The sequence below is a fragment of the Pseudomonas sp. ASL8 genome (assembly GCF_056680355.1).
Genome location: NZ_CM155278.1, coordinates 3,807,843 through 4,730,588, shown reverse-complemented (window position 1 = coordinate 4,730,588; position 922,746 = coordinate 3,807,843). Strand labels below are relative to the sequence as shown.

General features: G+C 56.7%; 798 protein-coding genes, 4 tRNA genes, 28 pseudogenes and 2 riboswitches (2 of these 832 running past the window's edge). Of the genes and pseudogenes, 385 read left to right on the top strand and 445 right to left on the bottom strand.

Annotation, left to right across the window (positions count from 1 at the left end; genetic code table 11):
• On the bottom strand, positions 1–447 hold the beginning of the coding sequence (locus AC1MEA_RS21680; RefSeq protein WP_480417343.1) for an excinuclease ABC subunit UvrA. Its footprint begins 2,232 nt before the window's first position; the window shows 447 of its 2,679 coding nt (coding positions 1–447); the start codon lies at positions 445–447; its stop codon lies beyond the left edge, outside the window.
• A 272-nt stretch (positions 448–719) separates the two neighbouring features.
• Between AC1MEA_RS21680 and AC1MEA_RS21675 the strand changes: the two genes are divergently transcribed.
• Positions 720–1,112 (top strand): helix-turn-helix domain-containing protein, encoded by a 393-nt coding sequence (locus AC1MEA_RS21675; RefSeq protein ID WP_480417342.1) that lies wholly within the window; start codon positions 720–722, stop codon positions 1,110–1,112.
• Here the strand turns inward: AC1MEA_RS21675 and modC are convergent.
• The 4 genes from modC to AC1MEA_RS21655 all read right to left on the bottom strand — a co-directional run bounded on the left by modC (position 1,087) and on the right by AC1MEA_RS21655 (position 4,791).
• Positions 1,087–2,175: a molybdenum ABC transporter ATP-binding protein gene (gene modC / locus AC1MEA_RS21670; protein ID WP_480417341.1), complete on the bottom strand. Its 1,089-nt coding sequence runs from the start codon at positions 2,173–2,175 to the stop codon at positions 1,087–1,089. The two genes, AC1MEA_RS21675 and modC, sit on opposite strands and share 26 nt — an antisense overlap.
• Before the next feature lie 4 nt (positions 2,176–2,179).
• Positions 2,180–2,860: a molybdate ABC transporter permease subunit gene (modB, locus tag AC1MEA_RS21665; protein WP_449633399.1), complete on the bottom strand. Its 681-nt coding sequence runs from the start codon at positions 2,858–2,860 to the stop codon at positions 2,180–2,182.
• Positions 2,861–3,565 (bottom strand): molybdate ABC transporter substrate-binding protein, encoded by a 705-nt coding sequence (gene modA / locus AC1MEA_RS21660; protein ID WP_480918196.1) that lies wholly within the window; start codon positions 3,563–3,565, stop codon positions 2,861–2,863. It abuts the gene before it with no gap.
• 149 nt (positions 3,566–3,714) lie between these two features.
• Positions 3,715–4,791 carry an NAD(P)H-dependent flavin oxidoreductase gene (locus AC1MEA_RS21655; RefSeq protein WP_480417340.1) on the bottom strand — a complete coding sequence of 359 codons (1,077 nt, stop codon included), beginning with the start codon at positions 4,789–4,791 and terminating at the stop codon, positions 3,715–3,717.
• A gap of 163 nt (positions 4,792–4,954) precedes the next feature.
• Here AC1MEA_RS21655 and acuR point away from each other — a divergent pair, with 163 nt between their 5' ends.
• On the top strand, positions 4,955–5,590 hold the full coding sequence (gene acuR, locus AC1MEA_RS21650; protein WP_480417339.1) for an acrylate utilization transcriptional regulator AcuR: 636 nt from the start codon (positions 4,955–4,957) through the stop codon (positions 5,588–5,590).
• A gap of 45 nt (positions 5,591–5,635) precedes the next feature.
• On the top strand, positions 5,636–6,619 hold the full coding sequence (acuI, locus tag AC1MEA_RS21645; protein WP_480417338.1) for an acrylyl-CoA reductase (NADPH): 984 nt from the start codon (positions 5,636–5,638) through the stop codon (positions 6,617–6,619).
• Between the two features lie 22 nt (positions 6,620–6,641).
• Here the strand turns inward: acuI and AC1MEA_RS21640 are convergent, their stop codons facing one another.
• The 6 genes from AC1MEA_RS21640 to AC1MEA_RS21615 form a co-directional block, all read right to left on the bottom strand.
• Positions 6,642–6,863 (bottom strand): RES family NAD+ phosphorylase, encoded by a 222-nt coding sequence (locus AC1MEA_RS21640; protein ID WP_480918195.1) that lies wholly within the window; start codon positions 6,861–6,863, stop codon positions 6,642–6,644.
• 5 nt (positions 6,864–6,868) lie between these two features.
• Positions 6,869–6,991: a hypothetical protein gene (locus AC1MEA_RS21635; RefSeq protein WP_480417337.1), complete on the bottom strand. Its 123-nt coding sequence runs from the start codon at positions 6,989–6,991 to the stop codon at positions 6,869–6,871.
• A 99-nt stretch (positions 6,992–7,090) separates the two neighbouring features.
• Positions 7,091–8,176: a bifunctional DNA-binding transcriptional regulator/O6-methylguanine-DNA methyltransferase Ada gene (gene ada / locus AC1MEA_RS21630; protein ID WP_480417336.1), complete on the bottom strand. Its 1,086-nt coding sequence runs from the start codon at positions 8,174–8,176 to the stop codon at positions 7,091–7,093.
• A gap of 99 nt (positions 8,177–8,275) precedes the next feature.
• Complete coding sequence (gene copD / locus AC1MEA_RS21625) at positions 8,276–9,151, bottom strand: copper homeostasis membrane protein CopD (RefSeq protein ID WP_480417335.1); 876 nt, start codon at positions 9,149–9,151, stop codon at positions 8,276–8,278.
• Positions 9,152–9,155: 4 nt separating this feature from the next.
• Complete coding sequence (copC, locus tag AC1MEA_RS21620; RefSeq protein ID WP_480417334.1) at positions 9,156–9,533, bottom strand: copper homeostasis periplasmic binding protein CopC; 378 nt, start codon at positions 9,531–9,533, stop codon at positions 9,156–9,158.
• 247 nt (positions 9,534–9,780) lie between these two features.
• Positions 9,781–10,344 (bottom strand): cytochrome b, encoded by a 564-nt coding sequence (locus AC1MEA_RS21615; protein ID WP_449633396.1) that lies wholly within the window; start codon positions 10,342–10,344, stop codon positions 9,781–9,783.
• 184 nt (positions 10,345–10,528) lie between these two features.
• On the opposite strand from AC1MEA_RS21615, the gene AC1MEA_RS21610 reads away from it, so the two are divergent.
• Positions 10,529–11,134, top strand: a complete 606-nt coding sequence (locus tag AC1MEA_RS21610; RefSeq protein WP_480417333.1) for an NADPH-dependent F420 reductase — start codon at positions 10,529–10,531, stop codon at positions 11,132–11,134.
• Between the two features lie 128 nt (positions 11,135–11,262).
• Complete coding sequence (locus AC1MEA_RS21605; protein ID WP_480417332.1) at positions 11,263–12,180, top strand: site-specific integrase; 918 nt, start codon at positions 11,263–11,265, stop codon at positions 12,178–12,180.
• A 66-nt stretch (positions 12,181–12,246) separates the two neighbouring features.
• On the opposite strand, the gene AC1MEA_RS21600 is transcribed toward AC1MEA_RS21605, so the two are convergent.
• Positions 12,247–13,212, bottom strand: a complete 966-nt coding sequence (locus AC1MEA_RS21600; RefSeq protein ID WP_480918194.1) for a DMT family transporter — start codon at positions 13,210–13,212, stop codon at positions 12,247–12,249.
• A gap of 79 nt (positions 13,213–13,291) precedes the next feature.
• Complete coding sequence (locus AC1MEA_RS21595; protein ID WP_480417331.1) at positions 13,292–14,020, bottom strand: helix-turn-helix domain-containing protein; 729 nt, start codon at positions 14,018–14,020, stop codon at positions 13,292–13,294.
• Between the two features lie 295 nt (positions 14,021–14,315).
• Here AC1MEA_RS21595 and AC1MEA_RS21590 point away from each other — a divergent pair, with 295 nt between their 5' ends.
• Positions 14,316–14,621, top strand: coding sequence for a panthothenate synthetase (locus AC1MEA_RS21590; protein WP_219062037.1), 306 nt, complete (start codon positions 14,316–14,318; stop codon positions 14,619–14,621).
• A gap of 193 nt (positions 14,622–14,814) precedes the next feature.
• Positions 14,815–16,014: pseudogene (locus AC1MEA_RS21585) on the top strand (pyridoxal phosphate-dependent aminotransferase); the annotation flags it as partial.
• Between the two features lie 55 nt (positions 16,015–16,069).
• Here AC1MEA_RS21585 and AC1MEA_RS21580 read toward each other — a convergent pair.
• A complete protein-coding gene (locus AC1MEA_RS21580) occupies positions 16,070–16,705 on the bottom strand; it encodes a TetR/AcrR family transcriptional regulator (protein ID WP_257604309.1) in 636 nt (211 codons plus the stop codon).
• 387 nt (positions 16,706–17,092) lie between these two features.
• On the opposite strand from AC1MEA_RS21580, the gene AC1MEA_RS21575 reads away from it, so the two are divergent.
• Together AC1MEA_RS21575 and AC1MEA_RS21570 are read left to right on the top strand one after the other, a co-directional pair.
• Positions 17,093–18,421, top strand: coding sequence for an OprD family porin (locus tag AC1MEA_RS21575; protein ID WP_219061826.1), 1,329 nt, complete (start codon positions 17,093–17,095; stop codon positions 18,419–18,421).
• A 215-nt stretch (positions 18,422–18,636) separates the two neighbouring features.
• On the top strand, positions 18,637–19,335 hold the full coding sequence (locus AC1MEA_RS21570; protein WP_449633390.1) for a hypothetical protein: 699 nt from the start codon (positions 18,637–18,639) through the stop codon (positions 19,333–19,335).
• A 93-nt stretch (positions 19,336–19,428) separates the two neighbouring features.
• Here AC1MEA_RS21570 and AC1MEA_RS21565 read toward each other — a convergent pair whose 3' ends face one another.
• On the bottom strand, positions 19,429–19,974 hold the full coding sequence (locus AC1MEA_RS21565) for a cysteine hydrolase family protein (protein ID WP_480417330.1): 546 nt from the start codon (positions 19,972–19,974) through the stop codon (positions 19,429–19,431).
• A gap of 106 nt (positions 19,975–20,080) precedes the next feature.
• On the opposite strand from AC1MEA_RS21565, the gene AC1MEA_RS21560 reads away from it, so the two are divergent.
• The 9 genes from AC1MEA_RS21560 to pcaQ all read left to right on the top strand — a co-directional run bounded on the left by AC1MEA_RS21560 (position 20,081) and on the right by pcaQ (position 29,816).
• The gene (locus tag AC1MEA_RS21560; protein WP_480417329.1) at positions 20,081–21,073 is read left to right on the top strand and encodes a GlxA family transcriptional regulator; all 993 of its coding nucleotides are present in this window, start codon (positions 20,081–20,083) and stop codon (positions 21,071–21,073) included.
• 154 nt (positions 21,074–21,227) lie between these two features.
• Positions 21,228–23,039: an ABC transporter ATP-binding protein gene (locus AC1MEA_RS21555; protein WP_480417328.1), complete on the top strand. Its 1,812-nt coding sequence runs from the start codon at positions 21,228–21,230 to the stop codon at positions 23,037–23,039.
• A 145-nt stretch (positions 23,040–23,184) separates the two neighbouring features.
• Positions 23,185–23,715 (top strand): DUF3833 domain-containing protein, encoded by a 531-nt coding sequence (locus tag AC1MEA_RS21550; RefSeq protein ID WP_219061821.1) that lies wholly within the window; start codon positions 23,185–23,187, stop codon positions 23,713–23,715.
• 193 nt (positions 23,716–23,908) lie between these two features.
• Positions 23,909–25,273, top strand: a complete 1,365-nt coding sequence (gene benA, locus AC1MEA_RS21545; protein WP_480417327.1) for a benzoate 1,2-dioxygenase large subunit — start codon at positions 23,909–23,911, stop codon at positions 25,271–25,273.
• Positions 25,270–25,758, top strand: a complete 489-nt coding sequence (benB, locus tag AC1MEA_RS21540) for a benzoate 1,2-dioxygenase small subunit (protein WP_449633385.1) — start codon at positions 25,270–25,272, stop codon at positions 25,756–25,758. Before benA ends, benB begins: the two co-directional genes overlap by 4 nt.
• Positions 25,759–25,823: 65 nt before the next feature.
• Positions 25,824–26,837: a benzoate 1,2-dioxygenase electron transfer component BenC gene (gene benC / locus AC1MEA_RS21535; RefSeq protein ID WP_322179264.1), complete on the top strand. Its 1,014-nt coding sequence runs from the start codon at positions 25,824–25,826 to the stop codon at positions 26,835–26,837.
• Positions 26,838–26,871: 34 nt separating this feature from the next.
• Positions 26,872–27,633 (top strand): 1,6-dihydroxycyclohexa-2,4-diene-1-carboxylate dehydrogenase, encoded by a 762-nt coding sequence (locus AC1MEA_RS21530; RefSeq protein ID WP_219061817.1) that lies wholly within the window; start codon positions 26,872–26,874, stop codon positions 27,631–27,633.
• Positions 27,634–27,702: 69 nt separating this feature from the next.
• Entirely contained in the window at positions 27,703–28,638 is a 936-nt protein-coding gene (gene catA, locus AC1MEA_RS21525) for a catechol 1,2-dioxygenase (RefSeq protein ID WP_219061816.1), read from the top strand.
• Positions 28,639–28,886: 248 nt separating this feature from the next.
• Positions 28,887–29,816 carry a pca operon transcription factor PcaQ gene (pcaQ, locus tag AC1MEA_RS21520; protein ID WP_480417326.1) on the top strand — a complete coding sequence of 310 codons (930 nt, stop codon included), beginning with the start codon at positions 28,887–28,889 and terminating at the stop codon, positions 29,814–29,816.
• Between the two features lie 127 nt (positions 29,817–29,943).
• On the opposite strand, the pseudogene AC1MEA_RS21515 reads toward pcaQ, so the two are convergent.
• Positions 29,944–31,197 (bottom strand): annotated as a pseudogene (locus AC1MEA_RS21515) (OprD family porin).
• A 350-nt stretch (positions 31,198–31,547) separates the two neighbouring features.
• Between AC1MEA_RS21515 and AC1MEA_RS21510 the strand changes: the two are divergent.
• Entirely contained in the window at positions 31,548–32,432 is an 885-nt protein-coding gene (locus AC1MEA_RS21510) for a DMT family transporter (RefSeq protein WP_480417325.1), read from the top strand.
• A 25-nt stretch (positions 32,433–32,457) separates the two neighbouring features.
• On the opposite strand, the gene AC1MEA_RS21505 is transcribed toward AC1MEA_RS21510, so the two are convergent.
• The 3 genes and pseudogenes from AC1MEA_RS21505 to AC1MEA_RS21495 all read right to left on the bottom strand — a co-directional run bounded on the left by AC1MEA_RS21505 (position 32,458) and on the right by AC1MEA_RS21495 (position 35,541).
• Positions 32,458–33,162 carry a methyl-accepting chemotaxis protein gene (locus AC1MEA_RS21505; protein WP_480918193.1) on the bottom strand — a complete coding sequence of 235 codons (705 nt, stop codon included), beginning with the start codon at positions 33,160–33,162 and terminating at the stop codon, positions 32,458–32,460.
• A gap of 201 nt (positions 33,163–33,363) precedes the next feature.
• Positions 33,364–34,080 (bottom strand): annotated as a pseudogene (locus AC1MEA_RS21500) (MCP four helix bundle domain-containing protein); the annotation flags it as partial.
• 132 nt (positions 34,081–34,212) lie between these two features.
• Positions 34,213–35,541, bottom strand: a complete 1,329-nt coding sequence (locus AC1MEA_RS21495) for an MFS transporter (RefSeq protein WP_480417324.1) — start codon at positions 35,539–35,541, stop codon at positions 34,213–34,215.
• A gap of 666 nt (positions 35,542–36,207) precedes the next feature.
• On the opposite strand from AC1MEA_RS21495, the gene quiC reads away from it, so the two are divergent.
• A complete protein-coding gene (gene quiC / locus AC1MEA_RS21490; RefSeq protein WP_480417323.1) occupies positions 36,208–38,115 on the top strand; it encodes a 3-dehydroshikimate dehydratase QuiC in 1,908 nt (635 codons plus the stop codon).
• Positions 38,116–38,262: 147 nt separating this feature from the next.
• Positions 38,263–39,147 carry a Dyp-type peroxidase gene (locus tag AC1MEA_RS21485; RefSeq protein WP_480417322.1) on the top strand — a complete coding sequence of 295 codons (885 nt, stop codon included), beginning with the start codon at positions 38,263–38,265 and terminating at the stop codon, positions 39,145–39,147.
• Positions 39,148–39,201: 54 nt separating this feature from the next.
• Here AC1MEA_RS21485 and AC1MEA_RS21480 read toward each other — a convergent pair whose 3' ends face one another.
• Both AC1MEA_RS21480 and AC1MEA_RS21475 read right to left on the bottom strand, forming a co-directional pair.
• The gene (locus AC1MEA_RS21480; protein ID WP_480417321.1) at positions 39,202–40,035 is read right to left on the bottom strand and encodes an aldo/keto reductase; all 834 of its coding nucleotides are present in this window, start codon (positions 40,033–40,035) and stop codon (positions 39,202–39,204) included.
• Between the two features lie 17 nt (positions 40,036–40,052).
• Positions 40,053–41,759 carry an FAD-dependent oxidoreductase gene (locus AC1MEA_RS21475; protein ID WP_480417320.1) on the bottom strand — a complete coding sequence of 569 codons (1,707 nt, stop codon included), beginning with the start codon at positions 41,757–41,759 and terminating at the stop codon, positions 40,053–40,055.
• A 262-nt stretch (positions 41,760–42,021) separates the two neighbouring features.
• Here AC1MEA_RS21475 and AC1MEA_RS21470 point away from each other — a divergent pair, with 262 nt between their 5' ends.
• From AC1MEA_RS21470 to AC1MEA_RS21460, 3 genes are all read left to right on the top strand, one after another.
• Entirely contained in the window at positions 42,022–42,798 is a 777-nt protein-coding gene (locus tag AC1MEA_RS21470; protein ID WP_449633375.1) for an IclR family transcriptional regulator, read from the top strand.
• Positions 42,799–42,988: 190 nt separating this feature from the next.
• The gene (locus tag AC1MEA_RS21465; protein WP_449633374.1) at positions 42,989–43,804 is read left to right on the top strand and encodes a sugar phosphate isomerase/epimerase family protein; all 816 of its coding nucleotides are present in this window, start codon (positions 42,989–42,991) and stop codon (positions 43,802–43,804) included.
• Between the two features lie 97 nt (positions 43,805–43,901).
• On the top strand, positions 43,902–44,573 hold the full coding sequence (locus AC1MEA_RS21460) for a TetR/AcrR family transcriptional regulator (RefSeq protein ID WP_449633373.1): 672 nt from the start codon (positions 43,902–43,904) through the stop codon (positions 44,571–44,573).
• Here the strand turns inward: AC1MEA_RS21460 and AC1MEA_RS21455 are convergent.
• The 11 genes from AC1MEA_RS21455 to AC1MEA_RS21405 all read right to left on the bottom strand — a co-directional run bounded on the left by AC1MEA_RS21455 (position 44,515) and on the right by AC1MEA_RS21405 (position 55,927).
• Positions 44,515–46,266 carry an FAD-dependent oxidoreductase gene (locus AC1MEA_RS21455; protein ID WP_480417319.1) on the bottom strand — a complete coding sequence of 584 codons (1,752 nt, stop codon included), beginning with the start codon at positions 46,264–46,266 and terminating at the stop codon, positions 44,515–44,517. The genes AC1MEA_RS21460 and AC1MEA_RS21455 overlap by 59 nt on opposite strands.
• 58 nt (positions 46,267–46,324) lie before the next feature.
• Positions 46,325–46,645, bottom strand: a complete 321-nt coding sequence (locus AC1MEA_RS21450; RefSeq protein ID WP_449633371.1) for an NIPSNAP family protein — start codon at positions 46,643–46,645, stop codon at positions 46,325–46,327.
• A gap of 2 nt (positions 46,646–46,647) precedes the next feature.
• Positions 46,648–48,399 carry an FAD-dependent oxidoreductase gene (locus tag AC1MEA_RS21445; RefSeq protein WP_480417318.1) on the bottom strand — a complete coding sequence of 584 codons (1,752 nt, stop codon included), beginning with the start codon at positions 48,397–48,399 and terminating at the stop codon, positions 46,648–46,650.
• A 39-nt stretch (positions 48,400–48,438) separates the two neighbouring features.
• Positions 48,439–49,248: a shikimate dehydrogenase family protein gene (locus tag AC1MEA_RS21440; RefSeq protein WP_480417317.1), complete on the bottom strand. Its 810-nt coding sequence runs from the start codon at positions 49,246–49,248 to the stop codon at positions 48,439–48,441.
• A 339-nt stretch (positions 49,249–49,587) separates the two neighbouring features.
• The gene (locus AC1MEA_RS21435; RefSeq protein WP_480417315.1) at positions 49,588–50,445 is read right to left on the bottom strand and encodes a shikimate dehydrogenase; all 858 of its coding nucleotides are present in this window, start codon (positions 50,443–50,445) and stop codon (positions 49,588–49,590) included.
• A 5-nt stretch (positions 50,446–50,450) separates the two neighbouring features.
• Positions 50,451–50,891, bottom strand: a complete 441-nt coding sequence (gene aroQ, locus AC1MEA_RS21430; RefSeq protein ID WP_449633367.1) for a type II 3-dehydroquinate dehydratase — start codon at positions 50,889–50,891, stop codon at positions 50,451–50,453.
• Positions 50,892–51,187: 296 nt separating this feature from the next.
• On the bottom strand, positions 51,188–51,958 hold the full coding sequence (locus AC1MEA_RS21425) for an IclR family transcriptional regulator domain-containing protein (RefSeq protein WP_480417313.1): 771 nt from the start codon (positions 51,956–51,958) through the stop codon (positions 51,188–51,190).
• A gap of 76 nt (positions 51,959–52,034) precedes the next feature.
• Positions 52,035–52,853 (bottom strand): polyphosphate kinase 2, encoded by an 819-nt coding sequence (ppk2, locus tag AC1MEA_RS21420; RefSeq protein ID WP_480417312.1) that lies wholly within the window; start codon positions 52,851–52,853, stop codon positions 52,035–52,037.
• Between the two features lie 91 nt (positions 52,854–52,944).
• Positions 52,945–54,135: a cation:proton antiporter gene (locus tag AC1MEA_RS21415; RefSeq protein WP_480417311.1), complete on the bottom strand. Its 1,191-nt coding sequence runs from the start codon at positions 54,133–54,135 to the stop codon at positions 52,945–52,947.
• 71 nt (positions 54,136–54,206) lie between these two features.
• Entirely contained in the window at positions 54,207–54,575 is a 369-nt protein-coding gene (locus tag AC1MEA_RS21410; RefSeq protein ID WP_480417310.1) for a DUF5064 family protein, read from the bottom strand.
• 263 nt (positions 54,576–54,838) lie between these two features.
• The gene (locus AC1MEA_RS21405; RefSeq protein ID WP_219061809.1) at positions 54,839–55,927 is read right to left on the bottom strand and encodes an NADH:flavin oxidoreductase/NADH oxidase; all 1,089 of its coding nucleotides are present in this window, start codon (positions 55,925–55,927) and stop codon (positions 54,839–54,841) included.
• A gap of 87 nt (positions 55,928–56,014) precedes the next feature.
• On the opposite strand from AC1MEA_RS21405, the gene AC1MEA_RS21400 reads away from it, so the two are divergent.
• Positions 56,015–56,317: an ArsR/SmtB family transcription factor gene (locus AC1MEA_RS21400; RefSeq protein WP_219061808.1), complete on the top strand. Its 303-nt coding sequence runs from the start codon at positions 56,015–56,017 to the stop codon at positions 56,315–56,317.
• Positions 56,318–56,364: 47 nt separating this feature from the next.
• Here the strand turns inward: AC1MEA_RS21400 and AC1MEA_RS21395 are convergent, their stop codons facing one another.
• Positions 56,365–57,234 carry an ADP-polyphosphate phosphotransferase gene (locus AC1MEA_RS21395; protein WP_480417309.1) on the bottom strand — a complete coding sequence of 290 codons (870 nt, stop codon included), beginning with the start codon at positions 57,232–57,234 and terminating at the stop codon, positions 56,365–56,367.
• A 131-nt stretch (positions 57,235–57,365) separates the two neighbouring features.
• Entirely contained in the window at positions 57,366–58,928 is a 1,563-nt protein-coding gene (locus AC1MEA_RS21390) for a glycosyltransferase family 39 protein (RefSeq protein WP_480417308.1), read from the bottom strand.
• A 320-nt stretch (positions 58,929–59,248) separates the two neighbouring features.
• On the opposite strand from AC1MEA_RS21390, the gene AC1MEA_RS21385 reads away from it, so the two are divergent.
• Positions 59,249–60,370 carry a DUF2817 domain-containing protein gene (locus AC1MEA_RS21385; protein ID WP_480417307.1) on the top strand — a complete coding sequence of 374 codons (1,122 nt, stop codon included), beginning with the start codon at positions 59,249–59,251 and terminating at the stop codon, positions 60,368–60,370.
• Here AC1MEA_RS21385 and AC1MEA_RS21380 read toward each other — a convergent pair.
• The 5 genes from AC1MEA_RS21380 to AC1MEA_RS21360 all read right to left on the bottom strand — a co-directional run bounded on the left by AC1MEA_RS21380 (position 60,349) and on the right by AC1MEA_RS21360 (position 65,263).
• A complete protein-coding gene (locus tag AC1MEA_RS21380) occupies positions 60,349–60,594 on the bottom strand; it encodes a hypothetical protein (RefSeq protein WP_219061805.1) in 246 nt (81 codons plus the stop codon). The genes AC1MEA_RS21385 and AC1MEA_RS21380 overlap by 22 nt on opposite strands.
• A 172-nt stretch (positions 60,595–60,766) precedes the next feature.
• Positions 60,767–61,105, bottom strand: a complete 339-nt coding sequence (locus AC1MEA_RS21375; protein ID WP_219061804.1) for a helix-turn-helix domain-containing protein — start codon at positions 61,103–61,105, stop codon at positions 60,767–60,769.
• Positions 61,106–61,524: 419 nt separating this feature from the next.
• Positions 61,525–63,552, bottom strand: a complete 2,028-nt coding sequence (locus tag AC1MEA_RS21370; RefSeq protein ID WP_480918192.1) for a TonB-dependent receptor — start codon at positions 63,550–63,552, stop codon at positions 61,525–61,527.
• Positions 63,553–63,724: 172 nt separating this feature from the next.
• Positions 63,725–64,114: a DUF2946 domain-containing protein gene (locus AC1MEA_RS21365; RefSeq protein WP_480417306.1), complete on the bottom strand. Its 390-nt coding sequence runs from the start codon at positions 64,112–64,114 to the stop codon at positions 63,725–63,727.
• 441 nt (positions 64,115–64,555) lie between these two features.
• Complete coding sequence (locus tag AC1MEA_RS21360; protein WP_374028636.1) at positions 64,556–65,263, bottom strand: methyl-accepting chemotaxis protein; 708 nt, start codon at positions 65,261–65,263, stop codon at positions 64,556–64,558.
• A gap of 1,350 nt (positions 65,264–66,613) precedes the next feature.
• On the opposite strand from AC1MEA_RS21360, the pseudogene AC1MEA_RS21355 reads away from it, so the two are divergent.
• The 10 genes and pseudogenes from AC1MEA_RS21355 to AC1MEA_RS21310 all read left to right on the top strand — a co-directional run.
• Positions 66,614–66,739, top strand: a pseudogene (locus AC1MEA_RS21355) (DUF393 domain-containing protein); the annotation flags it as partial.
• A gap of 97 nt (positions 66,740–66,836) precedes the next feature.
• On the top strand, positions 66,837–67,142 hold the full coding sequence (locus AC1MEA_RS21350) for a DUF6482 family protein (RefSeq protein WP_480417305.1): 306 nt from the start codon (positions 66,837–66,839) through the stop codon (positions 67,140–67,142).
• 108 nt (positions 67,143–67,250) lie between these two features.
• Positions 67,251–68,075 (top strand): metallophosphoesterase family protein, encoded by an 825-nt coding sequence (locus AC1MEA_RS21345; protein ID WP_480417304.1) that lies wholly within the window; start codon positions 67,251–67,253, stop codon positions 68,073–68,075.
• A complete protein-coding gene (locus AC1MEA_RS21340; RefSeq protein WP_480417303.1) occupies positions 68,075–68,452 on the top strand; it encodes a hypothetical protein in 378 nt (125 codons plus the stop codon). The genes AC1MEA_RS21345 and AC1MEA_RS21340 overlap by 1 nt, the downstream gene beginning before the upstream one ends.
• A gap of 501 nt (positions 68,453–68,953) precedes the next feature.
• Positions 68,954–69,358 carry a DUF6957 family protein gene (locus tag AC1MEA_RS21335; RefSeq protein ID WP_447108125.1) on the top strand — a complete coding sequence of 135 codons (405 nt, stop codon included), beginning with the start codon at positions 68,954–68,956 and terminating at the stop codon, positions 69,356–69,358.
• Positions 69,359–69,431: 73 nt separating this feature from the next.
• Positions 69,432–69,860, top strand: a complete 429-nt coding sequence (locus AC1MEA_RS21330; RefSeq protein WP_480417302.1) for a DUF6957 family protein — start codon at positions 69,432–69,434, stop codon at positions 69,858–69,860.
• A 478-nt stretch (positions 69,861–70,338) separates the two neighbouring features.
• Positions 70,339–70,719 carry a hypothetical protein gene (locus tag AC1MEA_RS21325; protein WP_480417301.1) on the top strand — a complete coding sequence of 127 codons (381 nt, stop codon included), beginning with the start codon at positions 70,339–70,341 and terminating at the stop codon, positions 70,717–70,719.
• A 78-nt stretch (positions 70,720–70,797) separates the two neighbouring features.
• Positions 70,798–71,196 (top strand): AbrB/MazE/SpoVT family DNA-binding domain-containing protein, encoded by a 399-nt coding sequence (locus tag AC1MEA_RS21320; protein WP_480417300.1) that lies wholly within the window; start codon positions 70,798–70,800, stop codon positions 71,194–71,196.
• Positions 71,197–71,562: 366 nt separating this feature from the next.
• The gene (locus AC1MEA_RS21315) at positions 71,563–74,739 is read left to right on the top strand and encodes a bifunctional diguanylate cyclase/phosphodiesterase (protein ID WP_480417299.1); all 3,177 of its coding nucleotides are present in this window, start codon (positions 71,563–71,565) and stop codon (positions 74,737–74,739) included.
• Positions 74,740–74,779: 40 nt separating this feature from the next.
• On the top strand, positions 74,780–75,745 hold the full coding sequence (locus AC1MEA_RS21310; RefSeq protein ID WP_480417298.1) for a sensor domain-containing diguanylate cyclase: 966 nt from the start codon (positions 74,780–74,782) through the stop codon (positions 75,743–75,745).
• Positions 75,746–75,830: 85 nt separating this feature from the next.
• On the opposite strand, the gene AC1MEA_RS21305 is transcribed toward AC1MEA_RS21310, so the two are convergent.
• Entirely contained in the window at positions 75,831–79,283 is a 3,453-nt protein-coding gene (locus tag AC1MEA_RS21305; RefSeq protein WP_480918191.1) for a sensor domain-containing protein, read from the bottom strand.
• An 853-nt stretch (positions 79,284–80,136) separates the two neighbouring features.
• Here AC1MEA_RS21305 and AC1MEA_RS21300 point away from each other — a divergent pair.
• From AC1MEA_RS21300 to AC1MEA_RS21240, 13 genes and pseudogenes are all read left to right on the top strand, one after another.
• The gene (locus tag AC1MEA_RS21300) at positions 80,137–82,065 is read left to right on the top strand and encodes a methyl-accepting chemotaxis protein (RefSeq protein WP_480417297.1); all 1,929 of its coding nucleotides are present in this window, start codon (positions 80,137–80,139) and stop codon (positions 82,063–82,065) included.
• 11 nt (positions 82,066–82,076) lie between these two features.
• Positions 82,077–83,630: a chemotaxis protein CheW gene (locus AC1MEA_RS21295; RefSeq protein WP_480417296.1), complete on the top strand. Its 1,554-nt coding sequence runs from the start codon at positions 82,077–82,079 to the stop codon at positions 83,628–83,630.
• A 4-nt stretch (positions 83,631–83,634) separates the two neighbouring features.
• Entirely contained in the window at positions 83,635–84,705 is a 1,071-nt protein-coding gene (locus tag AC1MEA_RS21290; RefSeq protein ID WP_480417295.1) for a protein-glutamate methylesterase/protein-glutamine glutaminase, read from the top strand.
• Positions 84,706–84,717: 12 nt separating this feature from the next.
• Positions 84,718–85,341 carry a HEAT repeat domain-containing protein gene (locus AC1MEA_RS21285; RefSeq protein WP_480417294.1) on the top strand — a complete coding sequence of 208 codons (624 nt, stop codon included), beginning with the start codon at positions 84,718–84,720 and terminating at the stop codon, positions 85,339–85,341.
• Positions 85,331–86,191, top strand: a complete 861-nt coding sequence (locus AC1MEA_RS21280) for a CheR family methyltransferase (RefSeq protein ID WP_480417293.1) — start codon at positions 85,331–85,333, stop codon at positions 86,189–86,191. The genes AC1MEA_RS21285 and AC1MEA_RS21280 overlap by 11 nt, the downstream gene beginning before the upstream one ends.
• The gene (locus tag AC1MEA_RS21275) at positions 86,188–86,559 is read left to right on the top strand and encodes a response regulator (protein WP_480417292.1); all 372 of its coding nucleotides are present in this window, start codon (positions 86,188–86,190) and stop codon (positions 86,557–86,559) included. Before AC1MEA_RS21280 ends, AC1MEA_RS21275 begins: the two co-directional genes overlap by 4 nt.
• Entirely contained in the window at positions 86,556–89,258 is a 2,703-nt protein-coding gene (locus AC1MEA_RS21270; protein ID WP_480417291.1) for a chemotaxis protein CheA, read from the top strand. Before AC1MEA_RS21275 ends, AC1MEA_RS21270 begins: the two co-directional genes overlap by 4 nt.
• The gene (locus tag AC1MEA_RS21265; RefSeq protein WP_480417290.1) at positions 89,258–89,500 is read left to right on the top strand and encodes a hypothetical protein; all 243 of its coding nucleotides are present in this window, start codon (positions 89,258–89,260) and stop codon (positions 89,498–89,500) included. Before AC1MEA_RS21270 ends, AC1MEA_RS21265 begins: the two co-directional genes overlap by 1 nt.
• A gap of 13 nt (positions 89,501–89,513) precedes the next feature.
• Positions 89,514–89,888, top strand: coding sequence for a response regulator (locus tag AC1MEA_RS21260; protein WP_480417289.1), 375 nt, complete (start codon positions 89,514–89,516; stop codon positions 89,886–89,888).
• Positions 89,889–90,020: 132 nt separating this feature from the next.
• Positions 90,021–91,202 carry a methyl-accepting chemotaxis protein gene (locus AC1MEA_RS21255; protein WP_480417288.1) on the top strand — a complete coding sequence of 394 codons (1,182 nt, stop codon included), beginning with the start codon at positions 90,021–90,023 and terminating at the stop codon, positions 91,200–91,202.
• Positions 91,202–92,023, top strand: coding sequence for a ParA family protein (locus tag AC1MEA_RS21250; RefSeq protein WP_480417287.1), 822 nt, complete (start codon positions 91,202–91,204; stop codon positions 92,021–92,023). The genes AC1MEA_RS21255 and AC1MEA_RS21250 overlap by 1 nt, the downstream gene beginning before the upstream one ends.
• Positions 92,024–92,081: 58 nt before the next feature.
• Positions 92,082–92,490, top strand: a pseudogene (locus tag AC1MEA_RS21245) (transposase); the annotation flags it as partial.
• Between the two features lie 331 nt (positions 92,491–92,821).
• On the top strand, positions 92,822–93,292 hold the full coding sequence (locus AC1MEA_RS21240; protein ID WP_480417286.1) for a hypothetical protein: 471 nt from the start codon (positions 92,822–92,824) through the stop codon (positions 93,290–93,292).
• Positions 93,293–93,346: 54 nt separating this feature from the next.
• Here the strand turns inward: AC1MEA_RS21240 and AC1MEA_RS21235 are convergent, their stop codons facing one another.
• Positions 93,347–93,526: an antitoxin Xre/MbcA/ParS toxin-binding domain-containing protein gene (locus AC1MEA_RS21235; RefSeq protein WP_480417285.1), complete on the bottom strand. Its 180-nt coding sequence runs from the start codon at positions 93,524–93,526 to the stop codon at positions 93,347–93,349.
• Positions 93,527–93,593: 67 nt separating this feature from the next.
• A complete protein-coding gene (locus AC1MEA_RS21230; RefSeq protein ID WP_416194632.1) occupies positions 93,594–93,674 on the bottom strand; it encodes a CGNR zinc finger domain-containing protein in 81 nt (26 codons plus the stop codon).
• 134 nt (positions 93,675–93,808) lie between these two features.
• On the opposite strand from AC1MEA_RS21230, the gene AC1MEA_RS21225 reads away from it, so the two are divergent.
• From AC1MEA_RS21225 to AC1MEA_RS21195, 7 genes and pseudogenes are all read left to right on the top strand, one after another.
• Positions 93,809–94,135, top strand: a complete 327-nt coding sequence (locus tag AC1MEA_RS21225; protein ID WP_322216366.1) for an ArsR/SmtB family transcription factor — start codon at positions 93,809–93,811, stop codon at positions 94,133–94,135.
• A pseudogene (locus AC1MEA_RS21220) lies at positions 94,132–94,567 on the top strand (YeeE/YedE family protein). Before AC1MEA_RS21225 ends, AC1MEA_RS21220 begins: the two are co-directional and overlap by 4 nt.
• 2 nt (positions 94,568–94,569) lie before the next feature.
• A complete protein-coding gene (locus AC1MEA_RS21215) occupies positions 94,570–94,992 on the top strand; it encodes a DUF6691 family protein (RefSeq protein ID WP_322178466.1) in 423 nt (140 codons plus the stop codon).
• Between the two features lie 10 nt (positions 94,993–95,002).
• A complete protein-coding gene (locus AC1MEA_RS21210; protein WP_322178467.1) occupies positions 95,003–95,191 on the top strand; it encodes a YgaP family membrane protein in 189 nt (62 codons plus the stop codon).
• 293 nt (positions 95,192–95,484) lie between these two features.
• Positions 95,485–95,943, top strand: coding sequence for an OsmC family protein (locus AC1MEA_RS21205; RefSeq protein WP_480417284.1), 459 nt, complete (start codon positions 95,485–95,487; stop codon positions 95,941–95,943).
• A gap of 49 nt (positions 95,944–95,992) precedes the next feature.
• On the top strand, positions 95,993–96,610 hold the full coding sequence (locus AC1MEA_RS21200; RefSeq protein ID WP_480417283.1) for a class I SAM-dependent methyltransferase: 618 nt from the start codon (positions 95,993–95,995) through the stop codon (positions 96,608–96,610).
• A gap of 460 nt (positions 96,611–97,070) precedes the next feature.
• The gene (locus AC1MEA_RS21195; RefSeq protein ID WP_480918190.1) at positions 97,071–97,568 is read left to right on the top strand and encodes a PaaI family thioesterase; all 498 of its coding nucleotides are present in this window, start codon (positions 97,071–97,073) and stop codon (positions 97,566–97,568) included.
• 72 nt (positions 97,569–97,640) lie between these two features.
• Here the strand turns inward: AC1MEA_RS21195 and AC1MEA_RS21190 are convergent, their stop codons facing one another.
• The 3 genes from AC1MEA_RS21190 to AC1MEA_RS21180 are packed head-to-tail and all read right to left on the bottom strand — an operon-like array spanning position 97,641 to position 101,069.
• Positions 97,641–98,441: a sulfite exporter TauE/SafE family protein gene (locus AC1MEA_RS21190; protein ID WP_480918189.1), complete on the bottom strand. Its 801-nt coding sequence runs from the start codon at positions 98,439–98,441 to the stop codon at positions 97,641–97,643.
• A gap of 28 nt (positions 98,442–98,469) precedes the next feature.
• On the bottom strand, positions 98,470–100,140 hold the full coding sequence (locus AC1MEA_RS21185; protein ID WP_480417282.1) for a bifunctional protein tyrosine phosphatase family protein/NAD(P)/FAD-dependent oxidoreductase: 1,671 nt from the start codon (positions 100,138–100,140) through the stop codon (positions 98,470–98,472).
• A 50-nt stretch (positions 100,141–100,190) separates the two neighbouring features.
• Positions 100,191–101,069 (bottom strand): MBL fold metallo-hydrolase, encoded by an 879-nt coding sequence (locus AC1MEA_RS21180; protein ID WP_443691455.1) that lies wholly within the window; start codon positions 101,067–101,069, stop codon positions 100,191–100,193.
• Between the two features lie 237 nt (positions 101,070–101,306).
• On the opposite strand from AC1MEA_RS21180, the gene AC1MEA_RS21175 reads away from it, so the two are divergent.
• The 8 genes from AC1MEA_RS21175 to AC1MEA_RS21140 all read left to right on the top strand — a co-directional run bounded on the left by AC1MEA_RS21175 (position 101,307) and on the right by AC1MEA_RS21140 (position 107,134).
• On the top strand, positions 101,307–102,626 hold the full coding sequence (locus AC1MEA_RS21175; protein ID WP_480417281.1) for a sigma-54 interaction domain-containing protein: 1,320 nt from the start codon (positions 101,307–101,309) through the stop codon (positions 102,624–102,626).
• Positions 102,627–102,768: 142 nt separating this feature from the next.
• Positions 102,769–102,969 (top strand): cytochrome oxidase putative small subunit CydP, encoded by a 201-nt coding sequence (cydP, locus tag AC1MEA_RS21170; protein WP_330200753.1) that lies wholly within the window; start codon positions 102,769–102,771, stop codon positions 102,967–102,969.
• Positions 102,966–104,537, top strand: coding sequence for a cytochrome ubiquinol oxidase subunit I (locus AC1MEA_RS21165; RefSeq protein ID WP_449636249.1), 1,572 nt, complete (start codon positions 102,966–102,968; stop codon positions 104,535–104,537). The genes cydP and AC1MEA_RS21165 overlap by 4 nt, the downstream gene beginning before the upstream one ends.
• The gene (cydB, locus tag AC1MEA_RS21160) at positions 104,530–105,666 is read left to right on the top strand and encodes a cytochrome d ubiquinol oxidase subunit II (RefSeq protein WP_480417280.1); all 1,137 of its coding nucleotides are present in this window, start codon (positions 104,530–104,532) and stop codon (positions 105,664–105,666) included. The genes AC1MEA_RS21165 and cydB overlap by 8 nt, the downstream gene beginning before the upstream one ends.
• Before the next feature lie 22 nt (positions 105,667–105,688).
• Positions 105,689–105,811 carry a cytochrome bd-I oxidase subunit CydX gene (gene cydX / locus AC1MEA_RS21155; protein WP_322179441.1) on the top strand — a complete coding sequence of 41 codons (123 nt, stop codon included), beginning with the start codon at positions 105,689–105,691 and terminating at the stop codon, positions 105,809–105,811.
• Positions 105,808–106,095: a cyd operon YbgE family protein gene (locus AC1MEA_RS21150; RefSeq protein ID WP_480417279.1), complete on the top strand. Its 288-nt coding sequence runs from the start codon at positions 105,808–105,810 to the stop codon at positions 106,093–106,095. Before cydX ends, AC1MEA_RS21150 begins: the two co-directional genes overlap by 4 nt.
• 11 nt (positions 106,096–106,106) lie before the next feature.
• Positions 106,107–106,547 carry a group II truncated hemoglobin gene (locus AC1MEA_RS21145; RefSeq protein ID WP_480417278.1) on the top strand — a complete coding sequence of 147 codons (441 nt, stop codon included), beginning with the start codon at positions 106,107–106,109 and terminating at the stop codon, positions 106,545–106,547.
• A gap of 206 nt (positions 106,548–106,753) precedes the next feature.
• Positions 106,754–107,134 carry a rhodanese-like domain-containing protein gene (locus tag AC1MEA_RS21140; RefSeq protein ID WP_480918188.1) on the top strand — a complete coding sequence of 127 codons (381 nt, stop codon included), beginning with the start codon at positions 106,754–106,756 and terminating at the stop codon, positions 107,132–107,134.
• A 244-nt stretch (positions 107,135–107,378) separates the two neighbouring features.
• Here the strand turns inward: AC1MEA_RS21140 and AC1MEA_RS21135 are convergent, their stop codons facing one another.
• The 3 genes and pseudogenes from AC1MEA_RS21135 to AC1MEA_RS21125 all read right to left on the bottom strand — a co-directional run bounded on the left by AC1MEA_RS21135 (position 107,379) and on the right by AC1MEA_RS21125 (position 108,507).
• On the bottom strand, positions 107,379–107,699 hold the full coding sequence (locus AC1MEA_RS21135) for a DsrE family protein (RefSeq protein ID WP_480417277.1): 321 nt from the start codon (positions 107,697–107,699) through the stop codon (positions 107,379–107,381).
• Positions 107,700–107,867: 168 nt separating this feature from the next.
• A pseudogene (locus tag AC1MEA_RS21130) lies at positions 107,868–107,960 on the bottom strand (hypothetical protein); the annotation flags it as partial.
• Positions 107,961–108,141: 181 nt separating this feature from the next.
• The gene (locus AC1MEA_RS21125) at positions 108,142–108,507 is read right to left on the bottom strand and encodes a YidH family protein (protein WP_480417276.1); all 366 of its coding nucleotides are present in this window, start codon (positions 108,505–108,507) and stop codon (positions 108,142–108,144) included.
• Between the two features lie 204 nt (positions 108,508–108,711).
• Here AC1MEA_RS21125 and AC1MEA_RS21120 point away from each other — a divergent pair.
• Positions 108,712–109,065: pseudogene (locus tag AC1MEA_RS21120) on the top strand (di-heme oxidoredictase family protein); the annotation flags it as partial.
• 308 nt (positions 109,066–109,373) lie between these two features.
• Here the strand turns inward: AC1MEA_RS21120 and AC1MEA_RS21115 are convergent.
• A pseudogene (locus tag AC1MEA_RS21115) lies at positions 109,374–110,921 on the bottom strand (UvrD-helicase domain-containing protein); the annotation flags it as partial.
• Between the two features lie 779 nt (positions 110,922–111,700).
• On the opposite strand from AC1MEA_RS21115, the pseudogene AC1MEA_RS21110 reads away from it, so the two are divergent.
• Together AC1MEA_RS21110 and AC1MEA_RS21105 are read left to right on the top strand one after the other, a co-directional pair.
• Positions 111,701–112,816 (top strand): annotated as a pseudogene (locus AC1MEA_RS21110) (ATP-dependent nuclease); the annotation flags it as partial.
• Between the two features lie 59 nt (positions 112,817–112,875).
• Positions 112,876–113,115 (top strand): annotated as a pseudogene (locus AC1MEA_RS21105) (PIN domain-containing protein); the annotation flags it as partial.
• Between the two features lie 221 nt (positions 113,116–113,336).
• Here the strand turns inward: AC1MEA_RS21105 and AC1MEA_RS21100 are convergent.
• A complete protein-coding gene (locus AC1MEA_RS21100; protein ID WP_480417275.1) occupies positions 113,337–115,586 on the bottom strand; it encodes a hypothetical protein in 2,250 nt (749 codons plus the stop codon).
• Between the two features lie 1,546 nt (positions 115,587–117,132).
• Between AC1MEA_RS21100 and AC1MEA_RS21095 the strand changes: the two genes are divergently transcribed.
• Positions 117,133–118,320 (top strand): hypothetical protein, encoded by a 1,188-nt coding sequence (locus AC1MEA_RS21095; protein WP_480417274.1) that lies wholly within the window; start codon positions 117,133–117,135, stop codon positions 118,318–118,320.
• Between the two features lie 589 nt (positions 118,321–118,909).
• Here the strand turns inward: AC1MEA_RS21095 and AC1MEA_RS21090 are convergent.
• Entirely contained in the window at positions 118,910–119,029 is a 120-nt protein-coding gene (locus tag AC1MEA_RS21090; RefSeq protein WP_480918187.1) for a hypothetical protein, read from the bottom strand.
• A gap of 22 nt (positions 119,030–119,051) precedes the next feature.
• Positions 119,052–123,391: pseudogene (locus AC1MEA_RS21085) on the bottom strand (NACHT domain-containing protein).
• Positions 123,392–123,614: 223 nt separating this feature from the next.
• Between AC1MEA_RS21085 and AC1MEA_RS21080 the strand changes: the two are divergent.
• Positions 123,615–123,782 (top strand): annotated as a pseudogene (locus AC1MEA_RS21080) (DUF7693 family protein); the annotation flags it as partial.
• 32 nt (positions 123,783–123,814) lie between these two features.
• Here the strand turns inward: AC1MEA_RS21080 and AC1MEA_RS21075 are convergent.
• The 3 genes from AC1MEA_RS21075 to AC1MEA_RS21065 all read right to left on the bottom strand — a co-directional run bounded on the left by AC1MEA_RS21075 (position 123,815) and on the right by AC1MEA_RS21065 (position 126,715).
• Entirely contained in the window at positions 123,815–125,011 is a 1,197-nt protein-coding gene (locus AC1MEA_RS21075) for a phospholipase D-like domain-containing protein (protein ID WP_480417273.1), read from the bottom strand.
• A 229-nt stretch (positions 125,012–125,240) separates the two neighbouring features.
• Positions 125,241–125,624 carry a hypothetical protein gene (locus tag AC1MEA_RS21070; RefSeq protein WP_480417272.1) on the bottom strand — a complete coding sequence of 128 codons (384 nt, stop codon included), beginning with the start codon at positions 125,622–125,624 and terminating at the stop codon, positions 125,241–125,243.
• Positions 125,621–126,715, bottom strand: coding sequence for a hypothetical protein (locus AC1MEA_RS21065; RefSeq protein ID WP_480417271.1), 1,095 nt, complete (start codon positions 126,713–126,715; stop codon positions 125,621–125,623). The genes AC1MEA_RS21070 and AC1MEA_RS21065 overlap by 4 nt, the downstream gene beginning before the upstream one ends.
• Before the next feature lie 159 nt (positions 126,716–126,874).
• Here AC1MEA_RS21065 and AC1MEA_RS21060 point away from each other — a divergent pair, with 159 nt between their 5' ends.
• The 5 genes and pseudogenes from AC1MEA_RS21060 (at position 126,875) to AC1MEA_RS21040 (ending at position 132,474) form a co-directional block, all read left to right on the top strand.
• Positions 126,875–127,174 carry a hypothetical protein gene (locus tag AC1MEA_RS21060; RefSeq protein WP_480417270.1) on the top strand — a complete coding sequence of 100 codons (300 nt, stop codon included), beginning with the start codon at positions 126,875–126,877 and terminating at the stop codon, positions 127,172–127,174.
• A 281-nt stretch (positions 127,175–127,455) separates the two neighbouring features.
• Entirely contained in the window at positions 127,456–128,355 is a 900-nt protein-coding gene (locus AC1MEA_RS21055) for an abortive infection family protein (RefSeq protein WP_480417269.1), read from the top strand.
• Between the two features lie 209 nt (positions 128,356–128,564).
• Positions 128,565–128,815 (top strand): annotated as a pseudogene (locus AC1MEA_RS21050) (AbrB/MazE/SpoVT family DNA-binding domain-containing protein).
• Positions 128,816–128,995: 180 nt separating this feature from the next.
• Positions 128,996–131,308, top strand: a complete 2,313-nt coding sequence (locus AC1MEA_RS21045) for a DUF262 domain-containing protein (protein ID WP_480417268.1) — start codon at positions 128,996–128,998, stop codon at positions 131,306–131,308.
• 338 nt (positions 131,309–131,646) lie between these two features.
• Complete coding sequence (locus tag AC1MEA_RS21040) at positions 131,647–132,474, top strand: DUF6216 family protein (RefSeq protein ID WP_480417267.1); 828 nt, start codon at positions 131,647–131,649, stop codon at positions 132,472–132,474.
• 132 nt (positions 132,475–132,606) lie between these two features.
• On the opposite strand, the gene AC1MEA_RS21035 is transcribed toward AC1MEA_RS21040, so the two are convergent.
• Entirely contained in the window at positions 132,607–132,963 is a 357-nt protein-coding gene (locus AC1MEA_RS21035) for a hypothetical protein (protein WP_480417266.1), read from the bottom strand.
• Positions 132,964–133,696: 733 nt separating this feature from the next.
• Here AC1MEA_RS21035 and AC1MEA_RS21030 point away from each other — a divergent pair.
• From AC1MEA_RS21030 to AC1MEA_RS21020, 3 genes and pseudogenes are all read left to right on the top strand, one after another.
• A complete protein-coding gene (locus tag AC1MEA_RS21030) occupies positions 133,697–134,599 on the top strand; it encodes a hypothetical protein (RefSeq protein WP_480417265.1) in 903 nt (300 codons plus the stop codon).
• A gap of 57 nt (positions 134,600–134,656) precedes the next feature.
• Positions 134,657–134,827: pseudogene (locus AC1MEA_RS21025) on the top strand (NYN domain-containing protein); the annotation flags it as partial.
• A 131-nt stretch (positions 134,828–134,958) separates the two neighbouring features.
• Entirely contained in the window at positions 134,959–135,120 is a 162-nt protein-coding gene (locus AC1MEA_RS21020) for a hypothetical protein (RefSeq protein ID WP_480918230.1), read from the top strand.
• Positions 135,121–135,172: 52 nt separating this feature from the next.
• Here the strand turns inward: AC1MEA_RS21020 and AC1MEA_RS21015 are convergent, their stop codons facing one another.
• From AC1MEA_RS21015 to AC1MEA_RS20995, 5 genes are all read right to left on the bottom strand, one after another.
• Entirely contained in the window at positions 135,173–135,982 is an 810-nt protein-coding gene (locus AC1MEA_RS21015; RefSeq protein WP_480417264.1) for a TIGR02391 family protein, read from the bottom strand.
• A 96-nt stretch (positions 135,983–136,078) separates the two neighbouring features.
• Positions 136,079–136,864 (bottom strand): aldo/keto reductase, encoded by a 786-nt coding sequence (locus AC1MEA_RS21010; protein ID WP_480417263.1) that lies wholly within the window; start codon positions 136,862–136,864, stop codon positions 136,079–136,081.
• On the bottom strand, positions 136,861–137,442 hold the full coding sequence (locus AC1MEA_RS21005; RefSeq protein ID WP_480417262.1) for an AAA family ATPase: 582 nt from the start codon (positions 137,440–137,442) through the stop codon (positions 136,861–136,863). Before AC1MEA_RS21005 ends, AC1MEA_RS21010 begins: the two co-directional genes overlap by 4 nt.
• A complete protein-coding gene (locus AC1MEA_RS21000) occupies positions 137,439–138,053 on the bottom strand; it encodes a 3'-5' exonuclease (RefSeq protein ID WP_480417261.1) in 615 nt (204 codons plus the stop codon). Before AC1MEA_RS21000 ends, AC1MEA_RS21005 begins: the two co-directional genes overlap by 4 nt.
• Complete coding sequence (locus tag AC1MEA_RS20995; protein ID WP_480417260.1) at positions 138,053–139,189, bottom strand: radical SAM protein; 1,137 nt, start codon at positions 139,187–139,189, stop codon at positions 138,053–138,055. The genes AC1MEA_RS21000 and AC1MEA_RS20995 overlap by 1 nt, the downstream gene beginning before the upstream one ends.
• An 824-nt stretch (positions 139,190–140,013) precedes the next feature.
• Here AC1MEA_RS20995 and istA point away from each other — a divergent pair.
• Positions 140,014–140,983: pseudogene (gene istA / locus AC1MEA_RS20990) on the top strand (IS21 family transposase); the annotation flags it as partial.
• 359 nt (positions 140,984–141,342) lie between these two features.
• Here istA and AC1MEA_RS20985 read toward each other — a convergent pair.
• The 4 genes from AC1MEA_RS20985 to AC1MEA_RS20970 all read right to left on the bottom strand — a co-directional run bounded on the left by AC1MEA_RS20985 (position 141,343) and on the right by AC1MEA_RS20970 (position 146,365).
• The gene (locus AC1MEA_RS20985) at positions 141,343–142,236 is read right to left on the bottom strand and encodes a hypothetical protein (protein ID WP_480417259.1); all 894 of its coding nucleotides are present in this window, start codon (positions 142,234–142,236) and stop codon (positions 141,343–141,345) included.
• Complete coding sequence (locus AC1MEA_RS20980; protein ID WP_480417258.1) at positions 142,237–144,354, bottom strand: NACHT domain-containing protein; 2,118 nt, start codon at positions 144,352–144,354, stop codon at positions 142,237–142,239. It lies immediately after the preceding gene.
• 309 nt (positions 144,355–144,663) lie between these two features.
• A complete protein-coding gene (gene umuC / locus AC1MEA_RS20975) occupies positions 144,664–145,947 on the bottom strand; it encodes a translesion error-prone DNA polymerase V subunit UmuC (protein WP_480417257.1) in 1,284 nt (427 codons plus the stop codon).
• Entirely contained in the window at positions 145,931–146,365 is a 435-nt protein-coding gene (locus tag AC1MEA_RS20970) for a LexA family protein (RefSeq protein WP_480417256.1), read from the bottom strand. The genes umuC and AC1MEA_RS20970 overlap by 17 nt, the downstream gene beginning before the upstream one ends.
• A 116-nt stretch (positions 146,366–146,481) precedes the next feature.
• On the opposite strand from AC1MEA_RS20970, the pseudogene tnpC reads away from it, so the two are divergent.
• From tnpC to AC1MEA_RS20955, 3 genes and pseudogenes are all read left to right on the top strand, one after another.
• Positions 146,482–147,416 (top strand): annotated as a pseudogene (tnpC, locus tag AC1MEA_RS20965) (IS66 family transposase); the annotation flags it as partial.
• A 187-nt stretch (positions 147,417–147,603) separates the two neighbouring features.
• Entirely contained in the window at positions 147,604–148,176 is a 573-nt protein-coding gene (locus AC1MEA_RS20960) for a TetR/AcrR family transcriptional regulator (RefSeq protein ID WP_322178512.1), read from the top strand.
• On the top strand, positions 148,173–149,150 hold the full coding sequence (locus tag AC1MEA_RS20955) for a DMT family transporter (RefSeq protein ID WP_480417255.1): 978 nt from the start codon (positions 148,173–148,175) through the stop codon (positions 149,148–149,150). Before AC1MEA_RS20960 ends, AC1MEA_RS20955 begins: the two co-directional genes overlap by 4 nt.
• Positions 149,151–149,362: 212 nt before the next feature.
• On the opposite strand, the gene AC1MEA_RS20950 is transcribed toward AC1MEA_RS20955, so the two are convergent.
• Positions 149,363–149,674: a hypothetical protein gene (locus AC1MEA_RS20950; RefSeq protein ID WP_480417254.1), complete on the bottom strand. Its 312-nt coding sequence runs from the start codon at positions 149,672–149,674 to the stop codon at positions 149,363–149,365.
• Between the two features lie 248 nt (positions 149,675–149,922).
• Here AC1MEA_RS20950 and AC1MEA_RS20945 point away from each other — a divergent pair, with 248 nt between their 5' ends.
• Positions 149,923–150,573, top strand: a complete 651-nt coding sequence (locus tag AC1MEA_RS20945) for a CGNR zinc finger domain-containing protein (RefSeq protein WP_480417253.1) — start codon at positions 149,923–149,925, stop codon at positions 150,571–150,573.
• 23 nt (positions 150,574–150,596) lie between these two features.
• On the opposite strand, the gene AC1MEA_RS20940 is transcribed toward AC1MEA_RS20945, so the two are convergent.
• A complete protein-coding gene (locus AC1MEA_RS20940) occupies positions 150,597–150,845 on the bottom strand; it encodes a hypothetical protein (RefSeq protein ID WP_480417252.1) in 249 nt (82 codons plus the stop codon).
• Between the two features lie 83 nt (positions 150,846–150,928).
• Complete coding sequence (locus AC1MEA_RS20935) at positions 150,929–151,639, bottom strand: response regulator transcription factor (RefSeq protein ID WP_480417251.1); 711 nt, start codon at positions 151,637–151,639, stop codon at positions 150,929–150,931.
• Positions 151,640–151,790: 151 nt separating this feature from the next.
• Here AC1MEA_RS20935 and AC1MEA_RS20930 point away from each other — a divergent pair, with 151 nt between their 5' ends.
• The 17 genes from AC1MEA_RS20930 (at position 151,791) to AC1MEA_RS20850 (ending at position 168,959) form a co-directional block, all read left to right on the top strand.
• Positions 151,791–152,483 carry a winged helix-turn-helix domain-containing protein gene (locus AC1MEA_RS20930; RefSeq protein WP_480417250.1) on the top strand — a complete coding sequence of 231 codons (693 nt, stop codon included), beginning with the start codon at positions 151,791–151,793 and terminating at the stop codon, positions 152,481–152,483.
• A complete protein-coding gene (locus AC1MEA_RS20925; RefSeq protein ID WP_480417249.1) occupies positions 152,461–153,828 on the top strand; it encodes a sensor histidine kinase in 1,368 nt (455 codons plus the stop codon). Before AC1MEA_RS20930 ends, AC1MEA_RS20925 begins: the two co-directional genes overlap by 23 nt.
• Positions 153,829–154,444: 616 nt before the next feature.
• Entirely contained in the window at positions 154,445–154,555 is a 111-nt protein-coding gene (locus tag AC1MEA_RS20920) for a hypothetical protein (RefSeq protein ID WP_480918186.1), read from the top strand.
• A 241-nt stretch (positions 154,556–154,796) separates the two neighbouring features.
• A complete protein-coding gene (locus tag AC1MEA_RS20915; protein ID WP_480417248.1) occupies positions 154,797–155,633 on the top strand; it encodes a glycosyltransferase family 2 protein in 837 nt (278 codons plus the stop codon).
• A gap of 265 nt (positions 155,634–155,898) precedes the next feature.
• On the top strand, positions 155,899–156,639 hold the full coding sequence (locus AC1MEA_RS20910; protein ID WP_480918185.1) for a COG4705 family protein: 741 nt from the start codon (positions 155,899–155,901) through the stop codon (positions 156,637–156,639).
• A 332-nt stretch (positions 156,640–156,971) separates the two neighbouring features.
• Positions 156,972–159,023, top strand: a complete 2,052-nt coding sequence (locus AC1MEA_RS20905) for a bifunctional DedA family/phosphatase PAP2 family protein (protein WP_480417247.1) — start codon at positions 156,972–156,974, stop codon at positions 159,021–159,023.
• Between the two features lie 282 nt (positions 159,024–159,305).
• A complete protein-coding gene (locus tag AC1MEA_RS20900) occupies positions 159,306–159,701 on the top strand; it encodes a hypothetical protein (RefSeq protein ID WP_322216318.1) in 396 nt (131 codons plus the stop codon).
• A gap of 100 nt (positions 159,702–159,801) precedes the next feature.
• Positions 159,802–160,188, top strand: a complete 387-nt coding sequence (locus AC1MEA_RS20895) for a hypothetical protein (protein WP_480417246.1) — start codon at positions 159,802–159,804, stop codon at positions 160,186–160,188.
• Positions 160,189–160,317: 129 nt separating this feature from the next.
• Entirely contained in the window at positions 160,318–160,569 is a 252-nt protein-coding gene (locus AC1MEA_RS20890; protein WP_480417245.1) for a DUF2933 domain-containing protein, read from the top strand.
• Between the two features lie 90 nt (positions 160,570–160,659).
• Positions 160,660–162,921 carry a heavy metal translocating P-type ATPase gene (locus tag AC1MEA_RS20885; protein ID WP_480918184.1) on the top strand — a complete coding sequence of 754 codons (2,262 nt, stop codon included), beginning with the start codon at positions 160,660–160,662 and terminating at the stop codon, positions 162,919–162,921.
• A 114-nt stretch (positions 162,922–163,035) separates the two neighbouring features.
• Entirely contained in the window at positions 163,036–163,308 is a 273-nt protein-coding gene (locus AC1MEA_RS20880) for a heavy-metal-associated domain-containing protein (RefSeq protein ID WP_322216306.1), read from the top strand.
• Between the two features lie 28 nt (positions 163,309–163,336).
• Positions 163,337–163,777 carry a DUF411 domain-containing protein gene (locus AC1MEA_RS20875; protein WP_322216304.1) on the top strand — a complete coding sequence of 147 codons (441 nt, stop codon included), beginning with the start codon at positions 163,337–163,339 and terminating at the stop codon, positions 163,775–163,777.
• Positions 163,778–164,018: 241 nt separating this feature from the next.
• Positions 164,019–165,803 carry a copper resistance system multicopper oxidase gene (locus AC1MEA_RS20870; RefSeq protein WP_480417244.1) on the top strand — a complete coding sequence of 595 codons (1,785 nt, stop codon included), beginning with the start codon at positions 164,019–164,021 and terminating at the stop codon, positions 165,801–165,803.
• 63 nt (positions 165,804–165,866) lie between these two features.
• Positions 165,867–166,727, top strand: coding sequence for a copper resistance protein B (locus AC1MEA_RS20865; protein WP_480918183.1), 861 nt, complete (start codon positions 165,867–165,869; stop codon positions 166,725–166,727).
• 77 nt (positions 166,728–166,804) lie between these two features.
• Positions 166,805–167,191, top strand: coding sequence for a copper homeostasis periplasmic binding protein CopC (gene copC / locus AC1MEA_RS20860; RefSeq protein WP_322216298.1), 387 nt, complete (start codon positions 166,805–166,807; stop codon positions 167,189–167,191).
• A gap of 3 nt (positions 167,192–167,194) precedes the next feature.
• On the top strand, positions 167,195–168,133 hold the full coding sequence (gene copD / locus AC1MEA_RS20855; protein WP_480417243.1) for a copper homeostasis membrane protein CopD: 939 nt from the start codon (positions 167,195–167,197) through the stop codon (positions 168,131–168,133).
• A 151-nt stretch (positions 168,134–168,284) separates the two neighbouring features.
• Positions 168,285–168,959: a heavy metal response regulator transcription factor gene (locus AC1MEA_RS20850; protein ID WP_323566133.1), complete on the top strand. Its 675-nt coding sequence runs from the start codon at positions 168,285–168,287 to the stop codon at positions 168,957–168,959.
• Positions 168,960–169,201: 242 nt separating this feature from the next.
• Here AC1MEA_RS20850 and AC1MEA_RS20845 read toward each other — a convergent pair whose 3' ends face one another.
• The 4 genes from AC1MEA_RS20845 to AC1MEA_RS20830 form a co-directional block, all read right to left on the bottom strand.
• Complete coding sequence (locus AC1MEA_RS20845; RefSeq protein WP_322216289.1) at positions 169,202–169,795, bottom strand: iron transporter; 594 nt, start codon at positions 169,793–169,795, stop codon at positions 169,202–169,204.
• Between the two features lie 499 nt (positions 169,796–170,294).
• Positions 170,295–171,074, bottom strand: a complete 780-nt coding sequence (locus tag AC1MEA_RS20840) for an SDR family NAD(P)-dependent oxidoreductase (protein ID WP_480417242.1) — start codon at positions 171,072–171,074, stop codon at positions 170,295–170,297.
• Positions 171,075–171,425: 351 nt separating this feature from the next.
• Complete coding sequence (locus AC1MEA_RS20835) at positions 171,426–171,911, bottom strand: hypothetical protein (RefSeq protein WP_480417241.1); 486 nt, start codon at positions 171,909–171,911, stop codon at positions 171,426–171,428.
• Between the two features lie 93 nt (positions 171,912–172,004).
• Positions 172,005–172,724 carry a hypothetical protein gene (locus AC1MEA_RS20830; RefSeq protein WP_480417240.1) on the bottom strand — a complete coding sequence of 240 codons (720 nt, stop codon included), beginning with the start codon at positions 172,722–172,724 and terminating at the stop codon, positions 172,005–172,007.
• Between the two features lie 367 nt (positions 172,725–173,091).
• Here AC1MEA_RS20830 and AC1MEA_RS20825 point away from each other — a divergent pair, with 367 nt between their 5' ends.
• A complete protein-coding gene (locus tag AC1MEA_RS20825) occupies positions 173,092–173,301 on the top strand; it encodes a hypothetical protein (RefSeq protein WP_480417239.1) in 210 nt (69 codons plus the stop codon).
• Positions 173,302–173,320: 19 nt separating this feature from the next.
• Here the strand turns inward: AC1MEA_RS20825 and AC1MEA_RS20820 are convergent, their stop codons facing one another.
• The 3 genes from AC1MEA_RS20820 to AC1MEA_RS20810 form a co-directional block, all read right to left on the bottom strand.
• Positions 173,321–173,872 (bottom strand): hypothetical protein, encoded by a 552-nt coding sequence (locus AC1MEA_RS20820; protein WP_480417238.1) that lies wholly within the window; start codon positions 173,870–173,872, stop codon positions 173,321–173,323.
• 435 nt (positions 173,873–174,307) lie between these two features.
• Positions 174,308–174,583 carry a hypothetical protein gene (locus tag AC1MEA_RS20815; RefSeq protein WP_480417237.1) on the bottom strand — a complete coding sequence of 92 codons (276 nt, stop codon included), beginning with the start codon at positions 174,581–174,583 and terminating at the stop codon, positions 174,308–174,310.
• Between the two features lie 188 nt (positions 174,584–174,771).
• Positions 174,772–175,176: a DUF6957 family protein gene (locus AC1MEA_RS20810; RefSeq protein WP_480417236.1), complete on the bottom strand. Its 405-nt coding sequence runs from the start codon at positions 175,174–175,176 to the stop codon at positions 174,772–174,774.
• Positions 175,177–175,381: 205 nt separating this feature from the next.
• Here AC1MEA_RS20810 and AC1MEA_RS20805 point away from each other — a divergent pair, with 205 nt between their 5' ends.
• Positions 175,382–175,849 (top strand): helix-turn-helix domain-containing protein, encoded by a 468-nt coding sequence (locus AC1MEA_RS20805; protein WP_480417235.1) that lies wholly within the window; start codon positions 175,382–175,384, stop codon positions 175,847–175,849.
• Between the two features lie 379 nt (positions 175,850–176,228).
• On the opposite strand, the gene AC1MEA_RS20800 is transcribed toward AC1MEA_RS20805, so the two are convergent.
• Entirely contained in the window at positions 176,229–177,218 is a 990-nt protein-coding gene (locus tag AC1MEA_RS20800; RefSeq protein WP_480918182.1) for a DNA-binding protein, read from the bottom strand.
• Between the two features lie 181 nt (positions 177,219–177,399).
• Between AC1MEA_RS20800 and AC1MEA_RS20795 the strand changes: the two genes are divergently transcribed.
• Entirely contained in the window at positions 177,400–178,347 is a 948-nt protein-coding gene (locus AC1MEA_RS20795; protein ID WP_480417234.1) for a site-specific integrase, read from the top strand.
• A gap of 113 nt (positions 178,348–178,460) precedes the next feature.
• Here the strand turns inward: AC1MEA_RS20795 and AC1MEA_RS20790 are convergent, their stop codons facing one another.
• The 7 genes from AC1MEA_RS20790 to csiR form a co-directional block, all read right to left on the bottom strand.
• On the bottom strand, positions 178,461–178,886 hold the full coding sequence (locus AC1MEA_RS20790) for a hypothetical protein (RefSeq protein ID WP_480417233.1): 426 nt from the start codon (positions 178,884–178,886) through the stop codon (positions 178,461–178,463).
• A gap of 47 nt (positions 178,887–178,933) precedes the next feature.
• Positions 178,934–179,248: a hypothetical protein gene (locus AC1MEA_RS20785; RefSeq protein ID WP_480417232.1), complete on the bottom strand. Its 315-nt coding sequence runs from the start codon at positions 179,246–179,248 to the stop codon at positions 178,934–178,936.
• Positions 179,249–179,952: 704 nt separating this feature from the next.
• Positions 179,953–180,990 carry a TniQ family protein gene (locus AC1MEA_RS20780; protein ID WP_480417231.1) on the bottom strand — a complete coding sequence of 346 codons (1,038 nt, stop codon included), beginning with the start codon at positions 180,988–180,990 and terminating at the stop codon, positions 179,953–179,955.
• A 32-nt stretch (positions 180,991–181,022) separates the two neighbouring features.
• Positions 181,023–181,748 (bottom strand): hypothetical protein, encoded by a 726-nt coding sequence (locus AC1MEA_RS20775; RefSeq protein WP_480417230.1) that lies wholly within the window; start codon positions 181,746–181,748, stop codon positions 181,023–181,025.
• Complete coding sequence (locus tag AC1MEA_RS20770) at positions 181,748–182,617, bottom strand: TniB family NTP-binding protein (RefSeq protein ID WP_480417229.1); 870 nt, start codon at positions 182,615–182,617, stop codon at positions 181,748–181,750. Before AC1MEA_RS20770 ends, AC1MEA_RS20775 begins: the two co-directional genes overlap by 1 nt.
• A gap of 250 nt (positions 182,618–182,867) precedes the next feature.
• Entirely contained in the window at positions 182,868–184,676 is a 1,809-nt protein-coding gene (locus tag AC1MEA_RS20765) for a Mu transposase C-terminal domain-containing protein (protein WP_480417228.1), read from the bottom strand.
• Positions 184,677–185,624: 948 nt separating this feature from the next.
• Entirely contained in the window at positions 185,625–186,344 is a 720-nt protein-coding gene (csiR, locus tag AC1MEA_RS20760; RefSeq protein WP_257604301.1) for a DNA-binding transcriptional regulator CsiR, read from the bottom strand.
• Positions 186,345–186,537: 193 nt separating this feature from the next.
• On the opposite strand from csiR, the gene glaH reads away from it, so the two are divergent.
• From glaH to AC1MEA_RS20745, 3 genes are all read left to right on the top strand, one after another.
• Positions 186,538–187,515 (top strand): glutarate dioxygenase GlaH, encoded by a 978-nt coding sequence (gene glaH, locus AC1MEA_RS20755; RefSeq protein WP_480417227.1) that lies wholly within the window; start codon positions 186,538–186,540, stop codon positions 187,513–187,515.
• An 88-nt stretch (positions 187,516–187,603) separates the two neighbouring features.
• Positions 187,604–188,863 carry an L-2-hydroxyglutarate oxidase gene (lhgO, locus tag AC1MEA_RS20750; RefSeq protein ID WP_449636854.1) on the top strand — a complete coding sequence of 420 codons (1,260 nt, stop codon included), beginning with the start codon at positions 187,604–187,606 and terminating at the stop codon, positions 188,861–188,863.
• A 79-nt stretch (positions 188,864–188,942) separates the two neighbouring features.
• A complete protein-coding gene (locus AC1MEA_RS20745; protein WP_449636855.1) occupies positions 188,943–190,319 on the top strand; it encodes an aspartate aminotransferase family protein in 1,377 nt (458 codons plus the stop codon).
• Between the two features lie 501 nt (positions 190,320–190,820).
• Here AC1MEA_RS20745 and AC1MEA_RS20740 read toward each other — a convergent pair.
• From AC1MEA_RS20740 to AC1MEA_RS20725, 4 genes are all read right to left on the bottom strand, one after another.
• Complete coding sequence (locus tag AC1MEA_RS20740) at positions 190,821–191,498, bottom strand: dTMP kinase (RefSeq protein WP_480417226.1); 678 nt, start codon at positions 191,496–191,498, stop codon at positions 190,821–190,823.
• 353 nt (positions 191,499–191,851) lie between these two features.
• On the bottom strand, positions 191,852–192,295 hold the full coding sequence (locus AC1MEA_RS20735; RefSeq protein WP_219061773.1) for a hypothetical protein: 444 nt from the start codon (positions 192,293–192,295) through the stop codon (positions 191,852–191,854).
• Positions 192,296–192,448: 153 nt separating this feature from the next.
• On the bottom strand, positions 192,449–192,898 hold the full coding sequence (locus AC1MEA_RS20730; RefSeq protein ID WP_480918181.1) for a methyl-accepting chemotaxis protein: 450 nt from the start codon (positions 192,896–192,898) through the stop codon (positions 192,449–192,451).
• 744 nt (positions 192,899–193,642) lie between these two features.
• Positions 193,643–194,641, bottom strand: coding sequence for an AraC family transcriptional regulator (locus AC1MEA_RS20725; protein ID WP_449636139.1), 999 nt, complete (start codon positions 194,639–194,641; stop codon positions 193,643–193,645).
• A gap of 184 nt (positions 194,642–194,825) precedes the next feature.
• Here AC1MEA_RS20725 and AC1MEA_RS20720 point away from each other — a divergent pair, with 184 nt between their 5' ends.
• Genes AC1MEA_RS20720 through AC1MEA_RS20710 form a run of 3 tightly spaced genes read left to right on the top strand, consistent with a single transcriptional unit; the run spans position 194,826 to position 197,476 of the window.
• Positions 194,826–196,007, top strand: a complete 1,182-nt coding sequence (locus AC1MEA_RS20720; protein WP_480417225.1) for an acetyl-CoA C-acyltransferase family protein — start codon at positions 194,826–194,828, stop codon at positions 196,005–196,007.
• A gap of 10 nt (positions 196,008–196,017) precedes the next feature.
• On the top strand, positions 196,018–196,869 hold the full coding sequence (locus AC1MEA_RS20715; protein ID WP_480417224.1) for a 3-hydroxybutyryl-CoA dehydrogenase: 852 nt from the start codon (positions 196,018–196,020) through the stop codon (positions 196,867–196,869).
• The gene (locus AC1MEA_RS20710; protein WP_480417223.1) at positions 196,856–197,476 is read left to right on the top strand and encodes a TetR/AcrR family transcriptional regulator; all 621 of its coding nucleotides are present in this window, start codon (positions 196,856–196,858) and stop codon (positions 197,474–197,476) included. The genes AC1MEA_RS20715 and AC1MEA_RS20710 overlap by 14 nt, the downstream gene beginning before the upstream one ends.
• Positions 197,477–197,494: 18 nt before the next feature.
• Here AC1MEA_RS20710 and AC1MEA_RS20705 read toward each other — a convergent pair whose 3' ends face one another.
• Positions 197,495–198,508, bottom strand: a complete 1,014-nt coding sequence (locus AC1MEA_RS20705; RefSeq protein WP_480417222.1) for a GlxA family transcriptional regulator — start codon at positions 198,506–198,508, stop codon at positions 197,495–197,497.
• Positions 198,509–198,636: 128 nt separating this feature from the next.
• Between AC1MEA_RS20705 and AC1MEA_RS20700 the strand changes: the two genes are divergently transcribed.
• Positions 198,637–199,884: an acyl-CoA dehydrogenase family protein gene (locus AC1MEA_RS20700; RefSeq protein ID WP_480417221.1), complete on the top strand. Its 1,248-nt coding sequence runs from the start codon at positions 198,637–198,639 to the stop codon at positions 199,882–199,884.
• A 50-nt stretch (positions 199,885–199,934) separates the two neighbouring features.
• Here the strand turns inward: AC1MEA_RS20700 and AC1MEA_RS20695 are convergent, their stop codons facing one another.
• The 24 genes from AC1MEA_RS20695 to AC1MEA_RS20580 all read right to left on the bottom strand — a co-directional run bounded on the left by AC1MEA_RS20695 (position 199,935) and on the right by AC1MEA_RS20580 (position 225,496).
• Positions 199,935–201,704: an acyl-CoA dehydrogenase C-terminal domain-containing protein gene (locus tag AC1MEA_RS20695; protein ID WP_480417220.1), complete on the bottom strand. Its 1,770-nt coding sequence runs from the start codon at positions 201,702–201,704 to the stop codon at positions 199,935–199,937.
• Between the two features lie 189 nt (positions 201,705–201,893).
• On the bottom strand, positions 201,894–202,190 hold the full coding sequence (locus AC1MEA_RS20690) for a 2Fe-2S iron-sulfur cluster-binding protein (RefSeq protein ID WP_219061769.1): 297 nt from the start codon (positions 202,188–202,190) through the stop codon (positions 201,894–201,896).
• A gap of 9 nt (positions 202,191–202,199) precedes the next feature.
• Positions 202,200–202,658, bottom strand: a complete 459-nt coding sequence (locus tag AC1MEA_RS20685) for a GlcG/HbpS family heme-binding protein (protein ID WP_480417219.1) — start codon at positions 202,656–202,658, stop codon at positions 202,200–202,202.
• Complete coding sequence (locus AC1MEA_RS20680; protein WP_219062031.1) at positions 202,655–203,083, bottom strand: tautomerase family protein; 429 nt, start codon at positions 203,081–203,083, stop codon at positions 202,655–202,657. The genes AC1MEA_RS20685 and AC1MEA_RS20680 overlap by 4 nt, the downstream gene beginning before the upstream one ends.
• A gap of 63 nt (positions 203,084–203,146) precedes the next feature.
• A complete protein-coding gene (locus AC1MEA_RS20675; protein WP_449636145.1) occupies positions 203,147–203,902 on the bottom strand; it encodes an SDR family oxidoreductase in 756 nt (251 codons plus the stop codon).
• A gap of 58 nt (positions 203,903–203,960) precedes the next feature.
• Entirely contained in the window at positions 203,961–205,016 is a 1,056-nt protein-coding gene (gene dmpG / locus AC1MEA_RS20670; RefSeq protein WP_219061767.1) for a 4-hydroxy-2-oxovalerate aldolase, read from the bottom strand.
• Positions 205,016–205,930, bottom strand: coding sequence for an acetaldehyde dehydrogenase (acetylating) (locus AC1MEA_RS20665; RefSeq protein WP_219061766.1), 915 nt, complete (start codon positions 205,928–205,930; stop codon positions 205,016–205,018). The genes dmpG (AC1MEA_RS20670) and AC1MEA_RS20665 overlap by 1 nt, the downstream gene beginning before the upstream one ends.
• Positions 205,927–206,139 carry a tautomerase family protein gene (locus AC1MEA_RS20660; protein ID WP_322179314.1) on the bottom strand — a complete coding sequence of 71 codons (213 nt, stop codon included), beginning with the start codon at positions 206,137–206,139 and terminating at the stop codon, positions 205,927–205,929. The genes AC1MEA_RS20665 and AC1MEA_RS20660 overlap by 4 nt, the downstream gene beginning before the upstream one ends.
• A 24-nt stretch (positions 206,140–206,163) precedes the next feature.
• Positions 206,164–206,967 carry a 2-oxo-3-hexenedioate decarboxylase gene (gene dmpH, locus AC1MEA_RS20655; RefSeq protein ID WP_449636147.1) on the bottom strand — a complete coding sequence of 268 codons (804 nt, stop codon included), beginning with the start codon at positions 206,965–206,967 and terminating at the stop codon, positions 206,164–206,166.
• On the bottom strand, positions 206,964–207,761 hold the full coding sequence (gene dmpE / locus AC1MEA_RS20650; RefSeq protein ID WP_449636148.1) for a 2-oxopent-4-enoate hydratase: 798 nt from the start codon (positions 207,759–207,761) through the stop codon (positions 206,964–206,966). The genes dmpH and dmpE (AC1MEA_RS20650) overlap by 4 nt, the downstream gene beginning before the upstream one ends.
• A gap of 7 nt (positions 207,762–207,768) precedes the next feature.
• Positions 207,769–209,229, bottom strand: coding sequence for a 2-hydroxymuconic semialdehyde dehydrogenase (locus AC1MEA_RS20645; RefSeq protein ID WP_480417218.1), 1,461 nt, complete (start codon positions 209,227–209,229; stop codon positions 207,769–207,771).
• A gap of 216 nt (positions 209,230–209,445) precedes the next feature.
• Entirely contained in the window at positions 209,446–210,507 is a 1,062-nt protein-coding gene (locus AC1MEA_RS20640; RefSeq protein WP_480417217.1) for a 2Fe-2S iron-sulfur cluster-binding protein, read from the bottom strand.
• 14 nt (positions 210,508–210,521) lie between these two features.
• Complete coding sequence (locus tag AC1MEA_RS20635; RefSeq protein WP_219061760.1) at positions 210,522–210,878, bottom strand: phenol hydroxylase subunit P4; 357 nt, start codon at positions 210,876–210,878, stop codon at positions 210,522–210,524.
• Positions 210,879–210,944: 66 nt separating this feature from the next.
• Positions 210,945–212,465: a YHS domain-containing protein gene (locus AC1MEA_RS20630; protein WP_480417216.1), complete on the bottom strand. Its 1,521-nt coding sequence runs from the start codon at positions 212,463–212,465 to the stop codon at positions 210,945–210,947.
• Between the two features lie 15 nt (positions 212,466–212,480).
• Positions 212,481–212,750, bottom strand: a complete 270-nt coding sequence (locus tag AC1MEA_RS20625) for an MmoB/DmpM family protein (RefSeq protein WP_219061758.1) — start codon at positions 212,748–212,750, stop codon at positions 212,481–212,483.
• A 9-nt stretch (positions 212,751–212,759) separates the two neighbouring features.
• On the bottom strand, positions 212,760–213,752 hold the full coding sequence (locus tag AC1MEA_RS20620; protein ID WP_449636152.1) for an aromatic/alkene monooxygenase hydroxylase subunit beta: 993 nt from the start codon (positions 213,750–213,752) through the stop codon (positions 212,760–212,762).
• Positions 213,753–213,799: 47 nt separating this feature from the next.
• Complete coding sequence (locus AC1MEA_RS20615) at positions 213,800–214,093, bottom strand: phenol hydroxylase subunit (protein WP_480417215.1); 294 nt, start codon at positions 214,091–214,093, stop codon at positions 213,800–213,802.
• 10 nt (positions 214,094–214,103) lie between these two features.
• On the bottom strand, positions 214,104–215,033 hold the full coding sequence (locus tag AC1MEA_RS20610; RefSeq protein ID WP_219061755.1) for a catechol 2,3-dioxygenase: 930 nt from the start codon (positions 215,031–215,033) through the stop codon (positions 214,104–214,106).
• A gap of 437 nt (positions 215,034–215,470) precedes the next feature.
• Complete coding sequence (locus tag AC1MEA_RS20605) at positions 215,471–217,168, bottom strand: sigma 54-interacting transcriptional regulator (RefSeq protein ID WP_480417214.1); 1,698 nt, start codon at positions 217,166–217,168, stop codon at positions 215,471–215,473.
• Between the two features lie 122 nt (positions 217,169–217,290).
• Entirely contained in the window at positions 217,291–218,355 is a 1,065-nt protein-coding gene (locus tag AC1MEA_RS20600; protein WP_480918180.1) for a methyl-accepting chemotaxis protein, read from the bottom strand.
• Between the two features lie 446 nt (positions 218,356–218,801).
• The gene (locus AC1MEA_RS20595; RefSeq protein WP_449636156.1) at positions 218,802–221,201 is read right to left on the bottom strand and encodes an efflux RND transporter permease subunit; all 2,400 of its coding nucleotides are present in this window, start codon (positions 221,199–221,201) and stop codon (positions 218,802–218,804) included.
• A complete protein-coding gene (locus AC1MEA_RS20590) occupies positions 221,201–222,316 on the bottom strand; it encodes a WD40/YVTN/BNR-like repeat-containing protein (RefSeq protein WP_480417213.1) in 1,116 nt (371 codons plus the stop codon). The genes AC1MEA_RS20595 and AC1MEA_RS20590 overlap by 1 nt, the downstream gene beginning before the upstream one ends.
• Before the next feature lie 132 nt (positions 222,317–222,448).
• Complete coding sequence (locus tag AC1MEA_RS20585; RefSeq protein ID WP_480417212.1) at positions 222,449–223,804, bottom strand: DUF1329 domain-containing protein; 1,356 nt, start codon at positions 223,802–223,804, stop codon at positions 222,449–222,451.
• Between the two features lie 33 nt (positions 223,805–223,837).
• On the bottom strand, positions 223,838–225,496 hold the full coding sequence (locus tag AC1MEA_RS20580) for a DUF1302 domain-containing protein (RefSeq protein WP_480417211.1): 1,659 nt from the start codon (positions 225,494–225,496) through the stop codon (positions 223,838–223,840).
• A gap of 406 nt (positions 225,497–225,902) precedes the next feature.
• Between AC1MEA_RS20580 and AC1MEA_RS20575 the strand changes: the two genes are divergently transcribed.
• Positions 225,903–226,802 carry a LysR family transcriptional regulator gene (locus AC1MEA_RS20575; RefSeq protein ID WP_480417210.1) on the top strand — a complete coding sequence of 300 codons (900 nt, stop codon included), beginning with the start codon at positions 225,903–225,905 and terminating at the stop codon, positions 226,800–226,802.
• 29 nt (positions 226,803–226,831) lie between these two features.
• Here AC1MEA_RS20575 and AC1MEA_RS20570 read toward each other — a convergent pair.
• From AC1MEA_RS20570 to AC1MEA_RS20520, 11 genes are all read right to left on the bottom strand, one after another.
• Positions 226,832–226,927: transfer RNA gene (locus AC1MEA_RS20570), tRNA-Sec, on the bottom strand.
• A 6-nt stretch (positions 226,928–226,933) separates the two neighbouring features.
• Positions 226,934–228,853 carry a selenocysteine-specific translation elongation factor gene (gene selB / locus AC1MEA_RS20565; RefSeq protein ID WP_480417209.1) on the bottom strand — a complete coding sequence of 640 codons (1,920 nt, stop codon included), beginning with the start codon at positions 228,851–228,853 and terminating at the stop codon, positions 226,934–226,936.
• Entirely contained in the window at positions 228,850–230,277 is a 1,428-nt protein-coding gene (gene selA / locus AC1MEA_RS20560) for an L-seryl-tRNA(Sec) selenium transferase (protein ID WP_480417208.1), read from the bottom strand. The genes selB and selA overlap by 4 nt, the downstream gene beginning before the upstream one ends.
• A 168-nt stretch (positions 230,278–230,445) precedes the next feature.
• The gene (gene fdhE, locus AC1MEA_RS20555; RefSeq protein WP_480417207.1) at positions 230,446–231,372 is read right to left on the bottom strand and encodes a formate dehydrogenase accessory protein FdhE; all 927 of its coding nucleotides are present in this window, start codon (positions 231,370–231,372) and stop codon (positions 230,446–230,448) included.
• A gap of 3 nt (positions 231,373–231,375) precedes the next feature.
• Positions 231,376–232,041 (bottom strand): formate dehydrogenase subunit gamma, encoded by a 666-nt coding sequence (locus AC1MEA_RS20550; protein WP_480417206.1) that lies wholly within the window; start codon positions 232,039–232,041, stop codon positions 231,376–231,378.
• Positions 232,038–232,988: a formate dehydrogenase subunit beta gene (fdxH, locus tag AC1MEA_RS20545; protein ID WP_449636164.1), complete on the bottom strand. Its 951-nt coding sequence runs from the start codon at positions 232,986–232,988 to the stop codon at positions 232,038–232,040. Before fdxH ends, AC1MEA_RS20550 begins: the two co-directional genes overlap by 4 nt.
• Positions 232,989–236,054 carry a formate dehydrogenase-N subunit alpha gene (gene fdnG, locus AC1MEA_RS20540; protein WP_480417205.1) on the bottom strand — a complete coding sequence of 1,022 codons (3,066 nt, stop codon included), beginning with the start codon at positions 236,052–236,054 and terminating at the stop codon, positions 232,989–232,991.
• A gap of 182 nt (positions 236,055–236,236) precedes the next feature.
• The gene (locus AC1MEA_RS20535; RefSeq protein WP_219062030.1) at positions 236,237–236,785 is read right to left on the bottom strand and encodes a cupin domain-containing protein; all 549 of its coding nucleotides are present in this window, start codon (positions 236,783–236,785) and stop codon (positions 236,237–236,239) included.
• Between the two features lie 141 nt (positions 236,786–236,926).
• Positions 236,927–238,207, bottom strand: coding sequence for an NAD(P)/FAD-dependent oxidoreductase (locus AC1MEA_RS20530; protein ID WP_219061741.1), 1,281 nt, complete (start codon positions 238,205–238,207; stop codon positions 236,927–236,929).
• Between the two features lie 57 nt (positions 238,208–238,264).
• Entirely contained in the window at positions 238,265–239,755 is a 1,491-nt protein-coding gene (locus AC1MEA_RS20525; RefSeq protein WP_480417204.1) for an aldehyde dehydrogenase, read from the bottom strand.
• Between the two features lie 35 nt (positions 239,756–239,790).
• On the bottom strand, positions 239,791–241,167 hold the full coding sequence (locus AC1MEA_RS20520) for a glutamine synthetase family protein (RefSeq protein ID WP_449636167.1): 1,377 nt from the start codon (positions 241,165–241,167) through the stop codon (positions 239,791–239,793).
• 214 nt (positions 241,168–241,381) lie between these two features.
• On the opposite strand from AC1MEA_RS20520, the gene AC1MEA_RS20515 reads away from it, so the two are divergent.
• The 5 genes from AC1MEA_RS20515 to AC1MEA_RS20495 all read left to right on the top strand — a co-directional run bounded on the left by AC1MEA_RS20515 (position 241,382) and on the right by AC1MEA_RS20495 (position 246,467).
• Positions 241,382–242,143: a gamma-glutamyl-gamma-aminobutyrate hydrolase family protein gene (locus AC1MEA_RS20515; RefSeq protein ID WP_219061738.1), complete on the top strand. Its 762-nt coding sequence runs from the start codon at positions 241,382–241,384 to the stop codon at positions 242,141–242,143.
• Between the two features lie 234 nt (positions 242,144–242,377).
• Entirely contained in the window at positions 242,378–243,520 is a 1,143-nt protein-coding gene (gene potA, locus AC1MEA_RS20510; RefSeq protein WP_219061737.1) for a polyamine ABC transporter ATP-binding protein, read from the top strand.
• Between the two features lie 29 nt (positions 243,521–243,549).
• On the top strand, positions 243,550–244,431 hold the full coding sequence (locus tag AC1MEA_RS20505) for an ABC transporter permease subunit (protein ID WP_219062029.1): 882 nt from the start codon (positions 243,550–243,552) through the stop codon (positions 244,429–244,431).
• On the top strand, positions 244,428–245,312 hold the full coding sequence (locus AC1MEA_RS20500; protein ID WP_219061736.1) for an ABC transporter permease subunit: 885 nt from the start codon (positions 244,428–244,430) through the stop codon (positions 245,310–245,312). Before AC1MEA_RS20505 ends, AC1MEA_RS20500 begins: the two co-directional genes overlap by 4 nt.
• 57 nt (positions 245,313–245,369) lie before the next feature.
• Positions 245,370–246,467 (top strand): polyamine ABC transporter substrate-binding protein, encoded by a 1,098-nt coding sequence (locus tag AC1MEA_RS20495; RefSeq protein WP_480417203.1) that lies wholly within the window; start codon positions 245,370–245,372, stop codon positions 246,465–246,467.
• A 106-nt stretch (positions 246,468–246,573) separates the two neighbouring features.
• On the opposite strand, the gene AC1MEA_RS20490 is transcribed toward AC1MEA_RS20495, so the two are convergent.
• Both AC1MEA_RS20490 and chrA read right to left on the bottom strand, forming a co-directional pair.
• The gene (locus AC1MEA_RS20490) at positions 246,574–247,356 is read right to left on the bottom strand and encodes a sulfite exporter TauE/SafE family protein (protein WP_219061734.1); all 783 of its coding nucleotides are present in this window, start codon (positions 247,354–247,356) and stop codon (positions 246,574–246,576) included.
• 192 nt (positions 247,357–247,548) lie between these two features.
• Entirely contained in the window at positions 247,549–248,907 is a 1,359-nt protein-coding gene (chrA, locus tag AC1MEA_RS20485) for a chromate efflux transporter (protein ID WP_219061733.1), read from the bottom strand.
• Positions 248,908–249,241: 334 nt separating this feature from the next.
• Between chrA and AC1MEA_RS20480 the strand changes: the two genes are divergently transcribed.
• The 8 genes from AC1MEA_RS20480 (at position 249,242) to AC1MEA_RS20445 (ending at position 259,447) form a co-directional block, all read left to right on the top strand.
• A complete protein-coding gene (locus AC1MEA_RS20480; protein WP_219061732.1) occupies positions 249,242–249,916 on the top strand; it encodes a DUF3313 domain-containing protein in 675 nt (224 codons plus the stop codon).
• A 302-nt stretch (positions 249,917–250,218) separates the two neighbouring features.
• Entirely contained in the window at positions 250,219–251,349 is a 1,131-nt protein-coding gene (locus AC1MEA_RS20475) for an efflux RND transporter periplasmic adaptor subunit (RefSeq protein ID WP_219061731.1), read from the top strand.
• Positions 251,346–254,555 carry an efflux RND transporter permease subunit gene (locus AC1MEA_RS20470; protein WP_480417202.1) on the top strand — a complete coding sequence of 1,070 codons (3,210 nt, stop codon included), beginning with the start codon at positions 251,346–251,348 and terminating at the stop codon, positions 254,553–254,555. Before AC1MEA_RS20475 ends, AC1MEA_RS20470 begins: the two co-directional genes overlap by 4 nt.
• A 1-nt stretch (position 254,556) precedes the next feature.
• A complete protein-coding gene (locus AC1MEA_RS20465) occupies positions 254,557–256,011 on the top strand; it encodes an efflux transporter outer membrane subunit (RefSeq protein ID WP_219061729.1) in 1,455 nt (484 codons plus the stop codon).
• On the top strand, positions 256,008–256,622 hold the full coding sequence (locus AC1MEA_RS20460) for a paraquat-inducible protein A (protein ID WP_219061728.1): 615 nt from the start codon (positions 256,008–256,010) through the stop codon (positions 256,620–256,622). Before AC1MEA_RS20465 ends, AC1MEA_RS20460 begins: the two co-directional genes overlap by 4 nt.
• Positions 256,619–257,245: a paraquat-inducible protein A gene (locus AC1MEA_RS20455; RefSeq protein ID WP_219061727.1), complete on the top strand. Its 627-nt coding sequence runs from the start codon at positions 256,619–256,621 to the stop codon at positions 257,243–257,245. Before AC1MEA_RS20460 ends, AC1MEA_RS20455 begins: the two co-directional genes overlap by 4 nt.
• A complete protein-coding gene (locus AC1MEA_RS20450; RefSeq protein ID WP_219061726.1) occupies positions 257,238–258,857 on the top strand; it encodes a PqiB family protein in 1,620 nt (539 codons plus the stop codon). Before AC1MEA_RS20455 ends, AC1MEA_RS20450 begins: the two co-directional genes overlap by 8 nt.
• Complete coding sequence (locus AC1MEA_RS20445) at positions 258,854–259,447, top strand: PqiC family protein (RefSeq protein WP_480417201.1); 594 nt, start codon at positions 258,854–258,856, stop codon at positions 259,445–259,447. Before AC1MEA_RS20450 ends, AC1MEA_RS20445 begins: the two co-directional genes overlap by 4 nt.
• A gap of 157 nt (positions 259,448–259,604) precedes the next feature.
• Here AC1MEA_RS20445 and AC1MEA_RS20440 read toward each other — a convergent pair whose 3' ends face one another.
• The gene (locus AC1MEA_RS20440) at positions 259,605–260,279 is read right to left on the bottom strand and encodes a hypothetical protein (protein WP_480417200.1); all 675 of its coding nucleotides are present in this window, start codon (positions 260,277–260,279) and stop codon (positions 259,605–259,607) included.
• Positions 260,280–260,748: 469 nt separating this feature from the next.
• Here AC1MEA_RS20440 and AC1MEA_RS20435 point away from each other — a divergent pair, with 469 nt between their 5' ends.
• The 8 genes and pseudogenes from AC1MEA_RS20435 to AC1MEA_RS20400 all read left to right on the top strand — a co-directional run bounded on the left by AC1MEA_RS20435 (position 260,749) and on the right by AC1MEA_RS20400 (position 268,613).
• Positions 260,749–261,735, top strand: coding sequence for an aliphatic sulfonate ABC transporter substrate-binding protein (locus tag AC1MEA_RS20435; protein ID WP_480417199.1), 987 nt, complete (start codon positions 260,749–260,751; stop codon positions 261,733–261,735).
• Positions 261,732–262,502, top strand: a complete 771-nt coding sequence (locus AC1MEA_RS20430) for an ABC transporter permease (RefSeq protein WP_480417198.1) — start codon at positions 261,732–261,734, stop codon at positions 262,500–262,502. The genes AC1MEA_RS20435 and AC1MEA_RS20430 overlap by 4 nt, the downstream gene beginning before the upstream one ends.
• Positions 262,503–262,598: 96 nt before the next feature.
• Positions 262,599–263,219: pseudogene (locus tag AC1MEA_RS20425) on the top strand (ABC transporter ATP-binding protein); the annotation flags it as partial.
• Between the two features lie 181 nt (positions 263,220–263,400).
• Positions 263,401–264,402 carry a LacI family DNA-binding transcriptional regulator gene (locus AC1MEA_RS20420; protein ID WP_480417197.1) on the top strand — a complete coding sequence of 334 codons (1,002 nt, stop codon included), beginning with the start codon at positions 263,401–263,403 and terminating at the stop codon, positions 264,400–264,402.
• An 83-nt stretch (positions 264,403–264,485) separates the two neighbouring features.
• A complete protein-coding gene (locus AC1MEA_RS20415; protein WP_480417196.1) occupies positions 264,486–265,268 on the top strand; it encodes a sugar phosphate isomerase/epimerase family protein in 783 nt (260 codons plus the stop codon).
• Entirely contained in the window at positions 265,261–266,226 is a 966-nt protein-coding gene (locus tag AC1MEA_RS20410) for a sugar kinase (RefSeq protein ID WP_480417195.1), read from the top strand. Before AC1MEA_RS20415 ends, AC1MEA_RS20410 begins: the two co-directional genes overlap by 8 nt.
• 83 nt (positions 266,227–266,309) lie before the next feature.
• Entirely contained in the window at positions 266,310–267,605 is a 1,296-nt protein-coding gene (locus tag AC1MEA_RS20405) for an MFS transporter (protein ID WP_480918179.1), read from the top strand.
• Between the two features lie 18 nt (positions 267,606–267,623).
• Positions 267,624–268,613, top strand: a complete 990-nt coding sequence (locus AC1MEA_RS20400) for a 2-hydroxyacid dehydrogenase (RefSeq protein ID WP_480417194.1) — start codon at positions 267,624–267,626, stop codon at positions 268,611–268,613.
• Between the two features lie 70 nt (positions 268,614–268,683).
• Here AC1MEA_RS20400 and AC1MEA_RS20395 read toward each other — a convergent pair whose 3' ends face one another.
• Both AC1MEA_RS20395 and AC1MEA_RS20390 read right to left on the bottom strand, forming a co-directional pair.
• The gene (locus AC1MEA_RS20395) at positions 268,684–269,772 is read right to left on the bottom strand and encodes a methyl-accepting chemotaxis protein (protein ID WP_480918178.1); all 1,089 of its coding nucleotides are present in this window, start codon (positions 269,770–269,772) and stop codon (positions 268,684–268,686) included.
• A 45-nt stretch (positions 269,773–269,817) separates the two neighbouring features.
• Positions 269,818–270,294: pseudogene (locus tag AC1MEA_RS20390) on the bottom strand (MCP four helix bundle domain-containing protein); the annotation flags it as partial.
• A 613-nt stretch (positions 270,295–270,907) separates the two neighbouring features.
• Between AC1MEA_RS20390 and AC1MEA_RS20385 the strand changes: the two are divergent.
• Positions 270,908–271,183, top strand: a complete 276-nt coding sequence (locus AC1MEA_RS20385) for a DUF1652 domain-containing protein (protein WP_219061711.1) — start codon at positions 270,908–270,910, stop codon at positions 271,181–271,183.
• Here AC1MEA_RS20385 and AC1MEA_RS20380 read toward each other — a convergent pair.
• Positions 271,152–273,473 (bottom strand): UvrD-helicase domain-containing protein, encoded by a 2,322-nt coding sequence (locus AC1MEA_RS20380; RefSeq protein ID WP_480918177.1) that lies wholly within the window; start codon positions 273,471–273,473, stop codon positions 271,152–271,154. The genes AC1MEA_RS20385 and AC1MEA_RS20380 overlap by 32 nt on opposite strands.
• Positions 273,474–273,934: 461 nt before the next feature.
• On the opposite strand from AC1MEA_RS20380, the gene AC1MEA_RS20375 reads away from it, so the two are divergent.
• On the top strand, positions 273,935–274,630 hold the full coding sequence (locus tag AC1MEA_RS20375) for a pirin family protein (RefSeq protein ID WP_219061710.1): 696 nt from the start codon (positions 273,935–273,937) through the stop codon (positions 274,628–274,630).
• A 91-nt stretch (positions 274,631–274,721) separates the two neighbouring features.
• On the opposite strand, the gene pgm is transcribed toward AC1MEA_RS20375, so the two are convergent.
• From pgm to AC1MEA_RS20350, 5 genes are all read right to left on the bottom strand, one after another.
• Positions 274,722–276,368: a phosphoglucomutase (alpha-D-glucose-1,6-bisphosphate-dependent) gene (pgm, locus tag AC1MEA_RS20370; protein ID WP_219061709.1), complete on the bottom strand. Its 1,647-nt coding sequence runs from the start codon at positions 276,366–276,368 to the stop codon at positions 274,722–274,724.
• Between the two features lie 144 nt (positions 276,369–276,512).
• Complete coding sequence (locus AC1MEA_RS20365) at positions 276,513–278,753, bottom strand: ATP-dependent DNA helicase (protein ID WP_480918176.1); 2,241 nt, start codon at positions 278,751–278,753, stop codon at positions 276,513–276,515.
• 162 nt (positions 278,754–278,915) lie between these two features.
• Positions 278,916–280,313: an aminotransferase-like domain-containing protein gene (locus AC1MEA_RS20360; protein WP_480417193.1), complete on the bottom strand. Its 1,398-nt coding sequence runs from the start codon at positions 280,311–280,313 to the stop codon at positions 278,916–278,918.
• 105 nt (positions 280,314–280,418) lie between these two features.
• A complete protein-coding gene (locus AC1MEA_RS20355) occupies positions 280,419–281,915 on the bottom strand; it encodes a hypothetical protein (protein WP_219061707.1) in 1,497 nt (498 codons plus the stop codon).
• A 587-nt stretch (positions 281,916–282,502) separates the two neighbouring features.
• The gene (locus AC1MEA_RS20350) at positions 282,503–283,525 is read right to left on the bottom strand and encodes a zinc-dependent alcohol dehydrogenase family protein (RefSeq protein ID WP_449635426.1); all 1,023 of its coding nucleotides are present in this window, start codon (positions 283,523–283,525) and stop codon (positions 282,503–282,505) included.
• Positions 283,526–284,003: 478 nt separating this feature from the next.
• Here AC1MEA_RS20350 and AC1MEA_RS20345 point away from each other — a divergent pair, with 478 nt between their 5' ends.
• The 7 genes from AC1MEA_RS20345 to AC1MEA_RS20315 all read left to right on the top strand — a co-directional run bounded on the left by AC1MEA_RS20345 (position 284,004) and on the right by AC1MEA_RS20315 (position 294,668).
• On the top strand, positions 284,004–284,918 hold the full coding sequence (locus AC1MEA_RS20345; protein ID WP_449635427.1) for a LysR family transcriptional regulator: 915 nt from the start codon (positions 284,004–284,006) through the stop codon (positions 284,916–284,918).
• Between the two features lie 174 nt (positions 284,919–285,092).
• The gene (locus AC1MEA_RS20340; protein WP_480417192.1) at positions 285,093–286,637 is read left to right on the top strand and encodes a Fic family protein; all 1,545 of its coding nucleotides are present in this window, start codon (positions 285,093–285,095) and stop codon (positions 286,635–286,637) included.
• A gap of 180 nt (positions 286,638–286,817) precedes the next feature.
• Positions 286,818–288,059: a multidrug efflux RND transporter periplasmic adaptor subunit MexE gene (gene mexE / locus AC1MEA_RS20335; protein WP_449635429.1), complete on the top strand. Its 1,242-nt coding sequence runs from the start codon at positions 286,818–286,820 to the stop codon at positions 288,057–288,059.
• Positions 288,060–288,071: 12 nt separating this feature from the next.
• On the top strand, positions 288,072–291,251 hold the full coding sequence (locus AC1MEA_RS20330; RefSeq protein WP_480417191.1) for an efflux RND transporter permease subunit: 3,180 nt from the start codon (positions 288,072–288,074) through the stop codon (positions 291,249–291,251).
• Positions 291,248–292,642: an efflux transporter outer membrane subunit gene (locus AC1MEA_RS20325; protein WP_219059724.1), complete on the top strand. Its 1,395-nt coding sequence runs from the start codon at positions 291,248–291,250 to the stop codon at positions 292,640–292,642. Before AC1MEA_RS20330 ends, AC1MEA_RS20325 begins: the two co-directional genes overlap by 4 nt.
• A gap of 185 nt (positions 292,643–292,827) precedes the next feature.
• Positions 292,828–293,928 (top strand): tetratricopeptide repeat protein, encoded by a 1,101-nt coding sequence (locus AC1MEA_RS20320; protein WP_480417190.1) that lies wholly within the window; start codon positions 292,828–292,830, stop codon positions 293,926–293,928.
• Positions 293,929–294,305: 377 nt separating this feature from the next.
• On the top strand, positions 294,306–294,668 hold the full coding sequence (locus AC1MEA_RS20315; protein ID WP_219060318.1) for a histone-like nucleoid-structuring protein, MvaT/MvaU family: 363 nt from the start codon (positions 294,306–294,308) through the stop codon (positions 294,666–294,668).
• 522 nt (positions 294,669–295,190) lie between these two features.
• Here AC1MEA_RS20315 and AC1MEA_RS20310 read toward each other — a convergent pair.
• Complete coding sequence (locus tag AC1MEA_RS20310) at positions 295,191–295,742, bottom strand: DUF4946 domain-containing protein (protein WP_480417189.1); 552 nt, start codon at positions 295,740–295,742, stop codon at positions 295,191–295,193.
• A 153-nt stretch (positions 295,743–295,895) separates the two neighbouring features.
• Here AC1MEA_RS20310 and gloA point away from each other — a divergent pair, with 153 nt between their 5' ends.
• A complete protein-coding gene (gene gloA, locus AC1MEA_RS20305) occupies positions 295,896–296,417 on the top strand; it encodes a lactoylglutathione lyase (RefSeq protein ID WP_480417188.1) in 522 nt (173 codons plus the stop codon).
• A gap of 67 nt (positions 296,418–296,484) precedes the next feature.
• On the opposite strand, the gene ahpF is transcribed toward gloA, so the two are convergent.
• The 3 genes from ahpF to AC1MEA_RS20290 form a co-directional block, all read right to left on the bottom strand.
• Positions 296,485–298,047, bottom strand: coding sequence for an alkyl hydroperoxide reductase subunit F (gene ahpF / locus AC1MEA_RS20300; RefSeq protein WP_480417187.1), 1,563 nt, complete (start codon positions 298,045–298,047; stop codon positions 296,485–296,487).
• 126 nt (positions 298,048–298,173) lie between these two features.
• Positions 298,174–298,737 carry an alkyl hydroperoxide reductase subunit C gene (gene ahpC, locus AC1MEA_RS20295; RefSeq protein ID WP_219059729.1) on the bottom strand — a complete coding sequence of 188 codons (564 nt, stop codon included), beginning with the start codon at positions 298,735–298,737 and terminating at the stop codon, positions 298,174–298,176.
• A gap of 101 nt (positions 298,738–298,838) precedes the next feature.
• Entirely contained in the window at positions 298,839–299,798 is a 960-nt protein-coding gene (locus tag AC1MEA_RS20290) for a site-specific integrase (RefSeq protein WP_480417186.1), read from the bottom strand.
• 178 nt (positions 299,799–299,976) lie between these two features.
• On the opposite strand from AC1MEA_RS20290, the gene AC1MEA_RS20285 reads away from it, so the two are divergent.
• Entirely contained in the window at positions 299,977–300,993 is a 1,017-nt protein-coding gene (locus tag AC1MEA_RS20285) for a DNA-binding protein (protein WP_219059731.1), read from the top strand.
• Positions 300,994–301,014: 21 nt separating this feature from the next.
• Here AC1MEA_RS20285 and AC1MEA_RS20280 read toward each other — a convergent pair whose 3' ends face one another.
• The 3 genes from AC1MEA_RS20280 to galU all read right to left on the bottom strand — a co-directional run bounded on the left by AC1MEA_RS20280 (position 301,015) and on the right by galU (position 305,204).
• Complete coding sequence (locus tag AC1MEA_RS20280; RefSeq protein ID WP_306823010.1) at positions 301,015–302,838, bottom strand: ATP-binding protein; 1,824 nt, start codon at positions 302,836–302,838, stop codon at positions 301,015–301,017.
• Positions 302,839–302,883: 45 nt separating this feature from the next.
• Positions 302,884–304,242 carry a glutathione-disulfide reductase gene (gorA, locus tag AC1MEA_RS20275; RefSeq protein WP_480417185.1) on the bottom strand — a complete coding sequence of 453 codons (1,359 nt, stop codon included), beginning with the start codon at positions 304,240–304,242 and terminating at the stop codon, positions 302,884–302,886.
• 128 nt (positions 304,243–304,370) lie between these two features.
• Positions 304,371–305,204, bottom strand: a complete 834-nt coding sequence (gene galU, locus AC1MEA_RS20270) for a UTP--glucose-1-phosphate uridylyltransferase GalU (RefSeq protein ID WP_219059733.1) — start codon at positions 305,202–305,204, stop codon at positions 304,371–304,373.
• 371 nt (positions 305,205–305,575) lie between these two features.
• Between galU and AC1MEA_RS20265 the strand changes: the two genes are divergently transcribed.
• Together AC1MEA_RS20265 and AC1MEA_RS20260 are read left to right on the top strand one after the other, a co-directional pair.
• The gene (locus AC1MEA_RS20265) at positions 305,576–305,764 is read left to right on the top strand and encodes a hypothetical protein (RefSeq protein WP_219059734.1); all 189 of its coding nucleotides are present in this window, start codon (positions 305,576–305,578) and stop codon (positions 305,762–305,764) included.
• A 133-nt stretch (positions 305,765–305,897) separates the two neighbouring features.
• Positions 305,898–306,179 carry a hypothetical protein gene (locus AC1MEA_RS20260; RefSeq protein WP_219059735.1) on the top strand — a complete coding sequence of 94 codons (282 nt, stop codon included), beginning with the start codon at positions 305,898–305,900 and terminating at the stop codon, positions 306,177–306,179.
• 58 nt (positions 306,180–306,237) lie between these two features.
• Here the strand turns inward: AC1MEA_RS20260 and AC1MEA_RS20255 are convergent, their stop codons facing one another.
• Together AC1MEA_RS20255 and AC1MEA_RS20250 are read right to left on the bottom strand one after the other, a co-directional pair.
• A complete protein-coding gene (locus AC1MEA_RS20255; RefSeq protein WP_219059736.1) occupies positions 306,238–306,468 on the bottom strand; it encodes a hypothetical protein in 231 nt (76 codons plus the stop codon).
• A 51-nt stretch (positions 306,469–306,519) separates the two neighbouring features.
• Positions 306,520–306,870, bottom strand: a complete 351-nt coding sequence (locus AC1MEA_RS20250; RefSeq protein WP_219059737.1) for a hypothetical protein — start codon at positions 306,868–306,870, stop codon at positions 306,520–306,522.
• Positions 306,871–307,036: 166 nt separating this feature from the next.
• Here AC1MEA_RS20250 and AC1MEA_RS20245 point away from each other — a divergent pair, with 166 nt between their 5' ends.
• The 4 genes from AC1MEA_RS20245 to nhaB all read left to right on the top strand — a co-directional run bounded on the left by AC1MEA_RS20245 (position 307,037) and on the right by nhaB (position 309,885).
• Positions 307,037–307,342, top strand: a complete 306-nt coding sequence (locus tag AC1MEA_RS20245) for a DUF1883 domain-containing protein (protein WP_219059738.1) — start codon at positions 307,037–307,039, stop codon at positions 307,340–307,342.
• Positions 307,343–307,376: 34 nt separating this feature from the next.
• The gene (locus AC1MEA_RS20240) at positions 307,377–307,556 is read left to right on the top strand and encodes a hypothetical protein (RefSeq protein WP_219059739.1); all 180 of its coding nucleotides are present in this window, start codon (positions 307,377–307,379) and stop codon (positions 307,554–307,556) included.
• A 48-nt stretch (positions 307,557–307,604) separates the two neighbouring features.
• Positions 307,605–308,285: a DNA oxidative demethylase AlkB gene (gene alkB / locus AC1MEA_RS20235; protein WP_480417184.1), complete on the top strand. Its 681-nt coding sequence runs from the start codon at positions 307,605–307,607 to the stop codon at positions 308,283–308,285.
• Between the two features lie 97 nt (positions 308,286–308,382).
• Positions 308,383–309,885: a sodium/proton antiporter NhaB gene (nhaB, locus tag AC1MEA_RS20230; protein ID WP_219059741.1), complete on the top strand. Its 1,503-nt coding sequence runs from the start codon at positions 308,383–308,385 to the stop codon at positions 309,883–309,885.
• Here nhaB and AC1MEA_RS20225 read toward each other — a convergent pair.
• The 4 genes from AC1MEA_RS20225 to gnd are packed head-to-tail and all read right to left on the bottom strand — an operon-like array spanning position 309,869 to position 315,031.
• Entirely contained in the window at positions 309,869–311,692 is a 1,824-nt protein-coding gene (locus tag AC1MEA_RS20225) for a glycoside hydrolase family 15 protein (protein WP_219059742.1), read from the bottom strand. The genes nhaB and AC1MEA_RS20225 overlap by 17 nt on opposite strands.
• A gap of 17 nt (positions 311,693–311,709) precedes the next feature.
• Complete coding sequence (locus AC1MEA_RS20220) at positions 311,710–312,528, bottom strand: HAD family hydrolase (protein WP_219059743.1); 819 nt, start codon at positions 312,526–312,528, stop codon at positions 311,710–311,712.
• Positions 312,525–314,054, bottom strand: a complete 1,530-nt coding sequence (gene zwf / locus AC1MEA_RS20215) for a glucose-6-phosphate dehydrogenase (RefSeq protein ID WP_219059744.1) — start codon at positions 314,052–314,054, stop codon at positions 312,525–312,527. The genes AC1MEA_RS20220 and zwf overlap by 4 nt, the downstream gene beginning before the upstream one ends.
• A complete protein-coding gene (gene gnd / locus AC1MEA_RS20210; RefSeq protein WP_480417183.1) occupies positions 314,054–315,031 on the bottom strand; it encodes a phosphogluconate dehydrogenase (NAD(+)-dependent, decarboxylating) in 978 nt (325 codons plus the stop codon). The genes zwf and gnd overlap by 1 nt, the downstream gene beginning before the upstream one ends.
• A gap of 308 nt (positions 315,032–315,339) precedes the next feature.
• Here gnd and AC1MEA_RS20205 point away from each other — a divergent pair, with 308 nt between their 5' ends.
• The 9 genes from AC1MEA_RS20205 to AC1MEA_RS20165 all read left to right on the top strand — a co-directional run bounded on the left by AC1MEA_RS20205 (position 315,340) and on the right by AC1MEA_RS20165 (position 330,127).
• A complete protein-coding gene (locus tag AC1MEA_RS20205) occupies positions 315,340–315,525 on the top strand; it encodes a DUF6026 family protein (protein ID WP_219059746.1) in 186 nt (61 codons plus the stop codon).
• A 393-nt stretch (positions 315,526–315,918) separates the two neighbouring features.
• Positions 315,919–317,664, top strand: coding sequence for a phosphoethanolamine transferase CptA (locus tag AC1MEA_RS20200; protein ID WP_219059747.1), 1,746 nt, complete (start codon positions 315,919–315,921; stop codon positions 317,662–317,664).
• A 601-nt stretch (positions 317,665–318,265) separates the two neighbouring features.
• The gene (gene glgA, locus AC1MEA_RS20195; RefSeq protein WP_480417182.1) at positions 318,266–319,852 is read left to right on the top strand and encodes a glycogen synthase GlgA; all 1,587 of its coding nucleotides are present in this window, start codon (positions 318,266–318,268) and stop codon (positions 319,850–319,852) included.
• Positions 319,853–319,865: 13 nt separating this feature from the next.
• Positions 319,866–321,677, top strand: a complete 1,812-nt coding sequence (treZ, locus tag AC1MEA_RS20190; protein ID WP_219059749.1) for a malto-oligosyltrehalose trehalohydrolase — start codon at positions 319,866–319,868, stop codon at positions 321,675–321,677.
• A complete protein-coding gene (gene malQ / locus AC1MEA_RS20185; protein ID WP_480417181.1) occupies positions 321,670–323,748 on the top strand; it encodes a 4-alpha-glucanotransferase in 2,079 nt (692 codons plus the stop codon). The genes treZ and malQ overlap by 8 nt, the downstream gene beginning before the upstream one ends.
• Positions 323,745–326,528 carry a malto-oligosyltrehalose synthase gene (locus AC1MEA_RS20180; RefSeq protein WP_480417180.1) on the top strand — a complete coding sequence of 928 codons (2,784 nt, stop codon included), beginning with the start codon at positions 323,745–323,747 and terminating at the stop codon, positions 326,526–326,528. Before malQ ends, AC1MEA_RS20180 begins: the two co-directional genes overlap by 4 nt.
• Before the next feature lie 17 nt (positions 326,529–326,545).
• A complete protein-coding gene (locus tag AC1MEA_RS20175) occupies positions 326,546–326,860 on the top strand; it encodes a DUF2934 domain-containing protein (RefSeq protein ID WP_480417179.1) in 315 nt (104 codons plus the stop codon).
• Positions 326,861–327,019: 159 nt separating this feature from the next.
• A complete protein-coding gene (gene glgX / locus AC1MEA_RS20170) occupies positions 327,020–329,230 on the top strand; it encodes a glycogen debranching protein GlgX (RefSeq protein ID WP_480417178.1) in 2,211 nt (736 codons plus the stop codon).
• A gap of 138 nt (positions 329,231–329,368) precedes the next feature.
• Complete coding sequence (locus tag AC1MEA_RS20165) at positions 329,369–330,127, top strand: PIG-L deacetylase family protein (protein ID WP_480417177.1); 759 nt, start codon at positions 329,369–329,371, stop codon at positions 330,125–330,127.
• A 46-nt stretch (positions 330,128–330,173) separates the two neighbouring features.
• On the opposite strand, the gene AC1MEA_RS20160 is transcribed toward AC1MEA_RS20165, so the two are convergent.
• Together AC1MEA_RS20160 and AC1MEA_RS20155 are read right to left on the bottom strand one after the other, a co-directional pair.
• On the bottom strand, positions 330,174–331,208 hold the full coding sequence (locus tag AC1MEA_RS20160; RefSeq protein WP_219059754.1) for an alpha/beta hydrolase family protein: 1,035 nt from the start codon (positions 331,206–331,208) through the stop codon (positions 330,174–330,176).
• Between the two features lie 377 nt (positions 331,209–331,585).
• Positions 331,586–332,197: an FMN-dependent NADH-azoreductase gene (locus AC1MEA_RS20155; protein ID WP_219059755.1), complete on the bottom strand. Its 612-nt coding sequence runs from the start codon at positions 332,195–332,197 to the stop codon at positions 331,586–331,588.
• A gap of 128 nt (positions 332,198–332,325) precedes the next feature.
• Here AC1MEA_RS20155 and AC1MEA_RS20150 point away from each other — a divergent pair, with 128 nt between their 5' ends.
• Both AC1MEA_RS20150 and AC1MEA_RS20145 read left to right on the top strand, forming a co-directional pair.
• A complete protein-coding gene (locus AC1MEA_RS20150) occupies positions 332,326–333,234 on the top strand; it encodes a LysR substrate-binding domain-containing protein (RefSeq protein WP_219059756.1) in 909 nt (302 codons plus the stop codon).
• A gap of 27 nt (positions 333,235–333,261) precedes the next feature.
• Complete coding sequence (locus AC1MEA_RS20145) at positions 333,262–333,609, top strand: MmcQ/YjbR family DNA-binding protein (RefSeq protein ID WP_257604211.1); 348 nt, start codon at positions 333,262–333,264, stop codon at positions 333,607–333,609.
• On the opposite strand, the gene AC1MEA_RS20140 is transcribed toward AC1MEA_RS20145, so the two are convergent.
• Both AC1MEA_RS20140 and AC1MEA_RS20135 read right to left on the bottom strand, forming a co-directional pair.
• On the bottom strand, positions 333,604–334,065 hold the full coding sequence (locus tag AC1MEA_RS20140; RefSeq protein WP_480417176.1) for a DUF1294 domain-containing protein: 462 nt from the start codon (positions 334,063–334,065) through the stop codon (positions 333,604–333,606). The genes AC1MEA_RS20145 and AC1MEA_RS20140 overlap by 6 nt on opposite strands.
• 11 nt (positions 334,066–334,076) lie before the next feature.
• The gene (locus tag AC1MEA_RS20135; RefSeq protein WP_480417175.1) at positions 334,077–334,907 is read right to left on the bottom strand and encodes an undecaprenyl-diphosphate phosphatase; all 831 of its coding nucleotides are present in this window, start codon (positions 334,905–334,907) and stop codon (positions 334,077–334,079) included.
• 257 nt (positions 334,908–335,164) lie between these two features.
• Here AC1MEA_RS20135 and AC1MEA_RS20130 point away from each other — a divergent pair.
• From AC1MEA_RS20130 to AC1MEA_RS20085, 10 genes and pseudogenes are all read left to right on the top strand, one after another.
• Positions 335,165–335,890 (top strand): annotated as a pseudogene (locus AC1MEA_RS20130) (cache domain-containing protein); the annotation flags it as partial.
• Between the two features lie 57 nt (positions 335,891–335,947).
• Positions 335,948–336,799 carry a methyl-accepting chemotaxis protein gene (locus AC1MEA_RS20125; RefSeq protein WP_449635709.1) on the top strand — a complete coding sequence of 284 codons (852 nt, stop codon included), beginning with the start codon at positions 335,948–335,950 and terminating at the stop codon, positions 336,797–336,799.
• A 143-nt stretch (positions 336,800–336,942) separates the two neighbouring features.
• Positions 336,943–337,509 carry a nicotinamide riboside transporter PnuC gene (gene pnuC, locus AC1MEA_RS20120; protein ID WP_219059761.1) on the top strand — a complete coding sequence of 189 codons (567 nt, stop codon included), beginning with the start codon at positions 336,943–336,945 and terminating at the stop codon, positions 337,507–337,509.
• Complete coding sequence (locus tag AC1MEA_RS20115) at positions 337,506–338,033, top strand: AAA family ATPase (RefSeq protein ID WP_219060321.1); 528 nt, start codon at positions 337,506–337,508, stop codon at positions 338,031–338,033. The genes pnuC and AC1MEA_RS20115 overlap by 4 nt, the downstream gene beginning before the upstream one ends.
• 332 nt (positions 338,034–338,365) lie before the next feature.
• Positions 338,366–338,809: a hypothetical protein gene (locus AC1MEA_RS20110; protein WP_257604212.1), complete on the top strand. Its 444-nt coding sequence runs from the start codon at positions 338,366–338,368 to the stop codon at positions 338,807–338,809.
• A 1-nt stretch (position 338,810) separates the two neighbouring features.
• On the top strand, positions 338,811–339,392 hold the full coding sequence (locus AC1MEA_RS20105; protein ID WP_219059762.1) for an adhesin: 582 nt from the start codon (positions 338,811–338,813) through the stop codon (positions 339,390–339,392).
• A 64-nt stretch (positions 339,393–339,456) separates the two neighbouring features.
• Complete coding sequence (locus tag AC1MEA_RS20100) at positions 339,457–340,434, top strand: heme utilization protein (RefSeq protein WP_219059763.1); 978 nt, start codon at positions 339,457–339,459, stop codon at positions 340,432–340,434.
• A 103-nt stretch (positions 340,435–340,537) separates the two neighbouring features.
• Entirely contained in the window at positions 340,538–341,218 is a 681-nt protein-coding gene (locus AC1MEA_RS20095; RefSeq protein ID WP_480417174.1) for a C39 family peptidase, read from the top strand.
• A gap of 29 nt (positions 341,219–341,247) precedes the next feature.
• A complete protein-coding gene (locus AC1MEA_RS20090) occupies positions 341,248–341,994 on the top strand; it encodes a hypothetical protein (protein ID WP_480417173.1) in 747 nt (248 codons plus the stop codon).
• A gap of 45 nt (positions 341,995–342,039) precedes the next feature.
• Entirely contained in the window at positions 342,040–343,332 is a 1,293-nt protein-coding gene (locus tag AC1MEA_RS20085; protein WP_219059766.1) for a coiled-coil domain-containing protein, read from the top strand.
• A gap of 71 nt (positions 343,333–343,403) precedes the next feature.
• Here the strand turns inward: AC1MEA_RS20085 and AC1MEA_RS20080 are convergent, their stop codons facing one another.
• Positions 343,404–344,729, bottom strand: a complete 1,326-nt coding sequence (locus tag AC1MEA_RS20080) for a sigma-54 dependent transcriptional regulator (RefSeq protein ID WP_480417172.1) — start codon at positions 344,727–344,729, stop codon at positions 343,404–343,406.
• Between the two features lie 372 nt (positions 344,730–345,101).
• Here AC1MEA_RS20080 and AC1MEA_RS20075 point away from each other — a divergent pair, with 372 nt between their 5' ends.
• A complete protein-coding gene (locus AC1MEA_RS20075) occupies positions 345,102–345,368 on the top strand; it encodes a hypothetical protein (RefSeq protein ID WP_219059768.1) in 267 nt (88 codons plus the stop codon).
• Between the two features lie 51 nt (positions 345,369–345,419).
• Here AC1MEA_RS20075 and AC1MEA_RS20070 read toward each other — a convergent pair whose 3' ends face one another.
• The 4 genes from AC1MEA_RS20070 to cobW form a co-directional block, all read right to left on the bottom strand.
• Positions 345,420–345,986, bottom strand: a complete 567-nt coding sequence (locus AC1MEA_RS20070) for a vWA domain-containing protein (protein ID WP_480918175.1) — start codon at positions 345,984–345,986, stop codon at positions 345,420–345,422.
• A gap of 101 nt (positions 345,987–346,087) precedes the next feature.
• Entirely contained in the window at positions 346,088–347,137 is a 1,050-nt protein-coding gene (locus AC1MEA_RS20065; RefSeq protein WP_480417171.1) for a magnesium chelatase ATPase subunit I, read from the bottom strand.
• A gap of 19 nt (positions 347,138–347,156) precedes the next feature.
• Positions 347,157–350,921 carry a cobaltochelatase subunit CobN gene (gene cobN, locus AC1MEA_RS20060; RefSeq protein WP_480417170.1) on the bottom strand — a complete coding sequence of 1,255 codons (3,765 nt, stop codon included), beginning with the start codon at positions 350,919–350,921 and terminating at the stop codon, positions 347,157–347,159.
• 3 nt (positions 350,922–350,924) lie between these two features.
• Positions 350,925–351,989, bottom strand: a complete 1,065-nt coding sequence (cobW, locus tag AC1MEA_RS20055) for a cobalamin biosynthesis protein CobW (protein ID WP_306823013.1) — start codon at positions 351,987–351,989, stop codon at positions 350,925–350,927.
• Positions 351,990–352,087: 98 nt separating this feature from the next.
• Positions 352,088–352,302, bottom strand: a riboswitch (cobalamin riboswitch).
• A 75-nt stretch (positions 352,303–352,377) separates the two neighbouring features.
• Positions 352,378–352,598: riboswitch (cobalamin riboswitch) on the top strand.
• Positions 352,599–352,693: 95 nt separating this feature from the next.
• Here cobW and AC1MEA_RS20050 point away from each other — a divergent pair.
• The 5 genes from AC1MEA_RS20050 to AC1MEA_RS20030 all read left to right on the top strand — a co-directional run bounded on the left by AC1MEA_RS20050 (position 352,694) and on the right by AC1MEA_RS20030 (position 355,152).
• Positions 352,694–352,879, top strand: coding sequence for a CbtB domain-containing protein (locus AC1MEA_RS20050; RefSeq protein ID WP_219059772.1), 186 nt, complete (start codon positions 352,694–352,696; stop codon positions 352,877–352,879).
• Positions 352,880–352,890: 11 nt separating this feature from the next.
• The gene (locus AC1MEA_RS20045) at positions 352,891–353,604 is read left to right on the top strand and encodes a CbtA family protein (RefSeq protein WP_480417169.1); all 714 of its coding nucleotides are present in this window, start codon (positions 352,891–352,893) and stop codon (positions 353,602–353,604) included.
• On the top strand, positions 353,601–354,026 hold the full coding sequence (locus tag AC1MEA_RS20040; protein ID WP_480417168.1) for a cobalamin biosynthesis protein: 426 nt from the start codon (positions 353,601–353,603) through the stop codon (positions 354,024–354,026). Before AC1MEA_RS20045 ends, AC1MEA_RS20040 begins: the two co-directional genes overlap by 4 nt.
• A gap of 53 nt (positions 354,027–354,079) precedes the next feature.
• On the top strand, positions 354,080–354,826 hold the full coding sequence (cobM, locus tag AC1MEA_RS20035; protein ID WP_219059775.1) for a precorrin-4 C(11)-methyltransferase: 747 nt from the start codon (positions 354,080–354,082) through the stop codon (positions 354,824–354,826).
• Between the two features lie 77 nt (positions 354,827–354,903).
• Positions 354,904–355,152, top strand: coding sequence for a DUF1272 domain-containing protein (locus AC1MEA_RS20030; RefSeq protein WP_219059776.1), 249 nt, complete (start codon positions 354,904–354,906; stop codon positions 355,150–355,152).
• 87 nt (positions 355,153–355,239) lie between these two features.
• Here the strand turns inward: AC1MEA_RS20030 and nfuA are convergent, their stop codons facing one another.
• The 3 genes from nfuA to AC1MEA_RS20015 form a co-directional block, all read right to left on the bottom strand.
• Positions 355,240–355,833, bottom strand: coding sequence for a Fe-S biogenesis protein NfuA (gene nfuA / locus AC1MEA_RS20025; RefSeq protein ID WP_219059777.1), 594 nt, complete (start codon positions 355,831–355,833; stop codon positions 355,240–355,242).
• Between the two features lie 58 nt (positions 355,834–355,891).
• Positions 355,892–356,926, bottom strand: coding sequence for an acyltransferase family protein (locus AC1MEA_RS20020; protein WP_480417167.1), 1,035 nt, complete (start codon positions 356,924–356,926; stop codon positions 355,892–355,894).
• 213 nt (positions 356,927–357,139) lie between these two features.
• Positions 357,140–359,443, bottom strand: coding sequence for a fatty acid cis/trans isomerase (locus AC1MEA_RS20015; protein ID WP_480417166.1), 2,304 nt, complete (start codon positions 359,441–359,443; stop codon positions 357,140–357,142).
• 152 nt (positions 359,444–359,595) lie between these two features.
• On the opposite strand from AC1MEA_RS20015, the gene metH reads away from it, so the two are divergent.
• Both metH and AC1MEA_RS20005 read left to right on the top strand, forming a co-directional pair.
• Positions 359,596–363,303 (top strand): methionine synthase, encoded by a 3,708-nt coding sequence (metH, locus tag AC1MEA_RS20010; protein ID WP_480417165.1) that lies wholly within the window; start codon positions 359,596–359,598, stop codon positions 363,301–363,303.
• A 152-nt stretch (positions 363,304–363,455) separates the two neighbouring features.
• Positions 363,456–363,674, top strand: a complete 219-nt coding sequence (locus tag AC1MEA_RS20005; protein ID WP_219059781.1) for a DUF2970 domain-containing protein — start codon at positions 363,456–363,458, stop codon at positions 363,672–363,674.
• Positions 363,675–363,678: 4 nt separating this feature from the next.
• Here AC1MEA_RS20005 and AC1MEA_RS20000 read toward each other — a convergent pair whose 3' ends face one another.
• Positions 363,679–364,764, bottom strand: coding sequence for an ABC transporter substrate-binding protein (locus AC1MEA_RS20000; RefSeq protein ID WP_480417164.1), 1,086 nt, complete (start codon positions 364,762–364,764; stop codon positions 363,679–363,681).
• Positions 364,765–365,271: 507 nt separating this feature from the next.
• Between AC1MEA_RS20000 and AC1MEA_RS19995 the strand changes: the two genes are divergently transcribed.
• Both AC1MEA_RS19995 and AC1MEA_RS19990 read left to right on the top strand, forming a co-directional pair.
• Positions 365,272–366,930, top strand: a complete 1,659-nt coding sequence (locus tag AC1MEA_RS19995) for a nitrite/sulfite reductase (RefSeq protein WP_480417163.1) — start codon at positions 365,272–365,274, stop codon at positions 366,928–366,930.
• Positions 366,914–367,408 carry a DUF934 domain-containing protein gene (locus AC1MEA_RS19990; protein WP_219059784.1) on the top strand — a complete coding sequence of 165 codons (495 nt, stop codon included), beginning with the start codon at positions 366,914–366,916 and terminating at the stop codon, positions 367,406–367,408. Before AC1MEA_RS19995 ends, AC1MEA_RS19990 begins: the two co-directional genes overlap by 17 nt.
• Before the next feature lie 99 nt (positions 367,409–367,507).
• Here AC1MEA_RS19990 and sohB read toward each other — a convergent pair whose 3' ends face one another.
• Positions 367,508–368,530 carry a protease SohB gene (gene sohB / locus AC1MEA_RS19985; RefSeq protein ID WP_219059785.1) on the bottom strand — a complete coding sequence of 341 codons (1,023 nt, stop codon included), beginning with the start codon at positions 368,528–368,530 and terminating at the stop codon, positions 367,508–367,510.
• Between the two features lie 206 nt (positions 368,531–368,736).
• On the opposite strand from sohB, the gene AC1MEA_RS19980 reads away from it, so the two are divergent.
• The 6 genes from AC1MEA_RS19980 to AC1MEA_RS19955 all read left to right on the top strand — a co-directional run bounded on the left by AC1MEA_RS19980 (position 368,737) and on the right by AC1MEA_RS19955 (position 374,088).
• Positions 368,737–369,447: a histidine phosphatase family protein gene (locus AC1MEA_RS19980; RefSeq protein ID WP_219059786.1), complete on the top strand. Its 711-nt coding sequence runs from the start codon at positions 368,737–368,739 to the stop codon at positions 369,445–369,447.
• 69 nt (positions 369,448–369,516) lie between these two features.
• Entirely contained in the window at positions 369,517–369,831 is a 315-nt protein-coding gene (locus tag AC1MEA_RS19975; protein WP_219059787.1) for an SCP2 sterol-binding domain-containing protein, read from the top strand.
• Between the two features lie 203 nt (positions 369,832–370,034).
• Positions 370,035–371,102: a phosphotransferase family protein gene (locus AC1MEA_RS19970; RefSeq protein ID WP_219059788.1), complete on the top strand. Its 1,068-nt coding sequence runs from the start codon at positions 370,035–370,037 to the stop codon at positions 371,100–371,102.
• A 24-nt stretch (positions 371,103–371,126) separates the two neighbouring features.
• Complete coding sequence (locus AC1MEA_RS19965; RefSeq protein ID WP_219059789.1) at positions 371,127–371,894, top strand: SDR family oxidoreductase; 768 nt, start codon at positions 371,127–371,129, stop codon at positions 371,892–371,894.
• Between the two features lie 127 nt (positions 371,895–372,021).
• Positions 372,022–373,167, top strand: a complete 1,146-nt coding sequence (locus AC1MEA_RS19960; protein ID WP_480417162.1) for a Gfo/Idh/MocA family protein — start codon at positions 372,022–372,024, stop codon at positions 373,165–373,167.
• Between the two features lie 141 nt (positions 373,168–373,308).
• Positions 373,309–374,088 carry a TSUP family transporter gene (locus AC1MEA_RS19955; protein WP_480417161.1) on the top strand — a complete coding sequence of 260 codons (780 nt, stop codon included), beginning with the start codon at positions 373,309–373,311 and terminating at the stop codon, positions 374,086–374,088.
• Here AC1MEA_RS19955 and nudC read toward each other — a convergent pair.
• The 7 genes from nudC to AC1MEA_RS19920 form a co-directional block, all read right to left on the bottom strand.
• On the bottom strand, positions 374,056–374,892 hold the full coding sequence (nudC, locus tag AC1MEA_RS19950; protein WP_219059792.1) for an NAD(+) diphosphatase: 837 nt from the start codon (positions 374,890–374,892) through the stop codon (positions 374,056–374,058). The genes AC1MEA_RS19955 and nudC overlap by 33 nt on opposite strands.
• A 79-nt stretch (positions 374,893–374,971) precedes the next feature.
• On the bottom strand, positions 374,972–375,784 hold the full coding sequence (locus tag AC1MEA_RS19945) for a crotonase/enoyl-CoA hydratase family protein (RefSeq protein ID WP_480417160.1): 813 nt from the start codon (positions 375,782–375,784) through the stop codon (positions 374,972–374,974).
• Between the two features lie 292 nt (positions 375,785–376,076).
• A complete protein-coding gene (locus tag AC1MEA_RS19940) occupies positions 376,077–376,454 on the bottom strand; it encodes a response regulator (protein ID WP_219059794.1) in 378 nt (125 codons plus the stop codon).
• A gap of 89 nt (positions 376,455–376,543) precedes the next feature.
• Positions 376,544–377,725, bottom strand: a complete 1,182-nt coding sequence (locus AC1MEA_RS19935; protein ID WP_219059795.1) for a hybrid sensor histidine kinase/response regulator — start codon at positions 377,723–377,725, stop codon at positions 376,544–376,546.
• On the bottom strand, positions 377,719–378,336 hold the full coding sequence (locus AC1MEA_RS19930; RefSeq protein WP_480417159.1) for a chemotaxis protein CheB: 618 nt from the start codon (positions 378,334–378,336) through the stop codon (positions 377,719–377,721). The genes AC1MEA_RS19935 and AC1MEA_RS19930 overlap by 7 nt, the downstream gene beginning before the upstream one ends.
• On the bottom strand, positions 378,333–379,154 hold the full coding sequence (locus AC1MEA_RS19925; protein ID WP_219059797.1) for a CheR family methyltransferase: 822 nt from the start codon (positions 379,152–379,154) through the stop codon (positions 378,333–378,335). The genes AC1MEA_RS19930 and AC1MEA_RS19925 overlap by 4 nt, the downstream gene beginning before the upstream one ends.
• A gap of 68 nt (positions 379,155–379,222) precedes the next feature.
• Complete coding sequence (locus tag AC1MEA_RS19920) at positions 379,223–382,723, bottom strand: response regulator (RefSeq protein WP_480417158.1); 3,501 nt, start codon at positions 382,721–382,723, stop codon at positions 379,223–379,225.
• A gap of 270 nt (positions 382,724–382,993) precedes the next feature.
• Between AC1MEA_RS19920 and AC1MEA_RS19915 the strand changes: the two genes are divergently transcribed.
• From AC1MEA_RS19915 to AC1MEA_RS19900, 4 genes are all read left to right on the top strand, one after another.
• Entirely contained in the window at positions 382,994–383,362 is a 369-nt protein-coding gene (locus tag AC1MEA_RS19915; RefSeq protein WP_480417157.1) for a response regulator, read from the top strand.
• 286 nt (positions 383,363–383,648) lie between these two features.
• Positions 383,649–384,167: an Hcp family type VI secretion system effector gene (locus AC1MEA_RS19910; protein ID WP_480417156.1), complete on the top strand. Its 519-nt coding sequence runs from the start codon at positions 383,649–383,651 to the stop codon at positions 384,165–384,167.
• Positions 384,168–384,302: 135 nt separating this feature from the next.
• Positions 384,303–385,601, top strand: coding sequence for a glycosyltransferase (locus AC1MEA_RS19905; protein ID WP_480417155.1), 1,299 nt, complete (start codon positions 384,303–384,305; stop codon positions 385,599–385,601).
• 190 nt (positions 385,602–385,791) lie between these two features.
• Positions 385,792–386,316 carry a hypothetical protein gene (locus AC1MEA_RS19900; RefSeq protein WP_480417154.1) on the top strand — a complete coding sequence of 175 codons (525 nt, stop codon included), beginning with the start codon at positions 385,792–385,794 and terminating at the stop codon, positions 386,314–386,316.
• Between the two features lie 51 nt (positions 386,317–386,367).
• On the opposite strand, the gene cobF is transcribed toward AC1MEA_RS19900, so the two are convergent.
• Entirely contained in the window at positions 386,368–387,126 is a 759-nt protein-coding gene (gene cobF / locus AC1MEA_RS19895; protein ID WP_480417153.1) for a precorrin-6A synthase (deacetylating), read from the bottom strand.
• A gap of 130 nt (positions 387,127–387,256) precedes the next feature.
• On the opposite strand from cobF, the gene AC1MEA_RS19890 reads away from it, so the two are divergent.
• From AC1MEA_RS19890 to AC1MEA_RS19850, 9 genes are all read left to right on the top strand, one after another.
• Positions 387,257–388,162, top strand: coding sequence for an AraC family transcriptional regulator (locus AC1MEA_RS19890; RefSeq protein WP_480417152.1), 906 nt, complete (start codon positions 387,257–387,259; stop codon positions 388,160–388,162).
• A 241-nt stretch (positions 388,163–388,403) separates the two neighbouring features.
• Positions 388,404–389,714, top strand: coding sequence for an ABC transporter substrate-binding protein (locus AC1MEA_RS19885; protein ID WP_480417151.1), 1,311 nt, complete (start codon positions 388,404–388,406; stop codon positions 389,712–389,714).
• Between the two features lie 80 nt (positions 389,715–389,794).
• Positions 389,795–390,727, top strand: a complete 933-nt coding sequence (locus AC1MEA_RS19880; RefSeq protein WP_219059806.1) for a carbohydrate ABC transporter permease — start codon at positions 389,795–389,797, stop codon at positions 390,725–390,727.
• Between the two features lie 10 nt (positions 390,728–390,737).
• Entirely contained in the window at positions 390,738–391,571 is an 834-nt protein-coding gene (locus AC1MEA_RS19875; RefSeq protein ID WP_219059807.1) for a carbohydrate ABC transporter permease, read from the top strand.
• Positions 391,572–391,617: 46 nt separating this feature from the next.
• Positions 391,618–392,721 carry an ABC transporter ATP-binding protein gene (locus AC1MEA_RS19870; protein ID WP_219059808.1) on the top strand — a complete coding sequence of 368 codons (1,104 nt, stop codon included), beginning with the start codon at positions 391,618–391,620 and terminating at the stop codon, positions 392,719–392,721.
• Between the two features lie 18 nt (positions 392,722–392,739).
• Positions 392,740–394,221 carry a mannitol dehydrogenase family protein gene (locus AC1MEA_RS19865; RefSeq protein ID WP_219059809.1) on the top strand — a complete coding sequence of 494 codons (1,482 nt, stop codon included), beginning with the start codon at positions 392,740–392,742 and terminating at the stop codon, positions 394,219–394,221.
• A gap of 7 nt (positions 394,222–394,228) precedes the next feature.
• A complete protein-coding gene (xylB, locus tag AC1MEA_RS19860) occupies positions 394,229–395,710 on the top strand; it encodes a xylulokinase (protein WP_480417150.1) in 1,482 nt (493 codons plus the stop codon).
• A gap of 15 nt (positions 395,711–395,725) precedes the next feature.
• A complete protein-coding gene (locus AC1MEA_RS19855; RefSeq protein ID WP_480417149.1) occupies positions 395,726–396,664 on the top strand; it encodes a carbohydrate kinase family protein in 939 nt (312 codons plus the stop codon).
• A complete protein-coding gene (locus AC1MEA_RS19850) occupies positions 396,661–396,987 on the top strand; it encodes a chorismate mutase (RefSeq protein WP_480417148.1) in 327 nt (108 codons plus the stop codon). The genes AC1MEA_RS19855 and AC1MEA_RS19850 overlap by 4 nt, the downstream gene beginning before the upstream one ends.
• 94 nt (positions 396,988–397,081) lie before the next feature.
• Here AC1MEA_RS19850 and AC1MEA_RS19845 read toward each other — a convergent pair whose 3' ends face one another.
• Complete coding sequence (locus tag AC1MEA_RS19845; protein ID WP_219059813.1) at positions 397,082–397,786, bottom strand: YebC/PmpR family DNA-binding transcriptional regulator; 705 nt, start codon at positions 397,784–397,786, stop codon at positions 397,082–397,084.
• A gap of 299 nt (positions 397,787–398,085) precedes the next feature.
• On the opposite strand from AC1MEA_RS19845, the gene AC1MEA_RS19840 reads away from it, so the two are divergent.
• Positions 398,086–400,254, top strand: a complete 2,169-nt coding sequence (locus AC1MEA_RS19840; RefSeq protein ID WP_219059814.1) for a type VI secretion system Vgr family protein — start codon at positions 398,086–398,088, stop codon at positions 400,252–400,254.
• 15 nt (positions 400,255–400,269) lie between these two features.
• Here the strand turns inward: AC1MEA_RS19840 and AC1MEA_RS19835 are convergent, their stop codons facing one another.
• From AC1MEA_RS19835 to AC1MEA_RS19810, 6 genes are all read right to left on the bottom strand, one after another.
• Entirely contained in the window at positions 400,270–401,043 is a 774-nt protein-coding gene (locus tag AC1MEA_RS19835; protein ID WP_219059815.1) for an enoyl-CoA hydratase, read from the bottom strand.
• 90 nt (positions 401,044–401,133) lie between these two features.
• Positions 401,134–402,261 carry an acyl-CoA dehydrogenase gene (locus tag AC1MEA_RS19830; RefSeq protein WP_219059816.1) on the bottom strand — a complete coding sequence of 376 codons (1,128 nt, stop codon included), beginning with the start codon at positions 402,259–402,261 and terminating at the stop codon, positions 401,134–401,136.
• 21 nt (positions 402,262–402,282) lie between these two features.
• Entirely contained in the window at positions 402,283–403,473 is a 1,191-nt protein-coding gene (locus AC1MEA_RS19825) for an acetyl-CoA C-acyltransferase (protein WP_480417147.1), read from the bottom strand.
• Between the two features lie 14 nt (positions 403,474–403,487).
• Positions 403,488–404,255, bottom strand: coding sequence for an SDR family NAD(P)-dependent oxidoreductase (locus AC1MEA_RS19820; RefSeq protein WP_219059818.1), 768 nt, complete (start codon positions 404,253–404,255; stop codon positions 403,488–403,490).
• Between the two features lie 13 nt (positions 404,256–404,268).
• Positions 404,269–405,933 (bottom strand): AMP-binding protein, encoded by a 1,665-nt coding sequence (locus AC1MEA_RS19815; RefSeq protein WP_480417146.1) that lies wholly within the window; start codon positions 405,931–405,933, stop codon positions 404,269–404,271.
• A 152-nt stretch (positions 405,934–406,085) separates the two neighbouring features.
• Complete coding sequence (locus tag AC1MEA_RS19810; protein ID WP_219059820.1) at positions 406,086–407,096, bottom strand: AraC family transcriptional regulator; 1,011 nt, start codon at positions 407,094–407,096, stop codon at positions 406,086–406,088.
• Between the two features lie 236 nt (positions 407,097–407,332).
• On the opposite strand from AC1MEA_RS19810, the gene AC1MEA_RS19805 reads away from it, so the two are divergent.
• On the top strand, positions 407,333–407,812 hold the full coding sequence (locus AC1MEA_RS19805) for an LEA/WHy family protein (RefSeq protein WP_480417145.1): 480 nt from the start codon (positions 407,333–407,335) through the stop codon (positions 407,810–407,812).
• Here the strand turns inward: AC1MEA_RS19805 and AC1MEA_RS19800 are convergent, their stop codons facing one another.
• Positions 407,813–408,739 carry a carbon-nitrogen hydrolase family protein gene (locus AC1MEA_RS19800; RefSeq protein ID WP_480417144.1) on the bottom strand — a complete coding sequence of 309 codons (927 nt, stop codon included), beginning with the start codon at positions 408,737–408,739 and terminating at the stop codon, positions 407,813–407,815.
• Between the two features lie 84 nt (positions 408,740–408,823).
• Between AC1MEA_RS19800 and AC1MEA_RS19795 the strand changes: the two genes are divergently transcribed.
• Positions 408,824–409,729, top strand: a complete 906-nt coding sequence (locus tag AC1MEA_RS19795) for a LysR substrate-binding domain-containing protein (RefSeq protein ID WP_480417143.1) — start codon at positions 408,824–408,826, stop codon at positions 409,727–409,729.
• An 18-nt stretch (positions 409,730–409,747) separates the two neighbouring features.
• Here the strand turns inward: AC1MEA_RS19795 and AC1MEA_RS19790 are convergent, their stop codons facing one another.
• Positions 409,748–410,002 carry a hypothetical protein gene (locus AC1MEA_RS19790; protein ID WP_219059824.1) on the bottom strand — a complete coding sequence of 85 codons (255 nt, stop codon included), beginning with the start codon at positions 410,000–410,002 and terminating at the stop codon, positions 409,748–409,750.
• Positions 410,003–410,168: 166 nt separating this feature from the next.
• Between AC1MEA_RS19790 and AC1MEA_RS19785 the strand changes: the two genes are divergently transcribed.
• A complete protein-coding gene (locus AC1MEA_RS19785; RefSeq protein ID WP_219059825.1) occupies positions 410,169–410,489 on the top strand; it encodes an ElaB/YgaM/YqjD family protein in 321 nt (106 codons plus the stop codon).
• Positions 410,490–410,583: 94 nt separating this feature from the next.
• On the opposite strand, the gene AC1MEA_RS19780 is transcribed toward AC1MEA_RS19785, so the two are convergent.
• The 8 genes from AC1MEA_RS19780 to peaA all read right to left on the bottom strand — a co-directional run bounded on the left by AC1MEA_RS19780 (position 410,584) and on the right by peaA (position 417,513).
• Entirely contained in the window at positions 410,584–411,078 is a 495-nt protein-coding gene (locus tag AC1MEA_RS19780; protein WP_219059826.1) for a hypothetical protein, read from the bottom strand.
• 108 nt (positions 411,079–411,186) lie between these two features.
• On the bottom strand, positions 411,187–411,513 hold the full coding sequence (locus tag AC1MEA_RS19775; protein WP_219059827.1) for an SPOR domain-containing protein: 327 nt from the start codon (positions 411,511–411,513) through the stop codon (positions 411,187–411,189).
• Positions 411,514–411,637: 124 nt separating this feature from the next.
• Complete coding sequence (locus tag AC1MEA_RS19770; protein WP_219059828.1) at positions 411,638–411,880, bottom strand: hypothetical protein; 243 nt, start codon at positions 411,878–411,880, stop codon at positions 411,638–411,640.
• A 198-nt stretch (positions 411,881–412,078) separates the two neighbouring features.
• On the bottom strand, positions 412,079–412,753 hold the full coding sequence (locus AC1MEA_RS19765; RefSeq protein ID WP_480417142.1) for a type 1 glutamine amidotransferase domain-containing protein: 675 nt from the start codon (positions 412,751–412,753) through the stop codon (positions 412,079–412,081).
• Between the two features lie 164 nt (positions 412,754–412,917).
• Complete coding sequence (gene peaD, locus AC1MEA_RS19760) at positions 412,918–414,036, bottom strand: quinohemoprotein amine dehydrogenase subunit beta (protein WP_219059830.1); 1,119 nt, start codon at positions 414,034–414,036, stop codon at positions 412,918–412,920.
• 33 nt (positions 414,037–414,069) lie between these two features.
• Entirely contained in the window at positions 414,070–414,393 is a 324-nt protein-coding gene (qhpC, locus tag AC1MEA_RS19755) for a quinohemoprotein amine dehydrogenase subunit gamma (RefSeq protein ID WP_219059831.1), read from the bottom strand.
• Between the two features lies 1 nt (position 414,394).
• Positions 414,395–415,825 (bottom strand): quinohemoprotein amine dehydrogenase maturation protein, encoded by a 1,431-nt coding sequence (peaB, locus tag AC1MEA_RS19750; RefSeq protein ID WP_480417141.1) that lies wholly within the window; start codon positions 415,823–415,825, stop codon positions 414,395–414,397.
• A gap of 107 nt (positions 415,826–415,932) precedes the next feature.
• A complete protein-coding gene (peaA, locus tag AC1MEA_RS19745) occupies positions 415,933–417,513 on the bottom strand; it encodes a quinohemoprotein amine dehydrogenase subunit alpha (RefSeq protein ID WP_480417140.1) in 1,581 nt (526 codons plus the stop codon).
• A 740-nt stretch (positions 417,514–418,253) separates the two neighbouring features.
• Between peaA and AC1MEA_RS19740 the strand changes: the two genes are divergently transcribed.
• Positions 418,254–420,275 (top strand): acyltransferase family protein, encoded by a 2,022-nt coding sequence (locus AC1MEA_RS19740; RefSeq protein ID WP_480417139.1) that lies wholly within the window; start codon positions 418,254–418,256, stop codon positions 420,273–420,275.
• Positions 420,276–420,679: 404 nt separating this feature from the next.
• A complete protein-coding gene (locus AC1MEA_RS19735; protein WP_480417138.1) occupies positions 420,680–422,173 on the top strand; it encodes an aldehyde dehydrogenase family protein in 1,494 nt (497 codons plus the stop codon).
• Between the two features lie 40 nt (positions 422,174–422,213).
• Here the strand turns inward: AC1MEA_RS19735 and qhpG are convergent, their stop codons facing one another.
• The 7 genes from qhpG to AC1MEA_RS19700 form a co-directional block, all read right to left on the bottom strand.
• A complete protein-coding gene (gene qhpG, locus AC1MEA_RS19730; protein ID WP_480417137.1) occupies positions 422,214–423,509 on the bottom strand; it encodes a flavin-dependent monooxygenase QhpG in 1,296 nt (431 codons plus the stop codon).
• Entirely contained in the window at positions 423,506–424,198 is a 693-nt protein-coding gene (qhpE, locus tag AC1MEA_RS19725; RefSeq protein WP_480417136.1) for a subtilisin-like serine protease QhpE, read from the bottom strand. The genes qhpG and qhpE overlap by 4 nt, the downstream gene beginning before the upstream one ends.
• Positions 424,188–425,906, bottom strand: coding sequence for an ABC transporter ATP-binding protein (locus tag AC1MEA_RS19720; RefSeq protein WP_480417135.1), 1,719 nt, complete (start codon positions 425,904–425,906; stop codon positions 424,188–424,190). Before AC1MEA_RS19720 ends, qhpE begins: the two co-directional genes overlap by 11 nt.
• On the bottom strand, positions 425,906–427,810 hold the full coding sequence (locus AC1MEA_RS19715) for a sigma-54-dependent Fis family transcriptional regulator (RefSeq protein ID WP_480417134.1): 1,905 nt from the start codon (positions 427,808–427,810) through the stop codon (positions 425,906–425,908). The genes AC1MEA_RS19720 and AC1MEA_RS19715 overlap by 1 nt, the downstream gene beginning before the upstream one ends.
• 247 nt (positions 427,811–428,057) lie before the next feature.
• Positions 428,058–428,816: a PAS domain-containing protein gene (locus AC1MEA_RS19710; protein ID WP_219059840.1), complete on the bottom strand. Its 759-nt coding sequence runs from the start codon at positions 428,814–428,816 to the stop codon at positions 428,058–428,060.
• Positions 428,816–429,481, bottom strand: a complete 666-nt coding sequence (locus AC1MEA_RS19705) for a response regulator (RefSeq protein WP_219059841.1) — start codon at positions 429,479–429,481, stop codon at positions 428,816–428,818. Before AC1MEA_RS19705 ends, AC1MEA_RS19710 begins: the two co-directional genes overlap by 1 nt.
• Positions 429,450–430,589 carry a sensor histidine kinase gene (locus tag AC1MEA_RS19700; protein WP_219059842.1) on the bottom strand — a complete coding sequence of 380 codons (1,140 nt, stop codon included), beginning with the start codon at positions 430,587–430,589 and terminating at the stop codon, positions 429,450–429,452. Before AC1MEA_RS19700 ends, AC1MEA_RS19705 begins: the two co-directional genes overlap by 32 nt.
• A 299-nt stretch (positions 430,590–430,888) precedes the next feature.
• On the opposite strand from AC1MEA_RS19700, the gene AC1MEA_RS19695 reads away from it, so the two are divergent.
• The 12 genes from AC1MEA_RS19695 to AC1MEA_RS19640 all read left to right on the top strand — a co-directional run bounded on the left by AC1MEA_RS19695 (position 430,889) and on the right by AC1MEA_RS19640 (position 444,978).
• Positions 430,889–431,434 carry a dimethylamine monooxygenase subunit DmmA family protein gene (locus AC1MEA_RS19695; RefSeq protein WP_219059843.1) on the top strand — a complete coding sequence of 182 codons (546 nt, stop codon included), beginning with the start codon at positions 430,889–430,891 and terminating at the stop codon, positions 431,432–431,434.
• Entirely contained in the window at positions 431,431–432,372 is a 942-nt protein-coding gene (locus AC1MEA_RS19690; protein ID WP_219059844.1) for a PDR/VanB family oxidoreductase, read from the top strand. Before AC1MEA_RS19695 ends, AC1MEA_RS19690 begins: the two co-directional genes overlap by 4 nt.
• 9 nt (positions 432,373–432,381) lie before the next feature.
• The gene (locus tag AC1MEA_RS19685) at positions 432,382–433,398 is read left to right on the top strand and encodes a heme-dependent oxidative N-demethylase family protein (RefSeq protein WP_219059845.1); all 1,017 of its coding nucleotides are present in this window, start codon (positions 432,382–432,384) and stop codon (positions 433,396–433,398) included.
• A gap of 53 nt (positions 433,399–433,451) precedes the next feature.
• Positions 433,452–434,582, top strand: coding sequence for an aminomethyl transferase family protein (locus AC1MEA_RS19680; protein ID WP_480417133.1), 1,131 nt, complete (start codon positions 433,452–433,454; stop codon positions 434,580–434,582).
• Between the two features lie 39 nt (positions 434,583–434,621).
• Positions 434,622–435,488, top strand: a complete 867-nt coding sequence (gene purU / locus AC1MEA_RS19675; RefSeq protein ID WP_219059847.1) for a formyltetrahydrofolate deformylase — start codon at positions 434,622–434,624, stop codon at positions 435,486–435,488.
• Positions 435,489–435,550: 62 nt separating this feature from the next.
• Complete coding sequence (locus tag AC1MEA_RS19670) at positions 435,551–436,918, top strand: NAD(P)-binding domain-containing protein (RefSeq protein WP_219059848.1); 1,368 nt, start codon at positions 435,551–435,553, stop codon at positions 436,916–436,918.
• A gap of 29 nt (positions 436,919–436,947) precedes the next feature.
• A complete protein-coding gene (locus AC1MEA_RS19665) occupies positions 436,948–439,290 on the top strand; it encodes a trimethylamine N-oxide demethylase (protein ID WP_219059849.1) in 2,343 nt (780 codons plus the stop codon).
• A 217-nt stretch (positions 439,291–439,507) separates the two neighbouring features.
• On the top strand, positions 439,508–441,187 hold the full coding sequence (locus AC1MEA_RS19660; RefSeq protein ID WP_480417132.1) for an APC family permease: 1,680 nt from the start codon (positions 439,508–439,510) through the stop codon (positions 441,185–441,187).
• A 181-nt stretch (positions 441,188–441,368) separates the two neighbouring features.
• Positions 441,369–442,409 (top strand): GGDEF domain-containing protein, encoded by a 1,041-nt coding sequence (locus tag AC1MEA_RS19655; RefSeq protein WP_219059851.1) that lies wholly within the window; start codon positions 441,369–441,371, stop codon positions 442,407–442,409.
• A gap of 28 nt (positions 442,410–442,437) precedes the next feature.
• Positions 442,438–442,599, top strand: coding sequence for a DUF2986 domain-containing protein (locus AC1MEA_RS19650; RefSeq protein WP_219059852.1), 162 nt, complete (start codon positions 442,438–442,440; stop codon positions 442,597–442,599).
• A 328-nt stretch (positions 442,600–442,927) separates the two neighbouring features.
• Complete coding sequence (locus AC1MEA_RS19645) at positions 442,928–443,833, top strand: LysR family transcriptional regulator (protein WP_480417131.1); 906 nt, start codon at positions 442,928–442,930, stop codon at positions 443,831–443,833.
• The gene (locus AC1MEA_RS19640; protein ID WP_480417130.1) at positions 443,830–444,978 is read left to right on the top strand and encodes a YbfB/YjiJ family MFS transporter; all 1,149 of its coding nucleotides are present in this window, start codon (positions 443,830–443,832) and stop codon (positions 444,976–444,978) included. The genes AC1MEA_RS19645 and AC1MEA_RS19640 overlap by 4 nt, the downstream gene beginning before the upstream one ends.
• 150 nt (positions 444,979–445,128) lie before the next feature.
• Here the strand turns inward: AC1MEA_RS19640 and AC1MEA_RS19635 are convergent, their stop codons facing one another.
• Positions 445,129–445,569 carry a GNAT family N-acetyltransferase gene (locus tag AC1MEA_RS19635; protein WP_219059855.1) on the bottom strand — a complete coding sequence of 147 codons (441 nt, stop codon included), beginning with the start codon at positions 445,567–445,569 and terminating at the stop codon, positions 445,129–445,131.
• A gap of 263 nt (positions 445,570–445,832) precedes the next feature.
• Here AC1MEA_RS19635 and AC1MEA_RS19630 point away from each other — a divergent pair, with 263 nt between their 5' ends.
• Complete coding sequence (locus tag AC1MEA_RS19630; RefSeq protein ID WP_480417129.1) at positions 445,833–446,261, top strand: GNAT family N-acetyltransferase; 429 nt, start codon at positions 445,833–445,835, stop codon at positions 446,259–446,261.
• 101 nt (positions 446,262–446,362) lie between these two features.
• Here the strand turns inward: AC1MEA_RS19630 and AC1MEA_RS19625 are convergent, their stop codons facing one another.
• Positions 446,363–446,752, bottom strand: a complete 390-nt coding sequence (locus tag AC1MEA_RS19625) for a Gfo/Idh/MocA family oxidoreductase (protein WP_219059857.1) — start codon at positions 446,750–446,752, stop codon at positions 446,363–446,365.
• Positions 446,753–446,900: 148 nt separating this feature from the next.
• On the opposite strand from AC1MEA_RS19625, the gene AC1MEA_RS19620 reads away from it, so the two are divergent.
• Entirely contained in the window at positions 446,901–447,596 is a 696-nt protein-coding gene (locus tag AC1MEA_RS19620; RefSeq protein WP_480417128.1) for a pentapeptide repeat-containing protein, read from the top strand.
• Positions 447,597–447,675: 79 nt separating this feature from the next.
• Positions 447,676–448,221, top strand: a complete 546-nt coding sequence (gene thpR, locus AC1MEA_RS19615) for an RNA 2',3'-cyclic phosphodiesterase (RefSeq protein WP_480417127.1) — start codon at positions 447,676–447,678, stop codon at positions 448,219–448,221.
• A 67-nt stretch (positions 448,222–448,288) separates the two neighbouring features.
• Here the strand turns inward: thpR and AC1MEA_RS19610 are convergent, their stop codons facing one another.
• Positions 448,289–448,693 (bottom strand): VOC family protein, encoded by a 405-nt coding sequence (locus AC1MEA_RS19610; protein WP_449635606.1) that lies wholly within the window; start codon positions 448,691–448,693, stop codon positions 448,289–448,291.
• 263 nt (positions 448,694–448,956) lie between these two features.
• Here AC1MEA_RS19610 and AC1MEA_RS19605 point away from each other — a divergent pair, with 263 nt between their 5' ends.
• Entirely contained in the window at positions 448,957–449,727 is a 771-nt protein-coding gene (locus AC1MEA_RS19605; protein WP_480417126.1) for a phytanoyl-CoA dioxygenase family protein, read from the top strand.
• A 208-nt stretch (positions 449,728–449,935) separates the two neighbouring features.
• Here the strand turns inward: AC1MEA_RS19605 and AC1MEA_RS19600 are convergent, their stop codons facing one another.
• Positions 449,936–450,556 carry a cell wall hydrolase gene (locus AC1MEA_RS19600; RefSeq protein WP_480417125.1) on the bottom strand — a complete coding sequence of 207 codons (621 nt, stop codon included), beginning with the start codon at positions 450,554–450,556 and terminating at the stop codon, positions 449,936–449,938.
• Positions 450,557–450,772: 216 nt separating this feature from the next.
• Here AC1MEA_RS19600 and AC1MEA_RS19595 point away from each other — a divergent pair, with 216 nt between their 5' ends.
• Complete coding sequence (locus AC1MEA_RS19595; protein WP_480417124.1) at positions 450,773–451,624, top strand: CAP domain-containing protein; 852 nt, start codon at positions 450,773–450,775, stop codon at positions 451,622–451,624.
• Positions 451,625–451,639: 15 nt separating this feature from the next.
• Here AC1MEA_RS19595 and AC1MEA_RS19590 read toward each other — a convergent pair whose 3' ends face one another.
• Complete coding sequence (locus AC1MEA_RS19590) at positions 451,640–452,362, bottom strand: GNAT family N-acetyltransferase (RefSeq protein WP_480417123.1); 723 nt, start codon at positions 452,360–452,362, stop codon at positions 451,640–451,642.
• A gap of 194 nt (positions 452,363–452,556) precedes the next feature.
• A complete protein-coding gene (locus AC1MEA_RS19585) occupies positions 452,557–453,672 on the bottom strand; it encodes a formylglycine-generating enzyme family protein (RefSeq protein WP_480417122.1) in 1,116 nt (371 codons plus the stop codon).
• Positions 453,673–453,943: 271 nt separating this feature from the next.
• On the opposite strand from AC1MEA_RS19585, the gene AC1MEA_RS19580 reads away from it, so the two are divergent.
• Together AC1MEA_RS19580 and pcsA are read left to right on the top strand one after the other, a co-directional pair.
• Positions 453,944–456,475, top strand: coding sequence for an arylsulfatase (locus tag AC1MEA_RS19580; RefSeq protein ID WP_480417121.1), 2,532 nt, complete (start codon positions 453,944–453,946; stop codon positions 456,473–456,475).
• Between the two features lie 281 nt (positions 456,476–456,756).
• Positions 456,757–457,476, top strand: coding sequence for a phosphatidylcholine synthase (pcsA, locus tag AC1MEA_RS19575; RefSeq protein ID WP_480417120.1), 720 nt, complete (start codon positions 456,757–456,759; stop codon positions 457,474–457,476).
• A 73-nt stretch (positions 457,477–457,549) separates the two neighbouring features.
• Here the strand turns inward: pcsA and AC1MEA_RS19570 are convergent, their stop codons facing one another.
• The 3 genes from AC1MEA_RS19570 to AC1MEA_RS19560 all read right to left on the bottom strand — a co-directional run bounded on the left by AC1MEA_RS19570 (position 457,550) and on the right by AC1MEA_RS19560 (position 458,600).
• Complete coding sequence (locus tag AC1MEA_RS19570; RefSeq protein WP_219059869.1) at positions 457,550–457,897, bottom strand: hypothetical protein; 348 nt, start codon at positions 457,895–457,897, stop codon at positions 457,550–457,552.
• Positions 457,898–458,004: 107 nt separating this feature from the next.
• Complete coding sequence (locus tag AC1MEA_RS19565; RefSeq protein WP_219059870.1) at positions 458,005–458,163, bottom strand: hypothetical protein; 159 nt, start codon at positions 458,161–458,163, stop codon at positions 458,005–458,007.
• Between the two features lie 17 nt (positions 458,164–458,180).
• Entirely contained in the window at positions 458,181–458,600 is a 420-nt protein-coding gene (locus AC1MEA_RS19560; RefSeq protein WP_480417119.1) for a hypothetical protein, read from the bottom strand.
• 63 nt (positions 458,601–458,663) lie between these two features.
• On the opposite strand from AC1MEA_RS19560, the gene AC1MEA_RS19555 reads away from it, so the two are divergent.
• Positions 458,664–459,044 carry a MerR family transcriptional regulator gene (locus AC1MEA_RS19555; RefSeq protein WP_480417118.1) on the top strand — a complete coding sequence of 127 codons (381 nt, stop codon included), beginning with the start codon at positions 458,664–458,666 and terminating at the stop codon, positions 459,042–459,044.
• 172 nt (positions 459,045–459,216) lie between these two features.
• Here AC1MEA_RS19555 and AC1MEA_RS19550 read toward each other — a convergent pair whose 3' ends face one another.
• On the bottom strand, positions 459,217–460,107 hold the full coding sequence (locus AC1MEA_RS19550) for a LysR family transcriptional regulator (RefSeq protein ID WP_480417117.1): 891 nt from the start codon (positions 460,105–460,107) through the stop codon (positions 459,217–459,219).
• A gap of 101 nt (positions 460,108–460,208) precedes the next feature.
• Between AC1MEA_RS19550 and AC1MEA_RS19545 the strand changes: the two genes are divergently transcribed.
• Entirely contained in the window at positions 460,209–461,204 is a 996-nt protein-coding gene (locus AC1MEA_RS19545) for an aldo/keto reductase (protein WP_480417116.1), read from the top strand.
• A gap of 84 nt (positions 461,205–461,288) precedes the next feature.
• Positions 461,289–462,116, top strand: a complete 828-nt coding sequence (locus AC1MEA_RS19540) for an SDR family oxidoreductase (RefSeq protein WP_480417115.1) — start codon at positions 461,289–461,291, stop codon at positions 462,114–462,116.
• 207 nt (positions 462,117–462,323) lie between these two features.
• On the opposite strand, the gene AC1MEA_RS19535 is transcribed toward AC1MEA_RS19540, so the two are convergent.
• The 6 genes and pseudogenes from AC1MEA_RS19535 to AC1MEA_RS19510 form a co-directional block, all read right to left on the bottom strand.
• A complete protein-coding gene (locus AC1MEA_RS19535; RefSeq protein ID WP_480417114.1) occupies positions 462,324–463,019 on the bottom strand; it encodes a tRNA (adenine(22)-N(1))-methyltransferase in 696 nt (231 codons plus the stop codon).
• 111 nt (positions 463,020–463,130) lie between these two features.
• Complete coding sequence (locus AC1MEA_RS19530; RefSeq protein WP_480918174.1) at positions 463,131–463,631, bottom strand: methyl-accepting chemotaxis protein; 501 nt, start codon at positions 463,629–463,631, stop codon at positions 463,131–463,133.
• Between the two features lie 372 nt (positions 463,632–464,003).
• Positions 464,004–465,158 (bottom strand): annotated as a pseudogene (locus AC1MEA_RS19525) (FIST signal transduction protein); the annotation flags it as partial.
• Positions 465,159–465,500: 342 nt separating this feature from the next.
• The gene (locus AC1MEA_RS19520; RefSeq protein ID WP_480417113.1) at positions 465,501–466,001 is read right to left on the bottom strand and encodes a GNAT family N-acetyltransferase; all 501 of its coding nucleotides are present in this window, start codon (positions 465,999–466,001) and stop codon (positions 465,501–465,503) included.
• Between the two features lie 118 nt (positions 466,002–466,119).
• Positions 466,120–466,290: pseudogene (locus tag AC1MEA_RS19515) on the bottom strand (penicillin-binding transpeptidase domain-containing protein); the annotation flags it as partial.
• 194 nt (positions 466,291–466,484) lie between these two features.
• Positions 466,485–467,051, bottom strand: coding sequence for an eCIS core domain-containing protein (locus tag AC1MEA_RS19510; protein WP_480417112.1), 567 nt, complete (start codon positions 467,049–467,051; stop codon positions 466,485–466,487).
• Positions 467,052–467,467: 416 nt separating this feature from the next.
• Between AC1MEA_RS19510 and AC1MEA_RS19505 the strand changes: the two genes are divergently transcribed.
• Together AC1MEA_RS19505 and AC1MEA_RS19500 are read left to right on the top strand one after the other, a co-directional pair.
• The gene (locus AC1MEA_RS19505; RefSeq protein WP_480918173.1) at positions 467,468–467,980 is read left to right on the top strand and encodes a DUF6988 family protein; all 513 of its coding nucleotides are present in this window, start codon (positions 467,468–467,470) and stop codon (positions 467,978–467,980) included.
• Positions 467,981–468,107: 127 nt separating this feature from the next.
• Positions 468,108–468,887, top strand: a complete 780-nt coding sequence (locus AC1MEA_RS19500) for an SDR family NAD(P)-dependent oxidoreductase (RefSeq protein ID WP_480417111.1) — start codon at positions 468,108–468,110, stop codon at positions 468,885–468,887.
• A gap of 155 nt (positions 468,888–469,042) precedes the next feature.
• On the opposite strand, the gene AC1MEA_RS19495 is transcribed toward AC1MEA_RS19500, so the two are convergent.
• Positions 469,043–469,984 (bottom strand): aromatic alcohol reductase, encoded by a 942-nt coding sequence (locus tag AC1MEA_RS19495; RefSeq protein WP_480417110.1) that lies wholly within the window; start codon positions 469,982–469,984, stop codon positions 469,043–469,045.
• Between the two features lie 96 nt (positions 469,985–470,080).
• On the opposite strand from AC1MEA_RS19495, the gene AC1MEA_RS19490 reads away from it, so the two are divergent.
• Entirely contained in the window at positions 470,081–470,539 is a 459-nt protein-coding gene (locus tag AC1MEA_RS19490; RefSeq protein WP_480417109.1) for a winged helix-turn-helix transcriptional regulator, read from the top strand.
• A 135-nt stretch (positions 470,540–470,674) separates the two neighbouring features.
• Here AC1MEA_RS19490 and AC1MEA_RS19485 read toward each other — a convergent pair whose 3' ends face one another.
• On the bottom strand, positions 470,675–471,295 hold the full coding sequence (locus AC1MEA_RS19485; RefSeq protein WP_194692260.1) for a tyrosine-type recombinase/integrase: 621 nt from the start codon (positions 471,293–471,295) through the stop codon (positions 470,675–470,677).
• 403 nt (positions 471,296–471,698) lie between these two features.
• Here AC1MEA_RS19485 and AC1MEA_RS19480 point away from each other — a divergent pair, with 403 nt between their 5' ends.
• A complete protein-coding gene (locus tag AC1MEA_RS19480; RefSeq protein WP_480417108.1) occupies positions 471,699–472,061 on the top strand; it encodes a DUF167 domain-containing protein in 363 nt (120 codons plus the stop codon).
• A gap of 111 nt (positions 472,062–472,172) precedes the next feature.
• Here AC1MEA_RS19480 and AC1MEA_RS19475 read toward each other — a convergent pair whose 3' ends face one another.
• The 3 genes from AC1MEA_RS19475 to AC1MEA_RS19465 form a co-directional block, all read right to left on the bottom strand.
• Positions 472,173–473,048, bottom strand: a complete 876-nt coding sequence (locus AC1MEA_RS19475; protein WP_480417107.1) for a DNA/RNA non-specific endonuclease — start codon at positions 473,046–473,048, stop codon at positions 472,173–472,175.
• A gap of 148 nt (positions 473,049–473,196) precedes the next feature.
• Positions 473,197–473,631: a GNAT family N-acetyltransferase gene (locus AC1MEA_RS19470; protein WP_219059881.1), complete on the bottom strand. Its 435-nt coding sequence runs from the start codon at positions 473,629–473,631 to the stop codon at positions 473,197–473,199.
• 107 nt (positions 473,632–473,738) lie between these two features.
• The gene (locus tag AC1MEA_RS19465; RefSeq protein WP_449635806.1) at positions 473,739–474,308 is read right to left on the bottom strand and encodes a nucleotidyltransferase family protein; all 570 of its coding nucleotides are present in this window, start codon (positions 474,306–474,308) and stop codon (positions 473,739–473,741) included.
• 779 nt (positions 474,309–475,087) lie between these two features.
• Between AC1MEA_RS19465 and AC1MEA_RS19460 the strand changes: the two genes are divergently transcribed.
• The gene (locus AC1MEA_RS19460) at positions 475,088–475,300 is read left to right on the top strand and encodes a DUF1059 domain-containing protein (RefSeq protein WP_219060327.1); all 213 of its coding nucleotides are present in this window, start codon (positions 475,088–475,090) and stop codon (positions 475,298–475,300) included.
• Positions 475,301–475,358: 58 nt separating this feature from the next.
• Here the strand turns inward: AC1MEA_RS19460 and AC1MEA_RS19455 are convergent, their stop codons facing one another.
• From AC1MEA_RS19455 to glnT, 5 genes are all read right to left on the bottom strand, one after another.
• Positions 475,359–476,690 (bottom strand): ammonium transporter, encoded by a 1,332-nt coding sequence (locus tag AC1MEA_RS19455; RefSeq protein WP_480417106.1) that lies wholly within the window; start codon positions 476,688–476,690, stop codon positions 475,359–475,361.
• Between the two features lie 146 nt (positions 476,691–476,836).
• Positions 476,837–478,159, bottom strand: a complete 1,323-nt coding sequence (locus tag AC1MEA_RS19450; RefSeq protein ID WP_219059884.1) for an FMN-binding glutamate synthase family protein — start codon at positions 478,157–478,159, stop codon at positions 476,837–476,839.
• 22 nt (positions 478,160–478,181) lie between these two features.
• Positions 478,182–478,865: a GltB/FmdC/FwdC-like GXGXG domain-containing protein gene (locus tag AC1MEA_RS19445; RefSeq protein WP_219059885.1), complete on the bottom strand. Its 684-nt coding sequence runs from the start codon at positions 478,863–478,865 to the stop codon at positions 478,182–478,184.
• Positions 478,866–478,875: 10 nt separating this feature from the next.
• Positions 478,876–479,781 (bottom strand): class II glutamine amidotransferase, encoded by a 906-nt coding sequence (locus AC1MEA_RS19440; protein WP_480417105.1) that lies wholly within the window; start codon positions 479,779–479,781, stop codon positions 478,876–478,878.
• Positions 479,782–479,874: 93 nt separating this feature from the next.
• Positions 479,875–481,209, bottom strand: coding sequence for a type III glutamate--ammonia ligase (glnT, locus tag AC1MEA_RS19435; protein WP_219059887.1), 1,335 nt, complete (start codon positions 481,207–481,209; stop codon positions 479,875–479,877).
• 379 nt (positions 481,210–481,588) lie between these two features.
• On the opposite strand from glnT, the gene AC1MEA_RS19430 reads away from it, so the two are divergent.
• The 11 genes from AC1MEA_RS19430 (at position 481,589) to trhP (ending at position 493,481) form a co-directional block, all read left to right on the top strand.
• Positions 481,589–482,182, top strand: a complete 594-nt coding sequence (locus AC1MEA_RS19430) for a helix-turn-helix domain-containing protein (protein WP_219060328.1) — start codon at positions 481,589–481,591, stop codon at positions 482,180–482,182.
• A gap of 104 nt (positions 482,183–482,286) precedes the next feature.
• The gene (locus tag AC1MEA_RS19425; protein ID WP_219059888.1) at positions 482,287–482,610 is read left to right on the top strand and encodes a helix-turn-helix domain-containing protein; all 324 of its coding nucleotides are present in this window, start codon (positions 482,287–482,289) and stop codon (positions 482,608–482,610) included.
• Positions 482,610–483,824, top strand: a complete 1,215-nt coding sequence (locus AC1MEA_RS19420) for a type II toxin-antitoxin system HipA family toxin (RefSeq protein ID WP_480417104.1) — start codon at positions 482,610–482,612, stop codon at positions 483,822–483,824. The genes AC1MEA_RS19425 and AC1MEA_RS19420 overlap by 1 nt, the downstream gene beginning before the upstream one ends.
• A gap of 280 nt (positions 483,825–484,104) precedes the next feature.
• A complete protein-coding gene (purU, locus tag AC1MEA_RS19415) occupies positions 484,105–484,971 on the top strand; it encodes a formyltetrahydrofolate deformylase (RefSeq protein WP_480417103.1) in 867 nt (288 codons plus the stop codon).
• Entirely contained in the window at positions 484,968–485,888 is a 921-nt protein-coding gene (folD, locus tag AC1MEA_RS19410; protein ID WP_480417102.1) for a bifunctional methylenetetrahydrofolate dehydrogenase/methenyltetrahydrofolate cyclohydrolase FolD, read from the top strand. The genes purU (AC1MEA_RS19415) and folD overlap by 4 nt, the downstream gene beginning before the upstream one ends.
• Positions 485,888–487,129, top strand: coding sequence for an FAD-dependent oxidoreductase (locus tag AC1MEA_RS19405; RefSeq protein WP_449635799.1), 1,242 nt, complete (start codon positions 485,888–485,890; stop codon positions 487,127–487,129). The genes folD and AC1MEA_RS19405 overlap by 1 nt, the downstream gene beginning before the upstream one ends.
• A 12-nt stretch (positions 487,130–487,141) precedes the next feature.
• Entirely contained in the window at positions 487,142–487,447 is a 306-nt protein-coding gene (locus AC1MEA_RS19400) for a sarcosine oxidase subunit delta (RefSeq protein WP_219059893.1), read from the top strand.
• Positions 487,434–490,373, top strand: coding sequence for a 2Fe-2S iron-sulfur cluster-binding protein (locus AC1MEA_RS19395; RefSeq protein ID WP_480417101.1), 2,940 nt, complete (start codon positions 487,434–487,436; stop codon positions 490,371–490,373). The genes AC1MEA_RS19400 and AC1MEA_RS19395 overlap by 14 nt, the downstream gene beginning before the upstream one ends.
• Before the next feature lie 2 nt (positions 490,374–490,375).
• Complete coding sequence (locus tag AC1MEA_RS19390) at positions 490,376–491,059, top strand: sarcosine oxidase subunit gamma (RefSeq protein WP_219059894.1); 684 nt, start codon at positions 490,376–490,378, stop codon at positions 491,057–491,059.
• A 167-nt stretch (positions 491,060–491,226) separates the two neighbouring features.
• On the top strand, positions 491,227–492,012 hold the full coding sequence (locus tag AC1MEA_RS19385) for an IclR family transcriptional regulator (protein ID WP_219059895.1): 786 nt from the start codon (positions 491,227–491,229) through the stop codon (positions 492,010–492,012).
• Between the two features lie 143 nt (positions 492,013–492,155).
• Complete coding sequence (trhP, locus tag AC1MEA_RS19380; protein WP_219059896.1) at positions 492,156–493,481, top strand: prephenate-dependent tRNA uridine(34) hydroxylase TrhP; 1,326 nt, start codon at positions 492,156–492,158, stop codon at positions 493,479–493,481.
• 110 nt (positions 493,482–493,591) lie between these two features.
• On the opposite strand, the gene AC1MEA_RS19375 is transcribed toward trhP, so the two are convergent.
• From AC1MEA_RS19375 to pedF, 12 genes are all read right to left on the bottom strand, one after another.
• Positions 493,592–494,545: a sensor domain-containing diguanylate cyclase gene (locus AC1MEA_RS19375; protein ID WP_449635778.1), complete on the bottom strand. Its 954-nt coding sequence runs from the start codon at positions 494,543–494,545 to the stop codon at positions 493,592–493,594.
• Positions 494,546–494,548: 3 nt separating this feature from the next.
• A complete protein-coding gene (locus AC1MEA_RS19370) occupies positions 494,549–495,547 on the bottom strand; it encodes a response regulator (protein WP_449635777.1) in 999 nt (332 codons plus the stop codon).
• A 195-nt stretch (positions 495,548–495,742) separates the two neighbouring features.
• Positions 495,743–497,473, bottom strand: a complete 1,731-nt coding sequence (locus AC1MEA_RS19365) for a PAS domain-containing hybrid sensor histidine kinase/response regulator (RefSeq protein ID WP_219059914.1) — start codon at positions 497,471–497,473, stop codon at positions 495,743–495,745.
• On the bottom strand, positions 497,457–498,620 hold the full coding sequence (gene ercA / locus AC1MEA_RS19360) for an alcohol dehydrogenase-like regulatory protein ErcA (protein ID WP_219059915.1): 1,164 nt from the start codon (positions 498,618–498,620) through the stop codon (positions 497,457–497,459). The genes AC1MEA_RS19365 and ercA overlap by 17 nt, the downstream gene beginning before the upstream one ends.
• A gap of 175 nt (positions 498,621–498,795) precedes the next feature.
• Positions 498,796–499,074 carry a pyrroloquinoline quinone biosynthesis peptide chaperone PqqD gene (gene pqqD / locus AC1MEA_RS19355; protein WP_219060334.1) on the bottom strand — a complete coding sequence of 93 codons (279 nt, stop codon included), beginning with the start codon at positions 499,072–499,074 and terminating at the stop codon, positions 498,796–498,798.
• 160 nt (positions 499,075–499,234) lie between these two features.
• Positions 499,235–499,306: a pyrroloquinoline quinone precursor peptide PqqA gene (pqqA, locus tag AC1MEA_RS19350; protein WP_010209364.1), complete on the bottom strand. Its 72-nt coding sequence runs from the start codon at positions 499,304–499,306 to the stop codon at positions 499,235–499,237.
• Between the two features lie 229 nt (positions 499,307–499,535).
• Positions 499,536–501,056: an acetaldehyde dehydrogenase ExaC gene (gene exaC / locus AC1MEA_RS19345; protein WP_219059916.1), complete on the bottom strand. Its 1,521-nt coding sequence runs from the start codon at positions 501,054–501,056 to the stop codon at positions 499,536–499,538.
• A gap of 210 nt (positions 501,057–501,266) precedes the next feature.
• Complete coding sequence (locus AC1MEA_RS19340; RefSeq protein WP_219059917.1) at positions 501,267–503,042, bottom strand: PQQ-dependent methanol/ethanol family dehydrogenase; 1,776 nt, start codon at positions 503,040–503,042, stop codon at positions 501,267–501,269.
• 132 nt (positions 503,043–503,174) lie between these two features.
• Entirely contained in the window at positions 503,175–504,113 is a 939-nt protein-coding gene (locus AC1MEA_RS19335; RefSeq protein ID WP_219059918.1) for a quinoprotein relay system zinc metallohydrolase 1, read from the bottom strand.
• A 29-nt stretch (positions 504,114–504,142) separates the two neighbouring features.
• On the bottom strand, positions 504,143–504,928 hold the full coding sequence (locus AC1MEA_RS19330) for a quinoprotein dehydrogenase-associated SoxYZ-like carrier (protein WP_219059919.1): 786 nt from the start codon (positions 504,926–504,928) through the stop codon (positions 504,143–504,145).
• 40 nt (positions 504,929–504,968) lie between these two features.
• Positions 504,969–505,844: a substrate-binding periplasmic protein gene (locus AC1MEA_RS19325; protein ID WP_480417100.1), complete on the bottom strand. Its 876-nt coding sequence runs from the start codon at positions 505,842–505,844 to the stop codon at positions 504,969–504,971.
• Between the two features lie 5 nt (positions 505,845–505,849).
• Complete coding sequence (pedF, locus tag AC1MEA_RS19320) at positions 505,850–506,287, bottom strand: cytochrome c-550 PedF (RefSeq protein WP_219059921.1); 438 nt, start codon at positions 506,285–506,287, stop codon at positions 505,850–505,852.
• Positions 506,288–506,599: 312 nt separating this feature from the next.
• Between pedF and AC1MEA_RS19315 the strand changes: the two genes are divergently transcribed.
• The 6 genes from AC1MEA_RS19315 to AC1MEA_RS19290 all read left to right on the top strand — a co-directional run bounded on the left by AC1MEA_RS19315 (position 506,600) and on the right by AC1MEA_RS19290 (position 511,736).
• The gene (locus AC1MEA_RS19315; RefSeq protein ID WP_219059923.1) at positions 506,600–507,784 is read left to right on the top strand and encodes an ABC transporter substrate-binding protein; all 1,185 of its coding nucleotides are present in this window, start codon (positions 506,600–506,602) and stop codon (positions 507,782–507,784) included.
• Between the two features lie 35 nt (positions 507,785–507,819).
• Complete coding sequence (locus tag AC1MEA_RS19310) at positions 507,820–508,779, top strand: YVTN family beta-propeller repeat protein (protein ID WP_219059924.1); 960 nt, start codon at positions 507,820–507,822, stop codon at positions 508,777–508,779.
• Complete coding sequence (locus AC1MEA_RS19305) at positions 508,776–509,543, top strand: ABC transporter ATP-binding protein (protein WP_480417099.1); 768 nt, start codon at positions 508,776–508,778, stop codon at positions 509,541–509,543. Before AC1MEA_RS19310 ends, AC1MEA_RS19305 begins: the two co-directional genes overlap by 4 nt.
• A complete protein-coding gene (locus AC1MEA_RS19300) occupies positions 509,540–510,331 on the top strand; it encodes an ABC transporter permease (protein WP_219059926.1) in 792 nt (263 codons plus the stop codon). Before AC1MEA_RS19305 ends, AC1MEA_RS19300 begins: the two co-directional genes overlap by 4 nt.
• A gap of 121 nt (positions 510,332–510,452) precedes the next feature.
• On the top strand, positions 510,453–511,016 hold the full coding sequence (locus tag AC1MEA_RS19295) for a PQQ-dependent catabolism-associated CXXCW motif protein (RefSeq protein WP_449635766.1): 564 nt from the start codon (positions 510,453–510,455) through the stop codon (positions 511,014–511,016).
• Between the two features lie 54 nt (positions 511,017–511,070).
• Entirely contained in the window at positions 511,071–511,736 is a 666-nt protein-coding gene (locus tag AC1MEA_RS19290) for a response regulator (protein ID WP_449635765.1), read from the top strand.
• Here AC1MEA_RS19290 and nahK read toward each other — a convergent pair whose 3' ends face one another.
• From nahK to AC1MEA_RS19275, 3 genes are all read right to left on the bottom strand, one after another.
• Positions 511,737–514,379 carry a hybrid sensor histidine kinase/response regulator NahK/ErcS' gene (nahK, locus tag AC1MEA_RS19285; RefSeq protein ID WP_480417098.1) on the bottom strand — a complete coding sequence of 881 codons (2,643 nt, stop codon included), beginning with the start codon at positions 514,377–514,379 and terminating at the stop codon, positions 511,737–511,739.
• Complete coding sequence (gene nosP, locus AC1MEA_RS19280) at positions 514,306–515,472, bottom strand: nitric oxide-sensing protein NosP (protein WP_480417097.1); 1,167 nt, start codon at positions 515,470–515,472, stop codon at positions 514,306–514,308. Before nosP ends, nahK begins: the two co-directional genes overlap by 74 nt.
• Positions 515,473–515,714: 242 nt before the next feature.
• Positions 515,715–516,899 carry a porin gene (locus AC1MEA_RS19275; protein WP_219059931.1) on the bottom strand — a complete coding sequence of 395 codons (1,185 nt, stop codon included), beginning with the start codon at positions 516,897–516,899 and terminating at the stop codon, positions 515,715–515,717.
• A gap of 297 nt (positions 516,900–517,196) precedes the next feature.
• On the opposite strand from AC1MEA_RS19275, the gene AC1MEA_RS19270 reads away from it, so the two are divergent.
• Together AC1MEA_RS19270 and AC1MEA_RS19265 are read left to right on the top strand one after the other, a co-directional pair.
• On the top strand, positions 517,197–518,459 hold the full coding sequence (locus AC1MEA_RS19270) for an MFS transporter (RefSeq protein WP_480417096.1): 1,263 nt from the start codon (positions 517,197–517,199) through the stop codon (positions 518,457–518,459).
• A 46-nt stretch (positions 518,460–518,505) separates the two neighbouring features.
• Positions 518,506–519,768 carry an arsenic transporter gene (locus AC1MEA_RS19265; RefSeq protein ID WP_480417095.1) on the top strand — a complete coding sequence of 421 codons (1,263 nt, stop codon included), beginning with the start codon at positions 518,506–518,508 and terminating at the stop codon, positions 519,766–519,768.
• A 31-nt stretch (positions 519,769–519,799) separates the two neighbouring features.
• Here AC1MEA_RS19265 and AC1MEA_RS19260 read toward each other — a convergent pair whose 3' ends face one another.
• Positions 519,800–520,351 (bottom strand): cytochrome b, encoded by a 552-nt coding sequence (locus AC1MEA_RS19260; protein ID WP_219059934.1) that lies wholly within the window; start codon positions 520,349–520,351, stop codon positions 519,800–519,802.
• Between the two features lie 191 nt (positions 520,352–520,542).
• On the opposite strand from AC1MEA_RS19260, the gene AC1MEA_RS19255 reads away from it, so the two are divergent.
• The 7 genes from AC1MEA_RS19255 to AC1MEA_RS19225 are packed head-to-tail and all read left to right on the top strand — an operon-like array spanning position 520,543 to position 526,853.
• Positions 520,543–521,220, top strand: a complete 678-nt coding sequence (locus tag AC1MEA_RS19255) for a thermostable hemolysin (protein ID WP_480417094.1) — start codon at positions 520,543–520,545, stop codon at positions 521,218–521,220.
• Positions 521,210–522,691 (top strand): AMP-binding protein, encoded by a 1,482-nt coding sequence (locus tag AC1MEA_RS19250; protein ID WP_480417093.1) that lies wholly within the window; start codon positions 521,210–521,212, stop codon positions 522,689–522,691. Before AC1MEA_RS19255 ends, AC1MEA_RS19250 begins: the two co-directional genes overlap by 11 nt.
• Positions 522,688–523,377: an iron-containing redox enzyme family protein gene (locus AC1MEA_RS19245; RefSeq protein WP_480417092.1), complete on the top strand. Its 690-nt coding sequence runs from the start codon at positions 522,688–522,690 to the stop codon at positions 523,375–523,377. Before AC1MEA_RS19250 ends, AC1MEA_RS19245 begins: the two co-directional genes overlap by 4 nt.
• Entirely contained in the window at positions 523,364–524,173 is an 810-nt protein-coding gene (locus AC1MEA_RS19240) for an SDR family oxidoreductase (RefSeq protein ID WP_480417091.1), read from the top strand. Before AC1MEA_RS19245 ends, AC1MEA_RS19240 begins: the two co-directional genes overlap by 14 nt.
• Positions 524,170–524,814, top strand: coding sequence for a tetratricopeptide repeat protein (locus tag AC1MEA_RS19235; RefSeq protein WP_480417090.1), 645 nt, complete (start codon positions 524,170–524,172; stop codon positions 524,812–524,814). The genes AC1MEA_RS19240 and AC1MEA_RS19235 overlap by 4 nt, the downstream gene beginning before the upstream one ends.
• A 12-nt stretch (positions 524,815–524,826) precedes the next feature.
• Positions 524,827–525,489 carry a response regulator gene (locus tag AC1MEA_RS19230; protein WP_219059940.1) on the top strand — a complete coding sequence of 221 codons (663 nt, stop codon included), beginning with the start codon at positions 524,827–524,829 and terminating at the stop codon, positions 525,487–525,489.
• A complete protein-coding gene (locus AC1MEA_RS19225; RefSeq protein WP_219059941.1) occupies positions 525,486–526,853 on the top strand; it encodes an ATP-binding protein in 1,368 nt (455 codons plus the stop codon). The genes AC1MEA_RS19230 and AC1MEA_RS19225 overlap by 4 nt, the downstream gene beginning before the upstream one ends.
• Here AC1MEA_RS19225 and AC1MEA_RS19220 read toward each other — a convergent pair.
• The 10 genes from AC1MEA_RS19220 to AC1MEA_RS19175 all read right to left on the bottom strand — a co-directional run bounded on the left by AC1MEA_RS19220 (position 526,846) and on the right by AC1MEA_RS19175 (position 543,624).
• The gene (locus tag AC1MEA_RS19220; RefSeq protein WP_219059942.1) at positions 526,846–527,181 is read right to left on the bottom strand and encodes a DUF190 domain-containing protein; all 336 of its coding nucleotides are present in this window, start codon (positions 527,179–527,181) and stop codon (positions 526,846–526,848) included. The two genes, AC1MEA_RS19225 and AC1MEA_RS19220, sit on opposite strands and share 8 nt — an antisense overlap.
• A 127-nt stretch (positions 527,182–527,308) precedes the next feature.
• Positions 527,309–529,603, bottom strand: a complete 2,295-nt coding sequence (locus AC1MEA_RS19215; RefSeq protein WP_480417089.1) for an Orn/Lys/Arg family decarboxylase — start codon at positions 529,601–529,603, stop codon at positions 527,309–527,311.
• 99 nt (positions 529,604–529,702) lie between these two features.
• Positions 529,703–532,219, bottom strand: coding sequence for an alpha-glucan family phosphorylase (gene glgP / locus AC1MEA_RS19210; protein WP_219059944.1), 2,517 nt, complete (start codon positions 532,217–532,219; stop codon positions 529,703–529,705).
• A gap of 74 nt (positions 532,220–532,293) precedes the next feature.
• Positions 532,294–534,795 carry a phosphoketolase family protein gene (locus AC1MEA_RS19205; protein WP_219059945.1) on the bottom strand — a complete coding sequence of 834 codons (2,502 nt, stop codon included), beginning with the start codon at positions 534,793–534,795 and terminating at the stop codon, positions 532,294–532,296.
• Positions 534,796–534,926: 131 nt separating this feature from the next.
• On the bottom strand, positions 534,927–536,267 hold the full coding sequence (gene potE / locus AC1MEA_RS19200; protein WP_449635753.1) for a putrescine-ornithine antiporter: 1,341 nt from the start codon (positions 536,265–536,267) through the stop codon (positions 534,927–534,929).
• A gap of 85 nt (positions 536,268–536,352) precedes the next feature.
• Positions 536,353–538,536 carry an ornithine decarboxylase gene (locus tag AC1MEA_RS19195; RefSeq protein ID WP_219059947.1) on the bottom strand — a complete coding sequence of 728 codons (2,184 nt, stop codon included), beginning with the start codon at positions 538,534–538,536 and terminating at the stop codon, positions 536,353–536,355.
• A gap of 102 nt (positions 538,537–538,638) precedes the next feature.
• A complete protein-coding gene (locus tag AC1MEA_RS19190) occupies positions 538,639–539,907 on the bottom strand; it encodes an acetate/propionate family kinase (RefSeq protein WP_449635752.1) in 1,269 nt (422 codons plus the stop codon).
• A 37-nt stretch (positions 539,908–539,944) separates the two neighbouring features.
• Positions 539,945–540,982: a zinc-dependent alcohol dehydrogenase family protein gene (locus AC1MEA_RS19185; RefSeq protein WP_219059948.1), complete on the bottom strand. Its 1,038-nt coding sequence runs from the start codon at positions 540,980–540,982 to the stop codon at positions 539,945–539,947.
• A 356-nt stretch (positions 540,983–541,338) separates the two neighbouring features.
• Positions 541,339–541,536, bottom strand: a complete 198-nt coding sequence (locus AC1MEA_RS19180; RefSeq protein WP_219059949.1) for a YbdD/YjiX family protein — start codon at positions 541,534–541,536, stop codon at positions 541,339–541,341.
• A gap of 27 nt (positions 541,537–541,563) precedes the next feature.
• Positions 541,564–543,624 (bottom strand): carbon starvation CstA family protein, encoded by a 2,061-nt coding sequence (locus AC1MEA_RS19175; protein ID WP_480417088.1) that lies wholly within the window; start codon positions 543,622–543,624, stop codon positions 541,564–541,566.
• Positions 543,625–543,869: 245 nt separating this feature from the next.
• Between AC1MEA_RS19175 and AC1MEA_RS19170 the strand changes: the two genes are divergently transcribed.
• Positions 543,870–545,228: a cache domain-containing protein gene (locus AC1MEA_RS19170; protein ID WP_219059951.1), complete on the top strand. Its 1,359-nt coding sequence runs from the start codon at positions 543,870–543,872 to the stop codon at positions 545,226–545,228.
• Between the two features lie 52 nt (positions 545,229–545,280).
• The gene (locus AC1MEA_RS19165; RefSeq protein ID WP_219059952.1) at positions 545,281–545,913 is read left to right on the top strand and encodes a response regulator; all 633 of its coding nucleotides are present in this window, start codon (positions 545,281–545,283) and stop codon (positions 545,911–545,913) included.
• Between the two features lie 38 nt (positions 545,914–545,951).
• Here the strand turns inward: AC1MEA_RS19165 and AC1MEA_RS19160 are convergent, their stop codons facing one another.
• The 3 genes from AC1MEA_RS19160 to AC1MEA_RS19150 all read right to left on the bottom strand — a co-directional run bounded on the left by AC1MEA_RS19160 (position 545,952) and on the right by AC1MEA_RS19150 (position 549,439).
• Positions 545,952–546,395 carry a CopD family copper resistance protein gene (locus AC1MEA_RS19160; RefSeq protein ID WP_219059953.1) on the bottom strand — a complete coding sequence of 148 codons (444 nt, stop codon included), beginning with the start codon at positions 546,393–546,395 and terminating at the stop codon, positions 545,952–545,954.
• 126 nt (positions 546,396–546,521) lie between these two features.
• Complete coding sequence (locus AC1MEA_RS19155; protein WP_219059954.1) at positions 546,522–547,157, bottom strand: response regulator transcription factor; 636 nt, start codon at positions 547,155–547,157, stop codon at positions 546,522–546,524.
• On the bottom strand, positions 547,154–549,439 hold the full coding sequence (locus AC1MEA_RS19150) for a PAS domain-containing sensor histidine kinase (RefSeq protein WP_449634070.1): 2,286 nt from the start codon (positions 549,437–549,439) through the stop codon (positions 547,154–547,156). The genes AC1MEA_RS19155 and AC1MEA_RS19150 overlap by 4 nt, the downstream gene beginning before the upstream one ends.
• Positions 549,440–549,664: 225 nt before the next feature.
• Here AC1MEA_RS19150 and AC1MEA_RS19145 point away from each other — a divergent pair, with 225 nt between their 5' ends.
• From AC1MEA_RS19145 to phaR, 6 genes are all read left to right on the top strand, one after another.
• A complete protein-coding gene (locus AC1MEA_RS19145; RefSeq protein ID WP_480417087.1) occupies positions 549,665–551,287 on the top strand; it encodes an acyl-CoA synthetase in 1,623 nt (540 codons plus the stop codon).
• A gap of 171 nt (positions 551,288–551,458) precedes the next feature.
• Positions 551,459–551,785 (top strand): DUF485 domain-containing protein, encoded by a 327-nt coding sequence (locus AC1MEA_RS19140; protein WP_219059957.1) that lies wholly within the window; start codon positions 551,459–551,461, stop codon positions 551,783–551,785.
• The gene (locus tag AC1MEA_RS19135; RefSeq protein WP_219059958.1) at positions 551,785–553,458 is read left to right on the top strand and encodes a cation acetate symporter; all 1,674 of its coding nucleotides are present in this window, start codon (positions 551,785–551,787) and stop codon (positions 553,456–553,458) included. The genes AC1MEA_RS19140 and AC1MEA_RS19135 overlap by 1 nt, the downstream gene beginning before the upstream one ends.
• 108 nt (positions 553,459–553,566) lie before the next feature.
• Positions 553,567–554,835: an OprD family porin gene (locus tag AC1MEA_RS19130; protein ID WP_219059959.1), complete on the top strand. Its 1,269-nt coding sequence runs from the start codon at positions 553,567–553,569 to the stop codon at positions 554,833–554,835.
• Between the two features lie 445 nt (positions 554,836–555,280).
• Positions 555,281–556,417, top strand: a complete 1,137-nt coding sequence (locus AC1MEA_RS19125) for an AraC family transcriptional regulator (protein ID WP_480417086.1) — start codon at positions 555,281–555,283, stop codon at positions 556,415–556,417.
• Between the two features lie 167 nt (positions 556,418–556,584).
• A complete protein-coding gene (gene phaR / locus AC1MEA_RS19120) occupies positions 556,585–557,118 on the top strand; it encodes a polyhydroxyalkanoate synthesis repressor PhaR (RefSeq protein WP_219059961.1) in 534 nt (177 codons plus the stop codon).
• A gap of 41 nt (positions 557,119–557,159) precedes the next feature.
• On the opposite strand, the gene AC1MEA_RS19115 is transcribed toward phaR, so the two are convergent.
• Positions 557,160–557,720 (bottom strand): phasin family protein, encoded by a 561-nt coding sequence (locus AC1MEA_RS19115; RefSeq protein WP_219059962.1) that lies wholly within the window; start codon positions 557,718–557,720, stop codon positions 557,160–557,162.
• A gap of 263 nt (positions 557,721–557,983) precedes the next feature.
• On the opposite strand from AC1MEA_RS19115, the gene AC1MEA_RS19110 reads away from it, so the two are divergent.
• The 6 genes from AC1MEA_RS19110 (at position 557,984) to AC1MEA_RS19085 (ending at position 566,587) form a co-directional block, all read left to right on the top strand.
• On the top strand, positions 557,984–560,404 hold the full coding sequence (locus AC1MEA_RS19110) for a DUF3141 domain-containing protein (RefSeq protein WP_480417085.1): 2,421 nt from the start codon (positions 557,984–557,986) through the stop codon (positions 560,402–560,404).
• A gap of 417 nt (positions 560,405–560,821) precedes the next feature.
• Positions 560,822–561,568, top strand: coding sequence for an acetoacetyl-CoA reductase (phbB, locus tag AC1MEA_RS19105; RefSeq protein WP_449634074.1), 747 nt, complete (start codon positions 560,822–560,824; stop codon positions 561,566–561,568).
• 64 nt (positions 561,569–561,632) lie between these two features.
• A complete protein-coding gene (locus AC1MEA_RS19100; RefSeq protein ID WP_480417084.1) occupies positions 561,633–562,811 on the top strand; it encodes an acetyl-CoA C-acetyltransferase in 1,179 nt (392 codons plus the stop codon).
• Positions 562,812–562,896: 85 nt separating this feature from the next.
• Positions 562,897–564,600 carry a class I poly(R)-hydroxyalkanoic acid synthase gene (gene phaC, locus AC1MEA_RS19095; protein WP_219059966.1) on the top strand — a complete coding sequence of 568 codons (1,704 nt, stop codon included), beginning with the start codon at positions 562,897–562,899 and terminating at the stop codon, positions 564,598–564,600.
• 313 nt (positions 564,601–564,913) lie between these two features.
• Positions 564,914–565,339 carry a potassium channel family protein gene (locus AC1MEA_RS19090; RefSeq protein ID WP_219059967.1) on the top strand — a complete coding sequence of 142 codons (426 nt, stop codon included), beginning with the start codon at positions 564,914–564,916 and terminating at the stop codon, positions 565,337–565,339.
• A 126-nt stretch (positions 565,340–565,465) separates the two neighbouring features.
• Entirely contained in the window at positions 565,466–566,587 is a 1,122-nt protein-coding gene (locus AC1MEA_RS19085; protein ID WP_480417083.1) for an HDOD domain-containing protein, read from the top strand.
• A gap of 6 nt (positions 566,588–566,593) precedes the next feature.
• On the opposite strand, the gene AC1MEA_RS19080 is transcribed toward AC1MEA_RS19085, so the two are convergent.
• The 3 genes from AC1MEA_RS19080 to AC1MEA_RS19070 form a co-directional block, all read right to left on the bottom strand.
• Complete coding sequence (locus AC1MEA_RS19080) at positions 566,594–568,240, bottom strand: sensor domain-containing diguanylate cyclase (protein ID WP_219059969.1); 1,647 nt, start codon at positions 568,238–568,240, stop codon at positions 566,594–566,596.
• Positions 568,241–568,765: 525 nt separating this feature from the next.
• On the bottom strand, positions 568,766–570,100 hold the full coding sequence (locus AC1MEA_RS19075; protein WP_219059970.1) for a sensor histidine kinase: 1,335 nt from the start codon (positions 570,098–570,100) through the stop codon (positions 568,766–568,768).
• Complete coding sequence (locus tag AC1MEA_RS19070) at positions 570,097–570,756, bottom strand: response regulator (protein ID WP_219059971.1); 660 nt, start codon at positions 570,754–570,756, stop codon at positions 570,097–570,099. Before AC1MEA_RS19070 ends, AC1MEA_RS19075 begins: the two co-directional genes overlap by 4 nt.
• Before the next feature lie 276 nt (positions 570,757–571,032).
• On the opposite strand from AC1MEA_RS19070, the gene AC1MEA_RS19065 reads away from it, so the two are divergent.
• The 4 genes from AC1MEA_RS19065 to AC1MEA_RS19050 all read left to right on the top strand — a co-directional run bounded on the left by AC1MEA_RS19065 (position 571,033) and on the right by AC1MEA_RS19050 (position 575,508).
• Positions 571,033–571,503 (top strand): DUF2271 domain-containing protein, encoded by a 471-nt coding sequence (locus AC1MEA_RS19065; protein WP_219059972.1) that lies wholly within the window; start codon positions 571,033–571,035, stop codon positions 571,501–571,503.
• Positions 571,504–571,528: 25 nt separating this feature from the next.
• Positions 571,529–573,754 carry a PepSY domain-containing protein gene (locus tag AC1MEA_RS19060; protein WP_480417082.1) on the top strand — a complete coding sequence of 742 codons (2,226 nt, stop codon included), beginning with the start codon at positions 571,529–571,531 and terminating at the stop codon, positions 573,752–573,754.
• Positions 573,744–574,727, top strand: a complete 984-nt coding sequence (locus tag AC1MEA_RS19055) for an FAD:protein FMN transferase (protein WP_480918172.1) — start codon at positions 573,744–573,746, stop codon at positions 574,725–574,727. Before AC1MEA_RS19060 ends, AC1MEA_RS19055 begins: the two co-directional genes overlap by 11 nt.
• A 79-nt stretch (positions 574,728–574,806) precedes the next feature.
• Entirely contained in the window at positions 574,807–575,508 is a 702-nt protein-coding gene (locus AC1MEA_RS19050; RefSeq protein ID WP_219059974.1) for a VIT1/CCC1 transporter family protein, read from the top strand.
• Between the two features lie 442 nt (positions 575,509–575,950).
• Here the strand turns inward: AC1MEA_RS19050 and AC1MEA_RS19045 are convergent, their stop codons facing one another.
• The 6 genes from AC1MEA_RS19045 to AC1MEA_RS19020 all read right to left on the bottom strand — a co-directional run bounded on the left by AC1MEA_RS19045 (position 575,951) and on the right by AC1MEA_RS19020 (position 581,756).
• Positions 575,951–576,631, bottom strand: a complete 681-nt coding sequence (locus AC1MEA_RS19045) for a class I SAM-dependent methyltransferase (protein WP_480417081.1) — start codon at positions 576,629–576,631, stop codon at positions 575,951–575,953.
• A gap of 207 nt (positions 576,632–576,838) precedes the next feature.
• On the bottom strand, positions 576,839–578,080 hold the full coding sequence (gene arsJ, locus AC1MEA_RS19040) for an organoarsenical effux MFS transporter ArsJ (protein ID WP_480417080.1): 1,242 nt from the start codon (positions 578,078–578,080) through the stop codon (positions 576,839–576,841).
• A gap of 364 nt (positions 578,081–578,444) precedes the next feature.
• Complete coding sequence (locus AC1MEA_RS19035) at positions 578,445–579,449, bottom strand: ArsJ-associated glyceraldehyde-3-phosphate dehydrogenase (RefSeq protein ID WP_480417079.1); 1,005 nt, start codon at positions 579,447–579,449, stop codon at positions 578,445–578,447.
• 90 nt (positions 579,450–579,539) lie between these two features.
• The gene (gene arsH, locus AC1MEA_RS19030) at positions 579,540–580,256 is read right to left on the bottom strand and encodes an arsenical resistance protein ArsH (protein ID WP_480417078.1); all 717 of its coding nucleotides are present in this window, start codon (positions 580,254–580,256) and stop codon (positions 579,540–579,542) included.
• The gene (arsB, locus tag AC1MEA_RS19025) at positions 580,249–581,322 is read right to left on the bottom strand and encodes an ACR3 family arsenite efflux transporter (RefSeq protein ID WP_480417077.1); all 1,074 of its coding nucleotides are present in this window, start codon (positions 581,320–581,322) and stop codon (positions 580,249–580,251) included. The genes arsH and arsB overlap by 8 nt, the downstream gene beginning before the upstream one ends.
• A gap of 77 nt (positions 581,323–581,399) precedes the next feature.
• Complete coding sequence (locus AC1MEA_RS19020; protein WP_480417076.1) at positions 581,400–581,756, bottom strand: metalloregulator ArsR/SmtB family transcription factor; 357 nt, start codon at positions 581,754–581,756, stop codon at positions 581,400–581,402.
• A gap of 218 nt (positions 581,757–581,974) precedes the next feature.
• Here AC1MEA_RS19020 and AC1MEA_RS19015 point away from each other — a divergent pair, with 218 nt between their 5' ends.
• Together AC1MEA_RS19015 and AC1MEA_RS19010 are read left to right on the top strand one after the other, a co-directional pair.
• Positions 581,975–582,520: a cytochrome b gene (locus AC1MEA_RS19015; protein WP_219059981.1), complete on the top strand. Its 546-nt coding sequence runs from the start codon at positions 581,975–581,977 to the stop codon at positions 582,518–582,520.
• Positions 582,521–582,604: 84 nt separating this feature from the next.
• On the top strand, positions 582,605–583,801 hold the full coding sequence (locus AC1MEA_RS19010) for an MFS transporter (protein ID WP_480417075.1): 1,197 nt from the start codon (positions 582,605–582,607) through the stop codon (positions 583,799–583,801).
• Positions 583,802–583,826: 25 nt separating this feature from the next.
• Here the strand turns inward: AC1MEA_RS19010 and AC1MEA_RS19005 are convergent, their stop codons facing one another.
• Positions 583,827–584,738, bottom strand: coding sequence for a universal stress protein (locus tag AC1MEA_RS19005; protein ID WP_449634088.1), 912 nt, complete (start codon positions 584,736–584,738; stop codon positions 583,827–583,829).
• 548 nt (positions 584,739–585,286) lie between these two features.
• On the opposite strand from AC1MEA_RS19005, the gene fnr reads away from it, so the two are divergent.
• Positions 585,287–586,030 carry a fumarate/nitrate reduction transcriptional regulator Fnr gene (fnr, locus tag AC1MEA_RS19000; protein WP_219059983.1) on the top strand — a complete coding sequence of 248 codons (744 nt, stop codon included), beginning with the start codon at positions 585,287–585,289 and terminating at the stop codon, positions 586,028–586,030.
• A 19-nt stretch (positions 586,031–586,049) separates the two neighbouring features.
• Here fnr and AC1MEA_RS18995 read toward each other — a convergent pair whose 3' ends face one another.
• The 4 genes from AC1MEA_RS18995 to AC1MEA_RS18980 all read right to left on the bottom strand — a co-directional run bounded on the left by AC1MEA_RS18995 (position 586,050) and on the right by AC1MEA_RS18980 (position 592,448).
• Complete coding sequence (locus AC1MEA_RS18995; protein WP_219059984.1) at positions 586,050–586,958, bottom strand: universal stress protein; 909 nt, start codon at positions 586,956–586,958, stop codon at positions 586,050–586,052.
• Between the two features lie 159 nt (positions 586,959–587,117).
• The gene (gene mgtA, locus AC1MEA_RS18990; RefSeq protein ID WP_480417074.1) at positions 587,118–590,714 is read right to left on the bottom strand and encodes a magnesium-translocating P-type ATPase; all 3,597 of its coding nucleotides are present in this window, start codon (positions 590,712–590,714) and stop codon (positions 587,118–587,120) included.
• 113 nt (positions 590,715–590,827) lie between these two features.
• Positions 590,828–591,787, bottom strand: coding sequence for a universal stress protein (locus AC1MEA_RS18985; RefSeq protein WP_480417073.1), 960 nt, complete (start codon positions 591,785–591,787; stop codon positions 590,828–590,830).
• A gap of 118 nt (positions 591,788–591,905) precedes the next feature.
• The gene (locus AC1MEA_RS18980) at positions 591,906–592,448 is read right to left on the bottom strand and encodes an Hsp20/alpha crystallin family protein (protein ID WP_480417072.1); all 543 of its coding nucleotides are present in this window, start codon (positions 592,446–592,448) and stop codon (positions 591,906–591,908) included.
• A gap of 445 nt (positions 592,449–592,893) precedes the next feature.
• Between AC1MEA_RS18980 and glgA (AC1MEA_RS18975) the strand changes: the two genes are divergently transcribed.
• The gene (gene glgA, locus AC1MEA_RS18975) at positions 592,894–594,474 is read left to right on the top strand and encodes a glycogen synthase GlgA (protein ID WP_480417071.1); all 1,581 of its coding nucleotides are present in this window, start codon (positions 592,894–592,896) and stop codon (positions 594,472–594,474) included.
• A gap of 59 nt (positions 594,475–594,533) precedes the next feature.
• On the opposite strand, the gene AC1MEA_RS18970 is transcribed toward glgA (AC1MEA_RS18975), so the two are convergent.
• The 5 genes from AC1MEA_RS18970 to AC1MEA_RS18950 form a co-directional block, all read right to left on the bottom strand.
• Entirely contained in the window at positions 594,534–595,028 is a 495-nt protein-coding gene (locus AC1MEA_RS18970) for a BCAM0308 family protein (protein WP_219059988.1), read from the bottom strand.
• A gap of 150 nt (positions 595,029–595,178) precedes the next feature.
• Complete coding sequence (locus tag AC1MEA_RS18965; protein ID WP_449634096.1) at positions 595,179–596,321, bottom strand: ABC transporter permease; 1,143 nt, start codon at positions 596,319–596,321, stop codon at positions 595,179–595,181.
• On the bottom strand, positions 596,318–597,826 hold the full coding sequence (locus AC1MEA_RS18960) for an efflux transporter outer membrane subunit (protein ID WP_480417070.1): 1,509 nt from the start codon (positions 597,824–597,826) through the stop codon (positions 596,318–596,320). Before AC1MEA_RS18960 ends, AC1MEA_RS18965 begins: the two co-directional genes overlap by 4 nt.
• Positions 597,823–598,710 (bottom strand): efflux RND transporter periplasmic adaptor subunit, encoded by an 888-nt coding sequence (locus AC1MEA_RS18955; RefSeq protein ID WP_480417069.1) that lies wholly within the window; start codon positions 598,708–598,710, stop codon positions 597,823–597,825. The genes AC1MEA_RS18960 and AC1MEA_RS18955 overlap by 4 nt, the downstream gene beginning before the upstream one ends.
• Positions 598,707–599,426, bottom strand: a complete 720-nt coding sequence (locus tag AC1MEA_RS18950) for an ABC transporter ATP-binding protein (protein ID WP_219059991.1) — start codon at positions 599,424–599,426, stop codon at positions 598,707–598,709. The genes AC1MEA_RS18955 and AC1MEA_RS18950 overlap by 4 nt, the downstream gene beginning before the upstream one ends.
• Before the next feature lie 353 nt (positions 599,427–599,779).
• On the opposite strand from AC1MEA_RS18950, the gene ftsH reads away from it, so the two are divergent.
• Positions 599,780–601,621, top strand: coding sequence for an ATP-dependent zinc metalloprotease FtsH (gene ftsH, locus AC1MEA_RS18945; protein WP_219059992.1), 1,842 nt, complete (start codon positions 599,780–599,782; stop codon positions 601,619–601,621).
• A 50-nt stretch (positions 601,622–601,671) separates the two neighbouring features.
• Here ftsH and AC1MEA_RS18940 read toward each other — a convergent pair whose 3' ends face one another.
• The 3 genes from AC1MEA_RS18940 to polX form a co-directional block, all read right to left on the bottom strand.
• Positions 601,672–602,202 (bottom strand): flavin reductase family protein, encoded by a 531-nt coding sequence (locus tag AC1MEA_RS18940; protein WP_219059993.1) that lies wholly within the window; start codon positions 602,200–602,202, stop codon positions 601,672–601,674.
• A 78-nt stretch (positions 602,203–602,280) separates the two neighbouring features.
• On the bottom strand, positions 602,281–602,535 hold the full coding sequence (locus AC1MEA_RS18935; protein ID WP_219059994.1) for a hypothetical protein: 255 nt from the start codon (positions 602,533–602,535) through the stop codon (positions 602,281–602,283).
• Positions 602,536–602,620: 85 nt separating this feature from the next.
• Positions 602,621–604,459 carry a DNA polymerase/3'-5' exonuclease PolX gene (gene polX / locus AC1MEA_RS18930; RefSeq protein WP_480417068.1) on the bottom strand — a complete coding sequence of 613 codons (1,839 nt, stop codon included), beginning with the start codon at positions 604,457–604,459 and terminating at the stop codon, positions 602,621–602,623.
• 237 nt (positions 604,460–604,696) lie between these two features.
• Between polX and AC1MEA_RS18925 the strand changes: the two genes are divergently transcribed.
• Positions 604,697–606,064 (top strand): erythromycin esterase family protein, encoded by a 1,368-nt coding sequence (locus AC1MEA_RS18925; RefSeq protein WP_480417067.1) that lies wholly within the window; start codon positions 604,697–604,699, stop codon positions 606,062–606,064.
• A gap of 23 nt (positions 606,065–606,087) precedes the next feature.
• Here AC1MEA_RS18925 and AC1MEA_RS18920 read toward each other — a convergent pair whose 3' ends face one another.
• From AC1MEA_RS18920 to AC1MEA_RS18875, 10 genes are all read right to left on the bottom strand, one after another.
• The gene (locus AC1MEA_RS18920; protein ID WP_480417066.1) at positions 606,088–606,762 is read right to left on the bottom strand and encodes a dienelactone hydrolase family protein; all 675 of its coding nucleotides are present in this window, start codon (positions 606,760–606,762) and stop codon (positions 606,088–606,090) included.
• Between the two features lie 18 nt (positions 606,763–606,780).
• On the bottom strand, positions 606,781–607,464 hold the full coding sequence (locus AC1MEA_RS18915; RefSeq protein ID WP_480417065.1) for a phosphoribosyltransferase: 684 nt from the start codon (positions 607,462–607,464) through the stop codon (positions 606,781–606,783).
• A gap of 269 nt (positions 607,465–607,733) precedes the next feature.
• Positions 607,734–608,870 (bottom strand): dihydrolipoamide acetyltransferase family protein, encoded by a 1,137-nt coding sequence (locus AC1MEA_RS18910; protein ID WP_480417064.1) that lies wholly within the window; start codon positions 608,868–608,870, stop codon positions 607,734–607,736.
• Between the two features lie 292 nt (positions 608,871–609,162).
• On the bottom strand, positions 609,163–610,053 hold the full coding sequence (locus AC1MEA_RS18905; protein ID WP_219059999.1) for a universal stress protein: 891 nt from the start codon (positions 610,051–610,053) through the stop codon (positions 609,163–609,165).
• Between the two features lie 259 nt (positions 610,054–610,312).
• Entirely contained in the window at positions 610,313–611,929 is a 1,617-nt protein-coding gene (groL, locus tag AC1MEA_RS18900; protein WP_219060000.1) for a chaperonin GroEL, read from the bottom strand.
• Positions 611,930–612,047: 118 nt separating this feature from the next.
• Positions 612,048–613,031: a zinc-dependent alcohol dehydrogenase family protein gene (locus tag AC1MEA_RS18895; protein WP_219060001.1), complete on the bottom strand. Its 984-nt coding sequence runs from the start codon at positions 613,029–613,031 to the stop codon at positions 612,048–612,050.
• A gap of 48 nt (positions 613,032–613,079) precedes the next feature.
• Positions 613,080–613,565, bottom strand: coding sequence for a hypothetical protein (locus AC1MEA_RS18890; protein WP_219060002.1), 486 nt, complete (start codon positions 613,563–613,565; stop codon positions 613,080–613,082).
• Between the two features lie 216 nt (positions 613,566–613,781).
• Entirely contained in the window at positions 613,782–614,258 is a 477-nt protein-coding gene (locus tag AC1MEA_RS18885) for a hypothetical protein (protein WP_480417063.1), read from the bottom strand.
• A gap of 214 nt (positions 614,259–614,472) precedes the next feature.
• Entirely contained in the window at positions 614,473–614,772 is a 300-nt protein-coding gene (locus AC1MEA_RS18880; protein ID WP_480417062.1) for a hypothetical protein, read from the bottom strand.
• 95 nt (positions 614,773–614,867) lie between these two features.
• Positions 614,868–615,083 carry a DUF3079 domain-containing protein gene (locus tag AC1MEA_RS18875; protein ID WP_219060005.1) on the bottom strand — a complete coding sequence of 72 codons (216 nt, stop codon included), beginning with the start codon at positions 615,081–615,083 and terminating at the stop codon, positions 614,868–614,870.
• 375 nt (positions 615,084–615,458) lie between these two features.
• On the opposite strand from AC1MEA_RS18875, the gene AC1MEA_RS18870 reads away from it, so the two are divergent.
• Genes AC1MEA_RS18870 through AC1MEA_RS18855 form a run of 4 tightly spaced genes read left to right on the top strand, consistent with a single transcriptional unit; the run spans position 615,459 to position 618,609 of the window.
• The gene (locus tag AC1MEA_RS18870) at positions 615,459–615,989 is read left to right on the top strand and encodes an iron transporter (protein WP_480417061.1); all 531 of its coding nucleotides are present in this window, start codon (positions 615,459–615,461) and stop codon (positions 615,987–615,989) included.
• A complete protein-coding gene (locus AC1MEA_RS18865; protein ID WP_219060007.1) occupies positions 615,990–616,367 on the top strand; it encodes a cupredoxin domain-containing protein in 378 nt (125 codons plus the stop codon).
• Positions 616,368–616,390: 23 nt separating this feature from the next.
• Positions 616,391–617,245, top strand: a complete 855-nt coding sequence (locus AC1MEA_RS18860; protein ID WP_480417060.1) for an FTR1 family iron permease — start codon at positions 616,391–616,393, stop codon at positions 617,243–617,245.
• A complete protein-coding gene (locus AC1MEA_RS18855) occupies positions 617,233–618,609 on the top strand; it encodes a 4Fe-4S binding protein (protein WP_480417059.1) in 1,377 nt (458 codons plus the stop codon). The genes AC1MEA_RS18860 and AC1MEA_RS18855 overlap by 13 nt, the downstream gene beginning before the upstream one ends.
• A gap of 28 nt (positions 618,610–618,637) precedes the next feature.
• Here the strand turns inward: AC1MEA_RS18855 and AC1MEA_RS18850 are convergent, their stop codons facing one another.
• The 11 genes from AC1MEA_RS18850 to AC1MEA_RS18800 form a co-directional block, all read right to left on the bottom strand.
• Positions 618,638–619,336, bottom strand: coding sequence for an anaerobic ribonucleoside-triphosphate reductase activating protein (locus AC1MEA_RS18850; protein ID WP_480417058.1), 699 nt, complete (start codon positions 619,334–619,336; stop codon positions 618,638–618,640).
• Positions 619,333–619,500: an anaerobic ribonucleoside-triphosphate reductase gene (nrdD, locus tag AC1MEA_RS18845; RefSeq protein WP_219060010.1), complete on the bottom strand. Its 168-nt coding sequence runs from the start codon at positions 619,498–619,500 to the stop codon at positions 619,333–619,335. Before nrdD ends, AC1MEA_RS18850 begins: the two co-directional genes overlap by 4 nt.
• A 32-nt stretch (positions 619,501–619,532) precedes the next feature.
• On the bottom strand, positions 619,533–621,551 hold the full coding sequence (locus AC1MEA_RS18840; RefSeq protein WP_480417057.1) for a ribonucleoside triphosphate reductase: 2,019 nt from the start codon (positions 621,549–621,551) through the stop codon (positions 619,533–619,535).
• Between the two features lie 152 nt (positions 621,552–621,703).
• Positions 621,704–622,696 (bottom strand): GTP 3',8-cyclase MoaA, encoded by a 993-nt coding sequence (moaA, locus tag AC1MEA_RS18835; protein WP_219060012.1) that lies wholly within the window; start codon positions 622,694–622,696, stop codon positions 621,704–621,706.
• Between the two features lie 24 nt (positions 622,697–622,720).
• Positions 622,721–623,707 carry a peptidylprolyl isomerase gene (locus tag AC1MEA_RS18830; RefSeq protein ID WP_219060013.1) on the bottom strand — a complete coding sequence of 329 codons (987 nt, stop codon included), beginning with the start codon at positions 623,705–623,707 and terminating at the stop codon, positions 622,721–622,723.
• Between the two features lie 10 nt (positions 623,708–623,717).
• Positions 623,718–624,398 carry a respiratory nitrate reductase subunit gamma gene (gene narI, locus AC1MEA_RS18825; protein WP_219060014.1) on the bottom strand — a complete coding sequence of 227 codons (681 nt, stop codon included), beginning with the start codon at positions 624,396–624,398 and terminating at the stop codon, positions 623,718–623,720.
• On the bottom strand, positions 624,391–625,146 hold the full coding sequence (gene narJ, locus AC1MEA_RS18820; RefSeq protein ID WP_480417056.1) for a nitrate reductase molybdenum cofactor assembly chaperone: 756 nt from the start codon (positions 625,144–625,146) through the stop codon (positions 624,391–624,393). Before narJ ends, narI begins: the two co-directional genes overlap by 8 nt.
• A 2-nt stretch (positions 625,147–625,148) precedes the next feature.
• The gene (gene narH / locus AC1MEA_RS18815; protein ID WP_046047388.1) at positions 625,149–626,687 is read right to left on the bottom strand and encodes a nitrate reductase subunit beta; all 1,539 of its coding nucleotides are present in this window, start codon (positions 626,685–626,687) and stop codon (positions 625,149–625,151) included.
• A 1-nt stretch (position 626,688) separates the two neighbouring features.
• Positions 626,689–630,462, bottom strand: coding sequence for a nitrate reductase subunit alpha (locus AC1MEA_RS18810; RefSeq protein WP_480417055.1), 3,774 nt, complete (start codon positions 630,460–630,462; stop codon positions 626,689–626,691).
• Positions 630,463–630,530: 68 nt separating this feature from the next.
• Positions 630,531–631,928 (bottom strand): NarK family nitrate/nitrite MFS transporter, encoded by a 1,398-nt coding sequence (locus AC1MEA_RS18805; protein ID WP_219060017.1) that lies wholly within the window; start codon positions 631,926–631,928, stop codon positions 630,531–630,533.
• A complete protein-coding gene (locus AC1MEA_RS18800; RefSeq protein WP_449634125.1) occupies positions 631,906–633,210 on the bottom strand; it encodes an MFS transporter in 1,305 nt (434 codons plus the stop codon). Before AC1MEA_RS18800 ends, AC1MEA_RS18805 begins: the two co-directional genes overlap by 23 nt.
• A gap of 314 nt (positions 633,211–633,524) precedes the next feature.
• Here AC1MEA_RS18800 and AC1MEA_RS18795 point away from each other — a divergent pair, with 314 nt between their 5' ends.
• The 4 genes from AC1MEA_RS18795 to AC1MEA_RS18780 all read left to right on the top strand — a co-directional run bounded on the left by AC1MEA_RS18795 (position 633,525) and on the right by AC1MEA_RS18780 (position 637,226).
• Positions 633,525–635,327 (top strand): HAMP domain-containing protein, encoded by a 1,803-nt coding sequence (locus AC1MEA_RS18795; protein ID WP_480417054.1) that lies wholly within the window; start codon positions 633,525–633,527, stop codon positions 635,325–635,327.
• Entirely contained in the window at positions 635,324–635,971 is a 648-nt protein-coding gene (gene narL / locus AC1MEA_RS18790; protein ID WP_480417053.1) for a two-component system response regulator NarL, read from the top strand. The genes AC1MEA_RS18795 and narL overlap by 4 nt, the downstream gene beginning before the upstream one ends.
• A gap of 86 nt (positions 635,972–636,057) precedes the next feature.
• Positions 636,058–636,735, top strand: a complete 678-nt coding sequence (locus AC1MEA_RS18785) for a Crp/Fnr family transcriptional regulator (protein ID WP_219060021.1) — start codon at positions 636,058–636,060, stop codon at positions 636,733–636,735.
• Between the two features lie 80 nt (positions 636,736–636,815).
• Positions 636,816–637,226, top strand: coding sequence for a putative zinc-binding protein (locus tag AC1MEA_RS18780; protein WP_219060022.1), 411 nt, complete (start codon positions 636,816–636,818; stop codon positions 637,224–637,226).
• Between the two features lie 163 nt (positions 637,227–637,389).
• On the opposite strand, the gene ubiT is transcribed toward AC1MEA_RS18780, so the two are convergent.
• From ubiT to norR, 7 genes are all read right to left on the bottom strand, one after another.
• A complete protein-coding gene (ubiT, locus tag AC1MEA_RS18775; RefSeq protein WP_219060023.1) occupies positions 637,390–637,860 on the bottom strand; it encodes a ubiquinone anaerobic biosynthesis accessory factor UbiT in 471 nt (156 codons plus the stop codon).
• Positions 637,854–638,744: a U32 family peptidase gene (locus AC1MEA_RS18770; RefSeq protein ID WP_480417052.1), complete on the bottom strand. Its 891-nt coding sequence runs from the start codon at positions 638,742–638,744 to the stop codon at positions 637,854–637,856. Before AC1MEA_RS18770 ends, ubiT begins: the two co-directional genes overlap by 7 nt.
• Before the next feature lie 10 nt (positions 638,745–638,754).
• A complete protein-coding gene (gene ubiU, locus AC1MEA_RS18765) occupies positions 638,755–639,750 on the bottom strand; it encodes a ubiquinone anaerobic biosynthesis protein UbiU (protein ID WP_219060025.1) in 996 nt (331 codons plus the stop codon).
• A 131-nt stretch (positions 639,751–639,881) separates the two neighbouring features.
• On the bottom strand, positions 639,882–641,117 hold the full coding sequence (locus AC1MEA_RS18760; protein ID WP_480417051.1) for a molybdopterin molybdotransferase MoeA: 1,236 nt from the start codon (positions 641,115–641,117) through the stop codon (positions 639,882–639,884).
• Positions 641,114–641,668, bottom strand: coding sequence for a molybdenum cofactor biosynthesis protein B (moaB, locus tag AC1MEA_RS18755; protein WP_219060026.1), 555 nt, complete (start codon positions 641,666–641,668; stop codon positions 641,114–641,116). Before moaB ends, AC1MEA_RS18760 begins: the two co-directional genes overlap by 4 nt.
• Positions 641,669–641,804: 136 nt before the next feature.
• The gene (gene pdxH, locus AC1MEA_RS18750; protein ID WP_480417050.1) at positions 641,805–642,452 is read right to left on the bottom strand and encodes a pyridoxamine 5'-phosphate oxidase; all 648 of its coding nucleotides are present in this window, start codon (positions 642,450–642,452) and stop codon (positions 641,805–641,807) included.
• A 99-nt stretch (positions 642,453–642,551) separates the two neighbouring features.
• On the bottom strand, positions 642,552–644,081 hold the full coding sequence (gene norR, locus AC1MEA_RS18745) for a nitric oxide reductase transcriptional regulator NorR (protein ID WP_480417049.1): 1,530 nt from the start codon (positions 644,079–644,081) through the stop codon (positions 642,552–642,554).
• Positions 644,082–644,233: 152 nt separating this feature from the next.
• Here norR and ytfE point away from each other — a divergent pair, with 152 nt between their 5' ends.
• Complete coding sequence (gene ytfE / locus AC1MEA_RS18740) at positions 644,234–644,908, top strand: iron-sulfur cluster repair protein YtfE (RefSeq protein ID WP_219060029.1); 675 nt, start codon at positions 644,234–644,236, stop codon at positions 644,906–644,908.
• Between the two features lie 87 nt (positions 644,909–644,995).
• Here ytfE and AC1MEA_RS18735 read toward each other — a convergent pair whose 3' ends face one another.
• Together AC1MEA_RS18735 and AC1MEA_RS18730 are read right to left on the bottom strand one after the other, a co-directional pair.
• On the bottom strand, positions 644,996–645,433 hold the full coding sequence (locus AC1MEA_RS18735) for a CopD family copper resistance protein (protein ID WP_219060030.1): 438 nt from the start codon (positions 645,431–645,433) through the stop codon (positions 644,996–644,998).
• A gap of 28 nt (positions 645,434–645,461) precedes the next feature.
• A complete protein-coding gene (locus tag AC1MEA_RS18730) occupies positions 645,462–646,652 on the bottom strand; it encodes an NnrS family protein (RefSeq protein ID WP_480417048.1) in 1,191 nt (396 codons plus the stop codon).
• 528 nt (positions 646,653–647,180) lie between these two features.
• Here AC1MEA_RS18730 and AC1MEA_RS18725 point away from each other — a divergent pair.
• Positions 647,181–647,864 carry a Crp/Fnr family transcriptional regulator gene (locus tag AC1MEA_RS18725; RefSeq protein ID WP_480417047.1) on the top strand — a complete coding sequence of 228 codons (684 nt, stop codon included), beginning with the start codon at positions 647,181–647,183 and terminating at the stop codon, positions 647,862–647,864.
• Positions 647,865–647,869: 5 nt separating this feature from the next.
• Positions 647,870–648,061 (top strand): protein DnrP, encoded by a 192-nt coding sequence (locus tag AC1MEA_RS18720; protein WP_257604246.1) that lies wholly within the window; start codon positions 647,870–647,872, stop codon positions 648,059–648,061.
• A 17-nt stretch (positions 648,062–648,078) separates the two neighbouring features.
• Here AC1MEA_RS18720 and AC1MEA_RS18715 read toward each other — a convergent pair whose 3' ends face one another.
• The 27 genes from AC1MEA_RS18715 to tssA form a co-directional block, all read right to left on the bottom strand.
• Positions 648,079–649,920 (bottom strand): nitric oxide reductase activation protein NorD, encoded by a 1,842-nt coding sequence (locus AC1MEA_RS18715; protein WP_480417046.1) that lies wholly within the window; start codon positions 649,918–649,920, stop codon positions 648,079–648,081.
• Positions 649,921–649,996: 76 nt separating this feature from the next.
• Positions 649,997–651,424, bottom strand: a complete 1,428-nt coding sequence (locus AC1MEA_RS18710) for a cbb3-type cytochrome c oxidase subunit I (RefSeq protein ID WP_219060034.1) — start codon at positions 651,422–651,424, stop codon at positions 649,997–649,999.
• Between the two features lie 3 nt (positions 651,425–651,427).
• The gene (locus tag AC1MEA_RS18705) at positions 651,428–651,868 is read right to left on the bottom strand and encodes a c-type cytochrome (RefSeq protein WP_219060035.1); all 441 of its coding nucleotides are present in this window, start codon (positions 651,866–651,868) and stop codon (positions 651,428–651,430) included.
• Positions 651,869–652,035: 167 nt separating this feature from the next.
• A complete protein-coding gene (locus tag AC1MEA_RS18700; protein WP_449634138.1) occupies positions 652,036–652,287 on the bottom strand; it encodes a cytochrome C oxidase subunit IV family protein in 252 nt (83 codons plus the stop codon).
• A 10-nt stretch (positions 652,288–652,297) separates the two neighbouring features.
• Complete coding sequence (locus AC1MEA_RS18695) at positions 652,298–652,885, bottom strand: cytochrome c oxidase subunit 3 family protein (RefSeq protein WP_480417045.1); 588 nt, start codon at positions 652,883–652,885, stop codon at positions 652,298–652,300.
• Positions 652,869–653,672, bottom strand: coding sequence for an AAA family ATPase (locus AC1MEA_RS18690; RefSeq protein ID WP_480417044.1), 804 nt, complete (start codon positions 653,670–653,672; stop codon positions 652,869–652,871). The genes AC1MEA_RS18695 and AC1MEA_RS18690 overlap by 17 nt, the downstream gene beginning before the upstream one ends.
• A gap of 103 nt (positions 653,673–653,775) precedes the next feature.
• A complete protein-coding gene (gene hemN, locus AC1MEA_RS18685; protein WP_480417043.1) occupies positions 653,776–655,164 on the bottom strand; it encodes an oxygen-independent coproporphyrinogen III oxidase in 1,389 nt (462 codons plus the stop codon).
• A gap of 22 nt (positions 655,165–655,186) precedes the next feature.
• Positions 655,187–656,533 carry an oxygen-independent coproporphyrinogen III oxidase gene (locus tag AC1MEA_RS18680; RefSeq protein ID WP_480417042.1) on the bottom strand — a complete coding sequence of 449 codons (1,347 nt, stop codon included), beginning with the start codon at positions 656,531–656,533 and terminating at the stop codon, positions 655,187–655,189.
• A gap of 156 nt (positions 656,534–656,689) precedes the next feature.
• Positions 656,690–657,337, bottom strand: coding sequence for a two component system response regulator (locus tag AC1MEA_RS18675; RefSeq protein WP_480417041.1), 648 nt, complete (start codon positions 657,335–657,337; stop codon positions 656,690–656,692).
• The gene (locus tag AC1MEA_RS18670) at positions 657,330–660,512 is read right to left on the bottom strand and encodes a response regulator (protein WP_480417040.1); all 3,183 of its coding nucleotides are present in this window, start codon (positions 660,510–660,512) and stop codon (positions 657,330–657,332) included. Before AC1MEA_RS18670 ends, AC1MEA_RS18675 begins: the two co-directional genes overlap by 8 nt.
• The gene (locus AC1MEA_RS18665; RefSeq protein ID WP_480417039.1) at positions 660,509–664,453 is read right to left on the bottom strand and encodes a type VI secretion protein IcmF/TssM N-terminal domain-containing protein; all 3,945 of its coding nucleotides are present in this window, start codon (positions 664,451–664,453) and stop codon (positions 660,509–660,511) included. Before AC1MEA_RS18665 ends, AC1MEA_RS18670 begins: the two co-directional genes overlap by 4 nt.
• Positions 664,453–665,121 (bottom strand): DotU family type IV/VI secretion system protein, encoded by a 669-nt coding sequence (locus AC1MEA_RS18660; protein WP_480417038.1) that lies wholly within the window; start codon positions 665,119–665,121, stop codon positions 664,453–664,455. The genes AC1MEA_RS18665 and AC1MEA_RS18660 overlap by 1 nt, the downstream gene beginning before the upstream one ends.
• Positions 665,118–666,500: a type VI secretion system baseplate subunit TssK gene (gene tssK, locus AC1MEA_RS18655; RefSeq protein ID WP_480417037.1), complete on the bottom strand. Its 1,383-nt coding sequence runs from the start codon at positions 666,498–666,500 to the stop codon at positions 665,118–665,120. Before tssK ends, AC1MEA_RS18660 begins: the two co-directional genes overlap by 4 nt.
• 63 nt (positions 666,501–666,563) lie before the next feature.
• Positions 666,564–667,193: a type VI secretion system lipoprotein TssJ gene (gene tssJ / locus AC1MEA_RS18650; protein ID WP_480417036.1), complete on the bottom strand. Its 630-nt coding sequence runs from the start codon at positions 667,191–667,193 to the stop codon at positions 666,564–666,566.
• An 8-nt stretch (positions 667,194–667,201) separates the two neighbouring features.
• Entirely contained in the window at positions 667,202–667,606 is a 405-nt protein-coding gene (locus AC1MEA_RS18645) for a DUF4150 domain-containing protein (protein ID WP_480417035.1), read from the bottom strand.
• Positions 667,607–667,614: 8 nt separating this feature from the next.
• Entirely contained in the window at positions 667,615–668,262 is a 648-nt protein-coding gene (locus tag AC1MEA_RS18640; RefSeq protein ID WP_449634146.1) for a DUF3540 domain-containing protein, read from the bottom strand.
• Positions 668,259–669,221 carry a pentapeptide repeat-containing protein gene (locus tag AC1MEA_RS18635; RefSeq protein ID WP_480417034.1) on the bottom strand — a complete coding sequence of 321 codons (963 nt, stop codon included), beginning with the start codon at positions 669,219–669,221 and terminating at the stop codon, positions 668,259–668,261. Before AC1MEA_RS18635 ends, AC1MEA_RS18640 begins: the two co-directional genes overlap by 4 nt.
• Positions 669,214–671,808 carry a DUF2169 family type VI secretion system accessory protein gene (locus AC1MEA_RS18630; RefSeq protein WP_480417033.1) on the bottom strand — a complete coding sequence of 865 codons (2,595 nt, stop codon included), beginning with the start codon at positions 671,806–671,808 and terminating at the stop codon, positions 669,214–669,216. Before AC1MEA_RS18630 ends, AC1MEA_RS18635 begins: the two co-directional genes overlap by 8 nt.
• Before the next feature lie 45 nt (positions 671,809–671,853).
• Positions 671,854–674,460 carry a type VI secretion system Vgr family protein gene (locus tag AC1MEA_RS18625; RefSeq protein WP_480417032.1) on the bottom strand — a complete coding sequence of 869 codons (2,607 nt, stop codon included), beginning with the start codon at positions 674,458–674,460 and terminating at the stop codon, positions 671,854–671,856.
• A gap of 36 nt (positions 674,461–674,496) precedes the next feature.
• A complete protein-coding gene (gene tssH, locus AC1MEA_RS18620; protein WP_480417031.1) occupies positions 674,497–677,229 on the bottom strand; it encodes a type VI secretion system ATPase TssH in 2,733 nt (910 codons plus the stop codon).
• Positions 677,230–678,237, bottom strand: a complete 1,008-nt coding sequence (gene tssG / locus AC1MEA_RS18615) for a type VI secretion system baseplate subunit TssG (protein ID WP_480417030.1) — start codon at positions 678,235–678,237, stop codon at positions 677,230–677,232.
• Positions 678,201–679,916, bottom strand: a complete 1,716-nt coding sequence (gene tssF / locus AC1MEA_RS18610; RefSeq protein ID WP_449634152.1) for a type VI secretion system baseplate subunit TssF — start codon at positions 679,914–679,916, stop codon at positions 678,201–678,203. Before tssF ends, tssG begins: the two co-directional genes overlap by 37 nt.
• A gap of 3 nt (positions 679,917–679,919) precedes the next feature.
• Positions 679,920–680,339 (bottom strand): type VI secretion system baseplate subunit TssE, encoded by a 420-nt coding sequence (gene tssE / locus AC1MEA_RS18605; protein WP_257604230.1) that lies wholly within the window; start codon positions 680,337–680,339, stop codon positions 679,920–679,922.
• A gap of 60 nt (positions 680,340–680,399) precedes the next feature.
• On the bottom strand, positions 680,400–680,888 hold the full coding sequence (locus tag AC1MEA_RS18600) for an Hcp family type VI secretion system effector (protein WP_219060054.1): 489 nt from the start codon (positions 680,886–680,888) through the stop codon (positions 680,400–680,402).
• A gap of 160 nt (positions 680,889–681,048) precedes the next feature.
• On the bottom strand, positions 681,049–682,533 hold the full coding sequence (gene tssC, locus AC1MEA_RS18595) for a type VI secretion system contractile sheath large subunit (RefSeq protein WP_219060055.1): 1,485 nt from the start codon (positions 682,531–682,533) through the stop codon (positions 681,049–681,051).
• 3 nt (positions 682,534–682,536) lie between these two features.
• A complete protein-coding gene (gene tssB, locus AC1MEA_RS18590) occupies positions 682,537–683,034 on the bottom strand; it encodes a type VI secretion system contractile sheath small subunit (RefSeq protein ID WP_219060056.1) in 498 nt (165 codons plus the stop codon).
• Positions 683,035–683,133: 99 nt separating this feature from the next.
• The gene (gene tssA / locus AC1MEA_RS18585; RefSeq protein ID WP_480417029.1) at positions 683,134–684,687 is read right to left on the bottom strand and encodes a type VI secretion system protein TssA; all 1,554 of its coding nucleotides are present in this window, start codon (positions 684,685–684,687) and stop codon (positions 683,134–683,136) included.
• A gap of 658 nt (positions 684,688–685,345) precedes the next feature.
• Here tssA and AC1MEA_RS18580 point away from each other — a divergent pair.
• The gene (locus AC1MEA_RS18580) at positions 685,346–686,365 is read left to right on the top strand and encodes an AraC family transcriptional regulator (protein WP_480417028.1); all 1,020 of its coding nucleotides are present in this window, start codon (positions 685,346–685,348) and stop codon (positions 686,363–686,365) included.
• A 155-nt stretch (positions 686,366–686,520) separates the two neighbouring features.
• Here the strand turns inward: AC1MEA_RS18580 and AC1MEA_RS18575 are convergent, their stop codons facing one another.
• Complete coding sequence (locus tag AC1MEA_RS18575; protein WP_480417027.1) at positions 686,521–686,802, bottom strand: excalibur calcium-binding domain-containing protein; 282 nt, start codon at positions 686,800–686,802, stop codon at positions 686,521–686,523.
• Between the two features lie 304 nt (positions 686,803–687,106).
• On the opposite strand from AC1MEA_RS18575, the gene AC1MEA_RS18570 reads away from it, so the two are divergent.
• A complete protein-coding gene (locus AC1MEA_RS18570) occupies positions 687,107–688,015 on the top strand; it encodes a LysR family transcriptional regulator (protein ID WP_219060060.1) in 909 nt (302 codons plus the stop codon).
• An 18-nt stretch (positions 688,016–688,033) separates the two neighbouring features.
• On the opposite strand, the gene AC1MEA_RS18565 is transcribed toward AC1MEA_RS18570, so the two are convergent.
• Together AC1MEA_RS18565 and AC1MEA_RS18560 are read right to left on the bottom strand one after the other, a co-directional pair.
• The gene (locus tag AC1MEA_RS18565; RefSeq protein ID WP_219060061.1) at positions 688,034–688,843 is read right to left on the bottom strand and encodes an SDR family oxidoreductase; all 810 of its coding nucleotides are present in this window, start codon (positions 688,841–688,843) and stop codon (positions 688,034–688,036) included.
• Between the two features lie 16 nt (positions 688,844–688,859).
• Positions 688,860–689,990 (bottom strand): FAD-dependent oxidoreductase, encoded by a 1,131-nt coding sequence (locus AC1MEA_RS18560; RefSeq protein WP_480417026.1) that lies wholly within the window; start codon positions 689,988–689,990, stop codon positions 688,860–688,862.
• Between the two features lie 256 nt (positions 689,991–690,246).
• Between AC1MEA_RS18560 and AC1MEA_RS18555 the strand changes: the two genes are divergently transcribed.
• The 4 genes and pseudogenes from AC1MEA_RS18555 to AC1MEA_RS18540 all read left to right on the top strand — a co-directional run bounded on the left by AC1MEA_RS18555 (position 690,247) and on the right by AC1MEA_RS18540 (position 694,458).
• Entirely contained in the window at positions 690,247–691,035 is a 789-nt protein-coding gene (locus AC1MEA_RS18555) for an alpha/beta fold hydrolase (RefSeq protein WP_449634158.1), read from the top strand.
• A 56-nt stretch (positions 691,036–691,091) separates the two neighbouring features.
• Positions 691,092–692,318 (top strand): NAD(P)/FAD-dependent oxidoreductase, encoded by a 1,227-nt coding sequence (locus tag AC1MEA_RS18550; protein ID WP_480417025.1) that lies wholly within the window; start codon positions 691,092–691,094, stop codon positions 692,316–692,318.
• Between the two features lie 202 nt (positions 692,319–692,520).
• Positions 692,521–693,552, top strand: a pseudogene (locus AC1MEA_RS18545) (methyl-accepting chemotaxis protein); the annotation flags it as partial.
• Between the two features lie 42 nt (positions 693,553–693,594).
• Positions 693,595–694,458 (top strand): methyl-accepting chemotaxis protein, encoded by an 864-nt coding sequence (locus AC1MEA_RS18540; protein ID WP_480918171.1) that lies wholly within the window; start codon positions 693,595–693,597, stop codon positions 694,456–694,458.
• Positions 694,459–694,465: 7 nt separating this feature from the next.
• On the opposite strand, the gene AC1MEA_RS18535 is transcribed toward AC1MEA_RS18540, so the two are convergent.
• The 21 genes from AC1MEA_RS18535 to AC1MEA_RS18435 all read right to left on the bottom strand — a co-directional run bounded on the left by AC1MEA_RS18535 (position 694,466) and on the right by AC1MEA_RS18435 (position 717,865).
• Complete coding sequence (locus AC1MEA_RS18535; protein ID WP_480417024.1) at positions 694,466–695,650, bottom strand: multidrug effflux MFS transporter; 1,185 nt, start codon at positions 695,648–695,650, stop codon at positions 694,466–694,468.
• A gap of 111 nt (positions 695,651–695,761) precedes the next feature.
• Complete coding sequence (gene dmpG / locus AC1MEA_RS18530) at positions 695,762–696,781, bottom strand: 4-hydroxy-2-oxovalerate aldolase (protein ID WP_480417023.1); 1,020 nt, start codon at positions 696,779–696,781, stop codon at positions 695,762–695,764.
• Positions 696,782–696,792: 11 nt separating this feature from the next.
• Entirely contained in the window at positions 696,793–697,731 is a 939-nt protein-coding gene (locus AC1MEA_RS18525; RefSeq protein ID WP_480417022.1) for an acetaldehyde dehydrogenase (acetylating), read from the bottom strand.
• A gap of 55 nt (positions 697,732–697,786) precedes the next feature.
• Positions 697,787–698,002 (bottom strand): hypothetical protein, encoded by a 216-nt coding sequence (locus AC1MEA_RS18520; RefSeq protein ID WP_219060066.1) that lies wholly within the window; start codon positions 698,000–698,002, stop codon positions 697,787–697,789.
• 61 nt (positions 698,003–698,063) lie between these two features.
• The gene (dmpE, locus tag AC1MEA_RS18515; protein ID WP_480918170.1) at positions 698,064–698,846 is read right to left on the bottom strand and encodes a 2-oxopent-4-enoate hydratase; all 783 of its coding nucleotides are present in this window, start codon (positions 698,844–698,846) and stop codon (positions 698,064–698,066) included.
• Between the two features lie 19 nt (positions 698,847–698,865).
• Positions 698,866–699,996 carry an FAD-dependent oxidoreductase gene (locus tag AC1MEA_RS18510; protein ID WP_480417021.1) on the bottom strand — a complete coding sequence of 377 codons (1,131 nt, stop codon included), beginning with the start codon at positions 699,994–699,996 and terminating at the stop codon, positions 698,866–698,868.
• Positions 699,997–700,054: 58 nt separating this feature from the next.
• A complete protein-coding gene (locus tag AC1MEA_RS18505; RefSeq protein ID WP_480417020.1) occupies positions 700,055–700,885 on the bottom strand; it encodes an alpha/beta fold hydrolase in 831 nt (276 codons plus the stop codon).
• Between the two features lie 16 nt (positions 700,886–700,901).
• Positions 700,902–702,248 carry an alpha/beta fold hydrolase gene (locus AC1MEA_RS18500; protein WP_480417019.1) on the bottom strand — a complete coding sequence of 449 codons (1,347 nt, stop codon included), beginning with the start codon at positions 702,246–702,248 and terminating at the stop codon, positions 700,902–700,904.
• Positions 702,249–702,340: 92 nt separating this feature from the next.
• Positions 702,341–703,312, bottom strand: a complete 972-nt coding sequence (locus AC1MEA_RS18495) for a VOC family protein (protein ID WP_219060070.1) — start codon at positions 703,310–703,312, stop codon at positions 702,341–702,343.
• A 318-nt stretch (positions 703,313–703,630) separates the two neighbouring features.
• Positions 703,631–704,587 (bottom strand): VOC family protein, encoded by a 957-nt coding sequence (locus AC1MEA_RS18490; protein WP_219060071.1) that lies wholly within the window; start codon positions 704,585–704,587, stop codon positions 703,631–703,633.
• A 66-nt stretch (positions 704,588–704,653) separates the two neighbouring features.
• Entirely contained in the window at positions 704,654–705,193 is a 540-nt protein-coding gene (locus tag AC1MEA_RS18485; RefSeq protein WP_219060072.1) for a VOC family protein, read from the bottom strand.
• Between the two features lie 15 nt (positions 705,194–705,208).
• Entirely contained in the window at positions 705,209–705,424 is a 216-nt protein-coding gene (locus AC1MEA_RS18480; protein WP_219060073.1) for a ferredoxin, read from the bottom strand.
• A gap of 24 nt (positions 705,425–705,448) precedes the next feature.
• Entirely contained in the window at positions 705,449–705,952 is a 504-nt protein-coding gene (locus AC1MEA_RS18475) for an aromatic-ring-hydroxylating dioxygenase subunit beta (protein WP_219060074.1), read from the bottom strand.
• Positions 705,952–707,352: an aromatic ring-hydroxylating oxygenase subunit alpha gene (locus tag AC1MEA_RS18470; protein ID WP_219060075.1), complete on the bottom strand. Its 1,401-nt coding sequence runs from the start codon at positions 707,350–707,352 to the stop codon at positions 705,952–705,954. The genes AC1MEA_RS18475 and AC1MEA_RS18470 overlap by 1 nt, the downstream gene beginning before the upstream one ends.
• Before the next feature lie 58 nt (positions 707,353–707,410).
• Positions 707,411–709,849: an efflux RND transporter permease subunit gene (locus AC1MEA_RS18465; protein ID WP_480417018.1), complete on the bottom strand. Its 2,439-nt coding sequence runs from the start codon at positions 709,847–709,849 to the stop codon at positions 707,411–707,413.
• On the bottom strand, positions 709,846–710,928 hold the full coding sequence (locus tag AC1MEA_RS18460; protein ID WP_449634169.1) for a WD40/YVTN/BNR-like repeat-containing protein: 1,083 nt from the start codon (positions 710,926–710,928) through the stop codon (positions 709,846–709,848). The genes AC1MEA_RS18465 and AC1MEA_RS18460 overlap by 4 nt, the downstream gene beginning before the upstream one ends.
• A gap of 200 nt (positions 710,929–711,128) precedes the next feature.
• Positions 711,129–712,493: a DUF1329 domain-containing protein gene (locus AC1MEA_RS18455; RefSeq protein WP_480417017.1), complete on the bottom strand. Its 1,365-nt coding sequence runs from the start codon at positions 712,491–712,493 to the stop codon at positions 711,129–711,131.
• A gap of 34 nt (positions 712,494–712,527) precedes the next feature.
• Positions 712,528–714,216: a DUF1302 domain-containing protein gene (locus AC1MEA_RS18450; RefSeq protein ID WP_219060079.1), complete on the bottom strand. Its 1,689-nt coding sequence runs from the start codon at positions 714,214–714,216 to the stop codon at positions 712,528–712,530.
• 92 nt (positions 714,217–714,308) lie between these two features.
• Positions 714,309–715,781, bottom strand: coding sequence for an NAD-dependent succinate-semialdehyde dehydrogenase (locus AC1MEA_RS18445; RefSeq protein WP_480417016.1), 1,473 nt, complete (start codon positions 715,779–715,781; stop codon positions 714,309–714,311).
• 10 nt (positions 715,782–715,791) lie between these two features.
• Positions 715,792–716,811, bottom strand: coding sequence for a dihydrodipicolinate synthase family protein (locus AC1MEA_RS18440; protein ID WP_219060081.1), 1,020 nt, complete (start codon positions 716,809–716,811; stop codon positions 715,792–715,794).
• A 28-nt stretch (positions 716,812–716,839) separates the two neighbouring features.
• A complete protein-coding gene (locus AC1MEA_RS18435) occupies positions 716,840–717,865 on the bottom strand; it encodes an ornithine cyclodeaminase family protein (RefSeq protein ID WP_449634172.1) in 1,026 nt (341 codons plus the stop codon).
• 268 nt (positions 717,866–718,133) lie between these two features.
• On the opposite strand from AC1MEA_RS18435, the gene AC1MEA_RS18430 reads away from it, so the two are divergent.
• Entirely contained in the window at positions 718,134–718,913 is a 780-nt protein-coding gene (locus AC1MEA_RS18430; protein WP_480417015.1) for a FadR/GntR family transcriptional regulator, read from the top strand.
• A 35-nt stretch (positions 718,914–718,948) separates the two neighbouring features.
• Here AC1MEA_RS18430 and AC1MEA_RS18425 read toward each other — a convergent pair whose 3' ends face one another.
• The 4 genes from AC1MEA_RS18425 to AC1MEA_RS18410 all read right to left on the bottom strand — a co-directional run bounded on the left by AC1MEA_RS18425 (position 718,949) and on the right by AC1MEA_RS18410 (position 723,920).
• Positions 718,949–720,331 (bottom strand): c-type cytochrome, encoded by a 1,383-nt coding sequence (locus AC1MEA_RS18425; protein WP_480417014.1) that lies wholly within the window; start codon positions 720,329–720,331, stop codon positions 718,949–718,951.
• 6 nt (positions 720,332–720,337) lie between these two features.
• Positions 720,338–721,984: a GMC family oxidoreductase gene (locus AC1MEA_RS18420; protein ID WP_480417013.1), complete on the bottom strand. Its 1,647-nt coding sequence runs from the start codon at positions 721,982–721,984 to the stop codon at positions 720,338–720,340.
• Positions 721,977–722,510 (bottom strand): sugar dehydrogenase complex small subunit, encoded by a 534-nt coding sequence (locus tag AC1MEA_RS18415; protein WP_480417012.1) that lies wholly within the window; start codon positions 722,508–722,510, stop codon positions 721,977–721,979. The genes AC1MEA_RS18420 and AC1MEA_RS18415 overlap by 8 nt, the downstream gene beginning before the upstream one ends.
• A 69-nt stretch (positions 722,511–722,579) precedes the next feature.
• A complete protein-coding gene (locus tag AC1MEA_RS18410; RefSeq protein ID WP_480417011.1) occupies positions 722,580–723,920 on the bottom strand; it encodes a carbohydrate porin in 1,341 nt (446 codons plus the stop codon).
• Positions 723,921–725,020: 1,100 nt separating this feature from the next.
• Between AC1MEA_RS18410 and AC1MEA_RS18405 the strand changes: the two genes are divergently transcribed.
• Positions 725,021–725,947 (top strand): LysR family transcriptional regulator, encoded by a 927-nt coding sequence (locus AC1MEA_RS18405; RefSeq protein WP_480417010.1) that lies wholly within the window; start codon positions 725,021–725,023, stop codon positions 725,945–725,947.
• A gap of 22 nt (positions 725,948–725,969) precedes the next feature.
• Here AC1MEA_RS18405 and AC1MEA_RS18400 read toward each other — a convergent pair.
• Positions 725,970–726,332, bottom strand: a pseudogene (locus AC1MEA_RS18400) (serine dehydratase beta chain); the annotation flags it as partial.
• Between the two features lie 206 nt (positions 726,333–726,538).
• Positions 726,539–727,471, bottom strand: coding sequence for a LysR family transcriptional regulator (locus AC1MEA_RS18395; RefSeq protein WP_480417009.1), 933 nt, complete (start codon positions 727,469–727,471; stop codon positions 726,539–726,541).
• A 121-nt stretch (positions 727,472–727,592) separates the two neighbouring features.
• On the opposite strand from AC1MEA_RS18395, the gene AC1MEA_RS18390 reads away from it, so the two are divergent.
• On the top strand, positions 727,593–727,838 hold the full coding sequence (locus AC1MEA_RS18390; RefSeq protein WP_480417008.1) for a DUF2790 domain-containing protein: 246 nt from the start codon (positions 727,593–727,595) through the stop codon (positions 727,836–727,838).
• Here AC1MEA_RS18390 and AC1MEA_RS18385 read toward each other — a convergent pair.
• Entirely contained in the window at positions 727,802–728,029 is a 228-nt protein-coding gene (locus AC1MEA_RS18385) for a hypothetical protein (protein ID WP_219060100.1), read from the bottom strand. The two genes, AC1MEA_RS18390 and AC1MEA_RS18385, sit on opposite strands and share 37 nt — an antisense overlap.
• A 449-nt stretch (positions 728,030–728,478) precedes the next feature.
• Here AC1MEA_RS18385 and AC1MEA_RS18380 point away from each other — a divergent pair, with 449 nt between their 5' ends.
• The 4 genes from AC1MEA_RS18380 (at position 728,479) to AC1MEA_RS18365 (ending at position 733,454) form a co-directional block, all read left to right on the top strand.
• Positions 728,479–729,099 carry a TetR/AcrR family transcriptional regulator gene (locus tag AC1MEA_RS18380; protein ID WP_480417007.1) on the top strand — a complete coding sequence of 207 codons (621 nt, stop codon included), beginning with the start codon at positions 728,479–728,481 and terminating at the stop codon, positions 729,097–729,099.
• A gap of 127 nt (positions 729,100–729,226) precedes the next feature.
• Positions 729,227–730,735 carry an efflux transporter outer membrane subunit gene (locus AC1MEA_RS18375; protein WP_480417006.1) on the top strand — a complete coding sequence of 503 codons (1,509 nt, stop codon included), beginning with the start codon at positions 729,227–729,229 and terminating at the stop codon, positions 730,733–730,735.
• Positions 730,732–731,922 carry an EmrA/EmrK family multidrug efflux transporter periplasmic adaptor subunit gene (locus AC1MEA_RS18370; RefSeq protein WP_480417005.1) on the top strand — a complete coding sequence of 397 codons (1,191 nt, stop codon included), beginning with the start codon at positions 730,732–730,734 and terminating at the stop codon, positions 731,920–731,922. The genes AC1MEA_RS18375 and AC1MEA_RS18370 overlap by 4 nt, the downstream gene beginning before the upstream one ends.
• An 11-nt stretch (positions 731,923–731,933) precedes the next feature.
• Positions 731,934–733,454 carry an MFS transporter gene (locus AC1MEA_RS18365; protein ID WP_201021257.1) on the top strand — a complete coding sequence of 507 codons (1,521 nt, stop codon included), beginning with the start codon at positions 731,934–731,936 and terminating at the stop codon, positions 733,452–733,454.
• A 146-nt stretch (positions 733,455–733,600) separates the two neighbouring features.
• Here AC1MEA_RS18365 and AC1MEA_RS18360 read toward each other — a convergent pair whose 3' ends face one another.
• The 4 genes from AC1MEA_RS18360 to salA form a co-directional block, all read right to left on the bottom strand.
• A complete protein-coding gene (locus AC1MEA_RS18360) occupies positions 733,601–735,052 on the bottom strand; it encodes an aldehyde dehydrogenase (protein ID WP_480417004.1) in 1,452 nt (483 codons plus the stop codon).
• Between the two features lie 28 nt (positions 735,053–735,080).
• The gene (locus AC1MEA_RS18355; protein WP_480417003.1) at positions 735,081–736,229 is read right to left on the bottom strand and encodes an NAD(P)-dependent alcohol dehydrogenase; all 1,149 of its coding nucleotides are present in this window, start codon (positions 736,227–736,229) and stop codon (positions 735,081–735,083) included.
• Positions 736,196–737,221: a catechol 1,2-dioxygenase gene (catA, locus tag AC1MEA_RS18350; protein ID WP_480417002.1), complete on the bottom strand. Its 1,026-nt coding sequence runs from the start codon at positions 737,219–737,221 to the stop codon at positions 736,196–736,198. Before catA (AC1MEA_RS18350) ends, AC1MEA_RS18355 begins: the two co-directional genes overlap by 34 nt.
• 72 nt (positions 737,222–737,293) lie before the next feature.
• Positions 737,294–738,577 carry a salicylate 1-monooxygenase gene (gene salA / locus AC1MEA_RS18345; RefSeq protein WP_480417001.1) on the bottom strand — a complete coding sequence of 428 codons (1,284 nt, stop codon included), beginning with the start codon at positions 738,575–738,577 and terminating at the stop codon, positions 737,294–737,296.
• 147 nt (positions 738,578–738,724) lie between these two features.
• Here salA and AC1MEA_RS18340 point away from each other — a divergent pair, with 147 nt between their 5' ends.
• Positions 738,725–739,624 (top strand): LysR family transcriptional regulator, encoded by a 900-nt coding sequence (locus tag AC1MEA_RS18340; RefSeq protein ID WP_480417000.1) that lies wholly within the window; start codon positions 738,725–738,727, stop codon positions 739,622–739,624.
• A gap of 64 nt (positions 739,625–739,688) precedes the next feature.
• Here AC1MEA_RS18340 and AC1MEA_RS18335 read toward each other — a convergent pair whose 3' ends face one another.
• Positions 739,689–740,591 (bottom strand): LysR family transcriptional regulator, encoded by a 903-nt coding sequence (locus AC1MEA_RS18335; protein WP_219060108.1) that lies wholly within the window; start codon positions 740,589–740,591, stop codon positions 739,689–739,691.
• Between the two features lie 164 nt (positions 740,592–740,755).
• Between AC1MEA_RS18335 and AC1MEA_RS18330 the strand changes: the two genes are divergently transcribed.
• From AC1MEA_RS18330 to AC1MEA_RS18315, 4 genes are all read left to right on the top strand, one after another.
• The gene (locus AC1MEA_RS18330) at positions 740,756–740,953 is read left to right on the top strand and encodes a tautomerase family protein (RefSeq protein ID WP_219060109.1); all 198 of its coding nucleotides are present in this window, start codon (positions 740,756–740,758) and stop codon (positions 740,951–740,953) included.
• 85 nt (positions 740,954–741,038) lie between these two features.
• Positions 741,039–741,392: a putative quinol monooxygenase gene (locus AC1MEA_RS18325; protein WP_480918169.1), complete on the top strand. Its 354-nt coding sequence runs from the start codon at positions 741,039–741,041 to the stop codon at positions 741,390–741,392.
• Positions 741,393–741,464: 72 nt separating this feature from the next.
• The gene (locus tag AC1MEA_RS18320; RefSeq protein ID WP_480416999.1) at positions 741,465–742,079 is read left to right on the top strand and encodes a nitroreductase family protein; all 615 of its coding nucleotides are present in this window, start codon (positions 741,465–741,467) and stop codon (positions 742,077–742,079) included.
• Positions 742,080–742,132: 53 nt separating this feature from the next.
• Positions 742,133–743,539 (top strand): MFS transporter, encoded by a 1,407-nt coding sequence (locus AC1MEA_RS18315; protein ID WP_480416998.1) that lies wholly within the window; start codon positions 742,133–742,135, stop codon positions 743,537–743,539.
• 227 nt (positions 743,540–743,766) lie between these two features.
• Here the strand turns inward: AC1MEA_RS18315 and AC1MEA_RS18310 are convergent, their stop codons facing one another.
• On the bottom strand, positions 743,767–744,666 hold the full coding sequence (locus AC1MEA_RS18310; RefSeq protein ID WP_480416997.1) for a LysR family transcriptional regulator: 900 nt from the start codon (positions 744,664–744,666) through the stop codon (positions 743,767–743,769).
• 109 nt (positions 744,667–744,775) lie between these two features.
• Here AC1MEA_RS18310 and AC1MEA_RS18305 point away from each other — a divergent pair, with 109 nt between their 5' ends.
• From AC1MEA_RS18305 to AC1MEA_RS18290, 4 genes are read left to right on the top strand one after another with little or no spacing between them, the layout of a single operon-like run.
• Positions 744,776–745,405 (top strand): NADPH-dependent F420 reductase, encoded by a 630-nt coding sequence (locus AC1MEA_RS18305; protein ID WP_480416996.1) that lies wholly within the window; start codon positions 744,776–744,778, stop codon positions 745,403–745,405.
• A 19-nt stretch (positions 745,406–745,424) separates the two neighbouring features.
• Positions 745,425–746,267 carry a DODA-type extradiol aromatic ring-opening family dioxygenase gene (locus tag AC1MEA_RS18300; protein ID WP_480416995.1) on the top strand — a complete coding sequence of 281 codons (843 nt, stop codon included), beginning with the start codon at positions 745,425–745,427 and terminating at the stop codon, positions 746,265–746,267.
• Complete coding sequence (locus tag AC1MEA_RS18295) at positions 746,260–746,931, top strand: alpha/beta hydrolase (protein ID WP_219060114.1); 672 nt, start codon at positions 746,260–746,262, stop codon at positions 746,929–746,931. The genes AC1MEA_RS18300 and AC1MEA_RS18295 overlap by 8 nt, the downstream gene beginning before the upstream one ends.
• Before the next feature lie 17 nt (positions 746,932–746,948).
• Positions 746,949–747,350, top strand: coding sequence for a DoxX family protein (locus tag AC1MEA_RS18290; RefSeq protein ID WP_219060115.1), 402 nt, complete (start codon positions 746,949–746,951; stop codon positions 747,348–747,350).
• 201 nt (positions 747,351–747,551) lie between these two features.
• Here the strand turns inward: AC1MEA_RS18290 and AC1MEA_RS18285 are convergent, their stop codons facing one another.
• From AC1MEA_RS18285 to AC1MEA_RS18265, 5 genes are all read right to left on the bottom strand, one after another.
• The gene (locus AC1MEA_RS18285) at positions 747,552–748,334 is read right to left on the bottom strand and encodes a (S)-acetoin forming diacetyl reductase (protein WP_219060116.1); all 783 of its coding nucleotides are present in this window, start codon (positions 748,332–748,334) and stop codon (positions 747,552–747,554) included.
• 128 nt (positions 748,335–748,462) lie between these two features.
• Positions 748,463–749,794 carry a carbohydrate porin gene (locus AC1MEA_RS18280; protein ID WP_480416994.1) on the bottom strand — a complete coding sequence of 444 codons (1,332 nt, stop codon included), beginning with the start codon at positions 749,792–749,794 and terminating at the stop codon, positions 748,463–748,465.
• Positions 749,795–749,915: 121 nt separating this feature from the next.
• On the bottom strand, positions 749,916–751,364 hold the full coding sequence (gabD, locus tag AC1MEA_RS18275; RefSeq protein WP_480416993.1) for an NADP-dependent succinate-semialdehyde dehydrogenase: 1,449 nt from the start codon (positions 751,362–751,364) through the stop codon (positions 749,916–749,918).
• Between the two features lie 104 nt (positions 751,365–751,468).
• The gene (locus tag AC1MEA_RS18270) at positions 751,469–753,139 is read right to left on the bottom strand and encodes a flavin-containing monooxygenase (RefSeq protein ID WP_219060119.1); all 1,671 of its coding nucleotides are present in this window, start codon (positions 753,137–753,139) and stop codon (positions 751,469–751,471) included.
• Between the two features lie 161 nt (positions 753,140–753,300).
• Positions 753,301–754,101, bottom strand: a complete 801-nt coding sequence (locus AC1MEA_RS18265; RefSeq protein WP_219060120.1) for an SDR family NAD(P)-dependent oxidoreductase — start codon at positions 754,099–754,101, stop codon at positions 753,301–753,303.
• A 313-nt stretch (positions 754,102–754,414) separates the two neighbouring features.
• Here AC1MEA_RS18265 and AC1MEA_RS18260 point away from each other — a divergent pair, with 313 nt between their 5' ends.
• Entirely contained in the window at positions 754,415–756,283 is a 1,869-nt protein-coding gene (locus AC1MEA_RS18260) for a sigma-54-dependent Fis family transcriptional regulator (RefSeq protein WP_480416992.1), read from the top strand.
• Between the two features lie 80 nt (positions 756,284–756,363).
• On the opposite strand, the pseudogene AC1MEA_RS18255 reads toward AC1MEA_RS18260, so the two are convergent.
• A pseudogene (locus tag AC1MEA_RS18255) lies at positions 756,364–756,750 on the bottom strand (FAD-binding protein); the annotation flags it as partial.
• Positions 756,751–757,471: 721 nt separating this feature from the next.
• Here AC1MEA_RS18255 and AC1MEA_RS18250 point away from each other — a divergent pair.
• Both AC1MEA_RS18250 and AC1MEA_RS18245 read left to right on the top strand, forming a co-directional pair.
• A complete protein-coding gene (locus AC1MEA_RS18250) occupies positions 757,472–758,803 on the top strand; it encodes a tyrosine-type recombinase/integrase (protein ID WP_480416991.1) in 1,332 nt (443 codons plus the stop codon).
• A 60-nt stretch (positions 758,804–758,863) separates the two neighbouring features.
• Positions 758,864–759,892: a hypothetical protein gene (locus tag AC1MEA_RS18245; protein ID WP_480416990.1), complete on the top strand. Its 1,029-nt coding sequence runs from the start codon at positions 758,864–758,866 to the stop codon at positions 759,890–759,892.
• Positions 759,893–760,014: 122 nt separating this feature from the next.
• Here the strand turns inward: AC1MEA_RS18245 and AC1MEA_RS18240 are convergent, their stop codons facing one another.
• From AC1MEA_RS18240 to AC1MEA_RS18230, 3 genes are all read right to left on the bottom strand, one after another.
• Complete coding sequence (locus AC1MEA_RS18240) at positions 760,015–761,007, bottom strand: YagK/YfjJ domain-containing protein (protein ID WP_480416989.1); 993 nt, start codon at positions 761,005–761,007, stop codon at positions 760,015–760,017.
• A 273-nt stretch (positions 761,008–761,280) separates the two neighbouring features.
• Positions 761,281–762,789 carry a YfjI family protein gene (locus AC1MEA_RS18235; protein WP_480416988.1) on the bottom strand — a complete coding sequence of 503 codons (1,509 nt, stop codon included), beginning with the start codon at positions 762,787–762,789 and terminating at the stop codon, positions 761,281–761,283.
• Between the two features lie 29 nt (positions 762,790–762,818).
• Positions 762,819–763,055: a helix-turn-helix transcriptional regulator gene (locus tag AC1MEA_RS18230; protein ID WP_277784160.1), complete on the bottom strand. Its 237-nt coding sequence runs from the start codon at positions 763,053–763,055 to the stop codon at positions 762,819–762,821.
• 406 nt (positions 763,056–763,461) lie between these two features.
• On the opposite strand from AC1MEA_RS18230, the gene AC1MEA_RS18225 reads away from it, so the two are divergent.
• The 6 genes from AC1MEA_RS18225 (at position 763,462) to AC1MEA_RS18200 (ending at position 770,072) form a co-directional block, all read left to right on the top strand.
• Positions 763,462–763,791 (top strand): hypothetical protein, encoded by a 330-nt coding sequence (locus AC1MEA_RS18225; protein WP_080963203.1) that lies wholly within the window; start codon positions 763,462–763,464, stop codon positions 763,789–763,791.
• 70 nt (positions 763,792–763,861) lie between these two features.
• Positions 763,862–764,830, top strand: coding sequence for a DUF932 domain-containing protein (locus AC1MEA_RS18220; RefSeq protein ID WP_480416987.1), 969 nt, complete (start codon positions 763,862–763,864; stop codon positions 764,828–764,830).
• Between the two features lie 81 nt (positions 764,831–764,911).
• Positions 764,912–765,916 carry a YqaJ viral recombinase family nuclease gene (locus tag AC1MEA_RS18215; RefSeq protein ID WP_277784152.1) on the top strand — a complete coding sequence of 335 codons (1,005 nt, stop codon included), beginning with the start codon at positions 764,912–764,914 and terminating at the stop codon, positions 765,914–765,916.
• A gap of 106 nt (positions 765,917–766,022) precedes the next feature.
• Positions 766,023–766,949: a recombination directionality factor gene (locus AC1MEA_RS18210; RefSeq protein WP_480416986.1), complete on the top strand. Its 927-nt coding sequence runs from the start codon at positions 766,023–766,025 to the stop codon at positions 766,947–766,949.
• A gap of 47 nt (positions 766,950–766,996) precedes the next feature.
• Positions 766,997–767,494, top strand: coding sequence for a RadC family protein (gene radC / locus AC1MEA_RS18205; RefSeq protein ID WP_277784150.1), 498 nt, complete (start codon positions 766,997–766,999; stop codon positions 767,492–767,494).
• A 658-nt stretch (positions 767,495–768,152) separates the two neighbouring features.
• The gene (locus AC1MEA_RS18200) at positions 768,153–770,072 is read left to right on the top strand and encodes a DNA recombination protein RmuC (RefSeq protein ID WP_277784149.1); all 1,920 of its coding nucleotides are present in this window, start codon (positions 768,153–768,155) and stop codon (positions 770,070–770,072) included.
• 39 nt (positions 770,073–770,111) lie between these two features.
• Here the strand turns inward: AC1MEA_RS18200 and zorD are convergent, their stop codons facing one another.
• The 6 genes from zorD to AC1MEA_RS18170 form a co-directional block, all read right to left on the bottom strand.
• Positions 770,112–773,360, bottom strand: a complete 3,249-nt coding sequence (zorD, locus tag AC1MEA_RS18195) for a type I Zorya anti-phage system protein ZorD (RefSeq protein WP_480416985.1) — start codon at positions 773,358–773,360, stop codon at positions 770,112–770,114.
• Positions 773,360–775,009, bottom strand: a complete 1,650-nt coding sequence (zorC, locus tag AC1MEA_RS18190; RefSeq protein ID WP_166590612.1) for a type I Zorya anti-phage system protein ZorC — start codon at positions 775,007–775,009, stop codon at positions 773,360–773,362. The genes zorD and zorC overlap by 1 nt, the downstream gene beginning before the upstream one ends.
• Entirely contained in the window at positions 775,006–775,749 is a 744-nt protein-coding gene (gene zorB1, locus AC1MEA_RS18185; RefSeq protein ID WP_166590608.1) for a type I Zorya anti-phage system protein ZorB1, read from the bottom strand. The genes zorC and zorB1 overlap by 4 nt, the downstream gene beginning before the upstream one ends.
• A gap of 13 nt (positions 775,750–775,762) precedes the next feature.
• The gene (zorA1, locus tag AC1MEA_RS18180; protein WP_166590607.1) at positions 775,763–777,955 is read right to left on the bottom strand and encodes a type I Zorya anti-phage system protein ZorA1; all 2,193 of its coding nucleotides are present in this window, start codon (positions 777,953–777,955) and stop codon (positions 775,763–775,765) included.
• A 370-nt stretch (positions 777,956–778,325) separates the two neighbouring features.
• Complete coding sequence (locus AC1MEA_RS18175; RefSeq protein ID WP_277784146.1) at positions 778,326–779,375, bottom strand: ADP-ribosylglycohydrolase family protein; 1,050 nt, start codon at positions 779,373–779,375, stop codon at positions 778,326–778,328.
• A complete protein-coding gene (locus AC1MEA_RS18170) occupies positions 779,372–779,641 on the bottom strand; it encodes a hypothetical protein (RefSeq protein WP_277784145.1) in 270 nt (89 codons plus the stop codon). The genes AC1MEA_RS18175 and AC1MEA_RS18170 overlap by 4 nt, the downstream gene beginning before the upstream one ends.
• A 118-nt stretch (positions 779,642–779,759) precedes the next feature.
• Between AC1MEA_RS18170 and AC1MEA_RS18165 the strand changes: the two genes are divergently transcribed.
• From AC1MEA_RS18165 to AC1MEA_RS18145, 5 genes are all read left to right on the top strand, one after another.
• Positions 779,760–780,632 carry a BrxR family helix-turn-helix transcriptional regulator gene (locus AC1MEA_RS18165; RefSeq protein WP_166590604.1) on the top strand — a complete coding sequence of 291 codons (873 nt, stop codon included), beginning with the start codon at positions 779,760–779,762 and terminating at the stop codon, positions 780,630–780,632.
• Between the two features lie 536 nt (positions 780,633–781,168).
• Entirely contained in the window at positions 781,169–782,872 is a 1,704-nt protein-coding gene (locus AC1MEA_RS18160) for a dynamin family protein (protein WP_166590603.1), read from the top strand.
• A gap of 13 nt (positions 782,873–782,885) precedes the next feature.
• A complete protein-coding gene (locus AC1MEA_RS18155) occupies positions 782,886–785,129 on the top strand; it encodes a dynamin family protein (protein WP_166590602.1) in 2,244 nt (747 codons plus the stop codon).
• A complete protein-coding gene (locus tag AC1MEA_RS18150; RefSeq protein WP_277784142.1) occupies positions 785,129–787,213 on the top strand; it encodes an SMC family protein in 2,085 nt (694 codons plus the stop codon). The genes AC1MEA_RS18155 and AC1MEA_RS18150 overlap by 1 nt, the downstream gene beginning before the upstream one ends.
• An 845-nt stretch (positions 787,214–788,058) precedes the next feature.
• Positions 788,059–788,727 (top strand): hypothetical protein, encoded by a 669-nt coding sequence (locus AC1MEA_RS18145; protein ID WP_480416984.1) that lies wholly within the window; start codon positions 788,059–788,061, stop codon positions 788,725–788,727.
• 249 nt (positions 788,728–788,976) lie between these two features.
• Here the strand turns inward: AC1MEA_RS18145 and AC1MEA_RS18140 are convergent, their stop codons facing one another.
• The 8 genes from AC1MEA_RS18140 to AC1MEA_RS18105 form a co-directional block, all read right to left on the bottom strand.
• Positions 788,977–793,233 carry a sacsin N-terminal ATP-binding-like domain-containing protein gene (locus tag AC1MEA_RS18140; protein ID WP_480416983.1) on the bottom strand — a complete coding sequence of 1,419 codons (4,257 nt, stop codon included), beginning with the start codon at positions 793,231–793,233 and terminating at the stop codon, positions 788,977–788,979.
• Positions 793,230–795,347: an exodeoxyribonuclease V subunit alpha gene (recD, locus tag AC1MEA_RS18135; RefSeq protein WP_480416982.1), complete on the bottom strand. Its 2,118-nt coding sequence runs from the start codon at positions 795,345–795,347 to the stop codon at positions 793,230–793,232. Before recD ends, AC1MEA_RS18140 begins: the two co-directional genes overlap by 4 nt.
• On the bottom strand, positions 795,344–799,039 hold the full coding sequence (gene recB / locus AC1MEA_RS18130) for an exodeoxyribonuclease V subunit beta (protein ID WP_480416981.1): 3,696 nt from the start codon (positions 799,037–799,039) through the stop codon (positions 795,344–795,346). The genes recD and recB overlap by 4 nt, the downstream gene beginning before the upstream one ends.
• Positions 799,036–802,512, bottom strand: coding sequence for an exodeoxyribonuclease V subunit gamma (recC, locus tag AC1MEA_RS18125; RefSeq protein WP_480416980.1), 3,477 nt, complete (start codon positions 802,510–802,512; stop codon positions 799,036–799,038). The genes recB and recC overlap by 4 nt, the downstream gene beginning before the upstream one ends.
• Positions 802,499–802,855 carry a hypothetical protein gene (locus AC1MEA_RS18120; RefSeq protein WP_480416979.1) on the bottom strand — a complete coding sequence of 119 codons (357 nt, stop codon included), beginning with the start codon at positions 802,853–802,855 and terminating at the stop codon, positions 802,499–802,501. The genes recC and AC1MEA_RS18120 overlap by 14 nt, the downstream gene beginning before the upstream one ends.
• A gap of 359 nt (positions 802,856–803,214) precedes the next feature.
• Entirely contained in the window at positions 803,215–806,412 is a 3,198-nt protein-coding gene (locus tag AC1MEA_RS18115; protein ID WP_480416978.1) for a C-terminal helicase domain-containing protein, read from the bottom strand.
• A complete protein-coding gene (locus AC1MEA_RS18110; protein WP_480416977.1) occupies positions 806,409–808,247 on the bottom strand; it encodes a phospholipase D family protein in 1,839 nt (612 codons plus the stop codon). Before AC1MEA_RS18110 ends, AC1MEA_RS18115 begins: the two co-directional genes overlap by 4 nt.
• Entirely contained in the window at positions 808,193–809,419 is a 1,227-nt protein-coding gene (locus AC1MEA_RS18105) for a DUF6361 family protein (protein ID WP_480416976.1), read from the bottom strand. Before AC1MEA_RS18105 ends, AC1MEA_RS18110 begins: the two co-directional genes overlap by 55 nt.
• A 267-nt stretch (positions 809,420–809,686) precedes the next feature.
• On the opposite strand from AC1MEA_RS18105, the pseudogene AC1MEA_RS18100 reads away from it, so the two are divergent.
• The 11 genes and pseudogenes from AC1MEA_RS18100 to AC1MEA_RS18050 all read left to right on the top strand — a co-directional run.
• A pseudogene (locus tag AC1MEA_RS18100) lies at positions 809,687–809,816 on the top strand (recombination directionality factor); the annotation flags it as partial.
• A 248-nt stretch (positions 809,817–810,064) separates the two neighbouring features.
• A complete protein-coding gene (locus AC1MEA_RS18095; protein ID WP_480416975.1) occupies positions 810,065–810,934 on the top strand; it encodes a helix-turn-helix transcriptional regulator in 870 nt (289 codons plus the stop codon).
• A gap of 2 nt (positions 810,935–810,936) precedes the next feature.
• Positions 810,937–811,548, top strand: coding sequence for a DUF1819 family protein (locus tag AC1MEA_RS18090; protein WP_480416974.1), 612 nt, complete (start codon positions 810,937–810,939; stop codon positions 811,546–811,548).
• Between the two features lie 22 nt (positions 811,549–811,570).
• On the top strand, positions 811,571–812,146 hold the full coding sequence (locus tag AC1MEA_RS18085; protein ID WP_480416973.1) for a DUF1788 domain-containing protein: 576 nt from the start codon (positions 811,571–811,573) through the stop codon (positions 812,144–812,146).
• A gap of 18 nt (positions 812,147–812,164) precedes the next feature.
• Positions 812,165–815,836, top strand: a complete 3,672-nt coding sequence (brxC, locus tag AC1MEA_RS18080; protein ID WP_480416972.1) for a BREX system P-loop protein BrxC — start codon at positions 812,165–812,167, stop codon at positions 815,834–815,836.
• An 84-nt stretch (positions 815,837–815,920) separates the two neighbouring features.
• Positions 815,921–819,571, top strand: a complete 3,651-nt coding sequence (pglX, locus tag AC1MEA_RS18075) for a BREX-1 system adenine-specific DNA-methyltransferase PglX (protein ID WP_480416971.1) — start codon at positions 815,921–815,923, stop codon at positions 819,569–819,571.
• 22 nt (positions 819,572–819,593) lie between these two features.
• Positions 819,594–822,359 carry an ATP-binding domain-containing protein gene (locus AC1MEA_RS18070; RefSeq protein ID WP_480416970.1) on the top strand — a complete coding sequence of 922 codons (2,766 nt, stop codon included), beginning with the start codon at positions 819,594–819,596 and terminating at the stop codon, positions 822,357–822,359.
• Positions 822,356–823,801 (top strand): tetratricopeptide repeat protein, encoded by a 1,446-nt coding sequence (locus AC1MEA_RS18065; RefSeq protein WP_480416969.1) that lies wholly within the window; start codon positions 822,356–822,358, stop codon positions 823,799–823,801. Before AC1MEA_RS18070 ends, AC1MEA_RS18065 begins: the two co-directional genes overlap by 4 nt.
• A gap of 188 nt (positions 823,802–823,989) precedes the next feature.
• Entirely contained in the window at positions 823,990–826,614 is a 2,625-nt protein-coding gene (gene pglZ, locus AC1MEA_RS18060) for a BREX-1 system phosphatase PglZ type A (protein WP_480416968.1), read from the top strand.
• A 14-nt stretch (positions 826,615–826,628) separates the two neighbouring features.
• Positions 826,629–828,668, top strand: coding sequence for a protease Lon-related BREX system protein BrxL (gene brxL, locus AC1MEA_RS18055; protein ID WP_480416967.1), 2,040 nt, complete (start codon positions 826,629–826,631; stop codon positions 828,666–828,668).
• Positions 828,669–828,739: 71 nt separating this feature from the next.
• Complete coding sequence (locus AC1MEA_RS18050) at positions 828,740–828,883, top strand: hypothetical protein (protein ID WP_480416966.1); 144 nt, start codon at positions 828,740–828,742, stop codon at positions 828,881–828,883.
• A 205-nt stretch (positions 828,884–829,088) separates the two neighbouring features.
• Here the strand turns inward: AC1MEA_RS18050 and AC1MEA_RS18045 are convergent, their stop codons facing one another.
• The 12 genes from AC1MEA_RS18045 to thrS form a co-directional block, all read right to left on the bottom strand.
• On the bottom strand, positions 829,089–830,894 hold the full coding sequence (locus AC1MEA_RS18045; RefSeq protein WP_480416965.1) for a hypothetical protein: 1,806 nt from the start codon (positions 830,892–830,894) through the stop codon (positions 829,089–829,091).
• On the bottom strand, positions 830,891–831,373 hold the full coding sequence (locus AC1MEA_RS18040; protein ID WP_480416964.1) for an ABC-three component system middle component 2: 483 nt from the start codon (positions 831,371–831,373) through the stop codon (positions 830,891–830,893). The genes AC1MEA_RS18045 and AC1MEA_RS18040 overlap by 4 nt, the downstream gene beginning before the upstream one ends.
• Positions 831,366–832,403 carry an ABC-three component system protein gene (locus AC1MEA_RS18035; protein ID WP_480416963.1) on the bottom strand — a complete coding sequence of 346 codons (1,038 nt, stop codon included), beginning with the start codon at positions 832,401–832,403 and terminating at the stop codon, positions 831,366–831,368. Before AC1MEA_RS18035 ends, AC1MEA_RS18040 begins: the two co-directional genes overlap by 8 nt.
• An 806-nt stretch (positions 832,404–833,209) precedes the next feature.
• A tRNA-Pro gene (locus AC1MEA_RS18030) sits at positions 833,210–833,286 on the bottom strand.
• Between the two features lie 90 nt (positions 833,287–833,376).
• The gene (locus tag AC1MEA_RS18025) at positions 833,377–833,733 is read right to left on the bottom strand and encodes a MerR family transcriptional regulator (protein ID WP_219061984.1); all 357 of its coding nucleotides are present in this window, start codon (positions 833,731–833,733) and stop codon (positions 833,377–833,379) included.
• Positions 833,714–834,016, bottom strand: a complete 303-nt coding sequence (gene ihfA, locus AC1MEA_RS18020) for an integration host factor subunit alpha (protein WP_002553164.1) — start codon at positions 834,014–834,016, stop codon at positions 833,714–833,716. The genes AC1MEA_RS18025 and ihfA overlap by 20 nt, the downstream gene beginning before the upstream one ends.
• Before the next feature lie 3 nt (positions 834,017–834,019).
• Positions 834,020–836,398, bottom strand: coding sequence for a phenylalanine--tRNA ligase subunit beta (gene pheT, locus AC1MEA_RS18015; RefSeq protein ID WP_480416962.1), 2,379 nt, complete (start codon positions 836,396–836,398; stop codon positions 834,020–834,022).
• A gap of 36 nt (positions 836,399–836,434) precedes the next feature.
• Complete coding sequence (pheS, locus tag AC1MEA_RS18010) at positions 836,435–837,451, bottom strand: phenylalanine--tRNA ligase subunit alpha (protein WP_219061986.1); 1,017 nt, start codon at positions 837,449–837,451, stop codon at positions 836,435–836,437.
• Between the two features lie 105 nt (positions 837,452–837,556).
• On the bottom strand, positions 837,557–837,913 hold the full coding sequence (gene rplT / locus AC1MEA_RS18005) for a 50S ribosomal protein L20 (RefSeq protein WP_047275143.1): 357 nt from the start codon (positions 837,911–837,913) through the stop codon (positions 837,557–837,559).
• Positions 837,914–837,941: 28 nt separating this feature from the next.
• Positions 837,942–838,136 (bottom strand): 50S ribosomal protein L35, encoded by a 195-nt coding sequence (rpmI, locus tag AC1MEA_RS18000; protein ID WP_003442181.1) that lies wholly within the window; start codon positions 838,134–838,136, stop codon positions 837,942–837,944.
• 59 nt (positions 838,137–838,195) lie between these two features.
• Positions 838,196–838,747 (bottom strand): translation initiation factor IF-3, encoded by a 552-nt coding sequence (gene infC / locus AC1MEA_RS17995; protein WP_172668659.1) that lies wholly within the window; start codon positions 838,745–838,747, stop codon positions 838,196–838,198.
• Positions 838,747–840,669 (bottom strand): threonine--tRNA ligase, encoded by a 1,923-nt coding sequence (gene thrS, locus AC1MEA_RS17990; RefSeq protein WP_219061987.1) that lies wholly within the window; start codon positions 840,667–840,669, stop codon positions 838,747–838,749. Before thrS ends, infC begins: the two co-directional genes overlap by 1 nt.
• 365 nt (positions 840,670–841,034) lie before the next feature.
• Between thrS and AC1MEA_RS17985 the strand changes: the two genes are divergently transcribed.
• The 3 genes from AC1MEA_RS17985 (at position 841,035) to AC1MEA_RS17975 (ending at position 841,829) form a co-directional block, all read left to right on the top strand.
• Positions 841,035–841,334 carry a hypothetical protein gene (locus tag AC1MEA_RS17985; protein ID WP_219061988.1) on the top strand — a complete coding sequence of 100 codons (300 nt, stop codon included), beginning with the start codon at positions 841,035–841,037 and terminating at the stop codon, positions 841,332–841,334.
• Complete coding sequence (locus AC1MEA_RS17980; protein ID WP_449634579.1) at positions 841,309–841,503, top strand: hypothetical protein; 195 nt, start codon at positions 841,309–841,311, stop codon at positions 841,501–841,503. Before AC1MEA_RS17985 ends, AC1MEA_RS17980 begins: the two co-directional genes overlap by 26 nt.
• A 113-nt stretch (positions 841,504–841,616) precedes the next feature.
• Positions 841,617–841,829 carry a cold-shock protein gene (locus AC1MEA_RS17975; protein WP_219061990.1) on the top strand — a complete coding sequence of 71 codons (213 nt, stop codon included), beginning with the start codon at positions 841,617–841,619 and terminating at the stop codon, positions 841,827–841,829.
• A gap of 70 nt (positions 841,830–841,899) precedes the next feature.
• Here AC1MEA_RS17975 and AC1MEA_RS17970 read toward each other — a convergent pair whose 3' ends face one another.
• Together AC1MEA_RS17970 and AC1MEA_RS17965 are read right to left on the bottom strand one after the other, a co-directional pair.
• The gene (locus AC1MEA_RS17970; protein WP_480416961.1) at positions 841,900–842,217 is read right to left on the bottom strand and encodes an I78 family peptidase inhibitor; all 318 of its coding nucleotides are present in this window, start codon (positions 842,215–842,217) and stop codon (positions 841,900–841,902) included.
• 161 nt (positions 842,218–842,378) lie between these two features.
• Positions 842,379–842,684, bottom strand: a complete 306-nt coding sequence (locus AC1MEA_RS17965) for a hypothetical protein (RefSeq protein ID WP_480416960.1) — start codon at positions 842,682–842,684, stop codon at positions 842,379–842,381.
• Positions 842,685–842,851: 167 nt separating this feature from the next.
• On the opposite strand from AC1MEA_RS17965, the gene AC1MEA_RS17960 reads away from it, so the two are divergent.
• Positions 842,852–843,049 (top strand): hypothetical protein, encoded by a 198-nt coding sequence (locus AC1MEA_RS17960; RefSeq protein WP_219061993.1) that lies wholly within the window; start codon positions 842,852–842,854, stop codon positions 843,047–843,049.
• A gap of 35 nt (positions 843,050–843,084) precedes the next feature.
• Here AC1MEA_RS17960 and AC1MEA_RS17955 read toward each other — a convergent pair whose 3' ends face one another.
• The 7 genes from AC1MEA_RS17955 to AC1MEA_RS17925 form a co-directional block, all read right to left on the bottom strand.
• Positions 843,085–844,068 carry a nucleoside hydrolase gene (locus tag AC1MEA_RS17955; protein ID WP_480416959.1) on the bottom strand — a complete coding sequence of 328 codons (984 nt, stop codon included), beginning with the start codon at positions 844,066–844,068 and terminating at the stop codon, positions 843,085–843,087.
• A 71-nt stretch (positions 844,069–844,139) separates the two neighbouring features.
• Entirely contained in the window at positions 844,140–844,544 is a 405-nt protein-coding gene (gene rbsD, locus AC1MEA_RS17950) for a D-ribose pyranase (RefSeq protein ID WP_449634575.1), read from the bottom strand.
• Entirely contained in the window at positions 844,541–845,461 is a 921-nt protein-coding gene (rbsK, locus tag AC1MEA_RS17945) for a ribokinase (protein ID WP_480416958.1), read from the bottom strand. The genes rbsD and rbsK overlap by 4 nt, the downstream gene beginning before the upstream one ends.
• A 23-nt stretch (positions 845,462–845,484) precedes the next feature.
• Positions 845,485–846,507: a LacI family DNA-binding transcriptional regulator gene (locus AC1MEA_RS17940; protein WP_219061997.1), complete on the bottom strand. Its 1,023-nt coding sequence runs from the start codon at positions 846,505–846,507 to the stop codon at positions 845,485–845,487.
• A 1-nt stretch (position 846,508) separates the two neighbouring features.
• Positions 846,509–847,504 carry an ABC transporter permease gene (locus tag AC1MEA_RS17935; protein WP_480416957.1) on the bottom strand — a complete coding sequence of 332 codons (996 nt, stop codon included), beginning with the start codon at positions 847,502–847,504 and terminating at the stop codon, positions 846,509–846,511.
• Complete coding sequence (locus AC1MEA_RS17930; protein ID WP_480416956.1) at positions 847,504–849,054, bottom strand: sugar ABC transporter ATP-binding protein; 1,551 nt, start codon at positions 849,052–849,054, stop codon at positions 847,504–847,506. The genes AC1MEA_RS17935 and AC1MEA_RS17930 overlap by 1 nt, the downstream gene beginning before the upstream one ends.
• Before the next feature lie 49 nt (positions 849,055–849,103).
• Positions 849,104–850,063: a substrate-binding domain-containing protein gene (locus tag AC1MEA_RS17925; protein WP_480416955.1), complete on the bottom strand. Its 960-nt coding sequence runs from the start codon at positions 850,061–850,063 to the stop codon at positions 849,104–849,106.
• 426 nt (positions 850,064–850,489) lie between these two features.
• Here AC1MEA_RS17925 and AC1MEA_RS17920 point away from each other — a divergent pair, with 426 nt between their 5' ends.
• The 3 genes from AC1MEA_RS17920 (at position 850,490) to AC1MEA_RS17910 (ending at position 852,657) form a co-directional block, all read left to right on the top strand.
• Positions 850,490–851,533 carry an asparaginase gene (locus tag AC1MEA_RS17920; protein WP_449634592.1) on the top strand — a complete coding sequence of 348 codons (1,044 nt, stop codon included), beginning with the start codon at positions 850,490–850,492 and terminating at the stop codon, positions 851,531–851,533.
• A 178-nt stretch (positions 851,534–851,711) separates the two neighbouring features.
• Positions 851,712–851,963, top strand: coding sequence for a DUF1654 domain-containing protein (locus AC1MEA_RS17915; RefSeq protein WP_480416954.1), 252 nt, complete (start codon positions 851,712–851,714; stop codon positions 851,961–851,963).
• Positions 851,964–851,967: 4 nt separating this feature from the next.
• Entirely contained in the window at positions 851,968–852,657 is a 690-nt protein-coding gene (locus tag AC1MEA_RS17910; protein ID WP_480416953.1) for an endonuclease, read from the top strand.
• 60 nt (positions 852,658–852,717) lie between these two features.
• On the opposite strand, the gene AC1MEA_RS17905 is transcribed toward AC1MEA_RS17910, so the two are convergent.
• Entirely contained in the window at positions 852,718–852,906 is a 189-nt protein-coding gene (locus tag AC1MEA_RS17905) for a hypothetical protein (protein WP_219062004.1), read from the bottom strand.
• Positions 852,907–853,322: 416 nt separating this feature from the next.
• Here AC1MEA_RS17905 and AC1MEA_RS17900 point away from each other — a divergent pair, with 416 nt between their 5' ends.
• The gene (locus AC1MEA_RS17900) at positions 853,323–853,550 is read left to right on the top strand and encodes a DUF6555 family protein (protein WP_449634567.1); all 228 of its coding nucleotides are present in this window, start codon (positions 853,323–853,325) and stop codon (positions 853,548–853,550) included.
• A gap of 164 nt (positions 853,551–853,714) precedes the next feature.
• Here AC1MEA_RS17900 and map read toward each other — a convergent pair whose 3' ends face one another.
• The 6 genes from map to AC1MEA_RS17870 form a co-directional block, all read right to left on the bottom strand.
• Complete coding sequence (gene map, locus AC1MEA_RS17895; RefSeq protein ID WP_219062006.1) at positions 853,715–854,506, bottom strand: type I methionyl aminopeptidase; 792 nt, start codon at positions 854,504–854,506, stop codon at positions 853,715–853,717.
• A complete protein-coding gene (locus tag AC1MEA_RS17890; protein ID WP_449634566.1) occupies positions 854,506–854,757 on the bottom strand; it encodes a ParD-like family protein in 252 nt (83 codons plus the stop codon). The genes map and AC1MEA_RS17890 overlap by 1 nt, the downstream gene beginning before the upstream one ends.
• 123 nt (positions 854,758–854,880) lie before the next feature.
• Positions 854,881–855,210 carry a helix-turn-helix domain-containing protein gene (locus tag AC1MEA_RS17885; protein WP_322178667.1) on the bottom strand — a complete coding sequence of 110 codons (330 nt, stop codon included), beginning with the start codon at positions 855,208–855,210 and terminating at the stop codon, positions 854,881–854,883.
• Positions 855,211–855,392: 182 nt separating this feature from the next.
• Positions 855,393–855,635, bottom strand: coding sequence for an FmdB family zinc ribbon protein (locus AC1MEA_RS17880; RefSeq protein ID WP_449634565.1), 243 nt, complete (start codon positions 855,633–855,635; stop codon positions 855,393–855,395).
• Between the two features lie 139 nt (positions 855,636–855,774).
• A complete protein-coding gene (locus AC1MEA_RS17875; protein ID WP_449634564.1) occupies positions 855,775–856,503 on the bottom strand; it encodes a metallophosphoesterase in 729 nt (242 codons plus the stop codon).
• Positions 856,504–856,574: 71 nt separating this feature from the next.
• Positions 856,575–858,323 carry a sensor domain-containing diguanylate cyclase gene (locus tag AC1MEA_RS17870; RefSeq protein ID WP_449634563.1) on the bottom strand — a complete coding sequence of 583 codons (1,749 nt, stop codon included), beginning with the start codon at positions 858,321–858,323 and terminating at the stop codon, positions 856,575–856,577.
• Positions 858,324–858,572: 249 nt separating this feature from the next.
• On the opposite strand from AC1MEA_RS17870, the gene AC1MEA_RS17865 reads away from it, so the two are divergent.
• Positions 858,573–858,812 (top strand): hypothetical protein, encoded by a 240-nt coding sequence (locus AC1MEA_RS17865; protein WP_449634562.1) that lies wholly within the window; start codon positions 858,573–858,575, stop codon positions 858,810–858,812.
• 176 nt (positions 858,813–858,988) lie between these two features.
• On the opposite strand, the gene AC1MEA_RS17860 is transcribed toward AC1MEA_RS17865, so the two are convergent.
• Positions 858,989–859,201, bottom strand: coding sequence for a hypothetical protein (locus tag AC1MEA_RS17860; protein ID WP_449634561.1), 213 nt, complete (start codon positions 859,199–859,201; stop codon positions 858,989–858,991).
• 376 nt (positions 859,202–859,577) lie between these two features.
• Positions 859,578–859,712: a hypothetical protein gene (locus AC1MEA_RS17855; RefSeq protein ID WP_257604333.1), complete on the bottom strand. Its 135-nt coding sequence runs from the start codon at positions 859,710–859,712 to the stop codon at positions 859,578–859,580.
• Positions 859,713–860,044: 332 nt separating this feature from the next.
• On the opposite strand from AC1MEA_RS17855, the gene AC1MEA_RS17850 reads away from it, so the two are divergent.
• Complete coding sequence (locus AC1MEA_RS17850; RefSeq protein ID WP_480416952.1) at positions 860,045–860,410, top strand: helix-turn-helix domain-containing protein; 366 nt, start codon at positions 860,045–860,047, stop codon at positions 860,408–860,410.
• Between the two features lie 89 nt (positions 860,411–860,499).
• Here the strand turns inward: AC1MEA_RS17850 and AC1MEA_RS17845 are convergent, their stop codons facing one another.
• Positions 860,500–863,094, bottom strand: coding sequence for a bifunctional diguanylate cyclase/phosphodiesterase (locus tag AC1MEA_RS17845; RefSeq protein WP_480416951.1), 2,595 nt, complete (start codon positions 863,092–863,094; stop codon positions 860,500–860,502).
• Positions 863,095–863,639: 545 nt separating this feature from the next.
• Between AC1MEA_RS17845 and AC1MEA_RS17840 the strand changes: the two genes are divergently transcribed.
• The gene (locus AC1MEA_RS17840) at positions 863,640–864,533 is read left to right on the top strand and encodes a phosphohydrolase (protein WP_219062016.1); all 894 of its coding nucleotides are present in this window, start codon (positions 863,640–863,642) and stop codon (positions 864,531–864,533) included.
• Between the two features lie 114 nt (positions 864,534–864,647).
• Here AC1MEA_RS17840 and AC1MEA_RS17835 read toward each other — a convergent pair whose 3' ends face one another.
• Together AC1MEA_RS17835 and AC1MEA_RS17830 are read right to left on the bottom strand one after the other, a co-directional pair.
• Positions 864,648–864,932: a hypothetical protein gene (locus AC1MEA_RS17835; protein WP_449634556.1), complete on the bottom strand. Its 285-nt coding sequence runs from the start codon at positions 864,930–864,932 to the stop codon at positions 864,648–864,650.
• 42 nt (positions 864,933–864,974) lie between these two features.
• Positions 864,975–865,178: a helix-turn-helix domain-containing protein gene (locus AC1MEA_RS17830; protein ID WP_480416950.1), complete on the bottom strand. Its 204-nt coding sequence runs from the start codon at positions 865,176–865,178 to the stop codon at positions 864,975–864,977.
• A gap of 443 nt (positions 865,179–865,621) precedes the next feature.
• On the opposite strand from AC1MEA_RS17830, the gene AC1MEA_RS17825 reads away from it, so the two are divergent.
• Positions 865,622–865,954 carry a helix-turn-helix domain-containing protein gene (locus AC1MEA_RS17825; protein ID WP_480416949.1) on the top strand — a complete coding sequence of 111 codons (333 nt, stop codon included), beginning with the start codon at positions 865,622–865,624 and terminating at the stop codon, positions 865,952–865,954.
• 243 nt (positions 865,955–866,197) lie between these two features.
• Here AC1MEA_RS17825 and AC1MEA_RS17820 read toward each other — a convergent pair.
• Both AC1MEA_RS17820 and AC1MEA_RS17815 read right to left on the bottom strand, forming a co-directional pair.
• Positions 866,198–866,262: transfer RNA gene (locus AC1MEA_RS17820), tRNA-OTHER, on the bottom strand.
• A 396-nt stretch (positions 866,263–866,658) separates the two neighbouring features.
• The gene (locus AC1MEA_RS17815) at positions 866,659–866,997 is read right to left on the bottom strand and encodes a helix-turn-helix domain-containing protein (RefSeq protein ID WP_480416948.1); all 339 of its coding nucleotides are present in this window, start codon (positions 866,995–866,997) and stop codon (positions 866,659–866,661) included.
• A 225-nt stretch (positions 866,998–867,222) separates the two neighbouring features.
• Here AC1MEA_RS17815 and AC1MEA_RS17810 point away from each other — a divergent pair.
• From AC1MEA_RS17810 to AC1MEA_RS17785, 6 genes and pseudogenes are all read left to right on the top strand, one after another.
• Positions 867,223–867,453, top strand: a pseudogene (locus AC1MEA_RS17810) (BRCT domain-containing protein); the annotation flags it as partial.
• A gap of 41 nt (positions 867,454–867,494) precedes the next feature.
• Positions 867,495–867,719: a hypothetical protein gene (locus AC1MEA_RS17805; protein ID WP_480416947.1), complete on the top strand. Its 225-nt coding sequence runs from the start codon at positions 867,495–867,497 to the stop codon at positions 867,717–867,719.
• A 31-nt stretch (positions 867,720–867,750) separates the two neighbouring features.
• Complete coding sequence (locus AC1MEA_RS17800; protein WP_480416946.1) at positions 867,751–867,978, top strand: hypothetical protein; 228 nt, start codon at positions 867,751–867,753, stop codon at positions 867,976–867,978.
• A gap of 89 nt (positions 867,979–868,067) precedes the next feature.
• Entirely contained in the window at positions 868,068–868,271 is a 204-nt protein-coding gene (locus AC1MEA_RS17795; RefSeq protein ID WP_480416945.1) for a hypothetical protein, read from the top strand.
• Positions 868,268–868,405 (top strand): hypothetical protein, encoded by a 138-nt coding sequence (locus AC1MEA_RS17790; protein WP_480416944.1) that lies wholly within the window; start codon positions 868,268–868,270, stop codon positions 868,403–868,405. Before AC1MEA_RS17795 ends, AC1MEA_RS17790 begins: the two co-directional genes overlap by 4 nt.
• 242 nt (positions 868,406–868,647) lie before the next feature.
• A complete protein-coding gene (locus AC1MEA_RS17785; RefSeq protein WP_480416943.1) occupies positions 868,648–868,923 on the top strand; it encodes a tyrosine-type recombinase/integrase in 276 nt (91 codons plus the stop codon).
• A 114-nt stretch (positions 868,924–869,037) separates the two neighbouring features.
• Here AC1MEA_RS17785 and AC1MEA_RS17780 read toward each other — a convergent pair.
• Positions 869,038–869,114: transfer RNA gene (locus AC1MEA_RS17780), tRNA-Val, on the bottom strand.
• A 183-nt stretch (positions 869,115–869,297) separates the two neighbouring features.
• Between AC1MEA_RS17780 and AC1MEA_RS17775 the strand changes: the two genes are divergently transcribed.
• On the top strand, positions 869,298–870,581 hold the full coding sequence (locus AC1MEA_RS17775) for an NAD(P)/FAD-dependent oxidoreductase (RefSeq protein ID WP_480416942.1): 1,284 nt from the start codon (positions 869,298–869,300) through the stop codon (positions 870,579–870,581).
• A gap of 59 nt (positions 870,582–870,640) precedes the next feature.
• Here AC1MEA_RS17775 and AC1MEA_RS17770 read toward each other — a convergent pair whose 3' ends face one another.
• Complete coding sequence (locus AC1MEA_RS17770; protein ID WP_480416941.1) at positions 870,641–871,330, bottom strand: PA2778 family cysteine peptidase; 690 nt, start codon at positions 871,328–871,330, stop codon at positions 870,641–870,643.
• A 219-nt stretch (positions 871,331–871,549) separates the two neighbouring features.
• On the opposite strand from AC1MEA_RS17770, the gene AC1MEA_RS17765 reads away from it, so the two are divergent.
• Entirely contained in the window at positions 871,550–871,732 is a 183-nt protein-coding gene (locus tag AC1MEA_RS17765; RefSeq protein WP_480416940.1) for a hypothetical protein, read from the top strand.
• Positions 871,733–871,798: 66 nt separating this feature from the next.
• On the opposite strand, the gene AC1MEA_RS17760 is transcribed toward AC1MEA_RS17765, so the two are convergent.
• Positions 871,799–872,554 carry a TerC family protein gene (locus AC1MEA_RS17760; protein WP_480416939.1) on the bottom strand — a complete coding sequence of 252 codons (756 nt, stop codon included), beginning with the start codon at positions 872,552–872,554 and terminating at the stop codon, positions 871,799–871,801.
• Positions 872,555–872,706: 152 nt separating this feature from the next.
• On the opposite strand from AC1MEA_RS17760, the gene nhaR reads away from it, so the two are divergent.
• Positions 872,707–873,609, top strand: coding sequence for a transcriptional activator NhaR (gene nhaR / locus AC1MEA_RS17755; RefSeq protein WP_219063115.1), 903 nt, complete (start codon positions 872,707–872,709; stop codon positions 873,607–873,609).
• Here the strand turns inward: nhaR and AC1MEA_RS17750 are convergent.
• Both AC1MEA_RS17750 and AC1MEA_RS17745 read right to left on the bottom strand, forming a co-directional pair.
• The gene (locus AC1MEA_RS17750; protein ID WP_480416938.1) at positions 873,606–874,760 is read right to left on the bottom strand and encodes an MFS transporter; all 1,155 of its coding nucleotides are present in this window, start codon (positions 874,758–874,760) and stop codon (positions 873,606–873,608) included. The genes nhaR and AC1MEA_RS17750 overlap by 4 nt on opposite strands.
• 147 nt (positions 874,761–874,907) lie before the next feature.
• Complete coding sequence (locus AC1MEA_RS17745) at positions 874,908–875,417, bottom strand: DUF1993 domain-containing protein (protein ID WP_449634545.1); 510 nt, start codon at positions 875,415–875,417, stop codon at positions 874,908–874,910.
• Positions 875,418–875,535: 118 nt separating this feature from the next.
• On the opposite strand from AC1MEA_RS17745, the gene AC1MEA_RS17740 reads away from it, so the two are divergent.
• From AC1MEA_RS17740 to AC1MEA_RS17725, 4 genes are all read left to right on the top strand, one after another.
• The gene (locus AC1MEA_RS17740) at positions 875,536–876,189 is read left to right on the top strand and encodes a YceH family protein (protein ID WP_219063118.1); all 654 of its coding nucleotides are present in this window, start codon (positions 875,536–875,538) and stop codon (positions 876,187–876,189) included.
• Positions 876,190–876,384: 195 nt separating this feature from the next.
• The gene (locus tag AC1MEA_RS17735; RefSeq protein ID WP_322178646.1) at positions 876,385–876,771 is read left to right on the top strand and encodes a hypothetical protein; all 387 of its coding nucleotides are present in this window, start codon (positions 876,385–876,387) and stop codon (positions 876,769–876,771) included.
• A 193-nt stretch (positions 876,772–876,964) separates the two neighbouring features.
• Positions 876,965–877,159 (top strand): hypothetical protein, encoded by a 195-nt coding sequence (locus AC1MEA_RS17730; protein ID WP_219063120.1) that lies wholly within the window; start codon positions 876,965–876,967, stop codon positions 877,157–877,159.
• A gap of 130 nt (positions 877,160–877,289) precedes the next feature.
• Positions 877,290–877,472 carry a hypothetical protein gene (locus AC1MEA_RS17725; RefSeq protein ID WP_219063121.1) on the top strand — a complete coding sequence of 61 codons (183 nt, stop codon included), beginning with the start codon at positions 877,290–877,292 and terminating at the stop codon, positions 877,470–877,472.
• 125 nt (positions 877,473–877,597) lie between these two features.
• Here the strand turns inward: AC1MEA_RS17725 and AC1MEA_RS17720 are convergent, their stop codons facing one another.
• Positions 877,598–878,158, bottom strand: a complete 561-nt coding sequence (locus tag AC1MEA_RS17720) for a hypothetical protein (protein ID WP_449634543.1) — start codon at positions 878,156–878,158, stop codon at positions 877,598–877,600.
• A gap of 259 nt (positions 878,159–878,417) precedes the next feature.
• Here AC1MEA_RS17720 and pbpG point away from each other — a divergent pair, with 259 nt between their 5' ends.
• The 5 genes from pbpG (at position 878,418) to AC1MEA_RS17695 (ending at position 882,772) form a co-directional block, all read left to right on the top strand.
• Positions 878,418–879,353, top strand: a complete 936-nt coding sequence (pbpG, locus tag AC1MEA_RS17715; RefSeq protein ID WP_449634542.1) for a D-alanyl-D-alanine endopeptidase — start codon at positions 878,418–878,420, stop codon at positions 879,351–879,353.
• Positions 879,354–879,512: 159 nt separating this feature from the next.
• Positions 879,513–879,971, top strand: a complete 459-nt coding sequence (locus AC1MEA_RS17710) for a DUF2214 family protein (RefSeq protein ID WP_219063124.1) — start codon at positions 879,513–879,515, stop codon at positions 879,969–879,971.
• 57 nt (positions 879,972–880,028) lie between these two features.
• Positions 880,029–880,451, top strand: a complete 423-nt coding sequence (locus AC1MEA_RS17705) for a DUF3010 family protein (protein WP_480918168.1) — start codon at positions 880,029–880,031, stop codon at positions 880,449–880,451.
• Between the two features lie 206 nt (positions 880,452–880,657).
• On the top strand, positions 880,658–881,956 hold the full coding sequence (gene tcuC / locus AC1MEA_RS17700; protein WP_219063125.1) for an MFS transporter: 1,299 nt from the start codon (positions 880,658–880,660) through the stop codon (positions 881,954–881,956).
• A gap of 33 nt (positions 881,957–881,989) precedes the next feature.
• Positions 881,990–882,772 carry a substrate-binding domain-containing protein gene (locus AC1MEA_RS17695; RefSeq protein ID WP_480416937.1) on the top strand — a complete coding sequence of 261 codons (783 nt, stop codon included), beginning with the start codon at positions 881,990–881,992 and terminating at the stop codon, positions 882,770–882,772.
• Positions 882,773–882,784: 12 nt separating this feature from the next.
• Here AC1MEA_RS17695 and AC1MEA_RS17690 read toward each other — a convergent pair whose 3' ends face one another.
• The gene (locus tag AC1MEA_RS17690) at positions 882,785–883,714 is read right to left on the bottom strand and encodes a LysR family transcriptional regulator (protein ID WP_480416936.1); all 930 of its coding nucleotides are present in this window, start codon (positions 883,712–883,714) and stop codon (positions 882,785–882,787) included.
• A gap of 214 nt (positions 883,715–883,928) precedes the next feature.
• Positions 883,929–884,636: a glutathione S-transferase family protein gene (locus AC1MEA_RS17685; RefSeq protein WP_480416935.1), complete on the bottom strand. Its 708-nt coding sequence runs from the start codon at positions 884,634–884,636 to the stop codon at positions 883,929–883,931.
• A gap of 201 nt (positions 884,637–884,837) precedes the next feature.
• Here AC1MEA_RS17685 and AC1MEA_RS17680 point away from each other — a divergent pair, with 201 nt between their 5' ends.
• The gene (locus AC1MEA_RS17680) at positions 884,838–885,452 is read left to right on the top strand and encodes a TetR/AcrR family transcriptional regulator (protein ID WP_480416934.1); all 615 of its coding nucleotides are present in this window, start codon (positions 884,838–884,840) and stop codon (positions 885,450–885,452) included.
• Positions 885,445–886,152: a glutathione S-transferase N-terminal domain-containing protein gene (locus AC1MEA_RS17675; RefSeq protein WP_480416933.1), complete on the top strand. Its 708-nt coding sequence runs from the start codon at positions 885,445–885,447 to the stop codon at positions 886,150–886,152. The genes AC1MEA_RS17680 and AC1MEA_RS17675 overlap by 8 nt, the downstream gene beginning before the upstream one ends.
• A gap of 37 nt (positions 886,153–886,189) precedes the next feature.
• Here the strand turns inward: AC1MEA_RS17675 and treS are convergent, their stop codons facing one another.
• Positions 886,190–888,256: a maltose alpha-D-glucosyltransferase gene (gene treS / locus AC1MEA_RS17670; protein ID WP_480416932.1), complete on the bottom strand. Its 2,067-nt coding sequence runs from the start codon at positions 888,254–888,256 to the stop codon at positions 886,190–886,192.
• Between the two features lie 213 nt (positions 888,257–888,469).
• Positions 888,470–890,407, bottom strand: a complete 1,938-nt coding sequence (locus AC1MEA_RS17665) for a DNA topoisomerase III (protein ID WP_480416931.1) — start codon at positions 890,405–890,407, stop codon at positions 888,470–888,472.
• Positions 890,408–890,679: 272 nt separating this feature from the next.
• Here AC1MEA_RS17665 and AC1MEA_RS17660 point away from each other — a divergent pair, with 272 nt between their 5' ends.
• Positions 890,680–891,612, top strand: coding sequence for a universal stress protein (locus tag AC1MEA_RS17660; RefSeq protein WP_219063131.1), 933 nt, complete (start codon positions 890,680–890,682; stop codon positions 891,610–891,612).
• Here the strand turns inward: AC1MEA_RS17660 and AC1MEA_RS17655 are convergent.
• On the bottom strand, positions 891,590–894,208 hold the full coding sequence (locus tag AC1MEA_RS17655) for a cation-translocating P-type ATPase (RefSeq protein WP_480416930.1): 2,619 nt from the start codon (positions 894,206–894,208) through the stop codon (positions 891,590–891,592). The two genes, AC1MEA_RS17660 and AC1MEA_RS17655, sit on opposite strands and share 23 nt — an antisense overlap.
• A 319-nt stretch (positions 894,209–894,527) precedes the next feature.
• Here AC1MEA_RS17655 and AC1MEA_RS17650 point away from each other — a divergent pair, with 319 nt between their 5' ends.
• The 6 genes from AC1MEA_RS17650 to AC1MEA_RS17625 all read left to right on the top strand — a co-directional run bounded on the left by AC1MEA_RS17650 (position 894,528) and on the right by AC1MEA_RS17625 (position 901,493).
• Positions 894,528–894,878 carry a hypothetical protein gene (locus tag AC1MEA_RS17650; RefSeq protein WP_480416929.1) on the top strand — a complete coding sequence of 117 codons (351 nt, stop codon included), beginning with the start codon at positions 894,528–894,530 and terminating at the stop codon, positions 894,876–894,878.
• Between the two features lie 292 nt (positions 894,879–895,170).
• Positions 895,171–896,523 (top strand): OprD family outer membrane porin, encoded by a 1,353-nt coding sequence (locus AC1MEA_RS17645; RefSeq protein ID WP_449634590.1) that lies wholly within the window; start codon positions 895,171–895,173, stop codon positions 896,521–896,523.
• A gap of 252 nt (positions 896,524–896,775) precedes the next feature.
• Complete coding sequence (locus AC1MEA_RS17640; protein WP_449634531.1) at positions 896,776–897,480, top strand: YoaK family protein; 705 nt, start codon at positions 896,776–896,778, stop codon at positions 897,478–897,480.
• 523 nt (positions 897,481–898,003) lie between these two features.
• Complete coding sequence (gene nirB, locus AC1MEA_RS17635) at positions 898,004–900,562, top strand: nitrite reductase large subunit NirB (protein WP_480416928.1); 2,559 nt, start codon at positions 898,004–898,006, stop codon at positions 900,560–900,562.
• Positions 900,562–900,957: a nitrite reductase small subunit NirD gene (gene nirD, locus AC1MEA_RS17630; protein ID WP_449634529.1), complete on the top strand. Its 396-nt coding sequence runs from the start codon at positions 900,562–900,564 to the stop codon at positions 900,955–900,957. Before nirB ends, nirD begins: the two co-directional genes overlap by 1 nt.
• Positions 900,958–901,052: 95 nt before the next feature.
• Positions 901,053–901,493, top strand: a complete 441-nt coding sequence (locus AC1MEA_RS17625; protein ID WP_219063136.1) for a CBS domain-containing protein — start codon at positions 901,053–901,055, stop codon at positions 901,491–901,493.
• Between the two features lie 92 nt (positions 901,494–901,585).
• Here AC1MEA_RS17625 and AC1MEA_RS17620 read toward each other — a convergent pair whose 3' ends face one another.
• From AC1MEA_RS17620 to AC1MEA_RS17590, 7 genes are all read right to left on the bottom strand, one after another.
• On the bottom strand, positions 901,586–903,220 hold the full coding sequence (locus tag AC1MEA_RS17620; protein ID WP_480416927.1) for a diguanylate cyclase domain-containing protein: 1,635 nt from the start codon (positions 903,218–903,220) through the stop codon (positions 901,586–901,588).
• A 220-nt stretch (positions 903,221–903,440) separates the two neighbouring features.
• Positions 903,441–904,631, bottom strand: a complete 1,191-nt coding sequence (gene prpF / locus AC1MEA_RS17615) for a 2-methylaconitate cis-trans isomerase PrpF (protein ID WP_480416926.1) — start codon at positions 904,629–904,631, stop codon at positions 903,441–903,443.
• Positions 904,632–904,690: 59 nt separating this feature from the next.
• Entirely contained in the window at positions 904,691–907,285 is a 2,595-nt protein-coding gene (gene acnD, locus AC1MEA_RS17610) for a Fe/S-dependent 2-methylisocitrate dehydratase AcnD (protein WP_480416925.1), read from the bottom strand.
• An 81-nt stretch (positions 907,286–907,366) separates the two neighbouring features.
• Positions 907,367–908,494: a bifunctional 2-methylcitrate synthase/citrate synthase gene (gene prpC / locus AC1MEA_RS17605; RefSeq protein WP_480416924.1), complete on the bottom strand. Its 1,128-nt coding sequence runs from the start codon at positions 908,492–908,494 to the stop codon at positions 907,367–907,369.
• 79 nt (positions 908,495–908,573) lie between these two features.
• Positions 908,574–909,464 carry a methylisocitrate lyase gene (prpB, locus tag AC1MEA_RS17600; RefSeq protein WP_219063141.1) on the bottom strand — a complete coding sequence of 297 codons (891 nt, stop codon included), beginning with the start codon at positions 909,462–909,464 and terminating at the stop codon, positions 908,574–908,576.
• Positions 909,461–910,174 (bottom strand): GntR family transcriptional regulator, encoded by a 714-nt coding sequence (locus AC1MEA_RS17595; RefSeq protein ID WP_219063142.1) that lies wholly within the window; start codon positions 910,172–910,174, stop codon positions 909,461–909,463. The genes prpB and AC1MEA_RS17595 overlap by 4 nt, the downstream gene beginning before the upstream one ends.
• A gap of 154 nt (positions 910,175–910,328) precedes the next feature.
• Entirely contained in the window at positions 910,329–912,101 is a 1,773-nt protein-coding gene (locus AC1MEA_RS17590) for a L,D-transpeptidase family protein (RefSeq protein ID WP_480416923.1), read from the bottom strand.
• 84 nt (positions 912,102–912,185) lie between these two features.
• Here AC1MEA_RS17590 and AC1MEA_RS17585 point away from each other — a divergent pair, with 84 nt between their 5' ends.
• Positions 912,186–912,893: a murein L,D-transpeptidase catalytic domain family protein gene (locus AC1MEA_RS17585; RefSeq protein WP_219063144.1), complete on the top strand. Its 708-nt coding sequence runs from the start codon at positions 912,186–912,188 to the stop codon at positions 912,891–912,893.
• Between the two features lie 72 nt (positions 912,894–912,965).
• On the opposite strand, the gene AC1MEA_RS17580 is transcribed toward AC1MEA_RS17585, so the two are convergent.
• The 4 genes from AC1MEA_RS17580 to AC1MEA_RS17565 all read right to left on the bottom strand — a co-directional run bounded on the left by AC1MEA_RS17580 (position 912,966) and on the right by AC1MEA_RS17565 (position 916,358).
• On the bottom strand, positions 912,966–913,397 hold the full coding sequence (locus AC1MEA_RS17580) for a universal stress protein (RefSeq protein WP_219063145.1): 432 nt from the start codon (positions 913,395–913,397) through the stop codon (positions 912,966–912,968).
• 296 nt (positions 913,398–913,693) lie between these two features.
• Complete coding sequence (locus AC1MEA_RS17575; protein WP_219063147.1) at positions 913,694–913,999, bottom strand: ArsR/SmtB family transcription factor; 306 nt, start codon at positions 913,997–913,999, stop codon at positions 913,694–913,696.
• An 83-nt stretch (positions 914,000–914,082) separates the two neighbouring features.
• The gene (locus AC1MEA_RS17570; RefSeq protein ID WP_480416922.1) at positions 914,083–915,207 is read right to left on the bottom strand and encodes an alkene reductase; all 1,125 of its coding nucleotides are present in this window, start codon (positions 915,205–915,207) and stop codon (positions 914,083–914,085) included.
• Between the two features lie 143 nt (positions 915,208–915,350).
• Positions 915,351–916,358, bottom strand: a complete 1,008-nt coding sequence (locus AC1MEA_RS17565) for a zinc-dependent alcohol dehydrogenase family protein (protein ID WP_480416921.1) — start codon at positions 916,356–916,358, stop codon at positions 915,351–915,353.
• A gap of 278 nt (positions 916,359–916,636) precedes the next feature.
• Here AC1MEA_RS17565 and AC1MEA_RS17560 point away from each other — a divergent pair, with 278 nt between their 5' ends.
• The 6 genes and pseudogenes from AC1MEA_RS17560 to AC1MEA_RS17535 form a co-directional block, all read left to right on the top strand.
• A complete protein-coding gene (locus tag AC1MEA_RS17560) occupies positions 916,637–917,398 on the top strand; it encodes a bestrophin-like domain (RefSeq protein ID WP_449634520.1) in 762 nt (253 codons plus the stop codon).
• Between the two features lie 140 nt (positions 917,399–917,538).
• Positions 917,539–917,850: a hypothetical protein gene (locus tag AC1MEA_RS17555; protein WP_449635563.1), complete on the top strand. Its 312-nt coding sequence runs from the start codon at positions 917,539–917,541 to the stop codon at positions 917,848–917,850.
• A gap of 171 nt (positions 917,851–918,021) precedes the next feature.
• Positions 918,022–920,295, top strand: coding sequence for a putative bifunctional diguanylate cyclase/phosphodiesterase (locus tag AC1MEA_RS17550; protein ID WP_480416920.1), 2,274 nt, complete (start codon positions 918,022–918,024; stop codon positions 920,293–920,295).
• Positions 920,292–920,573 (top strand): annotated as a pseudogene (locus tag AC1MEA_RS17545) (PAS domain-containing protein); the annotation flags it as partial. The gene AC1MEA_RS17550 and the pseudogene AC1MEA_RS17545, both read left to right, overlap by 4 nt.
• 15 nt (positions 920,574–920,588) lie before the next feature.
• Positions 920,589–921,881 (top strand): methyl-accepting chemotaxis protein, encoded by a 1,293-nt coding sequence (locus AC1MEA_RS17540; RefSeq protein WP_480918167.1) that lies wholly within the window; start codon positions 920,589–920,591, stop codon positions 921,879–921,881.
• A 162-nt stretch (positions 921,882–922,043) separates the two neighbouring features.
• Positions 922,044–922,746, top strand: partial view of a DUF3772 domain-containing protein gene (locus AC1MEA_RS17535; protein ID WP_480416919.1) — the 5' portion only. The gene runs 1,673 nt beyond the window's last position; 703 of the gene's 2,376 nt are visible here — the first part of the coding sequence; the start codon lies at positions 922,044–922,046; its stop codon lies off the right edge, out of view.

The window sequence follows — 922,746 nt, the reverse complement described above, 5'->3', positions numbered from 1 at the left end:
GTCTTCGGCATACAGCATGGGCTGTCCTGCAGGGTAGCTGCCGGCACGCGAATACAGCATTCGGATCAAACTCGAGAGCGTCGTGACGCTGCCTACGGATGAGCGTGTACTCGGTGTGCCACGTTGTTGCTGCAGGGCGACGGCCGGAGGCAGGCCTTCGATGGAGTCGACATCGGGCACGCCAACTTGATCAATCAGACGCCGTGCATAAGGTGCGACCGATTCGAAGTACCGCCGCTGCGCTTCCGCGTACAGCGTGGAGAACGCCAGCGAAGATTTGCCTGATCCTGACACGCCGGTAAACACCACCAGCGCATCACGGGGGATATCGACATCCACGTTTTGTAAGTTGTGTTCCCGGGCGCCACGCACTCTGACGAAGCCTGAACTGTTCACCAAGAGAGCCGAGAGCTTTTGATTGTCAGGTGTGCTGCGCTGCGAGGTCATGATCAAGCCTTATAAGAAGTGCCAGCGACTGAAGATGCATTTTACTGTCGCATTTTCATTGATGCGTTACAGGGGCGCGGTTTGTCTATAGGGCAATTAAAAACAATCCAAATGACTGCCATGCAATTCGAATGAATTGCTCCGCTTGTTGTGGGCTGTATCGCAAGGACGCTGTTCCGACCAATCGTCGCTTTTGGTGGATCGCAAGCATTCAAATCCCCGGTTTTTTTTGAGAAACTTCAGGGGTCAATAACACAATGGTAGTCAGGCCAATGAGTGAGATAGGCTTCAGAATCAGGCAAGAACGCAAACGGTTAGGGTATTCGCAGCGGGAAATGGGGCTTCTTGGCGGCGTTGCTGTAAACGCGCAGGGCAAGTATGAAAGCGGCGAGCGTGTGCCGAAGGCCGATTATCTGGTCGCCTTGGCGAACGTGGGTGTCGATGTTTTGTATGTTCTGACTAACAAGCGCAGCTCAGGTGTAACTGCCGAAAACGCCTTGAACAAAGTAACGTACGCCGAGCCGCCTGACGCGTTGTTCGTCGAAGTTCAGCACGCAGTCCGTCACTTCCTGCTAAAAATTGAAGAGTTGTCGACCACCTACCAAGTCAACGGTAAAGCCACTCAACCCTACGTGTGCGCTACGCCAACACCGCTACCGACTTGATCTGTGCCCATAGATGCTGGCCGGGGTACAGGCGCAGTTGATCGCGGGAGTAACGGGTAATCCGCGCGAGCAATGGCGTGCCGGCCGCGTCGAGCCGGACCAGTACGTGCGCCCTGTTGTCGGCAGCGATTTCGCTGATGACGGTCACAGGCAAGCGGTTGAGAATGCTGCTTTGCTCATCGGGCTGCAAGTTCAGGCTCACATCCCGGGCTTGTACCTTAAAGCGCAGGGTCTTGCCGACCGACAGGGGTGAATGCGCGACACGAACTTTCAGGTCGCTGCCAGGCAGGTGCAACGTCAGCAACTGATAGTGGGGGTCATAAGCGCTGACGACGCCTTCGACTACTACGCCAGCATCGTCGCCTGTCGCCATCGGCAGGTCGAGGCGTGCCAGGGTTTCACCGATGGGGCCACTGGCCAAGGCTTTGCCCTCGCTTAACACGACAATGTGATCGGACAGCCGCGCAACTTCGTCCTGAGAATGGCTGACATAGAGCATGGGGATTTCCAGCTCATCGTGAAGGCGCTCCAGGTACGGCAGGATTTCGCTCTTGCGTTGGGTGTCCAGCGCCGCCAGAGGTTCGTCGAGTAATAACAAGCGTGGGCTGGTCAGCAGGGCGCGAGCGATGCCGACACGTTGTCGCTCGCCGCCGGACAGGTTGTCGGTGTGGCGCTCGAGCAGGTGATCGATACCCAGCAATGTGCTGGCTTGATCCAGTTGTACCTTGCGCTGACTCCTCGCAATACGCCGCAGTCCGAATTCCAGGTTGCCCCTTACCGACAGATGCGGGAAGAGACTGGCCTCCTGAAACACGTACCCCAGCGCACGTTTATGTGGCGGGAGGAAAATGCCTCGGTCGTTGTCCTGCCAGACTTCACCATTAATCTGAATGAAGCCCTGTCGCGCTTTCTCCAGCCCGGCGATACAGCGCAAGCAGGTTGTTTTTCCTGAGCCGGAGTGGCCATACAGCGCCGTCACACCATGGCCTGGCAATGCGAGGTCGACATCCAGATCAAAACCGGGATAGGCCACTTGCAGGCGCGCCTGTATCTGCGAGGTCATCGGCTCAACTCCAGCTTGCTTTGGTTTTGCCGCTTGAGTACAGCGCCAGTAGAACCAGGAAAGAAAAAACCAACATAGCCCCGGCCAGCCAATGCGCTTGCAGGTATTCCATCGACTCGACGTGGTCGTAGATCTGCACGGAAACCACGCGGGTTTTTTCCGGGATATTGCCGCCGATCATCAGCACCACGCCAAACTCGCCCACGGTATGGGCAAAACCGAGAATGGCGCCCGTGATAAAGCCGGGGCGAGCCAGTGGCAACACCACACTGAAGAAGGTGTCCCACGGGCCGGCGCGCAGGGTGGCCGCGACCTCCAGCGGTCGCTTGCCGATGGCGGCGAAGGCGTTTTGCAGTGGCTGTACGACAAAGGGCATCGAGTAGATGACGGAGCCGATCACCAGGCCGGGGAAGCTGAAGGTCAGCGTTCCAAGCCCGATACTCTGGGTGAAGTGTCCGACCATGCCGTTAGGCCCCATCGCCAGCAGCAGGTAAAAGCCAATGACTGTTGGCGGCAGCACCAGCGGCAGAGCGACCACCGCAGCCACCGGGCCCTTGAGCCACGAACGGGTGTGCGCCAGCCATAAGGCGATGGGCGTGCCGATCAGGAGCAGGATGACCGTGGTCAATGACGCCAGTTTCAGCGTCAGCCAGATGGCCGCAATATCGTCGCTGTTCAGTGGCATTTAAAGCTGATAGCCGAACGACTTGATCACTGTGGCCGCTTTTGGCCCCTTCAGGTATTCAACCAGCGCCTTGGCGGCAGCGTTGTCCTTGCCTTTGTTAAGGATGACGGCGTCTTGTTTGATCGGATCATGCAGATTGGCCGGCACTATCCACGCCGAACCACTGGTGATCTGACCGTCCTTGTAGATCTGCGACAAAGCAACAAAACCCAGTTCAGCATTGCCAGTAGAGACAAACTGATACGCCTGAGTAATGTTTTGGCCTGTCACGATTTTGTCTTTGGTTGCGTCGGTGAGGTTGAGCTTGCTGAGCACTTGGGTCGCGGCAAGGCCATAAGGTGCTGTTTTCGCATCGGCGATGGATAAATGCTGATACTGGTTGGCCTTGAGAACGGCGCCTTTGTCGTCGACATAACCTTCTTTGGCAGACCATAAGGCCAAGGTGCCGATGGCATAGGTGAAACGAGAGCCGGGGACAGTATCGCCTTCTTTTTCCAGCTTGGCCGGGGTGGCGTCATCGGCAGAGAGGAGTACCTCGAACGGTGCGCCATTTTTGATCTGGCTATAGAACTGGCCTGTCGCACCGTAGGCCGCAATCAGTTTATGCCCCGTGTCTTTCTCGAAATCCTTGGCGATGGCCTGGATCGGTGCGGTGAAGTTGGCAGCAACGGCCACGTGTACTTCGTCGGCGAACGCTGCGCTCATGGTCAGCAGGGTACTTGCAGCTGTCAGGGTTTGGAGGATGACGCCAAGGTGTCCAGTGCGCATACAAAGCTTCCGTAGTCTTTGTGGGTGGGGCGGGTGACTGCCTGGCAGTTGCCGCTATATAGCAGAGTATATAGCGGCTGATCATCTCAGCGCCCGGTCAATTTTTCCAGTGCTTGAGTGGCCAGTAGACGGGTCAATACGCCTGCCGACAATTCATGCTTCAGCCCGACTGCCTGACCGGCCCAGAGGTTCATGAAGTCGCCGCTGCCTTGCGGTTCGGACTTGGCGCGCAGGGGCATCAACGCGCCGCCGGCCAAGGGGAACGCGGGTGCGTCATCACTGATCGGGCCCCGTTCGCGCATGATCCGGTTGACGATGCCCCGGGCTGGTCTTCCGGTGAAAATGTTGGTCAATGCCGTCTGGCTTCCCTTGGCGCTACGCAGCGCCTGGTAGTGCGGTGTCGTCACCTTGGCTTCCGGGCAGAAGAGATAGACCGTGCCCAGTTGGACCGCCGATGCTCCGAGCGCGAATGCCGCGACAATACCGCGCGCATCGCCAATGCCACCCGCTGCAATCACTGGCACGCTGACGGCGTCTACTACCTGCGGCACCAACGCCAGGGTTCCGATCTGAGTGTAGAGGTCCTTACTGAGGAACATCCCTCGATGACCTCCGGCTTCGTAGCCCATGGCGATGATCGCGTCACAGCCGTTTTGCTCCAGCCAGACAGCCTCCTCGACGGTGGTGGCTGAGGAAATGACCTTGGCTCCGGTAGCCTTGACCCGATCCAGCAACGCTTGCTCTGGCAAGCCGAAATGAAAGCTGACGATCTCGGGTTTCAGCGCTTCAATCAGCGTGCAACTGGCGTCATCGAAGGGCGCACGTGCGGACACCGGCGTGGGCGCTTCGAAGTCAGCGCCCAGTTCGGTGTAATAGTCTTTGAGCGTGTCTTTCCAGCGAGCCTCTCGGGCCGGGTCGGCAGCGGGCGGCTGGTGGCAAAAGAAATTCAGGTTCAACGGGGCGTTGGTATTTTGGCGGATCAATGCCACTTCTTCGCGGATCTGATCCAGGGTCAGCGCGGCGCAGGGCAGGGATGCCAGCCCCCCGGCGTTGGCGACGGCAATCGCCAAGGCTGAGCCACTCGCCCCGGCCATAGGTGCTTGAAGGATGGGGAGTGTCACCCCGAACAGATCAAGAATACGGCTATCAGGCCAAGTGCTCATGGTGGTCTCCTCCGAAATAGAACGACAGGCAGGCCGCTATTGAACGGGCCGGGGCCACCCTTTGCAACCGGGGTGTCCGGTATGGGCTGCTTTTTTTCTGTCCATATGCGACGGGTTAAGACGTCCGGTTGACTTAAAAGACGATCGGTCTAATATTCAAGCCATGACGATACCCCCAGCAAAACCAAGACGGCCAGGCCGCCCACCCAACGTCGATCGGGAAAATGTCGAAACTCGTGAAGCGCTGATTCGTTGTGGCACCGAGGTGTTGACCGAGCAGGGTTTCATGGCGACCGGGATCGACGGCATTCTCAAACGGGTCGGTGTGCCCAAGGGCTCGTTCTATCACTATTTTGAGAGCAAAGAGGCCTTTGGCCGTGCGGTGCTGGACAACTACGCCGGCTTCTTTTCGCGCAAGCTGGATCGTTGGCTGCTGGATGAGTCGATGTCGCCGCTGGAACGTTTGGCCGGCTTCGTCCAGGACGCTAAAGTCAGCATGGCCCGGTATGACTATCGGCGCGGCTGTATGGTCGGCAACCTGGGCCAGGAAATCAGTGTTTTGCCTGAGGGGTTTCGGGAGACTCTGGAAAACATTTTCCTGGACTGGCAGATAAAGCTGACACGCTGCCTGGAAGCAGCCCAAGCGGCTGGCGAGCTTTCTGCTGATGCTGATTGCGCGGAGTTGGCGGCGTTTTTCTGGATTGGCTGGGAGGGCGCGGTGCTGCGCGCGCGGCTGGTGCAGAGTGATACTCCATTGAATACCTTCATTGCCGGCTTTCTTCGCGGGTTGCCGCAATGATTTTTCCATCCATTTCTAGACGATCGGTCTATATCGGAGGCAGCTATGTTCAAAGGCATTTTGATCGAGAAAGACGACGCTGGTTATCGAGCAACGCTGACCGACATCAGTGAAGAGCAACTGCCTCCGGGCAACGTCACCGTGCGCGTGTCTTACAGCACCCTGAACTACAAGGATGGCCTGGCGCTTACCGGCAACGGACCGGTAGTGCGCAAGTTTCCGATGGTGCCCGGTGTCGACCTGGTGGGTACCGTGGAGCAGAGCAGCGATGCCGAGTTCCAGATCGGCGATCAGGTATTGCTCAATGGCTGGGGCGTGGGCGAGGGGCACTGGGGCGGACTGGCAGAAAAAGCGCGGCTTGAAGGCAAATGGCTAATCCAACTGCCCAAAGCGTTCACCCCGGCACAAGCCATGGCCATTGGTACGGCTGGGTATACTGCCATGCTCGCCGTTATCGCTTTGGAAAAAAATGGCCTGCGTCCCGACATGGGGGATGTCCTGGTGACCGGCGCCAACGGCGGTGTGGGCAGTTTCGCTATCGCGATTCTGGCCAGGTTGGGTTATCGGGTCGTGGCCTCCACCGGGCGTATGGCCGAAAGCGCTTATCTCAAGCAATTAGGTGCGGCCGACATCATCGACCGTGCCACGTTGTCTGAGCCGGGTCGGCCATTGGCCAAGGAACGTTGGGCAGCGGCAATTGATTCCGTGGGCAGCCACACCTTGGCCAACGTCTGCGCCAGTATTCGTTATCGCGGTACTGTCGCTGCCTGCGGCTTGGCGCAGGGCATGGAGTTTCCGGGGTCGGTGGCACCGTTTATTCTTCGGGGTATTACGTTGGCTGGCATCGACAGTGTTTCCCGGCCACGTGCTGACCGTCTGCAGGCCTGGGCGCGTCTGGCGACGGATCTGGATTTGTCGATGTTGTCCCTGATCAGTCGGGAAATCGGTCTCAGCGAAGTCATCGCCATCGCGCCGCAGCTGATGGCCGGTAAAATCCGGGGCAGGGTAGTGGTGGACGTTAACCGTTGAACTGCGTCGACGCTTTGCTACTTCAGGTGCGCGGCGTGAACATTCGACTGTCGTAAAAGAAATCTGTCACATCGAGGATTTTTATCTGGTTCGCAGCAGCATGCTCGGGGTTGAGCATGATGTTGCGTTCAAAAGGCAGCACTGACGAAGGCACAATCAACCCGAGTTGCCGGCCTTCCTCAAGCCAGGCAGTGCCGAAGTCCATGCTTGGCGTGTCGAACCGCGCCTTGGCGATCCTCCACACCTGTATCAAACGACCCCGCCATATTCCAGGACAGCTAACACGCGGCGTACCTGTTTGGCACCGATTTCGGTTTCACGCAGGTGAAGGGGCGCTTTCTCGGCATCACGTTGTTTATTGATGATTGACATCGCAGGTCACCAGGTCATCTTTTGACGATAAATACTCTTTAAAAGATGCCACTCCAAATGACTCACACTTCAAGCAGCAAGCGGTTACCGTCGGTTGCTCTATGGCTTTGCCTCGCGCTCCAGCAATTGCCGTTTGCGCTCCACTCCCCAGCGATAACCTGAAAGATTGCCGTCGCTGCGCACCACTCTATGGCAGGGGATAGCGACAGCCAGCCAGTTCGCGCCGCACGCCTGTGCCACGGCGCGAAAAGAGGTGGGGGCGCCAATCCGTTGGGCAATCTCGGCGTAGCTGGCTGTGCTGCCCACCGGGATTTCCCTGAGTGCCTTCCATACCCGCTCCTGAAACGCCGTACCGCGCAGGTCCAGTGGCAAATCAAGGCCGATGGCGGGCATTTCAATAAATCCAACGACCTTTGCAATCAGTTGCTCGAAATCGGCATCGCCACCCATCAGGTTGGCGTTGGTAAATTTGTCCTGCAGATTACGCACCAGGGTGTTCGGGTCATCACCCAGCAGAATGGCGCACACACCGCGCTCGCTTTGCGCCACCAGAATCGAGCCCAGCGAGCATTCCCCAACCGCGAAGCGAATGTCGTTATTAACGCCGCCTGCGCGATAGTCGCTGGGTTTCATGCCAAGCAGCGTGTCCGACGCTTCGTAAAAGCGGCTGTTGGAATTGAAGCCTGCTTCGTAAAGCGCATTGGTGATAGAACCCGGGCGGGCCAAGTGCTCGCGCATTTTTCGTGCGCGATTGGCCCGGGCATACCCGTTGGGCGTCAGGCCGGTGATGGCCTTGAAGACCCGATGGAAGTGATAGGGACTCAAGCCGACGTTGTCTGCCAGTTGATTCAGGCTGGGCAGGTGATCGGCCTGTTCGATCTGCCGGCAGGCCTCTGCTACCAGGGTTACATGCTGCGCGGCGACGCTGGTCTGATCCGCCGCGGCCCGTTTGCTCGGGCGATAGCCGGCGGCTTCTGCATCTGTGGCATTGGCGAAAAACTCGACGTTCTCCGGCCGTGGCAGGCGCGACGAACTGCTTGCCCGACAGTACACGCCGGTGGTTTTCACCGCGTAAACGAATTGGCTGTCCGCCGTCGCATCCCTTGCCAGCACCGCAGCCCAGCGTGGATCGTTTTCCGTGGTCTGCTTATTCTGCTGTGCTGTGCGTTGATTGACCGTACTCATGCGCGTGTACTCATCGTGAAGTCGATTGCTGACAAGGTTATCGCGCAAGCAGATAGACAGCACTCCGAAGCTTGCGCTCGAACTCCCGGCTGACAGCCGTCAACCATTCAGCATTGGCGGCAATGTGCCCAATAAGGAGACAGCCGCAACGGCTGCCACACCGAACAGGCATTCGAGGGCCACACTGGTACGCAATAGGTTGAGCCGATCACCGCTGCTATTGAGCAGCAATCTATTGATCAGTGCTAACAGCAGCATGCACAGCACCAGACACACCTTGATCAGCAGGATCAGTCCAAACCCGGAAAATGCAGGCTCGGGCCAAACGGCGCCACTCATTACCCTGACATTGATCAGCCCGGTGGTAATGATTGCAGCCACGAGACCATAACCGATGCCGCTGAAGCGCCGAAGCAGGTGCTGAGCGTTTCCGGTAGACGGTTGTGCCAGCAGCAATGACAGCAACAATATCCCTCCTAGCCAGGCGCCGACGCAGCATAGGTGAATCAGCTGATTGAGAATCATCAGTCCACCGCTCAGGCCGTCGAACATCGCGCCGTGTCCGACTGGCGCCAGTGTCGCCAATAGCAACGTACTCAGTGCCAGCCGCAGGTTGGGGGAAGAAAACCGTCGCGAGGCAAGGCTTATCAATAGCAGCACGCTGAGGAGCAGATGCCCACTCCAGACTTGACCGAAAAATGTGTTGCGGAGCACCAGCGTCAGGGTTGGCGGATCAAGTCCGTCCTGCCAGCTACCTGCCATGCTGCCGGCAATAAGCACAAGCCACAGCAGGCTGCTGGCCAACGCCACTGACGCCAGCGAGCGCAGTATCCATGTGAGCTTCGCGTCCAGCGTGGCTGTTGCTGCTTCAATCAGCAACGGTTTGAACAGCCATGTCCGAAACAGGCATATCCCGAACAGCAATAGCACCACGGCAAAGTGCGCAAAACGGCACAGGATCAGTGCACTCGACATCGCGTTACGGACTTACTTTGAAGGAGTATTCGCCCTCGCTTTTATGGGTATCGACCGACACCGCGTGCCATTCCACCTTGTATTCGCCAGCAGCGATGGGCGTGGCAGGGGTGATAATTAAAACTTTCTTATCGTCGGGGTCAGTCGCAACGGTATTAACGATCACCGTTTTACCGCTGTTCGTGGTGAGGCTGACTTTGGTGAACTTGTCCTCGACACCTTCAGAAAAATTCAGGCGCAGATCCTTGGGGGCTGTGGTCGTGCTGTCGGCAGCCGGCTCTTCACTTTTCAGGTTGGCGTGGGCAAATACGAAGGTGGCGCTAGCGACGGAGACAAGCAGGATGAACGATGTCAGGGCTTTCTTGAAAAGCGGGGCAAACATTAAAAATACCTTTTTCAGAGGGCTGGATCGTTAAGCAATGCGTGCTAATAAAACAGAAACGGGCGACCGACTCCAGACAAGAAAGCCATGCAGGCCTCGTCGCAGCCTCAGGCGATGCTGCCAGACCGCCAGCCGAGCCCGGATCAATTGCGCCATCGTCCCTGGCTCATCAACGTTGTTCCCGATAAAGAGACTCGGTAAAGAGGCCGTGACACTCAGGGAACACGCGTACCGGTGAGTTTATTCATCAGCCTTGCAGATTTTTTCGCCCGGCCGGCAGCATGCGGCGCAGCGTCGAATCTTTCAGGAGGTAGTGATGCCCAAGGGCGATGCACGCATGCAGGCCGGAAAGAATGATGATGGCCCAGGCCACTGTCTCATGCAGGTCGCCCAGCGTGCTGCTCAGTTCATGATCAATAATGAAAGGCGCGGGTACCGAGAACAGGCCGAAGAAGCTGAAGGGTTCGTCTTGCGCCCAACGAAACCCAAAGCCCAGTACCACTTGTGCCAACAACAGTGCGTAAAGACCAAGGTGCGCGAGCTTCGCCAGCAGGTGAGTTGTTCTGGACGTGATTACGGGTAGCCGATTGCCGCCGAACAAGCGCCAGGCAATCCGCGCGACGATCAGCGCTGCCAGGGCAATCCCTAGCGAGATATGCACCGATTGCAGGCCTTTACGCAGGGGCGTGCCTTTCTCAAGAATGTCCCATACCTGTGCGCTGGCGAACAAAAAAATTACCAGGGCTACCGTTAGCCAGTGGAAGGAACGGGTCAGTCGGTCATAGCGTTCAGCATTCGGAGTGGTCTGCATGGTCAGCTCTCTGTGATGATAGGAACTTAAGCCCGAGGGTGAAGATTTATTTGACGACTGTATAGGTAATTTGTGAACAACCAGAATCGCGTCCATAGGCCCCCGAATCGCTATTCCGTGACTATAATTTTTCGCGTGGGCCGGCGCGGTCCATGAGCCCATTGCCCAGTCGTGAGGTAAACCTATGAACATCGGGATGATTGGCGCTGCGACGGTGGGTGAAACGCTCGCTGCAGCGTTCATTCAAGCTGGGCATGACGTGGTGCTCAGTAATCGTCGAGGTCCCGGGAGTCTGGCGTCATTGATTCATAAACTGGGACCCAAGGCAAAGGCGGGCACCCTGGAGCAGGCCGCTGCTTGCCCGATCGTCGTGCTCGCGATTCCCTGGTTCAATGTGGCAAGTGCCTTGCCGGCGTTGCCGAGGTGGGAAGGGCGCGTGCTGATCGATGCGACCAATACTTTTCTTCACTACTTTCCGGATTTCAGGGTTGCGGACCTGGGGGACGACAGTGGCAGCGAAATAGTCGCCCGTCTCGCGCCGGACGCTAAAGTGATCAAGGCGTTCAATACGTTGCCCATCGCTGGCTTTTTCCTTGATGTGCCTGCTGGTTACAGGCGCGTGGCGTTTCTGGCGGGTGATGATACCGAGGCCAAGGCGTTGGTCAGCGGGCTGATCGAGTCCATAGGGTTGGCGCCCATGGACCTTGGTGCGCTCGGCAGTGGCGGCCGACTCATGCAGTTGGGTGGAATCTTCAACGGAGCCGAGTTATTAAAAGCCAGCGACCGATAACGGATGTGCGTGCCTGGCTTCGGGTTACGGGCATTGAGCGATGAAATAATTTCCTTTTTCTTCAATTGGTTAGCAACAGACGTTGTGGTGTAGAGTGGTATTTTCCAGTCACCCGAGACAGGTTGTCCATGTCGCTGCCCGAGGTTCAGAATCCGTTGGCGCTTTATCTGGCGCGTCTGGCGCCGTCGAGCCAATTGACGATGAAATATGTGCTGCAGGATGCAGCGGATCGTCTGGGTTTCGTCGAGATGGACATCCACGAGGTGCCCTGGCATCAATTGCAGCCCGGCCATGTCATCGCACTGGTCGCCGCGCTTCGCGAAGACGGCTATGCGCCCAATACCTCGTCGTTATACGTCAATGCCATTCGTGGCGTGACCAACGAAGCCTGGCGACAAAGCCTGATCAGCCATGAACACTTGCTCAAGATGCGCTCGGTCAAGCCCATGGCAGGGACGCGTCTGAGCAAGGGCAAAAATATTCGACGAACGCTGATTCGGGAACTGATGGACGTGTGTGCCGCCGACCCTCGGCCGCAAGGACGACGCGATGCGGCGATCATTGCCATTCTGTATGGGTCGGGGATGCGAAAGTCCGAGTCCGTGAACCTCGACCTGGCGCAGATCGACTTTGCCGAGCGCAGCCTGCAGGTCACCGGCAAGGGCAACAAGCAACTGATTAAATACGCGCCGACTTGGGCGTTCACGGCCCTTAATGATTGGCTGGAACTGCGTCGCTCATGCCTGCCCGAAGGTCAGAGTGACGATGCCTTCCTGTTTAACCGCATCCGCCGTGGCAGCCACATCACCCGTGACCGGATCACCAAACATGCGATCTACTTCATTGCCAAGCAGCGCGGGCGGCAAATTGGCATGGACATCATGCCCCATGACTTTCGTCGTTCATTCATCACGCGGGTGATCGAAGAACACGATCTGTCGATTGCGCAAAAACTGGCGCATCACACCAACATTTCGACCACCGCCAGCTATGACATGCGCGGCGAAAATGAGCGACGTCGAGCGATTGATCGGTTTGATCTTTAACCTCGGTAGCGTATCTCGCCTTAAGCGACGGCTTCAGGACGGTGTGTTGCTTGCTACGGCGTGAGATCAAGCTTCACCTGACTGGGGACATGGCTTATGACTAGGAGTGGCGCGATGACAATTCAGACACCACACGACACCCGTGACCAATAGTGCTATAGCCGCCAGCTCAGATGTATCAGGCAACCGATGCTCCCAGAGAAATCCGAACAAAAGCGCCGCTAGCGTTTCTACCACCAGCACTTGTCCACTGAGTGCCAACGGTAGAAGCCGGCTTGCCTGGTTCCAGCATGCCCCTCCAACAACCGACGATAGCAGTGCCACTCCGCCACCAACGAGAAGAAAGTTAAGCCATACGGAAGTGCTGTGTGTTTCCACCTCAAAGCAAAAAGCCGGTATCGCCAAAAGCAACGACTGCGCGCCAGTCATAATGCCCGTCAGTAGAGACCAGTCATGCGATGACACTCTGGTTATTACGCCTAACCTTCGCGAGTTGCTAACCGCGTACCAACTCCAGCTAATCAACGCGCCTAACGCACATGTGATCCCGACAATAGCGCTAGCCGATGAGTTGGGGTTCTCGCCACTGTTCAGCGCATGCAAACTGATGAGTACGACGCCTGCGACAGCGCAGCACAGCGATGGAAAAAGTCGTGACAGAGAAACCGCATTTGCGTCGTTACGACCAGCCAGCGTAACGAGCACGGGTATCAGCCCAACAATCAATGACGTCGTCGCTATCCCGATAAGCTGGACACCGCTGCCCACGAGAGAATAGTAAAAAAGATTACCGATCAGGCTAAGCCAAAAAAGCGACCTCCAGTCGGCGACAGTGAGATTCGAGCATACACGCCGCCAACGCGGCATGAGCAGGGCCAGTGAAAATAGCCCGAAGCAGAGGAACCGCAGGACTGCAAACTGCAAGCCACTCAATCCCGGTGTTAGCTGGGGGCCAAGGAATATCACTCCCCAGCACAGGCCTGCACTGACGCCGTAACCAACGCCTTTCAGTAATGATCGATCAGCAAACATTTCATTAACGCTCAAAACTTCAAAGCGTTCAGTTTGAAGAGGAGGCCTGGTGGCGTATTGTCGATAACGGTGTGTTTTTTTACCGAGACTGTTGCTGGATCTTACGATAGGCACCCGGCGTCGTGCCGCAAAGGCGCTGCATGGCCCGGGTGAGAGCCGCCTGATCGCAGAAACCTGTGCGCAGCGCGATGTCAGCTATTGGTAATGAGCTGCTGCGAAGCCATCGTTGTGCTTCGTCAATTCGCAAACCGGCCAACCAGGCTTGAGGGGTCTTTCCGAAAAGCTGCCGAAAACGTTGATGGAGTTGGCTCATGCTCATATTGGCCGTTCGAGCCATCATCTCGTTGCTCCAGCTCACTCCAGGATGTGCTCGCAGGCGGGCTATCAGTTGCTTCATGCCGGGCGATGACTGAAAAGTCTCGGAGCTGAGCGATGAAAGTAGCAGAGGTGCCAGTTGCGAGGCACCAACCGAGAGTTGGTCATTACCTACTAGCTCTGCGAACTCGATAAGTCGGCGAGTTGCTTGAGAGATCGGGACGTAAATGCGTTGGGCCAGGCGCTCAAAATGGAGGGTTTCAAGCGTTGCAGGCGCACAGTCCAGAACCAAAAAACGGCTGTTTGAATGAGTGAGCTGCGAATGCACAGAGCCAGGAGTCACGAGGGCAGCAAGTGATTGGTCTATGCAGCCGCCCTGACCGTCCACGTCGATTTCCATACGGCCGCAGATCGGCAACACCAACTGAGCAAAATCGTGATGGTGGTGCGGGTTTTCGGTCTTGTAACTACGAATTTCGAGATTCAGAACCAATTTAGCGCTCCAAGCTACCCATTTGGTACTTCTAGATGCATGCCCCGCACGGGTAGTCGTCCGTCACCTGTGGACCTGCGCATTCTAGCACTTGGGGATCAGACAGTTCATCACGCAGTCTGCCTTGTGGGCGGACGCTTTCTCATGACCGCCCGTAAGCCCGGACGAGCGCCCGCTCAGGCTTCGCTACTCTTTAAACACGGACCGCTGGAACTGCTGAATGCACGTCAGGCGGCATGAGCGCCAGAAGCAAAGGTCTGGCGACAGGGCAGCACGTTGAAAAGAGGATTGAATGATGAAGATGCTACTGACGGTCGAATTCCCTCATGAACCCTTCAACTCCCTCGTCAGAGCGGGGAAGGTAGGCGAGATTATTGGACGTATCCTGGAAAGCATCCATCCGGAGGTCGCTTACTTTACTGAGCAAAATGGAATGCGTGGCGGGATCTTCCTGGTCAACGTAAAAGACCCGTCCGACGTCCCCGCATTTGCGGAACCTTTTTTTCTCAACTTCCAGGCTGACTGCAAGTTTCGCATTGCGATGAGCCCGCAGGACCTGCAAAAGTCGGGTCTGGAGGCGCTCGGGAAAACGTGGGCGTGAGGAGTGGCCAGTGGGGTCGGTAACGTACGGCCCCAATCCGGCCAAGTGCCTTGCAATTACGCACCTGCGAAAGCTTTGTGTCAGGCACTGAACATCGCTATTGAGCGACTGTTCAGTTTCGCTTATGTTGGCGTCTCCGAGTTTCGCCGCAGCGTGGTAGCGGCCTGCTTTATTCATCCTGAGAGGCTCCTGCATGCGCTTTTCCCCTTTCGTCGACCGAATTACCGGGCAGGGTGTTGCCGCTTGGGATATTCACCACGCCGCCTTTGATGCCCAGCGTGATGGCGAGGACGTGATCATTTTGAGTGTGGGTGACCCTGACTTCCCGACGCCGGACTTCATCACGGATGCCGCTGTCCAGGCGTTGAAAAGCGGCGATACCCACTACACCGATATCGCCGGTCGGCCTTCCTTGCGCCAGGCCGTTGCTGCACGCTACACCGAACGCTTGGGTCGACCGGTGCAGTCTGGCAATGTGATCATGGTGGCTGGCGCGCAGAACGCATTGTTTATCACCTCGTTATGCCTGTTGCAGGCGGGCGATGAAGTGATCGCATTGGACCCGATGTACGTGACCTACGAAGCGACCCTCAACGCGTCCGGCGCCACCTTGGTGCGAGTGACCTGCGACGCCGACGATGGTTTTCGGCCGGATATCGGGCGTTTGGCGGCGGCCATCACGTCGCGTACCCGCGCCATTTTCCTGTCCAATCCGAATAACCCCACCGGCGTCATGCTGCGCACTGAAGAGCTGCAAGCCATTGCCGACCTGGCGATTGCTCACGACCTTTGGGTGGTGGTGGACGAGGTCTATGAGAGCCTTTGCTACGAGCGCGAACATGTCAGCCTGGCGAGCTTGCCCGGTATGCAAAATCGTTGCGTGATCATTGGCAGTTTGTCCAAATCACACGCCATGACCGGTTGGCGCATCGGTTGGATCATTGCTGCGCCGGCGCTGATTGGCCACGCGGAAACCCTGATGCTGAGCATGTTGTACGGCTTGCCGGGGTTCGTCATGGAGGCAGCCCTTGCCGCCGTGCTGGCTCATGACGACGTCACGAGTGGCATGTGCGAGATCTATCGGCGCCGACGTGATTTGATGGTAGATGCCCTGAGCGATTGTCCTGGCATCCGCGTGCTCAAGCCTGACGCCGGGATGTTCGTGCTGGTCGATGTTCGGGGCACAGGCCTCAGTTCTCTGGACTTCGCCTGGCGTCTGTTTCGCGAGGCCAGGGTCTCGGTGCTCGACGCGGCAGCATTCGGTGAGCCCGCCCAAGGCTTTGTCCGGTTGTCATTCACCCTTGGCGAAGACCGTCTGATCGAGGCCTGTCTGCGGATTAGGGATTTCGTGGGGAAAACACGGATGGCTCGACCTCTGTCAGTGGCCAGCACTTGCTGATCAGCGCCTCGCCACTAGCGGCACGTTGGCGATATTGAGCGCTGAGGCCTCAGGTGTCGTGGTCAGGGCCGAAGGCGCCAAGCCGTAGGCCGATGACCCAGCGCCGACAGATTTCCAGGCCGCGATTGGCACCAAACGTGGCGGGGTTCAGGCACCACTCCAGCCACAAACCGTCGAGGATGGCGGTCAGGCCGATAGCGGCAAGGGAGGCATCGCTGATCTGGAATTTTTCTTCGGCCGCCAACTCAATGAGTAACCTTTCGACTAAATCACGATAAGCACCGTAGCCCTTTTCATGGGCGTTGCTGACGTGAGGGGAATGCCGGATCAGGCTCCAGAACACCACCCATGCGCTGAGTAGACTGGGGTTCAGGACATGGGGCGAAAACGAGCCCACCAGGAACGCATCCAGCCGCTCGGCAGCAGAACCGGCCTTGTCTACCTCCAGTTGCAACGCGAGGGTCATGCCCAGCGAGAGCTTTTGATAGGCGTCGGCAATCAGCACGTCGATGCTGCCGAAGTGATGATTGAGCAAGCCAACGGACACTCCGGCTTCTTTGGCGATACGGCGGACGGAAATGCCTGCATGGCCTTCTTCAGCCAGGCATTTCAGGGTGGCAGCGATCAGCAGGTCGCGACGTTCATCGGGTTCAGCGCGGCGAAATTTACGGCCATCGAGTTCCACAGTGATTCCTGTCGGCGGGATACCAGTGGTGAGAATAATTGTACGTGCGTTCAATTTCCACATGCATTTAGGGGCCACCCACGGCGAGGGGTTATATGGCCGTGTTGTTCAATTATTACGTCAACGGATAATGACTATCACACAATCGGGGTTAAATAGCGGCCCGCAAAAATGTTAAAAGTTTGAGCGAGGGGGAACCCCCTGAACCGAGAAGATAAAAATAGGGCTAAAAAGCCTGTTATTACCGGAAGTGCAACTCCGGTCTCACTGTTTTAGCTGACCTGCCATCGCTCAATCCACCGTTTCATCCTTCGCCTGAACTCAGGGGGAACCCTATTGCTCGGGTATTGGATGGCGGCGGACTTATTTTGAATCAGGGGAAAATTAATGATGCGTGTGAAGTGGAATCTCGTGACCCTTGCGGTCTCGCTTGGGGTCAGTCAGTTAGTATCGGCCGCGCCGGTAGCGGATCAGGCCGATGCCAAGGGATTTATTGAAGACAGCAGTCTCAATGTCCACCTCAAAAACTACTACTTCGACCATGACGGTAAGGATGGCGGTGCAACCAACAAGGACTGGACCCAAGGTGTACTGGCTAACTACAGTTCGGGGTTCACTCAGGGGACGGTTGGGTTCGGGGTAGAGGTGTTTGGTAATTGGGCCATCAAACTTGATGGCTCGGCGGACACTAACGGCACGGGTAACTTGCCGGTGCGTCATGATGGATCCCTCGAAGATGAATACGGCACTGTGGGGGGCGCACTGAAAGTCCGGATTTCCAAAACCGAACTGCTGTGGGGCAACCTGCAACCGACAGCACCTGTTTTCGCCGCGGGCGGCTCACGTCTGTTTCCGCAGACGGGCACCGGCTTTAATTTGCTGAGCAGCGAAATTGCCGGCCTTGATCTGGACGCAGGGCACTTCACCGGCGGTAACGGTCCGGTCACCACCAACGGCAGCCACGAACTGTTTGCCGCCTACGCCAACGTCGCTGCCGACAGCATTGATTATGTCGGTGGCAAATACGCGGTTTCGGACAGCCTGACCTTTAGCCTGTACGGCTCGGAGCTCAAGGATATCTGGCGTCAGTACTACGGGAACGCCAACTACACGTTGCCGATCTCGGACCAGCAATCGCTGAACCTGGACTTCAATATCTACCGCACCAATGACGAAGGTCAGGCCAATGCCGGCACCATCGACAACACCACTTGGTCTCTGGGTGCGGCTTACGCGTTCCTGAGCGCGCATACCGTCTCACTCTCCTATCAGAAAGTACGCGGCGATACCCCGTTCGACTACGTCTCGTTCGGTCAAAACGGACCTGGCGACACGTCTGACTCGATCAGCCTGGCCAACTCGATTCAGTATTCAGACTTCAACGGGCCAGGCGAGAGATCCTGGCAGGCGCGCTACGACCTGAACATGCTGACCTACGGGGTTCCGGGCCTGAGTTTCATGGTCCGTTATGCCCACGGTGACAACATCGACGGTACTCACATGGCCGCTGACAGCCCTTATCGTAACTACGGTTATGGCGAAGACGGCAAACACCATGAAACCAACCTTGAAGCCAAATACACCGTCCAGACCGGTCCGGCCAAAGATCTGTCCCTGCGGATGCGTCAGGCTTGGCATCGTGGCAATGCCGATCAAGCCGAGGGTAACGTCAACGAGTTCCGTTTGATCGCCGATTACCCGATCTCGATCTTCTAAACCGTCGTTCCCGACAGAGAGGTCCGACGACGCGATAGGCCGAGTCGGGTTTTTCTTGAGCAGGCTAATAAAGAGGCAGCCGTTTGCCGGTGATGGCAACTCGCTGCCTTTTTTGCCTTTAGATGTTCAGCGCTGTCGGGTTACTGAACACTAAAACAGCGGCATCCAGGAGGGATTTACTATCTGGCACGTGCCTTGCTGCATGTAATCCCAAGATGCATTCCAAAAAAATGCGCCACTTAACGGGAGTCGTTGAAATGAGCATTATCACGGGTCTGGGCAGGTACGACCTTTCGGTCCCAATACCACGCGCGGTATCGACCACGTCCGACGCAGACAGCTTTCTGAGCCTTTTAGATTCGACGGTTCAAACGGAAAAGGTCGGCAGCAGCGCCTCGTCCAGTTCCAGTGCCTCCAGCCAGCAGCAAGATGAAGATCGCCAAGAAGCCTTCGCGAAAATGATGGTCAGTCTGCAAAACGCCAACTCGCTGGTGGCAACCCCCACGGCATCTGACAGCAGTAGCTCCGGTGTCGGACAGGTGGGTGCCAGCTCGCTGAACGCTTCAGTCGACGCAACAGCAGGGTCGTCAGCTAAAAGTGCGTTGGATGAATTCAAGGATTACATGGCTCTGACGCCGGCCCAGAAGATGCGCTACAGCACCTTGAAAGGCATGGGACTCACCGAGGCTGATCTTAAAGCCATGTCGCCTGCAGACCAGGCCAAGGTTGAGGCCAAAATAGCGGAAGTGCTCAAGAAGCAGACTGAAATGCAGGCCAGCGCAAGCACCGGCGCAGACTCCAACTCGGGTTCAAGCGCCAGCGCTGGAAATCAGGGACAGTCTCTGGTGAACGCCGCCCTATTGAATATGACCCAATCCCTCGGTCAGGAAAAATCCAGGCTCGGTTTATCTTGAATCGGGTTTAAGGCTACAAAGCTTTGCACCTGATCCTTCAGGGGCAAAGCCTGATCTTCTGTCCCTCACTCATCGGTGAGCTACTTAGCGGTTTTAGGCCAGAAACTGCTCGGTCGACACCACTCTTGCGTAACCAAAGCCCAGTGCGGACATGAATGCTGCATGCACATGGGCCGCAGGGACCGTCAGGCCGTTGAACTCCAGATCGCAGGAAGCGCAGGCGTCATGGATTACCGTGGCTTTATAGCCAAGGTCGGCGGCGGCGCGGGTGATTGCGTCGATACACAGGTGGCTCATGCTGCCGACAATGACCAGGTCCTCGATGGCGTGGCGTTCAAGCACTGTCGCAAGATTGGTTTCGAGAAACGAATTAACGTGGTGCTTGAGTATCACCTGCTCATCGGGCAGATTTTGCACCTTGGGATGCAGGTGCGCGCCTTCAGAACCAGGGGCGAAGAACGGTGCATCGTCACGGGTGAATTCGTGGCGGATATACACCACCAAATCGCCCGCCGAACGGGCGGCGGCAATAATCCTCGCTGCATTGTCGGCGGCGGCGTCAACGCCACTCAGTGGCCACCTCCCTCCAGGAAAGTAGTCATTTTGAATATCGACTACGATAAGCGCTTGCTTGGACATGGCATGTTCCTCAATGGTGTGGCCTGTGTTCCGTGGGTTGAATTATTGGCTCTGCAGTGCTGGCTGAGGATTGGCCAGAACGACAATATCGAGGGGTAAACTGACAATGACGGGGCAAATCAATGTGGCCGAGATCGGTTTGCTGGTTTATCCAGGCGCGCAGATGGCCGCGGTGCATGGTTTGACCGACCTGTTCTCCGTGGCCAATCGCATCGTCCGTGAGCAGCCAGCGGCCAATGTGCCTCTGCTGCGAATTTCTCATTGGAGCGCCACAGTGCCCGGCGTTCCTATCGAGCGGATCTTCGACAGCCAGCCGGAACTCACCAGCCGACCCGTTGCAGTGCTGATCCCACCGTCTCTGGACACACTGCCTTCGGCTGATTGGTTGCAGACGCTGGCGGCCTGGATCACCCGGCAGCACAGCGCCGGGGCGGTTATTGGTTCGGTGTGCCTGGGTGTATTTGTACTGGCCGAAACAGGTCTGCTTACAGGCCGTACAGTCACCACCCACTGGACTCAAGGCAAAATTCTGGGCGAACGGTTTCCTCTGCTCACGGTGGATGTCGACAAACCGATGATCGACGATGGCGACCTTATTACCACGGCGGGCCTGATGGCGTGGGCCGAACTGGGGTTGAGAGTGGTAGAGCGGCTGTTGGGGCCAAGCATTGCCACAGCCACGGCGCGCTTTCTAATGGTCGAGCACAGCGACAGCGCGAAGTGCGGTGGCAATTTCGCACCCATTCTCGGTCACGGTGATGCCGCAATACTCAAGGTCCAGCACTGGTTACAAGCCAGCGGCGCAGTGGAGGTTTCACTGAGCACGATGGCCGCCGAGGCAGGTCTGGAGGCGCGAACATTCTTACGACGTTTTCGTGCGGCGACGGGGCTCAAGCCCACGCAGTACTGTCAGCACCTGCGGGTTGGCAAAGCTCGCGAAATGCTCGAATTCACCAACCGCACCGTCGACCATATCGCCTGGACCGTGGGATATCAGGATCCAGGTGCCTTTCGCTCGACCTTCAAGAAAATTACCGGGCTTTCGCCGAGAGATTATCGGGGACGCTTTGGTGTTGGCACGGCTGTCGATAATGGTTGATTAGCAATGGCAGCTCCCGCATGGGCCTGTACGCTGTTTAGCAAAGCCCAGTGATTTACGCGCCATGAAAGTGGCGTGCAGAGCGTGACTTGTCAGGAACGGTCTGCTTTCATGCCTGACACCTCCCGTCCTTCCTCCTGGAACCCAGCTCCGCATGCCTGTTGTCAGCCGGTTCACCTCTTTTTTCGACCAGGCCCGACGCGCCCTGGAGTTGGTATGGAGCACGTCGAGAGGCTTGTTCCTGGGCCTTGTAGTGGCAACGCTGGTGGCCGGGGTTCTTCCTGCTCTGGCCGCATGGCTGGGGCAGCGAATTGTCGACGCCGTGGTCGCTGCCATGCAGTTGCATGCGGACCTCGGCAGCACTCCTTTGTGGCCTGTATTGCGTTACGTGTTACTTGAAGCCGGAGTGCTCGCATTACTGGCTGGCGCTCAACGGGCACTTTCGGTTCAGCAGTCGCTGTTGAGAGTACAGCTGGGGCAGAAGGTCAACACGCTGATCCTGGAAAAGGCACAGACGCTGTCGCTTATCCAGTTCGAGAATTCGGAGTTTTACGACAAGCTCGTTCGCGTACGCCGCGAGGCCTCCACGCGACCCTTGGCATTGGTAACCAAGTCCCTTGGGCTGATTCAGAACCTGATCTCGCTCATCAGTTTTGCGGTGTTGCTGGTGCATTTCTCGCCTTGGGCGCTGGTGATTCTGGTGCTCGGCGCATTGCCGGTGTTCTTCGCCGAAGCGCATTTCTCCGGCGACGCATTTCGCCTGTTCACCCGCCGTGCCCCCGAGAGCCGACAACAAGGCTACATTGAAGCGCTGCTGTCTCAGGAAGCGCATATAAAAGAGGTCAAGTTGTTCGGCTTTGCGCCTCTTCTGCTGCAACGTTACAGGGACACGTTTGACCGGCTCTACGCCGAAGACCGGCGGCTGACCCTACGGCGCGATGGCTGGGGTTTCCTCCTCGGGCTGCTCGGTACCAGTGCGTTTTACCTGGCTTACGCCTGGGTGGTGGTCGATACGGTCAATGGCCGCATCAGCCTTGGGCAAATGACGATGTATCTGGTGTTGTTCAAACAGGGGCAGACGGCGGTCAGCAGCAGCCTCAGTGCCATCAGTGGTCTTTATGAAGATGGCCTGTACCTGACCAATCTGTACGAGTATCTGGCACAGCCGGTTGTTGTCGAAACCGGAACCCTCACTCAAGGCGTCCTCCCTGGGGATGGCTTACGTTGCGAGGGCGTCAGCTTTCGTTATCCAGATTCCAGTCGTGTCACGCTTGAGAATATCGATCTCCACCTTGCACCGGGACGTAGCGTGGCGCTGGTGGGTGAAAACGGCTCGGGCAAGACCACGTTGATCAAACTGCTGACCCGTCTGTACCGGCCAGATGAGGGGCGTATTCTGCTCGACGGCAGTGATCTTCAGGACTGGAATGAGGATGCATTGCGCAGGCGTATCGGTGTCATTTTTCAGGATTACATCCGCTACCAGTTTCCTGTGGGCGATAACCTTGGGGTGGGTGATATCGACGCGTTCAGCGATGAAACCCGATGGCGCGAAGCGGCAGCCCAGGGCATGGCGGCGGAGTTCATCGAGCGTCTCGATCATGGTTATGCTACTCAGCTAGGTCGGTGGTTCGCGGGAGGGCAGGAGTTGTCGGGGGGGCAATGGCAAAAAATTGCGTTGTCCCGAGCCTACATGCGTCGCAACGCCGATATTCTCATCCTCGACGAGCCTACTTCAGCCCTGGACGCGGCTGCAGAAGCTGCCGTGTTTGAACACTTCCGTGAGTACGCCAAGGGCCGTATGACGCTGCTGATTTCTCACCGATTTTCCAGCGTGCGCAATGCTGACCACATCATTGTATTGGATCAGGGCAGGGTGCTTGAGCGTGGCGACCATGTCAGTTTGATCGCCGCTGGCGGGCGCTATGCACAGTTGTTTGACCTGCAAGCGCGCGGTTATCGGTAACGCGGGCTTTTGTTCAAATGCGCGTTAATTCTTGTACAAAATCATATTAACGTATAGGTTTTGTACAGGATTTGACTGCCCATGTGTCGACACCGGCCACTGTCAGGTCCTTATGACCTTGATGCTGTGTCTGTGGAGATCGACCATGTTGAACAAACTCGTACTGCTGCTGTTCTGTATCTGCCTGGGAAGCTGCAGCGATATCGATGTGAACCGCTATAGCCAGGAAACCCCAAAACTCGAACTGCGCGAATTTTTCTCGGGGCGGGTAGACGCGTGGGGGATGTTCCAGAAACGTTCGGGGGAGGTGATAAAACGGTTTCACGCCGTTATCAACAGCCACTCCGAGGGCGACCGGTTCATCATGCATGAAGACTTCACCTACAGCGACGGCACCAAGCAGACCCGGGTGTGGACACTGCACCCGGACGGTCCTGGACGGTGGCGCGGTACCGCAGGCGATGTTGTCGGCGAGGCAATCGGAGAGGTGGCAGGCAATGCACTGCATTGGCGGTACGTGTTGAGCCTGCCGGTGGACGACAAGGTCTATCAGGTCAACTTCGATGACTGGATGTACTTGCTTGACGACGACACCATGGCCAATCGTTCCTCAATGACCAAGTTCGGCTTTGAACTGGGTCAGGTGACGTTATTTTTCCGTAAGCAAGCCAGCTGATGCCGGGCTTGAGTCGCGTGCCTTTCAGCTGAAAACAATCGCTCACGCGCGTGACTTCCATCAGGACCGCGCCCTTTGCAATCGTTAAGCCGTTTGACAGGAAACGGATAGCGATCTGCATGAATCGGATATCTCCAGTTTTTTCCCGGTCATAGACTCACTCCGTCAAACAAAAACAACGGAGGCTCTGGCCATGTCCATAAGCGTCGAGTATCTCAATTCCTTGCTTGAAGAAAACCGAGAAAAGGGTGTTTACCGCTGCAAGCGGGAAATGTTCACCGATACTCGCTTGTTCGATCTCGAGATGAAGCACATTTTCGAGGGCAACTGGTTGTACCTCGCTCATGAGAGCCAGATTCCGAACAAGAACGACTACATCACCCTGGAAATGGGTCGCCAGCCTGTTTTCATCGCCCGCAACAAAGACGGCGTGCTCAATGCCTTTCTCAATGCATGTAGCCATCGCGGGGCCATGCTCTGCCGACACAAGCGTGGCAACAAGGCGTCCTACACCTGTCCGTTCCACGGCTGGACCTTCAATAACTCCGGCAAGTTGCTCAAAGTCAAAGATCCGACCGAGGCCGGCTACCCGTCGAGCTTCAACTGCGAAGGCTCTCACGACCTGACCAAAGTGGCGCGTTTCGAATCCTATCGCGGATTCCTGTTCGGCAGCCTGAACCCTGATGTGGTCCCTCTGGTGGAGCATCTGGGTGAGTCGGCGAAGATCATCGACATGATCGTCGATCAGTCTCCGGACGGCCTGGAAGTGCTGCGCGGCTCCTCCAGCTATATCTATGAAGGCAACTGGAAGCTCACCGCAGAGAACGGCGCCGATGGTTATCACGTCAGCTCCGTGCACTGGAACTACGCGGCCACTCAGAATCAGCGCAAGGAGCGCCAGGCTGGCGACAGCAATCCGACCATGAGCGCCGGTGGCTGGGCCAAGCGTGGCGGTGGTTTCTATTCCTTCAACAAGGGCCACATGCTGCTGTGGACCCGCTGGGCTAATCCCGAGGATCGGCCGCTGTACGAGCGCCGTGATGAGCTGGCCCAGGACTTCGGTCAGGCCCGCGCCGACTGGATGATCGGTAACTCGCGCAACCTGTGCCTGTACCCCAACGTGTACCTGATGGACCAGTTCAGCTCGCAGATCCGCATCGCCCGACCCATCTCGGTGGATCGCACTGAAATCACCATTTATTGCATCGCACCCAAAGGCGAAAGCGACGAAGCCCGCGCGCGCCGGATTCGTCAGTACGAGGACTTCTTCAACGTCAGTGGCATGGCCACCCCGGATGACCTGGAAGAGTTTCGCTCCTGCCAGATGGGCTATCAGGGCAGTACCACGGCCTGGAACGACATGTCCCGTGGTGCCGAACACTGGGTCGAAGGCGCCGATGAAGCGGCCAAAGAAATTGATCTGCACCCACTGCTTAGCGGCGTGCGCACCGAGGACGAGGGGCTGTTCGTGCTGCAACACAAGTACTGGCAGGAAACCATGCTCAAGGCATTGGCAGACGAGCAGTCGCAATTGATCTGCGTGGAGGGCGGGCAATGAGCCTTTCTTACGACGCGGTACGCGACTTTCTCTACCGCGAGGCGCGCTATCTGGACGACAAGGATTGGGACAACTGGCTGGAACTGTACGCCGCGAATGCGACGTTCTGGATGCCATCCTGGGACGATGACGACGAACTGACCGTAGACCCGCAAAAGGAAATCTCGCTGATCTGGTACGGCAGCCGCGAAGGGTTGGAGGACCGTGTTTTCCGGATCAAGACCGAGCGCTCCAGCGCCAGCATCCCGGATACCCGCACCTCTCACAACCTGAGCAATCTCGAGATCCTCGAACAGGGCGATGGTCTGTGCAAGGTGCGCTTCAACTGGCACACCCTGAGCTTTCGCTACAAGACCGTGGACAGCTATTTCGGTACTAGCTTCTACACCCTTGATGTGCGCGGCGACCAGCCTCTGATCAAGGCCAAAAAGGTCGTCCTGAAAAACGACTACGTCCGTCAGGTCATCGACATCTATCACCTGTGAACGAGCGGTCTGTCGCCATTGGGCTTGCACCCGACGCTTCAGACCCTGGTTCGGCGAGGAACACCATGAGCCACAAAATTGCACTCAATTTCGAAGACGGCGTTACCCGTTTCATTGACGCCAACCCCAGTGAAACCGTCGCCGACGCTGCGTACCGGCAGGGGATCAATATTCCTCTGGACTGCCGCGACGGTGCTTGCGGTACCTGCAAGTGCTTCGCTGAATCCGGCGAGTACGACCTCGGCCAGGAATACATCGAAGATGCGCTCAGCGAAGAGGAAGCGGATCAGGGGTATGTGCTGACCTGCCAGATGCGCGCTCAAAGCGACTGTGTGGTACGTGTGCCGGCATCTTCCGATGTTTGCAAAACACAGCAGGCGACTTACCAGGCGGCAATCAGCGAAGTACGTCAGCTCTCCGACAGTACGATTTCGCTGTCCATTCAGGGCGAAGCACTGAACCACCTGACTTTTCTGCCGGGCCAGTACGTCAACCTGCAAGTGCCGGGCAGTGAGCAGACCCGCGCCTATTCATTCAGCTCGCTGCAGAAAGACGGTCGCGTCAGCTTTTTGATCCGAAACGTGCCAGGCGGCTTGATGAGCAGCTTCCTCACGGAGCTGGCCAAGGTCGGTGACAGCATGAACCTGGCCGGTCCTTTGGGCAGTTTCTATCTGCGCACCATCAAACGCCCACTGCTGTTGCTGGCAGGCGGCACCGGGCTGGCGCCGTTCACAGCGATGCTGGATACGATCGCGCAGAAGGGCAGTGAGCATCCGTTGCACCTGATCTACGGCGTGACCAACGATTTCGATCTGGTGGAAATGGATCGCCTGAACGACTTCGCGGCGCGGATTCCGAACTTCACCTTCAGCGCCTGCGTGGCCAACCCTGCCAGCAGTCATCCGCACAAAGGCTACGTGACCCAACATATCGCGCCCACGCACCTCAACGGCGGCGACGTCGATATCTACCTGTGTGGTCCGCCACCGATGGTAGAAGCGGTCAGCCAATACATTCGCGAACAGGGTATCGAGCCTGCGAACTTCTACTACGAGAAGTTCGCCGCCAGCGCCGCTTAACTGCCACTGACTGACGTGTATTTTCGAGGTTGCCATGAGCATGAGATTTAAAAATAAAGTCGCCCTGGTCACCGGGGCAGCGCAGGGCATCGGACGCCGCGTCGCCGAGCGTTTGCTCGAGGAAGGCGCGCAGGTGGTGGCGGTTGATCGTTCCGAACTGGTCAGGGAACTGCAAGGCGAGGCGCTGCTGGCGCTGACCGCCGACCTCGAGCAGTACGCCGACTGTCAGCGTGTGATGGCTGCTGCCGTGGAGCGTTTTGGCCGGCTGGACGTGCTGGTCAATAACGTCGGCGGCACTATCTGGGCCAAGCCATTCGAACATTACAAAGAAAGCGAGATTGAGGCCGAAGTACGCCGCTCGCTGTTTCCCACTCTGTGGTGCTGCCACGCCGCGTTGCCGTACATGGTGGAGCAGGGCAGCGGCGCTATCGTCAACGTTTCATCGATTGCCACTCGCGGGATCAATCGCGCGCCCTACGGTGCGGCCAAGGGGGGGGTCAATGCACTCACCGCCTGCCTGGCGTTCGAGAACGCCGAGCGCGGCATTCGGGTCAATGCCACGGCACCTGGCGGTACCGAAGCACCTCCGCGGCGTATTCCGCGCAACGCCGCCGAGCAGAGCGAGCAGGAGAAGGTCTGGTACCAGCAAATCGTCGATCAGACCGTCGATAGCAGCCTGATGAAGCGCTACGGCAGCCTCGAAGAACAGGTCGGTGCAATCCTGTTCCTGGCCTCCGATGAAGCCTCCTACATCACCGGCATGACCCTGCCCGTAGGCGGTGGCGACCTCGGCTGAACCCCTGTCTCACAGCGCTAATGCACCACCAACAAGTAACCCGATAACAACACTAAGAGGTACATCTCCATGACCGTGAAAATTTCCCAGACCCCTGAGGTCCAGGCATTCTTTAAGGACGTCAGCGGGCTCGGCAACGACCAGGGCAGCCCTCGCTTGAAGCAACTGATGTTCCGCGTCCTCAATGAGGTGGCGAAGATTGTCGAGGATATGGAGGTGGGTGAAGACGAGTTCTGGACCCTGGTGGATTACCTCAACCGCCTGGGCGGTCGCAACGAAGCCGGGCTGCTGGTGGCCGGCTTGGGCATTGAGCACTTCCTGGACCTGCTGCAAGACGCGAAAGACGCGCAGGATGGCCACGTTGGCGGTACGCCGCGTACCATTGAAGGCCCGCTCTATGTCGCCGGCGCACCGCTGTATGACAGCGAGACGCGTATGGACGACGGTAGCGAGGACGACGTCGCCACGCCGATGTTCCTTCAGGGCGTGGTGCGCGACGCCAATGGTCAGCCAGTCGCCGGTGCCGTTGTCGACCTCTGGCACGCCAACACTCAGGGTAACTACTCCTACTTCGATCAGAGCCAGAGCGAATACAACCTGCGTCGGCGTATCGTCACCGATGCCGAAGGCCGCTACCGCGCGCGCAGCATTGTGCCCTCAGGCTATGGTTGCAACCCTCAGGGCCCGACCCAGGAATGCCTCGACCAGCTCGGCCGTCACGGTCAGCGTCCGGCGCATATTCATTTCTTCATCTCGGCACCGGGCCATCGTCACCTGACCACGCAGATCAACCTGTCGGGCGATAAGTACCTGTGGGACGACTTCGCTTACGCCACCCGTGATGGTCTGGTGGGTGAAATCCGTTTCGTCGAGGACCGCGCTGCGGCGAACGACCGGGGTGTGACGGGGTCATTCGCCGAGCTGGACTTCGACTTCCAGCTGCAAAAGGCGGCCAGCACCGATGCTGAACAACGCAGCCACCGCCCGCGCGCATTGCAGGACTGACCGGCACCCGGTTTCTCTGTTTGTCTCCTGTACTTTTAGTGGATAAAGCAGGGATATGAAGGCACTATTCGACCCATTAAACGGGTCGAATAGCTCGGTGTATCGCTGGACGATGCTGTTCTGAGGGTACCTGCTGCTACTCGCCTCCTGTTACTCGACAGGTGCCGGGCATCGGTATCTGACACGCCCTCCGCTCAGTCTGTCATCAGCGTTAGACGGGTGCCCTCATCCGAAAGGCAAGGACTGCAGTGAACATCGATACCCGCATCAAATTCCGCCATCTGGTGTGTTTCCTTGAAGTGGCACGCCAAGGCAGCCTGGCACGCGCCTCGGACAAACTGGCGCTCAGCCAACCGGCACTTTCCAAGACCCTCAAAGAGCTCGAAACCCTGCTGGCCACCACCCTGTTCGTGCGCAGCAAAAGCGGCGCGGCGTTGACTGAAGCCGGGGTGGCTTTTCTGCGTTATGCAGGGCCGAGCGTCCAGGCGCTGCGCGAAGGGGTGAATAGCCTGCGTTCCGGCGAGCACGAGCCCATCACTGCGCGGCTCGGCGTACTGTCCACCGTGGAAAGCCTGTTGGTACCGGAAGTCGTCTGCCGTCTGCACGCCAGACATCCTGCGTTGGTCGTGAGTGTGGTGACCGGACCCAGTGCGTACCTGCTGTCCCAACTGCGCGTGGGTGAGCTGGATTTAGTGGTCGGCCGCATGACCGATAGCCCGCAGATTCTTGGGCTGACATTCGAACATCTATACAGCGAGTCCATGACCCTGGTGGTGCGTAACGGCCATCCGTTGCTGGCCGATCCGCTGGCGTCTAAAAACCTTGAAGACTATCCACTGGTGCTGCCACTGGCGGGGACGACGATTCGTAAGTTCGCCGACAGCCTGTTTGTGCAGCACGGCATCCGCCCGCCGAGCCAGCGACTGGAAACCCTGTCATTGACCTTGAGCCGGCGTTACGTGCAATGCAGCCAGGCGATCTGGGTTGCGCCATTCGACGCTGTACGGCAAGACCTGAGTCGAGGTGAGTTGGTGGAGCTGGAGTTGGGAATTCGCGAACCCGGTGGTTCAGTGGGCCTGTGCAGCAACCCGGCACTGCCCATGCCCCTGGCGGCTCAATGGTGTGTGGAGGTTCTGCGCGAGGTTGGCCAGGATTATCGAGAGGGGCGTTATCCATAACCATTTGGATATGGATAGGGTTTTTCTTTTCAATGTTGGCATCAGGTCATATCGGTGGAAACCGGGCAACAGACTCCTGCCCGCTTGAAAGCAGGGCGCGCAGTTGGCGCCCTGCTTTTTCGCCTTGTTACAGCAACGACAGTGGATAGCTGATGATCAGCCGGTTCTCATCGAACGCGTTGGTGCTGTAGTCGCGACGCATGGTTGAGTTACGCAATCTCACCGACAGGTTCTTGAACGTACCTTGTTGAAGAACGTAAGCCAGCTCGCTTTCCCGTGCCCACTCCTCGCCGTTGGTGACAGTGCCGGTGTGTACGTTGTCGCCGCTGATGTAGCGGTTCATCATCGTCAGGCCCGGGACGCCAAGGGCGGCGAAGTTGTAGTCGTGACGCAGCTGCCAGGAGTTTTCCTTGGCATTATCGAAGCTGGAGTTGTAGCTATCGTTGGCCAGGGTGCCGCCGCTGGTGCCGTTGACCCGCATCCATCCGGTGTCGCCAGTGACCTTTTGCAGGCCGACGTAAAACGTGTTTGCGCCGTATTTGGCGGAAAACAGGCCTGACCAGGTTTTGTTGTCCAGGTCGCCTGCCAAATGCTTGCCATTATCCTTGCCGGTGAAAAAACCAAGGTTGGCGCCCAGAACCCAGTCACCAATTGGCTGGCTGTGGGTCAGGTTGAAGTATTCCTGCTGGTAAATGTCTTCCAACTGCGCATGCCACGCGCCAACTTGGGTGTGCTTGTCGTTGAAGGTGTATTCCGCGCCGCCAAAGTTGAATCGGTCGGATGTCACGGTCGGGCGACCGAACAGCGACATGTCTTCCATGCTGGCATCGTTGCGCGGGCTATTGTCGCGGAACTGGCCGCCATAAAGCGTCAGGCCATCGATTTCGTTAGACGTGATCTGCCCGCCCTGAAAGGTTTGCGGCAGCGAGCGTCCGTCATCGGACCGAAGGATGGGCAGTACCGGCATCCATTCGCCGACTTTCAACTCGGTCTTGGAAAAGCGCGCCTTGGCGGCGACCGCTGTCCGGCCGAAGTTATCTGCCGGGTAGCCATCTCTATGGATAGGGAGCAACTGCGTGCCCCCAGTACCCTTGCTGCCATCGAGCTTGACCGAATACAGGCCGAGCACATCAACACCGAAGCCGACCGTGCCTTGGGTGAAGCCGGAGCGTGCGTCGAGAATGAAGTTTTGGGTCCATTCCTGGGCAATGCTCTGCGCGTTGGCAGGGTCGACGAAATTGCGGTTGATGAAGAAATTCCGGATGTTCAAATTCACTTTGGCATCGTCGACGAATCAGGCTGCCTGGGCGGTGAGTGGAGCAATGATACAGGCAGCAATAGCGGTGGAAAGCGCGGTAACTGCATGACGATTGAAGGGCATAGCGGGGTACCTTTTTATAGTTATTAGTGCATCGAATCTGGAGCTGATAGTGCGAGTTGGGCAGGGCCCGCGCAATTGACAAAACACGGATTTGGGCGATTATCGAACATTAATTAACTAGGTGGAACATTTTGTTAGTGCTACAGCTTCACACTGCTACGCAGAGAAGAAGACGGGTCTCTTGATAAAAAATAGAACTACGTTCTAAATAACTAGAAGGCCACGGCTGAATGCAGTTTTGATGTCACTATTCGTCTTGGAAACCATTACCCTCGCTGTCGTAGAGCGGACAGGCCCAAGCATGGGCATGCCGTTGACTGAAGTTTTGCTGGATGTTCATAGGAAGCCCAATGAGTCCCGTCAGTACACCGTTGTCCGGTATCAATCAGCCACTCAAGGGGATTTCGCTCATTGTGCTGGCAACGCTTCTGTTCGCCACGCACGACACCCTGTCCAAATACCTGTCTGGCATCTATCCGGTCATCATGGTGGTCTGGGTTCGTTATGTGCTGCACACCCTGCTAATGGCCGGCATTTTCATGCCGTCAGCAGGGTTGCGTGTGCTGCGTACCAAGCGTCCGGGGTTGCAGGCATTGCGCGCGACCTGCCTGCTGGGCACCAGTCTGTTATTCACCAGCGGTTTGATGTTCATTCCTCTGGCGGAAGCGACGGCGGTCAACTTTCTCGCGCCGTTGCTGGTCACGGCGTTGTCGGTGCCACTGTTAGGTGAGCATGTCACGCGTGGGCAATGGATCGCGGTCCTGGTGGGGTTTCTCGGGGTGATGATCATCGTGCACCCAGGCGGCGAGCTGTTCACCCCGGCGGTACTGCTGCCCTTGGGCTCGGCCATATGCTTTGCCTGCTATCAGTTGCTGACGCGCCTGGTCAGCGCCCATGACAGTCCTACTACCAGTAACTTTTTCGCGGGTTTGTTTAACACCCTGCTGATGAGCGCGCTGGTGCCGTTCTTTTGGCAAACCCCGCAGTTTAAGCACTTGCCATTGATGCTGGCACTGGGTGCCTGCGGGATGCTCGCGCATTTGCTGTTGACCCAAGCATTCCGTTACGCAGCGCCGGCGATGCTGGCGCCGTTCGGTTATTGCCAGATTGTCTTCGCTGGATTGTTGGGTTTTCTGGTGTTCTCGCATGCGCCGTCGCTCACGGCGCAATTTGGCATCGCTGTGATCTGCCTCAGCGGTCTGGCCGCTGCATGGCAGCAGCGCCGTAAAGGTTGATCGGGAGTGGCGTAATGGCGGGTTTTTACAACTGAAAGCGCGCGACCATTCCCTTTAAATCGTGGGACAAACCAGATAGCGACTGGCTGGCAGAATCAATCTGTGCTGCGCCCTCGGATGTCTGGATAGACAGGTCACGGATGTTCACCAGGTTACGATCGATTTCCCGCGCCACCTGCGCCTGCTGTTCAGAGGCGCTGGCTATTACCCTGTTACGCTCATGAATCAGTGAGATGGCGTCGGCAATTTCGTCCAGTGCGTTGCCGGCAGTCTGTGCGGTATCCAGCGTTTCTAGAGCCTGCGCATTATTAGCCTGCATGGTGTCAACGACCTGCGAAGTGCCAGCCCGTATCGCGACCACCATCTTTTCGATTTCCTGCGTAGAACTTTGCGTACGCCCGGCCAGCGCCCGCACCTCATCGGCGACCACTGCAAAACCACGACCGGCTTCACCTGCTCGTGCCGCCTCGATCGCCGCATTCAGCGCCAGCAGGTTGGTCTGTTCTGCAACACCGCGAATGACGTCAAGAATTTTGCCGATATCCTGAGAGTGAGCGGCCAGCTCTTCGACTTGATGAGTGGCGTCTTCGACACGGTTTCCCATGCGTCGAATCGCCTGAATAGTCAGGTCGATTCGCTGACGGCCCAGCTGTGCGGTAGTGGTCGAGGCGTCGGACGCGTCGGCGGTCGATACTGCGTTACGTGCTACTTCCTCAACAGCTGCGGTCATTTCATTGACCGCTGTCGCTGCTTGCTGAATCTCCGCATTCTGATTGTTGAGGTCGTTGGAGGTCTGGTTCGTCACTGCCGTCATTTCTTCCGCAGCAGCAGCCAATTGATGGGAAGAATCGCCAATCAGCCGCAACGTGTCGATCAAGCTGTTCTGCATGGCGGCCAAAGAACGTTGCAGATCGGATACTTCGTCTGCCCCCGTGATCTCGATATGGCTGGTCAGGTTACCCGTGGCAATACTTTCGGCAAAACGGGTGGATTGACGGAGCGGAGCGGTGATGCTGCGAACCAGGGCCCATGCCAGTATCAAAGTGACAATAAACACCAGTATCAACACGCCTACAGTGGTCTGCATGGCGTTGCCATAGAGCACCTTGGTCGCACGGGTGTAGAGCGCGGCCTGCTCGGTATTGATCTTGACCAGCGCGTTGAACAGGTCACCTGTCTGCGTGGACAAATCCTGAATCCCGCCGTTGAGCAGTTGTAGCATCGCCGCAGAATCGTTCTGCTGAGAGCGCGCCAGGTACTGAGTCAGTTTATCGTTGTAGCTACTGACCACGCTGTCCATCTTGCTGAATGTGTCAGCGGCTTCCGGTGGCACGATAGGGCGATACTCGGCCATTGCCTTGTTCAACTCGCCACGAAGAAAATTCATGCGCTCTACTGAAGGGGTGAGTACCGCCGGGTCGCGGTTAAGCATCATCCGCAGGGTAATGACGCGGATGCTCAGGGAATTGTCCCTGATTCTGGCAATGGCGCGGGTACCCGCGTGCGATACCTCTTCAGTATGAATGATGGCTTCGCGCATCCTGGAGGTCTGTGCCATGGAAAAGATGCCTAGCCCTAGCACCAGCAGCAGAATAACGGCGAAACTCAGAAATGCTCGGGTTGAAAAGCGCAGATTGCGGATATTCATAGGGATAACCTGCAGAGGTAGGGCTTGGTGTGTTCGAGGCGAGCTAAAGAGTGTTCTAGCGGGAGTTTTTGCGAGTCATGCGCAAAAAAAAGAGGCCTGAATGAAGGCCTCTTTTGTGACACTCAAGGGTGATCAGTCCTTGATAGCTTCGACACTGCGCGGAGCCATGAAGTACATCCAGGTCAGGGCGATGAAGTACATCGCAGGGATCATCATGAACAGCACGTTGTAGTTGTTGTTCGTAGCGGTCAGCACCGCACCGACGATCTGGGTCATGAACATGCCACCAATCGCTGCGCACATGCCACCGAAGCCGAACACGGTACTGATCAGGTGCTTGGGCGTGTAATCCATCACCAGGCTCCAGATATTCGCAGTCCAGGCCTGGTGCGCGCCGACGGCCAAGGCGATGGCCAATACCGCAATCCACAATCCGCTGGCGTTGGCAGCGAAAATCACGCTGACAATGGTGACCGCGAATATCAACATCGACAGCAGTCGCGACGTAGTGGCACGCATTCCGCGACCAATCAGCCAGGAAGACAGGATGCCGCCGCCGATGCTGCCGAAGTCGGCCGTCAACCAGATCAGCATGAGTGGAATACCCATTTGGGTAACGCTGATGCCCAGGTTGTACTGCTGATTGAGAAACGGCGGCAGCCAGTACAGATAGAACCAGAACACGGGTGCAGTGATCGCATAGGCCAAGGCAAACGCCCAGGTGCCGCGCATACGCAGGATGCGGGAGAACGGTACTTTGACCGGCGCTGGCTCGACTTCCTTATTGATGTAATCCAGCTCGCTTTGACGCACGGTTGGATGATCTTCAGGGTTGTAGTACTTCAAGCTCCATACCACGACCCAGATCAGGCCCAGCAGACCCATGCAGATGAACGCAGCTTGCCAGCCCCATACGGACAGGATCAACGGAAGGAGGGCAGGGGTCATCATCGCGCCAACGTTGGTCCCGGCATTGAATATTCCGGTTGCTACGGCGCGCTCACCGGCAGGGAACCAAAGTCGCGTGGTCTTCACGCATGACGGGTAGTTGGCGGCTTCGGTGAGGCCGAGAATGAAACGGCACACCATAAAGCCGACGGCAGAGGTTGCCAGGCCATGAGCGCCCGTGGCGAAACTCCACAGCAACACGGCCAGGAAAAATGCACGCTTGACGCCGACCCGATCAATGAAGCGGCCTTGTAATACAAAGCCGATGGCATAACCGACCTGGAACCAGAAGTTGATGTTGGCGTAATCCATCGCCGTCCAGCTCATCTCTTTGGCGAGGAACGGCTGCATGATGCCGAGGGCGGCGCGGTCGATGTAGTTCAGTGTGGTGGCAAAAAACACCAGAGCGAGCATGCCCCAGCGAGTTTTACCGACCGCCATGGCACCGCGGATTTTTCCGCCGATACCCGTGTGCGCCACAGAGGCGTGGGAAGTTACTTCGGTATGAAACATGGGTAAGCCATCCGTTCCAAGACTGCGCCGTGAGCGTCAGTCGAACTGAAGATGCAACTCGAATCGAGCGTGAACCTTGTGCGGTGGGTCCGTGACGAAATCGAAGACTCGATTCTTTGACGCGGGGTCAAGAATGTCGAGGCGACTTATCAGCGGAGCAGTACAAGGCGCGAGCTTTCGAGCGCTGGGTTTAATCAGGCAACAGCGAATCCAGGCCCCGAAAGGTCAGGAGGCGGTCGTCTACCCAGAACTTCATTGGTAATAGCGACGGTAGACAGGGAGCATCCGCAAGAGGGATGTGGTGCGCAAGTGAGAGAGGTCGCAAGTGTGTGCATGAGCGTTGACCCTATTTTTGAAATTGTTATGAGCTTGCTGGTGACGCAACCGCAGACGACTAAAACCCAAAGCCACTGGTTAATGGTGTTTCTGGTTCGTCCTACAATGTGCCGCTAGTGTTGAGCAACGAGCGAAACAGCGTCAATTGGCAAAAGTGGCTTTTGTTCGATAATCGAACACAAAACTAACCAGTTAGTACATGAGCGATTATGTGGTAATTTCACAGGCGAATAATTCATCGCAGCACCCACCATGGTCCCGAACAGGCTGATCAATCCGGTGCTTTTACAGTGCGGCCCGCAGAGGTCGCGGTCATCCAGGAGCTGAAGCATGCAGCGTTCGATTGCCACCGTTTCCTTGAGCGGTACCCTGCCAGAAAAACTCGAAGCTATTTCCGCCGCCGGTTTTGACGGTGTGGAAATCTTTGAAAATGATCTCCTTTACTACGACGGCAGTCCGCGCAATGTACGGCAGATGTGTGCCGATCTGGGCATCGCCATCACCTTGTTTCAGCCGTTTCGCGACTTTGAAGGCTGCCGTCGTGATCGCTTGCAGCGCAACGTCGACCGCGCCGAGCGAAAGTTCGACTTGATGCAGGAATTGGGCACTGACCTTGTCCTGGTGTGCAGTAACACCGCTACGGATTCCGTGGGCGACGAAAATATCCTTCTTGATGACCTGAGCCTGCTTGCCGAACGCGCTGGTGCCCGAAACCTGCGGATTGGCTACGAAGCGCTGGCGTGGGGTCGTCATGTAAACACCTGGCAGCAGGTGTGGAATCTGGTGCGCCAGGTCGATCACCCGGCGCTTGGGGTGCTGCTCGACAGCTTTCACACCTTGTCACTCAAGGGCGATCCCAGCGCCATTGCGCAGATTCCCAGCGACAAGATTTTCTTCGTGCAAATGGCGGATGCACCGCTGTTGGCCATGGATGTTCTGGAATGGAGCCGGCATTTCCGCTGCTTCCCCGGTCAGGGTGAGTTTGATCTGGCAGGCTTCCTCGCGCCAATCCTGCGCAGCGGTTACACCGGCCCGTTGTCGCTGGAAATTTTCAACGATGGCTTTCGCGCAGCGCCGCCACGCGCCAACGCGGCGGACGGTCTGCGCTCGCTGCTGTACCTGGAAGAAAAGACTCGCAAGCTGCTGGAGAAAGACGCCGAGCCCATCAACACCGATATTCTGTTCAACCCGCCGTCTGCGAGCAGCTACAACGGCGTCGAGTTTCTTGAGTTTGCGGTAGACGAAGCTCAGGGTGCGCGGCTGTCCACTTGGCTGGAGAACCTGGGCTTCGCCCGTCTCGGCCAGCACCGCTCCAAAGCGGTGAGCCTGCTGCGTCAGGGTGATATCAAAATCGTGCTCAACGCCGAACCCTATTCTTTCGCCCATAGCTTTTTCGAGGCGCACGGCCCGTCGTTGTGCGCCATGGCGTTACGGGTCGATGACGGCAGTGCCGCGCTGGAACGCGCGCAGATGTACAAGGGGCAGCCGTATCGTGGCCTGGTTGGCCCCAACGAACGCGAAATTCCTTCCGTGCGTGCGCCGGATGGCAGCTTGATCTACTTAGTGGAACCGGCCGATCCGGGCAAGTCGATCTACGACAGCGATTTCAAGGTGGACCCACAAGCGGTCGCCGGTGGGGGCTTGCAGCGTATCGACCACATGGCAATGGCGCTGCCTGCGGACAGCCTCGACAGTTGGGTGCTGTTCTATAAAAGCTTGCTGGATTTCGAGGCTGACGACGAAGTGGTACTGCCCGATCCCTACGGTCTGGTCAAAAGCCGTGCGTTGCGTAGCCGATGCAGCACGGTGCGTTTGCCGCTCAACATCTCGGAAAACCGCAACACAGCGATCTCCCACGCGCTGTCGAGTTACCGTGGCTCAGGGGTGCATCACATCGCATTCTCTTGTGACGATATTTTTGCTGAAGTCCGCCGAGCCAAGGACGCGGGTGTGCCGCTCCTGGATATTCCGCTCAATTACTATGACGACTTGGCCGCGCGCTTCGATTTCGAAGACGAATTCCTCAGCGAGTTGGCCTATTTCAATGTGCTTTATGACCGCGATGCTCAGGGCGGTGAGTTTTTCCACGTCTACACCGAGTCGTTCGACGACCGCTTTTTCTTCGAGATTCTGCAACGCAAGAATGGTTACGTCGGCTACGGCGCGGCCAACGTAGCGGTGCGGCTGGCGGCGATGGCCAAGTCCCGCAGTGGCGCTGCGCGTCAGGCCAGGCTTTGAAAGATGAGTCGAATGACCGGCAAGGTCAGGGTGGCAGGGTAGGTGTTCAGATCAATCAAGTGGTCCTGATTGAGTTTGAGGTGCAAACGTTCCAGAACGCGGTTGAAGGTGCCATTATCACCCGAGTAATTTTCTGGAGAGGTTTACATGAGTAGCTACCAGCCTGGCATTCTTGCCAAGCCTGTGCCGTTGCAGGCACGCCATTTGTTTTTTGCCCTTGAATCCGTAGACGCCCTGCCAGCTGCGCTCAAAGAACTGACGCAACTGGCAGACGGCAAAAAAACGGTCGTCGGCTTTGGTGAGTCGCTTGTGCATGCGATGGAGAGTCAGGTTGAGGGCTTGCGCGTGTTCCCGGCGTTGAGTGGCGTCGGCGTGGACAACCCTTCTACCCAGCACGCACTTTGGTGCTGGCTGCACGGTGAAGACCGGGGTGAACTGCTGCATCGCAGTCGCGCAATAGAAGCCGCATTGGCACCGGCCCTGCGCCTGGTGCAGACGACCGAAGCGTTCCGCTACAAAACCGGTCATGACCTGACCGGCTATGAAGATGGCACCGAAAACCCGGTAGACGAGGCGGCCACAGGCGCGGCTTTCGTAAACAATGATATCCCGGGGCTGCAAGGGGGTAGCTTCGCCGCCATCCAGCAGTGGCAGCACGACCTGGATGGTTTCGCCGCCATGCCGCAGGTGGAGCAAGACCACATCATGGGTCGCCGGAAAAGTGATAACGAAGAGCTGGAAGAAGCTCCGAAGTCAGCACATGTAAAGCGTACCGCCCAAGAAAGTTTCACCCCGGAAGCCTTCGTCGTGCGTCGTTCCATGCCTTGGTCAGACGGCCAACAGGCCGGTTTGGTATTCCTTGCCTTTGGTCACTCCCTTGACGCTTTCGAAGCCCAATTGCGACGCATGAGCGGACTCGATGACGGAATTGTCGACGCTCTCTATCGCTTTAGTCGTCCCCTTACCGGTGGCTACTACTGGTGTCCGCCGCTGAAGGATGATTGTCTTGATCTGAGTGCGCTCAGGGTCTGATAGACGCAGGTCAAGAGTGCGACGTTGCCGCTGCAACGTCACACGAAATAGACCCTATGCCTCGGCCGGGTCCCATTGCGGGGCAAAGTCCGGGTTGACTACGCGCTGATTCTTGGGCAATGCGGCAATCAGTGCGCGGTCGGCATCATCGAGCTGTATGTCGCAGGCCTCGAGATTGGCCCGTTGGTTGGCCTCACTGCTTGCCTTGGGGATCGCAGCGACGTGGTCCTGCGCCAGCAGCCATTGCAACGCGACCTGGCTCGGCAGCACGCCGTGTTTGGCGGCGATCTGGCGGATCGCGGGTTGTTCGGCAGCCTTGCCACGACCTAACGGGGTGTAGGCGATAAGGGCAATATCGTGCTGACGGGCATAGTCGAGCAAGTGCTGTTGACCGAGCAGCACGTGGTATTCAACCTGAATGGCCGAGATCGGCGCACCGATCTCTTCGACCGCTCGACGCAGCAACGGCAGCGGAAAGTTGGCGACGCCAATGTTTAACGCTTTACCTTCATCGCGCAGGGCGACCAGTGTTTCGATGCTGCGCGCGAGATCCCAGTCCTTGCCCGGCCAATGGATCATGAACAGGTCCACATAATCGGTCTGCAACACTTTGAGGCTGGCCTCCAGAGAGGCGCGCATAGCCTTCGGTTGCAACTGGTCCCACCAGACTTTAGTGGTCAGATGAATCTGATCGCGTGGCGTACTGGAATCGGTCAACGCCTGGCCGACCGCGGCTTCGTTGTTATAGGCCGCGGCGGTGTCGATATGACGGTAGCCCAGCGCCAGCGCTTGCAGGACGGCACGGGTGCATTCGTCACCCAGCATGGGCCAAGTCCCGAGACCGAGTTTTGGCAGTTTCAAACCGAGAGGGGTGTTGATGGTCTGCATGCACGTCTCCTTCATGGTTATTCGTAGGTGCTGGCGCCCGCGATATGCCGTGCGGCGATGTAGCCGAACGTCATTGCCGGGCCGATGTTAATGCCGCCGGACGGGTAACAGCCGCCCATTATGCTGGCCATGTCCGTGCCAGCAGCGTAGAGGCCTGTGATGGGCTGACCGTGGGCGTCAAGCACCTGGGCGTTACCGTCAGTCTTCAATCCGGCAAAGGTGCCGAAACAGCCAGGTTGAACTTTGACGGCGTAGAACGGGCCTTGTTCAATAGGCGCTACACAGGGGTTACTGCCCGGATAAAGCGGGTCGCCCTGTTTGCGATTGTAGGGCGTTGAGCCGCGGCCGAAAGCGGGATCTTGCCCTTGAGCGGCATGCTGGTTGTACACGGCGACGGTGTTGACCAGGGCCTGCGGATCAATGCCGCAGGCCACGGCCAGGTGCTTGATGCTGTCGGCGCGCTTGAGATAGCCGGAGCGCACCAATGGTCCGACAGGGACTGGCGTCGGACGCGAAAAGCCCAGGCCGTAACGGCGTTGGAAGCGATGATCGCAAATCAGCCAGGAAGCAACCTCCTGGTCGGCCGGTGCTTGCTCGACCATGGCGGCCACGTAATCGTAATAACCGCTGGCCTCATTGACGAAGCGCTTGCCGTTGGACAGCACGCCGATAATGCCGGGCTTGGCGCGATCGATGATGTGCGGGAAATGCCCGAAGCTGCCGTCACGGTAGGGCACTTTGGACACTGGAGCCCACGCCACCGGGGACTTGAGATCGCTGGCCACCTGACCGCCAGCCGACTCGCCGAGGCGCAGACCATCACCGGAACAGGATTGCGGCGGCAGCGCAAGGTGCTCATGTCCCGTCGGGGTGCGCGGGAACAGCGCTTTGCGCCGTGCAACGTCATTGGGGAAACCACCGGCAGCCAGGATGACGGCCTTGGCGCGAAGGGTTACTTCGCCGTTGGCGGTACTCAGCACTGCACCACGTACCTTGCCGTCTTCGATAATCAGCCGCTGTGCAGGTGCAGACTCGAGCAGGCGCACACCAAGATTTTCTGCCGATTTGGCCAGCCGCGCGACCAATGCCACGCCGTTGACCAGATGCATGGCGCGGCCATAGCGCAGCAGGTGATACAGGTGGCAGCTAAAGCGCTTGACCACATGCAGCGCCGAACGCGGCGAGCGGGTCATATTGAGGAAGGCGCCGAGGTCGCTGCCGGCCATGATCGGCATGCCCATGAACGAGGTTTCGCGCATCGTCTTGCGCAGACGCTGCAAGAGCGGACCCACTTCGCGGCCGTCATACGGTGCGGCAATCACCTGATGCCCTTGTGTCGCAGCGCCTGGCACATCGCCGTGGATATCAGGGATAGCGTTGCCATCGACGAACTGCAGTGCGGTGTGCCGTTCGAAGAACGACACCATGTGCGGGCAGGCTTCAAGAAACGCATCGATTCGCTCGGGCTCATAACGCTCGCCCAATTCGTTGCGCAGGTAAGTCCGGGGTTGCTCGATGTCTTCGACAATCCCGGCGCGCCGGGCCAACGGATTGCGCGGCACCCACATCCAGCCGCCGGACCATGCCGTGGCGCCACCGAACACCGTTTCCTTTTCCGCCACGACAACCTGTAAACCATGCCAGGCGGCCGTGACGGCGGCAGACAGACCTGCCGCGCCGGAGCCAATAATCAGCACATCGCATTCCTGGGTGACAGCGGACATCTTGGACTCCTGAGGCGTTTTATAATCGGCATGAAAAGAATAAACGCCGGTATTTATTTATATTGGAACCTGGTTCTAGTTTATGAGTATAACGTTCAGGAACCAAGCCGATGCCGGTGACGAATCGGTCGTTTATCGAGGTGTTCAGAAAAGACTGGTCGATTACCGGCCATTTTGATTGGCTTTCTCACGGTGGGGGGCTGCGGTTTCCCGATGCACCGATTGCCTTTAGAATCCGCGCAACTTCAAAGGGACCACGACCATGGCCGGTAGTCAGATCGAACGCGCATTGAGCCTTCTCGAAAGTCTTGCCCAGGAACCGCACGGGATGCCGATGCAGACCTTGGCCGATAACCTGCAAATCCCAAAAAGCGCCACACACCGCATGCTGGGTGAGCTGATTCGCCTCGGCTACGTAAGGCAGAATCCGGAAAACAGCCGTTATCAGTTGTCGACCAAGTTGGTCGCCATGGGCTTCCGCTATCTGTCCTGTGCCGGGACGGACATCGTTCAGTCGGTCCTGGATCGGCTGGCTCAGGAAAGCAAAGAGCTCGTGCGCCTTGGCATCGTCAACGACTCCAGCTTGACCTGGATCGTCAAATCCCAGGGCGCGCGTTCGGGTCTGCGTTACGACCCCGATATGGGGCGCGACGCACCGCTCTTCTACACGGCGTCGGGGCATGCCTGGCTGGCGCAACTGAGCGACAGCGAGGCGTTGGCGCTGGTCGAGCGCCAAGGCATCGCCGACTCAGCAGAATTCGGTCCAAATGCGCCGCGCTCGACCGACGATCTGCTCGCTTGTCTACGCCAGGCTCGGGAATACGGTTATGCATGGGTGGAGGAAAGCTCGGCGGTGGGGACTTCGGCGCTCGCCGCCGTGGTACTCAGTCCGGTTGATGGCCGTTGCATCGGTGTTCTGAGTATCGCCGGGCCTAGCGCGCGCTTGCCCTCGAACCGCATACACGAACTGGCACCCTTGCTGATGAGCGCCGCCAAGGAACTCTCTGCCGCCAGCCAGGCGTCTGAACTGTTCGCCTGACCTCTTTTTCAGGCGAGCCAGCGCCAACGATTTCGATCAGGTTTCCCTTGGTTACACCTCTTGATTAAAAATGGAACTGGGTTCTAAATAAAGGAAGGCATGATTTGTGAGGGTTCACCTGTTGGCCCTCAAGCATCCGAGTCAGTGCTTCTTGAACTGATCAATGAGCGCAAAAACAAGAGTGACGACCATGAGTGAACAGATTTTTTCCCTGGCTGCGCTGACCGTTCTCGAGCTGTCCCCACCCGACATGGTGGACGTGGCTGCACGCGCCGGTTATAGCCATGTTGGCCTGCGTCTGGAGCCAGCCACGCCCGAGGAGCACCACTTTCCGCTGGTGGCCGATACCGATTTGCGGCGGCAGACCCAGCAGCGCTTGCAAGACACCGGCATCAAGGTGCTGGATATCGAGATACTGCGCCTCAAGCCACTGACCCGGGTCGCGGATTTTGCGGCAATTCTTGATGTCGGTGCCGGGTTTGGCGCCAGCGAATTACTGGTGGCCGGCAACGACCCTGACGAAGCGCGGTTGATCGACAACTTCGCCGCACTGTGCGACCTCGCCAAGCCGTATGGTATTTACCCGCACTTGGAATTCATGCCGTGGACCGACGCACGTGACCTGACGCAGGCGCTGCGTATCGTCGGGCAGGCAGGGCGCAGTAATGGTTGTGTATTGATCGATGCTTTTCACTTCAATCGTTCAGGTTCGTCTCTGCAGGAGCTCGCGGCAGTAGATCCAGCCCGCATGCGTTATGCGCAGCTGTGTGACGTGGCGGGGCCACGCCCGAACGACATGGATGAGATACTCCGTCAGGCGCGCAACGAACGGCGTTTCCCCGGCGACGGCGATTGTGATTTGATCGGCCTGCTGCGGGCGCTACCGGCAAATATTCCGCTGAGTCTGGAAATTCCCACGCGCCAGTTGATGGAGCAGGGCGTGAGCGCGCTTGAACGGGCGCAATGGGCATTGGACAAAACACGTCAGGTTCTGCTTCAGCGTTGATTTCCGGATCCCACGATACGCTGGGCTGGGCTGAGACTTCCTTCCGGAAGGCGCTCAGCCCATAATCGCCGGATTCCACCGTGGTCGTGAGCCCAGAATGACGAAATTCGCCGATGCCCGTGCACTTGAGCCTGTCGAGGCGCTGCACAAGGGCCGTAAAAATAACCCGGAACAAACCCGCAAGGACATCCTCCAGGCGGCGATTGTCGAATTCGTCAGCCAGGGGTTGTCCGGGGCGCGGGTCGACGCCATCGCTGAGCGCACGAAAACCTCGAAGCGCATGATCTATTACTATTTCGGCAGCAAGGAACAGCTCTACGTCGAAGTCCTGGAGAAACTCTACGGCGACATTAGGCGGACTGAAAGTCAGCTGCACCTGGCTGAGCTGGAGCCGCAGCAAGCCATCCGGCGTCTGGTGGAGTTCACGTTCGACCACCATGACCGCAATGTCGATTTCGTACGCATCGTCAGTATCGAAAATATCCACAACGGTGCCAACGTCAAGCAGTCCTCGGTGATCCGCTCAATGAGCCACAACGTGCTCACGGCCCTCGAAGAGACGTTACGCCGCGGTGAAGCCCAAGGTGTTTTTCGTCAGGGCATAGAGGCAATCGATGTGCACCTGCTGATGAGCTCCTTCTGTTTCTATCGGGTATCCAACAGGCATACCTTCGGTGAGATTTTCCAGATCGATCTCTCTGACGAACAGGTCAAGCATCGGCATAAGGCGATGATTTGCGAGTCGGTGCTGCACTACTTGCAAGCCTGACAGTGTCTGCGGCCAATGCCAGGCCCGCCAGATAACCGAACGTCATGCCGGGCCCGAGGGTGATGCCGCCGCTGGGGTAATGGCCTGCCATTATGCTGTTCATGTCATTGCCCACGGCGTACAGCCCTTTGATTGGCGTGTCCTGATCGTCCAGCACGCGCGCCTCGGCATCGGTGCACAAGCCGGCGAAAGTGCCCAGACTGCCCGGCAACAACTTCACCGCATAAAACGGTCCTTGCTCCAGAGCACCCAGCGACGGGTTAGGGCTGTGCCGCGCATCACCCTGAGCTCGGTTGTAAGGGGAGGCGCCGCGGCCAAACTGCGAGTCCTCGCCGTGTGCAGCGTATTGGTTGAATGCCTCGACCGTCGCTTGCAGCGGTTCGGCGTCGATCCCGCAACGCGCGGCCAGTTCGGCCAAGGTGCGGCCCTGGTACAGATAGCCCTTGTTCACGTAATACCGTGTTGAAAACGGAAATGGCTTGGCCCAACCAATGCCGTAGCGCCGTTGCGCCCGGTGATCGCAAATCAGCCAGGCCTCGGCAGCTTCGCCGGCCGGGGTCGCCTGGAACAGGGCGTTCATGAAATCGTGATAGCAGTCGGCTTCGTTGGTGAACCGCTGACCGTTCTTGCGCACGGCAATAAAGCCTGGCTTGGCCCGATCCAGCAGATGCGGGAAGTTTCCAAGGCTGCCGTCCCTGCGGGGTACTTGGGAAACCGGCGCCCAGGCTCCGGCATGGGCCAAGTCGGTTGCGACTCGCCCGCCAACCTGTTCGCCCAGGCGTAGACCATCGCCGCTGTTGCTTGATGGCGCGGCGGAATGATGTTCGGTGCCGTCCGGTGCATGGGCGATCAGTTGCGCGATGCGCTGAGCATCATGCGGGAAACCGCCGCACGCCAGGACCACGCCGCAACGGGTATGAATTTCCACGGGACTGCCCGCCTGCAGCACGACAGCGCCGGTAACCCTGCCGTCGTTGCTGAGCAATCGCGACACGGGGCTGTCGATGAGCAGTTGGACATTGCGGTCCAGAGCACTGCGCAGCAGGCGCGCAACCAAGGCATTGCCGTTGACCAATTGCAGGCCACGTCGGTGCAGAATCAGATCGCAAGCATGCCGTAACAGACGCTTGCCGACATACCATGCCGAGTGTGGAGAGCGGCTGGCATTGAAAAAGTGCGCCATGTCCGCGCCACCGGCGATGCCCATACCCGCCAGACTGACGATATCCAGTGGCGGACTCAGCTTGTTGATCCAGTCACCGAGCCGCCGGCCATCAAAGGGCAGCGCACAGAGCGAGCGTCCGCCGCGTGCGGCACCGACAGATTCGTGCATGTCCGGCAGGGTACTGCCGGAATAGAACTGCACAGCAGTGTTCTGCTGGAAAAACGCGACCATCTGCGGTCCCTGTTGCAGATACACGCGTTGACGCTCGTTCAGGGTGTGGGTGTGCAGTTGTTCGCGTAGATAACGCTCAGGTGCGTCGTCGTGCTCAATGTTGCCTTCGGCTACTGCGAGTGGATTACGCGGAACCCATAGCCAGCCGCCGGACCAGGCGCTGGTACCGCCAAGCAGACGTTCCTTCTCCACGACGATCACCTTTAGCCCATGCTCGGCAGCGGTCACCGCAGCGGCCAAGCCCGAGGCCCCGGAGCCGACCACCAAAACATCGCAAGAAATTGTCTCGTGATTCATGCAGGTATTCCGCAGACGTTGATAAGCGCAGCGGCCGGAAGCCGCCGCGTGGCGTGACTTATTGCAGCGGCGAGAAACCTGTCGGTCGTAGCAGGCTCGACTCCAGTCGGACGACGGCGTCGAGTTCCTTGTTCTTGCGACCGAATTCTGCCCAGCGTGGGTCGGCCGCCATGGCGCCGCGTCGGGTGATGCGGTCATCCAGGCTTTCATAGGCCCAGATGTGTACGACTTGGTTGGCTTCGCCAAACTCGGTGGTAAAGAAGCCCACCAGATTGCCCAGATGCTCGGTCTGCACCGCCAGAGCATCGCTCTGGTAAAGGGCCAGCCAGGCAGCCAGTTTGGTCGGTTTGATGGTGTAAGTGCGCAGTTCGTAATACACGTTTAATGCTCCACGGTGGTTTTAAGGGGGGCCGCCAGCTTCAAGCGTTGAGCGATGTGGCTGGCGGCGATGTAGCCGAATGTCAGGCCAGGGCCGATGGTGATGCCCGGCCCGGGGTAGGTACCGTCCATCAACGAGTTCATGTCATTGCCCGCGGCATACAGCCCCGGAATCGGTGCGCCGCTGCGGTCCAGAACGTTGGCGTTACGGTCAGTGACCAGGCCGCGTGCCGAGCCGAGATCGCCGGTGTGCAGCTGGATGGCGTACCAAGGGGCTTTGCTCAATGGCGCCAGGCACGGATTGGGCCCGTGATCCGGGTCACCCATGTAGCGGTTGTAGCTGTTGCTGCCCTTGGCAAAGGCTTGGTCGATACCTTCTCTGGCGTCGGCGTTGTAGCGGGCCAGGGTTTGGCTCAATGCCTGTGGGTCGACGCCAATGGCGCGGGCCAATTGCTCTGCGCTGTCGGCACGGTGCAGGTAGCCGGCGTTGATCAGTGCCGAGTTGTCGACTGGACTGGGGCGCGCGAGGCCCATGCCATATCGGCTCAATGCCTCGCTGTCACAGATCAACCAACAAGGGGTGCTGCCGGTGGCGAACATGGCTTGAACGAAATGATGGTAGGAGTTGGCTTCATTGACGAAGCGCAGGCCAGCCCGGTTCACGGCGATCACGCCTGGCTTGGCGCGGTCGGTCACCAAGTGCGGAAAACGCTCGCGCTCGCCGTTCTTGTGCGTCAGTTCCGAGACCGGCGCCCAGAAAAAGTTGGCTGCCATGTTGTGTCCGCAGGCGGCATTGACCGTTTCGCCCAGGCGCAGGCCATCGCCGCTGTTACTCGACGGCGACATGCTCAAGTGCGGGCTGCCGGTGTCCGGGCGAAAGTTGGCGGCAAGCTTCCCCGCAGCAAAACCGCCCATGGCGCAAATCACGCCGCCGCGCGCTAACACTCGTTGCTGCACGCCGTTGCGGGTCACCAGAACACCGGTGACGGCGCCATTTTCAACGATCAGTGAGTCAGTGTTGCTGCTCAGCCACAGCGCCACGCCCTTGGCAAATGCCGTGGTGGCCAGACGGGCGATCAAGGCATTGCCGACGGTCAACCGCGTACCGCGATGATGACGGAGTCGATCAATGCCGTAGCGCGCCATCAATTTGAGGCAATGCCAGAGTGACGCTGGCGAGCGCTTGAAACTGAGGAAGTGCTGGATGTCTGCACGGTTGACCATCATGCCGCCGAACAGCAGCATGCCCGCAGGTGGCATCTTGAGTGTTTTGAAGTGTTCGCCAAGGTGGCGCCCGTCGTACTCGAGCATTTCCAGCGCCCGGCCGCGATCAGTGCCACCTTGCTCGTCCGGGTAGTAGTCGGGCGACAGCGGGCGTATGGCGTAGGCCAGTTCAGTATGCTTTTCGAGCCAGCGGAGTGCTTCATGCCCGCGCTCGATGTAGGTGTCCACCAGTTCGGCGTTATAGCCAGCGCCGATGGTCTGCTTCAGGTAGGTACGCATGGCTTCTGCACTGTCAACGAAGCCTGCAGCCTTTGCCTGATCGGTGCCGTAGATCCACACGGCACCACCGGAAATCGCCGAGGTGCCGCCGAAGGTCTCAGCTTTTTCGATCAGCAGAACCTTGAGCCCATTGCATGCAGCCGTGGTGGCTGCGGCAAAACCGGCGGCACCGCTGCCCAGCACGACGACGTCATAGTGATGAGTCGCGACCTGCTGCGCGTCGGTCGCTGGCGATTGGGTAAAACTGTTCATGCTGCAAACCTCTTATTCTTATAGGGATGGTGCTGCGGATCAGATCTGCAGGGGGGTCACACCCATAAAGTTGCCGAGGTTGCCGAGCTGGGCATACGCCATTTCAGGGCCCGTCTGGATCGGACATTGACGGTCACGCGCAAAGGCCAGCAGCGGTGTGATTTCTGGCGAGGTCACGACATCCGCGACCAGGGTTCCGGCCTTCAGGCTGTTCAGCAGGTTCGCGGACAAAGGCAGCTCGCCACTGCCGCCCATACCAACCGGTGAGGCGTTGACCACCAACTCGAAACTGTTCAGCGAGTCGAATTCGGAACTGATGGCAATAGAGGGGAAGGCTGTGCGCAGCAGATCGACCAAGGCCAGGGCGCGTTCGGTGCTGACGTCGGTGATCGTCAGTTGGCTGACCCCCGCCTGGCACAGCGAATAGGCAATGGCGCTGCCGACGCCGCCGGAACCGACCACCAGGGCGCTTTTACCTTCGGCTTGAAACTGATGCTGGCGAGCCGCGTTGAGGAAACCCTCGCCATCGACGTTATCGCCAAGCAAGCGGCCATCGGGCTCACGGCGGATGACATTGACCGAGCGCAATGCAAGAGCCCGTTCACTGACTTCGTCCAGGCGTGTTGCGAGCAGTTGCTTGTAAGGCACAGTGACCACGCAGCCGCGCAGATTTTGCCAGCCACGCAGGCTGTCAAGGAACGCATCCAAGGCCTGTTCGCGCATGTCGATGGCAATCATCGCCAGGTTCAGCTCATGCCTGGCAAACCAGGTATTGAAGTTCTCCGGGGACTTAACCTGCGAAATGGGCGAACCCACAATTGCCACCAGTTGCGTAGCTCCACCAATCATGCTGATCTCCAAATTGTTGGTGTTGTTGTGGGGCTAAGCGTGCGGGCAGGGGGCTAGACGGACAAGGCGTTTGCGGGCGAATATGGTTGTTTATCGCTACATAGATGCGATAATCGCATCAGATAGGCAAAATTTTGAGTAACACGCTTGAGGTCAGCGCGTTATCGATATCGGGCAAGAGAGGCGTTTTGAAAGGCTGGCGGAGTGCGCATGCAACGTTAGACGCGCAAGAACTGCGAGGGCGAAGATTGGAAGGGAGAGGGGGACGGGGACGTTTTAATCGATGCGGATTGAAACAGGTCAAGCCGAGACGGAAAGCACCGCCTCGGCTCGTTGGGCTCAGCTGTTCATGCTGTGAAAGTGCGCCTGCATGCGCTCGGCGTTGGCGGGGCAGTCAGTGAACAGTTCGAAGGCCTTGACTGCCTGGAACACCGCCATGGTGCCGCCATCCAGCGTGCGGCAACCCAAGGCACGAGCATGCTTGAGCAGCTCGGTTTCGAGGGGGAAATAGATGATCTCGGCCACCCATAACTCGGCGCGCAGAAGCGCCACCGGCAGTGGCGTGCCGGGCAGTTTTGCCATGCCCACCGGGGTGGTATTGACCAAACCATCAGCCGCCGCGACCGCAGCGGGCAGATCCAGCCCGACAATCGCGCGCCCAGGGCCGAAGTGAGCGTTCAGGTTATCCACTAGACCCTGAGCGCGACTCGGATCGACTTCAAACACCGTCAGTTGCTCGACACCCTCGGAAAGCAACGCATGCGCCACTGCCGCACCTGCGCCGCCAGCCCCCATCTGTACCACACGGTGACGTGCAGCCTGGGCAAGGCCCCGACGAAAACCTTCGGCAAACCCAAGGCAATCGGTGTTGTGGCCGATGCGCTTGCCATCCTTGAGCACCACTGTATTGACCGCGCCAATGCCGCGGGCCTCGTCAGAAAGCTCATCGAGCAGTGGGAGGATGGCCTGCTTGCAAGGATACGTGATGTTGAGGCCGGTGTAGCTCATCTGCTCGGCGCTCTTAAGCAGTTCGGGTAGCGCGTTGATGTCCAGTTTCAGGGCATCGAGATCAATCAGCCGATATAAATAGCGAATGCCTTGGGCATCACCTTCGTGCTCGTGCATGGCAGGTGTGCGTGAGCCCTGGATGCCGGCACCAATCAGGCCAGCGAGTACGGATTTGTTGTTCTGGGTCATGGTGATCAGGCTTTCAATAAGTGGGCGAAATGTTCGAGGGCGAGGCGGTAGCCATTGGCGCCCATCCCGCAAATCACGCCGACAGCAACTGCCGACACAAATGAGTGATGGCGGAACTCTTCACGTTTATGCACGTTGGACAGGTGCACTTCGATCACCGGTAACTCTGCGGCGGACAAGGCGTCGCGGATAGCCACTGAGGTATGGGTCCAGGCCGCCGGGTTGATCACGATGCCAGCACAGCGACCTCGGGACTGATGAATCCAGTCGATAAGCTCACCTTCATGATTGGTTTGGCGGAATTCGATTTGCATGTCGTGTGATGCGGCAGTGCGTTCACACAGATCGGCGATATCGGTCAGGGTTTCGTAGCCATAAGTGGCCGGTTCACGAGATCCCAGCATGTTCAGGTTCGGGCCGTTGAGCACCAGAATTGTATGAGTCATTGCAATGACCTCCATTGTTTTTTTCAAGCATCGGCAGAGGCAGCCAAGCATGTGATGCAAAAATGTACCAGATGGTTAATCTCGTCAACGGGGGTAGCGTCGGTGTTGAACGTGAACAAAGGCCGAAAAATCAGCGAGGGACGCCCGCGTTAGCCGCAAAGCCTTATGGGCAGGGGAGTTCAGCTGAGGTGACCGGTCTGGGAGAGCTGTTTAAATCAGAGAAAACGTGTGCGGTTATCGCCCGTTTCCGACAGTGGCGGCGCTCAGGCCGCTGTTGCAGAGTGAAAATCCAGGCGTCAATCCAGTACCGGTCTGAGCAACGCTTGCGCTTCGTAAAGAGGGGTGAGGTAGCGCTCGCGCATTCCCTCGGCATTCATGCGTGACGAGTGGGTGGTAAGCGCCAAGGTTGCCTTGAGCTGGCCAGCACGATTGAGCAGTGGAACACCCAGTACCAGCATTCCCGGCTCGAACTCCTGATCGACACAAGAAAACCCCTGTAGCGCCACTTGCCGTAACTCGGCACGTAATATGTCGACATCCACGCAGGTATAGGCCGTCAGTTGCTGCAAGGGAACACGGGCGAAGTAGGCGTCTAGCTCGGTTTCACTCAGCGCCGCGAGCCAGAGGCGACCGCTGGCTGTGCAATACATAGGCACCCGTGAACCTGGGCGGATCGACAGCGAGGTGATGTGGCTATAACGACTGCGGACGATGTGCACGACTTCGTCGCCGTCGCGGGTGCCAACGGACACATGCTCTTGAGTGGTCCGCGCCACTTGCTCGACGATGGGCCGGAGCATGCGCGGCATCTGCGCCGAGTCGACGTACGCCTGACCAATGCGCAGGGCCTTTGCGGTTAGCCAGTAATGTCGGCCATCGGTCTCGGCAAATTCGTCGTGGACCAGCGTCAGCAAAAAGCGCCGCACAGCGCTTGATGTCAGCCCGGACAGTTTGGCCGCTTGCGGCACGCTCAAGCGCGGTTGATCCGCGCTGAACAATTGCATCAGGGCCAAGCCTTTTTGCAGACCAACGATCAGGTCACGCTGATGAATGACTGGCTGGGTCATGACAAGGACTTCCGTTGATTTGCCGCAAAGTGGCGATTATCGCAGCGTTGGTGCGATAAATAAAATCAACGCCTGTTCAGAAAGACTCAGCAACGTATTTGAACGGGTAATCGATCGTCTCGTAGCTGCCAATTTTGCGCTTGGGTAGCTTGACCTTTGGCTGCTTGACCTCCTTATAGGGGATTTGTTTCAGCAGGTGAGTGAGCACGTTCAGGCGCACACTTTTCTTGTCTTCTGAGCGGGCGACAAACCAGGGCGCCCAGGGGGTGTCGGTGGCTAAGAACATCTCGTCGCGGGCTCGTGTGTAGTCGTCCCAGCGGTTATAAGAGAGGACGTCCATGGGGGACAGTTTCCATACCTTGCGGCCATCGGTAATACGGTCTTTGAGGCGACGCTCCTGCTCTTGAGGACTGACTTCCAGCCAGTACTTGAGCAGGATGATTCCCGAGCGGATCAGTTGATTCTCGAACATGGGTGTCAGCTCTAAAAAATTACGCACCTGGCTTTCATCGCAGAAGCCCATGACCCGCTCGACGCCGGCGCGGTTGTACCAACTGCGGTCGAAGATCACTACTTCTCCGGCGGCGGGGAAGTGCGGCATGTAGCGCTGCAAGTACATCTGGCTTTTTTCCCGCTCGGTCGGTGCCGGCAATGCCACCACGCGAAAAATTCGCGGACTGACGCGCTCGGTCAGCGCCTTGATGGTGCCGCCCTTGCCAGCACCGTCACGGCCTTCGAACACCACCACTACCTTGGCGCCGCTCGCCACCACCCATTGTTGCAACTTGACCAACTTGACGTGCAGGGTCCTCAGTTGTGTCTCGTAGTCCTTGCGGCTGAGCTTTATTACCTGTTGTGTGTCCGTATCAAACACTGTCTGGTCATGTTTTTTCATCGGAGTTACCTAGCCTCCAGTTAGCTTGAACAGGGCCTTGCCCCTCTCAAATCAGAAGGTATTGCTCGAAAAATGCTTTCTCGTTCTGGAATCAATGTTCACGGTCGACCAGCCGCGCAACCCACGGGTTGGCGCTCAGCCCGTGCAGAAGAACACTGAGTAACACCGTGCAAATGGCGGTAGCGATCAGCGTATTACTCGCCAGTAGAGGGTAGTCCATTATCATGACGGCAAAGACGATAGTGGCCAGGCCGCGCGGGCCGAACCAAGCCATGAACAGACGGGTCTCCATGTCGAAGCGGGTGCCCAGCAGACTGATGAGCACGGGTAGCATTCGAACCACGGTCAAGCTGAGCAGTGCGTAAAGCCAGATGTCCAGGGTCAGACTGCTCCAGGCTTTGGGGATGACCAATGCGCCAAACACGGCCCACGTGATGACCGATAGCAGGCTGGCAAATTCTTCGCTGGCCTGAAGCAACTGATGCTTTTGCTCCTTAAACAGGTGACCCGCGAGCAGCCCCCCGACAAAGGCGGCAATAAAGCCACTGCCGCCCAGGGTTTGCGCAGTGGCAAAGCACAGAACGGCGAGGCCGGGCAGGGTAAGTTGTGACCACACGGGCATCTGCCACTGGTGCTTCCAGGAAAGCCGCTGCAACTGCCAGGCGACCATGGTCAGGGCTATTCCGGACAGCGCGCCAATGCCCAGTTCCTCGACAACCAGCTTCGCCGCCAGAGAGAGTGGGGCCTGAGTCTGTTCTTCGACCAATAACGCCAGGAACATCAATAGCACCGGGACGCAGATCCCGTCATTCAAGCCGCTCTCTACGTTCAACCCTTCACGCACGGGAGCGGCAACCTTGGGGTTGCTGACAACCGCCTTGCCCAGCGCTGCGTCGGTAGGCGCCAACAGGGTTGCCAGAATCGCCAACTCCATCAGCGGCACCTGCGGGAATAGCCAGATACCCACCAGCCACCCACACAAGATGGTCAGCGGCAGGCCTATCAGCAGCAAACGCAACGGAAGCCCTTCATGGACCCGCAGGACTTTGAGGTTAGCGTTGGCCGCATCACTGAACAGAACAATCGCAAGGGTCAACTCGGCCAAGGCTTTGAGGCCTTCCCTGCCAATCCGGAGTTGCAGAATATCCAGCACCGCGGGACCGAGAATGAGACCTGCGAGCATAAACATCAGCGGACCATTGAGCAGGCTCGATTCGAAGCGCCCGGCGAAGATGCTGTAGAACAAAAGGAAGGCCGTGAGCAGAGCGAGGTTCTGGTACATGAGGCCTGCCTGTCTAAAGGACGGTAGGTCAATTATGGTCGGCACCTGAAAATAATCGGCCTGGACGACTCTTAAAGCCCGTCTTTCTCCAGGTTATCCAGGTTAATCGGATCGCCGGGTTTGATGCCCAGCTTGTCGCGAATATCCTCGAACATCGCATCGTATTCGGCGTGGCTGCGCATGATAGGACTTTCGTTAGGAGGCAGGCCGTGCTTGACCGCGACCTTGGCCACCAGACTGGCGAAGTTGGAGGCGGTATCGCGGTGCATGTCGAACTCATCAACGAACTCTCGGCCCGACACCTGCCCGACCATCTTGAAGTGCATCAACATGCCTTCCTTTGGGTCATGACGAACCTCATAGAAAACGTCGATGTTGAATTTCGGTATGCCTGGCATTCCAGGAATACTGGCGCGATTGAGATGGCCTGGCGTGAACATACGATGACCCTGTTTAGTCTGACGCTGTGAGTCCTGCTCATACCCGCTGAATCAGACGACTGATTCAGGTGGGCTACACGGGAGGAACTTACCGTGGGTATAGACCTGCTTCTCCAGTATCCGAATACTCCCAAGCAAGACTAGCGGGCGCTGGACAGACTGCAAGGCGGGTAACGGGATTCAGCGGTGGCCCGTGACCACACATGGGCACGGGCTGTTCTGATGGTTTGGTGGGCGCTTCTGCCCAGTAGCCAACGAATCTGTCAGTAGCGTTCCAGCCAGTGGGCATACGGCGCCGGCAGCGTCCAGGACGCACGGTCAATGCCCAGTTCACGGGCGGCGAAATAGGCCCAGTGTGGGTTGGCCAGGTGTGCACGACCGACCATCACCACGTCCAGTTGACCGTCCTTGAGCACTTTCTCTGCAATCGCTGGGGTGCCGAAGCCCCAGGCCGAAGAGACCGGAATGTCGGCTTCGCGACGCACACGCTCGGCAATCGGGCCCATGAACGACGGCGCCCAGGGAATGTTGGTTTCAGGGATGGTGAAGCCAATACTGACGCTAAGCATGTCCAGCCCGGCGGCTTTGAAGCGTCGGGTCAGCTCGATGGACTCCACCAGGGTTTGCTCGTCCCGACCATCGTATTCGAGCACGCCGAAACGCGCGGTCAGCGGCAGGTTTTCCGGCCAGACTTCGCGCACGGCTGCCAGTGTTTCCAGAAGGAAACGGCTACGGTTGTCAAAACTGCCGCCGTAGGCATCTTCACGATGGTTTGAGTGCTCGGAAAAGAAAGTCTGCGCCAGGTAACCGTGAGCGAAGTGAAGTTCCAGCCATTCGAAGCCGGCATCACGAGCGCGACGGGCGGCAGCGACAAAATCGTCACGCACACGAGCAATGTCGTCCAGGGTCATGGCCTTGGGCTGTTTCGGCAGGTTGGCGCCGAACGCGATAGCGGACGGGGCGATGGTCTGCCAGCCGCGGGCATCATCGTCGGCAATATGATCATCGCCTTCCCATGGACGGTTGGCGCTGGCTTTGCGCCCGGCGTGAGCGATCTGGATGCCCGGCACCGAACCAGCGGCCTTGATGGCCTGAACCACTGGTACAAACGCCTGGGCCAGTTCGTCGTTCCAGATACCCGTGCAGCCTGGAGTAATGCGCCCTTCGGGAGCCACTGCAGTCGCTTCTACAATCACCAATCCGGCGCCGCCGCGCGCGATAGCGGCCAAGTGGACCTGATGCCATTCGTTGATCAAACCATCGATTGCCGAGTACTGGCACATGGGCGGGACCGCAATCCGGTTGCGCAGCGTGACATCCTTGAGTTTGAACGGTTGGAACAGCGCAGACATGGTCATACCTCTTAGCGAAGGAATATTCCGTAGTTCGATAGTATTCGAACAATGGCTCATGGGTAAACCCCTGTGTATGATTCACCCATGCGCGCATTCAAACATCCACCTGCCAGCGATTTTGTCCTCGAACGAGTGCTTTATGCCTTGAGCGACCCGGTTCGCCTGGAAATCGTCCGTCATCTTGGCCGTGTCACCGAAGCGAGTTGCGGCGAGCTGGATGGCGGCAGGCCAAAGTCGAGCATGTCCCATCATTTTCGGGTGCTGCGCGATGCGGGTCTGGTGCACACTCAAAACGTCGGCACCCTGCACATGAACTCATTGCGCAGTGCCGACCTGAACAGCAGGTTTCCCGGTTTGCTGACGGCAATCCTGGCTCAGCAGGATTGATCGAGACAAGTTTCCATCCCCAAGAAGCAGTGAATGCGCCGGGGATCTCACTTCGCGAGCTGCTTACGGATCGCCTGAAATTCCTTCTGACGGTTAGCGTCCGTATTGGGGTACGTCATGTTGAGGCCCACGAGCGTGTCGAGAATGATTTGGGAGACAAATAGCCTGGCGTTTTTCTTGTCATCCGCAGGAACGACATACCAAGGGGCATCGTTTGTGCTCGTCGCACTGATACATTTTTCATAGGCCCCCATGTAGTCCTTCCAGAATTTTCGCTCCTCAATATCAGCAAGACTGAATTTCCAGTTTTTTTCTGGCTCATCGATGCGTTCAAGGAAGCGTTTACGCTGTTCCTCTTTCGATAGATGGAGAAAGAACTTGATGATGCGGGTTCCGTTACTGAAAAGGTGCCGCTCCAAATCCGTGATCGAACGGTACCGGTCGTGCCAGATCGTCGTCTCATCGAGATTGGTTTCCGAGAGGCCTTCGCTGCTGAGGATTTCTGGATGTACACGCGTTATCAGCACCTCTTCATAGTAGGAGCGGTTGAAGATGCCGATTCGCCCGCGTTCTGGCAGGTCGCGGGTGGTGCGCCAAAGGAAGTCATGTTGCAATTCGGCGGCGCTGGGATGTTTGAAGCTGAATACCTGGCAGCCTTGCGGGTTGACACCTGACATCACGTGCTTGATGGCACCATCCTTTCCCGCCGTGTCCATCGCCTGAAAGATCAGCAGGACAGCATAACGATTGGACGCATAGAGAAGCTGTTGCAACTCACTCAATTGCGCAACGTGTTGACCCAGAAGTTGGCGATATTGCTCCTTCGATTTATACACCGGCTTCACGTTCGTGGGCCACCTCCGGAGGCTGCCCAACTTGCCTTCCGGCACGTGAAAGTCTTTCGAATGTATTTTCATCTTGATCTTCCAGGGGACCATCGCTCCTCATAGCGTGTAGTGCCCCCTATGTAGCCATCTTGACCATTATCAAGTTATGGCAAGACAAGACCGTTGCCGTCGATGGTCATCTATGGGTCATGACAGCAATCTCAATGCGGAGGAATGGAGTACAGGCGTACTTCAGTGTCTCCGACTTTCAACGCTGACACTTTCGTCCAGTCGCCAGGTATGGAAGAAAAATCGTCCGGTGGTTCGCTGTTGCTGATCAACCACACGCGCGCCGAGTCGCCGGGTAACGCTTCAAGACTGTCCAGGTAAATTTTATCGGAATCCTGATCGACCAGCGTGCCGAACCCGTAGCTGTTTGGTCGCCCCGAAGTACCATTGGCTAGTTTCGGTGTGTAGAGCAGTGGCTCAGACCCCGTCTTGTTGTAGTAGACATAACTGAAATACCAGAATAAATCGCTGACAACGATGCGGTCATTGGCAGCATAGTGCTGATTGACATAGCTAACCAGCTTGTCGAACTGTTCATCATCTACCTGGTAGTCATTGCGCAAACCGATCAGTTCTACCCCCAGGATACCCATGAGCATAGCGATTGCCACGTAACGGAAATGACGCTCGATTTGATCAATGGCGATTGCCAGAATCATGGGCAAACCCAGGGCAGAGAACATCAGATAACGTTCGACCAGCAGTGGCGTTATCCACGAGATCAGAAACACAACGAGCAAAGGAAGAAAGGTGTAAGTCACCAATAAAACATGAAATTTATAGGGGCCTCGGTCACGCAGGGCCACCGCACCGGCGACCAACGCCACCGCGAGTGGAAGTGAGAAATAGAGCGGCCATCTCAGGCTTAAACCATCTGTAAGGATCAAATACTGCCAGAGAGTAGAGGGCAGAGAATAACGTGTAACAGGCAGTATCCAGCCAACGTCGCCACCGACCTTGAGTTGTTCAAGATGCTGCAACTGGTCAATCAGGCCAGGAATCCAGGGGGCATACAGCAAGGCAATGAGACCGTTGGCGATCCACCATGCAGGACGAGTGATGAGGCGGGGCTTTGTATCGCGTATGAAAAACAGGTAGGCCCAGTGTGAAAGTACACAAAGGCCGGTGAAGTAATGAGTGTAAAAGCTTGCCGTCATTAACAGGGCATAGATGACGAGATACCGATGACGGTCTGGATTTTTTACCCAATAGACAAGCGCTATGGTTGCGCCCACCAGCCAGAGCCCCATGAGGGAGTACATCCGCACTTCCTGGCTATAACGCACTGCAATGGGCAGTAAGGCCAATAAAACTCCGGCCAGGACCGCTGCTCGACGTGTTGCGACCAAGTGAACCAGCCAGACACCGAGGGCTACCGTCACAATGCCCGGCAGCACACTCATGGACCTGATCGACAAGATACCGTTCCCGAATACCTCTATCCAGAGGTGCAGGAGGAGGTAATAAAGAGGTGGATGTACATCGTGAGCGCTATGAAACCAGATGAGCGCTGGTGAATACTGGCTCATGAGCAAACTGGATCCTTCATCGCACCAGATAGCTGATGCGGTTGAACCATAGAAGCGCACCAGCGTCGCCAGCATCAGGATGGGCAACAACCAAAGCTCACGAGTCCAGAACGCAGCGCGTTTGATTTTCTGTGCAGTGTCAGGTTCCAAAGCCTTGCTCATAATATGGTTTTTTTGAAATTTCATACGTTCTCCCACGCCATGCAACCCTCTGACACAAAGCAATTTTCGATTTTTGGCGACCGTACATGGATGCCAACCATTTCAGGAACGTTCCCGATTATCCAGTGATGGGAGGAGGGTAGCGACTAACCTTGATCCCGAACTGTTTTTTGATTCAGGATATCGAGCCGGCCGACAGCCAGATCGTTCGTATAAACTCTGCGCATACTGTATCCAACCACGTCATGTTTTTGCATCAGGGTCTTGAAAGAAGACTGCCCGCCACTACTTCGCACCCGGCGACTCCTGAAAGCCTGGTACGTGTTGATTGACATGAGGCAACCATGAGCACAGGTTTTCCATCGCACCCCAGTTTTGCCAGCCAACGTGAACAGTTTCTGGCTGCTGCCAAAGCAGCAGGTGCAAGTCTCGCTGAGTACCGCCACCCATTGACCGGGCCCTCCGGCGAGCCGCTGAGTACCGATGTTGCCGTGCTCGGAGACCCACATGCGAAGCGGGTGCTGGTTGCCCTCAGCGGCACGCACGGTATTGAAGGCTTCTATGGCTCGGATTGCCAGATCAAATGGCTGCAAGCGCTAACCGGTAGAACCTTGCCCGACGATGTCGCGGTGTTGATGATCCACTTGATCAATCCTTGGGGCACGGCCTGGATGCGCCGCGTCAACGAAGACAATATCGACCTCAACCGTAACTATCTGAATTGCACTCAAGCGCTGCCGGACAATCAACGGTACGAGGCGCTACACGAGATCTATACCTGCACCCAGTTGCAGGGACCGAAGCGGGAGAGGGCTGACGCCTTGCTCAACAAGCGAATCCGTAAAGAGGGCTGGTCAGCGGTCATGTCGATTGTCGAGGCCGGTCAGTACGCACACCACGACGGTCTTTTCTATGGCGGCAAGGCACCTGCGTGGTCGAACAAAACCCTGCGCAAAATCATACAAGAGCACCTCGCTCACGCCGAGGTGGCCATGTGCTTTGACCTGCATACCGGCGCGGGAGACTACGGTCACCCAATGCTGATGACAATTGCCCAGTCGTCCTACCCGGCGCTGCACGATGCCCAGGCGGTATACGGCCCATGGCTGTATACCTTGCTCACTGGAGCTGAAAGCAAAAGTGATACCGGGGTGGCAGCCACAGCCACGGGTTACACCTCGCAGGCCATGCTCGATGCATTGCCGCAGGTGCACTTAATGCCGTTCGTTATCGAATGTGGCACCTATCCGGGAGAGCAGGTCCACACTGTTCTACGCGACGATCAGTGGTTGCACCTGCACGGAGACCTCACTGATCAGGTCGCAAGGAAAATCAAGCTGGAGTTGCTCGAGCAGTTCTACCCCGCGGACAGTGACTGGCAAGAAGTTGTCTGGCTGCGCACCCGACACATCTGGGAGCGGGCTTTGGCGGCACTGCCACGGATTTATGGGACGCGGTCCATATGAGGCTGGTGGACAAAACTCTGGGCCCGAGCCTCCTCCAAAGCCGCGTATATTTCGACCACTTCGTCATCGTTCAGGATGCCAATCCTCTGCAAGGCGGTCGTTTCGATGTAGACCCTCGCATCCCACAGCGACCACTCACGAGACGAACGAGTAATACTGATTTCAATGTGGCTATAAATCCGAGCCTTCGCCTCGTCAATCGCTTCCTGGCTTATTTCGATCATCGCGGGAATTCCTTTCTAATCTTAAGGCGCCACCTGACCACTCAACTACCGGTAGAACTCAAGGTTGTTTAGCGACACCCCCAAAATCCACACGGTTGCATCCCGAATGTCGAAGTCACCTACAAATCAAATAATGGGATCCAATCACATCAGGAAGATGTGAAGCTTAACGTTAATCACGCCTCTCATTTTGCAACGCCTGAGCTAATATATTTATGATGTGTTCTACGGCCTGCGTATCTAAAACGTTCATCGTCCGTAAAAAAATAATAAGTGCCTCCTCACCTGAAGACAGTTGAGCAACCGCATTCGGAGTTCGTCTGCCCGTCACGACAAACAACACATCTATAGCCGTAGCAGACAGCCTGATAAGATAGTCAGCCTGCGGATACCTGACCCCTTTCTCATAATGACCTTGCGCATTGGGCTGTACGCCACCTATGAAAGAAAGGGTGCTCTGGGACAGGCCGCAGGCTTTACGCTCGTTTTTTAGTCTAGTGCCAATGTTCATATTATTTCATTCTGTTGAATGCAATAATGATGTCATAACAACACTATCACACAAGATCCTATAAGGTGTATTGTGCGCAAAATGCAATTCATTTGGGTGCATGTATTGGCGATAAGTGTTTGAATTTACAGTCGCGAGCAATTACATTAAGTCATACCATTTGAGGTGGGCAGCAGTATTATATCCACCATTGTATGACTCATTGAAAACTATGCTATTGCCTTTTGGTCGTGGATATTTGTGTGTTCTTTGACACCCTCGACAGTGAGGGTGACTTTGGGAAACGCGTCTCCAGCGCCACGGTGGTTAGTGCTTTCTTCGCAAGATGACCAAACATCTGTATTGCCGCTGGCTGAAGACGATTCATGGATGAAGTGTGAGTGTTGCTGAGGCCGATCCAGCCTCAGCAGCTATCCTAATCAAAAATCCAGGGTAACGCCGGTATAAAGTGCACGGCCATCACCCGGCGAGTGCAGGGATGCCACGGCACCCTCTGGGTCATACCAAACGTACTCATAGTAGCGGTTGGTCAGGTTTTTCAACTGCATATCGACGCTTACCGACTCGGTGACTTTGTAAGTAGCGCCGAGGTTCATCAGCACGTAACCGCCATAGGTACCTTTGGTGTTTTCTCGCTCCAGATAGTAGTTGGTCTGGCCGTTCATCCAAGCCGTTAATTGCAAGGCGGGGGTCGCCTCATAGCTGACGCCCGCGTTGTACAGATGATTGGGGATGTGGTCGATTTCCTGGCCCTTGCTGTTGGGCAAGGTCGCGCTGGGCTGGAGTATTTTCGAATACTGCCAAGAGTAGGCCATCCAGATGTCAGTGCGTTCGTTGGGGTGCAGGTTCATCTGCATGTCGTAACCCCAGCGCCGGGTTTCCCCGACGTTGTCCGATTCGCCGCTGGGATCGTTGAGCCGGCGGCTGACTTCACCAGAGGCTTCCTGCTGCCAATAGGCAACTCTGCCGTCGACCCAGTCGGCAGGAGTGAATTTGACTCCGGTTTCCCAGCCTTCATTGATCGAGGGCGCCAGATCGGTGTCCCTCGGCGGAATCTTGTACGCCGCCGCACCCGTGCCGACCTGGAAAGTGCGTCCCCAGTTGGCATAGAGACTGGCCACGTCCCACGGTGAATAGACCACGCTGAGCTTGGGCTGCTTGATCAGGCCGTAGTTGTTGATGTCGTAGTCCATGCCGGTCATTTCGTTGGTGAAGTCACCCTGAATCTTATCGACCCGATACGCGGGGACGATCTTCAACGACTCGAATGGTTTGATCTCGGCCTGGACGTAAGCACCGTAGGTCCCGAAGTCGAACTGCTGGTCGCGAGTTTGCGACTGGCGAACACGCTGAGTGGTCTTGTAGCGCTCGCTTTTGTTTTGCTGCTGCTGGGCATCCGCGCCGCCTTCCAGGGCGAAGTCGTACAACCAACTGACTTCCGGGCGCCAGGTCAGAGAGGTGAGGGCGCCGTACTGGGTTTCGTAGGTGTCGCGTTCCTGCTGGGAGCTGGTGCGCCAATACTGGGTCCAGCGTCGGTCGTCGAAGGTGTTGACGTAGGTTTTCGCCGACCAGGCGAGGGTATCAGCCAGGTCAGTATCAAAATGTACGCTGACCTGATTCATCCGCCGCGCGCCCTTGTCCGTGGCGTTGTAGCTGTTGGTCATGGTTGGATGATGGTGAGCATCATCTTCACTCAGGTAGCCAGGCTCCTGAGCCTCGGTTTCATAGTGGCGGGCGATCAGACCGATGCGGTAGCTGTCGTCGTCCGGTGTATAGAACCATTTGCCGGACATCGAAAATTTGTCGGCCTCAGCATGATCTCGGTAGCCGTCGGATTTCTGGTAGGCGAAGAAGTAGTTCTGGGTCCAGTTACTGCTTTCGATGGCCTTGGAGAGTTGGGTTTCCTGAGTGTTAAAGCTACCGTAACGGATGCGGGCCGTGGTGTAGTCGCCGCCGGTACGGGTCAGCATGTTGACGTTGCCGGCGATATTGTTCAGGCCGTAACGCGCATCACTGGTGCCCCGCACCACCTCAATGCTGTCCAGTTCGAGGGGGAAAATCATGTCCATGAACGGCATGTTGCCGTCGTTACTGTTGCTCGGAATGCCGTCGATCAGCAGTTTGACAGCGTTGACCTCACCTTCGCCGTTGAAGCCACGAAAGGAGATCTTGCCGGATGTTGTGCCCTGGTTAAACTCGGTGAGCATTACTCCCGGCGCACGGCTGAACAGTTCCCAGCTGTAGTTGACCGGCATTTTTACGAGGATGTCACTCCCCAGGATATCCACGGAACTGAGCACGCTGCTGGTGCTCAAGGGGCCACCGGCATTGCCCTGCACATTCACAGTGCCGAGGGTTAGGGCCGAGTCTTCGGTTTTGGTGGCTTCGGCCAGTGCCGCAGACAAAGGGCTCAATGCGAACAGGCCGCACGTCAACAAGGACCACATGGAACGGGACACAGACAAAGGCTTTGCGCGAAGCAAAGTAGATGGAGCAGGCATAACGCACACTTCCTGATGACCAAGAAACTTCAAGGGTGTTTTAGCGGCTAGGGCAGGGCAGCTAAAAATAGGTAATGAAGGCCCTGCCGGACTTATGTCAGGTGGCAGGGATTGGCGGTCAGGCGAGGGGAGAGGCGCGCGGGCTCAAGCTGGGCCAGCGAACTCTGGGGTGAAGTGCTGGCAGTTCAGGGTTGTCGAGCGGGGTGTCAGGGGCGTATCGGGGCAGAAAATGGCGGTAGTAGTTAGATGGCAACGCTGCCAGTCCGGCATGGCCACAACAGCAGTCTCCGTGATGCATAACGGTTTTGGTCGGAGTCGGTTGCAGCGTATCGAGCAGCTTGCCAAAGCCTGGGGGCAAGGCATTAGAGCTGCTGCCTGAACAGAACCCACCCCAGAGCAATAGTTGCAGGTCCGGCGTTTGCATCGCGCGACTCAGCGGCATGGCCAGCATGTTGAGTAACACTGCCAGGCAAGCGATCCAGGGGCTGATGCGTTTCAACGAGGCCATGAATGAGGTCGACGCAAAGGGGCGGCCATTTAGCCAGAACTCAGGCGTGATGTAAAAGTTCTGTGACGCGCTAATTTGCCGCAGGAAACCGGCGTTTATCGACCGTCGTTAATCACTAGTGAGAAGTCGAATGTGCATGTATCCAGAACTAGTGATCGCTCCACAAGCCATCCAGCAAATGACGAAAGCTCACTGTCAAATTGCTCGGTTGCGCGAACTGGGGGGGGGCGAGAGCGGGCCTCTCGCCATATTCGTTCATCTTGTGAGTCCTCTGCACTTCGCCTAATGCACAAAAACAGTCCTCTTTCTTACCTATGTATTGGTAAGGATTGACGGTCCGTTGAGAGCCATTGAGGCATATCTCAGTAATCGCGTACTCGTCTTTGATGGAATATCTGTGCGTAAGGGTGGGGGCGATTGGCTATATATGCAGCGTGCCCCCTAAGCCACCCTGAAAAACGCCACCTTCTGGGTAAGGCGATCAGCTAGCTGCGCCAGCTCCTGGCTGGCCGTTGCCACTTCCCGTGATCCAGTTGCTGACTGCACAGTTGAGCTGTGGATGCGGGTGATATTCTGTGCTACGTCCTCGGCCACAGCGCTTTGCTGGAGAGAGGCGCTGGCGATTTGGGTATTCATATGGTTTATGGCGCCCACTTCCTGGCTAATTTTGGACAGCGCACTCTGGGCGTTGCGGGTTTGAGCCACTGTCCGATTTACCAGTTCGCAGCTGTTGCGCATGGTTTGCGCTGCAGTTTCGGTACCGCTCTGCAAAGTGCTTATCATTGCGCGAATTTCCTCCGTCGACTGCTGCGTGCGGTTAGCTAGTGAGCGCACCTCGTCGGCCACAACCGCAAACCCTCGACCGTGCTCACCGGCCCGGGCCGCTTCGATGGCTGCGTTCAAAGCCAACAGGTTAGTTTGCGAGGCGATTGAATTGATCACGTCGATAACCGTTTCAATCTGTTCGCTATGCTTGGACACCTGCTCCACAGTGTTGGTGGTTTCAACCAGTGTGGTAGCCAGTTGCTCGATAGCTAGCGTGGTGTCTGCAACCAGACGGTTACCGCTTTCAACTTCAGCATCTGCGAGACGCGTCGCATCCGCTGCTTGGGACGCGTAGCCCGAGACCTCATTGACCGTGGCCGCCATTTGCGTAATTGCGGTCGCTACCTGTCTGGCCTCATGAGTCTGCAGGCTGATTTGGTCATTATTGGTGGACGATGTCGCCAACAGCTTCATGGATGAATGGTTGACCTCTTGAGCAGCAATGCGTACTTCACTGATGGTGTCGGCCAAGCGGCTGAGGGCGGTTTTCAACACGCCCATCACGCTGTTCGGATAGTCGGTAACGATCGTCTGTTGCAAATCGCCTGCTGCCAACCGTTGGATAGCCTGTGCAACCTCAGTCGGCTCCGCGCCCAGCGTTGATCTGATGAAGCGGATAATAAAGGCCGCCAGGATGATGCTCAGCAGCAACGCTATACCAGTGGCCAAGAGCATCAGACCGCGAAACTGACTAGCGGTAGCTTGGACCGCACTGAGCTGGGTCTTGATCGACACCTCTTCATAGTCAATCAGTGCGTTGACCCGTTTCAACCATTCGCTGTAGTCCCCGGAGGTTTGCCGCAGCAACAAAGCTCGTGCTCCAGAAATATCACCGGCGCGACGTAGGACAATCACCGATTTAGTAGACGCCAGAGTTTGCTTTTCAATGTCTTTAATGGCCAGCAGCAGTTGTTGCTCCTGCGATGTCACTCGCGGGCTTGCGAATAGCTGATCCAACGGCACGGCAGAATCGTTGTAGGCCTTTTCCAGTTTGATGACTTCAGTCAGGTGGATTTCCAAGTCTTGATCAGTATCCACCAACACCGCGTCCCGAATAGCTATGGCGCGGTTGTGCACACTTCCGCGGAAGTTTATAGCGTAGCGTTGAACCTTCGCCGCATTCTCGCTGACGTCTTCCAGGGTGGAGTCGATAAAACCCACCCGTTGAATACCAACGGCGGTGATCAATATAAGCAGCGACACGATGGCGGCGAAGCCAAGGCCTATGCGCGTGGCTAGGGAGACTGAATTTTTCATGGGTAGAGCTCGGAGATAGACCCGGTAAGGGCTGGATTGAGCGATATAAATCAGCCATCACCCTGAGGGCAGGGTACGTTCGGTGGCTGCGGCCGCGTAATTGATATTGACGGGCAAGGCAATAGGTTAACGCTATGGAATCATTTTGATCGGCCTTGCGGATGCCCGAACCAGTGCTTGAATGCCTGAACTTCATGACACGCATCGACGAGGAGAAACCCGCTACTAGTCGTGTTCAAAATGCTCAATGCACCGCTTCGGTCATTTTTCATTCCGGCGGTAAGTCCAATCGAAAACCCAGATGAGCCTTCCTCTGGGGCGGGCATGACGGCTCATACCACGGTAAAAGAATGGCGGCCATTGTAAGTCTGTGTATTTCGGCATACCTTATGCAAAACCTATACAAAGTGTATGCTCATGTACAATATAGAGCAATGGCCACTGACGCTTTACTTTGATGGTGAATGCACGCTCTTCGCTCGAGAAATCAAGATCCTGAGCCGACGCGCCATAGAGGCACGACTGCTGTTTTTTGACATCAGTAGCTGCTATCGCTGATCGACCGCTTGGGCCCTGCCGACAGCGGAAATTTCTTTGCTTATGACGGAGAGTGCCTACCCTGGTAGGCAAGGAGTGAAACTTGAATCTGAAAAAGTTGACTGCGCTGGCCGCGAATGGCGAGATACGGGAGCTGGAACTGCTGTCTCTGGAGCGCGGTATCTATATAGCGCGCATTAGGCTAGATCACGGCCAGCTTACGCTGCTGAACGATTTGGCGAAGCCTATGCACCTTCGTTCCGTCACTCACTTGCGCGATCTGTTGCAACTGGTTCCGCCATTTCCTTGTGTGCTTGTGCAGCAGTGCGTCCATGATGAAATGTGCGGCGGGCGAGAAGGCCCCATTGAGTGGTTGCGAATTCCTTTTTCGCTGGCTGCGCCTTGGTGAGACCGCCTGTTTGAAATCTGGGGCTGTTGCTGGGCGATAAGCTGTCTTTCGATCTGAGACTGTGCGATGCATTGGATGCCGATCACGATGCCATACTGATGGTGGAGTGTGGGCGAGCTCGAAGGTCAGTGTCTGGATTTTCAGAGCGTCAAGCTCAACTCTGGTATGCAACCTCGGCGAGTCTGCCTGGAACGGAAAAAGCTCGGCGACGAGCTTTTTCTGCAGCGCTCGGTCATAACTCGCGTTTCCGGAGGCGGTTTTTGCCCCGGTTTCAGTGCGCCGCTGGCAATACGCTTTGCAAGGGTCTTAGCGAGTATCGACGAAAGATTTATTGAATTCGAAACGAAGCTGCGTGAGCTGCTTGCTCAGTACGGTTACAACTTGCAGAACGTAATCGACCGCACGCTCAAAAAAATGCGTGATGCGGCAGCGTCTCACGTTCACATCTTGGAAAACGAGGTTTTTGTTTGGCAGCAAATCCGTTTCCTCGGCACCACAGCCTGGACTGACTTTACATCGTCTGGTGATGTCGTTGCAGCTACCGCTCTGGCCAGGGATTCGATGAACGATTTCCGAGTTATTCGAGCTGATGCAAGTTACCGGCGCCTGCGACCAGATGATGTCGCCGGTAGAAATAGGGTAGCCCGAGGGTGGTTGACCCAAGAGCTTGATAAACCTTTCCAGGGAAAAACAGTAGTCGTCACCCACCATGCCCCAACGCCTCACGTTTTGGGTGATAAGCAGGAAGGACATCTGTCTGCGGCGTATGCCAATAGCTGGCCTGAGCTGATCGAGAAAGCGGATCTTTGGGTATTTGGGCACACGCATCGTGACGTGGATGAAGAGCTTGCTGGGTGTCGAGTGGTTTCAAATCCGAGAGGTTATCCAAGTGAAGAGACTGGTTTTCAGCCAGGTTTTGAGGTGCAGATCTGATGATCTCTTCTAAGGCGAATCGGAACGGCTCCACGCATGCCAACTACTGGATCAAAACATTCGGAGCGACGCTCGCCGACCTCCAATTTTTTCGCCTGCCAACGGTCATTCAGAAGGCCCGGAAGTCAATACCTGACTACGACATCGTCGGGTTTCTGGCTTGTGCCCTAGAGCGGCCTCCGCGCATGACTGGACTGATGTTTTGTGACCACCGGCATAAATTCCCTGAAGGCCTTCCTGTACATACGCCGTCCATCGAACGACGGTATCAGCGCGATGGTTATCTCATCGTTCAAGTAGAGGGAGGAGGCCTGTATGTCGTTGCTCACTGGTATCACCAAAACGGCGCATTAGGCCCATTTCATAAAGTGCATTGATGATGAAAAACAGAAGGAGGCTGCTTGCCAGTCGAGTAATCACAAATGCAGATGATCCTGTTGGAATTCCGAGCGTCGTGACGGAAGCCCTAAAGGTTGATTTTGGGACTCTAATCACAGGGTATCTATGCTGCGCGGCTTTTGAGAGAAACTACGCAATTGGCATCATATTCGGAGATTTGTTCGGCAGGTTTGAGAACGGCAAGGGTATCCACACGTCGAGCGTCCTGAGCCAAGCCGTGGTGAAAGGGTATGTCCTTGTTGAGACGCTCAACAGTCTTTATGTCATTTGCAGCTGGGCTCATGACGAATCTGGCCTTCGTTTCACGGGCCAGTTGCACTGACCCGCTCTGTGATGACCAGGAAAGTAGCAGGTATGAATTTTTGGTACCGGAGAGCGACGCCCATGAGCCCCGACGAGTAGGCAATCCCGTTACGCAGAAATGGGTTCCGATCAGACTATAGATTGACTGAAGTACCTGATCCCTAGGGAGCATTCGTATGACTGATATTTTGCAGGAAGTCGCAGCTCTGTTCGATCGCAGCGGCGAGCCTGTTGAGGGCTTTGATATGGGGCAGGTCGAAGCCGAGGCCGAGGCGATTATGAGCTTTACTGGTCGCCCATATTGCTTGGTTCGAGCCTGGAGCATCATCGAAGTTGATGTCTCTGAAGATTATAAGGTCTCGCTAGCAACAGATGGATTATCGCCTTACGTGCTCTATGCCTCGGATGTTGTTCTGCACAGCGGTGGCAAGCGTCGACCAGGTGATTGGGTGCGGAGCACATTTCAGCGCTCATTCACTCAAGGCTTCTTGTTTGAAACGAAAAATACGACCTATCTGTTGATGGGCCCGGGCCTTCGGAAAAAGGCGAGCGTTGAAGCGATCTTGGCAATCGTTAGCTGAGACTAAAACCGTGAGCAACACGAGGGGCCACGAGAGTGTGCTCCCGCATTATTGACTAGGTAAGGCAGATTTTTTGGACATTGAATTACTGGGTGATCTTCTCTACGGCCCAGCTCGCGTATTGTACGGATCAAGGCTCTCAGACGAAAACCTATTGGAGGCCACGCACGAAACCTTCGGGGCCCAGGCGGTTTGCATCGTCAGAAACTGGATTCTTATCGACGTCAAGTTGACTGGCCGCCATGAACGATTGGTAAAGACCAATGGACTGCAGCCTACGCTGCTTTATGCGAACAAAGTCGTTAGCGCGAATGCCACAGAGAATCTGTCACAAGGCGTGTTGTCTGGCTTTCAGTATCGCTACGAAGACTGTTTTTTTGCATCTAAGGACATGCTCTACGTGCTTGGGGGGCGAGGATCGCGCAAATCTGCTGAGGTACCTGCAGTATTCGCGTTATCACAGCAGTGCGGCGGCGAATTTCGGGTCGACGATGGGCGATGATCTCCTGACGGTTTTGCCTGGGCGATACCGCCTGCTTCTTGATGACTTGGCCATACGTGAAATTGCATGCATGCCCGGGTGGTGGATAGTGTTGGATAACGTCTGTCAGGCGCTCCAATGCTACCTTGATGCGCACCACGATGTCCCAGCGATCACAGTCATACGGGTGAAAGAAAAGTGGGGCGGGCTGCGGATATATTATCGCGGTGGGGATGAGGTTTGCCGGGGCATAGTGAACAAAGCTATGGAGGGTTCGCTGACGATTTGCGAGGTATGCGGTAGTGAGGGGAAGCGGATTGGAAAGCGACGGTATCGTGTGCGCTGTCCAACTCACGCCACCTGGTCAACGGCTCCTGTTTTGAAAGCAAAAACACGCTGTATACACTCCTCAGCCGAGCTGCCAGAAAGCTTATCAGCATGCCTGAGCTAGCCACGCTGAGAGATCCACATATTCGTCGAGCAATGGGAGTGGAGGCTGATGACAGGTGATTTGCTGCCGTTATTACGAAGGCGCTATCCCGAGATGTTTTCTGGCGAGAATATGCGTGAAATTGCGTGTTATCCGGGATGGTTAGAGTTGCTTGATGAGCTCTGTCGAAACCTCACGAATTACCTCAATGAGAATCCTGATGTTCCTCCGGTAATGGTACGACAGATCAAAGAGAAATTTGGCGGATTGCGTTTCTACTATGAAGGTGGTGACGGCAGGTGCCGCGCAGCGGTCGACAACGCGCAAGAGGCGTCTTTGTCGGTTTGTGAGGTCTGTGGAATGCCTGGGCAATTGGTAGAAGCGCGCTGGGTCAGCGTCCGTTGTGATGAGCATACGAACTGGTCGGCGGCGGGGTGTATAGGTGAGTGATCACGAGATTGGCATACGGCGTAAAAGGTTGTTATTCGAACTGCTTGCACATTGGTTTTCAGCACCTAAGGAGGCGTCATGGACGACCTGCGACACCGTATTGAACAAATCCTTTCAGCGATGCCAGCAGTGCAGCACGCTGCTGGCGATGTCACTGAGCTAATCCGCTCGACCGACGTTGTGCCGACAGAAGTGCTCGATGCTGCTGCCGATTTGCTGGAACAATACGAACTGATCAGTGCACGTGGTTTTGTGTCGAACGGAGGTGGCCTGCTGTTACTGTTGCAGGCCCTGGGCGAGAGCCGCTTTCAGTCAACATTGATTGATGCCCGTGACGGCAGCGGCGATCAGATCGTTAGCTTGCCTGATGAGCTGGTGCAGGAAATGGGTTGGCAAGAAGGTGACGCACTTAATATCCGCAAGCGCGTAGATGGTGTGATTGTGCTCAGCAAAATGATTTCTCAGGATAGCGAATGATTCTGGCGTTGAGGGATCCATCTCCTGCCGATGTTGCAACAACGGGCCAAGGGGGAGGATTAAGGCCAGAGCACAGGGCTTCCGGCCTTCATCAGTACGACCAAAGCCCGCAAGCTTTACGGTCTGCGTATAGCCATGAGCAACTTGTCCAGCGTTCTTGCTCTATACCTTAGTGCAAATACGTATAAGTTCGTACAAGTGATACGATCACAAGTTGAATTCAGGCCTCCAGTGGATGAATGCCGATTTGTGACTGAAAGGCAGCCATAACTCGCTTTACGATTTGCTGCGGGGATAGATTTTCTCTTCACAGCCCGAAATCCAAGCCAGGCAACGTTCTGCCTTCTTCCTGTACTCCGAGCCTCTATGTCCCATGTCGCCAATGCCACCTCATTTACTCGTCATGTCTGGTACACGCAGATCATGTTGGCGCTATTGGTCTGTGTCTTCCTGGCATATACGGCTTCGGAAAAAGCGTTAGATGCGACCAATGAACGGCGACTCAGCTCGTTTCTCCTGGCCGATGAACTGCGCCAGTCCTCCGACGACCTCACCCGAATGGCGCGGCTCTATGTGGTCAATGGAGATGAACGCTTACAGCGCTATTACCAGGACATTCTGGATATCCGCGACGGGAGAAAACCCAGGCCAGAAAAGTACGCGAGCATCTATTGGGATCTGGTGATCGCTACGGGAGAGCAACCACGGCCGGACAGCGAGCAAACCCTCGCGCTGTTGACGTTGATGCGCCAGGCTGGCTTTACGGATCAGGAATTTGAGGCGCTGACCTTGGCCAATGTGCTGTCCGACAAGCTTGCGCAAACCGAATGGAATGCAATGCGTCTACGTCAGACACGGGGATCTGGTGCGGCAACGAACCACGCACAAGCGCTCGGCATGCTGCACGATGCCGCTTACCTAGACGCCAAGGCAGCCATTTTTCGACCGATCGACCACGTCTACACCCTTATGACAGAGCGCACCAACCGCGCCGTTGACCAGGCCAAGCGTAACGCTCTGGTACTGCGGGTCATCTTCATCGCACTCGGTCTGGCGCTGATTCTGATGCTCTACCGCATGTCGCGTACGCTACGGGCCATCATGGGCGGCTCGGTCGATGAGGTTCATGCGAAGATCACCCGCATTGGTAAGTGGGACTTCTCTAGGCTTCCGCAGGTATCAAACGCCGAGCCAGGGTCTGTACTGGCACACCTCGCCGAAACACAGGCCAAGCTCAGACGCATGAGCGACGAGCGCGAACAGACGAAAATCGAGCTATTGCACAGCGAAAAATGCCTGAAGGAGGCGCAGCGGCTTGCACAACTCGGCAACTGGGAGTTCGACCTGGAGACTCGCAATTTACTTTGGTCCGATGAAATCTACCGTATTTTCGAAGTGGACCCTGAGACTTTCACGCCCTCACTTGAGTCTTTTATGGCTGCGGCGCACCCGCAAGATCGCGAGCAAATTGCCAAGGCCTATGCCCACTCAGTCAGCAGCAAGACGCCTTGTGAAATGACTCATCGGCTGCAGATGAAGGATGGGCGCATCAAATATGTCCTTGAGCGGTACGAGAATTTTTGTGACCAAAGAGGCAAGCCGCTGCGTTCAGTTGGCACGGTACAGGACATTACTGCAAGCAAACTGGATGAGTTGGCCCTTAAAAGGGTGAACCGGGATTTGCGCCTGCTGAGCGACTGCAATATGGCGCTGGTACATGCGGAGGATGAGCATGTGCTGATTGCTGAAATCAGCCGCCTGTGCGTCGAAAACGGAGGCTATCTGATGGCTTGGGTCGGCTATGCCGAACATGATGAAGCCTGCACTGTACTCCCGGTGGCACAATCTGGTTACGAGAACGGATATCTTGATGGGCTCACTATATCCTGGGCGGACGTCGATCACGGTCAGGGCGCGGTAGGCACGGCAATCCGTACGGGTCAGCCGAGCATCATCCAGAATGTCCAGACTGACTCCCGGATGGCGCCTTGGCGCGCGTCGGCAATTCAGCGCGGCTACCAATCCAGTGTAGCCCTACCGCTCATTTGCGATGCTCAGGTACTCGGTGCGCTTAATCTGTATGCATCCGAAGCTAACGCCTTCGATCCGAATGAGCTGCGCTTACTCATGGAGCTGGCCAGCGATCTCGCCTTTGGCATCGTGACCTTGCGCTCGCGTGTGGAGCATGACGTAGCCAAGGAGAAACTGGACTTTCTGGCACACTTTGATCCTCTGACCCGTCTACCCAACCGACTGCTACTGCACGATCGTTTCGAGCATGCGGTCTTGCTCGCCCAGAGCGAAAATACCACAGTCAGCCTCTTGTACCTCGACCTGGATCGTTTCAGGCAGATCAACGATAGCCAGGGCTACGCCACTGGCGACCAAGTAATCGTAATGGCTGTGGAGCGCCTCCAGCAGTGCATTCCAACCAGCGCCACCATCAGTCGAATCAGTGGTGACGAATTTGTTGTTCTGTTGACTGGCCCTTACGATGTCGCGGGAATAGCCGTGTTGGCAAACAGCATCAGGGATGCTTTTTTTGAACCAGTAAAAATCGTTGGCAATGCACTGGATATTTCCTTTTCCATCGGCATCGGGCTGTTTCCAAACGATGGCGAGGATTTCAATACCCTGCTCAAGAATGCCCATACGGCTGTCGAGAGTGCCAAGAAGGCTGGGCGCGACACCTACTGCTTCTTCTCGCACAACATGAATGCTGGTTTGGCCGAGCAAATCAGGCTCACGGGGGCGCTGACAAATGCAGTGCGCAATCATGAATTCCGGCTGCATTATCAGCCACAAATCAATATCAGTAGCGGCAAAATCATCGGAACAGAAGCCTTGGTACGCTGGCAGCATCCGGATGAGGGGCTGGTGCCGCCTGGTAAATTTATTGCTCTGGCGGAACGCAGCGGTCACATCATTCAGATTGGCGAATGGGTACTCAATGAAGCCTGTCGCCAAGCCCGAATCTGGATGGATCAGTACCCGACACCATTGGTGGTGGCGGTTAATCTTTCATCGTTGCAATTCAAACGCGGCAATGTATTGGAAATGGTCTCCACAGCACTCGCGGCATCGGGCTTGCCGCCAGACCGTCTAGAGCTGGAACTGACCGAATCTATACTCCTGGAGGATGTGGACGCCACGATAAAAACGCTGCGTGGCTTGAAGTCCATGGGTGTGAAGCTGTCCATCGACGACTTTGGTACGGGCTATTCCAGCCTTTCGTATCTCAAGCGGTTGGCGGTCGACAAGATTAAGATCGATCAATCATTTGTGCGCGACTTGCTGACTGATGCCGATGGCGCTTCAATCGTTAAGGCGATCATACAGCTCGGGCACAGCCTGCAACTTACGGTTATCGCCGAGGGCGTTGAACTCGATGCCCAACTGGCATTCCTCAGCGAATCGGGATGTGACGAGGTTCAAGGTTATTTGTATAGCCGCCCGGTGCCTGCCGAACAACTTGCTCAGCTTCTGGACATCGAACTCGCAAAGTCGCACGTAAACAGCACGCTTATCAGCAGCTTGGTTTGATCGCAATAATTATAGGGCGAACTGCCAAAGGACACAGTTGATGCATGAATTGTACGGTAATGACTTTGAAAAGACCGCGAGCGAAGTGCTTTCGTTTCTGCATCGTCGATTGGGCTTCGATCTTTGGATGGTCACTCGGACAGAGGGTAACGACTGGATCGTGCTACAGAGCGAAGATCATGGCTACGGCGTGAAGGCTGGCCGGGTCTTCCGCTGGGTTGATTCTTTCTGTGCTGAAATGGTTAAAGGCCACGGCCCACGTTTTGCCCCGACCTCAACAATGGTTCCTGCCTATGCCGCCGCCCCCATAGGCAAGCAAGTCGTAATCGGGGCCTACATAGGCATTCCTCTACTGCTAGATGACGGGAGCCTTTTTGGAACGCTCTGCGCCATTGATCCTGAGCCTCAGCCGCAAAGCATCACCGAAGATCAGGAGCTTGTTGAGTTGATAGGCAGCTTGCTAAGCAGGGTATTGCAGATGGAACTCAAGGCCGAGGAGCTGGTGCGAAGAGCCGAGCGCTTCGAGGCACAGGCCCTTACGGATGCCATGACTGGTCTGTACAACAGATCCGGCTGGGATCAGTTGATGGCTAAGGAGGAGGGGCGCTGTCGCCGCCACGGCTCGTCTTGTGCAGTAATAATGGTTGACCTGGATGAGCTGAAACGGGTCAATGACGCTCAAGGGCACACTGCAGGCGATGACCTGATTGTGCGCACTGCGAAAGCCCTGCATCAAGCCGCGCGCGCCGAGGATGTGGTCGCCAGGCTAGGAGGGGATGAGTTCGGAATTATTGGCGTCAACTGTGACAGGGCTGGCGGAGAAGCTTTGCGCTTGCGGGTACTCATGATATTCGATCAGGAAGGCATTAAAGCCTCCGTTGGGCTGGCGATCCGCGATCCCAGCAGTGGAATAAGCCAGGCCTTAGTAAAAGCTGACCAGAATATGTACGAGGACAAGCGATTGAACAAGCATGTCGGCCGGGTCATATTGGGGTTGGTTAGCTGATCAAACGTGCTGTGGAGCTTGCTTGGCAGCACGTGGATTTTTTTTGCCTAGCCCACCGTCTACTCCCCATCAATCAGATGACAGCTTAAACTGTTCCCTCTGGCTCTGCAGTCTCTATAGATTCGCTACCCAGGGTGGGTAAGCGCTTCTCTTTATATAAAATTTGTTCTAGTTCTAGCTCCGGTAGCGGGGGGCTAAAATAATAACCTTGGATTTGATCGCAGCGATGGCGCCGCAAGAACGCTAGTTGCTCCGCTGTTTCTACACCTTCCGCTATCACATCCAGTTTTAAACTGTGGGCCATGCGAATGATGGCCAGCACAATGGCAGCGTCGTCTGGGTTGCTCGTTACTTCGCGAATAAAGGTGATGTCGATCTTTAGTTTGTCGATAGGGAAACGGCGCAAATAGGCTAAGCTTGAGTAGCCAGTGCCGAAATCATCGATGGAAATTTTGACACCTAGATTCTTTAGAAACTGTAAGCTGGCGATGGTGCGTTCTGTATTCGCCATCAAGCAACTTTCAGTCAATTCCAATTCAAGCAAGTCGGCAGGGATGTTGTTATCGTTGAGCGCTTTGACTACATCTCCATCCAGGTTGCCTTCGATGAATTGGCGTCCAGATACATTCACCGATACTGGTACTCGACCGATTGAAGTGCGCATCCATTGCCCGATTTGCTGACATGCCGTGGCAATGACCCAACTACCCACGCGCACGATAAGTCCGGTCTCTTCCAATATCGGGATGAAGCCTTGTGGCGACACTAGGCCGTGCCCTGGCCGCTGCCACCGTAGCAAGGCTTCGAGACCGACAATGCGACCATTATTGAGTTGCACCTTGGGTTGGTAGTATAAAACGAACTCGTCATTCTCAATTGCCTTGCGTAAAGCTTTTTCCATGTCGAGCCGGGCCAACACCTCAGCATTCATTTGCTCTGTAAAGAAACGAAAAGTATCACGTCCTGCTTGTTTGGCCCGGTACATGGCCGTGTCCGCATATTTGATCATGGTTTCTGCGTCAGACGCTTCACCTGCCTGGACGGCGATGCCAATGCTGGCAGTCACGGTCACTTTGTTACCTTTCAGGTCGAACGGTGCGCGCAACACCTCTCGTATTTTATGGACGGTGGATGTTGCGTCTTGCTGCCCGTCTTGTAGCACCAAGATCAGGGCAAACTCATCCCCTCCAAGTCGTCCGGCTGTACCTCGGATGCTTAGGTATTGGACTAGACGATTACTGAATTGGATTAGCAACTCATCGCCGAGTGCGTGGCCAAGCGTATCGTTCACGTGTTTAAATTGATCCAGATCAATGAAACAAACGGCAACCCGCCAGCCACTGGTTTTAGATTTGGCCAAGAGTTTATTGAGGGTCTGATAGAACAGCGTCCGGTTCGGCAACCCAGTGAGAGAGTCGTAATGAGCCAGATGATGCAGGTATTTCTCTGTCTCCTTGCGCTTGGTGATGTCGCCCGCAGCCGCGACAATGATCCAGTCCGCCCCCGAGCGTTGCGCCTGGCGATGAACTTCTACCTGAACGTGAGAACCATCTTTGCGCCGGAATTTTTTTTCCTTTAGCTCATGTGTGCGCTGACCAGCGATGATGGCATCGTACTCACTCTCCAGCTGTTCAAGTGGAATCGAGTAAAATTGCGCTGGGCATGACTGCATTAACTCTTCATGCGTATAGCCGAGCATATGGCAGGCTGTCGCATTGATCTCGACAAAGCGCATGTCGCTGCGGCTCACCAAGAAAATTGCATCAGCGGTTGCGTCCATCGCCGTACGGAAGCGTTGTAAATCGGCCGTGCGCGCCTCCAGCTCGATGTTGTTCTCTTCCAGGGTGCGCTCGAAGCGCTTGTGCTCGGTCACATCACGCGCCGCCGCAAATACGCCTTGTAGCTGGCGGTCACGATCATGGAAGGTAGCGGCATTGTATGACACCACTGTTTCTTTGCCATCATGGGCACGTACGGTCAGTTCATAGTTGCTTACCTTTTTCTCGGTAAGAACGCGCTTGATTGCTGTGTCGGCCCGAGCCGGATCGGTGAAAAAGTTCTTGCACGGTGCGCCGATCAACTCATCGCGCGTACGTCCCGTGAGCGTCATCATCTGCTGGTTCACATCCGAAATGATGCCTTGCGGGTCGGTCATCATGAGCGCGTCGATATTCGATTCAATCAGAGAGCGGGTATAGAACTGTTGATCGCGTAGTCGCTGATCGAGCAGTGTCCGAGCCTCTTCAACTTGCTTGCGAGCAGTGTTATCGGTGCCAATCAGCAGATAGCCGATGATGGCGTCCTGCGCATCGCGCAGTGCTGTGACCGATACTACTGCAGGGAGTCGACTGCCATTCTTACGGATGTAGGTCAGCTCGTAGATGTCCTCAATGCCGCGCGAGGCCTTGAACACCAAAGCCTCAAAGCCTGGCGTAATCAGGGTTCCGAGTTCGATGCTCAATGCATCTGCACGCGCAATGACTTCTTGCGGATCGGAAATGTCGGCCGGCGTGATCTTGTTCATCACTTCGGCGGCTGTGTAGCCCAGCATCCGTTCAGCGCCGACGTTGAAAATCTGAATTACGCCTTTCGCGTCCGTGGCGATACTGGAGAAGTTGGCGCTATTGAAAATCGCGCGCTGCAAGGCTCCAGCCTTGAGTAGCGCCTCTTCCGCATGCTTACGCGCAGTGTTGTCGGTACCAATCAGCAGATAGCCAATAATGGCGTCCTGTGCATCGCGCAATGCCGTGACCGACACGACTGCGGGGAGTCGACTGCCATCCTTGCGGATGTAGGTCAGCTCGTAGATATCCTCGATGCCGCGGTAGGCCTTGAACACCAAAGCCTCGAAGCCTGGCGTAATCGGGGTTCCGAGTTCGACGCTCAATGTTTCTGCGCGCGCAATGACTTCTTGCGGATCGGAAATGTCGGCTGGCGTGATTTTGTTCATCACTTCGGCGGCCGTGTAGCCCAGCATCCGTTCGGCACCGACGTTGAAAATCTGAATCACGCCTTTCGCGTCAGTGGCGATACTGGAGAAGTTGGCGCTATTGAATATCGCGCGCTGTAAGGCTCCAGCCTTGAGTAGTGCCTCTTCCGCACGCTTGCGCGCAGTGTTGTCGGTGCCAATCAGAAGGTAGCCGATGATGGCGTCCTGCGCATCGCGCAGTGCCGTGACCGACACCTCTGCAGGGAGTCGACTGCCATCCTTGCAGATGTAGGTCAGTTCGTAGATGTCCTCAATGCCGCGCGAGGCCTTGAAAACCAAAGCTTCAAAGCCTGGCGTAATCAGGGTTCCGAGTTCGATGCTCAAAGCTTCTGCTCGCGCAATGACTTCTTGCGGATCGGAAATATCGGCTGGCGTGATCTTGTTCATCACTTCGGCGGCTGTGTAGCCCAGCATCCGTTCGGCGCCGACGTTAAAAATCTGAATCACGCCTTTCGCGTCAGTGGCGATACTGGAGAAGTTAGCGCTATTGAAAATCGCGCGCTGCAAGGATCCAGATTTGAGCGGCTCTTCTTCCGTTGTATTAGTGATGCCGCCTCCTTGCGTGAGGTGAGTTAAGGGGTGCAAGGAAGCGTTCCATCAGAAAACATCGCAGCTTCGGGCTTCAATCCATCATTTACGGCTGAATATATTTTGACTGCATCATTCATGAGAATTTCTCTTTGAAGATTTCAATTTTTCAAATGTTTACAGATGCAACGGGTTTGACAGAAATTATGGCGCTTATCTTTATCAAGCAGGATGTCGCTTAGGAAAGGGGCAGCCTATTACGCCGTCAGTGCACAGTAATGACATTGCCAAAAAGATTGCAGCGTACTCGAAATAGTGGCTTTGTGCCACTATTGGTTTCTACTTGCTGCGCTGGTGTTAGGATTTCACCCTGACTAAATCTGCACGCAGTTTCTTAAGGTTCACTTCGGAGTCGACTGAAAAAATCTTCCAGATGCCGTGAAATGCACCATCCTAAAAATACAGTTAATACCCATGAAGGCCTGAAAATTACCTATTTAAATGATGAGTATAATTAAACTGAGCAAAGTCACTTGTCTTAGTAAGGGTATATAGCTTGAGGTAGATAAATGCAGTCGTTGTACTCGATTTATTTCGATTTCCGAGCGTCATATATACCATTTTAGTCCGCCGTAGTGTATTTTTTGACGCACGTAAAATTGACGAAGTCGCTATTCATTTTAGCTATTCTTTTGAATGGCTTTTCCATTATTTATATCGATATGAATCTAAAGCGTCACGTCTTTGATTGATGGGCGCGAAGTTAAGAGTGTGCCCTTGGCTGGGTGTATTCGTTTGGATATTTGCAGCTGCGAGCTGTATCAATATGAATGCCTTTTACACGCTTAATAAAACTTCCTTGAAGGATATGACCATGCCACTCGTTAAATCGGTAAAGAGAACTACGTCCGCCTCACTTGCCCCCTTACTACCGGGCAAGTCTTCCGCAGTCGTCGCGCGCGACGCAGAGGCTCAGCGCAAGAGGGCGCGGACACTCGGTAAGCAGCAGCAGGCGGCTGAGCGTATCGCCGCCGCCACTGGGCAGTTATCTTCCGGCATCAACGAGGCGGCCTCTGCAGCCGAGCAGCTCAAGTGCGCAGCCGACCAGATCGCCTCGGGCGCGGAAGTGGCTTCTGGCGCGGCGCAGGAATCGATGGTCGCCTTTACGCAGATCATTGGCGCCATTGCTCTTCAACTGCAGAATGCGAACATCAGCCAGGCCAAGGCGGAGCTCTCCCAGACGTTAGTCGCCAAAACTTCAGCGGACGTTGCCAGCCTCATTACCAACGTCGCGGTTGCCGGGCAACGCCAGATTGCCTCGGTGGCAATGGTGGTAGAACTGGAAAAACAGGCTGCGAACATCGGCGATATTGTCAAGGCTGTGGCGCGCATTGCCGACCAGACCAACCTTCTGGCGCTGAACGCGGCCATTGAGGCTGCCCGCGCAGGCAAGCATGGCAAGGGCTTCGCTGTGGTGGCCGACGAGGTGCGGACCCTGGCTGAAACCTCGGAGAGAAGCGCCAAGCAGATTCAGGACCTGGTTGGCCAAATTCAGCATGACGTCAAGGCCATCGCTGACGGTATCAATACCTCGGCCGAGGCCATAGGAGGTGAGGTCGAGAAAGGCAAGGTCATTACTCTGCAGCTTGAACAGATTCGCACGGACGTGATCGAAGTGGTGCGCGGCATTACTGAAATTGCCACGGGCGCCAAGCAGTCCGACACCGCCGCCCAGCAGGCGCTTAAGGGGTCGGAAGAAATTGCCGCAGCTGCTGTTGAACAATCTGCTGCCGCCGAGGAGACAGCCAAGACAGTCGAGCAGCAGTCCCAAGCCCTGGCCGAGTCCGAGCAGGCGACGCAAGCCATGTCAGAACTTGCCGAGGACCTGAGGAACTCCACCGATGTGGCCAAGAGTGCCGAGGAGGTGGCGTCCTCGGCTGAGGAGCTCTCCTCAGCCGTGCAGGAAATCAACAGCGCCAGCGCCCAGATCATGTCCGCCATCGAACAAATTCGTAAGGGCGCGCAAACGTCTGCGGCAGCGTGTGAACAGTCCGCAGCAGCGGTCAACCAGATCGAAAGAGGCGTGGAGGTTGCTCAGCAGCGTGCCACGGACGGCGGAGAGAAGGTGAGGGACGTATTAGCAACACTCGCCATCAACAAGACTTCGGTGGACCAGTTGATCAGCGGTATTACTGCTTCGGTCATGGGAACGCAGGACAGCATCAAGCAGGTGAAGGATCTTGAGCAGGTGTCGCGGCGCATCAATAAGATAGTCGAAGCGATCACCACGGTTTCCATTCAGACCAATATGCTGGCGGTGAACGGCTCCATTGAAGCAGCGCGTGCTGGCGAGTTCGGTAAGGGGTTTGTCGTGGTGTCCACTGACATCCGCAACCTGGCGCGTGACTCGGCGGAAAACGCTGACCGTATCAAAGACCTGGTCAAAGCGGTGCAGGATCAGATAGCGGCCGTTAGTGCCGATCTCGAGGATATCGTCAAATCTGCCATCAGCGAGGTGGAGCAGGCCAAGGTGTCGACCGCGAACCTTAACCAGATCGAAGCCGACATCCTTGTGGTCGATCACGGTACGCGAGAAATTCTTGCCGCATCCATGGAAATTGCCACGGCTATCGGTCAAGCGAAGCAAGGAATCGAGCAGATTTCCACCGCCTCGCAGCAAGCTGAAAAAGCCGCTACCGAGGCAGCCAGTGCCGCTACGCAGCAATCCAGGGGTGCAGAGGAATTGGCCGCCGCCATCGAGGAAATATCCTCCCTTGCTGACGAACTGCAGAGTGCAGCATAAGGGGCGCCATTATGACGACTTACGCACTTGACGTTCGGGCAGGCGAGGCGCGGGCTGTAGACGATGGTCTCGAAGAACTCATCTCTGACACTCGACAGTTTGTCACCTTCATTGCCGGCGGCGAAGTCTTTGCCGTAGACATGGCCCCGGTGCAGGAAATTATCCGCCTGCCCGAGGTCGTTCGGGTGCCCCTGGCGCCAGCCTCGCTTGATGGTCTGGCGAATTTGCGGGGCAAGGTGCTGCCTATTATCTCCCTGCGCCGCATGTTCGGCTTCCCCGAGCAGGAGCATGACGACGCCTCCCGCGCGGTGGTGGTGGATGTGGGGCAACCACTCGGTTTTGTGGTGGATCGGGTCGCCAGTGTAGTGGGGGTGGAGCCTAGCCAGATTGAGGATGTGGGCGCGCTTCGCAGCACCGTAGATACCGATCTGCTTTCCGGACTCATTAAAGGTGTGGGCGGCCACGCCATGATTATGGTGCTGGATTTCGAGAAGCTCGTTGCGCGCGAGTTCTCGCAAATCGCCCAAATGGCCAAAAGCTCAGGCATGGCAAGATTGTTGTCGGCCAGTACAGCGGACGAAGAGGAAGAGCCTGAGAGCGATGAACTGCAACTGGTGAGCTTTAACGTCGCCGAACAGGAATACGCCATCGCCATCGAGGACGTGCAGGAGATTGTCCAGATACCGGAGACGATCATTCATGTGCCGCACTCGGAATCGCACGTCATTGGCATTATGACCCTGCGCAGTCGCTTGTTGCCGTTGGTCAGCCTGCGCCGCATGTTTGGCTTGCCCGATCAGCCCTTGGGCGAAAAAAACCGCATCGTCGTACTGGCTCTGGGTGGCACCTCGGTCGGTGTGGCGGTGGACGGGGTTAGCGAAGTGCTCAGGGTTGCTAAAACTTATGTGGATGCGGTGCCTGCCCTGCTCGCCAGGGGGGGAGAGTTCGCTGATATTTCTGAAATCTGTCGACTCGATGAGGGTAAGCGTCTGGTGTCGATCATCACTGTGCGCAATTTGTTCGACCATTCCGCCATCAAGGAAGCATTGAGTACTGTGAACGATATCGACCGAGACCCTGGTGAGGAACTGGATGACGAGCATGACGACGACGAACAGGTGGTGGTATTTCGCCTGGATAAGGAGGAGTTCGGCGTACCGATTAACAGTGTTCAGGAGATCGTGCGTGTGCCTGAGGAGCTCATCCATGTGCCCAGAGCCCCCGCTTTCGTAGAAGGTGTTATCAATCTGCGAGGCAGCGTGTTGCCGGTGATCGACTTGCGCCTGCGTCTAGGGCTGCCGCGGGTGGAGCGTTCCGACAACCAGCGCATCATGGTGTTTCTGATTTCCGACGTGCGCACCGGCTTCATCGTCGATCAGGTGGCCGAGGTGCTAAAGATACCCAAAGCGGTCATCGAGCCATCACCGAATCTCTCCGGCGGGCAGGGGCGTTTGTTGTCGCGCATGGCCAATATGGAGAAGCAAAAACGCATGGTGCAGTTGCTTGAACCCGCGTACCTGGTAGCTGACGAAGAGCTTGTAACCCTCTCCAATGTGGGTGATTGAAGACGTGATCAAGCTTCTGATCGTCGATGATTCGGCGCTGATGCGGCGCCAACTGACGCAGATATTTGCGTCAGCTGGCGATTTCGAAATATGCCAGGCGAGAAACGGCCGCGAAGCAGTGGAGCAAAATCGCACTTTTCAGCCTGATGTGGTCACGCTGGACATCAACATGCCTGAGATGGACGGCCTTACGGCCCTCTCTCTCATCATGGCCGAGCGTCCAGTGGCGGTGGTCATGGTGTCGTCGCTGACCGAGAAAGGGGCTTTGGCCACCTTCGAGGCTCTGAATCTCGGGGCTGTGGATTATATCGTCAAGCCGGACGGTACCATCTCGCTGACGATCGACAAGATCACCGACGAACTGGTGGGCAAGGTGCGCTCCGCCGCTCGCGCGCGCATCAAAGGTAAAACGCCCCCGGTCAAAGGGCTGGCCCAGCGCATGCGCGACGACCGTGAAAAAATCGCCGTGCGTCCAGTGGTTGCCCGCCGCAGCATCGAAGAAGAAGGCCTGGTCGTTGTCGGTGTGTCCACAGGTGGTCCTAGGACTCTGGAAGCGATCCTGCCGCAATTGCCCGCTGACTTTCCCTGGCCAGTGTTGGTGGCGCAACACATGCCGGCAGCGTTTACCAAGTCTTTTGCCGATCGGCTGAGCAGGATTTGTGCATTACGAGTCGTCGAGGTTTCGTCACCGATGCCAGTCGAGCCAGGGACGGTTTATATCGCCAAGGGTGGGGCTGACATGGTGGTGACCCAGCGAGCCGGAAAGCTCATCGTGCTGCCAAAACCGGAAAGCTCGCAGCACCTTTGGCATCCCTCAGTGGAGCTGCTTGGCCGATCGGTCCTGGAGCACTGCGACCCTGCACTGGTGACCGGAGTAATGCTCACTGGCATGGGCCACGACGGAGCTGATGCTTTCACCGAAATCAAACAGCGTGGCGGACGCACCATTGCTGAATCGGAAGCGTCCTGCGTGGTGTTCGGCATGCCCAAGGAATTGATCGAAAAACGCGGCGCGAGCCTGGTATTGGCGGCGGAGAGGATTGCCGCCCAGCTCAATGTCTGGGCTGGGCGATAAAAGGAAAATGATATGGCCTTCATCAAAAAGAACAATACCGAATTTGTCATACAGGAAGGTCGTAAACAGGCGCGGGAGTGCCCGGATCTACTGGTCAGCCTAGAGAGTGATGATCCTGCGGCCCGCCGCTGGGCCGCTCGAGATCTTGCCAACTGCCAGGACGTCGCGGCCGCGCTGGTCAATCGCCTGAAGCGGGAAGGGGATTTGTCCGTTCGGGAAGTGATCCTCACCACGCTAACCCGGCTCGGCGATTCAACGGCTGTCGCGGGGCTGGTCGATTGCCTGCGCAGTGAGGATGCGGCCTTGCGCAACGAGGGTATAGAGGCGATGAAGCAATTGCCCGACGAAGTCGCGCCGATCATTCGCGGACTCCTGGCCGACAGCGATCCGGACGTGCGTATCTTCGCCGTTAATATCCTCGAATCGTTGCGCCACCCTGACGTCGAATCCTGGCTAATCGAAGTGATTGAAACAGAGCCGCACGTCAATGTCTGCGGCGCGGCGCTGGATGTGCTCAGCGAGGTCGGCACCGACGCAGCGCTGGAGCCCCTTGCACGGTTCAAGGCCCGATTTGCCGATGAACCCTACATTCAGTTCGCCGCCGACCTGGCGATGAGCCGCATCCATGAAGACTGACTTGGCCATGACAAAAATCGCCATCAATGACGACGATTTCCAGAAGTTCCGGGAGTTTTTTTACCGCAAAACGGGTATCAGCTTCGACTCGAGCAAGCGTTATTTTGTGGACAAAAGATTGGTGGAGCGCATTCAGGCCACTGATAACGACAACTTTCGTGGCTATTTCAGCATGCTGCGCTTCCAGGCTTCGGGCGAAGAGTTGCAGCATCTCACCAACCTGATGACGGTTAATGAAACCTATTTCTTGCGCGAGGAATACCAGTTTAAGTGCCTGGTCGACTCCATTCTGCCGGATATTATTAAGCGCAAGACCGATCACAGTCCTATTCGTATCTGGTGTATCCCTTCGTCCTCAGGCGAAGAGCCTTACACCGTTGCGATGTACCTGCTGGAGCGCTGGGCAGGCATCCGCAAGTGGGATGTGGAGATCATTTCGTCCGACATCGATACCGGCATCCTGCATAAGGCGTCTGTCGGGCGCTACTCGGCTCGCTCTGTACAGCATGTGCCTGCGCCGTGGCTGGCGAAATATTTCGCCCGCGTGGGTGACGAATACCAGATATGCGAAGACCTGAGGCAGGCAGTGGATTTCACCCGGGTGAATCTCGCGGTACTTGCCGATACAAGGCCATACCGCAATTTCGATGTGATCTTCTGCCGCAACTTGCTGATCTATTTCGATGATGTGTCACGCAAGGCAGCGGCCGAAACGTTCTATGACGCCCTCAATCCCGGGGGCTACATCTGTCTAGGTCATTCGGAATCCATGAGCCGTATCTCTTCGCTGTATCAGGTGCGCAAATTCCCTGAAGCCATTGTTTATCAAAAATCTCTGGAGGCACGATGAAACGCATCCTGATTATTGATGACGCCGCCACGGTACGTATGTATCACCGGAATATCCTTGAGTCCGCAGGTTATGCCGTCGAAGAGGCTATGAACGGCATTGAGGCGCTTGAAAAAGCGTTGCCAGAGCCCTTCGACCTTTACATTGTGGATATCAATATGCCGAAGCTTGATGGCTACGGTTTCCTGCGTCAGTTGCGTGGAGAGGACATCCCCCAGGCGCCGGCCATTATGGTGTCCACCGAAACGGCTGCCCATGATCAGTCGGCGGCTTACCGAGCGGGGGCCAATGGCTACTTCGTCAAGCCCGTCAAACTCGCACAGTTCTTGACGCATGTCCGCCTGCTGCTCGGAGAGGTGCACCCATGAATCCCTTGCTCGAACAATTTCTCGCCGAAGCACGCGATTTTCTGCAAGGCATTGGCGAAAAGCTGATGCAACTGGAGCAGGAGCCGGGTAACGCCGATCTGATGATTGAGCTGTTTCGTTTTGTGCATACGCTGAAGGGTAACAGCGGCCTGTTTGATTTTCCCGAAATGACCCGCGTGCTCCATGCCGGCGAAGACCTGATGGATGCCGTGAGACATGGTGAGGTCGCCTATTCACAAACGTGCGCAGACCAACTGCTGGATGCTATGGATTTCGTCGGGCTCCTGTGCGACGAGATTGAGTTGGCAGGCGCCATCGATGTGTCACGTGCCGCCGACTCGGCACGTTTGGCTGAGGCCTTGCGGGCGCTGATCGCGCGCCATTCAGTGGACGATACTGCAGGTTCCGTAAAGGATAGCCAGCCGCCTGCTGCTGATTCATCGTCCACGATGTCGGCTCAACTACCGCTGGCCGAGATCCCGGAAGCCATTCGCTTGGATGCCTATCAGCGTGCGATGGGCGGCGACTCCATACACTGGGTCGCTTACACACCTGTAGAAGAATGCTTTTTTCAGGGCGATGATCCTTTTTTCTCCGCCCGTCAGACGCCCGATATCTTGTGGGGCCGGATTGTGCCCCGCGAACCTTGGCCGCAGCTGGAAGAACTCGATGCCTACCGCTGTGTGCTGGAGTTCCAGTTACTGACGACAGCTCCCCGCGAGGAGTTGGCCGAGCACTACCGCTACGTTCCTGATCAAGTGTGCATCACTGCGGTGGAGCCATGGTTTGTTGTCATTCCCCAAGGCGACTCCAGCAGCGTGCAGGACTATGAGGATTTCGTCGTCGACGCACAGCGTCATCTGGAGACAAGCGATCTCATAGCGCTCAAGCAGGCAGCAGAAATCATGCTGCACCTGGGTAACCCGGACTTATGGTGTTCGTCGGCCTTACGCTGGTTACTTGTTCTGTTAAACAGCGCGCCGAAAAATCACTCGACCCTGCACAGTCTTATCGAGTCGCTGCGTACCTTGACGCCCCCGGATTGGGCCGCCGCGATGGCATTGTCAGTGGTCACCGTCCCGGTGCCGGCGGATGTGCGTGTTAATAAGTCTCAACATTCGACGTCTTCCCTAAAGTGGCAGCCTGAAGATGATGTGACTGCACTTCAAGCCATCTTCGCCGCTCAGCGTCAGATTCTGATGCTCGACGATCATCCTGCCTGGCTACCGGGTCGTCTCAAGGCTGTTGCGGGGGTGTTGGTAAATTGCTGCAAGGCCATCGGTGATTCGACTGCACAACGCGAGATCGAAACCGCTTTGCAGCAAGCCTTAGCCTCAGGCAGCCGTGCCTCGTTGCTGGGATGGCTGGACGCTTACGATGTTTTGCAGCCGCCAGCCAAAGGTTCGCCTGGCGATGTAGCCGTTGCCAATACTGCTGCGTCCGTTGCGTCCTCATCCGTAGGCTGCCTCGAAACGATGGACGAAGGGGGGAAATTCGGTCGCCGTACCGAAGACACCATCGCCAGTCCCACGAGCCTCAAGGTCGATCAGGTCAAGATTGATCACTTGATGAATCTGATTGGCGAAATGGTCGTGTCCAAGAATGCATTGCCCTACCTTGCCCAGCGGGCGGAAGAGCAATACGGCGTTCGCGAACTTGCTCGTGAGATCAAAGCGCAATACGCGGTAATCAACCGCATCGCCGAGGAGATGCAGGATGCCATCATGCAGGTGCGCATGATGCCGGTCTCTTTCGTGTTTCAGCGCTTTCCACGTCTGGTGCGTGATCTTTCGCGCAAGCTCGGCAAAGAAGTACAGCTAGTGCTCGAAGGCGAGGACACGGAAGCTGACAAGAACATCATCGAGTCTCTTTCTGACCCACTCATCCACATTGTCCGTAACAGTCTCGATCACGGTTTTGAAACCCCGGCTGAGCGACGAGCAGCGGGTAAGCCCGCTTCGGGCAAGCTCACGATCCGCGCCCTACAGGAAGGCGATCAGGTGCTGATCGAAATCATCGACGACGGCAAAGGCATCTCTCCAGCGGTCATCAAGCGAAAGGCTTATGAAAAGGGTGTCATTGACGAGGCCACTCTAGAGCACATCAGTGATCGGGATGCGGTCAATCTGGTATTCGCCGCAGGCTTTTCCACTGCTGATGTCGTGTCCGATCTCTCCGGTCGAGGGGTGGGCATGGACGTGGTGCGCACCGCCGTGGAGAAGGTCAACGGCACCATCCAGCTGGAAAGTGAAGTGGGTAGGGGTACCCGCATTCGAATATCGCTGCCGCTTTCCATGGCAGTGACCCAGGTCATTATCGTCGAATCCGACAGGCAGATTTTTGGCGTGCCCATGGACCATGTTGTGGAAACCGTGCGCATACCCTGCAGCGCCATCCGCACCATCAAACACAGCAAGACCGTTGTGTTGCGAGGGAGCATCGTTCCGCTGAAAGCCCTTAACGTTTTACTCGGGCTTCCCGCCGCACCCCAAGCTAATGCCTACGATGAAATGGCCGTGCTGGTGGCTAGAGTTGGCGGCGAGGTGGTGGGGTTGATAGTGGATGACTTCCACGAAACCGTAGACGTTATTCAGAAACCCTTGAGCGGCATGCTTTCAGGCCTGACCGCCTATTCGGGGTCGGCCCTCATGGGGGACGGCTCAGTGCTCATGGTGCTCAATGTAAAGGAGATCGTTTAGTGCCCATTGAATACAAAAGAAATCACGCACTCTTCTGTGATATAGCGAGTGTCGATGAGGCTGAAGGTCTGCTCGAATGGCTGCTTAAAAAGGCCGCCGCCGCCAAGGTGGATCTTGGCGCCTGCACTCATCTGCACCCCGCAAACCTGCAAGTACTGATTGCGGCCAAAAGCCACATCGCTGTCTGGCCGAGCGACGCGAATCTACGTGCGTGGCTCGAAACTGTCTTGATAACAGAATAAAAGGAGAACCCTCATGGCAAAAATCATATTTCTCGTCGACGACTCGGTCACCATGCTGATGAGTGTCAAAGCCACACTTGAGATGAATGGCTTCAAGGTGGAAACCGCTAGCGATGGTGTGCAGGCACTCAATAAGCTGAAGGGGGGAGTGAAGCCCGACCTCATCATCACTGACATCAACATGCCCAACATGGGCGGGATGGAACTGATCAAAAACGTCAGGGTTCTTCCAGGTTTTCGCTTCACGCCAATTTTGACGCTCACCACGGAAAGCAATGCAGCCAAGCGCGATGAAGGCAAGAAATTGGGCGCCACTGGCTGGCTGGTGAAACCCGTCTCTGGTCCCGACCTCGTCAAGGTTATCAAGCAAGTGCTGCCGGGCAGTTAAGCCTGTTCGTTGAGTGCAAATCGGCACGTAAATCCCTGCTAACAGAGAAACCATGATGTTCTGTCTTAAAGCATTTACCGATAAACAAAAGTACAACGCGAAAAAAAGCGATATCGACAGGTGGTTGTTGCCATGTTGCTGATCCCATTCCTGAGTTCCGGCCTATTCTGGCTGATCTTGCCTTTTATCACCGGGCCGGAAATCAGTCCTTACCGGTCGATGATCGCCTTGGTGCTGCTGTTCGTCATCATGCTTTCCCAACTCATCACCTTTGTCGCAAGAAGGGCGTTGGCTCGCCCCAGCCTCAAGAATGCCGAGATCATTGTTCCGCACAGAAATGATGAGGTTCTGCACGCGGTGCAAAGCGATGTCAAGGACGCCACGCCTTATATCGACAACATGTGCCAACAGATTAGTGGCGTGCAGGAAGAAGTCGAGCACGGGGTTATGGCGGTGATTGAGCAGGTCAGTGCAATGCATGCTCAGTCCAGCCAGCAGATGGAGCGCATCAACCAGTCCATCAGCAACGGCATAGCCTTGAGCAATGCGACTGAGCGGCAGGCCGAGATCATCGCCGTGCTTGAGGCGCAGTTGCAAAGTCGGGTGAATGAGCTTCAGGATAATTTTGAGCGTAGTCAAAGTCTGTCGGTCGAGATCGTCGCGCTGAAGCCCTTGGTGGGGGTGATCGCTACTATCGCCAAAAATACCAATCTCTTGGCGTTGAACGCAGCAATAGAGGCGGCACATGCTGGCGAGTCAGGGAGGGGGTTCGCCGTGGTAGCCACAGAAGTACGAAAAATGTCCGATGAGACTGCCGCCGTTGCCGCTGAGATTGCCAGCAACATTAACGCTGCGGCCGAAAAAGTGGCAGCGGAAATGGCCGATGCGTCGCCGGAGCACCAGCGTTCTACCAGTGACTTACGTCAGCTCATCGACGACTTGGCCTCCATGCAGCAGCAATTCAGCAGCAGTAGTCAGTTGCTTATGGGGGTTATGCACGGTGTTGAATCTGGACACCATGAGATGGTAGAGAGGCTGTCACAGGTGCTAGGCCACATCCAATTCCAGGACGTGATGCGGCAGCGATTGGAGCAAGTACAAGGCGCACTGCTCGAAATGAACGAGCACCTGCAGGGGTTGACGAGCAAGCTGATCGACCCAACCTGGGATGGCATGATCGAGATTACCTTTAAGGATCGGCTGGCCAATCATCGCAATCACTACGTGATGGCGAGCCAAGCCGTCACCCATCATTCCGTGGTTGGCGGCAAGGCTATCAGCGATCAGGGCCTGCCAGCGATCGAACTGTTTTGATGCGCGTGCGCAAGGCAGTTATTCTCGCTATTGCTAACCGTAAAGGCGGTACCGGCAAGACCACGGTGGCGGTCAATCTCGCCGCCGAGTTCGCCGCGCTCGGGCGGCGTGTCCTGCTCATCGATCTGGATTCCCAGGGTCATTGCGCGTTCGGATTGGGGATCAAGCCATCCGATACAAGCGTGCATCGGATTTTCACCGACCCGAAGGCGAGTCTAAGCCAAGCCATTCAGCCGACTGCGCTCGAAAATCTCTGGCTTGCGCCGGCCGATACTCTTTTCGATCATGGCAGTGGCGCGCGCGATGACGACCGGCTTAGAGGAGCTATCGCCACGGAAGGCGTGAGCGATAACTTCGATATTATCATCATAGATACCCCGCCCTCGTTGGACACGCTACTCATCAATGGCCTCATGGCGGCCGACCGAGTGCTTGTGCCCTATGTGCCGCATCCCTTGTCCTTCGAAGGCGTACGTCAACTCGTGCGCGTGCTGTTCAAGCTGATGTCTGGGCCGAACCGGAAACTGAAACTTCTGGGTTTTTTGCCTACCATGGCCGCCGAGCACATCCGTCAGCACCGGGCAGTGACCGGCGATATGACGCGTCAGTTTGGGCCGCACCGTGTGCTCGCCGGCGTACGCACCGACATCCGTCTGGCGGAAGCCTTTGCCGCTGGTCGGCCCATCAGGTATTACGCGCCGAAAAGTCGCGGGGCGAAAGATTTTGCCATGCTTGCTACATCGCTAGTGGCTGTGCTGGTTGATCATGTCGAACTGAGCATCTCCACCGAGCGTGTACCGCAGCTCCAAAGTGCGATTTAGCGAAGGGACAGGGGACAGGGGACAGCAGGCTTGCACTATTGCTGTGAGCCTGGCTGGGCAAGTTACTCAGCCGCATATTGGCAAGCCTCGCTGGAGCTGTCGAAGCATGGCTCGAATCGTCGGTATTTCACTGGCCAGTGTCCAGCGGATATGGGCAGCCAACGACATAAAATCACACCTTACACGCACCTTTAAGCTGTCCAACGACCCCAACTTCGGAGAACAGTTCTGATGTTATCGGGCTGTATCTGGTACCTTCCGATAAAGCCTTGGTGCTCTGTTGCGACGAGAAAAGCCAGGTTCAAGCCTTGCAGCGCACGGAACCCGGATTACCATTGGGTATCGGTCATATCCGTACACAAACTCATGACTATGTTCGTCACGGCACACTTGCACCGTTTGCAGCGATGGATTATCTACAAGGTCGGCTGATCAGCAGCATTGAAACTCAACACCGACAAGTGGAGTGTAATTCCGAATAGGCGGCAGGTGAGCGTATTCAGGGCTGCTACAGCGCCAAAAATGGTTCGCCGCTCAAGGCCGCTTAGGGCGTTATGCGGTATCGGCCCCCGATATGACCTTCCAGGAAAATCCGCAAAGGCAACAACTATCCTGACACCCGGGGCATCTGACACCACGATCTGGCGAGTATTTTCGCCTAAATGGGTATCTGGTTTTATTAGATCACTACACATCTTGTCTACTGAAAATACGGGCGGTGTCAAGCCGATATCTATTGCGTACAAAAAACCACCACTGTTAAGATATCTAAATAATAAAAAGAATAGGGTTAAGAAGATGTCAGCCTACGTTACCCATATCGAATATAGAGAAGAACAAACCTTGGCCTGGGTGGACATCAACCACCTCAGCTTGGAATCTCGCTCTGCGCGGCGTTGTCGTTTTCAAACTATTGGTTGGATCTTGGATATTGTCGATCAGGTAAACTCAAAAATAGATCCTAGCAATCTTGCAGATGAAGATTATGCTAAGAATGCGCTGATAAAATTTGCGCTGATGGATGAAGAATCGGCTGATCGACTGCTTTGCGCTAGGGACTGGAGACGTCGATTTGAAGCCGTCTGGCCTACATTAGATGAAGAAGAGCGTGATGACGCTCTCAGATATGATTACGATGGGTGGGAAAACTATTGGCCAGGTTTTGATACCTTTAACCGCACTTTTTTCGAAGCTTACAAAGCCTTGCGCTCTTCTTCTCCGCAAAAGAGCAGCAATACAACTTTTGACCCGTTTCAAAATGTAGTGTAGCAGTCTAATGAAATCGGACACCCATTTAGCTGAGTGCGCACATTCGGATGAGTATCAGCTGTTGATTCGCTCAAGCACATTTTTGACCAGCAAATACCGTGCTTCACTGTGCGCGAGCTCCACTGGTGTTTGATCACCCAAAGCTGTTTTTGGCTGATTCAGCCATGCGTTTGCTTTATTTTTGTTGCCAAAAACCTGCTCGGCTTGACGCTGAACCAATTCAACATAATTCATTTCGGGCTCTCGTTAGACGCGCTGCTGTAACCAGGGGGTTATCGGGGTGCGTTCGGTTATTCCTGGATCACTCGAGTGCCGCCTTCGATTGGTAATGCCGCTGCGCTTTCGCACGATTCCCACACGTAGCCATCGCGCACCACCGTATAAGCCCGGTTTCCTAGGTTGATCTAGATAGCCTCGAAGCACTGCGTCCTATGGTCTCTATCCCTAGTGCAAGAACTGCTTGCCATACAATATATAAAATAATATATTGTTGTTATCTTAACTGAAAGCTGTGTCATGACTGCCACCAAAGACGCTCTCAATATCCCGCAGCTGCGCGCGAACGCCGATGCTGCTGGTCAGCTACTCAAGGCTCTTGCCAACCCAGATCGACTGCTTCTGCTCTGTCAGTTATCGCAGGGAGAGCGCAACGTCAGCGACTTGGAGGCTTTGCTTGGCATCCAGCAACCGACGCTGTCTCAGCAACTCGCAGTGCTGCGTCGGGAAGGGCTCGTGGAGACGCGTCGCGACGGCAAGCAGATCTACTACCGCATCAACAGCCCGGCAGCACTTGCCGTGATCAATACCCTTTACCAACTATTTTGTGCGGGAGACGCGACATGAGCATCGACTGGCTTAACTTCACTCCCTGGTCAGCCCTGTCCGGGGGGGGCATTGATCGGGCTGGCTGCCAGTGTGTTTGTTCTCGCCAATGGCCGTATTACGGGAATTAGCGGATTGCTCGGCAGCGTACTCCAATGGGGTAGTGATGGCTGGGGAGAGAAAGCGTTGTTTCTACTTGGCCTGCTGTTGGCGCCCTTGCTATGGACGCTGTTTGCTGCCTTCCCGATGATCCAGTTCCAGACTGGCTGGGTTGGTTTGGTGCTTGCTGGTCTTCTAGTGGGTGTCGGTACCCGCTATGGCTCCGGTTGTACCAGTGGCCATGGCGTGTGCGGCATATCGCGCTTATCCCCGCGCTCCATCGCTGCAACGTTGTGTTTTATGTCTACGGGATTTGCCACGCTGTATGTCGTTCGTCATGTGTTGGGAGTCTGAGCATGGTCAAATTGACTGCTTTTTTTGCCGGGTTGATCTTCGGACTTGGCCTGCTACTGGGTGGCATGGCGAACCCCGCCAAAGTGCTAGGCTTTCTTGATTTGGCGGGTGCTTGGGATCCCTCTCTGGGGCTTGTCATGGCTGGCGCTATCGCAGTTGCGATCCTGCCGTTCAATTGGGCCCGCAAACAGAAGCAATCCTTGCTTGGATCACCCATGCAGCTACCCGTTAAACGTGAACTGGACTCTCGACTCATTGTAGGCAGTCTTTTATTCGGTGTTGGCTGGGGCATCGCAGGCATCTGCCCTGGGCCGGCGGTGGCGATTTTGCTCACCGGACACTGGCAAATCATCGTGTTTGTGCTGGCCATGCTGGCCGGTATGTTGCTGTTCTCTGTGCTCGAAAACCGTCGAACGGATAGATAAGGAAATAGCCATGAAAGCAAATGTTGGAACCATCGACCGCATTCTGCGCGTTGTCGCAGGCGTAATTCTGATCGGTCTGAGCCTGGCTGGGGTCATTGGCTGGTGGGGCTGGCTTGGTGTCGTGCCATTGGCTACCGGCATCTTTCGCTTCTGTCCGGGCTATTCGCTTATTGGGGTCAATACCTGCAAGCGTTCTTAGCCCAGGGCTGTTACGCAGCTTGGGGTCTGCGCGGTTATTAACGCTCTTGGCGAGACCCCATATTTTGTCAAACACGCTTCGGCGCGAAAATGCCGAGCGTGGACTTTGACTGCGTTAGGTGAATGTAGGCGTTAGCCCTGTTTCAAGTTGCAACCTTCCAGCGGCAGAGGTTGCTAATGGATCGACTCAGCTGGTTGAGTTCCCTCGAATGATTCGGGGCACGATAGTTCGAACGACCGAGTTGCCCTAAGGCTTCTCAGGCTTTATTCACCCTTCAAAGGAATATCGCGGACATGACCCTGAAAACTATTAGCGCACATGGCACCCTCGGTTCAGGCTTTGCAGTCGAAGTGACTTGCGGTGAGCACCACGTCATCATGGATCAGCCCAAGCATGCTGCTGGACAGGATACTGGGCCTACTCCGCTGGAGCTAATTCTCGCCGCGATTGCCGGATGCTTTGGCACCATTGGCCGCTTTCTTGCTCATCAGCGCAAAATTGAACTGCGCGGCATGCGCTTTGAAATTCAGGCTGATTACGATCCTGCCGGATTACTCGGGCGGGATATTTCTGTTCGGCCAGGATTTCAGGCATTACGAGTATTGGTAGAGATTGATGCCGATCTGAGTATTGAAGAAAAGCAGGCGTTTTTGCAAGAAGTAGAGCGCCGCTGCCCACTGGCTGATAATTTGACCCATGGCACTCAGCTATACAGTCAACTCGTAGATCGCGAATCGCCAACTACTTTGTAGGCGTGCACTACACCTCCCTGTTTCGCAAAGACAGCTCAGAGGAATCACTATGCAATCCAAGGAGTACTGGGAAAACGTCTACACGGCCAAAGCCGCTGATGAGGTGAGTTGGTTTCAAGAGCACGCTGCACTCTCGCTCAAGTTGATTCGAGAGGCGGGTGTACCGCTTACAGCTTCGATCATTGATGTTGGCGGCGGCGCATCAACACTGGTTGATGATCTCTTGGCTAACGGTTATGAAAACGTCACGGTTCTTGACCTTTCCGGAAAAGCTCTTGCTACGGCAAAAGCCAGGCTCGGCACGCTAGCTTCGAAGGTACAGTGGCTAGAAGCGAATATCATCGAAACCAAGCTTGATTCGAACGCCTACGACGTGTGGCATGACAGGGCCGTATTTCATTTTTTAACCACTGCAGAAGAGCGGCATGCTTATGTCGAGGCTGTACTTAGGGCGGTTAAACCAGGCGGTCTGGTCATCGTGGCAACCTTTGCAGAGGATGGGCCAAGCAAGTGCAGTGGCTTGTCTGTCATGCGTTACGATGCCAATGAGCTTCATGCTGAATTCGGTGAGCCGTTTATCATGCTCGGACATGAAAAAGAGTCTCACCATACGCCAGGGGGCAATGAGCAGAAGTTTGTTTACTGTTTTTGTCGCAAGGTAATCTGAGTAGTGAATTACCTCTGATTTTGTAGATACATCTGAGTGACTTCTTTTAGCTGATTTTAGGGAGGCGCTAATTTATTCAAAAAACCAGTTGTTGCTCTCAGATGAATCAAGATCTCCAGCGTTTCCGGAACGAAATACCGCATAAGTCAGCGCGTCCTTAGCAATCGTCAATGTTCGTACTAGGTTGCGGACTCAACCGGTGTTAACTGAGCTGGAAATCATTCTATGAACTTTTCAATGGTAGACGGCCCTGATTGGGCAAAAACTTTACTGCGTCAATCGTTGATTTCAGAGCGGTCGGTCAGTATTGCTAAACGCTCAGGTTGATCGGGTGAGTTAGGCTATGGTGGTTCGTCGATATATTTTTAAAAGGGTTGAGAGGCTGCAATTCTTCATGTTTATAAGCCAGCAATTAGTTAAACTTCGGCAATCCGATAACAAATCAACAAAAGGACAATCGATGACTACCCACGTTCTTCCATTGCAAGATCAGGCGGCCCCGGAAGGCATCTGTTTCGGGTGCGGAAGCGCACACCCAAGCGGTCTCCACATAAAAAGCCACTGGGATGCCGACGGAGTTCATGTGGTGTGCAAACACACTCCAGCCCCTGAGTTTACTGGCTGGCCAGATTTGGTTTACGGTGGTTTCATTGCAATGTTAGTAGACTGCCACTCGAACTGGACTGCGATGGCCTATCACTATCGTGCGGAAGGGCGGGAGCCTGGAACATTACCTCGCATTGATTGCGTGACTGGGCAGTTGAACCTCACCTACCGTAAGCCTACACCGATGGGTGTCGAACTCACCTTGAAGGCATGGGTTGAAGGAGAGGTAGGGCGCAAGTCACGGATTATTTGCGAGGTTTGGGCAGGTGACGTTTTGACGGTGATCGGCGACTCTGTCTTTGTCAGGGTCAGCACTGAGAAACTAAGGACTGAGGCACAAGCGGTCATCTGAATCGATGTACGAGAAACCGTAGGTACAGTGTGAGAGGGCGGCGGATTTGCAATCCGCCACCTACTCGATCAGCTAAATAGCTTTTACAAGCAGGGCGACTGCAACCACGCCGGACACAATGGCAAACCCTCTTTGTAAATGAGGCCCCGATAGCTTGGCGGCGACCAGACGCCCGCTGATCATGCCTGCTAATGCGCCAATGGAAAACGGAAAAGCAATTGCCCATTGCAAGTGTCCAGTCGCCGCGCTTGCAGCAACTCCGGAGATTGAAACCAGTGCAATAACGGCTAGAGACGTTGCCAGGACGGACTGTGCTGTCAAATTGGTATATCGCTGGAGCGCCGGCACCATGACAAAGCCTCCGCCAACACCCAGCAAGCCAGAAAGTCCACCCGCGACAATGCCAGAAACTGTGAGTGCCCATGCACAAGGAGCCGTCCAGTTTAGCTTGCCTCGGCTCGCGTCCAACAGGCAGGGCGGTGGCTTGTTCTTGACGTTTTTCTTTGACTCAACGGAAGCAGGCAATGATCGTTGAAACACTCGAAATGCAACGTACATCAGCACAAAAGCAAAGACGATCGTCAACGGACGGTTGGGTGTGCGTTGTGCCAGCCAAAGGCCAAATGGGGAGCACACTATCCCGGCTCCAGCGATCAAGAGCGCCGCTTTATAACGTACGGTGCCGTTTTTTAACCCCATCACAGCGCCCAAGGTTGCCGCTAATCCAACAGCAAGCAAACCGATAGGCCCGGCTTCGGACATGCTCAATCCAACGCCAAAAACGAGCAACGGAACGGCAAGTATTCCTCCGCCAGCGCCAGTGAGAGCCAGAATCACGCCAACAGTAAACCCGAGCAGCAAGACTATGATCATCTCTCCCTCCTTGCTTTCAAGTCTGATTTCATGAGTCCGCCAGCTCTGGTTTTGCCAACCATTCATGGCCCTTCAGCATGGCCTTCCAATAAAGCGGCGGAAGGATCCGCTCTTTGAGCAGCCATGCCAGTCGTGATGGATGGGTGCCGTCAATAAGCCAGGATGGAAAGCTCGGCGCTAGCTTGCCGCCATATGTGAACTCGGCCAGCACGATCTTTCCGCGCTCCACCGTCAGTGGGCAGGAGCCGTAACCGTCGTAATGGGCGCTGCCCTTTGCTTTGCCCATGGCAGCCAACACATTATGGGCAACGACCGGCGCTTGCTTACGTGCGGCTGCTGCGGTTTTGGCGTTACTGGAGTTAGCAGCGTCACCCAATGCATGAATATTTGCCCAGGTCTTGTGGCGCAGGGTGGTGGGATCGACATCAATCCAGCCATCCGTATCTACGAGGGGGCTGACCCGGATAAAATCCGGCGCAATCTGTGGCGGTACTACATGCAACAAATCAAAGTTGCGAGTGACAAGTTGCGTGCTGCCCTCTGTGCTTACACAGCTAAATGTTGCTGTTCGGGCAGGCCCATCAATGCTGGTTAGCGTGTTGCCGAAATTCAGGTCAATACCATAAGCGGTGATGTACTCCATCAGCGCAGGCACGTAGTCGGGAACTCCGAACAGTACTGCGCCAGCGCTGCAAAACTCGATCTGGACTTTTTCCAGCACGCCAGTACGCTTCCAGTGATCGGCTGATAGGTACATCGCCTTTTGTGGCGCGCCTGCACATTTGATCGGCATAGGTGGTTGCGTGAAAATGGCCCGGCCACCCCGTAGTTTCTGCACCATCTCCCATGTGTAAGGGGCGAGGTGATACAGATAGTTCGACGTCACACCGTTGCGGCCTAGCGTGTCGGACAGGCCCTCAATTGCATGCCAATTGAGTTTAAGACCAGGACAGACCACGAGTTGTTCGTACTTGACGACTCTGCATCCATCAAGAATCACGGCATTTCGCTCAGGTTCAAACGCGGCTACGGCAGATTTGATCCAATGCACGCCGTGCGGGATGGTCGATCCCATGGTGTGGGCTGTTTTGGCTGCGTCAAAGACACCACCGCCGACAAGAGTCCAGCCAGGCTGGTAATAGTGCACATCTGCCGGGTCGATAATGGCAATGTCGAGTTCGGGATCTCGTGCCAATAGGCTGGATGCGGTTGCGATACCCGCCGCGCCTCCACCGATAATGACCACAGCATGCGAAGCCTCGGCAACTTCAACAGGCGTGCGTCCCTGATTCGCGATCCGGCGAATGACACTTTTCATATCGAATCCAGCTTTTTTTGCTGTATCGACGATCTGCGGCAGGGACTGCTGACCCGCTTGTGACAGTGCCCACATGGTTGTTGAGCGCATGCCGGAGCGGCAATACGCCAACACCGGTTTCGGAAGGGATTCAAGTAGCTTTCCGAAGGCAACACCTTGCTCGTCAGTGACCTTGCCCGATTCAGCAGGGAGGTAGTGCGCCTCGATACCCATTGCTTGCGCTGCGCGCTGGATCTCGGCAAACAAAGGCTGATCAACGCCTTCGCCATCGGGACGATTACAAAATATGGCGCGAAAACCGGCGTCTTTCAGTTCTGCCAACTGATTGGGCACAATCTGCTCCGATACCGACAGTCCTGGCACGAGGTGGCGAATGTACATAGGTGTCTCCGTTAAAAATATTTTTGTTATGTGTATTTTTGCGGGCGACGTCAGGCGACGTTGAGCGGGATTTTCAGATAGCGTGTGCCGTTTGCTTCGGGCTCAGGAAAATGTCCAGCCCGCATGTTTACCTGAACCGATGGCAGGATTAGCGTCGGCATTTCCATTGATGCATCACGCTTGGTGCGCATCGCTACAAACTCCGCCTCACTGATACCGTTACGGACATGAACGTTGTGGGCGCGCTGGTCAGCAACGGTGCTGATGAATTGCACTTCACGACCACCAGGTTGATAGTCGTGACACATGTACAGCAAAGTATTGGCCGGCAGACTCAGCACTTTGTTAATTGACTGGAACAGCGTGCGCGCGTCACCACCGGGGAAGTCACAACGTGCGGTACCGTAGTCGGGCATGAACAGGGTATCGCCGACGAATGCTGCCGTTTCCTCACCATCGCTAACCACATAGGTCATGCAAGCTGGCGTGTGGCCTGGCGTATGCAACGTTCGGCATTGCAGCGTACCAATGGCGAACGACTCATCATTCGTGAACAGGTGATCGAACTGACTACCGTCACGGGCCATGTCGCTACCTGTATTGAACAAAGCGCCGAAGACTTCCTGCACGGTCGCTATCTGGCTACCGATACCTATTTTCCCGCCGAGATTTTCCTTCAGGTACGGCGCTGCCGTCAGGTGATCCGCATGGACGTGGGTTTCAAGTATCCAGTCGACCTTCGCATTGAGTTCGGCCACTCTCGCAATTAACTTGTCGGCAGACGTCGTGGCGGTGTGGCCTGATTTCGGATCGTAATCAAGTACGCTGTCTACCAAGGCGCAGTGGCGGGTGGCTAGATCCAGCACAAGATAGCTGACGGTACTGGTAGCAGGATCGAAGAATCCTTCAACGTGAAGTTTTGCGGTCATGGTCTGTCTCCTTAGGGGGGCTCTTACCGAGTCGCTCGCACCAAGGGCTGACAGTTGCAATAAAGCTGCCAACTAAACATATTGTTTAAAATACATATATCTAATTGATTTAAAAGAACTATTTATTTTTCAATAGGCTGGTTTTGTACTCAAAAGCAAGAAGGTACTGCCATTGGCAGTGTTTGTTGACATAGGTGGCAGTGCCACAACAGTATGGGCGAATTCTTAGGAGCCATGATGACCAGCAGCCTGCCCCCTCCAAACGGCCCACACCCGGATCAAGTGCAATCACTTGTCTCGTTCCTTGAGCACGAAGCAGACCCGATGATCGTGCTCGATCCTGAATACAACATCCTGGCTGCCAACACTGCGTACCAGCGTCAGTTCGGCAGCGTTGACAAGCCCTTTATTGGCCACAAGTGCTATCAGATTTCACACCATTACGATGTCCCTTGCGATCAGGCCGGCGAGCATTGCCCGATGAAAAAAGCCCAGGAGCTGCGCGGGCCAGACCGGGTTTTGCATATCCACCACACACCGCGCGGCCCTGAGCATGTCGAAGTCGAATTACGCCCGATTCTAGACGCAAAGGGTGTCATCACCGCTTATGTGGAACGTCTTAAGCTGGTTCGCAGCGCATCAGCGCGGCCCAGCAACGAGGGACTGGTCGGCTCATCGCCTGCCTTCAACCTTGCTCTGTCGGAGCTGCAGCGGGTGGCCCCCTCAATGTTGCCGGTACTGTTGCTGGGAGAGTCCGGCACAGGTAAGGAGTTGTTCGCCCGCGCCGTACATGAAACCAGCGAGCGGGCCGCTGGGCCGTTTGTGGTAGTTGATTGTTCGGGGCTGACCGAAACGCTATTCGAGAGCGAACTGTTCGGGCATGAAAAGGGAGCGTTCACCGGCGCCACCACGCGTAAGCCGGGCTTAGTCGAGACGGCGCAAGGCGGCACGTTGTTTCTCGATGAGATAGGTGACGTTCCGCTGGCGATGCAGGTGAAGCTGCTGCGCCTGATCGAGTCGGGTACTTATCGCCGTGTCGGCAGCGTCGAGACCTTGCACGCTAATTTCAGGCTGATTGCAGCGACTCACAAGCCACTCGAAAAAATGATGGAAAAGGGTGAGTTCCGGCAGGATCTGTACTACCGGATCAGTGCTTTTCCGATTCAGTTGCCGCCATTGCGCCACCGGATCGAAGACATTGGCTTGCTCGCCAATTCATTTCTGCAACGGGTAGGCCCTGGCAAGCGCAGGCTAACCATAGAAGTCGATGCCCTGACGCAATTGCAGCGGTTTGCCTGGCCGGGCAATGTTCGCGAGTTACGCAATGTTCTGGAGAGAGCCAGCCTGTTCGCCGACGACGGTGTAATCCGCTCTGTACATCTGCCTGCAGCGCCAGCGTCGATATCTCCTCAGGTCTCTATCCCGCCTCCTTTCAACGGCGGAACGCTGGTAGACGTACTGGCCACGTTCATAGGTACCCGCAGCGAACTGGCCAAGCACATGGGCATTAGCGAACGTACTTTGTATAGACGACTGAAAGAACAGGGACTGGCCTAACCACGCGTCAGTCTATGACTGCCAATCACTGCCGCCATGGCAGATTGGCAGCATATTTACCTGCCAAGGCATCTGCCGTCTTCGTGCTTAAATATTTAAGTGCTTGTTATTAAACAATAAAAATCACATTTTCCCTCTTGGCATGGCGTGTGCTAACTGCATAGTCATGACCAATTCCGACAAACGACTGCGGCGCCATCTGCTAATAGCAGTGCTAATCAAGCTGATGGTGCTGACAGTGCTTTGGTGGCTGTTCATCCGGGATTCGCGCGTTAGCGTCGACTCGAACACCATCGGCGACAGGTTCGGCGTACCCACCTCGACTCAAGGGGCAAGCAAGTGATTTCAGAACATCTGGTGGATTTGTCACGGCTGCAGTTTGCAGCCACCGCGCTGTACCACTTTCTCTTTGTACCTCTCACCGTTGGCATGGTGTGGCTGCTGGTCATTATGGAAAGCGTCTATGTGATGACGGGTAATGTCATCTGGAAAGACATGACGCGTTTCTGGGGCAAGCTGTTTGGTATCAACTTCGCCCTGGGCGTGACCACCGGTATCACACTGGAGTTTCAGTTCGGTACCAACTGGGCGTATTACTCGCATTACGTTGGCGACATCTTCGGAGCCCCACTGGCGATCGAAGGCATGATGGCGTTCTTCCTCGAATCAACAATGATTGGTCTGTTCTTCTTTGGTTGGGATCGATTAAAAAAAGAGCACCATTTTCTGGTCACGCTGCTGATGGCCATTGGTACCAACCTTTCAGCGCTGTGGATCCTGATTGCCAATGGCTGGATGCAAAATCCTGTGGGTTCTGAATTCAGCTATCTCACCATGCGCATGGAGATGGTCGACTTCTGGGCTGTGGTTTTCAATCCAGTAGCACAGGCCAAGTTTGTGCACACCGTCTCGGCCGGTTACGTCACCGGTTCGATGTTTGTCCTGTCGATTTCGAGTTGGTATTTGCTCAAGAATCGAGATGTCGAGTTTGCAAAGCGAAGCTTTCGGGTTGCGGCAGCCTTCGGCTTGGCGTCAGTGCTGAGTGTCATCGTCTTGGGTGACGAGTCTGGTTACACGGTAGGCGAGGCCCAGCAGACCAAAATGGCAGCCATGGAGGCAATGTGGGAAACGAAACCTGCACCCGCCGGCCTGACATTGGTGGCCAGCATCAACGAAGCCGAATCGAAGAATAACTGGGAAGTTGAAGTGCCGTGGCTAATGGGTCTGATTGGCACCCGGTCAGTCAGCAAGCAGATCCCTGGTATCCATGAGATCAAGGAGAAAAACCGGGCCCGTATCCTGCGCGGCATCACCGCAGTCAATGCGCTGGAAACGTTGCGCAAGCATCGCGGTGATCCCGCTGCGCTACAGGTGTTCGAAGAGTATAAGGCAGACCTCGGTTTCGGCCTGCTGCTTAAAAAGTATGTCGAGGATGTCAACCAGGCCACACCGGCCATCATAGATAAAGCCGTCAACGACACCGTGCCTCGTGTGACACCTATGTTTTGGGCATTTCGGATCATGGTAAGTCTCGGCTTTGCGATGCTGCTGCTGTTCGGGCTGGCGTTTTGGAGCACATTGAAGTCGGCCTGTACACGACGTCCATGGCTACTGCGATTGGCGCTGTGGATGCTGCCTGCGCCTTGGATCTCCTGCGAACTTGGCTGGTTCGTCGCTGAATACGGTCGCCAGCCTTGGACTATCTATGGAGTGCTACCAACCCACATGAGCGTATCCACGCTCGGCGTCAACAACCTGTACGGCTCGCTAGCAGGATTCATTGTCTTCTACACCGTGCTGTTGGTGGTTGAGATGTTCTTGATGGTCAAGTTCGCACGTCAAGGCCCAGGCAGTCTCGGAACTGGCCGTTATGCTTACGACGCTAATTTGAAGGAAAGCCACCATGCTTGATTATTTCACTCTGAAAATTATCTGGTGGGCGCTGGTCGGCGTACTGCTAATCGGTTTCGCAATCATGGACGGCCACGATATGGGGGTCGGCACCTTGCTGCCTTTCGTTGGCCGCAATGATATGGAGCGGCGCGTCGTTATAAACACCGTCGGCCCTCATTGGGATGGGAATCAGGTCTGGTTCATCACCGCTGGCGGCGCATTGTTCGCAGCATGGCCTGTGGTTTATGCGACGGCATTCAGCGGATTCTACTGGGCGATGATCCTGGTTCTCTGGGCATTGTTTTTCCGCCCGGTGGGCTTCGATTATCGCAGCAAGATCCACAATCCAGCCTGGCGCAGCACTTGGGATTGGGGACTTTTCGTGGGAGGTACAGTACCTCCACTGGTATTCGGGATCGCGTTCGGCAACTTGCTGCAAGGTGTACCGTTCCAGTTCAACGATTATTTGGTGTCAACTTACACGGGCAGTTTCTGGCAGTTGCTGAATCCCTTCGCACTACTGACGGGCGTCGTCAGCAGCGCAATGATCACTCTGCAGGGGGGAAGCTATCTGGCACACCGCACTGAAGGTGTTATCCAGTCCAGAGCCATCAAGGGCGCGGTTGGTGCAGCAATCGTGCTGGTATGCTCATTCGTAATTGCCGGGATCTGGCTACAGTCGATCGATGGCTATCGCATTACGTCGGTGATTGACACCGCAGGACTGCCCGACATCCTTGGCAAGTCTGTAGTGCGCGAAGCAGGTGCCTGGATGGCTAATTACAGCCGTTATCCTTTGCTGTGGCTGTTGCCAGCGATGGGATTGGCGGGCGCGGCGGGCGCGGCGATGTTGCTGATGGCGCGTCGTACTCTCTCAGCGTTTGTGGCGTCATCGCTTGCGGTTATCGGTGTCATCAGCACTGCGGGTGTATCGATGTTTCCGTTCATTATGCCGTCGTCGTCAATGCCGGCTGCGAGCCTGACCGTTTGGGACAGCGTCTCCAGCCATCTCAGCCTTACCATCATGTTCTGGGCCACGCTGATCTTCATGCCGTTGATTGTTATTTATACCTCATGGGCGTACCGCGTCATGCGGGGCAAGGTGACCATCGCGCATATCAAAGCCAACGACCATTCAGCCTACTAGTGCTAGCAAAGGAGTAAAAACCATGTGGTATTTCGCCTGGATGCTGGGAGTCGGTTTTGCATTGCTACTGGCTATATTGAATGCGATGTGGGGCGAGAACGAAGCTGGCCGAGCCATGATCGACAGTGACGAGGCGGAGTCATGATGGCCCGCGTCGCTAACGTCCCGCCAACCTCACGCATACATTTGCTGAGCTTGGTTGTCGCTGTGGCGATCATGCTCGCTTGCACTCTCTATCCCCCACTGATAGCAGCCCCCGATGGGAAAGCTGACCATGCTCTTGCTACCGCGCTGTTCGCAGCCATGAGCGTTGCCTTTGTGAAAGGAGTGGGTTTTGTTCCGCGCATGCCCGTCTGGCGTCGGCTGTTCTCAGGCTGGACTTGCCTTGCGGCGCTTGCGCTTGCCAGTTGGATAAAGTTCCTACATTGAGCGCTGATGACATGACTGAACTATTGAGTGCCCAGCATAAGAACAACGCCAGTGCTTATCTCCAGTTAGGGGGAGAGGCGGGTATCCATACACTGGTCGACCGTTTCTACGAGCTGATGGAGGTGCTATCCGAGGCGCGAATAGTGCGCGGGATGCACCCGCCGAGTCTCACCGGCAGCGCGGACAGTCTATTTAAGTTCCTGAGTGGCTGGCTTGGCGGCCCGCCACTATTTCAACAGGAGCGTGGTCACCCGCGTTTGCGCATGCGACATGCGCCCTTTGCGGTCAGTATTGTCGAGCGCGACGAATGGATGCTGTGCATGCGTCAGGCGATCAACGAGCAGGTGGATGACTCAGGCCTGAATGCGAAGCTGCAACGTATGTTTTCCGAAATGGCCGACCACATGATTAATACCGATGTGAGCAGTACAGGTGTTGCGGCGTCGGGCTGAACGTCCGGTGTGCCGAACGCACCTCCGAAAGTTTCGATACGATGGATGGGCACCACTCGACCAAGTTGTTGTAATTCCTTCGGCGCCTTGCTTGTAACAGATTGAATAACCCTCCCGTGTAGTCCGAGCGCAGAGGGTTATCCAATATTGTTATGCCAAGCAAAGATCATTGACTTCTCTCAACTGGACTCTTCCAAAATATCATGATTAAAACTGCCCATGATCTAGTAGCCGACGCTAAAGCACGTATCGAAGAAGTGGCCATCGAAGACGTTGATCAGGCTATCCAGGATGCGGATGTACTTATCGATGTGCGTGAAGCCGACGAGTATGCTGCCGGCCATCTCGCCGGTGCGATACACGCGTCGCGCGGCATGCTGGAGTTTAAACTTACCAACGATACCGCGCTTAGTTCGCGAGACCTTAAGATTGTGCTGTACTGCAAAACGAGTGGTCGTGCGGCGCTCGCCGCCGCATCACTGCATGACATGGGCTACCTGCATGTCAAATCGATCGCCGGTGGGTTTGACGCGTGGGTTAGTGTAGGAAAGCCGATCATAGACCCGCATTTACCAACCTTCGAGTAACGCCTTAGGTTTTATGGACGATCCAAGAAGACTCAGGGTCAGAGGATGCAATGCGGCACGTCTGGCTCGAAGGGTGGATCGTCCATTGAAGGGGGAAGGGCGCAATGCCCTCAGCGGGTAGGCGTGCTGACAAAACACTGTATTTATCGCTGCGTTGCCAAGCATTGGCCTGTCGAACTGGTGGAGTAACAGGATCTTTCCAGTACCAACGGTAGACGCTAAAAAGCGGCGGAGGTGAGTGATGTCATGCTCGAATATAGAACCAACCTTCTGATTGCATTTTGACAAGCTCAGAAACGGCACCTTGTGCCAACACTCTTAGTGGCGCCGACACGTCGCGATCAAGACTTCTCAGCGTGTTTGGACATATCCAGGTTATCGCGTCCATTTCACCATTTGGATCATCAAGGGCCGCTGCAACAGCCTTTGAATTGACTATGATTCTGACGGTTGCCTGAGGAGCATCTTTCAATAGGTTCACTGCATTGTTGCGGGCACGTGTCAAAGCATCGGGAGTCGGAGCATGCAGCACAACATGAAGGTTATCGATTTCGCTGAGATCCATTATTCAAGGCCTTCAAGGTCGATTAACGTGGTAGATAACGCCTATTTTCATCGGCGTAAACGGCATAGGGCGAGTACAGCATGACATTTTTTCAATAGAAAACGGTATGACGCCATGCGTCCAAAACAGGGGTGAACATCGACATCTAAATAATGATCCGGTTGGAAACTACTTTGTTCCCTGACCCATCAAGACGCCATCTACTTTCTGGCCGTAGAGATTAACCCCGTCATTGGCGTGAAACTCCACCCTCGTTTGCTCTGGCTGGCTTGGCCTTCACCGAGCGCAAGGAAAACGTTGTTCTGCTGGGCCCTTCTGGTGTTTATTTGATGTGATGGACGACTCAGGAGAGGTAAAGGGCTGAGTCAGAACGAGTGACTCTGAGTCGGAATATACTCCGCTGACACAGGTTTCCCTGCACAACTTTGAGGCTGAGCTTTGCTCATATGATGGCAAGATAGGTCATGAGCAAGACTCCCAAGACTGCGGTGAGCACATTCACTACAGGGCCAGAGTTGATGCTGTACCCCTCTGGGATTTCAACTGGTTTAAGACCCTTAACCACGCGTTTGTACTGCCAAGATGACCAGAATGCAACCCATGAGCCCAGCATCAGAAAAGCCAGTCCTATCCAGAAGGAAAAATGTTTTTCTGGGCTGCCCGACGCCCCTGGTTTTAGCATCTGTAACAGTAATCCGGATCGTTCAATCACAAAGCCAAATGCCATAAGCGAAAGACTGGTTCGGTTCCATGCTAGCAAGGTTCTCTCAGCGGCAAAGAACACTCGTGGATCGTTCAGGTCGGACATTAAATACTCCTTGGCCCAACAATGCGTGAAATCAATCTGGTCAGATGGTGCATAAATTGGACAGTGTTTCAGTCATTCGCTTCCATGGCTATCTTCTGGTTAACACAGGCGGCGGCTTTCTAGTGCAGAGAACAAATACATACCGGCCAACATATCCTCGCTCAATTGCTGCTCCATGAAGCCAACTGCCAGTGCTATTACCCTCCAAGTTTCACCACTGCGGCCAATGCTGCCGAGCCTGAGCTGGCCATCCAGGATATCCGTCTCTATACCAATCTTCTACTGCCTGATACAGGCGAGGGGCTGGCGGACAATCGTCCCGAGTTCCAGGCCAGTGGCCGCTAGTGGCGCACTCCACCGCTGTGGGGCGGCCTGACCGAAACGGTCAGCGGGCATACCCGCATCCTCCACGTTGGTCGCGCGCGCGGTATTTTGGTGGCCATTCTCCGGCACGGTGGTGAGGCTGAAGGTGCGCGTAAGGCTGTTAAGGGTAGTGCGCTGCCTTGCAGTCCTTTATCAATTCCTGGTGCGCCAGGAGCCCGAAGAAACCCAACGTGATGAGTAAGCGCGTGGAGCGCATCCTGCCCCGGCAGATCGAAGCCAAATCGAGCCAGGAAGTACACCGATGAGCCAGTCTCGGCAAGCTGGCTGATCCTTTCAACCACCTGTGCCATTGCGTCCTCAGGGTTCTTGGATGACCGCAGCAGCGAGACGGTGGGCTGGCTAACAATGGCATGGGACTGAATGTGCTTTACCAGTTGCCGCGGGTTACGCATGACGAAACGGCTGGCCACCTCACCTATCTGGTTGTTAAATCGGTACGTCTTGTCCAGGTCACTGACCGCGGTTGGGCCAAAGCGCGCCTTGAAATCTGAAGTAAACGTGATGTCGCTGCCTGCAAACCGGTAGATCGATTGCCAATCGTCACCGACACAAAAGAGCGAAGAATCGGCACACTTGAGCCGCAGGGCCTGGACGAGTTGCGCGCGAGATTTCGCGATGTCCTGAAACTCATCAACCACTATGTATTTCCACGGAGCCACGAAATTGGGTTCGTCCACATACGCAATTGCCCTGTTGATCATGTCGTCGAAATCGACGTCACCTTTGCCATCATTTGCTGACTTCAGCTGCAGGTCGTACGCATGAAGCAACGGAGCCAGGAGCAGAAGCGCGACCCTGACTTGACCTGGATGAGCTGACTGCTCTGCCAGTCCAAGTAGCTCCGGCCCCGAGAGGTTCGCTGCCTTGAACAGGCTCAGCATCTGCGCGAGGACTTCGGCAAATTTCGAGATTGCCCCGAACTCCCTAAGCGTTTCCAGCACAGCCTCTGGCGGCAAGGGATTGAGGACTACCCCCGCATTCGTGAGGCGCTGCGCAAGTAAGTCGAGCAGCTGACCTTCCTGCTTCTCAAAATGGTACGTCTCAATAAGCCTGGTGCCCTTGAGCTTGTGAGCCTTGCGCTTCCATTCCATATCGGCCTGGTATTTGGCGCGGTCGATGTATGGCGCAGTGTTCCCCGCCCGATCGGTACCAAAATGTTCGATATAGACGTCAAATTCTGGTAGGTAGAAATCAGGTCGGTACACACCGCGGTCGCTGGCCTGCTCGGGCGTAGTGAAGACAGCCTCGTATTGGTACTCCACACCATTGGTGAAGAGAAAATTTGCGATGTCACACTCGCCGAAACCTTTGACTGCCTCGCCTTTTAGCGTTCGAACATCGTTGTCCTGCAGGAAGCGGTAGTAGGCGCCTAGGGAGTTGAAGTCAAATGGGTTTCGTACCGGGTATAACCAGTGCTTGAAATAGGTTAGCAATAGCTCGCGATATTGCGGTTCATTGTGCTGTAGCGACTTGAAGGTTTCATCGACAAATTTTGCCTTCAGCGCACCGTCGGTGGCCATGGGACTGATAGCCGACTTCTTGCCTTCAAATTTCTCGACAATGCGCCGCCCCAAGGCGTGGAAAGTGTCGGCGGTCACACCCTTAACACCGAGGCGTTTCTCCAGACGCTCTCGCATCTCCGCAGCCGCAGCACTCCCATACGCAAGCAGCAGGATCTCCTCAGGTTTTGCCTGACCGCTGTGTACCAGGAACGCGACCCGGCCAATGACTGTACTGGTTTTACCGGTGCCGGCTCCCGCCAGGATCAGGTTATTGTCGTCATCAATGACGCAAGCTCTACGCTGTTTTAGCGAGAGCGGCTGGCTCTCGACTGTATCGAACAGCGCCTTGTGGTCAGCTAACGCCTTGTCGATATACGCCTCCCGAGATTGGGCGAGGCGGGTACCTGCGTTGCCGATCAACTGCTTGGCAGCCAGGAGTTGGTCTTGTTCCTCCGGATGGATAGTTCCGTTCTCGGGCACAGGGGGGAGCGTATCTGCCCACACATTCAGTTTCAGCAGAATCGGCATCCAGTGACTCGACCTGATGTAACGCTGCTGAGCCAGGAAACCCTCAAAATGCTCTAGTCGATTACCGATCTGTCTGATGCGCGGCGCATACCACGCTTGGGTCAATTGCTGCCACGCGAGATCACGATGCCGCCGAGTGGCAAAGCAGAGCCTGGATGTTCCACTGGGTGTACTGAGGGTCACTATGTGCAGAAACCATAGAGGAGCTGCCCGTGGTGGCTCAGAAAGTGCATTCCAATCGAAATAGTGCTGTCCTGTGCGGTTACAGCACTCAACTCCATCGTCCGTAATGACGACGGATCTTGTAGCGAATGGCAGCCACCTGGCCCACCACGGAAGAATAAGATTCCTGATCATCGTGTCTGACCCCGGCAGCACCGCCGATGGGCCATTCCTTTGCATAAGTAAGTGGGTTGACCACACCGCTTGGGTGAAGATCTGAGTGTTGCCCCAGAGCCAAAGGGAAACTGTCCAGGTAGGCCGCCAGGCTGCATTCGCACCTTGGTTCTACCTAGTCTTACGCGGCGCTCGCTCATTCGATTCAGGGCAGGTCACAAGGATTACCAAATGTAACTGATAGCGGCCCTCAAGGGGGAGGACAGCGAGCTTTGGCAAAGTACATTCAGCGCTACCAACGGCTGGTATGCCTGATTGCGTAACCGGTATACCGTATCGCCACTATCGGGGCGGCCTAATATCCTCAGCGCGGCCGTATGGCCGAAAGGTGTCAACTAGCGCCTAAGCCGCCATCGGAAGACACCTAAAGAGAAGGTATGCTCATGTATTTGCGTGCTTTGGACGTTAATGGTTTCAAGTGTTTTGGTGAGCCGTTCACCATCGAATTCCACGATGGTCTGAACGTCCTGGTGGGAGAAAACGGGGCAGGCAAGACAGGCGTCATCAGTGCCATACGCCAGCTCTTCAACGACTCCGAATCAGGCAAGCGGATTATCAGTGAGCGCGATTTCTACAGGGGATTTGAGGCTGGTGCCGTCGCCTCCGAAGAGATCCAGATTCAGGCCACATTCTCAGGCCTGGACGAAAAGGACGTTATTGCCTTCGACGATTGGTGCGGAAATCACGAAGAAGCGAAACTGACTTTCACCGCGTTCAACCAGGAGTCGCGTGGCCGGTTCAAGCACAACACGTACGGTGGTCATGAATACACCAAAGCATTTGAAACCGAGACCCTCGACTACATTCACTGCGTTTACCTACCGCCGCTACGTGACGCTGATACGAAACTACGGGAAGGACGCCAGTCTCGCCTCGCACACCTGTTGAAAGCTTTGTGCAAGCCGCGAGGAAAGCAGGCACGCTGCATCCGCTGGAGCAACACGTGGGTGATTTCAACCGCGAGCTTTCCGAGAGTGACAAGTTTGCTATCAAACTGGCCAACCAGCGGATCGGCGACAGCCTGAAAGCCGCCTTGGGGCTGCACCTGTCTCAGGGCGCGATGATCCAGTTTTCAGAGGTCAGCTTCTCCCGAATCGTCGAAGGCCTGAGGCTTCTGTATTTTCCCGATCTCACACAGGCCGACGCTACCCAATTTCGGTCGCTGGAGGAAAATAGCCTCGGGTACAACAACCTCCTGTACATCGCTTCGATCCTGGCGGAGCTCATCCTTGAAGCTGAAGAGGATCGGGGGGAGGACACTTGCCTGCGCTTACTGCTGATCGAGGAGCCGGAGGCGCACCTTCACCCGCAGCTCCAATTACGCCTGCTTCGGCACCTCAAAACGGTTGCAGAGGCGCGAGGGATACAGGTGATCATCACGACACACTCGACAGTGATCTCTGCTGCCGTGTCGGTTGATCACATCATCCATATCGTCCAATGACGACAAGCCCGTAGCAGTACCTCTCCGGAACTCTGGGCTTCGCACAATGCCTAGAGATTGAGTTCGAGCCTGGCATTTCCTTCCACGAACTAGCTCACCATGCAGGCAACCTGTCTGCCGAAGCGGAGACGCCAGGGAGGCACATGTTGCCGTACCGGTCGATGCGATAACGTCTCACCAGAGGTTCTTGAACACGTTTTAAAAGTGGCGGCGCAGTTCGGACGAATCGTCCTGGGACGCGGATATGGGAATCACGCGACGCTTGCTAATAAATGGCAAGAGGCCCTCGTGTGGCTCGCCTCCACGTCATGCCTTCAGTACCAATATGCATCTGGTAAGAATACCTCGGGTATACGATGCAACTAGACACCGAACAGCGATCAATTACGAACAAGGGAGTACTGAGAGAGCAGGGTGGCGTGAGTAGACGAAGAGACTCATAACTCTGCGCCTTAAACTCTCGCCCTTTCGACAGCTAAATACTAAGCAGTGATCGACCCTGCTGGCGTCTTCGAAGGCGTTAGGTGCTGGGCAAGGATGGTCGTAGGGGCGGCCGTTTATCTCCGCTCAACGGATCACAGATCTGCATTGCACAGATCGTTAATGCTTAGCGCCCTCATTTTCACTACATCCAGTGAACTGCTGTCTATATCGGCGATATCCTGAGCTCCCAGTAAAGCCACCTCGTGAATCATTTTTCTGATACGGTTGGTGCTCAACCCCGGTCTGCCAGATTGGGTGGCGAAAACTGGATAATCATCGTCGTAGAGGGAAATTCCCAGCCGACCCAAGGTAAGTCTGTATGGCAGCACGATGTCCTCCATATACCGCGTTGGCACAGCCCGAGTTGATGCTATGCCCTCCGCCGACGGACAGATCACGATCCACTGATCAACCCTGACTCGCTGAAAGTGTTTGAATCTGAGCATAAAGCCAAACTGCTCTATATCTTTAAGGCTGAAACGAAGAGCTTGGATGGTCTCCACGACAAACTGCAGTCTCGCCCAAGCCGGATTTTGGGCAGTAAGCCATCGGCATTTGTTGACAAAAATGCGGACAAGCTCAGGTTTTAGTTTCGTCTGCAAATCTGCATCAGGTTTCTTCGGGTGCGAATAATTTCTGAAATTGCCTTTATTCGCCAACGGGCTTTCGCTGATCATCTGCTCTTTATGGAGAAATTCAAATAGCAAAGCGCACACGGTCATTTGACCGGCCAGCGACGCTCTCGACGCAACGTATGGCGGATCGGGAAACTCGGGGCTTGGGCGATGTTTATGTTGAAAAGGTCGCCATAGATGATTACCGACGGACTCATAGCCATTTACCCTAAGAAATCTGGTCGTCAAGCCCGTTCTGACCCAGTTATCGGGCGGAGTGCGGCAAAACTCCAGGAACTCCTGAAGATCTACACTTGTTAATTCAATGACTGGCTTCTGCCTTACCAACAATGACCATAGAAGAACGCGCTCTGAGTATTTCCGGTAACCATTGAATGTTTCCTCTGACGTGAACGGGTAAAGAAAGCGGCGTACATGGCAAAAACTATCGGCCGGAGCCGCTTGAGGGCTGCACTTGCTCAAAAACGACTGCACACAATCATGGATATTGTAGTTAAACGCGAGCCCAAAGCTTGAAATGTCACTAAAGTTATCAAACAACGGATACGGCGCTAATTCAGCGCTAGCTTCTTTGGGTACAGATCCACCACTTTTCTTGGGTGAAGTAGCACCTTGTCTGGGCAGGGCATTACTGGCAATCCATTGCTTAACAGACAGCTCAAACTCCTTTATTTCGGCATCTGGTCGGTTCTTTTCGACCATATCTTTTGCCGTTGCGTCAAATGCTTCCCTGGCAATCGCCATTATCGCCCTCGATTCCAAACCAACACCTCGCTTTAATCTCGGAATTATTGGGTAATATTTTCCCCTGTTAAACGGTAATGGTAGTTCCAAAAACCGAGAATAACGCCTGAGGTGCAAGCGAACAAAAATGGGCGGCACTGATATTTTTCTGACCGCCAAAATTGAAATCAGGTGAAATTCCCACCGAAATCCAATTTTCACAAAACACGACATACTACGAACACGAGTTCCAGACTCAATCAAATCTACAGCGGTCAACCCAAGATACGCGCAGATCGCGACCAAAAACAACGTCCGCTCATGCTTGCTAGGGTTTTCGTTTGCCAGGCGCTCTACTGTTTTCAGTACGTGCTCCCAGTGCGCGTCGCTTAACGGCGGTGATAAAACGAAAGGCTTGTAGAATGGGACTTGCTGGGATGAAGAGCGAATTGCACGAAAAGGGTTGTTGTCGGTGATACCACAAGCATTAAGGTGGTCAAAATAGCTGATGCACGCTGTCTTGGCCCTTCTCAGCGTTCCGTCTGCTTTCGGTAGCAATCCATAATCGAATGGACGCCATCCAGGACTGACTTGGAATGTGTCCATTTCGCCTGGTGACTGCTTGCACCTTACGAAACGAGCTACAGAATGACCACCAGTCCAGTCGCCGGGAGGATCCTGGATGAACGACAAAAACGCCTCCGCATCAGAAGCGTTTAGATTCAGCATTTTTTTCTCTCGAATGATGAGCGCCCACAGCGTAAGCCGCTCAACGGTACTTCTCTCAGCATAGAAACCCGCATCGCTTTCTGAGCGCATCGTCAGAAAGCTAACCCCGTACTGGTAGGTGATTAGGGGGGAAAGACCTGGATCTATACGTGATAGATAGTCAAGAACAAGGAGTTCGTGCGGAGGAAAGACGGATCGCCCATAGCCTAGGAACGAGCGACGAGAGCCGAACAGCGGGTGAGGGGGTATGCGCATATCTAAGGCCTGTTCTACGATTTGTCGGATTCCATGCCAGGATCAAACTGATTGCTCGGTGGGCAGCTGTGGCCTTCACTGTTGAGTCTGCTAAATCAGGTAGTCCAGCAACAGAGGAGGGTGCGATCACATCGCGCCTATTGCTGTTGCTGAATGAGACAAAGAGAAGTTCGACACTTGGGCAACTGAAACACACTCCTTCATCGTGCTAATCACTCTAGCATAGCAGTTACTGTTTACAAGCATTCCGCCCGTCAGAAACAATAAGCCTGGGAGGCGGATATGCTATAGATACTTGCAGCCATGGCAGGCACTGATTTCAAATATGCAGATCGCCGCGCTTTTAAACATCGACAATATAATGTGCCCTTAGCAGCTCTTTAAAAACTTAACCAGACGCTGGCGACCTATACGGTGCAGGCATGCGTGTGCGACCAATGCGCTTTAAATTGATTAGTAGAAGTAGATCTGATCACTTTCAAATGTTCAGCTTGATACATCGAGTCGTTTTTAAATGCCGAACATCGATAAGAGCAGGCTCCAGTGTTTTTTCTAGGGAGTACATCCACGCGCTATTAACTGTTGATTGATGGTACATCGGTGCACTTTTAATTGTTTGCGCCTAGACTGTTGGAGTCGTTCCAATTCTGCGGTACAGATTCAGATCCAAGTAATGGGCTGAGAAAACGCAGTTGCCTCCTAGGCCCCGGGATGACCACACTCGTACGGCTGCGCTGACGCCGCCCGGGTAGGCTTACGGTGAGAAAACACCGAGGCTATCGGTTTTGGCGTGGCTTCGTCTCCGCCAATCACGGTTCATCGTGACTGGCGGAGCTGAGTAGATCTGAGCACTTTTAAGTGAGCAAACATAGAGCAACGAGTAATTCCGTGATCTGCAGCAATTTTAATTGATTCCCGGGAACCAGTCTTGGGCGCTTCAGAAATCATTTTTAAACGCTCAGGAGTGTTGGAGTGCAAGATTTGAGCACGGCGAAGCTAGGATTTGTTGTAGGAGGATGTCGTAAGCCTTTGATTTTGAGACATGCACATCCAAATGTTCAGACGTGCAGCTTTAAGAGGTTCTGACAATAACTAAACTAAACAGCAATTTAGCGTAGTTAGACGTTTTAGCTCTGAAAGCAAGCGTACACCGCCCCGCAAGAGAAACCTATGGGTTCGCATAATGTATATTATGTTAAATATCGAATCATGCTCAACTTAACACTCCTGTTAGCAGTACCTGAAAACCGGAGATTTAGATTTAAAAACCGTTGCTAAGGAAATCAATGTGTTGCACGGAAAACCTCCACCGCTGCTTCAGGCTGTCCCTGTCATAGCTTCATCGTTCAGACTTAAAAATCGTACGCCTGACGTAAGCCTTTTTGCGATCGCTTCAACACTATGGTTGTTCCTGATCGTTGACGCCGATGAGGTGACCTGGCAGTTGTTGCCCTTCGTCATTGATAAGCGCAGCAATTCAGCTACACCTAGAGCACATCTCGTTTAATTTCCTCCCAAGTAGTCTAGTCCACTCTGGCAAATCACTATGTCTAGTTTTCGTGACCCCGTCCCAATGGTGGCTCCCAGCGGCTGGGGTGCATGCAGTGGCTTAGGACTGCCTGCCAATGTGTATGTTAGAGCCTGGATTGAGTCCCTCGACAAAGATTGCAATGCCCTTGAATGCTACAAGGCTGCTTCGATGTTCATTCTCTACAAAGTGGTTTCGCTTGAACGCGTTACTCCACAGCGGCATCGGACATACGCTGAGGCCCTAGAAAGGATACTAAACTGGAGCTTTATCATTGGTCGCAAATCTGTGTTTGATTGGGGTCGACGAGATATACAGAACTATTTGAATTTTGTTGAGAATCCTGACGCTACATGGGTCTGTTGCACCAGTTATAGCCGCTTTATTAGCAATCGTAATGAGCCTTATGAGCAATGGGCAATTAATGAGAGGTGGAAGCCTTTCAAGCGTGAAATTTTGGATGGCGCAGCAATGTCGCCAGATTGGTCAGTGCTCGACAAGGAGCGAACGGTTGTTTTAGATTTTTTCTCTTTCTTATCCTCGAGAACTTCATATCCCCTCACCCACCTCAATACGATTCTCGTGAATGATATTAGAGATATAATTCCAAAAAAACGTCCTGCCCGCAGCCTTCGGAGGAAAGACAGCGAACGGCTTGTCAGGATGTATTCATATGAATTAGATTGGGTATTCGAAAGAGTCATGGAGTTGAAAAAAGATAATTGGCGATATGAGCTAGCTCTATTCGCAATGGCGATCATGCGGTACTCCGAAATTCCAATGAAATTACTTTGTCGAGGGCCAAATACTGCAGGTCGACTAAGTCAATTTCACCGCCGCCTTGATGCCTGGTACTTTGTCAGTGATCGAGGTGCGCCCTCGGAGCGCGCTTATAAGCTGGATAGGAAAATTAAGCCATATCTCAAGATTTATTTTAATTATTTGGGAGTTGTGTGGAATAAGTCTTTACCTGACAACCATATATTTAGGCGCCCGGGCAGCGAGCAAGGCTTTACGCGCGACTACATTACGCGCATGGTGGAAATGCTCCGTAGTGAACTTTGTCAATTAGCCGCTAATTATCATGATCCGAATACCTTCATCGACGGGGAGATATTGAGGAAATTGTCATTGAGCGTGATTCGACGATCCATACCCCAGCCTCCAAGAAAGAGAAATAAACGTGGTCGTCCGCATAAGGTCTAGCGCCAAGATTAGAAAGGCGTGTGCCCGCTCGGGGCGATTGAGTTATTAACGATTGCGGTACAATGGGAATCAGGTCTATGCCATCGGTCGGGTGAGGAGCTAGGGTGCCTACCAGGTGCTGTTGTTCTTGGTGCGTTTTGGTTGTGACACATTCTCTACCCGCGCGAAACCCAGAACACCTCGGATGCCGATTCCCCACCTAACTGCGTTCTGTATGAAGCTAGTTTTTTGATCTCAAGTCAGGACGTCCGCTCAGCGTCTGCCGCTATAAACTCGGGTCTGATGGCCGCTAACCGGTCGCTTGACCCGACAAGCACTCCATAAATTATGTATCGCACGTGGCGAGACTGTCTTGAGTCGCAACCTAGGTAGCGTGCCCCTTTGGGGACGGCTGTCGTGAACCAAGCACCCGCGATTCTCGCCTGGTCTTGGCCCTGCGGGCATCCATCCTTCACGCCTGCGCGCTCCGCTTGCGTTCGCACATCAGCATTCATAAGTTGACGCGGCCTGGCTGCTGATACACGGCGTTACTTCTCCGTAAATCCAGAATCCTGGTACTGGCCAGCCTCCGAATAGCGGGCACTGGAGGTTAAACGAGCACTCCCCGCTCCAGTTGACCGACCAAATCAAGGGCAGCTTTCGTTTCCACTCTCGTCCTTAACATCTCCAGCGGACGTTTCGACCCAAATGCTCGAACCGGCGAGGTCATCCATTCGGTAGCAGAGATGACATCACTCACCATCGATCTGACTAGCCTTCGCCTGGTTGGCTTCAATGGCTTTGATCGCGGCCGCTCCTCCTCGCTTGGTGAGATCTATGCCGATGACCTTGATGTCTTCAACGTTAGGAAACCTCCAGGCGATGGCCAACCAGTGCTGCTGCAACCCGGCTACTAGATCATCAAAAACGACTCGGCCCTTGCCGGGCGACTCCCACGTGGCCTGACCTCCGTGGTTTACCAGCAAAAAGATGCCGCAACTTGAGCTTATGTCGCGTAGGTAATCCCCGCAGAGTTGATTCTCGAGTCGTTCGAAATGCCCGGGGCCGCTCCAGTTCTGTGAAAGCTTCAGTTCGACAGGCACGGGTGCGTAAGACTGGCTGTTTTGGAATCGATAGTCCGGGCGCTTGTCATCGGCGAGCTGCTCTTCCTGTGGAATAACGTAGCGTCCTGCAGCGTGATCTCTCAACCACTTACCGATGAACTTCCGAATGGAAGTTTCCTGATTGGTCTGGAGCAGAATCTCTGCATAGCTCGAATCGCCATCTTCTAAATCGTGCTTTAAGTCCATAAGACGATCAATCGCTAGGTTCCAGAGTTCACGATGGGTGGACGGCGTGCTTTCCAGCGACTCATGAAATTCGACGACCTTCGACGGTTCCCAAGGCGGCGTCTGCGAATCGGCTGTAGCTTTCTGCTGAGCGTAGAATGCGCTCCAGGGACGTAATCGCTCCGCAGGGTGGGCCTGTGCGATTTCCTGCAGTGCTAGGAATGATTCTTTCCCAGGAGTCTCCCTAATAAAAGCTAAAAGCCCATCACGAGCATTTTGGGCATCGTCCCTAAGTCCCGGGGAATAGACCCCTTTTCCTGCACGGTCAATGTCTTCTGCAATTCGTATGTATGTGTGCATCAGCAGATACAGCGCTTTTGCATGCTCAACCGTTTTGTAATTCTGCCGACAGCGTCTGGCGGTGCGGCTTCCAACAATGGCAATCAGGCAAAGCATGGCAAATTTGGCTTTTTCCTCATCTGAGGATAACGAGTCGATGCGAGCTGCTAGTGCCGGGATAGCAAGCACCGGCTCCACTCCAACCCACACGGCGTACCAGGTCGGCGCAATCTCTGAATTGACCTCTTCTACGGCACGCTTGCTAGCAAGCTCGGCCAGAACCTCATCGACGATCGTCGACTCCTGCACAATGCTCAGTACGAGCTGGAGCGACTCAAGGTTGCTTATGTGGCGTGCCAGCCGAGCCATGAGCGGAGCAGCAAGCTCCCCGTACATCCAGTCCCCTCCCCAGCGCAGTCTTTGTAGCACACGATTGCCGCCTGATTCCAAACTTGGCGCATCCATCTCGTAGTTGATTTCACGCACTACAATTTCTTGGACAAGACGCGGGTATAGCCCGAAAAGCTTGGGAAGCCACTCTGGAAAGCCGTTCAGCTCAAGCAGTCCATAGCGAGCTGCGTACTCAGCATTGTCAGCAGACATTTCCGAGAAGCGGGATGACTCCTCTTTGGCCTCGATAGCGAGCCCCGTCAACCCAAAAATCACTTGATATGGGGTCGAATTGGCAGTAGCCCCCTCCGATGGCAGCGTTGGGCAATAGCCCCGCCAGAAATTAATAGCGCCGGCACGAAACGCTTGAGCAACAGGCATGCCGAACTCAGTTATGAGCGACTGCCAATTGCCGCTGCTCCAAGTATTTGGGGAAGATGAACCCTGTCGCATTTGATCAATTAGATAAGCTTGCTTTCGAGTCATCACACCTGGCTCGGGGCTGTTTATCAGCGCCACTTCGGCGGCTAGCCCCTCACGCCAATCGCGACGATGCTCTTCCTCTTCAGACTTGCGCTGGGCGGCCTCTTCCGTCCACTGTGCCTGCTTGATCTCCCACTCCTCAACTTCTCGCTTCGGTGGGTTCAAGAGAATTTGAAGCTTCTCGCGAAGCTCGTCATGAGCATCAGCTGCTTGCCGAAGTTGAACCTCCCAAGAAGATGGTTTGCCATACTGCGTGTAGATGTTAAACGCCATGCTGAGCGCCATCTGGCGATCATGCGGATCCACGAGACTCACGATTTGGTCACAGGCGAGGCTAAAGTTCTCTTTATTCAACGACCAGAATGGTTGAAAACCCAGCAACTGCCAGACTTGAGTTACGGGTTCCCCGCGATGCACCCGGCCGTTGCGGGCCAATTCGACGTCATACCAGAACAGTTGATAATCGAGCTCCGGCCAATTAGGCACGATCTCCCGGAGCTTTTCTCCGAGCTCTCGAGTATCTCGCTCATCATAAATACTAGCCTGGGCCAGCTTGCTCAGAATCGCGAGGGCCGACTCCGCGAGCGCAAACGGGTCTCGTGCTTGGAGCAAACGGAGCACTGCCACGCCAGCTATCTCGGCAAGCCAGCTGTACCTCTTAGAGATAGCGCTGAAACCGTGCCCTTCAGTTGGAGGCTTGTCTAAAAGCACAGCGAGCCCGGAAATAAGGGCTGGCAGGTTTTCTAGCGGACTATCCATTGCCAGGGAGGAAAGCTGCGTCGCTAGGCTGTCCCTACCGCTATAGCGCTCCTTCTCAGCAGTTCTCTCGATCGCCTGAAGTAGCCAAGGTAGCCATTGGCTATTGAGCGCAAGTCCGTCAAGCAGCTCAGCTAACCATTCCCGGTTAACCTTGGAATCTCCTGCCAGCAACGCTAGGCGTACATCGGCTACATCTTGGGCCGTCCCCAAGTCGATAACCGCTCGGATTGCTGCCAAACGAGTATGTTTGTGCTGAGCCTTGAGGGCAAATTGCTTAGTCTCTGCAAGTGCACCCACCACCTCGCCCTGCCATACCATTCTCAAAAGGAACCAGGCGATGTCATCGTTGGTATGGTAAAGCGTGAGTAGCTCTTTGATGTCTTCAGTGAGATCGTGGTGCGCAAATCGTTGTACGGCTGAATAGTCAGTCATCGTCCAGCTGTGAGCTGGTTGGGCCAAGTGCTCGCACGCTTTGCGCAGCACGCTCCGGCGTGTACTCAGTGGGAGCTGATCAGGATCGCCCCCCTCAAAAAACACCTCCGGTGCAACCTCCTCTAGCCGTGTACAAATGCGCTCATCCAACAGCGCCAGCCAGGGCAAAATTGGGCGCATTGAAGGATTGATAACCTCCAGCCTATATTGCGTACAGAAGAACAAGTTCTCTATTTTGACGCGTGAAGCTGCACCTTGGATCAGTTCGTGGAGCCATTCTGCTGTTAGATATTCTCGGACAGTACGATGGTGGAAACGAACGGTTCCATAGATACCCGGCTCGAAAATTGGTCGATTCAGCAAGGCTGCTGATTCTGTGTCATTCCAACCCTTCAGTACGTCGCGAATGGGAATCCCATTTTTGTTGGCCTCACCATCAGGAACGCGAATCGCGGACGTTTGCCCTAATGTTGTTGCTGCTGCGATTAAGCGCACGCCCTCTCGGAGCCTAAGTGGTGCTATGGGCTTGGATTCGGCGCGGTCTTGATCACGTTCTTCAAGGCGGCGATTAATGCTGCTTTTCATCAGCTCTAAGCGCGAGCCTATTCGTTGGTGCTCGAGCCAAAAGTCGACGAGTTCCTGGAAGTCCAGAGGGCGCGTGGTGAGCGACCATGCTTCCTTGCGCTCAACTGCGGCGCGAAATGCTTTGATGTCTTGGACGCCAGTGGCACTGAGGAAGCGATCAATCTGCTCGTCATGGATGTCGTCCAACGTCACCAATAGGAACGTATCTGGCTCTGATTTGTTTGGCACCGTTTGCACAAAGCCTTCAAGGCCATCAGCTTGTGTTGGAAGTGCTTGCCGAGCTATGGGCTCAAATGCAAAGGCCTTCCCACAGATCGCAAGATCCGTCTTTGCGCGCCATGCTGTGCTTCGCCCAGTGATGAGTACGTGCGCCTGAGCCCCAATTTTTGGGTCAAACGGCCAAGCTTCCGTATTGCGCGCTCAAAATCTTTCGGATCATTTAACCGAGCCTCGTCGACTGAATCCAAGAGCAGCCAGCCCTCGGTGCCTGAGGCGAGCCAGTTCTCGAACTCATCAAACGTCCCCACCTCGAAGGCGCCTTCCAAGTCTGCAGTGACGTTCTCAATACGAAGAAAGAATGCAGCTTTGCCTTGGCTCCGTAGCTGGCAGGCGACGTTTCGGATCTCAGCAGTTTTACCCGAACCCGCCTCGGACAGCAGTATCACCCGATGATGAGTGAGCAAATCAGGCCAGCGGAGCTCTCCGTGCCGGCTATGTCTACCGCTCAGGTCTACATCGTCAGACGCATCAGCATCGAGAGGGATTTTGGAGAAGGTGCGATCAAGGTCAATGAAGGCGTCCGAGTGCTTGGTCATAGCGAGTCTCAAAGCAAGTCAGGAGCAGTCCCGACGCGGGCTGCAGAAGCTCTGACATCCTACTCGAAATGCCACCTCCACCGGTGCCCCCTGGCCTATGCACCGTAGACATCTCCAGCCCATGCGTGATCATCCGTACTCGTGACTGCGGTGTATCCTTGGCCAAGGGCAGAGACAAGTGTGTGTGTACCTTAACGAATCGAGGGGAATCGAGTGGCCGAAGATATCGATCTACAACGACTGCGATGAGCTCGACTACTGCGAGGGGTGCATGAGCCCGGATGGACGGCGCTGATCATTTGACTCAGGTGATCGATTCGGTACTGATCCTATCTCCCTGCTCTCGACGTGGGAGTACCAAACCTTAGAGCAGCTTTTGAAGAACCTTTGAGCGACCTCAACGTACGAGCCCAATACACGCAGCTACTCATCAAGCCAATATACGTAGTTGAACAGAGCGTCTACCTCAGAGAGATTTTCCAACTCTAATTGAGTTTGAACCTCCCTGGCGTCTCGGCAGAACTGCTCGTAAAGCTCGGGGGTAACATTGGTTTTCAATGGCCGGAGGGGGTATTGATCGTAACCTGCGACTATCAACCCGCTCACCGCGTTCTGGTTCATCACCGCATATCGCTTGTTGTCCAAGGCGTGGAGGATCTCCGTTAGGACATTGATGCCCGCTCGATCAATATCCACGAAGTGGCTGTGCAACAACTCAAATGCTTGGGCGGGTGTTGCGCGGTTCAGCTCCAATACCTCCGCAAGGGCACTGATGAAGAGGCTCGACTTCTGCGATACGATACGCTTCCCGCGATGTAGTCCTCCGGAATGAAAGCACTCGATCAGGCCTTCGTACGCCTTAAGGAAAGTATCGCGGGCGACCTTACCTAATCCAGCGACCTCTTTGATCCGTCGCCTCGCCATCAGCCGATCTTCCGCCCTGTGGGTTTGTTGGGCCGTAAACCCATAAGGCGAATCGTCAGCCTTCATGTCAGCCAGCCGGTCAGCCAACACCTCCGAGCTGTGCAGGTCACCCCGGCTGATTTTTTCCGCACGTCGACTTGCCATCTTCCGCCAAGCCTCGTGAACGGCATGGACTTTTGCATACCGATCAATGCGCGCCGTTGTTGCGCGAGTGAGCGCGCCCGCTTCGATCAAACCACCAAAGTGCTCTTGGACAGACGCCATCAATGCACCGTCGCGGTCGTTGACGACGACCGATGCCTCGTAGTTGTTGGAAAGGCCGCCAGCAGTCAGGTTTGCGGAGCCCACGATTACTCTGTGGCCTCCCGGTTCGCGCACTGCGTAGACCTTGGGATGGAAGGTGTCTTCTGTTGAACTCAGGTAGAGTTCCAGTTTGTTCTGGGAATTCTTTTCCACCTTGAACAGCTCATACAGCATCGCGGGGTCGGTCACGAACAGACTCAGGCCAACCGCCATCCGGGCTGTCATCCCGCGAGCAATCGCCTGCTTGAGAGGCTCCAGGATCGCCTCGCTTGCGGAAGATTTAGCAAACGCAACCATGCATTCCAAGTGCTCAGCATTAGCCAGTAGTCCGATGATCTCGTCGCCATGACCTGAGTCATAGCCATTCAGTAACAGCTTCAATCCTTGTGCCATGTCATCGCTCGCAGTTTATGCCACAGACTTGGGGTCATCGAAAATGACGATCTTTTGGCTACCCCGATGGAGACGGCGGGCGCTTCCACGACAAGGTTGTAGTCGCTATGAATGAGCAACGGCCCTCTATCTCAGAAGCGAAGTGCACGCTCAACAACCAGGTAGCCATTTAGTGATCGGCGATAGATCCCTAAACTTTATCCCATACGGTCTGCAGCCGATCGCGTCATCACATGCCCAGGTCGTGCTCAAGGCGGTAACCTTTAAGTTCTGATGTCAGCTTTTTGAGTGGTAGGAGGTGCAAAAGACCGTCTGCGAGGTACTGGCAATGGCATGAGAGCAACGCAATGTGTTCTGGTAGTGCATCACGCGATGGCATCCCTGTGCCGGCTTCCGCGAAAGCTTTTTCTAACACGTATAGAACGTCCTCACCCACCCACTCACGGCGAAGGTACTCCATTGAACTGCGTGGAGGCTTGGGCCCAAACCCTTGGAGTAGATCCACTACTGTTTGATGAAGGCCGGAGGCTCCAAGATGGGTCAGCGCAACTTTCCAAAGCGTCCCCTCCTGGGGCAGGTTAAGCCGCCAGCGTTTTGTCGTTACCTGGATCATGGTTGCTCGTCGGCGTCCTGACTCTCCTCAGCCGCCGCATCAGCTGCGACCATGGCCGCGAAATCCTGCCGCACCTGATCCTCGCATTTATGGCAGGCGAAACATTGGATTCTCTCCATATCACCAGTCACGAAAGCGTCACAGCGTTCACACGTAATTGCCTGCCATCCTCGATCGAAGCACGAAACGCAGCTCCACAACCCGTCGATGTAGAAAACAGAAGGTCGGGGACACTCGCACTTATGGCAAGAAGCGATATGCTCGGCGCCCTCCTCCCACCATCGATCCCCCTTATGAATGTGAGCAGTGCACAGATCGATTAAAGCATCTGTGTTGAAGGCGAAGTGGCACGTCGGACACTCGGTGAATTTTGCATCAAAGAACTCAACGTCTTCATTGCATCCTGGGCAGGGTAATTTGATATCAGCCTTCACCACCGCCGTGTCACTGACGCCGCAGACCAGGCAACTGTAATCAGTCCCCCAAGGATGCACTTCACTCACCACTGCTGACGTCAGCTCGCAGTGCCCGCATGCAATGATCGTTTTACCTCTTTTCACCTCTATGTCGATTTTCGGCTTGAGGATCGTGAACCGAGAACGGAGAAAATCTCGCTGCCTCATCATGCGGTGATTCAGCTTTTGGAGCTCAATTTTGTAAGGTTCGAAAACGCCCTTCCACGTCTCTGTAAGCACGCCGTAAAGGTAGTACCATGAGGCCCACTGCTCAACGATAACGCCCGCTTGAGTTGCAGCTAGATCGTCATGTACTGAATGGGCGAAGTGGACGATCTGGTTGCGGTGCTCGCCTAGCGCCTTGAAGTTATCGGAGGCGGCGGTGTCAATTTTCTCTCCAAGTATCGAATTGATCCGCTTCAGGGCATCATCGAGATAGACGGAAAGAAAGTCCCCGACGTATAGGTTTTGGAGGTCGGCAGTCTCTGGCTTGGACAGCATAAGCGTCCAGTGCTCCGCCATCAGGCGGGCTTTGAGAAAGAGCTCAATGGCCGTATACAAGTCGACGATAGAGTTATTGGGTCTATCCTTAACGTGATCCAGTGACGTCTCTACGAACCCCAGCGCATTCTTCACCAAAGCATCGAACAGCTGTTCCTTCGTCCACTTAATGCTAGGCTCACCGCGTGTTGCTATTGCCATGGCGGGGAAGGTATGGCGAAATCGAGCGTTTCCAAAGTCTGTAGTTTACCGAACACAGCGACGTGCTCCGCACTGAATCAGAGAAGTGTCTAAATGTCCGAAAGCATGCTCGTTCGTGCCAACCGCGATGGCGATCAGTTCCATTATCTATGGGCGGCACGCCGCGCATTGCGGCTACTCACACCGGAGTCCGGTCTTGTAGCTATTACGATTGAGGGGGCTGCAACCGATGAACTACCTGACGTCGAGCCCGTTGAGGTCGGTGAGCAGCTCATCAATATCGCTGAATACTACGGCAGCACTGAGCTAGAAAGCGCGACACTGGTTCGCTACATGCAACTCAAGCATTCGACGGTACGGGTATCACTACTACCGTGCCAAATGATTCCCTAGCGCCATGCAGAACGCCGCCCTTTGAATCAAGAGCACCCAACGTTGCATCGTTGAGACTTTGAGGATAGCCGTTGCCGAATAATTTCCACGTAGCGGCACAAGCACTAAATTCTTCAATCACAGTGATTCTCGGTAGAATTTCATAATCATACGGGCACTATATTTCTGACGTTGTCGTTTTAGGTGACGGGGTGAGCAAGGTGTGTTTGCCGGACGGTTACTTGCAGAGACCCACAACGTACTGTAAAAACTTTCGCATGAACTGAATGTGTGAGCGCTCAATGACTACTAGAAAGGATGTCCTGGCCAAATTGGCCCGGCAGGTGCGGGAATCTCGCAGCGAAATACGCGCAGGTTTGGAGGCCGTGGAAAAGGAGTTGCGGGATGCGGTAGGAGAACTGAACCTATACGCAACAGGTGTGAATGTAAATCTCGGGTATATAGACGTAGATGACTGGGAATATGGCTGCTTTGTTTTCGACGGTCAACACCTTAGAGTATTAACTTCATCGACAGTGGATGATGCGATGAGCCAGGGCACACCCTACGAAGGGCAAATGGACATGCACAACATTAACGATCTAAGTGATGAAAATCTTACTAAGCTCGCCTCCCCTGCGGCGATTGATTCCATATGGAATGCGGTTGAAAATAATCTGACTGAGCTTTTGGGTGAAGCCACCAGTTCGGCGCAGTTACTTTCGGAATTTTCCAATAATCAAAGCGCAGCCGTTCACGACGATCTCACCGAGTTGTTGGACGGCGATTATCTGGAAAAGCAATGGGGCAAAGCCCGTATTGCTATACTGACCGACCCTACCGACTCGATTTCCCATAGCAACGCTTTTATAGAATCTGTATGTCGTCATTATCTTGAGACCAGAGGCTTACCCCTTCCTCCGGAACTCGTGATAACAAAGCTAATAGGGCAAGTGGTTAGTGATTTCCCTGCACTTAAACTCCCAGATGGCACCGATTATGGTAATGACATAACAAGACTTTTTGGCGGTGTGAAATCAGTAACTCAGGGTATTGGTGTTTTGCGCACCCACGCTAGCAGCGCACACGGTGGTAACAAGGTCGCTTACCAGGCGGAAGCGCGTCTTGCTAATAATTTGGCAGGCTCGATAGCGGTTTATATTCTTGAGAAGCTTAGAAGCCATATTGAACGCCCCCTGTGAGGGATGGCCTGCGTTCTCTGGTCAGGGTCAAATTTGCGGTCTTTTGCTGGCTGCCTACCGCGATTCCGGACTCTTAGGTAGAGATGTGAAACCGATCCTGTATACCTACCGAGTGTAATGGGTATGTACAGCTCGAACGATGCTCGCTGCTCTCTGAGCCTGTACGCAAAAGCACGCCACCATTACCGACAAAGCACCGGAGACCAAACGTGAGAAAGCCACCTGTGAAAATCATCATAGAAAAATGGAATGGGGACGGTGCAATTCGAATTCCAGATGAAGCGCTGTAGGAATTGGAGCTGGATGTCGGCGACACTGTGTATCTGATAGAAGAATTTTTCGGCAACTCTCGTTGCCTAGTCCTATCATCGCGGATCGAATAGGCGAGCTCGCAGAGGCTTGGAACAGCGGACTGCGTGACAGCACAGAGGACAACGGAGGCAGGTCGCAGGTCTATTAAATAGACCTCACACTTTGCTCTTTGGAGACATCCGATCCCCTTTTCCAACGGCACCTACACCCACAACTGTCTTTGTTCGATCAGCCGAATATCACATGATCGCATCGAATCCATCTGAGGTAGTGAAGCCTGCGTATCTGGTCATTGAGAATAACCACTTTGGTTGCAAGGAAGCCCGACATGTTTTTTTTTGACCCCGCGAATTCGCAAAAAAATATCCGTGTCTCAATGCTTAGCGATTGGCTGGACTGGGCTGCCGGCAATAAGCCTGAGGAGTGGCATGTCGCGCTGCCGATGATTCAGCGAGGATTCGTTTGGAAGCCATCGCAAATCATCCAGCTTTGGGACACCCTCTTTCAAGGGCTGCCCTTCGGTGCCCTCCTGGTCAGCGATCTCCCTAAGGACGCCCAGAGTATCGCCTTGGTTGACAACACTCCGTCAGGCACAGATGAAGGGTGCGGGCGCCTTGGCCTGGTGGATGGTCAGCAACGTACGCTTGCCATGCTTGCAGGGTGGCCACTGCCAAGCCAAACACCAATCTCACATCGCATTTGGGTCGACTTTGCTGACACCCCACGCCAGGGTGAGTTACTGAGCCTACGAATTACGACACGCAACCAGCCCTTTGGGTATTCCCGCGATAATCCAAACGCAAAGCTCTCCCTGCCAGACCGCAGAAAAGCCCTTACCGCCTGGGAGAACCAGGTCGGCGGTACTCACCTTGAAAGCGCTCAGCACCCAGACTTCCTCAAAACACGCCCCTGGAGCAACCGAAAATCATTGCCGTTGGATCTGCGAGAGCTTACCCAATGCTGGCAGGCCTGTGGCAGTCAATCTGAGGTTTGGCAGCAAGCGGTATTATCCATGCTGAAGTCCCCCCCTCCGTTGCAGACGGCTGATGCTGCACATCCAACTTCTGTGTGGGAGACATTCGAAACGAAACATCAGCAGCGGGTTATCGAACGTATCAGCCTACTTGCTTTAGGTCTGCAGTACATCGATGAGGCCCAAATTCCCTTGCTGCGCGTCGACGAGCGCCTGTTCGACATCAGTACTTCCGCCAGCACGGAGCCTCCGCTGGCGCTACTGTTCAAGCGCATCGGCTCTAACTCCACCAAGCTGTCAGATAACGACTACGTCTACGCCATTCTCAAGCACCTGCGTCCAGAGGTGCACCAGATGGTCACCCAGTTACACGAGCATGACGCCGGCAGTGGCCATGGCAGCGTTGCCAGCTTGATGACCCCTACCGATCTTGCCATGACAGCTCTGCGTTTGGCCTGCGCGACCGACCGTGAGATAAAACTTGATCCTGAAAACCCCGACAAAGAAGAGTTTCACCATCTAATCAAAACGGATGGGTTCCTGGATCGATCCTTTCTCCCTGTGCTCACACGCGATGTCATGCGCCAGTGCTTCGATCAGGTTCTTGTATTTCTGGATTATCGTGACGGTGTTGATCCTGGTCTGCCAAGGCATGCCCTACCCCACCTTTCTCGGCCACTGGTGCAAGTCCTACTGAGGCTCGCGCAGATTGGCTACCTGGGCACACCCGTCTGTGCGAAAAGCGAAAGCCGCCGTGGCGATGCACTGCGATTCGTCCTTCAGTGGTGGCTGTGTATCAAAGACCACCGCAAGGCGAGCAAGAAGGCCTATCAGGTGGTGGCCAAGTTCATCCAAGACGAACACCTGGACGACACCCTCGGTTCTCGCATGATGGATGCCATCCTAAGTGGCGGTTTGGCGCTGGCGATGCCCAATCCATCCCTGCTTGAGGCTCGTCCTGGCTTGACGGACTCACGGGTTAGCCACGCTAATGAAATCATTGGAGCGGATCGGTTTAACCCACTCCCAGACGATGAGGCCGATAAGCAGCTCTGCTGCTTCTGGCAGCACTGGTGCACCTCATCGAGCCATCGGTATCCCTTACTGCTATGGCTTCAACGCAGCTATGTGGCCAGCATGGATGGTGACCCAGTGGCTGGGCGTGACGAGGACACCCCTTACGACTATGACCATATCGTCCCTCATCTGCATTGGGGCGATTGGACGGGTTATGCCAAGGGCACACGGATTCTCGAGTTCATGAAAAAGCCTTACGTGATCGGCAACTGCATAGGGAATATTCGTGCCTGGGGTAGTAGCGACAACAGGAGCGACGGGGCATTGGCGCCGGCCAAGAAACTGCATTTGGTGCCAGAAATCGACTCTGAAGATCTGCTGACGAGGGAAGCACGGGAGCTCAGGTCGTTGAGCTTGTTGGAGTCCAGTGGCATAGAGCCTGAGCAGGCCCAGCTATGGATAAACTGCCTACCGGCAAAAGGGACTGGTGACCGCTGCTGGAGCTTCGAACGCACCAAGAGCTTTGAAATTGCCGTCGAGCAAAGAGCATTTTCGCTCTACAGGCGCTTTTACCAAGAACCTGATTTCCAGTTATGGGCAATAAAAGCCGAGAGCTTTGATGTCTCTACGAAATTAGGGACGATTCTGTAACGCGATTCATGCATGGTAACAGTCGCAGGGTTACCTTGTGGAAAGTGCGTTACAAGCCAGTAAATTCGGGCTCAGAAGCGCTAAATTGGTATGGACGCAGACTTGGCTTTTTATGGCGAACGTCACACCGATTTAGAGCTTACCCGGCGGCATTCTTTGATTGCGAGCAGGATGATGAAGCTGAGTTGCTTTTAATATCCCATAAACTCAAGCCATCCCACCGCGAGGAAATCTTGGCATTGGTGAAGGCGTTGGCAGAAATAGATGATCCTACCGTCAAGTAAATGATCGGCTGGCCGAAAATCTGAGTAGTCGTCAAGCACATAGGAAACCCTACATTGTCAGAGCCCATCGTCACCTCCCCTATCGGGTGGATAGATACAGTTATCAAAGTTTCACCATATTTCGGAGCTCTTACTCTAGCCGTGTACGTGGTTCTGAGAACAAACGCGCTATTTTTCGTGGTATACCGAGCTCATCAACTATTAGGCGGAGCTAAAGATTTCCATAACAAATCTGCTCAACGGCATTGGGACGCTCACGCAGATTTTCAACGCTTTAACCTCTGGTTCGGATTGCACCTCAAAACCTCTCGCAACATGGCTAAGCTTCTAACTTGGCTAGACAAACACCAATTGACGATTGAAGAGCTCTGTCGGGCACGACGATACTTCAATGCCAACGAGTTGACCTTCAAACTGCCTGGCGCCGGTAGAAGGCAATTTATACGAAGCACCGCTTTGCTAGCGATGGCTATCCTAACGCTGACCTGCATGGCTTTTTCCTACACCCCATATGCACTATTTACCGTAAACAAGACAGGCACAACATTTTGGGTCGAACAGAACAAAGCGTTCAATGCGACTGGCAATTATCTGTCTTGGATTCATTCGGAAACCTGGTCGATAGATAATAAATACTGCCTTTTTTCTGAAGGCACGGAACCACTTAATAACCAATGGGACAAGGACGTAATTTGCAGTTTTGTGCTAGGCAACAACAACCAATACATAGAAGATTCTATGAAGTCTCAGAAAATGATAGGCATGGCGGCAGGGTTTGTCGCAATCACTTTGCTTATAAGCTTATTTTTTATAATGAGTCGAGAACAGAATGCAGCGGTTCTTGAAAAAGAGGTAGCGCGGATAGATCAGGGCCTTACTTAAACAAAGCTCCAAATGGTAGGAGACCGAGCGTCTCAAGAAACCACTCCCTTCATTCTGCTGTTCGGAACCGACTCGAGGGCGAGGCTAACCTGCATAGGCGTTGGCGATCTCATTGATAGAGGCCCCGGTGTCCTAGACGGTCTCAAGCCGCTCGGTGAGCCTTGGTTTTTCATTGCCATGAGCAATCACGAGCAGATGCTGATCAACGCATACCATGAAAACCCTAACGTCCGATATAGCGCTCATGGCGCTGGATGGTAGTCGACCATCGTTGACGAATCGAAGGAGATGATTGTCGCCAAGCTTGAGAGCCTTCCCTTCGTGATCGAAATCGAATGTCCACGTGGCGTAGTTGGAGTCGTTCACACTGATGTTCCTGCTGGTATGGTCAAGCCACAGGTCGAAGAAACGGCATTGTAGGGAAGAGAGCGAGTTATCAAGCATAATCAGGAGGGAGTAGCTGATGTATGGCGGGGTTGTACCGGCCATACCTGGATTCTACATTCATTACGGCTTGGTAACGTCCTGGCGCTGGATTGTACGGGCGGTGGGGATGGCCCTCTTGCGGTCTATTGCGCGCAGGATGACACTATCTATAGTGGCCGGTCGGCCTCCCTCGGCCACGCAGAAGTGTTCACCGAGCAAATGTCTGCACTCGAGAAAGCACTGGGAGATCTCAAGAGCACGCTCAACACCAACAAACTGTTTGAGTCCCAGAATCTAATTGGTGAAGCAGATGAATTGGCCAAGCGCGCAAATTGAACATGGCTGATGCTTCGAGAAGAAGTCAGCGAGTCTCAGGGATTCGTGAATAGGCTTCATGGCCTTAGCATGGTCGTGGGCGACCGGAGAGCAGCTAAGCTGCTGGACAAGTTAAAGGTAGAACACACTGGCACCCCGCTAGATGGCGTGCTGGGCAGGCTTTTCGACTGACACCGAAACCCCGTGCCGATGGCTGATGTGGGCTAGATCCAGTCTTCTTCACGATATGCGTTCATGGCGCTTTCTCGTGGTTGGTTCGAAACTATATAAAGCTGTCCCATGTGATCAGAGATGTCAATCAGACCTACCGGTTCCCGCCCGCCGGCGATCTCGTAAACGCAGGCGGCCGACTGGCGTGCTAGATGGAGCCTGCTGTCCTGAGGGATAACCCCAAGTACGACTGCTTGGACAAAAAACAGAATCAATCAGGAGCAATACTTTGAGTGAAATAGGAGTTTGGGTGAGCGAAGCCATCTCGCATATTGATGCGATTGGGACGGGCCTCGCGGCGTCATGGGGGGATCTCAAGGGCTTCGGGAACTCCGCGTTCACTACCTCATTAGCGGGCGCGTTTGCTGGCGCCTATGCAGCCCAAAAGATCGCAGAAAAAACGAAGATTCGGGATGAACTGACAAAGGAAATTCGTAGCACCAATAGCGGTCTCATACTTGCCTTAACTATCACCAATCTTGCCTTGGCGATAAAAAAGCAATACGTCCAGAAGATGAAAACCACATACGACGATGACCTAAAAAAGTTTGATGTCCACACGTCCGGTGTCCGCACCGGAGCCATTGATGCGAAGGCGCCATTAACACTCTCCATGGACTTCGCAACACTCCAGGGGATTTCGCCGCCGATAGCTGCCCTTCAGGAGATCGTGCTGGGCAAGATCTCCACCTCTGGACGGGCGCTTTCAATGGTCACCGCGCTAGCCGATGGGATTGCCAATCTCAATACAGCGCTGGTCAGGAGGAATGACCTCATAGCAGACTACAAGGCCAAAAGATTTCCAGATGGCGCACGCATCCAAGATCTTTACCTAGGCTTGAAATATGACGACGGCAACGTCAACAACGAGTACGGCGACACCCTCCAAGGTGTGTATTCATACACTGATGACGTGATCTTCTTCGGCATGAAACTTTGCGAGGATCTCTTGCGCCATGGCCATCGAGTGATTGGCAAAAATAAAAGGCTCCTAAAAGGCGCACCATCTGATCTAGTAGCAATCGATTTTGGGCCTGCAAGGGATTTAGGCCTTATCCCAAGTGATGAGCAGTACATGGACTGGCTCTCTGGAATGCGAGAGAAGCCAAAGGCAAACAAGCCTTGGTGGCGACTGAAAGACCGGGGCGTCTGATGAGACCGCGCCCCCTCGCAGCCAGTCTAGGAATACTTATTTAGGAAGGAACAGCTAATGGCGATTCACATCCCCAATAACGACCAGAAACATCTTGCCGTCTTAATCGATGCCGACAACGTACCAGCAGCAATTGTCGAAGGTTTCTTTGAAGAAGTCGCCAAGTATGGTGTTGCAAGCGTCAAACGCATCTACGGCGACTGGACTGCGGATTCCACTCCCATGTGGACACCCCTTGGACATTGACTCCGCGAGCACTTGGACAGCGATTTTTCACTGACCCAACCCTCTACTAGGCAGGCAGCGACGCAAGATTTTTCACTACCATCGACCTCTTTTTTCGAAGCGAAGAGATCGTCGTGGAGCGTTTATCTTTGCGTAAAATCCGAGAGGTGCTACGCCTGAAGTTCGTCGCCGGCCTGTCCGCGCGTATGATCGGCGCCAGCCTTGGTATCAGCAGCGGCAGTGCTGGCCTGCACCTGACCAATGAAATAGACCGGCATCGCATTTTTCTCGATTGAGGTGAGTCGGGACAAAGTACCTGAAAAAAACCGTTGGCCAGTTTTGCTGAATCTAAGGTTTTATCTTGCGGGCGACATCAAGCTTACGATGCATCAGCGATACCATCGTGAGAATGTCCAATGCATCTTGCTCGGACATAGGCCAGTCTATCTTCGTCGCATGCGCCAGAGGATTACGGACGGCCCCAAACAGTCCGATTAGTAGATTCGCAAATCCCTTCTGCTCACTTTTCTCAGACTCGGTGGTTAGGGGCCCCAAGGCAAGCATTGGGCTTTGTCCGAGGAAAGCCTTGGTTACCAGATCGGCGCCATCACCATTCAAGCCCGATAAGTTTCGGATCCGTGCAGCAATCCCCTTTGTAGCCTCAAATACTGCGTGGAAGTAATTTTCGCTCAACAGTTCTGCCCGGCAGTATTTCAAAACTTCCTCATGTACTGCTCGGGCTTCTAGCGCTGCTTTGAGCCGGCCTACACGTGCGCGAGCCACATCAAGGGTGGTTGCCTTGTCCGCACGCCCGACTTTTCCATCATCGCGCACGTAGAATCCCGAGAAGGCTAGGACAACGTTGAGCTCATCCCTACGCCAAGTGAAGGCCTCACGATCCCGGGCGTAACTCACTGGATTCATAGCGCTGTTGATGAAAAGGATGAGATGGTTCCCAACCTGATGCTGGTTCTGCATTTGTGCCAACGCGTTGAATAAGCGTTTCCACTTGGTGTTGTTGGGGTCGGCGTCTGGAACGCGAATGTCTTGGAGAAGATATCCAATTTGAGTGCCGCTCAAGCCACGTTCGGTATCTGCGAGAACACGACATGCAGCTTCTAGGTGCTGCGAACTAAAGGGTGTGATGCGGTTACTCAACGCTAATCTCCATCGGTAAACACTTAGAGGGCCGCTTGAGCCTGTGGGAAAAATAACCCTTGGGCCAATGTGCCGGGCGAGATGGCGCCCGGGGTACTAGCCCTCAATATCCGATCTGAGGTTTTCCTCCAGATGCTCAATTCTGGATGTGCCCGGAATTGGGAACATGATCGGTGAGTAGTTCAGAAGCCATTTCAAAGCATGGGTTGCCAAGATGGGTTGGTCTCGCACCTCGCTGGCTGCAACATATCTTCCGGCGCTCAAAGGCGCGTAGGGAACGAACGCTATTTCGTTCTGCTCACACCAAAGGATCACGTCCTCGGAGTGGTTATCCAGGATGCTAAATTGATTCTGAACAGCGGCGATTGGAGCAATCGTCATCGCTTGCGTGAGTTGAGGAATATCGACTTTCGACAAGCCCAGGAATTTGATTTTCCCTTCCTGACGCATCTTCTCAAGCTCCCCGACCTGGTCGGCCAAAGGGACATTTTGATCGACACGGTGCAGGTAATACAGGTCTATCGCTTCGACGTTGAGCTGCCTAAGGCTCTTCTCAACGCACTGGCGCAAATACGCCGGAAAGCCGCAGGGTGTCCACTTGCCAGGGCCTTGGCGGGTAAAGCCACCTTTGGTCGCAATGATCAGATCGTCGGTATAGGGGAACAACGCTTTACGAATTAGCCCCTCGGCCACATTTGGCCCATAAGCGTCGGCGGTGTCGATGTGTTGCACACCCAACTCCACGGCTTTACGCAGAAGTTGAACGGCTTCAGCTTCTGAAGTCGGTGGGCCCCATATGCCCGGCCCCGTTAGCCTCATTGTGCCAAATCCGAGGCGCCTCACCTGCTTTCCTGCCAAGAGTCCTGTCTGGGGGGCGGTCATGAGCGCTCCAACTTATGAAGAATTTCGGCGTGCAAGCTATCGAGAAGAGCACCTCGCACGTCAGGAACAAGTATCTGATGCTGGATCTCGAAGTGGTTCAGGATCTGATGCAAGTGGCTGTCGACGGACGCCCTGAAAGCTAGATCAGTATCGCGTCCTGGGCCAAGCGCGATAGAGCTATCAATTCGGGTAGCTACGATGGATGTATAGCCGAGAAGCTGGCCGGTGATTAATGATTTGACAGCGTTTATCTGCTGCATCGGTGCAGGTGTACCTCGATGCTCGACAGCAGCATTCCAATACGCCACGGCATCCATGATCGGTCGATCGACCAGTATCACCTCAGCATTGTCAGCGGCTGCTCGTTGCGCCTCGAGCGTACGGTCGATAAACCACATCGTGGAGTCGTAGGTATGCTGGGTGAGCAGCGGGATACCTTGCTGTACCGCTAGCTTCCCGAACGAGGGGATGGTAGCAACGCAGATGCCTTTGCACTCAAGTGAAACTTTGAGCGCTTCACAGAAGGTGGACTTCCCCGTGGAGTGGGTTCCAGTGACACCTAAAAGAACAGTCTTCACCATAGGCTTCCTTGCTCCGGGGGAGGCGATTGCTCGTCAGGTTGCGTTTTGAGCTGCGCGATTTTGCAGATGTCCTGCCAAGTGCTGGCAGCTGACTTTTCGATGAGATGATCAAGCAATAAGGCCGTCGCATAAGCATCATCTGCTGCTCGGTGGAGCTGGTCGGCGACCTTATCGCGCAGCCCTGTGTCAATGAGCAATGACTCAAGCCGATGGCTCTTGGCGTTAGGGTAAACGTGACGAGCAAGTTTCAACGTGTCGATGACCCCCACTGGCGACCATTCGGGCAAGTGACGCTTCATCACGCCATAGTCGACCGACGCATTGTGCGCGACGAACCATCGGTTCTGCAGGTGCTGCTCGACGTCATCCATGATCTCAGCCCAGGATGGGCAATTTTCCAGCTCCGCGTTTTTAATACCGTGGATTCGCTGGGCCTGCCAAGTGATCCGGTGGACGGGCTTGATTAACCAAGACAAAAGATCGCGGTTTTCCGTCGGTGGAAATGAGGCGATTCCCACTTCGACCAAGTCGGGTGGCGTATGCCCATTGCCCTCAACGTCTACGATGATGATTGGTTCAGAGGGCCAGGCGAAGTCTGTTTTTAGCATCAGAGATTCCTTGTAGCCTCGGCGCGGCCATGGCGCGCGTAGTGATGGGGCTTGTCAGCGTCGTGCACCTGATAGCCTAGGGAGTGTTGTAAATAGTAACGACGCTGTTCATCCAGGCCACGAACGACAATCGCACGGTCGTTCACCTGCGGGTCTTCCACAGCACCCAGCTCGTGGCACATTCGATTGAGAATCTGCTGATATGGCTTCTTCCATGCCGCCTTGCAGATGGAGAATTGGAAGCTAGGGCAGGTATCGCATAATTCGGTGATGCCGAAGTGTCCGTTGTAATCGGGTTGCGCATGCGCAAAGGCGACTCCGCAAGAGGTTTTGTGGAAGATCGGTGTCACCTGATTCTGTTCCCCATACAATCTGAGCAACCTATGCTCATCCTCCAGCGGGAGTAGTTTTCGCCTTGCCGTCATTTTGTACGGTTCAGGGATTCCTTGGCTCTGGTAAAACTCGGCTATTTCCTTTCGATAGAACAGCCCGCTAAATACGGTCGCATGGGCATGGTTGGCCAGCGCCGCAGCCTTTGCAATGTGTTCTAACGAGTCGTTTAGCCCTGGAACGATCGGGCGCCAATACAACACCACTTTGTAGTGCCTGGCATGGCGGAACAGCATCTTCAGGCTGTTGGCAGCGATCGAAGACTTGATGGGCTCGATCTTCGGATCATCAATTCCTGAGTACGTAACCAGCACTGTCAGCTTGATATTTCTGAGCGTATTGAAGCGCTCGCAATCGTCCTGAGATACACGCCATCGAGTGATCACAAGCACATTGTTGGTTAGCCCGGCCTCATCAAGCATACGCAGCAGATTATGGGTATGACTCTTGACCTCGGGGAGCATCGGGTCGGTAGCCCGGTTGAACAACTGAACGGGTGTGATATGAGGCTGGAAATACCGATGAGTGATAAATCGCTGGAAGGCTTCTTCATCGCTCATCAATGCTTGCGGCGTGCGCTGATCGAAATTTCCATAGAGATGACGAACGCAGTAGCTGCAATCGAGTGGACAGCCGATGATGTGATTCAAGCTCAGCCCGCTTTTTCGGTAACCGACAGGATCTACAAGGTTCGGGTTAGCGTTTTTTAACTGCGTCGGGTCGATGATTCTGACTTGGGATCTCACTGCGATTCTCCTTGCTTGCCATCGGATCATCAGATGGAGTGAGCGCCCAATTAGGGTGCCTACCCGCCCATCCTTGGTGGGTAACAGTAATGGCCAGATGATAGCTTGATTTCTTAGTGCACGGGCAAGTCAGACTCGTATGGCTGAGCCAATAGTTTCGCTATCCGCAGTACGCATCGCTCCAGATGCCATCAGGATGTGATCCAAAATAATTGCGAAACCAGCCAAAACGCACTATGTTGTGTTCAGGAGCATCTAAAAACACCACATAATGTGGTTATTGTTTGATGCGCCCGCTGTCTACCGATATATTTTCGTAAGATCCTTAACGCATGAAGGAGATTTCGTATGACAGATCGTCGCCCTATCAACAAAGACGTCAACGTTCCTAAGCCAGGCGGTGGTGAGCAGCCGCGTTCTCGGAATCAAGATGGACAGATTCGAGATAAACGGAGTGATGCGGGGAAACCCCGCAAGTGACGTGCAATAAACTCAGCAGGGGGCGCACGCCCTCTGCTGAGTTTGACTTCGTCTGATGAAGCCTTTGGCTCCAAATACGCAAACGCACCTACCCGAGAGACTATTTCACCGGTGAGCTTAGAATCACTTGACCACGCTCGAGAAAAACATTCAGATCCAGTGATCTGATGCCCGGAACCTAGGTACGATTTTGAACGAAGCTACCGATCTCGGGATTCCACGGTGATCCGGCCACCCATTCCACGCACATCCGGCCACCCTTAAGGCAAGCAGCGACGCAGGATTAATTCACTACTATCGACCTCTTTTATCGAAGCAGAGAGGTCGTCGTGGAAAGGTTATCCATGCGTAAGATTCGAGAAGTACTACGCCTCAAATTTGAGGTCGGTCTGTCTGCTCGCCAGATCGCTGTCAGCTTGCAAGTCGGGCGGGCCAGCGTCGGGTATTCCCTCAATCGCTTTGCTGGGAGCGGGCTGATTTGGCCCTCTGCGCTGACCGATGCCGAGCTGCAACGAAGTCTTTTTCCGCCGCCGCCCGCTGTCCCCAGTGATCAACGTCCGATGCCTGATTGGGCAAAAACTCACGCCGAATTGCGCCGTCCCGGCGTCACCTTGGCGCTGCTTTGGCAAGAGTACCGCCTCAGCCAGCCCCAAGGTTTCCAGTACAGCTGGTTCTGCGAGCACTACCGGCTGTGGGCCGCCAAGATCGACGTGGTCATGCGCCAGGAACACCGTACAGGCGAAAAGCTGTTCGTCGACTACGCCGGCCAGACCGTGCCAGTTATCGACAAGCGAACGGGTGAAATCCGCCAGACCCAGATCTTCGTCGCCGTTTTGTGCGCTTCCAGCTACACCTTTGCCGAGGCCACCCGGTCGCAGAAACTGCCGGATTGGCTGGGTTCGCACATGCGCTACTTCGCTTTTCTCGGTGGGACATCCGAGATCCTCGTGCCAGATAATCTGCGCAGCGGCGTCACCAAGGCGCATCGTTACGAGCCCGATACCGCGTCTTGCCGAGCACTACGACGTTGCCGTGTTGCCTGCTCGCTCGCGCAAACCCAAGGATAAAGCCAAGGTTGAAGTCGGCGTGCAAGTAGTCGAGCGCTGGATTTTGGCGGTCTTGCGCAACCGCCAGTTCTTCTCGCTGGGCGAACTTAATACGGCTATCGACGTGCTGCTCGAACGCCTCATCCAAAAGCCGTTTAAGAAACTACCTGGCTCTCGTCGCTCGACCTTCGAGGCCATCGACCAGCCCGCACTGCAACCGCTGCCGGAACATCCCTACGTCTACGCCGAATGGAAAAAGGTACGGGTACCGCCTCGAACTGAAGGGTGAATCGATGCGCAGGCGCTCGACAAAATTGACGACAGCGGGTACTTCAGACTAACAATGCAAACCTGCGTCGCTGAGCTCCGACTGCCCGGCCGGATGTTAGTGGAATGAGTGGCCGAATGGGGTGGAATCCGCAGCCAGTCTCTCATGGCCAACAGACGACACAGAGCAAGGGACGAAATAAGAGTGAGATTGCAGCGCTTAAAATATCACACTCGTAATCAGGCCGCTCGAAGAATAGACCTTAGTTACCTGCAACAAGTAGCGAGTCGCCTCTAATTCTTATTGGCGAGATCATGTAAGCGGCCGAGTAATATAAACTCGACCGCTGACTTAGATTTCTAGGGTGCAACCTCTATTTGTGATTCTTCAAAAATGTCAACAATTGGCGACGGGGTAATCGCTCTGATCTTATCGGATTTCACAAAAAAATAATTGCACAAGTAAACGATATTATCTGGCGTAATCGGGATTGATATTTTTTTGTTCGATAATTTTTCCATAAGTTTTTTACGATCCACTCGATAAATGAGTTTCCCAATCGCTGCATCAGCGTCCAAAATAAATTTAATTTCAGGACTGACAAATCCATTCGACCTTAAACGGAACTTGGCTCTTAGCATTTGCGTCCATTCAGATTGTTTATAATGCCGATAAGCTAAATCTTCTAAAACTTTTAACATGCTCCAGTCAGACGTCTCCAAACTCGCATAAATACCGTTCAGCGCACGATCTAAATCAGAATGCTCCACCCAATCCTCTTTGCACTTATATCGAAGATCATGCTCAACTTCGTGCCAGCCCTCGGAAAGAATAGTCCTGATTTGAACTTCAAAAGTCTCATCGATACAGTCAAACCTTCCAAAGATGTTGCTAGCTTCTACGAGAGATCCTGGCAGCTTAAATATCAGATTACATCTAGTTGCTGAGAAACTGCTCCCATCAGGCGAATCTATTGTCGAAGACTCATCATCATAAGCAAATATATTTTTTATAGTATCTATAGCAATTTTTTGATCATCTAAGAAATATAGCGCAACCCGAATCCCGAATACATCCTGAATCTTCTTGCCACTACTGCTGTACTTTCCTGGATCACGGTCTATTTTAATTCTAATTGATTGTTCTGATTTCGACCTAGAAAAAACGCGACAAAGCAAGCCGAGCTTTGCAAGCTCAGACTCGATTGTATCCTGTAAATGTTTTGCAATACGAAGTTCAGAGGAGTTGTACATTCAGGACTTCCCCAGAAGTTCTTTTATCTCAGGAATATAAGTGATATTTAGCTCCAAGAAGCTAATTTTATCACCCTCGTGTAGGTACTGTTTATTTCTTAACTCTGAAATGGCTGCCAGTATCTTCTCTTGTGAAAATAAGCTGTTATACGCACAAATAACGCGAATAGGCCTATGTTTCGTGAATGTAGGGCGCCCCCTTGGCCAAAATTTCTCAAGGACATATATTTGAGCTTTGACCGACTCATGTAGATCAGGCAACAGCTCGGCGACTTCATTGGCTCGAGATAACCGACCTAAGAACCCCTCAGTATCGCTATGGCAGCCTGGAACGAAAATATCACCACATACACCTTCATTTTTTACGAAGCATCCATAGAACTTACAATTTACAAATGTTACATTTTGTAGATTAGACGCATTGAACGCAACATTAGTAAAAGCACAGCCAATAAAAAGATAATTTTTAATTAACCGCACCTTGCCGAGTTCGACATTGCTAATTTCGAGACTTTCTACAGCACTATCGAAAAGCTCTATATCAGCGCTTCCAGTCAAGCTAATTGTGAACGAAAGTTTTTCATTTGCAGGCAAGAATTCCAGAAAAAATTTCACAGCTTGCCAGAAGGTTTCACGTCGAATTTGAGATCGAGGCAAAGTAGCTACTACTGAGGGCTCGACGAATCTAGCATTCCCAACCCACTCTCCGGTAACATCATCCGTAATTAGCTCCGAGCAAAAATTACCTAACACGAACTCATTTACGAAACCGATACCCTGGCCATCTTCTGAGCTCCTATCCAGCAGCGCATGCCCTGCTAGCTTTGTTACTAGCTCATCTAGCGTTGGTCTCTCATCCGCAGGATATTGTTTACGCGTGCTATCAAGCAACTCGCCAAATTCGTCAGAAATAATTTCTGAAATATATTCCCTCGATTCCGAGGTATAATCTAAGGCCATCATATCCTTAGCAATATGTTTCAGAATCTTGTATTGATCGCTAGGTAACACCCTCAGATCTTGGCGTTTGCGCTCACGTTCCAACATAGAATTAAAATATTTATCTACAATTAAGTCTGGAGATTCAACCGCCTCTAAAAACTGCTGATCAGTAATACATCTTATATATGAAAGCAATACTGGATTATTGAGGCGCTCAATAGGGAAATTCAAAGCCCTAAGATCCTCAAGCCGATTAGCTGGAATCCATTCGTTTATTGTTGGCTCACTGATCCTAATTCTATAGATCTCGAAATCCTCATTATGCTTCTCCACCCAACTGTGGAACTCATCGCCATCAAAAATAGCGGTTCGGCGCGTGGTAAGCACAACTTTCGCAAACTTTTTTAATAATTCACCTATAGTCTCGAGCATTGGTTCAGTATTGTCATATCCGTCACCCTCTTTGTTTTTACTTTGATGAAGTAACTCATCAAACCCATCAAGGATCACGGGGACATTCCCATTTTGAATTTCAGATCTTACGAGTGCAGAACTAAGGAGTGGAAAGCTACGATCAATTTCATCAAGTAGAACATAGCGGAAAATTTTTGCTTGCCGATTTCGAGATAGTTCACTAAAAAGTGGGACTTTATCAGTGGAGCATGACGTAATTTTTTTAAGAAGTTCGAATGCAGTACAAGTCTTTCCAAATCCGGCAGCTGCCTCAACTAAAAAAAGCACCGGTTTCTTAATCGAAAGACGGGAATAAATCTCTAGCACCACATCACTTTCGCCGGGCTTCTCATTAATCGTGTAATCTGAATTTATGTAGGAATAAGTTCCCTCATCAGAATGAATTTTTGTAATCGCATCCGCATGCTTCTCATACTCCTTATCAAGTCTTGATTTGGTCGACTCAACGGAAAAAAAACCTTTAAATAGCTCGTGCTCTACAGACTCCGTATCTTTATAGCGTCGTATTTTGCAAGCATAACCAGACTTTTTAAACTCATCAAATACCTTCTCTTCATCTCCATTGCCGCCTATATTTACAATATCGGCATTATGAAAGTGGCCCGACCTGATGGTGAAAACATATACACCATCTTCTCTACATTTGGCCGATTCAAAGCCATACTGTTTGTATATCCTGCTAAGGGAACTCGGGTCTATCATGCTCACTCCATGAAGCATATTTCGATTATCGGCATCACTCAGATAGCACAAGGCTATCATATTTCAGAAGTAAAGTAGACCATATGTCTGACGTCGACTCTCTGAAAAAATCATTGTGAATTTCTTTTCTGGCTATCTAAATTTTTCTTGGATGGTGGGGTTTTGTCGACTGGAGGGAGCGCGGAGCAATCTAAAATACCACTGACACTAAGATTGCCAGCCATTCCAATGGCAAAATCTAAAGATTTCAATATAATCAATAATGTACTGAAAGTACGATCACGCTTAAGCGCAGAATTAACTATTCTGTCATTTGCAATATACCGTCCAAAGCTGATCAACCCGCGTAGTGAAACTCTGACTCATCATCTCCCGCCGCATACCCCAGTCCGGATCCACAGGCACGCTCGCCAAGCGCATCGTCCCCCTACCCCACCTGCCATTTATAGCGTCCAACACGCCCATCACTTTCTCAGTCGCTGAGGGCTGAGAGATCGAAAAAAGGTCATCCGTGTATTCGCCTTTTTGGCAAAGGTTGAGCAAAAGCACCTCGGCCTTGCTGTATTTGAAACCGGGCCTGAAAACTCGGTCTACCGCTTCCACCGCTGCCTTTGTCATCAAACGAACGTCATCAGTTGGGTACGGCAACTCCACCAGCACACCATTGGCGTATTTCGCTTCATCGGGATTAAACATCCCGGTACGGATGCTCACCCGGATTTTCTTGCACAGCGATTGCTGCGCGCGGAGTTTTTCCGTGGCCCGCATCATGTAGGTGGCGACAGCTTCCTTGATCGGTGCGATCTCGGTCAAACGCTTGCCGAACATCCGGCTGCAGCAAATTTCTTGCTTGGGTGGGTCAGGCTCATCGAGTTCCAAGCATGGCGTACCGGCTAGCTCGCGCGCTGTCTTCTCGATCACCACGCTGAATTTCTTGCGCAGCATCCACGGATCAGTTTTGGATAGATCCCAGGCTGTCTTGATCCCCATACCTTCCAAGTGAAGAGTCATCTTGCGTCCGACACCCCACACATCTGAGACCGAGCATTTCTTGAGTACCCAATCCCGCTTGGTTTGATCGCGAAGATCGACGACACCACCGCTCTGCACCTGCCATTTTTTGGCTGCATGATTAGCCAGTTTGCTAAGCGTCTTCGTGCGGGCGATACCAACGCCAACGGGGATGCCGGTGCTTCGATAAACCTGAGCGCGTATGCGGCGTCCGAGCGTCTCAAGATCACCTGGGACACCTGCTAGGTCTGCAAAAGCTTCATCAATGCTGTAGACCTCAACAGCAGGCACTAGCGATTCGATCACGCTCATCACACGCTGGCTCATATCGCCATACAGCGCATAGTTCGAGGAGAACGCCGCGATGCCATGCTGCTTGAGGGTGTGCTTAATCTGGAAGTACGGAGCTCCCATTTTGACGTGCTGTTTCGCGTCGTAGCTGCGAGCGATCACGCAGCCGTCGTTGTTGCTCAATACGACGATGGGGGTCTTCGCCAGGTCAGGCCGAAATACTCGCTCACAGCTAGCATAGAAACTGTTGCAATCGATCAGCGCGAAGGCAGGTTCAGCCTTTAGGGTCATGAGCGCGCACACTGAATGTCACTACACCCCAAATGACCAGTTCATCGCCTTCAAGGATGTAGCGCGGCGGATAGCCCGTATTTTCGGACATCAAGATGATGTTGGGCCCACGCTTGCTAAGACGCTTGCATACTGGTTCGCAGTTTACGGCGGCAATCACGATGTGTCCGTGCTCGGCGGTGATGGATCGATCAACCACAACCATGTCACCGTCGAAGATTCCAGCGCCCTCCATGCTGCTACCCTCAATACGCACCAGATAAATATGCGGCGCCCGGATATCCAAAAGTTCGTCGAGGGAGATGTGCTGCTCAATGTGATCGGCAGCAGGCGACGGGAAACCCGCAGGGACTTTGAAAGAGTAAAGGGGAAGTCGGGCTCCCCCCTCTGCCAGGGGGCCGAGGATGGTGACGCTCATGGTGCATGCCTTGCGCTGATTGTGCTGTACGGATATACAGTTAACGCCGAAGGCAGCTTGCGGTCAATCTCGGTACTGAAAATTCGACAGGAGGGATCGAGGATGTGCGGACGATTTTGCCGCTGTATCGCCAGGAGAAAATCTTTGCCCGCACCGGCTTGACAATCGCCCGCTCGACACTGGCGCAGTGGGTCGGCCAAACCGGCGTGCAACTCCAACCCTTGGTCGACGCGCTACGCGAGATCGTACTTGCTCAAGGCGTGATCCACGCTGACGAAACGCCGGTGCAGATGCTCGCGCCGGGCCAGAAGAAAACCCACCGCGCTTACGTCTGGGCCTATTGCACCACGCCATATTCAGCGATCAAGGCAGTCGTTTACGACTTCAGTCCTAGCCGCGCGGGCGAGTATGCCCGCAACTTCCTTGGTCAGTGGAACGGCAAGCTGGTGTGCGATGATTTTGCCGGTTACAAAGCAAGCTTCCAGCAAGGAATCACCAAAATCAGCTGCATGGCCCACGCCCGCCGCAAGTTCTTCGATCTGCACGCGACGAACAAAAGCCAATTGGCCGAACAAGCACTGCACTCCATTGGCGGGCTGTACGAAATAGAGCGGCAAGCACGGGAAATGACCGACGAAGATCGCTGGCGAATACGGCAGGAAAAAGCGGCGCCCATCCTCAACACATTGCACGCCTGGATGCTAGCTCAGCGCGATCTTGTGTCCGAAGGATCTGCTTCACTAAAGCTCTGGATTACAGCCTCAAGCGCTGGATGGCACTGACTCGGTATCTCGAGGACGGTGCTGTACCCATAGACAACAACGCCTGTGAAAACCAGATCAGGCCGTGGGCTTTGGGGCGATCAAACTGGCTGTTTGCAGGCTCGTTACGCAGCAGCAAACGTGCAGCGGCGATCATGAGTTTGATTCAGTCGGCGCGGCTCAACGGCCATGATCCATATGCCTATTTGAAGGACATCCTTACGCGCCTGCCGACGCAGCGGGCGAGTGAAATTACCGAGCTGCTGCCGCATAAATGGGCGTCCGTTTAACCACGCGGGTGCAGGGGGCGCTTAGCTAGCGTAGCGAACTTCCTGATTGGCCAAATCCTACGATTTACTGCTGCGTTGGCATGCTGCGGTCTGTGTCGTAACGGCCATGATTTAGGTCGTATTTGGATGCACCTCAATCTTACCGGTCAGTATAGTAAAGTCCGTCACGATGCCGGAGTGCCTTAAATTGGACAATACCCGTGAGCGCTTGATTGACTCAGCGCTGAAGCTGTTTCTGTCACAAGGTATATACATTACTGGTGTGATGGCCATCGCCGCGATGGCGGGTGTTACCAAGATGACGCTCTACAGCCATTTCCCCTCCAAGGATGCGCTGATAGTCGCTTGCCTTGAGGAGCGTGACCGACGCTGGCGTGAAGAGGTAGCGCGCACCTTGGCAGGGCATCCTGACCCGGTCAGTGGCATGCTCGCGTTTTTCGATTTGTATCAACGCTTTCTTTTGCAAGATAGCGGGCGCGGGTGCCTGTTCGTCAACAGCGCGGCTGAATTTCCCCAGTTTAGCCACCCTGTGCATTTGGCAGTGAGCAGGCATAAGCAAGGGATACGCGAAAATCTTACTGCATTGGCCATGAGCGCCGGTATAAGCGACCCTGACGTAGTTGCTGAGGGGCTGTTTATCTTGCTGGAGGGCAGTTTTGTCAGCGGCGCCATGGGCCAGGACGTGCGGGTATTCGACACTGCCCGGCACGTAGCTCATTGCTGGATCCGGAAGCAGGGCCAGCAGGAGCAGAGCGTATGACCCTAGGCTTATTAGCGGCCATTGCCGCCACTTTTTCCTGGTCGCTGCTCTACATATTTCCGGGGCTGGTCGGCGATTACAGCCTTTTTGATCTGGCTGTGGTGAGCTATGCCTTTGCCGGTTTAGGTAGCCTGCTAGTGCTGTTTGTTTACCGTAGCGAAGTGCGGCAATTGCGACTGAGCGACTGGGCCTGCGCCGCACTGCTGGGCTTCTTGGGATACATCGGTTACTTCTTTCTGATTACCACTGCGGTCTTGGCAGCTGGGCCGGTGATCCCTCCGGTGATGATGGGGTCAGTACCGATCGTGCTCGCGATTGCCGGCAACATGCGAAGCTCCAGCGTGCCCTGGCGCGCCATTGCCGGGCCACTGTTGGTGGCGGCATTGGGCATAAGTTTGGTCAACCTGAGCGTGTTTGATTTTAGCAGCGCAACGGTGGTGCTCCCGACCGGTTCGATACTGCTTGGGCTGCTCGCATCGTTAATGGCAATTGGATTTTGGACTGGTTTTGGATTGTTAAATGAAAGTGCTTTGGCTCAACGCCCAAGCATATCTCCCATGTTGTGGTCAGCCATGCTGATATTCATGTGCAGCGTCGAAATGCTGGCCTTCATCCCAGTTGGGCTGTACTTGAAACTGTCCCACTTCGCTAGCCATCCGAGCGGGTTAGCAGGTACTCAGGCGCTAATAGTCTGTGGGTTAATTCAGGGGTTAGGGGCCACCCTTGCAGGTGCCTGGGCATGGTCAATCGCAACTCGGCGTCTACCTCTGGCTCTAAGCGGGCAATTGATCGCCAGCGAAACCATTTATGCAACTACGATGGGCCTGCTCATCAACCAACGCTGGCCCTCTCCTATGGAAGCGCTTGGGACAGGGTTGCTATTCGTAGGGGTGGTGTGGGCTATTCACGCTTTTTATCGCAGGCAAACACGCTTAGAGACGCATGGTGGGATAACTGACCTTAGCCAAAACTAATGCGACTGTGCCAGCATGGGCATTTCAGGTGTCCGCTTTGGATTGATTTGGCATCATTGCCCTAAGTGTTGAGGTCGGGAAGGTGTGTTGGGCGGACGGTTACGCAGGAAAAGGCCATTTATGCGATAAGGGCGCCGTATCCCCCTATTTCAGAATGCGCAAACTGCCTAACGGCCTCTTGACAAAATCAACCAAATGCCTCTGCTGGGTATTTACTCGATAGCACCAATGGAGACCAACTCGAAAAATCTATACTTCTCTTTGGTCGCTGCTTTTCGGGCTAGCTGCTCGGCGTCGAAACGACTCAATGTATTTGCATCGTGAACGAAGAGACTCTCTTCGCCTTCAAACTCACGTGTCACCCTAAGGGTAACGCGAAGCCCAGTGGAAGCTCGTTTTTTAGGTCTCTGTGGTGCCACAGGCGGCAAGACCGGAGTTTGCTCTGGCTCCTCTGGCGCAGCCTCGACTTTGATCTCAAGCCCCAAAGCGTTTCGCATTTCTTGCTCAGTCAGTCCTGTACTCATTACGACGCCTTTTTTGAGCGGAATTAAGTGCAGCTTTATAGACACGAGCGGAGATTGACGCAATGCCCTTTGGTGGCAATCGTTGCGATCAGTCTGGGGTCGTGGCACGCTTCGAGGCCCCGCCTGCTCGTAGTGTTCGCAGAAAACCAGCTAGGCTGCACGGAGTGTTGACGCCATTGCGTAGAGACCTTGTGAGCACTAGCTCGCGTCCAGGGATGGAAATCAGCTCCACAACAATGAGATGACATATGTTTTCTTACACATGGTCTAAAACAGCGTTTGTTGCGGGTGATCGTCTTCTCGATTTTCTCAATACCGTGGATTTTTGCGGAAGAACGGGGAATCACAATCGCCTGACAAGCTACGCCTCAGTAGTGGAGTGGAGTCTAGCAGCAGCGATAATTGACTCGGCCGAGGCTCAAGCGATCTCTTTAATTGCCGCGAACGCACCGTTCCAAGCGAAGCAAGCCTTGATCGATCTAGTGCAATGGCGGGAGACCGTTTACCAAGTTTTTTCAGCAGTCTCGCAAAGACATGAACCATCGCTCGAAGACTGGAGAATTGTTGAGGTATCGATTCAGGATGCCATCTCCAGCGCCTCGCTAAAACGGAACGACATCGGCATTGCCCACTGGGTAGCCGTTTCAAACGGCTTAAAGACCATCCCACAGCGGCTAGCGTTAAGCCTGAACGAGCTGCTGAGCAGAAATTTGGTTGTGAAACTCAAAAAGTGTGAGGGGTGTACCTGGCTTTTCATCGATACATCGAAAAGTCATCGGCGGCGTTGGTGCGCAATGGCTACGTGCGGTAGTCGTGCAAAGGCGCAACGATATAGCCAGATGGCCGCATGGGATGGCGGCCGAGCTGCGGAGACTCACGTTCACAACGTTATCCTTTAATCGATCCCTGCCTGAGTGTGATACTACTTGGGGTCGAAATATGAGGTCTTGCTGGCTTCCAGGCCTGACCACAGTTCGTCGATGCCTTTGAAACCCCAATCTTCAACTTTCTCGCGACTGATAATTCTGTCCTCCCCTACCCGCTTCGCCAGATCCACTATGGTTTGCTCAATTGGCATTCCGGATTGAGCCGAAAAAAACACCTTCACTTTCGGGGTCAGCAGCGACTTGTCATGCTGCTCAATGACTACACCAATGCGTCCGCTTTTCACCCTAGCCAACATGCCGCGCACTGAACCTGTACGACGTTTCGCTGGATAGCGCTTCCTCAGGGTTTATTTTAACCAAGGCCGCTCTAGCCCTCAGACTCGGCCTCACGAGGAGATTTAGCGTCGACCTCCAGACGATACCCTGCGCTTGGCACGGTCTGTATCAACGAACCGGAAAAACCTTCGTCGAGTTTGCGGCGCAAGCGATAAATATGCTTATCGATCACATTGTCGTTAGGGTCAAACTCGTAATCCCAGGCGCTCTCCAGGAGCATGCTGCGGGTCACGATCTCACCGCTGTGGCGCATCAGCTTTTCCAATATCAAGGTTTCCCGATAGGCTAGTGCGATGGTACGCCCCTGGCGAGTTGCCTGACGTGTAGCACAATCGAGATGAAGCTCCCCGGCACGGAGTGTTCGTGAAGGGTCAGGAACTTGATCCCGTGTCCGCAGCAAGGCGTCCAGTCGAGCCAGCACTTCAATAAAGGCATAGGGTTTGGCAAGATAGTCATCGCATCCGGCCTGCAGACCTTCGACCCGTTGAGAGGTCGAGGCCAGCGCGCTTAGCATCAGTATCGGGGTGTGCAACTGCCGGCGGCGTAATTCACGCACAAGCGCCAGGCCATCCATTCCCGGCAACTTGCGATCGACGACAAGCACGTCATACAAATCCTCGAGCGCCATCGCCAAGCCTTGTCGGCCTTCTTCGGCGACATCGACGATATGACCGCTTTCACTCAAACCGCGTAACAGATAAGCCGACGCGCGAGCATCGTCTTCAATTACCAGGATGCGCACACGCAGCCCTCCGATAGCGAACCTAAACTTTCTTTCATGTTCACGCGACCTGTGCGTTTACTTCGGTTTGGCACACTATGATGCCACTGAAAGGGTCGAGGGCCAGCTCCACGCCCCATCTGTTCGCCCAACCGAGGCCTTTGCAACGCTCATGACCCATGTTCTAGTCGTCGAGGATGACCCCACCACTGCCCGCGAGATCGAAGCCGCCTTGCAGGATCATGGCTTTGACGTGACCTGCTCCAACAACGGTCGCGACGGCCTGTTAAAAGCCATTGGCGACACGTTCGACATTATCGTCCTGGATCGTATGCTTCCCGGCGCCCTCGATGGACTAGGCATGCTCACCGCCTTGCGCGCATCAGGTATCGCAACGCCGGTGCTGATTCTCAGTGCGCTGAGCGCACTCGACGAGCGGGTTCGCGGCTTACGTGCTGGCGGTGATGATTACCTGACCAAGCCATTCGAGTTCATCGAGTTGACCGCGCGTCTGGATGCCCTGAGCCGACGGCGAATCGCGCAACCGGGCCAAGAGCGGGAAAGTCGTCTACGGGTCGCCAATCTTGATCTTGACCTATTACGTCGCACCGTGCGCCGAGGTGATAGGCAGATCGACCTGCTTCCCCGGGAGTACGCCCTGCTTGAATACCTGGTTCAGCATGCAGGCCAAGTGGTGACTCGCACGATGATGTTCGAAGCGGTCTGGAATTACAGCTACGACGAACGCACCAACGTGATTGAGGTACATATAGGGCGCTTGCGCCGCAAGATCGATGCCGAAGGCGAAGAACAGATGATCCATACCATTCGCGGAGCCGGCTATGTTCTCCGTTCACCTGCGTGAAATACCGCGCACCATCAGCTTTCGTACCGCGCTCATGTTTCTGGCGCTGTTCGGCTGTTCGTTCCTTGCCCTGTTTGGCTACATATATTGGCAGACTACCGGTTATTTGAAGTCAGAAGTCGACGCATCGCTGTACCACCAGATCGACATCCGCAGCCGACAAGCGCCTGCATTGCGACAACAGGAAATCCGTCAGCATACCGAACAGGACATAGAGAGTCGTACTCCACACGCCTTATTTAGCGCCGATGACCAGCTGATAGCGGGTGCGATCCAGGCGTTGCCCGATTTCAACCGTTACGACAGAGCCTATCAGTTCGTATGGCATAAGCAGAACGAACACAGTCGTCCCATTCGTTTCATGGTTCACCCATTGGAAAACGGGCAAAAACTGCTGGTGGCTCAAGACATCTACGATATTCATGAATTCGATGAGCTGTTGATTAATGCGTTGATCTCTGGGGGCGCGCTGCTGGTGGTGGTCGGCCTGCTAGGAGCGATCGCCCTTGGCTATTCCGCCAGACGCCGGCTGGACGCCCTTAGTCGTTCGATAGAACGGATCATAGAGGGCGATCTCAGCAAGCGTTTGCCGACTCGCGGTAACCGAGATGACATTGACCGTATCGCTAGCGTCGTCAACGGCATGCTCGATGAACTCGAACGGCTGATGAGTGAAGTCAAGGGTGTCTGTGACGACATCGCCCACGATCTGCGTACCCCCCTTACCCGCCTGATCGCCGGACTTGAACGCGCCCAGCGACGCAGCCTGAGCAAGGACGAATATGCGGCGGCCATCGACTCAGCCATTGAAGAGGCCATGGGGCTTTTGCAGACATTTCGAGCGCTGCTGCGCATCTCCGAAATCGAAAGCAGCGCCCGACGCAGCAACTTCGCTATGGTCGACCTGAACCGGATCGCGGCAGATGCCACGGAGTTGTTCGAGCCGCTAGCCGAAGAGCGCGGCATGACGTTGGAACTGGTTCCCAGCAAAAAACCGGCGAACCTGTCAGGGGATCCACAGTTGCTGTTCGATGCCGCCTGTAACCTGCTCGACAACGCCATCAAGTTCTCACCCTATGGAGGCCGCGTTCAGGTCACCGTGGTTGCTGACGCAACCCATAGCGGGATCCGAGTCAAAGACAATGGGCCTGGCATTCCTCAGGCTGAACGCGAAGCCGTGTTCCGCCGACTGTACCGCTCAGAGTCCAGCCGCCACATGGCGGGCAACGGACTAGGCTTAAGCATGGTATCTGCGGTTGCCCGCCTGCATGACATGACGTTACAGGTGCAGGACGCGCAACCAGGGTGCCAGATCGACCTGGTGGGTAAAGCGCTGTCAGTTTGAGCGCGCGGCGTTGCCTGCGGCGGTTTTCTGGCTGCTGACCACGGCATGGGCATACTCGGACTGAGTATTGATCGCGCCGCGTCCATGCGGGCCATTACCTAGTCACCACCGCCTTCAGCCATGCTGCTGACGGAAACACCCAACAACTCGATCAGCTCACTCGAGAGCTGGGAATTTTTTGTTCTCGTGGGAAATATCCCAATAACCCTTTCGATTTCTTACCGGTAAGCCAGTTTCAGGCAACCCTGAACTTGATGCTCATGGCAAGCCCATATCCGCATGGATATCGGTCATATATCGCCATAGGGGATGCGGTACCTGTTCGTTTGCAGGAATGCGGGAGATGTTGACTATCAACGTAGTCCGGAGCATTTCCAGCTTATTAAAATCGAAAAAAATCCTGTCAAAAAATTTATGAACAGGGGAACAGCCTGTAAGGGTGTCGGCTCTAGGATGAGCACAAGCCTGAAGCTTATGCCAGCCACCTTCGAGCTGGCATTACCTGAACAGTGGAGATTTCCTAATGAAAACCCTTAAAGCTCTTTTGATCGTTAGCCTGATGAGTGCCTCTGTAGCTGCGTTGGCTTAAGGTGGTGGAGACCGGGTCGTGGCACGGATGGATGCCGCACGCGAGGTCTCGATGAAGCACTACCAGCAAGCCGAACATAAAGAGGCCGTAGTGATTGTACAGAAAGCGGTTAGCCACGATGTTGAGCGCTTGAACTGACAATGAGCCGCCCATTTATTCAACTGGGTCGCCATGTGCTTGAAGCGTCATGGGATGCAGTGGGGCAACGTCTGGAACCAGAGGTGAGTTGAGGGTTTGCTTGCCATGTGACGGCAGAACTCGACGTGGTGACGACGATAGATGCATTGGGCCGAGGAGTATTCCATCCGGCCCGGGCTATCGACATTGAAATACCATTTTTCGGCCACAAAAGCAGTAAGTAATCGAGGTCAAAGTACTTATGACATGCTCACTTCCGACTAAAGCAAACTACAGTATTGTGCTGGTTAATTATAAATCACTTGAACTCACCAAGGCTTGTCTGGAGCTGCTGCGCGATGGATTGCAGGAGACAGGCGTTCCTATTTTTGTGGTAGATAACAATTCGGGTGATGCGAGCAGCGAATACCTGCGCACACTGAATTGGATCAACCTGATTGAACGTAAAATAGACACCCCTGAAGCAGGAAACGTAGCTCATGGCCGAGCGTTGGATCTTGCTTTGGATCACGTTAAAACCGAGTATTTGTTTCTGTTGCACACCGATACTTTTATTTACGATCCAACTATTTTCACCGTAATGCTCGACCAGTGCGCTGACCCATACAAAATAGCAGCTGTAGGATGTCTGGAGCAGTTGAATCGAGGTATTACGCGATCGGCCTGGCGTCTGTTTTCACGGTTTTTCAAGCACTACACCCGGCGGAGCTTTTTAGCCATGGGCTTCAAAGCAAGGGCGCCGAAACCGTTCAGAGAAACTCACTTGAAAAGCTTCTGCACCCTGTGGAATGTGCGTCTGATTAAACAGCACGGATTGCACTTTCAAATGGACGAGCGTAATCCCGGTTATGAGTTACAAGACAGAATGGTAGCGCTGAACTATAAGATCAGCTTCATTCCACCACGAAAATTATTCCGTTACCTGGATCATATTCAAAGCGGGACAGTTTCAGCGATGGGTGGTTACGCGAACGATCATCGAAGAGTCAAAATCTACAATCAATTTACCCATAAAAGTCCATTAACACCCCACTCACCCGGCCTAAATATTCGCTGGGGATCTCTTCAGCAAAAATAGACACTCAGGCCTGCCTCTTACGTCAGGGGCGAGTCACTTAATGAATTTAATTCTGATTTGGCTTTGACGGAATTTTTACCTTTTACAGCGTAAGGTGTGCCCGCCTATACATCGCGCTATAGCTTGATCGTTGCCCTCATAACATAGACCTGTTGTCCACAGTGGATGCATGTGAATCCAGGACGAACGGCGAGTTTTTAAGACGTTGTACTTCATAGTTCTAATCCGATTTCAGGAGCCCCCCCCTATGAGCACCCCTATCAGTCTGAACAAGCTGCCGGAAATAACCCTGGCGTTCTGGGTGATGAAAATCTGCGCCACCACCCTCGGCGAGACCGCCGGCGATTTACTGTCGATGACTCTGAATGTGGGGTATGCGATCAGCTCACTGATCCTAATAAGCGCCTTCCTGATTACACTTGGCTTGCAGCTGTTTTCGAAAGTTTATAATCCTGTGTTGTACTGGATCGTTATTCTCTCCACCAGTACCGCAGGCACCACCATGTCAGACTTTATGGATCGCACCCTGGGCCTGGGCTATGCGTCCGGTTCGCTGATTCTGATCAGCCTGTTAATCGCGATTTTTGCCGTCTGGCGCTTGAGCGAAAAAACCCTGTCGGTGAACAACATCCACACCACTAAGGGCGAGCTGTTCTATTGGGCAGCCATTCTGATTTCCAACACGGTGGGCACAGCGTTAGGCGATTACCTGGCGGATGACTCCGGCCTGGGCTTTGCTGGCGGCGCACTGCTGATCGGGTCGGCGATTGCCGCAGTGGTGCTGGCCAAGTTCTACACGCGGATTTCCACCGTGCTGCTCTTCTGGTTGGCCTTTGTTCTGACCCGACCATTCGGCGCGACACTCGGCGACTTCCTGACCAAGTCTCACGAAAAAGGCGGTCTGGATTTTGGCACCGTTGGTTCATCGTTAGTACTGGCCGGTGTATTGGTAGTGCTGGTGTCCTTCGCCGCCAAGGCCCGCAACGCTGAAGAAATGTACGGCTAAACGGCTTGTGGAGCAGTGCGATACCGTCGAGTTGGCGTTTGGCAGCGTTTTGTGTGAGCCCGACATCCTATCTCGCATGTACATTTTCCGCGTACGGCGCTCATCGTCACTGATGACGACGTTGTATGGTCGTCCTCCCCTTGAGATGGGCTTGGTCTAAAATGAAAAATGCTCGACACGACACTTGCTCTCTGAAGCCAATTGGGCGCTTTAAAAAACTCACCGAGGATTTTCCCGCTGCCGTTGTACCGGCTTCATAATGGTTCTGCGACCTATCGGGAAGGTACGCACCATGATTGCTTCATCACCGGTACTCTATAGGCAGCCCACGAATGATGACGTCCCTGGTCTCATCGATCATCGAGTTCCTCACGGTGAATCCGCATGTTGCCTATCTGGCGGTGTTTCTTCTGGCACTTTCCGAGTCAATCCCGATTATCGGCGCTGTCGTTCCCGGCACTGCCGTGATCCTCGCGCTCAGCGCCTTGGTGCCGAGTGGCGTGTTATTGCTCTGGCCGTTGCTGGTCGCCGCCACTTTAGGTGCCGTCGCTGGTGATGGTCTTTCGTTCTGGCTCGGGCATCGATACCACCGCGAGATTCTTGGTTTCTGGCCATTTAACCGCCACCCTGAACTGATTCAGCGCAGCGAGGACTTCTTCAAGCGTCACGGCGCCAAAAGTGTGTTTCTCGCGCGCTTCATACCGGGCGTCCGCGCCTTTATTCCGCTCTTCGCAGGCATTCTGGGAATGGCGGTCAGTCGGTTCTATGCCGTCAATGTTGTCTCGGCGCTCGCGTGGGCACCCTCGCATATCTTGTCCGGTGTACTCTTAGGTGCGGCGTTCAGCATACTCGGCACAACCGCAAAGCCGCTCGCGATCCTGCTGGTCGTTCTACTCGCAACGGGCTGGGCGCTCCTGCATATCGTGCGTTTGACGTTGCGTCGCGGCGTGCCTTACTTCATCGACGCACTAGGGCAGCTGCAGCGCTGGGCTGGTACCCACGACACCCGGCTGAGCCGCAGCCTCAACCATTTACTTGATCCTTCGCGGCCCGAAGCACGTACTCTCGCATTGTCGGCTGTACTTCTCGTCGGTGCAGCTTGGCTCTTCCTTGGCATCCTTGAAGATGTCATCACCGGTGACCCCTTGCTGCTCGCAGACAGCGCGATATACCGCGCGCTTCAGGATCTTCGTACAGCGCCAGGCGATGCGGTGATGATCGCTATTACAGAGCTCGGCGACACCAAGGTCGTGATGGCGGTCACGATTGTTGTCTTGCTGTGGCTAATGTGGAAACGTGCTTGGCGTACAGCTGCCTATTGGCTGGTTGCGATTACCGGTGCTTCGGTTCTTAACACTGTCATAAAAGTTGCGCTGCATCGAACTCGACCCGGTGAGCTTCTCTACCCAGGGTGGAGCGCGTTTTCCTTCCCCAGCGGCCATAGCACGGTCAATGTCGTGCTCTACGGTTTCCTCGCATTTCTCATCGCGCGTGAGATCCGCCCGGCATGGCGCCTCGTGGTCGCTCTCGGCGCGGCAACCCTGATATTTCTGATTGCATTCTCGCGCCTCTACCTTGGTGCACATTGGCTTTCCGACGTGCTCGGGGGGCTGGCATTTGGATCCGCGTGGCTGGCGCTGCTCGGTCTGTCCTACCTGGGGCGCCAAGCCGGACGCATTGAGCCAAAGGGCCTACTCGCCGCCGGATGTTCAGCACTGATTCTCGCCGGAGGACTCAATATTTATCGCAGCCATGCGACCGACAGCGACCGATATGCTGTCAAGGTAAGAACTCCGTCCATGACCGCCAGCGATTGGTGGGCGTCAGATTGGCAGCAACTGCCGGTGCGGCGTATTGATCTCACTGGCGAGACAAATGAGCCCCTGACGTTCCAGTGGGCCGGTGATCTGAAGGACTTGCAAGATGTCCTGCAGCGCACCGGGTGGCGCAACTCGGCGGACTGGACACCGCTGAATGCCCTGAATTGGCTTTCCGTCCAGACCGACTCGGCAGTTCTTCCGGTAATCCCACTTTTCGCCAGTGGTCGCCTCCCCAGTCTGACGCTCGTTCGACCGTATAGTGGTGGTGCACTTACCAGCTCACGCCTCGTACTTCGAGTGTGGGTCGTCGATTTCGAGCTCACGAATGGACGTACTTCACCGCTCTGGATGGGTTCAGTTGTGGAGGAGCGCTTCTATCATCCCCTATCCCTCGTCACGTTGACGTCGACACAGCCCGATGTGAATGCACCACGCAGCACACTAGCTACCGCTTTTGACGATGCGCGGCAGCTATCTCGAAGCGAAGGTACGGCAGATATGGATTGGGATGGCCAAGTCCTGTTAGCTCGTCACGGTAAGACACAGAAATCGATGTCCGATTGATCGCGACGAACTATTAATTGTCTGGATAACGTCACTGTGACCACTTTGCACTCAATGCCCCCTTAATACACATGGACGATGAAAGAGTTGCGCCCAAAAAACTGATAGCAAGGAACGGTAAAGAGGGGTAAAAATTCGAAAGGTCGACGTTGACCTTACGATTTGGCCACAGCACAAGAACCGACATCCGGTTGCATACGTTGATGTGGATCAATCGCGGCGCCTTGAGGTGCTGATATTTTTAAAAGATCAACACCCGTCAATCAGTGCTGGAGACGCTGTATGTTCTGGTTTCGCCACCACCAACCAGCGTTCATACGCCTCGCCATCGTGCTGTGGGTGTTAGCGTTTGGTATGGCCGCGACACAGGGATGCCTGACACAGCCGAGCCACACTCCCGCGACAACCCATGCCTCGCTCAACACCGCGCAAGATGACGATAGCCACGACGCCCACACCCTTGGCTGTATCCAACACTGCGCCGATGCGGCGATTGCCGTGAGTCCCTCATCGCCTCTTCAACTGTCTGACCTGTCCATTTGGACGTTCCTGTTACTGATCCCTGCGTTGCTGATTTTTTACCCCGCCACCCCCTCTGCTTTTGCCTTTCTTGCATTGCGGCACCCTGCGCCCGCCAGACCGCCCGCTCGCCTGATTTTCGTCCGCTTCAACATTTAGACCGACCTTCTGCGCGCCGAATTCCGGCCGCACTTCTTGGCTGCGCCACTCTGGCGCGGCTTTGTATTACCTGTGTTGCCCTCACCCTTTGGAGATTGTCATGCATATGTCATTGAAATTGATCCTCGCTGCCCTGCTCGTCAGCAGCCCACTCATGGCCTCGGCCGCCGATGAACCACAGCCAGAGCCGTTGTCGACCACGCCAGCTCAATCAAGTGAAATGCCCATGCAGAACAAAGCCATGACCGAGCAAATGCACAAAATGCAGGCGGCACACGACAAAGCAGCGGCCGCCAAAACCCCTGCCGAGCGACAGGCCGCCATGCAGGAGAACATGAAGACGATGAAAGACAGCATGGGCATGATGCAGAAAAACTGTAATGGCATGGGCATGTCCGGCAACAAAGACGGCATGGGCATGATGAACATGATGATGAAAATGATGGATCAGCAGTCGAGCATGATGGCGATGCCCATGAACAAGTGATCCCGAGGTAGCGTTGTAAATGCAACGGCGGTTTCACCCTGGCCAACGTGGCAAGGATGAAACCGTCGTGCATCGAACCTGTAAGACAAGACGTCCCAAGGAATACCACTCCCTCAGGAGTTCAAGACCATGATGAGTTCACCGCGCTCAGCTAATACTCCTCCAACATTTTGGAGGAGCAAAACCGGCGTAGCGTTGGGCATGCTGCTGGTGATCGCCCTGTTCTATCTGGCCAGAGAACACTACGGTCATATGTTGGGCCTGCTGCCTTACATGATTTTGCTGTTGTGCCCACTGATGCATGTGTTCGGGCACCATCACGGTGGTCACAGCCATCACGGAGAAACTGCAGACTCAACCAAGGACACGAACAGGAATTAGGTCATGCGCAACCCTGAGCTTCGCCAAGAGAACAACCCAATACAGCAGTCCGAGCCCTCCCCCGTCGACTCGCATGACCCTGTATGTGGCATGGCCGTCAGTAACGACAGCCCGTTCAGTACGCAATATGAAGGGCAAACCTACCGGTTCTGCAGCCAGAAATGCCAAGCAACTTTCAAGGCCGAGCCCGGGCGCTATCAAGCATCTGCACCTGAAATCGAACAGGCGTCAACAGCACCGCTAGCAGCGACCACTGAATACACGTGTCCCATGCATCCGGAGATCCGCCAGATCGGCCCCGGCACCTGCCCCAAGTGCGGCATGACCCTGGAGCCGGTGATTCCCGAACTCGAGGAAGAAGAGAACCCCGAACTCAAGAACTTCACCCGGCGCTTCTGGTGGACATTGCCACTGACAGTGATCGTCACCGTGCTGGCCATGGGCGGCCATGCCTTGGTGCTGTTCCACGGCCCCACACAAAACTGGCTTGAGCTGGGACTGGCCACACCCGTCGTGCTGTGGGCTGGCTGGCCGTTTTATGTGCGCGGCGTGCGTTCGGTGGTTCAGCGCAGTCCGAATATGTGGACACTGATTGGCCTCGGCACGGCGGCGGCCTTCCTTTACAGCCTCGTCGCCACTCTGGCCCCCGGCGCATTCCCCAGCACCTTCATGATGGATGGCCGCATCGGCGTGTACTTCGAGGCGGCGGCGGTGATCATCTCACTGACCCTGCTCGGCCAGATGCTCGAGCTCAAGGCTCGCTCGCAAACCTCGGCCGCCATCAAGTCGCTGCTCGGACTGGCACCCAAAACGGCCCGACGGATCAATGCCGATGGCACGGAAGAAGACATCCCGCTGACACACGTACACAGCGGTGACACATTACGTGTGCGTCCGGGCGAAAAAGTGCCTGTCGACGGCCAGGTACTGCAAGGCGAAAGCGCTGTGGACGAGTCAATGCTCACCGGTGAGCCAATACCGATAATGAAGAGGCCTGGCGACGCGTTGATCGGCGCGACCCTCAACACCCACGGCAGCCTGGTGATGCAGGCACAGAAAATTGGGTCGGCCACCCTGCTCGCACAGATCGTGCAGATGGTTGTGCAGGCACAACGCTCAAAAGCACCGATGCAACGTCTGGCAGACGTGATTGCCGGCTACTTCGTGATCGTGGTGATTAGCATTGCCGCGCTGACTCTACTCGGCTGGGGGCTATGGGGGCCCGAGCCAAGCTGGGTGTTCGGCCTGATCAACGCTGTAGCGGTAATGATCATCGCCTGCCCCTGTGCCCTGGGCCTGGCGACGCCGATGTCGGTCATGGTTGCCACCGGCAAGGCCGCTGGCAGCGGCGTCTTGTTTCGCGATGCCGCCGCCATCGAGAACCTGCGCAAGATCGACACCTTGATTGTCGACAAGACGGGCACTCTCACTGAGGGGCGGCCAGCGTTCCATAGCGTCGAGGCTGTACCTGGATTTACTCAGAATGAAGTGCTGCGCCTGGCCGCGAGCCTCGATCAGGGCAGCGAGCATCCGTTGGCCCACGCTATCGTCGAACAGGCACGCGCTGCAGGCCTGACCCTGAGCCCGCCTGAAACCTTTGAGTCAGCCTCCGGCATTGGTGTCAGCGGTCAGGTCGAGGGTCGCCGCCTGACATTGGGCAATACCGCACTGATGCAGGAGGCCGGCGTCTCCACCGAGAGTTTGCAGGCACAGGCCGAGACGCTGCGCGGCGACGGCGCGAGCATCATGTACCTGGCAGTCAATGGCGCCCTGGCGGGTTTACTGGCCGTTGCCGACCCCATCAAACCCACCACGAAGCTGGCAGTCGAGCGTCTGCAGGCGGACGGCGTCAAGGTCATCATGGCCACTGGAGACGGCCTTACCACTGCGCGTTCGGTAGCTCGCCAGCTAGGTATCGAGGAGGTGCATGGAGAGGTCAAACCGCAAGACAAAGAACGCCTGGTCGCGGCTCTGCAACACGCAGGACACCGCGTGGCGATGGCCGGCGACGGCATTAACGATGCCCCCGCACTGGCTCGCGCCGACGTCGGTATCGCGATGGGCACTGGCACTGACGTCGCGATGAACAGCGCGCAGGTCACCCTGGTCAAGGGTGATCTGCTCGGCATCCTGCGTGCTCGTAGCCTGTCAGTAGCAACGGTGAGAAACATGCACCAGAACCTGACCTTCGCCTTCCTTTACAACGCTATGGGCATCCCGCTGGCCGCCGGTTTGTTCTACCCGCTTACCGGTCACCTTCTGTCGCCACTGATAGCGGCACTGGCCATGAGCGTGAGCTCGGCGTCGGTGGTATTCAACGCTTTGCGCCTGCGCCAGGTGTCGATTGATTGAGTGACAAGGGCCGCTTGACCTTGCCATAGCAGTAAGGTTGAGGATAAGCCAAGGCCACAGAAAAGCCTCATGCATCAGTCTTTCCATAATCAATTCTGTTGTGAGGAGTCACCAATGAAAACCGTTGAACTGCAAGTCCAGGGCATGAGCTGTGGTTCATGCGTCAAACATGTCACCGAAGCGCTGCGCCCACTTGAAGGCGTCAGTGACGTGGCAGTGGATCTACAATCCGGACGGGTGAAGGTCAGCGGCGATTCGGACAGCCATGCGCTGCTCGCAGCCCTGCAGGACGCTGGCTATCCGGCACAACTGGCGACAGCCGAAAGCGTAGCCAGTAAAAAAACCTCAGGTTGTGGCGGGAACGGCGGTGGTTGCTGCTGCCGGTAATCGCTCTTTTTTGAACAGGAGAATGCCTATGAATACCAGACTGCGCATCGCTGCGCTCGCGACCCTACTCATGACCGGAGCAGCACAAGCTGCTGACGTCATCGACGTCTACCGCGACCCTAACTGTGGCTGCTGCGAGGAGTGGATCAAGTACCTTGAAGCCAATGGCTTTAGCGTGCACGACCATGTCGAACCCAACATGAGTGAAGTCAAACAGCGCCTCGGCGTGGCTCCGCGCCTGGCCTCGTGTCATACCGCGATGATTGGCGGAAAGTTCGTCGAAGGGCATGTGCCAGTGGCACAGATCCTCGATCTGAAGAATCAGCCCGACCTCGTTGGGGTCGCGGTGCCCGGTATGGTATCGGGTTCGCCCGGCATGGAGTATGACTCGACCAGACAGCCGTATCAGGTGATAGGTCTGACTGACAGCGGCACTGATCGGGTGATCGCGGATTACCCCGGCAATTGACGATACCCCTTGGGGCGGAACACATGGCGCCCGTCGGAGCTGCCAAATAACAAACGCTGTTCAATCGCCGCGCAAGCTAGGTTGCCTTTTTGCCAACCTGACGGAAATGTAATCACTCGCAACGCTGGCCTATGGCATCTTGCTCAGCAATTGGCGGTTGGCAACGTACTCTTGAGGCACGTCCAAGCCGCCCTATGGCAGCGCATTCACCTGCCCGGATTCTGACAGTTGGATACCTTCGATGCATTCCAGAACATCAAGACGCACGTTCGTGAAAGCCTTGGCGGCAGGTGGAATTCTCGCCGGCTTCGGGCTGTGGCGCAGCCCAGTGTGGGCGATTACGAGTCCCGGACAGCCCAATGTTCTTGCTGGCACCGATTTCGACCTATCCATCGGTGAGATGGGGGTGAACTTCACGGGGACGCCCAACACCGCCATGACCATTAACGGCAGCCTCCCCGGCCCGCTATTGCGCTGGCGCGAAGGTGATACGGTGACGTTGCGGGTCAGGAACCGGCTGAAAGAAAACACCTCGATCCATTGGCACGGCATCATTCTGCCGGTGAATATGGACGGTGTGCCGGGCCTGAGCTTTCACGGCATCGAACCCGGCGGCTTGTACGTTTACTCGTTCAAGGTCAAACAGAACGGCACGTACTGGTATCACAGTCACTCCGGTTTTCAGGAGCAGGTCGGTGTATACGGGCCGATTGTCATTGATGCCAAAGACCCCGACCCCTTCAGCTACGACCGCGACTATGTGGTGATGCTGTCCGACTGGACTGATGAAGACCCCGAGCGGGTCATGAAAAAACTCAAGAAGCAATCCAGTTACTACAACCTGCACAAACGCACCGTCGGCGACTTCATTGATGATGTCAGTAAGAACGGTTGGCCTGCCACCGTCGCGGATCGGAAAATGTGGGCTGAAATGAAGATGAACCCCACGGATCTTGCCGACGTTAGCGGCGCCACCTATACCTACTTGCTCAACGGGCAGGCTCCCGACAGCAACTGGACGGGCATTTTCCGGCCTGGCGAACGGCTGCGCCTGAGGTTCATCAATGGCTCGGCGATGAGCTACTTTGACGTGCGCATTCCAGGCCTGAAGATGACTGTCGTCGCAGCAGACGGGCAGTACGTGAAACCGGTCAGCGTTGATGAGTTCCGCATCGCCGTGGCTGAAACCTTTGATGTGATCGTCGAACCTACCGAAAACGCGTACACCTTGTTCGCCCAGTCGATAGATCGCACAGGTTTCGCGAGAGGAACATTGGCCGTACATGAAGGGCTTTCAGCCCCTATACCGCCCCTGGATCCACGTCCGTTGATCACGATGAGCGACATGGGCATGGGTGATATGGCCGGCATGGATCACGGCGATATGAATGGCATGACCCAGAATTCGATGCAAGGCATGGAGGGCATGGATCACAGCCAGATATCAGATACCGCAGACATGTCTGGCCACTCGATGCAGGGCATGAGCGGCATGGGAGCCATGGAGCCTCACCCGACCTCCGAAACCAATAATCCACTGGTTGATATGCAAACGATGAGCCCCACGCCGAAACTTAACGATCCCGGCATGGGCCTGAGAAACAATGGTCGCAGGGTACTGACCTACTCAGACCTGAAGAGCACCTTTCAGGATCCCGATGGCCGAGAACCGAGCCGCACCATCACTCTGCATCTAACCGGACACATGGAAAAGTTCTCGTGGTCTTTTGACGGCGTCAAGTTCGCGGATGCCGAGCCGCTTCACCTCAAGTATGGAGAGCGTATTCGAGTGGTTCTAGTGAACGACACCATGATGATGCACCCCATTCACCTGCATGGCATGTGGAGTGATCTGGAGGACGAAAACGGTGATTTCATGGTGCGTAAACACACTATCGACATGCCGCCAGGAACCAAACGCAGTTACCGCGTGACCGCCGATGCCTTGGGGCGATGGGCTTACCACTGCCATTTGATGTACCACATGGAAATGGGCATGTTCCGCGAAGTCCGTGTGCAAGAGTAGGAGCCAGACATGAACTTCGAACAATCCGCTAAACCGGTACTCGCGGGCTTGGCCATCCTAGGGATGGGTATCATGCCGCTTGCGCTTGCCTATGGGCAGACCGAACCGATGCAAGGCATGGACGGCAGCGAGATGCAGGGTATGGATCATTCCCAGATGCAGGGCATGGATGACGGCGAAATGCAGGGCATGAAACCCACTGCGCCCCAGCAAAGCCGTACACCGATCCCAGTACTCACCGACGCGGATCGCGCAGCAGTGTTTGAAAGCCATGCTGGCCACCAGATGCGCGAGCGCTCGATCAACTCGTTCTTCCTGATCGATCAGCTCGAATGGCAAGACGCCGACAAGGGCAGCGCACTGCGTTGGGAAGCCAATGGCTGGATTGGCGGCGACACGGATCGTCTCTGGCTGCGCTCTGAGGGCGAGCGAACCAACGGCGTCACTGAGCGCGCTGAACTCCAGGCTCTTTGGGGACATGCGGTTAGCCCTTGGTGGGATGTTGTTAGCGGCGTGCGGCAAGATTTCAAACCCGGCGCCCCCCAGACTTGGGCGGCGCTGGGACTGCAAGGCATGGCGCTTTACGACTTCGAAACGCAGGCCACCGCCTACTTGGGCGAGGCTGGCCAGACTGCGCTACGGCTCAAGGGCGACTACGATATTTTGCTGACCAACCGTTTGATATTGCAGCCCACCGCTGAAATGAACCTCTATGGCAAAAACGACCCTCAACGGGCCACCGGCTCCGGGCTGTCGGACACCGAGGTCGGTCTGAGATTGCGTTATGAAATACGCCGCGAGCTCGCACCTTATATCGGCGTGACCTGGAATCGCTCGTATGGCAAAACCGCAGATTACGTCCTTGAAGAAGGCGAAAACCGTAGTGATACCCGTTTTGTTGTCGGTTTGCGGATGTGGTTCTAAACCTGACCGATACGTACCCCCAAATCCATTCAAACAATAACCCCATCATCCACGGCTCAGGCCGTCAGGAGCCTTGCATGTCATCTCTTAAAACCCTCAGCGTTGTCGCAGCACTCAGCGCCGGTTTGTTGTTGAGCGCTGTTGTCCAGGCGCATCCAAAGCTGCTGTCCTCTACCCCAGCCGAGGGCGCCACAGTGGCGCCGCCGGCAAAAATCGAACTGATTTTTTCGGAAAAGCTCACCACCCAGTTTTCTGGCGCGAAACTGATCATGACCGAGATGCCGGGCATGTCTGCCCACTCCCCTATGGGCGTCAAAACCAGCGTCGCGGGCAGCGCCGATCCGAAAATGATGGTCATCACCCCGGCTGTACCGCTCACACCAGGCACATACAAAGTTGAGTGGCGGGCTGTGTCTTCCGATACCCACCCGATCACAGGCGCCGTGACCTTTAAAGTCAAATGATCCATGGACGACTCAATCTACATTAGCCTTCGCTTCGCACTCTATATCGACTTGATGCTGCTCTTCGGGCTGGCACTGTTCGGCCTGTACAGCCTCAAAGGAAAGGAGCGCACGGGCGGTACCGTATTGAACTTTGGGTCGTTGCTGGTGGGAACTGCCGTTATCGGCATACTGCTGTCGATGGCGGCCATGCTGCACATGGCCAAGACGATGAGTGGTATGTCCAGCGTCATGGAACTTCACCACCACATTCTGCAGATGATGCTGATGGATACTGACGTCGGGTTGACCTGGATGGTTCGAATAGCCTCGTTGACGGTGGCGGTCATTGCAGCGACCCTCAATCAACGGGCCCCGGCATTGAGCCTCCGGTTGGTCACACTGTGTGGGGCCATCGCCCTGGCGACGCTGGCCTGGACAGGACATGGCGCTATGGATGAAGGCTCTCGTCGCTACCTGCATTTCACAAGCGATATTGTTCATCTTCTGGCTGCAGGCAGCTGGTTGGGTGCTCTCGCCGCGTTCGCGCTTTTATTGCGCTCAAACAACCTTACGGGAGATCTGCAGATCCGGTTGTTGGCTCGAATGCTGACTGGTTTCGAATCAGCGGGGGCGCTCATCGTCGCAACCCTGGCTATCACCGGAGTAGTCAACTATCTGCTGGTTGTTGGCCCAGTATTGGAGACGTTGACAACCAGCACTTACGGAGCACTGCTGTCTTTGAAGGTCTTCTTGTTTGCGGGGATGCTGGTATTTGCAGCGGTGAACCGTTTTCACCTGAGTCCACTGCTTGAGCGATCCATTCAGACAGGCACTCATAACGTCGCCATTAATGCCTTACGGCGTAGCATGATCCTAGAGTTGTCGGTCGCGGTGATCATTATGGGCCTGGTTGCCTGGCTAGGCACCCTCAGCCCAGAGATGGAGATGTCAGCTGAGTAGACTGTAAAGCGAATGCGGGCAGTGCTTTGCAAGTTTGTAAGTTGAGCCAGTGCGCCCCCCGCTGAGTCGGCCGTAGAAATTACATCAGCTTGTATTGGAGCATCGGTTTTGGCCGCAAACTGCTGCAATACAAATCGTGGAACCTGCCAACATGAAACTCTTGGTAGCTGAAGATGAACCAAAGACCGGAATTTACCTGCAGAAAGGCCTCACTGAGGCCGGCTTCAGTGTTGACCGTGTCATAACCGGGATCGACGCTCTTCAACACGTTCTGGACAGATCCTACGATCTACTCATCCTGGATGTGATGATGCCTGGTCTCAACGGTTGGGACGTCCTGACAAAAATCCGGGCCGCAGGCGTAAGTATGCCAGTGTTGCTCCTCTCAGCTCGGGATGGTGTAGAAGACCGAGTTAAAGGGTTGGAGCTGGGTGCTGATGACTACATGGTCAAGCCTTTTGCGTTCTCCGAACTGCTTGCTAGAGTCCGAACCTTGCTGCGCAGAGCAACCCCTCCTTCCAGTCAGACCCATCTAAAAATCGGAGATCTTGAGCTTGACCTACTAAAGCATCAGGCGTTTCGAGGAGGGAAACGGATTGACCTAACGGCGAAAGAGTTTTCGTTATTGGAATTTATGCTACAGCACCGTGGTGAAGTTCTTCCAAAATCACTCATTGCATCACAGGTTTGGAATATCCACCTTGAGAGTGGCACCAATGTCATCGAAGTTGCCGTGCGTAGACTGCGAGCGAAAATTGATGACCGTTTTGAATCCAAATTGATTCACACCTCACGCGGCATGGGTTATGTCATCGACGTATCGTAGATCAAATGACTCATTTGTCGGTGAGGGCCTGTCAGAGGAGTGTGAGCCACCTCCGTTTTCTTCGACAGGTTTGAGCGGTAGCTTTTGACCGTTTCTGCCCGGCACGACTGCTGCTTCACGCCCTGACGATGTCAGTTAACCTTAATCAAGTTTTTAACCTCGCTGACCGCTGAATCATTTTACTGGCATTCATGTGCCTGCTGACAGTTTGTCTGCCCCCTCCTTCGGCAAAATGGGCTCCGCTAGTTTGCTGCCGAGACGGGTTCTGATACCTCGACAAGCACACCGTCCTTCAATTTGAAGTGAAAGTGGGCGTTTACCGGTTTCGACCACAGGTCTTTGTCCTTCATTTCACGAGCGAACGTTGGAACACCAACAGTGACCGTGGCGGCGTAAACACCATCACCAGCCAAGGGACTGTTTTCAGAGTAATGCAAACCACTGCCGCCCCACATTGGTGGTAGAACCGTTTCTACGCTCTTTCCATTGGCTTTGTTCGTCGCAGCGAAGGTAACCGTGGAGTACGGGAGTCGCGTCTTGGTTGCATTGTCCGTCACCTTGATCTCGATATGATACCGCTCGTTCTTTGCGGGAACATGCTCACTCCACTGAGCAGGTGTTCCCATCTGCATCCACATAGCTTCGGCGCCCTCAAGCTCCAACTGGATTGTCAGCCCGTCGTTGATGACTCTACCTATTAGAACTGCGCTTTCCGTTGGATCTTTCGGTGAGGTGAGCGTCTTGATCTGCGGCTCTGCCGCTTGTGCAAGGCATGTGGCAACTGGCAGTGCGATTGCGGATCCTAAAGCGAACAGCAACTTTTGGGTGTTTGTCATTTCAAGTGCTCCTGGCTGAGTGAAGCTATCGCGGATGCAATTTCCAACGCCAATTAGATCTCACTGTCGTTTCCACCAATCACGTTTGAAATAGCGTCAATGGCTAAGCGCATCTGTAAGCCCTTTGAATAGCTACGTTGGTTCTTCACTCTAGCCCATAGACTACCTACCGCCGGCTAGCTGTCAGAAATGTAATATTTCACACAGCGAATCAACTCTGCTCTCGCATAGGCTTTCGATTGCCGACTTCTGGCCCAGGCTGTGTGTGTGTGTGTGTAAAAGCGCGGGTACCTTCTTGAAGACGTCGTTGCTACGTAAAAGCTGTCAGCGCGTAGCTAGTCAGCAGACCAAAATTTTGCGCAGAAACGCGTTTTTTGTCCCGATCCTGGCCGCCAAACCTGCTCTAAAACGCTTTTTCACAGCCTCTGCCAATTTCCGTCGGCCACACAGGGCATGTTTCGACCCAACATGTTGAAAAAGGTCGTCAAGGGCCCATTGCTCAGGGCGCCTTGTTTTCGATCAGACAATTACCGCCATCCACCACCAGCACTTCACCGGTGATATAGCTGGCTTCTGGAGACGCCAGAAACGCCACTGCAGCTGCAACCTCTTCTGGACGACCGGCGCGGCCGATCGGAGTGTAGGTACCGGCACGGTATTCTTCCTCGGTCAATGCCCCCGTATCAATCCAGCCTGGTGCAACGCTGTTGACGGTGATGCCCCGTTTACCGACTTCCAGCGCCAAGCTCATATTCATCCCCAGCATCGCTGCTTTGGCCGCACTGTAAGCCGACTCACCTGGATTGCTGCCGCGTGTACCGGTCGTTGAACTGATGTGGACGATGCGTCCGTAACCGCGTGTCTTCATCCCAGGCAAAACCGCACGAGTCAGCAGAAAAGCGCTGGTCAGGTTGCGCGCCAGAGATAGATTCCAGGTCGCCAAATCCATGTCCGCCACTTCGACGAAGGGTTCCGGGCTGCCGACCATAGCCATACCGGCGTTATTGACCAAAATGTCGATATGGCCGAACTGCTCATGAGCCCAATCGGTCAGATCCTTGACCTGCAATTCGTCAGTCAAGTCGGCTGTCATCGCCCGAGCGTCTATACCCTCAGCCTGCAACTCGGCGACACGTTGCTGGATCCGCGCACTGCTGGCAGTGATCAATACACGCGCGCCTTCGCGGCCCAAACGTCGGGCGATCGCCAGACCAATACCACTTTCACTGCCCGCACCGCTGACCAGAGCGACTTGACCTTGCCACATTGAAATCGCCATTTCTTATCTCTTTGTGATCACAAATTTAATGCACGATAGCAAAAAAGCCGATGAATGCGGGTGATTCGGGAATTTGTGATCAGGCCGGGTACCCGATCCAGTACATCCGAAGAAAGGCTGAGGTGGTGGCCTAAAATACGGTTCACTGCGCGGATTATTTTGCAAACTATACGGATGTTCGTTATGCCGCAGATCGCGACAATTTTCTTTATCCGCTCGGCGTAGGGGGATTGAATCAGCTCCGAGGCAATATCAAACGCCTCTGCGGAGGTGGTCTCCAGGGTCAGTTCCTGGTCGATAACTTTTTCGCGGAGCGTATCCCAAATGTCTTTGTCTTTTAGCTGGTCGCTGTTAAGCGATCAAGATGATTCGGGCGCCGTGCTGCTGAGTAAACTCGTCAATGAACCCCATGACTTCGTCGGTGTGGAGCCCCTGATGTTTTCGCTCAATATCGTCGAGGACTATGACCCGATTTTTTAGAATTGAGGGTACGGCCAACAAGGCCAATTCGTTGAGAGCACCGAAACCCTTGCTGAAGCTCTGAAGCACTTTTGATGCGGCGGTCAGACCTTGCTTGGCACTTTCCCACCAAGCTGGGTTCTCGATGCTTTTAGGAATTGCACTTTGGACGATTTTAAATTTGACCTGATCCATGCTCGACAGGCCGAAGAGTGAAACATACAGGGCAGACCTGATGCTCTCATCCTCTGAAGCTGCTTTAGTTTGCCGCCAGAGATGGCTCTTATCCGTGCCCCATTTACCGCATAGTGCGATGACCCTGTTTTGATCGTCAGCGAGGACTTCAGCTAAATGGGCTTTGGTTTTGGCGATGGACATGAAGCCTCCTAGCAGTCATTGGATGGCTACACACGAACAAACATAGCCTGCTGTACCAGGGTTCATGCCTCGTGCGCTTTTACCGTGTCGGCATTACTTCGGCATGACTTGCTTCTTCCCGCTCGCAAAAATGTAGGTGTCGGGTTCCCAGTCGAACCTGATTTTTTCGACATTCACGGAAGCAAGTTTTTTGTCCGAGTCTTCGAATTGGTTGTAGTTCATCGTGCCGCTATAGACATAGCTCTGGCCGGCCGAGATATGGGTGTCATCGCTTAGGCGAATACGCTTGATGACTTCACCAAAAATGTCGCGAAGTACAACTGTCCCCTTCACGCCTTCGAGGGCATCCGCAGCGTTATTTTTGAAAGCCACCCGGATCGAGAAGTAGTCGCTATATTGCTTGTTAGCGTAGTCTTTAGGGTTCAGCTTTAGCTCCAGAAGAGATGCTGTCAGGGTAGCATCCATTTCCTTGAGCGCTTGGACTTGCTCTTTTTTGACCTGCTCGGCCAGCGCTTTTTGCCTGACCTCCTCAGCCGCTTTTTCGTCGACCCACGCCTGCTGAGTTTTAAGGGCGCCACCAAGCGTTACGTCGCTTACGTTTTTGGCACCTCCGAATACAGAGGCCATCGCTAGCCGGGTTGCGTACCCGGTGAAGAGCTTTTTGTCGCCGTCGTCGAGTTTTTTGACTGCATCCATCAGCGATTGGTCTTCAGACCATTTGCTGATGTCTGCGGGGAGAGTAGCTTGTTTCGGATCAGAGCAGGCGCTCAGCAGAACGCAGGATAGGATAAGAGCAGTCAATCTACGATTCATCGTTAGTCCTTTAATTTACAGATCCTGATGGTATGGCTGTAATGCCATTATGATGTTATGGATCTTCCTGCAGTCCGTTTTAATTCACAAGTGCAGGGAGACTTAAATGCGGCTCAGAAGGCATTTTCCAAGGCTGATGGCTACGATGTGTAAGAGACCAGAATGGGGCCTTCAGCTTAGCCCCCTTTAGGGGATTGTTGCTCAAGGTATTGCATCTGGACGCAAGCGGAGCGCGCAGGCGTGCAGGATGGGAGCCCGAAGGGCCGAGACGCAGGCTCGGTTCACGACAGCCGATCCCCGAAGGGGCACGCACCAACATCAGCCCAACCGTTCTGGGGCACAACGCGTAGGCCATGCGGAGAATTTTATGGGAATGATGGATGATGACGACACTGTGTATTGCGATGTGCAGATGCCCTTGGCGCAAGGCAGAGAGCTGTTGCAGCTGGTGAATACGCTACGAGAATCGAAAGCCTATCCGAGTCTCGATAGGGTCTTGGAACACATGCAGGACGAGCTCAGTACGTCCATTGATATCGTCGAGAACCCACCAACCTGGGGGCCGTGGTGTCAGTGAGCCTATCTTCGTAGGGCCATCAGAGCTCTGCATCCCATGCAGCCATAGCCTCGCTCACAGTCGTGAACCACTGGAGTTCCGAATTACGTAAGGCGTTAGCAACGTTCCTGTTCGCATTGGCATCAATCCAAGGCGGGAGACTCTCCGCGCCCCCTGAGAACAGACCAGCCGTTGCGACAGCGTATCTACCTGACCTCTCAGACTGGAGGCATACGTAGCGCACAGCAGCGCCGCTGGGCAACCGACGCCAAGCCACGACTTCAAGACAGTCCAAGGCATCTACTGGAACCTCTCCGGAGGGAATCGTCTCCTGTTCCACCTGAAAGGCTGCCATTGCCTTGGATCTCCGGTTTGACGCTCCAGGCTTGTGAACGAGATGCTTCAACTGCTCACGTGATGCGATTATCTGGTCGCGTAGCTCTTCTGGATCTATGGAGAGGCGGCCACGGTCGCTCACCGACAGAGTCTTCAACCCGTTAACTGCAGCTATGAACTCACGCTCACGCTTTTTCTCCCACTCAGGGCGGCGGTCTGGGTTGATGAGATTACAAAGACTTTCGAGGAGCTTCAATGGCGCTCTCCTGCAATTAATCGTCGACGTCGGCCAAAATATAATCACGATGGCCTCCGTAGCTCTACATGCACGTCACGATATGCATGATGCGTGATTGGTTACCACCACACAGAACATGCCCTCTTTTTTTGCATAACGAATGCTGGAGGTGCGCATCAGATGTCCGTCAGCGAAACGTCAAAAACGATCCGCTTTAGTATGGCCAAAACAATACCAGCCGCCACGCAATTTGATACAAATGGCATCACTCAAGCATGCATTTATAGGAGCGCCATAGATGTATTTACTTGCACGAACGATTCAACGCAACTGGAAATCCTTTAAACGTTTGGAGTGAAGCCCAGCTTCATTTATGCCGCGCGTTTATTTTCTTCGATTCCGTATTCGTCCGACAGGAGTCAAAAGACTTCATTATCAAAATCAAGCCTTTTATCAGTAAATCTTCGTGACATTGTTTAACAACTCTGTGTCGAACGAACGATCGTGTGTGTCGGTATAGATCTCGCCGTTCTCAACCTCAAGCAAACATATCACGGCGCCATTACGGTCATAGCCGATGGAAACCGCACTTAGTATTTCCAGTCGCCAACTTTTACTGCCGCTCATCCAAGGCGGAATTAAACCTTGGATTTCTGTAATGACATAGTCTTCATTCTGTGACGAAATGACCTCAAGCAGTCTTGTCTCGTCATTCAACATCTCAGTCATACTTATGAATCGACCGTCGAGCCTCTCTTTCACGCACACGTGGTACCAGTGCATATTTAATGCCCGCGAAATGCAATGCCAATGCACGAGGCCGCCCTCAAACATACCAGGTACACCCTCAATGTCTTTGATTCTGGTTCTGAACATTTTTGTCTCAGTTTGAAATCATTGCCGAGGCAACGCGTCATCTAAAAGAAAGAAAAGATTGTTTTGAGGCTTGCTGGTTTCTCGTGGCCGTCTCCACATAGGACATAGACAGTGTTCCTAGTCTCGAAGAGAAACCCTTCTTCAAAGGAAATCGCAAAAGTGCTGCGCATCCAGTCGCCAACATCAAATCTGCGCTCGCTGTCAAAGCGAACATTGTGTGCAAACAAAATCATAGGGAGCTGCCCGGCTGCTCGAACTTTGCTGAGCTCTTCGTCAGTCACCTCCACGTGGAAAATCGTCCAGTCCTGGACGAGGCAGTAAGGCTTTCGCGGGTAGAGAGCTTGCACGAGCCCCATGAGAATCTCTTCTGTGTCCTTGGAGCCCTGGCGGGGTTCGCCGGGGCCGCTGAGTAGCCCGTCAGCACCTTCGTTTTCATCTGTGCTCAATTCAAAATCTCCGTCAATACATCTGATATGTTGCGCGTGCACCCTGCCTAAGGATGACCAACATCGAGCCCTCCGCGCCTTAATCTGAGCGGGAACGCTTCGTCCCAGCGATCGCAAAAGCCCTCGACAGTTCTGATAGTACCACTAAACGAGGTTTATCGGAACTGGCCGCGTATGGCTCTATCCTCGTTTTTTAGGACGGATCATGTCGCTCAAGAAAGAGATTGCGGGCGCGATTAGGGCAATCCGAACAACGCGCGGCTTCGACTACGGAGATTTGGCTGAGGTTAGCGTCAAAGCAAACATTGGCAAGCTCGAACAGGGTAGGAGCAACATCACGCTTGAGAAGCTGAACGAGTTATCTGAGGCTCTTGAGTTTGATTCCGTCGCCCTGTTCGCCATATGTGTCGCTATGCAAAATGGCGAACCTTATGAGGTCACTCTAGATCGAGCGAGAGCCCAGCTTGAAATGTTCCGGGCGGAAGGCGGCGAAGAGCTGCTTCTCAGCCAGTTTGTTGACAACGAATTGGTGAAGCGACCGCGAGGGAAGCCTGGAAATGCGAAAAACGCCGAGGCTGTCAGGGGGCTAAAGGCTGCGGGGTTAAGTCAGGCACAAGTTATCGAGAAGCTGGGCTTGGCAAGATCGACTGTCCACAGGTACTGGCACTCGTAGGATTCCACGGCAGTCGTCAGAAGCTCAGTTTGATTTCCATTTTTCAACGTTTTACCGCACCTCTGCCCCGTCAACTTGAAATTAACGGGCATCAGCCTAGATCAATCCTTGGCCCACATCTCGACGTGACGTGACGTGACGTGGATAGATGGAGCTGGTTTCAGGAATATATGGCTTGGAATCATCGTTTGCGCCGTCTTCCTCCTGGGCCAGGTACCCGCCGTACCGTAGAAGCCATTCAGAGCATTTTCCAGCGCCATGGCAGTATCAGGAGACACCGTTACTGGTCGATTAGGCGCAAGCCATCCAAGGTGCTCAACACAAGGCGCGCGCACACATCCATAATGGCTGGCAGCGCGTGCCGAGGAGCAACAGAGACTCAGCCGTTTGCGATTGGCGGTGCTTCGGACTTCAGCACCTCAAGTTCACGTTCCACAGCACTCAGTTGGCTTTTCGCTTCGGTGATTTGCTCGTTGGCGTGAGCAACCAAGTTATCTAGCTGTTTCGTCTCCAACCTAAGTAAATGCACCTGCTCTTGGAGCATCTCTTTCGCGCCGTCCGCTTTGGCTACGGCGGTTTTAATCGAGCTTATCTCGCCGGTTTGGCGCTCGATTGTGTCCTCACGCGCGGCAACGACCTTCGCGAGCTGACGTGCCTCGCTCAGCAAACGTTCATTGTCCCGATTGAGTCGGGTCAACTCATCCAACTTGACGACCTGCATCTGCTGAAGCTGCCGAAGCTCCACCTGAACTTGTTGCAGTTGACCTTCATGTCGGCGTTGTTCCTGCTCGCGCTGCTCTTTAATCGCATTGCGGTAGTGCTCAAGCGCATCACGGGCATGCAGATGCTTCTCTTCCAATGAACGGATTTGCTCGTCTTTTTCCTGGACACGAACCTCCAGATCACTGCAGTTCTGGCTCAGGCGAGCATTCCGGGTTAGCTCGGTTTGAAGTGAGCTGCGGCTCGTCAGCAGCTCAGAGGACTCGGTCTCCAGGGCTGCACGCTGAACATCGAATTCGCGCTGCAGAGCCGACAGCGCCAACTGGCTGACTTCAAGCTTTGCCTCAAGGGTGGCCTTGTCGTGATTGAACTGCGCCTGGGCCTGTTCAACGTAGTCACCACCCTCCTCCATCACGCGCTCTAACAGCTGCGATACCAAAGTAGTGAGCTCGTCACTCAGCCGCTCGCGCGACGACTCTGGGCGCGGATCGTGCGCCTCCAACTCCCTGAGATAGCGGTGAATGGTCGTCTTCGAGCCAGTATTTCCGAGCGCAACTCGCACGGCATCAATACTAGGATTTTCACCGCGAGCTAGCAGCGCCTCTCGAGCCTTCTGCACAACTGCCTTATTTATACCGCCACGGGCCATTTTTGCTCCTACGATTTCGTACTGTTTTACATACCACGTATTTACATACCATTTATTGAAAATGTAAAGCATAAAAATGAGCTGTTTTTCTGATAACATAATTGAGCGTTATCGCATCATAGAACTGAATTTCGCATTTCCCGACGCTGGGAAAGGTACGTTTGCCGTGGAAGGGGTCGAGATGAACAAGGCTGATCGCTACCTGCAGGCCGGCACGCGGGAAAACACCCGCAAGAGCTACCGATCAGCAGTCGAGCACTTCGAGGTGATCTGGGGCGGATTCCTGCCGGCGACCGGGGACAGCGTCGTGCGCTACCTGGCCGAATATGCCGATCAACATGCGATCAGCACCTTGAAGCAGCGCCTGGCGGCCTTGGCCCAGTGGCACATCACCCAGGGTTTCCCCGATCCGACCAAGACGCCCACGGTGCGCCAGATGATCAAGGGCATCCGAACGCTGCATCCGACTCAGGAAAAACAGGCAGCGCCCCTGCTCCTTCGCCACCTTGAAGAGGCTGTCGGCTGGCTTGAGCGCGAGGCGACGCTTGCTGCGGAGCGCAATGACTTCAAAAGTGTGATGCGCTGCCGTCGTGACATCGCCCTGGTGTTGATTGGTTTCTGGCGCGGCTTTCGCGGCGACGAGTTGGCGCGTCTGCAGGTCGAGCACACGCAAGCAGAAGCCGGCACAGGTATTACCTTCTACCTGCCGCATACAAAGGGCGATCGACAACACCTGGGCGCGAGCTTTCAGACACCTGCGCTGAAAAAACTCTGTCCGGTCGACGCTTACATCAACTGGATTACTGTGGCAGGCATCACGCGCGGCCCTGTGTTCAGAAAGCTGGATCGCTGGGGCAACCTGGCTGATGAAGGCATCAACTCAAACAGCCTGATTCCGATGTTGCGGAGAATCTTCAGGCAGGCGGGTGTGCCGGCGGATATGTACAGTAGTCACTCGATGCGCCGAGGATTTGCGACCTGGGCTTCCGCTAACGGCTGGGACATCAAATCGCTGATGAGTTACGTGGGATGGAAAGATGTGAAATCGGCGTTGCGGTATGTGGATCCGGGGTTTTCGTTTGGAGGGATGGAGGTTCAGGCACCGCAACCTCAACTCACGGACTCATGAGCGAAAGCCCCAAGTCACTAGGCACCACCAACTTCCAACTCAGAAGAGGCATGGGATCTCATGGGGTTGGAAGGTCTGATACTGGCTTGCTCACGCGCCAGCTTCGAAGGTTGCTAAATCTCCCTCCAGGCTTCTACGATCTGAAGGCCGTGGATAGACTTCCACTCTCGCAGCTTCTTATTATTAGTTCCCTTAGTCTCTATTATCTCTCCTGTGAAAGGGTTGCGGAAGCGCATCAACGCTCTACCTTTCGCGACCGATGATGCGGGAGTTTCTTCGGGAGTGACATTTTGTAAAGTTTCAAAGAACATCTCTACGTCCAGCCTGCCTCCGAACACATATCCAGGATCCAACATGGCAAACGCATCGCTAGAGGTGAATTGGTATTTTTGCCTAAGGGCTTTAAACTCAGCGACAAAAGCCACTTCACGAACAAACTCAGAGTTACCTTGAATTTTAGACAGCTCAATCAACTTCGCATCTATCTCACTTTTAAGGCGAAGTAAACGGTCTACTGCGAGATCATCTTCTTTAGGCATGTCAACCGCCTTATAATTCATCACGCTTCCCATAGCAATCTCGCAGTTTAGCTAACCAACCCCTTGGATTTCTGTCCGGTTTTCGGTTTACTTTTTCCGAGAGTGTCAGAATAGATTTGTGCCAAGGTTCCATCTGGAGACATTCGAAGGCTATCTTCCAATGCCTCGTGCCGCTTAATCAACGCTATAGCTTGTTGTGGATCATAACCATAGCGCTCAAGAAGAGCATTAATCTCACGGTCAAATTCAAGATCGAGCTGATAGTTTGGATCGACAGATTGATTTTGTGTCAGCTCGGTAAGCACTCTTGAAAGAACAAATTGTGCTTTCTTATATTTCAACAGGGAATGTGGCCTAGTCATAATTTATACCCACTACTGGAGTAAGGACGCTGTGGCGCTGGCAGGTTTGGCTTCGTTTCCTAGCCTCTCCAACCTGTCTTGGTACACCCGAACAGTAAGTCTCGGCCATCATCAATCCCTCCAAACTACGTCGTCCGCGTCCCGCTGAGCCTGTTTTAACATTCCCCCGAAAACGCATCAATGATGGCACCAACCATTGAAAACCCATCCGAAAACTCGATACGTTGAGTGACCCCCGAGAAGCTACAGCAAGGCCAACCATCAATCCCGATGATGGAAAAAATGACTACGTTCAAGGAAGCTAGCCGCGACGACCTGCTCCCCTTTCCAGCCAATTCCACATCGTTACACTAGGCGCGTGCAGAAGCCAGTGCACTGTCAATATATAGCATAAGTTTCGCGTGAGGACGCTTGAAGGTCTTAGATGGGCATACTCGGTTCGAAATTAGCTTCACTAAATCAATTGGTTATGTCCGGGCAATTTGATGGTAATTGGCCTTCCAAGGTAGGGAACCCTCTCGCCACCTGACTGAAGCTTTGAATTACCACGATAGATCCTATCTATTAGCGAAAAATTCTCACTCTACCGCAGCCCTCGGTGACCGAGCGGCGGGCATCCATCGTACGGTATTCATTGGGATGGAGGCAGCATGGGAGTGACAGGTTGTACTCGCGCGGCCGGCAATTACCTTCTGTGGAGTAGGCTATCCAAACAGCCAATCCAAATGCGCCATATCACCCGCATGCAGACTCCTCGCAGCCGATCGTTTAAACTCTAGAAGATGCCCAGGCTGGAAACAGCAAGCGAGAGAACGTAATTCATTTGGTCGCCTCGGAAATGGAGTATTAGAAAAATAAAGAGCATTACTTATGAAGTCGATATCATCATCACTAAGCAAGCCATAAGCACACCCTATTAGAAGATTACTTAACGCTAAATTTCGAGGTGAGGATAATTCTATTCCAATAGTAAGCTCATTAATACTGGGCGACCTGAACGGACGGCAGGAAGTTTCAGGGGTGGATCTTGTGGAGTTCAAAAACCATTGTCCAACACCTCCTTTGCATCTAGCGAACGGACGATAAAGAAAAAAACCCAGCAAAAAAAGCAAACATTGCTTCGACGGTCGGCCATAAGCTGGGTGATCTGGCGCCGACTCCACCCAACGCATTACCTTGAGAACCATCCGACATAGCTTTTGTTCTTTTGTAGCCGTAGCACGCAGCGATACAAGACGCTGAATAAAGTGGTTGCCAAATATGAAGTTTCCAGTAGAAGCATGTTGACTGAACGCCAGCCAAGCCTGATTAAACTGTCCCTTGCCTGAAACAGACATGCGCTGGAGGAGAGCCAATTCATCATGGAACCCGCAAAAACAGCCGCCACGCACTCTCCAAGCCTTGCGCCAGGCCGGCGCATGCATCCTGGCGACATCGTCGGCTAAGCACTGCGGGCAGTAGTTCAAGCTTCCCCCTACCGCAATAGTGTCAGCCGGAAGCTTGAATGTGGCTGCCAATGCTGCGCGATCGCTGTCTGGAAACCAGGACAGAAACCCTTGTTGCTCGTATAGCCTGTCTACATCCGATCCTGCAGCTGATTTTGCCATAACCCGACAGCTGTCCAAGAAAGCACTGTGTACTTTAACAACACAGGGGTTGGTGGCATTTCTTGAAAGCCAGGACGAAAGCGTTTCGTCTGCGAATGGCTTGGTCAATCCTTTGATGAAGTTTCTGGATCGCATCACCCCTCCTGCTTCCTGACACATTGGTGGAGTTAAATCAGCATCAACCCGCTACAAAGGTCTCGAACCACATCCGATGTCAAACCTACGCTCCCTTTAGTGAACCGGTGCACGGCGCCAATATCTACCGACGGCCGCTCCACATCGCCGTCAAGCTGATAACGAATCATCAGTCCAGTCACGAACACGTTGTATTGCTCGTCATTTGGCATTGTGGAGAGAGATAACCGGAGTACCTCGACACCCGCGTTTGCAGCTTTGATAGCGATGGGTTCGAGGATGTCATGCAGGCCAAATAGGAAGACCTGTCGCTTGGCTGGCACTTCTGTTAGCTGAAGCATCCGTTCGAAATTACGCCTCACTACGGATTTGTTACAACGAAAATAATCATGACCGTCATCAATGAGGACAGATTGATATGCCCTCAGCGCAACCACCGCTTCATAGGGCCTAGAGGTGAGCTCGTTGCTCCAAAACTCATCGGGTATTAGAGGTACTTCTAGCGATCTAAAATAGCGGTTTCGCAGATTTACATTCGTCCCCCAAGGTGACTCTCCCAACGCCAGAGCACTTATGCCCCGGCGCACTGATACCTGATGCAGCCTCCTTGCAATCGCTGATGCACCTGCACGAGGGGCACCCATTATGAAGATGAGGCGCCCCTGTGCACCGTACGTGGCTCTTCCGCCTTCTAAAAGCGCCTCGCACGCCTTCAGGACTGGCTGATTCCCTGAACAGTCGAGCCACCGCTGCCTCATCAGATCACTCCATTCGGAGCATAAAAGGCCAAGGCTTCCTTGTAGCTCGTCAGGATGACTTCCTCGTTAAGGCATTCGACCCCATGAGCGATTGCGTAAATGGCTGCATCAGTAAGAATCCGCTTGATGTCACGGGTGAGTTGCCCGCCCAAGCGAATGATTAATTGCTGCATGTCCAATGAGTCGATCACTGACCGCTTACGCAAAGGAAGCAGCATGAGGTACCCATTCAGAAAGCGTGAAAAGTCAGCTGATTCAGCGTCCCAGTTAACCATGTCAATACGTCCGAACCGCGAGGGGAGCTCGTCGTTCTTCCGTAGAAAACCGAGGATGTGCGGAGTGCCTACCAGCATGACATTCAGACCAATATCAGCATTGGACATCGCGCGGAGAAGCGTCCGATTCCCGTCCGCGTAAAACTTGGCTGACACCAAAGCGTTGGCTTCGTCGAAAATGATCATCCGCAAGCCGAGCTCGTGGATTTTGGACTTGATGAGCTTGACTCCGTTCGGATTCGCCATCTTTTGTGGAGATTGTGTGAAGCCGAGCAACGACACTAGGATGTCCTGAAGATCCGTACGCCGCCCAAAGTTGGCAAGATCTACGACCTCAATTGGGAAATGATCAGCGGTATTGCAGGCCGCAACGATGGCCTTGACCAACGCTGTTTTACCGATACCGGTCTCCCCTATCAGCGCTCGACACACGTTTGTACCGCCACGCTCCATTCGGATCATCAAACGGACATCATCAATGACCCGTTTTGTAAAATCAGTGTGAATGAAGAAGTTTTTCCTGCAGTAATCGATACGCTGATCGTCTGACAGATCTGCGACAAGTGCTGCTTTGGGAGCAAGATGATCGTACATTTCGAGCCTCCGTGAGGCTGACTGAACACCAAAGATGCAGGTGGCCGCATGTTGCGGCCGGAACGATCAATTTCTCGTGAGTTCGTGGATTACGGAGGAATGGTCAGAGCCCACTGAATTCCGCCCCCATCCCGAGCGATGCTTGTCGGAAAAATCCTTTGGGAATTCCACGAAACTGCACCATTGGGGCAAGATGCAGAAGTCTGCTCGCGGTTACGCTGGGCGTAGTAGGTTGTAGAGCTCGAGACAGTCATTGCTCCTCTCCAGGATACGCATCGGCGATCTTGGTAAAGTCCCTGCGATCTGCAACGATCTCGCGAAGCGGTGCAGGACGTGGAGCACGCGAGATTGCGGCAACGTCTGAATCCAGCTCGTACTCAATGATTTCACGGGACTTCTGCAAGACGAGATCCTTGAGCGCCTTAAGGGACTCGGTGCGTTTGTTGCGTGCTGCCAGTCCGTGTTTACCCAGTTCTCCGTGTTTCGGCCGGAACGCGTTGTTGATGTGAAGCTCTGTGAGTGTTTCCGGCGGATTCCCCCTTGCTGCTGCCTCAACCCAATCACCATCGATCCAAATCACAACGCGGGACAGGTTGGCGTTGTCGTACTTGATCCGAACCTTCTTGCCGACCAAGTCTTTGAGCAACGGCGTATAGTAAAAAATGGTGTGAATTGGGACGCCATAGGACTGCACCCGCCGCGTCACCTCGGGGAGAATCTCAATGATGAATCTCTTCAGATTATGGATCGGCGCCGGTGCAAAAGGCTGTCCATCTTCTCCGGTGAAATACTCATTCCAACGCTGGCGAGGACTTTTGTGATCGTCCCCACCAATGGTGTCGTGGTATTCACAGATACCTAATGTCAGCTCGCGGATGAACTCATCGAGCGTCAGCAATGCATGCTTAGTGGGATCATAATCCCGGTCTTTCCGGGGCCTGGAGCCTGTTCCCCCAGGGAGAACGTGAATCGTACCGAGATTCAGTGTGCCGAAGAGCCGCTCGCCGATACCGCCTTCCTGCTTCTCCCTGCGATACCGCGCTTTGATATTTTCAAGCACGCAAGCGCTATAGAGGTTCTTAGATTTAAACTCTCGAGCGTTATCCATAAAGAGCTCTATCATTACCCCCCGGTATGGATACTCGTGATCTTCCAGCCCGAGCTTTTTCATGAACTCCTCTTTGCTGGTCACGGCATGCCTCAGCGCGATCGCCACGCTCCCCAGGGAGGGGTACCGAAAACTGACGCAGAAACCAAGAATGACCTTCGTCTTCGAACAGACAACGAGGGTGAGCCAAGGCCGGCCGACGACCTTAGTGCGGTCATACTTGGCGCACAAGAAACAATCAGCAAGCGTGTGATCCATCTGCGCTTGCTCAAGCGGCCTAAGCAGTGCACGGGTGCCAGTCCTGAGCTTGTAGTGATCTGATGCATAGTCCTTGCCTCGTGACGAGAGGGCAAGACTATGGTTTGAGTATTCATCGATCCGATCGCACACCGTTTCATATGCAGGCACAGGCAGATGTCTTTTGTCGCATTCTGCCTGCGCCCCCTTCCAGACATTCCTCTTCGAAGGGTTTTCTCCAACATACCAAACAACGATTTGTTCCTGAATGATCTGCTCCACCTCGTCCAAGATTATCTTGGTTCCTTCCGGGCGGCCACGAGCTTGCCCAAATAAAGAGGGGACACCAATAGCAGGATCGTAATCTTGCCTAACCTTATAATATTGACTAAGGGAAAGCTTGCATTTCGCAGCTGCCTTTTCAGCGTCAATCTCACCATTTACTTCGAGGGTGATGGCATTGTAGCGTTCGCGAGCCTTCTCCTTGCGCTTAACGCTGACCTTGTCAGTATCGATGGGAAGGAGTTCGGTATGCTTCTCAACTTGCTGTTGAAGTTCCCCAGAAAACTGCTGTACGTCGACCAATTTGGCCTCTGAAGGGTCAAGTGTGATCACCTTGTTGCCGCCAAGCAACTGAAGAACAAACTTCCGGGTAGTGGGGTCGACCGACTGAAGAATCCAGATGGCGCCGTTGTACATATATGCCTGATACATGATGACCTCCTATTCCTGGCCGAAGTCGAAAGCTATGCTCGCAAAACCGGTGGCATGGCCGGCCCGGGTATATCCACAAACGCAAGAAAAAGAGCGAGAGAACTTACCTTTGCAAGTGGAATTCAGCGGAGAATTAACGCGAACTACTTTCGATAGTGCGACTTGTGCACTTTTCATATCCATATTCCCATTAAGGTTTAATTAATGGCAGGAAGAAGAGATCTGTAGGGAAGCGATAGGAAACTGGCTGCACACAGTATCATCTATAAGTCATCGCTTATCGCTTATGCAAGGGTGTCTTCTAGGTGCCTGAATGATGAGGTTTAGCACCAACCCGAGCTTCGTCAAATCGTATTTATCATTTTTTTCCTATCTTTCTGATAAGTAACAATATTAAATGTTTATTTGACCTTTTGGTCAATTATTAAAAAGAAGAAAACATTCGTTATTTTCTCTTTTTTAAATCTAATAAACATCCGGACTTAGGTTTTACGAGGGGTTAGGAGGAGTACTATTTTTAGATACCGCTAACAACTCCGGCTCCAACTGTCCCTATTGTCTTATCCTCTGTGCAACATGCCAAAAATCTACAGACACAGAACGCCGAAGGGAATCGCCACCTACTGTTCGGACCGCGTCTTGATAGCAGTAGTGACACGCAATATTGCACTTCACGCCTAGCGGTCGGACTTCGACTGGCATATTTGTCTCCTACACAAACCCCATCAACATAAATGGCTCGCCGCTCGATGCCTGTATGCGCAATGGTGCGGTGAGTCGGTTTTTGAAGCCGCGTCAGTTTTAAGGATCGCCAGGCGCGACCCTATTCGTGGCCCGGGACGAGCTCCAATTGGACGCTGGATAGATTTTCAATCAGCGCCAACATACACAGCTCTTCTAGCTTCTCCAACGTCAGGATCCAGCCGCTGCATACAAACGCCCTCTGGCTCAGCCCGAAGCTGAAACTGCAACGGAAGCCTTGCCCAGCCCGCCGCGCTGCATAACTTCGACGATGATGGGCACTGGAGTCATCAGGTGGTTGCGCATCATTGCGGTTGCACGAACGGTATCGCGGGCGAGGATGGCTTCGACCAGCGCGGCATGTTCCTCGCGCTTGAGCTTCAGGGCTTCGTCAGAAAAAACCGTTTGTGTCAGCCACAGGTGGCGGTAGCGCTCGGCTTGGTCAAACAGGTAGGTACGCGCCTGGAGTAAATGCTTGGAGCCGCAGCCAGCCGCAATGGCACTGTGGAAAGACTTGTGCCGCTCATCCCAGACGTCGAGCACCTGCTCGCGGGTTTTCACGTCCATCACCTTAGATAGCGTATGGGACTGCGCGAGTATCTGAGCTTCCCAGGCGTCGTCGCCGCGTTCGATGGCCAGGCCGACAATCATGGCCTCCAAGTTGGCGCGGGCATCATAGATGTCCTGCATTTCCTGCAGTGACATGGGCGCTACGCGGTAGCCTTTCTGGCTGATTACCACCACCAGGTGTTCAGCAACCAGTTGTGACAAAGCTTCTCGCAGCGGGCCTACACCAAGGTCATAACGCTCCTTCAGACCGCTCATGAGGAGCTTCTCTCCAGGCTTGAAAATTCCACGGATGATGTCCCGCTTAAGTCGCTCATACCCGCTGAATAGAGAGTTCTGCCTTGGGGTGAGGCTATCCAATGTACTGCTCCTCAACTCGTCAAAGTCGCCATTATACCTAAACATCTACTGGCCGAAAAATATCAGACAATGATCTATTTTGTCGCTTCTTTTGAAAAATGTAGACATTTTAAATTAATGGCGATATTTTCTCCTTTAGCTGACCCACATCAATACGGGAAAGCGCTTTTCACCCACTTTGCCAGGAGCCGCCATGAACGCCTTTACTCAGATTCAGGACCTTGTGATGCCGCTGCCGTCGGAAAGCAAGGGCTTCACCCTCGCCCCTTCCAAGCAGTCACCTCGCCTGCTTGAGCTGACCTTCGCCAAGGAAACCGTCGACGCGTTCGTTAGTGCTGTTGCCGAGTGGCCGGTACAGGCACTGGAGTACAAGTCGTTCCTGCGCTTTCGCGTCGGTCAGATCCTTGACGATCTGTGCGAAGGTACTCTGCGCCCGGTTCTGATCAACACCATCCTGGACCGCGCCACCGGCGGCATGCTGATCACCCCTGAAGGCCTGTGCGACGTGACCCAGGCGGATGACATGGTCAAGTTCTCTTCGGCAGTGGCTCATCTAATCGGTCGCTCCAACTTTGATGCCATGAGCGGCCAGTTCTACGCGCGCTTCGCAGTGGTCAACACCGACAATTCCGACAGCTATCTGCGCCAGCCACACCGTGTGATGGAACTGCATAACGACGGCACCTTTGTCCAGGAGCGCACCGACTACGTGCTTATGATGAAGATCGACGAGCAGAACATGGAAGGCGGCAACACCCTGCTGCTGCACCTGGACGACTGGGAAGACCTGACCCACTACTGCACGCACCCGCTGGCCCGCCGTGAAATGCGCTTCACCGCGCCACCGAGCAAGAACGTGCGTGAAGACGTGTTCCACGCGGTGTTCGACAACGACGCTGAAGGCCGCCCGACCATGCGCTATATCGACCAGTTCGTGCAGCCCAAGGACTTCGAGGAAGGCATCTGGCTGACCGCCATGAGCGAATCCCTGGAAGGCAGCCAGAAAAAGGTGTCTGTGCCGGTGCCAGTCGGTAGCTTCGTCCTGGTCAACAACATGTTCTGGCTGCACGGCCGTGACCGCTTCACCGCCCACCCGGGTCTGCGTCGTGAGCTGATGCGCCAGCGTGGCTACATCAGCTACCAAAAAACCATGTACCAGCGCGGCCAGTAAGGTTTGCCAACAGCTGAAATGACGAGGGCCACCACGTGCGGTCCTCGTCATGCCTCAAACAAAACGTAATTCAGGTGGGTGCAAGCTAATGGCTGCGTACGACTTCATTATCATCGGTGGCGGCATTGTGGGCATGTCCACGGCCATGCAACTGACCCAGGTTTACCCGGACGCAAAGATCCTCCTGCTGGAAAAAGAGTCCGGCCCGGCCAGGCACCAGACTGGCCATAACAGTGGCGTGATCCATGCCGGCGTTTACTACACCCCCGGCAGCCTGAAGGCACGTTTCTGCCTGGAAGGAAACAAGGCGACCAAGGCCTTCTGCGACAAGCACAGTATCCGTTACGACGAGTGCGGCAAGCTGTTGGTAGCCACCAATGAGCTAGAAATGCAGCGTATGAGCGCGTTGTGGGACCGTACCGAAGCCAACGGTCTCAAGCGCGAGTGGTTGTCGGCCTCCGAGCTGCGCGAGCGCGAGCCGAACATCATCGGTCTGGGCGGTATCTTCGTGCCGTCCAGCGGCATCGTGAACTACGCACAAGTCACCGTAGCCATGGGCCGCGAATTCGAAGACGCCGGTGGCGAAATCCGCTACAACAGCGAAGTGGTCGCCATCGACGAGCGTCCCGATGAAGTTGTGGTGCGCACCGGCAATCAGGAGCACCACGGGCGTTTCCTGATCACCTGCTCGGGCCTGATGGCCGACCGCGTCGTGCGCATGCTCGGGATCAAGCCGAACTTCATCATCTGCCCGTTCCGTGGCGAGTACTACCTGCTGCCCAAGCAACACAACCAGATCGTCAATCACTTGATCTACCCGATCCCGGATCCGTCCATGCCATTCCTCGGCGTGCACCTGACCCGCATGATCGACGGTACCGTCACTGTCGGCCCCAACGCTGTGTTGGCGATGAAGCGTGAAGGTTATCGCAAGACCGATATCTCGCTGTCCGACATGTTCGAAACCCTGACCACTCCGGGGATTCTCAAGGTGCTGATGAAGAACCTGCGCCCCGGCCTGATCGAGATGAAAAACTCGCTGTTCAAGGGTGGTTACCTGAAAGAAGTTCAGAAGTATTGCCCAACCATCACCAAGAGCGATCTCACCGCCTACCCGGCCGGTGTGCGCGCCCAGGCTGTCTCGCTGGACGGAAAGCTGATCGACGACTTCCTGTTCATCAACACCGCCCGCAGCGTTAGCGTTTGCAACGCCCCATCGCCCGCGGCGACGTCGGCCATCCCGATCGGTGCGTACATCGTCGACAAGGTCCGCGAGCAGTTAGCAAGCACCGGCGTCAGTTTCGTCAAACCGTTCAACTCCGTTCGGGCTGCATCCACTGCAACCTGAGGCTGCGTGCCCAAGATGGGCGCCGCCGAGACACCCTCGTGTCATCGAAACTTTTTCCTGTATCCATGAGTGCTAATCAATGAACAATAATAAATTGTCACTTGCCGAAAAAGACGTACAACACCAACTTCACCCCTACACCGATGCCCGTGTGCACGAGGAAGTCGGCCCGCTAATCATCGAGCGTGGCGAGGGCATCTATGTCTATGACGACCAGGGAAAACCCTACATTGAGGCCATGTCCGGCCTGTGGAGCGCAGCCCTGGGTTTCAGTAACGAACGCCTGATCAAGGCCGCAGAGAGTCAACTACGCAAGCTGCCCTTCTACCACCTGTTCGGCCACAAGGCGCACGCCCCCAGCATCGAACTGGCAGACAAACTGATCGAGCTGGCGCCGGTGCCGATGAGCAAGGTTTTTTTCACCAACTCAGGCTCCGAAGCCAACGACACCGTGGTCAAATTGATCTGGTATCGCAATAACGTGTTGGGCAAACCAGCCAAAAAGAAATTCATCAGTCGCATCAATGGTTACCACGGCATCACCATTGTCAGCGCCAGTCTTACTGGTCTGCCAGCCAACCAGCGCGGTTTCGATGTGCCGCTGCCAGGGTTCTACCATGTCGGCAACCCGCATCACTATCGCCATGCGCTGGCCGGCGAGAGCCAGGAGCAGTTCGCCGATCGCCTCGCCGCAGAACTGGAAAACCTGATTCTGCGCGAAGGGCCCGAAACCATCGCCGCTTTTTACGGCGAACCGCTGATGGGCGCGGGTGGAGTGATTGTTCCACCGCGCACCTACTGGGATAAAATTCAGGCAGTCTGCCGCAAGTACGACGTACTGGTGGTCGCGGATGAAGTGATCTGTGGCTTCGGCCGTACCGGCAACATGTTCGGCAGCGAGACCTTCGGCATTCGCCCGGACGTGATGGTGCTGTCAAAGCAGCTTTCCTCGTCCTATCAGCCGATCTCGGCGATTCTGATTAACGACGAGCTCTATCAAGGCATCGCAGACCAGAGCCATGCCTTGGGCACCCTGGGCCACGGTTTTACCGCCGGCGGCCATCCGGTCGCTGCCGCCGTAGCACTGGAAAACATCAAGATCATTGAAGAGGACAACTTGGTGCAGCATGCCGCCGCCATGGGCAAGATCCTCCAGGACGGGCTGAACCAATTCGCCGATCACCCGTTGGTGGGCGAAGTGCGTGGGCAGGGCCTGATCGCCGCCGTGGAGTTGGTCGCCGACCGTGCAAGCAAAGCCCCATTTGAGGTAACAGGTAAGCTCGGTCGCTACCTGGCCGGTCGCGCTCAGGAGCACGGCATGATCACTCGCAATATGGGCGATGCTATTGCCTTCTGCCCGCCGCTGATTTCCAGCGAATCCGAGATCCGCTTGATCCTCGAGCGTTTTGCCCGCTCGCTGGAGGATACCCAACGCTGGTTCAACGCTAGCCGCTAGGTCGCCAGCGATCCCTGAGGGAGTTCTTCGCGTATAAAAAAGCCGCTCGTTTATAGTAAGCAAGCGGCTTTGCGGACAGGGCAGAGAGTAATCAACCGGACGCTGTGCCCGTTCACTCAATGACAAAAGATAGGCCCCCCCACAGCAATTATTCGGCGCCCCGCTTCTCTTAACATCATGACTCTTCATACAAAAATAAAGAGAAGAGCCATGGCCGAGGCCGAATTGACCCAGTTGGCGAGATATCACTAACCCGCTCAGACTCCTCGCGAACCACTACCTTTGCTGGATTTGTGTTGATTTGAAGGTGGGTTAGTCTCGCGTCAGCACGTGGGTCAATTCAGCATTGGCGTCAACAATAATTTCCAGCAATCGACGCTCGAACCGTCTGGTCATGTAAGACCCGTCCCGGGCAGCTTCGGCTCAGATTTCGTTGACGGGCACCCAGATCAAAGCGCCAGTCGGCTACCGCTGCGGCGACAAATTACCCCTTCGATCCTGCTAACGATCTATATCTACAGCTATCTCAACCGCATCAAGGCCGGCGCAGCGTACTTCGCCTACGGGGCATCGAAGGACTCTATAGATCTCCGAAATCACCTGCATCGTTGCGTCTTCGATCGTTCCTTCATTACGGCATAAAACCCAGCCGTTATCTGAAATCGCTCGCTCGAACGCCTTGGTACAAGTGACATGCTCTTCCAGCTTATGGATCACAGTACTGCTCAGCCCACGCCGTCGTGCTGCTGCCCTCTCCCATGAAATATCAGGGGCGGTGACAACCCCGACATGCAAGTCTGGCACTCGCACGTTTCGATCAATGTTCAACTGTAGAATCTCTGCAAACGGGATTATCCGGCGAAACGCGGCATCAGACGGGTACCAGCGATCGATCAAGATGATGCTGCCTGGTGGCTGTTTAGCCAGCACGTGCTGGGAAATCCAGGTACGGCTATCAGCAAAGCGCTCACAAACCCCCAACTCCAAATCCCGGGTGGGATTTCTGACGAGCTTGTTAACGAGGGCCATTGTTTCACCCCTGTAGGGATCACTTTTTTTCTCGCAAAGTCGGATCACCTTTTTGTTGTCTGCCCTCAGTACTTTCGTAACGGCCTCCAACAGTGTGGTTTTGCCGGTTCCCTTGGGCCCATCTAGAGAAACAAACAGCGGACGATTCATTTTTCACATAACGATTGGTATACGGTTTTTTTGCCCGGTTCGTTCGCTGGAACCGCTTGGCGCGACTACGCGAATCGAATGGAGGGACCTTATGAACAGATATTGATGAACACTCTAACCTGATTTCTGGCTAACAGGTCTCAAAAACCAGGGTTACATTAGCGTTGATCACCAGCAAAAAAATCCTCAGGATTATCGACATCCAAGTCTTTCAATTTCAAGTATTCAACTAAGCGGAAGTCAGCAGGAACCCGGCGATCGCCCCCTCGCCCTTCATATAAATACTCAGTGCGGCTGAGTATTTATATCCGTAATTAGCAATAACTAAATTTCGATTTCAGGTTGTCGGCGAATTAAGCCGAGGTACTGACCATCGAACCCGTGGTGCTGCTGCCTTCGTCCTGCAACGCCTGCAACAACGACGCTGTGGCGGTCTGCAACGACCCCGAGGTGGTCGCGATCTGCGATTGTGCTGCCGCTACGTCTGCGGCTTTGGCATCGGCGCTTTCCTGCTTGGCCTGAGCCGCTTGCAGTTGCTGCTGTTGTTCCTGCAGTTGCTTTTGCAGCTCGGCGATCTGCTTGCGCAGCTCTTTCACTGTATCGGATTCAGTACTGCTGCTCGAACTGCTGCCACCGGCAGCAGGCGCTGCACCGCCAGCGGATGTCTTGGTGGTATCGCCGGATGCACTGGTAGTTGCGGTAGCAGACGTGGTATCGCCGCTGCTGTCGGTGATCGTGGTTTTGCTCAAAGGCGTCGAAAGGGTCTGGTTGATCGAAACAGCGGTGATGCTAACCATGGGACTTATCCTGTTTGGGTTTAGGTTAAATCCATCATCGACATCGTTTAGCTGGACTTGAGATCGACTGTGTACCTGTTTGGTAAGCAAGCTGGTACACAGTTCTGTGCCCTTTGCGCTTAGGCGCGTCGTGTCTTCAGGACGCAGACGGATTCATGCGACTATCCGTTTGGCCTGCAATGACAACTCATGCAGGCTGGCCAACCGTTGCATGATGCGTTCGACCACTTCTACCCTCGCTATCGCACCATTTTGAAGCTCGCCCATTGAGTGCAACGCGACCTCGGCCTTTTCCAGGCCCAACCGTGTCGACCCCGCCAAATGTTCGATACCTAGGCGCGCATTCTCGGCAGACTGTTCCAGGCCCGTGGCGATTTGTCGGATCTGTGCACTGGAATCAGCGGCCTGGCGAGACAGATTGCGCACCTCGTCCGCCACCACTGCAAAACCTCGACCATGACTGCCCGCCCTTGCGGCCTCGATGGCGGCATTTAATGCCAGCAGATTGGTCTGCCGGGCAATGTCCTGAATGCTACCGACAATGGCGCCGATTCGTACCGACTGACTGCTCAGCTCGTTGAACACCTGATCGAGACCCTGCATATAGAGATTCAGATCCCCGAGCACGCTCGCCGAAGACTGTATGCTTTGCGCACTCGACTTCACCCGTTCGCCGGCAGCCCGTGCCAACTGATCGGCGAAGCGCATGTCCTCCTCAGTCTGCAGCACCGCTTGGGTCAACTGCTCCAGGGTCGCCTGCACTTGTGCACCCGGCCACACAGGGTTGGGCATCTGAGCGTGTTCCTGCACAACGGCGACGGGAGCACTGAGTACCGGAACCTCCAGTTCGCGCTTCGGCGGCTCCTGTCGCACAACAGCAGGTTGCCTATGATAAAGCGCGGCGGCGAGCAGCAGTGCCAGGGTTATTCCACCGGCCAGCAGCAGGCGCCCGCTATCACCCCAGGCCAACACCACAGCGCCCACGCCTGCAACCATCAACAGCAAACCTGCCCAGACTTTACGTGCTCTATGAGCCTCCATGCCGATCACAGCAGCGTTCAGGTATAACTGAAGATCAGCCGGTTTATCGATAACCTCATGTACGTCAATATTGCGCATGGCATCCGTCTCTCATTATTTTTTTTAGAACGGCGGACGATAAGTCCATCGTTTTTTTGAGGCCATGTGAGGCTATGGAGACGAAACAAAACGCAATATCCGACCTGTGCAGATACCTATCCGTTTTGTGCAGAAGTGGCGTCATGGTGCCCGAGGTAGGCAAGACCTGACCCGGGCAAGGGGCCGACAAACGTTTTCAGCAGCTATTTGGACCACCCCCCTCAGACCTTACCGACGACGAAAAACGCCAGGGCTCTCCCCGGTCCATTGCTTGAACGCTCGATGGAACGCGCTGGGTTCACGGAACCCCGCCTCGTGAGCAATTTCGGCGATGCTCATGGACGTCGTTCGCAATCGTTCGAAGGCGATGGAACGACGCATTTCGTCCTTGATCTGTTGGTAGGTAAAACCTTCACGCTCTAAAGCACGCCGCAGGCTGCTGAGGTTAATCGCAAACTCTGCGGCAAGCTGCTCAAGCGTTGGCCAGTGATCGTAGCCGCAGGATTTCAAGCGTTGATGAATTCGGGCGCTGTATCCCTCTCTGTTACGAAAGCGGATAAACACCGACTGCGGAGCGTTACGTAAAAAGGTGTACAGCGATTGTCGGTCCTGGATGACCGGAAGCTTCAAACATTCCGGGTCCAGTTCGATTTCCGTGATACTCGCGTCAAACTCCACGTAAGCACCCCACAGCAAGTGCTCATCACCGTGCCCAGGCAACGAATGTTCGAATTGCACTCGACTGATGGGCATACGCCTGCCAGCCAGCCAGCACATCAGCCCAATGATCAGAACCATGAAGGTCTCAATCACGATGGCCCGTAAATGCTCATCCTTGCTGGTACAACGCATGACCACCACCCTGCGTTTACCGCGGGCCTGTACTTCACATTCAATGTCACGCAGGAACAGTTTGAAGTAGTCGAGCGACTGCTTTAGCGCCTTCTCCACCGTAGGGACCTGGATCAATCCTCGGCAGATCAGGGCGAAACTGCCCAAGGGCATGCCATGGGAGTCCAAGCCAAAAAACTCGTCGTCAAGCTCCTTCACCACGGCCAGCCAAAGCGCGGCGAAGTTTGTCGCGGCTACCCGTTCAGGTAGTTCATCCACTGAGCGCTCCGCAAACCCTGCTTGCTCTAAAAGACGACCCGTCTCCACCGGCCGGCCACTAAATTGATAGAGCAGCGCCTTGGCGAAGTAGGAAGAAACGGAGTGTTTTTCGTTCATGGATCCTGGGTTGCCTATGGCAAAAAATAGCAGCTTTGCTGAGCGGTTATGGCATAGGCCCGGCGCCTGCTCGCCCCTTAGACTGTCCACCTGATCAGCATTATCCCAGATGTCGGCTGCGGCGCCATTACCTGAATTCGGTAAGGCCGCTGGAAAGCCCGTCATCCAGACGAGGACACCCTCCATGAACACCCCTGATATTTACGTTGTCGGTGCCGCACGCACTGCAATCGGCACCTTTGGCGGATCGCTAAAAGACGTGCCGATGGCCGATCTGGCAACCACGGCCGTCAAGGCTGCCTTGCAACGCAGTGGCGTCGACCCGGCGCAGGTGGAACATGTCGTAATGGGCAATGTCATTCCGACCGAACCGCAGGATGCCTACATCTCCAGAGTCGCGGCGATGAACGCGGGTATCCCGAAAGAAACGCCCGCCTATAACGTCAACCGCCTGTGCGGCTCCGGTTTGCAAGCGATCATCTCGGCTGCACAAACCTTGCTGCTGGGCGACGCTGAGATCGCCATTGGCGCGGGTGTCGAGGCCATGAGTCGTGGTCCGTACATCCTGCCCGCCGCTCGCTGGGGCGCCCGCATGGGGAACACCCAGGCGATTGACTACATGCTTGGTATTCTGCACGACCCCTTCCAGGGTATTCACATGGGCATCACCGCCGAGAATATTGCCGTACGCAATGGCATTAGTCGCGAGATGCAGGATGCCCTGGCCATGGAAGACCAGACCCGGGCGTTTCGTGCCATTGAGGAAGGTCGCTTTATCGAGCAAATCGCTGCCGTTGAAATTCGCAGCCGAAAAGGCACCCAACTGTTCAATATCGACGAGCACCCCCGTGCTACCTCTCTGGAACAACTGGCGCAAATGAAGCCGGCCTTCAAGAAGGACGGATCGGTGACCGCTGGCAATGCATCCGGCCTCAATGACGGTGCAGCCGCGTTGGTGATGGCCACCGGTGCCGCAGTCAAAGCCAATAACCTGCGTCCCCTCGCCCGTTTGGTCGCTTATGCCCATGCGGGTGTCGAGCCCGAATTGATGGGCCTCGGTCCGATCCCGGCCACACGTCTTGCGCTCAAGCGTGCGGGTCTGACGGTCGCTGATCTGGACGTTATCGAAGCCAATATCGCATTCGCTGCGCAGGCGTGTGCGGTGACTCAGGAATTGAATCTGGATCCGGCCAAGGTCAACCCGAACGGTTCGGGCATTGCCCTTGGCCACCCGGTCGGGGCTACCGGCGCGATCATTGCGACCAAAGCTATCCATGAACTGCACCGCATCGGCGGGCGCTATGCGCTGGTGACCATGTGCATTGGTGGCGGTCAAGGCATCGCTGCTATTTTCGAACGCGTTTGAGGGGTTGTAAGTGAGTATTCAAAAGCTAGCAGTCATTGGCGCAGGCACCATGGGCAACGGGATTGCCCAGGTGTGTGCACTTGCCGGAATAAACGTGACATTGATTGATATTTCCGATGAGGCGCTCGCAAAAGGTCTGTCGGCGCTGACGGCGAATCTTGATCGCCAGCTACGCAAAGAAACGATTACAGCGGCGGAGAAGCAAGGTGCTCTCGCCCGGATATCCCTCAGCACCGACTACGCGGCGCTGAATGGAGCCGAGCTGGTCATCGAAGCGGCAACCGAGAATCTGGAGCTTAAAAAACGCATTCTCAAACGAATCGATGACACCGTGAGTGATGACTGCGTTATCGCAACGAACACGTCATCGCTGTCGATTACCGAATTGGCGGCAGTGGTCAATCACCCTGCTCGCTTCATTGGTCTGCACTTCTTCAACCCTGTCCCGATGATGGCATTGCTGGAAGTCATCCGCGGTTTGCAAACGTCGGATGCCACCCACGCCTTGGCGCTGAAACTCGCCGACCACATTGGCAAGAGTGCAGTCACGGCTCGCAACAGCCCGGGCTTCGTGGTCAATCGCATTCTGTGCCCTATGATCAACGAAGCGATTTTCGTTTTGCAGGAAGGCCTGGCCAACGCCAAGGACATCGATACCGGCATGCAACTAGGCTGCAATCACCCTATCGGCCCGCTTGCGCTGGCGGATCTGATTGGCCTGGATACCATGTTGGCCATCATGGAGAGCTTCCATGATGGCTTCAATGACCCGAAATACCGTCCGTCCCAATTGCTCAAAGAAATGGTCGCGGCAGGTTATCTGGGCCGCAAAAGCGGGCGCGGCTTCCATGTCTATACCTGAACGCTGCTCACGCTTCGCTCAGAGCCGTGACAAGGCACTGGATCTGTTTGCCAGAAAGGGATTCGGGCAGGTTGGCATGCGCGAGCTGGCAACCTATCTCGGGCTTACACCTGGCTCGCTTTACCACCATTACCCAAGCAAACAGCATTTGCTCCTCGACTTGATCGAGGAGCTTTACGAAGAACTGCTGACCACTGTACGTCTGATAGAGCAAAGCCCCGATAACGGGGTGAACACCTTGCAAGTCATTATCCGGGCGCACCTGAATCTGTACCGGGAAATGCCGTTGCACTTTCGCCTGGCTGAACGCGACAGTTGTTGCCTGAACGAAGAACAACAATTGCGTGTCAGCCATTTGCGCGAACAATATGAGCGCCAACTGCTCGTGGCACTGGGGTATAGAACACTGTTGACCCCGCATCGGCTTCAGGCCGCCGGGCACGCCATTGCCTCGTTACTCAGCAGCGCGCCCTCCTGGTTGGCACAGCGCACCCTTGACGATCAGGACCGCGACGAACTGATGGAAGACTTGATGATGGGGGCGATTGAGCGGCTGCTTGCTACACGTCACTCAAGAACGCATGGTCTTCAGGCATCGGTAGCCTGAAGACCAGGCATCGCACACTCATGATTCAACGTCATGGTGCTGATCAGCCTCCAGTAACTGAAACCGAGCGCGGTAGGCTCCTGGCGTGAATCCCACTCGCTCACGAAACAGGCGCGAAAAAGAGCTGATGTCACTATATCCAACGTAGTGGGCGATTTGCTCAGTGCTCAGGTCACCAGCCTCCAGCAACGCGCGCGCCGTGTCGATGCGCAAGTTCTGCAAATAGGTTAGCGGTGACTGCTCAAGCACCCTATTGAAACGGCGTATCAAGGTTCGCTCGCTGACGGCCAACCTCTGTGCCAGATCCGTCATACGTACCTGTTCCGCCAAGTGATCCTGAAGCCACTTCTGTGCGCGTTGAATCAAGGGATCGTTGTGTGTCTTGTCGGCAATAAGCGGTTGCAGTGGCGTCTGCGTCGTTTGGGTCAAATCGATCAGCATGCTGCGAGCGCATTGCATGGCGATGGCCTTTCCCGCAAATTTGTTGAGCACGTGAACAGCTTGCAATAGAAACGTGGCATGTGCGCTACCACATACCAGACGCTCAGACTCAGTCACCATCGGGCGCATTTGCAGATCGACCTGCGGAAATCGCTCGCGGAAATGCCCCTCCAGCCACCAGGTGGTTGTCGCCATTTTGTTATCGAGCAGCCCCGTATCGGCGAGCAGAAAGGTGCCCGTGCAATTCGCACAAAGCCATGCGCCTTGCTTCCATTGCTTAATCAACCAGGCACGTACGGCCAGCTGATTTTCCAGGAAGTTCTCGAAATGTTCCCAGCCTCGATAATGCACGCTGGGAATAAAGACCAGATCGTAATACCGGTTTTCCGGCAGGGGGCGCATGGCAAGTTCAAGTCCGTTGCTGGCACGCACAGGTAGCCCGTTCTGCGAAATGAAATGCCATTCAAACAGCCCGGTCGATGGCATCCCTTGCTTTGACATATGCGCATTGGCGACCTGAAGCATGTCAGCAAAACCTCCAATTACGGAGGCATAGGAATCATCAAATCCCAGAATCGCAGCGGTAGGCATGGCGGAACCTTTTTAAGTCGACTTGGCGATATTCGCATAATTACTGTCATTTTTGCCTATTACACCATCACCTGAGGCTCTTTATATTTATCGCAAGGTTTGTTCCCAATCTGCATAAGAGATCACTGATGACAAATGCTTCTGACGCGCCCGCCAACTCGACGATTACTCGCTACCAGGACAGCCTGTACCACGACCTGAATACGCCGGAGGAAATCCTGGCCATTCGGCAGGAGGTTCGCCGTTTTGCCGATGAGCATGTTGCACCCGTAGCGTATGCAATTGGCCACACCGAGGAGTCTGTCGCGGCCTTCCCTCGTGACTTGTTCGCCAAGATGGCCAAAGCTGGCCTGTTCCGGATTCCCTTTGCGGCCGATGTTGGCGGACGCGGGCTCAAGTACCCCGCCACCGCCACCGCAGTGATGATCGAAGAGCTGGCCTACCATTCAAATTCGGTAGCCGCCATCGTTGATGTGCACTGCATTCTCGCAGGCAATGCGCTTAAACACGGGTCAGACCTGATCAAGCAACGCTATCTCAGGCCCCTGCTCAGCGGTGAACAGATCGGCAGCTTCGCCACTACCGAACCGGATGCCAGTACCGACCTTAGCATCGACGCCATGCGCACCCTCGCCACGCGTACCGAGGGTGGCTACATCGTCAATGGCCGTAAGCGCTACATCACAAACGCCCCGGTCGCCAATTTTGTTGTGCTGCTCTGTGTAGACGGAGAGCGCATGACCGAGCTAGTGGTCGAATTGAATTGGCCGGGTGTTCGGGTCGGCGAACCTGACAAGAAAATGGGCAATAACGGCCAACTGACGGCTGATATCTACTTCGATAACGTCAAGGTGCCCGTGGAGAACGTTGTTGGCCAACCGGGTCAAGGGCTCAAGATCGCCTTGCAAACGCTGACTTATGGACGGGTTGGCATCGCTGCGAGTGGCGCCGGCATGGCCCAGGCGTTGTTTGACCACAGTGCCGCGCGTCTCAAGACCCGCAGGGCTTTCGGAAAAGCAATCGCGCAGTTCCAGCACTGGCAGTTCAAGATGGCTGAGCGTGCCACTGAAATCGAGAACGCCCGCAATCTGTATCTCAAAGCCGCGTTACACATGGACGAGGGACACACCTTCCCTGAGCCAGAGGCCGCAATGGCTAAATGGTATGGCACTAACCTCGCCGGTGAATTCGCCCGTGATGCCGTACAGATCTTTGGCGGATACGGCTTCATGCGCGAACTCGCAGCGGATGGTTCGCACTACCGCGTCGAGGAGATTTACCGCGACTGCAAAATCGCGGAAATCTATGAGGGCACCAATGAGATTCAAAAGCTGGTCATTGCGCGCGCCATCTTCGGTAAAGACATCACAGGCTGATTTGTCAGCACCGCCTCAATATAAGATTGCCGCATAAACGCGCAACTGTCTTAGAACTGCTCGGCCGCCAGACTAAAAAGTGAAGCACTGCCGGCACGGATGCTGGCTTCAAGCCCCAAGGTACGCGGCAACAAACGTGCGAAGAAAAACTCTGCAGTGGCCAGTTTTCCGCCATAGAAACCTTCGTCTTCGCTGAGTCTGGCCTGCGCTACCGATGCCATTCGTGCCCACATGAAGGCATAGGCAACGTAGCCAAATAGGTGGAGGTATTCCACCGAAGCCGCGCCGACTTCGTTCGCGTTCCGCTTGGCTTGGCTGAGCAACCAGTCACTCACGCGTTCCAGGCGGTCCAGAGCCTCCAGCAACTGATTGGTAAACGATAGGCTGCTGGCAGCAAAGGCACGTATGTCTTGAGCAAAAATCCGTAGTGCAGCGCCGCCGTTGCCGACGATTTTACGTCCCAGCAAATCCAGGGCCTGAATGCCGTTGGTGCCTTCATATATCTGCGCAATACGCACGTCACGGACCAACTGCTCTTGTCCCCACTCGCGAATATAGCCATGTCCACCCAGCACTTGCTGGCCGTGAATACAGCTCTCCAGGCCAGTGTCAGTAAAGAACGCCTTGGCCACCGGAGTCAGCAAGGCAGCCAGTGTTTCGCCCTTGTTTACCTCAGCAGCGTCGTCGCTGAACTTGGCGAGATCAAGTTGCTGACTGACGTAACACGCAAAGGCGCGACCCCCTTCTGTCATCGCCTTCATACTCAGCAACATACGGCGCACATCAGGGTGGACAATGATTGGATCAGCAAGCTTACTTGGCATCACCGGTCCGCTTGGCGCACGACTCTGAATACGTTCGCGGGCGTAACTCAGCGCAGTTTGGTAGGAAGCCTCTGCGCAACCTATCCCTTGAATGCCAATGCACAATCGCTCGTAGTTCATCATGGTGAACATCGCCGAGAGACCCTTGTTAGCGTCACCGATCAGGTACCCCTCGGCGCCGTCGAAGTTCATCACGCAAGTGGCGGAGGCATTAATACCCATTTTGTGTTCGATCGAACCGCAGCTAACTGCGTTGCGTACGCCTAAGCTACCGTCAGCATTAACCAGATACTTGGGCACCAGGAACAGTGAAATTCCCTTGGCCCCAGCGGGCGCGCCAGGCAGCTTGGCCAGCACCAGATGGATTATATTTTCAGTCAGATCCTGCTCGCCCCCGGTGATAAATATCTTGCTTCCGGTAATGCTGTAGCTGCCATCTTCCCGAGTTTTAGCAACGGTGCGAATCATGCCGAGATCGCTACCTGCATGAGCCTCGGTCAGACACATGGAGCCCGCCCAACGGCCTTCGTACATGGGCGGCAAATAGATGCTTTTGAGGGTGTCGCTAGCATGTGCGTCGATAGCCAGGCAGGCCCCGGAACTCAGTGCAGAGTACAAAGCGAAACTGGAATCGGCCGCGTAGAGCATTTCATCGAAGGCCACAGAAAGCATCTTGGGCATGCCCATACCGCCATAGGCGGGATTGCCTGACAACCCAACCCAACCACCCTCTATATAGGTGGCGTAAGCGTGTTTAAATCCAGACGGAGTTGTAACGGCACCCGCCTGCCACTTGACACCCTCCTCATCCCCGTGGCGGCTGAGCGGAGCGATGAGCTGACAGGTAACCTTCGCTGCCTCTTCAAGAATCGCGGCAGAGGTATCAATATCGACTGTTTCAGCCAGTGTTGGCAGGCGCGCCCAGAGACCAGGGGCATCGAACACTTCGTTCAGCACAAAGCGTAGATCTCGCAGCGGAGCATTATAGTGGGGCATCACATCTCGACTCAAACGGACACCCGCATGCAGCAGGTGTAAAAAATTCAAATAACGTTAGTCAGCGTATCGCGAAAGTTTTAAGTGCCGTGGCTCATTATGAAGTGTGTGATTAATACACTCACGATCAGGCGCCCTCACCTTTTCCATTCGAGGAATGGTGGTCTTTCGCCAAACCGCCGCAATGCGTTAAAACTGTTTTTTCATCTTTCCGACAACGTGCACACACAAGTCACTCTGAGGCATTACACGGCAAGCCAATACCGTGCCGGCGGCAAGTTCTTCTACGCTGACATGTGCGCGACTCATGGCCTTTACTTCAAAGGCGCCGTTGAGAATCTGGACTTTACAGATGCCACATCCACCGCCCCGGCATCCCAATGGAATGCCACGACGGCCAAGACGAGCCATTCCATGCAGAACCGACTCACGCTCATCACAGGCGTAATGCTCTCCGGTGTCTTCGATCAGTACTTGATATTCCATGGCCCGTTCTCACTCAGTGGAAGTGACTGTCGGCAAGAGTCCAAGAGCCTCTAAAGCGGCATTGGCACACACCTCGTCTTGTTCTTCAGTGCCCCCCGAGACCCCAATACCGCCCATGCAAATACCGCCCGCGATAATAGGAACGCCACCACCGAGCACAACAAGACGCGGACGGCTGGTGATACCAATGCGCAGTCGCTCATCGTCACCAATTTTCCCCATCCACTCCCTGGTCGCAAAACCAAAACTGGCGGACGTATAAGCCTTGTCGACGGCCAGTCCCTCTGAGTGTAGAAAAGCGCCACTCATACGCAGATAGGCGAGCGTATTGCCGTTACGATCGACCACTGCAGCGTTGATCTTGATCCCCAGCCGTTCGGCGCGGGTCAATGCCGACTCAACCGCAAGGGAAGCGCCCACCCAACTCAGAGTGGCGACTCCGTCGGTATAAAGCTCTTCAGTACTCATCCGCGAACTTCAAGCTTTGCAGCACGCGCACAGATTTCCTGTTCGCGTAAGACATCTGCGCCAATGCCGCCAATCGACCAGTCCTGTGGTTCAACCCGGATGCACCTACCCCGCACAACGTTCCGATCAACTGCTAATATTTCGACCAGCAAGGACGTAAACCCGGTCATTAACTTCTGACGCTCGTCCAATGGGCGTCCTTCGAGCACGATGAACTCGAAGTACGGCGCATGCAGTCGATGGGAACTTACACAGTCTCCGGCAACGGCAAACTCATCAGCTGTATGCAAGGTGATGATGGCCCGCACCCGCTCCATCGGTGACTGTAAAACCTTGCTGTAAAGACGCGAGGCATCCTGGAGCAAACGCGTTTTTTGCTCAGCAGAACAATACCCTTCAACGAGATGGAAATTCACTACCGGCATTTTTAAGGCCTCATACCTATTCTTATATTTATTTATTTTTTTATTCACTCGACCCAAAGCACATCAGGGCAAACCGCGACGTCGTCCAGAATCCAGCATCAACGTGGATCCGGTCATCGCGTCAGCCTCGGGCGCTAGCAACACACTAACGGCCCAAGCCACTTGCTCCGGCGTCGTGAAAGCACCGATGGAGGACTCACGACACATCTCCTGCAGAACAGTTTCAGTACTGACACCACGCTGCCTTCCCCGGTCTGCGGCCACTTTGTGCAGACGTTCCGTATCCGCAGGTCCCGGCGCAATAAGATGCGCCGTCACACCTCGCGAGCCATAAGCCAGACTGAGCTGACGTATCGCGTTCGCCAAGGCTGCGTTTGCAACGCCAGCGGAGGCCGCGTATGCCGTGGGTTCAAAACCGTAGTGTCCACCGATAGCGACGAGACGAGATCCTTTGACGAGACTCGCATCCACAGCACGGGTCAGGCGCAACAGACCGCCGACTTTAATATTGACAGCATCTGCCAGCGCAGACGTAGGGGCGTCAAGAACGCCGCCTACGACCGCCACGCCGGGGCCATGGACAATCATCCGTACCGGCCGATCCAGCACGTTTCGGATATGCGCAATGGACTCGTCGGCAGAAATGTCGGCAACGCAAGGGATGACCCCAGGGTGAATCCGGCTCAGCTCATCAATAGCCGCTGAACTGCGGGCCACTGCGACGACGTCCAATCCGTTGGCGCACAGACGCGCAACGATCTGTTTACCAAAGGCGCCAGTTGCACCCACCACCACCGCTAATTCATTACGTGAGTTCATCGTCCACCCGCCGTTAAGTTTCGGGTTCGGAGCATGCATCACATGCCCCGAAGTCTATTCAGGTGGGAAGAACGACGCCGCGGGCCTTGGCCATGGTCATTGCCGTGTCGAAGATCATGTCCTCTTGGCCACCGATCATTTTCTTGCGGCCCAACTCGACCAGAATGTCGCGCGCCGGGACGCCAAATTGCAGGCCTGCGCGCTTGGCATGCAGGAGGAATGTCGAGTAGACACCTGCATAGCCGAGCGTCAGCGACTCACGGTCAACCCGCACGATGTGCTCCATCATGGGTACGATGATGTCTTCTGCTACGTCCATCAGCTTGAACAGGTCCGTGCCGGTTTCGATGCCCATGCGTTCGCACACCGCGGCAAACACTTCCAGCGGCGTGTTGCCAGCACCGGCGCCCAAACCAGCCACGGAACCATCAATGCGGCTCGCGCCCGCTTCGATGGCGGCGATGGAGTTGGCCACGCCCATGCCCAGGTTGTGATGGCCGTGGAAACCGATCTCGGTCTCTGGATTGAGCACCTCACGCAGGGCACCAATACGTGCTTTTACATCGTCAGGCAGCATGTAGCCGGCAGAGTCGGTGACATACACCGTCTGCGCGCCGTAGGACTCCATCAGCTTGCCCTGCCTGGCGATGCCGGCAGCATCATTGAGGTGCGCCATCATCAAAAAGCCTGAGGTATCCATCCCCAGCTTGCGGGCATAGGCGATGTGCTGGGGCGAGGTGTCCGCCTCGGTGCAGTGGGTGGCCACATGCACGCTTCGCGCACCGCAGTCGAACGCCGAGTGCAGCTCCTTCATGGTGCCGAGCCCTGGAATGAGCAGGACTGATACTTTGGCCTGTTTCATCTTGGGTGCTACTGCGCTGATGTACTCCTCATTCGTATGAGGGGCAAAACCATGCTGCAGCGAATTGCCGCCCAGACCACCGCCATGGGTGACCTGAATGTAAGGCACGCCAGCGTCATCCAGCGCGGTAGCGACCTTGACCATCTGCTCGACACTGATCTGTTCACGCTTGGCGTGCATGCCGTCGCGCAAGCACATGTCGTGCAGGATTACCTTGCGGCCCTTGAGGCTGGAACGGGGGGACTGACTCATTACGCGACCTCCGAAGCTTTAAGCTGAATCTTGCCGGCGAGAATTTCCTCGGCAAACATCTCTGCAGTACGGGTAGCGGCCGCCGTCATGATGTCCAGATTGCCGGCATAGGTCGGCAGGTAGTCGCCCAGGCCCGCCACTTCCAGGAACACGGAGACTTTCTTGCCTTCAAAAACAGGTCCGTTGACCAGGCGGTAGCCCGGCACGTACTTCTGCACCTCGACGATCATCTTCAGAATCGACTCAGTGATTCGGGTTCTATCCGGCTCGTCATCCGTCAGGCAATAGATGGTGTTGCGCATCATCATCGGTGGGTCGGCCGGGTTGATAATGGCCAACGCCTTGCCCTTGCGAGCGCCACCGACTTTCACAATGGCGCTTGAGGTGGTGTTGGTAAATTCATCCAGGTTGGCACGGGTGCCCGGGCCAATCGACTTGGACGCCAGGCTGGCGACAATCTCGGCATACTCGACGCTCTGAATACGGGAGACGGCATTGACGATCGGGATAGTGGCCTGGCCAGCGCAGGAGATCATGTTGACGTTCATCTCCAGCTTCTCCGCGTGCTCTCGCAGGTTCACCGGTGGCACGCACAGCGGGCCGATAGCCGCTGGGGTAAGGTCAATCATCAGCACGCCAAGGGCGTTTAGCTTGCGGCTGTTTTCGGCATGGACATAGGCGCTGGTAGCGTCAAAAGCGATCTGAATGCCATCTTCAAGCACGTGCGGCAGAAGACCGTCCACGCCTTCATGGGTGGTTTTCAAACCCATGGCGCGAGCGCGCACCAAACCCTCGGATTCGGGGTCGATGCCGACCATCCAGACAGGTTCAAGCACTGGGCTGCGCAAGATTTTGTAGATCAGGTCAGTGCCGATGTTGCCTGAGCCTATGAGTGCACACTTGATCTTCTTCATTGAGATTGTTCCTTATTCTTCGCGGCGCGCTGTGCCATGTTCATACCGGCCACGTAAAACTCGTCGCTACCGTGCTCGGTAATGAGGATGCGCACTGTTTCTGGAGCACACTCCAGACTGTTGCAAACCGCCGTGGTGACGGCTGCTGCAACGCGGCTCTTCTGCTCAGCCGTGCGGCCTTCTACCATGTGCATTTCGATAATTGGCATGCTTGATTCTCTTCGTTTTTGTCGTTATTCAACGAAACGCATCGACACGGTACCCAGCTCCTGAAAGCGAGCCACAATGCTGTCGCCTGGTTTCACCGCAAGGGCCTCGGTGATGCCACCACTCATCACGAAGCTGCCGGCCGGCAGTATCTCGCCCATATCCGCCAGGATATTCACCAGCATGGCGATGGCTTCGGCCGGATGTCCCATGACTGCCGCAGAGGCACCCATAGCGACGATCTCGCCGTTTTTCTCCATCACCACGCCAAGGGTCTTGAGGTCCAGATCATCGACATAACGTGCACGTCCGCCTCCGACAAAGCGCGCGGAAGAACCGTTATCGGCGATCACACTGGCCAGATCGAACTTGAATCCGGAAAATCGCGAATCAATGATTTCGACCGCCGGGAGGACGTAGTCGGTCGCCGCCAAGACGTCCTGGGCGGTGCAACCAGGCCCCTGCAAGTCACTCTTCATAACAAAAGCCACTTCGCATTCAACCCGTGGATGCACCAGGTCTGAAGTGGAGATGGCCGAGCTCTCGGGGCGGGCCATGCGATCGGTCAAAAAGCCGATCGAGGGCACGTTGACACCCATCTGCTGCATCTTGGCTTTCGACGTCAGCCCGGCTTTCCAGCCCACCAGCTTGTGGCCTTTTTCGATGAAGCGACGACGAAGCTCGCTCTGCACGGCATAACCATCGGCGATGGTCATGTTCGGGTATTCGTCGGTCAGCTTGGGGATGGCATAGGCGCGGGTCTGCGCACCTTCTACCCGCTCGCACAGGCGAACGATGTCCTCACGCAACAGTGTCAGATTGCTACTCATACTGCGCTCCTCCCGGAAAACTTGACGCGACAGCTACCAAGACCGCCGACGGTACACACCAATTCATCCCCATCTATCACCGGTACCAGCGAAGACTGGGAACCCGAGAGGATCACCTCGCCTGCCTTGAACGGAATACCCAACGCACCCAGGGTATTGGCCAGCCAGGCCACAGCATTCGCCGGTGAACCTTGCACCGCAGCACCCACGCCGGTAGAGAACAACTCGCCGTTCTTCTCCAGCACCATGCCTGCCAGAGTGATATCTAGCTTGCGCGGATCGCCCTTGGTTTTACCCAGGACGAACACGCCGCAAGAGGCATTGTCCGCAACGGTGTCCTGGATCTTGATTTGCCAGTCGGTAATGCGTGAATCGACGATTTCGAAACAAGGCACCACGTAGTCCGTCGCACGGATCACGTCCATCGCGGTGATGCCTGGCCCCTTGAGGTCGTGCTTCAACACAAAGGCCAGCTCGGCTTCGGCTTTCGGCTGAATCAACTGGCTGAGGTCGATGGTGTCGCCCTCTTGAAAAACCATGGCCGACGTGAGCATGCCGAAGTCCGGCTGATAGACGCCGAGAAAGTCCTGCACAGGCTTGCTGGTCGCACCGATTTTCTTGCCGACTATGGTTTCACCCGCCGCCAGCCGCCGAGCGACAAAGCGCTCCTGGATACGGTAAGCATCCTCAAGGGTGATCTCTGGCTCACGGGTGAGCAGTGGCGCAACGGCGCGACGGGAGACGAAAGCTTGATAAAGCTCATCGCCGTAATGCTCGATCTTTTGCTTGTCCATAAGGGCCTCAGAGTTTCACGCAGATATTTCGGGTTTCGGTGTAGAACTCCAGCGAATGAACGCCGCCTTCACGACCGATGCCCGACTGTTTGGAACCGCCAAACGGGGTGCGCAAATCGCGCAGGAACCAGCTGTTGATCCAGGTGATGCCAACGTCGATCCGCGCCGCCATGCGGTGGGCACGAGATAAATTAGAGGTCCAGAGGGTGGTCGACAGGCCGTAATCGGTCGCGTTGGCTTTCTGCACAACTTCGTCCTCGCTGTCGAACGGCGAAATGTGGCAGCACGGTCCGAAAATTTCTTCTTGCACAACGGAGGCTGTTTCCGGCAGGCCGGTCCAGATAGTCGGCTGCACCCAGGCACCTTCGGCCAGATCCGCCGGCATATCAGGCACACCGCCACCGGTCACCAGGGTGGCGCCCTCCTCCACAGCCTTGCGGTAGTAAGACAACACCTTCTGCTTGTGCTCCTGGCTGATCAGCGGGCCGTAGTTGGCATGGTGATCATCAGGACGACCATATTTGACCGCCTCCGCCTTGACCTTCAGGGCCTGGACAAAACGCTCGAAAATCGGACGCTCGACATACACCCGCTCGGTGCCCAGGCAGACTTGGCCCGAGTTGAGGAATACCGAGCGTGAGAAGCTCTCAACCGCCGAATCAAAGTCGGCATCGGCAAACACGATGCCGGCGTTCTTGCCACCCAGTTCGAACGACACATCGCGCATGCCTTCGGAAGCGGCTTTCATGATGGCCGCGCCAGTGCGGGTCTCGCCGGTAAAGGTGATGGCATCGACGTGCGGGTGTTGGGTGACGAACTCGCCAGCGGAGTTAGGCCCGAACCCGTTCACTACGTTGTAGACCCCCTTGGGGATGCCCACTGCGTTCATCACTTCACCCAGCAGTGCCGCCGTTTGTGGCGACTCTTCGGACGGTTTGACCACCACGGTATTACCGCAGGCCAGCGCCGGACCTACTTTCCAGGTCATCAGCATGAACGGGGCATTCCACGGACAGATCACGCCGATCACACCCTTGGGGCGACGAATCGAGTAGTTGAAGGCGCCGCGACCATCAGGCGTTTCCATCTGGAAGGATTCGCTGGCGACGTTCTTGATCACGTCGGCGAACACTTTGAAGTTGGCCGCCCCGCGCGGGATGAACACGTGCTTCATGACGTGCTCCGGCTGGCCGGTGTCGGACATCTCGGCCTCAACGAAGTCGTCGAAGCGGCGGGTGATTTCGTTAGCTACGCCGTAGAGCAACTCAATGCGTTGATCCGTGGTAAGACCACCCCACTCGCCCTGTAGGGCATTACGTGCAGCGCTGACGGCGGCATCTACCTCGCCGCGTCCGGCTTCACTGATCGAGCAAATAACCCTGTTATCGACCGGTGAACGCTTGTCGAAACGTTTGCCACTGGCAGCGCCGACAAACTCACCGGCGATGAAATTTTCAATCTGGCGCATGGAAGCTCCGGGGTGTTGTTCTGTATGACTACCCGCTGCACCTTGCCCAGGTTCAGCGGGTATTAGTCCCTGAAAGCGAGTCTAGAAAAGCCAGGCAATACCGGCTAATACTTTATTTTGCCAACTCTGATACCTACAGGGTATTGACACTGAGGTAACAAAATCAGCCCAGACAAGCTCCCTTAACTCACCTGTAGAGAGCGCTTGTCGGCGCGATCAGATAGCCTTGAACAAGGGACTGCGGACCTGCTGAGCATCCGCCGCCGAGATAAACTTCTCGGTATAGATGTCGCGCTCAAACAGGCGTCCCTGCATCAGCGTGCTGATGCAGGAGTCAATCATTAGAGGCGGACCGCACAGGTAAGCCTTGTGCCCCCTGAAATCATTTTTGAAGTGCGCCTTGGCGGCGTCATGCACAAAGCCACGGAACCCTTCCCAGCCAGAGTCCTCCGGCTCATGGGAGAGCGCGGGCACGTAGTTGAAGTTCGCGTATTGCTGAGCCATGGCGAGGAAATCGTCGTGGTAATACAGCTCGCCACGATGGCGTTGGCCATAGATGAGGGTGATCGGCAGTTCAAAGCCTTCCGCCAGCAAATCCAGAATCATTGAGCGCGGGCTGGAAAGCCCGGAACCGCCGCCCATGAAGATCACCGGCATATGCGCCGACTTCTTCACAAAGAAGCGACCGTAGGGGCCGGTGATGCCCATGCGCTCGCCGACCTTCACCTGCTCGTGCACATAACCCGTACCGCGACCGCCGGGCACGATACGAATATTCAGCTCGATCTCGCCGCCCTCAGTAGGCGCACTGGCAATCGAAAATGCCCGGCTGCCAATACCGTCAGGCAACTGCAGATTGATGTATTGACCGGCCTGGAAGCGCATTCCAGCCGGATCGTCGAGCTTGATCCATACACCCTTGATGGTGGGCGTCAGGGTTTCGATGCGGCTGACCGTACCGGGGAAGTCGCGTACCGGCAGATTCTCGGCATCCGGGTCTTCATCGATTTCCGCCTCAATCACCAGGTCGCTCTCGGCGGTAGCGCAGCAGGCCAGGCACTTCTTCTCTTCGCGCTCAAAATCCATCAGGGCAAAGCTGGAGGCCTCGCCATGCTCAATCTCGCCATCCACCACCTGAATCTTGCAGGTCGCGCACAGGCCGTGGCAGCAGGCGTGAGGCAGGTAGATGCCGGCCCGCAGAGCCGCATCGAGAATGGTCTGACCTTCTTCGATCTCGATGGTCTGACCCAGTGGTTCAATCGTCAGCTCGTAACTCATAGCCCGTCCCCTTCTCAGCTAACTGCGCAAATAGTGTTGAGGCCCGGCGTACTGAACCGCAGCTGATGTTTGTGGCCGATAGCATTTTCGGCCAGGCTGAGATCGAAGTCGGGCACCCAAGGCCGGTTGCCCTTGAGCCACTGAACAGAGCGCCAGTCGATTGCTGCGGTGTCCGGATCCGCTTGCAGCAGCGGCTCGAGGGCGACCTGAATCAACTCGGCGAAGGTCGTCTGCGGCGGCAGACAAAGCAGGAACGGGGCAGCAAAAAGCAGATGGTGATCCCAACTGACGTACACCAGCTGTTTGCCGTTGAAATTCTCAACGCGATCACGGGCAACGCCTACGTACTCTTTAAGGGCTACTACAGGCATTTTGTTCTCCTTATTATTGTGTTGGGGCGTGGTCGCTTCAACCAACGACCACCCCCTTTTAGAGGCTTACTGGTTCGACGTTGCCAGACCACGCCACAGTTCGAAGTTGTGGCGGTCCTGGGAGTCGGCAAAATCGCCATTGTCCTGACCATCTTTCAGCGAAACCCAATCCATCCAGGCAGCCAGATCACCATTGAGCGGCGCTTGGAAGAGTGCAGGCATGGGCAGCCAGGCCTGGATATATTTCTCCGGCTCATTATTGAAGATTTCCAGGCAATGATCAGAGCAGAAGTGGTACGTGTCGCCTTTATATTCAACTTCACGATGGCAAGTAAGCGTCGGATCATTAGGCTCGGTAAATACCGTCGGCAACTGGCAGCACTGGCACAATTTAGCCAGGCCAAAGTTCTTGAACGGCGTGCCTGCGTCCGCCAGCTTCTTGATATGTTCCCAGCGTGGCCGGTAATACGTGTCGAACGTGGTGGGGTACTTGGCAGATAACCATTGCAGGTCCTCATCCGAGGGGATCCATGCATGGAAGGCAGTACCAAAGCTCCACTGGTAAAGACCCAACATGAACTGGTGCGACATGTGATCGATGCCTGCTTCGGCGTCATCCCAGCTCTTCGGTGGACGAATACCGTAGCGCGCCAGGTCCTTGAACAGCGCGCCGCCGTTCTCTGCGCCATAAATATCCCACGCCTCGCGCCACGACATGACGCGCTTGGGCAGCATGTAATCCATCATGGTGCTGACCAGGCCTAGAACCCGGAAGCCGCGCCAGAACCACTTGTCGATCCAGCCCTGAACGATGGGCAGGTTGTCCGGATCCTGCTCGAGCATGAACTTGATGCATTCAAGCCCCAGGGTCATATGCCGTGCTTCGTCCGACTGGGCCGAGAAGCCGAAAGTCACCGTGGCCATGTCACCGTTGTAAGCGGCGCCGGACATGAACGGCACGAACAGCAGGTTGGTCAGCACGTATTCGAACGAGAAGCCGATGGCGATCATGAACTCGAACGGACCGGCAGACATCGCATCGTCAAAGAACGAACGCGCCACGGACGTGTACCAGATGCGGTCACGCTGATCAGCAAACGCATGGAAGCCGTTGTAGAACTTGTTGTAGTTGGACAGCGCGTGGACTTGCGTCTGGGCGTGGCGAATTTCATCAATGGCTTGCATCTGACAGGCCACTTGCGTCCCTACACCGCGAAACTCGCGGCCCACACGGGCAAACCCTTTGTGCGCGGCGTACTCACCCGGACTGATGGCCTGCAGAAATATTTTCAAGGCCGACAGATAGCGTGCATCGGTAATATTCAGATGACCGTTATTCTGCGCATGGGCGTCAATAATCGCGTAAAACTTGCGCTCTTTTTCCGCCTGATACTTCCAGTACGCATCCATGGTCAAGCGGAACGGATCTTCCCACTTGTTCCAGTCATGGATCTTCAGCCCTTCATAGGCAATGTAGGGAAAGATTTCTTCCTCGGTGCGATAAGACGGTTCCCATGCCAAGTCACGCGTCAACAGGCGGTACTTTTCTTTCGCATTCATTTTTTTATTATTTGCTTTCATGTCCATGCTAAATAATCTCGCTTAGTTGCCCCAGGTCAGGGTCAAGGAGTCTTCGTCTTCAACGACGTTGCCGGAGAGCGTGATCAGGTTGATATTCAACTCTTGCATATCAAAGCTGCGGCCCAGCTGTTCTTCAATGGTTTCTCGGCGAATGACCAAACGGCCAGGCGCATTGATCTTGACCATCGCCGGTTCACGATTGACCACGGCCTCGGGGTTATCTATTTCAATCGCCTCGATAATGGGGCGGGTCTCTTCATTGGTTTGCAATGCAATAAACACAGTCGACATAGAAACCTCTCAGACCACAACGCCGGTTTTTTCAAGGCGAGCCTTGAAGGCGATCAATTGTTCAGCCATGACCTCATCGGCCTGGTCCGCAAAAACCTGCTCAATCACCGGCAGCAAGGCTGCGGCGGCGCGATCACGCCAAACGGTTGTCCAGGCCTGCAACTGCTCGCGGTTTTGCTCGGACTCAGCGGCCGCTACCTTCATGACCGCATCGACCCATTTGCGGGTCTCCTCAAACCAGTCGCTCATGAATTGCGTGAGCATGGCCACTGCCGAGCCGCCATTGGCCGCGAACCGGTCATCCACGATGCGCCCGTACACCAGCGGATAGAGCAAGCCATCCAGAGCCACGTTTTGCGCGACAAACAGCTCGAACGGATCGCGTACCGCCATGCAGTCCTCGGTATAACGACGCAGTGCTTGCCAGGCGTCCCCCTCCATCCAGGCGACCTTGCCCTCTTCAAGGGCTTCGGTGCCACCTAGCAACAGGCCAATACGCGACAGGTATTGAGCCGAACCCAGGTTATCCATCGCGTGGTACATACAGGGTTGGGTAAACACCGTGCTGTAGCCGTAACCGCAGATAAAGGTGTTGTTGAGATTGGCGCCCCAGGCAGCGTGACGCAGCGGCACCAGCAGATTGAGCGCGGAGCTGCGCAGATCGTCTGAAAGCATGTCGGCCAGGCCGCGGGTTTCGACGAAGTTGAAGTTCGCTTCGGTGTTTTCTTGCTGACGCGCGCGCGCCAGCGTGTAGGTGCTGTAGTAAAACTGACGCGGGTCTTTCAGGGCGTACCAGTCGCGCATCACGATCTTGGTGATGCTGGCGTCGTAAAGCTCCTGCTCCGGGTCCCAGGTCGGCCGGTAGTGCAAGTTTTCCTCGGGCTGGATGTCGTAGCTGCCTTCCTGATAGCGCGAAGAGGGTTTGTCGCCAAAACGGCGGGCCAAGTGATCAAACGTCTGTCGCAATGGCTGGATGCTGACCGTGCGAAGATCTATATGCATGTGTATCTCCCACCAGCGTTTCACCCAAGGTGAAACGCCCAATTCGATTAGTTTTTGAAACGAACCTGTGTGGCGTCAGCGAGTCGCCAATCCCAATCAGCCGAAGCATCGTCCTCGTCCGTAGCCGCAGTCGGCGTGGGCATCAACGCCACCTTGTTAGTGGCGCAGAACTCGACGAATGCTTCATGAGTCAGGATCATTTCAACGAATAACCCGGGCTCGCCAATGGCGAAGTCGAACTCGACAAAGCGGCTCCCGCGATTGCCGGTAACCCGTACAAAACGCTTTTGCGTATCCAGGTCGGCCGGCTGCATGTCCAGTGACTCATCGGGCACAGTCATGGATGTGCCCTCAGGTCACTACAGTCAGGAAAGTTTCGTGCAGTTTGCGCTGCGGGTAGTCGAGGCCCTGGGCGAAGTTGTCGTAGGTCCAGGACAACGGCTCGTAATCCGGGTAAGGGTGGTAGCCGCCCATGAAGGTTTCAAAACGATTGCCGGAGGGGTCCCACGCATAGATGGTGCAGCCGCGGGTTACGCCATGACGGGTAGGGCCAATGTCAACGTTCACTTCGTTCATCGACATGATGTCGCCGGCACGCAACACCTGCTCCCACGACTCGAGGAGGAATGAGCAGTGGTGCAGCTTGCCCTTCTCCGGATACTCGACGAAGGCGATGTCATGGACTTTGTGCGAGCAGGACAACCAGATGCCCATGTCACTGTCGCCATCCGGGCTGAGTACGCGCTCAACCAGAAAGAAGCCCAGGACGTCGGTGAAGATCTTCTTCACTTCGGCGATATTCGGGCCATACAGCAAGCAATGATCCAGCTGGATAGGGGCGATGCCATGTTCGCGCTGAGCGTTCCACGGAGCCGGGTTGACTTGGGGAATGCCGTTACCTATACGGGTTTTCTCCGCATACAACTCGATCAGATGGCCGGATGGCAACTCGAAGCGCACGCGCTCGCCGGTTTCCAGCATTTCACCTGCCGGAATGCGGGTAGTGACCAAACCGTATGCTTGCAGGTCGGCATCAAGTTTTTCCAGAGTGGCTTTGTCCAACACCTTGAAGCCAAAGAAATCGATGCCAGCGGTATCCGCTTCACGAATCACATAGCAGTTGTGATCACGCTCGTCCCAGCATTTAAAGTACACGCGCCCCTGGTCATCACGCCCGGTTTCCACCAGGCCCAGTACGTTGCGGTAAAAGTGAATGCCTTCTTCAAGGTTCAACACGCGCACCTGGGCATGCCCTGGACGCAATACACCTGTCATCGCCATTTGTTGTCTCCATTATTGGCTAGATGAGGTTGGCTCTACGTGTGCCCTTTCGGGCTAGCGACAAGCCGGACTTACAGTCTCGATCTAACAATGCATAGAGGATGCCAACAACTGTAACTATATGATTTAGTTCGTTTTATGTGGAAAAACAAAAGAATAAGCATCTTTCGTTGGATGACGTTTCTGTACATTCGCCACTTGCGCCTTACAAAAACGTAAGGCTGCACATCAGCAAAACGCGATGCCCCGAGCAAAACGATGTCCGCCCCTTGGCAAATGAGCCCGGAGCGGCCGTTAAATAGGCAAAAAAAAACACGTCGAACGACGTGTTTGGCATAGGGCTTCTCAATAAACAGACATTCTCGCCGCCTTCGCGGTCATGTCATGGGAATGCCTGGATTAAAGAGCCCCTATGGATTGATAGGTGTACGCTTTTGTCAGGCGCTATTCGGAGACTGCTCGATATCACCCAACACCTGTTTCACCCGATACGCCAACTGACGACGGGTTATGCCGAGTAGACGCGCCGCGTGGGTGAGGTTGCCATTGGCCCGCAAAACAGCGAGCTGCAAAAGACGGGCTTCATGTGCCTGAAGATCGAAGCCCTCATCAAGTAAGCTTTCGTAAAGTTTATCTTTCCGGGCTTCATCCGCATTGCCCACTTTCCCCTGCTTGTCGATAACGGCACCGAGCGCAGTCACGGGGCCCATGCCAGGGAACAGATGTTCTACATCAATTTGCCCCCCGGAGGGTGCAAGCAAAACAGAACGCTCAACCAGGTTTTCAAGCTCACGAACATTGCCCGGCCAGTCATAGGCCATCAGCTCTTGCATCGCCAGATCGCTGATACCATGAATCGTCTTGTGATAGAGCGGTGAGTATTTTTCGATAAGCACCGAGACCAACACCGGAATATCCGATTTGCGCTTGCGCAGGGGTGGAATCTCTAATGGATAGGTCGCCAGGCGATAGTAGAGGTCGGCGCGAAAACGACCGTCAGCAATGGCTTGTTGCAGATTGACGTTGGTGGCGGCAACCAGCCGCACACTGACCTTGCGGGGCTTGTCATCGCCCAGTCGCTCTACTTCGCCGGTTTGCAGTACCCGCAAGAGCTTCACCTGGGCCGAAGGAGAAAGCTCACCCAGTTCATCAAGGAATAGCGTGCCACCATCGGCTCGCTCGAACTTGCCGGGTCGTGAATTCTGCGCGCCGGTATAGGCTCCTTTCTGCACACCAAAAAGCTCTGATTCGATCAGGTCGTTGGGAATCGCTGCACAGTTAATGGCTACAAACGGCTTATCTGCACGATCACTGTTTTCGTGCAGCCACTGGGCAAATACCTCTTTGCCGACCCCGGTTTCACCCAAGAGTAAAACCGTTATAGGACTGCTGGCTGCCTTGCTGAGCAAACTGAAAGCGGCACTAAACGCAGGGGAGCTTCCCACCAGTTTGCCGGGTGGGCGCTGTTCGCGCTGACGACCACGTACTTGCCACAGCTCCTCTTGCAACTGTTCAAAAGAGGTTTCCTTATCTTTTGCCTCCAGACAGTGTTCGAGGAACGGGTCATCTCCCCACTCCTCCACCGGCTTGCCAACCAGTACGCAGTTAGCGTCACCACAACACACGCATTTGGTTTCACGAAAAACGATGAAACGCTTGAAGAATCGAGAGGTATAGCCCGATGCATAGCCCGACAGGTGCCAGCAAGCGACCTCATTGCCAGCGCCGAATAACTGCAGATGCGATTCAGCTTCCCATGAGTTTTCACATTTCACTTCGCCGAAAAATGTCCCTTTTTCCCAGTCTATTTTGGCTTCGGTGATTGTTGATCGAACCAGTCCTTCAAACGCGTGCAGCTCAGGACCGATCTTGAAAACGTCATAGTCGTCACCTGCGCCATAGAGCTTTTGCGCGAGGTCGGCATCATGTTGGCCAGCTGCAAAACCCATGCGAAACAAAAGTCCTTTGGCGCGCCTGGCCCCAAGCGACTCAAACAACTCTTGGCGCAAGGCCCCAAAGGCCTTGGCGTGAAGTAGCAGCATGCGGTTTTCGTCGAGCCAGATCTGCCCGCTCTCGATATTGAAGCGCAGCCGTGAACGCAAATTGAAGCGTTCGATAAGGGGTTGCTCGATCATGAACATTCCTAAAGCGTAACGAAGCACGAGCCTGTCGATCTTGAAGACGGTAAAACTCACCACGATCGATTGCGTTTATTATTGTGCGTGCGATCTGAGACTTTCGCTGCATGGGTCTTAGTTTATGCGGATAACGTGACACATGCCTCTTTGACTTTTAGGTAAGCGTTTCTGATCAAAGGAGTCGTGCGCTCACGTATCTGTTTCAGCTTTCCGCCTTGGGCCGCATTGAGCAGTTCGTCACGAAGCACGCGATAGCCGTTCAAAGCATCCCGTAAATGGGTGAAATGAGCTTTACGTATGCCACCCCCTGCCCCGTCATCTAATTGCGCACGCTCAAGCAGATGATCGATTTCTGTGTCCAGAGAGCGTATCCGCTCTATATGCGGCAGCATCTGCGAGGTAGCGCGGGCATTCAAAACCATTATGTTGTGAGCACGAACTTCTTCGATTGCGTCGATCATGGAGGCCAGCGAGTTACGACTGACATCTATTTTGTTCGCCAGTACTTTCAGATCCACCAGGCCCAACATCAATTGGCGTAAACCCGCATTGCAGTCGTTGACCCGGTTATCCAGTTCGCTGGCCAAGCGGGCCACACCACCAGAGTCTTCCAGCAATTGCCCGGTCTTCTGCACTTCGACACTGGCACGCTGGGCAATCTCCTCCACTGCGCTAACGGTATTTTGCGCAGTGCCTGCAATACCCCTCAGCACCCCGCAAGCATCGTCGGCTTGCTTCACGCCCTCTGTGGCTTCCTGGCGAGCCTGAGCCAGGCGCTGTTCAAGACGGTCAATACCGTCGCCGATCAGAGCGATGATTTCTCCGACACCCAGTGTAGCGTCACCCGTGCTCTCCGCCAGCTTGCGGACTTCATCAGCGACCACACTGAAACCCCGGCCTTGTTCACCCGCTCGGGCAGCCTCAATAGCGGCATTGAGCGCCAACAAATTAGTCTGCCCTGCGATGCTCCTGATAATGGCAACGATCTCGCTGATGCGTGCAATTTGATGACGAACACCATCAAATTCCTCACCCACTCCGGTCACCACATTGGCCAGATCGACCATCGCGGCAGCCACCTGCTGCACCTGCTCGCCACCACCAGATACCTGATTACGAGCATCGGTAGTCGCCGAGGCCAGTGCAATGGCTTCGCCCGACGTGGCCCGAGCGCGCTCAGCCATACCCTGGACTTCGACCATTGAGTTCACCGCCAGCTCCGACTGCCGGTCCGCTGTGCCAATGGCCTCCGTGAAACCCGAGACCAGTGTGCCAGCGGAAATCGTCAGCTCCGAGGCCAGTACATTCATGCGCTGAACCGACTCGACCTTGCCTTGTAATACCACCAGCAAGCGCGCCATCGAATCCTGCATGCTGGTCGGCGCTGGCTGAGGGTCCGCTAGCATCACAAGGGTATTGTTCAGCGCAGCCGCGATCGCTCGTTCACGCCGCGAACTGCCACTTAGCAGCACCCAGGCAACCAGAGCCGTCAAGATGACCCAAAGCCAATGCAGCCCGCCTATGTCAAACCCTCCAAGCAGTGCGCCAGTTGCCAGAAAAATCGTATTGATCAGATCACGGCCATGACCGCTCCATATAGTGCTCATAGTCATTGCACCCTTCTCGCCGGTCAGATCGCAACGCCCTGCTTGGGCTTCAACAGAAAGTGGGCGAGCGCAGGTAGCAAGATCAGCGCTCCGAGCATGTTCCAGACGAACATGAACGCCAGCAAAATACCCATGTCAGCCTGGAACTTGATCGGCGACCAGACCCATGTCGCAACCGCAATCCCCAAGGTGATACCGGTTAACACCACCACCTTGCCGGTGAAGATCAACGCCTTGTAGTAAGCCTCCGAGAGCGACATGCCCTCCTTCATCCGTGCCAGCGTCACGGTCATCACGTACAGCGCGTAGTCGACCCCTATACCCACTCCGAGGGCGATCACTGGCAAAGTGGCGACCTTGACGCCGATATTCAGCCACACCATCAACGCTTCACACAGTACTGAGGTAATCATCAGCGGCACCACCGCACAGACAACGGCACGCCATGAGCGAAAGGTAATGAACGCCAGCACGATCACCGCTGCGTAGACCAGGAACAGCATTTGAACGTTGGCTTTTTTCACCACTATATTGGTGGCGGCCTCTATGCCGGCGTTGCCCGCTGCATTGAGAAAACGGACCTCATCGCTGTCGTATTTAGCCGCGAACTCCTCCACCACGCCGACCACACTGGTCAAGGTGTCGGCTTTATGGTCCTTAAGGTAGGCATACACCGTGAGCAGATCGCAGTTCTGGTTGAACATCTCACGCGGGGCGCGGGTAATGATGGCATTGAGCATGTCTTGCGAACGTGGCACCTCAAACCATTTGAGACTGCCTTCGTTCATCCCCGCGTTAGCCACCTTGGCAATACCTGCCAGCGAACTGATGGCCTCGACGCCAGGAAGTTTCTGCAATTCACGCGACAGCGCATCGACAGCCATCAGCGTGCTGTAGTGAGCACACGCGTATTGCGGCGTCTTGACCATGATGATGAACACATCACTGCTCGCCGCATAGTTGTCCACCATAAAGGCGTTATCAAGGTTGTAGCGCGAATCTGCACGCAGCTCCGGTGCGCCCGGATCGGTATCGCCAATTTTCAGATGGGAGCTCACCATCAGACCGATGATGCCTAAAGCCAGGCCCACGGCGACGGCCACGGTCGCCCAGAAACGCCGCGTAAACAGGTCGAGGAACGCCCAGAATGGATGCTTCCTGTGCTGCGTGTCGTTGCTTTCCAACAGCTCTGCCTTGAGGCTGCGCTTCGCAGCGGCGGGACTGACTCCCGTGTAAGAAAGCAGGATTGGCAGCAGCACCAGGTTAGTGAAAATCAGCACAGCAACACCGATGCTCGCCGTAACGGCCAGATCCCGTATCACCTGGATGTCAATTACCATCAACACAGCGAAACCGACCGCGTCGGCCAGCAACGCTGTCATGCCCGCCAGGAACAAGCGTCGAAAGGTATAGCGCGCAGCTACCCATCGGTGTGTTCCACGCCCGACGTCCTGCATGATGCCATTCATCTTCTGCGCACCGTGGCTCATGCCAATAGCGAACACCAGAAAAGGCACCAGAACCGAATAGGGATCCAGCTCGTAACCAAGCGTAGGTAAAAGACCCAGCAGCCATACCACCGCGACCATCGAGCAGAACACCACCAACAAGGTGCTACGCAGGCAGCGGGTGTACCAAAAAAGTACCGCGGTGCAGATAACGATGGCGGCGGCAAAGAAAACCAGAACCTGTCTCAGGCCATCAATCAGGTCGCCCACGACCTTGGCGAAGCCGGTAATGTGAATCGCAACTTTGTCCGACTCGTACTTGGCGCGCAATTCTTCAACGCGCTGGGAGAGTGCGTGATAGTCAATCCGCTCGCCGGTTTCAGATACTTTTTCCTGAAGGGGAACCAGTACGATGCTCGACTTGTAGTTCGCCGCCACCAACTGGCCAACCTCACCGGAGCGCTCCACGTTGATTCGCACCTGCTCAAGGCTTGGTGCAGAACCATCATAGTCATCCGGGATAACCGGGCCGCCGTCCAAACCTTCTTCGGTCACTCCAGTCCACCGTACCGATGGCGCCCACACTGACTTCATGTAAGGGCGATCGACACCCGGCAGCAGGAAGACTTCATCGCTGAGCTTGCGTACCGTTTCCAGATACTCAGCATCGAAAATAGTGCCGCTTTTAGATTCAACCGCGATGCGCAGAGTGTTGCCCATGCCCGACAGCTGCTTGCGGTTCTCCAGGAAGTTGACGATGTAGGGATGACCGGTCGGAATCATCTTCTCGAACGCGGCATTGAGCGACAACCCACGCGCCTGGTAACCCAGCACCAGCGTGATGAACAAACACAGTGCAACGATGACTATGCGGTTATTGAACAGCAACCGCTCACAGAGTGTTCCTGATTGTTTATCGAACGCCTGCAGGTCGCTTATGACAGCTTCCGAGGGAATAAGCTGCGCATGATTCATTATTGAACTCCCGAAACTAATGTACCCGGCTCAATCCGGGACAACCCGCGCGCGCCGAAAATGATCAGAGCACCCTCCGCTGACTCGACAACACCGCTGAGGCCGGCTTGCGTTTGGGTTTTGAGAGCCACAAAACTGCGGCCGTCGTCAGTACTGCGAAGCAGTCGTCCACTTTCGTCAGCAAGCAGTAAAGAACCGTCGTGGAGTCGTTTTGCGGCGGTAAGTGTCACCGATTGTTCCGGCGCCACCCGCTGCCAACTGGCCCCGTGATCCGGACTGCGCCAGGCATTGCCGCGTAGACCGTAGGCCAGCAGCGCATCGCCATCGAGTTTCAGCACACCAAAGAAGGTGCCTTTGTAGGGGGTGGCGATCTCACTGAAATGGTTGCCACCATCTATTGAGCGAAACAAGACGCCTTGCTCACCGGCAATCATCAATTGTTGATGATCGATCTGCACCTGATACAGGTGTTTGCCGCGCGGGTTAGGGATTTGTCCAACCAGCGACTGCCAGCTTTTGCCGCCATCGGCAGTAGTCAGCGCTATGCCGTAAGCACCCACCACATACCCATGCTGCTCATCACTAAACCGCACGCTCAAAAAAGGCTTGTCCGGACCATCGCTGACCAGAAACCCGGCACTCCGCACCTCTGCGGCAGCACCCTCTTGGCCGGCATCGGCGCGTTGACGGGCATCGTCGAGAATCACCTGCGCGACTTTCTGGCCGTCAAGCTGACGCTGCCAGGTTTCGCCGGCATCGCTGCTGTGCAAGACCACACCACTGTGCCCCACCGCCCAACCTTGGGTTGGCGTTGGGAAGTCCACATCGGTCAGCAGCACGCTCACCGGCACGCTCTTGGCTTGACGCCATGAATGCCCCGCGTCGTCGGAAAGCAGTACGCTGCCGCGCTCGCCAACAGCAACCAGACGTTGGCCTGCCTGGGCCACGGCCAGTAACAAACCCTGGCGTGCCCGTGTGTTCTGTTGTGCAGGAAGGTCGAGCACATCGGGCACGACCGATTGGCCTGCTGCAACGCAAAGACTGGTCTGGCAGGAAAAACAAAGTGCGGCGACGGCAACAGCCATCCACCTTTTGAGCGCATTCAACATGTGCATCTGACGTACTCGAATACATCCTTCTGCCCGGATCCCAGCGTCAAGCGCTGCATCAATGAGGCAAAAAAATGATGAGGAGAGACTGTCGCCACTGGGCCTGGGGGCTCAGTGGCGACACTGCAAACGCGTGATTTAACGTACGCCTTCGGCACCCACCGAGTCGCCGGTGAAGTAGGTCTCGGGCTTGCGTCCGACCACATGGAACGTGGCCTCGTTAAGTGACTGCGATGAGCTCATGGTATTGGCCTGCAAGTTGAATACATGCGCAGGCTTGAGTTCCAGCATCGGCACGGATGGCAACACGAACGGCGTCACCTGAGTGGTACGCCACAGCTTGCCTTCACTGTCATAGCCATCCATCAGCAGAACCATCCAGGAGTCTTCGTCGAGGTAGTAACGACGCTTGGGCACCGCATGACGCTTACCCGCAGCGACTGTTGCCTCCACTTCCCACACGCGGTGCAGTTCCCAGCGCACCTTGTCAGGGTTCAAATGGTGCTTGCCGTAGGCCTGATCCAGCGAAGCGGTGACCACTTCATTGGTGTTGTAAGGTACGTACATCTCCCGCTTACCCACCAACTTCCAGTCATAGCGGTCGACATGCCCCATCAAGCCCATGACTTCATCGAAGTAGTTCGCACCTGACGCCACGAAGTCAGGCGTGTCATACGCCACTGTCGGTGCTCGGCGCACACGACGCTGGCCGACCAGGTACTGCCATGCCTGACGTGCCTGACTGAGGTTAGTACTGTCGCGAAATACCAGAGATTCCCCTGCCTTGAAGGGCGGCGCAATGGTGCTGAAACGCTGCAGGAAGTACTCACCGCTCCACTTGTCTGCCGAACCGTCCTTGTAGTAGTACGGGTATTGGTTGGATTGGTCATTCATTGTCGCCATGGCCCGCGAGCCATCGGACGTCAAAATGATGTTTTTGAAATTGGAGACTTCAGTGGCTTCACTTTCGACGCGCAACAGGTGGTTCCAAATAGCCTCAACACCTGATTTTGGAATCGGGAACGGCACACCGCCATAGCAACCCTGCAAGGACATGCCATTGTCTTGAACCTTGCACTGGGTGGCGTTTTTCATCGTGTTGTCATAGACATACTGCGGCGCTGCCGCCGTACGATGAGTGGGGTAAACATCCAGGCGAAAAGTATCAGGGTATTTTTTCAGCAACGCTTGAGTGCCTTCGGACAATTTATCCGCGTACGACCCCATGTTTTGCGCTGTCACTTTGACCAGTGGTTTCTCATCCGCAAACAACTTGACGGGGATATCACCGACTTTCTCACTGGACGCCGACAACGCTTTGATCCCGCTCCAGGCCGGGATACTGCCGTCCTTATTTGCCGACATCTCTCCGCCGAGCGGTGTCAGGCTGTTTTTAAGGTGCGCAGCTTCGTCTGCGCTCACTGCAGCCTGTGCCATCTGCGTGGTTATAAAGCCGGCAACCAAAGCCGCCCATAAAACGGTTTTCTTATACATTGTGGTACCCCTCAAACGGGAAAAAATTCGAACTTAAAAAGTGCGTTGAACCGACAACGAAATGAAATCACGGTCGCCGTGGAAGTTCTGGTAAGAGAGTTCGGGTACGCTGGTGTCGTACTTGATAACTGAGCCAGCAGGCCCGTAGTAATGCGTGTAGTTGAGGCTGGTCTGCCAGGTTTTCATGTAATCACCTTTCAACCCAACGGTGACGTTGCCACCATGCTCTGAGGGCATTAGCACGCCGTTGACTGCAGATCGGCCAGAAATCCCGTAGCTCACACCGATCGGAGCCTGCAGATCCAGCCCTGGAGCAACCTGAAAATATTCGGGCGTGAAGATGAACTGCAGCGCACTTGCATCACGCGTTGCCGAAGGGTCCAACTGATCTCGATTTTCAGTGACACTCAAGAGTCGGTTAAAGGCAAGTTCACCGATAACGGAGGCGCCATCCCAAAACGGCGTAGCCGCCAAAACATCAATGGCTGACAAATTGGCATGCAGAGTGCGGCCCACAGGGAAGGCTGCTCTGCTGTCGCCATTTGCGCCCAGGCTGGCGGGCACGATCACCGTATTCCCGGAGGCTACCAACGGCATATTGCTACGGAAAGAAACTTCACCAGCGATGTTGGCTTCACCGACCAAGGTACTAAAACTAGCGCCTATCGTGCGGATATTCTCGGCGAAGACCTCCTCGTAAGAGCCGGTATCGGGGTGAACATAAAACTGAGGCATCTTGTCGTGGAACTGCGCCGCATAAATACCGTATTCCACATCGCCAGCACTAAACTTGAGTTGGACGCCGCCCTGCCCCGAGTTTTTGGCATCAATATCATGTCCCCGAGAGAACGATACCCCCGGCCCCATGATCAGCGACTCACCGCCGTCATCAATGAAGTCGGCAAAACTGAAGTAACTGCCTGCGGCGGGCAAACGGCTTTTGCGCCATTCCAACTGGTAATAGGCGCCAACAGACACGCTTGAATTGATCTGCAATTGCCCAGAGAGCTGATCAATCGGCCTGAGAATTTCCTTGAACTGAGAGTTGGGAACTGACAGCGCCTTGATCAAGTCGAGCGACGTTTGCGCCGCCGCAATACCGTTACTGCCGAAGAACAGACTTTCGCCGTAGAGCTGAGTAAAACGACCGGCCTTGACGTTGAGCTGCATATCCGCAGGGGTAAAACTACCGTAAACGAACGAGTCCAACATCTCTGCGTCACGCCCCTGCAGTTTCCGGGTATCGTGAGTGAAATGGTCGTAACTGACAGAACGCGAATTCACCAACGCGCCATTGAACGCGCCCGGGTTGTCGTTGGATTGGTTATAGACATCGTCATACCAGGCTGCGCCACTGAGGCGTAAGCCGAAATTGCGCTTGTAGCGGATGTCGAACTCCGACAGTAGATCGAGCCGATTGGAAATAAGCCCGCGGTCAAAGTTAAGGTCACCATCGTTGGTGTTAGCCTGAACACCGGCTGAGTTGTTAGCGACATCGGAATTTGCACTGCGAACCCGCCATGCAGCGCTGTATTTTACGGTGTTATCCAATGACATCTGGACGTCTGGATTACCGGAATCGATCTGAAATGCATAGGTTGCACTGCTCATCGACAATCCAGCGAGTACGCCAAGTGCCAGGGCTGATCGATAGCGAAAGGAAGCATTTGGTTGATAGGTATTGTTACCCATATCGTCTCCTCGATTTTTTTTGTTTTTGTAATTTTCGTGCTGACGCCGCGAACATTTGCTTCGCGCTTACCGACAGACGATGTGCACGAAACTATTGTTCTTGAGGGTTACCGTCCAATACCAAAAACCTGCCCATCTGATACCTATTAGGTATCTCTATGCTTGTTATGGCTTGCCGTGGTGGAAGGTCTCCAACTCAGGTGCGGGCCGTGGTGAAACACGGGCATCAGGAGGATCAGCTGATCGAGCATTGACGGAGCACGCTTGATGGTTCTTCCAGCGCGCTCAATCGGCCAACGCGGTGGTGGCAAAATTTATTAGTTGAATGCGTGGGACTCCCATACCATGAACGCCTCCCCTCAGTGCCTCCCGTGTACTGAGCAATCACCCGAAAGGTTTGCCTCACATGGATCTACGCCATATTCGCTACTTCATCGCTGTTGCGGAGGAACTGAATATGCGCCGGGCATCCATCCGCTTACACATCTCCCAGCCTCCGCTGACGCGACAGATCCAGCAGTTGGAAGATGAGTTGGGCGTACAGTTATTCATTCGCACACCACGCGGCATGGAGCTGACTCAGGCCGGTGAGTTGTTCCTCGCTGAAGCCCGCAATATTCACTCCGTGGTTGAGCAGGCAACCGAGCGCACGCAGAGAGCCGGTCAGGGGAAGCTGGGCAAACTCGATATAGGGATCTTTGGCTCGGGCATTCTGGATACCATCCCCAAGTTGCTATTGGCATTCCGCAACACCCATCCAGACGTAAACATTGTTTTGCACAACATGAACAAGGACGAACAAATTGAAGCCTTGCGTCAACGTCGAATCGACGCGGGCTTCAATCGATTTATCACGCCGTCATCCGACATTTCCAATGAGCTCGTTATCACGGAAAAGCTATTGTTGGCAGTCAACGAAAATCATCCTTTGGCACGCGAAACCATCGTCCCGTTTCACTGGTTGGCCAATCATCCATTGATCTTGTTTCCCACGGGTTCGCGTCCAAACTTTGTCGACAAAGTCATGAGCATGTGTGAAAAAGCGGGGTTCATCCCACAGGTAGCACAGGAGGTGGGGGATACCGTGACCGGAGTGGCCTTGGTGGCAAGTAACTTTGGCGTCTGTCTGGTGCCTGAGTCGGCCTCAGTGCTTGCTCTGCCGGGCGTGGTTTACCGGACCCTGAGCGAGGAGCCCGATAACGCCCAAGTCGACTTGAGTTGTATTTACCGGACCGATGACCGTTCGCCGATTCTCAGTTCATTTCTAGAGATAGTTCGGGATTTTCGCACACGAAGTGCGCCTTGATCGGAGTCCTCCGTTTGCGCGGGGTGAAATGGCGGAAGGCAGCGGGAGTCGAACCTGCCCGGGAACGGATGCCGTCCCCAACCGGGTTTGAAGCCCGGCCGCGCCACCGGGCGCGATTGCCTTCCTTGAAGTCAGTCTCCGGGGCTCTGTGCCAGGGCATTTTCCGGGCGGATACGGCGCTGGTCGCCGAGGCGTCGGGTCAAGCCAATACGGTCGAAAAACTCGAGAATCTGAATACTTCGCTTGCGGCCGATGCCCACTGCATCGCGAAACGCGGCTGCCGGGATGACGGGGTTATCTGCAGCCAGTTGCAACAGCATAGCTGCCAGTCGGCGCACAGTGGCCTCAGTGTAAAACAGGTCGCGTACCACTTGATGCACCTGCCCCAACCGCGACAGTTTGCACAGCAGTAAGCGCACGGCCGCTTCGTCATGATGAGTCGCATTGGCCAGATCGCGGACCCAGGGCGAGTCGAAACCCGCCTGTTCGAACAGCGGCTTTAGCTGCAGCCACAGCACCTCGTCTTCTTCGCCCAGACGCACCTGGTGTTCGGGTAAATGCAACCAAGGGCCACTGGCGGCAATGGCGCCGCCAGCCAACAATTCGTCGAGCAGGCTGATGAAGGTCGGTCGGTCCAGCGGCATGCCTGCGAATCGACGCAAGCGATCGCGGTCCGGCCCCAATTGGTCGGGTTCCAGTTGATGAAAGCGCGCGAGTTGCTCCAGCACCTGGGCTTTCTGGGCCTGCCAATGGGCATCGCTGAACAACCGCGGCCCCTGGCGCGTGGCAATCACGAGGACATCGGTCGGCAATTGCCACGTGGCGCGCAGGCGATTGAACTGGCGCTCAAGGCGTTGTGGGTCGAGGCCAATCTCGCTGTTAGCGAGCAGCGTCGGCAAAACCTGTTCCAGCGTATCGGTGTCGGTCAAGGCTTGCAGCTGTGCCAGCCGGGCCGGACTGCGCCGCTGGCGCGCCGGTGCAAACGGGTCGAGCACCCGCCCCCCGCCAAGGGTGCGTTGAGCGCTCTGGTCACGCAGGACCAGATGATCACCCTTCACCGCCTGCAATGGCGCATTCACCAACAATTGCGCGAACATTCGGTGCCCTGGTGCCAGGCTTTCACCCTCCAGTAATGCGACCCGGCCGGTGACATCTTGAGTGCCCAGGTGTACGTGCACCGGGCTGAAGTGTGTAAAGGCGCGCGTCTCGCTGGCAAGCAGTTGCATGTCGATGTCCAGACGCTGGGTGGGCGCATACAGCCACTCGGCCAGCAACCAGTCGCCACGGTGGATCTGCTCCAGTGCCAGGCGCTCGGCGCTCAGGTTTAACGCCAACCGTTGCCCGGCCCATCCTTCCACGGCGGCCCGGTTCTGCGCATGCAGACCACGCACCCGTACGGGCTTGCCAGATGCACCCAGCAGCAGCGTGTCGCCCACTTTTACCTGTCCGGCCAGGGCCGTCCCGGTCACCACGATGCCGGTCCCGGCAACGCTAAAAGCGCGATCAATCGCTAGGCGAAAACCGCCATCGGCACTGCGCTGCTGAACGTCACGCTGAGCCTTCAGCAATGCCTGGCGCAGGGTCTCGATACCCTCCCCGGTCAGGCTCGACAACACGATCTGCTGCGCGCCAACATAGGGCCCGGGCGCCAGCAACGCTTCGACCTCGACCTGGGCCGCCTGCACCCGGGCCGCATCGACCCGGTCGCACTTACTGATCGCCACCAGCACCCGGGGGATGCCGAGCAGCTCGATGATCGCCAAATGCTCGCGTGTCTGAGGCATCACCCCATCATCCGCAGCCACCACCAGCAACACCAGATCAATGCCCTGGACACCGGCGAGCATGTTGTGGATGAAGCGCTCATGACCGGGTACGTCGATAAAGCCGGTAAGCGCTGCCCCGGACTCCAGCGCTGCGTAAATGAAACCCAGGTCGATGGTGATGCCACGCTCGCGCTCTTCCCGGCGGCGGTCACCGGACTGACCGGTCAGGGCCTTGAGCAAGGCGGTCTTGCCGTGATCGATGTGCCCTGCAGTGCCGACGATCACCCTGCCCGGCCCTCCGCTTGTAGTTGGTCAAGCTGGGCTAACCAAGCCGCCTCATCGTCCAGCTGGCGCAGGTCTAACCATAGGGCGTCGTCGCCGATGCGCCCGAGCACCGGAATGGGCAAGCCCCGCAATGCCGCCTCCAGACCGTGCAACCACCGCCCGCGCAGCCGTTTAGGCGAGTGCGGTGTCAGGCACAATGCGGCGCTGGGCAGCCGGGCCACGGGCTGGCTGCCGCTGCCGATCATGCTCAGCGCTGGCAACACCGCGACACCCCAGTCGTCGCCCAACACGTGCGCCAGTAAAGGGCGCAAGCGTTCGGCCTGAGCGAAAATTTCGGCCTGTGGACGGGTGAGCAGGCGCATGGTGGGCAGGCGTTCAGCAAGGCGGTCGGGGTCGCGGTACAAACCCAGTACCGCTTCAAGGGCGGCCAGGGTCAGTTTGTCCACCCGCAACGCACGCTTGAGCGGGTTCTTCTTGATTCGCGCGATCAGGTCCTTGCGGCCTACGATCAATCCGGCCTGGGGGCCGCCCAGCAACTTGTCACCGCTGAAGGTCACAATATCGGCGCCGTCGATCAGCGCCTGACGCACCGTGGGTTCTGCGGGCAGGCCCCAGCGGGTCAGGTCCAGCAGACTGCCGCTGCCCAGATCTTCGAGCAATGGCAGGCCGTGGTGGTGGGCCAGTTGCGCGAGTTCGGCGGTGGGCACCTGAGCGGTGAACCCCTGAATGGCGTAATTGCTGGTGTGCACGCGCATCAACAGGCCGCTACGCGGGCCAATGGCGGCTTCGTAGTCACGAGCATGGGTGCGGTTGGTGGTGCCCACTTCATGCAGCTTGACCCCGGCCCGGGCCATGATGTCGGGGATGCGAAATGCGCCGCCGATTTCGATCAGCTCGCCACGGGAGATAATGCCTTCTTTGCGCGCGCCTAGACTGTTGAGCGCAAGCAAGACAGCGGCGGCGTTGTTGTTGACCACCGTCACCGCTTCCGCGCCGGTCAGTTCGCGAATCAGGCCTTCAATCAAGTCGTCGCGGTCGCCGCGCTTGCCAGTTTCCAGGTCGAATTCCAGATTGAGCGGATAGCGCGCAGCTTGTTGCACGGCCTCGATGGCTTCCTCCGGCAACAGCGCCCTACCGAGATTGGTGTGCAGCACCGTACCGGTAAGATTGAACACCCGTCGCACCCGACTGGCGTGCTGGCTTGCCAGGCGCTCGCCTGCCCTGCCCACCAATACCGGCGCCGTGAGTTCAACCGCATCAAGTTGACCCCGTTGTACCGGTTCGCGCAGGTCATCAAGCAATTGCCGCAGGGTGGCGAGCACTGCATCGCGACCATACCGTTCCGCCAGTGGCTGGCAGGCGGGGCTGCGCAGCAGACTGTCGATCGAGGGCAGGCGCAAGGCGCTGGAGGCAGGATTGGGCATTCAGGGCTCCGGGAACGACATGGAATTTCTGACTCCACAGGGTCTTTGTAGGAGCTGCCGAAGGCTGCGATAAATCTGAAGAGCAGCACTGAACTGACGACTGATCGCAGCCTTCGGCAGCTCCTACAGGGGGCGTGCACACAGGTCATCTGAGTGTAGCCGCTGTGTTCAACCTCCCCCCGGCGCGAGCATCAGGTTCGGCGCCTGGCGTTGGTAGCCGTCCAGGTCCAGACGCATGTCCAGCGTCAGGCTGGTCAGGTCCGCTGAAAGCGCCTCGGCTTCTGCATCATTTTCCAGGTAGAGCAGTTTCAGGTAACTGTTGCAGCCGGGACAGATTTCAGCCCGCAGTGGCGCCTGGTTGGCTGCATGGCGGTCATCTTCGAAACTGACGTACTTCAGGCCCTTGCTCTGTTCGCAGTAGATGCATTTGACCCGCACCACATGCCATTCGCAGGCACACAACGCACACACCAGATAGCGCAATCCGTTGTACTTGCCTCGGTGGCGAATCACCCCCGCCATGGCTGGCGAACCGCAGGCCGGGCATTGGCCGAGACTGTCGCAGGGCTTCAGGTCCATGGGTGGCATGTGCAGCAACCAGTGACTCCAGGCTGCCTGCAAGGCGGCACCGAGAAACGGTACCAGCGCTGCGGGCAATCCCTCAAACTGGCCGCTGAGCAACGCAATGGCCCACGCCTTGCGCTGCCCGGCACTGGCGTTGCGCAAGGTCGCGATGGCTTTTTGCACGGGCGGCTGGGGCGGTACCTGATAACGCAGCAACAAGGCATCCAGATACGGCTGCCAACCGTCCTCGCGCACCAGACTGTCGGCGGCCAGCGGCGGCAAGCCGTGTTGCTGACATAAAAGCACGTGCTCGGGGTCTGGGGCTGTGGCTGACGGCGGTTGATCCAACAGGCTCTGCTGGACGCGGCAAAGAGTGGCGATCAACGCCAGATAGTCGGCCAGCGGATGCCCACGGGCCACCTGCTCCAGACGTTGGGCGCGTAACGTGAACAGATTGTGCGGTGGCAGGTACAAAAACGGCGGCGCACTGGCTGACGCTTCGATCTGTCCGGGCTCAAGTATCGTGCTCAAAAGTCATCCCTTTTTTATTATCGGGCGGTCGGGACGCTCAACGCGGCTGTCATCGCGAGTCACCTCGCGGTACCAGAGCTCATGGTGTTTCTTCGCCCAGGCGCTACTGACCCAGCCATGCAGCATGGCGTTCACCGAACCCTTGATCCAGATGCCCGCATAGATATGCACGATGATGCTCAGTATCAGCACAAAGGCTGCCACGGCATGCAACAGCATCGCCAGGCGAATGGCCGTGATACTGAAGTAGTTGCTGAAATACACCCGCCAGATCACCAGACCGCTGAGTAACAGCACCCACATGCAGATCAGTAAAGTCCAGAACAGCAGCTTCTGCCCAGGGTTGTATTTGCCGATTGGCGGTACACCCTCCTCTTCGTTACGCATCACACGGTTAATCCGCTTGAGCCACAGGCGGTCGTTGGCGATAAAGAAGTTAGCCCGCCAGAAGCGGATAACCAGCCCCAGAAACAGCAGGAACATCAGGACGCCCATGAAGGGGTGCAGGATGCGTGTCCAGGGTCCGCCGCCAAACACGTGACTGAGCCAGAACAGCGCCGGATGGAACAGTGCCAACCCTGACAGGGCCACCATGAAAAACAGAATCGCTACCAGCCAATGATGGGTGCGTTGATTGGCGGTGTAACGCAGGATCGGTTTGTGATTCATGGTCTGTCTTCCCCGCGAGGGCCTGGGTTATGCGGATCATAGACATGCACGGCCGGGTCGACCTCATGCACGCTGGGGTCCTTGCCCGCCTGATGCTCGTCTTCTTCGACCCGCTGCGGGCCAATGCGCACGTAATGGAAAAATCCCGCCAGTACCGCCGCACCCATGGCCAGCAACGCCAGGGGTTTACTCACGCCTTTCCAGAGGTCCACGAATGGACTGATCACCGGGTCCTTCGGCAAGCCCGCGTAGAGCGAAGGATCGTCGGCGTGGTGCAGCACGTACATCACATGGGTGCCACCGACCCCGGAAGGATCGTACAGCCCAGCGTGCTCGAAGCCCCGAGACTTGAGGTCCACGATGCGTTCGGCGGCATGCTCTTTCATGTCCTCCTTGCTGCCGAACACGATGGCTCCGGTCGGGCAGGTCTTGACGCAGGCGGGCTCCAGACCTACTGCCACCCGGTCCGAGCACAGCGTGCACTTGTAGGCCTTGTGATCCTTCTGCGAGATGCGCGGGACATCGAAGGGGCAGCCGGTGATGCAATAGCCACAGCCGATGCAATGGTCCTGATTGAAGTCGACGATGCCGTTGGCGAGTTTGACGATTGCCCCCGGGCTCGGGCAGGCCTTCAGGCAGCCAGGGTCAGCACAGTGCATGCAACCATCCTTGCGGATCAGCCATTCCAAGTTACCCGCCGTGTTTTCATGCTCAGTGAAGCGCATCAGCGTCCAGGTCTCGGCGCTGAGGTCATGGGGGTTGTCGTAAGTCCCGTGGTTGTGACCGACCTCGTCGCGCAGCTCGTTCCATTCCGAACAGGCAACCTGACACGCCTTGCAACCGATGCACTTGGTGGTGTCGATCAGCTTGGCCACTTCCTCTTGTTGACGCACCGAAGGCGGTAAGGTGGTGGTGGCCGAACGGGCAATAATGTCTTGGCTGGCCATTTAGAGTTTCTCCACGTTGACCAGAAATGACTTGGATTCCGGGGTCTGGGTATTGCCGTCGCCGAGGAATGGCACCAGGGTATTGGTCAGGTAGCCATGGCGGGTGAGCCCGGTAAAACCCCAGTGCAGCGGGATACCGATATGGTGCACCGTCTGATTGTTGACCTGCAGCGGTCGAATCCGTTTAGTCACCACCGCCACCGCCTCGATATGCCCGCGCTTGGAACTGACCCGCACCCGGTCGCCCGCGACGATGCCCTTCTCCTTGGCCAGGACTTCACCAATCTCGACAAATTGCTCGGGCTGGGCAATCGCGTTGATCCGGCAATGCTTGGTCCAGAAGTGAAAGTGCTCGGTCAGCCGGTAACTGGTCGCGGCGTAGGGGAAGTCCTTGGCCGTTCCGAGCGAGTCCCAGACCGAATCGAAAATACGAGCAGCCGGATTGCTCGTGACCTTTTTGTTGTCGGGGTGCAATGGGTTGATGCCGATAGGCGTCTCGAACGGCTCGTAATGCTCCGGAAACGGTCCTTCGGCCATTTTGTCGATGGCAAAGAAACGCGCTACCCCTTCGGGGTTCATGATGAAGGGGTTCATGCCCGCTTCTGGCGCCACATCGGCCTTGTAGTCGGGAACGTCAGTGCCGGTCCAGACCTTGCCGTTCCACCACAGCAGACGCTTGTTCTCGGCCCAGGGCTTACCCTGCGGATCGGCCGAGGCGCGGTTGTAGAGAATGCGTCGGTTCATCGGCCAGGCCCACGCCCAACCCAGGTGCTGCTTCATGCCATAAGGGTCACTGTTGTCGCGGCGGGCCATCTGGTTACCCTGTTCGGTCCAGCTGCCGCAGAAAATCCAGCAGCCCGACGCGGTGCTGCCATCGTCCTTGAGCTGGGCGAAGCCGGCCAGTTGCTGGCCGCTCTTGATTGCCGCGCCGCTGGCATCGGCGAAGTCAGCGGTAGCGCTGCCATTGATTTCCCGGGCGAGCTCTTCTGGTGATGGCTCGTCCGGAATTTTATAGGGCCAGCCGAGCTTGAGGATCGGGTCGGGAAATGCACCGCCGTTAGCTTGATAGCGTTGGCGCAAGCGCAGGAACAGCTCGGTCATGATCTGCACGTCGGTGCGGGCTTCACCTGGGCCGTCGGCGCCTTTCCAGTGCCATTGCAACCAGCGACTGCTGTTTACCAGTGAGCCGTCCTCTTCGGCGAAACAGGTGGTGGGCAAACGAATCACTTCGGTCTGGATACTGGCGGTATTGACGTCATTGTAGGGCCCGGCATTGCGCCAGAACTCCGAGGTCTCGGTCGCCAATGGGTCCATCACCACCAGCCATTTGAGTTTGCCCAGTGCGGCGGTCACCCGGTTTTTGTCGGGCAACGCAGCGATGGGGTTGAAGCCCTGGCACATATAGCCGTTGACCTGGCCCTGGCCCATCATGTCGAACATTTTCAAGATGTCGTAGCCGGGGATGTCGAGTTTAGGCAGCCAGTCATAGCCCCAGTGGTTTTCTGCCGTGGCGTTGGCCCCATACCATGACTTCATCAGGCTGACGTGGAACTTGCCGTAGTTCTGCCAGTAGGACAACTGCCCTGGACGCAACGGTTTTAGCGCACGCTTGGCAATATAAGCGTCGTAGTCCTGTTCGCCATCACTCGGCAGTGTCAGGTAGCCGGGCAGTGAATTTGACAAGAGTCCCAAATCCGTCAGGCCCTGGATGTTGGAGTGCCCGCGCAAGGCATTGACCCCGCCGCCAGGCATGCCGACGTTGCCCAGCAACAGTTGGACCATGGCCGCACTGCGGATCATTTGTGAGCCGACCGAATGCTGGGTCCAGCCCAAGGCGTAGAGAATCGTCATGGTCTTGCCCGGTTGCGAGCAGGTGGCGATCTCGGTCCATATCTTGACCATGGCGTCTTGCGGCATACCGCAGATCTGGCTGGCCAGCTCCGGGGTATAGCGGCTGTAGTGGTGCTTCATCAACTGATAGACGCAGCGCGGGTCTTGCAGGGTTGGGTCGACCTTGGCAAAGCCGTCCTCACCGAGTTCGTAACCCCAACTTGATTTATCGGTGTAGGTGCGTTTGGCCGCGTCGTAGCCGGTGAACAAGCCGTCTTCGAAGCCAAAGCCCGCCTTGACGATGAACGATACGTCCGTATAGGCCCGCACGTATTCGTGCTGAATCTTGTCTTCAGTCAGCAAGTAGTTGATCAGCCCACCCATGAACGCTATGTCGCTACCGGTACGGATCGGCGCGTAATAGTCGGCCACGGAGGCGGTACGGGTAAACCGTGGGTCGACCACGATCAGCCGCGCCTGATTGTGCGCTTTGGCTTCCGTTACCCACTTGAAGCCGCAAGGGTGAGCTTCGGCAGCATTGCCGCCCATGACCAGGATCAGGTTCGCGTTGGCGATATCGGTCCAGGTATTGGTCATGGCTCCACGGCCGTACGTCGGGGCAAGACTTGCCACCGTCGGACCGTGTCAGACACGCGCCTGGTTATCGAACCCCAGCATGCCAAGGCTGCGAATGACCTTATGGGTCAGGTACCCGGCCTCATTGGACGCCGCAGAGGCCGCAAGAAAACCCACCGACAGCCAGCGGTTGACAGTCTGGCCTTGGGCATTCTTCTCGATGAAGTTGGCATCACGGTCCGCCTTCATCAGGTCGGCGACGCGATCGAGCGCTTCATCCCAGGACACCCGCGTCCACTCGTTGCTGCCCGCCTTGCGCACCTGCGGGTATTGCAAACGGTCCGGGCTATGGATGAAGTCCAGCAGGCCCGCGCCTTTGGGGCACAGGGTGCCTCGGTTGACCGGATGGTCGGCGTCGCCTTCGATGTGGATGATGTTTTGCGCGACGTTCTTGGCCGAATCGCCCTGGCTGTACATGATCAAGCCGCAGCCCACCGAACAATAGGGGCAGGTGTTACGGGTTTCATGGGTATGGGCCAGCTTGAAGTGACGCACTTGCTCGGCGAAGGCTGGCTCAGGGGCCATGCCCAGCGCGGCCAGGCTTGAGCCGCCAAGTCCAATGGCGGCGACCTTGAAGAACTGACGACGGTTGAGATCCATCGTGTACTCCTGATCAGGTGGAGGACACTCTGGACGTGGCCGGGGTGTCTTGGACGATCACGGTTGCGTCGACGGCGCGGCCGCCGACACTTGATACTTTAGTCAAGATTGCAAACGCTGTAATGAAACCGGATCGCCGGTGATCGCCAACTGCCAGCCATCCCTGATCAAGGTGCTGGATATCAGAAGTTCGCGGGGGTGTTCGCGCTGATGATCTCGGCCTCGTCCTGCCCGATGTTTTGAAACCGGTGAGGCAAGGTGGTGGAGAAATAGTAACCGTCACCGGCATTGAGCACGCTGACTTGGCCATCAACCGTCAACTCGACCGTGCCGCGTGTCACCAGCCCGCACTCCTCACCTTCGGCATGCACGATGGGTTCCTCGCCGGAGCTCGCGCCTGGTGCGTATTGCTCGCGCAAAAAACGCATCTGCCGGCTCCCCACGGTCGCACCTATGAGCAACAGACGCAGGCCATTACGGCCCAGATCGGGTTGTTCATTGGCGCGGAAGACGTAGCGGTCCTCCCGAGGGGGTTGGTCGAAGGTAAAGAAATCAGCCAGTGACATGGGTATGCCGCCGAGCAATTTCTTCAGAGAACTGACTGAAGGGCTTACACGATTCTGCTCAATCAGGGAGACCGTGGCATTCGTGACGCCGCTACGCCTGGCCAGCTCGCGCTGAGACAGTTTGTAGCTTTCACGTACTAATTTGAGTCGTGTCCCCGTGTCCATGGCAGCCTTATGTGAAAAATACTCAAAGGGTAGAGCGTCGAGTATTAAATCACGTTTGTTCATAGAGCTCAGCCGATTGCATAAGTGGCCGACAAAAAGAACGGCGGCCTGCGTTGAGCGGGCCGCCGCAATCAATGTGTGCTAGATGCCGAACCGGTCACGCATGGCGTAATACGTGGCGCCCAGGGCCGTAAGTGGAACCTGGAACGCCCTGCCACCCATCATCGGCATGTGCGGGAGGGATGCAAACGCGTCGAAGCGTTCCGCGTCACCACGAATCATCTCCGAAATCAGTTTCCCGGCCAGGTGCGAGCAGGTCACGCCATGCCCGCTGTAGCCTTGCATGTAGTAGGCATTTTTTTCAACGCGACCGAATTGAGGCATGCGAGACATGGTCAGCAAGAAGTTGCCTGTCCAGCGGTAATCAATTTTGATCCCTTTCAACTGTGGAAACGTCTTGAGGATTTTTGGCAGGATCAGTTGTTCGATGTCTTTCGGCTCGCGGGCACCGTAAACCACACCGCCCCCGTAGAGCAGGCGGTTGTCTGCCGTGAGCCGGAAATAATCGAGCAGGTAGTTGCAGTCTTCGACACAGTAATTGTGGGTGATCAGGCTCTTGGCAACTTTTTCCGACAACGGCTCGGTCACGACAATTTGTGAGCCGCACGGCATGCTCTTGCGCGTCACGCGCGGGTCCAGGTCTTCGTTCAGGTAAGCGTTGCCCGCAATCAGCAGGTACTTTGCTCTCACCTGGCCTTTGGCCGTGCTCACAACGATAGGCTCGCCGTAAGCGATGTTGATCGCGGCCGACTGCTCGAAAATTTTCCCGCCCAGCCGAATGATGGCCGCCGCTTCACCCAGCGCCAGGTTCAACGGATGAACGTGCCCGCCCGACATGTCCAGAAGGCCACCGACATAATTGTCAGTACCGACTTCTTTAGCGATGTCGGCGGCACCGAGCATCCGCAGTTGCTGGTTGCCGTAGCGTTCCCAATGACTTTTTTGCCCTTCAAGACCTTTGAGTTGCTTCTTGTTGAGCGCAGCGAAAATGCCGCCTTGGCGGTAATCGCATTGGATGTCGTACTGCTTGATTCGCTGGCGGATGATGTCTCCACCCTCGAAAATCATGCTTCCCAGCACTTGCGCGGTTTTGTCGCCGTAACGCTGTTCGATGACATCGACATCACGGCTGTACGAGTTGACCAACTGACCGCCGTTGCGACCGCTCGCCCCGAAGCCCACTTTGGCACTTTCGAGGACGGTCACGCTGTAGCCTGCTTCGGTCAGAAACAGCGCCGATGACAAGCCGGTGTATCCCGCGCCGATCACACAGACATCGCATTCGATAACCTGGTCAAGAATCGGGAAATCGCCGACGTTGTTCCGGGTCGTGGCGTAGTAGCTATTTACGTAAGGTTGCATGATTGAATTCCTCGGCGGGACACACAGCTGTGCATGTGTCCGCCTTTTTCAAGAGGTTTAAAGCTTGATCCAGGTTGCCTTGAGTTCGGTGTACTTATCGAACGCATGCAATGACTTGTCTCGACCGTTGCCCGATTGCTTGAATCCGCCAAAGGGCGCGGTCATATCGCCGCCGTCGTACTGGTTGACCCAGACACTGCCGGCCCGAAGGCCTCTGGCAACGCGGTGAGCTTTGCTCAGGTCCCGCGTCCAGACGCCTGCCGCCAAGCCAAAGATGCTGTCGTTGGCGATGCTCAACGCTTCTTCGACCGTGTCGAAGGTGATGACCGATAGCACCGGGCCGAAGATCTCTTCCCGGGCAATGGTCATCGCATTGGTCACGCCCTCGAAAATCGTCGGTTCGATATACAGGCCGCCGGTGTCCTCAAGAATTCGATTGCCGCCCGCGAGCAATCGGGCGCCCTCCTTCTTGCCGACGTCGATGTACCTGAGCACGGACTCAAGCTGACGTCCATCGACCACGGCGCCGACGGTCGTCGCCGGGTCCAGTGCATGCCCGGGCGTCCAGGCTTTTAGCGCCTCGACGACCATAGGAATGAACTGGTCCTTGATCGACCGCTCGACCAGCAACCGTGAACCCGCCGTACAGACTTCGCCCTGGTTGAAGGCAATGGCACTGGCCGCCGCCTGCGCTGCAGCGTGCAAATCGGGAGCATCGGCAAAGACGATGTTAGGGCTTTTGCCACCCGCCTCGAGCCATACACGTTTCAGGTTGCTCTGTCCGGCATAGATCAGCAGTTGCTTGGCGACAGCGGTGGAGCCGGTAAACGCCAGTACATCAACATCCGCATGCAATGCCAGCGCTTTGCCGACCGTATGACCGAACCCCGGCAACACGTTGAAGACACCCTTGGGTATCCCCGCTTCCAGCGCCAACTGGGCAATCCGAATCGCCGACAGTGGCGACTTCTCAGACGGTTTGAGAATAAAGGAGTTACCAGCAGCCAGCGCCGGCGCAAACTTCCAGCTGGCCATGATCATCGGGAAGTTCCACGGCACGATAGCAGCCACCACGCCCGCAGGTTCTCGGGTAATCAGCCCCAGTTGGTCCGCTGGCGTAGGGGCGACCTCGTCGTAAATCTTGTCGATCGCCTCTGCATTCCATCGGATCGCGTTAGCAGTCGCTGGCACGTCGATGGCCAGGGCGTCGCTGATGGGTTTACCCATGTCGAGGGTTTCCAGCAGCGCCAGTTCCTCTTTATGGGCGAGGATCAGGTCGGCGAAACGGATAAGAATCCGCTTGCGCTCTACCGGCGCGAGCCCTGACCACACGCCTGATTCGAACGCCCGGCGAGCGGCCTGTACCGCAATGTCGGCATCGGCCACGTCGGTGCTTGCGACGTTCGCCAGAAAGCGCCCGTCGACCGGGCTATTGCTGGCGAACGTTTCACCGCTGGCGGCCCAGCAGTATTGGCCGTCAATGAATGCCCGACCTTCAAGGGTGAGTGACTGGAAGTACTGCTCCCAGTCGCTGCGATTTTTGACCATTTTTATAAACTCAACGCAGAGAATGTTGGCGAGCGTCAGACCGTGTGCAAGTACCAGTTGTACTCAAGGTCTGAAATGGAGTTCTCAAACTCGGCGAGTTCGCTCTCTTTGCACGCAACAAAAACGTCGATGTACTTGGGGTCGATGTAGCGCGCCAAAATCTCGCTGTCATCCAGCTCGCGCAACGCATCGCGCAGGTTGTTGGGCAGGCTTTGCTCGTTCTGTTCGTAGGAGTTGCCTTCAACAGGCTCACCCGGTTCGATCTTGTTGGTCAGGCCGTGATGCACACCGGCAAGGACCGCCGCCATCAACAGATACGGGTTGGCATCCGCGCCCGCCACCCGGTGTTCGATACGCACGGCATCCGGGGAGCCGGTCGGTACTCGAATTGCCACAGTCCGGTTATCGATCCCCCAGCTTGGAGAGTTCGGCACATAGAACTGCGCGCCGAAGCGACGGTACGAGTTTACGTTCGGGCAGAGGAAAGCCATCGAGGCCGGCAAGGTTTCCAGCACGCCACCAATGGCATGGCGCAGGATCTCGCTTTTTTCCGGGTCGTCGCAGGTAAAAATATTTTTGCCGTCTTTGTCCAAAATAGAAATATGCACGTGCAGCCCGTTACCCGCTTGTCCGGGATACGGTTTGGCCATGAAGGTGGTGTCCATTTCATGGTCATAGGCGATGTTCTTGATCAGGCGCTTGAGCAAGACCGCGTAATCGCACGCCTTGATCGGATCAGCGACGTGATGCAGGTTCACCTCGAATTGCGCAGGCGCACTTTCCTTGACGATGGCATCCGCGGGGATACCTTGCTCCTTGGCACCTTCAAGAATGTCTTGCAGGCAATCAACGTATTCGTCCAGATCATCGATCAGGTATACCTGAGTCGAATGCGGACGTTTGCCGGAGATAGGCGAGCGTGGAGACTGCGGACGACCGTTCACGTTCTCCTGGTCAATCAGGTAGAACTCCAGCTCGAAGGCGGCACAGATAGTCAGGCCCATCTCATCGAATTTGCTGACGACCTGACGCAGGACTTCGCGAGGGTCGGCGAAAAACGGCTGCCCTTCGAGTTCGTGCATGGTCATGAGTAGTTGAGCAGTCGGACGTTTTTGCCACGGTTCGTCGCAGAGGGTGTCAGGGATCGGATAACAGATTCGGTCGGAATCACCGATATCCAGACCCAGGCCTGTGCTTTCCACCGTAGAGCCGTTGATATCCAGGGCAAACAGGGAGGCAGGCAGGTTGATACCTTTCTCGTAGACCTTGTGAAGACTGGTGCGCTCGATGCGTTTGCCACGCACCACGCCGTTCATGTCCGCAATCAGCAGGTCAACGTACAAAACCTCAGGATGTTTCTTAAGGAATGCGTTCGCTTCATTGAGCTGAACGGCACGCAGGGGTACCGACATGTTGGAAGACCTTTATTGTTAATAATAATATTCACCGCCCTTTCACTACTCCAGTCAATCCGAAAGGATTTAGGAAGTCAACGGGTATTATTTGCGCAATATCGAACAGTAAGGATATTTTGTGCGAAATCTTTTACAGAACGGTTGTTAATTAAAATCAACATGGCTAAGCTCCGGAAAAGCTCGTTCAAGCGTATTTTTCGAGGTGATAAAAATGGCAATCAAGCCATTGGTTGGTGTGACTGCGTGCGTCAAAGACATTGGGCTGCATGCCTACCATGTGAGCGGAGACAAGTACTTGCGTGCTGTGTGCGTCGCCGCGCAAGGGCTTCCCGTCGTTATTCCGTCCCTGGCGGAACTGACTGATATAGACGGGTTGCTGGAACATTTGGACGGCCTGCTGTTTACCGGTTCGCCCTCAAATGTTGAGCCGTTCCACTATCAGGGCGCAGCAAGCGAAGCGGGCACCGCCCACGATCCCCAGCGTGATAGCACCACCCTTCCCCTGTTGCGTGCAGCGGTGGCTGCTGGCGTTCCAGTGCTCGGCATTTGTCGAGGTTTTCAGGAAATGAACGTGGCCTTTGGCGGCAGCCTCCACCAGAAAGTGCACGAGACCGATACGTTCATGGATCATCGCGAAGCCGACGATTCAAGCCTGGAAGTCCAATACGGTGTCGCCCATACCGTGCACGTGCAGCCTGGCGGGGTATTCGAAGCACTCGATCTGCCCCCCGTTATCCAGGTCAATTCAATTCATTCCCAAGGCATTGACAGGCTGGCACCCGGTTTACGGGTCGAGGCCACCGCCAGCGATGGACTGATCGAGGCGATCTCAATCGAAGGCAGCAAAACCTTTGCCGTCGGCGTGCAATGGCACCCGGAATGGCAGGTGCTATCGAACCCTCCTTACTTGAGTATTTTCCAGGCGTTTGGCGACGCGTGTCGGCAGCGCGCTGCGCGTCGAAGCGTGCGCTGACGGCTCGATCTCGACCGCACAAGACAACATTCAACGATCCAGACGTCACTGTGAAGTGGACTGTGCATGTACACGTCCCTCATGGCGGCCACCCCGGTACTAACGACAAAACAAGATGCAGCATTGGGCGGCAGGGACAGCTGCGCCGGATAAACCCGCCTCAAGCGGGTTTGTAATCAACCTATTAAGTCCGGCCGTATTGGCCAGACTGCTAACACCTGTTGGGAGTTTCACATGGCTATCGCCTCCAGCATTTACAGGAAGGCTCTTGAAGGCAATCCGCGCCCTAAAAAGGTGCTGGTTAAAATTGATCGCGTAACCAAGAAGTTTGACGAGACGATTGCCGTGGACGATGTGTCCCTGGAAATCCATCAGGGTGAAATTTTCGCTCTGCTCGGTGGTTCAGGTTCTGGCAAATCCACGCTCTTGCGCATGCTGGCAGGTTTTGAGCGCCCGACCGAAGGGCGAATCTACCTCGACGGTGTGGACATCACTGACATGCCGCCCTACGAGCGGCCAATCAACATGATGTTCCAGTCTTACGCGTTGTTCCCGCACATGACTGTGGCCCAGAACATTGCGTTTGGGCTTAAGCAGGACCGACTTCCCGCAGTTGAAATCGAAGCCCGCGTAGAAGAAATGCTCAAGCTGGTGCATATGAGCCAATACGCCAAGCGCAAGCCCCACCAGCTCTCGGGGGGACAACGTCAGCGTGTTGCCCTGGCACGCTCACTGGCTAAAAGGCCCAAACTGCTGTTGCTCGACGAACCGATGGGCGCATTGGATAAGAAGCTGCGTTCGCACATGCAGCTGGAGCTGGTTGAAATCATCGAGCGGGTCGGCGTGACCTGCATCATGGTGACGCACGATCAGGAAGAGGCCATGACCATGGCCCAACGTATCTCCATCATGCACCTGGGCTGGATCGCCCAGACCGGTAGCCCGGTCGACATCTACGAAGCCCCCGCCAGCCGCCTGGTGTGCGAATTCATTGGCAACGTGAATGCGTTCGACGGCGTCGTGGTTGAAGACCAGGAAGGCTACGCGGTCATCCAGTGCCCGGATCTGGCACAGAACATCTACGTCGGCCATGGGATCAGTACATCGGTCGAAGACAAGACCATCACCTATGCCCTTCGCCCGGAAAAGCTGCTGGTGACGACGATAAAACCCGACGCCCGGTACAACTGGTCCGAAGGCAAGGTTCACGACATCGCCTATTTGGGCGGGCACTCGGTGTTTTACGTAGAACTGCCCAGTGGCAAGATCGTTCAGGCGTTCATGGCCAATGCTGAGCGCAGAGGCGCGCGTCCGACCTGGGATGATGCGGTCTATGTCTGGTGGGAGGATGACAGCGGCGTGGTATTGCGCTCATGAGCACTATTAACCAGCGGATTCAGAAACTGATACCCAGCGGGCGCCAAATGGTTATCGGCGTCCCCTTCATATGGCTATGCCTGTTTTTCGCGCTGCCGTTCTTCATCGTGATGAAGATCAGCTTTTCCGAAGCAGCGCTGGCCATTCCACCCTACACAGATATTTACACCTTCGCCGAGCAGAAGTTTCAACTGCTCCTGAACATGGGCAACTATGCCCTGTTGACCAATGATGAGCTGTACCTCTCGGCGTACCTGGGCTCATTGAAAGTGGCCTTCTTCAGTACGCTGATGTGCCTGTTGATCGGCTTCCCGATGGCCTACGCCATTTCCAAAGCCCGAAAGGAAGCACAGACCGTATTGTTGCTGCTGATCATGATGCCGACCTGGACGGCGATCCTGATCAGGGTTTACGCCTGGATGGGCATCCTGAGCAATAACGGTCTGTTGAATGCGTTTTTGCTTTGGACCGGTCTGATTCAAGAGCCGATAGAGATATTGAACACCAATACCGCTGTGTATATAGGCGTGGTGTACGCCTACCTGCCCTTCATGGTCCTGCCGCTGTTTGCCAACCTGGTCAAGCATGATCAGAGCCTGCTCGAAGCAGCCTCGGACCTGGGATCAAGCACGCTCAACAGCTTCTGGAAAATCACCCTGCCCCTGGCCAAGAACGGCATCATCGCCGGCTGCATGCTGGTGTTCATTCCCGTGGTCGGTGAGTTCGTTATTCCCGAGCTACTGGGCGGGCCGGAAACCCTGATGATCGGCCGTGTGTTGTGGCAGGAGTTTTTCAACAACCGTGACTGGCCTGTCGCCTCTGCACTCGCAGTGATCATGCTCGCCATCCTGATCGTGCCCATCGTGCTCTTCAACCGTAGCCAAGCCAAAGAGATGGAGGGACGGGCATGAACCGTTTCGGATTTTCAAGACTGATGCTGGTGCTTGGCCTGATGTTCATTTATCTGCCAATGCTGATTCTGGTGATTTTCTCGTTCAACGCCTCCAAACTCGTCACCGTCTGGGGTGGATGGTCCATTCACTGGTACGCGGGCCTGCTCGACAACAAGCAATTGATGGGCTCCGTCGCCCGGTCCCTTGAAATTGCCTGCTACACCGCAGTCGCCGCCGTGATCCTCGGAACTCTGGCCGCCTTTGTCCTGACACGCGTCACGCGCTTCAAGGGACGCACGCTGTTTGGTGGCCTGGTAACGGCGCCACTGGTCATGCCGGAAGTGATCACCGGCCTGTCGTTGCTGCTGCTGTTCATCGCGATGGCCCAGATACTGGGGTGGCCTCAGGAGCGAGGCCTGATGACAATCTGGATAGCCCACACCACCTTCTGCTCCGCGTATGTAGCGGTGGTGGTTTCGTCACGCCTGCGTGAGCTGGACCTGTCGATCGAGGAAGCGGCCATGGACCTGGGCGCGCGCCCCTGGAAGGTGTTTGCGCTGATCACCATCCCCATGATCGCGCCGTCACTGGCAGCGGGCGGCATGATGTCCTTCGCTTTATCACTGGACGACCTGGTACTCGCCAGCTTCGTTTCGGGCCCAGGCTCGACAACGTTGCCAATGGAGGTTTTCTCTGCGGTACGCCTTGGGGTCAAGCCCGAGATCAACGCCATTGCGAGCCTGATTCTGCTGACGGTCTCTTTCGCCACGTTCCTGGTCTGGTATTTCGGCCGCAGGGCCGAAGCCAACCGCAAAGTCGCGATTCAGGAAGCCATGGAGCAGACCGCGAGCGAGTCGTGGACACAGCCAGAACAGAAAATGGCAGAAGCGGTTGCCTAGGCAGCCGCAGTTCCGTGACGCGCCACTGGATAAAAAAAAGAAATTGGAGCTGTACCCATGAAAATGTTTGGCAGGACTCTCCTTGCCGTGTCCTTTTTGGGCGTAATCGCTACCTTCGCCCAAGCCAATGACAAGGTCCTGCGCGTCTACAATTGGTCTGACTACATCGCCCCGGACACCGTCAAAAAGTTCGAAGACGAAACGGGCATCCGTGTCGTTTACGACGTATTCGACAGTAATGAAACCCTTGAAGCCAAATTGCTCGCAGGCAAGTCGGGGTATGACATCGTCGTACCGTCCAACAGTTTTTTGGCCAAGCAGATCAAGGCCGGGGTCTACCAGCCGCTGGACAAGTCCAGGTTGCCCAACTGGAAAAATCTCAACCCGACGCTGCTGGAGAACGCCTCCGCCAGCGACCCCGATAATGGCCACGCTTTCCCCTACATGTGGGGTTCGATAGGCATTGGCTTCAACCCGGACAAGGTCAAGGAGGCTCTGGGCGTAGATGCGCCGGTGAACTCCTGGGACCTGCTGTTCAAGCCCGAAAATGCGGCGAAGCTGAAGTCCTGTGGCATCAGCTTTCTGGACTCGCCCACCGAAATGCTCCCGGCTGCCCTGCACTATCTGGGCTACCCCGTGAACTCTCAGGACAAGAAGCAGATCGCCGAAGCAGAAACGCTGTATATGAAGATCCGCCCTTCGGTGGCTTACTTTCACTCTTCCAAGTACATCTCCGACCTCGCCAACGGGAACATTTGCGTAGCCGTCGGTTACTCGGGTGATGTTTTTCAGGCGAAGGCGCGCGCGGTGGAAGCCGGGGGCAAGGTGAAAATCGAGTACAGCATCCCTAAAGAGGGTGCTGGCAGCTTTTATGACATGGTCGCAATACCCAGAGACGCATCAAACGTCGAAGGTGCCTACCAGTTCATGAACTTCCTGATGCGGCCCGAGATCATGGCCGAGATCACCAACAGCGTGGGCTACAGCAACGCTAACTCAGCGGCCACGCCATTGGTTGATGAATCGATACGTAATGACCCCGGCTCGTACCCGCCACAAGCTGTGATGGCAACCCTCTATGCGATACCGGACTTGCCCATTGCTACCCAGCGCTTCATGACGCGTGGTTGGACACGCGTAAAACTCGGTAAATAGAACGCCACCTTTAATACAACCATGGGCGCCTTCGGGCGCCTGTTTTTTTGAGGTGAGCGTCGATGTGGGCAGTAAACCGATATAAGGGCCGATGATTCAAGCTGGATTAAAACGCCAGCTTATAACCAATGAACACCAGCATTATTGCCAGGCAAGGACGCAGCGTCTCGTCAGACACTCGACCCGTCATATGACTCCCCATGTAAATTCCTGGAAGTGAACCTATCAACAGGAAGCCTAATACATGCCAATCCATATTACCCATGCTCGCATGCCCCAAACCTGCGACCAGCGTCAGCGGCACAGCGTGCGCGATTTCCGTACCGACTAAACGCTTGGTGGCCAGAAAAGGGTACAGGATAAAGAGTGCTACGGTGCCTAATGCGCCAGCGCCGATGGAGGTCAATGCCACCATGGTGCCCAGTATCAGCCCCGTGAGTACCGTCAGCAGATTCAAGCGCGAGCCGCTGAGGTTATAGCTGCCGCCAGCACGTTTGTGGGCAAACGCAAGCAGCCTTTTCTTAAAGAAAACGGCGAGTGCTGTCACCAGCAATACGAAACCCAATGTCTGCTTGATCACCGCATTCATTGCTTCAGGGGCATGGAGACTGCTCAAAAACCACAGCGTCAGCGCTACCGCCGGCACACTGCCGAGTGTCAGCCAGCCGGTGATGGCCCAGTCAATGTTTTTGTTCTTTCGGTGAACCAGTACGCCGCCGGACTTCGTGATCGCCGCATACAGCAAATCCGTGCCCACTGCGGTGGCCGGATTAATCCCAAACCACAGTAAAATCGGCGTCATTAAAGAGCCGCCACCTACACCTGTCATCCCTACAATAAATCCGACAACCAAGCCTGCAACGACCAATCCAGCACTGCCAAAATCCATTACTACATCCCACAAATCAAGCGCGACTGCATGAAAAATATGGCCCGCAGCATAGCGACCTTTCTTAATAACCAGTTATATCGATATGGTCTATCTTTATGCTTTTTTCTACTGAAAGGGCTGTGCCTGCTCGCCTTCGCATCAGGCCATGATGCGTCTAAGACACATGGCCGTCAGATCGTCCCGCGCCCTCTAGCGCAGTAGATGCACGACCAAACCAATGAGCGCACAGGCCATCAGTACCTGAATGACGCCGCGCTTGAAGCGAAACAAGGCAACCGCCGCTGCAATCGCGATCAGCGCAGAGGGCCAGTCGAGGTTGCCGTTGAATCCTTTGGGCCAAAGCACGTGGTAACCGAAGAAACACGCCAGATTGAGAATCACCCCAACCACCGCAGCCGTAATTCCGGTGAGCGGCGCGGTGAACTTGAGTTCGTTGTGAGTCGACTCCACCAGCGGGCCACCCGCGAGGATGAACAGGAATGAAGGCAGGAAGGTAAACCACGTCACCAGCGTGGCCGCGACGGCGCCTGCAAGAAACACATGATCAGCACCGAAAACCTGAAGGACATACGCGCCGATGAAACCGACGAAGGCCACCACCATGATCAGCGGCCCAGGCGTGGTTTCCCCCAGCGCCAGGCCATCAATCATCTGTGTCGGGGTCAGCCACCCAAAGTGACCGACCGCACCCTGGTAGACATAGGGAAGCACGGCATAGGCACCGCCAAACGTCAGCAACGCGGCCTTGGTAAAGAACCAGCCCATCTGGGTCAAGGTGCCTTCCCAGCCAAAGAGCGCAGTCAATATCCCCATCGGCAACGACCACAGTACAGCCCCGACGAGCATCAGCATCGCCAGTTTCGACCAGTGAAATCGGGCATGGTCAGGGGATGGGGTATCGTCATCGATCAAGGCCGGACCGAAGGTTTTTTTGGCGGCGCTATGGCCCCCGGTCCTGAAACTCTCGGGAGCCAGCCGCCCACCGATATAGCCGAGCAACGCGGCACCCAGCACGATCAGCGGGAACGGGACATTGAACGCAAATATGGCGGTGAATGAAGCTGCCGCGATGGCCCACAGCCAATTGTTCTTCAGCGCCCGCGAGCCGATTCGATGAGCCGCCTGCACTACGATGGCCGTCACTGCGGGCTTGATGCCATAGAAAAGCCCGGCCACCACGGGTACTTCGCCAAAGGCGATATACAGCCAGGATAATGCGATCAGGATGAACAGCGAGGGCAACACGAATAGCACGCCTGCGATCACACCTCCCCAGGTTCGATGCATCAGCCAACCGATGTAGATCGCCAACTGCTGCGCCTCGGGGCCTGGAAGCAACATGCAGTAGTTGAGGGCATGCAGGAATCGTCTTTCTGAAATCCAGCGCCGACGTTCTACCAGCTCCTGGTGCATGATCGAGATCTGCCCCGCAGGTCCACCGAAGCTGATGAAGCCTAGTTTCAACCAGAACCAGAACGCCTCACGGAAACTGATGGCGTCAGGCCGTGGCAGGTCCTGTTCAACGGCTGAGGGGGTGACGTCACTCATGGGGATGTTCCTTTTTCACAAACTCGGTGAGCAGTGGTCTTCAAGAGAGATGGTTTCGCGCAAGCCCGCCAGTATACGTTCGATGCCAGCAGGTTCTACCCGTTGAATGCGCCCCACATTGGCGTGCCTGCTTATTCACTGAGCCCGACCAAAAAATTTGACATTTATCAAGGAAATCTACCTTTCATGACCTATGTTCTAGTCATTCGAGCATGCGGGAACGGTCTCAACTAGCCTCTCTATATAGCAAGAAAAAAAGCCATCGGGATAAGCATAAAATCCCGGGCCGCGGCTACAGTCCGCGCTTAATAGCGCCCCTGAAGAGCGATGACTCATGAGTCTATTCCGCACGTTGGCAGTTGGTGTCGCATTGAGCTGCTGGTTAGTGGCTGGCTGCACCTCCAAGGTTACAGAAAAGGAACAATATTCCGGTTTTATTTCGAATTACGACGGGTTGCAGGAAACAACCTTGCCCAGCGGTCAAACAGTGTTGCGCTGGGTGGCGCCCGGTTTTAAACCTTCGGCTTATTCTGTTGTTGTTTTTCGCCAACTCGAATTGTACCCAGCTCCCAAACCGACTGAACGCGTGAGTATGCAGACCTTGCAGTCATTGCAGTCGTTCGCCAGCACTAGCGTGAAAAACGCTCTGGCTCAACAGTACCGCGTCGTCACGACCCTGAAGGAAGCGCCTGCCGGGTCTCGCGCAATGATTTTGCGCTCGGCCATCACCGGAGTAACAGCCTCCAACGAAGGCATGCATTGGTACGAAGTAGTACCTGTGGCTGCGGTGGTAGGTGGTGTCACGGCAGCCACGGGGAGTCGTGATCAAGATACGGAACTGTACGTCGAGTCTGAGCTTATTGATGCAACGACAGGAGCCCCACTGGTCAAGGCGGTGCGAAAGGTATTCGGTAAAACCCTCAAAAATAATCGCCAAGCCGTGAGTGCAGATGACTTCAAAGCCGCCATCAAGATTGTCACTGATGACATGAAAGCTTTTTCCAAGTGATCGTCACGCAGTCCATTTAGTGCACCTTCTGAAGTGAGTGATCAGCGCAACGCACACCCTGTCCGTTTTACATGCATCGGGCACACATAAAGAATGACGGCGGTTGAGTATCGGCATTCAAGCTCAGGGACTGACAACGCAATCACCCCATGGGGTTACTCATGAGTATTCGCTCAGCCAGACATACACGCCGCACACTAGCGACTTTAAACATGGGTTTGGTGGCCGGCATTCTCAGTCTGCTCTTCGGCTGTGGTAAAGAACCCGTTTCTTCCGCTCGCCCCCCCACGGATGTAACCGTCATGACGGTTACTGCTCGCGACACGCCAGTGGTCTTCGAATTCGTTGCTCAGACACAGAGTTCTCGCGAAGTCGAAATTCGTGCTCGTGTCGCCGGTTTTCTGGAAAAAAGGTTATATACCGAAGGTGAGCTGGTAAAGGCCGGGCAAGTGTTGTTCCAGATGGACCGTCGGCCTTTCGAAGCAGCGTTGCTGTCGGCTCAGGGACAATTGGCTCAGCAGCAAGCACGTTGGGAAGTCGCCAAAGCCACGCTGGCGCGTGTCCGACCACTGGCACAACAAAATGCAGTCAGCAAGATGGACCTCGACAATGCCGTCGGTAACGAGCGCCAGACCCAGGCCGCCGTACTTGCCGCACAAGGCCAGGTGCGCACCGAGCAGCTTAATCTGGGTTACACCACGATTGCGTCCCCCCTTACCGGCCTGTCGAGCTTTGCCAAGAAACAGGAAGGCAGCTATGTGACACCTGGGGAATCGGGACTCTTGACCTCGGTGTCACAGATGGACCCGATTTATGTCAATTTCAGCCTCTCGGAAAACGAAACGCTGAAATACCGCAGTGAAATTGCCGCGGGTCAGCTCAAGTTCCCTCCCAACAGTAACTTTGAAGTCGAAGTGGTACTGGCTGATGGTTCGATCGTGCCCGATAGAGGCCGCCTTGACTTTGCCGCGCCCTCCTTCAGCCCGGAAACCGGTACATTTTTGGTCCGTGCGGTGGTGGCTAATCCAAAAGGCATGCTGCGCCCCGGCCAGTTCGTCCGCGCGCTGGCGATAGGTGCGTCTCGACCAAACGCCGTTCTGGTCCCACAGCGTGCGGTTCTGGAGGGCGCACGAAGTCGCTACGTATGGGTCATCAATGGAGAATCGAAGCCCGAACAGCGCATTGTCGAAGTGGGCGACTGGCACGACGCCGACTGGTTTATTACTCAGGGTTTGCGGGCGGGCGAGCGAATCGTGGTCGACGGCGCGCTCCGGGTTGCCCCCGGCGCTCCGTTGAATATCGTCGATAACGCTGTTGCGGCACCACCCAGCGCCGCCATAGCGGCAGAGCGTCCCAAGGCCGCCTCTTTGCCTGTTCAAAAAGACCCGCTGAAAGCCGATTTACCAGGCAATGAAAATCGGCGGCAACCATGAGCATTTCTCATTACTGCATTGACCGGCCTATCTTCGCTTCGGTGATTTCCATCGTCATCACCCTGGCGGGTGCCGTCGCGATGTTGAACCTGCCTGTGGCCCAGTATCCTGAGATCACGCCACCACAGATCACCGTATCGGCCACTTACCCTGGGGCCGATGCTCAGGTCGTGGCCAACAATGTGGCTGCGCCCATCGAGCAGCAGGTGAACGGTGCCGACAACATGATCTACATGAACTCGTCGAGCTCTGCGACGGGCAACATGACCCTGAACGTGTTCTTCGAAATCGGTACTGATCCTTCCCTGGCACAGGTCGACGTGCAAAATCGGGTCAACCTCGCCCTCCCCCAACTGCCCTCTGCGGTCCAGTCTCAGGGCATACAGGTTCAGAAAAAATCATCGGCCTTCATGATGGTCATCGCGGTGTATTCCCCCGATAACCGCTACGACGCTACCTATATAGCCAACTACGCCAACCTCTATTTACTGGACGCGATCAAGCGCATTCCCGGCGCCAACCAGGCCAGTATTTTCGGGACACCCGACTATGCCATGCGGATCTGGCTGAAACCCGACCGGATGGCCCAGCTGGGGATTACGGCTGCCGATGTGCAGAAAGCGGTGGCCAACCAGAACCAACAGTTCGCGGTTGGCCGCATTGGCCAATCCCCTACGGGCAAATCGGTGGAGCAGTCCTTTGCAGTCACGACCAAGGGCCGGCTGACCGAACCTGCGGAGTTCGAGAACATCATCCTGCGGGCCAGTGGCGAAGGCGCCGCGATTGTTCACCTCAAGGACATCGGCCGGGCTGAGCTTGGACAAAAAGATTACTCATTGCGCAGCACGTACCAGGGAAAGCCAGCGACCTTGATGGCGGTTTATCAGCAGCCCGGCGCCAATGCGCTGGATGTCTCCAATGCGGTCACGGCGACCTTGGCGCAGATGAAGAAAACCTTTCCGGAGGGCATCGAATACAAGGTTGTGATGGACACAACCGCCTTCACCCGAGCCTCCATTACGGAGGTGGTGTACACCTTCTTCGAGGCGCTGGTGCTGGTCGTGATTGTGGTTTACGCCTTCCTGCAAAGTCTGCGCGCCACCCTGATCCCGGTGCTGGCCGTGCCTGTTTCCATCGTCGGTACATTCATTGGCATGACCGCGCTGGGCTTCTCGGTCAACATGCTGACCCTGTTCGGCATGGTCCTGGCCATCGGCATTGTGGTGGACGATGCGATCGTGGTGATCGAAAACGTCGAGCGCAACATGCACGTCCACAAAATGAACCCCAAAGATGCCGCCAAGCGAGCCATGGACGAGGTGGCCGGCCCCGTGGTGGCCATTGTGCTGGTGCTGTGTGCGGTGTTCGTTCCCGTAGCATTCATGGGCGGCATCACTGGCCAACTCTACAAACAGTTTGCAATCACGATTGCTATCTCCGTCGTGATCTCCGGTCTGGTGGCCCTCACCTTGTCACCCGCCCTGGCGGCCCTCCTGCTCAAACCCCATGTGGGAGAAAAGCGCGGATTCTTCCGTTGGTTCGATCGTAACTTCGAGCGTATGACCGAAGGTTACTCCCGCGCAGCCGCGTTCATGATCAAGCGTTTCGTACTCGCACTACTGCTCTTCGCCGGCATGATTGTGCTGATCATTTTGATCATGCAAAGGATTCCAAGCGCCTTCCTACCCCCGGAAGATCAAGGTTACTTACTCGGCGCAGTGATCATGCCTGACGCTGCCAGCCTGGATCGCACCGGTGAGGTTGGCAAGGTCGCCAGTGACTACTTCATAAACAACGAAGCTGTCGAGGGCGTGGCCATCGTTAACGGCTACAGCTTGCTGGACAGTCAGAACAAGAACAATGCGGGCGCTTTCTTCGTCGGCTTCAAGAATTTTGAAGAACGTTACAAGGATTCGAAAACCATCGCAGCCCAGAGCGCCCCTGCCGTGATCAAGGCAGCGACCAAAGCATTCTCCCAAGTGCAGGAAGGCATCATCCTGCCAGTCAATCCGCCCTCGATTCCTGGTCTGGGAACTACCGGCGGTATGGAACTGTGGATTCAGAGCAAGGGGGACGCCACCATCAGCCAATTGGCCGAGGTGGTGAGTAGCTTCAAAGCCAAGGCTGAGCAGCGGCCGGAAATTGGCAGCATGACCAGCACATTCAATGCGTTTTCTCGGCAATTGCTGGCTGACGTTGACCGCGAAAAAGCCGAGACGCTGGGCGTTCCGGTGGAAGACGTGTACAGCACTATGCAAACCATGTTCGGCTCGCTGTACGTTTCCCAGTTCAACAAGTTCAGTCGCCTGTGGCAGGTGATTCTCCAGGCCGAGCCCGCTTACCGCCTAAGAGCCGAGGACTTGCAGCAGATCTATGTGCGGAGCACCAACGGTCAGATGGTTCCCCTCAAGGCCCTGCTGACCACCCGCTACGTGACGGGCCCCGACCTGCTGACGCGCTTCAATAACTTTCCAGCGGTCAAGATGACGGCCAATGCCGCACCGGGATTCAGCTCCGGCCAGGCACTCAAAGCGCTTGAGGAAGTCGCCGCGCAGAGCATGACCGGCGACTATGGCGTGGCCTGGAGTGGCGAGGCGTTCGAAGAGAAAAAGAGCGGAGGTACGTCTTCCAAGGTTTTCGCCTTCGGTCTGATCATGGTGTTCCTGATCCTCGCCGCCCAGTATGAGAAGTGGTCGCTGCCCGTCGGTGTGCTGCTCGCGGTGCCGTTCGCATTGTTCGGTGCTTTGCTGGCGGTCCTGATGCGTGGTTTGGCGAACGACGTTTACTTCCAGATCGGCCTGACCATGCTTGTCGCGCTGGCGGCCAAGAATGCCATTTTGATCTTCGAGTTCGCCGTACTGAACCGTGAGTCCGGCATGTCCGTTTTCGACGCCGCGATGACCGCCGCCAAGGAGCGTCTGCGACCCATCGTGATGACCTCTCTGGCGTTCATCCTCGGCTGCGTCCCGCTGGCGATTGCCGTCGGCGCCTCCGAGAACAGCCGCCACTCCATCGGTACCGGTGTGATCGGCGGGATGCTCGCGGCGACGGTGATCGCGGTTTTTTTCATCCCGCTCTTCTATTACCTGGTGGAGCGTATTTCCGAGAAAAGCGGAAAGTCCAAAGAGGCTGCGCAGCCTGATGAAGCGCCCCCTGTGGGCGGTGGCCCCGTCCATGCCCCGCAACAACGACATGAGGGGGATTAAGGTGCTCAGACCCCCGCTGTTTCTGCTGCTCGGCCTCGCCCTCGGTAGCTGCACCGTGGGCCCCGACTATGAACGCGCCAAGGTCGAGATACCCGCGACTTTCAGGTACGCGGATCAGGAGGCCAGACAGGTATCCAACACACTGTGGTGGGAACAGTTTCAGGATTCGGTGCTAAACGACTTGATTCGCACGGCGCTTAACGAGAACAAGGATGTCAAGATCGCCGCCGCACGGGTCGAGGAGTATCAGGGGCGTTACGGCGAAACGCATTCACGTCGGTTTCCTCAGATAGGGAGCGGGCTTCAGGGGCAACGGGCCAAGGCCCCGTTGAACAGTGGTCCGGTTCCTCTGGCATCCGGTACCAATCCCATCTATGAGAACTATCAGGCCGTCCTTGGGGTGAGCTGGGAGCTTGATATATGGGGGCGTCTGCGTCGCCTCGACGAGGCTGCCCGCGCCGAGCTTCTGGCAACGGAGGAAGGCCGGCGCGCAGTGATCTTGAGCCTGGTATCGGCAGTGGCCACAAGCTACGTGAACTTGCGGGATCTGGACCGGGAGCTGGAAATTGCCCGGACAACCGTGAAGCTGCGCAGCGATTCCTACGAAATATTCAAGCTGCGTTACACCGCCAGCGTCGTTTCCGAAATGGAGCTGGCGCAGAGTCAATCCGAATACGAACGGGCGCTGTCCACCGTACCGAGGCTCGAGTCGCTGGCCGCTCAACAGGAAAATGCGCTGGCCGTGCTCCTGGGTCGCAACCCTGGGCCGCTGGTGCGCGGGCGCGCGTTAGGGCAATTAACCCTGCCGGCGGTACCCAGTGGATTACCCTCGGCCGTACTGGAACAGCGGCCGGACCTGCGCCAGGCCGAATTGAACCTGATTGCAGCGAATGCACGGATCGGTGCAGCCAAAGCCCTGTATTTTCCGACGATTTCCCTCACGGGGCTGGTGGGGTCAGTCAGCAATCAGCTCTCGGACCTGTTTACCGGGCCAGCCGAAACGTGGTCTTACGCTGCGGCAGCCACCCTTCCGATCTTTACCGCTGGGGGCATCGCTGGGCAGGTGCAACAAGCAAGAGCCATCCAGCAGCAATATCTGCTGACCTACCAGCAGGCGATTCAGTCGGCGTTCAAGGATGTTGAAAATGCCTTGATCGCCTCGCAAAAGTCTCGTGAGCAATTGGCCACACAGGCACGCCAAATAGAGGCGCTGCGTACCTATGCCCGGCTGGCGAACCTGCGTTATGACAACGGCTACACCAGTTATATCGAGGTTCTGGATGCCGAGCGCAGCCTGTTCGATGTCGAATTAAGCTACGCCAATACTCAGGGCGCAGTGCTCACCGCGATGATCGATCTGTACAAGGCCACTGGAGGCGGCTGGGTGGATGAGGCAGATAGGCTGACCAGGCTTGAGCCCAACCCGCCAACCAATAGAGACAGGGCCGCGCCATGAGCCAGGTACAGCGTGGCCTGATGGCGTGCCATGAATGCGATCTTCTGCAACGAGAACCCCACCTGCCCAATGGTGGGGTTGCTCGCTGTTGTCGCTGTGGTGCAACGCTGTTCCGCCGTCATCCACAAGGCTCGGAGCGCGCCCTGGCCTTTTGCCTGGGCGCGCTGATCTTGTTTGTGATTGCCAATGTGTTCCCCATCGTTGGCCTCACGATCAATGGCGAGTTTATTCAGACCACCCTCGTCGGGTCTGCGCGCGTCATGTATCGCGACGACATGGCCATGGTTGCCGGACTCGTTCTCGTGACCACCTTCATCGCCCCGCTGATCCAGATGCTGACCATGATCTATCTTCTGCTGCCGGCGTACTTCAGACGTTGTCCACCCCATGCACAGCTGGCATTTCGCAGCATGGTCATGGTCCAGCCCTGGGGCATGGTGGAGGTTTTTGTCCTCGGCGTGCTGGTGTCCCTGGTCAAGCTTGCCCACCTCGCTACCGTGATACCGGGAGTGGCGTTGTGGTGCTTTGGCGGCGTGATGCTGCTGATGGCGGCGGCGGCCTCGTCATTCGATACTCATGACCTTTGGGCGCGGCTGGGGTCGCTGCGGTGAAGGGCCCGAAGACCGCCGCCCACTTCGGTCTGGTGACCTGCCATGGCTGCGGGCTATTGCTGAAGTCGGATCACGGCGCAGAGGCTCGCTGCTCGCGTTGCGGCTGCATGCTGCATGGTCGCAAACCCAACAGTCTTACTTCCTCCTGGGCCTTTGTAATCGCTGCGGTGATCCTTTATATACCCGCCAATCTGCTGCCTATCATGGAAACCAGCTCTCTGTTCGGTTCCCAGGCCGACACCATCATGAGTGGCGTGGTGTATTTGTGGCGGTCCGGCTCATGGTACCTGGCGCTGGTGGTGTTCATTGCCAGCATCCTCGTGCCAATGGCCAAACTGATCGCATTGATCCTTCTTCTGGTGTCGGTGCAACTGCATTCCCGCTGGCAGCCCCTGCAACGCGCAAAGCTCTACCGAATGGTTGAACTGGTGGGTCGCTGGTCGATGCTCGATGTGTATGTGGTCACCTTGTTGGTGGCCCTGGTGCAGCTCGATGCACTGGCGACTATCAGACCAGGCCCTGGGGCGCTGGCCTTTGGCGCGGTGGTCGTCTTAACCCTGTTCGCGGCAATGAGTTTCGATCCACGCCTGATCTGGGATTCCTTGGAGCAAGACCATGACTGAAACGTCCCTGCCCTCCGATCTGTCCACCGTGCCTGAAGCCGAAACGGCCCGAAAATCGCGATGGTCACTGCAGTTAGTGTGGCTCGTGCCCTTGATCGCGGCGCTGATCGGGGGCTGGCTGATGGTCTCGTCGATTCTCAATCAAGGCCCTGTCATCAGCATTGTCTTCAAGAACGCTGAGGGTCTTGAGGCTGGTAAAACCAAGCTCAAATACAAGGATGTAGAGATTGGAAAGGTCACCGAGGTGACCTTGTCCCGTGATCTCAAGCAAGTGGTCGCCACGGCCGAGCTGACCAAGGATTTCAAGCCCTATCTGGTTAAGGACACTGCATTTTGGTTGGTGACACCACGGATTTCCGGCGGCAACGTTTCAGGGCTGAGCACGGTTCTGTCCGGCGCGTTCATCGGCGTTGGCGTGGGTAAGTCCACTCAGGCGCAGCGGTCTTTCAACGCCCTGGATGTGCCGCCGGTCATTCAGGTCGATACCCCCGGCCGTGAGTTCCTCCTGCACAGCAACGACTTGGGTTCACTGAGTGCAGGGTCACCTATTTTCTTTCGTCGGGTACAGGTAGGTCAGGTGGTAGCGTTTGACCTCGACAAGAATGGCCAGGGATTGAGTATGCGAGTTTTCGTCAATGCCCCCTACGACCAGTTTGTCACCGACAACACGCGCTTCTGGAATGCCAGTGGCATAGATATCAAGCTTGGCGCCAGCGGCATCGAGGTGAACACGCAATCGCTCGCCTCGATCCTGCTGGGCGGCATTGCCTTCGAGACGCCCGTGGATTCAGTCGAACGCCCCGCTGCCGTTGCCGACAGCTTTTTTGAGCTGTTCAACGGGCGCACGGAGGCCATGCACAACCCTGAGCGCGACGTCTTGAAGATGGTCATGCTGTTCAACGAGTCCCTTAGAGGCCTGACGCCGGGATCTCCGATCGACTTCCAAGGCATTACGCTGGGTGAGGTATCGGATATCCGGGTGGAGCTGGACCCAGGCAGCCACAGTATCGTCATGCCCGTCGAAGTGAGTTTGTACCCGGAACGCCTGAGGCTACGCTCCCGTGACAAGAACAGGGCCAAGCTTTCAGATGAAGCACGCAGACAGTTCCTGGAGGGGATGGTGGCGAACGGTATGCGTGCTCAGATGCGCACCGGAAATCTCCTCACAGGGCAGCTCTATATCGCTCTGGATTTCTTCCCGGGCGTGGCCAAGGCCACCATCAACTGGGGCAGCGACATACCCGAACTGCCCACTGTTCCCGGGCGAATGGAAGAAATACAAGCCTCCCTGAAAAGCATCGCCAGCCGGCTGGAGAAACTTCCGATCGAACAGATTGGCACTGACCTGCGCCAGACATTGCAGGCGGCCAGCGGTTTGTTGAATCGACTGAATACGCAGGTAACGCCGCAAATCGTGGCGGCCCTGACCGAGGCGCGTCAAGCGGTGGGTTCAGCCCAAGGACTAATATCGGCCAATAAACCCCTGTTACAGGACACTCACGAAGCCATTCGGGAATTGGGACGCACTGCAAAGTCGTTACGCAGCCTGGCCGATTATCTTGAGCGCCATCCCGAAGCGCTGATTCGGGGCAAGCAGGAGGATCAACGATGAAACTGAGCTCGATAGCGCTTCTGGCCAGCTTGATAGTGGCGGCCCTCAGTGGCTGTGGCAGCGCACCAAAAGAGCATTTCTATACACTGCGGGCGATTGCCGAGCGCGACCCGGCAGCCGCCAATGCGGCGTATTCAGTAAGCGTGGGCCCGGTGACCGTACCCGAGCTGGTAGAGCGGCAGCAGTTAGTGTTGACGCGTAACGACAATCAGGTTGAGATTCTGGAGCAGACGCGGTGGGCGGCCTCGCTGCAAAGCATCATCGGCCATGTTATCGCGAGCAATCTGACACAGTTGGCGGGCAATCCACGGACGGCGGTTTATTCCCCAGACACAACGGTCGATGCCGATTATCACGTGGCCGTGGACGTACTGCGTTTCGAGTCGGTCCTGGGTACGGCGGCGAGTCTGGACGCCCGGTGGACAATCCGCACCGCCGATGAGCAGGTGCTGAAATCGGGTCGAACGATCATCAGCGAACCCACTCGCGGCCAAGACCTGACTGCCTTGCTTACGGCCCATGATCGCCTCCTGGCAACACTGAGCCGCGACATCGCCCAAGTGCTCATCAATCGTAAGCCCTCTCGATGAGTTCCCATGGCCCTGTTACGCGATACGGTCGCGGATGAAGGTCAGGATGGCATTACGTCGGGGGCTTAATAGGCTCGCGGAGTACGGTTGCACTCCTTTCAGGGTTTTCTGACCAGCGCCTCTTGTCGGGCCTGGCTATCGCCGATGCGGCATTAGCTCAAGACGGGCACGTTGACGAACCACCATCCAGGCCCTGTCTGGTTTTTTTGTAATGGAGGGTGGCCTTGCCGTCATGCCAGAGCACGGTCAGCACGTAGATAGAATCGAAGTCTTCCTTGTCCCAGTCATCCGCAATGGTCTGTTTTTGCCCGGTTGCCTCTTCGGCGACCTGATTGATCAGCTCTGGCAGATAGCCGTTGGACCAGGCGGTGTAGACCGTTGCACCGTGGTACTTGTCGAGCAGCAACTCGTCTGCCAGCGCTTGGGTGTCATTAGCGCCAAAGTTGATATTGATCGGCAACCCCAACTTGATTGCAGCAGGACCGACGGTCAGGAGCGGACGCAGGTAACCATAGGACTCATCGTTATCACCTTCCTCGACATGACGACTGGGGTCGGCAGCGAAGATGAAATTGGCGTTGCCGAACTCTCGGGGCAACAACGTGGACAGGGCAATGGCTCGGTTCAATCCTTGGCAATTGAGTTGTCCGAGACCCATAGCGGGCTTTTCAGCGTGACGAAGGAAAACCAGGGTTTGCGTTCTGTCTTCTGCTTGCGCTTGCGCGCCCATGGAAAACCAGAAAGCAGCAGAAATGATCAATAGCGCGGGCAATAAAAAGAGCACGAAGGGCCGGGCGTATTTGAAGGCAGCGATACGGTTGTAGTTATTCATTATTCTCAATCAGAGCCTGATGGCCGTAGGTTTCGTTTCGGCATGGAGGTGCCAATCTGATTCGGTTTCAGTGTGAAGGTTGCGCAGTGGACCTTGATTTATTCATTTAATCGATCACGAGTGTGTAAGAGGATTTGTCTGACAAGAAAATCAGACATTTCTTTCACCAGAAACAGAAAATTGCATACCGCGCGATGGCAACTCCCGCAAGGCTGTACACCCGACGCACGCCCGGATCGGCAGTGCGCAACGCTGCGGCATGCTGTTTCTAGAGCGACACTGATTCAGCAGAGTGTTGCGTGACAAGCATGCCCAATCACCGATAGTCGCTCTTATCGCAGCATTACCGGAGGTCCAAACCCGCAGCGCGGCGGCGAAGACGGGGTGAAATCTCGTACATGAGACGCGCTTTAACCATATGGCACAGAGCCTGCATTTGAGCCTCTATCCTCTTCTCTGGAATGTGCTCATGAAAACCATCCTGCATCGCGCCTTCACGCTGATAGCCAGCGCCTGCGCCCTCGCGTTGAGTCTGCAACCCGTCGTCCAGGCAATCGAAACGGTGCCCACCGAACTGCACCTGGATTACGCCTATTACTCACCAACCAGTCTGGTGCTCAAACATTTCGGATGGCTGGAAAAGGCTTTGCCGCAGACAAAAGTGACGTGGGTCCTGAGTCAGGGCAGCAACCGTTCACTGGAATACCTCAACGGCGGCAGCATCGATTTCGCCTCCACGGCGGGTCTGGCGGCGGTGCTCAGTCGCGCCAATGGCAGCCCTATCAAGACCGTCTACATCGCCAGTCGCCCGGAATGGACGGCGTTGGCCGTGCGCAAGGATTCGCCGATCAAGACCGTGGCCGATCTCAAAGGTAAAAAGATCGCCGCGACCAAGGGCACCGACCCGTATCTATTCACGCTGCGCAGTCTGCAGCAGGTCGGCTTGACCAAGGACGATGTCGAGCTGGTGCATTTGCAACATTCAGATGGTCGCATCGCGCTTGAAAAAGGTGACGTCGACGCGTGGGCCGGTCTTGACCCGCTCTTGGCCGCCAGTGAAATCCAGGCCGGTTCGCGCTTGCTCTATCGCAATGTCAACTTCAACAGCTACGGCGTGATCAGCGTTACCGAGAAGTACGCCAAGGAGCATCCGCACGCCATCGAAGCCGTACTGACCGCTTACGAAAAAGCCCGTGATTGGGCGCGTCACAACCCTGAAGAGCTGGCTCAACTGCTGTCCACGGAGTCTGGCTTGCCACTGGAAGTCGCCAAGTTGCAGTTGTCCCGCACCGACTTCAGCAACTCGCAGCCGGGCGCTGAACACATCGCCGCATTGAAGGCAGCGGCGCCGATTCTGGTGTCCGAAGAGCTGGTGCGTAAAGGCGTGAATGTCGATCAGGTAGTCGATCAATTGATCGATCCGAGCTTCAGCAACGTCGTGATCGCTAAACAGTGATCCATCGGCGCTTAAAAGGCCTGGCATTGCCGGTGTTGATCGTCGTCGTTCTGGAAATCGTCGTCCGCACTGGCTGGGTGCCTTCCTACCAGATGCCGGCGCCCAGCGAGATCGCCCTGACGTTACGCGACCTGGCTGAAGGTGCGCTGTGGAAACACATCAGTGCCAGCCTGTTAAGGGTGCTGCTCGGCTTCGTCATCGGTGCCGGGCTGGCGCTGGTGTTTGCCGCATGGGTCGGTCTAAGCAGCGAAGCCGAGGCCTATCTGGAGCCTACGTTTGCTGCGCTACGCTCGATTCCCAGCCTGGCCTGGGTACCGCTGTTGTTGCTGTGGTTGGGTATTGATGAAACCTCGAAGATCGTGCTGATTGCCATCGGTGCGTTTTTCCCGGTGTACGTCAACGGCGTGGCGGCAATTCGTAATATCGACCGCAAGCTGGTGGAGGTCGGGCAAATGTATGGTTTCAGTCGGCGCCGGTTGGTGCTGCGAATTCTGCTGCCGGCCGCGCTGCCGGGGCTATTCACCGGTTTGCGCAGTGGCATGAGCCTGGCCTGGATGTTTCTGGTGGCAGCGGAATTGATCGCGGCCACCCGTGGGCTGGGTTATCTGCTTAGCGACGGCCGGGAAACCTCGCGCCCGGACATCGTGTTCGCAGCAATTATCGTATTGGCCGTGCTGGGAAAGTTAAGCGACGGTGTGCTGGCCGGCCTGGAAAAACGCTTTCTGGTCTGGCGCGACACGTTTAACGGTCAAGGTCGGGAAGAGTGAATGATGGCTGAACTGTCGTTGGATATTTACGTCGAACGCAAGACGTTCGCCACCACTACCGTGTTGCAAAACGTAAGGCTGCAACTGCATGCACGAGAAGTCGTCAGCCTGCTTGGCCCAAGCGGCTGCGGGAAAAGTACCTTGCTGCGAATCGTTGCAGGGCTGGAAAAGGATTTTCAGGGCACATTGCAGCGCAAGGCCGGTGAAGTGGCATTCGTGTTTCAGGAGCCGCGACTGATGCCTTGGTTGACCGTTGAGCAAAATATCGGCTTCAGCGACGACCGGCATTACGATAAAGCCTGGGCCGCGCAATTGATCGAGGAAGTCGGCCTTGGCGGCTTCGCCCAGGCCTTGCCCAAAGCGCTGTCTGGTGGGATGGCACAGCGCGTCGCTATCGCCCGAGGACTGTACTCCCGCCCGCAAACACTGTTGCTCGACGAACCGTTCAGTGCGGTGGATGCCTTCACCCGCATGAAGCTCCAAGACCTGTTGCTGCAGTTGGCAGAACACCATGCCATCGCCTTGCTCCTGGTCACTCACGATGTCGACGAGGCGCTTTATCTGAGTGATCGCGTGATGGTGATGGACAATCGGCCGAGTAGCATTCGTCAGGAGCTACGTGTCGATCTTGACCGTCCTCGAGACAGGCGCGACCCAGCCTTGGCGTTGCTGAAAGCCCAGGCCTTGACCGAGCTGCATTTGGCTCACGTTATCTAGCTGATTAGCGTTCGCTACAACCTTCACCGACACAAATCCCCACCGCTCACGCCATCAGAGGTTGACGGATGCGACGCTTTGGTGTTTTCTGAAACCGTTTTCAGAGCCTTTGCCTCAGCACCTGCTGATAACCCCTATAACTATAATCAGGGTCCAGGTCGTGAATAGTTTCCCTACTTCTATGCGATCCCGCGTAACGATGAATGACGTGGCCACACTGGCTGGCGTGTCCAAAGCCAGCGTGTCGCGCTTCATTGGCGAGGATCGACAACTGCTTTCCGACGCCATCGCACTGCGTATCGAACACGCCATCGACACTCTCGGTTATCGCCCCAATCAAATGGCGCGCGGGCTCAAGCGTGGTCGCACTCGTTTGATTGGCATGTTGGTCGCAGATATCCGCAACCCCTATTCCGTGGCCGTCATGCATGGTGTCGAAACCGCCTGCCGCCTGCACGGTTATAGCCTGGTGGTGTGCAACACCGATCGCAACGACGAGCAAGAACGTGTGCATCTGGCAGCGTTGCGCTCCTACAACATCGAAGGCCTGATCGTGAATACGCTAGGTCATCACCTTGATGAGCTGCGCCAATTGCATCAGGAACTGCCTATGGTGTTGGTCGATCGCAAGGTCGAGCAGCTGCACAGTGATCTGGTCGGGCTGAACAATGCCGACGCGGTGCTGCAAGCCATCAATCACCTCGATGAGCGCGGTTATCGCGACATTGTGTTGGTCAGTGAGCAACAGGACGGCACCAGCTCTCGTCTCGAACGTGTGACCGCGTTCAATAGCCTGATCGCCGAGCGCACGCATCTGCGCGGACAGGTTCTGGAGACCAGCGATCAGCTGGGTTCGCAGTTGCAGGCCTTCCTCGCCGCGCCCGGCCCGGGGCCCAAAGCGCTGTTCACCGGTAACGGTGTCGCAACCCTGACCTGCACGCGACTGTTACGAGAGTTGGGTTGCCCGTTGTTTGATGACATCGGCCTGATCGCCCTCGATGAGCTGGACTGGTACCCCTTGGTGGGAAGCGGTATTACCTCACTCGCCCAGCCGACCCATGAAATCGGCGTCACAGCGTTCGAGTGTTTGCTCAACCGCTTGCGTGGCGACCATGAGCCGGTTCGGTCCTTCGACTTTACGGCGAAGCTCATCGTGCGTGGCTCGACCCGACCCAGGCCTTGACCCCCCGTTGATTGGCGAGTACTGCGGCCGCGATGGCCGCTCTTTTTGGATTAAAATGTAACCGGTTTCAGAGGACGATAAGAATGAACCTTTACCCTGTCTCCATCAGCCTTTCCAGCTACGGTGCCGACGTTGTCCGTGAACGTGGTCAGGCCAGTTTTATTCCGTTGCTGGCCCGTGCTGGCGCCTCGCGCATTGAGTTGCGTGAAGAATTGTTTACCGTAGAAAACCACGAGGCATTGTCGCTGGCCATCGAAGCACAGGGGCTTGAGTGCCTGTACTCGTCACCGCTGGAGCTGTGGAGTGAAGGCCAGATTCAACCGAACGCCAACCTTGAGGCTACGCTGCTGCGGGCTGAGGCTTGCGGTGCGGCGTGGCTTAAAGTTTCCCTTGGGCATTTCAACCAAAACTGTGACATGAACGCCTTGGCCAGTTGCCTGGCGCGGCATACGGTTCGCTTGTTGGTCGAGAATGACCAGACCGTTCAGGGTGGCCGGATTGAGCCGCTGAGTCGCTTCTTCGCCCGCGTCCAGGCGTTGGATGTGCTGGTGGGCATGACCTTCGATATCGGCAATTGGCAATGGCAGGATCAATCGGCAATCAGCGCAGCCAAGCAATTGGGCCGTTATGTCGAATACGTGCATTGCAAGGCGGTTGCGCGCAATGCCCAGGGCAAGCTGATCGCAACACCTCCCGAACCGAGTGATCTTCAACAATGGGAACAACTATTGCGCCAGATCGTGCCCGGGGTGCCTCGCGCCATCGAATACCCACTGCAAGCCGAGGATCTGCTCGCGCTCAGCCAACAACACATCAGTACCCTCGCCCGCCTAGGCCAACCACAAGGGGCGTTCAGCCATGCGTGAGATCGACATCCTCTCGTTCGGTGAAACCATGGCCATGTTTGTCGCCGAGCAATCTGGCGAACTGGCACAGGTCAGTCACTTCGAAAAACGCATTGCCGGCGCCGACAGTAACGTCGCTATCGGCTTGGCGCGGCTGGGCTTCAACGTCGCGTGGCTAAGTCGGGTCGGCGATGACTCGCTTGGGCGCTTCGTGATCGACAGCCTGCAACGCGAAGGCGTGGACTGCCGCCATGTGGCCGTCGATCCTGCGTATCCCACCGGTTTTCAGCTCAAGTCCCGCGAGCTCGACGGCCATGACCCCTGTGTCGAGTATTTCCGCCGGGGTTCGGCGGCCAGTCACCTGTCGGTCGCTGACGTCAGCCCGGTACTGCTAAGCGCTCGTCATCTGCACGCGACAGGTATTCCGGCAGCGTTGTCGCTCAGTGCCCGGGAGCTGTCCTGGCAACTGATGACGGCCATGCGCGAGGCTGGACGCAGCGTGTCGTTCGACCCCAACTTGCGCCCGTCGCTATGGTCAAACCAGGCGCAGATGATCAGCGAAATCAACCGACTGGCCGTTCTTGCTCACTGGGTCATGCCGGGGCTGGCCGAAGGCGCGCTGCTCACCGGCTACGAAGACCCGGACGATATGGCTGCGTTCTACTTGGATCAAGGTGTTGAAGCAGTGGTGATCAAGCTCGGCGCCAAGGGCGCTTATTACCGCACACAGCTGGATCAGGGGTTTATCGCTGGGGTGCCGGTCGCCAACGTGGTCGATACCGTGGGTGCCGGAGACGGTTTTGCCGTCGGCGTGATCAGCGCCCTGCTGGAAAATCAGGGCTTTGCCCACGCCGTGGCGCGCGGCAACTGGATCGGCAGTCGCGCCGTACAAAACCGGGGTGACATGGAGGGCTTGCCATTGCGGGCGCAGCTGCTTGCAGCCGAGCCTGCCGATGAGCCACGACGACGACCCGCCTGACCCCTCATTCGAATGACACACCCGTTACCTGCTGCGACAAAAACAACAAGATCAGGAGCATCGATATGGAAAAGGCACTCGACATGACAAAGCGGCTCATCAACCGTCGCTGGTTGTACATCATGCCCATCGTTTTCATCACCTACAGCCTGGCCTATCTGGACCGCGCCAATTACGGGTTCGCCGCCGCGGCGGGGATGGCTGAGGACTTGCACATCACACCGGGCCTCTCTTCCTTGCTGGGCGCGCTGTTTTTCCTCGGTTACTTCTTCTTTCAGGTGCCGGGCGCGATCTATGCGCAAAAGAACAGTGTCAAAAAACTGATTTTCGTCAGCCTGATCCTGTGGGGCGGGCTGGCGACGCTGACCGGGATAGTCTCCAACGCCTACATGCTGATCGGCATCCGCTTCATGTTGGGTGTGGTCGAAGCGGCGGTCATGCCGGCGATGCTGGTCTATCTGTGTCATTGGTTTACCCGTGCCGAACGCTCCAGGGCCAATACCTTCCTGATCCTCGGCAACCCGGTGACCATGCTCTGGATGTCGGTGGTGTCGGGCTATCTGGTGTCGCACTTCAGCTGGCGCTGGATGTTCATCATCGAAGGCCTGCCCGCAATCATCTGGGCGTTTATCTGGTGGCGTCTGGCCGATGAAAAACCGGCACAGGCCTCCTGGATGAGCGAAGAAGACAAAATCAGTCTGCAAAGGACACTGGATGCCGAGCAGGTCGGGATCAAACCGGTGAAGAACTACGCCGAAGCCTTCCGTTCACCCAAGGTGATCATCCTGGCGCTGCAGTTCTTCTGCTGGAGCATCGGTGTCTACGGTTTTGTCCTGTGGCTGCCATCGATCCTTAAACAGGGTGCCCATCTGGACATGGTCGAAGCCGGTTGGCTGTCGGCGCTGCCCTATCTGGCCGCCGTGATCGCCATGCTGGCAGTGTCCTGGGGGTCTGACCGAATCCAGCGACGCAAACGCTTTGTCTGGCCGCCCCTGCTGGTCGCCGCCCTGGCGTTCTACGGTTCCTATGTGTTGGGCAGCGAGCATTTCTGGTGGTCCTACTCCCTGCTTGTGCTGGCTGGGGCCTGCATGTACGCACCTTATGGGCCGTTTTTCGCGATAGTTCCGGAGATCCTGCCGTCCAACGTAGCCGGCGGTGCCATGGCGTTGATCAATAGCATGGGGGCGCTGGGATCTTTTGCCGGGTCGTATCTGGTCGGCTACCTCAATAGCGCTACGGGCAATCCCGGCGCGTCTTATCTGCTGATGAGCGGTGCGCTGTTGGTGTCGGTGGTGCTGACGCTCTTTCTCAACCCACGCACCGATTCAACGCCAGCGCGCACTCAACGCCCACGGCGCAGAGTCGCGGTGCACCACTGATCACCCAAGGTGAATACGATGAAAAAACACGTCGTTCTGTATAAAAAACTGTCGCCTACGTTGATGAGCCGCTTGCAACAGCATGCAGATGTCACGTTGATCGACGAACCGAACCGCGATGGTCTGGCGCGACTGCGTGCAGCCCTGCCCCACGCCCATGGTTTGCTCGGGGCCAGTCTCAAACTGGGTGCGCCATTGCTGGATCTGGCGCCGCACCTTGAGGCGGTGTCGAGCGTCTCGGTTGGCGTCGACAACTATGACCTGGACTACTTTGACCGGCGCGGCATTCTCTTGAGCAACACCCCCGACGTATTGACCGAAACCACGGCCGACACCGGTTTTGCACTGATCCTTGCCACTGCACGGCGGATGGTCGAGTTGGCCAATATGGTTCATGCCGGGCAGTGGAAGAGCAATATCGGCCCCCAGCATTTTGGCAACGATGTGCATGGCAAAACCTTGGGTATTATCGGCATGGGCCGGATTGGTGAAGCACTGGCGCAACGCGGGCATTTTGGTTTTGGCATGCCCGTGCTGTATCACAGCCACTCACCCAAGCCCGCCGTGGAAGCGCGCTTCAATGCAGGTTATCGAAGTCTGGAGGCGCTGTTGCAGGAAGCTGACTTCATCTGCCTGACGCTACCGTTGACGGCTGAAACCCAGGGTTTGATCGGTGCCAGGCAGTTCGCGTTGATGCGTCCGCAGAGCATCTTCATCAACATTTCGCGAGGCAAGGTGGTCGATGAGCCGGCCCTGATTGCCGCCTTGCAACAGGGCCAGATTCGAGCTGCGGGCCTTGACGTGTTTGAACGCGAGCCGCTGCCCCATGACTCGCCGTTGCTGCAACTGAACAACGTAGTCGCCACGCCCCACATAGGCTCGGCGACCCACGAAACCCGTGAAGCCATGGCGCAATGCGCGGTAGACAATCTACTTAGCGCCTTGGCGGGAGAGCGACCGCTGAATCTGGTGAATCCCAAGGCGTGGGGAGTGCGGGTGTCAGGTTGACCGCGTTGGCCCATTCGCCAATAAGTTCGCACACTCAGGCTCTGCGAAAGAGCCTGACACCCCCGGGCTCTTAAATCACAAACCGCGCCACCATGCCGTTGAGGTCGATGGCCAGGCGTGATAGCTCATGGCTGGCAACGCTGGTCTGATTGGCGCCAGCAGCGGACTGGGTCGCCAGGTCGCGGATATTGACCAGATTACGATCCACTTCGCGGGACACCTGGGCTTGCTCTTCAGAGGCGCTGGCAATGACCAGGTTACGCTCGTTGATTTGCGAGATGGCTACGGTGATCTGCTCCAGGGCCACACCGGCTGAGCGGGCGAGTTCCAGGGTGGTTTGCGTGCGGTCGGTGCTCAGTTGCATCGACTGCACAGCTTCACCTGTGCCGTTTTGAATGCCCGCGACCATTTGTTCGATCTCGCGGGTCGACTGCGCGGTGCGATGAGCCAGCGCGCGTACTTCATCGGCAACCACAGCAAAGCCCCTGCCCGCCTCGCCGGCACGTGCCGCTTCGATGGCCGCGTTCAAGGCCAGCAAGTTGGTCTGTTCGGCGATGGAACGAATAACGTCCAGCACTTTGCCGATATCACGCCCTTGTTCCGCCAGGCCTTCGACCAGATTCGACGTGGTCTGCACATCCTGAGTCATGGCCTGAATCGCTGAAACAGTCTCGACCACCCGATCACGCCCTTCACGCGCGGCTTGGGTGGACTGTTGCGACGCTTGGGAGGTGGAGACTGCGTTACGTGCGACTTCTTCCACGGCAGCGGTCATTTCGTTAACCGCAGTCGCCGCCTGTTCGATTTCATTGTTCTGTTGTTGCACGCCACGAGACGCTTCTTCGGTGACCGCGCTCAGCTCTTCGGCGGCAGACGCAAGTTGTGTGGCCGAACCGGAAATCTGTTCGATCGTCTTGCGCAGGTTCTGCTGCATGCGCACCAGTGCTTCGAGCAGGCGCGCCGGTTCGTCTTTGCCGTCGACTTCAATGTGTTTAGTCAGGTTGCCACCCGCAATATCTTCTGCGGCGCGGACGGCTCTCGTCAGAGGGTTGACAATGCTGCGTGTCAACAACAAGGCGAGTAACACAGTCAGTAGAGCGGCAAATGCCGCGACACCCAGGATGGCGACTTTAGCCCCGTCGTATTGTTGAGCGGCAATGCTGGAGGATTCCTTGGCGGCATTTTTATTGATGTCTACCAACTTTCTGATTTGTTCACCCATCAAGTCAGAGGCGTCTTTCATACGGGAGTTGATCACGTTACGCATGTCGTCGACCTTGTTTTGTCGCGACAGCTCCAGCGCGTCGCCTTGCGCGCTCAAGTATTTATCGAGGGTGGCATCAAATTCTTTATATACCGCACGCTCTTCAGCTTCGGCGGGCAACGCAGCGTAGCTGGCCTTGGCGACCTGCAACTTGCTGACCAGATCACGAATTCGGACTTCGGTTTCCTGCAACAGCGCAGGTTCGCGGTTGACCAGAATCCGGAAAGACGTGATACGCAGGCGCAGAACGCATTCGGCCGTCTCCCCCAGAAACCCTATGCTGGGGAGCATGTTGGTTTCCATGTCGACAGTGGCCTGCCGAATCACGCTCATCCGATTTAGTGCGAAAAAGCCCAGTGCAATCACCAACAAGGCGATAAACGCGAAGCCAAGAAAAGCGCGTGGCGCGATATTCATGTTTCGTAGCGACATGGAGTGCCTCTCGTAAAAGTATGACTAAAAGCATCCATGCCATCGGGTGTTTTGAACGAAAGTGCACAGTTCCGTTCAAAGCGGGAGTGTGACCCATTATTACCAGGCCAGCACACTCAACCTATATATCGGCCAGACTTTAGTTTTTATTCGCCCTGAAGCAAAATATATTTATGGCATCACGATGTGCGCACTTATTGGATCCAACGAGCAACACTTAGCTTGCTATTTAAAGTGCATAAACTTAAGCGCTTTGTCATTAATAATTGATCGGCTTAATGGGCTCTTGAAAGAAGTGAGTTAGGAAAATATCTCTCGCGTCCACGCCTTAACTTGCTAACGCTCTGCCAACCACTCGCTAGAGCCTTCAGCAAAAAAATATAGCTAAATGCCACCTTCTGGGTGCGTTTCAAAACACGGCTATATCGGGAGTAAATCACACAATAAGAGACGTGACCTGCATCACGGAAAGGTAAACGATTTGTCAGGTGAGCAGAAAATCGTTCCTGCTGATAGCCATGGGGTGCTACTTTTATTTCTCGAAGGGTCAATGCAACTGACCCGTCCCCTGCGCATTGGAGCTAATGGAAGTGCTCGATTGAATAAGGTGGGCCGCATGAATCAAGTCACGTTCCCCAACGCGTGCCAGCTGATGCGCTGGCATTTTCATCCGGTGGGTTTTGAGGCCAGTATGGACGCGCCCAGCAGTATGATCGCCCGTCTGTTTGATCGTGCCAGTGGTGAAACGGTGATTGCTATCGCCGGTATCCCCTGCTCGACGGTGATGAATGCGACAGACGTCGAGCGAATCATCGAGGCCATCGAGGCTGAGCTCGAGTCGTTCATTCCACCGCAAGTGTCGGGCTTTTTGTAACACCCTGCCCGCGTCTATCGTCGAAAAACGGCTTGTCTCCCGCGATCCTGTCGGAAGCTTTGGGGACCGCCGCGTTTTCGCTGCCACTGTTGTCGATGTACCAGTAGCAATGACGCACCGCCCGGGTAATGGCGACATACGCCAGGCGCAGGACTTCGTCTTTTTGTGCGGTGTCGAACGGGTCCGCATCGCCGTCCTTACCTAACCCAGCCATTCGATACACCTGATTTTTGTAGGGCGACAGGGTTAAATGTTGGCAATCCCCGAGCAGAAACACCGCGTCGGCTTGCAGGCCCTTTGAGCTGTGATAGGTCAGTTGCTTGAAGCGTCTCGATTCGGGTGGCAATCCAGAATCATCATTAATCAGCGCCTGTAACTGTGCAGAAAACCGGGCTTTTTCACTGCTCTTGCGGTACAGCAGCAGGATCGAATCGCCATCGTTGTAGTGCTGAATCAAACGCTCGGTCAGTTCATCGTCGTCGCGATCCCGCACGGTCACCGGCAGCAGTTCTTGAATAGGGCCGGCTGCTTTGGCCTTCTTGCCAGCAATCGACGGCGCGGCGCGGACGATATGCTCGGCCGCATCGATAATGTGCTGATGGCTGCGGAAGTTGTCACTGAGCAGCACCTTGGTGGTGGCTGGCGATGAGAACTCTTTGGCGAACTCCATAAAGTATTTCGGTGAACTGCCACGCCACCCATAGATGGACTGCCAATCATCACCGACACACAACAAGGAAGAGCGTTGCGCGGCACGGCCAATATGCATTGAGGGACCGCGGCTGCGAATCTCCCGCAGGCTGGCGCGAATCCAGGAAACAATTTGCGGAGAAACGTCCTGAAATTCATCGATCATAAGGTGCGACAGTGGCCTTAGCAGCTCATCACTGACCCGTTTCAAGTTCTCGGGCGAAGTCTCCCCAAACAGTGCAAACATTCTGTTGTACGTCATCACCGGCGGAGTCTGGGTGAGTAGATGCGCTTCGAACGCCTTCCAGAACAAACTCAGGGCTTCGAAGAAAAACCGATCCGGGTCATTTTCCGCGAAGCTCATCTGAGCCACAGCAGCAGGAACGTCCAGCCCCAGGTTCTCGATGAAGCTGGCAGCCGTGACAAACGCATCCAGCACGGGCGCGGCGCTCAGCTCGCCCTTCACCTTGTAATCGAAGCCCGGACCCGCGACGGCTGACCCTGCCAGCGACTGCAAAACCCGTTTGGCGGCATCATAGTTTTCTAGCCAAATCACAGGCTTGCGGCAGAAAGCTTGAAACAGGGTGCGCTTTATTACCCACTCGGCCCAGATCGGTAACTTGGCGGTTGAACGCTTCATCTGCTGGTTTTCAGAGGGATCGAAACCCAGCACCACCCAAGCATCCAACTCGGCAATGTAGCCATGAAAATGAAAGGCAAAACCATTGATTTCAACGGTTTGCCGCATAGGCTCAATGCCTTTTAGAGGCCACGCTTTGGCACGAAACCACAGGTCCTCAAGGGTGTCGCACAGCTCCTCATCACGCTTGGCCGACAACTCGGTCACCGTGACACGTTTCTGTACGTCCGGATGATCGCGGTCCAGCTCCTTGAGCTGCAACGCATGGCGATACAAGGGGGCCATGACCTCGCGAAACCGCTCGTTGCTTGCGTACAGATCCCGATAGCAGAGATTCAGTTGCTGACGTTGCGCGTCGTTGATCCGCAAATCGAACGGGTTGCTGTCGGCGCCCTCTTCCCCACTGAGTGCCGCCTGATTGCTGAGATTCTCGAAGGCGCGTAACTGGCTAAAGCCCGGCAGGCTGCGTACCCATGGGAGGATCCGCGAATGAAAGGTGCGCACCAGATCGCGACCTTCCTTGAGGCTCAGACTGTGGCCCCACAGCGCCATGATCTGGATGAGCTTATTGATGAAGTCCTTGCGCGACTCGCGCGTGAACGTCACCACGGTCATGGAACTGAGTTCAAACCCGAGGTAATGGCTCAATAGCAGAATACGCAGCACCAACGATGTGGACTTACCCGCGCCGGCCCCGGCAATGACGTAGGTAGACGGTGTGTCGCTGAAAATCATCTTCCATTGTGCGGCACTGGGCTGGGCATGGCTGGGCAGCTTTAGCGCGACATCGGCTTTGATGCGCTTTTTAAGGTCTGCAGTGAGCGCCAGGCGCCAGTCATCGAACAGGTGGTCGTCGATGCGCGGGCCACGGTGTTCGGTGGGCCGGGTATCGCGGATCAGCAACACTTGCTGGCTGTCCTCTGCCGCGTCGAGCCGACCTTCTGCGTAACCTTCGTTCATGCCTTCAGCGTGGCCGTTGAGGTAGCCATCGGCATGCCCTTGTAACCAGGACGGCACATGCTGCGAGCGCAAGCCCGTCAGGCTATGGCCAACGAGTCGTGCCAGCAGGCGTTTGAAAAAGGGCAATTGTTCAGGCGGGGACAGATCGGCAGGCAGTTGATGCGGCACGCAGGCTCCAGATGTCAGCTTGTGAGCGAAGAAGCGTCTATGGTGGCTGGAATCGTCGGCGAGTTCTAGCGAAATGCTTTGCCATCAGCGCGTTAGCCGATCAACTGCAGGTACAGTCGAAAGAGAGATCAATGATACGTCGACCCGACAAATCGAATAAGTAGATTGTTTTAGCGCGATTTTTCCGCTTATTTTCGATGAATAATTGATAGATGATGTTCGCCATCACCCATTGATTTATCGTTCAGCAGTACTGGTGCGAACAGACCGGCTCTGCTTTGGAGGCCACAATCATGCTCGAATTAAGACCCTTTAACACGTTGGGCGGCGCAAACCATGGCTGGCTGAACGCTCATCATCACTTCTCTTTCGCTGAGTATTACGACCCTAAGCGCATGAACTGGGGCCAACTGCGGGTATGGAACGATGATGTCATCGCCCCACAGACCGGCTTCCCGAAACACCCGCACCGCGACATGGAAATCGTCACATACGTCCGTGAAGGTGCGATCACCCACGAAGACAATCTGGGCAACAAGGGCCGCACGGAGGCTGGCGATGTCCAGGTCATGAGCGCCGGAACCGGTATCGCCCACAGCGAATACAACATGGAATCGACTGCGACCAAGATCTTCCAGATATGGATTGTGCCGGATGAGACCGGCTCAGCGCCTTCCTGGGGTGCCAAACCGTTCCCTAAAGGTCAGCGTGAAGGTTTCGTCACCCTGGCCAGCGGTAAGGATGGCGATGACCAAAGCCTGCGTATTCGTGCCAACGCACGTTTGGTAGCCGCCAACCTGAAGGCCGGTGAAACCGCTGAGTACCGACTGGACGCGGGTCGCCGAGCCTATCTGGTTCCGGCGACCGGGATCATTGAGGTCAACGGTTTGCGTGCAGCCGCGCGTGATGGCGTTGCGGTAGAGGATGAGCACGTGCTGCGTGTTACGGCCATTGAGGACAGTGAAGTTATTCTGGTGGATGTGGCCTGATTCCGCTTCACGCAGCAGACATGCCGCTGTAGAAACCGCGAAAAAGAAAAAGGGACGGCATTTGCCGTCCCTTTTTCGTCCTGCTCGCCAATCAGCGCGGTGCGATGGCCGCGTCTACCAACACCTGCGCTTCTGCCACCAGACGTTTGAGGTGGTCTTCACCGATAAAGCTCTCAGCGTAGATCTTGTAAATGTCTTCAGTGCCCGAAGGACGTGCTGCGAACCAGCCGTTCTCGGTCATGACCTTCAAGCCGCCAATGGCCTGATCGTTGCCCGGTGCATGGCTGAGAATGCTCTGGATCGTTTCACCGGCCAATTCAGTGGACTTCACCTGATCGGGCGACAACTTGCCCAGCAGCGCTTTTTGCTCAGGGTTAGCCTTGGCTTCCACGCGAGTGGAGAACGGTTCGCCCAATTCCTGAGTCAGGGCCTGATAGATTTCGCTAGGGTCACGGCCTTTACGGGCAGTGATCTCAGCAGCGAGCAATGACGGGATCAGGCCGTCCTTGTCGGTGGTCCAGACGCTGCCGTCTCGACGCAGGAACGAGGCGCCAGCACTTTCTTCCCCCCCAAAACCCAGGGAACCATCGAACAGGCCATCGGCGAACCATTTGAAGCCCACCGGCACTTCATACAGGCGTCGACCCAGACGTTTGGCCACGCGGTCAATCATGCCGCTGCTGACCACGGTTTTACCAATGGCAGCATCGGCACGCCAATGGGGACGGTTCTGGAACAGGTAGTCGATGGACACCGCCAGATAATTGTTCGGTGCCAGCAGTCCACCCGTTGGGGTGACGATGCCGTGACGGTCGTGATCCGGGTCGCAAGCGAATGCGACTTGAAAGCGATTTTTAAGGCCTATCAGCCCCTGCATGGCGAAGTTGGAGGACGGGTCCATACGAATGCGACCGTCCCAATCCACGCACATGAAGCGGAACGTTGGGTCGACGTGCTGATTGACCACTTCCAGGTTCAGGCCGTAATGCTCGCCGATCGCCGACCAGTAATGCACCCCGGCTCCGCCCAGCGGGTCAACGCCCAGACGTAGGTTGGCGCCGCGAATAGCATCCATGTCGATGACGTTTTTCAGGTCAGCGACATACGTGTTGAGGTAGTCATGGCGGTGGGTGGTGTTTGCACGCAAGGCCTTTTCATAGGTCATGCGAGTGACGCCCAGCACCTTCTCGGCCAACAGTTCGTTGGCTTTTGCCTCGATCCATTTGGTGATGTGGGTATCTGCCGGACCACCATTGGGCGGGTTGTATTTAAAGCCACCACTTTCCGGCGGGTTGTGCGACGGGGTGATAACGATACCGTCAGCCAGCCCTGAAGTACGGCCACGGTTGTAGCAAATAATGGCGTGGGAAATCGCCGGGGTCGGTGTGTATTCGTCATTTTCGGCGATCATGACCTGCACGCCGTTAGCCGCCAGCACTTCCAGCGCGGTGACACTGGCCGGTGTCGACAAGGCGTGGGTATCTGCGCCGAGGAACAACGGACCGTCAATGCCGTTGGCCTGACGGTACAGGCAGATAGCCTGACTGATGGCCAGAACATGCCATTCGTTGAAGCTCAGCTCAAAAGAACTGCCACGGTGACCCGACGTGCCAAACGAAACGCGCTGGGTGGAAACCGATGCGTCGGGTTGGCCGGTGTAATAGGCCGTCACCAGTCGCGGAAGATCGACCAAGAGTTCTGCTGGCGCTGGTTTGCCCGCAAATGGACTGAGACTCATACGAAACCTCCATGGATGGAAGAAGACAAAAAAGAACAGGTTCTGCGTACAACACCCCGACAGATGCAGGGGAGCCATGAGGCGGCAGTTTACTGGCAGTTTGACCGCGACGCTAAGCTATCTATCCGTAAGGCCTTGAACGTTTTACAGCTGCCACCAGGCGGGTAGCAAATTTTGCACCTTGCGCTCGGCGAAACGGTCGTCGATCAGCATCACCACCCCACGATCATCCTGACCACGAATGACCCGGCCCGCAGCCTGTACGACTTTTTGTACGCCGGGATATAGATAGGTGTAGTCGTATCCGGCGCCGAACAGCGCGGCCATTCGTTGCTTTAGCTGTTCATTCACCGGATTCAATTGCGCCAGGCCCAGGGTGGCGATAAACGCACCGATCAATCGAGCGCCCGGCAAGTCTATGCCTTCGCCAAACGCCCCGCCCAGCACCGCAAATCCGATGCCCTGACTGCTCAAGGTGAACTGATCGAGAAACGCCTGCCGCTCGCTTTCAGCCATGCCGCGTGATTGCTGCCACAACGGAACCTGTGGATGAAGCAGGTGCAGCAGATCAGCGACCTGTTGCAGGTAGTCGAAACTGCTGAAGAAGGCCAGGTAATTGCCGGGTTGAGCCTGAAATTGCTCGGCCATCAATTCGACGATGGGGGCCAGTGATGCCTGTCGATGGGTGAATCGGGTAGATATCTGACTGATGATGCGCACATCCAGCTGTTCCCGGGAGAACGGCGACTCAACATCGACCCACGCAGTATTGCCAGGCAGACCGAGCAGGTCCGCGTAATAACGGCGGGGATTCAGGGTCGCGGAAAACAGTACCGTGCTGCGCGCCGCCGTCAGACGCGGGCGGACGAAGCCGGCTGGCACCACGTTGCGCAGGCTCAGCCGCGACAGGCTGCGCTTTCCGCCCTGTTCGCGCTTGTTGATATCGAACACAAAATGCTCATCAAACAACTCGGCGATCCGCGCGAACTGGATCGCTTCAAAGTAGAAGCTCTGCAAGGCGCCATCGACGGCACGAGGATGCTCGTTGAAGTAATCACCCATCGCAGTCACGCACAGATTCAAGCTTTGCAAAAACCGCGCAGGTGTCACGGGATAGGCTTGATAATCGAGCACCTGATCCTTGTGCAACGCATTCCATTCACGGTTGAGCCGTTGCAGGGACTTCTTCAGCGGCTCAGGTGCACCGTTGCGCACAGTGTTCATGCTGTGCTGATCAAGACTGGCGCTGTACATCTGCCGCGTGCGCTCGACCATGTTGTGCGCTTCGTCCACCAGCACGGCCACGCGCCACTGGTTGAACTGACTGAGGCCGAACAGCAGGGCGCTGAGATCGAAGTAACAATTGTAATCAGCGATCACTACGTCGGCCCAGCGCGCCAGTTCCTGGCTCAAGTAATACGGGCAAACCTGATGCTGACGGGCGACTTCACGCACGCCGGCTTGATCGAGCCATGGATTGTCCATTGCGGCGCTGCGTGCTGCCGGTAAACGATCATAGAAGCCCTTGGCCAGAGGACAGGAGTCGCCGTTGCACGCTTTGTCAGGGTATTCGCAGGCTTTTTCCCGGGCCACCATTTCAAGCACGCGCAGGGTCAGATCCGGTGCGCTGTGACGAATGACGCTCAAGGCGTCCAGTGCCAGCTTTCGCCCTGGGGTCTTGGCTGTGAGGAAGAACACTTTGTCGAGTTTTTGCGCAGGGACCGCCTTGAGCATCGGAAACAGTGTGCCCACCGTTTTGCCGATACCCGTGGGTGCCTGAGCCATCAGGCAACAGCCGGTGCTGACCGCTTTATAGACCGACTCGGCCAGCGCTCGCTGACCCGTGCGAAAACTCGGGTGAGGGAACGCCAGTGCGCCCAAGGCCTGGTTGCGGGCATGGGTGTGAGCCAGTTCCTGCTGGGCCCAGCGCAGAAAAATCGCACATTGCTCGTTGAAAAAAACATGAAGCGCGTTCGCCGTATAGCGTTCGCGAAACACCGTTTCCTGCTCGCTGACGATATTGAAATAGACCAACGCCAGCGTGACGTCGTCCAGCTTCATCTGCTGGCAAAGCAGCCAGCCATAGATTTTTGCTTGCGCCCAGTGCAATTGCCGGTGGTTCGCCGGCATGGCGCTCAAGTCGCCTCGGTAGGTCTTTACTTCTTCAAGTTGGTTGAGTACCGGATCGTAACCGTCCGCCCTGCCCCGGACCTTCAACTGTAGATAATCACCACTGAGTGCCACTTCAGCTTGATAGGCCTCGCCGCGACGGGCAACCACTGTGCGGTGACCGGCCATGCCTTCCAGTGCCGTAGGCGTCGGGGTGAAGCGCAAATCTAGGTCGCCCACCTTCGCCGTGAATTCGCACAAGGCACGCACGGCCACCCCATAGCTGGAGTCATCAACGTTGGCGTCATGGAGAGGATCGAGGGTCACTGGAGAGACAAAGCCGTTTTAGCACCGGTACTGGATGGGCGTACAGATACCAGCTATCGCCCGGCGCTGGCAAACACAATTGGATCAGTGGCCCGCCCGACGGCTAAAGGATTACAGCCTCTCCTGACGCAACAGGTCGTCCAGTGTGTTGAGCGCCGTGCCAATGTCCTGATTCCAATCGAAGGCAAAGCTGATCCGCAGGTTTTGCTGATGCAGGCCTTGCAGGCTGAATATTTCGCCGGGCGCGATAAAAATCCGCCGCTTGAGCAGACGGTCAAACACTCGGCGCATGTCCACCGGCCGAACGCACTCGGCCCAAATGGCGGCGCCGCCTCCGGGCAGGTTGAAACGCAGACTGGCCCCTGCACGCTCGTGCAGCAGGCTGGTCAGGGTCAGCATGCGGTCCTCCAACAGGCGCCGCAGTCCGGTGATGTGTTGATCGATGCGCCCAGAGCTGTAAAGCCGCGCGATGGCTTTTTGGCGAATGGGAGGCAGGCAGAAGGAGCGCACCAGAAAATGCCGCTGCAACTCAGCACTGAAATGCTTGCACAGCAAATACCCATAAGGTGCTTCAGGTCCGATGATCTTGTCGAAAGCGGAAAAGACTAACAACCGCTCGGGGTTGATCCAGTCACGCAATCGGCCCGCCGGCGGCTCGAAGCAGAGTTCGCCGAGGCTGTCATTCTCCAGAACCCAAACGCCACTCAGGTTCAGTCGACGGGCGAGCTGTTGACGGTTTTCCAATTGCATCAAGCTGCCTTGTGTCGAACTCACCACAGACGGCAGGACTGCCAGGCCAATGTCCTCCTGAAGCATTGTTTGGTCGAACCAAGGCAGATCCACGCAACCGTCATTATCCAGCGGCATCTCGATCACGCGGATATCGAACGATTGCAGCAAGCGCAAGATCGTCCAGGAGCAAGGCGACTCCACCAGCACCGTACCGCCCCGAAGCCCCAGTGCATCAAGGACTATTTTCAGCACCCCACGCAAATCCGCCCCGACATAGACATTATCTGGATGCCAGCAATGCTGCGCACAGGAGGTGTAACGTGCGGCCAACGCCGTGCGTAACTCCAGTACCCCAAAGGGCTGGAACTGCAGGTTGAGCTGACGCGGGTAATGACGAATCAGTTCGCGTTCGAGCATCAGCAACGGATTTTCGAGCGATGACAGCATCGTCGGCTCAGCATTGCCAAGCACGAACATGCCCGGACGACGAGCATTGGCGTAAAGCTTTTCCAGGAGGTCTTCGTCATGTTGTCCATTGGGACATGGCATCAGGCAGGGCAACGTGAAATAGCCAGATTTAGGTACGGAACGGATCCGGCCCTCCTTTTCCAGCAGGCAATAGGCGTACTGAACGGTCGATATGGACACCTTCAAACGCCTGGCCAGGTCGCGCAATGACGGTAATTTGGTCGTGGACCCGCTATTTACCTCACCAATCAGCTGGTTGAGGTAGCAATACACTGCCTGATAAGCAAAGTTGGACGTGCTGTCTTTCATAAGCTGTAACCCGTCTATGCGTAACCGCCGCCCCAGAGAACATGCGCGGGCCCGCAGCAACTGCCGGTCAATTTCCGGGAGTCGCTGCGGGCATGAGGATCACGCTTAGCGCCCGGACACTATTTCGGCCATGGCCTCACCCGTCTTCGGGTCGACCGTCACGATGCTGCGCTTATCGGGGTCACTGGCGCGGACCCTGGCGATCAACGATGTTTGATCGCCGAAATCCACCCTTTTTTTACGGTAAAGGTTTTGCAATCCCACTTTGCTCAACCCACTGATATCGATCAGCCATTGCAGGACTTGCTCCGGGACTTGCAGCCCCATTAACGCTTTGTGCAGGTCAGGCAACGCGACCAGCATTCCGGGATGACAACGGCGCAGGAATGCTTCCAGGGCGCGGCCTGAATCCACGAACGGGGCGAACAACAGGCACACCAGCTGCGCGTCATTCAGGCCGAATGCCTCCTGTGCGTACGCCGATGCAAGTGCGCGGCGTCCCTCAATGTTTTGATTGCCGTCATAGGCCGTCATGGCCTGCTCAATCAAGCGCTCGGGCATTTGCTTCTTGCGCATCAACCCCTTTGCAACCTCCAGGTATTCGGCAATCCCGTCCTGGTAGCGGCGACCGCGTACATAGTGAGCCTGCAAGCCACGCATGTGCGCCATCAACATCGGATTGGCGCAATCGGATTCGCTGAAGCTGAACGCAAGGTCATCGAACTGGAATCCTAGGAAATCGGTCAGCAAAGGCCAATGATCATCCGCTTTGCAGCTGACCAGATCGAAAATAGTAATGAACGCAGGGACAACGGATTTATTGGGGTATGCAACGAGGCGACCCGCAGGCTCGGCGCCTTCTTCATACAGCTCGCGATAGTAAGCATGACCGACGCTATTCAGCGTCTTGAGCACGCCATTGAAGCTCTGATTCCTCCAGTCCGAGGCAGGGACCTCCAAGCCTTCGGCAAGGCGCATGACCCATGCGGCGTATTGCTTTTGCTCTTTGCGTGAGTCGCCGCTGACCAACGCATCGATCCCGGTCCCCCAGCACGCGGCACGCGCAAAAAAATCGCCCAGCCCCAAGTAACAGCTATTGCAGAACGTCGCACGAGCGTCACCCGCCGTCATATGCCCCGTCAATAACATGTCCGAGCGGTTGCACTCACGCCCCGCCGTGGAAAACGGCAAGTCCACTCGAAAGGGTCGAATCTGTTGTTGATCGACCATCAATACTTCTACGCGCGGGTCGTCATAGAGGAACAACGCCGAATAACTGCGATGGATATTACCCATCACGGCCGACGTTATACCTGCGTGGCGCAGCGTGGCGATTCGCAAGTTGAAGGTGGCCGGCGACCGGCCTGCGATACTCAATTGCGCGGCCCGCATAAAGGCAACGGTATAGGCACTGTCTTTACCGCCGCCAAACGCGATCATTACTTTGAAGCTTCCGATGCGTTCAATGCCCCCCGCCGCCACGATCAAACGCTGGATCAGTAACTGCAGCGCTGTTCGCTCGGCGCGGGTGAAGTAACTGAGTAAGCGCTGCAGTACTTGTTGGTAAACATAATTCATTGCCTGCTCATGGATAGAACTCATAGCGCGGCACCTGGCAAGCGAATAACCACATCAGCAGTCCCCGTAAGGCGCCTGACAAGCAAGCCCGCCAAGCTGTCGGCCTGAGACCGTTGATTCGATGAAGAGCTGGAAAAATATTGTTGTTCGACCATGACTCATTCCCTGAGCAATAATTACCGACGTATTATCAATGTCTTCGACGTGTTTGCAAGGTACAGATGCGTAGCAAAAAGCAGCGCAGTTCGGCGACTGACAAACGCGACTAAATAACAAACGCGCGCGTTTAATACTTCGGCTGTGCACCGACAATTACCGAGCCCACTGAGTGTGAGTGAACGTTATACCGGATGGACAGTGCAGGATTGGCGCAGACTATTTAAACAACGCTAAGCGTGGCGTATAGATTTTAAACGAAGGACTGTAGTGTATTAAACGTGCGACGCAGTGATACAAGAAGTTACATCGTTGCCGGGCGTGCAGCAGGCACCACAAAAAAGCCCTCCTGAATAACGGGAAGACTTCAATTTTTATCCAGTGACTCGTTCGAGCGCTTAAGAGCAGTCACTCTCCGGCGGCGCCCGCACAGTGGCGCCGATGAGCGTCTGTATTTAAACCTGTTCGATCTGCAGCACGGCACGACCGCCGATGGGACAACCGTCCATGTAGCGGTGAGCCTGAACAACCTCGGCAAAGGGAAATACCCGCGTAAGCTGCGGCACCAGGACCCGATCCGCCGTGAGCTGGTTGATGTCACGCAATGCACGTTGCACTGCGGCTTCGTCCTGAGTGATGCCCAGCTCCGGCTTGCCGGTGAAGTTGCCCAGGCAATGTACAAAGAACTGAATGTTCTTCTGGAACGCTGCACACGCCGGGAATGGCGTCTGATTCCCGCCCTGTAAACCGTAAAGCACCAAGCTGCCACGCGGAGCCAAAACATCGCCGAGGATCGACATCTGCGGCCCCCCTAAACCATCGAGCACCACATCGGCACCCCGGTTGTCAGTGTATTTGTTGACGGACATCAACAGGTCCTGCTCCTCAGTGACGATGACTTTGTCCGCGCCCAACGAAAGCAGGTAATCGCGCTGTTCAGCAGATTTGGTCGCCGCAATGACCTTCACACCCAAGGCTTTGCCCAATTGCACAAATGCCGGACCGGCACAGTGACTGGCATCGGTCACCAGAGCGGTCTGCCCTGGCTTGATATGCGCCAGATCGACATAAGCAAAATAGGCCATCAGCAGTGGGGTGTAATGAACGCTTGCTTCAATCGGGCTCAGCACATCTGGATAACGGGTCAAGGCCAGGCGTGGCAACACAATCGATTCGCCATACACCGGGTACTCATTGGGGCTGACCGCAGGAAAGCTGGCAACCTTGTCGCCCACTGCCAGATCATGAACCCCCTCGCCTACTGCTGACACCACACCGGCCATCTCATGACCCATGCCGGCAGGCAGCCGAGCGTGCGATGGCGCCAGATTTTGCCGCCAGAGCACGTCATACCAGCTGATGCCAATCGCTTCTACGCGCACTTGCACCTCACCGGGTGCCGGCTGCGCAGCAGGATGCTCCTCAAGCTTGAGGACCTCGGCTGGACCAAACTGATGAAAACGGATCGTGCGGGACATTTCGAACCTCGCCTTATGAACCTTTAATTCCATGAACTTTATCCGGGCTTTACCGGGAACACTATCAGTGGCTATTAATAGTCGACATGCATGTCATTGATTCTGCTGCGCCGGTATGGCGCAAATCTGGCTGCAGAAAAACGAAAAATATTCAGCTTTTACGCAGGGCATTGTTCGCACCTAATCGCGACATTGCAACCCGCCCGTACACGTCGACCGGGCAAGTGCTTTCGCGGGGCCACCCGATAATGCCCGGCGTTCCGCTTTCTTGCGTCTCACAGTCGTTTTCTATCGCGACCCACATTGATTTTGATGATTAATGGACCGGCGTTGAATTTATCAATGCAGAACGCTACTGATTCCTCGTACTATTCACGTCGCGTTTCCTTATCCGAGCCGCTGTGTTTGAGCGGATAGACCGCACATCTAGGTGCTGGCATGGACCCTCGCATCGACAAACGGCCCGAGATCATCTTTCATGAATCGCAATGACCTGCGTCGCGTTGACCTCAACCTCCTTATTGTCTTCGAAACATTGATGCATGAGCGAAGCGTGACTCGTGCGGCAGAAAAACTGTTTCTGGGCCAACCCGCGATCAGTGCGGCGCTCTCACGTCTGCGCGGCCTGTTCGATGATCCTTTGTTCGTGCGCACCGGGCGCAGCATGGAACCCACCGCCCGCGCGGTGGACATTTTCGCGTTGCTCTCCCCCGCGCTCGACTCGATCTCCACTGCCGTCAGCCGTGCGTCAGAATTCGACCCTGCAACCAGCACCGCCGTATTCCGCATCGGCTTGTCCGACGACGCGGAATTCGCCCTCCTGCCTTCGTTGCTCAAGCGTCTGCGCTCCGAGGCTCCAGGGATCGTGCTGGTGGTACGACGGGTCAACTACATCCTCATGCCCGCGATGCTGGCATCCGGCGAAATCTCCATTGGCGTCAGCTACACCATGGATCTGCCCGCCAATGCCAAACGAAAAGTGCTGCGCCTTAGCCGGGCCAAGTTGTTGCGCGCCGACACGGTACCAGGCCCACTCAGCCTGGATGACTTCTGCACACGGCCTCATGCACTTGTCTCGTTCTCAGGTGATTTAAGCGGATTTATCGACGAGTACCTGGAAAAAATCGGGCGCAAACGTCATGTCGTGCTGGCCGTGCCACAGTTCAACGGCCTGGCCTCGCTGCTGGCCGGTACCGATATTGTGGCGACCGTTCCGGACTATGCGGCTGATGTGCTGGCCGCCGCCGGCGGCGTACGCGCCGAAGAGGTACCGATTGAAACGCGTAGCTTTGAGCTGCACATGGCATGGCGTGGCTCTCAGGACAACGACCCGGGGGAACGATGGCTGCGTTCGCGTATTCAGATGTTTTTCGGGGACCCTGAGAGTCTTTGAATGTGCCGACTCTGGGCGGCAAGGCAATCCCAGCCCTTATCGTTTTCGGCGAGAATAGCTGAATCGTTATCAAATTTTAGTGAGCGTTAGCGTTTTCGCGCTCATCGAATTATTGTTTTCGCGTACTATGCCCTTCTGGCTATCATTTTTTAGCTCTCGTTAGGGGATTCGACAATGCAAGTAGGCTTCAAGGCACTCGCCGATCGCTACGCTATCGCGCTTGCACAACCCCTACGTGTCGAATCGGTGATCGGTACGACACGGATGAGCCGCGAAAGCAACGGACATGTCGAGAACAAGTATCCCGCCAGCTACCAGCCGTTGGACAATTTCGCGGGGCATTTCGAGTTTGGGCTCAAGTACGAAGAAATTCACCTCGAGTTTTTCGCCCGTCTGTTTGCGGCTGCTGGCCCAGAGTCCATCGAAGCCTGGTGCCGGCAAGTGCCCTTTGGCCAATATGCCCGCCGCACCGGATTCCTGTACGAGTGGCTAACCGGGCAGCATCTGGATGTACCAGATGTGACCAATGGCGGCTATGTCGATGCCGTTTCATCGCAGCAGTACCTGACCCGCGTTGAGCCACTGCGGATACGGCGCTGGCGCATCAACGATAATCTGCCCGGCGTGCCGGAGTTCTGCCCCCTGGTCCGCCGTACCGATACCGTACAGCAAGCGCTGCAATTTGACCTGGATGCGGCACTGCGCGAGTTGAACCAAACCTTTGGCGCCGACATCCTGATGCGCACGGCCAGTTGGCTGGCGTTCAAGGAGTCGCGTGCGAGCTTTCTGATCGAGAAAGAGGCAGACCAAGCCGACAGGATCCAGCGGTTTGCCCACGTGATCGCCAAGTACTGTGGCCATATCAAGGATCCGTTGAGCAACGATAGCCTGCACACGTTGCAAGCCGGTATTTTGGGTCATGAGTCCTTCGGACTGGGCCTGCGGCACTCGCCGGTCTTCGTAGGACAGGCGACCATGCGCGAGGACATCGTGCACTACATTGCGCCTCAATTTGAGGTGCTAGCGCAACTGCTTGATGGCCTGAAAGCATTCGAGCTGGCAACACGGGGTGCCGAGCCGCTGGCTCGAGCTGCGGCCATCGCCTTCGCCTTTGTGTATATCCACCCCATGCGGGACGGCAATGGTCGGATCCATCGCTTCCTGATCAACGACACCCTGATCCGCGATAAGGCAGTGCCTGATGGCGTGATCCTGCCGGTGTCGGCCACCATCACGAGCTCGATCGATTTTCGGGCGCGCTACGATCGTACGCTGGAGGTGTTTTCGCGGCCATTCATGCAACGTTACGCAGCGTCCTATCGGTTTGGAGAACTCGTCGTCTACGAGGACGGTACCCCGAGCAACCTGGTCTTCGATGACTACGACGACGCGCAATTCGCATGGCGCTATCCTGATCTGACTGAACACGTCCTGTACACGGCACAGGTCGTGGCGCATACGGTCCGTACCGAGATGGCCGATGAGGCCCGTGTGCTGGTCATTTTCCAGCGCGCTCAGGAGCGGCTCAAAGAGGTGGTAGAAATGCCGGATCAGGACGCGAACCGCATCATCCGCTCTCTCAAGGAAAATGGCTGGCAGGTATCTGGCAAATTGAAGAAAGCGTATCCGCAGCTGGACGACACTCATCGGTCGGAACGTGTTGTGGAAGCCGTGCGCTCCGCATTCGAAGAACGAGAAGTGGGGAGCGGCGAAGAGTGATTTTCAACCTCACGTCTCTGTCTTTCACATTGTTCTTCGGGGACCCGGATAGCTTGGTCTAGAGCCTCATCGTCGGCTTTATATCATTCTGAATAATACTGACCTTCAGCTCATTCGATTCGTGCAATACAACCCGCCAGAACAAAATCCGCCAACTTAACAATTTGACGGATTATTCCCATGGCACAGTCATTCAAACACGTGCGCTACCCCCTTGCCGCCTTGGCCTTGGTCGTGATCAGCGCGTGTGGTCGCGATCCAGCAGCGACTGTGGCTCCGGCAGCAGCAAAAGTCACCGTGGCCAAGGTGCTGGAACAGCCCGTTAATGAATGGGATGAGTTCACCGGACGCCTTGAGGCGCCGGAAACCGTTGAAATCCGCCCGCGGGTTTCCGGTCAGATTGATCAAGTTGCCTTCACTGAAGGTGCGTTGGTCAAAAAAGGCGACCTGCTATTTCAAATAGACCCCCGCCCTTTCCAGGCTGAAGCCCGTCGCCTCGAAGCCCAACTGCAACAAGCACGTGCTAATTCGACGCGCAGCAGCAATGAAGCCCAACGCGGCCAACGCCTACTGACCAGCAATGCTATTTCCGCCGAACTCGCCGATTCGCGCAGCAGCGCCGCCCAAGAAGCCAAAGCCGGCGTCGATGCTATCCAGGCGCAACTCGATCTGGCTCGTTTGAACCTGAGCTTTACGCGCGTAACTTCGCCGATCAGTGGCCGCGTCAGCCGTGCCGAAATCACCGCCGGCAACATTGTGACTGCGGATGTCACGCCGCTGACCAGCGTGGTGTCCACGGACAAGGTTTATGCCTATTTCGATGCTGATGAGCGGGTTTATCTGAAGTACACCGAGCTGGCTCGCAAAGGCCAACGTGGCCAAAGCACGCCGGTGTTCCTCGGTCTGTCGAATGAAAGTGACAACCCGCATCAGGGCCAGATGAATTTCGTCGACAACCAGGTCAACCCGAAAACCGGGACCATTCGAGGCCGTGCGGTTTTCGATAACACCGACGGCCAATTCACTCCGGGCCTGTACGCCCGTCTCAAGCTGGTAGGCAGCGGCACTTACTCAGCCGTACTGATCAATGACGAAGCAGTCGGCACCGACCTGGGGAAAAAATTCGTGCTGGTCATGGGGGCCGACAACAAACCGGCCTACCGCAGCGTGGAACTCGGTCCGAAGCTCGAAGGTTTGCGCATTGTGCGCAGCGGCCTGAGCAAAGACGACACCATCGTGGTCAAGGGCCTGCAACGGGTGCGTCCGGGGCAAGCGGTAGACCCTGAAACAGCTTTGATGGCCAGCGCCGAGACCCTCACCGCCCTGCATAAGCAGCGTCAAGCACTCGAGGCCAGCAACCTGAAGCCCGTCGAGCCCAAGCTTGCGGCCAAACTTGCCAGCACTGCTTCGCCACGCGGTTAAGGGATAACCATAATGAACTTCTCTCAATTCTTTATTACGCGGCCGATCTTTGCGGCGGTGTTATCGCTGCTGATCCTGATCGCTGGCGCCATCTCACTGTTCCAGCTGCCGATCAGTGAATACCCGGAAGTCGTGCCACCCACCGTCGTGGTCCGTGCGAACTTCCCGGGGGCGAACCCCAAGGTCATCGGTGAAACCGTGGCTGCACCGCTGGAACAGGCGATCACCGGCGTCGAGAACATGCTTTACATGTCCTCGCAGTCCACCGCTGACGGCAAGATCACCCTGACCATCACCTTCGCGCTGGGTACTGACCTGGACAACGCTCAGGTGCAGGTGCAGAACCGTGTGACCCGGACCGCACCCAAGCTGCCGGAAGAAGTGACACGCATTGGTATCACTGTGGACAAGGCCTCCCCCGACCTGACCATGGTGGTGCACTTGACCTCACCGGACAAACGCTACGACATGCTCTACCTGTCCAACTATGCCTTGCTCAATATCAAGGATGAATTGGCGCGTCTGGGCGGTGTCGGTGACGTGCAGCTGTTCGGTATGGGCGACTATTCGCTACGTGTCTGGCTTGATCCGAACAAGGTCGCTTCACGCAACCTGACCGCGACCGACGTCGTGACTGCGATCCGTGAACAAAACCGTCAGGTCGCTGCCGGGTCCCTTGGTTCACCACCGGCGCCGGGTACCACTAGCTTCCAGATGTCGGTGAACACTCAAGGTCGTCTGGTCAGTGAGGAAGAGTTCGAAAACATCATTATTCGCTCCGGCGCCGGAGGGGAAATCACGCGCCTCAAGGACATTGCCCGGATCGAGCTTGGCTCCAGCCAGTATGCATTGCGCTCCCTGCTGAATAACCAGCCCGCAGTGGCGATCCCGATCTTCCAGCGCCCCGGCTCCAATGCCATTGATATCTCCAACGAAGTTCGCGCCAAAATGGCCGAGCTGAAGAAGAACTTCCCGGAAGGCATGGACTTCTCGATTGTCTATGACCCGACGATTTTCGTCCGTGGTTCCATTGAAGCAGTGGTCCACACGTTGTTCGAAGCACTGATCCTGGTCGTGCTCGTGGTGATCCTGTTCCTGCAGACCTGGCGCGCCTCGATCATTCCACTGGTGGCTGTTCCAGTCTCACTGATTGGCACCTTTGCCGTGATGCACATGTTCGGTTTCTCGCTGAATGCGCTGTCGCTGTTCGGGCTGGTACTGGCCATCGGTATCGTGGTGGACGATGCCATCGTAGTGGTGGAGAACGTCGAACGTAATATCGAGCTAGGACTGACGCCGGTCGAAGCGACCAAGCGCGCCATGCGTGAAGTCACCGGACCGATCATCGCCACCGCGCTGGTATTGTGCGCAGTGTTCATCCCGGCGGGATTCATCTCCGGGTTGACCGGGCAGTTCTATAAACAGTTCGCCCTGACGATTGCGATCTCTACAGTGATCTCCGCGTTCAACTCCTTGACCTTGTCGCCGGCCCTGGCCGCCGTGTTACTTAGAAGCCACGATGCGCCGAAGGATGCCTTTTCCAGATTTCTCGATAAGTTGTTCGGGGTCTGGTTGTTCCGGCCGTTCAACCGATTCTTCGACAAAGCCAGCCGTGGCTATGTAGGAACCGTCGGCAGGGTTATCCGTGGCAGCGGCATCGCCTTGTTTGTCTACGCGGGTTTGATCGTGATGACCTGGTTCGGCTTCGCCAACACGCCGACCGGTTTCGTGCCTGCACAAGACAAGCAGTACCTGGTGGCCTTTGCTCAACTGCCGGATGCGTCAAGCCTGGACCGTACCGAAGATGTGATCAAACGCATGTCTGACATCGCGCTCAAACAGCCCGGTGTAGAAAGTGCTGTCGCCTTCCCCGGCCTGTCGATCAACGGCTTCACCAACAGCCCTAACGCGGGCATCGTCTTCGTTACCTTGAAGCCGTTCGACGAGCGTAAGGACAAGAGCGAATCGGCGGGTGCCATTGCCGGTGCCTTGAACGGTAAGTTCGGTGTCATCCAGGAAGCCTACATGGCGATCTTCCCGCCACCGCCGGTGCAGGGACTCGGCACTATTGGCGGCTTCCGCCTGCAAATCGAAGACCGTGGCAACCTGGGTTACGAAGAGCTGTACAAAGAAACCCAGAACGTCATCAACAAGAGCCACAGCGTTCCAGAACTCGCGGGCTTGTTCACCAGCTACACGGTCAACGTGCCACAGGTCGATGCCGCTATCGACCGTGAAAAGGCCAAAACCCATGGTGTAGCGATCTCGGACATCTTCGATACCCTGCAGATTTATCTGGGTTCGTTGTATGCCAACGACTTCAACCGTTTTGGCCGTACCTATCAAGTCAACGTTCAGGCTGAACAACAATTTCGTCTGGAGGCTGAGCAGATCGGTCAACTGAAAGTGCGCAACAACGTCGGCGAAATGATCCCCCTGGCGACGTTCATCAAGGTCAGCGATACCTCCGGGCCTGATCGCGTCATGCACTATAACGGCTACATCACGGCTGAAATCAACGGTGCAGCCGCGCCCGGCTACAGCTCCGGGCAAGCGCAGAGCGCCGTTGAAAAACTGCTCAAGGAGGAATTGCCCAACGGCATGACCTACGAGTGGACTGACCTGACGTATCAGCAGATTTTGTCCGGCAATACCGCCCTGTTGGTCTTCCCGCTCTGCGTACTGCTGGCGTTCCTGGTGCTGGCGGCCCTGTATGAAAGCTGGAGCCTGCCACTGGCGGTGATCCTGATCGTGCCGATGACGCTGCTGTCAGCCATTACCGGGGTCATCATTGCCGGTAGCGACAACAACATCTTCACCCAGATCGGCTTGATCGTACTCGTGGGGCTGGCCTGCAAGAACGCGATCCTGATCGTCGAGTTTGCCAAAGACAAACAAGATGAAGGCATGACCCCGCTGGCTGCGGTACTGGAAGCTTGCCGTCTGCGTCTGCGTCCAATCCTGATGACCTCCTTCGCGTTCATCATGGGTGTTGTGCCTCTGGTCCTGTCCAGCGGTGCCGGTGCAGAGATGCGTCATGCCATGGGCGTGGCGGTGTTCTCCGGGATGCTCGGGGTGACCTTCTTCGGCCTGCTGCTGACACCCGTGTTCTACGTATTGATCCGTAACTATGTGGGACGCAAGCAGGCTCGTAACGCTGACAAGGCCCTGACGCTGGAGGCGCAACAATGAGCGTAAAACTCTTTCTCCCGAGCCTTCTGGTCCTTGCCCTCGCGGCCTGCGCCGTCGGCCCGGACTATAAAACCCCGGACACCGCACCGGCTAAGGTCGAATCAGCGGCACAAGGTCACTACGACCGCAGTCACCTTGAAACCGTCTGGTGGCAGCAGTTCGATGACCCGATTCTCAACCAGTTGGTGGCCCAGTCGTTGACCGGGAACCGTGAATTGCGCGTCGCTTTCGCCCGTTTGCGCGCAGCCCGTGCGATTCGCGATGACATCAGCAACGATGCCATGCCGGTGATCACCAGCCGCGTCAGCAGCGATCTGGGCAAAGGTCAGCAACCAGGGACCACGACTCAGCGAGTCAACACCGAGCGCTATGACCTGGGACTGGACATGGCCTGGGAGCTCGACCTGTTCGGGCGGATCCAGCGCGAACTGGAAGCCAGCACTGCCGATCAGGAGGTGGCCGAAGCCAATCTTTACCAACTTCAGGTCACCATGACCGCCGAGTTGGTCGATGCTTACGGGCAACTGCGGGGCGCACAGCTGCGCGAAGGCATTGCTCGGGCCAACCTGAAGAACCAGCAGGACTCGCGCACCATTACCGTGAACCTGCGTGAAGCCGGTGTCGGCAATGAGCTCGACGTAGTGCGGTCCGATGCACGACTGGCCGCCGTCGAGGCCACGGTGCCGCAACTGCAAGCAGAACAAGTGCGCCAGCGCAATCGCATCGCCACGCTGCTGGGCGAGCGGCCAGAGGCGCTGACCATCGACCTGAGCCCGGCTAAATTGCCGGCCATCGCCAAAGCTTTGCCCATCGGCGATCCGACTGAGCTGCTGCGCCATCGTCCCGACGTGCGCAGCGCCGAGCGCCAACTGGCGGCTGCGACGGCGCGCATCGGTGTCGCGACTGCGGACCTGTTCCCTCGCGTCAGCCTCAGTGGGTTCCTGGGCTTCACGGCCGCACGCGGCTCGCAACTCGGCTCCTCAGCCGCGCAAGCCTGGGCGCTTGGTCCAAGCATTACCTGGGCCGCGTTTGACCTCGGCAGCGTGCGTGCGCGGATTCGGGGCGCCGATGCTCAAGCCGACGGCGCCTTGGCCACCTATGAACAGCAGGTGCTGCTGGCCCTGGAAGAGTCGGAAAATGCCTTCAGCGACTATGCTAAACGGCAACAACGCCTGATCTCTCTGCTGCGTCAAAGCGAAGCCAGTCGTTCCGCTGCTGACTTGGCATCTATTCAGTACCGCGAAGGCACAGTGGACTTCCTTGTGCTGCTCGATGCCGAGCGTGAGCGATTGGCCGCCGAAGATTCTCAGGCCCAGGCCGAGGTCGAGATGTATCGGGGGATTGTTGCCATTTACAAGGCATTGGGGGGTGGCTGGCAGCCACAGGCTTGATGCCTGCAATCCCTCCAGTGATGGACTCCATCGGTTAACCTTTCAGCCCCGCGTCCTTTCGGTCGCGGGGCTTTCTTGTGCCTCCCCCTCCAAAAACCACGTTGCCGGGCCTGCCGGGATGATTGTCGTTTGACAGCTGCCAGTCACTCCGTGAAGCTGCAAGCCGTCATGGACTGGATACAGGTATGCCAAAACCGCCTTTTAAAGGTTCCTCCACTGAGCCAAAAACCGGCCGTCAGTGGCGCCTCGGTTACACGATCACGCTATCAATCATTGTTTTTGGCGCAGGCTTCCTGTTGTTTCGCAGCCCCCCTTCCACTCCGCCGACCTTTGCCACCCCACACGGTTACTCCCAAGCCGTGGAACAAGCGCACAACGGTAAGCCGGGAGCGGCTCGGGTACTCTATCAACAGTTGTCGCGTACCGACCTGTCTGACGTCCGCCGCGTCAACTTGCTGGTCGAGTTGCCCAACTACCCCAGCCCACAGGCATTGAAACTGGCAAACAGTGATTTACACCACAGCGCGCCAGCGGTCCGGCAAGCGGCGATTGATGCCATCGTCAAGCTGGTTTCCGGCAGTCAACGCAGTGTGTTGCTGGGGCCTCTGCTCGATGAAACTGACCAGGCCACGCGCTTCAGTGCAGCGGAAGCCCTGCTGGGTCTGACACCTGATGAGTTGGGGCTATACTTTGGCCCGCTGGAGCAGGTCGTTGAACAGTATGAGCATGTCCTCGCTGGCCAGCCGCCGACCAGTCAGGGTCAGCTGCAACTGGCCACCCTTTATCTGCACAGCGGTGATCAGATTCCGGCCATGAAGGCCCTGGAACAGGCGCTCGCGCTGGACCCGAATAATCTGCAAGCCGGACTGGCGCAGATTGCCGCGTTCGATAAGCAGGGCCAGGTCGACAAGGCTCGGCAGCTGCTGGGTCAACAGCTAGAGCGCAACCCCAAATCCGCGATGCTGCAACACGTATTGGGTCTGTGGCTGCTGCACCATGGGCAAAGCGAATATGCCCTGCTTGCATTGGCAAAAGCGCTGGAGCTTGAGCCGGAAAATAATGGCTACCGCTATGACCTGGCCGTTGCCTTGCACGACCTCGATCAACTGGAGGCGGCACAGAAGCAGCTCGAAGAAATCGTACAGCGTCATCCCGCCAATCGCGACGCACGGGTCCTGCTGATTCGTTACTGGCAAGAAAGTGGGCAACTGCAAAAAGTTCAGGTACTGCTTGCAGAACTGGAGCAGCAGAATCCGGACGACCCCGCGCTTCAACAGGGCCTCTAGTGCTCTGATATAGCCGCCGGAAGCCGATGTTACTGGTTTTCCGATGCGCGGTTAATATCGGAAATTACTTACACCGCGCTTCATCTGATACCACAGAGAATTAGGGCAGTGGCAAAGTGAAATTCCGCATTCACTATAATCATTTGCATAAAGACTATTTTCTAACTCGAAAAAAAAGTGCATTATTTACCTGCAACTGGTTAACAACTACCCTTTTTTCCACTTGAGCGTGACTGACCGCAAGCCGTTAGTTTCTTCACAGAAGGAACGCGCTCAGGGGTTGTGGTAGAGAATTGAACGAAGGAATCGGCCAGAAGCTCTTGCCTTATAGCTTTGTCGGGCTGGGAACAGCCAACTACACTGTCGGAGTAATATATTTGTCTAGACTCGCCGAGTTTCGCGCAGCAGAAAAAGCCCTTCAAGAACAGCTGGCACAGCTGGAGTCCTTGAAGAATGACGCTGGACTAAAGAAGGAGATCGAATTCGAACAGAAGCTTCAGGGCTTGATGAGCAGCTACGGCAAGAGCCTGCGCGACATCGTCGCCATACTCGACCCCAACAGCTCGTCGTCTCAGGTCGCGCCTACAGGTCCAAAACGCCGCAGAGCACGTGTCGTGAAGGTTTATCAGAACCCGCACACAGGTGAGTTGATTGAAACCAAAGGCGGCAATCACCGCGGTCTGAAATCCTGGAAAGAGCAATACGGTGTCGATACCGTAGATTCATGGCTTCGCACTTGATCGAAATCATCGAACTTAAAAGGCCCTGCTGTGCAGGGCTTTTTATTGCCTGTCAACTTCACTGCCATGGCAATGTGTAACTGGTTCAGCCTTCCGACAGAAAAATAGTCACGATCAGTGTCGTAAGTAGTTAAATCAGGTACCCATTCATACAGGTATCTCAGACTTTTCCTACCGCCCCTGTTTGACTGTCCTCCCGTGCGGCATTAGTCGGTGATGTAACAAAATAATAACAGGTCGCTTACTTGAAGGCAGACCATCTAGTGGCTATTCGATGCTACAGCCTGTGCACATCTAATAATGGTCAACCCTGCGATACACCGAGGCGCTCGGCCCCGATTGCGGGAGCTGCATCCGCCCGGCACCATCGCGCTCACTAGTCGGACAGATTTTTCACTTCACACATTTTTCACATCGATTCTTACAGGATGAGCGCTGCTAAAGGATTAGCGCCCCAATACCCGCTTCGGCGGGTTTCTTTTTGCCTGTTATTTGGCGCCAGCGCTGTTCGCGCCTTTGCGTTTACGGCGCAATCACCAAGTGCAGACTGTCCCGAATACGCTGCACCTCCTCTTTGCTCTCGACGTAGCCATCGGCAGAGCCCGCGTAGGAAAGTGACCAGGCCATGTCGTGGTTTGCTGCCGCGACCAGCGTCTGAGTCATGACGTGCCCGCCGTTCTGAGTGATGGTGCAGGTGGTTTCCAGCGCCGGAAGATCACTCAGAGTGCTTTCATGAATCTTGCTGCAAACGCTCTGAAATCCACCCCGGACAAAGTCGATCTGGACCGATTTGCGCATTTCCAGCAATACGCTCTGCACGTTGACATCATGCCCCGGCTGAAGCCGCGACTGAGTCAACTCCATGACCATGATCGGGTCGCCATTCTGATCATTCTTCACTGCGCGTTGTCTCATTTGCACTGACGGCTGCGCTGCAGCATCAGCGGCTGGTGGCAAAGGCTCGACTTCCCAGCCGCTTGGCCAGGTGATCAACACATCGGCCGCATGCACACCGCTCAGGCCGAGCAGCAGGCACAGGCTTATCAAGGATGATCTGCGTTGCAGGTAAATCATGATCGGTACTACCAGGACAATGAGCCGGAAAGTTTGAGCCTGTCACCGCCAACGGACAAGGCTTTGCCGCCTTTTTATCACCGCCCGGGTTTGGCACTGACTGCCCTGCCCCGTATCATTTGGCGATTACAGATTTTTTAACGGGAGATACCCATGAGCTTGCACGAACTGAACACCTTTGCCGGCGTCACCGCCACCCCGGATGTCGCGACACAAGGCTTTGTGTTCAACCACACCATGCTGCGAGTCAAGGACATTACGGCTTCCCTGGATTTCTACACCCGCGTATTGGGCTTCAGCCTGGTTGAAAAACGTGACTTCCCTGAAGCGGAATTCAGCCTGTATTTCCTTGCATTGGTGGATAAAGGACAGATCCCGGCAGACGACGCCGCTCGCAACCAGTGGATGAAATCCATTCCCGGGATTCTGGAGCTGACTCACAACCACGGTACCGAGAACGACACAGCCTTCACCTACCACAACGGCAATACCGACCCGCGCGGTTTTGGCCATATCTGCCTCTCCGTTCCGGATGTTCACGTCGCGTGCGAACGCTTCGAAAGCCTGGGCGTTCCGTTTCAGAAGCGCCTGGCCGATGGCCGCATGAATAGCCTGGCCTTCATCAAAGACCCGGATGGCTATTGGGTCGAAATCATTCAGCCGACGCCGCTCTGACCTCACAATGTGTTGCTATGAAAAAGCCCCCTGCATGCAGGGGGCTCCTTAGTCGCAAGCGCCTGAATCACTCCGGCGCAGAAGTACGGATCAAGTGATCAAACGCACTCAACGATGCTTTTGCACCTTCGCCCAGCGCAATGATGATCTGCTTGTAAGGCGCTGTGGTGACGTCACCGGCTGCGAAAATCCCGGGAATAGATGTCTCGCCACGGGAATCAACAACGATCTCGCCGCGCGGTGACAACTCGATGGTGCCTTTGAGCCAGTCGGTGTTAGGCAGCAAGCCGATCTGGACGAAGATCCCTTCTAGCTCGATGGTCAATGTTTCGCCTGATTGGCGATTTTTGTAGAGCAAGCCGTTGACCTTTTGACCGTCGCCGGTCACTTCCGTGGTCTGCGCGCTGGTGATCACCGTCACGTTCGGCAGGCTGTTGAGCTTGCGCTGCAAGACAGCGTCGGCACGCAGCTGGACATCAAACTCCAGCAAGGTGACATGACTGACGACACCCGCCAGGTCGATTGCCGCTTCTACACCCGAGTTGCCACCACCAATCACGGCGACACGTTTACCCTTGAACAGCGGGCCATCGCAATGCGGGCAGTACGCCACGCCACGGTTGCGGTATTGCTGCTCACCGGGGACGTTCATTTCGCGCCATCTTGCGCCGGTCGCGAGAATCACGGTCCTGGACTTGAGCGAGGCGCCGCTGGCGAACTTCACTTCGTGCAACGCTCCGTCCTTGCCCGGAATAAGCTGATCCGCGCGCTGCAGGTTCATGATGTCGACGTCGTATTGCTTGACGTGCTCTTCCAGCGCAACGGCCAGTTTAGGACCCTCGGTGTGCTGGACAGAGATGAAGTTCTCGATGGCCATGGTATCAAGCACCTGACCGCCAAAACGTTCAGCCGCAACACCGGTCCGAATACCTTTGCGCGCCGCGTAGACCGCAGCAGCCGCACCGGCGGGGCCGCCACCGACTATCAGCACGTCAAAGGCGTCTTTGGCATTGAGCTTTTCAGCTTGCCGATCACCTGCGCTGGTGTCGATCTTGGCCAGAATTTCCTCCAGGCCCATACGACCTTGACCAAACAATTCGCCGTTCAGGTAAACGCTCGGCACAGACATGATCTGCCGGTCAGTGACTTCGGCCTGGAACAATGCCCCGTCGATGGCGACGTGACGGATGCAAGGGTTGAGCACAGCCATCAAGTTCAAGGCTTGAACGACGTCCGGGCAGTTCTGGCAAGACTGGGAAAAATAGGTTTCAAAATTGAATTCACCCTTGAGCGAGCGAATCTGTTCGATAACGTCCGCACTGGCTTTGGACGGATGACCGCCGACTTGCAACAGCGCCAACACCAGCGAGGTAAATTCGTGGCCCATGGGGATGCCGGCAAAGCGCAGGCTGATATCGGCTCCCGGGCGGTTCAGCGAGAACGACGGCGTGCGCGCATCGGTCCCGTTGTCGAGCAAGGTGATGTGCGGCGTCAGACTGACGATGTCTTTGAGCAGCGCGAGCATTTCTTCGGATTTCGCGCCGTCATCAAGGGATGCAACGATCTCGAACGGCAGGGTAACCCGCTCCAGGTATGACTTCAGCTGGGCTTTAAGATTGGCGTCCAACATGAGGGCGATTTCCTTTTTTTGTACGCTAGAAAAAACAACGCCCAGGCGATGGTCGCCCGGGCGTTTTTGGGGGCGATGCGGTTTACGTGCTTAAGAGCTCATGGCCCCCAGCCGATGCATGTCGACTTAGATCTTGCCGACCAGGTCAAGAGACGGGGCCAGAGTGGCTTCGCCTTCTTTCCATTTGGCTGGGCAAACTTCGCCTGGGTGAGCAGCAACGTACTGGGCAGCTTTGACCTTGCGCAGCAGCTCGGAAGCGTCACGGCCTACGCCGCCATCGTTGAGTTCAACGATTTTGATCTGACCTTCCGGGTTGATCACGAAGGTGCCACGGTCAGCCAGACCTGCTTCTTCGATCAGTACATCGAAGTTGCGCGAGATCACGTGAGTCGGGTCACCGATCAATGGGAACTGGACTTTGCTGATCACCTCGGAGGTGTCGTGCCAGGCTTTGTGGGCGAAATGGGTGTCAGTCGACACGCCGTAGATTTCAACGCCCAGTTTCTTGAACTCAGCGTAGTTATCAGCCAGATCGCCCAGTTCGGTAGGGCAAACGAAGGTGAAGTCAGCTGGGTAGAAGAATACGACAGACCATTTGCCTTTCAGGTCGGCTTCAGAGACGTCGACGAATGCGTTGTTGGCGAACGCAGTGGCTTTGAATGGCTTGACTTGGCTGTTGATGATAGGCATCGATGAATCTCCTGATGGTTGGAAAAATCTATGAGATGGATCTTACGCACAACCGGCGGCACGGGCTCATTGGCAAACCTCATGCCGCTGATTGGTTTTCACTATAAGAGATGTTTATTAATAGAAGAAATCACTGGAGCCTCTGCGCTGCCACTGACTGACATGAATGGCGTGGCTTCGATATAGCGCAAAGCCGACTTCATGTCTTTCCAGCCGACGTAGCTCATCAGCGACTTCAGGTCCCAACCGCTGCGGTGCGCCCACGTGGCAAAACCCCGGCGTAATGAGTGGCTGGTGTACTGCTCGGCGGGAATACCCGCACGCTCCAGCGCCTGACGCAGCAACGGAATGATGCTGTTTGCGTGCAAGCCCTCTTCACCCAGATTACCCCAGCGATCAATGGCTCTGAACACCGGGCCGCGCACCAGAGCTGCGCAATTGATCCACTCGATGTAGGCCTGTACCGGGCATAAACGCTGGAGTGCCGGAGTCTGGTAGGTTTTGCCCAGATTGTCCCGATCACTTTTGCTGCGCGGCAGATACAAACTGATCCCTGAGCCCGCGACCGCTTGAACATGTTCGATGTCCAGGCGACACAGTTCGTCGCTGCGGAAACCTCGCCAGAATCCCAGCAGGATCAGCGCCGCATCGCGACGGCAACGTAAAAGCTCAGGCTGATTGTCGTCGGCCTGCGCCTGTACGGCTTCTTGATCGAGCCACGCCACCACGTGTTCCAGCTGTTGCAGTTGCAGTGGCTCAGCCTGTTTCTCCTGAGCGGGATGCAGGGCGCGAATACCCTTGAACACCTTGCGTACGACGGGCGCTTTGGTCGGGTCTGCAAACCCTTGGCTGTTGTGCCATTGCGCCAATGCCGACAAGCGCAACTTCAGCGTGTTGATCGACAGCACGCCTGCATACGCCACCAGGTAGCGCGCCACGCTGTCGCTGGTCGCAGGCAGAAACCCGCCCCACGTCACTTCGAAATGCTCGATGGCCGCCCGGTAGCTGCGTCGCGTGTTGTCACGGGTCGCGGCTGATAAGTAGCGATCGAGATCATTCATGGTTGGAGATTCCGTTTGTGTACTGAAAAGCGCGGTTGAAACGCGTTTTTTTGCGGCTCAGATTGGATAATACCAGTATATCCCGTGTGTATTTTTAGAATTACAGCAGCATAATTTGTATTCCTATAGTATGTAATTACAGGGTACATACCACAGTACGAAATCGTAGGAGCTCGACATGGCACGCGGCGGTGTAAACAAGGCAGTCGTTCAGATGGCACGCTCGGCGCTGCTCGCGCGCGGCGAGCACCCGAGCATCGACGCGGTACGTATCGAAATGGGCAACACCGGCTCGAAGACGACCATTCACCGCTATTTGAAGGAGTTGGACGAAACTGATACCCGCAGCAATGCGCCGCAGGCCGAGATCGGGGACGAACTGACTGAGTTGGTGAGTCGACTGGCGCAGCGATTACAGGAACAGGCGCATGCACTTGTCGACCAGGCGCAAGCCGCCTTCACGGCCAAACAGGATGAACTGCGAAAGGAATTGACGGCAGCACAAGTCCAGTTAAGCGAGTTGCAGAGCCAGTTCATTGCCCAAGGCGATGATCTCAGCGTACAAAACGCAGCCCTGGATGCCACTCGCGAGTTGCTGCATACCGAGCAAACAACCACCGCCCGCCTCTTTCAGGCCCATCACGATCTCGAGCTTCGCGTGCAGGACAAGGAGGGACAAATACGGTCACTGGAGGAAAAACACCTGCATGCGCGTGACGCCCTTGAGCACTATCGCAACTCAGTCAAGGAACAGCGCGAGCAGGAACAGCGTCGTCACGAGGGGCAATTGCAACAGGTGCAAATGGAACTGCGCCAGGCGCAACAAAGCGCGATGGTGCGCCAGGATGAAATTACCCAATTGAATCGTGACAACGAGCGCTTGCTGGCCGAAACCCGCAGCACCCTGCGCGAGCTGAGCGCGCGGCAAGAGCAACTGAACAAGGCGACGAACCAATCGGCAAGTCTGAACGAGCAGTACCAGCACACGCACACCCAGTGCGCATTACTGCAAGAACGCCTTAGTGCAGCACAGAGCGAAAGCGATCTGCTCAAACAGGCTCTGGCCGAGCAACAGCAGTCAAACCAAACACTTCAGCTCGAGATGATCAAGGCGCAGCTGGCCCTGGAAAACCTGCGCATATCTCATTCAGCCATCAACGAAGTGTCCGAAACGCCAATACCCCAGCAACCGTAATCAACACTCAGGCCTTGGCGCTCAGGGCCGTGCGCGCTCGATCATATTGCGTACCTTGAGTGCTAGCTCATCGATGCTGAACGGCTTGATCAACATATCCATGCCTTGATCAAGAAACCCCGCACACATTTCAGCGTTACTCGCATACCCCGTCATGAACAGCACACCCAGATCAGGGCGGTGCTGTCGGGCAATGCCTGCCAGTTGTTGTCCGTCAAGCCCTGGTAGCACGACATCGCTGACCAGCAGATCAATACGTTCCCGGCCTTGCAGCACAATGAGTGCGGTTTCACCGTCGCACGCCTCAAGCGTCGCGTAACCGAGTTCACGTAATACATCGATCACCAACGTGCGCACAGCCACCTCGTCCTCGACCACCAGCACTTGCTCACCCTTTAGCGCCCGCGGTGGGCGTGGGTTATCGTGCTCGGCGATATGCCGCTCACCCAACTCCAGATGGCAAGGCAAATACAAATGAATGCGCGTACCTTGCCCCTCGGCGCTGTCGATATGCACATGACCACCGGTTTGCTTGATGAACCCATAAACCATGGACAAGCCCAGCCCGGTGCCCTGCCCGATCGGCTTGGTGGTAAAGAAGGGATCGAAGGCACGACCAAGCACCTCGGCCGACATTCCGCTACCACTGTCTCCAACGGTCAGCAGCACGTACTCACCGGGCGTCAGCGTGTCCTGTTGCATATCGATGCGTGCGATTGCTGTACTGATCGTCAGCTGTCCACCCCCTGGCATCGCGTCGCGGGCATTGATCACCAGGTTCAACAAGGCATTTTCCAACTGATGTTCGTCGGTATTGGCTTGCCACAAGCGAGACTGAAGGTCAGTGCGCAGTACGATACTTTCGCCAAGCGTGCGCCGCAGCAACTCCTCCATGGAGATCACCATCCGATTCACGTCCACCGCCTTCGGGCTCAGCGACTGACGCCGGGCAAACGCCAGTAGTCGGTGCGTCAACGAGGCTGCACGGTTGGCCGAGGTCATCGCCGCATCAATGTAGCGATCGATCTCCCCTACGCGCCCGGCTGCGACACGCCGCTGAATCAACTCAAGCGCGCCAAGCACGCCCGTCAGCATGTTATTGAAGTCGTGGGCGATACCACCCGTCAGTTGCCCGATAGCGTCCATTTTTTGCGCATGACGCAGCGCCTCTTCAGCGTTTTCACGCTCTCTCATTTCGACTTGGAGCAATTCGTTGATCCGAAGCATTTCCAGGGTGCGCTCTGCCACCCGCCGCTCCAGGCCTTCATTGAGATCGCGCAACGCTTCTTGCTGATCGTACAAAGCCCTACGCAGCTCCAACTGGTTGACCACCTGACGCGCCAAGGCGGCCAGAGCGGCAAGCTTCGACTCAGAAAGATGTCGAGGCTCTACATCGTAAACACAGAGCGTCCCCAGCGGCAGCCCTTCAGCGGTGAGCAGCGCGGTCCCGGCATAAAAACGCAGGTTTGGGACATCGGCGACCAGAGGGTTATCGGCGAACCGCGGATCCACTCGCAGATCGTCGACCATCATCACGCCGGGCTGACGAATCGTCTGAGCGCAAATAGAATGTTCAATGAGCACTTCCGGCAACGCCAGCCCCGCCTGAGCCTTGGGCCACTGGCGCCCGGCATCGATCAGATTGATCTGCGCCATCGGCACCTCGCACAGCTGGGCCGCGAGACAGGCAATATCATCGAATGCCTGTTCCGGTAACGTGTCGAGGATGTTGAAGTGAGCAAGCGCGGCTAATCGCGCCTCCTCACTCCAGGGCGCTGCGACCCCAAGGTTGTGGCTGCTCAAGAAGCTGACCCACGTCCTGAAAACTTCTTCTGCATGGCTCAATCCTCGTCCTGCAGCTCGAGTGATGACTGGCGATATTTAACCAGCTTAGCTGGCGACGGGCGTACGCAGCGTGACAAATTCCTCGGCTGCTGTCGGGTGTACGCCAATGGTTTCATCGAATATCTGTTTGGTGGCGCCGGCTTTCAACGCGATGGCCAAGCCTTGGATGATTTCGCCAGCCTCTGGCCCGACCATGTGACAACCGAGCACCTTATCCGTTTTAACGTCGACCACCAGCTTCATCAGCGTGCGCTCCTGATTGTCAGTGAGCGATAGCTTCATTGGGCGGAAACGGCTTTCAAAAATCTGAATCTCGTGACCTTCTTTCCGGGCATCTTCCTCGGTCAGGCCCACGGTCCCAATGTTCGGCAGACTGAAAACCGCCGTTGGGATATGAGTGTAGTCAACCGGACGATACTGCTCAGGCTTGAACAGGCGTCGAGCAACCGCCATGCCTTCGGCCAGCGCGACTGGCGTCAGTTGCACCCCGCCGATGACATCGCCAATCGCCAGAATCGACGGTTCACTGCTTTGATAGCGTTCGTCGACTTCGATATAGCCGGCCTTGTCGAGTTTGACCCGGGTATTTTCCAGCCCCAGGTTATCCAGCATCGGCCGCCGCCCGGTGGCGTAGAACACGCTGTCGGCGATCAATTGACGACCGTCCTTGAGCGACAACTGCAAGCTACCGTCGTCTTGTTTGTCGATACGCTCGATATCGGAATTGAATTGCAGATCAATGCCGCGTTTGGTCAGCTCTTGTTGCAGATGGGTCCGAACGGCACCATCGAAACCGCGCAGGAATAATTCGCCGCGATAAAGCTGAGTGACCTCAGCGCCAAGACCATTGAAGATCGACGCGAACTCCACGGCGATATAGCCACCGCCGACCACCACGATACGTTTGGGCAGTTGCTTGAGGAAGAAAGCCTCTTGGGAGGTAATCGCGTATTCGCTCCCTGGGAACTCAGGGACCTGCGGCCAGCCGCCAGTCGCGATCAAAATGTGTTCGGCGCTGTAAGTCTGACCGTCGATTTCAACCTGATGCGGATCGCGCAGCTTGGCGTGCCCCTCAATCAGGGTCACGCCACTGTTGACCAGCAGGTTGCGATAGATGTCATTGAGGCGGTGGATTTCACGGTCTTTGTTGGCGATCAAGGTCGGCCAATCGAACCTGGCCTCACCGACCGACCAGCCAAAGCCTTTGGCTTGCTCAAAATCGTCAGAATAGTGAGCGCCATAGACCAGCAACTTTTTCGGCACACAGCCCACGTTGACACAGGTACCGCCCAGATATCGGCTTTCCGCAACCGCTACGCGCGCACCAAAACCGGCGGCAAAACGTGCCGCTCGTACACCGCCGGAACCGGCACCAATCACAAAAAGGTCGAAGTCGTAGGCCATTGCTGTCTCCTTAGCAGGCCAACAGCATAACCGCTTCGGCATTGTCGGTCAGCGCTGTTGGCCAGAAACGACAAAGCCACCCGAAGGTGGCTTTGTCCTATAAGCAAGCCTGAAAGAAACTCAGATGCTTAGCTGCCCTTCTTGTAGAAGTGCTCGAAGCAGAAGTTGGTCGCTTCGATGTAGCCTTCAGCGCCGCCGCAGTCAAAACGCTTGCCCTTGAATTTGTAGGCCAGCACGTTGCCTTGCTCGGCCTGTTTCATCAGGGCGTCGGTGATCTGGATTTCACCGCCTTTGCCCGGCGGAGTCTCTTCGATCAATTTGAAGATATCGGGGGTCAGGATATAGCGGCCGATAATCGCAAGATTGGACGGTGCGTCCTCAGGAGCCGGTTTTTCTACCATGTTAGTGACGCGGTAGAGACCGTCCTTGATTTCATCGCCAGCAATCACGCCGTACTTGTTGGTTTCCTGCGGATCGACTTCCTGGATCGCAATGATCGAGCAACCATAGTGCTTGTGCAGCTTGACCATCTGGGCCAGAACGCCCTCGCCTTCAAGGTTCACACACAGGTCATCGGCCAGTACGACGGCAAACGCTTCGTTGCCGATCAAGGGACGACCGCTAAGGATTGCGTGACCCAGGCCTTTCATTTCGGTTTGACGCGTGTAGGAGAAGCTGCATTCGTCGATCAGGCGACGAATACCGACCAGGTATTTTTCCTTGTCGGTACCCTTGATCTGGTTTTCCAACTCATAGCTGATGTCGAAGTGGTCTTCCAGAGCTCGTTTGCCACGACCCGTGACGATGGAGATTTCATTCAGGCCTGCATCAAGTGCTTCTTCCACGCCGTATTGGATCAGTGGCTTGTTGACCACCGGCAGCATTTCCTTGGGCATGGCTTTTGTCGCTGGCAGAAAGCGAGTGCCGTAACCGGCTGCTGGGAACAAGCATTTCTTGATCATATAAGTCCCTAATAAAAAAGGCTGTGGCTGTTTGCGGCGCAGTCTAATCAGGCGGCGGTAACCTTACAATGCCCCTTCACTGGCCGTCCGCTGCTTTGGTAGAGGAATTTCAGTGCATATAGTTCCGCAACATCGTAGATATTGCACGCATCAAAGACCGTTGGTCCATGCTTCAAATCACGCATATGATCGAAATCTGTCTGCCTGACGGCGTACATTCAATCACTCGAACCAAGGCCCCAGCGCCTTGAACACGGCATGCCATGACTCGCTCAAGCGTAGTTGACCCCGTTTGATTGTGCGGGAATAAAGTGCAGCGTGTTGGCATGCGCTTTATCATGCTCAGCCTGGAACATTCAAAGAGATCGATGATGTCGGAAGCGAAAAGCGTTAATGGATACCTGATCAACAAATTGCAGGACGGCCAATGGTGGGTGTCCGACGCCAGTGGCGAAGCTATTGCGGGTCCGTTCGCCTCGGAAAGCGCAGCCATCGAAGTCGCTGCCGTCCTGCAAGACCAACCAAAAGCCCCACGCCGCCGCTCCAACCCTAAACCCTGATCGTCACGACGGTCGCCACACCGATGTGCGCGGGACGCAAGTCTCGCAGGGCTGGCGCGCAACTATTAAACCATCAGTCGATCAGAAAAACGGCAGACACTCCCCGATAGCGCTCATCACGAAGCATGAAACCATGAACAAACTTTTGGCAGTTATCGCTGTACTGGGGCTCACCGGCTGTGCGACAGCGTCTAACACCTACTTGAACAATGGCCAGCAAGGCCTGAGCATCGACTGCTCAGGAGAAGCCATGTCTTGGAGCAGTTGCTACGAGAAAGCGGACGCCTCTTGCGCGGGCACGGGCTACAACATCGTTGCGACTAATGGAACGGCGCAACCTAAAGATAGCGACAAAACGCTAGGCGTCGACGTAGGCAACTACACGAGCCGCACGGTGATCGTGACCTGCAAGTAGCGCTGATTTCACGCCCGCCAGGAAACGCCCTGTCGACTGTTTGAGCTGACAGGGCGTTTTACAGGTGAATTTCCGCAAACTTGATACCCAATCCGCGAATGGTTACCACTAACTCGTCCAACTGGCAGAAGGACTCGACTTCGTCGTCGTCATCTACCAGAAAAAAACTTGTGCCCGCGCTTGTCTTGAAAAATACGATCCACTCCCCGGCGGTGGCCGGATTCTGAATGATGTGAGTGGTAGAAATACTGCCTTCTGCATGCCGCTGCGTCACCAACTCTCGCTTCATACATCCCTCAAAAAATCGAAACTCTTCACGCCATCAGACCTGCTTCCCGCATCAGCCGGAGATGCAAGCTGTGGCGGCTTTCTGTACATCCATGGGACGCAGCGGCATGTTCGCGATACGTTCGTAGACCTTGATTGAGCTGCCACTGGAGCGGTTTTCGATCATCACCACTGCTGCGGGGTCCGAGCTGAATTTTTGCGCAATGATGACGCGCAAGCCATCATGGTGTGCCTCGATCAATGGCGGCTTGCGGCTGTCGGCGAGCTTGCCCACCAAGCAATCGGCATAAGCGTGCGGGCTCTTGCCGGAAATCACGCTCATGGTGGGTGGGGTATGCTCAATTTCTTCCAGGGTCGCGCAGCCGGTCATCGCGAGAGCCAAAAAAACTACTGCCAATTTCATACAATCCCTCCAGTTAGAATCCTACGACAAGCCTGAGAACGATTAGATCCGGATTTAGGCACTTTTTATCGAGTATTAACGTAATAAAATGGGTATCGGCGAATAAATGCCTGCGCGCTCATGCTATCGTTTTGATTTTGCAGAAAAAGCCTTTTTCGGAGACACCATGAAATTTGTACACCAGCGCGAGCATCTCAACGAAGACGATATCGTCGTCATTGAGTGTTCCCAGCTCTGCAATATCCGCTTGATGAATGACGCGAATTTTCGCAGCTTCAAGAACGGCGGCCGCCACACTTACCACGGCGGTGCTTTCGACAGATTCCCGGCGAAGATCGTGGCGCCCAGCACTGGCTTCTGGAACATCACCATTGATACCTCCGGGCGCAAAGTCGATGCAGGCGGTGGCCGCAAGCCCTCGTTCACTCACACCATCAAGATTGTTCGTCGTTCGGCAACCCGGCTGAGCTGATAACGCTTGAATCGTGTCAGAAAAGGAATCCCTTGTGAGCACTCCAACCGCGACCACCAAATACGCTATCAGCTACAAACTCAACGGCGAACGCCGGTTTGAGTTTGCTCAGCTGCAGTCAGCCTCCTCCGAGGAGGCCACGGCGAATCTGAAGAAAATGCACAACGCCAGCGACGATAACATTACCGACGTCAAAGTCAGCAAGGCGCTCTGAGGAGCGCTTGAGCGACGGGCATAGAGACTGAATCAGGAGAAACTTCCCATGATTCGACGTGAGCGTTCGGTGCCCGCCACCCTTGACCTGTTCGCCGATGACACACCGCAAGCACCCTGCATTGAAAACATCGGCCCGTGCTCGTTTGTCCTCAGAGGATTCGCTCTGTCGCGGGTCGAACAACTATTGCCTGCGCTACAGCGTGTTCTCAGCGAGGCCCCTTTCAGGCATATGGTCACCCCCGGTGGTTTCACTATGTCGGTGGCCTTGAGCAATTGCGGCAGTCTCGGCTGGGTCACTGACCGCAGCGGCTATCGCTACGCCCCAATTGATCCAGGCTCCGGCAACCCATGGCCAGACTTGCCTGATGTGTTCATGCAACTGGCCCAGGCTGCGGCGAGCAAGGCCGGATTTGCAGGCTTCGTACCCGATGCCTGCCTGATCAACCGCTATGCACCCGGGGCAAAAATGTCCTTGCATCAGGACAAAAACGAACTCGACTATGAGTGGCCGGTCGTCTCGGTGTCCTTGGGCATCCCGGCCATGTTCTTGTTTGGCGGCATGGCGCGCAGCGACAAAACCCAACGCATCCCGCTGTTTCATGGCGACGTGGTGGTGTGGGGCGGAGAAGACCGACTGCGCTATCACGGCGTCTTGCCACTTAAGCACGCTGAACATCAGTTGCTGGGTGAGCAGCGCATCAACTTTACCTTTCGCAAAGCCGGATAAAGCGCACTACCCCCGAAAGACCGCAACTAAGCCTCACGCTTGATCTTGACCACCGCATACGGCATTTTGCCGGCACGTCTCACCTCAAGGATTTTCCATGCCCCGCTCTTTGGCCAGCGCCTTCGCGCACAATTTTCTCGGACATTCACCGCGCTGGTACAAGCTTTGTTTGCTGTTGTTTTTGCTCGTTAACCCGCTGTTACTGTGGATTGCTGGCCCGGTTGCAGCAGGATGGCTGCTGGTGGGTGAGTTTATTTTCACCTTGGCGATGGCGCTCAAGTGCTACCCGCTGCTGCCCGGCGGATTATTGATGGTCGAAGCCTTGCTGCTGAAGATGACCAGCCCGCAGGCACTGTATGACGAACTGCTGCACAATTTTCCGGTGATCCTGCTGTTGATGTTCATGGTCGCAGGCATCTACTTCATGAAAGACCTGTTGTTGTTTCTGTTTTCCCGTCTGTTGCTCGGTGTGCGCTCGAAAAGCATGCTCGCGTTGATGTTTTGCTTCTTGTCGGCGTTTCTCTCGGCATTTCTGGATGCGTTGACCGTGACGGCGGTCATCATCAGCGCTGGGGTTGGCTTCTATTCGGTCTATCACCGGGTCGCCTCGGGCAACAATCCACGCGAACCGATTGCATTCAACGATGATCAGAGCCTGCACACCAATCACCATGCCGACCTGGACCAATTCCGCTCGTTCCTGCGCAGTTTATTAATGCACGGCGCGGTCGGTACGGCACTCGGCGGCGTCTGTACGCTGGTTGGCGAGCCGCAGAATCTATTGATCGGGCATGAAATGGGCTGGAATTTCAGCCAGTTTTTCCTGCATGTCGCACCGGTTTCACTGCCGGTGTTGGTGGCCGGACTCGTGTCCTGTGTGCTGCTGGAAAAACTGGGCTGGTTCGGCTACGGCGCCTTGTTGCCCGTCAGCGTGCGCAAGGTGCTGGCTGACTACGCGGCTCAAGATAATGCCGAACGAACCAACGACCAACGCGCAGCCTTGATCGTGCAGGGGCTGTCAGCGTTGATTCTGATTGGCGGGCTGGCGTTCCATATCGCCGAAGTGGGACTGATCGGCCTGCTGGTGATTGTGCTGATCACGGCGTTTACCGGGATCACTGAAGACAGCCGCATCGGCGAGGCATTCAAGGATGCAATGCCCTTCACGGCCCTGCTGGTCACGTTTTTTGCTGTCGTCGCGGTGATTCACGATCAGCAATTGTTCACGCCGCTGATCCACTGGGTGCTGAGCCTGCCGCCCGAGCAACAGCCAGGCATGCTGTTCATTGCCAACGGCCTGCTGTCGGCTATCAGCGACAACGTATTCGTTGCCACTATTTACATCACCGAAGTGAAGCAGGCGTTTATTTCCGGGCACATGAGCCGTGAACACTTCGAGGCACTGGCTATTGCAATCAACACCGGGACCAACCTGCCCAGCGTCGCCACACCGAATGGTCAGGCAGCGTTTTTGTTTCTGCTGACCTCGGCGATTGCACCCCTGATACGCCTGTCGTACGGGCGCATGGTCTGGATGGCCCTGCCCTATACCGTGGTCATGGGCCTTTTGGGTTGGTACGCGGTCAGCTATTGGTTGTAGCAGCACAACCGCTGGCTCGCGCCTTGGCCGGACACGCCGTGCGGTGCAGGTTCAACGCGGTATTGATGATGCCTATGTGACTGAACGCCTGAGGGAAGTTGCCGAGCATGCGCTTCCCCAAGACGTCATATTGCTCAGCCAGCAACCCAACGTCATTGCACAAGCCACACAATCGATCGAACAACGTGCGGGCCTCAGCATGACGGCCCAGCAGCACGTATACATCGGCAAGCCAGAACGAACACACCAGGAAGGTCCCCTCGCTACCTGAGACGCCATCCTGCGTCCGATCACTGTCGTAGCGCAGCAGCAGACCCTCTTGCATCAGGGCCTTTTCTATCGCGGCAACGGTGCCGATTACCCGGGGGTCATTTGCCGGCAAAAACCCGGTCAAGGCGATCTGCAACAGGCTGGCGTCCAGCGCTGTCGAACCGTAGGTCTGTACAAAACTGCCCAGTTGCGGATCGAAGCCATTGAGGCACACGTCCGCATGAATTTCATCGGCAACCGCACGGTAATGGCGCGCCAATGCATGGTCTTCTTCGGTTTCAGCCACCTGGGCAGCGAAGTGCGCGTTGCGGTCGAAGGCCACCCAGGTCATGACCTTGGAATGGGTGAAGTGCCGTGGCTCAGAACGAATTTCCCATATGCCCTTGTCAGGCAGGTGCCAGACGTTTTCCAGAAACGGCATGATCACCTTGATGATGGCCGCGCTGCGTGGCGGCCTGGGCAAACCGCCTTTACTGGCCTGCGTCATGGCATCGGCGACCTCGCCATACACATCCAGTTGCATTTGCGTCGCCGCAGCGTTGCCGATTCGCACCGGACGTGAGTTTTCGTAGCCGCCGAGCCAAGGCAGTTCGTATTCCGGCAGACGCCGCTCGCCGCCCAGGCCGTACATGATCTGTATCTGTTCCGGATTGCCGGCCACGGAGCGCAACAGCCATTCCCGCCATGCGCTGGCCTCTTCGTAATAACCCAGGTTCATGAACGCCAGCAGGGTCATTGTTGCGTCTCGCAGCCAGCAATAACGGTAATCCCAATTCCGTTCTCCGCCCAACTGCTCTGGCAATGACGTTGTCACGGCCGCGACGATGCCGCCGGTAGGCTCATACGTCAGTGCTTTAAGGGTGATCAACGAACGCTTGACCTGGGCCGACCACTGACCGACCTCCGGGCATCGATCAGAAAACTTCCGCCAGAATTGCTCAGTCGTTTTCAGCGCTTTTTCGCCGTCGATAACGGTATGGACTGGATGATTCGACGCTTGATGACTGAGGACGAACACCTTGCGCTGTCCAGCCTCGACCAGGAAGTTGCTACCGGTGCGGTGATCCAGTGCATGCAGTGCTGTCGGCGTGCGCAGCACCAACATTTCAGGGCCGGCAACAGCCGTCAGGGTGTGCGGATCGCGCATTTCAACCCAAGGCACACTGCTGCCGTAATCAAAGCGTATGGACAGGTCCAACTCGAACCCCACACTCCCTTCCAGTCCCACCACGATGCGCACCACGCTGCTGGCGGTTTCCGTGGGCATGAAGTCGATCAGCATGGCGCGCCCGGTGTCAGTCTCGAACAGGGTTTCGAGAATCAACGTACCTTCGCGGTAGCGCCTTTCGGTGTGTTTGACCGGATCTTTCGGGCTGATTTTCCAGCGTCCGTTGCCCGCGTCGCCGAGCAACGCGGCGAAACAGGCTGGCGCATCGAATCGAGGGAAGCACAGCCAGTCCAGCGAACCGTCCTTTGTGACCAGCGCGGCAGTCCTGCAATTGCCGAGCAATGCATAGTCTTCAATCAGTGCGGCCATAGTCGGTATCCAAAAATTCAGTCTGGCAGAATGTAACGCTTGATTGCCGTCGCCACGCCGTCCTCCAGGTTGCTGCCGGTGACGTAGTCAGCTTGGCTGCGCACGCTTTCCTCGCCCTGGCCCATGGCAATCGACAGCCCTGCCTTGCGGAACATCGCAACATCGTTGCTCCCGTCGCCGATGGCGGCCGTGTGTGCCAGCGATATGCCCACATACTCGGCCAATGTCACCAGCGCCGCGCCTTTGTTCGCCGCCACCGCGTTGACATCCAGGTAATACACTTGTGAGCGCGAGGCCAGCGCGAGCCCGGCGATGTGTGGATTCAACTGCGCTTCGAGACGTTTGAGTAACACGTGATCGGCACTGGCGGCGACGATTTTGTCTATCCGGTCCAGGTAGGGTGCGAAACTGGGCACAAGGATTGGGTCGTAGCCCAGCGTATGACGTTCGTGATCAACGTAAGCGCCATTCAGGTCGAGCAATAACCACTGATCATCGGCGAATACCCAAACGGCACACTCGTGATCGGCAAACATTGCCAGGCTGGTGATAGCTGCCGCCTGCGGAATGCGGTGGGCCGACATCACGCGGCCATCGGGGTAGGTAATCAAACCTCCGTTGAACGCCACGGTCGGCAGATCGATGCCCAATGCTTCAACCTGCTGACGCATCGCCCTGGGCGGACGGCTACTGGCCAGGGTGAACTGGATACCGGCCGCTCGTAATTGCCCGATTGCCTCTATGTTTGCCTGGCTCAAACTGTGGTCGGGACGCAACAAAGTGCCGTCGATATCGCACAACACAAACTGGATGAGGGGCCGCTGTTGACTGCTCATCCGATGCTGTGCCATTCACGTCCGTCCCGGGTCAGTAAGTCATCGGCGCCAGAGGGCCCATCCTCACCGGCCTTGTATAGCTCGACGCTGCTGTTTTTGCTCCATGCATCCAGAAACGGCTGCACTGCACGCCAGCCATTTTCGATGTTATCGGCGCGCTGGAACAAGGTTTGATCCCCGGCAAGGCAATCAAAAATCAGCGTTTCATAACCTGTGGAGGGCAGCATTTCGAAGAAATCCTTGTAGGCAAAGCCAAGCCGGATACTTTCCAGTTCCAACGTCGGCCCCGGACGTTTCGCCAGTAAATCGAAACCCATGCCTTCGTTAGGCTGGATCTGGATTTTCAGGTAGTTGGGTTTGAGCCTTTCGATGTCGGTGTCGCGAAATTGTGCGTAAGGCGCTGGCTTGAAGCAGATGGCTATTTCGGTGTCACGGACGCTCATGCGCTTGCCTGTGCGCAGGTAGAACGGCACACCGACCCAGCGCCAGTTGTCGATCATGACCTTCAAGGCGACAAAGGTTTCCGTGGTGCTGTCAGCCGCTACGTTGGGTTCTTCCCGGTAGCCAGCAATGCTTTTGTCGCCAATCGTACTTTCGGTGTACTGGCCGCGCACCGAGTTAGCCAGCGCCTCCTCCTCGGACCATGGGCGAATCGCACCGATGACCTTGGCCTTCTCCCCACGCACCGCGTCAGCACCGAAGGCGGCCGGTGGCTCCATGGCGATCATCGCCAACAGCTGGAACAGATGATTGGGCACCATGTCTCGCAGCGCCCCGGTATGTTCGTAAAAACTGCCCCGGGTCTCCACGCCTACGATTTCCGCAGCAGTGATCTGTACATGGTCGATGTAGTGGTTATTCCAGAAGGCTTCGAATAAGCCATTGGAGAAACGGCTGACCAGAATGTTCTGCACCGTTTCCTTGCCAAGGTAGTGATCGATTCGATAAATCTGTTTTTCCGTCATGACTTTGAGCAGGCAGGCGTTCAGGGCTTCAGCGCTACGCAGATCCGAGCCAAAGGGCTTTTCAATCACCACACGCCGAAAACACTCATCGGTTTCCTCCAGCAACCCGGACGAGCCCAGGCGCTTGGCGACTTCGCTGAAAAAACGGGGTGCCGTGGCCAGGTAGAACACCGCATTCCCGGTGTTAGTGTCTTTGATTTTCTCGGCCATATCGCTGTAGGTGGAATCGTCGAGGAAGTCTCCCTGCACGTAGCTGATCCGCGAGGCGAGTTGGCGCCACAGTTCCGGGTCCAATGGCTCAGCCCCGCCCTCGGCGACCTTGCCCGATGCTTCCTGGCGGATAAAGTCTTCGAGTTTTTTGGCGAAGTCGATGTCACTGATTGCGTTGTGGTCCACGCCAACGATGTGAACGCCACTGCCCAACAACCCGTCCCGGCTCAGGTTGTAGAGCGCGGGCATCAACAAACGCTTGACCAGATCGCCGTGAGCGCCCAACAGAAACAAGGTCGTAGGGGGTGCAACCTCAGGCTTTTGTTTTGACTTGGAGTGCAACAGGCCCATTATTTTGGTCCTTCTTTATGTCCGCCAAAACCAAAGCGCATGGCAGAAAGCAGCTTGTCACCATAGGTACTCTGCTGGCGTGAGCGGAAACGTGCAAACAGTGCGCCGGACAATACGGGCACAGGCACCGACTGCTCCATGGCCGCATCAATGGTCCAGCGCCCTTCGCCGCTGTCAGCCACTGACCCGGAATAGGCCTCGAGTTGCGGATCGGTGACCAGCGCATCGGCGGTCAGGTCCAGTAACCAGGAGGATACAACGCTGCCGCGGCGCCAGACTTCGGCGATATCAGCCACATTCAGATCAAAGCGCTGTTCAGGCGCAAGGTTGTCGGAGCCCTTCGTTTTGAGAATGTCAAAACCTTCGGCGAACGCCTGCATCATCCCGTACTCGATGCCATTGTGAATCATCTTCACAAAATGCCCGGAGCCTGCGGGGCCGGCGTGAATGTAGCCACGCTCAGCCCGATCATCGGCAGCGTCTCGGCCTTTGGTCCGCGCCACCGAGCCATAGCCAGGGGCGAGGCTGTCGAATAATGGATCAAGACGCTGCACCACCGCACTGTCGCCGCCGATCATCATGCAGTAACCCCGATCGAGGCCCCAGACGCCGCCTGACGTACCCACGTCGATATAGTGCAAATGCTTTTGCGTGAGGGCCTGGGCCCGGCGAATATCGTCCTTATAGAACGTGTTACCGCCATCAATGATCACATCGCCAGCTTCGAGCAGTTCGCTGAGGGCGTCGATGGTCTCTTCCGTCGGCTCGCCGGCTGGCAGCATGACCCACACTGCGCGTGGTTTCTCCAGGGTGGCCACCAGCGCGGCAATGTCTGCAACAGCGGTTGCGCCTTCTTTGGCAAGGGTAGTGCGGGAGGCTTCATCCCAGTCGTAAACTACGGTTGAATGGCCCTTGAGCATCAACCGTCTAGCAATATTGCCGCCCATGCGGCCCAGTCCAATAATTCCAAGTTGCATGTGGTGGTGCTCCTTAATGCAAAGAAAAGGGAATGCCTCACCTGATAACCCGGTAGTACACAACAGGTTAGTCCAGAGGGCTCGGACATAGTTCGCAACAGGCTGGGGTGTCGGCATGAGCCTGCCTGATAACGCGCGCTTCCGCGATCAGGAAACGTTCCTGACAATAAAAAATAAAAAAGTTCCATTCTTGCGAAAAAGAAATCAGAATCGGCAGCGAGAGTGGTTGGCAAAGGTGGTTAAGGCTTGGATGATTACCGCCCCCCTCCCGCTAACGTTGTTGAAACACACCATTTGCGAGGTGAGCAATGGGCACATTACTAGCAGCACGTCCCCCCCAGACCCTGTATGTCAGCATCCGTCGTGATGAGCTCAAGCAGCTCAAAGATGAACGCGATCAACTGCAGAATAAAGTCGCCCATTTGATCTTGCTGCTGCAAGAGTCTCAGTCTCTGCTGGCCGGACCCACCCACGGTCTGCAAGCCTGCAACTGACGCCACTTTGCGTCCTCGCCGCAAGCCACGCACTGCCCGATCGGGGCGTTGGCTTGCCCGGCAATTCGCCTGCCTTGAATCTCCGCGATCCCCCGATTAGCGTCCGCTTGATGCTCACCTTAAAGGTTTGAGGATCAAAAAATCCCATCGCCACCTATATACATGTGTCCCGCCTATCTCCTGACTCGTCGAACCAGACGCATGCTTTAGCGCGCCTGCTTAAAGCGTCTCCCTGTGCCGCCCCTCGGAAAAGGACTAATAGTTCACATTCTTTTCACAAACTTTTGACTAAAATTTCAGCCTTTTTTAAAAGCAGCCCGAACGCCGGGAAAAATTCGCTGGTGCGGACCTCCGTAACCGGCAATTCGATTTGTTAACGTGCTGGAGCCCTTGATGGCGATTTTCAAACGGAGCGCGACTACTCCGAAAGGTTTTGACTGGGCCGGACTGTGCTGGCTTTTCCTGTTTTTTTGGTATTTCTCTGGCATCACCCAACTCCTTATACAAGTGACCGGAACTTCCGGTTTTGCCGGTTTCCGCCAAGCCTTTGTCATGAGCGGCATCTGGTTAGCGCCGATGCTGCTGTTCCCCGCTAAAACACGCGTGATGGCCGCAGTCATCGGCGTCGTGTTGTGGGCCTGCTCCATGGCCAGCCTGGGTTACTTCTTCATCTATCAGCAGGAGTTTTCGCAAAGCGTCATCTTCATCATGTTCGAGTCGAACGTCTCGGAAGCTGGCGAATACATGACCCAGTATTTCGCCTGGTGGATGGTGCTGGGCTTCCTGGCGCACACTGCGATGGCGATTTTCCTCTGGTCACGTTTGCGGCCGGTCTACATGCCACGCCCTCGTGCCTGGGTGGTTTCGTTCCTTTTGCTATTCACCATCATCGGTTATCCGCTGATCAAACAACTGGCACGGCATGACGAACTGAGAGCAGGACTCGAGAGCTTCGAAACCCGCATTGAGCCCGCAGTGCCATGGCAGATGCTGGTAGCTTATCGTCGCTATGGCGAGCAGTTGAGCAGCATGCAGGGCATGCTCGACAGCAGCAGCAAGATTACGCCGCTGAGCAATCTGAAGGACCAGCAAGCCAATCTCCCCGCCACGATGGTGCTGGTGATCGGCGAGTCGACCAATCGCCAACGGATGAGCCTGTATGGCTACCCGCGTGAAACGACGCCCAACCTTGACCAGCTCAAAGATCAGCTGCAGGTGTTCGACAACGTCATCACCCCACGGCCTTACACCATCGAAGCCTTGCAGCAAGTGCTGACCTTCGCCAACGAAGAGAACCCTGATCTCTACCTCAAGACGCCGTCGATTGTCAGCGTCATGAAGCAAGCTGGCTATAAGACCTACTGGATCACCAACCAGCAGACCATGACCAAGCGCAACACGATGCTCACAACGTTCTCTGAACAGACCGACGAGCAGGTGTACCTGAACAACAACCGTAATCAGAATGCGGCCCAATACGACGGCGATGTGCTCGAACCGTTTTCCAAAGTGCTGGCCGACGCTGCGCCCCGCAAGTTTATCGTGATACACCTGCTGGGCACTCACATGAGCTACCAGTACCGTTATCCGCCGGCGTTCGACAAGTTCACCGACCGCCAGGGTGTGCCAGCAGGCGTCAGCGACGCGCAGGTGCCGATCTATAACACCTACGACAACGCCGTCCTGTACAACGATTTCGTGGTCTCGAGCCTGATCAAGGACTTCGCCAAGACCGATCCCAACGGCTTTTTGCTGTACCTCTCCGATCATGGTGAAGATGTTTACGACGGCCCGAACCATGACGTCCTGGGTCGTAACGAAGCCAAGCCGACCGCCCCGATGTATACGGTGCCGTTTTTGGTCTACGCGTCGCAGAAATGGCGTCAGACCCACAATTGGGACTTCGCCAGCATCAAGAGCCGTCCTTTTAGTAGCTCTTCTCTGATTCACACCTGGGCTCAACTGGCAGGTCTGAGCTTCGATGAGCTGGACGGCACTAAAAGCCTGGTCAGTTTCGATTTCAAAGAGCGCCCTCGTCTCATCGGCGACCCCTATCAGGAAAAAGGCTTGACCGACTTCAGCCTGATGCGCGGCAACACCCCTCCTGCGTTGATCGCGCCTAAAGTGGTCCAGCAGTAATCCTGCCCAAAGGCCTGCCAATCCGGCAGGCCTTTCTGTATCCCCCAAACACGCTCATGTCCTTGCCGGCTCGACCTGAGTCACGCGCAAAATAGTCTTCCGCGCTCAAAAACAAGCCAGCCCCGCCCCAACAAGCACCCCCGGCGCACCGAGAAATGGCGCAGGCCCTTCTGTTCTCCTGGGTCAAATACGCCTGAAATCGAGTGATTTTGTCTTGTAACCGAACCACGCGGACAGATTGTCGAACAATCCGACGGGCGGTACAGCGTCGGTTTTGTACGTTTGCGTGCCCCATAAAAGCGCGATTCGACAGCTAAATGCGTTGTTATCTGCCACTTTGGGGGTTAATCAAACGCCGCCGATCCGCAAGCCAGACACCTGCGTAAAAAAAAAGTCGAAACTTTGCCCTATGCCATGGGGTCATCATTAAAGAGAGCCTAAGCTATTGGCGTAACCCGAGTTTGGGCCCCACCACCCGTCCTACTACCACGCAACCGGTAAATAGGTACCGATCTTGCGTAGTGCTTGTGTGCCCGGCCATAGGACATGGCCCATAACAACTCAAGTGCTGTACCAACACTGAATTGAATGGGAGAAAAAGATGATTAGCGCCGCTGCCAAAACCCAGAAGGGAGAGAGTTTTAACCAGCCGGCCAGCGAGCTGACCCATCTGCCGGTCTTCGCTTCGACTAGCGTTCCACTGCTGCAACTGCCGACTTCACAGCCAAGTATTACCCTGACCAACAGAAGAAAAATTCTGTTCGTGACCTCAGAGTTGGCTGATCTGGTGAAAACCGGAGGTTTGGGCGATGTGTCTGCCGCACTGCCGCGAGCCATGCGCCACCTGCACGATGTACGCGTGCTGATTCCCGGCTACCCGCAAGTACTCAATAGCGGTAACCCGATCCATGTCATCAGCGAGCTGGGCGGTCATGCAGCCCTGCCACCGTGCAAGATCGGGCGCATGGACATGAAAGACGGTCTGGTCATTTACGTGCTGATCTGCCCGGAGCTGTACGAACGGGAAGGCACGCCTTACGGTGATAACAACGGCCGGGACTGGCCTGACAATCATATCCGCTTCGCCCGCCTCGGCCTGGCCGCCGCCGACTTCGCCGCCGGCGCGGTAAAAACCCAGTGGTGCCCGGAACTGGTACACGCCCACGATTGGCCAGCCGGATTGGCCCCGGCGTATATGCGCTGGCGGGGTCAGACCACACCGAGCATCTTCACCATCCACAACCTGGCGTATCAAGGCACGGTCAGCACCGGCTCCAGCCGCGAACTGGGTATTCCTGACCAGGCGCTGGGCGCCGACGGCATGGAGTTCTATGGCAAGCTCTCATTCATCAAGGCAGGTATGGCGTATGCCAGCCACATCACCACCGTGAGTGCGACCTATGCCAAGGAAATCACCACGCCGGCCTTTGGCTGTGGCCTGGAAGGCTTTCTGCAAAGCAAGGCCAGCCAAGGGCTGCTCAGCGGGATTCCCAATGGCATCGACGCCAGCTGGGATTCGGAAACTGATGAACACTTGATTTGCCGGTTTGCCCCGAACGAATGGCAGCGCAAGGAAATCAATGCCGACCATGTGCGCGAGCTGTTCGAGCTTGAACCTTCAACAGGCCCTTTGTTCGCCGTGGTATCGCGCCTGGTCTTCCAGAAAGGCCTGGACCTGACCATCGGTGTTGCCGAGCATATCGTCAATCAGGGCGGGCAAATTGCGATCATTGGTCGCGGCGAACCGGAGGAAGAGGACGCCATGCGCGCACTGGCCCTGCGTTTCCCTGGCCAGATCGGCGTGCGCATCGGGTTCAACGAAACGGATGCCCGACGCATGTTTGCCGGCAGCGATTTCCTGCTGATGCCTTCGCGTTATGAGCCTTGCGGCTTGAGCCAGATGTACGCCCAGCGCTTCGGTTCCTTGCCGGTGGCCCGTAAAACAGGGGGTTTGGCCGACACCATTGAAGATGGCGTGACCGGTTTTCTGTTCGAAGAGTCGACCGTGGAAAGCTACGCCGAAGCGCTGACGCGGGCGATCAAGGTCTTCGCCAATCCCGAGCTACTCAATGCCATGCGCTGCCGCGCCATGGCCGCCCCGTTCAATTGGCACAAAGCCGTGGAGCCATACGCCGAGCTGTACCAGGACTTGCTGAAAAAGAATGCAGGTGTTTCTGTTCATTATTAAAAGGCGTTAACGGATGCCTCTGCGCACGGATAAAAACTGGCGCCACGGTGCCGTATTGCTGGACCCTGAACACACCCGGTTTGCCCTCTGGGCACCGGATGCCTATTACGTCAGTGTCGAGCTCGAAAACGGGCAGTCGCTGACCATGCTGCCGCAGGACAATGGCTGGTTTGTGCTGGAGACCCGCTGTTCTGCTGGCAGTCGCTATCGCTACAACATTGATGGAGAAATGAAAGTCCCTGATCCCGCGTCCCGTGCGCAGGTGTCCGATGTGCATTCAGCCAGTGTTGTCGTCGATCCGTTGGCCTATCGCTGGTTGCACACTGACTGGCTGGGACGGCCGTGGCAGGAAGCTGTCATTTATGAACTGCACGTGGGGGTGCTGGGCGGCTACGAAGAGGTTGAAAAACATTTGCCCCGGCTGGCCGCACTGGGTGTTACCGCGATTGAATTGATGCCCCTGGCGCAGTTTCCTGGCGGGCGTAACTGGGGCTACGACGGTGTGTTGCCTTATGCACCGCAATCGACCTATGGCACACCCGACCAGCTCAAACACTTGATCGATGCCGCGCACGGTCATGGCCTGATGGTGATACTCGACGTGGTCTACAACCACTTCGGGCCGGATGGCAACTACCTGGGCCAGTATGCCAAAGGCTTTTTCCGCGATGATGTGAAAACCCCCTGGGGCCCGGCCATCGACTTCCGCCGCGAGGAAGTGCGCGACTTTTTCATTGATAACGCCTTGATGTGGTTACTCGACTATCGCTTCGATGGTCTGCGTCTGGACGCGGTACACGCCATCAATGACCCCACCTTTCTCCGGGACTTCGCCCGACGAGTCCGCGAGCAAATCGCCCCGCCCCGGCAGGTCTGGCTGACCCTGGAAAATGAATTCAACGACGCCAGCTTGCTGGAACAAGGCTTTGATGCGCAGTGGAACGATGACGGTCATAACGCTTTACACGTTCTGCTGACGGGCGAACGCGATGCCTACTACGCCGACTTCGCCCATAAGCCTACCCAAAAACTGGCCCGCTGCTTGAGCCAGGGCTTCGTTTACCAGGGCGAGAGTAATCGCCACGGCAATAGCCGAGGACAATCCAGTGGGCATTTACCCCCTAGCGCCTTCGTGCTGTTCCTGCAGAATCACGATCAAGTGGGCAACCGTGCCTTCGGCGAGCGCCTGCCACAACTGAGCGACGGTCCTGCATTGCGAGCGGCCACGGTGTTGCTCCTGCTCTCACCCATGATTCCGTTGATGTTCATGGGCGATGAATGGGCCGCGAGCGAACCCTTTCTGTTTTTTACCAGCCACCATGATGAGTTGGCCGATGCCGTGCGTGAGGGTCGTCGCGCCGAGTTTGCCGACTTCCCGGCGTTTGCCGATGAAGAGCAGCGTGAGCGCATCCCCGACCCAAATGCCCACAGCACGTTCGAGGCATCGCGCCCCGCCTACGAGACAACGCACCTGAACACCGACAAAGGCATTGATCATCAACGCTGGCTAGCGCTATACCAGCAGCTGTTGAACATTCGCCATCGCGAAATCATTCCACGCCTGTCAGGTACGCAGGCACTGGAGACTGACGTGCTGGACGACGGAGCCGTTACGGCTCGCTGGCGTATGGGTGACGGCAGTGTCTTGCGCATCGACCTCAACCTCGGCGAGCGCCCGGTCAAGCTGGCCGCGGCCCATCTGGACACCCTTTTGTATGAATCTCTGCCTGGGGCGGCCGAACTTTTCCGGCGGGGAACCCTCAACCCCTACACGGCCATTGTCAGCCTGATAACGACTGATGTTCTGGAGGAACAGGATGAGTAATGAGCAACTGCATATTTTAGCTGCCCGGGCCGGGCTGTCTGTGAATTGGATCGATGCCAACGGGCGGCTGCAAACCGTCAGCCCTGAGGCGCTACGCAAGGTACTCGACGGCCTGGGCTACCCCGCCGAAAGTGCCGATGATATTTGCATCAGCCTGCAACGTCTGCACAAGTCCAGTACGCCAAGCGCGGTCCCACCGCTGCTGACGCTGGACCATGGCAGCCTGCTGGATTTGTCGACGTGGTTCGCGCCAGAAACGCCGTTCGTGTTAAACCTCGAGGACGGCACCACCGTCGCTGCAACGCTGACGGATACAGCCCATCTGCCCGCCGTGGCGCCTGTGGGGTATCAGCAACTGCGCATTGCCGGTCAACACGTAACCTTGGCCGTCGCGCCTGCAACCTGCTACAGCATGGCCATGGCGACCGACACAGACGTCCCTCGCGCCTGGGGGCTGACCGTACAGCTGTATGGGCTACGGCGTCGGGGCGATGGTGGTTTTGGCGACATCCAGGCACTGGAAGCCTTGGCCCGAGCGGCCGGTGAGCGCGGTGCCGATGCATTGGCTATCAGCCCGGTTCACGCCATGTTTGCCTGCGACACCCAGCGCTATAGCCCCTACTCACCTTCCAGCCGGTTGTTCCTCAATGCGTTATACGCCTCGCCCGAGACCATTCTTGGCGAGCAAGCAGTGCGCATGGCCATCGGCGAGACCGGACTGGGCGCAGAGCTTGAGCGTCTCGAGGCATTGCCACTGATTGATTGGCCAGGGGCAGCCCACGCCAAATGGACGTTACTGCACGCGCTGTATAAAAACTTTTGCAGCGAAGCGCACCCGCTGTATGACGACTTCATCCACTTCCGCCATTGCGGTGGCGAAGCACTGGAGAACCATTGTCGCTTCGAAGCCTTGCAGGCCGAATGCCCCACGCTTGGCATGAGTCAGGATTGGCGCGAATGGCCGGACGAATTCAAGAACCCCCAGAGCGGCGCCATTACGGAGTTCGCCGTACGTCATGGGGAGCAAATCAGCTTCCATGCATTTGCCCAATGGCTGATCGCGCGCAGTCTGGAGCGTGCACAGGTGGCGGCCCGCAGCAGCGGAATGCGCGTCGGCCTGATCGCCGACCTGGCGGTAGGTGCCGACGGTGCCGGCAGTCAAGCCTGGAGCCGACAGGATGAGCTGCTTTCGGCGCTGAGCGTTGGCGCTCCGCCCGACATTCTCAATCGCTCCGGGCAAAGTTGGGGCATTTCAGCGTTTTCGCCAGATGGCTTGAAGCGCAACGGCTTCCGCGCCTTTATCGAGATGCTCCAGGCCAACCTGGCCCACGCCGGAGGCTTGCGCATCGACCATGTCCTGGGCCTGCAACGGCTCTGGGTGGTACCTGTGGGTTCGCCACCCAGGGAAGGGGCGTACCTCAACTACCCATTCGACGATCTGCTGCGCTTGTTGGCCCTGGAATCCTGGCGGCACAAGGTCATCGTGCTGGGCGAAGACCTCGGCACCGTTCCGGACGGCTTGCACGATAAATTGTCGGCGCGGGCAATTCTTGGCATGCGCGTGTTGTTGTTTGAACAGGACAACGCCCACTTCAAACCCATTCTGCAGTGGTCCGATCAGGCCCTTGCGATTACCAGCACCCACGATTTGCCCACCCTTGCGGGCTGGTGGAGCGAGCGTGATATCGATTGGAACAGCACGCTCGGTCATATTGATGAACAGACCGAGCGCGATTGGCGCGAAAGCCGGCAACGCGAACGCCGAGGCCTGCGGCAGGCCTTGAGTCAGGATTCAGCCAATTTCCGTAATGACGTCAGCGAAAGCGATCAAATCATTGATGCCAGCGTTCGCTACCTTGGCCACACCCGTGCACCGCTTGTACTGCTGCCCATGGAGGATCTGCTGGGCGTCGAGGAGCAGTTCAATCTGCCAGGCACCATCGATAGCCATCCAAACTGGCGTCGACGTCTACCCGGTGACTGCGCCACGTTGCTTGAGGGCTACGATGCCACCCGACGTCTGGCATTGCTGGCGCAAGCACGCCAGGAAGCGGCGGAGCGGGACCGATGAACGCTCCACTCAAACCACTGAGAGCCACACAGCGCCTGCAGTTTCACAAGGGTTTCACCCTGGATGACGCCGTGCCGCTGGTGCCCTACTTCGCCAGCCTGGGCATCAGTCATCTCTATGCTTCGCCGCTGCTCAAAGCGCGCGCCGGTTCGATGCACGGCTACGACGTGGTCGATCCGCGCGTCATCAACCCGGAACTGGGCGGTGAACCGGCGTTGCGGCGCCTGGTCAGTGCCCTGCGTGCGCAGGGCATGGGTCTGATTCTCGATATCGTGTCCAATCACATGGCGGTCGGTGGTGCGGACAACCCCTGGTGGCTCGACCTTCTGGAATGGGGGCGTCGCAGCCCATATGCCGACTTTTTCGACATCCAGTGGCACTCTCCGGACCCATTGCTGGAAGGTCAATTACTCCTGCCCTTTCTCAGCAGCGATTACGGCACCGTACTTAAGGCGGGCGAAATACCGCTGCGCTTCGATGCCGAGCACGGTGCATTTTACGTCGAACATTATCAGCATTACTTTCCCATCAACCCGGCGACCTATGCGCCGCTGCTCAAAGCGGCCAATGACCCGAGACTGAGCGAACTGGCCCAGCGCTTTGCAGTACTCGATCACTACCCGCAAGCGTATGAACGAGCCCGACAAGCGCGCGCAGAACTGGCGACGTTGGCCCAACAGAAGGGTATCCAACAGGCCATCGAGCACGGGCTGAAGCAGTTCGATTCGCGCACGCAAGACGGCTTTGAGCGCCTTCATGAGCTGCTGGAACGCCAGCACTACCGGCTGGCCAGTTGGCGCACGGCGGGAGACGACATCAATTGGCGGCGCTTTTTCGATATCAACGAACTTGGCGGACTGCGTGTCGAGCGCCCTACCGTGTTCGAAGCAACCCACGGCAAGATTTTCGAACTGATCAGCGAGGGTCTGGTAGATGGACTGCGCATTGATCACATCGACGGGCTGGCCGACCCGCGCGGCTACTGTCGCAAGCTGCGACGCCGGGTAGACGGTTTGCTGGCTCAGCGTCCGCCGGCTGCGCCGTTGAGTCACCTGCCCATCTTCGTCGAGAAGATTCTCGGTCCGGATGAACAACTGCCCGAGGATTGGACCGTTGACGGCACCACCGGTTACGAGTTCATGAATCAGGTGTCGTTATTGCAGCACGACGCCAAAGGTGAAGCCCCTCTCGGCGAGTTGTGGAGTCGTCTCAGCGAACGCACCGCAGACTTCAACCTGGAAGTGCTGGAAGCGCGCAACCTGGTGTTACAGGGCAGCCTGGCAGGGGATTTTGAAAGCGTTGCTCAAGCCATGCTGCAAGTGGCCCGTAGCGACCTGATGAGCCGTGATTTGACCTATGGCGCAATTCGCCGAGCGTTATTGGCATTGGTGGTCAACTTCCCCGTTTACCGCACCTATATCAGCGCATGCGGACGTTCGGCCGAAGACGATCGTTTCTTCCGGCAAGCGCTTGAAGGTGCCCGACTCAACCTCAGCGAAGCCGACTGGCCAGTACTTGATTACCTGCAATGCTGGCTCGGAGGCCAATCATGGCGTGCATTGCCACTGGGCCGTTTACGCAAGATTCATCGCCATGCCTGCGTGCGCTTCCAGCAACTGACGTCGCCCGTGGCAGCCAAATCAGTGGAAGACACCGCCTTCTATCGCTCGGCAGTGCTGCTCTCACGTAATGATGTAGGTTTTCATCCGCAGCACTTCAGTGCTCCGGCATCCCGTTTTCATGAAGCCTGTACCCGCCGCGCCGAGACGTTCCCGGACAATCTTCTGGCCACCGCCACCCATGACCACAAGCGCGGCGAAGACAGCCGCACACGCCTGGCGGTGTTGAGCGAATGCGCGAACTGGTACACCGAACAGGTTGAGCATTGGCGACAATTGGCGATACCCCTCAAGGATGAAGGTATCAGCATCAGCGCCGGTGACGAGTTGATGCTTTATCAGACGCTGCTCGGCAGTTGGCCGCTGAATATGGAAGGCGGGCACGCGTTCGAAGACTACGCCGAACGGTTGGTGATGTGGCAGGAAAAAGCCCTGCGCGAAGCCAAATTGCAGAGCAGTTGGAGCACGCCGAACGAGCCTTATGAAAGCGCTTGCCGGAGTTTTCTCAATCGCTTGCTGTTGGCGCCGGAGGGTCTGGCCTTGCGCCAGTCTGTCGGCGCCACTGCCAACCGTATCGCAACCGCTGGCGCGCTTAACAGTCTGGCGCAAACGCTGCTGCGCATGACAGTTCCCGGCGTACCTGATCTGTATCAGGGCACTGAGTTCTGGGACTTCAGCCTGGTCGACCCGGACAACCGTCGCCCCGTGGATTACGCCGCGCGGGTACACGCTCTCGAACACTCCATGAGCGCCGATGCACTGTTGGCAAACTGGCAGGATGGGCGAATCAAACAAGCCTTGATCGCCAAGGTGCTGAATATGCGCGCCCAACACTCAGCGCTGTTCAGCCGGGGGAGCTATATTCCTTTGCGCGTGGTCGGTCTGTGTGCCGATCAAGTCCTGGCGTTTGCTCGAGTGATCGACGGACGCCATGCCATCGTTGTGGTCCCCAGATTGAGCAGTGAACTATTAGGCACTGCCCAAACTCCATTGATCAATGCGAGTAGTTGGGGAGATACACAGGTTATGTTGCCGTTCAAGGATTCAGATCATTGCTGGAAGGGACTTTTTTCAGAGACAGTAGTCACAACTAACAACGCGCTGATGCTCAGCGCAGCGCTCAAGGATTTTTCTGTAAACCTGTTTATTCAAACTGCGTAATACCTAGGAGTGTCGAGATGAGTGCCGACGAAAAACGAATCCGCGATTTTGCCTATCAAATCTGGGAGTCCGAGGGTAAACCTCACGGTCAGGAAGAACGGCATTGGGAAATGGCCCGCAAGCTGGCCGAGGCCGAGGCGTTGTCGCCAAACAAAAAAGACGTGAGCAAGACGGTCAAGCCCAAGCTGCCAAAAGTTGACGGGCCGGGCGATGCCAAGCCTGCTGCGTCCAAAGCCGCCTCTAAATCAGCGGCCAAGCCTGCCTCACCCCCGACACCGAAACCCGCGCCCGCGAAGAAACCAAAGTCGCCGGGCAAGCCCGCTGGGACCTGATATTCCTGGGTGCCGCAACGTGTACTACCGCAGCAGTCGCTTTAAACCCGGCCATTAACTGCGGTAGTTCTAACAGGTGACCTACATACATCGGAGCGCCCTAAGCTGCGGTGGCGGCCTTGGCCGCTTTCAAGAAATCATCCGTCGTCAGGAATGAATATGAGCACACCGCACTCCAAGACCCCGAAAGAGAACGTTCAACCCGCCCATGATCAAAAAGCCCATAAAAGTGACGTAAAGCCCGAAGCCGTTGTGTCGCGAATCCGTGAAGGGCTGCCCTTCCCGCTCGGCGCCAACTGGGATGGCCTGGGCGTGAACTTTGCGCTGTTCTCGGCCAACGCCACCAAGGTTGAGCTGTGCCTGTTCGATGCCGCTGGCGAAGTCGAACTGGAACGCATCGAGCTTCCCGAGTACACCGACGAAATTTTTCACGGTTATCTGCCCGACGCCCACCCTGGGCTGATCTACGGCTACCGTGTGTACGGCCCATACGACCCGCAGAACGGTCACCGCTTCAATCACAACAAACTACTGATCGACCCCTATGCCAAACAACTGGTTGGCAAACTGAAATGGTCTGAATCGCTGTTCGGTTACACCATCGGTCACCCGGATGGCGACCTGAGCTTCGACGAACGTGACAGCGCCCCTTTCGTGCCGAAAAGCAAGGTAATCGACCCTGCCTATACCTGGGGTCGTGACCAAAGGGTCAGTGTGCCGTGGGACCGAACCATCATTTACGAAACCCACGTGCGTGGCTTCACCATGAGCCACCCTGCGGTGCCTGAGGAATTGCGCGGCACCTTCTCCGGGCTGATGGTCGATGAAGTCATCGAGCACATTCGCAAGCTCGGCGTCTCGTCGGTGGAATTGCTGCCGATTCACGCGTTCGTCAATGACCAGCATCTGCTACAGAAAGGCATGACCAACTATTGGGGCTATAACAGCATCGCCTTCTTTGCCCCTGACCCGCGTTACCTGGCCCACGGCAAGATCGCCGAGTTCAAGGAAATGGTCGCTCACATGCACCATGCCGGCCTGGAAGTGATCCTCGACGTGGTCTACAACCACACCGCCGAAGGCAACGAGCTTGGCCCGACCCTGTCGATGCGCGGCATCGACAACGCCTCCTACTACCGTTTGATGCCCGACGACAAACGCTTCTATATCAATGATTCCGGCACCGGTAACACCCTCGACCTCAGTCACCCCTGCGTGTTGCAGATGGTGACCGACTCGCTGCGTTATTGGGCGACAGAAATGCACGTCGATGGCTTCCGTTTTGACCTGGCGACGATTCTGGGCCGCTATCACGACGGGTTTGATGAACGCCACAGCTTCCTGGTCGCCTGCCGCCAAGACCCCGTGCTGCGCCAAGTGAAGATGATCGCCGAACCGTGGGACTGTGGTCCCGGTGGTTATCAGGTCGGTGGTTTCCCGCCTGGCTGGGTGGAATGGAACGACAAGTTCCGTGACACCGTACGTGCGTTCTGGAAAGGCGACGACGGCCAGCTGGCCGACTTCGCTGGCCGCATGACTGCCTCGGGCGAGATGTTCAATCAGCGCGGGCGTCGGCCTTATGTGTCCGTCAACTTCATCACCGCCCACGACGGCTTTACCCTGCACGATCTGGTGTCTTACAACGAAAAACACAATGAAGACAACGACGAGGACAATCAGGACGGCAGCAACAACAACCTGTCCTGGAACCATGGCGTAGAAGGCCCCACCGATAATGCGGAAATAAACGAACTACGCTTGCGGCAGATGCGCAATTTCTTCTCTACACTCCTGTTCGCCCAAGGCACGCCGATGGTGGTTGCCGGGGATGAATTCGCCCGCACCCAGCACGGCAATAACAACGCCTATTGCCAGGACAGCGAAATCGGTTGGGTCAACTGGGAACTGGATGATGACGGCAAGTCGCTACTAAGATTCGTACGACGCCTGATCAAGCTGCGCCAAGCCTATCCGATCCTGCGCCGTGGTCGTTTTCTGGTCGGCAATTACAATGAAGAAATCGGCGTAAAGGATGTCACTTGGCTGTCTCCAGACGGCTCTGAGATGTCCATTGAGCAGTGGGAAGACGGTAACGGTCGCTGCCTTGGCATGTTGATGGATGGCCGCGCACAGGTCTCCGGCATTCGCCGCCCCGGCCAGGACGCCACGCTGCTGTTAGTGGTCAATGCGCATCACGACGGCGTCAATTTCACGTTACCCAAAGTGCCCGAAGGCATCTTCTGGACGTGCCTGATAGACACCAATCAGCCCGACAGTCACAGCCATGGGGAGTTGCAATTCGGGACGGAATACACAATCACGGGGCGCTCCCTGCTGCTGTTCGAACTGCACCGCGAAGAGCAACCATAAACCGGGCGCTGGGCAAGGACGTACAGACGCGCTGACAATCATCGACGAATGCTGTACCCGAGCGGCCTCTACTGGCCGCCCCGGGTAGCTGGCATGCAGTCAAGGCGTTGGCCATCCGCCGACAAGGACGTGAGATCTGTGAGCGAACATCTGATCGTGGGCAGTGGTGCCTCTCGCCATGCCTGGAAGCATTCTAAACGCCTGGCCGAACTGCCCGTCATCAGCACCAATATGCTGGTGCCGCCCGGTTCTCGCGCCGTGATCATTGCGCCTCATCCCATAGACGAAGTGTTGGGCTTCGGCGGCCTGATGCAACAACTGGCGCAGTTGGGACGGCCACTTCAGTTGATTTCAGTGACCGACGGCAGTGCCAGTCACCCTGGATCAAGCAGTTGGCCAGTGGAGCGTTTAAGTGTGATCCGCCCGCAAGAAAGCGCCGAAGCCCTGCGTCGCCTGGACCTGCCGTTACACAGTTTGCAATGGATTCGTGGCGGCTTTACCGACAATGCTGTCGCTAAACAGGAGGACGCACTCACCGATTTCATCCAGCGCTATCTGCGCACAACCGACGTGGTCTTCACCCCATGGGATCACGACGGCCAGTGCGACCATGATGCGGTGGGCCGCGCGACCGCTAAAGCGGTTGAATCCGCGGGTGCCCAGTGCCACGAAGTACCGATCTGGGCCTGGCACTGGGCACAACCGGAGGACGACCTGATCCCTTGGCAGCGCGCGCGCAAGATTTTGCTGGACCCGGCGACGGTGGCGCGTAAACGGCATGCCGCACACGCATTCGCCAGCCAATTGCAAGGTGATCCCGAGACGGGCCTGCTACCGGAGTTGGCTACCCCGGTGCTGGAGCGCCTGCTGCGACCTTTCGAAGTGGTGTTTCTATGAGTAGCGAAGAGTAGCGGCGAGCGCTATGACCCTCGCCGCTCACGCGTCATTCCTGATGCGCTGTCTGTAACCCTGCGCGACTCGGCTGGCTCAGCGTGTCACTGAAAAAGCGCACGGCGTCGGCACTCAGGTTACGGTGGATATCGACTCGGTCGACACCTTCGGCATCGGTACACAGGCCCGGAGTACTTACTTGCTGCTCATCCGTACACGGTGCAAGGAACACGAAATGCCCTGCCCCGGGCAACAGTTTGAAATTCGGTGCCTTAGGCAGTTTGCGCGCCAGGGCTTCGGCATTTTTGTCCAGAGCGAGCAATTGGTCCCCGTCACCGCTGTACAGCAGCACGGGTACATGAACGTCAGCCAAGGTATGGCGGCCGAACATCAAGCTCAATGGCGCCATTAGCATCAACGCCCCTACACGTGGGTCCGCTTCTGCACGTAAATCGTCCCGATCGGCAATCAACTCGCCCTGCCTCGTGCAAGCATCGCGGTCCATTGGACGTTCAGCACAATATTTACGCAGGCGTTGCAGATCCGGTTGAGCACCGGCCAGGATCAATGCGGTTTCACCACCTGCCGAGTAACCAATGACGCCAACGTGCTGCCCATCAACATAGGCAGAAAGCATCGGGTCCATGAGCGCAGCACTGATGGCTTCGGATATTTGCAGGGGCCGTCCGTACAAATTGCTAAGACTGCCGAGACGGCTGTGGTCCTTATAGTTGTCACCGGGGTGAATCACCGCGACCACGACAAACCCCTTACGGGCCAGAGAGGTTGCCAGGTCATGCAGCGCCAGCGGCGTACCGGTGTTGCCGTGGGATAGCATCAGCAGGGGAAAACGCCCCATGGCGATCGTCGCGTCTTCACCGGCAGCAATTTGATAGCCATCGACTTTGCTGATTTTTTTTGAGTCAGTCGATGGATAGAACGCAATCGCGCTCATCGGCTGCAAATCCAGCGGATCAAGAAACGTCAGGCGATGAAATCCCGCGCTCCAGTGAGTACCTGCTTCGACTTGCACCGAAATCAGGCTCCCAAGCAGACATACCAACATCACCGCACAAAGACGCACCATCGCAAGGCCCCACCTTTGTAGATCCGAGTAAGCGAACGGTGAAGTCCGCTGCGGGTTGCAGCGCTCTACACTGATCCGCGCTCCCGGCGCCGATAGCTATAAGAGTAGCTGCTCGACAAATAGTGCATAAGCCGAGCCACATACTAAAAAAACATGAAAACGAGATCCAAAATGACCCCGCTGCCTGTTCGATAGCTAACAAATGCAATCTTACTGTGATTGCAGTCCGCTTACCCGTAAGTAAATCGTCAAAGATGAAGGTTTGTCGCAATGGCGCTCTTGAATGGCGCCAAACGCAAAAAACCCTGCAACCCTTACGTCATTACGCAGGGCGGCAGAGTTTCTGGTGTGCGGTGTTGCCCTATTCAGGGCAACGATCAAGCGGTGGCGAACAACGCTTCGCTGATGTGCTTGCGGGCTGAAGCCATTGCATTGGCACGTGGTTCATCACCGTACGCCAGGCCATGGGCGAAGACGAATTGCAGGTCAGTCACACCGATGAAGCCAAACAGTACCTTGAGCAGGTCCTCGTGACCCACGCTGGTCGGCTGGCCGACGTGCAGGCCACCGGCAGTGGAGACAATGATGACTTTTTTGCCGCCGCAGAGGCCTTCGGGCCCGGTTTCGCTGTAGCGGAAGGTACGGCCAGCGACAGTCACCCGGTCGATCCAGGCCTTGAGTTGGCTTGGAATGGTGAAGTTGTACATCGGCGCGCCGATCACAACCACGTCAGCGGCCAGGAACTCCTGCAGAGTCGCTTCGTTCAGGTCGACGTCGGCCTGCTGCGCAGCATTGCGAGCCTCACTTGGCGTGCCGGCAGCGGCAAGGCTGGCAGCGGAAAAATGGCCCAGCGCATCATTTGCCAGATCGTGATAAGTCACTTGGCCGTCAGTTTCGACTGCCTGCCAGGCCTGAACGACGCTTTGGCTGAGTTGGCGAGAAGCAGAGTGGTCACCAAGGATGCTGGAATCGAGATGCAGAAGTTTCATAGGGCTCTCCAAGAAGGGATCGCCGCCGGGCGATCAAGTACGGATAATCCTACAGGGCAAACCAATTCATGATTAGTCAGCGTAAATGCGATAGTTTGTCCTATATATAGAACAGTCGAGGCATCTGCATGCAAGACCTTAACGATCTTTATTACTTCGCAAAAGTCGTCGAGGCCGGAGGCTTCGCGGCTGCGGGACGTTTGCTCGGCATCCCCAAATCCCGCCTGTCTCGACGTATCGCCGAGCTGGAAACCCGCCTCAACGCAAGCCTGCTGCAACGCACAACACGCAAACTGTCGCTGACAGCGGTTGGCGAGCGTTACCTGCAACATTGCCAAGCCATGTTGCTGGAAGCGGAAATGGCCGATGAAGCCGTCGCATCACTGTCGGCCGAACCTCGCGGGCGGCTACGGGTGTCCTGCCCGGCCGGCTTGATCCATTGGAATCTGGCCAGCGTGATCAGCTCGTTTCTGGCAAGTCACCCACAGGTCCAGCTGGAAATGTTGCTGGTCAATCGACGTGTCGATCTGGTGAATGAGGGCATCGATGTCGCGTTACGGGTGCGTGACATCGGCGATGAAGACCCCAGCCTGATCGTACGCCAACTGGCACCGGCTCTTGCCGCACTGGTAGCGTCACCCACTTTGCTGACCGGTCGCGTCATCAGTACACCTCGGGACTTGGCGAGCCTGCCGGTACTGGGCGCTATCGAGGCTGATCGGATGGTCCACTACGATCTGGTCCATAGCAGCGGCGAGCGATGTGAAGTCGCGATTGAGGCGCGCCTGGCCATCGATGATTTCCCTATCCGCAAAAGCGCCGCCTTGAGTGGACTGGGTCTGACCATGTTGCCGATGATGAACTGCCGTGAAGAATTGGCTGACGGGCGTCTGATTCAGTTGCTGCCTGATTGGTCACTGCCGGGCGGACACCTGCAAGCGGCTTATACCCAGCGGCGCGGTATGCTTCCGGCGGTGAGGGCATGGATTGATCACATCAGCAACGCGTTCACTCATGACCTGCACGGTCATGAGTGAACGCCAATGATAGAGAGGAAAGCGAGGATGAATCCTGAGCAAGTGGCGCAGTTTTGTCTGCAACTGCCTGGTGCCCGCGAGGATTACAAATGGGGGGGCACACGAGTGTTTTCAGTGGCAACAAACAAGATGTTCGCAGTGCTTGATCTGGCAGGCGCCGGGCTGTCGTTCAAAATCGGTGCCGAGCTGTTTCTGGGTTATGTCGACCGACCGGGTATCCGCCCCGCGCCCTATCTGGCGCGTGCGTACTGGATCAGCGTGGCACCGCCCTACCCCATGAGCGACAACGAGTTGCGCGATCTGCTGACACGCTCGCATCAGTTGGTGGTGAGCAAATTGCCCAAAATCCGACAGGTAGGTTTGAAGGTGTCATGAGAAATGGCGGGGAAGGAAATTGCCTTGCAGAAACAAGAGGTCGATCCAGAATACCTGATGCAGCAGAACGATCATCCAGAACACCGTTTGATAAGAGAGTTTGCGGGTTTTGTGCCGAAAGCGTTGCTGTGCCAGCAAGGCACCCGGCCAGCCGCCCAGCAACTCGACGCCATGCAGGACTTTCTCCGGCATGCGCCAGCCGTCATTGCGGGCCCTGTTTTTATCGTGCCAATAGAGAAAGAACGCCAGCAAACTCATCACTGCGTAAGCGCTGGCCGGGATCGCTGAAACGCCCCTGATTGCCATCGACAGCGCGCCGAAGCCTGGCAACGCGCACAACCCCAAGAGGATGAGGAGCTTGAGCCGAACATGCTGCACCGACTGTTTTGGCCGGCGTGCATCGGCGCCTGGCTTGCCCTGTCCAGACTTTCCTTGAGACTGCGTGCGTTGCTCCATCGGTTTGATCCTTACGCGGCCGCAGAGGACCAGTCGATCCAGCCAAACTGCCAGGTCGCCAGAATCACCAGGCCGAAAGCGATCCGGTACCAGGCAAACACCGCATAGGTATGGGTGGAGATGAACTTGAGCAGCGCGCGAACCGCGATCATGGCGAAAATGAACGAGGTCACAAAACCGATGGCAATCACCGGCAAATCATCGTGCTGGAACAGAGTGCGATATTTATAGGCCGAATAGACCGCCGCACCGACCATGGTTGGCATGGCGAGGAAGAACGAGAACTCGGTAGCCGCCTTGCGTGACAGGCCGAACAGCAGTCCGCCGATGATGGTTGCGCCAGAACGCGAGGTGCCTGGAATCATCGCCAGACACTGAGCACAACCCACTTTCAGGGCATCGACCCAGGTCATTTCATCGACGGTTTCAGCGCGCACTACATGTTGGCGGCGCTCGGCCCACAACATGATCACCCCGCCCACCACCAAGGCTGTCGCGACAGTGATCGGGTTGAACAGGTATTTGTGAATCAAATCGGCAAACAACACCCCAAGCACAATGGCCGGGAGGACCCCAATAATCAGGTTAACCGTGAAGCGTTGAGCTTCGGCCTGTTTAGGCAGCCCGATGACCACATCGATAATCTTGCGTCGAAACTCCCAGACCACCGCCAGAATCGCCCCTAGCTGAATAATGATGTTGAAGGCCATCGCCCTCTCACCGTCAAAATTGATCAAGTCCGCGACAATAATCTGGTGACCGGTGCTGGAAACCGGCAAAAACTCGGTCAACCCTTCTACAACCCCAAGAATCAATGCCTGTGCGGCAGTCCAAAGATCCATCATTCCCCCATGAAGCAATGCTCTTGGCATGCCCCTTTAGTGTTTTCAATACGATTGCAGGCAAGACATGCGACGTGCGTGGGACCGACATGATGATTGCCATAACGTGAAAATCACGTGTGCTACTCATGTTTAGTCGAAAAACGCCGAAAGCCTATCAGACATGATGAATTAACGCTCTAGCATGCCCCGCATGGCGCATACTTTGATCCGATTGTAAGACGAAAAAAGAACAATATTTAAAGGAGCGGAGTTTCATGAATAGCTTGCGCAGTTTGTCGATCAGCCGTCGGTTGTGGCTGATCCTAGTGGTCTCTGTGCTGATGCTGTTGACGCTTGGGGGTTTGATGCTCAAGCAGATCCACACTGACCTGTATGCCGCCAAGGCGGAAAAAACCCAGCAGATTGTGGAGGCCGCCGGTGGCATCCTCTCGTACTTCCACGGCCAGGAAACCTCCGGCAAGCTCACTCGTGAACAAGCCCAACAACAAGCCCAGGCTGCAGTACGCGGGTTGCGCTACAACCAGAACGAGTATTTTTGGATCAACGACCTGCGACCGGTGATGATCATGCACCCGGTCAATCAGAAGCTTGAAGGCCAGGACCTGTCTGCGATCAAAGACCCGGATGGCGTTGCTCTGTTTAACGAGATGGTTACTGTCGCCAAAACCAAAGGCGCAGGTCCCATCGGCTATCGCTGGCCGAAACCTGGCTCCAGCGAACCCGTGGAGAAAACCTCTTATGTGAAATTGTTCGAGCCTTGGGGCTGGATACTCGGTTCAGGCGTGTACATCGATGATATGCAGGCCGAGTTCTACGGCCAGGTGTGGAAAGCTTCCTTTGCAGGCCTGAGCATCGCGCTGGTTATGGCGCTGCTGGTGGTGATGATTTCCCGAAGCATTGTCCGGCCATTACAAGATGCCGTCGACGCCATGGCCAACATCGCCAGCGGTGAAAGTGACCTGACACGGAGTCTGGATACTCACGGTCAGGACGAAGTCTCGCAACTCGCGACCCACTTCAACGCCTTCACGACAAAAATGCATACGGTCGTGCGCCAATTGCTGGAAGCTGCTGCGGCATTGGGCCAGGCAGCCACTGAACTGGGCAGCAACGCAAGCCAGGCTCAATCGCACAGTGAGCAACAGTCGCAACAAATGGAGTTGGTGGCAACGGCCATTAATGAAGTGACCTATGGCGTACAGGATGTCGCGAAAAACGCCGAACAGGCCGCCAGCGAAATGCGCGACGCCGAAGCCCAGGCCAAACAAGGGCAGGTCAACATCGAAAGCAGCCTGCGCCAGATCGATCAATTGTCTAGCACCATCACCCAGGCGGTGACCGTTATTCAAACCCTCGCGGCGGAAAGCACGCAGATCGGCAGTGTCCTGGAGGTGATTCGTTCTATTGCCGACCAGACCAACCTGCTGGCGTTAAACGCTGCCATCGAAGCGGCTCGCGCTGGTGAACAAGGCCGTGGCTTTGCTGTGGTAGCCGATGAGGTGCGCCTGTTGGCACAACGCACGCAAAAATCGACGGCTGAAATTCAGTCGATGATTGAACGCCTGCAACACCATTCCGATGCGGCAGTCAAAGTCATCGGCGACAGCAGTCACGCTTCGCAGCTAACCATCGAGCAAGCCAGCCAGGCCGGTGAAAGCCTGAACTCGATTGCTCAGGCATTGCGCAACCTCAATGGCCTGAACGCCTCAATCGCCAGCGCGACCCTGCAACAGGCGCATGTGGTCGAGGACATCAATCAGAACGTCACCCAGGCGGCTGGTCTGTCACAAAACACCACCTACGCGGCCGAACGCTCCAGTGAAGCCAGTGTGCACCTGCGAGACCTGAGCAATCAGTTGAATCGATTGCTGGGTCAGTTTCGGGTATAGACCTGATCCCACAGGATGTATAAGGGCACTTGCTACAAGTGCCCTGCCTCACGCCCGTTGTTGTAAAGCCATCCCCCTCGCCTCGCGCTTATCCGCTTACAATCGTCCCCCCGATTTCCCCTCGTGTCCCCTAAGGAGTTGTCATGTCCGGGCTTGAACTGTTCGCGGCCGTGCTAGGCGTGATCGCCGTCTGGCTGACGGTGAAACAGAATGCCTGGTGCTGGCCCATCGGCCTGGTCATGGTGCTGCTTTATTCTTGGGTTTTCTTTGAGGTGAAGCTGTACTCGGACATGCTTTTGCAAATGATCTATGCCGTGTTGCAGCTTTACGGCTGGAGGCAATGGACCCGGCGAAGCGAGGTGCAGCAAGGTCGCGTCATCACGTATCTGGGCACCGGCCCGCTGTTGTTCAGTCTGGCGCTGGGCGCGTTGCTCAGCGTGGCGTTAGGCGCTGCAATGGCTCACTTTACCGACGCGGCACAACCCTGGCTGGACGCCGCGCTGACCGGTTTCAGCTTGGTGGCCCAAGTATGGATGGCGCAAAAACGCATCCAGTGTTGGCCTCTGTGGATGGTGCTGGATGTGATTTTCGTCGGCCTGTTCCTTTATAAGGGCCTGTACCTCACCGCGGCACTGTATGCGTTATTTATGCTGATCGCCTTACTGGGCTGGCGCGAATGGCGCAATCATCAGGCTCTGGCAGCCCGATGAAAGTGCTGGTGCTGGCGGGACCTGAATCCAGTGGCAAAAGCTGGCTCGCGGCCCGGATACAAGCCCGCTTCGGCGGTGAACTGGTGAGTGAATATGTTCGCTACTTCATCGAACAACAGGCACGCGATACTTGCTACGCCGATATCCAGAGCATTGCAGAGGGTCAACTGGCCTGGGAAGACGCTGCTCGAGCGAGGCAGCCTGGACTGCTTATTCTCGACACCCACCTGCTGAGCAATATGCTCTGGAGCCACACGCTATTCGGCGATTGCCCTGGCTGGCTCGAACAGCAGCTTTTAGCTCGCCATTACGATTTGCACCTGTTGTTGGCGCCTGAAGGGGTCGACTGGATTAGCGATGGTCAACGCTGCCAGCCGGCCCTGAGTGAGCGCCAGGCGTTTTTTGCAGCCAGCCAGCAATGGTTGGAGCGCCATCAACAACCGTACTGCGTAATCAGTGGCAAGCAGGACAGCCGGCGCGAACAGGCATTTGCGTCTATCGGTCTTTTATTGAGTGTGCCATAAGCCGCTTCAAGGTCGATTCGCGGTAGCGGATGTCCATTTATGAAACACATCACTCACGCTAAAAGCCCGAGCCAGACAGGTTCAGCTTTTTATCGATCAATCTGTTAAGCCAGTGATACAGCCGGCAGCGAGATCGATTGTCTCCACAGCCTGATGTGCAGGCTCTTCTATCCAATTGAAGCTGTTTCACCATCGTTACATCGATGTTGAAAGCCTTTGAGCTATCACGCTCAACCCATTGATTTACTTAACACTATTAAAAGCGGCACAGCTCCTGCTCTCCTTCTTGCATCGCTGATTAGGGCCAGCGCATCAACTAAGGAAGAGCAGTCATGGGGCGTTTTGAAAAGGGTATGTTTGGCCTCCTATTCGTCGGATGCGTCAGCGGCGCGTCCTTTAGTCTCCCCGCACACGCAGGCGACGGCGTTATTGTCTTGCAGCGCACCGTTCAGCCCCATGTTGCCACTCGTTCACTGATGCGCCCGGACCCAAATCCCACCACGGTTAACACTAATGTTTCCAGCCGGGTCACCGGGGCACTGGATAACGGCGAGTTGTCAGACGGTGATTTCGCCAATGTCACCAGCGGCGCCACGATCAACCACTTGCTTATGCCTAACGGCACCCTGCACGGCTTGAATACAGTTGATCGAGGGGTGTCCACAGGGCTGGGCGCCAGTCATTCGGGCGGTGCCACTGGCGGTATAGGCGGTCAGGTCACCAGTTCCGTCCAGCAAGGTCTTGCTCCGTTGCGCATGATGACGGGAGACCGCTGAGATGACCCGCTCACTCCTCATGGTAGCCATGTTCTGCTCCTGCGCGGCCCTGGCCGACTCAAACACCCCTGTGGTTGATCAGGCAGTCATTGGCAGCGCTGGCCAGAACTATCAAGGCAACTTTTCCGTCAACCAGGCTGCTGGCGATCAACAGCAACAAATCAATGGCCGGGCCATCGCCATTGGTACTACTGAAGCACAGGCCACTGGCCAATATCGTCAACAACTCAATACCCGGATCGACCCGCTACGAAACGCGCGATCAGCCATCGAAGGCAGCGCCTTCAGCAATGGCAGCGGGATCCTGGGGGTCAACCAGTCTTCCGGCGCCAACAATCAACAAATTAACGCAGTGCGCCTGGGCATCAGTGCCCAGGCGCAAAGCATCGACGACAGCGTCCTGTCACAGCAAAACGTGGCGCTGTTGCAAGGCTCCGGCACAACCGAGCACTCCCCCGGCAACCGCCAGGTCGCTACCAGCGATCAGGCCTTCACCGGTAGTCGAGGGGTTGTTCAGTTGAACCAGAGCGCTGGGGTGGGAAACCAATCGGTCAACACCCTGAGCGTAAGGGTCTCCAACTGACCCAAAGCGGTACAGCAACACAACGTTCCAACACTTAGCAATCTAATAAGAATGGAGAAACACCATGAAACCTACAATGGCAATCAAGCCTCTGGTCTTCGCACTGGCAGCGATCATGGCTGTGGCAGCACAAGCCGATGGACGCGGTGGTAACAATAACAACCACAACGGCCATGAAAACAATGATCCTAGCCCCCTGCTCGGGCTTCTGATCAATGCTGGTTCTGCCGCAACAGTGATGGATTCACAAAACAGCTATGGCAACACGGTCCTCAACCAAGGCACTCGAAACAGCGCCACGGTCGATAGCTCGGGCTCCAATGCCAATGGCAACCTGGGGATTAACGTCGCGGGCGGCGACGCTAACCAACAGGACAACGCTGCTGCCATCGCTACGGCCGATGAAAACTTCATTTTCGGTAGCGCGATCTCTGCATCCAGTGCCACTCAGACCAACAGCGGTAACACGGCTGCCAACTACTCCACCCGCAGCACCACCACCCTCTCGAACTCGGCCAATGGCAGCTCCGGCAACATTGGTATCAACGTGACGTCTGGCGACTACAACCAACAGAAAAACAATCTGGCGATTGCAGTGTCCGGTGGTCGGGTGGCAACAGCTTCGGCGTCGGCTAACCAAACGTCCAACGGCACGTCGGTTAGTAACTATGCTGATCGTAGTTACGAAAAAACCACCCTGAAAGCCACCGTCGATGTGACAGGCAGCTATAAAGGTAAAGGGGAAGGCTACGTTTACGACAACGACAGTCATGGTGGCGGTTGGGGCAACAATGACAGCCGCAACAACAATGACAAAAACAAATTGGCCTTCACTGAAAGTGGCACTGTGGAGTTGAGCGGCGTAGCGACCTATCAGGTGTTGACCCCTACTGGTTGGGCAAATCCTGTGACCAACAGCGCGACCCTGAGCAACTCGCTGAACAATGTGTCGGGTAACGTCGGCGCTAACGTTTCTGCGGGCATTGGCAACCAACAAAGCAACTCGCTGTCCATCGCCGCAGGCTGCAAAGCCTGCATGTAAGTGCGACGGTAATCAGGGGTTCTCGCAAGAGAACCCCTTTTTCCAAGCGTTATTGGAAGTCTTACTTTGCTGAAGTGACTCAAACGTCCAAGGCGTAATGATCATGCGCAGTATCGCCCTCTTCTGCCTGTTGTTGATTGCAGGCCTGTCACATGCAGGTCAAATGGCGGTCCCCGGTTTACCGGGTGCCAATCTGATCTACAAGCACGTTCAAAGCTTGCGCGAACGGCGTTTCAGCGATCTGGTGGAACAAAAAACTGATTTTAGCTGTGGCGCCGCCGCGCTGGCCACTGTGTTGCGTCAGGCCTACTGGCTGGACGTGACTGAGAACCAGCTTATCGAAGGCATGCTCCTCACTGCGGACCAGGACCTTGTGCGTACACAGGGCTTCTCCATGCTCGATATGAAACGCTACGTCGAAAGCATCGGCATGCGTGCCCGAGGCTACCGAATTCCTTCGGAAAGCCTTGACCGCCTGACCATTCCGGTCGTGGTGCTGATGGATATTCGCGGCTACAAGCATTTCGTCGTGCTGCAAAAGACTGAGAAGAATTGGGTGTACATCGGTGATCCCGTGCTCGGTCACAAGCGCTATTCCCGTGAAGACTTCACCAAAGGCTGGAACGGCATTATTTTCGCGGTCATCGGTCCCGGGTATGACAAACATAACGCCCTGCTGGATCCGCCGTTGCCATTAACCGCCAGAGGTCGCGTGGATACCTTTAACCCGGTCAAGGATGCAGAGTTGATGGAGTTTGGCTTTTTGCAAAGTGATTTCTTCTAATAATAATAAAGTGGCAATGGGAGCAGCACATGAAAATCCACCACTGGCTGGCCGCTGCCTGCATGGTTGCTAGTCTGCCGACGCATGCCACGTCGGTCTTCAACCCCATAGAACTCAAGGATCAGGAATTGGCCCAGTTACGCGGTCGTTATGTGATGCCGGACCGTATTGTTTATTTCGGCATGACCATGACCAGCACTTGGCAAAATGCCTCGGGCGATGTGCTCGGCGCGCAAACCACACTGCACATGCAGCAAAACACAATAAAACCGCAATTCTATGTGTCACTCATCAATCAAAAGGGGGATGGTTCAACACCTACTGACGGTACCGGCTCAATCACCGGGGGTGGCGGGCTCACCGCTCTTCAAGGCGTGACGCAAAGTACACGCACTGCCGGCGACGGTAATCTTTCCAGCAACAACGTTGATATCAACGTTCAGCAGAACGGCCAGGCGCCCGTTCTAACCACCAACCAGGGTCAGGTGTTGACCAGCGGCGCAACGATCACGGAGGCTAACCGCGCCGGGAGCCTGACGGTTTCGTCCAGTAATGGTGGAGTGCAGTTGGCCATTCAGGCCGGCAATAACCAGGGCGACTCAATGCAGCGTATTGCCGCGGGCGGTGTTCTGCAGGCGACCAATCTAATGGGGACAAAAAATCAAGTTCAAAACTTGACGCAATTGAATATTGTGCTACGAAACGATTTACCCTCCCCGGGTACGCTGAATTGTAATCTGGATCAATTAAAGAGCCTCCGGTCCGCCGGTTATTGATCTACGCTCTGATTCATAAAACAGCTAACAGGGATGGCTATTCCTATGTATCGTTCGTTCTCGTTTCGCGCGGTTGTTTGTTTGAGTGCGCTGTTGCCCGCTACATTTACTCAGGCAGCAACAGACACTGATGTCGAGACATTGAAGCAAGAACTTCTGGAGTTGAAACAACGTTACGATGTGCAGCAAAAGGCACTGATGGTGCTTGAACAACGGGTCCGTCAGGTTGAAGATCAGCCGGCGACGCCTCAGCCCAAACGACTGGTGCGCTCACCGGCGACGCCTGCAAACAAGGGCAGCGGCGTTGCTGTAGCCAGCAGCGATGGCCGTACGACGGGGACAGGCAGCTCTTATGGTCAGTCACTTAAAGATGACTCGCAACCGGCACAAAGCGTGAGCAACCTGTACGACGAGGCCAGCGGGTTTTTCGGTGGAGGCAAGTTTAGCCTGGAAACCGGCATCACCTATGCTCACTACGACACTAATCAACTGATCCTTAATGGTTTTCTGGCACTGGATTCGATTTTTCTGGGCAATATCGGCATCGACAAGATCAAGGCCGATAACTGGACCCTGGACTTGACCGGACGCTACAACTTCGACCAGCGTTGGCAGGTCGATCTCAACGTGCCCGTTATTTACCGGGAAACCACCTACTCTTCAGCCGGTGCCGGCAACTCGACAAGTCAGATCTCCGAAGTCAGCGAAAAACGTGATCCGACCCTGGGCGATATCAACGCCGGGATCGCCTATAAGTTTCTTGATGAAACCGCTGACACCCCGGATGCGATCTTTACCCTGCGTCTAAAAGCGCCTACCGGCAAAGAGCCCTACGGCATCAAGTTGCACACGTCCAGTCAGAACGACAGCCTCTCGACACCTGAAAGCCTACCGACCGGCAACGGCGTATGGTCATTGACACCTGGCCTCTCTCTGATCAAAACCATCGACCCGGCGGTCCTGTTCGGCAGCATCGCTTATACCTACAACATGGAAGAATCATTCGGCGATATCAGCCCCACTCAAGACACGAAAGTCCCAGGCAAAGTTAAATTGGGCGACACATTCCAGATCGGGGCCGGTATCGCCTTCGCCCTGAACGAGAAGATGAGCATGTCGTTTTCGGTGTCTGACCTGATCGCAATGAAAAGCAAGATCAAACAGCAAGGTCAGGGATGGGAAACAGTCAGCAACAGCGATGCCAATGCGGGGTACTTCAACATTGGCATGACCATGGCTGTATCAGACAAACTGACCATCGTGCCCAACCTTTCCATTGGCCTGACTAACGATGCGCCAGACTTTACCTTCAGCCTGAAATTCCCGTACTACTTCTGACCCCTTCTATCAGCCGCTTCAACTAAAAAACCCGCGATGATCGCGGGTTTTTTAGTAGTGGGGCTAATGCATTAGCGAATCTGATGTTTGTGCAGCAATCTGTAAAAAGTCGGCCGTGACACACCCAATACTTTGGCGGCAACACTCAGGTTATCGCTGTGACGCGTCAGCACATCACACAACGCCTGACGCTCCGCACGGGACTTGTAATCATCGAGGGTGCCCATGATGGCAGTGACCTCCTGATTACCGACCAGCCCCAGGTCAGCGGCCTCGATTTGTCGCCCCTCGGCCAACACCAGACCACGCCGTACCCGATTAGCCAGCTCGCGAACGTTACCCGGCCAGTCATGCTTGCCCATGGCGACCAGCGCATCCTGGCTGAAACTACGTGGGCGACGGCCCGTTTCCTGGCTGTAGACGTGGGCGAAATGATTGGCCAACATCGCCAGATCTCCGTGCCGCTCACGCAAAGGTGCAGTGACCACTTGCAAGACATTCAGGCGGTAATACAGGTCTTCGCGAAACCGCCCTTGGCGAATAGCCGCTTCAAGGTCGACGTGGGTGGCGGCCAACACACGAACGTCGACAGCGATCGGCTCACGTCCGCCGACTCTCTCAATATGTTTTTCCTGAAGAAACCGCAGCAGATTGGCCTGCAATTCCAGGGGCAGATCGCCGATTTCATCAAGGAACAGTGTCCCGCCGTTGGCGGCTTCGATTCGTCCGATTTTGCGCTGATGGGCGCCCGTGAAGGCGCCTTTCTCATGACCGAACAGCTCGGACTGAATCAAATGCTCAGGAATGGCACCGCAGTTGATCGCAACGAACGGCTTGCCTTTGCGTTGGGACTGGAGGTGCAAGGTCCGGGCTACCAGTTCTTTGCCAGTACCACTTTCCCCCCGAATCAGAACAGGAGACTCGGTCGGCGCCAGTTTGCTCAACAACTTGCGTAATTCACGAATCGGTCGGCTTTCGCCCAACAGTTCATGTTCAGGTTCGTGCACATGGGCCACTCCCTGCCCGCGCAGCCTCGCCATGCCGTACGCGCGGCCCAAGGTTACTTGCACCCTTGAAACATCGAACGGCAAGGTATGGAAGTCGAAAAACCACTCGCAAACAAAATCCCCCACCTTTTGCAGGCGCAACTCATCGGGGCTGAGCACCGCAATCCATTCGGTATGGCTGCGGCTGATCAACTCCTTGACTGCTTCAGGGTGTTCGACATGGTAAGGCATCAGGCGGATCAAACCGACGTCACAGGTTTGTTCTGCGGCTAATTCAAGGGTACTGCTGTGCACGTCCCAGCCAGCCTCACGGAGAGCGGGAATCAAACGATGGCAATCATCGCAAGGGTCGACGACCAATAGGCGACGTAGTGGAGCCGATTCATGCATAGAGGTTCCTTGGCGCCAATATTTAGAAATCGTTTTATAAACAGTAAGTTGGCAAAGCTGGCTGTTACATTAGCAAAAATTTGACACTCGCTTGTACCGTTTAACTATAAGTGTCATTCCAAAAAGAACTAAAAAAATCAGACGATTCATTCAACTATTCAGTCTACTAATTATGCGCACTGACGATGTTCTGCAAAGACGTCGCCGATGCGCGGCAGGCGGCAAGGGTACCGTTGGTAGGGAATTATTAAATTATCGACAGACCGTTGTGACTTACATGACCTCTTGCGTCATCAGTACAAGTAACCAGCCGAACGGTAAGCCCACCCCTCGGCGTCGATTGAATTTATTTGGGCACGGAGAGAAACGACCATGAACACCCCACTGCGCTTTAACGAAGCCCTTTTGATCGCTGGTCATGCCTTCGAACCCTTTCAATGCGTCGCTTGGGCACCGCAAGACGGTAACGGCGAACTCAGCCTGACCGTTATCGATCGCACCAACACCCGAATCGGACGCAAACAGATCCCAAGCAGCACCTATAGCGACCCTGCTCAGCTGGAAAGTCTGTTGGAGCAAGCCCGGGCCGAAATCAGTCAGGAAGGCTACCGCCTGATGCCCTGGACCATGCCAGAGTGAATTGAAGTAACTCGTCTCTGAAAACACTGCAGAACCGTGCTTATTTAGTGTTCAGCGAACCCGAGTTAACGATTCAATATGACAATACTCAGCCCCTAACGCTGAGGCCAGTTGCACCGCTCGCCCCAGGCGAATCGGACCCTGCTCTATGTCTATCAGCAGGCTCGGGCAACTCAGCTCAGGCACAACCGGCAGAGCCTTGATCCGGCCATCGGTCAATAGCAGCAGGCGTTGCTGTTCGGTCGGGTGTTGTTTTTGACGCAAGGTGAGCCAGTGTGCAGCTTGTTCCAGTGCGTCGAGCAGCGGCGTGCCACCCCCCGCGCCCAGTGCGTTAAGCCAGGGCTGTAATGCGGCGGATGCTTTGAGGCCTTGATGTTGCCAGTGCGGGGTATTGCCGCTGGCGGTGAGCAATGCCAGGCGGACGCGGCGACGGTAAGCATCGTCGAACAGCTGACTCAATAGGCCTTTGGCCTGACTCAAGGCCTGATGTCGCCGGGTCGAGGCTGATGCATCGACAATGACCAGCCATAGCGCCTGAGGGCGACTGCTGCGCGGCTTTCGAATCAGGTCTTTGCGCCGTTTCGGGCGGCCGCGCAACAGGGTCGGCAACCAATCGATGGCGCCATCGGACCCGGCGCGGGCCGCACCGGTTCTGCCGCCACTGAGTCTTCCTGGCTGAGGCGTGGCATCCGCCCCCGGTGTCGAATGAGGGCGGATGCCTACGGCTTTTTTGGCCAGCTCGGCACTTCGCGGCGCATACCGACAGGCATCGCCTGCGCAGGCATCTCGCCCCAACTGCCCTGCCCACCTTCCAGACTCTCACTCTGCTCGTCAGGAGGGGTATTGCCAGACGTTGTTTGCGGCGGGGTCGGTGGTAGCGGCGCCTCGGCAGGCGGCGGAGCTTTTGCGGATGGCGCGCTGATGCTACGGCGATGACGCAGGGCAAATTCAGCGACCGCATCGATATCCTCAGCCGTGATCTGCCAGGCACCGCGCCAGGCGGCATGAGCTCGTGCCGCGCGCAGCCAGACCAAATCCGCACGCAACCCGTCCACACCCGCAGCAAAACAGCGCTCGGTAATCTGCCCAAGTGCCTGATCGTCCAGGGGGACTGTCGGCAGCAGCGCGCGCGCCTGTTCGCAACGCTGTTTCAAGGCGCTCTGCTGATCCGCCCACAGCTCACAGAACGCAACGGGATCAGCATCGAAATCCAGTCGCCGGCGAATGATTTTTCCACGCTCGGCCGGGACCGTAGGGCCACTCAACACTACGTTCAAACCGAAGCGATCCAGCAATTGCGGGCGCAGCTCGCCCTCTTCCGGGTTCATCGTCCCAATCAGGACAAACCGCGCAGGATGACGATGGGAGATGCCATCGCGCTCGACAATGTTGGTCCCGCTGGCCGCGACATCCAGCAGCAAATCGACCAGATGGTCGGCCAGCAGATTGACCTCGTCGACATACAGCACGCCGCCATCAGCTTTGGCCAACACACCTGGCGAGAACTGCGCCCGGCCTTCTCCGAGGACCGCGTCCAGGTCCAGCGTGCCCACCAGGCGCTCCTCTGTCGCCCCCAGCGGCAATGTGACAAATTGCCCGCTGGCCAGCAAATCAGCCAGACCACGCGCAAGCGTTGACTTGGCCATACCGCGCGGGCCTTCGATCAGGATGCCGCCAATCCTGGGGTCGATCGCTGTCAGGCACAGCGCCAGTTTCAGCTCTTCGGCACCGACCACCGCAGCCAATGGGAAATGCGGGATATCGCTCATGCTCGTCTCTCGAAAATCATCAGTGTTCTTCTATGTCCAGCAGCAGGTTTTCCAGCGCCTGGCGGTACTCACCCGGCGCCTCCCATAACCCACGCTGCTGAGCTTCCAGCATGCGTTCGGTGATATCGCGTAGCGCATCAGGGTTGTGCTGCTCAATGAATGCACGGGTCGAAGGGTCCAACAAATAGGCATCGGCCAGCAATGCGTATTGGTGATCATCAATCAAATGCGTGGTGGCGTCGAAAGCAAACAGGAAGTCCACCGTCGCGGCCATCTCGAACGCGCCTTTGTAACCATGGCGCTTGACCCCTTCAATCCACTTCGGGTTGGCCGCGCGCGCGCGTACGACCCGGTTCAACTCTTCTTTGAGGGTACGAATTTTCGGCAAGTCCGGCTGACTGTGATCGCCGTGGTAGCTCGCGGCTTGCTGCCCGCTGAGGCTTTCCACCGCCGCGAGCATGCCACCCTGAAACTGGTAATAGTCATTGGAGTCGAGCAGGTCATGCTCGCGATTGTCCTGGTTCTGCAGCACGGCTTGTACTTGGGACAATCGCTGAGCAAAACGCTCGCGCGCTGGCGTGCCTTCATCAGCGCCCCCATACGCGTAGCCGCCCCAGTTCAGGTAGACCTCGGCCAGATCTTCGCGACTTTGCCACAAGCGCCCGTCGATAGCGCCTTGCACGCCGGCACCATAAGCGCCCGGCTTGGCGCCGAAAATGCGCCAACCGGCCTGTCGTGCGGCATCGTCGGCACTCAAGCCGCTGCTCTCGAACGCCTGGCGCTCTTCGCGCACTTTGGCCGCCAGTGGATTGAAGTCGTCCGGTTCATCAAGGGCGGCGACCGCTTGAACCGCAGCATCGAACAGGCGAATCAGGTTGGCGAACGCATCGCGGAAAAATCCGGAGACGCGCAATGTCACGTCTACCCGAGGCCGGTCGAGCAGGCTCAGGGGCAAAATTTCAAAGTCGTCGACCCGCTGGCTGCCCGTGGCCCAGACCGGACGGACACCCATCAGGGCCATGGCCTGGGCAATATCGTCACCGCCGGTGCGCATGGTCGCGGTACCCCAGACGGACAGACCCAGCTGACGCAGGTGATCGCCGTGATCCTGCAAGTGCCGCTCCAGCAGCAGGTTCGCCGATTGAAAACCGATGCGCCACGCGGTCGTGGTTGGCAGATTACGCACGTCCACGGAAAAGAAATTACGCCCGGTAGGCAGTACATCCAGGCGCCCACGGCTGGGGGCACCGCTGGGCCCTGCCGGAACGAATCGACCGCTCAAAGCGTCCAGTAAACCCTGCATCTCCGCAGGACCGCAGGCATCCAGCCGTGGCGCAACAACTTCGCTTAAATTATCAAGAATGAGTGCCAAGTCATTGTTTCCAGTCAATTCACTGACTGGCGTTAGCATTAACACCTGCTCGATCAGCCACGCTGCATACAACTCCAGCCGCTCACGCGTATCACCCGCCGTGCGCCAAGGTTCGGCGCTGATATCCAACAGTGACGCGGGGCGAGGCCCACTCCAAGGCTCTGACAGCACGCAGTCCAGAGGGTCGAAGTTCAGTTCGAAAGCTTTGCTCAGGGCGCGCAACAGACTCGATTGTGCGCCACGGCCATCGCCACGAGGAATCCGTAGCAACGCGAGCAAGGTGTCGATGCGCAGACGTCCACTGGGCGATTCGCCGAAAATATGCAGGCCATCGCGGATCTGCGATTCCTTCAGATCACACAGGTAGGTGTCCAGACGCGGCAACCAGAGGGCAGCATCCGCATCGGCGTTGAGCGCTTCGTCCAGTTGCAGTTCACGATCGATCCGGGTTTCACGCACCAACTTGAGGATGTCTCGTTGCAGTTCTCCAGCGCGACGCGGATCGAGCAACTGCGCTTCGTAATACTCATCGGCGAGCACTTCCAGATCACGCAGCGGACCGTAGGTTTCGGCCCGGGTCAGTGGCGGCATCAAGTGATCGATGATCACTGCCTGGGTGCGGCGCTTGGCCTGGGCGCCCTCACCCGGGTCGTTGACGATGAATGGGTAGATGTTCGGCATCGCACCCAATACTGCGTCCGGCCAGCAATTTTGCGACAGGCCGACACCTTTGCCCGGCAACCATTCAAGATTGCCGTGCTTACCCACATGCACCACAGCATGGGCGCCGTAGACTTTGCGCAACCAGAAGTAAAACGCCAGATAACCATGGGGCGGCACCAGGTCCGGGTCGTGATAGACCGCACTGGCGTCCACTTGATAACCCCGAGCGGGTTGAATGCCAATGAACGTCAGGCCAAAACGCAGCCCCGCAACCATCATCCTTCCGGAGCGAAACATTGGGTCGCCCTGCGGCGCGCCCCAGCGGGCGGTTACTGCCTCGCGATTGGCTACAGGCAAGTCATCGAACGCAGCCTGATATTCGTCCAGCCCCATGCTCTGCTGACACGGGCGCAGATCGATGCTGTCCAGGTCATTGGTGACACCGCCAAGCAACGCGTGGATCAAGGCGGTGCCGCTTTCAGGCAACGGCGCCAGCGGATAACCCTCGGCCTGCAACGCACGCAAAATATTCAAGGCGGCGGCTGGGGTGTCCAAACCAACGCCATTACCGATCCGACCGTCGCGGGTGGGGTAATTGGCGAGGATCAACGCGACGCGCTTGTGTTGATTGGGCAGGCGCGCCAGGTCAATCCAGCGTCGCGCCAGCTCGGCAACAAAATCCATGCGCTCGGGCTGGGCGCGATAACACACCACGTCGGATTGGCTGCGCTCGCTGTGCCAGGCCAGATCCTTGAAACTGATCGGCCGGCTGATGATCCGCCCATCCAGCTCGGGCAACGCGATGTGCATCGCCAGGTCCCGTGGACCCAGCCCTTGCTCGCTGGCGGACCACGCAGGTTCATTGTCCTGGGCGCAAATGGCCTGGATCACCGGAACATTGCGCCGAAACGGTCGCACATGGGGGGCTTCCGGGCTGGATTGAGCGAAGCCGGTGGTATTCAGGATGAGCGCGGCACCGACCTCATCAAGCAGGTCTTCCACCACCGTCAGGCAGCCCGGTTCTTTCAGGCTGGCGACCGCGATGGGTAAAGGATTCAAACCCTGTGCCTGCAAACGGGCGCAGAACACGTCGACAAAGCCGGTGTTGGCCGCTTGCAGGTGGGATCGATAGAACAACAACGCCACAACGGGCTGAGCAGCGTGCCAATCGGCCTGCCAGTCACTCAGCTCCGCATTGGCCTTGTGCGGATGGTAGATCGCGGTACGTGGCAAAGCCTGAGGCTCTGCCCAAGGATAATCGCGGCCCAGCCAACAGTTTGCCAAACAACGATACAGCTCAAGCGCGTTGTGCATGCCGCCCTGGCGAAGAAAATGCCAGAGCCGCTCGCCTTCTTCGGCGGCAACAGTGCTCAAGCCGCTCAACTCCGGGTCCGGACGATCATCGCCCGGCACCAGAATAAGCTGCACCCCCCGTCCGGCAAGCTCCACCAGACGCTCGACGCCATAGCGCCAATACCCAATGCCGCCATGCAGGGAAATCAGGATGACCTTGGCATGACGCAGCACTTGATCGACGTACATGTCCACTGACGCGTGATTTTGCACTTGCATCGGGTTGGCCAGACGCAGACTGGGGTAATCCTCAGGCAACTGTTGCGCCGCCTCGGCGAGCAACGCCAAATGTGAATCGCCGCTGCAGAGAATCACCAGCTCGGCCGGGGTTTGCCCCAGATCAGCGATGCTGTCGTCAGGTACAAAGCCGCCAGGCTGGGTTCTCAGTAAATGCATGGGTCAGCCGGCAACCGCTGCGTGCAGTTGGGCTTCGAGAACGCTGGCGTCGAGTTCCTGACCAATCAATACCAGATGGGTCGCGCGTTCTTCCTCGGCACGCCAGGCACGGTCGAAATGCTTGTCAAACCGCGTCCCGACGCCTTGAATCAGCAAGCGCATCGGCTTGCCCGGAATCGCCGCGAAACCTTTGACCCGCAAAATACCGTGCTGCACCACCAGTTGCGTCAAGGCGTCCAGCAACAGGCTTTCGTCGGCCTGTGGCAATTTGATCGAGATAGAATCGAAAGCATCATGGTCATGGTCGTCATGGTCATCGCCTTCGTGATGGTCATGGTGGGTGCGGCGACTATCGATATGCACCTCCGACTCAGCGCCCAGCCCCAGCAACACGCTGATGGGCAGACGACCGCTGCTGGCTTCGATCACTTTGACCGCAGGTGGCAGTTCTTCGGAGACTTCAGTGCGGACGGTCGCCAGGCCTGCCGCATCGAGCATGTCGGCTTTATTGAGGATAACCAGATCCGCGCTCGCGAGTTGATCGGCGAACAATTCGTGCAGTGGCGACTCATGGTCAAGGTTCGGGTCGAGTTTGCGCTGTGCGTCGACTTGATCCGGGAATGCAGCGAACGTGCCTGCCAACACTGCAGGGCTGTCGACCACGGTAATCACCGCATCGACCGTGCAGGCGTTACGAATTTCTGGCCACTGAAACGCTTGGACCAAGGGTTTTGGCAGCGCCAGGCCAGAGGTTTCAATCAGGATGTGATCCAGGTCGCCGCGACGGGCAACCAATTCGCGCATGACCGGGAAGAACTCTTCCTGAACCGTGCAGCACAGGCAACCGTTGGCCAACTCATACACACGACCGTTGGCTTCTTCTTCGGTGCAGCCAATGGTGCATTGCTTGAGGATGTCGCCATCGATGCCCAGTTCGCCGAATTCGTTGACGATCACCGCGATGCGCCGACCTTCGGCGTTGTCGAGAATGTGCCGCAGCAACGTGGTTTTACCCGACCCGAGGAAACCGGTAACGATAGTGACGGGAAGTTTGGCCAGTGATTTCATCGGATGCCCTTTGGCAAAGCGGCGGGCAAACAGGACGATAACCACGTAGCACATGCACGCAGATCAATTCGCCACCGGATCACCCCGCCCGGTTGTAGTGAGAATCTTGTTTCGAGGCAGGTCTCCTGGCTGACGGTGGCGTGTTGGCGGCCTATAAAAAAGCGTCCAGTACGCGTTCATTGCGCCTTCCCGCACGCGTGCAGTGGCAGTGCAATGAACATGACCGTTTACAGTTGCGGGGGCAGCCGCGGCTTGAACCGCGTTCCCTTTTAGCTCCGTGCAATACCGGAGCACCTCGAACGAGCAAGGCTACGCAGTGGCTGCGGGCAGGTCAATCACCGGCTAAGCCGCAGATGCTCTGGATTGACTCCTGTGCGTGCTCATGTTTTCCTACGGCCTTGTTTCGGGTGCCCTTCACAGGGTGAAACGGGAAACCGGTGCGCTTCATGCCAATAGGCATAAGCAAGTCCGGCGCTGCCCCCGCAACGGTAAGCGAGTGAAGAGTCAGATCCACTGTGCCAGCAGTCCGGCATGGGAAGGTGATTCTTGATGGTCAGGCTACACAGACCCCTCGCAAGCCCGGAGACCGGCCCGACAAATGACCTAACAAACCCGCGGTGGGCGGGCGCTGTTGAACCTCTACTGACGCCTGTCAGTGGGGTTTCCATGCGCTTGCCTACTTGCAGACACTTGAGGGAAGCGCCATGTCGATCAGCACTATCAGCCACTCAGCTACAACCACCTCCACTCAGACCCGACGCCTGACGGCTGCCGTCAGCGCCCTCCTGCTGGGTGCATTCCTGGTCTACTTCGCCGGTTTCTCGCATATCAATGCCGTCCACAACGCGGCGCACGATACCCGCCACAGCTCTGCCTTCCCTTGCCATTGAGACCTGCCGCCATGTTCAAGCGTATCGCTCAAACAGCCGGGTTCACGGGTCTGTTCGCCGCACTGTTGTTGACGCTGCTGCAAAGCTTCTGGGTTGCGCCGCTGATTCTGCAAGCGGAGACCTATGAAAAGGCGCCGACAGAACACGTCCATGAGCATGCTGAAGGCGCTGGGCACGTTCACGACGCCGAGGCATGGGAACCTCAAGACGGCTGGCAGCGTGTCGTGTCCACCACCGGGGGCAATCTGGTGGTCGCAGTCGGTTTTGCATTGATGCTCGCGGGGCTTTACACCCTGCGTGCGCCGGGCCGTACGTCTCAGGGGATACTGTGGGGGCTGGCCGGTTTTGCCGTGTTCGTTCTCGCTCCGACCCTGGGCCTGCCACCTGAGCTGCCGGGGACTGCGGCGGCTGATCTGGTTCAGCGACAAATCTGGTGGGCGAGCACGGCAGCTTCTACCGCCGTCGCCTTGGCGCTGATCGTGTTCAGCAAGCATTGGTTGCTGAAGATGCTGGGGATAGCGATCCTGCTGGTGCCACACGTGATTGGCGCACCACAACCGGACGTGCATGAGAGCCTCGCCCCTGAAGCGCTGGAAGCTCAGTTCAAGATCGCCTCGCTGTTGACCAATGCGCTGTTCTGGATCGCCTTGGGCCTGATCAGCGCATGGCTGTTCCGCCGCAATAATCATGAATTGAACGCCCAGCACGTCAATCACCGCGCATGACCCGACAGCACTCGGTGCCGACCCTGGTGGTCGGCCTCGGCTGCCAGCGCGGTTGCCCTGCAAGCCTGCTACTCGAATTGATTGAACAGGCTTTGCAGAATCATGGGCTGAAAGTTGAAGCCATCACTGCCCTCGCCTCCATTGACCTGAAACGTTCTGAGCCGGGTTTGTTGGCGCTGGCAGAGCATCTGGGTCTGCCACTGGTGTTTTTCAGTGCAGCAGAGTTGAGCGGTTTCGACGCGCAGCTCAGTCATCGTTCTGCCATCGCGTTCGCCCATACAGGTTGCTACGGCGTAGCCGAAAGCAGTGCGTTGGCGCTGTTACAGCGCCTTGGTGGGCGTCATGGCGAATTACTGATCACCCGGCAGAAAAACCAGCACGCGACATTTGCCTTGGCCGGCGACGTACCCGATCGTCGATAATCTGCCTGTTTTCACACCCACTCAAAAGCCTAAGGCTGGATTCTGGAGCACCCATGACCGTTTTTTTTATCGGCGCAGGCCCCGGCGACCCGGAACTGATCACGGTCAAAGGCCAGCGTCTGATCCGCAGTTGCCCGGTGATCATCTACGCCGGCTCACTGGTGCCGACCGCTGTCCTTGAAGGGCATCAGGCGGTACAGGTGATCAATAGTGCCGAGTTGCACCTGGAACAGATCATTGCCGCGATGAAATCCGCTCATGAACAAGGCTTAGATGTCGCTCGGGTGCACTCTGGTGATCCCAGTCTGTACGGCGCGATTGGCGAGCAGATTCGTTACCTGCGCGAACTGGATATCCCCTTCGAAATCATCCCCGGCGTTACCGCCACTGCTGCCTGCGCCGCATTGCTGGGCACCGAACTGACGCTGCCGGATATTTCCCAGAGCGTGATCCTGACCCGCTACGCCGATAAAACCTCCATGCCTGCGGGCGAGGAACTGGCCAGCCTGGCGCAGCATCGGGCGACCATGGCGATTCATCTGGGGGTCAAGAACCTGGCAAAAATTGTCGCCGAACTGACCCCTCACTACGGCGCTGACTGCCCGATTGCGGTGGTCCATCGCGCCAGTTGGCCGGATCAGGATTGGGTACTGGGCACCCTGGCCGACATCCAGGAGAAAGTTCACGCCAAAGGGTTTCGCCGCACGGCATTGATTCTGGTAGGCAGGGTATTGGCCAATGACCAGTTCGCCGAATCGTCGCTCTATCGGGCCGGACATGCGCATCTATACCGGCCCTGATTGCCAAGAGCCCGTAGTGTTTGGCATTGTTGCCGAAGCTTTCCTTTCCCCAAACACCTGCGAACGAGGTCACTCCTATGCTTGAACTTCGCCCGAGCTGTGAATGCTGCGACCGCGACCTGCCTGGCGACAGTCTGGACGCGTTGATTTGCTCGTTTGAATGCACCTTCTGCAGCGATTGCGCGCACGACCGTCTGGGCGGTCGCTGCCCCAATTGCTCCGGGCAACTTCTGCCACGTCCGGCACGCACCGGGGCTGCACTGCTCAAGAGTCCGGCTTCAAGCCAGCGCGTGTTCAATCCTGCCGGTTGCGCCAAGGCCGGCTAACCCAGGCACCGGCAGCACGCAAAAAAAATGCCTCGAACCCGTCGAGGCATTTTTTTGCAGCTGTTTTATCGCGTAGAGACGCCCGACTTAGTAGTAGGCGTTTTCTTTTTGCGTGTGGTCAGTAACGTCCCGCACACCGTTAAGCTCAGGAATACGCTCAAGCAGAGTGCGCTCGATTCCTTCTCTCAAGGTCACGTCAGCCTGGCCGCAGCCTTGGCAACCGCCACCGAACTTCAGCACGGCGATATTTTCGTCGTTCTCTTCAATCACATCAATCAGCGAAACCTGGCCGCCATGGCTGGCCAGACCCGGATTGATCTCGGTTTGCAGGTAATAATTGATGCGTTCGTTGATCGGGCTGTCGGCATTGACCATCGGCACTTTGGCGTTTGGCGCCTTGATGGTCAGCTGGCCGCCCATTCGGTCGGTGGCATAATCGACAACCGCATCATCCAGAAACGCTTCGCTGAAGGAGTCGATCCAGGCAGTGAAGCTTTTCAGGCCAATGGCCTTGTCTTCTGGTTTCTCTTCGCCCGGCTTGCAATAAGCAATGCAGGTCTCAGCGTATTGGGTGCCAGGCTGGGTAATAAACACGCGGATGCCGATGCCCTGAGTGTTCTGCTTTTCAAGCAAATCGGCCAGATAGTCGTGGGCGGCATCGGTAATAGTAATAGCGGTCATGAAAATTCCTCGCAGACGTGGGCGCAGTTTACGCCAATCATTCGCGCCGCACAAAGTCCTAGTAATTATGTCGGGAAAGAGCGACCGCTTCGCCCAGCGCCCTTCGCTTGTCCAGCCAGCCTTTGAGGCGTAGATAAAGTCCTTTTTCGATAAATTCGTAGCTGCCCCAGGCTCCGACCGCAATCAATGGTACACACACGGCAAACACCGCATATGGATTGAGCCCATAGCGTTCAGACGCCAGCCATCCGCCGTAAAGAACCAATACGTGGAGTAAATACACCGAGTAGGAACAGTCGCCCAGCACCTTGAATAATCGATTGCCCTGAAAGTATGGTTCCAGTGAGATACAGGCGACGACAATCAACGCGCTGGGCAGCCCCCAGTTCATAAACCGTTGTGCCGGTGGCAAGTGATAAATGGTGACAAAGGCCCCGGCAATCGCCAGCAGCGGTAGCCATAGCCGGGGAGTAATCCAGCCGCGGCTGTAGATAATGCCGATGCCGATGCCCAGCAGAAACTCGTACACAATGTCGTTGCGGTAGAAATGGCTGATCCAGCCGTAACGGGTCAACACCTCACTCACCGCGAACAATGCGGCTGCGACAACCAATGGCCGATGACGTTGATGGACCAAAAACACCAGTGAGAACAGCAGATAGAAGAACATTTCATAATTCAGCGTCCAGCCCACGTTCAACGTCGGGTACATGCCGTAACCGCCGGGGTTTTCAGAAGGGATGAATAACAGGGAAAGAATGAAGTTCTGCCAACTGATCACTTGATGCGGCAATAGCGGGCTGGCGACTACCAACAGCAACCCCATGGCGGCCGTGTAGACCCAATATGCCGGGACGATACGGATGATCCGATTGACCATGAAGCGTCCAGCCGGCATGTCTTTGTTTTGCGTGGACAGGTAGATCACCAGCCCACTGATCACGAAGAAAATATCGACCCCTACCGCCCCCCTGTCGACGAAGAACTGCCCTACGGGGCCTTTGGCATGAAAATCAAAGAAAATCTGCATAAAGTGGTGACACACAACGACCCACGCGGCGAGTGCCCGCAGGGCTTGAACCGAAATCAACATCCGCAACTCACCTGTTTTCAAATCAACATCAAGGACCCCGAATAAACGGCTACTTCAGGTCGTCTCGATACGTCGGACCGCGATAAGGGCGAAAAGGTTGCGCGGGATTGATGACTGGTAGATGGCTGCGGGCCATGTTTATCAAGGTGTTCAGCTCAAACAGAGCGTGTCGTCGGCTTCGCGGGCTTACCTGCGTAGCCGTTTAAAGAACGGCTACAGATTCTCGTAGCGGTTCATGTCCAGCACACCCGCCTCAACCGGCTCGGTCTCCTGGATATAGCGTGTCAGGTCATGAAAATAGAACCAGAACTGAGGATTGCTCCGGCGAATGCCCCAGCGCTGAACGATTTTTTCGAACGCATCAGCGTCCCGCGCCTGCTCCATGGCGCGGACAAACGCGGGCACCTGCACAGCAGGAATATTGAACATGAAGTTAGGGTAACTGCTCAGCACGCCGGGGTAGAGGGTCAGGGTGTCCAGCCCCGGCTGATAGCGGGACTCCTCACCCAGCATAAAGGCGACGTTACTGTGTGCACGGTTGCGCAGCAGGCTGTAGAGCTCGCGCTTACCATCGCTGGCCTGGATTCGGAGCATGCTTGCTTCCGGTAACTGGGCGATCACCTGTAAACCCGCCGCCGGGCGAGACGTCAGGCGACTCAGGGCCTGTTCGGCGTAGCGCAATTCGGGCGCCAGGGTTTGCCGGGCACAGTACGCGCCACTGCAGCGGTTGATCGGGTCCGGCCGGCCATTCAAGTTGCCATAGCGCACCAGCAACTGAAGGGCGAAATCACGCTTGGGGTCTTTTTCATTGAGTTTAAGACCGCTCGGCGTGTCATCGTCGATGCCTTGATAGTCCAGCCACATCTTCACTTTGCCGCCTTCCTGGTACCAGTCGCTCAATATCTCATCGCGCGAGTCAGCCGGCATCAGCCGCAGAAAGTTCTGCTCGGCACCGTTGCGGATCAGGTCGAAATACAACCGGGTCTGTGCCTGGTGCGCAACGTTGCCGAATACGTCGAAGTTGACCGCGAGCTGGTAGTAGGTGCGCTCAAGGATGGGAAAGTCGAACAGCCACATCGTCTGCGGGATTTCGCCGATCAACCCTTTATTGACGGACGCGCTGTCGTAGTGACGAAAAATCGACAGCAAGGCGTTGTCGTTACCGGCCCATAAGGTCGACCAACCGGGTGCTGGCGCCTGAGCATAGGTCTTGCTGCGTAGCGCTTCGTACTCATTGCGCTTGTCGCGATAGGAGTGCCACAGGGTCAACACGCTGCCAACGTCGTCGATCTGGCCGGGCATCGACAACAGTGGCGTGGCCTTGTCGCGATAAGCCGCATCCGTGAGGTACAGATCATGTGCCGGATCCTGAAAAAGAGCCCAGAAATTATCGCGAATGACATCACTGGCGATATTCCCACGGCATACCGGACCACGGATAAAGGTGCGAATGAAGTACTCGGCGTTGTCGAGCATGAACTGATAACGCGCCTGGGCTGGAATGGCCTGAAACGTGTCGAACGGATTGGCGCGGTGCCGTGGGCCGTAGCCAGGCGAAGCGCTGACAGTCCAGTCACCGCTGTAGAACAGCTCTTTGACCCGCGCCATTTTGCCTGGGCTCATGGGGTACGTGATGTGGGTCTTATGCACGATCACCCCTTGTACCGGCCACAAGCGGTAATACACGTCGGTGCCAGGATCATCGTTAGGCCGTCGAGTATTGATCAGGTCGATGGGCTGACCACTGGGCGTACGCGAACGAACCCACTGAAAGAAATGCCCCGGCTCGCCGCCTTCAAAATAAATGTGCGCCAGGAACAGATGCTCGTATAACCACCGTGCCACCAACCCTTCCTTGGCGCCGCGGGCGTTGAGCATGTCTTCCCACTGTGTAATCTGCAGTGTCTCGCTGGCGCTGGGGGCCAGCGCCTGTTCATCGATCGGTGCACCCGCCGCCAACCAGCGCCGCAAGGTTTGATACTGAGGCTCGGTCAAACCGGTCACTGCCAGCGGCATGCCTTCCTTGGGATGATTGCCGGCATAGGCTTCGAACTCAGCCGGCATCGGGCATTGATTATCTCGGCCCATCCCCAGAACGATCTCGGCAGGGACTTTGGCATAGGGCGTCAGCGGCGTTTTATGGCCGAGCTCAAGCATCCGCGCCATCAGTGCCGCCTGACTGCCTTGCGCATCAAGCACCGAATAGAAGCCTTTATGCTGCCAGGCCGTGACGCTGTGGGCATCGTAATAAAGACGGGTAGTTGCCTCGGCTTCGCTGCGCCTGCCGTTATACACCTGAACTTTCGACGCCCCACGTAGCGCCCCTTCGGCGCTGCCCAGGTTGAGCTGGCACGCGGCGTCATAACAGGCATGGCAGGCGACACACTTCTCAGTAAAGATCGGCTGCACGTCTCGGGTGTAGGAAATAGACGAAGGAAGGTTCAACCCAGAATCTTGCGCACGTACCCCACTGCACAGGAGCAGCAAAAAGAGGCTTGCGAGTACGCGATGTGGCATGTCCAGTGTCCCGACCATTAAAGCGCGGAGATTCTACAGTGGCTTACGCCCTCCAACATGAGCGATATTCATGAGAATGCCCTCCTCTCACTAAAAGCGCGCAGGTTTGCTATTATCTCGGACCTTCTGTATTGGCCTTTCCAGGTAGTCCTATGTCCGACCGCAGCGCTCGCCTCCACGCTCTCCAGCAAGCCCTCAAAGAGCGCATTCTGATTCTCGATGGTGGCATGGGCACAATGATCCAGAGCTACCGGCTGGAGGAAGAGGACTACCGTGGCAAACGCTTCGCCGACTGGCCAAGTGATGTCAAAGGCAACAACGACCTGCTGATTCTCAGTCGTCCGGACGTGATTGGGGCCATCGAAAAGGCCTATCTGGACGCTGGTGCGGACATTCTCGAAACCAACACCTTCAACGCCACCCAGGTTTCCCAAGCCGATTACGGCATGGAAGCGTTGGCCTATGAGTTGAACGTAGAAGGTGCCCGCCTCGCCCGCAAGGTCGCTGACGCTAAAACCCTGGAAACGCCCAACAAGCCGCGCTTCGTTGCCGGCGTTCTCGGCCCGACCAGCCGCACCTGCTCGCTGTCGCCAGACGTGAACAACCCCGGTTACCGCAACGTGACCTTCGATCAGTTGGTGGAAAACTACACCGAAGCCACTCACGGCTTGATCGAGGGCGGCGCCGATCTGATCCTGATCGAGACGATTTTCGACACCCTCAATGCCAAGGCCGCAATTTTCGCCGTGCAGGGCGTGTTCGAAGAAGTCGGCTTTGAATTGCCGATCATGATCTCCGGGACCATCACCGATGCCTCGGGCCGCACATTGTCCGGACAAACCACCGAAGCGTTCTGGAACTCGGTCAGCCACGCCAAACCCATTTCGGTGGGTTTGAACTGCGCGCTGGGCGCCAGCGATTTGCGTCCATACCTGGAAGAGCTGTCGAACAAGGCCGGCACTTACGTTTCGGCGCACCCGAACGCCGGTTTGCCGAACGCCTTTGGTGAATACGACGAAGAGCCAGCACAGACAGCAGCAATCATCGAAGAGTTCGCCCAGAGTGGCTTTCTCAATATCGTCGGTGGCTGCTGTGGGACCACGCCTGCGCACATCAAGGCCATCGCCAATGCGGTGAGCAAGTACCCGCCGCGAGCTATTCCGGACATCCCTAAAGCCTGTCGCCTGTCCGGCCTGGAACCGTTCACCATTGATCGCAGTTCGTTGTTCATCAACGTTGGCGAGCGTACCAATATCACTGGTTCTGCGCGTTTTGCCCGGCTGATCCGTGAAGATAACTACACCGAAGCCCTTGAAGTCGCCTTGCAGCAGGTCGAAGCCGGCGCTCAGGTGATCGACATCAACATGGACGAGGGCATGCTCGATTCGAAGAAGGCGATGGTGACCTTCCTCAATCTGATTGCTGGCGAACCGGACATTTCCCGCGTTCCGATCATGATCGACTCCTCCAAATGGGAAGTGATCGAAGCCGGCCTCAAGTGCATTCAGGGCAAGGGTATCGTCAACTCCATCAGCATGAAGGAAGGCGTGGAGCAGTTCATCCATCACGCCAAACTGTGCAAACGCTATGGCGCCGCCGTGGTGGTGATGGCGTTCGATGAAGACGGCCAGGCCGACACCGAGAAGCGCAAGAGAGAAATCTGCAAGCGCTCCTACGACATCCTGGTCAACGATGTCGGCTTCCCGCCTGAAGACATCATTTTTGACCCGAACATCTTCGCCATTGCCACCGGTATCGAAGAGCACAACAACTACGCCGTCGATTTCATCAACGCCTGCGCCTATATTCGCGACAACCTGCCCCACGCCCTGACCTCCGGTGGCGTGTCCAACGTATCGTTCTCGTTCCGTGGCAACAATCCGGTACGCGAGGCGATTCACTCGGTGTTTTTGCTGTATGCGATCCGCAACGGCTTGAGCATGGGTATCGTCAACGCCGGGCAACTGGAGATCTACGACCAGATACCGGCCGAATTGCGCGACTGTGTGGAAGACGTCGTCCTCAACCGCACGCCAAACGGTACCGACGCCCTGCTGGCCATTGCCGACAAGTACAAGGGTGACGGCAGCGTCAAAGAAGCCGAAACCGAAGAGTGGCGTGGCTGGGAAGTCAACAAGCGCCTGGAACACGCACTGGTCAAAGGCATCACCACCCACATCGTCGAAGACACCGAAGAGTCACGGCAGTCGTTCAAGCGCCCGATCGAAGTGATCGAAGGTCCGCTGATGTCCGGCATGAACATTGTCGGCGACCTGTTTGGCTCGGGAAAAATGTTCCTGCCACAGGTGGTTAAATCGGCACGCGTGATGAAACAGGCCGTGGCCCACTTGATCCCGTTCATCGAGCTGGAAAAAGGCGATAAACCCGAAGCCAAAGGCAAAATCCTCATGGCCACGGTCAAGGGCGACGTGCATGACATCGGCAAGAACATTGTCGGCGTGGTTCTGGGCTGCAACGGCTATGACATCGTCGATCTGGGCGTGATGGTGCCGGCAGAGAAGATCCTGCAGGTAGCCAAGGAACAGAAGTGCGACATCATCGGTCTGTCCGGGCTGATTACCCCGTCGCTTGATGAAATGGTGCATGTCGCCCGGGAAATGCAGCGTCAGGGCTTTACTCTGCCACTGATGATCGGCGGCGCGACCACCTCCAAGGCTCACACGGCGGTCAAGATCGAGCCCAAGTACAGCAACGACGCGGTGATCTATGTCACCGATGCGTCCCGCGCCGTTGGCGTGGCCACACAATTGCTGTCCAAAGAACTGAAACCGGCTTTCATCGAGAAAACCCGGCTTGAGTACATCGAGGTCCGTGAGCGCACCGCCGCCCGCAGTTCGCGCACCGAGCGCCTGAGTTACGCCGCTGCCGTGGCCAAGAAACCGAAGTTCGACTGGGCCGATTACCAACCGGTCAAACCTACGTTCACCGGTGTGAAGGTCCTGGAAAATATCGACCTGAATGTGCTCGCCGAGTACATCGACTGGACCCCGTTCTTCATCTCTTGGGACCTGGCTGGCAAATACCCGCGCATTCTCACCGATGAAGTGGTTGGCGAAGCAGCGACCTCGCTGTTTGCCGATGCTCAGGACATCCTGCGCAAACTGATCGACGAAAAACTGATCAGCGCTCGCGCAGTGTTTGGCTTCTGGCCTGCCAATCAGGTCGATAACGATGACCTGGAGCTTTACGGCAACGACGGCAAACCACTGGCCAAGCTGCATCACCTGCGTCAGCAGATCATCAAGACCGACGGAAAACCAAACTTCTCCCTGGCCGACTTTGTCGCGCCCAAGGACAGCGGCGTCACCGATTACGTCGGTGGTTTCATCACCACCGCGGGCATCGGTGCCGAAGAAGTGTCCAAGGCTTATCAAGACAAAGGCGACGACTACAACGCAATCATGGTCAAAGCCCTGGCCGACCGTCTCGCCGAAGCTTGCGCCGAGTGGCTGCACCAACAGGTGCGGAAAAACTACTGGGGTTATGCCAAGGACGAACAACTGGCCAACGAAGACCTGATCAAGGAGCAGTACATCGGTATCCGTCCTGCACCGGGTTATCCGGCCTGCCCGGATCACACCGAAAAGGGCACGTTGTTCGACCTGCTGGACCGCGCTGAGGAGGGTCAGTCGGGCCTGAGCGGTGTCACCTTGACCGAAAGCTATGCCATGTTCCCTGCGGCGTCGGTAAGTGGCTGGTACTTCGCTCACCCACAGGCACAATATTTTGCCGTGGGTAAAGTCGACAAGGATCAGGTAGAAAGCTACACGGCGCGCAAAGGTCAGGAACTGAGTGTTTCTGAGCGCTGGCTGGCGCCAAACCTGGGATACGACGACTAAGACAGCGCGTTCAGGAGGCAGCCCGGCCATGGGTTGCTTCCTTTTTCAGCAGGCGCTGCCATTCATCAAAGTGACCGGCGCAGGGCATATCCCCCTGAGTTGACTATGCTTCAGTGAGTTTTCTTTACGTTGATGTGAACTCACGAGGGTGTATGGACGACTCTTCAAACAATAAGCCGCCTACTTTCTGGCAGATGGTGCAGAGCGTTGTAGCGGCGGCATTTGGTGTGCAGAGCGGGAAAAACCGGGCTCGGGATTTTACCCACGGCAAACCCAGTCATTTCGTCATACTGGGCGTACTGTTCACGGCGATCTTCGCCCTGACCTTGTTCGGCATTGTGCAGTTGGTATTGCACTTCGCCGTGGGTTGACCCTTCAGTGCAGTATGCTTTTCAGGGAAAAGTGGTACGCGTCTGGCGTAGGGTTCCCCGTCACGCTGAATGTGCGGAAATCGACGCCATAGTCGTCTTTGTAGCTAGCCTGCAACAGGCGCCTGGCATCCTGCTGGCCGATAAGCTGCAACACGCTTAACTGACGCGCCCCCAGGTACTGGCGATCCTGTTCCCTGGTTGCGTCATAGTCGTGCAGCAACACCATGGCCCACCCTCCCAACGTAAAGTGTCCACCCACCAGAACGCTTAAACTTCCGTCCAGACGCGCCTGCAAGGCCGCTGTCGAAGAGTTCAAGGCACTAAACAGCACATCCTTGCCCGGCTTTGCGCCCCGTTCACGCAATGCCGCCATGGCGCCAAACGCCATTTCATCATTGGCAGACCATACCAGGCTTGTTTTCGGGTAGCGCTTGAACAGCTGTCGGGCCTGCTCCTGCGCCCGCCCTCGCTCCCAACCGCTGTACACGAGTTGACGCAAATGCACTTCCGGGTGCTCAGCCAAGGCACGTTGCAGGCCCTGCTCGCGAAGCTGGGCGACGGGCGTTGTTGCTGCTCCGGAGAACGCCAGCATGTCGATGCTCTGACCGACGGTAACTTTGGGGTGCAGGCGAATCAGCTCCTTGGCCATCAGATAGCCGCCCTCCTCGTCATTTCCCACCAGGCTACCGATCAAATTCGGAAAGCGGGTGCGGACGTCGCCAAGTAGGTTGATCTGATCAGGGGTGAGGGTATTGTTGACGGCGAACAGCTTGACGCCGCTGCCTTGGGACAGACGAAGAATTTCCGGGGCGGCATACAGTTCATTGACGAACACCAGGTAATCGGGCCGGTCGGGGCCCTGTAACGCTTCGCGCGCCTGGATCAGCGTTTTATCGGGATCCCGCTCCGAGTAGCGCACCTGCAACGTCATGCCCAAGTCGTCGGCCGCCGCCGCCATGAACTTTGAGTAGCTGACCCAAAACGTTTCCGTCGACAGGCCCGGATTGAGGAAAACCACCGTCGCCGCTTCGGCCGCAGTCAGCCATACGCTGCTCAATACCAGCAACGCGCTACAAAAAAATTTAAACATTCTCATGCGGGCCTGAAAAATAGGCGCGCAGTATAACTGCTTGAATGCAGACCTCTGAATACCGTTTAACGCATTGTCCGACCGTCACGTCGGACAGGCGCAGGTTGCTTGCGTTATTGGTGGCTCACCCAGAATACGGCCGTCGTTACGACCAGGATGACAATGAAGAAAATGGCCCAGGCATCTACGCTGCTATCGGCTTTCACTGCTTTGACAGGGTTGCTCATTGCATCGCCTCTTTTCGGTTTTATCGGTGATTGCACATGAAGCGTGACCGCCTCTGCGACAGCAGATTGCCGCGATCACGCCCTCAGTAAAGTCGAGCATTGCCCATTCCTCAAGCAGGGTTATCCGATCAACCCGATCTGGATAGTTCTTTTAGTTCTTTGCATATACTCAAACTTCACTTTTGCGCATAACTGCAAACTGGTATCTTCCCTCGGCTCCGTTGGGAGTGCGCGGCCGTGCGCGCAGATTTGCTGTAAGCAGCCTGAGAACAGGACCTATATGTACGTATATGACGAGTACGATCAGCGGATCATCGAGGACCGCGTCAAGCAGTTCCGGGATCAGACCCGACGCTACCTGGCCGGAGAGCTGAGCGAAGAAGAATTTCGCCCGCTGCGCCTGCAGAATGGCCTTTATATTCAACGCTTTGCGCCGATGTTGCGGGTGGCCGTGCCTTACGGCCAGCTGACCTCGCGACAGTTGCGCATGATTGCCAAAATCGCTCGCGATTATGACAAGGGCTATGCCCACGTCAGCACCCGCCAAAATATTCAGTTCAACTGGCCCGCGCTGGAAGACGTGCCGGATATTCTGGCTGAACTCGCAACCGTGCAGATGCACGCGATTCAGACCAGCGGTAACTGCTTGCGTAACGTCACCACCGATCAATTTGCCGGTGTTGCGGCGGATGAAGTGGTTGATCCGCGCCCGTGGTGCGAGATCGTTCGGCAGTGGACTACCTTCCACCCCGAATTCGCTTACCTGCCGCGCAAGTTCAAGATCGCCATCAATGGTTCCGCCAGCGACCGTGTCGCCATTGAAGTGCACGACATTGGCCTGGAGCCCGTGCGTAACGCTGCAGGCGAACTGGGTTTCCGCGTTCTGGTCGGTGGCGGCCTGGGTCGTACGCCAGTGGTCGGTGCCTTCATCAATGAGTTTCTGCCTTGGCAGGACCTGTTGAGCTACCTGGACGCCATCCTGCGGGTCTACAACCGCTATGGCCGTCGCGACAACAAGTACAAGGCCCGGATCAAGATTCTGGTCAAGGCACTGACGCCTGAAGTGTTCGCCGAGCGAGTCGACGCGGAAATGGCCCACCTGCGGGGCGGCCAGACCACGTTGACCGAAGCCGAAGTGCATCGCGTCGCCAAGCACTTCGTCGACCCCGAGTACAAAGCCCTTAGCGATCAAAGCGCTGAACTGGCTCACCTCGACAAAGAACACCCGGGTTTCGCCCGCTGGCGCTCGCGCAACGTTCTTGCGCACAAAAAGCCGGGCTACGCCGCAGTGACCCTGTCGCTCAAACCGACCGGTGTTGCCCCGGGCGATGTCACCGACAAACAACTCGATGGCATTGCCGATCTGGCTGATCGTTACAGCTTCAGCCAGATGCGCACGTCCCACGAGCAAAACATCATTCTTGCCGACGTTGAGCAGAGCCAATTGTTCACAATGTGGGGCGAGCTCCGCGAACAAGGTTTTGCTACCCCGAACATCGGCCTGCTGACCGACATCATTTGCTGCCCGGGGGGCGATTTCTGCTCCTTGGCCAACGCCAAATCGATCCCGATCGCCGAAGCCATCCAGCGTCGCTTTGACGATCTGGATTACCTGTTCGACATTGGCGAGCTGGACCTGAATATTTCAGGTTGCATGAATGCCTGCGGTCACCACCACGTGGGGCATATCGGCATTCTAGGCGTGGACAAGAAAGGCGAAGAGTTCTATCAAGTTTCCCTTGGCGGCAGCAGCAACCGTGACGCAAGCCTGGGTAAAATTCTGGGCCCGTCTTTCGCCCAGGATGTGATGCCTGACGTGATCGAAAAGCTGATCAACGTCTACATAGAGAAGCGGCACGAAGATGAGCGTTTTATCGACACCTTCCAGCGTATCGGCATTGACCCTTTCAAGGAGCGCGTCTATGCAGCGAATCATTAAGAACAACGAAGTCATCGACGAAACCTGGCACTTGCTGCCCAAGGACACGACGCTTGACGGCCTGTCCAACTGTGATGACCTGATTGTGCCGCTGGCCTTATGGCTCGACCACAGTCACGCCCTCAAAGCGCGTGACGGCGGCCTGGGTGTATGGCTGGACGCAGACGAAGAAGCCGAGCAAATCGGCGATGACGTGGACAACTTTCAGGTTATTGCCCTGAATTTTCCGGCGTTCACCGATGGTCGCAGTTTCTCCAATGCGCGCCTGCTTCGTGATCGATACGGTTTCAAAGGCGAGCTACGAGCCATTGGCGATGTGTTGCGTGACCAATTGTTCTACATGCACCGCTGTGGTTTCGACGCCTTTGCGATTCGCCCCGATAAAGACCCGTATGAAGCCCTTGAAGGTCTTAAAGACTTCTCGGTGACCTACCAGGCCGCTACAGATGAACCGTTGCCGCTGTTCCGGCGTCGCTGATTTGGCCTGAAAAAAAGCCCGGGGTTCTTTAGAACCCCGGGCTTTTTGCTATCTGATGAACCGTCCTTGTCACTGAAAACCTGACAAGGACGCTCATGATTACCAGAAGCGTTGCTGTGTCAGCCGGCTCCACCAACTCAACAAGACACGATCTACCGACCCACTGGCCGCCAAGCCGATCCGTTCCTGCAAGCTTTTACGCTCGGAATAGTGCAAATGGAAAACTTCAGCGACCTTGGCGCGCTCAGAAAGGTATTCATCACTGGTCTTGAGTTCGTCCACCAATTGTTTGTCCAGCGCCGCCATGCCAAGCCAGACTTCCCCGGTGGCGACTTCGTTGATCGCCAATTGTGGCCGGTAGCGCGCGACAAAGTTTTTGAACAGCTCGTGAGTGATGTCCAGCTCTTCCTGGAACTTCTCCCTGCCCTTCTCGGTATTTTCGCCGAACACGGTCAAGGTACGTTTGTACTCGCCAGCGGTCAGCACTTCAAAATCAATATCATGCTTCTTCAGCAGACGATTGACGTTGGGCAACTGCGCTACCACGCCGATGGAACCCAAAATAGCGAACGGTGCGCTGATAATCTTGTTACCAATGCAAGCCATCATGTAGCCACCGCTGGCCGCCACTTTGTCGATGCAGATAGTCAGTGGAATACCCGCCTGACGAATCCGCGCCAACTGCGATGAGGCCAAGCCATAACTGTGGACCATGCCGCCGCCACTCTCCAGGCGCAGCACCACTTCATCCTTGGCCGTGGCCAAGGTCAACAGCGCCGTGATCTCATGGCGCATGCTCTCGGTTGCGGACGCTTTGATATCACCGTCAAAATCCAGCACGTACACCCGAGGCTTGGCGTCGGCCAGTTTCTTTTCCTTCTTCAGGCTTTTGGCTTGCTCCTTGCGCAACGCCTTGAGCCGGTCCTTGTCCAGCAGCGATTGTTCAAGACGTTCGCGCAGACCTTTGTAGAAGTCATTCAGCTTGCTGACCTGCAACTGCCCGGCAGATTTGCGTCGGCCCTTGCTGCGCAGCGAGGCGAAAGCCGCCAGCACGATCAGAATGGCAACCACCAGGGTGACCGTCTTGGCCAGAAAGATTGCGTATTCAGCCATAAACTCCACAAATACTCCTCACACACTTTGCGCCCCTCCAATCAAGGGGCCGCGGATGACTCAAGCATACCGGCGTGCTTTGCAGACGGCCAGTCGATCGCGCGCCACGGATGTCCCGGAAACAACCATTCAAACAAGCGTATGTTTTTTCATTGACACGCTTGAAGCATCCTCATAACCTCGCAAAACCTTCAACGTCCCGGGATAACACCGACGTGGGCAGCATCTATTTGATTCGACATGGCCAGGCCTCCTTTGGTGCAGACGACTACGACGTTCTGTCGCCGATGGGTATTCGCCAGGCCGAGATCCTCGGCAAGCACCTGACACAGTTGGGCGTGAGCTTTGATCGCTGTCTCTCTGGCAACCTGCGTCGTCAGCAGCATACGGCTGAGGCGGTAATGGACCAGTTCAAGGCTGCCGGGCAATCCATAGCCCCGCTTGAAGTCGATCCCGCATTTAATGAATTCGACGCCGATGCAGTGATCCGCGCCCTGCTCCCCGCCATGCTCCCTGATGAACCGGAAGCCCTGCATGTTCTGCGTAATGCCGCGCAAAACCGCGCTGAGTTTCAGCGGCTATTTGCGTTGATCATGGACCGTTGGCTCAAGGGTGACTATGACACTGCGGGGCTGCAGAGCTGGCTCGGTTTTGTCGAGCAGGTTCAATCAGGCTTGCACAGGGTTCTCGATCAGGCAGGCAGCAAAGACCGGATCGCGATTTTCACCTCAGGCGGTACAATCACCGCGCTGCTCCACTTGATCACTCAGATGCCCGCGAAGCAGGCGTTCGAACTCAACTGGCAAATCGTCAATACCTCGCTCAACCAGCTTAAATTCCGTGGTCGCGAGGTAGCCTTGGCTTCCTTCAACAGTCATGCACACCTGCAACTGTTGCAGGCGCCGGAGCTCATCACTTATCGCTGAGACCGGCCCACGGCGACCTGAATGGTCGCTGGAACCTATCCACCAGAACCCCAGAAAAAGGATCGCACCATGACTTCTGTAGCTGACGCCATTCAATCCATGAAAGCCAAGTTCAACCCAAGTGCAGCTGCAGGCCTGGACCTGGTTTTTGGCTTTCGTATCGATGAAGAAACAAACTACTCCCTGATCGTAAAAGACGGTACTTGCGACGTTAAAGAAGGCGAGAACCCTGACGCTCAAGTGACATTGGTCATGGACAGCGAGACCCTTAAAGGCATCGTCAGCGGCGAAACCGACGGCATGCAGGCGTTCATGGGCGGCAAGTTGCGCGCTGAAGGCGACATGATGCTGGCCATGAAGTTGAGCGAGCTGTTCCCGGCTTAAAACTGGCTGCAATGCACGCAGAACCGAGGTCTCAGGGCCTCGGTTTTTTTTTCGCCTGCAGCTCACGGACACGCAGCGATCAAAGCCAATGATTGGCCAGCAACACGCTCACCTATAAGGCCGTTTCCAGCTTGTGAGCGGAGAGTGGCCGCATTAGATTAGTCAATAATGTCTGCACTCCATAATAAGCAGAAGGGATAAGCATGGCGCTTACTGACCAGTCCACCAAGATCCGCTCTGGCGAAGAACTCGACGCCAGCCTCATCGACCCCTACCTCAAGGCGCATATTCCCGGCCTGGTAGGCTCGCCTGAGATCAGCCAGTTTCCGGGCGGCGCTTCGAACCTGACATACCTGATCCAATACCCGGACCAGGAGTTCGTCCTGAGGCGTCCGCCTTTTGGCCAAAAAGCCAAGTCTGCGCACGACATGGGCCGCGAATACCGCATTCTCAATCAGTTGAATGTCGGCTTTCCGTATTGCCCAAAGGCTTACGTGCATTGCACTGACGAGTCACTGATCGGCTCTGAGTTCTATGTCATGGAGCGGGTCAACGGCATCATTCTGCGTTCTGATCTACCGCCTGAACTGAACTTCGACGCCCAACAGACCGAAGCGCTGTGTAAAAACTTTATCGACACGCTCGTCGAACTGCATCAGGTCGACTACACCGCGTGCGGTTTGGCGGACCTTGGCAGGCCCGAAGGTTATGTGAAACGCCAGATTGGTGGTTGGGGCGAGCGTTACGAAAAAGCGCTGACCCCGGATGCGCCGAGTTGGGAGACGGTCAGGGCCTGGCTCAAGGAAAAAATGCCAGCCGATCACCCCGTATCCAGCATCGTGCACAACGACTATCGGTTCGACAATGTGATTCTCGACCCCATTAACCCGATGAAAATCATCGGCGTTCTGGATTGGGAACTCACCACGATTGGCGACCCGTTGATGGATCTGGGCAACACCTTGGCCTATTGGATCGAAGCAAGCGACCCGGCACCGGTACAGCTGATGCGCCGTCAGCCTAGCCATGCGCCCGGCATGCTGACCCGTCGTCAGTTCGTCGATTACTACGCTGAACGCTCAGGCATCGAGATCGACAATTTTGACTTCTACTACACCTATGGCTTGTTCCGCCTGGCCGGCATCGTGCAGCAAATCTACTACCGTTTTTTTCATGGTCAGACCCAGGACAAACGCTTTGCGCAGTTCATTCAGATGAACAAACTGCTGGAGCAGATGAGCCTGCAAGTGATCGATAAATCCAGCCTTTGATTGCGACACAATAAGGAAGAAAACATGTCCAAGACCCAACTGTTCGACCTCGACGGCAAAATCGCTTTCGTTTCCGGTGCCAGCCGCGGCATTGGTGAAGCCATCGCCAAGCTACTGGCTCAACAAGGCGCGCACGTCATTGTCTCCAGCCGCAAGATCGATGGCTGCCAACACGTCGCGGACGCGATCATCGCTGACGGCGGCAAGGCTACTGCGATTGCCTGCCACATCGGCGAGATGGAACAGATCCATAACGCGTTCGCGCAGATTCGCGAACAGTTCGGTCGCCTGGACATTCTGGTCAATAACGCTGCAACCAATCCGCAATTCTGCAACGTGCTGGACACGGACCTGAGCGCGTTCCAGAAAACCGTCGACGTGAATATTCGCGGTTACTTCTTCATGTCCATTGAAGCCGGCAAGCTGATGCGCGAAAACGGTGGTGGCAGCATCATCAACGTCGCTTCGATCAATGGCATTTCGCCAGGCGTGTTCCAGGGCATCTATTCGGTGACCAAGGCAGCCGTGATCAACATGACCAAAGTGTTCGCAAAGGAATGCGCGCCGTTCGGCATTCGTTGCAACGCCCTGCTGCCAGGTCTGACGGATACTAAATTCGCCTCGGCCCTGGTCAAAAACGATGCGATCCTGAACATGGCGCTGGAACAGATCCCGCTCAAACGTGTGGCCGCACCCAGCGAGATGGCGGGCGCCGTTCTGTACCTGGCCAGTGATGCATCCAGCTACACCACCGGTGTTTCGTTGAATGTGGACGGTGGTTACCTGTCCTGATTCTCCTGTACGGGTGAAAAAAACAGCCTCCGGGCTGTTTTTTTACGACCTATATAAAGAATATATATTCCATATAAAACATATTAAGAATATATTTTCTGCATAACAACTCTAACCGGACTTTGTCATGCGCGAATCTTCTGTACCTCAATCTGCTCCTCCCATACTGGGCATTGGTCTGATAGGCACTGGCTTCATGGGGCGTGCCCATGCCCTGGCCTTTCGCAACGTGAGTGCCGCATTTCAACTGCCCGTGGACGTGCATCTCACTGCACTGGCCGATGCTGATGCCGCACGTGCCCAGCGATGCGCAAACGACTGGGGCTTCGCTCATGCTCATGGAGACTGGCAATCATTGATCAACGATCCCGGCGTGCACCTGGTGGCGATCACCACACCGAATCACTTGCACTACCCCATGGCCATGGCGGCACTGGCAGCCGGCAAAGCGGTGTATTGCGAGAAACCCCTGGCGATCAGCCTCGGTCAGGCGAGTGAAATGCGTCAGGCCGCCAAAGCAGCGGGCGTGGTCACTCGGGTGGGTTACAACTACCAGCACAACCCCATCATAGGGCTGGCACGACAGATGATCGCAGACGGCGATCTGGGCGAGATCATCGGTTTTCAGGGAGAGTTCAGCGAAGATTTCATGGGGGATCCCGCAACGCCTTGGTCATGGCGCTGTGAAGCTGCCCACGCAGGAGGCGCGCTGGCAGACTTGGGCAGCCATTTGCTCGCGCTGGCCCGTCACCTGCTCGGCGACATCGACACGGTGTGTGCCGACTCCCATACCGTGCACGCCCAACGCCCGGTTGCCGTGGGCAGCAGCGAGCAGCGCACCATCGCCGTCGATGATCAGACCCATGCTCTGCTACGCTTCGCCAACGGCGCGCGCGGTACGTTCAGCAGCAGTTGGCTCAAGCACGGCTACAAAAATCACCTGAGTTTCGAGATCAGCGGCACACGGGGCACCCTTGCGTTTGATCAGGAGCGACTCAATGAGCTGCAGGTTTACCGCTCAGGGCAAGACGGGTTTCAGCGGATACTCGCTGGACCAACACTGCCCGGTTATGCAGCCTTCTGTCCTGCACCTGGGCATCAGTTGGGGTACAACGAACTCAAGACGCTGGAAGTGCATGCATTGATTCAGGCGGTCTGCGGTCACGGCAACGAAGGGCCTGATTTCGAAGAGGCGTGGCAAGTAGAACGGTTAGCGGCAGCGATTCGCCTGGCGGCGGTAGAGCAGCGTTGGGTCAGAATGGATGAGGTGTGACCGCTTTTCCTGCATATTGTGCAGGTTTCGCGAACGGCTTGCCGCGGTCTAACCGATGCATCGATTTATCACCCGTTATGCGTAAAATGGTCGCCTTCTGGAGCAGCCATTCTGCCCAAGCCGTATAAGTCGATCCCTCGCATGCCTTTTGAACTCAGTGTTGACCTGACCACCCTCGCCATTCTTGCAGTCGTTGCTTTTGTCGCAGGGTTCATTGATGCGATCGCCGGTGGTGGTGGTTTGTTGACCACCCCTGCCCTGATGACTGCCGGCCTCCCACCGCACCTGGTCCTTGGCACCAACAAACTCAGTTCGACCTTCGGTTCGGCGATGGCCAGCTACACCTTTTTCCGACGCAAACTGTTCGACCCCAAGCAATGGATTCACGCGTTGGTTGGCACGGCAATCGGCGCAGCGATTGGCGCGGTGGTTGCGCATTACCTGCCTGCTGAGTGGATCAACCAGATGCTCCCGGTGATTGTGTTCGGTTGCGGCCTGTACCTGTTGTTCGGTGGCACGCCCAAGGCGCCACTGGACAGCGACGCGCCCATCAAGAAGAAGTGGCAACTGCCGCAAGGCCTGGGGTTAGGGTTTTATGACGGTGTTGCAGGGCCGGGCACAGGTGCCTTCTGGACCGTCAGCAGTCTGCTGCTCTACCCACTGGATCTGGTGAAGGCCAGCGGTGTGGCGCGCAGCATGAACTTTGTCAGCAATGCTGCAGCGCTGTCAGTGTTCATCTTTTCTGGCCAGGTAGACTGGCTGATCGGCCTGAGCATGGGTTCGTCGCTGATGATCGGGGCCTTCTTCGGCGCTCGTACCGCGATTCAGGGCGGCGCAAAATTTATCCGCCCTGTGTTCATTATCGTGGTGCTGGGACTGACTGTTCGCCTAGCCTGGCAACACTGGTTCAGCGGTGCCTGAACGCCTGGCCAGATACAGATCGATCAAGTAACGCGCGATGGAGCGGTGGGCCGGTAGCGGCGGCAGATCATTGATGTCGAACCAACGCGCATCTTCGATCTCATCCAGTTGCGGAACGATCTCGCCTCCCGCGTATTCGGCATGGAAACCCAGCATCATCGAATGCGGGAACGGCCAACATTGGCTGCCCATGTACTGGATGTTCTTGACCTCAAGCTGTACCTCTTCCATCACTTCGCGGCGTACGCAATCCTCCGCAGACTCCCCAGGCTCCGCGAACCCCGCCAGGGTGCTGTAGACGCCCGGCACGAAACGCGGCGAGCGTGCCAACAGGATTTCATCGCCACGGGTGATCAGCACGATCATGCTCGGCGAAATACGCGGATAATGGCGCAAATCACAGTGTTCGCAGTACATGGCGCGCTCACCCGGCACTTGCTGCATTGCTTGGCCACAGCTGCCACAGAACCGATGCTCCCGCGCCCATGTGCCTATCTGTGCGGCATAGCCGAGTTTCCTGTAAACGTCGAAGTCGCCTTCCAGCATGAACTGACGCAGCCCTTGCCAGGTGCAACCCTCGACGTCCACAGGATGTTTGAGCACCAGCAGATAGACCGGCTCACCATCGAAGTGGCCGATGCCGTGCTCGCTGAGCAACGGCAAGTCCTGACGCTTGAGCCATTCCCGTGGGAACATCACGCCGTTGCCGTCGAGCAGAAATCCTTGGGTACTGTGAACCACAGCCCAACCGCCGCTGACCTGGATATCCAGTACGGCCGTTGTCCAGCGCCTCGGGCGTGTCATGAATAATCTCCTCTGCTTGCGCACGTCTGGGTGATCGCTTGCAGCTCAGTGTTCCAGTCGGCCTTAATGGTTGAACTCTTCAGTTATCGAAGACTGCTTTTTGTTTGCTCATGTGCGCGGTCATCGCCAACCGAAGGTCCGCTGATTGCAGCATTGCCGCGTTCCACGTGGCAACGTATTCAAGGCCGTCATCGATCCGATGGTCACGCATGTAGCTGATCATCTCCTTGGTCCCGGCAATGGCGATCGGCGATTTACTGGCAATTTCACCCGCAATGGCCATCACACCTTCAAGCAGGCTCTGGGTGTTGATGAACGTGCGATTGACCAGGCCGATGCTACGCGCCTCTTCTGCACCGATGGTACGCCCGGTGTAGGCCAGTTCGCGCAGCATACCGTCGCCGATGATACGCGGCAGGCGCTGCAAAGTACCCACATCCGCTGCCATGCCCATGTCGATTTCCTTGATCGAGAATTGTGCATCTTCAGCGGCGTAACGCATATCACACGCTGCAATCAAATCGATGGCGCCGCCCAGGCAGTACCCCTGAATTGCCGCCAATACCGGTTTGCGACAGCTGTCCACGGCATTGAACGAAGCCTGGAGCTGCAGAATTTTGCGCCGCAGCACGCGTGCATTTCGCCCCACATCCTTGCCCAACTCAGTAGCGACCGATGCCAGCATCATCAAGTCGATACCCGACGAGAAGTGTTTGCCCGCGCCACTCAGGACCACGACGCGCACGTCATCTGTTTCATCGATCCACTGGAAAATATCGATGATCTCGCTCCAGAACGCGGCGTTCATCGAATTGACCTTTTCCGGCCGATTGATCTGCACATGAGCGATGTTATCGGTCAGTTCGACGTGGAAAGCCTGGTAATCGGACACGGTTGTCATCTTCGGAATACTCACAATTCTTGGTTGTAATGGTGCTCAGACTATAACAAGCACGCCTTACCAGCCGTAAGGCTGCGGTTATGCCATTTGCAGGACAAAACCCCCATTGGGCGGCGCGAAGTCAGACCGTTCGATCCGGGACCAAGGCGTTCCACATCGCTCGGGAGAAAGCAATCCGACGCCGAAGGAGGAAGGCACGTGAGTATTTCGGGATGGATGTCCGGGCGAGCAAAGAGGCAGTTGAGGCGTAATGAGATCGGGGATACTCACCACAACCACTCAATCACGCCAGCAGTTTTTTAATCTGGGTATGCAGGTTTTCCATCGTGAACGGCTTGGCCAGGATTGGCGCCTTGAGAGCGATAGGGCTGCCGGACTCCAGGATTTCGGCGGGGTAGCCGCTGATGAAAATCACCTTTAATTCAGGTCGTAACTTCACCGCCGGTTCAGCAATCATCACCCCCGATACTCCGCCCGGCAGGCGGTAATCAGTGATCATCAAATCCAGGTGAGGTTTGGTCGCCAGTATCTCGAACGCCTGTTCGCCATTTTCTGCCTTCAATACCCGGTAGCCCTCGCCCGACAGATAATCGGCGAGCAACATCAGGATCAGGGGTTCGTCTTCGACGATGAGTACGACATCTTCTGCATCTGAGCTCATGGGTGTGCCTTATATCTCTAAATAGCTGCCACTACGACCATGGCGCGCGGCGTAGGTTGCGCTGTACGTCGGATAATTGCCAACAGCTTTTAAAGCGGCAGACTCACCCTGAACAACGACCCCTTACCCTCTTCGCTATCTATGCTGATCGAACCACCATGGGCGGCGACGATCTGCTCGGAAATAAACAAGCCCAGGCCCAATCCGGCAATGACATGATTGGCCGATACCCGCTCGAATTGCTGGAAAATTCGTTTCTGGTTTTCTTCGCTGACACCAATGCCGTGATCAAGCACATCCACCCGCGCCTGCCCCCCGTCGCAGTACACCCGCACGTCGATCGGGTTATGAGAGCCATAGCGCAGCGCGTTGGTCAGCAAGTTCACAACCACCTGTTCGATGCGAAACTCATCCCAGGTCCCCATGACTGGCCCTTCGGCCGTAAAAGACAACGTCGACTCAGCATTAGACATTTGCGCGGAGAAGCTCTCCAGAAGGTTGCTGACCAGTTGCGCCAGATCGAAACGACTGGGACGAATCGACAGTTTGCCGGTACGAATGCGCGAGACATCCAGCATGTCTTCGATCAAACGAATCAAACTCTTGATTTGCCGCTCATCGCGATCGACCATGGCGCTCAGCTTGTCCAGGGTAAACGCAGCAACGTTGCCCTTGGCGAGGTGCAGTTTGCGCAGTTGGGTTTCCAGAATAAGCCCGTTAAGCGGGGTGCGCACCTCGTGGGAAACAATCGACATAAAGTCATCACGCATGCGCACCGCGTGCTCAAGTTCGTTCTGCGTGGACTGAAGTTGTTTGAGCAAGGCTTCCTGCTCGCGGCGGCTCTGCTCAAGGGCTTCGACCTGCTGCTTCATCGCCTTGCGTTGACGATAAAGGTCGACGAACACATTGACCTTGCTCTTCACCGCATGGATATCCAGCGGCTTGTGCAGAAAGTCCACTGCGCCACTTTCGTAGCCCTTGAATGCGTAATTCAACTCACGACCGGCGGCACTGACAAACACGATAGGAATATTTTTGGTTCTCTCGGTACTGCGCATCAACTCAGCCAGTTCGAAGCCGTTCATTCCTGGCATTTGCACATCGAGAATGGCCAGAGCGAACTCATGCTGCAGCAACAGCGAAAGCGCCTCATCAGCAGACAGGGCTTTAAAGACCGTGCGGTCCTCACGCTTGATCAATGCCTCAAGCGCCAGCAGGTTTTCTGGTAGATCATCGACGATCAGCAGGTTGGCTTGGATTTCACTTAGCATGCGGTTCTTTCCAGCTCGATCAGCAATTGGCCGATGTCGTGCAACGGTAGGATGTGATTCGGCATGTGTAACGCCAACGCTGCTTCGGGCATGGTGGGTGCATGAGACAGCCGGGGGTCTTGAACCACCGTGAATCCGCCATGATGCTTGATCAGAGCCAATCCTCGAGCACCGTCCTGATTGGCCCCGGTCAGCAATACTCCGGCCAGGCGAGATCCATAGGCATCAGCGGCCGACTCAAAAAGGATGTCGATGCTGGGTCGTGAATGGTAAACGCGCTCTTCCTGGCTCAGCGACAGGCTGAAGTCTTCCTCCACAGACACGTGATAGCCGGGAGCGGCGAAATACAACGTACCAGGAACAATTATCTCTTTGTCATCGACTTCTTTAACCGGAACAGGCAGGCGCCGCTGAAATATTTCAGCCAAATGACTGCGGCGCTCATCAGGTAAATGCAAGACCGTGATAATTGGCAGAGCGAAGCCTGGCGTCAACGCGGAGAAAATCTTCATCAAGGCATCCACACCGCCAGCCGACGCCCCGATGACAATGGCATCGACAACAGGCAACGCGCGAATGGGTAAGTGGCGGTGTTGTTCAGTTGTATTCATGACTTACGGTAGATCCGCTCCTGTTTGACAAACGTCTCGAATTTTTTGCTATAGGCGGAAAAATCGAGTGTTTCCTTGCTGCCCAGTACCAGAAAACCCCGATGGCAGAGCGAATCGTGAAACAGCCCGAACGCCCGATCCTGAAGTTTTTTATTAAAATAAATCAGTACGTTACGGCATGAAATTAACTGGGTTTCTGAAAATACACTGTCAGTTGCCAGGCTGTGATCGGCGAACGTGACGTTCTCGCGCAGCGTCTTATCGAAAATAGCGTGGTCATACGCCGCGGTGTAATAGTCGGAAAACGCCCGCTGCCCGCCTGCCCGTTGATAGTTCTCGGTGTAAGCACGAATATTCTCCAGTGAGAATATGCCCATCTTGGCCTTCTCCAGCGAACTGGGGTTGATATCAGTGGCGTAGATGATGGTTCGATCAAGCAGCCCCTCCTCGCGCAGCAGGATCGCCATGGAGTAGACCTCCTCCCCTGTACTGCAACCGGCGATCCAGATCTTGATCGAAGGGTATGTCTTGAGCAGTGGCACCACCTCCTGACGAATCGCCAGAAAATGCCCAGGATCGCGAAACATTTCACTGACCGGGATAGTCAGGAACTGCAAGAGCTGCATGAACGCTAAAGGGTCATGCAGCACGCGTTCCTGGAGCGCCGAGATGGTTTTGCAGTCGAACTGGCGCAACGCATGATTGACCCGACGCTTGACCGAGGCGCCAGAATAATCACGAAAGTCGTAACTGTATTTGAGGTAAATCGCCTCCATCAACAGACGCAATTCAATTTCGGTGTTCCGCTCAAGCGACATGGCACAAATCCAGATACTCGGTTCCAAGAGTCAACTTAGTGGCTTCAATGCCTGATACGTTCAATGAGTCAGATCCGTTCCATTTTGGGCAGCCATACGCGAATCAACGAAAACAAACGGTCAAGGTCAATGGGCTTGGCCAGGTAATCATTGGAGCCCGCCTGCAGGCAGCGCTCCTGATCGTCTCTCATGGCTTTGGCCGTCACCGCGATGATCGGCAGCTTGCGCCAGCGTGGATCCTTGCGAATTTCCACGGTCGCTTCGTAGCCGTCCATCTCGGGCATCATCACATCCATCAACACCAGATCGATGTCGTCGACATCATTAAGCTTGTTGATGGCCTCTCGACCATTGCGAGCGATTTCAACGACCGCGCCTTTGTGTTCCAGGGCACTGGTCAACGCGAAGATGTTACGCACGTCATCATCGACCACCAGGATTTTACGGCCCTCAAACACCTTGTCCCGGCTGCGGGCGGTCCTGAGCATTTTCTGGCGTTCGCTGGACAGTTTCGATTCGACTTTGTGCAGGAACAGCGTCACTTCATCCAGCAAACGCTCAGGCGAGCGGGCACCCTTGATGATGATCGAGCGGGAATATTTGAGCAGCTCGGTTTCTTCATCGCGCGTCAGGTTGCGCCCGGTGTAGACGATCACGGGCGGAAACGAGCAGATGTCTTCGGTGGACATACGCTTGAGCAGGTCGTTGCCAAGCATGTCAGGCAGTTTCAGGTCGATGATCATGCAGTCGTAGACGTTATCCCGCAGCAGATCCAACGCATCCTGGGCGAACCCGACAGCGGTTATCTCGATGTCATCGTCACCAATTAATCGCGCGATACTGTCGCGTTGCAGGGCGTCGTCTTCCACCAGCAGGATGCGCTTGACCTTCTGGGTCAGCTTGGCCTCGAGCTTGGCGAAAACATCCTTCAGTTCTTCACGGGTGGTCGGCTTGACCGCATAACCGATGGCCCCCATGTGCATAGCGGCTTCCTGGCGATCCTCTACAGAGATCACGTGGACCGGGATATGTCGGGTCGGCGCCAGTTCTTTCAAGCGTTGTAATACGGTCAGACCCGAGTGATCCGGTAGACGCATGTCCAGCAGAATCGCGTCGGGTATGAACTGTGCCGCCAGGTTGAACCCTTCGTCAGCGGCATGGGCCACCAGGCATTGATAACCTAATTCGTGAGCCAGATCGTAAAGAATCTGCGCGAAGCTGACCTCATCCTCGATCACCAGCATGCAGCGGGTGCTGAACGGTGCCTTGTCGCGATCATCGGCAAAGTCTGGAATAGCAGGCGCTGTCGGAACTGTCGCCGCAGCAACGGGGATGACCGGCGGCATCGCCATTACAGGTGCTGCAACCGCGACCGGCTGTTCGCCATATTCGAGCTGGACCTGCTCGACGTATTGCTCAGGCACCACCAAGGTGAAGATACTGCCCTGCTCTGGCGCGCTGGTGACGGTGATCGAGCCACCCAGCAATTTGGCCAGATCGCGGGAAATCGACAGCCCAAGACCGGTGCCGCCGTAACGCCGATTGGTGGTGCCGTCGGCTTGGCGGAATGCCTCGAAAATGCTTTCCTGATGTTCTTCGGCGATGCCGATCCCGGTGTCGCGCACGGTGAAGGTGATGCCCTCGCCCGGCTGGCGCGAGACGGTCAAACTGACACTGCCACGCTCGGTGAACTTGATCGCATTGGACAACAGGTTTTTCAGTACTTGCTCCAGGCGCTGGCGATCAGTAAACAGCAGCGTGGGCGCACCTGCCTGTAATTCGACTTGAAAGTCGAGTTTCTTGTCTGCGGCCATGGGTTGAAACATACCCCGCAGGCCTTCGACCAACCGCGCCACACTGGTGGTTTCCGGGCGCATGTCGAGCTTGCCGGCTTCGACTTTGGAGATGTCGAGAATGTCGTTGATCAAGTTCAGCAGATCGTTGCCGGCCGAATAGATCGACTCGGCGAATTTGACCTGCTCGGCCGTCAGGTTCTCTGTCGGGTTTTCCGCCAGCAGTTTCGCCAGAATCAGTGAGCTGTTGAGCGGCGTACGCAGCTCATGAGACATATTGGCAAGGAATTCAGACTTGTATTTGCTGGAGCGCTGCAGCTCTTCAGCTCTTGCTTCAAGTTCAACCTGCGCAATATTCAACTCTTCGTTGTTACGGTCCAACGCATCGCGCTGATCGGCCAGGGCTTGGCCCTGCTCGGCCAACTGCTCATTGGTTTGCTCAAGCTCCGCCTGCTGGGCTTCCAGATGGGCCTGAGACTCCTTCAGGATGTGTGACTGTTGTTCAAGTTCTTCGTTAGCGGCTTTAAGCTCTTCCTGCTGCACCTGCAGTTCTTCATTGAGCTGCTGGGCTTCGGCGAGTACGTCCTGCAAGCGCTGGCGGTAACGTGCCGCGTCAATCGAGGTGCCGATGTTGTCGGAAATCACCTCAAGGAACTCGACATCGCGTTCGGTCAACGCCCGCAAAAAGCCCAGCTCAATCACGCCATTGACCTGGTCGTCATTGCTGGTCGGCACGATCAGGACGCTACGCGGCGAACCATCGCCCAGGCCCGAGCTGACTTTGAAGTAATCGCCCGGCACATCGTCCAGGGTGATGATCTTGTCTTGCAGCGCAGCCTGACCAATAACGCCCTCGCCGCTGTAGATCGACTGCTCGCGCTGTTCCTGCTCGCGAGAAAACCCGTAAGACGCCACACGCGTGAAGCCACCATGTTCCTGACGGACATACATCGCGGCCACGACAGAGCCCAGGTATTGAGCAAAAAACTGCAGCACATTGCGGCCCAGCACGTTCAATGTGAGTTGCCCCAGCACTTGTTCTGCGAGCTCGCTTTGCCCGTTGCGCAGCCACGCCACGTGTTGCAAGCGCTGAGCGTTATTCTCTTGCAGCTTCATGTTTTCAATGTAACTTTTTGATAATGCGAACATATCACGCCGGCCTATATAGGCCAGGAAGCCGCTGATCAGCACCACAAAAATCAAATACAAGGTGACTGTGAGAATCGTAGTGTGCGTGACTTCTTCGTTGCGAGTGACGCGCAGTTGTTGCTCCATCGCCACGATCTGATCATATTCGCTGCGAATTTCGTCGGTCAGACGCTTGCCTCGACCAGCGGCAATAGCTGATTGATAATCGCCATTTTTTCGGCGCAACGTGATCATTTCCTGGGCAAAATCGTTCCACTCATCCTGCAAGGCGGAAAGACGCCTCAAGCGATCCACTTGCTGAGGGTTATCGGCAACCAGCTCGTCCAGGCTTTTGAGTTCAGTCACCACCCCAGGCTTGGCGACTTCATAGGGGTCGAGAAAGTGCTCATCACCGGTGAGCAGAAAGCCGCGCATGCCCGTTTCCATGTCGATGGACAGCCGGAGCGAATGATTGGCGTTGTTAATCACGCGGTCGGTGTGTTCGACCCACTGGATCACCGTCAATAAATAGGTAATCAGAGCGATAAAAAAAACAGCGCTCAGCACACCGACACCCAACGGCAGGCTGATGTTGCGGCCCAATATTTTACGGAAGCGTTGCTCGTCAATCGAAGACGGAGAGTTCATCAAAAGGTCCGGGCGAATTCATCGAAACGACAGAGTCTGCCGCAAACGTCTGCAAAAGACTGCTTTTCTAGCACGAGAAGCGGAAAATTCAGGCATAACGCCATGAAACGTCCTACAAAAAATCTCATCAGGCTGAAAAACGAGCAGAAAGTAACCCAAACGGATAGTTTTTACTGCTAGAGGGAACTTGTCGCTATCATTTACATACTCATTAACATGCTGTCAGAAACAATCAGCTGTGAATCATTGCCTTTTTTCAGGGAACATTTTATGTCCGCCCCCACCAGCACCATCCTAGTGGTCGAAGACGACAACATCGTGCGCATGTTGATCGTCGACGTGCTTCAAGAGCTGGATTACAGCGTGCTCGAAGCCGCTGACGGTAAAGACGCGCTCGCCCACCTGGGCGACGGTCAGAAAGTCATAGACCTGCTGATGACCGATCAGGGACTGCCCGATATGAACGGTCGCGACTTGGCGACCGAGGCCCGAAAATTACGCCCCAGCCTGCCCGTACTGTTCGCCAGTGGGTATGCAGAAAGTATCGAGGTGCCGGAAGGCATGGACGTCATCGGCAAGCCGTTCTCGATTGATCAGCTGCGAAGCAAGGTGAAAGGGATTTTGGGCCAAAAAGCCTGATATGCAATTCTGCAGAACCTGAACCCGCCAATGCCCCAAAAGCTCATCGGATCTGATTTCGAAGGGCTCTTGGCCAATGCGCAAAATGCTCCGCTGACATGAGCAAGAACTTGCTCAATCAGAGTTAAATGCTTATCAAAAATCTCTAAATAGCTTTAATAAATAAATCTATCCGCATGATTTATATCAGATTATTTTTTACGGCATGGCTTTTGATAGATGAAGCAGCGTCCGCAACGCATTAGTTTTTACGGACACCGTCTGTTTATCTTGAAAGGAGCGTTTCATGCCAACACCCGCGTATATGATTCTTGAAGGCAGTAAACAAGGCCAGATCACTGCTGGCACTTTCACTGCTGATTCGGTTGGCAATATCTATCAGGAAGGCCACGAAAATAAAATCCTGGTCCAAGCCTTCAACCACCAAGTCATCGTTCCCCGTGACCCACAATCCGGTCAACCTACCGGCCAACGTGTGCACAAACCGCTGATGATCACCAAAGTGTTCGACAAGTCTTCACCGCTGATTTTTCAGGCATTGATTTCTGGCGAAACTTTAAACAAATGCCATTTGGCGTTTTATCGGACATCCGGGACTGGTGGGCAGGAGCATTACTTCAGCATTGAGCTGGAAGACGCTTTGATCGTCGACGTGCAGTCACGCATGCCGAATTGCCAGGATCCGGCCACTGCGCATTTCACTCAGCTTGAAGATGTTTACTTCACTTACCGCAAAATCATCTGGACCCATGAAGTCTCTGGCACCTCCGGTTCCGACGACTGGCGAACCGCCAATGCAGCCTAAAGCAGGCTGAGCGCTACGCCACATCGGCCAGTTTTTCTGGCCGATGTTTTTATGGGGCGTCACTCTGATGGCACCGCAGCTTTAATCCGCCTTGTGGTTTAATTGCGCCCCACGATCACCCTGAACTCTCTCCCCATGAGCCTGCCCCACTCAAGCACCCCCACCCACGTGCTCATCATTGGTTATGTCTGGCCAGAACCGCGCTCGTCTGCAGCGGGTGGTCACATGATGCAGTTGATCGAGTGCTTTCTGAGTCAAGGCTGGCAAATCACCTTCAGCAGCCCTGCGAGTGAAGGCGAACACAAAGCTGATCTGGCCGCTCTCGGCATTGCCGAAGTCAGCATCGAACTGAATAACAGCAGCTTCGATGTGTTCATCACTGAACTCAAGCCAGACATCGTGCTGTTCGACCGTTTCATGATGGAGGAACAGTTTGGCTGGCGCGTGGAGAAACATTGCCCTGACGCGCTGCGCATTCTCGAAACCTCGGACCTGCAAAGCCTGCGCGACGCCCGGCATCAACTGCTAAAAGATCACCTGAAGAAAGACCCTGACCCTGATGATTTTTCTGGGTTTTTTGGCACCTCACCTCAAGCCATTTTTCCGTACATGGCGGCCAGCGATCTTGCCCAGCGCGAAATTGCCGCGATCTACCGCTCCGACATCAGCCTGATGATCTCCGACGTAGAAATCGACCTGTTGGTCAATCAGTTCAAGCTCCCCACAGCCTTATTGCACTGGTGCCCGCTGATGCTCGATGGCACGCCGAGCAGCGCGCGCCTCTTCGAGGAGCGGGCGCACTTCCTTAGTATTGGTAACTTTCGCCACGCGCCGAACTGGGATGCGGTGTTATGGATGAAAAATACGATCTGGCCACTGATTCGCCAACAGCTACCCTCTGCGCAACTGCACATCTACGGCGCTTATACCCCTCCCAAAGCCACTGCCCTGCACAACGCAGCACAGGGGTTTCATGTAATGAACTGGGCGGAAGATGCACTGGAGGTGATGTCCGGAGCGCGAGTCTGTATGGCCCCTTTGCGGTTTGGTGCTGGCATCAAAGGCAAGATCGTCGACGCCATGCTCTGCGGCACCCCCAATGTCACCACGCCTATCGGCGCTGAAGCCATGGCTGGCGAACTGCCATGGCCGGGCGCGATAGGCAGTAGCGCCAGCGCCATCGCAGCTGCAGCCGTCGAACTCTATCGGGACAAAACCCTGTGGACACAGGCGCAAACCAACGGCTGGGCGATAGTGGATGCGCGCTATCAATATCAGCAGCACTGCGCGAGCCTGATCGCCCGAATCGAAGCATGCCGGCAGAACCTGCAACAGCATCGAATCGATAATTTCACCGGGGCCATGCTGCGTCACCATCATCACAAAAGTACCCAGTACATGGCGCAATGGATCGAGGCCAAAAATCGAACTTAGCGGTGAATTTGAGGGGGCTGCGCCCCCAATCTCGGCTCTGACAAACTGTACGAAATAGCAGTGCCTTTAAGTACGAAATCTCCTAAAAATAGGTATGGCGGATTGTCCTAGGCATTAGGCTGATAAAATTTCTGCGTTTCTATTTAAAGGATTAAAACGCGAACTTCGGGGGCTGAGTTCGGAGTTTGGTATGGATATCCGCCTTATGGAGATGACGAAAATGACCCATATTGGATTAAAGAAGGCATCGAATATGCGCAGGCGAAAGGTCATTATGCTGGCTAAACGGCTATGTCTCTATTGCCTGCTTTTATCTTCATTGGGCTATAACGGCTGGACATGGCTCACCACCCAGAACCTTCCCAAGCTGGATAAGGTTTTTCTTAAATACCCATTGCCTGATGATGCTTTTGTCTACGGCGTCAGTACAAATGGGGGTGGCGCTACAGTGGGGTTCAGCTACAGGTACTACCTAAGTAAAGGCCTGGCCACAGATGAGGAGACTCTCTCTATGCTCACCGATGAACAACCCTTTCTGATAACAAAAGATCCGGAGGTAACAGTCGAAAGCCGCGGCGCGGAGTTGGATGTTCGGGTGGCTGGCCGCATTAATCAGTTTCATAGCCAGGCCCTGCTCCGCCAAATTGGCAGCGATGGCTACACAGTGGTCAATATCAATCTGACGTCGACCAGCGGTAAAGTCGATCATCCGTAAAATTCAATTGCAGTTGGCATTGAGACCTTCGCAGGCAATCCTGCGAAGGCCTCAGCGCGGTCTACGCAACAAATAAGTGTCCATGATCCAGCCTTTCTCGCGCCTGGCAGCTTCGCGGGCGCGGCGAATTTCAGCGCTGACGTCCTTGAGCTTACCCGCAATCAGGATTTCATCGGGGGTGCCCAGGTACGCGCCCCAATAGATGTAAAGATCGGTATCGGTCAGGGTCTCAAACGTGCAATGGGCGTCGAGCATCACCACGACGTTATCGATATCCCCCTCCGGGCTCTGTGCCAGGCGCCGGCCGGTGGTGATCTGGATTGGCTCGCCAATGCGGTTCAATGGTATCCGGTGCTGGGCGACCAACGCCTGAACGCTGGTAATACCCGGAATGACCTGATACTCAAACGACTGCGCACCGCGCTCAAGTACCCGCTCAAGAATCCGCAAGGTGCTGTCATACAGCGACGGATCGCCCCAGACCAGAAACGCGCCAACCTCCCCGTCGGCCACTTCATCGCCAATCAGTTGCTCGAACAATACGGCGCGCTGCTCATGCCAGTGCTCGATGCCCACCTGATAGGAGTGAGGATCGTCTTCGCGCTGCGGATCCTGCACCTGTACCACGCGATAATCGTCTCGCGTCATGTAGCGCTGGCAAATCTCCTTCCTCAAACGCAATAAATCGTCGTTGGCATAACCTTTGTCCAGGATGAAAAACACGTTCGTCCGGTTCAGCGCGTTGATGGCCTGAACCGTGATGTGTTCCGGATTACCCGCACCGATGCCGATCAGCAGAATGTTCTTCATGAGCTCACATCCAAAACCACGGTCTTGCTCATTTTGTGCCCTTTAATACGACCCTTCGTTAAGTCCATGTTACCGCTCAGCCAAATAGTGCACATTAGGACCTGAGCGAATCACCATCGACGACCAGTCCATGACCAAAACAACAAGAATCACCGACCCCTCCTACGAACTGATGGACGACCATAACGGCCTGTCGATCATTTATCGCGAGCATGGTTTTCCCTGTCCTTTGGTGCGCTGGCATTTTCATAAAGAATACGAATTGCACCTGATCGTCGCCAGTTCGGGCAAGGTGTTCATCGGCGATTACATCGGTAACTTCTACCCTGAAAGCCTGTTTTTGACCGGGCCGAACCTGCCGCACAACTGGATCAGCCAGGTAGGCGAAGACGAAGTGGTGCCCAAACGCGACATGCTGGTGAATTTCACCGACGAGTTGTTCGAGAGCGGCAACCAGGTGTTTTCCGAACTCAAAACCCTGACCCCGCTGCTGGAGCGCGCGCAATACGGGATCGAGTTTCGCTGCAAACGTACGATCCGTCAGGCGATGAAGCTGATGCAAAAAATCGCCGACAGCAGGGGTATCAGCCGGCTGGGGCATTTTTTCATATTGCTGGAGCTTCTGGCCGCGAGTGATGACGTCCAACTGCTCTCTGGCACGACCTTGCCGCAATTGGCCGATGAACACAGTATCGACCGCACCAACCGCGCCGTGGATTACATCTTCGTCCATTACGCGCGCGAGCTGCCTCTTGAAGAGGTCGCGGAGTATCTGGGCATGAAACCGACGTATTTTTCCAGGGTCTTCAAGCAGGCGACTGGCCGTTGCTTCGTCGAGTTCGTCAATCGCCTGCGCGTCAGTAAATCCTGCGAGCTGCTGGCAGATGGCAATAAACCGGTGACCGATGTGTGTTTCGAGTCCGGTTTCAATAATATTTCCAATTTTAATCGGCGTTTTCAGCAGCTTAAAGGCATGACGCCATCGCACTATCGTCGTTTGGCCGTCCAGCGCCTGACCGAACAAAACCTGTACTGATTCACCCCGCCTTCGTCCCCTTCAACTACGCTGAAACCGCCCGACGCTATGCCGGAGCGATATTTCAGTGCATTTCCGCTTGCGCCATGAGTGCAAAAAAGTATCGGTTTGAGTGCAGTGCAGGATTTGTCATCTCTCCCTCAGACCGTTGTAATCAGTTCACAGTCTTCCTTGCCTCCGGAAGATACAAAAACAATAACTGACCTTCTGCAGCTCTCGGAGCGCAGGAGAGGAGAGATCGATGAAGGCTTCAGTAAAAGCGCTACTCGCCAGCACCTGCCTGGTACTTGGCGGCACGGCCGTCGCCGGTACAGTGACCATTGCCACGGTCAACAACAGCGACATGATCCGCATGCAACGCCTGTCCAAAGCCTTCGAACAACAGCACCCTGACATCAAACTCAACTGGGTGGTGCTGGAAGAAAACGTTCTGCGCCAACGCCTGACCACCGACATCGCTACAAAAGGGGGCCAGTTCGATGTGCTGACCATCGGCATGTACGAAGCGTCGTTGTGGGGTCAGAAAGGCTGGCTGGAAGAGATGAAAGACCTGCCTGCCAGCTACGCACTCGATGACGTGTTCCCCTCGGTACGCGATGGCCTGTCTGTTGACGGCAAGCTGTATGCCCTGCCGTTCTATGCCGAAAGTTCGATGACCTACTACCGCACCGATCTGCTCAAGGAAGCAGGCCTGACGATGCCTGAACGCCCGACCTGGACCGAGATCGCGGGCTTTGCTGAAAAACTCACCCATCGCGACAAGGAGCAATACGGTATCTGCTTGCGCGGCAAGGCCGGTTGGGGCGAGAACATGGCGCTGATCAGTACCGTCGCCAATGCCTATGGCGCCCGCTGGTTCGATGAGCAATGGAAGCCTCAGTTCGATCAACCCGAGTGGAAAAACGCACTGAATTTCTACGTCGAAACCATGAAAAATTCCGGGCCGCCCGGCGCATCGAGCAATGGTTTCAACGAAAACCTGGCCTTGTTCAACAGCGGCAAATGCGCGATCTGGGTCGATGCCAGCGTTGCCGGCTCTTTTGTGACCGATAAAACTCAAAGCAAGGTCGCCGACCATGTCGGCTTCACTTATGCGCCGCATGAGGTCACAGACAAAGGCTCGGCCTGGTTGTATTCCTGGGCACTGGCCATTCCAACAAGCGCAAAGAACCAGGCTGACGCCAAAACCTTCAGCACCTGGGCGACGTCCAAAGAGTACGCCGCACTGGTTGCCGAGAAAGACGGCGTAGCCAACGTGCCGCCGGGTACTCGCGCCTCGACCTACAACGAGGCGTATATGACGGCTGCACCGTTCGCCAAAATCACCCTCGAATCGTTGAAGGCAGTCACACCCAAAACCCCTACGCTAAAACCAGTGCCTTATGTCGGCATCCAGTTGGTGACCATCCCTGAGTTCCAGGCCATCGGCACGTCGGTCGGCCAGCAATTCTCCGCAGCCCTGGTGGGCACGATGACAGTCGATGCCGCCCTGGCCGCCGCGCAAAACTCGACCGAGCGCGACATGAAACGAGCGGGTTATCCGAAGAAATAGTCCTCTGACTATCGCGTGTGTCGAGAGGCCCTCCGCCCCTCGACATCGTGTTCACGCTTGCGTCCAGGTTCGGAGTCATCATGAATACCTCAGCCGTTAACCCCCGTCTGGACACGTCCAGTCAGCAACCCCAGGCCAAACGTCGATGGGTCAAACCCGGCTGGTTTCTGGTCAGCCCTTCCGTACTGCTGTTGCTGGTGTGGATGATTGTGCCACTGGGCATGACGATCTACTTCTCGCTGATTCGCTACAGCCTGTTGAATCCCGGCGAGAACGAATTCGTCGGACTGGAAAACTTCACCTACTTCATTACCGACAGCGGCTTCATCCCCGGCGCCACCAACACCTTGCTGCTGGTGGGGAGCGTGCTGGCAATCAGCGTGATTCTCGGTGTCCTGATTTCAGCGCTGCTGGAAGCCAGCGAATTTTTCGGTCGAGGTATCGTCCGCGTGTTGTTGATTTCGCCGTTTTTCGTCATGCCGACGGTCAGTGCACTGATCTGGAAGAATCTGATTTTCCATCCTGTCTCGGGGATTCTGGCTGCCATATGGAAGTTCTTCGGTGCGCAGCCGGTGGACTGGCTTGCCCACTTTCCGCTGCTGTCGATCATCATTATCGTGTCCTGGCAATGGCTGCCCTTTGCCATCCTGATCCTGATGACCGCCATGCAGTCGCTGGATCAGGAGCAAAAAGAAGCCGCGCGTCTGGACGGCGCCGGTCCCTTGGCAATTTTCTGGTACCTGACACTGCCCCATCTGGCACGGCCCATTGCCGTGGTGATCATGATCGAAACGATTTTTCTGTTGTCGGTGTTCGCCGAGATTTTCACCACCACCAACGGCGGTCCGGGCTATGCCTCGACCAACCTGGCATACCTGATCTACAACCAGGCTTTGCTGCAGTTCGATGTCGGCATGGCGTCGGCTGGCGGTTTGATTGCCGTGGTTATCGCCAACATTGCCGCGATCATCCTGATTCGGATGATTGGCAAAAACCTCACCGATAAGTCATGAGGGCCTTGCCATGATGACGCTCAAACAATCCCGCCGCGTCCAGAGCCTGGTGCTCGGCACCCTGTCATGGGCCATAGCGGCGCTGGTGTTCTTCCCGATTTTCTGGATGGTGTTGACCAGTTTCAAGACCGAAATCGACGCTTTCGCCACGCCACCGCAGTTCATTTTCACCCCGACGCTGGAGAATTACCTGCACATCCAGGAGCGCAGTGACTATTTTCACTTCGCCTGGAATTCGGTGCTCATCTCCTTCAGCGCCACGGCCCTGTGCATGCTGATCGCCATACCGGCGGCCTATTCCATGGCCTTCTTTGAGACCAAGCGCACCAAAGGCACCTTATTGTGGATGCTCTCGACCAAGATGCTACCGCCGGTGGGCGTGCTGATGCCGATCTACTTGCTGGCTAAAACCTTCGGCCTGCTGGACACGCGACTCGCCCTGATCATCATTTACACCCTAATCAACCTGCCCATTGTCGTATGGATGATCTACACCTATTTCAAGGATATCCCGCCGGACATTCTCGAAGCCGCGCGGCTGGACGGAGCCACGACCTTGCAAGAAATCTTCCGGGTGCTGGTACCCATCTGCAAAGGTGGCCTGGCGTCTACAGCCCTGCTGTCATTGATCCTGTGCTGGAACGAGGCGTTCTGGTCGCTGAACCTGACCTCGTCCAATGCCGCGCCATTGACGGCCCTGATCGCCTCCTACTCAAGCCCCGAAGGCTTGTTCTGGGCCAAGCTCTCGGCAGTCTCGACCCTGGCATGCGCACCGATTCTGATCTTCGGCTGGATCAGCCAAAAACAGCTGGTACGCGGCCTGTCTTTTGGCGCCGTCAAATAGCCTTTCTACCTTTTTAGAATAAAAACAGAATAGAACGGAGGCCACCATGGCTAACCTGAGTATCAGAAACTTGCAAAAAGGCTTCGACGGCCATGCCATCATCAAGGGCATTGATCTGGACGTTCGCGACCGTGAATTCGTGGTTTTCGTCGGTCCGTCCGGCTGCGGCAAATCCACGCTATTGCGGCTGATCGCCGGGCTTGAAGAAGTCACCGCCGGTACCATCGAGCTCGATGGGCGAGACATCACCCAGGTCAGCCCGGCCAAGCGCGACCTGGCCATGGTGTTTCAGACTTATGCCCTGTATCCGCACATGACCGTGCGCAAGAACATGTCGTTCGCCCTTGATCTGGCAGGGGGAAATAAAGCCGATATCGAGCGCAAAGTCAGCGAAGCGGCGCGCATCCTGCAACTGGAACCGCTGCTGGAGCGTAAACCCAAACAGCTTTCCGGCGGTCAACGTCAGCGCGTGGCCATCGGCCGGGCAATTGTGCGCAACCCGAAAATATTCCTGTTCGATGAACCCCTCTCCAACCTCGACGCAGCGTTGCGCGTGCAAACACGTCTGGAGCTGTCACGCCTGCATAAAGAGCTGAAGGCGACAATGATCTACGTGACCCACGATCAGGTCGAAGCCATGACCCTGGCCGACAAGGTCGTGGTCCTCAACGGCGGCAAGGTTGAACAAGTCGGCTCGCCGCTGGAGCTGTACCACCATCCAGCCAACCTGTTCGTTGCAGGCTTTCTGGGCACGCCGAAAATGGGCTTTCTCAAGGGCACCATCAGCCGCGTCGACCGCCATGGCTGCGAAGTCACCCTGGACGCCGGCGCCACAATCAACCTGCCATTGGCCGGTGCCAGCCTGAGCGTCGGTAGCGCCGTGACCTTGGGTATTCGCCCGGAACACTTGAACATCGCCAGGGACGGAGACTGCCAGATGCAGGTAATCGCCGATGTCAGCGAGCGTCTGGGCAGCGACACGTATTGTCATGTGCGCACCTCATCAGGTGAAGCCTTGACCCTGCGTATCCGCGGAGATCTGGCCAGCAAGTATGGCGAGACCCTGAACCTGCACCTGGACAGCACCCACTGCCATTTGTTCAACGCTCAGGGCCTGGTGATCACCAGCGCTTTACAGGCCGCCGCTTAAACATTCGAGACCGCCCTCATGAAACTGAACAAGCAGAACCTTTCACAACTCCCCGCCACCGTCGCTCGCCCGCTCTACAGCCCGGCCGACACTCGTCAGGGGATCGCCCACATCGGCGTTGGCGGCTTTCACCGTGCACATCAGGCGTTCTACACCGACGCACTGATGAACCTCGGCGAAGGCCATGACTGGAGTATCTGCGGGATTGGCTTGCGTCCGGAAGATCGCGCCGTGCGTGACGCCCTCGCCGAGCAAGACTACCTCTATACGCTCTGTGAACTCGGCGATACCGACGACACCGAAACCCGGATCATCGGTTCCATCAGCAACATGTTGCTGGCTGAAGACGGCGTGCAGCCGCTGATCGACAAGCTGGCCAGCCCTGAGATTCGGATTGTTTCACTGACGATCACCGAAGGTGGCTACTGCATCGACGACAGCAACGGTCAATTCATGGCGCACTTGCCGCAAATTCAACATGATCTTGCGTACCCGACTGCGCCGAAAACCGTGTTCGGCCTGCTCTGCGCGGCCCTGGCAATACGCCGCGCGAACGCCCTTCCCGCCTTTACCGTAATGTCTTGCGATAACCTGCCACATAACGGCACCGTCGCACGCAAGGCGTTGCTGGCTTTCGCTGCCCTGCGAGATGCCGATCTGCACGACTGGATTGCCGCTAACGTCAGCTTCCCCAACGCCATGGTCGACCGCATCACCCCCATGACCACCACCGCTCAGCGACTCCAGGTACACGATGAATACGGTGTCGATGATGCCTGGCCGGTGGTCTGCGAACCGTTTGTGCAATGGGTGCTGGAGGATGACTTCGTGAGCGGCCGCCCGGCCTGGGAAAAGGTCGGCGTGCAGTTCACCAGCGACGTGACCCCCTACGAAGAGATGAAAATCAAGTTACTCAACGGCAGTCACCTTGCACTGACCTATCTGGGCTTTTTGCAGGGCTATCGCTTCGTCCACGAGACCATGAACGACCCGTTGTACGTGCAATTCGTACGCGCCTACATGGACCTGGATGTCACGCCACAATTGTCTTCAGTGCCCGGGATCGACCTGGAAGGCTACAAGGACACATTGATCGAGCGCTTCTCCAACCAGGCGATTGCCGATCAGTTGGCGCGGGTCTGCTCCGACGGCTCGTCGAAATTCCCCAAGTTCACCGTGCCGACCATCAACCGCCTGATTCTTGATAAAGGCAACCTCGACCGTGCGTCTCTGGTGGTGGCGGCCTGGGCCATATACCTCAAGGGCGTGGATGAAGCCGGCAACACGTACCCCATCGCCGACCCCAGGGCAGAATTCTGCCGGGCGTTGGTCGCCGACGATGTCTTGATCACTCAGCGTTTGCTGGAGGTTGTAGAAATCTTTGGCACGGCGATTCCACAGTCCGCCGAATTTGTCGCCGCGTTCGAACATAACCTCAACAGCTTGCGTGAACTGGGCGTGCGCAAGACCCTGGAAAACCTGCTGGCCAAATCCGTCTGAGGTGAACATGTTTCTCGGTATTGATTGCGGCACCCAGGGCACCAAGGCCATCGTGCTCAATGCAGTCAGCGGCAACGTGCTTGGCCAAGGCGCCGCGCCGCACAGCCTGATCAGCGCTGCCAATGGTCGGCGCGAGCAGGATGTGCAGCAATGGCTGGCGGCGTTCGAGCAGGCCACCCGTGATGCGCTGGCGGAGGCCGGCATCAGCGGCTTGCAGATCCAGGCCATCGGCGTTTCCGGACAGCAACACGGCCTGGTTCTACTGGATCAGCAAGGCGAAGTGTTGCGCCCGGCCAAACTGTGGTGCGACACCGAATCCACCCCGGAAAACAACCGATTACTGGACTATCTCGGCGGCGAAGCCGGCTCTCTCGCGCGTCTCGGTGTTGCCATCGCACCGGGTTACACGGTCTCAAAGCTGCTGTGGACCCTGGAGCACCATCCTGAGCTTTTCGCACGCATCGACAAGATTTTGCTGCCTCACGACTACCTCAACTACTGGCTGACCGGACGCTGTTGCAGCGAATTCGGCGACGCCTCCGGCACCGGCTATTTCAACGTACGCACGCGTAGTTGGGACGTGGCACTACTTGAGCATATCGACCCCAGTGGCCGCTTGAGCCGCGCCTTGCCTACGCTGATCGACGCACAGCAGGCCGTGGGCACGATTCGTCCACAGATCGCCCAGCTACTGGGGCTAAATCCGGACGCTATTGTCGCCAGTGGTGGTGGCGATAACATGATGGGCGCCATCGGCACCGGCAATATCCAACCCGGCTCGATCACCATGAGCCTGGGTTCCTCGGGCACTGTCTACGCCTACGCGGACCAGCCACAGGTCAGCGACCAAGCCTCGGTGGCGACCTTCTGTTCTTCCTCGGGGGGGTGGCTGCCGTTGATTTGCACCATGAACCTGACCAATGCCACCAGCGCCATACGCGAACTGTTTGCCTTGGACATCGACAGCTTCAACCGCGCGATAGCCCAGGCGCCGATCGGTGCCGAAGGCGTGCTGATGCTGCCCTTCCTCAATGGCGAACGTGTACCCGCCCTGCCTCACGCCACCGGCAGTATTCTGGGGCTTAACAGCACCAACCTGAGCCAGGCCAACCTGTGCCGTGCAGTGATCGAAGGCACCACCTTTGGTTTGCGCTACGGCCTGGACCTGCTGCGTGCCAATGGCATCAAGAGTGAGACGGTCCGCTTGATCGGCGGCGGCGCTAAAAGCGCGATCTGGCGGCAAATCGTCGCGAATGTCATGGACACCCCGGTCATCTGCACCGCACACAGTGAAGCCGCCGCACTCGGCGCGGCTATTCAGGCCGCATGGTGCTGGTCCGCAGAAAACGGACAAAGTCAGAGCTTGCAGGCATTGTGTCAGCGCTGCGTGAGCCTCGACGCCAGCAGCGAAACCCGACCAATCCCCGAGAATGTCATTGCTTATCAGCAGGTCTACGACCGCTATCGTCATTATTTACGGGCACTTTAAGGCCGTGGAGTAACTATGTTTTTAGTCTGTGGCGAAGCGCTGTTCGATTTTTTCAGTCAGCCAGACAACAACGGGCAGAGCAACAAAGTGGGCTTTCAGGCCATTGCGGGTGGCTCGCCGTTCAACGTCGCGGTGGGCCTGCGCCGCCTGGGCGTTGATGCGGCTTTTTTTGCAGGGATTTCCACCGATTATCTGGGCCGTCGTCTGCGCACGGTGCTCGACGAGGAAGGTGTGCAGCCTGATTACCTGATCGACTTCGACGCGCCAACCACCTTGGCGATGGTCGCTGTGGGGGCCGACGGCTCGCCGCACTACAGCTTTCGCGGTGAAGGGTGCGCGGACCGGCAATTGCAGGTTCAGCACCTACCAACGCTGGATGAGCGCGTGCGCGGTATTCACATCGGTTCATTCTCGCTGGTGGTGCAACCCATTGCCGACACGCTGTTGGCGCTGATCGAACGTGAAAGCGACCAGCGTCTGATCACACTCGACCCCAACGTACGCCTCAATCCGGAGCCCGATATCGAACGTTGGCGAGAACAGATCGACGCCTTTGCCGAGCATGCCCACATCATCAAGGTCAGCGATGAAGACCTGAACCTGCTGTACCCGGATCGCGACCCACACAGCATTGCCCAGAGCTGGTTGAACAAACGCTGCCAACTGGTCTTCCTCACCCGAGGCAGCAAAGGCGCCAGCGTCTTCACTCGCCAGCATGGAAACTGGTCGGTACCCGCCCATGAAATCATCACTGCCGATACCGTGGGCGCAGGCGACACGTTCCAGGCCGCACTGATTACCTTTCTCAGCGAACGGCAACTTGATAGCCCACGCGGATTGAAACAGCTGTCCAGAGCGCTTATCGACGCAATGCTTAACTTCGCCGTCGCGGCCGCGGCGCTGACCTGCACAAAGGTCGGCCCGGATCTACCTTATCGAGATCAATTAGCATGAATGAGCAAGCCACCAACCGGATTGTCGACTGCAAGAGCATCGATCAGGTCCGCGAAAATATCGATCAGATTGATCGCGACATCGTCACGCTCTTGGCCAAGCGCGGCGCCTACGTAGAACAGGCGGCCCATTTCAAAAAAACCACCGATGACGTAAAAGCCCCACAAAGGGTCGAGCAGGTCATTGCCAAGGTGGTTTCATTATCCATGGAGCTGGGCGCCAACCCGGCAGTGACAGAGCAAGTCTATAGGGCGATGATTAGCACGTTTATCAATCAGGAGCTGATGGCACACGCGGAGATTCAGAAACCGGCCTCGCGCTGAACACAGGGCGGCAGATACAGGCAAGCTTGCTCCCCACTGTGCCGGGAGCAGGCTTGCCTGAAGAGGGGTGTATCAGGCAAACCGATTCAACGGGTTAGCCTGCCAACCCTACATACACATTCTGCACATCGTCATGGCCATCGATGGCTTCAAGAAACGCTTCGACTTCAGCCATTTGCTCGTCGCTCAGGCCATCAACGGTGCTTTTTGGGCGATAACCCAGCTGTGCGGACTGCACGATAAAGCCGAACTCAGGCAGTGCCTTGCAAACGGCATCCAGATCGGTCAACTCGGTGAGGAACAGGGTGGCGCCGTCTTCTCCGGGTTCGAAATCCTGAGCACCCGCCTCGATGGCCGCTAATTCAGCATCCGCGTCCGGTGTGGCGGGAACGGCCTCGATCAGGCCCTGATGATTGAAGTCCCAGGAAACAGAACCGGCGGCCCCCAGTTGCCCTTTGCGGAACAACACACGGATTTCCGAGACGGTACGGTTGATGTTGTCGGTCAGGCACTCGATGATCACCGGGACACGGTGCGGCGCAAAACCTTCGTAGGTCAGACGCTCGAACGTCACGCCCTCACCCAGCAAGCCAGCGCCTTTTTTGATAGCGCGCTCGAGGGTTTCGCGAGGCATCGAGGCCTTTTTCGCCTGCTCGACAACCAGTCGCAGACGCGGGTTCATGTCAGGATCAGCGCCAGCACGCGCAGCGATCATGATTTCCTTGGACAGCTTGCCAAAAATCCGCCCTTTAGCGTTGGATGCTGCTTCTTTATGCTTGACCTTCCACTGTGCGCCCATGCTTGTTCTCTTGATCCGTGACTGTTAACTGCCCCTCTCTGTCAGCAGGCAGCTGACAGCTGAGGCGGCATAACGCTGAAAATGAAGGGTATTTTATACGCGATAACGCCAGATGAAACCCCCTGCTATCAAGCCATTGATCGAACGAGGTTGATCCCGGACAGGAAAACCCTGGCTTGCGCCTGCAACACCAATACCTGAGTTGTAGTCCTTTTCCGAAAAATGGCTTAACGATGACTTTCGTCACTGGCATTCCGTACCCTCTGCACCCTTGATGCTTTAAGACCGAGGATGCGCGGATGAGCCGAGACAATAGAACGCTGACGACCCTGACCATCGCCCATTGCGAGTTGGCGCTACAGGTCATCAGCTTCAAGGGCCACGAAGCCTTGAATGAACCCTATCGTTTCGACATTGACCTGATCAGCCCAAACCCGCACCTGGACTTCGGCCCCCTGCTCTCGCGCAGCGCCTATCTGTCCTTCGACGCACTAAACAATAGCGTGGACAACAAAGGTATTCATGGGCTGATCGCTGGCGCCTGCCTGCTCTATGCGGGTACCAGCTTGAGCCATTACCGCATTCATCTGGCGCCCAGGATGCACGTGCTGCAGCAGCGCAGTCATCGACGGATTTTTCAGGCATTGAGCGTGCCGCAGATCATCGCTCAACTCCTTGAAGAACATGGTATCGACGATGACAGCTACCGTTTCGAGCAGATGGTCGGGCTGTATCCGCCACGGTCAATGTGTGTTCAATACGACGAAAGCGATCTGCATCTGCTGCAACGCCTGTGCGAAGAAGAAGGCATCCACTACCACTTCGAACACCGCCACAACGGCCACGTACTGATTTTTGCCGATGATCCGGGCAGCTTTCCCGAGCAGCCAACGCCGATCCGGTTCCATATGAACGATGGCCGCGCTGCATCCCCGGCGACGATAAGCCATATGGCCAAACGTTTTTCCATTCCGCCCAGCTACAGCAGCCAGGGCCCGGCCCCCATCGATCAACCCTCAATAATGACCGGGGACAACATCCGTTATGCGCCAGCCAGTGACCCTGCCGTCAATCAGCCTTGCGAATCCTTTCGCCGTGTCGATCAGTCGACCCCTGAAGACGCCCGAACAAGGCAACTGAGCGAGCGCACACTGGAGCGTTTGCGTTGCGAGAGACGCCTGGTACACGGTCACAGCAATCAGCCCGCGCCGGTCAGTGGCCGGATTCAGCAAGTGTTTGGTCATCCCGACAACCTGTTCAATGATCAGTGGCTACTGACTGAAGTCCACCATGCAGGCAAACAACTGCAGTTGCTGAACGGCTTCGACCCGCTCGATATCGCTGCGATATTCGATCATGATCCACCTCGTGGCAGAAAATGGTGGGAATCCACGGATCATCCTCCCGGGGTTATGCCGGGCACAGGGATCGCACCCTTCAATCAAGGCTATCGCACCCATTTTCGGGCTATCCCGTGGACCCAGCCTTTTCGGCCGCAGCTCAAACACTGCAAACCGCAGATTCCTGATGGTCAGACGGTCACATTGGTCGGCGTCGATGAGCACCCTGTTCAGCGCGATGAACACGGCCAGATTCAGGTCAGGTTTCACTGGCATGCAGACGTCAACTGCTGGGTACCGCTGGCCAGTCAAGGCAAACCGAATGACAGCAACGCGCCCGAATTAACCGGGGGTTCGCACATGCGAGTGCGTTATTTCGACAATGACCCGGATCGGCCAGTGGTCTGCGGTAACCCGATTGAAGTCACCGATACGAAGGCGCAGCCAACACGGATCCGAGTTGACGGTCGCCCTCTGGAACCCGTGTCCGAGCGCATTCATTTAAGTGCTGGCCAAGCACTACACGCGGATGCCGGTCATTCGCTGACGCTGAACACACTCCACACCCGTATTGAGCTGCGACGTGAGAGTATCCAGGTAACAGGCCCACAAAGCCTCTCCAAGGGCTCGGATCAAGCCATTGAACGGTTTCAGGACGCTCCGATCCCAGGCACCGCTGTGTGTCGCGAAGATCGGTCGCCCTACGGACAACCTTCACTGTCTGGCATCGACCTGCGTCTGACCGAAGAACCCGGCCTGCTTGGGCAGCCCTTGGCGCATCGTATCTGGTACATCGTGCGCATGGACGCACCCAGCCTGAAGAATCTGGCACGCCTGGAGCCGCAGCATTTTCTATTCGACGGCAAGACCGATCACCAAGGATTTCTAGGCCTGGACCAGGAACAGCTTCAGCAGTTGGCTGCGGAGTACCGAAAAACCCCGCAACGACTGTGTCTGGTGCACCCCGGCTCCTGCCAGCCGCTGTCGCAGTACTTCCAGCAAAACTGGACATCGCAACAGCTTCTAGCGTTCAGCAGCCCCACGGCCACTGCGGAGCCTGCGCCACCCTCGCCGGCATCTGCACCCGCCGATTTGAGCGCACTGTTCCAATGGGTGAGCCGGCCTTAGCCGCACAAAGGGCGATTAACGACCCTTGAACAGAGGCTCACGTTTTTCAATGAACGCCGCCATGCCTTCTTTCTGATCCTGTGTGGCGAAGGCCGCATGGAATACCCGGCGCTCGAAACGGATGCCTTCAGACAGACTGACTTCAAAGGCCCGATTGACGCTTTCCTTGACCATCATTGCCACAGGCAAGGATTTGGCGGCGATTTCAGCGGCCACTTTCAGCGCTTCGTCCAGCAGATCATCGACCGGCAGTACTCGCGCTACCAGTCCCGAGCGCTCGGCTTCCACGGCATCGATCAGTCGCCCGCTGAGGCACATCTCCATCGCCTTGGCCTTGCCCACGGCGCGCGTCAGACGTTGAGTCCCGCCCATGCCCGGCAGAACACCCAACTTAATCTCCGGCTGGCCGAATTTCGCGTTATCGCCCGCCAAAATGAAATCGCACATCAGCGCCAGCTCGCAGCCGCCGCCCAACGCGAAACCGGCTACGGCCGCAATCATCGGTTTACGTCGACTGGCGACGCGGTCGCTGTCCGAAAACAGGTCATCCAGGTAAATCTGTGGATAGGTCAGCTCAACCATTTCCTTGATATCAGCGCCAGCGGCGAAGGCTTTTTTCGAGCCTGTCAGCACAATACAGCCGATATCGCGATTGGCGTCCAACACGTCCAGCGCCTGGTTCAATTCACTGACCAACTGCGCATTAAGGGCATTCAGCGCCTGCGGACGGTTCAGGGTAATCAATCCGACGCGACCTCGGATCTCCATTAAAATAGTTTCATAACCCATTGATATATATCCTTAATTTTATAAATAACAGAAAACGTCAAATCAAACAAAACACATCAATATTCGAATACAACCTCATGATAAATAACACTAAAGACTTCTAGAGATAACCATTCTCTGAATATCACTGGTGCCTTCATAAATCTGACAGACACGGACGTCGCGGTAAATACGTTCCAGCGGGAAATCACTGAGGTAACCATAACCACCCAGTGTTTGCAGCGCGCTAGAGCACACTTTTTCGGCCATTTCCGAGGCGAACAGTTTGGCCATAGAGGCCTCAACCAGCGCCGGTTTACCACTGTCACGCAGGGCCGCTGCGTAATGCACCATTTGCCGCGCAACCGCGATTGAGGTCGCCATGTCAGCCAGCCGGAACGCCACGGCCTGGTGCTCGATCAGTGACTTGCCAAAACTTTCACGCTCCTTGGCGTAATCACGCGCGACTTCAAATGCCGCACGAGCCATGCCGACCGATTGCGATGCAATGCCGACACGCCCGCCCTCGAGGTTGGCCAACGCGATTTTGTAGCCCTCACCTTCTTCGCCCAAACGCTGTTCGACCGGGACTTTAACGTCTTCAAACAGAATCTGGCAGGTGTCGGAGGCGTGCTGGCCGAGCTTGTCCTCGACCCGCGCAACTTTATAACCGGGCGAGTCGGTCGGCACGATAAAGGCGCTGATCCCACGTTTCCCCGCACTGGGGTCGGTCACGGCGAACACGATCACCACCCCCGCGTTTTGCCCGGAGGTGATGAACTGCTTGCAGCCGTTGAGCACGTAATGATCGCCTTCACGACGGGCGCGGGTGCGCAGGCTGCTGGCGTCGGAACCGGCCTGAGGCTCAGTCAGGGCAAAGGCCCCAAGCATGGCGCCGCTGGCCAGGGGTCGAAGAAAGCGCTCTTTCTGCTGATCGTTGCCGAATTTGAGAATCGGCACACAACCCACCGAATTGTGCACGCTCATGATGGTCGAGCAGGCGCCATCGCCAGCCGCGATCTCTTCCAGAGCCATGGCGTAAGCCAGATAACCCGTATCGCAGCCACCCCATTGCTCAGGCACCAGCATGCCGAAGAAGCCCAGTTCAGCCATCTCGCCGATGGCCTGGCGCGGAAACGAATGGTCGCGATCCCATTGCGCGGCAAACGGTCTGAGCCGCTCTTGGGCGAACTGACGGGCCGCGTCACTGATCTGCTGTTGTTCTTCTGTGGGTAGCATGACTTTTCCTCGTGAACCATCTCAGTACAGGCATTCGACCGCAATGGCTGTCGCTTCGCCGCCGCCAATGCACACGGCGGCTACGCCACGGTGCAGGCCTTTTTGACGCAGGGCCGACAGCAGCGTGACCAGAATCCGTGCACCCGAGGCGCCAATCGGATGACCCAGGGCGCAGGCGCCGCCATGGATGTTGACCTTGCTGTGGGGCAGTTCCAGCTTGCTCATGGTCACCAGCGCGACCACCGCGAACGCTTCATTGACTTCGAACAGGTCCACTTCGTCCAGCGACCAACCGGTCTTGCCCATCAGTTTTTTGATCGCGCCCACTGGCGCGGTCGGGAACAACCCAGGCTCGTCAGCGAAAGCTGCATGGCCACGGATCACCGCCAGCGGCTTGAGCCCACGTGCCAGTGCTTCTGATTGACGCATCAGCATCAGCGCCGCAGCACCGTCGGAGATCGAGCTGGAGTTGGCCGCCGTCACCGTGCCGCCTTCGCGGAATGCCGGTTTCAGGGTAGGAATCTTGTCCAACCGAGCCTTGGGCGGCTGTTCATCGTCGCTGATCAGGCGTTGCTCCTTGCCCACTGTGACCTGCACCGGGACGATTTCGGCCGCAAAACTGCCACTGCTGATCGCGTGTTGCGCCCGCGTCAGGGAATTAATGGCAAAGTCGTCCTGCGCTTCACGGCTAAAGCTATTGGTTTCGGCGCAGTCCTCGGCGAAAGTGCCCATTAGCCGGCCCTTGTCGTAGGCATCTTCGAGGCCATCAAGGAACATGTGGTCGATCACCCGGCCATGCCCCATGCGATAGCCGCTGCGCGCCCGGTCCAGCAGATACGGTGAGTTGGACATGCTTTCCATGCCGCCAGCGACCACGACTTTCGCGCTGCCAGCGAGCAGCAGGTCATGGGCCAGAATCGTCGCCTGCATGCCCGAACCGCACATTTTGTTCAGCGTGGTGCACAGGGTCGACTTACTCAGCCCCGCACCCAGTGCCGCTTGCCGGGCAGGCGCCTGCCCCAGCCCTGCCGAGAGCACACAGCCAAACAGCACTTCTTCCACATCCTGCGGTGCAACGGCGGCGCGCTCAACGGCGGCACGAATGGCTGCCGCGCCCAATTGTGGCGCGGTCAGGCCTTTGAAATCGCCCTGAAAGGCACCCATTGGGGTGCGCACGGCACTGACGATAACAATTGGATCTTGAAGGGTCATAACTAGCTCCTCAGCTACTTGGCTGCCATACGCAAGGCACCGTCGAGACGGATCACCTCGCCATTGAGCATGCTGTTTTCAATAATATGCCGAACCAGCGCAGCGAACTCTTCGGGCTTGCCCAAACGCGGTGGAAACGGTACGCCCGCCGCCAGGGAATCACGCACTTGCGGGGTCATACCAGCCATCATCGGCGTTTCGAAAATACCGGGGGCGATGGTCATCACGCGGATGCCGAAGCGCGCCAGTTCACGGGCGGCAGGCAAGGTCAGGCTGACGATGGCGCCCTTGGACGCGGCATAAGCGGCCTGACCAATCTGCCCGTCGTAGGCGGCCGCCGACGCGGTATTAATGATTACACCGCGCTCGCCACCCTCACCCGCTTCAGTCTCAGCGATGGCCGCCGCCGCCAAGCGCAGCAGGTTGAAGCTGCCGATCAAGTTGACGCCGATCACCCGGCTGAAGCTGTCCAGCCCGTGCGGGCCATTTTTGCCAAGGATTTTTTCAGCGCCGACCACGCCGGCGCAATTGACCAGCCCGTGCAGCCCGCCAAAAGCTTCAACCGCCGCATCAACGGCAGCTTGTGCAGGGGCTTCCTGGCTGACATCGGCGACTGACCAACGCGCCTGCGCGCCGAGTTTTTCAGCCTGAGCAGCCACGGCCTCTGCATTCATGTCCACCAACATGACCTTCGCACCCGCCGCGACCAGCATCTGCGCGGTGGCTGCACCGAGGCCAGAGGCGCCGCCACTGACCAGAAACACCTTGTCTTGGATCTGCATAAAATTCCTTGAATCACGCGGTATGAGGGGCGGCTTGATCCGCCTGGGCTTTGGCGATTTCCTGATTGCGCAAAATAAAGCGCTGGAGCTTGCCGCTTGGAGTTTTGGGCAGCTCGCTGACGAACTCGATTTCCCGCGGATAGGCATGCGCGGCCAGACGCTGGCGGACATACAGACGCAGTTCTTCGGCCAGCTGCGGATCGGCGCGGTAGTGCTGAGTCAGCACGACAAAGGCTTTGACCAGCTCTGTGCGCTCTGGGTCCGGCTTGCCGATGACCGCCGCCTCCATCACGGCTGGATGCTCAATCAGCGCGCTTTCGACATCGAAAGGACCCACCCGGTAGCCGGAAGTCGTGATCACATCATCACTGCGACCGACGAAGCTGATGCTGCCATCATCGTTCAACTCCACGGTGTCGCCGCTCAAGTAGTACTTGCCAACGAAAGCGCTGGTTTTCATGCCCTTGTAACCGTCGAACCAGCACAGCGGCGATTGCTCGCGATCAACAGCGAGAATCCCCGGTTGCCCGGCAGGCAGTTCTTCACCGTCTTCGCCCACCACCACAATCCGATGCCCCGGCACCGCAAAGCCTGCCGAGCCCATTCTTACCGGGTGTTCCAGGCCGTGATGATTGCACAGCACCATGCCCAGCTCGGTCTGCCCGTAATGGTCATGAATGGTGACCTCGAGGTTTTCGGCAAACCAGCGGATCACTTCAGGGTTGAGCGGTTCCCCGGCGCTGCTCACCACGCGCAACTGGCCCTTGATCGGTTTGGCGAATTCGGCACCGGCACTGATCAACAGACGAAACGCAGTGGGTGAGCCCGCGAGGTTGGTAATCCCGTATTTACGGATGATCTGGCAGGTGCTTTGGACCGTAAACGGACCATCATAGAAGGTTGTCGGATGACCCAACGCCAACGGACCGATGACGGCGTAATAGAGGCCATAAGCCCAACCCGGGTCGGCCACGTTCCAGAACGCATCTTCCGGGCGCAGGTCGATGGCATCGCGCATGTACCCCTGAAACGCAACAATTGCCCGCAAGGGTACCGCCAGCGGTTTCGCCGGACCGGTAGTGCCCGAGGTGCACATCAGCAGGAACGGTGCATCCGCGGGCAGTATCACTGGCTCGCACGCCGCAGGATGGCGCTCCACTTCGGCCCAGAAACTGAAATCACCCCGTACGATGCCCTCACCCTTGGCGCCACCCACGGTGACGATTAACGGGCAATTTGGCACATCCGTCAGTTTGTGACGGTTATCGCCGTCAGTGACCACCAGCGCGGCGCCCGAGCAGTGCAGGCGATGTTCGATAGCTTTGGGACCAAAGGCCGTGAACATCGGCTGATACACCGCACCGACCCGCCAGGTGCCCAGCACCGCGATCAGCAACTCGACCGTACGCGGCAATAAGCCGGCGACGGTATCGCCAGGCTTTACGCCCTGGGCCTTGAGGAAGTTGGCGAAACGTCCGGCTTTTTCCTGTAGTTCAGTGAAGGTATACGTCGCGCTGGCACCTTGGCGACCTTCCCAGAACAACGCGATGCGCCCAGGCAAGGCATGACGATCACAGCACTCAACGCAGGCATTGAGCCCCGTCAACTCGCCCTGGAGCGTGGTATTGCAAGTAGCTTGATAATCGAATGTGTTGGCAGCGTGTGTGTATTCGCGCATTTCATCCTCGGTTTTTTATTCTTGGAACCGTAAGAAAAGTCGCAAGAATAGTCACCCCGAGGGCGCGCACGGACAATGGTCAAAGCTTTCAAGTTGTGTGACTGGTTTGGCCAATGCGAAACGCATGACGACGTGCGCCTGGCATCCCTGGCTCACATCCCCAGAATCAAACTCCGATAATGCCCCGGATTCGAACCTGACCATTTGCGAAACGCCTTGTAGAACGAACTGGTGTCAGCAAACCCCAGACGCTCGGCGATTTCGGCGAAACTGACCTCGGCGTCGGCCAGCCAGACAATCGCCAGCTCCTTGCGCACACTGTCTTTGATGGCCTGATAGGTCTGGCCTTCTTCAGCCAAACGCCGCCGCAGGGTCGATGCCGACATGCACAACGTCTGGGCCAGGGTCTCGGTTTCCGGCCAGCGCTCGGCGGGCAGCAGGCGCAAATCGTTTTTGATCCGGCTGGCGAAGCTTTCCGGGTCGCGGTATTTCACCAGGATATTGGCCGGGGCGCGGGCCAAGAATCGCTTGAGCTCTTCGGCACTGCGTTTAATCGGCAGGTCCAGGCAGTCAGCTGCGAAAATCATCCGAGTCCTGGGCCGGTCAAAGCGCAGGTTTTCGGAAAACATCACATTGTAATCTTCGCAGAAGTCCGGTTCCGCACAGCGCAACTCAATGGCCAGAATAGGAATCCGTCGCCCCGCCAGCCAACAGGCAACGCCGTGGACGATCATCCAGTAGGTGAAATACGTAAACGCCCGCTTCGGTGGCCCGTCGTGCTCGTCCAGGACAATTTCCGCGAGGCTCTGCTGGCGCACCAATCCCGCCTGCAAGTCCTCCAACATCAAGGACAGAAAGCTCAAGCCCGACTCCAGCCCCGCCGCCACCGTCAACTGAGCCATGGACGAGCGACACAGAAACTCAAGACTGCCCGACTTCAGGCGCCGTGGGTCCATACCGAAAAACTCATCATCCAGACGCCGCGCCAGCAAGCGCCACAACCGTGCATACGCCGTCGCCGGGACCCGAGCATTGGCTTGTCCAAGCAACGCGGGTGCAATCCCGACCTTGCTCAACACCTCATCGGTGGCCGCACCGGGCGCGCAACTCTGCAACAGCGCTTCGCGCACCAGTTGCATGGAGATGGTATCTTTTTCCGACATGAATGATTGCCTGTCCCTGCGAGCCGTTCCTGGGCACTCCAGGGTGTTTACGGCTTTAACTGCCGGTCATCTTAGGGGCCGACGCACAAAAAGCCAGCTCAAGGTGTTGCGGGGCTCGGAACCGCCAGCGTAAAACGAACCTCTGCCCCCTTGCGCGGTCGCACAGTTGAGCCGTCAGGTTGCAAAGGACGCGCTCAACGACTTGCCATTGTGCCTTGCAAACTGGAGCGTCACTGATGCCGTTACGCCTGATCCGCGCCCTGCTCACTTCGCTGTTGATTCTGGCCATAAGCGCCTGCGCGCTGTTCCCTCACAGCGACCCGCTAAACATCAACGTAGTCGGGATTGAACCGCTGCAAGGTCAGGATCTGGAACTGCGCTTTGCGGTCAAACTTCGTCTGCAAAACCCTAACGCCGAGGTGATCAATTACAACGGTGTCGCCCTGCAACTGGACATCAACGACCGGCAACTGGCCTCTGGGGTCAGCGATCAACAAGGCTCCCTACCGGGCTTCTCCGAAACCGTGCTGGTGGTGCCCGTCAGTGTGTCAGCCTTCGCGGCCCTGCGTCAGGCGCTGGGGCTGACACAAACCCAGACCCTGGATAACCTGCCCTACGTACTGCACGGCAAACTGGCGGGCGGCCTGTTTGGTACGATGCGTTTCAGCGACAGCGGCACCCTGAGCCTGCCTCCGTCGGTCTACGGCAACTGGTGATTATTCATTAATAAAGCGCACGCCGGCCTTGACCCGCTCATCCACCACCAGCTCAAACACATCCGGCCGTGAATAGTGACCGACGACGTCGAAGTCATAACGCGCTCGAACCAGTTCGTCCGTATCAATTTCCGCCGTCAACAGCCCCGTTCCACCCACCATCGGCCCGGCCAGCACCTCTCCCAGCGGGCCAACGATCACGCTGCCGCCGTTGATCAGTGGGCGTTCAGCGGGCCAGTTCTGCACCTCAATACCCAACGCCTGCGGCGAGGCCTGAACTTGACAGGCGCTGATCACGAAACAACGGCCTTCGTGGGCGATATGGCGCATTGAGCACTGCCAGATATCCCGCTCGTCTACTGTCGGCGCACACCATATCTGCACCCCTTTGGCGTACATGGCCGTGCGCAATAACGGCATGTGGTTTTCCCAGCAGACCGCTGCGCCTATACGTCCGGCTTTTGCGTCGATCACCGGCAGGGTCGAGCCATCGCCCTTACCCCAGATCAGCCGTTCAGTGCCGGTGGGCATCAGCTTTCGGTGCTTGGCGACCAGTCCACCTTCCGGTTCGAAGAACAATACCGTGCAGTACAGCGTGCTGCCGGCACGCTCGATCACACCGAGCACCAGACTGGCACCACAGCGGGCCGACAGCTGGGCAAGCGCTTGCGTCTCTGCGCCGGGCACATCAATGGCGTTGGCGAAATAACGGGCGAAAGCTTCGCGGCCTTCCGGCAATCGATAGCCCAACTGCGTGCCGAAGGCTTCTCCTTTGGGGTAGCCGCCCAGCAGCGCTTCGGGCATGACCACAACGCGAGCACCCGATTCGACGATGGCGTCTTCGTAGGACAGTATCTGCGCGAGGGTATCGGCCTTGCCGCTCGGCAGCGAACCTATTTGCAACGCGGCAACAATGGACGTGGGCATTTCAGCGACTCCTGATGCGGGGGGTATTGCGTATTGTCATGGAGCGCCAGATCATGAATAAAGCCCACTTCAGTGCTGAATGATATGAGCCAAATGAATATCGCCAACATGGACTTGAACCTGCTCAAGGTCTTCGAAGCCCTGCACGATGAAGCCAGTGCCAGTCGCGCGGCCTTGCGCCTGGGGGTCACTCAATCGGCTGTCAGTGCTGCGCTACGGCGCCTGCGCGAGCTGTATGGCGATCAACTGTTTGTCCGCACGGGTCGCGGGCTGGCACCGACATTGCGCGCAGACCAGCTGAAACCGGTGATCACCGACGCGTTGAATAAATGCCGACAGAGCCTGGCGATGGTCGACCCCCTGCAGAATGACTACGAGGGCCGCTCGGTGGCGGTCGGTTTGTCTGATGATTTCGAAATCGCATTGGGGCGACGGCTAATGGCACTGATTGAAACCCGAGCGCCGAAACTGCGCTTGATATTTCGCCAGACCCACAGCCAGATCGTCGCCCGCGCGCTGATGGAGCGCACTATCGACCTGGCGATTGCATCAGGTGGTTTTTCTGATCGGTTGCTAAGCCGCCACGTGTTGGGCGAAGGCGGTTATCTGTGCCTGGTCGACCCCGCCAGCTTGCGCGAGGGGCAACACGACCTGACGCTGAAGGCGTTTGTCGAACGCGAACACATTCTGATCTCGTCGGGCGGCTTCATCGGGATCGTCGATGAAAGCCTGGCAAACCTGGGCCTGACTCGCAAGGTGTGCGCCTCGACGACCCACTTCGCCGCACTGCCTTACCTGCTCAAAGGCACCAACGCGTTGGCAACTGTGCCCAGCCACGCCGCCGAGGCCATTGCAACATTGACCGGCCTGGCATTGCTGCCCTGCCCGCTGCCCCTGCCGCGTTATCCGATCGAACTCGGCTGGCGCACCAGCGCCCTGCTAGACCCCGCAGTCATCAAGGTCAGGGACGCAATCGCCGAGCTATTTTGAAGCAGCCTCAGCCGGTATCTACTTGGCGGCCGCCATCAAACGATTTATTTCACTGCGTACCATGTTCGCGTATTCAGGCGGGGACATGCCGTCGAGTTCCGAACGAACCCATTCGGCCCATTTACCTTTGCGCTTGGATTTTTCACCCACCAGTCGGCCAGCATCGCCTTTGGCCTTGCCCAAATTGTTTTGCCAGAGATCGAACAGTCTGGATTTTTCATCTTCAAGCGCTGCGCGCTCAGCGACGGGCCGGTTGGCCAGGTTGAAGCTCATACAGATCACCTGTGGCTAAAAATCGACTGTATCTTACACTGCTGTGGGAAGTTTCTGACCCGGTAATGTTTGTCGACTTAGCCGATGAACGCGAAAAAGACTGCAACTTTTCCGCCAGTCAGAGACTCCATTGCTCACTGTTGTCATCAATTGAAAGGAAGAAACCATGGCCCGTAAAACCGCCGTTCAAAACGCCGCCGAGCAAATCAAGGATCAGGCATTCAGTGAATTGCAGGCGCTGATAGAAGAATCAGACAAATTGCTCAAAGACAGCGCCACACTGGTAGGCGACGACGCTGAAACACTGCGTGCACAGCTGAGCCTGAAGCTTAAACAGGCCCTGAATGCAGTCTCCAACGTGCGTGAGCGCACCAAACCCGTGGTCGACGCCACCGAACACTACATCGGTGGTCACCCATGGCAGACCGTCGCCCTGTCTGCCGGGCTGGGCCTGGTAGTGGGCTTGCTGCTTGGGCGTCGTTCTTGATCTGAAACCGGGTACAAGCCTGCTTGATGGGAGACTCTGCCCCGTCTTCCTACGCAGCGCGATCGCGCTGCGTAGAGGGCAGCACCCATTTGCATTAAGCCGGGTGCTGAGGGACCAGCGTCTGTAGCTGTTTGGCAAAGCCATCCGCTGTGAACGGAAGGTTTTCCGATTCCTTAACGCCGATGCGTTTGTTCATCATCCACTGCTCCGCAGGTGGGGCCAGGGTCAGGGAGATCTGTTCCTGAGCATGCACACTGAGGCCGCTCGCAGCAATCGAAACCTGGCCTTTGGATCCCATGGCATCGGGTACAAATACCACCTGACGGGACGCGAATGACAGCGTCATCCGTTGCGTGCGGAATGGCGAATTCTCGTCCGGATAACCCTTGCTTTGCGCAAGGTGCGGCTCGTACTCGAACACCATCTGCCCGCTGTTTTTCAGCGGAGCCATCCAGCCCTCAATCTGTTCGTACAGCTTGAGAATGCTCGATTCCCAATGTGCCAGATCAGCGTGGAACTGCTGATGCTTGTGTTCTTCATTGCGTTGATTGGCGCTCAACAACTCGCCTAACCGCTGTACTTCGTCCATAAAACCCCTCCATTATTTATCAGTACATCGAACCGAGGGTCATAACACACCCCGTGCCGGGTGTCGCGCTGTAGCTGCTCGGCAGCGGATTCGCCGCCGTCCACAGGCTCACTGCGGATGGTCAACCACTGAACCCGCATAGCTCATCTTCATCGCCAGTTGGGCGCGTTTTTCTTCGGCTTCGGCTCTTGAGTTGAACGGTCCCAGCAGTACTCGCTCCTTGCCGTCCCGGACCACGACAAAAGAAGGAAAACCGTGCTCGATGAGCCTGTCTGTCAGGTCGCTGACCGCTTTGGGCTCTGCCACCAGAACGTCCCACTGGGGCGCAGCGACCTGCACGACAGCGGGTGCCTGTGTCTTGGCGGGCTTATCCGGCTCGCCTGCACCGCATCCCGCCAACATCAAAACCGCAACCATTATGGACAATCTGCGCACAGCCGTTTCCCCGCGTGTGAATTGGCTGGAGTTTAACACTCCCATCGCCCACGCCGGGGTGCATCTGAATAGCCCGATTCTGATGGAGATCAATACAACGCAAGAAGAGAAAGTCTGGAACAGGTCAGTGTTCAAGGTTATCGATCATGTCCTGACCAATAAGGATGCCGGCGTGATGGGCTTCATCGTATGACTCGTAACCACGGTCACAAATATTAATCGTCGGCGAGGACGCTTGTTTGTGCAGAGTCACCGTGACCTTGATGATGAAATCAACAATATTCTTGACGCCAGGGGGGCAAAGAACCAGCACATGGATCACCTGCCCACGGTAAACATTCGAGAACGTTCGATAAGGCATATCCATTTGAATGGCCTTTTTTGAGGTGTTCTATTCAGACTCCGTCGACACGTACTCGTTGCTAAATAGATCCCGCTTCAGGATGACCGGTAACCCGACGTATTCCTTTTCAACGCAAATGCCATCGACCAAACGCCAAACAACTCGCCCACGCGATGCAACGTACTATGTTCACATCGCGGGGCGCTGGAGCCGCCGAAGGCTTCAGACCAGGAGTTTCAGTAGCTCTTTTGCCGCCGCGCTTGAGGACGCCGGATTTTGGCCAGTCACCAGCATGCCGTCGGTGATTGCCAGTACTTGCCAGTCCTCGACTTTTTCATAGTGCCCACCGAGGCGCTTGAGTTCATCTTCTACCAGGAACGGCACGACGTGGGTCAGACCGACAGCCGCCTCTTCGCTGTTGCTGAACCCTGCTACGCGTTTGCCTTTGACAATCGACTCGCCATTGACCTTCGCGTGGCGAAGTACACCCGGCGCGTGACAGACCGAACCGACCGGCTTACCGGCGTTGTAGAACGCCTCGATCAAGGCGATGGACTTCGGATCTTCGGCAAGGTCCCACAGGGGGCCATGACCACCCGGATAGAAAATTGCGTCAAAATCACTGGCCTGCACATCAGCCAGTTTGACTGTACTGGCCAGTACCTGCTGCGCAGCCGAATCTTTTTTGAAGCGCTCAGTCGTTTCGGTCTGACCGTCCGGGGCGTCACTTTTGGGGTCCAGAGGTGGTTGACCACCTTTGGGTGACGCCACAGTGATCGTTGCCCCTGCATCTAAAAACGCGTAATACGGCGCAACAAACTCCTCAAGCCAGAAACCGGTTTTCTCGCCCGTATCACCGAGTTTGTCATGGGACGTAAGCACCATCAGAATCTTCATGTCGAGTGTCTCCTGCCAGGTTTCAATCAGTGTAAGTGGGAGTACAGGCATGACCCTTAGGTTCCGGGACATTTCACAGTGCGCACTTTAATCCGATTAGAGACGAAAAAACCGCAGCCTTTCCCAGGCTGCGGCTTTTTGAACGGTGCGTGATCAGACAGCGTTTAGCGAATGAATATCTGCGCCGTGGTAATTGCCATGTCTCCCCCAGGCAATTTGATTTTGCCCAACGGCTTCAGGCTGTCGGCGTCGAAAATCGCTACATCATTGAAGGTGCCGGCCAGGTAGATCTTGCTGCCCGCCTTGTTGAAGGAAATGCAGTAGTAGGAGTGATCCAGATTGGCTGCTGTGATCAGCTTTTTCTGCTTGATGTCGTACTTGGCCAGACGGTTGAGCACGCCGTACATCAGGTTCGGATCCTTGGGCGAGCGCATGCCACTGAAGTAGATCTCGGTCAAAGGGCCGAAATCCGTGGTTTCAGTCTTGCCGGTTTTCAGGTCAACGCTGAACAAACCATAAAGCAGGTCGGCCGTGGCCGGGTCCTCTTTCTTGTCCTTGAACTTGGCGGTGGTGTAGAGCAGCGCAAAATCATGCCGATAGGTCTGCTGACTCCACACATACAGCACGTCAGGCGGGCTGTACAACGGGCGCGTCCAGTGCCGACTGGGGATCAACACGTCGAACTTGCCGGTTTTCACGTTGACCTTGTAGACGTCCGCACCGGCCACATACAAAGTGCCATCATCGCCACTCTGCATGATGGTCAGCTGGCGCGGGGCTGGAAAACTGCGCACCGGCTTGGCGTCCATCCCGGCATCGGTGGCGTAGACGTCCAGGCGCGGCGGCTGCACTTCATAGCGGTCTTTGAGCATCAATGTCGGGTTGGCGACGGTGTAAAGCTCCTTGCCATCGTGACTGACCGTGAACGCGAACATCGACCGCGCTTTCTCTCCCGATTTCTGGGTGATGCTGGCATGGAACACCTGCTTGCAACTGTCCAGTTCAACGCCATAGACATCGGCATAGTGGTTGTTCAGCACATACGCAATCTTGTGGTCCGGCGATAACTGAACGGTGCCCGGACCAAAGGCGTCCGGCAAGGTGCAGGTCTTGTACAGGGTGTCGGTCTGCAGGTCGATGACATGCAGATTGTTCGGGTAGTTGGTCGCGACCATGTACTCATGGCCGGGATTGAGTGTCGGGTTCGTATCGGCAAGGGCCGATAATGAACAGGTGCCAAGGATGGCGAAAGCGGCAAGGCCGCAGGTGCCTGAGCGAAGCATGCTGATATCCCTCATGTTCATCTGTCCGATTTTTTATTTGTCGTCCGGGAACACTGTTCCAAGATTGCGCCAGCTGTCGTTGGAGGCTTGCGCATCCTTGTTCCAGTCGGGATAGGTACTCATCATGTCGGGCACCTGGGCGGGCCACCAACATGGATCGGAACAGCCATAGAGGTCTGCTTCCATGGGTTGGCAGAGCGACGACACACCACCAAATGCGTCGATTTCCCAACCTGGGTCTGTGGTCGAGGCGCAACCGGCGACCGAACTCATGGCCACCACTTCTTCGATACGGTTCTCTGCCGCGGCCTGTTCAAGCTTCAGGGCTTTATTGTTGATTGCTTTGAGATGTTTCATATCAATGCGCCTTCCGCGGAGTGATATAGCTGGTAATGAACGCGGGATTGACCGCCATGATCCGGGTATAGACTTCGATACCGAAGTCGACCCAATCGCGCATCAGTTCGCAGTAGTGATACGTCGGATGAGCCGGGTCGCCATAACGGGCATAGCTTTCGTGGTAGCAGCCGCCCGAGCACAAGTTACGAATGCGGCAGTCTTCACAACCCGTATTGGTACGGTCCAGGCGCTGGGACAGGAAGTCGTTCAACTCCACCTGCTTGACCCCGGTGTGGACGTTGCCGAATGTCGGCAGCGTTGAGCCGGTAAACCGGTGACACAGGTTCAACTCGCCCTTATGGTCCACCGCCAGCATTTTCAGGCCTGCGCCGCATGGCAGGGCCTTCTTGTGCCCTTCATGAATGTCGGTGATCAACTGATGCAGGTTGGAGAACCCGATATTGCGATGAATCAGCGCAGCTTCCAGATAGCGTCTACCCAAGGCCTTCATGCTGGCGAAGACCTCGATCAGTTCCTCGCTGGACAGGTTGTAGGTGCTGATGTCGCCGGACGTCACCGGGGCGAAGCCGACTTCGGCGAAGCCCATCTCGTTGAACAAGTGATCCCAAATGGTCTCGACGTCGGTGACGCCCTTGGTCAGGGTTACCCGTGCGCCGACCGGACGGCTGTTGTAGCGCGACAGGAGCATTTGCGCCTTGCGTCGAACCACGTCGTAAGTACCCTGCCCGCCGACGGTGATGCGGTTGCGGTCATGGATGGTCTTGGGGCCGTCAATGCTGACCGACAGACCGAAGCGATGGGCATTGAGGTAGTCGACGATCTCTTCAGTCAGCAATGTGGCGTTAGTGGTCATTACAAACTCGACCATCTTGCCGGCTTCAGAGAAGCGTTTCTCGCAGTAATCAACCATGTATTCGAGCAGTTTGCGATTGCTCAACGGCTCACCGCCAAAGAACACCACCGTGTAGCGTTCTTCGTCAGGGGATTCCTTGAGCAACATTTCAACCGACGCCACCGCTGTCGCGACGTCCATCTTTTTGCCTTCCGAAGGCTTGTCGAGGTCTTCTTTATAACAATAGGTGCAACTCAGGTTGCAGCCGGTGTTGACGTTCAAGACCACGGTATTGATCGCCGTGCGTTCAACCCGTTTGACGCCGATGTCCGGGGTCAGAGGCGAACCATCGCTGACCAGTTCCAGGGCCATCAACTCACGCAGGGTCTCGGTAACTTCTTCGCCACCGTAGCGGTTGGCCAACTGCGATATCAGATCCTCTGATGAGCAGCCGTCGCCACGCAGGGTGTCAATGATACGGCCGGTCAGCTCGTCGCTGGCAAACAGGAAACTGCTGGGAATATGGAACAGCATGCGGTCGGAATCGACATGCACTTCATGCAGATTTCGTTCGACCAGATTCAAAATAGCGCCCATTGCAACCTCCTGTGGAACCCTCCGTTGTGGGGAGAATCCCGGTCATTCCTGAACAATGCCTCAACCTTTGGTTTTGCCCGGCCTGAGGGGCCAGACGCGACACCGGATCAGGGAATGGGTGGATTGTTCCAACGCTGCACGGTGACGATCATGTGGCCTTCACCAGACAACGATTTACCGGCGTCATCCACGGCCGCGATGACCTTGAGGTTGCCAGCGTTATTGGTCGACATTTTGCGCTCGGGGTTAGGTCCCGCACCGCCCGGCGTGAACACACCGGTGTCGGCTTGCATGCTGCCGGCGAACTTGACGTCTTCGTCCTCTTTGGCACGGTCGTCGAACGGCTCGACCTTCCACTGCGCCGGGAACACGCCAATCCGGTACGGCTTGCCGTCAGTACCCTTGCCCCAGGCCTCGGCATCGAAGCGGCCCTGCACCTTCGGCGTAGAGCCGCCGTTCTCGCCGATGCGCGCCACTGAGAACTCAGGCACGACCTTGACCTGGTCAATGCGTTGATAAACCGCGAGGGTCACGCCTTTGAGTGCGCCCAGCGTGACTTGCCGAACGCCGGGTTTAGCACTGTCTGCCGCCTTGAGCTTGAACCGCAAGCGTTCCGGAGTCTGCTCCAGGACCTCGACAATCTGAACCCCGGGTCCAAAGCTTGGCGTGCCTTTAAGGCCGCTGCCAATCAGGCTGACCTCGGTTTCACTGCCTGCTTTCAGATACCCCGGTTGCACCGCGAGCAAACGAGAGGAACCCTGCCTGGCCGCAATGAAGTCCAGCCCACGCTCGTCATGCGCGGTCTCGAACATCCGTCCTTGCAGTTCGCCGTCTTTGGCGGCAAACACCTGACGCATGGCCACGCCATCAATTTTCAGGTTGCCGCGCCATTCGTAACCGTTATAGAGAATGGCGCTGCCGTCACCATTGAACGGGCTACCGTCCGCGTACTGACCTTTGACCGCAACCTTGAACTGATCACTGCCATCGGCGCTGACGCTCATGGTTCCCGACAACTCACCCTTGCCGGGCAACTGACCGCTGAAACTCCACTCGCCGACCAGCGCATCTGCCTGCGGCCGGGCTTTCAGCCAGTTTGCCCAGGCCTTGTTTTCCAGCGGATACTTCTTGGCCAGCAGTGGGACCATGTCTTTGCGGGCAATATCGAACCAGTCACGGTCACGTGCCAGGGCCTGGTATTCCAGTGAAGGCCATTGCCCCAGGTGGAAGTTCACCAGACGCTCCCACTCCTCCGCCGGACGCCGTTGCAACGCAACGCGGGCGCCTGAGTGACAGCGGCCACACATCTGGCTGAACTGATCATCAAAGTGCTCGACGGTATTGAGTCGACGTTCGAGCGCATAACGCACGCCATCCGTCTCGCTGGGTGCCAGGCCTTGGGTGTCGGCAAGGTACTTGACCAGCGTGCGACGGTCTTCGTCGCTGATCTGCAGGTTATGCATGGTCTGCATGCGCGCAATGCTCATCAGCCAGCCTTCCGGCGTTTTGCGCTGGTGACTGATACGGCTCAGGCCATTATCGGCCTCAGGCGTGTGACAGCCCTGACACGTTTCCTTGAGGATGCCTTGGGCATCACGTGCCGCCATGCTTGGAGGCGAATGCAGAGCGACGCAAGCGGCCATCGCCAGCAAGCCGCTCGTCATGCCTGCTCGGAGTTTTCTCTTCATCAACGTCGAACCTCCCACGGTGCTTTTTGTCTTTTAGTTGGAGATGTCCAATACACGTAGCGTGCCAGTTTAGTAATACTTATTTAAATCAATCAGTTAAACCTGATTATTAACTTCGTTAACGTCTGGCCTGACCCTGGCTGCGTTTAATTTCGCGACAACTGTTCCACTCTGAGACGAGCATAGTTCGCATGGCACGTCTGACCACCGAGTCGCGCCTGATGCTTGCCCGCGCTGGCACCTCAAGTATGTCGCAGTTTTGGCAGTGGGTACCGGATAAGGCCTTCTCGATAACAGCACGGTATCCATAGGTAACAACCCCCCCACGCTGATGAGTTTGTTGGCCGCTTACCATTCAGAAGCTAGCCCTGTCGATAAAGGAGCGGGCTAGTCATGATGAAAATCTGAGCTATCATCGTTTGGGCGTCCTCAGACCCACTGGGAAAAATGGCCTGGCAGAGAGCTACCGTGCCCCCCAATAAAACGACACCGCCGCTTTAAAACTGCAACGTTAATATTCCGTTCAAATGACTGTGTAGATCAGGGCTTCGCATTGGGCTTTGGCACGCAGCGTTGAAGGAGCGTCAGTGCACTGGCTATCCTCGCCGCCCCCTTAGGCGTTTTGCGTCTGGCGGTAGCATTTGCCTGCGTGTTTTTTGTGCACGCGCACTCGACCTGAACGTCCTCATGCATGAATCAAGTTTTAATACCTAAACTCAACTTGGAAGAGTCGACTCATCATGAGCACTATTCACAATCCGGCCTTGAACTACCGCCCTGAAATCGACGGACTGCGCACGATGGCGGTCGTCCCCGTTATTCTTTTCCATGCGGGCTTTCAGTTATTCTCCGGAGGCTTTATCGGTGTCGATGTGTTCTTCGTGATTTCTGGGTATTTGATTACGTCGATCATTTTGGCCGAGATGCTGGCTGGTAAATTTTCGCTGATAAACTTTTATGAGCGCCGAGCACGGCGGATATTACCGTCATTATTCGTCGTTATGTTCATTTGCCTGCCCATGGCCTGGGCATGGCTCGACCCCCTGAACTTCAAATTTTTTGCCAAGAGTTTAATCGCGGTGCCGACATTTTCGTCTAACGTGCTGTTCTGGCGCGAGAGTGGTTATTTCGATGTGACCTCTGAGCTGAAACCGTTACTGCATACCTGGACCCTCGCGGTGGAAGAGCAGTATTACCTGGTCTTTCCACTGATTCTGATGGCCGCTTGGGGACTGGGTCGAAAAAGGATCGTCGCCATTCTGATGATTGGTGCAATGATGAGCCTGGCCATTTCTGAACACGGTGCGACCCATGAATCCTCCGCATCTTTTTATCTATTGCATGCCCGAGCATGGGAGTTATTGGTGGGCTCCTTCATCGCCTTTTATTTTTCCTGGCGGCCTCGCCTGGAGAGTGGCCCGAAAGCCATTAATCAAGCCGCAACAATTCTCGGCACTTCGTTAATTCTTTACGCCATCTTTAACTTCGACAGTACCACCTCATTCCCCGGGTTGCATGCCTTGATCCCGACAATGGGCGCAGCCTTGATTATCATTTTTGCAAACGCTCATACCCTGGTAGGGCGGGTGCTGAGCACTCGCGCCTTCGTGCTGATCGGGATGATCAGTTACAGCGCCTACCTATGGCATCAACCCATTTTCACCTTCGCGCGCGAGAGCTACCTGGTCGAGCCGAGCTCAACGGTCATGCTTGCGCTCACCCTATTGTCGCTGGTATTAGCTTATTTAAGCTGGCGTTTTGTAGAACAGGCTTTCCGAAAAAAAAGCTCGATAAAAAGACATCAGATATTCACGTTGGGGGCCATTTTTTCACTGATGTTCATAGGCGTGGGACTGACCGGATATATCAACGAAGGTTTCGCCAGCCGGTTTGATTTAGATCCGGCAGCGCTGGAATCATTTACCTACACAAAAATACGCTTTCCCTGCGATAAAAATTACGATGGCAACGGTTGGAATATCGATTTCTGCTTATTTGGGGCGGTCGACAAAAACGCTACCCCAGAGGTTGCTGTATTTGGCGACAGCCACGCAGAAGTGCTATTGCCCGCCTTCGACACCGCAGGCAAAGCGCGGGGGAAAACCATCGTGCATATCGGTCTGGCTGGCTGCCCTCCACTTTTGGGTGTGGATGTTCTTGCTGGCAATTATGTTGTGGGCGTGTGCGAAGCCCTCGCGAGACGCGAATATGACTATGTAAAAATGAACGGCATCAAGACAGTAATTCTTGTCTCACGCTGGACGCTTTATACGGATGGCGATTACGACAAGTGGAAAAAGAGCAGCTACTTTCTTGTGTCCCAAGACACCCAGGAAAAAACCAAAGAAGCATCAAGGGCTGTGTTTGAGAAGGCCCTGAATAAAACCGTCGAGGCTTACCAGGCACTTGGCACTCATCTTTACATAGTGGCTCAGGTTCCGCAGCAGATGGTCGACCCGAAAAGCCTTTATTACCAACTCGCCCGCGGAACAGGATCGAGCGACGAGAACATACTGCAGAGGGTAGGCGAACTGTCCGTACCCCTGTCAAAACACAACCAATTTCAGCAATTCACTCGTCATCTTTTCGAGCTAGACAGCGAGCAAAATAAAATAAGACTGGTCACGTTGGACAATATTTTCTGTCAAAAACAGGTGTGCCTGATAGGCGACACCCATTCCTATTACATGGACTACAATCACTTGAATGCCAAAGGCTCTCAATTGGCGGTTAATGCAATCAGTAATGTTCTCGCCCAGTAACGAAGACTTGACTAGCATTGAAATATCGCCTTAAAAAAGCTCGTGCGAGCGAAACTCCGAACACGTCCTGGAATATGCCGTCACCCCTGACTGCAGTGGTCTAATGAAATCTATGGTCACCCCCATTTAGGCGAAAATACCCGCCAGATCTGGCCCCGGCGAAAACCGAAGAAAAACTTAAAACTGTGTCCAGTATCAGTTGACCACTACAGAGGAACCTGAAGCGCCGTAAAATCAGGGTCTTAAATTTAATCACCTGTCGCAGTTTGCGACACTCAAACTGCCCACCGTTTTCAACCGATCAAATAATAATTATTTAAATCAATCAGTTAACCCTTCAAGTCGACTTGGCACAGCCGTTGCGAAAGACCTCGCATCCACTCGAATAACAAGAGGTCACTCCTATGCTGAGCCATTCATCCCTGCTCCCCGCCACTGTTGCCTTCATAAAACGCGCGCCCCGCATGCTGATCAACGGCGAGTGGGTCGAGGCCGCCGACGGCAACGTCATGACCTTGCATAACCCCGCCAGCGGTGAAGTGCTCTGCACTGTGCCCTGCGCGACGCCGGACGATGTCGATCACGCGGTACTCGCGGCTCGCCACGCGTTTGATGACTCGGCCTGGAGCCGGGCCCGGCCCCGTGAGCGGCAGAACCTGTTGTGGAAACTCGCCGACCTGCTGGAGCGCGATGCCGAGGTGCTGGCCCAGCTCGAATGCCTGAACAATGGCAAGAGTGCTGCGGTGGCGCGGGTCATGGATGTGCAGCTGTCCATCGACTTCCTGCGCTACATGGCCGGTTGGGCAACCAAGATCGAAGGTTCCAGCGTCGAAGTTTCGATGCCCTTGATGCCCAACGATCAGTTTCACAGCTTTATCCGCCGTGAGGCCGTGGGGGTGGTGGGCGCTATCGTTGCCTGGAACTTCCCGCTGCTGTTGGCGTGCTGGAAGCTCGGCCCGGCCTTGGCGACGGGCTGCACCGTGGTGCTCAAGCCTGCTGACGAAACGCCCATGAGCGCACTGAAACTCGCGGAATTGGCACTCGAAGCAGGCTACCCGGCCGGGGTCTTCAACGTGGTAACCGGCACCGGCATCACGGCCGGTTCCGCCCTGACCCACAATCCGCTGGTCGACAAGCTGACCTTCACCGGCTCTACCGCCGTCGGCAAGCAGATCGGCAAGATCGCGATGGACTCGATGACCCGTGTCACCCTGGAACTGGGCGGTAAGTCACCGACCATCGTCATGGGCGATGCGGACCTCGCGGCTGCCGCCGCCGGGGCTGCAAGCGCCATCTTCTTCAATCAGGGCCAAGTTTGCTGCGCCGGTTCGCGGCTGTATGTGCAGCGCAAGCACTTCGATAACGTGGTCGCCGACATCTCGGATATCGCCAATGCGATGAAGCTTGGCAACGGCCTGGACCCTAGCGTGGACATGGGCCCCTTGATCTCGGCCCGGCAACAAGAGCGGGTGTCTCGCTACATCGAGATGGGCCGTGAGGGCGGCGCGACCATCGCCTGTGGCGGCGAACAGTTCGGGCCGGGATTCTTCGTCAAGCCCACCGTGATCGTCGGTGTCGATCAGAAAAACCCGCTGGTTCAGGAAGAAATTTTCGGGCCGGTGCTGGTGGCGATTCCCTTCGACGACGAAGCCGATGCCCTGCGTCTGGCCAACGACAGTCCCTACGGGCTGGGCGCCAGCGTCTGGTCAAACGACCTGGCCGCCGTGCACCGGATGATCCCCCGGATCAAGTCCGGCTCGGTGTGGGTCAATTGCCACAGCGCGCTCGATCCAGCGCTGCCTTTCGGTGGCTACAAAATGTCCGGGGTCGGCCGGGAGATGGGCTATGCCGCCATCGAGCACTACACCGAATTGAAATCCGTGCTGATCAAACTGTAAGCCAGCAACACCCTCCGACAGGCTGACTGCCGGAGGGTGTTTAAGGGCGGTAGCCCTGGCTGAGCAGCCAACTGCGCACCAAATGCTCCTGCTCTTTCGACAAGCCCGCCAGCGCCTGCTGCGCGGGCTCTGTTTGCAGACGACGGACCAGGGGCGCCAGCTCGATGCCTTGCAAGTGCCAGACCCCCAGCGGTTGATCCGCCGTCACCACCACCTCCGCCTCATCCACCAGACCGTCACGCAATACCGGTGCCTGCTGCACGCTGACGGCCGAGAAATCAGCCGGTTTGTGCGCCAGCTCAGCGTCCGGCCATTGGCGACGCGCCTTCCAGAAAGGTTGATCCTGCCAGCGCTGTTCATCGGCATAGAAATCGCGCCCGATCCTGGCGAAGCGCAAAAACAACTGTTCGACACGTTGCCGATGAAACTGCTGGGCCAACGCCGCCCGTTCAGGCGCGCGCAATAAGGTGTTGATCACCACGGGGGCCTGAAGCGCCGAGGACAGTGACTGAAAGATGCCGTTGCCCGACAGCGGGTCCACCGCCATGGCGGCATCACCGACCCGAATCCAGTTATCGCCGCACACCTGCGGGCAGAGAATGGCCGTGCTGCTGCGGGCATGCAGGTGCACATCAACCTCGGGACCGTCGGCGAAAAATGCCGTCGCCAACGCCGAGGTCCGGCGTCTTTCCCGACAGTAGTCGAGCAACTGCGCTTTGCCCGGCAAGTCGGCGCTGGCCACATCCACCGTCAGTTGCCAGTAGCAACATCCATCGGCCTGGCGCGCCATCCAGACCCAACCCTGCTCGATGCTTTCAACCGCGCTCGCGGTCGCACCCGGCGCGCCCTGCCAGCGGTTGAGCAGGCTGACGGTTTCCGGCCCGCGCAGGCCTTTGCCCAACGCGGGCGCCTGACGACCGCGTGACTCGACCAGAAAGTCCGCCTGAAGATCGGCGTGGCCTTCAATCTGCACCTGATGCCCCGAGGCAGACGATTGCACCGCCAGCACACGCCCCTCGATCAGCTCGACACCGGCACGCTGCAGATCCTCGCGCAGACCGCGATCAAACCGTGGGCGATCCAGCAGCCATTCAATGTTTTGTGCGTGCTGCTGACCATTCCAGGACACCTTGCGCTGAGACGGCAGCGTCGCATCCGCCAGCGCATGTTCCAGGCCCGCCGCACGCAACGCCTCAAGCACCCTCAGCGAGACACCTTCCAGTGCAGGGAAGCGCCGCCACTCGCTGACGATCGAGACTGGGTAACCGAGCCGGCGCAGGCCCAATGCAACCGCCGCGCCGGCAGGCCCGGCGCCCAAAATCAGAATTGTACTCATGGCCCGACCCGCCGTTCAGGACCACGGTAGCGGGCATGAGCCCGTAGCCAGTCGATGATTTCCGAGTTCGAGGCGTTCGGTTGTTCAGCCAGGTACGCGGCGATGTGCCCGCTCAACGCCGCGCAACCCAGGCTGGCACCGGACTGCCCGGCCAATGTGCCACGCACGCACGCGGCGAAATCCGCCTGTGCGCTGTTAAGCCACGACCAATCCTGCTCACCACAGCGTGCATCACCGGTAACCCGCAACACACCGGGGTAACTCGCCGGAAACACCGCCTCGCCCTGAGCCGGACTTGAGGCGCACAGCAACACCCCACGTTTCAGCGCCGCCGCACAGGCTTCACGCAGCAGACTTCGGTCCTGACGCATCCCGAGGCTCAAGTTGATCAGGCGAACTTCGTGTTCAGCCAGCCAATCGATCGCGCTTGAGATTTGCGCCGCACTGGTGACCCCACGTTTATCGAAGACCTGAGCCACACAAAACTCAGCCTCGGGCGCGCGTCGGCAAATAGCATCGATGATCGCACTGCCATGCCCGAGCTCATCCTCCAGCACCTCGTCCTCTGCCAACCCCTGCTCCACCAGCAAGAAGCGTCGACTGGCAACCACCCGACACTGTTGCGCGGGCGAATGACCGCTGTCGACGATGCCGATGCGCACAGGCTGGATAAGGGATTCAGGCCTCATGGACGACTGTCGACGACGTGAGCACGCCGTCCACCATATGGAAACGCAGGTCCGCATCCGCCAGCGTCGACGGACGATGACTGATCAAAATCCGTGTCCGCCCCGCAAACAGCCGGTCGATGGCGCAAATGACTTCACGTTCGGTGGCTTCGTCTACCGCCGAGGTGGCTTCATCGAGGACCAGAATCAGGGGGTCTTGCAGCAGTGCGCGGGCGATAGCGATTCGTTGTTTTTGCCCACCGGAAAGCTGCTGTCCTCGCTCGCCGAGCGGACTGTCGAGGCCTTCGGGCAGGGACTCGATCAGGCTGTCCAGTTGCGCCAGATGAGCGACTTCGGCAATCGCCGCACGGCTGGCATTTGGCGAGCTGTAGGACAGGTTGTCCGCCAGGCTCCCGCGAAACAGCACGATGTCCTGACTGACCACCGCGATGCGCCGACGCAACTCGAACAGGTCCAGGTCCCGTAGATCACAGCCGTCGAGCAGGACACGGCCGGCTTGCGGGTCCTGAAAGCGTTGCAGCAGATCGATCAGCGTCGACTTACCCACCCCGGAACCGCCGCTCAAGGCGACTTTCAGGCCATAAGGGATACGCGCGTCAATGCCCTTGAGGATCGCCGGACGCCCAGGATGGCTGAAGTGCACCGACTGGAACCACACCTCGCCCGTGGTAGGCATCGGTAGCGGGTGCTCCGGCGTGCTGACCCCCGGCTTTTCACCGCGCAACTCCATGACCCGGCCAAGGCTCACGGTCATGCGCTGCAGGGCGACATACAGTCCGAGCAGGCTCTGCACCGGGCCGACGGCCATGCCCAGATACGTTGAAAAGGCGATCAACGCGCCGAGCTGCCAAGTGCCCTGCACCACCCAATAACCACCGATCAGGAACGCGCAGGCTCGAGACAATGAGGTCAAGGTGCCGGGCACCGCCTGGGTGAAGAATTCAGTCACTTGCAGACGCAACAGTTGAGTCATGTAGCCCTGCCCCAAGGCCTCCAGCCTGCGTGCTTCGCGCTGTTGCTGACCAGCGGCCTGGATGAACTTCATCACGGGCAGGGTTTCGACCATGAAGGACGACACGTCCGCCGAGCGCTCGCGCAGCTGTTTGACCTCATGCGCGACTTTACGCCGCATCCAGCGCAGCCAGAGGATGTCCAAAGGAATCAACACCACGGCCAGCAGTGACAGTTTCCAGGACAGGGCCAATAACATCGCCACCGCGAAGACCAGCCCGATGATGCTGGAGACCGCCGAGAACAGTGAATCGACGGCAAAGCGCTGGACCTCCGCGACATCGCCATCAAGCCGGGACATCAAGTCGCCGATGCGCCGTTGTCCATAGAACGTCGGCGACAATGTCTGTAAATGCCGATAAATTTCGTCACGCAACGCGAACAGAATCCGTCCGGACAGTCGCGTGTAAAGATAACGGTTAATCCCGGATAACACCGTGCCCAGCAGCCCGGCACCGATCATCAATCCGGCGATCAAGGTCAGCATCGAAAAGTTACGCGCCAGCAAACCATCGTCGATCAGCAACTTGGTCAGCCAGGGTTGCACCAGCACCAGCAACGAAGCACACAGCGACAGGCCCAACAAACCGCCAATGGCCAGGCGATGCGGACGGACGAAGCCGTACAGCCATGTCAACGCGTCGTGGAGTGCCTGCGGGTCCTTGCTGTCGACCAGCCTGACAATCAACCGCTGCATCAGCTGCGCAACTGTTTGAGCTTGCGGTACAGCGTCGCTCGACTGATGCCTAACGCGTCAGCGGCGGCCGAAACGTTGCCCTGATGACTGTCCAAGGAATTTCGGATTAATTCGAGTTCGTTCTCGCGGATACGGCCGGTTTGAGGACGATCACAGGCACTCAGGTCATCAAGCATACTGTCGGGCAGGTGCTCCAGCCCCAACTCGTTTTCGCCCTCGTCGCGCATGGCCAACACCGTGCGCAGCACCATCTCCAACTGGCGGATGTTGCCCGGCCAGTGGTAGCCCGCCAACAATGTTTGCAGGTCAGTGGAGAGCTTGACCGCCACGTTGCCCAATTTGCCCAGCAAGCTGCTCACCAGCGCATCAAAATCGTCACGCTCACGCAAGGCGGGCAACATCACGCTGATGCCATTCACCCGGTAAAAAAGATCCTCGCGGAACTGTTTTTCCTCGACCTGACGCTTGAGATCGCGGTGGGTGGCACAGATCAGTGCGACGTCGATATCCTGCTCCTCGCCTGCACCCAACGGTGCGACCTTGCGGTCCTGCAGCACGCGCAGCAGGCGGGCCTGGAGTGCCAAAGGCATGTCACCGATCTCGTCGAGAAACAGCGTGCCTCCATGAGCCTGTTGCAGGCGACCAATCATGCCGCCACGCCGTGAGCCGGTGAAAGCACCTTCGCGATAACCAAACAACTCGGACTCGATCAACCCTTCAGGGATGGCCGCACAGTTCACTGCGATAAACGGCTTATCGCCGCGCGTACCTGCCCTGTGCAGGGCCCGGGCGATGACCTCCTTGCCGGTCCCCGTTTCGCCCAGCAGCAAAACCGGCAGCTCGTTCGCCAGCCCTTGGCGTGCCATGCGCAGCGCGCGGGCATACCGACTGTTACCTCCCGCCAGCGCCTCGAGATCGGGTTGCGCTGGGGCCGCTTTCGGCGTGCCCCGGGGAACACTGGCCACGTTGGGCGAGCGTTGTGGCGCGCGCAGGGCTTTATAGAAAAACTCGCCCTTGGCGGTTTGCAGGCTGCCTATGCTGCCTTGCCGCAGACGCGCGAGCAGTTGCAGGCCATCGATGCCCAGAAACTCTTCACAGCGTCGACCCACCAACCCTGCACGAGGTGCACCGAGCAACTGACAGGCATGCGCGCTGACCGCCAGAATTTTCCCGGTCAAATCCAATGCCAGCAGGCCCTGCCACGCGGATTCAAGGTATTGGCGACGACTGTGGAAGGCCAGGACGATTTGATCCGGATAGGTCGCGTTGAACACCCGGCTTTCAATCTGGGTGACGGCCATGCACAACAGCGCTGTGCTGTCCTGAACGCGCCCTAAAGGGCCTTCGCGGGTCAGGTCAAGCACACCGAGCAGCTCGCCATGGGGGCTGTGAATCGGCACAGAGGTGCATGAGAAAGGACTCAAGCGATCCAGAAAGTGCTCACCACAATCGATCAATGTCGGACGCGCATCGACCAGCGCAGTGCCCAAGGCATTGGTGCCGCGAGCCGCCTCACTCCAACAGGCGCCCAGGGCGATGTCCTGTAAACCGCTGCCTTTAAGGTCATCGGCGCGACCTTCAAGGGCGAGAATGGTGGCGTCGGCATTGGCCAGAATGATCAGCCCTTCCTTACCTTGCTGAGCCGCCAGATAGTCGATCTCCGGCGTCGCGGCGTCGATAAGCAGGCGATTGCTCGCCAACAGCAACTCAAGACTGGCGGTCGACTCCAGCGCGAGCTCGTGTTTGCTATTGAAATGCACACCGTGGCTGAGACTGCGCCGCCATGAGGCATCAATTTCGGCGCGCAGCACCCCATCGGGCACTTCGCCTTCGCCGTGCAGTGTCTCCCGGGCCAGCCGGGCTTCGCCTTGTAACTCAGCATTTATTGTTTTTATTAGCGACATTCAGCGCTCCGAATCGGTCCGCCCAGTGCATCCCCGAGCCACTCCCGGAGCTGGCGACGAGACACGCAAGCTGTTGAGAATATCTACACCCGGTTCAGGTGGCAGTAAAGAAAAGTTTGCCCGGTCAGGCAGGTGTTCTCTGCAAAGAGCAAAACCTGGGCCAATGGCAAAAGCACGTGGCCCATTATTTACGTTAACGTAAAGGTAATAGCAAGTACCGGCTAACAGCCCTTCACGCCGGACCTGCCTACGGAGTGACAATTTCAAAAATAGCACCCTCGATACCCAACACCTCACGGCTGTCCGAATAGATGCCAACACCCTTTTCCCAGACGTTCTTGATCGAGTTGTCTGCGCAGCGAATCCGGTACCTGAGTTCGTAGGGCTGGTAACGAGTCAAGGCGTATTGAACCTCGCGCCAGACGTAATCCGCATCGTCGGGGTGGATCAGGCTGTTATAGGTGCAGTCATGACTGTCCATCAAGCGCTCTGCGGGGTAACCGGTGAGCTGCAGACAGCCAGCACTGACGAACTCCATGGTCCAGTCGTGGTTGTTGCGGCCGCGATAAATCAGGCCGGGCATGCTGTCCAGCAGGCTGAGGGCGCTGCGTTGACTGGCCTGCAAGGCGATCTCGCGGCGCTTGTGCTGGGTGATGTCGTTGACCACCAGATAAAACCTGACGTCGCGCCGCTTCAGGCTGATGTCGAACCACCGCAGCTCACCTTGGGGGTGCACGAAACGCAGGCGCTGATTGAAGGAAATATCAGGGCGGTGGCGCAACTCATACAACGCCTGCCGCCACAGGGAACGGTCTTCCTGGTGCACGTATTCAACCATGTTTCGCTCATCGCCCGGCAGCTCCATCAGGTCTGCCCAGGCGGTGTTGTACTGGGTGATCTCGCCGTTGTCAGTGAGCTCTAGCAAGGCGATGGGGAATACATCCATATACTGCAGTGCCTGACGGGTAAATATCGACTCAAGCGTTGACGCGCTGTGCTCGGCCATCAATGCCGCTCCTCTTTTCTCATTGACGCAGCCTTGTGCACCCAGGCTGCCAGCTCCAGTCGCGAACGCAGGTTGAGCTTCTGCAACAGGTTCTTCACGTAGATCTTCACGGTGCCATCGCTGATACCCAGCTCACGGCCTATCTGTTTATTGCTCATGCCCGAGGCGATCAATGCCAGCGTTTGTGCTTCGCGATCAGTCAGGCCACAGGCGTCGATCCCGTCCAGCGGGGCATCGGCACTGATGTCGTTGTGCCCGGCCAGCAGCGAGACCAGACAGTCATCCAGGACAATCGCGCCTTTGCTGCAATTGCGCATGTACGCCAATAGCGCTTCCGGCTCAGTTTCTTTCAAGACGTAGCCGCTGGCACCCAGGCGCAAGGCCGTCAGCAGCTCGCCGCGATCCATCGAAGCGGTCAAGACCACGATCTGACACTCGAGCCCCAACTGCTTCATCTCGTCGAGCACCTGCAAACCGCTCAAGCCCGGCATGTGCAGGTCCAGCAAGACCAGCTTGGGCGTCAGGCGCAGGGCCAGGTTGATCCCTTCCCTGCCGCTGGCGGCCTGGCCAACCACATCGAAGTCATCGCTGGCGGCAAACAATTGCGCCAGCCCCTTGCGGAACAAGGGATGGTCATCGATCAACAATAAGGTCGTGCTGTTCATCGAAGCGCCTCTGTGGGTCGTCATTGTTCTGGATAAGGGTCAGGTGCACGCGAGCGCCGTGAGGGCGAATGGTTTCGATGGACAACTGCGCGCCGATGGTCGAGGCGCGCTCACGAATGATCGCCAGGCCATAATGATTTTCCTCCAGCGACGCGGGGCTCAAGCCGATGCCGTCATCTTCGACGGTCACCGAAATCTCGCCTTGCGGGGTCTGGCGCAGTTCGATCCGCACATGCCGGGCGTGGGAGTGCCGCACCACGTTGGCCAATGCTTCCCGGATGATCTGCAAAATCTGCAATTCGGTTTCCGGGTACAGCGCATCCTCGGTCAAACGGTTGTCCAGCTCGAACACGATGATGCAGCGCCGGGAAAACTCGGCTACGGAATCAGCCAGTGCCTGACGCAGCGAGCGTCCATCCATGGTCAGGCGAGCGCTGGTGATCAGTTCGCGCACCTGGCGTTGCAATTGGCTCAACCCGCCGCGTAAATCAGTCAGCAGAACGGCGGCCTGCTCGGGCTCACGCAGCGCTGCCTGCATCAGGCTGGCCTGAAACGACAGATAGCCCAATTGTTGTGCAACCGAATCGTGAAGTTCACGCGCTAACGCACCGTGCTGGAACGTTGCCTCTTTGCGTTGCTGTTCTCGCTTGTGACACAGCAACTGCACCGTGACCCCCACCCCCCGCGCCGTCTCCCTCAGCACGCCATGAAACTCGCGACTGGCAGGGTATGGCGTGTCCAGCAACAAGACTCCGCGCTTGCCGGGTGCAGTGCCTGGTAAAGCGGTCAGTAATCGATGACGCCCACGGCTCTGGCACGCAGGGCACACCAACGGCGCCTCAGCCATCTCGCCGTCGCGCCAAGGGCAACTGGAGACCTCATCGCACGGGCTGACCATAGCCCGGCGCGTGGGGCCGAAATCTTCGCCGGTCAATAACACCCCCAGCTTGCTACCGGGGTTCAGCGCTTCGAATCGGTCGAGAAAATCGGGCAAAGCATCGTCTGCGCGTGCCAGGCATAGCGGCAGTTTGGCCAGCAAGGCGCGCACGTCGTCCACCTGACGTGGTCGCGTGCGCAGGAACCATTGGCCCAACCACCCGGGTCGCATTGGAGCTTTCAATGACATCCGCCTGCCCTTTGGAAATCTATGGCGTTTGCCGAGCAACTTCCATGCCTTCGCGGTTATTACCGGCGGACTACCCCAAAAGAGATATCTCTTTTTCTAGATTGAGCAGTAATTCCTTTTGGGAAACTATCTTCCCCACCAGGAAACAACGACACCGATCCTGCGCACGGTAAATCACCGAAAAGCAGCGCACCAGGCTAAGGCCAAACGCCCAGCCTGTGCACCAGATCAGGACGTTCAATCGACCGATTTTGAAACACTGAACCACCAGGAGGGTTGCAATGACTGAGACACAAAGCGCTGCGCCGTACAGACCGCATAGTGTGCCGGTGTACCGCGAACCGACGTTGCGCCCCCATGCGCTGCATCACATTCTGGTGACGCAGTCCGCCACTTCAAAAGCGCTGGGGGACTTGATCCAGCACTTTGATCAAGCGGCGCTGCCCGCACCCCGAGTGCTCTGCGCCGGGGTAGACGGATTCGAGCAGCAACTCAAAGGTTTGCTCCATGCCGCAGCGGTTGGCACCCACCTTTATATCCTCGGCGACGAAGCGTTTCTGTGGCATGTCCACGGCATGGCCCACGCGGCGGGAATGCACAACGAAGAAATCGACCTGATCGAATCCGGACCCACAAAACGTCGTGTGTATTGCGTGCACTGCGCCAGGCTTCAGGACAGTGGTCCCGAAGGCCAAGTGGCCTGCATCCACTGCCATGTCGTGCTGGGTGTGCGCGAGCATTTTTCCCAGCGCCTGGGGGCTTATCTGGGCGTCTGCGACAACCCTGATCAGCCCTACTCCCAGGCCACGTCAGGAGCACGACCATGAGCACGGTTCTGGAGGTGCGGGTCACCGACGCAAAAATGCTGACCCCGGTGATTCGCGAGCTCACGTTCGCCAGTCCTTCCGGGCGCTTGCCGGGATTTTCCGCGGGCAGTCACGTGCAGGTCCATCTGCCGTTGGGCGAACGCAGTCTGCGCAATGCCTACTCGCTGACCAGCGACCCTGCCGACCTCTATCACTACCGCATCGCCGTGCGTTTGCAGGACGACTCCCGTGGCGGTTCTCGGTTTTTGCATCAACAGGTGCAGGTCGGCGACAGCCTGCGCATCTCGCCCCCGGCCAACCTGTTTGCCCTGCACTCAGCTGCACGCCAGCACATCCTGATTGCCGGCGGCATCGGCATCACGCCGTTCCTGGCGTACATCACTGCGCTGGAGCAACGTCACGCCGATTTCGAGCTGCATTACGCCTACCGCAAAGGCCTGACCGACGCCTACACCGACGAACTGCAACAACGCCTGGGTGCGCGTCTGCATGGCTATGACAGCAGCGCTGGCGAGACCCTCGATCTGGCGGCAGTTCTCAGCGAGCGGCCATTGGGCAGTCATGTCTATGTCTGCGGCCCGGAACGTTTGTTGATGGGCGTAAAGGAGCAGGCCAAGGCCCTTGGCTGGCCGGAGGGCCGAGTGCATTGGGAAGCCTTTAGCGGTGCGGAGCCGGGCCTGCCGTTCAGCCTGGAGCTGGCGCGCAGCGGACGACGGATTCAGGTCAGCGCCGAGCAAAGCCTGCTCGAGGCGCTGGAATCAGCCGGCCTGGAAATCCCCAACCTGTGCCGCGGCGGGGTCTGCGGGCAGTGCGCTACGCGTCATCTCAAGGGCGATATCGAACACCGCGACCATGTTCTCAGCGCTGCCGAGCAGGCTGAATTCCTTATGCCCTGCGTCTCTCGCGCCTGCGGTTCTTCCGTTTTGCTGGACCTTTAGGAGTCGACCATGACCGTTCAATTCAGCCCTCTGGAAAGCTACCGGGATACGTTCAGCTTTCGCAACAGTGCATTCGCCATCGAGCGCTTCCCCTTTCCGTTCATCGAAGACAGCTACATGTACTCGGTGAACATCGAACCGGCACGTGCCAAGGAATCGGGGTCGGTTTACCAGCACTGGTTCGACATCGACGAGCATTACCGTTCGGAAATGGCCGAGCGCGCCCTGGTTCTGGACAAAGACCCAAGCCGCTATCTGGTCATGCCGCATATGCAGGAAGCGGCCTGGGATGCCTTGCAGATGTTCATGGAGCACCTGTCAGCCGACTACCCGCAGTGGTTCGAACTGAGCTGCAACGGTGATCGTTGGCATTGGCGTAACAAGGCGCTGGACATAGATCAGGTGTTTAGCTTCGGCGATGCCTCGACCCTGCCCTGTGAGCCTCTGGAGTTCATCACCCGTCAGGTACAAGGCGACATCGCCTTGCTCGACCAGCGCGACGGCGATCTGTTCATGGACGCAGGAATGGTCACCAACCCGGCTGACTGGTCCCTGGCTTTCGACGCCGGAATGAGCTTCAAGCAATGGCACTCACCGGTTCCGATGGCCAACCAAATGGGCATTTTCGAGCGGGCGCTGAAGCACCTGCTCAACATTCAAGTGGATCAGCCCGTACGTCGGTTGAACTGGACGCTGACCATCAATCCGCGCCTGGACTCTTCGTCCGAGACCTTCCACGAATGGGGCGCCGAACGCGGCAGCGTCACTGCCGACAACGTCGGCCAACTCGTGCACCTGCGTGTGGAGCTGCAATTCATGGCGCGCTTGCCCCGCAGCAACGGCCTGATGTTCAGCATCCGCACTTACCTGATCAGCATGAACGAACTGGTCAGCCACCCCGGCTGGGGCTGCCGCCTGCACCGGGTGTTGCGTGATTTGCCCGACCCCATCGCCGACTACAAGGGCATGACCCGCTATCGGCAAACCCTGGTCGAGTGGTTAAGCCGCTTCGATACCCAATCCTGAAAAGTTGACCTGAACACTTTTCGTTGCCCTTTTTCCAGACAAGGAATCACCACATGGCCCATTCATGGCGCATCTCCGCATTGGCTGAACGTCACCGCGCGCTTGGCTCTCAGCTTGAAGACTGGAACGGCATGGGCACCGCCTGGACCTATGCCACAGACCTCGCCGACCACCATCAGGCGATCCGCACACGCGCTGGCCTGATGGATGTATCAGGACTGAAAAAGGTCCATTACGTCGGCCCTCACGCCGAAAGCCTGCTGCAATGGGCGACCACCCGTGACATCGCCAAACTCTACCCCGGCAAATCGGTGTACGCCTCGATGCTTGATGAGGATGGCAAGTTTGTCGACGACTGCATCGTTTACCGCACCGGCCCCAACGCGTTCATGGTGGTCCACGGCGCAGGCACTGGCTACGAGATGCTGGTGCGCGCAGCACAAGGCCGTCAGGTCGCGGTGTTGTTCGACGACGACCTGCATGACCTGTCGCTGCAAGGGCCGCTGGCAGTGGACTTCCTCGCCGAACACGTACCGGGCATCCGTCAGCTGCCGTACTTCCACCACCTGCAAACCAAGTTGTTCGGCCGTCCGGTGATGATTTCCCGCACAGGCTATACCGGTGAACGCGGCTACGAAATCTTCTGCAAGGCCGCTGATGCCCCGCTGTTGTGGGACGAGATCCTCGAACAGGGGGCGAGCATGGGCATCATTCCGTGCGCCTTCACCGCCCTCGACTGGTTGCGGGTGGAAAGCGCGCTGATGTTCTTCCCCTACGACAACTCGCAGATGTACCCCTTCGCCGATCAAAAAGCCGGCGACACGCTGTGGGAGTTGGGTCTGGATTTCACCGTATCCCCGGAGAAACAGGACTTCCGCGGCGCCCACGAACACTTCCGTCTGCGCGGCCAAGCGCGCTTCAAGATTGCCGGCGTACTGATAGAGGGCGCCCGCGCTGCTGACGCCGGCGACACCCTGTGGCACGACGGCAAACAGGTCGGCGTCATCACCTGTGGCATGTATTCGCGCCTGAGCAAACGCTCCATGGCCATCGCCCGCATTGCAGTTGACTGCGCGGCGCCAGGCGTTGCCCTGCAGGTGCGCGGCAGTTTGGAGGCGAGCGCCATGACCCATGCCCTGCCCTTCGATGACCCGGAAAAAACCAAACGCACTGCCAAAGGCTGATCGACCGCCTGCGCCACTTCAACTACGAGGGAGACCCCGATGGACACGTCACACGAGCATTACATCCTCAAGATCAGCTGCCCTGCCGCCTCCGGCATTGTTGCAGCGGTCACGTCCTGGCTGGCCGAACAGGCTTGCTATATCAGCGAACTGTCGCAGTTCGATGACGAATTCACCGGGCGATTTTTCATGCGCGCCGTGTTTCGGTTCAACAAGGACGTAGTCGGTGACACGGCTGCGTTACGCCAGGGCATGACCCAACTGGCTGGCGGTTTCGACATGCAATGGCAGCTGTTCAGTTCGGCCAAGCCGACCCGCGTGCTGCTGATGGTCAGCAAGTTCGACCACTGCCTGACCGACCTCCTGTATCGCCACCGTAAAGGCGAGATGGACATGCAAATCACCGCCATTGTCTCTAACCACCTGGACTTGAGGCCGATGGCCGAACGCGAGGGCATCCGCTTTATCTATCTGCCGGTGACCAAAGAAAGTAAATCCAGCCAGGAAGCCGAGCTGCTGCGAATCGTCGAAGAGACCGAGACCGACCTGGTAGTCCTCGCCCGCTATATGCAGATTCTGTCGGACAACCTGTGCAAGCAGTTGTCCGGCCGCGCGATCAACATTCACCATTCGTTCCTCCCCGGTTTCAAAGGCGCCAAGCCCTATCACCAGGCTTACGAGCGCGGCGTGAAGCTGATCGGCGCCACCGCCCACTACGTCACCTCCGACCTGGACGAAGGCCCGATCATCGAGCAGGAAATCCAGCGTGTGGACCACACCTACCTGCCCGATGCGCTGGTCGCCATTGGCCGCGACACCGAAACCGTCGCACTTTCCAAAGCCCTGAAATACCACCTGGAACACCGCGTGTTCATCAACCAGGACAAGACGGTAATTTTTCGTTGATGAGCCAAGGCTTCAGCAACTCATCACCCATTTCAGAAAGACCCAAGACACGAGGCACGAACATGACCCTACGCGTTGCAATCATCGGCGCTGGCCCTTGCGGCATGGCGCAACTCCGGGCTTTTCAATCGGCCAGGGACAAGGGAGCAGAAATCCCCGAACTGGTCTGCTACGAGAAACAGCAAGACTGGGGCGGCATGTGGAACTACACCTGGCGCACCGGCCTGGATGAAAACGGCGAGCCGGTCCACGGCAGTATGTACCGCTACCTGTGGTCCAACGGCCCAAAAGAGTGCCTGGAGTTCGCGGACTACACCTTTGAGGAGCATTTCGGCCGCCCTATCGCCTCGTATCCACCACGGGAAGTGCTGTGGGACTACATCAAGGGCCGCGTCGAAAAGGCCGGGGTTCGCGATTACATCCGCTTTAATAACGCGGTGCGCCACGTCAGCTACGACCCGCAAAGCAAGCGTTTTACAGTCGTCGCCCAAGACCACAACAGCAATACCCAGACGTCGGAAGCGTTCGATTACGTCATCAACGCCAGCGGCCATTTCTCGACGCCGAACATGCCGTATTTCCCCGGTTTCGAACATTTCGGCGGGCGCATCTTGCATGCGCACGATTTCCGCGATGCGCTGGAATTCAAGGGCAAGGATCTGTTGCTGATCGGCAGCAGCTACTCGGCCGAGGATATCGGCTCGCAATGCTACAAATACGGCGCCCGCAGCATTACCAGTTGCTACCGCACCGAGCCGATGGCCTATGACTGGCCTGCCAACTGGGAAGAAAAGCCGCTGCTGCAACGCCTGGAGAAAAATCGCGCGTACTTCATCGATGGCAGCCACAAGCACATCGATGCGGTGATCCTCTGCACGGGCTACAAACATAACTTCCCGTTCCTGCCGGACGAACTGTGCCTCAAGACCGACAACCGTCTGTGGCCGATGAACCTGTACAAGGGCATTTTCTGGGAATCCAACCCGCAGATGATGTACCTCGGCATGCAGGACCAGTGGTACTCGTTCAACATGTTCGACGCTCAGGCCTGGTATGCCCGCGACGTGATTCTGAAACGCATCGCCCTGCCCGATCAGGCCCACATGATCGCTGACAGCAAACAATGGCAGGAGCGTGAGCTGGCGCTGGAAACCACCTCGCAGATGTTCGAATTCCAGGGCTCATACATTCAACAACTGGTAGACGCCACTGACTACCCGAGCTTCGATATCCCCGCCGTCAACAACACCTTCCTGAACTGGAAGCACGACAAAGCCGAAAACATCATGGGGTATCGCGACAAGTCCTATCGCTCGCTGATGACTGGCACCCAATCACCGCCCCATCACACGCCCTGGCTTGAAGCACTGGATGACTCCATGGCCGCGTATCTGGGCGATGCGCCCACTGCCATCAAATCCGTCGGCTGAGCCTGTACGCCAGATAAAGGAGCATCCACATGAGTGCACCGCGTGTTTCGCACCCGTGGGAACCGGGGTTGTTTGCCCGGGCGCCTGCGATTGAACGCTATCGGGTAGCCGGTGGCGGTCTGACGCTGATCGCCCTGGAACCCGGCGACACCCTGCAAGTGATCGACATCGAAGGGTTGCAACCCTGCGAGCTGCTGGCGTTCGACAGACTGGGGCGCACAACCCTGGCCGCGTTGGGGCTGGTGGCAACATGGGGGTGCCGCTTTATCGCGACGCAGCTCGCTGAACCCAGCCTGCAAACCCGACGCATTGTGCAAGCGTTGGGCAAGCGCGGCGTAGACCCGCATCGCCTTCCCGAATCAGCTTCGCTGTGGGACGAAGACTCACCTGCCGGGTACAGCCGCAGCTTCGTGGCGGGCGAAGCATTGTTGATCATCGTCGCTGCGCCGAGTGAGCCCGGCGCCGTCGATCTGCAACAGACGGCCAGCGAGCTGCGACTGATCGTGCAGCGGGCCAACCCCTCGTCGATTCTGGTCCCGCCCCCGCCCGAGCCCTTAGGTGAGCCGCTGCAGGAGTTCACCGTTCGCGCTGGCACTGCGCACAGCTACACCGTGCGCCAGGGCCAGTACATCCAGGTGCTTGATGTTGCCGGACGGCAATGCTCGGATTTCGTCGCCCTCAATCACCGGGCACTGGATCGTCGGCAAGAGCTGGACCTCGATCAAACCGTCACGCGGACCCTCAACGGTAACGCCTACCCCGCTCCGGGCCTGTTCGCCAAGTTTTTTGACCGGCAGATGCAGCCCATGCTGGAAGTGGTGCGCGACACCGTGGGCCGCCATGACTCCTTTGCCCTGGCCTGCGCCGCTCGCTACTACGAAAGTCACGGCTATTTTGGGCACGACAACTGCAGTGACAACATCAGTCGTGCGCTGGAATCCTTCGGGGTACAAGCCCGCAGCGGTTGGCCGGCCATCAACTTTTTCTTCAACACCGGGATCGATGCGCACCAGCAAATGACCCTGGATGAACCCTGGTCCAGACCGGGAGATTACGTTTTGTTGCGGGCCATGACAGATCTGGTCTGCGCCAGCTCATCGTGCCCGGATGACATTGACCCGGCCAACGGCTGGAACCCGACCGACATCCAGATTCGTGTCTATTCCGACAAGGAGCGCTTTTCTATCGCCATGGCCACTCGAAAAACTGCTGATGCCGACCCGACGCTGACCCGTGAGTCTGGCTTTCACTCTCGCACCAGCGCCCTCACCGGCAGCTTCACCGATTACCGCAACTGGTGGTTGCCGCTGCGCTATGACGGGTTCGGCGCCATCGATGAATATTACGGCTGCCGCGAACGGGTGGCGGTGATGGACCTGACTGCCCTGCGCAAATTCGAAATCATCGGCCCGGACGCTGAAGCCTTGCTCCAGTACTGCCTGACCCGCGACGTTCGGCGCCTGGCCATCGGCCAAGTGGTGTATTCGGCGATGTGCCACGAACACGGCGGCATGCTCGACGACGGCACCCTCTTGCGTCTGGGGCAGGACAACTTCCGCTGGATCTGTGGCGAGGATTACGCCGGGGTCTGGTTGCGTGAGCAAGCGCAGAAGCTCGGGATGAAAGTCTGGGTGAAGTCTGCCAGCGAGCAGATTCACAACCTCTCGGTGCAAGGGCCATTGAGCCGTGAATTGCTCAAACAAATGGTCTGGACTCCGGCCACTCAGCCGACCGTGGAAGCACTGGGCTGGTTCCGTTTCCTGGTTGGTCGGCTGGACGACTACGACGGTTGCCCGTTGATGATTTCCCGCACCGGCTACACCGGCGAGCTGGGCTATGAAGTCTGGTGTCAGCCACAGGACGCCGAGCGGGTCTGGGATCGCATCTGGCAACTGGGCGAACCGCTGGGCATCGTCCCGCTGGGCCTTGAAGCACTGGACATGCTGCGCATCGAAGCCGGGCTGATCTTTGCCGGGTACGAATTCAGCGACCAGACCGATCCTTTTGAAGCCGGGATCGGCTTCAGCGTGCCACTCAAGAGCAAAACCGACGACTTCATCGGCCGCGATGCCCTGCTGCGACGCAGTGCCAATCCGATGCACAAGCTGGTAGGCCTGCAATTGAGTGGCAACGAAGGCGCGCATCACGGCGATGGCGTGTACAGCGGCCGCGCTCAGGTCGGCGTGGTCACCAGTGCCTGCCGCTCACCGTTGCTGGCCAGCAATATCGCGTTGTGCCGGGTGGATGTCGCCTGTGCCGACGTGGGCACAACGTTGCAAGTGGGCAAGGTCGATGGTTTGCAGAAGCGCATCGACGCTCAGGTCATGGCACCGATTTTCTACGACCCGGACAAAAGCCGGGTGCGCAGTTAAACGATAGAACACGTCACTGCAGCACCGAACACTGTTAATCGAACACTGTTACTGCGTTGCCAACCAGCGAGACCAAGAGTCTTTAAACAAGACCGCAAGCACTCGCTGACCGACACCCCTTACGTCCGCCGAAGCCGCTGTTCCGGCTCGACGAAGGGGGTGCTGGCTCAACTTCCGACTGCCCCCGACAACTTTACTTACACATGGGATAACAGAGATGGAAGCGACTACGTTCGAGACCGTACCGCAGGAAGGCCAGACGGCCGGTAGCCTGCATCGCAAAATTGACTGGAGAGGTGCATTCTGGGTCGCCAGCGGCGTGCCGGCACTGGTCTTGTTCTCCATTGGTGCGATTGCCGCAACGGTGGGTAAACCGGCATGGATCGTCTGGATCGTTTCGATCCTGTTCGGCTTTATCCAGGCCTTCACCTACGCCGAAATCGCCGGATTATTTCCGCATAAATCCGGCGGTGCATCGGTCTACGGTGCCGTGGCCTGGGTGCGTTACAGCAAGCTGATCGCCCCAGTCTCGGTGTGGTGCAACTGGCTGGCATGGTCGCCGGTGCTGTCCATCGGCTCCGGGCTGGCGGCCGGCTATATCCTCACTGCGTTGTTTGCACCCGATGCACTGATCAATACCTGGCAGTTGACGCTGCTGGACCTGGGCTGGATCAAAAGCGGGCTGTCCCTGCGCCTGAACGCGACCTTCGTCGTGGGCGTGGTGATCCTGCTCGGGGTGTTCGCGGTGCAACACGGCGGCATTCTGCGCTCGGCGCGCCTGACCTTGATCCTCGGCGTCACCTCACTGATCCCGCTGCTGTTGGTCGGCGTGGTGCCGTTGCTGACCGGCGATGCCACCCACGCTAACTTCCTGCCGCTGTATCCCTTGGCTCACGATGCTGGCGGGCTGGTCATCGATGGCGCCTGGGACATTTCCGGTTGGTCGCTGATGGCCGGTGGCTTGTTCATGGCCGCGTGGTCGACCTACGGTTTCGAGACCGCCGTGTGCTACACCCGCGAGTTCAAAGACCCCAAGCGTGACACCTTCAAGGCGATTTTCTATGCCGGTCTGCTGTGCATTCTGGTGTTCACCCTGGTACCCATGGCATTTCAAGGCAGCCTTGGTCTCGGTCAACTGGTCAGCGCGGCGGTGGTGGATGCCAACGGCGTAATCACCACCCCGGCGGTCTACAGCGGCCTGCTGTCCCCGGCGATCTACAGTGGCATGGGCGTGGGTCAGGCCATGGCCGACAGCATCGGTGGCGGCAAGCTTGTTGCCAATATCGTTCTGATCATGCTGATCCTCGCCACTTTGCTGGCGATCATGACCTCGATGTCTGGCTCGTCGCGCACCTTGTACCAAGCCTCCGTGGATGGCTGGCTGCCGAAATACCTGGGGCGCACCAATGAACACGGTGCCCCCACCGCAGCCATGTGGACCGACCTGTCGTTCAACCTGCTGTTGCTGCTGATGTCCGACTACGTGTTCGTCCTCGCGGCGTCCAACGTCAGCTACATCATCTTCAACTTCCTCAACCTCAACGCCGGCTGGATCCACCGCATGGACCGCCCGAACTGGGTGCGCCCCTACAAAGCGCCAACCGTGTTGCTGGTCCTGGGTGGCGTACTGAGCTTCGTCAACCTCGCGTGCATGGGCCTTGGCGCCGACATATGGGGCGCAGGCACCTTGTTCACCGGCGTGCTGCTGGCGCTGCTGATCATCCCGGTGTTCTTCTATCGGCACTACGTACAAGACAAGGGCCGCTTCCCCGCCGCCATGATGACCGACCTGTACATTCAGGCAGATGACGGCGCCAAACGCGCAGGCATATTGCCGTACGTGACGTTGGCTGCGGGTGTACTGGTGGTGTACTTCTGCCATCGGTTGGTGGCGTGAAGGACTGAGCAGTTGAACCTTGTGTGACGGGCGAAGAGACAGGCCTGGAAGTGCAATCTACGTACCGTAGATCAGCCTTCCGGGCCTGTTTTTTTATGCAAGACCCTGCTTGTTTTGTGAGTCGTCGCGGACAGCGGAACCTTGCTGTATATTCGCCAAAATAAACAACAACAGTGATGTTATGAGCCAATCAAAGAAGCGAGCGACTGCCCTGGCACTCTATCCAGAGGATACCCGCGAGGCGGCGGCCCTGCTGAAGCAAGCTGTACCTTTGATGGTGCGTCATAACATTGCGCCCAACCCCGTGCACTACGCCCTCTGGTACACCTACAGCAAGGGCCAGGAACCAGAACTCAATCGCCACCTGGATCGGGTTGTCCGAGACTTCGACTATTTCCCTCCGGAATCCGCGGCCAAGCTTTTTCGCGACTACATCATCCGCGACGAGCTGGAGGATGCCCGCATCGGGCAGCAACAAGCGATCAGTCTGGTAGACGGCATGGAGCGAGACGTTTCGCATCACGTGAAGGGCAATCTTAACTTTCAGGCCAGCCTCGGGCATTGCCTCGACATGCTTGATGAGCCGATCGATGAGCGATTGCCCGGCATACTCAGCGAGCTGCAACAGAGCACCCAGCTCATGCAGGATCAGCAAGCGCTTTTCCTGTCTCAACTGCATGCGGCTCAAAGTGAGATCAAAAACCTGCGAGACAAGCTTGAACGTGCCCAACTGGCCGCGACGCTGGACGGTCTGACCCAGGTGTTCAACCGAGACACCTTCACCCGGCTGCTGGAACAAGCGCTAAGCAACGCGCCCCAGACGGTGGCCTTGGTGATGCTGGATATCGATCACTTCAAACAATTCAATGACCAGTACGGTCACCCTCTAGGTGACCGCGTACTCCAACACGTCGGCCAGGTGCTACGGGACTCGCTTCCACCTCACGCCACGGCGGCACGCTATGGCGGTGAAGAATTCTGCGTCATCCTGAAGCAGTGCACCGATCTCGCCAGCGCCCATGCCTTCGCCGAGCAACTGCGCCTGAAGATCCAGTCATTACGGATCAAGGCCCGTAAAGCGGACAAAGTGCTCGACACTATAACGGCCTCCTTTGGTGTCGCCCTCTTCGAAGCGGGTGACACCCTGGAAAGCCTCGTCACGCGTGCCGATGACGCGCTTTACCAAGCCAAACGCAATGGGCGTAACCGAGTACACCGGTAATCAACCGTCGACGGACGAGTAGGAAAACATGAATCGTCGTAAGAAAATAAAGCAGTTATTAAATGCTCATGCCAAAAAGGCCAGTGCCAAATTGGCACCGCCAAGCAAGTCTAAATACATTAGTAAAGCTGACCGATTGAAACTAGCTGCTGAATCCAGTCATGACTCAATCATCTCCTCTGAGAGCTGATCTATGTCACTTAAGCACCACCGGAATTTATAAATCCGGTTGGTCTAGGCATTCCGAGGGCGCGGCCTAACAGTTCATTCAAGCTGAAGCCGCTTCTTAGCGATCCAACCATCCTGTCGTAGCCTAACCTACCCAAGTGGTGCTCCCGTTTCTGAACCTTGGCTTTGGGTAGATTTCAGCCGGTCGCAGCACGCAGAAATCGGCCAGAAGACTTGGCCGCGTGTGGGTGTTTACGGACGGTGGATTCCTGAGGGTTAGAGAATTTCCTTTCGATAATCTCATTTCGAGAATAATATTTAAAAGTTATTCTCTTTACGAGATCTTTAAAATGGATCATCAGTCCCTGGAAATCTACTGCTCGGTAGCTACTGAGCTGAGCATTACACGCGCTGCAAAGCAGTTAGGGCGTGTGCAATCGAACGTCAGCACCCGTATCCAGCAACTTGAGGAAGAACTGGGGGTAGCGCTTTTCCTGCGTGAAGGAAAACGCTTGAGTCTTACCGCTGAGGGCGAGCGCTTTCTCGGCTATGCCAACCGATTGCTGATACTCGCTGAAGAGGCTAGGCAGATGCTTAGTCCTCAGGCACCGCAGGGGATTCTGCGCCTTGGCAGCATGGAAAGCACCGCCGCCAGCCGCCTACCGACGCCATTGGCTGACTACCACAGCAAGTGGCCAAAGGTTCAGCTGCGAATCTCTACCGGCCCGTCACGGCCATTGCTGGACGCGGTTTGCAACGGGTTATTGGACTGTGCGTTGGTGGCATTACCAGGCGTGGGTGATGCCCTTTCCCCTCAAGACCTAGAAGCCATGAGCCTGATGGGCAAGACCGTGTTCCGTGAGGAGCTGTTGCTGCTACTGCCTGCCTCCCATCCGCCGGTCACTCGTCCCGACGATGTGGTTGTACGTTCGCTCGCGGCATTTGGCCAAGGCTGTAGCTATCGTGCGATTGCAGAAGACTGGCTCGCCGATACCACCGAACCGCAAAAAACCTCCATCGATATCCAAGAAATGGGTTCTTACCACGGCATGCTTGCCTGTGTAGTGGCTGGCAGCTGCGTCAGCCTGGTTCCCCGTAGCGTGTTGGAGTTATTGCGCGATCCGCCCGATGTTCAGACTCACCCAGTGATGAACGTGGATACCTGGCTAATATGGCGCCGCAATTTCAACACTCCCGCCTTCGCTGCGTTGCGCGACGTACTCACCTCCACGCAAGAGGAGTTCCGGGCGCCATGACAGCAGATCGATTTTTGGGTAACCAGCCCATGTTCGCTGCATTGGCGGCCGCCTTGGTGATGGCGGTTGGAATGGGTTTCGGGCGTTTTGCGTTCACCGGCATCTATCCAACTATGGTCGACGATGGCCTTCTCAACGTTCACGCGGGCAGCATCGCGGCCTCGGTTAACTATGGTGGCTACCTTCTCGGCGCACTGCTGGCTGTGGGTATAAACAACAAACACGCCTACCGACTGTGCATCTGGATGCTGGCGGCCACGGTACTGTCGCTGGCCGCATTGTCGGTCGCCGATGGGATTTGGCTGATTATTTTTATTCGAGGGCTGGCGGGGATATTCAGCGCTTTGGCGATGGTCGGGGCATCGGTGTGGCTGCTGCAAAACAAAGGCTACAGTCAGGGCGCGCCATTGCTGTATGCCGGGGTGGGTATGGGGGTATTGCTCTCCGCGGAAATATTGGCGACTGGGCAGTTTTTTGGCTTGCACAGCCATGACTTATGGCTACTTCTGGCGGTGAGCGCTACCGCTTTGGCGGCCTTGGCGGTTGCCGGCCTGAGAGATCGTACTGCGACCAGAACCTCGATGCGCGTGCAGCCTTTGCCAGGCGGCATGATGTCACTGGGCATCGGCAAACTGATCGTCATTTATGGCTTGGCGGGGTTTGGCTATATCATTACCGCCACCTTTCTGCCCTTGTTGGTCAGCAATGCAGTGGACACGCTCGCGCCTATTCATGTGTGGGCCGTATTTGGCTTGGGGGCCGTGCCTTCCTGCTTTTTATGGCAGAGCGTAGTGGCCCGATGGGGAACGCGCACTGCCCTCTTCACCAACTTGGCCGTACAGGCAGTAGGTGTCGTGCTGCCCGTAATAAGCGCCTTGCCGGCAGCCTACCTGGCCAGTGCTTTGATCGTCGGTGGCACATTTATGGGAACAGTGACAATTGCTATGCCCGCTGCAAGTCGTATCGCTCGCACAGTGCAGTTCAACGTTCTGGCCGCCATGACCGCCGCGTATGGTGTCGGACAAATCGCCGGCCCCGTGGTGGCCAACTATCTGTTCGACTGGAGCCACTCATTTTCTGCGCCACTAACCGTCGCGGGGATAGTGCTTTGGGTTGCGGCAATGTTGTGCATCAGGGTTCTCTAGCGGAATAAGGACGTGGTGTGGGTTGATGCACACCAACCGCTGATCACCAAGCTGGCGGGTTTCACGCAGGAACGCAGACCTAAAATTCGTGAATACGTTTACACACAGCCCGGGCTGATTCAGTCAGAAGGCTAGAAAACACAGGCAGTCTCAGGCCAGCCGTTTCAAAAAGTGATGGCAGGAAATCTGATAGTGGCGCTGCATGTAGAGTCGATGAGCTGCACTCCTGTCCGTGCCGACCCCGGAGTCAAGATGCACGGCCGAGCAACCCAGGCGCACGGCTTCAGCCTCAGCCCAATCAAGTAATTTTGAGGCATGGCCTTTTCCGCGCCACTGAGGCAGTGTCGCAATGTCCACGATGTAGAAAGACTTTCCTAACCAGAGAGAAAACTGAATCCTATAGCTCAGTACGCTTACCGCTGAGGTTGAACCTTCTTCCCAAAGCCCGACAAGGTTGTAGCCATTGGGGCGAAGTAACTCGTCGATTGTCGAAATAATCTCAGCCGGTGAGTATCGCGGCCACAATTCACATAAGGCCGCCGCTGCCTGGTTTGTGTCAGCGGCACTTATTGGATTAATGGTGAACGACATAAAACTCTCCTTGGGTAATTCACGCCGGGCGACTCAGTTGTCGTCAACCCTAATGGCTATTGATGCATGAGCGCAACCTGCTGGAAAGTTGCAGGGCGAATATCAGTTGCGCGGGGGATTAGTCGTGCCGGCCGATCAATCCATTGAAGATTGTGTGATGTAACAGTTAGTCGCCGTAGTCGTCGCGCAAGCAGCATCGCCAGCCAACGATTACAATCATGCAGCGTATTAATTTCAGCTGACAACACCGCACAGGAAAGCTTATGACCGATACCCCTTACTGTTTCAGCTTAGGCGCTGATGCCGAGGCCATGGCTGTGGTGCGCCAAGGTCTGGAACGCTTCAATGTCGAGCAGATCGGGCCCTATGCCTACGAGGATTTTCAACTCTATGCCCGCGATAGCGGCGGCCAGGTAATAGGAGGCATGTTCGGCCATTTCGGGATGGGCTGGCTCTACATTGACTATCTTTGGTTGAACGATACCCTGCGCAGCCATGGCCTAGGCGGCAAGTTGTTGAAGAGAGCAGAGGATGAAGCGCAACGTCGGGGTTGTAAGGGATTGTTTCTCTACACCTACAGCTTCCAGGCGCCCGACTTCTATCAGAAGCAGGGCTTCCAGATAATGGGCGTGCTGGAAGACTGCCCGCCCGGACATCAGCGTTACTATCTGAAAAAAATACTCAAGGAGTAAGGCTATTAGTCCGGTTTATCGATCCAGGGAAAACGGGGTAGATTTATTTTCCATAGCCTGAGCATCAGCGTTGGATGGATATCTACCCGTAACGCGCGCCCTCAGCCAATCCCGTGGTCGTCAGGATGTCGCGACGGCACCAGGGTCGGGCTACGATCGCAGAGGCTGATCACCAGCCGCGCCACCAGGTCATGCAAGATGATGGTGTGGCGGTTGCCCGCAGTTTCGTAGTGCTGCTTGATCTTGGCCTTTAGCTCCCGATCACCGCTGACCTCAACCAGGATATCCACCTCGCCAACGGCCTCGACCATCGCTATCGGGTCCGAGAAGCAGGGGATCTGGTGCTCGCGGGCCAGGGTCATCCCGATGGAGTTGGGATCAAGGTCCGCGACACCGAGAACCTGAATGTAGTCATACTGCAGCAGTTCACGCAGCAACGGTGAACCGGTACGGCCTGCGCCGATCACGGCGATGCTGATGTTTTGCGACATGGGGGCAAACTCCTTTTCCGAATGACACGCCATGATGGCTTGAAGCCAGCATGCTAACAGCTTTGCCCTGAATACAGACATGCAGCACAGCGTCGCAGGCGTACGGCCCTCCCCGCTGAACTGAACTCAGACCTCACAGGATTTGGAAATGACTGAGCAACACGTACTGCCCCGTATCGAGCAGGACAGAATGAACCGCAGCGAGGTTGCGGCGGTGATTCACCGCTACGGCTTGCCGGTATGCTTCGCCGGTGTGGACTTTTCCAATCAGGACATGACCCGCCTTGACCTGTCTGGCTGTCACTTCGAGCGTTCCTTGGTGCAGGAAGCCGAGTTTACCGGCTCCACACTTGAATGCTGTGTGTTCCGTAGCTGCCGAGGGGGCATGGCGAATTTTCGGTCAACCAAACTGGCCGAGGCTCAGTTCATCAATTCGGACTTCAACAACAGTCAGTGGCAGCACGCCAAGCTGAATCAGGCGAGCTTCACCGGCTGTAAGCTGACCGGAGCCAACTTCACCCAGGTGTCGGCGCTTGGCATGACGTTCAGCGATACGCTTCTTATTGGCGCGTACCTGCCGGGGTTCTCATTCTACAAGACGGAAATCGACAACCTTGATCTGTCCGATGCTGATCTGACTGATGCCGACTTTCGCCATGCGGTGTTCGTCGGTGGCAGCCTGGCCAATGCCCGAGTGAACGGCGCGCGGTTCGACAATGCGGATCTGCGCGATACCAGTCTTCAAGGGCTGAAGCTGACTGATGCCAAGCTGTTCAAGGGATCGATCATCTCGAGGTCACAAGCCGGGATGTTGCTGGCCGGCCTCGGCCTGACGGTAGCCTGAGCCTGACCACAGGCTTTTGGTTGATGCGTTGCGCTATCGTGAATGATCAAAGCCAAACTGCGACCTGGAGGGGCAAGGCATGGGTCATGAAGCTCGTGAGCAAGGCGAACCGCTCAAGCGTCTTTTTTTCGCCCTGCCCTGCGCAGATGCACAACGTAGGGCCATCGCCCAGTGGCGTAGCGCTCTTGAACTAAGCAGCGGACGCCCAGTACCAGCGGAAAATTTTCATTTGACGCTGATGTTTCTGGGCTCTGTAGCCGTGAGCCAAATCCCGGACATCTGCGCCGCTGCCGCACGGGCTCGAACGCCAGGCCAGCCTTGGACTGTACCTCTCGACCGCCTGGATGTATGGCACCAATCCAACGTTTTATTACTCGCTCCAGCACAGTCGCCACTGGCTTTGCGCCAGTTGGTCTATGCCCTGCAACAGGCGCTGCTACCGCTTGGGTTTGTGGAAGCCACCCGGGAGTTTCGCCCTCACCTGACCTTGATGCGGGACTACCGAGCGCCGGTCCCTGAGTCCAATACACCACCAGACTTTCACCTAAGTGCCAGACACCTCACCCTGTTCGAATCGCACAAAGGCCGCTATCGACCGCTGGCCGAGTGGCCTCTGGTTTCGTAGTCCACTGAATAAGCGACAGCAGACACGCCCACAATTGAATAGGACCAAGTCCCGTCGCGGCCCAAGGCTAAGACTGCGGGTGCTGCCAACTCTTGAACACGACCTCAATGCTGTAGCCGTCGGGGTCGAAGATATTGGCGGCGTAGTAGCGCGGGTCGTAATAAAGGCGAGCACCCGGTTTGCCGTTATCGGTAGCACCTGCCCCGATGGCAGCTTCATAGAATGCGTTAACCTCGGTTTCGCTGTTGGCGACAAAGCCAACATGAACGGCCCGGCTGTCCGCCCTACCCAGTCTTAGCCAGAAGAAAACTCGACCGTCTCGGCCAAATCCCTTTAAATCCGGATGCCCCTCCGGGCCCATCGCACCGTCATAGTCGACGACATGCTTGATCCCGAGGCTCGCAAGGGACTTTTCGTAGAAATCGATGGACCTGTCGAGGTCGCTTACTGAAATAAAAACGTGGTCTAGCATGGGGATTACCCTCGGTTGCTGTATCTCGTCGCAATCGCCGTATCGCTGACAATGCTCGGCACTCAGGCTGCCGGCTTCAACATAACGATACCGCCGCGTAACCCGCAGTATTATCGGAAAAACCTCCTGGCTGTTTCTGCCACCTTTTCAAGTGAGCGACCCATTATCGTGAAAAAGTAATAGTCGGAGGACGCGAGCCTGGCGAAGTCCCCCCCTCAGTGCCAGTATGAGTGGGCGTTATCTGCGTTTGTCGGGGGCGCAACATGACCACCACAGCGATCTTGTCATCACTGACCGCGAGCCGTCTTGGGGCGCTGCACCGAGAGGGTTTCGTACTGCTGCCCGGAGTGCTGGATGGTTCGCAAATAACCACGCTGCGCAATGCTATCGACTGCCTTGACCCGCAGCATTGGGACTACAGCGGCCTGCTCGACCATTACAAGTGCGTGTTCAACCGCGACCCGTTGTGGCTGCCGTTTCTCGACCTGAGCGGGATCATCGAACTGGCCGAGGCTGCTCTCGGAACCGATTGCCACATCATCGGCCAGACCGCCTGGCGCTGCCATCCCGGCTTCATCGGCACCAAACTGCATCTGGACTACCTGGTGATGGAGCTGCCGCAAAACCTGCTGGCCGACCCCACCTTCGAGTTGCCGATGCAGATTTGCACCGCGCACCTCTACCTCGACGATATTGATGCAGACCTCTGCCCCACTCGGGTGATCCCTGGCAGCCACCGGGCCGGGCGTCCGCCGGCTGACGGCGAAAACCACTGGCAGGGCTGTACTGCGCAGCCGGTGCTGTGCCGGGCCGGGGACGTACTGATGTTTCGCAGCGAACTGTGGCACGCAGGGAGTAACAACCAAACCCTCGACCGCACGCGCTACCTGTTGCAGGTGCACTACGGCCGGCGCATGGTGGCGCAGAAATTCGCGCCCTACCTGCACTGGCGCTTCAACCCCATAGTGTTGGCGGCGGCCTCGCCACGTCAGCGGCGGCTGTTGGGAGAGCATCAGGAAGCGGAATACGATTGACCCGTTGGGGCTCTCGCAAGCCAGTGTTATTCGCTCGGTGAATCAATAAAGTTTGACTGCCTGGATACAGGTCCCGCCGAGATTTGGTACCACGCCTATGGGCTGGAGATCAGCGATACTACGCGCAGCGTTTTGCTCGCGCTTTACACTGATAGTGGCCGATGCGCCCCTTTAGCTACCACGGATAAATGCACGCCAGATTGAAGGCCTATCGCGCTGTACCGTCGTGGGGCTTATAGAAGAGAAACTTCCCGGTCTCGGCTGTCTTGATGTATTCCTTGGCCCAGTCGGGCGACACGTTCTTGCCGTGGAAATACATAGCGCCGTGGGTTCGGTCCGTCAGTTGCTGGTTGAGCGCTTTTCGCGCTATTTCCTTGGCAATCGCGTACGGGGCGTCCTCTTCTGCCTGATCCGAACGCCCATCACACCACCACGAAAACTGACAGGCATGCTTTTCAGAGCCTTGCTTGACCACCGCGCACACCGTATCTGGAAAACCCTCATGGCCAAGTCGGTTCATGACAACGCTGGCGACGGCTTCCATGTCGGCAGAGGCCCCACCTTTGGCTTCCCAGTAAATGGAGCGTGCAAGACACGTAATTGCATCGTCCAAAGGTGCTTTTCCTACCGGATCGACCGCCTGCGCTTCAGGTTGGGTGATGGCCTCGGCCTTGGGCGCAGGTGTCGCGCTCCCCTTCTCTGCAGCTTTCTGCTCCAGGGCCTGCGCTTTGTCCACAGCCACTTCCTTATTTTGCGCCTGGTCAGCCGCGATCGCCGGACCTATGAGAAGGGCTATTGCGAGGCAGGCTGCTATCCCTTTGAGGCGCATGGTCGAACCTTCTGACGGAACCACTCTGTAGTGCATCGATGGGTGCGCACTGTTGGCGACTTCGCTTTATTGTAGTCGTCAAATCATTCCAGCAGCGTGTGTCAACACACTAAGCGTCATGCGTACCAAACGATTTTCGGTCCGGCGTAAAAAGGCATTGCGCTGGGTAGGGCGAAATCGCGCATCATGGGCGCAGTCAGCTCAAGAGAGACTTCCATGCGCTTCCTATCATCCGCTATTCGTCTTGCCGCATTTTCGCTGGGGCTGGTGTTCGCCGCCACTGCCGTGGCGACCGAGGACACCCAACTGGTCGAGTCGATCAACGCTTACCGCAGCCAGGTGCAACGCTGCGCGGGCCAGGCGTCCCAGGAGTTACCGCCGCTAGCGTCCGATCCGCGTCTGGTCCTGCCTGCCAACAGCGTTGGGGACTTGCAGCAGGCGCTGGCGCGGGCGACTTATCCGATGGTCAACGTGCAGGCGATCAGCCTGTCAGGGCCGCGTGATGCGCAATCGGCCATGACGGCGGTGCGGGAGAGCTTTTGCCAGGTTGTGCTGGACCCGCAATTCGTCGATATCGGCGTGAGCCGAGAGGGACGTGAGTGGCGCATCGTTCTGGCGCGTCCGCTGTTGGCTGGGCGCTTGGGCGACTGGCAGGCGGAAGGACAGAAGCTCCTCGAAATGATCAACACCGCACGCACGCAGCCGCGCCAGTGTGGCACCCAATCCTTTGCCGCCACGACGCCACTGACCTGGAACGCGATGCTCGCGACGGCGGCCGAGAACCATGCCCGGGCCATGGCCAACAACAACTTCTTTGATCATAAAGGCCGCGATGGCCACACACCGGGCGACCGGGCTGAACTGGCAGGCTACGTCGGCCAGCAGATCGGCGAGAACATCGCCGCCGGGCAGGACATCGCGCGCAAGGTGGTCGATGGCTGGCTGGCCAGTTCCGGTCACTGCGCCAACCTGATGAACCCACAGTTCCGCGAGCTGGGCGCAGCCTATGCGGTTGATCCGAAGAGTGATGCGGGGATTTACTGGACGGCTATGTTCGGCACGCAGTGAGTGCCTGAACGCATCCTAGAGCACGCGTGGGCCGCGCCCGTTATTGTGCACTGAGGCATCTCCAAGACGCTCCAGCACAAAGGCCTTCGCGTGACGTGTCATCTGGTCGAGATGCCGGTCGCGCTGCTTCTCGGCATCCATCATCGCCTTTTTTCCATGTTGCTGAAGCAGATAAGTATGTATCTGCCGCACCTCCACAGATTTATAAATAGGCGCTACGTCCAGCACCGCCAACAGGCCGTCCGTACCGTGGTCACGGGTGTTCATGAGCACCTGGGGACCGCGCACGCCCACAACCTGAAACCCCATCGACTCGAAATACGGAACTTTGGCAACGAAGCAGGCCAGCTCGGCATGAGGGTACCGACCGACCATTTCCTGCAGCATCGCGCGCGCAACACCTCCACGTCGGTGGCTTGCCTGCACAGCCATATAGGCCACTGCGCAGGCTTCGGGATCGTCCTTCACGGGCAGATACAGCAAGAAGCCGACGACTGCGGAAGGGTCCTGAGCATCCGACGCTACGATCAACTCGACCGGAATACCTTTGGAGCCGTCCATAGCGTCCAGGTAGAGATGAACCTCGTATCCGATACCGTATTGATACAGGTTGTAGAGAGGATTGCTCGGTGCGATCGCCACCATGCTGATGTCGGTTACGTAATCGACGACCATCTGCAAAATCTGGCTTTTGATGGGCTCGGGCGGCGGGGTTTCAAAGAGGGTGATGGTGGACATTACGTATCTGACTCCGGGACTAAGGCGTGCCCGTGACTTGAAAGATCAGCGCCGGGCGGGCTCATCATAACGTGTCTTCACGCTAACAAAGTGTTGCGCGGCTTGCCCTCTGCCCTCCCCTAGCCGCCAGAACGTCGGGGCGGCGCTACCGCGCTGATAAACCGCTATACCTTCTTCGCGCCTGCGTATCGCATTCAGCGGTTTTTTCCCCATTGATCATTACTCATCGCCAAGCGAAACCCGAGGTGCGACATGGCATTCATCGGATCCGCCCCCTGCCTGGCGCTGGTTCGAAAGCTCGTGCAGTAGCTGTCACTGCAAAGAAAAGATCCACCGCGAATCACACGCTGCGGTGCATTGGCTGTTACCCCGAGTGCCGGGTCATAACTCTGGAGCGGACCCATCGGGTTAAACGATACTTCGCCAGCCGGCTGAAGCTTGAGCCCTACTCTGAACGCATCAGCGCGATACCAATCGGCGATCCACTGCCAAACGTTCCCTGACATGTCGTACAGCCCATAAGCGTTGGGCCTGTAACTGCCTACAGGCTGGGTGTCAATCTTGAATTTATTGCGGGACCCTGTAACAGGGAACGGTTGTACCTCATTCCAGGTATTGGCCATCTTTTTGCCGCCCGGCGTGAAATCACTCCCCCATGCATAGTCCGCTTGTTCCAGCCCGCCTCTTGCGGCGTATTCCCATTCAGCCTCGGTCAGCAGGCGCTTGTGTGCCCACTTTGCGTACGCCTCTGCATCCTCATGTGAAACCTGAACGACCGGATGGGTTTCCTTGCCTTCGATTGTACTGTCGGGGCCAGACGGATGGCGCCAGTCAGCCCCCTGGACAAACGCCCACCACTGGCTGAAATCATTCAGGGGGATTGGCCTGTCTGCGCCCACAAAAACCAATGCCCCGGGCACCATGACGCTGTCATCCGGTTCTGGCATACCAGGTGGTAGCTGTACTTTCAGATCATCCCATTTGGGTTTGCGTTCGGCGGTGGTCACATAATGTGTTTCAGAAATAAAACGGGCGTAATCTGCGTTGGTAACGTCGTTGCGGTCAATCCAATAACCATCGAGTCGAACCTTATGGGCCGGCCCCTCATTGGGTCGCGCCTTCTTATGATCGCTCCCCATCAAGAATTCACCGGGAGGAATCCAGACCATATCCAAAGGGCCATTTTTCCCGTCACCCAGCGTCAAAGGCGATGGACCACGAATGTACTGATTCACAGCAAAAGCCAGGTAGGCAGACACTACCCCGACTGCGACTATGGCAATGCCCCAGCGCCGTTTCCTGACAAGCATTTGTGCGCCCCTTGGTTTCCTTCAGGCTGAGGTCATTGCTCAGCCTTTCTGACGTCAGGATCAGTTATAGACACCGTACCTCTCTTGTCAAAGGGCATACGGGTTACAGACAGCGCCAGAATTTCAGCGTCAGCGAGCCGCACGGCGAGATTGATCAGGCTTACGGCTGTCGGTTAAAACAGGACAACCCGAGCCAAATTTGAACCAAAAGCTATCATCAGCCTGAGCAGTAACCGACACGTAGCGGCGCATGCCCGCACCGGAGCACACGATGAGTGTCCCTCGTTCAACCTCAGCTCGGCGAACTGTCCACCCCTTACTACGATGCCTCGCCCTTGGCCTCGGTGTATTCATCGGCTGCGCACACGCCGATCAACTCAATGGCCCCCCCGGCGCAACCAGCACCACCCGAGTGATTTCCGGGCAGCAGCTACCCCCGCCCGACCTGCCGTTCGAGGGCTCGATCACGGACATCGCGCAAAGCTCAAAACCCTACTGGCCGGCGACGATAGTCCCGCCCAAGGGCGCGCCGAATGTGTTGCTGATAATCACCGACGACGCCGGCTATGGTGTGTCCAGTACCTTTGGCGGGGTGATCCCGACGCCGAGCATGGATCGCATCGCGGCCAACGGCCTACGCTTCAACGACTTCAACTCCACCGCACTGTGCTCGCCTACCCGCGCAGCGCTCATTACCGGACGCAACCATCACTCGGTCGGCTTCGGGACTGTTTCAGAAGCCGCCACCGGCTATCCCGGCTATGACAGCGTCATTGAAAAGGACACGGCGACTGTCGGCCGCATACTGCAGGAGAATGGGTACCACACCTCCTGGTTCGGCAAGGATCACAACACTCCCGCCTTCCAGGCCAGCCAGGCCGGCCCCTTCGATCAGTGGCCAACCGGTATGGGCTTTGAGTACTTCTATGGTTTTGTCGGTGGTGACACCAATCAGTGGCAACCCAACCTGTTCCGTAACACCACACCGATCTATCCGTTCGAGGGCAAGCCCGGCTGGAACCTGACCACGGGGATGGCCGACGATGCGATCGACTACATGCAACGCATGAACGCGCTGACGCCGGACCGACCGTTCTTTGTCTACTACGCGCCCGGAGGCACCCACGCGCCGCACCACCCGACGCAGGAGTGGATCAAGAAAATCAGCGACATGCACCTCTTCGACGGCGGCTGGAACCAGCTGCGCGAGACCATTTTCGCCAACCAGAAGAAGCTCGGCGTGGTCCCGCCGAACACCCTGCTGACGCCTTGGCCAAAAGATCTGCTGCCCGAATGGGACAGCCTGAGCGCCGACCAGAAGAAGCTGTATATCCGCCAGGCTGAGGTGTTCGCCGCTTATGAGGCCTACACCGACCACGAAATTGGCCGGGTGATCCAGACTGTCGAGGATATGGGCAAGCTGGACAACACCCTGATCATCTATATCACTGGCGACAATGGCACCAGCTCTGAAGGGCAGATGTTCGGTACACCCAACGAAGTCGCCATGTTCAACGGCGTGCAAATACCGGTCGAGTTGCAGCTGAAGAAATTCTATGACGCCTGGGGCACCGACCAGACCTATAACCACATGGCCGCTGGCTGGGCCTGGGCCTTCGATGTGCCCTTCACGTGGGTCAAGCAGGTAGCTTCGCACATGGGCGGCGTGCGCCAGGGCATGGCGATTTCCTGGCCTGCGCGGATCACTGACAAGGGCGGCATCCGCCCCCAGTTCCACCACGTCATCGACATCGTACCGACCATCCTGGAGGCCGCCGGCATCAGTGCGCCAAAGCTGGTGAATGGCATTGTCCAGAAACCGATCGAGGGCACCAGCCTGCTCTACACCTTCGACAAGGCCAACGCCGAAGCGCCCTCTACCCACAAGACCCAGTACTTCGAGATGATGGGCGACCATGCTCTCTATCACGACGGCTGGATCGCCAGTACCAAGGTCGTGCGGGCACCGTGGGACATGACCGCCAAAGCAACCGATCCGATGAAGATGGAATGGGAGCTGTACAACCTGAACGAGGACTACTCGCAGTCCACCGATCTGGCGACGCAACATCCCGAAAAGCTCAAGCAGATGCAGGCCATGTTCATGGACGAGGCACGCAAGTATCAGGTACTGCCGCTGGATACCTCGGTACTGCCACGGATGATCGCCCCGAGACCGAGCATTACAGCCGGGCGCAATATGTTCACCTGGACCCATCCGCTGATTGGTACGCCCAATGGTGACGCGCCGAGCGTGCTGAATACCTCCTACACCTTCACTGCCGAGGTGGAGGTTGCGCAAAACGGCGCCGAAGGCATGCTGATCACCCAAGGCGGACGCTTCGCCGGCTACGGTTTCTATGTCCTGAAGAGTAAACCGGTGTTCCTGTGGAACCTGATCGATCTGGAGCGAGTGCGCTGGGAAGGTGCCGACGCACTCACGCCGGGTAAGCATGTGCTGGAGTTCGACTTCAAGTACGACGGCCTGGGCGCTGAAACTCTGGGGTTCAACAATTTCTCCGGTGTCGGTCGCGGCGGTATGGGCACCCTCAAGGTGGATGGCAAGGTGGCGGATCAACACAAAATGGACCACAGTTTGCCCTTCACCCTGGCATGGGACGAAAGTCTGGATATCGGCTCTGACACCCTCACAGGGGTCAACGACGCCGATTATCTGCCGCCGTTCACCTTCACCGGCAAGCTGAACAAGATCACCCTGAAGATCGACCGGCCTCAGCTAAGCAAAGCCGATATCGAGAAACTGGAGCAAGCCCAGCGCGCCATCGAAAGCGGCAAAGAGTAAGGCCCGAGGTCGAAAGCGAACCGCGGGAGACCTTTCGACCGGCTTCCCTTGAAGCCACGCCATAGTTGTAGAGTTTTTTGTTTGCCGCTCGCAGCCACTGCGAGCAACACAGCTTAGAAGTACTGTCCTGCCAAGCCACAAAGTGAGTCGCAACCCCAAATACGTCTTGCCGGTGAACCTTATCACCGGATACCCGGTCGATAGTTGCAACCTAGCTAGGTTTTCCAGTGACCCCGTCGAGGGTGGTCACTGGACTGCTTTACTTCCTGGAGAACGTCCCCGTGATATCGACTCTACGCATAGCCAGACTCAAAGCATGGGGCGCCCATGGTTTTACCGCCACCGGCGTGGTCACTGCCTTTTTGGCGACCATCGCATTATTCGAGAATCAGCCTAAAGCCTGCCTGCTGTGGCTAGGCGTCGCCCTGATAGTGGATGGGCTGGACGGTGCGCTGGCCCGCAAGGTCAATGTCCAGTCCGTACTGCCGGGTTTCGACGGGTCCGTCCTGGATCTTGTCATCGACTACCTGACGTATGTATTTATCCCGGCCCTGTTCATCTATCGCTATATCCCGCTGCCGGACTACACCCTGCTGCTGACCATATCGGTAATTCTGGTCTCGTCACTCTTTTGCTTCTGCAACGTAAACATGAAGAGCAAGGACAACTACTTTCAGGGCTTCCCGGCAGCGTGGAACGTTGTCACCCTGTGTCTTTACATTATTTCCCCGACGCCCTGGCTAACGCTGATCACCATTATCGGGTTGGCGCTATTGACCCTAACCCGGATCAAGTTCCTTCACCCCTTCCGCGTCCGTCGGTTCATGCCGATCAACATTGCAGTGACCTCCATTTGGCTGCTGTGCAGCCTGTCGCTGGTTGTGAACCATCCCGACAGCAACCCGATGGTGATGGGGCTGTGGCTCACGATGTCAGCCTATTTTTTGGGCATCTGCGCCTGGCGCACGTCAGTGGAGTGGCTCGACAGTTCGCGTGTATGAAGAGAGCGGGATCAGTGGCAGTGAAGACGCTGAATACCCAAGGCCCGCGTTATGGGCCTTGGCTTATTGGGGATTAGAAGGGAAACGGCAGTGGGGAGACCACGGCATTCAGGTGGCTCAGGAAGAGAAACCCGGAAACCAGTACCGCATTGATCGACCAGGCCACCGTTAGAAAGCGAGCAATCTGACCGTATAGGGGTTCACCGACATTATCCGCATTGCGCCATACGGCATTGAGCACGCACGCGGTATAAACCACAAAACTTAGCAGCATGAGGCCAAACAGAGGGATGGTTACCTGATTGAAAGCCATCAGGATCAGGCCAAACAGTACATTGCTGAGGACTACGCCGTAGAGCCAGAAGACCACCCACAACGGGGTGCTGCCCTGCGAGTTCAACCACCGCTGAAGCTTGCTCATCACGTCTCCCTGGGCCGCCAATGGCCCGCTTAAACCTGGAAGCCCGTACGCCTGGACCCAGGCACCGGTTGATGCCGACCTGCCGGGCGTCGCGCCTATTTTTTAGTCTAGCGTGCTTTTTCCGCCTTGCCCGTGGCCGAGTACGGGCAGGTCGACACGTCGGCCCGGGCATCGCTGCCTTGCGTCGAGGGTTCGCTGGAGCGGACGCGGAACAGCACGTCGCAGGCTACTTGCCAGACGATGGCCAGAACGCCAACGATGAACACCACGCCGCCAACAGAGATTACCCGACGGCCGCTTCTTTATCGGTCACCGGCGTGCTTTGGGCGATTGCGAAAACCACCTCCAGAAAAGTAAACCCAAGAATCAGGAAGCTTGCGCCATTGGCAACAGCGTAGAGCTGCCACGAAGCAAACAAGCCTCTAGCCAGCGCATCATAAAGTCCAACAGCGCGGCTAGGATGTCTGAGGCGCCACAGCGACCAGACGACCACCACGCTGCCCAGCAAGTTGGCGAAAAGCATTTGGGTTACGTCCAGCGCAGGGACCGGGCGGGCTAGCCCCAAGGCCTCCGATAAAACTGCAAATCCACTCAGACAAAGCGACGCAGTCCAAGGCGTCATGAAGCCCGCCGTCGCCACTAGGTCGTACCAGGCGCTGGCGCAAACGATTTTCAGGTTTTGATTTGCGTTGATCATGTTCATCCCTCACAGTTTGGGCCCTGAGGCTAAAGCCTGGTGTTAGGTCCAGAGTCAATGCGAGAAACCATGAGTATGAGAATCGGAGATGTCGCAAAGCGCACGGGCGTTTCCGTAGACGCTTTGCGGTTTTATGAAGAGAGAGGCCTGATCAAGCCTCAGCGGACCGCCAATGGCTACCGGCTCTACCCGCAGGAAACATTGCAACTGCTGGGGTACATCAAACTGGCGCAACAGTTAGGTTTTTCCTTAACAGAAATCGGTGAGAACCTGCCATTGCTGTGGAGTACCGAAGGTGGGTCCAGCGATCATCTGGCAGAGTTGTTCGCACAAAAAATCGCGTTGCTGGACGAGCGTATGGCTCAGATGCAGGCACTGCGAAATGTGCTTGCTGAGCGAGCACAGCAAGTGTGTCCGCTGTTGGATCGCGCCATCAGTACGGCGTCGTGATCGGCAGCCAACGCCCCATTGCCGACCCTCGGTGCGATGAGTTTGATGCCGGCACGCGGACATTCATATCCGATGCGCGAATGCACAATCGGGTCTTGGCGCTACGAGACAGTCGCCTCACTGCGAATTCAGATCAAGCCGCCACCTTCGGCCTTCCACAGCCCGATACCATTCACCGGCTTTCTGGAGGCCGCAACGCCTCCACGACCAACATCAATGCCGGCGAGGCACGTCGACTGGCGTAGTAGGCGTGGTAGCCGGTAAACGTTGTCGCCCACTCGTCGAGCACCGACAACAGCCTACCCTCCGCAACGTGTTCCTCGACAGCGCCGAGGGGCAGCCAGGCCAGGCCGTTCCCGGACAGCGCTGCAGCGACGATCAGTTCGTTTGAGTTGAAGATGAGCCGACCTGTTACGTGGGCGTTGACAGTTTTCTGGAGGCGAGAGAACTCCCATTTCAGAAGACCTCCGTGAGATGCCAGGCGCAATCCAATGCAGTCGTGCTGGGTAAGGTCCTGCGGGGAAAGCGGTCGAGGATGGCGTAAGAAGTAATCGGGGCTGCCCACCACGGCCATGCGCATGTCAGGCGCGATGCGCACGGCGATCATGTCCTTGGCCACGTCGCCACCCAGACGCACGCCGATGTCGAAGCGCTCGGCCACGATGTCAGTGAAACGGTTGTCACCGCTGATCTCCACATTAATATCGGGGTACATGGGGAGCCATGGCTGAAGCCTGGGCCAAATCAGGGTTCGCATCGAGTGTTCGGTCGCCGTGATACGCACTGTGCCGGCCGGCTTGCCGCGCATCTCGCCCAAGACAGCCAGTTCTGCTTCGATGTCCGCGAAGCGAGGCATTACGGTTTGGTACAAGCGCTCACCCGCTTCCGTGGGGGCGACGCTGCGCGTGGTCCGGTTGAGAAGCTTCAAGTCCAGCCTGCGCTCCAAAGTGCGGATGGTCTGGCTGAGCGCAGATTGCGTCACCCCTAGCTGTGCGGCTGCGCGGGTGAAACTGCCCGCGCGTACCACGGCCGCAAAGCTGGCCAAGTCATCAAAACGCGCCATTGATAAGCCTACCTACTAAGTACATGTCAATTCAGCAGTCTAGTCATTCCGAGGCAAGCTGCCTAAAGTTCTTGTCATCGGTTAGCAACGAGGACACGCACATGAAAACACGTCAACTGGGCAGCAGCGGCCTCACCGTTTCGGCGCTCGGCCTGGGCTGCATGGGCATGAGCGCCAACTACGGCCCTCCGGCCGACAAGCAAGAGATGATCGCGCTGATCCGTGCGGCGGTAGAGAGAGGTGTCACATTCTTCGACACGGCCGAGGTCTATGGCCCATTCGTCAACGAGGAACTGGTTGGCGAGGCGCTCGCGCCTTTCAAGGGCCAGGTTTCCATCGCCACAAAGTTTGGCTTCGACCTCGACACGGAGACCGCACAGCGCCGAGGCGGCCTGGACAGCCGGCCCGAGCACATAAAGGCGGTCGCGGAAGCCTCGCTGCGGCGCCTCAAGATTGACACAATCGATCTGTTCTACCAGCACCGCGTCGACCCGGCCGTGCCGATCGAAGACGTGGCTGGAGCGGTCAAGGACCTGATCGCGCAAGGCAAGGTCCGCCACTTCGGCCTCTCGGAGCCGGCGGCGGCCACGGTTCGCCGCGCGCATGCCGTGCAGCCGGTGACAGCGGTACAGAGTGAGTACTCCCTGTTTTTCCGGGGACCGGAAGCCGAAATGCTGCCGACGCTCGAAGAGCTCGGCATCGGTTTCGTACCCTTCAGCCCTTTGGGTGCGGGCTTCCTGACCGGCAAGATGGACGAGAACACACGGTTCGACAGTTCCGACTTCCGCTCACGCGTTCCGCGCCTGGCTCCGGAAGCGCTCAAGACGAATCTGGTGCTGGTCGATCTTCTACGCGACGTCGCGCTGCGCAAGGGTGCGACGCCTGCACAAATAGCACTCGCGTGGCTATTGGCGCAAAAGCCATGGATTGTACCCATTCCTGGAACGACCAAATTGCATCGACTCGACGAGAACCTCGGCGCGGTGGCGGTCGAGCTCACCAGCGATGACCTGCGGATGATTGATTCGGCCGCGTCAAAGGTCGTGGTGCAGGGTGCCCGGTTGCCCGAAGCCGTGCTACGGATGACGGGCGGCTAATAACGGCCTACTCCACATCGGCGTGCAGAGGTACCGCCGGAATCATGACCTCCAGTATTTTTCTAAGCAAAAAGGGAATTGAGCATGACCCATGTGATTGTCGTTATCGGCGCCGGATCAATCGGTCAGGCTATTGCGCGCCGTATCAGCGCGGGCAAGCATGTCCTGCTTGCTGACGTGAAGCAGGACAACGCCGACGCAGCCGCGAAGGTCCTGAACGATGCGGGCTTCGAGGTGAGTACGGCGACAGTGGACGTGTCCTCGCGCGCGTCGGTCCATGCACTCGTCGAGACTGCCGTCGCGCTGGGCGAGGTCACCGGCGTAATCCACGCCGCCGGCGTCTCCCCTTCGCAGGCATCTCCGGCCACAATCCTGAAGGTTGACTTATATGGCACCGCCCTCGTTCTGGAGGAGTTCGGCAATGTCATCGCGGAAGGCGGTGCATGCGTCGTCATCGCTTCACAGTCCGGCCACCGGTTACCGGCGTTGACCACAGAGCAAAACGCAGCGCTGGCGACGACTCCCACTGAAGAGCTGCTCGCACTGCCGATGCTCCAGCCCGATCAGTTGAAGGACTCACTTCATGCCTACCAGCTTTCCAAGCGCGGAAATTCGCTGCGGGTCATGGCAGAGGCGGTACGGTGGGGCAAACGCGGTGCGCGGGTGAACACGATCAGCCCTGGCATCATCTTTACCCCGCTTGCGAGAGATGAATTGATCGGTCCTCGGGGTGAGGGATACCGGCACATGATTGAGGTATCGGCGGCTAAACGCGGCGGCACCCCGGACGAAGTCGGCACTGTCGGCGCGCTGCTTATGGGCCCGGATGGCGGGTTCATCACGGGCAGTGACTTCCTCATGGACGGCGGGGTCACGGCTACCTATTGGTACGGCGAACTCGCTCCGAAGTGAACTGTTAGCCGGGTGCATCTCGGGGCACATCATTTCCAGGCCGTCGCCGCTGAAAGCGGGCAGTGATTTGCGTCCGATGTTGCTACTGACCAGCCATTTGCATCGGATTAGACCAACAAGTGTCGAGGCAATGACCAGCCAAAAGCTGTCATTCAGATGTGTCTGCGAATTTGAGGGCGATTCATATTGGCCCTCGCTTCGTCATGCTCAAGCCAGCAGCTCGGTGATCCACCGGGCCTGCCGGGCGATGTCTTGCACCTTCTCCTCGGGCACGGCCTGCCGCGCACGCGCGAAGTTGGTCAGGGTCTGCTGCTTCTGACGCAGCATGCGCTGCCACTTGACCAGGAACGCCGGGCTGCGTGCCTGCATCTGTAGCGGGCCGAAGTACAGCTCCTCGGCGGTGTACATCACCGGCCCGGCGTACTCGGCGACGATGATCTCGTAGTCGAAACGGTTTTCCCGCAGCACTTCCTCGCAGAGGATGCGGTAGCCATTTTCCATCAACCATTGGCGCAGTGGCTGCTCGCCGCCGTTGGGCTGCAGGATCAAGCGCTCCTGGCCGCTCAGGCGCGCCTTGCCGCTGTCGAGGATGTCGCGGATCGTCTCGCCGCCCATGCCACAAATGCTGATCGCCGTGATCCCGTCTCCCGGCTCGATCGCCGCCAGGCCATTGGCCAGGCGCACGGTGATCCGCTGGTCCAGGCCGTTCTCGCGCACGGTGCGTTCGGCCGAGCGAAACGGCGTCAGTGCCACCTCACCGGCCACCGCCGCCGTGATGGCGCCACGGCGCATCAACGCCACCGGCAGGTAGCCGTGATCCGAGCCGATATCGGCCAGGTGCGCACCTGCTGGCATATGCGCCGCCACGCGTTCAAGGCGCATGGACAATGTTTGTTCGTTCAACTGCAGTTCCTTTTCACCACGAATGTCCGGCACCTTTGGCAATAGTGCTAGCGGCCCATAATGCTTGGTGAGGGAGGCAGGGTAAAGCGCCGGCCCACTGTGATCGGCCTCTTAAACCGTGGAGTGGGTCAACCCGGTCAAGGTGTCCGCGATGGCCTTTGTGCGTTGCGCCGTGCCTTCAGTCGTGCGGCTTGAGTCTTCCAAGGCATCGAGCATCTCGCGCAGGGCGTCCACGGCTACGGACTGATCTTCGATCTGTTGCGCGACGTGCTGGATCTCGCCTGACAGCAGGTCAATATCGACGCCAATTTCAGCGGCATTCTTGCGGGTAATTTCCGCCAGCTTACGCACTTCGTCAGCCACCACCGCAAACCCTCTGCCCATTTCGCCGGCCCGCGCAGCTTCGATGGCGGCGTTGAGTGCCAGCAGGTTGGTCTGCCCGGCGATTTGCTGAATCACTTGCACGATCGACTGGATACGCAAACTTGAGCCGGCCAGCGCGCGGGCGCCTACCACCGCTTCACCCGCTTGCGTGGTAAGGCGCTCAACGGTAGTCCCGGCTTGCGCCGCGACGGTGTTTTGCCGGTCTATGGTGCCCGCCAACTCGTCCATCGACAAGTGCAGCTCGCCCGAGTAATGCTTGATTTGCGTGGCCATCTGCTCTTGCTGTTGGCTGGCCTGGGCCAATACCTGGCCCAGGTCCGCCAGGCCGTCGAACACTGGCAAAATCGTGCTATCCAGTCCGCGGGTATCCAAGGCGCTGCTGAAGTCATGGTTCTTGAACGCCATGATCTGCTTGACCACTAAATTGTTCAGACCCGCTAGTTTCTTGACCTGACGGCGCAGGAAAAATGCCTTGAATTCGCCGTAGTGGGCGATGAAATTGTCGACGAATTCATCGGTAAAACTGGCGCCCTTGGCGACTCGAAAAAAGAAAATCGCCGTCAGCGTTTGGTTAAGGTTCAAGCCCAGAATTTCACCGAAAGTCGAGAAACCGGCCAAGGGCACATTACCGAAAATACCGGCCATGCTGCCCAGCTCGCTGCTGTTGTTAAGCCGGCGCAGGATGCAGTCGTTAAGAATGGCCGCAACCGGCTGGCCACCTTTACCTCTGAGGAATTGCTCGTAGTCGGTACGGGTGGCATCGCGAAGGGGCGTGCGCTTGACCATCACCATTTCTTCGCCGGGCGCGACGTCGCAATACAGCTGGACAATCTGCTGTTGATAGTCGATGCGGGCAATAGAGCGCACGAACAGTTCATCGCCCACACGGATGGCGAATGAATAATCGGCCAGCTTCTTTTCCAGTGCCTGAGCGCTGCACTCGAATGCGTCGCACAGTGCCTGCACCATGCTCTTGATGTTGCCGCGGCTGTCGATAACCTGGTCTATCGTGCGGTCTTCAACCGAAGCGGTCAGCACGCTGAAACTCAGCCCGGCAGGTTGGAAGTTCTGGCTTTTGAATACCCCGAAGCGTACGTCCGCTGCGGTCTTCAAGAAGACAATTTGCGCGTGGTTCTGATAACTGCGCTGGCCATCGCTGATCAGGGTCTTTTTAAAATCAAGCTTGCCACCGGCAGAGCCGCCGACGAACAGGCAAGGGAAGCGCCCGGACTCGTAAAGCGCTTCCATAAAGAACGATTCGGATGCCGAAAGGCCATCGAACACCACGTACGCCAAGGTGTCGCGGTGGTCAATGGCCGTGCGCACCTGCGCCTGTTTGATGTTACCCACCAGTTTGGCGATCCGCTCGCGCATCGCCAGGCGTTTGCCGCCGCTGCGAATGTCTTCGCACTCCAGCCGCACCATGACCACCTCGGCCGACACAATCACACTGGCGTCAAACAGTTGCAACACCACCCGGTCCCAACTGTCACCGGTCGCGCAGTACAGTGTGTTCGCGCCGTTGCACAACTCCCCCGATGTAGTGCACAGGCTGATAGCGCTGTGCGCAAAGCGCCGTTTGACCTTGGCGGCGATCTGGTCGATGTCCAGGTAAGGGGAAACAAATCCGGTGACCAGCACCGGGTCTATGCGCAGGCCAGCCAGGGCTTGGTCAAGTTCGCCAGCGGTGCAAGCCACGCTCACAGCGCCTTGGGCGTTGGCTCGGGCCTTGTTGAAGAGGGTCAGTGGGTTCATGGCTGGGCTCTTATTAGTGGGTGGCGTGACGTATAGGTGGCATACGTACGTGGCCTTCCTCTATATCGGCCATGGCTGAGCGGGCTAAAGCGTGGATGTTAGATTTTGTTACGCGGGGACGCACATGGCTCCGTTCAGGCTCTATATGGAAACTGGCTGCGCTCGGCCGGGCTGCGAGAATGCTTATGTACGGCCCTATACACCGTGTTTCTTCGCCTGTTTTTACCTTGCCTGACCTTCGATCGCCGTTTTTAGTGCAAAACCTAGGCGACAAACTCAAGCATGAATTTAATGGAACTGCGCAATTCCCGCTTTCGGCCAGATTCGTTAAAAAAAATATCTCTAGATTGAAAGGACGAATCGGCATTCGTCCCCCGCCTTGTCGTTCAACGATGGACGTTCAAGTAAGAATTCGCACCGTTCAAGTACTTTTTTCGAGCCCACATTCTCCATATATACATAAGCAACTAATTGCGCAAGTTCCCAGCGCATCTGCGCCTCTTGTATCATATGCCGTAGCGCCAGTGTTGCTAGGCCCTGCCCGCAAACACGCTGATCAATCCGATAACCTACTTCCGCAGAATTCTTTGGCGAGTTAATATTTTTCAAATTTGCTCGACCAACTATTTCTCCACTGGAGTCTTCGATAACAAACGGGTGCCAAGCGCCGATAGCAAAATCTGATAAATAACATTCAATATGATCGGTGACACCCTGCAATGTGTAAAAAGAAGGGTCGCGCGCATCAATATGAGATTCGAACCATTCACGGTTATGGATTTCGAATGCCAGCAACGCTTCAGTATCAGTACTTTTTAGCTCGCGAACTCTAAATAACCTCATTAATCACATCTCCTGTGCCTCAGGCCGAAAGCGAACATTGTCGCCCAACCGACAAACCAGCCGTATCCGTGAGCTTCATCGCTGCTCTCGTCCTACATTCGAGGGAAGGCCGTGCCTGTACAGAATACTGCAACCATCGAACTGCATCTGTAGGCTCCAACCAGGCAGGTCCGCCCCAATCAGGATCACCGGGTTGGTATGGCAACGCTGGGGAGTGTTCATCTTGCAAAAAAGTTGCGTCATAGCCCATCAGGCTTATCGCGATTTTGAATGTTGAGGCCTGTGCTGCTGAAATGCTGAATCCCAGAATCGATAAACCTAATGCTGCGCGACTTATAAACATGTGTTCTATTCCTTTAGCAGGCCCCCATGAGTCCGCTCAAGAGCCTTGAGCAACCGTAGGGCTTGCGCGGGTACGATGCAACTCATCCGTCCGAGCGAACTCTACCGGCCGGCACTTTATTAATGTCAGCTTCATGCCCTTCAGTCAGTCCCTTCCCGCACGAACCGTTTGACCTCAGCCTGTATGGCATAAGCCGGCGCCTCCACAGCATTGAAATCCTGCGTATACCGCTGGGCAAATCCGTCTACCCCCCATTCCTGGTACTGCTGCACATGCTTTAGTTCGTGAGCCCAGAGCGCGATGTTCTGTTCTGCGGTTTGAGCGTCACGGAAGAGGATGATGTCGATCAGCGTCACGGCACCGACATCGGGGTTTTGCAGCATGGCTGTGGCGGCATTGAATTGGCCGTTGTCGCTCACTTTGTAGCGCGCAGCATCGAGGACACTGGGGTCGTACCAGCGCAACAGTTGCTCCCGGATGTGCGGTGGAATTGGTTGGATGCCGGCGTTGGCTGCTTCAGCGCGGGCTTGGGTAAGCCACAGCGTCAAGGCAGGTGCCGCGATCTGATAAATGCCATCTGGCAGGCAGATGCAGCCATCCAGGCACATTTGTTTCTCGCCAGCTGGGCAGACGTTGTTCTGGGCTGGTACTTCGAGAGCCAGACAAAGAACAAACAGCGCCGCCAGGCGCGTGGTGATGGGCCGCATTGGACGCTCCAGAGACGGACGCAGCGCAAACAGTGAATCACAATTGATCGACGATCCACATGGCTTTAGCGTAGTCCCGAACCAGGCCCCCAAGATAATCGCAGGAAGCAACAGGCCAACATTGCTGCGACCCCCCATTTTAATAGACATGCGTGCGCAGCAGCCGTTGGCTGGTGGCAACCCGGCACGACAGCCAACAATCGGCCAGATGCGGTCATTGCCCGATGCCGATAGAATCCTTGCCGACATGACTCTTCTCTGACTTGGGCCTGTATGCACTTCGATAAATTGCTGGCACGTTCGGCCATGCTTGAGGACCGGCTTGTCGGCTTTTTCGCCCTGCCTTTAGTCGATGCTTCCAGCCCCTTCAGGCAACCCAAGCGCTAGCTAGTCTAGGATTTGAGCACGCCCGGAGCCTGAAGCATCTGGTAGCAGCAGGGCTGTACACCTCTGCTGCTGCACTGCTACGAGTACAGTACGAATCACTAGTTCGCGCACTTTGGGTGCTTTATGTAGCCAAGGACAGCCAGGTGGATTTGATGCTTGCTGAACTCACACAAGAGACGGCAAAGCAGGCAAGCAAAATTCCTATGCTCAGCCAAATGTTGGAGGAGATTGAGGTGAAAGCTCCGCACGCTCCGGTAGCTCACCTAAAGGCGTTTAAGCACTACTCTTGGAGACCTTTGAGCTCCTACGTGCATGGAGGTATCCATGTAGTTAATCGTCACGGAAGGGGATTTCCACCAGAGCTGGTTTTAGCAGAGGTTCTGCACTCGAGTGGTCTGCTCGGAATCGCAGGCAATCTTTTTCTGATCCTGAGTGGTGTACCGCAGGAGGCAGGAACGATGGCAGGCATCTACACGGAGTTCCAAGACTGCTTCCCTGCGAATAACCCACCATACAAGCGTACGGCCGAGCCGGCTCATTGACCGTTCAGAACAGTCAGTTTTCGGCCAAATGCTGCCTCTCACAATGCTTGGCGGATTGATGCAGCGTAGGCACCGTCTATTCTCAACGGTTAGACAGTATTTCCTGTGTATCTCTGTGGAGCATTGCATGTTTAAAAACTGGAGTGGTCAGGTCGCATTGGTCAGTGGAGCAGGCAGCGAACAGGGGATTGGTCTCGCCATCGCCAGGCGCCTTGGCGACGCAGGTGCGAATCTGATCATCACCGGCAGCAGTGCCCGCATCCATGATCGCGTCGCGCAACTGTGCGCGGAAGGTTATGAGGTGGAGGGTCGCGCTGCGGATCTCACTCAGCCCGATCAGGTCGTTGGACTGGTGACCTGGGCTGAATCGCTATGGGGCCGAATCGACGTGCTTGTGAACAACGCCGGCATGGCAATTCAGGGTGAAGCCGAGGTGTTCTCCGACGTGGCCCATATGAGCGTCGATGTCTGGAACACGTCGATTGCGCGTAATCTGACGACTGCATTTTTGCTGACCCGGGCAGTGTTGCCGGGGATGCAGCATCGTCGATACGGGCGCATCGTCCATATCAGTTCTACGACCGGTACCCGCGTCAGCAACCCGGGCGAGGCAGCCTATGCGGCGGCAAAAGCAGGAATTGTGGGGATGAACATGAGCTTGGCGCTGGAAGTCGCGCCTTACGGCATCACCGTAAATTCTGTTGCCCCTGGATGGATCGTGACGCAGTCCAGCACAGCTGACGAGTTGACTGCGGCGCGGTATGTTCCGGTCGGACGTGCCGGTAGACCGGAGGAGGTTGCTGCCGCAGTCGCCTTTCTTGCATCTCCAGAGTCAAGCTACATTACGGGCGAGCTTCTTGTGGTCGACGGCGGTAATTGCCTTTCTGAGAACAAAAGTCCCCGTTGAGGGCAGAGCTCAGTCCTTTCAATGTTGGTCTTTCGTCGGATTGAACATCCCGCGCTCCACTTTTCAATCTCTGTCATCGACCACGATTATCGGGCTTAGGGTTTCTCATTAGACAAATCCGGAGCGTGGGACCGCTGGGTTACCTGCTTTAGCGTTCAGATGTCTGCGAGGTTTTTTCGAGCCCACTGCTCGGCGGTGGTGACTTGAATGGACTGCTGCTCGTTGAAAGTGCCAGCCTTCGGCCAAGCCACGCCTCTGCCTTGAGCGAACACTGCGCGGTACTTTTTGATGTGATGAGTGGGGTCTTTTTCCAGTTCCTGGATCAGGTGATCAACAGTCCAAACGTTACGTTTGAATGGACGTCCCAGCACACGTTCAAGGATGCTCGCGACCTGCCCATACGTCACAGTGTCGCCGGAAAGGTAGACGATTTGATTGCGCAAGCGAGGCTCGAAGAAGACGATTTCTGCTGTCAAAGTCCCGATGTCTTGCGGTGTAGTGAGAGTCACGCTGTTATCAAGACTGCCCAAGGCGTTCACTGCGTCGTTTTCGAAGTCGACCACCTCAAACACAGGCTCGAAAAGGAAGCTGGTGAACATCCCCGTCGAGATAATTACCCATTCAGTTTTATCTTGGGCGCGAAGCAGCTCGCGCACATCGAGCTGCGCATCGAATAGATCCTGAGGGCTGCCGCGCCCAATCACCTCAAAATCGACGCCAAATTGCCATGGGAAGTAGCGCTTCACACCGGACTTGAGAGCGGCTGTGGCCAACTTCATCGGGGTTTCCCGACCCGCGACCATGCCCGCACAGCCGATTACGGTATCGAATCGTGCGAAGACTTCAGCCAACTGATCGATCGAATCGTTCACTAGGTCTGCGGCCACCATTTGGATACCCAGACTACGTAGCTCATCGATTTCTGCCTTTTTCTCCGGCAGCTGAGTGTTGATCGTTGAGTCCCTGAGCAGGACGCTGATTTTGGAACCGGGCGCGCGCTTTGCCACATGTGCGAGATTGCGCAAAACCGGAAGGCCGAGTTCGCCGGCACCTAGTACGAGAATCGATTGGGGGGAAAGCTGGGTCACTTCAGTCATGATGTCTCCTGAGACCTGTTGCCTGTAAGATCAGCCAATGCTTGCACTATTCGGCAACACTCGTAAGAAGGCACACGCGTGATACCAGGGGGAGAAATGACCGATCGTGAAACTCTCAGCCAAGCGGAGGCTATCTGCCAAACGCTCAGAGAAGATGATGACGGGGTCAGGCGGGAAGTTCTCGCTCACGCAGGTAGTCGCTGGTCATTGGGCATCCTGCATGCCCTTGGTGTGTACGGTAAGATGCGCCATGCCGAGATAAAAAGGCAGATGACCGGTGTGACTCAGCGAATGCTGACCAAGACACTGCGCGCCTTGGAGCGCGATGGTCTGGTGATTCGACGGGAGTTCGATGAGATTCCGCCGCGAGTTGAGTATGAGCTGACGCCGCTGGGCATGGGGCTATTGATTCGTATGTCCCCTATCTGGACTTGGGTCGTTGAGAACGTCGACGACTTCCGCAAAGCGCGCAGCATCTTCGACAGTCAGGACGGCAAAAAACCTTCATGGCAAATCCCCACGCCCATACCAGTAGTATCAGAAGTGCCTCAGTAATCGTCTGCTAGAGGCAGCGTTCCTGGACAGGTGGACTTCAGAGTAAGCTTGAGCCGAAACTTCATAGCTCCTAATCGTGCGTGACAGCAATTGGCCGGATAGCGACGGTCTAGTATCGACCGTCACTATGGATGATCAGACTTCAGTCTGTTCCGCCATTTCCAGGGCATCATCTACCTCGATTCCCAGGTATCTGACGGTGCTTTCAAGCTTCGTATGACCAAGCAGGAGTTGGACAGCTCTCAGGTTTTTCGTTCTGCGATAGATCAGCGATGCCTTGGTTCTCCGTAGCGTGTGAGTACCGTACATGGTTGGGTCAAGTCCAATGGCGGTCACCCACGCTTTCACTATTCGAGCGTATTGTCTGGTCGATAGGTGTTCTGAGTCGTGCAGCCGGGTTGGGAACAAGAAGTCCTCACTTCTAAGGTGGGCCCGATGCATCCAAGCCTCCAGAACCGTTCGGGTTTGCTCCGTAATTTCAAATTGCACTGGATGCTGGGTTTTCTGCTGCATCACGATGGCCCGTGACGACACATGTTCTCCATGGGCTATATCACGCACTCGCAGCTTGGTTAAGTCACAGGCACGCAGTTTGCTGTCGATAGCCAAGTTGAAGAGTGCCAAATCTCGTGTCTTCTCCGCGAGCTGGAGTCTGACCCGAATGGCCCAGATATCTCTGACTCGAAGCGGTGCTTTCTGCCCGACAATCTTTCCCTTGTTCCAAGGCTGATGGCTATGTGTGGCATTAGTGTTCATGGCTGATCCTCCACGTTGAGGGAGGATAAGGGTGGATCAGTCACAGTGAGTGAGGGGCGCAATCCGACCCAAAGCCGACGGTGGCGACAGGCAGTAATCGGCCGATTTCTGCCGGTCACAATAGGCCAGGGCGGGCAAGAAGCAGTCGTCCGCCTTCCCCCACAAACGCCGGTGCTTCGACCGTTGTCCTCTTGTCTTCCCTCCAAGCCCCGCGCTACCCTCGACACTGCTAAACACCGTTCGCAAGAGGAATTGCTGCAATGGCGCCTAACCGTTTTTTTCTTCCGCCCTCCTCGTAAACACTGCACTCCAGAGCGGCAGCGCACGTTCGCCCAAAAATGTTATGCACCCGTTGATGTCTATTTACAGTTAGGCATTTTTATCCGACCTACGCAGGATCCATGTGAAGAAAGCAAAAGCGATTACCAAAAAGAAATCATCCGGCCGTGGCGTTGAGATGTCCTCGTTTTGTGGGTGGGATGGAGAGGTTCTAGTTCTGAACATACTTGGAACTCCGAGCGCCAAAAAGGATGCCATCGGCAAGGCGAAAGGAAGTCAACTCAAGATTAGCGTCACCGCCGCCCCCGTAGCAGGCAGGGCGACTGACCACATGGTTAAGTTTCTCGCCCGAGAGTTTGACGTCTCGGTTTCTGACATCACGGTTGTGTTCGGTCGTTTTAATTTGAACAAGCAGATGCGTATAAAGGCTCCCGGAAGCCTGCCTGCAGTAGTGGCCAAGGCCCTGTCAGAAGCAGAAAAAACCTGATCATTCGCAATAGGCGCGACGCGCCCTAATGAATCGCCCTGCTGTCATGGACTGTTCCAGTGTCTGCTCGCCGACAAGACCGAAACCATCAGGAATGTGGACTCTCGAAGATCAAGAGCGAACCACCGAACCAGAGACAGGTAGATTTTCCAACAGGTCTAGCCCCGTAGTCTTCACGAATGTCTCATAGTCCATCGGCCTCTCGATGCGGGTTTCCGCGTTGGGTAGCACATAGGCCCAGGCCCGCTTGGACGAAGCGTCGTAGACCAGTTTGAACAGGCGGGTGGGTACCCAGACCTTGTTGTCGCCGATGGTGGTATGGCCAGTGTCAAAGAGCGGTCCGGTAAAGACGAAGACATTGCCATCGGCTCGCTTCGCGAACTTTCTGACATCAGACTCGACCTTGCTCCAGATCTTCCGGTTATTGGTGGGGTCTTGCGGCACCATGTTCGAAAGCGCAAAGGACTGGGCCATTGCATTCGGATTCGGTGCATCTGCTGCCGGAGACTGGTGGCCACGATCCACTGCCGGATGTTGGCCACGGTAGTCGCTCAACTCTGCCCGCCCGCTCTTGGGAATACGTGGGTCCGGATAGAACTGATTGGTTCGTTCCTCACCTTTGGCATCATTTAGCTGGGCTGAATTAAGGCGCTCAACCACAACAATCGGAGTCTTGCTGGTTTGCGAGTACAGCACCGCAAAGTTGTCGGAACACAGGGCCAAGGGTTTCATTGTTGCGGGCACAATAGCCATGCTGATCGGCTTGGCTGCCGGGAACAGGTCGGCACACCCATCAAACGATGCCTGCTTCTCTTTGCTTGAATAGAGGTCAATCGCCACGCTCTGGCTGATTGAGCCAGAGCGGTGCCCTTGCTCTTGATGCTGGCTGGGCGGGTTGATGAAATCCAGCAGGCTGCGAGCTTCTGCCGCACCCGTCGAGAACAAAACAAGGGCTGACAGCCCCACTGCAATTTTGCGTAGGTTCATGCTTAACATCTTCGAATTGGATTGAGGAGGATACTTACGACAAAGCCCCGAGTCACGGGGCTTGAGGGGAAGCGGTTCTGATTATGCTGCGGCGAGCATGTTTTCAATATCCTTGATCACACCACTGATGCTGGTTCGGTCTACTCGGTCATGCGTTCTCATTATCCGATCGGGTAAACGAATACCGATCAATATCGGACCTGAGCTGCCAACCTTGGCTGTGCCAATAGTCAGCAGCTGTCGTATTTGTCTTGAACACGTCGAGATGACATTTAAGTATTCCGTGTTTCTCAAGACTCGAAAGACAGCGCTCTACCAACGCGTTTGCTATGCCTTGACGCCGATACTGGGGAAGGACAACCAAATGCTGCAAATACCCTCTGCGGCCGTCGTGTCCAGACATGATGCAGCCGCAGAGAACGGTTCCGTCTTCAGCAACGAAGCTCATCCCGGGATTTCGTTCTAAATAACTCGAGGTCGATTCACGAGAGTCCGCAGCACGGAAGGAGACGCCGGGAGTGCGCTTCATGAGGTCGATGACGGCATCGTAATCGTCCATAGTCATGACACGGATATTGATCATTGGGTTGAGCCTGGCTTTGTTAATTTCCGGGCTCGGCAGACTAGCAGAAACAGCTCAGACGTTTTCCAAACGAGCACCCTCCAGGGCCCGCGTCAATGTTGCTACCTTTATGAAAGGTCTGTTTCTGAAACCCTGAGCCAAGGCCAGCGAGTCTGATAACTTTTCGCCTTCTGCTCGAACAAGTCCGGCTGGTGATTTTTTGGATTGATACGAAGAACCCCTTGCTCGACGTCGGCCAGGCCGTAGGGCGCATAGACTTCACCCGTTTCAGCATCCAGCCCAATACACGTACCCGCAATCAGGTAACGATCAATACCGTCTTTGACCGACTGAAGCTGAGGGTAAGACCTGCCAAACCGTTGACCGTACCAAAGGTGAACGCGCGCCTGATTCTTGATATCAACGTTAACGTCAAGGTCTTGGAAGAGACGCTGAGCGGAGTCGATGACCGCATTCTCGGCCTCCCAGGACAGATCATTGTCGAAGTAAAAAACGTCGTAATCCTTAACCCCCCACGCTGAAGGCCGGTGCGACTGATGATTCCAGACGGCCTGGAACAGGCAGCCCGCAGTGAGCATGCATTGACTCAAACCGAGTGAAGGCAAGCGTGAGGTAATTTGAGCGTTTATTGGATTGGCCATTGCTATCCTGACCAACCTTTCGACAGTCAATGTCATATTCATCCTTTGGGAGAGTCTTCCACGGTCCCGTCATAGGCCGAGATATCGCCGCAGCCTTGGGATAGTAGTTTTCCATCTTGCCTGCCTTCCCCCTGAGCAAAATCGTTCTAAAAAATCCGGCCAGCGTTGAGGACTTTTTGCTATTCTGAAGTTGTAGGTGAAGACGCAGACTGATGCGCAAAAGGATAGCAAGGAAACGTGGGGCGCGTTCCGAAGGGTACACGGTTAGAAAGATCTCCGCGCTGAGATCCAGCCCTTATGCCGTGTGAAGCAGGAAGGCACAAAACTTTTCTGTGAGAGTCCTGATAAACCTTGTAAGCCGGAGACCAGCGCCGGCCACCTACTTCATTTTCAAAGCCCGCCATGTGCGGGCTTTTTCGTAGTGCGCCAAGCGATTCTCGGGGAGATTTTTTATGCCCATCGAGGCCTTGCGCAGCGGGTGACTGTGGCTTAGGGAGGGCAGTTGCACTGCAAGCGCCCGTTAACCCTGGTCGCTGATACCAGCGATTGACCAATAGCCCACGACCATAACGAGCCCAAGGCTTACACATAGCGGCTTTCGTTTTTTAAACCTTATTTCCGTCCTCGAATAGCCAACTCAAAGGTTCGGTGAACGCCTCCCGTCCCTTCAAGAAACCCAAACTTGGCATCCGCTCTATACTTTTAAAATGATTACACTTGATACAACGCGTAGTTGTATTGCATGTATTCCGCGCAATGTGTCGAGCGGTCGTTCACGCAGGCTTCATGGCCTGCCTTCTTATGAGGAGTACATCATGGCCCGCAAATACATCGATTGCCGCGAATTCCCGAGCGAAATCAACTGCTCGGTCGCGCTGTCCGCAGACTCTGAAAAAGAATTGCTTGAGGCGGCTGCACAGCATGCGGTCACTGTTCACAAACATACTGATTCACCGGAGTTACGCGCACAACTGAAAGGGCTGTTTCACGACGGCACACCGCCTGTTGAATCACCACGTCACGCGTAGCCTTTGGCACCTTGTCAAAACGCCCCACTCCGTGAGGCGTTTCGACTACCGCTATCAATTAAACGTTATACGCCCGCTCATCATGCTCCGCGAGGTCAAGGCCCATCGCTTCGTTCTCTTCGCTGGCACGTAGGCCGATGGTCCATTCCAGCACTTTGAGGATGATCATGCTCACGACAAAGCAATAGACGAAGGTGAAGCTGACCCCCTTCAACTGGGTCAGCACTTGAGCGCCGATTTCCAGGTTCTCGACATAACCACCCAACGAAGGCGACGCGAAAACCCCGGTCAGGAGTGCGCCGACGATCCCGCCGATGCCGTGCAGACTGAACACGTCCAGTGTGTCGTCGTAGCCCAGTTTCTGCTTGAGCTGGCTGACGGCGAAGAAACACACCGCGCCGGTAATCAAACCTATTGCGATGGCGCCCGCCGGACCGACGTAGGCACAGGCCGGAGTGATGCCGACAAGACCGGCCAAGGCACCGGACGCTGCGCCCAGGGCACTGGGACGGCCATGAATCAGGGTTTCGGTGAGCATCCAGCCGACGACACCCGCGCACGCGGCGACTTGGGTGGTGAGCATAATGATGCCAGCACCCGTATTCACCGCAGCACCCGAGCCAATGTTGAAGCCGAACCAGCCGACCCACAGCAAACCGGCACCCATCAGGGTGAAGCCCAGGTTATGCGGGGGCATGGCGAGGTTCGGGTAGCCTTTGCGCTTGCCAAGTACCAGGCACGCCGCCAGTGCCGCAACGCCCGCATTGATATGCACCGCGGTGCCGCCGGCGAAATCCAGCACACCCCAGTTGACCAACAGCCCCCCTGGCCCGCCCCAGATCATGTGTGCGATAGGCGCATAGACGAAGGTGAACCACAGCGCCATAAACGCCACTGCCGCGCTGAATTTCATGCGTTCGGCGAAACCACCGGCAATCAGCGCCGGAGTGATGATCGCAAAGGACATCTGGAACACGCTGTAGACACCTTCGGGAATGTTGCCCACCAGGCTGTCATGGGTCATGTCGAGCATGAACAGTTTGCTCAATCCTCCGATGAAACTGTGCAGATTGACTTCGCCAGCGACCATGCCCGTGGCATCAACCACGATGCTGTAGCCGTAGACCACCCACAGCACGCCGATCACTCCAGCGACCGCGAACAACTGGGTGAACATCGAGAGAAAGTTCTTGGCCCGGACCATGCCGCCATAAAACAACGCCAGGCCCGGAACACACATCAACAACACGAACATCGTCGCGGTCATCATCCAGGCGGTGGTGCCGGTGTCCAGCGTAACGTCGGCTGCCGAGGCCAATGGCGACAGGCTCAATGCGAGCAGCGCCACGGTCGTCCTTGAAAGAGGTCGTATAAGCGAGTCAGAAATCATAGTCAGCAAGCTCCATAAACAGGGAAGTCGACACAAGGGACTGGCAGAAAGAGGGAGCGCGAGGCCCTGCAGGCTCGCGGTGCATACGGATCTGTGCCCGTTGGCAGCTAGAGAAAACGCCGCCCATCAGGGCGGCGTCGGGTGGATCAGTATTGCTGGCCTGGTATCCACGAGGTCCCGGCCAACGGTACGCGAGCCATAGCGGCTGCTTCGACAGTCAAGGCCACCAGATCCTCGGGGTCGAGGTTGTGCAGGTGTGACTTGCCGCAGGCGCGGGCCATGGTCTGTGCTTCGAGGACCAACACCCGCAGGTAGTTAGCCAAGTGACGACCACCCTCCACAGGATCAAGACGCTTGGACAGTTCCGGGTCCTGCGTAGTGATGCCCGCCGGGTCGCGACCGTTCTGCCAGTCGTCGTAAAAACCCGCCGCAGAACCAAGCTTGCGCAATTCCTCATCCAGTCGCGGATGGTTGTCACCCAGTGCAATCAACGCCGCCGTACCAATGGCCACCGCATCAGCGCCGAGGGCCATGGCTTTTGCCACGTCGGCACCGTTACGGATACCGCCAGAGACGATCAGTTGCACCTTGCGATGCATGCCCATTTCCTGCAACGCCTGAACCGCTTGCGGAATAGCCGGCAGAATCGGGATGCCAACGTGCTCAATGAACACTTCCTGAGTCGCTGCGGTACCGCCTTGCATGCCGTCGAGCACGATCACGTCGGCACCGGCTTTAACCGCGAGTTTGACGTCGTAGTACGGACGGCTGGCGCCGATTTTGACGTAGATCGGTTTTTCCCAATCGGTAATTTCACGAATCTCTGCGATTTTGATCGCCAGATCGTCCGGGCCGGTCCAGTCCGGGTGACGGCAGGCGCTGCGCTGGTCGACACCGATAGGCAATGTGCGCATACCGGCGACACGTTCGGTGACTTTCATCCCCAGCAACATACCGCCACCGCCTGGCTTGGCGCCCTGCCCCAGGACGATTTCGATGGCGTCGGCCTTGCGCAGGTCATCGGGGTTCATGCCGTAACGCGATGGCAGGTACTGATAGACCAGATGCTCGGACTGACCGCGTTCTTCCGGGGTCATGCCGCCGTCACCCGTGGTGGTGCTGGTCCCGGCGATGGTCGCGCCACGGCCCAGGGCTTCTTTGGCGTTGGCCGACAGTGCACCGAAGCTCATGCCCGCGATGGTTACCGGGATTTTCAAGTGCAGCGGTTTCTTGGCGAAGCGGTTGCCGAGGATTACGTCAGTGCCGCACTTTTCGCGATAGCCTTCCAGCGGGTAACGGGAAACACTGGCGCCCAGCAGCAGCAAGTCATCGAAATGCGGCAGCTTGCGCTTGGTGCCGCCCCCGCGAATGTCGTAGATGCCGGTTTCGGCGGCACGCTGGATTTCCTGAATGGTCAGACGGTCGAAGGTCGCGGATTCGCGCAGGACCGGAGTGGGTTTGTCGCTCATGGTGTACTCCTTGATACGCGAATTAATACGCGGATGCGTTATCGACTTTGAAGTTGTAAAGCTGACGGGCTGAGCCGTAGCGCTTGAAATCGGCTGCCTTGTGGTCGAAACCGGCGCGATTGAGCAGCTCCTGCAGTTCGTCCAGGTGCTCAGTGCGCATCTCTTTCTCGATACAGTCCGAGCCCAGGGATTCCACTTTCCCCTTCACGTAGATGTGGGTTTCGTACAGCGAATCACCCAAGGCATCGCCTGCATCGCCGCACACCACCAAGCGTCCGGCCTGGCCCATGAAGCAGCTCATGTGGCCAATGCTGCCGCCGACCACAATGTCGATGCCTTTCATGGAGATGCCACAACGGGCACCGGCGTCGCCTTCGATCACCAGCAAGCCGCCATGAGCGGTAGCGCCAGCAGCCTGGGAAGCGCTGCCCTTGACCCGTACCGAACCGGACATCATGTTTTCCGCCACGCCGGTGCCGACGTTGCCGTGCACGGTGATGTGGGCCTTCTTGTTCATGCCTGCGCAGTAGTAACCGGCGTGGCCCTGAATATCGATGAACAGCTCTTGATCGACACCGACCGCGAGGTTGTGTTTACCATCGGAATGGGTCACGACCCACTCCGCATCGGTCAATTGTTTGGCCTGATCATGCAGCCCCTGATTGAGCTCGCGTACTTCACTGACAGATAGATCGATAGCTTTCATACGGTGCTCCTCAGGCGCTTTGGCGTTCCCAGATGTACATGGTTGAAGGTGCTGGTTCCCAGACCTTGGCGTTCTCGATGCCCGGCAGGCTGGACAGCGCCTGGTATTCCGAGGCCATGGCGACGTAATCATCGGTCTCGGCCAAAATCGCGGGTTTGCACGCAATCGGATCACGAATCACCGCGAAACCATTGCGGGTGCCGATGGCAAAGGTGAAAAAGCCGTCGAGGTTTTCCAGGGAGTTGTCCAAGGCTTGCTTGAGCGAGTCGCCCTGTTGCAGGCGCCAGGCCAGGTAACCGGCAGCGACTTCAGTGTCGTTTTCGGTCTGGAACACGATCCCTTCACGCTTGAGCTCTTGGCGCAGGCGGAAGTGGTTGGACAATGAGCCGTTGTGCACCAGGCACAGGTCAGCGCCGGTCGAAAACGGGTGGCTGCCTTCCATGGTCACAGCACTTTCGGTGGCCATGCGGGTGTGGCCAATGATGTGGCTGCCTTTCATGCCTTTAAGGTTGAAACGCTCGGAGATCTCTTTCGGCAAGCCCATGCCCTTGAGGATCTCGATGCTCTGCCCGGCGCTCATGATGCGCACGGTCGGTGCCAGTTCGGCCAAGGCGTTGCGGACCGACGCTTCGTCCGTCTTGATTTTCAATACCACGGCGGTGGCGTTCTGGAACCACTCCAGGGAGCAACCCAGGCGCCCTTCCAGTTCGCCCATCAGGGTCTTCCAGTCCTGGTTGTCTGTGGTCGCCTGCAATGTCAGCTTGATCCAGCCATCCGCCACTTCATCGCCATAGATGGCAAAGCCGGCGCTGTCCGGGCCACGGTCGGTCATCGACAGCAGCATGGGTTCGAAGAGCTTGCCGAGCTGGGACTCCAGCGCCGGGTTCTTCAAGTACAGACCTACGATTCCGCACATACACTTTCTCCTGCTTGGCAGCCGGTGCCTGATTCAAAGGCCCCGGGTTGATTCAAATCGAGTGGTTGAAAACGTGTTTTTACCGAAAGCCGCTTAGAAAAATTCGGTATAGCGCTTGATCTCCCAATCGGAGACGTGACGGCTGTACTCGACCCATTCCATGCGCTTGAGCTCGATGAACTCGTTAATGATTTCCGAGCCCATCGTTTCGCGGAACAGCGGATCAGCCTCCAGCGCGTCACAGGCTTCCTTGAGGCTTTGCGGCAAAGTGGCGATGCCCCGACCGGCAATTTCTTCCAGGCTCAGCGAGTACAGGTTTTCATTGCACGGCTCACCCGCATCCAGCTTGCGGTCGATGCCGTCCAGGCCGGCGGCGATAATCGCGGCGCTGACCAGATAGGGGTTGCAGCCCGCGTCCGGCAGGCGGAATTCAAGGCGACCGTAAGGCACCCGAACCATGGCCGAGCGGTTGTTCGAGCCGTAGGCAACGAACGCTGGAGCCCAGGTCGAGCCTGACAGCGAGCGGCCGACCACAAGGCGTTTGTATGAATTGACGGTGGGTGCGGCGAAGGCACACAACGCCGGGCCGTGAGCCAGAAGACCCGCCGCAAAGTGGTAGGCCATTTTCGACAGGCCCATGCCGCGCGAGTCGCTGGCGTCATGGAACAGGTTCTTGTTCACCGCGTCGGCGATGGACAAGTGGAAGTGCATGCCGTTGCCCGCACGTTTCGGATCAGGCTTGGGCATGAACGAGCAGATCATCCCCAAATCGTTGGCCACTTCGCCGGCAGCCATGCGGAAGAAGGTGAAACGATCCGCCGAGGTCAGCGCGTCGCTGTAGGTGTAGTTGATTTCAAACTGACCATTGGCGTCTTCGTGATCGATTTGATAGATGTCGAAATCGACTTTTTGCAGCGCTTCGGTGAGGTTTTCCAGAAACTGCCGCGAACGCGACAGGCCCTTGTAGTCGTAGCAGGGTTTGTCCAGGTTATCGCTGGCATCAACGCTGCACAGCTTGCCCTCGGCATCGCGACGGAACAGGCTGAACTCAGGTTCCAGGCCAGTATTGAGGGTCCAGCCGCGTGCATTCAGGCGCTCTACCTGGCGCATTAATACGTAACGCGAATCGTAAGGGTGCGGCTCGTTATTGACGTGGCCGACGCAGACAATGCGTCCGTAACCAGGCTGCCATGGCACGGCAGTCAAGGTGCTCAGGTCGCCCTTGGCCATGAAGTCCGGGCCATGGGGTTCCATGCCCATGCCACAAATGGCGAAGCCTGCAAAGCCGGCGCCGCTGTCGATGACAGTTTGCAGTCCGGAGACGGGTACCGATTTGGTTTTGGCCGAACCGTGGATATCCACGAACTGAGCCAGCACATATTTGATTTTGTGCTCATCGATAATTCGTTGTGTTTCTGGTGGCAACATCACTTGGACTCCTCGAGCAAGGCAAAACAGCGGGATCTGCATCTAGGGTCGGCGCCAGTCGTTAATGATTGCCCAGTGCTAGAATTCGTCTGGACATGACCTGAAGTCGACCCGTGTATTCTCAACAAGAAAGTTACTTTCCTAAAGAGAATGCAATTGCCTTGCCAAAATGGTTACCCACGAGGAGATCCTGGTTGTCTTTAATCCTGCAATGCAGGCTTTTCAAGGCTCCGCCAGGGAAATGAGTGTCGCGTGGAGAAAACTTCAGACATGCTGCGAGCGCTCACGCTGTAAATCGGGCGGACAGCAACAAGGGTTCATCGCACATTCATAGTGCGAAATTTATATTCATGACCGGAAATGAAGCATGAGCAAAGTGATTTCCACCGAGGCCGAGCCACGCTTGAGGCTCGAGCAGTACCTGGGCATGCAAATCAAGCGACAGCGTCAATTGCAGGAACTGAAGATTGCTGATGTCGCGCAACTGGCAGGCATCAGCCAAGGCATGCTCAGCAAGATCGAAAATGCCCAGGTCTCCACCAGCCTCGATACCTTGAGCCGCCTGTGCGATGCCCTCGGCATGCCGATGTCGAAACTGTTCAGTCAGTACGATCAACAAGGCAGTGGCGCCCTGCTGGTGCGCAAAGGCGAAGGGATGCAGGTGGTGCGCCGTGGTACAGAGAAAGGCCACACCTATCACCTGCTCAACCACACCCGCGGCCCGAAGAAGACGTTCGAGGCTTACATGGTCACCATGGACGATGCCAGCGAAGAGTTTCCGACCTTCTCCCATCCCGGCACCGAGTTTCTGCACCTGTTGAAAGGTGAGATCGTCTACCGCCATGGCGACCAGCTCTATCATATGAAACCCGGCGACAGCCTGACCTTTGATGGTGATGTTCCGCATGGCCCGGAGCAGTTGGTGAAAGTCCCGATTCATCTGTTGTCGATCATGAACTACGGCGACGACTGACCGCCTGGCGTTCGGGTATCCAGCAAGCGTCCCTGCCTCTTTCGCAATGATTAGGCGTGCTATAGTGCTGCTTATCTACATTTAGCAATGCTAAAAGGCGGCTTATGAAAAGCTTTTTTCCACTGGAATGCGCCGACAACCTATATAGAATAGGGCTTCTGGTAAAAAGCAGGCGTCTGCAGTCCAGACTTCGACAGAAAGATCTGGCCCTGTCCCTTTCAATTTCCGAGCAGACGGTACGTAAAATCGAGGGCGGCGACCCCCTCGTGGAATTACGCTCGTTCATGATGGTGCTTTGGCAGTTGGGCCTCACACAGGAAGTATTTCGCAGCCTCGACGGCATCGAGTCCTCCTCGCAGCTGCAAGCCAATGATCCCCATACACCGCATCGGGTTCGCCTGGCCAAACCACAGAGTGATGATTTTTGATGTCCAGGGCCTACGTCTACATGGAGCATCCTGAAACCGCCAAGGTGGTCTCTCTGGGTCGACTGGTCGTCGTCAACGGAGTCGGCGAGTTCACTTACGATCCAGAGTACGTCGCCACCCGTGGCTGGGTGCCCGACCCGGTTCGCTATCCGCTGCGCAGCGAAACGTTCGGCCCGATAACCAAAAACAAGGGAATACCCGGCTTCATCAACGACGCGATGCCCGATGGCTGGGGGGAGCGGGTCTTGCAAGAAATCCATCGACACCCACTGGGGCCTATCGATTATCTGTTGAAATCCCCGAACAATGATCGCGCGGGCAACCTTATGGCAGGCCAGACGCGCCATCCGCCAGCTGGTATCGGGCAAGATCCGTTACCGTCGCTCAAAGGCCTCACACCCTTCATCCAGGCCACCGAAGCCATATTCGATAACCAACTGGATGAAGAGGCGATCCAGACCCTCAAGCTACGCAGGCAAAGGTCTTCTCTGGGTGGCGCCCGTCCCAAGCGTACCCTGCAAGACCACGGCGTGCTGATTCTGGTCAAACCCCGTGACCGCTATGATCAGTGCGATATTCCGGCACTGGAACATGCCTGCATGACGTTCGCGGCCGGGAAAGGTTTGAATGTCGCCCGTACCGCGCTGCATGCCGAACAGCCCTCGACCTTGCTGGTAGAGCGCTTCGACCGCATGCCGCCTGCTGACATGAGCGTTCGTATACCGATGCTCAGCGCACTCACCTTGCTCGACGCCGAATGGCACACCACCGACCGCAGCGCTTGGGTCTATGCCTCCGTCGCTAACGAGATGAGTCGACGTGGCGTACCGGTGCAAGACCTCCAGGAGTTGTTTAAGCGAATGTGCTTCAACGCCTTGGTGGGTAACGACGACGATCACCCCAAGAACCACACCATCCTCTGGCTTAAGGGAGGCTGGCGACTGGCACCCATGTACGATGTCGTGCCGTGCCTCGAAGGGTCTTCTCCGCCCAATCTCGCGATGGCCGTGGGCCGCGAGGGTCGGGTGATCAGTCGCGCCAACTTGTTGAGCCATTGCGCACACTTTGCGCTGACGCCGGGCAAGGCCGCCGCGACATTGGATGAAGTGATCGGCTGGGAACCCGACCTGCGGGCGCACTATGAGCGCACCCTCAACGGGACCGAGTTGAAGCTCGGCCTCGCAGCAATCGGATCGGCGCGCATGAAAGCGTAGGCCGTTGCCTGCCCCAACAAGTCAGTAACCGAACATCCCTCTGTGCATCCCTTGATGCCGTGTACCTGATACGCCGCATTCGCAAAAATGACTGTGCGTCCCCGCGACTCTCCACCCTCCCCCGCAAAAAAAAACCAAACAATGCTGGACGCCGATTTTTAATTCACCTATAAAAAGCGCCACAGGAATATTTTATTCACATGAGGAATTTTTCTTCATCCCTGAATTTAATCCCCACCCATGAACATTCAGCGTGCATGTCTCCCTGCGAGGACCCGTAATGAGCACCGATCCGGACCACTTCATTTTCAAGATCAGCTGTCCCGCGACGTCGGGTATCGTCGCCGCCGTGACGTCTTTCCTGGCCGACAACCGTTGCTATATCAGCGAGCTGGCCCAGTTTGACGACGAAGAAACCAGTCAGTTCTTCATGCGCGCCGTGTTTCGCTTCAACAGCGGCGTCAAGGGCGACATCGATGCGCTGCGTCTGGACTTCAATGAAGTGGCCACGGCGCTGAATATGGACTGGCAACTGCACACGGTCGCCAATCCGATGCGCGTGCTGATCATGGTCAGCAAATTCGACCACTGCCTCACCGATCTGCTGTACCGCCACCACAAAGGTGAGATGGACATGCAGATCACCGCCATCGTCTCCAACCACTTGGAGCTACGGCCAATGGCCGAGCGCGAGGGCATCCGTTTCATCTACTTGCCGGTGACCAAAGACACCAAGTCCCAGCAGGAAGCCGCGCTGCTAAAAATCGTTGAAGAGACGCAGACCGATCTGGTGGTGCTGGCGCGCTACATGCAAATCCTCTCCGATGACCTGTGCAAGCAATTGTCGGGCCGGGCGATCAACATCCATCACTCGTTCCTTCCGGGTTTCAAGGGTGCCAAGCCGTACCATCAAGCCCACCAGCGCGGGGTCAAGCTGATCGGTGCCACGGCCCATTACGTCACCTCGGACCTGGATGAAGGCCCGATCATCGAGCAGGAGGTACAGCGTGTCGATCATGCGCACAAAGCCGACGATCTGGTGAGTATCGGACGCGATACGGAAACCGTCGCGCTGTCCAAGGCAGTCAAATATCACCTGCAACACAGGGTGTTTATTAATCGCGAAAAAACGGTGATCTTCCGATGAACAGCCCCATTCCACTCGCCCGCGATATCGACGGGAAAGCCATCGCAGCCCAAGTACTCAGTGAAGTCGCAGCCGACGTCCGCGAACTCGCACTGCAACAGGTCACGCCCACGCTGGCCGTGGTGTTGGTGGGCGAAGACCCGGCCAGTCAGGTCTACGTGCGCAACAAGATCCTGCGCGCCAAAGAAGCCGGCATTCGCTCGTTGGAGCAGCGTCTGCCCGCGACCACCAGCCAGGCACAATTGCTGGCAGTCATCGAAGAATTGAATGCCGACCCGGAGGTCAATGGCATTCTGGTGCAACTGCCGGTACCTGCGCACATTGACGAAGGTGCGGTCATTCAAGCCATCGACCCGGACAAAGATGTCGACGGCTTCCATCGGCAAAACGTCGGCGGGCTGGTCCAGGGCCAGGACGTGTTGACGCCCTGCACCCCTAGCGGCTGCATGCGCCTATTGCACGACACGTGCGGCGACCTGACTGGTAAGCATGCGGTGGTCATCGGCCGCTCGAACATCGTCGGCAAACCCATGGCCACCCTGCTGCTGCAAGCCAATTGCTCGGTCACCGTGGTGCACTCGCGCAGCGTCGACGCCGCCGCGCTGTGCCGCCTGGCAGACATCGTAGTGGCTGCCGTCGGCCGCCCGCAGATGATCGACGCCAGCTGGCTCAAGCCCGGCGCGGTGGTGATCGATGTCGGGATCAATCGCATCGACACCGAACAGGGCAGCCGACTGGTGGGTGACGTCGATTACGCCAGCGCCCGTACCGTTGCCAGCGCCATTACCCCGGTTCCCGGCGGTGTCGGGCCGATGACCATCGCCTTTCTGCTGAAAAACACCGTGATCGCCACGCGCAGGCAGTTGCTGCGCGCCGCTGAGCCTGCGGCCACTCACACTTCACCTCAGGAGGCATGATGCCATTCAATCTCTTGAAATATGGCCTCTCTGCCGAGTACACGGCAGAAATGGACCTGCCACCGCCTAAAGAACTCAAGTCCTCTTACGATGTAGTCATCATCGGCGGCGGTGGTCACGGTGTGGCCATTGCCTATTACCTGGCCAAGTACCACGGCATCACCAATGTCGCGGTGTTGGAAAAGTCCTATCTGGGCGGCGGCAATACCGCACGTAACACGGCGGTGATTCGTTCCAACTACCTGACCAGCGAGGGTGTGAAGTTCTACAGCGAATCGGTGAAGCTGTTCAAGGACCTGTCCAACGAGTTCGACTTCAACATCATGTATTCCGAGCGTGGCCAACTGACCCTGGCCCACACCGACGCCACCGTACGCGCCTTCCGCCAACGCGCTGAAGTGAACAAGCACTTCGGCGGCCGTACGGAAATGCTCGACCGCCAGCAGATTCGCGAACTCGTGCCGAGCCTCAATTTAGACCCCGGCCATCTGCCGGTACTGGCCGGGCTGTGGCATATCGACGGCGGCACTGCGCGTCATGACGCCGTGGCCTGGGGTTACGCCAAGGGCGCAGCAAAGCGCGGGGTGGAAATCCATCAGTTGACCGAAGTTCAGGACCTGATCATCGAAAACGGCCGGATCACCGCCGTAAAAACCAACCGCGGCACGATCCAGTGCGGTTGCGCGGTACAGGCCGTGGCAGGGCACAGTTCTTTGATGGCCAAAAAAGCCAAGATCGAAATGCCCATCGTCTGCTATCCCCTGCAAGCGATGGTCACCCAACCGTTCAAGCCATTTCTCGACCCATTGGTGAGTTCGTCGGCCCTGCACTGCTATGTGCAGCAGACCGGACGTGGCGAAGTGGTGTTCGGCGGCGGTTCCGACCCCTACCCGCTGTACAACACCCGCTCGACCCTGGACCTGAAGGAAAGCCTGATTTCCGCAGCCATCGAAATGTTCCCCTTCCTGGCCAATGCCAAGCTGATGCGCCAGTGGGCCGGGATCACTGACATGACCCCCGATTACAGCCCAATCATGGGCCTGTCGCCGGTCGAAAACTATTACCTTGACGCGGGCTGGGGCACTTGGGGATTCAAGGCCACACCGATCTGCGGCAAGACCATGGCCGAACTGGTCGCCTCCGGCGGCAAGGTACCGGACCTGATCAAGCCCTTCGGTCTGGAGCGGTTTTCGACCTTCCAGCAAGTCAACGAGATGGGCGCTACGGCGGCCAGCCACTAAGGGGCAAACCGTATGAAAGTCATGAATTGCCCGCTGAACGGGCCGCGAAACATCACCGAATTCACCTACGGCGGCGAATTCAAGGACATGCCTGACCCGGCCACCTGCAGCGATGCGCAATGGGCACATTACGTGTTCAACAGCGAAAACGCAGCAGGCGTGGTCCGTGAGTGGTGGATGCACAACGCCTCCAGCTACTGGTTCCTGGCCGAACGGCACACCGTCACCGATGAAATCCTGCGTACCTTCGATGCCCGGGAAGTCTACAACCAGCGCGTCGAGTTCAGCCCTGCGGAGCACAGCAATGAGCCAGCCTGATTCCACTTTTGAAAGCCGCTTGCCGTTGCCCATGGGCTTGCTGATTGATCGTCAACGCCCACTGGCGTTCAACTTCGATGGCAAGGCCTATACCGGTTTTGCCGGCGACAGCATCGCCAGCGCCCTGCTCGGCAACGGTCGTTATTTGCTCTCGCGCTCGTTCAAGTATCACCGCCCTCGCGGGCCGTTAACCATGGCCGGGCAAGACGCCAACACCCTGGTGCAACTGCCAGATGAACCCAACGTGCTGGCCGACACCCATTGGCTGCAAGCCGGTGCCGAAGTCAGCGGGCAAAACTACAGCGGCACATTGGACAACGACCGCGATGCGCTGCTGGGCAAGTTCTCACGGTTCATGCCAGTAGGGTTTTATTACCGTTCGTTCTACAAGCCCAAGGGCATGTGGAAAATCTGGGAGCCGCTGATCCGCAAGAAAGCCGGGCTGGGTATCCTTAATCTGGACTTCAAGCCCGAGTATTACGACAAGGCTTACCTGTTCATCGACCTGGCCGTGGTGGGCGCCGGTCCCGCCGGTTTGCAGGCGGCACTGACCGCCGCCAACGCCGGGGCCAAGGTGTTGCTGATCGAACAACAGCGTCTGCTGGGCGGAGCGCTCACCTATGCACGCTTCGACGTACAGGGCACGCAGGCCGATAAAGTGCGCCAGGCATTGGTCGATGCAGTCAGCCAGCACGCCAACATCCAGATTCTCACCGAAGCCACCTGTAATGGCTGGTTCACCGACAATTACCTGCCGGTGATCAAAGACAAGCGCATGTACAAAGTGCGCGCCAGCCAATGCATCATCGCCTCTGGCGCCTTCGACCAGCCGGTGATTTTCCGCAACAACGACCTGCCCGGCGTGATGCTGTGCAGCGCTGCCCAGCGCCTGATGAAGCTTTATGCAGTCAAACCCGGCAAGCGCGCGGTGGTCCTTACAGGCAATGATGACGGCTATCGCACAGCGCTGGACCTGGTGGAACAAGGTGTCACCGTCGCCGCCGTGGTCGACATGCGCAACGGCGCAGACGATGCGCGCCTGGCTGCGGAGCTCAAACGCCTGGGCATCACCGTGTACCTGCAACACACGGTGTATGAAGCCTTGCACAGTAAGGGCATGCGCCATATCAGCGGCGTCGATGTGCGGCGCATCACTGCCCGTGGCGAAGTCGCCCAGGACAGCCTGCAACTTGATTGCGACCTGCTGTGCATGACCGCCGGTTACATGCCGGTCTATCAACTGGCGTGTCAGGCAGGCGGTAAGTTGGCGTACGCCGACCCTTCGGCCGAGTTCGCCATCACTGGCCTGCCAAAAAACCTGGCCATCGCCGGCTCCGTGAACGGTCGTCATCTGCTGGAAAACGTACTCAAGGATGGCGCTAAAGTCGGGGCACAAGCGGCGGCGGCACTGGGACTGTCGGCGGACTATCAGGAGCAGACCCTAAGCCCGGAACAACGGGTCAACTTCGACTGGCCGATCTTCCCCCACCCAAGTGGCAAGGAATTCGTCGATTTCGATGAAGACCTGCAAATCCGCGACATCATCAACGCTACACGCCACGGATACCGCGACGTGCAGCTGGTAAAACGCTTTTCCACGGTGGGCATGGGACCATCCCAAGGCCGTCATTCCGCCTTGCCAACGGCGCGACTGGTTGCCGCCAGCACCCAGCGCACCGTCAGCGAAACCGGGGTTACCACGGCACGCCCGCCCTTCGAAGCGGAAAAACTGGCGCACATCGCCGGACGCAGCTTTGACCCGATTCGCCGTACCGCGATTCATAACCGCCACCTACAAGCGGGCGCAAAAATGATGCCTGCAGGCAACTGGCAACGTCCGGCCTATTACGCTTTCAAGGATGAAAAAGGTCAGCCAGCGACGCGCGAACGCTGCATGCAGGAAGAAGCCCTTCATGTGCGCCAAGGCGTCGGGCTGATCGATGTCTCGACCCTTGGCGGCCTGGATATTCGTGGCCCGGACGCCGCCGAACTGCTGGAGCGGATGTACACCTTCGCCTTTGCCAAACAACCCATCGGCCGCACTCGGTATGCGCTGATGACCAACGAACACGGGGTAGTGATCGACGACGGCGTCTGTGCGCGACTGGCCGATCAGCATTTTTATGTCACGGCCACCACCAGCGGCGTCGACCGGATCTATCAGGCGATGCTCAAGTGGAACGTGCAATGGCGTCTGAACGTCGATATCGCCAACGTCACTGCCGCCATTGCAGCCGTCAACCTGGCCGGACCCGACTCGCGCGAAGTGCTGGAAAAGCTCTGCGTCGACATCGACCTGTCGCCTGACGCCTTTCCGTATTTGGGCGTGCGTCAGGGCACCGTTGCCGGGATCGCGGCGCGGGTCATGCGCGTCGGTTTCGTCGGCGAGCTGGGTTATGAAATCCATGTGCAGGCACGTTATGCCGAATACCTGTGGGACGCGTTGATGGACGCGGGTCAGGCACATGGCATTCGCCCGTTCGGCGTCGAAGCCCAACGTTTGCTGCGCCTGGAAAAGGGCCATGTGATCATCAGCCAGGACACCGATGGCATGACCCATCCGGCAGAGATCGACATGGGCTGGGCCATCTCCCGCAAGAAACCGTTTTTTGTCGGGCGCCGCTCCGTGGACATCCTCGAAGCCCAGCCGCTCAAGCGCAAACTGGTCGGTTTCAGCCTGCCCAAAGGCAGCAGCCAGCCACTGGAAGGTCATCTGGTGCTCAAAGGACCGGACATCAGCGGCAACGTCACCTCCTGCGAATACTCGCCGACACTGGGCATGATCATCGGCCTGGCGTATGCCGCCGTCGATCAAAGCGTCCCCGGCCAGCAGATTCCGATTCGGGTGGAAGGCGGTGAAGTGGTACAGGCCACGGTGGTCAAACTGCCGTTCTTCGATGTCGACAGCAAACGCCAGGAGTTGTAAGCATGGTCACTCTTAACGCCAAAGATTTTCGCGAGCGCAGCCCTCTGTATACGCTGCAGGCCACCGCCCGACTGGCACGGCTGGGTGACAGCCTGATCGTCAGCCGTTATGCCGAGCAGGACGAAACCGCACAACTGGGCCGCTGCGCCCTGCTTGATCTGAGCAATCTGGCGCGGGTCGGCTTTCGTGGGGTCGATGCCGCTGCGCATCTACACGCGGAGCAATTCGATCTGCCGACCGCACCCAACCGCTGTGTGGTGCAGGGCGATGGCAGCAATGTCGCCCGCCTTTCGCAGACCGAGTATTTCCTGCTGGGCAGTTTTCAGGATGCCGGTGCACGCTTGCAGAAGCTCGAAGACCAGTGGCAGTTATCCGAAAAGGGCTGCTATTTGCTGCCACGTCAGGACAGTCACGCGTGGCTGGTGCTGACCGGTGAACACATCAGCTCAGTGATGGCCAAGGTCTGCGGCGTCGATCTGCGCCAACAGGCATTCGCCCCGGGCGACGTGGCGCAAACCTCAGTGGCGCGGATGAGCGCAATCATCATCAACGGCTCGCAACCGGACTTGCCACTGTTTCACATCCTGTGTGATCGGGCTTCGGCGCAATATTTGTGGGGCGCGTTACTGGATGCCATGCAGGAGTTTGGTGGCAAGCCTGTTGGGGTGGATGCGTTGTTGGCATAGGACATTGTGTAGGCGCGCGACTGCACGCGAGGGGCTGCGGAACACGATTCTGGCAGTAAAGTTGTGCTCGGCATTTTCGGGACCACTTCGCGGTCCATCGCGGGCAAGCGCGCTCCTACAAGAAGTCTGCGGTGATGCCCTGGAAATGAGCAGGAATTGACAACCTTATGAACAACAGCATTGAAGAACCTACCATCGACAGCGATTACCGTGTTCCGGCGTTACAGCGCGGGCTGTGGATTTTGCAGCTGTTCAGCAGCACCGAACGGGTGCTGGGCATGAACGACATCGCCGAACGCCTGGGGGTCAGCGTGTCGTCGATCTACCGCATCGTGCAGACGCTTAATGGCATGGGCTACCTGAAAAAAGTCGCGAAGAACACCTATGAACTGGGTCCGCAGGTAATCGCCAATGGCTTCACCTACCTGGCCAGCCGCGACCTGGTGGACGTTGCGATCCCCTACCTCAACACCCTTCGCGATCGCAGCTCGCTGTCGTGCCACCTGGCCGTGCGCGAGCAGACCGACAGCGTCTATATCTACCGCGCATTCGCGTCCCAACGGTTGTCGGTCAACGTGCCCATCGGGACGCGTATTGCCTGTCACTGCACGGCAATGGGTCGGGTGCTGCTCAGCGATTTGAGCGAAGCCACGTTGATTAGCCTGTATCAGCACGTACGCCTGGACGATTACCCGGCACCCGCGCCCAAAACCTTGCCCGAGCTGCAACAAATCGCCGAGCAGGACCGGCAACTGGGCTGGGTGCTGCACCGCTCCGACTACTCCACCGCTATTGCCTCCGGCATTCGTGATCATCGGGGCACCGTGGTCGCGGCCATCAACCTGTCCGGACCAGACGCGATCATGGACAACCCTGAAAATCGTGAACGCTTCAAGAACATGCTGCTGGACAGCGCCCGCCTGATCTCTGCCGAAATGGGCTTCAACGCCTGACGCTTAGAGCAGGCTCTTTGCAACCTGCTCTATACCAACAGCAGTTTGTAGTGCCATCCGTTTGTTCACCAAGCATAGATCCAGATCAATAAACCCCGCGGGCAAGCCGATTACCCTCGGCGGTTTTTGCGACCGACACTGCCATGACCCTCTCGACCCCGGAATTGCTCGCCCCCGCCGGCACCCTGAAAAACATGCGTTATGCCTTCGCCTACGGCGCCGATGCGGTATACGCCGGCCAACCGCGCTACAGCTTGCGGGTGCGCAACAACGAATTCGATCACGCCAACCTGGCCCTCGGCATTCAAGAAGCCCAGGCCCAGGGCAAGCGCTTCTACGTGGTGGTGAACATCGCGCCGCACAACGCCAAGCTCAAGACGTTCCTGAAAGACCTGGAGCCGGTGATTGCCATGGCCCCGGACGCACTGATCATGTCCGATCCGGGCCTGATCATGCTGGTACGCCGACACTTCCCGCAGATGCCGATCCACCTGTCGGTGCAGGCCAATACGGTGAACTGGGCCAGTGTCGAGTTCTGGCAGCAACAGGGCGTGAGCCGGATCATTCTGTCCCGGGAACTGTCCCTGGAAGAAATCGCTGAAATTCGCCAGCAAGTACCCGCCATGGAGCTGGAAGTATTCGTCCACGGCGCGCTGTGCATGGCCTACTCCGGCCGCTGCTTGCTGTCGGGCTACATGAACAAGCGCGATGCCAACCAAGGTAGCTGCACCAATGCCTGCCGCTGGAAATACACGGCTCAGGAGGCCACGGAAAATCAGCTCGGCGAGATCGTTCAGACCTTCCAGCCCGAACCGACTTTGGGTACCGGCGCGCCGACCGATCAGGTGTTCCTGTTGCAGGAAGCCAATCGACCGGACGAGCTGATGCCGGCCTTCGAGGACGAGCACGGCACCTACATCATGAACTCCAAAGACTTGCGCGCCGTACAGCATGTCGGGCGCCTGACGCAGATGGGTGTGCACTCACTGAAGATCGAAGGCCGGACCAAATCCCACTTCTATTGCGCGCGGACCACTCAGGTCTATCGCCAGGCGATCGACGATGCGGTGGCTGGCCGAGAGTTCGACCGTAGCCTGATGACCGATCTGGAATCCCTGGCCCAGCGCGGCTACACCGAAGGTTTCCTGCGGCGACATGTGCATGATGAATACCAGAACTACCAGAACGGCAGCTCGGTTTCTGAGCGACAGCAATTTGTTGGCGAGTTGACCGGCGAACGGCGTGACCAATTGGCCGAAGTAAAGGTCAAGAATCGCTTTGGTCTGGGCGATCACATGGAGCTGATGACGCCCAAGGGCAACTTCCACTTCGATCTGCATCAGTTGCAGAACGTCAAAGGCGAGCCGATCGAGGTCGCACCCGGGGATGGGCATACGGTGTATTTGCCGATACCGGATGCGCTGGATTTGCGTTTCGGGTTGTTGATGCGGGATGTGAGTGTGAGCTGAAGTCACCCGAATCCCCCATTGCTGGTGCACCCAAGGTCCGGGCTAGCACCCTGGGGCTGGAGTTTCTTGACTAGAGCCCGGATTATTTTAAAACCCGACCAGACGTTACCTTACTCGTGCACCGACACCAGGTTGCGGCCATTGGTCTTGGAAACATACAGCGCCTGGTCGGCCCATTCGATCAGGTGTTTGTAGTCGGACGTCGGCTGGCTCATGTCTGCCACGCCAAGGCTGATGGTGCAGCGGATTGAATGGCCGTCGTGAATGACCTCTTGTGCTTCGATCGCCTTGCGCAGACGTTCGGCAAACACAACCCCACCGGCTTTATGGGTGTCAGGCAACAACACTGCGAACTCCTCACCGCCATAACGACCGGCAATATCAACATCGCGGATATGCTGACGCACGGTTTCGGCAACGAGCTGAATCACTTTGTCGCCCGCTTGATGGCCGTAGGTGTCATTGACGCGCTTGAAGTGATCGATATCAAACATGACCAACGTTGTCGCCGTGTCGTACCGAAGGTAGCGTGCGTATTCGAGCTTGAGGGCCTCTTCCCAGTGACCACGGTTGTACAAACCGGTCAGCCGGTCAGTGCTGGACAGCGTCTGTAACTGACTATTGGCCGCCTGCAATTGGTGCGCGTGGGTAGCCACGTCGGTCACGTCATAGATCACCAGGCAGATGTGCCCAATCTCGCTGTTGATCGAACGCAACGGAAACAGGGTGGTGTTCTGGTACATGAAGTCCTCCTGGCCGGTAATCGGCTGGTAGTTCTTGAAATGCACCAGATAAGGTCGCTGCTCCCAGATGGTGAACGCAGGCGTACCAAGAGTGACTACGTTGTCGACCTTCTTGCGGAACCATGCCTCATTGATTTCGGGAAACAGAGTGAAAAAAGATTGGCCGCTGGCCTCGTTCGGCACCACGCCGGAACGGTTCTCCATAAAAGTGTTCCAGACCTGCACCCGGAAATCCCGGTCGAAGACTACGACACCCACGTCGATGCTCTGCACGATGGTCAGCAACCAGTGAAGCTCTTTGATATCGATGTGATCGTTCATGGTTCAGCTCATCACGTAGGCGAGTTTTTTTGAAAGCCGCTCTACCGAGTCTTCGGTGAACAACATCAACAGATCGAAATGAATATTGTGGCCCTCCAGGCTGTAGCTGATTTCCACTGCGAGGGTTTTCTTCCAGCGCTGCTTATTAACCCGGATCAACTCTTCGATGCCTCCCTGCTCACCGAGTACTTGCGGGTGGCCCTGGGAAAACACCACGTCAATTTGCTCGGCGATCCCGCTCAAACAGGCTCCAATCAGAATCGTCGACAAGTCCAGGAGCATTTCCATGTCCGAATACTCGACCGAGTCCCGCTGCATCAATTTCGCCATATCAGCGATTTCGGAGCCGTGAAAAATCAGCAACGCTTCGCCAGCGATACCACAGCCGATATACCCCTGACAGACTGCTGTCAGCCGGTCACCGTTCTGCGCATCGGCCAACGCCATGTGCAGTTCACCCACTTCCAGCATGTTCACATTCGGCACTGGCAACTGGACGAACACACCCAGCACTCGGGCCAGCAACGCCCCGGCACGCCCCATGGCGACGTTGATGGTTTCGCGAAACGCATCCTGAAAACTGGTCTGCGTCTCGGGGACTTCCCGCGCGATGGCGACAGCCGTTTGAGGCTCGCCCAACAGACCAAGGCTTTCGAGCGTTTTTTTGAGTTCGTCCGGATCGGCCGGCTTTTTCAGGAAGGCCAAGGCGCCCAATTCGAGCACACGCCGTATCGCTTCCGTCTGCACATCGCCGGAAACCACAATGATCTTCGCTTGCAGATTTTCCGCCCGGACAGCGGCCAGGACCTGATACCCGTCCATTTCCGGCATCGTCAGATCGAGCAACACCACCTGCCCCAGCCCCTGACGAATGGCCTCAAGTCCCTCTCGGCCATTGGTCGCCATCGTGACCGAGACGCCCCAATCGGCGGGTAAAGCCCTCAATAGCTGCTTGCGCGCCATATTGGAGTCGTCGCATATCAGCAGGGGAATCATGGGCATTGTGTTCTTTCTCACTGCAAAAGAGTTTCAGGGGTTAGCCCCGAGTACGGATGCTATTTGTTACGCAAGAAAACCAATCAGAGCGCCGCCGCCAAAATGTCTGAGGCGTTCTTAGAGCCAATGGGTATAAAGACCACCTTATTAACCCGCGCGACTGGCTTATGCAATCTTTGTGCTCATGCCGTATTAAGGTACCTAACCCAGCAATTGACTTAACACTGCCCGCAGTTTTCCAGGTTTTACCGGTTTATTCAGCAGCGGTGCACCCAGCTTTCGCAGCGAACGACGACATTGATCACTGCGGTCAGCGGTGATCATGACGGCAGGAATGGATTGCCCGAAATGCTCGCGCAGGTGCGTGACCACATCGCAACCAATCACCCCGTGATCCAGGTGGAAGTCCACCAGAATCAGCTCCGGTGGTTGCCCTTGCAATACCGCCAGCGCGCTGTCCTGATCGGTGGCCGTCAGGACCTCACAGCCCCACTGGCCCAATAACGCAGCCATGCTTTCGAGAATGCTCAGTTCGTTGTCCACCACCAACAGGCGGCGACCCGGCAGAGGGTTACCCGCAACCGGATGCTGCTGCACCACGACATTGGCTGGTAGCGGAACCTCGTGCGACAGAGGCACTTCGATAGCGAACATCGATCCCCGCCCCGGTCGTGAATGCACCAGGACCCGATAACCCAGAATTTTCGCGATGCGTTCGACGATTGCCAGTCCCAGGCCCACCCCTTTGCGGTCAGCCGCACGGCCGACATCCAGTTGATTGAACTCCAGGAAAATCGAATCGAGGCGGTCTTCGGCAATGCCGCGCCCGGTGTCCCAGACTTCAAGGCGCAGGTAATCGCCCCGTCGCCGTGCGCCCAGCAAAATGTTGCCCTGCGCGGTATAACGGCAAGCGTTGCTGAGAAAATTACGCATAATCCGCGTCAGCAAACGCAGATCGGTACTTACCGCAAAGTCCCCTATGCGCACGCGCAGATTCAATCCTGCCGCTTCGGCCACCAATTGGAACTCCGAGGCCAGCGGCGCCAACAGCTCGTCGAGTCGATACAATTCGATGTCGGGCTTGATCGCGGCCTGATCCAGCCTGGAAATATCCAGCAGATCCGTCAGCAGGTCTTCAGCGCCTTCCAGCGCCTGATGGGTCCGCTCCACCAATACCTGCTCAGCCGTAGGCAATTGCCGCTCGCGCAAGGTCGAGATCAGCAACCGGGCAGCGTTAAGCGGCTGCAACAGATCATGGCTGGCAGCCGCGAGGTATTTGTCTTTACTGCGATTGGCGGCCTGAGCGGCGTCACGGGCTTCGCGCAATGCCCGCTCGATTTCCGCCCGCTGGACGATCTGCTGTTGCAGGTTGCGGTTCACTTCCAGCAATTCATTGGTGCGCGCAGTCACCCGTTGCTCCAGCTCATCGTTAAGCTGCTGCAAGTGCTGCTGGGCCAACTTGCGTTCAGTGATGTCAGCGACAAAGCCTTCGACCAGGCCATCCTGATCCGGTTTGAGCAGCAGGTTCATCAGCACATCGACATGGCTACCGTCTTTGCGTCGCAACTGGGTTTCATAGCCCAGCAGGCTGCGCTCGCGCAGCAGTATGTCGCCGATGGTCTCCAACTCCGCTGCACCGCCCGCAAACAAGTTGCCGGCAAGGTCGGCCAGGGAAAACAACACCTCTTGCGGATCGTCGTAGCCCAGCATTCTCGCCAAAGCGGGGTTCGCCGCGCGCAGGCCTTCTTTCAGGCTTGCCTGAAAAATCCCGTGCACCGCATGCTCGAACAGCCATTTGTAGCGATTACGCTCTTTTTCGAGTTCATCCAGACGTACGGCCAGCTCCGGGTAGTGGCTCTTGCGCGCCGAATGATTGCCCAGACCCAGCAACCCCGCGAGGGCTCGTTGCTGGTCCTCAGAGGGCTTCGCCATAGACCACCTCAACATCGCGCTGGCTGGACGCCCGCGGGTTGGTGAGAATGCAGGGATCATCCATCGCGTGCTGCGAAAGAAACGGAATGTCCGCCATGCTGACGCCATGCAGGCCAAGGGTTTCATGGAAGCCGATAGAACGCTTGAGGGCGATCAGATGCTCCACCAGACGCTGGCAGATCTGCCGGTGATTTAGACCCCGGCAGTCAATGCCGAAGGTCTCGGCAATCACCTTGAAGCGATCCGGCGCTGAATTGTAGTTGAACGCCACCACGTGCTCGACCAGCACGGCGTTACACAGGCCATGAGGCAGATCGAGGAAACCGCCCAGGCTGTGCGACATCGCATGCACTGCACCGAGGATCGCGTTAGAGAACGCCAGCCCGGCCTGCATGCTGCCGAGCATGATTTTTTCGCGCAATGCAATGTCGCCTGGATTGGCAATCATCTGCACCAGATTGCCATTGATCAGACGCATGGCTTCCAACGCGTGGGGATCGGTCAGCGGCCCGTGGCCGGTAGAAACGAAGGCTTCAATGGCATGCACCAACGCATCGATACCCGTACAGGCCGAGAGGAACGGATCCATGCTCAGTGTTGTTTCCGGGTCGATAAGCGAGACGTCCGGCACCACCGCCTTACTGACGATGGAGAACTTCATCCGTTCCTGCTGGTTGGAGATGATCACGAATTGCGAGACGTCAGCGGAGGTGCCTGCGGTGGTCGGGATCAGGATCAGTGGAGGGCTTGGCACCCGAATCATGTCCACCCCTTCGAATTCGAGGATGCTCCGCCCATGGGCGACAACGATGCCGATGGCCTTGCCGCAGTCCATCGGGCTGCCGCCCCCTACAGCGATAATCACGTCGCAGTGATTTTCACGGTAAAGGTCGGCACCGCGCATCACTTCCTCAACCCGCGGGTTAGGGGATACATCGCTGTACAGGCAGTAGTCGATGTCCAGCGCTCGCAGGCTGGCCTCGATGTCAGCGACCCAACCCGCAGCGATTACGCCGGGATCAGTCACCACTAATACCTTACGGGCACCGAAGGTTTTGGCGTAGTTGCCCGCATTGTGCCGACTACCGGCACCGAAAATTATTTCTGGAGAAACGAATTTGCGCAATTGACTGATGCTAGGGCTCATACAAAGCCTGTTTTTGTTGTTATCGGAGATGGGCGCCAGCCTAAACCATCTCGGGGCGAATGCAATCAGACCATTGCTCACACCTTGAAGAACAGTCGAGAAGCCTTTCGTTCGCGAACACGGCCGGGCAACGATACGTCAACCCACCAACAGCCAGAGCAGCGCGCCAGACCGGTTAATGGAACTCAATCCATTGCTGGGCATGGGCGACTTCTAAAAAGACCAGGATGTCGTCATCGACCCCCGGTGTGACGGGAAATCCTTCGCACAGTTGCTCAATAATCACATTCGTGCTTCGCAGCCCATCGACCTTGCGAAGAATGACCCCGGCACTGTCGCTGAGTTTGACCATGCCGTCAGGGTAAAGCAGAACGCGACAGCGCTGGTGAGGCTCCCATTGCAGACGAAAACCGTGCCTGAGGGCCGGTATGCGCTCACGCTTGCTGGCACTCATCGTGTTGTCGAGCAGGACGCTCGCGCCGTTGCGGGAGTGCGGTGTCATTGGAGGGCAACCGCCACCGGCGGCAGACCCGAAATTCTGGATGAGCATACTGAGTGCTCCAGTGAACAAGAAACGCCCCGGCCAACGCAACGATAGGCCGGGACTTGATTGATCAACGGCTGGCGAAATACATCGTCACTTCAAAGCCAATGCGCAGATCGGTAAACGCGGGTTTGGTCCACATAGGTCAATCCTCTTCTTGGGCCGGTCAATTCCGGTAGGTCAATTAATACACGTGAGGGGTGTAGGTTCGAATGCTACTTTGGGGGGTGTTTGTGGGGTGCGTTGGTAGGGGGTCATGACGCTGTCAGAGACACCGCCATGGTATTTCCCAGGCAAACCTGCTGCCACGGATCCTTGCGGGTTCCGTGGCAGCAGGCGTGCAATTACGCGTCCCGCTTCGAAGCTTTAGATTAGAAAAAGCCCATCGGATTGATGTCGTAGCTGACCAACAGGTTCTTGGTCTGCTGGTAGTGATCGAGCATCATCTTGTGGTTTTCACGGCCGACACCGGACTTCTTGTAACCACCGAACGCGGCGTGTGCCGGGTACAGGTGATAGCAGTTGGTCCAGACGCGACCGGCCTTGATCGCCCGGCCCATGCGGTACGCACGGTTGATGTCGCGGGTCCAGAGACCGGCACCCAGACCAAACTCGCTGTCGTTGGCAATCGCCAGGGCTTCAGCTTCGTCCTTGAAGGTGGTGATACCGACGACTGGGCCGAAGATCTCCTCCTGGAACACGCGCATTTTGTTGTTGCCTTTAAGCAGCGTCGGCTGAATGTAGTAGCCAGTGGACAGATCGCCTTCCAGACGTTCCGCCGCGCCGCCGGTCAACAGCTCAGCACCCTCTTCCTGGGCAATTTTCAGGTACGAAAGGATCTTGTCATATTGCTGCTCGGACGCCTGAGCGCCGACCATGGTCTCGGTGTCCAGTGGGTCGCCGCGTTTGATCTTGACGACTTTCTTCATCACTTCGACCATGAACGCGTCGTAGATAGATTCCTGAACCAGGGCACGCGATGGGCAGGTGCAGACTTCGCCCTGGTTGAAAAACGCCAAGACCAGGCCTTCAGCGGCCTTCTCGATAAACTGCGGTTCGGCCTGCATGATGTCTTCGAAGAAGATATTAGGCGACTTGCCACCCAGTTCCACGGTGCTCGGAATGATGTTCTCGGCCGCACATTTCATGATGTGCGCGCCCACTGGAGTCGAACCGGTGAAAGCGATCTTGGCAATACGCTTGCTGGTGGCGAGGGCTTCACCGGCTTCACGGCCAAAGCCTTGAACGATGTTCAAAACGCCCGGCGGCAGCAGGTCGTTGATCAGCTCGGCAAACACCATGATGGACAGCGGCGTTTGCTCGGCAGGCTTGAGCACTACGCAGTTGCCTGCGGCCAACGCGGGCGCCAGTTTCCAGGCGGCCATCAGCAGCGGGAAGTTCCAGGGAATGATTTGCCCGACCACGCCCAGCGGCTCGTGGAAGTGGTAAGCAGTGGTCAGCTCGTTGATCTCTGCGGCGCCGCCTTCCTGAGCCCGGATGCACCCGGCGAAATAACGGAAATGGTCAGCAGCCAGCGGGACGTCGGCGTTCAGTGTTTCGCGTACGGCCTTGCCATTGTCCCAGGTTTCGGTAACGGCGAGTATTTCAAGGTTCTGTTCGATGCGATCGGCAATTTTCAGCAGCACCAGCGAACGATCCTGAGCCGAGGTCTTGCCCCAGGCATCGGCAGCGGCGTGAGCGGCATCCAGCGCGCGTTCAACATCAGCGGCGGTGGAACGCGGGAATTCGGCGATGACTTCACCGTTGACAGGCGATGTGTTGGTGAAGTATTCGCCGTTAATCGGTGCCACGAACTCACCGCCAATGTAATTGCCATAGCGCGGCTTGAACGTAACAACAGCGCCTGGGGTTCCGGGTTGTGCGTAGATCATTATTGTGGCCTCTGTACGGGTCGTAGCCTGTCGGTCGAACAAGCGATGATCCGATGGTAGACAGCCGCAGGCGCCAAACGAATGCGCCGTTGGCAGGGGGAGTCTCGTTCTTTGGTCGTAATTAGAGGGCGCTGGAACCCTGCGAAGGCGCGTGACCGGATACACCGCATCACGCCCCTCCTCAGACGGGTCAGCTACCCCTGATTAAAGTCAGTGCTTGGCCACTAACTCTTTAGGCAACTTGAACGTCCAGAGCATGCCACCCTGGTTGAAGTCTTTGACTCGCTTGGCTACTTCGCCGCCCCACAATGGCACCGCACCGCCCCAGCCGGACAACACGGAGACGTATTGCTCGCCATCCATTTCCCATGTGACAGGAGAGCCCAATACGCCGGAACCGGTCTGGAACTCCCAAACCTTCTCGCCCGTCTTGGCGTTGAACGCCTGGAGGAAGCCTTCAGGTGTGCCGGTAAACACCAGGTTACCTTTGGTGGTCATTACGCCACCCCACAGCGGCGCGTAGTTCTTGTGGCGCCAGACTTCCTTGCCGGTAACCGGGTCGATCGCACGCAGTACGCCGATGTAATCCTCGTTAAGCGGCTTGATGGTGAAGCCTGCACCGAGGAACGCTGCGCCCTTCTTGTAGGTGATGTCTTCGTTCCAGATTTCCATGCCCCACTCGTTGGACGGCACATAGAACAGCTTGGTGTCCTGGCTGTAGGCCATCGGCATCCAGTTTTTAGCACCGAGGAAGGCTGGCGCTACGAAAACTGAAGTGCCTTTGGTTTCGCCACCCGGGGCGCCTGGACGGCTGGCCTCGTTGTAGAGCGGACGGCCTTTTTTATCCAGGCCGGTTGCCCAGGTAATTTTGTCGACGAACGGGAAGCCGCGGATGAACTCGCCGTTGGTACGGTTCAGCACGTAGAAAAAGCCGTTACGGTCAGCAGTGGCTGCGGCCTTGATGGTTTTGCCGTTTTCCTGATAGTTGAACGAGATCAGCTCGTTAACGCCGTCATAGTCCCAGCCATCATGAGGCGTGCTCTGGAAGTGCCAGTTGATGGTGCCGTCGTCCGGGTTGAGCGACAGACGCGAGGAGGAGTACAGGTTATCGCCAGGACGCAGGTGCGAGTTCCAGGGCGCCGGGTTACCGGTACCGAAGAACAATTGATTGGTTTCCGGGTCGTAGTAACCGCCCAGCCAAGGCGCCGCACCGCCGGTTTTCCACAGATCGCCAGGCCAGGTCTTGCCCGCCTCGCCACCGGAAATACCGTTCTCGACTGCCTTACCGTCTTTGTAGACGTAACCCATGTGACCTTCCACGGTAGGTCGGGTCCACAGCAGATCGCCGTTCTTCGGATCGTAAGCCTCGATTTTGCCAACCACGCCGAACTCGCCACCGGCGACCCCGGTAATCAATTTGCCGTTAATCACCAGCGGCGCGGCGCTGATCGAATAGCCGGCTTTATGATCGGCGACTTGCTTGCTCCAGACCACTTTGCCGGTGGTCTTGTTCAGAGCGACCAGCTTGGCGTCAAGGGTGCCGAAGTAAACCAGGTCGCCATACAGCGCAACACCACGGTTGATCACATCACAGCAGGGACGGATGTCATCGGGCAGGCGTGCATCGTATTGCCACAGTTTCTTGCCGGTGCGTGCATCTACCGCGAACACCCGCGAATAGGAGCCGGTCAGGTACATGACGCCGTCTTTGATCAACGGCTGCGCTTGCTGACCGCGCTGCTTTTCACCGCCAAAGGAGAAGGCCCAGACCGGGCGCAGATCCTTGATGTTGTCGGTGGTGATCATGTCCAGCGGGCTGTAGCGCTGGCCTTGAACGCCCAGACCGTTAGTAACGATCTGTTCCGGGTTCTTGGGGTCGTTGAGAATCTCCTGATCGGTTACCCCGGCCAGGGCTGCGCCTGACATCAGCATGGCACTCAAGAGCAGGCTCAGAGCGAAGGGTTGGCGACGTGCGGTTTGGGTCATGACGGCTACCTTTGCGGTTTTTTGTTGTGCTCGGGAAATCTTCCCGGTCTGATACGGATTCTTGGTCGCGGGGGCCCCGCCAACAATTGCCCGCAATATGGAGTTTTCTAGTTCCTTAGTAGGTAGACCGGTTTATTGACGGTCATCGAGGCGTTTCATCCCCTGTTTTTCGTAGCGCGGGTACAGATGGCTGACGCTGCGAATCAATTCGTAGCGGCTCAGGCTGATGCCGGCAAAGCGTTCCGGAATCGGGCTGCGGATCAGTTCGGACATGTCAGCGCCACTGGCTGCACCCTGCGCCATCAAGGTGTCCAGCCAACCGAGATAGTCGCGCATCTGGACGAACGGCCGGTGATCCTCAGCCAATGGACCATGACCGGGCACGATGACTTTCCACGCCAAGGCTTCCAGGCGGTCGACATCCGCCAGCCATACGCCAAGGCCCGGTGTATTGGGCGTGGTCAGGGCCCGCTGATAAAAAACCAGATCGCCGGCAAACAGCACACCGGTTTTCTCATCGAGAATCGCCAGGTCAGCACCGGTGTGCCCGCTGAGGGCCAGCAAACGCAAAGGATGACCCCCAATCGTCAGCGTACCGCTCTCCAGAACCTGGGTCGGCAGGTGCAGCTCGGTGCCGCGCATCCAGTCACCGACCATGCGGTACATGTTTTCAGCCAATGCATCGCCGTGCTGACGCATCAACTCGGTGGTCCCTGCCAACGCGCCAATAGGCACATCGGCAAACGCCTGGTTGCCCAGCACATGATCGGGATGATGATGAGTCAGCAGCACCTGAATCACTGGTTTGTCGGTGGTGGCGGCAATCACCTTGCGCAGGGCTTCGCCGTAGCGTCGCGAGGGTCCCGTGTCGATCACCACCACCCCGCTGTCGGTGACGATGAACGCCGTATTGACGATATTGCCGCCGTTGGCCTTGGCGAAGTTATCGGTGCTGCCTTCCAGCAACCAGGTACCTTCGGCGATCTGCCGAGGTTGCAGCGCATAGTCCAGATCGGCCAGTACCGGCTGACTCAGGCTCAGGCACAGGCATAACAAGATCAACACACGCATGGCGCTCTCCGCACGGCAGCCCGCAGCCGTTAATTGACGACCGCATTAAATTCGTTACCGCTGTTGTCGCGCAGCAACAGTCGGGTTTGCCCGGCACCTTGTATGTCGAACCCCAGGGTCGGGTTTTCACTGACCGCCGGAAACAGCTCAAGCGTCGCCAGGGTCTTATCGTTGGCGTCACGTAATTCGGCGTGATTGAGGTAAAACTCGGGAATGCCACTGACCATCCCGTTATCCATCGGATGGGCAATCTGCAGCCTCAAACGACTGAAATCGTTGCGGGGATAACGCCCACCCAGGACCTCACCGATATGTTCTTCCCAGCCTGCCTGGGTACGCACCACGCTGGGCGCCGTGCACCCGCCTCCGGCAGCGGAGATCTCGGTAGAGCCGACGTGCCATACGCCATCGCGGGTCAGCACCGCCGCCCGCAGGGGCGTTGACTGCTCGATACGGATACGAATCGCCAGCCACGGCAAGACCTGATCCCCCGGCTGGAAGTCAACGATCTGTGGCAACGGATTGAGTTCAGCCCAGGCCAGAATGCGCACCACTTGGCCTTTGAAGGCCCTGGCATCGATTTCGATAGGTACCTGACGCGAATCCTCGGCGAACGGTGGCGCCCGCAGGATCACCTGCTGATCGAAAACGTAGGGCGCACCCTTGAGCATTTTATGGTGATAGAAGTCCCACATCACCGAGGTGACTGGATCCTTGCCCGGCGCCCTCTCCAGCGATGTGTCCGGATCGGCGCCCGCCGCCAGCACCCACATCGGCAGGCAGGCCGCCAGCAAACAGGTCACTCGCCAGTTCATCGCGCATCGCTCCTGATGACGTACTGTTGATCAGTCAACCCTATTGATACATCTCCGGGATGTCGTAACGCAGACCGTAACTGGCATAGATCTTTTGCACGCTGCCGTCACGAATCAGGGCTTCCAGCGCTTCCTCCAGGGCATAGGCCATCTGGTGGTTACTTTCATGCACCGCCATGCCGATTTCCCAGCGTTGCCGGCCCATGTTCGGGTACGCGTTTTCCGCCAGGGCCAGGTTAGAATCATTGGCCTGATGCACTTGCCAATCGATTTCACCGCGCATGCCCATTACCGCATCGACCTCAGAACCCTTCATCGCAACAAAAGCCTGCTGCACACTTGGGTAGTGATGGGTCTTGGCGCTGAGCATGCCGTTGAACACGGACGTCATATAGAACGATGGGACGCTGTCGACTTCGACACCGACAGGGTGTTCCTGAAACACCGCAACGCTGGGCACGGCGTCCATTCGTCGACGGTCGAAGGCGACCTGCCAACATTCAGTCTGGTAGGGTCCGAACATCACCACATGACCGTTTGCCAGCTCACCCTGATCGTTGCGCTTGAGCGAGTAATCCCGATCATAGGGCACTCGCATCATCACATCGGCCAACTGCTGATGCCGCAAGTTGCTGCCACGCCAGATGGAGTCGCGCAAATCATCGTCGAGCTTTTCCCCCGGCGGCGCCCAGAGCAATTCCATGCGCACGCCGAGGGCCTTGGCCAACGCAGCAGCGAGGTCGACATCGACACCCCGCGGCTGATCATGGTCTTTGAAGCTGTAAGGCGCGAAGTCTTCGTAGACCGCGACCTTGAGCACTCCGGATTCGATCATGGTGTCGTAGCTACGAACTTGCGCCTGCACTGCCTGGCAACACAACAGCAAGCCGCTCAACAACAGCGCATAGAAACGCATAGCCGTCACTCCTCGACGTGCACGCTATCCAGGTAGGTGCGGACGGCCCAGAGTGCTTCCTGGCTCAGGTAGTCAGCCATTTTCGGCATATAAACCCGACCATCACGCACCGCCCCGTTTCTCACCCGCTCAACGAACCATTCGTCGCCAGCAGCACCAGGTTCCAGCATGCGAAGGTCTGGGGCGATACCGCCGGAGATGACCTCCAGGCCATGGCAGGCCGCGCAGTTCTGGTTATAGGCGGATGCACCGATTTCCAGCGCCCGGTCATGATCCTTGGAATTGCGATAGGGGTTTTCAGTCAGCCATTCAGTGCCTACCGGAGTCAGACCGTCGGTAGCCACCGCTTGCGGGACCACGTTGCCGTGAGCCGATACCAGACCACTGGCGGCCAAGCCAGCCATTAAACCTACTATCAGTAAGGCGTTGCGTTTTGTTGTCATTGTTATGCCCTCGAGATTGCACGCAAAAAGCTATGCAGCCATCTTAGGAACCAAGTCAGCGCAACCGAATGCTGCTTTGGTGGCCGCCATCTCCTCCCTTGGTAGTAGGGCATGTGGCGATTGCCTTGATGAGCGGGGCGAAGAGAACCATTTCCGCAACACAGCAGATTTCCTGCGCCAGACAGAGTAGCGCCCCGCCAGGCCAAGGCGCCCCGCAAACCTACTACCTTGGTACTGGCAGACTGGTACTTTCTACATATTCCCCTCCCTACGATCGGTTTCTATGCTGGCACTACCTGTATGGAGTGCCTTATGCGTCAGCGTGTCCGTTACGGATTGATCTATCTGCTAACCCTTGCCGCAGCGACCTTGTTGGCGACCCAAAGCCAGGCCGCCAATGAGGAGATGAAGGTTCAAATCGGCTACCTGGCTTTTATCCCCGACCCAGGCCCCGTGCTGTCAAACATCATTCCCGAACCCCGTGACGCCGGACTGCGCGGCGCTGAACTGGCGATCATCGACAGCAATAGCACCGGGCGCTTTCTCAATCACAGCTACACCCTGCAAACCGCCAACGCCGACAGCCCGCAAGCCTTGCTCGATGCCGCGCAGGCGCTTCACCAGCAAGGCTTGCGATTGTTTGTCGTCAACGCACCCGTCGACACCCTGCGCCAGCTCAGTGCCGCCCTACCCGACAGTCTTCTGTTTAACGCTGGCAGCGCCGATGACAGCCTGCGCAGCACTGCGTGCCTGAACAACGTGCTGCACACCCTGCCGAGCCGGGCCATGCTCGCCGATGCCCTGGCCCAGTTTCTGACCGTGAGGCGCTGGAACCGCTGGCTGTTGATCGTCGGCCAGACCCCGGACGACCAGGCGTATGCGGCCGCCCTGCGCCGCGCCGCCAAACGCTTCGGCCACACCATCGTCGCCGAAAAAGCCTGGAGCTTTGACAACGACCAGCGCCGTAGCGCCCAGGCCGACATGCCGCTGTTCACACAGACCACCGAATACGATGTGGTTTTGGTCGCGGATGAGCGTGGCGACTTTGGCGAGTACGTGCCTTATCAAACCTGGTATCCGCGACCTGTGGCGGGCACTCAGGGACTGACTCCCGTCGGCTGGCACAAGTCTGTGGAAACCTACGGTGCCGCGCAGCTGCAAAAACGCTTCGAGGCCCTCGCCGGGCGCTGGATGAATGATCGTGATTTCGCCGCATGGATGGCCGTCCGCAGTATCGCCAGCGCAGTGACCAAACTGCGTCAGACCGACCCTATGGTCATTCGCCAGGCAGAACTGAGCGACCAATTGCCGCTGGACGGCTTCAAGGGCCGCAAACTCAGCTATCGCGCCTGGAACGGTCAGTTGCGGCAGCCAATCCCGATTGTTCAACCCCGGGCGCTGGTCAGCACTTCACCCCAGGACGGCTTTCTGCACCCCGTCACCGAACTCGACACCTTGGGTTACGACAAGCCCGAAGTAACCTGCCACTTCCAGTGACTTGCCTCTAATAATTCCAAAAAAAGGACCACGCCATGCGTCGCACCCTGATTGCCTCCGCCCTGCTGCTTGTCATAGGGCAAAGCCTGGCGGCCACTGCCTATGTCTCCAACGAAAAAGACAACACCCTGAGCCTGATCGATATGCAGACCCTGCAGGTCACCGACACACTCCCCGTGGGCCTGCGCCCCAGAGGGTTGCTGCTGTCCCATGACAATAAGCTGCTGTATATCTGCGCCAGCGACTCGGACCGCGTGCAAGTCATGGACGTCGCCACGCACAAGATCATCAAAGAACTGCCCTCCGGCAAAGACCCCGAGCAATTCGCCCTGCACCCCAATGATCGCTGGCTGTATGTCTCCAACGAAGACGATGCCTTGGTTACCGTCATCGACACTGAAACCTCCAAGGTTCTGGCCCAGGTTGATGTTGGCGTCGAGCCCGAAGGCATGGCCGTCAGCCCTGACGGCAAGTGGGCGGTCAACACCAGTGAAACCACGAACATGCTGCACTGGATCGACACCAGCACCCAGACGCTGAAGGACAGTACCCTGGTGGATCAGCGACCACGGTTCGTCGAGTTCAACAAAGACGGTTCCCGCCTGTGGGCTTCGGCGGAAGTCGGCGGCACGGTCAGTGTGATTGATGTGTCCACCCGCAAGATCCTCAAGACGCTGACCTTCCAGATCAAGGGCGTGCATCCGGACAAGGTTCAACCTGTGGGCATCAAGCTCAGTGCCGATGGCCGCTATGCCTTCGTCGCACTGGGCCCGGCCAACCACATAGCCGTTGTCGATGCCAAGACGCTTGAGATTCTCGATTACTTGCTGGTAGGCCGCAGGGTCTGGCAGTTGGCCTTTACGCCAGACCAGAGCCAATTGCTTGCCACCAATGGCGTAAGCGGCGACGTGTCGGTCATCGATGTGAACAGCCTCAAGGTGACCAAGTCGATCAAGGTCGGCCGTTATCCTTGGGGCGTGGTTGTCGCCCCATGAATGCCCTTGAAGTGGAGGATGTCAGCTTCGCCTATGGCGCCCGAGAAGCACTGCGGCATGTGGGGTTCAGTCTCGCGCCCGGACGTTTCGCGGCGCTGCTTGGCCCCAACGGGGCTGGCAAGTCGACCTTGATCGCGTTACTGACCCGGCTCTACGACCTGCAACGCGGCGAAATCCGCGTGGGCGGCTGCTCGCTTCGTCAGACCCCGCGCCCGGCTTTGCGCCAGTTGGGGGTTGTGTTTCAACAGAGCACCCTGGATCTGGACTTGAGCGTCGAACAGAACCTGCGCTACCACGCTGCACTACACGGGATGTCCCGGCGTCAGGCAAACAGTCGGATCGAAGAGGAACTGACCCGCCAACAGCTGACTGAACGGCGTGGCGAGCGGGTTCGTGAGCTCAATGGCGGTCACCGCCGCCGGATAGAAATCGCCCGCGCGCTGTTGCATGAACCGCGCCTGCTATTGCTTGATGAAGCCAGCGTCGGCCTCGATCCGGCCAGTCGTCTGGCACTCAATCGCCATGTGCGCAGCCTGTGCCGCGAACACGGGATCAGCGTGCTCTGGACCACGCATTTGCTCGATGAGGTGCAAGAAGAGGATGACTTGCTGATTCTGCACCAAGGGCGTCTGGTCGCGTCGGGACAGGCTGCGGAGATAAGCGCGGAGCATGGTGGCGATCTTGGCGACGCGTTTCACCGCCTGACCACGGGACCTTCGCTACCTTCGTTACAAACCGCCCCCCATACAGGAGCGAATCGATGAGCGTTTACTGGCACTGTTTCAGCGGCATCGTTCTGCGCGAATGGCTGCGGTTCATTCTGCAACGCACGCGTTTTCTCAGTGCGCTGGTACGCCCCCTGCTCTGGTTGCTGGTGTTCGCTGCGGGTTTCCGCGCCGCGCTGGGTATCGCGATCATCGAACCCTATGACACCTACATCCCGTACGAGGTGTACATCGTTCCGGGGCTGTCCTGCATGATCCTGCTGTTCAATGGCATGCAAGGTTCGCTGTCGATGGTCTATGACCGGGAAATGGGGAGCATGCGCGTACTGTTGACCAGCCCGCTGCCGCGCGCCTTTCTGCTGGCCAGCAAGCTGCTCGCGACCTCATTGATCTCCTTGCTCCAGGTCTATGCCTTTCTCGCCATCGCCTGGGTCTATGGCGTGCACCCGCCAGCCTGGGGCTTGTTGGCGGCCTTGCCGGCAATGTTGCTGGTGGCGTTGATGCTCAGCGCACTGGGGCTGCTGCTGTCCAACGCGATCCGCCAACTGGAGAACTTCGCCGGGGTCATGAATTTCGTGATATTCCCGCTGTTTTTCCTGTCCTCGGCCCTCTACCCGCTGTGGAAAATGCGCGAAGCCAGCGAGTGGCTGTATTGGCTGTGCGCGCTCAACCCGTTCACCCATGCGGTAGAGCTGGTGCGCTTTGCCCTGTATGAGCGCTTCAACCCGCTGGCGTTCGGGGTCTGCGTAGGTCTTTGCCTGCTGTTTTCGCTGCTGGCAGTGCTGACCTTCAATCCGCAGCACGCGGCATTGCGTCGGGCGACCTGAGCCGCTAGCGCTCAAATACAGGTAAACCAGTACTTTAGTACTGGTTTACCTGTCTATCGTCGCATTCACAAAGCACCGTCGGTGACATGTAATGCCACGATAACAAGAAAGGAAACGCCCTATGCCGTGCGCTCTACGCCCTGCACTCCGCCCTTCCCTGGCGGCGCTTATTTTGACGTTAAGCCTGGGTCTAAATGTCGCCCAGGCACAGAGCCCGTTGTTTTCCGCCGACGGGTATCGTCTCACCTTGTATCGCAGCCCTACCCCGGACCACGTGGAAGGTGCTCATATCATCGACACCGAGCACTTGCAGACACTGCTGAAACAAGCCTCCAGGCCGGTGTTGATCGACGTCTATCGCAGGCAATGGCTGGAGGGTCGTTTTATCGAAGACGAACCCCACGCCAACCTCCCCGGCAGCCATTGGCTGGCCAACAGCGGCGACGGCGAGCTCACTCCGCAATGGCAGGACTATTTTTCGCGAAATTTGCAAAAAGCAACGGCTGGACGCAAGGATCAACCTTTGGTGTTTTATTGCCGCGCCGATTGCTGGCTGAGCTGGAACGCGGTAAAACGAGCTTCTGCATTGGGCTACAGCGATCTCTATTGGTACCGCGATGGCCTCGATGCCTGGCAGGCGGCCAATTTACCCGTACAGCCGGCCCAACCCGAACCCTTTCCCTGAGCAACAGGCCCGCCCCCGCGCCACACCATAATCAAAATAACGAGGTGAAAGGCTATGTATAAAATTCTGATTGCAGACGATCACCCTCTGTTTCGCGAAGCCATCGCCAACGTCATCAGCGACGGATTTCCGGGCAGCGAAGTGATGGAAACGGCAGATCTGGACAGCGCGCTGGCACTGACCCAGACCCATGACGACCTCGACCTGATTCTGCTCGATTTGAATATGCCTGGCATGCACGGTCTTAATGGCCTGATCAATCTGCGCAACGAGGCCCCCACTATTCCTGTCGTGATCGTGTCCGCCGAACAAGACAAACAAATTGTGCTGCAAGCCATTACTTACGGTGCGGTGGGCTTTATCACCAAGTCTTCGCCCCGGGCGCAAATGACCGAAGCGATCGAACAGATCCTCAACGGAAATGTCTACCTGCCTTCGGACATCATTCGGGCACAGAGGCCCGGCACCCGGCGCAGCATGAACAACGCACCGAGCTTCCCACCTGAGTTGCTGCAAGCCCTGACCCGCAAGCAATTGCTGGTGCTGGAACGGATGACCAAGGGCGAATCGAACAAACAGATCGCCTACACCCTGGAAATTGCCGAAACCACGGTCAAGGCCCATGTCTCGGCAATCCTGCGCAAACTCAACGTGCATAACCGCGTCCAGGCGATTCTCAGCGCCGGGGATATCGATTTCGCTGCGTACCTGCGGCGTTGATCAGACTGCCGATCGGCCCAGTAAATGGCTGATCGCGGTTTTGAGCTTCATCGGCCGCACCGGCTTGTGCATCAGGGTGTGGCCCAGCTCACGCATTTGCAGCTTCAGTTCATTACTGTAGTTGGCAGTGATCATCAGCGCCGGCAAGGGTGAACCGCGTCGGGCGTTGATCGTTGCCACCGCATCGACGCCATTCTTGTCATCGTCCAGGTGGTAATCGGCAATCAGCAAGTCCGCGTCGGCATGGTAATTCTCTACCTGCCGCGCCAGGTCCTGCTCAGAGAGTGCGGTCACCACCTGGCAGCCCCAGCTTTCGAGCAACGTGCGCATGCCGGCGCAAATTGCCGCATCGTTGTCCAGCACCCAGATACGCGCACCCCGCAAGCGTTCCATCATCGGTTCGGTAATGCACGACTGCACGAGCGCCTTGGGCGCGCTGAGGGTCACCGGCACCTCAATGGAAAACATCGAGCCCTTGCCGGGCCAGGAACGTACGCTGACCTTGTGCCCCAGTATGCCTGCGATTTTTTCGACAATCGCCAGCCCGAGCCCGAGCCCGCGATCCTGATTCGGTCGTTGCACATCGCCTCGTTTGAACTCCTGAAAAATCTCCTCCAGCTTGTTCTCGGCAATACCGATGCCCGTGTCCCAGACCTCGATAGACAGACGCTGACGATGCCGACGGCACCCCAACACCACGCGGCCGGTGGTGGTGTATCGGATGGCGTTGCTCAGCAGGTTGCGCAGAATACGCGCCAGCAATTGAATATCGCTGCGTACCAGCACCGAGCACGGCACGAACTTCAGAACCAGGCCCTCGCTGCTGGCAATTTGCGCATACTCGACGGCCAGGTTTTCCAACAGTTCGCTCAGGGCAAACGGTGCGATATCGGCTTTGATCACACCGGCATCAAGCTTTGAGATGTCCACCAGCGTGCAGAGTAAATTTTCCACGTCTTCCAGCGAATTGCTGACATTACGCACCAGAATCGCATTGGCCACCGGCTCGCGTCGCTCCAGCAAGGCACTGGTAAACAGGCGTGCGGCGTTTAGCGGCTGAAGCAGATCATGGCTGACAGCGGCCAGAAACTTGGTTTTCGACAGGTTGGCCTGTTCGGCTTCGAGCTTGGCTTCACGCAGGCGCGACTCTACGCGACTGCGTTCGTCGATCTCGCGCAGGAGCTGACTGTTGAGGGTGGTCAGCTCGGCCGTGCGTTCGCGGACGCGCAGCTCAAGGTTCTGATAGGCCTGGTGCAAGGCTTCGGCGGTACGGCGGCGCTCGGTGATATCCCGGATCAACACAAAAATGCCGACCACTTCGCCACTGGCCAAACGGTTGGGCACGTAGGAGCGCAGCATGTATCGCTCCTGATTGTTGATGTTGATCTCGGGGCATTCAAAGGTCACGCTTTCCCCGGCAAGGGCGCGTTCAACATAGGTTTCCAGACGCTGATAATGCTCTTCGCTGTGAACCTCGCGCAGGCTCTGCCCGAGCATCACGCCGCGCGGCCAGCAGTACCATTCCTCGTACACCTTGTTGGTGAACTCATAGACCAGGTCGGCGTTCAGGTAAGCAATCAGCGCAGGTACGTGGTCAGTAATCAGGCGAATCCAGCGCTCGCTTTCGCTGAGGGCTTCAGCATGCTGATAGCGTTCGGTGATGTCGGTGAAGGTGTTGACGAAACCGCCGGTCGGCAATGGATGCGTGCGGATTTCAAGGACCCGCCCGTCGAACAACCGCTGTTCCCGCTCATGGATCACTCGACCGTTGGCGTCGCGGCTGGCCGGTGTCAGCAGATCCAGCTCGCTGTCAGCGATCACCTCGGCAAAAGGCCGGTGCGCGGCGACCGGGGCCAGCCCGCTCAACTCCAGAAAGCGCCGATTCCACAGTTCCAGAACGCCATCGGCGTTGACCATCGCCACACCCTGGGACAGGTTATCGACAGCCCTCTGCAGCAGGTGGGACTTCTGCGCGACGGCCTGTTCGCGGCGCACGGTTTCGTTGACTTTGACTTCGGTGATGTCGGTAAACAGGATCACCCGGCCGCCCTCTCGGGTCGGTCGTTCACTGACCTGCAACCAGCGGCCGTCGTTCAGACGATACAACAGGTGCTCGTCAGCACTGTGCCGTGGCTCTTCGATAAACAGCCCGGTGCTGGCCATCAGACGCTTGACCTCCGCCAAACGCATGCCACCGATGATCCGCACCCGGCTGTTGGCCCAGAACGCTTTGAATCGGCTGTTGAACAGGACGATGCGCTGGTCCTCATCAAACAGCACGAACGCATCGGAAATACTTTCGATGGCATCCACCAGATGCTGGTGCGCCGTTTCAGCGCGCAGGCGGGCCTCGCTGAGCAGGTGATTGCTGGCCTTGAGTTCGGCCATCGCATGGTTCAACGCATCGGTGCGCTCCCTGACCTGTTCGGCCAGGACCACCGAATGCTGAAAGGCCGCATAGGAATCATTGCCACGCGCGGTGCCGGACTCGACCCGCTCAATCAGGGCCGTGTTGATCCGCCGCAGCTTTTGATTATCCCGTTGCAGTTGTGCGATGTGCTCGAGCAATTCAGCGGGGGAAGGAGGCTGCACGGTTCCGTCCAATGGCAACGCCGGTGAAGGTCTGGTTGATGTGCATGCCATTGAACTGTTCTCCGTAGGTGTTGAAACCTATCACCCGATGCTCGCGCAGAAAGTCGCCAATCTGCTGGACGCTGCCATCGGCCTCCAGCTCCATGCGCCGCAGAAAACAGTCGCAGCCTATGGTCAGCAATAACGAACCCAAGCGCTCCTGCAAGCCGTCGAACAGGCCCTGCAGGTTGGGCAGCAACGGACCCGGGGTCATGGCAGTCAGCACAATGCCGTTCTCCACCGCGCAGTAAAAACTCAGGCTCAGGTCATGGTTGACCTGTTGGATCGCCCTGACGTAGTACTGATCGTTGATACGAACGGCTAACGGGTGCGCAGCAAAAATCCGGTGATTGAGTTCGGCCACCGGCACCCCGATGATCTGCGCATATTCCTCGGCTGCAGGCTCGGCATTAAGCTCGTAAACCCGGCGCATGGTGCTGTCGGCACGGGTGACCACGAGTTTTTCCGCACGCGGCAGAATGTGGTGCGTGGTGAAAACTTCGAAATCCAGCCAGGTATTGACCAACAGCACCACGGCGGCGCCGCTGTGGAACTCGCCGCCAAAATACACGTGAGTGTGGGTCAGGTAATTATCGTCTCCGGCAGAACCACCGAAGTGCGGGATATCGCCGAGGGCTGCACTCAGCGCGGCGAGGACCATCTCCTCGCGGCTGGACAGGCCGTCGAGCAACGTCAGGGCGAAACTGTTGCCTTTGATCGGCGCCAGGGTATTGCTCCGACAATCTCCAACCAGTCGTTCGACCATTTGCTGGGCGTCGATCAGGCTGAAGCGTTCCATTTCATCAATCAGTTCAGCGGCAATAGAGAAATGCCGATGATCAAAGCCCACCGCCGTCACACAACCACGGCCGTAACCCTCGGGAGTAATTTCGCCGGCGCTGGTACAGCCGACCACGCGAATGCCTCCAAAGCTTTGCTGCAAGGCGACACCCAAGGCCTGTAAATCGTATTCAGCCGAGCAGAAGAACAGCACGAAGCCCAAGTGCGGATGCAACAGTTGCCGTGCCAGTTCCTGCGCCACCTCTTGCGCCCCGGTTGCCATCGACATCGCGCTCACTACGCCGTCGGTTTGGGCTTGCTGCATATAGTCGCCTCCCGAAAGTGCGTTGTCTGATAGGCCAGTCTACGAAGACTGGACCCGGCCCCGTATCCTACTTGGGTAGTGGGTAGCCACTCCGATAGGATGAGACCGCCACATTGAGGCGCTTAAACAGACTCAGGGTGCCTGGCATAACGCTTGCGCAAAAAAGCCCGCGTCCACAGGGGAGTGAATATTCCCTGTGAAAGCAGGCCTTTGACTAGGCGTCGCGTGTGAATCCCGTCTGATTACCAGGTCAGGACAGCACCCACCGCAAAGGTATTGGTGTCTTCGTTCTGGGCGACGGTGTCATGCCCACGGATTTTGAACTGGTTGTACTCGACCACCAATTTGAGGCTGTCGTTGACGTCATGGAACAGCGCGATACCACGCGTATCGTAATCGGCGCCGCTGCCGACCACCCCGTTGCCATCGTCATTGGTTTTGCCGTACGACAGCGCCAGGCGGTTCTTGCCCAGCTTGTAGGAGCCCTGCATCAGGTAACCAACGCTGTCTACCTCACGCAACGTCGCCTTGCCGGCATTGTTGGTGAAGAACGGGTTGATACCCTTGGCCTGGAAACCCGAACCGGTCAGAGACAAGCCGCCCATCTTCGCCTGAACCCCATAACCCAGCCCTTTTGACGTGACCGAATTCACACTCGAATCGGTGTTGTCCGAGGTTTGATAGCTGCCGTTGACCCAGCTGTAGATCTTCGCCCCGGCCACATCGAACTGGTAAGTAACCTCGCTCTCGGTCCGTGGATTCTTCTGGTATGCCTTGCCCAGTGCGCTGCTGTCGTTGGTGTCAACAGGGTCCATGATGCCCACTGCGACCCGCAGACCGTCCATGACCGGCGTGCGGTAAGTGATCTGCGAGGTGGGAAACGGGTACGGATAACCGGTACCGATGTTGCCGAACGACACCCCGCCACCGTCTACCAGGCCCAGGCTATCGCTGACCTGACCATAGCCGGAAAGCATTTCGTCGAGCAGGATGTTGGAGCGTGCAAACAGGCCAAAGTCCTTACCGATCAATACCTCACCCCACTCGGGTTTGGCGACGGTGCCGTAGAACTGGCGGACATCAATGGCGGTAGCCGTGCCATCAGTCTGGCTATCGTTGATGGTGACCCAGAGCGACGCACGAGCGCCCAGCTTCAGGTCATCGACTTGCTTGCCCATGTTGAAGCCGATGTAGTTGGGCAAGAAGCCCATTTTCACCCGTGCCTGGTTACGATCATATTGGTCGCCCGCCCGGTCAACTTTGCTGTTCACGTAGAAGGTGTTGACGTAACCGTCGGTGGAAAATGTCGTCTGGTCCTTGTCATATAGCATGATCTCGGCATTGGCCAGTTGGCTCAAACTGAGGGTGGACAGGCCGGCAATAAGCACAGGCAGGAATCGACGTTGAAAATTCTTATTGTTGTGCATGGCGCGCTCCGCAACAGGGACGAGATGTCGGAGGCGATTATCAAAAGGTCTGGCCCTCAGCCATACGCTGCCTTGGCCGCAATGTGTCAGTGCTTTAGGTTGGCGGGTATAACCCGCCAAGCAAGGTGTAAGACTACCGTTACAACATGGATCGAAACTTAAGTACTGCACCTCGCGCCCCACCCGCCCGGTTCTCGGTTATAAGTGCGGTTCGGTGAAACTAAACCGGGGCTCGACAGGTCATTGGCAGGGCACTGCTCACGCTGTCGTGCGTTGCCCTTTTTAAAGAGAACATCCTTGGCCACTCCCTCAGACCGCAGAAACCGATTTTCTCTGGACGGACTCAACTTCTTTCTCGCGGATGTACGCGACGGACTAGGACCCTATCTGGCGATTTACCTGCTGGCCGTACACCATTGGGACCCGGCCAGCATTGGCTTGGTGATGACCCTGGCCGGGATTGCCGCGCTGGTGACTCAGACACCGGCCGGAGCGTTGATCGATAGAACCCATAGCAAACGTGCGGTCATCGTGATTGCAGCCCTGCTGGTCACTGCCAGCTGTCTGGTGCTGCCTTTCCTGAGCTCGTTCAGCCTGGTGGCGCTGACCCAAGCCATCAGCGCAATAGCGGCATCGGTGTTCGCCCCTGCAATTGCTGCGATTTCACTGGGCATTACCGGACCGAGAGCGTTCACCCGTCGAACCGGGCGCAACGAGACCTTCAACCATGCCGGCAACGCCTGTGCGGCACTGCTGGCGGGTGGGTTTGCTTATCTGTTCGGCCCTGTCGCCGTGTTCTACCTGATGGCCGCCATGGCACTTGGCAGTGTGATTGCGGTCAGTTTCGTCTCGGCGCGGGCTATCGACCATGACATCGCCAGAGGCTTCGACCCCGGTCAAACCGCGCAGACGGACCATCCCTTGGGCCTGGCCGTGTTGCTGACCAACAAACCTTTGCTGCTGTTCGCCATTTGCTGTGCGCTGTTCCACCTAGCGAATGCCGCGATGTTGCCGCTGGTGAGCCAGAAGCTGGCGCTGGTCAATTTGCTGATGGCCACTCCGCTGACCTCCGCCTGCATTGTCGCTGCCCAATTGGTCATGGTCCCTGCCGCGTTGCTGGTCGGTGCCAAGGCCGATCAATGGGGACGCAAACCGCTACTACTCGCTGGTTTCCTGATCCTGCCATTGCGCGGGGTGCTCTACACCCTGTCCGATGATCCCTATTGGCTGGTCGCCGTGCAGATGCTCGACGGTGTTGGCGCAGGCATCTTTGGCGCACTTTTTCCCTTGGTCGTGAAGGACCTCACGCATGGCACCGGCCGCTTCAACGTCAGCCTCGGCGCGCTCTCGACCGTGTTTGGTCTGGGCGCAGCACTGAGCACGGGGCTGGCAGGGCTGGTGGTGCAGCAAGCGGGTTACAGCGCTGCTTTCCTGACACTCGCCGCTATTGCCGCAGTGGCATTTCTTTTACTATGGCTGGCCATGCCCGAAACGTTGCATTGGGCTCGGAACACCCCCCTCCGATCTGCCGTTAAAATCATCCCGATTGCCTCGCGATGATCGATTCCCGTTATCTCGCCTTTAGCCTCACGCCTGAGTAAAAACAATGCCTGCATTCGATCCAACTATGGTCATCTGGACAGTGGCGGCCCTGGCAACCTGCGGGATTATCCTGCGCCCATGGCGGGTGCCTGAGTATGTCTGGGCGGTGTGTGCCGCCGTGTTACTCACAAGTCTGGGGTTTATTCCGCTCCACTCGGCTCTGGCGGCGATGGCCAAGGGCAGCGATGTTTATCTGTTTCTGATTGGCATGATGGTGCTGGCTGAACTGGCGCGTCAGGAGGGGCTCTTCGACTGGTTGGCCATGTATGCAGCGCAACATGCCCGGGGTTCGGGGCAACGACTGTTCGACCTGGTGTTCCTGGTCGGCACGCTGGTGACGATATTTCTCTCTAACGACGCCACCGCCGTGGTACTGACCCCTGCCGTTTACGCCGCGGCCAAAGCGGCCAAGGCAGAGCCTCTGCCCTACCTGTTCGTCTGCGCCTTCATCGCTAACGCAGCAAGCTTTGTATTGCCCATCTCCAACCCTGCCAACCTGGTGGTTTTCGGCAGCCACATGCCACCACTGATGACCTGGCTGTGGCAGTTCACCCTGCCCTCCATCGCGGCGATCAGCCTGACCTATATCGTGCTGCGCTTCACCCAGCGCAATCATCTGCGCAAGCCGTTGGAAACCGTCATTACCCTTCAACCGCTGTCGAGCGGCGCACGTCTGACCGCATTCGGCATCGTACTGACTGCGGTGCTGTTGCTGTTGGCGTCGGCGCTTGACCTGCAATTGGGCCTGCCGACCTTCTGTGCCGGGCTCGCGACCGCGAGCCTTATCCACGTGCGCCAGCGTCTGAACCCGCTACCGGTGCTCAAGGGCGTGTCCTGGGGCGTGCTGCCGCTGGTGGCAGGCTTGTTTGTGTTGGTCGAGGGGTTGGCGCAGACAGGCGTGATCAATACCCTGGCGCATGCATTGGCGTCGTTGGCCGAACACTCCACCCTCCAGGCGACCTGGGGTGCCGGGATCATCGTGGCCATCGCCAGCAACATGGTCAACAACCTTCCAGCAGGCCTGATCGCCGGGTCGGTGGGCGAGATCGATCATCTGCCCACGGCCATCACGAGTGCGCTATTGATCGGTGTCGACCTGGGGCCAAACCTGTCAATTACCGGCTCGCTGGCTACGCTGCTGTGGCTTATTGCCGTGCGCCGCGAAGGCGAACACGTCAGTGCTATCGACTTCCTGCGCCTGGGCATTCTGGTGATGCCGCCCGCATTGATCGGCGCACTGGCGGCGTTGTCACTCAGCGGAGTCTGAGGCCCGGCAAGCTCTATCCAGGACGCGGCAACTATTCAGGCCGCTGTCCTGGCAAGATCCGCTTCAGGGTGTTGTCGCCCACCCAGTAATGGTGAAAAAGCCCTGCCGCCGCATGCAACCCGATCAGCCAGTAACCGGCACTGCCGATCAACTCATGCCAGTCCTTGAACTGGCGGGCTAATGCGGGATCGACGCTGACTGGCGCAGGCAGCACGAAACCGAAATAAGGGATCGGTTTGTCCCCTGCACCTAACATCAACCAAGCGAGTATCGGCGTAGCGATCATCAGCCCGTAAAGCGCCAGGTGCGTCAGGTGTGACATGCCGATCTGCCAGCCCGGTGGACGCGGCAAAATGGGCGGACTGGGTTTCAAACGGGCCAGCAACCGGACCCAGACCAGCGCGAAGATCGCCAACCCGAACAGTGAATGCAGCCCGAGAAACATCCCCTTCAGCGCATGCCCTCGCGGCAAGAGCCCCTTGATTTCAATACAACCGTAGACACCGACGAACAGCGCCAGCATCAGCCAGTGCAGGGTGATCGATAGTTTTCCATAACGTTGCGGCACTGCGCGGTTGTTCATGAGCGGACCTCTCAAGTGTCGTGGTGTGCTGCCCCAGTCATTTGGGCTTTCAGCACCTTGGCTGACGAGTCTTAAGCCAGTCTGAAGACTGACCGGATACGACCTTAGACGTACGTGGGCGAACCTTCAGACTTCGCTAAGAATTGGCGCCGATACTCTGAACCTGACTACCCACGGGAGGAGTTCTTTCAATGCCAGGTTTCGACTGGAACATCCGGTTACCCCTGCATTTCGGCAACACCGACGCACCTGACATGAGCTTGGTCAGGGCCCTGCCAGGTGAACCAAAACGCTCAGAATTCGAAGCTTATATTCAACAACGCTTCCACCTGGCCCACGGGGCCGAGATCCGCCAATTCATGCCTGAGCTGTTCGGGTTGAGCAATTCAGCGGGCGGGCTGAGCGCCGTTGCCGGGGTGCGTCTGGCAGCTTCAGGACCGCTGTTTCTCGAGCATTATCTGGATGAACCCATCGAACCATTGATCTGTGCCGCCGCCGACCGCCCGGTTGACCGAATAGGTATTGTCGAGGTCGGCAATCTCGCCGCAAGCGATACCGGCAGTGCACGCCTGAGCATCATCACCCTCACCTGGCTACTGGCCATGAGCGGACTGGAGTGGGTGGCGTTTACCGGCAACGTTGGACTGGTCAATAGCTTCCATCGCCTGGGATTACGCCCCGTGACCCTCTGTGCCGCCGACCCGCAGCGACTGGGTGAAGAGCAACATGCCTGGGGCAGTTATTACCAAAGCCAGCCGTCTGTGCATGTCGGCAATATTCGCGCTGGCTTCATTCATTTGCGCAATGTGGGGCTATTCAATCGCCTCGGTTTGCCATCGACGTCCGAGATGATCAGCCATGTCGCCTGAACTGGAAGGGTTCAAACAGATTCTTCGCCACCATGCCGAAGAAAGACCTGACGCCTTGGCGTTATGGGGGGATGAGCAGCGGCTGGATTACGCCACCCTGTACGCAGAAGTCGTCTATCGGCAACAGCGCCTGAGCGAAGAACGCGTCAGCGTGGTTGCCCTGGCCCTGGAGAACGGCCCTAATGCCCTGCTTTGGGATCTTGCAGCACTGTTCGAAGGGCTCACCTGCCTGACGTTGCCGCCTTTTTTCAGCCCCGCACAACGTCACCACTGCCTGGAGCAAAGCCAGGCCGAGCTGGTCATCGCCGACACCGATCAGGCCTCTGAACTGACAACGGCTGGCTATACACAGGTCGGAGAGTTCTGGCGCCGATCGTTTTCCGGCACAACGCGCATGCCCCAAGGCACCGCGAAGCTGACGTTCACCTCAGGCACCACCGGAACCCCAAAAGGCGTATGCCTGAGTGCCGACAGCCTGCTAAGGGTGGCCAGGGAACTGGACCTGGCCAGCCGCGCTACCGAGTCCCGCCATCACCTCGCCCTGCTTCCCCTGGCCATTCTCCTGGAAAACCTGGGGTGCTATGCCGCGCTCTATGCGGGCGCCACGCTAAGCTTGCCGAGTCAGAAAAAACTCGGGATTCAGGGCGCCAGTGGCGTGGATATCCCCCGCCTGCTCGGCACTCTTGCCGAACGGCGTCCCGAAAGTCTGATCCTGGTGCCGCAACTGCTTCTGCTATTGGTCAACGCGGCTGAGCTCGGCGCATTCAACGCCTCGACACTGCGCTTCGCAGCGGTGGGCGGGGCCAAGGTGTCGGTTGAATTGTTGCTGCGCGCACAACGGATCGGCCTGCCGGTCTTTGAGGGCTATGGCTTGTCGGAATGCGCTTCGGTGGTGTGCCTGAACCATCCCGGCGCCAACCGCCTGGGCAGTGTCGGCAAGCCCTTGCCCCATGTGAAGGTCCGCCTTGCTGAGGACGGGGAAGTGCTGATTGGCGGCGCTCCGATGCTCGGTTATCTGGGCGAAGCGCCTGAGGCCACGGGTTGGTGGCACAGCGGTGACCTGGGCGAATTTGACGCGGAGGGTTATCTCTACCTCAACGGCCGCAAGAAGCATCAATTCGTGACCAGTTTTGGTCGCAACGTCAATCCCGAATGGGTCGAGGCCGAGCTGACACAACGCAGTCATATCGCCCAGGCTTTTGTGTATGGCGAAGCAATGCCGCGTAACCACGCGCTGCTGTGGCCGCACAAACCGGACTGCACCGACGAGGAAATCACCGCCGCCGTCGCCCAGGCCAACGAAAACTTGCCCGACTACGCCCAGGTTCATCAATGGACGCGTCTGGAACAACCCTTTACCCCGGCCAACGGCCTGCTCACCGCCAATGGTCGTCCACGGCGCGAAGCCATTCTCGAACGCTACCGGCATCAACTCATTTCATCGGTTTACCCTGAGGTATCAGCATCATGAGTTTCTTCGACACACTGCAAGAAGCCACCCAGCGCGAACGCCAGGAATTATTTAGCTTACCCATCATTCGCCAAGCCCTTGCTGGTCAGGTCAGCCTGGAAAGCTATCGCGCTTTTCTGACCCAAGCCTATTACCACGTTCGACACACGGTCCCGTTGCTTATGGCGTGTGGTGCCCGCCTGCCGATCCGCCTGGAATGGCTGCGTGGGGCCGTCTGTGAGTACATCGACGAAGAGTACGGCCATGAACAATGGATTCTGAATGACATTTCGGCCTGCGGCGGCGACGCCGATGCTGTCCGCGAAGGACGTCCAGAGCTGCCGATCGAGTTGATGGTCAGTTTCCTCTATGACTTGATCGCGCGGGACAATCCCGTCGGCCTGTTCGGGATGGTCAACGTACTCGAGGGCACCAGCATCGCGCTGGCCACACATGCCGCCGACAGTATTCGCGAACACCTTGAGCTTCCCGCCACTGCCTTCAGCTATTTGAGTTCTCACGGTTCATTGGACGTGGCGCACATGCAGACCTATCGCCGGTTGATGGATCGCCTGGAAGACCCGGCCGACCAGGCCGACCAGGCCGCCGTCATCCACGCCTCGAAAGTCGTCTACAAACTGTACGCCGACATGTTCCGTGCCCTGCCGAGCGCAGCGGCCGAGGAGAATGTGCATGCAACTCTCTGAGGCCAGGGTCGTCCTGACCGGTGCCAGCGGCGGGATCGGCCTGGCCATCGCCGATGCGCTGTGCGCAAAAGGCGCTCTGGTGTTAGCGGTGGCTCGACATAAAGCGCCACTTGAGCGGTTACTCGCGCTTTATCCGCACAATCTGCGCTGGGTATCAGCCGACCTTACAACGACCACTGACCGTAGAAAGGTATTCACCACGGCCGAGGAAATGGGCGGTGTGAACATGCTGATCAATGCTGCCGGGGTCAACCACTTCGCCATGCTCGAACAGTTGGACGATGCAGAAATCAACGCCATGCTGGCGTTGAACATCAGCGTCCCCATCTGCCTGACACGCACGTTTCTGCCTCTGTTGAAAGACGCTGAAAGCGCCATGGTCGTCAATGTGGGGTCCACCTATGGCTCCATTGGTTTCCCGGGTTACGCCAGCTATTGCGCGAGTAAGTTCGCGCTGCGCGGGTTCTCCGAAGCCCTGCGTCGCGAGCTGGCCGATACCCGGGTTGGCGTGCTGTACGTGGCGCCCCGTGCGACGCGCACCTCCATGAACAGCCCCGCCGCACAAGCCTTGACCGATGCACTGAAATCAAACGTCGACGACCCACACATCGTCGCTCAGGCGGTTGTCCATGCGATTGCCGGTGATCGTCGCGAGCTCTACCTGGGCTGGCCTGAACGCTTCTTCGTCCGTTTGAACAGCCTGCTGCCGAACCTTGTGGACCGCAGCCTGCGTAAACAACTGCCCTTGATCCGGCGACTCAGTGTCCGGCAAGAAAAAGAGAAATCAAAACCATGAAAAAGCTCTGTATCTACCTACTTTTCGGCGTATTGAGCAGCCCGGCGTGGGCCTTGGAAAGCGCAGATCAGGAGCGCCTGACTGCCATTCAGCAAAGCTGGGCCCATATCCAGTACGAATTGCCAGCCGAGCAACGTGCTGCTGCGTTTGAAAAGCTTGCGGCACAAGCGTCGGCGTTCACTCAGTCTCGGCAGTCCGTTGCCGAGGCCTGGATCTGGTCCGGCATCGTTACCAGCAGTTGGGCCGGTGCTCAAGGCGGACTGGGGGCACTGGGCAAGGTCAAGGTCGCGCGCACCGATCTCGAAAAAGCGATGACACTGGACCCGAATGCGTTGCAAGGCTCCGCCTATACCAGCCTCGCAGCACTCTATGATCGCGTTCCCGGCTGGCCCATCGGCTTCGGTGACGCGGAAAAAGCCGAACAGCTCTTGAAACAAGGCCTGCAACTCAATCCGACAGGCATAGACAGCCTGTACTTTTGGGGTGACCACCTTTATCGTCAAGGTCGTTATGTCGAAGCCAAGGCTGCCTTGCTCAAAGCCTTGCAAGCGCCCCCACGTCCCGGCCGGGAAACCGCCGATACGGGTCGCCGCCAGGAGATCCAGGTATTGCTTGGCGAGGTAAACAAGAAAATTAACTGACAGGAGTCAGCTGTGCGTCTACTGCTTATCGAAGATGACGTCGCTCTGGGCGAAGGTGTTCATCAGGCCTTGACCCGAGAGGGTTACACCGTTGACTGGCTTAAAGACGGTAGCAGCGCTCTGCATTCGCTGCTCACCGAAACCTTTGATCTGGCCGTACTCGACCTGGGGCTGCCCCGCATGGACGGTCTCGAAGTGCTGCGCCAGTTACGCCAGAGCGGCTCCACGCTGCCCGTGTTGATCCTCACCGCGCGCGATGCCACCGAAGACCGGATTGCCGGTCTGGATGCAGGCGCCGATGACTACCTGGTCAAGCCTTTTGACCTTGCCGAACTGAAAGCCCGCCTGCGCGCGCTGCTGCGTCGAAGTGCGGGACGCGCCCGGGTGCTGATCGAGCATGCCGACATCAGCCTGGACCCAAGCACCCAGCAGGTGACCTACCATGGCGCACCGGTTGCGCTGACACCCAAGGAGTACCAGTTGCTCTATGAACTGCTGTCTCCCCCAGGTCGGGTAATGACCCGCGAACGATTGATCCAGCTGCTTTACGGCTGGAACGAAGAAGCGGAAAGCAATACCCTCGAGGTGCATATTCACAATCTGCGGAAGAAATTCAGTTCTGATTTAATCCGGACCATTCGCGGTGTCGGCTACCTGGTTGAAGAGCGCCGATGACCTCAATCAGAAAGCGCACCATGACCTTGATTCTTGGCCTGTTGCTTGTCGGCCTGTTGATCATGAGTTTCTTCAACCTGCATGACAGCAATCATGAAATTGCCGAAGTCTATGACGCGCAGCTAGCCCAGAACGCTCGCCTGCTGCAAGGCGTCATGCGCATGCCAATGGCCAGCAAGGACCACTCAGCGCTGTACCAGGCTTTTAACCAGGCACTCAGTCAAGCCTCGCCCAAACTCGATGGCCATCCCTATGAGAGCAAGATTGCTTTTCAAGTATGGAATCATCAAGGCGAACTGTTGGTACACACTGCCAGCGCCCCCACCTTTACTCACCCGCCTTCCCAGGCAGGGTTCAGCGATGTCGTTGACCTGAAAAATCATCAATGGCGAACATTTATTCTCGACGATGTGCAGTACGGGCTGCACATCTGGGTCGGCGAGCGTAACGATGTGCGAACGGATCTGGTCGACCGTATCGTTCAGCACACCCTTTGGCCAAATCTGTTGGGCAGCCTTATCCTCGTCTCGGTGATGTGGCTGGCGATTGGTTGGGGACTCAAGCCCTTGGCTGATTTGGCCGCGACCCTGCGCGCTCGACACTCCGGCTCCCTGGAGCCCCTGCAAATCGAGCCGCTGCCCAGCGAACTCGAACCCATGCAGGCGGCGCTGAATCGAATGCTTTCGCAAATCCAGGAGGTGTTGGGACGAGAGCGACGCTTCATTGCCGATGCGGCCCATGAAATGCGTACACCGTTGGCGGTACTTCGGGTGCATGCGCAGAATTTGCTGGAAGCGGGCACTGAGGAAGAAAAACGAGAGTCACTCGAATACCTGATCGTCGGTGTAGACCGCACCAGCCGTTTGGTTAACCAGTTGCTGACCATGGCCAGGCTTGAACCCCAGTCGATAGCACCGCCCCTGCAAACCGTTGACCTGACGGCGACTGTGCGAGAGGGACTGGTTCAACTGACGCCCTGGTTGCTGAGCAAGGGCCTTGAGCTGTCTTTCGATGTCAGCGATGTCCCCTACATCACCCACACCGATCCAGTGGCGATTAACATCGCGCTTAATAACCTGGTGACCAACGCCGCGAACTTTTCTCCGGAACATGGCCTGATCACCGTCCGCCTGACAAAAGTCGATGGACACTTCCAGCTGGCTGTCGAAGATCAGGGTCCGGGTATCAACGAGGCGGAGCGTGAGCGGCTCTTTGAGCGCTTTTACAGTCGAGGTAACGACCAGGGCGCAGGGCTTGGACTGACGATTGTACAAACGATTGCGGTTCGTCTGAGAGGTCGGATAAGTCTGGATAACCTTACGGGCGGCGGTCTCTGCGCAACGCTGGAACTCCCCGTCAACTAAGGGGCTTGTCGGATTTTTTGCCGACAGTCCCCAGCTCGATCGGCGCTTTTATGTAGAACAAGGAGATGTCCTCGGCCTCCAGACGCTCGAAAAGACGCGCGCACTCGTCTTCGCTAATCGCCAGACGAATTTCGATAGGTTGATCGGCAAGTTCAAAAACGTGCGTTGAATGCAACTGGCCTGTATGGCCAAACCCCTCTATGCCCGTCGACAACGTGGCGCCGCGCAGCCCCAGCTCCTTGGCCAGGTCGACGACCCAGTCACCGAGCATTTTTCCGCGATAGCGACGATTCTGCTGAGTGAAGAAAATCACCAGAAAACCTTTCATGATCCAACCCCTTTTAGCGTGCGCTAATCAGCTGAAACAAGGCCGGCACCGAGCGGCGCGCCTATAGCGATTGGCAGCCATGATTTCAGCATAGCCGCCCTCCCTGTCGCCCGGTCCGTTCTGGGGATTATTTAATGCATCGGACTAAATAACGCCCATCCTCCACCTCGACGCCGTGGGTGTCATGGGTGAAACCCGGGAAGCGCAGGTCATATTCTTGCAGCGCCTTGAGGTAGCCGAGAATCGGACCATCCGCCGCCCCTGCGCTCTCGCCAGGCATCAGCAGCGGGATGCCAGGCGGATATGGCACTACCCCGGTCGCCACGGTGCGGCCCGCCATTTGTTCGAGGGTAAGGACTTCGATATTGCCACGCACCAGTTGCTCATACGCCGCGACCGGACTGAATTGAGGCACAGGCAAGGTAGAGAATGCCCGAGACATCGATTCAGTGGTGCGCAGTTCGGACATGGCCTGGAACATGGTGTCGCACAGTGTGCGCAGCCCCATGTCACGGTAGCGTTGCGGGTGCGCGGCGATCAGCGTTGGCAACACATTGTCCAGTGGCGCGTTGGCGTCGTAGTCACGTTTGAAGTCCAGCAAGGTGCTGACCAATGTACCCCACTTGCCTTTGGTCACACCGATGGAGAACAGGAACAGAATGGTGAAGTCGGTGGTTTTCTCCACCACGATGCCCTGCCGGTCCAGGTAGGCGCTGAGCACCACCGCAGGAACGCCCTGCTGGCTCATGCCGCCACCGGGCAATATCCCGGGTGTGGTGATCGACACTTTGATCGGGTCAAGCATGCAGTAGCCGTCTTCGATGTCACCGAAACCATGCCAGGCTGCATTGGGTTTTAGCACCCAGCACTCAGGGTCACTCGCCAGCAAGGCCTCATCGGCAGTATGGAAAGGCACCACTTCGCCACTCTCGGGATCGATGACGGTGTCCGGCTGCCAGACATTGAAAAACCACTCGCCCCGGGCCTGGAACTCTTCGTTGAGTCGAGGCACCATGCGTCGAAAAGCAATCGCCTCGCGAATCGCATCGCCCGTCAGGGCTTTGCCACCAGGGCCGTCCATCATTGCCGCACTGACATCGTTGGAGGCGATGATTGCGTAATTCGGCGAGGTCGAGGCATGCATCATGAACGCCTCGTTGAACCGCGCATGTTCGATAGGCCGACGACCATCGCGAACGTGGATCATCGAGGCCTGGGACAGCGCCGCCAGCAACTTGTGTGTGGATTGGGTCGCAAACACTGTCGGCCTGTCCGCGCTGTAGTCGGCTGGCTCGCCGTGCATGGCGAAACGCTCGCGGTAGATCGGGTTGAAGCGCGCATAACCGAACCAGGCTTCGTCGAAATGCAGACGGTCGACGCTTTGGCCGAGCAACGCCTCGACCCGGGTCACGTTGTAACAAAGGCCGTCGTAGGTGGAGTTGGTGACAATCGCGTGCATCGGTGTCGGGTCCACCCCGTCACGCACCAGTGGATTGCTCGCCACGGCGTCGCGCACGGCCTCGGGGCTCAGGCGCTGGGGAGGTATCGGCCCGATCAGACCGTAGTGATTTCGCAAGGGAATCAGGTAGGTCGGAATCGCCCCGGACATGGTCATGGCGTGCTCGACCGACTTGTGGCAGTTGCGATCACACAACGCCACCTGGTCACGCGTGACGCTGGCCATCAGGATCACCCGATTGGAGGTCGATGAACCATTGGTGACGTGATACGTGCGATGAGCGCCGAAGACCTTCGCTGCGTACACTTCGCTGGCGCCGATGGGACCAGAATGATCAAGTAATGAGCCCAGTTCGCCCACTGAAATCGACAAGTCCGAACGGAACAGGTTCTCGCCAAAAAAATCGAAAAAAGCCCGACCTACCGTCGACCTCAGGAACGCTGTACCGCCGGTATGTCCCGGCGTGTGCCAAGAGTATTCGTACACTTGCGAGAAGCGCACCAGCGCACCAAACATCGGTGGCAGCACGGCCTCACGGTAACGCTGAATCGCGGCGACAATGCGCCCGCTGATAAACGCGGTGGTGTCTTCCAGCAGCCAGATGAAGTCATCTGATTTCTGCATGGCGTCAAGCGGGATGGTCGCGGCACTGTTGCGATCAGCCAACAGAAAAATCGGCAGCGTCTCGCTGCGCTCACGCACAGCATCCAATACGCTGTTGGCGATTGCATGGCTGTCGTCGAGGGCCAACTCCCAATCAAGCAACACGCATTGCACCATCGGGTCTGAGTGAATCAGGATCGCGGCATCCAGCGCCGACTGTGCCAGCAGGACCTCAACCTGGCGTTTTTCCAGCTCTTGCGCCAGCTGCCTGACGGCGCGGCCCGCCGCCGTATTGGCCGCAAGATCTTCATGGATAAGCAGTGCTTTCATGCCAAGGCGATTTTGCTGATCAAGGGACATAGCGTCTTCCAGTCAGATAAAAAGGTGACTCGAAGCCTGCAAGCGCAGGCCTCGGTATGGGACGTTCAGCGCCTGTAGGCTGGCGCGGTGAACAGCACGTTAACGCTGCCAGGCGATGAGCCCGACCTCCAGCGGGACCGCCAGCCCAGTGGCGTCATTGACGATCACGCGCGCGGTGTAAGCCAGCGCGGGACGATCATCAGGCACCTCGGCGCGATAGATCAAAACACCTCCAGGCAGTGCCATCGGGTCGACCACCATGTCCTGAACATCAGCGGGCGCACCCGCCAGGCCTTCGGCATACAGTTGCACGCGCAACTGGTCCGGGGACAGTCCGTCAAGGTCCATGTGTAACGCTGCAGCGTAATGACCCTCCTGCTGGTGCATGTCCAGGTGCAGAAAGCGGATATGAGCCCAACGAACACTCAGATCCTCGCGCCCACGAGTGAGTTGCACGGCCAGTCGGCCTTCGTCCGCCGCGCGCGCCCGGTAGGCCGTTGCGGCGGGCAAATAATAATATTGGGTATAGTCGCGTACGGCCCGATCAGCGGAAAACTGTGTCACCAGCGCTCCCATGCTGCAGCGCATGCGCCGGATCCATTGCCTGGGAATGCCCTCTGCATCGCGCTCATAAAAGGCAGGCACCACCTCATCCTCAAGCAACGAATAGAGCTGGGTAGCGTCGACACTGTCGTAATCGTCAGTATGCTCGGCGCCATCGCCAACCCCCCAGCCCACCTCCTCTGAGCATGCTTCGGCCCACCAGCCATCGAGCTGGGACAGGTTCAATCCACCGTTGGCGAGGACTTTCATCCCGCTGGTGCCGCTGGCCTCCCACGGACGGCGTGGGGTGTTGACCCAAACGTCGACCCCCTGCACCAAATGGCGTGCCACGCGCATATCGTAGTCTTCGAGGAAAGCCACACGCCCGTTGACCTCCGGACGGCGAATGAACGCGTACCAGTCACGAATCATCTGCTGCCCGACGATGTCAGCCGGATGCGCCTTGCCGGCGATGAGCAACTGCACCGGCCGGGTTGGATGGTTGAGAATGCGCAGCAGCCGGTCGGGGTCCTGCAACAACAGGTTAGGCCGTTTGTACGAGGCAAAGCGCCTGGCAAAGCCCAGCGTCAATACCTGCGGATTGAACAAGGCACCCGCCGACTCGATGGCCTCCAGTGAGGCACCGTGAATGGCCTCGCTGCGTGCCAGATTGGTGCGAACGAACTCGAACAACAGCGTCCTGGCCTGCTCGCGCAAACGCCAGATATGCCCATCATCGACCTGCTCCAGCAACTCGCTGACCCGCGACTCACTGGTGCCGCGCCAAGGCAAATCCCCCCCGTGCAAGGCTTGCCAATGCGACTCGGCTTCGAGTGATACCCATGTCGGCAAGTGAACGCCATTGGTCACGTGCCCGATCGGTACGGCATCACGGGGCCAGCGTGGAAACAAACCCTGGAAAATGTGCCGGCTGGTTACCCCATGCAGGCGGCTCACTGCATTGACCGCACCCGCACAACGCGTCGCCAGGAACGCCATATTGAAGTGTTCTTGCGCATCGCCAGCGTTCTGCCGTCCCAGCGCCAGAATGGCCGACAACGGCTGGCCCAGTTCAGTTTCGACATAGCGCCCCAGGTATTTGCCGATCAACTCCGGGGGGAAACGGTCAAAACCAGCCTCGACCGGTGTATGGGTGGTGAACACATTACCGGCACGGGTGGCGGTCATCGCGACATCGAACCCGACGTTGTTCGCTTGCATGTAGCTGCGGGCCCGTTCAAGCGCAGCGAAAGCGGCGTGGCCATCGTTTAGATGACAGACATCCGGCGTGTAGCCTGCGGCCTCCAGCAAACGCCATCCACCAATACCCAGCACCACCTCCTGGCGAAGACGCATCTCCACATCGCCGCCATACAGCTCACCGGTGATCAGCCGGAACGGGGGTGGATTGGCCGGGTCGTTACTGTCGAGCAGCAATAATTTATTACGCCCCACCGTTGCCTGCCAACCCCGTACCCAGACCGTCAGACCTGGCAATTGCACGGACAGACGTAACAAGCTGCCATCCGGGCGCAACAAGGGCTCCACCGGCAATTGGCGCGTGTCATTGACCGGGTACAAGGCTTGTTGGTCACCCTGAAAACCGATTTCCTGGCGGAAATACCCTTGCTGCCAAAGCATGCCGACAGCCACCACCGGAACACCCAGGTCGCTGGCGGCTTTCAACTGGTCGCCCGCGACATTGCCCAGCCCCCCCGAGTAAATCGGCAGTGCCTCGCTGAGCATGTACTCCATGGAGAAGTAGGCCACTTGATGCAAATCAGCGTCTGGGTGTTCGCGCTCGAACCATGAGGGCTGAGCGAGGATATCCCGATGGATCTCGGCGATGCGGGTAACCCGCGCATGAAAATGACTGTTGCCCAGCAGGACGTTGATCTTCTGGTCGGAAACCGCGTTGAGCACCACACAAGGGTTGTGGGTCAGTTCCCATAATTCATGGTCGAGACTGCGCCAGATATCATCATTCAGACACGACCAACGGATGGACTGATCAAACGCCAGTTGGCGCAGGGTTTGAAAGCTCGGATCAAGATCGTTGCAAGGAGACTGCATGGACTGGCCCTTATACGAACTGGGGACAACTGGGGTTCGGCCACACCTCAAGCGTGACCGGATGTCGAAACCGCTCAGGCATCGGTAAAGAGCTGGCCTCTGACATGCCCCTTGGCTAATGGCGGCGGGCTGTCCGGCTGGCTGAAGTCAGCGGTCCAGTGCCAATTGCGAATCTCGGGAAGGTCCTCGAAGTGCTCGCGAATGTACGTGTGATGCTTGCGCAATTGGCTTTCGAAGTAACTCACTGCGTCCTGGCTATGAGCACGCAGGCGCGGCACATGACTCAATGCGTCGATAGCCAGTTGGTAGCGACTCATCTGGTTAAGCACCACCATGTCAAACGGCGTAGTCGTGGTGCCCCGGTCAGAAAAACCGCGAACATGGAAGCGGGCTTCGTTGGCCCGGCCATGCACCATGGAGTGGATGACCCAGGTAGAACCGTGGAAGGCGAACATCACCGGCGCATCGCGGGTGAACAACGCTTCAAACGACCCATGGTCCATACCGTGAGGGCGCGTTTCCGGGTTGCTGAGGATGCACAGGTCCACGACATTGACCAGCCGTACGCGAATGCCGGGCACATGCTTTTGCAGCAACCATGCGGCCGCCACCGCCTCGGTGGTCGGTACATCGCCCGCACACGCTAACACCACATCAGGATCATCACCCTCATCGCTGCTGGCGAAATTCCAGATCGATGCGCCTTGAGAGCAATGCTTCAGCGCGGCGTCGAAATCCAGCCACTGGAAGTCCGGCTGCTTGCCGCAGGTCACCACGTTCACGTAATTACGGCTGCGCAAGCAGTGGTCGAACACGTTGACCAGGCAGTTGGAGTCCGGCGGGTAGTACACCCGCACCACGTCGGAACGACGTTGCAACACATTGTCGACAAAGCCCGTGGACTGATGACTGAAACCATTATGGTCGTTGCGCCAGGCATGGCTGGTGAGCAGCACATTGAGCGAGGCCAACGGGCGGCGCCACTGAAACTCGCGACTTTGCTGCAACCATTTGGCATGTTGCGTCACCATTGAGTCGACGACCTGGGCGAAGGCCTCATAGGTCGACCACATGCCGTGGCGCCCCGTGAGCAGATAACCCTCCAGCCAGCCCTCGCACAAATGCTCACTGAGCACCTCCATCACCCGGCCATTGGGCGCGAGGTGATCGTCGATTTCGAGTACCGGTCCCGCAGCGGTTCGGTTGGTGGCTTCAAACACCGCATTGAGTCGGTTGGAGTTGGTTTCATCCGGCCCGAACACGCGAAAGTTGGCAGGGTTGAAGCGAATCACGTCACGCAGGTATTCGCCCAGCTTGCGCGGCGCCTCAGCAATCACCTCGCCTGGCCCTGGCACTTCCAGGCCATAGTCGGCAAAGTTTGGCAAGTCCAGCGCCGTAAGCACCCGCCCGCCGTTGACGTGAGGAACAGCGCCCATACGCAACGCGGCTGGCGGGGTCAGTGCTTGCAGCTCAGGCACCAACGCACCGTTGTCATCAAACAGCGTCTGTGGCGAATAGCTGCGCATCCAGGCCTCGAGCTGGGCCAGGTGTTGTGGGTTCTGGATCACATTGGCCAGTGGCACCTGATGCGCGCGGAACGTGCCTTCGACCGGCAGACCATCGACCACCTTCGGCCCGGTCCAGCCTTTGGGGCTGCGCAAAATAATCATCGGCCAACGCAAGCGCTGGGCCAGCCCCTCGCTCCGAGCACGGCGCTGGATGTTACGTATGCTGGCGTAGGACGCGTCCAGGGCCGCCGCGAAACGTTGGTGCATGCCTGGCAAATCGTCGCCCGCGACAATAATCGGTTCATAACCGCGTCCACGGTACAGCTCGACAAGGTCGGCATCGTCCGTGCGCGCTTCCACGGTAGGGCCTGAGATTTTGTAACCATTGAGGTGCAAAATCGGCAACACCGCACCATCGTTGCGAGGATTGAGAAAACGGATGCTCTTCCAGCTGCCCTCCAGTGGACAGGTCTCGGCCTCGCCATCACCAATCACGCAGGTCACCAGCAACTCGGGATTGTCAAACGCAGCGCCGAAGGCATGCACCAGCGAATAACCCAGTTCGCCGCCCTCATGCAGGGAATTGGGCGTGTGCGGACCACAGTGGCTGGGCACGCCGCCCGGCGTGGAGAAGCTGCGGAAAAACCGCAACATGCCCGCCTCGTCCGGCGTTATCTCAGCATGCACCTCGCTGTAAGTGCCCTCCAGCCAGGCGCAGGCATTGAGTGTAGGGCCGCCATGTCCGGGCCCAGAGATATAAACCATCTCGACATGCTGCTCACTGATGAGCCTGTTCAAGTGCACGTAGATGAAGTTCTGACCCGCCGATGTTCCCCAGTGTCCCAGCAGGCGCGGCTTGATGTGCTCGGCAGTCAGGGGCTCGCGCAACAGCGCGTTGGCCTTGAGGTAAATCTGCCCGACACACAGGTAATTGGCGGCGAGCCAGTAACGGTGCATGCGATCAAGCAGGTCGGCTGAGAGTGGACCGACGTCGTTAAGTTCAGGCGACGCGATCGGTACGGCTGACGGGTTATCAGCGCTGGACAGCAGCGGGTTGAAAATATACATGACGACTCCATAGGACGGCGTTGTAGACGTTTTCCGCAACAGCAGGTCGATTGCAAACAGACTGCCCGAGAGCAGTCTGACTGTAGAAGACAGTTGCACACTGTCTACTGCCCTTCAGTGTTCCTTGATTATCAAACCGGTAGCTTTTCGCCGACTGGATGAGGGCTCCCGTCCTTCATAAAACGTCGGGAAACAGTACCGTACAATGTCCAACCCAACATTGTCACAATGCCACCCAGCATCATCGCGTCTGCACCGGCGCTGAAGAGTGCGTAGTAACTGTAGGCTGCGGCAATGTAAGCGACAATATTAGCCAGTAACGCCTGGCGCGGGGTTACGTTTGCGGCTTGTTGAATTGTCATCAAGGCTGCCATGGACATCAGATAGGGGACCAGATTGGTCACCACCGCCAGGTTGACGAGTCGGTCGAACTGCCCGCTCAGGTCCGGGCTGATCGTCATGAACGACAACGCTGTCTGGCATGCCAGCAATACGAGCATGCCGGCGACAGGCGTGTCGGTTTTGGTCACCTTGCCGAAGATTTTCATGAAGTACCCGACATCCGCCGAGCTCTTGAACACTTGGCCAATGGTGAACTGCCATCCCAGCAACGAACCAATACAGGCCACAATCATCAGGCCCATGACAATGTTGCCCACCAGAGGCGTAAACATCGTGGCGAACGCCAGACCAAAGGGCGCAGTCGAGCTGACCAGCTCGGCATTGGGAATCATCCCGGCAATCACGTTGGTCGAGACGATGTAGATCACCGCTGAAGCCAAGGTTCCCCCCAGCACGGCAATCGGCACATTACGCTCCGGGTTCTCGACGGCATCGGTGTTGGCACACGCCGACTCGAGCCCCAGGAAAGCCCACAAGGTGATCGAGATAGAGGCCCCTACTGCCTCCATAAACGGCATGTTATGAGGGTTCCAGGCAGCTCGATAGGTTGAGAAGTCGAACCAGAACCAGCCGATTATCGAAAGGACGACAACCGGCAGGATGACCCCCCAAATGGTGATATTGCCAATCCGACCGGTGATCCTTGCCCCCCCGAAGTTGGCAAACATCGTCACCCAGAGCAGCGCGATAGCGGCTATTGCAGTGGCAACGGGTGACAGCGATGTTTTGAACAGAACGACCGAGTAGCCCACCGCCGTAATAGCGATTGCAATGTTGGCGATAAGCAGCGATACGCCATAGGTGTAGTTAGACATGAAGTTGCCCGAACGCCCGAATGCGTACTCGGCATACCCCCCCATACCGCCAGCCTTGCGGCTGAAGCGCCCACACTTGGCAAACGCATACGCCAGTGCCAATGAGCCCAGCGCGGTCACGATCCAGGAAAAAATCGATATCGTCCCGACCTGTGCCAGCTTGCTGGGCAGCATGACAATGCCCGACCCGAGCATGTTGACGGCCGTCAGCACGGTCAGCTGCACCACACTCATCTTTTTAACTGCAGTTCCCATGTTCCACCCCTTTTTACAGCCCGAAACGACGACATGTTTAATCGATACGCCTCACCGATTGGTGGGCGTCCACGGTGATGAGTCGTTACTGCTTGAGGACGTAGCCGTAAGCCCGCAGGCGGCCATCGTCTTCCTGTTTCAGGTACACGCCCTGTAACTCTGGGGTGAACCCCGGGAACTGATTGATAGCGTCCTGGAGTGCGAGGAAGTACTTCAGCGCCGCACCGTCCCAGACCTCGCCGGGCACCACGCACAGTACGCCTGGCGGATAAGGCAACGCGCCCTCTGTGGCGATACGCCCTTGCGCGCTTTCCAGAGGAATGAGCTCAACGTTGCCACGGATGAACTCAAGATTGGCGTCGCGCGGGCCCATTGCGATTACGGGCATGTGCGACTGCCGGAACATCTCTTTCTGCAACTGCTTGACGTCATGCTGCGCATACAGGGTGTGCATTTCCTGGCACAACTGAACGATGGTGTAACCGTTGTAACGGGCTTCGTGCGCGGCATAAATACCGGGCAATACACTGCTCAACGGCGCGTCGTCTTTGATAAACCGCTCGAACCGGGCGATCTGAGCCACCAGGTGGTGCATCTTGGCTTTGTCTTCGGCGGGCGTAAGCAGAAACAGAATCGAGTTCAGGTCGCTTTTCTCCGGCACGATCCCGTTCTGACGCAGGAAAGTCGCCAGGATGCCAGCATGGATCCCGAAGCTTGTGTATTGGCCGGTGACCGCATCAATGCCCGGCGTGGTGAACAACAACTTGCACGGGTCAATAAAGTATTGCTGCTCGTTATACCCCTCGAACGCATGCCAGCGTTCATCGGGGTGGAACATAAAGAACTTGAGGTTGCTGGCAATTTCGTCGGTGGAATAATCCTGCCAGTATTTGCCATCGATAGTCGGCGGCACGAACGGTCTGATCAATGTGCAGTTGTCCATCACCAACTTGCGCGCCTCAATACCGGCGCGTACGCACTCGCTCCACAAACGCAGGCCGCTGCGGCCGCTGTGCATGCGGGCATTGACATCGAGCGAGGCAAACAGCGGATAGAACGGACTGGTCGACGCCTGCGCCATGAAAGCGTTATTGAGGCGATGGTGATTGCAGTAGCGATCCTGCCCTTTAATGTGACGGTCTTTTTTGTGGATTTGCGATGCTTGAGAGAAACCGGCCTGTTGTTTGTGAATCGATTGCGTCACAAAAATGCCGGGGTCGTCAGGACCCAGCTCCAGCAACATGGGCGAGCAGTCGCGCATCATGGGAATGAATTGCTCATAGCCCACCCAGGCCGAGTCGAACAGAATGTAGTCGCAGAGATGGCCTATCTTGTCGACTACCTGACGGGCGTTATAAATCGTACCGTCATAGGTCCCCAGCTGAATCACCGCCAGCCGGAACGGCCTTGGTGCAGCGGCTTTTTCGGGCATGATTTCCTGCAGACGCTCACGCAGGTACGTTTCGTCAAAACAGTGCGCATCGATACCGCCGATAAAACCGTAGGGGTTGCGTGCGGTTTCCAGATAAAGCGGCGTGGCGCCCGCCTGGAATAAAGCGCCTTGATGCACCGACTTGTGGTTATTTCGATCGAACAGCACCACATCCCCGGGCGTCAGCAGCGCATTGGTCACGACCTTGTTCGACGCCGAGGTGCCATTAAGGACAAAGTAAGTTTTATCTGCGTTGTAAATCTGAGCCGCGCGTTGCTGGGCAGCCAGCGCCACGCCTTCGTGGATCAGCAGATCCCCCATTTCTACATCGGCGTTACAGCGGTCGGAGCGAAACAGCGTCTCTCCAAAAAACTCAAAGAACTGACGCCCGGCAGGGTGCTTGCGAAAGAACTGTCCGCCTTGGTGACCGGGGCAAGCAAACGTTGAGTTGCCACGTTCCTCATAGCGCTTGAGCGCACCGAAAAAAGGCGGGAGCAGATTCTCCTCATACTGACGGGCAGCAGTTTCCAGCTTATCGCCATAGAACTCGGCCTTGTCGCTGCCCAAATCGAACACGCCACTGATCTGCAACAACACATCTTCAATGCCGGGGAGCGTATTACGAGAGAACTTGTCCTGCGCGGTAACCGCAAAGAAAATAGGAATATCGAATCCGGAATTACTGATCACCTCGATCATTCCATTGCGCACGTCTTCCGTCGTGAGAACGGCGGCGGCAATGTCGGTCAAATCAGTCTGATCAAAACCCACAACGTGTCGCGAGGTCAGAAAACAGGCCTGTGCAGCAATGCTGGAAGCCACTTTCAACTGCTTCATCGCTTTCTCCTTATATCGTTGTGTTGGCAATCCATTCGTATCCGCGGGCTGACAGACAACCGCTCGACGACTCAGGAATGGAACGTATAGGGAGTGGTTAATTCAATAACTTTCAGTTTTCTTTTTTGCCGCCAGAAATTCGGTGCCGGCGTGCAGCAATTGCAAGGTATGACGTGCAATTACGTTGTCTTCATCGGTGGGAATCACCCAGGCCGCCACGCGACTGCCGGGGTGCGACAGGCAGGGCCCGTGCTCCCGGTTGGCCCGCTCGTCGATCTCCAGCCCGAGCCAGGCGCAGCCCTCGATAACGCTGGCACGTATAGCGGCCGCGTGTTCGCCGATGCCGCCGGTAAACACCAGCGCATCAAGCCCGCCCAACACGGCAGCAAACGCCCCTATTTCGCGCACGATGGTGCGCACATAGACATCAATCGCCTCTTTGGCTTCCGGGGCTTGGCTGGCAGACAGTTCACGCATGTCACTGGAAATTCCGCCAGAGACACCCAGCACGCCACACTCGTGATAAAGCAAATGCTCAAGCGCCTGAACCGTCATGCCTCGCTCGCGTAAGAGGTACAGCAGGATGCCAGGATCCAGATGGCCTGGGCGAGTGCCCATAAGGATGCCGTCCAGCGTGGTAAAACCCATGCTGGTGGTGCAACTGAGTCCCCCGCGCAGGGCACACAAACTCGCGCCATTACCGAGGTGGGCGACGATGGTCCGACCCGCCGCCGCACGTGAATCGTAGCCCGGCAAGACACTCGCAATGTATTCGTAGGAAAGACCATGGAACCCATAACGACGTATACCCTCCTCGCTCAAGGCGCGGGGAAGTCCATACAGTGTTTCCAGGCGATCCAGAGAGTGGTGAAACGCAGTATCGAAACACGCCACTTGCGGCAGTCGAGGGTGCTCGCGCGCCAGATACCGCACGGGCGCCAGACACAGGGGCTGATGCAAGGGTGCGATCGGTATCAGCGCTTCCATTTCGCTCAATACCGTCGCATTGATCAAGGCGGCGACCTGCTTTCGTTCGCCTCCGTGAACGATCCGGTGGCCCGCGGCAACCAGCGTGTCACCGGTGTAGCGTTCGATCCATTCAACCAGGCGACCCAACGTCTCGTCGGTGACCGACTCATCCGACTGCGGCCACTGCTCCTCGACATCCACGTCACCGGCGACCTCGCGAAAGCGTAACTGGTATACGTTGCCCTGCCTCTCCAGACTGCCGTGACCGCGGGCCACGGGTTGTCCTTGATCATCCAGACTGGATGGATAGATGGAAAACTTGATGCTTGAAGAACCTGCGTTCATCACAAGCAACAAGCCCTCGGCGGACGTGCCCACTGTGACGCGTGCCTGATCATCCATACGATTTCCTTGGTATCGGGCAGTGATCGAAGACGCGTTATTGAGACAGAATCACTTTGATAGCCTTTTCTTTGGCCGCGTTGGCGAACACCTCATATGCCTCGAGGATGTCGTCAAGTTTGAAGCGATGAGTGATGAGTTGGCCCGGCTCGATTTTTCCGGATTGCACCGTTTTCAATAACATCGGCGTGGTATTGGTGTTGACCAGACCGGTGGAGATATTGATGTTTTGAATCCACAGTTTTTCCAGGTGCAGCTCGACACTTTTGCCATGCACACCCACGTTGGCGATATGCCCACCCGGTGCAATCACTTGCTGACAGGTATCGAAGGAGGCAGGAATGCCCACGGCTTCGATGGCAACATCCACACCCACCCCATCGGTCAATGCGAAGATTCGATCGACAGCATTCTCCACATTGATGTCAATGGTGTGGGTGGCGCCGAATCGCTTGGCAACTTCTAGCCGATTTGGATCGGCATCCACCACAATCAGGGTGGCAGGGGAATAAAACTGGGCCGTGAGCAATGCCGCCAGTCCGACCGGACCCGCGCCCACGATGACCACTGAATCACCCGGTTTGACCTTGCCCGACAGCACGCCGATCTCAAAGCCGGTGGGCAAAATATCGCTCAACATCACCAGCGCTTCTTCGTCGGCACCAGCAGGAATCGGGTACAGGCTGTTGTCCGCGTGCGGAATGCGTACCTGTTGCGCCTGGGTACCGTCAATCAAGTGGCCGAGAATCCAGCCGCCATCGGCACAGTGCGAATACAGCTGACGCTTACAGTTGGCGCAACTACCGCAGGAGGTGACACACGAAATAAGTACGTGATCGCCCTTCTTGAAGTTGCGGACAGCCGAACCGACCTCCTCCACTACGCCCACGCCCTCATGGCCCAGCGTGCGTCCTTTTGTGACGGCGGGAACATCACCTTTAAGGATGTGCAGATCAGTACCGCAGATGGTGGTGTGCAGGATTCGCACAACAGCGTCAGTAGGCTTTTCGATGACAGGGCTTGCTTTGTCCTCCCAGGATTTCTGGCCAGGACCTTGATAAACGAGAGCTTTCACTAATGTCACTCCTAAACTAAGGCGTAAACCATCACATTGGGCTCCCTGTCGGCACGTCAACCGGGGCTGGTACTTTCTGAACGTCAACGCCATTCACGGAGCAAACCTCACCCCTTTTGTCGACCCGAAACCCGAATTTCATGTGCAGCATAGGCTGATATTTATAACAGGCTGAATTTTGCGACGGTTGATCTGGGTCAGTGAACCGCCCGTCTCCAAAAAAACTGGACTGCTCGCGGCGTTGCACCGGGTCCACAATTGTCTGCGGGAAGCGCTTCCTGTCAGTTTGTCCCTCAACGCAACGCGCCACGACAAGGCGTGGCGCGCGAGGTCAAATACGACAATCCATCAGAGGTTCAGCAGCACTTCGGGCCACCTTTGCCACCGTAACGAGCCTCCTGGCGCTCCCGAAAGAACGCTTCATAGGTCATTACCGGCTTATCGGGATGCGTAATCTGCATATGCTCGACGTAGTTGTCATAGTCAGGCATGCCCACCATCAAGCGTGCAGCCTGACCGAGGTATTTCCCGAGGCGACTCAGGTCATTGAACATAGGCAGTTCCTCCGTTGAAACCCGGGCTCATCGTGCGTCCGGCAGCGCCTGGAATGGCGCTTCTTTGTCCGTACGCTCTGTGGTGCCCCACGCCGCCACACCGACCTTGATCGCATAGAACAGGATGCTGAACACCACGCACAGGAACAATGCGGTCAGGGTTGCGTTGGTGTACGCGTTGAAGATCACGTGCTGCATCTGATCGATAGTTTTGGCCGGGGCCAATACCTGACCGGCGTCCAGGGCCGTGCGGTACTTGGTCGCCAAGGCCAGAAAACCAACGGCCGGGCTCGGGTCGAACAGCTTGATGTAGCCGGCCATGGTGGTGCAGATCAACAGCCACACCGCTGGCAGCATGGTGACCCAGATGTAGCGTTGGCGTTTCATTTTGATCAGCACGACCGTCGCGAGCATCAGCGCGATACCGGCCAGCATCTGGTTGGAGATGCCAAACAGCGGCCACAAGGTGTTGATCCCGCCCAATGGGTCGATCACGCCTTGATAGAGCAAGTAGCCCCACATCGCGACGCAACCGCCCGTCGCGATCAGGTTGGCAGTCCACGATTCTGTACGCTTAAGCGCCGGTACAAAGGTACCCAGCAAATCCTGAAGCATGAACCGACCGGCTCGGGTCCCCGCGTCCACGGCGGTGAGGATAAACAGCGCCTCGAACAGAATCGCAAAATGGTACCAGAACGCCATGGTGTCTTTGCCCGGCAGTACCTGGTGCAGGATCTGCGCGATACCGACCGCCAGGGTCGGCGCCCCGCCAGCACGGGCCAGCACCGTGGTTTCACCGATGTCTTTGGCTACTGCAATCAGCGTTTCCGGAGTGATGGCAAAGCCCCACGTGCTGATCGTCTGTGCAACCGTGACGGGGTCGCTGCCGACAATCGCTGCCGGGCTGTTCATCGCAAAGTACACGCCCGGATCAATCACCGAGGCCGCCACCATGGCCATGATCGCCACGAAGGACTCCATGAGCATGGCGCCGTAGCCGATGTAACGGGAGTTGGCTTCACTGTCGAGCAGCTTCGGCGTGGTACCCGACGCGATCAACGAGTGGAACCCGGACACCGCACCGCAGGCAATGGTGATGAACAGGAAAGGAAACAGTGCGCCTTTCCAGACCGGACCGGTGCCGTCGGTGAACTGAGTCAGCGCAGGCATTTTCAGCTCAGGCGCAATGATCAGGATGCCAATCGCCAACGCAACGATGGTGCCGATTTTCAGGAACGTCGACAGGTAATCCCGGGGTGCCAGCAACAGCCAGACCGGCAGTACCGCCGCGACGAAGCCATAACCGACCAGCATCCAGGTGATTTGTATGCCGGTGAAAGTGAACGCCTTGGACCAGACCGGATCCGCAGCAATCTGCCCGCCGGTCCAGATCGACGCCAGCAGCAAAATCACACCGATCAGCGAGATTTCACCGATGCGACCCGGGCGGATGTAGCGCATATAGACGCCCATGAACATCGCAAGCGGGATCGTCGCCAGCACCGTGAACATGCCCCATGGGCTGTCCGCCAGGGCCTTGACCACGATCAGCGCCAACACCGCGAGGATGATGATCATGATCAGGAAGCAACCGAACAAGGCAATAGTGCCCGGCACCCTGCCCATTTCTTCACGAACCATCTCGCCCAGCGAGCGACCGTTGCGACGGGTAGACAGGAACAGAATCATGAAATCCTGCACCGCACCGGCGAATACCACACCGGCAATCAGCCAGAGTGTGCCGGGCAGGTACCCCATCTGCGCTGCAAGCACGGGGCCGACCAGAGGACCAGCACCCGCGATGGCCGCAAAGTGGTGACCAAAAAGAATGTGTTTGTTGGTCGGCACGTAGTCCAGACCATCGTTATTAAGAACCGCAGGGGTGGCGCGATTAGGGTCCAGTTGCATCACTTTGGTGGCGATGAACAGGCTGTAATAACGGTAGGCAACCAGATAAATCGCCACGGCGGCGACCACGATCCAGAGTGCGTTGATGGCTTCACCGCGGCGCAGCGCGACGACACCCAATGCAATTGCCCCCAAGCAGGCAACGGCGAACCAAGCAAGATGTTTGGTCAGTCGAGTCATTGTGGGTCTCCTGCCGAGGAACGTAGCCCTGCGGCGATAGTTGTTATTGTTATGCCCCGTAAAAAAGGGCTTAACTACTATCCGCGCACTACGCGGGTATAAACATCCGCAGTACTACTAAGGCTTCTACGTAGAACTACGCGGGTCAATTGCCGCCTTGCGCGGCTACCATGTGCCGTCACGTCGCTCGACAATCGGTATCTAGCCCTCTATAGGCAACCCCGTCAGCCTGGATTTCACTCGTCATGCAACTCAAATACAAAATCGTCGCCCTGGGCATCCTCCCGCTGATATTGGCTGTCGCAGTCATCAGCGCGCTGGTCATCTTCCAAAACCAGCGTCTGGGTGAACAGCAAGCGCAACTGATTGAAGACAGCATTCTGGCCAGTAAACGTGCGGAGCTGAAAAACTACGTAGAAATGGCGATGAGCGCGCTTGCCCCGGTGTATGAGAGCGGTCGGGACGATGAGCAAACCAAGCAAAAAGTCCTTGATGAGCTGGCAAAGCTAAGTTTTGGCATCAACGGCTATTTCTTCGTTTATGACCATAACGGCCGCAGCCTGATGCACCCTCGTCAGGCTGCGCTGGTGGGCAAAGATTTGTGGAGCATGACCGACCCCCATGGTTTACCAGTGATTCAGGCGCTGCTGAAAAGCGCGCAGTCCGGCGACGGGTTTCAGCATTACGCATGGGAAAAGCCCTCGACCGGACACGTCACCGACAAACTGGCGTACGTCGTGATGCTCGACCGCTGGGGCTGGATGCTGGGCACCGGGATTTATCTTGAGGACGTCGAGCGCGCCACCCATCAGGCACGCGAAGAAGTTGCCCGAGAGATCTACACCACCATGCTCGCTATCGGTGTCGTAGCCCTCGTCGCCGTGTTGCTGGTCTTCGCGTGCGGGCTGACCTTGAACGCCAGCGAACACCGTTTGGCCGATAAAAAGCTGCAAGGTTTGACTCAACGCATTGTGAGTCTCCAAGAAGAAGAGCGATCACGGCTCTCGCGCGAACTGCACGACGGCATCAGCCAGGTGTTGGTTTCAATCAAATTTCAGTTTGAACTGGCCGCCCTCGAACTGGAGGCCGGACGCGAAAAAGGCCAGGACATCCTTCGTCAAGGAATAGGTCGGCTTGCGGATGCAATCGGCGAAGTTCGGAGTATTTCTCATGATCTTCGCCCTTCGTTGCTCGACACACTGGGGCTGGCCGCCGCCGTCGCCCAACTGGTGACAGAGTTCGAACTGCGAAGCGGTTTGACCCTTCACTATGAAAACAACCTCGGCGACGTCCAACTGGTCGATGGCGCCCCCGTGGCACTGTTCAGGATCCTGCAGGAGGCGCTGACCAACATCGAACGTCACGCCAAAGCGAAGACCGTATACATTGATCTGGAGGGGGATCCCGCTCAGGTCAGGTTATCGGTGTGCGATGATGGCGTCGGGTTCAATATCAACCGGCTTGAAGAGATCCACGGTGGAATAGGCTTGCGCAACATTCGCGAGCGCGTCGATCACTTCAACGGCCATTTCAGTCTGTCGTCGACCCCTGGCAGAAGTGAACTGATCATTACCCTACCCACCCGCCTTCGCTCACTCGCGTAGAGTTCAATAACAACACGCCCAAAATAACCCTGAAAACAATCAGAGCGCGACCATGAATACCTCATACCCCATCCGTATTGCGTTGGTGGACGATCACTCTTTAGTGCGTGATGGCATACGCGCATTGCTGGGTGTCCGGCCTTCCTTCGACGTGGTCGGCGAGGCCGAGAATGGGGCTCAGGCACTCGATCTTTGCGGCCGCGTCTCACCCGACATTCTGCTGGTCGACATCGGCTTGAAAGACATGAATGGCCTGGAACTGACACGACTGCTGCGCATTCAGTACCCGGACATCAAAATCCTCATTCTGAGCATGTATGACAACCATGAGTACATCGCGACCTCCATTCGGGCAGGCGCCAGTGGTTATGTGCTGAAAAACGCACCGTCAAAGGAAATCATTGCGGCCATCGAGGCAATCGCTACCGGCGGGACGTTTTACAGCGCCGAAGTGGCCCTCAAACTGGCCACCAGGAAACCAGATGAAACCGAACTCACTCCTCGGGAAAGCCAAGTGCTCATCGGCCTGGCACAGGGTTTGAATAACAAGACCATTGCCCGGGAACTTGCTATCAGCGTGCGCACGGTTGAAACCCATCGTTTGAGCATCAGGCGCAAGCTCAACGTAGACAAACCGGCAGGTCTGGTTAAATACGCGATGGAGCACGGCCTGCTGTCCCGTTGAACCTTTGCGTCAGTCCATCGTAACCGTGCGCAAGACGATCAGCCCTGCCAGTAGAACATTGCCTTGGCCAGGATCACGATTCCGACCATGTGGCAGAACAGACTGATATGAATAACGCGCGAGTAACGTGCATTCATACGCCCGCTTTTCAGCAGAAACATGGCCGTGAGAAAGTGCCCCAATACGCTGATGGCAAGTAGGATTTTCAGCGCAAGCAAGGTGCCGAAAGAAGACGCCAGCGGCGTGGCCAGAAGTGGCAGATAGCGCTGCCAGACCATGCCCAGCCCGGCGCCGAACAGCGTCAGCAAGACCCATGGCATCAGCTTTCGAGCGCGTAGCGCAATGCCCCGCTCGACCAGAATCATCGCCTTGGCCGGTATCTTCTTGAGCACGCTTTCGAGGATCAGCACTTCGAAAAACACCGTACCAATGAAGATCAGGGCAGCGAACAGGTGCAGGGTCAGCAGGATCGGATAGCTCATGGTTTTCTCAGGTTCAGGTCGGCAGAATTTCACGTGGCCCACGACTGGCGGTGCCGTCCGTAAAATCAAATACAGGATCTCTCCCCAGGCACGACAGCGTCCTGTCCTGAGTCAAGTGTTCTGTGCTCAACGCAGCTTTAGTGGGTCCACGATCCCGGCCACTATGGCCATGCCCACCAGATCTGGCAGGTGGTCGGCCTGCATGCGCTTCATGACCCGAGACCGGTACAGATCCACGGTTTTTGCGCTCACGCCCAGTTGCTCGGCGATTTCGCGGGTGGTGTAACCCTGCACCAACGGCAGCAACACGTCGCGCTCGCGTGGCGTCAGCGTGAGCAAGCGGGCCTGCAATTGTGCATGACCCTGGCTGCCGGAGCGGCTTGCATCGAAGCTGCCCAGCGCCTGTTGCACGCTGTCCAGCAACAACTGTTCGTTGTATGGTTTTTCGATAAAGTCATGAGCACCGGCTTTGAATGCGCGCACCACAATCGGCACGTCTGCATGACCACTGACGAAAATGACCGGCAGGTTCAGCTCACGCGCGCGCATTTCTTCCTGCACATTCAACCCGCCCATGCCGGGCATGCGCACATCCAGCAGCACGCAGGCGTTGAGTTGGGCGTCACACGCGTCCAGGAAAGCGAGGCCACTGGTAAACGGCAGTGCTTTGAGGCCCACCGACTCCAGCAACCAGACGGTCGAGTCGAGCATGCCCTGATCATCATCGACCACATAGACCACCTGCTCCGCGACACTCGTCATTCATTCACTCCTGATATTATTTTTAGGGGACCAACAAGCGGCAAGTAGCAGCGCATCAGCAGCCCGACCGGTACGCGCCGGGCCTGCAATTCACCGCCAAAACCTTCAATAATGCTGCGACTCATGGACAGCCCCAGCCCCAGCCCATCGACTTTGCTGGTGTAAAAAGGGGTGAATATCTTCTCCAGTTCAGCCTCGCTCACGCCCGGGCCCTGGTCATGCACACTGATCTCCACCCGCCCGTCACTGGCCAGGTCCGCGGCGAGCACGATCATCGAAGGCTGCCCCCGATGAGACTCGCGATTGGCGTCGATGGCATTGCGCAGCAAATTGAGCAGCACTTGCTCCAGCAGCACCCGGTCGGCATAAACGGGCGGCAGATTATCCGGCAGTTGCTCCTCGATAGTCACCTGGCAATTGCTCGCCTCCCACGCACACATGCGCACCGCCTCCCGAGCGACCTCGGCGACATTAAGGGCCTGCATGCGCCGCTGGCCCTTGCGCAGGAAGGCGCGCAGACGCTTGATCACTTCCGACGCGTGATTGGCGTGCAGGGTAATCCGCTCCAGACCCTGGGCTACCCGTTCGGCAGCCTGAGGGTTGGTACCCAGGGCCTGTAAATAACGCTGGCTGGCATTGGCATAGTTGACCACCGCCGCCAACGGCTGATTGATTTCGTGGGCAATGCCCGAGGCCAGCTCACCCAGTGTCACCAAACGCGCGGTGTGCGCCAGCTCGTCCTGATGGTGACGCTGTTGCACGTCGCGCAGCTCACGCTCGGTCATGTCCCGCGCTACCAGTGAGTAGTAACGCTCGCCCCCGGCCGGCCGGTGAGCCAGAAGTACCAGCGATACTGGCACCGAAGGACCACCGCTGGGTGGTTGAAGACGCGTTTCCAGGTTCCAGGAACCGTCGCGCTCGGCGGTGCTCCAGCCCTCCCGTTGCAGACGCTCCAAGTCATCGCTGGCAAAGAACTCGCTCAGGGCCGGCATCGGCTGCTGCTCGCCCAGACGCAAAATACGTCGTGCAGCAGGGTTGAGGTAAGTGACCTGACCACTCGGGTCGATGAACAGGACCGGGTCAGTATTGGCCTCTACCACTTCAGCCAGTCGTCGCTTGTTCTCTTCGGCCTCGACCCGAGAAGTGATGTCACGCGAAACGCTGACTACCTCGACCACCGTACCGGTGTAAGTCTCGCGAATCGCACGGCAGGCGGTCTCGAACCAAAGGTAATGCCCGGCACGATGGCGGATGCGGTACGTCATGGTGTGATAACCATCCTGCTCCAGGGCGTCCCGCGCGCGCTGCACCAGACTGGCCAGATTCTGGGCATGGAATAGACCTTGGGCTGGCAGCCCCCGCAACTCTTCAGGCCAATACCCGAGCAAGGTCCAGGAAGCTGGCGAGGCGTCGAGAAAGTACCCCTCCGGCGTGTGCCGGGAAATAAGGTCAGTGGTGTTCTCGATAATCAACCTGTACAACCGCCGCGCCTTGGCGGCCTCGCGTTCCGCCAACACTTGCGCGGTCGCTTCCCGACAGCGGGCCAGCACGCGGTTTTCCTGTAAGTCGGGAATAAAAGTCCAGATCAATATCCGCTCTTCAAACTGTGCCTCGACCCCTTCAATGGCTCGCTGCTGTTCGAGACAGGCACGGACCAGCACCTGTTGGTTCACCGGCAAAAAACCCGACACGTCGGTCAACGGCCGCTCGGCGAGCAATGCCAACAGAGCCGCATTTAACTCCAGCGGCCGACCCTGCGCATCCAGCAGCAGACTCGGTTGCGGGTCATGGCCCAGTAGCGGCGAGCCACGCAGCACCCCGTTGACGGTACTCAACAGCGTCGCCAGTAGATCCTGCACCCAGCCCAGCCAGTCCAGGCTCACCCCTTCGCACACTTCTACCAGCAGCAGCCCCGCCTGCCCCGGCTCCAGCGCCAGATCAAATACCTGACCGTAGCTGATAGCCGCACGGCGCAGACGGCCAGACAGCCAGCAATCGAGTTGACGGACCTGATCCAGATCGAGCCGCCCTTCGTCGGCCAGGCGCTCGAACAACAACTGGTCGCTGGCCAACAAGGGGTCTCCCAGGCCCGGTGGCAAATGCTGAGCGGCGCCCTCATGGCTATAAATTCGCGCCTGTGGCTGCCAGCTCAAATACACCGCCTGGCGTACCTCGGGACAGTCCTGAAACGCGCGGCACAATGCGTCGGCACGGGCAGCCAGAGGCACGCCCTCTCGTTGCAGACGCAACCAACTGTGCAATCGAACGGGGGTTGAGGTCATCGCAGCTCCTTGTAGCGGTGGCCAAGCATATACGCGCCTTAGTGGTAGGGCTGTATCCATTTAGTGCAAGATGAAAAACATATAGTATTATTACTATACTACTCAGGTAGTACTTCCATATCAGATAGTAATTAGCATATAAGGTGCGTCGGATAATTAACTGACCAGACGAGCACGCTGAACGGTCAGATATAGAGCTAATAATCAGCCACCGAGTACCTTTACATGTCGATCTTCGAGCAAGGACTGGCCCCTTCGGCTGTCAATCATATTGCTTTGTCGCCGCTCAGCTTTATTGAGCGCACTGCCAGCGTTTACCCTGACTACCCCTCCGTTATCCACGGTTCGATTCGTCGTACCTGGGCGCAAACCTATGCGCGCTGCCGCCGCCTGGCCTCGGCGCTGGCCGGGCGCGGCATTGGCAAGAACGACACCGTGGCCGTGATGTTGCCTAACATCCCCGCCATGCTTGAGGTCCACTTTGCCGTGCCGATGATCGGCGCAGTGCTCAACCCGCTCAATGTGCGCCTGGATGCCGAAGCGATTGCTTTCATGCTCCAGCACGGCGAGGCCAAGGTGCTGATCACCGACCGCGAGTTCCATGACGTGATCCGCGCAGCCATCGGCATGCTGGACCACCCACCGTTGGTGATTGACGTCGATGACCCGGAGTATGGCGAAGGCCAGGCCGTCAGCGACCTCGATTACGAAGCGCTGCTGGCCGAAGGCGATCCAGCGTTCGCCTGGCAATGGCCGGACGACGAGTGGGAGGCGATTGCACTGAATTACACCTCAGGCACCACCGGTAACCCGAAAGGTGTGGTCTACCACCATCGCGGCGCTTATCTGAACTCGCTGGGCAACCAGATGATCTGGAACATCGGGCACCACCCGGTTTTTCTGTGGACCTTGCCGATGTTTCACTGCAACGGCTGGTGCTACCCGTGGATCATCACTGCGATGGCTGGCGTGCATGTGTTTTTGCGCCGCGTCGACCCGCAGAAGATTCTGACCCTGATCCGCGAGCATCAGGTCACCCACTTCTGTGGTGCACCGATCGTGCTCAACGCCCTGGTCAACATGCCTGAGTCGGCGAAGGCTGCCATCGATCATCCGGTCAATGCGATGGTCGCAGGCGCTGCGCCGCCAGCCAAAGTGATTGGCGCCGTGGAAGAGATGGGCATCAAGGTCACGCACGTCTACGGCCTGACCGAGACCTACGGCCCGGTCACGATTTGTGCCTGGCATGCCGAGTGGGATGAACTGCCGCTCGATGAGCGCGCCCAGGTCAAATCCCGTCAGGGCGTGCGCTACCCGACGCTGGAAGGCGTGATGGTGGCCGACCCGAAAACCCTGGAACCCACGCCACGCGACGGCCAGACCATCGGCGAGATTTTCATGCGCGGCAACACGGTGATGAAGGGCTATCTGAAGAACCCGACCGCCACCGCAGAAGCGTTCGAAGGCGGCTGGTTTCACACCGGCGACCTGGCGGTCTGTCATCCCAACGGTTATGTCGAGATCAAGGACCGACTCAAGGACATCATCATCTCGGGTGGCGAGAACATCTCCACCATCGAGCTTGAAGGCGTGCTCTACCGTCACTCGGGTGTGCTGGAAGCGGCCGTGGTTGCGCGTCCCGACGAGAAGTGGGGAGAAACGCCCTGCGCGTTCATCACCCTCAAGGCTGACCACCAGAACGTTCGCGAAGCCGACATCATCAGCTTTTGCCGCGAGCATCTGGCAGGGTTCAAGGTGCCGCGCACCGTGATTTTCACACTGTTGCCGAAGACTTCTACCGGGAAGATCCAGAAGTTCCTCCTGCGGGACATGGCCAACAACCTGTAGTCCTTCGCCCCTTTAACCCTCGATAAGGCACGCATCAAGCGGCAGGTCTGACCTGTCGCTTAGGGGTTGCGCACGCCGAAATCGACCTGATAGCCGTACCGCAACCTCAAGCACCGACAGCACCGACAGCACCGACAGCACCGACAAAAAAAATAATACAGGGAGCAAAAAATGAGCAATATCCATGCAACCGACACCCAGCGCTGCGAACGCATCCGGGCCAATCCGAAATTCATCCAATTAGTGCAGAGCCGCTCGCGCCTGGCGTGGTCGCTGAGTGCTGCCGTACTGGGTACCTACTACTCGTTCATGCTGGTGGTGGCTTTTGCCCCACAGTGGCTGCATGCACCCTTGGCTGAGAATCGCATGATGACCGTGGGCATGCCCGTGGGCGCGGCGATCATCATCTTCTCCTGGCTACTCACCGGCTGGTATGTCTACAAAGCGAACACTCGCTTTGATGCCCTGGGCGCTGCAGTTCTTGAGGAGAGCAAGTGATGACTACTCTGCGTAATGTGATCCTCGCTGGCCTCGGCCTCCTGCCTGCATCCCTCGTACTCGCCGGGCCCTCGCTGGCCGGCGCAGTGGAAAAGCAGCCGCTCAATCTACATGCCATTGGTATGTTCTTCGTTTTCGTCCTGGGCACCCTGCTGATTACCTGGTGGGCAGCGCGACAAACCCACTCCACCTCCGATTTCTACACCGCCGGCGGCGGCATTACCGGGTTCCAGAATGGTCTGGCAATCGCCGGCGACTATATGTCTGCGGCAACTCTGCTGGGTCTTTCCAGCCTTGTATTCGCCAAAGGCTACGATGGTTTCATCTATACCATCGGCTTCTTCGTTGGCTGGCCGATCATCACCTTCCTGATGGCCGAGCGCCTGCGTAACCTGGGCCGCTACACCTTCGCCGACATCGTTTCCTACCGCCTCGACCAAAACAAGGTACGCATCTTCGCCGCCTTTGGTTCGTTGACGGTGGTGTGCTGCTACCTGATCGTGCAAATGGTCGGCGCAGGTCAGTTAATCAAACTGTTGTTCGGCCTCGACTACCCAGTAGCGGTAGTGATCGTCGGCGCACTGATGTTGGTCTACGTCATCTTTGGCGGCATGATCGCTACCACTTGGGTGCAGATCATCAAAGCCGTGCTGTTGCTCGCGGGTGGCACCACCCTCGCGGTGATGGCCATGTCCCAGTTCGATTTCAGCTATGAGATGTTGGCGACCAAAGCCATCGAAGCGCATGCCAGTGGCTGGAACATCATGGGCCCCGGCGCCATGCTCGCCGATCCGATCAATACGGCCTCCATGTCTCTCGGCCTGGTATTCGGCATCGCCGGCCTGCCACACATCCTGATGCGTTTCTTCACCGTGCCAAATGCCAAGGAAGCACGCAAATCGGTGTTCTACGCTACCGGCTTCATCGGTTTCTTCTTCCTTGTGGTCTGCACCCTGGGCTTTGCCGCGATGGTGATCATTGGCACCGACCCGCAGTACTACGTCAACGGCCAGGTAGGCGGTACGTTGATCGGCGGCGGCAACATGGTCGCAATGCATTTGGCTAAAGCCGTGGGCGGCAACCTGTTCTTCGGTTTCCTCTCGGCCGTGGCCTTCGCCACCATCCTCGCAGTGGTTTCCGGTCTGGCCCTGGCCGGTGCCTCAGCCATTTCCCACGACCTCTACGCCACCGTACTGAAGAAAGGCAAAGCCACCGAGAAGCAAGAAATGCGCGTGACCCGTATGGCCACTGTCGGCCTCGGCATCATCGCCATCCTGTTGGGCATTCTGTTCGAGAAGATGAACGTCGCCTTCCTGGTCGGTCTGACCTTCGGCATCGCCGCTTCGACCAACTTCCCTGTCCTGATCATGGCCATGTACTGGAAAGGCCTGACGACCAAAGGCGCAATCCTCGGTGGCTTCGCCGGTCTGATCTGCGCGCTGGTTCTGGTGATCCTGTCGCCAGCAGTTTGGGTAACCGTACTCGGCCACGCCAAGGCGATCTTCCCGTACGACCACCCGGCACTGTTCTCCATGCCGCTGGCCTTCCTGGTGATCGTCGTGGTCTCCAAACTCGACCGCAGTGTCCGGGCAGACAATGAACGGAACGCCTACGCCGACCAGTTCGTGCGTGCACAGACCGGCCTCGGAGCCGCCAGCGCTTCCAGCCATTGATGTAAGGGGCACGGCGCGCTCAAGCGTGGCCGTGCCAACCGCTCAACCGTCACGCCAAGCGTTAGAGGCGTGAATGTCTGTATCCATAATAAAAAAAAAGGCAATCTCATGGACCGTAACACCCGCGCAATCGCTACACGCTTAATGCTGGCCGGGGGCGTTATCAGCCTCTCGGCACCTGCCATGGCTGATTTCCTTCAGGACAGCAAAGCCAACCTTGAGCTGCGCAACTTCTACTTCAACCGCGATTTTCGCCAGGACAATGCTGCACAGTCCAAACAAGAGGAATGGGCCCAGGGTTTCCTGCTGCGCTACGAATCCGGCTTCACCGAAGGCTCGGTGGGTGTCGGTATCGATGCCCTCGGCCTGCTCGGCGTAAAACTCGACTCAAGCCCGGACCGTGCGGGCTCCGGCTTACTCTTGCGCAGCAGGACCGCACCTAAAGACGCCAAGGACGAGTACGGCGAGCTGGGTCTGACAGCCAAAGTGCGCGCGTCCAAGACCGTGCTGAAACTCGGTACTTTGCAGCCCAAGCTACCGACAATATTGGCCAACGATTCGCGGCTGTTACCGCAGACGTTCGAGGGCGGTCAGCTGACGTCGCTGGAAGTCGACAGTTTGACCGTGGATGCTGGCAGGTTAGGCCAGGTCAACCAGCGTGACTCCACTGACTATCAGGACATGGCCATCACAACCACGGGCGCAAAGAACATCGTCAGCCACCACGTGGGCAGCGATAAGTTCGATTTTGCCAGCCTGAACTACAAATGGACCGGCAACCTGAGCACGGGCTACAGCTACGGCCACCTGGACAACTTCTACAGCCAACACTACGTGAACCTGACGTATGTGTTGCCGGTAGCGCCGGGGCAGTCACTGAAAAGCGATTTACGCTTCGCCCGCTCCACCGGCGACGGCGGCAGCAACGTCGACAACCGGGCCCTGGGCGCAATGTTTACCTACACCCTGGGTGCACACGCCCTGGGTCTCGGTTATCAAGGCATGAGCGGCAACACCGGTTTTGCTTACGTCAACGGGACCGATGCATTCCTGGTGAACTTCGTGCAGATTGGCGACTTCGCGAGCAAAGACGAGAAGTCCTGGCAGGCCCGCTACGACTACAATTTCGCCGCCCTCGGCATTCCGGGGTTGACCTTCATGACCCGTTACCTCAACGGTTCCAATATTGACCTCGGCTCAAACCGTCCAGAGGGCAAAGAGTGGGAGCGTGATACCGACATCGGCTACGTGATTCAGGCCGGCCCACTAAAAAACGTCGGGGTAAAGTGGCGCAACGCCACGGTACGTTCGACGAATTTTGGTAACGACCTGGATGAAAACCGCCTGATCGTCAGCTACAGCTTGCCCATCTGGTAAGCGAACAAGCCCCTCAGGCACGCAAAAAAATGCCGGAGTTATTCTCCGGCATCACCTGAATTTTATCTCCCCCCCTATTGCCGGGCGGCCTTGGCAATACAGCCCAGCCATCTCCCCAGCCCCTCAATCCCTGAGCTATTTCCGCACACCCAGCCTCTCGTCGAATGGCGCGAAAAGGACGAGCGGAAGCGGTAAAACCTGCCGTCGTAAAAACGGTAAGAACAGTTCAACTTTGTTCATATCTGTGTCACATTTTGAACCATATGATGCTACCGTTAAACGAGTTCCCATTCCTCATACGGAATGATTCAAGGAGAGAAACGTCGTTCTACAAACGGCCTACTGGAGCTAACGGGCCCTCCGAGTTCACCAAAAAGGATGTTCAAATCCACGGATAGATGAGGCCGTCATGTATAGAGTAAGTACGGGCTATGCCAGTGTATTGGTGAATACGCTTTCGGCTCAAGGTTTGGATGTCGTCAGCCTGTGCCAGGAGGCGGGGCTGGACATGGAAGTTTTGGCGCAGCCGGCTACCTTTTGTCGGCGAAGTATTATGTACCGTCTATGGGACTTGGCGACGCAGGTTTCCGGCAATCCAAATATCGGTCTGAAAGCCTACGGGCATGTGCACCCAGGCAGTTTCCAGATCGTGGGTTACACGATGATGTCCAGCCTGAACCTGAAACGCGCCCTGGAGCGCTTAGTTCGTTTCAGCGCGTTGATTGGTACTGGATTCAGCCTGTTCTTTGTTCAGGAAGGGCAGAATTATCGCCTGTCCGGGCTCGACCTCCAGCAACCCGACTCGGTTAAACCCCGGCAGTACACCGATGCAGGACTTGCTTCGCTGCTCGGCTTTTGCCGCTGGCTTACGGGTGGACACCTTCCGCAACCCCTCAGTATCGAGTTCTCCTATCCAGAGCCCGAGAACACCTTGGAACATCAGCAACTTTTTGGTTGTCCGCTAGTTTTCGGGGCGGCTTATGACAGCATCGTGTTCGATGGGCAGGAACTGTTGCGTCCCTTGAGTATGGCGAATGAAGCATTAGCCACGCTCCATGACAGTTTTGCCGAGGCTCAGTTGGACCTGTTGTTCGGTTTCTCTATTCTTGGTCGGGTTCGCGCGATGATCACTCAGCGCTTGAGCCAAGGGCTGGGGCCTGGGCTCTTCGACATGGAGTCAATGGCTGCAGCGCTCCATATCAGCAAACGAACACTTCAGCGGGCGCTTGAGAAGGATGGCGTGCAATACAAGGATGTCTTGAGCGATCTGCGCAGGCAAATGGCTGACTTCTATCTGCGCCACTCTCATTACAACATGAAGCATGTGGCCTATCTCCTTGGCTTCCACGACCATAGCAGCTTCCATAAAGCGTGCTGTCGCTGGTTCGACATGCCGCCTGGCCAGTACCGGATCGATGGATCGCCGCTCAAGGTCGAGGAAGAAAAGCGCCCCTCTGGCAGGACGCTAGAGAAAGCACGAGAGCCCGCCAGGCAAGAGAGTGCGTACGCGTGGCCAGGGTTCTTGATGGGGGGTGATTATGCAGTGCAGCGCGCTACCTTCACCGGGCTTCTCGATAAGTGAACACTACGTTTAATCCGTACTGAATGGATCAAGCTCATCAAGACAGGTGAACCCGCGCCGTAGGCCTCAGTACCTGCGGGTTGAACCCTTGGCACCACTCCGATCCGCGGCAGTAGTCATAGTAGGATAAGATGCTTGCGAACTAGGCTCGCAATGAGAAGCCCCGCATGACAGATAACAGTCGGAGCAACACCCGCCTGATCAAGAAGTACCCCAATCGCCGCCTGTATGACACGTACACCAGCAGTCATTTGACGCTCGCGGATATACGCCAACTGGTCGTCGATAAAATCCCGTTCCAGGTGGTCGACGCCAAGACTGGCGAGGATCTGACTCGAAGCATTTTGCTTCAGGTGATTCTAGAAGCCGAAAGTGGCGGTGAACCGATTTTCTCCAGCGAGATGCTCATGGGGATTATCCAGTTCTATGGCCCCTTCCAGGGCGTCCTCGGCAGCTACCTGGATAAAAGCATCCAGACAGTCATCGATGTCCAGTCGCAGACGGGTGCGCAGTCCTCTGAGGCGTGGAGCGAGTTCATGCACCAGCAGGCACCGGTCATGCAGGATTTGATGCGCCAATATGTCGACCAATCGAAGGCACTCTACCTAAACACTCAAAACCTCTTCGGCTTGTTCGGCGGCACACCGCCAGGCCAGGCAGGACCAGGCGCCGGACGAAAAAAAAATGGCGATGGGGAGTGAACCCATCGCCATCAGCAAAGCTGTTCCAGCTTTGATTTGACTTACTTGCTACCGCCCGCCGCCTTGCCCGGTGCGGCTTTGCCAGCGGCGGTGGTCGCTGCGGTGAAACCGCTCTGGGCAATGTCAGCTGCCTGCTTGGCGGCTTTCTGTGCGTTTTCATAAACGCTACCGGCATTCGCCAGCGTCGATTTGAATGCGGCTACCACAGGCTCAGAGCCGGCCGGCGCATTTTTGCTCATCACTTCAATGAACTCTTGCACCTGCTGGGTGCCCGCCTCGACTTGCCCCTCAGTCAGCTTGGCGATTTCCGACTGTGTGCCGACAATCAATTCTTGCATTTGACGATTGAACTCAGCCAGGCGTTCGGCCTGTACATGCGGCTGAATAAAGGAAGCTTGCAGCTCCGCAAAGCCCTGAGGATCACGTACCGCCAGCAGCTTGCGAAAACCATCGAAGTATTCTTCGGTGGAAGCACGCAGAGTCTTGAACTGCAGTTGGCTAAGCTGCTCAACACTCGCGAAAACTTTGCCGCTGATTTGCTGCAGGAGGTCGAGGTTAGCTTTCTGAGCGTTTTGCAATTTTTCAGTATTAAACAAAGACATGCTTGAATCTCCTAGTACTGGAAGGCCGACATGGGCCTGAGGACGCGATAGCGATCCTGCTGAGTCATCGCGTTAGGCTTAATATTGCAGTGCACAATTTTATTTGGCAACCTTTTTTTGTGCGCCGCAAAAAAGCTTTGCCCCTTCCGCCTCTATTCGTTATAACCCCTCCATAAACCGAATAGATCGGCCAAACCAAATCCCTTCCTGAGCAATGAGGGCTGAGGCTAGCCGCTTCTCATGCACACCGCCAGGAGATCATCATGGATCATGACTATATTGTTGCGCCGCAGGATAAAGGGCTTTCCGTGAAGCACGATGTGCTCGAAAATCTAAGTCGCCTGCAACACATGAATACCTCGAACGTCCTCGACGCCTCGCGCCAGCGTCAGGAAAAAACCTTTACCCCTCTAATCCAGGGCCAGCTAACGCAACCCACGCTTGATGACTGGCAGGAGTACTTCGCCGACCTCAGCCAACGCAGCCTGCTGTTCTGGGACACCCTGCGCCAACGCGGCGACAACACACTGGCCCATGAGCGCGCCGGGTATCCATTGCTGCTCAAGTTCGATCATGAAACGCTGATCGCTGGCTCGGATCTCCCCCGCCCCGTCAACTACTCGCTATTAAGAATCCTCCCCGGGGCAGAGCAACGCATCGACAGCAGCAGCCAGCCAGTGATCATCATTGATCCGCGCGGCGGCCATGGCTCAGGCATTGGCGGCTTCAAACAAGATTCGGTAATAGGCGAAAGCCTCAGAGCTGGCCACCCCACCTACTTCATCGCCTTCAGTCACGCGCCCAATCCCGGGCAGACGCTGATGGATATCGTCGAAGCCGAAGCCCATTTCATCGAGGCCGTCAGCGCCCTCCATCCGGCCAGCAGCAAACCTGTTGTGGTCGGCAACTGCCAAGCCGGCTGGGCGTTAATGGGGTTAGCTGCAACACACCCGGAGCTGCCGGGATTGATCATCATCAACGGTGCCCCTTTGTCGTACTGGGCGGGTGTCAATGGTCGCAATCCGATGCGTTATACCGGCGGCCTGCTGGGCGGGGGCTGGACGACTCGCCTGGCCAGCGATCTGGGCAACGACCGTTTCGACGGCACCTGGCTGGTCAGTAACTTCGAGAACCTGGACCCCGCCAATACCTATTGGAACAAGTACTACCAGCTGTTCAGTCAAGTCGACAGCGAGGCTCCGCGCTTTCTCGATTTCGAACGCTGGTGGGGCAGCCCGGGCCTGCTGAATAGCGAAGAAATCGAAATGATTGTCGACAACCTTTTCATCGGCAACCATCTGTCTGGAGGACTCGGACGCAAGACCCTCGGGCTTGATCTGAAACAGATCGAAGTACCGGTGGTGGTGTTCTGTTCCTACGGAGACAACATCACATCCCCGCAACAAGCGTTGAACTGGATAACCGATGTCTATCCCAGCGATCTCGCTTTGCAGTGTGCCGGACGCACCATCGTCTACCTGCAGCACGCCAGCATCGGCCATCTGGGCATTTTCGTGTCCGGCAAGGTTGCCCGGCGCGAACACCGCGAGCTGCTCGGGGCTGTCGACGCCATCAATGCGCTGCCGTCGGGGCTGTATGAAATGCTGATCGAGGATATCCCTGACCCATCGGGCAGCGGTGATGCACGCTATCGCGTACGTTTCGAACCAAGGCGAATCGCCGATATCCATGAGGATGGTGAGCCAACGCGTGATGACGATCGCGAATTCGCACTGGTGGAGCGCGCCTCCGAAATCAATAGCTCGCTTTACGACTGGTTCGTACGCCCCTGGATGCGCCAGATGATCAATGAGCCCATCGCAGAACTGCTGCGCAAGGCGCACCCGTTCCATCAACAACAGGTGGTATGGAGCAGTCTGAATCCGGCACTGTGGTGGCTCGCCGGCACCGCCGCTCAAGTGCACAGCGATCGCCGCCCCGCCCGCAAAGACAACCCACTGCTGGCGTGGCAGGACCTGCTCTCCAACCAGATGCAGGACGCCCTCAACGCTTATCGTGATGTGCGTGACGCATCCCTGGAACTGTGTTTTTACGGTGTGTATGGAGGGTTAAGCGCCCTCGTTGACAAGCAGCCTGCGCGAAATCTTCAGGAGCATGCCGAGCAACAAGACAAGGTCCTGATCGAGCGCCTGCATGAGGCACTTGCCCTCGGCGGTAGACTGGAAGCGCTGGTACGCATACTTTTTCTGATCGGCCGCGACAGCAAGACAATCGACAAGCACCGCGTTGAGCAACTGATCCAGCAGGGCCCTGTGCCAGTCGAGCACTACATCGACCCCATTATCCTGCGCGAAACCATACGCCTGCAGAACCTGCTGGTCTTTGTTCACCCGGAAGAAAGCTTGCGCAGCCTGCCCTTGCTGCTCCCGGAAACCGAAGCACGCCAGCAGATCCTGGCGGCCGTGGCGCTATTAGTGCCTGAGCTGCTAACGACTATCGGTGCTGAAGGAAAACGCTGGCGTGAACTGCACTCGCTACTCGGCATCCCCCTGCCGGGCTCTAACCTGACCCCGCAGCCGCAGCCAAGTGAAGCCGATACAGCCAAGCAGATACCCCCTCCTGTAGCGACGCAGCCAGCACCGACACCCGCCACCACGGATGCAAGTCCAGCGCGCAAATCAGGGAGGGGAGCAAAAGGAATAAAACGGCCCAAGCCGGAATAACCCCGGGTTATTAACAGAGGCAACTCGTGCGCCGCGTCGGTCTTGTGTCAGACCGACCCTGCGACTGGAACAGACCAGGCGTTCGAGCGCCTTCTCCAGGTTAAAGCCGGACATTATCGTGTAGCGCAAGAGCGAACTTATCAGCGTTCGCCACAGCCGGAACTTGCGCCATCTATAGCGCCATGAATGATTTTTGGATCCAAAGTACGGGCAGAATAATTACCAGTTATTACCGCAAATGATAGTCATTATTCATTCAACTTCAAACACAGATACTACGCACTCTCAACCAAAGGACCAAAACGCCAGTTTGGCACCTTTGGACACTAAGCAGTCACCGCCAAACACTTCCTCATGCCCCGTCAATACAGAACAATTCACGTATTGCAGCGCAAAAATAGAGAAGGAAGTTAATGTATGGAATCGCGTAGTCGTATTGCAGTAGTCACAGGTGGGATGGGCGGTATTGGTACAGCTATCAGCCAGCGTCTGTACCAGGATGGATTTAGGGTCATTGTTGGCTGCAGTCCTAATTCCAGCCGAAAAAATGATTGGATAGCGAGTCAACTCGAAAGCGGCTATCACTTCGACTGCGTTGACACAGACATCAGCGACTGGGAATCAACCCGCAAAACGTTCGAACTGGTGCGCGAGATGTGCGGCCCGATCGACGTACTGGTCAACAATGCGGGTATTACTCGCGACGCCTCCTTTCGCAAGCTCACTCCCGAAGCCTGGAACGCCGTTATCGGGACTAACCTGAGCGGACTGTTCAATACCACCAAACAGGTCATTGAAGGGATGCTGGCGAAGGGCTGGGGGCGGATTATCAACATCTCCTCGATCAACGGCCAGCGCGGCCAATTCGGCCAGACCAACTACTCCGCCGCCAAGGCCGGGACCCACGGCTTCACCATGGCGCTTGCCCGTGAAGTCTCGGGCAAGGGTGTGACGGTCAACACCGTATCCCCTGGCTACATCCAGACCGATATGACTGCGGCGATTCGCCCGGACATTCTCGACGCCATGATCGCGGCAACGCCGGTCGGCCGCCTTGGCCTGCCCGCAGAAATCGCGTCAATCGTTGCCTGGCTGGCCTCCGAAGAGTCCGCTTACAGCACCGGTGCCGACTTCTCGGTAAACGGCGGCATGAACATGCAGTAGTCCCGTCAGCGCATGGATGCGCTGATCCTGCTCGACAAATTTTGCCTTACCAATGAGGTCATGCATGAACGAAGTCGTAATTGTTGCCGCCACTCGCACTGCGATAGGCAGCTTCCAGGGTGCTCTTGCCGGGATTCCCGCTACCGAGCTGGGCGCCGCCGTGATTCGCCACCTGCTAGAACAGACCGGCATTGATGCGGCCCAGATAGACGAGGTAATCCTCGGACAGGTGCTCAGTGCTGGCGCCGGACAAAACCCGGCACGCCAGACGGCAATCAAGGCAGGCTTGCCGCACACCACCCCCGCCCTGACCTTGAACAAGGTCTGCGGCTCCGGCCTCAAGGCGGTCCAACTCGCCGTTCAGGCGATCCGTTGCGGTGACGCGGAACTGGTGATCGCTGGCGGTCAGGAAAATATGAGCCTGGCGCCGTATGTCCTGCCCAAAGCACGCACAGGTCTGCGCATGGGTCATGCGCAACTGGTCGACAGCATGATCCAGGATGGTCTGTGGGATGCCTTCAACGACTATCACATGGGTATTACTGCCGAAAACCTGGCGCAAAAGTACAACATTGGCCGCGAGAAACAGGATGCCTTCGCCGCAGCCTCACAACAGAAAGCGGCAGCAGCCATTGAGTCTGGGCGCTTCAAGAGTGAAATAACCCCGATTCTGATTCCCCAGCGCAAGGGCAACCCGCTCGTCTTCGACACTGACGAACAGCCGCGCGTCGATAGCACAGCACAAGCCTTGGCAGCGCTCAAACCCGCCTTCCTGAAAGAAGGAACGGTGACCGCTGGCAATTCCTCCACCCTCAACGATGGCGCTGCCGTGTTGTTGCTGGCCAGTGCCGCCAAAGCAGAAGCCCTGGGTCTACCGATCCTGGCGCGGATCAAAGCTTATGCCAGCGCGGGTGTGGACCCGGCAATCATGGGTATCGGTCCGGTTCCGGCCACACGCCGCACACTGGAAAAAGCGGGTTGGAGCGTGGACGACCTTGATCTGATCGAGGCCAATGAAGCCTTTGCAGCCCAGTCGCTGGCAGTGGGTCAAGAGTTGGGCTGGGACACCAGCAAAGTCAACGTCAACGGCGGGGCCATTGCGCTTGGCCATCCGATCGGCGCGTCCGGAGCTCGAATACTGGTATCGCTGGTGCACGAACTGATCCGCCGCGACGGCAAAAAAGGTCTGGCCACCTTATGCATCGGCGGAGGTCAAGGCGTCGGCCTGGCCATCGAGCGCTAGCCCGCACTCCCACTGTTGCTGCACCGGACTCAGGCAGAGTCCGGTTTACTTTCTGCCCGGTTCACCGTCCCGGGCAAGGAGCTCTATGAACAATAATTCGCACGCTTTCAACACCTATTGGTCCGGCCAAGTTCCTTTTATCGCCTCTTTTGCGATGCAACAATTGCGTCAGTGGGTTAGCAGTAACGACTGGTTTTCAGGGCACGATCACACCCCCTGGTTCGAGGTGCCTCGTGAAACGCTGGACAACCTTCAGATGGATTACCAACGTCAATGGGGGCAACTAGGTCAACAACTGCTGACCGGCCAACCCTTCAACTTTGATGATCGCCGCTTCTCCAGCGGAAACTGGAACGAGCCACTGTTCGGCTCCCTCGCTGCTTTCTATTTACTCAATTCCAACTTCCTCTTGAAACTGCTCGACAGACTTCCGATCGAAGAAGAGAAACCGCGCCAACGTCTACGTTACCTGGTGGAACAAGCCATTGCCGCCAATGCGCCCAGCAATTTCCTGACCAGCAACCCTGATGCTCTCCAGCGGGTAGTTGAAACCCAGGGTGCCAGCCTGTTCACAGGCCTGATGCACTTGGCCAGCGACCTGCAGGAAGGCAAGATGCGCCAGTGTGACAGTGGCGCCTTCACGGTAGGTGTCGACCTCGCCATCACCCCGGGCGAAGTCGTATTCGAAAACGATATCTTCCAGCTCATTCAGTACTACCCGCAACGTGAAACGCAGTACTTGCGTCCTGTTTTCATCGTGCCGCCCTCGATTAACAAGTACTACATCCTCGACCTGCGCCCAGACAACTCTGTCGTTAAGCATCTGCTGGAACAAGGGCATCCCGTGTTCATGATGTCATGGCGCAACTTCGGCCCGGAACACGCGGAAATAACCTGGGACGACCTGGTTGAGCATGGCGTGATCAAGGCCTTGCAGCTGACGCGCGAGATCAGTGGAGAGCCGCGGCCCAACTGCGTGGGCTTCTGCATAGGCGGCACACTGCTGAGCACCGCCCTGGCAGTGCTCGCGGCGCGTGGCGATCACGAAATCGGCAGCGTGAGCCTCTTGACGACATTCCTCGACTACCTCGATACCGGACCGATCAGCGTGTTCGTCGACGAAAAGCTGGTGGCCTACCGCGAGCGCACTATCGGCGGTATGGACGGCCCATTTGGACTGTTTCATGGCAAGGACATGGGCAACACTTTTTCCATGCTTCGTCCCAACGACCTGTGGTGGAACTACAACGTCGACAAATACCTCAAGGGGAACAAACCCATTCCTCTGGATCTGCTGTTCTGGAATAACGACAGCACCAACCTCCCCGGTCCGATGTACTGTTGGTACCTGCGCCACACCTATCTGCAGAATGACCTGAAGTCAGGCGAACTGGAGTGTTGCGGAGTCAAACTCGACTTGCAGGCCATTGATGCACCCGCCTACATTCTTGCAACACATGATGACCATATCGTGCCATGGAGGAGCGCCTACGCCAGCACCGCCGTGCTTTCCGGGACCAAACGCTTTGTACTGGGCGCCTCCGGGCACATCGCTGGCGTCATCAATCCACCCGCGAAACAGAAACGCCATTATTGGACAAACAACCGAACCACGAAAAACCCCGACACCTGGTTCAAAGGTGCCGAACAGCAATCGGGGAGTTGGTGGAATGACTGGTTCGTCTGGCTGGCCAAACACTCCGGCGAACTCCAGCCTGCAGTGGCAGACATGGGCAATGCTCAATACCCGGCACTGGAACCGGCACCAGGCCGTTATGTAATGCAATGACAGATTGCTCTGGCAACCGGGACCCTGCTGTCTGAATCGATATAGCGCACAAGAGGTGGAGCCCGGTTCCGCCTCTATCAAGACGCATCAAGACGCAACCTCGCCCCTCGATCAAGACCCTGCCCCAACAGCGAACGCTTCAAAACAGGGGCTCGGATTACCCGGGCGTTCCTGATACCCAAACCGCTCTCGACAATCGAATTGTCCGCACGGCTGGAGAATCGCTGTCCTAACGCCCGACAACTTCAGGCCTGCTGTATGGCAATTCAACAGCAGCCCTGTTCAAATAGGCGTTTTAAATGCAGAGATGACGATGATAGCCCTTACAGCGCTGAACACCTTTATCGTCATGGCGTCCGTCTTCATCCACTATGAACTGCTGCTTCGCCTCAACTCGCTCATGCCGAGGTTGAAGGTCTGGCACCGTTTCAGGATAGTCTTTGGCGTACTGGGCGCACTCACTGCGCACGCCGTCGAAGTGTGGATTTTCGCCTTGGCCTATTACTTTATGATCGAGTCCGGTCATTGGGGTACGTTGAGGGGAGATTTTGATGGCAGCCTGATGGACTGTGTTTATTTTTCATTCACCACCTTCACCACGCTCGGTTTTGGTGACATCGAACCCCAAGGGGTTCTTAAGTTTCTGACCGGGCTTGAAGCACTGACAGGTTTGGTGCTGATTACATGGACGGCCTCCTTTCTTTTTATCGAAATGCAGAAATACTGGAAGACCGCTTAGTACGGGCATACGTTCGATGTCGTTATTTTACACCCCGCAGGGCAAACTCCTTAATGAAATCCGGCACATCATGATCTGTTCAGACGTCATTCATCCACACGCCTCTACCCCCCCGAAGGACGCAGCATGCAAGTCATGATTCTGGAAGATGATCCCTGGATCGCTGACATGCTTAAGCAGATTGTCCTGAGTATTTGCCCGGATGCGCCAATAGATCTCTTTAGCGAGGTGCTGGACGCCGACGAGGCATGCAAGCGAACGTCTTATCAGTTAGTGCTCGCGGACTGGAACCTCTCCGATTCGACCGGTGTCCGCCTGCTTCAAACCCTTCTAAATAATCGGCCCGCGCCCCTGGTAGTTGTTACTGGCCGCGCGGATCGAGAGAATGTGCTGGCTGCGCGCTCGCTAGGGATTAGTACCTTTATTAGTAAGCCCTTCCAGGTACCGCGTGTAGTGGCTCGTCTGAAAAAGCTATTACCCGACAGTGCAGAACGCTTACGCGCACCGCTGACGGAGCAAGACTTCATTGCCTTCCTTGGTTGCCTGTCCGCTGCGGAGCTCGATATACCCCTGCTGAGCAATGTCAAAGACACACTTCAACTGATCCTCAAAGGTGAAGAACTGGACCTGCGCGAACTTGTCGAGAGCTGGCAGTATGACCCGGCCTTGAGCGCCCATCTGGTCGCCGCGTCAAACAGCAGTGCCTATATCGGCGCTGGCCACCCCTATATGAGCCTGCCCGAGGCTTTGCAGCGTCTGGGCGGGCCGACCAGTTTGAACATGGCCTTGTGCCTGGCGTTGCGCCAGGCTAACGAGCAGAGCAGTCCTTTGGTGCAGACGCTGGCCCAGGTCCATCTGAACGACGCAGAAGCACTCAGTGATCGAGTCACGCGCTTGGCGCGGGAGTCCGGGGTTGATCCCGCGCCGCTCCAGTGCGCGGCCTTGCTGCACCGCATAGGAGAACTCTGCGTGGTCTATCAGGCTCAAGCCTGGGAGCACAAAGGCCACAGCCTCAGCGAGAGCGCACTGACGCAAGCCATGCGCGAGTTCAGCAACCCCTTTGCCATCAGCCTTAAAGCTCACTGGGGGCTGCCCATGGCCCTGCGGGACCTTATTGGCGCAGTCTACGTCCTGCCGCCAGCGCAATTTCGTCGAGAAAAAGTGCTTATGCGTTTGGCCGCAGCAGAAATCAATGGCGAGGAACCGCGCAGCCTGGAGCGCCTGCGACGCCTTGCGGGCCTTGCCTGATACGACTCACGGGGTCGTCTTCGACCCTCGCTGATCGGCAGATAACTCGTTCGATACCACAGTCAGGGCCTGTTCCGGCTGATGCAGCGCACTGGCTAAAACGACCCGATTACGGCCCGTTTGTTTTGCCGTGTAAAGCATGTTGTCTGCCATCTTCAAAACGTCGTCGACGCTGCCAGAGCTTAGCGGCCAGTGCGCAACACCCAGAGAGATAGTGATCGGCCCAACGGGGTCCATCCGCGCATCTTCTACTTGCTGTCGCAGACGCTCAGACACTCGCAGGGCTACCTCGGGTGACGTAGCTGGCAATAGGATAAGAAACTCTTCGCCACCCACCCGGCAGAGCACATCACCCTCTCGGGTATTGACACGCATCAACACCCCCAGGCGTCTGAGCACCTCATCACCTGCATCATGACCATAGCTATCGTTGACCCGCTTGAAGTGGTCGATATCGAGTGCCACGACAGCGAAAGGACGACGTTCGCGCTCCAATCGCTCTAATGCAATATCGAGCACGCGACGGTTATGCAGCCCAGTGAGTGAGTCTGTCTGCGCATCGCTAGTGAGTTTGCCGATCTTTGCGTGTAATAACCGTATGCCGACGAGCATCACGTGCTTGATTTGTGTTGATTCGTAGTACCACGATTTCACGCGCGCAATGCGCTCTGCCGCACCGGGTGACTCCATCTCTTGGGCACTGTCGGCCAGCTGCAACAGGGGGCGGGCAATCAGGCGTGCGAGCCACCAAATGACGATAAAACCCAGCACACTGAGCGGCAGCGTATTACGAAGTACATCCAGCATCAGATCATTAAGTGCGGTCAGTGTTGTATCCGTCTGCTTTTGCGCCACGATGCCCCAATGCGCTGAGGGTACGCTCGCATAACCGGCGAGCATATCGATGCCCTGACTATTCAGAAGGCGTTGTTTCCCGCTCTCTCCACGGATCACGGCCTCAATGGCCGGATTGTCACGCACCACCTGACCTACCCGCATCTGATCAGGGTGATACAGCAGTCGCTGGTTCTGATCTACCACGTAAATATAAGAGCCATCGTGATAATACTGCGCACCCAGCAAATCGTCCAAAATGCTCTTGTGCTTGAGATAAATTGTACCGCCGATGTAACCCAGGTAATGACCCTCACGATCAATGATCGGATGGGATATGAACACCACCAGGTTACCCGCAACAGAGACGTAAGGTTGGCTGATGAGTGGACGGCGCTTACTCAACGCCTCGACAGCACCGGGCGTGTTCAGCTTTCGCCCTTTGATTGGCAATGTTTCGGGCGAGACCGCACGCAACCAACCCTCTGCATCCGTAATCGCTATCGAGTTGAAGCTATTGGTCTGTAGCCGTAACCGGGTGGTCTCGCTTTGCAACGCTTGCGGATTATCAAGCTGCTCACTCAATAACCCGGCGCTGTAGGCCAACTGCTGCGTCACGGTAGTAAGAAACACTTCGGTGCTATTGGCCAGCTTGGCTGCATACACACGGTTGGATTCCAGCGTGCTGTCAATGAGCAACTGGCGCTGTACACAATAGCTTGCATACAGACTGTTGGTGAGCGTGAGAATGGCACTGAAAAACGCCAGAAAGAGAATCAGTCGTCTTAAGTTAATGCGAAAAAGGTGCTTGATTGACATACGCCAGCGCTCGGGCGGACACCCCGTTTAAACGTTGCGCCCTCAAATTATTTACGACAGAAAACACTCATCTGCCACTGTGTATTGGTCCCGACTGAGCACATCAGAGCTGTCGATATTCGCCGCCGCTGAAGCGGTTCTTGAATAGCACTTGAGTCGTAACTTTCTACGCGTGTAGCACGTGGTTAGCGCGTATAAATAATTGTAGCCAGCGTTCCTTGGGATGGCTTTACGATATCACTATACTGCGCTGGGTTATACCTATTTCATACTTCATATATCATCATTACACATACTCAGCCGACTGCATTTTGACGCCAATGATTAAGACGTAATAATTGGATCCAATCCTGTCTCGCCGCCGCAATCAATATGCACTCCGCGAACCAAGTGCTATTCACGGAAGTTATATTAATATGGCAACTTGTCGCCCGACGAAGTATCAAACCCGCTTCCGATGAAACGTTTAAGCCCCTCTTTATTTTATTAACGTTATCAGTGAACACCCAGTAAAGTCAGACTTCTTCATGGCCGCGCAAGCACAAACTGCACCCTAACTTCAAAGCCATCCTGTTTGTCTGTTGCGGGGGATGCGAGGCTCATTGTCGCCTCGACGCCTCGAACAATCGTTTGCGCAATTGCCAGTCCAAGACCGGAGCCGCTGGCCTCGCTGTTGCCTCGTACGAAGCGCTCGGTGAGACGCTCCAGAACCTGCGCAGGCACTGTCGAGCCCGCATTCACGACCTTTAAAAGCGCCTGACTCGACAAGCTCACCTCAATCGGCTGATCCGGCGCGCCATGCTTTAAAGCGTTCTCGATCAGATTGCGTAAAAGGATGGCGAAGGCGTCCGGGTCAATCGTTGATAACACTTCACCCTCCGCAGGCAGCGCTAAGTTAATCCGCTGCCCGGCAGTAGCGTTCAACTCTTCCGCTACATGGGCCAGCAGCGGGATAAGGTCTTGCGGGGCTTCCGATAGAAGCCCGCCCCCTTCTGCCTTGGCCAGTTGCATGAGCTTTTCCGAGAGCCGTGCCAACTCACGAAGCGAAGCCTCGATCTTTGCCGCCCGCACTTGCAACGGTCCGTCAGGTGCCTCGCGACGTAACCGCTGCATCTGTGCCAATGCCGCCGCCAACGGGGTACGTAGCTCATGGGCGCTATTGGCCGTAAAGCTGCGCTCAGCCTCCAGTGCCCGACGCAGTCGCTCCATCAGATGATTGACCGCTTCGGCCAGCGGATCGATTTCTGCGGGCAATTGAGACACTTTAATGGGGGATAAATCGCCGACCCCACGGGTCTCGATTGCGCGACGGTAAGCCAGGACGCTACGCAGACTGAAGTGAACCAATAACCAGGTTCCCAACAAGCTGATCGGGATGAGTATCAGCAATGGCAGGAGCAACGCGAGTAATGCTTCCTGCGCTGCTTCCCGGCGATGCGCCAATGGCTCGGCGACTTCGATAAAAACTGTTTCGCGCTGGGCGCTGACGGCATACAGGCGGTACTTGCCGGTAGTGGTAAAGCCCTCCATCGGCTGGGCATTGAATACACTCGGATCGGCATCGTGAGACTGCAACAACGTATTGCCCCTGGCATCCCGCACCAGATAGGTGAGGTATTCCTTATGCTCTCTCAGCCCCTCGATATGTTTCGACTCGCGAGACTCGCCACGATTACTGATTTCGAGTACGGCCAGGGGCAAAATCCGCTGCGCAGTTTCCTCCAGAGCGCTGTCGAAGGCCTCATTCAGCTCATGTTGCACAACCAGCCAGGCACCCGCTGTGCCCCCCAGCCAAAGCAATGTCATCCCCAGCGTCAGCCCAAGCCCCAGACGTTTTTGCAAACTGAAGGTAGTCTTCATAGGGGCATCAGCCGGTAGCCCATACCGCGGACGGTTTCAATCAAATCGCGCCCCAACTTCTTGCGCAAACGACTGATGTACACCTCGATAGTGTTGCTTTCGATCTCGGCACCGAACGCGTACAGGCGCTCTTCGAGCTGCGATTTCGACAGCAGCGCGCTGGGGCGCTGAATGAAGGCTTCCAGTAGAGCCCATTCGCGCGCAGTCAGATCCACAAGGGTGCCGACACGCTGAACGGTGCGAGCCGTCATGTCGATGACCAGCTCTCCCACTTTCAGCTGTGGATTGGGATTACCGCTGTAACGTCGCGCGACGGCGGCAACTCGAGCAGATAATTCAAACAGATCGAAGGGTTTTACCAGGTAGTCGTCGGCCCCCGCATTCAAACCGGCGATGCGCTCGGATATCTGGTCTTGAGCCGTAAGGATGATCACAGGCGTTACATCGCCAGCCGACCGCTGCTTGCGCAGGAAGTCCAGTCCGCGCCCGTCCGGGAGCATCAGATCCAGCAAAATGAGGTCATAGGCAGTCGTTCGTACGCTCGTCTCAGCGTGATCAAGCCGTTGCACCCAGTCCACCGCATGGCCGTCATCGGCAATTTGCTCACGCACTGCGTCCCCCAGCCCCACAGCGTCCTCAACCAACAAAACCCGCATATCAACCCCTTCTGTATTCGTTACCAGCGCTGCACGTTAACGGCTGCACCTGAATAAAACCTGAAGTACCGCTTTGAGCACGATTCAGGTGGCTGTCAGGGAGTCTCGCTAGGGTATGCGACAGAGACTCAAGCAGGAGAGAAATCATGCTCAGCAACCCAAGCGGCCTTGTCCTGCTGCTGAAAACTACCTGATCAACTTTTTTTCACGCCTTCAGGTTGCGTTCAGCTAGCGAGGCCAGTATTCCGCCACAACGCTCTAACAGGAAACCCCACCATGAAAATGATTGCTGCAGCAGTGTGTCTCGCCGGTGCCGTCGCCCTGCCAGGGTTAGCCCAGGCGCGTGAAGTGACCTTGACCACTCAGTTAAAGAACTACAACGGCAACGATGCTTATCTGGCGTTTTATGTCACCGATGCCAATGGCAACTATCAGAAAACCCTCTGGGTCGCCGGCAAGAAAGCCAAGTATTACAAACACCTTCCTGACTGGGCTCGCGGCAGCGGCTTGAAGTCCAGTGAGTTTGACGGGGTCAGTGGTGCCAGCGTCGGTAGCGGGCGCACCCTGAAAGTCAGTGTAGAACTGGCTGACACCCTGATTGATGCGGGCTATCAGATCCGCGTCGACAGCGCTGTCGAGAACAAACGCGAGGTTCGCGCTGACGTTGTCGTGCCGCTGACGACTAAAGATGCAGGCAAGCCCGCAACCGGCAATGGTTATGTAGAAACCTTTACCTACGACATGTGACTTCGGCACCTATTGGAGGCTGAACATGCTTCGCCAGTTTCATTCACTGCCCGGCCTTATCGCTGCCCTGCTGGTTATGGTATTGGCCATCAGCGGCGCGATCCTGTCAATTGATCCAGCCATAGAACGAATGAACGCAACTGTGCCCGCAGTCGGCCAATTGAACGTTGCCGAGCTGGCGGGCCGGGTGGCACATACCTATCCAGCGGTTGAACAAATTCGGCGCAGCGCTTCTGGCTCTATCATCGTTTACTACAACCAAGACGGTCAGGCGGGTGCCGAGCTTGTCGACCCCACGACCGGCCAGGGTATTGCGCCCTATGCACCGTCAGCATTCTCACGCTGGGTGAAAGACTTGCACAGGTCATTGTTACTGGGCACGCCCGGCCATGCGATGTCGGGTATTGGCGCCTTGGTGATGCTGATCCTGTCAGCCTCCGGCGCTGCATTGCTGGCAAGACGCCTGGGCGGCTGGAGACAGATCCTGCGCCCGCTGCAGGGCAGTTTCAGCCAACGCTGGCACGCTGAAGTCGGGCGCTTCGCGATCCTCGGTCTGCTGCTATCCGCGTTGACGGGGATGTACATGTCAGCGGTGATGTTCGAGTTCATCCCTGACGGAACCCAGCAGGAGCCGGCTTTCCCGAGCACCATGAGCGGCGGTCCGGCAGCGCCTGTCGAGACGTTGCCTGCGCTGCTGGCGACCGACCTTAATGATCTGCGCGAGCTGAACTACCCCAGCCCCGGCAACCCGACGGATGTGTTCTCGCTGCACACCGCCCAAGGCGACGGTTTTGTTGATCAAGCCAGTGGCGCGCTGCTGTCTTACCAGGCTCATGACAACGCCCGTGATGCCTATGAATTCATCTACCAGTTGCATACCGGCGAAGGCCTGTGGTGGCTTGGCCTGTTACTCGGCACTTGCGCGCTGAGCGTGCCATTGATGAGCGTCACAGGCGCCCTGCTCTGGTGGCGCCGCCGTCAGTCGATGCCACACATCAGTCACAACAGTGGCGCACAGTCCGCTGACACGGTGATTTTGGTGGGCAGCGAAAACAACGGTACCTGGGGGTTTGCGAAAACGTTGCATGAGGCCATGAACAAGGCGGGACACCGTGTGCACACCTCCACCATGAACCAACTGGCGACTGAGTACCGCAGTGCCGAGCGCCTGTTTATCCTGACCGCGACTACAGGCGACGGCGACGCACCAGCCTCCGCCAGACAGTTTCTCAAACGACTGGCGAACGTACCGGTAAAACCCGGCCTTGGCTTTGCCGTACTGGGCTTTGGCGACAAACAGTTTCCGAGCTTTTGTCAGTTCGCCAAGGACACGCAAGCCGCCATGCTTTCACGGGGCTGGCCTCAGTTGCTTGAACTTGAAACCATCAATCGACAATCAAGTCAGGAGTTCACCCGTTGGGGGCATGCCGTCGGCCAATTGATCGGCCATGAACTGACGCTTGTGCACACGCCCAGCCAGCCGCAAACCCGTACCTTGCAACTGGTGGAGCGCGTGGAATACGGCGAACAGGTCAAGGCACCCACGCACATTCTGCGTTTCAAAGCAGTCGCGCCCTCGCCAGCACCGAGTTGGCTGGCCCGCCTGCGCAAGGGGGATGGGTTGCCTCATTTCGAAGCGGGTGATCTGGTCGGGATTCTGCCGCCCGGAAGCGCTCTGCCGCGGTTCTACTCGCTGGCCAGTGGGTCAACCGATGGCATTCTGGAAATCTGCGTGCGCAAGCATCCTGACGGTCTGTGTTCCAGCCTCCTCCATGACGTGCCGATTGGCTCGCTGATTGAGGCATTCATACAGCCCAACCCAGACTTCCGCCCTGCCTCCGGGAGCGCTCCGGTCATACTCATCGGTGCGGGCACGGGTATCGGCCCTTTAGCAGGCTTCATCCGTAACAACACCGCCAGACACCCGATGCACCTTTATTGGGGGGGACGCAACCCGGCATCGGACTTCCTCTATGAGCCACAGCTCAATGGCTACCTGGCGGACCAGCGACTCACCGGGTTGCAAGCGGCTTTTTCACAAGTGCAGGATCGCAGCTATGTACAAGACCGCATCATCAGCGACGCCCTGCAGATGCGTCGTTTGATTGAAAAAGGCGCTCAGGTATTGGTGTGCGGCAGTCGCGAAATGGCGAAAAGCGTGATGCGCGCACTCGATGAAGTCCTGGCACCGCTTAACCTGACCGTGCTGACGCTCAAGGCACAAGGACGCTACCGTGAAGATGTCTACTGACTATCAGCCCTCCTCTGCCGAACGGCACAGCCTCAGCGGTGAGACCATGGGCTCGCGCTACACCGCGCTGTTCTATGCCAAGCCAGAGGTGAACCTGGCTGCCATTGGCAAGGGTCTGTTCGAGGCTGTCGACAAGGTGGATCGGCAGATGTCGACGTGGAAGCCAGAATCAGACCTCAACGTACTCAACGCTGCACCCGAGCAGGAGTGGTGTGCCCTGCCCAAAGAGCTGACCACCGTACTGACAACCGCTTTACGTATCAGCCAGCAATCCAGCGGCGCATTTGATATCGCAGTGGGCGATCTGGTGAATGCCTGGGGCTTCGGTCCCGGCGAGCATCAACCCACTGCACAACAGATCAGCGCGCTAAAACACCAGGTGCGGCTGCCTGCAACGCAAGCACTCGAGATAGATGCGCTTCGTGGTCAGGTCCGTAAACGTGCAGCAACGACGCTTGATCTCTCAGGTATTGCCAAAGGCTTTGGCGTGGATGAACTGGCACGCTGTCTGGACAGCTGGGGAATAACTAACTACCTGGTGGGGATTGACGGCGAAATGCGCTCACGCGGACTCAAACCTGACGGGCAGCCCTGGGTGGTTGCCATTGAAAGGCCCCGCCGGGGAACTCGCGAAGTCATGGGCGTGATGGAACTCAGCGACGCGGCCATTGCTACCTCCGGAGACTATCGGCATTGGGTCGAAGTTGATGGCCAGTTGTACTCACACACCATGCACCCTTCGCTTGGAACACCCCTGACCAATAAACTGGCTGCAGTGACCGTGGTTGCATCGAATTGCATGCTCGCCGATGCATGGGCCACTGCACTGATGGTACTCGGCGAAGAGGCCGGTCCTGAACTGGCACAAGCGCGGGGTATGGACGCATTGTTCGTATTACGTGAAGGGGAAGAAGCGTTCAGGGAAATATCCATTGTTGCCGGGCGCATTCAGACGACCCTTGAAACTCGCTAATAAAACATAGCCCCTTCACGCTCTTTATGCGCTACGTTATCTCCAGCATTGACGCCTTCTCTGCGAGCGTAATTCATAAATGAAGTTCATGCGCAAACATTCCGAGTCCCATAGAAGTGACCGCATTGGTTGGCTTCGCGCGGCCGTATTGGGTGCCAACGACGGAATTGTGTCGACCGCCAGTCTTTTAATCGGGGTTGCCGCCGCCCACGCCACACACAGTACTTTACTGGTGACCGGTATTGCGGGGCTGGTGGCAGGCGCCATGTCCATGGCCGCTGGAGAATATGTTTCCGTGCACTCTCAGGCCGATACCGAACGAGCCGATCTAGTGCGCGAGCAAACCGAGCTTGCAACGAATCCGCTTGCTGAACATTCTGAGTTGGCGTCCATTTACATGGCTCGCGGTATTGAACCTGATCTCGCCAGGACAGTGGCGACGCAATTAATGGCACACGACGCACTGGGCTCACACGCTCGGGACGAGCTTGGGATTTCTGACGCACTCAGCGCAAAACCGCTGCAGGCCGCGCTGGCCTCGGCGGCCAGTTTTTTTGTCGGCGCAGCCTTGCCGCTGATTGTTACGTTTATTGCACCCGCTCAAAGCGTTATCCCGTGGATATCAGGGATGTCACTTCTATTTCTGGCAACACTCGGCGGTATAGCGGCGAAAGCCGGAGGCGCCAGCGTTCCAACAGGCGCGTGGCGAGTGACCTTCTGGGGGGCGCTTGCCATGGCTGTTACCGCGCTGGTGGGCACCTCGTTCGGTGCAGTTGTCTAATAATTCATACGCCAAAAAAAAGGGAGCCGAGGCTCCCTTTCTTAAACGACTGATATGCCAGATATACGTGATCTGTCACTCAGGTGTCAGGCGGTGGTATTGATTCTCGTGCCCACACTGCCAGAGGTTGCTTTAGGCATCTCTACTTCGCCTGCTTTGCTACCGTCGTGATCGCCGTCACTGTCCATTGCAACAGTTTTGACCTGTTGAGCGGACACAGGGGCAGGTCGAATGATAGGCGTACTCGTCGAACTTCCAATTGCAGATGTCATATACATCTCCGATAACTATCGAGTGAGTGCAATAATTTAATTGCCACTAAATGTAACTCAATCGGAGTGAAATTTATGTCAATTGGCCATACCCTGTTTTTCAAGGCGTTCATTAATGCACTGCAACTGCGAGTGTTGGCCCGCAGCTCGATGTTTGCTGGATGACTCTATCAATCCTTGCGCAAAACGTAGACTCTCCACATGGCATACAAGGGAATGAAGTCGAGACGTTCCTGAATACGAAATCCCGCCTCTTTGAACTCGCGTTCGGCAGTTTCCCTTGGGATAACGAAACGATTTTGATAATCACCCTTATCTCCCCGTGCGCGCCGACGTGCCTCTTGACGTTTACGCTTCCAGGATTTGAAGTTGCCATCCACCCACAAGGAAATGATGACCGTTTCCCGGGTAACTCGATAGAACTCTTTGAGCATCGCCAATCGGTGTTGCGGGTCGCCTATATGGTGCAGCAAACGCATGCAGAAAATGCTGTCTACCGAATTGTCGGGCAAGTCGATCTCAAATGCTGACGTTTGCAAGGCACGTACGCGCTTGACCACCTCGGCCGATTGCGATTTGCAGGCGGTCTCGATCATGTCCGCAGAGTTATCCGCGCCGATAATGACTCGATTAGGTTTTTCCGCCAACAACGGCCAGAACCGCCCCGCTCCGCAAGGGAGATCAAGAACCAGTCCCGGCTCACCGGCCACAGAAAGTGCCTTGCGAGCCAGTTGTTCGTCCCGCAGGTGAGACAGCCTGCGAGCAAGCCCATCCCGATGTTTCAAAAAATACTGCTGCGCATGCTCCTGATCGTACTTTTCAGAAAACTTCAGCTTGATGGGGTCGCTCATGATGCTCTCCAATTGCTCATGGGTCGTACGCTACTTAACCATTAGTCGCAGAGAGGTCAAACGTGTGTGAAAGATTTGTGAGCCCCCCGCGACGTCGACGTGTTATCCACGACCAAAAATCGTCATCAGCGCCACCGGCGCACATTAAGAAACCTCTTCATGCCGAGCTAGTCAGGTATGTCTCGGTTTTCGGGTCAGCAACTGCATTCAGCGCAGTATGTCGAGGCGTACCCTTTTCTTGGCATGCCTGGGCAGAGCAATGGAAATCAACGCGGCGAGCAGCACAAAAGCGCTCGATATCCACAAGCACGCACTCAACCCGTACACCTGGTAAATCCATCCCGAGAGGACCGTGCCGATCAAGCGACCCATGGCGTTGGACATGTAGTAGAAACCTACATCCAGCGAGACGCCGTCTTCCTTGGCGTAGGAGACGATCAGGTAACTGTGCAGCGATGAGTTCACTGCGAACAGGACGCCAAAGACCATCAGCCCACCCAACAGAACGACGTGCTCGGACAACCCAGTGTTCAACCCCAAGGCAATAGCCCCTGGCAGAAGCGCCAGCGGAAGCGCCCAGAGAAAAGCCGCTCGACCATCAGGCACACGCCCGTTTTTCTTGCCGGTGATGCTTGGCGCGAACGACTGCACGATGCCGTAGCCAATCACCCACGCCGCAAGAAAACCACCGACCTTCCAGACGTCCCAGCCAAAGACTGTACTGAGATAGACCGGCAATGCGACGACAAACCAGACATCCCGAGCACCAAACAAAAACATCCGTGCTGCCGACAGGATATTGATCGCACGGCTCTTGGAAAGGATCTCCCGGAACTTGGGTTTGGCCTTGGCTTTGCCCAAGTCTTTCTTGAGCAAGATCAGACTGCTGATCCAGATCAGCCCCAACACAATGGCCATGGCCAACACGGCGCCCTTGAATCCAATGGCTGCCAGCAGAGCACCGCCCAGAAAGAAACCGACGCCCTTGAGCGCATTTTTCGAGCCGGTGAGGATGGCGATCCACTGGTAGAGCTTGCCTTGTTGTCCATCGGGCACCAGCAGCTTGATCGAGCTTTTGGCGCTCATTTTGTTCAGGTCTTTGGCAATCCCCGACAGCGCCTGGGCGCCCATCACCCAAGGAATCGTCAGCCAGACCGAGGGCACTGTCAGCATCAACAGTGCCACGACCTGAATGGCCAAACCAATATTCATGGTCCGGTTCAGGCCCAATCGGGCCCCAAGGTAGCCACCCACGAGGTTGGTGACCACGCCAAAGAATTCATAGAACAAAAACAGCGCCGCAATCTGAAGCGGGCTGTAGCCCAATGCGTGAAAGTGCAGCACCACCAACATGCGCAACGCGCCATCGGTGAGGGTGAAGGCCCAGTAATTACCCGTGACGAGCAGGTACTGCCGCACTTCTGGAGCGAGGGCTGACAACGCGTTCATGATTGATCCTATCAGGCAACCTGTAGCCAATTGAAAAATAAAGAATAAGTGTTATTAAATTTTCAGCCAAACGCTGACCCCCTGTAGAAGCGCGCTTGCCCGCGATCGGCTGCGAAGCAGTCGCAAATGGGTTGGCGCCGATGTCGCAGAAAAGCCCTTCGGTCTTTATCGCGGGCAAGCGCACTCCTACAAATAATCAATTTATTTCAGTTAGTTACGTGTTGCTTGATAAGAGCAGGCTTGCAACTACGCGTCCCGCTGCGAAGGCGGCTAACCTGACACACCACTAAACGATCACACCACACAAATCAAAACCAGTTTGCTGCGCGACAGCGCGGCGTCGAGGACAGGGTGGCACCGCCTATCAGACGGCCAGACCGACCATTTTCGCCAGTTCGACCGTACGGTTGGCATAGCCCCATTCGTTGTCGTACCACGCGTAGATTTTTACCTGAGTGCCATTGATGACCATGGTCGACAGCGCATCAATAATCGAAGAGCGCGGATCGGTACGGTAGTCGATGGACACCAACGGACGCTCCTCGTAGCCGAGGATGTCTTTCAGTTCATTCTCGGAGGCGTCCTTCAGCAGTTGATTCACTTCTTCTGCGGTCGTGGCGCGTTCAACTTCAAACACACAATCAGTCAGCGACGCGTTAGCCAACGGCACCCGCACGGCGTGACCATTCAGGCGTCCGCGCAATTCCGGAAATATTTCGGCGATGGCCGTGGCCGAGCCGGTGCTGGTCGGGATCAAGCTCATCCCGGAAGCACGCGCACGGCGCAGATCCTTGTGCGGCTGATCGAGAATGCTCTGGGTGTTGGTCAGGTCATGAATGGTGGTGATTGAGCCGTGACGGATTCCCAGCTTTTCGTGAATCACTTTCACTACCGGAGCCAGGCAGTTCGTGGTGCACGACGCGGCGGTCACGATGCGATGTTGCGCAGGATCGAACAGGTGGTGATTGACGCCCATCACGATATTCAACGCGCCGCTTTCCTTCACCGGGGCACTGACCACAACGCGCTTCACGCCTTGGTCCAGGTAGCCCTGAAGGACCGCAACGGTTTTCATTTTTCCGCTGGCTTCGATCACCAGATCACAGCCCGACCAATCGGTATCGGCGATTGCCTTATTGGCGCTGACCTTGATCCGCTTACCGTCGATGACAATGCACTCGCCCTCGGAATCGGCCTGGTAATTCCAACGGCCATGCACCGAGTCGAAGTTGAGCAGGTGCGCGTGGGTCGCTGCATCACCGGCCGGGTCATTGATCTGCACGAATTCAAACTCTGGCCAGCTCCAGGCTGCTCGCAGCGCGAGACGGCCGATCCGACCGAAACCATTGATACCCACTTTGATAGCCATGTCTTTGCTCCATATAACTGATGTTAGTGGGAGTCCGACCTGCGCGTGCCGAACGTGCCCAATATTGGTTATCACGCGGTGAAACTGTCCTCAGATAGAACGCTGATTAACCCGGTCCATGAGTGCTTCCGCCGACTCCTTGCGCTCGGAATAGCGATCAACCAGATAGTCCTGGCGGTCGCGCAGCAGCAGCGTGAACTTCACCAGCTCCTCCATCACGTCGACGACACGGTCATAGAAGGGAGAGGGTTTCATGCGCCCGTTCTCGTCGAACTCCAGATAGACTTTCGGTACAGACGATTGATTAGGGATGGTGAACATCCGCATCCAGCGCCCAAGTACACGCAGTTGATTGACCACGTTGAATGACTGCGAACCACCACACACCTGCATGACCGCCAGGGTTTTACCCTGGGTCGGGCGGACTGCGCCCATGGCCAACGGGACCCAGTCGATCTGTGCCTTGAATACGGCGCTCATTGAGCCGTGACGCTCGGGTGAGCACCAGACTTGCCCTTCCGACCACAGCATCAGCTCGCGCAGCTGTTGAACCTGCGGGTGGTCGTCGGCCACGTCATCGGGTAATGGCAAGCCTGATGGATTGAAGACCCGTGTTTCGGCGCCCATGCGTTGCAGCAGGCGAGCCGCCTCCTCTACCAGCAAGCGGCTGAAGGAGCGCTCACGCGTCGATCCATACAGCAGCAGGATGCGTGGTTTATGGGTGGACTTCAGCTCGATCCCCAGTTTGTCTGCCGAAGGTAATTCAATCAGGTCGGCGTCAAGCTGGGGGTTGTGGTCGTCATACATAGTCGTTGTCCTGCGCAGCTGCGCTCTTGGATTCATCGAACCAGCGGCGTTTAAGCCACAGCGCTACACCCACTAAAGAAATCAGCACCGGCACTTCCACGAGCGGGCCAATCACCGTGGCAAAAGCGACCGGAGACGCCAGGCCAAAGGTAGCGATGGCCACCGCAATCGCGAGCTCGAAGTTATTGCTCGCAGCGGTAAAAGCCAGAGCCGTGGTACGTGGATAATCCGCCTTGAGCAGCTTGCCCATGCAGAAACTGAGAAAGAACATCACGACAAAGTAGATCGTCAGCGGGATCGCGATGCGCAGCACGTCCAGCGGCAATTGCAGCACCTTGTCGCCCTTGAGGCTGAACATGGCGATGATGGTCAATAGCAATGCCACCAGGGTCAGCGGGCTGATCTTCGGAATGAAGCGTTCTTGATACCAAGCGTCGCCCTTGCGTGCGATCAGCATCCTGCGGGTCAGAAAACCGGCCAGGAATGGCACGCCCAGATAGATCAGAACCGACTCGGCGATGCTGATGAAGCTGGTCTCGATCACGCTGCCTTGTAACCCGAACAGTGGCGGCAGGAGGCCAAGAAACACCCAGGCATACAGACTGAAAAACAGAATCTGGAAGATGCTGTTGAAGGCCACTAATCCGGCGACATATTGGTTGTTGCCTCCTGCGATCTGATTCCAGACCAGCACCATGGCGATGCAACGTGCTAGGCCGATGAGGATCAATCCGGTCATGTATTCCGGCTTGTCGCTCAGGAAGACAATGGCCAAAGCGAACATCAATATCGGTCCGACAACCCAGTTCTGGATCAGGGACAAAGCAAGGATGCGCTTGTCTTTGAAGACTTCTGGCAGTTCTTCATAACGAACTTTGGCCAGGGGCGGATACATCATCACGATCAAACCGATGGCGATCGGGATGTTGGTGCTGCCCACCGAGAGACTGTTGAGCCACTGCGGCCAGCCTTCGAACAGGCTTCCCAGCCCGATGCCGAACGCCATGGCCAAGAAAATCCACAGGGTCAGGTATCGGTCCAGAAAGGAAAGGCGGCTTTTACTCATGACATATCTCCTACTGTTAAAGCGTACCGATCAGGGCTAGCTCAGCCTTGAGCTGTTCGGCGCTCAACGTGGATGGATCAGCAGCAGGCTGCGGCGCGCGTCGGGCGGTCGCCCATTTCATCAAGGCGTTTCGCGTCAGGGCTCAACCAGTGTTTGTTGGCCGCCAGTACGGTGGTCAGAACGCCGCGCACCCAATCAGGCAGGTTCGGGTGCAGGCGGTAATACACCCATTGACCTTGCCGACGATCCGCCAGCAGTCCGCAATTGCGCAGTTGGGCCAAGTGCCGGGAGACCTTGGGCTGGCTCTCATTGAGCGCGCAGGTCAGTTCGCAGACGCAGAGTTCACCGTCGCGGGCGACCAGCAGCATCATGCGCACTCGATTGTCGTCAGCCAGGCATTTAAAAACAGTGGTGGGTGTCAGAGGATCGGTCATGACAGGGCTTCAGTTCACATATGGTTTTTCGAATATATGTTTTTCCATATATAAGGTAAAGCAGAAACAGCGCTGGACGGTGAGTTTTTGCGCCCAACCCCTCGGATTTGGCAGCGTGATCCCTTGCGTTAAACACGCACTGCGTTCAGTTTGGTTTAAGCTTGGTGCCTCAGAATAATCGCCACTTACCAAGTAACGCGGACAACAAGGACATTGTTATGGGCTGGAAAAACACAGAACAACGTTATGGCATTCTCTCCATCGGGCTGCATTGGCTGATGCTGATCTTGATCATTGGCGTCTACGCCTGTATCGAACTAAAAGGGAACTTCCCCAAAGGCAGCGACTTTCGCGAGCTGCTCAAGCAATGGCACTTCATGCTGGGTCTGGCGATCTTCGCACTGGTGTGGCTACGTCTTCTGGCCCGTTTGATTGCACCGACACCTACAGTCGTACCCGCCCTTCCGCAGTGGCAGGCAATCCCCGCCAAGCTGATGCATCTCGCCCTGTATGCGCTGATGATAGGCGCGCCGCTCGCCGGTTGGCTCGTACTGAGTGCGGCCGGTAAATCCATTCCCTTCTTCGGAATTGAACTGCCGCCCCTGATCGACAAGAATGAGGTGCTGGCTAAATCAATTAAAGAATGGCACGAGCTGGCCGGGACAACCGGCTACTGGCTGATAGGCCTGCACGCAGCGGCCGGCCTGTTTCACCATTACATAAGCCGCGACAATACCCTGACCCGCATGTTGCCTGGGCGGTAAGCTCTACCCGGTACCCGCAGCCTGTCGAGCGACATGCACGATCAGCGCTGCGGAGAATCGGCTGGCCCACCTGGAACATGACCTATGTCCGAGACGGTAATCACGCGCAGCATTCCACGCACGGTCTGGGCACTGGGTTTCGTCAGTCTGTTCATGGACTTGTCGTCAGAAATGGTTCATGCGCTGCTGCCGGTATTTTTGGTCGGCACGCTCGGCGTCAACATGATCACGCTAGGTTTGATCGAGGGCATTGCGGAAGCTACGGCCCTGATTGTGAAAGTTTTTTCCGGCGCGATCAGCGACTATTTCGGTAAACGCAAGAGCCTCTTGCTGCTGGGCTACGGCCTTGCTGCACTCACCAAGCCCCTCTTCCCGCTGGCTCATTCCGCAGAAATGGTATTTACCGCACGCTTTCTGGACCGGATTGGCAAAGGGATCCGCGGAGCGCCACGCGATGCCCTGGTCGCCGATGTATCGCCACCGGAGATCCGTGGCGCGTGCTTCGGCTTACGTCAATCCATGGACACCGTAGGGGCCTTTCTCGGACCCGCAGTGGCCATCGGCCTGATGTACATATTCAGTGAAAACATTCCTCTGGTCTTATGGATTGCCGTGATACCCGCGCTGGTGGCCGTCAGCCTGATTTTTGTTGGCGTCGATGAGCCCGAGCGCGAGCAGAGAGCTCAGCACTTTCGTTCGCCGATACGTCTACAGCTGCTCTACAGTTTTTCGCCAGCTTATTGGTGGGTGGTGATTGTGGGAGCGCTGTTCACCCTGGCGCGCTTTAGCGAGGCGTTTCTGGTCTTGCGCGGCCAGCAAGCAGGACTCTCCGCGACCTGGGTGCCCATCGTGATGGTGGTGATGGCTTTGTTCTACACCCTCTCTGCCTACCCCGTGGGGAAACTCTCTGACCGTGTCAGCCGCAAAGCGCTTCTCGGCGTGGGTTTGATATTGCTTATCGTGTCCGATCTGGTGCTAGCCAACGCAGAGTCCATCACAATGCTGATGCTCGGCGTCACATTGTGGGGACTGCATATGGGATTCAGTCAGGGACTGCTGGCCGCTCTTGTGGCTGACACGACACCGGCAGGGCTGAAGGGAACCGCCTTTGGGGTTTTTAACCTGGTGAGTGGAGTCTCCATGCTCCTGGCAAGCGTGCTTGCAGGCCTGCTGTGGCAAACCTATGGGTCAGCAATGACTTTCTATGCAGGTGCTGCTTTTTCTGCAGTCGCTTTCATACTTCTGTTAACGCGGCGCCAACGTGACGATCACCTAAAGTAACCACAGCGCTCCCTCCATGCCGCTATTAAAACGATGACGGTTTGATCGCCAACAGACTGCTGTGCATGTGATAAACCACTTGCTCTGCGGTGCTGCCCAACAGTTTGTTCAACCCTCTGCGGTGCACCGTGCCCAGCACGACAACATCGATATTCTCTTCTTCGGCATAAGCAGTAATGACTTTCGCCGGAACACCCATGATGAAGTGACGGCACTCTGGCGGCACCCGGTATCGATCAGCCAGTTCAGTAAATGCTTTTCCTTCAGCCTCATACACCGCCTCGCCCATGCCCGCTGAAAATATTGTCGAGCCCATGCCCTCCGAGGCATACATATATGAAAGGTCATACGCATACAGCAGATGCAGTTCAGCGTTGCACTGCGACGCCAACTTCTCGGCCGCCAGGATGATGTGATCATTGAACTGCTCGAACTGTTCTTCCGGTTTAAACGGATCTACCGCCGCCAGAATTTTTCTCGGCGTGGCATGCTGGACTTTCGCAACGAGGTGCAAGGCGGAGGAACACTCCCTCAATAAACGCAGGTCCAGAGGTGTAAACAAGGTGCGCATAAGCAGGGATTCATGCTCAAGGTCTTTGATCAGCATGGAGGGGTTTAATTCTTTGACGTGGCGCAAGATCTCCTCAAGTGGACGCTGAACCCACATCACTTCCGTTGTCACCACTATGCTGAGGTTGCGCAGGGCGGCGGCTTGCTCTTCAAGCCACTGACGATGCCGCATCAGGTAACCCTCGCGCATTTCAGTGAGCGCTTGCTCATTGACCAGTCCCGCCGTTGCCAAGCCTTCAACATAGTCAAAAGCAACGATATGCAATGGGACGCCTTTAGCTTTAGCCAGTGCTGCCGCTCGGTCAAAAGCCGGGGTTCGGTGCATCAAAGGCGAAGCCACCAGCAATAAACGCTCAGAGTCGGACATGTAACGCCTCCATTTACGGAAAGGGTCAACGGCTGGGGAGAATGGATGGCCTCCTCCCGACAGGGCCTATGTTTCTCACATTCTTGACGGTCAAGCGGCCCACACATTGATCTACATCAGAGGGGCCACTGCCAGAACCAAAAGGCGTCAGATCAACGCGCGATAAGAACCCGTCCATCGCAACCATTATTGAATAACCCTCCACTGACCAAAAAAAACGACAGTGCTAAAAAAATGGCGTCATACCTGTGCGTACCGAATGACAATTCCCATCAAGGTGTAACTTCCAGTTAACACTTTCACGCACACTATCAATGAACTGTTAGTTGGAGACCCGCAAAACAATTCACCTTAGTTTAAAACCGTAAACAGCCCACTCATTTGAATATGTGTGTGCGCTGTAGTTATTCCCTGACCGGGAATTCCATACAACAAAAAATACTAATAAAGTCCTCCCCGCCTCGCCCGCCATTCATCTATAACTGATCAGCCGCCCTGTCATGACGAGGGCCCATTGGCTACGCTAAAAAAACAACAGGAGATCTCTCATGACGCTTCCGGTAATGCTTGGCCCTGTGCAACAACTAAAGGCTGCCTGTTCGGGGTGCAGTGTGCGCGGGCTGTGTTTATCGGCAGGCCTGAACAGTTCAGAAGTTGATCTTCTGTCCACCCTCATTCAGCAACGGGTCAAAATCAAAAAAGGTGAGACGCTCTATCATGCGGGAGATCCTTTGCGTTCGCTGTACGCCGTCCGGTATGGATTTTTCAAGACGACCGTCATCTCGGAGGATGGCCGCGAACAGCTGACAGGCTTTCAAATGGCGGGAGAAATGCTGGGCATAGACGCCATTAGCAATGATCGACACGTGTGCAATGCAATCGCACTGGAAGACAGTGAGGCGTGCCCGATTCATTTCATGCAACTGGAACGGCTGTCTCATGAGTTGCCTTCGCTTCAACACAACCTGCACAGGCTGCTGAGTCGAGAAATAGTCCGTGATCATGAAATGCTTCTGTTATTGGGTAACCTGAATGCCGATGAGCGTCTAGCCGCTTTTTTGCTGAATTTGTCGCATCGAATGGTCGCGCGCGGTTACTCATCCAAAGCGTTCGTTCTGAGAATGACCCGGGAAGATATCGGGTCTTATCTTGGCTTGCGCCTGGAAACAGTCTGCCGGGCTATTGCGCGCCTTCGTGAGCTTGAGATTGTACGTATCTCAGGCAGAGCCGTAGAGATCCTTGATTTAGCAGCCTTACATTCCCTGGTGTCAGGGTGCCGCCGAGCTGATTGAGAATAAATGCCGTCATTGTCTACGCTTTGACCACAAGAACACTGCAGGGGGCGTGTTGAAGAATATTCTCAGCGGTGTCGCCCAATACCAAGTCCAGATTGTGATGAGGGCGTGTGCCCATCACCAGTACATCAACCGCGTTATCGACCGCGAACTTTTTGATGGCCGGGAGCGGCGTCCCTGCCAGGTAATAGGCATTTTCCTTCGCAATACCATAGCGTTTCGCCAGCGCAACAAAGGCTTCAAGGTGTGCATCACCCAACGCATCGACAAAGTCTGCTTCGATGGGCATCGCCCCCATGATCGTAAAGCCTGAAGCATAGACAGCGGACCCATCGTAGACATACAGCATCTGTAGAACGCCATCGCACTGTGCTGCCAACCGGGAAGCCGTTTCGATAATGATATCGTTGAGCCGAAGGTCTGCATCAGCAGAGCGAAAAAGATTAACCGCCGCCACGATTTTATGCGGTAACGGGCTTGCCGAATCGATCACCATGTGGACAGGCACAGGGCAATCACGCAGTAGTTGCCAGTCCAGCGGTGTAAAAAAAACGCGCTTGAGCGTTGATTCCTGGTGAACATCCTTTATCACCATCTCCGCTTGTTGGGTGTCGACGTATTGCCGAATTTCGTCAATGACATGCTGTGTCCAGAACAATTGGGTGGTGACCTCAAGCCCGTTTTTTCTCTCATATTCGGCCTCTTGCTCTAACCAGTGGCGATGCATCTGCAAGTACCCCTCACGCAGCTCCGCCATTGCTCCTTGGTTGAAAACCCCAACGATTGCGAGTGTTTCCATATAATCAAACGCAACGATATGGAGTACGGCATTGCTGGCCTTCGCCAATGCCACCGCGCGCTCAAATGCAGAAGTACGGCGCATTTGCGGGGAAGCTATCAACAGTAGACGCTGGAAATTTGCCATAGCGTTCTCCGCAATTCGGGCAGAGTTCAATGTTGAACGACATGGCATGAGTGGCATTGACTTAAATCAGAAGTCGTCATCAGGACCCGAAACGTTGAACCCCTCCACCTGCACTGGCCGGCCGACAATCGCCTCTGCCCACGCCACAAACGGACACCCTCAAGGGTCGCCACGGCGACGAAGTGGCCTTGGTTTGATAGGTCGCTTGCGATAGAAACCCCGCTTTACCCATTCGGCAGTGGCCATGTAAAGCAGGCTGATGGACAACAACACGGCGAGCAGGCCCAGCGGTAAAGGGACAAGTCCAAACCAGACAGCGGCTGGGCTGTAGGGCAGTAAAACGGTCAGAACCCCTATCACGGATGCGCTGATCAGAAGCATTCGACCCGGGTGACTTTTATAGAACGGCTTGTACGTGCGAACGATGAAAATGGTCATTAACTGAGTCAGTAGTGATTCGACGAACCAGCCGCTACGAAACAGGTCTGGCGCAATGCCTACCAGCCAATACAACGCGCCGAAGGTGAAGATATCGAAGATTGAGCTGACGAGTCCGAATACCACCATGAAGTTGCGGACTTCCGCCAGGTTCCAGCGATGAGGCGTCTGTTCCCACTCTCGATCGACGTTATCGCTGGCGATGCCCAGCGCGGGAATGTCAGACAGAAAATTGTTCAGCAAAATCTGCTTTGCCAGCAGAGGCAGAAAGGGCAGAAACAATGAGGCCAGCGCCATGCTGATCATGTTTCCGAAGTTCGCACTGGACACGATGGAGATGTACTTCAGGGTATTGGCAAACGTGTGGCGACCTTCATCAATGCCTTCGCGCAACACATTCAGGTCATGCTCAAGCAAAACAAAATCAGCCGCCTGCTTTGCAACATCAGCGGCGTTCTGCACCGAGATCCCTATGTCGGCCGCCTGCAGTGCAGGTGCGTCGTTTATCCCGTCACCGAGAAAACCTACCACATGACCGGTCTTCTGCAGGGCGCGAATAATTCGCTCTTTCTGATTGGGATCGACCTCGGCAAATAGCGTCACCGTCGGCGCCAGGTGCATCAGCACCTCGTCTTTCAACAGCGCCAACTCAGAACCGGTGATGATCCGTTGCACATTGAGCCCCACGGCAGAGGCGACATAGCGTGCGACCAGATGGCTGTCACCACTGATGATTTTGACCTGAACACCCAGCTTTGCCAGCGCGGCCATCGTGGCTTTTACTCCCGGCTCGGGAGGATCGAAAAACAACAGAAAACCACGAAAGGTCAGGCCCACCTCCTCGTTACGGCTGTATCGAGTCTGTGCAGGCAGCGAACGAGTGGCAATTCCAAGCACGCGAAATCCTTGCTCACTCCACGCAGCAAACCGTTTACGGATCGCCGCCAACGCCGTCTCATCCAGAACCTGCGTACCGTTAGCGCAACCAAGATGAGTGCAAACCTCCAGGACGTTTTCGACAGCACCTTTGGTGACCAGCAGGATGGGGGCTTCCGGGCAATCGGCAACCACCACACTTAGACGCTTGCGCCCGAAGTCGTATGGAATCTCATCGAGCTTGCTGACGTGTCCGACGTCGACAGCGCTGGCCTGGGCCTTGGTTGTGATGGCATCGTCCATCGCATTACTCATCCCCGTCTGGAAATGCGCGTTGAACAGGGCCAATTGCAGAACATTGACCTCCTCTTCACCCTCGACATTCACCGCGGCATTCAGCACCACCACACCGCGCGTCAAGGTTCCGGTCTTGTCAGTACACAAAATATCCATCGCACCCAGATTTTCGATAGCGCTGAGATGGCGCACGATGACGCCACGAGCAGCCATACGCTGCGCGCCTTTGGCCAAGGTAAGGCTGAGGATGGCAGGTAGCAGCTCTGGCGATAGACCGACGGACAAGGCGATGGCAAATAGCAGTGTGTCGAGAGTCGGTCGATGCAACAAAATGTTGATACCGAAAACAAGGAACGTGATGACCAGCATGACGCGCAGCAGCAGTCCGCCAAAATGCCGCAGGCCGCGTTCGAATTCGGTTTCCGGTGGCCGCAACGACAGCGATTTGGCAATCTGACCGAACTCGCTGTCATCGCCATAGCGGGTGGCAAGCACCTCGGCGGTTCCGCTGCGAACGGAGGTGCCCATGAATACGCAGTTGCTGCGTTGAATCAGAGACGCCTCCGCAGGAACGTCTCCCGGCAGTTTTTCTACAGGGTACGTCTCGCCGGTGAGCAGACTCTGACTGATGAAACAATCGCGCGCAGCCAACACTCGACCGTCAGCGGCAATCAGACTGCCCGCGCTGAGCAAAAAAATATCGCCGGGGACAACTTCAGACGCGGGGACTTCCAGAGTTTTGCCTGCGCGACGAACGACGGCCAGCGTAGCGATTTTCCGACGCAACTGCTCGACTGCCGTGCTCGCGCGATTTTCATACCAGGCACTCAGCAAGGCGCTGATCAGCACGATCAACAACACAATGGCCGCGTTGATCCAGTCCCCGACTAACAGCGCCACCAAAGCACCCACGATCAGAATGATCACCAGCGGGCTACGCATCTGCTCTATCGTCAGCCGCAGCAGCCCACGCGGTCGACTCCGGCCCATCGGCGCAGCAGGTCGCAAACGCGCTTTTGCCTGCTCACTGCTCAGGCCTTCAACAGAACTTCCAAATGAGCGGATCAGCTCTTCAGCAGGCGTCTGCCACCAGACCTCGCTGGCTGGCACATCACCCTTGACCGAAGGGGTTCCCAGGCCACTACGGGCCAGCCACATGCCCGGCAACATGGGTAGCCAAAAAGTCAGCCCGCGGAACAACAAAGTGGCAGACAGCGCAACCGGAATCTCGATGCCAATCCAATGCAAAGTGACCACTGCGGCCGCTTCGAACGCCCCCAGCCCACCCGGCACAATTCCAATACTGCGAAGTACGCTGGCCAGCATGAACCCGGCGAACAACCCAGGCAGCTGTGCGGACACCCCCAGCGAGCGCACCAGCACCCACAGCGTCAAACAGTCGAGCAGGATGATGACCAACTCTAAAAGCGTGGTACGCCACAACAGGGCGCGGTTGCGCACCAGTTGGGTGTCGGCCCCTGTCAACAAGGCCAGTCCTTTACCTATCAGTGCAGGGTGCTTCACAGAGAAGCGCCGTTGCAGTTCCGAATGGCCAGCCAGGCGCGGTGCAACTATGGCGGCTGCCAGACTCCCCGTGACGAATATCAGGCAGGTCGCAATGAGCGAGGACGTGGCATGTCCTTGCAGCACGACGATGAACAGTGCGACCCCGACAGTCAGCACATAGGCAAAAAAATAGGCGGAAAGATCGAGGACCAGACAAGCCAGCGCCAATGGCCGGGCAACCCCCATTTTAATGAGGGAAGCAATGACCGCAAACGCCCCGCTGATGCCCGAAGAGGGTAACGCCTGATCGACGAACAACTTCATCAGACTGATTTTGCTTGAATCCCACAGAGACAGCTGTGCGTGCCCTGCTTTTAACACTCCACGGAAGACCTGCCCCTGGGCCAGATAAGTCAGCGCCTGCAACACAACGGCCGCAATCAGCCATGGGGGCTCTGCCCGTTCCAACAACGCACCAAATGCCTCGACATCGCTCAGGTGCAAGGCGACAGCGATCACAGCTGCGAGCATCGCAGTGCCCGCCAGCCAGGACAGCCACAGCAGGGATGAGGTCACCCGCTGGCCGATGTCGAGCGAAGGTTGAAGCGGGTCGTCCGGGATCGGCGATTCGAACGACATAAGGAACTCCCAGCCAGTTTGGGAAAACTGGCTGAATTTTCAGTGAATGCCATCGCTGTCGCTTGATTTAGATCAAGTCAGGCCAACGCCTGCGAGGCCTCATTTAGCAGCCCTTACTTTTTCATCAACAACGCAGTGGACGTTGTTGCCGACTCGTCCTGGTCGTTCGGTCGCCCCACGGCAAAAGGCTTTAATACAAGAACGTTACAAGGCGGATGATCGAGGACAATGTCAGCCGTACGCCCTAATAACATGTCGAGGGGCCGATGGTTCGCCGTCCCCATGACCAGGATGTCGTAGTTGCACCGCGCGACATAGGCGTTGATCACATTCGCAGCCGCCCCCGCGATGAAATGCCGATGCTCCTCGTCGATAGCGTATTTGTCGGCAAGCGCGTTGAACAGCGCTTCCTCTTCCTCGTAACTGGGGGGCGTCGATGCCTGTTGTTCATCAATGTCTGCTAAAGGCTGAACCGACCGGTCATACACGGATAACAGGTGCAAACACGCGTGGCATGCTCGCGCTAGACGCCCGGCAGTTTCAATGATCGAGTCGTTCAACTGTTGAACATGAGTATCTTCATGAAGGATATCGACAGCTGCCAGAATTTTCCGAGGATGGGGGTGCCGGGCATCCGTCACAAGAAGAACCGGCGCGGGGCTTCCACGCAACAACTGCCAATCCAGTTCTGAAAGACTCAAGGGCCTGGCCGCTGACTCGGCATACAAATCCTTGAGCACGAAATCGACGTTCGAAACACTGATGTATCGGCATATCTCAATAGCCGAGCGCGGAGCCCAAATAATCTCGAAAGACGTCTCCAGCCCCTGCTGCCTTAGTTGCGCCGTTTCGATGTCCAACCAGTGATGGAACAGTTTGAGACGGCTCTCGCGGGCCGCTTCACGTCCCTGCGTGTCTAATAAACTAAACGTCTCCATTGTCTCGAAATAGGCAAAAGCGACGATTGAGAGTGATGCATCCATTGCCCCGGCCAAGGCAGCAGCTCTTTCAAACGCCGGACTGTGAGTCATTTTACAAGGCGCAATCAACAGTAACCGTTGACGCAGTGCCATTTCACACCTCAATGGGCGGAGCCCTGTTAACGTCGAGGATCACCGGCGGAACGAAACTTAATGCCGTAAAAGCACAGGCATCGCCCGCCAGCCGGATCATGGACCGGCGCCGAAAACGTCAGTCCAGCTCAATATTGATGTTTTTCTCAGGCTTCATCGCTTCAGGTTTCTTCGGCAGATTGACGGTCAATACACCCTTGCTGAAGCGCGCCTGGATTTTATCCGCGTCCACCCCTTTGGGCAGGCTGAAGGTCCGTTCAAAATACCCATAGCGGCGCTCGGTCAGGTGATAGTTCCCGGACTTGTCTTCCTTGTTGTCTCTGTTTTCGCCTTTGATCTGCAAATTGCCGTTGACGACTTTCACGGTCAGATTTTTTTCGTCCACGCCCGGTACTTCGGCGGTGACTTCAAAGTCTTTTTCGTTTTCAACAATGTCGACAGCGGGCGATTGCAGCCCGACGAAATCGCCCGAGAAGAGCGGATCGAGGTCAAATCCACTGTGCCTCGAGGACAGCAATGAAGGCAGATTATTGAAGTTCTGGAACAGGTGATCGAATTGACGACGAAGCTGTTCAAACGGATGCAATGCATTCGTATTGATCGCAACGTCCCGGTTCGATTCATTGGCCTGGGCAGGCATTTTTTTAAGGGAATGAGCCATGACAAAAATCCTCTTCTGACGGTTGTTGCGCTGATAGGAAAAGACATTTATCGACACTGAACAACGGCGCTAAATCGCACCACATCAGTACTGTTGCCCTTACTCGCCAACGGCGCTTGATCGAAGTCAAAGATGGCGTTTATCGACGACCTGGATGACATCCATGCCGGGACACGATCTTGACCCGACAGCAAAGACGGTGCAGCTACCCCGCCCGACTGTCAGGTGCAATGGGTCAACGGACGCTCATTGATCTAGATCAACATCAACAGAACAGGCCCATGCAAACCTGCCAGTAATCGGGTGCTCCTTTCATGGCAGCAGGGGGTTGGGTATTGCCTTTGGCGGCACGCGAGGGTGAATGACGCCAATGAAGAAGTTATCCGTGAGTGGTACACAGATAACAATGAATGCTCCCTCGACTTGATCGTGAAAGGAAAAGATTATGGGCGTTGCAGTCACCCCCCAGAAGGGAGAGCGTTTTAACCCGCCAATCAGCGAGCCGATCCCTCCGCAGGCCTTTGCTTCGAAGGGTATTTCACTGCTGCAACTTCCGACTTCACAGCCAAGTATTACCCTGACCAACAGAAGAAAAATTCTGTTCGTGACCTCAGAGTTGGCTGATCTGGTGAAAACCGGAGGTTTGGGCGATGTGTCTGCCGCACTGCCGCGAGCCATGCGCCACCTGCACGATGTACGCGTGCTGATTCCCGGCTACCCGCAAGTGCTCAATAGTGGTAACCCGATCCATGTCATCAGCGAGCTGGGCGGTCATGCCGCCCTGCCACCGTGCAAGATCGGGCGGATGGACATGAAAGACGGTCTGGTCATTTACGTGCTGATCTGCCCTGAGCTGTACGAACGTGAAGGCACGCCTTACGGTGATAACAACGGCCGTGACTGGCCTGACAACCATATCCGCTTCGCCCGCCTCGGCCTGGCCGCAGCCGACTTCGCCGCCGGCGCGGTAAAAACCCAATGGTGTCCGGAACTGGTACACGCCCACGATTGGCCCGCCGGATTGGCACCCGCGTATATGCGCTGGCGGGGGCAGGCCACACCGAGCATCTTCACCATCCACAACCTGGCGTATCAAGGCACGGTCAGCACCGGTTCCAGCCGCGAACTGGGTATTCCTGACCAAGCGCTGGGCGCGGACGGCATGGAGTTTTACGGCAAGCTCTCATTCATCAAGGCAGGCATGGCGTATGCCAGCCACATAACCACCGTGAGTGCGACTTACGCCAAGGAAATCACCACGCCGGCCTTTGGCTGTGGCCTGGAAGGCTTTCTGCAAAGCAAGGCCAGCCAAGGGCTGCTCAGCGGGATTCCCAATGGAATCGACGCCAGCTGGGATTCGGAAACCGATGAACACTTGATTTGCCGGTTTGCCCCGAACGAATGGCAGCGCAAGGAAATCAATGCCGACCATGTGCGCGAGTTGTTCGAGCTTGAACCTTCCACGGGCCCTTTGTTCGCCGTGGTATCGCGCCTGGTCTTCCAGAAAGGCCTGGACCTGACCATCGGTGTTGCCGAGCATATCGTCAATCAGGGCGGGCAAATTGCGATCATTGGTCGCGGCGAACCGGAGGAAGAGGACGCCATGCGCGCACTGGCCCTGCGTTTCCCTGGCCAGATCGGCGTGCGCATCGGGTTCAACGAAACGGATGCCCGACGCATGTTTGCCGGCAGCGATTTTTTGCTGATGCCTTCGCGTTATGAGCCTTGCGGCTTGAGCCAGATGTACGCCCAGCGCTTCGGCTCCTTGCCGGTGGCCCGTAAAACAGGGGGTTTGGCCGACACCATTGAAGATGGTGTGACCGGTTTTCTGTTCGAAGAATCGACCGTGGAAAGCTACGCCGAAGCGCTGACGCGGGCGATCAAGGTCTTCGCCAATCCCGAGCTACTCAACGCCATGCGCTGCCGCGCCATGGCCGCCCCGTTCCATTGGCACAAGGCAATAGAACCCTATGCTGAGCTCTATCTGGAGCTGCTGACGGCTGAGCGCGCGGCGCGTTTGAGCTAAGAAGGAAGGGAGTGGGCGGACCGCCGTGACCCTGGCGGTCGGCACGTGGCTGAACGTCGTTATAGTCGTTCCCAATTGACGGTGAGGTGAGTTTCATCATCACTGTAGTGGTAATGAGAGTTGCCTTTATAGGCCGCATTAAGTGCATGACCTATGCGGCTGGCAAGGTGTATGCCTGTGGTGGTCACTTCAAGCGCATCATCCACTTCAACCACTTTAATGATTCTTTCCTGAGCGTGTTCGGCCTTCTCCACCTCCTCTGTGTGATGGATCAGGTTCAGAATCTCCTCTTGGTGGTCGTGCAAAAATTTTCCGGAGAGCTTCAACGTGCCTGCAGGCCTGTCGTCTGCAATGCGCCGACACGCCGGGCAAACAGTCTCTTCCGCATCCCCGACGATGGTGCTTTCCGGGATATGCCAGGTCCAGTTGCCGTCCTGATAGAGTGAGCCGCACTGCGGGCAGAGCGCCGCACCGCTGACACGGTCCATCCGGTAGGGATCATGGGTGCCCTCTTTGAAAATTTTGTTCTTCTGACTCTGTTGATACTTGTCCATCATCTTGCCCCCCGAGAGTGAGCTATTGCCGCATACGAGCGTCAATGTGCCTCTGTTCTACCCTTGGGCATCTTGATATTTGTCAAATCTGACGCGGACAGACTGCGCCCTCCTCCACTTCAATCTTTGCCGCGCGCTTTTTCAAGGCAGTTACCCCCTGAAAATATCGAAAGGTTCGATTTTGAGGACCTTGCGTATCCCCACATAGCTGGAAACTCCGGCGATCAATAGCACCATGCCGAAGGCAAGCCCCAGGTTCCAGAAGGTGATGATGGCCGCATAGTTGGGCACATTGGATCGTGCGATAGAAATCATTAACGTGACCAGGCCAATGCCCAGTCCATAGCCGGTCATCGCCGTAAACGTCGCCATAAACAGGATCATATAAATCAGCTCCCGCCCTTTCGCCCCGATGGCTTTCAAGGCAGCGAATTTGTCCAGGTTTTCCAGGATGAAGGTGTAGAAGGTCTGTCCGGAGATCGAGAGTCCGATGAGAAAGCTGATAATGGTCATCATCAGGATGTTGGTGCCCACACCGGTCTGGTAGATGTAGAAATGGGTAATTCGCTGGTTGAACTCGTCCTTGGTCAGCGCGACATAGCCCAATTGGGCAACTTGGCTTTTTATACTCGCCTCGCCTGCAGCGCTCTTTGGCTGAAGCAAAATGTATGAAACCGTGAAGCGCGTGGTCGGGATGTATTCAATGGCACGTCGATAGGTTGTGTAGAGCGTCGGTACGCCCGTCAGTCCGCTGGCGGCGACCTTGGCGAGGGCTACGATCGTGCCTCGATGGTCATTAAGCTCGAATGAAGTGCCGATCTTCGGACTCTCCAGTTTGGCGAACTCGGCGTCGTGCACCATGATGAAGGCGTTTTCCGCGTAGATGTCTTCAATGCGCCCCTGTTCGAGTTCCGGGCGGCCAAACAGACTGGTGTCGTCCAGACCAATCACACTGACCGGTTGATAGGTCCCGCTTTCGAGCCTGACTTGAGCCCCCCCGATAAAGATCGGCACCGCGTAGTTGACCTCGTCCATGCTGCGCACTGCATCCAGCAAATAATCGGGGAGCGGTATGGTATTGACCGGCGTATTGACAGCCTGATCCATGACCCACATCGTCGCCCCGATGTTGGTCACGGTCGAGTAGGCGCGGTTCAGAATACCGGCGAACATGGCCGTCATTTGCATCATCAGAAAGACAGAAAACGTGATCCCTATCAGCAAGGCAGAAAACTTGGCCTTGTCATTCACCAACAGCTTGAAACCGATTCGCAAGATGCCGGCGTACTTCATGGCGCTTGCTCATGGCTGACAGGACCCGGCGTATTCCACCAGCCACCGCCCAGCGCGACGAACAACGCAACCGTGTCCTGATGGCGTTGGGCGAGTGCTTGAAGGTAAGCGATGTTTACTTCATGAAGCTGTATGTCCGCCACCAGCAGGTCCAGGTACGTCACCAGACCCGACCGATAGCTGGCTTGCAACACCTGAAGCGCCTCTTCGGCCGTCGCCTGCGCCTCCCCTTGTTTCTGCAGGGCTTGCGCATCGAACTCCAGCGCCCGCAGTGCGTCGGCGACCTGTGCAAACGATTCCAGGACGATTTGTCGATAGGTTGCGGCGGCTTGCTGGTAGGCCTCTAGCGCCGCTTGGCGGCCATACCACAAGCTGCCGCCTTGAAACAAAGGCGCATCGACCGCAGGCCCTATGCTCCAGAATCTGTTCCCCCCGCCAATCAGCGAGCCCAGGGTGGAGCTGGCGGTCCCGTAGGTTCCGCTCAAGCTGAAGCTGGGAAACAGGGCGGCTGTTGCAACCCCGATATTGGCGCTGGCCACATGCAGTTGAGCTTCAGAGGACAGAATGTCCGGGCGTTGACGGACCAGCGCGGACGGCAAACTGACAGGCAAATCCTGGGGCAATGCGAGCCCCATCAAATCAATGTCGGGCAATATGACATCAGTCGGCACCACACCTTCAAGCGTCGCCAGCAAGTGTTCGGTTTGACTGATTTTTTGCTTTAGCGCCGGTAGCGCCGCTTCATTCGTGGCGATCAGGCTGCGCAGGCTCAGCACGGCCGAGTAAGGCGCTGTACCGGCGCGAACCTGTACATCGGTGGTATGAAGTTGTTCGTTTTCAAGTGCGATAAGCTGCTCGGTCGCACGCACTTGTGCGGCATAAGCCGCGCGGGCGATGGAGGTGTTGACGACATTCGCGGTCAAGGTCAGGTAGGCCGCCTTGTTCAGGTACAGCTGACGGTCGACCTGGGCTTGCAAACCCTCGACGGCCCGCCGCTCGCCGCCAAAGACATCAAGCGTATAACTGATGGTTCCACTCAACGTCACCACGTTAAAAATCGAACCAGGCACCGCCGAACCCTGCTGTATTTGTGAGCTTAGCTCACGAGAAGCGCCAAAACGCGCGTCGACATGCGGGTAGAACACACCATAGCCGGCGCGAAGATTATCCTGGCTTTGACGCAAGCTTGCTTCCGCTGCCTGAAGGGTAAGGTTGTGGGAAATCGACTGACGGACAGTCGCATTCAACGGCTCAGACTTGAACAGCCGCCACCAATCGTGGGGCACTTCGGAACCCGACAGAAAGTGTTGCGCCTGCCCTTCTGCCGTGACGGTGCGGGTCATCGGATCGTTCGTGTAGCGGCTCTCTGCGGGCGGTTCCGGGCGCGAGAAATCAGGACCGACCGTACAGGCACTCATGAGCACGACACTGATGACCGGCCATGCCATGCCCTTGAGTAAACCCAGAGGTTTGCGAGGCGTTGAGCCGCAGGGCTGGCGCATCATTTCTGCCCTATGAAGACGTCCACCAATTGACCCGGATACACCATCGGGAGGTCTTTTTTCTGGAACCTGAAAATGACTGGCAGCACCCGGAGATCAACTTTCTCCTGGCGTTGATTAGACAGTTCGATTTTCGGCGACACATAAGGCTGAACGCGAACGAACTCCAGGGGGATCTTTATGTCCGTGCCGCGAATCGACATTTGTGCACGAATATGTTCCGGTGCAGGTAACCGCGAAATCAGTATCTCGTCCACATAACAGCGCACAGCCAGGGTGACCTCGGAAGCGCTCATGACCACCAGCGGGCTGAACCCCTGGATGTACGTGTCGTACGCGCCCTGAGACGATACATAGCTGCCAACAGTGGTGTTGACGGCCAATATCACCCCCTCTACTGGCGCCTTGATTGAATATTGCTGGAGTAATGCACTGGCGGCTTTAAGGGCTGCGCTGGCCTGGCCCATGAGATTCTTTGCCGTGTCCAATGTGTCCTTGCTGATCGACTTGGGGTCAATCGTGTATGAGGCAAGGCGCTTTTGGTATTGGTCACGGGCCGTTTTCAAGTTGGACTCTGCCAACTCAAGGTTGGCCCTTGGCACCGAGTCATCGATGGTCAGCAAGGGCATGCCGGTCGACACAACCTGCCCTTCATGCACAAATACCTGGGTGACAGGCCCGGACACTTGCGGGTAAATCACAATATTTGAACCGCCTGACTGCTCGCCTTCAATGATGCCATTGGCAAAAATGGCAGTTTCGTAAGGGCTGCTGGCCGGTGTGAATACAGGCGGCAGGACTTGTTCCTCCCGGCCAAAAATGTATGCGGCTATCAGCCCGGCCAGCACCCCGCATATCGCGAGCCCGAACAGAATCTTGTTCCTCATTCCGAGCCCTCATCAATATCCTTGATCCGGCCATCTTCCATATGAATGATTCGATCCGCATATTCGTTGATCCGCGCGTCATGGGTGACGATCAGGATGCAACGGCTTTCGTTAAGGACCTTCTCCTTTACAAAGGCAATGATCATCTTGCCAGTGTCACCGTCGAGCGAAGCTGTCGGCTCGTCGAGAATAAGTATCTGCGGGCTGCTGACAATGGCACGCGCAATGGCGACCCGCTGCTGCTCTCCTCCTGACAGTTTTACCGGTAGCACCTCACCCCGGTCCTTGAGACCGACCACTTCCAGGCTTTTCCTGGCCTGAGCGAGGGAGTCATCCCAATCGTGATGTTTGAGGATCAGCGGGATCGCGACGTTTTCGGCAGCGGTCAGGCGCGGAAACAGGTGATAGTCCTGGAATACGAAGCCAATGGTATTCAGGCGAAAGTCAGCCAATTGATCGCTGCTCAACGTCCAGATGTCTGCGCCGTTCACCGTCACCGTCCCGGCGTTGGGCCGCAAAATTCCGGAAATCATGCTCAAGAAGGTGGTCTTGCCGCTGCCGGAGGGACCGACGATGAACACCATTTCGCCAAAATGCGCGACAAACTCAACGTTGTCCACGGCCGTCATTCGCACATCGCCTTCGCCAAACCACTTGGTCAGGCCTGTCGATACGATGGCCTGACTCTCGGATTTTTCTAAGCGATCAGCGTTCATAGACCTTCCTGAGCATTCATAAATGCCAAACAAAACAGATCCGGACAGTCCATAACGATGGGCAAAGCACTCAAGGAATCATGCTCTTCCTCTTTGCGGCTGATCGCGTTGATATATATCAATCGGCACAACGATCTGTCTGCCACCCTCGACCCATGCCCCGCCCCTGCACGGCTTACCCGAACTGAATAAGCACACGGCCAGGCGCCACTTTGATTTACATCAAGCTGAACGGTGGCTGCGGGTCTAAAGTTGTAAACAGTATTCACGTTCGCCCAAGGCGGCTGAACGACCTTATGTTGCGTTGTAACGGGCTGATGTCCACATTCGTTGTTCACCCTCGAGCGAAGGCCATGAAGAAGAACCATCAGTTGAATATTTCGTACTTTTTCATTGCCTTTATTGCGCTGACACTGGTCCAGTTCTTGTTTGCCGGACGGGCGGCGGTGGAGTCGATTCCTTACAGCCAATTCCTTCAGTTGCTCAATGAGCAAAAAGTTAGCGAGCTGAGCGTCGAGAAAGACCATATCAGCGGAAAACTGCAAGAACCGATTAATGGGCACAACCAGTTCTCGACGGTCCGGGTTGACTCCACGTTGGCCACAGAGCTCGCTCAATCCAATGTCAGCTTCTCCGGTGTCAACGAAAATACACTTCTGAATGCGCTGCTGGGCTGGCTCCTGCCCTTTGTCATGATCATGGTGGTCTGGCACTTTCTATTTCGCGGCCTCGCCGAAAAACAAGGCCTCGGTGGCATGATGAACGTCGGTAAATCCCGGGCGAAAATATTCGTCGAGCGCGATACAGGGGTCACCTTCGCGGATGTGGCGGGCATCGACGAAGCCAAGGCAGAACTTGTGGAGGTGGTGTCCTTTTTGAAGGATAAAGCCAAGTACGCACGCTTGGGCGCCCACATACCGAAGGGAATTTTGCTGGTCGGCCCTCCCGGCACCGGCAAGACCCTGGTCGCCAAGGCCGTCGCGGGAGAAGCCGGGGTGCCCTTTTTTTCCATCTCGGGTTCCGAATTCGTCGAGATGTTCGTCGGCGTCGGCGCAGCCAGGGTGCGTGACCTGTTCGAGCAGGCTCGGCAGGCCGCGCCCTGCATCATATTCATCGACGAACTGGACGCACTGGGAAAAATGCGCGGCGTTGGCGCGTTTGGTGGCAACGACGAAAAAGAACAGACACTCAACCAGCTATTGGCAGAGCTGGACGGCTTCGATCCTCGCGAAGGCGTGGTACTGCTGGCGGCCACCAATCGCCCGGAAATTCTCGACCCGGCATTGCTGCGGGCTGGTCGCTTCGATCGCCAAGTCCTCATCGACCGCCCGGATCGCAAGGGCCGAGTCGCTATTCTCAAAGTGCACATCAAAAACATCACCGCCGAGCCCAGCGCCGACTGTGAACGCATTGCCGAGATCACCACAGGATTCACCGGCGCAGACCTGGCGAACCTGATCAACGAAGCCGCAATTGTCGCAACCCGTCGCGGGGCCCAGGCGGTCAGCCTGGATGACTTCACGGCGGCGGTGGAGCGCATTGTCGCTGGCGTGGAGCGCAAAAGCAGCCTGTTGCAGCCCCAGGAGCGCCTGGTGGTCGCTTACCACGAAATGGGCCATGCCCTGGCTGCCGGAACCTTGCCGGGAATGGACCCGGTGCATAAAGTCTCGATCATCCCCCGCTCCATCGGCTCACTGGGCTATACCCTGCAACGCCCGACCGAGGATCACTTCCTCATCAGTTGCCAGATGCTCAAGGATCGCATTGCAGTGTTGATGGCCGGTCGCGCCGCCGAGTTCATCGCCTATGGTCAGATCTCGACGGGCGCCGCCGACGACCTGACCCGGGCCACCGATATCGCCCGACAACTGATTACCCGCTTCGGCATGAGCGCGGAGCTTGGCCAGTCGGTACTGGAGCGACAAAATCCCACGTACTTGGGCGACCACATACCGGGATTGGGTCAGAAGGACTACTCGGAACAAACTGCACGGGAAATAGACCTCGGCATCAGGGCGTTACTCGATGAAGCCTACAGTCGCGCCAAGGAGTTGCTTGAGAGTCGACGGACTGATCTGGATGCCGGCGCCAAACTCCTGATGGAAAAAGAAACACTGACGCCAGAAGAATTTCCGGCGCTGATGTCCCTCAAACCCGCGGAAGCCGGGCCGCGGTTGATGGTTGCCCGCAAATAAACTAATCGGATGTTGATCCACGTCCCGGTTCGTCAGGTGTTGAGTCATCGTCAGGGCATTTTCGAGTCCAATGTGATCGTCTCTCCGTCGACCACGAACCGACCGTAGCCCTGATGGTGGATCGTCTTGGGGGCCTTCTGCTCTGGATCGACCCAAGCCTTCACCACCTCAAGCACAAATAGATTGAATTTGTTCACCAGGCGCGTATCCACCACCTTGCATTCGAGATTGGCGAAGCACTCTGCAATCAGAGGCGCCGCAACCTCGTGGGCGGGTATCGGCGTGAGCCCGACCTTCGCGAACTTGTCGACATTGCGTCCAGAGCAATTGCCGACCTCAACCACTTTGGGTGCCAGCTCCAGCGCCGGGATGGCGATGACGCACTCCTTGGTCGCGCGCAGTGCCGTGAAACTGTAGTCGGCACTGCTCACGATGCAGGCCACCAATGGCGGCGCGAACTCGACCATCATGTGCCACGACAAGGTCATGACGTTGCTACCCCCACCGCTCGCGGTCGTCAGTAAAACCACCGGGCCGGGCTCAAGCAACTGGTATACCTTGGACAGAGAAAGCACTTTCATCACAGTCATGGCTCCTGGCGCGAGATGTCCTTTGTAGAGACCGAGAAAGTCTGCTTGCCAACCTCCCTGGGGCTGCATTCAACCTAGCGGCTCGCCGAGCAGATCAATAACGCCTGCAGCCAGTTTCATCCCCTGCTTTTTAGCTTCGTCGAAGCTCCTGTAAACAGCCTTCTCCCGGAGGATATGGATTTTTCTATCAGCGAATTTCACGGTAATACGCAACCCCTTCGGAACCGGGTCATCCGCTGCACCCCATATAAAATCAATCTTTGCCGTCGCTCCGTCCGGGTGAACGTAATCAATCGTCGAGACCTGGTCCACGCGCGCACTCATCTTAGCCTCCTTGATCCGGCGGCATGCCGAGACGTAAACCAATAACCCACTATTTCAAATCGCACCGAGTGGCCCGCAAACAGGCTTATCCCTTGCCAGAACATGACGTCAGATACCCCCTGAGTTCTACCAGCGAACGCGTATTGAGAACATTGTGCTTCTCCAGCCAGGCGCGACGTGCCTGACCGACGCCATACTGCAAGTTGGCGAAGTCAGCGGGCCGGTGCGCATCCGAGTTGATGCAAATCATCACGCCTTGATCCTTGGCGTAATGGCACTGCAGGTCGAACAGGTCCATGCGTTGCGGCTGCGCGTTGAGCTCCAGGCAACAACCACGCTGTTTTGCTGCTTTGATGACCTCGGGCAGATCAATGGCCAGTGCTTCTCGCTCGTTGATCAAGCGGCACAGTGGATGCGCCAGAATCGTGAAATAGCGATGTTCCATCGCACGCAGCAAGCGCTGGGTCTGTTGGCGTAGCGTCAGGCCGAAATGACTGTGCACGGCACCGACCACCAGGTCCAGACGCCGCAAAATGTCATCCGGGAGGTCCAGATCGCCCTCCTCGAGAATGTCCACTTCAACCCCCTTGAGCAAGGTAATACCCGACAAGCGTTCGTTGAGTGCATCGATCTGGTCGATTTGCCTCAGTAACCGGTCGGTATCCAGGCCGTGGGCAATCCTGAGGTGCTGTGAGTGATCGGTGATTGCCAGATATTCCAACCCGGCAGCGCGCGCCGCAAGCGCCATGTCTTCGAGACTACTGCCGCCGTCGGACGCCAATGTGTGCGCATGCAGATCCCCCTTCAGATCGCGCAACTCAATCAGTCTGGGCAGCCGACCTGCTTGAGCCGCAGCAACTTCGCCTCGGGCTTCGCGCAACTCCGGCTCGATCCATACCAACCCCAAGGCCTGGTACACGGAAGCCTCGGTGACGCCGGCTATACGCTTTTTTGCCTTGAACACGCCATATTCGCTGAGTTTCAGGCCTTGCTTCTGCGCACATTGGCGAATTTCGATGTTATGCGCTTTGCTGCCGGTGAAATACACCAAGGCTGAGCCGTAAGCTGACGGCTTGACCACGCGCAGGTCCACCTGCAACCGGGTGCTCAGCACCACACTGGCGCGAGTAGGGCCGTGAACCAGCACGGTCGCTATGTCCGGATGTTTGAGAAAGGCGGTCATGACTTCAACCGAGGGCTCGGCAGCAACCAGAATATCGATATCGCCGACGGTATCGCGCATGCGCCGCAAGCTCCCGGCCACTGTGGCTGAAACCACGCCTGGAATCTTCTGCAGATAATCAATCAGCGCTTGCGCGATGGGGGCGACAAAGGCCAAGGGCAGACGTCGGTCTACACCGATCCCTTTCTGCGCGGCCTCCAACAGGCGAGCCTCCATTTTTTCACCGAAACCATGTAGATGACGAATGCGACCCTCTTTGGCGGCCTGACACAGCTGCTGCGCGGTTTCGATGCCCAGATCGTGATAGAGGTGCTTCACCCGTTTAGGGCCCAGACCAGCGACGGACAGTAACTCCACCAGCCCGGACGGCAACGTCAGACGTAACCGCTGGCGCAGCACGCAGTCGCCTGTGGCTACGATTTCTTTGATCTTGCCCGCGAGATCGACCCCGATACCTGGCAGTTTGGGCGGTTCCTCACCGCGTCCGATCACCCCTGCCAGTTCAAGCGTCAGCGCCGTTAGGGTCCGCGACGCATTGCGGTAGGCCCGGATGCGAAAAGGATTGGCATCCTCGATTTCCAGCAGGTCGGCAATATCATCGAAAATCGCCGCAATCTGATCGTTGCTGACCACGTGTCCGAGTGTTGCCGATGACGACTCCAGGTCTGGCAGCAGGTGTTTGATGGGCGCTGCGGTGGGCGTCATGGCGCGGTACCGACACGTGGGCGTGACAATGAGCATTGCCTATCCTGCGAGCCGCTCCTTGATGCAGATCAGAGTTCATGAAGGCACCCGTCAGTGAGCGGCCGCAGGGCGGATCATGGGTTTTATTGCGCCCGTTGTTGATACAACTCAAACAATCGCCTGAATCCAGGCGTAGGAATGAGCAAAGAGGCAGCGCCTGAAGCGGAGGATCTACGCACCACTCAAAAAAGAGCGCCGCACGTCGAGTAATCCACACTCACCGGGATGACGGTCATGAACTCACCTTGGCAGAACATACTGAAGACATTCACAGGCCCCCGTGGCAGCGGTACCCAGCCCCCCATTGCCCCCCTGCTACGCCAGTGCGCAGAACCGCTACCCGCACTGGATTCAGAGGACTTCGGCGAAATGTTCGATCGTTACGCCGATGCTCGCGTGGTGATGATCGGTGAAGCCAGCCATGGCACCTCCGATTTTTACCGCACCCGGGCAGCCATCACGAAACGCCTGATTGAACGGCATGGGTTCACTATCGTTGCTGTCGAAGCGGATTGGCCGGACGCGGGCCATGTCGACCGTTATGTTCGCGGGCTGGCGCCCTCCGCCTGGAAACGCCATGTGTTCAGTCGATTCCCGGTCTGGATGTGCCGTAATACCGATGTGCAGACGTTCGCCCGCTGGCTGCATCAGCACAATCATCAGAAGGCGCCCGAACTGCGCGTCGAATTCCGCGGACTGGACGTTTACAGCTTGCGCAATTCCATTCGCGAGGTCTTGAACTACCTGGACCGGGTCGACCCCCAGCTGGCACACGAAGCACGGCGTCGCTATGGCTGCCTGACACCTTGGCAAGATGATCCCGCGCTGTACGGCCACTTTGTCGAACGCGGTGGCGTAATGCCCTGTGAACAACCCGTGGTCGAGCAACTCAACGCCATGCTGGCCGAACAATTGGCCGGGCTTATCAAAGACGACGAAGCATTCTTCAATGCCACGCAAAATGCCACGGTCGTTCAAGCGGCGGAACAATATTACCGCGCCATTTATCGCGGGACGTCAGCCTCCTGGAACCTGCGTGACAGGCACATGTTCGATACCTTGCGCGCGCTGCTCAAGCATCGAGGACCTGAAGCCAAGGCCGTGGTGTGGGCGCACAACTCCCATATCGGCAATGCAGCCGCCACGGAAATGGGCTGGGAGGGCCAGTTCAATATCGGCCAACTGTGCCGTACGGCTTATGGACGCGATGTTGTGCTTATCGGCATGAGCACAGACCGTGGCCAAGTGGCCGCAGCCGATGATTGGGACGGCGATATGCGCATCAAGGACGTCCGGCCCTCGCGTGCGGACAGTTGGGAGCATCAGTTTCTTGAAGCCGGCGTCGCCGCGTCATTGACCGACTGGCGCGATCCCCTGCGCGAAGATTTACGCCAGGCGCTGTCCACGCCACTGCTTGAGCGGGCCATCGGTGTGATCTACCGACCTGAAAGCGAGCGCAGCAGCCATTATTTCAAAGCGGTGCTGGCCGAACAATTCGACGCCATGGTCTGGATTGAACAGACGCAAGCAGTGACTGCGATTCCACTGCCGTCAAGCCAAAGCGTGGAACCGGAAGACGACATGTTTCCCTTTGGTGTGTGATCGCTGTCAACGGATGAAAGGCTTCATCGAGACGGCGTTTTTGTTACCGGTGTGCGCAGATGCACTTCAAACCAGTCGCCAGCCAGTCTGGCGACTTCTTCAAGGGTTCCGGGTTCTTCAAACAGGTGGGTGGCGCCCGCAACAACTTCCAGGCGCTGCTCACAGTGCAGGGCATCGGCGCTTTCGCGGTTCATATCGAGCACCTGAAGATCCTCACCACCGACGATCTGTAAGGTCGGCGCCTTTACCCGCGCCAGCGCCGACCCGGCCAGGTCAGTCCGCCCTCCCCGGCTGACCACGGCATGCACCACGTCCGGCCGCTCTACCGCCGCCAACAGCGCGGCCGCGGCCCCGGTGCTCGCCCCGAACAGGCCTATACGCAACGGTCGCAGCTCAGTGCTCCGTTCTATCCAGTCGATCACACCCACCAGCCGTCTGGTCAGCAGCGGGATATCGAAGCGCAGCTCGCGCGTCAGGCGATCCAGGACTTGCTCCTCGTCGGTCAGTAAATCGAACAGCAACGTGCCTAAACCTCGCTCGGACAGGTACTGCGCAACCTGCTGGTTACGCGGGCTTGAACGACTGCTGCCGCTGCCATGAACGAACACCACCAACCCGACAGCGTTTGTCGGCAGGCGCAAATCGGCGGATAAGTCCACGTCCGCCACGTCCAGTTTTCGATACTGCGGCTTAAACATCGGGATTCTCCAGAGGGGTCAGTGTGCTGACTTGGATTCTCTGCCCCAGGCCTGCTGCAACAGGTTGATGACCTCCTCGTCCGAGGTCTGGGAAAAGTCCATGTACCAATTGCCGATTGATAGCAGCCACTCGGGTTCCATCGGGCAAACGACCTCATCCACTTCGCCGCGCAGTACCTCTGCGGTATCAAACGACGCCACCGGTACCGCAACGACGATCCGTAAGGGTTTTTGCAGAAGTACGGCTTGTATCGCCGCCCGCATTGAAGCCCCTGTGGCCAGGCCGTCATCGACCAGAATCACCACCTGATCGTGCAGATCAACTGCAGGACGTGTTCCGCGGTAGACGCGTTCACGACGCAGCAGCTCCGTCGTTTCTCGCCCGACCACCGTCTCGATTGTGCGTTGATCGATATGATTGGTCCGAACGACGTCTTCGTTGAGTATCCGTATGGAGCCGCTGGCAATAGCGCCCATCGCATATTCCTCGTGGGATGGAACCCCGAGCTTGCGGACCAGCATCAAGTCCAGACGGACCTCCAGTGCGGTGGCGATTTCATACGCAACCGGAACCCCGCCACGAGGCAACGCAAGGACAATGACATCGGGCCTTCGACGGTATTTCAGCAGTGGCTCCACCAGGCTTTGGCCAGCAGCAGTCCTGTCACGCAACGTGGTTTGCATAGAGGGATAATGAGTCATTTGACAACCTCCTATAGGTGGTATGCCTCGTCAAATAGCGCCGGACGGTTCTTGGCTGACTAGTCTGCCTTGCCCGGCCCGCCGACCGATAACTGCACTTCAGCTTGTACCGCGTGATCCCCTGTTACTTTGACTTTCATCAACTCCGGACCAATGGATGCTCAGCGCCTGATACCCCGCGTTGCGCCAGATAAGTGACAAGCGCATCCAGCGTACTCGGCTGAGGATGAGTTGCAGGTCCAATGTCTACTCCTCACAAGTTCTCGGGCTCAAAGATTCTCTGGCGTTTGCAATACGCGACGAACTTCGCCCAGAAAGCGTGCGCCATAGTGGCCATCGCTGGCACGGTGGTCGGCCGCCAGACTGGCGACAACGGTGGGCATCACACACAGCTGGCCGTCCCGAACCCAAGGCCGCTCGCAGATGCGACCAAAGCCGATCAACGCCACTTGGGGTGGATAGATCACGCCCAGCACACTGTCCACACCCTGGTCGCCGAGTTGCGTGACCGTCACGCTTGCGTCGCTCAGCTCAGAACTGCGCAGGGAGCCATTGCGCGCGCGTTCCACCAGACTGGCGAGTTCACTCATCACCTGTGTCAGTGGCTTATCGGCGACATCGTGCAGTGCGGGAGCGACCAGACCACCTTGGCGCAGGGTGATCGCTACGCCCAGATGAATCCCGGTTGCCGGCTGGAAAGCGTTGTTCTGCCAGAAACCACTGAGCTGCGGCAGCTCACGCAGGGCTACGGCAACAGCCTTGAGCAGCAAGGCACTGGGCAACACGCGTTGCTGCGGCTTGCTTTGAGCATTGTGTGCCTGCAGCCAAGCCATGGCATTCCCCAAGGGTATGGTCTCAAACAGGTAGTAGTGGGGAATTTCACGTTTGGAGCGGCTCATGGCCACTGCAATGGCGTGCCGCATGGCCCGATTGCGGTCGCTCGGCGCAGCCTGACGGCCCGCCTCCTCAACGTCCTCCAGGGTGACCACGCCCTGGGGACCGCTGCCTTTCAATTCATCAACGTTGATACTCAGTTCGGCCGCTCGCTTGCGCCCCGCCGGTGATACCCGTGGACGGCTGGCAGGCGCCATTGCGCCCTCAATCAGCTCGGTGACGAGCATTTCAACAGGCTCAGGCGTCTGTGTGGGTCGCACGCTCGGCAGGGTCTCCCCTGGCTCCAGTAACGTGGCAATCGGTGTCCCTACCGGAACCGTGGTGCCGACGCCAATAAGCAATTCAAAGACCGTGCCCTCGTGCCAGCACTCCACCTCCACGGCGGCCTTGGCGGTATCGACGACAGCGATCACTTGTCCACGATGGACATTGTCGCCGGGATGGATCTTCCACTCCAGCAAGGTGCCTTCGTCCATATCGGCACCCAGGGATGGCAGGTCGAATTCGATCATGATGGGTACTCCCGCCCCGGATCAGCTATTGCAGTCATGGTCATGGCCCTCGGCACAAGCTCTGTACGGCGGCAACAATCGTCGACACTTGAGGCAGCGCCCAGTGCTTTCAGGACTTCAAGTGGCTTGCCGTTCAACAGCGCCCGTTGCCCAGCCTGGTAGGTGGCCCGGCGGGCCCGAACGACCGCCAACATGAAAGGTTCCGGCCCACAACACAGCACGGTGTCGGGTTGCCCGACGCGAAACAGCTCGTCGAAATGCTCGGGACACCGTGCATCAACGTTGGCCCGACCTAAACCGCGAGAATGCTGCAGGACGTCTGGTACAAAATATGTTCGGTCGTACTGCCGATCAACTTCTCCAACCCGTGGCGGTGGATTCGCCCCATCACGATGACATCCACCTGATGTTGGCTGGCGAATTCGGCGAGCACCGAGACCGGTTGACCGAGGATGAAATGCCGCCGATCAGGTGGCACACCGTAGTGGTCCGCAAGCGTGAGAAAAGACTTCTCCAGCACGTTTCGCAGTTCCTTGGTCAGGTTCGTCAGCGCCAGGCCGCCACCGCCCGCATCGCCCAGATAGACCGAGGACACGTCATAGGCGTGCAGCAGGTGCAGTTCCGCGTCGCACTGGAGCGCCAGGCTGTTCGCTTCCTGAATAATCCGGTCATTGAGCCCGCTTTCCTGCAACTCGGGCCGTGATGGGTCAACGGCGGCGACGATCTTGTGCGGCAACGTATGACCGCTCGCACCGACCAGGTAGACTGGGACAGGGCACTCACGAATCAGGTGCCAATCCATCGGAGTGATGAAGGCACGCTTGATAGCCGGTTCATGCTGCACGTCCTTGATCAGCAGGTCAGGCTGCATTTTCGTGACGTGCTGGAGGATTTCGTACTCTGTGTCGTCAGCCCATGTCACCTCGGTCATGACGTTAATGCCCCTGACGCGCATTCTTGCGGCTTCATCCTTGAGCCATTCACTGTGATCCTTGAAGTAACTGTCGCGGACCTTCTCCTGAATGTTCTTTTCGAGCAATAAAAGGGTTTCTACGGGTTTTATCAACGCTACGATATGCAAGGTCGCGCCACTGGCCTTGGCCAACGCAGCAGCACGGTTTATCGCAGGGGAGTGGCGCAACGCCGGGTTGATGATCAGCAACAGCTGTTGATACTGGCTCATGGTCTGCCTCCAGAAAGAGTGGGCTTCGACGCCTGCCGCTGATCAATCACCTGTTGTCAGCCCATACGCCAATGCCGGATTGAGTACCCGCACGGGTCCACACTGCTCCCATGCAATGCCGGTGAACTTGATTTACATCAAATTCCTTCCTTGGGTTCTCAAGACGCCCGCCGTGCCCGGGCGCTTGCAAATACTCGACGTTGTCTGTGACAGAACAACACCGGGTTATGGGCCGATCAACCGTACGGGAAGGCCTGGATCATCCAGGGTATGGAGGTTCAGGCGGCGTATCCTTTTCCGGAATCTCGGTCATGGTCGCCTCGGTCAGTAGCAGGATGCTGGCGACCGAGACGGCGTTTTCCAGTGCAATACGCACGACTTTTGTCGGATCAATGATCCCGGCTTCATACATATCCACGTAACAATTGGCCGACGCGTCGAAGCCGACATTTCCCGGCTCCGCGAGCATCCGTGCGACGACGACCCCAGCGTCCACCGCCGAATTTTCCGCGATGACTCGGGCGGGTGCTTCCAAAGCACGGCGAAGAATCTGTAACCCGGTTTTTACATCACCCTCATAGAGGGCCTCTTCTGCCGCAATAATCGGCACGGCCTTGAGCAGTGCCAGGCCGCCACCGGGGACGGTGCCTTCGGCAATCGCCGCCTTGGTTGCTGAAATGGCGTCGTCCAGAGCATCCTTGCGCGCCTTCATTTCCGCTTCGGTGGGTGCACCCACCCGGATCACCGCGACGCCGCCAGACAACTTGGCCAAGCGCTCCAGCAATTTCTCACGATCATAATCGCTGGTCGTCGCGTCGACTTGCTGGCGGATCTGTTGCAGCCGGGTTTCAATCGCCTTGTGCGTGCCCGCGCCACCAATCAGGGTGGTGTTATCTTTTTGCACCACCACGCGATGAGCTCGCCCCAGCTGGCTCAACTCCACGTGCTCCAGGCTAATGCCTAACTCGCTGGAAATTACCGTGGCCCCTGTTAGAACGGCAATATCCTGCAGCATTTCTTTACGGCGATCACCGAAGCCGGGCGCCTTGATCGCCACGGCGCGCAATACGCCGCGGATCTGGTTGACGATCAGAGTGGTCAACGCCTCGCCTTCGATGTCGTCGGCGATCAAGACCAGCGGCTGGCCGCTTTTCGCGATCATTTCAAGCAACGGGATAAGGTCTTTGAGTACGCCAATCTTGTGGTCACAGAGCAACAGGTAGGCATCTTCGAGCTCAACCTGCATCTTGTCGGCATCTGTCACGAAATACGGTGAAACATAACCTCTGTCGAAACGCATCCCCTCGACCACCTCGACCACTGTTTCGGTGGTCTTGGATTCCTCGACGCTGACCACGCCTTCAACACCGACCTTCTCCAGGGCGTTAGCAACCAGCTCGCCAATGGTCGCATCGTTGTGGGCTGAAAGGGTCGCTACCTGGGCCTTTTCCTTGAGCGTGCTGACGGGACGGGATTGCGCAGCCAGTGATTGCACTGCCAGCAACAGGCCTCGGTCCAATCCACGCTTGAGGTCTATGGCACTGGCACCTGCGACCACATTGCGTACACCGTCGGCAAAGATCGCATGGGCCAGCACCGTTGAGGTGCTGGTGCCATCCCCCACCGCTTCACCGGTACGTTCAGCCGCTTGGCGCAACATCTGCGCACCGAGGTTTTCCTCCGGATCCTGCAGGTCCACCTGTTTGGCAATGGTCACCCCATCGTTACAGACGATCGGCGTGCCCCATTTTTTCTGAATCAATACTGATTTCGACTTGGGTCCGAGCGTCACGCGGATGGCGTCCGCGAGTTGAGTCGCGCCACACAGGATTTTTTCGCGGGCGGCGGCGCGGAACAAAATTTTGCTGTGAGCCATCAGGGTGCTCTCCTCTGCTGTCCAGTGACTGACGATGACTTTCAGCCTCTATGAAACAGCTCGCTACCCTTTGACTTTTATCAATAAAGACGCACCCCCCCAGCGCGGTGCCTTTGACTCAGGGCACCAGCACCGCAGCCCCCTCGAACCGGCCTGCACGAAGGTCCGCCAGCGCTTGGTTGGCGTCGGTCAGGGGGTAGCGATGGGTGCGAGTGACGATGCCGATTTTCGGCACCAGTTGCAGGAAATCCAGACCGTCGCGGCGGGTCAGGTTAGCGACTGACAGCAAGGCCCGCTCCTCCCAGAGCAGTGCGTAAGGAAAGCTCGGGATATCGCTCATGTGAATGCCTGCGCACACCACTCGCCCACCCTTGCGCACAGCCTTGAGGGCAAGAGGCACGAGCGCCCCGACCGGAGCAAAAATGATCGCCACATCCAGCAAGTCCGGAGGGGATTGATCCGCATTGCCGGCCCACGTAGCACCCAGCTGTCTGGCGAAGTCCTGTGTGGCGGTATCGCCCGGACGCGTGAAGGCGTATACCGAACGGTCCTGCCATTTGACGACCTGCGCCAGAATGTGTGCCGCAGCGCCGAACCCATACAAACCGACCCGCTCGCCTTCGCCTCCCATCACCAATGCTCGCCAGCCGATCAAACCCGCGCACAGCAGGGGTGCAAGCGACTCATCGCTCCCTGCCTCGCCCAGCGGAAATACATAGTGAGCCTCGGCGATGACCGAAGTCGCAAAGCCGCCATCAAGCGTATAACCGGTAAACAGTGGGCGATCACACAGATTCTCGCGGTGTCCGATGCAATAAGGACACACGCCACAGGTATGGCCCAGCCACGGCACCCCGACACGCTCGCCTATCGACAACCCGATCACGCCAGGGCCAATAGCATCGATCCGTCCTACGATTTCGTGGCCCGGAATGATAGGGAGGTGCGGATCGGGCAACTCTCCGTCGACGACATGCAGGTCGGTGCGACACACACCACATGCGGTTACCTTGATCCGTATCTGACCCTGACCGGGTTGCCGGTCCGGAAGCTCGGTCCATTCCAGAGCTGAACCTGGCGTTTTCAACACCATAGCGTGCATCGGGTTACCTCGACGGTCCTTTAACCTGCGTTATTGCGTGAGGTGCACTCAGTGGCCCAGCACCGTCTGCGCCTCGGCGATTTCAGCCGTCGTGCCGTGCACCATCAACAGGTATTTGTCAGCCTTGAGGGCGGTCTCGTATTTGATGATTTCGTCATTGGACACACCGACCCGGGACAAGGCCGCGCCCAACGCCGAAAGCCCCCCGACCACCAAGGCGCCCTCCAGTGCTCCCACCAGCAATGAAACCACCGGCCCGGCCAAGGCAACGACCCCCAGACCCGGCAGGAGGAAAACCGCGGGACCGATCAGCATGCCCCAGATGCTCCCCCAAAAAGCACCGATTCCACCCCAGGTTTTCACGCGATCCCCCAACGTATAGAAACCTACCGGGTGCTCCTCGCTGTGATAACCCTTGCCGACGAGAGACAGTTTCTTGACGTCGAAACCGGACTTGCTCAAAAGGCGAATAGCCTCTTCCGCATCGGCGTGGCTGTCAAAAATATACACCGATGGATTGCTCGATGCTGTCATGGTGACCCCCTTACATGGACTCGATTGAACAGAGACTGTGAGGGTCCAAAGCACTCGACCCCTTGGGTGAGCCAGCCAGCGATGACGTGCATGCACGACGTTTCGCATGGGGCTGGCTTTGGGCGAGATTACGCCGCGAGCAATGGAGTGGACTTGATAAAAATCAGAAAGACGGCTTGTCTCGCCCCAACAGGCGCTAACCCAAGTGACCTGATGTCAGGCGCTGGTATTGACCAACGAACCCGAAGCACTGCCGCTTGCACTCTTGACAGCCTGTGCCAATGCACTGGTAGCTGCCACCAACTGGCTGTTGGTCGCCGCCACCTGAGACTGTGCCTGAGCGACTGCCGCTGCCTTGGCGTCTGAAGACGCGTTGCCTTTTTGTGCCGCAGCGAGAGCCTTCATTTGTACTTCCAGCTGCTTTTGCAACTGGGCAATCTGCTTTTTCAGTTGTTTCACAATGTCAGATTCAGTGCTGCTGCTACTGCTACTGCTTGCACCGGTGCCGCCGGCCTTAGTGGCGCCTTTGGCCGCAGTGCCGCTCGAGGCTGATGCTGATGCTGATGCTGATGCTGATGCTGATGCTGTAGCGCCGCTTTTGTCGGTTGATTCGCTGCTATCAGCAGAAGACGTCTTGGCGGTGCCGGTAGTCGCTGTCGCATAGTTGATCGTTACGCTGCTGATACTGACCATTACGTCTCAACTTTATAAAAGGGGTTACGTGCGTATCGGCACAATCCTGGAAATATTTAGAAATGTCTGATCTTCTGAACACTCTATTGCGCCTGCAAAAACACCTCGCGATCAACCCACTCCACAACGAGACACTGCCCCACAGCACCCTGCCCCACCCTCGCCTAATGTGCTGAATACGGAGAACAGGGCAGAGGCGAAAAATCAGGCTTGTCTACTGCTCATCAATGATCACCTGAGCTTTCTTCGCCGCGGCGGTCGCGTATTCGTAGCAAATCCAGAAGTCATGTTCGTTGACCGAATTTAAGCCCTCAAGATTCTCCAGGCATCTCGTCAGGGCGTGTTTTATGCGCCCGTCATCGAAAACGATGCGTGCAGCCTCCTCGCCATCTTCTGAGCGAATCACTTCCTCAAGTTGGGTTATTTGCTTGATCTTGTCCCGGAGGACGTCCTTGGCGGAAGAGTCTCGCCCTGTAATTTTCGTCCATTGATGGTCAACCAGTTTGTCTTTCATCAGATCTCCTCAATCCAGCCCGATGCCGGAAGCTAATGAAATAGTCCATAACCACCCCTGGCGCCAGTCGACGCGACAGCCGCCATCATCTGCACTCAGCTACGCGAATCATCCGACGGTTTATCTGTCGCGATTAACGGGTCGATGCCCCAGTCACCGTGTAAATACCAATCGTCTCCGATCATCTCCGCCGGATGCATTGTGCGATCAGAACCGTTCCCGCACGCCATGGAACTTGTCGGACAGTATCTGTCGCACCCCCAGCAAATGCGCTCGGGGTGTTTCGGGTGGATGGGAAAATTCTTGGCCATGCCTATCCCCAGATAACGTTTAGGAGTGCCTCCAACCTAGAGCGCCTGGGCGAAAATGCACTTGATACAAATCAAGAACCACGAATTAAGATTCGTGCGTCACACCGTGACACTGACGAAGCTAAGCTTCCCTGTAGTGAAGGGGCTCGCAGGATGGTCAGCGTCAGCGATTCGCCGAGACCGGGTTTCACCCAGCACCCGCTGACGGTTTATGCGGCCTCCCAGATGTTCGACAGCGTCGACCGCGCCGTGCGTTTTCGAAAACTCTCCGTTTTATAAACCCGATCGCTCCAAAAATTGACGCTAATCATTATTATTCGCAAGAAAGCTTCCTAGACTAGGGCCCTTACTCCTCAGTGCCCTCAGGAAGACCTCATGCGCGTCCCCTTTTCGCTGTCATTCGCCCTGCTCTTGCTTGCACCGCTTGCCCACGCCAAGGAATACCCGATCGGGGAACCTCAGTCATGCCCAGGTCTGGAAGTCGGAGCGGTGTACTTGCAACCGATCGAAATGGCACCTGCCGGAATGATGCGGGCCACTGCGGACTCCGATGTTCACCTGGAAGCCGATATTCGGGCCACCGCTGACAATCGCCAAGGCTTTCAGGAAGGCAGTTTCGTGCCCTACCTCAACGTCTCTTTCAATCTGAAAAAAAAGGGTAGCGAGTCGGAAATCAACGGTGACTTCCATGCGATGGTGGCCAATGACGGTCCGCACTATGGCGACAATGTAAAGCTGCTCGGCCCTGGCAAATACCAACTGACTTTCACCGTTCTGCCACCCAGCGGTCATGCGTCCCTCGGGCGTCATACCGACAAGGAAACAGGTGTGGAGCCCTGGTTTGAACGCTGCGAACTGCACTACACGTTCATCTATGCCGGCATTGGCAAAAAAGGTGGCTATTGAATGAACCGCCTGCCGCCTGCGCCGCGTGGCCCAGGGAGGTTCGCCCGGATTCGCCCGTACGTTGCCTGGTTGATTCTGGTCTGGACGGGCACGCCATTGACTGCCTACGCCGAGTTACCCAGCTACGAACTGAGCCTGAACGACGGACACTTTACCCCCGCCTTGTTGGAGGTGCCTGCCGGACAGCGCTTCAAGATCGTTCTGAAAAACATTGGTAACGGTCCGGCAGAATTCGAGAGCACGCCGTTGCGAGTTGAAAAGGTCCTGTCACCGGGGGTGACAACCTTCGTCGTCATTCACCCCCTCAGACCCGGTCACTATCCGTTCTTCGACGAGTTCAATCCGCAATTACCAGAGGGCGGCATCCTCGCCAAGTAGCCAGGGCGCGCACGGAGTTTTTCATGAATCAATCAATGTTCATCGTCTGGCGTGAAAGCGTCGAGGCGCTGCTGGTGATCGGCATTCTCCAGGCCTGGGTCAGCCAACAAAGCCAAGGCAATCGCCTGGCCAGATACTTATGGACCGGGGTCACTCTGGGAGTGTTGCTGTCGGGGTTGTTGGCGGCGCTGATTCTGTTTGCCGGAGAAGCCATGAGTGGATCGGCCAACGAATGGTTCCAGGCCGCACTGGCATTGATTGCCAGCCTGTTGATCGTGCAAATGGTCAGCTGGATGCACCGTCATGGACGCACCCTCAAACATGATCTACGGCGCCACGCCGATAGCCACCTGGCTCGGCAAGGTGGCCTTGGTCTGTTGCTGCTGGCGATGCTCGCGGTCAGCCGCGAAGGCAGCGAAACCGTGGTGTTCCTCTACGGCGCTGGAGCTCGGTTGCGCGGCCCGCAGCTCGGACTGTTCGCGGTCGGTGGGGTATCGGGACTGGTGCTGGCAACGTTGACCATCGCCCTGCTGCACAGCAGCCGCCGATTCATTTCATGGCACAGGTTCTTTGTGATCAGCGAAACCATTCTGCTCATGCTCGGCGCAGCCTTGTTGGTCAGCGGCACCGAGCGGATCGGCGGCCAACTGCTCGCTATGGATCTGCCTGAAGTGGTTTATAGAGGCGTTGGTGAAGCCCTCTGGGACAGCAGCGAGTTGCTGAGTGACAGCCACGGGCTGGGTGGCTTCCTCGCCGGTTTTACAGGTTACAGGGCGACCCCCAGTTGCCTGACATTACTGGTGTTGGTCAGCTACTGGCTGGCCGTCGGCGGCTGGTTGCAGCAACGCGCTACGGGGAAAATCCCATGCCCGAGCTGAGTCGCCACAATCAGTGGCTCCAGCGCCTGGGTCACGGGATGCGCCACCACGCACCTGTGATTCGCGCCGTGCAATGGGCCGTTGTGCTGTTCTATGCGTTGCTTTTAGTGATACCTGCGATGTTGCCGCTACCGGACAGCCAGGTACGGATCCTCGACAACCTGGCCTTGCTCGCGCAATTTCTGTTCTGGGGCATCTGGTGGCCGTTCGTGCTGTTGTCGATGGTGCTGTTCGGCCGGCTCTGGTGTGGTGTTTTGTGCCCGGAAGGTTCTCTGACCGAATGGGCCAGCCGCTACGGCAAAGGCCTGGGCGTGCCGCGCTGGGTGCGCTGGGGCGGCTGGCCAATGTTGGCGTTTTGCCTGACGACTCTCTACGGCCAATTGATCAGCGTTTATGACTACGCTCAGGCGGCGCTGTTGATTCTGGGGGGGTCGACAGCCGCAGCAGTCGTTGTCGGGTTGCTGTTCGCCCGCGGCAAACGGGTCTGGTGCCGATACCTGTGCCCGGTCAGTGGGGTCTTTGCCCTCCTCGCCCGACTGGCACCCGTGCATTTCAAGGTGGACGAACAACGCTGGATGGAAAATGCCGAACCACGCCTGCCGCCGCCCAATTGCGCGCCCTTGCTCGATATCCGTCGCCTGCAAGGGGCCAGTGACTGCCATGCCTGCGGACGCTGCAGCGGGCAACGCGGCGCAGTTCAGTTGATCGCCCGCTCCAGCAATCAGGAAATTCTTCAATCAACGAAACACAGACTATCGCCCTGGGATGCCCGACTGCTGCTGTTCGGTGTGATCGGTCTGGCCATGGGCGCTTTTCAATGGACCGTCAGCCCGTGGTTCGTCTCCCTCAAACAGCAGCTCGCCGCATGGTTGGTGGAACAGGACCTGCTCTGGCCCTTGCAGGACAACGCCCCCTGGTGGCTACTCACGCATTATCCGCAGCTCAACGACAGCTTCAGTTGGCTAGACGGCTTCAGCATTATTACTTATCTGGTCTTGAGTTCGATGCTGCTGGGGACGGCCTTGCTGATTCTGTTGCGTTTCACCGCGCGACTGGCAGGAAATCCGGCACTGTATTCGCCCCTGGCCCTGACCCTCACCCCCCTTGGTGGCGCCGGACTGTTTCTGGGGCTGTCGGCAACTACCGTAAAATTGCTGCGCTACGAGGGCTTGCTGCTGGAGTGGGTACAGCCGACAAGGGCATCGCTGTTGATGGCGGCGATGGGTTGGAGTTTGTCGCTGGGCTGGAAACTACTGGGCCACGAGCAGGTTTCATTGCCTCGGCGCGTCGCAGGCAGCGGGTGCCTGTTATTGGCTAATGGGTTGGTGGGGTATGGCTGGTGGCTGCAATTCTGGGGTTGGTAGCCGTCTCAAAGTGAGACTTTGGAGGTGTTCATCCCCCACGCAACACAAACTGCGGAAACAACTCGCGCATGACAGCCCAAAGATCGGCTTGCTCAGCCTGTGCCGAAATGCTCGACAGGTTTGGATCAAGCATCCGCGCGGTCCTGACCAACTGCACGGCAAAACATTTGACCCCTTGAGCACTCAAACGCCGGGCCAGGGCCAACAATCGTGCCGGGTCGAACAAGTGCCAATGCACGGTAGTGCGACATTCATAGTCGACACCGCTGGCCAACAGATGCTCCAGGCTCAGCCAGTTGGCGGCACCGCTGCCCCCGACCCGGGTGATGGTTTGACAATCCTCAGGCAACGCCTTGATATCGAAGCCGACCCAATCGGCCCCTCTAACAGCCTTGGCAAAGGCGGCCGGTTTGATTCCGGCGCTGTGCAAACCGATACGAAATCCCATCTCCCGCACTTCTTCCATGGCGCCAGGCAAGCCGTCCTGCAGCGTTGGCTCACCGCCGCTGAATACCACGGCATCGAGCAAGCCCTGACGACGTCGCAGAAACGCCAGCACCTGACACCAATCCACTTCTTCGCTGCCGCGAGGCGGGATCAATTGCGGGTTATGGCAATAACGGCAACGCCAGGCGCAACCCTGGCAAAACAGCACGCAGGCCAGCTGACCTGGATAGTCGAGAGTGGTCAGGGGCACCATGCCCCCGACCCGAAGCGTTCGACTCATTGGCGCCCGGCCAGCGCCGCACTTTCAGTGAAATGGACCCGTTCGCGATGCTCGGACTGCTTGCCCGGATTAAACGCCGATACCGGGCGGTGATAGCCCATCACCCGGGTCCAGACTTCGCAGCGTTGACGTTGAGCCTGGGGCAGGGTTTGCGATGCATTCATGGTGAAGTTCCTTGCGGTTGAGTGAATCGAAATCAATGAACGGCGCAGAGTTTCTGCTCGCGCAACAGCAATGCCTCGTCGCATTTGGGGCAGAACTCATGCTCACCATCGAGGTAGCCGTGCACCGGACAGATGGAGAACGTTGGGGTCACGGTCAGGTAAGGCAGGCGGAAGCGCCCGAGCGCCTTGCGCACCAGCTGTTTGCAGGCCTCGGTCGAGGAAATCCGCTCAGCCATGTACAGATGCAGCACCGTGCCTCCGGTGTATTTGCATTGCAGTTCGTCCTGAAGCTCCAGCGCCTCGAAAGGATCGTCGGTGTAGCCCACCGGCAGTTGCGAAGAATTGGTGTAATACGGCGCCTCAACGCTACCGGCCTGGAGAATCTCGGGATAACGTTTGCGGTCTTCCTTGGCGAAACGGTAGGTGGTGCCCTCGGCCGGGGTGGCTTCGAGGTTGTAGAGGTGGCCGGTTTCCTCCTGGAAACGCAGCAAGGTGGCGCGCACATGGTCCAGCAATTTCAGGGCAAATTGCCGGCCCTGTTCGGTGTGCATGCCCTGCTCGTCTCCGGTGAAATTACGCAGCATTTCATGCAGGCCGTTAAGGCCGATGGTGGAGAAATGGTTGCGCAAGGTGCCCAGGTAACGCTTGGTGTAAGGGTACAAACCTGCATCCATGTGGTGCTGGATCACCTTGCGCTTGACCTCCAGGCTCTCCATCGCCAGTTCCATCAGGGTGTCCAGGCGGCGCAGCAGGCCGCTGGTATCGCCCTTGAACACATAGCCCAGACGCGCGCAGTTGAGGGTAACGACGCCCAGTGAGCCAGTCTGTTCCGCCGAGCCGAACAAGCCGCCGCCGCGCTTGAGCAACTCGCGGACATCCAGCTGCAAGCGACAACACATCGAGCGCACCTGATTGGGCAGCAAGTCCGAGTTGAGAAAGTTCTGGAAGTACGGCAGCCCATAACGTGCCGTCATCTCGAACAGTCGATCAGCATTCTCACTGTCCCAGGGAAAGTCATGGGTAATGTTGTAGGTCGGGATCGGGAAGGTGAACACGCGCCCCTTGGCATCCCCGGCCTGCATCACCTCGATATAGGCACGGTTGAGCAGGTCCATCTCAACCTGCAAATCGCCGTAGGCATAAGGCATTTCCACTCCGCCGACAACGGGAATCTGTTCACGCAGATCCTCCGGGCATACCCAGTCGAACGTCAGGTTGGTGAACGGTGTCTGGGTCCCCCAGCGCGAGGGCACATTGAGGTTGTAGATGAACTCTTGCAGCGCCTGGCGAACGTCCTTGTAGCTTAATTCGTCGTTGCGCACATAAGGCGCCAGATAGGTATCGAATGAGCTGAACGCCTGAGCGCCGGCCCATTCGTTTTGCAGGGTGCCAAGAAAGTTCACCATCTGCCCCAGGGCGCTACTCAGGTGCTGCGGCGGTCCTGCTTCGACACGACCCGGCACACCATTGAGGCCCTCATGCAGCAACGTGCGCAGAGACCAACCGGCACAATAACCGGCGAGCATGTCCAAATCGTGGATATGCAGATCGGCCTCGCGGTGGGCCTGACCGATGGCCTCGCTGTACACCTCATCCAGCCAGTAATTGGCAGTGACCTTGCCGGAGACATTGAGCACCAGCCCACCGAGCGAATACCCCTGATTGGCGTTGGCCTGCACCCGCCAGTCTTCGCGAGACAGGTACTCGTTCATCGAAGCCGCCACTTCGACGATCGCCTTGCGATCACGACGCAGGCGTCCATGCTGCTCCCGATAGACGATGTAGGCACGCAGGGCCTGAAAGAAACCGGCATCCATCAAGACCCGTTCGACCCGATCCTGGATCTGCTCGACATGCAACTCCGGTAAATCCTCCAGACTGACCAGCACGGCGTCGAGCAACTCCTCGGCCATGGCGGCATCGACGAAGTCATCGCTGGCACGACCGGTGGCGATGATCGCCTGACGGATCTTGTCTGCATCGAAGGCGACCTGACTGCCATCGCGTTTGTGCAAGCGGTTACACCCTACTGTGATCAGCGTGCTCTGCATTTGGCCTCCAAACACTACATATAGATGTTTTAACTTTTAAAAACACAACATGCAGTAAAGACTACGGACAAAGGACTCATTTGCAATTGATCGACGTCAAGAATCGTCAGCAAAAAAAAGGCCGCCCCACGGCGGCCAGAAAACACTCCGGATCAACCGCCACTCATGCTCATGAAGCGCAGAATCTGCACCTCGCCTTCGGGGTTGAAATCGTGGCGCAATGGCTTGCCAAGCAAGGCCTGGCGCACTGCGTTGATCACCGGTTGGTCGTCCAGCGGATAGCGGCGCAGCAAACCGCGTAAATCAAGGGCATCGTCCTGCCCCAGGCAAAGCAACAGTCGCCCTTCAACCGTCATCCGCACCCGGTTGCAGCTGCCGCAGAAGTTGTGGCTATTGGGTGAAATGAAACCGATCCGGGTATCGGGGTGGCGCTCCAGGCGAACATAACGTGCCGGTCCACCGCTGTTTTCGGTGCTGTCGAGCAACCGATGACGACTCGCGATCAGTGCACGCACCTCGTCGCTGGAACAGAATGTCTCGCCCCGCGAACGCCCGACGTCACCCAAGGGCATCTCTTCGATGAAACTGATATCGATGTGTTGCTCGATGGCGTACTGCACCAACCCAAGGACTTCATCAAAGTTGCGCCCTTTCATGACCACGCAATTGAGCTTGATCCGCTCAAAGCCCGCACCGCGAGCCGCTTCGATGCCGTTGAGCACCTGATCGAGATCACCGTTGCGGGTGATGGCGCGAAATTTCTCCCCGTCCAGACTGTCAAGGCTGATGTTCATCCGCTTGACCCCAGCCTCCGCCAACGGCCGGGCCAAACGGCCCAGTTGCGAGCCGTTGCTGGTCATCACCAGTTCGCGCAGACCGGGCAAAGCGGCAATGTTGCGGCACAGGCCGACAATACCGGGGCGAATCAGCGGCTCGCCGCCGGTCAGGCGGATTTTGCGCACCCCCAGACCGACAAACAGCGTCGCCAGACGCTGCAACTCTTCGAGCGTAAGGACCTGCTGACGCGGCAGGAAGGTCATATTTTCCGCCATGCAATACACACAGCGAAAATCACAACGATCAGTCACCGACATCCGCAAATAATCGATCTGCCGCCCAAAACCATCCTGCATGACAGCGCTCATTACATCTCCCGGTTTGCCAAAGGGTTACTGCACCAGCGGTGAGTCGGCGCCCTGCAAGTGAATACCGCGAATATCCGCAGCACCGATCAGGGTTTGCAGGTACTGCACCAGGGCTTTCTGCCAGACACCTTGTTGCAGCTGCGTGCGAATTGCTGTCGAAACCACCTCATAGGGCAACGGCATGCCTTCGATCCGTTGATCGACACTGATCACATGCCAGCCGTAACGACTCTCCAGCGGTTTACTGGCCAGGCCCGGCGCCAGAGTGAACAGCTGGCGTTCCAGCTCGGGCACGGTTTGCCCTTTGCTGATCTGCCCCAGGGAGCCACCTTGAGCCTTCGACGGACAGGCCGAATACTTCAGCGCCACCTCGGAGAAGCTGCCAGGGAAATCCTCCAGGCGCTGTAGCAGTACTTCCGCCTGATCGTGCGCCAGACCTCGGGCCTCGGCATCGTCCGGGGCACATTCGAGCAGAATGTGCCGCACCGCTAACAGCGGTGCGCTGTGGAAGCGACCGCGATTGTTTTCGTAGTAACGAAGACTGGTTTCCTCATCACACTGAGGCACCTGCACTTCACGTTCGAGCAACAAACGGGTGGCCGCTTCCTCTTCGTTCTCACCGGCACCTATCTGCAACGACAGGTCGAGTTCGGCGATTCGCTGCTGCAACAACTCGCGGATCACCAGCGCCCTGGTGGCCAGATACACCGCTTCCTCGCGGCTTTCAGCCGGGTGATATTGCAGCTCCTGGGCCATCATTTCTGGGGTGATCGATACATCGTTGACGCTGATGATCGGCCACTCCTGTTCGCTGCTGGCGATCAATTGCACCGGGGCGCCGTCGGCAGCCGCCGGTTCAGTTGCTCCTGATTCAACCGGGAGGGGCTCAAACTGCACCGCCCCGCCTGTCGCGATATCCACGACGCCGGGCGCCGAGGACTCCGCTTGCTTTGAAGATCCGCAGCCACCGCTGCCGCCGTTACCGCCGCCACATCCACATCCACCTGACATGATTGCCTCCTCAGATTTTCTGCCGAACGATTTGATAACGCCGCCCCAGGTACCAGATCGGTGCACTGATCATGTGTACAAGACGAGTGAAGGGGAACAGCACGAACAGGGTCAAGCCGAGAAACACGTGCAGCTTGTAGATCAAGCCAACTGGCTCGATGGCCGCCGCCGCTTCCATCGGACGCAACAGCACGGTGTTCTGCGCCCAATCGGCGAGCAGCACCATGACCGAGCCGTCCATGTGCGAAGTGGACGCCACGATCGTCAGCAGGCCGAGTACCAACTGCGCCAGCAGCACCAGCAGAATCAAAATATCTGAAGGGCTGGAAGTGGCGCGCACCCGTGGATCGGTGAGCCGTCGATTGACCAGCATCAGCAGACCAATCAGGCACAACAGGCCGAAAACCCCGCCGGAGACCATCGCCAGCAACTGCTTGTTCTCAGTGCTGATCACATGGTGATAAACCGACGCTGGCGTCAGCAAGCCGACAAAGTGCCCGGCCAATACAAACAACACACCTATATGGAAGAAGTTGCTCGCCACGCGCATCCCGCGATTGTTGAGCATCTGACTGGAGCCAGCCTTCCAGGTGTACTGCGAGAGATCGAAGCGTGCCCAACTGCCTAACAGGCAGATCGCCAGGGCGACATAGGGGTACACCCCGAACAACAACAGATTCCATTTAGACATTACCTATCTCCCCGGCTGGCACGGCGGCCAACCCTTCATGCTGAAAATCAACCCAGTGCAGCGGTACTGCGCTTTCCTCACGGGCCTTGCCCGGCGCACTCGGCAGGGAGCCACAACGGTCCTGCTGTTCAGCCTGGAGAAAGTCCACGGCCTCTTCTTCCCAGATTTTGTCGAGGGCTTCGAGGGAGTCGTCGCGGGGTTCCGCTGCGACCTGCGCACGCAGATCGGCCACCGCCTGATGAGGCTCGGCCCCGGCGATCTGCAGCAGCGACCGGAAGCAACTGGCGTAAGCACTCTCACGCTCTTCCAGACGCGCCGCCAGCAAGGCCAACAGATGCGAAACATCGGCCAGGCCCTCGCGAGCCTCGATGTCTTCGCGGGTGGAGAGGAACTCCAGGTACAGCGGGATGTAGTCCGGCAGCTCTTTGACGCCGATGGCAAAACCGGCCTCCTCGTATTGCGCCATCATGTCGACCATGGCTTGACCCCGGTCACGGGATTCGCCGTGCACATGCTCGAACAGCAGCAACGACAGCGAGCGACCCCGACCGAACAGCGCACCGTAGTGCTCCTGCCCGTCCATCAGGTCATTGGCGCAGATCAGCTCAAGCAATTCGAACAACGCGCCGCGCTGCTTGGGGCTGATTTCCCGGGCCTGGATAATCGCCTGCTCCAGTTCTTCACGACCGGCAATCAATGTCTCGGTCGGATAATCGAGCAGAAGCGAAATCACTTTGAGAATGCGCATGCTCATTCCTCCCACAACTGAACGGTTTTCAGGATGTCGCGGCGGTTGGCTTTCTTCGCGCCAAACATATTGGTGTCGGAACTGCCACTGCAGCCGCTGCCGAAACTGAAGCCGCAGCCCGAGCGCTCGGCAAAAGCATCGCTCATGGCATCTTCACGGTGGGCGCTGGGCACCACGAAACGGTCTTCGTAGTTGGCGATCGCCAGGTAGCGATACATCTCCTCGACCTGGGCCACGCTCAAGCCGACATCCGCCAGCACTTGCAGGTCCTGAACGCCATCGACTTGTTCGGAACGTTTGTAGGCACGCATTGCCAGCAAGCGTTTGAGCGCGCGCTTGACCGGTTTTTCATCGCCCGCCGTCAGCAGGTTGGCCAGGTACTTCAGGGGAATACGCAGGCTATCGACATCCGGGATCACCCCGTTCATGCCCACGGTGCCAGCCGTTGCGGCGTTCTGGATCGGCGACAGCGGCGGTACGTACCAGACCATCGGCAAGGTGCGGTATTCCGGGTGCAGCGGCAGCGCGAGTTTCCAGTCCACGGCCATTTTGTAGACCGGCGAACGTTGTGCGGAATCGATCACCGACTGAGGTACACCGTCGGCCAGGGCCTGGCGAATCACTGCCGGGTCATTCGGGTCGAGGAAGATCTCCAGTTGTTTTTCGTACAGATCCTGCTCATTCGCCGTGCTCGCCACTTCGCTGATGCGGTCGGCGTCATACAGCAGCACGCCGAGGTAGCGAATCCGCCCGACGCAAGTTTCGGCACAGACCGTCGGCATCCCGGCTTCGATACGCGGGTAGCAGAAGATGCACTTCTCGGATTTACCGCTTTTCCAGTTGAAGTAGATCTTCTTGTACGGGCAGCCGCTGATGCACATCCGCCAGCCACGGCATTTTTCCTGGTCGATCAGGACAATCCCGTCTTCTTCGCGCTTGTAGATCGCCCCGCTCGGGCAGGCCGCTGCGCACGTAGGGTTGAGGCAGTGCTCGCACAGACGCGGCAAATACATCATGAATGTATTTTCATACTCGCCGTAGATGTCGGCCTGGATCTTGTCGAAGTTCTTGTCTTTGCGCCGTTTGGCGAATTCAGTACCGAGGATTTCCTCCCAGTTCGGGCCCCACTCGATTTTTTCCATACGCTTGCCAGAAATCAGCGAGCGCGGCCGTGCCGTTGGCTGGTGTTCGCCCAGCGGTGCTGTGTGCAGATGCTGGTAATCGAAGTCGAAGGGTTCGTAGTAATCATCAAGGCTCGGCAGATCCGGGTTGGCAAAAATATTCGCCAACACGCGGAATTTACCGCCAATGCGCGGGTTGATCGTGCCGTTGGCGTTGCGGATCCAGCCGCCCTTCCACTTGTCCTGGTTTTCCCATTCTTTCGGGTAGCCGATCCCGGGTTTCGATTCGACGTTGTTGAACCAGGCGTATTCCATGCCTTCACGACTGGTCCAGACGTTTTTGCAGGTGATTGAGCACGTGTGGCAACCGATGCATTTGTCCAGGTTCAGAACCATGCCGATTTGTGAGCGAATCTTCATCTCAGTTCTCCTCGATATCGGTCGGCAGGGGACGCGGCAGGTCATCGCCTGTCGAACCATCGAGCCAGTCGACTTTGGCCATCTTGCGCACCACGACGAATTCATCGCGGTTGCAACCGACCGTGCCGTAATAGTTGAAACCGTAGGCTTGCTGGGCGTAGCCACCGATCATGTGGGTTGGCTTGAGCACAACGCGGGTGACCGAGTTGTGATGGCCGCCACGGGTCTTGGTGGTTTCGGAACCGGGCACGTTCACGATCCGTTCCTGGGCGTGGTACATCATCACCATGCCTTCCTTGACCCGCTGACTGACCACCGCGCGGGCGGTCAGCGCACCGTTGATGTTGAAGCACTCGATCCAGTCGTTGTCTTCGATACCGGCGCGTTTCGCGTCGATCTCCGAGAGCCAGACAATCGGCCCGCCACGGCTGAGGGTGAGCATCAGCAGGTTGTCGCTGTAGGTGCTGTGGATGCCCCATTTCTGGTGCGGAGTGATCCAGTTCAGGACGATTTCGGTTTCGCCGTTGCTGCGCTTGCCTTTCACCCCTTCGATGGTGCGGGTGTTGACCGGCGGCCGATAACTCATCAGCTGCTCACCGAACGCCTGCATCCACGGGTGATCCTGATAGAACTGCTGGCGACCGGTGATGGTGCGCCATGGAATCCCTTCGTGAACGTTGGTGTAACCGGCGTTATAGCTGACGTGATCGTCTTCGAGTCCCGACCAGGTCGGGCTGGAAATGATCTTGCGCGGCTGCGCCTGAATATCGCGGAAACGAATCGCCTCGTGGGCTTTTGACAGCGCCAGATGGCTGTGGTCAATGCCAGTGAATTCCGACAGCGCGGCCCAGGCCTTGACCGCCACCTGGCCGTTGGTTTCCGGTGCCAGGGACAGAATCACTTCAGCAGCATCGATCGCCGTGTCGATTTTCGGCCGACCCTGGCTGATACCGGCTGCGCCTTCGTGGTGATTGAGTTCACCGAGGAATTTCACTTCGTCATCGGTGTTCCAGTTGATGCCCTTGCCACCGTTGCCGTTTTTCTCGAGCAATGGCCCAAGGGAAGTGAACTGTTTGTAGATGTTCGGATAGTCACGCTCCACCACATGCAGGTTCGGGGCGTTCTTGCCTGGCTCTGGGGCCACGCCGGCACTTTTCCAGTCGGTACCGCCGAATGGCTGGGCCAGTTCGCCGACGCTGTCGTGCATCAGCGGGATGGTGACCAGATCCTTTTCAACGCCCAGATGCCCTTCGGACATGCTGGAGAACGCCTTGGCGATACCTTTGTAGATCTCCCAGTCCGAACGCGATTCCCAGGCCGGGTCGATGGCTGCCGACAACGGGTGAATGAACGGGTGCATGTCCGAGGTGTTCATGTCGTCTTTTTCGTACCAGGTTGCCGTCGGCAACACGATGTCCGAGTAGACGCACGTCGAGGACATGCGGAAGTCCAGCGTGGTGACCAGATCGAGTTTGCCGATAGCGCCCTCGTCCACCCATTCCGCCTCTTCCGGCTTGCAGTCGCCAACCTTGCCGATATCTTCGTTCATCACACCGTTTTTGGTGCCGAGCAGGTACTTGAGCATGTACTCGTGGCCTTTGCCCGAGGAGCCTAGCAGGTTGGAACGCCAGATAAACATGTTGCGCGGGAAGTTGACCGGGCTGTCCGGCTGTTCGCAGGAGAACCGCAGGGAACCGTCCTGCAACGACTTGACCACGTAGTCCTTGGGGTCCATGCCCGCAGCGGCAGCGTCACGACAAATATGCAGCGGGTTGGTGTTCAGTTGTGGCGCGCTGGGCAGCCAACCGGCGCGTTCGGCGCGGATGTTGTAGTCCAGGGCATGTTCGGGGAACTGACTTTTATCGGCCAGCGGCGAGAGCACGTCGTGCATGCTCATTTTCTCGTGACGCCATTGCGAACTATGGGCGTAGAAGAAACTGGTGCCGTTCATTTGCCGTGGAGGACGATTCCAGTCGAGGCCGAACGCCAGTGGCAGCCAACCGCATTGCGGACGGAGTTTTTCCTGACCGACGTAGTGCGCCCAACCGCCACCGGTCTGGCCGACACAACCGCAGAGCATGAGCATGTTGATCAGCCCACGGTAGTTCATGTCCATGTGGTACCAGTGATTCATCGCGGCGCCGACGATGATCATCGAGCGACCCTTGGTCTTGTCGGCGTTGTCGGCGAACTCACGGGCGATCTGGATGGCTTTCTCACGGCTGACGCCGGTGATCTGCTCCTGCCAGGCCGGGGTACCGGGTACGCTGGCGTCGTCGTAATCCTTGGCAACGTTGGCGCCACCAAGGCCGCGATCGATCGCCAGATTGGCCGCCGACAGGTCGAACACGGTGGCGACTTTCGCCACGCTGCCGTCCGCCAGAACCACGTTATGCACCGGTACACGCCGGTATTGCACGGCATCGCCTGCCACGTGCTGGAAGTGTTCGTGGGACTCGCCGGCAAAATACGGGAACGCCACTTCGGCGACGTCATCACCGATCAGACTCAGCTTCAGATCGATCTCACGGCCTTCGCCGCCTTCACGAGCGAGGATGTTCCACTTGCCCTTCTCGCCCCAGCGATAACCGATGGAGCCCTGGGGTGAAACCAGTTCACCGCTGACATCCAGGGCGATGGTTTTCCATTCTGGGTTGTTTTCCTGGCCGAGATTGTCGGTCAGGTCACTGGCGCGCAAGAAGCGGTCCGGCTGGTAACCGGCGCCCGGTGCCACGTCCACCATTTGCTTGAGCAGTACCAGCACTGGCAAATCGGTGAAGCGCTTGGCGTATTCGGTGAAATAGGCGCTTGGCTTGTCCAGGTGGAATTCTTTGAAGATCACATGGTTGAACGCCTGGGCCAGCGCCGCATCGGTGCCTTGTTTAGGGTTCAGCCACAGGTCGGTAAGCTTGGCGACTTCCGAGTAATCTGGAGTGATGGCGACCGTTTTGGTGCCCTTGTAACGGACTTCGGTGAAAAAGTGCGCATCCGGGGTACGGGTCTGAGGAACGTTGGAACCCCAGGCAATGATGTAGTTGGAGTTGTACCAGTCGGCCGATTCCGGCACGTCGGTCTGCTCGCCCCAGACCATCGGCGAAGCCGGTGGCAAGTCGCAGTACCAGTCATAGAAGCTCAGGCACGCGCCGCCGATCAGCGACAGATAACGCGAACCTGCGGCATAGCTGACCATCGACATGGCAGGAATCGGCGAGAAACCGACGATCCGGTCGGGACCATATTGCTTGATGGTATAGACGTTGGCAGCGGCGATGATCTCGTTGACTTCCTCCCAGTTGGAACGAATGAAGCCACCCATGCCGCGTTTGCTTTTATAAGAGTCGGCCTTGACCTTGTCCTCGACGATGCTGGCCCAGGCTTCGACCGGTGCCATTGTCTGCCGCGCATCGCGCCAGAGTTTGAGCAACGGCTTGCGAATTTTCGGGTACTTGAGCCGGTTGGCGCTGTAGATATACCAGCTATAGCTGGCACCACGCGGGCAGCCACGGGGCTCATGGTTGGGCAGATCGTTGCGGGTACGCGGGTAGTCCGTCTGTTGGGTTTCCCACGTGATCAGACCGTTTTTGACGTAAATTTTCCAGGAACAGGATCCCGTGCAGTTCACCCCATGGGTGGAGCGCACGATCTTGTCGTACTGCCACCGCGAACGGTAGACGTTCTCCCAGTCGCGGGACTCCTTGCGGGTCTCTCCATGACCGTCGGAAAACTCGTTTTGCTTGCGATTGAAAAACCGCAGTTGATCCAGTAAATGACTCAAGGTGTATTCCTCTCAGGCTTGCCGCGGGGTCTGTGCCCCGCCCACGCAATGGTTGGATTCGGGTCGTGTCAGCAGGGCGTCGCGGCGCCCTTGCGGGCGTACCACCACCAGGTCACCACAATGCAACTCAGGTAAAAGCCGACGAACATGTAGAAGGCCATCTCCGGGCCGCCGGTCTGCGCCATCGAAGTGCCGAAAGATTTGGGAATGAAGAACGCACCGAAGGCGCCCATCGCGGAACTGAAGCCGAGCACTGCAGCCGACTCCTTGCCGGCATTTTTCATCGCTTGTTCGCGGATGGCAGGCGCTTGCCCGGCGGAGAACTTTTCATGAAGGGTGCGGAAGATCACCGGGATCATCCGGAAGGTGGAGCCGTTGCCCACGCCCGTGGTGATGAACAGCAGCATGAACATGCCGAGGAAGCCGTAGAAGTTGCCGCCCGTACCGTGCTGCGGCAGAAAGTGCAGCACACCGAACACCATGACGATCATCAGGACGAAGTTCCACAAGGTCACTTTCGCGCCGCCGAGCTTGTCCGCCAACCAGCCGCCCAATGGGCGCACTAAGGCACCCACCAAAGGGCCGAGGAAGGCGAATTTCAAGGCGATGACATCAGGGAAGGAGGTTTTGATCAGCAGCGGAAAGGCTGCGGAAAAGCCGATGAACGAACCGAAGGTTGCCAGGTACAACCAGCACATCAGCCAGTTGTGCTTGCGCTTGAAGATCACTGCCTGCTCGCTGAACGAGGCTCTGGCGCTGGACAAGTCATTCATGCCGAACCAGGCAATCACCGTCACCGCGACAATGAACGGTACCCAGATAAACCCTGCGTTCTGCAGCCACAACTGGCTGCCGTCTGGCAGTACTTGCGGTGATCCGCCCATGAAGCCGAACACACCAAAGGTAATCACCAGCGGCACACAGAACTGCATCACCGAGACACCCAGGTTACCCAGCCCGGCGTTGAGGCCCAGGGCCGTACCCTGCTGGGACTTGGGATAGAAGAAGCTGATGTTGGACATGCTCGAGGCAAAGTTGCCGCCGCCGAAACCGCAGAGCAAGGCAATCAGGACAAACACGCTGTAGGAGGTGCTCGGGTCCTGCACGGCGAAGCCCATCCAGATCGATGGCAGCAACAGCGACGCAGTACTCAGGGCGGTCCAGCGGCGGCCGCCGAAGATCGGCACCATAAAGGAGTAGAAGACCCGCAAGGTTGCGCCAGAGAGCCCAGGCAATGCCGCCAGCCAAAACAGCTGATCGGTGCTGAAGGTGAAGCCAATGGCGTTCAAACGCACAATCACCGTGCTCCAGACCATCCACACCGCAAAGGCCAACAACAGCGCGGGAATCGAGATCCACAGGTTACGTGTGGCGGTCTGTTTGCCGGTACGCCCCCAGAACGCTGGGTCTTCCGGGCGCCAGTCGTGAATGACCGGGCCTGAATCAGGCTTTTGCAGAACGGACATGTTCTTCTCCTTGGGCAATACTGGAAAACGGGGATGGGGTCGCTGGCGGCTGCTTACCGAGCCACGGGCGTTTGCGGATTTCGCTGAAATACATCCAGGTGAGGGAGACCCAGACCACGCCATACATCAACATGAAGCAGGAGGAGCGCACGCCGGTCAGGTCCACCAGTGCGCCGAACAGAATCGGCAACACGAAACCACCCAAGCCGCCAGCAAGGCCGACAATGCCGGACACCGCCCCCATGTTTTCCGGGTAGTCATTGGCGATATATTTGAAAACCGACGCCTTGCCGAACGCGAAGGCGATACCCATGACGAACAGCAGTGCGGTGAATAGCGTGGGGCTCAAGCCGATATGAACGTTCAGCGGGCCGTTGATGGTCTGCACCTGCAATTGAGTCTGGGGATACGAGAGCAGGAACAAGCAGATCCAGCTGACCCACAACACCCACCAGGTGACGCTTTGAGGCCCCCAGCGATCCGACATCCAGCCGCCGACGGCACGCAGTACGCCGCCGGGCAGGGAAAAGCAGGCCGCCAACAGGGCCGCGCTTTGCAGGTTGAAGCCGTATTCCTGCACGTAGTATTTGGTCATCCACAGCGCCAGGCCGACATAGCCGCCGAAAACGATCGAGTAGTACTGGCAGTAACGCCACACTGCAGGGTCCTTCAACGCACTTAGTTGTTCACGCAAGCTGGCGCCATTGGCGCTGCGATGGTCTTTGTTTTCTGCGCTCAAGAACCAGAACAGCAGTGCAGTGATGAACAGGATTGCGCTGTAGACTTTCGGCACCAACTGCCAGCTGCCGGCAGCGATCAGCGCCGGAGCCAGAAACTTGGTCACCGCGGCCCCGGCGTTACCGGCACCGAAGATGCCCATGGCGAAGCCCTGGTTCTCCTTGTCGAACCATTTGGCGACATAGGCAATCCCCACTGAAAACGAGCCGCCGGCGAGGCCAACGAACAAACCCAACGCCAGGAACTGCCAGTAGGCGGTGGCGTGGCTGATCAGATACAGTGGCGCCACGCAGGCCAGCATCAGCAGGAAGAACACGCTGCGCCCGCCGAAGCGGTCGGTCAGCAGGCCCAACGGCAAACGCACCAGCGAGCCGGTCAGCACCGGGGTCGCGGCGAGCAGGCCGAATTGGGTTTCGTTGAGCTGGAGAAGCTCCTTGATCGGCACGCCGAGCACGGCAAACATCATCCAGACCATAAAACACACTGTGAAGGCCAGCGTACTCATACCCAGCACAAGCCCTTGTTGCACACGCGGTTGGGTCACAATGCTCTCCAGTCAGTTATCCATGGCTGGAGACTAGTGAGGCGCACCCTGCAGAAAATTGACCCACATCAACGAAGCCCATGGCGCTATAAGCCTATGCTGATGCGGTCTACCTCCAAGGAGGTAGACCAAAAATCCAATAAAACCCTATATTTATCAACCTGTTAACTTTTTATGTCGACGCTTTGACCTACCGGGAGAGGCCGACAACTCTTTAGAGGTAGTGCGACCGGGATCGGCTGCAAAACCATCCGCAGCCACCATTTGGAGTTCTACATGCCAGGTTTCCTCATCTTGTTTCTGGGTCAGCGCTGATGCTGCGCTGGTTGCGCAGCTCCCTGCCCGCTCGCGCTGCGCTAGCGGTGATCCTGATTGCCATCCTGGCGCTCGCCAGCTCCCTGAGCGCCGGGCTGATCGCTTGGTTCAGTCAGGGCGATGCAGCGGCCATCAACACCGCCGGTTCCGTGCGCATGGAGACCTACCACCTGAGCTGGAAACTGGCCTCTGGCGCAACCGGTGAAGAAATCTCAACCATCACCGACAGCCTGCAACAACGCCTGGACAGTCAATCGCTCAAGGCTGTGCTGGACGATGGTCCGGCAACCGCCCTGCAGGCCAGCTACCAACAAATCCAGCAACGCTGGAGCACCGATTTACGTCCGGCGCTGGAGCGTGGCGACTCGGAATTTTTCCAGGCCAATGCCTTGCCTTTCGTCGAGCAACTGAACCAGTTCGTCAGCCTGTTGCAGCAACAAAGCGAACACAAACAAGGCTGGCAGCAGGCAATCCAGGGCATGGCCCTGTTCACCACCATCTTCATCCTGCTGATCGGTCTATATGAGTTGCAGTACGGCGTCGTAAAGCCCTTGCAAGAACTGGTGGACGCCACCAAGCGCTTTCGCGACGCAGACTTCAAAGTGAGGGTCAACCATCAGTCGCAAGATGAGCTGGGCCAGTTGGCCATGAGCTTCAACGCCATGGCCGAAACCATCGAAGAGTCCCACCGCACCCTAGAAAGTCAGGTCCAACAGAAAACCCTGAACCTGCAACAAGCCAATGCCGCCCTGGAACTGCTGTACCAAAGCAGCCGCAGCCTGGCTACACGCCTGGCCAATGCCGAAGGGCTGGATGAGCTGATCCGGCGCTTCCAGCAACGCTTGCCTGGGTTGCGTCTATCGCTGTGCTTGCGCGGCGCGGTGCAGGCACCCGCCTCGCACATGCTCGCCCTGCATGGCGAAAACCACCGGGAAGTCTGTGCCAGCAGCGAATGCGCCACCTGCCAGAAACACACTAAATCCAGTCCGCAAACCTTCAGCATCAGCAACCAGGGCAATGAACTGGGTGAGCTCAAGGCGCATTTTGACGATGGGCATCGGGCACAGAACTGGGAATCCCAACTGATCCAGGCGCTGGCCAACCTGATCGGTACCTCGCTCTCGCTCAAACGCCAGCGCGAACAGGATCATCGCCTGCTGCTGCTCGAAGAACGCACTATCATTGCCCGCGAGCTGCACGACTCACTGGCCCAGGCGCTGTCGTACATGAAGCTGCAAGTCAGCCGCATGCAAACCCTGATGCGCCGTGGCGAACCGGTCGAAACCCTGGAAACCGTCACCGCCGAACTGCGCGAGGGGCTGAACAATGCCTACCGCCAGCTACGCGAACTGTTGACCACCTTTCGCTTGCAGATTCACGACGAAGGGCTGGTGCAAGAGCTCAAGGACACCGCCCAGGAATTCTCCCGCCGTGGGGATTTCCTGGTGCAACTGCACGTCGATACGCTGGCCTTTCAACTGTCGGCCAGTGAGCAGATCCACATTCTGCAAATCACTCGCGAAGCGCTGTCCAACTGCTCGCGCCACGCCCATGCGCAAAACGCCTGGCTGCAACTGCGTCAGGACGGCGAAACCGTCAGGCTCTCGGTCGAAGACGACGGTCGGGGCTTCAGCGGCAATATCGACAAGCGTGAACACCACGGCCTGACCATCATGGAGGAACGCGCCCGCAGCTTGCGCGGCCACCTGCAGATATGTTCCCGGGTGCCGCAAGGCACCCTCGTCCAACTGGAATTCCAACCGGAGTTTCTCGGGCAACAAACAGAAGGTAGCGTTTCATGAATCCGCCCCTGCGACACAGAATCCTGCTGGTGGACGATCATCCGATGATGCGTCATGGCATCCGCCAAATGCTCGAACTCGAAGATGATTTCGAGATCGTCGGTGAAGCCGGAAACGGTGAAGAAGCACTCGCGCTCATCGAGCCGTTGCAACCCGATCTGATATTGCTCGATAACAACATGCCGCAGATGAATGGCATTGAAACCCTGCGGCGGTTACGGGCCACGCACTACACGGGAAAGGTGCTGCTGTTTACGGTGTCGGACGCCGAAGACGATATTCGTGACGCGCTGCGCCTGGATGCCGATGGCTACCTGCTCAAGGACATGGAACCCGAACTGTTGATTCAATACATTCGTGATGCATTGAACGGTGCACTGGTCATCAGTCCCGGCCTGACTCGGGCCATGGCCCAGGCATTGCGTTCACCGCCACGCGAGGCCGTGGTGGAACTGACCGAACGCGAACGCCAGGTACTGAAAACCATTGCCAGTGGTTTTAGCAACAAGGTCATCGGGCACAAGCTGGGCATCACCGAAGGTACGGTCAAGGTTCACGTCAAAAACCTGCTGCACAAGCTCGGCTTGCGCTCGCGGGTAGAGGCGGCCGTGTGGGCCATGGAGCATCTGCGCAGCACCAGCTGACGGACATCCCTCTTTGGAGGTAGACCTGCGGAGGCATAGGCCACAGGGTCCGCGAGCTCTACCATGACCGTCAGCGGAGGTACGCCATGCTGACCCACCCTTCAATCGTTTTAACGTTGCGCCGTCACCACCTGTTCAGCCAATTGCCGGAAAAGGTCTTCCAGGATGTCTGCAATCTGGCCAATCTCAAACACTTGGGCTGTCACGCCACACTCATGCATCAAGGCGATCCGGCCAAGCGTTTCTTCTTGCTGGTCAGCGGTCAGATCAAGCTGCACAGGGTTACGGGTGAAGGTCAGGAAAACCTGGTGGAGGTCATTCACGCCGGGCAAACCTTCGCCGAAGCCCTGCTGTTCAGCCAGGCCAGACTCTACCCGGTGAGTGCCACGGCACTGAAGGACTGCGTGCTGGTCAGCATTGAGGGCAGCCATTACCGCAACGCCCTGGAAGATCAGCCGAAGATCTGTCTGGCGATCCTGGCAAGCATGAGCATTCACCTGCACCAGCGCCTCAAGGACATTGACACCCTGACCCTCGCCAATGCCAGCCGACGGGTCATCAACTTCCTGTTCCAGGAACGGGACCCGGTCAATGGCCAGATCGTCTTGCAGGTGTCCAAGCGTCTGGTGGCCTCGAAACTGGGCATCCAGCCGGAAACCTTCTCGCGCATTTTGCATCGCTTGGTCGAGGGCGGCCTGATCGCCATGGAGCGCCGCAATATCCGCATCCTCGCCGAAGAGGATCTGGCCGCTTACCAACAGTAGCCGCCCCCGGATTTGACCATGGTCAAGGCACAATGCCGCCAGCCTTGCACACTGGCAGAGTGCATCACTGGAGAACCCTCATGCCCGATTCAACCCTGCCTTTGGTCTACTCCTGCTCCGGTTGTTCGAATGTCGCGCAACTGGCCAACACCCTGGCCTTGCGCCTGGATCGCGCAGGCCTGGCCGAAATGTCCTGCATCGTCGGTGTCGGCGGGCATGTCGCGCCGCTGGTCAACAAAGCGCGCTCGGGACGGCCGATCCTCGCGCTGGACGGCTGCCCGCTGCAATGCGTCGAAGCCTGTCTGAACCAGCACGGACTGCACGCCGATGTGCACCTGATCCTCAGCCAGCACGGCCTGCGCAAACGCTATGGCGAGGACTGCACCGAGGAGCAGAGTGATGAGTTATTCGAGGAGGTAAAACGGTTGATTGGCGGGGGTGATCTTGAGGAGAAAAACCGGATGATCGTAGCCGCCGAGACGATGGATTGAGGATCTGACAGGGTCTTGATGCAATGAAAATCCACTGTGGGAGAGTGTATATCCGCGAAAGACAGGCCGGCTGCCAGGCCGCCATCGCGAGCAAGCTCGGCTCCTACGATAGCCGCAAGAACCAGGCCGGCTTCATCGCAGGCAATCACAGCAACGCAGATTCTCACCCCGCCGCCAACCCCTTCCCTGCCCGCTCCAGATTGCGCCACAACCAAACAGGCAATACATCAGGGTCCAGGCTATCGATCAGGTTCTTCAACGCCAACCCCAATTCGGTATCCCCCTCAATCACCAGACGCCTGCGAAAAAACAGGGTGTCAGGGTCCTCCTGGCGACTGGCCAGGAGTAAAAACTCTCGCCAGTTGCCGCTGATGGTCACGTGCGCCTTTGCCCGCTCGGCGATCTGCAATCCCTCACGACCCAGGGTCAGGTACCAGGACAAGCTCAGATCTGGAATCCGCAGGCACAGCCAACGACCCCGTAACAGCTCAAAACTGCCGTCGCGCAGAGGCTCGGCGAGGCAGCGATTGAGCGCTTGCTGCAACACCAGCCGCTGTACGGCAAAAGGCACTCGGTGCGCCAGCGGCAACAACCGATCAGCACCTTTCAACAACCATTTTTTCCGGTTCAACACAGGCCTGCCTCCTCGACGCGCAACATGCCAGCCTGGCCATGCCAATAACCATTGCAGCCCTCAACGAACAGCGGCGGCGTCTCGCCCAGACGAACCCGTTGATAGGCGGCAATCACTTCCGCCATCCCCTGGGCACGCGGGCTCAGGCGCAACAGATCAGCACCGCAGGCCACCAGTCCGGAATAATCAGCCAGCAGATTGGTCACATCGGCCGACATTGTTTGAATGCCATTGATCGTGAACAACCGCTGGCCTTCCTGACTGCTCAAGGCCAGGCCGTCGGGGTAGTTGATGCAGCAAAACTGGCAGTCGTCCTTGGGCCGGTTTTCCGCCCTGGCGGTAAAACAGCGCGCGGAATAGGCCAGAGGCAAATGCCCATAAGCAAAAATTTCGATTTCCGGTACCTCGCGTCCCAACTCACGCACCTGCTCGATCACATCGCCAATCAGCGCCGCCGAACACTCCACCGGTGGCACCCAGCGGGTCATTCCGCAGTCCAGCAGTTGCGTCAGTGCATGGCCGTTGTACAGATTGAGCGCCGGGCCACCGACAAAGGGCAGCTTGCGCTCGGCCAGAAACTGCACCGCGCCCATGTCGTTGGCTTCCACCAGCAATTGGCCGTTGTCGCACAGGCGGCGCAGGCTGGAGAGTTCGGACGCTGCTTCGATCAGCGTCAGGCTGGAAAGCACCATCTGCGCCTGGCTGCACTCGTGCAACTCGCGCCCCAGGCCCAGCCATTGATCCAATGAAAATGCCCGGCGTTTCGAACACACGGTTTCCCCCAGATAAATCACATCCAGAGGCAAGGCCGACATCTCGGCGTAAAAGTTACTGAGTTGCTCTTTGTCCCAATAAAACAGGACCGGTCCCAAGCTGAACTTCATGTCCAGTCCCTCATTGCCATGATCGATGATAAGCACCCAATGTGGTCTGGCTGCCTTCGGACAAACCGGCCAGCACCTGACGCCATTCATCCTTGACCCGAAAGCTGCCCGGCGAGCCGCGATGGGCATCCAGCGCGGCACGCCAGACGCGGGTGACTTGTTCCACATAGGCCGGGCTGCGTTGGCGACCCTCGATTTTTACCGCTTCGACCCCGATGGCCGCCAGTTCCGGCAGCAGATCCAGGGTATCGAGACTGGTGGGCTCCTCCAGCGCATGAAAGCGCTTGCCACCCACCAGAAAGCGGCCTTTGCACAAGGTCGGATAGCCAGCGGGCTCGTCAGGGGTGTAGCGATCGATCAGGACTTCACTGAGGCGTGCGCTCAGGCCTTGGGCGTCTTCGCTCCAGCGTACTGCCTTGGCCGGCGAACAGACGCCACACAGGTTCGGCGATTCGCCCGTGACGTAGGAGGAAAGGTGGCAACGCCCTTCAGCCATGATGCACAAGCTGCCGAAGCCGAAGACTTCAATGGGCACCGGGCTGCTGGCGGCGACCTGGCGCACTTGCGTCAACGACAGCACCCGAGGCAGCACGGCGCGGCGAATACCGTAGCGTTGCGCATAGAACGTCAGCGCCGCGGCATGGGTTGCTGAACCCTGGACAGACAAGTGCAGCGCCAGTTGCGGGTGACGCTGACTGGCATAGTTGAGCACGCCAGGGTCGGCGGCGATCAGCGCATCCACGCCGAAGTCGGCAGCGCGATCCACCGCCCGCTGCCAGCGCTCCCAGCCCTTGGGCTGAGGGTACGTGTTAACCGCGACATAGAGTTTGCGTTGATGTTGGCGAATGAACGCGACTGCGGCGTCGAACTGCTTGTCATCCATATTCAACCCGGCGAAATGCCGGGCATTGGTGTCATCACGAAAACCGACGTAGACGGCATCGGCGCCTTGGCGCACAGCCGCTTTAAGCGCAGGCAGGTTCCCTGCCGGGCAGACCAGTTGCATGGGTAATCCTCATGAAGGAACTCGTCTCGACCCTCGGCGAATACCTGCCGTCCGCAGACTCCGAGCAGTCGAAAATGCGCTGCCAGTCTAGCGAGACCGGCAGACAGGGCCTTGACGGTGATCAATTGCCATCAATGCATCAGGTCGGCGAAGGACAAGAACATGACGTTGTCGTGTTTGAGGACCTGCTGCCCGCACTCGATCACGGCAAGGCCGTCGGCCCAGCAGGCGGCGCTCAACATGGCAGAGCTTTGCTGAGGGTGCAGTTCCACACTCAATTGCCCATCGGCGCCTGGGCTCAGCCTTGCCCGCAGGTACTGCCGACGTTTGTTGCGCTGCAACCAATCGAACCCGGCCGGCACGGCCAATGGCACAGGCATCACCTCAGTGACCCCCTGTGCCCTGAGCAGAAACGGACGCACGACCACCAGCGCGGTAATCAGCGCCGCCGATGGATTGCCCGGCATGCCTATCCAGGGTTTTCCAGCGACTTCGCCAAACGCCAGCGGTTTGCCCGGCTGGATTGCCAGTCGCCAAAAATCGACGCTGCCCAGCGCTTCGATGGCCTGTTTGAGATGGTCTTCCTCGCCTACCGATACGCCACCAGAGGTCAGTAGCAAGTCGCATTCCGACGAAGCCAGGCTCAAGGCATGCCGGCTGGTCGCCAACTCATCGGCCATGACCCCATAGTCATGCACTTCCACGCCCCAACCGCGCAACAACGCGGCGAGGCAGTAACGATTGCTGTTGTATATCTGCCCCGGCGCCAACGGCTCGCCCGGCTCTCGCAACTCATCGCCGCTGCTGAGCAGGCACACCTGCAACGGTCGGTAGACCTCGACCTGCGCGATTCCGGCACCCGCCAGAAGCCCCAGCTCTTGTGCGCGCAAACGCTTACCCGCCTTGAGCAATAGATGCCCTTGGCGTACTTCCTCGCCCTCCTTGCGCACATGCTCGCCAACGCTTACCGGCGGGCACCAGACTTGCGCGCCCTCGACCCGGCAACGTTCTTGTGGCACCACGGTATCGGCTCCCGGTGGCAATGGCGCTCCGGTAAAAATCCTCACCGCCTGTTGCGGCAACAATGGCGAGCTGTCGCTGTCCCCTGCGGCAATCCGTCCAACCACCGACAGATAACCGCCCGCCAATGGCAGGTCAGACGCCCTGAGGGCATAACCGTCCATGGCACTGTTGTCCCAGGCCGGCAGGTTTACCGGGGAATGGATGTCACTTGCCAGCACCCGCCCCAAGGCTTGATCCAGGGGGATCTTTTGTATCGGTGGCGGCGGTCGTACCTGGCTCAGCAGTCGGCTGATGGCCTCGTCCACGGGCATCAAGTTGCCGCTGTCGCACACCGGGCCGGTCATGAGCGTGCCTCGCAGGCGTCAATCACCTGCTGCCCCTGCGGCTTCAAATGCGGAGCGAAATTACACGGGCCGGTGCGACTGTCCAGTTGCTCGAGCAGGATCTTGTCCCAGGCAGTTCGGCACGCGCCCGGTGAACCCGGTACGCAGCACACCAGCACCCCATTGCTCATCCCGGCTAACGCCCGTGACTGCAGACTGGACATGCCGATTTCCGCCAGAGACACCTGACGAAACAGTTCACCGAAGCCTTCCACATGTTTATCCAGCAAGGGCAGGACCGCTTGCGGCGTGTTGTCGCGAGGGGTGAATCCGGTGCCGCCGGTCATCAGCACCACTTGCACCTTGGGGTCGGCGATCCAGTGGGAGAGTTTTGCGCGGATCTGATAAATGTCGTCCTTGACCAGATCACGGTCGATCAACACATGCCCGGCCGTTTGCAACAAATCCGTCAGCGTCTGTCCCGAGGTGTCGGTCTCAAAGGTTCGCGTATCGCTGATGGTCAGTACGGCGATGTTCAGCGGTTGAAACGTGCGTTGCGCCAGATGGGCCATATCCAAGCCTTCCCGTAGATGAGGGTATGGCCCAGCCTGAACCGGAATCCTGATCGAGCCTATTCCTCCAAGGAGGTACCTCGACAGGGCAACGGGTCAGTGCCGGCCAGCCAGGCACCCGGACGATCTTTTGGGCTCAAGGCGCCAAACGACTTCGTTGCCACACGCCATTCTGCAAGCGGTAGTCGAGACGATCATGCAGGCGATCAGCACGCCCCTGCCAGAACTCCAGCCGTTCAGGATGCAGGCAGTAACCACCCCAATGCTCGGGTCGCGGCAACGTCTGGCCGACGAAGTGCTGTTCGGTTTCTGCCAATAAGGATTCCAGCGCTGCGCGACTCGCCACTGGACGGCTTTGCGGCGAAGCCCAGGCACCCAAACGGCTGGCCAGGGGGCGGGAGTCGAAGTAAGCATCCGAGAGCTGCGAGGCGAGCCTGGACACCTGACCTTCAATCCGAACCTGACGTTCCAGACCGGGCCAGAAAAAGGTTATGGCGGCATAGGGATTGCTCGCCAGCTGCAACCCCTTGTCACTCTGGTAATGGCCGAAAAAAGTGAAACCTTCATCGCTGAAGCCTTTGAGCAGCAGAATCCGGCAGTGTGGTCGCCCCGCGCTGTCAACCGTCGCCAAGGCCATGCTATTGGCCTCGACGGGGGCACTCTCGGTCTCGCGAGCTTGCTGCATCCACTGCCGGAACATGACCAGAGGGTCGTCCATCGTCAGATCGTCTTGCAAGCCATCAAGGGTGTAACTACGGCGCATTTCAGCCAGGGAAAGGGGCATGGTGGTGATCTCCAGAAGGTTATGCGCAGTGTGCGATTCACTCCGCGACACAACCTTGACCACCATCAACACTGAGCAACGACACTCGACAGCCCTCCCTCACTTGAGCCGCAAACGCCGGGCCAGTTTGTGCAGGTTGCTGGGATCGACTTCCAACAGCCGTGCGGCGCTGGCCCAGTTCTCACCGGAAAGACTCAGGGCGTGGAGAATTTTTTGCCGCTGGTAATCGTCCACAGCCTCGCCCAAGGGCTGGAATGGCACGTCAGGCGCAACGTTCAGCGGCAGCTCGGCAACCGCCCCCTGCGACCCCATCGCGCTGTCGAGATCCAGTATCTCGTGCTCCAGCGTCATGATCAGGTTGCGACTGGTGCCGCGACTTAACTGCTTCAACGCGGCTCGACTGATCACATGTTCCAGTTCACGCACATTGCCTGGCCAGGCATAGCCCAGTAGCGCTCGCTCGGCCGCCGGCGACAGACGCAAACCGCGCAGGCCAAGTCGCGCCCGATTGAGTTCAAGGAAATGCCCGGCCAGCATCAACACATCGCTACCGCGTTCGCGCAGGGCCGGAATAGGCACTGGGTACACCGAGAGACGGTGATACAGATCGGCACGAAACAAGCCGTCGCGAATGCTGTCCGGCAAATGTCGGTTAGTCGCGGCGATGATCCGTACATCGACATGCAGCGGCTTGTCGGCGCCCAGCCTTTGGATCTCGCCGTTTTGCAACGTGCGCAGCAATTTGGCTTGCACGCTCAATGGCAATTCACCGACCTCGTCGAGAAACAGCGTGCCGCCGTTGGCCGCATCAAAACGCCCGGCACGATCGCTGGTCGCCCCGGAAAACGCTCCTTTGACATGCCCGAACAACTCGCTCTCCGCCAGCGATTCCGGCAAGGCGGCGCAATTGACATGCACCAGAGGCTTGTGACGCCGGCGTGAAAGGCGGTGCAAACGCCGGGCGAACAGCTCTTTACCGACCCCGGTTTCACCCAGCAGCAATACCGGTAGTTCGGAATCGGCCAACACCTCCAGCTCATTGAGCAACTGGCGCAACACGTCGCTCTGACCGAGGATTTCGCCTTCCTCAGCGGGCATCCGCACGTCCTGAGTATCGCTGCGGGACAAGCGCAAGCTGCGGTTTTCCTGCTCGAGCCGGGTTACCCGCACAGCGGCCTCGATCTGCAACGTACAACGCTTGAGCTCCTCCCGCGCGTGGCTGTCGAAGGTCCCGGCATGCAGCGCATCGAGTGTGATCGCGCCCCATATCCGCCCTTCCACATACAGACTCACGCCCATGCAGTCATGCACTGGCAACGGTTCGCCGACATGGCCGTCGAGCAAGCCGTCATAGGGGTCCGGCAGGCGGCTGTCGGGCTCGAACCAGGTGGGCTCGCGTGAGGCCATGATCGCCGCCAGTCGAGGATGCTGGGCGATGACAAACCGGCGCCCCAGCGCTTCGTGAACCAGTCCTACCGTCGCGACTGGCCTCAGGCTGTCATCATCCAGACGCAGCAACCCCACGGCGCCACTGTGGAAGTACTCGCGCAGGGTGTGGACAAGCCGTTGCAAACGCACGGCATTCGGCAGCTCGACGATCAAGTCAGCAGCCAGGCTTTCACGGAGCATGGTAATAATCACCCTTTATGGTTGTGTTCACCCTAGGCCGTCAGGGTACTTATCACCACAACAAAAAATTAATCGAGTATTTTCAATACGTTAACTATGGCATGCCGGATGCAAAAGGATTGGGGAACCTGTGAAACCTAAAAGGAAACCCGATGAGCCTGACCCTTCTGGACCAAAGTCTCGGCCAACTGGCCTGCGACATTCCCGGCGCCACCCGGACTTTTCACGCCTTCAATCTGGACTTCTGTTGCGGCGGGCAAAAAAGCCTGCGTGAAGCAGCCCTTGGTAAAGGCCTCGATCCCCTGCTGATTGCCGACGCGCTCTACGCCTTGCAAGACGCCGGTGAAACCCAGCACGACTGGCGCAACGAACCCGAGGAACTGTTGATCGCCCATATCCTGGCGCGCTACCACGCCCGCCACCGCGAGCAACTGCCGGAACTGATCCGCCTGGCCCGCCGTGTCGAGCAGGTCCATGGCGCACGCAGCAACTGCCCCAATGGCCTGGCCGACCACCTGCGGGACATGCAGCAAGAACTCGAGGGCCACATGCTCAAGGAAGAACAAGTGCTCTTCCCGATGCTGCAACAGGGAATGGGTCCCCGGGCCGCACCGCCGATCCAGGTGCTGCGCTTTGAACATGATCAGCACGGTGAAGCCCTGGAAAAAATGCTCGCCCTGACCGACAACATCACGCCACCTGCCGATGCCTGCAACACTTGGCGCGCCCTTTATCGCGGGCTGCTGGAATTTCGAGACGACCTGATGCAGCACATCCATCTGGAAAACAACGTGCTGTTCGTCAAGGCCCTGAACCCTCGCCATTGATCACTTACCGGCACTACAAAACCCGCGCCAGCCAACCGGTTGACGCGGGTTTTGTCTGGGCCGGATGAAGCTACGATGATGAGATGATCAACCGTGCCAATAGAACATGGCCTTGGCCAGGATCACGATCAACAGCATGTGTCCCAGAATGCTGCGGCGAATCCAGTTGGCGCGGACCGACGTCATCCGTGCGCTTTTCAGCCAATACGCCAGCAGCAAGTAATGCCCGATGATGCTCAAGGCCAGAACGATCTTCAGGCTCAATAGCGTGCCAAAACTGCTGGCCAGCGGCTGATTCAATACACCACGGTGCTGCCACGCCAGCCCGATGCCGGCGCCATACAACAGCAACACCACCCCATGCAGCACTTTGCGCGAGCGCACCGCAATCGCTTGATCCGCCGTCAGTTGCCCGCCGCTCGCCAACTGTTGGCGGGCGGAATGCCAGATGAACACCTCGAAAAACAGCGTGCCGATAAAGGCGATGGCCGCCAGCAAGTGAGTGACCAGCAAAAAGGGATACATCAGCGGTAGCCTCCGTCAGTTCGTCTGCTCATCCTGGATGGCCATCAACCCGGGTCCGCAGCAGCATTGGCCCATAGCGCCAGGCGTAGAGCGCAAACGCCAACGCCCAGCACAGCCCCGCCAGCCATAACGCCCCCAACGGAAACAACAGCACCAGCGCCACCCGGCTCAGACATGCCAGGTTCAGCAAAATAAACGCCAGGGTCATGCCTGACGGCGGCTCCAGCGCACGACCGGTATGCCCCAGAGTGACCCGCGCGATCATCGCCAGAATCAAGCCGCCCATGGCACCTATCGTCAGGCAATGCACCGCCAGGCTCGGGTTCACCGGCACACCGAAATGCCACAGCGCCATGCCCACACAGGCCACCGCCAACCAGCCATAAGCCAGGTGCAGTGACCAGAGCAGCGGCACGCGCCAGAGCGCCCGATCATGCCAGCGAACCAGACGCAGCAAATGCCCCGCCGCCAACACAGCAAACAGCAGGCCGACCCAGACATTGGGGTTAAGCGCAGGTCCGGCTGCATACAACAGCGCCACCAACGGTGAGCCCACCAACAGCAAGCGATCAAGCCAGGGCCAGGCGGCAACAGCATTGACCCGGCCGAGGCCTCGCTGGGTGAAAAACGGAATGATCCGTCCACCGATCAAACCCATCATCGCCGCCACCAGCCAGATGCCCGTCAGAACGCCTTGACGCTGCCAGCCTTCATGGCCGTCAACCAGGCCGAACACGGACAACCCGTCAGCCGCGGTCAACAGCAGCAATACAAAGACAATCGGGTAGTTACGCTTCTGCCGCACTTTCCAGAGGGTGAAGCCCATGAGCGCCGCCACCGCCAGGGGGAACGCCAACTCCAGAACTGCGAGCAGTGGCCACGGCACATTCGCCAACCAGGCCAGTCGTGCGAACAACCACAGCAGCGCCAGAGCCGCCAGCGGTCTGCCGCTGATGCCAGGACGACCGGTCCAGGTCTGCACGGCGGTCAGCAGAAAACCGGCGATAATTGCCAGCGCAAAGCCGAACAGCAGCTCATGCCGATGCCAGGCCAGCCAACCGCCTGCTGGCTGCCAACTGGATATCGCGCCGTTCAAGGCCGCCAGCCAGAGCGGTATGGCCAGCAACGCCAAAAGACAGCCCGCCAGGAAAAATGGCCTGAAGGCCAGGCGTAACAGCGGCACAATCGCCATCGCTGTACGGCGGTCAAGTACTTGCATAAAGCCACTCCTCTACCTTGTTACCGGCGGGTAAATCCCAGTCCTATCATCGGGTATTAGCGATGAGCGGCACTTGTCACACATCAAGCGTGCAAACTGTCAGAGGTCAGATTGACCGTCTGTAGTCGAATACGGGTTTGCAAAGGGCGTGCCCTAATGCCAATCAGGACCCAGCACCCCGCCTGTGGCGAGCGGGGCAAGCACTCTAGCCATGATGGGTGATTTATGCAGGGTAAAATTGACCACTTAATGGTTTTTTAAACCATAAGGCGCAGGGTATTTTTAACCTTACCCTTTGATACCCGCAGTAAACAAGGGCCTCCGGGCATGGCCCGCGTCTTGCTCATGCATAAGCACTTTCAACGAAACTTTCCCCCTCGATTACCCGGAGTCGTCATGAAAAAAGTCATTCAGCCAGTGGCATGGTTTGTGGTTTTGACCTCAATCGTGGCCTTGGCCAGCGGTGTGTCTCTAGGCCTCGTTTGACTTGATAGCCGTCCCTCTCCTCAACCTTCAGGATGAATTTTTATGGTGCTTCATCGCGTCCATCACCAAATTCTGCGCAGTCATCATTTATTCGAGCCGTTGAATGAAGAACAGCTGGATGAATTGATGAGTACCAGCCACTTGCTGAGCATCGACAAAGGCGAACCGCTGTTTCATCAGGGCGAGCGGGCTGACGCGTTCTATTTCGTGATTGCCGGAGCCGTGAAAATCTATCGCCTGACGCCCGATGGGCAAGAGAAGGTGTTTGAGGTCATTGGCGATCGACAAACCTTCGCCGAGGCGATGATGCTGATGGACACACCCAACTATGTGGCTTCTGCCGAAGCGATCTGTCCCACTCAGCTCTACCGAATATCCAACAGCACCTACATGCACCTGCTGCAGAGCAATAGCCGACTGACCTTCGCCCTGCTCGGCAAGCTCTGCGTACGCCTGCACCAGCGGGTCAACGAGATCGAAACCCTGTCGCTGAGAAATGCGACCCACCGGGTCGTGCGGTATCTGCTGACACAACTGATGCGCCTGCAAACCATTGACAGCCAATTCGAACTGCCAATGGCCAAGCAGTTGATTGCCGGGCATCTCTCCATCCAGCCGGAGACGTTTTCGCGAATCATCCGGCGCTTGATCGATGAAAAAATCATCACCCAAGACGGTCGCCAGATCGAGATTCTTGATCGTCTGCGCCTGGAACAATTCGAGTGAGTATCATGCCCACCTGTTTGTATTGCCAACACGCCAACCCCTCACAGGAATCCGAATGCCAACAATGCGGCATGCCTCTGCCAGCGCTGGCCGAACACGAAGGAGAACGTCGGCAACGCCGATTCTTGTGGTTCTGCATCGGTCTGACGATCTTTTGCGTGACGATGTTTTTCTGGCTACCGCGCAGCATCCACTGATGCGGCAGCCACACTGGTTAAGGCTGAGTCAGTTGGCGATATAACTGCGGCAAGCGCAGGGGCAATTGCTCGGGCTGACGAATCAAGGTGTAGCCATTGGCACCGAACATATAAGGCAGGTAATCACCGGCCTCGCGGTCAATGGTGATACAGAATGGCGTCAATCCCTGACGCCGCGCCTCCAGCACCGCCTCGCGGGTGTCTTCAACACCGTAGCGTCCCTCATAGAGATCCAGGTCGTTGGGCTTGCCGTCCGTCAGCAGCAACAGCAGTTTGCGTCGCCGTTTGCAGCCACCCAGTATCTTCGTGGCCTGGCGAATGGCGGCGCCCATGCGCGTGTAATACCCCGGTTTGAGCCCTTGAATGCGGCCTCGGGTGTTGTCGTCATAACGCTGGGTAAACGATTTGAGTTCCTGCATGCGCACTTGCTGGCGACGCAGCGAGGAAAACCCGTACAGGGCGAAATCGTCACCCAGCACCGACAGTGTTTCGCCGAACAGCAGCAGGCTGTCCCTGATTACGTCGATCACTCGATGCTCATCGTTCAGGTGGGCGTCGGTGGACATCGATACATCCGCCAGCAACAGGCACGCCAGGTCGCGACGCGTCTGGCGTTGCTCCCTGTACAGACCCCGCTCGGCGCACAGACCCTGCTGGCGCTCCACGTGAAAATCCAGCCAGGCCTGCATGTCCAGCTCAGACCCCTGGGGCTGCTGGCGTAACCATTGGCGGTCATTGCGCAGGTGTTCGAACTGGCGCCGTAGACGGTGCGCCGATGCCTTTAGCCGTGACGGTAACGGCTGCGCCAGGCAATCGCGCGGCAGCATCATTTGCAGATTGACGAAACCGTCCTGCATCTGCTGCTTGCGATAGTCCCACTCAGGCAACTTGATGCCCTCGCCCAGCGGGATATCGTCGACATCGGCCGGCGGCAAATCCAGGTGCAGCTTCAGGCCGCCGCCCTTGCGCAGACGCGTATGCGACAGGGTCAATTCGTCCAGGTCATCGGCGACCCGGGCGGCGTTCGGGTCTTCGCTGTCGTCCGACCAACGATCCAGATCCACGTGTTCGGTCCAGCTGAACAGGTTCTCCAGACGCACCACCAACAGCCCGCCTTTGCTAGTGCTCTCATCAATCCGCTTGGCGCGCTTGCGTCCACCTTTCTGCTCGCCGGGAGGCGTAGCCAAATACTCTTCCGACTCTTCGCTCAGGTCCGCAGCCTGCGGGCTTGCCAGGTTCTGCGGTGGGTATAGCCACAACGGCAGTGGCCAGGCCGCCCGTTCGCTACGGGGAAAATGCTCGACACTGCCCGGCTCGCGCAACGCCTGGCATAGCGCCCGTTCCAGTGCCGCTTCGCCAGCGCTCAACGATGCCGGATCCGGGCGCAATTGCAGATGCGCATCGACCAGGCGTTTATAGCGAGAACGCAATGCGGGGTAGCGCTGCAGCAGCATTTGCGTCCAGCGTTGATTGTCCCGCCCCCAGTGGCGCATCTGACCGGCCTGTGCCGCCAGCAGCGCCAGCCACCGATACAGTTCCTCATTCAATGCGACCTCCGGGAAGACCGCGAGGCTCGACGGCAAACGAAGATTATTCTCGTCGCACCAGGCCAATGGCACTTGTTTGCAGGTACCGGCGATCTGCTGCAATACGTTGCGCCGCAGCAAAAGATCGCGGTCACTGGCGGCTTCCACACCAATGCCACTGGCGCCGCCCATGGCGCGAAACAACAGCGCCAGCGGTCGTTGCTGGCCGGCCAGTTCGACCCGCGCTTCCGGGAAATCCGGGCTGGCACGTCGCGTGATAAAGCGATGCCAGACACTGCCTACCCACTCTTCCAGTTCGACGGTAAAGGCCATGGTTTATTGCCCTGTCTGAAAACCAAAAACGGCCCGCTGTATCAGCCGGGCCGACTTTTCCAGCCGTTTCACCGGCTCATGAAGGGACAACAGCGGCTGGGGCGCGCAAGGCTGCGCGGCTACGCTGCTTGAAGCTGAACAGATAGCAAAGCAGTCCGGCAAAGAACCCCAAACCACTGGCCAGACGGGCCCAGAACAGCACGGTCAAATGTTCGACCGTGGCCATGAATGGCAACGCGACCCCATCAACCGGCCAGCGTTGCAGGTAGATCTGGACGGCACCGGCAGCGGTGAGCAACAGCGTGATCATCACCATCGACAGGGTCATCAACCAGAAGCCCCAGATCTCGAGGGTCTGCGAGCGCTCGTCCGCTGCTTCACCGAGCCCGCGCAAACGTGGCATGGCGTAGCTGATCAAGGTCATCACGATCATTGCGTAAGCACCGTAGAAGGCCAGGTGAGCGTGAGCCGCCGTCAACTGCGAACCATGGGTGTAGAAGTTGACCGGTGCCAGGGTATGCAGAAACCCCCAGACGCCCGCACCGAAGAAGGCTGTCACCGTGGTGCCCTTGGCCCACAACGTGGCGGCGCGGTTCGGGTGTTGCCGACGACGCTTTTTCACCATGCTGAAGGCGAATATCACCATGGCCAGGAACGGTAGCGGCTCCAGTGCCGAGAAGATTGAGCCGACCCACAACCAGACCTCGGGTGCACCGATCCAGAAGAAGTGGTGACCGGTGCCGATGATCCCGGTAATCAGCGCCATGGCGATAATCACGTAGAGCCATTTCTCGACCACTTCCCGGTCCACACCGGTGATCTTGATCAACACGAAGGCCAGCATCGAGCCCATGATCAGCTCCCACACGCCTTCCACCCAAAGATGCACCACCCACCACCAGTAAAACTTGTCACGGGCCAGGTTGCCGGGGTTGTAGAAGGAGAACAGGAAGAACACCGCGAGCCCGATCAGCCCGGTCATCATGACCATGCTGATGGTGGTCTTGCGACCTTTTAGCAGGGTCATACCGATGTTGTAGAGAAAGCCCAGACACACCACCACAATCCCCATTTTGGTGATGGTCGGCTGCTCCAGAAACTCCCGGCCCATGGTTGGCAGCAGCTCGTTGTGAGTCAGCCTGGCCAGGCCCGCATAGGGCACCAGCAGATAGCCCATAATCGTCAGTACGCCAGCGGCGGCGAATACCCAAAACAGAATGATCGCCAGTTTCGGACTGTGCAGTTCGCGGTCGGCTTCTTCCGGGATCAGGTAGTAGGCAGCGCCCATGAAGCCGAACAGCAGCCAGACAATCAGCAGGTTAGTGTGCACCATCCGCGCCACGTTGAAGGGGATGACCGGGAACAGAAAGTCCCCCACCACGTATTGCAGACCCATGATCAAACCGAACACCACCTGACCGAGAAACAGGATCAGGGCAAACACGAAGTACGGTTTGGCAACGGCTTGCGAGGCGAATTTCAGATGTGGATTAGGAATACTCATCTCTCAGCCCTCCTTGTTTGGCGGCCAGCCATTGGTGTTGATTTTCGAGCTCCACTTGAGGAACTCCGCGATGTCGTCCACCTCCTGATTGCTCAGGTTGAACTGAGGCATTGCTCGCCGACCTGGCACGCCTAGCGGCTGTAGCTTCATCCAGGCATGCAGAAAGGGTTTGAAACCCTCCTCCCCGCCGCGCCGCTGGAACACGTTACCCAGTTCAGGCGCGAAGTAAGCGCCCTCGCCCAGTAGCGTGTGGCAGCCGATGCAGTTGTTTTGCTCCCAAACCAACTTGCCGCGCACCACTGACTCGGTTAACTGCGCTTCATTGCTGCGGACTGGAAAGGTCTGTTCGGTGTGATAGGTCAAGGCCAGGAATATCAGGAAGAAGAAAATGCTTCCCCCGAAGTAGATATTCCTGGCCATGCCTTTAGTGAAGGTCTCTGACATAGCCGCTTCCTCTTTGCTTGGCCTGTCCATGATAGGAAGCGAAGGGCTGAAACCTGCTTGATCACGATCAAGAAAATCCGATGGTTTTAGTCAGGTATAAATCTCCAGGCCATAGAATCAGCCCCAATGCCGTGTTCGGTCCGCTTGGCGTTGCCTGCGTTCAGCGGCTACGACACCAGGGTCAGCCCGACCCCAGTCGCCAGAACCACTGCCCAGCTCAACATCAACCTGCGCCACAGTCGCGGCGCATGGCGCATTTCCATGAAGCCGTCGGCGATCAGCCAAGCCTTGCCGACGGCAACCATCAAGATGGCAATGGACAGCTGCGTTGAGGCTCCAGCATGCCCCAGCACCACGGTGCACACGCTTAAGGCAGCCAGCGCTGCCCAGCAGACGACCAGAACCCTGGAAGCGGCCATGAGAACCTCGTCAGTTCAGAACGTAGACCAGCGGAAACAGTACGACCCAGATCAGATCGACCATGTGCCAATACAGCACGCCGGATTCAAACCCGCTACGGTTGTTGGCGTCGTACAGGCCACGGCGGCAACGCTCGGAGAGCCATCCGAGAATCAGCATGCCGAGTAATACATGAAGGAAATGAAACCCGGTGAGGATCCAGTACAGGGTGAAAAACGTGTTGTGTTCCAGGCCCAGCCCTGATGCAAGCAGATGCCGGTATTCAGTGAGCTTCAACACCACGTAGACACTGGCAGCCAACAACGCCGCCAGCAGAAAGACCGCGCCGCAGCGGGCCCGCGACTGCCTGACCTGTTCCTGAGCCAGCGCGGCGAACAGCCCGGCGGTGAGCAAGCTCAAGGTCATTGCCAATCCGGTGGGGCTGCTGAGCAACTGGCGGCTTTCGCTAAACATCTCGGGTTTCAGTGCCTGGGTCACCGCGAACGTGAGTATCAGGATCGCGAACACCGAGAGCTCGGCGAGGATGAAAAACCACATCGCCAGATCACCCGGTAAATGTCCCTGAGACGCGGTAGCGGTTTCAGGCGAAGTAGACATCAACCACGTCCATCAGCGCGGCAACGGTCAGCGGATCATCGCTCAGCGGCTCGGCCAGGCAGGCCATGCACGCCTCACGCGGGCTCATGCCGGAATGGATCATTCGCGCCGTAAAAATCAGTAACCGCGTGGACGCGACTTCTTCCAGATCATGTTGATCCAGCCGCCGCAGGGCCTGTCCCAACCTGACCACCTGCGCCGCCAGCGCGACGTCCACCTGGGCTTCTCTAGCAACAATGCGCTCTTCATCGGCCACCGGCGGATAGCCAAAGCGCATCGCCACGAAGCGCTGTCGCGTGCTGGGTTTCATGCCTTTGAGCAGGTTCTGGTAACCGGGGTTATAAGACACCACCAGCATGAAGGACGGCGGCGCCTGCAGAACCTCCCCGGTGCGCTCCAGGAACAGCTCTCGACGATCATCGGCCAGCGGATGCAGGACCACCACCGTGTCCTGGCGCGCCTCGACCACTTCGTCGAGGTAACAGATGCCGCCTTCACGCACCGCGCGGGTCAGCGGCCCATCCTGCCACCAGGTGCCCTGGGCACCAATCAGATGACGGCCGATCAGGTCGGCAGCGCTCAGGTCGTCGTGGCACGCTACGGTGTACAGCGGCAGTTTCAACCGATGGGCCATGTGCTGGACAAACCGGGTCTTGCCGCAGCCCGTGGGGCCTTTGATCAGGACCGGCATGCCATGTCGCCAGGCTTGCTCGAACAGTGCCTCTTCATTGTTCAGCGGTTGGTAGAAGGGTTCGGCCTTGTGTTCGAAAGAATGCGTACGGTCCACGGGCACCTCATGCAAGAGCAGGACTCAACAGCGAGTTTGAGGACCACGCTACGGGTGCCCACGACAACCTGGCAAGCGACATGGCCGGCAAACTTGATCGCCGTCAAACGGTGCGTGAAAACTGCCCTTTTTGCTCTCCCCCGAGATAGGCGTCAAACGCCATAGCGGCACTGCGCATCATCAAATGCCCTCGCGGCAATAGCACCAATGCGTCCTCGTGAATCTGCAGCAGCCCGTCGCTGACATGCTCGTCCAGTTGCGCCAGTGCATCGGCAAAGTACTCCGTAAAGCGGATGCCATGCTGCGTTTCGAATTTTTCGAAGCTGATCCGTCCGTGACACATCAGATCGCTGATCAGCTCGCGACGCAGCACGTCATCGGCGCTCAACCTGTAGCCACGATGCACTGGCAATAGCCCTTGATCCAGACGCGCGTAGTACTGGGAAAGCTCCTTGACGCTCTGGCTGTAGCTATCACCGACCTTGCCGATAGCGGATACGCCAAGGCCGATCAAATCGCAGTCGGCATGGGTTGAATAGCCCTGAAAATTGCGTTGCAGAGTGCCGTTTGCGCGGGCTAACGCCAGCTCATCTTCCGGCAAGGCGAAATGATCCATGCCGATATAGACATAACCGGCCTCGGTCAGACGGCGGATGGTCAGTTCAAGCAACTCCAGCTTGCGCTCGGGTGGCGGCATGTCCGCCGGGCGAATCAGCCGTTGCGCGCGTACCAGTTCCGGCAGATGGGCATAGCTGTAGGCGGCAATCCGGTCCGGACGCAGTGCGATGATCTTGCCAAGGGTGACATCGAAACTCTTTACGGTTTGCAACGGCAGGCCGTAAATCAGGTCGACACTGACCGACTTGAATCGGGCCTGACGAGCGGCCGCGACCAGCGCGTAAATCTGTTCTTCGCTTTGCTGACGATTAACCGCGGCTTGCACCTCGGGATCGAAGTCCTGCACGCCGAAGCTCAGGCGATTGAAGCCCAACTGGCGCAGCGATTGAATCTGCTCGGTGCTGATGGTGCGCGGGTCGACTTCAATGGAAAACTCGTGATCATCGCTGTCATCCATATCAAATGCTTGATGCAGGCAGTCCATCAGGTCGGCCAGTTGCTCGCCGGTCAAATAAGTCGGCGTGCCACCGCCCAGGTGCAGTTGCGTGAGTTTGCGGGTGCTATCGAACAAGGCCGCCTGCATAGCGATTTCACGTTTGAGGTACGTCAGGTACTCGACGGCGCGATGAGTTTTCTGGGTAATGATTTTGTTGCAGGCACAGTAGTAGCAAAGGCTCTTGCAAAACGGAATGTGGATATACACCGACAGCGACTTGGGAACGGCCGCCTGATTACTGTCCCGGGCGGCACGCTGGTAATCGTCGACAGCAAACGCCTGATGGAACTGTGGCGCGGTGGGATAAGAGGTGTAGCGCGGCCCTGGGCGATCATACTTTTCGACCAGTGCTCGATTGAAATCAAACGCAGAATTCATGATCAATCAACTCTCAGTTGGGTTAATGCCTTGCATCGCCCAAATCCTTTTCAAACAGGTTGCAGATGGCATCCACTTCCGGCCGACCGGCAGGAAGAATGCAAATAAAACGGTCCGACAGCTCAATCAACCCATCCCGACTCAATTGCTCCAGCAAAGGCCAGGCGGATGAAAAATACTGGCGAAAAATCAGCCCATAACGCGTTTCGATGGCATGGATATGCAGTTCAAGGTCACACGCCAGGCGCTCCATGACCATTTGTCGAACCTGATCACCGGCCTCACAACGCCAGCCGCGACAGGTTGCCAGCTGACCCCGGTCCAGTTGTCGTTGGTAGTGCTGCAGATCGTCAGTGTTTTGCGCGTACAACTCGTCGATCTGGCTGATAGCGCTGATCCCGAAGCCGACGTGATCGCAATAGCCGTGGCTGGTAAAGCCCTGACAGTTACGGCGTAACCGGCCTCTTTCCTGCGCGAACGCCAGATCATCGTCGGGCCTGACAAATTGCCCCAGGCCGATGTAGTGATAGCCCGCGGCACTCAATTGCTCAAAACATATCTGGCGCATCGCACTTTTATCGTCCTGGCTGCACAGCGCTCTGACGTTGTCCCCGATCATCGACCGGTAGCGTTGTGGCGGCTGGGCATAGTCGAACACCTGCAGCCTGTCCGGCTCCAGCGTGATAATGGTCGCCAGCTTCAGCGCGAAGCTCTCCGGCGTCTGCCATGCATGGCCATAACCGAGATCAACATTGACGGATCGATAGCCGAAGGTGCGCGCAGCATCGATAAGCGACTGGATCGGGGCCGGGTTCTGGTAGCAGGCAACTGACATTTCACTGTCGGCACCCATGTCCGGAACACCTATACTGACGTGATTGAAGCCCTGATCGCGCAGCAATCCCATGGTCGCCCAGTCAGTATGGTGAAGATCCACCTCAATGCTGTAGTCGCCGCAATCATGGTCGAGAAAGTTGAACCTGTTGCGCAGATGTCTCATCAGCCGCTGCACATCGGCAATCGCGGGTGTACCGCCGGCCAGATGAAACTGCTCGACCCGCTGCTCGGCACCCAAGTGGCAACCGACCAGATCGATCTCGTGCTCCAGACGCTGAAGGTACTGTTCGATACTGCTGCGCTCACACGCGATATCGCGCGGGGAACACAGCGAAGGCTTCAGGTTGGAGGGTAACTGCACGTTCAGGGACAGCGGGCGTTGCTTCTGGCGACTGCCGCGCAATGCACGAAGTAAATCCAGAGAGCCGATACCGCCATGAAATTTTTGGGTGTCTGCATGACAGTTGAGGTCGAGCACGCCGTGATCGCGCCGAATGATCAGCTCGCTGGGGGTGTGAAACAAATCGAGCATGACGGTCTCCGAGACTGGCTGCGGGTCGCCAGTGTCAGGGTTTACCGGTCGATGCTCCTTGATTTGTATCAAGCACCTGCCTGTTGTGTAACGTGAAAAGAATGATTACGTGGCCGCAAAGCGAATTCGACCTCTCACACCTCTATCCGACGCAAGCTATTGACCCTCTCCGAGAAGACCAAGCCGATAAGCCCATTGCGTCATATCGGCAGCGTTGTGTGCGTCCAGCTTTTTCATGACATTGAGTCGATGGGTCTCCACGGTCTTGAGGCTGATACACAAGATTTCGGCAACATCGCGATTACGGGACCCTTCGGCGACCAATTTGAGGACCTGCCGCTCGCGCTCGGTCAGTGCAATGCCGCTGGCGGTTTCACCGCTGTTGCGCAAAGCGATGACCTGGGAAGCGTCGAGGCCGGCGTCAATAAAGATCTTCCCTGCACGAACCTGAGCGATCGCCTGCAGCAGGTCATCTCTGCGACTGCGCTTGAGCACATAACCGACCGCGCCGGCTTCCAGCGCCAGAGCCGCATTGTGCTCGGAGACGTCGGAGGTCAGGGCTATGATCAATATTTTCGGCCAGCGCCTGCAAATCAGGGTCAGTGCCGACACCCCGTCGAGCAGTGGCATTTTCAGGTCCATCAGCACCACATCGGGCTGTAGGCTGCGACACAGGGCAATGGCCTCATGACCATCTTGCGCCTCACCCACCACAACTATTCCAGGAGTATTGGCAAGCAAGGCGCGCAAGCCTTCGCGGATCATCCCGTGATCGTCGACGATCAATAAACGGCAGTCAGGCATTGTTTGGGTATCCAGTCTCGGAAGGGACAACAGGCTGGCGGGCAACAAGGATCGAACGGTGCCTGTCCAGTTGCTGCATTGCGATGGTCATTGCTGGAACGTTTGATTGCGAGGCGGCTTGCTCCATCAGAGCAGCACTTGTTTCAAGACCCTGTTCTCCAAATTGACCGGCACTGCCCTTGAGGCTGTGAGCGATACGCGCGACTTCGCCATGGTCTGACCGTACAACGGCGTCGTTGAGCTGAGCCAACAACGCCAGGCAATCCTCGATGAACAGGCGCTGCAAGCGTGGTGTGCGCAACGGATCCTGTTCATCGACCATCGATATGGGTGCAATGGCCGCCGTCACTATCAGGGGCAGCAAGGGTGCGACAGTGCGTAACTCCATCCCGCGCGCCAGCTGTCGCACAATCACGCGCGTGATCGCATCGAACAACTGCGTAGGCAGCACCGGCTTGGCGAGGTAGTCATGGGCGCCAGCTTCAATAAATCGTTCACGATCACCGCTCATGGCGTTGGCCGTCAGGGCGATGACGTAAACCTCCTCATCCAGCGCACCCGACTGCCCGGAGCGCAGCTGACGGACCGCTTCCATACCGTCCATTCGCGGCATTTGTCCGTCCATCAATACTGCATCGAACACCTTGCGGGCGAGTATTTCCAACGCCTCGACCCCGTCACGGGCCAGGCTGACTCGATGGCCGAAACGTTCCAGGAACAGCTGCGTGATTTCCCGATTGGTGGCGATGTCATCGACGACCAACACATCAAGACCGTATTCATGACGCTCAAGGGTCCGTAGAGGAGAGAGCGCTTCGTTGAGCGTCGGAGTGGCGCCGCTCTGGACCTCGCACAAGCTTCGATAGAAATGCTGACGACGCAGTGGCCTGACGACGCACGCGGCCAGGCCATGGGCGCGCAGCTCATCGGCAGACATCGGCGACTCGACATGCGAAGCCATCAGCACGATCCGCGCGGATGCCAGCTGCGGGTCAGCACGGCACAGGCTGGCGAACTCCACGCCATCCACGAAAGGCAGACGCCAATTCACCAATACCAGATCGAACATCACGCCCAGCTGTGCTTGCTCACGTATCATCCTCAATGCATCTTCAGCAGACGCAGCCCCTTGGCACAGCATCTGCCATTGGCCGAGGATCCCCATCAACGCCTCACGCTCATCAGCGTGCTCATCGACTACCAAGGTCCGCAAACCCCACAACCTTGGGGCGTCGGCCGCGCGAGCCGGGCAGTTCGGCAATGGCAACATCAGGCTGAATGTCGAACCCACACCCGGCTGACTCTGCAACTCGATAACACCGCCCATGAGCCCCGCCAGACGTTGGCTGATCGACAAGCCAAGGCCGGTGCCGCCGTACTTGCGGGTGGTGGATGCATCCGCCTGCAAAAAAGCGTCGAACACTGCGGCCTGCGCCGCCGGTGCAATACCGATACCGGTGTCGACGACCCGAAACCCGAGGATCTCGTCGTCGCCACGCCAAACCGCCAGCTGGATCGAACCGCAGGCGGTGAATTTAACGGCATTACTCAAGAGGTTAAGCAAAATCTGCCGCAGTCGCCACGGATCTCCCATCACCTGCCCCGGCACATTGGTGGCGATCTGGCAGATCATCCGCACGCCTTTTTCAGCGGCGCGCGGTGCCAATAGCTCCGTGACCTCTTCCACCACCTCAGTCAGATCGAACTCGATCCGCTCAATATTCAGGTTACCTGACTCAATTTTGGAGAAGTCCAGAATGTCGCTGATCAACGCCAGCAAGGCCTCGGAATTTTCACGTATGGCCTTGACGAAATGCCGCTGCTGAGGCGCCAGCGGCGTGTCCGCCAACAGATGGTTCATGCCAATGACAGCGTTCATCGGCGTACGGATTTCGTGACTCATGTTGGCCAGGAATTGCCCCTTGAGCTGATTTGCCTGGTCTGCCGTGCTACGGGCGGTTTGCAGCTCGTGAGTGCGTACTTCGACCAGATTTTCAAGGCCGGCTTGCTGAGCCTGCAATGCATCAAGCAACCTGTTATAGGCTCCGGCAAAGCGCCCGAGTTCGTCTTCGCGAAGCACTGGCAAACGGCGCGACAGGTCGTCACCGCGAACCGTGAGTTCAATTTCCCGAGCGAACAGGGCCAACGGTCGAGCCAACTCCCGACGCAATACCAGGAGCAAACCTAGGGTCAGCAAGATGAAGCCGGTCACCGCAAAAGGCACTTCTCTGAGAATCAGCCCCAGCGCACCCGCGCGTAATTGCGCTTGAGGATAGAGCGTCAACAGATACCAGTCCGGTTGAACCAGTCGAGCGATAACCATAGGTGTGTCGTCATCGAAACGACCGATCTGCGGGAAATCGGTCTTGGCAGAAAAGCCTGCGACCAGACGCTTCAACGCATCCGGAGATACAGCGTCCATCGACTTGCCGGAAAGGTCGGCAACCCGTCGACCGTGCGCATCCAGAAGCAGGCTTGGGTAACCATTGAGCAACTGTTCGATACGCGCCAGACGTTCATCAAGCTTCAACTCATAACCTGTCATGAACAACGGCTTGCCCGATGTGTCCCTCGATACCACAGCAACGCTGATTAACTGCCGATTCAGCAGTGGGTCGTAATTCGGCCCATCCCAGACGACATCAGGACCGCCGGGTGTCAGACGTTCAAACAGTTCCCGTAAATGAGCGGCGCGGGCCTGCACAAAGCCTGAAGGGATGTCGACCTCAGTGGAGAACGCCGCGCCGGCCTCTGGGAAATAGAAAAACGTATCCACAGTCATCGACTGGCCGGCAGTACCAAACGCTTCAGCCGCAGAGGCCGCACGGGCCAACACGTCGATACTGGCGGCGCTGGCCGCATCGCTTTGCTGCGCCTGATTGAGTACCCAGTGCATGGTGCTGCGCTGGAAAATGTTGCTGCCAAACTCTTTGGCCGCGCCATTGTTCCAACGCGTCATGAGCCGCTTGGCGCCCTCCTCCGCGTCTCGAAAATCATCGTTATCCACGCTGGAAAGCAGACGCAGGCGCTGGCTGAGATCATCCAGCGCCTCGCTTTGCAACTGCTGATAAGTCCGCCAGGCGCTGAGCCCGGCGGCCACGCACCAGCTCAAGGCCAGAACAAGCGCCAGTACGCAGGTAATGCGCAACGCCAGAGAGTTCCGCCAGCTCTTCATCGCACGCCGACTGTGCTAGAGGCCGTACTGTCGAGCTTTGCAGCAACCCCCATCTTGCGAGCGATGTCACGAATAGCCCGTTGCGCGGCCGCATCGTCGCGCAGCGACACCACCAGTAGCCTCTGGCCTGTCCCGCCAGCCGCCGTTTGCAGCGGCTCACGTTGGGTTGCGAAACCTAGCGTGCGCAATTGTGCTTCAAGGTTTCTCAAGCGCTTTTCGTTGTCATGGATCCCAAGATCCAGACGCAGCCCTTCACCTGCAGCCAGACCGGTATCAACCGGCCGGGGCATCCAGCACCAGGCGATTTGCGTTGGCGGCTGAATGCTCGCAAGGCCTTGCTGAACCGGCGAACCCTGAGCTGCGAGACTGACATTCATAGCTGCGGCCTGAGTGTCCATCGCAGTGAGCTGCCCGGCGATGCTGTTCAATCGCTCATCGATGACGTTGACCTGTATCTGCAACTGATCGGCCTGGCGATACTTGTCCAGCAAGGCCTGTCCTCCCTCCTGACGGTAGGTCAACTGAATGCCTATCAGGTTCTCGCTGCCCATCACATTGCGCTGGTTCGGGAAGTCATTAACGGTAAAGGTGTGTTGACCTCCGTTGAACAACCGCAGGAAATCCACGAACGCGCGGTCCCCGGTCCAGTGCTTGGTCAGCTTGAAGTTGGCGAAGCTGATGTCCAGAGCGACGTCCGCGCAGGCTCCCGGCGCCCAGACAAAACTGGCGCTGGTTGGGAAGTTAAAGTTATCCAGTACCGTTGAACGACCGCTGCACTGCATCGTCAGACGCGTCTGCTGCGGCAGCGAACGGGCGCTGATGTTCACCTGAGAAGGCGTAGCGGACAGCTCAACCACCGCCGCAGTGGCCTGCAGCGTCGCAATACTCTGCTTGAGCTCGGCCCGTTGCGCCGCCAGGGTTTTCTGCTCGGCATCCAGCGCCTGCTTGCTTTGCTGCTCAGTGGCTAGCTGAGCCTGGCTTTGCCGCTGAGCACTGGCGAGATCGTTCTGGGCATGTTGCATGCGACTGACATAGGCATAGAAAGCCCCGGTCAATGGGATCTGAACGCCCAGTGCTTCACGTCCGCTGTAGCGCTGCACATCGCGCTGCAGAAAGGCTCTCACCGAACCATTCATGAAAGCCGGCAACTGCCCACGATCACCATAAAGCAATTCATTAAGCATGACCGGATCGCGCACTCCCTGGATTGAGCTGAGCAACTGCCCACTCCAGTCACTTTGCAGGCGACAGGCCGCCACTTCGGACGCGTAGTGCGAGGCGAAATCAAGCTGCCCGGTTACCAGCGACCAGACCACATCTTCACGCGGATCAGGACCTTTGAGTGCCTGAATCAAAGCGACACGAATAGTATCGGCGTCCCAAAGCGGCGCTGATTTGACTGCTGGATCGGCACCAAAGCCCCACGTATCGAGGGCGACTTGAAAAGCTTGCGCATCGCTTTTCTGCAAATCGATGACAACGCCCTTCATCAACTGCTGAAATTTCGCCAGGGTTCGGGCCTGCGCCAGTTCGTCACGCATGACGTTCACACCGGCCTTGACAGAACCGCCGCTGGCCATGCCTTTGAGCACATCGCCGCCCAGGGCGTTGGTGACTTTCAAGCTACCCAGCGCACCCGCATCAGCATGCAGATCGTCGTTACTGGCCAATTTGAGCAGACGATCCATCGCCACCGCCCGGCTCGCCCATGGAGCCCGATGTTCGACCGGGATCAGCGAAAAACGCTCGGCACTGCGATGCAGCAGTTTGAGAAACGGATCATTAGGGGTGCCAACCACACTCAGGGTTTGCTGCCAGTCGCTACGGGTTTTCAATCGTGTCTGAGCGCTGAGCAGGCTGCCTTGGATAAAGCGATACCAGGCATCCTGGGTATCGCTCTGATACTGCTCCAAAAACCGTATCCTTTGCGCCTTCCACACATTCTGATCACGGCTGGCCCGACCCAATTCATCGATAAAATCAAGAATCGCACTGTGCCCTTGCAAGGTATAGGCGCCGGAAAGACTCAAGCCTGGGTTGTCGGTGTCGGTCCAGTATTCGCTGAGCAGGATCGGTTGCAGATTGCCCTGCAGGTCCGCCCAGGCCGTCAGCCACCCCAAGGGACGCTCCTCAAGCCCCATGCTTTCGAGCTGGCCCAGCAAGGCTGCCCGCTGGCTCTGCATCTGCGCCATATCGGTTTGCCATTCCAGATAAGAGCGATAGCTGGTCCCCAGAGTCACCAGTTGCCCGGCGCTGATCGAGTCTTTAGAGCCGTAGATCAAATTCAAAAAACCCACCTCCGACCCTGGCAGCGGCAGTTCGTCCATGGACTGATTATTCAGCCGTGCGTCGAGCAGATTAATCCGACGCACGAGAAACTCTGCGTAAGCGGCAATTAATCGAGGGTCGCCGCTGTTCAATGCATTGCGCAGGTTTTGCGAAATAAAACCATCGAATACGGGGGTGCGTATTTCGCTGTCGAAGAGCCTGACGTAATCAGAGCGATAGTGTTCCTGCACTTGCTCGATGTGGCGTGAAAACGGCAGCAAACTACGCCATCCACCCTGTTGCTCGCTAGACAGGTTGATCAGCGCTTGCCGGAAACGGCGCAACGCATCCAGATCGGTTTCCAGTCCGCCGGCGAAGTCCTCAGTAGCGGGAGGCTCGTTGAGCGCTTCGGTGAGCACTGCCTCGGTGTGCCGGTTGGCATACACCATCAATGCGCCGAACCCGAAGCAAAGTCCCAGCCAGCCAATGACTGCAGCATGAGCCAGCAGACGCCGCCAACGATGCCAGCTATCGATCGACTGATAAGCATAACGTTGCCCTGGCAACAACTGCCCCAGCAGATCATGGCTGAACCAGCCTTCATGCTGAGCGTCGGCATCCTGCCCTTGGGCGGTAAGGAATAGCCCGCACAGCAGGGGCGGCTCGCTGTAGGGATTAGCGTCAAACGCCGGCAACAACAGTTTTTCAAGACGCGAACGCAAATCGCCGATACGTTCCGGCAGGCTAAAAGCATCTGCATCAGGCACGCCGCGCACACCCAGCTCTATGCGCAGATCGAACAACCGCTGGCCAAGCCCACCAAACATTTCATCGAGAAACGCACCCGCCCCGCCCGTGCGCTGCTGGCTGAGCAAGCCAAAGGGTTGCTCACGCTGTGGCGGCGTCAATGCGGCACCCCACTGCGCGAAACCAGGCACGGCTTCAGCACCCGTGATGATGAAATACACCGGTAGCCGGGCACCGAAAACCTTCACCAAATCATCCAGACGGCGACGCAGATTGTGTCCCTGCTCGGCCAAGCGCTCATCGGAATCGGTCAACAGACGTTTGCTGTCGATCACCAGCAACACACCGTTGAGCGGTTCGCGCCGCCGCGAACGTAATAGCCAGTAAAGCAAACGCCGCCATTCCGGGCCCGCGTCGCTATTCCCTTCAGCCAAGCGGCCTGCAGGATCGATGATCACACCCCGTTCGAGGAACCACCAGTCGAGCGTTCCAGTAGGCATTGTCTGCTTGCCACGACTGGTGGAGCGCAATGCCGAAGTCAATCCACTGTTGACCAACACGCTGCTTTTGCCACTGCCACTCTCGCCCAGCATCAGGAACCAGGGCAGCACGTACAGCGGTGAACCCAGCCGACTCAGACGCGACTGGCGCAGCATGCGCACACCGCTGTTCCAGTCCTGATCCAGGTTGGGAGCCTCATCACGACGACTCTGTGGCAACTCGCTTTTCATCCGCGCACGCAAGCGCCAGGCGTACCAGCGTCGCCCGATCCAACGGGCGACCAGCGCCAACAGAATGGTCCCGATAAAAATGACCGGCACGTACCACAGCGGCCAATCCTCATAGAGCGCCAGCCCCCAAAGCACCAGCGCAAAACTTGCCAACAGCAACACCCAGAGCAAGAAGACCCCCGTTTTCTTGAACATCAGCGCATCTCCAGCAATTGGCTGACTTGTCGACCCAACGACAGATCGAAACTGATGTACATCACGGTCAACACAATCACGGGAATCCCAATCAGCAAAAGCAACGAAATGCCGGGCAAGCCACGGCGTACCACACGAACCCGTTTCGGCAGCGGGTCTTCGGGTTGTTCAAAGAGGTGGCTGGTGGCATCCAGCGGCACCATGTTGTTATCGAGGATGATCCGTTCCAGGCACAACCGACGGTACTGAGCCAGCTCGCCACCCGGACGTGTTGCGTAGCGGCCCTGAAAGCCGCTCAACAACGCCAGGCCAAACACCTCACGGGCGCCCACCGCCGCTTCGGGCAACGCCTCCAGGCGCTGAAAAAACTCAACGCCGGCACGACTGGTTGAAAAGTAATGACGTTGCAACGGCGCACGACGCCATTGCGCAGCGCCTGGCCATTCACGAGACATGGCTGTTTCGTCGATCCAGGCCACCACAGCGAACAGCGCCTCGCGCACATCAGCCTCGGCAACATGTAACTCGCGGGCGCGATTGGCAGCGGCGTCGAGCAGCACTATCAGCCCCGGCGCGAGGGTTTCGTAGGATTGCGCTGGATCAATGAAGCCGCTCTTGGCGGCGTCAAATATCGACATCCAGCATTCAGCCAGGCGGGGATTGATCATGTACGTACCACCACCAGATCAATGACCAAATCAGCCGGCGGCTGGGGCAGGAAGAACGCAGCCTGACGCTCGTGCTGCAGCGCTTCCCAGCCATCACTGAGTGTCTCCAGGCGGAAGTACAACGCCCCCGCTACCCTCGGCAGGCCTTGTGGCGGGACCTGCAGGTAGATCAGTTCAATACCGGGCAACGCGCGATTGACCAACCCTTCCATGACGCTGACCGCGCCCAGTTTTCCATCCAGCGGTAAGCCCTCGGCCAGCCACACCGGGTCGACCGCGCTGCGAGCCACCAGGAAATAACGATGACGCGGGCCGAAAAAGGCGTCCGGCAACTCGGCTTGATATAAACCCTCCTGCAGTTGCAGGCGTACAAGCAACTCGGAACCGATACTGATTTCATTGAGTTGCTGGCCGATCAGGGCCACCAGGGCAATGGTCGCGACTCCCGCCTCTTCATGTTTGTAAGGCGGCACCAGCAAGCGGCCATCAGGGGTTTCACCAAGCATGTCGCACACATCGGAGAACAGGCTCAGCTCACCGACCAACTGGCGCAGCGTGCCGTAAAGCTGCCACGGCGAAACCTGCGGGGTTTCCAGCATATGGGTCAGCAATGGGCCATAACGGTTCAGCACCGCCAGGGCCATCAGGTGGTTGACCTGAGCACCGTCTAAATCTCCCCGACGCGACTCACCTGGCTGTTTGTACACCGACAGCTGTCGCGCCCGGCCGACCAATTCGTCGCGGACTTCGCGCAGGGTTTGCAGCAACATCGGTGACGCGGCCAGGTTGACCGACGGCGGCACGTAGCGCTGCGCAGGTCGCACGCGGTCGCCGTCGAGATCAAGACGGGCAATCGGTAACAATTCGTAGGCGCTCAGATGCTCCAGCTCGTCTTCCCAGAACAGCCGCAGCACGTAAGACATTGAGCGCACCCGCGCTTCCGGGGAATTGCCGAGACGGTCACCGATCACTTCCGGGTCAGCGGCCACGACAAAGCGCGCTTCCGCCCGAGAACCGTCGGACAGCGTCTCGAACACTTGCGCGTTAGCGTCACCTGGCAGCAAGCGGCGCAGCCCCACAAACAGCGTGCGGCCGCCACTGAATTCGCCCAGGTCCAGGGTGCGCGACTCCAGCACCGCATTACCCGGATACTCAGCCAATGTGCCTTCGGGGAAGCGCACCGACAATTGATCCAGCAGGCACTGTTTGGCAACCAATGCAGACTCGTTGATCTTCAGAGAGATCAAGCCCCACGGGTAAGGATGGTTCAACTCCGTGGTGCGGGTCAGACGATGCTCGATACGGGCATCGTTCTGTTGAAAATGCTGAGGCTGGAGAAACAAGCCCTGGTGCCAATACAACAACTGATCAATATTCATAGGGCTCGCGTTCAGGCAAAAGATTGAAAAAAAGTGGCGACTGCAACGCTCACGATAAAAAAGTCAGTCCTGCGCGCCCGGCAGGCGCACCTCGCCTTCTCTGGGTTGCACAGGCTTGGGCAGCGCAAGACGACTTTCCTTGCCGCGCAGCAGAGCCTCGGACCCGACGAGCAGGTCGATAGCGATGGGGCGTGGCGTGGCGGTCCAGGTCTTGCTGAAAAAACCAGTGGAAGTGACATCGACGCCGATCTGATACAGCTTGGCGCTGCGCATCGGGTCCAGGTGGGCGTAGCCCACAGCGATCCCGACCATCTTCGCGCCCTCGAGTCGCGGCAGGCTTAACTGCCGGGTCTGGCCCGGTTCGATGAACAGCCGAGTAAGGCCGATCATTCCGGTCGGCGCGCTGTTCATCAGCAATAGACTACTCAATTGCTGGGAGCTGCCGGTGTAGGCCGAAAACGCACTGATCTGATCGAACTGCGTGACCACCACCAACAGGTTATGCGCCTGGCCGTCGTACTGATTGAGGTCGTTATCGGCGGTAAAGCTCAGCTCGATGGCATTCTCGGTGTAGTCCCATTTGAGCTCGGTGAGGGCCTTTTGCTCGGGAGTGAGTTCCTGGGAGCTGCAGGCGGTGAGCAGCAGACAAAGACTGAGCATTGCCCCGAAACACTTCATGGATGACCCATTCATCAAGGCGCTCACGCCATCACCAGGACAACGGTCTGGCTCGGCTGCGAAACCGTACCCATGGTGTTATTGGCGTTATGCATGGTCTGGCAAGTGACGCGCACAGCGGGCTTACCTCCAACCATGACTTTGCTGCTGCCATCAATGAAGATCATTTCACCCTTTACCTTGCTGCTGGTGACGCCGCCGGCCACGCCCGCCTCATCACCACTGGTCATCAACACCTTGCTGGACATGTTCATCGCTGGCATGCCGTCTACTAGCACTTCCATCACCAATCCACCCGGATCTGCGGCGCTGGTATCGGCAGTATTGGGATAAGGCAAAGGCACTGGCCCGGCTGGCGGGACCGGTGTCTTGCAGATATCGGGTACCGTGGACATTGCCATCGCACCGCCGTTATTGAGCATGTACATAATCGATCTCACCCCAGCTTGATGCTGTCGCCATCAATGGCAACGCTACGTTGTGCATTCAGGTCCAGGGTATCGGCCTGGACGCTCCAGTCATCGCGCACGCGCTGGCGCAAGGAACCTGCATGGCATTCTTCATGGCCTTCGACCCGCCGGCGGCTATCGCCAAATCCCGCCTCGTGGCGCACGGCCTTTTCGCGGTGATACACGCTGTTGTCGTGGCGCTCGACCCAATGGTTCTCAAGGTGCTCGCCGCTCATGGCCAGGGTGCCGACATTCAGATTGGCACGCTGTATCTGCACACTGCCCTGCTCGGCACACACCCGTAACGCAATACCGGCGTCAAGGCTCACGCCGTCGCGAGCCTGAATGCTCAGCGCGCCTGCGGGCAGGCTCAAATGCAGGTCGCCATCCAAATGCATCCGCGCAGGTTGAGCGATGGCGCGTTCAAGCACGCTAAGGATGTAACCCCCTTGCGCGTCCAGGCTGACCAATACCTTGTCCCCCACTGCGGGACGCACCAGACAACCGAATGCGGGTTTTAGCCAATAGCGGCGGCCATCGCTGCTGACCACACCGAAGCGCTCTCCATCCAGTGCGTTGACCTGTGCATGGCGTAATACAGCAGCGGCATCGCAATACTGCGGGGCTTCATTCATCTCGAGTTTCCTAAAGAGGCAGGCCGCCATTGCTCGGCGGCGAGGCGTTCGGTATCAACAGGTTGGATGGCCTGGGGATTGCTCTGCTGCCAGTCGGCCTGGGTAAAATCAGCGGCATGGGCATTCATCCCTGTCACGTCGGCGGCGATGAACGAGGCCTGCGGTGCAAGCAGCGCCGTGCAATCGGCATAACGCAAAAGTGCGCGATCAAAGCGCGCTCCTGGCATCTGGGCGTCTGCCAGAATGGCCATCTCCAGAACGGCATCACTGAAATCTACCGAGTCAAAATGGCTGGCATTGAACAGTGCGCCCTTGAGATTGGCACCGACAAAAGTCGGGACTGTGCCCGTACTGCGGTAGAACGAGGCGCCCTCTGCCTGCACGGTATGAAAATCGGCCCCGCTCAAGGACGACTCATCGAAGGCACACTGCTGCAAGGACGCCAGAACGAAGCGTGCCTGATCGAGTTGGCAGTCGATCAGCCGGACCTTCTCGAAATGCGCCGACTGTGCGTCAAGCCCCGTCAGATCACACCGGTTCCATTGGGATTTGCTCAACTTGGTTGCTGCCAGTCTGATGCGCGGTAAGCGGCACTCCAGGAGCGTGAAAGCCTGTAGCTGCGCACCCGACAGTTCCAGATCCTCGCCTTGACATTGCGCCCAGTAGGCCTTGTTCCAACGCACATTCTTGAACAGCGAGCCCTGCAATGAACACGCGTTAATGTGCAACGAATCCGCAGTACTGTCGGAGAAATTGGCGCCGTCCAGGCGGCAGTCTTTCCAATTGCTTTGGGTCAGAATTGCCCCGGTAAATTGCGCGCCACGCGCATCAACTTTTTCCAGCCGCGCGTTGCTCAAATTAACGCCACGATAGTCGCCACCCGCCAGATTCAACTCTCGCAAGGGCTGCCAATCGGCGAGCAATTCCCTTAGACGCTCTGCACTTAATACCTCAAGCATGAGTCAAGCTCTCCTTGAGTCGACAACGGGTCATCAATGCCTGCTCCAGGCGCACGCCACTGCCATGCACAGCGTCACTGGCCAGGCCATGCAAGTTGCTGCCACTGAGGTTGGTCTGCTCCAGGCACACCTTGCGCAAGCGGCCGTTAAGCAGATTGGCGCCAGACCAATCAGCGCGACTCAAGTCACATCCCGACAGATAGACACCTTGCGCCACCAGCTCAACACCATCGGAATCACTCAGGTCGCAACGGGTCAGTAGCGCGTGGTTAAGCCGTGCGCCGCGCAGGCTGGCGTGATTCAGATCGGCGTCCTGAAAGCTGGCATCGGTCAGGTCGGCATCGTCTAGGCGCACGCCCGGTAAAACGCAGTGACCGGCCAGACGCAGGTTTTGCAGATTGCACTCACGCAAGTCCAGATTGCGTCCCACAACCTTGGCCAAATCGGCTTTGCTGAGGTTGGCGCGGCGCATGTCAGTCGCGTCCAGTGTGCAGTCGTAAAACTTGGCTTTGTGAAGGTTGCTGTCGGAAAGTACTGCGCCATTCAGGTCGCACTTATTCAGGTTCAGCTTGCTTAAATCAGCGTTGCTCAGGCTGGCATGGCTGAAACTGCACTCGCTGATGTGGGCCTGTTGCACATTCGACGCCGAACAATCAGCGGTTGAGAAGTCGCAAGACTGAGCGCGAATGCCCTGCAGATTGGTGCCTTTTAACAACGCATGCTTGAACAATACCCGCTGCAGCAGCGCCTCTTCCAAGCGAGCATTACTCATATCCGCAGCGCTCAAATCGCAGTCGATAAACTGGCATTGGCTCATGTCTGCATCAACCAGACGCGCACCGTTGAGTTGGCAATTCTCGAACAGGGTATTTTTTAGATCGGCCTTGCTCAGGTCGATGCCGGAAAGATCAAGGCTCTTTATCCGCAGCTCTTTAAGTGATCGCCCGGCTGTATGTAAGGCTTGTAAGCGCTCGCGGGTGAGGTCGCAATATTCGGCGGGGATGGGGACAGGGCCGAATTTGATTCGATCAGCCGCCAACGCTTGGTTCAGGGCGTCTATTTTTTGTGTGATCAGCGTTTCGTTAGCCTGCGCACGCGCCGCACCCGCCGCCACTTGCTGGATGATGTCCGCTTTCTGGGCTGGCGGCAGGTCCAGTTGAGCCACGAGGTTCATGAGATCCACTTCGGGGGCCGGTTGACTCGCCAAGGCGAGGGTTTCCTCTACATCCAGCCCTACGCGAGTGATCGCATCCCGGGCGTAAGCCATGCCTTGAGCCCTGTCCCTAGCGAGCTGCGCCTCGATTTCATCGCGCAGCCCATCGGTAGACAGCGTGTTGGCGGGCGATCCAGGCCGAGGCACAGGCGTTGCCACCTCGATTCGGGCCGGGGGCGGATAGTCATCGCGGTTGAACGGCTGATCCATACCCGTGGCCATGTCCTGGGCAATTTGAATGCTTTCTTCGTAGGCCGCAGACAATTCGGCATGCAGGACATCCGCAGCCGCACGCAGGCTGGCAAGCAGCGGCGCATTGTCGAATGTCGGTGGTTCGGGGCTTGATACTTCATCCGGTTCAACCGGTGGGCTAGGCCAGAGCTGATCGATCCAGACTTGCGAGGCCGGTGATGGATCACCCATTCGCTCGATGGCCAGTGCCAGCGTGGCGATATCCAGTGCGTCGATATCGAGCACCGGCACGGCGGCGCGGTAGAGCAACAAAACGCTTTGCGCCTCGGGGAACAGCCATACGGTGTCCAAGTCCATTGGCATTTCAGTGATGGCCTGGGGCTTATCCGCCCGCTCAATAAACAGGCGTGGCCGCAAGCCAGGCAAGCGTCCGCTGACCTTCGCCTGGGTGGGGTGCATGCCCTCAATCGACCAGGCTTCATCACCCCGCCAATACCCGGTGGCGCATTGGTCCTGAGCCACTTCGTCGAACCACCGGGCATCGGTGTCCAGGGGCAAAAAGGGCGAACGGTAGGCACGCCATTGCTCATCCAGCGTGCCCATGAAGCAGCGCCGGCAGGCCGTTTGCGGTGGCAGTGGCATGAAGCTCGCAATGCCGGGCCGGTCCTCGGGATCGAGAACAACGAGGTTTGCGACTTCCAGTTGCGCCAGGGGCACGGAGTCTGCGGTGTCTCTATCGGGGCAATGGCCTTTACCTGCGGGGTTATCCGGCCATTGGGCACCACCGTAGGCGTTCTCAAGCGTCAAGGGCAGGCAATCAATCTGTCCGGTTGCCACGGCCGACCACCCCAACAGGCCTTTGCGCCATTGCCGTGGTGGGAATACATGCAGGGTCTTGGCCAGTGCACCGATGCGTACCGATACGGCCATACCGGCACGTTGCGCATCATTCAGGGCATAGGCGTGCCCCTGGACGGCAAACGTACCCCGGCTTTTTTGCAAACCGCTGTCTAGTATCTGCTTGCCCAGGCGCTCGCTGATCCAGGCCCACGTCTGGCCCGCTGGCATAATCGCGCCCCCGGCATCCACCAATAGCCCCACGGTCGTGACCAACATATGGCTATCCCCATGCATTGCATTGGCAAGCATTACCAGGCTGGCACCTTCACACTTGAGCTGCATCAGACTCTCCGCATCGTTTAAAGACCCATTGCCCTATCACCTGTTTCAGGCAGCAGCGGGTGGGGGGGTGTCGGATGGAGCGCCAGCGTCGCCGGCTGCTTCGGCAACATTCAGCGCCGCCGCACCCAACTCCGCCTGGGCCACTACAATGAGCTGGCTGGCTGTTGCTACGGCGTCGATTGCTGCACTGCTTACGGGAGCCTCAACGAGCATTTTTGCAATCCCAAGATCAGGAACTACCGGAATAGACGGCACGATGACAGGATCCGAAATACTCTCCTTGCTCGATATCGAACCATCAGCAGCAATCGTGTTTTTTACATGCAGGGATTTTTCAAAAAAAACAGTTCCCTTCACGTTTAAATCACCGTCGATATGGACCGTTCCACTGGAACAAATCTTTATACCGTCCTGGGTCAGGATTATTTTATTTTTACCCACTTGAATCTCATGCACCACGCTGGTCGCATGAAGAAAATGCTTGGCTTTCTGCAAGGTTACTTCACTAGCGACTTCGCAGACTGCTGTTTGGTTTTTATGATAAAAGGCAATATCTTCTTTTGCTTTCTGGGTTTTCTTTATGATTTCTGCAAAGTCCTTCTTCCAGAGAACAAACCCATAAGAAAACGCAGCCACTCCAAGTTTTATATCAGCACTCACTCCATTGAGCCCAACATTAAGATTCAAGCCGTTAGCAGCGATAGAACCTTTAACCCCACAAAAACTTGCCGCGAGGTCAACCATCAGCGTCGTCTTTTTAGTTCGATGACTTATAGCATCGTAGAGGTCTGTAGCACCCAGAGCGCCAAGAACGATACCTTTGGTATTCAGGAAGGATTTCTGGCTAGCGGTAAAAAAGTTGCCGCCCAGCCTCGTTTCGTTAGAGCTACCTTCCACAAGTGGCTTCGGCGCACTTCCCCCGCCGATAGACAGCGTATATACGCCAGGCACCTCATGTTTATAAGAACTGGACGCCAGCTGCATATGTTTGTCAGTGCGCAAATGCGCCCCACTGACATCGCCTTCGCCCAAGGTGAAACTACAACCGGTAGAAGCGCCCATCTTCATCATCGGCCCGGACGGGCTGTCTTCCATTGCAAACAAATGCCCACCGGGGGTGCTCAAGCCACTTTGGGTCGCGTTGTCGCCGGTGACCACATTAGGGTTCTCGGAGTTGGGCACGCTACCAGTGATTACCGGCCGGTCTGGGTCGCCGCCCAAAAACGAAACCAGCACTTCCGTGCCTTTTAGCAGCGGGAAATTCATGCCATGGCTCGAACCGCTGGACAGCGTAGCCATGCGCAGCCATGCCGAGCCGCGAGTGGCGTTCTTTGCGCCGCTAATAAACGGAAAGCTGACTTTGTAGCAACCCTTGTCGTTAAGCAGTGGGCGACCGGTGTCTTCATCGCCATCCACTACCGCACTGAGCACACCCTGCACATAGGGCCGGGGCGTCACGCAGGGTGCGCGGAACTGCACATCGCCGGGCAAGGCGATAAAACGGGTGTTGATACCCTGCCCCGGCCCTTCACCCTCCGAACCCAGGCCCGGCAATGGTTGATAACCCTCATGGTGAACTTCAATAACCTGATAACCGGCATTGAACATCGGACGCGGATGGCCCACCAACAGCATCGGATAGCCCGCGCGCAAGCCCGTGGCTCGACCGCTGCCATGAAACTCCCGTTGGCGGCAACCAATGGCCTGGGCGCGGCGATCTGCCAACCATTGGCCCTGTTCGAGGGAACCGAAGTGCTCGCCATACAGCCCTTGCTCACCGATAAATACAGGCGAACTCGATACCGCCGTGCGTTGTTCGAGTGAGGCATCGGCCCCAAGGCTGGCACTTGCCACCGAGGCGTTGACCTCTAACTTCAACTGCGCGTTAGTTGCAGAAAAATCCTGTAGCGTGACCCCGGCCGCTTGCCGGACCAGCTTGCGCTCGAAGGTACGCGCCACCGCCAGGACCTGGCCTACATCCAGTTCCGAATCTTGACGACGATAGGTCAGAAGACTGGGAAGTTGCGGCTGGTAGCGTCTGTCGCCACAGAACACAAGCGCCTCTCCGTCAGGCCCCTGTTCAAAGAAGTAATACACCCCGAAATATTCAAGAAGACGTGAAATAAAGGCGAAACTCGTTTCTTCGAACTGGCAGGTAAAGGTCGCCTGAGTCAGCGGATCATCCGCGAGAGGCAGGCGGATATCGAAGTCATAAGCCGAACCCGGCAAACCGTTGATACCCGGCCCTTCGACATTAAGGTCAGCCAGTTTGAGCACGTCGCGAATCAGTTCCGGCAGGCTTTTGTCCAACCAGATTTCGGAAAAACGGAAATGACGCAACTGCACGAAGCGCGGTTCCAGCACCACGCGGTAGTAGTAATAAAGAGAATCGGCGTCGAGATAATCGACCTCTGTTACCACGCCCTGATAGGGATGCGGCAGCCCCAACGCGTCACTCAGGGTCAATACCGCGCGGTTGCCAAGCAGTGCCTCATCGTCGAACAAGGGATTGATCGTGACCAAGCGGACCTCGAAACGATACGGCTGAGAGAGCTTTTCCTCGCCCTGCCACTGCTGCACCCACAACGTTTCGAGCACGAGCGAGGGTGCCAGGCTGACGAAAGTACAGAGCGCGTGATCATTGAGGGCCATCAATCAATCCTTGTTCTTCAGTAGGTAAACGAGCGGTCACTCTAGGGTTTCAAGCAGCGCTTCACCCTCGGGTAAAGACCTGATCGCATCGGTTTCTACCTGGGTAATGATCCACTCGCCGCCCGCATCCACCGCCACATGCAGCCCGGCCAGCGTGCGCTGATCGGCAACCGCCCCCAGCAACACATCGGACAAACGCGGCGTCAGGCTTTTGCGCAGGATGAAGTCGATGTTGCGCGCTCCGCTTTCCACTTCTGTGCAACGTGCGGCGATGGCGTCGGCGACTTCCTCTGAGAAGGTCAGGCGTACTTTCGACGAGGCCAGCAGGCGTTCGCTGAGCCGACCCAGTTTGAGGCGTACGATGCCTGCCAGTTGCTCGCTGCCCAACGTAAAGAACGGCACGATGGTCATGCGCGCCAACAACGCAGGTTTGAAATGGCGGGACAGGGTCGGACGGATTTTTTCCGCCAGGGTGTCCGGGTCGGGACGACCGTCGACGCACAGGTTCTGGATTTCTTCAGTGGCCAGGTTGCTGGTCAGCAGCACCACCGTGTTGGAGAAGTCGATCTGCCGCCCTTCGCCGTCGGACAGGCTGCCCTTGTCGAAGACCTGATAGAAAATGTTCACCACGTCCAGGTGGGCTTTCTCCACTTCATCGAGCAGCACCACTGAATACGGACGCTTGCGCACCGCCTCGGTCAACATGCCGCCTTCGCCGAAGCCGACATAACCGGCAGGCGAGCCCACCAGACGGCTGACGGTGTGCTTCTCTTGGTACTCGCTCATGTTCACCGAGATCATCGCCTGCTCACCGCCGAACAAGTGTTCGGCCACGGCCAAGGCGGTTTCGGTCTTGCCAACACCCGATGGACCGACCAGCAGGAACACACCCAACGGCTGTTGCGGATCGCGCAGACCGGATTGCGCGGCCTTGAGGATTTCCGCGATTTGCTCGACGGCAGTGTCCTGACCTCGAATACGCGTCTTGATGTTGTCGGCCAGGGCCAGCACGCCGCCCGCAGCGTCGCGCAGCACTTTGCCCAGCGGCACGCCGGTCCAGTCGGAGACGACTTTGGCAATCGCATCCGGGTTGACTTCGGTGAACAGCAGCGGCTCGTCACCTTGCAGCGCAGCCAGCGCCTCGCGGGCCTGATCCAGCTCGGCCTGACGTTCGTCCAGCGATGCCAGTACCTGAGCAACTTCGCCTTCGGCTGGTACTGGCAGATCCTCTTCTTTCAGGGTTAGCTGCTTGCGGGCTTCGAGAACGCGTACCGCGGCATCACGCTCGGCCAGCCAGCGGGCTTCCAGCACAGCACGTCTGTCGTCAATCTCAGCCTGCTCGTCGGCGATATCTGCCAGGCGCTGGTCTTCCACAGGGAAACCGTTGGCGCGATCGCGCTCCAGTGCGTTCAGCTCGCGAGCCAGACCGGACAACTGCCGCTCCATGCGTTCCAACTCGGCAGGCTTGATGCCCAGGCCGATCCGTACACGAGCACTGGCGGTGTCGAGCAAGTCCACGGCCTTGTCCGGCAGCAAGCGCCCGGTAATGTAGCGATCCGACAATTCAGCGGCGGCAACGATAGCGTCATCACGCACACTGACACCGTGGACTTTTTCGTAATGCCCCTTGAGACCACGCAAGATCAGCACGGCGGTTTTGACACTCGGCTCGTCCAGTTTGACCAGTTGGAAACGGCGAGCCAGCGCCGGGTCTTTCTCGAAGTACTTCTTGTATTCCGACCAGGTCGTGGCGGCGATGGTGCGTAACTCGCCACGGGCCAACGCGGGCTTGAGCAGGTTGGCCGCATCGGAACCCCCTGCCGCGCCGCCAGCACCGATCAGCATGTGTGCTTCGTCGATGAACAGGATCACCGGCGTGGTGGATGCCTTAATCTCTTCGATGACACCACGCAGGCGGTTTTCGAACTCGCCCTTGACGCTGGCGCCCGCTTCCAGCGCACCCAGATCGAGGCTGAGCAGACGCGTGTTTTTAAGAAAGTCCGGGACTTCGTTCTGGCTGATCAATAGCGCCAGGCCTTCCACCACGGCGGACTTGCCCACACCGGGTTCGCCCACAGCGATGGGGTTGTTTTTACGACGTCGGGCGAGGATGTCGATCATCTGACGAATCTCATCATCGCGGCCGAAAATCGGGTCGATGCGCCCCGCCACTGCCTTGGCGGTGAGGTCTTCGCAAAAGCGACCGATATTGTCCTCAGCAGCGGGCGCGATACCGCCCGCACTGGCGACCGAAGAGGACCCCAAGCCGGTTTGCAGGCTGTCCAGCGGACCTTCACTGGAGCCGCCCAGCAGGTGGGGAAACTCAGCCGTCAGGGCATCGGCGGAAATGGGCTTGAGCAGTTCGCCGTAACGAGTGCCGGCGGTGTAGTAACCCAGACGGGAAATCAGCGCCAGCAACAGCGAGCCACCGCGAATCCGCCCGGTGCCGACCACCAGCGAGGCGATCAGCCAGGCGTCCTGAATCCACTCAGTGAGCAGGCTGGCGAACACCGGACGCCCGGGGTTACCGTTCTTCAGCTGCGCCAGACCGTCGTCGAGCAGCGCACGCAGGCGCATCGGATCGATTTCGAATCGGGTGAGAATGCGCGTCACATCGGCACTAGGGTCTTCCAGCAACTGACGCAGCATGTGCTCCAGGGAAATCTCGTAATGAGTGCGCGCCAGGGTCAGGCCCGCCGCGTTCTCCAGGGCCTTGGTGCTGTAAACATTGAGCCGTGCGAACAGTGGTTTGAGTTCTACCTGAATCATCTATCGAGTCCTCTCTTCGAGCATTGGTCCGTGTTCGGCCGTAAGCATGAATACAACGTCGTCCTGCGTGTCGCCGTCACCGAGCCAGGTATCGAGGCCGAGCCGCTGCCAGCCGCCCCCCAGCGAAGCGCATTGCTGCTCATCTGCCGCAAGACGCATGACCAATCGGCTGCGTAGCGGCGTCTGCAGGTATAACGCCACCAACCGTTCGAGCTTTTGATAGAGCGCTTGCCCTGGCAACAACCCGTGAAAACGCTCGGCACTCAGTGAATCCAGGCGAATATCCAGCGTGCCACTGCGGTCCATGACCTCTCGACCGAGCAGGCTGTTTTCGCCTAATACACCGCACTGCATTCCCAGGTAAGTGCGCGCCGGACGGTCGATCCGCAGACGTGTTTCGACACAGGGCACCACTTCCACCGGCACATCTTCGAGCACCGCCTTGACCAACTGCTGCAGGCCGAGCGCCGAGCGTGGGTGCTGGTTGAATAAACCGGCATAACGCAGCAAATCGACGGATTGATCCCGTTGCTCGGGACGCGCATCCGCAATGCCGATCAATGCCTGTAGCTGGCGCAGGCTCTTGACGTCACGTCGCTCGGTAATATCGATCCAGATCCGGTGCTTTTCCCACGCGCGAAACAGCAGTGGATAGAGCGACGCATGCAGGATGTCGAGAAAGTCGCGCCCCGCTGAATGGCCCAGCAGTTGCTCGTCGATCAGGTCTTCGGTGTAAAAGGTCGGCAACGGCGAGGTGACGCCATACAGACCAAAAAAATTGGCCTCGATCCGATAGCGGCCGTCTTCACCTTGCTCGATCCGTTCGATATCCCGTTGGGGAAATCCAAGCCCTAGCCGTGGCCGGACCCGCACGTTCTCGACGAAGTCTTTTTCGCTAGGGAAACGTAATCGCAACAGGCGCAAGGCCTGAAAAAAACCATAATCGCCGCCGTCATCGAGCAGCGGATCGATCACAGCAGGCGTTGGTGCCCGATCTTCGCTGGCCATTTCAAGGTCTCATGGTTGACGCTGTCGAACAGCGTGAAAGCGGTAAAGCTGTTAATAGCTGTACAGCCGGCGAAAAATTCATCGAGCACGCAACCGAACATGTAGAAATTGCCGGGACTCAGGAAATGGTCGCCCCGGCACTCGACCCGGACCACGCTGCCTTCAATGGGCAGCCCGCGAATGAAACGGCGCTCGTGGGTAACCGTGACGTTTTCGATAGCATCGATTCGCCGCTCGTTGGCGTCCTGGGCGCCTTCGCCGACGCTAGGCAGATAGAGCGACAGCAGGCCTCGCAGGTAGTCGCGATCGGCCAGACGGAAGTGATTGGCATTGAGCTGCGAGAGCATGCGCCACAGCAGTTTGTCGTCGAACTTGGGAGGCTGGCACGGCGTAATACCGCGAATGCTCTTGAATTCGACCCTGGGTGGCGTGTTGTCGGTGGGCTGATTCAAATCCCCCAGACGCAAGCTTTCCGGCAACTTGCCATTGGTACACAGCAAACCGATGGACAGCGTCATCTCGCCAGGCACTTTGCCTTCACGGTAGGGCAGGCTCAAATAATGGTCATAGCCATGAGCGTCGATAGTCGACTGTCGGATTCGCAAGTTGTAGGTATCGCGCTGCGAAAACGTATTGAACGGCTCCAACTGCCGCTCGCCCCCTGCGGCAGAGTAAGCGCTGACCTTGAGGACCGAATGAATTCGCATGCTCATGCGCTGGCCATGATCGGCGGGCTGGATGCGGTAGTCGACTTGCTTGTGGTCGATGCGCAACGGGTGCGCTTCCTGGGCGAACAGGTTGATCGCCGGGGTGACCCCCATCATGAAACTGTTGGCGGACAGATTTGGCGCCCAGTCCGGCAAATTCTCGAACATCAGACGCACACTGAATCGACCGTCCTTGCCCCTGACACGCCACTGTTTGAAGCCGGAAAGCTCGACAAAAAGAAACTTCTCGGGCAGCGCAAAGTATTCCTGCAAGCAGCGATAAGCAGGGTGAGCGGTGTCGGGAAAAGGCAGTAAGGTATTGCTGGCATCGAATCCGAGGCCACGCAAATGCCTGGCTGGCAGCAACGTCATGGGCTGCCCTTGCGCACAGATACGGATCTCACGCAGGTTGAGCTGCAGCAGACGTAGCAACTTGCAGCCATCCACCAGACCATCGCCTAGATAGAAACGCAGGCTGTCAGCTTGCCAATCGTCTGGATCTGCGGTGGTAAAAGCGAAATCCAGGACCAGACTGCGCTCTTCACCGGCACCGCCATCCCAGCGTGTACCGATCAGTTGCAGCGGTTCGAGGTCTACCGCCGCAGTGCTGCGAAAGCGCACCCGCTGACCATCGACAGGTACCGAAGCGACTTCGCACCCGGCATCGATACGCGTGGCTTGTTGCAACGCCCCGCGAGGCTGAAATTGAAGCAGTGTCAGGCAAGGCAATGGCTGCAGATAATGTGGGTACAGCAGCTGCGCCAACTCTTGGATGAACTCGGGAAACTCGTCGTCCAGCCGTTGGCGAACCATCCCGGTGAGAAACGCCACGCCTTCGAGCAAGCGCTCGACATCGGGGTCATTTGCCGAGTCCACACCCAGCAGCGGTGCCAGGGCCGGGTTGCTACGGGCAAACTCATCGGCCAGACGGCGCAGGTGGTTGAGTTCACTTTGATAATGGCTGTTGAGCATGACTTAGTGCATCGCCAGGGAAACGCGGCCGTCTGAAGACACGCGCGTTGCCAGATGGATGGGAATGTCCCGGTCATCAATGGACACCAGGCCTTCAAGGCTGAAGCTCAACGACAACACTTCCTGAGCGCCTTCGGCGACCAGAATGCGCGGCGACTTCAACCGAGGCTCATAGCGGGCGATCATGCGAGTCATGTTCTCAATTATTTGCGTGGTCTCGCCGGTCGCAAACGAACCGGCCAGATTGGTGAAATCGGGTACGCCAAAATCGGCGTCGATGGGCACGCTGCCGCGCCGGGTATTCAAGATGCGTTGCAGATGCTGAACAATTGACTGCGTAAGCACTTCCGCTTGGGTCAGGTGCGTGCGGCCGGTTTCAACCTGCAAGCCCGTGATGCGTTCCAGCAATCGTTTTTCTCTCAACGCCGTGTACCTTCTGAAATTGAAAGAACACCGCCCTGAATCAGGGCGGTGAAGAATGACTTACGCTTTTGGCGCCAACCACGAGTCTTCGGCTTCGATGCCGTCCGGCACCCAGGTCCAGACAATTTTTTCGTAGGTGATGCCGATGTCTTCCATATGGCCCATTTGCTTGAACTCAGGGCTCAATACGTTTGGCACCCAGGTACGGGCAGAAACAAGCACTGCATTGCTCAGGGTGATGGTGTAGTACTTTTCTTCAGTGCCTTTGGGCGAGATGCGATAGAACTCAAGCACAACGGTTTTAAGCTGTTCGCCGGAGGTCAGGGCCTGCAGCAGCTTTGGCGAAGCCTTGTCGATCTCTTTGGTCAGGGTCATGCCCTGGTGAACACGCTTGCCTGCGGGCAAGCCGGTCTGCGGGTTCTTGGGAATATCGATCAGGTGTTCAACGGCTTGTACGAGGATCATCCCTACGTGGCCGGTAACACTGCTCGAACCTTCGATCTTGCCTTGGTTCTGGCCTTCGATACTCAGGTAGCATGGCATTGGCATAACGGGTACTCCGGGTTTAATCAGTTAGTGTTCAGGCAACGATCAGAGCTGCTAGCCCTGTATCGTTGCGTTGAATCCATCTTATGGAACCCCCGAGGCTATGACCCTCGGGTAAACACCTGAACGAACGGCATTCAAGTCATTCGTTCGCTCTGCCAAATCAGCTCTTGTCGAGCTTGCCAACCAGCGACAGCGTGAAAGAAGCGCCCATGTACTTGAAGTGCGGGCGAACTTTCAAACCGACGCGGTACCAGCCTGGATCGCCTTCAACGTCGCTGACGGTAATGTCGGCCTGACGCAATGGACGGCGGCTGCGCACACCGGCCGCAGGGTTGTCCATGTCGGCCACGTACTGGCGAATCCAGGTGTTGAGTTCAGATTCCAGGTCGCCACGCTCTTTCCAGGTGCCGATGTTTTCGCGCTGAATGACCTTGATGTAGTGCGCCAGGCGACTGACCACAAAGATGTAAGGCAGCTGGGTGCCGAGCTTGTAGTTGAGCTCTGCTTCCTTGCCCTCTTTGTCGTTGCCGAAAAACTTGGGCTTCTGGCACGAGTTGGCGGAAAAGAACGCCGCGTTATCGGTGTTCTTGCGCATGGTCAGCGCGATGAAACCTTGCTCGGCCAGCTCGAACTCGCGGCGCTCGGAGATGAGCACCTCGGTCGGAATCTTGGTCTGGGTTTCACCCATGGCTTCGTAGTTGTAGATCGGCAAGTCACCGACCGTACCCCCACCCTGCGGACCGATCACGTTGGCGCACCAACGGTACTGGGCAAAGCTGTCAGACAAGCGGCTGGCAAACGCAAACGCGGCGTTGCCCCACAGGAAATCCTTGTTACCGCCACTGACGCTTTCGTTGTAACGGAAGGTCTTGGCCGGAACAGTGTCCTCGCCGTAAGGCGTGCGCAGCAAAAAGTGCGGCAAGGTCAGACCGACAAAACGGGCATCATCGCTTTCGCGGAAGGCGTTCCACTTGGTGAACTGCGGGCCTTCAAAGACCGCTTGCAGGTCCTTCAGATTGGGCAAATCCGCAAAACTGTCGATGCCAAAGAACTGGGGACCCGCCGAGGCAATGAAAGGCGTGTGGGACATGGCCGAAATGGAGGCGACCGATTGCAGGAGCTTCATGTCCTGCGCGCCAGGATTGAACTCGTAGTTACCAATGATGGAGCCGAATGGCTGACCACCGAACTGGCCAAACTCAGCGGTGTACACCGCCTTGTACAGACCCGAGCGGGTGATTTCAGGAGCGTCTTCGAAATCTTCGAGCAACTTTTCCTTGGAGACGCTAAGAATCTCCAGCTTGTTGTTCTCACGGAAATCCGTACGGTCGACCAGAAACTTCAGCGAGCGCCATGACGACTCGAGCTTCTGAAACTTCTCGTTGTGAATGATGGCATCGACCTGACGGCAAAGCTTGGCGTCCAGTGTGGCAATCATGTCGTCGATCAGACCGGCGCTGACTTTCTCGGTCTGCCTTGCAGGTTCGAGCAGCTCGGTGACAAAGGCTTCGAGACCGTGACGGGTAACAGCATAGGCTTCATCGCCCGGCTTGACGCGAGCGGCTTCTACCAATTGATCCAGCAACGAAACGGACTCGACCGCTTGGCCGGTGCTGCTCGCGGCCTGACTTTTTTCTTCACTCATGGGTTATTCCTTGTCCTTTACGCCGAGTTCCGAGAGCAGGCGCTCGCGGGCACCGTCATCGTTCATCAGGGCCTGAAGTTGCTTGCGAAATTCCGGCAGGTTGCCCATCGGGCCTTTGAGCGCCTTGAGCGAATCACGCAAGGCAATCAGCTGCTGCAACTCAGGAACCTGGGCAACGATGGCATCGGGTTCGAAGTCGCGAATAGACTGGAAGGTGAGCGACACAGGAATCTGCTCGTCTTCCGGCGCGTTCTCCGCCAGACGATTGGGCACCGCCAGTTGCAGGCTCAGGTTTTGCCCTTTGAGCACATCGGTGAAGTTGTCTTTGTCGACGCGGATCGGCTTGAGGTCTTCAACCGGCGTGTCGTCTTCACGCAAGGTGAAGTCGCCGATGACCAGTTGCTTCAGAGGCAGCTCGACCTGCTCTTGGGCGCCGCCGGTGTCGGAGCTGTACACAATGTTGACGCGTTCTTTAGGCGCGACTGAACCTTCACTAGCCATTTAATCTCACTCCTGTTTAGCGGGCTCGCTCAACGCAGCCGTTATAAAACCCATGGCATTGATATGCGTATGTCTGTCAGGTATCGCGTGTTGCTGAACTCAAGGAGTCTGTGGACTGGCCAGACGCCAGAAAGCGGGCAAATCCATGGCGGCCAACTGCTGCGCCCATGCCGTTTTTGAACCGCCATCCTCATGCACCAAAGCCAGTTCCAATAAAGGCCGCACCAGGTCCGGCTCCCAACGATCCAACCCCTGCTCCGTTGCTTCTTGCAGCAATACATCCAGGGCCACTCGCAACTGGGCGCGGGGCTCGAAACGGTGCAGCAATTCGCATTGGGCACGACGCAAACGGAAGCGGTCGCGGCCACTGCCGGCCTCGCGCAGGCTCGCTTGCAGGCTGGCCAGCGCATCGTTCAGACGTCCGTCAGCGGCTTCTCGCCCTGCATCGTCAATCAGCGTTTGCACAGCATCCCCGGCCCCGGCACGGACCACCGGGGCCAGCCCTTCGAGCCAGCTACGCGTTGCGCCATCGGCGAACGGCTGGCCGTCGGCGAAGGTGAGTTCGGCCAGAGACGGCAGGCGTGCCAGAAAATAGCGAGTTTCCAGGGACAGGCTCGCAACAGCGGCCAAGGAGCCGGAGCCGAGTCGTGAAAGCGCTGCATGGCTGGCTCGATTAAGGTCCAGCCAAAATGGATACGTGTTCAGTCGGCCTTCGCAAAACCGCACGATGTCCAGCGGCTCGCCAGCACTCTGCAACCGGCTGAAACTCTGCAGTTCGGCTTCCGAAGGTGGCGGAAGACGTGTGGTGTTGCCTTGCGCAGGAGGAGCCTGCTGCAAGGTAGTCCAGGCCGACTGTCGGTTCAGGCGAAACAGCAACGGCAACGTCGGACGAGAGTCGAGACAAAACGCAACCAGCGGCGATAACGAGGCAAACACACCGTTTACGGCGTTTTCAATCGCCTCATCGCTTTCAAAGCTGTCCAATAAACGAACAGGAGCAAGCGTTGGCGGTGCCATGCCAGGTACCGAAGGGGGCTGCGGAACCGGTACTGCTGCTGCGATAGACTCGACCGGCTGAACCGGCTCAGGCGCAACAACCGCTGGCTCGGCACTGGCCTGCACGGGCAGCTGTGACAGCCGTCGACGCAACGCAAAGAAACTCGGACCGTCAGCGTCCTTGTCGCGCCAAAAACGATCGATGGCGTCCCAGTTTTCGAGCAAGACAGCTAACTGATCACCGGGCACCGGCTCGAAGCTTTCTTCAACCTTCGCCGTCAGCCATTCGAGCATCCATTCAGCCTGGTTACGCCGAGCACGCAATCGGGCAGGTGGTGGCGTCAACGTGTCCCAGTATTGCTCGAGCATTTCGCGCAATACCTGTACCCCGGTTGCAAGGCCAGATATCCCGTTGAGCGTGGTCCAGGCACACAACAACCAGACCGCAGCATTGAAATCCTTACCTTCCTCGCGAAGAACTTTTGCGCAGGTATCCGCCACTTTCTGCCAGTCCACTCCGGACTCGGCATGAATATTGGTCAGCTTTTCAACTTCAATTTGCGCGAGCGAAAAGGCCGCACCTTCTCGAGGATTGGCGCCAGCCGGGCTGGCCACGCTGATCGCAAACGAACCCAACTCCTGATCGAGACAACTCATCCGTCATTCCTGCTACATCGATATGCCGCTCGATACACCGTCACACACGCAAAGAATTTTGCTGGCGATGCCCAGATCATTACTGCACTTAAGGCATCATTTCCAATGACTAATTAATCAAAAGAATTTCAACCTGCTGGACCCTGCGCCGTATTAATAACGTGCGATGGTCGTCGACTAAACCGCCAGACAAGAATGCACTGACACCACAGTTGGCAACATCAGGTGAACACCTGAGTTGATCTGCCCCCCGGTCATGTTCAGAGTTGCATTGCGTTTATCCGCGCACCACCACAGAGCAAAAAAAAATATTCACCCTTATTTGGTGCAAAAAAACGCCTAACAACCTCAAATAAAATTAACCGTTTTAAAATGCGAACCTGTACGGAACTTATCAGACTTTTTTTGTACGGCTTGACCGTGCGTTGCAGTTTTTGAACTATTTTAAGCCTCCGCGGCCCCCTCTATTCCGCATGAGCAGTTTTGGGTGCCGGTAGCGAAAGCGAAAAAAAGTTTTCATTGCGCTGAAAAAAGCAGATAAGCACGCGTCCGTACAGCGATAATGGCTGCCTGCGTGAAGCGTAGGCCTACATTCAGCGGACGCCATTTCGGTCCGGTTATCGATACAAACCTTGGTCTACTGGTCAGCAGTGAAGTTATGAACAGTCCCGCGTCAACTCAATCGCCTCGACCCCCATTTGGTGCCAGCCAGGCTCCCGATCACTTCAATGTCAGCGCGGAGCCAGTCCCCAATCAGTTTTTGGCCTGGCGCCGTCGAGTCGGGCACGTCATTGACGCACTGCCCTCGTCCAAGGCAGTCGAATCACCTTTTAACGGCTGTATCGACCGCTATACGTTAGGGGCTCGACTGTTCACCGATTGCTCGAGTGACGCCTTGCTGCTTGATCGCTCGGTCGCACGCATTTCGACGGACAGCGTCCGGGATTACGTTTTTCAAGTGTTCACCGAGGGCGGCATTGACGCCATTCAGGGCGGGGGCCTTGAAAGCCGCAACCCCGCTCAGGCCAGTATTGTCGCCATGGACATGAACCAACCGATAAGGATGCACCGAAGTCATTGTCGGGTACTGACATTCTTCGTACCGCGACCGATAGTGGACGCAGCGCTGCCACACGCAGAGTCGATCCACGGCCGCGTCTTCACCAATACGACCCCGCTTACCCAGCTGATGATCGAGCATGTCGCGACACTCTCGAAGAGCCTGCCGGGCATGAGTGCGGATCAAGCAACGACAGCGTTCGATATCGGCATTCAGTTAATGCTCGGCGCATTTGCCAAACAGGCCAAACTGGGAGGTAACGTCCGGGCGGCGGCGCGTAGCGCAATGTTCGACAAAGCCAGACGCTATGTGCAAGACAACCTGTATCAACCCTGGCTGACACCCGAGAGCGTTCTGGCTGCGGTACAGCTGCAGCGCCATACGCTGTATCGGCTTTTCCAGCATGAGGGCGGATTGGGCCGCTACATCCGTAATTGCCGACTGCGTGAAGCAGCAGACGAGTTGGTGCGATATCCCAATCGGCAGGTTATTGAGATCGCTTACAGCCTGGGCTTCAAAAGCGCCTCGGACTTTACCCGCGCTTTCAGTCGCAGTTATGGCATGTCCCCGCAGGACCATCGCATCATGGCTGCACAACGGAAGTGCGAGCCCGTATAAGGCAGGCGCATAGCCACTGCATCCCCAGCACTAACGGAGATCGGTTTGTTTGCAGCAATAACCGCAACGACGGGCGCCGTGCTTCGCCGTCTCGACCCTGTTGCAACGAATAAACCAGTCAACCGGGCCGATCAAAAGCCCGAGGATGAAGGGAGCTAGTTACACCATTGCGACTCACACGGTATCCCATCTCCGTCGCCGTCCATTTTCATCCCGGAACAGTGCTGGAGGAAGTTCTTTGCCTCTGCGCAAGATGTCATCTGAGAACAGTATTGGCGGCCATCACACTTGAATGCTGATTGGGCAGATACGACTGCAGCAGATGAAGGCACTTGCGGCGGCGAAACTTTGGTCCCGGTCCAGGCCAAGAGTGTCGGCGAGGTAAAAGCCTTCCACGCAACGCTGGCGATAATTATCGCAAACAAAATCCGTTTCATTAATTCCATTCCCGAGTGACACAACGAGCGAGTTCCGTATTCTCTCGTTACCTGCGCGCCAAATCAATTCACACTTTCTGCTGACATACAGCGGCATGGAGCCGTACGCGCATGGCAAATAATAGTGCCGTCCGTACATTATCCGTTTCAAGCCCGACTCAAAATCGTAAGCCCCTCTCAAGACGGCGTCACAACGATACCCAGGTCGGCGAAAAATCACTGAGCCAAACCCTTTGCTCAAGCTAAAGAGCGCATGGAATAATCCGACACTTCACGCCCCAATAAAAATAAAAGGACAGCCAACTTGCAATCGATTCTCGACCCAAAATGGCATCACTTCATCAAGGTCGCCAAGTTGGGAAGCCTGACCCAGGCGGCCGTGGCGCTCGACGTACCGCAATCGATGATCAGCCGTCATATTTCCCAACTGGAGCGGGAATGCGGAGTGAGGCTGTTCAACCGCACCGGACGTGGTGTGAACCTCACCGAGTTTGGTTTGCAGATCCTCCCACGCATCGAGTCCCTCGTAGAAGAATCGGAAGAAGTCGCAGATGTGATTCGCACCTCTGGTGGCGTTCCGATTGGAGAGGTGCGGATCGGACTGCTGCCGTCTACGGTGGAGCCCATTGCCGGCCCCTTGTACAAGCTGGTGCATGAGCGCTACCCGCGCATAAAGTTGCAAATCTGCGAAGGCAGCAGCGCGCACCTCGAGGAGCTGATCAATGAAGGTCGTGTAGACATGGCACTCCTCCTGCGCGAAGGCGATGTATCGGCGTCGGAAGAGTCGGTACTGGTGCAGCCCAAACTCATGCTGGTCGGCCGCGCGCAAGACCCTGCGGTCACACAATCAACCGTCGAGTTATCCGACCTGCAGGGCCTTCCATTGGTGCTTCCTTCCCGGCCGCACCCACTGCGCGCGCGGCTTGAAAAGCTATCCAAAACCCACGGCATTCACTTCGACTGCGCAGTGGAAGCCGACTCGATTCGGCTGCAATGGGAAATCGTCGCGGCTGGCGGGGGGTACGCGATCACCTCGGGGTTGTTCGAGCATGTGGACGACCCTCGCTTCTCGGTCGCCCGCATCATCAAGCCGGAACTGTTGCGTAGCGTGGTGCTGGCCAGTTCACTACGCCGCCCCAACACCCTGGCGACGCGCACGGTTCAAAAGCTGCTGGAGCAGGAAGCCCCTCTGCTGCTGAAGAACCGTTCCTGAGCGGATAGCGCCGGGCGCTTAGTGCTGCCTATGCAGCACAGCCCGGTTCAGCATCCCCTGATCGGCCACTACCGTCTGCCCGGTCATGATGCGGTTATGCCGGGATGCCAGGAAGGCATAGAGTGGCCCGTGGTCTTCGGGCGTCGGAAGTTCTTTTAGCAAACTGAGTGAGCGAAACATCGAGAGAAAGGCATCCTGGGGAATGTCGGATTGCTTCTGCGCCTCCAGCCCGAGCGAACGCGGCCCGCTCAGCTGGCTGTTGGCGATACCGGCCGGCGCCACGGCATTGACCCGGACATGCGGCGCAAACTCGAACGCCAACTGGTTGACCAGACTACGTATCGCGCCCTTGCTCGCGCTGTATACCGCACCGCCACCATCGGCGGCATAGGCCGCAGTCGAAGTGGTCAGTACCATGGCGCCTTCACTGGCACGCAGCAGGTCGAAGAACACCCGCGCCGACAGCAAATAACCCTTCACGTTGACCCGCATTACCTCATCGAAAAGTGCGTCAAGGCGCTCCTCGGGCATCTCCATCAGCGGCACGTTGCCGTCAAAGATCCCCTGGGCGCCGATCAGCGCATCAAGCCGGCCGAAACGCGCAAGTACGGCCTCGCGACAGGCGCGCAAATCATCCAGGCTCGTTACGTCGCCCTGGACAATTAGCACATCGGGACCGAACTCTTCGCGTAGCAGGGCTACCTTCTCGGCGGAGATTTCGAATATCGCCACCTGCGCACCTTCGGCACGGCAGTGACGCGCAAGGCCCAGGCCCAGGCCTGAACCACCACCGGTCACCAAAACTACATGTTCGCTCAACACATTCATCGACTTCTCCCTCGTGTCAGATCGGCTGGGCCAATGCGGCAAATGACGCGTGCATAATGCGCATGTGCTCGGCCTTGTCGCCGCCATTAATCTCGATTTCACCGAGGCGCATGGAATTCTCCACCACCAGTCGGCAGCGCTCCCATCGACGCTGCTGGAAGCTTTCCAGCGCGGCCGTCAGGCTGGACGCGTTTTCCAGTTCTTCGGCCAGCACGATGGCGTCCTCGATACCGATACAAGCACCGGAGGCCAGATGCGGGGTGGTGGCGTGTACCGCGTCGCCGATCAGCACGGTGCGTCCACGATACCAAGGTTGCTCCACCAACAGCCCCTCCAGCGGCCGGAAAATCACCAGCGAATGCTCGTCGAGCATCGCTCTGGCGTTACGTACTTCTGGCGCAGTGAAAGGATCGAGCAACGCTTTTAGACGCGTCAGAAACTCCTCTGGCGGCACAAGATCATTAACCGGTCGATCTTCATTGACGAACAGGTACATCTCGTCCCGCGACACAGGGTTCAACCCAATCTTGAGGTGATTGCCGACCCACAGCATGGTTCGGGTAACCGACGCAGGACGCGGCAAGACCGCACGCCACACGCCCTGCCCGCTATAACGCGGCTTCGGCGCCTCAGGCAACAGACGTTCGCGCAAACCTGAATACAGACCGTCGGCGCCGATCAGCAGGTCGTAGCGGCCACGACTGCCGTCACTGAAGTCCACCGTGACACCGTCGGCATCCTGCTCCAGCGCACTCACGGTGCAGCCCAGGCGCACGTCGGTGCCGCTGGCGCGAGTCGCATCGGCGAGGATCTTCGCCAGCACCGGACGCATCACTGCGCCGCTCCCTGGCACCTCGTCTCCAGCAATGCGCGGTGTCGGCACCTGAGTCAGCAGCACACCTTCAGGGGAAAAGATGTCAAGGCCATCGCAGGCATACCCCTCGTCCAGGAAACGCTCCAGGATGCCGAGGGTGCGGAAGGCCCGCAGCGTGGGACCACCGATGCTGATGCCTGCGCCATAGTTGCGCCAGTGCGGGTCGATTTCGACCAGGTCCACGGCAATCCCGCGTTTGCGCAGTTCGATGGCGGCGGACATGCCGGAAAAACCACCGCCGACCACCAGGGCGGATTGAATGAGTGCAGCCATGTGAATCTCCAACGGCGCGGGATGGACCCGTCCCAGGCCGCTTATTGTTATTGTCGATGACGCCGCGAAATTTTGTTCGCGCAGCTTCGGGCCAGCCGTGATCATAGTGTCCTGGCTTGCTGTGCACTCCAGCAAAAAAGCGCAACTCAGCTTTCTATCGATAGCCATGCATTGTCCGGATAACAGCCATCCGGCTCATCGCCTACCTCCGCCCCGGATACGTTCGTAACCTACGGCCAGCGAAGGAGCCCGCTCAATGCAAGCAATTCAAGCACTGCCCACATTCCACCATGTCATCAGCGGGCCTGCGAATGCCCCTTGGCTGACCTTCATACCCGGTATCGGCAACGATGCAGAGTTCTGGGCCGAACAAGCCGCAGGCCTGTCTGCGCACTTTCGCGTATTGCGCTTCGATCCCTGGGGGCACGGGCAGAGCCCGGCACCACCACAGGACTGTAATTTTGCCGCCATCCGTGACGGCGTCGTACAGCTGTGGGACCGCCTCGGCATCTCCCGCTCCGCCGTGGTCGGCCTCGGCTTCGGCGGTTCGCTGGCCTTGGCGCTCGGCCTGGAATACCCCGAGCGGGTCACGCGCATCGCCGCGTTCTGCTGCCGGCCCCGCCAGCCGGATGACCGGCGCGAGTTCTGGCGCGGTCGCTGCGATGCCGCACAGACCCAGGGCATGGACACGCTGGCCGATGTCACCGTCGACCGTTGGCTGAGCGCTGACTTTCGCGCCAGTCATCCGCAGGTGGACAGCCTGCTGCGCACGATGATGAAAAACACCACTCTGGACGGCTATCTGGCGTATGTACGCGCCTTCATCGAAATGGACTTCAGTGCGCGCTTCCCTGAACTGCGCGTGCCTACCCTGCTGGTGGCGGCCGAGCATGACCACGGCGGTGGACCGGTGGCAGACATGCGGGCGATGGCCGCACAGAATCCAAATGTCGTGCTAGAGGTCATCGCTGGCGTCGGACACATCTGCAACCACGAGGCGCCTGCGCAAGTAGAGCAACTGCTGCACCCGTTTTTTCAGGATTAATCACCGGCCGGCGCAATGCCGCCGGCCAGCCAACAAACGACAGAGACAACAACAAAATGACAAGACATGTCGTTATCGTGGGCGCCGGACATGGCGGGGTCAGCCTCTGCGCGGCCCTGCGTGCACTGGATTTCGCCGGCGCCATTACCCTGCTCAGCGACGAAGCTGACCTGCCCTATCACCGTCCGCCCCTTTCCAAAGCCTTCCTCACCAACGACACACCGGAAGCAGAGAACAAGCTGCTGCTCGAGCCGCAAAGTTTCTACGACGAGAAGTGCGTCGACCTGCGCCTGAATACCCGAGTCAGCGCCCTTGATACAAAGGCGCGAACCCTGCAACTGGCCGACGGCAGCCTTGTCCCCTACGACGAGCTGGTGCTGGCGACTGGAGCCCGCGCGCGGACCCTGACACTGCCGGGCAGCGCGCTGGAGGGCATTCTCGTGCTGCGTACGCTCGAACAGGCACGCACCCTGCGTCAGCGCCTGGCGAGCAGCAGCTCAATAGTCATCGTTGGCGGCGGCTTCATCGGACTGGAGATTGCCGCCACCGCTCGCAAACTCGGTAAACAGGTCACGGTGCTGGAAACCGCATCACGCATCATGGAACGCTCGGTGTCGCCAGAGGTGTCTGCTTATGTAACCCACAAGCACCGCGAACAGGGCATCATCCTGGAGCTCGACAGTACCGTGAGCGCCTTCCTCGGCGACAACGGCAAGGTTGCCGCCGTACGCACCGCGACCCGCGAATGGCCGGCCGACCTGGTCATTGTCGGTGCCGGCTCGCTACCCAACAGCGAGCTGGCGCAGGCCGCTGGCATCGCCTGCAGCAACGGCATCCTGGTCGATGCGCAGATGCGTACCTCGGCACCAAACGTGTTTGCCATCGGTGATTGCGTCACCTTTGAGAACCGCTACGCCGACAACGCCCGACTGCGTCTGGAGTCGATCCAGAATGCCAACGACCAGGCTCGCCTGGTGGCACGTCTGATCATCGGCGAGGACGCCAGTTATGAAGCGCTGCCCTGGTTCTGGAGCGACCAGGGCGAGGTCAAGTTGCAAATGGTCGGCCTGTCGATTGGCCGCACCCACTGCGTGACTCGCGGCGAACCCGAGCTCGGCCGCTTCTCGGTATTCCACTACCGCGATAGCACCCTGATCGCGGTCGACTCGGTCAACCAGCCTCTGGAGCACATTCTTGGCCGCAAGTTGCTGGCTGCCGGGATGTCGCCCGACCAGGCGCTGATCGCGGACACCGGCATCGCCTTGAAGAGTCTTCTCGACTGACAACATCTGAGCCCTGCGGGGCAGCGGCTAACCGCCCTGCCCCGCGCCCATGACCACAATAAGAAGAATGTCATGCCTCCCACCCGCACTGATTCGATCACGACCCTCACCCGCTGACACATACCTTCATAGCGCTGCCGCCAAGCACCGATCACTTTGATGACGTGCGTGCGGCGGCCCCCTTGCAGCTCCCTGAAAGGAGATGAACATGTTCGTTCGTGTACTCGGCAACCTCTCGGTAGGCGCCAAACTCACCCTCGGCTTCGGTCTGGTCCTGGCGTCGACAATCGCTGTCGCTTTTACCGCGTTCAATGCGCTGCACGCGCTGGAACAGCGCGGCGCGGTCATCCGCGATCTCGGTGGTGCCCGCGCGCTAATGTTGCAGGCCCGTGCCGCAGAGAAAGACTTCGGCTTGACACTGTCCACCGATGCATCCGGGCAGGTCGCCAGTTTGGTCGAGCAGCTCGGCGGGCTATTGAGCCTGCATCGCGGAGAAATTCCAGACGCCGCTTCGGCTGGCGAGGCAAGTGCCACCTACTTCACCCAATTCCAGCACTATTCTCAAGCCAAGCTTGAGGAACGCGACGCCCGGGTAGGCATGCAGGAGCTTGCGCACAACCTGGGCGAGCGTTTCAGCGCCGTGCTGCTCGACCAGCTCGACGCGCTCAACACCGTCGCCGAGCAAGCGCAACCGCCTTCGCAGGTGCTAATGACGCTGCTGGAGCAGACCTCGATGCTGCGCGACAAACTGTCTAACCTGCGCGACAGCGAATTGTATTTCGCCCATGAAAACAGCCTGAGCGCGCACGACGACTGGGAAACCCGAATGACCGAGCTGCTCACTTACCTGGACAGCCTGGCGCGCCAGTTGAATGGCAGCGAGCGGGACTCCCTGCGCCAGGCCAACGAAGCGCTGGCCGGATACCGTGATGCCTTCGAACACTTCGTCGCCAGCCGCGAGCGTGCCACCGTGAGTCAGGCGGCGATGAACAACGCCAGTACGCAAGTTGGCGCACGCCTCGCTGCGGTAAGCGAGGCGCAGGAGCTGGCCTGGCACCAGACCAGCGAGCAGGTGACGCAGCTACTGGGCGGCATCCTGATCATCTCGCTGACCTTGGGCATCGGTGCCGCCGTGTTGATCCGCCAACTGATACTGCGACCGCTGACCCATGTGCTGGCATTGACCCGGCGGATCGCCGCCGGCGACCTGACTGCCGAGCCACAATCGCACGCTCGGCGCGATGAGCTCGGCCAACTGCTGACCAGCGTCGGCAGCATGCTCGACAGCCTGCGCGGCCTGGTCGGGCGCATTGCCCAGGATATCGGCACGCTCAACTGCACCGCCGACGACGTGGTGCAGGTGGCTGAGCGAACCACCCAAGGTGTCGAGCAGCAAAATGCCGAAACCGAACTGGCCGCCACGGCGATGCAACAGATGACCACCACCGCCCAAGAAGTCGCACGCAATGCCAGTGATGCCTGTAGCGCCGTGCAGCAAGCCAACCGCGAGGCCCGTCGCGGCGATGATCTGGTGCGTCAGGCCAGCAGCCGCATCGACCATCTGGCAGACGAGATGACTGGCTGCAGTGAGGCGATGCAGCGCTTGCTGCAAGAAAGTGGCGCGGTGGGCCGGGTACTTGAAGTGATCAACGCACTGGCCGAGCAGACCAACCTGTTGGCGCTCAATGCCGCCATCGAGGCCGCACGTGCTGGCGAGCATGGCCGTGGCTTTGCCGTGGTGGCCGACGAAGTGCGCAGCCTGGCCCTGCGAACTCGGGCCTCCACCGAGGAAATAGCCACCATCGTCGAGCAACTGCGCCATGTCAGCGGCGAGGCCTCGCAACGGCTGCAGGGCAGCCAGGAACTGACCCGAGCCAGCGTCGAGCTTACCGCGCAGGCCTCACAAGCGTTGCAGGCGATTAGTGCTGCTGTCTCCACCGTCGAGCACATGAGCCAACAGATCGCCGCCGCAGCTGAGCAACAGAGTGCTGTCGCCGGACAGGTCGGCGACAGCATGGCGCGGGTACGAGCAATCGCCGAACGCAGTGGCACGGCGAGTGCTCATCTGGAAGACGCAGTACGCGAACTGGGACTGGTGGGCAGCACCCTGAATGCCGCAGTAAGCGGTTTTCGTACTTGAGTGCGGCTCAAAGGCGGCGGCCAACGAACAGTGCCAGCAGAGCGCTAAAGCAGATCAGCCAAGCCACCGGCGCGGTGGTCCCCGTGTAGCACAGGTTAAGCAGCAGACCGGCGAGCATGCCGCCTCCGAAGATGGCACCGTTGAGGATGGCCGATGCCTTGCCGGCGCGACGCCCCTGATCGGCCATGGCCAGCGCAGAAGCATTGGGGTTGACGAACCCTACACTGCACACTGCAACGAAGAACCCTGGCAGCACCAGCCACAAGCTGCTAGCAACCAGCTGGGCATCAATCACCAACAAGATGCCACCAATCAAAGGCAACCACAGCGCCGTGCGCAATATCGTGATCGGAGCGAAGCGCTTAAGCAGGACTCGGTTGAGCTGCCCGGCGACCATGACACCAATGGCGTTGAAACCGAAGAAATAGCCGAAAGCGCTTGGCGCGATGCCGTGAATGTCCATCAGCACGAACGGCGAGCCGATGATGTAGCTGAACATACAGCCCATGACCAAAGCCTGGATCAGCACCAAAGTCATGAAGTGGCGGGATTTCAGCAGATCCGCGTATTCGCCCAATACCGCTCGAATCCCGCCGCCTACACTTCGGTCTGTAGGTGGTTCGTCGAGCACCACGAAGGCATAGATGAAAAGCGCAACTCCGAACAGGGTCAACACCGTGAACACGTTGCGCCAGCCTGACAGTTCCATTACCCAACCACCCAACAGCGGCGCCAATATGGGGGCCGCGCCCATGATCAGGATCAGCAGGGATATATTCTGGGCACTTTGCGACAGGTCGCAGCGGTCGCGGATGATAGCGAAGGTCAGCACCGCGCCAGCACAGCCGCCCAAGCCCTGGAGGAAGCGCCAGAAAACCAGTTCTGTAAGGCCGTCCACCTGAGTGATTGCGGCGCTGGCCACCACGTACAGACCGAGCCCGACCAGCAGCGGGCGCTTACGGCCGATCCAGTCGCTGACCGGCCCGTAGCAGAGCATGCCGATCAACATGCCAATGAAGTAGGACGAGAAGCTCAGTTCCACTTCGCCGGCGGCCAGGCCGATTTCCTGGCGGATCATGGAGAACGCTGGCAGGTACATGTCGGTGGACAGCGGTGCGATGGCCGCTAGGCTTCCGAGCAGAAACAGCAGCGGCAAAGGGACGGGACGCAAAGCAGTGGTCGTACTGTTCAAGGAGAAAACTCCCTTGGTCTGAAGAGGATGAGAACGAAACGCCCGGCATCAGACCGGGCGTAATGATGAACGAACGCGCCACAACCAAGCGGAGCGTGCGTCATGAGGGTCTCAGCGCTTGAGCAGGTCCAGCGCGACGTCGACGATCATGTCTTCCTGGCCACCGACCATCCGGCGTTTACCCAGTTCGACGAGAATGTCCAGAGTCTTGAGGCCGTACTTGGCGGCGGCGACTTCGGCGTGGCGCAGGAAGCTCGAATAGACCCCGGCGTAACCCAGCGCCAGGGTCTCCCGATCAACCCGCACCGGACGGTCCTGCAACGGACGCACGATGTCATCGGCCGCGTCCATCAGCGTGTAGAGGTCGGTGCCGTGGTTCCAGCCCAGGCGCTCGGCCGCCGCGATGAACACTTCCAGCGGCGCGTTACCGGCCCCGGCACCCATACCCGCCAGGCTGGCGTCGATGCGGTCGCAACCTTCCTCAACGGCCGTGATCGAGTTGGCCACCCCGAGGCTCAGGTTGTGGTGGGCGTGCATACCGGTTTCGGTTTCGGGCTTGAGCACAGCCTTGAACGCACGGAAGCGGTCGCGGATGTCCTGCATATTCATCGCGCCGCCGGAGTCGGCCATGTACACGCAGGTCGCGCCATAGCTCTCCATCAGCTTGGCCTGCGCGGCCAACTGCTCGGCCGGGATCATGTGGCTCATCATCAGGAAACCGACGGTGTCCATGCCCAGCTCACGGGCGTATTCAATGTGCTGTTTCGAGACATCCGCTTCGGTGCAATGGGTCGCGATGCGCACTACGCGGGCACCGGCGTTGTAGGCGGCTTTCAGGTCGTGGACGGTTCCGATGCCTGGCAACAGCAGCGTGGTGATTTTGGCGTGGCGGATCACATCGGCGGCCGCTTCGATCCACTCCAGATCGGTATGCGCCGCAAAGCCATAGTTGAAACTCGAACCCTGTAAGCCGTCACCATGGGCGACCTCGATCGAGTCGACCTTGGCTTTGTCTAGCGCTCGGGCGATGTCCTGGACGTTCTGGATCGAGTATTGGTGGCGGATGGCATGGCTGCCGTCGCGCAGGGTGACATCGGAGATGTACAGTTTTTTACCGGGATTAAAACTCATGGCGATTCTCCTTAGGCGTTCAGCATCGACAGCGCCATGCGCTCGGCGGTGGCCAAGGCAGCGGAGGTCATGATGTCGAGGTTGCCGGCATAGGCTGGCAGGTAATGGGCGGCACCTTCGACTTCGAGGAAGATCGAAGTTTTCAGCCCGGAGAACGTGCCTAACCCAGGGATCTTCAGCGGTGCCGACTCAGGGATGACGTCGAACTGCACCTTTTGCTTGAGGCGGTAGCCCGGCACGTAGGCTTCTACCGCAGCGGCCATTTCTTCAATAGACGCTTCGATCTCAGCCTGGTCGGCGGCTTCGGACAGCACGAACACCGTGTCACGCATCATCAATGGCGGCTCGGCCGGGTTCATCACGATGATCGCTTTACCCTTGGCTGCGCCGCCAATGACTTCGATGGCCTTGGAGGTGGTCTCAGTGAACTCGTCAATGTTGGCGCGAGTGCCGGGGCCAGCGGATTTGCTGGCAATCGAGGCGACGATTTCGGCGTAATGCACCTTGGCGATACGCGAGACCGCCGCGACCATCGGAATAGTGGCCTGGCCGCCGCAGGTGACCATGTTGACGTTGAGCTGATCGAGGTTCTGCTCAAGGTTGACCACCGGCACGCAGTATGGGCCGATGGCGGCCGGGGTCAGGTCAATCAAGCGGATGCCCGGTTTGATCGACCGCAGGAACGCATCGTTCTTCACATGAGCACCGGCCGAGGTGGCATCGAACACGAAGTCGATGTCCTTGAATACGTCCATGCGGGTCAGGCCTGCAACGCCTTCATGGGTGATGTCCACGCCCATGCGCTGCGCGCGGGCCAGGCCATCGGAGGCCGGGTCGATGCCGACCATGACCGCCATTTCCAGGTGTTTTGCATTACGCAGAATCTTGATCATCAGGTCGGTGCCGATGTTGCCGGAACCGACGATGGCGACTTTGAGTTTTTTGTTCATGACATAGCTCCAGCCGTGCATGACAGGCCGGTCAATAGGAGCCGGCCCAGAGTGTCTAGGGGTTCTTGGCGGTCTTGCGCAGCACCAGATAAACTCCGATGAAGCCGCTGAGCAGGCCACTGACGAAGCCGCTGATGCCATTGCCCAGCGAGTTATCCAGGATGGTTTGCGGGAACGGCACCAGAAATTGATTGGCGCAGAAAGCCAGAATGGCGGCGATGATGCCGCCGATGATCCCGGCCAGGATCGATTCTTTAAGTACGAAGCCCATACCTTGTCTCCTTATTGTTTTAGAGGCCGTTTCACGCGCTGCTGCCAAAGGCCCGCCAGCGTCAGGTGAAACGCACCGAGCAACTGCCGACGCCGCCGATGGACACCCGCAGGTTGTCGCCCGCCTTCACCGCTATCATCGGACCGAGTGAGCCGGAGAGGATCACTTCGCCGGCCTTTAGCGACATGCCCAGACGCCCCAAGGTGTTGGCCAGCCAGGCCACGGCCACCGCAGGCGAACCCATGGTCGCGGCACCTGCCCCGGTGGCGACGATCTCGCCGTTTTTCTCCAGAACCATGCCACACAACCCAAGGTCCACATCCTGCACCGGCACCAGCCGGTCACTGAGCACGAAAACCCCGCAAGAGGCGTTGTCCGCCACGGTGTCCTGGATCTTGATCTTCCAGTCCTGGATACGTGAGTCGACGATCTCGAAACAGACCATCACGCCCTCAGTGGCGCGCAACACGTCAGCGACGGTGATGCCTGGCCCCATCAGGTCGTGCTTGAGCACGAACGCCAGCTCACCCTCAGCCTTGGGCTGAATCAACGAAGACGCCGCGATGGCCGCTCCAGAGTTGACGGTCATGGCATCGGTGAGGATGCCGAAGTCCGGCTGACCGACGCCCAGGAGGTTCATTACCGCCTGGCTGGTCACACCGATTTTCTTGCCGACCACACGCTCGCCATCATTCAGACGCAGGGCCATCAGGCGCTGTTGGATCGCATAGGCATGCTCGAGGGTCAGCGCCGGATAACGCTCAGTGAGCGGCGCGATGGCCTCGGCCTTGCGCTGGGCGTTGTACAGGTCGACGCTGATTTCTTGCAGCAACGAATCGTTGATATTCATCGGGGACTCCCGCTCAAATGGGTTCGCTAAGGGCCAGCAGCGCTCGTTCTACCACCTTGGTCTGTTCTTCAACTGGCGCCCGCGCCTGCTCCAGACGACCGAGTTCCATTGAGCACTCGGTGACAAGTCGGCAACGCGCCTCGCGGCGTGCCATGAACCGAGCGAACGTCTGCTCCACGCTGTCAGCCAGCACCAGCTCTTCGGACAGGACCAATGCGTCTTCGATGGCCATGCCGGCACCGGAGGCCAGTTGTGGGGTGGTGGGATGCGCAGAGTCACCCATCAGCAGGACGCGGCCGCGATACCAGGGCGCCGGCAGGCTGAATATCTCCAGAGGGCGGAAGTTGATCGCCGCGTTATCCTTCTCGCCGAGCGAGTCGCGGATCTCGGCGAGCACGCCACCGTAGCTTGCAAGACGGGTAGCCAGTTCACGGTGGAAGTTCGCCGGTTCGATGAACACCTGAGGGGTACGTTCGAGCAGGAACATGTACATATGGGTAGCCGAGACCGGGGTGAAACCGACCTTGTGCGGCCCACCCAGAAAGTAGGTGCGGCGGTCGACGCTGGCCGGGCGCTCGAGAAACAATCGCCAGCAGCTCTGGCCGGTGTACTCGGCCTTGGGTGCATCGGGCATGATCAGCCCGCGCACTTTAGAGAACACACCGTCAGCGCCCAGTACGATGTCGTACCGGTTACGGCTGCCGTCGCTGAAGGTCACGTCCACGCCGCTGTCATCCTGCTTCAGCGCCTCGACAGTGAGGCCCAGACGGATCGGCGTGCCTTCGGCGTTTGCGTGCCGAGCGAGGATGCCATGCAGGGTCGGGCGCATGATGCCGCCGCTGCTTGCGGTGGGACTGTCTGCCGGCATGGGGGTTGCCAGCTTACGCAGCAGCTCACCCTGGGTGTTGCAGACCTGAATGCCTTCACCGACGTAAGCTTCATCGACCATGTCCGAGTAGACGCCGAGCTGATGCAAGGCGCGCAGGGTCGGCCCAGTGATGGTCAGCCCGGCACCCAGCGCGCCCCAGTTCGGGTTGATGTCGATCATGTCGACGTCGATACCGATGCGCCGTAAGGTGATGGCGGCAGACATTCCGGCGGTGCCGGCGCCAACTATCAACGCTTTTTTTACTGTCTTGGGCATAGCGAGATTCCTTGTTTTTGTTGTTGTTCGGCTCTTGTTCGAATGCAAAGGAGCGCGTTCAGTCGGCCTTGAGGAAATTCGTCACCAACTGGCAGAAGGCGGCGGCGTGCTCGATCTGGGTCCAGTGACCACAGCGCCCGAAAATATGCAGTTGGCTGTCGTCGATCCATTGCTGCAGGGTCAGCGAGGTGGAAAGCGGAATTACCTTGTCGTCACGGCCGTGAACCAGCAGCGTCTTGTGCCCAATGCCGCGAATCTCGGCCTCGTCATGGGCCATCGCCTCAACCCAGCGCTGGCGCGGTGCAGGGAACATCGCCGCATAGGCTTCCTGGACCCCGGCGCGTTTGCTCGCCTCGTAACGCATGCGCACCAAGTCGTCGCCGACCAACGTCTGGTCGTAGGCGAATATGCGCATGATCGCCCGCATGTTCTCCTGCGTCGGCTCATAGCCCCACACTGCGTCCAGACCTGGGGTGAGTTCAAAAGGCACACCGACGCTGCCCATCAGGATCAGCTTGTTGATGCGCTCCGGATGGTGGATAGCCAGGGCCAGGGCCATGGAACCGCCGAACGAGTTGCCGATCACGTTGACCTTCTCGACACCCACGGCATCCAGAAAGGCGACCATCTGATCCAGCCAGAGCTGGCGTGAGTAAACGATGTCCTGCGGCGTCTCGGTGAAACCGAACCCGGCCAGATCGGGCGCCAGCAGGCGGAAATCGTTCTTGAGGCTCTGAATGCTCAGGCGCCAGTTGGCCCAGGCACTGACGCCAGGCCCAGAGCCGTGCAGCAGCAGCACAGGCTCACCGCTGCCGACGTCGTGGTAATTGGTCACGATTGAACCGGTCTGAATGCTCTGACCGATTTCGGGATTTTGTAGGCTATTCATCGCTGTTTCTCCGTGTTCAACCGTCGGCACGCCGCCAGACCAGGCGTGCGCTGCGGGCCTGCGGCGTACCTTCTTCAAGACGCGCGCTCAAGGTCAGCGTGCCGTCGGCATTGACCTCGAAACGGCGCTTCTGGGCACCACCGATCCAGTTGGGGAACAGGCTGATATCGACCAGGTGCGTAATAACGTCGCCGTGTACCTCGTAGCGGCCGCCATAGGCCAGCATGCTGGTGTAGGCATTGGCCTTCTCGGCGTCGCTGGCGTTCCACTGACCGCCGGTTTCGAAGTTCAGCCGCTCGGCTTTAGCGATCATGCAGGCCATGTAGCCGCCTTCGGTGTACAGGATGAAACCCTGCAAGTGCTCGCCCATCGGCAGCTCGCGGCGGCCGTCGTCGAAGGCCTGTTCCCAGGAAAGAATTTCCCAGCGACCTACTGGATTAAGGGTGGTTGTCGACATGTGGGTTTTCTCCGCTGATATCTGCGATTCAAGGAAGGCAGTCACGACCTCGTTGTGTTCGGCCGCACTCTCGAACTGGGCCCAGTGCCCCGTGTCGCTGGCGCAATGGAAGGTGCCGTTCTGTACCTGACGCGCAATGTGCTCGCCGAGGGCCGGCGGTGTGCGATTACGATCACCCCAGTAAACCAGGGTGGGCTGGCTGATCTGCCGGGCCAGTGCGTCGCTCACCAGATGCTTGCGAATGGTGGAACCGGCCAGGTACTCAGCGATGAACACCTGCTGCACGGCGGCCAGCGCGGGTTGGCGATAGAGCGCCTGACGTACCATGACCGCTTCATCGGTGAGCCGCTCCGGTCTGGCCAGAATGCGTGCCATACGGGTGCGCACATTGTCGAAGCTCGGATCACGCAGCACTTCAAGCGAGCTCGGCAGGTTGCTCGCCCAATCCGGCTCGACATAGCCCTCAATCGCGTCTGCGGCCGGCGTGTAACCCATGGTAGTGGTCAGCACCAGTGCATCGACCCGTTCGGGATGACGCAAGGCCAGTTGCATGGCCACCCAGCCGCCCAGCGACTGCCCTTCGACGAAGGCACTGGCCAGGCCAAGCTGGTCCATCACATCGACCACCTGATCAACCAGATTGGGGATGATTTCGGGGTCGTAGCCCTCAGTCTGCGACCTGCCATGCCAGAGGAAGTCCATGGCGATGACATGGAAGTGCTTGGCCAACTCGGCAATATTCAGCGCGTAGTTTTCCGCATGGCCGCCGGTCCCGTGCAAAAGGATCAGCGCCGGGCCTGAGCCTGCCTCGATGATGCGGGTGCGGTACTTGCCTTTGATCTGACGCACCTGGGTGTGCAGCAGCTCTATCCAATATGGGGTTTGAAGGGTGTTCGATTCGGACACGAAAGATGCTCCTCGAAGCCTGGTGAAGAGGTGCCCTCCACTCTCGCCGAAGCGATGGCGTAGCGGGACACCCGATGAGGAAGCTGCGGGCGTTAGAGCTTCTGTTCCTTGCTTGCGGCAATCGGCCCCTTGAGCGTGCCGTCGGATTTTTCCAGGCCGAAGGTCCATTCAGAGAAGATGTGCGCGATGGCAGCGAAGTCCTGAGCTTCCCATTCGTCCGTCACGACGTCCTCGTCGGCGGCGTATTCCCAGGAACCGCCGAATGGCGTCTGGAAGTACCAGAAGCAGGCCGAGGAAATAGTGTGGCGACCCGGACCGGCGAAGGTCTTCCAGCCCAGCGAGTCGAGATGCTGGCCACCACCGATGACCTCGTGGATGTCGCGCACCTTGAAGGCCAGATGGTTGAAGCGGGTTCCCGGCACCCGCGCGTTCATGAAGAACACGTGATGGTGGTTACCGGATGGCGAGCAGCGCATGAACAGACCGCGATTGGCATAGCGGTCGGAAACGATGAAGCCCAAACGTTCAATATAGAACCGCGCGGCCGCGGCCGCGTCGTCCACACCGATGGCGATATGGCTGATCTCGCGTGGCATGGCGACCTTGTAGGCCGCTGCGCGGCGGTTGATGCGGGCCGGCTGACCCGGCGCGTTATAACGGGTCACATCGAAGTGCGACGATTTGCGCTGGGCAATGCGGAAAGCCAGGTTGATGCCCAGGTCGTCGACGCTGTGCAGCACGCCTGCGGCATCGAGCTCGACGCGGCGATCACGGCCCAGGTCCTCGGCCAGCGCCACGAGGGTGGCCTGATCCTCAACGCCCCAGACGATCTCGCACAAGCCGCTGCCACCGCCAATCGGTGTGCGCTCAATGCGCGACAGATCAGCAGCGACGACCTGGACTTCCGAGCCGTCGACTGCGCGAAAGAGCTTCACCTCCGGGTCGGCCGAAGGCACATAGGAAAGCCCCCAGTCGGCAGCGAAACGGCATGCATCGGCAAGATCCTCAACCGCGAACCTGACACACTCGACACCGGTGAAACGAAATGGATTGCCCTTCGTCATGATTGCCTTCTCTATTGTTCTTATCGTTGTTTCGTTGATTGCTCGCTGAAACTTCGCAAGCAGTACGCGTGCTCCAGGAGCGTTCGCGTATTCATTGAGCTCCATCTTAGGGAGCGCTGTTCAGGCGAGCCAGAGGGATTCGGACAAGGCAGATATTCAAGAAGTGCAAGGCTCACGCGGTTCCCTGCTGATGGAGGTGACGCAGCGTTCAAGCGCTTTCATGCAGGATCAAGTACGCCCATTCAGTCCCTCACTGCGGGAACTGAAAGCAAAAAGCCGAGGTGCGGACCTCGGCTTTCGGATGAATCACACGGGCCGTCAGGCAGCGTTGTTCGCCGGTTTGCGCGGGCCGTTGAAAGGTGCCCAGTTCTCCTCGAGCATTTCCATCAGGTAGGCCTGGGCATTGTCCGCATGCAGCGGTTTCTCACGCGGGACCCAGTTGTCGTCGTGCTTGTCCATGTCCGCGTCGTACTCGAAGCGACAGCCCAGCGGACCGTCGAAGTACCAGAACCAGTTCGAACCGAAATTGTGCCGGCCAGGCCCCCAGAAGCTTGGATGACCCAAGTCGCGAAAGCGGTTGCCTGCCTGCATCACTTCACTCGGCCCACCGAGATGGAACGCCATATGCTCAATGCCCTTGAGCTGCGGCGGGCTCTGGATAAGGAACATGGTGTGATGCTCCAGAGTGCCCTTGGAGCGCATGAACGGCCCGCCGCCGAGACGGTCGTTGACGCGAAACTGCAGGCGGTTGACGTAGAACGCCTCGGCCTTGGCCACGTCTGGCACGAACATCGCGAAGTGCCCCAGGCTACGCACCTGCGGCACAACATCCTGATCGTCAACGCCGACACAATTGATTGATCGCTGCAGCGGCGCTCCCGGCGCATTGATCTTCTCGGCCGGCAGGCTGAACTCGCGGCGCCTCGTCAGCTGGAACACCAGTGGGATACCCAGGTCGTCGAGTGCCTCAATGGCACCGTCGGCCAGGCGCTTGACCTCACGGTCCTTGCCCAGCTCGGCAGCGATCTGCTCGAGACTTTGCTGGTCGGCGACGCCATAGATGATCTTGCGCGCCTTGTTGGTCGGGCTAAGCGGCGGCGGCAGGCTTGGATCGCTGGCATCGCAGATGATCACGCCGGTGCCGTCCAGGGTTTCGAACAGCAGGCCTTCACGTACCTGCCCTGCTGGCTTCAAACCGAAATCCGTCATGTACTTGGTTGCGACTTCGATGTCGTCCACACCGAAGACCACCGCATCTGGACCGATGATATTCATGAATCGTTACTCCGTTATTCGCGCAGTGCGCTGCATGGGGCGGCGGCAACGCTCGCCCCGGTCGGATCAGGAAGTGATACTGACGTTCTCGCCACGGCGCAGTGCGGCCATGCGTTCGTTCAGCTCACCGTCGACGTAGTACAGCTCGGTGTAGAAACCGATCAGTTCGCGGGTGTCCCAATAACTCCAGCGACAGTTACCGAACGGACCTTCGAAAAACCCGGCCATGGCTTTTTCCAGCCCCTGCTCCTGGTAGTGGCGCTCGGCTTGAGCGTATTCCTCGGCGCTGGACTGGCGGAAACCGATGTGGTGTGGCCCGTAGCCACGGCTGTCTATCCAGTCCTTGTACAGGCTGTTGCCGCCGTCGTGACGGGCCAGCTCGATCAGGGTGTCGCCGGCGAAGCCGTAGGCGCAGCTGAACTGGAAGTCACCGGGTTGTCCACGGTACTCCTTCTGCGTCTGCGCCTTGGCCAGGTCATGGGCGACGTTCCACACTTCGACACCATTGGTCTTGCTCCACAGGGCCATGGCCGCCTCAAGGTCCGGAACGACGAAGCAGATCTGGTCAAATTTGCGGCCAATCAGGTTTTTGGCTATTTCACTCATGTTTTGCTCCAGTATTCACTCTTGAACCACACGAAGGCTGATGGCGCCAGCCGGGCAATCACTGACCAGTTGCTCAAACTCGCCTTTGCGCGAGATATCCACGAAGCGTTGCTTCAGGTGGGCGAGGTTTGCCACGGAGTCCAGTTCAAAGACGTCATCAGCGCCCAGGCACAGGCCATAGCCCTGGCACTTGAGGCTATCGAGGATCACTTCCACTTTTTCGCTCGCCATATCACCGCTCTCTTGTTTTTGTTGTTACAGGAATACGCCGAGGTTGGGCGTCTGCAGCACCGCATGGGTGATCAATGCCCTGCGCTTGAGCAGCTTCAAACCCTCTTCGGTGATGCGCAGCAAGTCGTGGCGGCGGACCGGGATCACATCACCGGGTTCGTCGTGGCCGCGCTGGCGATAGAGGATCATGGCGCTGACCACCGAAATCACATCGGCACGCTCGGTGGCATCCACCAGCACACTACCGACCACGCGCAGCGTGCGTGACGGCGGCACTTCGGCCCAGGCGTGATCGCTTTCCAGGCGGGCGATGCGCGTCTGGATATGCGCCTTGCAATCCTTGATGCGAAACGCGCCATCAGGAAACTCGTCGGCATAGTTGCGCATGGCGATGCGGATCGGCACGTCGTAGTCGATCTCATCGTCGAGCAGCGCGAACCAGTCACGGAAGCGGCGCTCGTCGAGAATGAGCGCTTCACGGGCGAGAAAGTCCTCTGCGACCCCGCGCATTTCATGCAAATTTTTCATCACTCGCATCCCCCTTGGTCATCGCACTGATCGGCAGGTTTACTCGTGCTCTTGCCTTCGGTCATTTCCTTCACCCAGCGGCGCCAGAAACGCTCCTGGCTGTACTCGCCATAGATCGACGGGTGGAACTCACCCGGGCCTTTCCAGTCCGGATCAGGGCCGCCGCGCTTCTGTTGGTAATGCAGGCGCATGCCTTTGGTACGACCCCAAGGGCTGGAAGCGACCTTGGCGATACCTTCCCACACGGCAGTGTCGTCCTGCTCGAAGATGCCGCCAGAGCCAAAGCCAAACTGGCCGGCCATATACGCTTTGGCCTTGAACTCTTCCGGCAGGAAGTCGTACTCCAACTCGTAGTTCCACAGTTCCATCACGCCCGGCGCCACCGGCTGCCACATACGGATGCTGGTGAACGGAACCGGCATTGCACCCGGCACGTCAGGCTGTGGGAAGCGCAGGAAACTGAAGTTTGGGAAGATGGTGCCGATGGTCGGCGGGACCTTCTTGAGCATCTCCAGTTGCACTTCATCCAGTTTGCTCAGATCAAACTGATCGCGGTATTCCTGCGGGTAGCCCCAGAAATCGAACATTGGCGCGATCAGCTCCGGCAGCGCGTGACCAATAAAGCTGTTGCCGTTGCCGAAGTCGTAGCCGCTGGCCAGGCTGCTGACCTGATTGACCCCAGGAATGAACTCCGACAGCGAGGCCGACAAGTGCGCAGTGCTGACGTGATAAGCGTCGCCGCTGAAGTTTTCCGCACCGCTCTTCCAGTCCGCCTTGACCACAAAACGTTCTGGTTCCTTGAGCACCTTCATGCCATCCGGATGCAGGCCGAACAGCGCATCGAACATCCAGGCCGCGCCACCAAGGTATTCGCGCAACGGCGGCACGTCTTCGCTCAGCGAGGCGAAAACGAAGCCATGGATGGCCTCGATCTTGGCCGCCCGCAACAGGCCCCACTCCTTTTTGTCCAGCGGACCGCCGTAGGCATCCTTGAGGTGTGGCGCGCCGGCCCAATCGCCGTTATTGCGATAGGTCCAGCCGTGGTACGGGCACTTGAAATGCCGGGCATTGCCCTTGTCCTGATGACACAGTTCCGAGCCACGGTGCCGGCAGTGATTGAGCAACACGTTAATCTGATCATCGTCGTCACGGGTGACGATGACCTTATCGATGCCTATGCGGCGCAGTACATAGTCGCCCTTGTTGGGGATCTCCGAGGTATGGGCAACGAAGATCCAGTTGCGGGTGAAGATACGTTCCATTTCCGCACGGAACACGGCGTCGTCGCGAAAGACTTCGACTGGCAGCAGACCTTCGTCCATGCCTTTCGAGACACGCTCGCAAAGATCGTCCAGGTACTGGTCGGGGTTGCCCGGGTAGATAAGATCGTAATTGATCATTTGAGTTGCTCTCCTCACTACTTATTCTTGTTTGTTTTGAGCCTTTGAGCGGTCCCGGCTAGCGGCCGGTATGCTCCAGTACGGCCATATCCACGTTGCAGGACAAAGACTCCGATTTTGTTGCCGAACCCTGCTGCGACTTCAACAGGAAGACGGACAACGAAGGCACCAGGACCAGGGCGCCTAACATGTTCCACAGGAACATGAACGCCAGTAACGCCCCCATGTCAGCCTGAAACTTGATGGGGCTTGCCAACCACGTGGAAACGCCGATGGACAGGGTGATGCCGGTCAGCATAACCACCTTGCCGGTAAAGATTAACGAGCGGTAATAAGCCATCGAAAGGGGCTGCCCGGCCTTCATTTGCACCAGCATCACCGACAGGATGTACAGCGCATAGTCGACACCTATACCGACGCCCAACGCGATCACTGGCAATGTTGCTACTTTCACGCCCATGCCCAAAACGACCATCAATGCCTCAGCCAGTATCGAAGTCAGCATCAGCGGCAATAATGCGACGACGACTGCGCGCCAAGAGCGGAAGGTGATCAGCGCAAGTAACGCGACAATGGCATAAACCAGCAGGTTCATCTGTCGCCACGCATCAGTGACGACCATGTTGGTAGCCGCCTCAATGCCGGCCGTCCCGGCTGCCAGCAGGAATTTCACATCTTCGGTGTTGTTGGCCGAAGCAAACTGTTCGACGTGTTTGACGACCCGCGACAAGGTGGCTGCCTTGTGGTCGGTCAGGTACACGTAGAGCGTCAGCAACGAGCAGCTGTCGTCATAGAGCCCGCGCGGGGCGCTGGCAGTAATCGTGTTGAGCATGTCCTGATTAGGCACAAAGTCGTACCACTTGGGGTTGCCTTCGTTCAGTGCCGCGCTCATGCGTCGGCTCAGCAGGGCCAGGGTATCAGTGCTTTCCACCCCTTCGAGCTGGCGCAACTGCCACTCCAGGGCGTCCACCTTATTCAAGGTCGGTAGCGCAGAACAGTAACCCGCCGAGGTTTTGACCATGATCGCCAGCACGTCGCTGGAAGCACCATAACGGCTGTTCATAAAAGCCATGTCGCGGTTGTAACGGCTGTCCTGGCGCAATTCCGGCGCGCCGGGGTCCAGGTCGCCGATTTGCAGATGGCTGGCAACGATCAACCCGCCGATGGCCAGCAATACACTGACGGCGATTGCACCGATGGCCCAGCGGCGCTGGGTGAAACGGTCGAGCAGGCGCCATACCAGATGCCTGGCCGCCCCGCTCTGCTCGGCGTGTTCGGCGCGCAAGCTGCGCTGTGCGGCACGCGGCGAGACGCCGACGTAGCTGAGGATCACCGGCAGCAGGATCAGGTTGGTGAAAATCAGAATTGCGACGCCAATCGAGGCGGCCAGCGCCAACTCGCGAATCACCTCGATGTTGATCACCAACAGCACGCCGAAGCCGACTGCGTCGATCACCAGCGCGGCCATACCAGCACCGAACAATCGACGGAAGGTCAAACGTGCGGCCGTTAGCTTGCTGACGCCTCGCCCGACATCCTGCAGGATGCCGTTCATCTTCTGCGAGCCGTGGCTCATGCCGATGGCGAAGACGAGGAATGGCACCAGAATGGAATAGGGATCAAGCGCAAAGCCGAGGGTCGGCAGCATGCCGAGTTCCCAGACCACGGCAATCAACGAGGCAACGACCACGGCAGCGGTGGAGCGCCAGCAGCGGGTAAACCAGTAGAGTACGGCGCTGCTCAGGGCCAGGGTGATGAGGAAAAACAGCAACACGCTACGCACCCCATCGATCAGATCGCCGACCAGCTTGGCGAAACCGGTGACATGCATCTCATAGCCGCGCGCTTCGTACTTGTGGCGTAATTGCTCCAGAGACTCTGCCAGTGCGGCGTAGTCCAGTGCACGTCCTTCGGCATCTTTGGCGAGCAACGGCACGAAGATAGCCGTGGAACGGAAGTCGGTAGCGACCAGGCGGCCGATTTCGCCGGAGCGTGCCAGGTTAGCTTTCAGTTGTTGCAAGCTGGCTGGAGATCCGTCGTAGCCGTCCGGAATCACCGGGCCGCCCTCCAGGCCCTCCTCGGTGACACCTGCCCAACGAGTCGACGGCGTCCACAGCGACTTCATCTGCATACGATTGACACCGGGCATCAAGAACAACTCGTCGTTCAACTCACGCAGAGCGTCCATGTACTGTGCGTCATAGACAGTGCCCTTGGGATTGGCCAGAGCAATGCGCACGGCGTTGCCAAGCCCTACCAGGTCTTTCTCATGGGCAGTGAAGTTCTGGATATAGGGATGCCCTTGCGGAATCATCTTTTCGAAGCTCGCAGAGAGCTCAAGATGACGCAACTGGCTAGCGAAGAAGACCGTAAACAGGAAGCACAGCACCACTACAATCAAGCGATGGTTGAATATCGCGCGCTCGACCAGTGAGCCGGAACGGGAGTCGAAATCGGCCATTGGGGCACGTCCTGGCAGAGAGATATTCAGATTCATTTCAGACCCTCCGCGCGCCCATCGAGCCGCAGCGTGGTCAACCCGCGATTACTGAGCAATACAACGTTTTCGGCATTGACCAGCGCGATGCCGTTCAGCGATGGCAAGGCTTGCTGACTCAACTGCACCAGACCGCCATGCTGCAGGCCGAGCACATGACCGGCTTGGGTCACAAGGTAGAGGGAGCCGTCGGCACCGAGGGCGGAGCCGGTGAATGAAGACGCATCGGCGGCCGTGAGACGCTGCCAGGTCGCCCCGTTGTCAGGGCTACGCAACAGGCTGCCTTTAAGGCCGGCGACGACGATATCCCGCTCGCCAGACAGTTCGGCCGTGAACAGACTGCCCTTGTAAGGGGTTTGCAGGCGCTCGAACGTGGTTCCGTCATCTACGGAGCGCAGCACCAGACCGCGCTCCCCAGCCACCAGCAATTCATTGCCGCGTTGGCGAATCGCATACAGGTGCAGTCCGTCAGGATTGTCCAGGCGCCCCATCCAGGAGCTCCAGTTCTGCCCCTGATCCGGCGAAGCGAAGATCATGCCGTACGCGCCGACCACCAACAGGCGACCTTGATTGTCGATCGCAACATCGAGAAAGGGCTTGTCCGGACCTTCGTCCATCAGCAGCTGTGCATTACCGACCAGCGCAGCATTGTTGTCCGCCTTGGCGGCCTTTAAAGCCAATTGAGCAGCACGCTGGCCGTCCAGGCGCAGCTCCCAGTGCTCGCCACCGTCGCTGCTGGTCAACACCACGCCGCCGTGACCAACGGCAACTCCCTGCTCACCGGCGAAGCGTACGGCCGTGAGGGTCACGCTGACGGGGACGACGCCCTGGTGCCACTGAACGCCGCCATCATCGGACAGTAGCACCATGCCACGCTCGCCCACCGCGACCAGGCGGTTGCTGCCGGTGACGGCAGCGCCCAGCAGGACAGCTTGCTTTGCCTGGTTGGAGACCAAGGCCGTGCGGTGGGCTGGCTCGCCGACCTCGGAGTTCTGCACCGAAGCGACGACGCACATGGAGATTCCACAGAGCATCGCCCCAAGCACGCCGCTGCGCACCTTGTTGGATTTGCGACTCATGGGCATTGCCTCTTGTTGTTGTTTTTAGTGACAGCCGCGCTTTCCGGCTGTTGTGAATCGAGTGTATGGACTGCGCCCGGTACCAGCTACGCATCGGCTTCTAATTCAGATATCTACAAAATGCAGATCTTGAGTGGGGCTGATGCAGAAAAAACGAAGGGGCCTCTCGGCCCCTTCGGTTGTGTGCAGGCATGGCGGTTTCAGCGCACGCTGTTACCGGCCAGACCGTCCGGCGAGAACACCTTGTCGTTGTCGAGTTCCTTGAGCACGTATTGCTTGGGCTTGCTGTTGTTGAGCTGGGCTACGAAGGCGGTGTCCGTTTGCAGGTCGTTGTAGCCAAAGGTGGAGATCGCCGATCCCGGCAATTCGGGTACTACGATGACCTGCGACCACAAGGTTCGCCATAGCTGGCCGTTGCCATCCCATCGATCAGCAAGCACGCAGATCCAGGTGTCCTCGTCGCAGTAGTAGCGGCTCTTGGCGGCCTGATGGCGCTGGCCGCTACGCACGTTTGCCTCGACCACCCACACACGATGCTTCTCCCAACGCACGTAATCCGGATTCAGCAGGTTGCCTTTAAGCAACTCCTCGTCCTTGGTCGGCTGTAGCATGCGGTTGACGTTGTAGGGGATGAACAGCTCCTTCTTGCCTATCATTTTCCAGTCGAAGCGGTCCATACGGCCGGTCCAGGTGTACATCTCATCGAAGGTCATCACGCCGGCGGCGGCTGGCGTTGGAGTATCACAGCAGCCATTGGGCAACTTGCGCACCCGGCGCTGGCCTTTCAAATAGACCCAGGTCTGTAACTTGTCGGCATCAAGGTACTCGTGAGCCAGTAGCGCCTCGCCTGCACGCAACGGTGGTCCGACGTTGCGGATCGCCACCTGCCAGAACGGCTTGCCTTCGCTCTCGAATTGTTCGAGGTTGCTGTTCTTGTCGTAGTACGGCAACTGCTCGTTGATCTCGGCATCGGTGACCAACACGGCGCGGCCATCGGCGACAATTTGATACCAGTTGTTGAAATGCTGGAAACGGGCGCCGCGCCAACGCAGCACGTGGTTCCACATTATTTCTTCAGCGCTATGGGGTATCGGGTATGGAATCCCGCCGTAGACGCCTTTGGGCACGCCCTTATCCAGCGAGCCTCGGGTCGCATTGACGAAGGTATTGTCATATACCCATTGCGGAGCAGCCGCAGTGCGTCGGGTCGGGTAAACGTCCAGACGGAAACCCGGGTACTTTTTTAGCATCGCCTGCACCCCGTCGCTGAGGTTGCCGACGTACTGCGCCATGTTCTGCGCGGTGATCGAGAACTGCGGCTTTTCATCCTTGAACGGATCGCCGCGTCGTCCACCCGGAACGTCGCCAGGTGTCGGTTTGGTAAGCCCACCGGTCCAGGCAGGAATGGAACCGTCGGCGTTACCGGCCTTCTCGGCGCCCACGGGGGTCAAGTCTCCCCCTTTCAAACGCTGGGCCTGGTCGGCTGGAACCGCCGCATGGACGGGCAAGGCGCTGGCGCAGGCCAGCAGCGCCAGCACTGTCCCGAAGGTAAGAACCTTATTCATGACTTCTCCTCATTCTTGTTTTTAAACGGACTGATCAAAAGCTGCGGCGGACGGTGAAGGCGACAAAGTCCCGGTCGGCACGGGCCTGCTTGTAGCTGTAGGAATTGGTGTCATCCAGAAAATTGCCGGATGGCCCGAAGAAGCGCGTGTAGGCCAAATTGAGGTTCCAGGCGTTCATGTACAAACCATTGACGCCGAGGGTGACATCACCACCGTTCTCTGGCGGTACGGCCGCCGGGCCGAGCGGGTTACGCGAGCCCTTGGGCGTAAAACCGACGCCCATCGGCAAGCTGATGTCCCAGCCGAGCATTGCCTGGCGGTACATCGGTTTGAACACCGCACGCATCGACCAGGCGTCGCGTGTGATATTGGGGTCCAGGGCCGCAACGCCGGCGACGGTGGCGTCGCAGTTCTGCGTGCAACTGAGCAGACGGGTCCATGCCACTTCGGCCGCCAGGCTCGCCTCGTTCCACAGTGCCGTTCGTGGCACCGTCCAGATGGTCGAGAGGTTGACATGGCCGGTATTGCCCACCGCATAGGCGGGATGATCGCGGTTGTCCGGCACGGGGCCACCCAACGCGGAGGTGTCGACAGCATGCGTGGTAGCCAGCGACTGGCCCTTGCGTATCGAGGCTTCCATCGCCAGGTTCAAGTCGCCAAAGCTGCGGCTGGCACTAAAGCCGTATAGCTGGGTGTCCTCGTGGTAGGCCAGGTAATAGCCGGTCGGCAGGACTGGCCCGAAGGCGCCGAACGGCTGCCCAAGGCTCGTGACCTGCTGGAAGTCCTTGTCATGAAATTGCAGCGCATAGAATCCCAGGTCGAACTCGCCGACCTGCCAGCGCACCTGCACACCAAACTGCCCGGAGTCCTTGGCATCGCGGTCTGACTCCTTGACGGCCGACAACCCGGTAGTCGGATCAAGCACCAGCCGCTCGGCGCCGGCACCAACGATATCGGACACCGAGAAATAACTCCCCGAAGCAGGGATGCGGTTATGCACGTAACGGAATTGATAATAAGCACCGATCGACAGGGAGTCGTTCAGTTGCCACTGTGCCGACACCTGCGGCACCGGAAGCACGAACTCCTTGGCCTCCGCCGTCGGGTCATCGAGCAAGCGGGTCGTATCGAACGGGCTCTGCGCACCGGCCACCGCGTTGTTAGCGAAGAACAGGCTTTCGCCCCAGACCAGCGAGTGCTGACCAAGGCGGCCGGTCAGCTCGGTGCCACCCAGTTGCAGGCGCCCGAATACGAAGGCATCGCGCAGCTCGGCGTTGCGACCTTGCTGGTCCCGTGTCGAGTGCGTAAATGAGTCCTGGCCGACGGAAAGCTGGTTAGGGTAGGCGCCACCGGCAAAGCCAGGGTTGTCGTTGTCACGGTTGTAGACAGAGTCGTACCAGCCATCGGCACTGATCCGCGCACCGAAACCGCTGGAGTGGACGACGTCCAGTTCGCTGAACAGTTCACCGCGATTGGAAACCAGTCCTGTACTGAAATTCCTGTCACCGTCATCCTGGTTTGGATTCGACAACAACCCGCTATCGCGCTTGTCGACGCGGAACATGGCGGAGTAGCGCAGCGAGTTATTCCAGTCGACCTTCAGACCATCATCTGACTCCCAACTAAAACTCGCCCAACTCTGCGTGGGTGACAAGGCACCGACCGTAAGGACGATTCCCAGGGCGACCGGTAAACGAACACACTTCTTCTGACGATATGTCATGGCACTACCTGCTTTTATGATTGTTTTGGGGGCCACATTGCGGTGAAACGACCCGCTGCATCGTCATGCCGCGGGTCACGTGTTGCTGTGTGCTACATCGGCGTCACGCCGTCCCAGCACAGGTACTTGATCTCGAGAAATTCTTCGATCCCGTAGTGCGAGCCCTCGCGACCAAGCCCGCTCTGTTTGATGCCGCCGAACGGCGCTACCTCGCTGGAAATCAGTCCGGTGTTGATCCCGACCATTCCCACTTCCAATGCTTCGGCAGTGCGCCAGATACGCGCCGCGTCACGGCTGAACAGGTAGGCGGCCAGGCCAAAGTCGGTGTCGTTGGCGATGGCGATGGCTTCGGCGTCCGTGCCAAAACGCAACAGCGGCATGACCGGACCGAATGTCTCATCACGGGCAATGGTCATGCTCAGCGTCACCTCCGAGACCACGGTCGGCTCGAAGAAGGCACCGCCCAGCGCGTGACGCTTGCCGCCTGCGAGCACCCTGGCACCACCGGCCACGGCATTGTGCAGATGCTCCTCGACCTTCTTCACCGCAGCGGCATCGATCATCGGACCGATCTGCACGCCCGCCTCCAGGCCATTACCCACTTTCAGTTCCGCGGCGCGGCGGGCCAGACGATCAGCAAGCTGGTCATAGATGCCCTCCTGGATCAACACCCGGTTAGCGGCGATACAGGACTGGCCGGTATTGCGGAATTTGGCATTGAGAATCCCCTCCACCGCGAGGTCCAGATCAGCATCCTCGAACACGATCAGCGGCGCATTCCCCCCAAGCTCCATCGAGCATTTCTTGATGGTTTCGGCGGACTGCGCGAGCAGCACGCGGCCCACCTCGGTGGAACCGGTAAAGGTGATCTTGCGCACCAACCGGTGACCGGTGAGAACGTTGCCCACCGACCGCGTAGCGTTGCCGGTCAGCACACTGAATACGCCAGCGGGTATGCCGGCACGGCGCGCCAACTCGGCCAGCGCCAGGGCAGTCAGCGGCGTCTGGCTGGCGGGTTTGACCACCATGGAGCAACCAGCGGCCAGCGCCGGACCAGCCTTGCGGGTGATCATCGCCGCGGGGAAGTTCCACGGAGTGATCGCCGCGCACACGCCAATCGGCTGTTTCAGCGCGATGATGCGCTGGGTTTCCTTCGGTGCCGGGATCACGTCACCGCGCACCCGTTTTGCTTCCTCGGCGAACCACTGCAAAAAGGACGCTGCATAGTCGATTTCACCCCGCGCCTCGGACAGCGGCTTGCCTTCTTCCAGGGTGATCAACGTGGCCAGATCGTCCTTGTGTTCGACCACCAGTTGGTACCAGCGATTGATAATGTCGGCACGCTGTTTGGCGGGGACCTTGCTCCAGCGCGTGAAGGCTTCGTGGGCCGACTCGATGGCGAATTCGGCTTCTGCCTCCTTGCACACCGGCAACTCAACCAGCACCTCACCATTCGCCGGGTTGCGGACGGCGTACTTGCCGTGAGGGGTCTGCTCGACCCATTCGCCGTTGATGAAGGCGCCCTGTCGCCACAACGAAGGGTCTTTCAACAATTCAATGCTCATCGACAGGTCCTCAGCAGGGGAATCGGCCGATCAGGTACTGGCTGTCGTCGTCCGAGGTGCACTCGAGCTTCGACGCTACCAGCCCCTGACGCAGGACCTTCATCAGGCGATCCGGGATACGCCCACCCGGAGCGCGCAGCGGACCACCATTGAAACCGGCCAGCCAGTCCATGTATTTCCAGTGCGCACGGTTGATGTAGTTGGAACCCGCCATATAGGCACCGGTAGCCGCGCCCACCGCGCCGCGCGCCGGCTGAATCTGCCAGTGCAGTTGCATGGCCTCTTCCCACTTGCCATTACGGGCGAGGTCAAACATCTTCGGAAAATGGTTGCCCATCCACTGGGTGTAACTGGTGCCGGAAAACTGCAGGTCCATGAACTTCATCAACGGAATCACGTCGCTTTCGATCGGACAGCTGATGATCACTTCCTCACCAAAGCGGTGATAGGTCTCGATCAGACCAGCCACATGCGGGAAGCCCTGTTCAGCTTTGATCGCCACGATGTTCGGACAGTCATCGAGAAGACGACGGATCAACTCGGGGGACATGCCTTGCGGATGCACCCGCTCGAAGCCCCACAATGGGATAGGAAACAGCATCACAGCCAAGTCGGTGGCGTCGCACACGCTCTTGGTGTAGTCGTAAATTTCCTGCTCGCTGGTCGGCCAGAAGTTCGACGGATAAGACAGCAGCACGATGTCGGCACCCGCCTTCTCAGCCAGTTTCAGCGCCTCGATATTCTCGGCCAGGGTGCCAAAGCCGGCGTGAAAGAACAGGCCCAGCTTGTCGCCTGTAGTCTCTTTGGCCCAGGCAGTGAACTGCGCGTTCTCCTGCGGGGTGATGGCGACTTCGGTACACAGCAATGTGTAGGTGAAGCCAAGGTCCGCGACTTTCTGAATGTCGTGACGGATACCCTGTTCGTTGAGGTGCTTGAGGTCAGTGCTGTAGCTGGGAATGGTCACCCCAGAGCAGCCCACCAGCATTTCATTGGCCCAGGCACGGGCGTCTTTGCGTTTGTAGTTGGCCATTATTGTTGTTCTCCTTGGATAGGGTGAATCAGCGGTCAATCGTCACGATGCCCGCAGGGATGAGTTGGTACCGATTGCTGGAGAGCGCCTCGCGCAGCAACATCTCGGCAGTCACGACGTCCTGCAGGGCGCTGCCGACCGACTTGTAGATGACGATGTCGCTGGCTGAACGACGTGCGGGTACCTGGCCGGACACCACCGCGGCGAGACTGACGGTCTTGCTCGCCACATCCACGCCGTCACGGGTCGCGACAAGGGAATCACCCGTCTCGTGCAGCACTTCTTCGGGCATGTCGGCGATGATCAGGTCGGCACGGGCCATGGCGGCCGAGTCAACTTCGCGCTGTTCCGGCAGCGTGGAGCCAACCGACAGCACCACCATGCCTGGCTGCAGCCATTCACCCAGCAGCACCGGCGACTCGTCACGACTGCGTGCGGCGCAGATCACGACATCGACACCGTCGATTGCCGCCTGCGCGCTATCGACGACCTCCAACTGCAGGCCGTGGGATTCGTCAAAGGAAGCGGCGAACTTGGTTCGACTCGCAGGGGTCGGGCTGAATACGCGAGCCAGGGACACTTCGCGCACCGACAACAGCGCAGTCAGCATGCCCTTGGCGACAGAACCGGAGCCAATCACGCCCACACGCAGGGCGCCCTCGGGAATCACTGCATTAGCAGCCACCACCGCAGTCGCGGCAGTGCGCAGGTCGGTGATACGGTTGCCGTCTACCAGCGCGGCCAGCTCCATGGTCCGCTGATCAAACAGAGAAATGAGGTAGCTGGCGCGACGAATTTTTGGTGAGGCGGCAATCAGCTTGCACCCCATGTACTCGCCCGACGGTGAAACCGCACACAGGCTGCGCAACCAGAAGCCCTCACCGCGGGCCATGATGCGCGGCGGGACCATGGCGTCCTTAATGGGCTTGGCGTAGGCCTCAGTGAGGGCCGCTATAACCTTCGGCCACTTAGCCAGTTCAGCGATGTCCGTGTCCCTGATAAAGGGCGTCGAGACTTCAAGCTTTTCAGTGTTTAGGGAATGTGCAACGTCCATAGAAACCTCCGGATCTCGTTGAGCCGGAGTTTATGAACTGCACCGGAGGCGAGCTACGCAAGCCGGCCTAATACAGATATCTATAAAACAAGACGCTTGGATGGCCTTCTGAGAACGCAGCAACCCCGCAGCACAAGAAGGCCGAAAAGCTCTTCGCAATCAAAAATGGATAACTGCTTTATCCAAATCGAGATGGATTCTCCTGCCTGATCAAGGTGCGTCAGCTGCCTATAATGGAGCGTCGCAACCAGCCGAAGCCCTGCCCCGAATGATCGACAACATCGAACCACCTCCCCCCCGCCGCAAGCGCCAGAGCTTTACCAAAACATTGGTTGTGGAGCTTTCCCGACAAATCACCGAAGAGGTGATCAAGTGCGGCGAGAAGCTGCCGACCGAATCGGAAATCATGAGCGCACATAACGTGAGCCGAACGGTGGTACGTGAGGCGATCTCCAGATTGCAGGCGTCTGGCTTGGTGGAAACCCTACATGGGGTGGGCACCTTTGTGCTGGATAATCTCAACACCCACGGCTTGCACATTGATCCGGCAACCATCGCCACATTGCGGGAGGTGATCGACATTCTAGAGTTTAGAACCAGCCTGGAGGTGGAAGCCGCAGGGCTCGCTGCCAGTCGTTGCAGCGCCGAGGATGTCGCCTTGATGCGTAAAGCGCTGGATGAGTTCAATCAAGCTCTTCACTCAAGCAACGTTGTGGCGTCGGACTTCCGGTTTCACTACCAGATCGCATTGGCGACCCGTAATCGTTACTTCACCGACATCATGTCTCACTTCGGGCCCGGTATTCTGCCGAGAACGCGCCTTAACTCGGCGCTGCTGGCTCACAGCGATCCAGAGCAATACCAGGCACGACTGATTCGCGAACATGAGGACATTTATGAGGCGATCGCATGTCGGGATGCTGATGCAGCACGGGCCGCAATGAGATTGCACCTTACAAATAGCCGGGAGCGGTTGCGCAAGGCTCATGATCAGGCGGAGATGACGAACGTGCTGTTCGGCATCCCGCACTCATGTTGCCGGAGATAACGCACAGGTGATGTGCAAAGGCTCAAGCCATCTTATTAAGCACGGCGCCGACGACGGATCAGCCAGAAAACCAGCACGAGAAGGACAATAACACCCACAACAATGGCCCCCTGAGCCAAGGCCGCCAGATGGGATTTCGCCCCGCCAGCACGTTGCTGTTCGACTTGATCCACGCTGACCTTGGCGCCGGGATTGCCGTAGTGTTGGGTCAGGTAATTGGCCAGCGTCGCGATCTGATGGTCAGTCAATTCCCTGGCGAAACCGGGCATCCTCACATCCGAGCCATCGCTTTTACGATGAATCCCTTCGAGGATGACCATCACCAGGTTATGGGTGTTGCTCCGACCGACCGCCGTGTTGTGCGACAACGAAGGCAAGCCTCCGTCGAAACTGCCTTGGCCCTGAGCCTGGTGGCAAGTACCGCAGTAGCCATCGTAGATTTGCGCACCGGTCATCTTGTTCGGATCGGCAGGCAATGCAACGCCACGCAGGCTGCTCAGTTCATCGGTTTTCTGACCCAGGGCATAAACCGGCTTACTGTCCGCAGCTTCACGCTGCGCAGGAACGCTTTTGATGTAAACCGCGATAGCTTTCAGATCAGCGTCGGTGAGGTACTGCAGGCTATGGTCGACCGCTTCAGCCATCGGCCCGGCCGCTTGGCCCTTACCCAGACTCTCGCCCGTCTTCAGGTATTTGATCAACTCCTCGGTATCCCAACCGCCAACCCCGCTGTTGAGGTCTGATGTGATATTGGGCGCGTGCCACGTCCCGACGTCACCACCCGCCAGTTCCTTCGAGGCCACCTCGGCCATCATCAGGTTGCGTGGCGAATGGCAGGCGCTGCAGTGGGTCAGGCCTTGAGTCAAGTAGGCGCCCCGATTCCATTCAGTGCTTTGCGCAGGGTCGGCCTTGTAGGGCTGACTATCGAGGAACAGCAGATTCCAGCCGGCCATCGATAAGCGAATGTTGAACGGAAAGGGTAGCTGGGTCGGCTTCGGTGCAGTCTCCACGGCGGCGACATCGTTCATGAAGTAGGCGTACATCGCCTTCACGTCGTCATCACTGACCTTGGCGTATGAGGTATACGGCATGGCGGGATACAGATGCTTGCCATCAGCGCGGATGCCTTTGCGCAACGCGTCACTGAATTGTTCCAGGGTGTAATTGCCGATACCGACCGTTTTCGAGGGGGTGATGTTGGTGGCGATGATCTCGCCAATCGGTGTTGGCAATGCCAGCCCACCAGCAAAGGGCTTGCCTCCGGGCACGCTGTGGCAGGCCACACAATCGCCGGCAGTAGAAAGGTATTTACCGCGCTGGATCAATTCGTTGTCAGGAGTCGAAGCGTTGGCGTGCAGCGTGACGATACTGGTGGCCAGGATAACCAGATGGCCGATGAGGTGTTTTTTCCAGTTCATTGAAGGTCAGCCTCGCACGTGTTCGATCGATGAGCCGAAGGGCGATACGCGAGCAATGATGCGATCGGGCAGTATGTGATGCGCGGTACGTAGCGCCAGGGCCACGCCCGTCAATGTCGAGTTCATGGTTGCCGCGGTAGGCATCACACCGGTGCTGCAGATGAACAGGTTTTCATGATCGTGGGTTCGACCGAAGCTGTCACACACCGAAGTTTTGGGGTCATCCCCCATGCGCATGGTGCCGGTGATGTGCTGGTTATTGGCGAAATTACCCTCTGCGCTGTAGCGCACATTGGTACCGCCCATGAGTTCGACGATGCGCGCAAAATCCTTGTGCGAGGCCTGTGCGCCACGCCGGGTATAGTCGTCGATGGCGTAATGCGCCTGCGGTTTTGGAATGCCCAACGCATCTTTCTGCGAGCTGAGGGTGATGCGGTTTTCCGGGTTTGGCAACACCTCTAGAACGTCCTTGAGGCTCATTTCGAACGCGGCGCGGTGACGCAGTTGCTTCTCGAACTCCGGACCATAAACGCCGTTGGCGATCAACGAATCGGTAGCGCTGTTGACTCGCGAAATATTGGTGAAGTCCAGGCGGTAAGGTGCGTGTTCTTTGCGAAAGGCACCGTCGCGCATGGTGTTGATCGAGCTGGGACTCTGTGGCCCACGGCCCAGCCACAACTCCTCATCGGCGTCAAAGGTGACCGAGGTGCTTGGGTGATCCATCAGGTTGCGGCCGACCATGCCGGAACTGTTGGCGAGGCCATTGGGGTATTTATCGCTGGCAGACAGCAGCAACAGCTTGGGACTCTCGATACCGTTGGCGGCGAGAATAAAGGTCTTACCGGTGACTCGATGGGACTTTTTATCCGGGTCGAAATAATGGACCGCTACGATCTTGCCTCTGTCGTCATGCTCGATACGGTAAACCACCGCATTGATCTGCATTTTGACGCCTGCATCCACCGCTGATTGAATCGCGATGCCGCCATGGTATTGCGCGTCAATCGGGCAAATCGGCTGGCAACTGTTGTTGCCACAACAGGCAGGTCGGCCGTCGTAACTGCGACTGTTGCGTGCGGTTGTATTACCCACCACCGCGTAGGTCGGAGCAAGCCGCTCACGAATGCGACGCATGGCGTAGGGCTCGGTGACGGGTTCCATCGGAAACGGCTTGCTGCGCGGCGAGCCGGTATTTTCCGCACCCGAGACGCCCCAGATCTCTTCCGCTTCCTGATAGAAAGGGTCGAGTTCCTCATACGTCAGCGGCCAGTCGACGCCCACGCCATACAGGCTGTGGATGCGCATATCGCCCGGTACCACGCGCCAGGCCTGAGCCGCCCAGTGCCACGTCGTGCCACCGATACCACGAATGTATTCCGCCGGATACGGATAGGGTCCGGCCTGCACCAGGTAGCCGTTATCGACAGGCTTGTAGACTGGATGTGGCGCCCATTCCGAGCAGGTATAAGGTGACATCCAATCGCTTTTGCGCGTGGAATTGCGGAACGCCGCAACTATCCGGCCGCGTTCAATCGGCCCGCCAGCTTCGAGAATCAGAACAGATACGCCCTGCTTCACCAATTTCAACGCCGCCAGCGATCCGCAGATCCCCGAACCGATAACGACAATATCAGCCGATAGCTGGTCAGACATTTGGCACCTCTTCATTTGGTTTTTTTGCCCAGCTGCCATAAGGACCATAGGCATAGGTCGGCGGCTTGAGCACATCAGCGACAATCACGGCGTTAAGGGCATTTTCGTAAGCAAGACAGCGCGCATGCTCACCACTGCCCACGACGCCCATGAACCAGGCAGTGGCGATTTTTCGCGGAACAACTGCTAATGGCGACTGTTCGTCATCAAGCATCTTTTGCAGCTGAAGGGGGTCGATCTTGCGTTCGTTGACCAGTGCCAGCAGGTCTTTGACGCCACTGGCGAAGTTCGGATCATCGGCAAGCAGCGCCCGGTACAGGTTTTTCGCCAGCTCACTGTCGAGGGTCTGGCGCCCGGCGATAATCGCCGACATGGCGACAAACGCACCTTGGTCCGCGCTGTCTACAGGTTCGGCCAGCGCCCAGGGAATCAATGACGCGGTGTAAGCAGTCACCAGGCTCTTGAGCAGGGTCCGCCGGGTGGGCTTCATCGCATTGGAGCTCTTTATCGTGTTCAGGTTATTCATGTCTTTTCCTGCGATAACAGGTCATTGAAGGGTCGAAAGCCCCCACAATTCGGTTGGGCTTGTGGCCTTTTAGAAAACGGTGTTGACGGTCAAACCGGCGACGAAAGCATTGTCTACCTCGTACACACCTCCTGGATTGGCCAGGTATTGCAGGTTAGGTCGTACCATTAGCCAGTTTGTCAGTTTGAAGTCGTAGTGAATTTCAGCCGCGTATTCCGCGTGCTGGATTGGCTGATAGGCAGGGTTAGCATAGTCAACGAGATTGTTGACCTGATCATGTAGGCGTTGGTTCTTTGTCAGTGCCGGATTGACATGCAGCTCACTGAAGCCGATGGCCAGAGAGTCCTGAGGGCGAGCATCAAATGGACCCGCATAAATAGCCCCAACCTGGGCCTGCCAGTCCAGCGTGCTGCTGTCCTTGTCGTACCCTGAGTAATGCGCGAACAGACTTAAGCCACGTTTGGCATCACCGTCGACTGTAGTGACTTGTTGCCGCGCGTAGGCGTACCAACCGTAACGGCCATCATGTACATCGGCAGGATTACCGGAGAGTTGCTTGTCGACACCGTTGTTATCTTTGAGCACGTCGTTAGCGTCGGCAGAGTTCCAATACCCGCCAAACATGTACTTGCCTGCCATCCCTTCAGCGCCCAGCGAAGGTGTCCAGCCCAGTTCCCCGACATAGGTCATACCTTCCTGACCCGAGGTGTTCAACTTAAAGCCATTGTTGCTATCCAGCAGCGTCGGGTTGTACTCGTACGCGCCGACCTGGGCATAGACCTGCGGCGTCATGTTGACTTTGATCCGACCGCCCCACTGCCCGACTGGCGAGTTGAACCACACGGTAGACGCGTGACCGACCAGCCCGCCACACATCGAGTTGTTCTGGAACACGCAGCCGGTCGAGTCAAAATCACTGCCTATTGGCAACCGACCCGCTTTGATGTCGAGCACGTCATCGAAAAACTTCTGCTGATAGGCCAGGACCGTGATCCGCCACGTCTGGCCGCGCCCATAGTTTTCTTGCACGGAGGAGCCAATCGTCCCCGTACGCGGGTCCGCCAGCCGATCATTGGTCAGGTCCCGACCACTGCGCTCAGTGATCTGCAGTTGCAGATTCGCGGCGGGCAACCCCAGGATCTTTTGCAGGTCAAGGGCTCCGCCAATATTGAACTGGTCGGTGTAGCGTGCCGTATGATCGTGATCATAACCGCCACTGAGGTTGGCAGCGCTTTCTGACTGATAACTGAGTTGGAAGTCGTAGCCTTTATCGAGTAGCTCTGTACGAAGCCCGCCCCAGTCGCCGGTCATCCATCGGGAAGAAGCAGAAAACATCTCTTCATCGGCATGAGCGGCACAACTGACGCACCCCATAAAAAAGCAACTGCTAACAAACACTCTGGGGCTCATGTATCAGCTCTCCTCGTGGCGAAAGGTGGTTAGAAAGATTAATTGGAAAACTCATTAGCACGACAGTTGATTAGCTTGCTAAGCATTTAGTTATCGACTTAAAGGTGATAGCACGCCTGGCGCGATCACTCGCTATTGATACTGTTTTAGGTTCAATGGTTTAGCGCACAACGCTAAATGCGCTGTTAGATTGTCGCGAACATTCCGCCTTGAATAGCGCGCACTAATATCCGTAAAAAAACAGACTTCCGGATGTCTATGCCCAGTGATAACTAGTTTCATAGGTGACCGCGCCGCGGAAAAGCCGACTCGATCCATCTGGAATCCCAAGGGGAGGATATTTTGAACAGGAGACAGCGAGCCTCTGAGGCAGTGGCCTCACCGGCATAAGGAGCTTAATGTGTGAGGCAGCACATTGGCGCTTGCAAAACGAATAATCGTGTAAGGTGTTACTTATTATAATTTCTTAGCTTCGTCAACGCCGCCCTGGTAATGCTTATACATTTTTTGTTATCACCCTGGGCCTGAGCAGCCTTTGCGTCCGCGATTGTTCTCTCTACCAGCGTCTTGACCACCGCGTGGGTTTGGGCGGTGCTGACCTGTTGATCGTGAAGACTTTGCAAGTTCGCTGCGCACAAGTCCCCAGCGGCAGTCGCCTGCATATTGAATGAAGCGGCAACTACAAACATTCCACCCGCTATTAGCAAGTGCCTCATATCGGTACTCCTCAAAGTGTTAAACGCGTTCTTTTCTGCAGAGAATAGTTTAGGGGGCTTTCCTAAAATGTTCCCGACCGGGTTAAAAGGAGGTGAGCAATAGCGCTCTCCCGGAAGTTTTCCGTCCTGTTGTCTGGCTACAATCCACGACGTCTGGCGCGACGATGGTCGCCTCGGTGCGAACCTTGGCGTCCCCGCGTCTATCGCGTTGATGTGCCGCACAAGGCGTTGCGACCTAGCTGATGCCGCCAAGTTAATTCACTGATAGCGATAGATCAAATCAATAACAGATATAGGTCATATAATCTGGTTAAATAGGTTGATTCATAGCCTGCAGGTAGCCGCTCGCGGCTAGTTGCCTCTCTGATAGACGTAGGTATCTATATGGACTTGTCTCAGATCGATTTGAACCTCCTTGTTTCTTTGGAGATATTGCTGCAGGAACGCAACGTGACCCGCGCCGCACAACGCCTGAGTATCAGCCAACCGGCCATGTCAGCACAACTGGGGCGACTGCGGACGGTGTTCGGCGATCCCTTGCTATTAGCCGCTGAAAACGGTCGAGGCATGACCCCTAGCGCCTTGGCATTAACATTAGCGCTCCCGTTGAGCGCAGCACTCAATGGACTGGAAAAAGTCATCAATTTTCAGCCGACCTTCGACCCCTACAAAGACAGCCGTGAATTCAGCATTGCCATGGGTGAAGATGCAATGTTGGCCGTTGGCATAAAGCTGGTGGGGCTTCTACAAACGCTCGGTCCGCACAAACTACAAATAAAAATCCAGCGACCACGGCCTGACCATATCGCAATTGAACTTGAACGCGGTGAAGTCGATATGCTCATTGATTTAGATCGGATGATACCCAGCAGCATGAAGGCGCGCACGCTGTATGAGGGGGGGTTTGTCATGGCTCAGCGTAAGGGCCATCCGCGCGGTACGGCTGCCTTGGATTTGGATACCTATTGCAATCTCGAACACTTATTGATTTCCAGCGCTTCAGGCAGCCCACAACGCTATATGGACGAATATCTGGCCAATCTGGTGCGTCGACGTCGGGTGGTCATGACGCTGCCACAACTGTCGCTGATCCCCCATCTACTGCGCAACAGTGACTACGTCTGCACATTGCCAGCCGGACATTTTATTCAATTTGGGGATGATTTAGAGCTCTACGAACTGCCTTTCGCGGCCCCCTGCTTCACCCTGCAATTGGCTTGGCATCCACGTAATCATTTTGATCCCGCAGTGATCTGGATGCGTGATTTTATCCAACAGGCTGCAAACCCAGTCCTCTTTGACACGTTATGAGCCCCCTTTCGAGATCACTACCAAGCAGGGAAGCGTTACTGAAGTCATAGGGCAGTTCGGTCAGATCTTTATCGAGTTGGCCACTCTCTGCCTGTTGCTGGTCGATGACAAAGCCACCCCCGATGGAGTAGTAGGTTTCGCACAACAGCAGATGATTCTCGGCAAACGCACTCAACGTCATGGCGTTGAGATGGTAAGGCAGGTTCTCATCCAGGAGGCGCATGTCCCGCTGCCATACAAAAGGCACACGGTATTGACCGGCCAGCAGCAGGCATTGCGTCTCACGCAGATCCATCAGCCGTGGCTCAATCTGTAGCGGGCCGACGGTATGGGAACTGGAGGGGCCGACTCCAATTTTGAACAAGTCAAAAACACTGATAGCCATTGTTGATCTCCGCGCACCACTTTCAAGGTTATTAAGAACTAACCGAATTGTCTGCGTCAGGGATCATCCAGACGTGTCAGATATCGACTCCAAAGTGTTCACCACTACCACTTGCGAGCTGGATGTCTACGCGCGCCGAGTTGCGGGCTGGGCGCAACAGACCGGACGCGGATCTGGTCATCACACTCAGCTGCTCTTTAGATCCATCAGGCCCAATGCCGTGGATCTTTCAAAACAGCCTCATGCTCCGCGAATAGCCTGGGCAACTCAGCCCTGAGAAAATCAACCCAGGTTCTGACTTTGGCATCGAGAAAACGCCGTGATGGGTAGAGCGCATAGACAGTGCGCTCCCGTAGACGATAAGCCGCCAGCAGGCGCAGCAACTTGCCCTCACTCACCGGACGGGTCGCGGTATAAAACGGCAGCAGACTGATGCCCATGCCAGCCTCAGAGGCTTTGACCATGGACTCGGCGACATTGCTCTGAAAGGTCTTGCCGGGGATGACACGATGCTCGCCCTGCTCGTCGTGAAATACCCATTCATCACTGTACAAAGGTTCGAGCATTCGCAGGCAGCGATGCTCATTCAGATCCAAAGGGTTGCCGGGTACGCCGTGGCGCTCCAGGTAATCCCTGGAGGCACAAGGCACGCTGTAGATCTGACCGATGGCCTGTGCGACAAATTGTGTATCGGCTAATTCCTGGGCAATCGAGATGACCACATCGTAGCCTTCTTCCAGCGGGTCTGGATTGCGATGTGAAAGGGTCAGCTCGAAGAGCACGTCGGGGTAGAGCTCTCCATACCGAGCGATCAGCGGCGTGATCAGTACGCCCAGGCCGTTCATGCTGTGTACGCGGAGCCGACCACTGGGCTTGAGATGGGCGCCGCGGGCTTCAGCCGTGGCCTCTTTCATTTCCTCGAGAATCTGCCGGCCACGTAACAGAAAACGCTCCCCGGCTTCGGTCAATACCAGTCGCCGTGTGGTGCGTTGCAGAAGGCGGGCTTGCACATGCTGCTCCAGGTCCGCCACCAACCGCGAGACTTGCGCAGTCGATAAGTCGAGCGCCTGCGCTGCTGCGGTAAAACTGCCGCTGTCCACCACGCGGACGAACACCCGCACGCTATTGAACAGGTCCATAAGTCCTCCCGGCGCGCCGACTGTTGCGTTTCATGTAACGCTGCATCAAGCGAACACCTCTTTATCCATAGCAGGCGAGGAATAGACTTTAGGCATCAGGATCACCACGGAGAAAAGAAAAATGAAAACGTTGATCGGTCTATTTCTGGCAGTAATCGCGACCTCGGCCATGGCGGCCGGCAACGAACAAATCCCGGCGACTCAGTACAACCCCGCGCAGCCGCCCGATATCGCCGAGGTGATATCGGTCACACGAACGGCAGGTGCCTGCGAAGTAGTGCCCGCGACCATGATTTATGTCGATCACCAAGGTGAAACCCATCGCCTGGTTTATAAGGTAATGGGCGGCTGCTCGGGCAACGTTTGATGAAACCCGGGCAGCAGGCGCCCGCTATCACCCCAGGCCAACACCACAGCGCCCACGCCTGCAACCATCAACAGCAAACCTGCCCAGACTTTACGTGCCCTATGAGCCTCCATGCCGATCACAGCGGCGTTCAGGTATGACAGAAGATCAGCCAGTTTTTCGATAACCTCATGTACGCCGATATTGCGCATGGCATCCGTCTCTCATTATTTTTTAAGAACGGCAGACGATAAGTCCATCGTTTTTTTGAGGCCATGTGAGGCTATGGAGGAAAAACAAAATGCAATATCCGACCCGTGCAGATATCTATCCGTTTTGTGCGGAGGTGGCGTCACGGGCCATGATCGGGGTGTTTTTTATGAGTAAATACTCAGAGCAGTTCAAGCTAACAGCCGTCAACGCCTAACTCGCAGGCGGTACCAGCTAGACGCGTGCTTGGCTGTCGCTTCCCAGGATTGCTCGAGACCATTCTTTCTCAGCACTAAGCCGGAGCTCCGGCAAATGCCCAAGCCACCGGCAAGCAGCCCCTCCGACCATCAGCTAACTACGTTGCCCCTGGAAAACGCTATTGTATAAACACTGTCAGTTTCTATAGAATTCGCAAAGCACTGAACAGCCGATTTCGAGCATCGCCAAGCCCATGACCCAAAAGACCACCAAGTCCACGCCTGCCAAACCACGTAGCCGATCCTCGATTGGCGCGGTGCGCAGCCCGCAAAGCACCGAGGCCATCCTGGAAGCGGCCGCCGCTATTCTTGAAGAGCAAGGGTATCGGGCGTTCACCATGGATGCGCTTGTCGAGCGCGCCGGGTCAAGCAAGCCGACCATCTATCGGTGGTGGCGCAGCAAAGGCGCTTTGTTGAGGGATGTTTACGAGCGCGCAGCGTTGACTTTCGTCATCTCTCCTGACACCGGGAATCTGGAACAGGATTTGATTGAGCATTTGCGCTCGCTTTGGAGTTGGTGGCGGTCTTCAAGCGCCGGCGAAACCCTTCGCAGTGTCTTCATTGAAATTCAGTTGGATTCAAAGGCCATTGCGGAATTCCGAGAAGAATTTCTACCGCGTCGCGAACGTACTTTGCGCAAGATATTCGCCAGAGCAGTGAGCACAGGGGAAATTGTCGACGGTCCTGCGGTGGAGGTTGCCGTGTCTATGCTCACCGGCATGTCCTGGCTGCATCTGGTCACCGCAAACCTGGAGAATCTTGACGACATCGACCATTCGGTGGCGTTGATCGTAAAAGGCTTGAGAGCTCGATAGTCGGTTGGGTACCTGAATCTTTTTTTTGCCCCTAACGACACTGATAGTTTTTATTAGCTTCATCGCGCTCATAACCCGTCACCTTTTCATTGCTGCACATCAGTCTTTACGCCAGAGAATACCGTTCATGAACAGTCGAAAAAATGAGGGGTTTACGGACGTGCGATCCAGACGTCCCTTTGCCGCCCAAGCGTCAGTCTCTGTCCTGCTGATCCTGCTTGCCGGTTGCTCCTTCAGCGACTTGAAGCCCCAGTCCAGAATGCTCTCACCCGGGGATGCCGGTGAAACCCTGGCCAATAGCGGCATCACGTTATCGCCTGCCGCTTGGCCAACCGAAACCTGGTGGACCAGCTTCAACGATGCGCAGCTCAACACATTGGTCGAAGAGGCGCTCGCGGATAGTCCGACACTGCGCTCCGCCGCCGCTCGTGTGCACCAGGCTGGCGCCCTGGAGGCCATCGAAAGTGCCTCGCTGTTGCCTCGAATTGACGCGACGGCAAGTACCACCCGCGAACGCTTCAGTGCTAACGGCACCACGCCCGCGCCCGTGAAAGGCACCTGGCAAAACGTCAACCAGGCGACACTAAATGTCGGGTACGAACTGGATTTCTGGGGTAAGAATCGCTCGGCAGTTGAAGCCGCCGTGGGGCGCCGACATGCGCTTGAGGTTGACAGCCGCGCAGCAGCGCTGATGCTATCGGCGTCCATCGTGCAAACCTACATCGCCTTGCAGGACACTTATGAGCAACTGGACGTTGCTCAAGCGTTACTCGACCAGCAAGTGCACATCGAACAGCTGACGCAGCAGCGCTTTACCGCCGAATTGGGCACGCAGATCGACATAAAGCAATCCCAAGCCTCGCTGCCCGCCAGCCGGGCCAATATTGCGGGCCTCAAAGAAGTGATTGAGCTTAACCAGAACAAGCTCGCCTCTTTGCTCGGCAAGGGGCCTGATCGTGGACGCTCGATTGCCCGCCCCCACATGCAGGCAACCAGCACCATCGCGCTACCCAGTAATATTCCTGCTGAGTTGGTCGGGCACCGTCCCGACGTGGTCGCTCAACGCTGGCGCGTAGAGGCATCGGGGCATGAGATTGATGTGGCCAAAGCCCGGTTTTACCCAAACGTGAACCTCACGTCCTTTATTGGCCTGCAAAGCCTCGCGTTCGACACCTTCAACGACCACAGCAGTCGAATTCTAGGTTTTTCGCCGGCGATCAGCCTGCCCATCTTCGAGGGTGGGCGCTTGCGCGGCAATCTGGATGCTCAGGATGCGGCTTACGACCTCGCCGTTGAAAACTACAACCAGACCGTCATCGACGCGCTACGTGACATTGCGGATCAATTGTCTTCGCTGCGTTGGTTGAAAGAGCGCCTGGTACAACAGACTGAAGCGGTCAACACAGCCCAGGCCGCGGCCGATTTAGTCAACCTGCGCTATGGCTCGGGGCTGGCAACGTACCTGCAAGTGCTGGCCACCGAGAACGCGACACTGACCCAGAAAAGTCAATTGGTCACGCTGCAGTCCCGTGCGCTTTCTCTGCAAGCCAACTTGAGCCGGGCGCTGGGCGGCGGCTATCGCCCCGAGTTCTCCACCACCGCCCCTGCACTCCCAACCGTAGCTGATAAATCATGACCACCCAAACACCCTCCCCCGTCCATCCCGCTCAACCCAAAGCTTCCTATCGCCCCCAATTTCTGCTGATCCTCGGCATTGTGCTGTTAATGGCCACCTTGGGAATCTGGCACCTGTTGGGACTTGGTACCGAATCTACCGACGATGCCTATGTGGACGGCAACATCGTTCAGGTGACCTCCCAGGTCAGCGGCACCGTGACGGTGATTAGTGGCGACAACACCGACCATGTCGATGCCCATGCGCCACTGGTCACGCTCAACGCCGTTGATGCCGAGATCCAGTACCAACGCACCCAATCCAACCTGGCCCGCGCCGTGCGTCAGGCGCGGACCCAGTATTACCAAGTGCAGCAACTGGAAGCTGAGGTCAGCCAACGACAGAACGACGTGCGCAAGGCCCAGGACGACGTCCGCCGGCGCAGTCAACTTGCCGCCAGCGGCGCTGTCTCCCGTGAAGAGATCAGCCATGCCGAGGAAGTCCTCAAAAACGCCCTGGCAGGCCTCGACGGCACCCAGCATGCACTGGCCGTTCGCTTGGCTATGGTCGACAATACGACGCTGCGCACCCATCCCGACGTGCTGGTGGCCGCGGCCAATTTACGCGATGCCTTTATTTCCCTGCATCGCACGCAAATCTACTCGCCGGTTACCGGCCTGATCACCAAACGCAGCGTGCAAGTTGGCCAGCGCATCAATCCGGGCGTGGCGCTGATGTCGGTGGTTCCGCTTGATCAAGTGTGGGTGAACGCTAACTTCAAGGAGTCGCAGATCCAGGATTTGCGGATCGGCCAACCCGTAGTGCTGCGTGCCGATGCCTACGGCCGCAAAGTGGTTTTTCACGGCACCATAGTGGGCCTTGATGCCGGTACCGGCAGTGCGTTTTCCTTGATGCCCGCCCAAAACGCCACGGGTAACTGGATCAAGGTGACCCAGCGCGTGCCAGTGCGAATCGCCCTGCAACCCGAGGAAATCGCCGCCAACCCGCTGCGCCTCGGACTCTCCATGCACGTGTCCGTAGATACCACCGACACCAGTGGCCAGGTGCTCAATAAAAAGACGCCCGCGCAACCGGCCTACAGCACCAACGTCTTTGAAAATGAGCTTAAGGACGCCAATGACGTCGTGGAGCAAGTGATCAGCGCCAACGATGACCGTGGCCAATATGCCAAGCATCTGAAACCTTGACGGGGTAGCTCATGTACCGGAAAAACGCCGCCTTGTTGATCACCGTAGGGCTGCTGTGCGCATTGGAGTATCTGCAGGCAGGCATGATCGCCTTTGCCTCCGCCCCCATCCGCGGTGAGATTGACGCCAGCCCTGAAGAATTCACCCTGATTGCAGCGCTCTATGCGTGTATCGCAGTGGTGGTTATCTCAAAACAGCGCTGGTTGGTGGAACGGCTCGGCTGGCGCAACTTCATGCTGGGCTCCATCAGCATTTACGTGTTGGGGGCTTTTGTGTGCGGCGTCAGCAGTGACCTCACCACCTTCACCGCCGGCCGCGTGGTCATGGCGCTGGGCGGCGCATCGTTCATGACCTCGGCGCGCCTGATGGTCAACCTGCTCCCGCCGGGTCCCGGGCGTTTCGTCGGGGTAAAAGTATTCGCCACGGGGCTGGCCAGCGGTACGGCAGCGGCGCCCTTTCTTTCATCACTGGTGGTGGTCGAGGACACGTGGCACGCGATCTTCTGGCTACTGATCGCCGGTGCGTCGGCGGCGGCCGTGCTCTGCACTCGCTTTTTACCCAACACACCGATTCATGAAGATGACCAGACGCCCTCCAGCCCGGCGAACATCCTGTTGTTATCCGTCAGTACTTTCTTCCTGCTGTATGTGCTCCAGCGCTCCTACTACGACTTTTACAATGAGACGTTCATCCTCCTCGCCTTCGCGCTGCTGGCCGCCCTGGGCGTGTATATCTTCTTCCACGCCGAACACGGTAAAGAGGCGCCCTTCCTTAAGGTCAAGGACTTGATGCAGTCTCGCTACATCCTCGGGGTGGCGTTGTTCTGCTTCACCTACATTGTGCTAGGCAGCAACAACTACATTTTGCCGTACTTCCTGCAAACGGCGCTGGGGTATTCCTGGGACACCATCGGTACGTTCCAGGCCTTCGGCTTGGCTGGTGCGCTGTTGACATGGATCGTCATGGCCATCGTCATTCCAAAGTACCCGGCTCCCAAGAAGTTTTTCGTGGCCGGATTCGTTGCCCTGATCAGTTTTGGCATGCTGCTGTCATCCCTGACGCCCGACGCCAATATGTGGTCGAACATCTTGCCTGCGCTGGTGCTTAACGGGTGCTTCGTGATGCTGGTGCTCGCCACGGCGGCCATGCAGACATTTCGTGACGTGACACACCATGACACGCTGTTCGCCCATGCCTATCAGATCAAAAGTATGCTGGCGCAGATTGCCATGGCACTCGGCACCACCGTTGCCACCCTGTTTCTGCAATGGCGCACCACCCTGCAATACAACAACCTCAACGGGCATTTCAGCTCAGGCGATCCGCTCTATCTGGAACAGACTCAGATGCTGACTCAAGCACTCACCCCTGCCGTAGGCGCGGGCCCAGCCAGTCAGATTTCAGTGTCGACGCTTGCACAATCCTTGCACCAACAATCAACCCTGGTCGCAAGCATGGAATACTTTTGGGCTGTCATCGTAGTCGCCGCCATTGCACTGATCATTTCCATGCTGCAAAAGACCTTCAAGTAAATGAAGCTCCAGCGCTTGAGCGTGCATAAGCAAACCTAAAGAGCAATTGTTAGCTTGATCCAGTACCGCTTGGCGCAAGGGTGTCGTCGTCAAAAGCAAGGAGTGTCGGTAACCGGCTCCTCAGAGCCGATCACCGTGACCTGACGTCAGAACGGATAAAGTTGGTCGGAGGGCTCGACCGTGACCCACTTCACTTCAGTAAACTCGTCGATAACGGCGCTGCCGTCGAACCGGCCATAGCCACTGTTCTTCATGCCGCCGTAGGGTGCCTGGGGCTCGTTTTGCACGGTGGCCCCGTTGATATGCACGCAACCCGCGTCCAACCGGCTGGCGAGGTCCAGGGCGAGGCTGACATTGCGGCTAAAAATCGCCGATGACAGGCCGAACGCGGTGTCGTTGGCGACTTCCAGCGCCTGCTCGGCGCCTTTGACTCGCACCACAGTAGTGACCGGGCCGAAGGTTTCTTCATCGTAGATCTCCATCGCCGAGGACACTCGGTCCACCAGCGTCGGCGCCATTTGAGCCTGATCCGCCAGCCCACCTACAACAATATTGGCGCCCTTGCCGATGGCATCGTCAAGCAACTGGTTGATGCGCTGCACGGAGCCCTGGGAAATCACCGGACCCACTACGCTGGCTGGATTGGTCACCGGGTTACCGTGCTCAAGACCGCGGATACGCTGCGCAAACTTCGCAACGAACACGTCCGCCACGGCTTCATCGACAACGAACCGTTCGGTCGACATGCAAATTTGCCCCTGGTACAGAAAGGCGCCAAACACTGCGGCATTGACTGCGCCATCCAGGTCGGCATCATCGAGCACGATAAACGGCGCCTTGCCGCCCAGCTCCAGAAGGCAGCGTTTAAGGTGTTTCGCACTGGTCTGGGCAATCATCCGGCCCACTTTGGTCGAACCGGTGAAGTTCACTCGGCGAACCGTATCGTGGGCAATCAACACTTCCGTCACAGCACCGGCATCTTCGGGCGCAGAGATGATGAAATTCAACACGCCGGGCGGAAAGCCCGCTTCATAGAAGGCCTGCGCCAGCAACTCATGGGTGCGCGGGCTATTTTCCGAGCCTTTGAAAATGACGGTATTGCCACACGCCAACGGGTAGGCGATGGATCGGGTGCCCAGGATGACCGGGCCGTTCCATGGCGCGATGCTCAATACCGTACCGGCGGGCTGACGCAGGGTTACCGATAAAGTGCCAGGTTTGTCGGTGGCAAGGGTTTCACCCTTGATTTGCGTCGTGAGTGCGGCGGCTTCACGGAGCAGGTTGGCGGAAGCCCCCACATTGAACTGCGACCATAACTGGGAAGCACCGATCTCTTCTGCCATGACACTGCAGAAAAGGTCCATCTTGCTTTCCAGTACATCGGCTGCCGCCAGCAACAGACGACGACGTTCGGTAGGACCGACCTTCGACCATGTTTTGAACGCCTGCTGCGAAGAGGCCGCAACACGCCGGGCGTCTTCGACGCTGCAGGCGGCGCCGGTAGTGACAACCTTGCCGCTGACAGGGTCAACACGCTGGTAGGTCTTACCGTCCGAGGCATCTTGCGGGGTATTGTCGATTACGAGCTGAACATTCATCTTGGGTTCCTTTAATGAGCCTGAACAATCACGCCAGGTCGGCCGCAGCCGGCATGCGTAGAATCGGTTTGATCGTGATACCGCTTTCGCTGTCGGTCATCGCTGTGTTGACCTGGTCAAACGCGTAGAACCGGCATAGCTTGTCAAACGGGAAGCGACCTTGCAGGTGCAGTTCGACGAGGGTGGGAATGAAGGCGTTGGCGACCACATCGCCCTGGACAATGCCCATGATTCGCTTGCCGGGGATCATGACGTCGTTGATGTTGAACGCGACCTCAGTACCCATTTTCGTCGCCCCTACAATCCCGCACGTGCCCAGCGTGGTGAGGGCGTCGATGGCCTGACGCAATACTTCTGCGCGGCCCGAGCATTCCAGGCTGTAGTTCACCCCGCCGCCAGTGATCTCGCGAATGCGCTGAACCGGGTCTTCTTCCCTGCTGTTAATCACGTGGGTGGCACCCACTTCAAGCGCAAGGCTCAAGCGACTTGGTGTGACGTCGACGGCAATAATGGTGGTGGCGCCGGCAACCTTGGCGGCCATAACTGCGGCCAGGCCCACCGCGCCAGCACCGAAGGCGGCGAAACTGGCTCCCGCCTCTACCTGCAGAGCCTTGAGTACCGAACCTGCGCCTGTCTGAATGCCGCACCCCAGCGGGCCCAGCAATTCGAGCGGTGCATGCTTGGGCACTTTCACGACATTGCGCTCGTTGGCGATCACGTAAGTCGAAAAAGACGACTGGCCGAAGAAGTGGTCATGTATCGGAGCATCGGTGTCGCAGCTGCAGGTGGAAGTACTGCCGTCGAGGCGCCCGCCACCGAAGTTCAGCGGATGCATATGGGAACAATGTGCGGGATGCCCGGTCTCGCAGGGCAGGCACAAGCCGCAGGACATATAAGTCATGACCACATGATCGCCAGGAACAATGGTCGTTACCGCGGCGCCCACCGCCTCAACCACGCCCGCACCTTCGTGGCCCAAGATGATTGGCAACGGCGTAGGAAAGAGCTGATCACGAACGACCATATCGGTGTGGCAAACACCTGTAGCCACGACACGCACGCGGACCTCGTCGGCACGCGGGGCGGCCAGCTTTGCGCGCTCAAGATGGAGCTTGCCACCTGCTTCACGCAACACGGCGACGGTTACTTCGATGGCTGTGAGATCGCTTGTGGACATGCCTTTATCCTCTTGAATAAGTTTTTCTGGGTATGCCGCTTTGGCTTACTCTTCTTGAAAAGCACGCGGGCGATTGCTCCGTTGCTCCGTTGCTCCGCTTCAGGGTTGGCTGCCGGGCGCAGCTGAAAATCAAATGACAATTGTGCAAAACGTCCTGCCACTTCATGGGCAGCAGCCAAGGCTTGGTCATCGATGAAGTGCACCTCACCAATCAATCCATCCCGGGTGGCGTAAGCGAAGTCATCCCAGAGGTATTTGTCGTTGGACAGGTTGATCTGCGTGGTCAAGTGTTCGTAGCCCGGGGCGGATACGAAAAAGTGGATATGCGCCGGGCGCTGGCCATGGCGGCCCAATTGGTTGAGGCACTCCTGGGTCGGACCCTGAGGGTTACAGCCGTAGCCCGACGGCACGATACTTCTGGCGCGATAACGTCCCTCGGCGTCGGTCACGATGCGCCGGCGCAAATTGAATTCGGATTGGCTTTTATCGAAGTGGGAATAGTTGCCCTGGCTGTCGGCTTGCCACAGGTCTACCAGGGCACCAGCGATCGGCTGCCCTTGCAGATCCAGGATCTGGCCCTCGACAAACATAGGCGTCGCGACATCATCCTCGGCACCATCATACATACGGGCATAGCCCTGACTGAGCGGCGCGCCGGCTACGTACAAAGGCCCTTCAATCGTGCGCGGTGTTCCTCCGGTGCGCCCGGCTTCGGCTTGCTTGGCATCGTTAAGTAGATCCAGAAAGTGCTCAACGCCCAGACCTGCCGCCAGCAGCCCCGCTTCGTTGCTTTTGCCGAGACGGTTGATGTATTCAACACCTACCCAGAATTCATCGTCGCTTATGTCCAGCTCTTCAATAAGCCTGGCGGTCTCTTGCAGGATACGTAACACGATTTGCTTGTTGCGCGGGTTGCCAGCGGCATTCTTCAGCCCTGCTGCGTCTTGGAACAGCTCAAGCATTGGTGCGGTATTGGAAATACGGACAGTCATCGAGGTATTACCTGTTTTTATTGTGGGTGTCGCGCACCAGCCTCAGGAAACGGGCGCATTGCAGGAGCGCAATCAAATGGCCTCTGCCCACCCGAGTCGGGTGCGAGCCTCTGCCAGGTCCGATTGCATGTCGTGGTTCCACAGCCAGTCGAAACGACTGGCCAGGGTTGTCGACAGAAGAGGTTCTTGATCTTCGACCTGACGGTCTCGAAACTCGTAGAGTTCGCCGGCTTCCCAGGACGTTCGCTGAACCCTGCAGGCGCGAGGTCTGCGGATAGCGTCGTACACCTCAAGTACGTTTTGGGTGCCACCTTCAAGCACACGAGGGTCCCCCAGAAGGCGCGCGAGTAGCCAGGCATCTTCCAGCCCCTGCCCTGCACCGGCTCCTTGATGGGGGAGCATCGCGTGGGCGGCGTCACCGATCAGCGCTACGCGACCATGTGTGTAGCCTGCAAGCTCCTCCAGTTCGTGAAGTGCCCAGAGGGTGGGCGCGGGAATGCACTCGAGCAGCACGCGAACGGCATCACCCCACTCAGAGAATGCTTCCAGCATCTGGGCCTGGCTGGTGCTTTTGACCCACGGTGTGTCTTGCGGCCATACCGGGTTGGGGTCAGTGCGATCAGAAACGAATGCAACCACGTTGATCAATCGGCCCTGCTTGACCGGGAACGTGAGGATGTGGGCGTCGAGCCCCAGGTACATTTGTGGGACGTTGATCAGGTGTTCATCAATACCCGCAGCGCGATAGGCGGCGCGCAGTTGCTCACTGTCGATCATTCCACGATAGGCGCAGGTCCCGCTGAATCGCGGCGCGACCAAAGGCTGACCCAGCCCCTGGAGTACATAGTCGCGAATCGAGGATTTGATACCGTCGGCGGCGATCAAAAGGTCGCACTGATAGTCCGTGCCGTCGGTGAACTGAACGCTGACCCTGTCCCCCATCTCATGGACGCCAACCGCACGTTTGTCGAAGCAGGCGATGCCTTCTGGCAATTGCGTTGCCAAGGCGTCGAGGAAATCTGCGCGGTGAACGGAGGACTGACCGACGCCTTGGGCAACGCTGGCACCTAGATAACCGGCATCGACGCCTCGACGCCATTCAAACCAGATGTCTTGCCACGGTTGCGGGGTGCGGTCAGCGATGAGTTCGTAGGGTTTTCCGACACCAAGTCCTTCGATGGCCCTGACGGCGTTCGCACCAAAGGACACGCCTGCGCCGACCTCGCCGAAGGCGGGAGCAGATTCAAATAATTTCACTTCCAGATGCTGATGACGGCAAAGATCCAGTGCCAAGGCAACGCCAGCGATGCCACCGCCGACAATGCCCACTTGCAAGACAGAATGAGGGCTACTCATGGGGGAAACCTTATGTGTTGTTTTTGGAATAGTCCGATCATGACTATTCACAAGTCATTGATAAATGCCCTCAACCCCATACACACTATCACCAACCTGAATATTTATTAACTTTCAAGAGCCGCCTCCAAGCCGAGAAAAGTCGCGATGAATCTGCGTGAACTGGATCTGAATCTGCTGGTGATCTTTCACCAATTGCTGGTGGATCGAAGTGTTTCAGCTGCGGCCGAGAGCCTTGGGCTGACTCAACCCGCCGTCAGCAATGCGCTCAAGCGTTTGCGGAACACGTTTAACGACGAGCTGTTTGTGCGCACCAATAAGGGGATGCAACCGACACCCTACGCCGCTCAACTGGCCGAACCGGTCTCTCAGGCGATCAGCCTCCTGCATGGCGCGATCAATCGCCATGACGAGTTCGATCCGGCGACCAGCCAGAAGCGCTTTGTCGTGGCGATGACCGACATCGGGGAAGTTTACTTTGTGCCACGGTTGATCGACGCCCTGCTCAAACAGGCCCCCGGGATATCGGTCAGCACATTGCGCAGCAATGCAGAACTTTCCGAGAACCTGGCTAGTGGAGAAGTGGATCTGGCCGTCGGTTTGCTGCCGGATCTGCAAGCGGGCTTCTACCAGAGGCGCCTGTTCCACCATCGCTACGTGTGCTTATGCCGCAAGGGCCATCCGCTCACTGAACAGCCCATGACGCGGGAGAGCTTTTGCGAGTTCGGGCATGTCAGGATCATCGCCGCCAGCACGGGGCATGGAGAGATCGATACGCATATGCAGCGGGCCGGTCTGAAACGAGACATTCGACTGGAGGTTCCGCACTTTGTCGCCGTCGGCCATATCCTGCAGAACACAGACCTGATCGCCACAGTGCCGGAACGTTTCGCCAACAGCTGCACGGGCCCCTTCGGGCTGACGAGCCTGCCGTTGCCTCTGCCGCTTCCCGAGATCGCCATCAACTTGTTCTGGCACGGTAAATACAATCGGGACCCGGCCAACAAATGGTTCAGGCAACTGATGTTTGATCTGTTCAGCGATTGAGCGATTAGGGTTGACGGAGTGGCGGTCTCATCCAGCGATAGCACTCACCTGGCGTCAGCCTGTATCACTGCCAATGCTCACATAGCTTGACCAGCTCATCGACCACGTACCTCACCTTCGGCCGCAGATGGGACACCTTTGGCCAGACGGCATGCACATCGACAGCTTCCGGTTCATACGCTTGCAGAACCTCCACCAGCCTGCCCGCTTCGATATCCTCCTGGAACAGGCTGCGTGGCATCTGGCACAAGCCCGTGCCAGCGACTGCCGCGAGAATCATGGCTTCCCCGTCGCCAATCTGATGGGTCGAGGGTGGCGCGTAACGTACGGTCTGCCCCGCCTGCATGACCCGCCATGACAGCGGCTGGCCGCGTCGATGCCCGACAATGCAACGGTGATGGCTCAGATCTTCCAGGGTCTGCGGAACACCAAAGCGTGTCAGGTAGTCGGGGGCGGCACAAATGGCCCAGCGTTGTCGGGTCAGCCGCCGCGCCACCAGACCGCTGGTGTCCTGCAGTTCTCCGAAGCGGACCAACAAATCGATCCCCTCCTCGAAGGGATCAACCAGGTGGTCGGAAAACGTCAAGTTCAGTTGCAAAGCCGGGTACTTGTTGGCGATCTCAAACAGCAACGGGGCGACGACCCGACGCCCGAATGCCACAGGTATGTCTACTCGCAGACGTCCGGAAGGCTCACCAGCGCCGGGCCCCAATCCGCTCTCTGCAGCACCAATTTCCTCAAGGGCGGTAGAGCACGCCACGAAATACGCCTCACCGTCCGCGGTCAGGGAAATCCGGCGAGTGGTGCGATGAAACAGCTGGGTACCCAAGCGCTCTTCCAGGCGCGCAATGGCTTTGCCTACGGCGGATTTTGACAGGCCCAGGCGCTCAGCTGCCTGGGTGAAGCTGGTCGAGCGCGCAGCCACTACGAATGTGATGACGCCCTGAAACGAATCGATAGGTACCATGCCGGCTCGCCGATTGTAGAATTTTAGTCTACCCAGATTATAGTTTAAGGCCGTTTATCGCTAGCATGTTCAACAGTAGGATGTGTTCTAGAAAGACAACGGTGCAGATCGTGATGACACATCGCGCACCTCTCTCCAGATCAATGCCCCAAGAGGACACCATCATGCCCGTCGTACGTGTGAGCTGGTTCGAAGGTAAAGAACACGCGCAAAAAGCCGCTGTTGCCGCAGACATCACCGAAAGCATCGTTAAGCACACCGGTACCGATGCCAGCTATATCTACGTCATTTTTGAAGACGTTGCTGCTTCTGACTGGGCTGGCGCCGGCAAACTGTTCGGGAACGCGCCCGAGAAATCCTGACCCCCATCAGCACCGAATGCATCGGCTGGGCCAGCGATGCATCCTCAACAGGCTTCTTATGAAGCCTCTGACGGAAGCGTTATCCATGCACCCACATATTTCCTGCCTGTTCTCCCTCTCGGTAAAACCCGCCGAGTTTCCAGAGTTCAAGGCGCTGATCGCGAACATCGTGGCAGCCACCAGCACCGAGCCTGACACGCTGGTTTACGAATACAGCGTCAACCAAGACAACAGCACCGTTCACATCCTTGAACGCTATAAAGCCGATGCCGTCGTCAGCCACGTAGACACCACCTTTGCGCCTTTCGGCAAGCGCTTCCTCGAACTGTGCACCGTGACCAGTCTGGTGGTCTATGGCACACCGGATGCCGAAGTCCGCAAACGCCTGGACCCGTTCGGGGCGGTGTACATGACCCCGTTCGACGGCTTCAGCCGCTAAGTTCATTGACAGCGCAGGCTCGACGGCAACAACCGGGACTGCGCGCATCCCCTTTCCCACACAGAGATCACCATGTCCGGTATTGCTGACATTATTAAGTCCCGAATTTCCGCCAACAGCTACGACACTGAACGCCAGCTGACGGATCAACAGGTCACCGACCTGATCGATCTGGCTACACACGCCCCCTCCGCCTTCAACCTTCAAAACTGGAAGTTCCTGGCAGTCCGCAGCACCGAAGCAAAGGCGCGGTTGCTGCCATTGGCCTACGGTCAACAGAAGGTCATGGATGCAGCCGTGACCTTTATTATCTGCGGCACCCTCAATCCTCATGAAACCCTGCCTTCAGCCCTGAAGCCGACGCTGGATGCCGGCATCATTGACCAGGCGATCTACGACATGTGGGTGGGCGCCGCTCAAGGCATGTACCAGGAAAACCCGCAGTTACAACGCGACGAAGCGATCCGCTCAGGCTCACTGGCCGCCATGACTCTGATGCTCGCCGCCAAGGGCCAAGGCCTTGTTTCGACGCCAATGATCGGGTTCGACCAGTCGGCAGTTGCGCAGGCATTTGGTCTCTCCGCGACTGAGATTCCGGTGATGTTGATCACCGTGGGCTATCCCGGCTCGGCCAACTGGCCGCAAAAGCCTCGTAAAGCCGTTAACGACGTTCTGCAGTTCGTGTAAGCGAATGCTGCCAGCGATAGCCAGGCACGCCCTGACTTCGCTGGCGGTGGCTGATGGACTCACAACCACGACATGCCTGGGGCTGTGAAGCAGTGACCGCTATATCCAAATCACCCTCTTCGTTACGCGCGATTCTGACCGCTGCCTGTCTGGGGTTTCTTGTCGTTCAACTAGATGTCAGCGTCGTGAACGTCGGCCTTGGCGCCCTTAAGAGCGCATTCGGCACTGACCTCACAGGCCTGCAGTGGGTCATTAACAGCTACGCGCTGCCGTTTTCTGCCTTGCTCGTCCTGGGGGGCGCATGGGGCGACAAGTGGGGGGCAAAATCCGTCTTTGCCGCGGGTTTCGCTATCTTTACCCTCGCCTCCGTTGGCTGTGCTCTCGCCGACAGCATGACCATGCTGATCACCATGCGCGTCGTCCAGGGCATCGGCGCGGCCTTGCTGATACCGACATCACTCACCCTGATCCGCGTGTCATTTCATGACCCTGATGCACGTCGTGCCGCTGTTGCGCTTTGGGGCGCCTGTGGGGGTATCGCACTGGCGGCCGGTCCCGTGATCGGTGGCCTGATGATCGAGTACTTCGGCTGGCGAAGCGTATTTCTGCTTAATATTCCGATCGGCCTGCTGGCGATCGGGCTGATCCTGCACTACGCCCCTGCCTCTCCTCGGGTTGATAAGCACGTCGACATTCCAGGGCAAATCAGTGTTGCGATTTGCCTGGCATCACTGACCTATGGCTTGACCGAATCCAGTGCAAAAGGTTGGGTAAGCGAAACACTCACCGCGATGGCAATTGCCGTGACCTGTGCAGTGGCATTTATTCTGATTGAGCGGCGGGTAAAACATCCGATGCTGCCCGCTCACCTGGCCAAAAACAAAGTGCTGGGGAGCATGGCGCTCGCAGGAGCTGCGATCAATCTGACATTTTATGGAACGGTCTTTGTTTTCAGCATTTACTTTCAAACATTCCTGCACTACGACGCGTTCAAAACGGGGTTGTCATTCATCCCGCTGACGGCGGTGCTGACACTTTCAACGATGCTCTCGTCAAGGTTCGCCAAACGGTTCAGTGCCACTCGCATTATCACGACGGGTTTCACGGTTCAGGTCGTCGGGTTCATCGCCCTTTCGCAAACCACTTCCAACACCTCGCTCTGGTTGCTCAATGGTGCGCTGATGCTGGTGGGTATTGGCAGCGCCATGTCAGTACCGTCCATCACCAACTCGATGCTGTCCTCGGTCACGCAGCACGACGCGGGCATCGCCTCCGGCCTGATGGCCTCCGCGCGGCAACTGGGCGGAGTGATAGGCGTCGCGGTCTTCGGCACGATGATCGCCCATTCGGATAAGGCCGCTTTTTCCGCCGGGCTATCCACCGCAATGCTGTTTTCAGCGCTGGTTTTGGCACTCTGCATCGCCGTAAACCTGTACGCAGCCTCTGATCAACGTCAATAAGCGCCGGCATGGGTGAAGAGGCGCCCCCTCGCGCCCTGAATCAACTGCGCCATTTCTTCAACTGAATGGGACGTTACTTTGAACCACCCACTGAACAACCAATCGCTTCTCTCGCTGCTCGGCGAAGACGTTCACTCCTGGCATTGAAGAACACGGAAAAGTTCGCCAGCGACCTGCGGGGCTTTCTGGATAAGGGCTGAGTCAGACTGTGCCCGGCGAAATGCCCACTATTGCTCCCATTGAGGGTGGGCAAATCGCTCAGCCAGAAAATTGATCAGCACCCGGACCTTGGTCGCCAAGTGCTTGCGTGTGGGATAGACCACGTAGATGCCCAGTTCGACCGACTGGTACTCAGGCAAAATCTCCACCAGGTCCCCCGCCCGCAAATCCTCGGCCACCATGAAGCTGGGCTGCAAGGCAATACCGCCACCCGCCAAGGCAATACTGCGGCAGGTATCACCATTGTTGCAGCGAACGATAGAGCGGGTGCGCACACTTTCGCTGCCGTCAGGGCCCTGGAACTGCCATTCATTGCCGCTGGCGAAGTGGGTGTAGGCAATCACCCCGTGCTGTGTCAGATCCGCCAAGGTGCGCACTTGAGGGTGGCTCGCCAGATAGTCGGGCGAGGCACACAAGCACATCCGCGTGCCCGCTAGACGGCGCCCTACCAGGGACGAGTTTTCCATGCGGGCAATGCGAACAGCGGCATCGAACCCCTCCTCCACAAGATCCACCAGCCGGTCGTTCAAGCTGATGTCCAACTCAACGTTGGGGTAGGCCTTCATGAAGTCGCCCCATAGCGGCGCCAAGTGCAGCACACCGAAACTGACCGGTGCATTCACCCTCAAAACGCCACTGGGTTCCGGTGCTGTGGACGATACGGCCTCCTCGGCCTGATCCATGAGCGCCAGGACTTCACGCGCCTGGTGGTAAAACTGGCGCCCCTCCTCCGTCAGTGAAAGACGTCGAGTCGTGCGGTGCAGAAGCCGCGCACCGAGTCGTTCTTCAAGGCCGCTCACATAGCGCGAGATGGCCGCCTTGGACATTCCAAGGGGCTCGGCCGCACCGACAAAGCTGCCTTTATCGACCACGGTGCAGAAGACCTGCATCTCCAGCGCTCTGTCCATCATTGTCTCGATAAGTGGAACGGTTAGTCGCATTTGGCCTTATTTATCTCAATATCTCAACCTATAAACTGAGCCCATCGAAACGCACATCAATGCAAATGAGGTCGCTATGAAAATCACAGTAGTGGGTACCGGCAACATGGGTTCGGCGTTCGCAAAACAGCTGTCCAGCGTTGGCCATATCGTTCGTATCACGGGCCGCGACATCGACAAGGCCAAAGCCCTGGCCGCTCAGTTTGACAATGTCAGCGCCTATCCGGCTGCCGAGGCACTGGGTGACAGCGACGTCGTTGTCGTTGCAACCGCCTACGAAGATGCCGCCAAAGCGCTGCAAAGCTTGGGCAACCTGCAGGGCAAGGTGGTTATCGACATCACCAACCCATTGAGCGCCGACTACATGTCGCTGACCATTGGGCACATCACCAGCGCGGGCGAGGAAATTGCCAAAGCAGTGCCTCAAGCCCATGTCGTTAAAGCGTTCAACACCCTTTTCGCCCAAGTGCTTGCCGACGGCCCTACATTCGCTAATGACCAGCGCGGCAGTGTGTTTGTCGCCAGCGACAGCGAGCGGGCCAAACAGACCGCGACCGCCTTGGCACAAAGCCTGGGTTGGAACACGGTTGACGCGGGTGCACTGATCAATGCCCGTTATCTGGAGCCATTGGCAGGCTTGAATATCTACCTCGGCTACGGCGCAGGTCTGGGCGCGTCCATCGCCCCTGTCTGGCTTAACAAGTAATCATTGAGGAGTATTCACCATGAACACTTCGTTCCCCCTGTTGTTTGTGTCTCATGGTGCTCCGATGTTTGCCATCGAGCCTGGCCTGGCGGGTCAAGGTCTGGCCGAGCTCGGTCGCGAACTGCCGCGACCTGATGCCATCGTCATCCTCTCCCCGCATTGGATGACGCGTGGCGAAATCAGCGTTACAGCGAGCATCGCTCCTGAAACCATTCACGATTTCGGTGGTTTTCCCGACGCGTTGTACCAGTTGCGCTACCCAGCACCCGGTGCTCCAGCCTTGGCCGCTCATATCGTGGATCTGCTGCAGAATGCGGGATGGAAGTCGCGGCTTGACGCCCGCCGAGGTCTGGACCACGGCGCTTGGGTACCGCTGCTGCATCTGGCCCCTGAGGCAGACGTTCCAGTCGTTCAGGTATCGATGCCTGCCAGCCTCGATACCCACCAGGCCTGGAAATTGGGCCAAGCCCTCAAGCCACTGCGAGATATGAATGTGCTGATCGTGGCTTCCGGAAGCCTGACCCATAACTTGTATGAGTTTCGGGGCGCGGCCCGCCATGGGGCCGATTACGTGAAAGAGTTTGCGGCCTGGACAGCCCAAGCCCTGCAGGCGGGCAACACCGATTTCCTGCTGGACTATAAGCAGCACGCACCTTCAGCCGAACGTGCCCACCCGACTGATGAGCATTTTTTACCGTTGCTCATCGCCCTCGGCGCGGCCGGCGAACACTATGAGACTCGTGTCCTGGAAGGCGGCGTGAGCTATGGCGTACTGGCGATGGACAGCTACCTGTTTTCTTCGAACAACCCTGGTGGATTCGACTCCACTCAACCCAGCCAAGGCGTTACAGATCATGCGTGATACCTCTTTTTCCGAAGCCGCTCGCGAGCCGCAAACGGGCCTGTTTTTCCGCAAAGGGAGCCGTACTTCGGCGCCCAAGGGTCGCCTGCTTCTGCTGCATGGCGTCGGTTCAAATGAAGCGAATCTCGCGTCATTGGCCGCATCGCTGCCCGAGGAGCTGGAAGTGATTCTGCTCCGCGGTCCGTTGCAGGTTGGCCCACAAGGCTTCGCTTGGTATCAGGTGAACTTCACCAGCAGCGGCCCTTCGTTCAATCAAGAGCAGGCGGAATCCAGCCGGCAACTCTTGCAGCGCTTCATAGAGGCGCAGCCCAAGCTGCCGACCGTGATCGCCGGCTTCAGCCAAGGCGGCATCATGAGTGCAAGCCTTGGGGTCACCGAGCCCGAGCTGGTTGCAGGTTTCGCGATATTGAGTGGCCGGATGCTGCGCGAACTTGATCCCCGGATCGCTTCAGCCGATCGGCTCAAGTCGGTCTCTGCCTTCATCGCCCACGGTCATCAGGACAACGTCCTGCCGGTGGATTGGGCGAAAGAGGCGGACGCCTGGCTGGATCGAATCGGCGTCGTCCACGAAACACATTTCTACGACATGGCCCACGAGATTGTCGCTGAAGAACTGGCCGATTTTTCGCAATGGCTGACCAACACGTTGTCACTTTCCAAATAAACAAAAGGAACTGCACCATGATCGACTCACGTACCGCTCCATACGCCGCCTTCGTAATGCGCTTGGCTCTCGGCATCATGTTCATTGCCCACGGCCTTACCAAAGTGCTGGTGTTTACCCCGGCAGGTACCGCAGGCTTTTTTGAATCCATTGGTTTCCCAGGCTTCCTGGCCTACCCGGTCATGGCCTTTGAAGTCATCGGCGGTTTGATGCTGGTGCTGGGTATCTATGCGCGCTGGGTAGCCGCTCTGGCAGTGGTTCAACTGTTCGTTGCCGCGACCGTCCACTTCGGCAATGGCTGGAGCTTCACCAACGCCAATGGCGGCTGGGAATATCCTGTCTACCTGTCCGTAACGGCACTGGTTGTAGCGTTGCTGGGTGATGGCGCCTTTGCGGCAAAGGCATCCAACAAAGCGTAAGCACCTGCAGACTCAAAGCCTGCCGACGCACTGGGAAGCTCCAGGGCGTTGGCAGTTTGCGTTCAGGCAAGCGTAACGGTTCACGTCAGCCCACCGTCAACGCTTCAGACCTGGACACGGCGTCGTCAATCAGCTTGATTGATTGGCGACGCCTGCCCGGGGCTTATTTTTCTTCGGTAGTGCACAGCGGCTAGTCAAGACTTAATTAAATACCATTCCACCATCAATAATTACGGCCTGACCTGTCATATAGTCAGAATCAGGGCCGGACAAGAATGAAACACAGCCAGCAACATCCTCCGGCTGAGAAAGTCTCTTTAACGCAATATGCTGGGCAAATTGCTCCATTCCCCACTCAACGCTTTGATTAGCATTGTCCGCCACATCTTGGGCAACCTTGCGCATCATGGGTGTATTCACAATACCAGGGCAATATGCATTCACCGTAATGCCGAGGTGGGCCAACTCCCTGGCCGCCGTTTGGGTGATACCACGCACTGCAAATTTAGTCCCACCATACACAGCCAAGTCTGGATTCCCGACATGACCTGCCTGCGAGGAGGCACTGATGATTTTGCCACCGTGCCCCAACGTTTTGAATGCATTTACAGCGGCCTGTATACCCCATAAAACACCACCCACATTGATATCAAACGTTCTCCTGTAAATCTCTGGCGTAATAGATTCAATGGGAGCAATAGGCGCAATACCCGCATTATTGATGACAACGTGTAGATCGCCCAGACCATCCACCGCTTCCTGCACGGCGCTGAAGACATCATCGCGATCGGCCACATCAACTTTTATCGCCAAGGCTCTCCCGCCCTCTTTTTTGATTCTTTCAGCAACATGACGTGCGGTTTCAATATTCATATCAGCACAGGCCACCGCAAAACCATCTGACGCCAATCGCAACGCAATGGCCTCACCGATCCCTTGACCTGCACCGGTAACAAAAGCAACTTTTCCCTGGGATTTACTCATTTTAGTTTTCCTTCTCAATCGTTATGGGGAAATTAGACAGCGAGTACTTACTGCTCTGACACCGACGCTACAATGTTCAATTGCGTATAAAAACGCCGCTTTAGCAGACGGGCTAATGAGTCAAACGCTTAGAAGCTCGCCTGGAGCTTCACGCCTGCGACCAGAGCGTTATCCACTTCGTAAACGCCGCCTGGATTACGGACGTACTGCACGTTCGGGCGCACGGTCAACCAGTCGGTGACATGAACGCCATAGTTGAGCTCAATGTTGTATTCACTGTGCTGGACGGGGACGTATTGCGGGTTGTCGTAGTCGTCAATGCCCGTGCTTTCATTGATCTGGCGTTGGCGTTTGGTCACGGCATCGTTGACCAGTAGCCGAGCGACACCCAGGCCGATGTCATCCTTAGGCCGGGCATCGAACGGGCCTTTGTAGACCGCGCCGATGTTCTGGAAACTCTCGATGCCGCTGGTGGCCTTGTCGTGGACGGTCACGCTGGCAAAAACGCTCAAGCCACGTGACGTATCACCGTGATGGGAGGTGAGTTGCTGCTGGCCCATGATCCACGCGCCATGTTTGCTGCTGCGGGATTTGGGCGCCTGGCCACTCAACCCTTGCGGATCGCCGTTAACATCGTCAAACACATCATTGGCGCTGGCGCTGCTGTGGTAGTAGCCCAACCGGTATTCCCCCGGCAGCGCTTCGCTACCCAGCGTCGGTTTCCAGATCACCTCTACGGGCACCAGCGCGCCTTTGGTACCGCTGCCGCTGAGTTTGAAGCCGTTGCCGGTCTCCAGGTTCGAAGGGTTTTGCTCGTACACCCCGACCTGCACCGCCCACTGTTCATCGATGTTGTAACGAACCCTCCCTCCCCACTGGCTGACGGGACCGCTGTACCAGACATCACCGGCGACGTTGCCGATGGGTGCACTGCAGAACGACAGGCTCTGGAAGTCACAAGGGAAACTGTTGAAGTCTTCGTTGACCCCCAGGCGCCCCAGCTTGAGGTCCAGTGCGCCGTCGAAAAACTTTTGTCGATACCACATCTGGGTCAGGCGCCAGGTTTGTCCCCGGCCCCACACTTCCTGAACGGAACTGAGCTGGCCCGTACGTGGATCAGCAACCCGATCATTAGAGAGGTTGTTGCCGTTGCGCTCGGTCACCAATAACTGGAACTCTGCGTCATTCCAGCCCAGCAGTTTTTGCAGATCCAGGTGCGTCCCCAGGGCCCACTGCGCCGTGTAGCGTGCGGTGCGGTCATGGTTGTAGCCGCCATGGACATTGGTGGCCGCTTCACCGGTGTACCCGACGATGACGTCCACACCCTTTTCCAGTAACTCGCTGCGTACCCCTCCCCAATCTCCCGACCCCCACTGCGATGAAGGGTCAGCGGCGGATACGGGTAAAGCAATGCACGAAAGAAGCCCGAGCCCCAACGGCAGTTTCCAAGAGATGTACATGTCGATTTATCCTTGTTTTTATGTTTTACGACACAGCGTTAACTGGACCGCAGGGCAATGCCGTTGCGGTCACGGAGAAAGCGATTCATTGAAAAATGGACAGTGGCGGGTTAACTGCCGGTTAGATGCCCGCCAGACACAGGTACTTGATTTCGAGGTAGTCCTCGAGACCGTACTTGGAACCTTCCCGGCCGACACCGGACGCCTTGATACCGCCAAAGGGCGCAGCCTCGGAGCTTATGATTCCGGTGTTAACCCCGACAATGCCGCATTCCAGGGCTTCACCGACGCGGAACACCCTGCCCATGTTCGCGGTGTAGAAGTACGCCGCGAGACCGAACTCCGTGTCGTTGGCTTTGGCGATGACCTCAGCGTCATCAAAGAAGCGGAAGACCGGCGCCAGCGGGCCGAAGGTTTCTTCCTTGGATACCCGAGCATGGTCAGGCACATCGATCAGGATGGTGGGTTCGAAGAAGTTGCCGCCAAGGGAATGCACCGCGCCACCCTTGATGACCTTCGCGCCCTTGGCCAACGCGTCTTCGATATGCTCGCGCACCTTGGCAACAGCCTTGCCATCGATCAGCGGACCCAGAGTGATCCCGTCGGCAAAGCCGTCGCCGATCTTCAGCGCACCCACCGCGGATGAGAGTTTGTCGACGAAGGTGTCGTACACCTTGTCGTGGACGTACAAGCGGTTAGCGCAGACGCACGTTTGCCCGGCGTTACGGAACTTGGAGGCCAGCGCGCCCTCCACCGCAGCATCGAGATCGGCATCTTCAAAGACAATGAACGGCGCATTACCGCCTAGTTCGAGAGAGACTTTCTTGATGTCGTGGGCGCACTTTTCCATGATCTGGCGACCGATTTCGGTGGAACCGGTAAAAGAAATCTTGCGCACGGCCGGGTTGCTTGTGAGCTCTTCTGCAATCTCCGCTGCCACGCCGGTCACCACCGACAGTACTCCTTTTGGAATGCCCGCCTGCTCGGCCAGGTACACCAACGCCAATGCCGAAAATGGAGTTTGAGAGGCCGGCTTGATGACCATGGTGCAACCGGCCGCCAACGCGGGTCCGGCTTTGCGGGTGATCATCGCGCTAGGGAAGTTCCATGGGGTGATGGCTGCGCAAACACCCACGGGTTGCTTGATGACCAGTAGGCGCTTGTCCACGGCACCCGGGATCAGATCGCCGTAAACACGCTTGGCCTCCTCCGCATACCACTCGATGTAGGACGCGCCGAAAGTGATTTCTCCCAGCGCCTCGGGCAATGGCTTGCCCTGCTCCAGGGTCATGATGTGGGCCAGATCGTGCTGATTCTCGATGATCAGGTTGTACCAGCGGCGCAACGTGTTGGCGCGCTCCTTCGCCGATAGCTCACGCCAGGCGGGCAGTGCGCGCTCGGCAGCCTCGATGGCACGACGGGTCTCGGCCTTACCCATGCGAGGGACCTGGCCGATGGTGACATGGGTCGACGGGTTGACCACGGTGATGGTGGTGTCGTTGTCGGCAGCCAGCCATTCACCGTCGATATAGGCTTGTTGGCGCAAAAGTTCAGGGTTGTTCAATATCACTGCAGGTTCTCCTTTGTGCGGCGCAATTGCGCCCGTTCAACACTCGCCTGGCCACTGGCGCAGCAGGCGAGTGCAACCGTTTTTGCCAGTCTCGCGGTTGTCGATCAGTGCAGTGCTTTTTGCGTTTGCTTGTCCGCTACACTCACGGCCTTGAACTTGAAGCCGCGGTATTCATCGTTTTTTACCGCCGTCAGTTGTTCGCTGAATGCGCCCAAGCCGCCCATGTAGAAGTAAACCTTGTTGCTCTTGCCGGGGATATTGGCGCCGAAGATCCAAGAGTCGGTCTTGGCGAACAGCGTCTGATCGGCGATTTCCTGGCAGGTCACGCCCCATTCATGTTCGCTTTGCGGATCGGGTTCCACGCATGCCAACTCGTTTTCTTCCATGAAGGTAATCAGCTCGGACACCCACTCCACTTCGGTTTCAATGGTGGGCGGCAGGTTGGTGAAAGGACCGTTGGGACCGAGGATCATGAACATATTGGGGAAGTTGGCGGTGGCGACCGACATATAGCTGGAGGGTCCGTCGGCCCAGTGATCGTTTATCGAGACATTGTCGCGCCCGCGAATATCAATGCGCTTGTAGTTGCCATCCACGGCATCGAAGCCGGTGGCAAAGACCAGTACATCCAGCTCGTGTTCCACCCCGTCCGAGGTGCGAATGCCCTTGGCGGTGATTTCCTCGATAGGGTTGGCCTTAACGTCGACCAGCGACACGTTGTCCCGGTTGAAAGTGGCGTAGTAGCCGCTGTCACACAGAGGCCGTTTTGCGTAAAGGTCGCGGGGCATCAACTTGCGTGCGGTTTCTGGGTCATTGACGATTTCGGCAATTTTTCCCCGCACAAAGTCCTGGGCAGCGAGGTTCGCTTCTTCGCTGGTGGCGATGTCATTAAAGGTTTGGAACATGTAGCGAAAACCGCCACCACCGTCCCAGGCGCGCTGAAATATGGCTTTTCGCTCGGCAGCGTCGACACTCATGGTTGGAATGTCGCTTTCCTGGAAACCGAACGCCAACCGCGAGGAGCGCACTTCTTTCCAGATGGCGTCGTAGTTGCGCTTGATGTCATCGACAAATTCGGGGCTAAGCGGGCCATTACCCACTGGCACGGTGTATTGCGCGGAACGCTGGAACACAGTCAAGTGGTCGACCGTTGGCGCGATGGCCGTGATGACTTGGCAACCGGTCGAGCCGGTACCGATGACGCCTACCCGCTTGCCCTTCAGCACAGCATCGGCAGGCCAGTTGGCCGTGTGGTACATAGGGCCCTTGAATTGATCAAGGCCATTGATCTTCGGAACGTTAGTCGCTGAAAGCAGGCCCAGCGCCGTGACGAGATACTTGGCGCTGTATTGATGCCCGTCATCGGTGGTGACCAGCCAGCGACTGCTTTGCTCGTCGAACACAGCAGAGGTGATTGCTGTCTCCAGTTGGATATCCCGGCGCAGGTCATGTCGATCAACTGCGTGGTTCAGGTAGGACAAGATTTGCGGTTGGGTCAGATAGCGAGTGGTGATATCCCACTCCTGGCACAGCTCTCGATCCCAAGAGAAGCAATAGACAAAAGACTCACTGTCAGATAACGCACCCGGGTATCGGTTCCAATACCAAGTGCCGCCGATACCGCCTGCCTTATCAAAGGCGCGAACGTTCAAACCGAGTTCATCGCGCAACTTCTTGAGCATATAAATGCCCCCAAAGCCCGCGCCAATCACTATGGCGTCGTAGTTAATGATGTCGGTGCCAACGGAACGTTTGGCCAGAACTGTAGTTGTCATTATGTTCTCCTGTTTCGGTCATTGCGCCCGCAGACTTCAATAACGGCAGCGCGTTTTTGAAAGCTGCAAGCAAGCCGCATCCGCCTCCCTTAACTAAGCGTCCAGGGAAAGTGGTTATCAACATTGGGGGTGAGCGGGTTAGTACATTCCCGCTAGCTCAACTAGAGCGAGAAGCCGCCATCGACGGCTATCGCCTGTCCAGTGACATGCGGCGCGCAGGCCAGGTAAACCGCCAGTTGGCCCATGTCTTCGACAGTTTGGGCTTCCCCTTGGGGCAGGAGGCTGGACTGGTGCCGCTCCCAGGACTGTACTTCCGTTTCTCCAGGTAGGGCCCAGCGTGCAGAAAGCCCTTCACCACCACGCCACATACCGGTGCCGACTACCCCTGGGCAGAGCGCGTTGACAGTGATGCCTTCGCGGGCAACTTCCTTGGCAAAGGCGTTGGTAAAGCCGATCACTGCAAATTTGGAAGCGCTGTAATGGGACAGATCCGGGAAACCGACTTTACCGGCAATCGAGGCCAGGTTGATGATTCGCCCGAATTTATGCTCGCGCATCAGCTTGAGTTCAGCCTGACAGCACAGGAATACGCCGCGAGCGTTGATGTTCATGATCCGGTCCCATTCGCTGACCGGTAATTCATCGACCCTGCCGAGGCTGACCACACCGGCGTTGTTGACTGCCACATCGAGACGGCCAAATGCCTGTCTGACCTGTTCAATCATGCTTGCGACGCTCTCGGCCTTGCTGACATCGACTTGCAGGGCGACAGCTCGACGACCCAGGGCGCGAACGTTCGCGGCGGCCTCTTCGGCGATGCCAATATCATAATCCGCGAGCACCAGGTCAGCGCCAGCCTGGGCCAGACTTAACGCAATGCCCTGCCCGATACCACGTCCAGCACCTGTCACCAGAGCAACTTTACCTATAAGGGAGAAATCGACAGCTTTGGATTCGCTCATGTGATGCCTCTGTTCATTATTGTTATTGAGATACGGCCGTCTCATGCGGCCCACTGAGACAGTCAGAGCAAGTCGAATGCCAATACCGGAATAACAGGCTGAAAGGTCCGTAACAGAGCGGTTGAGTACTTAAGTGAGAGGACAGAACAGCGGGAGGGACCAAGACATAATGGCTCTCCCTCCTCACGTCCCCTTGCGAATGCTGAGATGTTATGTCTCACCGGGACCGGCTGACCGATTCAGCTTGAAGGGGACGGCCATCGCGCCTTTAATGAGCCTCACAGAAAAATAAGATCCAATCTTCGGAGGTACCATGTCCTCTGGTTTGTCTAAGGTTCATGTCGAACATGTGAATCGCGTGTTACGCACGGCTGGAAATGCCCCGACCTTGCCGGTGCCGAATATCATCCTCGATTCCTGGCGACGCTCGATACAGCATTACAAACTCGACCCTGGGTCATTGCAGGGCCCCAGGGTTCTGGAGGCTCACCAAATCAATGAACACCGCCAGCGTGTCGACGATTTCCTGCACTTGGCCGGTGATGAGATGTCGCGACTGCACAGCCGCGTACGAGACGCCGATTACTGTGTGATGCTCACCGATACGCTGGGTTGCACCGTCGACTACCGGATCGAATCGACCCTGCGCGGCGAGTACCGCCGTTCCGGCATGGACGTCGGCACCTGCTGGTCGGAAAAGGAAGAAGGTACGACAGCTGTCAGCGCTGTATTGATCGACAAACTGCCGGTCACCGTGCACAAGCATGATCATTTCCGCGCGGCGTTCATCGGCAATACCTGCTCGGCGGCACCGATATTTTCACCCAATGGCGAGATCCTGGCGGTGTTGGACGTATCTTCGGTGCGCGCTCCGGATGACCGGCGCAGCCAGCATCTGATTCGGCAGATGGTTATCCAAAGTGCCAGCGACCTTGAAAATGCCTACTTCATGTACAGCACCCAGGACCTGTGGGTGTTACGGGCCCATCCCCTGCCCGGCTACGTCGACAGCCAGCCTCAGTACCTGTTCGCCTGGGACCGTGATGGCCGCATCGAAGCGCTCAACCCCGCCGCGCGACGCCTGCTGTTGCAGCGCTGTGGCCGGACCCCCACTCATATCGACGAAGCCTTCGCATCAGCGCGGCTACCGGCCGCCGGTGATGACAGCATCCACTACTTGCCGTCGATGGGTCTGCATGTGCGCCTCAAGGTGCCAAGAAGACCCACCCGTGTGCCTATGGCTGGCAATGCGGCTTCAGCACTCGATCCCAAGGTTGCTCAAGCGTTGGCGCTCGCCGTGCGCGTCAAGGACCGCGGGCTGCCGGTTCTGATTCATGGCGAGACCGGAGCGGGCAAAGAACACTTCGCCTTGCAACTGCATGCGGCGAGCAAGCGATGTGACAAGCCTTTCGTTGCAGTGAACTGCGCGGCAATACCCGAGAACCTCATTGAGAGTGAACTATTCGGATATGCCGCTGGCGCGTTCACCGGCGCATCCAACAAAGGCATGCGCGGCCTGCTGCAGCAAGCCGACGGTGGCACGCTGTTCCTGGATGAAATCGGGGATATGCCGCTGATGTTGCAAACACGCCTGCTCAGAGTCCTGAGTGAGGGTGAGGTGGCCCCGTTGGGCGGTGCCCGGCCGCAGTCCATCGACATCCAAGTCATTTGCGCCAGCCACCGTGATATTTCTACGCTGGTAGAAACCGGGGGCTTTCGCGAAGATCTGTATTTCCGTTTGAGTGGAGCGCGCTTCGACATACCGCCGCTACGTGAGCGCAAAGACAAGCTCGCGCTGATCAACAAGCTGCTGGATGAAGAGTGCCAGCGTTCGGGAGAGCGGCTCGAACTGAGCGAAGCGGCGCTGGAAATGCTCTTGAACTACAGCTGGCCAGGCAATATGCGTCAGTTGCATCACGTGCTGCGCTACGCGTGCGCAGTCTGTACAAGCCACGTCATTGGTGTGGAAGACTTACCTGCTACCCTCGGCATTAGTGCCCCGGCAAAGGGTCAGGAAACGGTGTCCGGCAGCCCGGAACGTCAGGCGTTGATCGACACGCTGGTGCGCAATCGGTGGAAACCCATACTGGCGGCACAAGAGATGGGGATTTCTCGTGCCACCCTCTATCGCAAAGTGAACCTGCACGGGATCAAAATGCCAGGCAAAGGCTCCTACAACTGACCGTACGCCAGACGCTACGAACATAGCGCCTGACCTCATCGCTTCACGTTTCAGATCAATTGTTGCAATTGCGGCACCGCCTAGAACAAGTCAGCCACCAGGCCGTAATCAGCCACCTGGAAGTTAGGCGCTTCTTCGTCTTTGTTGATCGCAACGATCACTTTGGAGTCTTTCATACCGGCCAAATGCTGGATCGCCCCGGAAATACCGACCGCGATGTACAGCTGTGGCGCAACGATTTTGCCGGTCTGACCGACCTGCATGTCGTTCGGTACGAAACCTGCGTCGACTGCGGCGCGCGAAGCACCCACAGCAGCGCCCAGCTTGTCTGCCAAGGCGTACAGGTGTTTGAAGTTCTCGCCGTTCTGCATGCCACGACCGCCGGAAACGACGGTTTTGGCATCCGCCAGTTCTGGACGACCCGACTTGGTCATCTCTTAGCCCACTAACGTGGACTTGCCAGTATCAATCAGTGACACCGTAAATATACAAGATCGGTTGACCAACCAGACAGGGCCTGGAGGCGCCCTCCCCGCGCCCTGTTCCGTTTCCCTAGCGCACAATCGGAAGTCCGACCTAAAGATGCTTTCGCTGCTTCCGTTTGTCTTCAAAGGCGCGGCACGCGTGACGTACAGCCGGTTTCGCTGATTTGGGATGGTGACCTTTAAGAACGAAGAGTCGGAACTGAACTTCCAGGGTTTAGCGTCGCGGAGCGGGTGAGGATAAACGCCCTAATCGCCCGGAAACAGGCCGTTTTGCAAGGCTATCTGACATGCGAAAAAACTGAGAAAGGAAGAGAAATATCAGACAGGATTGATGCCAAAGGCACCGCGAAAAAGGGCCAAAAGCGGCGTGAACTCACAGAAGCGGAGGCAGACATGAAAAATCGACGAGTCACGCAAAAGTCACGCGCATGAAAAAGGCCAATGCTGTAAACATTGGCCTAAGTCATTGAAAAATATGGTCGGGACGGAGTGATTCGAACACTCTACCCCTAGCACCCCATAAAGGTGAACCGCAATCCAAGCCAGTCTTAATAAATACAACAAAATCACCTAAAGCACTGTATTCATTGGATCATCACAGTTTACACAGTCCAACCGCTTCCGATAGCATTCTACCAAAGCCAGCAAGAAACGGTGACCCAACGGTGACCATCTGGAGCCTGGCCTTTCTGGGGAAGCGAAAGTGGCGACGATCACCGACAAACAGATGAACGCAAAACCAGCCAAACCTACCTGGCTGATCGAGGATGCTCCTCGCGGCTGCGGCCGATTCATGGCACGTCTTCGCCCAGATGGCGAGCGCCTGTTTTACTTCAGGTATACCGACACCAGCGGTGGAAGAGTATTTCTGCCCATAGGTGCATATGACGCCACTGGCACTGATGGACTTACCCTCAAGGAAGCAAGAACTAAAGCTGGAGAGTGGTCACGCCTCTACCAAAGTGGAACTCGCAACTTACGTGAACATCTGGATACCGAGGAAGCTGCCCGTATCGCTGCCCGAGATGGTGAATTGGCACGACTCACCGCCGAGAAAGCAGAAGCCGAAGCCGAGCAAGCTCGCCAGGCGGCACGCAAGACTGTTACTGACCTATTCGAGCAATGGGCTAAGGTTGATCTCATCAACCGCAAGGACAAGGGTGCAGAGGCTCGTCGGATGTTTGAAAAGGACGTTCTGCCCTTCTTGGGCAACTTAGCTGTCGCTGATGTGAAAAAGGGTCATATCACCGAGGTGACAGATGCCCTCCTCGCTCGCGGTGTAAACCGTATGGCCAAGATGGTTTTTTCGCTTATGCGCCAAATGTTCCGCTTTGCCGTAGACCGCGACCTGATCGAGCACGATCCCAGCGCCAGTATTCGCAAAGCTAAGATAGGTGGCAAAGACACCGAGCGCGATCGAGTACTGAGTGATGATGAAATCAAGCTGCTTGCTAAGAAAGCCCCTGATGCAGGCCTGCTGGTCACCACCGAAGCTGCAATCTGGATTGCCCTATCGACCTGCTGTCGAATTGGTGAGCTCCTGAGCGCCCGATGGGAGCATATCGATCTGGAGCAAAGCACTTGGGTGATTCCAGCCGAGCATAGTAAAAACGGCAAATCGCACAGCATCACCCTTTCAGACTTTGCCATTAGCCACTTCAAGCGCGTAAAGCAGATTAATAGCCTGTCACCTTGGTGCTACCCGAACACCTATATAACTGACCATGTATGCCCTAAAACGGTAACCAAGCAGCTAGGAGATCGCCAGCGCCTCCCGGAACAAGGCTCCATGAGCCGACGTAGCGCCAAAGCCCAAGCATTGTTGCTACCAGGCGGAAAGTGGACGCCTCACGACCTACGGCGTACAGGCGCGACGATTATGACTGCTATTGGCGTGCTTCCTGAAGTGGCTGAACGTTGCCTCAACCACACAGAGGAAAACAAGGTAAAACGCACCTATCAACGTCATAGCTATGTTAAAGAAATGGCGGAGGCTTGGGAGGTTCTCGGCAAACATTTATCCAGCCTGATATAGACAGCCACTCCAACAGCCCTGAGAAATGACTAGCACCGCTAAACAAGGACACGATTAGAAATGAAAAACAAAGGGCTTGTTATATCAGCAACTGAATTTCTAGAGGAGCACAGTATCTCCGAAAGTGAATTCAAAGACAGAATCAAAAAGCTGCAGATCCCCCTTCTATGCCGCTGCCCGAAAACAGTTACAGTTTACGTATCCGGCTCGGCTATCGCTCTAAATGACAATGAGCTCAGAACAGCACAAAGCCTATCAAAGCTGCATAAAGGCACGCCTTTTGGCGAAGATCACGACTATTATTCAAAATTAGATTTGGACATAAAGTTTCTTTCCATAAGCGTGACCGACTGGGAGGAAATAGTAGATTATGACGAACTTTCAAAATATAATTTTAATTTATCAGTTTTTTACGAAAGCGGAAAAGACCTCACGCAAACTTCAGCACATGAGCTCTTAAAGACCAGCTTAAAGCCACTTCCGGCTCTCATAATAGATGCAGCTTTCTTCATCACCTCAAAAAGCTCACTCAACAAGCCGGAAGAGATAACAATTAGAGAAGCCGATATACTCATAAGAACAGAGGACTCAAATAGAATCCTAGAAACAATAGCAGAGCTCGATAAAAACATCGAATACCTTGAATGGATATCAGACAAACTTTTCGAATTAAACAGAACCTCGGAAAAATTCATCCACAAGATAAGTATCACCTCAGAAGATGAGCGGAAAGAGCTTATCGAAAAAATAAAAAAACACCTACAAGAGAAGTGCGGATACGAGGGTAATGATTTACTCGAACAGGCGGCCTTCGCAATTCTACCGAACGGACACTACCACGCAAAAGTATCGAAAAAAATACTCGGCGACGAAATTATAAGCCAGTACCCAGAACATGTATCAACCACACTAATGCTTATCAATGAAGCGGCAAAACACTTCTGGCAGGCGACTCAAAAAACAATTCAAAAAGTTCCAGCCAAAAGAACAGACATGATAAAAGACCTAAAAAGTTCAGACTGGGGATTCACGGCAAGGCTAGCAAGCGCAGCAGCTACCATAATCAGCCTAAAAGCCAGAGACCATTAAGCCATGGATGTGTCTAGGCGGCGGTGCGAGGAACTGCCTGAGCAGGCTTGTGGACCCTGGGGCGCCCTCTCTTCACAGACTTCAGCTTAGGCATATTTCCTCTGAAAAATGATCTGCCACTTTCAGGGGAGAGGCGTATCCAATAGTCCACCTTGGTCAGGTAGGACGCCTACCCTATTCTTCAAAGCGCTTACTCTGTCCAACTGATTAAAACTAATCATGCCTATTCCAAGATATCTATATTTATCCTTGACTGCATTGCAATTGTAGTAGCGTCCTGCTCCTACCGTAATTGAGTCTCGCCAATACTCACCAATCATTCTAGCCAAAACCCCATCCTGGCGATGATTTGATCCATTATAAAAAAGTAACAAATGAAAGTGAAAACCCTTCAGCTGACCATACTCCAGCTTACAAGCAAACCCTAACAACCCATCAACTGGAATGCCCTTGTGTAGATCTTTCTGCATTTTTGCCCAATGCGCTTTGACCTTTTTAACATCGCCATAAAAATCTTCACGACCACTTACAAAGCCTGACTGATAAGACAAATCAACGCGCACAACGAGCATCCTAGAGTGCCGAGCAAAAAGTGCATCTATATAACCTTCCAAGCTGTTAACTCGCTTAAAGGATGCTTTACGGAATCGTTTCATAACGGCTTTAAAAACATCACTGGACAGCTCCAAACGAACAAACTCTACGAGATCATTCATTCGAACTAAAAAAGCCTCAGCTGCTCCACTGCGTAACGTAGGCCAGACCTTGAGCGAATGAAGATCATCGACTCGATCAATACATTTGAAAAATAACTCGACATAAGGGTTAACTTCATGAGAGGGGAAGCACCGCTCAAACATCCCCTTCTTCCTCTTCAGCTCGTTAACAAAGTTTCGACCAAGCCTCTCAGCCTTAATTTTTATCCTGTCACGTTTATGAGTACAAGAAGAGAACAAAAAGCCCTTACTAACAGCAAGCTCACACATTAATTTCTCAATAGAACGCAACTCCAATACCAAGCTTTCCTCCACCCTTAACACAGGAAGCCCTCCGACTTCCTCAACCATAAGATCTAACGCACCTCCATTATCGATCCAGTCAACTTCACTTATCACTCACTACCCCCTTCAAGAAACCAGCAGCATGGCTTTGGGGAGCCATGCTACTGACAAATGATCAATTGACATCACAACCGCCAACTATTGCACAACTGATGAAATTTACTATTTACCCAACTATTAACCAATTGATTCAATTAAATTGAACAACCAAACTACAAACCTAACAATCTAATTAAATAGTAATACATAATCAAGCAATAGCCACCTTGCACACACTTTCTATAAACCAAGGCAAACAAACTCACGCAACTCGTAAAACACCTAATACTAAACATCAAAAGAGCCCAAAAAGTTAGTACCCCGAGAAGAGCCTGGCATCATCTGCACACCACCCTGCCAAGGACAGAGATCGATATAAACAGTTTTGTCACCGGGATAATTCAAAACCCGGACAGCACTATTATTCACTAGACGCAATAGAACATGTTCAAGAGCAGCTTTCTTTCTAAATTTTCCAGGCCCGCACTGCAAAATATAATTCTTCTTAACAAACCGTTTACCCACCATGCGAAAACTTTCCAGCCAGCAATTTAATTCCTGCTCTTCATCCTTCTCTTTAGAGTTTTGCCCAAATAATTTTATAAATTCATTGGAGTACCATTTAGCAAGGTCAGTCGCCGCCTGCAAGGTTGACATCGAAATATCCCCCTCAAACCCTTCAAAACAATGAAGCAATGCAGCCAATCTAGAAATCACCTCAACTAACTTTGAGCCATGATCACCTAGCCCATAAAGTATTCCACCTGCACACATCCTTGACTCAATATCATTCGCAATTTCCACCCAAAGCCGAGCCGCTTCGGAGTCGAATCCGATCACTTCTTTTACTTTTTTATTTTCTCTGAAATAAATAAGACCCGCCTCAAGAAAGTGCTCCAACCGCGAAGCAAATTGTGTTTGATGATACCAGGACGGTGCCTGAGTGCTTACATACCTAGTCCCCTGTGTTGAAGCCGGGCGACAGATTAGAAAGCGCGCCCACAAACCAGATCCCCTAGACACCCCGCCTTTATGAGCTATGTACTTCGAAAATACGCTCTCCTGGACCATAAGAGAGACTGTCAGCCGTGCGCCAACAAGTTCAAAGCTTTCCGCCGTCTTACGATCAATTGTGATTGAGTCACCACTCCAAATCGCATTTTGCTTTGATAGGTCATTAAAGGCGCGCCCTTCTAAAACACCGCCACCTTCACTTGAAATCAAACCAGCCGTAGGTAAGTTTTCGTACATCCCATGAAACAAAGCCTCAGAGGTTGAGTCCTCATACAAAATCTTAAATTTTTTTGGTTTAACTGGAGCTTCTTTCTCTAAAGCCAATAGAACCTTCTCCTCTTCGTCAGCAGGAAGACCTTTTGATGCTTTTTTCATTATCGTTTTTAATACTCCATTACGTCGAACCGTCCAAGTATCGTACTTAATCTTCCACACCGACTGACTCTCCCTCACCTCCTCGCACTGCTTAGCCTGAAAGGCTCTAATCGGCTTCAAGAAAACATTCTCAACCGTTGACTTCCTTTCACCCGAGTCAGCAATAGCAAGAAGCATCAGCGAGGTCGGAGCGACCTGACCATTAGGTTTACGAACATCTACATGGCCCTGCAAGACAGCAGAGATCGCGGTTAAGGCCGCATTTTGAATCAATCCCCGTGGAGCCTGAATATTAGCTTGAGCCTCATTTATTGCAGCATCCAACAAGGGAAATTTCGACAAACTCGGATATGAATCATCTCCAAAATTAGGCTTATTTGCGCTTTTTCTGAAATAGTTAAAATACATAGCTCACCCCAAAATACAAAAAAACAACATTAAGAAACTGCAGCAGACATAAGGCCCGCCATTGACCATTGATTCTGCCTAGACAGCTTTACACACCCTTCCATCCACGAATTTATTTCGCTTTCAATCCAGCGCACAGATCCACGCCCAACACGTATCTGCCTTGGAAATTCCGCATCATAATGAGGTGAGGCTACGTCTAGCTTGTTATAAATAGTTGACCTAGAAAGACCTGTGCGTTTTAAAACATCTCTCAAGCGAAGCATAACCAATGTTTCTGATTTTTCATTAAGCATCATTGCACCCTTTAGGACTGGACGAGGCAATCCTATAAGCAGCAACTCAAAACTCAAAGAACGTGAGCGTAACGTTTGCTAACGTTACGCCTTGGAACATGCCACTTTGACAGCAACTCTGTCCCAACCCTCAAAATAGAGTGCCTCTCCCCCTTAGCCAGTACTATTCCAGCTATTAATAGCAAAAATAGCTGCCCATAACGCCAAGCCTCACATCCCGATACCGCCCACAACGCCCCTCCCGGGGACGTTGTTTCGGCAAGCCTCATTCAAAAAAATCTCAGATCTATATCACCCAGATGAACGCTCAACTATGAGCGCGTCATTCAGCATTTCTGCGTGATACGTGGACTCAGTAAACAGAGAGGAATTTTTTATGTATACGCCTTGCCCAAGCTGCAACTCTGGTCGTGTGGTTACTAAAAATGTGGGTAAACAAGCGGGTGGTTTGATTGGTGCAGCGGGCGGTGCGGCCAGTGGTGCCGCTGGAGCACTAACGGGTGCGGAGGCCGGTGCCGTACTGGGCGTGGTCGGTGGGCCGGTCGGGATCGCCATTGGCAGTATCGCCGGGGCTCTGCTCGGTGGACTGTTTGGGGGCGTTGCTGGCGGGATAGCCGGAGCCACGTTGGGTGAACAAATGGATGAAAAAATCCTTAACAACTATCAATGTCTGCATTGCGGTTACAGCTTCAGCGTCAACCGTTAAGCCGTTATGAACTGGCGTCGCTTGTTAATGAAGCGACGCTCTTTCCATTCAATCGCAAGGAATCATTCCCATGGCTCACCTCGTTGAACAAATGGCTTACGTTGGCGCAACGCCCTGGCATGGCCTGGGCAGCCGCCTCTCCCCAAAACAACCCTTAGAAATCTGGCAGCGCGAAGCCGGGATGGACTGGCAGATCCAGGAAAGCCCAGTCCACTTCAAGGCGGATGCCATCGGGCACCTGGGAAGTATTCATACCTTCCCTGAACAGAAGGTGCTGTATCGCTCCGACACCAAGGCCCCGTTGTCGGTGGTCTCTCAGCGCTACCAGGTTGTGCAGCCGCGTGAAGTGCTGGAGTTCTACCGGGATCTGACTGAGGTCTCGGGCTACGAGCTCGAAACCGCTGGAGTGCTCAAAGGCGGTCGCAAGTTCTGGGTTCTGGCCCGTACTGGGCAAGGCACGGCGTTGAAAGGCAATGACCAGGTCAACGGCTATCTGCTGCTGGCTACCTCCTGCGATGGCACCTTGGCCACCACCGCAACCCCCACCACCGTGCGAGTGGTCTGCAATAACACCCTGACCATCGCTCTGGATGGCACCACCCGCGCGATCAAGGTGCCGCACAACACCCGCTTCGATCCGCAGGCGGTGAAAAAGCAGTTGGGTATCGCTGTCTCTCAATGGGACGAGTTCATGCACCGCATGCGAGCACTGGCTGAACGCAAGGTGCAGTGGCATGAAGCGATGGGCTTTTTCATGAACGTGCTGTGTGACGTAACCCCCAATAGCAAACTGCCCGAAGTCCTGCCGAACGAGCGCGCACTGCGTAAGGTTCAAAGCCTGTACGAAGGCGAAGGTCGCGGCGCCACGCTAGAGTCGGCCCAAGGAACTGTCTGGGGCTTGCTCAATGCGGTGACCGAGTACGTTGATCACGAGCGGCGGGCCCGCAGTACTGAATACCGCATGGACTCGGCCTGGTTTGGCCAAGGTGCTGTCATCAAACAACGCGCCCTGCAGGCAGCACTGCAACTCGCCGCCTAGCTCCATTCACCTACTCAACTATTAAAGCGCCTGGTCAGCTTCTGCTGGCCGGGCGTTTTTTATGCCGCACAGGAAAACATTATGGAAACGCAAACGCTGCAAAACCCCAGCACCAAACCCCGTCCAGCCTTGCGCCTGGTGGGCACCAAACAACTGCCCCGTGAGGACTGGCTGGCCGTGCGTAAGCAAGGTATCGGCAGTTCGGATGCCGCCGCTGCCGTGGGCCTGAACCCGTATAAATCCCAGCTGGAACTGTGGATGGAGAAAACCGGGCGTGACACCTCACTGCCCAAGCTCAATCCGCAAGATGAGGAAAGCCCGGCTTACTGGGGCAACATTTTGGAGCCTATCGTGGCGGCGCATTACACCAAGCGCAGTGGCCACCGGGTCCGGCGGATCAACGCTGTGCTGCAACATCCGGACCCGCAGTTGAAATGGATGCTGGCCAACATCGACCGTGAGGTTATCGGCGCACCAGAGGTGCAGATCCTCGAATGCAAAACCGCCGGCATAAACGGAGCACGCCTGTGGAAAGAAGGCGTGCCCGAGTATGTGCAGTTGCAAGTCATGCACCAGCTCGCCGTCACCGGCAAGCAGGCCGCTGATGTGGCGGTACTGCTCGGTGGTCAGCACCTGGAAATCCATCGCATCGAACGCGACGAGTCACTGATTGCTCGGCTGATCGACTTGGAGCGGCTGTTCTGGGATTACGTGGTCAGTGATACCCCGCCACCGGCAGACGGGTCTGTCTCGGCGGAGCAGGCGTTGCGGTGCCTGTATCCACAGGACAGTGGGCAAAGCCTGGACTTCAGCCAGGACACGCTGCTCTGTACAACCTTTACCGAACTGCAGAGCGTGCGCGAGTCGATTGCTCTGCAGGAGAAGCAGGAAGCTCAGCTCAAGCAAACGTTGCAACAGGCCATGGGCGATGCCAGTTGGGCGATCTTCGCAACTGGCTGCATCACTTGGAAGAAAGCCAAAGACAGCGTGGCCCTGGATATCCCCCGTCTGCTGAAAGAAAAGCCCCATCTGCAAGTGCGCTACTCGACCACCAAAACCGGCAGTCGGCGTTTTCTGCTGGCCTGAACGTTTGTTCGCTCCTCCCTTATTCCCATGCCCTTTCTCTCTAACGCCACCCAGGCCGTTTGCGCGGTCTCGGTGGCGTTTTTATTTCAAATACAGGAGAACTCTCATGCTCAAAGGTTTAGCCATCACGCCCCCGATTTTGGGCCGCATTTCCATCGGCAAGATCGTCGAAAAGAACGGCAAGCGTCTGCCGGAAAAGGACGATCAATTCACCCTCACCTCCCAAGTACAGAGCCGCGATGGCTGGTTACTGCATCCACTCAACGAGGAGCTGCGCAATGGCCAGGACGGCAAGCTGCGCAGCATTCCAATCCGGCTGCTGTTCAACGAGCCAGACCTCAACTTTCGGGCTGACTATAGCCTGTTCGACCGTAACACCGGACGACCGGTCTGTGTAGGCAATGGTGAGACCTGCAAGCGTTTGACCAAGGACGGCATTCAGTCGTTGCCCTGCCCTTCACCGGATGGCTGTTCATTGGCTCAAGGCAATGCCTGCAAGCCTTACGGCCGGCTGAACGTGGTGATTGGCGATGACGATCCGTTGGGCAGCTTTGTCTTCCGTACCACGGGCTACAACAGCATCCGTACCCTGGCGGCACGCCTACATTACCTACAAGCCATTTCCGGAGACCGTCTCGCCTGTCTGCCGCTGGAGTTGCGTCTACGCGGCAAGTCCACCCGCCAAAGCCACGGCACGCCGATCTTCTACGTGGACATCACGGTGCGCAGCGGGCTGAGCCTAGAAGACGCCTTGCTGGAAGCCAAGCAACTGGAGGAAACCCGGCAAGCCGCAGGCTTTGATCAGACCGCCTTGGATCACGCGGCACAACAGGGCTTTAGCAACGGAGCCTTTGAAGACAGTGATGAGGACACCGGGGCCATCGTCGAGGAGTTCTTCCCCGCAGCTGAAGATCAAACCAGCAAGGCAGAAGCCCCCCCCAAACCAGCGCCCCCTGCCAAAACCTCACTGGTACAAAAGCTGGAATCCAAATCCCTCCAAAGCGGCAGTGACCACTCTGCTCGCGCCCACTGACCACACTTCCAACCTGACCCAAGGTCTTCCAATTCAAGAGAATACCCATGAAATATCACAAGCTCATAGCCGGTGAAACCACCGGTACCTATGTCATGGAATCACCGGTCACCGAGGCCGACATCCTGCAGATGGCTCAACAACTCGCGATGAGTCGTCTGTCTAAAGGTCGGGCACTGACTGAGCCGAAGCAGGTCTTCAGTCACCTGCAAACACTGCTGCAATACCATGAGTACGAAGTCTTTGCTCTGCTGCTACTCGATACCAAACACCGGGTTATTGGCTTCAGGGAGCTGTTCCGAGGCACGTTGGATGGTACCAGCGTGTACCCACGGGAAGTGGTTAAGATCGCCTTGGAGCAAAACGCGGCGGCCGTGATCCTGGTGCACAACCATCCTTCTGGAGATCCCGAACCCAGCCAAGCCGATCACATCCTGACCACAATCCTCAAGAACGCTCTCAACATGATTGGCACCCAAACATTGGATCATATTGTGGTGGGTCATGAAGGCTGCGTGTCGTTGGCTGAACGAGGTTACTTGTAGTTTCGAGGCTCACACCATCGATAGACTGCCCTGGCTGATGCCTGGGCGGTCATCGGCATGGTGCCCTATCACTTATTTTTTCTCGTGATCCAGCGGTTGTACTTAGCTCCGGCTGCAGCCAAAGCCATGGCCGCAATCCACAAAGGCCCTGGTTGCGACTTGCACAGATAGCTAGCTGGAAGATAGAAGGATGCCTGTCCACCCAGGTAGTCACTGTGCAGGTGATAGGACGGGTTGATGGGGATCTCGACCAAACCGCTGACGGCGCCTACAGGTTCCCATGGCCACCGCGATGCGATAAGCGCTGTCGCCGTCCTTATTCGTGAACTTCATGCTCGCCCCATGAGGGCATGGCAGTTGTCCCCGTAGAGTTGGTAGAGACTGGCGATGTTGCTTGGGTGGGCTGCATATTAGTTAGGATAAACAGGAGCGATGCTCACCAAGACACCAGCTTAAATTACAGACCGCATGTCCGGTGCAGAAATACTGTATTCCCAAACAGGTAAAAAAACTGCCCGGATCATTTGGCTAATCGAAGTTCCGTGGGGAATTTCAGTAGCAATTCGCATTAGATCAAGCTCGAATTATTGACAGTTCTCAGCAGACACCCAACGTGCCATCATTTTGCAATCCAATCCAGCGATAAAAGGACGTACCAATGGCACAGCAGTACTTCACCCCTGCCCTGATCGGGCTCTTCAGCTTGCTGTTTCTGGGGATCGGTTTCTGGATCAATAGCCGTATCGCAGCAGGCAAGCTGGCTCAACAATTCTCCGAAATGCAAGCCAGTCATCAAGCTGAACACCAGCAATTGCTGAACGATGTCGCGCTTGCTCGGCAACGCGAGCAGCAAATGCTCCATGAGCAATCGGAACATCAAAATGAGCTGAAATTGGCCAGTGAGGCATTGGCGAACCATCGAGAGATCGAAAAGCAGCTCAGCATTCAGCTCAGCGAGTTCAAGACTTCGCTGGAGGCCGAGAAGCAACGCACGCTCGATAAGGTGCAGCAACTCGCAGAGGCCGCCGCCCTCACTGAAAAACACAGCGTGGAAACGAACCAACTCCGGCTACAGCTCGGCGAATTAAAACAAGAGCTTGGGCAAGGCCAGGAGCAGACTCGGCAGTTGGATGAGTTGAAGCAGGCGCTGACGCAGCAGCAAGCGCGTTTTGAAGCAGCTCAACTACAACTGCAAAAACAAGGTGAGCATATAGGTCAAAGCGCGGAACAAGCGCATCAGCTCATGGAGGTAAAAACCGCCAATAAGGACCTCCAAAGTCGTCTCGACAATACCCAGGAAGAATTCAAAAAGCAGCGCGAACAATTGGGGCAGGCAGCAGAACAAAAGGACCAATTGGACACGCTGCGCAACACATTGGCCCAACGAGACAAAGAACTAGGCGATACGCGAGATGAACTCAGCCTTGCGAAGCAGAGTCTTGCCGAAATAAATATGCGCCACCAGCGCGACCAGCACTCAGCTACAGAGAAACTGCAGCTGTTGGAAGATAACAAGGTTCAACTCAAGCAGGAGTTTCAGAACCTTGCAAATCAGATTTTCGACAGCAAACAGCAGAGCTTCTCTGAGCAAAGCCGCCAAGGGCTGGACACTCTGCTAAAACCGTTCAAGGACCAGCTCGAATCATTCCGTCAGCGGGTGGATCAGGTTCACTCCGATACCGTGCAAGGCCAAAGCTCGATGAAAAGCGAGCTGGTCAAGCTGATGGAATTGAACGTCCAGATCACAACCGAGGCGTCAAATCTTACCAAAGCGCTTAAAGGTGACAAAAAACTTCAAGGCACCTGGGGCGAGCAAAAGGTAGAGATGCTGCTCGAGCAGGCAGGGCTGCGCAAAGGGTTCGAGTACCACCGCGAGGCGAACTTCAAGGACGACGATGCAGGAAACAATCGACCAGACTTCGTGGTCAATTTACCCGAAGGTAAACACATCATCATTGACAGCAAGATGTCGCTGGTGGCCTACACGGAATACGTTTCCGCCGAAACCGACGAAGATCGCACCAAAGCCCTGTCCGCACACGTTCTGGCGTTGAAGAACCACATCAACGGATTGTCCGATAAGAAATACACCGACCTTAACGGCATCAACTCTCCCGACTTTGTGTTTTTATTCATGCCGGTTGAGCCCGCGTATTTGGTCGCGGCTGAGCACAGTCCGGGGGTATTCCAGGCTGCATATGAAAAACGTATTGCGATAATTACCGCCACCACACTGCTGCCAGTTCTGAGGGTCGTATCGAATCTGTGGAGCATCCAACGTCAAAACAGCAGCACGCTGCAACTCGCAACGATGGCGAGCAAGGTCTACGACAAGTTGCGAATCTTCGTGGATAAAATGGACAAGCTCGGTAATCAGATCGCTACGGTGCAGAAAAGCTACTCAGACAGCGTCAATACGCTGAAAGGGGATCACGGAAGCCTGACCAAGACCGTGGACAAGTTCGTCGCTTTGGGCGTCACGGTCTCCAAGCGTCTACCAGCATCAGCTGTGGGAGACGATGAAGAGATGGAAAGCGAGTTGGCAACACTTCCGGTGGAAAGTGCGGCCAATACCTAACCTAAACAGTGAGCGGTAACCCTTGCCGCTCATTTTGCCTCAACAGACCCCAAGCACTCGTTCGAAATCACTGGCTTGAATTTCCCCCGAGCCGCTCAACATATCCCTCGCCAACGCCCGTCTCTTGCTCAACAACTCATCCAGCGTCGCTTCAAACGTTGGCATCGCCGCATCGCGCACTGTTGGGTAATACACGTAAACATCCTTCTCCTGTCCGATACGATACGCACGATCAGTGGCTTGATCTTCCTTGGCCGGGTTCCAGCAGCGGGTGAAGTGGATGACGTGGTTGGCAGCCTGAACGTTGACGCCAAAGCCAACTGCAATAGTCGAGAGGATGATCACAGAGAAGCCCGGCTGATCCTGGAACTGGTCGATCAGTTTTTGTCGGCTGTTCGCGCTCTGGCTGCTGGTGCTTGTGTCGCCGTTGATCACGGTTGCGCGGAATCCGAAATACTCCTGAATGGCGTGTTGGAGTTCACGCTGGATATCACGCAGTTCGGTAAAGAGAATGACTTTGTCACCCTTCCCTGCCTTTTTGATGGACTCAAGGGTATCGAGCAGCCAGCGCAGCTTCGGCGAGTTGTCACGCAGGCGTTTGTCCGGCTGAACACTATAGGGGTGAGCACAGATGAGTTTGAGCTTGTGCAGCAGGCCGAGCATGCCGGAGGTTTTCTGATCAAGCTGTTCTTCGATCTGTTGCTTCTGGCTATAGGCCGAAATTTCCGAGAGGTAAAGATTTCGCTGTAGGGCGTGCATCGACAATGAACGGCAACCCTTGTCTTCGATTTTCGCGGGCAGGTCTTTGGCGATATCCTGTTTTGTGCGGCGCAGGGTTTGCGGCTCAATCAGCCCACGCAAGCGTTCGAGGGCAACGGTGTCTCGCTCAAGTGCAGCTTCGATGGGTCGCTGGTACTCGCGACCAAACTGGTTCAACCCGCCAAGGAAGCCTGGCTGGATGAAGTCGAACAGGCACCAAAGATCAATCAGGGAGTTTTCCACTGGCGTCCCGGTGCAAGCGACCCGGAATCGAGCCGGAACAGCCTTAATTGCCTGAGTCACCAGAGCGGCAGGGTTCTTCAGTTTCTGAGCTTCGTCGCACACGACGATCGACCATTGCTGGCGAGCGAGGGAGAACTCTTGGTCACGAAGCGTTTCATAGGTGGTCAGTACGATGCGTGCACCGCCAACCCAGCCCGGACGAAGTAGGTTCTTGATACCCTTAGCCTTCAAGTCGGCAGGAATCTCATCTTTCTTGAACTTCACCGCGCTCAAAGCCGAGCCGTAAAGCTTCAGGGCTGGGAGTGCGTCAGCAAAGAAGAACCGGTGCAGCTCTCGCTCCCAGTTATCGAGCAATGAAACCGGCGCAACGATCAAGGTCGGCTTGTCTTGAGGATATTGCTCCAGGTACCAAACCAGAAACGTCAGCAGTTGAATGGTTTTGCCCAGGCCCATGTCATCGGCGAGCAAGCAACCTGAGACGTCTGTCGGCGAAAGCCGGAAGAGATGTTGAAGCCATGCAATGCCCTGTAACTGATGTTCTCTCAAGATGACTTCGGGTCTTAGCAGGCTCGGCAGCTCAGGCTGGGCATCGAGGGCTGCTCGTAGGGCTTCCTGACGTACTTGAACGTACGTTGGCTCGTCGATGTTATGACCAATTTGGAGTACCGCTCGACCTACTTTTTCTTCAAGACTCGAAATCTTGGTCTCGGGTGTGGATATCTTTTTGGACCAGGCATCAAACAGCTGCTCTGCCGCCGCGATGGAAAGCGGCGTGTCGGAGAGTGGCATCAGCACCGTGTCATCACCTGCCGCGCGAGCCTCGTCCAGCCGTTGCTCGAACTCGTCAAACTGAGCCCGATCCGACGGATCCCAGCGTCCGAATATTTCGGCGTCGATGCCCAAATCCGCGAGGTCTTTAGGTAACCAGTTTTCTGTCGCCTCCTTGACCAGAAAAGGTGACGTGATGCGCTCTGCTTCGCCGATGCCAGTGACACGATCGCCATAAAGCGACAAATCCAACACTGCGTCGAACTCCGCGCCAGCCGCTTCGTTCTGCCAGCGTTTGAGCAACTCACTGATGCCTGCCAACTGGCGTAAATCGAAGTCGCTTAATTCAAGCTCGTAACCCTGCCAAAAGCCCGCAGGCATGCCTGCAGCCAGCTTCAAATGAAGCTCATGCACGAGGGGAGCAAACTCATAGGCTTCGTTGAACGGCAGCTCTATTGATGCTTGAGGCGTTGACGAAATGGGCTGAAGGGTCAGGTTAATACGCTGAATGCGTAGACCGGTATCGTTGAGCTCGGGCTCAAGATGAAAACGGTGAAAGAAGATACCAGCGTCCGCCAGGTCGCTTTCATAGGTGTCAGCGTCCAACACCTGACTGGCACTATCACCCAAAGCGCTATAGGGATTCCGGATAAATGAAAGCGCATCGTCGCCCGCCACCCGGCGTCCGTGCAGTGAACGCACATAATCGAGTACCGATTTTACTTCCGGCTCGATCAGCACATGGGTCAGTGATCCGTCAGCCCCAATGACCCGATAACGATCCTGCACTTGTTTGTGGGCATCGAAACTTTCCAACCAATTTTCAGGCTGCCCGTCGAAAGTAGGTTCCAGCTCGATGACTGGCGTATTGCCTACGCTCGATTTACGTGGATTGAGACGAAGGTTATCGGGCCTGACCACAACGGTTTTGTCGAGAAAACCGTCCATGCCTGCGCCAGCCTTGCGGGCCAGCTTGCGGACGCTGGCCCAGCCGATCTGGTTGGTAAGTTCGCCGGGGCTTTCTTGTTGCGATAAATGGAGCTGCCGAACAGCACTCACCAGTTGGTAAGTTGCCTCAGGCAGCAGCTCGATTTTATCGCCATGCCTGAGGACAGCGCCCGTGCGTTTGGTTTGCACTGTCGCGGCGGATTCGTGATCGCGCCAAGCACCTATCGATACCATGAAATCGCTCGAAGCAAGACTGCCTTGGCTGGTGAGCTGCGGCGTCAAGTTCGACTGCTTTGGCAATCCGAGTAACGGTACGCTGCTGACGTGTCCTTCGTCATTCAATAGTCGATAAAGCTCGTCCCACGGCAGTAGCCATCGATCACTGAGTTGGGATACGAACTCTTCCTCTTCGAGCTGATCGAGGTAACTTGCCAGTGGCCAAAACTCAGTGCTGTCGGCAAGGCTCAGCGGGAAGCACAATCCCTGCTCCTCTATCGAGTACGTTGGCAAATTATTGAGCTCACCGGACTTCGGCAGCAGGCCTTTTCCAGATAGAAAACGCTTGAGCATTACTGCCTCCAGAATCTCAGTGGCTGATTGTTGACGGGCTTGAAGCCGAGGCGCTGCAGAGAAGCCATGGCAGCTGGCTCATGACTCTCAAGTTGTACTTGAAAGGCTCCGCCTTTGGCGCGGGAGTCATAAACCCTATGAGAAACTCCCTTCATCGCTTCCGCCAACTGCGCTTCGAAAGTAATAGATTTAGGTGGCGACCTGAATGGGTGATCACCTCGACTATCAATGTGCCCATCAGCCTGGATGCCGAGCTCCGCGAGGGTCTCGTCAAATTTAGCCAGCCATCCGCTAACATGGTTTGGCCTTGATGGCACAGCCATATGACCCATGGGCTTTACGGCTGATTTATTTTTCTGTTTCAACTCCGAGTTAAGATCCAGATAAATCTGATCCGGATTGAACGGTGCGCTATCGGCTTTGTAGACGTAACAAGCGTTGCCCTTCTCCGAAAACTCGACGAACAGATAATTTGCAATTTGCATAATGACTGCGTTGTTGCTTGATTTACTGCCCGCCAAGTAGCTCAAACGGCCATTGTTTTTTCGGCGAAAATCAACGAAGTCAGACCCGGCATCCGTTTTGGCGTCTCCACCCAACACAATCCGCGTATAGCTCATTTGATTCGCGAAACGTAGCCAATAGAACAGGCGCGCCTGATCTACATCTGTATCGCCTTTGAGGAGATTGAAGAAGTGCTCAAGGTCTTCTTTCGCAAACCACGCGACCACCATCGCACAAACGTCTTTCTCCACGTACTGAAGCCAGCTGTTTTGTTTGGAACGAATCTGTGGGCTGCCCCAGCTATCCAAAGCAGTCTGTTTGAGAAGGGACGACGGTTTTTCCCGATACGACGCTGCGTGATAACGCGTCAGGCAGGCGCTGAGGAGCGCATTCATGTATGTCGGATGCTGACGCCCGATCTCAATGAAGTCGGGGAATCGTTTCGAGAACTCGTCGTCTTCCAAATTGAAGATTCGAGACAGCAATACGTTAAATATCCGGTGCCATAACCAACTGCTGTTAGGTATCTGCGCGATTGTTTGCAGCACCGAGAGATCACTGATCTCGCCGTTGAACATCTGCTCACCGAGCGTCTCCCCTGCCTGTTCGGAAAACAGCTCCTTATGATGCTGGACGATGCGCATCCATTCTTTTTCACGAGTTTGTTGAGCCTTTACACAAGCGAAACCCTTGCGGATGTCGCCTTGCAACAAGCACCAGACGGGATTCGTGTCGGGCTTATCGGACTCGTAACCGAAGTAGCTGAAACAAAGTGCCAGCCAATCGCGGCGGCTCAGGCGCCGTTTTTCGATCCGCTGACTGACCTCGATATGGATTCGGCCATAAAGTTGCTCGTCCTCAAGAATGGGTCCTACGCGCTCGCTTTTATCTGCGAGACCGGCGAAGACCATGCGCCACTCTGAGGAGGTCAGAGGCAGGACATTCCTGAATTTATTGATGGCGGCTCTACGTTTTTCCTGAGGCGGTGGCAATGCTTTCTCTGCCCGCTCAAACCGGTCGTATAAATCGGCACTGGCAGCTTCCATTCGAGGAAAGCGAGCCAACGGTTCAGAACTGATCGCAATTCTACGGGCATTGAGCCCGAGCGCTATAGCTGACGACAGCTTGGCTAATGCACTTGTCATCGCGTCATCGCCAATTGGCATTTCTCGGACACGGTGCTGGCGAATACCGGAACATCTGGTTTGAGGTCTTCCTCTTTCTCCTTCAAACCGTAGAATTGCATTCTCAGTTCGACTCGGCGGCTTGCCTCGTTGGTGTCTTTTGCGTTGTTGAAAGAAACACCACCCGCCAGGAACATCGATCTGATCTGCTGTTGCCTCTCAGCGGAAAGGCCAATTTGCAGAGGACTGCGACTATCAAGCAAGCTGCACATGACCCACTCGGATCGCTGCAATGATAGGTGCAGGTTGTACAAGTATGAGCCGACGGTATCGGTAAACCCCTCAATAACGACCTGTTTAAACCACTTGCGACCCTCTTCGCTATCCGCCGCATCAAGGATGAGCGGCACTACGCCCTGAAGGGCACTTTGACCCTCGTCGCTCAATGAGTACTGGTTATGCCCAAAACGTCCCGCCTCACCGAAACTGATGCGGTTGTCCTTGCAGTCGACAACGATGGTTGCATTCGAGCCCTTAGCCTTGAGCTGCAAATGCTCGCAGAGCTGGCTAATGTCGCGACTGCGCTGTTTCTCGCCTTGCTCCGCCTGATTAATTCTCTGGGTGACCGAGCTCAGGGCCGCGACCATCACTACGAGAAACAGGATCATCATGGCCGTCATCAGGTCGGCAAAAGAAATCCAGAACGGCTTCTCCGCTTCATCCTTGGCTCGGGCCACCGAAGGCATTTGCTTACCAAACATATGTCAGCCTCCGTTACTGCCTAATTCGTTCCATGATGTCGCCGAAGTCTTCAATGCTTTCCTTCACACCGTCGACGCCGCCAGCCAGACTCTTAACAGCTTTATCCAGCTCCGTATCCAGACTACCCAACGTCTGCCGGAGTACCCTGTCCATGCCGTCGCCAAACTCTTTGAAACCATCACCCAAAACACCACTGATGTTTTCCAGGTACTCATGAACCTCGCGATTGAGCGACTGCATGCGTTCCGATTGTTGCTTCAGATCCTGGAGGTATTGAGCACGTCCGCTGGCCTCAACTTGCGCGCTAGCCACCACACCCTCGATGACGGTTAGTGTTTTGCTCAACGATTCACGGTTGTTGCGATAGTCCGCGACGACACTGTTCAACTCTCGTGAGGCCTGAGCAAGCTCGGTACCAGCCCCTTGAACAGTGCCCAGCAAACTAGCCGTCGATTCACTGGCCTTCGATACACTCAATCCAGCATTTTCAAAGCGCTCTGCTGCGGCTCTCATTTTGTCTGCACCAAGTTGCATGCTTTGCAGATGCTGTTCGGTTTGCGCGCTTAATGCCTTGACGTTGTCTTGCGAGGCTTTATTTTGTTCCGCGACAGACTGCAGCAGCGTTTTGACCTGCTCGTCCAACCCCCCCACCAACTCGCGAGTGCCGTGATGAAGCTCTGCTTGTGCAACGCGAGTGGACTGATCCATTTGCTCGCGCCCACTTTCCAGTTTTTTGAAAACAGTAGAAAGCTGCTCGCCAAGCACTTCTACAGAGCCAGCAATCTTGGCCATGGTTTCTTGCTGACCCTGGCCCATGTTTTTTTGGATTGACTCGACAAACGACTGAAGACTCTCGGCCATCGCCAACTGACGCGCCTCGCTGTCGGCGAACATTTTTTCCAACTGCTGTGCCATACGCGCGCCAGCGTCTTCGCCCTCACTGCCGATGCGAGCAATGGACGACTGCAGATTTGTCAGCATCTCGTTCATCCCCGCCTGCATGGCACTTTGGCCGGTCTGCATGTCGGTAAGCAGCTGTGCAATCATTGCTGAGCTGCTCTGATTCGAGCTTTCACTGGCCGAGCGCATATCTTGAATGAGACTGGAGAATCCTTGTTGCATTGACTGCATGGCAGCGACGGACTGGCCCATCATTTCGTTCAGGCCGTTGAATTGCTGGCCAAAGGTTCCTTCCAGCTTGTTCATGAAAGCAACCAGAACATCCTGAAGCAGGTTCTGCACTTGGCCGGATTGATCGCCGCTGGCAGCCTGTACCGCTCCAGCAATTGCTTCCAATGGTGACTTCAAGCTGTTTTCAATGGCACTGCTGACCTGATCCGCCAACAGCTGCCCGGAGTCACGATAGGTCGTAGATAACGTGTCTGCCAACTTGAGACTTTCGCGGACCTGCGTATCGACCAGGTTTTGCAGCATTTCCCGAAGGTCCGTAACCAGACTGTCTTTCAGCTGGCGAGTCTGGATCGAATTTTCAGCACTGGACCTTACGAGCGCAGCAAGATATTCCTCGCCAACACCACTGTCGAATAGGCTATCGATCGCTTCATTCAGCGATTCAAGGTGCTTATAACAGCGCCCCAATCGCCACTTTTCCGAGACAGTGACGATGATCGACGCCATGATGGAAAGGAATGAACCGATGAAGGCAAAGAGTACGTCCTTCAGGAGCTTGTCGACGCTCGCGTTGACCAGCTCCGGTGTGCTTGGATCAAAGTGCTGCAACCCTAGCATCAGGCCAAAGAAGGTTCCGACAATGCCGACACCCGTCAGGATGCCCGGCAGGTGCTTGAAGAACTCAGTAGCCAGCGGTGTATCGACAACACTCTGACCGGTAAAAAAATTTGCCGCGACAGTGGTCGCACGGGAGCGCACCAGACGCTCCTCACCTTCGTGATACTCAAACTGATTGTGGAGTGTCTCCGAATACTCTTTCCAGAGATGCTTAAGTTTTGTCGCGTTGAATACCTTTTCCAACTCAGTCTGGAGCTGATCGGCCGATTTTGCCTTGATAGCTGTAACGCTACGAGTGAGAGATTTGAGTCTTCTGCTCAACACGAACGATGGAATGAAATATCTTCCGACATACCAAAGGCACAAAACCGCCACCGCCACCATGACCACTCGCGGCGCCATAAGCTGAGCAGTGCTGGCGTCGTCCCACAATTTCAATAATGTCGAAAAGTCCATATATCAGCCTTAAGATTCTATGCGCGCTGTAAACGCCTGCGCAGGAGACGTGCCCGGTGTAAAGCGGCAAGCTGTTCCCATACTTTTTTGGGGAGTGTTTAGTGTCTTACCCTTAGCATGACGCTAACGGTTACAGCGGGGGGAGACGGGCGTTGAGGAGGGCGTCGTCCATACTGACTAATATTTTTATGTCCTTTTGCCAGCACAATACGCTCCATCACGTAACTCGGTAAAGCGATACGCGGTGTCAACCGACTAAGTGCACTATCACCTCAACAGAGTTCAAGCTTCCCCTTTGCATTGGCCAAGAAGCGCCGCCAACGCAGCATTCTGCCAGCGTCAACAACACAGACCGGTTTTATCGACATGATCAGTCCCCCGGATAATCCATTTCGATATCAGCATCAAATTCACCTCCAAAACCCAAGTAATCCCGAGGCACCCGCTCAATATCCTCGGCCATCTTTTCAATCACCCCTCGCATTTCTAACAATTCAAACCAGCACGCCGGGATTTCCGCCATGCCGTACTGAATCCCCAACAAACACCCAGCTATCATCCCCGTGCTGACGCTGTCGCCGCTGTGGTTCACGGCGCTGATGACGCCTTGTTTGAACGAGGTCGCGTTCAGGGCGCACCAGATGCCTATGGCGAGGGCTTCTTCGGCGACCCAGCCGCCGAGTTCGTCGATGCGTTGTGGCGTGGGACGGTAGCCTTCGTAGAAGTAGAACAATACGCGTTCGAGGATGGCGCGGGTTTCTTCCATGCCGGTTTTGTGGCCGTGAGTGGCGAGACTTTCGGTGAGGGCGTGTTCGAGACTGTCCTGTCTGTCGGCCATACGCTGCAGGATGTCGGCGAACAGGCCCGCCGCGAGGTAACCGGTTGGGTGGCCGTGGGTCAGACGACCGGACTCGGCTGCGTAGTCGAATGCTTTGCCGAAGAAGGCGCAAGGTGCCACGCGCATGACGGCTCCACAGCCTTTGCTGTTGTTTTCAGCGAGGAAGCCGAAGTGATTGCTGGCTTTCAAGGCGTTAAGGCAGGTATCGCTAGGTGCTCTTCTCGACCAAAGGGCACGTTCTTTGATAAGCCAGCCATCCTGACTGAGGGGCGTTGCTGGCTGGTAATCCTGAGTAAGCAGCCAGCGCAACAGCGAGTGGTGTATGACGCTGGGCACATGACAGATGCCACGAGAACTGCCGCGAACGTAGGCGCGTAGCAAACCCTCAGCGGTAAAGAGCATCATTTGCGTGTCGTCGGTGATGGCGCCGGTGATGCCATAGGCCGGGGCGAAGTCGACTATGCCCTGAGGGCCGAATTTTGCTTCGATTGCGGTCCACTCCAAAAACTCCACCGGTGCACCCAGCGCATCGCCCACCGCGCCACCCAGCAAACAACCTTTGATTCGCTCGAGCCTGTTCATCCCTGCCCCCGTGATACTGCTGCCATCAACGGCTGCAGCAGTTCCAACTTGCGTTGCAACTGCTCGACATGCGCTTTTTCCGCCCGCAAGGCGGAACGCAGCTCTTTATTATCCAGATCCAAAATGCTCGCTCTGCATGCGGTCCTTTGGCCATCCAGCATTATTTGCCATATTTCGCGTAACCTCAGGGTCTGCATCACCAATATCAGCAGGATGACCCCCAGCAACATCAATGCACCTGTAGAAACCACGTCCAACGTGTTCATGTCCGCTTCCTTGGTGAGTTCGGGGCATCCCGAAGACAGCGGAACGATATGTAGTGTTAAGCTACAGGTCTAGAATGTAGACTTATACAGGTAAAGAATTGGCGCACATGGAGAGGTTATGAAACGCAAGCAATCCATCGAGCAGGTCCGCTGGGATCTGGCACTTCGCTATCGTTTGATCGAGACCGTTGCCTGGTGGGAAGGCCGGCTGACAACGGTGCATCTGATCCAGAGCTTTGGCATCAGTCGACAGCAGGCGTCGAAGGACATCAATACCTACATAACCGAGCATGCGCCCCGAAACTTGACGTATGACAAACAACTCAAGGGCTACGTCCCGAGCAAACAGTTCAAGCCCAAGTTCATCGACGACAGTGCCAGCGCCTATTTACACCTGCTCTATCAGAACAACGAACGGGCTCCGCACATTGATGGACTGGCCCTGGCCTACGCCCACACCAAGGTGCTGGAAGTACCAGATCGACCGATTCGCCCCGAGGTTCTTCGCCCGCTTCTTAAAGCCTGCCGCGATGGCCTGCGCCTTGAAACAGAATACGTTTCGCTGAACACGCCTCAGGTCGATATCCGACTTATCGCGCCGCATACCCTGGTCTACACCGGCATGCGATGGCATGTACGGGCCTATTGCGAGAAGAATCGCCAGTACCGGGATTTTGTGCTCAGTCGGCTACGGGGTGAACCTGAGTTGCTCGACAAGTCCGAGAACATCGCCGCCAAGGACGAAGACTGGAATAGCGAAATACCGGTAATCATCGCCCCTGACGAGCGCCTAGATAAAGCGCAGCGGGCGATCATTGAGGCCGACTTCGGCATGATCGATGGCCAGTTGGTGGTTCCCAGTCGCAAGGCGCTGGTGAAGTATGTGTTGCAGCGCTATCAGATCGACCCGAAAAACCTCAATCCCAACCCTGAGGCGCAGCAGATTGTGGTCAGCAACCTCAAAGAGCTGAAACCGTGGCTGTACGAATAACGCTTTGATGATGGCTGGATATACAGGTCAAGTTTCGGGCAGATTTCGCGAGTAAACGCTCTGGAATAGTTGTTCGAACCCCAAAAAGATGCGGGCGTGTGCGTTTTATTGACAGTTTACGACGATAAACCATAGTGCCATCATACGCCCCGAACACATCGAGCCGACTTTCAGGGCTCCAGTCCAGCGCTGTCTCATCCGGGAGCGGTGGTCCGTCAGGTACCGCATTGATGCGGTACCGGCAGCTTAACAAACAAGGACGTGCGCATGCCTTTGCCACCCCCTCCCATGACCTTCAAGTGCAATCATTGCGCTTGGAGTAAAACCACAGCGCCAACCAGTGATGCGCTGGGCCCCGGCGATTGGTACCAAAAATGCCCGAAATGCGGTAACCCGGATCTGCAACTTTCACGGGCCGGTGCCATTGCCGCGCTGCTGGCAAAGGCTTGCAGACGCTTGAACATCTGAGCGCGCTCGGCACTTGACACCCCTCCCGAATCCCCGCGCCAACCATCAGCACTTAAAGGATTATCACCATGCTTGAGAGTCAGAAAGAGTTTGCCACCTACTTGAAGAAGATGCAGGGGCTGCTCAACGGCCAGGAGTTTTCATTCGATCAGACGTTGCTTCCAAAAGTGATGGAGACCGAGCTCGTAGTTCCCGTGATCGGGGCCTTCAGCGCCGGCAAGAGCTCTCTGTTGAATGCGCTGATGGGAAGCGAAATATTGCCGGTGGGGATTGCCCCAGAAACTGAACTGGCCACAGAACTGCGTTACTCCTCCGAATCCTACCTGCTGGCGATCAAGCCCGATGGTGCGCAGGAACGTCTGCCTGTCGAAGCGTTGAGCTCGATCAATTGTCGTTCCAGCGAATTTTCCCACCTGCGCCTGTACCTCGACAGCGAGGCACTGAAGGCCATTGCTCCTTTGGTGCTGGTCGACATGCCAGGGTTTGGCTCCTCGCTGGAGAACCACAACAAGGCGATTGCTTACTACCTGCCGCGCGGCGTGCACTTTGTGGTTCTGACCAGCATCGAGGACGGCAACATCACGCAGTCAATGCTGCGCAAGCTCGACGAACTGAAAACCTACAACACTGACTTCACCTTCCTGTTGAGCAAGTGCAACCTGCGCGCAGCCGATCAGGTTGATGAAGTGCGTGCCTATGTTGATGACCAGCTTTCGGTGTATTTCGGCGATCACTATACCTCGGTCGCCGTTGGCAATCGCGGAGGCGAGGAACTGACCCGGGCGCTTACCGCGTTGCAGCCCGACGCACTGTTCACGCGTCTGTTCATCGACATCCTCAAGGATCAGAACTTCGATGTGCTGGCGCAGATCAACCTAGCGCTGAGCATGCTCAAGAAGGACAAGGCCGAAAGCGAACAAGCCGCGCGCTCACTCGATCAAGCCCTGGCCAACCTGCTGGAACAGCGCAAGGAAGTCGAGTCCGACCTCAAGGAACGCTACTCAGGAAAGATGCTCGACCGTTGCCTGCGCGGTGTGGATAACGCGCTCAACGACTCGCTCGACGAACTGGTCAGTCTGGGCATGGGTAGAAACCAACAAGGCTTGGCCACTACCATCTCCGACATCATTCGCAGCAGCCTGGCCAGCAACATCAAATCCGAAGTACAGGAAATTTCCAGCAGCATGGTCGACCGGATTGCCAGCAACCTGAGTACAACCAGCAATCAAATGTCGTCACTCGACATCAGCAGCAACTGGAGCGAAGAGCTCTCGAACAAGGTCAAGTTCTCGCTGGAACGAACCACCGAAATGCTGAGTGACTGGTCCGCGCGCCTGAGCAACCGCCCCGAGGCCGACAAAAACGGTGGCGTCATGCTTTACCGCAGCCTGTCTACCGTGCTGGCCGTCACCACCGCAGTGGTCAATCCCCTGCTGGAACTGGTGATCATCTTTCTGCCCGAGATCATCAAGATGTTCAACGGCGGTAACGAGCGCGAGAAATTCCGGCAGAAGCTGACCGGTGAAGTGTTTCCCAACATCAAGGCGGAGCTGCGCGGAAAAATCCCGGCGATCATCGACGAGCAACTCAATGCCATGCTGAAAAAAATCAGCGACGGATTCGAAGAACAGATCAACAAGCAAAAGCATGTGGTCAACACCATTGCCCAGGAAAATCTCCAGCGCGAAGTGCAGATCACCGAAAAAACCGCCGCCCTGGAAGGACTCTCCCATGCAGTGAAAAACACTGCGAACGAACATCTGTACAAGTAAGGCGGACGAACTCATGGATTACCAAGCTCTCGTGGCTTTCAGCGAAAACCTGCACCAACTGGCTGAAAGCAATCAGGACCTGTTCGGACGCGAACTCGATCAGTTCAAGCGGATGAACGGTATCGACCGGCCGCAGCAACTCGACCAGGCCTGCCAGACGCTGCAGAACCAGAATCGGCTGATGAACATCGGCATTGTCGGGCGTGTCAAAGCAGGCAAATCGTCGTTACTCAACGCGTTAATTTTCGACGGCGAACCGATTTTGCCCAAAGCTGCCACGCCCATGACCGCAGCACTGACCACCATCACCTGGGGCGAAGTGTTTCAAGCCAAGGTCGAGTTCTACAGCGAGGCGGACGTCGCCACCATCAGGTTCAAAGCCGACCAGTTCGAACAACGCCTCACTGCACGCAAAGTCCAATGCCTGGAAGAGCTGGTCAAACGCCGCACCGCCCAAGCCAACGGCACGCCCATCAACATCGAAGAGCTTCGCGCTCAGGCCGATAAGCGAGCGCTGAGCGAACTGCAGCGTGAAGAAGGTCTGTTTGCCGCTCACGACCAGTATCAGCGTATGAAACGCTCGGGGCTGGAACTGACCGCCTTGCAATCCCACAGCGAGATCCAGGCCGACACGCCCAAGGAACTGGCAGCGCGTTTGCACGACTACGTCGGCGCCACCGGCGAGTTCATGCCGTTCACCAAGACCGTGCATGTCTTTATGCCGCTCGAAGCGTTGCGCGACATCTGCATCATCGACACACCAGGGATGAACGATCCGGTGCAGTCCCGTGAAGAGCGGACCGTCGAACTACTGAAAACCTGTGACGTGGTGTTCATCGTCAGCCCAGCTGGGCAATTCCTCAATGAACAAGACCTTGAAGTCATGGGCCGCATCACCCAGAAGGAAGGCATTCAGGAACTGGTGCTGGTCGCAAGCCAGGTTGACACGCAACTCTATGGTAGCGAAAAACGCGCCAGGTTGAGCGATGCCCTAGACGCCATCCGCGGCCAACTCTCGACGCGGGCACAAAGCACACTGACTGATCTCAAGCAGAGCAGCCCTGAAGTCGGCGCCGTGTTCGACGGTCTCATCGGCTCCGTGCACCGCAATCTGCTACACAGCTCCGGTTTGTGCCACAGCCTCAACCGCCGTTTCGACACACCTGAGATTTGGGACTCCAACGAGCAAGTGACCTGGGAAAACCTGACAGGCGATTACCCCGACTACTTCACCCGCGATAACCGGGACCTGTCGCTGAACAGCCTCGCCAGCCTGGCAAACATCGACGCGATCAAACTCGTTCTCGCTCAGGTGCGTGAAAAGAAAGCCGAGATCACCCGGCAAAAGCTGGTCAACCTGGCCGTCAGCAAGCAAAAGAATCTGGAGGCGTTCAAGGGCCAGATCATCAACCTGGCCCGCAACCAGATCGCGCAGGTCAAGAATGCCAACGTCGAGCAACTGGACGCCCAGCTCGAACTACTTGAATCCAAGCGACTGGAGCTTTCTCTGGCTCTGGACTTCAGCTTCAAAGGCAGCATGTTCGATTACCGCCAGAAGCTGCGTGACGACATGCGCAAGGTGGCCGACCAACTGCTGCGCGAGTCCAAGGCAACCATCAAGGAAGCGGAAGGTTCCTACAGCACGACCATCACCACCGACAACGATGGTGCCGGCAGCTGGATCGCCAGAAAGCTATGGGGCGGCGGCACCACCGAGAGAACCGTGGTTCGTTCCAAGATCATCAGCAGCCAGGTCGTATCCACGATCAACGGTTTCATGAATGACATTCAGGATGAGCTGGGTGCGAAGGTCGAACGCTCCCATCAGTGGTTGAACGAGGAACTGGGCAGAAACCTGACGCCCAAGATTCGTGAGGTTCTGGAAAAAGACGCCAATGCTCAAATGATCAAGCAAGCGATTCTTTCCGTCATTCAGACTATTCCGGACGATGACTTCAACCTGGGCATCGAACTGCCGGAAGACCTGAAAAGTCGTGGAACGCTCAAAGGATCTGATGCCGAAAACTTCAAGGATACGGCCGACGACTTCGTGGGCTCGCTGGGAAGCAAGGTGAAAAGCAAAATCAGCACATTCATCAGCAACGTAGAGCGCAATGCCCCAACCACGATCTCCGATTCATTCGTCGATGAGATCCAGCGCAAGATCAACGTACTCAAAGATCAGGTCAACAACGCCGCACAAACCATAGACCGGCTTGAACGATTGGTCCGCAAGACCGAAGAGGTTGCACAGTGATGAATCCTCCTCGCATCAATGAGCAGGCATTGCCGACGCTCGAATCGATCTCGCGGTTCTGGCAATTCAAGCGCAAAAAACTGGCTACAGCGCTTCAGGCCCACCTGCTCGATGCTCAAAGTCAGCTCGAAGCGCTGTACAGCGTCAACCAACAGCTGACTGCACAGTCTGCCGCGCAGAATGACGACATCCGCTCACTGCAATCGCGCAGCGAGTCCCTCTCCGAGCAGCTGCAGGCAGAAACGGCCAGCCTGGTGTCGACGTCCGTGGCGTTTGCTCAGGAAAAAATCAAACTTCAGAAAGCCATGGTCGCTTTGACCCAGGCAAAAGCCAACACCAGAGAGCTGGAAGAGCGTCAGGCTCAGGCGCTGAAGCAAATTACCGAACTGGAAACCTTTCTCGAGGACCACAAGATCCAGTTGCTGTCCAAGGAGCAGAGCGTCAAAGAGCTTCAGGCTCATTTGCTTGATGCTCATAGCCAGCTCGACAAGCTGTACAGTGTCAACCAACAGCTGACTGCACAGTCTGCCGCTCAGAATGACGACATCCGCTCACTGCAATCGCGCAGCGAATCTCTCGTCGAGCAGCTGCAGGCAGAAACGGCCAGCCTGGTGTCGACGTCCGAGGCGTTTGCTCAGGAAAAAATCAAACTTCAGAACGCCATGGTCGCGTTGACCCAGGCAAAAGCCAACGCCAGAGAGCTGGAAGAGCGTCAGGCTCAGGCGCTGGCGCAAATTACTGAACTGGAAACTTTTCTTGAGGACCACAAGAACCAACTGTTGTCCAAGGAGCAGAGCGTCAATTTGCTGGAAAACCTGGCCGAGCAACTCACGGCGTCGCACCAACACTTGGAGAACAACTACGAAGAAATCAACCAACGCCACCTGTCACTGACTGAAAAATTCGCACTGGTGAGTAAAGTGCTGGCCCAGCAGCCGCCGCGCAATGACGCGCTGACCGCGTTTGCCGATCTGATCAACAACGACTACATGGACTTCGCCGGCCGAGAGTCGTCATTGGCCGATGAAGCTCAAGCCGTTCTGGCAATGCAGGCGGTACTCGCCGAGATGCAGATGGTCACTAACTTTCCGAGCATTGCCGGTAAGACCATCCTGAGCATCGCTGGCGGCTTCAGCAGCGGCAAGTCGGCGTTCGTCAACAGTTTCATCAAGGATCAAAGCGCACAACTGGCGACGGGCCTGACTCCCGTGACCGTGGTGCCAAGCTATGTGGTCTGCTCGGAAGAAACCCGGATCAAGGGCTATTCCTACACTGGCGGTTCCATTGACCTGGACCCTGACCTTTACGTCTCCCTGTCCCATGAATACGTCAAAGCGTTCGGTTTCGACCTGCGGCGTATCCTGCCCTTCATCAGCGTAAAGGTGCCCATGGACCCCGAGCTGTTCGAAAACCTGTGCATCATCGACACGCCGGGCTATAACCCCGGGGCGTTCAATGGCGCGGAGGGCGCAGACCGAGGTACGGCGGCTTCACTGGTCAACCAGGCGTCAGCGCTGGTCTGGGTGATCGGCCTTGATCCGGCCGGCACCATTGACCAGTCCGATATCGAATTCATTGAATCCACGCCGTTTCGCGGTGATTCGCTGTACATCGTGCTGAACAAGGCCGACGTGAAATCCACGCAGGACATTGAACAGATCATGGAGCAAGTGGCCGATGACCTAAGTTACGCCGACATCGCCTTCTCGGGCATGTGCGCCTACTCGTCCACGCGCAAGAAAGAATACGCGGTCAGCGGTCAAACCTTTGCCGAGTTCTTGCGTTCCATCAACCGAAAGGTGGATGTCGTCGGCAAGGTCGGCACCAAGCTCGATGCGGTGTTCGACGAATACAAGCAAGCGCTTGAGACCGATATCGAGCAACTGGAGAGTCGCAAAGGGGAATTCAACGCATTCAAGCTCGATGCGCTGGAAATAGGTGGAACAGCGTTGTTCGACCGAATTGATCAGGCGTTCCCGCTGACTGAGCAGATGTTCGAATCTTCAGGGCTGGAAAGACTGGTGGATGAATGCGAAAGCCTTCGCCGCAAACTCAAACTCGCAGCTCAGCAAGCCTTGGCTTAACTTGCTGAAGGGACCTTTAGTTTCTTTATCTCGCGGGTGATCAACGAACGAGACAAATTGGCGTGGGCCCTATGCGATGGCACGTAAGAGCGTATTGTGAGAAGAATCGTCAATACTGCGGCTTTGTCTCAGCAAGCTACGGGGGGTTCCGGAGTTACTCGACAGGTCCGCCCCCCGTCGCGATGGACGACGACTGGAACAGCGAAATATCGGTGATCATCACACCCGACGAGCGCCTGAACGACACATAGCGAGCGATCATGTGACCTTTCCTGGCGACGCCTGCAGCCCCTGAACGAGCAGCAAGCACCCGAGTAGCAGAGCCGCATCCTCGCCCTGCTCCAGAGCGCCGCCGATACCTATGTGCCGCCTGAACGTGATCAGGGGCTACACCTTCGCCACTCTCCTCATGCAAACGACCCAAAGCCCGCGAGCCCTGAAGATGATTCCAGAGTCGTAGCCTCCAAATCGTTGAGTGCGTCAGGATTATTGGCCAGAACTTCACAGCTAATGGTCTCGTAATGTTTCCGCAGTAGTGACGAATCGAGCAAGACACACCGGGCATTGGCCGCGTTGATGGAATGCTAGATTATCTCGCCTGTAGCCCCCCAATCTCCATTAATTCGCCATGCCCGCTCCGGCGTAGGCAGCCATCAACTCACGGGTTCATGAAACAGAATATTGTTCGTTAATGGCAAGATGCCACGCAATGGCTTGGAGACGTCGATCATGGCGCATCCTTTAAAGAGCATTGCTAGGGCGTCCCACTAGTAAAACATCTGCGCGACACAGCTTGTCGCAAGGATGTCTGAATATCGCTTGCCCCCCATATCGAGGATGAGTCGTTGGATAACATCAAGGCACACGCACTGGTTAAACAGACTTTTGAAATTATCATGCAGGCCCGTTCCTCTGAGGAGCTTTTGAACTTCGTCGAAGCTGATTCACTGCTTAATAAAAATCGGCTCGACCGCGAGGAATACCCCGAATTGAAACTGTTCATCAGCCGGGAAGAAATTACTGCGTTGAAAGCCTCGGGCGTGCTCACCGAGACAGGTCGATTCGATGCTCGGCTCAGCGCCACAAAAATGAGTTCTTTGGAAAAGCTGCTCTATGCGATGGCGTGGAAGAACGGCGACCTACGCAAGATCACTCATATCGTAGACGGCATCCATTCCGCTGGTTCAAGCACTCCCCGAAAGAACGGTGCAGGCCAGGTATTTCATCAATTCGGTCGCCATTTGGCAGATCGCAAAGAACCCATCATTGATCAGCATGTACTGCGCGGCTTCATGCTGTGGAGACATTCCGGAGCAGACGACAAGCAGGTAAACAAGATTCGCCGGATGAACCTACTGGACCGACACGGTGTTGATATCAACGAATACAAAAACTGGCTGAAGACCGCCTCGCTGACCGAAGAACTGAGACAAGAAAGCGACCATGTGATGAACATCGACAGCGTGCTGTTCGCCTTGGGCAAGACTGTCAAGCTGGGCAAGGGCAAAGATTGATTACAGGTTATCTACCCACTCGAGAATGGCGCCAGAGAGTCCCTCATGAAAAACTACTCAGCCTTCATGCAACGCATCGCGGCTCCTGCCGGCCCAAAGGCCAACTTCACCATCACCATACAAGCCGTGACTACCAGTCATGGCCAAGATAGCGGCCGAAGCACAGTAACCTGGCTACAAGTGCATCAACGTACCCACTCAGATGCGCCGAAAAAACACTGAAATGCGGGACGTGGACCGCCCCTCCGCTCACTGATCAAGTACGAACATCCACTCTCCTGGACGCAGTCCATCTTCGGCGAGATCTTGCAGTGCTGAATGGTGCTTGTCGAAAACGTCCATCACATTGGTGACATCCTGGGATTTGCCATCGTTGCTGATCAGCCACAGTCGCCAATCAATGGAATGCTTGCGATAGTCCAGGGCGCGACGTCTTTCATTTTCAGAAACGAAAAACCGCCCATTGGTGGAGAGCGCAACGCGTTTGACCTCGACTTGCAGGAACTTGCCATCACGCGGTACCAGAACATCGAACCCCGCGTTACCGACGTAGTTCGCGACATGCAGCAATTTACGCATCTGCTCCTCGCTGGTCAGGCACTCGGCGCGGCGCAGCCCTTCAGCGCCAAGAAACGCGAGGGGAACAGCCAATGCCTCACGAAACGCCTGCGGTTCCTTGCGGAACCAATTCAAGGCATCAGGTACGCAAACAGCGAGAACCGCTTCTTCGGCACGCAAGCCGCCAGCAGCCTTGCGCCGCTGCTCATGGATGAAGTGATCCTCATCCGGGGGCGTGTCACGAGCGCTCAGGCTGACCTTGGTGACATCGAACGATTTCAGGATCGGTTTGAGCGGCGATCCGGGTAACGCGCCCAACCACAGTTTGCCGTTGGCAAAGTCCAGAGCCTGGGCTGAAGGCAATGCATCCCGGCGCTCAACATTCAATCGGCGATGCAGAACTGCCTGGGAATCGAAAAACATCATTTTCAGCCGTGCACTCTCATCTGGATGCGCAACCTTGATTTCCTTTTGTAGCCGTTCCAGCAAAGCTTGAGTCCAGTGTTCACGAGGAATCGCCTCAATAGCAGAAGCCAGAGCGGGCAAGGTGTCGGCCAGCACCAGCGTCGCTGCGTGGATACCGGCGAAGTCGACAAGCGGACGAAGCTTGCTGATCCCCGCCAATGCCGCTGTCACCTCATCTTCTGCGACATTCCTGGCATTCAGAAAAATCTCCGGTCTGATTACCATTCCCGGGAATGGCTCGTAGCTCAAACCCGACGCAAAGCTTTCCAGCACTTCGCGAACAGATGCGACCCAAAGCAGACGATCTTCGACAGTCAATACCAAGGCATCAATGCGCAGCCGGAACTCCGCAACTTCCTGATCAGATATCCCGTATTCACGGCGAAAGCGCTGGACAGCTCCTGACACGCGCCCGTCTTCACCGACAGAATCCGCAGCATTGCTCCACGCATGCAGCCCATCCTTGAATAACGCGCCGAACGCCCGTTTTTCCGTCAGCAGCTGGCTCAAGGGATGTGCGCACTCGACCAAGGGCACATCCGGTCCATCGAACCAGAGTTCATGCGTCCCTTGCTCATCGACGTGTTCAAAGACATCACCGACCGAGTCTTTGCCCAGGCAGCCGAGCCTGCCGTCGAACGACCATTCGATCCAGACATCGTCGTAGTGACGGATGATCAATCTAGCGAAAACATCCAACGCCTTGTTGGCGTCGAAATCGTTGTGCGCCGCGCTGGCAGCCGCCATCAGATCCGGTATGGCCAGGTGCAACCGGCTACGCAGCTTCGCCGCCAGCGGATCATTGCTGTCGCCGTGACAGCTGACTTTTGCCGTCACTGGCGCGAAGTTTTTTAAACCGTAGTGGGTGGCGTTCTGTTTGCTCAGTTTTCTGACAACCCATAATTTGATGTCATTGAATGAGAGCAACGCGGTGGGATTTTCCCCCGTGTCGTGCCAGATACCATCCGCTGCGCCGCCCCACGCCAATCCCTGTTGACGCCCCGCTTCGCCGATGACTCGATAGAGCAAGGGCGGCGTCAGGCTTTCGTGCTTAAGGGACAAATCCACCAGATTGCGATACAGCTCGCTCAAATCACGCAGTTCCGCCGAGTCCAATGCGCGCGGATCAATGTGCAGCAGGTGCTCAAAGGCACGGCGCACTCGCTCGGCACCATTGGTCTCCAGCGCATTGGCAATCCTGAGCTGTGCGTACCACGTCGCTTCACTACCTCGTTCCACCTCCAAACGTGGCAAAAGCCGGGTTCTGAATCCCCCGCTGGTCTGCTGACGCCAGACGTCCAATGGCGCATAGGGGCCATTGCCCAACAGCCCGTCACGGATCAAAACCGGGCCCCCGCTCTGCAGCCAGCGGCACTGCTCCAGGGCCGCCAACAGATACCGGCCTTCCTCGCGAGCGAGAAAGCCGGATAGCAATGGCCAGTGCGCAATTAGGTCGCTCATCGTCTCGGCCGGCAACTCATCGGGCAACTCGACAGTTTCAGGATTGGATAACGGAATGGGGCCAATACCCAACAGCAGACACAGATCATCGACAGTCGGCAACAGTGCCATGCTGTTAACGACCTCAGCCAGCCAGCGCTCATCCAGTTGCGGCCATGGTCCTCTGATTCGTGCACACGCCTTTGCGGCATGCCAATTGCCATCCAACCCTTTCACCATCAGGCTGGCCAGGCTTGCACCGGCATTGGCGGCAGTTTCTTTGCTCACAAAGCGCCAGGCCGCGCCGACACCACGCTCTTTCGCTCGTTGCAAAAACGAGCCTACTCCAGCGGTGCCTTCATGGCCGGCCAGACCTAGTGCTGCGGTGATCAGCTCGACATGAGCTTGTTCATCAGTGCCGGGACGCAGTTGCGCGAGTATTTCCGGTCGCTCGAAGTTAATCAGCCCCTGGTCCGCGAGGGACATGCCGAGGCCGGGCGCGAAGGTCGTGACGAAGGAATGTTGACGCATGATTACCGGCGCCAACTCCGTTTGCAGATCACGACCAGGACGACGGTGATATATTCTGTCGGTGTCGGGGCCGCGACGCTGCCCCTGAGTAACCTGAAGCAAAGGCAGTGCTCGGCTGACGAGCATGTTCGCGGCAACTTCTTCGCCAACAATCGGCAGGACCGGAGCACCACTGGCCTGAACGCGCTCCATCAAATGCTGGCGATACTGTGAAAGCTGACGTGGCCCGATGCTGCGATAAGCATAATCAGTCCAGGCTTCAAGCGCCTCGAACAGCTGTCGATAACGCGCAACAGGCCATTTTCGATCAGTCGGGAAACTCTCCCTCACCATTCTTTCAAATACCGCACCCTGTCCCTGCCAGAACAACGTGGCGACTTCACGTTTCAGGTGCGGGCAAGTACAAGCGCGCGGAGTGGCGTATTCCCAGAATGTTTCAGCCAGGCAAACTTCCGGCGTTTGCCAAAGTTCGACTATGCACTCAGCGGCCAGCCGCACCAGAGTCGCATTCCACCCGGCCGGATCAGTCGCTTGCGCAGTGCCTTCTAGCTTTCGCAGCGTCAGGTGACGGCGCGAATTGCTCAGGTAAAAATCGCCATGAATATGCACACCAAACCCGGCGGGCTGCTCGGTGGGCAAATAGGACCAGTATCGCGAGTAGCTCGGGTCATCGGACGCAAGTACCCGCACATCAGCGACGTCCAGATCCAGCCCGGTGCTGGCACGCACTTCGACAGGAACTACCATCTGGCGCTGCGCCATCGCCAGGTAATCCGTGGCGTCGATGACATGGGTGACTTTCTTCTCCCCAGCGACGCTCAAGGTAATCCGCAAGCCGGGGACGGCGCGTTCCTGCAGGAAGGCCAGCGGTCCACGGCTTAACTCCGCCATGGACGCCTCAATGCTGGCAACGACCTCAGGCTTGCTGATGTCCTGCAAGCGAATCAGTGTGACATGCTCTGAATCGAGTTCTGGCTGGGCCGAGAGCATCAGCGGCGCGTAAAAGCTGGCCGCGTCCTGGCTGACCCAGCCGTCAACGGCCACCGCGAAGCGCGCCGGATGTTGCAGATGCATGCCCCACCAATGGCCATCTTCAGCACGACTCCAGACCTCGACCTGACTGCCGGCACCAAATACCGAACGAAAGCCGACACCTTTATTGCCAATGCTTTCGCCAGCTGATTTGCTGCTCGAATGCATGCTCAGCAACGCCTGAATATCGGAGCGACGCCCGTCCACGCTCTGGGTCGTGATCGCGCGTCCATCGTTGGCGACTTCGAGAATCTGTCGTTGTCGATCCCAGCGAAGCAAAATATGGCCAGTAGCGCGATCAAGGGCGTTTTGCAGCAGCTCGAAGACAACCCGTCCCGAATAATCCTGCACCACCGCTTTTTCCGAGCCCAGGTCCCGCAGCCGAGTACTTTCCGGCAGGTGCCGATGTTCTTCGAGATGCGCGTGCAACAGGGCCCGCACCTGTGCAAGGTTGTGGGGTAATCCCTTGATACCGATCATCGTTGAGCCTCTTTGGACAACTCAGCCTTTAACTGCAATGCCAGCCCACTCAAACGCTGTACATTGCGGCTCACCGCGCCCTCAAACACCCCAGGGCCGGCCTCAATCAGGCTGAACCAGTTTTTCGCGCGGGTAATGCCGGTGTAGAGCAGCTCCTTGGTCAGCACCGGGTTTAGCGCATCCGGGAGCAGCAACGCGGTGTGGTTGAATTCCGAGCCCTGGGATTTATGCACGGTCATGGCGTAGACCGTTTCGACTTCAACCAGCCGGCTGGGCAAGACAAAGCGTACATCGCCAGTGCCGTCATTGCGGGGGAACGCCACCCGCAGGATCATGCGTCCGGGTTGACTGTCATCGGGCACAGGAAGGTAGAGCGCTATGCCGATGTCGCCATTCATCAATCCCAGGCTGTAGTCATTACGGGTGACCAGCACTGGTCGGCCTTCGTACCAGCCATGGTCGGTGTCGATCAGTTTGCGATGTTTCAGCTCGCCGGCCACGCGCAGATTCAATCCTTCTACGCCCCAAGGGCCACGGCGCAAGGCGCAAAGCAGCCGGAACTCATCGAAGGCTTTGAGAACATTGCTCGCCCATTGCACCCAGCCATCGCTGTTCCAGACAGTGCCAGTTGCCGGCCGCAGCTGTTGCAATTGCTCCAGGTAATAGCGATAGCCCGGGGGCTTGCCGTCAGCCTCGGGATGACCATCGATAATTAGACGGGTAAGTTTGCTGTCTTGTTCGCCTCGCAGTTTCAAGCTGAACAGTTGTTCCGGCGGATGTTCGAGCAGTTGACGAGCCTCGCCAGCATTCTTTTCGTTGACCAGCTTTGCCAGGCGTCCTATGCCTCTGTTGGCATCGAAACGTCGCGAGTAACGCAGCATCACTGTCTGCTGCGCCAAAGGGTCGCCCAGGCCCTCGCCAAGTTGCAGGCCCGTCGCCTCAACTGCTTCGTGGGTGTGTTCAGTGAGCCAGGCGCTGGTCGCCGCAGAGTAACGCCCAGCCTCGGCGTCGCGACACAGGTCACCCAGCACGGCGCCAGCATCGACAGAGGCCAACTGGTCCTTGTCGCCGAGCATGATCAAGCGTGCCTGCAGCGGCAAGACATCGAGCAGGCAGGCCATCATTTCCAGATCAATCATCGATGCTTCATCGACCACCAACACATCCAGCGCGAGAAGATTGTCCTGATGGTGGATAAAGTTGCGCGAGTCGGGACGACTGCCCAGCAAGCGATGCAGCGTCGAAACATCGGTGGGGATGGCCCGGCGAACGTCGTCCGTCACTTGCAGTTCGCTGACCGCCTTGCCGATGGACTCCGACAAGCGTGCAGCCGCTTTGCCAGTCGGCGCGGCCAAGCGAATGCGCAAGGGTTTGCCAGCCTCGACGGCCGGGGTCTGCAGCAGCCCCAGCAGGCGCACCACCGACGTGGTCTTGCCGGTGCCAGGCCCGCCGGTGATCACGCTGAAATGCCCACGAGCAGCCAACGCACAGGCCAGCTTTTGCCAATCGGTGATCCGCTGACCACCGTCCTTGGCCGATTCTGGAAACAATTCATCGAGCCGTTTGGACAAATGATCGGGGGTGATCGGCGGCTGAGTCAGTCGAGCGCTGAGCGCTTTGGCAATTTTCTGCTCGTAGTTCCAAAAGCGTCGCAGGTACAAGCGTTGCCCGGCGAGCACCAAGGGGCGCTCCGAGTAACGTATTGGGGTGTCGCGGTCTTCGACCAGATCACTGGCAGCCAGCGCCTGGCGCCAGGTGACCGCATCCAAACCGTGCAACCACTGCGATGGTAGCTGTCCACCTTCATCGCCTTCAGGCGGCAGCGAAAGGACGAAGTCCGGCGCGCTGAGGGTTGCCGTCAGATCGAGACAGGAATGCCCTCGGCCCAATTGATGGCTGGTCATCGCAATCGCCAACAGGACACTTGGCGGCGCTTGGGGGTCCTGCTCCAGGACGAACGCGGCCATTGAACGATCCAGGGCGCGCAGCCAACCGCGGGTCACCCAAAGCTCCAACTGCTGCAGCAAATCCTGGCTAGAAGCCTGAGACAGGGCAATCGCAGGTGCGTCGCTGCTGCGCTGGCTGTCACTGAGTTGTTTGAGTGTCAGGATCATACTGCCACCTCCGTGTGCTGGCCCATGAAAAGTCTGTCCATTTGTTCGATGAGTTGGCGAGGCGGTCTTTCGAAATGCACACCCTGGCTGGCAGAATGGTGCCCGCGCACGAATAGATACACAGCACCGCCCATGTGCCGGTCGTAGTCATAGTCACGTAGGCGCAACTTCAATTGCCGATGCAGGGCCAGCAGATAGAGGCAGAACTGCAGGTCGTAGCGCTTGCTGAGCATGGTTTCGGCCATCGATGCAGCGTCATAACTGTCGTCATTGCGGCCCAGCCAGTTGGACTTGTAGTCGGCCACGTAGTAGCGCCCCTGATGTTCGAACGTCAGGTCGATAAAGCCTTTGAACATACCGTTCAGCTGGCCGGGATTGAGTACCGGTCGCGGTTCGCCATTCAAGGTATATTGGCGCACCAATTTGTCGAGCTGCTGGACATTTACCGACTGACTGGAAAACCAGAACTCCATCTCCACCTGATAGGTGCTCAAGCCACTCAGGCTGACCGAGCTGCCGTCAAAACGCAGCGGTGTACTCAGATAGGATTTGAGCCAAGCCGCCAGTGGTTCGATCCAGGTTTCCCAGCTTCGCAGGTTGCAACGGCGGCCAACTGTGCTGTCGATCGACTCGGGCATGGCCTGAGCTTTCGCGAAGCCTTCGTTACCCGCCCACTCGAACAACCCATGCAGGAAAGTACCGGGGCCTGCGCCACGGGGAAAACCGTGAATGCCCGGACCCGCAGGAAGCGTCGCGACTATTTCATCCACAGCAAGGCCTTCCTCGGTGAGGTTCGCCTCCAGGGCCGTGGCAGGCTCAAGCCGCTGACCAGCTTCGGAGCCCATCAATTGGTTGCCGTCGGCGATGGACAGTGCCGAGTAGCTGGCGATCCACCAGTTTGAGGCGGGCTTATGCAATGGGATCAATGCCTGGCTGAGCTCGGCTTTTAGTGGTGGTGTATAACAATCATCCGTGGCCTCGGGTGCTGGTTCACAGACGATGTGTTCGCAGTCCCCGCGCAGGTCGGACAAAAGCGATTCAAGTTGCCCGGCAACAATCTTGTCACCGCCAGCCAGCAGATAACCCAGGCCGCCTTTATCCAGATCGGTCGCCTTGCCATTGGAGCGACCCACTGCTGCGATACCCAGCCAGGTGGCGTAACGGGCACGGGTCAATGCCACATAGAGCAGACGCATTTCCTCGCCCAGACGCTCGTCGTTGGCTTTTTCATACGCCACCCTGGCTGCCTCGGACTTGCCCAATTCGATGCACAACTCGCCGTCATCGTCGCCATGGAACATCGGCGGCGACTTGCTACGACCATTGAGTTCAGTCGCGTTGCAAATGAATGGCAGCAGAACCAGTGGATACTCCAGCCCCTTGGATTTGTGGACGGTGATGACTTTAATCAGATCAGCATCGCTTTCCAGACGCAGTATTTCTTCTTCACTGGCAGCTTGCAGCTGCTCGGCCAAGTGACGAATCAATGCATTTTCGCCGTCCAGCTCAGTGGCGCTACGCTGCAGCCATTCGGCCAGATGCAGCAAGTTGGTCAGGCTGCGTTCGCCGTCGGTCTGCAGCAACAAACGCGCGGGTATCTGAAAGTCTGCCATCAGTTTGCGCAGCATCGGCAGCACACCTTGCTGCTGCCAGAGATGACGATAATCCCGGAAGCGTAAAACCTGTTGCTCCCAGTAAAGTTCGTCATGGTTGAGCTGCTCCAGCGTCAGCCAGCTTAAGCCAATGCTGCGCGTCGCCAGCGCCGCCCTGAGCAGCCGATCCACTGAAGGCTCAGCGCAGGCACGCAGCAGATAAAGCAGGTCCTGGGCTTCTGGACTGTCAAACACCGAGTCGCGATCAGACAGATATACGCTGGCCAGTTTGCGCTGGGACAGCGACTTGCGGATGGCCTCGGCTTCGGTTCGATTGCGCACCAGAATCGCGATGTCGGCCGGTCTCAGGGCAACGAAGCTGCCATTGGGCTGACGCAGACCTGCTTGCTGGGCACCATCCGGCACCAACCAGGATTGAATAGCCGAAGCCGCTGCTTCTGCCATGCCTCGCCGGTACGCCCCGGTGCTGATCATGCCGTCAGTGCCGGGTAGGCTCCACAACGTCATCGCGGCAGCGGCCTCACCGCCTATTTCCAGACGCGCCTCGCGCCCCTTGGCAAGCACGGCGGAAAACGGCACTGGATTGGCAAAGCCTTCCCGGGCAAACCGAAAGGCCGCTCGCGGATGTCCTTCGGCAAACTCGAAACAGCGGTTGGCGGCCGTCACCATGGCCTCGGTGGAGCGGAAGTTTTTACCCAGGGTGTAATGTCGTCCACTGGTGGCTTCACGGGCGCTCAAGTAAGTGTAGATGTCCGCGCCACGGAAGGCGTAGATCGCCTGCTTCGGGTCACCGATCATGAACAGCCCGCTGTCCGGTGAATTGTCGGCGATACGGTAGATGCTTTCGAAAATTCGGTACTGCACAGGGTCGGTGTCTTGAAACTCATCGATCAAGGCAACCGGATACTGCTCACGAACAGTTTTTGCCAGTCGCTCACCCGACTGCCCCTGCAGCGCCGCATCGAGCCGATTGAGCAGATCATCGAAGCCGATTTCGGCGCGGCGCAGTTTTTCGGTATCGAAACGCTCGCTGATTTCAGCCAGCGCATGAAGTAGTAACTGGGCCCGAATGTCCTGCTTGCTTGCTTGATGGTCCGCCAAGGCGTCGATGGCTGCGAACGCTGGATGCGATGGGGCCTGTGCGCCACCGGTGAGTTTGAAACGCTCCTGACCAAACTTGCTCAGATTGCCAGGTGCGGTCTGGCCCTGGCTCCAGTTCGCCAAGGCCTCAAGCCACCCGGCAAATACCTGATCATCCTTGACGCCCCGATAGGTATTGCCATGCAGCTTGCTGCGCATGCCGTGCAGCAATTGTTCAATCTGCTGCCGGTCATCGCGCCATGCCGTTCGTGCGAGTTGCTCCAATGCAGAGAGGCTGACCTTCCAGTCAGCAGGCGCCTTGAGCAAGGCCGCCAGGGTTCCGGGGGCAGGCAATACTGCGCCGCCATGCATGAAGCTCGCAGTGCGCCGCGCCAGCAAGGACGAGAGCAGCTGACCGAACTCTTGAGGCCCGCTGAAATAGTCGGCGATCACCTCAGCCTGATCCAGCGATAGCCCATAAAAATGCCGCCGCCAGTAATCCCTCACCACCTCGGCCAGCAATTCGCTCTGATCGGTTTCCAACGTCTGGGTGAACAGGCTCCCGCTGTCGAAGGCATGCTCACGCAACATCCGATAACACCAGCCATGGATGGTCGAGACCGCCGCCTCATCCATCCACTCGCCGGCCAGTTGTAGGCGACGGGCGCAATCGGGCCAATGCTCAGCCGGATAATCAGCCCGTAGTTGCTCCAATAACGAATCGTGACTACCGAGGGGCTCGGCGAAACACTGCGCGGCTTCACTCAAACGCAGGCGGATACGATCGCGCAATTCCTGAGTGGCGGCGTCCGTAAAAGTCACGACCAGAATCTGCGGCGGATTGAGCGGCTCTTTGAATGCATTCGCGCCACCGTGCCCAAGCACCAGCCGCACATACAGCAACGCAATAGTGAATGTCTTGCCGGTCCCGGCGCTAGCCTCGATCAGACGGCTGCCGTGTAACGGAAAATTCAGAGACTCCAGATTCACGGGATTCATAGGTCGCTCCCTGCGCCAGCAGATGAAAGATGGTTAAACAGAGGGCCATACAGGTGTTCGGCCAACAACGTAAATCGTCCATCACCAGACAATGCATCGAAGTCGGGATAAGCGCGGCGCAAGGCGGCCGAACTGGCGACCTCCCCGGTCACCATATAGCCGCCCTCGAATGTTTCCCTGGCCTGGTCCAGAGCCGCGCCCCCACTGCCCGACAACCAGGCGAAAGCAGTCTTGCAGCCAACCGGCAGCGGTTCGCACATGCCCTCGACCCAGTATTGCAACAAGTGCTGCAGATGGTCTTGCGCAGTAGCCTTGCTCAATGGAGGGAACAGCACATTGCCGTTGAGACAAACCAAAATCGTCGTGCACGGCTCGGTACCCAGCTGCAAAGCAAGGTGCCGTACCCAGAGACGAACTAGGTTATGCCAACGAAAACCGTCGTCGGTGAGCAGTTTGTTGCTCACCAGTTGCACGTAGGCCAAGTCCTTCCCGGCGTTACGGCGCAGCCCGCCCAGCCAGTCGACGAAGCCTGGCGTCGAATCCGTCGGCTCGCACCTGAGCTCGATCTGGCCTGGCTCTACCTCGCTCCATTCCTGAATGGCCGCGTGGTAACGCGCCATCAGATCAGGAAGCGGTCCAGCAAGCTTGGCCGCACTCAGTGAGCCGAATGCCGCCAAGGGCAATTTGCCCTCCCGTTGCAAACGCTGCACATGCTGTTCCAGCTGGGCGTCCATATGCTCAGGCTGATAGGACTCCTCGACCCAGCGTTTGAGTGATTGGCTCAAGGTTTCCTGATGCTGCCAATTCTCCAGCGCGTCCAGCTCAAAAGGCTCCTCATCGCGGCTGACCATTTCATCACTGTCGAAATGTACCTTGAGGCGCTGTTGAAAGAACGCAGCCACCGGATCGCGCAGAAAACCCGCCAGTTGGCGCAGGTTCAAAGGCGTGTCTTGCTGGAGCGGTGTCAGCTCGATCGGCGCCAGCACTGCCTCGGCAACCGTATGAACGTTGCGCCACTCATGGGAATAGGTGAACAGACCGTCCGGCCCCGACAGATTCGCAAAGTACGAAGGGCTAAAGGGCTGCAGCGGGTGTTCCAGGGTCAGAGCGTCAATCAGCGCCTTCGGATTCTCCTCGCTACCGCTCAGTCGCCAACCGGTCGACAGGTGATCGCGCAGTTGCCCGATCAAAACCGATGGCACCCGCTCACTGTTGTCGCGGATATTGCGCCCCACCCAACTGACATACAGCTGATCCCTGGCCGACAGTAGCGCCTCAAGCAGCAGGTAGCGGTCATCCTCTCGGCGGGAACGGTCACCGGGACGGTAGTCATGACGCATCAGGTCGAAGTCGACGTGGGACTGCTGGCGAGGGTAGTCGCCATCATTCATGCCAAGCAAGCACACCACCTTGAAGGGGATCGCACGCATCGGCATCAAGGTACAAAAATTCACCGCGCCCGCCAGGAAGCGTTGGGACAGGCCGCCCTGATCCATGCCGCCAAGCCAGGTTTCGTGGACAACGCTCAGCGGCACCGCCTCATCAAACTCAGCCTCGTTGCAGGTTTTCAGCCAGTCATCGAGAATCTTCAGCAGTTGGTTGACGAGCAATTCATCGGCCTCGCCAACGGGCCGGAAAAACACCTTGAGCAGCGACTGTAAACGCTCAACCCAAACCTTCGGCACTGTGGGTTGCTGCAAGTCCAGACGGGCGATTTCCATGTGATCGAGCAGGGTCAGCAACGGGCCTGCCAGCGCGGCTTCGAGGCCGGAGACTTCGTCGTAAGGCTCGATGCCGTCCAGCGCCGGGCCTTTGCCCGCGGCATATCCCAGCAGCATGCGGCGCAAGCCGAAGCGCCAGGTGTTTTGTTCAAGCCCGGCTGGCATGTCCAGGCTTTCACGCTGCGCTCCATCGAGTCCCCAGCGAATACCGGACCCTTCAATCCAGCGATGCAGCGTAGGCAGATCGGCCTCGGTGACTCCAAAGCGGGCACGAAGCGCGGGCACATCAAGCAGGTCAAGAATATCGCTGACCGCAAAACGGCTCTGCGGCAGCTTGAGCAAGTGCTCCAGCGCGATTAACAGCGGCTCGCGACCACGCTGCCCTTGGTCGGCGAGAGTAAACGGGATGTAACGCGGGTCGTGGTAAGGCACTTGCCCGAAGACTGCCTCGATGTGCGGCGCATACGCGTTGATGTCCGGGACCATGACAATCACGTCACGCGGGCTGAGCCGTGGGTCTGCACTGAAACGGGCCAGCAGCTGGTCATGGAGGATTTCCACTTCTCGCTGGGGGCTGTGCGCCACATGGAAACGCACTGAGCGATCTTTGTCCGACAGTACCGGCGCCCAGTGTTCGCGAGTTTCAGTCAGTGGCCGCAGTTCCAGAATGTCGTCCTGCAACTGCGATAGTAGCGTCGGGGCCTCATCTTCACTGAACAGGTCGATTCGCCCGCCATTCACGTTCACAAACAGATGCCGGTAGCTGGAGGGGTCGTCGTAGCTGTCAAGCAGATTGATATAGTCGCGGCCCTGTTTTCCCCAGGCGGCCAGCAGTGGTTGACCGTTTTGATGCAGCGGATCTGCCAGCGTCGGGCTGGCAGCCTTATGTTGTTGACGTTTATAGCTGTGAAGCAGCAGGTCCTTGTCGGCCACGATATCGATCCAGTGATGACGACAGGGGTTATGTACGCAGAGCAGCACCTGACTGAACCGCGAAAGCATCGCTAAGGCTTCGAGCACCTGAGCCGGCATCGACGAAATACCAAACACCACAATGCGCCGAGGTAGACCTTGCGGAGCCTGTTCCACCGATTGCAAGCGGGCAACAAAGCGCTTATGGACACCTGCTCGGCTGCGCTCAAGCGCGCCTTCGCCGACATCCAGCAACAGCTCGCGCCACAGGTCGGCCTGCCAAAGATTATCGGCATCCAGCGGGTTAGGCATGCCATTGATCTGCTTGAGCTGGTCGCGGACTTCAGCCCAGTCTTCCAGCCAGTCCGCACGGTACACCTGGTACTGATCGAACAAATCGGCCAGACGCTCGGCTAACTGATGACACTTGCGAAGATCGTCGTCCTGCTCCAGAAACCGCTGCAGGCTCTGGAAATTAGGCTTGCTCATCAGCTGCGGCAGCAAGCGCATCAGCCGCCAGCTCAGGGGAGTCTTGTCCAGTGGCGAGGTTTCAGGTGTTGAGTCCTTACCCAACACTGATCGATAGGCTTGCCACAGAAAACGTGCCGGCAACTGCACGTCCAGCGCAGCTGCGATGCCGCAACCGCCTGCTTGAGGGTCATCGGCCAGGGCCAGCTTGAGCCACTGCGAAATACCATTACTATGGACCAGCACCACTTCGTTTTCCAGTGGTGCCAGCGGATAACGCTGCATCCAATTCACAGCCAAGGCTCGCAAATCATCGAGACGATTGCTGTGGATAATCATGAAGCCAGGCTTCAACTCGTCAGCGTCCTGCATAAACCACTCCCACATTCTTAGACTGTCGCCAACACCTGGGTGCCGGCATCAGAAAATCTGTTAGTACACTAGGGCCTGATTCGCCCTTAACGCCTTCAAAATCGGAACAAGGCCAAGCGCCGTTGCTGAGCGCAGACGGTTTTTTGAGCCAAAAAAAAGAGGTGTTTTGATGACCGACCGTAATGAAACGATCGGCACTCACCACCGCATAACTGTTGCGGGATTTTTCGGCGAGTTGTCGGTCCTGGCTGCACACGCTTTGTAGCAGGCCATCGAACACATCATGATCAAACAGATAAATCTCGGCGCCGTACTTCCAGATTCGCACGCCAAATTTGCGCAACCACTCATCCTGAAACGCACGAATTGTCCGCTGGGTACAGCGCTGAACGGCATGATGACTGAACTCCCCCCCCTTTCGCCCGCCTGGCGATGATCTACATGACATAGAAAACATCAAATCCTCCTTGATTCAGGCTTCAGCGGTCGGGGCCAAAATTCCGTACACGCAGACGATATGTCGTTAAACACTACCGGGGAATATTGGGCGGATATACAGGTCAAGTTTTGCAGCAGGTTCCTCGCGTCGACAGGGGAAAAAGCAGCATACGGCGAGCGGAGATCCATTGTTGTGTGCGTTTTGTTGACGGTAGGCCACTGTTGGTCGTGATCAAATGAAGGCCAGCACAAGCCCGCCAGATGTTATGCCGGGACGTCCTGACTTTCATCTTGATAAAGAATAGGGGCCAGCTGAATCATGAGCCGCCGCTTCAGCTTCTCCAGGTCGCCGGTGCACAGGTTGAGGTTCTTGAGATGCTCAAGCAGCTCACTCTGGCCAGGTTGGCCGAATGCCAGGCGATACAGGGATAAGATTTTCAGCATCTGCGGATAGCGTTGTTGCTCCTGACTCATCGCCATGACTGGAACCAGACGACGAATCTGAGCATCGCCCTCGGGATAGTGCCAGTAAGGTACGAGGTCGGTTTTCCAGGGCATTTTTGCAGCGGTCTCAAAGAGTGCTGCCCACCGCTGGAACGAGTCGGTCTCTTTGGAAAGCGCCTGGACCACCCGCCGTCTCACGACCAATGACTGGTAGCGATTCACTCGTCCTTCACGCTGTTCCAGGTCGATGGGATTGCTTGGCAGGTTCCAATGCACGACATCACTACAATACCAATGGAAATCCAGTCCTTCTTGACCAATCGACGTCGAGGCGAGAACAAACGGACGAAACGGCGAGTTGAAGCTCTCACGGATACTGACGACCCGTTCCTGACCTGCTTCATCACTGGCCTTCTGCGTACCGAGCTGCACTGCGTAGTGACAACGCAAGTGAGTGCTGTCATCGATCGGACCGGCTTTCCAGACTTTCACGCTGGACGGCTTGGTGCGCAGCGAATTATCGATAGCTTTCACCGCGTCATCGACACCGTTCGATGAGGAGAGCATGTAGAAATACTCCTCCAGCATCGCTTGCAGCCCCCCTTCAGCGCAGTATTTGATAATGCCTCGCCAATGCTGTCGTTTGCTGATGCGCTTGATGACGGCGCTACCGCTGACCCCATTGAACAAGCTGACGAACGCCAAAGCGATGGAGCTGGCATGCCCGGAATTCACCGTTGGATCATCTTCGCTATAGGTCAGAGACAGTGCGCGATAAGCACATATAGCAGGTGAACCAACAGACAACCAGGCGAGATACTCTGGCAAATCGGCAGGCATTTCACCGAGCTCTTTAATGCTGTCCAGCCGCTGAGAGATATCGTCCACTCGCCCTAGAGTGTTTTCGTGAAAATCAGATCCGTTGCTGATACTCGCGATCCAGTCCTCATACCAATTGTCGTTGTGCATGCGGTCGAGCAACATTGGTCCCAGCACATACCAGTGATTCTGATTGCGACTTCCGCTATGCCCCGCCGCCAGTGGTTTGAGCAGCCCGGCAAAGTGTTTGATTCTCTCGGCAAGCAAATCTTTGAGCGATGCTTCATTTCGCTTCAGAGGAACATCGATCAACACTTTGCTCGGATAAACCAGCGACCAGTACGCAAGATCGCCAGCGTCCAGCCGGATCAGACGATTCAGATCATGATGGCTGGCGGAGTCATCTCGCGCCTTACTCCTTGTCTTGCGCGGAAAATAATCAGCCTCAGGCTGGCGTCGACCTAACACCCGCCTCTCGGACTCATAACTTAACAAACCACTGAGCATCCGCGGGACCATGGCCCAGGCAGAAAATAACAGCGTCTTGCTGAATGTTTCGTGGCCGATAAAGACACCTGCCAGCGGATAGTGGGGCATGCTGGGCGGAACCCACAGCAGCATTTCCGGCCCACTTTTCTTACCGTCACCAAACAAATGAGTAGTCAACGACCGCACCCTAGGATTTGGAGCATCCCGTGCGACATTCAATTTATAGTCGTTGACCTGATCCCGAGGCAGCCAAAGGCTCTGGCTGCGTTTTACCCACTTACGCACTTCGGGATCACTCTCGAACTTGCTCTGCAATACATCTTGCAGTTTGTAGCCTGTGCTAAACGACAGCGGCCATGCGGCTGACTTGTAGAAATCCATCATCTGCCGGGAGAAACTCATGTTGCGGTCCTTCTCAAGCAATCTTCCCAGTCGATCCAGCTCTATGTAAGCCTTGATGTCCTCGGCACGCACTTCAGCGCTGCAGTCGAAAGGGGGCGCATCGATCAGACGGTTTACATCGACGGCTATCTGGCTTCGTTCGGTACGGACAATAAGCGGGCGCAGTAGGCTTTCAACCTGCTGGCGAGGGCGCTCATCCAGATCATCAACTTTCACACCCGCCTGACGCAGGCGCTGCAATTCCGACTTCAGCATTTTGCGCACAGGCTCATAGGCCGTAAGCGGAGTCAGGTTCAGAAAACTCAGTATTTGCTCCAGCTTGGCAAGGTGTCCGTCGTCGTTTTCGTCATCGGGGATGGTGCTCAGTGCCTTGAACGGTGTCGCCGAGAGTAAGATGATCTTGCTGCGGCGGTTCTTGCGGAACACCTGCTGGGCAATCATCGAGTGCTCGTTGCCCTCAGACTGGTCGAGCAAACTTTCAAACCGCTGAAACTCGTCGAGGATGAACAAGTCCGCCTGCAGGTGTGCCGCGCAAGATCCAGCAAAAAGCACGCGTAGCCGACGCAACAGGCTGTGTTCTTCGGGGCTGTCTCGATTAACGCCAGTCTGGGCGACCTTCGTCAGCACCTCCATGTTTGACCGGGCCTCACCCGGAGCAACTTCCATCAGCTTGTGATGAAAGTCCTCAACGATCTTTGTATTAAGTCCGCGGACTTGAACTTCCTGAAGCCCGTACTCCCAACCCTCGACGTCCTGCACCCGATCGCGAAACAGATCAGACAATTTGCCCTGCAGTGGGACGATATCTTCATGTTGAAGGAGAGCCGCAAAAATCACCAACCGTTCGCGTTTGTTGCCTGCGCCGTAAGTCATCGAAAAAGAAGTACTGGGCGTGAGCGTACAAACTTCCAGCAAGGCACCGTCGGCCAGATCCGGTTCAGGAAGCAGCGCGACTTCTGCCAGCCTCGAAAAAGCGGGCTCGCGCACCAGGCTAGCCATGCTTGGGTCCTTGAAAACCGCAAGCTTGGAGCGGTTTTCAGTCGCCAACGCAAGGTTGGAGCAAATGTACGTGACGCGAAACGGCCGGGGCTCATGCCAGTCCAGTAACAAAGATGCGATGACGCCTTTGGCAACTATCGTTTTACCCAGTCCCACTTCATCAGCCACCAAAATCCGGTGGTTATGGTTGGGGTCATTGAATAAAGAAGTTATCCGTTGCACCGTAGCCTGTTGGAAATCCTTGAGTCCAGAGAGCGTGGACCTTAACTCCAGGCATGCGCGTTCACGCGTCGTAATGCTTGTATTCACGCTTTTTCCATCCCTAGAAATGCTTTGTAGTTATGCCACAGCTGGTTGAACTCTTTGGGTATCCGGCCTTCCACAGATCGCAGATGACTGAGTACCGCCTCTATTCGCTGCAGCTTTTCGGGCTGCCGGGCTGCACACAGCAGTAGCGACTCGTAGATGGGCCCACCCATCAGATGGCTCAACAATTCGTCAGAGCCATCTAGTGCTGAAGCGCCAGGGTCGCGGGCGAACCATTCAGTTTTTTCATGATCAGGCTGCAACACCATTCGTATGTACGCCAACAGCTTGTGCGGGCTGTCGATCAAATCGCTGACAATTTTCTGCTCTCGACCGTCGCCACCGTCAATGATGAGTGAGGCTTTGATTACCCGCTCGATAACCTTGTCGCCAACCCGCACTTTCACGACCAGAAAGGCACTGACCTGCAAGAGGCTCAGTCGATCCCACACCAACGTCGCCTTCAAGTCCTGGTAGCCAGGCACGTCCAGAAACCGCACCTGGACCGATTCGGAGCTTGCAAGGAGCGGCGCTGAACAGTGAACTTCACACCTGTAGGTGAAGTCGGCATTGACCTTGGCCCTGACACTCCAATCGTCCTTAATCAAGGTGTGCAAAAGTTTGCGCAGACCCTCGTCGTCCGAGCTCTGCTCTTGCTGCTCTTCATTCTGGAACGAGTGAGGAATGAAAACTCCCGTCGGATTTTCCTCGCTACCGATCAGCTCCAATTTCAATTGTTGGGCCGACTGGGCGATACTCGAGCTTGAAAGGCGCAACATGAATTCAGTGTTACGAGGCGGTGCTTGCCTGAGACCACCAAGCGCTGCCTTAGTCGCATTGGCGGAGCCCACGTGCCAGTGACTGGTAGCGCCGTTCTGGACCAAAACCAGCTTTGCATGCAGGTTTTGCGTTTTACCGCTATCCAAGTGATCTTCGCCATTGACAACCCGCTGGTTAAGGGCAAAACACTCCCAACCCGCGAGTTTCTCAGCCCCAAGTCGTTCCAACTCTTCAGCACGACTGAATAACCAATGGCGCTCGCCACGCTCTTTGAGCATGTCGAGTGCCTCCGCATGCAGAAAAGGCGATATCACCAGCACAGTGTTCGTGGAGCTACCCAAGTCCAGCGGAACTTGCTGTGCCTTACCCAACAAGGTTTTTAGCTCTCGAAAACCATTGGGTTTTTGCCAAACGACACGAGGCAGTTCTTTCTTGAATAGAGAGAAGGCCGGGGCGAAATCCAACGCTTTGTCTTTATGCCTAGCGAAAGGTGTGAGCTCCTGCAAAAGCTCCAACAGACCTTCATTCTCCCGACTGCTTTCCTTGGCCACCTCCCCCTCAAGCGCGACCGCCAGATCCCAACTGCGGTCAAACGTCAGATTACGAGACAGCACCAGTAGCCGGTAGCGCACCTGCCGGATGTCATTGGTGAACCGCAGCAGCCATATCTTGGGGTGGAAGGAGCTGAAGCCGCCGCTTGGAACCATAGGCACCAAACATGGTTCGAGGAGCGTAAACAGTGGGGTAAACGCACTGGGAACCTTGATATTGCCTTGCTGAAAAAAGACTTTCAGTCGACCTTTAAGTTGGCGGATGCCCTCAAGCGCAGCCAGCTTGCCGCCATGCGGATTGCCCTCCAGCGTGCCGTTCAAGGACAGTGCCAGGGGTAGGCACAGCAGGGTATCGAGCTCCAGTGAATAACTGGTTGCCACCGCGTAGCTCAGCTGAAACCCTTCTGGGGCCTGCAGCTTTTCGCCGTAGTCAAGACGATCGACGCTCGGATTTAACATGGCAAACCCTCCTGAATATCGCCCAGGATGGTGCGCACTTGAGACCACCGGAAATCAAGACGGCTCATGCCGATCCAACGGTAGTTATCAGGCAAACGCTTTTTCAGAATTGATCGCTCTTTTTTGTTTCCCAAAGCCTGTTTTTCGACCAGAGCATCAAGCACTACTACCGATGCGTTGTTGGCAATGTGCTCGCTCCATTCCATCAAGAATGCCCCCACCCGGCCTTGCAGCGTGATGTTGGTGGCTGCCAGCCATTGCATAACCTGTTCAGGTCCAGCCTGACGAACCTTACGCCAGTCGAGCCAGTGAGACTCGTACTGATTGACCAAATCCTCACGCTGATTATTCCTCGCAACCAGAATGTTGAAGCGAAGATGGGCACCGTAGATCAGCTCACTGAATGCATGAGCCATCTTTACCGTGTCACGGGTGCTCTGAGCCAAATCGGACTTTGCCGCTACCCACCCGGCAAGTTGAGCGAAGCCCGCCAGATCCTCATCTAAAACCTCTTTCAACATGCCACTGAGCTCAAGCTGCGATGGCAGACTATTGATCGGACCGTTTTGAAGTTTGTCGCTGAGAAACACCGCCTCGGACTCGGTCAAGGTGATGTGAACATCCTCGATCCATTGCGGATCGTATCGATCAAGGTGAACCCTGCTATCAGCCGAGACGCCATCGGCATCGTCGGCCTCATCTGGCAGGTTGCTTCCCAAGCTGCTCTCGGGAGGTTTGACTGACCTCAAGAATTGATTAAGCGAAGCCTGGGTATTGATGATGCCCCAAGTACGTAATGCCACCCAATAAACAGACGATGGCAATCGCGCAACCGACTCGCCTTCCTTCATCGTTGAGCCGATGATACCGGTCACACCCTCATTCAGGTGTTGCAGGGTCAGAGCCCTGGCAAGCTGATTTTCCTGTTGTTCAAGATACTGCTGCAGTGACTGCCTGCGTTGTTGCGCTGGCTTGAGCGCCAGATAATCGCGAATGATCCGTGGAATGGTTATCAAGTATTTAGCGCGGGTTTGAATGGTCGAAAATCCAGGAAACATAAGGTCGGCAAAACCATCGCGCAAGGCACCGACTCCAAGTTCATCAAGGGTTCCGGGCTCCGAAAGCTGCTTGATCACATCCCTGACCCGATCCCTGTCCTCGGATGAAAAATCCACCCAACCCATTTCACTTTTATTCAGCATACCGATGACCTTTCCCATGGCGTCCCACTGACGACATCCTTGCTAAAAATCTTGCCAGCATGCAGCAGGCTCTAGTGCATAGCAATTAGCCATTATCAACGATCATTTAATAAATAAAAGAGTGACTCTTGGGTACGACGGAATGAGTCGCGAGCGATCTGACCTCCCTTCCGGTGACGGTCTGTTGCTGGAAAATCTGCTGCTGTTCGATCCTGATGAAGACCGCGACACATTGGCCCCCCATAGCCCATGATCGTGCCTCCTCAGTCTCAGGAGTACCTTTCGCTGGCCAGAGGCAATACCTGCAAGCCCTACGGGGGGACTGAATGTGGTAATCGGCGGCAGTGACCCACTGGGCAGCTTCGTCTTTCGCACTACAAGCTTCAACAGCATCCACACAACAGCAGCATCCATGAGTGTTGTGCGCTTTATTTTTTCTGCTCAAGCTACTGACAATGCAGTCCGACCAAGTGAACTTGGAAATAGGGCTTACGAGTTGAGATCGTTAAAAATCGATCGACGTTATTTTTCACGCACCCGGCGCCGACGCTATCAGCGATCCACGCGAAATCATTCAAAACGCAAAAAACTTTACAGTAAATAAATTTACACTGGCGCGTCGCATCAGGCATTATCTGGACCAGCTCACATTCAGGAATGCCAATGCCGCTCCCCAAACACGAAGCCCTCCTCAGGCTACGCGCGATAGAGCTAATCAGCTATTGGGAGGGTCGCCTAGTCACCACTCAGTTGATGGCATGGTTTGGCATCAGCCGCCAGCAAGCTTCTTCCGATATCAATCGCTATAACAGCGAGTTCAATCCAGGCTCTCTAATTCACAGCCCTGCAGTTAAAGGCTATGTCCCGACGGCTGGCTTTCAGCCCGTACTGAGCGCTGGGCACATAAATGAGTACATGGCACTCATCGGCGAGCAATCTGATCAGCCCGTGTCTGAGATTTTGGAAGCTCACCCCAGCGTCGCTACTGTCCAACTTCCAGATCGTGCAGCCCGCCCTGAAGTGGTTCGCGAGTTAATCAGAGCCTGCCGCAATGCCGGCAGCCTGAAAGTACTCTACGCCTCCATGTCCAACCCGCAAATTCATGAACGTGTGATTTCACCTCACACTCTCGTTTATACGGGTTTCCGCTGGCACGTTCGCGCTTGGTGCCATAAGCGCCAGGCCTTCCGCGACTTTTTACTCTCACGTATCTATCGCACGCCAAAATCGTGCGACGCTCACGCCCCCTTATCGAGTACAGACATTGGCTGGCACGACCAAGTCAACCTGACACTAATCCCTAATGAACTACTCAGCGATGCCCAAAAGTCTTTAGTTGAACGCGATTTCGGTATGCCAGAAGGCCGCCTACAACTGACCGTTCGCACAGCACTTGCCCACTACACCCTTCAACGTTATCAGGCTGCCATCACCTCAGAAGAAGCCGAGCGAGTACGCGAGCATCCATTGCAATTGCTTCCAGCTGATCGCGCCAAGCTAACTCCCTTCCTTTTTAGCTGTGATGGGGAATAGGCATGCATAGCTTCCATTACGACTCTGACTTAATCGGCGGCTCGTTGCAGGTGCGTGAATCACGCATCGTTGCAGACCTGCTGCTGCAGGACGCCAGCCCTGAGCAATGGCATGAGGTCATACAGCAACAGAACCGGCTGCAGAAACGCGCACCAGCTTCGGCCAAGCGTGTGGCTCAAGCCATCCGCAAGCGTCTGGAGCGACTGGATGCCCCTTTCTGGCGGGCAATTCGAGATGGAGATGATGAACTCGCTACCCAAGTGGTGTTCTGCTCGGCCTTGGAGCGCAACCTGCTCCTCGTCGAATTCATCGAGACCATCCTCAAAGACGCTTTCGTCACCCGCGCCGGCGTGCTCGAACCCTACCACTGGAATGAGTTTCTGGATGAACGCAGCCATCGAGATTCGACCATCACCACCTGGACGGAGTCCAGTCGTAAGAAGATGGCGCAGGTTGTCTATCGCATGCTGGCCGAGGTCGGCCTGTTGAAAAGCACCCGCAGCATGAAACTACAAAACCTGATGATTCGGTCAGAGGTCCGCGTATTGCTGGATGACAGCTACCGCTATCGCATAAAAGCCTGTTTGGAAGTATCCAATGCCACCGGACAGTAGGCGTGGAATAAGGAGTGTTCGCATGAATCAGCAACTGCAGGATCGGCTAAACCAGATCCCAGACAAGATCCTCACCGAAGAGTTCTTGAAGAGCCAAGGGTTGGGCAATGAGCTCGGTTTCTGGATCTTCGACTATGCCCCCGAGGATGAGCTGCAGGTGCGCGAATACCTCAGTTTCCTGCAGGGCTTCCTTGCCAAGAAGCACAGTCAGCTCAAAGTGGCTCATATCAATCTGCTGCAGGCTATGCGCGAATATCTGGATCAACGCAGCTTCACTGAAAAAGCCATTCAGATGCAGCAAACCAAAGGTGACCTCGCGTTGCTCAAGGCGCTATCCGGACCGCTGCATATGGACAAATTCGCGCCCTTCCTAATGGAACACAGCAGCGCCGATCAACACGACGTGGTGCTAATCAGTGGTGTGGGCTCAGTTTGGCCGGTTCTTCGCGCCCACAACCTTCTCAACAAGCTACACGCGCTGCTTGGCCACAAGCCTCTGGTTCTTTTTTACCCCGGTCATTACTCAGGGCAGTCACTCGCCTTGTTCGACCGCATTCCCAGCAACAACTACTACCGCGCCTTCAAGCTGGTTCCCTGATCAATAAGGACGATTGCCGTGAGCATTAAAGATATTTTCTTCAAGGAACTCGATCGCCCGATCAACGGCGTGGTTAAGGCGGATCAGTCCGACGACGCAACCGTGCACCAGGAGCTGGATGAGTACGTTGTCACCAACGAGCTGGAAAAACACTTCCGCAGCTTCTTCGAGTCCTACAGTACTGACTTGAACGATCCTTCCATCGCCAACCGCGTGGGCGTATGGATCAGCGGATTCTTCGGCTCGGGTAAGTCGCACTTCCTCAAGACCTTGTCATACCTGCTGGCCAACATCGAAGCGCGCGACGACCAGGGCAACACCCGCAAGGCTGTTTCCTTCTTTGATGCGAGCAAACTGCGTGATGCCACCATCCGTGCCGACATCGACAAGGCCGTTGCCAACAGTGCCGATGTCATCTTGTTTAACATCGACAGCAAAGCCAGCTCCAACGATGCTGGCAACCCGATCCTCAATGTCTTCCTACGGGTGTTCAACGAGCATCAAGGTTTCAGTGGCGACCATCCCCACATCGCCCACATGGAGCGTCATCTGGCCCAGCGCGGCGTCTATGAGCTATTCAAGCAAGCCTTTAATGATTCCACCGGGATGGACTGGACTGAGGAGCGTGATGGCTATCAGTTCTACCAGGATGACATTGAGCAGGCGGTAGCCGCAGCCCTCGATCTGTCTGCTGAGGCCGCGCACAAATGGTTCGAAGATTCCGAGCAAACGTTCAGCGTCTCAGTCGAGAACTTCTGCAACTGGGTGCGCGAATACCTCGACACCCAGCCATCCAAACACCGCGTGCTGTTTCTGGTGGACGAAGTCGGCCAGTTCATCGGCAGCGACACCAAACTAATGCTCACCTTGCAGACCATCACCGAAAACCTCGGCACCATCTGCAAAGGCCGCGCCTGGATCATCGTCACCTCTCAAGCCGATATGGATGCCGTACTGGGCGAGCTGTCCGCCTCCAAGGCCAACGACTTCTCGAAAATTGCCGGGCGCTTCAAAACCCGACTTTCGCTGTCCAGCTCCAATACTGACGAAGTCATCCAGAAGCGCCTGCTGCGCAAAACACCGGAAGCTGAAACCGCACTGCGCGCCCTTTGGGAACAGAAAGGCGACATCCTGCGCAACCAGATCACCTTCGACCGCTCCGGCCCGACCCTGAAGAACTTCGATGGCCCGGAAAGCTTCATCAACAATTATCCCTTTGCGCCGTACCACTTCCAGTTGGTGCAAAAGGTCTTCGAGGAAATCCGCAAGGTCGGTGCCACCGGGGCGCACCTGGCTTACGGTGAGCGCTCCATGCTCGATGCGTTCCAGATGGCGGCCATGGCCATTGCGGATAAACCGCTCGGCGCGTTGATTCCCATGTACAGCTTCTACCGCGCCGTCGAAGGCTTCCTCGATACAGCCGTCAAGCGCACCATCGACCAGGCAGGCGAGAGCAGCGTCCTCGACGCCTTCGATGTCCAAATCCTGCGCACCCTGTTCATGATCCGCTATGTCGACCTGATCAAGGGCACCCTCGACAACCTCGTCACCCTCTCCATTGAACAGGTCGACGAAGACAAACTAGCGCTACGTCGCCGCATCGAAGAAACCCTCCAGCGCCTTGAAAAGGAAAGCCTGATCACTCGCAATGGTGACGAGTTTGTCTTCCTCACCAACGAGGAGCGCGACATCACCCGCAAGATCAAGGCCACAGAGATCGCTGGTTCAGAAGAGAACAAGGCGCTCTCTGACCTGATCTACAAAGACCTGTTCAAGGACAAGAACAAGTTCCGCTACAGCGTCAACAAGACCGACTACAGCATTGGTCGCTACCTCGACGGCCACAGCCTGGAAGGCCGTTACGAGCACGACCTCCGTGTCGAAGTGATCTCGCCACTGGATCTCGACTACGCCCTTTATGGCGAAGCCGGCTGCATCAATAAAAGCAACGAAGCTCCTGCCGGCATGGCTCTGTTCAAATTACCTGACAGCAAGGATTTCTTCGCCGAGCTGCGCACCTGGCTGAAGACCAACAAGTTCATCCGCCTCAACGACGACGGCAGCCAGCCTGAGCTGAGCAAGATCCTCGCCGAACGCGGTCGCGAAAACCAAGAGCGTAAAAAGCGCCTGCGCTTGCTACTTGAAGAGCTGGCCGAGCGCGCAGAGGTCTATGCAAAAGGGCAGCACCTGAAGCTCAAAAGCAACAATATTTTTAGCAAGTTCGACGAGGTGTGCCAGTACCTCCTTGAAAACACCTTCACCAAATTAGGCTACTTGCGAGTATTACAGCAGGAGCCCGAGCGTGAACTCCACTCCATTCTGCACACTAACGACATCGGCCAACTCGGCCTGACCCTCGATGGTGACGAAGGCAATCCGCAGGCCATCAAGGAAGTTGAACAGTTCATCTCGCTGCGCGCCTCCGGCAACGAACGCTTGCTGGTCGCAGACCTCATCGAGCGTTTCAGTAAGCGCCCCTATGGCTGGCCGGACGGAGAGATCCTGCTGGTCCTCGGTCGCCTGGCCGCTTCCAGCCGTATTTCGTTCCACGCCGCAGGCCCCAGCATGCCGCTGCCGGACGCATTCGAGTATCTCACCAACAGCCGAAAACGCCGTGAAGTCTCGGTGCAAAAAAAGCGCCAGACCGACGAAGGACTGCTCAAGCAAGCACGTAATCTGACCCAGGAGCTGTTCAACGCCCTTGGTCCAGCAGGCGAAAAGGAGTTGTTTGAGTATTACTGCGTGCACTTCGGCAGCTGGCGCACCAACCTGGAAAAATACAAAGCTACGGTTAGCGCCGGGCGCTTCCCTGGCAAAGAGACCGTAGAACAGGCCTTGCTCAGCCTGCAGCGCCTGCTGAGCAACACTGATAGCGTCGACTTTTTCAAGGCCGTGGTCGACAACAAGGATGACTTGCTGGATCTGGAAGAGGACTACCGGGATCTACACGAGTTCTTCACCAACCAGTTGCATACCTGGCAGCAACTGCAGTTGGCCTTGCGTCGTTTCGACAAGAACAAACCAGCGCTGGATAAAAACGAGAAAGCCCGCAAAGCGCTGACCGAGCTGAAAGCCATTGAGCAGAACACCACGCCCTACGGTCAGCTGCACCAGGTCGCCACACTGGTTGAAACGGTAGAAACCATTAACGCTGCCATCTTGGCTGAAAAGCGTCAACATGCCCTGGCCCGTGTCGACGAGAAAATCGCCCAATTACAGTCCGAGATTGCCAAAAGCGGTATCGAAACCGCCGAGCTGAGTAACCGCTTACTGCGTCCCCTGCAACTGGTCAAGGCGGACCTAGAGACCGAAACCAGCATCGCCAACATCTACATGCTGCAAACCCAGACCGCTGACGAGCGCCTGAACGACGGCGTGTTCGATCTGGAGCGCGCCATTCAGGTCGAGGTTGAACGCCTGCAGAAGCTTCAGGAAGAGCAGGCCAAGGCCGCACAGGCAGCCAACACAGCTAACGGCGTCAAGGAAGACCGAGCGCCTGCCCTGGTGCCAACCTCCAAACCTGTAGCACCGCCCAAACCGGTGGTCGAGGTGGCAGCGACCAGTGTGTTCAACAAACTAGGGAACGGTTTGTATCTAGAAAGCCAGAGCGATATCGACCGCTTTATCGACGCCCTCAAGGTAGAGCTGGAAAGTGCGATTAAGCAAAACAAACGCATTCGTATTCACTGACCTAGCGCAACCAGTAGGAGATGAGACCACCTCCAGGCCACAGTAAAGCGTCAATGTCAGCTCAAGAGATTAGGGAAAGCCCATATGAACACCAACAACATCAAACGCTACGCCCCCAAGGCACGCACCGCCTTCATTACCGCCATGACCAAGCGCGCAGCGCTGTTTGGCATCCGCGAATCCAGCATCCCCAGTATGGGAATCGAACCGCTGGAGCAGAAAGGCGATCTGGCGCTTATCGGTGATCGTCCGTTCCCGGCAAGCATAATTCGCCCCCGTGCCGCGCTGGTGAAAAAGATCGAGCAGATAGGCTTTGCCCAAGCCATGGAGCAGGCCGCCTACAGTTGGTTCAACCGCCTCTGCGCCATCCGCTACATGGAGCTCAAGGGCTACCTCGATCACGGTCGCCGCGTGCTCAGCCACCCGGATCAACCGGGTAGTTTTCAGATTCTCGACGACTGCCTGGATATCGAGTTGGAAGGCCTCGACCGACAGCGCATTGCCGAACTGAAACTAGACGGCACCAAGGACGAAGAGCTGTACCACGAGCTGCTACTTGCCCAGTGCCATGCCTTGCATAAGGCTATGCCGTTCCTATTCGAGGCGGTCGACGATGCCACCGAGCTGTTGTTGCCGGACAACCTGACCAAGACCGATTCGCTGATACGCGAGCTACTGAACGCCATTCCTGAAGAGGACTGGCAGGACGTAGAGATAATCGGCTGGCTGTACCAGTTCTACATTTCCGATAAGAAAGGCGAAGTCATGGGTAAGGTGGTCAAGAGCGAGGACATTCCCGCCGCCACCCAGCTGTTCACCCCCAACTGGATCGTCCAGTACCTCGTGCAGAACTCAGTAGGCCGCCAGTGGTTGCAAACCTACCCGGACTCGCCACTCAAAGCGAAAATGCCGTACTACATCGAGCCGGCCGAACAGACGCCGGAAGTGCAGGCTCAGCTGACCGCCACTACTCCGGACAGCGTAGACCCGCAGAACATCAAGGTTCTCGACCCAGCTTGCGGCTCCGGCCACATCCTGGTCGAGGCCTACAAGGTGCTCAAGGAGATCTACACCGAGCGTGGTCACCGCAGCCGAGACATCCCGCAGCTGATCCTGGAAAACAACCTGTTCGGCCTGGACATCGACGACCGCGCAGGCCAGCTCGCTGGTTTCGCCCTGATGATGCTTGCCCGCGAAGACGACCGCCGCATCTTCGACCGCGAGGTCAAACTCAATGTGCTTTCCCTGCAGGAAAGTAACCATCTTGATTTAGCAAGCCTATGGAATGCGCTCAATTTGACCAGTGACTGGCAGCGTGGCCAATCACAGGGTCTATTCGACAATGAACAAGCCGACCTCAGCGCTGCTCATGCCGACAACCGCTACCAGCTGCTGAAAACCACCCTGGCGCGCTTTACCCAGACGAAGACCCTTGGTTCGCTGAGCCAAGTCCCAGCTGAAGACGTCAAGCCGCTGTCCGAATTGCTGGAACAGCTGCGGCAACTGGCTCGTGACGGCGATGTCATGCAGAGGCCAGCAGCGGAGCAGCTGACTCCCTATATACAGCAGGCTTGGATATTAGCGCAGCGCTACAGTGCGGTGGTGGCGAACCCGCCATATATGGGTAGCAAGGGCATGAATGCTGAACTGAAGACCTTTGCAGCCAAGGCTTATCCAGACAGCAAACCTGACCTTTATGCAATATTTTTGGAACGATCTTTTGGCCTGTTAAGTTATTATGGGGTCGTATCGATGGTGACTATGCAAAGCTGGATGTTTCTTTCTGGCTTTACTGATTTGAGGAGGAAAATACTTAAGCAGAAAACACTAAACTCATGCATTCATATTGGCTTCAACAGCTTTCCAGAACTCAATTCTAAAGTTGTTAGAACTGTGGCGTTCACAATTCAGAATACCCATGTAGATAACTGCGTTGGAGTTTATGTTGACCTAGACTCTGCACCGCAGTCAGCAGACAAAGAACAGGTTTTTTTGGAGCGTACACCATCGCTTGAACATGAGGTAAACCAGAAGCAGTTTGGCGCCATCCCCAATCATCCATTCTCTTATTGGGTTCCCGAAAAAATAAGACTCTGCTTCTCTGAATGCACTGCAACACGTCTAACTAATCCTGGAAAAGTAGCATCCATGCGTGACTTAGGCGATGCGGTCTCAGGGATGTTCACTTGTGACAACGAGAGATTTCTGCGCTTTTGGCATGAGTCTGATTGCTCCGCCATATCTTTTCCCGATGTAAATGACGAAAATCCCACTAAGCGATTCATGCCTTACAATAAGGGAGGCAGTTTTAGGCGGTGGTCTGGGAATTTTATACATATTGTCGACTTTAACCACGGCGGCAATGATATCCGAGAGTACAGGCAGAATGCGGGGCAATCATATTCGCTTCCGGGTCAAGATAGATTTTTCCATGAGGGCGTTACGTGGAACGATGTAACAACAAAAATGTTTTCTGCTCGCTTAATGCCAAGGGGCTTTGTCTATGACAAATGTGCACCCACTGCTTTTTTCAAGAGCCATGATGATGCACTAACAGCACTCGGCATTGTTAACTCGTCAGTTAATGAGTATCTTTCAAAAGTTCTAAATCCATCAATACACTTCACATTAGGGGACTTTAATAATCTTCCTTTCCCGATGAACCTAGACAAAACATCAACAATTAAATTGGTGCTGGAGGCCATTGAAATATCCAACGTTGACTGGGACTCTTTTGAGCTGAGCTGGGACTTTAAAAAGTCACCCCTAACCAGCTCTGAAAATTGCTATTTAGAACATTCATGGACTACGTGGGAGCGCAGCTGCATTCAGCGCCGAGAGCGTCTTAGAGAAATTGAAACAAGCATTAATCAACATATTATTAATGGCTTCGGGTTTAATGGGTTAATTGACCCATATGTTGATGACGAACATGTAACAATATATACTCCCGATCGTAGTTCGACATTTGAATTTCTATTGTCTTATGCCATCGGCTGCACCATGGGCCGCTATTCCCTCGACCGCGAAGGGTTGATCTACGCCCACTCTAGCAATCAAGGCTTTGCCGGACTAGTAGCCGAAGACGCCTACAAAACCCTCCCCGCCGACAGCGACGGCATCCTGCCGCTGACCGATCAGGAATGGTTCGCGGACGACGCCACCAACCGCTTCCGCGAGTTCGTCCGTGCCGTCTGGGGCGACGAGCACCTGCAGGAAAACCTCGACTTCGTCGCCGAGAGCTTGTGCCTGTACACCATCAAGCCCAAGCGCGGCGAGTCGACGCTGGACATTATCCGCCGCTACCTGAGCACCCAGTTCTTCAAGGATCACCTCAAGACCTACAAGAAACGTCCCATCTACTGGCTATTCAGCTCTGGGAAGCACAAGGCCTTCGAGTGCTTAGTCTACCTTCACCGCTACAATGAAGGCACCCTGGCGCGCATGCGTACAGAGTACGTCATCCCTCTCAGCACGAAGCTCAACACCTACGCAGCCAAGCTAGCCACAGACATCGAAAACGAAACGGTCACGTCCGAGAAAAAGCGCCTGGAAAAAGAACTCGCCACCCTGCACAACCAACAAGCCGAACTCGCCACCTTCGACGAAAAACTCCGTCACCACGCCGACCAGCGCATCAGCCTAGATCTGGGTGACGGCGTGAAGGTGAACTATGGCAAGTTTGGAGATTTGTTGGCTGAGGTTAAGGCTGTAACAGGCGACAAGGGCGACTGACCACCCGCATGGAGCATTACCGATGGCACTGAAAGCATTCCGCGGCAGACCCTTTGAGCATACGCACGAGAATCGAGCCTTCAATGAGCTGTTCGATTTGCTCGACTTACACTGTTCGGATTCTGGACAGGACTGGTACCTGCTGGGAAATTTCTATGTGGGCAGCCGTGAACTGGATGCCATGGTGATCAAGCCGAACGCGGTGATCATCCTCGACTTCAAGGAGTTCCGCGGAAAATTACAGTTTTCTGAAGACGGCCCGTGGCTGATTGAGGACGAGGAAGCAGGCAGCAATGTCCAAGTAAAGGGCGGCGCCAGCGTCAATCCGCTGCGCCAGTTGCGTATCAACAAAGGGGTCATGCTTGATTTTTTTGGCCGGAACTTTACTGACCTTAACGCGACCTGCAACTGGCGGCATGTCGCAGCTCTGGTAGCCTTTCAGGGGCCGATTGAATTCGATCATCGCCACTTACCCGGTTCGATAAAGCCCTGGTTCCATATCAGCGATATGGGACGGATCGTTCGCGATTTGGACGCCATTGTCAGCAGGGAGATTTTTCTCTCGCGCGAAAACGTGGAACGGCTCACTGCTCAGCTTGGTATTGATCCTTTTGTTCCGGCAGGCGCTCCCAAGCTCAGGCAATTGAGTGGCCGGGCGGCTTCAAGATCTGACGAAAGCAGATTGACTCAGCAGCAGAGTCAGGTACTAGGCGAGTTTTCGACCTGGCTGAAATCTGGCAGCGGCGTATTTCGTCTCGCCGGCATGGCATCGACCGGCAAGCGCTTCCTGTTTCCCCTACTCGTGGATGCATTGAAAGCGAGTGGCTCTGAACTGATTTTGTTAACTCCCAGCGCACGTATTTCTTCGGCTTATCACCACACTGCTGCAGAACCTGTCTCGATCTATACATGGTTGTACAGCTTGCAGCCCAGTCGCTTTGAGACGAAAGATGGCCGCAAAGTGGGTATTCACGAAGTAAAACCGGATCTTAACTTAGACGGCAAGATGCCCGTATTGGTTGATGCCCACCTGCTGAGTGACGAGGCGTTTGATGCAAGTGAACGACGCTATGGCTCCGGGCGGCTGATTCACGATTTTCTCTCGGTGATTGCAAAGCACAAAACGCCCTTTGTGGTTATCGGCGATCCCTATCAGATGCCAAGGGGATCCCTACAACGGTCCTTGATCAGTGGCGAGATGCTTGAGCAGTTAGGGCTTGGCGTTGTGAATCACCGCTTAACCGATCAAATCCTAGACGATGAGGATGATGCGCTAAGCAAGCTCCAGGCACATCTGGTGGATAGTCTGGACAAAAATCGCTTTAACAAGTTACCGCGCTGTTCCGGCCTGCGGCTTGAAGTTCTTGGGAATGCAAAGTCTCGAACCTGGGTACCGGACACGTCTAATGTCCGGGCAGAATCCATGCTGGTTTGCAGCACTCATGAGCAAGCTGCAAAAATAAATGGTGCAGTGAAAACTCAAATTCTTGGCCATGCCAACCCGACTAAACTGGCAATGGGTGATCGGATTGACTTCCATAACCGCACTCCGATCCTGGTCCTTGAGTCAGATAAACCCAATCAAAGTGCGGTGCCTTGGATCCGTTCCGGCGAGATTGGCCTTGTCGACTTTGTTGAAGACACAATGGAAACCCACCTGATTCAACTTCGTGGGCGCGAAGAGAAAATCAGCCTTCATTTCCAGCGCGCCAGATGCCGAGTTCCAAGCTTTGGAGAGGTGGAGATCCGTTATTTTGTCGATTACTTTGAAGCTGAACGACCTGACATAACTGGCGACCAGTATCTCGCGCTTCAAGTACTGGCTAGGCAGCTTGCCAAACCAGTGCTTGAGCTGCGTAAGAAACAACTACCGGACAAGAGTGATCCCCTTTACAGGCAAGCAAGGGCGGAATACGACAGGTTTGAGTATCAGATTTTGCAAACACAAGGGTATCTGTCTGCCGCGCAGATCCGTCCGGCCCACGCATTAACCGTGCATCGCGCTCAGGGACGTCACTGGCCAAGTGTCTGGGTTAATGCCTCACGCAGCGCCTCCAGTGAAAAGCCCAATAACTCGGACTACTTCCGCTGGCTGTATACCGCCTCGGTCTGTGCAAACGAGATGCTCACGATCCGTCAGATGCCATTTCTAAGCACTCTGAGCAATGCCGCCGTAAGCCGTGCCCATGACGTGAAGATTGGCAGTTTTGCGCTTAAGCGTGGCTTGTTTTATGACGTGACTCGCCAACCCACCGAGCAGGAAGCCTCGATGGTTATGCCGATGGGCTTTAACGAGTTGAGGCTGCGACCCCTGCTTCTTGAGTTAAGCGAGCGGCTTGAAGGTTCGGACTGGTGCCTTGACGATTGGCGTGAGCACAGCTACCAGGTCGTCATCACGCTTACCAGCGAAACAAACGCCACGAGCATTAAAGTTAGGCTGTATTACGACAAAAAACTTGCCATTACCAACGTGGTTTATCTCGACGGTAGCGAGACTGAACAGCAAGCCATTCAAAGGTTTCTGACTAAGCCTTTCCAGCCGCAAAGTGCGGCCTTGGCTGAAGCAGTCGAGACCCTTGAGGAGCTCTTGGCTGAGCATGGCTTTTTCATATTCGACGCTTCGGAGACCAGCTACCGAGTGCAGTTAATGCTTGCAGCGGATAACGAGGGCGTTGAAATTCAAGTCAATGCCGACAAGGAAGGAATGATCAGCTCGATTCGGATAATGAAAGCATCATCAGAGAACATCGCCCAAAAGCTGGAGAAAGCTTTGGCGGTGCAATCATGAGCGTCTTTGATGAAATCCGCGATCACAAGTCGCGCGCAGACTTTGAAGGTGCATGGCAAGTAGGCTACCCGACATTCGAGCAAGACGCTGGAAACACATTCCTGCAGACGTCCTTATTCTGGGTCATTTATGCGGAGCTGAAAAAGCTACTTGAGCCTTTCAAAACACGTGATAACAAAACGCCTCATCCCAATGAGCAACGGCTAATTGACCTTTGGGCCTCACGTATTCTCTTGCTTCAGTTAGAGCTGCCTAACGAGCTGATTGACTATCGCCTGTGGAATCTTTTCCGCGAGACTGGAAAATTCTGCGACCCAATCTGCCTTTTCATTCTGCAACGCGGCAGTTCCCTGTTTAGCCCTGACGATCACAATCCATTTAGTACCGATAAAGGAGAGTCTCCTAGCGTTGTGCTACGACTGGCACGCATGGTGGCCGTAAATTACCTTCACAAAGGCCTAGACAGTCCCCTTCCTGTAAGTCGAGTCGTCGCATTTTTAAAGTACGCCTTGGATAAAGCGGAAGACTCACCGCAAGGGAAAATATGGCTTGAATACGATAAAGCCAGGATTTTTGTAACTGCCGGCGACATCGTTAGGGCACGAGACGCCTATCTGTCTGTGCTTAGAAACAAGCGCGGCGAATCCTGGGCATGGTTTGGCTTGGCCAAAACCTATGAAAACGAACCGGAAAAAGCTATTTGCCTAGTTTCTTTCGGCTTAACTTGCGCTCACGACCCCAAGTTCAGCATACCCGGACTGGTGCGACTGGCGGAGTTACTTGCCCAGACAGGCGTGCATGATTACGCCTCAAAGGCACTGATAAAACTGACAAAAATCTACAGCGATAATGGCTGGGCGCTTAAAGACAGCATCGTTGAGCTTACGTCATCTGCATGGTTTGACGCATCGCTGGATACCAGTGATCTTGATGCTCATGTAGAGGAACTCGCAATAGGTGCCAATCAGTACGCCATGGCCAAACCAACCTACTTGTCAGGTGTACTTCTTTCAGTACACGAGTCAGGTAAAGGCGCCACGATTTATATCCACAGAGATCTTAAATTTTCTGCGCGAAAGGCTGTATTCGAAAATCGAAAAATCCCTAAGCCTGGAACTTTTGTGAAGATCTTTTGCGACATAAGCTCTGAGAGTCAGGATGTCGTTTCGGTTGAGAACATACAGGTGATTGAGACTCAGGATATCCGTTCATTCAAAGGAAGCTTGAAAGTAAGCGAAAAAGGATTTGGCTTTGTAAATGGCGACATTTTTGTCCCGCCAGGTCTGGTTGAAGGCGTACAGCGGGACGCCGAGGTTGCCGGCGCAGCCGTTATGTCTTTTGACAAAACCAAGAGCAAATACGGCTGGAAAGCTATTACCCTGTTTAAAGAAGTCGGCTCACCAAACTCAGCCGAACTCGGACAATTGCAGGGCCAGCCATGAATTATAACTATGGCGACAACCTTGGCTCTGCCAAAATTAAACCTCCGGATGTTTCAAGGAGTACATCTACGCCGAAAAAAACGTACATATTGATGAATTCCGGGCCGTCAGGGATGCATTGTTGTCTTACGATGACATGTCCCACGCTGACCTCTCGTTTCCAGTTTCAGGCTTAGGCGAATAAGTGCATGGACACCCAACAACTGACCCAAGGCCTGAATCAGGCATTCTTCAAAGAACACCACCGCATCGTTTTCTGGTACGACCCTGAGCAGGGCTTCACGGATGAACTCGGCCAGCTTGATCTGCCCGGCGTTCAGGTGCTGAACATGCAAGGGCATTCCACCTTCGGTACCAAGCTCAAGCTGGAGCTCGAGGACACTGGAGGTAAGTACCTGCTTTATTTCCCTTGCGCAGAACCAGACGCGAATGATGACTGGCTGCTGGACATCAAGCTGTACTCGCGCAGTTTCTACGCTGACAAGGTGTCACTGATATTCAATGACCTGGGCTTGCACCAGCAGGTGCTCCGCGAACATCTAGCCAAGCGTGAGCGCTTCCTTAGCAGCAAGGCTCGTCTAGCTAGCCTGAAGCGTTTGATCCAACCAACTGACACTGAGCATGGGTTGGATCTGGCGATGATTGCCGTTGTGCTGGGTGCAAGTGGCAGTGACGTCATGACGCTGGTTTGCACCGTGGCTGATGGTGCCGTACGTGACGATTTGGGTCTTGAGCAGAATCCAGCGGTCATCGAGGAGCTGTACAAGTTCGGCCTAATGCCAGCGTTGCTGCAGGCCTTGCGTGAAGAGGTGGGCTATCCGGCCTCCATCGAGGAGATCAGTGGAGATAAACCCTTCAGCTTTGGGCATTTCCTTATTCGACTGCTGGCAACCGGGTTCTGCGAAAGCATCGGCGATTTACCCAACTGGGCCTCAGCGATTGTTATTCCGTCAGCCAGCGCACGCGCTACTTCACGTGCACTGCTTTCCCGCTGGCGTGACAGCTCACGGTTTTACCAGGCCTATGATGAGATTTCCGGCTGGGTCGGTGAGGCCCTGCATATCACCCAGAAAATTTGTGAAATCTCGTTGGAGAGCTTGGCCAATGTTGCGACCTTCGAAGCCGTCGAGCGGCAGATCATTGTCGACCTGACCAAGGCTATTCCGGAGGCAGATCCGCGTGACCTCGGCCTGTTTTCGAAGATCATCTCCGAGCGACTGGATAACTACTGGGCGACTCGCCATAAGGATGATGAGACACGCCGCAAGTACCGGCTGCTATACACGGCGCTGTCGGCTGCAATCGACCTATTTACGCAGCGTCACCAGCACGCTGCAGGCTTCCATTTCGCCAGCACCGAGGCGTTGTACAAAGCCTATGAGAGTGAGTTGTACCGTTTTGACACGGCTTACCGCCATTATTTCGCTGCCTCTCAGCGCGCCCACGTCGAGTTGCTGAAGAAGCTCGATGAAGCCGTCGAGCAATGCTATGCCTATTGGTATCTCGATCAGCTCGGACGCTCATGGGGCGACCGTGTTGAGGCCGAACAGCGCTTGGAGCGCTGGAAAATACCTGGCGTACCTAACCAGCAGAATTTCTATGAGCGTTGGGTAGCGCCCTTGTTGGAGGGGCATCGTAGCAAGCGCGTTGTAGTGATCATCAGCGATGCCTTCCGCTATGAAGCCGCAGTCGAGCTGTGCCAGCGTATCAATGAAAAGCGTTACAGCAAGGCCAGCTTGAATAGCCAGTTGGGCGTATTGCCGAGTTACACCACGCTGGGCATGGCATCCCTGTTGCCACACCAGGCACTGGAGTATCGCGAAGGCAGTGATGGTGTTTTCGTAGACGGACTCAATACTGGCAACACCATCGCTCGCGACAAAGCTCTTGCCCGGCATGGCGGCATGGCCGTGACCGCACTCCAGGTCAAAGAGTGGTCCCGTGACGCTGGGCGTGAAGCGCTGAAGGATCAGCAGCTGGTTTACGTCTATCACAACGTGATTGATGACCGCAGTGACAAAGGCGGCGGCTCCGAGGTGGATACCTTCCACCACGTCGAGTTCGCCATTGAGGAGCTGACCGAGCTGACCCGCAAGATCCTCATGCACTTCAACACCAGCACGGTGTTGATCACGGCCGATCATGGGTTTCTCTTCCAGCAGAGCAAGCTTGAGGCGGCGGATCGCACTTCACTCGCAGAGAAGCCGGATAGTTCGATCAAGAGTAAGAAACGCTATGTCATTGGCCATACTCTGCCTGCTGCCAAGGATGTCTGGCAGGGATCGACCAAGAAGACCGCGGGCACAACATCGGACACTCAGTTCTGGATACCCAAAGGCGCGAATCGTTTCCACTTTGTCGGCGGTGCACGCTTCGTCCATGGCGGGGCCATGCCTCAGGAAATCGTTGTGCCTGTGCTGACGGTAAACCAGTTGCGCGGTGAGAAAGCGGAGAAACGCACCAAGCGCAAAGTCGGGGTGATCTCGCCGAAGTCAGCCCTGAAGATGGTCACCAATATCCAGCGCTTTGACCTGATCCAGACCGAGTCGGTCAGCGAGCAGGTGTTGCCGGTTACGGTTGCTGTGTCGATCTACGAAGGGGAGCGACCGGTCTCCAGTGAGGAGGTTGTGACGTTTGACTGTGCGACGGACTCCATGAGCGAGCGCCTTAAGCAGGTACGCCTGTCACTATCAGGCAGCGATTTCGACCGGCAGAAAGATTACTTCCTGGTGATCCGCGATAAAGATTTGAACACTGAGCTTGAGCGCTACCGTGTGACGATTGACCTGGCCTTCACCGACGACTTTTTTTGAGAGCACGACACTAGATGGAAACCCAAGTGGATAAAGATCTCGATCAGTTGCTCAATGAGCACTTTGCCGGTCGCGTGGTGCGCAAGGATCTGACCAAGCTGATAAAGGAAGGCGCGAACGTACCGGTTTACGTGCTGGAGTATTTGCTGGGTATGTACTGTGCGTCCGATGACTCAGAGGTGATCGAACAGGGCCTGAAGAACGTCAAGAAAATTTTAGCGGAAAACTATGTTCGACCGGATGAAGCCGAGAAGGTCAAGTCTCTAGTTCGCGAGCGCGGCACGTACAAGGTGATCGACCGAGTCACCGTGCGACTGAATGAAAAAAAAGACCGCTACGAAGCCTCTTTCAGCAACCTCGGCATCAAGGACGCTGAGATCTCTGCTGGCATCGTCAAAGAATACGAAAAGCTCCTTGTAGGCGGCATCTGGGTGATCGCAACGCTGAGCTATTACCACGAGGAAGGCCAATCGGGATCTCCTTTTGGCGTCACGCTTCTCAAGCCGATCCAGATGCCGAACATGAACATGCAGGAGCTGTTCACCGGGCGCACTGCGCTGAATACATCGCAATGGCGCGAGGCCTTGATCCGCTCCATAGGGATGGAGCCCTCGACCCTGGATGAGTCAGTGCAGTGGCATTTGCTGGCCCGCATGGTTCCCTTCGTGGAGAACAACTACAACGTCTGCGAGCTCGGCCCACGCGGTACCGGCAAGAGCCATATCTACAAGGAGTGTTCTCCGAACAGCATGCTGGTCTCCGGCGGGCAAACCACCGTTGCTAACCTGTTCTACAACATGAGCAGTCGCCGCATAGGTCTGGTCGGTCTTTGGGATGTGGTGGCCTTCGATGAGGTGGCCGGCATCAACTTCAAGGACAAGGACGGTGTTCAGATCATGAAAGATTTCATGGCCTCCGGTTCTTTCGGTCGCGGTCGCGAGCAAATGGAAGCCTCGGCCTCCATGGTCTTCGTCGGAAACATCAACCAGAGCGTTGAATCGCTGGTAAAGACTAGTCATCTGCTGGCCCCGTTCCCTGAGCAGATGATCGACGCAGCCTTTTTTGACAGATTCCACGCCTACATTCCTGGCTGGGAAATCCCAAAAATGCGTCCGGAGTTTTTCACCAACAGGTACGGACTAATCGTCGATTACCTGGCTGAGTTTTTCCGCGAAATGCGCAAACGCAGCTTTGCCGACGCCATCGACAAACATTTCAAACTGGGTAATAACCTTAACCAGCGCGATGTGATCGCAGTACGCAAAACAGTATCCGGTCTGCTTAAGCTACTCTACCCGCACGATGTGTTCACCAAAGAAGACGTGCGCCAGTGCCTCGAATACGCACTTCAGGTCCGCCGACGCGTGAAAGAACAGCTAAAGAAGATCGGTGGAATGGAGTTCTACGATGTTCACTTCAGCTATATCGACAACGAAACCCTTGAAGAACACTTCGTCACCGTAAAAGAACAAGGCGGTGGTGGTCTTATCCCTGAAGGGCCAGGAAAGCCCGGATTTATCCACACTATAGGCTTGAGCGGCAAAGGCATGCCTGGGCTATATCGGATCGAACTGCAGGTGACCAAGGGTACTGGCAAGCTAGCTACCTCAGGTCTATGGAACTCCAGCTCTGCCAAAGAACAGGTGAAAATTGCCTTTGACTACTTCAAGGCCAACGCCTCGCGCATCAGCGCCTCGGCTAAGGTGCTGGAGCACGACTTCCATTTACATGTGGTTGAACTGCAAAACACCGGCCCTCTTACTCATATGGCACTACCCAGCCTAGTAGCTTTTGCTTCAGGCCTAATGGGCAGGCCTGCGCAAGGTCAAATGGTAGTGCTCGGCGATATGAGCTTGGGCGGTAGCATCACGCCAGTTGAAAGCATCGCCGAGTGCCTGCAAGTGGCTTTCGACGCGGGAGGCAAGCGCGTTGCGCTTCCAATGAGCAGTGCCAAGGACATCCCTAGCATCCCAGCCGAACTGTTCACCAAGTTTCAGACCAGCTTTTATGGCGAACCAGTAGAGGCTGTATTTAAGGCAATGGGCGTGGATTGAAACAAGTCATCTATTAGCCCGCTTACGATTTTGAGGTGGGCTGCTTGTGCATTACTCGAAGGCCATCTGCAATGCGGAATCAGAATCGACGCTGGTTCCGCCGTGACTTGCTGGTGCTGCACAGAAAGATGCTCCACCACGCCGACGCCACCAAACTCACTGAGTCGGGTGGTATCGACGTGGTCGTCCAATCCCTAGCTTCTACCCACCGTTAATTTGCTTTGCCTGTTTAGCTGCGTGGCCGAAACATGTGCTCGTCGTAGACAAAATCGATGATGTTTTCGACTTTAACCCGGCTGATCGCCGGGTCGCACGGATTGAGCATGATATTGCGCTCAAGAGGTAACACCGCAGACGGAATGATCAGTCCAAGTTACGTACTACCCTTAGCAAAGTACCGCTATAGGGATTGGCACGATGCTAAATCGGGAAAAAGCCACGACGACCCTCTGCTTCACCTACGCCAACAAACTCTGTATGGGCGAGACGCATCTGCAACTGACCGTCTGGCTCCTCATTTTCTAGCACAATGATCTGACCAGACTCCTGGCGATCCGCGAGCCAAGCGTAGAATTTGTCCTTAACGGTCGGATCAAGTGCCTCTTCCGGATTGTTGCTGCCGTGCTTTGGATCTTTGTAAGTAACCACTGGGGAGTCGATGACGATCAATCCAAGGTGAGGATTTCCTTGGTGGAGTGCACGTTCCATTAATGCAACAGCCAACGCGGTCAGAAAGATCCCGCGCTTACCCTTTCCGAACGACACGCGCTGTCGGTTGTTGATGTGAATGTCAGCGTCGTCTTCGTCAAAATGGACCGACTCCACCATTGGTACACCCCATGCCGTCAGCAGCTCCGAGATTCGGCGACAGAGCTCAGTGGCGCTGGTGGAGAAGTCGCGTGAAATAGATTGTTTTTGTCGCTTCGTCTTTGCCTTCATACCAACAAGACGCGCATTGAGCGTATCAATCCGCTCGAAGTTCCTGGCTGCCATAGCCATCTCAGTTCGTCGTGCGGTAAGTGTTCCTAAATAGTCGGCTTCCATATTGGGCGAAGCCGGGCGAAGAAGCCTAGCTTGCTCGCTCAGGTTGGCAGCCGCTTCACGCTGAAAGCTCGTTTCCCGACAGCGCGAACTCTCGATGTCTTCATCGATGTCTGATAGTGCGATCGCAAGCCCCTGCCTCAGAGCATTGATCTTTGATACCTCCGCGCGAGCCGCCTCCCGTAGCATGTCGCCCTGTTCTAGATGGGCATGGTTACGCTTATGATTCAGATCCGTCCGACACAGTGGGCAGGGCTGGGATTCGAAGGTCTCGACAATCTCCGAGGCCGTGATCAACGAACTGAGTCGATGTACGTCGTTTTGATATTTCTCGTCCAGAAGCACAAACCGGCCCTTCGCTTCTAATACCTCGGCAAGCTCTGCCTGCACATCCCTAAGGCCGTCTTCGAGACTTTCGTGCGCTGTCTTTAGCTCCGTTAATTCCTGAGCGTTAGTCCTAAGGAATGTCCCGACTTCTCGAAGCTCATGCTCGATCTTCGTAAGTCCTTCTGCGCAGTCCTCTTTGGACCATGTGCTCGGAATATCGGCATGTAGCGCTTTCAATTCGTCTTCGATCGCCTGCACATGACCTTTAGCGATATTACGTTGATCAGTTTTAACTGTGAGAGTCGCTCCCGAGTCATCCACTCCAATCAAAGCCAGCATAATCACGGACTGAAAGCGCATCTTGAGAAGCTTGTCTTTCCCTTTCAACGGGACCTTATCCAAGGTACGAATTTCGTCAAAAAGACTCAAAAAGCGCAGGTCGTTTGCAGTCACGTTACCGAGAGTTCCGGCTTTAACGAGAATCCTGTTCCCTGACGCCTTACCCCATTCAATTAGATATGGGCCAATTTCTTCTGCGACAGGGGATTGAGGCGACAGCGGTGGCAAAGAATGGAAGCCCGAGTAAACGACTTGACGCTCCTCCAAGAGATCCCGAAAGAAAGTGTACTCAGATCCATCCGGGCCGAGGACTTGTAGAGCAGCGCGCGTATAGCCCTCTGAAAAGCCAACATTTCGCGGATGTTCGTCGCTACCTAAGCAGTAGGCTATGCATTCCTCAATGTAAGACTTGCCCGTATCAGTCGGACCAAATACAAGGTGCGACTCCCCGCCGGGTTTCAGTTCGGCATTGGGTTTATCGGGTCCGGTGAGCACCAGTCCATGGATTGCGATTCTCATACTGCCCTCGGCAAGCCTTCCTTCCCAATGAAATGTGTTCGCCAAAGTCTTCCCTTAGCTCCAAAAATTTCTTCTAGCTGAAAATCGGTGTAACCCCCAAAGTGTTCCGAAACCCAGTTACATCGATCACGTAAATCCTTGGTGTACTGACCTCCTAGGAGGTCAACGAGGGCCGGTCCGCTCTCACCAATGCCATACTTGATCCCCTCTTGTGTAGCCATAGCGTCGACAAATGCTCTAAATGCCATGAGATACAGACCCTGCTCAATTACTTCTCGCCGACTAATGTATTCGGCACCACGCAGCGGAACCGGTGTGTGCAGACTTGGCGGTCCATTCAAATCGCCGGTGTAGATGACTGCATAATCCAGATACATCAGGGTCTGTAAATCGGCCTTCCGTGGATGCAGCGCGTTCAGCAGAAAGACCATCCGCAGTCCTAGCTCGAAGGGGGTATTGAAGACTTCTGAGCTACTCATCGGTGTCTATCCAGCTCAGGCGATCTTGGTTGGCAAGATGATGACAGGCACCTTGGAGGTCACCGGCCTGCAACCGAGCATGCAAGGGGTTGTTAACGACTTGAAGTGCATTGGCGATGGCCAATGTCTCCGTTAGCCTAATCATGCCGCTATCGTGAGGCGTTGCCACTATACCGCCAATACCAATCTCGACTTCAGTGAGGAGCCCATCAAAGGCACCGGAGAGCTTATCTCTACTGAAGCGGTTCAACCCCTCAGCGCTGTAGAACAGCCGACGTTGTGCCACGAAATGTCTCTTCAAATTCCGAGGGATCTCGGGCACCACAGCAACGCAGTTTCCACACTGCTCCTCATACACCAGCAGTAGCGCATCAACATACCGTTGTTCAATGGGGTCTGGTTCCTCGGGCATTTGCGGGTTCGCTCCACGCACGTCAAGCACGCCGAAGTGCTCCCAGTGCTGCGTCTGATTTCTCGAATGAATCTCCAGCAGTTCTTCGGGGGTACGGCGGCCAATAATTTCGAAGGGAAATGTCTGCACAAATAACTTTAGCGCCGGATCTAGACTCCGCTTGAACGTACCAAATTCGCCTTTTTTTTCCTCCCATTGCGCCAGTATCCAGGTGCGCATGCTTTCTGGATTCAGGAGGTAATCGAGCAAAGTCGCCCCAATTCGTAGTGCACAAAGATAATAGCGCCTTGGACAGGTATAGCTTCCGTCGTGCACGCAGGAAAGAAACTTGGCCAGCTCACCTACGATTTGGCTCGGGGAGAGAGTGCTGCTGTAATACTTAGCTTGGTATAGGTCCCAAGTATCCGAAGCAGGTGGATGTACCGTGTACCCACATATATCTCGCCCCTTGTCATTTGCGCCTCCTAGCTTCAGAACCTGCGCGTATTGGCCCTCCTTCTCTAGCTGGCGTGCGCAGCGCTCTATAAACGACTCCCACTGCACGTCATCCATCAGTAGCAAGCGCTGCTGTGGAGTTGGTTCTACCGGACCTGGATGATAAGCACTACTCGAAGACACGGGCCCCCTCCTGGGTAAACTTCATTGCGAATTACACCGCGATCACAAGATTGATTGAACCATATACAGAGGCTATCCAGGCGTCCATAGATGCTTGCTTAACATACAACTCGACTTGGCTCGTTCAGATCGGTGAAAAGGCAGCGTCGCTGCAGGAACGCACGTCCTTGGTCATAGTAGCGACGCCTCTTCGAGCAAGCAGGCACTGACGATGGATGGGCGCGCAGCTACATCGAATCTACTCAATGTGACGAGCTTCGAGAAAGCCTTACTTTGCCAGCCGCTTCGAGCTTTGCCTGACTACCCAGTTCGGGCCTGCCTCCGAACACCAGAAAAATGACCTCCCACAACGCTCATCATGCGACGATCTCCGCTCAAGCAATGCAACGTGATGGGTTCGCGCTTGCGCCGCCTCCTGAGACCATCTGGCTGGCGCCACCCACCTTCACTGTTGCGACAGGTACGGGAACTCTGCCAGCTGCAGGACGAACACATCCGTAAGCAGTTGGTGATCGACCTCGCCCTGATTTGCCATATCCTTCTGGTGGTGATCAGAAAAAAAATCTGAAGACAGCTCGTCGTGTCGATGTCAGCCAGTGCCCGCCAAGAGAAAGTTCGCGAAAAGGAACAGGTCGCAGCCAATACAGTCAGAACTGATCAGCCTTGACAGGCATCAACGCGACGAAGCCCCGCATGGCACTTTACGAGCTTTTTGCTAACGGTGACCCAACGGTGACCAAAATGATCAAAGCCCAGAAACAACAAAGCCCGGTCGTTTCCGAACCGGGCTAAGTCATTGAAATATATGGTCGGGACGGAGTGATTCGAACACTCGACCCCTAGCACCCCATGCTAGTGCGCTACCGGACTGCGCTACGCCCCGACTAGGCGTGAATCTGTTATCGCAACCTGCGAAAAACGATTAGAAATATACCCTAAGCGTTTGAATTATGGAAGTATCTGGACAATCGATTCACTTGCGCAATACCACCAATACATCTTCCAGTTCTGAAATCATCTGGTGGATCATTTGCTTGTATTGCGTGGTGTCGTCCTTCGCCTCATCACTGGACATGCGCAAACGCGCACCGCCGATGGTGAAACCCTGCTCATAGAGCAAGGCGCGGATCTGTCGGATCATCAGCACATCCTGGCGCTGATAATACCGGCGGTTTCCGCGGCGCTTGACCGGGTTGAGTTGAGGAAACTCCTGCTCCCAATAACGCAGAACGTGCGGTTTTACCGCGCAGAGCTCGCTGACTTCACCGATGGTGAAGTAGCGTTTGCCTGGAATGGGCGGTAGCTCGTCGTTATGACTTGGTTCCAGCATAAGCCTCAACTCGGGCCTTCAACTTCTGCCCTGGACGAAAGGTGACCACACGGCGAGCCGTAATCGGGATTTCTTCTCCCGTCTTTGGATTTCTACCAGGCCGCTGGCGTTTATCGCGCAGATCGAAATTGCCGAAACCGGACAATTTGACCTGCTCGTTATCTTCCAGAGCGTGCCTGATTTCCTCAAAGAAAAGCTCTACCAGTTCCTTGGCTTCTCGTTTATTCAGGCCTAGCTCTTCATACAGACGTTCGGCCATCTCAGCTTTCGTCAGAGCCCCCATACGCTACTTCCTTAACGTGGCGTTTAACCTTTCCTCGAGCGAGGTGAGGATTTTATGCGTCGTCGCATTTACCTCATCGTCATTAAGAGTGCGCGATGGATGCTGCCAGGTCAAGCCAACTGCAAGGCTTTTTCTATGCGGATCAATGCCTTTACCCTGATACACGTCAAATAGCCTGAGGTCTGTGAGCCATTCGCCTGCGTTTTCACGAATAACATCCAGCACCGCCGCTGCCGACACATCAAGATCAGCCACTAAAGCAAGGTCTCGACGAACTTCCGGGAAACGCGAAAGCTCCTGGAATTTTGGCAAACGACCTTGAGCCACTTCCGCCAGCACCAGCTCAAAAACGAAAACCGGACGGTCCAGACCCAAGGTTTTCACCAGTTCTGGATGGAGCGCACCCACATACCCAACTTCCCGACCATCACGCTCAATGCGAGCGGTCTGACCTGGGTGCAGCGCCGGGTGATGCCCCGGCGTGAAGCTGAACGCTTCCAGCGCACCGGCAAAACCGAGCACTGCTTCGACGTCGGCTTTGACATCAAAGAAATCAATCGCATCACGGCCTTGTGCCCAACCTTCAGGCAGACGGCTGCCACAAATGACACCTGCAAGCATTGGCTCTTGCTTCAAACCTTCCAATTGACCGACAAACCGCAGGCCGCTTTCAAACATGCGTACACGGTCTTGCTGGCGATTGAGGTTGTACTGCAAGGCCTTGACCAGACCTGGCCACAACGAAGAACGCATGGCGGCCATGTCGACCGAAATCGGGTTGGCCAATAGCAGAGGCTCTACGCCTGGATTGAACAGCTCGAACCATTTTGGATCAATAAAGCTGTAGGTGATCGCTTCCTGATAACCACGGGCAACCAACAAGCGACGCAGCGCAGGCAGATCACCCTGCGCTTCCGCCTTGGCTTGAGGCGCCAGGCGTGCCTGCGGATAACGAACCGGCAGGCGGTTGTAGCCATACAGTCGCGCCAACTCTTCGATCAAGTCGACTTCCAGACTGATATCGAAGCGATGGCTTGGCACTTCTACTCGCCACTGCCCAGCTACTTCAGAAGAAACCTTCAGATCCAGGCCGGTGAGCAGGCGCTCAACCTCAGCCGAATCTATTTCCATGCCCAGCATTTGGCTGATGCGTTCAGCGCGAAGAATGACCGGAGCAACCGAAGGCAGATTCTGTTCGCTGACAGCTTCTACGATCGGACCCGCTTCGCCGCCAGTTATCTCTAGCAACAAGCCTGTCGCCCGCTCCATGGCTTCGCGTGCAAGCTGCCAGTCCACACCGCGCTCGTAGCGGTGCGAAGCATCTGTGTGCAAGCCATAAGAGCGCGCCTTGCCAGCGACCATAATGGTGTCGAAGAACGCGCTTTCCAGAAAAATATCGCGAGTCTTGGCGCTGACGCCACTGTGTTCGCCCCCCATGACGCCGGCAATGGCCAAAGCACGCTGATGATCCGCGATCACCAGGGTGTCAGCACGCAGGCTGACTTCCTGACCATCGAGCAGAACAAGCTTCTCGCCATCTTCTGCCATACGGACGCGTATGCCGCCGTTGATTTCGGCCAGATCGAATGCGTGCAACGGCTGACCCAGTTCGAGCATCACATAGTTGGTGATATCGACTGCGGCATCGATGCTGCGCACATCGGAGCGACGCAGACGCTCCACCATCCACAGCGGCGTCGGGCGGGACAGGTCGACGTTGCGCACCACGCGACCCAGATAACGTGGGCAAGCGGCAGGCGCGAGCACCTCGACAGGACGCACTTCGTCGTGCACGACCGGCACTACAGCCACCTGAGGACGTTTGACTTCAATGGCGTACAACGCGCCAACTTCCCGTGCCAGACCGGCTACCGACAGGCAATCGCCGCGATTAGGCGTCAGATCGACTTCAATGCTCGCATCGTCCAACTCAAGGTAAACACGAATATCCTGACCCACTGGCGCATCGGCAGGCAGCTCCATCAAGCCATCGTTACCCTCGCCCGCTTGCAGCTCGGCAGCAGAGCACAGCATGCCGTTCGACTCAACGCCACGCAGCTTGGCTTTCTTGATCTTGAAATCGCCGGGCAGTTGAGCCCCAATCATGGCAAACGGAATCTTCAAACCAGGACGCACGTTCGGCGCGCCACACACGACCTGGAAGGTCTCTGCGCCATTGCTGACCTGACACACACGCAGCTTGTCGGCGTCTGGATGCTGTTCGGTGCTCAGCACCTCGCCTACCACCACGCCAGTGAATTCACCGGCGGCCAACGTAACGCTGTCGACCTCAAGACCGGCCATCGACAGACGAGCGACCAGCTCGTCGCGGGAAACTGGCGGGCTTACCCAGCCAAGCAGCCATTGTTCACTGAATTTCATCCTGCTCTCCAAATAGATTCGTTACGGGCGTGCGACCTAGCGAAATTGCGCGAGGAACCGCAAGTCGTTGTCGAAGAACAGACGCAAATCATTGACGCCGTAACGCAGCATGGCCAATCGTTCAACGCCCATACCGAAAGCGAACCCCTGGAATTCTTCAGGGTCTATGCCGGACATACGCAGCACGTTCGGATGGACCATCCCGCAACCCAGGACTTCCAGCCAGCCAGTTTGCTTGCACACACGGCAGCCTTTGCCGCTGCACATGACGCACTGGATATCGACCTCAGCCGATGGCTCGGTGAACGGGAAAAAGGACGGACGGAAACGCACCGCCAGTTCTTTTTCGAAGAACACGCGCAAGAACTCTTCGATCGTGCCCTTGAGATCAGCGAAGTTGATATCGCGATCAATCAACAGGCCTTCGACCTGGTGGAACATCGGCGAATGGGTGATATCCGAATCACAGCGATAAACCCGGCCCGGGCAAACGATGCGAATAGGCGGTTGTTGCGTTTCCATGGTCCGCACTTGCACCGGAGAGGTGTGGGTGCGCAGCAGCATGTTCGCGTTGAAATAGAAAGTGTCATGCATCGCCCGCGCCGGATGGTGGCCAGGGATGTTGAGCGCTTCGAAATTGTGGTGATCGTCTTCGACCTCAGGGCCTTCGGCGATGCCGTAGCCAATATGAGTGAAGAATTGCTCGATCCGCTCCAGCGTTCGGGTAATCGGATGCAGCCCACCCGAGGTCTGACCACGTCCCGGCAGGGTCACGTCAATGCATTCCGCCGCGAGCCTGGCGGTCAGTTCCGCCTGCTCCAACGACGCTTTACGCGCATTGAGAACCTCTGTGACACGCTCCTTGGCGACGTTGATGAGCGCGCCGACTTGCGGACGCTCTTCAGCAGGCAAATTACCCAGGGTCTTCATCACCTGAGTCAACTCACCCTTTTTACCAAGGAAGTGAACCCGGATTTGCTCCAGGGCATTGATATCTTCAGCGTGTTGCACGGCCTCAAGTGCTTGAGAGACCAGCGCATCCAGGTTTTCCATTTACAGACTCCAGATACGAAATAGGGGAAGAGCTTAAAAGGCTCTTCCCCTATTTATGACGTTTAACACCGAACCCGGAAACCGGGCTCGGTGATTGTCGGGGACTTAGGCCAAAGTGGCTTTAGCTTTCTCGACAATCGCAGCAAACGCCGCTTTTTCGTTCACTGCCAGATCAGCCAGAACCTTACGGTCGATCTCAATGGACGCTTTTTTCAGACCGGCGATGAAACGGCTGTAGGACAGACCGTTAATACGAGCACCAGCGTTGATACGAGCGATCCACAAAGCGCGGAACTGACGTTTTTTCTGACGACGGTCACGGTAGGCGTACTGGCCTGCCTTGATTACCGCTTGCTTGGCTACACGGAATACGCGTGAACGCGCGCCGTAGTAACCTTTAGCCAGTTTCAGAATTTTTTTGTGACGTTTACGGGCGACTACGCCACGTTTTACACGAGCCATGATCTATTTCCTCTATTCTTGACCAAAATTAGCAAAGGCGCAGCATGCGCTTCACTTTTGCCACGTCAGACGGATGCAGCAAGCTGCTACCGCGCAATTGACGCTTACGCTTAGTGGACATTTTGGTCAGAATGTGGCTTTTGAAAGCATGCTTGTGCTTGATGCCATTAGCGGTTTTCAAAAACCGCTTAGCTGCACCACTCTTCGTTTTCATCTTTGGCATGTTCGGTACTCCGCATTCAGTTGATAAACATAACCGCAAGGCCTGCCGTGCCCTGGTGGTTACTTCTTCTTTTTCGGGGCGATGACCATGATCAGTTGGCGTCCTTCCATCTTAGGATGCTGTTCGACCGAACCGTATTCAAGCAAGTCACCTTCAACCCGCTTCAACAGTTCCATCCCCAGCTCCTGGTGGGCCATCTCACGACCACGGAATCTTAACGATACCTTGGCCCTGTCCCCATCACTCAGGAAACGTACCAGGTTGCGCAGTTTTACCTGGTAATCCCCTTCCTCCGTCCCTGGACGAAACTTGATTTCTTTAACCTGAATCTGCTTCTGGTTTTTCTTCGCCGCGGCAACCTGCTTCTTCTTCTCGAAGATCGATTTGCCGTAGTCCATCAGCTTGCAAACAGGGGGTACTGCATCGGCGGAAATTTCCACCAAATCCAGTTTGGCCTCTTCAGCCTTAAGAAGCGCGTCTTCAATTGACACAATCCCAAGCTGCTCACCCTCAGCCCCAATTAACCGAACCTCGCGTGCCGAGATATTCTCGTTGATCGGGGCCTTCGGTGCAGCTCGTTTATCTTGTCTCATTTCACGCTTAATAATAATTACTCCGAATCATGGCGACCACGCCGGGAAACCGCTTGAGCGAGAAATTCAGCGAATTGTGCGACCGGCATCGAGCCTAGGTCAGCACCTTCACGTGTCCGCACAGCGACAGTTTGCATCTCGACTTCCCGATCTCCAATCACCAAGAGATAAGGAACCTTGAGCAAAGTATGCTCGCGGATTTTAAAGCCGATCTTTTCATTTCTCAAGTCAGACTTGGCACGAAACCCGCTTTGAGCGAGAGTTTTTTCCACTTCAAGGGCAAAATCTGCCTGTTTATCAGTGATATTGAGGATCACTGCCTGAGTGGGCGCCAACCAGGCCGGGAAAGCGCCTTCGTAATGCTCGATCAAAATACCGATGAAACGCTCGAAGGAACCGAGTATCGCACGGTGCAACATGACCGGGTGCTTGCGACTGTTATCTTCCGAGACATACTCGGCGCCCAAACGGATCGGCAAGTTGAAATCGAGTTGCAATGTACCGCATTGCCATACCCGACCCAGACAATCTTTTAGCGAAAATTCAATCTTGGGGCCATAAAAGGCACCCTCGCCCGGCTGCAGATCATACGGCAAACCAGCGCTGTCGAGTGCGGCCGCCAATGCGCTTTCGGCGCGATCCCACAATTCGTCGGAACCTACACGCTTCTCGGGACGCGTCGACAGCTTGAGCTCAATGTCCTTGAAGCCAAAGTCTGCGTACACGTCCAGCGTCAATTTGATGAACGCGGCGGACTCAGCCTGCATCTGCTCTTCAGTACAGAAGATGTGAGCATCATCCTGAGTGAAAGCACGCACACGCATAATACCGTGCAATGCACCTGATGGTTCATTGCGGTGACAGGCACCGAACTCCGCCAGACGCATCGGCAACTCGCGATAGCTTTTCAAGCCCTGATTGAACACCTGTACGTGACACGGGCAGTTCATCGGCTTGATGGCGTAGTCGCGGTTCTCGGACTCGGTGGTGAACATGTTATCGGCATAGTTAGCCCAGTGACCGGATTTTTCCCACAGGGAGCGATCGACCACTTGTGGAGTTTTGATCTCCAGATAACCGTTCTCGTGCTGAACCTTGCGCATGTACTGCTCAAGAACCTGATACAGGGTCCAGCCGTTCGGATGCCAGAATACCATACCCGGCGCTTCTTCCTGGGTGTGGAACAACCCCAGGCGCTTGCCAAGCTTGCGATGATCGCGCTTTTCAGCTTCTTCGATCCGCTGGACATAGGCAGCCAGTTGCTTCTTGTCTGCCCAGGCAGTGCCATAGATTCGCTGCAACTGCTCGTTCTTGGCATCACCGCGCCAATAGGCGCCAGACAGCTTGGTCAGCTTGAACGATTTCAGGAACCGCGTATTCGGCACGTGCGGACCGCGGCACATGTCGACGTATTCTTCGTGATAATACAGGCCCATGGTCTGCTGATCGGGCATGTCTTCGACGAGACGTAGCTTGTAGTCTTCATGGCGAGCAGTGAACACTTCGATCACTTCGGCGCGCGGAGTGACTTTCTTGATGACGTCGTAATCTTTTTCGATCAACTGCTGCATGCGCTGCTCAATCGCCGACAAATCGTCTAGCGTGAACGGACGCTCGTAAGCGATATCGTAATAAAAGCCTTCATCGATCACCGGCCCGATGACCATTTTGGCTGTCGGGAACAACTGCTTGACGGCATGACCGACCAAGTGAGCGCAAGAGTGGCGAATGATCTCCAGCCCCTCTTGATCCTTGGGCGTGATGATCTGCAGGCTGACGTCGCCGTCGATGAGATCGCTGGCATCGACCAGCTGGCCATTGACCTTGCCGGCCACTGTGGCTTTAGCCAGGCCTGCGCCAATGGATAGTGCTACATCGGCTACGGAAACCGGATGATCGAATGAACGCTGACTGCCGTCGGGAAGAGTAATGGTGGGCATGGCGCCTCCTCTCCTAGTGGTGACCCCTACCAAAGGTCACGTGGGTTGGGATGAGCCAGTACAAGATCCGGTGGTATGCCTGCCTCACAGTGGCAGGAGCCCTAGGGCCAACCGTTTAACCGAACCAGAGTGACTGGAGTGAAAATAAAATAGCTATAGGTGCGACCCGTCGAGAAACACTTGATACGTCGCGGATGTTCAGGCGCCGCATGCTATCACACATGTTTGACAACAGCACTTCAACTTGAACCAAATCGGTTGCCGCGAACAAATGAAATGACCCAGTGAACTTGAGGCGACCAACGCCCCTCAAATATTGAGTGGATGTTGTGACACAGCCCCCTCACTACAAGGAGCATTCAACCATGCGTCTTTATCGCTTACTCACTCTCGCGGCCCCTATCGCCATGCTGTTGCCCCTGGCCGCCCAAGCAGCCTGGCCACCTGGCGCACGCGATCAGTACATGAACGAGTGCATCGCCACCGCCACTCAAAGTGTCGATAAGGCCACGGCCCAGACGCATTGCACCTGCGGCGCGAACGTCATCGAGAAAAAATTCAGTACAGCAGAGACGAAGGAACTAAACAGCCAGACTGCAGAAGGCGGTGCGTTACGTGCGCGATTGCTGAAAGAAATCGATGCGTCCTGCACAACCAAAAAATAAACGTGACGGCCTGGCAAAAATGGAAATCCCCGGTCAATTTCAGCCATTTTCCGACAGTACAAACAGCAAAAATGGATTTTTTTTACAGGTGGCTGAAATTGGCTGCAAGCAAGATAAATCAAGGCTTCCGGGCGCATTATCCTGTGGCTGGAGCGCATTGCTTTTGTAAACAGTCTTGCGAAAGACTTCTACATCCAAACATTTCGACTATGATAGCTCGGTGTGCCCAGTTGGCCTGAGCAGCACAGTACTACTGAAAAATTATGTTCTTGGAGATACACCATGTCTAATCGCCAAACCGGCACCGTAAAATGGTTCAACGATGAAAAAGGCTTCGGCTTTATCACTCCTAATGGTGGCGGTGACGACCTGTTCGTACACTTTAAAGCTATCGAAAGCGACGGTTTCAAAAGCCTGAAAGAAGGCCAAGCCGTTTCCTTCGTAGCCGAGAAAGGCCAGAAGGGCATGCAAGCTGCTCAGGTTCGCGCGGAGTAATTTCCCCGGACTAAAAAAACCCCGTCCATGTGACGGGGTTTTTTATGGGCGAGACAAAGGTCTCGTGCTGTCAGCCGCAGTTGACGCGAGTAATGATCGAGCGGTCATCTGCGTTCAGATTCAAGCGATCCGACCTGTATTCCAGCGTCACCATATCACTGGGCTTAAGCACGCGGGCATTCTGTGCGCCCGATTTGACGCGAGCCTGCTCCAGCAGTTCTGCGGAGGCCTGCTGACCAATGGCAAATTCCGCTGCAGTTGCATTGCATCGACCAGACCCTGCTTCAGCCGCCGAAACCACAGGCGCCTTGGGCTCAGACATACTGCTACACCCAGACAGCACGAGCGCAGCGATAACAGAACCCAACGATGCGAACTTCCAAGGCATATACGGCCTCCTCACTAAATAAACATTAACCAGAACATGTGCGACAACGGTTGCGATGCGTTTGTTGCAACGGTTACCCGCTGCCCCGCTCCAACACTGGATCCGTGGAAGTCTGCCCCAGCCGACCGACAGGCGCGCAGCCCAATCATGTCAAAACATTTTCAGTACACGTCTACATAATCAAAGCGCGGGTCAGCCCAGTTGTCTTTGAGTGCATTGAATATCTGCATGACCCAGACGCTATCACTGGCCGCCACCGGACCGACGCACCCGGAGCCCGCCGACCAGGTCTCCAATCGAAACAGCAGCCCTTCAATGGCAGTGCCACCCACGTAGGCAGATGAAATCCAGGCGATGCCCGCTTTGCTCACACGCAGCTGGTTATGGACATCGTCGTTGGCTGCAGCGATAAGTTGGCGCACAGCATCAAGGGTAAAGCTAACGGGGTTGTTTAGATCAATTTGCACGTCGGCGTCCTCGGAAATTTGGCGACAAGTTTGGCATGAGCGTCGGCTCATGCCTAAGTCGCAGTGCCAAATGATGTCCGAAATGGTTTACTTACCCGCCTCATTGCAACCGCTCAACGATGGGCGACACACGTGCAATGGCTTTTTTCGGACAATACGGGACACAAATGGCAATCGTATCAATCGACGCTGACATCAAGGCCAAATGGCCCCAAGGGCAATGTTCTTACAGCCCGGGCAGCCCGGAAGAACTGGCAATCATCGCGATAGACTTACTGTTCAAGGCATTGGGCACCGCAGGCGCCCAGGCATTCGTCAGCCAGGTCTTCGAAAAATACCCGCACGACCATTCCGCTGCCAAATAGCAGCGAATGAAGACGTGGGGTGACCTGAGAAGGACTTACTTCAAGCGCCCCAAACGTGCAGTCAGCAGATTGAAGAACCCTTGGGCGTCGCCATTTTCGACCCAGAACACGTTCTTGTCCTGCTTGAGCGTGTCGTACCAATCGGCAAGGGTCTGACCGAAGGTGATGCCTTCGCGGCTATCGATAGCCACATTGATCTGCTTCCCGGTAAATAGCTCGGGCTTGAGCAGGTAAGCGATCACACTGGCGTCATGTACCGGTCCACCGGGCAAGCCGTAATGCGCCATGTCTGCTTTGACATACTCATTGAGAATGCTGCAAACCAGCTTGCCCGCCTGATTGTTCAAGCCCGCAATCTGCTTGAGCCTTTGTTCGCTCGTGAGGATTTTATGGGTCACATCAAGCGGGATGTAGGTCAGTTTGACGCCGCTGGCAAGCACGACTTGCGCGGCATGAGGGTCGGCATAGATATTGAACTCGGCCACCGGGCTCATATTGCCGCCATTGAAATGCGCGCCCCCCATGACCACTACTTCTTTAATACCTTGCGTGATTTCCGGCGCCTGCATCAGGGCCAACGCCAAGTTGGTCTGCGGTCCAAGCATCGCGAGGGTGATACTGTGCGGAGCTGCCTTGCTCAAGGTTTCGATCAGGTAATCCACCGCATTGCCCTTGGCTATGCCCACCTTCGGCTCATGCACAGCAACACCCGGCACCCCCTCCTTGCCGTGCATGTTCTCGGCATATATCGGTGTGCGCACTAGCGGCTTTGACGCCCCAGCGTACACCGGCACCTCTTCGCGCCCAGCCCATTCACGTGCAAGCCTGGCGTTGCGCGAGGTTTTATCAAGGCGCACGTTGCCAGCCACCGTTGTGATTGCCAGTACGTTCAGCTCATCAGGCGACGCGAGGGCCAGCAGTAATGCCACCACATCGTCGGCCCCCGGATCGGTGTCAATGATCAGATCATGCTTTTCGACAGTCTGAACGACAGCGGCACTTAGTAAAGACACAAACATCACGCTCCGTAGTAAGTGCAGGTAATGGCATAGCCGTGCATGGGAGACTTCCTGTTCCGAAAGTGATGGGCTTAGAACGTCACGCCAGCGACTAAAGCAATGTTGGTGTAAGGCTGACATTCGCCCGTACGCACGATGGCCCGGGCCTTGCGACTCAGAGTCTTCAGTTCGTCATGGCTGACAAGGCGTTGCTGACCCAACTCGCCTTGCAAACTCAAACCTTCAATGACCACCAATGCCGGTGGCTGCTTGAGCAGCATTTCCTCGGCCAGCACATGGCTCTCGACCTGCATTTCCGTCAACACGACGCGCAGCACGCTGACAAGGTCCGGGGTTCCTTGTGTGAGTGCAAGATCAATAAGCTCGACACCGGGCGGCACCGGCATTCCGGCGTCGACGATCATGACAATGTCGCCATGGCCGAGGGAGGCAATCAACCGCGACAGAGCGATGTTTAGCAAAGGTGTTTTTTTCATGACTGATGGAAGCCCTGCACGTCATTAAGAGTAGGAATAGAGGGCTGAGCACCGGCACGAGTGACCGATAACGCGCCTGCAATCTGACCAAACCGAATCGCTTCGACCTCACTTTTTCCTTGCGCCAATGCTGCGGCAAACCCACCCACAAAGGTGTCGCCAGCAGCGGTGGTATCCACCGCTTGAACCTTGGGTGCAGGAAAATGCTCGACGCGCTGACCGTCGGCCAACAATGAGCCTTGGGCGCCCAGCGTAATGATGACTTTTGCCGCGCCAGCTGCCAGCAGCCGGGTCGCGGCCGCTTCTGCCGAAGCCAGCGAATCGACAGGCAAACCGCTCAAGGCGGCCGCTTCGCTTTCATTGGGAATCAGATAGTCGATCAGCGAATACCAGTCAGCAGGCAATGGTGCGCTGGCCGGCGCAGGGTTAAGAATGACGATTTTGCCCAACTCGCGGCCGCGTTTGAGGGCATAAGCAACCGTGTCCATCGGCACTTCAAGCTGACAAATGATCACATCGGCTTCAGCCAGCTTCGCATCAAACGCTGCAACGGCATCCGGCGTGAGCCGACCATTGCCCCCGGCCACGATGACAATGGCGTTCTGACTGCTGGCATCTACCACGATCAGCGCAACACCACTGGAAACACCGGCCACCGACGTCACGGCCTGACAATCGATGCGCTCGACCAACAGGCCTGCACGCAGTTGCTCGCCATAAGCGTCATCGCCAACGCAACCTATCATGGCGACACTGGCCCCCAGACGCGCAGCGGCTACGGCTTGATTGGCGCCCTTGCCTCCCGGCACGATCGCGAATGAGTCGCCCGCTAACGTTTCCCCGGCGCGAGGCAGGCGCTCGGCACGGGTGACCAGGTCCATATTCAAGCTGCCCACTACCACTACTTTTGCTTGCATGCGTCAGCACTCTTTAATCTGTTTCAGCGGAAAGCGTTGAAGATATTGGTTGGGGGCGCCGTGGACTCGCGCAGGACAATGCCGGGCTTCACGATCCGATGCTCGACAGCCGTCGCAGCGGGCGCAGCGATGCGCCGCAACAATACCTCGGCGGCCATTTCACCCAATTTCAGGATCGACTGCCCAACAGTGGTCAGCGCTGGATACACGTAGCGACTCATCTGAATATCGTCGAACCCAATGACCGACAAATCACTGGGGACGCGGATGTTGCGCTCGGCGGCGGCGCGCAAAACGCCAATGCCAATCATGTCGTTACCGGCAAATATCGCGGTCGGCGGATTTTGCGCCAGGAGTTCCACGGCAGCCTGATAGCCAGCGGGACTGGTGAAGTCGCTTTCCACCACCCACTCGTTCGGTACGGGCACCTGTGCTTCATGCATGGCGCGGCGATAACCCGCCAGGCGCATCTGGGCGACGCTCGTTTCCGCTGGCCCGCAAATGCAGGCAATATGACGATGACCGAGCTCAAGCAAGTGGCAGGTCGCCAGATACGCACCCAGCTCATGATCAATACGCACCAGATCGGCAACGATGCCTTCCAGATCTCGGTCGACAATCACCATCGGCGTACGCACGGCGGCTAAACCGGCCGCCAATCCGGCGTCGCCGCCCACTGACGAGACAATCAGGCCATCGACACGTTTTTCCAGGAGCACGCGCAAGTAGCTGCGTTGTTTTTCCGGGTTATCGTCGGAGTTGCACAAGATCACGCAAAACCCATTGCGCTCGCAGTAGTCCTCTATGCCCCGCGCCAACTCGGCAAAGTACGGGTTGATCCCGTTAGGAATCAGCAGGCCGATGGTCGACGTCGCCTTGGCTTTAAGGGATCGAGCCACGGCACTCGGCACATAGTCGAGTTGAATGATCGCCGCCTCGACCTTCCGGCGGACTTCGTCACTGACCGGGCGCGACTTATTCAGGACATGGGACACCGTCGTGTAGGAAATTCCCGCCAACGCGGCTACATCTTTGATCGTGGACATATCAAGCCTTCCGACGTGCGCGATTGCTGCGATAGGTATCAAGCACCACGGCGACAACGATTACCGCGCCCGTGATGATGCGTTTGGTCGGTTCGGTCGCTCCGATCTGTGCTAATCCGGCAGCAAGTACCGAGATAATCAGGACACCGAAGAACGTACTGATCACAGAACCGCGCCCGCCCATCAGGCTGGTTCCCCCAATGACGACCGCCGCGATCACCTGCAATTCCAGACCGGAGCCAGCGTTAGGGTCTGCGGCTTCCAGACGCGAGATCTGAAACAGCGCTGCGACCCCAGCCAACAGCCCCATCAGTGAAAACACCAGAATTTTATAGGGTTTTGGATTGATGCCGGCCAAACGGACTGCTTCTTCATTGGTGCCAATACCGATCAGGTAACGGCCGAACACGGTACGGGTCAGCACGGCCTGGGCGATGAAGATGATCAGCAGCGCAATGATGAAGGACGGAGAGACCCCGAAAGCGACCGGGTTCGATAGCCACGCGAACGCGTCACCGATATAAGCGGTTCGCGACCCCGTCATCTGGTAGGCCACACCACGGGCCATTTCCAGCACGCCGAGGGAAACGATAAACGATGGAATGCGCCAAGCCACCGTAATCGAACCGGTTATGGTGCCCGCGACAGCCGCGCAGGCCATGCCCAGCAAGGCTGCTGGCACGACGCCCCAGCCCCAGCCGAGGATCGCCACACTGACTGCAGACGCTGCAAGTGCCAGAACAGAACCCACCGACAAGTCGATGCCGCCGATGATCAGGATGAAAGTCATGCCCACCGCCAGCACCATCAAGTCCGGGATCTGATTGGCGAGGGTGCTGAAGGTCTCATAAGACAGGAAGTGATCACTGAGCACGGAAAACAACGCAATCATTGCGAATAACGCACCGGCCAGTCCCAGGTAGGTGCCGAGGCCGAAATAATGACTGCTGCGCTTGCCCGACGAAGGCAACATTTGGGGTGTGGCTGAGGTTTTCATCAATTGTTCCTGGGCGCGGCGTCGGTGAGCCGCGCATCACGTTTTTGGTAGCCGGCAAACGCGGCGGCAAGCAATTCATCCTGGGTCCAGGTGTCGCGTTCGAAGGTATCGATCAAACGCCCGGCCGATAGCACCCCGATGCGATCGCAGATCAGCATCAATTCACGCAGATCACTCGACACGACGACCAGCGCCCTGCCCTTGCGCGTCAACTCTCCCAGCAACGCATAGATATCGAATTTGGCACCAACATCAATGCCTCGGGTCGGCTCGTCGAACAGCATCACTGTGCAGTCACGTTCAAGCCAGCGGCCGATGACGACTTTTTGCTGATTGCCACCGGACAGCTCGGAGACACATTGCGCCGGGCTGGCGCTGCGAATGCGCATGGCATCGACCTGACGCTGGGCCAGGCGCAGTTCATCATGACGATTGACCACACCGTCTTTGGAAATTGCCGGCATATTGCCCAGCGCGATATTGGCGCTGATCGATTGGGTCAGTAGCAGACCTTCGCCCTTGCGGTCCTCGGTAATCAGCGCAATACCCTGCTTGACGGCATCGACTGGCGAACGGATGGTCACTGGTTGCAGGGGACTGCCAATCTCGATGCCGCCCGTGTCGGCGACGTCAGCACCATAGATCAGGCGCAGAAGCTCGGTGCGCCCGGCGCCGATCAATCCTGAAATACCGAAAATCTCGCCGCTACGCACCTCGAAAGAGACATCGCGCACCTTGTCTGCGCGACCCAGGCCTTTTACCGCCAGGGCAACGTCGCCTATCTGACGTGGACCGAGGTCGATCTGCTCACCCAGTTCACGCCCGACCATCAGCGTGACCAGTTGCTCGCTGTTGTAGTCAGCCATCGGTTCGATACACACCAACCGACCGTCACGCAGCACAGCAATGCGCTGTGCAACCCGGGCCAGCTCTTCCAGCCGATGGGAGATATAAATGATCGACACCCCTCGGGCTTGCAGACGAGTGATCTGCTCGAACAGCATCTCGACTTCTCGAGACGTCAACATCGCGGTGGGTTCGTCGAGAATCAGGACATGGCAGTCACCGATCAGGTTGCGGGCAATCTCAATCATCTGCTGATGCCCGATCCCCAGCTCGCTGACCAGCGTGTCCGGGTCAATAGCATCCAGCCCGACCTGAGCCATGGCCTGAATAGCATCAGCGCGCAGTTGCTTGCGATTGATCCAGCCTGCACGACTCGGCAGGTTGTCCAGGAACAGATTTTCCGCCACGGACAACGTGGGCAGCAGATTCAACTCCTGCATGACCATGCGAATACCCAGCTTTTCCGCCTGGGTTCGACTGCCGGGTTCGTAAGCCTGCCCCTGAAATTGCATCTGCCCGGTCGTGGGCGAGAGCAGCCCGCCGATGATCTTCGACAGGGTACTTTTACCGGCGCCATTTTCACCCGTCAGGGCCAGCACCTCCCCGCGCAGAAGCGTCAGGTCGATGTCGCTGAGAACCGGTTGGGCGTAGGTTTTACCGATGCCGCTGACAGATAGAACAGCCGCCTGAGCAGACGCAGACATAACACTCTCCAGGCGCCCGCCACGATGAGCGAACGCTGCATGCGGGAAACTACTGCTTGGTGATCAGTTCAACTGGCGTTTCGATCACGCCATTGGCGGCGCCCTCGACAGCTTCACCCTTGAGCATTTTCAGCGCAGTCTGGATACCGAACACCGCCTGTCTGGCCGCGAACTGATCGGCAGTGGCCAATATGCGGCCGTCCTGCAGCATGGGCTTGATGGCGTTGATGTTGTCGTAACCCACCACTTTTACCTTACCCGCCTTACCTGCCGCACGAACCGCCGAGACCGCGCCCAGCGCCATGCTGTCGTTACCGGCCAGCAACGCCTTGAGATTCGGGTACTCGTTGAGCATGGCCGAGGCTACGGCGTTGCCTTTATCGATTTCCCAGTTACCCGATTGCGTAGAGACGATCTTCATCTGCGCAGCATCCATGGCATCTTTGAAGCCGGCCGTGCGTTGCTGAGCATTAGTGGTGGTCGAAACACCTTCGATAATGCCGACCTGATCACCTGCAGCCAACTGCCTGGCGAGGTAATCGCCCACCAAGCGTGCGCCTTTGCGATTGTCCGGGCCTACGAACGGCACGCTGATGCCTTTGCTTTTCAGCACATCGGCGTCCAGCTGGTTATCAATGTTAACCACGATAATACCGGCATCCCTGGCCCGCTTGATCACTGTCACCAGTGCCTTGGAGTCCGCAGGTGCAATGACCAACGCGTTGACCTTTTGAACGATCATCTGGTCGACGATAGCGATCTGGGCGCTGGTGTCCGACTCATTCTTGATGCCATTGGAGATGAGATCAAAATCAGCCGAATGCTCTTTCTGGTAGGCCTTGGCGCCGTCTTCCATGGTCAGGAAGAACTCATTGGCCAACGACTTCATCACCAGCGCGACTTTGGGCTTTTCCGTTGTTTGAGCATGCGCAGCAGAAAGCGGCAGGATGGCAGAGGCCGCAGTGAGCATGGCAACAGCGAGAAGACGTGCAGCGAATGGCAGCTTCATGAGTTCACTCCGATCTTATGATTATTTTTGCATCGATTGCGTGCGCGCAAACGTTTGCTTTGCCGGACTATGAGAACGGCAGCTATTTTTGTCAACCGTCACGGCGCGCCGCCATACGAGATAACAAAGTCACGGGGCGCCGTTCCTCCATTCTGTTTTCGGATAGCCGAACAGCAAAGCTTCCAATGTTCGGAAAGCCGAATACCGGCACACACACTTTTAAAAATAAATCGTTATAAATCAATATATTAAGTCAATACTCAATGATCAACTCTGTTGGTACAGATCATGCTCTTGTCTAGTGCGTTCCGGGTCAGGCGTGCCTGTCACAGGTCCGCAAGGCTCATGAATCAAGCACTGTCATAACAAGAGAAATAAAAATTGAAAACTATATTCCATAGCTTCGTACCCTGCGCCCTTGCCCTGATGCTGCTGTTGCCGACAGGCGTTTCAGCCAAAGAAGCAGAGCAACAACAAAAGCTCGCTAACGTCGTCATTCTTGCCACTGGCGGTACCATCGCTGGCGCTGGCGCGAGCGCTGCCAACAGCGCGACTTACCAGGCGGCCAAGGTTGGTATTGATAAATTGATTGCCGGTGTGCCGGAGTTGAGTGCACTGGCCAATGTGCGCGGCGAACAAGTCATGCAAATCGCCTCGGAAAGCATCACCAACGAAAACCTGCTGCAACTGGGTAGACGTGTCGCCGAACTGGCCGACAGCAACGATGTGGACGGCATCGTGATCACCCACGGCACCGACACCCTGGAAGAAACGGCCTACTTCCTCAATCTGGTAGAGAAAACCGACAAGCCCATCGTTGTCGTAGGCTCCATGCGTCCAGGCACAGCGATGTCTGCTGATGGCATGTTGAACCTGTACAACGCGGTTGCCGTTGCGAGCAGCAAAGAGGCACGTGGCAAGGGTGTTCTAGTGACCATGAACGACGAGATTCAGTCGGGTCGCGACGTCAGCAAAATGATCAATATCAAGACCGAAGCCTTTAAAAGCGCATGGGGCCCCTTAGGCATGGTGGTCGAAGGCAAGTCCTACTGGTTCCGCTTGCCCGCCAAGCGTCACACCATGGATTCGGAATTCGACATCAAGCAAATCAGCACGCTGCCTAAAGTCGATATTGCCTACTCCTATGGAAATGTCTCGGACACTGCTTACAAGGCACTGGCCCAGGCCGGCGCAAAAGCGATCATCCACGCAGGCACTGGCAACGGTTCGGTATCGTCCAACGTTGTGCCGACCTTGCAGGCCTTGCGTAAAGACGGCATTCAGATCATCCGCTCATCCCACGTTAACGCTGGCGGTTTCGTACTGCGCAATGCGGAACAACCTGATGACAAATACGATTGGGTCGTCGCTCACGACCTGAACCCTCAAAAAGCCCGCATTCTTGCAATGGTCGCGCTGACCAAGACCAACGACAGCAAAGAGCTGCAACGGATTTTCTGGGAGTATTGATCATTCCTGCACCTGCCCGCTCGCGCGGCACCGCGCAGAGCGGGCAGGTGCGACTCCATCTTGCTGCCAGACCTTAGCGCTTTGTTCCTACACTCCAGGACAGAGACTCGACAAACAGTTGCGAAAATTCTTACGCTGAAATACTGTATGCACGTACAGCAAACCAAGGATTTCCTCCGTGGCAAAGAATTCTGCAGCAACACCTTCAGCCCCTAGCGCCTACGAACGACTCGGCATCCGGGTCCAGAAAATTATCAACTCTCCGACCTCGCAAAAGGCTCGGGCAGCACTGATATACCGATTGACCGATGAAGTAGAAGACGATTGGAATCAGTTACTTGAAGAAATAGCCGAGAACGACAACGTCACCCTAGCCTACCGCGATGACGGTGGCGTGCAGATATTCTGGACCGTGCCGAAGGAAGATTGACGGCATGATTGTCCGAATAATTGCCCTGCTGGCTCTGAGTGTCTGCATCAACGCCCATGCCGACGCGCCTCGCACCTTCAGTGAAGCAAAAAAGATCGCCTGGGGCCTGTATGCACCGCAGTCGACAGAGTTCTATTGCGGCTGCAAATACAGCGGTAACCGGGTCAATCTCGCCGCTTGCGGTTATGTTCCGCGCAAAAATGCCAACCGCGCGAAGCGAATCGAATGGGAGCACATTGTGCCTGCCTGGCAAATCGGCCATTTACGTCAATGTTGGCAAAACGGAGGCCGGAAGAACTGCACAAAAAACGACCCTGTTTACCAACGCGCCGAAGCTGATCTGCATAATCTGGTGCCCAGTATTGGCGAGGTGAACGGTGACAGAAACAACTTCAGCTTCGGCTGGCTTCCGGTTCAGACGGGACAGTACGGTTCTTGCCTGACGCAGGTGGACTTCAAAGCAAAGAAAGTAATGCCACGCCCGTCAATTCGCGGAATGATCGCCAGAACGTATTTTTATATGAGTAAGCAATACCGCCTGCCCTTGTCCAAACAGGATCGCCAACTCTATGAGGCCTGGAACAAGACTTATCCTGTCGATACGTGGGAAATTCAGCGCAATCAACGCGTGGCGTGTGTGATGGGCCGAGGCAACGCCTTCGTTGGCCCCGTTAACCTGAAAGCCTGCACATAACAGCAAAAAAGCCCGGCACTTGAAAAAGTGTCGGGCTTTTTATCGCGGCTGGACCAGATTTTATGGCGCCTCAGCCGCATCCTCTTCCGCCTGAATGCGCAGAGATCGCTGGATCATCAACTCCGACGCGTAATCAGCGGCCAGTTCGGCAGCATCAAGCGGCTCGATGGCACCGCGACTGATCAACCCGGTCAAGGCGGAGGCTGCAAACATATCCCAAATGTCTTGTTCATCATCAAGCAGTGACATGCGTACTTCCTCATTTGAATGTAGACGGCACTGTAACACCAGATGCCTGACTTCACCGTCTGACTTCCCCCTCAGAAACACCAAAAACCGTAAGCCACTCAACCGTTTCAGCTGTGCGTAGGCAGAGTGCCACTGATCGGATAGGCATTCTAATTAATACAAAATAGTGCAAAACGGTGTAATTATTTTTGCGGGAGTGACCCCGACTAAAGCACGGCAGTCCTGAGCCTGATATCGGGCAAAACACTTCACCACGTAATGGCATCCGCGCCGTAGCCGCTTGAAATTGTTTGCATGCCTGCATCGACGTAGAAATGAAAAGTAGTGCGTTACGCGTTCTGCGTTGATGCCCTACAGGTACAAGGGAGCGTACATATTTTCTGAGACGTGATACGTCTAAGGAGCGGAGGGGCGATATGGATCAGTTGAAAGCGTTCGAGATTAATTATCACTTCAAGGGGCAGTGTCGGCATTTTTTTCATGAGGCCCTGCACCTGTGCGAGAGCGATGCATTGCACTTCGCTACGCTGCATGCGGGGGTAGGAAGCGTCAACGACAATGTAGCGGCAGGCCCCGTCCGGCTGGCACTCCGGCAGGCTGAAGGTTTCGGTGTTACCGACGTTCAATGGCGGCGAGCCACGTAGCCGTGGTGTCCTCCCTGCACGATGCGGCTCTGATCATCCATGAGCCGGCCAGAACTGCATCGCATCAGGGGAACAGCAAGCAGACTACAGGCAGTGTCGAATATTCGTCATCCCGACAATTGTGACTTTATTGGTCTGCCCATGTGCATGGAACCGCAGAACGCTCAGACAGGCGCATATTCGCCGGTACCCTCAGGCCAGGGCGTCAGCAGTTCAAAACCAGTCTCAGTGACAGCAACCATATGCTCCCATTGAGCAGAGAGGGATTGATCGCGGGTCAGTACCGTCCAGCCATCGGGCAGCACCCTGGTCCCAGGCTTGCCGACATTGATCATCGGCTCGATGGTAAACACCATGCCCGGTTTGAGCTTGAGCCCTTGCCGTGAGCTACCGTAATGCAGCACCTGCGGTTCTTCGTGGTAGTTACGACCAATGCCATGTCCGCAGTATTCGCGTACGACGCTGAAGCCCTCGCGGTGCGCTACCGTCTGAATGGCATGACCGATATCGCCCAAGGTCGCTCCGGGTCGGACCGCGTGAATCCCGGCGAGCGTTGCCTCGTAAGTGGTGTGCACCAAGCGCTTCGCGGTCGGGCTGACGTCTCCCACGAAATACATCCGACTGGTATCACCAAACCAACCATCCTTGATCACAGCCACGTCAATATTGACGATATCCCCATCCTTGAGAATATCCGACGCCGATGGGATTCCGTGGCAGACCACAGTGTTCGGCGAAATACAGGTGGATTTGGTAAAGCCGTGATAGCCGATGTTCGCTGGAATAACCTTCAACTCATCGACGATATACGCGTGACAAATCTTATCCAGCGCTTCAGTGCTGACGCCAGCTTTGACATGACTGCCAATCATGGCGAGCACATCCGCAGCCAACCTTCCGGCAACCCGAAGCTTGACCAGATCATCTTCAGTCTTGATGCTGATACCCGCACCCATTACAACGCCTCCTGCAAATTATCCATCGACGGCGAGAGAGCGAACGGGGTTACCGACAGAACAGTGCCACCGGCATTTTCGGCACGAATGAGTAATTGGCAAATGTCGCTGTAATTGAGTGCCGGATGCAGTTCAGCCATCATGCCGATCTTCATCCAATGCTCAGCTTGAGCATTGATAGAGCGGCTTAGCGCTGCGCTGGCGGTCCGAGCATTGGCATGCATGTGTTCCGAAATTTTTACCAGGCCCACAGGATCACCTCAGAAATATAATATATGAATCATATACGCTTCATATATCAACGATCAAGAGCGAGGGGCAGGTAGAGAACGCGTTGCAGAAGAAACGGGATGTAGCAGCCCAGCAAGACACTGCTATTCAGTCAGGCATTCCGATAACGACAGCGCCAACTGGCTGATCGCATCCTGGTCCAGGTCGGTCAGTGCACGGTAGTGGATGATCACATTTCTTTCCGCATCACTGAGACTGTCGATGCGCAACGGCGTTCGGCAGCCGGAGAGGAGATAGAGCACATCGACGCCCTTGACACCCAGCGCCGCCAAATAGTCCGAGCGGGGGGTACGCTCGCCACTTTCATACTTGCCTTGCGCATTGGCCTCTACGCCGCCAATTGCAGCAAATTCCTGCTGAGAAAGCCCTAGGGTCTTTCGCTCTTCCTTCAACCGCGAACCAAGATGATTCATTTGGGTTTACCTAAAGAAGAATGTCACTCATAACGATACGCTCACTTTGCCCGCGACGTTGGATAATCAGGCAGGCGCGGCTTGCCGCTACCTGACAGTCGGCCGCCTTCCTCCATCAGAATAGGGCGATAAGCCCCCCCCCTCGACCCTAAATCGCTGGACGCTTTGGTAGTGGCGCGCGATCAGCACATGACCAAGTCGCGTTCAGAGGTGTCAATCATTGGCGCATCGTTGATATCGATATGGCGCTGCTGCTCAAGCCATGTACGTGCCTTTTCAACACTGAAGGACTGATTTTTCGCTTTAATCTCGGCGAAAAACGTCCCACTCACCCGATAGTGGCCGCAGTCGGGACAGCGCAATTCAACCCAATCACTCATGGTCTGGAGGCGCTCGGCGCCCGCGTTACAAATCAAGCAATTCATACCGAACTTCCTTTAATTCACGACGTAACAACTGTAGTTGGCAAATGCCACCAAAGGATCACCGGGGTCGTGATAAACATTGTAACTCCCCCCTTCTGTGATCGATCCACAGATCAGTGCCTGGAACGAGACGCTCGAGTCATATCCCTTCTTCGTCGGGTTTCGTGGGTCGCGGCGAAATGATTTCGAGCGTAGCCAGATTCACCAGCGTGAAATAACCGCTGCCATCAAAACGCCAACCACCCGTATCAATGTGGAAAACGTTGCCCAGCAGCTCGGGTTGGCTCAAAGGGGAATGACCGACAAACAGGGCGCGCACGTCGGGTATTCCACTGGAATCTCTGAGACGAAGGCGCTCACGCGACCATTGGCAGTATTCCGCAAGACGCCCCGAATCCGGCAGATGCCCCAAAAGCGCGCCACGAAGCAATGCCCAGGTAGGTGTCGGACAGTCAGCATGCACCATGCCGATCAGCCCTGACGGGGTATCGACCTCAATAGCGATGGGCATCTGCTTAAAATAGACGGCGAACTTCTGCTGCTCGCTGGGGGCAAGCCTGAGAAACCAGGCGCCACCGCTTGCCCGATACATCGGATAATCAAGATCGTTGTGCTGTACATGCTTGATAGCCAACGCTTCATGATTGCCCTGCACCGCAAAAAACCAGGGCTGGGCCAGCCAATCGAGAACCTGTTCACTTTCAGGGCCACGATCAACCACGTCTCCTACGCTAAACAAGCGATCGACCTCCGGAGCGAAGCCGACCCCCTCTAACGCAGCTTGCAGGCGAGTGAAATGCCCATGGATATCACCCACGACGAAGTCACGGCCCTGCGTGTTTCTTTCAAAGTGTTTGAACCTGCTCACGCCGCGCCCTCCCCTTCGTCGATCAAAATGCCCGCTTCGCCAGGCAATTCTTCAACGCTCAGAATGACCGGTCAGGGCTTAAGCGGAAACTCTTCGTCCTGTTCTGACAAGCTTTTCCCGTCATCTGGATGCTTCCAGTCTTGGGGAGGAGGATTTTCGTCCTCGGTAGGGAGGTCATTGTCCTGATCAGGCATTCCCGATCCGGAGTCTGGAGAATGAGCACCGCCTTGTGTTTTTGGATCAGTATTCATATGCACCTCGCTATGGAACGAACCCTCTGTCGTCGCCTCGCTAAAAGACACTGACATATTGCGCCCCGACTCTTTAGCAGAATAAAGCGCTGAATCAGCGCGTTCAATAAACTGCTCGATATTCCCGGCGACGCCTGGAAAACAGGTATAGCACCCGAGGCTTATGGTGAGGTTACCCAGCGGGTTACGTTGATGAATAATATGTTCACTCACAACCCCCAGCCTGATTTTTTCCGCGATGACAAATGCGCCCTTCTCATCCGTATCAGGCAGAAGCACCGCGATTTCCTCGCCACCATAGCGCACCGCAAGGTCGGCCTCCCGCTGCAAAGACTCACGGACAACACGTGCCACTGCGGCGATGCAGTGATCGCCAGCAACGTGACCATAGGCATCATTGAAGCTTTTAAAATAATCGATATCTAACATGATCAGGCTTATTGGGAGGGTCGTCCGTGCGCCTCGCTTAAACTCAATGTTCAAGGTTTCCTCAAAAAGCCTACGGTTCGCAAGGCCTGTCAGACCGTCGTGCGTTGCCATAATCTGCAAATCGGCTTTCGCGCTGCGTAAATCGGTTTCGACACGCTGACCGTTCCGCAACTGCTGTATGAATAACACCCCGAACAGGCAATTGATGACGAGCACGGCCCCAATGATCGCGGCAGATTTGTACACATTGTTTTGCCATTCGTTAAGAATGGAATCTCTAGAGATGGCGGCTACCACTATCAACGGATAGGTTTTCAGCTGCTGGTATCCGCAGAGCCTTACGGTCTGATCAACCACTGACGTTATCATTGCGGTGCCGGAACTGGACCGGGGCAGATAGTTTTTAAGTATCTCCCCTTGTGCGACAGACGTACCGATCAACGCGTCGTTGAATGGGCGTCTGGCCAAGAGCGTCCCATCGGTTAGCGCGATAAACATCGCACCGTTTTTGTTGATATCGAAACCTTCAAAGAACTTATCGAAATAAGACATCCTGATGGCCGCCAACACCACACCGTTGAAATGCCCTTCTCGGTCATTCACCCGACGGGAGATAGGAACAACCCACTCGCCCGTCGCTCGACTTTGGATCGCATGCCCGATCCGCGGGCCCAGGTTGTCATTATTTTGATGGTAGATGAAATAGTCTCGATCAGAACTGTTCATCTCCGCTGGAATGCCAGTAAACGAAGTGACTACCCATTGACCGTTCTTATCAAAAAAGAACAGTCCATGCAGTTGTTCAATCGCCTTCACGCGCTCGACAAAAACCTCATGCAAACGGTCTACCTGACCAGAGCCGTAACCGTCCGCTTGCAGCCATCCCACCAATCCGGTCAGTACAATATCGGCTTCGTCAAACGTGTCCTCCGCCTCTTGCGCCATCGAGCGCGCGAGGTTTGAAGACGCTATCTCAGCTTGCTCCAGCTCGTGGGCCTTGGATTGTTGCAGTTGAAGCAAAGACAAACCGATGATGGACGAACAGACCACGAGGATGAATATCACCGCACATTTCAGCATCGGTATGCGTTTTAACTCTTCAGCGGGCGAGGCGATCACAGCATTTATAAGTGGAGGCACTGACTAATCCTGATAATGCGGTGTTGTCGCTTAATGAAGCGTGAGCCTGTAACAGTGGAACCAGCCCGCCTGATTCCGCGTCAATTATAGGCTTATATGGCAGTAGGCTGCACGATGCGAAAATTTTTGAGACCTCAGTGCCGTGAGTCAGCCGAAAAGAAAATTATGACGCGACACCTTTCGATGATTCGCGCAATCTATCGCATAACCGCGAACGCATCGCGGCCCAATTTTTCATCTGGACGTCAAATGACCCCCAACGCAGAACTCTACAATCCATCCACCGAATATGCCGACAAACTGGTCACACGCATCGGACAGACGCCTGCATGGATCGCAAAGCGCATCGGTGTCACCGACAGGCGCATACGCTACATCCTTGATGGCTCACGAACCGTCAAAGGGGTAACCAGCCCTATTCAGATGACCTATACAGAGCAGTTTGCCCTTGAGTGCCTTGTGGCCGAGGCAAAAGCCAAAAACAAATAGTCCCATTGCGCGGGCCTCTCCGGAGTTGGAGCCTGTCTGTCTCACTTACGAGTGCCCATCGTTTTTGGGCTCGACACTCCGGACAGTCAACGCCCATTGATCGACCCCTGCATATCGCCGGGGTCTGCGTTCCAACCCGGTAATTGACTGCATACCTCGAGGACTTAGCCGGAGGCTCAAATCGGATGTCGCTTGCGCTGGTTTATGCAGAAGCTAGTGAAATTTGAATTTGCCAGGCTTGCCCTCTGCTGGAGAAGCTTGAGTTTCGCCTGTTTGCATGGCGTATCCATTGGGGATTCTTGCTGCAGGAACAGCTCACAGTCTTTGTCTGCGTCCCTGGCGATTTTAATCAGCCTCTTCGCTTCAATCGGATCTTCAGGTTCGTACATTGTTCTCCCCTACTTAAACAGCGCAACCCCCTCTGCAGCCCTACTCGTGAGCCTTGATAGTTGCGTTCTCACAGACATATATAAACTCTTTTGCACTGTATTGAACTCTTTTGTACATTTGGTAATGATTGTCTGGAGCTCTGCGCGTGACAGAAATAAAGTCGCGCCAAAGTTGTTGAACAAAAAGAGGTCGACAGTAGGTGCGCAGACTGCACACCGAGGAAGGGTCATGCTGATTCTTGAGAGGCACAAAAGGTGAATTCGGTCATGTCAGCGAAGCAGGTGAGTCCACTATTAATCAGACTTACGCCTACCCGGTTTGCAGCCGCCAGAGGCCTTTGCGGCCTTCTGGAACGGACAGCAAAACGGGTTCGCGCTACTGGAACAGCTTACCGGCGATAATCCTGGTCTCCACCATCGCGATCACGCCCGCGATCATGGTCATATCCCCGATCATCGCCACGATCATTACCGCGTCCGTGGTCATGGCCGCGGTCATGATCCCGACCACGTCCTCCTCCATCCTCCCAGTACGGCCAGCAGCCTCCTAGTAGAAGGGAGCCCGAAATCACCAAGATAAATACAGCTATTCGTTTCATTTTATCGTCCGATAAAGCAAGGACAGAACCCCTGCGAAGAGTTGTCGCTGCCAGTGATGTTTAGTCAATGGAGTGATCAACGAGTAATACGACCATTAAGTAGATCAATGATTCACTGCGTGGCGCGGTCAGCCTGAAGGCTGCGCCCACCGCTTGCATCCTGCGTCAAACAAGCTATGCATGTAACACTGAGGTTTGCGCTAACCTCCTAGGAATGTTTGCTTCGGCTTCAAAAGGAGGTCACATGAATGGCATTGGTTTGCGACTAAAAGAAGAGCGAAAAAGACTCGGTCTTTCCCAAGCCGGCCTGGGCGCCGCTGGCGGAATCGAAGCCAATGCGCAAGGTGCGTACGAAAGAGGCAAACGCTTCCCGAACGCGACCTATCTCTCCCTGATAGCAGCCGCTGGCGTAGACATATTGTTCGTGGTGACCGGAGTCAGGAAAGCCAGGTCGATCGACAGCATCACCGCGTTGGAAGCCAAGGTTCTTGAGGAGTTGGACGGTTTGCCAGATGACGTCCAGAACGACATCAAGCATTTGATCAGCACACTTTTTGACTCCGATGAACAAGAGAAAAAAGAGAACAAAGGCAACACCGAGTCATCCTGACCCATTCTGTTTACATCACCACCTGACCTGTCTGCTCAGTCCTCTTTCTCTTTAGGATCGCCAGCGTCAGGCTTTCATTTTTGATCGCTTCAGACCTTTTGAGAGAGGCAGTCGTCTATCAATTGCACCAAGGACTCCAGTGGCATGGGTTTCCCGAGGAAGTAACCCTGAGCTTCATCACACGCAAACGTCTTCAACTGCTCCAGCTGCGCAGCCGTTTCAACCCCTTCAGCAGTAATGGTCAGCGATAATGCCCTTCCAAGGCCGACGATCGCATTGACGATGGATTGCCCTTCAGTCGAGTCGGTTAGATCCTCTATGAAGCTTTTGTCGATTTTCAAGCCATCGAAAGGAAAACTGCGTAAATAACTCAACGACGAATAGCCGGTACCAAAATCGTCCATTGATAGGCGCACGCCTAGCGCTTTCAGGTCAGTCATTATTTTCAACGCGCTGTGTGCATCTTCAATCATCACTCGCTCGGTGACTTCCAACTCCAACCGACTGCTAGGCAATCCGGTAGCAGCGAGGACCAGAGTGATGCGTTCGACCAGGTTTTGCGTTCGAAACTCAACCGGGGAAATATTGACGGAGACCGTCAACGGCATCTGCCACATCACCGCATCCTTGCAGGCCTGAAGTAAAACCCAATCACTCATGGGAATGATGAGCCCGGTTTCTTCAGCCAATGCGATGAATTGATCGGGCATTTGAACGCCCAAGACAGGGTGTTCCCATCGCACCAATGCTTCAACGCCAGACAACTGCGTGCCTTCAATCCGGTATCGCGGTTGATAATGCAAACGTAACTCTTCGTTCTTCAGCGCCAGCCGAAAACTTTTTTCCATCTCGCGACGCTTTACCAGCCGTTCATCCATTTCACTGGCATAGAACATCCAGGTGTTACGGCCACCATTTTTTGCCTGATACAGTGCAATATCAGCAAACCGCAATAGCTCTTCGGCCTGTACCGCGTCGTGGGGAGCGATGGCAATGCCGATGCTGACACCAATGTAAACGTCCTGCTCATTCACGACAAAAGGGATCTCGACGCTCTCGATCAGACGCCCACAAAGGCTCTCAATTTCTTGTGCGGAGCTTGTGCCCGTTACGATAATGATGAATTCATCACCGCCTTGTCGGGCGACCAGGTCTTCCTCTCTAAGGCATTTACGCAGCCTTTCCGATACCTCGTTGAGGACCTGATCGCCAGCGATATGCCCAAAGGTGTCGTTAACCGGCTTGAACCTGTCGAGATCGAGACTCAGCATGACCAAGGGATTGCTACTTGACGGCAGTGCTTTCAGTTTCCCGGCCAGGAACTCTTGCATCTGGACTCTGTTTGGCAACCCCGTCAACGCATCGTGCTGGGAGAGATAATTGATGCGGGCCTGCGCCTCGATTTCATGGGTAATGTCAGATGCAGTGCCACGATACCCAACCGTTTCAGAGCGCTGCACAATAGGTTTTACACTGATACAACACGTTCGCCTTCGGCCTTGCGCCGAGTGATAGCAGCAGCGCAACTCTCGCCGGGTTTCAGCCTGATCGGCTCGACGCAACCATTCAGCCAGTGACTGCATTTCCCCTATCATTAGTTCTTCAAGGCTTCTACCCAACCATGACGCGACGTCATACCCGGTAATCACCTGGAAACGCTCGGACAGGTAGCTGATACGCAGGTCTGAATCAACCTCCCATACCCAATCCGAAGCGGCCTCCGCCACGTTTCTAAAACGCTCTTCACTCATTTTAAGAGCGGCGCTGCTTTCGTTGATCATTAAGATATGTTCATCGATCAACCGTGCACTGGTCATCGCCCTGCGTATAACCAGCCTGGCGATGAATCCGAGGATGATAATGACCACGACAAGCAATGGCAGCAGCAGCTTGAACAGTTGCTCGCCCGGAAGGTCTGGATCCCACTGAAGTATCGATGGGCGATCATCGGCAGAGACTAGACGCAGGGTCGACGGTGACGAATCGTCAATGTTCTCGTCGGCTGTCCGTAGGTTATGGACTGCGTAACTTTCGCCCAAGTGCTCAAGTTTCGGCGGCGTCAGCACATCAACAAAAACCAGAACAGATGACGTTCCAGGAATGGCGGCTATTTTTGGATCGCTTCCCGTCGTCAATGTCGCAGCAGCGACCAACGCGGGACGCCCTCCTACCTGACGGGATTCGATGGCAATACCGCTGTCATCGGCCAACTTGCGCGCACGCTCGATCAGTGCTCCGACATCCCCGCCTAGCCAGTTTTTTAGCTCAACCTTTTCAAGCTGACCGTTAATGACCGCGTACGGAGTTTCGTTGTTGCCGTTGACAACAAACACCCCCTCGACCTGAAAGTCATCGTAAAGAGAAGGCCCCAGATTACGGCTGACATACGCCCATTCAGGGTCGACTTTGACATGGAGATGCTCATAAGCGTCTCCCCAAAAAGCATTATCCTTGAGGCTGGACTTCAGCCCTGCTTCGCGCATCTGCCACGCTTTATCCACCAAAAAACGACTTTGCGTTTCAGCATGATCATTAAGGCGCAAGGCAATGAACACCAACACCAGTAACGCCACAATCAGAGCCGTTCCCAATAGCACCGCCATCGCCAGCAACGTCTGCTTTGCCGAGGAGGCATGATTACTGGTTAACGCACGCTGCGATTTAAAATGAGTTGCAGCCGTCATACAAAAAACCTTTCTTGGGAGCAAATCCTATGCTGAAAACCCGCCGGGCAGACCTTAGTCATATCGGCAAAATAGCCAGAAATATGACGTTCTTATCGAGCAAGCAAACACTACACACCCAAAAAGATAGCATCTTGCCATGATCAGAACGCACTCCCATCCAAAAAGTTTCACAGCCATCGGAGCTACACAGATAAAAAATCAAGCCTGATGCAGTTGAACCGTCAATAGAACATCACATAGTTGCGGACTACTGGGAGGCACCCTCTGGGTAGGGGTCACTGAGTTCAAGCCGGTAGCACATGCCCCCGTGCGGAATAAGCTTTCATTACCTCAACGGCTATGACGGACCCTAGCCGCGAGAAGGGACTCGTCGATAACCTGCTGGACGCTTTCAGTGCGTCTTAGTGGTTTCCACAATCGTAGGTGGCCACATCAAGCTTGGATTGCAGCGCCAAGGCGTACGCACCCGAACACAGCACGCCATCACTGCCGGGTATTCACTTACAATACTTAAAGCCGGTGTCGCCAGACGAGAACCCTCCATGCCCAATAATCAGCGCCCCACCCTTTGCATTTACCACGGTCACTGCGCCGACGGCTTCGGCGCTGCTTGGGTTGTGCGCAAAGCCTTGGGCGCCGATATCGAGTTTCATGCTGGCATTTACGGCAAACCGGTGCCGGACGTTGCGGGCAAACATGTCGTCATCGTGGATTTTTCGTACCCTGCCGAGGTATTGATGGCGATGGGCGAAGCGGCGGCGTCTGTTTTGATCCTGGACCACCATAAGACGGCACAGGGCGACCTCAAGTCCCTGCCGTTCGCTGGCGATACCTATGGACAGTTCCAAACGGATTGCCGGAGCAAATGCATCCGCTCGGGCGCCCCCCACATAGGCGCGCTGTTTGATATGAACCGCTCGGGCGCCGGCATTGCCTGGGACTTCTTCTTTCCAGAAACGCCTCGCCCCGCGCTAATCAACCATATTGAGGACCGGGACTTGTGGCTGTTCAAGCTGGACGGTACCCGCGAGATACAGGCCAGCGTCTTCAGTTACCCCTATGACTTCGACGTCTGGGACACGCTGATCGAGTCTGATCTAACCCTGCTTCGATCAGACGGCATCGCGATCGAGCGCAAGCTGCAAAAGGATGTTGCGGAATTGGTCGGCGTGACCAAACGCCGGATGGTAATCGGCGGCCATGACGTGCCGGTGGCAAACCTGCCGTACACGCTGACCAGCGATGCCGGGCACCTGATGTGCGCGGGCGAGCCCTTCGCCGCCTGCTACTGGGACACACCGGACGGCCGATTCTTCAGCTTGCGCAGCTCCGACGCGGGCGAGGATGTCTCGGCAATCGCTCAACAATACGGCGGTGGCGGCCACCGTAACGCCGCCGGTTTCAGCGTTCCGTTCGGCCATACGCTCGCACGTTGATCAACGCGTGCAACAGCGTGAGTGCTCAACGGCAGCACGGTGATGCACGAGGGAGATCGCCGCCTCCTGGACGCGTAGGGCCGCAGGAATATAGTTGAGCATCTGGAAGCACGCTCAGATTGTGTAATTCTTGAAAAGCTCCTCTTTGATAATCAGCAACGCGTCATCGTAGTAGCGTTCACCGCGGGCCTCACTCAGCGGTATGGACCTGACGCTTCCCTCACCATCGCGCGGCGTGTGCTCGCAGGTGATGAAGAACTCCGCTGTTTCTGCCTTGAACTCCAGGTAATAAAACAGCTCCCGCCCCTCTCGATCCCAGTAACCAATTTCTCTTCGCATCAGTTTCCACCGCAGGAGTGTGAAGTCTCCCCATTCTACCGGGCACAGCCACTGCGCCAAAACTGGCTCATACCTATAAATGTTTAATAGTGATCAAGTGGGCTATTCGTCTTCACTGGCACTCCGTTTGATGCCTAGCGCTACAGCCGCTGCATGAGCCTTGCCGCGTAGTCCTTGTTTAGCACCGCTTAGAACCTGATAGGTGGAAGCGAGGTCGAGGTGGCGAGCTTCAGCGAAATCTTTGACTGAAATCCCTTGGCTGATAATCCAACGCTTTGCCTCCTCTCGTGTGCGTAGGGGGTTCATGAGACTGTCCTGTGGCATGCATATGTCGGAATCTATCCCATCTGGAATCAGCGGCCCAACGGTCGTTTGGTGCTATTTAAGCAATACTTTCGTCTATGTTCAGAGCTTAGCAGGCAGTGGATGGCCTTGGGCCTGACGGGCTAAGCGTGTTCGCGGAATGTAGAAATCTAAAATTCAGGGATCAAACCTGACGCCTCGGACGATAAATCAATGTTTGAGCGCGGAACACTCTCGACTTGGTACTCACTCGCTCTCGCCTGCCTATCTGACGAAGGCTGTAGACATATAACCAAAGTGATCATCCGAATACAAAATTTATACCTTTATCGTAGATCGTGACCGGTTTCCGCCAGGTATTAAGCAACATGGCCGGAAAGCAATAGTGGCATACTGATATCAACGTGAATTCGTATGAATACAAACAACCGAATGGAGTCACTCATATGCCAACACTGGCATCCAGACTGAGATCGGAACGGAAAAGATTAGGGTTAACACAATCCCAGCTTGCAGACCTTGGCGGTGTTGAGGCTAATGCTCAGGCGCATTATGAAAAGGGGTTCCGAATTCCTAGAGCCGACTATCTGGCTGCCTTGGCAGGGTATGGCCTTGACCTCCTGTACGTCGTCACTGGGAATAAGACCCCCATTGAAACTGTTGCCCTTTCAGAAATGGAATACACGGGGTTAATGGCTTTTAGAATGCTGGGCGAAAAAGAACAGAATGCAATTATAGTCATCATCCTCGCGTTAACACCTCCCCCCCTATCTCGCTAACTAACGTTATGGGTTATACCCTTCTGTACCTCTTGGGCTCCTGCTGCAGTTTGGCTCTAAACTTCGGTACATGATCAGCGAGCCGCTTATTAGTGTCAGCAGCAATACGTAGATGTGGGTGCGGATTTGGCATTTTGATTTTGAGGTGGGAGGGTTTGCAAACGTTGTGCAAATCGCCAACAAAAAAAAAGGGCCAACCTTTTGGTTGACCCTTCTAGACCGCCAGCAGAAGCGGATTTTGTTTGGTAGGCGCGACTGGACTCGAACCAGCGACCCCAACCATATCAAGGTGACTTCTATCCACACCTAACCTATTGAATATAAAAGAAAATATATATTTTATCAACTAGCCAAAAATCCCCAATACACGCGATAAGAATCAATAGCTTAGCGTTGCATTTTCATACAGTAGTAGCCCCTCACTGGTATCCTGCCGACCGAACACAACCCCTATTTTTTATAGGCACTCGGAAAAGGTTGTTGTCAGCGCATGACCCAGCCCCAAAGCGCCGGAAACATGATGCCCACGCCCGATATGCTGTACGGAGCATCTGAATCCGTGTCGCCAACGCATAAAGCCATCAATGAGCCCCATCGCTGACCTTGAAGTCAGTCCTGAGGGTTTCTAAAGGAAATTGGCCATAGCCCACAGCAAAGCCAGGAACGACCCAGCCAATAACACCAGGAACATGTGAAACTTAAAATTAGTCATGACTCTTATTTCGCAAGGTCACGGCTAATCTATTTATAATATGTTCTACGGCGTGTTTATCGAAAAAGTCCGCAGTCCGTAAAAACTTAATAAGTGCATATTCATCAGCAGAAAGTTCAGCAACAGCATACGGCGTTCGTTTGCCCGTCACGACGAACAGCACATCGATAGCCGTAGTAGACAATCGGCTCAGGTAGTCAGCCCTCGGACACCTCATTCCGCTTTCATAGAGTAATTGCGCATTGGGTTGTATGCCACCAATGGCAGCAACGGCGCTCTGGGTCAGGCTACACGCTTCACGCTCGAGTTTTAATCGCATGCCCAGATTCATCAACGCCATTCCCTGGATATAACAATGGCGCCATTATACTGGCGCAATGACATCACTGATCAATATCCATTTGGATTAAACCAAGAGAAAATAAATATCCATTTGGATGAAATAATGACTACACATATCAGATCAGTTGAGCAGCCAAGAAATGGAGCACCTATAACGGTATAGGGTTCATAGTGAGATGCTGCATGGGTATCTAGGTCGTTCCCTGAACGCCGCGCCTACGGTCCACGGAAAGACTGTCAGACACTGGTAGAGGAGCGCGGCGGAATTATTGGAGGTGGCGTTAGCAAGAAAATCCACTCTCTGGTTGTCGGAAGTATCGGGAATGAGCAGTGGCGTCACAGTAGTTATGGGGTGAAAATCATGAAAGCTGCAGAGCTACGCCAAGCCGGCTCCCCTATAGCTATCATCGGCGAACACCAATGGCAGCGCGCCCTGTTCAAATAAGCGCGAGCGGTGTGGCGATTTGTAAAATCAGGAGCGTGGTTGTGAGCACCGAGATTGCCAGAGCACACATGATTTCCGAGCTTTCTAGGCTCGCGGAAGAGTTCGAGTTTTCTGCAAAAGGCTTGAGCGAGCTAAGGAAAGCTGAAGGGTTAATTGATACAGAATCAACAGACCTGATAAACCAACTTCTTTACACCTCCTCCCAACTGAGGGCTCTTGCTGATGCCGCCAAAAAGGGCAGCGAGGATCAGGGCAAGGCTGAGTAGTTGGCGCACTGGGGACTTTCAGGAGGTCGACATGGGGCTCAACAAGCCAACACAAGAGCTGAAGCGCGAACTCAAAGACGCGGCGCTGAGCCTGGAGCAGGCAGCGTCTGAAGTACTCGAAATCACCAAGAGCTGCGGGGATGCCGATGTTGTCGCTGCGCTAAAGCTAATTGCGAAGCTGTATGAGGAAGCAGATCGGCTGGCAGCGCTTGCGGATGAGGTGAAGGCGGGAAGGATTGTGCGGGGGAAGGCTGAATAGCTCGCGATCCTAGCCCAAGCATTTTGGCGGGCGACGTATTCGCGCTAAAAATTGAAAGACAAAGCAATGCCCTGCAGAAGGGTTACTGAATGCCGAAGAAACAACCGGAAAGTAAAGTTGCAGTGACTGCTACTGAAATTGAGCGCTCTATCCAGGCCCTGAACAAAATGGCGGAACGCCTTTGGGGAGATGGTCGAGAGGCTGAGGCGAAAGCTCTCCTCGACGCCTTGGACGCATTAAACCGGGCGCTTGATCGAATCAGGATTGGAGAGAGTAGAAGGATTCTCCATTGAGCAAGGCTGGAGTTGAGGATGAGGCTAAGGCGATCCTGAAGCTGGTTCAAAGCTTCAATGAGGCTGAGGACGTGCTGCTTGGGTACACGAAAGAAATCGGTACGGGGCTGATCATCAAGGCGAATACTCACTAACCGACCCAAATCACCGAGTGATTTAGCCTGGCCAAGAACGATCCACTGCCCTCATGCAGCTGTCGCTCTCTGATAAGTAGATGGCAATAACGACACGTCAGGACGACTTGCTGTCACTTCGCCATCCATTGTCCTACAATCGAATCAGCTGATGGATCAGCCCCCTTCGACAGATAGCCCGCCGCGCGCGGGCTTTTTGTTGTCTGCTGCTACGCCTTCTTCTTTTCATGGAGGATTACAAGATGGCTGACAAAGACCTTATCCCGTCCCTGCTCTTCAAGCTCACCAAGGCAAGAGACGCCGCGCATGCTTACGATTACATTGAGCCGGTTGAGCGACCCACTTTCCACGAAATTCGCGCTTTGGGCTCATGGCTTTACGAGCAGCAAGAGTTTCCTGAGGAATACGTCCAGGCACTTCTAGAGCATTCGGATGCGAAGATGACGCGGCATTATCAGGAGGGACACACAGAGAAGACTATCGAATACCAGACCGTCGGAGCAGACTTGAAATACTGATACCGCTGGTTCGTTTTTCCAAAATATTTCCAAAGTTTTTCCAAACGCCAACAACAAAAAAGGGCCAACCTTTCGATTGACCCTTCTAGACCGCCAGCAGGAGCGGATTTTGTTTGGTAGGCGCGACTGGACTCGAACCAGCGACCCCCACCATGTCAAGGTGGTGCTCTAACCAACTGAGCTACGCGCCTGCTGTGGGTCGGCATTCTACGGATATATGGATGTGTGTCAACACCTTTTTCGCGCTAACTCCATGAATATGCGTATTTTTTACGGATCGTCCTCTGCCTGTGATCTTACAGCTCACTGGTCGAGGTTTTTTTTCTCAGGTAGCATCTCGGTATCCGTAAAAAATATAAAACAGAGGTTGCAGGATGGCGAACACTCCTTACCCACAGTCTTATTACGCAGCGTCTGCGAACGCGGTGCCTGAGCGCCCTCGACTGGAAGGTGAGGTGGAAACCGATGTCTGCGTGATTGGCGCAGGCTATACCGGGCTTTCCAGTGCGCTGTTTTTGCTGGAGCACGGGTTTCGTGTGACGGTGCTTGAGGCTGCCAAAGTCGGCTTTGGTGCATCGGGGCGTAATGGCGGACAGATCGTCAACAGCTATAGCCGCGACATCGACGTGATCGAACGCACTGTCGGGCCCAAGCAGGCGCAACTGCTGGGTCAAATGGCATTTGAAGGTGCCGCGATCATTCGTGATCGGGTGGCCAAGTATCAGATTCAATGCGACCTGAAGGATGGCGGCGTGTTTGCAGCCATCACCAACAACCAGATGGGCCATCTGGAAGCGCAGAAGAAGCTCTGGGAGCGATACGGGCACACCCAGCTGGAACTGATGGACAAGCGCCGCATTCATGAGGTGGTGGCCTGTGATGAGTATATCGGCGGCATGCTCGACATGAGCGGCGGCCACGTCCATCCCTTGAACCTGGCGCTGGGCGAGGCTGCGGCGGTGGAGTCGCTGGGCGGTGTGATTCATGAGCAGTCGGCGGCGATTCGAATCGAGCGCGGCGCCAATCCAGTCGTGCATACCGAACACGGTCGAGTCCGAGCCAGGTTTGTCATCGTCGCCGGCAACGCTTACCTGGGTAATCTGGTGCCGGAACTGGCCGCCAAGTCGATGCCTTGCGGTACTCAGGTGATCACCACCGAGCCGCTGGGTGAGGCGTTGGCGAGGACGCTGTTGCCGCAGGACTATTGCGTCGAAGACTGTAATTACCTGCTCGACTACTATCGACTGTCCGCTGACAAACGCCTGATTTTTGGTGGCGGCGTGGTGTACGGCGCGCGGGACCCGGCCAACATTGAAGCGATCATCCGGCCGAAAATGCTTAAAGCCTTTCCGCAGCTCAAGGACGTAAAAATTGATTACGCCTGGACCGGAAACTTCCTGCTGACGCTGTCGCGCTTGCCACAAGTCGGGCGTCTGGGCGACAACATCTATTACTCGCAAGGCTGCAGCGGTCACGGTGTGACCTATACCCACCTGGCCGGCAAGGTATTGGCCGAAGCGTTGCGTGGGCAGGCTGAACGTTTTGATGCCTTTGCCGACCTGCCCCACTATCCCTTCCCCGGCGGCCAGTTGTTGCGCACGCCGTTAACGGCGCTGGGCGCTTGGTACTACGCCCTGCGGGACAAGTTTGGCTTTTGAGCAGCCATCTAACAAAAACGGCGCCGAGGGCGCCGTTTTATTATTTCAGTCGGTGCGATTCATCGCGCCTTTAATGCCTTGGTCGCTTCGCCGGCCGCTTGCGCTTGTCCAGCCTGGGTCAAATCATTCGCCGCGTTCAGCCAGCGCGGCTGGTCGACTTGCGCCGGGATCTGCCGCGGACCTTGCACCAGCACAGCCCAACTGCCTGCGTCTTTCCAGGCAGAAGTAAAGCTGCTGAAACTCATCAACTGACGACGGTTCATGCCCGAGTGCAGCAGGACCGTCTGTTTGTTGCGGTTGTAGCCTATCAGCACTGCGTAACGGGGTTCCGCCCACCAGGCCGAACCATCGGTGTAACGCAGCATGACGGGGTATCCCGCCGACACCTGAGTCAGCAGGTCCTGTAATTCCCCATCCAGGGGATAGACCATAAATCCGTACCCACGCGCCACGGCCTGCATGTTTGGCTCGAGCTTGGCTTCGCCACCAGGCAAATGCAGGGGCTTGTCCAGCAATCCAGGCGTGATAATCACCCCTTGTTGCGACAACATGCTGGCCAATACCCCTGGCCCGCTTTGGTAAACGTTACCTTTGAAAAACGGTACCGAATTGAGCTCAACCCGATCGGGTAAACGCTGGATCCCGGGGGCCACGCTGCCAGCACAGGCAGTCAAGGTCGATAGAAGCGCAAGGGCCAGGTACATCCGCTTCGAGCGAGCGGCAAGAATTCGAGGTAATACCAGCAGCATTTTCACTCACTTCAACAAACGCCGGGCAATCCGCGACCCGGCTCGGACCCTGATCATAGGGCGGCTCAAGCCTTCGGCATAGCTCATTTAGTGCAGACTTTTGCCTTGCATAGATCAAATCGATCATGCGTTGCAGACCATTAGTCAATTGTTGGAAACATGCGCAGTACTAGACTGTCAGTCAGATGCACAGAGGCGCTGAAAACAGCGGAGGCACGTATGGGCCCGGAAATAACAATTGCAATGCTGATAGCCGCCTGGCTGGCAGTCGCCTCAGCCATGCTGTGGGGAGTGATGCGCATTTCTCGCCGGCATCATCACCGTGAAGCCGAACACGGAAACCCCACAAGTACTGAGCCCCGGCACGATCATCCCACTTCAAATTCCTTCCGCCTGCGTTGAAAAAAGGTCGGTAATGGAAAACTCCACACCGACCCTTGGACTTTCACCCGCAACAAACCCTCGCACTCAGACAGCCGCGGCCTTCAACTTCGCCTTGAGCTTCGACCTGCGCGACAGCATATTCAGACCTTCGATTACCGCTGAGAACGTCATCGCCGCGTAGACATAGCCCTTCGGAACGTGCGCACCAAAGCCCTCGGCGATCAGTGTCATGCCGATCATGATCAAGAAGCCCAGCGCCAGCATCACCACGGTTGGATTGTCATTGATGAACTTGGCCAACGGCTCTGCCGCAACCAGCATCACCACAACGGCAGCCACCACAGCGATGACCATGATCGGCAAGTGTTCGGTCATGCCCACGGCAGTGATGATGCTGTCGATGGAAAACACCATATCAAGTATCAAAATCTGGCCGATGGCGGCAGCCAAGCCTAGTGTGACGCCTGAAGAAGCCACCTTCTCGTCTTCATGCCTGGCTTCGACGTTGTGGTGAATTTCGGTCGTCGCTTTCCATAACAGGAACAGACCACCGGCAATCAAAATCATGTCTTTCCAGGAGAACACCTGCCCAAACAGTTCGATAACCGGCTCAGTCAACTGCACGATATAGGCGATGGTGCTGAGCAGGCCCAGACGCAGGAACAGAGCCATGCCGATCCCCAAACGCCGCGCTTTGGCACGTTGATGCTCTGGCAGCTTGTTGGTCAGGATCGAGATGAAGATCAGGTTATCGATGCCCAGCACGATTTCCATTACCACCAGCGTCGCCAAAGCGATCCAGGCGGTAGGGCTTGAAGCCAGTTGTAATAGATATTCCATGTGAGTGAGCCCTGATTCAGCCTGAAACATTGAATGAGTTGCCGGGTGCGTAAGGAGACTCGGCGATAGCGCTGCATTCTAGGGAGACAAACACATCAGCAAAATTCGTATTTTTGCCATGTATACTTCGGTTTTTACGAATCGGGCGGCTCATGCTTAATTATCGACAGCTGCATTACTTCTGGGTCGTGGCCAAAACCGGCAGCATCGTAAGGGCTAGCGAGCAACTGAACCTGACGCCGCAGACCATCAGCGGGCAAATCAGCCTGCTGGAGCAAACCTTCGGTGTCGACTTGTTTCGCCGGGTGGGCAGGCAGTTGGAGTTAACCGAAGCAGGTCGCCTTACCCTGCCCTATGCCGAGCAAATGTTTCAGCTCGGAGGTGAGCTGGAAGCGCTGCTTCGCGCCCAGCCCAATGAGCAGCAAATCCTGTTTCGCATCGGGGTTGCGGATGTGGTGCCCAAGTCGATTGTGTACCGGCTGATTGCGCCGACCATGGCGCTGGCTGAGCCAGTCCGCATCACCTGTCGCGAAGACAAACTCGAGCGCTTGCTGGCAGATCTGGCCATCCAGCGCTTGGACCTTGTGATCTCCGACAGCCCAATGCCTTCGCACCTGGACATCAAAGGCTATAGCCAGAAGCTGGGCGAATGCGGGATCAGCTTTTTCGCGACTCAGGCGTTGGCCGAGCGCTATGGTCCGAATTTCCCTCACGGTTTGCAAGGCGCGCCACTCTTGATTCCGGGGCAGGAAACCGTGGTCCGCAACCGCCTCATGCGTTGGTTTGCCGAGCAAAACGTGCAACCACGGATTATCGGCGAGTTCGACGACAGCGCGCTGATGAAGGCTTTCGGCAAATCCGGCAGCGGGATTTTCATCGCCCCTAGCGTGATTGCCGATGAAGTTCAGGCGCAATACGGGGTGCAAATGATCGGTCAGACCGACGCCGTAACCGAGTCTTTCTACGCAATTTCGGTCGAACGCAAGGTCAAGCACCCAGGGATTGTTGCCATTACCGAGGGCGCTCGACGCGGGTTATTCACCCACTCTGATTAAGCACAAACAGGTACGGGCCTGGCGGACATCAACAGCAGCGCCAGCAGAATCGACAGTAAAATAATCCCCGCCGCCGCAAAGCCCAGACTGCCCAGACCGAAACTGTCGATTACCTGCCCACCGATGATCGCGCCAATGCCAATCCCCAGATTCGCCCCGGCAATGTTCAACGAAGCCGCAAAAGCGGGCGCATGGGGGGCCGCCTTCATCAACCGAACGTGGCTGACGAGGAACAACGCTGCCTGCGTGATACCCCAGACGGCCAACGCCAGGCCAAGGCCTAGCGTCGAATGCATGCTAGGCACCACGGCCACCATGCCGGTGATCATGAACGCACTGAAGAACAGACTGGCAATCAGTGGGTGGTGGTCAACCATGCGCCCACCCAACGAGTTACCGAGCAGGCCTACCGCGCCAAACCCCATCAGACACCAGCCCACCACCGTGCCATTGAACCCGGCCAGACGCTCCAGCATGTCCGCCAGGTAGGTATAAGCCGTGAACATGCCGCTGAACACCAGCACCGACAACAGCACATGGCCGAGCATCAATGGACTACGCAGGATTTTGAACTGCCCCAGCAATGAAACCGGCTCTTTGTGCTTATTCGTCGTGGGCAGGTAGATCAACAACAGCAATGCTTTGGCGAACGCTACCACCGCCAGGATGGCGAACGCGCTACGCCATCCCCAGGCATCAGAAATCAATGTCCCGACCGGGATGCCAAACACCGTCGCACAGACGATGCCGAAGCCAATCTTTGAAATCGCTCGCCCGGCGTATTCCGGCCCCACAATATCCACCGCTGTCTCACTGGCCAGCGCCCAAAACACCGGCAGCCCCAGCGCGGGAATCAGTCGCGCAACCGCCATCACGGCAATGTTGGGTGCCAATGCCGCCAACAGGTTGGAAAAACCGAACATGATCAAAATGGTGATGAACAGGCGCTTGCGCTCAAAGCGCGAAAAATACGCCGTCAGGAAAGGCCCGAAAGCGGCCACGGTGAACGCAAACAACGTCACCAACAAACCGGCCTGAGACACCGAGATATCCAGGTCGCGGGCTATCGCAGGCAACAGGCCGACGATGACGAACTCTGTGGTCAGTACCGTAAAACCGGCAGCCGACAACAGCAAAATAGGCAACAACATGAAAACTCCAGAACAACGAAGCAGATCAGGCCATAAGGACCGATCTGTCGGTAAATACATCTACGCGTGACACGAAGCATAAAAAAGCCGCTGCACGAAACATCTCGTGCAACGGCTCGGCGTCAATCCAACAGGTCATTCAACGAATCAGTACGCGCCCATGTAGTCGCGCTTGCCGACTTCAACGCCGTTGTGGCGCAGGATGGCGTAGGTCGTGGTGACGTGGAAGAAGAACTGCGGCAGACCATAGCCCAACAGGTAGGTCTGAGCGTCAAAGCGCTTCTCTTTAGGCGTACCCTGACGCGTGACGATCTCGCGATCTTCCTGGCCATTGATCAGCTCAGGGCTGACGCTACCAATAAAAGCCAGGGTCTTGGCGATCAAAGCTTGCAGGTCGGCAAAGGTTTTTTCAGTGTCATCAAACTTCGGTGGTTCTATACCCGCCAGGCGGGCCGATACGCCTTTGGCGAAATCAGCGGAGATTTGTACCTGACGGATCAATTGGAACATATCCGGGAACAGGCGAGCTTGCAGCAAGGCGTCAGGCTCAATGTTTTTTGCTGTGGCATGAGCTTCAGCCTTGGCCAATACGTCACTCAAAGCAGTGAGCATTTGTTTGAAAACCGGGACGGAAGCGGCGTACAGGGAAATAGTCATGGCAGATCCTGGATTGAAGGTGGCGTGATTATAGTCATGGAGGCCACACGAAAGCGGCTTGTCTTTTATATCACCAAGCCCCTAGGCTAGTTGCCTTCAAACGCCCAGGGAAAGCGCCATGTCTACCGAGCCCGTGTCTACCGACTCCGCCGATAAGCTGCAACTCAACAATGTGGAAGTTCGCATCCTCGGCTGCCTGATCGAAAAAAAGGCCACCAACCCCGAAACCTACCCTTTGACCCTTAATGCGCTGGTCACTGCCTGCAATCAAAAAACCAGCCGCGAACCGGTGATGAGCCTGACCCAGGGCCAGGTCGGCCAAAGTCTGCGCGCCCTCGAAGGCCGTGGCTTGACACGGCTGGTGATGGGCAGCCGTGCTGATCGCTGGGAACACCGCGTCGATAAAGCCCTGGAGTTAGTGCCCGCACAGGTTATCTTGAGTGGTTTGCTGTTCCTGCGCGGCCCGCAAACGGTCAATGAATTGCTCACTCGCAGCAACCGCATGCACGACTTTGAAGATATCGAGCAGGTCGCCCATCAACTGGAGCGCTTGATTGCCCGAGGGCTGGCGACGCTGTTGCCGCGTCAATCCGGCCAGCGTGAAGATCGATACATGCACTCACTCGGTGACCCGGAAGACATCGAGGCTATTCTCGCGGCTCGACAAAATCAGCCCGAACGCGCCAGTGGCGGGTCCGCCTCGACAGAGCGTCTGGACGAACTCGAAGCGCGGATTACGGCGCTGGAAGAGCGCTTGGCAAAGCTGGAATAACCCTGCCCTGCGGCTTATAGAATGGCCTTTGCCAACGCGTGCAAGTCCGGGATAATAGCCGCCGGACACACTTACACAATCTTTACTCACGCGATTCGCAGATTTCTCCGAAACCGCTGTCTTAGTAGTATCCCGTGGCAGTGCCTGAGCGTAACGCAGGCTCGCGACAACGGGGTTGAAAGCCGAGGAATACTCATGATTCGTCACATCCCCAAGGTTGCCTTGTTGTTAGGTGCCCTAGCCATCGCAAGCCAAGCGTCAGCCGACGGGCGCGGTTGGGGTGGTCCAGGTCTAGTGGTAGGCGCCGTGGTCGGGGCCGTCGTGGCTGGTGCCGTGATGTCATCCAACCAACCCCGGACAGTCTATGTGGAACCGCAACCGGTCTATGCACCACAACCGGTTTACTATCAGGCACCGCCGCCACCTGTGTACTACCAGCCGGTCGTAGTGGCGCCAGCCCCGGTTTATTATCGCCCTGGGTATTACGGCCCACCGCCAGGCTACTACGGTCGTCCTCATGGCTATTATGGTCATGACAGGGATGAACGGGGCTACCGGGGTGACGGCCCAGGGCGCTGGTAACATTCTGAAAAACAGCCCTGCCCCCAAAAAGGCGGGGCTGTTTTTTTAGCGTCTACATCAGTTCGATGGAGGTCGCTGGGGGGACAGCGTGTTTGCTTGAGTCCGTCATTATTGACGTCATCGTCGTGAATCCGGTGCTCTTCAGCAACGCTCGTTCAGCGACACCAGCCTTCATAACAATAAGGACGCCCTTATGCCAACTCAGCATCCCCATCATGCGGAGGGATTGTGCACATCGGACAAAGTGTATTGCGCACTGACCGAGCTCAAGAGCCTCGAAGGTCATCGCAGCGCAAAGTTTTTGTCCTTGCTGGCACAGAATCTGGTTGAAAAAGGTCTTCTGAACAATCACGAAGTGATGGCAATGCTCGATCAGGTCGTCGACTGATCAGTCACGGACGCGCAACGGCAATAACCGTAACGAACCTCGTTATCATCAATGTCCACTATCGAGAGCAGTGATTATCACTTGCTCGCAGGGCGCCGTAGAGTAGCGCCATAGATTGATGGAGGTATTTATGACCAAGGTTCAAATCATGTCGGTAGTCGGTAGCGCAGTTCCAGCCCCGCTCAGAGCCTGCGGCCTGCTTGCCTGCTGGTACCTGGTACAGGACGGCGAACCCATCAGCGGCCCCTTTGCCTCCCTGCCAGCGGCCAAGGCCTTGTCCGAGAAGTTCGACACGGGCCAGATGAACGCCTGATGCTGGCTGCCTGATTTTAATACCCGTTTTAACGAATAGTGTTGCCCTGACATCGTGCGTTGCTCCGCACATCCCCTTGCCCGCATCCCTGATGTGGGCTTTTTTATGCGTCGAAAAAAGCCTGATCAGAGACGTTCAGCCATTGCCGCATTGACCTGAGTCCGGTGCGCCAGTTTTTGCAGGCGTTTATCCAGGTTCATCATGACCACCCGGTCTGCACGGCCGCTCTCAAGCTCATCGACCAGCTCGTTAGCCACCTGCCGCAGTTCGTGAGCAATCACCACACGGTCATCATTCAGATCACGCTTATGCGATTCGAATAAGCGATGCAGGAAATCCTGAAGGGTATGTTGCAGGCGATGCCTGTCAGTAGCGCGAAGATGCGTCAGGTTAATATTGATTTTTGCCAGCAGCTCATTGAGCTCGCCGCACAAGTATTGCAGTCGGCGAGCGTACCCCACCTCCCGCTCACGCATCAGTTTGTGTTGGCTCGCGGCGTCCTGCTTTTTCTGAATGCCCGGCACCGCTATCGCCACTATCAAACCAACGATAAGACCGGTCGCCTGAATCCAACCCGCCCAATCCGCAGATTTCTGAAAAAAACCGATCCCAAGCAAGAGCACTGCAACCATAGCCGCTACTATTACCAGTGCGAGGTAATCCTTGCTGATAAAATCCTTGGGCATTGCGCGACTCCTGAGTCGTTTGAGAACACGTGGCATTAACTGCAAAGGATGCTAATCGGTGTGCTCGTCAGACACCATGTCTATTGCTGGTTTTGGTTAGCAATCGTGGTTTTTTCACCTATAAAAGCGCTTAGCTGCTTTAAACCTCAATTCAACTGACAAGACCCATCGACAGCGCCCGGAGCGTGCTCATAAAATGAAGTGTTTTCGTAGAGACCCCGTGCTAAACGGCATATTCCATTATTAGTGAGCCCAGCTCGTGAAAATTCGTCATTCCATTCTGAGCCTATTATTTGTATGTACAGGCGCCGCACTCTCTCAGAGCGCGTTAGCAAATGAACCCGCCCCTCTTAATCGCGACCCTTCACAACTTCACCTGGCCTCGGGCAGTTCCATGGTGGTTGACCTGCAAACCGACAAAGTACTGTATTCGAGCAACCCGGACATCATCGTTCCTATCGCCTCAGTGACCAAACTGATGACGGCCATGGTGACGCTGGACGCGAAACTGCCCATGGACGAAATGATTCCGGTGTCGATCACCAACACCAAGGAAATGAAAGGTGTGTTCTCCAGGGTCAAGCTCGGCAGCCAGCTGGACCGCAAGAACATGCTGTTGATTTCCCTGATGTCCTCGGAAAACCGGGCCGCTGCGAGCCTCGCCCACAGTTATCCAGGTGGCTATAACGCCTTCATCCTGGCGATGAACGCCAAGGCCAAGGCGCTGGGCATGAAGCACACGGTCTATGTCGAGCCAACCGGTTTGTCCATCTACAACGTGTCCACCGCCCGCGACCTGACCAAACTGGTACTCGCCTCACGCAAATACCCCATGCTGAGCGAACTGAGCACCACCCCCGAAAAAACCGTGACATTCCATAAGCCCACCTACAGCCTGGGCTTTAGCAACACCGACCACCTGATCAGAAAATCCAACTGGAACATCACCCTGACCAAGACCGGATTCACCAATCAAGCCGGCCACTGCCTGGTGTTGTTGACCACGATGGCCAATCGGCCGGTGTCGGTGGTGATTCTCGATGCATTCGGCAAATACACTCACTTCGCCGATGCGACTCGTTTGCGCAATTGGATGGAAACAGGGAAAAGCAACCCGGCCCCGCAAGTTGCCGTGCAATACAAGAATCAGAAAAACCTGACCATGAGGCAGGCCGGGATTCAGTCGAAAGAGTAATCAAGGACACTTGCGAACTCGCCGGCCGTGCTTGTTTCCTCTCAATAAAAGCCCGAAACAGCGTGGGGTTCGGGCAAAATCTCGAACAGTAATCTACGACTCGAATACCCGCTGTTGGATGGATTGCTTTCTTATCGTCACGAATGGAGATTCACAACCATGCTCTTCAAATGGTTCCTGGCAACACTGCATCTGCTGGCATACGGCGTTGCACTGGGAGCAGTACTCAGCCGTGGAAGATCTTTGCGCCGGCTCAGCCGCACCAATCCCTCCAAGCTCAGGGATGTGTTTGTGGCCGACAACTTCTGGGGTATCGCTGTAGCCGTGCTGCTGGTGACCGGGGCGTTGCGTGCATTTGGCGGGCTTGAAAAGGGAACCTTCTACTATCTGCATCAACCGCTGTTTCACCTGAAAATGACGGCGTTCATTGCAATCATCCTGCTTGAAATCGCGCCCATGGTTGCCCTGATCAAGTGGCGCAATGCGTTTAAAAATGGCACCCCTATCGATACCCGGCGCGCCCTGCTGTACTCCCGAATCAGCCACATCGAAGTGGGTCTGATCATCGTCATACTCGTGGCAGCCGCAGGCATGGCGCGCGGAGTGTTTATCAGTTAGCCATCGTTGAAAAAAGAGAAGAAGATGGCTGCCTTTAAACCTGCGCAAGGCAGCCACATGAAGATCTGCGGTATCGAAATCAAAGGCAGCGAAGCCATTTTCGCTGTCGCCACGCTTCAAAATAACGCGTTTGAACATCTGCCTCTGACCACAAAAAAAATCGCCCTTGAGGACGATGACGAGTCGTCGAACGTCAAAGCGTTCGCGACCCTCGTCGAGGCGTTTGTTCGTGACAACGGTATCGACCACATCGCGATCAAAAAACGCAGCAAAAAAGGCGAATTCGCGGGTGGCCCGACCACCTTCAAAATCGAAGGGGTTCTACAGCTCCTGAATCAGTGCGAGGTGTCCCTCGTGTCGCCGCAAACCGTCAGCGCTCAACATAAAAAACATGACTTTGCACTGGCCGCCTCGCTGAATAAATATCAGCACGAGGCGTATAAAACCGCGTGTGCAGCACTGATGAAAGCTGGCGTCTGACACTGCGCCCTGCCACATAAGGCATCCCGGCCCAGCGTTACCCGATCCGGGATGCCAGCGCCAAACTCATTCAAATCATTTATACGCATGACGCATCAATGAATGCGAACTATGCATTTCTCAACTCAGTCCCTCTCAGACACTATTCGCTCCTATAACAATCGTGCACGCCAGGTGCATGCATAAAAGTGTCGGGAGACAAGTAGATGGGCTCAACTCAAAGCGTAACAGCGTCCGCCCGTTCCAAAGCAGGTGCGGTTTTCCGGGTAACGTCAGGCAACTTTCTCGAGCAGTTCGATTTCTTCCTATTCGGTTTTTATGCCACCTATATCGCAGCCGCCTTTTTCCCGGCGAGCAGCGAATTTGCATCGTTGATGATGACCTTCGCCGTGTTCGGCGCGGGGTTTCTCATGCGCCCGATGGGTGCAGTCATTCTGGGTGCCTATATCGATGACGTCGGCCGCCGCAAGGGACTGATCGTCACGCTGTCGATCATGGCCAGCGGCACCATTCTGATCGTGCTGGTACCGGGCTACGAGAGCATCGGACTGCTGGCGCCAGCCCTGGTGCTGATCGGGCGTTTACTTCAAGGTTTCTCTGCAGGCGCAGAACTGGGCGGCGTTTCGGTGTACCTGGCCGAGATGGCGACCCCCGGTAAAAAAGGCTTTTTCACCAGTTGGCAGTCGGCCAGCCAGCAGGTCGCGATCATCGTCGCTGCCGGGCTAGGCTTCGCCTTGAACCAGTGGATGCCGTCATCGATGATCGCCGATTGGGGCTGGCGCGTGCCCTTCCTGATAGGTTGTCTGATCGTCCCGTTCATCTTCGTCCTGCGCAGCAAGCTTGAGGAAACCGAAGAGTTCTCTGCGCGCACACACCGCCCGACCATGCGTGAAGTGTTCAATACCTTGATGCAGAACTGGGGGACCGTCGTCGCAGGCATGCTGATGGTCGCGATGACCACCACGGCTTTTTACCTGATCACCGTCTATGCGCCTACTTTCGGCAAGACCGTACTCAACCTGAGCACCGCCGATGCCTTGATGGTGACGCTGTTGGTGGGGGTCTCTAACTTCATCTGGCTGCCCATCGGCGGCGCGCTGTCTGACCGCGTCGGGCGGCGACCGGTGCTTGTGACCATGGCCGCGCTGGCCATTGTTACGTCCTACCCTGCCCTGTCATTTCTGGCCCAGGCGCCCAGCTTCGGCCACATGCTGGAAACGCTGTTGTGGCTGTCCTTTCTATACGGCATGTACAACGGCGCAATGATTGCGGCCCTGACCGAAATCATGCCCGTTGAAGTTCGCGTCGCCGGTTTTTCCTTGGCCTATAGCCTTGCCACTGCGGTATTCGGCGGCTTCACTCCGGCCATTTCCACGGCACTTATCCACCTCACTGGTGACAAGGCAGCACCTGGCTACTGGATGAGTTTTGCCGCCGTCTGCGCGTTGTCCGCGACCCTGTTTCTGTACCGTAGCAAAGCCGTGCAACTACGCCTTGCGGTGTAATAGCCCTTACGTCCCGGCGTGGAGAAATAGTTTATGAAAGCACTGTGTATGAAATTTGCCGCATGGGTATTGCTCGGCAGCCTGAGTATGACGGCGGCTGTACACGCCGCCGAAATCCACGTAATGACGTCCGGCGGTTTTACCGCTGCCTATAAGGCACTTAGCCCAAAATTCGCCGCAGCCACAGGCAATACGCTGGATACCACACTGGGTCCATCCATGGGCAAGGCGCCTGAAGCCATTCCCAATCGACTTGAGCGCGGTGAAAAAGCTGACGTGGTGATCATGGTCGGGTATGCACTCGATGATTTAATCAAGCAAGGCAAAGTGATACCTGGCTCACGGGTCGAGCTTGCTGATTCGAGAATTGGGGCCGTTGTGCGCGCCGGGGCCGATACGCCGAAAATCGCGTCCGAAGACCAGTTCAAGGTGGTCTTGCTCAAGGCTCGCTCAGTCGCTTACTCCGACAGTGCCAGCGGGGTGTATATCCAGGATCAACTGTTCAAGCGCCTGGGAATCGAAAGCCAATTGCAGCCCAAATCCACGATGATTCCGAAAACCCCGGTGGCCTCAGTGGTCGCAACAGGCGACTACGAACTGGGATTCCAGCAGGTCAGCGAACTGCTGCCGGTTTCCGGCGTGACCTTCATTGGCAAGATCCCGGAGTCACTGCAGTCGGTCACGCGCTTCGCCGCAGGGATCCCTGTTGATGCCCAGTATCCGCAGCAAGCAAAGGCCTTGCTCGACTACCTTGCATCACCTGGCGTCCAACCAGAGGTACGTGCGACCGGGCTTGATTCCGTTAGCCATAACTGACGGCACGCAGTCTTAATGCGCCGCCGTCGGCCCCTGGACTGGCGGCGGCAGCGCTTTCATCTCGACAATCAGCCGCTCCAGCTCCAGCGCTGCTGGCGTCAACGTGCGCCCCCGACGCTTGATCAAGCCGACGCTACGCGTCACCTGCGGCTCGGTCAGCGGCACACTCATTAAAATCGGATGCCCGGCGGTAGGCATCGCCATCGCTGGCGCGGCAGCAATTCCCAGGCCCGCCTCGACCAACCCCAGCATCGTCACCACATGCCGTGTTTCGCAGACACTCGGCCGCGCCGGTTTAATGTGAATCAGCGACTGATCGAGCAGGAAGCGATTGCCTGACGTTTTATCCACCGCAATGTAATCGTGCTCAAAAAACTCGCGCCACGTCACGCTATCGCGACTCGCCAAAACATGGTCGCGGCGGCAGGCCAGCACATAGGTATCCTGTACCAATAACTCAAACTCAAGCCCGACATCCAGATTACCCATGAAACTTAGGCCCAAGTCGGCCTCGCCACTGACCACCGCGTCGTGTACGTCGTGAGCGCTGGCGTCGAGCACCTTTACTCTGATTTTCGGGTAGAGCTGGTGATAGCGAGCGACCACCCGCGGCATGAAGTAATAAGCCGCCGACGGCACACACGCGATCGTGACATGGCCCATGCGTGTCGATGCGACATCGCTGATACCCAGTAATGCGTCGTCGAGGTCGTCGAGCAAACGTTCGGCACGCGGTGCGAACGCCCGCCCTACCATGGTCAGGCTGACGCGGCGTGTGGTGCGTTCGAACAGCTTGACGCCCAACGCGTCCTCAAGCTTTTCGATACGTCGGCTAAGGGCCGGCTGAGAAATATGAATCGCTTCGGCAGCCTTGCCAAAGCTGCCTTTTTCCACCACGGCGCGGAAAGCCTGGAGATCATTCAGGTCGAAGTTGATAGCCATGGAGCACGCACGCCAGAGGCAATTAATAGGTTGAATACGTCGCGGCAGGGAACAGGGTCATGGATGCATGGTTTCAGGACTCGCGTCTTTCACCTTATTGCGGCGGCGAAACAGGGTACCAAGGAATTGCATTCAGCGAGACCAAAAGTGGACTGAGCGTCGGGCCCCTCTGAGCCGGAGCCCAGAGGAAACGTGAAGTGCCAACAAGCACATTTCAATCCGCGCTTTTCAAGTAATTCGAGGGGAAAAGCGCACGCCTCGCCTGTTCATCCAACTCTTTCTTGAACGCATGGTCCTTGCCGACGGCTCGCGCTCGAAGCACCGCCGGGCGAGCATCGATTGTCTGGAACCATCGTTTGAGGTTTGGAAAAGCAGCCAGCGGATCGGCTTCGCCTTTCATCACGCGGGGCGCTCGATCCAGCCAACCCCAGGCTGACATATCAACGATCGAATAATCATCACCCACGATGTAGTCGCGTCCGGTCAGACGGTCATCCAGCACCTGATAGTGCCGCTCGATCTCGCGGCGATAACGATTAACTGCATACTCATTGTCATCCGGCGCTGCGTATTGAAAATGCACAGCCTGCCCCGAGAATGGCCCCAGGCCCGTGCCTATGAAACACAGCCACGACAGCAGCTCGGGACGATCAACAGGCGTGCCGATAAAGCGTCCGGTTTTCTCACCGAGGTAGAGCAAGATGGCGCTCGAATCGAACACCCTGGTATCGCCGCCACCCGGTCCTTCGGTGTCAACAATTGCTGGCACCTTGCCATTCGGATTGATGGCGCGGAACTCGGGGGTGTGCTGCTCGCCTTTGCTGGTGTCGATCGGCACGACTTCATAGACAAGGCCCAGCTCTTCAAGCAACAGTGCGACTTTGGCCGGGTTGGGTGTCGGGTGGAAATAGAAGCGGATCATGGCGTTCAGCCCTTATGGCGCGTGCGAGGGAAGTTTTCAGCGACGCTATCGCCACACAGCAACCACCACGTTAATCGCGAAGATTACCCAGTGCAGCACGCTAGATGCCTCGCCTTTGCGTTTTAGAACGATTGATTTAGAATAGTTCGGAAAGGACAAAGGGGCAACGGCTTTGTCCACCTGATGCCGAGGAACAGCGAGATGGCTCGACCAAGAGAATTTGATGAAGCCGCAGTGCTCGATGCAGCCGTGCAATGCTTCTGGGTACGGGGGTATGAAGCCACCTCGATTCGCGACCTTGCCCAGAAAATGGGGATCACGGGCGCCAGCCTTTACAACGCGTTCGGTGACAAACGTTCACTGTATCGGCGCGCGCTGGACCACTACCTGGAACAACGCCTGGTTGAACGCATCAATCGTCTGGAGAAGCTGCCCCCGCGTGAAGCGATTGGCGCATTCTTTAGCGAAATCATCGAACGGTCCCTGAACGATCCGCAGAACAAAGGCTGCATGCTAGTGAACGGGGCGCTCGAAGCCTCCCCCCTTGACCCGGGGTTCCAACGTGCCATTGCCGACGTTTTCACGCAGATAGAGGCTTTTTTTCACCGCTGCGTGATAACGGGTCAGCACACCGGGGCAATTTCCACCTCACAGCCTGCCGATGACTTGGCACGCCTGCTTCTGGGCGTCCTGCTGGGCATTCGCGTCCTCGCCCGCGCACGGCCAGAGCGAGACCTGCTGGAAGGCTTGGTGCGTCCAGCCCTTGCCCTACTCGACCATCACACCACTGCAATGGGAAGCATCCGCCATGATTGAGCTCTATTACTGGCCCACCCCCAATGGCCATAAAATCACCCTGTTTCTCGAAGAGGCCGGGCTGGATTACACCCTCCACCCGGTCGATATCAGCGCGGGCGATCAGTTCAAACCAGAGTTTCTGGCTTTCTCGCCCAACAACAGAATGCCCGCCATCATCGACACTGCACCTGCAGACGGCGGTGAGCCGATAACGATTTTCGAATCTGGCGCCATCCTGATGTACCTCGCGGAGAAGACCGGACTATTCCTGCCCAGCGACGTCCGCGGTCGTAAAACCGTGTCTGAATGGCTGTTCTGGCAAGTAGGCGGCTTGGGTCCCATGGCCGGACAAAACCATCACTTCGGTCTCTATGCGCCCGAAAAAATTCCTTACGCGATCAACCGTTACGTCAACGAGACGAAGCGGCTGTACAGCGTGCTCGACCGTCGTCTGGCCGGTCGGGAGTTTATTGCCGCCGAGCACTACACCATCGCTGACATGGCATCCTACCCTTGGGTTGTCCCATGGAAACAACAGCAACAGAACCTTGACGACTTCCCCAACCTGCGCCGCTGGTTTGAAGCCGTGCAAGCCCGTCCGGCGACGATACGGGCTTACGCCAAAGGCGAACCCTTCTCTAGCCGCCCCGCCGTCACCGAGGACGGCAAGAAAATCCTGTTTGGGCAAACGGCGCCAGAGCGTCCCAAGGGTCAGTAAACCTATGGACCGCAGGAGCGAAGCCGGCCGGTCATCCTCAAACCATCGGCGATGTGCTCACTACCCGTAACGCGAGGCCTTCATAAGCGTCCAGGGTGATGGTGAATTCGCCTTGCTCGGTCAGATCCCCCTCGACTCGTTCATTGATGATATCAACGACCGGGCCGGGGGCGATGTCGGGCAGATGCAAGGTCTCGACGACGGGTTCAGCACTAAAGTTCAGTGCGGTGATCTGGGTGCCCTTCCCGGCTGGCAGTTCGTGAACCATGATCAGCAGACCTGGATGCTGCACGTCAGGGATCAAAATCTGGCGACTCGCGGCGATGTCGTACGCGCGCCGCACAGCCAGTATTTTCTTGAGCTGAGAAACAAAGGAGTCCGGCCGCTGCAATTGATCGACCAAGCTGCCGTACAGCGTCTTCGGACGCGGCATGTTGCCAGCCGAAAACTCCGCGTCAGGGTCGAGGTCGACCAGATCGTAAGCCCCCCGATGAATCCAGCGCGTATCGCCATCCTGCATCAAATGTTGCACCTGCTCGGCTGGCAGCGTCAGCGCGCCCACCAAGTCCCAGCCGGACAAGGCGAAAACACCCGGCTGCATCGCGTTGTACATCACCAACAACAAATGAATGTGCTGGATCTGCTGAATGTCGGCATCTGTGATCGCCTCCAGATCGCGAATACCCAAGGCTGCAGTGATAATGCTGGCCGTGGTGCAGGACACGCCGTTCGTAACGAACTTGAGATTGTAGGGCGCGTGTTCCCCTGCCAGCCGTTCGTACATTTCTTCGCGGATGTGTTCGCGCAAGATGTTTCCAGGGAAGGTCTGCCCCTGATAGTGATAAGTATCGTGGGCGTGCAGCGTCCAGAAGTGCACCAGTTCAAGGGTCAACTCATCATGGTTTTGCAGCGCGTGAATCAGCGAAGCAGGATCAATCCCGAACACATGGACCTGACGCAGCATCAGCCGCAAGAACTCAGTATTCCCGGTCAGTAACGCGTGCTGGTAAGCCGGTCGGGTGATGAAGTCGTAGGACAGATCGGCGCCGCCGTGGGACATGGCAGCGATGTCATCCAGGGTCAGGTTCAGCTCCTGAAAGCTGAAGCCTCCCGCCTTGCGAATGGCCCCGCCCAGCAGTTGATTGCCGGTGATCGACAACGGGTGACTCTCTGACCAGGCATTGCCTTCGGCCTTGCGTTCGACCCCGAGAAAACCATTGGCGTCGAGACGCAATACCCGTGCGCCCATGACATCGATGGCATGCAACGCATCGCCGATGATCATCTGTTGTGCGGCAAAGCTTGGGTCCAGCCAGTTGAGTGATGGCTGCCCTTCTTTGAAATAGTGCAGATACACCCAGCGCCGGTCCTTTCCGTCCACGCCCTGGACCACCGGTGTGGCACTCCAATCGGTATCCTTGATGCCCGGTTCGAAGAAAATAACCCGCTGCAACTGCCCCACGATGTAATGCTTGTCTCTGAGAAAATCGACGATTTCCGGCGTGAGGTTCACCGCATCCCGACCTTGCGGAATGTCAGGCAACAGGTGCCAGTCTTCTTCCCTGATTTCGACCATGTGGTAAAGGCCTGGATAGTCTTCGTAGGCCATTTCAGCCAGACGAAAATCAGCGCCTTTGCCCGTGTGAGAAGGAATCACATCGTCGATGATGACGGCGTTGTGCGCAGCGGCGATGCGGCTCAAACGTTGAAATTGCGCGTCGGTGCCCAGCTCTGGGTCGATCTCGAAACTGATCCTGTCGAAGTTGCCATCAATGCTGGGGGTACGAAGACGCCCTTGCAAACCACCGGAGGTTTTGAGTGGGCCGTTGTGAATGCCATCAATACCGATTTCGGACAAGGCGTGCCACAGCGTCTCATCGGCAAGCGCCTCCAACACAGAGCCGCCCTCACGGGTCACAATCGATGCCGGGTAAGCGGTGAACCAGACCGATGCAATGGCCGAGGCATCTCGGGGACGAGTCTGCGCATAAGGCCTCTGCCAGAGCCTGCCCTGCCCCGAATACAATTTGGCGCGCTGCTTGGCGGCATTGAGCATCGACTGCTCGACCAGCCACTCCACATACTGCTTGTCCGGGGTCGTCATCTGTTCAGTCACTCCCTCTTTAAGGTGGATTGGAGAAGAACGCCTAAAGCGATATGAGCATCCTCAAGCCAATCCTGTCTGCGCTATTGCCTACCTCTATGAGCGCCAGCAGCGGCAAACGTTGCATCGTTTGCCTATTTCTCCCGTCGCAGTGGTTTCGGTGAGGTCGCCCGATCACCCGTTTTTTAGGACCCGCGTCTCAGTCAAGCCAGGCTATTTGGCTTTACGGCGCTTACGGGGGGTCGCGGCCTTGGGTGCGGCTGCACTGCGCTTCTTCTTCCAGGGCGTATTGCCGTGACCCGCCGGGCTCGCGGGTCCGGCAATGGTCAGGCCCAAGCCAGCGCAACGACCCACTTGTTTACTCATCCAGGCTGACTGTTTGGCCACGAAGTCCTCCAGGCTCATCTCGCCGCTCTGGACCATATCCAGCGCCTGCTCCCAGATGGCGGTGGTTCCGGGATCGGCGATGGCTCGGGGCACGGCGTCGATCAGGCTAAAGGCTGCCGGGGTGGCGGCTAATGCCTTGCCCTGCTTGATCAGATAGCCCCGATTGAGCAATCCCTGAATGATCCCGGCGCGCGTCGCCTCAGTACCGATGCCGGTGGTGTCCTTGAGTTTCTGCTTGAGTCGGGGATCATCTACCAGTTTGGCGACGTTCTTCATCGCCTTGATCAGATCGCCTTCGGTGAAGGGCTTGGGCGGCTGGGTCCAGAGGTCTTTCAGCGTCACGTCCGCCACGTCACACTCTTGCCCTTCGGTCAGGGCCGGCAGGATTTGGGCCGGAGGCGCTTCGCGGCCTTTGGCGGGCGCCACGGCTTGCGGAAGTGCACGCCGCCAGCCGGGCTCGACGATCACCTTGCCCACCGCCCGCAAAGCCTGCCCGGCGCAGTCAAAATCCGCTTGGGTTCGGTCGTATTCGTGGTTTGGTAGAAACTGCGCCAGATAGCGCGCCCGAATCAAGGTGTAGACCGCCCGGTGCTTACCTGCCAGGCGCCCAAGGTCTATCGCTGCGGCCGTCGGGATGATGCCGTGGTGAGCGCTGACCTTCGCGTCGTTCCACGCCCGCGAGCGGCGCTTGGGGTCTATGTGTTTCAGCAGGTCTGCCAGGTCCGGATCGGCACGGCCCAAGGCGGCCAGAATCCCTGGTGCTTCGCTGTGCTGGCTCAGCGGCAGGTAGCCGCAATCACTGCGCGGGTAGGTAATGACTTTATGGGTTTCGTAAAGTGCCTGGGCGATGTCCAGGGTTTCTTGAGCGCCAAAGCCCAGTTTCTTGGAGCACACTTCCTGCAGAGTCCCCAAATCGAACAGCAACGGCGGTGCTTCGCGCATGCGCTCGGTGCGCAGCTTGATCACCCGTGCGCTGGCGGCCTTGGCCATGGCGGCTGCAGCCTCTTGAGCCAGCGCCTGGTTCAAGCAGCGACCGTGCTCGTCACACGTGTCTTCGTGCGCGCGCCACTGGGCGGTTAAATACGCGCCGTCGCAGAGTAGCTGCACATCAATCGCCCAATACGGAACCGGCACGAAATCAGCAATGCTGCGGTCGCGGTCCACGACCAGGCGCAGGGTCGGTGTCTGTACCCGCCCCACTGGCAGCACGCCTTGATAGCCGGACTGGCGCCCAAGCAGGGTGAACAAGCGACTCATGTTCATCCCAATCAACCAGTCGGCGCGTGAGCGGCCCAGCGCCGAATGATAGAGACTAAACGTCTCGGCACCGGGCTTGAGCGCCGCCAGCGCCTTGCGGATCGACGCATCGTCGAGGGCTGATAACCAGAGCCGTTGGATCGGCCCACGATACCGACAATACTCCACCAGCTCGCGGGCAATCATTTCACCCTCACGGTCGGCATCCGTCGCAATGACCAGCTCGCGGGCCTCACCGAGCAAACGTTTGACAGCCTTGAACTGGCTTGCGGTCTTCGGCTTGACCAGCATTTTCCACTCGCTGGGTATGATCGGCAGATCGGCCAGGACCCAGCGTTTGTACCGGGCGTCATAGGCGTCCGGCGGTGCCGTTTCCAATAGATGACCGATGCACCAGGTCACCGTGACGTTCGATCCCACCCAGCAGCCATCGCCGCGCCGGTCAGCGCCCAGTACCTTGGCAATGTCTTTGGCCTGGGAAGGTTTTTCACACAGGAAGAGCCGCATGGTCATCATCATTCATTGCGTCGGGGGATGACGTGCAGCATGCGCAGTGTTGGGGGTTGAGGCAATCTTTATCTGTATGGATGTACAGTTTAATCGCACACCTGTTGGCCTGGAGCCTGCTCGGGATCTTCAGCAACGCGAACATCTGGTTGCTTGCGCAACTGGCTATATTAAGGTTGATCCACATCAAATACTGCGCCACGACCTGGAGCATGCTTGCATTAAGTGGCTACCATCGGTGGCAACTAACGACTTTTTCGCCGGGGTGCATCATGACCAATCAACAGCGACTCATGCTCATTGTTCCTCCTTTGCTGGAGAAAACCCCGGCGTTTGAGCGCGCCGCAGCATTGGCAAAAGCCAAAGGTGCTGCCTTGCACATTGTTGCCTTTGATTATCTGGAAGGCTTGGCGACCGCCGGACTGGTCAACGCGCGGGCACTGGAGGAAATGCGCTCCAGCTATGTCGAGCGCCATCGTCAATGGCTGGAAGAGCAAGCGCATCCGCTACGTCATCTGGGCATAGAGGTCACGACAGCAGTGGTCTGGGCTGAACATCCCCTGAAGGAAATGCTCACGTACTTGCACGAAATGCCTGTTGACCTGGTGATCAAGGATTTGCAACACGAGTCCTTACTAAAGCGTGCTGTATTTACCACCCTGGACCTGCAACTGCTTCATGAGTGTCCCTACCCTTTGCACTTTGTTGCAAAAAGCCATAACCCTACGCCTCGCAGAATCGTTGCAGCGGTTGATCTACTGCATCCCGATGATCAGTATTCTGGGTTCAATGACACGATCATTCACGAAGCGTTGAAACTGGGTACTCAATGCAACGCTCAGGTGGATGTGGTGTATGCCTATGACCTGTCGATGATTGATGCGGCGGATTATAGCTACGCCAGCGCCTCAATGATGTTCGATTCAAACCTGGCACCGACTACACCGACCTTGTACGAACTGGAAAACGTAGCCTTCGATACATTGGCTGAACGCAACGGTGTTCCCGTGGAGAACCGTCACTTTATGCTGGGAAGCCCTTCCAAGGTATTAGCCCGCTTTGCCGAGAGCCAAGACATCGACGTTATCGTTATGGGCCGGCTACACCACCGAAGCTTGGGGCATCTGCTGGGAAGCACGGCAGAGCGCATCCTTTACAAGATGCCGGGCAGTGTTTTGATACTCAATCCAGACACCTCGATTTAAGGGCGTTGGTTGAACGGGCACGAAGGCCCCACTTGACGCATTCGAACCAGATCAGGCTCAAGATCGAGACGCCGAGCGCCGCTGCGAGCAACACAGGCGTTGGCGTCACGAACGAAAACAGCCGGCTGATGGCGGGTACGAAAAGCACCCCACACAGCATGGCGATCGTGCCCACCGCGATCCAGCCGAATTGCCGATTGGAGGCACTGCTGCTGTGCCAGGTGCTATGAACCCAAGAGCGATTGGCCTGTATCAGGGCGAGGTTCGATAGCACCAGCACGACAAATGTCAGCGCCCGCGCCATGTCATCACGACTGGCATCCTCAGGCACCACCAAGTGCGCACTCGCGTAAGTCCCCAGCAACAACACCAGCAAACCGCCCCCCTGCCACAAGCCACGCACCATCAAGGCCCTATCGAACAGACGCTGATGCGTGCGCCGTGGCGCAACCTTCATCGCATCCGCCTCCAGCGCCTCGGCTTCGAACACCACCGAACACGCGGGGTCGATAATGAGTTGCAGGAAGAGGATGTGTACCGGCATCAGCAGCATCGGCAAGCCGATCAAAACAGGCAGGATCGACAGTCCGACGATGGGGACATGCGCCGCCACCACGAAGGCAATCGCTTTACGCAGGTTGGCGAACACCCGACGACCATAACGAACCGCCGTTACGAGTGAGGCAAAGTCGTCGTTCAATAGCACCAGCGCGGCCGCCTCGCGCGCGACCTCGGTGCCTCGCGCGCCCATGGCGACGCCAATGTCGGCGGCCTTCAGCGCCGGAGCGTCGTTGACGCCGTCGCCCGTCATCGCGACCACATCGCCCCGAGCGCGGAATGCCCGTACGAGGCGCAGCTTCTGATCGGGCTGCACACGGCAGAAGATATGCGTATCGGCAAGGCGCGCCGTCAGGGCCTCATCGCTCAATGCGGCGAGCTCAGTCCCGGTGATGACTGGCGCCTCAGCACTCAAACCCGCCTGCCTCGCTATCGAGATCGCAGTGGCCGGGTGGTCGCCCGTCATCATCACGACACGTATGCCTGCGGCTTTGCACTCCGCGATGGCCTGCGGCACGTCGGGCCGCACCGGGTCCTCCAGAGCAACCAGTCCGAGGAACTGAAAATCGAAGTCATGCTGCAGTTTCGGCAGCGCCTCTGTATCAAACGTGGCCTGCGCGACACCCAGCACGCGCAGGCCATCGCTCGCCATCGCCAGGACCTGTCTGGCGATCACAGCACTGCGCGTGGCGTCCAGGTGACATAGATCGACGATGGCCTCCGGCGCGCCTTTGGCCGCAATGAGGCGAGCAGGCGAGCCCTTGTCCGGGCTTTGCCATACTCGGGACATTGCCAGCATTTCGGGTGATAACGGGTAGTCGTCGACGAGCGTCCAGTTGCCGTGCAGGTGTTCAGTGTTGGCCAGCAGGCGCTGGCCGGCTTCACCAATAGCCAACTCCATCGGATCAAACGCACGGCGATGACTCGCCAGCACCGCATACTCCAGCAGGCCATGCAACTCCTCCTGCAGCGGTGCCGCTCCCGCCTGCGAGGTGTCGTAAGTTGCCTCTTCGGACCACAGGCGCCGCACCGTCATTCGGTTTACGGTAAGCGTGCCGGTCTTGTCGACGCACAACACCGTCGTCGCCCCCAACAACTCGATGGCGGGAATGCTGCGGGCCAGTACTTTCTCGCGGGCCAGACGCCAGGCTCCCAGCCCCAGAAAAAGCGTCAGCACAACCGGCAGTTCCTCGGGCAGGATGGCCATCGCCAACGTAAGCCCGGCCAATAGACCCTGCAGCCAGCTACCGAGGATGAGTGCGTGAGCAACAGCGAGGGAAGCGGCCAGTGCCAGGCCGACGAGCGCCACGCGTTTGACAACCCAACGCGTCTCCTGCTGGATCGGTGTGGTCTCGACCACGATCCCTGCGAGCGATTGGCCGATGCGCCCCAGCGCGCTGCGCTCGCCAGTAGCGATAACCCGCCCACGCGCAGTGCCGCGTGTGACCAGCGTGCCCGAAAAGGCCCGCGACAGATCCGCTGCATTCTGTGCGATGGCCCCATCGTCATCGATCACGGTCAAAGGGGACGCATGCTTGTCCACCGATGTCGACTCCCCTGTCAGCAGTGACTCGTCGACCGCAAAATTCGGTGCGTCGATGAGCTGCAGGTCTGCAGGCACCCGGTCGCCTTCAGCGAGAAGCACGATGTCACCCAGTACCAGCTCTCGGGCCGCGATCCGGCGTAGCAGGCCATCACGCTGGACCAGGGCTTGCGGGCTGGACAGATCGCGCAGAGCGTCCAACGAGCGTTCGCTACGACGCTGCTGGACAAAGCTCATGCCCATGACGACAAAAACGAAACCCAGAAGCATCAACGCTTCCTGGGCATCCCCCAGCACCATGTAGAGCGCACCACACGCCAGCAACAGCAGAAACATCGGTTCAGTCGCGACCTGGCGAACCAGACGCAGCACGCTTCGTGGTTGCGAAACCGGCATCTCGTTCGGGCCATCCCGGCCAAGACGAAGTTGAGCCTCACACTCGCTCAGACCCACCTCAGCAATGACGTGCGCCTCCAGAGGCGAGAAATCTTTCATCGTGTGTCCTGCATGACAGGCTTTTCATGATTGAGGTCGGTTCGGGGCCACGGATCGACACACACAACAAGAAACATCCCCGAGGTCAGCCGTCCGGCGGTCTCGAAACGCGGGTGTCTGCAGGGGGTAGTTGTCGTGCTTGATCTGACCATCCGCTTGACTCTACTCGTGTTCGGAGTTTGCGTCCGTGCGTCACGTGAACATATATCGGGTGGCAGTGAGTGGCTTGATTTGGGTCAAAAAAAGCAATGGAGCATCGAGTGAGTGGACTCATTACTACGGAGTGCTAAAGTCGGCATTTTCAGGACGAGGAAACATAATGCGGATGCTAATAGGTGCCCTGACCTTGGGGGTGTTGGCTGGATGTACAGCGCCGGCCATGAATGAGGCCAGATCCCAAGGCCCGTACAAGACGTTTTTATCTCAGAAGTCAGGCCAGCTCGTCGCCCAATGTATCCAGTTCGCCTGGCAGGATGAGTCAGTCTTTGGCGTAGAAGGTGATGCGTTTATACATTCCGGTAGCCAGAAAGAACTCACGGTCTACACAAGGGGCTCGGAGTACTTCGTTGATGTGCTCGGTGGCGCGTCCGGTACAACTGTCAATTATTACCAGACACTGAGTAATTCGATTGCAGAGCGCAGGCTTAGCGCGCTGGCGACCTGTCTCTAACCATTCGCGTCAGGTTAAAGGGGATTTAGATCAATCAGATCCCCTGCAAAAAAAGAAAAGCGCTCCGTCCGCTTCACCCTCCCCCACCAACCTCGCTTTTCATGCAACGGTCAATGCGACGTTCCTCTGAGCGTCCTGTCATATAACTGTCATGTCCTTGTTTCCTAATGCGTTTCGAAATGTTGCAGCGCCAACGGTGTTAACCGCCCGCGCTGCCATGCCGTGGCTGACCGGCTGTGCCGGGCTGCCACGGCATAAGTAGTTTGAAATACTCCTGTGAACGAGACCCATGATGATCAAGAAGCTCAACAAACCCATTGTCGGCGCCTTGCTAGGCAGCGTGATGATGTCTGCTCAAGCGGACTTTATTGACGACAGCCATGCCGATCTGACGTTGCTCAATCGCTACCTTAATCAGCAGGGCCGAGATGTGGCGGGCAGCAGCGCCAAGGCCAAAAGCTACCGTGACTGGGGTCAGGGCTTTCAGCTCAACTTCAAGTCTGGTTATACCGAAGGCACGGTGGGCGTTGGTCTGGATGTGGAGGCGTTTTACGGCCTTAAACTCGACTCTGGCGGCGACTTGAACAACAAAAACCATCAAAGTCGTTACCCAGGCAGCATGTTCCCGCTGGACGACGGAAAGTCTGCCAGTGACTTCGCTGTTCTGAGCCCCACCTTTAAAATGCGCTTCCTGAAAGACGAGCTGCGTATCGGCACGCTTTATCAAAACAACCCGATGCTGGCCAACACCGATGGGCGTCTGTACCACCAGACCAATACCGGGGCGCAGTTGGTGTCCAAGGATTTGTCCGACTTCACCTTTACCGGTGGCGATATCATCCGGACGAAAATCCGCAATGAGACCAACGACAGTGACATGACCACTGGCGGCGGTAACAAGCTCAGCGACCGCTTCCTCTATGGCGGTGCCGATTACACGGGGATTGCCGACACAACCTTGAGCCTGTGGTATTCCAACCTGCAGGATTACTACCAGCAAGCCTTTATCGGCGCCAAACACACCACCCAGCTACCTGTCGGCAGCCTCGCCAGTGATTTTCGTGCTTACCGCAGCCTGGGCATCGGCGCCAACTCAGCCGGGAACAGTGACTATGCAACCGCCGGTTACTACGGTGATGGCCTGAAAAAGGGCCAGATCAACCAGTCGACCATCAGCTTGATGGAAAGCTATAGCCTGGCAGGCCATACCCTGGGCCTGGGTCTCCAGAAAAACACCGGCGAAAGCGACTTCCCCTACCTCGACTCAGGCCTGAACAGCGGTGACGCGCGTCAGGGTCCAGGCGCAGGCGCTGATACCCCGGCGTTGACCAACCTGCAATTGAACAAGTTCCAGCACGCTGGCGAGCGCACGTGGCTCGCGCAGTACAAATATGACTTTGGTCAGTTGGGTGTCAAAGGTCTGGGCTTCGCAGCCACCTATGGCCACGGTGACCAGATCAAGGTGGCCAGCGGTGGTAGCAGTGAATGGGAGCGCGACCTTGCGCTGGCCTACCAAGTGCCTGAGGGGAAACTCAAGGGGCTGGGTGTCACCTGGAAGAATGCCCGGGCCAATCCAAGTATGACCGGACAGACGATGCAAGATGAGAATCGCTTCTACGTGAGCTATATCGTGCCGCTGTGGTAATACACGGCCGGGCATGAACGCTGTCAGGGCGAAGTAATCTGGCTTACCCATGCTTCGCGTGGGTAAGTCGCCTTAAAATGAACCGGTTGACTGTTGGCGCAACCACGAAAAATCCCGCTCGAAAAGCAAGGAATCCTTGAAGAGGCATTCGTCGAATTCAAATCCCCTGGGCTTTGCCTCATACTCCGCGCTGAGATATGACGATACCAGCACCTTGACCTCACGAATCATCCCAAGGAGCCCGATACGCTGATGCTGCCTTCCCCCCTTAAAAACCTTACCAATCCCGCACGGCTGCACACACAGAAATGGCGTGGGCGCGTTGGCCTTTGCCTGGTTGCCGGCCTCTCGGTATTGGCAGGCATGACAGACGCTATCGGCTTCATGGCCACCGGCGACTTCGTATCGTTCATGAGCGGCAACACCACCCGTCTGGCCGTGGCCATCAGCGAAGGCGACTTCGGGCTTATGCTGCGACTGCTTGTCGTCGTTGCCACCTTTATCGGCGGCAATACACTGGGCATTGTCGTAAGCCGAATGACGGGGCGACGCGCCCTTCCCTTGCTGCTCTGCATCGCTGCGTTGCTGAGCGCTGCGGCAGCCTTGCCATTGACCGCTCAACTGCCGGCACTGTTGGCCGCTATTATCGCCATGGGCATGCTCAACGCCGCCGTCGAAGAGGTCAATGGCTTCCCCATTGGCCTGACTTACGTGACAGGTGCACTCTCACGATTCGGCCGAGGACTAGGCCGGTGGATGCTGGGGGAACGAAGAAATGGATGGCGAGTTCAGTTGATACCCTGGACTGGCATGTTTGCAGGCGCGGTGATCGGCGCCTTGCTGGAGCAGCAACTGGGGATGAAAGCTCTATTGTTCAGCGGCTTGCTTTCTGCCGTCCTGGGGTTTGCCGCACTGAAAATCCCACGTCGCTGGCAACTGGCTTATATGCCTAAATAAGGGCAATCAGCATTCCCCCGCTTTTCCAGACTGCGCAGCAGCTTGCGGGGGAATAGTCATGCAATGTCGACTCCATCACCCACGACCTACCTTGCCCCAAATGAGGGAACCGGGAAACTTATCCGCACCCTTCTGGTTCAATGTGCTCATTGGCAATTGACCAGATCACGTTGCCGGGTGCGTAGAGAGCACCTGAAAAAGACCCGCTGTGTAGCGCTTCAACCCTCCCCCGCTTAGCGATCCCTGGATCGAAAGACCTCGCGCCAGCACTGGCATGAAACCTGCTTTAGTCCTGACAAACCTGTAGAAATCTCCGACAGGACATCCTTGCGTGGTCACCGACGACCACCTGCCAGCACTGGCGCAGGACGGGTGAACCAGGCAGCGCGGCCTCGGTTAATCACCCCACCACACATCCATGAATACCAGGCAAAGACGCCTGGAGCTGTCACACGGCTCCAGGCGTTTTTTTTGCTTTTTTTTCTGGCCATGCCACGGCAGCGGCTTCGACTGAGGAAAGGTTATGAACGCAACCGCCACCCCGATCAAGAGCGAAACACTGGTCGTCATCGGCAACGGCATGGTCGGCCACCATTGCGTCGAGCAGCTGATCGAGCATGGCGCGCTCGCTCACTATCACGTGCATGTGTTCGGTGAAGAGCGGCAGCGTGCCTACGACCGCGTACATCTTTCCGAGTACTTCGGTGGCCGTGATGCAGAGTCCCTCGCACTTGGCGAGGCTGATCTGTATGCCCGCCACGGCGTGCACCTGCACCTCGGCGTGCAGGTGCTCGACATTGATCGCGAGCGTAAGGAAGTGGTCACCAGCGCCGGACGCCAGGCTTATGACCGACTGGTTCTGGCCACCGGCTCCTACCCTTTTGTGCCGCCGATCCCGGGTGCCGAAGGCCGCTCCCGGTTGGTCTACCGCACTCTGGACGACCTCGACGCCATCCGCGAAGCCGCCACCAACGCCCGACGCGGCGTGGTGGTAGGCGGCGGTCTGCTTGGCCTTGAAGCCGCCAACGCATTGAAATCCCTGGGGCTGGAAGCCCATGTCGTCGAATTCGCCCCACAACTGATGCCGGTGCAACTGGACGCCTCAGGTGGCGAAGCACTGCGGGCACGGATCGAGGCCCTGGGCGTCGGCGTGCACCTTTCACGAGCGACCCAGGAGATCGTTATCGGTGAAGAGTATGCCTATCGCATGAACTTCAACGGTGGCGAATTCCTTGAAACCGACCTGATCGTATTCTCTGCCGGCATCCGCCCGCAGGACGCTATCGGCCGCAGCGCCGGGCTGGACGTGGCGCCGCGTGGCGGCCTGGTGGTGGACAATCATTGCCGCACCAGCGACCCCGATATCTTCGCCATCGGCGAGTGTGCGTCCTGGAACGGCAGCATCTTTGGCCTGGTCGCGCCGGGCTACAGCATGGCGCGTAACGTTGCCGCGCAACTGTCGGGGCAGCATTACGAGCCCTTTACCGGCGCAGACATGTCGACCAAGCTCAAACTGTTGGGCGTCGATGTCGGTTCTATCGGCGACGCTCACGCGGCGACTCCCGGCGCCAAGAGCTACCGCTTTATCGACGAAGCCAGCGCCAGCTATCGCCGTCTGGTGGTCTCTGCCGATGGCAAGCATGTGCTGGGCGCGGTACTGATCGGCGATAACAGCTATTACGACACCCTGCTGCAATACGCACAGAACGGCATAACGCTGCCCAAGGACCCGTCCAGCCTGATCCTGCCGCTGTCAGACGGCGCGCCGACACTCGGTGCCGATGCGCTGCCGGACACCGCCACTATTTGCTCCTGCCATAACGTCACCAAGGGCGCGGTGCGCTGTGCGGTCGACGCTGGTTGCGTCGACCTCGGCGAGCTCAAGGGCAAGACCAAGGCCGCCACCGGCTGTGGCGGTTGCAGCGCACTGCTCAAGCAGGTCTTCGACCACGAACTCAGCGCCCGTGGCGTCGCCGTCGACAAAAGCCTCTGCGAGCACTTCGCCTATACCCGTCAGGAGCTGTACGCCCTGGTGCGTGTGGAAGGCATCATCAGCTTCGACGAAATGCTGGCCAAACATGGACGCGGCCACACGGGCTGCGATATCTGCAAGCCTGCGATGGGCTCGATTCTAGCCTCATGCTGGAACCAGCCGATCATGGACCCATCGTTGGTGCACCTGCAGGACACCAACGACACGTTCATGGCCAACATGCAGAAGAACGGCACCTACTCGATCATCCCGCGCATCGCCGCCGGCGAAATCACCCCGGACAAGTTGATCGCCTTGGGCGCCGTTGCGAAAAAGTACGACCTCTACACCAAGATCACTGGCGGCCAGCGCATCGACCTGTTCGGCGCCCAATTGCATCAGTTGCCGGACATCTGGGGCGAACTGATCGAGGCCGGTTTCGAGACCGGCCACGGCTACGGCAAGTCTTTGCGCACGGTCAAATCTTGCGTCGGCAGCACGTGGTGCCGCTATGGCGTTCAGGACAGTGTGAGCATGGCTCTGCTCCTCGAGAATCGCTACAAGGGCCTGCGCGCACCGCATAAATTCAAGCTTGCGGTTTCCGGCTGCACCCGCGAATGCGCCGAAGCGCAGAGCAAGGACGTCGGGGTGATCGCCACCGAGAAAGGCTGGAATCTCTATGTCTGTGGCAACGGCGGCATGCGCCCGCGTCACGCCGAACTGCTAGCCACGGACCTGGATGACGAAACCCTGCTGCGCTACGTCGACCGGTTCCTGATGTTCTACATCCGCACCGCCGACAAATTGCAGCGCACCTCCGTCTGGCGCGAGAGCCTGGATGGCGGCCTGGACTACCTCAAGGACGTCATCATCAACGACAGCCTGGGGCTTGGGGCGGAGCTGGAGTCGCAGATGCAGTTGGTCATTGACCGGTACGAATGCGAATGGGCCAACGCTATCAATGACCCGGAAAAGCTCAAACGCTTCCGGACCTTCGTCAACGACGAGCGCGGTGACCCGGATATCCATTTCGTCAAAGAACGAGGCCAGCGCCGCCCGGTGCATGCTAACGAACTCCACCTGATCCCCGTTACCCAGGAGGTGCTCTGATGAGCCAGTCAAACGTCGTCCGTATCGAACCCCGCCACGCGATTGAAAGCCCTGCGCAATGGCGGATGCTGTGCAGCCGTCAAGACCTGGTGGCCAATTCCGGTGTCGTCGCCTGGCTCGATGGCGCCCAGGTCGCGTTGTTCCACCTGCCCGACAGCCAAGGCAAGACCCTCTACGCCATCGACAACCGCGACCCGAAGTCAGGCGCAAACGTTATTGGTCGAGGCATCGTCGGTAATCTTAAGGGCGACCTGGTTATCGCCTCGCCGCTGTACAAGCAGCACTTCCGTCTCGAAGACGGCAGCTGCCTGGAGTATCCGGAACAGAACCTGCGCGTCTGGCCGGTGCGTTTGAACGGGGATGCTGTGGAGATTGGAGTGAGTGCAGCGCTTTAGCGTTAAACAGTGAGAACAGTCCTGATGCTGCAGCCTGCACCGCAGCGCCAGGGCGGTTCGCGGCCACCTATAAGAATGGTAGTGGAGAAACCCTCATGAAGACCGTTGCACAACTGCTCAAGCTAAAGGCCATCCACAACCAGCACGTCCACACCATCGGTCCAGACCAGATGGTGCTGGAGGCGCTGCGGGTGATGGCCGAGAAAAATATCGGCGCTCTACCGGTGATCGAAGAGGGTCAAGTGGTCGGCGTTATCAGCGAGCGCGACTACGCACGCAAGATCGTTCTCCAGGGCAGATCCTCCATCGGCACGTCCGTCAGAGCCATCATGAGCTCGCCCGTCGTAACGGTGAACTCCCACCAAAGTATCGAGACGTGCATGGGGGTCATGACCGATAGCCACCTGCGTCATCTGCCCGTCGTGGAAGACGGACAACTGCTCGGCCTGCTGTCCATTGGTGACTTGATTAAAGAAGCGATAGCCGAGCAGGCTGACCTTATCCGGAAACTGGAACAGTATATTCGCGGACATTAAACTGACCGTTTTTCCGACAGATCAAAAAGCAAAAAGAATACAACCGGACTCAACTGATGACAGAGCCGTCTTGGGCCTCAGGTCATCATTGGCTAATGTTTGTAGATTATATATTTGCCGCGCCCGGTCTTTTTAGCTTGATACATCACTCTGTCTGCGGCGCGCAGGAGATTATCCGCAGAGCTTTCCCTGTCCCACAGTGCTATCCCGATTGAAACACCGACGATGCACGATGTGCCGAAAATAAAAAATGGCGTTTTCAGTGCATCGATACATTTAGCGGCGACAGTGCTGACGGCCTCTTCGGCATTGTCGTCCTCAAGGTCACTTAGCAGCAAAACAAACTCATCGCCACCAATACGCGCGAGGGTATCGGACTCCCGCAACGTATTGGCGAAGCGCTTCGCAACCTGCCGCAACACCTCGTCACCGGCCTCGTGGCCGAGCGTGTCGTTGATATTCTTGAAACCATCGAGGTCCATGAACAATAGGCCGACCTGCGTTTCATTGCGGCGTGCGAGCGCTAATACCTGGCGCAGCCGCTCGGAAAGATGCGCTCTATTGGGCAAACCCGTCAGCGTATCGTGATGAGCCATGCGGGTCAGTTCAGTTTGATGGTCATTGAGTTTGATCAACAAACGATTGAACGCCGATATCAAGTGCCCTACTTCATCATCGCGGACGACAGGCAAGGGTTCGAGCGGCAACTCATCCCGCGTCATGCGGTCGGCATGCTCTGCTGCATAAAACAAATGACGGAGGACGAAATACAGCCCGATCGAGGAGAGAACAGCGAACACCAAAATAGCGAAGACGGCATTTTTAATCAAAAAATGCTGCATCCGCCCCACCGTCGCAAACGCTTCGCTGCTCGGCACACGGCCGACGACAAACCAGCCCGTGCTCGAGACAGACACCATTGCAGCGACCTCTTCGACACCCTGCTCGTTGACCGTTATCCCGGCACCGCGAAAGCCCGCCATGGCCCGATCATGAAGCACATCGACGCCGGGGGGCGGTGTGGGTTTGAGCACCTTGTCGAGTTCAGAGGAGGCGACAAATAATTTATCTCTCGGGGAGACAAGCAAGAATCCGCCCGTTGCATTACCAATACGACTCTGGAGTAACGAATCAAGAAACCCAGGGGCAGCCAGTGCCGTAACGCCAACCAAAACAGCTTGAACCACACCGCTTTCGTTTCTGATCGGAGCAGAAATCGGCAGAACTGGCTCTTTTGCAGCACGGCCAACCACAGGACGACCGACAAATGAAGCACCGCCTAATCCAGCCTTAACATAGTCACGGTCAGCATAATTGATCGTCAGCGGATCGCGCAGAACAGGATAGTCCGCGATTGGAACGCCATTAGGCGTTACCACGAATAGACCCGCTGAGAACAACGTTTGGAAGTCGAAGTGCTCTTTCAGCCACGCACGTAGTTGCTCAGGCTGCGTAAGCAAACGCGTCGGCAAGGAGGCGGCAAGGCGTTCAAGCAAGACCTGGCGCTGAACAATTTTTCCATCAATATCGTGGGCAACATAAGTCGCCAACGCTAATTGTTGGTTTTCCACTACCGCGCTCAAATCCTCACGCAAAAAATGAGTCAGCACGAAATAGCGAAGGACAGAACCAGAGATAAAAATGCACAGCGCCAGTACCAACAGTCGAGTAACGACACTATTGAAAATACGGGGAAGGCTTGTGCGCCCATAATATTTTTTTGGCATCCCGGGAGTTTACCCGAGGAGCAGCGTTTTTTGTGCACTGGAACAGGCGCAAAGGCGGACTTTGCTGTCAGTTCGCCATTAAATATCCAGGACTTATGCTCTCTCACGGCCTCGGTCGAAAACAGAGGCCGCAATACGGCAATGAATCGCGCCAAGGAGCATCGGCGCGATAGCATTGTTTAACCGTTGACAGGTTCCCTGTATTCAGCGGTAGCGCACATTAGAACGCATCACCGGGCACACGGACCCATCCTTCCATCAGCACGCGAGCGCTGCGGCTCATGATGGCTTTGGTCACCGTCCATTCGCCATTTACCTGACTGGCTTCTGCCCCCACACGCAGGGTGCCTGAGGGATGGCCGAAGCGCACAGCGCTACGCGCGCCACCGCCGGCAGCGAGGTTCACCAGCGTGCCCGAGATCGCCGCAGCGGCACCGATGGCCACGGCGGCCGTGCCCATCATGGCGTGATGCAGTTTGCCCATCGATAGCGCACGCACGAGCAAGTCAGCGTCACCGGCGGTCACACGCTTGCCGCTGGAGGACACGTATTCGGCCGGTTTGGCGACGAAAGCGATTTTCGGTGTGTGCTGACGCTTGGCGGCTTCATCAAGGTCCTGAATGAGGCCCATACGCAGCGCGCCATAAGCGCGAATCGTCTCGAACATCGCCAGTGCCTTGGGATCGCCGTTAATCGCGTCCTGCAGCTCGGTGCCCGTATAGCCGATGTCTTGCGCGTTAACGAAGATAGTCGGGATGCCGGCATTGATCATTGTGGCCTTGAATGTGCCAACACCCGGCACTTCAAGATCGTCCACGAGGTTACCGGTGGGGAACATCGAGCCGCCAGCGCCCTCTTCGTCGGCCGCCGGGTCCATGAATTCCACCTGCACTTCGGCAGCGGGAAAGGTCACGCCATCAAGTTCGAAGTCACCGGTTTCCTGGACAGCGCCATCGGTGACAGGCAGGTGCGCGATGATGGTCTTGCCGATGTTGGCCTGCCAAATGCGCACGGTCGCCATGCCGTTGTGCGGGACACGGTCGGCATCGACCAGACCACTGCTGATGGCGAACGCGCCGACGGCAGCAGACAGGTTGCCGCAGTTGCCGCTCCAGTCAACGAACGGCTTATCGATGGACACCTGACCGAACAGGTAATCGACGTCGTGATCGGGCTTTGTGCTCTTGGACAGGATGACCGTCTTGCTGGTGCTCGAGGTTGCCCCGCCCATGCCGTCGATCTGTTTGCCGTAAGGATCGGGGCTGCCAATCACGCGCAACAACAGCGCATCGCGCGCCGCGCCGGGGACCTGTGCGGATACGGGGAGGTCTTGCAGGTTGAAAAAAACGCCTTTGCTGGTACCGCCACGCATGTAGGTGGCGGGGATCTTGATCTGGGGTACGTAAGCCATGGAAATAGTGTCCTGATAAGACTCAGGCGCAACGTTGCCGTCGCGCCTGAGTATGGTGCTTAGACAGCCGCAGTCGATTCAAGGAAGTCCTGGGCGAAACGCTGCAGAACACCGCCCGCCTCGTAGATCGACACTTCTTCGGCGGTGTCGAGACGGCAGGTGACTGGCACCTCGACACGTTCGCCGTTTTTGCGGTTGATCACCAGGGTCAGCGTGGTACGCGGGGTACGCTCGCCGATGACGTCGTAAGTTTCGCTGCCATCGATAGCCAGGGTGTGGCGGTCGGTGCCCGGTTTGAACTCCAGCGGCAACACGCCCATGCCGACCAGGTTGGTACGGTGAATGCGCTCGAAGCCTTCGGCCGCGATGGCTTCCACGCCAGCCAGACGCACGCCTTTGGCAGCCCAGTCACGCGAGGAACCCTGACCGTAGTCAGCACCGGCGATGATGATCAGCGGCTGCTTGCGTTCCATGTAGGTTTCGATGGCTTCCCACATGCGCATGACCTGGCCTTCCGGCTCGACGCGGGCCAGGGAACCCTGTTTCACCTTGCCGTTTTCCAGCACCATCTCGTTGAACAGTTTCGGGTTGGCGAAGGTGGCGCGTTGCGCGGTCAAGTGGTCGCCGCGGTGGGTGGCGTAAGAGTTGAAGTCCACCTCTGGCAGGCCCATTTTGGCCAGGTACTCACCGGCTGCGCTGTCGAGCATAATCGCGTTCGACGGCGACAAGTGGTCGGTGGTGATGTTGTCCGGCAGCACGGCCAGCGGGCGCATGCCCTTGAGCGGACGAGCGCCAGCCAGCGCACCTTCCCAGTACGGCGGACGGCGGATATAGGTGCTCATCTCGCGCCAGTCGTACAGCGGCGCGACCTTTGGACCGGTGTCTTCTTCGATGGCAAACATCGGGATATAGACCTGACGGAACTGCTCCGGTTTTACCGAGGCCTTGACCACCGCATCGATCTCTTCATCACTTGGCCAAATGTCCTTCAGGCGAATTTCCTTGCCGTCGGCATCCAGGCCCAGCACATCCTTCTCGATGTCAAAGCGGATGGTCCCGGCGATGGCGTAGGCCACCACCAGTGGCGGCGATGCGAGGAACGCTTGCTTGGCGTACGGGTGGATTCGACCGTCAAAGTTGCGGTTGCCCGAGAGTACTGCGGTGGCGTACAGGTCGCGGTCGATGATTTCCTGCTGGATCACCGGATCCAGCGCGCCGGACATGCCGTTACAGGTGGTGCAGGCAAACGCCACGATACCGAAGCCTAATTGCTCCAGTTCGTCAGTCAGGCCGGCTTCGTCCAGGTACAAGGCAACGGTCTTCGAACCGGGTGCCAGGGAAGACTTGACCCAGGGTTTGCGGGTCAGCCCCAGCTTGTTGGCGTTACGCGCCAGCAGGCCAGCAGCGATGACGTTGCGTGGGTTGCTGGTGTTGGTGCAACTGGTGATGGCCGCGATGATTACCGCACCGTCCGGCATCTGGCCGGGAACGTCGTCCCACTGGCCGGCAATGCCCTTGGCCGCGAGGTCCGAGGTGGCCACACGGGCGTGGGGATTGCTCGGGCCCGCCATGTTGCGAACCACCGAGGACAGATCAAAGGTCAGCCCACGTTCGTATTGAGCGCCCTTCAGGCTGTCGGCCCAAAGGCCGGTCAATTTTGCGTAACTCTCGACCAGTTTCACCTGCTCGTCTTCACGGCCGGTGAGCTTGAGGTAGTCGATGGTCTGCTGGTCGATATAAAACATCGCTGCGGTGGCGCCGTATTCCGGGGCCATGTTGGAGATGGTCGCGCGATCGCCCAGGGTCAGTGCCGAGGCACCTTCACCGAAGAACTCCAGCCAGGCGCCGACCACCTTTTGCTGGCGCAGGAACTGGGTCAGCGCCAGCACCATGTCGGTGGCGGTGATGCCCGGCTGCAACTTGCCGGTGAGTTCGACGCCGACGCTTTCCGGCAGACGCATCCAGGAGGCGCGGCCGAGCATGACGCTTTCGGCTTCAAGGCCACCGACACCGATGGCGATCACGCCCAACGCATCGACGTGCGGGGTGTGGCTGTCGGTGCCGACGCAGGTGTCGGGGAACGCCACGCCATCACGCACCTGGATCACCGGAGACATTTTCTCCAGGTTGATCTGGTGCATGATGCCGTTGCCTGGCGGGATCACGTCGACGTTCTTGAAGGCTTTTTTGGTCCAGTTGATGAAGTGGAAACGGTCTTCGTTGCGACGGTCTTCGATGGCGCGGTTCTTTTCGAACGCCTCGGGATCGAAGCCGCCCGACTCAACGGCCAGGGAGTGGTCGACGATCAATTGGGTCGGCACTACCGGGTTCACTTGCGCAGGATCACCACCTTGCAGGGCGATGGCATCACGCAAGCCGGCGAGGTCGACCAGCGCGGTCTGACCGAGAATGTCGTGACACACCACACGGGCCGGGAACCACGGAAAGTCGAGATCGCGCTTACGCTCGATGAGCTGATTCAGCGATGCGGTCAGGGTCGCCGGATCGCATCGGCGCACCAGGTTTTCAGCCAGCACGCGCGAGGTATAAGGAAGTGTGTCGAAGGCCCCAGGCTTGATTCCGTCCACCGCCGCGCGCGTGTCGAAATAATCCAATCGGGTGCCGGGTAAGGGTTTGCGGTATTCAGTGTTCATAGCGTTGGGGACTCAATCACGGAGTGTTCAGAGGAATGGGTGGGAAGCACCGAAGTTCACGGTCCGCTCCCCCTTTCCCAATCAGCGTTGCTCGATTGGCACGAACTTGCGCTGTTCGACGCCGATGTACTCGGCACTCGGGCGGATGATGCGGTTATTGCCACGCTGTTCGAACACGTGAGCGGCCCAGCCGGTCAGGCGTGAGCAGACAAAGATCGGTGTGAACAGCTTGGTCGGGATACCCATGAAGTGGTAGGCCGAGGCATGGTAGAAGTCAGCATTGGGAAACAGCTTTTTCTGGGCCCACATGGTTTTGTCGATGGCTTCGGACACGGCATACAACACGGTGTCGCCCACTTCATCGGCCAGTTTTTTCGACCAGCCCTTGATCACTTCGTTACGCGGATCGGACTCTTTGTAGATCGCGTGACCGAAGCCCATGATCTTGTCCTTGCGCTCGAGCATGCTCAGCGTGCCTTTGACGGCCTCGTCGGCAGAACCGAAGCGCTCGATCATTTCCATCGCAGCTTCGTTGGCGCCGCCATGCAGCGGGCCGCGCAATGTACCGATGGCCGCGGTGACACAGGAATACAGGTCCGACAGCGTCGACGCACAGACCCTTGCGGCGAACGTCGAGGCGTTGAATTCGTGCTCCGCGTACAGGATTAGCGAAACGTCCATCACCTTGCGGTGCAGCTCGCTCGGTTTCTTATCCAGCAGCAAGTGCAGGAAATGCCCACCGATGGATTCTTCGTCAGTCACGCAATTGAGGCGAACGCCGTCATGACTGAAGCGGTACCAGTAGCACATGATCGCAGGGAACGCGGCCAGCAGACGGTCGGTGACATCGCGTTGTTGTTCGAAACTCGCTTCAGGCTCCAGCGTGCCGAGCATTGAGCAGCCGGTACGCATGACGTCCATCGGGTGGGTTTCGGCAGGAATGCGCTCCAGCACTTCCTTCAAGACTTGCGGCAAATCACGCAGGCCTTGCAGCTTTTTCATGTAAGCCGTGAGTTCGGCCTGGGTCGGCAGCTCGCCGTAAAGCAGCAGATAAGCCACTTCTTCAAAACGAGCATCGGCGGCCAATTCACGCACGTCGTAACCACGGTAGGCCAGGCCGGCACCGGCTTGACCCACGGTCGACAGCGCGGTCTGTCCCGCCACCTGGCCACGCAGGCCAGCACCACTCAATACTTTTGCTTCAGCCATTGCTTTCTCCGATCTTGAATTTATTTGGGAAACGGCAATCCGCTCCAGGCGACGTTACGCCTGGAGCGGGCACCCAGAATCACTTCTTCTGCGCGAACAACGCATCGAGTTTCTGCTCGAAGATGTGGTAATCAATGGCGTCGTACAGCTCCATGCGCGTCTGCATGGTGTCGATGACATTCTTCTGCGTGCCGTCGCGACGGATCGCGGTGTAGACGTTCTCTGCAGCCTTGTTCATGGCGCGGAACGCTGACAATGGGTATAGCACCAGAGAGACATCAGCCGAGGCCAACTCGTCAGTGGTATACAGCGGGGTAGCACCGAACTCGGTGATGTTGGCCAGGATCGGCGCGCCAACCTGGGCAGCAAACAGCTTGTACATCGCCAGTTCAGTGATGGCTTCCGGGAACACCATGTCAGCGCCCGCTTCAACGCAAGCCGCAGCCCTTTCCAGTGCCGACTCCAGCCCTTCGACGGCCAGTGCATCGGTACGCGCCATGATCACGAAGCTATCATCGGTACGCGCATCGACGGCTGCCTTGATACGGTCGACCATCTCTTGCAGGGAAACGATTTCTTTGTTCGGGCGATGGCCGCAACGCTTGGCGCCGACCTGATCTTCGATATGAATCGCTGCTGCGCCGAACTTGATCATCGACTTGACTGTACGCGCCACGTTGAACGCGGAAGAGCCGAAACCGGTATCCACGTCCACCAACAGCGGCAAGTCGCAGACATCGGTGATACGACGTACGTCGGTCAGCACGTCATCCAGGCCAGTGATGCCCAGGTCCGGCAAGCCGAGCGAACCTGCTGCCACGCCGCCACCCGAAAGATAGATGGCTTTGAAACCGGCGCGCTTGGCCAGCAGTGCGTGGTTGGCATTGATCGCGCCTACCACTTGCAATGGATGTTCGCTGGCGACGGCATCACGGAAACGTTGACCGGGAGTAGTTTTGGCGGAACTCATTTTTCACCTCGGGCTGTCGGTTGGGGAGCGGCCTGATAATGGCGCTCGATGTTGCGTTTGGATGCGCTGATATGGCGGCGCATTAACAATTCGGCCAGTTCGCCGTCACGCTCGGCAATGGCATCAAGAATACGGTGGTGTTCGGCAAATGCCTGACGCGGACGATTGGGCGTCGCAGAGAACTGAATGCGGTACATACGCACCAGTTGATAAAGCTCGCCACAGAGCATTTGGGTCAGCGTGCGGTTGCCGCTGCCTTGAATGATCCGGTAATGGAAGTCGAAATCGCCTTCTTGCTGGTAGTAGCCCACGCCCGCCTTAAAAGCGGCATCTTGTTCGTGGGTATCGAGAACGCGGCGCAATTCGTCGATCTCTTCGACGGTCATGCGTTCGGCAGCCAGACGACAGGCCATGCCTTCCAGCGATTCGCGAATTTCATACAGCTCGATGAGCTCGGCGTGGCTCAGGGAAACCACACGAGCGCCCACATGGGGAATACGCACCAACAAACGCTGCCCTTCCAGGCGATGGATCGCTTCACGCAGCGGTCCCCGGCTGATGCCGTAGGCGCGTGCCAGCTCTGGCTCGGAAATCTTGCTGCCGGGCGCGATCTCACCCCGCACGATGGCCGACTGGATACGCCGGAACACATGCTCGGAGAGGGTGCCGGACTCCTCGCCTACAACCTGAGTTTCTGCAAGATCTTCCATTACATTGTCGACACATTGGCAATTAGATGGCGGAAAATTACGACCAATCCCCATAAATGTCAAATGTCATTAGACTATTGTCGACAATGCGCCGCACCAACACCGAGACATGGATTAGATCATGCACCGGCTTCAGTCAAGGCCGTGTCGACGGTTATCGAGAGGGCTTCGGGGCCTCGTTTTGCCACGTCGCCGCATCAGAAAATCCTACACGCGGCAACGCCAGAACGGACGGATCTAAAGGTTGATTCAGCGCTCGCAACACGGGGGAGTCGTACCCGTACACGTCAGGTTTAAACGTCACTCGACCATCATCACCCAGGCCCACTGTCCAATAGGCCAGCAGCACAGGCACCTTCACGGGGAGCCTGATATTTTCTGTAATGCCGTTGGCCAGTTGAGCCTGAATACCCGCGGCGTTCCAGCGAACCGGGTCGTTAAACAACAACTCTACCAACTGAAGCGGGTTTTCAACCCTGATACAGCCTGAACTTGTCGCGCGGCGTGCCTGGGCGAACAACTCTCGATGTGGCGTGTCGTGGAGATACACCGAATACTCATTTGGAAACCGTATGGCAACCTGGCCAAGAGAGCTGTCCGGGCCAGCATCCTGGCGCAGTGTGATGCCGCGCGGGTTATGCCAATCAACGGTTGATGGATTCAGGACAGTCCCTTGACGGTCAAGGACGCGAATACGGTTTGCGTCAAGGTAATGAGGGTCCTTTAGAATCTTGGGAAGAACATCATTAGTAAGAATGGTCGGTGGAACTGTCCACGTGGGGTTAAATGTTATGTGCGTAATCTCGGATTGAAAGACCGGCGTACTGCGGAAAGGTTTACCGACCTGCACACGAGAACGCCAGATAACTTTGCCGTCACGGTAGAACGCAATCTTGTACCCGGCGATATCAACAACGACGAACGTGCCCTGAAGTTTATACAATAGCCAACGCGCCCGTTCCATGTTCACGCGGACTTGGTCTATACGCGCGCCTATGGGTATATTCAGCGCCGCAAGTGTTGCCGCACCGGCGGTGCCATCCACGGGAAGGTAGTGCTCGGACTGAAACTGTTTAACCGCCGTTTTAACGACGTCGTCGTAGTCAGTCCGCGTTGCCACTTGCTCGTCCAGATAACCACCTGCCGCCAAACGGGCTCGCAGCGCTGCGACTGAAGCGCCGGCAACGCCTGGCTTGAGTGCCTGCCCGACAGGAACCAGCGGCCAGCCACCCGAGTCTCGACGCTGACGAAGTTGTGCCAACCCCTCTCGCAGCCGGCTGTAAATAGCATCTTGTGGCGGCGCCTGATTGAATGCACGTGCGACGTCATGGTTTTCGACGGCAACAAACAAGTCTTTGAGATCTTCCCGCGGGTCGACATCGACCGGGTCGAAGTTCCAGTGTATTTCCAAACGAGAGGGATCGACTTTGCCGCGCCGCAGCTGGAGCAGCGCTGCGATGTAGGCACGGGTAGCCGTAATATCAAACATGGCGCGTTGCGCCGGGGACGGCGTCGCTGCGTGCATCAACCCTGCGGCCTTGGCCAGCTCATCAATACGGAAATCACGAGGGTCCAGGCCGTCGGCCTGAATGTCGTTCAGGCTCTTCAACAACTGCGCGACGTCGCTAACGTTCGTCCAGGCAGCACTAAAGTTACGTTGAGCATAAAAATCGACGACCGCACGACCGACCTCCAGCCGTTGGTGGCGGGGTGGGGTGGCGGGCAGAGGGGAAGAAGGCGTTGCGCCCGACGGGGCGAGCGTGGACTGGATCGTCTGTGCCACCTCGTCGGCTGGCGCAACGTCACTGACGCTGTGTGCTATGGTTGTCGCCGAGACAGGCAAAGGCTCTGCCGTCGCTGAGTTGCTTATCAGGACTCCCATAAAAAAGACGCGGCTTAACATGGATAAGTTTGATAGTTGCAGCATGGACGTCCTTAGTTTCTCGTATCAATGGAAAGCTAGCATTCCTAACACTGCTAGGCTCGTATAAATAGCCATGAGACAACCCACATGACGCTCGACCGCTTTGGCTTTTTAATGGCCTTCATGCTTCTGATATCCCTCTCTGCCGAGATAGCGTACGCCGATTCGCTTGAGGTCGCGCTGGTCAAAGCCGCACCCGATGCTAACGCCAAGGTTATTGCGCTGGCTGTCCATGCCTCTCAGTGCAGGCGGGCACAAGGCGAATCGCCTGCGCAAAGACTCGCCGTCATTGATTACTCACTGCCCTCCACCGAACAGCGACTGTGGGTGTTTGACCTGCAACGCCGCACACTACTGTTCCATGAACTGGTTGCGCACGGCCGGAACAGCGGCGAAAACATGGCCCGTCAATTTTCCAACCAGAATCAAAGCATGGCCACCAGCCTGGGCCTGTACAGGACGCGTGCGACGTACCTCGGCCATAACGGTTACTCATTGCGCATGGAAGGGTTAGAACCCGGTTTCAATGATAATGCCCTCGACCGAGCGATTGTGATTCATGGAGCACCCTATGTCAGCGGTGATCTAGCGCGTTCGAATGGCCGTATTGGCAGAAGTTTAGGTTGCCCGGCCGTGCGACCGGCAATTGCTCATCAACTCATCGATTCAATGAAAGATGGCCAGTTGCTATTCTCTTATTACCCCGACCCGCGCTGGCTTAATTCATCCTTGTTTATCAATTGCGATAACGCCACCGTGGCGGAAGTGTCAAAACCGGTTAGAACGTTTCAATGAGTTAACGCGGGGTAACATGGGACCGTAGTACCGTCCGCGCCCTACCCCGCTTATGACACAACGACGTTATTGCTACTTCACCAGCACCACCGGAACCGATACCTCGTGAATGACCCGGTTCGCTACCGAACCCAGCAGTAATCCGCCGAAGCTGCCCAAGCCTCGCGTCCCCATGACCACGGTATCGCACCCCAACCGCTTGACTGCCTCATTGACCTGCTCCGCCACATTGCCAAGGGCCGCATGGGTTTCATGGGCAACGCCAGCAGCCGACAATAAAATCGCGGCCTCTTCAAGCACACTGTTGGCCTTGGTCAAAAGCCCTTCGTTGACGTCTTCGACCATGCCGCTCGTAAAGTAGTCCCCGTACATAACCGGCCCATACTGCGCATTAAAAACATGAATCTCCAAGGGCCGCGCACTGTCGCGAAAAAGGTCGATCACGTACTGCAGAGCACGCTTTGAAGGCTCCGAGCCATCAAACGCAACCAGAACTTTATGCATGTCAAATCTCCCTTAATGTGTGAAACAACCATAGACCATTTCACACATCGAGGGACTTACACCTTAGACATCATTGAGGTAGCTAAGGCGGCATCAATCGCTGAAGTCAGCGTACTCGGCGCCTACACTGACACTGCGCATGACTGGGTAGAGCGGCCCATCGACTTTCTCGATAAATAGCAACGCCGTGTCATCGTGCTAGGGGTCGCTGTGCTGTTTGAAGTAATCGGTATCCTGAATAATCAAAGACAGCGGGCTGTTGATTCCGTTAAGCACTACGCCAACAGACAGCACACTCAAATGAGCGCTTTGAGTGCTTGCTGGAATTGTTCGATGTTCTGCTCGTGGCGCTTGTAATACGTCCACGGGCCAATGCGCTGCGACGTTACCAGTTGCGCCCTTTGCAGCGCGGCGAGGTAAAGCGAAACCGTTGATTGCGATAAGTTGGCCCGCGCCTGAATGATGCTCACGCAAACACCGACTTCATCGGCATTGACCTCTTGCTCGGGGAAGTTTTTACGGGGCTCTTTGAGCCACGCAAGAATGGACAACCGAGTGGGGTTGTCCAGTGCCTTCAGGGCTTCGCTGATATCAATACTCATAGGTCATTCGCATCTGCTTTTCGAGATATTACGATATCTGCGCCGAAAATACAGCGCACCGCCCCTCGTGACGCGTCCGATGCTTAAACGCCGTGGCAGGGATAGTCGGTATACCCCATCGCAGTGCCGCCATAGAGGCTGGCGGGATCAGCCAGATTCAGCGGCCAGCCATTGGCGATGCGCTGCGGCAAATCCGGGTTGGCGATAAAGGGCCGTCCAAATGCGATCAGGTCACTCCAGCCCTCGCCGATAGCTTTCTCACCGCGCACTGCCGTGTATTTGCCTGCGTAGATGATGCGACCACTGAACGCAGCGCGAGCCGCGTGACGAAAACTCGCCGGTAACTGCGGTGCGTCGTCCCAGTCAGCCTCGGCCAGCGACAAGTAGGCGATGCCGATGCCTTCCAGTACCTTGATCGCTGCGATGTAGGTTGCATGAGGGTCGTCTTCAACCAGCCCGAGGTAGACGCGCGCTTCGTCGGTGCTTTGAAACAGCGGCGAGAAACGCACCCCCACACGATCCTTGCCCACGCGATCGGCTACCGCTTGAGTCACCTCCCTGAGAAAGCGCAAACGGTTGTCCAGGCTACCGCCGTATTCATCCTCACGCTGGTTGCTGTGCTTAGAGATGAACTGGTTGATCAGATAACCATTGGCACTGTGGATCTCAACGCCATCAAAGCCCGCATCCATCGCATTCTGTGCAGCTTGCGCATAGAACGAAACCAGCTCTGCGATCTCTTCACGTGTCAGCGCTCGTGGCTGGGACGGCGCGCTTAACTCACCCGTACCCGGTCCTGTTTCGACAAATACGCTGACCCCTTGTGCGGCAATCGCCGAGGGCGCTACCGGCGCGCCACCGTCTGGTTGTAGCGAAACATGCGAGACCCTGCCGACATGCCAGAGTTGGGCGAAGATGACTCCGCCGTCGGCGTGCACCTTGGTTGTCACCTTGCGCCAGCCCTCGATCTGTTCTGCAGTGTGGATGCCCGGTGTCCAGGCGTAACCCTGCCCTCTTGGTTCAATCTGGGTACCTTCAGTGACCATGAAGCCCGCACCACTGCGCTGGGAATAGTAGGTCGCCATGAGGTCATTCGGCACATTGCCTGGCTGCGAGCTGCGGGAGCGGGTTAACGGTGGCAGGACCACCCGGTTTTTCAGGGTATAAGGGCCGAGTTCGGTGCTGCTGAATAGAGTCGAGTGTTTCAACGTGGAATCCTTATGAATCACGGGTACTGATTAATAACAGCGGCCACCATAATATACATATTGAGATATCTCAATATGTATATTCGAGCCCGTCACCTCTCAGGGTGGCGGCTCTCGGATTTTTCGTGTCACATCAACAGAACTTAGAACGCGAGACAGATTTTCCCCAGGTGAGCACCCGACGCTTCATGGGCGAAGGCCCTACCGATATCAGTCAGCACGAAGGTGCTGTCGATCACCGGTTTGATACCCGTCGCTTCAAGCCCGCGCACCATGTCCCGCTGGTTCTGCCGGCTGCCCACGATCAACCCCTGCAGACGTTGTTGTTTGGCCATCAATGCCGCCGTCGGCACCGGACCTTCCCATCCTGTGAGGACGCCGATCAGGGCGATATGCCCACCAATACGGCACGCGATTATTGATTGAGGCAGCGTGCCCGGACCGCCGACTTCGATGACGTGGTCCACCCCTCGGCCGCCGGTCAGTTTGAGCACTTCGTTGCCCCACTCGGGCTGATGGCGGTAGTTGATCGTGTGGTCTGCACCCAGCTCTCGAACCTTGGCCAGCTTGGCGTCTGACGACGAGGTGGCAATCACCGTTGCGCCCATCGCCTTGGCCATTTGCAAGGCAAAAATCGACACGCCCCCGGTGCCCAGCACCAACACACTGTCACCCGCCTTGAGCCCACCATCGACGACAAGTGCCCGCCAGGCGGTAAGCCCTGCCGTGGTCAATGTGGCGGCTTGCACATGGCTGTAACCCGCAGGCGCCAGCGTGAACCAGTGACTTGGCTTAACCACCACCTCGCGGGCATAACCATCCACGCCATCGCCGGGTGTCGTGCTGAAGTCGGCAATCGCGGCACCGCCGGTTTCCCAGCTCGGGAAAAAACACGAGACGACATGGTCGCCGACCTTGAACTCGCCGACACCCTCACCCACGGCCTCCACCAACCCCGCGCCATCGGCCATTGGGATACGCCCATCGGCGGTCGGCATCATGCCGGTCACTACCGCGTAATCGTGAAAATTCAATGAGCACGCATGAATGCGCACACGAATCTGCCCGGCAGCGGGTTGTCCAGGATCGGGTAGCTCGACCAGTTGAAGGTTTTCCAGTGACGCAGGCAGCGTGATCTTGATAGCTTTCATTGAGCGATTCTCCAAAAAAGAGGCTTCGATAAGGCTCGCGCACCGCGAAAAGCCAACACTGACATGAGACAGACACCCGAGCGGCGGAAGAAATTCGACCTTCACCCCGAAAAACCGAGAATAGCACCCTGCTCTAGCGCCGACGGTACGCGGGCGGTATCGCTGAGCGGTGGCTGAATATTCAAACGCTATCCGACGCCTTAACACCGCCCGGCCGTCTACTATCATGACTCTACCGAACAGCCTGAAGACAACGACAACGACAATGGAGGTTGAACTTGAATCATCTGATGATCGCGTCAGTCGTTTTCATCTGCCTGTTCGGTAGCGCGCTGCTGGGTTCGTATCTGCGCGGGCGGCTGCCCTCTCAACACCTGAGCGATGAATCCATCAGCGTAGTGAAACTCGCCACAGGCCTGATCGCGACAATGGCCGCTCTGGTGCTTGGCCTTCTGGTCTCGTCAGCCAAAGGCACTTTCGATACGACCAGCGCCGAGCTCGTGGGAACGGCGGCCAAGGTCGTTCAATTCGACCGTGTGTTGTCCCGATATGGGCCGGACACCCAAGAAATCCGCAGCCTGCTAAAGCATAACTACGCGGGCGTCATGCAGGTGCTTGCATCACGCGATGCGTCACAGATCGCAAAGCTCGACAGCCCCGAGGCGATAAACCGTTCTGAAGAACTGCAGCGCAAGGTGGAAGCCCTTTCCCCCGGCAATGATGCTCAGCGTGCGCTCAAGGCACGTGCCTTGCTGGTCATGGATGAAGTGTTTGCTACCCGCTGGCTGGCACTCCTTCAGGCAAATGGCTCGATCCCGTTTACGATGCTTGCGATTCTAGTGTCGTGGCTGTCCATTATCTTCGGCACCTTTGGCTTGTTCGCGCCCCGTAACGGCACCATTTTGGCCGTACTAATGATGTGCGCACTATCAACCTCCGCGGCGATTCTTCTGGTCGAGGAACTGAACAGACCGCTCGATGGTTTGATCGGCGTATCACTTGAGCCCATACGCGACACACTGGGCAGACTCGGTCAGTAGCCAAATCCAGGGCGAGCACCTGTGTGGGAGAGAGGCGCCCCTAGTTTTTCCAATTTGCTTTTAAGCTGATCTGAATCAATGGCCCATGACCGACGGCGCTATAAACAGTACGTTTGACTGAGCAAGGAAATAGCCGAGTTATGTGTAGCTCCAGCCCGCCGGCCCGGATTATCTGCAATGACCATGTACTCGCCAACACGCTGCGCGGCCAGATGGCAACCATAGCACCCGACTGCGAAGTGCTCAGCGCGCCGGATGATTGTAGTCAGGCTCCTTTTTGCCGCTGGCTCGGCGAATCGCACCTTAGCAACGCCGGGCGGGTTCAGGCCGCGCTGATTGAGGCCATCGAAACGCTGGAGCGCTCACGACACGCCTTTAAATCCCGTGAGCTAGGACTACTAAGACAGCGACTGGTCGTTCTTTCGCGAGAGTTGTCAGGCAGTTCGGAATAATGTATTTATGCCACTACTAGTAGGTTCCGCTCGCTGCGGGGACCGGCTTTGCCGAGCAGGACAATGGGCCTGAAAGACGAAGCGCCATGACGCCAGTTCTTAATTGGAACGCGCCGTCATGGCGTTTTTTTTTGGCCGAAAAAAGCCCATTTGGGGACTCAAGGGACAAGGATGAAAATAACAAACGATCTTGCCGAGTTGCTGAAACGTACCCGTCTCAATCCTGAGGAGATCGCCGAACGCTTCCGTTTTCTCGACTGGCAAGAGGAGGATGCCAAGCGCCTAAGCGCAGCAGCACAGCGGATGGCACCAGCGCAGCAAGCGTTCGTCGATCACTTGTACCGCCACTTGGAACAGTTCGCCACGCCGTCCGCACTGCTGCGCATGCCAGAGGTCACTGCCCGTCTGAAGCAGAGCCAGATTGAGTATTACCAGCGCTTATGGGCCGGCCCTTATGATGACGACTACGTCAACGGCCGACTGCGTATTGGAGTGATTCATCAGAAGGTCGGTCTGGAATTAAAGTGGTACCTCGGCGGTTATCGCCTTTACCTCGACGACATGCTATCGAGCTTGTTTGACGATGACCGCAGCATCACCCTCTACTCGAGCCTGTTGAAAGCGGTTTTTTTCGACATATCCCTCGCCATCGACACTTACAGTGCCGCTCAGCACAAGGCTCTGGAAGACAGTGAGGCTCGCTTCGCGCGCGCTCTGCGCGGCGCCAACGACGGGCTTTGGGACTGGCATGTCGACCAGGATCGACTGTATGTTTCCGAGCGATGGGCAAGCATGCTCGGTCTCAGCCGAGACAGCATCGGCGAGACCAGCGCTAGTTGGTTCAGCCGAATACATCCAGACGACCTGCCAGACTTTCACCAGGCCATCGACGCACATTTAAAGGGGCAGACGCCCTCTTTTCATCATGAATACCGTATCCGCCAGCACGACAGTAGCTATATCTGGGTGCTGGTACGTGGCGTAGCAGACGTGACCACACCCGGCCAGCTGCGCATGGCGGGCTCGCAATCCGATATCAGCGCATACAAAGGTGCGGAGCAGCGCCTCAAGCATACCGCCCGCCATGACTCGCTGACCGGCCTGGCCAACCGTATGCGCTTTGACGAGCAGTTGCAGCATGCCCTCTTACGCCAGGGCAACAACGGCACACGTGAAGCTGCGCTACTGTTCATCGATCTCGACCGCTTCAAGCTGATCAACGATAGCCTCGGTCACCGCGCCGGTGATCACGTATTGGTCGAGGTGGCGAAACGCCTGAATGGCTGCCTTCGCCCTGGCGATCAACTGTTCCGCTTCGGTGGCGACGAATTCATCGTGCTACTTGACGACCTCGCCTGCAGCAGCGATGCCGAGCATGTGGCCCAGCGCCTCCTCGATAGCCTGCGTCAGCCACTGCATCTGGATAATCGAACCTTGGTGGTCAGCGCCAGCATCGGCATCACCCCGCTGCAGGACGAAGGCACAACGCTGGATACCCTGCAGGCCGCCGACCTTGCGCTCTACCGCGCCAAAGCGGCCGGGAAGGCGCAGTTCGCCCGTTACACTGAGGGACTGCAGATCGTCGCACAGCACCATCTGGAACTGGAGTCATCTCTGGGCCAGGCGCTGCAAAACGACGAGTTCGAACTGCATTACCAGCCGATCTGCCGAATTGATCAGGACCACGTGCACCTGACCGGGGTCGAAGCACTATTACGCTGGCGGCATGGCGAGCGCTTGATCTCGCCACTGGAGTTCATCCCTGCGCTGGAGGAGTCTGGAGAGATCATCCACGTCGGTGAATGGGTATTGCGCCAAGCCTGCCGACAGACGCGTGCCTGGCAACTGACCGGCCAGGGAGGCCTGCGCTGCTCGGTCAACATCTCTAGCCGCCAGTTGCAACAAGCCGATTTCGTCCCCCGGCTGATAGACATCCTGCAAGACAGCGGCTTGCCACCCTCCAGCCTGATTCTGGAGATTACCGAAAGCCTACTCATGCATGACAACGCGGAGACGCTGTCCTGCCTGAACGAGTTGGCCAGCCTTGGCGTGCAGTTGGCACTCGACGACTTCGGCACCGGTTACTCCTCCCTCGGCTATCTCAAGCGATTCCCGTTGCACATCCTCAAGGTGGACAAAAGCTTCATCGGCGGCACCCCGGACGATAGCGAACTGATCACGATCAGCCGAGCAATCATTGGCCTCGGCCGTAGTCTCGGCATGGAGGTGGTGGCTGAGGGTGTCGAAAGCGACGCACAACTCGACTTCGTTGTCGGTGAAGGCTGTCACTACGCCCAAGGCTACTGGTTTAGTCGACCAAGACCCGCCGCCAAGCTGCAACAGTTGTTCAGCGGAGAGGACTGTTTCGAAGGTCTCTGGTGCCTACTGCCGGACGCGCAACAGACACCCATTTATGACCCCGCAGCTACGGAGGCAGAACAATGAAAATCAATCTCCCGGTAAGTGGTCGCGCAGTCGAATTCAGCACCAGCGCGAATATTCTTTCCACAACCGACCCCAAGGGCGCTGTCACCTACGTCAACCCCGACTTCATAGGTATCAGCGGCTATAGCGAGGCCGAGTTGCTCGGCGTCAATCACAATATCGTGCGCCACCCAGACATGCCGCCGGAGGCCTTTTCGCACATGTGGCAGACGCTCAAATCCGGGCGCTCGTGGATGGGAATGGTCAAGAATCGTTGCAAAAACGGCGACCACTACTGGGTCAGTGCCTACGCGATGCCCATGTTGCGTAACGGCGAAGTTGTTGAATATCAGTCCGTGCGTACACAACCAAAAAAGGAATGGGTAAGCGCCGCCGAGCGCCTCTATGCCGAGCTACGCAGCGGTGGAAAGCCACGCTGCCTGCGTCCGCCAAGGCTGTCCGTGGGCTTGCGCCTGGCGCTTACTGTGGCCGGGCTGAACTTGCTCGGCTTTGCCGCTCTAGTCCTCGTCGGGGCCTTATCCTGGATCAATGCGCTCGTCGCGGCTCCGCTGTTCAGCCTGCTGCTCGGTGGGTTGTTGCGCTACAACCTGCAGCCCCTCGACGCCCTCGCCCGCAAGGCTCATAACATCGCCGACAATCCGCTGAGCCAGGCCCTGTATAGCGGCCGCCGCGATCAATTTGGACAAATTGATTTCGCCCTCCATATGCTCGACGCTGAAACCCGCGCCGTCGTCGGGCGTATCGCCGACTCGGCCTGTCAATTGAACAAGGAAGCAGGCGAGCTAGTCGCCGCGGTGGGCGGCAGCAGCAGAGCCACCCTGCAGCAACAGGGAGAAACTGCTCAGGTGGTCAGCGCGGTCTCCCAGATGTCCAACAGCGTGCAAGAAGTGGCGCGCAATGCTCAGCTAACCGCCAGCGCGGTCAGTTTAGCCGATCAAGAAACCAACCTTGGTCTGCAACTGGTCGAGCAAACCTGCCAACACATCAACCACCTGGCCGACGAGGTGCAGCAGACCAGCTCGGCGATCAACCAACTGGAACTGCAAAGCCAAGACATAAACCGTGTGTTGGAGGTGATCCAGAGCATCGCCAAGCAAACGAATCTGCTCGCCCTTAATGCTGCCATTGAGGCAGCCCGCGCTGGCGAGGCTGGACGCGGCTTCGCTGTTGTCGCTGACGAAGTGCGTGGGTTGGCCTCACGCACCCAGCACTCCACCGAAGAAATCCAAAGCATCATCGACACCCTACGCTGTTCGACCGGCGATGCTGTGGCCGCCATGCAACGCAGTCACCGGATAGCCGGGGTCAGCGTCGAACAGGCACTACTGGCCACCAAGGCGCTAGACGGGATCAACCAGCGGGTCAGTGATATCAGCGAGATGAGTGTGCAGATAGCTGCCGCAGTGGAGGAGCAAAGCGCAATGGGTGACCATATTCAGTCCAGTCTTGATGGCATTCGCATGGCTACCGACAGCAATGTAGTCGCCAGCACCCAGAGCCGCACCGCCTCTGACCATGTCGCCGGACTGGCCAAGCATCTGCAACTGTTGTCGGAACAGTTCTGGGGCCGCCAACACAGAAATTGAGCGCAGCGGCGTAACGAAGAACACCTCCATTCGATCGTGTCCATGTGGAAACCTCGTGATCGTCACCTAGACTCACGCAATTACGTTCAGCGAGGAGGTGCTTGATGTGGCTCATCCATGGTCCGGGGAAAGGGCGACTAAAACAGCGAGCCGGGCCCTCCCATGCGCTCTGCCTTGAAACTGATCTGCCTACTGCTGCTTGGCGTGGCATCCGGGACGCTTCCTGCCGCTAACATCGCGGACACCTCGGTAACGTATGAGGAGGCGTTCACATCAGCAGTTCCCCAAAGCGACCTGCAAACACTACGGCTCCGACTGAACACTCTCAAACAACAAGTGTCGGTCACGACCAATTACACTCAGCTGGTAGGGCTTCAGGACCCCGTACAAGACCTGGTCAGTGACATAGACCAACGGGTCGCCTCGCTACTTCCTGAACAGGCAAAGATACAGGCCCAGCTGGACGTATTAGGACCCGTACCCACCGATGACGCGACGATGGAAAAACCTGACATCGCACAACAACGGTCCTACCTCACCGCTCGAAAATCCCTGTTAGACGGCGACTTGAAACTGCTGGAAGGTATCAAAGAGAACGCCGTTAATCTCAGCATCCAAATTGCCGGTATTCGTCGAAGTCAGTTGGGAACTGAACTGGCGTTACGCACCGGCAGCATCCTGGGCTCCCGGTTCTGGTCACCGTTATTTGCCCCCCTTGCCGAGGACAAGCAGCACCTGAATGCTTTCCTTGAGCAGGCCGCGTCTGCCGTACGGGTAGCGTGGCAGCCGGAGCAGCGAACGATGTCCGTTACACTGCTGCTGTTAGCCCTGGCGGTATGGACCTTGGGTCGCAGGTTGGCTGAGT

Coding starts and splice junctions, on each gene's coding strand:
- AC1MEA_RS21675 (WP_480417342.1), top strand. CDS start 720: ATGAGTGAGATAGGCTTCAGAATCAGGCAAGAACGCAAACGGTTAGGG.
- modC (WP_480417341.1), bottom strand. CDS start 2,175: ATGACCTCGCAGATACAGGCGCGCCTGCAAGTGGCCTATCCCGGTTTT.
- modB (WP_449633399.1), bottom strand. CDS start 2,860: ATGCCACTGAACAGCGACGATATTGCGGCCATCTGGCTGACGCTGAAA.
- modA (WP_480918196.1), bottom strand. CDS start 3,565: ATGAGCGCAGCGTTCGCCGACGAAGTACACGTGGCCGTTGCTGCCAAC.
- AC1MEA_RS21655 (WP_480417340.1), bottom strand. CDS start 4,791: ATGAGCACTTGGCCTGATAGCCGTATTCTTGATCTGTTCGGGGTGACA.
- acuR (WP_480417339.1), top strand. CDS start 4,955: ATGACGATACCCCCAGCAAAACCAAGACGGCCAGGCCGCCCACCCAAC.
- acuI (WP_480417338.1), top strand. CDS start 5,636: ATGTTCAAAGGCATTTTGATCGAGAAAGACGACGCTGGTTATCGAGCA.
- AC1MEA_RS21635 (WP_480417337.1), bottom strand. CDS start 6,991: ATGTCAATCATCAATAAACAACGTGATGCCGAGAAAGCGCCCCTTCAC.
- ada (WP_480417336.1), bottom strand. CDS start 8,176: ATGAGTACGGTCAATCAACGCACAGCACAGCAGAATAAGCAGACCACG.
- copD (WP_480417335.1), bottom strand. CDS start 9,151: ATGTCGAGTGCACTGATCCTGTGCCGTTTTGCGCACTTTGCCGTGGTG.
- copC (WP_480417334.1), bottom strand. CDS start 9,533: ATGTTTGCCCCGCTTTTCAAGAAAGCCCTGACATCGTTCATCCTGCTT.
- AC1MEA_RS21615 (WP_449633396.1), bottom strand. CDS start 10,344: ATGCAGACCACTCCGAATGCTGAACGCTATGACCGACTGACCCGTTCC.
- AC1MEA_RS21610 (WP_480417333.1), top strand. CDS start 10,529: ATGAACATCGGGATGATTGGCGCTGCGACGGTGGGTGAAACGCTCGCT.
- AC1MEA_RS21605 (WP_480417332.1), top strand. CDS start 11,263: ATGTCGCTGCCCGAGGTTCAGAATCCGTTGGCGCTTTATCTGGCGCGT.
- AC1MEA_RS21600 (WP_480918194.1), bottom strand. CDS start 13,212: ATGTTTGCTGATCGATCATTACTGAAAGGCGTTGGTTACGGCGTCAGT.
- AC1MEA_RS21590 (WP_219062037.1), top strand. CDS start 14,316: ATGAAGATGCTACTGACGGTCGAATTCCCTCATGAACCCTTCAACTCC.
- AC1MEA_RS21575 (WP_219061826.1), top strand. CDS start 17,093: ATGATGCGTGTGAAGTGGAATCTCGTGACCCTTGCGGTCTCGCTTGGG.
- AC1MEA_RS21570 (WP_449633390.1), top strand. CDS start 18,637: ATGCATTCCAAAAAAATGCGCCACTTAACGGGAGTCGTTGAAATGAGC.
- AC1MEA_RS21565 (WP_480417330.1), bottom strand. CDS start 19,974: ATGTCCAAGCAAGCGCTTATCGTAGTCGATATTCAAAATGACTACTTT.
- AC1MEA_RS21560 (WP_480417329.1), top strand. CDS start 20,081: ATGACGGGGCAAATCAATGTGGCCGAGATCGGTTTGCTGGTTTATCCA.
- AC1MEA_RS21555 (WP_480417328.1), top strand. CDS start 21,228: ATGCCTGTTGTCAGCCGGTTCACCTCTTTTTTCGACCAGGCCCGACGC.
- AC1MEA_RS21550 (WP_219061821.1), top strand. CDS start 23,185: ATGTTGAACAAACTCGTACTGCTGCTGTTCTGTATCTGCCTGGGAAGC.
- benA (WP_480417327.1), top strand. CDS start 23,909: ATGTCCATAAGCGTCGAGTATCTCAATTCCTTGCTTGAAGAAAACCGA.
- benB (WP_449633385.1), top strand. CDS start 25,270: ATGAGCCTTTCTTACGACGCGGTACGCGACTTTCTCTACCGCGAGGCG.
- benC (WP_322179264.1), top strand. CDS start 25,824: ATGAGCCACAAAATTGCACTCAATTTCGAAGACGGCGTTACCCGTTTC.
- AC1MEA_RS21530 (WP_219061817.1), top strand. CDS start 26,872: ATGAGCATGAGATTTAAAAATAAAGTCGCCCTGGTCACCGGGGCAGCG.
- catA (WP_219061816.1), top strand. CDS start 27,703: ATGACCGTGAAAATTTCCCAGACCCCTGAGGTCCAGGCATTCTTTAAG.
- AC1MEA_RS21510 (WP_480417325.1), top strand. CDS start 31,548: ATGAGTCCCGTCAGTACACCGTTGTCCGGTATCAATCAGCCACTCAAG.
- AC1MEA_RS21505 (WP_480918193.1), bottom strand. CDS start 33,162: ATGACCGCAGCTGTTGAGGAAGTAGCACGTAACGCAGTATCGACCGCC.
- AC1MEA_RS21495 (WP_480417324.1), bottom strand. CDS start 35,541: ATGTTTCATACCGAAGTAACTTCCCACGCCTCTGTGGCGCACACGGGT.
- quiC (WP_480417323.1), top strand. CDS start 36,208: ATGCAGCGTTCGATTGCCACCGTTTCCTTGAGCGGTACCCTGCCAGAA.
- AC1MEA_RS21485 (WP_480417322.1), top strand. CDS start 38,263: ATGAGTAGCTACCAGCCTGGCATTCTTGCCAAGCCTGTGCCGTTGCAG.
- AC1MEA_RS21480 (WP_480417321.1), bottom strand. CDS start 40,035: ATGCAGACCATCAACACCCCTCTCGGTTTGAAACTGCCAAAACTCGGT.
- AC1MEA_RS21475 (WP_480417320.1), bottom strand. CDS start 41,759: ATGTCCGCTGTCACCCAGGAATGCGATGTGCTGATTATTGGCTCCGGC.
- AC1MEA_RS21470 (WP_449633375.1), top strand. CDS start 42,022: ATGGCCGGTAGTCAGATCGAACGCGCATTGAGCCTTCTCGAAAGTCTT.
- AC1MEA_RS21465 (WP_449633374.1), top strand. CDS start 42,989: ATGAGTGAACAGATTTTTTCCCTGGCTGCGCTGACCGTTCTCGAGCTG.
- AC1MEA_RS21460 (WP_449633373.1), top strand. CDS start 43,902: ATGACGAAATTCGCCGATGCCCGTGCACTTGAGCCTGTCGAGGCGCTG.
- AC1MEA_RS21455 (WP_480417319.1), bottom strand. CDS start 46,266: ATGAATCACGAGACAATTTCTTGCGATGTTTTGGTGGTCGGCTCCGGG.
- AC1MEA_RS21445 (WP_480417318.1), bottom strand. CDS start 48,399: ATGAACAGTTTTACCCAATCGCCAGCGACCGACGCGCAGCAGGTCGCG.
- AC1MEA_RS21440 (WP_480417317.1), bottom strand. CDS start 49,248: ATGATTGGTGGAGCTACGCAACTGGTGGCAATTGTGGGTTCGCCCATT.
- AC1MEA_RS21435 (WP_480417315.1), bottom strand. CDS start 50,445: ATGACCCAGAACAACAAATCCGTACTCGCTGGCCTGATTGGTGCCGGC.
- aroQ (WP_449633367.1), bottom strand. CDS start 50,891: ATGACTCATACAATTCTGGTGCTCAACGGCCCGAACCTGAACATGCTG.
- AC1MEA_RS21425 (WP_480417313.1), bottom strand. CDS start 51,958: ATGACCCAGCCAGTCATTCATCAGCGTGACCTGATCGTTGGTCTGCAA.
- ppk2 (WP_480417312.1), bottom strand. CDS start 52,853: ATGAAAAAACATGACCAGACAGTGTTTGATACGGACACACAACAGGTA.
- AC1MEA_RS21415 (WP_480417311.1), bottom strand. CDS start 54,135: ATGTACCAGAACCTCGCTCTGCTCACGGCCTTCCTTTTGTTCTACAGC.
- AC1MEA_RS21410 (WP_480417310.1), bottom strand. CDS start 54,575: ATGTTCACGCCAGGCCATCTCAATCGCGCCAGTATTCCTGGAATGCCA.
- AC1MEA_RS21405 (WP_219061809.1), bottom strand. CDS start 55,927: ATGTCTGCGCTGTTCCAACCGTTCAAACTCAAGGATGTCACGCTGCGC.
- AC1MEA_RS21400 (WP_219061808.1), top strand. CDS start 56,015: ATGCGCGCATTCAAACATCCACCTGCCAGCGATTTTGTCCTCGAACGA.
- AC1MEA_RS21395 (WP_480417309.1), bottom strand. CDS start 57,234: ATGAAAATACATTCGAAAGACTTTCACGTGCCGGAAGGCAAGTTGGGC.
- AC1MEA_RS21390 (WP_480417308.1), bottom strand. CDS start 58,928: ATGAAATTTCAAAAAAACCATATTATGAGCAAGGCTTTGGAACCTGAC.
- AC1MEA_RS21385 (WP_480417307.1), top strand. CDS start 59,249: ATGAGCACAGGTTTTCCATCGCACCCCAGTTTTGCCAGCCAACGTGAA.
- AC1MEA_RS21380 (WP_219061805.1), bottom strand. CDS start 60,594: ATGATCGAAATAAGCCAGGAAGCGATTGACGAGGCGAAGGCTCGGATT.
- AC1MEA_RS21375 (WP_219061804.1), bottom strand. CDS start 61,105: ATGAACATTGGCACTAGACTAAAAAACGAGCGTAAAGCCTGCGGCCTG.
- AC1MEA_RS21370 (WP_480918192.1), bottom strand. CDS start 63,552: ATGTGGTCCTTGTTGACGTGCGGCCTGTTCGCATTGAGCCCTTTGTCT.
- AC1MEA_RS21365 (WP_480417306.1), bottom strand. CDS start 64,114: ATGGCCTCGTTGAAACGCATCAGCCCCTGGATCGCTTGCCTGGCAGTG.
- AC1MEA_RS21360 (WP_374028636.1), bottom strand. CDS start 65,263: ATGGCGGCCACGGTCAATGAGGTCTCGGGCTACGCGTCCCAAGCAGCG.
- AC1MEA_RS21340 (WP_480417303.1), top strand. CDS start 68,075: ATGATCTCTTCTAAGGCGAATCGGAACGGCTCCACGCATGCCAACTAC.
- AC1MEA_RS21335 (WP_447108125.1), top strand. CDS start 68,954: ATGACTGATATTTTGCAGGAAGTCGCAGCTCTGTTCGATCGCAGCGGC.
- AC1MEA_RS21325 (WP_480417301.1), top strand. CDS start 70,339: ATGACAGGTGATTTGCTGCCGTTATTACGAAGGCGCTATCCCGAGATG.
- AC1MEA_RS21320 (WP_480417300.1), top strand. CDS start 70,798: ATGGACGACCTGCGACACCGTATTGAACAAATCCTTTCAGCGATGCCA.
- AC1MEA_RS21315 (WP_480417299.1), top strand. CDS start 71,563: ATGTCCCATGTCGCCAATGCCACCTCATTTACTCGTCATGTCTGGTAC.
- AC1MEA_RS21310 (WP_480417298.1), top strand. CDS start 74,780: ATGCATGAATTGTACGGTAATGACTTTGAAAAGACCGCGAGCGAAGTG.
- AC1MEA_RS21300 (WP_480417297.1), top strand. CDS start 80,137: ATGCCACTCGTTAAATCGGTAAAGAGAACTACGTCCGCCTCACTTGCC.
- AC1MEA_RS21295 (WP_480417296.1), top strand. CDS start 82,077: ATGACGACTTACGCACTTGACGTTCGGGCAGGCGAGGCGCGGGCTGTA.
- AC1MEA_RS21285 (WP_480417294.1), top strand. CDS start 84,718: ATGGCCTTCATCAAAAAGAACAATACCGAATTTGTCATACAGGAAGGT.
- AC1MEA_RS21280 (WP_480417293.1), top strand. CDS start 85,331: ATGAAGACTGACTTGGCCATGACAAAAATCGCCATCAATGACGACGAT.
- AC1MEA_RS21275 (WP_480417292.1), top strand. CDS start 86,188: ATGAAACGCATCCTGATTATTGATGACGCCGCCACGGTACGTATGTAT.
- AC1MEA_RS21270 (WP_480417291.1), top strand. CDS start 86,556: ATGAATCCCTTGCTCGAACAATTTCTCGCCGAAGCACGCGATTTTCTG.
- AC1MEA_RS21260 (WP_480417289.1), top strand. CDS start 89,514: ATGGCAAAAATCATATTTCTCGTCGACGACTCGGTCACCATGCTGATG.
- AC1MEA_RS21255 (WP_480417288.1), top strand. CDS start 90,021: ATGTTGCTGATCCCATTCCTGAGTTCCGGCCTATTCTGGCTGATCTTG.
- AC1MEA_RS21250 (WP_480417287.1), top strand. CDS start 91,202: ATGCGCGTGCGCAAGGCAGTTATTCTCGCTATTGCTAACCGTAAAGGC.
- AC1MEA_RS21240 (WP_480417286.1), top strand. CDS start 92,822: ATGTCAGCCTACGTTACCCATATCGAATATAGAGAAGAACAAACCTTG.
- AC1MEA_RS21235 (WP_480417285.1), bottom strand. CDS start 93,526: ATGAATTATGTTGAATTGGTTCAGCGTCAAGCCGAGCAGGTTTTTGGC.
- AC1MEA_RS21225 (WP_322216366.1), top strand. CDS start 93,809: ATGACTGCCACCAAAGACGCTCTCAATATCCCGCAGCTGCGCGCGAAC.
- AC1MEA_RS21215 (WP_322178466.1), top strand. CDS start 94,570: ATGGTCAAATTGACTGCTTTTTTTGCCGGGTTGATCTTCGGACTTGGC.
- AC1MEA_RS21210 (WP_322178467.1), top strand. CDS start 95,003: ATGAAAGCAAATGTTGGAACCATCGACCGCATTCTGCGCGTTGTCGCA.
- AC1MEA_RS21205 (WP_480417284.1), top strand. CDS start 95,485: ATGACCCTGAAAACTATTAGCGCACATGGCACCCTCGGTTCAGGCTTT.
- AC1MEA_RS21200 (WP_480417283.1), top strand. CDS start 95,993: ATGCAATCCAAGGAGTACTGGGAAAACGTCTACACGGCCAAAGCCGCT.
- AC1MEA_RS21195 (WP_480918190.1), top strand. CDS start 97,071: ATGACTACCCACGTTCTTCCATTGCAAGATCAGGCGGCCCCGGAAGGC.
- AC1MEA_RS21190 (WP_480918189.1), bottom strand. CDS start 98,441: ATGATCATAGTCTTGCTGCTCGGGTTTACTGTTGGCGTGATTCTGGCT.
- AC1MEA_RS21185 (WP_480417282.1), bottom strand. CDS start 100,140: ATGTACATTCGCCACCTCGTGCCAGGACTGTCGGTATCGGAGCAGATT.
- AC1MEA_RS21180 (WP_443691455.1), bottom strand. CDS start 101,069: ATGACCGCAAAACTTCACGTTGAAGGATTCTTCGATCCTGCTACCAGT.
- AC1MEA_RS21175 (WP_480417281.1), top strand. CDS start 101,307: ATGACCAGCAGCCTGCCCCCTCCAAACGGCCCACACCCGGATCAAGTG.
- cydP (WP_330200753.1), top strand. CDS start 102,769: ATGGCGTGTGCTAACTGCATAGTCATGACCAATTCCGACAAACGACTG.
- cydB (WP_480417280.1), top strand. CDS start 104,530: ATGCTTGATTATTTCACTCTGAAAATTATCTGGTGGGCGCTGGTCGGC.
- cydX (WP_322179441.1), top strand. CDS start 105,689: ATGTGGTATTTCGCCTGGATGCTGGGAGTCGGTTTTGCATTGCTACTG.
- AC1MEA_RS21150 (WP_480417279.1), top strand. CDS start 105,808: ATGATGGCCCGCGTCGCTAACGTCCCGCCAACCTCACGCATACATTTG.
- AC1MEA_RS21145 (WP_480417278.1), top strand. CDS start 106,107: ATGACTGAACTATTGAGTGCCCAGCATAAGAACAACGCCAGTGCTTAT.
- AC1MEA_RS21135 (WP_480417277.1), bottom strand. CDS start 107,699: ATGGATCTCAGCGAAATCGATAACCTTCATGTTGTGCTGCATGCTCCG.
- AC1MEA_RS21125 (WP_480417276.1), bottom strand. CDS start 108,507: ATGTCCGACCTGAACGATCCACGAGTGTTCTTTGCCGCTGAGAGAACC.
- AC1MEA_RS21100 (WP_480417275.1), bottom strand. CDS start 115,586: ATGCGCATACCCCCTCACCCGCTGTTCGGCTCTCGTCGCTCGTTCCTA.
- AC1MEA_RS21095 (WP_480417274.1), top strand. CDS start 117,133: ATGTCTAGTTTTCGTGACCCCGTCCCAATGGTGGCTCCCAGCGGCTGG.
- AC1MEA_RS21090 (WP_480918187.1), bottom strand. CDS start 119,029: ATGACCTCGCCGGTTCGAGCATTTGGGTCGAAACGTCCGCTGGAGATG.
- AC1MEA_RS21075 (WP_480417273.1), bottom strand. CDS start 125,011: ATGGCACAAGGATTGAAGCTGTTACTGAATGGCTATGACTCAGGTCAT.
- AC1MEA_RS21070 (WP_480417272.1), bottom strand. CDS start 125,624: ATGATCCAGGTAACGACAAAACGCTGGCGGCTTAACCTGCCCCAGGAG.
- AC1MEA_RS21060 (WP_480417270.1), top strand. CDS start 126,875: ATGTCCGAAAGCATGCTCGTTCGTGCCAACCGCGATGGCGATCAGTTC.
- AC1MEA_RS21055 (WP_480417269.1), top strand. CDS start 127,456: ATGACTACTAGAAAGGATGTCCTGGCCAAATTGGCCCGGCAGGTGCGG.
- AC1MEA_RS21045 (WP_480417268.1), top strand. CDS start 128,996: ATGTTTTTTTTTGACCCCGCGAATTCGCAAAAAAATATCCGTGTCTCA.
- AC1MEA_RS21035 (WP_480417266.1), bottom strand. CDS start 132,963: ATGGCCGGTACAACCCCGCCATACATCAGCTACTCCCTCCTGATTATG.
- AC1MEA_RS21010 (WP_480417263.1), bottom strand. CDS start 136,864: ATGACCGCCCCCCAGACAGGACTCTTGGCAGGAAAGCAGGTGAGGCGC.
- AC1MEA_RS21000 (WP_480417261.1), bottom strand. CDS start 138,053: ATGCTAAAAACAGACTTCGCCTGGCCCTCTGAACCAATCATCATCGTA.
- AC1MEA_RS20985 (WP_480417259.1), bottom strand. CDS start 142,236: ATGTACAACTCCTCTGAACTTCGTATTGCAAAACATTTACAGGATACA.
- AC1MEA_RS20980 (WP_480417258.1), bottom strand. CDS start 144,354: ATGATAGACCCGAGTTCCCTTAGCAGGATATACAAACAGTATGGCTTT.
- umuC (WP_480417257.1), bottom strand. CDS start 145,947: ATGACCCTAAAGGCTGAACCTGCCTTCGCGCTGATCGATTGCAACAGT.
- AC1MEA_RS20970 (WP_480417256.1), bottom strand. CDS start 146,365: ATGAGCGTCACCATCCTCGGCCCCCTGGCAGAGGGGGGAGCCCGACTT.
- AC1MEA_RS20955 (WP_480417255.1), top strand. CDS start 148,173: ATGACCCTAGGCTTATTAGCGGCCATTGCCGCCACTTTTTCCTGGTCG.
- AC1MEA_RS20950 (WP_480417254.1), bottom strand. CDS start 149,674: ATGAGTACAGGACTGACTGAGCAAGAAATGCGAAACGCTTTGGGGCTT.
- AC1MEA_RS20945 (WP_480417253.1), top strand. CDS start 149,923: ATGTTTTCTTACACATGGTCTAAAACAGCGTTTGTTGCGGGTGATCGT.
- AC1MEA_RS20930 (WP_480417250.1), top strand. CDS start 151,791: ATGACCCATGTTCTAGTCGTCGAGGATGACCCCACCACTGCCCGCGAG.
- AC1MEA_RS20925 (WP_480417249.1), top strand. CDS start 152,461: ATGTTCTCCGTTCACCTGCGTGAAATACCGCGCACCATCAGCTTTCGT.
- AC1MEA_RS20920 (WP_480918186.1), top strand. CDS start 154,445: ATGGATGCCGCACGCGAGGTCTCGATGAAGCACTACCAGCAAGCCGAA.
- AC1MEA_RS20915 (WP_480417248.1), top strand. CDS start 154,797: ATGACATGCTCACTTCCGACTAAAGCAAACTACAGTATTGTGCTGGTT.
- AC1MEA_RS20905 (WP_480417247.1), top strand. CDS start 156,972: ATGATGACGTCCCTGGTCTCATCGATCATCGAGTTCCTCACGGTGAAT.
- AC1MEA_RS20900 (WP_322216318.1), top strand. CDS start 159,306: ATGTTCTGGTTTCGCCACCACCAACCAGCGTTCATACGCCTCGCCATC.
- AC1MEA_RS20895 (WP_480417246.1), top strand. CDS start 159,802: ATGCATATGTCATTGAAATTGATCCTCGCTGCCCTGCTCGTCAGCAGC.
- AC1MEA_RS20890 (WP_480417245.1), top strand. CDS start 160,318: ATGATGAGTTCACCGCGCTCAGCTAATACTCCTCCAACATTTTGGAGG.
- AC1MEA_RS20885 (WP_480918184.1), top strand. CDS start 160,660: ATGGCCGTCAGTAACGACAGCCCGTTCAGTACGCAATATGAAGGGCAA.
- AC1MEA_RS20880 (WP_322216306.1), top strand. CDS start 163,036: ATGAAAACCGTTGAACTGCAAGTCCAGGGCATGAGCTGTGGTTCATGC.
- AC1MEA_RS20875 (WP_322216304.1), top strand. CDS start 163,337: ATGAATACCAGACTGCGCATCGCTGCGCTCGCGACCCTACTCATGACC.
- AC1MEA_RS20870 (WP_480417244.1), top strand. CDS start 164,019: ATGCATTCCAGAACATCAAGACGCACGTTCGTGAAAGCCTTGGCGGCA.
- AC1MEA_RS20865 (WP_480918183.1), top strand. CDS start 165,867: ATGGGTATCATGCCGCTTGCGCTTGCCTATGGGCAGACCGAACCGATG.
- copC (WP_322216298.1), top strand. CDS start 166,805: ATGTCATCTCTTAAAACCCTCAGCGTTGTCGCAGCACTCAGCGCCGGT.
- copD (WP_480417243.1), top strand. CDS start 167,195: ATGGACGACTCAATCTACATTAGCCTTCGCTTCGCACTCTATATCGAC.
- AC1MEA_RS20850 (WP_323566133.1), top strand. CDS start 168,285: ATGAAACTCTTGGTAGCTGAAGATGAACCAAAGACCGGAATTTACCTG.
- AC1MEA_RS20845 (WP_322216289.1), bottom strand. CDS start 169,795: ATGACAAACACCCAAAAGTTGCTGTTCGCTTTAGGATCCGCAATCGCA.
- AC1MEA_RS20840 (WP_480417242.1), bottom strand. CDS start 171,074: ATGGCGATTTCAATGTGGCAAGGTCAAGTCGCTCTGGTCAGCGGTGCG.
- AC1MEA_RS20835 (WP_480417241.1), bottom strand. CDS start 171,911: ATGTCCATCGCCAAAACCAAAGCCCATTTAGCTGAAGTCCTCGCTGAC.
- AC1MEA_RS20830 (WP_480417240.1), bottom strand. CDS start 172,724: ATGAATCGTAGATTGACTGCTCTTATCCTATCCTGCGTTCTGCTGAGC.
- AC1MEA_RS20825 (WP_480417239.1), top strand. CDS start 173,092: ATGGGAATGATGGATGATGACGACACTGTGTATTGCGATGTGCAGATG.
- AC1MEA_RS20815 (WP_480417237.1), bottom strand. CDS start 174,583: ATGACTGAGATGTTGAATGACGAGACAAGACTGCTTGAGGTCATTTCG.
- AC1MEA_RS20805 (WP_480417235.1), top strand. CDS start 175,382: ATGTCGCTCAAGAAAGAGATTGCGGGCGCGATTAGGGCAATCCGAACA.
- AC1MEA_RS20800 (WP_480918182.1), bottom strand. CDS start 177,218: ATGGCCCGTGGCGGTATAAATAAGGCAGTTGTGCAGAAGGCTCGAGAG.
- AC1MEA_RS20795 (WP_480417234.1), top strand. CDS start 177,400: ATGAACAAGGCTGATCGCTACCTGCAGGCCGGCACGCGGGAAAACACC.
- AC1MEA_RS20790 (WP_480417233.1), bottom strand. CDS start 178,886: ATGCCTAAAGAAGATGATCTCGCAGTAGACCGTTTACTTCGCCTTAAA.
- AC1MEA_RS20785 (WP_480417232.1), bottom strand. CDS start 179,248: ATGACTAGGCCACATTCCCTGTTGAAATATAAGAAAGCACAATTTGTT.
- AC1MEA_RS20780 (WP_480417231.1), bottom strand. CDS start 180,990: ATGCGATCCAGAAACTTCATCAAAGGATTGACCAAGCCATTCGCAGAC.
- AC1MEA_RS20775 (WP_480417230.1), bottom strand. CDS start 181,748: ATGAGGCAGCGGTGGCTCGACTGTTCAGGGAATCAGCCAGTCCTGAAG.
- AC1MEA_RS20770 (WP_480417229.1), bottom strand. CDS start 182,617: ATGTACGATCATCTTGCTCCCAAAGCAGCACTTGTCGCAGATCTGTCA.
- AC1MEA_RS20765 (WP_480417228.1), bottom strand. CDS start 184,676: ATGTATCAGGCATATATGTACAACGGCGCCATCTGGATTCTTCAGTCG.
- glaH (WP_480417227.1), top strand. CDS start 186,538: ATGAACGCCTTTACTCAGATTCAGGACCTTGTGATGCCGCTGCCGTCG.
- lhgO (WP_449636854.1), top strand. CDS start 187,604: ATGGCTGCGTACGACTTCATTATCATCGGTGGCGGCATTGTGGGCATG.
- AC1MEA_RS20745 (WP_449636855.1), top strand. CDS start 188,943: ATGAACAATAATAAATTGTCACTTGCCGAAAAAGACGTACAACACCAA.
- AC1MEA_RS20740 (WP_480417226.1), bottom strand. CDS start 191,498: ATGAATCGTCCGCTGTTTGTTTCTCTAGATGGGCCCAAGGGAACCGGC.
- AC1MEA_RS20735 (WP_219061773.1), bottom strand. CDS start 192,295: ATGGTTAGCATCACCGCTGTTTCGATCAACCAGACCCTTTCGACGCCT.
- AC1MEA_RS20730 (WP_480918181.1), bottom strand. CDS start 192,898: ATGCAGGGTCTCGATCAGGTGTTCAACGAGCTGAGCAGTCAGTCGGTA.
- AC1MEA_RS20725 (WP_449636139.1), bottom strand. CDS start 194,641: ATGAACGAAAAACACTCCGTTTCTTCCTACTTCGCCAAGGCGCTGCTC.
- AC1MEA_RS20720 (WP_480417225.1), top strand. CDS start 194,826: ATGAACACCCCTGATATTTACGTTGTCGGTGCCGCACGCACTGCAATC.
- AC1MEA_RS20710 (WP_480417223.1), top strand. CDS start 196,856: ATGTCTATACCTGAACGCTGCTCACGCTTCGCTCAGAGCCGTGACAAG.
- AC1MEA_RS20705 (WP_480417222.1), bottom strand. CDS start 198,508: ATGCCTACCGCTGCGATTCTGGGATTTGATGATTCCTATGCCTCCGTA.
- AC1MEA_RS20700 (WP_480417221.1), top strand. CDS start 198,637: ATGACAAATGCTTCTGACGCGCCCGCCAACTCGACGATTACTCGCTAC.
- AC1MEA_RS20695 (WP_480417220.1), bottom strand. CDS start 201,704: ATGCCCCACTATAATGCTCCGCTGCGAGATCTACGCTTTGTGCTGAAC.
- AC1MEA_RS20690 (WP_219061769.1), bottom strand. CDS start 202,190: ATGGAATATCAAGTACTGATCGAAGACACCGGAGAGCATTACGCCTGT.
- AC1MEA_RS20685 (WP_480417219.1), bottom strand. CDS start 202,658: ATGAGTACTGAAGAGCTTTATACCGACGGAGTCGCCACTCTGAGTTGG.
- AC1MEA_RS20680 (WP_219062031.1), bottom strand. CDS start 203,083: ATGCCGGTAGTGAATTTCCATCTCGTTGAAGGGTATTGTTCTGCTGAG.
- AC1MEA_RS20675 (WP_449636145.1), bottom strand. CDS start 203,902: ATGAACTCACGTAATGAATTAGCGGTGGTGGTGGGTGCAACTGGCGCC.
- dmpG (WP_219061767.1), bottom strand. CDS start 205,016: ATGAGTCAGTCCCCCCGTTCCAGCCTCAAGGGCCGCAAGGTAATCCTG.
- AC1MEA_RS20665 (WP_219061766.1), bottom strand. CDS start 205,930: ATGAAGAAGATCAAGTGTGCACTCATAGGCTCAGGCAACATCGGCACT.
- AC1MEA_RS20660 (WP_322179314.1), bottom strand. CDS start 206,139: ATGCCAATTATCGAAATGCACATGGTAGAAGGCCGCACGGCTGAGCAG.
- dmpH (WP_449636147.1), bottom strand. CDS start 206,967: ATGAGTAGCAATCTGACACTGTTGCGTGAGGACATCGTTCGCCTGTGC.
- dmpE (WP_449636148.1), bottom strand. CDS start 207,761: ATGGACAAGCAAAAGATCGAGCATTACGGCGATGAGCTTTATCAAGCT.
- AC1MEA_RS20645 (WP_480417218.1), bottom strand. CDS start 209,229: ATGCGCCAGATTGAAAATTTCATCGCCGGTGAGTTTGTCGGCGCTGCC.
- AC1MEA_RS20640 (WP_480417217.1), bottom strand. CDS start 210,507: ATGAGTTACGAGCTGACGATTGAACCACTGGGTCAGACCATCGAGATC.
- AC1MEA_RS20635 (WP_219061760.1), bottom strand. CDS start 210,878: ATGCCTGTAGTAGCCCTTAAAGAGTACGTAGGCGTTGCCCGTGATCGC.
- AC1MEA_RS20630 (WP_480417216.1), bottom strand. CDS start 212,465: ATGGACATGAAAGCAAATAATAAAAAAATGAATGCGAAAGAAAAGTAC.
- AC1MEA_RS20625 (WP_219061758.1), bottom strand. CDS start 212,750: ATGTCGACTGTGTTTATTGCATTGCAAACCAATGAAGAGACCCGCCCC.
- AC1MEA_RS20620 (WP_449636152.1), bottom strand. CDS start 213,752: ATGCATATAGATCTTCGCACGGTCAGCATCCAGCCATTGCGACAGACG.
- AC1MEA_RS20615 (WP_480417215.1), bottom strand. CDS start 214,093: ATGACTGTGCCCGATGAGTCACTGGACATGCAGCCGGCCGACCTGGAT.
- AC1MEA_RS20610 (WP_219061755.1), bottom strand. CDS start 215,033: ATGGCGATGACAGGTGTATTGCGTCCAGGGCATGCCCAGGTGCGCGTG.
- AC1MEA_RS20605 (WP_480417214.1), bottom strand. CDS start 217,168: ATGATCGAGCAACCCCTTATCGAACGCTTCAATTTGCGTTCACGGCTG.
- AC1MEA_RS20600 (WP_480918180.1), bottom strand. CDS start 218,355: ATGGCTGAGCGCGCTCGGGCCACGTCGGGCGAAGCCATTGCACTGGCC.
- AC1MEA_RS20595 (WP_449636156.1), bottom strand. CDS start 221,201: ATGAATCATGCGCAGCTTATTCCCTCGGAAGCTGTCATAAGCGACCTG.
- AC1MEA_RS20590 (WP_480417213.1), bottom strand. CDS start 222,316: ATGCACATGTTGAATGCGCTCAAAAGGTGGATGGCTGTTGCCGTCGCC.
- AC1MEA_RS20585 (WP_480417212.1), bottom strand. CDS start 223,804: ATGTATAAGAAAACCGTTTTATGGGCGGCTTTGGTTGCCGGCTTTATA.
- AC1MEA_RS20580 (WP_480417211.1), bottom strand. CDS start 225,496: ATGGGTAACAATACCTATCAACCAAATGCTTCCTTTCGCTATCGATCA.
- AC1MEA_RS20575 (WP_480417210.1), top strand. CDS start 225,903: ATGGATCTACGCCATATTCGCTACTTCATCGCTGTTGCGGAGGAACTG.
- selA (WP_480417208.1), bottom strand. CDS start 230,277: ATGCCCAATCCTGCCTCCAGCGCCTTGCGCCTGCCCTCGATCGACAGT.
- AC1MEA_RS20550 (WP_480417206.1), bottom strand. CDS start 232,041: ATGAATCACAAACCGATCCTGCGTTACACCGCCAATCAACGCACCCAT.
- fdxH (WP_449636164.1), bottom strand. CDS start 232,988: ATGGCCAGCCAAGACATTATTGCCCGTTCGGCCACCACCACCTTACCG.
- AC1MEA_RS20535 (WP_219062030.1), bottom strand. CDS start 236,785: ATGGACACGGGGACACGACTCAAATTAGTACGTGAAAGCTACAAACTG.
- AC1MEA_RS20530 (WP_219061741.1), bottom strand. CDS start 238,207: ATGCAACCTTACGTAAATAGCTACTACGCCACGACCCGGAACAACGTC.
- AC1MEA_RS20525 (WP_480417204.1), bottom strand. CDS start 239,755: ATGGTCAAAAATCGCAGCGACTGGGAGCAGTACTTCCAGTCACTCACC.
- AC1MEA_RS20520 (WP_449636167.1), bottom strand. CDS start 241,167: ATGTCGGTACCCCTGCGTGCCGTTCAGCTCAATGAAGCGAACGCATTC.
- AC1MEA_RS20515 (WP_219061738.1), top strand. CDS start 241,382: ATGGCAATCAAGCCATTGGTTGGTGTGACTGCGTGCGTCAAAGACATT.
- potA (WP_219061737.1), top strand. CDS start 242,378: ATGGCTATCGCCTCCAGCATTTACAGGAAGGCTCTTGAAGGCAATCCG.
- AC1MEA_RS20500 (WP_219061736.1), top strand. CDS start 244,428: ATGAACCGTTTCGGATTTTCAAGACTGATGCTGGTGCTTGGCCTGATG.
- AC1MEA_RS20495 (WP_480417203.1), top strand. CDS start 245,370: ATGAAAATGTTTGGCAGGACTCTCCTTGCCGTGTCCTTTTTGGGCGTA.
- AC1MEA_RS20490 (WP_219061734.1), bottom strand. CDS start 247,356: ATGGATTTTGGCAGTGCTGGATTGGTCGTTGCAGGCTTGGTTGTCGGA.
- chrA (WP_219061733.1), bottom strand. CDS start 248,907: ATGAGTGACGTCACCCCCTCAGCCGTTGAACAGGACCTGCCACGGCCT.
- AC1MEA_RS20480 (WP_219061732.1), top strand. CDS start 249,242: ATGAGTCTATTCCGCACGTTGGCAGTTGGTGTCGCATTGAGCTGCTGG.
- AC1MEA_RS20475 (WP_219061731.1), top strand. CDS start 250,219: ATGACGGTTACTGCTCGCGACACGCCAGTGGTCTTCGAATTCGTTGCT.
- AC1MEA_RS20470 (WP_480417202.1), top strand. CDS start 251,346: ATGAGCATTTCTCATTACTGCATTGACCGGCCTATCTTCGCTTCGGTG.
- AC1MEA_RS20460 (WP_219061728.1), top strand. CDS start 256,008: ATGAGCCAGGTACAGCGTGGCCTGATGGCGTGCCATGAATGCGATCTT.
- AC1MEA_RS20450 (WP_219061726.1), top strand. CDS start 257,238: ATGACTGAAACGTCCCTGCCCTCCGATCTGTCCACCGTGCCTGAAGCC.
- AC1MEA_RS20445 (WP_480417201.1), top strand. CDS start 258,854: ATGAAACTGAGCTCGATAGCGCTTCTGGCCAGCTTGATAGTGGCGGCC.
- AC1MEA_RS20440 (WP_480417200.1), bottom strand. CDS start 260,279: ATGAATAACTACAACCGTATCGCTGCCTTCAAATACGCCCGGCCCTTC.
- AC1MEA_RS20435 (WP_480417199.1), top strand. CDS start 260,749: ATGAAAACCATCCTGCATCGCGCCTTCACGCTGATAGCCAGCGCCTGC.
- AC1MEA_RS20420 (WP_480417197.1), top strand. CDS start 263,401: ATGCGATCCCGCGTAACGATGAATGACGTGGCCACACTGGCTGGCGTG.
- AC1MEA_RS20415 (WP_480417196.1), top strand. CDS start 264,486: ATGAACCTTTACCCTGTCTCCATCAGCCTTTCCAGCTACGGTGCCGAC.
- AC1MEA_RS20410 (WP_480417195.1), top strand. CDS start 265,261: ATGCGTGAGATCGACATCCTCTCGTTCGGTGAAACCATGGCCATGTTT.
- AC1MEA_RS20405 (WP_480918179.1), top strand. CDS start 266,310: ATGACAAAGCGGCTCATCAACCGTCGCTGGTTGTACATCATGCCCATC.
- AC1MEA_RS20400 (WP_480417194.1), top strand. CDS start 267,624: ATGAAAAAACACGTCGTTCTGTATAAAAAACTGTCGCCTACGTTGATG.
- AC1MEA_RS20380 (WP_480918177.1), bottom strand. CDS start 273,473: ATGAACGAAGGTTACGCAGAAGGTCGGCTCGACGCGGCAGAGGACAGC.
- AC1MEA_RS20375 (WP_219061710.1), top strand. CDS start 273,935: ATGCTCGAATTAAGACCCTTTAACACGTTGGGCGGCGCAAACCATGGC.
- pgm (WP_219061709.1), bottom strand. CDS start 276,368: ATGAGTCTCAGTCCATTTGCGGGCAAACCAGCGCCAGCAGAACTCTTG.
- AC1MEA_RS20360 (WP_480417193.1), bottom strand. CDS start 280,313: ATGAAAGACAGCACGTCCAACTTTGCTTATCAGGCAGTGTATTGCTAC.
- AC1MEA_RS20355 (WP_219061707.1), bottom strand. CDS start 281,915: ATGAGTTCTATCCATGAGCAGGCAATGAATTATGTTTACCAACAAGTA.
- AC1MEA_RS20350 (WP_449635426.1), bottom strand. CDS start 283,525: ATGTCCCGCACGATCCGTTTTCATCAGTTTGGTCCAGCCGAGGTCCTC.
- AC1MEA_RS20345 (WP_449635427.1), top strand. CDS start 284,004: ATGAATCGCAATGACCTGCGTCGCGTTGACCTCAACCTCCTTATTGTC.
- AC1MEA_RS20340 (WP_480417192.1), top strand. CDS start 285,093: ATGCAAGTAGGCTTCAAGGCACTCGCCGATCGCTACGCTATCGCGCTT.
- mexE (WP_449635429.1), top strand. CDS start 286,818: ATGGCACAGTCATTCAAACACGTGCGCTACCCCCTTGCCGCCTTGGCC.
- AC1MEA_RS20330 (WP_480417191.1), top strand. CDS start 288,072: ATGAACTTCTCTCAATTCTTTATTACGCGGCCGATCTTTGCGGCGGTG.
- AC1MEA_RS20325 (WP_219059724.1), top strand. CDS start 291,248: ATGAGCGTAAAACTCTTTCTCCCGAGCCTTCTGGTCCTTGCCCTCGCG.
- AC1MEA_RS20320 (WP_480417190.1), top strand. CDS start 292,828: ATGCCAAAACCGCCTTTTAAAGGTTCCTCCACTGAGCCAAAAACCGGC.
- AC1MEA_RS20310 (WP_480417189.1), bottom strand. CDS start 295,742: ATGATTTACCTGCAACGCAGATCATCCTTGATAAGCCTGTGCCTGCTG.
- gloA (WP_480417188.1), top strand. CDS start 295,896: ATGAGCTTGCACGAACTGAACACCTTTGCCGGCGTCACCGCCACCCCG.
- ahpF (WP_480417187.1), bottom strand. CDS start 298,047: ATGTTGGACGCCAATCTTAAAGCCCAGCTGAAGTCATACCTGGAGCGG.
- ahpC (WP_219059729.1), bottom strand. CDS start 298,737: ATGCCTATCATCAACAGCCAAGTCAAGCCATTCAAAGCCACTGCGTTC.
- AC1MEA_RS20290 (WP_480417186.1), bottom strand. CDS start 299,798: ATGAATGATCTCGATCGCTACTTATCAGCCGCGACCCGTGACAACACG.
- AC1MEA_RS20285 (WP_219059731.1), top strand. CDS start 299,977: ATGGCACGCGGCGGTGTAAACAAGGCAGTCGTTCAGATGGCACGCTCG.
- gorA (WP_480417185.1), bottom strand. CDS start 304,242: ATGGCCTACGACTTCGACCTTTTTGTGATTGGTGCCGGTTCCGGCGGT.
- galU (WP_219059733.1), bottom strand. CDS start 305,204: ATGATCAAGAAATGCTTGTTCCCAGCAGCCGGTTACGGCACTCGCTTT.
- AC1MEA_RS20265 (WP_219059734.1), top strand. CDS start 305,576: ATGTCGGAAGCGAAAAGCGTTAATGGATACCTGATCAACAAATTGCAG.
- AC1MEA_RS20260 (WP_219059735.1), top strand. CDS start 305,898: ATGAACAAACTTTTGGCAGTTATCGCTGTACTGGGGCTCACCGGCTGT.
- AC1MEA_RS20255 (WP_219059736.1), bottom strand. CDS start 306,468: ATGAAGCGAGAGTTGGTGACGCAGCGGCATGCAGAAGGCAGTATTTCT.
- AC1MEA_RS20250 (WP_219059737.1), bottom strand. CDS start 306,870: ATGAAATTGGCAGTAGTTTTTTTGGCTCTCGCGATGACCGGCTGCGCG.
- AC1MEA_RS20245 (WP_219059738.1), top strand. CDS start 307,037: ATGAAATTTGTACACCAGCGCGAGCATCTCAACGAAGACGATATCGTC.
- alkB (WP_480417184.1), top strand. CDS start 307,605: ATGATTCGACGTGAGCGTTCGGTGCCCGCCACCCTTGACCTGTTCGCC.
- nhaB (WP_219059741.1), top strand. CDS start 308,383: ATGCCCCGCTCTTTGGCCAGCGCCTTCGCGCACAATTTTCTCGGACAT.
- AC1MEA_RS20225 (WP_219059742.1), bottom strand. CDS start 311,692: ATGGCCGCACTGATTGAAGACTATGCATTGCTCGGCAATTGCAGGACT.
- AC1MEA_RS20220 (WP_219059743.1), bottom strand. CDS start 312,528: ATGAGCAGTCAACAGCGGCCCCTCATCCAGTTTGTGTTGTGCGATATC.
- zwf (WP_219059744.1), bottom strand. CDS start 314,054: ATGGGCCTGTTGCACTCCAAGTCAAAACAAAAGCCTGAGGTTGCACCC.
- gnd (WP_480417183.1), bottom strand. CDS start 315,031: ATGCAACTTGGAATTATTGGACTGGGCCGCATGGGCGGCAATATTGCT.
- AC1MEA_RS20205 (WP_219059746.1), top strand. CDS start 315,340: ATGGGCACATTACTAGCAGCACGTCCCCCCCAGACCCTGTATGTCAGC.
- AC1MEA_RS20200 (WP_219059747.1), top strand. CDS start 315,919: ATGGCGATTTTCAAACGGAGCGCGACTACTCCGAAAGGTTTTGACTGG.
- glgA (WP_480417182.1), top strand. CDS start 318,266: ATGATTAGCGCCGCTGCCAAAACCCAGAAGGGAGAGAGTTTTAACCAG.
- treZ (WP_219059749.1), top strand. CDS start 319,866: ATGCCTCTGCGCACGGATAAAAACTGGCGCCACGGTGCCGTATTGCTG.
- malQ (WP_480417181.1), top strand. CDS start 321,670: ATGAGTAATGAGCAACTGCATATTTTAGCTGCCCGGGCCGGGCTGTCT.
- AC1MEA_RS20180 (WP_480417180.1), top strand. CDS start 323,745: ATGAACGCTCCACTCAAACCACTGAGAGCCACACAGCGCCTGCAGTTT.
- AC1MEA_RS20175 (WP_480417179.1), top strand. CDS start 326,546: ATGAGTGCCGACGAAAAACGAATCCGCGATTTTGCCTATCAAATCTGG.
- glgX (WP_480417178.1), top strand. CDS start 327,020: ATGAGCACACCGCACTCCAAGACCCCGAAAGAGAACGTTCAACCCGCC.
- AC1MEA_RS20160 (WP_219059754.1), bottom strand. CDS start 331,208: ATGGTGCGTCTTTGTGCGGTGATGTTGGTATGTCTGCTTGGGAGCCTG.
- AC1MEA_RS20155 (WP_219059755.1), bottom strand. CDS start 332,197: ATGAAACTTCTGCATCTCGATTCCAGCATCCTTGGTGACCACTCTGCT.
- AC1MEA_RS20150 (WP_219059756.1), top strand. CDS start 332,326: ATGCAAGACCTTAACGATCTTTATTACTTCGCAAAAGTCGTCGAGGCC.
- AC1MEA_RS20145 (WP_257604211.1), top strand. CDS start 333,262: ATGAATCCTGAGCAAGTGGCGCAGTTTTGTCTGCAACTGCCTGGTGCC.
- AC1MEA_RS20140 (WP_480417176.1), bottom strand. CDS start 334,065: ATGGAGCAACGCACGCAGTCTCAAGGAAAGTCTGGACAGGGCAAGCCA.
- AC1MEA_RS20135 (WP_480417175.1), bottom strand. CDS start 334,907: ATGGATCTTTGGACTGCCGCACAGGCATTGATTCTTGGGGTTGTAGAA.
- AC1MEA_RS20125 (WP_449635709.1), top strand. CDS start 335,948: ATGCATACGGTCGTGCGCCAATTGCTGGAAGCTGCTGCGGCATTGGGC.
- pnuC (WP_219059761.1), top strand. CDS start 336,943: ATGTCCGGGCTTGAACTGTTCGCGGCCGTGCTAGGCGTGATCGCCGTC.
- AC1MEA_RS20115 (WP_219060321.1), top strand. CDS start 337,506: ATGAAAGTGCTGGTGCTGGCGGGACCTGAATCCAGTGGCAAAAGCTGG.
- AC1MEA_RS20110 (WP_257604212.1), top strand. CDS start 338,366: ATGGGGCGTTTTGAAAAGGGTATGTTTGGCCTCCTATTCGTCGGATGC.
- AC1MEA_RS20105 (WP_219059762.1), top strand. CDS start 338,811: ATGACCCGCTCACTCCTCATGGTAGCCATGTTCTGCTCCTGCGCGGCC.
- AC1MEA_RS20100 (WP_219059763.1), top strand. CDS start 339,457: ATGAAACCTACAATGGCAATCAAGCCTCTGGTCTTCGCACTGGCAGCG.
- AC1MEA_RS20095 (WP_480417174.1), top strand. CDS start 340,538: ATGCGCAGTATCGCCCTCTTCTGCCTGTTGTTGATTGCAGGCCTGTCA.
- AC1MEA_RS20090 (WP_480417173.1), top strand. CDS start 341,248: ATGAAAATCCACCACTGGCTGGCCGCTGCCTGCATGGTTGCTAGTCTG.
- AC1MEA_RS20085 (WP_219059766.1), top strand. CDS start 342,040: ATGTATCGTTCGTTCTCGTTTCGCGCGGTTGTTTGTTTGAGTGCGCTG.
- AC1MEA_RS20080 (WP_480417172.1), bottom strand. CDS start 344,729: ATGCATGAATCGGCTCCACTACGTCGCCTATTGGTCGTCGACCCTTGC.
- AC1MEA_RS20075 (WP_219059768.1), top strand. CDS start 345,102: ATGAACACCCCACTGCGCTTTAACGAAGCCCTTTTGATCGCTGGTCAT.
- AC1MEA_RS20065 (WP_480417171.1), bottom strand. CDS start 347,137: ATGAGCGATATCCCGCATTTCCCATTGGCTGCGGTGGTCGGTGCCGAA.
- cobN (WP_480417170.1), bottom strand. CDS start 350,921: ATGCATTTACTGAGAACCCAGCCTGGCGGCTTTGTACCTGACGACAGC.
- cobW (WP_306823013.1), bottom strand. CDS start 351,989: ATGAAATCACTGGCCAAACTTCCCGTCACTATCGTTACCGGTTTCCTC.
- AC1MEA_RS20050 (WP_219059772.1), top strand. CDS start 352,694: ATGTCGATCAGCACTATCAGCCACTCAGCTACAACCACCTCCACTCAG.
- AC1MEA_RS20045 (WP_480417169.1), top strand. CDS start 352,891: ATGTTCAAGCGTATCGCTCAAACAGCCGGGTTCACGGGTCTGTTCGCC.
- AC1MEA_RS20040 (WP_480417168.1), top strand. CDS start 353,601: ATGACCCGACAGCACTCGGTGCCGACCCTGGTGGTCGGCCTCGGCTGC.
- cobM (WP_219059775.1), top strand. CDS start 354,080: ATGACCGTTTTTTTTATCGGCGCAGGCCCCGGCGACCCGGAACTGATC.
- AC1MEA_RS20030 (WP_219059776.1), top strand. CDS start 354,904: ATGCTTGAACTTCGCCCGAGCTGTGAATGCTGCGACCGCGACCTGCCT.
- nfuA (WP_219059777.1), bottom strand. CDS start 355,833: ATGACCGCTATTACTATTACCGATGCCGCCCACGACTATCTGGCCGAT.
- AC1MEA_RS20020 (WP_480417167.1), bottom strand. CDS start 356,926: ATGTTGATTTCGGTTCAAGCCCTGCGGGCACTCGCCGCGTGGGTCGTT.
- AC1MEA_RS20015 (WP_480417166.1), bottom strand. CDS start 359,443: ATGCCACATCGCGTACTCGCAAGCCTCTTTTTGCTGCTCCTGTGCAGT.
- metH (WP_480417165.1), top strand. CDS start 359,596: ATGTCCGACCGCAGCGCTCGCCTCCACGCTCTCCAGCAAGCCCTCAAA.
- AC1MEA_RS20005 (WP_219059781.1), top strand. CDS start 363,456: ATGGACGACTCTTCAAACAATAAGCCGCCTACTTTCTGGCAGATGGTG.
- AC1MEA_RS20000 (WP_480417164.1), bottom strand. CDS start 364,764: ATGTTTAAATTTTTTTGTAGCGCGTTGCTGGTATTGAGCAGCGTATGG.
- AC1MEA_RS19995 (WP_480417163.1), top strand. CDS start 365,272: ATGTACGTATATGACGAGTACGATCAGCGGATCATCGAGGACCGCGTC.
- AC1MEA_RS19990 (WP_219059784.1), top strand. CDS start 366,914: ATGCAGCGAATCATTAAGAACAACGAAGTCATCGACGAAACCTGGCAC.
- AC1MEA_RS19975 (WP_219059787.1), top strand. CDS start 369,517: ATGACTTCTGTAGCTGACGCCATTCAATCCATGAAAGCCAAGTTCAAC.
- AC1MEA_RS19970 (WP_219059788.1), top strand. CDS start 370,035: ATGGCGCTTACTGACCAGTCCACCAAGATCCGCTCTGGCGAAGAACTC.
- AC1MEA_RS19965 (WP_219059789.1), top strand. CDS start 371,127: ATGTCCAAGACCCAACTGTTCGACCTCGACGGCAAAATCGCTTTCGTT.
- AC1MEA_RS19960 (WP_480417162.1), top strand. CDS start 372,022: ATGCGCGAATCTTCTGTACCTCAATCTGCTCCTCCCATACTGGGCATT.
- AC1MEA_RS19955 (WP_480417161.1), top strand. CDS start 373,309: ATGCCTTTTGAACTCAGTGTTGACCTGACCACCCTCGCCATTCTTGCA.
- nudC (WP_219059792.1), bottom strand. CDS start 374,892: ATGACACGCCCGAGGCGCTGGACAACGGCCGTACTGGATATCCAGGTC.
- AC1MEA_RS19940 (WP_219059794.1), bottom strand. CDS start 376,454: ATGAGCTCAGATGCAGAAGATGTCGTACTCATCGTCGAAGACGAACCC.
- AC1MEA_RS19935 (WP_219059795.1), bottom strand. CDS start 377,725: ATGCTAAGTGAAATCCAAGCCAACCTGCTGATCGTCGATGATCTACCA.
- AC1MEA_RS19930 (WP_480417159.1), bottom strand. CDS start 378,336: ATGAATACAACTGAACAACACCGCCACTTACCCATTCGCGCGTTGCCT.
- AC1MEA_RS19925 (WP_219059797.1), bottom strand. CDS start 379,154: ATGTCGCTTGAGCGGAACACCGAAATTGAATTGCGTCTGTTGATGGAG.
- AC1MEA_RS19920 (WP_480417158.1), bottom strand. CDS start 382,723: ATGAACTCTCCGTCTTCGATTGACGAGCAACGCTTCCGTAAAATATTG.
- AC1MEA_RS19915 (WP_480417157.1), top strand. CDS start 382,994: ATGTCCGCCCCCACCAGCACCATCCTAGTGGTCGAAGACGACAACATC.
- AC1MEA_RS19910 (WP_480417156.1), top strand. CDS start 383,649: ATGCCAACACCCGCGTATATGATTCTTGAAGGCAGTAAACAAGGCCAG.
- AC1MEA_RS19905 (WP_480417155.1), top strand. CDS start 384,303: ATGAGCCTGCCCCACTCAAGCACCCCCACCCACGTGCTCATCATTGGT.
- AC1MEA_RS19900 (WP_480417154.1), top strand. CDS start 385,792: ATGGATATCCGCCTTATGGAGATGACGAAAATGACCCATATTGGATTA.
- cobF (WP_480417153.1), bottom strand. CDS start 387,126: ATGAAGAACATTCTGCTGATCGGCATCGGTGCGGGTAATCCGGAACAC.
- AC1MEA_RS19890 (WP_480417152.1), top strand. CDS start 387,257: ATGACCAAAACAACAAGAATCACCGACCCCTCCTACGAACTGATGGAC.
- AC1MEA_RS19885 (WP_480417151.1), top strand. CDS start 388,404: ATGAAGGCTTCAGTAAAAGCGCTACTCGCCAGCACCTGCCTGGTACTT.
- AC1MEA_RS19880 (WP_219059806.1), top strand. CDS start 389,795: ATGAATACCTCAGCCGTTAACCCCCGTCTGGACACGTCCAGTCAGCAA.
- AC1MEA_RS19875 (WP_219059807.1), top strand. CDS start 390,738: ATGATGACGCTCAAACAATCCCGCCGCGTCCAGAGCCTGGTGCTCGGC.
- AC1MEA_RS19870 (WP_219059808.1), top strand. CDS start 391,618: ATGGCTAACCTGAGTATCAGAAACTTGCAAAAAGGCTTCGACGGCCAT.
- AC1MEA_RS19865 (WP_219059809.1), top strand. CDS start 392,740: ATGAAACTGAACAAGCAGAACCTTTCACAACTCCCCGCCACCGTCGCT.
- xylB (WP_480417150.1), top strand. CDS start 394,229: ATGTTTCTCGGTATTGATTGCGGCACCCAGGGCACCAAGGCCATCGTG.
- AC1MEA_RS19855 (WP_480417149.1), top strand. CDS start 395,726: ATGTTTTTAGTCTGTGGCGAAGCGCTGTTCGATTTTTTCAGTCAGCCA.
- AC1MEA_RS19850 (WP_480417148.1), top strand. CDS start 396,661: ATGAATGAGCAAGCCACCAACCGGATTGTCGACTGCAAGAGCATCGAT.
- AC1MEA_RS19845 (WP_219059813.1), bottom strand. CDS start 397,786: ATGGGCGCACAGTGGAAGGTCAAGCATAAAGAAGCAGCATCCAACGCT.
- AC1MEA_RS19840 (WP_219059814.1), top strand. CDS start 398,086: ATGAGCCGAGACAATAGAACGCTGACGACCCTGACCATCGCCCATTGC.
- AC1MEA_RS19835 (WP_219059815.1), bottom strand. CDS start 401,043: ATGGGTTATGAAACTATTTTAATGGAGATCCGAGGTCGCGTCGGATTG.
- AC1MEA_RS19830 (WP_219059816.1), bottom strand. CDS start 402,261: ATGCTACCCACAGAAGAACAACAGCAGATCAGTGACGCGGCCCGTCAG.
- AC1MEA_RS19825 (WP_480417147.1), bottom strand. CDS start 403,473: ATGACCCTTCAAGATCCAATTGTTATCGTCAGTGCCGTGCGCACCCCA.
- AC1MEA_RS19820 (WP_219059818.1), bottom strand. CDS start 404,255: ATGCAGATCCAAGACAAGGTGTTTCTGGTCAGTGGCGGCGCCTCTGGC.
- AC1MEA_RS19815 (WP_480417146.1), bottom strand. CDS start 405,933: ATGCGCGAATACACACACGCTGCCAACACATTCGATTATCAAGCTACT.
- AC1MEA_RS19810 (WP_219059820.1), bottom strand. CDS start 407,096: ATGTCGGAAAAAGATACCATCTCCATGCAACTGGTGCGCGAAGCGCTG.
- AC1MEA_RS19805 (WP_480417145.1), top strand. CDS start 407,333: ATGCCGTTACGCCTGATCCGCGCCCTGCTCACTTCGCTGTTGATTCTG.
- AC1MEA_RS19800 (WP_480417144.1), bottom strand. CDS start 408,739: ATGCCCACGTCCATTGTTGCCGCGTTGCAAATAGGTTCGCTGCCGAGC.
- AC1MEA_RS19795 (WP_480417143.1), top strand. CDS start 408,824: ATGAGCCAAATGAATATCGCCAACATGGACTTGAACCTGCTCAAGGTC.
- AC1MEA_RS19790 (WP_219059824.1), bottom strand. CDS start 410,002: ATGAGCTTCAACCTGGCCAACCGGCCCGTCGCTGAGCGCGCAGCGCTT.
- AC1MEA_RS19785 (WP_219059825.1), top strand. CDS start 410,169: ATGGCCCGTAAAACCGCCGTTCAAAACGCCGCCGAGCAAATCAAGGAT.
- AC1MEA_RS19780 (WP_219059826.1), bottom strand. CDS start 411,078: ATGGACGAAGTACAGCGGTTAGGCGAGTTGTTGAGCGCCAATCAACGC.
- AC1MEA_RS19770 (WP_219059828.1), bottom strand. CDS start 411,880: ATGGATATGCCTTATCGAACGTTCTCGAATGTTTACCGTGGGCAGGTG.
- AC1MEA_RS19765 (WP_480417142.1), bottom strand. CDS start 412,753: ATGAAGATTCTGATGGTGCTTACGTCCCATGACAAACTCGGTGATACG.
- peaD (WP_219059830.1), bottom strand. CDS start 414,036: ATGCTTCGCTCAGGCACCTGCGGCCTTGCCGCTTTCGCCATCCTTGGC.
- qhpC (WP_219059831.1), bottom strand. CDS start 414,393: ATGAAACATCTCAAAGCAATCAACAATAAAGCCCTGAAGCTTGAACAG.
- peaB (WP_480417141.1), bottom strand. CDS start 415,825: ATGGGCGCTATTTTGAATCTGGTCGAACGAAATCTGCATGAAGTGCAT.
- peaA (WP_480417140.1), bottom strand. CDS start 417,513: ATGAAGAGAAAACTCCGAGCAGGCATGACGAGCGGCTTGCTGGCGATG.
- AC1MEA_RS19740 (WP_480417139.1), top strand. CDS start 418,254: ATGAGCACTATTCACAATCCGGCCTTGAACTACCGCCCTGAAATCGAC.
- AC1MEA_RS19735 (WP_480417138.1), top strand. CDS start 420,680: ATGCTGAGCCATTCATCCCTGCTCCCCGCCACTGTTGCCTTCATAAAA.
- qhpG (WP_480417137.1), bottom strand. CDS start 423,509: ATGAGTACAATTCTGATTTTGGGCGCCGGGCCTGCCGGCGCGGCGGTT.
- qhpE (WP_480417136.1), bottom strand. CDS start 424,198: ATGAGGCCTGAATCCCTTATCCAGCCTGTGCGCATCGGCATCGTCGAC.
- AC1MEA_RS19720 (WP_480417135.1), bottom strand. CDS start 425,906: ATGCAGCGGTTGATTGTCAGGCTGGTCGACAGCAAGGACCCGCAGGCA.
- AC1MEA_RS19715 (WP_480417134.1), bottom strand. CDS start 427,810: ATGTCGCTAATAAAAACAATAAATGCTGAGTTACAAGGCGAAGCCCGG.
- AC1MEA_RS19710 (WP_219059840.1), bottom strand. CDS start 428,816: ATGGCCGAGCACAGCGCGTCAACGCTTGAGTCGATATTTACCCGTCAG.
- AC1MEA_RS19705 (WP_219059841.1), bottom strand. CDS start 429,481: ATGAACAGCACGACCTTATTGTTGATCGATGACCATCCCTTGTTCCGC.
- AC1MEA_RS19700 (WP_219059842.1), bottom strand. CDS start 430,589: ATGCGACCCGGGTGGTTGGGCCAATGGTTCCTGCGCACGCGACCACGT.
- AC1MEA_RS19695 (WP_219059843.1), top strand. CDS start 430,889: ATGACTGAGACACAAAGCGCTGCGCCGTACAGACCGCATAGTGTGCCG.
- AC1MEA_RS19690 (WP_219059844.1), top strand. CDS start 431,431: ATGAGCACGGTTCTGGAGGTGCGGGTCACCGACGCAAAAATGCTGACC.
- AC1MEA_RS19685 (WP_219059845.1), top strand. CDS start 432,382: ATGACCGTTCAATTCAGCCCTCTGGAAAGCTACCGGGATACGTTCAGC.
- AC1MEA_RS19680 (WP_480417133.1), top strand. CDS start 433,452: ATGGCCCATTCATGGCGCATCTCCGCATTGGCTGAACGTCACCGCGCG.
- purU (WP_219059847.1), top strand. CDS start 434,622: ATGGACACGTCACACGAGCATTACATCCTCAAGATCAGCTGCCCTGCC.
- AC1MEA_RS19670 (WP_219059848.1), top strand. CDS start 435,551: ATGACCCTACGCGTTGCAATCATCGGCGCTGGCCCTTGCGGCATGGCG.
- AC1MEA_RS19665 (WP_219059849.1), top strand. CDS start 436,948: ATGAGTGCACCGCGTGTTTCGCACCCGTGGGAACCGGGGTTGTTTGCC.
- AC1MEA_RS19660 (WP_480417132.1), top strand. CDS start 439,508: ATGGAAGCGACTACGTTCGAGACCGTACCGCAGGAAGGCCAGACGGCC.
- AC1MEA_RS19655 (WP_219059851.1), top strand. CDS start 441,369: ATGAGCCAATCAAAGAAGCGAGCGACTGCCCTGGCACTCTATCCAGAG.
- AC1MEA_RS19650 (WP_219059852.1), top strand. CDS start 442,438: ATGAATCGTCGTAAGAAAATAAAGCAGTTATTAAATGCTCATGCCAAA.
- AC1MEA_RS19645 (WP_480417131.1), top strand. CDS start 442,928: ATGGATCATCAGTCCCTGGAAATCTACTGCTCGGTAGCTACTGAGCTG.
- AC1MEA_RS19640 (WP_480417130.1), top strand. CDS start 443,830: ATGACAGCAGATCGATTTTTGGGTAACCAGCCCATGTTCGCTGCATTG.
- AC1MEA_RS19635 (WP_219059855.1), bottom strand. CDS start 445,569: ATGTCGTTCACCATTAATCCAATAAGTGCCGCTGACACAAACCAGGCA.
- AC1MEA_RS19630 (WP_480417129.1), top strand. CDS start 445,833: ATGACCGATACCCCTTACTGTTTCAGCTTAGGCGCTGATGCCGAGGCC.
- AC1MEA_RS19625 (WP_219059857.1), bottom strand. CDS start 446,752: ATGTCGCAAAACATCAGCATCGCCGTGATCGGCGCAGGCCGTACCGGT.
- AC1MEA_RS19620 (WP_480417128.1), top strand. CDS start 446,901: ATGACTGAGCAACACGTACTGCCCCGTATCGAGCAGGACAGAATGAAC.
- thpR (WP_480417127.1), top strand. CDS start 447,676: ATGGGTCATGAAGCTCGTGAGCAAGGCGAACCGCTCAAGCGTCTTTTT.
- AC1MEA_RS19610 (WP_449635606.1), bottom strand. CDS start 448,693: ATGCTAGACCACGTTTTTATTTCAGTAAGCGACCTCGACAGGTCCATC.
- AC1MEA_RS19605 (WP_480417126.1), top strand. CDS start 448,957: ATGACCACCACAGCGATCTTGTCATCACTGACCGCGAGCCGTCTTGGG.
- AC1MEA_RS19600 (WP_480417125.1), bottom strand. CDS start 450,556: ATGCGCCTCAAAGGGATAGCAGCCTGCCTCGCAATAGCCCTTCTCATA.
- AC1MEA_RS19595 (WP_480417124.1), top strand. CDS start 450,773: ATGCGCTTCCTATCATCCGCTATTCGTCTTGCCGCATTTTCGCTGGGG.
- AC1MEA_RS19590 (WP_480417123.1), bottom strand. CDS start 452,362: ATGTCCACCATCACCCTCTTTGAAACCCCGCCGCCCGAGCCCATCAAA.
- AC1MEA_RS19585 (WP_480417122.1), bottom strand. CDS start 453,672: ATGCTTGTCAGGAAACGGCGCTGGGGCATTGCCATAGTCGCAGTCGGG.
- AC1MEA_RS19580 (WP_480417121.1), top strand. CDS start 453,944: ATGAGTGTCCCTCGTTCAACCTCAGCTCGGCGAACTGTCCACCCCTTA.
- AC1MEA_RS19570 (WP_219059869.1), bottom strand. CDS start 457,897: ATGAGCAAGCTTCAGCGGTGGTTGAACTCGCAGGGCAGCACCCCGTTG.
- AC1MEA_RS19560 (WP_480417119.1), bottom strand. CDS start 458,600: ATGAACATGATCAACGCAAATCAAAACCTGAAAATCGTTTGCGCCAGC.
- AC1MEA_RS19555 (WP_480417118.1), top strand. CDS start 458,664: ATGAGTATGAGAATCGGAGATGTCGCAAAGCGCACGGGCGTTTCCGTA.
- AC1MEA_RS19550 (WP_480417117.1), bottom strand. CDS start 460,107: ATGGCGCGTTTTGATGACTTGGCCAGCTTTGCGGCCGTGGTACGCGCG.
- AC1MEA_RS19545 (WP_480417116.1), top strand. CDS start 460,209: ATGAAAACACGTCAACTGGGCAGCAGCGGCCTCACCGTTTCGGCGCTC.
- AC1MEA_RS19540 (WP_480417115.1), top strand. CDS start 461,289: ATGACCCATGTGATTGTCGTTATCGGCGCCGGATCAATCGGTCAGGCT.
- AC1MEA_RS19530 (WP_480918174.1), bottom strand. CDS start 463,631: ATGGACGAGTTGGCGGGCACCATAGACCGGCAAAACACCGTCGCGGCG.
- AC1MEA_RS19520 (WP_480417113.1), bottom strand. CDS start 466,001: ATGAGGTTATTTAGAGTTCGCGAGCTAAAAAGTACTGATACTGAAGCG.
- AC1MEA_RS19510 (WP_480417112.1), bottom strand. CDS start 467,051: ATGCGGCCCATCACCACGCGCCTGGCGGCGCTGTTTGTTCTTTGTCTG.
- AC1MEA_RS19500 (WP_480417111.1), top strand. CDS start 468,108: ATGTTTAAAAACTGGAGTGGTCAGGTCGCATTGGTCAGTGGAGCAGGC.
- AC1MEA_RS19495 (WP_480417110.1), bottom strand. CDS start 469,984: ATGACTGAAGTGACCCAGCTTTCCCCCCAATCGATTCTCGTACTAGGT.
- AC1MEA_RS19490 (WP_480417109.1), top strand. CDS start 470,081: ATGACCGATCGTGAAACTCTCAGCCAAGCGGAGGCTATCTGCCAAACG.
- AC1MEA_RS19485 (WP_194692260.1), bottom strand. CDS start 471,295: ATGAACACTAATGCCACACATAGCCATCAGCCTTGGAACAAGGGAAAG.
- AC1MEA_RS19475 (WP_480417107.1), bottom strand. CDS start 473,048: ATGAACCTACGCAAAATTGCAGTGGGGCTGTCAGCCCTTGTTTTGTTC.
- AC1MEA_RS19470 (WP_219059881.1), bottom strand. CDS start 473,631: ATGATCAATATCCGTGTCATGACTATGGACGATTACGATGCCGTCATC.
- AC1MEA_RS19465 (WP_449635806.1), bottom strand. CDS start 474,308: ATGACATTGACTGTCGAAAGGTTGGTCAGGATAGCAATGGCCAATCCA.
- AC1MEA_RS19460 (WP_219060327.1), top strand. CDS start 475,088: ATGGCCCGCAAATACATCGATTGCCGCGAATTCCCGAGCGAAATCAAC.
- AC1MEA_RS19455 (WP_480417106.1), bottom strand. CDS start 476,690: ATGATTTCTGACTCGCTTATACGACCTCTTTCAAGGACGACCGTGGCG.
- AC1MEA_RS19450 (WP_219059884.1), bottom strand. CDS start 478,159: ATGAGCGACAAACCCACTCCGGTCCTGCGCGAATCCGCGACCTTCGAC.
- AC1MEA_RS19445 (WP_219059885.1), bottom strand. CDS start 478,865: ATGAAAGCTATCGATCTATCTGTCAGTGAAGTACGCGAGCTCAATCAG.
- AC1MEA_RS19440 (WP_480417105.1), bottom strand. CDS start 479,781: ATGTGCGGAATCGTAGGTCTGTACTTGAAGAACCCGGCGCTGGAGTCC.
- glnT (WP_219059887.1), bottom strand. CDS start 481,209: ATGTTGCCACCAGAAACACAACGAATTATCGATGAGCACAAAATCAAA.
- AC1MEA_RS19425 (WP_219059888.1), top strand. CDS start 482,287: ATGAAAAGCTTTTTTCCACTGGAATGCGCCGACAACCTATATAGAATA.
- AC1MEA_RS19420 (WP_480417104.1), top strand. CDS start 482,610: ATGTCCAGGGCCTACGTCTACATGGAGCATCCTGAAACCGCCAAGGTG.
- purU (WP_480417103.1), top strand. CDS start 484,105: ATGAGCACCGATCCGGACCACTTCATTTTCAAGATCAGCTGTCCCGCG.
- folD (WP_480417102.1), top strand. CDS start 484,968: ATGAACAGCCCCATTCCACTCGCCCGCGATATCGACGGGAAAGCCATC.
- AC1MEA_RS19405 (WP_449635799.1), top strand. CDS start 485,888: ATGCCATTCAATCTCTTGAAATATGGCCTCTCTGCCGAGTACACGGCA.
- AC1MEA_RS19400 (WP_219059893.1), top strand. CDS start 487,142: ATGAAAGTCATGAATTGCCCGCTGAACGGGCCGCGAAACATCACCGAA.
- AC1MEA_RS19395 (WP_480417101.1), top strand. CDS start 487,434: ATGAGCCAGCCTGATTCCACTTTTGAAAGCCGCTTGCCGTTGCCCATG.
- AC1MEA_RS19390 (WP_219059894.1), top strand. CDS start 490,376: ATGGTCACTCTTAACGCCAAAGATTTTCGCGAGCGCAGCCCTCTGTAT.
- AC1MEA_RS19385 (WP_219059895.1), top strand. CDS start 491,227: ATGAACAACAGCATTGAAGAACCTACCATCGACAGCGATTACCGTGTT.
- trhP (WP_219059896.1), top strand. CDS start 492,156: ATGACCCTCTCGACCCCGGAATTGCTCGCCCCCGCCGGCACCCTGAAA.
- AC1MEA_RS19375 (WP_449635778.1), bottom strand. CDS start 494,545: ATGAACGATCACATCGATATCAAAGAGCTTCACTGGTTGCTGACCATC.
- AC1MEA_RS19370 (WP_449635777.1), bottom strand. CDS start 495,547: ATGCCCATGATTCCCCTGCTGATATGCGACGACTCCAATATGGCGCGC.
- AC1MEA_RS19365 (WP_219059914.1), bottom strand. CDS start 497,473: ATGGCGAAGCCCTCTGAGGACCAGCAACGAGCCCTCGCGGGGTTGCTG.
- ercA (WP_219059915.1), bottom strand. CDS start 498,620: ATGAGCCCTAGCATCAGTCAATTGCGCAAATTCGTTTCTCCAGAAATA.
- pqqD (WP_219060334.1), bottom strand. CDS start 499,074: ATGAGTGCCAGCAAGCGTGAGCGCATACCGGCCCTCAGGCACGGTTTT.
- exaC (WP_219059916.1), bottom strand. CDS start 501,056: ATGATCTACGCACAACCCGGAACCCCAGGCGCTGTTGTTACGTTCAAG.
- AC1MEA_RS19340 (WP_219059917.1), bottom strand. CDS start 503,042: ATGACCCAAACCGCACGTCGCCAACCCTTCGCTCTGAGCCTGCTCTTG.
- AC1MEA_RS19335 (WP_219059918.1), bottom strand. CDS start 504,113: ATGCGTGTGTTGATCTTGTTATGCCTGTGCCTGAGCCTGAGTCAGCCG.
- AC1MEA_RS19330 (WP_219059919.1), bottom strand. CDS start 504,928: ATGAACTGGCGAGTGACCTGTTTGCTGGCGGCCTGCCTGCCGATGTGG.
- AC1MEA_RS19325 (WP_480417100.1), bottom strand. CDS start 505,844: ATGCGTTTCTATGCGCTGTTGTTGAGCGGCTTGCTGTTGTGTTGCCAG.
- pedF (WP_219059921.1), bottom strand. CDS start 506,287: ATGACAACAAAACGCAACGCCTTACTGATAGTAGGTTTAATGGCTGGC.
- AC1MEA_RS19315 (WP_219059923.1), top strand. CDS start 506,600: ATGCGTCAGCGTGTCCGTTACGGATTGATCTATCTGCTAACCCTTGCC.
- AC1MEA_RS19310 (WP_219059924.1), top strand. CDS start 507,820: ATGCGTCGCACCCTGATTGCCTCCGCCCTGCTGCTTGTCATAGGGCAA.
- AC1MEA_RS19305 (WP_480417099.1), top strand. CDS start 508,776: ATGAATGCCCTTGAAGTGGAGGATGTCAGCTTCGCCTATGGCGCCCGA.
- AC1MEA_RS19300 (WP_219059926.1), top strand. CDS start 509,540: ATGAGCGTTTACTGGCACTGTTTCAGCGGCATCGTTCTGCGCGAATGG.
- AC1MEA_RS19295 (WP_449635766.1), top strand. CDS start 510,453: ATGCCGTGCGCTCTACGCCCTGCACTCCGCCCTTCCCTGGCGGCGCTT.
- AC1MEA_RS19290 (WP_449635765.1), top strand. CDS start 511,071: ATGTATAAAATTCTGATTGCAGACGATCACCCTCTGTTTCGCGAAGCC.
- nahK (WP_480417098.1), bottom strand. CDS start 514,379: ATGGCATGCACATCAACCAGACCTTCACCGGCGTTGCCATTGGACGGA.
- nosP (WP_480417097.1), bottom strand. CDS start 515,472: ATGCAGCAAGCCCAAACCGACGGCGTAGTGAGCGCGATGTCGATGGCA.
- AC1MEA_RS19275 (WP_219059931.1), bottom strand. CDS start 516,899: ATGCACAACAATAAGAATTTTCAACGTCGATTCCTGCCTGTGCTTATT.
- AC1MEA_RS19265 (WP_480417095.1), top strand. CDS start 518,506: ATGCCTGCATTCGATCCAACTATGGTCATCTGGACAGTGGCGGCCCTG.
- AC1MEA_RS19260 (WP_219059934.1), bottom strand. CDS start 520,351: ATGAACAACCGCGCAGTGCCGCAACGTTATGGAAAACTATCGATCACC.
- AC1MEA_RS19255 (WP_480417094.1), top strand. CDS start 520,543: ATGCCAGGTTTCGACTGGAACATCCGGTTACCCCTGCATTTCGGCAAC.
- AC1MEA_RS19250 (WP_480417093.1), top strand. CDS start 521,210: ATGTCGCCTGAACTGGAAGGGTTCAAACAGATTCTTCGCCACCATGCC.
- AC1MEA_RS19245 (WP_480417092.1), top strand. CDS start 522,688: ATGAGTTTCTTCGACACACTGCAAGAAGCCACCCAGCGCGAACGCCAG.
- AC1MEA_RS19240 (WP_480417091.1), top strand. CDS start 523,364: ATGCAACTCTCTGAGGCCAGGGTCGTCCTGACCGGTGCCAGCGGCGGG.
- AC1MEA_RS19235 (WP_480417090.1), top strand. CDS start 524,170: ATGAAAAAGCTCTGTATCTACCTACTTTTCGGCGTATTGAGCAGCCCG.
- AC1MEA_RS19225 (WP_219059941.1), top strand. CDS start 525,486: ATGACCTCAATCAGAAAGCGCACCATGACCTTGATTCTTGGCCTGTTG.
- AC1MEA_RS19220 (WP_219059942.1), bottom strand. CDS start 527,181: ATGAAAGGTTTTCTGGTGATTTTCTTCACTCAGCAGAATCGTCGCTAT.
- AC1MEA_RS19215 (WP_480417089.1), bottom strand. CDS start 529,603: ATGTCCCTTGATCAGCAAAATCGCCTTGGCATGAAAGCACTGCTTATC.
- glgP (WP_219059944.1), bottom strand. CDS start 532,219: ATGCAGTCTCCTTGCAACGATCTTGATCCGAGCTTTCAAACCCTGCGC.
- AC1MEA_RS19205 (WP_219059945.1), bottom strand. CDS start 534,795: ATGTATATTTTCAACCCGCTGCTGTCCAGCGCTGATAACCCGTCAGCC.
- potE (WP_449635753.1), bottom strand. CDS start 536,267: ATGGGAACTGCAGTTAAAAAGATGAGTGTGGTGCAGCTGACCGTGCTG.
- AC1MEA_RS19195 (WP_219059947.1), bottom strand. CDS start 538,536: ATGAAGCAGTTGAAAGTGGCTTCCAGCATTGCTGCACAGGCCTGTTTT.
- AC1MEA_RS19190 (WP_449635752.1), bottom strand. CDS start 539,907: ATGGATGATCAGGCACGCGTCACAGTGGGCACGTCCGCCGAGGGCTTG.
- AC1MEA_RS19180 (WP_219059949.1), bottom strand. CDS start 541,536: ATGTTCAATGACCTGAGTCGCCTCGGGAAATACCTCGGTCAGGCTGCA.
- AC1MEA_RS19175 (WP_480417088.1), bottom strand. CDS start 543,624: ATGACTCGACTGACCAAACATCTTGCTTGGTTCGCCGTTGCCTGCTTG.
- AC1MEA_RS19170 (WP_219059951.1), top strand. CDS start 543,870: ATGCAACTCAAATACAAAATCGTCGCCCTGGGCATCCTCCCGCTGATA.
- AC1MEA_RS19165 (WP_219059952.1), top strand. CDS start 545,281: ATGAATACCTCATACCCCATCCGTATTGCGTTGGTGGACGATCACTCT.
- AC1MEA_RS19160 (WP_219059953.1), bottom strand. CDS start 546,395: ATGAGCTATCCGATCCTGCTGACCCTGCACCTGTTCGCTGCCCTGATC.
- AC1MEA_RS19155 (WP_219059954.1), bottom strand. CDS start 547,157: ATGACGAGTGTCGCGGAGCAGGTGGTCTATGTGGTCGATGATGATCAG.
- AC1MEA_RS19150 (WP_449634070.1), bottom strand. CDS start 549,439: ATGACCTCAACCCCCGTTCGATTGCACAGTTGGTTGCGTCTGCAACGA.
- AC1MEA_RS19145 (WP_480417087.1), top strand. CDS start 549,665: ATGTCGATCTTCGAGCAAGGACTGGCCCCTTCGGCTGTCAATCATATT.
- AC1MEA_RS19140 (WP_219059957.1), top strand. CDS start 551,459: ATGAGCAATATCCATGCAACCGACACCCAGCGCTGCGAACGCATCCGG.
- AC1MEA_RS19135 (WP_219059958.1), top strand. CDS start 551,785: ATGACTACTCTGCGTAATGTGATCCTCGCTGGCCTCGGCCTCCTGCCT.
- AC1MEA_RS19130 (WP_219059959.1), top strand. CDS start 553,567: ATGGACCGTAACACCCGCGCAATCGCTACACGCTTAATGCTGGCCGGG.
- phaR (WP_219059961.1), top strand. CDS start 556,585: ATGACAGATAACAGTCGGAGCAACACCCGCCTGATCAAGAAGTACCCC.
- AC1MEA_RS19115 (WP_219059962.1), bottom strand. CDS start 557,720: ATGTCTTTGTTTAATACTGAAAAATTGCAAAACGCTCAGAAAGCTAAC.
- AC1MEA_RS19110 (WP_480417085.1), top strand. CDS start 557,984: ATGGATCATGACTATATTGTTGCGCCGCAGGATAAAGGGCTTTCCGTG.
- phbB (WP_449634074.1), top strand. CDS start 560,822: ATGGAATCGCGTAGTCGTATTGCAGTAGTCACAGGTGGGATGGGCGGT.
- AC1MEA_RS19100 (WP_480417084.1), top strand. CDS start 561,633: ATGAACGAAGTCGTAATTGTTGCCGCCACTCGCACTGCGATAGGCAGC.
- phaC (WP_219059966.1), top strand. CDS start 562,897: ATGAACAATAATTCGCACGCTTTCAACACCTATTGGTCCGGCCAAGTT.
- AC1MEA_RS19090 (WP_219059967.1), top strand. CDS start 564,914: ATGATAGCCCTTACAGCGCTGAACACCTTTATCGTCATGGCGTCCGTC.
- AC1MEA_RS19085 (WP_480417083.1), top strand. CDS start 565,466: ATGCAAGTCATGATTCTGGAAGATGATCCCTGGATCGCTGACATGCTT.
- AC1MEA_RS19080 (WP_219059969.1), bottom strand. CDS start 568,240: ATGTCAATCAAGCACCTTTTTCGCATTAACTTAAGACGACTGATTCTC.
- AC1MEA_RS19075 (WP_219059970.1), bottom strand. CDS start 570,100: ATGAAGACTACCTTCAGTTTGCAAAAACGTCTGGGGCTTGGGCTGACG.
- AC1MEA_RS19070 (WP_219059971.1), bottom strand. CDS start 570,756: ATGCGGGTTTTGTTGGTTGAGGACGCTGTGGGGCTGGGGGACGCAGTG.
- AC1MEA_RS19065 (WP_219059972.1), top strand. CDS start 571,033: ATGAAAATGATTGCTGCAGCAGTGTGTCTCGCCGGTGCCGTCGCCCTG.
- AC1MEA_RS19060 (WP_480417082.1), top strand. CDS start 571,529: ATGCTTCGCCAGTTTCATTCACTGCCCGGCCTTATCGCTGCCCTGCTG.
- AC1MEA_RS19055 (WP_480918172.1), top strand. CDS start 573,744: ATGTCTACTGACTATCAGCCCTCCTCTGCCGAACGGCACAGCCTCAGC.
- AC1MEA_RS19050 (WP_219059974.1), top strand. CDS start 574,807: ATGAAGTTCATGCGCAAACATTCCGAGTCCCATAGAAGTGACCGCATT.
- AC1MEA_RS19045 (WP_480417081.1), bottom strand. CDS start 576,631: ATGAGCGACCCCATCAAGCTGAAGTTTTCTGAAAAGTACGATCAGGAG.
- arsJ (WP_480417080.1), bottom strand. CDS start 578,080: ATGAACGCGTTGTCAGCCCTCGCTCCAGAAGTGCGGCAGTACCTGCTC.
- AC1MEA_RS19035 (WP_480417079.1), bottom strand. CDS start 579,449: ATGGCTATCAAAGTGGGTATCAATGGTTTCGGTCGGATCGGCCGTCTC.
- arsH (WP_480417078.1), bottom strand. CDS start 580,256: ATGTATGACGACCACAACCCCCAGCTTGACGCCGACCTGATTGAATTA.
- arsB (WP_480417077.1), bottom strand. CDS start 581,322: ATGAGTAAAAGCCGCCTTTCCTTTCTGGACCGATACCTGACCCTGTGG.
- AC1MEA_RS19020 (WP_480417076.1), bottom strand. CDS start 581,756: ATGACCGATCCTCTGACACCCACCACTGTTTTTAAATGCCTGGCTGAC.
- AC1MEA_RS19015 (WP_219059981.1), top strand. CDS start 581,975: ATGGGCTGGAAAAACACAGAACAACGTTATGGCATTCTCTCCATCGGG.
- AC1MEA_RS19010 (WP_480417075.1), top strand. CDS start 582,605: ATGTCCGAGACGGTAATCACGCGCAGCATTCCACGCACGGTCTGGGCA.
- AC1MEA_RS19005 (WP_449634088.1), bottom strand. CDS start 584,738: ATGTCCGACTCTGAGCGTTTATTGCTGGTGGCTTCGCCTTTGATGCAC.
- fnr (WP_219059983.1), top strand. CDS start 585,287: ATGACGCTTCCGGTAATGCTTGGCCCTGTGCAACAACTAAAGGCTGCC.
- AC1MEA_RS18995 (WP_219059984.1), bottom strand. CDS start 586,958: ATGGCAAATTTCCAGCGTCTACTGTTGATAGCTTCCCCGCAAATGCGC.
- mgtA (WP_480417074.1), bottom strand. CDS start 590,714: ATGTCGTTCGAATCGCCGATCCCGGACGACCCGCTTCAACCTTCGCTC.
- AC1MEA_RS18985 (WP_480417073.1), bottom strand. CDS start 591,787: ATGGCACTGCGTCAACGGTTACTGTTGATTGCGCCTTGTAAAATGACT.
- AC1MEA_RS18980 (WP_480417072.1), bottom strand. CDS start 592,448: ATGGCTCATTCCCTTAAAAAAATGCCTGCCCAGGCCAATGAATCGAAC.
- glgA (WP_480417071.1), top strand. CDS start 592,894: ATGGGCGTTGCAGTCACCCCCCAGAAGGGAGAGCGTTTTAACCCGCCA.
- AC1MEA_RS18970 (WP_219059988.1), bottom strand. CDS start 595,028: ATGGACAAGTATCAACAGAGTCAGAAGAACAAAATTTTCAAAGAGGGC.
- AC1MEA_RS18965 (WP_449634096.1), bottom strand. CDS start 596,321: ATGAAGTACGCCGGCATCTTGCGAATCGGTTTCAAGCTGTTGGTGAAT.
- AC1MEA_RS18960 (WP_480417070.1), bottom strand. CDS start 597,826: ATGATGCGCCAGCCCTGCGGCTCAACGCCTCGCAAACCTCTGGGTTTA.
- AC1MEA_RS18955 (WP_480417069.1), bottom strand. CDS start 598,710: ATGAGGAACAAGATTCTGTTCGGGCTCGCGATATGCGGGGTGCTGGCC.
- AC1MEA_RS18950 (WP_219059991.1), bottom strand. CDS start 599,426: ATGAACGCTGATCGCTTAGAAAAATCCGAGAGTCAGGCCATCGTATCG.
- ftsH (WP_219059992.1), top strand. CDS start 599,780: ATGAAGAAGAACCATCAGTTGAATATTTCGTACTTTTTCATTGCCTTT.
- AC1MEA_RS18940 (WP_219059993.1), bottom strand. CDS start 602,202: ATGAAAGTGCTTTCTCTGTCCAAGGTATACCAGTTGCTTGAGCCCGGC.
- AC1MEA_RS18935 (WP_219059994.1), bottom strand. CDS start 602,535: ATGAGTGCGCGCGTGGACCAGGTCTCGACGATTGATTACGTTCACCCG.
- polX (WP_480417068.1), bottom strand. CDS start 604,459: ATGCTCATTGTCACGCCCACGTGTCGGTACCGCGCCATGACGCCCACC.
- AC1MEA_RS18925 (WP_480417067.1), top strand. CDS start 604,697: ATGAACTCACCTTGGCAGAACATACTGAAGACATTCACAGGCCCCCGT.
- AC1MEA_RS18920 (WP_480417066.1), bottom strand. CDS start 606,762: ATGTTTAAGCCGCAGTATCGAAAACTGGACGTGGCGGACGTGGACTTA.
- AC1MEA_RS18915 (WP_480417065.1), bottom strand. CDS start 607,464: ATGACTCATTATCCCTCTATGCAAACCACGTTGCGTGACAGGACTGCT.
- AC1MEA_RS18910 (WP_480417064.1), bottom strand. CDS start 608,870: ATGATCGAATTCGACCTGCCATCCCTGGGTGCCGATATGGACGAAGGC.
- AC1MEA_RS18905 (WP_219059999.1), bottom strand. CDS start 610,053: ATGAGCCAGTATCAACAGCTGTTGCTGATCATCAACCCGGCGTTGCGC.
- groL (WP_219060000.1), bottom strand. CDS start 611,929: ATGGCTCACAGCAAAATTTTGTTCCGCGCCGCCGCCCGCGAAAAAATC.
- AC1MEA_RS18895 (WP_219060001.1), bottom strand. CDS start 613,031: ATGCACGCTATGGTGTTGAAAACGCCAGGTTCAGCTCTGGAATGGACC.
- AC1MEA_RS18890 (WP_219060002.1), bottom strand. CDS start 613,565: ATGACAGCATCGAGCAATCCATCGGTGTATATTTTTGACAGCCACGCC.
- AC1MEA_RS18885 (WP_480417063.1), bottom strand. CDS start 614,258: ATGGTCAGTATCAGCAGCGTAACGATCAACTATGCGACAGCGACTACC.
- AC1MEA_RS18880 (WP_480417062.1), bottom strand. CDS start 614,772: ATGAAAGACAAACTGGTTGACCATCAATGGACGAAAATTACAGGGCGA.
- AC1MEA_RS18875 (WP_219060005.1), bottom strand. CDS start 615,083: ATGGCCAAGAATTTTCCCATCCACCCGAAACACCCCGAGCGCATTTGC.
- AC1MEA_RS18870 (WP_480417061.1), top strand. CDS start 615,459: ATGCGCGTCCCCTTTTCGCTGTCATTCGCCCTGCTCTTGCTTGCACCG.
- AC1MEA_RS18865 (WP_219060007.1), top strand. CDS start 615,990: ATGAACCGCCTGCCGCCTGCGCCGCGTGGCCCAGGGAGGTTCGCCCGG.
- AC1MEA_RS18860 (WP_480417060.1), top strand. CDS start 616,391: ATGAATCAATCAATGTTCATCGTCTGGCGTGAAAGCGTCGAGGCGCTG.
- AC1MEA_RS18855 (WP_480417059.1), top strand. CDS start 617,233: ATGCCCGAGCTGAGTCGCCACAATCAGTGGCTCCAGCGCCTGGGTCAC.
- AC1MEA_RS18850 (WP_480417058.1), bottom strand. CDS start 619,336: ATGAGTCGAACGCTTCGGGTCGGGGGCATGGTGCCCCTGACCACTCTC.
- nrdD (WP_219060010.1), bottom strand. CDS start 619,500: ATGAATGCATCGCAAACCCTGCCCCAGGCTCAACGTCAACGCTGCGAA.
- AC1MEA_RS18840 (WP_480417057.1), bottom strand. CDS start 621,551: ATGCAGAGCACGCTGATCACAGTAGGGTGTAACCGCTTGCACAAACGC.
- moaA (WP_219060012.1), bottom strand. CDS start 622,696: ATGAGCGCTGTCATGCAGGATGGTTTTGGGCGGCAGATCGATTATTTG.
- AC1MEA_RS18830 (WP_219060013.1), bottom strand. CDS start 623,707: ATGTCAGGTGGATGTGGATGTGGCGGCGGTAACGGCGGCAGCGGTGGC.
- narI (WP_219060014.1), bottom strand. CDS start 624,398: ATGTCTAAATGGAATCTGTTGTTGTTCGGGGTGTACCCCTATGTCGCC.
- narJ (WP_480417056.1), bottom strand. CDS start 625,146: ATGCGCATTCTCAAAGTGATTTCGCTTCTGCTCGATTATCCGACCGAG.
- narH (WP_046047388.1), bottom strand. CDS start 626,687: ATGAAGATTCGCTCACAAATCGGCATGGTTCTGAACCTGGACAAATGC.
- AC1MEA_RS18805 (WP_219060017.1), bottom strand. CDS start 631,928: ATGTCCGTTCTGCAAAAGCCTGATTCAGGCCCGGTCATTCACGACTGG.
- AC1MEA_RS18795 (WP_480417054.1), top strand. CDS start 633,525: ATGCTGCGCTGGTTGCGCAGCTCCCTGCCCGCTCGCGCTGCGCTAGCG.
- narL (WP_480417053.1), top strand. CDS start 635,324: ATGAATCCGCCCCTGCGACACAGAATCCTGCTGGTGGACGATCATCCG.
- AC1MEA_RS18785 (WP_219060021.1), top strand. CDS start 636,058: ATGCTGACCCACCCTTCAATCGTTTTAACGTTGCGCCGTCACCACCTG.
- AC1MEA_RS18780 (WP_219060022.1), top strand. CDS start 636,816: ATGCCCGATTCAACCCTGCCTTTGGTCTACTCCTGCTCCGGTTGTTCG.
- AC1MEA_RS18770 (WP_480417052.1), bottom strand. CDS start 638,744: ATGAAGTTCAGCTTGGGACCGGTCCTGTTTTATTGGGACAAAGAGCAA.
- ubiU (WP_219060025.1), bottom strand. CDS start 639,750: ATGCAACTGGTCTGCCCGGCAGGGAACCTGCCTGCGCTTAAAGCGGCT.
- AC1MEA_RS18760 (WP_480417051.1), bottom strand. CDS start 641,117: ATGACCGGCCCGGTGTGCGACAGCGGCAACTTGATGCCCGTGGACGAG.
- moaB (WP_219060026.1), bottom strand. CDS start 641,668: ATGGCCCATCTGGCGCAACGCACGTTTCAACCGCTGAACATCGCCGTA.
- pdxH (WP_480417050.1), bottom strand. CDS start 642,452: ATGCCCCTTTCCCTGGCTGAAATGCGCCGTAGTTACACCCTTGATGGC.
- norR (WP_480417049.1), bottom strand. CDS start 644,081: ATGCTCCGTGAAAGCCTGGCTGCTGACTTGATCGTCGAGCTGCCGAAT.
- ytfE (WP_219060029.1), top strand. CDS start 644,234: ATGAGCCTGACCCTTCTGGACCAAAGTCTCGGCCAACTGGCCTGCGAC.
- AC1MEA_RS18735 (WP_219060030.1), bottom strand. CDS start 645,433: ATGTATCCCTTTTTGCTGGTCACTCACTTGCTGGCGGCCATCGCCTTT.
- AC1MEA_RS18730 (WP_480417048.1), bottom strand. CDS start 646,652: ATGCAAGTACTTGACCGCCGTACAGCGATGGCGATTGTGCCGCTGTTA.
- AC1MEA_RS18725 (WP_480417047.1), top strand. CDS start 647,181: ATGGTGCTTCATCGCGTCCATCACCAAATTCTGCGCAGTCATCATTTA.
- AC1MEA_RS18720 (WP_257604246.1), top strand. CDS start 647,870: ATGCCCACCTGTTTGTATTGCCAACACGCCAACCCCTCACAGGAATCC.
- AC1MEA_RS18715 (WP_480417046.1), bottom strand. CDS start 649,920: ATGGCCTTTACCGTCGAACTGGAAGAGTGGGTAGGCAGTGTCTGGCAT.
- AC1MEA_RS18710 (WP_219060034.1), bottom strand. CDS start 651,424: ATGAGTATTCCTAATCCACATCTGAAATTCGCCTCGCAAGCCGTTGCC.
- AC1MEA_RS18705 (WP_219060035.1), bottom strand. CDS start 651,868: ATGTCAGAGACCTTCACTAAAGGCATGGCCAGGAATATCTACTTCGGG.
- AC1MEA_RS18700 (WP_449634138.1), bottom strand. CDS start 652,287: ATGGCCGCTTCCAGGGTTCTGGTCGTCTGCTGGGCAGCGCTGGCTGCC.
- AC1MEA_RS18695 (WP_480417045.1), bottom strand. CDS start 652,885: ATGTCTACTTCGCCTGAAACCGCTACCGCGTCTCAGGGACATTTACCG.
- hemN (WP_480417043.1), bottom strand. CDS start 655,164: ATGAATTCTGCGTTTGATTTCAATCGAGCACTGGTCGAAAAGTATGAT.
- AC1MEA_RS18680 (WP_480417042.1), bottom strand. CDS start 656,533: ATGCTCGATTTGTTTCACACCCCCAGCGAGCTGATCATTCGGCGCGAT.
- AC1MEA_RS18675 (WP_480417041.1), bottom strand. CDS start 657,337: ATGCCTGACTGCCGTTTATTGATCGTCGACGATCACGGGATGATCCGC.
- AC1MEA_RS18670 (WP_480417040.1), bottom strand. CDS start 660,512: ATGAAGAGCTGGCGGAACTCTCTGGCGTTGCGCATTACCTGCGTACTG.
- AC1MEA_RS18665 (WP_480417039.1), bottom strand. CDS start 664,453: ATGTTCAAGAAAACGGGGGTCTTCTTGCTCTGGGTGTTGCTGTTGGCA.
- AC1MEA_RS18660 (WP_480417038.1), bottom strand. CDS start 665,121: ATGATCAATCCCCGCCTGGCTGAATGCTGGATGTCGATATTTGACGCC.
- tssK (WP_480417037.1), bottom strand. CDS start 666,500: ATGAATATTGATCAGTTGTTGTATTGGCACCAGGGCTTGTTTCTCCAG.
- tssJ (WP_480417036.1), bottom strand. CDS start 667,193: ATGAATGGGTCATCCATGAAGTGTTTCGGGGCAATGCTCAGTCTTTGT.
- AC1MEA_RS18645 (WP_480417035.1), bottom strand. CDS start 667,606: ATGTACATGCTCAATAACGGCGGTGCGATGGCAATGTCCACGGTACCC.
- AC1MEA_RS18640 (WP_449634146.1), bottom strand. CDS start 668,262: ATGAATGAAGCCCCGCAGTATTGCGATGCCGCTGCTGTATTACGCCAT.
- AC1MEA_RS18635 (WP_480417034.1), bottom strand. CDS start 669,221: ATGCTTGAGGTATTAAGTGCAGAGCGTCTAAGGGAATTGCTCGCCGAT.
- AC1MEA_RS18630 (WP_480417033.1), bottom strand. CDS start 671,808: ATGCAGCTCAAGTGTGAAGGTGCCAGCCTGGTAATGCTTGCCAATGCA.
- AC1MEA_RS18625 (WP_480417032.1), bottom strand. CDS start 674,460: ATGGCCCTCAATGATCACGCGCTCTGTACTTTCGTCAGCCTGGCACCC.
- tssH (WP_480417031.1), bottom strand. CDS start 677,229: ATGATTCAGGTAGAACTCAAACCACTGTTCGCACGGCTCAATGTTTAC.
- tssG (WP_480417030.1), bottom strand. CDS start 678,237: ATGGCCAGCGAAGATCGGGCACCAACGCCTGCTGTGATCGATCCGCTG.
- tssF (WP_449634152.1), bottom strand. CDS start 679,916: ATGCTCAACAGCCATTATCAAAGTGAACTCAACCACCTGCGCCGTCTG.
- AC1MEA_RS18600 (WP_219060054.1), bottom strand. CDS start 680,888: ATGCCAATGCCATGCTACCTGAGTATCGAAGGCCAGAACCAAGGCAAG.
- tssC (WP_219060055.1), bottom strand. CDS start 682,533: ATGAGTGAAGAAAAAAGTCAGGCCGCGAGCAGCACCGGCCAAGCGGTC.
- tssB (WP_219060056.1), bottom strand. CDS start 683,034: ATGGCTAGTGAAGGTTCAGTCGCGCCTAAAGAACGCGTCAACATTGTG.
- tssA (WP_480417029.1), bottom strand. CDS start 684,687: ATGAGTTGTCTCGATCAGGAGTTGGGTTCGTTTGCGATCAGCGTGGCC.
- AC1MEA_RS18580 (WP_480417028.1), top strand. CDS start 685,346: ATGAACAGTCCCGCGTCAACTCAATCGCCTCGACCCCCATTTGGTGCC.
- AC1MEA_RS18575 (WP_480417027.1), bottom strand. CDS start 686,802: ATGAAACGGATTTTGTTTGCGATAATTATCGCCAGCGTTGCGTGGAAG.
- AC1MEA_RS18565 (WP_219060061.1), bottom strand. CDS start 688,843: ATGAATGTGTTGAGCGAACATGTAGTTTTGGTGACCGGTGGTGGTTCA.
- AC1MEA_RS18560 (WP_480417026.1), bottom strand. CDS start 689,990: ATGGCTGCACTCATTCAATCCGCCCTGGTGGTCGGCGGTGGTTTTTCC.
- AC1MEA_RS18555 (WP_449634158.1), top strand. CDS start 690,247: ATGCAAGCAATTCAAGCACTGCCCACATTCCACCATGTCATCAGCGGG.
- AC1MEA_RS18550 (WP_480417025.1), top strand. CDS start 691,092: ATGACAAGACATGTCGTTATCGTGGGCGCCGGACATGGCGGGGTCAGC.
- AC1MEA_RS18540 (WP_480918171.1), top strand. CDS start 693,595: ATGCTCGACAGCCTGCGCGGCCTGGTCGGGCGCATTGCCCAGGATATC.
- dmpG (WP_480417023.1), bottom strand. CDS start 696,781: ATGAGTTTTAATCCCGGTAAAAAACTGTACATCTCCGATGTCACCCTG.
- AC1MEA_RS18525 (WP_480417022.1), bottom strand. CDS start 697,731: ATGAACAAAAAACTCAAAGTCGCCATCGTCGGTTCCGGCAACATCGGC.
- AC1MEA_RS18520 (WP_219060066.1), bottom strand. CDS start 698,002: ATGGGCTTCGTACTTAAAGAATCGATCCTGGCCGGGATCATCGGCGGC.
- AC1MEA_RS18510 (WP_480417021.1), bottom strand. CDS start 699,996: ATGCCCAAGACAGTAAAAAAAGCGTTGATAGTTGGCGCCGGCACCGCC.
- AC1MEA_RS18505 (WP_480417020.1), bottom strand. CDS start 700,885: ATGAATAGCCTACAAAATCCCGAAATCGGTCAGAGCATTCAGACCGGT.
- AC1MEA_RS18495 (WP_219060070.1), bottom strand. CDS start 703,312: ATGACGAAGGGCAATCCATTTCGTTTCACCGGTGTCGAGTGTGTCAGG.
- AC1MEA_RS18490 (WP_219060071.1), bottom strand. CDS start 704,587: ATGAATATCATCGGTCCAGATGCGGTGGTCTTCGGTGTGGACGACATC.
- AC1MEA_RS18485 (WP_219060072.1), bottom strand. CDS start 705,193: ATGAGTGAAATAGCCAAAAACCTGATTGGCCGCAAATTTGACCAGATC.
- AC1MEA_RS18480 (WP_219060073.1), bottom strand. CDS start 705,424: ATGGCGAGCGAAAAAGTGGAAGTGATCCTCGATAGCCTCAAGTGCCAG.
- AC1MEA_RS18475 (WP_219060074.1), bottom strand. CDS start 705,952: ATGAAAAATTTGCATGAAATGCGCGGGGTCGCAGAGGACTTTCTCGCC.
- AC1MEA_RS18470 (WP_219060075.1), bottom strand. CDS start 707,352: ATGATCAATTACGATCTTATCTACCCGGGCAACCCCGACCAGTACCTG.
- AC1MEA_RS18465 (WP_480417018.1), bottom strand. CDS start 709,849: ATGAATCTGAATATCTCTCTGCCAGGACGTGCCCCAATGGCCGATTTC.
- AC1MEA_RS18460 (WP_449634169.1), bottom strand. CDS start 710,928: ATGAGTCGCAAATCCAACAAGGTGCGCAGCGGCGTGCTTGGGGCGATG.
- AC1MEA_RS18455 (WP_480417017.1), bottom strand. CDS start 712,493: ATGAATAAGGTTCTTACCTTCGGGACAGTGCTGGCGCTGCTGGCCTGC.
- AC1MEA_RS18450 (WP_219060079.1), bottom strand. CDS start 714,216: ATGACATATCGTCAGAAGAAGTGTGTTCGTTTACCGGTCGCCCTGGGA.
- AC1MEA_RS18445 (WP_480417016.1), bottom strand. CDS start 715,781: ATGAGCATTGAATTGTTGAAAGACCCTTCGTTGTGGCGACAGGGCGCC.
- AC1MEA_RS18440 (WP_219060081.1), bottom strand. CDS start 716,811: ATGGCCAACTACAAACGCAAAGACGCCCGTGCCTGGGCCAATGAAATG.
- AC1MEA_RS18435 (WP_449634172.1), bottom strand. CDS start 717,865: ATGGACGTTGCACATTCCCTAAACACTGAAAAGCTTGAAGTCTCGACG.
- AC1MEA_RS18430 (WP_480417015.1), top strand. CDS start 718,134: ATGATCGACAACATCGAACCACCTCCCCCCCGCCGCAAGCGCCAGAGC.
- AC1MEA_RS18425 (WP_480417014.1), bottom strand. CDS start 720,331: ATGAACTGGAAAAAACACCTCATCGGCCATCTGGTTATCCTGGCCACC.
- AC1MEA_RS18420 (WP_480417013.1), bottom strand. CDS start 721,984: ATGTCTGACCAGCTATCGGCTGATATTGTCGTTATCGGTTCGGGGATC.
- AC1MEA_RS18415 (WP_480417012.1), bottom strand. CDS start 722,510: ATGAATAACCTGAACACGATAAAGAGCTCCAATGCGATGAAGCCCACC.
- AC1MEA_RS18410 (WP_480417011.1), bottom strand. CDS start 723,920: ATGAGCCCCAGAGTGTTTGTTAGCAGTTGCTTTTTTATGGGGTGCGTC.
- AC1MEA_RS18405 (WP_480417010.1), top strand. CDS start 725,021: ATGGACTTGTCTCAGATCGATTTGAACCTCCTTGTTTCTTTGGAGATA.
- AC1MEA_RS18395 (WP_480417009.1), bottom strand. CDS start 727,471: ATGGACCTGTTCAATAGCGTGCGGGTGTTCGTCCGCGTGGTGGACAGC.
- AC1MEA_RS18390 (WP_480417008.1), top strand. CDS start 727,593: ATGAAAACGTTGATCGGTCTATTTCTGGCAGTAATCGCGACCTCGGCC.
- AC1MEA_RS18385 (WP_219060100.1), bottom strand. CDS start 728,029: ATGCGCAATATCGGCGTACATGAGGTTATCGAAAAACTGGCTGATCTT.
- AC1MEA_RS18380 (WP_480417007.1), top strand. CDS start 728,479: ATGACCCAAAAGACCACCAAGTCCACGCCTGCCAAACCACGTAGCCGA.
- AC1MEA_RS18375 (WP_480417006.1), top strand. CDS start 729,227: ATGAACAGTCGAAAAAATGAGGGGTTTACGGACGTGCGATCCAGACGT.
- AC1MEA_RS18370 (WP_480417005.1), top strand. CDS start 730,732: ATGACCACCCAAACACCCTCCCCCGTCCATCCCGCTCAACCCAAAGCT.
- AC1MEA_RS18365 (WP_201021257.1), top strand. CDS start 731,934: ATGTACCGGAAAAACGCCGCCTTGTTGATCACCGTAGGGCTGCTGTGC.
- AC1MEA_RS18360 (WP_480417004.1), bottom strand. CDS start 735,052: ATGAATGTTCAGCTCGTAATCGACAATACCCCGCAAGATGCCTCGGAC.
- AC1MEA_RS18355 (WP_480417003.1), bottom strand. CDS start 736,229: ATGTCCACAAGCGATCTCACAGCCATCGAAGTAACCGTCGCCGTGTTG.
- catA (WP_480417002.1), bottom strand. CDS start 737,221: ATGACTGTCCGTATTTCCAATACCGCACCAATGCTTGAGCTGTTCCAA.
- salA (WP_480417001.1), bottom strand. CDS start 738,577: ATGAGTAGCCCTCATTCTGTCTTGCAAGTGGGCATTGTCGGCGGTGGC.
- AC1MEA_RS18340 (WP_480417000.1), top strand. CDS start 738,725: ATGAATCTGCGTGAACTGGATCTGAATCTGCTGGTGATCTTTCACCAA.
- AC1MEA_RS18335 (WP_219060108.1), bottom strand. CDS start 740,591: ATGGTACCTATCGATTCGTTTCAGGGCGTCATCACATTCGTAGTGGCT.
- AC1MEA_RS18330 (WP_219060109.1), top strand. CDS start 740,756: ATGCCCGTCGTACGTGTGAGCTGGTTCGAAGGTAAAGAACACGCGCAA.
- AC1MEA_RS18325 (WP_480918169.1), top strand. CDS start 741,039: ATGCACCCACATATTTCCTGCCTGTTCTCCCTCTCGGTAAAACCCGCC.
- AC1MEA_RS18320 (WP_480416999.1), top strand. CDS start 741,465: ATGTCCGGTATTGCTGACATTATTAAGTCCCGAATTTCCGCCAACAGC.
- AC1MEA_RS18315 (WP_480416998.1), top strand. CDS start 742,133: ATGGACTCACAACCACGACATGCCTGGGGCTGTGAAGCAGTGACCGCT.
- AC1MEA_RS18310 (WP_480416997.1), bottom strand. CDS start 744,666: ATGGACAGAGCGCTGGAGATGCAGGTCTTCTGCACCGTGGTCGATAAA.
- AC1MEA_RS18305 (WP_480416996.1), top strand. CDS start 744,776: ATGAAAATCACAGTAGTGGGTACCGGCAACATGGGTTCGGCGTTCGCA.
- AC1MEA_RS18300 (WP_480416995.1), top strand. CDS start 745,425: ATGAACACTTCGTTCCCCCTGTTGTTTGTGTCTCATGGTGCTCCGATG.
- AC1MEA_RS18295 (WP_219060114.1), top strand. CDS start 746,260: ATGCGTGATACCTCTTTTTCCGAAGCCGCTCGCGAGCCGCAAACGGGC.
- AC1MEA_RS18290 (WP_219060115.1), top strand. CDS start 746,949: ATGATCGACTCACGTACCGCTCCATACGCCGCCTTCGTAATGCGCTTG.
- AC1MEA_RS18285 (WP_219060116.1), bottom strand. CDS start 748,334: ATGAGTAAATCCCAGGGAAAAGTTGCTTTTGTTACCGGTGCAGGTCAA.
- AC1MEA_RS18280 (WP_480416994.1), bottom strand. CDS start 749,794: ATGTACATCTCTTGGAAACTGCCGTTGGGGCTCGGGCTTCTTTCGTGC.
- AC1MEA_RS18270 (WP_219060119.1), bottom strand. CDS start 753,139: ATGACAACTACAGTTCTGGCCAAACGTTCCGTTGGCACCGACATCATT.
- AC1MEA_RS18265 (WP_219060120.1), bottom strand. CDS start 754,101: ATGAGCGAATCCAAAGCTGTCGATTTCTCCCTTATAGGTAAAGTTGCT.
- AC1MEA_RS18260 (WP_480416992.1), top strand. CDS start 754,415: ATGTCCTCTGGTTTGTCTAAGGTTCATGTCGAACATGTGAATCGCGTG.
- AC1MEA_RS18245 (WP_480416990.1), top strand. CDS start 758,864: ATGAAAAACAAAGGGCTTGTTATATCAGCAACTGAATTTCTAGAGGAG.
- AC1MEA_RS18235 (WP_480416988.1), bottom strand. CDS start 762,789: ATGTATTTTAACTATTTCAGAAAAAGCGCAAATAAGCCTAATTTTGGA.
- AC1MEA_RS18230 (WP_277784160.1), bottom strand. CDS start 763,055: ATGCTTCGCTTGAGAGATGTTTTAAAACGCACAGGTCTTTCTAGGTCA.
- AC1MEA_RS18225 (WP_080963203.1), top strand. CDS start 763,462: ATGTATACGCCTTGCCCAAGCTGCAACTCTGGTCGTGTGGTTACTAAA.
- AC1MEA_RS18220 (WP_480416987.1), top strand. CDS start 763,862: ATGGCTCACCTCGTTGAACAAATGGCTTACGTTGGCGCAACGCCCTGG.
- AC1MEA_RS18215 (WP_277784152.1), top strand. CDS start 764,912: ATGGAAACGCAAACGCTGCAAAACCCCAGCACCAAACCCCGTCCAGCC.
- AC1MEA_RS18210 (WP_480416986.1), top strand. CDS start 766,023: ATGCTCAAAGGTTTAGCCATCACGCCCCCGATTTTGGGCCGCATTTCC.
- radC (WP_277784150.1), top strand. CDS start 766,997: ATGAAATATCACAAGCTCATAGCCGGTGAAACCACCGGTACCTATGTC.
- AC1MEA_RS18200 (WP_277784149.1), top strand. CDS start 768,153: ATGGCACAGCAGTACTTCACCCCTGCCCTGATCGGGCTCTTCAGCTTG.
- zorD (WP_480416985.1), bottom strand. CDS start 773,360: ATGCTCAAGCGTTTTCTATCTGGAAAAGGCCTGCTGCCGAAGTCCGGT.
- zorC (WP_166590612.1), bottom strand. CDS start 775,009: ATGACAAGTGCATTAGCCAAGCTGTCGTCAGCTATAGCGCTCGGGCTC.
- zorB1 (WP_166590608.1), bottom strand. CDS start 775,749: ATGTTTGGTAAGCAAATGCCTTCGGTGGCCCGAGCCAAGGATGAAGCG.
- zorA1 (WP_166590607.1), bottom strand. CDS start 777,955: ATGGACTTTTCGACATTATTGAAATTGTGGGACGACGCCAGCACTGCT.
- AC1MEA_RS18175 (WP_277784146.1), bottom strand. CDS start 779,375: ATGAACAGGCTCGAGCGAATCAAAGGTTGTTTGCTGGGTGGCGCGGTG.
- AC1MEA_RS18170 (WP_277784145.1), bottom strand. CDS start 779,641: ATGAACACGTTGGACGTGGTTTCTACAGGTGCATTGATGTTGCTGGGG.
- AC1MEA_RS18165 (WP_166590604.1), top strand. CDS start 779,760: ATGAAACGCAAGCAATCCATCGAGCAGGTCCGCTGGGATCTGGCACTT.
- AC1MEA_RS18160 (WP_166590603.1), top strand. CDS start 781,169: ATGCTTGAGAGTCAGAAAGAGTTTGCCACCTACTTGAAGAAGATGCAG.
- AC1MEA_RS18155 (WP_166590602.1), top strand. CDS start 782,886: ATGGATTACCAAGCTCTCGTGGCTTTCAGCGAAAACCTGCACCAACTG.
- AC1MEA_RS18150 (WP_277784142.1), top strand. CDS start 785,129: ATGAATCCTCCTCGCATCAATGAGCAGGCATTGCCGACGCTCGAATCG.
- AC1MEA_RS18140 (WP_480416983.1), bottom strand. CDS start 793,233: ATGATCGGTATCAAGGGATTACCCCACAACCTTGCACAGGTGCGGGCC.
- recD (WP_480416982.1), bottom strand. CDS start 795,347: ATGATCCTGACACTCAAACAACTCAGTGACAGCCAGCGCAGCAGCGAC.
- recB (WP_480416981.1), bottom strand. CDS start 799,039: ATGAATCCCGTGAATCTGGAGTCTCTGAATTTTCCGTTACACGGCAGC.
- recC (WP_480416980.1), bottom strand. CDS start 802,512: ATGCAGGACGCTGACGAGTTGAAGCCTGGCTTCATGATTATCCACAGC.
- AC1MEA_RS18105 (WP_480416976.1), bottom strand. CDS start 809,419: ATGGGAAAGGTCATCGGTATGCTGAATAAAAGTGAAATGGGTTGGGTG.
- AC1MEA_RS18095 (WP_480416975.1), top strand. CDS start 810,065: ATGCCGCTCCCCAAACACGAAGCCCTCCTCAGGCTACGCGCGATAGAG.
- AC1MEA_RS18090 (WP_480416974.1), top strand. CDS start 810,937: ATGCATAGCTTCCATTACGACTCTGACTTAATCGGCGGCTCGTTGCAG.
- AC1MEA_RS18085 (WP_480416973.1), top strand. CDS start 811,571: ATGAATCAGCAACTGCAGGATCGGCTAAACCAGATCCCAGACAAGATC.
- pglX (WP_480416971.1), top strand. CDS start 815,921: ATGAACACCAACAACATCAAACGCTACGCCCCCAAGGCACGCACCGCC.
- AC1MEA_RS18070 (WP_480416970.1), top strand. CDS start 819,594: ATGGCACTGAAAGCATTCCGCGGCAGACCCTTTGAGCATACGCACGAG.
- AC1MEA_RS18065 (WP_480416969.1), top strand. CDS start 822,356: ATGAGCGTCTTTGATGAAATCCGCGATCACAAGTCGCGCGCAGACTTT.
- pglZ (WP_480416968.1), top strand. CDS start 823,990: ATGGACACCCAACAACTGACCCAAGGCCTGAATCAGGCATTCTTCAAA.
- brxL (WP_480416967.1), top strand. CDS start 826,629: ATGGAAACCCAAGTGGATAAAGATCTCGATCAGTTGCTCAATGAGCAC.
- AC1MEA_RS18050 (WP_480416966.1), top strand. CDS start 828,740: ATGCGGAATCAGAATCGACGCTGGTTCCGCCGTGACTTGCTGGTGCTG.
- AC1MEA_RS18045 (WP_480416965.1), bottom strand. CDS start 830,894: ATGAGAATCGCAATCCATGGACTGGTGCTCACCGGACCCGATAAACCC.
- AC1MEA_RS18040 (WP_480416964.1), bottom strand. CDS start 831,373: ATGAGTAGCTCAGAAGTCTTCAATACCCCCTTCGAGCTAGGACTGCGG.
- AC1MEA_RS18025 (WP_219061984.1), bottom strand. CDS start 833,733: ATGCTGGAACCAAGTCATAACGACGAGCTACCGCCCATTCCAGGCAAA.
- ihfA (WP_002553164.1), bottom strand. CDS start 834,016: ATGGGGGCTCTGACGAAAGCTGAGATGGCCGAACGTCTGTATGAAGAG.
- pheT (WP_480416962.1), bottom strand. CDS start 836,398: ATGAAATTCAGTGAACAATGGCTGCTTGGCTGGGTAAGCCCGCCAGTT.
- pheS (WP_219061986.1), bottom strand. CDS start 837,451: ATGGAAAACCTGGATGCGCTGGTCTCTCAAGCACTTGAGGCCGTGCAA.
- rplT (WP_047275143.1), bottom strand. CDS start 837,913: ATGGCTCGTGTAAAACGTGGCGTAGTCGCCCGTAAACGTCACAAAAAA.
- rpmI (WP_003442181.1), bottom strand. CDS start 838,136: ATGCCAAAGATGAAAACGAAGAGTGGTGCAGCTAAGCGGTTTTTGAAA.
- thrS (WP_219061987.1), bottom strand. CDS start 840,669: ATGCCCACCATTACTCTTCCCGACGGCAGTCAGCGTTCATTCGATCAT.
- AC1MEA_RS17985 (WP_219061988.1), top strand. CDS start 841,035: ATGCGTCTTTATCGCTTACTCACTCTCGCGGCCCCTATCGCCATGCTG.
- AC1MEA_RS17980 (WP_449634579.1), top strand. CDS start 841,309: ATGCGTCCTGCACAACCAAAAAATAAACGTGACGGCCTGGCAAAAATG.
- AC1MEA_RS17975 (WP_219061990.1), top strand. CDS start 841,617: ATGTCTAATCGCCAAACCGGCACCGTAAAATGGTTCAACGATGAAAAA.
- AC1MEA_RS17970 (WP_480416961.1), bottom strand. CDS start 842,217: ATGCCTTGGAAGTTCGCATCGTTGGGTTCTGTTATCGCTGCGCTCGTG.
- AC1MEA_RS17960 (WP_219061993.1), top strand. CDS start 842,852: ATGGCAATCGTATCAATCGACGCTGACATCAAGGCCAAATGGCCCCAA.
- AC1MEA_RS17955 (WP_480416959.1), bottom strand. CDS start 844,068: ATGTTTGTGTCTTTACTAAGTGCCGCTGTCGTTCAGACTGTCGAAAAG.
- rbsD (WP_449634575.1), bottom strand. CDS start 844,544: ATGAAAAAAACACCTTTGCTAAACATCGCTCTGTCGCGGTTGATTGCC.
- rbsK (WP_480416958.1), bottom strand. CDS start 845,461: ATGCAAGCAAAAGTAGTGGTAGTGGGCAGCTTGAATATGGACCTGGTC.
- AC1MEA_RS17940 (WP_219061997.1), bottom strand. CDS start 846,507: ATGTCCACGATCAAAGATGTAGCCGCGTTGGCGGGAATTTCCTACACG.
- AC1MEA_RS17935 (WP_480416957.1), bottom strand. CDS start 847,504: ATGAAAACCTCAGCCACACCCCAAATGTTGCCTTCGTCGGGCAAGCGC.
- AC1MEA_RS17930 (WP_480416956.1), bottom strand. CDS start 849,054: ATGTCTGCGTCTGCTCAGGCGGCTGTTCTATCTGTCAGCGGCATCGGT.
- AC1MEA_RS17925 (WP_480416955.1), bottom strand. CDS start 850,063: ATGAAGCTGCCATTCGCTGCACGTCTTCTCGCTGTTGCCATGCTCACT.
- AC1MEA_RS17920 (WP_449634592.1), top strand. CDS start 850,490: ATGCTGCTGTTGCCGACAGGCGTTTCAGCCAAAGAAGCAGAGCAACAA.
- AC1MEA_RS17910 (WP_480416953.1), top strand. CDS start 851,968: ATGATTGTCCGAATAATTGCCCTGCTGGCTCTGAGTGTCTGCATCAAC.
- AC1MEA_RS17905 (WP_219062004.1), bottom strand. CDS start 852,906: ATGTCACTGCTTGATGATGAACAAGACATTTGGGATATGTTTGCAGCC.
- AC1MEA_RS17900 (WP_449634567.1), top strand. CDS start 853,323: ATGGATCAGTTGAAAGCGTTCGAGATTAATTATCACTTCAAGGGGCAG.
- map (WP_219062006.1), bottom strand. CDS start 854,506: ATGGGTGCGGGTATCAGCATCAAGACTGAAGATGATCTGGTCAAGCTT.
- AC1MEA_RS17885 (WP_322178667.1), bottom strand. CDS start 855,210: ATGAATCATCTTGGTTCGCGGTTGAAGGAAGAGCGAAAGACCCTAGGG.
- AC1MEA_RS17880 (WP_449634565.1), bottom strand. CDS start 855,635: ATGAATTGCTTGATTTGTAACGCGGGCGCCGAGCGCCTCCAGACCATG.
- AC1MEA_RS17865 (WP_449634562.1), top strand. CDS start 858,573: ATGACCCCCAACGCAGAACTCTACAATCCATCCACCGAATATGCCGAC.
- AC1MEA_RS17860 (WP_449634561.1), bottom strand. CDS start 859,201: ATGTACGAACCTGAAGATCCGATTGAAGCGAAGAGGCTGATTAAAATC.
- AC1MEA_RS17850 (WP_480416952.1), top strand. CDS start 860,045: ATGAATGGCATTGGTTTGCGACTAAAAGAAGAGCGAAAAAGACTCGGT.
- AC1MEA_RS17845 (WP_480416951.1), bottom strand. CDS start 863,094: ATGACGGCTGCAACTCATTTTAAATCGCAGCGTGCGTTAACCAGTAAT.
- AC1MEA_RS17840 (WP_219062016.1), top strand. CDS start 863,640: ATGCCCAATAATCAGCGCCCCACCCTTTGCATTTACCACGGTCACTGC.
- AC1MEA_RS17830 (WP_480416950.1), bottom strand. CDS start 865,178: ATGAACCCCCTACGCACACGAGAGGAGGCAAAGCGTTGGATTATCAGC.
- AC1MEA_RS17825 (WP_480416949.1), top strand. CDS start 865,622: ATGCCAACACTGGCATCCAGACTGAGATCGGAACGGAAAAGATTAGGG.
- AC1MEA_RS17815 (WP_480416948.1), bottom strand. CDS start 866,997: ATGAATCTGGGCATGCGATTAAAACTCGAGCGTGAAGCGTGTAGCCTG.
- AC1MEA_RS17800 (WP_480416946.1), top strand. CDS start 867,751: ATGGGGCTCAACAAGCCAACACAAGAGCTGAAGCGCGAACTCAAAGAC.
- AC1MEA_RS17795 (WP_480416945.1), top strand. CDS start 868,068: ATGCCGAAGAAACAACCGGAAAGTAAAGTTGCAGTGACTGCTACTGAA.
- AC1MEA_RS17785 (WP_480416943.1), top strand. CDS start 868,648: ATGGCTGACAAAGACCTTATCCCGTCCCTGCTCTTCAAGCTCACCAAG.
- AC1MEA_RS17775 (WP_480416942.1), top strand. CDS start 869,298: ATGGCGAACACTCCTTACCCACAGTCTTATTACGCAGCGTCTGCGAAC.
- AC1MEA_RS17770 (WP_480416941.1), bottom strand. CDS start 871,330: ATGCTGCTGGTATTACCTCGAATTCTTGCCGCTCGCTCGAAGCGGATG.
- AC1MEA_RS17765 (WP_480416940.1), top strand. CDS start 871,550: ATGGGCCCGGAAATAACAATTGCAATGCTGATAGCCGCCTGGCTGGCA.
- AC1MEA_RS17760 (WP_480416939.1), bottom strand. CDS start 872,554: ATGGAATATCTATTACAACTGGCTTCAAGCCCTACCGCCTGGATCGCT.
- nhaR (WP_219063115.1), top strand. CDS start 872,707: ATGCTTAATTATCGACAGCTGCATTACTTCTGGGTCGTGGCCAAAACC.
- AC1MEA_RS17750 (WP_480416938.1), bottom strand. CDS start 874,760: ATGTTGTTGCCTATTTTGCTGTTGTCGGCTGCCGGTTTTACGGTACTG.
- AC1MEA_RS17745 (WP_449634545.1), bottom strand. CDS start 875,417: ATGACTATTTCCCTGTACGCCGCTTCCGTCCCGGTTTTCAAACAAATG.
- AC1MEA_RS17740 (WP_219063118.1), top strand. CDS start 875,536: ATGTCTACCGAGCCCGTGTCTACCGACTCCGCCGATAAGCTGCAACTC.
- AC1MEA_RS17735 (WP_322178646.1), top strand. CDS start 876,385: ATGATTCGTCACATCCCCAAGGTTGCCTTGTTGTTAGGTGCCCTAGCC.
- AC1MEA_RS17730 (WP_219063120.1), top strand. CDS start 876,965: ATGCCAACTCAGCATCCCCATCATGCGGAGGGATTGTGCACATCGGAC.
- AC1MEA_RS17725 (WP_219063121.1), top strand. CDS start 877,290: ATGACCAAGGTTCAAATCATGTCGGTAGTCGGTAGCGCAGTTCCAGCC.
- AC1MEA_RS17720 (WP_449634543.1), bottom strand. CDS start 878,158: ATGCCCAAGGATTTTATCAGCAAGGATTACCTCGCACTGGTAATAGTA.
- AC1MEA_RS17710 (WP_219063124.1), top strand. CDS start 879,513: ATGCTCTTCAAATGGTTCCTGGCAACACTGCATCTGCTGGCATACGGC.
- AC1MEA_RS17705 (WP_480918168.1), top strand. CDS start 880,029: ATGAAGATCTGCGGTATCGAAATCAAAGGCAGCGAAGCCATTTTCGCT.
- tcuC (WP_219063125.1), top strand. CDS start 880,658: ATGGGCTCAACTCAAAGCGTAACAGCGTCCGCCCGTTCCAAAGCAGGT.
- AC1MEA_RS17695 (WP_480416937.1), top strand. CDS start 881,990: ATGAAAGCACTGTGTATGAAATTTGCCGCATGGGTATTGCTCGGCAGC.
- AC1MEA_RS17690 (WP_480416936.1), bottom strand. CDS start 883,714: ATGGCTATCAACTTCGACCTGAATGATCTCCAGGCTTTCCGCGCCGTG.
- AC1MEA_RS17685 (WP_480416935.1), bottom strand. CDS start 884,636: ATGATCCGCTTCTATTTCCACCCGACACCCAACCCGGCCAAAGTCGCA.
- AC1MEA_RS17680 (WP_480416934.1), top strand. CDS start 884,838: ATGGCTCGACCAAGAGAATTTGATGAAGCCGCAGTGCTCGATGCAGCC.
- AC1MEA_RS17675 (WP_480416933.1), top strand. CDS start 885,445: ATGATTGAGCTCTATTACTGGCCCACCCCCAATGGCCATAAAATCACC.
- treS (WP_480416932.1), bottom strand. CDS start 888,256: ATGACGACCCCGGACAAGCAGTATGTGGAGTGGCTGGTCGAGCAGTCG.
- AC1MEA_RS17665 (WP_480416931.1), bottom strand. CDS start 890,407: ATGCGGCTCTTCCTGTGTGAAAAACCTTCCCAGGCCAAAGACATTGCC.
- AC1MEA_RS17660 (WP_219063131.1), top strand. CDS start 890,680: ATGACCAATCAACAGCGACTCATGCTCATTGTTCCTCCTTTGCTGGAG.
- AC1MEA_RS17655 (WP_480416930.1), bottom strand. CDS start 894,208: ATGAAAGATTTCTCGCCTCTGGAGGCGCACGTCATTGCTGAGGTGGGT.
- AC1MEA_RS17650 (WP_480416929.1), top strand. CDS start 894,528: ATGCGGATGCTAATAGGTGCCCTGACCTTGGGGGTGTTGGCTGGATGT.
- AC1MEA_RS17645 (WP_449634590.1), top strand. CDS start 895,171: ATGATCAAGAAGCTCAACAAACCCATTGTCGGCGCCTTGCTAGGCAGC.
- AC1MEA_RS17640 (WP_449634531.1), top strand. CDS start 896,776: ATGCTGCCTTCCCCCCTTAAAAACCTTACCAATCCCGCACGGCTGCAC.
- nirB (WP_480416928.1), top strand. CDS start 898,004: ATGAACGCAACCGCCACCCCGATCAAGAGCGAAACACTGGTCGTCATC.
- nirD (WP_449634529.1), top strand. CDS start 900,562: ATGAGCCAGTCAAACGTCGTCCGTATCGAACCCCGCCACGCGATTGAA.
- AC1MEA_RS17625 (WP_219063136.1), top strand. CDS start 901,053: ATGAAGACCGTTGCACAACTGCTCAAGCTAAAGGCCATCCACAACCAG.
- AC1MEA_RS17620 (WP_480416927.1), bottom strand. CDS start 903,220: ATGCCAAAAAAATATTATGGGCGCACAAGCCTTCCCCGTATTTTCAAT.
- prpF (WP_480416926.1), bottom strand. CDS start 904,631: ATGGCTTACGTACCCCAGATCAAGATCCCCGCCACCTACATGCGTGGC.
- acnD (WP_480416925.1), bottom strand. CDS start 907,285: ATGAACACTGAATACCGCAAACCCTTACCCGGCACCCGATTGGATTAT.
- prpC (WP_480416924.1), bottom strand. CDS start 908,494: ATGGCTGAAGCAAAAGTATTGAGTGGTGCTGGCCTGCGTGGCCAGGTG.
- prpB (WP_219063141.1), bottom strand. CDS start 909,464: ATGAGTTCCGCCAAAACTACTCCCGGTCAACGTTTCCGTGATGCCGTC.
- AC1MEA_RS17595 (WP_219063142.1), bottom strand. CDS start 910,174: ATGGAAGATCTTGCAGAAACTCAGGTTGTAGGCGAGGAGTCCGGCACC.
- AC1MEA_RS17590 (WP_480416923.1), bottom strand. CDS start 912,101: ATGCTGCAACTATCAAACTTATCCATGTTAAGCCGCGTCTTTTTTATG.
- AC1MEA_RS17585 (WP_219063144.1), top strand. CDS start 912,186: ATGACGCTCGACCGCTTTGGCTTTTTAATGGCCTTCATGCTTCTGATA.
- AC1MEA_RS17580 (WP_219063145.1), bottom strand. CDS start 913,397: ATGCATAAAGTTCTGGTTGCGTTTGATGGCTCGGAGCCTTCAAAGCGT.
- AC1MEA_RS17575 (WP_219063147.1), bottom strand. CDS start 913,999: ATGAGTATTGATATCAGCGAAGCCCTGAAGGCACTGGACAACCCCACT.
- AC1MEA_RS17565 (WP_480416921.1), bottom strand. CDS start 916,358: ATGAAAGCTATCAAGATCACGCTGCCTGCGTCACTGGAAAACCTTCAA.
- AC1MEA_RS17555 (WP_449635563.1), top strand. CDS start 917,539: ATGTGTAGCTCCAGCCCGCCGGCCCGGATTATCTGCAATGACCATGTA.
- AC1MEA_RS17550 (WP_480416920.1), top strand. CDS start 918,022: ATGAAAATAACAAACGATCTTGCCGAGTTGCTGAAACGTACCCGTCTC.
- AC1MEA_RS17540 (WP_480918167.1), top strand. CDS start 920,589: ATGCCCATGTTGCGTAACGGCGAAGTTGTTGAATATCAGTCCGTGCGT.